698 protein-coding genes, 5 tRNA genes, 3 rRNA genes, 1 other RNA gene and 2 riboswitches (1 of these 709 cut by a window edge) are annotated in these 922,746 nt (G+C 47.4%); of the genes, 413 read left to right on the forward strand and 294 right to left on the reverse strand.

The window, feature by feature from the left end:
* Positions 1 to 15: 15 nt before the first annotated feature.
* Complete coding sequence (locus FSB84_RS13270; protein WP_158643890.1) at positions 16 to 456, reverse strand: DUF1573 domain-containing protein; 441 nt, start codon at positions 454 to 456, stop codon at positions 16 to 18.
* Positions 457 to 472: 16 nt separating this feature from the next.
* Entirely contained in the window at positions 473 to 934 is a 462-nt protein-coding gene (locus FSB84_RS13275) for a DUF1573 domain-containing protein (RefSeq protein WP_130544468.1), read from the reverse strand.
* A gap of 152 nt (positions 935 to 1,086) precedes the next feature.
* Between FSB84_RS13275 and FSB84_RS13280 the strand changes: the two genes are divergently transcribed.
* The 6 genes from FSB84_RS13280 (at position 1,087) to FSB84_RS13305 (ending at position 5,812) form a co-directional block, all read left to right on the forward strand.
* Complete coding sequence (locus FSB84_RS13280; RefSeq protein WP_130544467.1) at positions 1,087 to 3,480, forward strand: alpha-ketoacid dehydrogenase subunit alpha/beta; 2,394 nt, start codon at positions 1,087 to 1,089, stop codon at positions 3,478 to 3,480.
* Positions 3,473 to 4,087 (forward strand): trimeric intracellular cation channel family protein, encoded by a 615-nt coding sequence (locus FSB84_RS13285; protein ID WP_130544466.1) that lies wholly within the window; start codon positions 3,473 to 3,475, stop codon positions 4,085 to 4,087. The genes FSB84_RS13280 and FSB84_RS13285 overlap by 8 nt, the downstream gene beginning before the upstream one ends.
* 6 nt (positions 4,088 to 4,093) lie before the next feature.
* Positions 4,094 to 4,405 carry a hypothetical protein gene (locus FSB84_RS13290; RefSeq protein ID WP_130544465.1) on the forward strand — a complete coding sequence of 104 codons (312 nt, stop codon included), beginning with the start codon at positions 4,094 to 4,096 and terminating at the stop codon, positions 4,403 to 4,405.
* A gap of 213 nt (positions 4,406 to 4,618) precedes the next feature.
* Complete coding sequence (locus tag FSB84_RS13295; protein ID WP_207234357.1) at positions 4,619 to 5,134, forward strand: hypothetical protein; 516 nt, start codon at positions 4,619 to 4,621, stop codon at positions 5,132 to 5,134.
* 2 nt (positions 5,135 to 5,136) lie between these two features.
* On the forward strand, positions 5,137 to 5,319 hold the full coding sequence (locus FSB84_RS13300; protein WP_147122163.1) for a hypothetical protein: 183 nt from the start codon (positions 5,137 to 5,139) through the stop codon (positions 5,317 to 5,319).
* Positions 5,270 to 5,812 (forward strand): hypothetical protein, encoded by a 543-nt coding sequence (locus tag FSB84_RS13305; protein WP_130544464.1) that lies wholly within the window; start codon positions 5,270 to 5,272, stop codon positions 5,810 to 5,812. Before FSB84_RS13300 ends, FSB84_RS13305 begins: the two co-directional genes overlap by 50 nt.
* A gap of 14 nt (positions 5,813 to 5,826) precedes the next feature.
* Here FSB84_RS13305 and FSB84_RS13310 read toward each other — a convergent pair whose 3' ends face one another.
* From FSB84_RS13310 to FSB84_RS13330, 5 genes are all read right to left on the reverse strand, one after another.
* Positions 5,827 to 6,237: a hypothetical protein gene (locus tag FSB84_RS13310; protein ID WP_130544463.1), complete on the reverse strand. Its 411-nt coding sequence runs from the start codon at positions 6,235 to 6,237 to the stop codon at positions 5,827 to 5,829.
* 37 nt (positions 6,238 to 6,274) lie between these two features.
* Positions 6,275 to 7,489 (reverse strand): IS256 family transposase, encoded by a 1,215-nt coding sequence (locus tag FSB84_RS13315; RefSeq protein WP_130544592.1) that lies wholly within the window; start codon positions 7,487 to 7,489, stop codon positions 6,275 to 6,277.
* 77 nt (positions 7,490 to 7,566) lie between these two features.
* Complete coding sequence (locus FSB84_RS13320) at positions 7,567 to 7,764, reverse strand: hypothetical protein (protein ID WP_130544452.1); 198 nt, start codon at positions 7,762 to 7,764, stop codon at positions 7,567 to 7,569.
* A 78-nt stretch (positions 7,765 to 7,842) separates the two neighbouring features.
* Positions 7,843 to 8,565 (reverse strand): YebC/PmpR family DNA-binding transcriptional regulator, encoded by a 723-nt coding sequence (locus tag FSB84_RS13325; protein ID WP_130544451.1) that lies wholly within the window; start codon positions 8,563 to 8,565, stop codon positions 7,843 to 7,845.
* A gap of 139 nt (positions 8,566 to 8,704) precedes the next feature.
* Complete coding sequence (locus FSB84_RS13330; protein WP_130544450.1) at positions 8,705 to 10,192, reverse strand: amino acid permease; 1,488 nt, start codon at positions 10,190 to 10,192, stop codon at positions 8,705 to 8,707.
* 206 nt (positions 10,193 to 10,398) lie between these two features.
* Between FSB84_RS13330 and FSB84_RS13335 the strand changes: the two genes are divergently transcribed.
* The 4 genes from FSB84_RS13335 to FSB84_RS13350 are packed head-to-tail and all read left to right on the forward strand — an operon-like array spanning position 10,399 to position 14,707.
* Entirely contained in the window at positions 10,399 to 11,661 is a 1,263-nt protein-coding gene (locus FSB84_RS13335) for a dicarboxylate/amino acid:cation symporter (protein ID WP_130544449.1), read from the forward strand.
* Between the two features lie 29 nt (positions 11,662 to 11,690).
* Positions 11,691 to 12,425: a DedA family protein gene (locus FSB84_RS13340; RefSeq protein WP_130544448.1), complete on the forward strand. Its 735-nt coding sequence runs from the start codon at positions 11,691 to 11,693 to the stop codon at positions 12,423 to 12,425.
* 5 nt (positions 12,426 to 12,430) lie between these two features.
* Positions 12,431 to 13,663, forward strand: a complete 1,233-nt coding sequence (locus FSB84_RS13345; protein ID WP_130544447.1) for an MFS transporter — start codon at positions 12,431 to 12,433, stop codon at positions 13,661 to 13,663.
* A 39-nt stretch (positions 13,664 to 13,702) separates the two neighbouring features.
* Positions 13,703 to 14,707: a glycosyltransferase family 9 protein gene (locus tag FSB84_RS13350; RefSeq protein WP_130544446.1), complete on the forward strand. Its 1,005-nt coding sequence runs from the start codon at positions 13,703 to 13,705 to the stop codon at positions 14,705 to 14,707.
* Between the two features lie 7 nt (positions 14,708 to 14,714).
* On the opposite strand, the gene FSB84_RS13355 is transcribed toward FSB84_RS13350, so the two are convergent.
* From FSB84_RS13355 to FSB84_RS13375, 5 genes are all read right to left on the reverse strand, one after another.
* Positions 14,715 to 15,977 (reverse strand): RNA polymerase sigma factor, encoded by a 1,263-nt coding sequence (locus FSB84_RS13355; RefSeq protein ID WP_130544445.1) that lies wholly within the window; start codon positions 15,975 to 15,977, stop codon positions 14,715 to 14,717.
* Between the two features lie 6 nt (positions 15,978 to 15,983).
* The gene (locus FSB84_RS13360; protein ID WP_207234356.1) at positions 15,984 to 16,403 is read right to left on the reverse strand and encodes a VOC family protein; all 420 of its coding nucleotides are present in this window, start codon (positions 16,401 to 16,403) and stop codon (positions 15,984 to 15,986) included.
* A gap of 10 nt (positions 16,404 to 16,413) precedes the next feature.
* On the reverse strand, positions 16,414 to 16,773 hold the full coding sequence (locus FSB84_RS13365) for a YciI family protein (protein WP_130544444.1): 360 nt from the start codon (positions 16,771 to 16,773) through the stop codon (positions 16,414 to 16,416).
* A 947-nt stretch (positions 16,774 to 17,720) separates the two neighbouring features.
* Positions 17,721 to 18,650, reverse strand: a complete 930-nt coding sequence (gene mdh / locus FSB84_RS13370) for a malate dehydrogenase (RefSeq protein WP_130544443.1) — start codon at positions 18,648 to 18,650, stop codon at positions 17,721 to 17,723.
* 65 nt (positions 18,651 to 18,715) lie between these two features.
* Positions 18,716 to 19,204 carry a TlpA family protein disulfide reductase gene (locus FSB84_RS13375; RefSeq protein WP_130544442.1) on the reverse strand — a complete coding sequence of 163 codons (489 nt, stop codon included), beginning with the start codon at positions 19,202 to 19,204 and terminating at the stop codon, positions 18,716 to 18,718.
* Between the two features lie 101 nt (positions 19,205 to 19,305).
* Here FSB84_RS13375 and FSB84_RS13380 point away from each other — a divergent pair, with 101 nt between their 5' ends.
* The 6 genes from FSB84_RS13380 (at position 19,306) to accC (ending at position 24,333) form a co-directional block, all read left to right on the forward strand.
* On the forward strand, positions 19,306 to 19,662 hold the full coding sequence (locus FSB84_RS13380) for a BlaI/MecI/CopY family transcriptional regulator (RefSeq protein ID WP_130544441.1): 357 nt from the start codon (positions 19,306 to 19,308) through the stop codon (positions 19,660 to 19,662).
* Positions 19,663 to 19,679: 17 nt separating this feature from the next.
* Complete coding sequence (locus FSB84_RS13385; RefSeq protein WP_147122165.1) at positions 19,680 to 20,732, forward strand: M56 family metallopeptidase; 1,053 nt, start codon at positions 19,680 to 19,682, stop codon at positions 20,730 to 20,732.
* 212 nt (positions 20,733 to 20,944) lie between these two features.
* Positions 20,945 to 21,625 (forward strand): TonB-dependent receptor plug domain-containing protein, encoded by a 681-nt coding sequence (locus FSB84_RS13395; RefSeq protein ID WP_147122167.1) that lies wholly within the window; start codon positions 20,945 to 20,947, stop codon positions 21,623 to 21,625.
* Between the two features lie 109 nt (positions 21,626 to 21,734).
* Positions 21,735 to 22,301 (forward strand): elongation factor P, encoded by a 567-nt coding sequence (gene efp / locus FSB84_RS13400; RefSeq protein ID WP_130544439.1) that lies wholly within the window; start codon positions 21,735 to 21,737, stop codon positions 22,299 to 22,301.
* 164 nt (positions 22,302 to 22,465) lie between these two features.
* A complete protein-coding gene (gene accB / locus FSB84_RS13405) occupies positions 22,466 to 22,957 on the forward strand; it encodes an acetyl-CoA carboxylase biotin carboxyl carrier protein (protein WP_130544438.1) in 492 nt (163 codons plus the stop codon).
* Between the two features lie 38 nt (positions 22,958 to 22,995).
* Entirely contained in the window at positions 22,996 to 24,333 is a 1,338-nt protein-coding gene (gene accC, locus FSB84_RS13410) for an acetyl-CoA carboxylase biotin carboxylase subunit (RefSeq protein ID WP_130544437.1), read from the forward strand.
* 84 nt (positions 24,334 to 24,417) lie between these two features.
* Here accC and FSB84_RS13415 read toward each other — a convergent pair whose 3' ends face one another.
* From FSB84_RS13415 to FSB84_RS13425, 3 genes are all read right to left on the reverse strand, one after another.
* Positions 24,418 to 24,900, reverse strand: a complete 483-nt coding sequence (locus tag FSB84_RS13415; RefSeq protein ID WP_130544436.1) for a DinB family protein — start codon at positions 24,898 to 24,900, stop codon at positions 24,418 to 24,420.
* Positions 24,901 to 25,051: 151 nt separating this feature from the next.
* Positions 25,052 to 25,477: a hypothetical protein gene (locus FSB84_RS13420; RefSeq protein WP_130544435.1), complete on the reverse strand. Its 426-nt coding sequence runs from the start codon at positions 25,475 to 25,477 to the stop codon at positions 25,052 to 25,054.
* A gap of 179 nt (positions 25,478 to 25,656) precedes the next feature.
* Positions 25,657 to 26,955, reverse strand: coding sequence for a 4-hydroxy-3-methylbut-2-enyl diphosphate reductase (locus tag FSB84_RS13425; RefSeq protein ID WP_225980063.1), 1,299 nt, complete (start codon positions 26,953 to 26,955; stop codon positions 25,657 to 25,659).
* Positions 26,956 to 26,979: 24 nt separating this feature from the next.
* Between FSB84_RS13425 and FSB84_RS13430 the strand changes: the two genes are divergently transcribed.
* On the forward strand, positions 26,980 to 28,248 hold the full coding sequence (locus tag FSB84_RS13430; protein WP_130544434.1) for an alpha-amylase family glycosyl hydrolase: 1,269 nt from the start codon (positions 26,980 to 26,982) through the stop codon (positions 28,246 to 28,248).
* Positions 28,249 to 28,326: 78 nt separating this feature from the next.
* On the opposite strand, the gene FSB84_RS13435 is transcribed toward FSB84_RS13430, so the two are convergent.
* Positions 28,327 to 29,835: a trypsin-like peptidase domain-containing protein gene (locus FSB84_RS13435; protein WP_130544433.1), complete on the reverse strand. Its 1,509-nt coding sequence runs from the start codon at positions 29,833 to 29,835 to the stop codon at positions 28,327 to 28,329.
* 227 nt (positions 29,836 to 30,062) lie between these two features.
* Positions 30,063 to 31,061, reverse strand: a complete 999-nt coding sequence (locus FSB84_RS13440; RefSeq protein ID WP_130544432.1) for an acyl-CoA reductase — start codon at positions 31,059 to 31,061, stop codon at positions 30,063 to 30,065.
* Positions 31,062 to 31,118: 57 nt separating this feature from the next.
* On the opposite strand from FSB84_RS13440, the gene FSB84_RS13445 reads away from it, so the two are divergent.
* From FSB84_RS13445 to FSB84_RS13460, 4 genes are all read left to right on the forward strand, one after another.
* Positions 31,119 to 31,466 (forward strand): 4Fe-4S dicluster domain-containing protein, encoded by a 348-nt coding sequence (locus tag FSB84_RS13445; protein WP_127130262.1) that lies wholly within the window; start codon positions 31,119 to 31,121, stop codon positions 31,464 to 31,466.
* A gap of 209 nt (positions 31,467 to 31,675) precedes the next feature.
* Positions 31,676 to 32,671 carry a D-alanine--D-alanine ligase gene (locus FSB84_RS13450; protein WP_130544431.1) on the forward strand — a complete coding sequence of 332 codons (996 nt, stop codon included), beginning with the start codon at positions 31,676 to 31,678 and terminating at the stop codon, positions 32,669 to 32,671.
* A 26-nt stretch (positions 32,672 to 32,697) separates the two neighbouring features.
* Entirely contained in the window at positions 32,698 to 33,531 is an 834-nt protein-coding gene (locus FSB84_RS13455) for a PASTA domain-containing protein (protein ID WP_225980064.1), read from the forward strand.
* A gap of 22 nt (positions 33,532 to 33,553) precedes the next feature.
* Positions 33,554 to 33,859 carry a rhodanese-like domain-containing protein gene (locus tag FSB84_RS13460; protein ID WP_130544430.1) on the forward strand — a complete coding sequence of 102 codons (306 nt, stop codon included), beginning with the start codon at positions 33,554 to 33,556 and terminating at the stop codon, positions 33,857 to 33,859.
* A gap of 138 nt (positions 33,860 to 33,997) precedes the next feature.
* On the opposite strand, the gene FSB84_RS13465 is transcribed toward FSB84_RS13460, so the two are convergent.
* A complete protein-coding gene (locus FSB84_RS13465; protein WP_158643891.1) occupies positions 33,998 to 35,758 on the reverse strand; it encodes a TonB-dependent receptor in 1,761 nt (586 codons plus the stop codon).
* Positions 35,755 to 36,321, reverse strand: a complete 567-nt coding sequence (locus FSB84_RS13470) for a carboxypeptidase regulatory-like domain-containing protein (protein WP_158643892.1) — start codon at positions 36,319 to 36,321, stop codon at positions 35,755 to 35,757. Before FSB84_RS13470 ends, FSB84_RS13465 begins: the two co-directional genes overlap by 4 nt.
* Positions 36,322 to 36,409: 88 nt before the next feature.
* Positions 36,410 to 36,513: riboswitch (TPP riboswitch) on the reverse strand.
* 133 nt (positions 36,514 to 36,646) lie between these two features.
* Here FSB84_RS13470 and FSB84_RS13475 point away from each other — a divergent pair.
* From FSB84_RS13475 to FSB84_RS13510, 8 genes are all read left to right on the forward strand, one after another.
* Positions 36,647 to 37,219, forward strand: a complete 573-nt coding sequence (locus FSB84_RS13475) for a hypothetical protein (RefSeq protein ID WP_130544428.1) — start codon at positions 36,647 to 36,649, stop codon at positions 37,217 to 37,219.
* Positions 37,220 to 37,244: 25 nt separating this feature from the next.
* Complete coding sequence (locus tag FSB84_RS13480) at positions 37,245 to 37,637, forward strand: hypothetical protein (protein WP_165434960.1); 393 nt, start codon at positions 37,245 to 37,247, stop codon at positions 37,635 to 37,637.
* Positions 37,638 to 37,657: 20 nt separating this feature from the next.
* Positions 37,658 to 37,885 carry a hypothetical protein gene (locus tag FSB84_RS13485; RefSeq protein WP_147122171.1) on the forward strand — a complete coding sequence of 76 codons (228 nt, stop codon included), beginning with the start codon at positions 37,658 to 37,660 and terminating at the stop codon, positions 37,883 to 37,885.
* A gap of 5 nt (positions 37,886 to 37,890) precedes the next feature.
* Entirely contained in the window at positions 37,891 to 38,550 is a 660-nt protein-coding gene (locus tag FSB84_RS13490) for a hypothetical protein (RefSeq protein ID WP_147122172.1), read from the forward strand.
* Between the two features lie 4 nt (positions 38,551 to 38,554).
* Positions 38,555 to 39,229, forward strand: a complete 675-nt coding sequence (locus FSB84_RS13495; protein WP_130544425.1) for a response regulator transcription factor — start codon at positions 38,555 to 38,557, stop codon at positions 39,227 to 39,229.
* Positions 39,230 to 39,236: 7 nt separating this feature from the next.
* On the forward strand, positions 39,237 to 40,571 hold the full coding sequence (locus FSB84_RS13500) for a sensor histidine kinase (RefSeq protein WP_130544424.1): 1,335 nt from the start codon (positions 39,237 to 39,239) through the stop codon (positions 40,569 to 40,571).
* Positions 40,572 to 40,654: 83 nt separating this feature from the next.
* Positions 40,655 to 41,374, forward strand: coding sequence for a head GIN domain-containing protein (locus FSB84_RS13505; RefSeq protein ID WP_130544423.1), 720 nt, complete (start codon positions 40,655 to 40,657; stop codon positions 41,372 to 41,374).
* A gap of 21 nt (positions 41,375 to 41,395) precedes the next feature.
* Positions 41,396 to 42,106, forward strand: a complete 711-nt coding sequence (locus FSB84_RS13510; protein WP_158643893.1) for a head GIN domain-containing protein — start codon at positions 41,396 to 41,398, stop codon at positions 42,104 to 42,106.
* A gap of 20 nt (positions 42,107 to 42,126) precedes the next feature.
* Here FSB84_RS13510 and FSB84_RS13515 read toward each other — a convergent pair whose 3' ends face one another.
* Positions 42,127 to 42,969 carry an alpha/beta hydrolase gene (locus FSB84_RS13515; RefSeq protein WP_130544421.1) on the reverse strand — a complete coding sequence of 281 codons (843 nt, stop codon included), beginning with the start codon at positions 42,967 to 42,969 and terminating at the stop codon, positions 42,127 to 42,129.
* 82 nt (positions 42,970 to 43,051) lie between these two features.
* Here FSB84_RS13515 and FSB84_RS13520 point away from each other — a divergent pair.
* Positions 43,052 to 43,123 (forward strand) — tRNA-Met (locus FSB84_RS13520).
* An 81-nt stretch (positions 43,124 to 43,204) separates the two neighbouring features.
* Here the strand turns inward: FSB84_RS13520 and FSB84_RS13525 are convergent.
* The 3 genes from FSB84_RS13525 to FSB84_RS31695 form a co-directional block, all read right to left on the reverse strand.
* The gene (locus tag FSB84_RS13525) at positions 43,205 to 43,735 is read right to left on the reverse strand and encodes a hypothetical protein (protein WP_130544420.1); all 531 of its coding nucleotides are present in this window, start codon (positions 43,733 to 43,735) and stop codon (positions 43,205 to 43,207) included.
* Positions 43,736 to 43,800: 65 nt separating this feature from the next.
* On the reverse strand, positions 43,801 to 44,175 hold the full coding sequence (locus tag FSB84_RS13530; RefSeq protein WP_207234355.1) for a type II toxin-antitoxin system HicB family antitoxin: 375 nt from the start codon (positions 44,173 to 44,175) through the stop codon (positions 43,801 to 43,803).
* A complete protein-coding gene (locus FSB84_RS31695; RefSeq protein ID WP_130544419.1) occupies positions 44,165 to 44,425 on the reverse strand; it encodes a type II toxin-antitoxin system HicA family toxin in 261 nt (86 codons plus the stop codon). Before FSB84_RS31695 ends, FSB84_RS13530 begins: the two co-directional genes overlap by 11 nt.
* Before the next feature lie 247 nt (positions 44,426 to 44,672).
* Here FSB84_RS31695 and era point away from each other — a divergent pair, with 247 nt between their 5' ends.
* From era to FSB84_RS13555, 4 genes are all read left to right on the forward strand, one after another.
* Positions 44,673 to 45,542, forward strand: coding sequence for a GTPase Era (gene era / locus FSB84_RS13540; RefSeq protein WP_127130238.1), 870 nt, complete (start codon positions 44,673 to 44,675; stop codon positions 45,540 to 45,542).
* Positions 45,543 to 45,562: 20 nt separating this feature from the next.
* Positions 45,563 to 46,879, forward strand: coding sequence for a ribosome biogenesis GTPase Der (gene der / locus FSB84_RS13545; protein WP_130544418.1), 1,317 nt, complete (start codon positions 45,563 to 45,565; stop codon positions 46,877 to 46,879).
* 95 nt (positions 46,880 to 46,974) lie between these two features.
* The gene (locus FSB84_RS13550) at positions 46,975 to 47,172 is read left to right on the forward strand and encodes a hypothetical protein (RefSeq protein ID WP_130544417.1); all 198 of its coding nucleotides are present in this window, start codon (positions 46,975 to 46,977) and stop codon (positions 47,170 to 47,172) included.
* Positions 47,173 to 47,454: 282 nt separating this feature from the next.
* Positions 47,455 to 49,830 (forward strand): T9SS type A sorting domain-containing protein, encoded by a 2,376-nt coding sequence (locus FSB84_RS13555; protein ID WP_130544416.1) that lies wholly within the window; start codon positions 47,455 to 47,457, stop codon positions 49,828 to 49,830.
* 91 nt (positions 49,831 to 49,921) lie between these two features.
* On the opposite strand, the gene FSB84_RS13560 is transcribed toward FSB84_RS13555, so the two are convergent.
* The 7 genes from FSB84_RS13560 to FSB84_RS13590 form a co-directional block, all read right to left on the reverse strand.
* On the reverse strand, positions 49,922 to 52,129 hold the full coding sequence (locus FSB84_RS13560; RefSeq protein WP_130544415.1) for a DUF4954 family protein: 2,208 nt from the start codon (positions 52,127 to 52,129) through the stop codon (positions 49,922 to 49,924).
* A gap of 27 nt (positions 52,130 to 52,156) precedes the next feature.
* Entirely contained in the window at positions 52,157 to 53,992 is a 1,836-nt protein-coding gene (gene glmS, locus FSB84_RS13565; RefSeq protein ID WP_130544414.1) for a glutamine--fructose-6-phosphate transaminase (isomerizing), read from the reverse strand.
* A 157-nt stretch (positions 53,993 to 54,149) separates the two neighbouring features.
* Positions 54,150 to 56,540 (reverse strand): prolyl oligopeptidase family serine peptidase, encoded by a 2,391-nt coding sequence (locus FSB84_RS13570; protein ID WP_130544413.1) that lies wholly within the window; start codon positions 56,538 to 56,540, stop codon positions 54,150 to 54,152.
* Between the two features lie 21 nt (positions 56,541 to 56,561).
* The gene (mgtE, locus tag FSB84_RS13575) at positions 56,562 to 57,950 is read right to left on the reverse strand and encodes a magnesium transporter (protein ID WP_130544412.1); all 1,389 of its coding nucleotides are present in this window, start codon (positions 57,948 to 57,950) and stop codon (positions 56,562 to 56,564) included.
* 70 nt (positions 57,951 to 58,020) lie between these two features.
* A complete protein-coding gene (locus tag FSB84_RS13580) occupies positions 58,021 to 59,406 on the reverse strand; it encodes a porin family protein (protein WP_130544411.1) in 1,386 nt (461 codons plus the stop codon).
* Positions 59,390 to 59,980, reverse strand: a complete 591-nt coding sequence (locus FSB84_RS13585) for an RNA polymerase sigma factor (RefSeq protein ID WP_207234353.1) — start codon at positions 59,978 to 59,980, stop codon at positions 59,390 to 59,392. The genes FSB84_RS13580 and FSB84_RS13585 overlap by 17 nt, the downstream gene beginning before the upstream one ends.
* A gap of 101 nt (positions 59,981 to 60,081) precedes the next feature.
* Positions 60,082 to 61,512 (reverse strand): DUF4403 family protein, encoded by a 1,431-nt coding sequence (locus FSB84_RS13590; RefSeq protein WP_130544409.1) that lies wholly within the window; start codon positions 61,510 to 61,512, stop codon positions 60,082 to 60,084.
* A gap of 84 nt (positions 61,513 to 61,596) precedes the next feature.
* On the opposite strand from FSB84_RS13590, the gene FSB84_RS13595 reads away from it, so the two are divergent.
* The gene (locus FSB84_RS13595; protein ID WP_130544408.1) at positions 61,597 to 62,520 is read left to right on the forward strand and encodes a YihY/virulence factor BrkB family protein; all 924 of its coding nucleotides are present in this window, start codon (positions 61,597 to 61,599) and stop codon (positions 62,518 to 62,520) included.
* A 25-nt stretch (positions 62,521 to 62,545) separates the two neighbouring features.
* Entirely contained in the window at positions 62,546 to 63,430 is an 885-nt protein-coding gene (locus tag FSB84_RS13600) for a bestrophin family protein (protein ID WP_130544407.1), read from the forward strand.
* On the opposite strand, the gene FSB84_RS13605 is transcribed toward FSB84_RS13600, so the two are convergent.
* Together FSB84_RS13605 and FSB84_RS13610 are read right to left on the reverse strand one after the other, a co-directional pair.
* The gene (locus tag FSB84_RS13605) at positions 63,427 to 64,200 is read right to left on the reverse strand and encodes a M90 family metallopeptidase (protein ID WP_130544406.1); all 774 of its coding nucleotides are present in this window, start codon (positions 64,198 to 64,200) and stop codon (positions 63,427 to 63,429) included. The two genes, FSB84_RS13600 and FSB84_RS13605, sit on opposite strands and share 4 nt — an antisense overlap.
* 10 nt (positions 64,201 to 64,210) lie before the next feature.
* The gene (locus FSB84_RS13610) at positions 64,211 to 65,287 is read right to left on the reverse strand and encodes a M48 family metallopeptidase (protein WP_130544405.1); all 1,077 of its coding nucleotides are present in this window, start codon (positions 65,285 to 65,287) and stop codon (positions 64,211 to 64,213) included.
* A 646-nt stretch (positions 65,288 to 65,933) separates the two neighbouring features.
* On the opposite strand from FSB84_RS13610, the gene FSB84_RS13615 reads away from it, so the two are divergent.
* Positions 65,934 to 66,311 carry a VOC family protein gene (locus FSB84_RS13615; RefSeq protein WP_130544404.1) on the forward strand — a complete coding sequence of 126 codons (378 nt, stop codon included), beginning with the start codon at positions 65,934 to 65,936 and terminating at the stop codon, positions 66,309 to 66,311.
* Positions 66,312 to 66,744: 433 nt separating this feature from the next.
* Here FSB84_RS13615 and FSB84_RS13620 read toward each other — a convergent pair whose 3' ends face one another.
* The gene (locus tag FSB84_RS13620) at positions 66,745 to 69,012 is read right to left on the reverse strand and encodes an aconitate hydratase (protein WP_130544403.1); all 2,268 of its coding nucleotides are present in this window, start codon (positions 69,010 to 69,012) and stop codon (positions 66,745 to 66,747) included.
* A gap of 166 nt (positions 69,013 to 69,178) precedes the next feature.
* Here FSB84_RS13620 and FSB84_RS31700 point away from each other — a divergent pair, with 166 nt between their 5' ends.
* The 8 genes from FSB84_RS31700 to FSB84_RS13660 all read left to right on the forward strand — a co-directional run bounded on the left by FSB84_RS31700 (position 69,179) and on the right by FSB84_RS13660 (position 80,350).
* A complete protein-coding gene (locus FSB84_RS31700) occupies positions 69,179 to 69,400 on the forward strand; it encodes a PspC domain-containing protein (protein WP_127130204.1) in 222 nt (73 codons plus the stop codon).
* 76 nt (positions 69,401 to 69,476) lie between these two features.
* Complete coding sequence (locus FSB84_RS13630; RefSeq protein WP_130544402.1) at positions 69,477 to 70,472, forward strand: helix-turn-helix domain-containing protein; 996 nt, start codon at positions 69,477 to 69,479, stop codon at positions 70,470 to 70,472.
* 628 nt (positions 70,473 to 71,100) lie between these two features.
* Entirely contained in the window at positions 71,101 to 71,895 is a 795-nt protein-coding gene (locus tag FSB84_RS13635; protein WP_130544401.1) for a DUF4382 domain-containing protein, read from the forward strand.
* Between the two features lie 100 nt (positions 71,896 to 71,995).
* A complete protein-coding gene (locus FSB84_RS13640; protein ID WP_130544400.1) occupies positions 71,996 to 72,616 on the forward strand; it encodes an RNA polymerase sigma factor in 621 nt (206 codons plus the stop codon).
* Between the two features lie 60 nt (positions 72,617 to 72,676).
* A complete protein-coding gene (locus FSB84_RS13645) occupies positions 72,677 to 73,846 on the forward strand; it encodes a FecR family protein (RefSeq protein WP_130544399.1) in 1,170 nt (389 codons plus the stop codon).
* Between the two features lie 257 nt (positions 73,847 to 74,103).
* Complete coding sequence (locus FSB84_RS13650) at positions 74,104 to 75,453, forward strand: TlpA family protein disulfide reductase (protein ID WP_158643894.1); 1,350 nt, start codon at positions 74,104 to 74,106, stop codon at positions 75,451 to 75,453.
* A 13-nt stretch (positions 75,454 to 75,466) separates the two neighbouring features.
* Positions 75,467 to 78,994: a SusC/RagA family TonB-linked outer membrane protein gene (locus tag FSB84_RS13655; RefSeq protein ID WP_130544397.1), complete on the forward strand. Its 3,528-nt coding sequence runs from the start codon at positions 75,467 to 75,469 to the stop codon at positions 78,992 to 78,994.
* Positions 78,995 to 79,012: 18 nt separating this feature from the next.
* Positions 79,013 to 80,350, forward strand: coding sequence for a RagB/SusD family nutrient uptake outer membrane protein (locus tag FSB84_RS13660; protein WP_130544396.1), 1,338 nt, complete (start codon positions 79,013 to 79,015; stop codon positions 80,348 to 80,350).
* Positions 80,351 to 80,429: 79 nt separating this feature from the next.
* Here FSB84_RS13660 and kdsA read toward each other — a convergent pair whose 3' ends face one another.
* The 5 genes from kdsA to FSB84_RS13685 all read right to left on the reverse strand — a co-directional run bounded on the left by kdsA (position 80,430) and on the right by FSB84_RS13685 (position 86,267).
* The gene (gene kdsA, locus FSB84_RS13665; protein WP_130544395.1) at positions 80,430 to 81,251 is read right to left on the reverse strand and encodes a 3-deoxy-8-phosphooctulonate synthase; all 822 of its coding nucleotides are present in this window, start codon (positions 81,249 to 81,251) and stop codon (positions 80,430 to 80,432) included.
* Positions 81,252 to 81,323: 72 nt separating this feature from the next.
* Entirely contained in the window at positions 81,324 to 82,073 is a 750-nt protein-coding gene (locus tag FSB84_RS13670; protein ID WP_130544394.1) for a LytR/AlgR family response regulator transcription factor, read from the reverse strand.
* A complete protein-coding gene (locus tag FSB84_RS13675; RefSeq protein WP_130544393.1) occupies positions 82,074 to 85,136 on the reverse strand; it encodes a sensor histidine kinase in 3,063 nt (1,020 codons plus the stop codon). It abuts the gene before it with no gap.
* Positions 85,137 to 85,210: 74 nt separating this feature from the next.
* Positions 85,211 to 85,702, reverse strand: coding sequence for a hypothetical protein (locus FSB84_RS13680; RefSeq protein WP_130544392.1), 492 nt, complete (start codon positions 85,700 to 85,702; stop codon positions 85,211 to 85,213).
* 46 nt (positions 85,703 to 85,748) lie between these two features.
* Entirely contained in the window at positions 85,749 to 86,267 is a 519-nt protein-coding gene (locus tag FSB84_RS13685; RefSeq protein WP_130544391.1) for a hypothetical protein, read from the reverse strand.
* Positions 86,268 to 86,462: 195 nt separating this feature from the next.
* Here FSB84_RS13685 and FSB84_RS31045 point away from each other — a divergent pair, with 195 nt between their 5' ends.
* The 4 genes from FSB84_RS31045 to FSB84_RS13700 all read left to right on the forward strand — a co-directional run bounded on the left by FSB84_RS31045 (position 86,463) and on the right by FSB84_RS13700 (position 93,259).
* Complete coding sequence (locus FSB84_RS31045; protein WP_225980065.1) at positions 86,463 to 86,615, forward strand: hypothetical protein; 153 nt, start codon at positions 86,463 to 86,465, stop codon at positions 86,613 to 86,615.
* Positions 86,616 to 86,617: 2 nt separating this feature from the next.
* Entirely contained in the window at positions 86,618 to 87,412 is a 795-nt protein-coding gene (locus FSB84_RS13690; protein ID WP_225980097.1) for an NAD-dependent epimerase/dehydratase family protein, read from the forward strand.
* A 109-nt stretch (positions 87,413 to 87,521) separates the two neighbouring features.
* Positions 87,522 to 90,089 carry a family 20 glycosylhydrolase gene (locus tag FSB84_RS13695; protein ID WP_130544390.1) on the forward strand — a complete coding sequence of 856 codons (2,568 nt, stop codon included), beginning with the start codon at positions 87,522 to 87,524 and terminating at the stop codon, positions 90,087 to 90,089.
* A gap of 194 nt (positions 90,090 to 90,283) precedes the next feature.
* Positions 90,284 to 93,259 (forward strand): T9SS type A sorting domain-containing protein, encoded by a 2,976-nt coding sequence (locus tag FSB84_RS13700; RefSeq protein ID WP_130544389.1) that lies wholly within the window; start codon positions 90,284 to 90,286, stop codon positions 93,257 to 93,259.
* A 60-nt stretch (positions 93,260 to 93,319) separates the two neighbouring features.
* Here FSB84_RS13700 and FSB84_RS13705 read toward each other — a convergent pair whose 3' ends face one another.
* Entirely contained in the window at positions 93,320 to 93,592 is a 273-nt protein-coding gene (locus FSB84_RS13705; RefSeq protein WP_130544388.1) for an acylphosphatase, read from the reverse strand.
* A 122-nt stretch (positions 93,593 to 93,714) separates the two neighbouring features.
* Between FSB84_RS13705 and FSB84_RS13710 the strand changes: the two genes are divergently transcribed.
* Entirely contained in the window at positions 93,715 to 96,705 is a 2,991-nt protein-coding gene (locus tag FSB84_RS13710; RefSeq protein ID WP_130544387.1) for a T9SS type A sorting domain-containing protein, read from the forward strand.
* Positions 96,706 to 96,776: 71 nt separating this feature from the next.
* Here the strand turns inward: FSB84_RS13710 and FSB84_RS13715 are convergent, their stop codons facing one another.
* On the reverse strand, positions 96,777 to 98,012 hold the full coding sequence (locus FSB84_RS13715) for an isocitrate dehydrogenase (NADP(+)) (protein WP_130544386.1): 1,236 nt from the start codon (positions 98,010 to 98,012) through the stop codon (positions 96,777 to 96,779).
* Positions 98,013 to 98,212: 200 nt separating this feature from the next.
* Here FSB84_RS13715 and FSB84_RS13720 point away from each other — a divergent pair, with 200 nt between their 5' ends.
* Together FSB84_RS13720 and FSB84_RS13725 are read left to right on the forward strand one after the other, a co-directional pair.
* Positions 98,213 to 98,851 (forward strand): Crp/Fnr family transcriptional regulator, encoded by a 639-nt coding sequence (locus tag FSB84_RS13720; RefSeq protein WP_130544385.1) that lies wholly within the window; start codon positions 98,213 to 98,215, stop codon positions 98,849 to 98,851.
* A 10-nt stretch (positions 98,852 to 98,861) separates the two neighbouring features.
* Positions 98,862 to 99,473 carry a Crp/Fnr family transcriptional regulator gene (locus tag FSB84_RS13725; protein ID WP_158643895.1) on the forward strand — a complete coding sequence of 204 codons (612 nt, stop codon included), beginning with the start codon at positions 98,862 to 98,864 and terminating at the stop codon, positions 99,471 to 99,473.
* Here FSB84_RS13725 and FSB84_RS13730 read toward each other — a convergent pair.
* Together FSB84_RS13730 and FSB84_RS13735 are read right to left on the reverse strand one after the other, a co-directional pair.
* Positions 99,470 to 101,359 (reverse strand): Nramp family divalent metal transporter, encoded by a 1,890-nt coding sequence (locus FSB84_RS13730; protein ID WP_225980066.1) that lies wholly within the window; start codon positions 101,357 to 101,359, stop codon positions 99,470 to 99,472. The two genes, FSB84_RS13725 and FSB84_RS13730, sit on opposite strands and share 4 nt — an antisense overlap.
* The gene (locus FSB84_RS13735) at positions 101,349 to 102,038 is read right to left on the reverse strand and encodes a metal-dependent transcriptional regulator (RefSeq protein ID WP_225980067.1); all 690 of its coding nucleotides are present in this window, start codon (positions 102,036 to 102,038) and stop codon (positions 101,349 to 101,351) included. The genes FSB84_RS13730 and FSB84_RS13735 overlap by 11 nt, the downstream gene beginning before the upstream one ends.
* A gap of 108 nt (positions 102,039 to 102,146) precedes the next feature.
* Between FSB84_RS13735 and FSB84_RS13740 the strand changes: the two genes are divergently transcribed.
* From FSB84_RS13740 to FSB84_RS13750, 3 genes are all read left to right on the forward strand, one after another.
* Positions 102,147 to 103,115, forward strand: coding sequence for a hypothetical protein (locus FSB84_RS13740; RefSeq protein ID WP_130544383.1), 969 nt, complete (start codon positions 102,147 to 102,149; stop codon positions 103,113 to 103,115).
* A gap of 98 nt (positions 103,116 to 103,213) precedes the next feature.
* A complete protein-coding gene (gene glgP / locus FSB84_RS13745; RefSeq protein WP_130544382.1) occupies positions 103,214 to 104,866 on the forward strand; it encodes an alpha-glucan family phosphorylase in 1,653 nt (550 codons plus the stop codon).
* A gap of 66 nt (positions 104,867 to 104,932) precedes the next feature.
* Positions 104,933 to 106,741 carry a DUF4139 domain-containing protein gene (locus FSB84_RS13750; RefSeq protein ID WP_130544381.1) on the forward strand — a complete coding sequence of 603 codons (1,809 nt, stop codon included), beginning with the start codon at positions 104,933 to 104,935 and terminating at the stop codon, positions 106,739 to 106,741.
* Between the two features lie 128 nt (positions 106,742 to 106,869).
* Here the strand turns inward: FSB84_RS13750 and FSB84_RS31420 are convergent, their stop codons facing one another.
* The 3 genes from FSB84_RS31420 to FSB84_RS13765 all read right to left on the reverse strand — a co-directional run bounded on the left by FSB84_RS31420 (position 106,870) and on the right by FSB84_RS13765 (position 109,036).
* Positions 106,870 to 107,634 (reverse strand): FKBP-type peptidyl-prolyl cis-trans isomerase, encoded by a 765-nt coding sequence (locus FSB84_RS31420; RefSeq protein ID WP_130544380.1) that lies wholly within the window; start codon positions 107,632 to 107,634, stop codon positions 106,870 to 106,872.
* 38 nt (positions 107,635 to 107,672) lie between these two features.
* On the reverse strand, positions 107,673 to 108,551 hold the full coding sequence (locus FSB84_RS13760; RefSeq protein ID WP_130544379.1) for a thioredoxin family protein: 879 nt from the start codon (positions 108,549 to 108,551) through the stop codon (positions 107,673 to 107,675).
* Positions 108,552 to 108,706: 155 nt separating this feature from the next.
* On the reverse strand, positions 108,707 to 109,036 hold the full coding sequence (locus FSB84_RS13765; protein ID WP_130544378.1) for a hypothetical protein: 330 nt from the start codon (positions 109,034 to 109,036) through the stop codon (positions 108,707 to 108,709).
* Positions 109,037 to 109,092: 56 nt separating this feature from the next.
* Here FSB84_RS13765 and FSB84_RS13770 point away from each other — a divergent pair, with 56 nt between their 5' ends.
* The 4 genes from FSB84_RS13770 (at position 109,093) to FSB84_RS13785 (ending at position 112,060) form a co-directional block, all read left to right on the forward strand.
* A complete protein-coding gene (locus tag FSB84_RS13770) occupies positions 109,093 to 109,533 on the forward strand; it encodes an acyl-CoA thioesterase (protein WP_130544377.1) in 441 nt (146 codons plus the stop codon).
* A gap of 59 nt (positions 109,534 to 109,592) precedes the next feature.
* On the forward strand, positions 109,593 to 110,303 hold the full coding sequence (locus tag FSB84_RS13775; protein WP_130544376.1) for a DUF4197 domain-containing protein: 711 nt from the start codon (positions 109,593 to 109,595) through the stop codon (positions 110,301 to 110,303).
* Positions 110,304 to 110,323: 20 nt separating this feature from the next.
* On the forward strand, positions 110,324 to 111,271 hold the full coding sequence (locus tag FSB84_RS13780; protein WP_130544375.1) for a class I SAM-dependent methyltransferase: 948 nt from the start codon (positions 110,324 to 110,326) through the stop codon (positions 111,269 to 111,271).
* Positions 111,272 to 111,349: 78 nt separating this feature from the next.
* Positions 111,350 to 112,060: a hypothetical protein gene (locus tag FSB84_RS13785; RefSeq protein ID WP_130544374.1), complete on the forward strand. Its 711-nt coding sequence runs from the start codon at positions 111,350 to 111,352 to the stop codon at positions 112,058 to 112,060.
* Here FSB84_RS13785 and FSB84_RS13790 read toward each other — a convergent pair.
* Both FSB84_RS13790 and FSB84_RS13795 read right to left on the reverse strand, forming a co-directional pair.
* On the reverse strand, positions 112,042 to 112,659 hold the full coding sequence (locus FSB84_RS13790) for a methyltransferase family protein (RefSeq protein ID WP_130544373.1): 618 nt from the start codon (positions 112,657 to 112,659) through the stop codon (positions 112,042 to 112,044). The two genes, FSB84_RS13785 and FSB84_RS13790, sit on opposite strands and share 19 nt — an antisense overlap.
* A gap of 9 nt (positions 112,660 to 112,668) precedes the next feature.
* Complete coding sequence (locus tag FSB84_RS13795) at positions 112,669 to 113,562, reverse strand: sensor histidine kinase (protein ID WP_158643896.1); 894 nt, start codon at positions 113,560 to 113,562, stop codon at positions 112,669 to 112,671.
* 103 nt (positions 113,563 to 113,665) lie between these two features.
* Between FSB84_RS13795 and FSB84_RS13800 the strand changes: the two genes are divergently transcribed.
* Together FSB84_RS13800 and FSB84_RS13805 are read left to right on the forward strand one after the other, a co-directional pair.
* The gene (locus FSB84_RS13800; RefSeq protein ID WP_130544371.1) at positions 113,666 to 115,540 is read left to right on the forward strand and encodes an ABC-F family ATP-binding cassette domain-containing protein; all 1,875 of its coding nucleotides are present in this window, start codon (positions 113,666 to 113,668) and stop codon (positions 115,538 to 115,540) included.
* An 88-nt stretch (positions 115,541 to 115,628) separates the two neighbouring features.
* Positions 115,629 to 117,131, forward strand: coding sequence for a M28 family peptidase (locus FSB84_RS13805; protein ID WP_130544370.1), 1,503 nt, complete (start codon positions 115,629 to 115,631; stop codon positions 117,129 to 117,131).
* Here FSB84_RS13805 and FSB84_RS13810 read toward each other — a convergent pair whose 3' ends face one another.
* Positions 117,132 to 117,785: a J domain-containing protein gene (locus tag FSB84_RS13810; protein WP_130544369.1), complete on the reverse strand. Its 654-nt coding sequence runs from the start codon at positions 117,783 to 117,785 to the stop codon at positions 117,132 to 117,134.
* 72 nt (positions 117,786 to 117,857) lie between these two features.
* Here FSB84_RS13810 and FSB84_RS13815 point away from each other — a divergent pair, with 72 nt between their 5' ends.
* Positions 117,858 to 118,784, forward strand: coding sequence for a polysaccharide deacetylase family protein (locus FSB84_RS13815; protein ID WP_225980068.1), 927 nt, complete (start codon positions 117,858 to 117,860; stop codon positions 118,782 to 118,784).
* A 232-nt stretch (positions 118,785 to 119,016) separates the two neighbouring features.
* Positions 119,017 to 119,613 carry a DUF4397 domain-containing protein gene (locus tag FSB84_RS13820; RefSeq protein ID WP_394367100.1) on the forward strand — a complete coding sequence of 199 codons (597 nt, stop codon included), beginning with the start codon at positions 119,017 to 119,019 and terminating at the stop codon, positions 119,611 to 119,613.
* A gap of 78 nt (positions 119,614 to 119,691) precedes the next feature.
* Here FSB84_RS13820 and FSB84_RS13825 read toward each other — a convergent pair whose 3' ends face one another.
* From FSB84_RS13825 to FSB84_RS13835, 3 genes are read right to left on the reverse strand one after another with little or no spacing between them, the layout of a single operon-like run.
* The gene (locus FSB84_RS13825) at positions 119,692 to 120,324 is read right to left on the reverse strand and encodes an MgtC/SapB family protein (protein WP_130544367.1); all 633 of its coding nucleotides are present in this window, start codon (positions 120,322 to 120,324) and stop codon (positions 119,692 to 119,694) included.
* Between the two features lie 5 nt (positions 120,325 to 120,329).
* Positions 120,330 to 120,860 (reverse strand): hypothetical protein, encoded by a 531-nt coding sequence (locus FSB84_RS13830; RefSeq protein WP_130544366.1) that lies wholly within the window; start codon positions 120,858 to 120,860, stop codon positions 120,330 to 120,332.
* Between the two features lie 31 nt (positions 120,861 to 120,891).
* Positions 120,892 to 121,485: an NADPH-dependent FMN reductase gene (locus tag FSB84_RS13835; RefSeq protein ID WP_130544365.1), complete on the reverse strand. Its 594-nt coding sequence runs from the start codon at positions 121,483 to 121,485 to the stop codon at positions 120,892 to 120,894.
* 311 nt (positions 121,486 to 121,796) lie between these two features.
* On the opposite strand from FSB84_RS13835, the gene FSB84_RS13840 reads away from it, so the two are divergent.
* Positions 121,797 to 122,030: a hypothetical protein gene (locus FSB84_RS13840; protein WP_130544364.1), complete on the forward strand. Its 234-nt coding sequence runs from the start codon at positions 121,797 to 121,799 to the stop codon at positions 122,028 to 122,030.
* Between the two features lie 84 nt (positions 122,031 to 122,114).
* Here the strand turns inward: FSB84_RS13840 and FSB84_RS13845 are convergent, their stop codons facing one another.
* Positions 122,115 to 123,875 carry an AAA family ATPase gene (locus tag FSB84_RS13845; protein ID WP_130544363.1) on the reverse strand — a complete coding sequence of 587 codons (1,761 nt, stop codon included), beginning with the start codon at positions 123,873 to 123,875 and terminating at the stop codon, positions 122,115 to 122,117.
* A gap of 162 nt (positions 123,876 to 124,037) precedes the next feature.
* On the opposite strand from FSB84_RS13845, the gene FSB84_RS13850 reads away from it, so the two are divergent.
* Positions 124,038 to 124,787, forward strand: coding sequence for an AAA family ATPase (locus FSB84_RS13850; protein ID WP_130544362.1), 750 nt, complete (start codon positions 124,038 to 124,040; stop codon positions 124,785 to 124,787).
* Positions 124,788 to 124,849: 62 nt separating this feature from the next.
* Here FSB84_RS13850 and gcvP read toward each other — a convergent pair whose 3' ends face one another.
* Complete coding sequence (gene gcvP, locus FSB84_RS13855) at positions 124,850 to 127,741, reverse strand: aminomethyl-transferring glycine dehydrogenase (RefSeq protein WP_130544361.1); 2,892 nt, start codon at positions 127,739 to 127,741, stop codon at positions 124,850 to 124,852.
* Positions 127,742 to 127,881: 140 nt separating this feature from the next.
* Here gcvP and FSB84_RS13860 point away from each other — a divergent pair, with 140 nt between their 5' ends.
* Positions 127,882 to 128,718, forward strand: a complete 837-nt coding sequence (locus tag FSB84_RS13860; RefSeq protein WP_130544360.1) for a DUF3667 domain-containing protein — start codon at positions 127,882 to 127,884, stop codon at positions 128,716 to 128,718.
* On the opposite strand, the gene FSB84_RS13865 is transcribed toward FSB84_RS13860, so the two are convergent.
* Together FSB84_RS13865 and FSB84_RS13870 are read right to left on the reverse strand one after the other, a co-directional pair.
* The gene (locus tag FSB84_RS13865) at positions 128,719 to 129,657 is read right to left on the reverse strand and encodes a sterol desaturase family protein (RefSeq protein WP_130544359.1); all 939 of its coding nucleotides are present in this window, start codon (positions 129,655 to 129,657) and stop codon (positions 128,719 to 128,721) included.
* A 20-nt stretch (positions 129,658 to 129,677) separates the two neighbouring features.
* On the reverse strand, positions 129,678 to 130,580 hold the full coding sequence (locus tag FSB84_RS13870; protein WP_130544358.1) for a sterol desaturase family protein: 903 nt from the start codon (positions 130,578 to 130,580) through the stop codon (positions 129,678 to 129,680).
* A gap of 95 nt (positions 130,581 to 130,675) precedes the next feature.
* Here FSB84_RS13870 and FSB84_RS13875 point away from each other — a divergent pair, with 95 nt between their 5' ends.
* Entirely contained in the window at positions 130,676 to 131,194 is a 519-nt protein-coding gene (locus FSB84_RS13875) for a YkgJ family cysteine cluster protein (protein WP_225980069.1), read from the forward strand.
* A 7-nt stretch (positions 131,195 to 131,201) separates the two neighbouring features.
* On the opposite strand, the gene FSB84_RS13880 is transcribed toward FSB84_RS13875, so the two are convergent.
* The 3 genes from FSB84_RS13880 to folK form a co-directional block, all read right to left on the reverse strand.
* Positions 131,202 to 132,452, reverse strand: coding sequence for an MFS transporter (locus FSB84_RS13880; RefSeq protein WP_130544357.1), 1,251 nt, complete (start codon positions 132,450 to 132,452; stop codon positions 131,202 to 131,204).
* A 33-nt stretch (positions 132,453 to 132,485) separates the two neighbouring features.
* On the reverse strand, positions 132,486 to 133,118 hold the full coding sequence (locus FSB84_RS13885) for a deoxynucleoside kinase (RefSeq protein WP_130544356.1): 633 nt from the start codon (positions 133,116 to 133,118) through the stop codon (positions 132,486 to 132,488).
* A gap of 77 nt (positions 133,119 to 133,195) precedes the next feature.
* Positions 133,196 to 133,678 (reverse strand): 2-amino-4-hydroxy-6-hydroxymethyldihydropteridine diphosphokinase, encoded by a 483-nt coding sequence (gene folK / locus FSB84_RS13890; RefSeq protein ID WP_130544355.1) that lies wholly within the window; start codon positions 133,676 to 133,678, stop codon positions 133,196 to 133,198.
* A gap of 58 nt (positions 133,679 to 133,736) precedes the next feature.
* Here folK and sppA point away from each other — a divergent pair, with 58 nt between their 5' ends.
* The 3 genes from sppA to FSB84_RS13905 are packed head-to-tail and all read left to right on the forward strand — an operon-like array spanning position 133,737 to position 137,143.
* Positions 133,737 to 135,488, forward strand: coding sequence for a signal peptide peptidase SppA (gene sppA / locus FSB84_RS13895; protein ID WP_130544354.1), 1,752 nt, complete (start codon positions 133,737 to 133,739; stop codon positions 135,486 to 135,488).
* A 46-nt stretch (positions 135,489 to 135,534) separates the two neighbouring features.
* A complete protein-coding gene (locus tag FSB84_RS13900; protein ID WP_130544353.1) occupies positions 135,535 to 136,638 on the forward strand; it encodes an ABC transporter permease in 1,104 nt (367 codons plus the stop codon).
* Positions 136,639 to 136,648: 10 nt separating this feature from the next.
* A complete protein-coding gene (locus FSB84_RS13905; protein ID WP_130544352.1) occupies positions 136,649 to 137,143 on the forward strand; it encodes an SRPBCC family protein in 495 nt (164 codons plus the stop codon).
* 1 nt (position 137,144) lies between these two features.
* Here FSB84_RS13905 and FSB84_RS13910 read toward each other — a convergent pair whose 3' ends face one another.
* The 3 genes from FSB84_RS13910 to bioA form a co-directional block, all read right to left on the reverse strand.
* Positions 137,145 to 138,254: a glycoside hydrolase family 18 protein gene (locus FSB84_RS13910; protein ID WP_130544351.1), complete on the reverse strand. Its 1,110-nt coding sequence runs from the start codon at positions 138,252 to 138,254 to the stop codon at positions 137,145 to 137,147.
* A 74-nt stretch (positions 138,255 to 138,328) separates the two neighbouring features.
* Positions 138,329 to 138,946 (reverse strand): hypothetical protein, encoded by a 618-nt coding sequence (locus FSB84_RS13915; RefSeq protein ID WP_130544350.1) that lies wholly within the window; start codon positions 138,944 to 138,946, stop codon positions 138,329 to 138,331.
* A 41-nt stretch (positions 138,947 to 138,987) separates the two neighbouring features.
* Entirely contained in the window at positions 138,988 to 140,259 is a 1,272-nt protein-coding gene (gene bioA / locus FSB84_RS13920; RefSeq protein WP_130544349.1) for an adenosylmethionine--8-amino-7-oxononanoate transaminase, read from the reverse strand.
* A gap of 88 nt (positions 140,260 to 140,347) precedes the next feature.
* On the opposite strand from bioA, the gene FSB84_RS13925 reads away from it, so the two are divergent.
* Both FSB84_RS13925 and FSB84_RS13930 read left to right on the forward strand, forming a co-directional pair.
* Complete coding sequence (locus tag FSB84_RS13925; protein WP_127130109.1) at positions 140,348 to 140,911, forward strand: RNA polymerase sigma factor; 564 nt, start codon at positions 140,348 to 140,350, stop codon at positions 140,909 to 140,911.
* Positions 140,898 to 142,592, forward strand: a complete 1,695-nt coding sequence (locus FSB84_RS13930) for an outer membrane beta-barrel protein (protein ID WP_130544348.1) — start codon at positions 140,898 to 140,900, stop codon at positions 142,590 to 142,592. The genes FSB84_RS13925 and FSB84_RS13930 overlap by 14 nt, the downstream gene beginning before the upstream one ends.
* A gap of 5 nt (positions 142,593 to 142,597) precedes the next feature.
* On the opposite strand, the gene queG is transcribed toward FSB84_RS13930, so the two are convergent.
* Positions 142,598 to 143,527, reverse strand: a complete 930-nt coding sequence (gene queG / locus FSB84_RS13935) for a tRNA epoxyqueuosine(34) reductase QueG (RefSeq protein WP_130544347.1) — start codon at positions 143,525 to 143,527, stop codon at positions 142,598 to 142,600.
* A 157-nt stretch (positions 143,528 to 143,684) separates the two neighbouring features.
* On the opposite strand from queG, the gene FSB84_RS13940 reads away from it, so the two are divergent.
* A complete protein-coding gene (locus FSB84_RS13940) occupies positions 143,685 to 145,403 on the forward strand; it encodes a sodium/sugar symporter (RefSeq protein WP_130544346.1) in 1,719 nt (572 codons plus the stop codon).
* Between the two features lie 75 nt (positions 145,404 to 145,478).
* On the opposite strand, the gene FSB84_RS13945 is transcribed toward FSB84_RS13940, so the two are convergent.
* Positions 145,479 to 146,522, reverse strand: a complete 1,044-nt coding sequence (locus FSB84_RS13945) for a serine hydrolase domain-containing protein (RefSeq protein ID WP_130544345.1) — start codon at positions 146,520 to 146,522, stop codon at positions 145,479 to 145,481.
* 94 nt (positions 146,523 to 146,616) lie between these two features.
* Between FSB84_RS13945 and clpB the strand changes: the two genes are divergently transcribed.
* The 3 genes from clpB to FSB84_RS13960 all read left to right on the forward strand — a co-directional run bounded on the left by clpB (position 146,617) and on the right by FSB84_RS13960 (position 152,719).
* Complete coding sequence (clpB, locus tag FSB84_RS13950) at positions 146,617 to 149,262, forward strand: ATP-dependent chaperone ClpB (RefSeq protein WP_130544344.1); 2,646 nt, start codon at positions 146,617 to 146,619, stop codon at positions 149,260 to 149,262.
* Positions 149,263 to 149,431: 169 nt separating this feature from the next.
* A complete protein-coding gene (locus FSB84_RS13955) occupies positions 149,432 to 150,010 on the forward strand; it encodes a DsbA family protein (protein ID WP_130544343.1) in 579 nt (192 codons plus the stop codon).
* 834 nt (positions 150,011 to 150,844) lie between these two features.
* Positions 150,845 to 152,719: a BamA/TamA family outer membrane protein gene (locus tag FSB84_RS13960; RefSeq protein WP_130544342.1), complete on the forward strand. Its 1,875-nt coding sequence runs from the start codon at positions 150,845 to 150,847 to the stop codon at positions 152,717 to 152,719.
* A 27-nt stretch (positions 152,720 to 152,746) separates the two neighbouring features.
* Here FSB84_RS13960 and FSB84_RS13965 read toward each other — a convergent pair whose 3' ends face one another.
* From FSB84_RS13965 to FSB84_RS13975, 3 genes are all read right to left on the reverse strand, one after another.
* Entirely contained in the window at positions 152,747 to 153,484 is a 738-nt protein-coding gene (locus FSB84_RS13965) for a DUF72 domain-containing protein (protein ID WP_207234351.1), read from the reverse strand.
* Between the two features lie 352 nt (positions 153,485 to 153,836).
* The gene (locus FSB84_RS13970; RefSeq protein ID WP_130544341.1) at positions 153,837 to 155,057 is read right to left on the reverse strand and encodes a sterol desaturase family protein; all 1,221 of its coding nucleotides are present in this window, start codon (positions 155,055 to 155,057) and stop codon (positions 153,837 to 153,839) included.
* A gap of 57 nt (positions 155,058 to 155,114) precedes the next feature.
* Positions 155,115 to 155,441 (reverse strand): carboxypeptidase-like regulatory domain-containing protein, encoded by a 327-nt coding sequence (locus tag FSB84_RS13975; RefSeq protein ID WP_130544340.1) that lies wholly within the window; start codon positions 155,439 to 155,441, stop codon positions 155,115 to 155,117.
* Between the two features lie 197 nt (positions 155,442 to 155,638).
* Between FSB84_RS13975 and FSB84_RS13980 the strand changes: the two genes are divergently transcribed.
* Both FSB84_RS13980 and queD read left to right on the forward strand, forming a co-directional pair.
* Complete coding sequence (locus FSB84_RS13980) at positions 155,639 to 156,541, forward strand: DUF4382 domain-containing protein (protein ID WP_130544339.1); 903 nt, start codon at positions 155,639 to 155,641, stop codon at positions 156,539 to 156,541.
* Positions 156,542 to 156,679: 138 nt separating this feature from the next.
* Positions 156,680 to 157,036, forward strand: a complete 357-nt coding sequence (queD, locus tag FSB84_RS13985) for a 6-carboxytetrahydropterin synthase QueD (RefSeq protein WP_130544338.1) — start codon at positions 156,680 to 156,682, stop codon at positions 157,034 to 157,036.
* Between the two features lie 19 nt (positions 157,037 to 157,055).
* Here queD and FSB84_RS13990 read toward each other — a convergent pair whose 3' ends face one another.
* Positions 157,056 to 157,490: a DoxX family protein gene (locus FSB84_RS13990; RefSeq protein ID WP_130544337.1), complete on the reverse strand. Its 435-nt coding sequence runs from the start codon at positions 157,488 to 157,490 to the stop codon at positions 157,056 to 157,058.
* Between the two features lie 205 nt (positions 157,491 to 157,695).
* On the opposite strand from FSB84_RS13990, the gene FSB84_RS13995 reads away from it, so the two are divergent.
* Positions 157,696 to 158,691 carry a hypothetical protein gene (locus FSB84_RS13995; protein ID WP_225980070.1) on the forward strand — a complete coding sequence of 332 codons (996 nt, stop codon included), beginning with the start codon at positions 157,696 to 157,698 and terminating at the stop codon, positions 158,689 to 158,691.
* 976 nt (positions 158,692 to 159,667) lie between these two features.
* Here the strand turns inward: FSB84_RS13995 and FSB84_RS14000 are convergent.
* Positions 159,668 to 161,482 (reverse strand): M61 family metallopeptidase, encoded by a 1,815-nt coding sequence (locus FSB84_RS14000; RefSeq protein ID WP_130544335.1) that lies wholly within the window; start codon positions 161,480 to 161,482, stop codon positions 159,668 to 159,670.
* Positions 161,483 to 161,551: 69 nt separating this feature from the next.
* Between FSB84_RS14000 and FSB84_RS14005 the strand changes: the two genes are divergently transcribed.
* Positions 161,552 to 162,028 (forward strand): nucleoside deaminase, encoded by a 477-nt coding sequence (locus FSB84_RS14005; protein WP_130544334.1) that lies wholly within the window; start codon positions 161,552 to 161,554, stop codon positions 162,026 to 162,028.
* Here FSB84_RS14005 and FSB84_RS14010 read toward each other — a convergent pair.
* On the reverse strand, positions 162,025 to 162,387 hold the full coding sequence (locus FSB84_RS14010; protein WP_130544333.1) for a hypothetical protein: 363 nt from the start codon (positions 162,385 to 162,387) through the stop codon (positions 162,025 to 162,027). The genes FSB84_RS14005 and FSB84_RS14010 overlap by 4 nt on opposite strands.
* Before the next feature lie 24 nt (positions 162,388 to 162,411).
* Positions 162,412 to 162,978 carry an RNA polymerase sigma factor gene (locus FSB84_RS14015; protein WP_225980071.1) on the reverse strand — a complete coding sequence of 189 codons (567 nt, stop codon included), beginning with the start codon at positions 162,976 to 162,978 and terminating at the stop codon, positions 162,412 to 162,414.
* A gap of 110 nt (positions 162,979 to 163,088) precedes the next feature.
* On the opposite strand from FSB84_RS14015, the gene FSB84_RS14020 reads away from it, so the two are divergent.
* Positions 163,089 to 163,868: a C40 family peptidase gene (locus FSB84_RS14020; RefSeq protein ID WP_130544331.1), complete on the forward strand. Its 780-nt coding sequence runs from the start codon at positions 163,089 to 163,091 to the stop codon at positions 163,866 to 163,868.
* Here FSB84_RS14020 and FSB84_RS14025 read toward each other — a convergent pair.
* The 4 genes from FSB84_RS14025 to FSB84_RS14040 all read right to left on the reverse strand — a co-directional run bounded on the left by FSB84_RS14025 (position 163,865) and on the right by FSB84_RS14040 (position 166,527).
* A complete protein-coding gene (locus FSB84_RS14025) occupies positions 163,865 to 164,281 on the reverse strand; it encodes a sulfite exporter TauE/SafE family protein (RefSeq protein WP_130544330.1) in 417 nt (138 codons plus the stop codon). The genes FSB84_RS14020 and FSB84_RS14025 overlap by 4 nt on opposite strands.
* Positions 164,282 to 164,326: 45 nt before the next feature.
* The gene (locus tag FSB84_RS14030; protein WP_130544329.1) at positions 164,327 to 164,869 is read right to left on the reverse strand and encodes an inorganic diphosphatase; all 543 of its coding nucleotides are present in this window, start codon (positions 164,867 to 164,869) and stop codon (positions 164,327 to 164,329) included.
* 128 nt (positions 164,870 to 164,997) lie between these two features.
* Positions 164,998 to 165,408: a hypothetical protein gene (locus tag FSB84_RS14035; RefSeq protein WP_130544328.1), complete on the reverse strand. Its 411-nt coding sequence runs from the start codon at positions 165,406 to 165,408 to the stop codon at positions 164,998 to 165,000.
* Between the two features lie 99 nt (positions 165,409 to 165,507).
* Entirely contained in the window at positions 165,508 to 166,527 is a 1,020-nt protein-coding gene (locus FSB84_RS14040; protein ID WP_130544327.1) for a PhoH family protein, read from the reverse strand.
* A 186-nt stretch (positions 166,528 to 166,713) separates the two neighbouring features.
* Here FSB84_RS14040 and FSB84_RS14045 point away from each other — a divergent pair, with 186 nt between their 5' ends.
* Complete coding sequence (locus FSB84_RS14045) at positions 166,714 to 167,277, forward strand: thioredoxin family protein (RefSeq protein WP_130544326.1); 564 nt, start codon at positions 166,714 to 166,716, stop codon at positions 167,275 to 167,277.
* A gap of 119 nt (positions 167,278 to 167,396) precedes the next feature.
* On the opposite strand, the gene FSB84_RS14050 is transcribed toward FSB84_RS14045, so the two are convergent.
* The 9 genes from FSB84_RS14050 to FSB84_RS14090 form a co-directional block, all read right to left on the reverse strand.
* Positions 167,397 to 167,927 carry a YdeI/OmpD-associated family protein gene (locus tag FSB84_RS14050; protein ID WP_130544325.1) on the reverse strand — a complete coding sequence of 177 codons (531 nt, stop codon included), beginning with the start codon at positions 167,925 to 167,927 and terminating at the stop codon, positions 167,397 to 167,399.
* A gap of 28 nt (positions 167,928 to 167,955) precedes the next feature.
* A complete protein-coding gene (locus FSB84_RS14055) occupies positions 167,956 to 168,243 on the reverse strand; it encodes a hypothetical protein (protein WP_130544324.1) in 288 nt (95 codons plus the stop codon).
* Between the two features lie 242 nt (positions 168,244 to 168,485).
* Positions 168,486 to 169,814: an adenosylhomocysteinase gene (gene ahcY, locus FSB84_RS14060; protein ID WP_130544323.1), complete on the reverse strand. Its 1,329-nt coding sequence runs from the start codon at positions 169,812 to 169,814 to the stop codon at positions 168,486 to 168,488.
* 96 nt (positions 169,815 to 169,910) lie between these two features.
* Positions 169,911 to 170,321: an RrF2 family transcriptional regulator gene (locus FSB84_RS14065; protein ID WP_130544322.1), complete on the reverse strand. Its 411-nt coding sequence runs from the start codon at positions 170,319 to 170,321 to the stop codon at positions 169,911 to 169,913.
* A 54-nt stretch (positions 170,322 to 170,375) separates the two neighbouring features.
* Positions 170,376 to 170,603, reverse strand: coding sequence for a response regulator transcription factor (locus tag FSB84_RS14070; RefSeq protein ID WP_130544321.1), 228 nt, complete (start codon positions 170,601 to 170,603; stop codon positions 170,376 to 170,378).
* A gap of 190 nt (positions 170,604 to 170,793) precedes the next feature.
* Positions 170,794 to 171,510 (reverse strand): 4-hydroxy-tetrahydrodipicolinate reductase, encoded by a 717-nt coding sequence (gene dapB, locus FSB84_RS14075; protein ID WP_130544320.1) that lies wholly within the window; start codon positions 171,508 to 171,510, stop codon positions 170,794 to 170,796.
* Between the two features lie 28 nt (positions 171,511 to 171,538).
* Positions 171,539 to 172,303, reverse strand: coding sequence for a DUF5683 domain-containing protein (locus FSB84_RS14080; protein WP_130544319.1), 765 nt, complete (start codon positions 172,301 to 172,303; stop codon positions 171,539 to 171,541).
* An 11-nt stretch (positions 172,304 to 172,314) separates the two neighbouring features.
* Complete coding sequence (locus FSB84_RS14085) at positions 172,315 to 173,238, reverse strand: ParB/RepB/Spo0J family partition protein (RefSeq protein WP_130544318.1); 924 nt, start codon at positions 173,236 to 173,238, stop codon at positions 172,315 to 172,317.
* Between the two features lie 48 nt (positions 173,239 to 173,286).
* Positions 173,287 to 174,087 carry a ParA family protein gene (locus tag FSB84_RS14090; protein ID WP_130544317.1) on the reverse strand — a complete coding sequence of 267 codons (801 nt, stop codon included), beginning with the start codon at positions 174,085 to 174,087 and terminating at the stop codon, positions 173,287 to 173,289.
* Between the two features lie 206 nt (positions 174,088 to 174,293).
* Between FSB84_RS14090 and FSB84_RS14095 the strand changes: the two genes are divergently transcribed.
* The 3 genes from FSB84_RS14095 to FSB84_RS14105 all read left to right on the forward strand — a co-directional run bounded on the left by FSB84_RS14095 (position 174,294) and on the right by FSB84_RS14105 (position 176,985).
* A complete protein-coding gene (locus FSB84_RS14095; RefSeq protein ID WP_130544316.1) occupies positions 174,294 to 175,541 on the forward strand; it encodes a metallophosphoesterase in 1,248 nt (415 codons plus the stop codon).
* Positions 175,542 to 175,698: 157 nt separating this feature from the next.
* Positions 175,699 to 176,286: a porin family protein gene (locus tag FSB84_RS14100; protein ID WP_130544315.1), complete on the forward strand. Its 588-nt coding sequence runs from the start codon at positions 175,699 to 175,701 to the stop codon at positions 176,284 to 176,286.
* 111 nt (positions 176,287 to 176,397) lie between these two features.
* On the forward strand, positions 176,398 to 176,985 hold the full coding sequence (locus FSB84_RS14105; protein WP_130544314.1) for a porin family protein: 588 nt from the start codon (positions 176,398 to 176,400) through the stop codon (positions 176,983 to 176,985).
* A gap of 834 nt (positions 176,986 to 177,819) precedes the next feature.
* On the opposite strand, the gene FSB84_RS14110 is transcribed toward FSB84_RS14105, so the two are convergent.
* From FSB84_RS14110 to FSB84_RS14120, 3 genes are all read right to left on the reverse strand, one after another.
* Positions 177,820 to 178,296, reverse strand: a complete 477-nt coding sequence (locus tag FSB84_RS14110; protein ID WP_130544313.1) for a DoxX family protein — start codon at positions 178,294 to 178,296, stop codon at positions 177,820 to 177,822.
* 92 nt (positions 178,297 to 178,388) lie between these two features.
* A complete protein-coding gene (locus FSB84_RS14115) occupies positions 178,389 to 179,741 on the reverse strand; it encodes a voltage-gated chloride channel family protein (RefSeq protein ID WP_130544312.1) in 1,353 nt (450 codons plus the stop codon).
* A 35-nt stretch (positions 179,742 to 179,776) separates the two neighbouring features.
* A riboswitch (Fluoride riboswitch) is annotated at positions 179,777 to 179,844 on the reverse strand.
* A gap of 30 nt (positions 179,845 to 179,874) precedes the next feature.
* Positions 179,875 to 180,447 carry a Crp/Fnr family transcriptional regulator gene (locus FSB84_RS14120; RefSeq protein ID WP_130544311.1) on the reverse strand — a complete coding sequence of 191 codons (573 nt, stop codon included), beginning with the start codon at positions 180,445 to 180,447 and terminating at the stop codon, positions 179,875 to 179,877.
* Between the two features lie 189 nt (positions 180,448 to 180,636).
* On the opposite strand from FSB84_RS14120, the gene lon reads away from it, so the two are divergent.
* The 3 genes from lon (at position 180,637) to FSB84_RS14135 (ending at position 184,943) form a co-directional block, all read left to right on the forward strand.
* Positions 180,637 to 183,042 carry an endopeptidase La gene (gene lon / locus FSB84_RS14125; protein WP_130544310.1) on the forward strand — a complete coding sequence of 802 codons (2,406 nt, stop codon included), beginning with the start codon at positions 180,637 to 180,639 and terminating at the stop codon, positions 183,040 to 183,042.
* 288 nt (positions 183,043 to 183,330) lie between these two features.
* Positions 183,331 to 184,368, forward strand: a complete 1,038-nt coding sequence (porQ, locus tag FSB84_RS14130; RefSeq protein WP_147122173.1) for a type IX secretion system protein PorQ — start codon at positions 183,331 to 183,333, stop codon at positions 184,366 to 184,368.
* Positions 184,369 to 184,508: 140 nt separating this feature from the next.
* Complete coding sequence (locus FSB84_RS14135; protein WP_130544308.1) at positions 184,509 to 184,943, forward strand: response regulator; 435 nt, start codon at positions 184,509 to 184,511, stop codon at positions 184,941 to 184,943.
* Here the strand turns inward: FSB84_RS14135 and bioB are convergent.
* The 9 genes from bioB to FSB84_RS14180 all read right to left on the reverse strand — a co-directional run bounded on the left by bioB (position 184,940) and on the right by FSB84_RS14180 (position 194,604).
* Entirely contained in the window at positions 184,940 to 185,917 is a 978-nt protein-coding gene (bioB, locus tag FSB84_RS14140) for a biotin synthase BioB (protein ID WP_127130025.1), read from the reverse strand. The two genes, FSB84_RS14135 and bioB, sit on opposite strands and share 4 nt — an antisense overlap.
* A 42-nt stretch (positions 185,918 to 185,959) precedes the next feature.
* Positions 185,960 to 187,495 (reverse strand): sulfatase-like hydrolase/transferase, encoded by a 1,536-nt coding sequence (locus FSB84_RS14145; RefSeq protein ID WP_130544307.1) that lies wholly within the window; start codon positions 187,493 to 187,495, stop codon positions 185,960 to 185,962.
* A complete protein-coding gene (locus tag FSB84_RS14150) occupies positions 187,492 to 188,985 on the reverse strand; it encodes a sulfatase-like hydrolase/transferase (protein ID WP_130544306.1) in 1,494 nt (497 codons plus the stop codon). The genes FSB84_RS14145 and FSB84_RS14150 overlap by 4 nt, the downstream gene beginning before the upstream one ends.
* A gap of 4 nt (positions 188,986 to 188,989) precedes the next feature.
* Positions 188,990 to 190,363: a class I SAM-dependent methyltransferase gene (locus FSB84_RS14155; RefSeq protein WP_130544305.1), complete on the reverse strand. Its 1,374-nt coding sequence runs from the start codon at positions 190,361 to 190,363 to the stop codon at positions 188,990 to 188,992.
* Positions 190,344 to 190,529: a hypothetical protein gene (locus FSB84_RS14160; protein WP_225980072.1), complete on the reverse strand. Its 186-nt coding sequence runs from the start codon at positions 190,527 to 190,529 to the stop codon at positions 190,344 to 190,346. Before FSB84_RS14160 ends, FSB84_RS14155 begins: the two co-directional genes overlap by 20 nt.
* Positions 190,526 to 191,629 carry a M42 family metallopeptidase gene (locus FSB84_RS14165; protein WP_130544304.1) on the reverse strand — a complete coding sequence of 368 codons (1,104 nt, stop codon included), beginning with the start codon at positions 191,627 to 191,629 and terminating at the stop codon, positions 190,526 to 190,528. Before FSB84_RS14165 ends, FSB84_RS14160 begins: the two co-directional genes overlap by 4 nt.
* Before the next feature lie 61 nt (positions 191,630 to 191,690).
* Positions 191,691 to 193,241: a hypothetical protein gene (locus tag FSB84_RS14170; protein ID WP_130544303.1), complete on the reverse strand. Its 1,551-nt coding sequence runs from the start codon at positions 193,239 to 193,241 to the stop codon at positions 191,691 to 191,693.
* A gap of 40 nt (positions 193,242 to 193,281) precedes the next feature.
* Positions 193,282 to 194,127, reverse strand: a complete 846-nt coding sequence (locus tag FSB84_RS14175; RefSeq protein WP_130544302.1) for a UbiA family prenyltransferase — start codon at positions 194,125 to 194,127, stop codon at positions 193,282 to 193,284.
* A gap of 3 nt (positions 194,128 to 194,130) precedes the next feature.
* A complete protein-coding gene (locus FSB84_RS14180; RefSeq protein ID WP_130544301.1) occupies positions 194,131 to 194,604 on the reverse strand; it encodes a hypothetical protein in 474 nt (157 codons plus the stop codon).
* A 54-nt stretch (positions 194,605 to 194,658) separates the two neighbouring features.
* On the opposite strand from FSB84_RS14180, the gene FSB84_RS14185 reads away from it, so the two are divergent.
* On the forward strand, positions 194,659 to 195,645 hold the full coding sequence (locus FSB84_RS14185; RefSeq protein ID WP_130544300.1) for a LuxE/PaaK family acyltransferase: 987 nt from the start codon (positions 194,659 to 194,661) through the stop codon (positions 195,643 to 195,645).
* A 2-nt stretch (positions 195,646 to 195,647) separates the two neighbouring features.
* Here FSB84_RS14185 and FSB84_RS14190 read toward each other — a convergent pair whose 3' ends face one another.
* Both FSB84_RS14190 and FSB84_RS14195 read right to left on the reverse strand, forming a co-directional pair.
* Entirely contained in the window at positions 195,648 to 196,766 is a 1,119-nt protein-coding gene (locus FSB84_RS14190) for a D-TA family PLP-dependent enzyme (protein WP_130544299.1), read from the reverse strand.
* Between the two features lie 12 nt (positions 196,767 to 196,778).
* Positions 196,779 to 198,095: a gluconate:H+ symporter gene (locus FSB84_RS14195; RefSeq protein ID WP_130544298.1), complete on the reverse strand. Its 1,317-nt coding sequence runs from the start codon at positions 198,093 to 198,095 to the stop codon at positions 196,779 to 196,781.
* Between the two features lie 74 nt (positions 198,096 to 198,169).
* On the opposite strand from FSB84_RS14195, the gene FSB84_RS14200 reads away from it, so the two are divergent.
* Together FSB84_RS14200 and FSB84_RS14205 are read left to right on the forward strand one after the other, a co-directional pair.
* Positions 198,170 to 199,186, forward strand: a complete 1,017-nt coding sequence (locus FSB84_RS14200; RefSeq protein WP_130544297.1) for a metal-dependent hydrolase — start codon at positions 198,170 to 198,172, stop codon at positions 199,184 to 199,186.
* A 334-nt stretch (positions 199,187 to 199,520) separates the two neighbouring features.
* A complete protein-coding gene (locus tag FSB84_RS14205; protein ID WP_130544296.1) occupies positions 199,521 to 200,507 on the forward strand; it encodes a helix-turn-helix domain-containing protein in 987 nt (328 codons plus the stop codon).
* A gap of 1 nt (position 200,508) precedes the next feature.
* On the opposite strand, the gene FSB84_RS14210 is transcribed toward FSB84_RS14205, so the two are convergent.
* Together FSB84_RS14210 and FSB84_RS14215 are read right to left on the reverse strand one after the other, a co-directional pair.
* Entirely contained in the window at positions 200,509 to 200,754 is a 246-nt protein-coding gene (locus FSB84_RS14210) for a hypothetical protein (RefSeq protein WP_130544295.1), read from the reverse strand.
* 776 nt (positions 200,755 to 201,530) lie between these two features.
* Entirely contained in the window at positions 201,531 to 202,178 is a 648-nt protein-coding gene (locus FSB84_RS14215) for an RNA polymerase sigma-70 factor (RefSeq protein WP_130544294.1), read from the reverse strand.
* Positions 202,179 to 203,035: 857 nt separating this feature from the next.
* Here FSB84_RS14215 and FSB84_RS14220 point away from each other — a divergent pair.
* The 8 genes from FSB84_RS14220 to FSB84_RS14255 all read left to right on the forward strand — a co-directional run bounded on the left by FSB84_RS14220 (position 203,036) and on the right by FSB84_RS14255 (position 211,933).
* Positions 203,036 to 203,905 carry an ROK family protein gene (locus FSB84_RS14220; RefSeq protein ID WP_130544293.1) on the forward strand — a complete coding sequence of 290 codons (870 nt, stop codon included), beginning with the start codon at positions 203,036 to 203,038 and terminating at the stop codon, positions 203,903 to 203,905.
* A 201-nt stretch (positions 203,906 to 204,106) separates the two neighbouring features.
* Positions 204,107 to 205,627, forward strand: coding sequence for a tagaturonate reductase (locus tag FSB84_RS14225; RefSeq protein WP_130544292.1), 1,521 nt, complete (start codon positions 204,107 to 204,109; stop codon positions 205,625 to 205,627).
* A gap of 165 nt (positions 205,628 to 205,792) precedes the next feature.
* Complete coding sequence (uxaC, locus tag FSB84_RS14230; protein ID WP_130544291.1) at positions 205,793 to 207,229, forward strand: glucuronate isomerase; 1,437 nt, start codon at positions 205,793 to 205,795, stop codon at positions 207,227 to 207,229.
* Between the two features lie 27 nt (positions 207,230 to 207,256).
* Positions 207,257 to 208,018: an SDR family NAD(P)-dependent oxidoreductase gene (locus tag FSB84_RS14235; protein ID WP_130544290.1), complete on the forward strand. Its 762-nt coding sequence runs from the start codon at positions 207,257 to 207,259 to the stop codon at positions 208,016 to 208,018.
* A gap of 35 nt (positions 208,019 to 208,053) precedes the next feature.
* On the forward strand, positions 208,054 to 208,884 hold the full coding sequence (gene kduI, locus FSB84_RS14240) for a 5-dehydro-4-deoxy-D-glucuronate isomerase (protein ID WP_130544289.1): 831 nt from the start codon (positions 208,054 to 208,056) through the stop codon (positions 208,882 to 208,884).
* A gap of 22 nt (positions 208,885 to 208,906) precedes the next feature.
* On the forward strand, positions 208,907 to 209,929 hold the full coding sequence (locus FSB84_RS14245) for a sugar kinase (protein ID WP_130544288.1): 1,023 nt from the start codon (positions 208,907 to 208,909) through the stop codon (positions 209,927 to 209,929).
* Positions 209,922 to 210,581: a beta/alpha barrel domain-containing protein gene (locus FSB84_RS14250; RefSeq protein ID WP_130544287.1), complete on the forward strand. Its 660-nt coding sequence runs from the start codon at positions 209,922 to 209,924 to the stop codon at positions 210,579 to 210,581. Before FSB84_RS14245 ends, FSB84_RS14250 begins: the two co-directional genes overlap by 8 nt.
* Positions 210,582 to 210,631: 50 nt before the next feature.
* Positions 210,632 to 211,933, forward strand: coding sequence for an MFS transporter (locus FSB84_RS14255; protein WP_130544286.1), 1,302 nt, complete (start codon positions 210,632 to 210,634; stop codon positions 211,931 to 211,933).
* On the opposite strand, the gene FSB84_RS14260 is transcribed toward FSB84_RS14255, so the two are convergent.
* The 6 genes from FSB84_RS14260 to FSB84_RS14285 all read right to left on the reverse strand — a co-directional run bounded on the left by FSB84_RS14260 (position 211,875) and on the right by FSB84_RS14285 (position 217,517).
* Complete coding sequence (locus FSB84_RS14260) at positions 211,875 to 212,516, reverse strand: Crp/Fnr family transcriptional regulator (RefSeq protein ID WP_207234350.1); 642 nt, start codon at positions 212,514 to 212,516, stop codon at positions 211,875 to 211,877. The two genes, FSB84_RS14255 and FSB84_RS14260, sit on opposite strands and share 59 nt — an antisense overlap.
* Positions 212,517 to 212,795: 279 nt before the next feature.
* Complete coding sequence (locus tag FSB84_RS14265; protein ID WP_130544284.1) at positions 212,796 to 213,302, reverse strand: DinB family protein; 507 nt, start codon at positions 213,300 to 213,302, stop codon at positions 212,796 to 212,798.
* A gap of 83 nt (positions 213,303 to 213,385) precedes the next feature.
* A complete protein-coding gene (locus FSB84_RS14270; RefSeq protein ID WP_130544283.1) occupies positions 213,386 to 215,299 on the reverse strand; it encodes a gamma-glutamyltransferase family protein in 1,914 nt (637 codons plus the stop codon).
* Positions 215,300 to 215,336: 37 nt separating this feature from the next.
* Positions 215,337 to 216,083 carry a PLDc N-terminal domain-containing protein gene (locus FSB84_RS14275; RefSeq protein WP_130544282.1) on the reverse strand — a complete coding sequence of 249 codons (747 nt, stop codon included), beginning with the start codon at positions 216,081 to 216,083 and terminating at the stop codon, positions 215,337 to 215,339.
* Between the two features lie 147 nt (positions 216,084 to 216,230).
* On the reverse strand, positions 216,231 to 216,965 hold the full coding sequence (locus FSB84_RS14280; protein WP_130544281.1) for a LytR/AlgR family response regulator transcription factor: 735 nt from the start codon (positions 216,963 to 216,965) through the stop codon (positions 216,231 to 216,233).
* A 126-nt stretch (positions 216,966 to 217,091) separates the two neighbouring features.
* The gene (locus tag FSB84_RS14285) at positions 217,092 to 217,517 is read right to left on the reverse strand and encodes an SRPBCC family protein (protein WP_130544280.1); all 426 of its coding nucleotides are present in this window, start codon (positions 217,515 to 217,517) and stop codon (positions 217,092 to 217,094) included.
* A 189-nt stretch (positions 217,518 to 217,706) separates the two neighbouring features.
* On the opposite strand from FSB84_RS14285, the gene FSB84_RS14290 reads away from it, so the two are divergent.
* The 8 genes from FSB84_RS14290 (at position 217,707) to FSB84_RS14325 (ending at position 230,485) form a co-directional block, all read left to right on the forward strand.
* Positions 217,707 to 218,261 carry a dihydrofolate reductase family protein gene (locus tag FSB84_RS14290; protein WP_130544279.1) on the forward strand — a complete coding sequence of 185 codons (555 nt, stop codon included), beginning with the start codon at positions 217,707 to 217,709 and terminating at the stop codon, positions 218,259 to 218,261.
* A gap of 142 nt (positions 218,262 to 218,403) precedes the next feature.
* Positions 218,404 to 218,991, forward strand: coding sequence for an RNA polymerase sigma factor (locus FSB84_RS14295; protein ID WP_130544278.1), 588 nt, complete (start codon positions 218,404 to 218,406; stop codon positions 218,989 to 218,991).
* Between the two features lie 84 nt (positions 218,992 to 219,075).
* Complete coding sequence (locus FSB84_RS14300) at positions 219,076 to 220,140, forward strand: FecR family protein (RefSeq protein WP_158643897.1); 1,065 nt, start codon at positions 219,076 to 219,078, stop codon at positions 220,138 to 220,140.
* Between the two features lie 24 nt (positions 220,141 to 220,164).
* Positions 220,165 to 223,221 carry a TonB-dependent receptor gene (locus FSB84_RS14305; protein WP_130544276.1) on the forward strand — a complete coding sequence of 1,019 codons (3,057 nt, stop codon included), beginning with the start codon at positions 220,165 to 220,167 and terminating at the stop codon, positions 223,219 to 223,221.
* A gap of 18 nt (positions 223,222 to 223,239) precedes the next feature.
* Complete coding sequence (locus FSB84_RS14310) at positions 223,240 to 224,439, forward strand: DUF4876 domain-containing protein (protein ID WP_130544275.1); 1,200 nt, start codon at positions 223,240 to 223,242, stop codon at positions 224,437 to 224,439.
* Between the two features lie 21 nt (positions 224,440 to 224,460).
* On the forward strand, positions 224,461 to 226,011 hold the full coding sequence (locus tag FSB84_RS14315) for a DUF6850 family outer membrane beta-barrel protein (protein WP_130544274.1): 1,551 nt from the start codon (positions 224,461 to 224,463) through the stop codon (positions 226,009 to 226,011).
* A gap of 15 nt (positions 226,012 to 226,026) precedes the next feature.
* Positions 226,027 to 228,234, forward strand: a complete 2,208-nt coding sequence (locus FSB84_RS14320; RefSeq protein ID WP_130544273.1) for a HEAT repeat domain-containing protein — start codon at positions 226,027 to 226,029, stop codon at positions 228,232 to 228,234.
* A 22-nt stretch (positions 228,235 to 228,256) separates the two neighbouring features.
* Positions 228,257 to 230,485, forward strand: a complete 2,229-nt coding sequence (locus tag FSB84_RS14325) for a HEAT repeat domain-containing protein (RefSeq protein WP_130544272.1) — start codon at positions 228,257 to 228,259, stop codon at positions 230,483 to 230,485.
* Between the two features lie 91 nt (positions 230,486 to 230,576).
* Here FSB84_RS14325 and FSB84_RS14330 read toward each other — a convergent pair whose 3' ends face one another.
* The 3 genes from FSB84_RS14330 to FSB84_RS14340 all read right to left on the reverse strand — a co-directional run bounded on the left by FSB84_RS14330 (position 230,577) and on the right by FSB84_RS14340 (position 232,944).
* Positions 230,577 to 231,281 (reverse strand): hypothetical protein, encoded by a 705-nt coding sequence (locus FSB84_RS14330; protein WP_130544271.1) that lies wholly within the window; start codon positions 231,279 to 231,281, stop codon positions 230,577 to 230,579.
* Positions 231,282 to 231,498: 217 nt separating this feature from the next.
* Positions 231,499 to 232,431: a YihY/virulence factor BrkB family protein gene (locus FSB84_RS14335; protein ID WP_130544270.1), complete on the reverse strand. Its 933-nt coding sequence runs from the start codon at positions 232,429 to 232,431 to the stop codon at positions 231,499 to 231,501.
* 75 nt (positions 232,432 to 232,506) lie between these two features.
* Complete coding sequence (locus FSB84_RS14340; protein ID WP_130544269.1) at positions 232,507 to 232,944, reverse strand: PepSY-like domain-containing protein; 438 nt, start codon at positions 232,942 to 232,944, stop codon at positions 232,507 to 232,509.
* A gap of 384 nt (positions 232,945 to 233,328) precedes the next feature.
* Here FSB84_RS14340 and FSB84_RS14345 point away from each other — a divergent pair, with 384 nt between their 5' ends.
* The 8 genes from FSB84_RS14345 (at position 233,329) to FSB84_RS14380 (ending at position 246,515) form a co-directional block, all read left to right on the forward strand.
* Positions 233,329 to 233,586, forward strand: coding sequence for a hypothetical protein (locus FSB84_RS14345; RefSeq protein ID WP_147122175.1), 258 nt, complete (start codon positions 233,329 to 233,331; stop codon positions 233,584 to 233,586).
* A 151-nt stretch (positions 233,587 to 233,737) separates the two neighbouring features.
* A 16S ribosomal RNA gene (locus FSB84_RS14350) occupies positions 233,738 to 235,264 on the forward strand.
* Positions 235,265 to 235,372: 108 nt separating this feature from the next.
* Positions 235,373 to 235,450 (forward strand) — tRNA-Ile (locus FSB84_RS14355).
* Between the two features lie 67 nt (positions 235,451 to 235,517).
* Positions 235,518 to 235,591: transfer RNA gene (locus tag FSB84_RS14360), tRNA-Ala, on the forward strand.
* A gap of 195 nt (positions 235,592 to 235,786) precedes the next feature.
* Positions 235,787 to 238,666 (forward strand): 23S ribosomal RNA (locus FSB84_RS14365).
* A gap of 99 nt (positions 238,667 to 238,765) precedes the next feature.
* Positions 238,766 to 238,877 (forward strand): 5S ribosomal RNA (rrf, locus tag FSB84_RS14370).
* The 16S, 23S and 5S rRNA genes sit together here with 2 tRNA genes alongside, the layout of an rRNA operon.
* 272 nt (positions 238,878 to 239,149) lie before the next feature.
* Positions 239,150 to 245,278, forward strand: coding sequence for an FG-GAP-like repeat-containing protein (locus tag FSB84_RS14375; RefSeq protein WP_158643898.1), 6,129 nt, complete (start codon positions 239,150 to 239,152; stop codon positions 245,276 to 245,278).
* A gap of 139 nt (positions 245,279 to 245,417) precedes the next feature.
* The gene (locus FSB84_RS14380; protein WP_130538642.1) at positions 245,418 to 246,515 is read left to right on the forward strand and encodes an AI-2E family transporter; all 1,098 of its coding nucleotides are present in this window, start codon (positions 245,418 to 245,420) and stop codon (positions 246,513 to 246,515) included.
* A 109-nt stretch (positions 246,516 to 246,624) separates the two neighbouring features.
* Here FSB84_RS14380 and FSB84_RS14385 read toward each other — a convergent pair whose 3' ends face one another.
* Both FSB84_RS14385 and FSB84_RS14390 read right to left on the reverse strand, forming a co-directional pair.
* Positions 246,625 to 247,113, reverse strand: a complete 489-nt coding sequence (locus tag FSB84_RS14385; protein ID WP_130538643.1) for a DUF4442 domain-containing protein — start codon at positions 247,111 to 247,113, stop codon at positions 246,625 to 246,627.
* Positions 247,114 to 247,164: 51 nt separating this feature from the next.
* A complete protein-coding gene (locus FSB84_RS14390) occupies positions 247,165 to 247,608 on the reverse strand; it encodes a GNAT family N-acetyltransferase (protein WP_130538644.1) in 444 nt (147 codons plus the stop codon).
* Between the two features lie 144 nt (positions 247,609 to 247,752).
* Here FSB84_RS14390 and FSB84_RS14395 point away from each other — a divergent pair, with 144 nt between their 5' ends.
* Positions 247,753 to 249,579 carry an alkaline phosphatase gene (locus tag FSB84_RS14395; protein WP_158643899.1) on the forward strand — a complete coding sequence of 609 codons (1,827 nt, stop codon included), beginning with the start codon at positions 247,753 to 247,755 and terminating at the stop codon, positions 249,577 to 249,579.
* Between the two features lie 91 nt (positions 249,580 to 249,670).
* Positions 249,671 to 249,895 carry a hypothetical protein gene (locus FSB84_RS14400; RefSeq protein WP_130538646.1) on the forward strand — a complete coding sequence of 75 codons (225 nt, stop codon included), beginning with the start codon at positions 249,671 to 249,673 and terminating at the stop codon, positions 249,893 to 249,895.
* A 78-nt stretch (positions 249,896 to 249,973) separates the two neighbouring features.
* On the opposite strand, the gene yiaA is transcribed toward FSB84_RS14400, so the two are convergent.
* From yiaA to FSB84_RS14440, 8 genes are all read right to left on the reverse strand, one after another.
* Complete coding sequence (gene yiaA, locus FSB84_RS14405) at positions 249,974 to 250,423, reverse strand: inner membrane protein YiaA (RefSeq protein ID WP_192909911.1); 450 nt, start codon at positions 250,421 to 250,423, stop codon at positions 249,974 to 249,976.
* 82 nt (positions 250,424 to 250,505) lie between these two features.
* Positions 250,506 to 251,069: a Crp/Fnr family transcriptional regulator gene (locus FSB84_RS14410; protein WP_207234154.1), complete on the reverse strand. Its 564-nt coding sequence runs from the start codon at positions 251,067 to 251,069 to the stop codon at positions 250,506 to 250,508.
* 119 nt (positions 251,070 to 251,188) lie between these two features.
* Positions 251,189 to 253,618, reverse strand: coding sequence for a thioredoxin domain-containing protein (locus FSB84_RS14415; protein WP_158643900.1), 2,430 nt, complete (start codon positions 253,616 to 253,618; stop codon positions 251,189 to 251,191).
* Positions 253,619 to 253,655: 37 nt separating this feature from the next.
* The gene (locus FSB84_RS14420) at positions 253,656 to 254,771 is read right to left on the reverse strand and encodes a TlpA disulfide reductase family protein (RefSeq protein WP_130538648.1); all 1,116 of its coding nucleotides are present in this window, start codon (positions 254,769 to 254,771) and stop codon (positions 253,656 to 253,658) included.
* 86 nt (positions 254,772 to 254,857) lie between these two features.
* The gene (locus FSB84_RS14425; RefSeq protein WP_130538649.1) at positions 254,858 to 256,303 is read right to left on the reverse strand and encodes a RagB/SusD family nutrient uptake outer membrane protein; all 1,446 of its coding nucleotides are present in this window, start codon (positions 256,301 to 256,303) and stop codon (positions 254,858 to 254,860) included.
* Between the two features lie 18 nt (positions 256,304 to 256,321).
* On the reverse strand, positions 256,322 to 259,978 hold the full coding sequence (locus FSB84_RS14430; protein ID WP_158643901.1) for a SusC/RagA family TonB-linked outer membrane protein: 3,657 nt from the start codon (positions 259,976 to 259,978) through the stop codon (positions 256,322 to 256,324).
* Between the two features lie 307 nt (positions 259,979 to 260,285).
* Entirely contained in the window at positions 260,286 to 261,467 is a 1,182-nt protein-coding gene (locus FSB84_RS14435; protein WP_130538651.1) for a FecR family protein, read from the reverse strand.
* Positions 261,468 to 261,518: 51 nt separating this feature from the next.
* Positions 261,519 to 262,109, reverse strand: coding sequence for an RNA polymerase sigma factor (locus tag FSB84_RS14440; RefSeq protein WP_130538652.1), 591 nt, complete (start codon positions 262,107 to 262,109; stop codon positions 261,519 to 261,521).
* Between the two features lie 103 nt (positions 262,110 to 262,212).
* Here FSB84_RS14440 and FSB84_RS14445 point away from each other — a divergent pair, with 103 nt between their 5' ends.
* The 10 genes from FSB84_RS14445 (at position 262,213) to FSB84_RS14490 (ending at position 278,318) form a co-directional block, all read left to right on the forward strand.
* On the forward strand, positions 262,213 to 262,827 hold the full coding sequence (locus FSB84_RS14445) for an RNA polymerase sigma factor (RefSeq protein ID WP_130538653.1): 615 nt from the start codon (positions 262,213 to 262,215) through the stop codon (positions 262,825 to 262,827).
* Between the two features lie 83 nt (positions 262,828 to 262,910).
* Entirely contained in the window at positions 262,911 to 264,095 is a 1,185-nt protein-coding gene (locus FSB84_RS14450) for a FecR family protein (RefSeq protein ID WP_130538654.1), read from the forward strand.
* Between the two features lie 209 nt (positions 264,096 to 264,304).
* Positions 264,305 to 267,769, forward strand: coding sequence for a SusC/RagA family TonB-linked outer membrane protein (locus FSB84_RS14455; RefSeq protein ID WP_158643902.1), 3,465 nt, complete (start codon positions 264,305 to 264,307; stop codon positions 267,767 to 267,769).
* Positions 267,770 to 267,785: 16 nt separating this feature from the next.
* The gene (locus FSB84_RS14460) at positions 267,786 to 269,243 is read left to right on the forward strand and encodes a RagB/SusD family nutrient uptake outer membrane protein (protein WP_158643903.1); all 1,458 of its coding nucleotides are present in this window, start codon (positions 267,786 to 267,788) and stop codon (positions 269,241 to 269,243) included.
* A 21-nt stretch (positions 269,244 to 269,264) separates the two neighbouring features.
* Positions 269,265 to 270,038, forward strand: coding sequence for a hypothetical protein (locus tag FSB84_RS14465; RefSeq protein ID WP_130538657.1), 774 nt, complete (start codon positions 269,265 to 269,267; stop codon positions 270,036 to 270,038).
* A 32-nt stretch (positions 270,039 to 270,070) separates the two neighbouring features.
* Positions 270,071 to 272,380, forward strand: coding sequence for an ABC transporter permease subunit (locus FSB84_RS14470; protein ID WP_130538658.1), 2,310 nt, complete (start codon positions 270,071 to 270,073; stop codon positions 272,378 to 272,380).
* Positions 272,381 to 272,403: 23 nt separating this feature from the next.
* A complete protein-coding gene (locus FSB84_RS14475) occupies positions 272,404 to 273,336 on the forward strand; it encodes an ABC transporter ATP-binding protein (protein WP_207234155.1) in 933 nt (310 codons plus the stop codon).
* A 1-nt stretch (position 273,337) separates the two neighbouring features.
* Complete coding sequence (locus FSB84_RS14480; RefSeq protein ID WP_158643904.1) at positions 273,338 to 275,659, forward strand: Gldg family protein; 2,322 nt, start codon at positions 273,338 to 273,340, stop codon at positions 275,657 to 275,659.
* Between the two features lie 7 nt (positions 275,660 to 275,666).
* On the forward strand, positions 275,667 to 276,965 hold the full coding sequence (locus tag FSB84_RS14485; RefSeq protein ID WP_225980073.1) for a MutS-related protein: 1,299 nt from the start codon (positions 275,667 to 275,669) through the stop codon (positions 276,963 to 276,965).
* 36 nt (positions 276,966 to 277,001) lie between these two features.
* A complete protein-coding gene (locus FSB84_RS14490) occupies positions 277,002 to 278,318 on the forward strand; it encodes a MutS-related protein (RefSeq protein WP_130538661.1) in 1,317 nt (438 codons plus the stop codon).
* A gap of 18 nt (positions 278,319 to 278,336) precedes the next feature.
* Here the strand turns inward: FSB84_RS14490 and FSB84_RS14495 are convergent, their stop codons facing one another.
* The gene (locus FSB84_RS14495; protein ID WP_130538662.1) at positions 278,337 to 280,295 is read right to left on the reverse strand and encodes a zinc metalloprotease; all 1,959 of its coding nucleotides are present in this window, start codon (positions 280,293 to 280,295) and stop codon (positions 278,337 to 278,339) included.
* 348 nt (positions 280,296 to 280,643) lie between these two features.
* Here FSB84_RS14495 and FSB84_RS14500 point away from each other — a divergent pair, with 348 nt between their 5' ends.
* The gene (locus FSB84_RS14500) at positions 280,644 to 281,870 is read left to right on the forward strand and encodes a hypothetical protein (protein WP_130538663.1); all 1,227 of its coding nucleotides are present in this window, start codon (positions 280,644 to 280,646) and stop codon (positions 281,868 to 281,870) included.
* Positions 281,871 to 281,932: 62 nt separating this feature from the next.
* Here FSB84_RS14500 and FSB84_RS14505 read toward each other — a convergent pair whose 3' ends face one another.
* The gene (locus FSB84_RS14505) at positions 281,933 to 285,886 is read right to left on the reverse strand and encodes a two-component regulator propeller domain-containing protein (protein WP_207234156.1); all 3,954 of its coding nucleotides are present in this window, start codon (positions 285,884 to 285,886) and stop codon (positions 281,933 to 281,935) included.
* Between the two features lie 246 nt (positions 285,887 to 286,132).
* Between FSB84_RS14505 and FSB84_RS14510 the strand changes: the two genes are divergently transcribed.
* From FSB84_RS14510 to FSB84_RS14545, 9 genes are all read left to right on the forward strand, one after another.
* The gene (locus FSB84_RS14510) at positions 286,133 to 289,150 is read left to right on the forward strand and encodes a SusC/RagA family TonB-linked outer membrane protein (protein ID WP_130538665.1); all 3,018 of its coding nucleotides are present in this window, start codon (positions 286,133 to 286,135) and stop codon (positions 289,148 to 289,150) included.
* A gap of 17 nt (positions 289,151 to 289,167) precedes the next feature.
* Positions 289,168 to 290,667, forward strand: coding sequence for a RagB/SusD family nutrient uptake outer membrane protein (locus tag FSB84_RS14515; RefSeq protein ID WP_130538666.1), 1,500 nt, complete (start codon positions 289,168 to 289,170; stop codon positions 290,665 to 290,667).
* Between the two features lie 33 nt (positions 290,668 to 290,700).
* Positions 290,701 to 292,149 (forward strand): SusF/SusE family outer membrane protein, encoded by a 1,449-nt coding sequence (locus FSB84_RS14520; RefSeq protein ID WP_130538667.1) that lies wholly within the window; start codon positions 290,701 to 290,703, stop codon positions 292,147 to 292,149.
* On the forward strand, positions 292,121 to 293,896 hold the full coding sequence (locus tag FSB84_RS14525) for an endo-dextranase (RefSeq protein ID WP_130538668.1): 1,776 nt from the start codon (positions 292,121 to 292,123) through the stop codon (positions 293,894 to 293,896). Before FSB84_RS14520 ends, FSB84_RS14525 begins: the two co-directional genes overlap by 29 nt.
* A gap of 19 nt (positions 293,897 to 293,915) precedes the next feature.
* Positions 293,916 to 296,363: a glycoside hydrolase family 31 protein gene (locus tag FSB84_RS14530; RefSeq protein ID WP_130538669.1), complete on the forward strand. Its 2,448-nt coding sequence runs from the start codon at positions 293,916 to 293,918 to the stop codon at positions 296,361 to 296,363.
* Positions 296,364 to 296,383: 20 nt separating this feature from the next.
* Positions 296,384 to 299,077 carry an MGH1-like glycoside hydrolase domain-containing protein gene (locus FSB84_RS14535; RefSeq protein ID WP_130538670.1) on the forward strand — a complete coding sequence of 898 codons (2,694 nt, stop codon included), beginning with the start codon at positions 296,384 to 296,386 and terminating at the stop codon, positions 299,075 to 299,077.
* A gap of 5 nt (positions 299,078 to 299,082) precedes the next feature.
* The gene (locus FSB84_RS31060; protein WP_207234157.1) at positions 299,083 to 299,502 is read left to right on the forward strand and encodes a hypothetical protein; all 420 of its coding nucleotides are present in this window, start codon (positions 299,083 to 299,085) and stop codon (positions 299,500 to 299,502) included.
* Positions 299,462 to 301,852 carry a glycoside hydrolase family 95 protein gene (locus FSB84_RS14540; protein ID WP_207234158.1) on the forward strand — a complete coding sequence of 797 codons (2,391 nt, stop codon included), beginning with the start codon at positions 299,462 to 299,464 and terminating at the stop codon, positions 301,850 to 301,852. The genes FSB84_RS31060 and FSB84_RS14540 overlap by 41 nt, the downstream gene beginning before the upstream one ends.
* 111 nt (positions 301,853 to 301,963) lie before the next feature.
* Positions 301,964 to 302,743 (forward strand): patatin-like phospholipase family protein, encoded by a 780-nt coding sequence (locus FSB84_RS14545; RefSeq protein ID WP_130538672.1) that lies wholly within the window; start codon positions 301,964 to 301,966, stop codon positions 302,741 to 302,743.
* Here the strand turns inward: FSB84_RS14545 and FSB84_RS14550 are convergent, their stop codons facing one another.
* From FSB84_RS14550 to FSB84_RS14610, 13 genes are all read right to left on the reverse strand, one after another.
* Entirely contained in the window at positions 302,744 to 303,130 is a 387-nt protein-coding gene (locus tag FSB84_RS14550; RefSeq protein WP_130538673.1) for a VOC family protein, read from the reverse strand.
* Between the two features lie 60 nt (positions 303,131 to 303,190).
* On the reverse strand, positions 303,191 to 303,988 hold the full coding sequence (locus tag FSB84_RS14555) for a helix-turn-helix transcriptional regulator (RefSeq protein ID WP_130538674.1): 798 nt from the start codon (positions 303,986 to 303,988) through the stop codon (positions 303,191 to 303,193).
* Between the two features lie 34 nt (positions 303,989 to 304,022).
* The gene (locus FSB84_RS14560) at positions 304,023 to 304,847 is read right to left on the reverse strand and encodes an alpha/beta fold hydrolase (RefSeq protein ID WP_207234159.1); all 825 of its coding nucleotides are present in this window, start codon (positions 304,845 to 304,847) and stop codon (positions 304,023 to 304,025) included.
* A gap of 38 nt (positions 304,848 to 304,885) precedes the next feature.
* A complete protein-coding gene (locus FSB84_RS14565; RefSeq protein ID WP_130538675.1) occupies positions 304,886 to 306,181 on the reverse strand; it encodes a MutS-related protein in 1,296 nt (431 codons plus the stop codon).
* A complete protein-coding gene (locus FSB84_RS14570) occupies positions 306,178 to 307,518 on the reverse strand; it encodes a MutS-related protein (protein WP_130538676.1) in 1,341 nt (446 codons plus the stop codon). The genes FSB84_RS14565 and FSB84_RS14570 overlap by 4 nt, the downstream gene beginning before the upstream one ends.
* Before the next feature lie 9 nt (positions 307,519 to 307,527).
* The gene (locus FSB84_RS14575; protein ID WP_130538677.1) at positions 307,528 to 310,428 is read right to left on the reverse strand and encodes a Gldg family protein; all 2,901 of its coding nucleotides are present in this window, start codon (positions 310,426 to 310,428) and stop codon (positions 307,528 to 307,530) included.
* Between the two features lie 10 nt (positions 310,429 to 310,438).
* A complete protein-coding gene (locus tag FSB84_RS14580) occupies positions 310,439 to 311,374 on the reverse strand; it encodes an ABC transporter ATP-binding protein (RefSeq protein ID WP_130538678.1) in 936 nt (311 codons plus the stop codon).
* Positions 311,375 to 311,416: 42 nt separating this feature from the next.
* Positions 311,417 to 312,916, reverse strand: coding sequence for a PKD-like family lipoprotein (locus tag FSB84_RS14585; RefSeq protein WP_130538679.1), 1,500 nt, complete (start codon positions 312,914 to 312,916; stop codon positions 311,417 to 311,419).
* A gap of 39 nt (positions 312,917 to 312,955) precedes the next feature.
* Positions 312,956 to 313,771 (reverse strand): DUF4843 domain-containing protein, encoded by an 816-nt coding sequence (locus FSB84_RS14590; protein WP_130538680.1) that lies wholly within the window; start codon positions 313,769 to 313,771, stop codon positions 312,956 to 312,958.
* Positions 313,772 to 313,797: 26 nt separating this feature from the next.
* Positions 313,798 to 315,222 (reverse strand): RagB/SusD family nutrient uptake outer membrane protein, encoded by a 1,425-nt coding sequence (locus FSB84_RS14595; RefSeq protein ID WP_158643905.1) that lies wholly within the window; start codon positions 315,220 to 315,222, stop codon positions 313,798 to 313,800.
* Positions 315,223 to 315,238: 16 nt separating this feature from the next.
* Positions 315,239 to 318,625, reverse strand: a complete 3,387-nt coding sequence (locus FSB84_RS14600; protein WP_158643906.1) for a SusC/RagA family TonB-linked outer membrane protein — start codon at positions 318,623 to 318,625, stop codon at positions 315,239 to 315,241.
* Between the two features lie 301 nt (positions 318,626 to 318,926).
* The gene (locus FSB84_RS14605; RefSeq protein ID WP_130538683.1) at positions 318,927 to 320,123 is read right to left on the reverse strand and encodes a FecR family protein; all 1,197 of its coding nucleotides are present in this window, start codon (positions 320,121 to 320,123) and stop codon (positions 318,927 to 318,929) included.
* Positions 320,124 to 320,194: 71 nt separating this feature from the next.
* Complete coding sequence (locus tag FSB84_RS14610; RefSeq protein ID WP_130538684.1) at positions 320,195 to 320,788, reverse strand: RNA polymerase sigma factor; 594 nt, start codon at positions 320,786 to 320,788, stop codon at positions 320,195 to 320,197.
* Positions 320,789 to 321,242: 454 nt separating this feature from the next.
* Here FSB84_RS14610 and FSB84_RS14615 point away from each other — a divergent pair, with 454 nt between their 5' ends.
* The 16 genes from FSB84_RS14615 (at position 321,243) to FSB84_RS14685 (ending at position 349,383) form a co-directional block, all read left to right on the forward strand.
* Positions 321,243 to 322,493, forward strand: a complete 1,251-nt coding sequence (locus FSB84_RS14615; RefSeq protein WP_130538685.1) for a PepSY-associated TM helix domain-containing protein — start codon at positions 321,243 to 321,245, stop codon at positions 322,491 to 322,493.
* A gap of 84 nt (positions 322,494 to 322,577) precedes the next feature.
* Positions 322,578 to 324,050, forward strand: a complete 1,473-nt coding sequence (locus FSB84_RS14620; RefSeq protein WP_225980074.1) for a TonB-dependent receptor plug domain-containing protein — start codon at positions 322,578 to 322,580, stop codon at positions 324,048 to 324,050.
* Positions 323,978 to 324,736 carry a TonB-dependent receptor gene (locus tag FSB84_RS31065; RefSeq protein ID WP_262713810.1) on the forward strand — a complete coding sequence of 253 codons (759 nt, stop codon included), beginning with the start codon at positions 323,978 to 323,980 and terminating at the stop codon, positions 324,734 to 324,736. The genes FSB84_RS14620 and FSB84_RS31065 overlap by 73 nt, the downstream gene beginning before the upstream one ends.
* Positions 324,737 to 324,765: 29 nt before the next feature.
* Positions 324,766 to 326,007 carry a DUF4374 domain-containing protein gene (locus tag FSB84_RS14625; protein ID WP_130538687.1) on the forward strand — a complete coding sequence of 414 codons (1,242 nt, stop codon included), beginning with the start codon at positions 324,766 to 324,768 and terminating at the stop codon, positions 326,005 to 326,007.
* Positions 326,008 to 326,211: 204 nt separating this feature from the next.
* A complete protein-coding gene (locus FSB84_RS14630; protein ID WP_130538688.1) occupies positions 326,212 to 328,734 on the forward strand; it encodes a S9 family peptidase in 2,523 nt (840 codons plus the stop codon).
* 166 nt (positions 328,735 to 328,900) lie between these two features.
* Positions 328,901 to 329,917 carry a GntR family transcriptional regulator gene (locus tag FSB84_RS14635; protein WP_130538689.1) on the forward strand — a complete coding sequence of 339 codons (1,017 nt, stop codon included), beginning with the start codon at positions 328,901 to 328,903 and terminating at the stop codon, positions 329,915 to 329,917.
* Between the two features lie 10 nt (positions 329,918 to 329,927).
* Positions 329,928 to 331,529, forward strand: a complete 1,602-nt coding sequence (locus FSB84_RS14640) for a solute:sodium symporter family transporter (RefSeq protein WP_130538690.1) — start codon at positions 329,928 to 329,930, stop codon at positions 331,527 to 331,529.
* Between the two features lie 35 nt (positions 331,530 to 331,564).
* Positions 331,565 to 333,571: an alpha-amylase family protein gene (locus tag FSB84_RS14645; protein ID WP_130538691.1), complete on the forward strand. Its 2,007-nt coding sequence runs from the start codon at positions 331,565 to 331,567 to the stop codon at positions 333,569 to 333,571.
* A gap of 194 nt (positions 333,572 to 333,765) precedes the next feature.
* Positions 333,766 to 337,014, forward strand: coding sequence for a SusC/RagA family TonB-linked outer membrane protein (locus FSB84_RS14650; protein ID WP_130538692.1), 3,249 nt, complete (start codon positions 333,766 to 333,768; stop codon positions 337,012 to 337,014).
* A gap of 47 nt (positions 337,015 to 337,061) precedes the next feature.
* Complete coding sequence (locus tag FSB84_RS14655; protein ID WP_130538693.1) at positions 337,062 to 338,972, forward strand: RagB/SusD family nutrient uptake outer membrane protein; 1,911 nt, start codon at positions 337,062 to 337,064, stop codon at positions 338,970 to 338,972.
* Between the two features lie 30 nt (positions 338,973 to 339,002).
* Entirely contained in the window at positions 339,003 to 340,262 is a 1,260-nt protein-coding gene (locus tag FSB84_RS14660) for a DUF4959 domain-containing protein (protein WP_158643907.1), read from the forward strand.
* 17 nt (positions 340,263 to 340,279) lie between these two features.
* Positions 340,280 to 341,509: a DUF4998 domain-containing protein gene (locus tag FSB84_RS14665; protein ID WP_130538695.1), complete on the forward strand. Its 1,230-nt coding sequence runs from the start codon at positions 340,280 to 340,282 to the stop codon at positions 341,507 to 341,509.
* 97 nt (positions 341,510 to 341,606) lie between these two features.
* Entirely contained in the window at positions 341,607 to 343,922 is a 2,316-nt protein-coding gene (locus FSB84_RS14670) for a glycoside hydrolase family 95 protein (protein ID WP_130538696.1), read from the forward strand.
* Positions 343,919 to 345,133 carry a glycoside hydrolase family 27 protein gene (locus tag FSB84_RS14675; protein ID WP_130538697.1) on the forward strand — a complete coding sequence of 405 codons (1,215 nt, stop codon included), beginning with the start codon at positions 343,919 to 343,921 and terminating at the stop codon, positions 345,131 to 345,133. Before FSB84_RS14670 ends, FSB84_RS14675 begins: the two co-directional genes overlap by 4 nt.
* Positions 345,130 to 347,112 (forward strand): sialate O-acetylesterase, encoded by a 1,983-nt coding sequence (locus FSB84_RS14680; protein WP_130538698.1) that lies wholly within the window; start codon positions 345,130 to 345,132, stop codon positions 347,110 to 347,112. Before FSB84_RS14675 ends, FSB84_RS14680 begins: the two co-directional genes overlap by 4 nt.
* 51 nt (positions 347,113 to 347,163) lie before the next feature.
* A complete protein-coding gene (locus FSB84_RS14685; RefSeq protein ID WP_207234160.1) occupies positions 347,164 to 349,383 on the forward strand; it encodes an alpha-galactosidase in 2,220 nt (739 codons plus the stop codon).
* Between the two features lie 120 nt (positions 349,384 to 349,503).
* On the opposite strand, the gene FSB84_RS14690 is transcribed toward FSB84_RS14685, so the two are convergent.
* On the reverse strand, positions 349,504 to 350,238 hold the full coding sequence (locus tag FSB84_RS14690; protein WP_130538699.1) for a LytR/AlgR family response regulator transcription factor: 735 nt from the start codon (positions 350,236 to 350,238) through the stop codon (positions 349,504 to 349,506).
* Complete coding sequence (locus tag FSB84_RS14695) at positions 350,235 to 351,293, reverse strand: sensor histidine kinase (RefSeq protein ID WP_130538700.1); 1,059 nt, start codon at positions 351,291 to 351,293, stop codon at positions 350,235 to 350,237. The genes FSB84_RS14690 and FSB84_RS14695 overlap by 4 nt, the downstream gene beginning before the upstream one ends.
* 200 nt (positions 351,294 to 351,493) lie before the next feature.
* Between FSB84_RS14695 and FSB84_RS14700 the strand changes: the two genes are divergently transcribed.
* Both FSB84_RS14700 and FSB84_RS14705 read left to right on the forward strand, forming a co-directional pair.
* Positions 351,494 to 351,934: a hypothetical protein gene (locus tag FSB84_RS14700; protein ID WP_130538701.1), complete on the forward strand. Its 441-nt coding sequence runs from the start codon at positions 351,494 to 351,496 to the stop codon at positions 351,932 to 351,934.
* 109 nt (positions 351,935 to 352,043) lie between these two features.
* Positions 352,044 to 353,066 (forward strand): hypothetical protein, encoded by a 1,023-nt coding sequence (locus FSB84_RS14705; RefSeq protein WP_130538702.1) that lies wholly within the window; start codon positions 352,044 to 352,046, stop codon positions 353,064 to 353,066.
* Positions 353,067 to 353,137: 71 nt separating this feature from the next.
* On the opposite strand, the gene FSB84_RS14710 is transcribed toward FSB84_RS14705, so the two are convergent.
* The 3 genes from FSB84_RS14710 to FSB84_RS14720 form a co-directional block, all read right to left on the reverse strand.
* Entirely contained in the window at positions 353,138 to 355,792 is a 2,655-nt protein-coding gene (locus FSB84_RS14710; protein ID WP_130538703.1) for a cation-translocating P-type ATPase, read from the reverse strand.
* Positions 355,793 to 355,878: 86 nt separating this feature from the next.
* Positions 355,879 to 356,793 carry an alpha/beta hydrolase gene (locus FSB84_RS14715; RefSeq protein WP_130538704.1) on the reverse strand — a complete coding sequence of 305 codons (915 nt, stop codon included), beginning with the start codon at positions 356,791 to 356,793 and terminating at the stop codon, positions 355,879 to 355,881.
* A gap of 69 nt (positions 356,794 to 356,862) precedes the next feature.
* The gene (locus FSB84_RS14720; protein WP_147122179.1) at positions 356,863 to 357,795 is read right to left on the reverse strand and encodes a helix-turn-helix transcriptional regulator; all 933 of its coding nucleotides are present in this window, start codon (positions 357,793 to 357,795) and stop codon (positions 356,863 to 356,865) included.
* Between the two features lie 145 nt (positions 357,796 to 357,940).
* On the opposite strand from FSB84_RS14720, the gene FSB84_RS14725 reads away from it, so the two are divergent.
* Together FSB84_RS14725 and FSB84_RS14730 are read left to right on the forward strand one after the other, a co-directional pair.
* Entirely contained in the window at positions 357,941 to 360,328 is a 2,388-nt protein-coding gene (locus FSB84_RS14725; RefSeq protein ID WP_130538706.1) for a TonB-dependent receptor, read from the forward strand.
* A gap of 3 nt (positions 360,329 to 360,331) precedes the next feature.
* The gene (locus FSB84_RS14730) at positions 360,332 to 361,258 is read left to right on the forward strand and encodes a DUF4249 domain-containing protein (RefSeq protein WP_130538707.1); all 927 of its coding nucleotides are present in this window, start codon (positions 360,332 to 360,334) and stop codon (positions 361,256 to 361,258) included.
* Positions 361,259 to 361,264: 6 nt separating this feature from the next.
* Here FSB84_RS14730 and FSB84_RS14735 read toward each other — a convergent pair whose 3' ends face one another.
* From FSB84_RS14735 to FSB84_RS14790, 12 genes are all read right to left on the reverse strand, one after another.
* A complete protein-coding gene (locus tag FSB84_RS14735; protein WP_130540950.1) occupies positions 361,265 to 362,125 on the reverse strand; it encodes a toxin-antitoxin system YwqK family antitoxin in 861 nt (286 codons plus the stop codon).
* A gap of 609 nt (positions 362,126 to 362,734) precedes the next feature.
* Positions 362,735 to 363,790, reverse strand: coding sequence for a saccharopine dehydrogenase family protein (locus FSB84_RS14740; protein WP_130538708.1), 1,056 nt, complete (start codon positions 363,788 to 363,790; stop codon positions 362,735 to 362,737).
* 215 nt (positions 363,791 to 364,005) lie between these two features.
* A complete protein-coding gene (locus FSB84_RS14745; protein ID WP_130538709.1) occupies positions 364,006 to 364,767 on the reverse strand; it encodes a LytR/AlgR family response regulator transcription factor in 762 nt (253 codons plus the stop codon).
* On the reverse strand, positions 364,764 to 365,765 hold the full coding sequence (locus FSB84_RS14750) for a sensor histidine kinase (protein WP_130538710.1): 1,002 nt from the start codon (positions 365,763 to 365,765) through the stop codon (positions 364,764 to 364,766). The genes FSB84_RS14745 and FSB84_RS14750 overlap by 4 nt, the downstream gene beginning before the upstream one ends.
* A gap of 77 nt (positions 365,766 to 365,842) precedes the next feature.
* Positions 365,843 to 366,268, reverse strand: coding sequence for an organic hydroperoxide resistance protein (locus tag FSB84_RS14755; protein ID WP_130538711.1), 426 nt, complete (start codon positions 366,266 to 366,268; stop codon positions 365,843 to 365,845).
* Between the two features lie 12 nt (positions 366,269 to 366,280).
* Entirely contained in the window at positions 366,281 to 367,054 is a 774-nt protein-coding gene (locus FSB84_RS14760) for a DUF1223 domain-containing protein (RefSeq protein ID WP_130538712.1), read from the reverse strand.
* A gap of 15 nt (positions 367,055 to 367,069) precedes the next feature.
* A complete protein-coding gene (locus FSB84_RS14765; RefSeq protein WP_130538713.1) occupies positions 367,070 to 367,450 on the reverse strand; it encodes a hypothetical protein in 381 nt (126 codons plus the stop codon).
* 6 nt (positions 367,451 to 367,456) lie between these two features.
* Positions 367,457 to 368,374: a heme-binding domain-containing protein gene (locus FSB84_RS14770; protein WP_130538714.1), complete on the reverse strand. Its 918-nt coding sequence runs from the start codon at positions 368,372 to 368,374 to the stop codon at positions 367,457 to 367,459.
* A gap of 109 nt (positions 368,375 to 368,483) precedes the next feature.
* A complete protein-coding gene (locus tag FSB84_RS14775; RefSeq protein WP_130538715.1) occupies positions 368,484 to 369,296 on the reverse strand; it encodes a helix-turn-helix domain-containing protein in 813 nt (270 codons plus the stop codon).
* A gap of 17 nt (positions 369,297 to 369,313) precedes the next feature.
* Positions 369,314 to 370,204, reverse strand: a complete 891-nt coding sequence (locus tag FSB84_RS14780) for an SDR family NAD(P)-dependent oxidoreductase (RefSeq protein WP_130538716.1) — start codon at positions 370,202 to 370,204, stop codon at positions 369,314 to 369,316.
* A gap of 173 nt (positions 370,205 to 370,377) precedes the next feature.
* Positions 370,378 to 371,406 carry an alpha/beta fold hydrolase gene (locus FSB84_RS14785; protein ID WP_130538717.1) on the reverse strand — a complete coding sequence of 343 codons (1,029 nt, stop codon included), beginning with the start codon at positions 371,404 to 371,406 and terminating at the stop codon, positions 370,378 to 370,380.
* A gap of 7 nt (positions 371,407 to 371,413) precedes the next feature.
* On the reverse strand, positions 371,414 to 371,860 hold the full coding sequence (locus tag FSB84_RS14790; protein ID WP_130538718.1) for a DoxX family protein: 447 nt from the start codon (positions 371,858 to 371,860) through the stop codon (positions 371,414 to 371,416).
* 169 nt (positions 371,861 to 372,029) lie between these two features.
* On the opposite strand from FSB84_RS14790, the gene FSB84_RS14795 reads away from it, so the two are divergent.
* Both FSB84_RS14795 and FSB84_RS14800 read left to right on the forward strand, forming a co-directional pair.
* Positions 372,030 to 373,250, forward strand: a complete 1,221-nt coding sequence (locus FSB84_RS14795; RefSeq protein WP_130538719.1) for a DUF4272 domain-containing protein — start codon at positions 372,030 to 372,032, stop codon at positions 373,248 to 373,250.
* 111 nt (positions 373,251 to 373,361) lie between these two features.
* On the forward strand, positions 373,362 to 374,411 hold the full coding sequence (locus tag FSB84_RS14800; RefSeq protein ID WP_130538720.1) for a mechanosensitive ion channel family protein: 1,050 nt from the start codon (positions 373,362 to 373,364) through the stop codon (positions 374,409 to 374,411).
* On the opposite strand, the gene FSB84_RS14805 is transcribed toward FSB84_RS14800, so the two are convergent.
* Positions 374,408 to 377,803, reverse strand: coding sequence for a DEAD/DEAH box helicase (locus FSB84_RS14805; protein WP_130540951.1), 3,396 nt, complete (start codon positions 377,801 to 377,803; stop codon positions 374,408 to 374,410). The two genes, FSB84_RS14800 and FSB84_RS14805, sit on opposite strands and share 4 nt — an antisense overlap.
* 145 nt (positions 377,804 to 377,948) lie before the next feature.
* Between FSB84_RS14805 and FSB84_RS14810 the strand changes: the two genes are divergently transcribed.
* From FSB84_RS14810 to FSB84_RS14835, 6 genes are all read left to right on the forward strand, one after another.
* Entirely contained in the window at positions 377,949 to 378,716 is a 768-nt protein-coding gene (locus tag FSB84_RS14810) for a hypothetical protein (protein WP_130538721.1), read from the forward strand.
* An 11-nt stretch (positions 378,717 to 378,727) separates the two neighbouring features.
* The gene (locus tag FSB84_RS14815; protein ID WP_130538722.1) at positions 378,728 to 378,997 is read left to right on the forward strand and encodes a DUF2024 family protein; all 270 of its coding nucleotides are present in this window, start codon (positions 378,728 to 378,730) and stop codon (positions 378,995 to 378,997) included.
* 11 nt (positions 378,998 to 379,008) lie between these two features.
* Positions 379,009 to 379,269 carry a hypothetical protein gene (locus FSB84_RS14820; protein ID WP_130538723.1) on the forward strand — a complete coding sequence of 87 codons (261 nt, stop codon included), beginning with the start codon at positions 379,009 to 379,011 and terminating at the stop codon, positions 379,267 to 379,269.
* Between the two features lie 20 nt (positions 379,270 to 379,289).
* On the forward strand, positions 379,290 to 379,916 hold the full coding sequence (locus FSB84_RS14825; RefSeq protein WP_130538724.1) for a MarR family winged helix-turn-helix transcriptional regulator: 627 nt from the start codon (positions 379,290 to 379,292) through the stop codon (positions 379,914 to 379,916).
* Between the two features lie 71 nt (positions 379,917 to 379,987).
* A complete protein-coding gene (locus FSB84_RS14830; RefSeq protein WP_130538725.1) occupies positions 379,988 to 380,725 on the forward strand; it encodes a YggS family pyridoxal phosphate-dependent enzyme in 738 nt (245 codons plus the stop codon).
* Positions 380,726 to 380,753: 28 nt separating this feature from the next.
* Complete coding sequence (locus FSB84_RS14835) at positions 380,754 to 380,966, forward strand: YwbE family protein (RefSeq protein ID WP_127127023.1); 213 nt, start codon at positions 380,754 to 380,756, stop codon at positions 380,964 to 380,966.
* A 224-nt stretch (positions 380,967 to 381,190) separates the two neighbouring features.
* Here FSB84_RS14835 and FSB84_RS14840 read toward each other — a convergent pair whose 3' ends face one another.
* Positions 381,191 to 382,084 carry a DMT family transporter gene (locus tag FSB84_RS14840; protein ID WP_130538726.1) on the reverse strand — a complete coding sequence of 298 codons (894 nt, stop codon included), beginning with the start codon at positions 382,082 to 382,084 and terminating at the stop codon, positions 381,191 to 381,193.
* Between the two features lie 90 nt (positions 382,085 to 382,174).
* Between FSB84_RS14840 and FSB84_RS14845 the strand changes: the two genes are divergently transcribed.
* On the forward strand, positions 382,175 to 383,584 hold the full coding sequence (locus tag FSB84_RS14845) for an aminotransferase-like domain-containing protein (RefSeq protein WP_130538727.1): 1,410 nt from the start codon (positions 382,175 to 382,177) through the stop codon (positions 383,582 to 383,584).
* On the opposite strand, the gene FSB84_RS14850 is transcribed toward FSB84_RS14845, so the two are convergent.
* From FSB84_RS14850 to FSB84_RS14860, 3 genes are all read right to left on the reverse strand, one after another.
* Complete coding sequence (locus FSB84_RS14850; RefSeq protein WP_130538728.1) at positions 383,581 to 384,282, reverse strand: hypothetical protein; 702 nt, start codon at positions 384,280 to 384,282, stop codon at positions 383,581 to 383,583. The two genes, FSB84_RS14845 and FSB84_RS14850, sit on opposite strands and share 4 nt — an antisense overlap.
* Before the next feature lie 93 nt (positions 384,283 to 384,375).
* Positions 384,376 to 384,999 (reverse strand): response regulator, encoded by a 624-nt coding sequence (locus tag FSB84_RS14855; protein ID WP_130538729.1) that lies wholly within the window; start codon positions 384,997 to 384,999, stop codon positions 384,376 to 384,378.
* Positions 384,992 to 386,938 carry a tetratricopeptide repeat-containing sensor histidine kinase gene (locus FSB84_RS14860; protein WP_158643908.1) on the reverse strand — a complete coding sequence of 649 codons (1,947 nt, stop codon included), beginning with the start codon at positions 386,936 to 386,938 and terminating at the stop codon, positions 384,992 to 384,994. The genes FSB84_RS14855 and FSB84_RS14860 overlap by 8 nt, the downstream gene beginning before the upstream one ends.
* 188 nt (positions 386,939 to 387,126) lie before the next feature.
* On the opposite strand from FSB84_RS14860, the gene FSB84_RS14865 reads away from it, so the two are divergent.
* The 41 genes from FSB84_RS14865 (at position 387,127) to FSB84_RS15065 (ending at position 446,499) form a co-directional block, all read left to right on the forward strand.
* Positions 387,127 to 387,765: a hypothetical protein gene (locus FSB84_RS14865; protein ID WP_147122181.1), complete on the forward strand. Its 639-nt coding sequence runs from the start codon at positions 387,127 to 387,129 to the stop codon at positions 387,763 to 387,765.
* A 68-nt stretch (positions 387,766 to 387,833) separates the two neighbouring features.
* Positions 387,834 to 389,282: a tetratricopeptide repeat protein gene (locus FSB84_RS14870; protein ID WP_147122183.1), complete on the forward strand. Its 1,449-nt coding sequence runs from the start codon at positions 387,834 to 387,836 to the stop codon at positions 389,280 to 389,282.
* A gap of 40 nt (positions 389,283 to 389,322) precedes the next feature.
* Complete coding sequence (locus FSB84_RS14875; protein ID WP_130538732.1) at positions 389,323 to 389,835, forward strand: DinB family protein; 513 nt, start codon at positions 389,323 to 389,325, stop codon at positions 389,833 to 389,835.
* Between the two features lie 140 nt (positions 389,836 to 389,975).
* The gene (locus tag FSB84_RS14880) at positions 389,976 to 390,506 is read left to right on the forward strand and encodes a hypothetical protein (protein ID WP_130538733.1); all 531 of its coding nucleotides are present in this window, start codon (positions 389,976 to 389,978) and stop codon (positions 390,504 to 390,506) included.
* 119 nt (positions 390,507 to 390,625) lie between these two features.
* Positions 390,626 to 391,222, forward strand: coding sequence for an RNA polymerase sigma factor (locus tag FSB84_RS14885; RefSeq protein ID WP_130538734.1), 597 nt, complete (start codon positions 390,626 to 390,628; stop codon positions 391,220 to 391,222).
* Between the two features lie 72 nt (positions 391,223 to 391,294).
* A complete protein-coding gene (locus FSB84_RS14890; RefSeq protein WP_130538735.1) occupies positions 391,295 to 392,515 on the forward strand; it encodes a FecR family protein in 1,221 nt (406 codons plus the stop codon).
* A 57-nt stretch (positions 392,516 to 392,572) separates the two neighbouring features.
* Positions 392,573 to 395,935 (forward strand): SusC/RagA family TonB-linked outer membrane protein, encoded by a 3,363-nt coding sequence (locus FSB84_RS14895; RefSeq protein WP_130538736.1) that lies wholly within the window; start codon positions 392,573 to 392,575, stop codon positions 395,933 to 395,935.
* Positions 395,936 to 395,945: 10 nt separating this feature from the next.
* The gene (locus FSB84_RS14900) at positions 395,946 to 397,367 is read left to right on the forward strand and encodes a RagB/SusD family nutrient uptake outer membrane protein (protein ID WP_130538737.1); all 1,422 of its coding nucleotides are present in this window, start codon (positions 395,946 to 395,948) and stop codon (positions 397,365 to 397,367) included.
* Positions 397,368 to 397,370: 3 nt separating this feature from the next.
* Positions 397,371 to 397,838: a hypothetical protein gene (locus FSB84_RS14905; RefSeq protein ID WP_130538738.1), complete on the forward strand. Its 468-nt coding sequence runs from the start codon at positions 397,371 to 397,373 to the stop codon at positions 397,836 to 397,838.
* A 23-nt stretch (positions 397,839 to 397,861) separates the two neighbouring features.
* On the forward strand, positions 397,862 to 399,325 hold the full coding sequence (locus FSB84_RS14910; RefSeq protein WP_130538739.1) for a hypothetical protein: 1,464 nt from the start codon (positions 397,862 to 397,864) through the stop codon (positions 399,323 to 399,325).
* 14 nt (positions 399,326 to 399,339) lie between these two features.
* A complete protein-coding gene (locus tag FSB84_RS14915) occupies positions 399,340 to 400,215 on the forward strand; it encodes a metallophosphoesterase family protein (RefSeq protein ID WP_130538740.1) in 876 nt (291 codons plus the stop codon).
* A 178-nt stretch (positions 400,216 to 400,393) separates the two neighbouring features.
* Complete coding sequence (locus FSB84_RS14920) at positions 400,394 to 400,960, forward strand: RNA polymerase sigma-70 factor (RefSeq protein WP_158643909.1); 567 nt, start codon at positions 400,394 to 400,396, stop codon at positions 400,958 to 400,960.
* A gap of 59 nt (positions 400,961 to 401,019) precedes the next feature.
* Positions 401,020 to 402,231, forward strand: a complete 1,212-nt coding sequence (locus FSB84_RS14925; RefSeq protein WP_130538742.1) for a FecR family protein — start codon at positions 401,020 to 401,022, stop codon at positions 402,229 to 402,231.
* A gap of 104 nt (positions 402,232 to 402,335) precedes the next feature.
* Positions 402,336 to 405,659 carry a SusC/RagA family TonB-linked outer membrane protein gene (locus FSB84_RS14930; RefSeq protein ID WP_130538743.1) on the forward strand — a complete coding sequence of 1,108 codons (3,324 nt, stop codon included), beginning with the start codon at positions 402,336 to 402,338 and terminating at the stop codon, positions 405,657 to 405,659.
* 9 nt (positions 405,660 to 405,668) lie between these two features.
* A complete protein-coding gene (locus FSB84_RS14935; RefSeq protein ID WP_130538744.1) occupies positions 405,669 to 407,141 on the forward strand; it encodes a RagB/SusD family nutrient uptake outer membrane protein in 1,473 nt (490 codons plus the stop codon).
* Between the two features lie 11 nt (positions 407,142 to 407,152).
* A complete protein-coding gene (locus FSB84_RS14940) occupies positions 407,153 to 407,947 on the forward strand; it encodes a hypothetical protein (protein WP_130538745.1) in 795 nt (264 codons plus the stop codon).
* 20 nt (positions 407,948 to 407,967) lie between these two features.
* A complete protein-coding gene (locus tag FSB84_RS14945; RefSeq protein ID WP_207234162.1) occupies positions 407,968 to 408,894 on the forward strand; it encodes an ABC transporter ATP-binding protein in 927 nt (308 codons plus the stop codon).
* 60 nt (positions 408,895 to 408,954) lie between these two features.
* On the forward strand, positions 408,955 to 411,318 hold the full coding sequence (locus tag FSB84_RS14950; protein WP_158643910.1) for a Gldg family protein: 2,364 nt from the start codon (positions 408,955 to 408,957) through the stop codon (positions 411,316 to 411,318).
* A 40-nt stretch (positions 411,319 to 411,358) separates the two neighbouring features.
* A complete protein-coding gene (locus tag FSB84_RS14955; protein ID WP_158643911.1) occupies positions 411,359 to 413,710 on the forward strand; it encodes a Gldg family protein in 2,352 nt (783 codons plus the stop codon).
* Positions 413,711 to 413,712: 2 nt separating this feature from the next.
* Positions 413,713 to 415,029 (forward strand): MutS-related protein, encoded by a 1,317-nt coding sequence (locus FSB84_RS14960; RefSeq protein WP_130538749.1) that lies wholly within the window; start codon positions 413,713 to 413,715, stop codon positions 415,027 to 415,029.
* Positions 415,014 to 416,318 carry a MutS-related protein gene (locus FSB84_RS14965; protein WP_130538750.1) on the forward strand — a complete coding sequence of 435 codons (1,305 nt, stop codon included), beginning with the start codon at positions 415,014 to 415,016 and terminating at the stop codon, positions 416,316 to 416,318. Before FSB84_RS14960 ends, FSB84_RS14965 begins: the two co-directional genes overlap by 16 nt.
* A 207-nt stretch (positions 416,319 to 416,525) precedes the next feature.
* The gene (locus FSB84_RS14970; RefSeq protein WP_130538751.1) at positions 416,526 to 417,116 is read left to right on the forward strand and encodes an RNA polymerase sigma factor; all 591 of its coding nucleotides are present in this window, start codon (positions 416,526 to 416,528) and stop codon (positions 417,114 to 417,116) included.
* Between the two features lie 156 nt (positions 417,117 to 417,272).
* Positions 417,273 to 418,478: a FecR family protein gene (locus FSB84_RS14975; RefSeq protein ID WP_130538752.1), complete on the forward strand. Its 1,206-nt coding sequence runs from the start codon at positions 417,273 to 417,275 to the stop codon at positions 418,476 to 418,478.
* Positions 418,479 to 418,581: 103 nt separating this feature from the next.
* The gene (locus FSB84_RS14980) at positions 418,582 to 421,914 is read left to right on the forward strand and encodes a SusC/RagA family TonB-linked outer membrane protein (protein ID WP_158643912.1); all 3,333 of its coding nucleotides are present in this window, start codon (positions 418,582 to 418,584) and stop codon (positions 421,912 to 421,914) included.
* 9 nt (positions 421,915 to 421,923) lie between these two features.
* Positions 421,924 to 423,402 (forward strand): RagB/SusD family nutrient uptake outer membrane protein, encoded by a 1,479-nt coding sequence (locus FSB84_RS14985; protein WP_130538754.1) that lies wholly within the window; start codon positions 421,924 to 421,926, stop codon positions 423,400 to 423,402.
* Between the two features lie 10 nt (positions 423,403 to 423,412).
* Positions 423,413 to 424,216 (forward strand): DUF4397 domain-containing protein, encoded by an 804-nt coding sequence (locus FSB84_RS14990; RefSeq protein WP_130538755.1) that lies wholly within the window; start codon positions 423,413 to 423,415, stop codon positions 424,214 to 424,216.
* An 18-nt stretch (positions 424,217 to 424,234) separates the two neighbouring features.
* Positions 424,235 to 425,161, forward strand: coding sequence for an ABC transporter ATP-binding protein (locus FSB84_RS14995; protein ID WP_207234163.1), 927 nt, complete (start codon positions 424,235 to 424,237; stop codon positions 425,159 to 425,161).
* 64 nt (positions 425,162 to 425,225) lie between these two features.
* On the forward strand, positions 425,226 to 427,592 hold the full coding sequence (locus FSB84_RS15000) for a Gldg family protein (RefSeq protein ID WP_158643913.1): 2,367 nt from the start codon (positions 425,226 to 425,228) through the stop codon (positions 427,590 to 427,592).
* A gap of 39 nt (positions 427,593 to 427,631) precedes the next feature.
* Positions 427,632 to 428,060 carry an ABC transporter permease gene (locus FSB84_RS15005; RefSeq protein WP_158643914.1) on the forward strand — a complete coding sequence of 143 codons (429 nt, stop codon included), beginning with the start codon at positions 427,632 to 427,634 and terminating at the stop codon, positions 428,058 to 428,060.
* Entirely contained in the window at positions 428,057 to 430,042 is a 1,986-nt protein-coding gene (locus FSB84_RS15010; RefSeq protein WP_147122187.1) for a Gldg family protein, read from the forward strand. Before FSB84_RS15005 ends, FSB84_RS15010 begins: the two co-directional genes overlap by 4 nt.
* Positions 430,043 to 430,044: 2 nt before the next feature.
* A complete protein-coding gene (locus FSB84_RS15015; protein WP_130538759.1) occupies positions 430,045 to 431,373 on the forward strand; it encodes a MutS-related protein in 1,329 nt (442 codons plus the stop codon).
* A gap of 51 nt (positions 431,374 to 431,424) precedes the next feature.
* On the forward strand, positions 431,425 to 432,738 hold the full coding sequence (locus FSB84_RS15020; RefSeq protein WP_130538760.1) for a MutS-related protein: 1,314 nt from the start codon (positions 431,425 to 431,427) through the stop codon (positions 432,736 to 432,738).
* A 91-nt stretch (positions 432,739 to 432,829) separates the two neighbouring features.
* Positions 432,830 to 433,444 carry an RNA polymerase sigma-70 factor gene (locus FSB84_RS15025; protein WP_147122189.1) on the forward strand — a complete coding sequence of 205 codons (615 nt, stop codon included), beginning with the start codon at positions 432,830 to 432,832 and terminating at the stop codon, positions 433,442 to 433,444.
* 91 nt (positions 433,445 to 433,535) lie between these two features.
* Positions 433,536 to 434,765 (forward strand): FecR family protein, encoded by a 1,230-nt coding sequence (locus FSB84_RS15030; RefSeq protein ID WP_130538762.1) that lies wholly within the window; start codon positions 433,536 to 433,538, stop codon positions 434,763 to 434,765.
* 182 nt (positions 434,766 to 434,947) lie between these two features.
* The gene (locus tag FSB84_RS15035; protein WP_158643915.1) at positions 434,948 to 438,199 is read left to right on the forward strand and encodes a SusC/RagA family TonB-linked outer membrane protein; all 3,252 of its coding nucleotides are present in this window, start codon (positions 434,948 to 434,950) and stop codon (positions 438,197 to 438,199) included.
* 10 nt (positions 438,200 to 438,209) lie between these two features.
* Positions 438,210 to 439,697 carry a RagB/SusD family nutrient uptake outer membrane protein gene (locus FSB84_RS15040; protein ID WP_130538764.1) on the forward strand — a complete coding sequence of 496 codons (1,488 nt, stop codon included), beginning with the start codon at positions 438,210 to 438,212 and terminating at the stop codon, positions 439,695 to 439,697.
* Between the two features lie 15 nt (positions 439,698 to 439,712).
* Entirely contained in the window at positions 439,713 to 440,516 is an 804-nt protein-coding gene (locus FSB84_RS15045; protein WP_130538765.1) for a DUF4397 domain-containing protein, read from the forward strand.
* A 44-nt stretch (positions 440,517 to 440,560) separates the two neighbouring features.
* The gene (locus FSB84_RS15050; RefSeq protein WP_130538766.1) at positions 440,561 to 441,487 is read left to right on the forward strand and encodes an ABC transporter ATP-binding protein; all 927 of its coding nucleotides are present in this window, start codon (positions 440,561 to 440,563) and stop codon (positions 441,485 to 441,487) included.
* Positions 441,488 to 441,497: 10 nt separating this feature from the next.
* Complete coding sequence (locus FSB84_RS15055) at positions 441,498 to 443,834, forward strand: Gldg family protein (RefSeq protein WP_130538767.1); 2,337 nt, start codon at positions 441,498 to 441,500, stop codon at positions 443,832 to 443,834.
* A 10-nt stretch (positions 443,835 to 443,844) separates the two neighbouring features.
* Positions 443,845 to 445,146 carry a MutS-related protein gene (locus tag FSB84_RS15060; RefSeq protein ID WP_130538768.1) on the forward strand — a complete coding sequence of 434 codons (1,302 nt, stop codon included), beginning with the start codon at positions 443,845 to 443,847 and terminating at the stop codon, positions 445,144 to 445,146.
* A gap of 36 nt (positions 445,147 to 445,182) precedes the next feature.
* Positions 445,183 to 446,499: a MutS-related protein gene (locus FSB84_RS15065; RefSeq protein ID WP_130538769.1), complete on the forward strand. Its 1,317-nt coding sequence runs from the start codon at positions 445,183 to 445,185 to the stop codon at positions 446,497 to 446,499.
* Between the two features lie 18 nt (positions 446,500 to 446,517).
* Here the strand turns inward: FSB84_RS15065 and FSB84_RS15070 are convergent, their stop codons facing one another.
* Both FSB84_RS15070 and FSB84_RS15075 read right to left on the reverse strand, forming a co-directional pair.
* On the reverse strand, positions 446,518 to 448,692 hold the full coding sequence (locus FSB84_RS15070) for a T9SS type A sorting domain-containing protein (protein WP_130538770.1): 2,175 nt from the start codon (positions 448,690 to 448,692) through the stop codon (positions 446,518 to 446,520).
* Positions 448,693 to 448,836: 144 nt separating this feature from the next.
* A complete protein-coding gene (locus FSB84_RS15075; RefSeq protein ID WP_130538771.1) occupies positions 448,837 to 449,808 on the reverse strand; it encodes a helix-turn-helix domain-containing protein in 972 nt (323 codons plus the stop codon).
* Positions 449,809 to 449,967: 159 nt separating this feature from the next.
* Between FSB84_RS15075 and FSB84_RS15080 the strand changes: the two genes are divergently transcribed.
* The 14 genes from FSB84_RS15080 to FSB84_RS15145 all read left to right on the forward strand — a co-directional run bounded on the left by FSB84_RS15080 (position 449,968) and on the right by FSB84_RS15145 (position 468,401).
* Entirely contained in the window at positions 449,968 to 450,558 is a 591-nt protein-coding gene (locus FSB84_RS15080) for an RNA polymerase sigma factor (RefSeq protein WP_130538772.1), read from the forward strand.
* Positions 450,559 to 450,660: 102 nt separating this feature from the next.
* Positions 450,661 to 451,866 carry a FecR family protein gene (locus tag FSB84_RS15085; protein WP_130538773.1) on the forward strand — a complete coding sequence of 402 codons (1,206 nt, stop codon included), beginning with the start codon at positions 450,661 to 450,663 and terminating at the stop codon, positions 451,864 to 451,866.
* Between the two features lie 186 nt (positions 451,867 to 452,052).
* Entirely contained in the window at positions 452,053 to 453,396 is a 1,344-nt protein-coding gene (locus FSB84_RS15090) for a SusC/RagA family TonB-linked outer membrane protein (protein ID WP_158643916.1), read from the forward strand.
* Between the two features lie 68 nt (positions 453,397 to 453,464).
* A complete protein-coding gene (locus tag FSB84_RS15095; protein WP_147122193.1) occupies positions 453,465 to 455,381 on the forward strand; it encodes a SusC/RagA family TonB-linked outer membrane protein in 1,917 nt (638 codons plus the stop codon).
* A 9-nt stretch (positions 455,382 to 455,390) separates the two neighbouring features.
* On the forward strand, positions 455,391 to 456,866 hold the full coding sequence (locus FSB84_RS15100; RefSeq protein ID WP_130538775.1) for a RagB/SusD family nutrient uptake outer membrane protein: 1,476 nt from the start codon (positions 455,391 to 455,393) through the stop codon (positions 456,864 to 456,866).
* Between the two features lie 12 nt (positions 456,867 to 456,878).
* The gene (locus tag FSB84_RS15105) at positions 456,879 to 457,304 is read left to right on the forward strand and encodes a hypothetical protein (RefSeq protein ID WP_147122195.1); all 426 of its coding nucleotides are present in this window, start codon (positions 456,879 to 456,881) and stop codon (positions 457,302 to 457,304) included.
* Positions 457,305 to 457,339: 35 nt separating this feature from the next.
* The gene (locus FSB84_RS15110; RefSeq protein WP_147122196.1) at positions 457,340 to 457,654 is read left to right on the forward strand and encodes a hypothetical protein; all 315 of its coding nucleotides are present in this window, start codon (positions 457,340 to 457,342) and stop codon (positions 457,652 to 457,654) included.
* Positions 457,655 to 457,674: 20 nt separating this feature from the next.
* Positions 457,675 to 458,601, forward strand: coding sequence for an ABC transporter ATP-binding protein (locus tag FSB84_RS15115; protein WP_207234164.1), 927 nt, complete (start codon positions 457,675 to 457,677; stop codon positions 458,599 to 458,601).
* A 64-nt stretch (positions 458,602 to 458,665) separates the two neighbouring features.
* Positions 458,666 to 461,017, forward strand: coding sequence for a Gldg family protein (locus FSB84_RS15120; protein WP_158643917.1), 2,352 nt, complete (start codon positions 458,666 to 458,668; stop codon positions 461,015 to 461,017).
* 39 nt (positions 461,018 to 461,056) lie between these two features.
* Positions 461,057 to 463,486: a Gldg family protein gene (locus FSB84_RS15125; RefSeq protein WP_158643918.1), complete on the forward strand. Its 2,430-nt coding sequence runs from the start codon at positions 461,057 to 461,059 to the stop codon at positions 463,484 to 463,486.
* A 3-nt stretch (positions 463,487 to 463,489) separates the two neighbouring features.
* On the forward strand, positions 463,490 to 464,818 hold the full coding sequence (locus FSB84_RS15130; RefSeq protein ID WP_130538780.1) for a MutS-related protein: 1,329 nt from the start codon (positions 463,490 to 463,492) through the stop codon (positions 464,816 to 464,818).
* Positions 464,819 to 464,926: 108 nt separating this feature from the next.
* Positions 464,927 to 466,240, forward strand: coding sequence for a MutS-related protein (locus FSB84_RS15135; protein WP_130538781.1), 1,314 nt, complete (start codon positions 464,927 to 464,929; stop codon positions 466,238 to 466,240).
* A gap of 32 nt (positions 466,241 to 466,272) precedes the next feature.
* Positions 466,273 to 467,526: a thioredoxin family protein gene (locus tag FSB84_RS15140; protein ID WP_130538782.1), complete on the forward strand. Its 1,254-nt coding sequence runs from the start codon at positions 466,273 to 466,275 to the stop codon at positions 467,524 to 467,526.
* A gap of 125 nt (positions 467,527 to 467,651) precedes the next feature.
* On the forward strand, positions 467,652 to 468,401 hold the full coding sequence (locus FSB84_RS15145) for a DUF481 domain-containing protein (protein WP_130538783.1): 750 nt from the start codon (positions 467,652 to 467,654) through the stop codon (positions 468,399 to 468,401).
* Positions 468,402 to 468,424: 23 nt separating this feature from the next.
* Here FSB84_RS15145 and FSB84_RS15150 read toward each other — a convergent pair whose 3' ends face one another.
* The 3 genes from FSB84_RS15150 to FSB84_RS15160 form a co-directional block, all read right to left on the reverse strand.
* Positions 468,425 to 468,829, reverse strand: a complete 405-nt coding sequence (locus tag FSB84_RS15150; protein WP_130538784.1) for an iron chaperone — start codon at positions 468,827 to 468,829, stop codon at positions 468,425 to 468,427.
* Positions 468,830 to 468,917: 88 nt separating this feature from the next.
* A complete protein-coding gene (locus FSB84_RS15155) occupies positions 468,918 to 470,132 on the reverse strand; it encodes a DUF763 domain-containing protein (RefSeq protein ID WP_130538785.1) in 1,215 nt (404 codons plus the stop codon).
* Positions 470,133 to 470,174: 42 nt separating this feature from the next.
* Positions 470,175 to 470,831, reverse strand: a complete 657-nt coding sequence (locus FSB84_RS15160) for an alpha/beta hydrolase family protein (RefSeq protein WP_130538786.1) — start codon at positions 470,829 to 470,831, stop codon at positions 470,175 to 470,177.
* A gap of 294 nt (positions 470,832 to 471,125) precedes the next feature.
* Between FSB84_RS15160 and FSB84_RS15165 the strand changes: the two genes are divergently transcribed.
* The 10 genes from FSB84_RS15165 to FSB84_RS15210 all read left to right on the forward strand — a co-directional run bounded on the left by FSB84_RS15165 (position 471,126) and on the right by FSB84_RS15210 (position 486,981).
* On the forward strand, positions 471,126 to 472,418 hold the full coding sequence (locus FSB84_RS15165; protein ID WP_130538787.1) for a T9SS type A sorting domain-containing protein: 1,293 nt from the start codon (positions 471,126 to 471,128) through the stop codon (positions 472,416 to 472,418).
* Between the two features lie 113 nt (positions 472,419 to 472,531).
* Positions 472,532 to 473,122, forward strand: coding sequence for an RNA polymerase sigma factor (locus FSB84_RS15170; RefSeq protein ID WP_158643919.1), 591 nt, complete (start codon positions 472,532 to 472,534; stop codon positions 473,120 to 473,122).
* Positions 473,123 to 473,178: 56 nt separating this feature from the next.
* The gene (locus FSB84_RS15175) at positions 473,179 to 474,345 is read left to right on the forward strand and encodes a FecR family protein (protein WP_130538789.1); all 1,167 of its coding nucleotides are present in this window, start codon (positions 473,179 to 473,181) and stop codon (positions 474,343 to 474,345) included.
* A gap of 295 nt (positions 474,346 to 474,640) precedes the next feature.
* Positions 474,641 to 478,378, forward strand: a complete 3,738-nt coding sequence (locus FSB84_RS15180; protein ID WP_158643920.1) for a SusC/RagA family TonB-linked outer membrane protein — start codon at positions 474,641 to 474,643, stop codon at positions 478,376 to 478,378.
* Between the two features lie 10 nt (positions 478,379 to 478,388).
* Positions 478,389 to 479,891, forward strand: a complete 1,503-nt coding sequence (locus tag FSB84_RS15185) for a RagB/SusD family nutrient uptake outer membrane protein (RefSeq protein WP_158643921.1) — start codon at positions 478,389 to 478,391, stop codon at positions 479,889 to 479,891.
* Between the two features lie 49 nt (positions 479,892 to 479,940).
* Positions 479,941 to 480,900 (forward strand): hypothetical protein, encoded by a 960-nt coding sequence (locus tag FSB84_RS15190; RefSeq protein ID WP_130538792.1) that lies wholly within the window; start codon positions 479,941 to 479,943, stop codon positions 480,898 to 480,900.
* Between the two features lie 172 nt (positions 480,901 to 481,072).
* Entirely contained in the window at positions 481,073 to 481,993 is a 921-nt protein-coding gene (locus FSB84_RS15195; protein WP_225980075.1) for an ABC transporter ATP-binding protein, read from the forward strand.
* Positions 481,994 to 482,002: 9 nt separating this feature from the next.
* Positions 482,003 to 484,339 (forward strand): ABC transporter permease subunit, encoded by a 2,337-nt coding sequence (locus FSB84_RS15200; RefSeq protein WP_130538794.1) that lies wholly within the window; start codon positions 482,003 to 482,005, stop codon positions 484,337 to 484,339.
* Between the two features lie 9 nt (positions 484,340 to 484,348).
* Positions 484,349 to 485,644 carry a MutS-related protein gene (locus tag FSB84_RS15205; protein ID WP_130538795.1) on the forward strand — a complete coding sequence of 432 codons (1,296 nt, stop codon included), beginning with the start codon at positions 484,349 to 484,351 and terminating at the stop codon, positions 485,642 to 485,644.
* Entirely contained in the window at positions 485,644 to 486,981 is a 1,338-nt protein-coding gene (locus FSB84_RS15210; RefSeq protein WP_225980076.1) for a MutS-related protein, read from the forward strand. The genes FSB84_RS15205 and FSB84_RS15210 overlap by 1 nt, the downstream gene beginning before the upstream one ends.
* Here FSB84_RS15210 and FSB84_RS15215 read toward each other — a convergent pair.
* Positions 486,971 to 491,665: a PKD domain-containing protein gene (locus tag FSB84_RS15215; RefSeq protein ID WP_158643922.1), complete on the reverse strand. Its 4,695-nt coding sequence runs from the start codon at positions 491,663 to 491,665 to the stop codon at positions 486,971 to 486,973. The two genes, FSB84_RS15210 and FSB84_RS15215, sit on opposite strands and share 11 nt — an antisense overlap.
* Positions 491,666 to 491,925: 260 nt before the next feature.
* On the opposite strand from FSB84_RS15215, the gene FSB84_RS15220 reads away from it, so the two are divergent.
* The 10 genes from FSB84_RS15220 to FSB84_RS15265 all read left to right on the forward strand — a co-directional run bounded on the left by FSB84_RS15220 (position 491,926) and on the right by FSB84_RS15265 (position 508,828).
* Positions 491,926 to 492,531 carry an RNA polymerase sigma factor gene (locus FSB84_RS15220; RefSeq protein ID WP_130538798.1) on the forward strand — a complete coding sequence of 202 codons (606 nt, stop codon included), beginning with the start codon at positions 491,926 to 491,928 and terminating at the stop codon, positions 492,529 to 492,531.
* 77 nt (positions 492,532 to 492,608) lie between these two features.
* On the forward strand, positions 492,609 to 493,826 hold the full coding sequence (locus FSB84_RS15225) for a FecR family protein (protein ID WP_130538799.1): 1,218 nt from the start codon (positions 492,609 to 492,611) through the stop codon (positions 493,824 to 493,826).
* 134 nt (positions 493,827 to 493,960) lie between these two features.
* Positions 493,961 to 497,590, forward strand: coding sequence for a SusC/RagA family TonB-linked outer membrane protein (locus FSB84_RS15230; RefSeq protein ID WP_158643923.1), 3,630 nt, complete (start codon positions 493,961 to 493,963; stop codon positions 497,588 to 497,590).
* A 16-nt stretch (positions 497,591 to 497,606) separates the two neighbouring features.
* The gene (locus FSB84_RS15235) at positions 497,607 to 498,983 is read left to right on the forward strand and encodes a RagB/SusD family nutrient uptake outer membrane protein (protein WP_130538801.1); all 1,377 of its coding nucleotides are present in this window, start codon (positions 497,607 to 497,609) and stop codon (positions 498,981 to 498,983) included.
* A gap of 2 nt (positions 498,984 to 498,985) precedes the next feature.
* Positions 498,986 to 500,095, forward strand: a complete 1,110-nt coding sequence (locus FSB84_RS15240) for a TlpA disulfide reductase family protein (protein WP_130538802.1) — start codon at positions 498,986 to 498,988, stop codon at positions 500,093 to 500,095.
* Between the two features lie 274 nt (positions 500,096 to 500,369).
* On the forward strand, positions 500,370 to 500,960 hold the full coding sequence (locus FSB84_RS15245; protein ID WP_158643924.1) for an RNA polymerase sigma factor: 591 nt from the start codon (positions 500,370 to 500,372) through the stop codon (positions 500,958 to 500,960).
* Between the two features lie 50 nt (positions 500,961 to 501,010).
* Positions 501,011 to 502,207: a FecR family protein gene (locus FSB84_RS15250; protein ID WP_130538804.1), complete on the forward strand. Its 1,197-nt coding sequence runs from the start codon at positions 501,011 to 501,013 to the stop codon at positions 502,205 to 502,207.
* 166 nt (positions 502,208 to 502,373) lie between these two features.
* Positions 502,374 to 506,105 carry a SusC/RagA family TonB-linked outer membrane protein gene (locus FSB84_RS15255; RefSeq protein WP_130538805.1) on the forward strand — a complete coding sequence of 1,244 codons (3,732 nt, stop codon included), beginning with the start codon at positions 502,374 to 502,376 and terminating at the stop codon, positions 506,103 to 506,105.
* Between the two features lie 22 nt (positions 506,106 to 506,127).
* Positions 506,128 to 507,612 carry a RagB/SusD family nutrient uptake outer membrane protein gene (locus tag FSB84_RS15260; protein ID WP_130538806.1) on the forward strand — a complete coding sequence of 495 codons (1,485 nt, stop codon included), beginning with the start codon at positions 506,128 to 506,130 and terminating at the stop codon, positions 507,610 to 507,612.
* A gap of 76 nt (positions 507,613 to 507,688) precedes the next feature.
* Entirely contained in the window at positions 507,689 to 508,828 is a 1,140-nt protein-coding gene (locus FSB84_RS15265; protein WP_158643925.1) for a TlpA family protein disulfide reductase, read from the forward strand.
* Between the two features lie 266 nt (positions 508,829 to 509,094).
* Here the strand turns inward: FSB84_RS15265 and FSB84_RS15270 are convergent, their stop codons facing one another.
* The gene (locus FSB84_RS15270) at positions 509,095 to 510,072 is read right to left on the reverse strand and encodes a GlxA family transcriptional regulator (RefSeq protein ID WP_130538808.1); all 978 of its coding nucleotides are present in this window, start codon (positions 510,070 to 510,072) and stop codon (positions 509,095 to 509,097) included.
* A gap of 136 nt (positions 510,073 to 510,208) precedes the next feature.
* Between FSB84_RS15270 and FSB84_RS15275 the strand changes: the two genes are divergently transcribed.
* The 3 genes from FSB84_RS15275 to FSB84_RS15285 are packed head-to-tail and all read left to right on the forward strand — an operon-like array spanning position 510,209 to position 511,482.
* Complete coding sequence (locus FSB84_RS15275) at positions 510,209 to 510,613, forward strand: VOC family protein (RefSeq protein WP_130538809.1); 405 nt, start codon at positions 510,209 to 510,211, stop codon at positions 510,611 to 510,613.
* A 36-nt stretch (positions 510,614 to 510,649) separates the two neighbouring features.
* Positions 510,650 to 511,051: a VOC family protein gene (locus tag FSB84_RS15280; protein WP_130538810.1), complete on the forward strand. Its 402-nt coding sequence runs from the start codon at positions 510,650 to 510,652 to the stop codon at positions 511,049 to 511,051.
* A gap of 11 nt (positions 511,052 to 511,062) precedes the next feature.
* Positions 511,063 to 511,482, forward strand: coding sequence for a DoxX family protein (locus tag FSB84_RS15285; RefSeq protein ID WP_130538811.1), 420 nt, complete (start codon positions 511,063 to 511,065; stop codon positions 511,480 to 511,482).
* Positions 511,483 to 511,589: 107 nt separating this feature from the next.
* Here FSB84_RS15285 and FSB84_RS15290 read toward each other — a convergent pair whose 3' ends face one another.
* The 5 genes from FSB84_RS15290 to FSB84_RS15310 all read right to left on the reverse strand — a co-directional run bounded on the left by FSB84_RS15290 (position 511,590) and on the right by FSB84_RS15310 (position 515,633).
* Positions 511,590 to 512,612 carry an LLM class flavin-dependent oxidoreductase gene (locus tag FSB84_RS15290; RefSeq protein WP_130538812.1) on the reverse strand — a complete coding sequence of 341 codons (1,023 nt, stop codon included), beginning with the start codon at positions 512,610 to 512,612 and terminating at the stop codon, positions 511,590 to 511,592.
* Between the two features lie 157 nt (positions 512,613 to 512,769).
* Positions 512,770 to 513,594 carry a Fic family protein gene (locus FSB84_RS15295; RefSeq protein WP_130538813.1) on the reverse strand — a complete coding sequence of 275 codons (825 nt, stop codon included), beginning with the start codon at positions 513,592 to 513,594 and terminating at the stop codon, positions 512,770 to 512,772.
* Between the two features lie 83 nt (positions 513,595 to 513,677).
* Positions 513,678 to 513,761: transfer RNA gene (locus FSB84_RS15300), tRNA-Leu, on the reverse strand.
* Between the two features lie 95 nt (positions 513,762 to 513,856).
* A complete protein-coding gene (locus tag FSB84_RS15305; protein ID WP_130538814.1) occupies positions 513,857 to 514,789 on the reverse strand; it encodes a DMT family transporter in 933 nt (310 codons plus the stop codon).
* 31 nt (positions 514,790 to 514,820) lie between these two features.
* A complete protein-coding gene (locus tag FSB84_RS15310) occupies positions 514,821 to 515,633 on the reverse strand; it encodes a 2,3,4,5-tetrahydropyridine-2,6-dicarboxylate N-succinyltransferase (protein WP_130538815.1) in 813 nt (270 codons plus the stop codon).
* 92 nt (positions 515,634 to 515,725) lie between these two features.
* Between FSB84_RS15310 and FSB84_RS15315 the strand changes: the two genes are divergently transcribed.
* The 5 genes from FSB84_RS15315 to miaA are packed head-to-tail and all read left to right on the forward strand — an operon-like array spanning position 515,726 to position 520,320.
* Complete coding sequence (locus FSB84_RS15315) at positions 515,726 to 516,310, forward strand: L-threonylcarbamoyladenylate synthase (RefSeq protein ID WP_225980077.1); 585 nt, start codon at positions 515,726 to 515,728, stop codon at positions 516,308 to 516,310.
* A 16-nt stretch (positions 516,311 to 516,326) separates the two neighbouring features.
* Positions 516,327 to 517,334, forward strand: a complete 1,008-nt coding sequence (locus FSB84_RS15320) for a glycosyltransferase family 9 protein (protein ID WP_130538816.1) — start codon at positions 516,327 to 516,329, stop codon at positions 517,332 to 517,334.
* 50 nt (positions 517,335 to 517,384) lie between these two features.
* Positions 517,385 to 518,800: a CCA tRNA nucleotidyltransferase gene (locus FSB84_RS15325; protein WP_130538817.1), complete on the forward strand. Its 1,416-nt coding sequence runs from the start codon at positions 517,385 to 517,387 to the stop codon at positions 518,798 to 518,800.
* A gap of 45 nt (positions 518,801 to 518,845) precedes the next feature.
* On the forward strand, positions 518,846 to 519,412 hold the full coding sequence (locus tag FSB84_RS15330; RefSeq protein WP_130538818.1) for an IS1096 element passenger TnpR family protein: 567 nt from the start codon (positions 518,846 to 518,848) through the stop codon (positions 519,410 to 519,412).
* A gap of 2 nt (positions 519,413 to 519,414) precedes the next feature.
* Positions 519,415 to 520,320: a tRNA (adenosine(37)-N6)-dimethylallyltransferase MiaA gene (gene miaA, locus FSB84_RS15335; RefSeq protein WP_130538819.1), complete on the forward strand. Its 906-nt coding sequence runs from the start codon at positions 519,415 to 519,417 to the stop codon at positions 520,318 to 520,320.
* Positions 520,321 to 520,647: 327 nt separating this feature from the next.
* Here the strand turns inward: miaA and FSB84_RS15340 are convergent, their stop codons facing one another.
* A complete protein-coding gene (locus FSB84_RS15340; RefSeq protein WP_130538820.1) occupies positions 520,648 to 522,261 on the reverse strand; it encodes an OmpP1/FadL family transporter in 1,614 nt (537 codons plus the stop codon).
* A 128-nt stretch (positions 522,262 to 522,389) separates the two neighbouring features.
* On the reverse strand, positions 522,390 to 523,277 hold the full coding sequence (locus tag FSB84_RS15345; RefSeq protein ID WP_130538821.1) for a hypothetical protein: 888 nt from the start codon (positions 523,275 to 523,277) through the stop codon (positions 522,390 to 522,392).
* Positions 523,278 to 523,406: 129 nt separating this feature from the next.
* Here FSB84_RS15345 and proS point away from each other — a divergent pair, with 129 nt between their 5' ends.
* The 4 genes from proS (at position 523,407) to FSB84_RS15365 (ending at position 526,210) form a co-directional block, all read left to right on the forward strand.
* Positions 523,407 to 524,885, forward strand: a complete 1,479-nt coding sequence (gene proS, locus FSB84_RS15350; protein ID WP_130538822.1) for a proline--tRNA ligase — start codon at positions 523,407 to 523,409, stop codon at positions 524,883 to 524,885.
* Between the two features lie 114 nt (positions 524,886 to 524,999).
* Positions 525,000 to 525,335 (forward strand): CCC motif membrane protein, encoded by a 336-nt coding sequence (locus tag FSB84_RS15355; protein ID WP_130538823.1) that lies wholly within the window; start codon positions 525,000 to 525,002, stop codon positions 525,333 to 525,335.
* 82 nt (positions 525,336 to 525,417) lie between these two features.
* Positions 525,418 to 525,726 carry a DUF2752 domain-containing protein gene (locus tag FSB84_RS15360; RefSeq protein WP_130538824.1) on the forward strand — a complete coding sequence of 103 codons (309 nt, stop codon included), beginning with the start codon at positions 525,418 to 525,420 and terminating at the stop codon, positions 525,724 to 525,726.
* A 10-nt stretch (positions 525,727 to 525,736) separates the two neighbouring features.
* Complete coding sequence (locus tag FSB84_RS15365) at positions 525,737 to 526,210, forward strand: hypothetical protein (protein ID WP_130538825.1); 474 nt, start codon at positions 525,737 to 525,739, stop codon at positions 526,208 to 526,210.
* A 1-nt stretch (position 526,211) separates the two neighbouring features.
* On the opposite strand, the gene FSB84_RS15370 is transcribed toward FSB84_RS15365, so the two are convergent.
* Positions 526,212 to 526,958, reverse strand: a complete 747-nt coding sequence (locus FSB84_RS15370) for an RDD family protein (RefSeq protein WP_130538826.1) — start codon at positions 526,956 to 526,958, stop codon at positions 526,212 to 526,214.
* A 99-nt stretch (positions 526,959 to 527,057) separates the two neighbouring features.
* Between FSB84_RS15370 and FSB84_RS15375 the strand changes: the two genes are divergently transcribed.
* Genes FSB84_RS15375 through truB form a run of 6 tightly spaced genes read left to right on the forward strand, consistent with a single transcriptional unit; the run spans position 527,058 to position 533,120 of the window.
* Positions 527,058 to 528,017 (forward strand): stage II sporulation protein M, encoded by a 960-nt coding sequence (locus tag FSB84_RS15375; protein ID WP_130538827.1) that lies wholly within the window; start codon positions 527,058 to 527,060, stop codon positions 528,015 to 528,017.
* A 54-nt stretch (positions 528,018 to 528,071) separates the two neighbouring features.
* Positions 528,072 to 528,845: a DUF4129 domain-containing protein gene (locus FSB84_RS15380; RefSeq protein WP_158643926.1), complete on the forward strand. Its 774-nt coding sequence runs from the start codon at positions 528,072 to 528,074 to the stop codon at positions 528,843 to 528,845.
* On the forward strand, positions 528,842 to 530,017 hold the full coding sequence (locus tag FSB84_RS15385) for a DUF4350 domain-containing protein (protein ID WP_130538829.1): 1,176 nt from the start codon (positions 528,842 to 528,844) through the stop codon (positions 530,015 to 530,017). The genes FSB84_RS15380 and FSB84_RS15385 overlap by 4 nt, the downstream gene beginning before the upstream one ends.
* A 38-nt stretch (positions 530,018 to 530,055) precedes the next feature.
* Entirely contained in the window at positions 530,056 to 531,036 is a 981-nt protein-coding gene (locus tag FSB84_RS15390; protein ID WP_130538830.1) for an AAA family ATPase, read from the forward strand.
* Positions 531,037 to 531,039: 3 nt separating this feature from the next.
* On the forward strand, positions 531,040 to 532,383 hold the full coding sequence (locus FSB84_RS15395; protein WP_130538831.1) for a DUF58 domain-containing protein: 1,344 nt from the start codon (positions 531,040 to 531,042) through the stop codon (positions 532,381 to 532,383).
* Positions 532,384 to 532,406: 23 nt separating this feature from the next.
* Positions 532,407 to 533,120, forward strand: a complete 714-nt coding sequence (gene truB / locus FSB84_RS15400) for a tRNA pseudouridine(55) synthase TruB (RefSeq protein WP_130538832.1) — start codon at positions 532,407 to 532,409, stop codon at positions 533,118 to 533,120.
* Here the strand turns inward: truB and FSB84_RS15405 are convergent.
* Positions 533,108 to 535,417 (reverse strand): BamA/TamA family outer membrane protein, encoded by a 2,310-nt coding sequence (locus tag FSB84_RS15405; RefSeq protein WP_158643927.1) that lies wholly within the window; start codon positions 535,415 to 535,417, stop codon positions 533,108 to 533,110. The two genes, truB and FSB84_RS15405, sit on opposite strands and share 13 nt — an antisense overlap.
* Positions 535,418 to 535,507: 90 nt before the next feature.
* Here FSB84_RS15405 and FSB84_RS15410 point away from each other — a divergent pair, with 90 nt between their 5' ends.
* A complete protein-coding gene (locus tag FSB84_RS15410; RefSeq protein ID WP_130538834.1) occupies positions 535,508 to 536,239 on the forward strand; it encodes a TrmH family RNA methyltransferase in 732 nt (243 codons plus the stop codon).
* Between the two features lie 614 nt (positions 536,240 to 536,853).
* Here the strand turns inward: FSB84_RS15410 and FSB84_RS15415 are convergent.
* Positions 536,854 to 538,083, reverse strand: a complete 1,230-nt coding sequence (locus tag FSB84_RS15415; RefSeq protein ID WP_130538835.1) for an ABC transporter permease — start codon at positions 538,081 to 538,083, stop codon at positions 536,854 to 536,856.
* Between the two features lie 117 nt (positions 538,084 to 538,200).
* Between FSB84_RS15415 and FSB84_RS15420 the strand changes: the two genes are divergently transcribed.
* From FSB84_RS15420 to fsa, 3 genes are all read left to right on the forward strand, one after another.
* Entirely contained in the window at positions 538,201 to 539,499 is a 1,299-nt protein-coding gene (locus FSB84_RS15420) for a type IX secretion system plug protein (RefSeq protein ID WP_130538836.1), read from the forward strand.
* A gap of 113 nt (positions 539,500 to 539,612) precedes the next feature.
* Positions 539,613 to 539,711, forward strand: an RNA gene (gene ffs / locus FSB84_RS15425) — signal recognition particle sRNA small type.
* Between the two features lie 56 nt (positions 539,712 to 539,767).
* Positions 539,768 to 540,445: a fructose-6-phosphate aldolase gene (gene fsa, locus FSB84_RS15430; protein ID WP_130538837.1), complete on the forward strand. Its 678-nt coding sequence runs from the start codon at positions 539,768 to 539,770 to the stop codon at positions 540,443 to 540,445.
* Between the two features lie 295 nt (positions 540,446 to 540,740).
* On the opposite strand, the gene FSB84_RS15435 is transcribed toward fsa, so the two are convergent.
* Complete coding sequence (locus FSB84_RS15435; RefSeq protein ID WP_130538838.1) at positions 540,741 to 541,175, reverse strand: hypothetical protein; 435 nt, start codon at positions 541,173 to 541,175, stop codon at positions 540,741 to 540,743.
* Between the two features lie 128 nt (positions 541,176 to 541,303).
* Here FSB84_RS15435 and FSB84_RS15440 point away from each other — a divergent pair, with 128 nt between their 5' ends.
* The 3 genes from FSB84_RS15440 to FSB84_RS15450 all read left to right on the forward strand — a co-directional run bounded on the left by FSB84_RS15440 (position 541,304) and on the right by FSB84_RS15450 (position 546,276).
* Positions 541,304 to 542,197 carry a methylated-DNA--[protein]-cysteine S-methyltransferase gene (locus FSB84_RS15440; RefSeq protein ID WP_130538839.1) on the forward strand — a complete coding sequence of 298 codons (894 nt, stop codon included), beginning with the start codon at positions 541,304 to 541,306 and terminating at the stop codon, positions 542,195 to 542,197.
* A gap of 148 nt (positions 542,198 to 542,345) precedes the next feature.
* Positions 542,346 to 545,867: a chromosome segregation protein SMC gene (gene smc / locus FSB84_RS15445; protein ID WP_130538840.1), complete on the forward strand. Its 3,522-nt coding sequence runs from the start codon at positions 542,346 to 542,348 to the stop codon at positions 545,865 to 545,867.
* Between the two features lie 79 nt (positions 545,868 to 545,946).
* Positions 545,947 to 546,276, forward strand: a complete 330-nt coding sequence (locus FSB84_RS15450; RefSeq protein ID WP_130538841.1) for a DMT family protein — start codon at positions 545,947 to 545,949, stop codon at positions 546,274 to 546,276.
* Positions 546,277 to 546,363: 87 nt separating this feature from the next.
* On the opposite strand, the gene FSB84_RS15455 is transcribed toward FSB84_RS15450, so the two are convergent.
* Together FSB84_RS15455 and FSB84_RS15460 are read right to left on the reverse strand one after the other, a co-directional pair.
* Positions 546,364 to 547,350, reverse strand: coding sequence for a WD40/YVTN/BNR-like repeat-containing protein (locus FSB84_RS15455; RefSeq protein ID WP_130538842.1), 987 nt, complete (start codon positions 547,348 to 547,350; stop codon positions 546,364 to 546,366).
* Between the two features lie 725 nt (positions 547,351 to 548,075).
* On the reverse strand, positions 548,076 to 549,524 hold the full coding sequence (locus FSB84_RS15460; protein WP_130538843.1) for an aminopeptidase P family protein: 1,449 nt from the start codon (positions 549,522 to 549,524) through the stop codon (positions 548,076 to 548,078).
* 316 nt (positions 549,525 to 549,840) lie between these two features.
* Between FSB84_RS15460 and FSB84_RS15465 the strand changes: the two genes are divergently transcribed.
* Complete coding sequence (locus tag FSB84_RS15465; protein WP_130538844.1) at positions 549,841 to 550,551, forward strand: hypothetical protein; 711 nt, start codon at positions 549,841 to 549,843, stop codon at positions 550,549 to 550,551.
* A gap of 28 nt (positions 550,552 to 550,579) precedes the next feature.
* Here FSB84_RS15465 and FSB84_RS15470 read toward each other — a convergent pair whose 3' ends face one another.
* Both FSB84_RS15470 and FSB84_RS15475 read right to left on the reverse strand, forming a co-directional pair.
* Positions 550,580 to 551,515, reverse strand: coding sequence for a transglutaminase-like domain-containing protein (locus tag FSB84_RS15470; RefSeq protein WP_225980078.1), 936 nt, complete (start codon positions 551,513 to 551,515; stop codon positions 550,580 to 550,582).
* A gap of 259 nt (positions 551,516 to 551,774) precedes the next feature.
* Positions 551,775 to 552,056 carry a hypothetical protein gene (locus tag FSB84_RS15475; protein WP_158643929.1) on the reverse strand — a complete coding sequence of 94 codons (282 nt, stop codon included), beginning with the start codon at positions 552,054 to 552,056 and terminating at the stop codon, positions 551,775 to 551,777.
* A 307-nt stretch (positions 552,057 to 552,363) separates the two neighbouring features.
* On the opposite strand from FSB84_RS15475, the gene FSB84_RS15480 reads away from it, so the two are divergent.
* The gene (locus FSB84_RS15480; protein ID WP_130538846.1) at positions 552,364 to 553,350 is read left to right on the forward strand and encodes a type I glyceraldehyde-3-phosphate dehydrogenase; all 987 of its coding nucleotides are present in this window, start codon (positions 552,364 to 552,366) and stop codon (positions 553,348 to 553,350) included.
* Between the two features lie 8 nt (positions 553,351 to 553,358).
* On the opposite strand, the gene FSB84_RS15485 is transcribed toward FSB84_RS15480, so the two are convergent.
* Positions 553,359 to 553,676, reverse strand: a complete 318-nt coding sequence (locus FSB84_RS15485; RefSeq protein ID WP_158643930.1) for a response regulator — start codon at positions 553,674 to 553,676, stop codon at positions 553,359 to 553,361.
* 155 nt (positions 553,677 to 553,831) lie between these two features.
* Here FSB84_RS15485 and FSB84_RS15490 point away from each other — a divergent pair, with 155 nt between their 5' ends.
* Both FSB84_RS15490 and FSB84_RS15495 read left to right on the forward strand, forming a co-directional pair.
* Positions 553,832 to 554,176 (forward strand): hypothetical protein, encoded by a 345-nt coding sequence (locus FSB84_RS15490; RefSeq protein WP_130538848.1) that lies wholly within the window; start codon positions 553,832 to 553,834, stop codon positions 554,174 to 554,176.
* Complete coding sequence (locus FSB84_RS15495; protein ID WP_130538849.1) at positions 554,139 to 554,504, forward strand: hypothetical protein; 366 nt, start codon at positions 554,139 to 554,141, stop codon at positions 554,502 to 554,504. Before FSB84_RS15490 ends, FSB84_RS15495 begins: the two co-directional genes overlap by 38 nt.
* Here FSB84_RS15495 and FSB84_RS15500 read toward each other — a convergent pair whose 3' ends face one another.
* Positions 554,505 to 554,936: a response regulator gene (locus tag FSB84_RS15500; protein WP_130538850.1), complete on the reverse strand. Its 432-nt coding sequence runs from the start codon at positions 554,934 to 554,936 to the stop codon at positions 554,505 to 554,507.
* Positions 554,937 to 555,230: 294 nt separating this feature from the next.
* Here FSB84_RS15500 and FSB84_RS15505 point away from each other — a divergent pair, with 294 nt between their 5' ends.
* Positions 555,231 to 555,602 carry a hypothetical protein gene (locus FSB84_RS15505; protein WP_130538851.1) on the forward strand — a complete coding sequence of 124 codons (372 nt, stop codon included), beginning with the start codon at positions 555,231 to 555,233 and terminating at the stop codon, positions 555,600 to 555,602.
* Positions 555,603 to 555,903: 301 nt separating this feature from the next.
* Here the strand turns inward: FSB84_RS15505 and FSB84_RS15510 are convergent, their stop codons facing one another.
* Genes FSB84_RS15510 through FSB84_RS15520 form a run of 3 tightly spaced genes read right to left on the reverse strand, consistent with a single transcriptional unit; the run spans position 555,904 to position 558,598 of the window.
* Entirely contained in the window at positions 555,904 to 556,071 is a 168-nt protein-coding gene (locus tag FSB84_RS15510; RefSeq protein WP_130538852.1) for a DUF1328 family protein, read from the reverse strand.
* A gap of 35 nt (positions 556,072 to 556,106) precedes the next feature.
* Positions 556,107 to 557,597: an alpha-amylase gene (locus tag FSB84_RS15515; RefSeq protein ID WP_130538853.1), complete on the reverse strand. Its 1,491-nt coding sequence runs from the start codon at positions 557,595 to 557,597 to the stop codon at positions 556,107 to 556,109.
* An 11-nt stretch (positions 557,598 to 557,608) separates the two neighbouring features.
* Complete coding sequence (locus FSB84_RS15520) at positions 557,609 to 558,598, reverse strand: Gfo/Idh/MocA family protein (protein ID WP_130538854.1); 990 nt, start codon at positions 558,596 to 558,598, stop codon at positions 557,609 to 557,611.
* Between the two features lie 114 nt (positions 558,599 to 558,712).
* Between FSB84_RS15520 and FSB84_RS15525 the strand changes: the two genes are divergently transcribed.
* Positions 558,713 to 559,552 carry an SDR family oxidoreductase gene (locus tag FSB84_RS15525; RefSeq protein WP_130538855.1) on the forward strand — a complete coding sequence of 280 codons (840 nt, stop codon included), beginning with the start codon at positions 558,713 to 558,715 and terminating at the stop codon, positions 559,550 to 559,552.
* A 2-nt stretch (positions 559,553 to 559,554) separates the two neighbouring features.
* On the opposite strand, the gene FSB84_RS15530 is transcribed toward FSB84_RS15525, so the two are convergent.
* A complete protein-coding gene (locus FSB84_RS15530; protein ID WP_130538856.1) occupies positions 559,555 to 560,958 on the reverse strand; it encodes a sensor histidine kinase in 1,404 nt (467 codons plus the stop codon).
* A 190-nt stretch (positions 560,959 to 561,148) separates the two neighbouring features.
* Between FSB84_RS15530 and rpoN the strand changes: the two genes are divergently transcribed.
* The 8 genes from rpoN (at position 561,149) to ligD (FSB84_RS31075) (ending at position 571,045) form a co-directional block, all read left to right on the forward strand.
* The gene (rpoN, locus tag FSB84_RS15535; RefSeq protein WP_130538857.1) at positions 561,149 to 562,561 is read left to right on the forward strand and encodes an RNA polymerase factor sigma-54; all 1,413 of its coding nucleotides are present in this window, start codon (positions 561,149 to 561,151) and stop codon (positions 562,559 to 562,561) included.
* 61 nt (positions 562,562 to 562,622) lie between these two features.
* Positions 562,623 to 564,092: a sigma-54-dependent transcriptional regulator gene (locus FSB84_RS15540; protein ID WP_130538858.1), complete on the forward strand. Its 1,470-nt coding sequence runs from the start codon at positions 562,623 to 562,625 to the stop codon at positions 564,090 to 564,092.
* A gap of 3 nt (positions 564,093 to 564,095) precedes the next feature.
* Complete coding sequence (locus FSB84_RS15545; protein ID WP_130538859.1) at positions 564,096 to 565,721, forward strand: sensor histidine kinase; 1,626 nt, start codon at positions 564,096 to 564,098, stop codon at positions 565,719 to 565,721.
* Between the two features lie 15 nt (positions 565,722 to 565,736).
* A complete protein-coding gene (locus FSB84_RS15550; protein ID WP_130538860.1) occupies positions 565,737 to 567,185 on the forward strand; it encodes a hybrid sensor histidine kinase/response regulator in 1,449 nt (482 codons plus the stop codon).
* Between the two features lie 50 nt (positions 567,186 to 567,235).
* Positions 567,236 to 568,018 (forward strand): non-homologous end joining protein Ku, encoded by a 783-nt coding sequence (ku, locus tag FSB84_RS15555; protein WP_130538861.1) that lies wholly within the window; start codon positions 567,236 to 567,238, stop codon positions 568,016 to 568,018.
* 24 nt (positions 568,019 to 568,042) lie between these two features.
* On the forward strand, positions 568,043 to 568,924 hold the full coding sequence (locus tag FSB84_RS15560; RefSeq protein ID WP_225980079.1) for a DNA polymerase ligase N-terminal domain-containing protein: 882 nt from the start codon (positions 568,043 to 568,045) through the stop codon (positions 568,922 to 568,924).
* Positions 568,905 to 570,125 carry a non-homologous end-joining DNA ligase gene (gene ligD, locus FSB84_RS31070; protein WP_207234165.1) on the forward strand — a complete coding sequence of 407 codons (1,221 nt, stop codon included), beginning with the start codon at positions 568,905 to 568,907 and terminating at the stop codon, positions 570,123 to 570,125. Before FSB84_RS15560 ends, ligD (FSB84_RS31070) begins: the two co-directional genes overlap by 20 nt.
* On the forward strand, positions 570,122 to 571,045 hold the full coding sequence (gene ligD, locus FSB84_RS31075) for a non-homologous end-joining DNA ligase (protein WP_207234166.1): 924 nt from the start codon (positions 570,122 to 570,124) through the stop codon (positions 571,043 to 571,045). Before ligD (FSB84_RS31070) ends, ligD (FSB84_RS31075) begins: the two co-directional genes overlap by 4 nt.
* On the opposite strand, the gene FSB84_RS15570 is transcribed toward ligD (FSB84_RS31075), so the two are convergent.
* A complete protein-coding gene (locus FSB84_RS15570) occupies positions 571,042 to 571,329 on the reverse strand; it encodes a PLDc N-terminal domain-containing protein (protein WP_130538863.1) in 288 nt (95 codons plus the stop codon). The two genes, ligD (FSB84_RS31075) and FSB84_RS15570, sit on opposite strands and share 4 nt — an antisense overlap.
* A gap of 139 nt (positions 571,330 to 571,468) precedes the next feature.
* Between FSB84_RS15570 and FSB84_RS15575 the strand changes: the two genes are divergently transcribed.
* Entirely contained in the window at positions 571,469 to 571,621 is a 153-nt protein-coding gene (locus FSB84_RS15575; protein WP_127127261.1) for a lmo0937 family membrane protein, read from the forward strand.
* 843 nt (positions 571,622 to 572,464) lie between these two features.
* On the opposite strand, the gene FSB84_RS15580 is transcribed toward FSB84_RS15575, so the two are convergent.
* Complete coding sequence (locus FSB84_RS15580; protein ID WP_130538864.1) at positions 572,465 to 573,046, reverse strand: DUF4142 domain-containing protein; 582 nt, start codon at positions 573,044 to 573,046, stop codon at positions 572,465 to 572,467.
* 39 nt (positions 573,047 to 573,085) lie between these two features.
* Positions 573,086 to 573,553: a ferritin-like domain-containing protein gene (locus FSB84_RS15585; RefSeq protein ID WP_130538865.1), complete on the reverse strand. Its 468-nt coding sequence runs from the start codon at positions 573,551 to 573,553 to the stop codon at positions 573,086 to 573,088.
* 308 nt (positions 573,554 to 573,861) lie between these two features.
* Here FSB84_RS15585 and FSB84_RS15590 point away from each other — a divergent pair, with 308 nt between their 5' ends.
* Positions 573,862 to 574,308 (forward strand): Hsp20/alpha crystallin family protein, encoded by a 447-nt coding sequence (locus FSB84_RS15590; protein ID WP_158643931.1) that lies wholly within the window; start codon positions 573,862 to 573,864, stop codon positions 574,306 to 574,308.
* A gap of 16 nt (positions 574,309 to 574,324) precedes the next feature.
* Positions 574,325 to 574,687 (forward strand): DUF6496 domain-containing protein, encoded by a 363-nt coding sequence (locus FSB84_RS15595; protein WP_130538867.1) that lies wholly within the window; start codon positions 574,325 to 574,327, stop codon positions 574,685 to 574,687.
* Positions 574,688 to 574,799: 112 nt separating this feature from the next.
* On the opposite strand, the gene FSB84_RS15600 is transcribed toward FSB84_RS15595, so the two are convergent.
* The 3 genes from FSB84_RS15600 to FSB84_RS15610 form a co-directional block, all read right to left on the reverse strand.
* The gene (locus FSB84_RS15600; protein ID WP_207234167.1) at positions 574,800 to 575,867 is read right to left on the reverse strand and encodes a DNA topoisomerase IB; all 1,068 of its coding nucleotides are present in this window, start codon (positions 575,865 to 575,867) and stop codon (positions 574,800 to 574,802) included.
* On the reverse strand, positions 575,842 to 576,339 hold the full coding sequence (locus tag FSB84_RS15605; protein WP_130538868.1) for a low affinity iron permease family protein: 498 nt from the start codon (positions 576,337 to 576,339) through the stop codon (positions 575,842 to 575,844). The genes FSB84_RS15600 and FSB84_RS15605 overlap by 26 nt, the downstream gene beginning before the upstream one ends.
* 96 nt (positions 576,340 to 576,435) lie before the next feature.
* Entirely contained in the window at positions 576,436 to 577,086 is a 651-nt protein-coding gene (locus FSB84_RS15610; RefSeq protein WP_130538869.1) for a YciE/YciF ferroxidase family protein, read from the reverse strand.
* A 506-nt stretch (positions 577,087 to 577,592) separates the two neighbouring features.
* Here FSB84_RS15610 and FSB84_RS15615 point away from each other — a divergent pair.
* On the forward strand, positions 577,593 to 578,099 hold the full coding sequence (locus FSB84_RS15615) for a hypothetical protein (RefSeq protein ID WP_130538870.1): 507 nt from the start codon (positions 577,593 to 577,595) through the stop codon (positions 578,097 to 578,099).
* A gap of 198 nt (positions 578,100 to 578,297) precedes the next feature.
* Positions 578,298 to 579,938 carry an AsmA family protein gene (locus tag FSB84_RS15620; RefSeq protein WP_130538871.1) on the forward strand — a complete coding sequence of 547 codons (1,641 nt, stop codon included), beginning with the start codon at positions 578,298 to 578,300 and terminating at the stop codon, positions 579,936 to 579,938.
* 249 nt (positions 579,939 to 580,187) lie between these two features.
* Here FSB84_RS15620 and tamL read toward each other — a convergent pair whose 3' ends face one another.
* The 4 genes from tamL to FSB84_RS15640 form a co-directional block, all read right to left on the reverse strand.
* The gene (gene tamL, locus FSB84_RS15625) at positions 580,188 to 582,527 is read right to left on the reverse strand and encodes a translocation and assembly module lipoprotein TamL (RefSeq protein ID WP_225980080.1); all 2,340 of its coding nucleotides are present in this window, start codon (positions 582,525 to 582,527) and stop codon (positions 580,188 to 580,190) included.
* A complete protein-coding gene (locus tag FSB84_RS15630; protein ID WP_130538872.1) occupies positions 582,475 to 587,625 on the reverse strand; it encodes a translocation/assembly module TamB domain-containing protein in 5,151 nt (1,716 codons plus the stop codon). Before FSB84_RS15630 ends, tamL begins: the two co-directional genes overlap by 53 nt.
* A gap of 120 nt (positions 587,626 to 587,745) precedes the next feature.
* Positions 587,746 to 588,867, reverse strand: coding sequence for a lipase family protein (locus FSB84_RS15635; protein WP_130538873.1), 1,122 nt, complete (start codon positions 588,865 to 588,867; stop codon positions 587,746 to 587,748).
* 89 nt (positions 588,868 to 588,956) lie between these two features.
* Positions 588,957 to 589,136 carry a hypothetical protein gene (locus FSB84_RS15640; RefSeq protein WP_130538874.1) on the reverse strand — a complete coding sequence of 60 codons (180 nt, stop codon included), beginning with the start codon at positions 589,134 to 589,136 and terminating at the stop codon, positions 588,957 to 588,959.
* A 223-nt stretch (positions 589,137 to 589,359) separates the two neighbouring features.
* Between FSB84_RS15640 and FSB84_RS15645 the strand changes: the two genes are divergently transcribed.
* The 3 genes from FSB84_RS15645 to FSB84_RS15655 all read left to right on the forward strand — a co-directional run bounded on the left by FSB84_RS15645 (position 589,360) and on the right by FSB84_RS15655 (position 598,464).
* The gene (locus tag FSB84_RS15645; RefSeq protein WP_130538875.1) at positions 589,360 to 594,396 is read left to right on the forward strand and encodes a HAMP domain-containing protein; all 5,037 of its coding nucleotides are present in this window, start codon (positions 589,360 to 589,362) and stop codon (positions 594,394 to 594,396) included.
* Between the two features lie 23 nt (positions 594,397 to 594,419).
* Entirely contained in the window at positions 594,420 to 595,667 is a 1,248-nt protein-coding gene (locus tag FSB84_RS15650) for a response regulator (RefSeq protein ID WP_130538876.1), read from the forward strand.
* 271 nt (positions 595,668 to 595,938) lie between these two features.
* On the forward strand, positions 595,939 to 598,464 hold the full coding sequence (locus tag FSB84_RS15655) for a zinc-dependent metalloprotease (protein WP_130538877.1): 2,526 nt from the start codon (positions 595,939 to 595,941) through the stop codon (positions 598,462 to 598,464).
* Between the two features lie 124 nt (positions 598,465 to 598,588).
* On the opposite strand, the gene FSB84_RS15660 is transcribed toward FSB84_RS15655, so the two are convergent.
* From FSB84_RS15660 to FSB84_RS15670, 3 genes are all read right to left on the reverse strand, one after another.
* Positions 598,589 to 599,059, reverse strand: a complete 471-nt coding sequence (locus FSB84_RS15660; protein WP_130538878.1) for an NUDIX domain-containing protein — start codon at positions 599,057 to 599,059, stop codon at positions 598,589 to 598,591.
* Positions 599,060 to 599,062: 3 nt separating this feature from the next.
* The gene (locus FSB84_RS15665; RefSeq protein ID WP_127127307.1) at positions 599,063 to 600,001 is read right to left on the reverse strand and encodes a magnesium transporter CorA family protein; all 939 of its coding nucleotides are present in this window, start codon (positions 599,999 to 600,001) and stop codon (positions 599,063 to 599,065) included.
* 168 nt (positions 600,002 to 600,169) lie between these two features.
* On the reverse strand, positions 600,170 to 600,448 hold the full coding sequence (locus FSB84_RS15670; RefSeq protein WP_130538879.1) for a DUF4242 domain-containing protein: 279 nt from the start codon (positions 600,446 to 600,448) through the stop codon (positions 600,170 to 600,172).
* Positions 600,449 to 600,600: 152 nt separating this feature from the next.
* On the opposite strand from FSB84_RS15670, the gene FSB84_RS15675 reads away from it, so the two are divergent.
* Entirely contained in the window at positions 600,601 to 601,155 is a 555-nt protein-coding gene (locus FSB84_RS15675; protein WP_130538880.1) for a DUF1415 domain-containing protein, read from the forward strand.
* Between the two features lie 87 nt (positions 601,156 to 601,242).
* Here the strand turns inward: FSB84_RS15675 and FSB84_RS15680 are convergent, their stop codons facing one another.
* From FSB84_RS15680 to FSB84_RS15725, 10 genes are all read right to left on the reverse strand, one after another.
* Positions 601,243 to 605,310 carry an MBG domain-containing protein gene (locus tag FSB84_RS15680; protein ID WP_130538881.1) on the reverse strand — a complete coding sequence of 1,356 codons (4,068 nt, stop codon included), beginning with the start codon at positions 605,308 to 605,310 and terminating at the stop codon, positions 601,243 to 601,245.
* Positions 605,311 to 605,459: 149 nt separating this feature from the next.
* A complete protein-coding gene (locus FSB84_RS15685) occupies positions 605,460 to 607,223 on the reverse strand; it encodes a helix-turn-helix transcriptional regulator (protein ID WP_130538882.1) in 1,764 nt (587 codons plus the stop codon).
* A 114-nt stretch (positions 607,224 to 607,337) separates the two neighbouring features.
* Positions 607,338 to 611,396, reverse strand: a complete 4,059-nt coding sequence (locus FSB84_RS15690) for a carbohydrate-binding protein (RefSeq protein ID WP_130538883.1) — start codon at positions 611,394 to 611,396, stop codon at positions 607,338 to 607,340.
* A 96-nt stretch (positions 611,397 to 611,492) separates the two neighbouring features.
* Positions 611,493 to 613,484 (reverse strand): FAD-dependent oxidoreductase, encoded by a 1,992-nt coding sequence (locus FSB84_RS15695; RefSeq protein WP_130538884.1) that lies wholly within the window; start codon positions 613,482 to 613,484, stop codon positions 611,493 to 611,495.
* Positions 613,485 to 613,521: 37 nt separating this feature from the next.
* Entirely contained in the window at positions 613,522 to 614,979 is a 1,458-nt protein-coding gene (locus FSB84_RS15700; protein ID WP_130538885.1) for a RagB/SusD family nutrient uptake outer membrane protein, read from the reverse strand.
* A 27-nt stretch (positions 614,980 to 615,006) separates the two neighbouring features.
* Complete coding sequence (locus FSB84_RS15705; protein ID WP_158643932.1) at positions 615,007 to 618,273, reverse strand: TonB-dependent receptor; 3,267 nt, start codon at positions 618,271 to 618,273, stop codon at positions 615,007 to 615,009.
* Between the two features lie 188 nt (positions 618,274 to 618,461).
* Positions 618,462 to 619,628: a FecR family protein gene (locus FSB84_RS15710; RefSeq protein WP_130538887.1), complete on the reverse strand. Its 1,167-nt coding sequence runs from the start codon at positions 619,626 to 619,628 to the stop codon at positions 618,462 to 618,464.
* A 107-nt stretch (positions 619,629 to 619,735) separates the two neighbouring features.
* Positions 619,736 to 620,320 (reverse strand): RNA polymerase sigma factor, encoded by a 585-nt coding sequence (locus tag FSB84_RS15715; protein ID WP_130538888.1) that lies wholly within the window; start codon positions 620,318 to 620,320, stop codon positions 619,736 to 619,738.
* Positions 620,321 to 620,472: 152 nt separating this feature from the next.
* Entirely contained in the window at positions 620,473 to 621,267 is a 795-nt protein-coding gene (dapF, locus tag FSB84_RS15720; protein ID WP_130538889.1) for a diaminopimelate epimerase, read from the reverse strand.
* A gap of 6 nt (positions 621,268 to 621,273) precedes the next feature.
* Positions 621,274 to 622,149 carry a nucleoside phosphorylase gene (locus FSB84_RS15725; protein WP_130538890.1) on the reverse strand — a complete coding sequence of 292 codons (876 nt, stop codon included), beginning with the start codon at positions 622,147 to 622,149 and terminating at the stop codon, positions 621,274 to 621,276.
* A gap of 62 nt (positions 622,150 to 622,211) precedes the next feature.
* Here FSB84_RS15725 and FSB84_RS15730 point away from each other — a divergent pair.
* The 3 genes from FSB84_RS15730 (at position 622,212) to FSB84_RS15740 (ending at position 626,928) form a co-directional block, all read left to right on the forward strand.
* A tRNA-Cys gene (locus FSB84_RS15730) sits at positions 622,212 to 622,285 on the forward strand.
* A gap of 256 nt (positions 622,286 to 622,541) precedes the next feature.
* Entirely contained in the window at positions 622,542 to 623,429 is an 888-nt protein-coding gene (locus FSB84_RS15735; RefSeq protein WP_130538891.1) for a hypothetical protein, read from the forward strand.
* A 61-nt stretch (positions 623,430 to 623,490) separates the two neighbouring features.
* Complete coding sequence (locus FSB84_RS15740; protein WP_130538892.1) at positions 623,491 to 626,928, forward strand: caspase family protein; 3,438 nt, start codon at positions 623,491 to 623,493, stop codon at positions 626,926 to 626,928.
* An 8-nt stretch (positions 626,929 to 626,936) separates the two neighbouring features.
* Here FSB84_RS15740 and FSB84_RS15745 read toward each other — a convergent pair whose 3' ends face one another.
* Both FSB84_RS15745 and FSB84_RS15750 read right to left on the reverse strand, forming a co-directional pair.
* Positions 626,937 to 627,899, reverse strand: coding sequence for an MsnO8 family LLM class oxidoreductase (locus FSB84_RS15745; protein WP_130538893.1), 963 nt, complete (start codon positions 627,897 to 627,899; stop codon positions 626,937 to 626,939).
* Between the two features lie 9 nt (positions 627,900 to 627,908).
* Positions 627,909 to 628,664 (reverse strand): phytanoyl-CoA dioxygenase family protein, encoded by a 756-nt coding sequence (locus tag FSB84_RS15750; RefSeq protein ID WP_158643933.1) that lies wholly within the window; start codon positions 628,662 to 628,664, stop codon positions 627,909 to 627,911.
* A gap of 43 nt (positions 628,665 to 628,707) precedes the next feature.
* On the opposite strand from FSB84_RS15750, the gene FSB84_RS15755 reads away from it, so the two are divergent.
* Entirely contained in the window at positions 628,708 to 629,643 is a 936-nt protein-coding gene (locus tag FSB84_RS15755) for a JmjC domain-containing protein (RefSeq protein ID WP_158643934.1), read from the forward strand.
* Here the strand turns inward: FSB84_RS15755 and FSB84_RS15760 are convergent.
* From FSB84_RS15760 to FSB84_RS15795, 8 genes are all read right to left on the reverse strand, one after another.
* Positions 629,598 to 630,794 (reverse strand): cytochrome P450, encoded by a 1,197-nt coding sequence (locus FSB84_RS15760; RefSeq protein ID WP_130538896.1) that lies wholly within the window; start codon positions 630,792 to 630,794, stop codon positions 629,598 to 629,600. The genes FSB84_RS15755 and FSB84_RS15760 overlap by 46 nt on opposite strands.
* 26 nt (positions 630,795 to 630,820) lie before the next feature.
* The gene (locus FSB84_RS15765) at positions 630,821 to 631,084 is read right to left on the reverse strand and encodes a Nif11-like leader peptide family natural product precursor (RefSeq protein WP_130538897.1); all 264 of its coding nucleotides are present in this window, start codon (positions 631,082 to 631,084) and stop codon (positions 630,821 to 630,823) included.
* Positions 631,085 to 631,115: 31 nt separating this feature from the next.
* Positions 631,116 to 632,396, reverse strand: a complete 1,281-nt coding sequence (locus FSB84_RS15770; RefSeq protein WP_130538898.1) for a radical SAM protein — start codon at positions 632,394 to 632,396, stop codon at positions 631,116 to 631,118.
* Positions 632,397 to 632,484: 88 nt separating this feature from the next.
* Entirely contained in the window at positions 632,485 to 633,582 is a 1,098-nt protein-coding gene (locus FSB84_RS15775; RefSeq protein WP_130538899.1) for a hypothetical protein, read from the reverse strand.
* Positions 633,583 to 633,635: 53 nt separating this feature from the next.
* A complete protein-coding gene (locus FSB84_RS15780; RefSeq protein WP_130538900.1) occupies positions 633,636 to 635,768 on the reverse strand; it encodes an ATP-binding cassette domain-containing protein in 2,133 nt (710 codons plus the stop codon).
* A 9-nt stretch (positions 635,769 to 635,777) separates the two neighbouring features.
* Entirely contained in the window at positions 635,778 to 637,925 is a 2,148-nt protein-coding gene (locus FSB84_RS15785) for an NHLP family bacteriocin export ABC transporter peptidase/permease/ATPase subunit (RefSeq protein WP_130538901.1), read from the reverse strand.
* Positions 637,922 to 639,085, reverse strand: a complete 1,164-nt coding sequence (locus tag FSB84_RS15790; RefSeq protein WP_130538902.1) for an NHLP bacteriocin system secretion protein — start codon at positions 639,083 to 639,085, stop codon at positions 637,922 to 637,924. Before FSB84_RS15790 ends, FSB84_RS15785 begins: the two co-directional genes overlap by 4 nt.
* Positions 639,086 to 639,099: 14 nt before the next feature.
* Positions 639,100 to 639,873, reverse strand: coding sequence for a hypothetical protein (locus tag FSB84_RS15795; RefSeq protein ID WP_130538903.1), 774 nt, complete (start codon positions 639,871 to 639,873; stop codon positions 639,100 to 639,102).
* Positions 639,874 to 640,254: 381 nt separating this feature from the next.
* Between FSB84_RS15795 and FSB84_RS15800 the strand changes: the two genes are divergently transcribed.
* The 6 genes from FSB84_RS15800 to FSB84_RS15825 all read left to right on the forward strand — a co-directional run bounded on the left by FSB84_RS15800 (position 640,255) and on the right by FSB84_RS15825 (position 645,347).
* Positions 640,255 to 640,599 carry a hypothetical protein gene (locus FSB84_RS15800; protein WP_130538904.1) on the forward strand — a complete coding sequence of 115 codons (345 nt, stop codon included), beginning with the start codon at positions 640,255 to 640,257 and terminating at the stop codon, positions 640,597 to 640,599.
* Positions 640,600 to 640,724: 125 nt separating this feature from the next.
* Positions 640,725 to 643,127 (forward strand): TonB-dependent receptor, encoded by a 2,403-nt coding sequence (locus FSB84_RS15805; protein WP_130538905.1) that lies wholly within the window; start codon positions 640,725 to 640,727, stop codon positions 643,125 to 643,127.
* 22 nt (positions 643,128 to 643,149) lie between these two features.
* A complete protein-coding gene (locus tag FSB84_RS15810) occupies positions 643,150 to 643,626 on the forward strand; it encodes a DUF4625 domain-containing protein (RefSeq protein WP_130538906.1) in 477 nt (158 codons plus the stop codon).
* Positions 643,627 to 643,673: 47 nt separating this feature from the next.
* Complete coding sequence (locus FSB84_RS15815; RefSeq protein WP_130538907.1) at positions 643,674 to 644,387, forward strand: DUF4625 domain-containing protein; 714 nt, start codon at positions 643,674 to 643,676, stop codon at positions 644,385 to 644,387.
* Between the two features lie 92 nt (positions 644,388 to 644,479).
* The gene (locus FSB84_RS15820; RefSeq protein ID WP_130538908.1) at positions 644,480 to 644,908 is read left to right on the forward strand and encodes a Fur family transcriptional regulator; all 429 of its coding nucleotides are present in this window, start codon (positions 644,480 to 644,482) and stop codon (positions 644,906 to 644,908) included.
* A gap of 31 nt (positions 644,909 to 644,939) precedes the next feature.
* Positions 644,940 to 645,347, forward strand: a complete 408-nt coding sequence (locus FSB84_RS15825) for a MerC domain-containing protein (RefSeq protein ID WP_130538909.1) — start codon at positions 644,940 to 644,942, stop codon at positions 645,345 to 645,347.
* Here the strand turns inward: FSB84_RS15825 and FSB84_RS15830 are convergent.
* The 5 genes from FSB84_RS15830 to FSB84_RS15850 form a co-directional block, all read right to left on the reverse strand.
* Positions 645,340 to 645,903: a DUF3299 domain-containing protein gene (locus tag FSB84_RS15830; protein ID WP_130538910.1), complete on the reverse strand. Its 564-nt coding sequence runs from the start codon at positions 645,901 to 645,903 to the stop codon at positions 645,340 to 645,342. The genes FSB84_RS15825 and FSB84_RS15830 overlap by 8 nt on opposite strands.
* Positions 645,896 to 647,128, reverse strand: a complete 1,233-nt coding sequence (locus FSB84_RS15835; RefSeq protein ID WP_130538911.1) for an ABC transporter permease — start codon at positions 647,126 to 647,128, stop codon at positions 645,896 to 645,898. Before FSB84_RS15835 ends, FSB84_RS15830 begins: the two co-directional genes overlap by 8 nt.
* Positions 647,125 to 647,889, reverse strand: coding sequence for an ABC transporter ATP-binding protein (locus FSB84_RS15840; protein ID WP_207234168.1), 765 nt, complete (start codon positions 647,887 to 647,889; stop codon positions 647,125 to 647,127). Before FSB84_RS15840 ends, FSB84_RS15835 begins: the two co-directional genes overlap by 4 nt.
* 158 nt (positions 647,890 to 648,047) lie before the next feature.
* Entirely contained in the window at positions 648,048 to 649,250 is a 1,203-nt protein-coding gene (locus tag FSB84_RS15845; RefSeq protein ID WP_130538912.1) for a GTP-binding protein, read from the reverse strand.
* Between the two features lie 112 nt (positions 649,251 to 649,362).
* The gene (locus tag FSB84_RS15850) at positions 649,363 to 649,689 is read right to left on the reverse strand and encodes a hypothetical protein (protein WP_130538913.1); all 327 of its coding nucleotides are present in this window, start codon (positions 649,687 to 649,689) and stop codon (positions 649,363 to 649,365) included.
* 157 nt (positions 649,690 to 649,846) lie between these two features.
* Here FSB84_RS15850 and FSB84_RS15855 point away from each other — a divergent pair, with 157 nt between their 5' ends.
* Together FSB84_RS15855 and FSB84_RS15860 are read left to right on the forward strand one after the other, a co-directional pair.
* The gene (locus tag FSB84_RS15855; protein ID WP_130538914.1) at positions 649,847 to 650,293 is read left to right on the forward strand and encodes an SRPBCC family protein; all 447 of its coding nucleotides are present in this window, start codon (positions 649,847 to 649,849) and stop codon (positions 650,291 to 650,293) included.
* A gap of 136 nt (positions 650,294 to 650,429) precedes the next feature.
* Positions 650,430 to 651,200, forward strand: coding sequence for a DUF6683 family protein (locus FSB84_RS15860; RefSeq protein ID WP_130538915.1), 771 nt, complete (start codon positions 650,430 to 650,432; stop codon positions 651,198 to 651,200).
* Between the two features lie 23 nt (positions 651,201 to 651,223).
* Here the strand turns inward: FSB84_RS15860 and FSB84_RS15865 are convergent, their stop codons facing one another.
* The 10 genes from FSB84_RS15865 to FSB84_RS15910 are packed head-to-tail and all read right to left on the reverse strand — an operon-like array spanning position 651,224 to position 663,894.
* Positions 651,224 to 652,330, reverse strand: coding sequence for a hypothetical protein (locus tag FSB84_RS15865; protein WP_130538916.1), 1,107 nt, complete (start codon positions 652,328 to 652,330; stop codon positions 651,224 to 651,226).
* A gap of 18 nt (positions 652,331 to 652,348) precedes the next feature.
* Entirely contained in the window at positions 652,349 to 653,890 is a 1,542-nt protein-coding gene (locus FSB84_RS15870) for a DUF4347 domain-containing protein (RefSeq protein ID WP_130538917.1), read from the reverse strand.
* Positions 653,891 to 653,941: 51 nt separating this feature from the next.
* The gene (locus tag FSB84_RS15875; RefSeq protein ID WP_130538918.1) at positions 653,942 to 655,525 is read right to left on the reverse strand and encodes a M15 family metallopeptidase; all 1,584 of its coding nucleotides are present in this window, start codon (positions 655,523 to 655,525) and stop codon (positions 653,942 to 653,944) included.
* On the reverse strand, positions 655,522 to 656,283 hold the full coding sequence (locus FSB84_RS15880; protein ID WP_130538919.1) for a hypothetical protein: 762 nt from the start codon (positions 656,281 to 656,283) through the stop codon (positions 655,522 to 655,524). The genes FSB84_RS15875 and FSB84_RS15880 overlap by 4 nt, the downstream gene beginning before the upstream one ends.
* A 6-nt stretch (positions 656,284 to 656,289) precedes the next feature.
* On the reverse strand, positions 656,290 to 656,577 hold the full coding sequence (locus FSB84_RS15885; protein WP_130538920.1) for a hypothetical protein: 288 nt from the start codon (positions 656,575 to 656,577) through the stop codon (positions 656,290 to 656,292).
* On the reverse strand, positions 656,555 to 656,740 hold the full coding sequence (locus FSB84_RS15890; protein ID WP_130538921.1) for a hypothetical protein: 186 nt from the start codon (positions 656,738 to 656,740) through the stop codon (positions 656,555 to 656,557). Before FSB84_RS15890 ends, FSB84_RS15885 begins: the two co-directional genes overlap by 23 nt.
* 2 nt (positions 656,741 to 656,742) lie before the next feature.
* A complete protein-coding gene (locus FSB84_RS15895) occupies positions 656,743 to 659,439 on the reverse strand; it encodes a hypothetical protein (protein WP_130538922.1) in 2,697 nt (898 codons plus the stop codon).
* Positions 659,440 to 659,451: 12 nt separating this feature from the next.
* The gene (locus FSB84_RS15900) at positions 659,452 to 660,435 is read right to left on the reverse strand and encodes a hypothetical protein (RefSeq protein WP_192909873.1); all 984 of its coding nucleotides are present in this window, start codon (positions 660,433 to 660,435) and stop codon (positions 659,452 to 659,454) included.
* Positions 660,436 to 660,480: 45 nt separating this feature from the next.
* A complete protein-coding gene (locus FSB84_RS15905; RefSeq protein ID WP_130538923.1) occupies positions 660,481 to 662,559 on the reverse strand; it encodes a hypothetical protein in 2,079 nt (692 codons plus the stop codon).
* Positions 662,560 to 662,571: 12 nt separating this feature from the next.
* Positions 662,572 to 663,894, reverse strand: coding sequence for a S8 family peptidase (locus FSB84_RS15910; protein ID WP_130538924.1), 1,323 nt, complete (start codon positions 663,892 to 663,894; stop codon positions 662,572 to 662,574).
* 319 nt (positions 663,895 to 664,213) lie between these two features.
* Here FSB84_RS15910 and FSB84_RS15915 point away from each other — a divergent pair, with 319 nt between their 5' ends.
* Positions 664,214 to 664,624 carry a response regulator transcription factor gene (locus FSB84_RS15915; protein ID WP_130538925.1) on the forward strand — a complete coding sequence of 137 codons (411 nt, stop codon included), beginning with the start codon at positions 664,214 to 664,216 and terminating at the stop codon, positions 664,622 to 664,624.
* Between the two features lie 87 nt (positions 664,625 to 664,711).
* Here the strand turns inward: FSB84_RS15915 and FSB84_RS15920 are convergent, their stop codons facing one another.
* Positions 664,712 to 665,578, reverse strand: coding sequence for a glycoside hydrolase family 16 protein (locus tag FSB84_RS15920; protein ID WP_130538926.1), 867 nt, complete (start codon positions 665,576 to 665,578; stop codon positions 664,712 to 664,714).
* 430 nt (positions 665,579 to 666,008) lie between these two features.
* Between FSB84_RS15920 and FSB84_RS15925 the strand changes: the two genes are divergently transcribed.
* Positions 666,009 to 667,394: a hypothetical protein gene (locus tag FSB84_RS15925; protein ID WP_158643935.1), complete on the forward strand. Its 1,386-nt coding sequence runs from the start codon at positions 666,009 to 666,011 to the stop codon at positions 667,392 to 667,394.
* Between the two features lie 78 nt (positions 667,395 to 667,472).
* Here the strand turns inward: FSB84_RS15925 and bglX are convergent, their stop codons facing one another.
* The 10 genes from bglX to FSB84_RS15975 form a co-directional block, all read right to left on the reverse strand.
* Complete coding sequence (gene bglX / locus FSB84_RS15930) at positions 667,473 to 669,713, reverse strand: beta-glucosidase BglX (RefSeq protein ID WP_130538928.1); 2,241 nt, start codon at positions 669,711 to 669,713, stop codon at positions 667,473 to 667,475.
* Positions 669,714 to 669,732: 19 nt separating this feature from the next.
* Positions 669,733 to 670,995, reverse strand: coding sequence for a glycoside hydrolase family 26 protein (locus tag FSB84_RS15935; RefSeq protein WP_158643936.1), 1,263 nt, complete (start codon positions 670,993 to 670,995; stop codon positions 669,733 to 669,735).
* 44 nt (positions 670,996 to 671,039) lie between these two features.
* Entirely contained in the window at positions 671,040 to 672,353 is a 1,314-nt protein-coding gene (locus tag FSB84_RS15940; protein WP_130538930.1) for a DUF1735 domain-containing protein, read from the reverse strand.
* Positions 672,354 to 672,372: 19 nt separating this feature from the next.
* Positions 672,373 to 674,094 carry a RagB/SusD family nutrient uptake outer membrane protein gene (locus FSB84_RS15945; RefSeq protein ID WP_130538931.1) on the reverse strand — a complete coding sequence of 574 codons (1,722 nt, stop codon included), beginning with the start codon at positions 674,092 to 674,094 and terminating at the stop codon, positions 672,373 to 672,375.
* Between the two features lie 15 nt (positions 674,095 to 674,109).
* Positions 674,110 to 677,016, reverse strand: coding sequence for a SusC/RagA family TonB-linked outer membrane protein (locus FSB84_RS15950; RefSeq protein ID WP_130538932.1), 2,907 nt, complete (start codon positions 677,014 to 677,016; stop codon positions 674,110 to 674,112).
* Between the two features lie 34 nt (positions 677,017 to 677,050).
* Positions 677,051 to 678,838, reverse strand: a complete 1,788-nt coding sequence (locus tag FSB84_RS15955) for a RagB/SusD family nutrient uptake outer membrane protein (RefSeq protein WP_158643937.1) — start codon at positions 678,836 to 678,838, stop codon at positions 677,051 to 677,053.
* Positions 678,839 to 678,851: 13 nt separating this feature from the next.
* Entirely contained in the window at positions 678,852 to 682,112 is a 3,261-nt protein-coding gene (locus FSB84_RS15960; RefSeq protein ID WP_158643938.1) for a SusC/RagA family TonB-linked outer membrane protein, read from the reverse strand.
* Between the two features lie 242 nt (positions 682,113 to 682,354).
* Entirely contained in the window at positions 682,355 to 682,969 is a 615-nt protein-coding gene (locus tag FSB84_RS15965; RefSeq protein ID WP_158643939.1) for a response regulator transcription factor, read from the reverse strand.
* A 26-nt stretch (positions 682,970 to 682,995) separates the two neighbouring features.
* A complete protein-coding gene (locus FSB84_RS15970) occupies positions 682,996 to 686,478 on the reverse strand; it encodes a two-component regulator propeller domain-containing protein (protein ID WP_147122203.1) in 3,483 nt (1,160 codons plus the stop codon).
* Positions 686,479 to 686,591: 113 nt separating this feature from the next.
* Complete coding sequence (locus FSB84_RS15975) at positions 686,592 to 687,878, reverse strand: flavin monoamine oxidase family protein (protein ID WP_130538936.1); 1,287 nt, start codon at positions 687,876 to 687,878, stop codon at positions 686,592 to 686,594.
* 157 nt (positions 687,879 to 688,035) lie between these two features.
* On the opposite strand from FSB84_RS15975, the gene FSB84_RS15980 reads away from it, so the two are divergent.
* From FSB84_RS15980 to FSB84_RS16005, 6 genes are all read left to right on the forward strand, one after another.
* The gene (locus FSB84_RS15980) at positions 688,036 to 688,632 is read left to right on the forward strand and encodes an RNA polymerase sigma factor (RefSeq protein ID WP_158643940.1); all 597 of its coding nucleotides are present in this window, start codon (positions 688,036 to 688,038) and stop codon (positions 688,630 to 688,632) included.
* 67 nt (positions 688,633 to 688,699) lie between these two features.
* Positions 688,700 to 689,740 carry a FecR family protein gene (locus tag FSB84_RS15985; RefSeq protein ID WP_130538938.1) on the forward strand — a complete coding sequence of 347 codons (1,041 nt, stop codon included), beginning with the start codon at positions 688,700 to 688,702 and terminating at the stop codon, positions 689,738 to 689,740.
* A gap of 119 nt (positions 689,741 to 689,859) precedes the next feature.
* A complete protein-coding gene (locus FSB84_RS15990) occupies positions 689,860 to 693,453 on the forward strand; it encodes a SusC/RagA family TonB-linked outer membrane protein (protein ID WP_130538939.1) in 3,594 nt (1,197 codons plus the stop codon).
* A 16-nt stretch (positions 693,454 to 693,469) separates the two neighbouring features.
* Positions 693,470 to 694,981 (forward strand): RagB/SusD family nutrient uptake outer membrane protein, encoded by a 1,512-nt coding sequence (locus tag FSB84_RS15995; RefSeq protein WP_130538940.1) that lies wholly within the window; start codon positions 693,470 to 693,472, stop codon positions 694,979 to 694,981.
* 19 nt (positions 694,982 to 695,000) lie between these two features.
* Positions 695,001 to 696,137: a redoxin family protein gene (locus tag FSB84_RS16000; protein ID WP_158643941.1), complete on the forward strand. Its 1,137-nt coding sequence runs from the start codon at positions 695,001 to 695,003 to the stop codon at positions 696,135 to 696,137.
* A 171-nt stretch (positions 696,138 to 696,308) separates the two neighbouring features.
* A complete protein-coding gene (locus tag FSB84_RS16005) occupies positions 696,309 to 696,758 on the forward strand; it encodes a hypothetical protein (protein WP_130538942.1) in 450 nt (149 codons plus the stop codon).
* A gap of 81 nt (positions 696,759 to 696,839) precedes the next feature.
* On the opposite strand, the gene FSB84_RS16010 is transcribed toward FSB84_RS16005, so the two are convergent.
* Together FSB84_RS16010 and FSB84_RS16015 are read right to left on the reverse strand one after the other, a co-directional pair.
* Entirely contained in the window at positions 696,840 to 698,324 is a 1,485-nt protein-coding gene (locus tag FSB84_RS16010; RefSeq protein ID WP_130538943.1) for a SusD/RagB family nutrient-binding outer membrane lipoprotein, read from the reverse strand.
* A gap of 31 nt (positions 698,325 to 698,355) precedes the next feature.
* A complete protein-coding gene (locus FSB84_RS16015) occupies positions 698,356 to 701,520 on the reverse strand; it encodes a SusC/RagA family TonB-linked outer membrane protein (RefSeq protein WP_130538944.1) in 3,165 nt (1,054 codons plus the stop codon).
* 230 nt (positions 701,521 to 701,750) lie between these two features.
* Between FSB84_RS16015 and FSB84_RS16020 the strand changes: the two genes are divergently transcribed.
* From FSB84_RS16020 to FSB84_RS16075, 12 genes are all read left to right on the forward strand, one after another.
* Entirely contained in the window at positions 701,751 to 702,347 is a 597-nt protein-coding gene (locus tag FSB84_RS16020; RefSeq protein WP_158643942.1) for an RNA polymerase sigma factor, read from the forward strand.
* 72 nt (positions 702,348 to 702,419) lie between these two features.
* Complete coding sequence (locus FSB84_RS16025; RefSeq protein ID WP_130538946.1) at positions 702,420 to 703,595, forward strand: FecR family protein; 1,176 nt, start codon at positions 702,420 to 702,422, stop codon at positions 703,593 to 703,595.
* Positions 703,596 to 703,622: 27 nt separating this feature from the next.
* Complete coding sequence (locus FSB84_RS16030) at positions 703,623 to 705,803, forward strand: SusC/RagA family TonB-linked outer membrane protein (RefSeq protein WP_147122205.1); 2,181 nt, start codon at positions 703,623 to 703,625, stop codon at positions 705,801 to 705,803.
* Positions 705,776 to 706,936 (forward strand): SusC/RagA family TonB-linked outer membrane protein, encoded by a 1,161-nt coding sequence (locus FSB84_RS16035; protein WP_147122207.1) that lies wholly within the window; start codon positions 705,776 to 705,778, stop codon positions 706,934 to 706,936. The genes FSB84_RS16030 and FSB84_RS16035 overlap by 28 nt, the downstream gene beginning before the upstream one ends.
* A 10-nt stretch (positions 706,937 to 706,946) precedes the next feature.
* A complete protein-coding gene (locus tag FSB84_RS16040) occupies positions 706,947 to 708,407 on the forward strand; it encodes a RagB/SusD family nutrient uptake outer membrane protein (protein WP_130538948.1) in 1,461 nt (486 codons plus the stop codon).
* 12 nt (positions 708,408 to 708,419) lie between these two features.
* Positions 708,420 to 709,190, forward strand: coding sequence for a DUF4397 domain-containing protein (locus tag FSB84_RS16045; RefSeq protein ID WP_130538949.1), 771 nt, complete (start codon positions 708,420 to 708,422; stop codon positions 709,188 to 709,190).
* Positions 709,191 to 709,200: 10 nt separating this feature from the next.
* Entirely contained in the window at positions 709,201 to 710,124 is a 924-nt protein-coding gene (locus tag FSB84_RS16050; protein WP_130538950.1) for an ABC transporter ATP-binding protein, read from the forward strand.
* Between the two features lie 42 nt (positions 710,125 to 710,166).
* The gene (locus tag FSB84_RS16055) at positions 710,167 to 710,658 is read left to right on the forward strand and encodes an ABC transporter permease (RefSeq protein WP_158643943.1); all 492 of its coding nucleotides are present in this window, start codon (positions 710,167 to 710,169) and stop codon (positions 710,656 to 710,658) included.
* The gene (locus FSB84_RS16060) at positions 710,628 to 712,520 is read left to right on the forward strand and encodes a Gldg family protein (RefSeq protein WP_147122211.1); all 1,893 of its coding nucleotides are present in this window, start codon (positions 710,628 to 710,630) and stop codon (positions 712,518 to 712,520) included. Before FSB84_RS16055 ends, FSB84_RS16060 begins: the two co-directional genes overlap by 31 nt.
* 39 nt (positions 712,521 to 712,559) lie before the next feature.
* Positions 712,560 to 714,989 (forward strand): Gldg family protein, encoded by a 2,430-nt coding sequence (locus FSB84_RS16065; protein WP_158643944.1) that lies wholly within the window; start codon positions 712,560 to 712,562, stop codon positions 714,987 to 714,989.
* A 2-nt stretch (positions 714,990 to 714,991) separates the two neighbouring features.
* Positions 714,992 to 716,293, forward strand: a complete 1,302-nt coding sequence (locus FSB84_RS16070; RefSeq protein ID WP_130538953.1) for a MutS-related protein — start codon at positions 714,992 to 714,994, stop codon at positions 716,291 to 716,293.
* A 109-nt stretch (positions 716,294 to 716,402) separates the two neighbouring features.
* Positions 716,403 to 717,716: a MutS-related protein gene (locus tag FSB84_RS16075; RefSeq protein WP_130538954.1), complete on the forward strand. Its 1,314-nt coding sequence runs from the start codon at positions 716,403 to 716,405 to the stop codon at positions 717,714 to 717,716.
* Positions 717,717 to 717,734: 18 nt separating this feature from the next.
* On the opposite strand, the gene FSB84_RS16080 is transcribed toward FSB84_RS16075, so the two are convergent.
* Complete coding sequence (locus FSB84_RS16080; protein WP_130538955.1) at positions 717,735 to 719,036, reverse strand: hypothetical protein; 1,302 nt, start codon at positions 719,034 to 719,036, stop codon at positions 717,735 to 717,737.
* A 256-nt stretch (positions 719,037 to 719,292) separates the two neighbouring features.
* On the opposite strand from FSB84_RS16080, the gene FSB84_RS16085 reads away from it, so the two are divergent.
* The 10 genes from FSB84_RS16085 to FSB84_RS16130 all read left to right on the forward strand — a co-directional run bounded on the left by FSB84_RS16085 (position 719,293) and on the right by FSB84_RS16130 (position 735,386).
* Positions 719,293 to 719,889 carry an RNA polymerase sigma factor gene (locus tag FSB84_RS16085; protein WP_130538956.1) on the forward strand — a complete coding sequence of 199 codons (597 nt, stop codon included), beginning with the start codon at positions 719,293 to 719,295 and terminating at the stop codon, positions 719,887 to 719,889.
* Positions 719,890 to 719,949: 60 nt separating this feature from the next.
* Complete coding sequence (locus FSB84_RS16090) at positions 719,950 to 721,104, forward strand: FecR family protein (RefSeq protein WP_130538957.1); 1,155 nt, start codon at positions 719,950 to 719,952, stop codon at positions 721,102 to 721,104.
* A gap of 227 nt (positions 721,105 to 721,331) precedes the next feature.
* On the forward strand, positions 721,332 to 724,832 hold the full coding sequence (locus tag FSB84_RS16095) for a SusC/RagA family TonB-linked outer membrane protein (RefSeq protein ID WP_130538958.1): 3,501 nt from the start codon (positions 721,332 to 721,334) through the stop codon (positions 724,830 to 724,832).
* A gap of 10 nt (positions 724,833 to 724,842) precedes the next feature.
* Entirely contained in the window at positions 724,843 to 726,291 is a 1,449-nt protein-coding gene (locus FSB84_RS16100; RefSeq protein ID WP_130538959.1) for a RagB/SusD family nutrient uptake outer membrane protein, read from the forward strand.
* Between the two features lie 9 nt (positions 726,292 to 726,300).
* Complete coding sequence (locus tag FSB84_RS16105) at positions 726,301 to 727,083, forward strand: hypothetical protein (RefSeq protein WP_130538960.1); 783 nt, start codon at positions 726,301 to 726,303, stop codon at positions 727,081 to 727,083.
* 43 nt (positions 727,084 to 727,126) lie between these two features.
* Entirely contained in the window at positions 727,127 to 728,047 is a 921-nt protein-coding gene (locus FSB84_RS16110) for an ABC transporter ATP-binding protein (RefSeq protein WP_207234169.1), read from the forward strand.
* 11 nt (positions 728,048 to 728,058) lie between these two features.
* Positions 728,059 to 730,374, forward strand: a complete 2,316-nt coding sequence (locus FSB84_RS16115) for a Gldg family protein (RefSeq protein ID WP_130538962.1) — start codon at positions 728,059 to 728,061, stop codon at positions 730,372 to 730,374.
* 35 nt (positions 730,375 to 730,409) lie between these two features.
* Positions 730,410 to 731,699, forward strand: coding sequence for a MutS-related protein (locus FSB84_RS16120; RefSeq protein WP_130538963.1), 1,290 nt, complete (start codon positions 730,410 to 730,412; stop codon positions 731,697 to 731,699).
* A 34-nt stretch (positions 731,700 to 731,733) separates the two neighbouring features.
* Positions 731,734 to 733,050, forward strand: coding sequence for a MutS-related protein (locus tag FSB84_RS16125; RefSeq protein ID WP_130538964.1), 1,317 nt, complete (start codon positions 731,734 to 731,736; stop codon positions 733,048 to 733,050).
* Between the two features lie 23 nt (positions 733,051 to 733,073).
* Positions 733,074 to 735,386, forward strand: a complete 2,313-nt coding sequence (locus FSB84_RS16130) for an ABC transporter permease subunit (RefSeq protein WP_130538965.1) — start codon at positions 733,074 to 733,076, stop codon at positions 735,384 to 735,386.
* 318 nt (positions 735,387 to 735,704) lie between these two features.
* Here FSB84_RS16130 and FSB84_RS16135 read toward each other — a convergent pair whose 3' ends face one another.
* The 5 genes from FSB84_RS16135 to FSB84_RS16155 form a co-directional block, all read right to left on the reverse strand.
* Positions 735,705 to 739,511, reverse strand: coding sequence for a chemotaxis protein CheB (locus FSB84_RS16135; protein WP_158643945.1), 3,807 nt, complete (start codon positions 739,509 to 739,511; stop codon positions 735,705 to 735,707).
* 119 nt (positions 739,512 to 739,630) lie between these two features.
* Positions 739,631 to 740,047: a response regulator gene (locus FSB84_RS16140; RefSeq protein WP_130538967.1), complete on the reverse strand. Its 417-nt coding sequence runs from the start codon at positions 740,045 to 740,047 to the stop codon at positions 739,631 to 739,633.
* Positions 740,048 to 740,092: 45 nt separating this feature from the next.
* Entirely contained in the window at positions 740,093 to 740,623 is a 531-nt protein-coding gene (locus FSB84_RS16145) for a helix-turn-helix domain-containing protein (RefSeq protein WP_225980100.1), read from the reverse strand.
* Between the two features lie 170 nt (positions 740,624 to 740,793).
* Positions 740,794 to 742,329, reverse strand: a complete 1,536-nt coding sequence (locus FSB84_RS16150) for a B12-binding domain-containing radical SAM protein (protein ID WP_130538969.1) — start codon at positions 742,327 to 742,329, stop codon at positions 740,794 to 740,796.
* 48 nt (positions 742,330 to 742,377) lie between these two features.
* Positions 742,378 to 743,271 (reverse strand): bestrophin family protein, encoded by an 894-nt coding sequence (locus tag FSB84_RS16155; protein ID WP_130538970.1) that lies wholly within the window; start codon positions 743,269 to 743,271, stop codon positions 742,378 to 742,380.
* A 123-nt stretch (positions 743,272 to 743,394) separates the two neighbouring features.
* Between FSB84_RS16155 and FSB84_RS16160 the strand changes: the two genes are divergently transcribed.
* The gene (locus FSB84_RS16160) at positions 743,395 to 743,955 is read left to right on the forward strand and encodes a helix-turn-helix domain-containing protein (RefSeq protein WP_130538971.1); all 561 of its coding nucleotides are present in this window, start codon (positions 743,395 to 743,397) and stop codon (positions 743,953 to 743,955) included.
* 94 nt (positions 743,956 to 744,049) lie between these two features.
* Here the strand turns inward: FSB84_RS16160 and FSB84_RS16165 are convergent, their stop codons facing one another.
* Together FSB84_RS16165 and FSB84_RS16170 are read right to left on the reverse strand one after the other, a co-directional pair.
* Complete coding sequence (locus FSB84_RS16165) at positions 744,050 to 744,457, reverse strand: hypothetical protein (protein ID WP_130538972.1); 408 nt, start codon at positions 744,455 to 744,457, stop codon at positions 744,050 to 744,052.
* Between the two features lie 122 nt (positions 744,458 to 744,579).
* Positions 744,580 to 744,945, reverse strand: a complete 366-nt coding sequence (locus tag FSB84_RS16170) for a cupin domain-containing protein (protein ID WP_130538973.1) — start codon at positions 744,943 to 744,945, stop codon at positions 744,580 to 744,582.
* 280 nt (positions 744,946 to 745,225) lie between these two features.
* Here FSB84_RS16170 and FSB84_RS16175 point away from each other — a divergent pair, with 280 nt between their 5' ends.
* Entirely contained in the window at positions 745,226 to 745,519 is a 294-nt protein-coding gene (locus tag FSB84_RS16175) for a hypothetical protein (RefSeq protein ID WP_130538974.1), read from the forward strand.
* Between the two features lie 24 nt (positions 745,520 to 745,543).
* The gene (locus FSB84_RS16180; protein ID WP_130538975.1) at positions 745,544 to 746,185 is read left to right on the forward strand and encodes a hypothetical protein; all 642 of its coding nucleotides are present in this window, start codon (positions 745,544 to 745,546) and stop codon (positions 746,183 to 746,185) included.
* A gap of 121 nt (positions 746,186 to 746,306) precedes the next feature.
* On the opposite strand, the gene FSB84_RS16185 is transcribed toward FSB84_RS16180, so the two are convergent.
* The 9 genes from FSB84_RS16185 to FSB84_RS16225 form a co-directional block, all read right to left on the reverse strand.
* Positions 746,307 to 747,623 carry a MutS-related protein gene (locus FSB84_RS16185; RefSeq protein ID WP_130538976.1) on the reverse strand — a complete coding sequence of 439 codons (1,317 nt, stop codon included), beginning with the start codon at positions 747,621 to 747,623 and terminating at the stop codon, positions 746,307 to 746,309.
* A 95-nt stretch (positions 747,624 to 747,718) separates the two neighbouring features.
* Positions 747,719 to 749,008 carry a MutS-related protein gene (locus FSB84_RS16190; RefSeq protein ID WP_130538977.1) on the reverse strand — a complete coding sequence of 430 codons (1,290 nt, stop codon included), beginning with the start codon at positions 749,006 to 749,008 and terminating at the stop codon, positions 747,719 to 747,721.
* Positions 749,009 to 749,020: 12 nt separating this feature from the next.
* Positions 749,021 to 751,336 carry an ABC transporter permease subunit gene (locus tag FSB84_RS16195; protein WP_130538978.1) on the reverse strand — a complete coding sequence of 772 codons (2,316 nt, stop codon included), beginning with the start codon at positions 751,334 to 751,336 and terminating at the stop codon, positions 749,021 to 749,023.
* Between the two features lie 6 nt (positions 751,337 to 751,342).
* The gene (locus tag FSB84_RS16200; protein ID WP_130538979.1) at positions 751,343 to 752,266 is read right to left on the reverse strand and encodes an ABC transporter ATP-binding protein; all 924 of its coding nucleotides are present in this window, start codon (positions 752,264 to 752,266) and stop codon (positions 751,343 to 751,345) included.
* A gap of 44 nt (positions 752,267 to 752,310) precedes the next feature.
* A complete protein-coding gene (locus tag FSB84_RS16205; RefSeq protein ID WP_130538980.1) occupies positions 752,311 to 753,051 on the reverse strand; it encodes a hypothetical protein in 741 nt (246 codons plus the stop codon).
* A gap of 27 nt (positions 753,052 to 753,078) precedes the next feature.
* Entirely contained in the window at positions 753,079 to 754,509 is a 1,431-nt protein-coding gene (locus FSB84_RS16210; RefSeq protein WP_130538981.1) for a RagB/SusD family nutrient uptake outer membrane protein, read from the reverse strand.
* A gap of 11 nt (positions 754,510 to 754,520) precedes the next feature.
* Positions 754,521 to 757,937, reverse strand: a complete 3,417-nt coding sequence (locus FSB84_RS16215; protein ID WP_158643946.1) for a SusC/RagA family TonB-linked outer membrane protein — start codon at positions 757,935 to 757,937, stop codon at positions 754,521 to 754,523.
* A 305-nt stretch (positions 757,938 to 758,242) separates the two neighbouring features.
* Entirely contained in the window at positions 758,243 to 759,412 is a 1,170-nt protein-coding gene (locus tag FSB84_RS16220) for a FecR family protein (RefSeq protein ID WP_130538983.1), read from the reverse strand.
* 58 nt (positions 759,413 to 759,470) lie between these two features.
* Positions 759,471 to 760,076, reverse strand: a complete 606-nt coding sequence (locus FSB84_RS16225; protein ID WP_158643947.1) for an RNA polymerase sigma factor — start codon at positions 760,074 to 760,076, stop codon at positions 759,471 to 759,473.
* Positions 760,077 to 760,414: 338 nt separating this feature from the next.
* On the opposite strand from FSB84_RS16225, the gene FSB84_RS16230 reads away from it, so the two are divergent.
* The 7 genes from FSB84_RS16230 to FSB84_RS16260 all read left to right on the forward strand — a co-directional run bounded on the left by FSB84_RS16230 (position 760,415) and on the right by FSB84_RS16260 (position 777,352).
* The gene (locus FSB84_RS16230) at positions 760,415 to 765,244 is read left to right on the forward strand and encodes a T9SS type A sorting domain-containing protein (protein WP_130538985.1); all 4,830 of its coding nucleotides are present in this window, start codon (positions 760,415 to 760,417) and stop codon (positions 765,242 to 765,244) included.
* Between the two features lie 147 nt (positions 765,245 to 765,391).
* Positions 765,392 to 766,006, forward strand: a complete 615-nt coding sequence (locus FSB84_RS16235; protein ID WP_158643948.1) for an RNA polymerase sigma factor — start codon at positions 765,392 to 765,394, stop codon at positions 766,004 to 766,006.
* Between the two features lie 55 nt (positions 766,007 to 766,061).
* Positions 766,062 to 767,234, forward strand: coding sequence for a FecR family protein (locus FSB84_RS16240; RefSeq protein WP_130538987.1), 1,173 nt, complete (start codon positions 766,062 to 766,064; stop codon positions 767,232 to 767,234).
* A gap of 242 nt (positions 767,235 to 767,476) precedes the next feature.
* A complete protein-coding gene (locus FSB84_RS16245) occupies positions 767,477 to 771,019 on the forward strand; it encodes a SusC/RagA family TonB-linked outer membrane protein (RefSeq protein WP_158643949.1) in 3,543 nt (1,180 codons plus the stop codon).
* Positions 771,020 to 771,030: 11 nt separating this feature from the next.
* On the forward strand, positions 771,031 to 772,512 hold the full coding sequence (locus FSB84_RS16250) for a RagB/SusD family nutrient uptake outer membrane protein (protein ID WP_130538989.1): 1,482 nt from the start codon (positions 771,031 to 771,033) through the stop codon (positions 772,510 to 772,512).
* A 4-nt stretch (positions 772,513 to 772,516) separates the two neighbouring features.
* Positions 772,517 to 774,031, forward strand: coding sequence for a redoxin domain-containing protein (locus FSB84_RS16255; protein WP_158643950.1), 1,515 nt, complete (start codon positions 772,517 to 772,519; stop codon positions 774,029 to 774,031).
* Positions 774,032 to 774,487: 456 nt separating this feature from the next.
* Positions 774,488 to 777,352, forward strand: a complete 2,865-nt coding sequence (locus FSB84_RS16260) for a sensor histidine kinase (RefSeq protein ID WP_158643951.1) — start codon at positions 774,488 to 774,490, stop codon at positions 777,350 to 777,352.
* A 41-nt stretch (positions 777,353 to 777,393) separates the two neighbouring features.
* On the opposite strand, the gene FSB84_RS16265 is transcribed toward FSB84_RS16260, so the two are convergent.
* Both FSB84_RS16265 and FSB84_RS16270 read right to left on the reverse strand, forming a co-directional pair.
* Positions 777,394 to 778,029 carry a response regulator gene (locus tag FSB84_RS16265; protein ID WP_130538992.1) on the reverse strand — a complete coding sequence of 212 codons (636 nt, stop codon included), beginning with the start codon at positions 778,027 to 778,029 and terminating at the stop codon, positions 777,394 to 777,396.
* Positions 778,030 to 778,450: 421 nt separating this feature from the next.
* Positions 778,451 to 778,840 (reverse strand): response regulator, encoded by a 390-nt coding sequence (locus tag FSB84_RS16270; RefSeq protein WP_130538993.1) that lies wholly within the window; start codon positions 778,838 to 778,840, stop codon positions 778,451 to 778,453.
* Between the two features lie 778 nt (positions 778,841 to 779,618).
* Here FSB84_RS16270 and FSB84_RS16275 point away from each other — a divergent pair.
* From FSB84_RS16275 to FSB84_RS16325, 14 genes are all read left to right on the forward strand, one after another.
* Positions 779,619 to 780,155 carry an RNA polymerase sigma factor gene (locus tag FSB84_RS16275; protein ID WP_130538994.1) on the forward strand — a complete coding sequence of 179 codons (537 nt, stop codon included), beginning with the start codon at positions 779,619 to 779,621 and terminating at the stop codon, positions 780,153 to 780,155.
* 20 nt (positions 780,156 to 780,175) lie between these two features.
* Positions 780,176 to 781,414, forward strand: coding sequence for a FecR family protein (locus FSB84_RS16280; protein WP_130538995.1), 1,239 nt, complete (start codon positions 780,176 to 780,178; stop codon positions 781,412 to 781,414).
* A gap of 127 nt (positions 781,415 to 781,541) precedes the next feature.
* Positions 781,542 to 785,033 (forward strand): TonB-dependent receptor, encoded by a 3,492-nt coding sequence (locus tag FSB84_RS16285; protein ID WP_130538996.1) that lies wholly within the window; start codon positions 781,542 to 781,544, stop codon positions 785,031 to 785,033.
* A gap of 20 nt (positions 785,034 to 785,053) precedes the next feature.
* Positions 785,054 to 785,923: a RagB/SusD family nutrient uptake outer membrane protein gene (locus tag FSB84_RS16290; RefSeq protein WP_147122215.1), complete on the forward strand. Its 870-nt coding sequence runs from the start codon at positions 785,054 to 785,056 to the stop codon at positions 785,921 to 785,923.
* 11 nt (positions 785,924 to 785,934) lie between these two features.
* Positions 785,935 to 786,777, forward strand: a complete 843-nt coding sequence (locus FSB84_RS16295; protein ID WP_147122217.1) for a RagB/SusD family nutrient uptake outer membrane protein — start codon at positions 785,935 to 785,937, stop codon at positions 786,775 to 786,777.
* 40 nt (positions 786,778 to 786,817) lie between these two features.
* Positions 786,818 to 788,446, forward strand: coding sequence for an FAD-dependent oxidoreductase (locus FSB84_RS16300; protein ID WP_130538998.1), 1,629 nt, complete (start codon positions 786,818 to 786,820; stop codon positions 788,444 to 788,446).
* Between the two features lie 17 nt (positions 788,447 to 788,463).
* Complete coding sequence (locus FSB84_RS31425; protein WP_147122219.1) at positions 788,464 to 789,537, forward strand: GxGYxYP domain-containing protein; 1,074 nt, start codon at positions 788,464 to 788,466, stop codon at positions 789,535 to 789,537.
* Positions 789,537 to 790,187: a hypothetical protein gene (locus FSB84_RS31430; RefSeq protein ID WP_158643952.1), complete on the forward strand. Its 651-nt coding sequence runs from the start codon at positions 789,537 to 789,539 to the stop codon at positions 790,185 to 790,187. Before FSB84_RS31425 ends, FSB84_RS31430 begins: the two co-directional genes overlap by 1 nt.
* 12 nt (positions 790,188 to 790,199) lie before the next feature.
* On the forward strand, positions 790,200 to 790,481 hold the full coding sequence (locus FSB84_RS31435; RefSeq protein WP_262713756.1) for an FAD-dependent oxidoreductase: 282 nt from the start codon (positions 790,200 to 790,202) through the stop codon (positions 790,479 to 790,481).
* A 5-nt stretch (positions 790,482 to 790,486) separates the two neighbouring features.
* Positions 790,487 to 791,014, forward strand: coding sequence for an FAD-dependent oxidoreductase (locus tag FSB84_RS31440; protein WP_262713757.1), 528 nt, complete (start codon positions 790,487 to 790,489; stop codon positions 791,012 to 791,014).
* Between the two features lie 47 nt (positions 791,015 to 791,061).
* The gene (locus FSB84_RS31445; protein WP_394367084.1) at positions 791,062 to 791,454 is read left to right on the forward strand and encodes a hypothetical protein; all 393 of its coding nucleotides are present in this window, start codon (positions 791,062 to 791,064) and stop codon (positions 791,452 to 791,454) included.
* Positions 791,376 to 792,092, forward strand: a complete 717-nt coding sequence (locus tag FSB84_RS31090) for an FAD-dependent oxidoreductase (protein WP_225979793.1) — start codon at positions 791,376 to 791,378, stop codon at positions 792,090 to 792,092. Before FSB84_RS31445 ends, FSB84_RS31090 begins: the two co-directional genes overlap by 79 nt.
* Before the next feature lie 7 nt (positions 792,093 to 792,099).
* The gene (locus FSB84_RS16320; protein WP_130539001.1) at positions 792,100 to 792,831 is read left to right on the forward strand and encodes an SGNH/GDSL hydrolase family protein; all 732 of its coding nucleotides are present in this window, start codon (positions 792,100 to 792,102) and stop codon (positions 792,829 to 792,831) included.
* A 39-nt stretch (positions 792,832 to 792,870) separates the two neighbouring features.
* The gene (locus tag FSB84_RS16325; protein WP_225979794.1) at positions 792,871 to 794,076 is read left to right on the forward strand and encodes an MFS transporter; all 1,206 of its coding nucleotides are present in this window, start codon (positions 792,871 to 792,873) and stop codon (positions 794,074 to 794,076) included.
* A 10-nt stretch (positions 794,077 to 794,086) separates the two neighbouring features.
* On the opposite strand, the gene FSB84_RS16330 is transcribed toward FSB84_RS16325, so the two are convergent.
* Positions 794,087 to 794,404, reverse strand: coding sequence for a heavy metal-binding domain-containing protein (locus FSB84_RS16330; RefSeq protein WP_130539003.1), 318 nt, complete (start codon positions 794,402 to 794,404; stop codon positions 794,087 to 794,089).
* A 156-nt stretch (positions 794,405 to 794,560) separates the two neighbouring features.
* Between FSB84_RS16330 and FSB84_RS16335 the strand changes: the two genes are divergently transcribed.
* Entirely contained in the window at positions 794,561 to 795,892 is a 1,332-nt protein-coding gene (locus FSB84_RS16335; RefSeq protein ID WP_130539004.1) for a T9SS type A sorting domain-containing protein, read from the forward strand.
* A gap of 44 nt (positions 795,893 to 795,936) precedes the next feature.
* Positions 795,937 to 797,601, forward strand: a complete 1,665-nt coding sequence (locus tag FSB84_RS16340; RefSeq protein ID WP_130539005.1) for a right-handed parallel beta-helix repeat-containing protein — start codon at positions 795,937 to 795,939, stop codon at positions 797,599 to 797,601.
* A 19-nt stretch (positions 797,602 to 797,620) separates the two neighbouring features.
* Here FSB84_RS16340 and FSB84_RS16345 read toward each other — a convergent pair whose 3' ends face one another.
* The gene (locus FSB84_RS16345) at positions 797,621 to 798,634 is read right to left on the reverse strand and encodes a LacI family DNA-binding transcriptional regulator (protein WP_130539006.1); all 1,014 of its coding nucleotides are present in this window, start codon (positions 798,632 to 798,634) and stop codon (positions 797,621 to 797,623) included.
* A gap of 186 nt (positions 798,635 to 798,820) precedes the next feature.
* Here FSB84_RS16345 and FSB84_RS16350 point away from each other — a divergent pair, with 186 nt between their 5' ends.
* The 9 genes from FSB84_RS16350 (at position 798,821) to FSB84_RS16390 (ending at position 817,095) form a co-directional block, all read left to right on the forward strand.
* On the forward strand, positions 798,821 to 801,985 hold the full coding sequence (locus FSB84_RS16350) for a SusC/RagA family TonB-linked outer membrane protein (RefSeq protein ID WP_130539007.1): 3,165 nt from the start codon (positions 798,821 to 798,823) through the stop codon (positions 801,983 to 801,985).
* Between the two features lie 19 nt (positions 801,986 to 802,004).
* The gene (locus FSB84_RS16355; RefSeq protein ID WP_130539008.1) at positions 802,005 to 803,642 is read left to right on the forward strand and encodes a RagB/SusD family nutrient uptake outer membrane protein; all 1,638 of its coding nucleotides are present in this window, start codon (positions 802,005 to 802,007) and stop codon (positions 803,640 to 803,642) included.
* Between the two features lie 27 nt (positions 803,643 to 803,669).
* Positions 803,670 to 804,563 (forward strand): DUF5017 domain-containing protein, encoded by an 894-nt coding sequence (locus FSB84_RS16360; RefSeq protein WP_130539009.1) that lies wholly within the window; start codon positions 803,670 to 803,672, stop codon positions 804,561 to 804,563.
* Positions 804,563 to 807,181, forward strand: coding sequence for a glycoside hydrolase family protein (locus FSB84_RS16365; protein WP_207234170.1), 2,619 nt, complete (start codon positions 804,563 to 804,565; stop codon positions 807,179 to 807,181). The genes FSB84_RS16360 and FSB84_RS16365 overlap by 1 nt, the downstream gene beginning before the upstream one ends.
* 18 nt (positions 807,182 to 807,199) lie before the next feature.
* A complete protein-coding gene (locus tag FSB84_RS16370) occupies positions 807,200 to 809,074 on the forward strand; it encodes a glycoside hydrolase family 97 protein (protein WP_130539010.1) in 1,875 nt (624 codons plus the stop codon).
* A gap of 9 nt (positions 809,075 to 809,083) precedes the next feature.
* On the forward strand, positions 809,084 to 811,915 hold the full coding sequence (locus tag FSB84_RS16375) for a glycoside hydrolase family protein (protein WP_165434877.1): 2,832 nt from the start codon (positions 809,084 to 809,086) through the stop codon (positions 811,913 to 811,915).
* 11 nt (positions 811,916 to 811,926) lie between these two features.
* Positions 811,927 to 813,942: a glycoside hydrolase family 2 protein gene (locus tag FSB84_RS16380; RefSeq protein ID WP_130539011.1), complete on the forward strand. Its 2,016-nt coding sequence runs from the start codon at positions 811,927 to 811,929 to the stop codon at positions 813,940 to 813,942.
* Positions 813,943 to 813,970: 28 nt separating this feature from the next.
* A complete protein-coding gene (locus FSB84_RS16385; RefSeq protein WP_130539012.1) occupies positions 813,971 to 816,253 on the forward strand; it encodes an FAD-dependent oxidoreductase in 2,283 nt (760 codons plus the stop codon).
* Positions 816,254 to 816,438: 185 nt separating this feature from the next.
* The gene (locus tag FSB84_RS16390) at positions 816,439 to 817,095 is read left to right on the forward strand and encodes a DUF6766 family protein (protein ID WP_130539013.1); all 657 of its coding nucleotides are present in this window, start codon (positions 816,439 to 816,441) and stop codon (positions 817,093 to 817,095) included.
* 10 nt (positions 817,096 to 817,105) lie between these two features.
* On the opposite strand, the gene FSB84_RS16395 is transcribed toward FSB84_RS16390, so the two are convergent.
* Positions 817,106 to 817,372, reverse strand: coding sequence for a SemiSWEET family sugar transporter (locus FSB84_RS16395; protein ID WP_130539014.1), 267 nt, complete (start codon positions 817,370 to 817,372; stop codon positions 817,106 to 817,108).
* Between the two features lie 47 nt (positions 817,373 to 817,419).
* On the opposite strand from FSB84_RS16395, the gene FSB84_RS16400 reads away from it, so the two are divergent.
* From FSB84_RS16400 to FSB84_RS16430, 7 genes are all read left to right on the forward strand, one after another.
* Positions 817,420 to 817,617: a KTSC domain-containing protein gene (locus FSB84_RS16400; RefSeq protein ID WP_158643953.1), complete on the forward strand. Its 198-nt coding sequence runs from the start codon at positions 817,420 to 817,422 to the stop codon at positions 817,615 to 817,617.
* A gap of 170 nt (positions 817,618 to 817,787) precedes the next feature.
* Positions 817,788 to 818,351, forward strand: a complete 564-nt coding sequence (locus FSB84_RS16405; RefSeq protein ID WP_130539016.1) for a 5'-methylthioadenosine/S-adenosylhomocysteine nucleosidase family protein — start codon at positions 817,788 to 817,790, stop codon at positions 818,349 to 818,351.
* Between the two features lie 55 nt (positions 818,352 to 818,406).
* Positions 818,407 to 819,303 carry a tetratricopeptide repeat protein gene (locus tag FSB84_RS16410; RefSeq protein ID WP_130539017.1) on the forward strand — a complete coding sequence of 299 codons (897 nt, stop codon included), beginning with the start codon at positions 818,407 to 818,409 and terminating at the stop codon, positions 819,301 to 819,303.
* A 198-nt stretch (positions 819,304 to 819,501) separates the two neighbouring features.
* Positions 819,502 to 820,290 (forward strand): sensor histidine kinase, encoded by a 789-nt coding sequence (locus FSB84_RS16415; RefSeq protein WP_130539018.1) that lies wholly within the window; start codon positions 819,502 to 819,504, stop codon positions 820,288 to 820,290.
* Positions 820,291 to 820,357: 67 nt separating this feature from the next.
* Positions 820,358 to 820,993 (forward strand): response regulator transcription factor, encoded by a 636-nt coding sequence (locus FSB84_RS16420; protein ID WP_130539019.1) that lies wholly within the window; start codon positions 820,358 to 820,360, stop codon positions 820,991 to 820,993.
* 36 nt (positions 820,994 to 821,029) lie between these two features.
* Complete coding sequence (locus FSB84_RS16425; protein WP_130539020.1) at positions 821,030 to 821,290, forward strand: DUF418 domain-containing protein; 261 nt, start codon at positions 821,030 to 821,032, stop codon at positions 821,288 to 821,290.
* Complete coding sequence (locus FSB84_RS16430; RefSeq protein WP_158643954.1) at positions 821,290 to 821,703, forward strand: DUF3592 domain-containing protein; 414 nt, start codon at positions 821,290 to 821,292, stop codon at positions 821,701 to 821,703. The genes FSB84_RS16425 and FSB84_RS16430 overlap by 1 nt, the downstream gene beginning before the upstream one ends.
* A gap of 64 nt (positions 821,704 to 821,767) precedes the next feature.
* Here FSB84_RS16430 and FSB84_RS16435 read toward each other — a convergent pair whose 3' ends face one another.
* On the reverse strand, positions 821,768 to 822,469 hold the full coding sequence (locus FSB84_RS16435; protein WP_130539022.1) for a DUF4198 domain-containing protein: 702 nt from the start codon (positions 822,467 to 822,469) through the stop codon (positions 821,768 to 821,770).
* A 351-nt stretch (positions 822,470 to 822,820) separates the two neighbouring features.
* Between FSB84_RS16435 and FSB84_RS16440 the strand changes: the two genes are divergently transcribed.
* A complete protein-coding gene (locus tag FSB84_RS16440) occupies positions 822,821 to 824,494 on the forward strand; it encodes a carboxypeptidase-like regulatory domain-containing protein (RefSeq protein ID WP_130539023.1) in 1,674 nt (557 codons plus the stop codon).
* 32 nt (positions 824,495 to 824,526) lie between these two features.
* On the opposite strand, the gene FSB84_RS16445 is transcribed toward FSB84_RS16440, so the two are convergent.
* Positions 824,527 to 825,969, reverse strand: a complete 1,443-nt coding sequence (locus FSB84_RS16445) for an alpha-L-fucosidase (RefSeq protein ID WP_130539024.1) — start codon at positions 825,967 to 825,969, stop codon at positions 824,527 to 824,529.
* A 259-nt stretch (positions 825,970 to 826,228) separates the two neighbouring features.
* Here FSB84_RS16445 and FSB84_RS16450 point away from each other — a divergent pair, with 259 nt between their 5' ends.
* Entirely contained in the window at positions 826,229 to 826,558 is a 330-nt protein-coding gene (locus tag FSB84_RS16450; protein ID WP_147122223.1) for a hypothetical protein, read from the forward strand.
* A gap of 2 nt (positions 826,559 to 826,560) precedes the next feature.
* Positions 826,561 to 828,024, forward strand: a complete 1,464-nt coding sequence (locus tag FSB84_RS16455) for a hypothetical protein (RefSeq protein WP_147122225.1) — start codon at positions 826,561 to 826,563, stop codon at positions 828,022 to 828,024.
* A 2-nt stretch (positions 828,025 to 828,026) separates the two neighbouring features.
* On the opposite strand, the gene FSB84_RS16460 is transcribed toward FSB84_RS16455, so the two are convergent.
* A complete protein-coding gene (locus FSB84_RS16460; protein WP_130539026.1) occupies positions 828,027 to 828,725 on the reverse strand; it encodes a membrane or secreted protein in 699 nt (232 codons plus the stop codon).
* Between the two features lie 101 nt (positions 828,726 to 828,826).
* Between FSB84_RS16460 and FSB84_RS16465 the strand changes: the two genes are divergently transcribed.
* Entirely contained in the window at positions 828,827 to 829,657 is an 831-nt protein-coding gene (locus tag FSB84_RS16465; protein ID WP_130539027.1) for an ion transporter, read from the forward strand.
* Here the strand turns inward: FSB84_RS16465 and FSB84_RS16470 are convergent.
* Positions 829,652 to 830,440, reverse strand: coding sequence for a response regulator transcription factor (locus FSB84_RS16470; protein ID WP_130539028.1), 789 nt, complete (start codon positions 830,438 to 830,440; stop codon positions 829,652 to 829,654). The genes FSB84_RS16465 and FSB84_RS16470 overlap by 6 nt on opposite strands.
* 19 nt (positions 830,441 to 830,459) lie before the next feature.
* Positions 830,460 to 833,558 (reverse strand): ligand-binding sensor domain-containing protein, encoded by a 3,099-nt coding sequence (locus FSB84_RS16475; protein WP_158643955.1) that lies wholly within the window; start codon positions 833,556 to 833,558, stop codon positions 830,460 to 830,462.
* A 150-nt stretch (positions 833,559 to 833,708) separates the two neighbouring features.
* Here FSB84_RS16475 and FSB84_RS16480 point away from each other — a divergent pair, with 150 nt between their 5' ends.
* The 10 genes from FSB84_RS16480 to FSB84_RS16520 all read left to right on the forward strand — a co-directional run bounded on the left by FSB84_RS16480 (position 833,709) and on the right by FSB84_RS16520 (position 850,507).
* A complete protein-coding gene (locus tag FSB84_RS16480; protein WP_130539030.1) occupies positions 833,709 to 836,906 on the forward strand; it encodes a SusC/RagA family TonB-linked outer membrane protein in 3,198 nt (1,065 codons plus the stop codon).
* Positions 836,907 to 836,926: 20 nt separating this feature from the next.
* Positions 836,927 to 838,699 carry a RagB/SusD family nutrient uptake outer membrane protein gene (locus FSB84_RS16485; RefSeq protein ID WP_225979795.1) on the forward strand — a complete coding sequence of 591 codons (1,773 nt, stop codon included), beginning with the start codon at positions 836,927 to 836,929 and terminating at the stop codon, positions 838,697 to 838,699.
* A complete protein-coding gene (locus FSB84_RS31450; RefSeq protein WP_262713759.1) occupies positions 838,687 to 838,815 on the forward strand; it encodes a hypothetical protein in 129 nt (42 codons plus the stop codon). Before FSB84_RS16485 ends, FSB84_RS31450 begins: the two co-directional genes overlap by 13 nt.
* Before the next feature lie 25 nt (positions 838,816 to 838,840).
* A complete protein-coding gene (locus FSB84_RS16490) occupies positions 838,841 to 839,542 on the forward strand; it encodes a DUF3823 domain-containing protein (protein WP_130539032.1) in 702 nt (233 codons plus the stop codon).
* A gap of 41 nt (positions 839,543 to 839,583) precedes the next feature.
* Positions 839,584 to 841,434, forward strand: a complete 1,851-nt coding sequence (locus FSB84_RS16495; protein ID WP_225979796.1) for a glycoside hydrolase family 2 protein — start codon at positions 839,584 to 839,586, stop codon at positions 841,432 to 841,434.
* Between the two features lie 25 nt (positions 841,435 to 841,459).
* Positions 841,460 to 843,463 carry a glutaminase family protein gene (locus FSB84_RS16500; protein ID WP_130539033.1) on the forward strand — a complete coding sequence of 668 codons (2,004 nt, stop codon included), beginning with the start codon at positions 841,460 to 841,462 and terminating at the stop codon, positions 843,461 to 843,463.
* A 9-nt stretch (positions 843,464 to 843,472) separates the two neighbouring features.
* Positions 843,473 to 844,015: an aldose epimerase family protein gene (locus tag FSB84_RS16505; protein WP_130539034.1), complete on the forward strand. Its 543-nt coding sequence runs from the start codon at positions 843,473 to 843,475 to the stop codon at positions 844,013 to 844,015.
* A gap of 18 nt (positions 844,016 to 844,033) precedes the next feature.
* Positions 844,034 to 845,068 (forward strand): LacI family DNA-binding transcriptional regulator, encoded by a 1,035-nt coding sequence (locus tag FSB84_RS16510; protein WP_147122227.1) that lies wholly within the window; start codon positions 844,034 to 844,036, stop codon positions 845,066 to 845,068.
* An 86-nt stretch (positions 845,069 to 845,154) separates the two neighbouring features.
* Positions 845,155 to 847,161 carry a beta-L-arabinofuranosidase domain-containing protein gene (locus tag FSB84_RS16515; RefSeq protein ID WP_130540960.1) on the forward strand — a complete coding sequence of 669 codons (2,007 nt, stop codon included), beginning with the start codon at positions 845,155 to 845,157 and terminating at the stop codon, positions 847,159 to 847,161.
* A 109-nt stretch (positions 847,162 to 847,270) separates the two neighbouring features.
* On the forward strand, positions 847,271 to 850,507 hold the full coding sequence (locus FSB84_RS16520) for a S41 family peptidase (RefSeq protein WP_130539036.1): 3,237 nt from the start codon (positions 847,271 to 847,273) through the stop codon (positions 850,505 to 850,507).
* Positions 850,508 to 850,577: 70 nt separating this feature from the next.
* On the opposite strand, the gene FSB84_RS16525 is transcribed toward FSB84_RS16520, so the two are convergent.
* From FSB84_RS16525 to FSB84_RS16575, 11 genes are all read right to left on the reverse strand, one after another.
* Complete coding sequence (locus FSB84_RS16525; protein ID WP_130539037.1) at positions 850,578 to 850,967, reverse strand: VOC family protein; 390 nt, start codon at positions 850,965 to 850,967, stop codon at positions 850,578 to 850,580.
* Positions 850,968 to 850,983: 16 nt separating this feature from the next.
* Entirely contained in the window at positions 850,984 to 851,733 is a 750-nt protein-coding gene (locus FSB84_RS16530; protein ID WP_130539038.1) for a DeoR/GlpR family DNA-binding transcription regulator, read from the reverse strand.
* 10 nt (positions 851,734 to 851,743) lie between these two features.
* Complete coding sequence (locus FSB84_RS16535; protein WP_207234171.1) at positions 851,744 to 852,928, reverse strand: MFS transporter; 1,185 nt, start codon at positions 852,926 to 852,928, stop codon at positions 851,744 to 851,746.
* Positions 852,929 to 853,021: 93 nt separating this feature from the next.
* Positions 853,022 to 854,341: a MutS-related protein gene (locus tag FSB84_RS16540; protein WP_130539039.1), complete on the reverse strand. Its 1,320-nt coding sequence runs from the start codon at positions 854,339 to 854,341 to the stop codon at positions 853,022 to 853,024.
* Positions 854,338 to 855,687 carry a MutS-related protein gene (locus FSB84_RS16545; protein WP_130539040.1) on the reverse strand — a complete coding sequence of 450 codons (1,350 nt, stop codon included), beginning with the start codon at positions 855,685 to 855,687 and terminating at the stop codon, positions 854,338 to 854,340. Before FSB84_RS16545 ends, FSB84_RS16540 begins: the two co-directional genes overlap by 4 nt.
* A gap of 6 nt (positions 855,688 to 855,693) precedes the next feature.
* Positions 855,694 to 857,994, reverse strand: coding sequence for a Gldg family protein (locus tag FSB84_RS16550; RefSeq protein ID WP_130539041.1), 2,301 nt, complete (start codon positions 857,992 to 857,994; stop codon positions 855,694 to 855,696).
* A 5-nt stretch (positions 857,995 to 857,999) separates the two neighbouring features.
* On the reverse strand, positions 858,000 to 858,932 hold the full coding sequence (locus FSB84_RS16555) for an ABC transporter ATP-binding protein (RefSeq protein ID WP_130539042.1): 933 nt from the start codon (positions 858,930 to 858,932) through the stop codon (positions 858,000 to 858,002).
* Between the two features lie 159 nt (positions 858,933 to 859,091).
* On the reverse strand, positions 859,092 to 860,468 hold the full coding sequence (locus FSB84_RS16560; RefSeq protein WP_130539043.1) for a RagB/SusD family nutrient uptake outer membrane protein: 1,377 nt from the start codon (positions 860,466 to 860,468) through the stop codon (positions 859,092 to 859,094).
* 21 nt (positions 860,469 to 860,489) lie between these two features.
* On the reverse strand, positions 860,490 to 864,032 hold the full coding sequence (locus FSB84_RS16565; protein WP_158643956.1) for a SusC/RagA family TonB-linked outer membrane protein: 3,543 nt from the start codon (positions 864,030 to 864,032) through the stop codon (positions 860,490 to 860,492).
* Positions 864,033 to 864,276: 244 nt separating this feature from the next.
* Complete coding sequence (locus tag FSB84_RS16570) at positions 864,277 to 865,491, reverse strand: FecR family protein (RefSeq protein WP_130539045.1); 1,215 nt, start codon at positions 865,489 to 865,491, stop codon at positions 864,277 to 864,279.
* Between the two features lie 66 nt (positions 865,492 to 865,557).
* A complete protein-coding gene (locus tag FSB84_RS16575; RefSeq protein ID WP_158643957.1) occupies positions 865,558 to 866,142 on the reverse strand; it encodes an RNA polymerase sigma factor in 585 nt (194 codons plus the stop codon).
* 120 nt (positions 866,143 to 866,262) lie between these two features.
* Between FSB84_RS16575 and FSB84_RS16580 the strand changes: the two genes are divergently transcribed.
* The 4 genes from FSB84_RS16580 (at position 866,263) to metQ (ending at position 870,246) form a co-directional block, all read left to right on the forward strand.
* Positions 866,263 to 867,492, forward strand: a complete 1,230-nt coding sequence (locus tag FSB84_RS16580; protein ID WP_130539047.1) for an MFS transporter — start codon at positions 866,263 to 866,265, stop codon at positions 867,490 to 867,492.
* Positions 867,493 to 867,759: 267 nt separating this feature from the next.
* Positions 867,760 to 868,788 (forward strand): methionine ABC transporter ATP-binding protein, encoded by a 1,029-nt coding sequence (locus tag FSB84_RS16585; protein ID WP_130539048.1) that lies wholly within the window; start codon positions 867,760 to 867,762, stop codon positions 868,786 to 868,788.
* On the forward strand, positions 868,781 to 869,434 hold the full coding sequence (gene metI / locus FSB84_RS16590) for a methionine ABC transporter permease MetI (RefSeq protein WP_130539049.1): 654 nt from the start codon (positions 868,781 to 868,783) through the stop codon (positions 869,432 to 869,434). The genes FSB84_RS16585 and metI overlap by 8 nt, the downstream gene beginning before the upstream one ends.
* A gap of 2 nt (positions 869,435 to 869,436) precedes the next feature.
* Entirely contained in the window at positions 869,437 to 870,246 is an 810-nt protein-coding gene (gene metQ / locus FSB84_RS16595) for a methionine ABC transporter substrate-binding lipoprotein MetQ (RefSeq protein WP_130539050.1), read from the forward strand.
* Positions 870,247 to 870,636: 390 nt separating this feature from the next.
* Here metQ and FSB84_RS16600 read toward each other — a convergent pair whose 3' ends face one another.
* Positions 870,637 to 871,494 carry a hypothetical protein gene (locus tag FSB84_RS16600; protein WP_130539051.1) on the reverse strand — a complete coding sequence of 286 codons (858 nt, stop codon included), beginning with the start codon at positions 871,492 to 871,494 and terminating at the stop codon, positions 870,637 to 870,639.
* A 379-nt stretch (positions 871,495 to 871,873) separates the two neighbouring features.
* Here FSB84_RS16600 and FSB84_RS16605 point away from each other — a divergent pair, with 379 nt between their 5' ends.
* Positions 871,874 to 872,053, forward strand: a complete 180-nt coding sequence (locus FSB84_RS16605; protein ID WP_130539052.1) for a hypothetical protein — start codon at positions 871,874 to 871,876, stop codon at positions 872,051 to 872,053.
* Positions 872,054 to 872,112: 59 nt separating this feature from the next.
* On the opposite strand, the gene FSB84_RS16610 is transcribed toward FSB84_RS16605, so the two are convergent.
* A complete protein-coding gene (locus tag FSB84_RS16610; protein WP_130539053.1) occupies positions 872,113 to 874,521 on the reverse strand; it encodes an ABC transporter permease in 2,409 nt (802 codons plus the stop codon).
* Between the two features lie 187 nt (positions 874,522 to 874,708).
* Here FSB84_RS16610 and FSB84_RS16615 point away from each other — a divergent pair, with 187 nt between their 5' ends.
* From FSB84_RS16615 to FSB84_RS16715, 21 genes are all read left to right on the forward strand, one after another.
* Positions 874,709 to 876,637 carry a Kelch repeat-containing protein gene (locus FSB84_RS16615; RefSeq protein ID WP_147122229.1) on the forward strand — a complete coding sequence of 643 codons (1,929 nt, stop codon included), beginning with the start codon at positions 874,709 to 874,711 and terminating at the stop codon, positions 876,635 to 876,637.
* On the forward strand, positions 876,595 to 877,332 hold the full coding sequence (locus FSB84_RS16620; RefSeq protein ID WP_147122231.1) for a hypothetical protein: 738 nt from the start codon (positions 876,595 to 876,597) through the stop codon (positions 877,330 to 877,332). Before FSB84_RS16615 ends, FSB84_RS16620 begins: the two co-directional genes overlap by 43 nt.
* A gap of 133 nt (positions 877,333 to 877,465) precedes the next feature.
* Entirely contained in the window at positions 877,466 to 878,548 is a 1,083-nt protein-coding gene (locus tag FSB84_RS16625; RefSeq protein ID WP_130539055.1) for a LamG domain-containing protein, read from the forward strand.
* Positions 878,549 to 878,576: 28 nt separating this feature from the next.
* Positions 878,577 to 881,579, forward strand: coding sequence for a SusC/RagA family TonB-linked outer membrane protein (locus tag FSB84_RS16630; protein WP_130539056.1), 3,003 nt, complete (start codon positions 878,577 to 878,579; stop codon positions 881,577 to 881,579).
* A gap of 18 nt (positions 881,580 to 881,597) precedes the next feature.
* Complete coding sequence (locus tag FSB84_RS16635; protein WP_130539057.1) at positions 881,598 to 883,256, forward strand: RagB/SusD family nutrient uptake outer membrane protein; 1,659 nt, start codon at positions 881,598 to 881,600, stop codon at positions 883,254 to 883,256.
* A gap of 30 nt (positions 883,257 to 883,286) precedes the next feature.
* Entirely contained in the window at positions 883,287 to 885,116 is a 1,830-nt protein-coding gene (locus FSB84_RS16640) for a GxGYxYP domain-containing protein (RefSeq protein ID WP_130539058.1), read from the forward strand.
* Between the two features lie 144 nt (positions 885,117 to 885,260).
* The gene (locus FSB84_RS16645; protein WP_130539059.1) at positions 885,261 to 885,878 is read left to right on the forward strand and encodes an RNA polymerase sigma factor; all 618 of its coding nucleotides are present in this window, start codon (positions 885,261 to 885,263) and stop codon (positions 885,876 to 885,878) included.
* Positions 885,879 to 885,909: 31 nt separating this feature from the next.
* Positions 885,910 to 887,106 carry a FecR family protein gene (locus tag FSB84_RS16650; protein WP_130539060.1) on the forward strand — a complete coding sequence of 399 codons (1,197 nt, stop codon included), beginning with the start codon at positions 885,910 to 885,912 and terminating at the stop codon, positions 887,104 to 887,106.
* Positions 887,107 to 887,307: 201 nt separating this feature from the next.
* Positions 887,308 to 890,853: a SusC/RagA family TonB-linked outer membrane protein gene (locus tag FSB84_RS16655; RefSeq protein ID WP_158643958.1), complete on the forward strand. Its 3,546-nt coding sequence runs from the start codon at positions 887,308 to 887,310 to the stop codon at positions 890,851 to 890,853.
* Between the two features lie 10 nt (positions 890,854 to 890,863).
* A complete protein-coding gene (locus tag FSB84_RS16660; RefSeq protein ID WP_130539062.1) occupies positions 890,864 to 892,219 on the forward strand; it encodes a RagB/SusD family nutrient uptake outer membrane protein in 1,356 nt (451 codons plus the stop codon).
* Positions 892,220 to 892,243: 24 nt separating this feature from the next.
* Positions 892,244 to 893,500: a thioredoxin family protein gene (locus FSB84_RS16665; protein WP_130539063.1), complete on the forward strand. Its 1,257-nt coding sequence runs from the start codon at positions 892,244 to 892,246 to the stop codon at positions 893,498 to 893,500.
* Between the two features lie 162 nt (positions 893,501 to 893,662).
* Entirely contained in the window at positions 893,663 to 895,057 is a 1,395-nt protein-coding gene (locus FSB84_RS16670) for a vWA domain-containing protein (RefSeq protein WP_130539064.1), read from the forward strand.
* Between the two features lie 155 nt (positions 895,058 to 895,212).
* Entirely contained in the window at positions 895,213 to 895,821 is a 609-nt protein-coding gene (locus tag FSB84_RS16675; RefSeq protein ID WP_158643959.1) for an RNA polymerase sigma factor, read from the forward strand.
* A 72-nt stretch (positions 895,822 to 895,893) separates the two neighbouring features.
* The gene (locus FSB84_RS16680; RefSeq protein ID WP_158643960.1) at positions 895,894 to 897,093 is read left to right on the forward strand and encodes a FecR family protein; all 1,200 of its coding nucleotides are present in this window, start codon (positions 895,894 to 895,896) and stop codon (positions 897,091 to 897,093) included.
* 110 nt (positions 897,094 to 897,203) lie between these two features.
* The gene (locus tag FSB84_RS16685; RefSeq protein WP_225979798.1) at positions 897,204 to 900,767 is read left to right on the forward strand and encodes a TonB-dependent receptor; all 3,564 of its coding nucleotides are present in this window, start codon (positions 897,204 to 897,206) and stop codon (positions 900,765 to 900,767) included.
* 23 nt (positions 900,768 to 900,790) lie between these two features.
* Positions 900,791 to 902,203 carry a RagB/SusD family nutrient uptake outer membrane protein gene (locus FSB84_RS16690; protein ID WP_130539067.1) on the forward strand — a complete coding sequence of 471 codons (1,413 nt, stop codon included), beginning with the start codon at positions 900,791 to 900,793 and terminating at the stop codon, positions 902,201 to 902,203.
* 32 nt (positions 902,204 to 902,235) lie between these two features.
* Complete coding sequence (locus FSB84_RS16695; RefSeq protein WP_158643961.1) at positions 902,236 to 903,318, forward strand: TlpA disulfide reductase family protein; 1,083 nt, start codon at positions 902,236 to 902,238, stop codon at positions 903,316 to 903,318.
* A gap of 7 nt (positions 903,319 to 903,325) precedes the next feature.
* Complete coding sequence (locus FSB84_RS16700) at positions 903,326 to 904,534, forward strand: TlpA disulfide reductase family protein (RefSeq protein WP_207234172.1); 1,209 nt, start codon at positions 903,326 to 903,328, stop codon at positions 904,532 to 904,534.
* Positions 904,535 to 904,567: 33 nt separating this feature from the next.
* On the forward strand, positions 904,568 to 904,744 hold the full coding sequence (locus FSB84_RS31705; RefSeq protein ID WP_207234173.1) for an HNH endonuclease: 177 nt from the start codon (positions 904,568 to 904,570) through the stop codon (positions 904,742 to 904,744).
* Positions 904,680 to 905,180, forward strand: a complete 501-nt coding sequence (locus FSB84_RS16710; protein WP_130539069.1) for a DUF4265 domain-containing protein — start codon at positions 904,680 to 904,682, stop codon at positions 905,178 to 905,180. The genes FSB84_RS31705 and FSB84_RS16710 overlap by 65 nt, the downstream gene beginning before the upstream one ends.
* Before the next feature lie 199 nt (positions 905,181 to 905,379).
* Complete coding sequence (locus tag FSB84_RS16715; protein WP_130539070.1) at positions 905,380 to 905,865, forward strand: hypothetical protein; 486 nt, start codon at positions 905,380 to 905,382, stop codon at positions 905,863 to 905,865.
* A 21-nt stretch (positions 905,866 to 905,886) separates the two neighbouring features.
* Here the strand turns inward: FSB84_RS16715 and FSB84_RS16720 are convergent, their stop codons facing one another.
* The 10 genes from FSB84_RS16720 to FSB84_RS16765 form a co-directional block, all read right to left on the reverse strand.
* Positions 905,887 to 906,453: a dihydrofolate reductase family protein gene (locus FSB84_RS16720; protein WP_130539071.1), complete on the reverse strand. Its 567-nt coding sequence runs from the start codon at positions 906,451 to 906,453 to the stop codon at positions 905,887 to 905,889.
* 77 nt (positions 906,454 to 906,530) lie between these two features.
* A complete protein-coding gene (locus tag FSB84_RS16725) occupies positions 906,531 to 908,939 on the reverse strand; it encodes a TonB-dependent receptor domain-containing protein (RefSeq protein ID WP_130539072.1) in 2,409 nt (802 codons plus the stop codon).
* A gap of 293 nt (positions 908,940 to 909,232) precedes the next feature.
* Entirely contained in the window at positions 909,233 to 910,486 is a 1,254-nt protein-coding gene (locus FSB84_RS16730) for a DUF819 family protein (protein WP_130539073.1), read from the reverse strand.
* A 6-nt stretch (positions 910,487 to 910,492) separates the two neighbouring features.
* Entirely contained in the window at positions 910,493 to 911,515 is a 1,023-nt protein-coding gene (locus FSB84_RS16735) for a dipeptide epimerase (RefSeq protein ID WP_130539074.1), read from the reverse strand.
* Between the two features lie 15 nt (positions 911,516 to 911,530).
* Positions 911,531 to 913,168, reverse strand: coding sequence for a serine hydrolase domain-containing protein (locus tag FSB84_RS16740; RefSeq protein WP_130539075.1), 1,638 nt, complete (start codon positions 913,166 to 913,168; stop codon positions 911,531 to 911,533).
* A 27-nt stretch (positions 913,169 to 913,195) separates the two neighbouring features.
* Complete coding sequence (porV, locus tag FSB84_RS16745; RefSeq protein ID WP_158643963.1) at positions 913,196 to 914,281, reverse strand: type IX secretion system outer membrane channel protein PorV; 1,086 nt, start codon at positions 914,279 to 914,281, stop codon at positions 913,196 to 913,198.
* A 52-nt stretch (positions 914,282 to 914,333) separates the two neighbouring features.
* On the reverse strand, positions 914,334 to 919,526 hold the full coding sequence (locus FSB84_RS16750) for an MBG domain-containing protein (RefSeq protein WP_130539077.1): 5,193 nt from the start codon (positions 919,524 to 919,526) through the stop codon (positions 914,334 to 914,336).
* Between the two features lie 21 nt (positions 919,527 to 919,547).
* A complete protein-coding gene (locus FSB84_RS16755; protein ID WP_130539078.1) occupies positions 919,548 to 921,134 on the reverse strand; it encodes a serine hydrolase in 1,587 nt (528 codons plus the stop codon).
* A gap of 135 nt (positions 921,135 to 921,269) precedes the next feature.
* A complete protein-coding gene (locus FSB84_RS16760; protein WP_130539079.1) occupies positions 921,270 to 922,445 on the reverse strand; it encodes a serine hydrolase domain-containing protein in 1,176 nt (391 codons plus the stop codon).
* Positions 922,446 to 922,487: 42 nt separating this feature from the next.
* Positions 922,488 to 922,746, reverse strand: partial view of a RagB/SusD family nutrient uptake outer membrane protein gene (locus tag FSB84_RS16765; RefSeq protein WP_158643964.1) — the final stretch only. It continues 1,163 nt past the right edge of the window; 259 of the gene's 1,422 nt are visible here — the last part of the coding sequence; its start codon lies off the right edge, out of view; its stop codon occupies positions 922,488 to 922,490.

The following is a 922,746-nucleotide window of genomic DNA, read 5'->3' on the forward strand; positions in this document are numbered from 1 at the left end:
GCTAATGTGTATCTTTTACTTGGACTTGTTCCCTTTTGATTGCTGATATTTTGCATAATCCACTTCATTCAGCACTTCACCGGTGATACGAAGATCCAGTGGGGCATCGATACCCGCTACCTTGATGGTGATGGTTTTGTTAAAGGGCCCGAGTGCAGAAGCGTTGAAACCGGCAGTGATCTTGTCTGCCTTTCCTTTTGCAATGGGAGCTTCAGGTTTTACCGGAGTGGTGCAACCGCAGGATGCAGTAGCAGCTTCAATTACAACAGGCTTTGTGCCAACATTGGTGAAAGCGAAATTGTACGTTACAGGTACACCTTGTTTGATCTTACCAAAATCGTGAACCAGTTCTTTGAACTTCACAACATTTTCTGCTTTCTGCACTGTAGCAGGGGCCTGGGCGAATACTGTTGCTGATACGAAAAATACGCTGAGTGCCAGAAGGAGATGTTTCATACTCGATTGAATTTGATTAGTGACCATTAATGTTTTTTAATAATGCGATAGACGCGTTGACCGGCGCTGCAGTAACTGGTGTCTTGTACACAGTACCGGAGATCAACAGCGTTTTTGACTGGTTATTGTTGTAGAGGATCGTGATCGACTTGTTGAAGTATCCTTCAGCAGCCGAATTATATCCTACTTTGATCTGTGCAGTGGCGCCGGGTTTAATCGGATCCCTGCTCCACTCGGGAGTGGTACAGCCGCAGGATGCCTGCACATTGGTCAATAACAAAGGAGTTTTACCTGTGTTCACTATTTCAAAAATATGTGTCACGGGCCTCCCCTGTGGGATCTTGCCAAAATCGTACCCTGTTTCTTTCAGTTGCAGCACTTCAGTGCCGGCCTGCGCGGCAGTGGCGGTCTGCGCTTTCAACGAAACGGATCCGGACAGGAATATGACGATGGCAAATGCTAAAAACCTTCTGATCATGACCTGATTATTTTTAATGTTAACGTATTCAAAATTACATTTTTAACGCTCTATCTGCCAATAAATTTCGGGGTTAATGACAATTTTTTAACAACTGCAAATATTGCCCGCTTTCGAACATATTATATGGAGTTAATACCTACTTTTGACGCATGGAAAACGCCATACACAACCCATTGTTTGCCAACGAAAAATTATCGTTCGACAAGTTCCGGGAGGAAGTGTTGAACGACTACCGTATGGCCTGCGAGAGCAGGGAAGCCAGCCTTTTAGGCCGTAAGGAAGTACTGACCGGGAAAGCCAAATTCGGCATTTTCGGCGACGGAAAGGAAGTTGCCCAGATTGCAGCAGCTAAATTCTTCCGTCGCGGAGACTGGTTATCTGGTTATTATCGTGATCAAACCTTTGCATTTGCCTCCAAACAGGCCACTGTGGAAGAGTTCTTTGCCCAGCTCTATGCTGATCCCGATACTGCCAATGACCCGCATAGCGGTGGCCGCCAGATGAACTCCCACTTCGCCACTCAAACCATTGATGAAGACGGGGAATTCCTCGATCTCGTCAACCGCAGGAACATCGCAGCCGGACTGGCCCCTACAGCCGGACAAATGCCGAGAGCCCTCGGCATGGCATTCGCTTCAAAATTATTCCGCAATTCAGGTGTGTTGCAGGACCTTCACCATCTCAGCAACGAAGGCAATGAAGTTTGCTTCGCTACTATCGGTGATGCCTCCACGTCTGAAGGACATTTCTGGGAAACCATCAACGCCGCCGGCGTACTGCAGGTGCCACTCGCAGTACTCGTGTACGATGATGGCTTCGGTATCTCAGTTCCCAAAGAATTTCAAACTACCAAAGGCTCCATCTCCGAAGCACTCAAAGGCTTCCAGAAAAAAGATGGCACCAATGGTTTCGATATTTACAAAGTACGCGCCTGGGATTATGCCGGCATGTGCGAAGTATTTGAAACAGCTATCCGGAAGATCCGCGATACACATATCCCGGCCCTCTTCCATGTAGAAGAAGTAACTCAGCCACAAGGCCACTCTACTTCAGGTAGCCATGAGCGTTATAAGAGCCCCGAGCAGCTGGAATGGGAACGTGAGTGGGACGGGAACAAGAAGTTCCGCGAATGGATCCTCGAGAACGAGCTCTGCTCCGAAGAGGAACTGCACAATGTGGAGATCAAAGCGAAAGAGCATGTGCGCGACAGTAAGAACCGCGCCTGGGAAAAATACATCACGCCTGTGAAAGAGCAGGTGACTGAAGCCCTGGGCATGATCGATGAACTGATCAATGCAGGCCTCGATGCGCACGGCGACCTGGCGAAAGACAGGCAGCAACTTGCTTCCAACCGCGAGCCCGTGCGCCGCGATATACTGCAGGTAATGCACAATGCCCTGCTGCATGCCGGCAATGCTTCCGCTGCTGATCGTCTCAGATCATATTACAAAGAAATGAAAGCCGAAGGCTATGCCATGTACGCGTCCAAATTGTACGATGAAAGCCCGAAGAGCGTTCTCAATATTCAAACTTCAGAACTGACTTACGCCTACGACGCACCGATGGTGAATGGCTACGAGATCCTCAACCGCTATTTCGATGCGTTGCTGAGCAACAATCCCAAAGTAGTGGCTTTCGGAGAGGATGTAGGTAAGATCGGCGATGTGAACCAGGGCTTCGCGGGCCTCCAGGCCAAACATGGCATCGAGCGTGTGTTTGATACCGGTATACGCGAGCTCACTATCATGGGACAGGGCATTGGCCTCGCAATGCGCGGTTTGCGTCCCATCGCAGAGATCCAGTACCTCGATTATCTTTTATACGGTCTGCAGCCACTCAGCGATGATGCTGCCACCCTCCACTGGCGCACCAAGGGCCGCCAAAGCTGTCCGGTGATTGTGCGCACACGTGGCCACAGGCTGGAAGGTATCTGGCATAGCGGCTCTCCGCTGGGTATGATGATCAATTCCCTCCGCGGCATGCATATCTGCGTACCACGCAATATGGTGCAGGCAGCCGGTATGTACAATACCCTGCTGCAGGGTAATGATCCCGGCATTGTTGTGGAATGTCTCAATGGTTATCGTCTGAAAGAAAAACTTCCCAATGATCTGCTGAACTACACAGTGGCGCTCGGTGTTCCTGAAGTGATCCGTGAAGGTTCAGATATCACCATCGTTTCCTATGGCTCCATGCTCCGCGTGATCCAGGAAGCGGCCGATATTATGGCGAAGCACGGCATCAGTTGCGAGATCGTGGATGTGCAAACATTGCTGCCATTCGATACACATCAGGTGATCCTGCAAAGCCTGAAGAAAACCAATCGCATCGTGTTCGTGGACGAAGATGTGCCGGGCGGCGCATGCGGATACATGTTCAACGAAGTGATGGAAAAACAAGGCGGTTACCGCTGGTTGGATGTGGCCCCCCGCACCATCACCGGTAAAGCGCACAGGCCCAGCTACGGCAGCGACGGCGATTATTTCAGCAAGCCCAACACCGAAGAGATCGTGGATGTGGTAACTGAAATGGTAAATGAATAAATTCTACCTCGACATTATCGAGACCGGCGGTACCATCGCCTTTGGATTGTCAGGCGCATTCATGGCCATGGAAAAAAGGTTAGACCCTTTTGGAGTGATCATTATTACGTTTGTAACAGCCATCGGTGGTGGTACCGTTCGTGATATGCTGATCGGCAAAACCCCGGTGACCTGGTTGCAGGACAATTCCACTGCACTGATAATTCTAGGCACTGCCATTGCGGCGCTCCTTTTCGGCAAATACCTCAAGCAGCTCAGTAAAACAATGTTCTTTTTCGATTCACTCGGATTGGGACTGTTTACTGTTGTGGGGATCGAAAAAGGACAGGAGGCTGGTCTCAGTTCACTGATCTGTATTGCCTTAGGCACCACTACCGGTTGTTTCGGAGGCGTGCTCCGCGATGTACTGCTCAACAATATCCCGCTCATTTTCCGGAAAGAGATTTATGCTTCAGCCTGTATTGCAGGTGGTATTCTGTACTTCGGCTTGTTGCAGACCGGGATCCTGGTGGAGTATATCACCACTATTACCATTGTGTTCATTGTATTGATCCGCGTGTTTGCTGTGAGATATAAAATATCTTTGCCGGCGAGTTACAATAAATAGTTCCACATGTTATCAGCTAAAGAGAGAAGGTTCATCAAGTATTGGGAAGAGCAAAGAGTAGGCGGACAAAGACCCTATCTCATTTTGTATATCCTGACAGGTACGTTCATTTCAACCATCATTGTGTTCTTTTTGTTTGCGATGCTGGGTATTGACCTGGAAGGCACTATTTGGATGGTGCCTGTGATCAGTGTGATTGCGATCACCGTGATTTCTGTGACAACATGGAAAAGGAATGAGAAAAGGTTTAAGGAGATTGTTAAGCGGGAGATGGAAGAGGGGATGGGCGATGGAGAGAATCATACCAATGGTAAATAGAAATATGCATTGAAATTCTGTACATTGAAATATTGCATTTGACCACAGATCGCTTTTGTATCCACCGGTTATTCTTTGGCTTGTCCAGCTTTTTCACCTGATAAATATCGCTCGTTTTTGGTTATAAAATTGATTATCAATTATATGTATTTTTAAATATTATATTTGATCGCTGATCGCGATTCGCGAACAGAAAACACTTATATTTATGGAATGAAATCTCACAATGGCATGCGGCCGCAGGACATAGTCATTCTGCTGAAAATTATTAGTCTTGACAAGTCTGATTGGCAATACAGGGATTTATCTGCACAACTTTTTATTAGTGTTTCAGAAATTTCAGAGTCTCTTCATAGAAGCCATACGGGAGGTTTGATAGATCAGTCGCGTCGTTATGTATATCGTCAATCGCTAATGGAGTTTATCGAGCATGGGCTACATTATGTATTTCCTCAGGTACCCGGTTCATTTGTAACAGGAGTTCCCACTGGGCATTCACATAGTTTTTTTAAAAAACATTTCGATTCAGAATTCAATTACGTTTGGCCGGATGAAAACGGGACTATTAAAGGGCTTTCAATTATTCCATTGCATAAAGGCGTTCCAGCTGCCGCGCAATTGGATGCAAAGCTTTACAGATGGTTGGCAGCGATCGATATTTTAAGAGTAGGGCGAGTAAGAGAGTTCAAGTTGGCATTGAATATGCTGAAGAAAGAAATATTGATTTGAGTATGCATCAAAATCTTGTCAGAATAAAAGCCGTTTATAATGCTCTTGAAGAATTAGGAAATGAAGTAGTGTTTGTTGGAGGAGCCACAGTTGCTTTGTATGCGGATCGTCCCGCTATTGAAATAAGACCAACAGATGATGTTGATATTCTGGTGGAGCTTTTTGAATTACTCAGGTTATTCTGACATAGAAAACAAGTTGCGTGCAAAAGGTTTTGAGAATTATATCGAGTCAGGTGTGATTTGCCGTTACTGCGTCAATGGTGTAATTGTAGATGTTATGCCTACAGAGAAAAATATTCTGGGTTTCTCGAATAAATGGTATCCCGATGGATTCAAGACTGCCATGAATTTTCATCTCGATGAAAATTGTATGGTCAGGATTTTTCAACCAGCATGGTTTATTGCCTCCAAGCTTGAAGCATTTAAGGGTAGGGGAGATAAGGATGGAAGATTGAGCAGCGATTTTGAGGATATTATATTTGTACTAAACAACAGAACCAGTATCTGGGATGAAATGGATGCTGCTCCTGAACCGTTGAGAAATTATTTTCAAAATGAATTTGGAAGACTTCTTTCGCATCACTATATGTTCGAATGGGTAGGCGTACATCTCGATTACAACGAGCAGAATAGAGTGTCTCATATTATGGGAGGATTGCAGAAAAGCTTCGGGTAAAAGAGAGCTCCTGCTTACCTTGCATTCGCCAACAATTCAAAAAAGTGCTCCTTGCTTACAGCTGTTTTGGGTTTTCCCAAAGTTTCGATCATTTCAGGGGGGAGATGAGCTTCAATATTCGCAGACAAAATGATCGGGTATTTTCCATCAGGTTCGAAAAAAATAAAGTTACCTGTTTGCATTAATTGATAGATCAATTCACTGAAATCCGGACCCGAACAAGGTCTGCTGATAGTAAGGTTTCCAATAAATTTACTATTCCTATCCATGAAAATCGTACATCCGTTTTCATGATCAAAACAGATGTCAACAAAATTTTCTCCTGCGCTTGAAATGTATTTGGTGAGTAAAGCAATAATAAAGTCAACCTGGATTTCTTGCGGTTCCTGATTAAGATAGGCCTGTAAGTAATACTCGTATGCCATAGTCAGGTGGGTAGTGTTACATTAAGTGTGTCACTTTTTAAAGATTGAGTTTTAATCTATCACTAAAGATAATGGATAATTGAGCCAATGTCTGGTTCCAGTTGTGGACAGGCTTATTCCACCTGGCACATATATTTTCCTGCACCAGGAATAAAAGCTTCATTAGGGCGTCTTCCGATTGGAAGGCGCCTTTTGATTTGGTGACAGCTCTTAGTTGACGATGGAAGCCTTCAATGATGTTAGTGGTGTACATGATCCTTCGAACATCTTTGTTATACTGGAAGTAGTTGCTCAGTCTGGGCCAGTTCTTTCTCCAGGATTCGATAACCTTCGGATAACGCTCTCCCCAGTTGGATTCCAGCTGATCAAGGCTGCGTTCCGCCAGTTCTATGGTAGTTGCTTTGTAGACGTTTTGCAAGTCTTTCATAAAAGGCTTGAGGTCTTTGTAAGAGAGATATTTTTGAGAATTGCGGACCTGGTGCACAATACATAACTGGACTTCTGTTTTCGGAAACACACTCTCGATAGCATCGGCAAAGCCAGTCAGGTTATCAATACAGGCAATGAAAATATCTTCCAGACCTCGGTTTTGCAGATCAGTAAGTACCTGCAGCCAGAATTTTGCACCTTCATTTTCTCCGATGTACATACCCAGCAGTTCCTTGTACCCTTCCTGAGTGAGGCCGATAATGCAATAGACAGCACGACTTACCACACGACCTTCATGACGAACCTTGTAATGAATGGCATCCAGCCATACAAACGGATAGACCCGCTCCAATGGACGACTGCGCCACTCCTGGATCAGGGGAAGAATTTTATCAGTAACACGGCTGATGGTTGCTGTGGAGGCTTCCAGGCCATACATATCCATCAGATGGTCCCGAATATCACTATAGCTTGCTCCACGAGCATATAAGGCTATAATCTGGCGGTCCAGATCTACTCCTAACGTCTTATGTCTTTTGGGAATCAGCTCCGGCTCGAAGCTGCCATTGCGATCACGCGGTGGGTTGATGTCTACAGTACCAATCGAAGTCTTTACCTGTTTGCGGCCTTTGCCATTCTTACGATTGTTCTCTGCAGGATCTTCCTCTAAATGAGCTTCCAGTTCCCCATCCAGAGCCCCTTCCAGGAACTCTTTCAGCAATGGGGTGAGTACTCCATCCTTACCTAAAAGGCTTTCGCCGTTCTTCAAACGACTTGTTGCCTGCTTCTTGAAGCTCTCGAAATCAAAGTTTTTCTTTTCCATGTTGCCAGTTTAAAGTTATTAAACTTTTTACTGACACACTTTTTGTAATACTCTCGTCAGGTGTTTTTTGAGTCCGTTTACTTATTCCAAAACCCTTTCCATCCCGGATACGTCACAACCTTATAAGCCAGCAACACAACCCCGGCAATCTTCAATATCACGCCAGCAATAAACCAGTATTCCCCATTGGACCAGTGCACGATCTTCAGCCAGCTGCCAATAAGATCCAGCACAAATCCGATTGCCAGTAAGAACAAAGCATGTTTAGCTTTCATGAAACTGAAATTTTATCATAAGTAGAAAAGCCTCCATCAATATTACATTGACGGAGGCTCTTGATATTCTTTTTTCGCTTATGCGAGATTGTGAAACACTTTCTGTACATCTTCATCCTGCTCCAGTCTGTCTACCAGTTTCAGTACTTCCTGTGCCTGTTCTTCACCTAATTCAACGGTAGTGCCGGGGATCCATTCCAGTTCGGCGCTGATGGGAGTGATGTTCTTTTCTTCGAGTGCTTTCTGCATGTTACCGAAATCGGTGAAGCCTACGCGCAGTACCAGTACTGTTTCGCCGTTCTCTCCGGTTCCTTCTCCCATTTCTTCCAGGCCGAAATCGATCAGCTCCAGCTCCAGGTCTTCCTGGCTAAGGCCTTCGGGGTTCAGTTTGAAAACGCCCATCTTTTTAAACTGGAAGGCTACACTGCCGCTGTTGCCGAGTGCGCCATTCCCTTTGTTGAAATGGGATTTCACGTTGGCAACGGTACGAACGTGATTATCGGTGGCAGTTTCCACCAGGATGGCTACGCCATGAGGGCCGTATCCTTCGTAAAGGATCTCCTCATAGTTATCCATTTCCTTACCGGAGGCGCGTTTGATGGCGGCTTCCACGCGGTCCTTCGGCATGTTCACGCTCTTGGCGTTAGCCATGCAGCGACGGAGGGCCGGGTTGGTATTGGGGTCGGGGCCACCGGCTTTAACGGCGATCACGATCTCTTTTCCGATACGGCTGAATTGTTTAGCCATTTTGTCCCACCGGGCAAACATGGTGGACTTCCGAACTTCAAATATCCTACCCATATTGGTATTGATTACTTATTTCTTGATAAAACAGATTGACCGGGCCTTAGCCTCAGGGCTGCAAATTTAATTGATGTGTACCTTATAAAAAAACGCCCCGGAGGGTTCCGGAGCGTTTTTTATGAAGAAGATGTGGAGATTAAGATTTTCCCAGTTTACTTCTGCTCTTGCTGTAGCCGAAGTAGATCACCAGACCGATGGCCATCCAGGCCAGGGCTGTGAGCTGGGTAACATGATCCAGCGAAATGATCATCGCCGTACAAACCAGGATGCCCATGGTGGATACGAACGGAACGGCAGGCGTTCTGAACGGCCGGGGCACAGTGGGATCTGATTTTCTCATGATCCATACGCCCGCGCTTACCAGCACAAAGGCAAACAGGGTACCGATACTGGTGAGGTCACCAGCAAGGTGGCCCGGTACAAATCCGGCAAATGCTCCCACGAAAATGAAGAGGATCAGGTTAGATTTGTAAGGCGTTCTGAATTTGGGGTGCAGGTCTGCAAACACTTTCGGCAGGAGACCGTCGTTGCTCATGGAGTAGAACACGCGGCTCTGACCGAGCAGCATCACCAGGATCACAGAGCTGAAACCCGCCAGGATGGCGATGGATACAGCGGTTGCGAGCCATTGGTAATTGTGCATATATGTTTCGATAGCGTAAGCAACAGATGCTTCGCGGCCAGACTTCTGGAAGTCGGTGAACGGAGCAACACCTGTGAGTACGTAAGAGAATAAGATGTAGAGAATGGTACAAACCACCAGTGATCCGAGGATACCGATTGGCATGTCCCTCTTTGGATTCTTGGCTTCCTGTGCCGCAGTGGAAACCGCGTCAAAGCCGATGAAGGCGAAGAACACGATGGCTGCACCACGAAGTACGCCCCAGAAGCCGTGGTTGAATTTGGGTGCGTAAGAATATTCAGTACCGTCTGGTAGAATGGCAGACGGCTGATCGGCAGGAATGAAGAACGGCGTATGGTTCTCTGGTTTGATGAACTGCCAGCCGATAGCGATGAACACCAGTACGATGGCTACTTTCACAAACACGATGATGGCATTCACCCAGGCAGACTCTTCAGTACCCTTGATCAACAGAAGAGAAAGAAGGAGCAGGATCAACAGGGCCGGAGCATTCACGATACCGTGATGAACAACACCTGCTGCATCAACCGCTTTTTCCAGCGGCGAGTGGCACCATTCATATGGTATTGCCCCCCCCAGCAAATTATTTAAGTATTCACTCCATGCAATAGATACAGTAGCGGCACCCAATGCGTATTCAAGTACCAGTGCCCATCCGATGATCCAGGCAACCAGTTCGCCCATGGTAGCATAAGCATAGGTGTAAGCGCTACCTGCGATGGGGATCATGGAAGCAAATTCAGCATAACACAAACCGGCAAAAGCGCAACCAATAGCCGCGATGATAAAGGAAAGAGTCACCGCAGGCCCTGCGTGACCACCAGCCGCTGCAGCAGTTCTTACAAACAAACCGGCGCCAATAATGGCGCCAATGCCGAGTGCAACCAGGTTACCGGCACCGAGGGTTCTTTTCAACCCTTTCTCCGATTCGGCAGCCTGTGCCAGCAGAGCAGTTAATGATTTTTTACGGAACAAACTCATAACAGTCGGTTATCTATTTTTTGTAATGATTGAATAGGGTTTATTACAAGATATAAGGCGGAAAGATAAGGATTTATTAATACCCGCAAATTAAAAGATTGACCAATCCGGCTGCCCTGTACGCGAGTGAGAATAAGGGTTTGCAAAAAATGCTTTTTATTGTTTAAGTATTATATTGCAGACCATTATTCACCAGACAAGCTGAAATGAAAAAGAACAGGCTGACGATTTTTATCCTGCTTGCGATGGCGCTTGGCATTGTTGCCGGGTATGCTGTTCACGAGTTCGCATCACCAGAATTCATCACACCTTTCTCCAAGAATATCAACCTGCTCGGTAAGGTTTTCATTCGCCTGGTACAGATGATCATTGCTCCTCTCGTATTCTCCACACTGGTAGTGGGCATCGCCAAACTCGGCGATCTCAAGGCAGTGGGAAGAGTAGGCGGCAAAGCCATTCTCTGGTTCATCTCCGCATCACTCGTGAGCCTTCTGCTCGGACTGGTGCTCGTAAATATCTTCCAGCCTGGTCATTATATCGATCTTTCCCAGGCTGACACTGAGGGTGTGAAAGACCTCATGAAGAACACTTCCGCTTTCTCTCTCGAAAAATTCGTGGAACATATCATCCCGCGCAGCGTGATCGAAGCCATGGCCACCAACGAGATCCTGCAGCTGGTTGTGTTCAGCATCTTCTTCGGTGTAGCACTTACTACCCTTGGCGACTATGCGAAGCCACTGATCAAAGCGCTGGACATCGTTTCACATGTGATCCTGAAAATGGTGGGTTACGTAATGAACTTCGCACCACTCGGTGTGTTTGGCGCACTCACTGCTGTTGTGGCCACCAAAGGATTAAGTATATTCAAATTCTATCTTGTATATTTTGCATTCTTCCTGCTCGGCATTCTCATACTCTGGATCATCCTCCTGGGTGTGGGCACTATGATCCTCGGCCCTAAACGCATAGCAGACCTGCTGAAAAGAATTGGCGGGCCGCTGCTCATCGCGTTCAGCACCACCAGCAGTGAAGCCGTATTTCCCAAGCTCACCGAAGAGCTGGAGCGTTTCGGTTGCAAGAACAAGATCGTATCATTTGTACTGCCCCTCGGTTATTCTTTCAATCTCGATGGCAGTATGATGTATATGACTTTCGCCAGTCTTGCCATTGCGCAGGCTTATAACGTGCACCTCGATCTCTCTACCCAGCTCACCATGCTGCTGGTACTGATGATCACCAGTAAAGGTATTGCCGGTGTGCCGCGTGCATCACTGGTAATTGTACTGGCCACCTGCGCCATGTTCGGTATTCCACCCGAAGGCGTAGCCATTATCCTTCCGATCGACCACTTCTGTGATATGTTCCGCAGTATGACCAACGTGATCGGAAATGCACTCGCCACCAGCGTGGTAAGTAAGTGGGAAGGCGAGCTTGGACCCAGCGAGAGCGGAGCAGCAGCAGAGGCTTAACCCTTGCTTAAACAATACAAGTAACAGCTATGCATTTGATCCTGTTAGATTTTACGTGGTCCCAACTGTTGCAACCGCAATTCTATATCGAGAACGGCGGTCTGTGGTTACTCCTCTTTGTGGTGTTTGCTGAAACCGGTCTCTTTGCCGGCTTCTTCCTGCCAGGGGATTCCCTTCTGTTTGTTGCCGGCATCTATGCGCATGAGCTCAAGCCAGGGGAGCCCGGCATCACACACCAGTTCCTCAAACTCTTCGGCATGGAACAGGTGAGGAACGAATATGTAGATCTCATTGTGCTATGGCTACTCATATCCATCTGCGGTATCCTCGGAAATATGGTCGGGTACTGGACAGGTAAAAAGGTTGGTCCGGCCATGTACCACTGGAAGGACCGCTTCTTCTTCAAGAAGAAATTCCTCCATGATGCGCACGACTTCTATGAGAAACATGGCGGCGGCGCCATTGTGGTGGCCCGTTTCCTCCCCATCATCCGCACATTTGCGCCCATCATAGCAGGCATTGTGCAAATGGACAAAAAGAAATTCAACTACTACAATATCGTTGGCTGCCTGGCCTGGGTATTCAGTATGTTGTTTGCCGGACACTTCCTGCAGAAATGGATCCTGGACTGGTTCCAGTTCGATCTGAAAGAACACCTGGAAGTGATCGTGATCGGTATCGTTCTGGTTACTACTGCTCCCGTTGTATATAAATTGTTTTTCAGTAAAAGGAAACCAAACGAACCACCACAAACACCTGCTTAAGCTCTATGCAACCCAAATCCAATTCTATTTTCAATGTAACAGTGATTGTTGCCGCCCTCGGCTATTTTGTAGATATCTATGACCTGTTACTGTTCAGTATCATCCGCGTGGAAAGCCTCACCTCTTTGGGATTAACTCCCGAGCAACTCACCACTGACGGCGAAAGCATCATCAGCTGGCAAATGGGAGGGCTGCTTATCGGCGGGATCCTCTGGGGGATGCTCGGCGATAAAAAAGGAAGGCTCAGCGTATTGTTTGGATCTATCATATTGTATTCACTGGCCAATATAGCGAACGGACTTGTTACTACCGTAGACCAATATGCGATGGTTCGTTTCATAGCCGGCGTTGGCCTGGCAGGTGAGCTTGGGGCCGGCATCACCCTGGTTTCTGAAATGACTCCCAAAGAAAAAAGAGGCATTGCCACTTCCATGGTGGCAGGTATCGGTTTGACCGGAGCCGTGGTCGCTTTTATTGTAAAAGAGAATTTTCACTGGCGGACCTGTTACTTCATCGGCGGCGGTCTCGGACTGGCATTGCTGCTTCTTCGTATCTCCGTATTTGAATCAGGCATGTTCAATGAAGTAAAGAAGATGAATGTGAAACGGGGCAGTTTCTTCATGCTCTTCACCAATGGCGATCGCCTCAAAAGATATATCCTCGCCATCCTGATCGGGTTACCCACCTGGTTCGTGATCGGCGTACTGGTTACCTTCTCCAAAGAATTTGCAGAACATTTCGGTATAAAAGAAAAAGTGGACTCCGGCAAAGCGATCATGTTCGCCTATGCAGCCATCTCTGCCGGTGATATCATCATCGGGTTTGTGAGCCAATGGTTCCGCAGCCGAAAAAAGGCATTGTTCCTTTTTTATGGCATCACGATCTTCTTTATGGTGCTCTACTTTACCGTTCTCTGGAACAGTACTGCATCCGCCATGTACTGGGTATGCGCCGGACTGGGCTTTGGCACCGGATTCTGGGCCATCTTCGTAACCATGGGAGCGGAGCAGTTCGGTACCAACCTGCGCGCTACTGCTGCCACCACTATTCCAAATATGGTGCGCGGTCTGCTTGCCATTGCTATCATCCCGCTCTTCAAATGGCTGCGTGGAATTGAAGGCCTGGGATATGTGCAGGGCGGCATGTATGCAGCCATCATCCTGATGGCAGTAACTTTGATTGCAGCGGCCATGACCAAAGAGACTTTCGGGAAAGACCTGAATTTTGTGGAAGAGTGATAAGGCGCCGGTAAAGGCTCCTGTCTTAATTTTGAATCAATGAAGTTTCTGATCGTTCGATTTTCTTCTATCGGTGATATTGTTTTGACCACCCCTGTGGTGCGCTGCCTGAAAAAACAGGCAGTCACTGCTGAAGTGCATTACCTGACCAAGAAGACATTCCTGCCTGTACTGGCAGCCAATCCTTATATCGATAAGATCCACACGCTGGAGAATGACCTCGATGCAGTGATCAATAAATTGCAGGACGAGGATTTCGATTACGTGATAGACCTGCATCATAACCTGCGTACGCTGCGCGTGAAACGGGGGCTCGACAAGCAATCCTTTTCTTTTGATAAGCTCAATATCAAAAAATGGTTGCTTACCAGTTTCAAGATCAACCGCATGCCCGATGTACATATCGTGGACCGTTATCTCGATACGCTGAAATCTTTCAATATCAAAAATGACGGACAGGGCCTGGATTACTTTATTCCTGAAAAGGACCAGGTGAAGGAAGAGGATATTCCTGCTTCGCACCATGCAGGATACATTGGCGTAGTGATCGGCGCTGCGCTGAACACGAAAAAATATCCGTTGCACAAACTGAAAGAGTTGTGCTCCATCATCGACCACCCGATTATGTTACTGGGAGGGAAAGAAGACAGAGAAGAGGGCGATGCCATTGCTGCGCCCGATCCCGTGAAGATCTACAATGCCTGCGGCAAATTCAATATCAATGAATCGGCCGACCTGGTGCGCAGGGCAAAGCTGATCATCTCCAATGATACAGGCCTGATGCATATTGCGTCGGCCTTCCGCAAACCTGTGATCTCTATCTGGGGTAATACCGTTCCCGAGTTCGGCATGTATCCTTATTATCCGAAAGCAGCCCCCGGCGCGCCTTCCATGTTCGATATCATGGAAGTGAAGGGATTGGGCTGCCGCCCCTGTTCCAAGATCGGGTATGATAAATGCCCAAAGAAGCATTTCAAATGCATGGAGCTGACTTCTCCGGAATCTGTGTATGAGAAAGTGAAAGAAAGATTGGGGAGAAAATGACCCCGGTTCAATTACATTTTTCTATTTTCTGCGCGATGAGTTTTTTCTCTGCAATACTTTGTGTCATCTCCCATGCCTGCGTGAGGTATTGATTCGCGTATGCTTTTTCTCCTGCACGCAGATAAATATCTCCCAGCACTGCACTGTAGATATATTGCGATGCCAGTAAACCTTCAATGTTCTTTATGTTCCAGATATCTTCCAGGCTCTGACCGTACAATTCAAGCTGCGCCTTTACTACAGCCCTGTTAAGCAATACGATGGGAGAAGGTTTCTGTGCAGCCAGCAGATCATATAGTTTCAACATGCGCACCCAGTTGGTGGTTTCGAAACTGGCGGCGAGCGCATGTTCCGCTGCAATTGCAGATTCGATATGGTACACGGTGAGTTGCAATCCCTGTGCAGAGTGATTGAGGAATTGATAAGCTTTACCGATCAGGTCCTGGTCCCAGCGGCTGCGGTCCTGGTGCTGCAACAAAATGATGGTGTCTCCATTCTCCATCCTGCTATCGAACCTGGATGCCTGGAAACACATAAGCGATAACAAAGCGAATACAACCGGTTTCTTACCGGCTGCATGTTCTGTGAGCAGGAAGCATAACCTGATCGCTTCCACGCAAAGGTCTTTCCGGATCAGCTCATCCGATTTCTGGGAATTGTATCCTTCATTGAAAAGCAGGTAGATCACCAGTAATACAATATCCAGTCTTGCTTCCAAAGCCGCACCTGAGGGGATCTCCAGCGGAATGTTGTTTTCCTCCAGTGTTTTTCGCGCGCGGTATAATCTTTTCTGTACCGCGGCTTCCTGCATCAGCAGGGCTTTGGCAATTTCAGTAACACTGAAACCGCTCACTATTTTGAGCGTCATGGCTACCTGGTCTTCTTCGTTGAGAGCAGGATGGCAGCAGGCGAAGATCATGCGTAGCTGACTGTCGGCAATTTCATGATCGAGGAACAGTTGCTCAATCTGTTGTTCGGTTATCTGTTCCAGATGTCCGGCCAGTTCGCGGGAAATATGACGGAAATTATGATTGCGCCTTACGATATCCAGCGCTTTATTGCGGGCAACGGTCATGAGCCATCCGGCTGGATTTTCCGGAACGCCTTTGAAGCTCCATGTCTGCACTGCTTTTACAAAAGCATCCTGCACCACATCTTCCACAACGCAGAGGTTTTCTGTACCGAAGATGCGGGTGAGTACGGCAGTCATTCTGCCCGCTTCATGGCGGAACAGGTGATCTACCAGTTGATGGGGAGATGATGCAGACATGAATGATCAGTTCTCAGAGTGAAGGCCCACTTTGTTTCCTTCTGTATCTTCAAAATGGGCGAAGTATCCGAAATTGGCTCCCACAGCGGTTTTGGGAAGCAGTATCCTTCCGCCTGCCGCTTCCACCCTTGCCAGAATAATGGAGAGATCAGGATTGCCATTCAAATAAATAAGTGTGCCGGTATTATCGGGAATGCATCCGTAACCATGCGTGATACATCCTGCAGGTTTGCCATTTTGAAAAGGGAAAAAGCCCATCTTGTATGCGCCTGCATCTTCAGTATCCATCCTGATGTTCAGGATCTGCTCATAGAATTGTTTTGCCCGCTGAAAATCGGACACCGGTAATTCAAACCAGTTCAGCATTTTTCCTGTCATACCATAGGAGTTTACTGATCGGCGTATCGGAGCTGTTTCCCTTTCCATGGCAATTGTTTTAATCATTATACTGGCCGGTGAGGTCCACGCATTCCCGTACTTCCACTGTTCCGTTCAACTCAAAATCAGGGAAACCTTTGGCTGCTTCAACGGCCTGTTTGAAATCTTTTGCTTTCACAATCAGGTAGCCGCCTACCAGTTCCTTGCTTTCAGCGAAGGGGCCATCGGTCACTACCTTGTTCACACCTGTCAACCGCTTGCTGTCGGGCAGCAGGGGACGGCCTTCCACATACAGTCCTTTTGCCTTTAGATCATCCATCCAGCTGAACCATTTCATCATCTGCGACTGCGCTTCTTCCGCACTCATATTCAATTCGTCGTAAGTGGGGCCTGTGAAAATGAACATAAACTCTTTCATAATCAGTTTTTTTAAATTGAAACAATGCTTGCTTTCAGGCTAATGACGAAATGGATTTCCAGCAGAGGACAAAATTTCAATATTTTTTTATCTCCACACACCAATAGGCAGATATTTATGATGAATGCCGCTTTTTGACGGATGAGCAGCGCGGCTCGGGTTATAAAAATTCAGTCTGGGAAACAAACCGGCGCGGGAGGATTTTTGATGGGCTGTGGTTGGAGAGATGGGGCAGTAGTGCATGGAGGAACTTCTTCGCTTATGTTTCCAGGGCCTGAATTTTCATAACACTCGCCGCATGGACCGCGGACGCATCAGTGCGGATGGAAGGAGGCAATGGGTGTTTGAGATCGCATCATTGCTGATAGATCAATTCAAGGTTCGACTGAGCGAGAATCAATACAGGTGAAATAAGCCAGATGCAAGAACGGCTACAGATACTCAGTATTAAGCAAAACGCTTCAGGGTGGAACGCGATGAGGTTAAGGGAAGGAAATGATATGATATGTTGTTACTAAATGCCGCCAGGTCGCATTGCTGGAAGCATTGTGTGAGTTTTGATACGCCGGATGAAATGAGCAAAATGAATTGAGAAGAATGCCTGCAATGAATAAGATCCAGGTTAGATCTCGCTGGTGTATAACGGTGAAGTGTACCTGTGTTAAATATTATGTTCTGATTAATTCAGCGTATCGATAAACAGTGCCTCATTGGTGCTGCACTATCGGGGAAGTGAGCAATGGGGGCTTGATGCGGGCCTTCAAAACAAAAGCGATAAAGCCCGGCCCAGTACTACTCCTCAATCAAACCTAGCAATAGCCCAATAAATATCCTCCCGCGCCGGTTTGTTTTACAGCCCGCATCAAGCCCCCCATTGCGATAAACTGCAAAAAAAGAACGCGTACCATCATGAATGATACGCGCTCCACAAAAAATATAATAACAGATTAGAGTGTTTTCAACACATCGTTCATGCTTCTTACGGCATCAGCACTCTTGTTGAATAAAGCCTGCTCTTCCGCGTTCAGTTTGAAGTCAACGATCTTCTCCCAACCATTGCGGCCGATTGTAACAGGCACACCCAGGCAGATATCTTTCTGACCGTATTCGCCCTCCAGCGATACGCAGCAGGTGAAGAGTTTCTTCTCATCGCGCACGATGCTTTCCACCAGTGCAGCTCCGGCAGCGCCAGGTGCATACCATGCAGAAGTACCGATCAGTTTGGTGAGGGTGGCACCACCAACCATTGTGTCGGCAACGATTTGTTTTTGTTGTTCTTCGCTGAGGAAGTTGGTAACAGGAACGCTGTTCCAGGTAGCGAAGCGGATCAGAGGGATCATGGTAGTGTCGCCATGACCGCCAACCACTACTGCATTCAGATCAGAAGGGCTGCAGTTGAGGTGCTGGCTCAGTTGATATTTGAAGCGTGAGCTGTCCAGTGTGCCACCCATTCCGATGATACGGTTCTTTGGGAGGCCTGTTGCAGTCAGCGCCAGGTAAGTCATGGTGTCCATCGGGTTGCTGATCACGATGATGATGGCATTGGGAGAATGTTTCAGGATATTCTCGCATACATTCTTTACAATACCGGCATTGGTACCGATCAGTTCTTCGCGGGTCATACCTGGTTTGCGGGGAAGACCTGAAGTGATCACCACCACATCAGAGCCGGCAGTCTTTGAATAATCGTTGGTGCTGCCAGTGATCCTGGTGTCGAAGCCCAGGAGGGTGGCGGTTTGCATCATGTCCTGTGCTTTTCCTTCTGCCAGTCCTTCTTTGATATCCAGCAATACCAGTTCTGTGGCCAGTTCCTTACGGGCGATATTATCGGCACAGGTTGCACCTACGGCGCCGGCGCCTACAACAGTTACTTTCATCTGAAAACAATTTTTTATAATGTGATTCAATGTTTGCGAGGGCAAAGGTAGGGAAGTTGGGGTAGTTATTTAAAGGCTTGTACCAGCTTTGCCACTTTCACGTTCCCTTCAAATGTGGTAAGCAGATCGCCTTTCTTATTATACAGCGCCAGGTAAGGCAGGCTGCGGATATTATAAAAAGGCGGCAGCAGGTATTTGCTGTCTCTTCCAATAGTGATATTGGGATACTTGCTTAATTGGTATTTATTGTAGAACTCATCTATTTCTTCGAAGGGCTGGTAAGTGGCCAGCACAATCTGTGTCCCGTTGAATTTACTCATGTCTTTGATCAGGTCTTCCATCTGGTGTTGACAATGATCGCAGCTCGGACTGAAATACATAATGATCAGTGGTTGTTTCTTCACTTTGTCTTTTGTGAAGATGCTGCTGTCTTTCATTAGTAACTGCAGCGGCGGAACGGAAGGAAAACGTTTGTAGGGCGGTTCATTGGGTGTTTGCGCCATGACCATGGTGGTGATGAACGCGGTGCAGAGGAGAAGGACCCATTGTTTCATAAGAGTGACATATTTAATTGATTAGACCAATTCCCAAAATTAACCGGAAAAAACTTTGGTAGTCTACGAATATTTCGTAGGTTTACGAAAACTTCGTAGAGATGGAAAAATTAACGCCCCAGGAAGAGGAAGCCATGAAGGCTGTCTGGAGAGCCGGCAGCGGCAGCGTAAAGCAGTTGCTGGATCACCTGGAAGAGCCGAAGCCTCCTTATACTACACTGGCCTCCACGGTTAAGAACCTGGAGAAGAAAGGTTATGTGGAGAGCAGGCTGGCAGGTAATACTTATTTATACTTTCCTGCTATCAGCGGGGAGGAGTATAAAAAGAAATTCATGAATAGTGTGGTGAAGAATTATTTCGATAACTCTTATAAGGAGTTGGTGAATTTCTTCGTGGACCAGAAGCAACTGAGCCCGGAGGAGTTGAAAGATATTCTGAAACTGATCGAAGGTAAGTAACCTGATAAATCATTCCAATGGATTTCATTCTTAAACTTAGTATAGGCCTGGCCGTTACCTGGTTCTTTTACTGGCTCTTATTGCGCAGGCTCACTTTCTATCGCTGGAACCGGCTCTTTCTGCTGGTATATCCTGCGATGGCATATTTAGTTCCTTTCATCGATATTACCGGTCTGCTTCACCAGGGGGATGATAAAGCCTGGCTCAGGGCTATCCCCGTACTTGAGCAATACTCATTCCGTTTTGAATTGCAGGAAAGATCCATCTGGTCTGATCCTGCTTTCATTGGAGGGCTGGTGCTGGCTGCAGGTAGTATCATTATGGCCGCGCGATTTTGCTGGCAATATTGGAGTCTCAGAAAAGCCGTGTCCGGAGCGGTTTTGCTGGCAGACGACGAAGCCAGGCTCTATCATGTGGATAAGCGTATCCTTCCGTTCTCTTTTGGCCGTTCCATCTATCTCAACAAGCACCTGCATACTGAAGCTGAGTTGCGGGAGATCCTGCGGCATGAATTCATTCATGTGAAGCAGCGTCACAGTCTAGATATGATGTGGGGGGAACTGCTGTGCATCATCAACTGGTATAATCCTTTCGCATGGCTTCTTCGCAATGCCATCAGGCAGAACCTGGAATTCATAGCCGATCACCAGGTACTGGCCAATGGGATCGACAGGAAGCAATACCAGTACATGCTGCTGAAAGTAACGGGGATGTCGTCCTTTTCCGTTGCGAATAACTTCAATCTATCATCCCTCAAAAAAAGAATTGTCATGATGAATAAGAAAACGAGTGCAAGCGTGCACCTGCTGCGCTTCGTGCTGATCGTTCCCGTGCTGGCCGTATTACTGCTGGCGTTCAGGAGCGTTACACGTTTGGACCTGCCTTCGCCTTCCGGCCTCATTGCTGAAAAGATCTTTGCCGATACTGCTGTTGAGAGGGATTCATTTATCGCGCTTGCCGATGGTGATACCCTTCGCTTTCAGGCAGTAAAGCCCATTCACGATACAGTACCCAAAAGAAAACAGACAATATCGAACGCATCGATATTCACAAAAAGAATAACCTGGTAACTGTTCGCCTGAAGGATGGCACGGTAGAGAAATTTGATCTGAGCGATCCCAAACAGAAAGAGGCATTCGAAAAGAAATATGGAAAGATCTCAACGCCTCCACCACCACCTCCTCCTCCCGCTGATTCATGGAAATCAGTACCAACACCGCCTGCGCCACCAGCTCCGCCTGCTCCACCCAGGCCTCCTGCAAATGAAAATGAGAAAGGGGTAATGATAGAGGAACGTGTTGTAACTGTTGAAGGAACAGGGGAGAAGACAACCAAACCACTTTTCGTGGTGAAACCTGTAGCTGAAGAGAGAGAGATGGTTAAGGTCACTGCTGTTGGTGTGAGGGCAACTTCAAAAGCGGGTGTTGCCGAAAGGAGCAGAAAAAATCCCAATGATGAAGTGGTAGTGGTCGGATATGGTGTGAAGAAAGATGATAAGTCAACTGTCACGCTGAAGGATGAATCCACCTTCAGAATAAAGTCTGATACTGACAATGACCCGCTGATCGTTGTTGATGGAAAGATCATTCCGAAGGGTGGACTGGGCAGCATCCCGCCTGAAACCATTGCCCAGGTGAATATATTGAAAGGCAGTACTGCAACCGATAAATATGGTGACAGAGCAAAGGATGGCGTGATAGTGGTCACTACAAAAGCAGCAGCCGGAATAGTTGTTGAACAAAAGAAGAAAAATTTCTTCGATGATGATCTCTGTTTACTGAATGCCATTATTATTATCGATGACAAAGAGATGGGCTGTGAGAATGCAAACGCTTTTGTGAAAAGCAACAGGAGCAATATCATGTCCGTGGATATCATCAAAGGTGCGGACCGAGTTAAAGAGGCTACCGGGAAAACTGCTACAAATGCCATTGTGATAAAAACGAAAAAGACCACTGATTAGCCATGAAAAACAGCGGAAGGAAATGCTTCCGCTCTTCTTTGCCGGGTAAGCTTTTTGCTGTAGTTTTGCCTCCTTTCAGAGACGCATCATTCAAAACTTACTTAGTATTATGGCAACTACATCAGATATCAGCCGCGGTATGATCATCAAACTGGATGGCAGCCTTTACACCGTGGTGGAATTCGGTGAAAACAAAACCGCCCGCGCAGCCGCGAAGGTTTGGGCTAAACTAAAAGGTGTTGACAATAGCCGCAGCATCGAAAAAACCTGGAACTCAGGTGATAACATCCATCCTGTTCGGGTTGAAAGGAAAGATTACCAGTACCTCTATAAAGATGATACAGGTTATAATTTCATGGACAACGAGACTTTCGAACAGATCGCTGTTGCTGAAAGCCTGGTAGACGCTCCCCAGTTCCTGAAGGAATCACAGGAGGTTTCTATCCTGTTCAATACAGAAACCGAGCAGCCCATGAGCGTGGAACTGCCAGACAAGATCGTTCTGAAAGTAACTTACTCAGAGCCAGGTGTTAAAGGAGATACTGCCACTCGTACCCTGAAACCTGCCACGGTTGAAACCGGTGCTACCGTGAACGTTCCTCTCTTCGTGAATGAAGGTGAACTGATCCGGGTGAATACCAAAACCGGAGAATACGTGGAACGCGTAAAGGAATAACTCCTAAATAACAGATTTACAGAGGCCGCCTCGCTTTCAGAGGTGGCTTTTTGTTATAACGGGCCTGCCGCTATTTTATAGGCGAATTGGGTATTATTAGTTCACAATGCCTTATCTTAGCCGCCTGTTTTTCCGAAATAACCGTCAAAAAAAATTATTTTCAGATGGATTTTAAACAAATTCAGGAGTTGATCAAGATGATCAACAAATCCAACATCGGCGAAGTAAGCATCGAGGAGAAAGGATTCAAGCTGACCATCAAGCAGAAAGAAGAACCAGCCCAGAACGTAATTGCTGCCCCTGTGCATGCTGCCATGCCTGCCTATGCTCCACCTGCAGTAGCTGCACCCCAGCCTGCCGCCGCATCAAACCCAGCAGCTCCTGCAACCAAAGCTGCAGAACCCGCCGCAGACAACCTCATTACTATCAAGAGCCCGATGATAGGAACTTTCTACCGCAGCCCGGCCCCCGGCAAACCTGTATTTGTAGAAGTAGGCTCAGAAATTGCTCCCGGTAAAGTAGTCTGCATTATCGAGGCAATGAAACTCTTCAATGAAATTGAAAGCGAAGTATCCGGTAAAATCGTGAAAATCCTGGTGGACGACGCTTCACCGGTTGAATACGATCAGCCGCTGTTCCTCGTTGAACCTGCCTGATAAGGTTTTTTCGCTTGTCAAATTTTCAAAAAGAATGCATGTTTAAAAAGATATTAATCGCTAATCGTGGAGAGATAGCCCTGCGGGTGATCCGTACCTGTCGTGAGATGGGTATCAAAACCGTAGCTGTTTATTCCACCGCAGACAAAGACAGCCTGCACGTTAAGTTTGCAGATGAAGCTGTTTGTATCGGCCGCCCTGCCGGTGCCGACAGTTATCTGAACATCGCACATATCATGGCCGCAGCCGAGATCACCAATGCGGATGGCATCCACCCGGGATATGGATTCCTGGCCGAGAATGCCCGCTTTGCGGAGATCTGCGGTGAACATAATATCAAATTCATCGGACCCACTCCTGATCAGATCCGCTCCATGGGAGATAAGATCACTGCCAAAGAAACCATGATCCGCGCAGGCGTACCCGTGGTTCCCGGTGGTGAAGGTCTGCTCGAAAGCCTCGAAGAAGCCAAGGCCATGGCGAAAGACATTGGCTATCCCATCATCCTCAAAGCTACTGCCGGTGGCGGTGGTAAAGGTATGAGGGTGGTATTCAAAGAAGAAGATCTGGAACATAACTACAATACTGCCAAAGTGGAAGCCGGCGCTGCTTTCAAGAATGACGGCATCTACATGGAGAAATTCGTGGAAGAGCCCCGTCACATCGAGATCCAGATCGCAGGCGACCGCTACGGAAAAGTTTGTCATCTCAGTGAGCGGGACTGCTCCATTCAGCGCCGTCACCAGAAACTGGTGGAAGAGTCTCCATCTCCTTTCATGACTGAAGAACTGCGTCAGCGCATGGGCGATGCGGCTATCAAAGCTGCTTCCGCAATCGGTTATGAGAGTGTGGGCACTATCGAGTTCCTGGTTGACAAGCATCGCAATTTCTACTTCATGGAAATGAACACACGTATCCAGGTAGAGCATTGCGTTACAGAAGAAGTGACCAACTTCGATCTCATCAAGGAACAGATCAAGATCGCTATGGGCGAGCCTATCAGCGGAAAGAACTACGAGCCCCAGATGCATGCCATCGAGTGCCGTATCAATGCCGAAGATCCCTATAACGATTTCCGTCCGAGCCCCGGCCGCATCACTACGCTGCATCAGCCCGGCGGTCACGGTATCCGCATCGATTCGCATGTGTACGCCGGTTATGTGATCCCTCCTTATTATGATTCTATGATCGCAAAGATCATTGCGGTTGCACGTACACGTGAGGAAGCCATCAACACCATGAGCCGCGCCCTCAGTGAATATGTGATCGAAGGAGTGAAAACAACCATTCCTTTCCATCAGCAACTGATGAGGAATGAAGATTTCCGCGCAGGAAACTTCAATACCAAATTCCTCGAAGGTTTCAAGATGGTATAAGTCAGGTTTACAAAGTTTATCTCAATAGAAACGAGGTTGCCACTTGCGGGACAACCTCGTTCTCTTTTATACTGTGTATAGTTGTTATCTCATCCAGAATGCCGGTGGCTCAATGCCCAGCGCTCGCAGGTACACATATCCCTGGCCGCGGTGATGCACTTCATTATCGATAAAATACAAAAGTGTACCATATAACGGTCCCTCATACTCGCCGAAGGCCAGATCATTGTCCTGGAAGCGATAGGGTGGGATCTTGTTCCAGATCTCTTCGATGGTTTCGGTGGTATCGTCCCATGCCTTGAGCAGTTCATCTTTTGTTTTGTAGGTCTGTTCCCTCCATTCCAGTTTTTCCCAGATGCCGGTAGCAAGCCCTTTTACGCCGGGGCCGCTCATCTTGATCATCTCTTCTGCCATCAGTGCGAAGGAACGCATGCCTCCAATGCTGAACTCGAACAATTCTTTTTCAGGAAATGCTGCAATTACACGCCGGGTGAGACGTCTATGTCCCTGCCATTGATCCAATACCTGACGGGCTGTAATTACCTGGGCGGTTGCTGTGCGTACCATATGATTATTTTTAAGAGTTTAAATTGATTTGCTGATACAAAGATGGGATGGGGTAGTGACAGCCTTATGTCAGTATGAATATACAAAAATAAAAAAAGCGCCGGAGGGCGCTTTTATAAGTGGTCCACGTTCAAGTGGCTATGGTTTCAGACTATTTGGATTCTTTTTCTTTCGCTTTTTCGCCTTTTACTTTATCCTTCCTGTCTTTCCAATGTTTTTTGTCGCCTTTCCTGTGCTCTTTTGCTTTTTCTCCCCACTGTTTCATTTTCTCTCTTTGCTCGGGAGTGAGGATGGCATCGGTCTTTTCTTTCCTTTCTTTCATGATAGCGGCTCCCCTGGTGCCGCGTTCTTCCTGGCTAAGGCTTTTATCGTCACGCAATGCCTGCATTTTTGCTTTGGTGTCTGCATTGATGGCTTTCATCTTTTCACTTTGTTCCTGGGAGAGGTTCAGTTCTTCCTTCATTTTGGCTCTGGCCTCAGACTTATGATGAGAACGGATAGTGTCTCTTTTTTCCTGGGCAGATGCAGCAAATTGAACACCAATCACTGCAAGGGCCAATACGATGATTTTTTTCATCTGTTTATTTTTTATTGTTTTTAATGGTCAGATGGAATGCCTGAAATGTTCATTCAAAGGGATGCTACATTTATGGGCATTTCATGTATACCTTTTTTGATGAGAGATAATATTGTTCTGCGGGCCCCGTGGGGTGCAGTACTTAGAGGGGAAAGCAGGCCGGAAGTTTAATGTGGGTATCAGAAATCCTGCGACAGCTCATCTACTTTGTTCTCAACGCCGTAGAAGGATGCCAGTTTGCGGATCACGCCTTCTACCAGTGCATCGGGGCAACTGGCGCCGCTGGTGATCAGGATCCTGGCAGGCGAAGAAGCAGGGAGATAGTCCACCACAAACTGCTCATCTTTCTGGTGATAATTGTAATGAAGGATATTCTTGCCGTTGATCAGTTTCTCTTCAGAGTTGATGAAATAAGTAGGCAGTTTGAGCTCGCAGAGCTCTACCAGGTGTGTACTGTTGCTTGAATTGTATCCGCCCACCACGATGGCCATATCGGCCGGAGTGTGGAGCATATGTGTAACGGCGGTCTGGTTGTCGTTAGTGGCGTAGCAGAGCGTATCGCGGGTATCGGCAAATCGTTCCCCGATAGTCTTTTCATCGAGATCATAATGATTGCTGATGGTTTGTTTGAGGTAATCGGCAATGGCCTGTGTATCGGTGGCCAGCTGTGTGGTTTGGTTCACCACGCCGATACGCTGCAGGTCTTTGGTTACATCGAAACCTTCAGAGAAGCGGCCTGCAAACAGGGTGTAGAATTCATCAGGATCGGCAGTGCCGGTGATGAATGCGGCCAGTAATTCTGCTTCCTTCATATCGTTCACCACCACTGCAGGTGCATTGTAAGCGGCGTGTGAAAATGTGGCGCGGGTTTCTTCATGTTTCGGTTTGCCGTGGATCACGATGCTGTAGCCTTTTTTGGCGATCTGCTCGCTTCTGTTCCAGACCTTCTCCACGAACGGGCAGGTAGTATTGTATTTTTCTGTAGGGATGCCCAGCTGATTGAGTTTTTCTTCAATGGCCAGCGTAGTGCCGAAGGCCGGGATGATCACCACATCATCAGCAGTGAGCTGCTCGAAGGGGATGAGCTGTTTCCCGTAAGTGTCCTGTAAAAACTCAACGCCCTTTTCGATCAGGTCTGCATTCACCTGCGGGTTGTGGATCATTTCGCTGAGGAGGAAAATGCGTTTGCCGGGATTCTCTTCGATAGTGCGGAAAGAAATCTCGATGGCATTTTCCACGCCATAGCAGAAACCGAAATGCCGCGCCAGGAAGATCTGTAAAGGACCGAAGTTGAGCAGGGTAGGCGTGAAGTCTTTCTTCATTTTATCCTGCTGCTTGCGTTTGTTCTTTACAGCGCTGATAAGCGGACTGCGGTAAATGACCGGAACGTTGAAGGTTTTCATCCCGGCAAAGGTAGGAAATAAGAATCTTTCAAAGCTTATCTGTGCGCCACTAACAGGCGTAGTGCCGGCAGGCATATATTTATGAATTATATTCGCAATATGGCTAGAAAATTCCCTGCAGTTCCCTGGATGCAGTCCGCTACCCTCTATGAAGTGAACGTACGACAATACACGCCTGAAGGCAGTTTCAACGCATTCGCCTCCCATCTTCCCCGTCTGGCGGACATGGGCGTGCAAATGCTTTGGTTCATGCCCATCACACCTATCAGCCTGACAGGCCGGAAGGGCTCACTCGGTAGCTACTATGCCTGTTCAGATTATGTTTCTGTAAACCCCGAGTTCGGTAACCTCGATGATTTCCGGAATCTTGTTCATCAGGCACACTCGCTTGGCATGAAAGTGATTATCGACTGGGTAGCCAATCATACCGGAACGGATCATGTATGGACGCAAACGCATCCGCAATTCTATAAAAAGAATGCAGCGGGAGAGTTCTACGATACCCATGGCTGGGATGATGTGATCGATCTCAACTATTACGATCAGCCCATGCGCCGCAAGATGATCGAAGCCATGAAATTCTGGATCGATGAATGTGATATCGATGGCTTCCGTTGCGATATGGCGCATCTTGTTCCGCGCGATTTCTGGCAGCAGGCGCGTACTGCCCTCGATCCCCTGAAGCCATTGTTCTGGCTGGCCGAAACGGAGGATCTCCATTACCTGGATGTATTCGACAGCTGCTATGCCTGGCGCTGGATGCATGCCACTGAAAAATATTTCCGCCGCGAAACCGATCTCAGAAGCCTGGTACAACTACTAAGCACATACGAAAAAGATTTCCCTGAAGGAACCCTGCCACTTTTCTTCACCTCCAATCATGACGAGAACAGCTGGAATGGCACAGAGTTCGAGAAGTACGGAGATGCCGCCAGGCTGCTGGCTGTATTTTCCTTCACCTGGCATGGCATGCCACTCATTTACAGTGGCCAGGAACTGCCCAATCACAAGCGCCTTAAATTCTTCGATAAGGATGAGATCGAATGGACGGACCAACTTGAACTGCACGAGTTCTTTCGATCCCTCATCCGTTTGCATGCAACGCATCCTGCCATTCTCGCGGGAGCAGCCGCCAGGCCGCAGTGGGCGGCAACGGACAAAAACGAAGCGGTGCTTGCATTCACCAGAACGCATCAGAACAGCGAGCTGCTGGTTATCCTGAATTGTTCATCATCTTCCCTGGTAGTTCAATTTCCTTCTCCCGCAGTGAATGGCGCCTACACTGATGCTATTTCCGGTAACTCAATAGAGCTGCATTCATCTGCTATTGAACTACCGCCTTACGGTTATTTTGCGGGTATACGATAGAGGGTGTGGAAGGGATAATCAAAAAAAATCCCCGGCAAAAACTGCCAGGGATCTGATTACGTTTATGAAAAGTTCTGCTTAGTTGTTCAGATTGATCACGATCGGATAAATTCCTTCATATCCGGGGTACATGCCTTCCAGCTTAACGGACCCTGTAGCTTCATCAAGCACTTTCCTCAGCTCTTCTACGGATTTCACCTCTTTGTTGTTCGCTTTCAGGATCACATATCCTTCCTGGATCCGCACTTTGCTCAGTACGCCGAGTGGTCTGATGGCTTTGATGACCACGCCACCATTGATGCCATATTCCTTTGCATCGTTTTTGCCGAGTGTCTGCAGATCTGCTCCCAGTTTATCGAGATTGGAATTCTTTACCATATCGGTAGTTCCGGAAATATTGCGGAGTGTTGCACTATTGGTGTATTCTTTTCCATCTCTCCTGTAAGTAATTGTAATCTTATCGCCGGGGCGGTAGGTGGCAATCTGACCAACCATATCAGCACCTGATAAAACGGGTACTCCATTGATCTTGGTAATGTAGTCTCCCTTTTTAACACCGGCGGCTTCCGCAGCTCCTGAAGGCGACACTTCAGCTACATAAATACCATTCTCGTCTTTAATGCCAGCTCTGCTTTTTTCCTCATCGGGAACTCCTTCCGGCGCATATTGTATACCAAGGTATGCTCTTTGCACTGTACCATGTTTCATCAGGTCAGAAACAATCTTCTTCACGATGTTCACAGGAATAGTGAAAGAATAACCAGCATAGGCGCCTGTGGGCGATGCAATAGCTGAGTTGATACCGATCAGTTTGCCGTCAGTGGTGATGAGCGGACCACCGGAGTTACCAGGGTTAACGGCAGCGTCAGTCTGGATGAAAGACTCAACGGGGCTATCGCTCTGGCGACGGTTGATTTCCAGTGTACGGCCTTTGGCACTCACTATACCGGCAGTAACAGTGGTCTCTAACGTTAAGGGGTAACCTACGGCCAGCACCCATTGCCCAACTTTCACATCATCGGAGTTACCATAGATGAGGAAGGGCAGGTTCTTGGCGTCGATCTTGATCACGGCCAGGTCACTGCTGGGGTCAGCGGCGATCAGTTTTGCCTTGAATACTTTCTTATTGTTAAGTGTAACGGTGATCTCATCTGCACCACTCACTACGTGATTGTTGGTTACGATATAACCGTCTTCACTGATGATGGCGCCGGAACCGGAAGCCATCTGAGGGATGGAACGCATGCGGCCGCCGCCACCGCCGAAGAAATCGTCCAGGTCCATATCAAACAGTTCACTGAACGGACTGCGGGGCAGGTTATTGCTGACCTGGCGCGTGGCTTTTGTTTTGATATGCACTGTTGCGGGAATAGCTGCACCGGCGGCGGCTGTGAAATCTACAGCTGCAGCTTCGCCGAGACCATTGAACCCAGCATAATTGGAGGGCACTTTGCCGGTGTCGTTATTGTCCTGGCTGTTCTGATAAACATAAGTACCACTCTTTGAAAAGTGATTATACATCCAGAGTGTACCAACAGTGGTAGCAGCACTGAGAATGACAACCGCTACAATTTGTTTCAACTTCATATTGCGACAATTTTGGAATATTTCAATTTAAATGTAGTAAACCCGTTTCAAATTACATGCCTAAGCACAAACAAATTAACGCCTAAAAATAACGACAGTTAATCCGCAAAACACGTTTAACAATTAATTTACTAAAGTCTTCGTACTTCGTTGATACAAATGTAGGGTAAAGTCATGATTGCCAGAATGGGCTTATGAATTCTTGTCACAATTATTTACATGATTTGTCACAGCTCCAGCAAAAATTGCAGTGTGTCTGCGCCATCTGCATAATCTGTGAGCGAAGGCTGCTGAGCCTGACCAAAGGGAAGATGGTTGATGCCTGCGATTGCCTGTATATCGTTATTGGCGGACAGCGATGTTTCCACTGCGGCCAGATCTGTATAGAACTCGTAATTGAGTTGGCTGACAGGCGAGAACACAGACGGGTTCTCATGCAGTATGATACTGTCGTTGGTCATGTAGTACTGCTTGTTGATGATGAGCACGGCCAGCTGGTAATCGTAATTGTTCTTGTACTTGTTGTGCTCGGCAAACTGGTTGTATTTCCTGAATACATTGAGCAGTGGAAGGAAATCGTAATCCTTCGGAACATAGATCTTGGTGATATTCCTGCACCCCATTCCGAAGTATTCATGCACATCATCTGCAAGTTTGCCGAGATCCGCTTCTGATTCATTTCCGTCGAGAATGGCAACGGACGTGCGGTTGCGGCGGATGATATGCGGGTATTTCTTGAAATAATAATCGAAGTAGCGGGCAGAATTGTTGCTGCCGGTGGCAATATAGGCATCGCATCCCTTGAGCATGGTCTCAAACCTGATCAGTTCCTTCGTTTGTGCATCCCATTCATACAATTGCTCCACCAGGTGTTTGAGCAGGGTTTCATCTCTGGACGAGAGTTTGATGGTTTGGCGGTGACCGCTGATGAATACGCAGAGGAAATCATGGAATCCTACCAGCGGAATATTGCCGGCCATAATGATGCCCACATTTTTGGGATGAGGGTTTTCTGCGGGTATTTTGTATTGGGTGGCCCAGGCGGAAAGCTTATCTTTTGCCAGGAAATGGGTGGCGATGCGGTTGGCGGCAAGCTGAATGAATTCAGGCGTAAACCAGGCATTTTCCCTGGAAGCCCGTTCCACAGCGGTTTGCCAGGGTTCTCCGTCTGCTGAAATATACTGTCCCAATCTTTCCAATAAATCAAGCCTATTTTGTAAATTCATTACAACTTATATTTGTGGTGCAAAAATAGGATTCAACCCATTAAAATTGATGAGTATATGGCAATCAAAATAACTGAAGAATGTATTAATTGCGGAGCCTGCGAACCTGAATGTCCTAATAATGCCATTTATGAAGGCGGTGTGGAATGGGCTATCACAGACGGAACCTCCATCAAAGGGCCCTTTACCCTGCTGGATGGCACTGTGATGGATGCAGATCAGCGCAATGCTCCCATCAGTGTGGATACATATTATATCGTTCCCAATAAATGTACTGAGTGCCAGGGCTTTCATGAAGAGCCCCAGTGCGCAGCGGTTTGCCCTGTAGACTGCTGTGTGCCTGATGAAATGTACCAGGAAACGGTAGAGGAACTGATGGCCAAAAAAGAGAAGCTGCACGTATAAAAGCCGCTCCATGCCAAATTAACACCCTGTAAATTTGGAAAGGGCCTCTCCGGAGTTGTAACTTACGAGTACACAAATAGTGATTGTAGCCATGTGCTACTTTATTAAAGGCGGGTGATATTTCCCGCTATGAAGGTGAAGGGATAACGTCCTTCACCTTTCTTATTTTTTTTCGTTTATTTGCTTAAAATTCAGACACAAACAATCTAATGAAACCTGCTATTGCCTTCGTTACAGGCGGTTATTCTTCGGAATCCGTTATCTCCTACAAAAGCGCCGTTACTATCGAAAACAACCTGGATACAGAAAAATATGATGTATACAGGATCGATCTGACCCCCGATGGTTGGTTTCACCAAACCAAGGCTGGTGAGAAAATAAATGTAGACAAGAGTGATTTCTCCCTTCAGATCGCCGGAAAGAAGATCCTTTTCGATGCCGCCCTGATCGGTATCCACGGCACTCCGGGAGAGGACGGCAGGCTGCAGGGGTATTTAGATCTGTTGAATATTCCTTACAATACCTGTGATACAGCCAGTTCTGCTATCACTTTCAATAAGCGTTACAGCGTGGCCGTAGCCGGATTTGCCGGAGTGAATGTGGCCCGTTCGGTACATATTTTCAAATCACATCCGCTCAGTGCTGAAGAGGTGCTGCAGCAATTGTCGCTTCCCGTGTTTGTAAAGCCCAATAATGGCGGATCCAGCATCGGAATGAGTAAAGTGAACAAAGCTGAAGAACTGGCAGGGGCTTTGCTTAAAGCATTCGCGGAAGACGACCAGGTGCTGGTGGAAGAGTTCATCCAGGGCCGTGAATTCACAGTAGGTGTGATCAGGACCACCAAAGAGCTGCTGGTTTTGCCGATTACTGAAGTTCGGAGCAAGAACGAATTCTTCGATTTTGAAGCCAAATACCAGGGCCTCAATGAAGAAACAACACCGGCGCAGATCAGCGATGTCATGGCCGATAAAGTACGTTCCACTGCCCGTAAGATCTATGACGCGCTGAATTGCCGCGGTGTGGTGAGAATGGATTTCATTTACAACGAAGCAAAGGATGCTCCTTTCTTCCTGGAAGTGAATACCATTCCCGGTCAAAGCGAAGCCAGCATTGTACCACAGCAGGTGCGCGCCATGGGATGGACTTTGAAAGGATTGTATACAGAAATGATCGAAGACGCATTGAGCCGTAAAAAAAGCTCATAATTTATATCATCTAAAATCAATATCGATTGTTCAAATTCATAACCAGCAAACCCCTCTGGGCAAATATCCTGTTTGCGATCGGACTGATAGTGGTGGCTTTGTTCATCTTCCTAGTGTCCCTCAACTGGATAACAAAGCACGGCGATACGCTGGTGATCCCCGCGGTTACCGGAAAAACCTATGATGAAGCGAAGAAGATCCTTGAAGACAAAGGCTTTGATGTAGCAATACAGGACTCTGTATACAACGATACTGCCGCTGCACTCTCCGTGCTTCGCCAGTTTCCCGATGCCGATGAGTTTGTGAAGGAGAACCGGACCGTATACCTTACCATCAACAGGGCCGTGCCTCCCAATATCGAAATGCCGAACCTGGAAGGGCTCAGTCTTCGCAGCGCGGAAATTGCGCTGAAGCAATACCATCTTAAACTGGGCGATACCACCTTCAAACCTGATTTTGCCAAGAACTCCGTTCTGGAGCAACATTATAACGGACAACGGATCAAAGCCGGCACCAAACTGCCACAGGGCAGCAGCATCTCACTGGTGCTGGGAAGCGGACTGGGTACGGATGAATTTGCAGTGCCTGATCTCTTCGGCATGACTTACTCCGAAGCCAGGGTATTGCTGGAATCCATTGGCCTCACGCCCGGAATGCCAGTGCTGGACCCCGCAGTACGGGATACAGGGAATGCGTATATTTACCGCCAGATCCCCGAACGCATCGGGCCAGACAGACAGATCAACCGGATACGCCAGGGCCAGGTAATTGACCTCTGGCTCGGTACTACCAAACCTGAACGACCTGCAGCAGATTCCAGCGCAACGCAGGGAGGTCCTACAGAGGAGCGCAATTACTAACAAACAGATAAAAACTGAAATAATGCAAATCATCACTGCAGAAGAATTAAAGGCACGTCTCGATGCTGGTGAAAAAGTGAATCTCGTTGACGTACGCGAACCCAATGAGCATGCTGAATTCAATATCGGCGGTCAGCTGTTGCCGTTAGGACAGATCAGGAATTTTGAAACCGATGCCATCGACAACCTGAAAGATGCCGAAGTGATCGTGTATTGCCGCAGTGGCAACAGGAGCGGACAAGCCGCAATGCTGCTGGAAACACTGGGCTTTACCAATGTGAACAATCTCGCCGGAGGCATGATGCGCTGGCAGGAACTGTACAGCTAAGAAGCTTCTTATCGATATCGAAATGGCCAGCCTGATACAGGTTGGCCATTTTGTTTTGGTCAGGTCTGTTCCAAAAAAAAATGAGGCCGTCAGGGTGTTGCGGCCTCATTCATTGATCTATGGTTCTTCCGGATGTTTCTACAATTTGATCTGCAGTGCTACCAGGAAATTGGTTCCTGCCATAGGGAAGTAGTTATTCACTACTGCTAATCCTCCTGCTCCATCATCCATACTGTACGTATAACCATTGGGGGTATACATCCTGTCAAACACGTTGTTCACCTGGAATGCTATCGTTGTTTCTTTGAACAACAGCTTTCGCAGGGTGTAAGCCACTTTCGCATCCTGCACATAGAATTCTTCCAGGCTGTTTTCCTTGCGGGAGTTGTTGGTGAGATACTGACGGCCTACATATTTGGCGGGCAGACTGATCTCCAGGTCTTTCAACGGAAGGAAGGTGATCACGGCTCCACCAACTACATTCGGAGAGAAGGCGATATCTGTGGTCTTCTTCTCATCGCCATAATTCCTGATCTTATTATTGCTAAGCGTAAGATTGGCGCTGGCCTGTAACCATTGGGTGAAGCGGTTCCTTGCCTGCAGCTCGATGCCCATGCGATAGCTGTCCGGCACATTGGCGCGAAGGTACTCGCCTACATCATTGATATTGCCGGTGAGCACCAGCTGGTCCTTGTACAGCATATAATACAAAGTAGCGCCGTAGGAGAGTTTATTGTTCCTCTTTTCAAATCCCAGTTCGAGATCATGGAGCTTTTCAGGTTTGAGGTCCTGTCCCAGGTTCGCTTCAAAATCATTGCGATTGGGTTCTTTGCTGCCCATGGAGTAGCTGAGGTAAGAGAAGTAATCATCTTTTGTATAGGTGATGCCTGCCTTGGGATTAACGAAATTGTAAGTCTCACGCACAACGGCATCAGGAGTTTTGCGATAACCGTTCATCTGGTACAATACGCGGCGGTACTGGATATCGGCGAAGGCTTCGAAAGCTGTGCTGAGTTTGCGTGAATATTTCGCATAACCATTCACGTCAGTTTTGTATGCAGTGAGATCATACCAGCGGTGTTTGTAGGGAATGCCCATTCCGGCCCACATCACTTGTCCGAAATGATGGTTGTCGAAGCGGTTCCAGCCGCCGCCAACAGTGAGCTGGTCTTTTTCGGTTTTGTATTGAACGGAGAAGATCTGGCCGTAGAAATCATTCTTCAGGTGCAGCTGGCGGATGAGATCGGTGGTTTCGAAGGTTTCGCCTCCCGAAACAAAGTCCGGCATTTTGTATTCCTTGAATGCTTGTTCTGCTTTGTATTCTTCATAATAACCGGCGCCTTTTGTGAGGAACACAGCGGTATTAACGGTGAGCCTGGGATTGAACTGGTGATTGATGAAGAGCTGATAATGGTCCTGCTGGAAATTGTCGGTCTGGTTATCATAAGGTGCTCCGGGTTTTTCCATGCCTGCATAATTGATGCGGCGGTTCGTTTTCAGGTCTTCATCTGAAACACCGTACCAGCTCTGGTAGGTTTTTTCTTTTCCTGAAAATACATTGAGCCTTACGGATGTTTTCTCTGCGATATAGGCGCCGGAAATATAGAATGCACGCAAATCGCTGCTGGCGCGTTCTACGTAACCATCACTGCTTACTTTGGAGAGACGCGCATCTACAGTCCAGTGATTGTTGATCAGTCCGGTTCCGGCTTTTACCGTATGCTTCCAGGTATTGAAAGAGCCGGCGCTGTTGTTCAGTTCTCCGTAAGCCTGCGTATTCACTTCATTGGTGCTGAGGTTGATGGTGGCGCCGAATGCGGTGCCTCCATTGCTGGACGTTCCCACGCCTCGCTGTACCTGGATATTGTTCACGGACGAAGTGAAGTCCGGGAGGTTCACAAAAATGTTCCCTGTGATTCGGCATCGTTGTAGGGGATACCATTGAGGGTAACATTGATACGCGTGGCGTCTGTACCCCGGATGCGGATACCTGTATAACCGATGCCAGTGCCTGCATCGGAGCTCACCACTGCTGAAGGTGTTTGGTTCAGCACGAAGGGGATATCCTGTCCGAGATTCAGTTTTTCGATCTCTTTTTTACTAAGATTGGTTTTGGTGAAAGGCGATTTGTCGCCGGCCTGAATGGCTCTCACTTCCACGGGCTGCATGAAAAGATTGAGTCTTTGCAGTTTGAATTCCAGGTTGGAACCGGCTGCAACAGTGGTATCTACTGCTTTGTAACCGATACTGGAAATGCGGATGCGATAATCTCCTGATCTGATCTTCCTGAAAATGAAATCGCCGGATGCGTTGGTGGTGGTAGTGGCGATATTGCTTAATTCAACAGTAGCCGATGCTACGGCGGCTCCTGAGTTGAGGTCGGTGACCTTACCCGAAATTTGCTGGGCGGTCAACCATTGGGAACATAATAAATAGCATATCCCCAAAAACAATTTTTGCATGTCCATTACATTTTAATGGTGGGAACTGGTTTCCCGTGATAAAATTGATTTGAGAGAAAATGCTGCGGGAGCGAAAAGTAGAAGTTAAATAGACTCGAGCTACCTTCCCTGCGCAGGCATTACCCTGACCAGGTTCAACGGGTATTATCTCAGCCGCCAGTTGTTATACAGGCAGCACCCCGGGGAATCTGAAATGTCTCTTTGGCCAAAGAGGGCGTAAAGATACATGCAAAAGATCAGTTTCATAGCCCATTTTTCATTTTCCCTTCATCTTGCCGGAATAGGTTTGTATGGTAAACAATCTGCTACACTAAAAACAAATTGTATGAAAACAGGATTGATTATTATTGCAATGGCGCTGGTTTCCGGCACAGCAATGGCACAGGAAGCAAAAGTGAAATCAGATGGTTCCGTGAAAGTGAACAACTCCGTGCAGGATGGCCACCAGAAAACAGCGGCGAAAATGGAAACGAAAGCGGTTGTAAAAACAGAAGCAAGCGCAGAAAGAACAGCTGCAAAAGTGGAAAAATCAGCGACCAAAGCGGAAAAGCAAGCCAATAAAGAAGTGAAAGCTACCGTTAAAGAAACAAAGGAAGTTGTGAAAGAAGGCGCTGAAAAAGGTAATGAAGTTTCTGCAGCAGCTACGAGTGTTACAACCGCAGAAGTAAAAGCCATCGAAAAAACTGCTGAAGCCAATAAAGGACAACAGGTGAAACTGGTGTCCGGATCAGGCGCAGATGTGAAAGCTGCGGTACACGCCGCTCAGGACAAAACAGTAAAAGTGAACACAGGCGCCACTACTTCTGCTGCTGCGAAGGTGAAAGTGAAACCGGTGAAAACCAAATCCGCAAAGGCAGCCGTAAAAGTAAATGGCAGCACACGTGTTGGTCTCCATTAAAAGTAAGTGACCCCTCAACATTGAAATGAAACAGTTCTGTTATACAGGAGTTTTGATGATACTCATGATCTGTACCCATGAGAGCCGGGGCAGTGTGGTTAAACCACTGCCTCACTTTTTGACCCGGCCACAATTCAACTGGCATGTTCTTTACTCTGACACCATCCCGGCCAAAAAGCCGGCCGATCCGCAAAAGAAAGAAGAACCTGCAAAGCAGGAAGGGGAACCTGTAATGCCTGTGCAACCGGCTAAGGAATTGCCCAAATCATCATCGAAGGCAGGAGAAGTAGTCAAGACGATCAAAGAAGTTCCGAAATCGAAAAAGCAACCCAGGCCGGTTGCCGTGCAGGCTCCCAAATTACCGGTGAAAGTGCCTGTGATAAAAACACCGAAAGTTATTCGTAAAATAAAGCTTTGACCTTACCATCTGCATCAACCATGAAACACTTAATGATCATTACGATACTGGTGCTGTCTGGCATTGCAGGGCTTGCACAAACGGAGCAGGAAGCGGCCGCCACAGACAGTACCCCGCCGGAAAAATCTACGTTCACGATCGGTGCGCAGTATGCCACCAACGCCAGCTATTACGGGCAGAAGGCCATTGAAAAAACGCCTTATGTTGCCCTGGTGGCATCTTATAATCATCGCTCGGGTTTTATGTGAACAGTATGGCCTACCGGTTGCTGAAAGATTCTTCAAGACTGGCTTCTGCTTATGCAGCAGGGGCTGGTTTTACTTTCAATATATCTAAAAGTCTCGAAGCCGATATCGGTTATACTTATACGTTCTTTCCGAAACTATCGCCCTTTCTTCAGGCAGCCAATCCACATAACGCCAGCGCCACCCTCACTCTGGAAAAATGGATCACTGCCGCCGCTGCTTTCGATTTTACTTTCGGGAAAACAAACGACATATTTGTTACACCTGCCATCAGCAAACAGATCAGGCTCATCGATATCGATTCAAATTCCATGATCCTGTTCACGCCGGAGATCAATGTGACTGCGGGCACTCAAAGATTCTATGAGTATTACCAGGAAGACAAAAAAACGCGCGACAGTATCCTTGGTAAAGTTTTCGAAAGATTGCCCGTTGATCTGCCGATTCCCGGCAATCCCAACAGGCCGGACAATCCTCCAACAACCATTATGAAATCTTCTTCCAGTTTTGATCTTCTCTCCTATAATCTTAAATTACCTGTAGCATATTACCGGCCGCATTGCCTGTTTGAACTGAGCTGCCTGTTCTCTTTGCTCGGGCAAAAAGTGGAAACGGATCCGGGAAAACTGAATACATTTTTCACCGCCAGTTTTTATTACCAGTTCTAAGCTTATGAAAGTACTGATAGTTGAAGACGAAAGATCCATGGCCCTGGAAATGGAGGATTTCCTGAAGCGGTCATCCTATATCTGCGATCTTGCTTTCAATGCAAGGCAGGCAAGGGAACAAATGGAACAAAACGGATATGATTTCATTCTGCTGGATCTCGGACTGCCTGATAAAGATGGACTACTGGTGCTGGAAGAAGCAAAAAGAGTTTGTCCGGATGCTTCGTATATCATTCTCACTGCCAGGGGACAATTGGAAGATCGCATTAAAGGTCTCGATCTCGGTGCAGACGATTATCTTCCCAAACCTTTTTCATTATTGGAGCTGCAATCGCGCATGCAGGCTATTTCCAGGCGTAAGTCCGGATTAAAGGATACCACTGTTGAACTGGGCGATTTCAACATCAACCTGGTTACGCGTATGGCCAGTTTTGATGGCCAGGATGTGGGGTTGTCCAAAAAAGAATTCGATCTGCTCAGTTATCTTGTATTGCATAAGAACCGTCCCCTTACCCGTCTTCAATTGGGGGAACATATCTGGGGAAGTTTTACAGATGATGATTACGATAGCAATTATATCGATGTTCATATAAAGAATATCCGCAAGAAAATGACTGCCTTTGCTCCTGTGGAATGGTTGCAGACAATTCGTGGAGTAGGCTATAAGATCAAACTCTGATCCATACATGAAGCTGCTTACCAAACTCACGTTGTTCACCACCATCTCCAAACTGGCCATTGTGCTGCTGTTTGTGTGGTTATTGCCAGTGCTGGCAGATAAGGTAGCCTTTGAATATGCCAATAACCGGTTGAAGCAACAGGAGCGGAAAGTGTTTGCAGTGATCGAAAAGAATGGGATCGATTACTATCTCGAAGGTGACTCCACTTATGGCAGCTATACCATGCTTAAGGAAGAGTATATTTCTTTGGAACGAAATCAACAGCCGCAGCTGCCTGATACTATCCTCACTTCACAACGGATCGTGGAAGGCGATACGCTCACGTACCGCACGCTCATTGCCAATTTCGAATACGATCAACACAACTATACACTCGAGATCGGTAAAACCATTGCCAGTATACGGCAATACAATACGCCTTTACAACGGGTGGCACTGTATGTTCTGGCCGCACTGGTATTCCTCACGTTACTGCTTGACCTGTCTGTGACCAGGTTACTGATCAGGCCGCTTGCCAGGATCATCCGCACCAAACTGGTGAATGCAAAATTCCCTTTCACCAAATCATTACAACCGATACAAACATCCACAACGGATTTCAAATACCTTGACCAAAGCCTCATGTTGCTGATGCAAAGGATCACCGGCGATTTTGAAAGGGAAAGGGCTTTCACCTCCAATGCTTCCCATGAACTGATGACGCCCATCAGCGTATTGCAAACGAAAATGGAAAACTTCATGCTGGGTACGGATAATGAAGAAGAGCAGAGGAAGATCCTGGACATGATGAAGATCCTCAACCGGCTGAAGAAAATAGTGAACGCACTGCTGATGATCTCCCGGATCGAGAATGAGCAATACAACAAAACAGGTTCAGTCAGTATGCATGAGCTGATCAGTGAGATCACGGGGGAACTGGCCGCAGGAATGGAAAACAAAGGGCTGGAACTGACCGTTTCACTGAGGAAAGACATCAGTCTGCAGCCATTGAATCCTGATCTTATCTTCCAGCTGTTCTATAATATCATCACCAATGCCATCCGTTACAATATTGAAGGCGGGCGTATCATCATCACAGACAGGTACAGCCGGGAAGAGGGCTTCAGCATTTCCATCCGTGACACGGGGATCGGTATCCCCGAAGAGGAGAGAGAGGCTGTATTCAACCGGTTCAGGAAAAGCAGCCTGACTGGTATTGATGGCAATGGCCTGGGCCTTTCCATTGTAAAAAGCATTGCCCAGTATCATGGCATAGGATTGGAGCTGCAGTCCGTACAGGGAAAGGGAACTGAATTTATTGTCCGTTTTCCGCCCGCTATGGTGGGGCAAATCAAAATCTGAACAAACTTTCAAATAATTGTAACATTCCTGTTTCACTGTACGTCCATAATAGTGTAACTCGTTTCACCTGAAAAAACATTATTATGAAAAGAATAGGATTAAGCCTTGCGGCTCTGCTCTTTACAGTGGTTTTATTGGGACAGAAGACTTTCAATGATCCCAATGCCGAGGTCCGCGATATTAAAGGCTTCAAGGGTGTGAACGTGGCCACCGGGATCCAGTTGTACATTACGCAGGACGCAAATGAGGCGGTAGCCATCAGCGCAGAATCCGCTGAAGCACGTCAGCGTGTGAAAACAATTGTTCAGGACGGCGTGCTGCGGATCTTTTTCGAGAATACCGGACTGAAGTTCAAGTTCAAATACCTGAAAAAACAGGTGAAAGCTTATGTGAGTATTGCCACAGTAGAAAAACTGGGAGTATCTTCGGGTGCTGTGATGCAGGTGGAAGGTGCTATCAAATCGGATAAGCTGGAGCTGGATGTTCAAAGTGGTGGTACTTTCAAAGGCAATGTGGATGCTGCTTCACTGGATGTGGAGAGCTCGAGCGGCGCTGTAGTAAAGATCGCGGGAACAGCCAGCAGGATTGCTGTGGATGGCAGCAGCGGAAGCGATCTCAGCGGATACGAGCTGATTACAGAAAAAGCAACCGTGAAAGTGAGCAGTGGCGCCAGCGTGAAGCTTACCATCAATAAGGAAGTTACCGCCAAAGCCAGCAGCGGCGGAGAACTGGTATATAAAGGCAGTGCAGCCCGCAGCGATGTGAATACCAGCAGCGGTGGAAGCGTCAGAAACAGTAAATAAGCAGCAAACAGATCGATGAATATGAAAAGATGGATATTGTTTTTCATGGCATTGCTCCCAATGGGATTGATGGCGCAGAAAGTGATCATCAATGATCCCAATGTATCCCCCAGAACCGTAGGAGCTTTCCATTCGATCCGTGTGACCAATGGTATCGATTTGTTCCTCTCCCAGGATGAAACGGAATCACTTGCAGTGAGTGCGCTGAAAGAAGAGTTTCGGGACAGGATCAAAACTGAAGTGGAAGATGGCGTATTGAAAATTTCTTTCGATAATAGCCGCTTCAGCTTTAGCGGGCCGATGAAGCTGCGTGCTTATATCGGCTTCAAAGAGCTCAGAAGGATCGTGGCCTCCGGCGCCAGTGACGTGATTGCCACCAATACCATCAATGTGAAAGACCTTTCGATAGAGATGAGCGGCGCCAGTGATTTCAGGGGAACCCTGGATGTAGGCAGCTTCACTGCGAAGCTTTCCGGTGCTTCCGATGCGAAGCTGAGCGGCAAAGCCAGCTCAGTGAATATCGATGCCAGCGGAGCCAGCGATGTGAAAGCCTTTGAGCTGGTAACGGACTTTTGTAATGTTGAATCCAGCGGAGCTTCCGATGTTCAGATCACAGTGAACAAGGAATTGAATGCAAAAGCTTCCGGCGCCAGCGATATATATTACAAAGGCGAAGCGGTGATCAGGAGTATGCAGGCCAGTGGCGCCAGCAGCGTGAAAAAAAGAAATTAAACGAATAATGGAATGAGTGATCAGCGGCCGAATGCCCAGATCATGAAATCCGGAAAAGCAGCGCTCCAGTAGGGCCAGTCGTGTTGCCCCTGGGGCGCTTCTTTATATACGATGTTTTTATCAGGCACACCTTTGTTTTTCAGTTGTGTGATGATGTCCCGTGTATCATCCACGGCATCGATGATGCCGTCTTTATCGCGGTCTGAGCTTTCTTCTTTTGCTCCCACCCAGAACCAGTATTGCTGATCGGGCTTCTTGCGTGAGGTTTTGAGCCTGGCGATCATGATGCGGTTCTTATCATCGTTGTAAGTGCTGTCTTTCGTGTCTTTGTCGCGCCACCAGAAAGACCCTGAGAAAACGCCCACTTTGCCGATCTTATCATTATGTGTAAAAGCGATATCGAGTGCGCTTAGTCCTCCCAGTGAGCAGCCCGCAAATGCTACTGATTTGAATTTCCTTACACCTGCTTTCTTTTTTATGTAAGGATAGAGCTCATTGTTGATGAATGCATCATAATGGTCTGCCTTGTTTCCTCTTTTCTCATAATCCGGTTTGCCGGCTACGCCATATTCCTGCATACGGTTGCCGGCATGCATGGCCACGATCACGAGCGGCTGGATGCGTTTGGCTTTGAAAAGGCTGTCTGTAATATCTTTTGCACGGAGCTTATCGATATCCTGACCATCATTAAGGAGAAGCAGGTTGAGGTTGGAATGATCATCCGGAACAGGGGTATTGATCACCGTTAGAGTCACCTGACGCTGGAGATGGCGACTGTACAACTGGTCCTGCTGCTGTGTTACACCTTTATTGCAAGCAAAAAACAATGGCATGATGAAAAGAAAAGAAATGAGAAATTTCATGAAGTGAATATACAATTTGTAAAAAAATGAAAATCATTTTGGTGCGAATGTATAAAGGTCCTATATTTGCAATCCAATACATCGCGAAGTAGAGCAGCGGTAGCTCGTCGGGCTCATAACCCGAAGGTCGGGAGTTCGATCCTCCCCTTCGCAACAGAGTAAGAACCAGTCGTTTACCGGCTGGTTTTTTGCTTTTGAGGAACTTGATGCAGTGCAGATATATAAGTGGTTATATTTACAGTTCTTTACGATGCTTAGCACCGGCAGTGCGAAATTGTTTGTAATACCGGATATACACAGGTTCAAGCGCTGTTCCTTTTGATTTGCTTTGTTCATCGGCAATATAATCAAGAACTGTTCTGTTGTCACTGGTGTCAACTTTGTTCAATGCCACACCCCATTCGATAATATCTTCAATGAAATCATCGAACATCCTGCTGATCGCGAATTTGATGATCGATCCCTTGGCAACGTTGAAACTGAGTGCATCACAGGTAAGATGTTCTTCGTTTTGGATCCAGAATTGCTGCACTTTGCTTCGGATCATGCCTGCACTGTCTTTGCCGATTTCCACATTCGCAAGTTTGTAGATCTTTTCTTCGAACCTGTAGACCAGCTGGTGATTGTATTTTTCTTTTTCTTCTTTTGAAAGTTCTACGCGGGAATCTACCAGGGCACAAAGTGTTTTAAGGCTGGCTGGTTTGGTTTGTGCAAAATTCAGTTGACTGATGGTAAGCAGCAAGGCTGGAATGATCATTCTAAGCATTACCCATTGGTTTTATTCCCAATAATAAGAAATAGTTGTAGCTTTTTGATCAGGGCGGTGATCCCTTATTGCTGGTCCCGGATGGATTTGGTGAGTGCTTCCCTGTGCGTCAATGCATATTCAACACAGGATTTGATGAGATCATTGAGGGAGATATTGTTCATGGCAGCGAAAATGGCCGCTTCACGATGAAGCTCAGTCCCGATGCGGATATTGAAGCTGCCTTTATAAGTCTTGTTGGGTTCTTTGCCAAGTTGTTTGCAGGTTTCGATATAATCATCAACGGCATCGTGGAAAGCTTTTTTCAGTTCTTTTACTGATGTTCCTTCGAAGGAAATGAGGTCATCGATGCCGAGGATCTTACCATACAGTACTTCATCTGCTGCGTTGAAATGCACAGAGGCAAGGTATTCTTTGTATTGAAACACATCATTCATCATTTAAATATCCTAATTCTTTTAACCGGGCAATCACTTGTTTGATTGCGTATTGCTTTACAATACTACCCGGATGGGGTTGGTGAAGGCTGATGATGTTTCTGTGATCATCAACGAATTTTCTACGGGAGCCGCCGGTTTTGCGGTTTCCTTCCTGAAAACCGAACTGAAAAAGTATTGTGCATAATTCATTCCAGGTAATGTTTTTCGGATTCTTTAAAAACCTGTTCAGCAATTTTGATGACTGGGTCATTTAAAAAGTGTTTTGTTGAAATGGAATGCCGCAGAATGGTTGACATTGCTATAGGTTTTCGGTAAACGTAGCTGAGATCATAATTTTTCTGGAATTGCAAATACCTTCTTTTATTTGCAACTAATTATTAGTTGCAATATATAATTCTCCTATCATATCCACAAAAAAATATCCCTCCCTTTTATTCTTTACCTTTGCAGCGCCTAAACGGTAGGGGATTTTCCTATCCCCTCAGGCATAGCAGATTATGAAAACAGGTTTTGTCACCATATTTGGCCGGCCGAATGCCGGGAAGAGCACGCTGATGAATGCCCTCATGGGGGAGAAGCTGGCCATTGTTTCACCCAAGGTGCAGACCACCCGTCACCGTATCCGGGGCATTATCACTACCGATGATTACCAGATCATTTTATCAGACACTCCCGGCATCATCGATCCAAAATACAAGCTCCAGGAAAAAATGATGATGGCGGTGAAAAGCGCTATGGAGGATTCCGATGTAGCGTTGTTGCTGGTAGACGCCAACGAAAACCTGGAAGAAGCCAGTCAGATCTTCGAGGCGCTGAAACTGAAAGTGCCCAGCATTGTGGTGATCAACAAAACCGACCAAACCAGCAAGGAAAAGCTGGAGGAAGTGTATGCATTCTTCGGTTCCAAATCATATTGTAAAGAACTGATCGGGATCTCTGCATTGAAGGGAGCGCAACTGAATGAGCTCACGCAGGCCATTCTGAAATATCTTCCGGAAGGCGATCCTTTCTTCGACGGAGAGGAAATGACCGATCTGCCCACCCGTTTCTTTGTTGCGGAAATGATCCGCGAAAAGATCTTCTATTTATATAAGGAAGAGATACCTTATCATACTACGGTGCTCATCACCGAATTCAAGGACAAAACAACATTAACCAAGATAGTGGCCGACATCGTTGTTCAGCGCGAAACACAGAAAGTGATACTGCTGGGCGAAGGCGGAAAGATGATCAAACAACTCGGAACCCAGGCCAGGAAGGATATTGAAGCCTTTCTCGGAAGAAAAGTGTTCTTAGAGCTGTTTGTGAAAGTGCGTCCGAAATGGCGCGACAATGAATTCATGCTCAAAGAATACGGATACTATTAATAAAACTCAGGGATCACATCATGGCAGGTTTTACTGTAGCAATTGTCGGGCGACCGAATGTAGGGAAAAGTACTTTTTTTAACCGTCTGCTGGAGCAGCGCAAGGCCATCGTGGATGACCAGAGCGGTGTTACGCGTGATCGGCAGTATGGTGTTTGCGAGTGGAACGGCAAAACCTTTAACGTGATAGACACCGGAGGTTTTGTTCCGCAAAGCGAGGACGTGTTCGAGCGCGAGATCAAAAAGCAGGTGCTCATAGCCGTGGAAGAAGCCAATGCCATCATCTTCATGGCCGATGCCGCTACCGGTATCACAGACCTGGACGAAGCCATGGCCGATGTACTGCGCCGTACTTCCAAAACCGTATTCATGGCCGTGAATAAAGTGGACAATCCCGAGCGCCTGCTGGAAGCCACTGAATTCTACAGCCTCGGTTTCGATAATATCTTCTTCATCTCTTCCATGACCGGAAGCGGTACCGGTGAGATCCTGGATGCCGTTACAGAATTGATCACAGATAAGGAAGCAGCAGAACAGGAAGAGATCAATGAGCTCCCCAGGTTTGCCATCATCGGGCAACCCAATGTGGGCAAATCCTCCCTGCTGAATGCACTGATCGGACAGGAGAGGACCATCGTGAGCGATATCGCAGGCACAACCCGAGACACTATCCATACACGTTATAATCTCTTCCAGAAGGATTTCATGCTCATCGATACGGCCGGTATACGGCGTAAGACCAAAGTGCATGAAGACCTGGAATTCTATTCCGTGATCCGCGCCATCAAAGCCATGGATGAAGCCGACGTATGTCTGTTACTGTTGGATGCCGAGAAAGGCATCACCCAGCAGGACCTCAATATCTTCAGCCTGGCTGTTAAGAAAGGTAAGGGCATCGTTCTGCTGGTGAATAAGTGGGATCTGATGGCGAAGGAAACCAACACGGCCAGGGATTATGAAAAGGTATTGAAAGAAAGGATCGCCCCTTTCACTGATGTACCAGTGCTTTTCATCTCCGCGAAAGACAAGCAAAGAATCCATAAAGCGATAGAAGCTGCGCTGGAAGTGTATTCCAACAAACAACGAAAGGTCCCTACTTCCCAATTGAACGAGGTGATGCTGAAAGCGATCGAGTCTTATCACCCACCGGTAGTGCGTGGTAATCCGGTCCGTATCAAGTATGTAACCCAGCTGCCTACTCATGTACCTTCATTTGCATTTTTCGCGAACCTGCCAGATGATATAAAACAACCATATAAGAACTACCTGGAGAATCAGCTGAGGCAAAATTTCAATTTCAAAGGTGTTCCTGTGAGACTTTTTTTCCGCAAAAAGTAAAAAAAGTTTTAAATGATATATGTCAAATCACTTGCATAATATCAAAAAGCTTATACCTTTGCGCCCATCTGATTAAACTCTAAAAGCAAGTTCGCATGAAAAAGTTATTCGCAATTTTGGCTGTAGCTGGTGTTCTCGTAGCCTGCAACGACAGCGGTAAACAAGAAGAACCTAAAGCTGATTCTACTGCTAATGCAGCTCCAGCTCCAGACACAACTGTAGCCCCTGTACAAGACACTACTGTAAAAGTAGACACTACTAAAGCAGTTGACACTGCTGCAGCGAAGCACTAATGCCTATCCGCATAAACTTCTTGCAAGAAACTGGCCCCGGAAATTCCGGGGCTTTTTTGTGGCCCTGGCATTGAAATTGAAGTCTTTTTACCCATAACGGGATAGCCTGAATTTTCCTTCCATCAATTTTAATCCGGCCTTGCAGGTTATGGCAATTTTATTGTATATTGGTCCCCTGAACCACAGCGTTAGCTTTTAATTCCATTCTGTTTCCTACCACAAAAACCTCTGGGATCCATTCTCCTGTGCATTTCGCTTCCTGATTCTTAAACTACTTCATGTATGAAAAAACTCTACATGCTTACTTTAGCATGCACCCTTTGTTGCATTGCTACCAGTCATGCACAATCGAGATATTGGATTGGTCCGGCAAATGGAAACTGGAGCAACCCTGCCAACTGGTCTGATGGTTCTGTTTCCGGTGTTTCGGTGCCTAACGGCGGAACATACGTCGCCATCTTCGAAACAGGTGCTCCGGTGGTGAATGTGGATATTACTTCCATCAGCCTGCTCTCCATGATTGTAAGAAATGGCGTTACCGCCAAAATTTACTCTTCTTCATCAGCAACGATCACTGCAACCGGAACCGGTAGCCCTGATTATGCTTTGCTCATTGAAACCGGCAGCAGGCTGGAAGACAGTGTGTCCGCAGATGTGCCGTTCAATTTTGCGTTCGCTAATAATGCGAGAGCCTGGATCGATGGCACATGGTATTTTGGAGGGCATAATAGTGTTGTAAATACTTCCAATGGTCCCCGCTTTTCATTACCGGTTACATCCGGCTTTGGAAATCGTGTGGATGTAAGTGGCTCGATCATAATCGGTAATAAAGGGTGGATCGAAGCTGCAAATAGCAGTCTCAATTATCTTTTCTTCAATGCAGGTTCTGAGTTGAGGATCGCCAGGGATGGACTGAGCACACCCCGCGCCACCTGGAACGCAACTTCCACCATCCGCATCACTGGTGCAGTAACCGGTGCAGCCGCTATCAACGGACCCAACAATTTTTCCATCGGTAACCTGATCTTCGATTGCCCTGGTATGTCTAACGAGATCAACTGGGGACTTCCTATTGGTATGACCATCGCGGGAAATTTCCAGGTACTCAATACCAATAACAATAACCTGATATTAGCTTACGCTTTTGCCGTTTCAGGGGCTGCTCTGGATTACCTCGTGAATGGATTTTTCCAGATTGGCAGTAATTCCTGGGTAACACTGGGAAACAATAATGCCCTGGCAGACAATTCCAGTTCACTGCAGGTGAATGGCAACTTCATTCAATCAGGCGGTCGCTTTGATCTGCGCGGGTCAGCCATCACTGCTGCCACACGCCCGACCGTAGTGAAAATCAAAGGCAGCTTTACACAAACTTCCGGAACTTTCGGTTGTGCATCTACGGCAACCGGCGCCAACCTCTTTGTGGTTGAACTGAATGGTGATAATCCTCAAAATGTAGACATAGTTTCCAACACCATCGATAACAGCACCAACCAGGTGAAACTCAGATTGAACAATGTGAATGGTGCGATACTGCTGAAGCCGTTGTCTGCAGGAAGACTTGAATGGACTGGCAGTAATGGTATCATCACTGCCAATGGCAATGACCTCACTGTTAATAACCCCGATGCCGGATCTGTTTCCGGCGCAGGCAGCAATGCATTCGTGGCCGGTGGCGCGGTAGTTCGCAAAACTGCATCCAACGTGGCTTACAGTTTTCCGGTTGGCGGAACGGCTTACCGCCCCTGCGTAGTAACTCCGGAAGATGCTACAGCGTCTGAATATTCCGCGAGGTATTATCCCACATCTTACAGTAGTACTGCCACTTCAACCCCGCTCTATAAGGTATCCACCTCTGAATACTGGAATATCAGCAAAGCATCCGGAAGCAATGCTGCTGTAACACTCTCACTCGCAGCCGCAGTGCCTGGCGCCTTTGGCCCTGACAAAGTTGTGGTAGCGCATTTCAATGGCGCAAGCTGGGAAAGCGCTAAAGGAGCAACCGGTACAGAATTAACACCAGGCAATACTCCCACAGGATCTGTCACCTCTGAAGTACTCAGCAGTTTCAGCCCGTTTACTTTCGGTGTAGTACCTGGCTCTCCATTACCTGTATACCTGGTTGCTTTCAATGGAAAGAAACTCACCAATACGTCTGCGAAGCTCGACTGGACCATTACGGCCAGCAGCAACCCCGACAGGTTTGAAATTCTTCGCTCGGAAGATGGCACCAGCTTCCACCAGATTGGAACAGTCCGCGCTGCCGCACAACAGCTTGCTTTCAGTTTTGTGGATGAGCAATTACCAAAGAAAACCGCTTACTACCAGTTACGTATGATCGATCAGCAGGGTGTGGTGAACATGAGTAAGATAGTTACCATCTTCAGCAATGCAGAAGGCTGGGTGATCAACTCCATGATGCCAACACTGGTTACCAGTCAGGCGAAACTCAATATCAGCGCATCGTCCAGGGCAAATATCCGCCTCGCCGTTACTGATATGTATGGCAGGATCATACATCAGCAACAGACCGCACTGAGCGCTGGCAGCCAGGATGTATGGCTGAACTTCAGCAAGCTCCCCGCCGGCGCTTACCAGATCACCGGCTACCTGGATAATGGTCAGAAAACAGGCAGCTTCAGGTTCATCAAACAATAAATGTTACCCAGGTTTTGAATATGCAAACGGCAGTCTCAGGACTGCCGTTTTTTTATAACCGATATTTTTATTTCGAGTATTGCTGCGGAACTTATTGCATCCTGCGCGAGAGCGCAGCTATCGTCTTCCTATATTGGTCCAGCGATGCTCTTTCCTGTTTGATAAAAGAATTATCTTCTAATTTTCCCAGCACTTTGTTCATCTCTGCATTGGTTTCATACACCATTTTACGGAATGGATTCTTGTAATCCTTGGCGCGGGATTCATAGATGCCTTCCACCATCCAGGTCTTTACCGCGAGCGCCTGCTGCAATAATTGCTGCACTTGTTCAGGTTTTGCTTTTTTCAGGTGGATGCCGTGTACTGTCTGCAGCGCAGCCATCGCATGCTGGAATTTCTCAGCAGGATATTTGTCTGCCTGGTCCTTGTAGAAAGCGTGCACCTGTTCCCAGCTTTTTACTTTTCCCTGATGGATCTGCGTAACCAGTTTGTTGATGGCTGTTCGCTGGATCAGTTGTCCGCCTATATTCATCCAGCTGGTCAATACAGGTTTTGCCGGAATGCTGTTGATCTGCTCTTCCAGTTGTTTGAACTGCTTACCACTGTTGGCGATAAGCTGTTGAACAGCATAGAAAGTAACGAGGTCTTTGAAGATATGATAGGCTGCAGTTACTTTGATCAACTGCGCGGGCCTGCTGCTGTTCTCGAATCCATCCACCAGTATTTCCAGGTCATTCACAAGCGGATCCTTTGTTTCAAGCAGGCGTTTGCCTTCTTCGATCTGTTGTTCAGCAGTGAACTTCTTATTGCCTTTGGTACTTTTCAGGTAGGCCTTGCCGGTAGCCTGCTGCATCAGTGTGATGGCATCGAGGATCTCATTCACGCTATCGGGAGCCAGGTAATCGAATTCCAGCAACTGGGTTTTGTTGATGCGTTTGTCGCGGTCCCCGTATTTCCAGGCATTGCGGGCCAGGGCATACATATTGTGGAGGAACCAGTAGGCAGGCATCACCACCAGTTTGTTGTGGGTAACATCATTGCTCACCAGTGTGAAAGGGATCGTGATATTGAGCTCAACGGGGAAGTCGCCTTTCGCCAGGATGGTGAAGGTGGCAAATTTCGAATTGTGCTTGAGGCTCACGCAAAGGCCGGGCCAGAACCCGCGTCCGGCAATGATCTCACCGTCAGGGCTTCTGCTGTTATGATTGGAGCCAACGGTAGCGCCGGCTGCCATATTGCTTTGCCCCTGCAGCAATGCTGCACAGAGGAAAGAGTTGTTATGGTGTTGTTCGTGCGAAGGAAAGATGAGCGAATTCAATACTTCACAACAGGAGATAGTGGAGTTCTCTCCGAGATAGGAGTTGATCAAACGCGCTCCGTACTTTAGTTGCGAGTGAGGCGCCAGGAAGAAACGAACAGCTTTCACGCCGTAGAAAGCACGGCATCCGTACCCGATGATACCGTTCACCAGCTCGCATCCTTCACCTACCTGCGTTTTGGCGTCGGCAGAAGAATTGATGGTCACATTCTTGATCTTGTTGGCGCCTTTGATATAGGCATCAGTGCCGATCTTCACATCTTTGATGATGCGGCAGTTCTTGATCACGGTGCGGTCCCCGATGGTGCCGTAGCGGCCTCTTTTCAGATCGAACTGCTGCTGTGTGAAATCTTTGAATTTCTGTTGTAAGGTATTATCATCGCGGAAGCGGGCCCAGAGAAAGGCGTCGCCGGGAAGCATGCCATCGAAGGGCATGATCTTTCGTTCTCCATTCTCGTTGCATACTTCCATCCATACGCGGATGGCTTCGTCTTCACCTTCCATGAGAATACCATTGCCAAATTTGGAATGGTCGGTGGTATCGATCTCATTCACGTTCACCAGGATCACTTCGTTGCCGGTGATATAATGAGAGATGTAATTCACATTGTCTACAACTACATTGTCTCCAAAATCACAACTGATGATGGTGCTGTTGTAAAGTCCAACAGGCCTGCGGAGATTATGGAATTCCAGGTAATATGGTTCCAGTTTGCCGATGCGCACCAGACCATAGAACTTGCAATCCTGCACCAGTTCCGGGTTGAAGGCATCGGACACTATGATATTGTTCCAGTTGTCTGAAGTGTTGCGGTTGCGTACCAGCATCTCTATCTCGTATGCGGTAAGATGCCTGTAATGAAGGCCATTCCTGTATTGCTGGTTGCGCAGGTAGTACTCATCCTTTCCTTTGGGCAGGTAGGTTTCGGGAATGAAGTTATAACCCAGCGTATTGATGGGGCTTTTCCGGATCTGGTTCATACACAAGAAAGCTAATGGTGATCAATATTATTCCACGGTCACGCTCTTGGCCAGGTTACGTGGTTTGTCCACGTCCAGGTCTTTGGCGATACCGATATAATAAGACAGCAGTTGGAGCGGGATCACACTGAGGATCGGAGCCACAATTTCGTCGGCTTCAGGAACTGCTATTACATCATCCGCCATGGCGGTGATGGTTTCATCCCCTTCGGTTACGATGGCAATCACTTTTCCTTTTCTTGCTTTGATCTCCTGGATATTGCTCACGATCTTTTCGTGGTAGGAATCTTTGGTAGCCACAAAAACGACGGGCAGTGTTTCGTCCACGAGTGCGATCGGACCGTGCTTCATTTCAGCAGCGGGATATCCTTCTGCGTGGATATAGGAGATCTCTTTCAGTTTCAGCGCACCTTCCAGTGCGATGGGGAAATTGTATCCGCGGCCCAGGTAGAGGAAGTCTTTGGCGTCTTTGTATTTGTCTGCCAGTTTTTTCACAGCATCGGCCGTTTTGAGAGCAGCCTTAACTTTTTCAGGGATATCATGCAGCTCGTTCAGTAATTGAACGAAGCGTTTTGTTTCGATGGAACCCTTTTCGTGCGCCACTTTGAGAGCGATGAGGGTGAGTACTACCAGTTGAGCGGTAAATGCTTTGGTGGAGGCCACACCGATCTCGGGGCCCGCGTGCGTATAGGCGCCGGCGTTAGAGATGCGTGCGATACTGGAACCCACCACATTCACCACACCAAAGATCAGGGCTCCCTGCTCTTTGGCTTTTTCGATGGCAACGAGGGTGTCTGCTGTTTCGCCACTCTGCGATACGGCAATGATCACATCCCCTTGTTTCACTATCGGGTTGCGATAACGGAATTCCGATGCATATTCCACTTCAACAGGGATGCGGCAGAGCTCTTCGAAGATGTACTCGGCCAGCAGCGCAGCATGCCAGCTGGTTCCGCAGGCGATGATGATGATGCGGGATGCATTCTTGATCTGGTCGATATTATTTTGAACACCGGCCATAGTGATGGAGGCGTTCACTGCGTCCAGCCTTCCGCGGAGACAGTCGAAAATAGTATCGGGCTGTTCAAAGATCTCTTTCAGCATGAAATGATCATAACCGCCTTTCTCGATGGCGGCCAGCTCCATGTCCAGTTTGGTTACATAGGGAGTGATCTTTTCGTTACCGAGATTTTTGAGGATGAGCTCATCAGGACGGATGATGGCCAGTTCATAATCGTTCACATACACTACTTCTTTCGTGTATTCGATGATGGGAGATGCGTCGGATGCCAGGAAATGTTCTCCCTTTCCGATGCCGATCACCAGCGGGCTGCCTTTGCGGGCGGCGATGAGGGTATCCGGATTGTCCTGATCGATCAATACGATCACATAAGCGCCCACTACACGTTTGAGCGCAATGCGAACAGCTTCTTCAAGACTGCAGTTATTGTTCTTCTGAATGTCTTCGATGAATTTCAGCAGTACTTCGGTATCGGTATCGCTGATGAAATTGTATCCTTTTTTTACCAGTTCATTTTTGAGCTGGCTGTAGTTTTCGATGATCCCGTTGTGGATCATGGCCAGCTTGCCATTTTCAGACTGATGGGGATGTGCATTCCTGTCGCAGGGCTCACCGTGTGTTGCCCAGCGGGTATGTCCGATGCCGATATTTGCATGTACATCTTTTCCCAGGAGGCTGTCTTCCAGCTCTGCCACTTTTCCTTTCTTCTTGTATACTTTCAGTCCCGAATTGAGGAGGGCCACGCCTGAACTGTCATAGCCACGGTACTCGAGACGCTTCAGTCCTTTTAAAATAACAGGGTAAGCTTCTTTTGGTCCAACATAAGCAACAATGCCGCACATGTGATAAAGAATTTTTTAGTGTGAATAGGTGCATGAACGATGACTAAAATGAAACAGGGGGCGAGCGACTGGCCGCACCCTGAGTAAATTTCTTTTAACCTTTCAGTCAATCGATTGCGCAATTTATCGAAAAATTGTGCCAGAGAACTTTCTTAAATTATTTTTTAAGGTGGGTCTCAAAGAGATGGAAGATGCGTTTGTACTCGTCGGTCCAGCTGCTGGGTTCAACAAACCCATGGTCTTCCACAGGGTACACGGCCAGTTCCCATTTATCTTTTCCCAGTTCGATCAGTTTCTGACTCAGGCGTACGATATCCTGGAAGTGTACATTCACATCTACCATACCATGGCACATCAGCAGGTTGTCTTTTAATCCGGCTGCGAAATTGATGGGGGAGCTGCGGTAATAGGCAATGCTGTCTGTGGCTGGTTCATTGAGGATATTGGAAGTATAGCCGTGGTTGTAATGCGCCCAGTCTGTAACGGAGCGGAGCGCAGCGCCTGCATTGAAAACACCAGGCTGAGTGAAAAGGGCCATGAGTGTGATGAAACCTCCGTAAGAGCCGCCATAGATGCCGATATTGGTTGCATTCACGCCGAGCTTGTCCACGAGATATTTTGCGCCGTCCACCTGATCGGAAAGATCCTTTCCTCCCATATGGCGGTAGATGCCCGTGCGCCAGTCGCGGCCATAACCTGCACTGCCACGATAATCTATATCCAGTACTGTGTAGCCGTTATCGGCAAGCAGGTTGTGGAACATGTATTCCCTGAAATAGCTGCTCCACCATTTGTGTACATTCTGCAGGTAGCCTGCGCCATGTACAAAGATCACGGCAGGTTTGGAGGGATGGGGATTGGCGGGCCGGTACAGGCGAGCATATACGTTAGCGCCATCGGTTGCGGGAAATGTGATCAGTTCGGGATCGCGCCAGTTGTAGGAAGCAAATTCAGCGGACCTTGCCAGGTTGGTCACCTGTTGTGGTTTGGCGCCGGCCTTGTTCTCCTGGATATATAATTCCCAGGGTTTGTTGCTGTAGGAATAGAGATAAGCCAGCCATTTTTCATCGGGAGAGATGCTTACCTGGTTGGAACCGGTGAGACTCGTGAGCTGCTCCGCCTTTCCACCGGCAACGGGCAGCCGATAATAATGTTGTTCCCCGGGATGCACCTGGTTGGTGCTGATATAAAAGTATTTTTTGTTGCGGCTCAGGTCCGCCGATTGCACTTCATAGTTGCCACTGGTAAGCGCTTTCTTTTGTTGTGTGCGCACATCGAGGGTATAGAGATGCGAATAACCCGTGGCTTCGGACTGGAACCAGATGGTGTTGTTATCGATCCATCCTGTATTGCCGCCGCCGAATCCCTGTATGCCAGGGCCTGCGATCCAGGCTTCATCATGCTGACGGTCCAGGGGAGTGATCTTTCCTGTGGCGCCGTCCACCAGCACCAGCCAGCGGTCTTTGTTATCGTTGGAACGAAGGTCGAGCAGGGCGAACTGGCTGTTGGGGCTCCAGGAAGAGCCTTGTATGCTCACGCTGCGGGCTGCGGGATTTTTGCTTTTCTGCGCATATACGGCAGGGTAATCTTTGTAGAATGCAGGAATGTCTTTGATGCCGGGGAGGAGGCTGTCTGTTTTGATTGCGAATACAGTATCGGCCCCGCTGTCGAACACATAGAATTCACTTATTCCTGATGGCGTTCCAACTTTCGTTCTGCCCCTGATATCTTCGGTGAAGCCGCTTTCGGTAACGTAATTGGGAATGATAGTACCCTTGCCGGAATTATTTGACCTGAACAAACGATAGGCGATGAAGCGCCCGTCTGCACTGATCTGTAGGCCTCCGGCGCTTTTATCTTCAGTAAAGAGTGTGCGCAATGTTTTGATCTTCGGGTAGGTTTTGGCCATAGAATCACTTTGTTCCTTTTTCTCTTTTCTTTCCCGCAGGATGGCTGAGTTGGCGAGCGATTCCGTTTCGAGCCATTTCTCCTGTACTGATTTCCCTGCACCGCCACTGCCTGCTTTCGGTGCGCTGCCCTGCTGGAAATTGGTGAGCTGAGCGATAGCACCGGTGCTCATTTCCCAGGAATAAAGATTACCGCCACGGTTGAATACGATGCGTGTTTCGTTGAAACTGAACACCGGTGATGATTCTGTATCGATCGTTTCCGTGATGCGCTTGGTGGTACCTGTTTTCAGCTCAGTGAGATAGATATCGCCGCGATTCGTATATACGTAGGCGGTATACTTTGAATTGTATTGAATGCTGTTGGGATCGGGTTGGCTCCTGCCTGCGTCCCAGCCCATTTTCTGAGGTTTGAGATTGGCGGGTGTGATGATCCAGGCTGAATCGCTGGCGGCCTTGTCCGGGTTCCAGAGGAAACGGAGGATTTTGCCGTCGGCTGACCAGTTGAGTGAAGAAGGCGAGCTGCCGATCCATTTAGGATCGCGCATGATCTTGTCTACCGTCAGCGGGGTAAGCGGGGACTGTGCTTTTACTGATGCTGCAGTGAGCAACAGCAGGAAAGCATATGCATGTTTTCTCATTGAATGATAAGTTGGTTTATGCTACAACAAAATACCACTTAAGAGCATATACGCCATGGAAAAATATATGACCAGTCCGGTCACATCCACAAGCGTGGCTACGAAAGGAGCAGAGGAAGTGGCGGGGTCGGCGCCCAGTCTTTTGAGCAGGAGTGGGAGCATGGATCCTGTGATGGTACCCCAGAGTACCACGCCCAGCAGGGAGAAGCCAACGGTGAGACCGATCTCGGTGCCATTATCGCCGTAGGTATGGAACATGGAATTCCAGAATACCACGCGGAAGAATCCGATGAGGCCGAGTACGGAGCCGAGCATAAGGCCGGAAAGGATCTCTCTTTTAAGTACGCGCCACCATTCGGCCACAGTCAGCTCGCCCATGGCCATGGCCTGGATGATAAGGGTGGATGCCTGTGATCCGCTGTTGCCGCCACTGGAAATGATGAGTGGTATGAAAAGGGCCAGCACAACGGCTTTGGCGATCTCATCTTCAAAATATTTCATCACGGTAGCCGTAAGCATCTCCCCGAGGAAGAGCACTACCAGCCATACGATGCGTTTTTTGAAGAGGCGTGCGATGGGCATTTCCAGGTAAGGTTCGTCCAGGGCTTCGGTACCACCGATCTTCTGTATGTCTTCACTGAATTCTTCGTTGGCAACCCAGAGTACGTCGTCAATGGTAACGATACCCAGCAGTATATTCTTATCATCTACAACGGGGAGGGCCACACGGTTATTCATTTTGAAGATCTGGTTGGCCACTTCCTGGTCGTCGTTTGCATTGAGGGTGATATAACGATAGTCGATGATATCGCCTACTTCTTTATCAGGACTGGCGAGGATGATCTGGCGGATCTGCACGTCATCCACAAACTCGCCTTTGTCGTTCACGATGTAGATCACGTCGATGGTTTCACTGTCCTTCCCTTCTTCCCGGATGAGGTTGAGGATCTCCTGGCAGGTATAGTCAACCTGTACAGAAATATAATCCGGAGTCATGAGACGGCCTACACTGCCTTCGGGATAACCGAGGAGTGAGAGTGTCACTTTTCTTTCTTCGGGATTGAGCAGTTTCACGAGTTCTTTCACCACTTTGCCGGGCAGTTCTTCGAAGAAGTCTGTCCGGTCATCCGCGGGGAGCTCATTGAGCAGTTCGGCGGTCTTGAAAGGTGGCAGTTCGCGGATGATGGTCTTCTGTGCGTTGAGGTCGAGGATCTTGAATACGCTGGCGGCCCGGTGAATACTCATATTGGCCACTATCTGGCTTTCGTATTCGGGCAGTTCATTGATGAGCTCCGCCACATCACTGATGTTCTGGTGGTTCAGCAGTTCACGTACTTTCAGTACATCGTCCTGCCGGGCCAGCTCCAGGAATTGTTCCCTTAGGGTGTCGATATCAACCTCTGTACTCATGCCTCAAATTTAGGGAATAGTGCATGTGTACGATCAATAAAAACAAGCTTAATGCATCGATGCGAAATAATTATCGTTTTCCTGTTTTTCCGAATGGGTATTTGAGTCCGAGATTGATGCCGAAGCTATTGAGCCGGATCTCACCATGACCCACACCCTGTACTGGCACCTTGAGATAGGGCTCTGCCTGGAATTGAAGTCTGCTGCCCAGCTGCTTTTCTATGCCGGCAGAGAAATTGAGGATGGAGAAGAGATAGCTGGAGTTCTCGTTCGTTTTCCAGTTGCGTTCCGAGTAGTAGCCTGCATTATTGTAGAAGTAGTAATCGTAATCCTCTTTATCCATCAGGTAACTGCTGACGCCCGCGCTGATGAAATAACGTGAGCGGGTTTTGATACCGAGGTCATAACGGATATTGATGGGGATATCGATCATGGAACAGCCGCCTTCGATCTTATCGATATCATAATAGACCATGGGCCCTTTGGGGGTGATATCTTTTCCGCGGGCTTTATAGTTCTTGCTGTTATAGATCAGTCCTGTATTAACACTCAACCTGTCTGTAAAATAATATCCGATCTGCAGGCCGCCGTTGAAGCCGGCTCTTCCTGCACTGCTGAATTTCACATTGCTGAAATCCAGTCCTGCGAGGGCTGTGAGATAGAACGAACCTTTTCTGGAAGAAAGGTTCAGGGGCTTTGTCTTATTGGTTGTTGTTTGGATAGGTTGTACTGAAGCAGGTTTTTGTTGAGTTGAATCAGTAATGCTGGTTTGTGGGGTTGGCTTTATGCCCGGCACATCAGGGGCGTTTTGGATACTGCTTGTATGAACCGGGTTGGAGCTGGTTACTGTTTCAATACTATCTGGCAAGCCCTGCTTAGATGTAATATACGGAATTGAAGACGAATTGGTTGGTATTTGGGTTGCATTGGGGTTTCCGGGTAATGCATCATGAGTTTTGGCGCCCGGTTCACGGGAGACATTGGATTGCTTGAGCCAGGCAGCTCTTTGCTGCTGGCCGGAACTCAATGAAGGGGTTTGAGTATGGTTGGACGGCTTGATGACTGTTGCATTGGAAGCAGGCTCATCTGCAAGCCGGCTATTTTTTGCGGCGGTGTGGTTCGGATTTCGGTTTTCAAAAGATTGTTGCGACGATTGTTTTGTTTCTCCAAAGCTATTTCGTTTATAGCTCTCCGTTAAGTTGCCTTCATTTTTCACTATTCCATTTTTCTCTTTGCTTTCATTCCAGGTTTTGGTCCCCCACAATGCGCCGCCCAGCAGCAGTACGCCTGCCAGCAGCCACCAGAGCAGCAGTCCCCGCCTGCGGCGGCGTTGCGGCAATTCCGCATCCAGCCTTTGTTCCAGCTGTTCCCAGCCTGATGTGGACGACTCCACATCGTACTGGTCCGCAGCTTCCCGGCTCAGGCGGTCAAGATCATTGTCATTGAGGAGAGACATAAATATTATAATGATTTTTGTTCAGTAAAAGTTTTCTGAGATTATCCCTCGCTTTGGAGAGATTGGATTTGGACGCACCCACTGAAATGCCCAGTTGCCTGCTGATCTCTTCATGGCTCATACCCTCGATCACGAACAGGTTGAATACGGTACGGTAGGCCGGTGAGAGTGATCTCACGGCTTCGATGATCTCCTTGTAACTGAGAACATCAATTCCTGTTTCGCTTTTGTCCGGGATTGTTTCAGATTCGTAGGTAAGCAAATGACCGCTCACCGAGGCGTGGTGCTTACGATAATGATCGATGCAGGTATTTACGAGTATCCGCTTGAACCAGCCTTTCAGGCTCAGCAGCATATCATCCTGCCTTTGCTGATCGAATTGATGGATATTTTTGAAGAGTTTTACAAACCCTTCATTCACGATCTCTTCAGATTCTTCCTGTGCGTTGGTGTACCGGTAGCAGATCTTCATTGCAAAGCCACGGAGCAGGTAATACAATTCCTTCTGGCTGTTACGGTCATTGACCAAACAGCCCTTGATCAGTGTAGCCACCTTTGGGTTATCTGTATGCAACAATGGTTTGGTTTGCAATGAGCAGGGTGCTCCTGCTTAAATTACGAATTTTCCTATACATTGTTGGATACGTAATCCCTGCAGAAAAGGTTGCCTCGGATCTAATCCATATTTATCAGGTTGGCGGAAGGGCGCCCGATCAGGGTAAGGCTGGCGCGGATATATGCCTGAACCTGAATATGTTTCTCCTGTGGCAGTAGCCCGATCAGTTTGATATCGTGCAGGGTGCCAACGGTACTCATCCAGTCTGTCACTTGCTGATTGAGGCGGGCCTCGATCAGGGCCTTATTCTTCTGGATCAGTGCATTGAGGTCCAGCACGCTCTGTCCGGCCAGTTCCTTCATGATCTTCTTTTTGATCAGTCCTTTCGCCAGGTTCACCATCAGGTCCCTGGTATCGATCCCCACTTTGATATCGGGCATACTGAGTATCTGGCGGGCGGAATCCAGGGTGGGAGTGCCGGTGAGACTGAGCACACCGTTGCGATTGCCGGAGAAAGCCATGTCTACTCTTATCTTTCCTTCATTGGTGCCGCTGATGTTAACGTCTTTGATCACGAAAGTGCGGCCATCGATATCGAATGGTTTGTTGCGGAGACTATCGTTGAGCAGTTTGTTGAAGAATTTGTATTCGTATACTGCATCCAGGTAGGTGCTGATATAGCCACTGCGGTCTGCGTTGGACACAGGAGGAAGTGAAGCGTGCGTTACCAGTTTGTTACTGTCTGAATTGAATTTGGGGAAGCCGCTGAAGCCCATGGAAAAATAGAGCGTGTCTTTCACCACATTGAAGCGGCTGACTCCGAGCGCGGAGAGGTTCAGGTTGAGGAAGCCGTATTTGTTGACGGGCATTACACGGCTGCCACTCTTGCGCCAGTTGTTGAGAAAGGGATTGGTATTGATGTCCTGTACAAATTTATCGAAGGTGGTGCAATAGGTTTCGATACTGGCCTTCACACTGTCCAGCACATCTTTTGTCATATCGTTGTTCATGAGCGTTACCTCGCATTTGTCCAGCGGCTGGAGCTTGTCCAGCTTCGTAACGGTGCTGATGGTATGATTGGGCAGGAGGTCCAGTTTGGAAGTGATGGCGATGTCAACCCTGCGGAGTGGTTCTCCGTTGAATCCGCAGCTGCCATTGACCCAGGGCGATACCTGTTTGTCGAATGCGCAGATAGTGCGGCTTCCGGCGATCTGGTAATTGCCGCGGAAACTGATGATCACCCGATTGTTGATCACACTGAATGAAAACGGAGAACGAACGAACCGGTATTTATATCTGAAATCACATCCGCTCTGTGTATAGTTCGGCCATTTATCGTTGGTGAATTCTTTGGCTGTGGAAGAATCCATTACCGATAATAAAGGTTTCATGTATACTTTTACAGGAACATTGATATAAGACATTGGCAATGCAGGTAAACTGCGTGCCGGCGCGGATGAAGTGGTGGTGGTTGTTTTTTTACTGCTGCCGCATGACAAAAAGAATATCAGGGCGCTGCCCAAAAGGAGGACACGGGTTATTGACGTCATGCAGCAAATATCAAAAATTCCGCGCTAATTTTCACTATCTTCAACTGTACCCCGGCCCACCGCAGGCGAAGAAAAAACAACAGTATGAAAAAGCTGCCAAAACCGGCTACCATCCTGCAATTACTCAAAAAAGCCTTCGGGGAGTTCCAGCAGAACGATCCTTTGCGGATGGCTGCGGCTACGGCCTTCTTTGCCACTTTTGCTCTTCCTGCCATCATTCTCATCCTCATTGTTGTATTTGGTCTGGTGATGGACCGCAGATTTGTAGGACGCAGCCTGGTAGAGGCTTTGAGCGGAGTGCTGGGCCCCAACTCGGCTGAAGAGATCAGGAATACGCTCCGGAATGTGCGCACGCTTGCTTCAACATGGTATATCGCCACCGGCGGTTTTATCTTTTTGTTATTTGTGAGTACCACGCTCTTCAAAGTGATCAAAGATTCCCTGAACCAGCTCTGGCGCATCCGTCAGTCGAATGGCAGGGGCGTGGTGAGGCAACTGAAACAAAGAGGCACTTCGTTCCTGGTCATTCTTTTTGCCGGCATTTTCTTTTTGGCTACCCTGATGGTGGAAGGCGGAGTTGCTTTGCTACGTCAGCAACTGCCGGACCTGCTGCCCGGTGAAGGATCTGTGATCTGGGCTATCACCAGTCAGGTAGTGTCTTTGTCAGTTGTTACCTGCTGGTTCTCCATCCTGTTCCGTTATCTGCCGGACGGACATACTACCTGGCGTATAACCATGGGCGGTGCCTTCTTCACAGCCTTGTTGTTTACGCTGGGTAAGTTCCTGCTCCGTTTCCTGTTGTCTTATTCCAATATGAGTACGGTATACGGCACGTCCACTTCCTTTGTGCTGATGCTGCTCTTCATTTTCTATTGCGCCTTCATCTTTTATTATGGCGCCTGTTTCCTGAAAGTTTGGGCAAAACATAAGAACAAGCCCATTATCCCCCGGTACTATGCGGAAGCTTATACCTGGCAGCAGGTGAAAGAAGAATCGCTTGACCGGTAATCACTGAGTATTATTTTTGTAAAATATGATCGCTTATAATCCTAAAGACTGGTTCACTTTTGTGTTCCGCTTCCATAAGGCGGACACCCTGAGAAAATTGGCGCCGCTGATCCTGGGTATCAGCGCCTATTGCGCTATCATCGCATACCTTGAACTGGAGATCTTTCAACTGTCGCAGAACAACCACCTGAAGAATATCTCCATGATGAATAATCTCCTGAGTTTCGTGATCTCCATGCTATTGGTGTTCCGCACCAATACTGCGTATGACCGTTGGTGGGAGGGAAGGAAATTATGGGGCTCGCTGGTGAACAACAGCCGTAACCTTTCCATCAAGCTCAACGCTATCCTGGGACCAACAGAAGATGAAGAAAAGAAATTCTTCCGCCGCATCATTCCCATGTATGCTGCCGTGCTGAGCCGTCACCTGCAAACAGAACAAACGCGCCTGGCGCTGGATACTGCGGAACATCCTGAATGGGAACACCTGGACAAGAACAAGCATATGCCGAATCAGATCGCTTCACTGATGTACAAACGCGTGACCCGGTTGTACGAGCAGGGAAGGATCAAGGGTGATCAGCTGATCGTGATCAACGCGGAGTTGCAGGCATTCACTGATGTATGCGGCGCCTGTGAGCGCATCAAGAATACGCCCATTCCATTTTCCTACAGTGTATTCCTGAAAAAATTCATCTTCTTCTACGTAATGACCCTTCCACTGAGTTTTGTGTTCAGTCTGGGTTATATCGCCATACCTGTTGTGGCATTCATCTTCTATGTACTGGCAAGTCTTGAAATGATCGCGGAAGAGATCGAGGATCCTTTCGGCGCTGATGAGAACGATCTTCCCACTGAAAAGATGTCGGACAATATCAAGAAACATGTAAGCGAGATCTTCGCTTCTTAATTGCTGGCGGGATCCTGTTTGAAGATCATCTCGAGGTATTCGTAGAGCTCGGGATGTTTTTCTTTCAGCAGGTCGGGCCGCTCGAAGAAGTATTCAGAGATAACGGCAAAGAATTCGCTTTTATCGGAAGCACCGTAAGGATTGATGTCTGAGCGGTTCTTCCTGATCTCTTCTATCTGTTGTTGCATGAGGTGCATCCATGGTATGGAATATTGATGCGCAAGCAGGTTTTCGGGGATGCCATCTACTGCGCCATCTGATTTATCCAGGAGATGCACAAACTCGTGGATGGCGGTATTGTTCTTATCGCTGGTGATCTCGAAACCCTGGCGGAGCGCATGTTGCGAGAGGATCATCTTTCCATTCATATAACCGCTGCCCACCATTCCCATGATGGCGCGGTCTTTTCCTTCGAATTTAAATTCTTCGTTGAACGTATCCGGATAGATGAGTACATCTGTGAGATTGCGGTACTCCCATTCCGGAAATCCGAAGATGGGGATCACGGCGCTGCTGGCAACATAGATCCTGTCGCGCTCCTCAATTGTAGCGCCGATGCCTTCTATTCTAACATTGGCGAGGAAGGACCCGATCTTTTCACGGAAGCGCTGTTTGTCTTTTTCATCCAGTCGCTGGTAAAAACGGACATGCGTGCTGAGGATATCAACGTCTGCTTTGCTCAGGTCAACCGGTGGTTTTTGTTTTGGCTTCCATTTCCAGAGGATCACACAAACGGCGGCAATGCCCAGCAGGATGTAAACAGGTACCATAGGTTATCGTTTAGAAATTTTCATAGAGTGCATGAAAGGTAGTCTGTAAAGTTGAATCGGCGGTTGGAGCGGAAGGGTAATTTTTCAGCTGCGCATTCACATTGGCCACTCTCTTATCAAAAACAGGGTGTGTGCTGAGAAAGTTCACTGCCTGTGAACCTCCTTTTGTTGCATCGTTGAGGAGGTTCATCAGTCGCACCATTCCTTCGGTATCCACCTTGTTCTCATGCATCAGTTTCATGCCATTGTTATCGGCTTCGGTTTCCAGTTCACGGGAATATTCGAGACCTTTGAGCCTGTCCGCATTTTGCACCAGTATGGAAGTGATACCGGCGTCACTGCCAAAGATCAGTGTCAGGAACATCTGCCTCGACAGGCTCTTGAACATATTGTTCAGCGAGTGACGGAGAGCAATATGCGAAGCTTCATGTCCCAGTAATGCGGCCAGTTCTTCCGGTGTTTTCATGTTGTCGAGAATGGCGTCGAACACTACAATATGCCCACCCGGAACGGCAAAGGCGTTTACTTCAGGACTTTTCACCACCGTGATCTCGATAGGATAACCCGTTTGGTAGTGCAATTGTTTATAGAACTGGTTCAGCAATTTTGTTTTAACAGAATCCACTTCATAGGCCGCGATGGTGGCTTCATACATTTCCTGACCAAGACTGATCTCGGTTTCTTTTGAAAATGAGCCGGCCACTTTTCCGCCAAGCCAGGGAGCTATCCAGATATAGCCGATGAGGATCAGTCCGCAAATGATGCCTGCAATCAACACCATTTTACTGAGTACAGAATTGAACGCGCGCGCTGGTGCATTACCGGTAAATTTCTGGTGACGGAAATTCTTTTTGATGGCCTGCAATAATTCCTGACCGCTGAACTGCAGATTTGAATTTTCACCTCCCGGACCTGCATAATGCAGTATGTACCCGTTGGTAGTTTCTTCAAGTTGTTTGATATGCTCTCCCAGCCAGTGAATGTCCTGCTGCTGGTTGTTCTCGTCTTTATACCTGATAGTGAGTGTTACCGAAGAAAGGATAACGGTTACGGGCTGGTGGTTATACGTTGCAGAATAAGTAGTCATTATTATGTTGGATCGGTGCTGATAATGCGCTAAAATACAAAAAACAAAACCTTGAAGACTGAACCGTTCGTAACCACCGGCGGCTCAATCAATTCAAGGTTTGTTACACCGAAAAAATCCATCCATATGCGATAAAGATTCCCCACCAGTAACAATCGCATACCGGAAGTCCCCGGAAGGATGGAAAAAGACCAGGTTTAATAGTCAATAGTGATGATCAATATGAGGGCAAGCTACAGAGAATCAATTGTCTTCCATTGCGTAGAACTACGGGAATGGGTGCGTGGTTCTCTGGAAAAATCTTTTGTTTTGCTGGCCGTGGGGGAGTGTGGCGGACGGCTGATGAAATGAACCGGCACGGGAGGATTTTTGTTAGGCAATTGTGATAGGGATGGGCGGTGGTAAGTCTGATGGGCTGCTTCGCTTACATTTCATAGGCCGCCCACTCACACTCCCTCCACGGCCCAACTCACCCTGATGGGGCATTTTTCCAGTGAACACGCTGGGGGGAATGGAATGGGGGTAAATGTGCAGCAGTGTTTGGGAATGGTAAATTTTATGGTTAGGGAAGAAGATGAACTGGAAAAATGGAATAGTATTTTCAGATATTGATAACAGTTAGTTTAATAATACAACATAGTATAATATGACATTCAGATATGCAAGACATACAACAGACTTGAAGAGAATTGAAAAATTTTATACGGAGATAGTGGGACTTCAAAAATTAGGCAGCTTTGAGGCACATGAGGAGTATGATGGGATTTTTCTTGGTATTCCGGGACTGGACTGGCACCTGGAATTCACCGTCTCTCCTGAAAAACCACATAGCAAATTTGATGAAGATGATATTCTCGTTTTCTATAAAGACTCACCAGCAGAACTGGCTTCCATGAGAAGCATCATTGAACGCCATCATATTCCCTTCGAAACGCCCAAAAATCCCTACTGGTCCAGATACGGCCTCATGATCTCCGATCCCGATGGCTACAAAATAATGTTTGCACTCAAGCACCAATCATAACGGCAATCTGTAGCCCCGATATCTGTTACCGGCGCCCAAAGCCATCAATAATAGGGAACAAGCCGTTCTCTAACATCTGCGCATAACCCATACAGGTAGTCAAGCTTTCCCTAATAATAAACAATGATGCACAATTACCCCCATCACCACCCACCCGCATTATCCCTGTTGCACCTGAAGAGGGTGCGAGGTGACCGGAATGGGTCAGGGAAGAGACGGTCTTAAAAACAGGCGTTACAAAAGCCCGGTTATGTTCTCCCGTCCACATCCCAACTACAGCTCATTCTTTATCCAATCGCGTAACCCTGTTTTTTCCACCGCCGACCCCTGGCCCGACGGCCACCCAAAAAAACAGAGTACCACAGGGATAATGCACCCAAACAAAAAAAGCCGCCCTGGAGCGGACGGCTTTCACAACTAAAAATGATAAACACTATTTTTTAGCGAACTGTGCACGGATTACATTGAGTGCGCCACCTGCTTTGAACCACTCGATCTGTTGATCATTATAAGTGTGGTTCAGGATTACATTGTCCTTGCTGCCGTCTTTGTGAGTCAGCACCATGGTGATCTGTGAGCCCGGAGCGAAAGTGGTAAGACCATTGAGATCGATCACATCGTCTTCCTGGATCTTATCGTAGTCGGCTTTGTCGTTGAAAGTAAGTGCGAGCATACCCTGTTTTTTCAGGTTGGTCTCGTGGATACGTGCGAAGCTGCGAACGATGATAGCGCGAACGCCGAGGTGGCGTGGCTCCATGGCTGCGTGCTCGCGGCTGCTGCCTTCACCGTAGTTTTCGTCGCCTACAACAACAGTTCCGATACCGGCTGCTTTATAAGCGCGTTGAGTGGCGGGAACAGGACCGTATTCTCCGGTGAGCTCGTTCTTTACAGTGTCTGTTTTATCGTTATAAAAATTCACTGCGCCGATGAGCATGTTGTTGGAGATATTGTCCAGGTGACCACGGAATTTCAACCAGGGACCTGCCATGGAGATATGGTCAGTGGTACATTTTCCTTTTGCCTTGATGAGGAGGCGGAGTCCTTTGAGGTCAGTTCCTTCCCAGGCAGCGAAAGGCGCCAGGAGTTGGAGACGCTGAGACTCGGGACTAACGATCACCTGTACACTGCTACCGTCTGCAGCAGGGGCCTGGTAACCGGGATCGTCCACGGAGAAGCCTTTGGGAGGCAGTTCAACACCTGTGGGCTCATCCAGTTTCACATCTTTACCTTCTTCGTTCTTCAGGGTGTCTGTGAGCGGGTTGAAGGTGAGGTCACCGGCAATGGCAAAGGCAGTCACGATCTCTGGTGAAGCTACGAATGCATGGGTGGAAGCCAGACCGTCGTTACGCTTGGCGAAGTTCCTGTTGAAGGAAGTGATGATGGAGTTCTTGCGATTGGGATCGTCGATATGACGGGCCCATTGACCGATACAGGGACCGCAGGCATTAGCGAGTACCACACCGCCGATCTGGTCGAACGTTTTGAGGAATCCATCTTTTTCGATAGTATGCCTTACCAGTTCGGAACCGGGGGTGATAGTGAATTCAGCTTTTGCTTTCAGTTTTTTTGCGATGGCTTGTTCGGCCAGTGACGCGGAGCGGCTGATATCTTCGTAGGAAGAGTTGGTGCAGGAACCGATGAGGGCCACTTCGAGGCGCTCGGGCCAGTTGTTGGCTCTTACAGCTTCAGCGAATTTGCTGATAGGCCATGCGAGATCCGGAGTGAATGGTCCGTTCACGTGTGGTTCCAGTGTATTGAGGTCGATCTCGATCAGTTGATCGTAGTATTTTTCGGGATTTGCGTATACTGCTTCGTCCGGGCGGAGATGTTCGCGAACGCCGTTGGCCAGGTCAGCCACTTCGGAACGGCCTGTAGCGCGGAGGTAGTCGGCCATTTTCTCGTCATAAGCGAAGAGGGAGCAGGTTGCCCCGATCTCGGCGCCCATGTTACAGATGGTGCCTTTGCCGGTGGCAGAGAGGCTGTCTGCACCTTCGCCGAAGTATTCAACGATAGCGCCTGTTCCGCCTTTTACGGTGAGGATACCTGCCACTTTCAGGATCACATCTTTAGCGGAAGCCCATCCGGAGAGTTTACCGGTGAGTTTTACACCGATAAGCTTGGGCATTTTCAGTTCCCAGGCGAGGCCGGCCATAACGTCTACGGCGTCTGCGCCACCAACTCCGATGGCAACCATGCCGAGACCACCCGCATTGGGGGTATGGGAGTCAGTACCGATCATCATACCTCCGGGGAAGGCGTAGTTCTCGATCACCACCTGGTGGATGATACCGGCCCCGGCCTTCCAGAATCCGATCCCGTATTTATTGGAGATGGAAGACAGGAAGTCATATACTTCTTTATTTACATTTAATGCATTCTTAAGGTCCTCAACGGCGCCAGTTTTAGCCTGGATGAGGTGGTCACAGTGAACAGTTGACGGAACCGCAACCTGGTCGCGGCCGCAGGTCATGAATTGGAGCAGTGCCATCTGGGCAGTGGCGTCCTGCATCGCAACACGATCCGGAGCGAAATCCACATAATCTTTTCCCCGGGTATAGGCTTTGGCGGCCGGTTCGTACAAATGCGCATATAATATTTTCTCTGCCAGCGTCAGCGGCGTGCCTGTCAATTTGCGCGCGGAGTCTACTTTAGCCGGCAGGCCCGCGTACAATTTCTTGATTAAGTCCAGATCAAAGACCATGATAAATAATTTAGATTTACGGAAAGTGGTGCGAATTTACCTAAAAAATGGTTTATCAAAATAACACGGGGGCTATACAATGTGTTTTATATTTTATAATTTAGTGGTGTGAACCAAACCCCTGGGTCAGGTCTCAGGCATTTTACCCGTTAAAAATGATTATTCTGTGAATCGTTTGAGACAATTTATAGAGTGGCAAGCCTTTGGTGTATGCTCTGCTATGGGCGACCGATTAGGTATAGCTACGGCCCGTATCCGCACCTGGTTCGTTTACATATCATTTCTCACAATGGGTTCCCCATTGATCGTTTACTTTGTTTTAGCGTTCTGGATGAACATGAAACGTTACATCTTATCCGGTCGTCGTAACCCGCTGAAATACCAATAGTCCTTTTGGTGTTTTTGTTTTAAGGCCACACTGATAATTGCCTGCACCGGTAGCGGCATCATTTAAAATTATTTCGGTGTTCCATCTAGACTACACTCATACCAATTATGAAGCGTTTGTGCACCATGTTGGACAGCGCCTCAATGTGCCTGTGATCAATAATGAGATCCAGTTCCCACAGGATACTGCAACAGGCACTTTTACCTATGTGGTCCTGCCCAACGGGCTCGAGGCCACCCTCATCAATTGTGTGCTCAACGACGACTGGCTGATCCATCGGAAAAAGATAGCCGAAGAGTTCTATGTACTGCGGGTAGATATGCTCACGGTGCCGGGTACCCTTGTTGTGACCATCGATGAGGACAAGGTGAAAGACATGAACACTTCCAAATCCATCGCCTACCTGACCAGTTCCCTGTTCGACTGGAGCTACTATAGTACCAAGGGCACCACCTATGTGGGGGTATCCATCCTGTTCAATAAGGAGTGGCTGGCCAGGTACCTTGACCTCGAGACGGCCGAGAATGTGCTCTCCACCTATATCTCACTGAAGGCGGAGAACATCAATATCGTTCCGCTCGATAACAAGTTCCGGCAATGGATGCAAACTGTTATGGAAGTGGAGCAGGATAATCCCCTCCGGCTAACCATCATCCAGAACCGAATCATGCTGATGATCGAAAGGTTTTTCGCCATCATATATGAGAAAATGCACAACCCCGCCTTCCGCGTACCACTCAGTCAGGAAGACATCAACAGGGTGATGCAGGTGGAAGCCATTCTCACCAGAGACATCTACCAGAGCCCTCCGCCAATTTCACAACTGGCCAAAATGGTCAGCATCAGTGAATCCAAACTGAAGAAGGATTTCAAAGTGATGTACGGTTCGCCTATCTATGAATATTACCAGAAGGCCCGCATGCAGGCTGCGCAGGATAAACTGCTAACAGGTAAATATTCTGTTAAAGAAGTGGCGATGGAACTGGGCTATGCCAACCTCAGCAATTTCACTATCGCCTTCAAGAAAGCGTTCGGGGTGCTTCCGAGCAGACTTTTGTCAAAACAGGTATAGACATTAAAACAATTTTAACCGGCTGGTACACGTTGCGGGCATTCCTGTGACGCCTTCGGTTATACATTGCCCTGCGTGGGTGGTAGCTTTGCATCAGCAAACAAGAACCGAGAAAATCCAAAAGAAAAATCGAAAGGAAGTCCCGTTTTTGATCCATGAACGCTAGAAAAGCCTTCACCCTGAATCCCACCCAAGAAAGCGCGAGATACCTTTGAAAACATTACATAAAATCAGCCTCTGCAAAGAGGCTTTTTTTATTGTATCCGCTGCCGGTAGCATACGGCAGATCAGGGAACAATGCTTCAACTCAGGGCGAGCCCTACGGAAGAAAGCATAAAGAGAAAACTGAAAGATCTTTTTAAAAAAGCGCTTAGCTATCTCCGCTGTAGTTTGACACAGGAGCGGCCTGGATCTCTTCACCCGCAACATGAAAGTCCGCTGAACATTCTTAAGGCCATATGTCGTGCTCAGGCAATATCCTCCCGCGCCGGTTTGTTTTCCAGCCGGCCTTCATACCTGATTTGCGAAACCCTGCCTTGCAAAAACAAAATTGCGGTTGTCCTTCACTTTACCTGACCGATATGGCACAGTTTTAGCCTTACACATTTTGTTACAAAACATCCACATTATGAAAAAACTATGGTTTTTCGGGGCAGTGCTATGTTCCGTTTCAACCCTGATGCTGACCTCCTGTTCCGAAGACGATCCCGTTAATCAGACCGCACGCCTGGAAGTAAGACTCACAGACGATCCCGGCGACTACAAAGAAGTGAATATCGATATTGTGGATATTCAGATCAATATTACAGACAACGACAACAATGGCTGGCAAAGCCTGCCCAATGTCAGGAAAGGCATTTACAACCTGCTGGACCTGGTGAACGACAAAGACACGATGCTGGTGAATGCCGATATTCCGGCAGGCAGGGTACAACAGATCCGTCTGGTACTCGGGCCAAACAATACCATCAGATTGAATAATGGAACGGTTGAGCCTTTACAAACGCCCAGCGCGCAACAAAGCGGTCTCAAACTGAACATCCATCAAAATGTACTGGGAGGTATCCTGTATACCCTGGTGATGGACTTTGATGCGGCCCGATCCATTGTTACAACAGGAGGCGGTAAATATATTCTGAAACCTGTGATCAGAACAGTATTGAAAGAAGCCGGCGGCAGTATCGCAGGTGTGGTGGTGCCATATGATTTCCGTACAGCCGTTTTTGCTATTCAGGGAACGGATACTTTAGCCGGTACCCTCACAGATACCCTGGGTAATTATCTTATTCGCGGATTGGATCCGGGAAGTTACACGGTAGGCTATGCGCCAGGCAATGCAGATTATGATACACAAAACAAGGCTGGCGTTATTGTAACAACAGGACAAGTAACAAAGCTTGATACTGTGGTACTGGCGCATTAATAAAAATTGTGATTCAGATTTAAATGAATCAGGGCCATACTTCAAAAGAGGTATGGCCTCTTTTTTGTAGAGAATTTTTCCAGACCTGACTGCTACACGTATGGAAAAGCAAACTGACCTTCTACTGCTCGCCCGGTTCCGCCAGGGCGATGAGCAGGCTTTCAAACAAATCTTTGAGCGGTTTCACAAAGAGCTTGTGAGCTTTGCAACTTTTATTACCGGTCAGCAAACAGCAGCGCAGGACATCGTAATCGACGTCTTTCTCAAGATCCTTCCCAGGTCTGGCCAGTTCGCTTCAATAGAAAAGATAAGGTCATACTTATATGTGCTGGTGCGGCACGCGGCTTACGCCTTCAATGAACAAGAGGGCCGTATGAGAAAAAAACAACAGGAGTATTTCTACCTGCAGCAATCGGCCTCTGTTGATCCGGAGTCGCCCATGGATCAGGAAGAAATGATGGCCCGTACACTTCAGCAACTCTATGAGTACGTACAGCAACTTCCTCCACAGGAGAAAAAAGTATTCATAAGAAAGATCATTCAACGGCAATCCGTTGAAGAGATCGCTGCTGAGCTCAATATCTCTGCCAAGACCGTTTATAATCTCGCAGGTTCTGCCATTTCCCGCCTCCGGCAGTGGCTTGGGAATATGCCATATCCCGGCGCTTTGATCCTCATCAGCGCTTTTGTAGAATTATTTTCAGAAAAAAAGGAATTCTGACCGGGAATAAATTCCTTTTCACCCTTCTATATCCGGAAGACCGGAAAAAAACGATTCCACATGCAGGATAATCAACAAAAACAGCGGCTCATAGCATTGATGGTGAAGAAACTTTCCTCCACTATTACTGAAGAAGAACAGCTGGAATTACAGTATATGATGGATGAAGATCCTGCTGCCAGATCCTTTGCTGAGCAATTCGATCCGGCATTCGTGGCGCGGGAACTGGCCAGGAAAGATCATATCGATACGGCAACGGAATGGGAGAAACTCAGGCAGCTGGTGTTATCCGGCAACAAACAAACGCCTGTCCGCCGGATACTGGTAAGGGCAGCCGTGGCAGCTTCATTGATCATACTGGTAGCATCGGCTTTGTACCTGATGTTGAAAAAGAAAGATGAGATGCCTGCAAAACAAATTGCGCATACTGATGCCAGTCATATCCTGCCGCCGGATGGCAAAGCGATGCTCACCCTGGATAACGGGGAATCCATTGTGCTGGATAGCCTGAACAGTCAACACCTGGCACTGAAAGCACAGGGCGTGATTGCCATGAACGACCATGAACTGCAATACGGGGCAACAGGAGCGTCCGCCGTTGTATTCAATACGATCTCAACACCTAAGGGTTCATCCTATAAACTATTGTTGCCAGATGGTACCCGTGTATGGCTCAATAACGCATCATCCGTAAGATTCCCAACGGCCTTTACCGGGAAAAGCAGGGAGGTGACCACTTCAGGTGAGGCTTTTTTTGAAGTGGCGAAAGACAACAGCAAGCCCTTCATCGTTCAATCCAAAGAAGTAAAAATATTGGTACTTGGCACCAGTTTCAACCTGGAAGCATGGCCTGAGAAAAATTCCGTGAATGCCACACTCCTGGAAGGCGCTGTGCGCGTGGAAAACAAATCAGGCGCGGCATTGCTGAAACCTGGTCAACAGGCAAAAGTGGAAAATAATATCGCCGTGATCAACAATACGGATATTGATAAAGTGATAGCCTGGAAAGAGAACAGGTTCGTGTTCCGCGCCAATACAATCCATGAAGTAATGGACCAGCTGGCAAGATACTATGATCTCGAGGTAGCATATTCGGGGAATACCACATCTTCCCTGTTTGTGGGCAGTTTCATGCGAAGTGCACCATTATCGGAGATTCTGGAATTCCTGGAAAAAACAGGAGCCGTCCATTTCAAAATTGAAAACAGGAAAATAACTGTATTGCCATGAAAAATACTCTCTGTGTTGAGCAGCTGATTGCTCCTTAACCCCAACAATTCCCGCGGAAATGCGGCTGGTCTGTGTGATGGTAGTTGCAGATTGCAACTGCCCGGAAAAATATTTCAATAAAGCAGCTGTTGCCATGGGGTAACAACAGAACACTATTGGATCCGGCAAAGTCCCCAAAAGGCCGGAATGGAAATGTATTGTCTGAACCTTAAATATAGTATATGCATTACCGTTATTTTGCTCTGAAATTTGCTTTTATGCTGCTCCCTGCTTTTACAGGAACAGTATTGGCTCAAACCGCCGTATCCGCCAGGATCGGAACGGGCAACGATCAGGTTTACAGGATCGGCGACAAACTGCCCGACCTGCAATTCAAGAACCTCATCAATTACAGTGCTTCACAAACCAGTCTGAACGCGCACAAAGGAAAACTGGTCATCATTGACTTCTGGGAACAGGGTTGTTCCCTCTGCATGGAGATCTTTCCAAAAGTGCAAAAGTTGCAGGAAAAATATAAAGACAAAATGCAGTTCATCACAGTGACCAAACTGACTGATAAAAAACAGTTTGCCAGGGGAATGGAGATCTTTCCCGCATTGAAGCATTTCAAACTGCCTACAGTGCTGCTGGATGATCAGCTGTTTAAGAATTTTCCATTTGAATCCATTTCCCATCTCGTTTGGATCAACGGTAATGGTGTGGTGAAAGCCATTACCAGCTCGGATTATGTTACCGAAGAGAATATTCAACTGGCGTTGAAAGGAGGCGATCTGCCCTGGCCGGTAAAAAACGATGTGTTGAATTTCGAGGCGGGCAGGCCATTGCTGCATTTCGAAGCAGACAGGGTAAAACCGCCCTCTGAACTTTTCTATTCCGCACTCACTGCCCATATCGATGGAATAGATCCAATAGACCAAAACCTGGAGGATACTATTAACAATACATACACGTACATCAGGTACAATCATCCTGTTGGGTTGATCTGCGATGTGTCTTTGACCGGATTCGGATCCGGCAGGATCGATCCCAAACTCCTGGTGGTTGAGGAAGGAGATAAGAACAGGTTCATTTTCACCAAAGGAAAAGGGTACAGGAATGTCTGGCAAATGAAGAATTCTTATTGCTACACCATAAGATTGCCACTTTCAATGACGCAGGAAGAAAGAGGGGAATTCATCAAAAACGATCTTACCCGCTGGCTGGGTGTAATAGGCATCACGGCAAAAATGGAAGAGAGGGAAATTCCCTGTTATGACCTTGTAAGAACTGCGGACGGTAAACCCTTCCCATTGTCGAAAAAAGGAAAAGAAGAAAAAGCAAAAGCAGTATATCCATTCGATAGTTCCCATTTCACCAATATCCCACTGGCTTCCCTGTTTAATGTTGACTATGGCTATTTCAATGAATTCCCTCATCTCATAATGAACAAAACCGGATACTCAGACAGCACCAGGGTAGATCTCAATTTCAGTGCGGATTACCTAAGCAGTCCGGAACAATTCAAGAAAGAACTGCAGCAATATGGACTGGACCTTGTTCCCGCCACAACCAGAATGAAAGTGCATGTGATCTCAGACAAGGGGTACAGCAGAAATCTGAAACCATAACAAACTAACTGCTATGAAGAAATTTTTAGCACTGACAATTCCGGGAATGCTGCTGATGCTGACCACTGCGGCACAGTACATTTCACTATCGGTAAAAGAACAACCGATCAGCATTGTATTCCGGGAGATCGAAAAACAAACCGATTATCGCTTCGTGTATGTGATGGATGCGCTGGAAGGGGCGCAGCCTGTATCGCTTAAAACAGATAGAATGCCGATCCTGGATCTGTTGAAAAAACTGTTCGGGCCACAACCGCTTCGCTATGAAGTGTCAGGCAAAACTATTATTGTGAACAAAAGGAAAACAGAAAACGATACAAATCCTGCCGGCAGCAATGATCTGCTGGACCTGAAAGGAAAAGTGCTGAATGAAAAAGGCGATCCTGTGATTGGGGCCACCGTTGCCGTAAAAGGGTCGGAACGATCCACCGCTACTACGCTCGATGGCAGCTTCACACTGAGGGGTGTGCAAAAGAGAGCAGTGATCATTGTATCGAATATCGGGTTTGAAAGCCGCAGCATCAAACTGTCAGGCGATGCCGAGATCACGGTGGTATTGAAACTGTCGCCCACGGAAATGAAGGAAGTTGTAGTGATGAACACGGGATACCAGCAACTGCCGAAGGAGCGTGCTACCGGCTCGTTCGAGCAGATCAGTGAGAAGAAATTCAATCAGCGTTTCAGCACGGGTATACTCAATCGCCTGGAAGGTTTGAGCAGCACCATCCTGATGGACAGAAGATTCCTTTCTCCCGGTTCCTACAAACTGGAAAAAGGGAATATCAGTATACGCGGGCTCAGCACTATCACGGAAACCATCAAGTCGCCACTGATCATCGTGAATAATTTCCCCTACGAAGGCGACCTTGAAAGCATCAATCCCAATGATGTGGAAAGCATTACCGTGCTGAGGGATGCTGCCGCAGCCTCCATCTGGGGCGCGAGAGCGGGCAATGGTGTAATTGTGATCACAACAAAAAAGGGGAATTATAAACAGGCTGCGCGGGTTACCGTCAACTCCAATCTGATGGTGATGAACAAGCCGGATCTTTTTTACATGCCCTATATGTCTTCCCGGGACTTCATCGATGTGGAGAGAATGCTATTTGCTAATGGTAAATACGATAATGATATCAATCCCGGCAACCAGATGAGGCCGGCCATTAGTCCTGTTATCGAGATCCTTGCCTCACAAAAGAATGGATCGATAACGGAAGAAAGAGCCAACCAGATGATCGATAGCCTCAGCCATTTTGATGTGCGCAATGATTTCAGTAAATATGTGTACAGGTCTGCTGTGACGCAGCAATATGCAGTGAATCTGTCCGGCGGTTCACAGAATATGAAGTATGCCCTGTCTGCCGGGTTCGATAAAGAACTGCTCACCCTTATTGGTAATGATACCAGGCGGATCACGCTGAGATCGGATAATGCCTATATGCCAGCCAAAAACCTGGAGATACACCTGGCGGTGAATGTTGCATCAGCTTTGTACAATAACAATGCGATCGGTGAATTCGGAAGCGGTGCATGGAATTATTTCAATCAGTATCCTTCCAAATTGCTTTACCCTTATGCTTCACTGGCAGATGAAGAAGGACGCCCACGCAGTATCCCAAGAAATTACAGGATGAGTTATATCAATTCGCTGCAGGTGCCAGGTTTGCTGAACTGGGAGTACAAGCCTTTGGATGAGATCAGGCTGGCAGATAATGCAACAAAAAAACTGGACCTGTTACTGGAAGCAGGCATCAACTATAAGATCATCGATGGCCTGCAACTCAACGTTAACTTTCAACATCAGGTTGCCAATGTAAATATGGACAGGCATCACAGCCTCGAAACTTATTATGCAAGAAATCAGATCAATCTTTTCTCGCGGTGGGAAGGAGATAAGCTGGTGAACCGTATTCCAAGGGGGGGCATTTTTTTCCAGTCCGAGGGGCGTGTACAATCAACTGTAGGAAGAGCACAAATCAATTTTCAACGAACATTCAAAGAAAAGCATCAGCTTGTAATGCTGGCTGCCTCAGAAATAAAGGATGCCAAAGAGGAGTCCACCAGCTGGACCACATATGGGTACAACAAACAAACCTACTCTTCAGCTCTGGTGAATTATGATACCTTGTACTCTTTGTTCGATGGTTTGGAATATGGAATGGGCAGGATATTGGCCAATCAGGGCTTTACCGGATTCACCAATCGCTTCATTTCATTTCTCATGAATGCTTCCTATATATTCGATAATCGCATAACCATCACTGGCAGTGCCAGAAGGGATGCTTCCAACCTTTTTGGCGTTGAAACCAATAACCGCTGGCAACCGTTATGGTCCGTTGGAGCCAGCTGGGAATTATCGCGCGAAGGATTCTATCGTTCCGATCTGATCCCTTTTCTGAAGCTCAGGGCAACTTATGGTACCAGGGGTAATGTGAACAATCAGCTGAGCAAAATAGTTACCATCGTGCGAGAACCTGCCATGTTCAGTCCGCTGAATATTCCGTTTGCAACCATCGTTTCTCCCTCTGATCCCAGTCTTCGCTGGGAAACGGCAGCCGATCTCAACCTCGGACTGGATTTCAAATTAAAGAATAACAGGCTGACGGGAACGTTGGAATATTTTCACCGGAAAGCAATTGACCTGGTTTATCATGCGCTGGTAGACCCCTCAACCGGATTGAGCTCTGTGCAGAAGAACAGTGCCAGTCTTTCTACCAAAGGCTGGCAGGTTGAACTGGGCAGTGTTGTGCTTAACGGACCATTCCAGTGGACCTCCAGTCTGGCGTTGAATTACACTTCATCCAAAATTACAGACTACCAGATCGATGATAAAGGAAGAACAGCCAGTGGCGTGATTAGAAGTGGCGTTGGTCTTTTGATGTTGAGAGGGAAGGATCCCTATGGACTTTTCAGTTTTCCATTTGCCGGCCTGGATCCTGAGAACGGTGATCCGAGAGGATATATCGGCGATAAGATCAGTAAAGATTATTATGCCTTACTTCAACAGGCCGCAGATACTACCAGGCTGGTATATCATGGTTCCGCCATTCCCAGGTATTATGGAAATTTTCTGAATACATTTTCCTGGAAAGGATTCAGTCTGGCGGTGAATGTGCTGTATAAGCTCGGTTTTTTTGTGAGGAAAAATGGTGTGACTTATGAAACTCTTTTCGATAACGGCATCATACAACCGGAAATGGAAAAAAGATGGCGTCAGAAGGGAGATGAATTGTTCACCAATGTGCCTTCCATGATCTATCCCATTCAGGATAGTTACCGGGACCAATTCTATAATAACTCAGAAGCCAATGTGATCAGGGGCGATAATATCCGGCTGCAGTATGTGCGGCTGTCTTACCAGGTAAATAAACCGGTGTTCGGTGCAAAATTCATCCAGTCGCTCGAGCTTTCCTGCAGCGCCAATGATCTTGGTTTTATCTGGCGTGCATCCAAAGACAGATTGGACCCGGAGTTCTTCGGTAGCGAAGGGCGTTACTTGCTCCCAAAGAATTACACCGTTGGTTGCAGGATTACATTTTGATCTAATAAAATCCAGAACATGAAAAAGTGTAAATTAATTTTGGTGATGGCGGTTTGTTTCTCGCTCACTGCCTGCAATAAATTCCTCGATGAGAAAGCTGACCGGCGACAATCTGTTCCGGATAACCTGGAAGATCTTGAACTGATGCTGGACAATGCATTCGATCTGAATGCCGGCTCGGGTGTAGTGAATAGCTCCACTGATGAGTTCTACCTGAGATCGGATGATGTTGAAGGGCTGCCGCAGATCTATCGCGATCCTTATACCTGGGCGCCACAAACGGAAGCAATATTCGACTGGCAGAAATTTTACAAAGCGATATTCATTGCCAATACAGTGCTGGAACAATTGGAAAAAGTGGACAGGGCTTCTGATCCTGTAAGATGGGATTATTGTAAAGGTGCGGCGCTTTATTTCAGGGGCTATAATTTATTCCAGCTTAGTCAGCAATATGCGCCTCATTATCCCGGCAATGAAAACTCTCCGCTGGGATTACCGTTGAGGTCAAGCTCGGATTTCAACAAAGTGGTTACAAGGTCAACGCTGAAAGAAACCTATGATCAGATGATGCTGGATATACGAGCCTCCATGCCGTTGCTGCCTTCAAAGACCTATCCTCCCATCAGGCCCTCCCGATGGGCTGCTTACGCTATGCTGGCCAGACTGCACCTGCTGTTGGAGAATTACACTCAGGCATTTGATTATGCTGATTCCACTCTTGCTGTTTCAGATGATCTGATGGATTACAATACCATCGATCCCAGCCCTGAATTTCCCATCCAACGTTTCAATCCGGAAGTGATCTATCATATAATGGACGATGGAGCGCTCACAGCCGGCTACACACTGGTGCGGATCGACAGCGTATTGTACCGTTCATTTGAAGAAGGAGACCTGCGGAAGAAACTCTTTTTCATCGATAATCACGATGGCTCATTTTCTTTCAGGGGAAATTATACTTTCAGTTATTATTTGTTCCATGGGCTGGCAACAGATGAGATCTATCTTATCAAAGCCGAAGCAGCAGTGAGAACAGGAAAAGTGGACGAGGCATTGGCCAGCCTGAATACATTATTGCAACATCGCTGGGCCCCTTCTAAATTCCAGCCTGTGAACATAAGGGACCAGGATGCGCTGCTGGTGAAGATCCTCGATGAAAGGAAAAAGGAAATGATCTTCCGTGGTCAGCGTTGGAGCGATCTCCGGAGACTGAACCGGGATCCGCGTTTCCAAATTACCCTCCGCAGAGTGATTAACGGTCAGGAGTATACGCTTCCGCCAAATGATCTCCGGTATACTTTTTTGATTCCACCGCAGTCTATCAATATCAGCGGAATTCCCCAGAACCCACGCTAACATATTGCTGAAGGACGGTGCCCAATAAAAATCCCGGCTTTATGGCCGGGATTTGTTTATTCTGAAACAATGATGTTGATTACACTACTGCTTTCCTCAGCTTCACCAGTTGCTGCAGCAATGGCTCCAGCTGGTCCAGTTTCAGCATATTGGCGCCATCAGATTTGGCAACTGCAGGATTGGGATGTGTTTCAATGAACAAACCATCCGCTCCGGTAGCGATAGCGGCTTTGGCAATAGTACCGATCAGTTGGGGATTACCACCGGTAACGCCGCTGGTCTGATTCGGTTGTTGGAGGCTGTGAGTACAGTCCATCACCACTGGTGCGCCATGCTCTTTCATCCAGGGAATATTGCGATAGTCCACTATCAGGTCCTGATAACCGAAAGTATTGCCACGGTCTGTTAGGATCACTTTGTCGTTTCCGGCATTGCGGATCTTTTCGGCAGCGAACTTCATGGAAGGACCGCTGAGGAATTGTCCTTTTTTCACGTTAACGATCTTGCCGGTTTGTGCAGCTGCTTCCAGCAGATCTGTCTGACGGCAGAGGAATGCAGGGATCTGCAGCACATCGATGTATTGGGCGGCAATGGCCGCTTCTTCGTGTGCGTGGATATCTGAAGTAACAGGGAGTTTGTATTTGTCTCCTGTCTTCTTCAATAATTGCATCGCCACTTCATCACCGAGTCCGGTGAAAGAGCTTCCGCTGGTGCGGTTGGCTTTGCGGTAAGAGGCTTTGAAAATATAAGGGATGCCAAGGTTTTTGCAGATGCCTGAAACTTTATCGGCCACTTCCATCAACAACTCTTCACTTTCCACTACACAGGGGCCGGCGATCAGGAAGAAATTATTCTCGTCATACTGCTGATTGGCGAACAGGTCTTTTAGCATTTTTTCCATGGCCGCAAAGATAAGACAGATTATCCATTGGGCATAAATGAGTGGCTGACAGTCAAATGTTAAATAATTTGGCTATTTGTTGGCCAGCATCCGCTGCAGGAATTCTTCTTTTTTCCTTCTCGCCACATCCACATAATTCCCGTTTTGCATTTCTATTTGTCCACCATCGCCCTTGATGTATCTTTTCAGGTAGGTGAGATTGATCAGGTGAGAATGATGGGGCCGGAAGAACTTATCATTCGGCAATAATTCTTCAAATTCCTTCAGCGTTCTGCTGGCGGTGAGCTTTGCATGATTGGTGAAATGGATCACGGTATAATTGCTGTGCGCTTCCAGGTGAATGATATCGTCCACATTGAAAAACAACAATCCTTCCAAAGTGGGTATAGCTATTTTATTAAGTGCTGCATTGCGTTGCAGGTTATCCGCCAGTACTTCCAGCTTACGGCCGGTTTCCGGCTTCCCATGTGATTGAAGGATCTTACTGATGGTATTGCGCAGTTCTTCGATGTCTACCGGTTTGAGCAAATAATCGAAAGCTGCAAAACGGATAGCGCGGATGGCATATTGATCATAAGCAGTAGTGAAAACGAGATGGAATTTCTTCTCAGACAATTGCTGCAGCATGGCAAAGCCATCCATTCGCGGCATTTCAATATCCAGGAAAACGATCTGTGGCTGCAACTGGCTGATCAGTGCAATGCCCTGCAGGCCGTCCGCGGCTTCGCCGGTTACGGTCACTTCCGGACAATAATCCTGCAGTTTCTTTTTGAGGGCGATGCGGCCCTTCACTTCGTCGTCGATAATGATGGCAGATAGCATTTATTGAATTTTAAGTCGTACTTCAATGCGGGTGCCTGCGGGCTGATCATGTTCATGAAGGTCTGTGATCAGAACAGAGGCATCGGTTTCCTTATTGAACAATTTTACACGGTCGCGGGTCATGGCCATTCCGTAAGAAATATTTTCTTTCCGGATATTGGTCTTGGTGGCGGAGCGGCCCACACCATTGTCTTCAATCAGGTACAAAAGATAATCGTCTTTCCTGGAAACGGAGATGATTAGTCTGCCATCATTACCCGGCCTGTTGCGCAATCCATGCAGGATGGCATTCTCCACATAAGGCTGGATGATGAGTGGTGGAACTTTCAGATCGTCCTGCAAAATATCTTCCGGCACATTGAAACTGACGGTGAATTTATTTTCGTTGCGCAGCTGTTCCAGTTCGATATACAGTTTCAGTGTGTTCAGATCCCTGCTGAGCGGAATGGCTGGTTGGTTGGAACTGTCCAGGATATTGCGGATCAGCTTCGCGAATTTGTTCAGGTATACGGTGGCGTTATATTTGTCGTTGCTCTGGATCAGTGCGTCGATGCTGTTGATGCAGTTGAAGATGAAGTGAGGATTCATCTGTGCGCGGAGCGCCATCATTTCAGTTGTGCTGATCTTTTGCTGCAGCGCTGCTTCGTGCCTGATCTGTTTGATCCTTCTGCGCAGCAGCCACCAGGTGAGCGCAATGGCCAGCAGGATCAGCAGCGCCAGGAACCAGGAGGTCTGCCAGAACTCAGGCAGGATGGTGATCTGCAGCCGGGTGATGGCTTTGTTCCAATTGCCCTGGTTATTGGCCGATCTCACTTCGAATGTATAATCCCCTGGTGATAACTTGGTATAGTTTGCAGTACGCTTATTTCCGCAGTACACCCAGTCTGCATCCACGCCGGATAGTTTGTACGCATATACAGTTCTGTTAGTATGCGAAAAATTGAGTGAGGAGAATTCGATGTTGAAAAAATTCTGATTGGGCTGCAACCTGATATGCTGTTGCAATTGCAGGGAAGAATCCGATTGATAAGGATGGTTCATCACATGAAAGCCGGTGATCACAGGAGGCGGATTGAATTTGTCTGCCGGTACATTGCCGGGATGAAACCAGGTGAGGCCTTCTATGCCGCCGAAATACATCATGCCGCGTGCATCGCGGTAGCAACAATTGGTGTTGAACTCGGTTCCCTGTAATCCGTAACTGACATCATAGTTGAGGAATTTTTTGGCCTCGGGATCGAAACAGCTGAGGCCGTTATTGGTGCTGAGCCACAGGCGTTGCTGCTGGTCCTGCAGGATGCCGTAGACCACATTATTGGCAAGGCCATCTTCAGTTTGCCAGATCTTTATCACAGCTTTCTTTTGCGGATCATATTGCACCAGGCCATTGTCTGAGCCGATCCAGAGCTGACCGGTCCTGTCCTGGTAAAGACTACGCACATTCCTTGTATTGAGCTGAGGGAGATCGATGGAGCTGATGGAATTGTTTGCGGGGTCCAGCAATAGCAATCCCATGCCTTCAGTACCCATCCAGATGCGTTGCCGGTCATCTTCATAAAAACATCTCACCACGGGCTTATTGTACAAGAGCATACTGTCTTTATCGATCCAGTTCGTCCATTTTTCCATTTCCGGATCGAACTGATATAATCCGTTCATACCGCTGACCAGCAGTGTATTTCCCTGTGAGGGTCTGAATACGGAGTAGAGCCAGGTCTTGCTGATATCTTTCCCGGTGGAGTAGGGAGTGAAAGCATTGGATGGGTGAGCATTGAGGTCAAGTTTGCAGAGTCCTCCCCAGGTGGCGAGCCAGAGCTGACCGGCTTTGCCGGGCGCGATACCATAAACGGTATTGTGCGTAACGCCGGATGGACTGATGTCTTTATAACTGGTAAAGCTATTGTTGTTGGTATTCCATTTAACCACGCCGCCATTTTGTGCGCCGATGAAAAGTTGCCCGTCTCCGTTACTGTAAAGGGAGAAAAGCATATTGTCGTTCAGCTGTGTGTTGTTGCGGTAATTCTTTCGAATGGTGTGAAAGATGGAATTATAAATATCGTATTTGGCAACGCCGCCTCCGCTGAGGCCGATCCAGATGATGCCCTGCCTGTCTTCAAAAAGCGAGAGCACGAAATCTTTGCGCAGCGAACCGGGCTGATCTTCGCGGTAGCGGCATCTGGTGAATTGTGCAGTGAAAGGATTGTATCGATAGAGCCCTTCATTGCGGGTGCCGATCCAGAGCTGTTGTTCTGAATCGGCCATCATGCAGTTAACGGCGTGTAATGTGCCTTCGATGAGTGGAGGCGTAAAAGCATGGGTGAGTCCGGTTACAGGATCGTAGATCAGGATACCATGCTCTGCAGTACCGATCCAGAGCTCATTGTTGAACCAGCAGAGGGTGCGGAATTTCATGCCTTTGCTGATCGAGTGGTTCATGGGAACCAGGTTGAACCGGTCTCTTACAGCATCGTACCAGTAGAGATTGTTGAGATCGCATATCCATATCCGGTTGTGGTTGTCTGCTGTGATGTCTATCAGACGGTCGTTCTGCCCTTCTCCTGAGAAGTAATGCTGGTAGTGGCCATTACCGTCCACTTTGAAGAGTCCGTTGTAGCGGGTGAGTATCCAGGTATTGAGCTGATGGTCTTCGAATAGTTTCAGGATGCTGACGCTGTCTGGAGTGGAAGCAGGCTGACGGAAGAATTTGCTGAAGGTCTCAAATTGTCCGCTCTGAGGGTTGAGCAGGAAGAGGCCATCCTGCGTTCCTGCCCATAAGCGGCCTGAATGGCCGGCCAGCAGGGCATCTACCTGGTTGGATGTGGAAGCGGATCCGGCAAAAGGCTTACGATAGGAAATGAACTCATAGCCATCGAAACGGTTGAGCCCTTCCTGTGTGCCCATCCAGATAAACCCGTGATGGTCCTGTGTGATGGAATAACCGCTGTTTTGTGAAAGCCCGTTGAGCGAAGTATAGTTTTCAAAATACAGGTCCTGTTGCCGGGCAGCAAGCTGCTGACAGCAAAGCAGGAAGCAGGCAGCCAGAAAATATCTGATGGCAATCAAGAGAACAGGTTTACATGCAAGTTAGAATTTATCGGCAGCCTGAGGAAGCTACCGTTATATTTTATTCAGGTTTGTCAGGGAAGGTTATAATATGCCCGCATGGCTTCATAATTGGATACATCAGGCCCTGCAATGGCTTTGTTGCCGGGAAGCAGTCCCAGGTTTATCTGTTTGTTGTTGTAGATACGGATCACCCGGACCTTTGAATAGGCTTCACCGGCTCCTGACTTATCGATAAAAATGTTCACCTTGTTGTTTTCATAGCCGATACTCACCCTGTAATTGGTTGCACCTCCAACACCTGAGCCAGGCAATGCATACCACCTTTTAATAGTTCCATGATAAATGTAAACATGCCAGGAAGAATTGTTCATGGTATCTTCGGTAGTATTGATCTGAAGGATACCGAAAAAATTTGCAGCCAGGTCCAGGGGCCCGAAATTGTATTGAACGGCATTGGCATTGCCATCCAGTCCGGGATCGCCTTTATCGCCCTGGTCGCCTTTCTTGCAGGAGAAGATAGCCAGCATGCAAATGGCTGAAGCAATAACAAGTGTTGATCTCATTCTTAAGCATTAATAATTTGAAGAATAGATTTCCATTGGTTGAATATTATTTTCCTGCCTGGATATTCCTTACAGCCACCTTGCTGAAATAGCCGCGTATGGTATAGGTATTCCCCTGCTGGTCTTTCAATGAACCGGAGAAGCTGCCGCTGCAACTCTTTCCGTTCATGGCGATGAGGGAAAACTGTCCTTCCGTTGGCGTCAGGCTGGCCGGGATCCCGCTGCCATCGTGATAGATACTGATACTTGCTTTGCCACGCTGTTGCCGCTGGTCCAGTACATACTTTCCCGAGCGTGAACCGCCGATATAGCCCATCATGGAAAACTTGCTGTCAGGGCTGTTCATTTCGATCATCAGCACATCGGAATCCAGCACTGCATTGGCGGTACGGCTCTCGTAACTGGCTATCTTATTACCATCACGAATGATGGTGATACTGGCCGTTGCGCTGTCAACCGGCGCTGGTGCTGATTTTCCCTGTATGATGCTGTCTTCCGAAGTTTGTCCGCATGACGGTCCGAACAATAATAAACAACACAGATAATAGAAGCGCTTAACCATCATTGTTGTATAGTTGATATTTCTCATGCCGGGTAGTGAAACAGGGTGCAGTCCGGCAAAGTTTGGCGGAAGGGGCTGCGTAATGAAGACATATTTAGCGGATTACGGGATCGGGTGAGCAAACGGTAGTTAGTAAATTTTTTTGAGGATGACCGCATACGGTTTACTTTTACGCCCCATAAAGGAAATTGTATCCATATGATGAAAGAAAAGATCCTCGTTATTGGTGCATCCGGTCAGATCGGAGTGGAGCTGACGCTTGCTCTCCGCAATATCTACGGAAACAACAATGTTATAGCATCCGACCTCAGGGAAGAAAATGAGCTGCTGAAAGGCACCGGCCCTATGTGAGCATGGACGTGATGAATAAGGAAATGCTGCACGTGCAGGTGATCCGTCAGAACATCACGCAGATCTATCTGCTGGCAGCGATCCTCTCCGCCACCGGCGAGAAGAATCCCAACCTGGCCTGGCACCTCAATATGCAAAGCCTGCTGAACGTGCTGGACATTGCTCGTGAAGAGAAACTCAATAAAGTGTACTGGCCAAGCAGTATTGCCGTATTCGGTCCTACTTCTCCGAAAGAGAATTGTCCGCAGCAGACCATCATCGAGCCTACTACCGTGTATGGTATTTCAAAATATGCGGGAGAGTTCTGGTGCAACTATTATCATCAGCGTTATGGAGTGGATGTGCGCAGCATCCGTTACCCGGGCCTGATCAGCTTTAAATCCCCTCCCGGCGGGGGAACTACGGATTATGCTGTAGAAATCTTCCACGAAGCACTGGAAGAGAAAAAATACACCTGCTTCCTCAAAGAAGATACTTATCTTCCAATGATGTATATGCCTGATGCCATCCGTGGCACCATCGAACTGATGGAAGCTCCGGCCAGCAAGATCAACGTGCGTCATTCCTACAATCTTTCAGGGATGAGTTTCTCTCCCAAAGAGATCGGCGCAGAGATCAAAAAGCATATACCGGATTTCACGATCGATTATAAACCCGACTACCGCCAGGCCATTGCCGACAGCTGGCCTGCAAGTATCGATGATTCCGTGGCGAGAAATGACTGGGGATGGAAGCATGAGTTCGATCTGGCAAAAATGACCAAAGACATGCTGGTGAACCTTGAAAAAAAAGGATAGAAAGGGAAAATAGACAGGGATCAGGGGTTACAATTTGATCATGCAGATCACATAGATATGATTGTGTTGCTTGCATATTTCAAAAACCCAACAAACCTTTCGCACGCCTATGCTACGAATTGTGTATCCCGTTGTTGTTCTCTGTATCATGACCATCTCAGCAATAGCCCAGAAGAAGACGAAGCTGCATCCTGTTCAGCATATCAAAGTGGAATGGGAGATCGTCGAAAATCATTACCAGGGCAAATCAGGATTTCAAAGTGCATTCACTTTCACCAATAATGGAAAAAGCGACCTTCCTGCCAAAGGATGGTCGCTTTATTTCAATATAGCCCGCGCTATCCGGCCGGAGACGGTGGAAGGCGGAATGGCCATCGCCAATATCAATGGCGATCTCTTCAAACTTACGCCTGCTGCAGGTTTCAAAGGACTTAAGCCCGGCCAGTCCGTTCGTGTGCCTTTTGTGGCGAGCGACTGGGTGATCAATTACACCGATGCGCCCCTTGGCTTGTTCTGGGTATTGGATGATCAGCCGGAAAAAGGACTGAAAGTGGAAAACTATCGTATTATTCCCGCCACGCAATTGAAGCAGATCAAACGGGCGCCGGATGATAAATACGGATTCACTACTCCCGCCGATCTCTACCTGCAGAACAGTAAGATCGAAGAGCTGCCGGTAGAAGGGCTTACCAAAATATTCCCAACACCCGCTTATTACAAGGAAGGGCAGGGCGTTTTCCTGCTCGATCAGATCAACGTGATAGCTGCGGCAGACCCCATGTTTACGAAAGAAGCAGGCTACCTGGCTATCGAAATTGGCGCAGTGCTGGGAAAAGATATACTGATATCAATCAATGGCAGTACCGGGCCTGTTGTGATTACCAAAGAAGACATGCCTGCTGAAGCATATGAGTTATCTATAGAGCCAGACCGCATTCGTATCAAAGCCAGCGACAGAGCCGGCGCTTTCTATGCCATTCAATCAATCCGTTCGCTCCTGCCTGCTAAAGCATTTGCCGGAAAAGCAGCGGGTGCAAGCATTCCGGTATTACAGGTGAAAGATGCACCGCGCTTCGGTTTCAGGGCCTTCATGCTGGATGTGGGCCGCAACTTCCATTCAAAGCAACAGGTGTTGCGTGTGCTGGATCTGATGGCTTTGTATAAACTCAATGTATTCCATTTCCATTTCAGTGAAGACGAAGGCTGGCGCATCGAAATGCCCTCTCTTCCTGAGCTCACGCAGATTGGCGCACGCAGGGGATTCCCGGTAGATGAAAGCAAACAGCTGATGCCGAGCTTCGGTTCCGGTCCGGATAACAAATCTTCCGGCACTGGTCATTATACAAAAGAAGAATTCATAGAGATCCTGAAATATGCGCAAAAGCGTCATATCCGTGTGATACCGGAAATTGAATCTCCTGGTCATGCGCGTGCAGCTGTTGTAAGTATGAAAGCCCGCTATGAGCGTTTGATGAAAGAAGGGAAGAAAGAAGCGGCAGAAGAATTCATGTTGCATGATCCCAATGATCAATCAGAATACAAATCAGTACAGGGCTGGCGCGATAATGCTATGAATGTGGCGCAGGCCGGAGTGTATCGTTTTCTTGCGCGTGTATTTGATGATTTCATCGCAATGTATAAAGAAGCAGGCGTTCCGCTGGATATGATCCATGTGGGCGGAGATGAGCTTCCCGCGGGTGTTTGGGAGAAATCGCCGGTGGCGCAGGAACTGATCGCAAAGGATCCGAACCTGCATACCACTTTCGATCTCTGGTATTACTATTATGAAAAAGTGAACAACCTGCTGAAGGAAAGAGGGCTTGCTGCATATGGATGGGAAGAAGCAGGCATGCGTAAAACGCAGCTCGATGGCAAGTCCCATTATATTCCCAATCCTGATTTCGCACGCGGTGTTTTTCAGCTTGATGTCTGGAACAATATGCTGGGCTGGGGTGCGGAAGACCTTGCTTACCGTTTGGCGAATGCAGGTTATGAGATCGTGCTGTCGCCCGTGAGCAATGTGTATTTCGATATGTGCTATTACAAGAACTTCGATGAGCCGGGCTATTACTGGGGTGGCTTCATCGATCTGGATAAACCATGGCAGTTCATTCCTTACGACTACTACCGCAATGCAAGGAAAGATAAATTCAATACAGATCTTCCAGCATCTTTCTTCGAGCATAAAGAGCGGCTCACGGATTATGGAAAACAGCATATCACCGGCATGCAGGGATTACTCTGGAGTGAAACACTGGTAACGCCGCAGATGATGGAATACATGTTGCTGCCGAAATTGCTGGGACTTTCTGAAAGGGCCTGGAGTGTTGATCCGGACTGGACTTCAGAGCCTGAGCCGATGGCAGGCGCTGCTTACTGGAAAGACTGGAGCCGGTTTGTGAACCGCGTGGGTAAGAGAGAACTGCCGAAACTGGATTATTTGTCGGGAGGATTTGCTTATCGTATTCCAACTCCCGGATTGGTGGTAGAAAATGGAATAGTGAAAGCAAATATTCAATTGCCGGGATTGACACTTCGTTATACCACCGATGGTAAAGATCCCGATCTGAACAGCAAATTGTATACAGGCCCGGTTTCAGAGAAAGGCATGATCAAAATGAAAGCATTCAGCTCAAATGGCAGAAGCGGAAGAGTGGCGGAAGTGAAGAACGAGTAGATCAGTAAGGATAATTATTCAAACACTTCATACTTCTGAAAGGATCGCCGGGCGGTCCTTTCGTTTTTTACAGAGATCAGACGGATAATTTCGCACAATATCAGGTAAAGGGTGTGTCCCCGAAGCCCCCGCCTGTACTACGACCCGGGCGGGTGGCGAAGGGACTTTTTCTAACTCTGTTAATCATTGTGCGTATGAAAATTATTTTTACCATCACCTTCGTTTTCTGTTTTCTTTTCAATATTGATGTGTCAGGGCAGATCAGGTATGCGAATCTTGTACCTGCCTGGAGTTCCCAGTATTCATCCGGAAGCTATAGTGCCCAGCAGGCAATTGGTGAGCCAAATACAACGCTTTGCTCGGATGCTGGAACGGCCTGGTGCCCTTCAACCAGTGCAGGCTTCAGGGAATGGCTGGAACTGGAGTATAATAATCCAGCTCCGGTCAACCGGATCTTCGTATATGAAACCCTTAGTCCCGGAGCAGTTGATACCGTTTATGTGATGAATCCCAATACACAGCAATGGGAAAAAGTGTATGAAGCTACTGCAGCCAACCTTCCGGCATGCTCCCGTATTCTGTCAGTAGTATTTCCTACAACCAGCTTTCCTGTAAGTAAGGTACGTATTGCACTGAATACAACCCTTGTGGACGGCTGGAATGAGATAGACGCAGTGGGGATTGCTAATTTCAGTGACGGAGGCGTAATTGGGTCGGATCAAACAATTTGCGGAACTGCTCAGCCAGTAGCTTTTACCAATATTGATGCTGCTTATAACGGTAATCCCGCAGTAGTTTATCAATGGCAGGATTCAACTGAAAATGGAAGTTGGCAATCTGTGACTGGCGCTAATGCTGTCACATATCAGGCGCCACCTATATCTAATACCACCTGGTACAGGAGAGCTGCTACACTGAATGGTGTTACAGCATATAGTAATTCAGTGAAATTATCACTTATTCAGGCAGGCGATGCATCTGAGTTTCCATTGAACAAATGGAATTTCTATGCTTATCAAACAAATAATATTGATCTTATTGGAGCTGATTACAGAGGTTTCTATAGCAGGGAAGTGTTGGATTTTAATACAATAAATGATTGGCATTATCTCGCTTCTCCAGCTTCTGCCACAGGTTATCAGGGATGTGCGGTACCTGTGGATCACTTTGCAACGGTTGCGCGCCGTAAAGGTTTCATTGCAGGGAATTATGTTTTGAATATTCCAAACTTTACAAACAAATTGCGCATATACATTAATGGGGTATTGATCAGCAACCTGACTTGTTGTGCTGCATCGGTATCGCTGGGAAGCCTTGATGAAAATTCGGAAGTGGAGCTCCGTTTACTTGATGAAGGTGGACATTCTTACATGAATGCTGAGTTCCGGATGTCTGGTCTCAACGGTGGGGATATAGGTGAGCCGCAGGCATTGTGTATGAGCGAGACACCTGCATTATTGGTGAGCAACAAAGATGCCTTTGGTGGATCTGCTCCTGCCAGTATCACCTATCAATGGCAAGATTCTGTTGCGAATGGCAGCTGGACAAATATTGCCAATGCAGTAAATAAAACTTATCAGGCCGGCGTGCTTTCCGTTACAACATGGTTCAGAAGGAAAGCCTCAGATAATTCCGGCGCCATTGCTTACAGTGATGAAATTAAGATCTCAGTAAATTCCCTGCAGGGAGACACAGCTGTGTACGGAAATCAAAGCTGGAACGTATATGCATTCAATGGCAGCGATATAACGTTAACCACCAATTCATATCGTGGGTTTTATACGAATGCGGGATTAGCAGTCAATACCAACAACTCATTCCCTCCTCATTTATCTCCTTCAGCGGCGGCTAATTACAACGGTTGCCCTGTAAATAATGATAATTTCGTGATCAGTGCGAGAAGACAAGGATTCCCGGCAGGAAAATATAAACTGAATATTGGTAATGTAGATGATGAAATGATGTTGTTGATAAATGGGGTTGTGGTATTCAGCGCTCAGGCATCAAATATTACCATCGGTGAGCTGGATGAAAACAGTAAAGTTGAATTACGATTACGGGAAACCAATAACGCTGCATCCATGGATGTAACGTTTGTCAGGATTGAGAATAGTGTAGCTGATTATACCAATATCAATTGCAATTTTTACTACCTGCATTTCGTCAACCAAAATATATGGTATGATTTCACTGATGCTTCAGGAAACCTGGTGCTTTCCTTACATCCTAATGGTAATAACCTTGGCACCATGGAATTGTATACAAAACATTTTGGAACAGGTGCTGCTAGTATACCCGGTACCAGCACCAGGAAATTCCTTCCCAGGAATTTCAAATTGAGTTCCGTAACACATCCCAACAGTTTCCCAACGCCGGTTAAGATCCGGTTGTATTACAAAAACAGTGAATTTGCAGATTATAAAACAGCCATCAATAAGCCGGTACTTACACTGAATGATCTGGCCCTTGTGCATTATAAAGGAGTGAGCGAAGATTGCGAGTTTGGTAATAACCAGGGGCTGGGTGTTGAGCTGGCATCCCCTGTGCTCGGAAATATTGCGGGCACCGGTTTTTACCTGGAGGCATCCACTACCAGCTTCTCCGAGTTCAGCGTATCGCAATCCAATGCATCGCTTCCGGTAAGCCTCACTTCTTTCAACGCCAAACTGGTGATGGATAAGGTTGTGCTGAACTGGTCAACCGCTCAGGAACTGGAGAATAAAGGGTTTGAAATAGAACGTAGCACAGATGGCCGCAATTTCGTTAAGATCGGCTGGGTAGATGGAAACGGTAACAGCCATTCAACTATAAGATACGATTTCACTGATGCATCCCCGCTGGCAGGAAGGAATTTTTATCGCCTCCGTCAAGTGGATATCGATGGTAATTTCAGTTACAGTGAGATCATTGCAGTCAGTACTGTAAATGCCACCAGGCTGAGTGTTAGCCCGAACCCCGTCAGCAATATGCTCTACATCGAATATGATGTGAAGAATAATGCCAGTCTCGCTATCATGGATTTGCAGGGACGTGTTCTATGGAAATATCAGGGGCAGGGAACATCTTCGCTGATCAGTGTGCCGGTGCAGCAACTCGCAAATGGAGTGTACTTCCTGGAGAGCAGGGATAAGCAGGGCAGGAGACAAACACAGAAATTTGTGAAGCAATAACGGATGGTCTTTTTACTTATGATAGATGTAAAAGGGATTGCACAGGCAGTCCCTTTTCTTTTACCGTTCAATTCTGAATCCCATAAAAACAGCTGGTGGCATCGTCTCTACATTTACTTCCTCTACAATAGCCCGAACCGGCCCCTGCTTGCACCAAAGCACCAGTTGCAGCAGCTGATCCGTTGTTCCCGATGCCATGATCTGTACACTGCCATCCGGATTGTTTTTCACATAACCTGTTATGCCCAGCGTTGTGGCTTTTTCCTTTGTGCTTTGCCGGTAGTAAACACCCTGCACCTTTCCGGTTACTTTGATGGAATAGGTCTGTAACATGGTATTAAGGTAACATCATTTTCACATATTCATGCTGTTGTGTGCAGCCTGCTGCTGAAATAGTTTTGCAGCATATCCTGCAAATCCGCTTATTCATTCATCATTCTTATCAATTTGTCTGCATGAAGCAATTGTATTCATTAGGTGTTTTGTTGTTGTGTCTGCAATGGTCATATAGTGCAAAAGCACAAATAAAATATGCTGCCAGGGTCACAGCCTGGAGTTCGCAATATTATGCATCGGGAAGCTGGACGGCCCAGCAGGCTGCTGGACTGCCGAATGTAGCTGGTTGTGGTGATTACGGGAATGCCTGGGCTTCCAAAACCCAGGATGATCAGCGAGAGTGGCTCGAATTTGAATTCGATGATCCCGCGCCCATCAGCCGCGTGTTCATTCATGAAACCTATAATGCAGGGGCGGTGGACACTGTATATGTATTCAATCCCAATACGCAATTGTTCGAGAAAGTATATGAGGGCAGTGCCGCTGCGGGAGCGCCTTGTCCACGTGCATTCAGTGTTGCCTTTCCTGCAACCGTTTTCCCGGTGAGCAGGATCCGTATCGCCATCAATTCACCTGCCGTGCGTGGCTACAATGAGATAGACGCGGTTGGCGTTGCATTATACTCAGATGGCGGCGCTATCGGATCCAGCCAGGATGTTTGCGCTTCCGCAGCGGCTGCGCTATTGACGAATGCTGAATCTGCATTCGGAGGAAATGCCGCAGCAGCGTACCAGTGGCAGGATTCTGCAGAGAACGGATCCTGGAAAAATATTTCCGGCGCAGTGTCCGTAACTTATCAACCAACAGTGATCACAGAAACTACCTGGTACAGGAGGACGGCTGCATTGGGCGGTGTAAAAGAATATAGCAACGTGATCAAACTGAATTTCCTTGAATCAGGCGATCCATCTTTCTTTCCCTCCAATGCCTGGAATTTTTACACTTATCAATCAAAGGTGATCGATCTTGGTACATCGGTGTACAAAGGATTCTATTCAAGACCGGTATTGAACTTCAATACGCGTAACGACTGGGCCATGTCTGGCTCACCTTCCGTGGCCAACGCTTACCAGGGCTGTGTGGTGAACAATAATGATTTTGTATTGGCCGCGCGCCGAAAAGGGTTTCCTGCAGGAAATTATGTATTACATGTACTGGATTTCAGGGGAACAATCCGGGCATATGTGAATGGCGCAGCATTGCCAGCAATCAGTTGTTGTGCGGGCACCATTTCACTCGGCGCACTCGATAATGATTCCGAAGTGGAGATCAGGCTCCTGGATGTCAGCAGCGATGCATTCATGAACCTGGAATTCAGGACCGGTGTATTGAATGGCGGCGATATTGGCGAACATCAATCGCTCTGTCTGAATGATGCGCCTGCGGCCTTTGTGAACAATATCGCAGCATTCGGTGGCGCTGCTCCGTCCAGCATCACCTACCAGTGGCAGGACTCTGTAGTGAATGGTGTCTGGACGAATATTCCCGCCGCTACTGCAGCAATATACCAGGCCGCTGCATTGCCGCAGACCACCTGGTTTAGAAGAAAGGCTTCCGACAATACAGGCGCCATTGCTTACAGCGATATCGTAAAAGTGAATATAGCTGCTGTACAGGGCGATACTGCCGTGTATGGAAATCAGAGCTGGAATATCTATGCATTCAATGGGAATGATATTCATCTTACCACCAATCAGTACCGTGGTTATTATACGGCCACAGGTTTGTCTATCATCACTACCAATCATTGGTCGTACTGGGAGTCTCCTTCTTCTGCCGTAAATTATGTGGGTTGTCCTGTTGGCTTCGAGAACTTTCTCATGAGCGCCAGGAGACAGGGATTCCCCGCCGGGAATTATACGCTCAATCTTTCCAACGTAGATGATCAGGTGATGGTGATCGTGAATGGGGTGGTGCTGCACACAGGAGGAGCAGCTAACCTGGTGCTCGGCTTGCTGGACGCTCAATCGACAGTGGAATTGCGGTTGAAAGAGGGAACATATACCAGCAGGATGTCTGCAGAATTCATCCGGGTGGATTACAGCATCTCTGAATATGTGAACACCAGTTGCCGCAGCTATTCCCTCAACAATGTGAAAGGGAATGAATGGTTCGATATCACCGATGGATCAGGCAAGCTGATCGCGAGCATCCATCCCAACGGAAATGATCTGGGAACAGTTTCGCTGAATGCAAAGCATTTCGGGACAGGGGGTGCTGCTATTCCAACCAATGCTATCAATAAGAAGAAATACATGCCCCGTTATTTCAATTTCTCTTCTTCACTTTATCCATCTTCCAATTTCCCTTCACCTGTTAAGATCAGGTTGTATTACAAGAACAGTGAACTGGAAGATTATAAGACGGCTGTTTCAAAACCTGCGCTCACGCGCGCAGAGCTGGGCATTGCACATTACAATGGCAGCAGGGAAGATTGCGAAATGGGCAATAATACCAGTGGAGGGGATTTGTTACCGATACCGGCAACAGCAGATTTTACTTCCATGGGATTTTACCTGGAAACTGTCACCAACAGTTTCTCTGAATTCGGAACGCTGGAAGGTTCGCCGGCATTGCCCGTGAAATTTACACAGTTCCAGGCGATAGTGGTAAATAAGGAAGTGCAATTACGCTGGACCACAGCCCAGGAGTTGAACAACAAAGGATTTGAAGTATCGCGCAGTACAGACGGAAAAAGCTTTATGAAAACAGGATGGGTGGACGGTAATGGAACTACCTATACTACACAGCAATATGTTTTCACCGATGCGTCTCCGTTAGCAGGAAAGAATTTCTACCGTCTGCGCCAGGTGGATATCGATGGGAACGATGAATACAGTGATATTGTAGCAGTCAGTATGAGCAAGACACTGGCGTTACGTTTGTTGCCCAACCCTGTGCAGGATATATTGTATGTAGAATATGATCACAGGAATACTGTCGGCCTGCGGATCCTGGACCTGCAGGGAATTGTACAGTGGAGGAACGATGGTATGCGTCCGTCTTCAGTAATCGCTGTTCCGGTGCAGCAACTGGCAAAAGGAATTTATTTGCTGGAGCTGACTGATAAAAATGGACAAAGGCAATCGAAAAGGTTCATCAAACAATAGGGTACGGATTCAAAACAAGAAAGCCCGGAGCGATCCGGGGCTTTTCTTTGTATGAGCTAAGAAAGGGAAGATTACATTCCCATCTTTTGTTTCAGCTTGCTGTCGATAGCGTCCAGGAACTCTTCAGTGTACAGGTAGTGTTCACCGTGGTTCACTTTGTTGCCATGGATACATACTGCGAGGTCCTTGGTCATCTTACCTTCTTCCACTACTTCGATACAAACGGCTTCAAGCGCGTTGGCGAAATCGATCAGCTCCTGGTTGTTATCCAGTTTGCCGCGGAAGGCCAGACCTCTTGTCCATGCGAAGATACTCGCAATGGGGTTGGTGCTGGTTGGTTTTCCTGCCTGGTGATCGCGGTAGTGACGGGTAACGGTACCGTGTGCAGCTTCAGCTTCCATGGTCTTTCCATCGGGAGTGACCAGTACGGAAGTCATGAGACCGAGGGAGCCGAAGCCCTGTGCCACGCTGTCTGACTGTACGTCGCCATCATAGTTCTTACAGGCCCAAACGAAGTTACCATTCCATTTGAGGGCAGAAGCAACCATATCGTCGATGAGGCGGTGTTCGTACACGATGCCTGCATCCTGGAATGCCTGTTTGAATTCGTTCTGATAGATGTCTTCAAAAATATCTTTGAAACGGCCATCGTATTTTTTGAGGATGGTGTTCTTGGTGCTGAGGTAGAGAGGCCATTTTTTGCTGAGCGCCATATTGAAGCAGCTGCGTGCAAAACCTTTGATGCTCTCGTCTGTGTTGTACATGGAAAGAGCAACGCCATCGCCTTTGAAATTGTACACTTCGAAGGTCTGTGGCTCGCCGCCATCTTCAGGAGTAAAGGTCATGGTGAGTTTACCCTTTCCTTTGATCACGGTATCGGTAGCGCGGTACTGGTCGCCGAAAGCATGACGGCCTACAATGATGGGGGCAGTCCAGTTGCTAACCAGTCTCGGAATATTTTTGATCACGATGGGCTCACGGAATACGGTTCCGTCGAGGATATTGCGGATGGTGCCGTTGGGGCTCTTCCACATTTGTTTCAGGTTGAATTCTTTCACCCTTGCTTCGTCCGGGGTGATGGTGGCACATTTGATACCCACGCCGAATTCCCTGATGGCATTCGCTGCGTCGATGGTCACCTGGTCATTGGTCTGGTCCCTGTACTCGACGCCGAGGTCATAGTACCTGATATCAACATCGATATAGGGAAGGATCAGTTTCTCCTTGATGAACTTCCAGATGATCCGGGTCATTTCGTCACCATCCAATTCTACAACCGGATTAGCTACTTTGATTTTTTTGGCCATGTCTTGTGATTTTAAGCTCAGTTAAGTTTGCGAATCTACGCCAAATGAGCTAATTGAGCAAAGCCAGTCCCATATTCAAAAAATTAATCTGTTGAGGGCAGGTACGCGGGATTGAAATACACGTTTTTTTTGCTGATGAGTAGTACAAAGGACTATATGAATGGTTTCTATTAGAAACAGAACTATTTTTACTTCTGGATATGGAGCATACTACGGAAGATAAAATGACCATATTGCTGGCATATGCAGACCGGATACAGGAGTATACCGGCCGCTCACTCCAGCTCAGTTCAGGGGATATCGCTTCTCTGGCCAATATCATGGTGCTGCGTCAATACAGGCGCAGAGCGGATCTGGTGAAGGCGGGCGACAGAGAGCAATACCTGCATTTCATCGTGAAAGGACTGGTGCGTCAGTACTTCCGCGATCCCATAAGGGATGTAACCATTCACTTCGCCCGGGAAGGTGAAGCCGTCAGTTCATTCGTATCCTTTTTTTCAGGAAACCCTTCCCTCTGCCAACTCGAAACACTGGAACCTACCGTTACCCTGGCGTTGCCAAAAAACAAACTCGAGCAACTATTCCCCTATTCAAACCGCATAAACCGTATGGCCCGACTCATCCTTTCTGAACAGGTCCTGCAACAGGAACACTGGGAGCTCAATCACCTGCGCTACTCCATCCGCGAAAGGTTCCTGATGTTCATCAAGAACAATCCGGAACTGTTTCTCAGGGTACCACATAAATACCAGGCATCTTACCTCGACATTGAACCTGAAACTTACAGCCGCCTTAAAACGCAACTGGAAAGAAAAGTGAATGCTATTCACGGAAAATAATGTCGTTCCTATGTCCCGATCCATCGATGTAAGAAATTATTTAGACCCCCTGTTCACTTACGTGCATCGCTATACGCAATTGCGCAAGGATGAACTATTGCAGCTCCTGCCATTCCTGGAGATAAAACTGTATGAGAAAAAAGAGATGATCCTGACCGCAGGAGAGGTAGACAATTATCTCAATATCGTGGTGAAAGGAATGGCCCGCAAATACATCTCGCTTCCCAAGAAAAGGGAAGTGACGCTGCAACTGGCCACAGAAGGGCATTTCATTCAGTCCGAAGTGAGCTTCAATACAAGGCGGCCATCAGAGCTGAGCGTGCAGGCTGTAGAGCAGACCATCCTGATCCGCATCGAGCACCGCAAACTTGAAACCATCATGCTGAGCTTCCCCTGGGCTGAAACGATCGGCAGGTTGCTGGTGGTAGAACTGGCAGCCGCCAGGGAGAAAAGACAATACAATGTGAGAATGAAATCTGCCCGCCAGCGATTCCTCGATTATACAGCCAACCATCCGCAGATGATGCGGCGCGTGCCGATGAATGTACTGGCATCTTATCTCAATATGAAGCCTGAAACCCTGAGCAGGCTCAAGCGGTCAGTGAAAGACAAATTCAGTTAGTTCCCCACATTCACCACCAGCACAGGGATATTGATCTCATGCCTTACCGAGTTGATGGTTTCGCCATACAACCAGTCTTTCAATCCTCGGTGCCGGTGTGCGCCGATCACCAGCAGGTCAGCCTGCTGGTCCTTCACCAGCCTCGCGATCTCCTTGCTCCGGTTGCGGAAGCCGAGATGCCCGGATGCATTGAATCCTTTTTCCTGCATTTGCTGAACGTAAAAGTGTAAACGCTGTTCATCATTGCGCGTTTCAAAATCATCGCTTTCCAGACCGAGCATATGTGCGGAAGGACTTTCCACTACGTGTATGAGGATATATTCTGAATCTGTTTTGCCCTGCCCGATCGCATGGGATATCAACTGGCTGTCGTGCTCCCCGAATTCCATCGCCACGGCAATTCTTTTGTACGATGGTGTTTCCAGTTGCTGCAGTCCTGTAAGTTCCGGGTGCATATCGATAGAGCCCGCGGCCTTTCTTCTCGCAAACAATGGATAGAAAGTGATATACACGAGCAGCGCCAGGAAGAAGAACCCGCCTGCAATGATCACAGACTTCCAGAAGATACTGCCGGATTCATCGAAGAAGCCAGTGGTTTGACTGAGCACCATCTTGATATTGAGGTATACCAGTACGGAGGCGATCAGCCATGCGGACACTTTTACGATCGGCTTGATAGCAAATTCCCCCATCGTTTTCTTATCGCTCACAAAATGTATCAGGGGGATAACGGCAAAGCCCAGTTGCATACTGAGTACCACCTGGCTGAAGATGAGGAGGCTGTCCACTTCCTTATCGCCGAACAATCCGATCACGATGATGGCCGGGATGATGGCCAGCAGTCGCGTGAGCAGCCTGCGCATCCAGGGATTGATCCGCAAGCGCAGGTAACCTTCCATTACGATCTGCCCCGCGAGCGTGCCCGTAATGGTGGAGCTTTGTCCGGCTGCGATCAATGCCACAGCAAACAATATGGGAGCCAGTTTGGAACCGAGCATACCTTCCAGCAACTGGTGGGCTTCTCCGATCTCGGCAACGCCCAGACCATTCTTGAAGAAGACGGCAGCAGCGAGGATCAGGATAGCGGCATTCACCAGGAAAGCCACATTCAGCGCCACGGCGGAATCCACGAAACTCCATTTCAGTGCCTGTTTGATACCCGGAGAAGTTTTGCTGATCTTACGGGTTTGCACAAGCGCAGAGTGGAGGTAAAGGTTATGCGGCATCACGGTGGCACCGATGATACCGATGGCGATGTACAGCGCTTCATCATTCGGGAAGGTTGGAACGAATCCTTTCACTACTTCAGAAGCTACCGGCTCCGCCATGATGATCTGCACAAGAAAAGACACTGCCACAACGGCCACCAGGCCGATGATGAAGGCTTCCATCTTGCGGATGCCCAGTCTTTGCAGCAACAACAACAATAAAGTATCGAAAACAGTAATGGCCACACCCCAGATCAGGGGAAGACCGGTGAGGAGATGTATACCGATGGCCATACCCAGCACTTCGGCCAGGTCTGTGGCGGCAATGGCGATTTCTGCGAGGATGTAAAGAACGAAGTTGACGCCCTTCGGGTAGGTCTCCCGGTTAGCCTGGGCCAGGTCCCGGCCACGGACGATTCCGAGGCGGGCGGAGAGGCTCTGCAACAGCAATGCCATGATATTGCTCATCAGCAGTACCCACAGCAGGGCATAACCGAATTTGGAGCCGCCTGCAAGATCGGTGGCCCAGTTGCCCGGGTCCATATAGCCAACGCTTACGAGATAGGCCGGACCGAAAAAGGAAAGAACTCTTTTCCAGCGGTTGGTATGTTTTGATACATCTACGGAAGCATGTACTTCACTGAGCGACCTGTCTGGCGGATGGTGCTTATTCATCATATTTCACAAATACGTTTTTGGCCACGTGCTCACTCACGGTGACGATGGTCTGATTTCTGATTTTCAATTCCAGTGAATTGTCGAAGGCGAACACCTTCTTCACTTCTATCCTTGTGCCGAGGCCGATCTGTTTGTGTTTGAGGAGCTCCAGCATTTCCGGGCTCTGATCACCGATGCCGCTCACTTCACCGGTCTTGTTCACGGGAAGATGCAGCAGGTCTACCTGCCTGATGAGGGTGAACCTTCCCTGGCTATCGGGGATAGGATCTCCATGCGGATCTGTTTTGGGGAAACCGAGGAATTCATCCAGGCGGTCTATCAGTTGCTTGCTGCTGATATGTTCCAGCTCTTCTGCAATCTCATGCACTTCATCCCAGCCGAAATTCAGTTTCTCCACCAGGAAATATTCCCAGAGGCGATGCTTGCGGATGATCTGCAGCGCCACTTTCCTGCCTTCCTGGCTTAACTTGAAACCCTTGTAGCGTTCATAGATGAGGAGCTTCTGCGCTTTCAGCTTTTTGAGCATATCTGTAACCGAAGCCGGACGGGTCTGCAGTTCATTGGCAACATCATTGGTAGTAACCACACCATCACTTTTCTGGAGATGGAAAATGGCCTTGAGATAATTTTCTTTGCTGCTGGAAAACTTCTGCATCGATTCCCTTTTCGCTTCACTCATCTAAAATTAAATTTAGACAAATCTAAAAAGAATTCGTAACAATCAAATAACTTTTCCGGGAGTGCTGCTGAATGCCTACTTTTAACGCATCAACACCAATACCGGTATATGAAAAAATTTCTCTTCTTTTTGCCTGTATTGCTGCTGCTTGCAGTGGCGTGCAAAAACAAAAAGACCTCTCTGAAAGATGGTGATAAAGTGGAAATAGGGGATTTCATCGAGTTCTTCCCTGAAATCTCACTGCCTTTCAGAATGGATGACACCTCACTGGTAAAAAAATCCAAAGACTCCTTTCTCATCGGAATGAAAATCTTTCAACAGTTCATTCCAGACAGTATCCTCAAAAAAGATTTCAATAATCTTTCCACGCTCAAACTCTATTCGGAAGCAAGGGTGAAAGAAAAAGGGAAAGAGACCTACCTCTTCGTGAAGGCAGTAGGAGGCAGCAAACGGGCCTGCTACCTGGTATGCTTCAGCGACGATAATAAATACCTCAATGCCATGCCGCTGGTGAAAGATGGCTTCGATAATTCCACCAGCGCTTACGGATTGCTGGATAAGAAATACCAGATCATCACTTACAGGGAACGCAGGCAGGGTGGAATGATCTCTACCTTCAAGCGCAATGTTTATTTCTACAACAACGCCGCCAATGAATTCACGCTGCTGATGACTGAGCCCAATGAAGAGATCATCGAGAATGTGATCAATCCCATCGATACTTTCAGCACCAAACATAAGCTCACCGGCGATTATGTGCAGAACAAGAAGAATTTCATTTCCTTCCGCGACAGCAAGCGGGCGAATGAACTAAGCTTCTTCGTTCACTTCGAAAAAAGTAATGGTGAGTGCAAGGGTGAGCTGAAAGGCGTGGCCAAACTCGTGAATAATACACTCGCGGTATACCAGGAAAGCGGCAATCCCTGCGAACTGCAGTTCAGTTTCAAAGGAAATACAGTTACCATGAAAGAAACAGGTGGCTGCGGCTCCTGGCGGGATATCAAATGCTTCTTTGAAGGCAGCTACACCAGAAAGAAAGCCCCCAAATCCTCAGAGGCCGCCGGAAAGAAAAAATAGAATAAGCCCCGCGGTATTATGATTTTATAGAATAAGCAGTATATTGCAACCGTTTGTGTATTTAGTACACATATTGAATTCACCAAGCAAACGAAACTATGAGCTTTACCAACTATAATGTTCCGTACCCCATCAACGAGTCTTACAAAACCAAAGTGGCTTACTTCTCCATGGAGTTTGCTGTTCATCAGCCACTGAAGATCTACAGCGGTGGGCTGGGATTTTTGAGTGGATCGCATCTCAGGAGTGCCTATGAGCTCCGTCAGAATATGATCGGGATCGGCATTCTCTGGAAATATGGTTACTATGATCAGGCGCGCAACCAGGATGAAACTTTGCAGGTGACCTGGATGGAAAAACATTACAGTTTCCTGGAAGATACCGGTATCCAGTTCCAGATCATCATTCACGATCACCCGGTATGGGTAAAGGTCTGGTACCTCAATCCCGAAACATTCGGTACTGCTCCGCTCTTTCTGCTCAGCACCGATGTGCCCGAGAATGATTATGTTTCCCAGACCATCACGCATCGTTTATATGATGCCAATGTGGCTACCAAGGTAGCCCAGTTCATCTTACTGGGAGTGGGCGGCGCCAAACTGGTGGACGAACTCAATTTCAATCCGGACAGGTACCACCTGAATGAAGCGCATGGCGTTTCTTCCGTATTCTATCTCTATAAGAAATTCGGTAATGTGGAAGACATCAAAAAACGTTTGGTGTTCACCACACATACGCCTGAAGAAGCCGGTAACGAAAAGCATGATATCTATCTCTGTCAGAAGATGAGTTATTTCTGCGGACTGGGACTGGATGAAGTGCGCAAGCTCACGGGCATCGAAGATGATCAGTTCAATCACTCGCTGGTGGCGCTGCGCTTTGCACATCTCGCCAATGGTGTATCGCAATTGCATGGCGTGGTGAGCAGGCTGATGTGGGGCAAGTATCCCGGTGTTTGCCCGATCATCTCCATCACCAACGCGCAGAACTGGCGCTACTGGGCCGATAAGCAGTTGTATCGCTTCATGGAAGAGAACAATGATGCCGGCTGGGATGATCGTAAACGTTATCTCAAACGCAGGTCTTTCGAGATCGTGGCAGACCAGACCGGAAAACTTTTCAAACCCGATGTGTTCACCATTGTATGGGCCAGGAGGTTTGCAGGTTACAAACGCGCTGATTTCCTCACACGCAATAAGGAAAGGTTCGAGAAATTATTATCGAACAAGCAATATCCCGTTCAGATCATCTGGGCCGGAAAGCCTTATCCGATGGACTATCCCGCTATCAACGAGTTCAACAGCCTGGTGAACCTCAGCAAGAAATACAATAATGTAGCGGTTCTGACGGGTTATGAACTGACATTATCGAAGAGGTTGAAACAGGCAGCGGACTGCTGGCTGAATAATCCCCGTGTGCCCCGCGAAGCGTCCGGCACCAGTGGCATGACGGCTGCCATGAACGGCGCCGTGAATTTCTCTACTGATGATGGCTGGATCCCGGAGTTCATCAACAATGCCAATAATGGTTTTGTGGTGCCGAAAGGAGATTATGCCCGCATGAACACGCAGGAGCAGGATGATTATGATCTGAACAAGATCTATGATATGCTGGAACAGGAGATCCTTCCCTTATACTATAATCAATACGATACCTGGAGGTCTGTTGCCATCAATGGTATGCGCGATGTACGTTTCCGTTTTGAATCGGGCAGGATGGCCAACGAATATTACCAGGAGCTCTATAAATAATTCTGGCGGATTGTGTAATTGCAGAGAACTGCGCATCCATTAGCTGTATTCACCAAAATCGATTGTATGAAGCAGCTAATTGTTGTCGCAGTTTTTTCATTATTCCATTTTTCTTCCGCGTTGGCAAAGCCCGGCCCCGGAAAGAATGCAGCATCCTCCACTTTGAAGTCGGCCATCGTATACAGAACAGGCGCTGAGCTGTTCCATACGGCCAGGATAACGCTGGTGCAGGGCAACAATGAATTTGTGATCGAAGGGCTCAGCAACCAGATAGAGCTCAACAGTGTGCGGGTGACTTCAGATAACAGCGGGCTTGCGATCATGTCTGTTGAATTCGGAAAACAATTCCTGGAGAAAGAAAATACTTCCCCAGAGGTGAAACGATTGAAGGATTCTGTTGAAAAAGCAGAGCGGGAGCTGGCGGTTGTGCAATCGGATATCGTTACTGTCAAAGATCTGCAGGCGGTACTGTCTGCCAACAGATCCATTGCAGGATCACAGACCGGAGTGAGCGTGGCGGAGCTGACAAAGCTGATGGATTACTACCGGGCAAAGGCAACCGAATTACAGAAAGAGTCGCTGCAGCTGTCCGATAAGGAAATCAAACTACTGAAGCAGATCGCGCGACTGCAAAACCAGGTAAAGGAAGAAGAGAAAAAGAATACGGTCACTTCCGGTCAGCTTGCCTTTCAGGCTTTCTCCCCGATGGCCGGAACATACACACTCAATATTTCGTATATCACTCCCTATGCAGGCTGGAACCCGGCCTATGATCTCCGTGTGGAAAGCATCAGCAAGCCGGTGAGTATCGGTTTCAAAGCAAAGGTGAGCCAGACAACGGGCCTCGACTGGAAAGGCATAAAGCTGGTGCTGGCTACTTCCATGCCCAATATGAATGCCACTGCGCCTGAATTACAAAGCTGGTTGCTGAGCTATCGCAGTATGCACGATCAGCTTTCAGGAAAAGTGGCGGGTGTGCATATCCGTGGTGTTAATTCAATAGTCGAGAATAAATCGCTCAGTGAAGTGGTGGTAATGGGATATGGAGGCGCCAGGCAGGAGAGGGAAACTCCTGAGCCGGTATATGTAGTGAACGGAGATGTGGTATCGAAAGAAAAATTCAGCCAGATCAACAAGAATGCTATCAAATCCATCAATATCCTGAAGGGTGATAATGCCGCTGCCATCTATGGCTCCCGCGCAGCAGGTGGTGCAACAGTGGTAACACTCAAGGAGGGATTGCAGGATTATGTGGCGGAGAACGATAATCAGCTCAATGTAACCTATGAGATCGATCTGCCTTATGACGTGCCTACTAACGGAAAGGAACAGGTGGTAGCATTGAAAGACCGTACAACTCCTGCCATCTACAAATATTTTGCAGCGCCGGTGAAAGACAAGGATGCATATTTGCTCGGATGTATTGCTGACTGGGAAGGTCTTCAATTGCTGCCGGGTGAAGCCAATATCATTTTTGAAGGTACTTATGTGGGCAAGACCCAGCTTAATCCCGGTTCTACCAGCGATACGCTGAACCTCACGCTGGGCAAGGACCGCCGCGTGGTGATCACCCGCGAGAAGCTCAAGGATTTCAGCAGCGTGAAATTCCTTGGCAGCAAGAAACTACAAACTTTCACTTATGAGATCACGGTGAAGAACAATAAGAAAGAAGCCATCCAGATGCAGGTGAAAGATCTGTTCCCGATCCCCACAGACAAGGAGATCGAAGTGGAACTGCTCGAATTCAGCGGTGCTGAGGTGGACAAGGAGAAATCCTTCCTCACCTGGAATCTCGATATCAAGCCGGGGGAATCACGCAAACTGCGCATGAGCTACAGCGTTAAATATCCGAAGGATAAATTACTTCCTTTATAACCTGAATAGAGTTCCGCTATACTTTGAGCGTTTCCGGTTACGGCCGGGGCGCTCTTTTTTGTTGGGGATTGTACAACAAAAAAATGTCCTCCTGTTCGGGAGGACATTTTTTATTCAGTTGTTGAAACTTACTTCTTGATCACTTCCAGCAGGCTCACTTCAAAGATCAGTGCAGATCCCGGTTTGATGTCCGGACCTGCGCCGCTATCGCCATAAGCGAGTTCGGAAGGAATGTACAATTTCCATTTGCTGCCCTGTGGCATCATCAGGAGAGCTTCAGTCCAGCCGCGGATCACGCCGGTAACGGGGAAAGTGATGGGCTGACCTCTTTTGATGGAGCTGTCGAATTCTTTTCCATCGATGAGGGTGCCTGCATAATGAACGCGTACTTCGTCGGCAGTGGTAGCGATGGGGCCGGTGCCTTCGTCGATGATCTCATATTGCAGACCGCTGGCTGTGGTTTTCACGCCTGCTCTTTTTTTGTTCTCAGCCAGGAAAGCATCGCTGGCTTTCTTATTGGGGCCGGCAGATTTTGCTTTGATGGCTGACATATGATTCATGATGCACATCTGCACCTGCATATCGTCCAGTGCGGCTTTGCCGGCTTTCTGATCTGACAGTGCCTTTGTTACGAGTGCATTGTTGATATCGGTTATGCCTTGTTGTTTGTAGAAGCTGGCGAGGCTGAGGCCGATGGCATAGCTGAAGGAATCGGCAGCGTTCTTCAGTACTACAGTTCCGGCAGGTTTGGCTGCGGTTTTAGCAATAGGTTTTGCAACAGGTTTGGATGCAGGTTTAGCGGCGGGCTTTGCAGCAGCAACTGGTTTCTTCGTTTGCGCAACAGCTCCGAGGGCCACACAGCAGATTGCTGTAAAGAGAATCGATCTTTTCATTCAAAGTTGATTTTAAGGATTCAAATATAATGGAAAGTTTATTGCCGGGCATACCGCTCTGCCTTTTCCAGGTAATGATTGGCTGCCACGGTGTCGCCCTTACGCAGTAAGGCTTTCGAGAAGCTCCTGAGCGCAAGGGGTTCCTCCGGAAAGAGCATAAGATTCAGCTTTAGGGTGAAGAGTGCTTTGTTAATTTCCTGCAAACTTAACTGAACTTTTCCCAGTCCATCCAGTTCGCTGCGGTTCAAAACCAGTTTTTTGAGATCGCCAGCGAGGATGGTACTATCATGTTCATGTTGTTGCCAGTCGGCATGACTATGCCATTGCAGCATCCAGGCGGCGCCCAGGTATTTGGGCACATAGGCTTCGCGATGAAGGATGCTGAGCAGGTCTTTTTCCAAAGACTGCACGGGAGATTCAACAATCCGGTTGATCTCTTTTCCATTTTGATAAACGATAAAAGTGGGAACGCGGTGAATGTTCTTTCCTCTTTCTTCATGTGTTGGACTCTGCTTGTAATCATGATCGCCGCGGCCTGTGTTGATGATCCCGATGGCAGTGGGCGGAACGCCGCAAAGATGCAGCAGTTTGAGCATGCGCGGCACTTCCCGCTTGCTGTCGCCACACCAGGTAGCCATGAAGATCTGCATCGTTTTGTTGCGCAGTTCAGGACGAAGTGCTGCCAATACTGAGCTATCCGGCGTATATGAATTGTATTGAGGCAAATACCAGTTGCTGAATGGAGCCTGTTGCAGGCCTTCTTCCGTGGTTTGTCCATAGAGATCGGGATTTCCTTGTGCATCGCGGATGATCTGGTTAACATAGTTGGATACAGATGAGGCAGGAACTATTTTAGGTTGACAGGAATCTGAAATTACAGCGATGCTGAGTATACACAATAAGATATTCGTTCTCATAAAATGAGTTTGATTGGTAAGTAGAATGGATGGAATAGAAAAGTGGAATTGTGCAATAAATGGTTTATTGCAATTACTTCGGGTACCGGCAGTCATTCGCCTCCCGGCGAGTGACTGGGTACACTCTGAGTAAAATCAATTAGTTCCTATGGAAATCAGCATCGCGGTGGCTGGAAGATGCCTTTGACATCGGCATCTGTGAGCGGGGAAGACTGCGTGTAAATAATTTTGCTGGCCGGAGCTATTGCCAGCAGACCGGGCAAACTGCAACAGGCGTGATCATACACTTCTTCCGAAATCCCTTTTACGGGAAAGGAAGCGGCGAAATGACCTTTCTTTTCATCCGCCTGCGCCATGATCTTTTCGCAATCGCATTTTGCTGCGGCCGTTGCTGCCATCAGGCGGCATTCCCAATAGCTCATGATCCTGCCATACTGGATGGCAAAGAAGCAGATCAATAACAGGAGTGCTGTAAGGCGTTGCATGCAATAAAGTTTGCTATTCGAAAAATAACCATATTTGTTGAACAAAAAAAGCAGACATGAGTGCATTCCTCAAACCGGTGGAAGTCCGTTGGTCGGACCTCGATCCAAATTTTCATCTCCGTCATTCCGTATACTATGATTATGGCGCCTTTGCGCGTATCAGTTTCCTGGAAGAACATGGTCTGACTGCTGCAGTGATGGCAGCCAACCAGATCGGGCCCATTCTCTTCCGTGAAGAATGCGTATTCAAACGTGAGATCAGACTGGGCGATACCATCACCATCGATGTTGAATTGCTGTCGGCCCGTGAAGACCAGAGCCGCTGGAGCATCCGTCATAATATCTGGAAAAACGGAGATACACTCTCAGCGGTGCTCACCGTGGACGGAGCCTGGATCGATGTTGCCAAAAGAAAACTCACCGTACCTCCTGATAATGTGTTGCATGTGTTCAATAATATGCCGAGGGCAGCTGAGTTTTCGTGGATAAATAAATGATCCTTTAACAACTTTTTGTGGTGGGCAACGTTACTTTAGCCTTACACAAAAGATATCGTATGAAACGCATCTTCTTACCCCTCCTGTTATTAGCTTCCCTTGGCGGTTTTGCACAAGGCGGACTGTTGAAAAAAGCCAGCGGGCTCCTGAATAAAACCAGCGGAAGCGGATTGAGCAATGATGATATCGTTGCCGGTCTGAAAGAAGCGCTGAGCCTTGGTGCTACCAATGGCGCCAATAAGCTTTCTGCAGTGGATGGTTTCTTTGCCAATGCTGCTATTAAAGTACTGATGCCTCCCGAAGCACAGAAAGTGGAATCCACTTTACGCAGTATGGGAATGGGTAAACTGGTGGACGATGCGATCCTCAGCATGAACCGTGCTGCAGAAGAAGCAGCGAAATCCGCTGCGCCTATTTTCCTGGATGCAGTGAAAGGCATGAGCTTCCAGGATGCACTCGGGATCCTCCGCGGTCCGGATACTGCAGCTACCAGCTATCTGAAAGGCAAGACACTCGCTTCACTCACCAGCGCTTTCAGCCCAACCATTGATAGCGCCCTGGAAAAGACCGGCGCCACCAAACACTGGAAAACGGTTTTCGAAACTTACAATAAAGTTCCCCTGGTGAAAAAAGTGAACACCAATCTCTCCGGATATGTTACTGAGCGCGCGCTCAATGGTCTCTTCTTCCAGGTTGCCCAGGAAGAGCAGAAGATCAGGAAAGATCCTGCTGCCCGTGTAACCGAAACATTGAAAAAAGTATTTGGATAAGCTTTCCCTACTTTTGCGGCATGAACACGGAAAAGTTCCACATGTTCCGCAACAGGCTGGTGAAAGTGTACAAGCATATTCACAAACAGGCACGTCGTCAGAACATCACCTGCTACAGGGTGTATGATCACGACCTGCCTGAATTCCCTTTCTGCATAGAGATCTACGAAGATCATATCTATCTCGCGGAATACAAGCGCAGGCATAGCCTCACAGAAGAAGAGCATGAACAATGGCTGGAAGACTGCATCGTGATCATCAGTGAGATCCTGGAACTGCCATCAGACAATGTGTTCATCAAGCAGCGCCAGCGCAAAGCAGGCAGGCTTGGCCAGTACCAACGGGTAGATACAACCGATGCTTTCTTCGATGTGAAAGAAGCAGGGCTCAACTTCAAAGTAAACCTTTCCGATTACCTGGATACCGGCCTCTTCCTGGATCATCGCATCACCCGAGGCATGGTGCGTGATGCCGCCGCCGGCAAAAGAGTACTCAACCTTTTCTGCTATACCGGCTCTTTCTCCGTATACGCCGCTGCCGGCAATGCCGCTTCCGTTACATCCGTTGACCTTTCAAAAACTTATCTCAAATGGGCGGAAGACAATATGCAGCTCAATAATTTCTACGATCCGCGTAAACATCATTTCCTTCATGCAGACGTACTGCAATACCTGGATACACTGGAACCTGATTCCTTCGACCTGGTGATACTTGATCCACCTACCTTCAGCAACAGCAAACGCATGAAGGATTTCCTGGATATCCAGGCCGACCATGTAAGCCTGCTAAACAAAACCCTGAAAGCGCTCTCTCCGGACGGCGTGATCTACTTCAGCACCAACTACAGGAAGTTTGAGCTCGACAGGGAACGTATCCATACGCCATCTGTCCGCGACATCACCAATGCTACCACTCCCTTTGATTTCCAGGGAAAACTGTTCCGCTGGTGTTACCGGCTGGAGGCATAATCTGGCAGGTCAGATAATTCCGGTAAATTATCCGGGAGAGTTTTGTTATTTTATCGGGTAGATCCATCAATCTTTTTTATGAAACAGAAAATTTTATTCCTGCTGGTCTTCTGTGGGTTTGTACAAACGGCATCAGCCCAGATTATTAAGCAATCCACGATCTATTTACCCGCTACTGTTTTCCTTACAGATATTCAGGGGCAACGTCCATCTGAAGAATGGAACAGGGTAGAGGTCAAAGGCAGTCCATTCCTGCCGGGGGAGTGGGCAAAAGCAGTTGTAACGCTGAAGGACAACCGAACTTTCTCGGGCATTTCCATGCGGCTTAACTGCGTGAACAATTCCATACATTACCTGACTTCACAAAAAAACGAGTTGGTGGCTCCGGATGGAATGATCAAAGAAATATTGATGATTGATTCAACCGGCGCCAGCCCCACCGAATACAGACTCGCAAGCGGTTTTCCTGAGACCGGCAAAAACACTGCTGCTACTTTTTACGAACGGCTGGTGAACGGAAAAGCCCAGTTGCTGAAGTATACAAAAAGGAAACTGAAAGAATATAAAGCCTATGCCGGCGCTACTGAGAAAGAATATGTGAGCAATGAAGACTATTATTTGTTTAACAATGGCACCATCAAAGAATGGGGAAAAGGGAAAGAATTCCTGCTGGAAATTCTGGCAGATAAAAAAGAAAAGGTGCAGGAATACATCGACAAGCAAAAACTGAAATGTAAAAGCATCGATGATGTGAAACTGGTGTTGAACTATTACAACGGCCTTCCCTGACCTGTACTGTTTTTGTTTCGTTTCAAAAAAGGGATCAGCATCGGAACTTGCTGCTGATACAAAATATAGGCTTCGCCGAAAGTACGGCGGAGCTTTTTTTCTTCGAAGAGGGTTCCGATAATGGTATATAACGTGATCATGCCGGCACTGATCAGATTGCCGCCGGTAGGGAACAGCAGGAACAGGCACCAAACCAGCAGCAGGGTACCGGAATAAAGCGGATGCCGTACAAAGCGGTTCAGCCCGCCGGTCTCCAGCTTACCGGACGACTGCCTGCCGGGGAACAGCACATCAATGACACTGAGATGGTAGAAATATTTCCGGATGCAGATGCTCATAATGATCATGGCGGGCAGGAGCAGGATTGCTGCTGCAACACTAACGTAAACGGGCCTTCGAAATAATGACCTGTCCGGATGCGAATACTGGAACCATATGATCCAGCCCAGCAGTAAAAATGAAAAAATGGAATAGTACAATCTGTAGTACCTGGAATGTGCGCCCATGAAGGAACTGACAACAGCTTTCACCCGTTCTGCCGCCAGCAGGCTGTGCGTAAGACCGAATACCACCCAATATGCCATCAGTTCTCCATACATAGTTATTGTTTAGAGATGGAAAGACACGGCCAGTGTGCAGCCGTTATCCGGCGCTGCATGCAACAGCATCGTGCCATGTACCTGCTCCAGCCTGCTTCTGATATTCATCAGTCCCATACCGGAGATCACTGTATCCGGATCAAATCCTTTGCCATTATCCGTAATGCTGAGGTGAACGGTTTTGTTCTTTTGTTCCAATTGTATTTTCACCTGGTCAGCCTCTGCATGTTTCAGAATATTGTTGAGCTGTTCCTGAATGATGCGGTAAAGCATCAGCTGTACCTGTTCAGGGAGATCGCTTTCCTTTATGCCGTCATTCTTCAGATCGATATGGAGGGTATTCACCACCGCGATGGCCGCTACCAGCTGATCGATACTCCTGAGCAATCCGTTTTCATGAAGGGCAGGAGGCAGGAGGGATCGTGATAATTGTCTGATCTCTTCGATCACCTGTTTGATGTATTCGGAGCATTTTTCCAGCAGCTCCTGCTGCATGCCCTTGTTCACCTGCGCATGCTGCACATATAATTTCACAACACCCAGGAGCTGGTTGATATTATCATGCAGCTCTTCGCCCAGTTTTTTCCTTTCCGCTTCCTGTGCCTGCAATATGGCTTTGGCCATTTCCTGGTTCTGTTTTTCTTTTTCTTCTTCCAGTCTTTGCTGCAGCCATTTATCCCTTGCAAATTCAATGTCCGTGAAGATCCTCCTGCTTCCGAAATAGATCAGTATGGCGGCCAGGATCATGAACAGTACTCCTTTTGAATGTTGTATCATGCTGTACAGCTCCAGGTCATTGCGGGTCAGTTGCCGGGAGATGATGTCCGAAGCGAAGATCCAGGTGATGCCGAAAACAAGAAAAATAACAGCGAGTTTAATAGAGGAAGTGTACGGGTTTCTCATAAAGGGTGTAATGGAACACAATAATAAGGCATTGCGGTAAAAGTTGAAGGGCAGAAAGTAAAAAAGGAGAATGAAGCACCTAAAATAGGAATATCTTTGCGCCATGCATTATGTTTCAGTAGAAGGGCTTACCAAATCTTACGGTATCAAGCCTTTGTTCGAGAATATTTCCTTTCATATCGAAGAGGGCGACAAGATCGCGCTGGTGGCGCGCAATGGCAGTGGAAAATCAACCCTGCTGCGTATCCTTAGTGGCGTTGAGACCGCTGACGAAGGCTCTGTCTGGATCAGCAAGGAAGTGACCGTTGCCCTGTTTGAACAGGAACCTGAATTCAATGAAGGATGGAGTGTGCTGGATAATATCTTTCATCACAATCACCCCGTGATCAATGCCATCAAGGAATATGAAGCCCTCAGCGAAGAGGAAGACCCTGAGAAACTGAGTGCCGCCATCGTGAAGATGGATGAAATGGGCGCCTGGGACTTTGATGCAAAAGTGAAACAGATCCTCGGTAAACTCAATATACATCACCTCAATCAACCTGTGGGTACGCTCAGCGGCGGCCAGCGCAAAAGAGTGGCGCTCGCCAAAACGCTGATCGATATCGGCTTCGAGCACAAGCATGTGCTGCTGATCATGGATGAACCTACCAACCACCTTGACGTGGAAATGGTGGAATGGCTGGAACATTATCTCAGCCAGCAGCATATCACACTCCTGCTAGTGACGCACGACCGCTACTTCCTCGATGCCGTTTGTGAAGAGATCTGGGAACTGGACCGCAGCGATCTCTTCGTGTACAAAGGAGATTACGAGAATTATCTCGAGAAGAAAGCTGCCCGCCAGGAAAGCGAAGCCGCCAGTATCGACAAGGCTCGCAATACCTACCGCAAAGAGCTGGAATGGATGCGCAAACAGCCCAAGGCCCGCACCACCAAATCCAAAAGCAGGCAGGATAATTTCTATGAAGTGGAAGCAAAGGCCAAACAGCGCATCGAAGAGCAGCAGCTCCAGTTGCAGATGAAGATGAACCGGCTCGGTGGCAAAGTGATCGAATTGAAAAAAGTATACAAGAGCTACGGCGATAAAGTGATCCTCAAAGGATTCGATTATACTTTCAAAAAAGGAGAACGCGCAGGCGTGGTGGGAAAGAACGGTGTTGGTAAATCCACCTTCATCAATATCCTCCAGGGCCTCGAAGAAGCAGACAGCGGCAAAGTGAATATCGGGGAAACCGTGATCTTCGGCAACTATTCGCAGGGAGGTCTGCTGATCAAGGAAGATATGCGCGTGATCGAATTTGTGAAGAATATCGCAGAGAGTTTTCCGCTGGCCAGCGGCGGCTCCCTCAGTGCTGCACAGTTCCTGCAACTCTTCCTGTTCCCTCCGGAACAGCAATACACTTATATCTCAAGTTTGAGCGGAGGTGAGAAAAGAAGGCTGCACCTGTTGAGCATCCTTTTTCGCAATCCTAACTTCCTCATACTGGATGAACCTACCAACGACCTGGATCTGCCCACACTGGCAGTGCTGGAGAATTTTCTCAGCGAGTTCCAGGGTTGCCTGCTCATCGTTTCCCACGACCGTTATTTCATGGACAGACTGGTGGACCATCTCTTCGTATTCGATGGAGATGGCGTGGTGCGCGACTTCCCCGGCAATTACACACAGTATCGCCTGAACAAAAAAGAAGAAGAACAGAAAGAAACAGCCGCTCCGAAAGCAGAACAAAAACAGGAAAAAGCTACAAAGCCTGAAGAGAAAAAGCGACTCTCTTTCAAGGAAAAAAGAGAATTCGAGCTGCTGGAAAAAGAGATAGCGGCGCTTACCAAAGAAAAAGAACTTGTTACCGAAAAGCTCAATAGCGGCAGCACGCCATTTGATGAGCTGCAGGCATTGAGTCTTCGTATAGGCGAGATCGGGGATTTACTGGACGAGAAAGAGCTGCGATGGCTGGAGCTGAGTGAATTCGAGTAACCACTCAACGCTCTCAATTAGCCATTCAGCCTAACTATTGTTAGTATTCCGGTGCTCGTTTATATTTTACCATCAGAAATTGGGAATAATGAAATCATACTTACTACTTGCTTTCACGGGCATGTCGTTGGCTGCGGTTGCTCAAAAGCCCGCCAACCCGAAGCCCTATGCAGCTACAATCACTGCTGCTGAACTCAAAACGCATCTCTACATTGTAGCCTCCAAAGAAATGGAAGGACGGGAAACCGCCACGGAAGGGCAACGCAAAGCCGCTGCCTATATCCAGGACCATTTCCAAAAACTGGGCCTGGCGCCTGGTAATGGAAGCAGCTACCAGCAGGCATTTCCGGTTTTCCGTGATAAGGATGGAAAAACATCCATCGAAGTGAATGGAAAAGATTTTACAGATATCATGGGATATGGCAGCGCCAATGAAGCCACTTATTACCTCAGTGAAGTGGTATTTGTAGGCGATGGTCTTACAGACAGTACGCACGACAGTTACAAAGGACTGGACGTGGCAGGCAAAGCTGTGCTGGTGATGCCCGGCAAACCGAATACAAATTACCGTCGCCGTATAACCGATCCCGGCTCCAACTTCGTGGAGAATGCCCGCCTGCATGGTGCGGCTGTTGTGTTCTATGTTTCCGCTTCTACCAGGGGCGGCAGAAGCTTTGGTGGCAATATGTATACCAACGCTTTCAAGCCAACTGCAGGGCCGAACATATTCTTCGTTTCCGATGCAGTTAGCAAGGCCATTATGGGAGCCGATAACTACAAATCCGACAGCGCTGCCGTGAAAAACGGTAATGCACAAGCGAAAACCTACAAAGCTGAAGTGATCCTGCAAAACAAAAAAACGATCGAGCGCCTGGAAAGCACCAACGTGCTGGGGGTGCTGGAAGGAACTGATAAGAAAGATGAATACCTCTTCATCACTGCCCACTACGATCATATCGGCAAACATGGCGATGAGATCAACTATGGCGCGGATGATGATGGCTCCGGTACCGTGGCCATCCTGGAAATGGCTGAAGCTTTTGTGAAAGCGAAAAAAGAAGGGAAGGGCCCGCGCAGGACCATCGTGTTCATGTGTGTGTCCGGTGAAGAGAAAGGCCTCTGGGGCTCCGAATACTACAGCGAGAATCCCATCTTTCCTTTGGATAAAACAACTGCCGACCTCAATATCGATATGATCGGAAGGATCGATCCCAGCCGCAAACATGGGGACAGCACCAATTACGTGTATGTGGTAGGCGATGATAAGCTCAGCTCAGACCTGCGCCCCATCAGCGAATCCGTGAACAAGAAGTACACGAAGCTGGAGCTGGATTACAAATACAATGATCCGAACGACAAGGAACGTATCTATTATCGCAGTGACCACTACAATTTCGCACGTAAAGGTGTTCCTGTGATCTTCTATTTCAATGGTGTGCATGCAGACTATCACAGGCCAACCGATACGCCTGATAAGATCGGATATGAAATGCTGGCAAAAAGAGCACAGCTGGTATTTTACACGGCCTGGGAAATGGCCAACAGGAATGAAATGCTGAAGCGTGATATTCCTTTACCGGTAATGAATTGATCAGGTGTCTGATACTGCCACCATCAGCCAGCAAATGAAAGCGATGATCAGTATCACCACCAGCCATTTATAGCGGTCCCACTGATCGCGTTGTTTTTTGGTACGAAGGGCCTGCTGCAAAAGCTGTTTCATTTCCTCATCGTCGCCCGCCAGTTGCATCAGTGATGCATGCACCGGCAGATGTTCTTTCAGAGGCAATGGGGCTGCGGCCTGCAGCAGGTTCTTTATTATGCTTTGGTTGGTATTTATGCGATTGAACTGGTGGAGGATATTGATATTGGTTTCGCTCAGTAACTGTTGGATATGATTGGAGAGCGAATGAAAATCCACCTGGAAGAAATTCATGGAGGCGATAGCGTTTTTCACTTTATCAGCGGATGCCAGTATCTCTTCAGGCGTGAGTGGTTTTTCCGTGTAACCGGCGCCTGTTCTGCGTGTGTACCATCTGTTGTAATTGTACTCTTCCCTTTTTTGCGGATCGCTCAATACTTCCCATGCTTCCTGGATCTCAACGAAACGCGCGGCGGCCAGATGGTCGCCATTGTTTTTGTCGGGATGGTATTTGATGGCCAGCCTGCGGAATGATTTCTTGATCTCCTGCAAACTGGCTACAGGCGTTACCTCCAGGACCTTATAATAATCTTTTACAATCATGAATGGAATCGCAACAAAACTATACCTTGCACCGTTTCTAAAAAAGTTTGATTCTTATTACTGTCAATAACTATGAAAACCCTGCTCCAACAACCCATTGCGAGGATTCGCACCGTAGCCCTTGTATTGTTTTTCGGAAGTGTAATGCAAGCCTGCAACCTGAGTACGGAAGCCAAAGCCGGCGAACCAGCCAGCAATGCTGTTCCTGCAAAGGATTCTACAGTTGCGGAAAATACAAGTGCATCAAGTTCCGGTGAAAGCATTACCGATCCTTCAAAGATCAAAGTGGCCGATGCCGCTACCATCCTGGCCAGACCGGAAGTGCCCATTCTTTGTTATCACCAGGTGCGCGACTGGAAGCCCACTGACTCTAAATCCGCCCGTGATTATATCGTTCCCGAAGCTGCATTTGCTGCGCAGATGAAAATGCTGGCAGACAGCGGTTATCATACCATCCTGCCAGACCAGCTCTACGAATACCTGAACACCGGCAAGGCCCTGCCTTCCAAACCGGTAATGCTGACCTTTGATGATACTGACCTGGATCAGTACACTTTTGCCAGGCCGGAAATGGACAAGTACGGATTCAAAGGTGTATTTTTTGTGATGACCGTTTCCCTGGGAAGACCCCGTTATATGAGCAAAGAACAGGTGAAAGCGCTGTCCGATGCCGGTCATGCCATCGGCTCCCATACCTGGGACCATCACAATGTGAAAAAATATCAGGGGGACGACTGGAAGATCCAGATAGAAAAGCCGTCAAAACAACTGGAAGAAATTACCGGCAAACGCATTCAGTATTTTGCTTATCCGTTCGGTCTCTGGAATCCCCAGGCTATTCCGGAGCTGAAAAAGCGGGGTATGCTGGCGGCATTTCAGTTGTACGCACCCCGGGACCAGCAGGATCCCCTGTTTACCATCAGGAGGATCATAGTTCCCGGCACCTGGAGCGGCCCCGCACTGGCAACCCGGATGAGAACCAGTTTTGGGAGTAAATAAGGGATGCAACGGTAATCTTTCTAAAGTTGTCTAAATGCTTTAGTAGAATATTTTTCCGGTTTTAAAGAATATTCTAAATTGTTACCCTCTTTTACTCAACTAAAGTTTAAATGTGCAAAGTATGCAAAGATTAATGACATGGGGATTGGTATTGATACTGAGTACCACCTTTTTAAGCAGTTGTTTGAAATCAAGTACCTCACAGCCTGAAAAGCTGACCTACCTTTATCTTATGCATATGGCAACCACTGCCCCTTCTGTAGACCTTTACTTCGGTACACAGAAAGCGAGCAGCAATTCCATCAGTTTCAATACAATTTCCGGTTCCTATACCGGTATCAGACCGGCTACATTTGATGTTACCTATAAAAAAGGCGGTGGGGACAGCCTGGTGGCTACCATTCCAACGGCAGTGTACGACACACTGATGCCTTACACGCTGCTGTTGTTTTCAGATGCAGATGGGGAGGGACATGCTACCAGGATCTTCGATAATACAGAAGGACTGAGCACGGAAAAAGTGAACTATCGTTTCTGGCATCTGGCGCATGATATTGGCCCTGTAGATATCACTATCGGCACCAGCCTGGTTGATGCAGGCCGTTCCCTGGCTGATAACGTTGGCGGAAACGCTTATAATCGTTTCAATAACCAGATCGATGCAGGAACTTATACCATCACTGTGAAAGAAGCTGGTACAGAGAATGTGGTGGCAAAACAGGAAGATGTTAACCTTGTGAAAGGCGCTTCTTATACGATATTCCTCAAGGGATCAGCAACAGGTACCGGTGTTAAGGAAAAAGCCGTTGGCATTCTGAGAAACTTCTGAGTTTTTGTATTTTCTATAGTACCGTATCTATGATATCATTGAACCGCCATCCTTCGGGATGGCGGTTTTTTTTATGTCTTACACTTCAAACTTCCTGATGGCCGGATCTTCCAGCAGGGCTTCCACCAGTTTTTCCTGGTTTGATTTGGAGCCCTGAACTCTCCAGCTGCATTGTATGTCATCATCCAGCTTGATCCTTTTTTCCAGTTCGAATTTCAAATGGAAGCTTTTCATGAGCGTTTCATATTTCAGTAGAATGCCGGGCTCATACCGGCGGGTGATGGTATAAACTCTTTCCTTGTTGATGCGTTCAATCCATTGCTCGATCCTGATGAAAAGGGCCAGCACGATGAGGATGAGTGCGCAGGCGCCCAGTGCGGCCAGGTAAAGCCCGCCGCCAACGGCCATTCCAACGGCGGCTGTAGCCCAGATGGTGGCCGCTGTTGTAATGCCATTGATGCCCTTATCGCTTTTGAAAATTACCCCTGCACCGATAAATCCGATACCTGTTACAATATTGGAGGCAATCCTGTAAGTATTGCCGGCATCAATGATCATCGATACCAGCATGAACATGCAGGAGCCCATGCTGATGAGGGTGATGGTGCGGAGACCAGCGGATTTATCGCGATGCTCCCTTTCGATGCCTAATAACATACCGATGGCCATGGCCACCAGCAATCGTTCCATGATCTCTTCTAAGGACAGCATGCAGGTCAGATATTAGAATTGGCGTTTGGATCTTCTTCTTCGTTCTCTTTGTCTACACTGTAAGGATTGTTGGCTTCATCTTCTTCTCCGATGGCTTCGTCTGCGTCATCATCTTCCGCACCGGGCACATCCAGGTCATCGCCGCCGAGATCGGATTCTTCGTTGAGAGGATCGCCGTCATCGTCCACTTCGTCGAGGCGGGCGTTGCGGATCCGTTCATCATCGGGGTCGTCATCTCCGGCGGTATCCAGGAGCTCCAGTTCTTCGGGACTGATATTGCTGTCTTCATCCAGCAGTTCTTCGTCGTCATTGAAAATATCATCACCTTCTTCATCGGAGGAAGAGATGGTGGTATCGCGGAACTCTTTCATTTTTGGAGGGCGGATATGTTCCTGGCCGGGGATGTCTTTTACATCCGGCAGATCGATGGTGTCCGGATCTTCGGCAGCATCCCTGGACTTATCTTCCTCCGCGGCGTTTCCTTTCTTTTTGTTGGGAGTATTTTCTTTACCCTCGTTTTGCGTATTCTTTTTCATGATCCTGTATTTTAAATGAGTTGAAAAAAATTTATGCCTGCGGTGTGGGAGTGGTTGCCTGCATTTTGGCATGCAGGATATGATCGTTGAAAGCTTTCAGGTGTTTGTGGATAAGCCGGATAGTGGGCTCGTCTGTGAGCCGGAGCTCTGCATCGAATTTATCTTTTGCCCTGGCCACCAGTATTTCGGGACGGAAGAGCGGTTTCATGTTGAGAAACTGGAAAACCGGGTGGAAGGCCAGATGCATACGGACGGTTCCCCAAAGTCCCTGTGTAGCCCCCATTACGGCCACAGGTTTCCCCAGCAATGGGGAGTCCTCTCCACGGGAGGCCCAATCGATCGCATTCTTCAGCCCACCGGGTATGGAGTAATTGTATTCAGGTGAAACGATCAGCACTGCATCCACCTGTGCCAGGCCTTCCCGGAAGCGTGCAACAGGCGCAGGTCTTTCAGCAGCGGCCGGTAAGTCGAAGTCTGCATTATAAAGCGGGATGTCTGCAATGGAAAGAATGTTCATCTTCATATTTCCTGGCAGCAAACTCTCCACTGCGTGGAGCAGGGCGGTATTGAAAGAGCCTTTCCGTAAACTTCCTGAAATGCCGGCCAGTTGTATGGAGTGGGCCATAGCTAGATTTTTAATGTGTGAAGAATACAAGGCAGGGGAGTACAAAGATCAGGAATTGTTGGTTTTAAAATTGCATGTGCGCGTTATGCATGGCAATTATTTTTTTTACGTAAAATTTTATCGGACACGCGTTGGGCACTCAGGTTTTACAGTATCTTTATGGTGTTACAATTTCAGCAACTCCCGCGATTTTGTGTAATACTCCTGTACCTGCCTAGAGCTCAACATAAGATTCTTGCTATATGTCCGATTGTATGCTTGTGAGAAAAATGAAGGAAAATTAATCCGTTCATCGTTAAATCTTATGGGTCATGAAAAAGAACAAAGCAAACAGCCTGGCAGCAACGATCAACAGAACCCCGTTGAGAAGAGTTCCGAGAAGTGCGAGACAGTTATCCGGTACATTACAGGTGCAACAGTCAGGATTAACCGAAGTGAGGAGTGTACCGCCACCGAGTGAAGAGATCGTGGACAGGCTCAACGCATTGGGTAGGGAGTACCCCTTCTGTGTGATCAACAAAGGCGGAAATCATCTTATTTTGTAAAGCAACTTTTGTAAGGCTTACCCGAAAAAAAGAGGCCATCTCATCAGGAGGTGGCCTTCGTATTGATGATCGGTTCAAATGGATTTATCGCTTAAAACCAATCCGCCTGTCGTCATCATTTCCTGCATTGTCTGTCAATTCAAATTCTTTCACATCTTCAAAGAGAATAGTAGTCATCAATTCCTGACTGCGTTCCTCTTTTTTCATGGCTGCCAAACGCAGGTGTTGATTCTTTATGCATTCGCCCACCACCTGCCTGACCGTGCGGGCATTGCCGAAATGTTTATCCCTCCTGGCATGTATGAACTGGAAGTATTGCTGCAGATGTGCGGCTGCTTTGCTTTCCGGAACCACTTCTTCTCTGGCAAAGATGCTCTGTGCTATGGCAAACATTTCATGCGGATGATAATCATGAAACCCGAAGAACTTATCGAAGCGGCTGCGCAAGCCAGGATTACTGTTGATGAACTCGTGCATATTGCCTGTATAACCTGCCACGATCACGCCGAACTTTCCCCGCTGGTCTTCCATGAATTTCAGAATGGTGGAAATGGCTTCCGATCCGAAATCATTGTGGCCGAGATGCGTACCACCCAGTGAATAAGCCTCGTCTATGAAGAGAATGCCGCCCAGTGCCTGTTGCAGTTTCTCTTTGGTTTTGATGGCTGTTTGTCCAACATATCCTGCTACCAGCGCTTCCCGGTCCACTTCTACAAGATGACCTTTTGATAAGATACCAAGGCCCTTGTATATTTTCGACAACAACCTGGCAACAGTTGTTTTACCGGTTCCGGGATTACCGGTGAATACCGTGTGCAATGAAAACTTGTTCAGAAAATCCCTGCCTGTTTCCTGGTAGAACCGCACCAGTTGTACCATTTCGTTCACATCCGTTTTGATATTGTCAAGTCCTGTGAGTGCATTGAGCTCTGCGAGACTTTCATGCAGCAGATCATCTGAATTCGTTTTTTCTGCCGGGGTTGTAATGCGTACTGTTGCAGGCGTATTGATGGATTCTGTGATCAGGTCGGGATCGCCTTCTTCCCAGGTTTCGCCTACTTTGAATGGAATGGTGGCTATGATCCTGTCCAGGAAAACGATCTCGATTGAATAGGCGTCCTCTTTGTAAGAACCTGCATGAGGAGAGCCCCAGCCTCCGATGATGGTATGTACATCTCCCACAACGCCTGATTTCAAAAATTGCATTTGTGCAGAAGAGCCTTTCAGTAATCCTGCACTATTGTAAAAGTTGAAGAAGAGTTCCGTGTGATAAGCCTTTTCGCTTTTGTTCCTGATCTTTAATTCTGTGCAGACATAGCGTGTTTCATTTCGGTTGAATTGTTTGTAGTATTGCTTGGGAGTATTGGCATCAACGCTTACATCGTCTTCAAATAATTTGATGGATTCGATATCGAAATAATGGTTCTCCCTGGCTGCATCCGGACCGAGATCCTCCACATGGAATTTTGTTTCAGACACCAGTACTCCACCGATCCATGCCTCCCAGCGGAAATCGCCCATCAGCCAGTGTTTGCCCAGTTCCGGATTGCCCCATGATTCACGGACATAAACGATATTTTCCTCTTTCGATATTTTTCTTTTCTGTGTGAGTTTACATAAGTTGATCGGCTTTGTTGTATTCACGATACATTCGAGGGTGATCTCGGCTTCCCAGTCTTCCTCATCGAATAATTTATTGTAAAAAGAGAATTCTACATAGATGTACCGTAGTTCATAGCGGTCGAATACACGGCGGTATTTCTTACTGCTATCGGCCATCCATTCATCGCTGCCGTGTACTTTCAGGGCTTTGGGCCTGAATTTCATTTCCATTTGTGAGCTCATATGATAACTGTTGATGAATTGCTGTAGCCCGGTAAATTAATGGTTCCCTGATATGCTACAAATGCAATTGAAGAAACGGCGGTTCTGATCTGGCGAACGGCGGGATGTATTTTATTACTGTATCTTCAGGTATGAATTTCTGTTTCAATTAAAAATGCGGCAATGGTGCAGTCAACCAAAGGAATCAGGGAACTTATTTATCACCGGGAGAAGGTTGCTGATCCCCATCAGTATCCCTTTACCATTCCTGCGCTCAGGCATTTGAAATCGCTCAAATTTCATCCCAGGGTAACTTATCTGTCCGGAGAGAATGGCATGGGGAAATCCACGCTGATTGAAGCTATTGCTGTTGCGTACGGGTTCAATCCGGAAGGTGGTTCCAGGAATTTCAATTTTGCCACGCGTGCTTCTCATTCGGCATTGCACAATTATTTCACGCTGGCGAGGGGGCCAAAACACCGGGATGGTTTTTTTCTGCGCAGTGAGAGTTTCTTCAATCTTGCCACCAATATCGAAGACCTGGATAAAGAAGAAGGGGGAGCGAAACTGATCCGTAGTTATGGAGGTGTATCATTGCATGAGCAATCCCATGGTGAATCTTTCTGGGCGCTTTTCATGAACCGGTTCACAGGCGATGGGCTTTACATTTTGGATGAGCCTGAAGCGGCCTTATCGCCCACACGGCAGATGGCCCTGCTGACGAGGATGCATGAGCTGATTGGCGCTGGCGCGCAATTCATCATTGCAACGCATTCTCCTATCATACTGGCCTATCCCCATGCGATCATCTATGAATTGTCTGCCAACGGGATCAGCAAAACCTCTTATACGGATACTGAGAACTTCAAGATCTTTCACGGCTTCATGACAGGTCATGAAGCGATGATCAAGATATTGCTTGACGAAGAATAAAGAAAATGGACGGCTCAGTTAAAACCGGGCCGTCCATTTTTCTATTTTAATATTTCTATTTCTTAGTTCGCTTCTGCTTCAGCGTAAGATGAAACAGGCTCGCAGGTACAGATCAGGTTCCTGTCGCCATGCGTATTGTTCACCCTGCTAACGCTGGGCCAGAACTTGCTTTCGCTTACATATGGCAGTGGGAATGCTGCTGTTTCGCGGCTGTAGCTGCGGTTCCAGTCGGAGCTGATCACTACATGCTGTGTGTGCGGCGCATTCTTCAGCGGGTTATCTTTTTTATCGGCTTTACCTTCTTCGATAGCGCGGATCTCTTCGCGGATGCTGAGCATAGCTTCGCAGAAGCGGTCCAGCTCGGCTTTGTCCTCACTCTCTGTTGGCTCGATCATGATCGTTCCCGGAACAGGGAAGCTGAGAGTAGGTGCGTGGAATCCGTAATCCATCAGGCGTTTGGCCACATCTTCCGCTTCGATCTCTGCAGATTTTTTGAAGGGGCGGAGGTCGATGATGAACTCGTGTGCGCAGGTTCCGTTGCTGCCGAGATAGAGGATCTCATACTCACCCTGCAGGCGTGAACGCATGTAGTTGGCATTGAGGATCGCGTATTCGGTAGCAGCTTTCGTTCCTGTGTAACCGAGCATGCGGATATAAGCGTAGCTGATCAGCAGGATGCTGGCAGAACCGAATGGCGCTGCGCTCACTGCATGAGTAGCCTGTTTTCCATTTTCGATTGTAACGTGACCGGGCAGGAATGGCGCCAGGTGCTCTTTCACACAAATGGGGCCCATACCGGGACCGCCGCCACCGTGAGGGATCGCGAAGGTCTTGTGCAGGTTGAGGTGACAAACATCGGCGCCGATCAGACCGGGCGCTGTGAGGCCCACCTGAGCGTTCATGTTGGCGCCGTCCATATACACCTGACCACCGTGTTCGTGAATGATGCTGGTGATCTCTTTCACTGTTTCTTCATACACGCCATAAGTGCTGGGATAAGTGATCATGATACCTGCCAGTTCTTTGCTGTACTGGTTGGCTTTCGCTTTCAGGTCTTCCACATCGATATAACCATTTTCCAGCGCTTTCACCACTACCACCTTCATGCCGGCCATCACGGCTGATGCAGGGTTGGTGCCGTGTGCAGAGATGGGGATCAGCATCACGTTGCGATGACCTTCGCCGCGTGAACGGTGCCATTCGCGGATCACTAACAGTCCCGCATATTCGCCCTGGGCGCCGCTGTTGGGTTGAAGGCTGCAGGCGTCGAATGCCGTGATCTTGCAGAGATAGTCGCTCAGTTCTGTAACGATCTGGTAGTAACCCTGAGTTTGATCAACAGGCGCAAATGGGTGCATCTTTGCCCAGTGGCTCCAGCTTAAAGGGATCATCTCGCTGGCTGCATTCAGTTTCATGGTGCAGCTTCCGAGAGAGATCATACTTGTATTGAGGGATAGGTCTTTGTTCTCGAGGTATTTGATATAACGCATCATCTGTGTTTCGCTGTGGTGCGTGTTGAACACAGGATGTGTCAGGAATGGAGAAGTACGGGTAAGTGAAGATGGCAGGTGATAGAGACTTGCATCATCACTGATACTGAAACCGGCCACGTTGTGATCATTGGGTTGGTCCAGCAGCAGAAGAATATCCAGTACATCGGAGAGTGAAGTGGTTTCATCTACGGAGATACCGATCTCATTATTGCTGTAGTAGCGGAAATTGATCTGTGCGGCTTCTGCTTTGGCGCGGATAGCGGCAGCATCTTTCACTTTGATCACTACGGTGTCGAAGAAGCTGTTGTGCACTACATCGTATCCGTCTGCAGAGAGTTCTTCGCTGAGTGCATTGGCCAGGATGGTAACGCGTTTGGCGATATTCTTCAGTCCTTCAGGGCCATGGAATACAGCGTACATCGCAGCCATATTGGCCAGGAGCGCCTGTGCGGTACAGATGTTCGAAGTAGCTTTTTCGCGTTTGATATGTTGTTCCCTGGTCTGGAGGGCCATGCGGAGTGCGCGGTTGCCCTGTGCATCGATACTAACGCCGATGATACGGCCGGGGATGGATCTTTTGAAATCATCTTTCACGGCAAAGAAAGCGGCATGTGGTCCGCCGAATCCGAGAGGAACGCCAAAGCGTTGAGCAGATCCGCAGGCAGCGTCAGCGCCAAGTTCGCCGGGAGGAGTGAGCAGTGTGAGCGCCAGCAGATCTGTGGCCATTACCACGTAAGCTTCTGCAGTGTGCACTTTGTTGATGAACTGGCGGTAGTCTTCCACAGATCCTTTGTCGTTGGGATACTGCACCAGTGCACCGAAATAAGTATTGTCGATCTCCGCAGTCCTGTAATCACCGGTTACCACTTCAATGCCTACAGGCGTTGCGCGGGTGATGATCACGTCAAGTGTTTGCGGGAATGTATGCTGGTCAACAAAGAATTTGGGACGTGTGATATGGTCGTGGTCCCTGTTGAGGGCGTTGAAGAACATGGTCATGGCTTCTGCGGCGGCAGAGCCTTCGTCCAGGAGAGAGGCGTTGGCGATGGGAAGACCGGTAAGGTCGCTTACCATCGTCTGGAAATTCAGCAGGCTCTCCAGGCGGCCCTGGGAAATCTCTGCCTGGTAGGGCGTGTACTGGGTATACCAGCCTGGATTTTCAAACACATTACGCAAAATCACACTGGGTGTAATGGTATCATAATAACCCTGCCCGATATAGGTCCTGTACACTTTGTTCTTCAGGGAGATCTCCTTGATGTGCTGCAGGTACTCATATTCGCTCATGGAGGGTGGGATGCTGAGCGGTTTGCTCATACGAATACCCGTGGGGACGGTTTTACTTACGAGGCTCTCGAGGCTTGGTTCACCTATCGTAGAGAGCATTTGCTTCGTCTCTGCTTCATTGGGCCCGATATGACGGCCGATAAATTCAGCGTTTTGTTGTTCGAAGAGATTCATATTGTGTAATTGAATACTGTTTTTAGCGCTAAAAAGAGGGTGCAAAGTTACGCTGATTCTGTCACACTAACAGCTGTTTGTTGAGCTGGTGAATTGATTGGGGAAAAAGGGTTATTTTAGATAGCCTTTAACACTGTCACATGAACCCAACCAACTGCCTGAACTGCCGTGCGGAACTGGCTACCAGTCAGCGTTTTTGCGCCGATTGTGGTCAAAAAACTGCTACGCACCGCATCACTTTGCCCCATTTCCTGCACGAATTCTTCCATGCTTTCACACATGCCGACAAAGGTGTTTTCCATCTTTTAAAGGAATTGACCCTGCATCCGGGCCTGGTGGCCAGGGAATATATCGGCGGTAAAAGGAAGAAATATTTCAACCCTTTCACCTTCTTTCTATTGGTGATGGCGGTCTTCGTGTTTGCGTCCACCATGCTCACCAAAACCCTTCCGGAAGTGAAGCCGGATCCGGCAATTATAGCGAGGATCCCAACTGCAGAAGGGAAAGCTGCCTATATCGCCACGATGGAAAGGGCTGGCAATGCCGTTGTGTTTATGAGCAAATACGGAAATGTGGTGGGCATGATTGCAGTGCCTTTTCTGAGCCTGATCACCTGGCTCTGTTTCCGGAGAAAAGGATACAATTATGGCGAGCATCTCACCGCCAATCTCCTGTTCACTTCATATAACAATCTTGTATTCGCCTTGTTCATCATACCGCTGGAGGCGGTTTGGAAAAGCCTGAATGCAAACCAATGGCTGATCGCATGCGGACTGACCTTTCACGCCATTTATCTAAGCTGGGGACTAAGCGGTTTCCTGCTGATGCGGGGATTCAGAAAGCGATTGGTTGTATTTCTCGTGAGCCTGATGGCAACTGCATTATGGATGTTGTTATCGATAACGGCCATGTCGGTCTACATCTATCAAAACAAAAACTTCTACCATTTCATCCTGCGAACACTGGGGCTGGACTGATTATTTCATCCTCAGCCTTTCTTCCTGAAATACGGTGGAGTTGCCTGCCTGTGCATCTTCTTCTGCGCGCATTTCTTCGCTGGTAAGGCGGCTGCCATCGTGGCTCCAGCCGGGAGGACCGAAGAGGTAATGCCATTTTTCTTTCCAGGTGATATCTGTGCGGGTTATGTCTTTCCAGATACTGCTCCACTCATGGAACACTACTGTAACAGGTGTTTCTTTTTTTAGAGGCGATGTAAGCCCGTATTTGATCGGCTGGTATTCGGCTTCGGGAAGCTCGGCCTGGAAGGTGCCGAAGATCTTATCCCAGATGATGAGGAACATGCCCATGTTCTTGTCCAGGTATTTCGGATTGCTGGCATGATGCACACGATGGTGCGAAGGCGTAACCAGTATATGTTCCAACCATCCCATCTTTTTGATGAATTCCGTATGTACGAAGATGCCCCAGATCTGAGTGGCTGAATAGATGAAAATGATATCCAGTGGCGAGAAGCCCATCAGTGCAAGTGGAATGAAATAGATGAAACGATAGAGCGGCTGAAATACAGATGATCTGAAGCCAACCGTGAAATTGAAAAGATCGGAAGAGTGATGTGTTACATGAACGGCCCAGAAGATCCTGATCTCATGATCGAAACGGTGCAACCAGTAATAAAGGAAATCTTCCAGCAGTACTAACATGAACCAGTATACGATAACGTGATCGAAGTTGAAGATCTGGTGACGGTAGAAATAATCCAATACCACTAAGTACACGCCGCGGAACAGCAGGTCAAGTGCGCCATTCATCAGCATCAGGTACACGTTCACGCCGGTATCTTTCCAGGTATAAGCTTTACGGTGCCGGTAATTGCTCAACAGAATTTCAGCACCGATGATGATGAGATAAACAGGGGTGCTGATCAGGATCAGTATTTGTTCTCTTATGGCTTCCACTGCGGGCAAAAATAGGCGGCTTATCCATATTTGCCAACCTTTTCACATTCTCTTAATGAATCACTGGTCTTTCTGCTGCCATCATGGCTCCATCCGGGAGCGCGGAAAACATATTGTATTTTTTGTTTCCATGTAATGTCCTTTCTTTTAAGGTCGGTCCAGATACCGCGCCATTCGTGCAATACAAGCGATGGTATGGATTGATCTTCCAACGGACTGGTGAGTCCGTAACGGATGGGTTCATATTCACTGGCAGGTAATTCCTGCTGGAAAGTGCCGAATAATTTATCCCAGAAAATAAAAACAGATGCCATGTTCTTATCCAGATACTTTATGTTGGAACCATGATGCACGCGATGGTGTGATGGTGTAACGAAAATATATTCGAGCCAACCAAGTTGTTTTATTTTTTCTGTATGTGTGCAGATGGCCCAGATCTCGAGAATGGAATACACCAGTAGTACATCGATAGGTTGGAATCCTGCAAATGGAAGCGGCAGGTAAAATATAAAACGATAAAAAGGTTCAAACACGGCGGCCCTGAAACCGGTAGTGAAATTGAAATGCGAACTGGAATGATGGTTTACATGCACAGCCCAGAAGAAGCGGCTGGTATGGCTTAGCCGGTGCAGCCAGTAGTGAAGGAAGTCAACAGCAAACACCAGTACCACCCAATAGGTCCAGGAATGTGAAAGCGTGAACAGTGCATGGGCAAAACAGAAACTCATAACGGCGAGTGAAACGGCGCGCATCAGCAGGTCTGTGAGCCCTCCAAGAATACTGAGTGCAAAATTGCGGGCGGAATCTTTCCAATGATAGGAGTGGGTATGATGAAGACTGTTCAGCAGGATCTCGATCCCGATGATGATCACATAGAAGGGTGTAGATACCAGCGTAACGAACTGCTGTTGAAGCGTATTCATACCACGTGATATTCAAATTAAATACCATGTTATGAATAATTTGTCAGTAATTTTGCAGGCAGTTTCATATTAACCATTTTTTAATTGATCATCAGGTGGCTAAACCCCTTTTTGGAAACGGACATTCGATAGAAGTGCTGGAAAAGATGCAGTGGAAGAAGCGTTCTGCGGAGCACCAGAAATTGTACAAACAATTTCTCAAATCGGCAGACAAGAACAAAGCGCTGAAACAATTGCCTGATTTGCATGAAGAGGCTTTCAGCCAGATCGATTGTCTGCAATGCGCCGCCTGTTGCAAGAATTATTCTCCCCGGTTCAAAACACCGGATATCAAACGTATCAGCAAGCTCCTGCGGATGAAGGAGAGCGCCTTTATCGAAACTTACCTGAAGCTGGATGAAGAAGGGGATTATGTGGTGAAGTCTACACCCTGTCCGTTCTTAGGCGCCGATAATTATTGCAGTATTTATGATGATCGTCCTTCGGATTGTCATCGTTTCCCTTATACTGATGAAGACGTGATCCTCAAACGTCCACAGCTGACGCTAAAGAATGCGGAGTTTTGTCCGGCTGTGTTTTATGTGATGGAAAAATTGGTAGCTAACGGAAAATAATCCGGCATCAATATTGAAACTTCCGAAGACTTGGAGCTTTGATCCAGGCACCGATCACTACACATACACTCATGGCGCCACCGAAAAGTACAGAAGGCACAACGCCCATTAATTTTGCGGCGAGGCCGCTTTCAAAACTTCCGATCTCATTGGCCGAATTGATGAACATGCTGTTGATCGCAGATACGCGGCCACGCATTTCATCTGGTGTTTTGAGTTGAAGGATAGTGCCGCGGATCACTACGCTGATGCCATCCAGCACACCACTGAACAATAATGCTACGAAACTCAGCCAGTAAATTGTACTCAATCCGAATGTGATGATGCAGATACCGAAACCTGCCACTGCAAACAATAATAGTTTGCCCTGGTTCTTTTTCAGCGGGAACAAAGTGAGATATACGATCACCAGCGCGGAACCTATATCTGCAGCGGCATTCAGCCATCCGAAACCGATAGCGCCCACTTTGAGGATCTCACCGGCAAAGAATGGGATCATGGCTACAGCACCTCCGAACAGAACAGCAAACAGATCAAGCGTCATCGCGCCCAATAATTCCTTCGTTCCCATCACGTATTTCAATCCTTCTTTTACACTTTCCCAGGTCTTCTGTTCTTTCTTATTATGCTGTGGTGGTTTTGCAGAGATGAAATATGCGGCCGTTGCCGAGATGAGGATATAAAAGATGATGAGGGCAAAAGTATTGGTATAACCTGCATAGGCAATCAGGAAACCTGCCGATGCGTGTCCCAGCACAGACGCACCCAGCCAGGTGCCGGACCTCCAGGTAACGGCGCTGGGCAGATGTGATTTGGGCACCATCTGCGCCATGATGGCATTGGTGACGGGACCCAGGAAAGCCCTGATCACACCGGTGCTGAAGATGATCACATAAATGGAATACTGAATAAAATGTTTGCCTACGGAATGTTCAATGGAAGGAATGGTGATGGTGAGCAATGCGCCGGCACAGACCACATAAAGCAGAATAGTGATGAGCATCAGCTTCCGGTTATCGGTCTTGTCAACCACATGCCCTGAGTACAACGATAATAAGATAGCGGGAACAGCTTCGGACAACCCGATGAAAGCCAGCGCCAGCGGGTTTTTTGTGATGAGATACATCTGCCACCAAACAACTGTGGCGATCATTCTCATGGCCATGGTAAAAAAGAAACGCTGTATGATGTATAACCGGAATTCTTTGATCTTAAGTACTTCGAAGGAACTTTCCGGGACTCTGTCTCCTGATTCCATGTTACAAAAATACAGTTGTACCGGAATAATCGGTTATGGCAAAGTGAAATAATGCTGACCCGGACCGTAATCTTTTTCCAGTGCATCGGTGATCACCTGCAGATGCTTTTCGTTGCCGAGAAAATCTGCATTGCTGGCGTCAATGAACAGGGTTTTGATATTGTGCTGCTTGATATACTGGGTATAGGTCTGCTGAATATTGAAGAGATAATCATCCGGGATCTGCTGTTCGTAAGGTCTGTTACGTCTTTTGATATTTGCCTGTAACTTCTGAACAGGTGCATGCAGGTAAATGAGGATATCCGGTTGCACCAGTTGCTGGTGGATGATATCGAACAATTTCTGGTAGAGCCTGAATTCCTCTTCGGGCAGGTTTACTTTGGCAAAGAGCAAACACTTGGTGAAGAGATAATCGCTGATGGTGATGGTGTTGAACAGATCACGGGTCTGGATCAGCTCTTTCAGTTGTTTGTAACGTTCGGCCATGAAGAACAATTCCAGCGGAAAGGCAAACTGGCTGGGATTCTCGTAGAATTTGCTGAGAAAGGGATTGTCGGCAAATGCTTCGAGGATCAGTCTGGCATCGTATTTCTTGGCAAGCAAATGGGCCAGGGTTGTTTTACCTGCGCCGATATTGCCTTCGATAGTAATGAAGTGATATTTCATGGAATGAGCGCCAAAATAAAACAATTGCCTGCAGAAAATAGGATTGGTGAGTGGATGTGGAAAAGTAAAGATTGAAATCAATTGAACCTGGCAACAGGTAATGGGTCTGTACAGGCTTCCAGCAATTTGCGCATGGTTTGTTTCAGTTGCGGATGTTGCAGGTCCGGCGCGATCTCGGCAAGAGGCGCCAGCACAAAGCGGCGTTGCGCCATGGCAGGATGCGGCACCAGCAGTCCGGGTTCACTAATTATGGCATCATTATAAAAGATAATATCGATATCGATGGTACGCGGTCCGTTCTTTTCAAGTCTCTCCCTTCCCATTTCCAGTTCGATGGAGAGCAATTCTTTCAGCAATGGCAGGGGTTCCAGTTGCGTATGCACCAGCAGGGCCTGGTTGAGGAAGGAGGGCTGGTCTGTTTTGCCCCAGGCGGCCGTTTCATAGAGGGCGGAAACCTGTTCCACCTGTCCAACCCTTTGCCTGATGTGGTCAACCGCCAATTGCAGTTGTTCAACCCTGTTGCCCATATTGCCGCCTATCAGTAAATACGCTTTATTCATATATTGCACTTGCTCAAGGTTCAAATATCAAAGAATTTTGCTTAAAACCCTATTGTAAATGAGTAGCTTTCTTAAAATATTCCTCGCAAGCCTGTTGGCATTGATCGTGTTCACAGTGGCTGCTTTCTTTTTGCTGGTTGGCATGGCGGGGAGCCTGGCATCTTCTGAAAAACCAACCGTTGGCGGCAAAGCCATACTGGTGGTGAACCTGGAAGATGAGTTCAAGGAAATTGCAGAAGATAATCCGATCGCAGAAATCACTGCAGGGGAGGAAAATCAAACACCTGCCCTCTATGATCTGCTCCGCTTGATCCGTCACGCAAAATCCGATTCGGCGGTGAAAGGCATCTATCTCCGCTGCGGCAGCAATGCCAATGGTTTTGCCACGGGTGAGGCCATCCGTGAAGCACTTGCTGATTTCAAATCCGCCAACAAATTCGTAATTGCCTACGGCGATGTGATCACACAAGGTGGTTATCGTGTAGGCAACGTGGCCAGTAAGATCTATTGCAATCCCAAAGGCGGTGTAGACTGGAAAGGATATGCGATGCAACTGTTGTTCCTGAAAGGCACGCTGGAAAAGCTCGATATCCAGCCTCAGATATTCTACGCAGGAAAATTCAAAAGTGCTACAGAACCATTCCGCGAAACAAAAATGACCGATGCCAACCGTCAGCAGAGCACGGAGCTGATGAATGGCCTCTATGAGCAATTATTGCTGCAAACCGCGGAAGCCAGGAAGCTGGATACGGCTACGCTTCATCGTTATGCCAATGAAAACCTGATCCGCAGCGCCAATGATGCAGTTAAGTACGGACTGGTGGATGGACTGAAATATGATGATGAAGTGAAAGACGAGATCAAGCAACGTACCGGTTCCGGCAAATATGATAAGATCAACTTTATTACTGCCGGTAAATACATGAAGGCGGTAGATTATAAGAAAAGTGGAAAAAGCAAAATCGCCGTGATTTATGCGCAGGGTGATATTATCGATGGAAAAGGGGAGAAGGAATCCATCGGCAGTGAAAGCTACCGTACGCTCGTGCGCAAAGCGAGGCTGGATAAAGATATCAAGGCAATCGTGTTCCGGATCAATTCCGGCGGTGGCAGCGCCCTTGCCAGTGAAGTGATCTGGCGTGAGCTCACGCTGGCGAAGGCTGATAAGCCGGTGATCGTGAGTTTCGGCGATGTGGCCGCATCCGGTGGTTATTACCTGGCCTGCAATGCAGACAGCATCTTTGCAGAACACAATACCATCACTGGCTCTATCGGCGTGTTCACCCTCATTCCAAATATGCAGGGCTTCTTCAATAAAAAGCTCGGCGTTACTTTCGATGGTGTGAAAACATCTCCCGATGCAGATGCCATGACCGTTTCCAAGCCGCTCACCGAATCCCAGAAAAGATTCCTCCAGAATGATATCGACAGCACCTATCATACTTTCAAATCCCGCGTGGCGGAAGGAAGAAAGCTGAGCATCGAATATGTTGACAGTGTTGGACAGGGACGTGTATGGATCGGCAGCAAGGCCGTGGAGCTGGGATTGGTTGACAGGATCGGTGGCCTGGACCAAGCCGTGGCCTGTGCAGCGCGTATGGCGAAGATCACAGATTACCGCCTCCGTGAGTACCCTGATAAAAGAGGTTTCCTCGATATGATCCTCGGCTCGAAAGAGCAGGCTCCCCAGGCTGCACTCCGCCAGGAACTGGGAGAAGATGGATATCGCGTATACCAGCAAATCAAAAAAACGAAAAACCTGAGCGGCAAGGCCCAGGCCCGGATGCCTTTCGAACTGGTGGTTGAGTAAAATCATCACTTTTATTTCGGGAGAAACCGCTTAGTTTTGCGGCTCTATGTCACAACCATATAGTCAGGTCAAAGCCATGCTGGCTATTACGAAAGCCAGCTTTAAAGGCATACTCAAAAGTCCTCAGGCCGTATTTTTTAGCTTGTTCTTTCCGATTGTACTGATCACCATCTTTGGCGCAATTGGTGGGAACAGGGGGATTTCTCTCGATGTTGCGTTTACGAAGAACAGTGATACCAATAATATAGTGTACCATGCCATTAATGGCGGTTTTGTTCCGGGCGTTGAAGTGGAAACCGGCACTGAGACTGAATTGCAGGACCGGTTGATGAAAGGAAGGATTGTAGCGCTGATTGAAGTGAAAGAAACCCCGGGCGCTAAATCAAGCTTTGATGTGCATCTCAAAACCACTTCCGCAGGGATGAAAGACCTGCCTGTTCTGCAGGGTGTTCTCGAAAATGTGATCAATAAGACCAATGACATGATCACACCACGTGAGAAAACCTATGCTACCATCAGTTCCGAAAAAGTAGAAGGCCGCGAATACCGCATGATCGATTTCTATCTTCCCGGCATGCTCGGTTTCTCGCTCATGGGCACTGCTGTGTTTGGTGTGGCATTTGTTTTCTTCTCCTTCCGCGAAACACTTGTTCTCAAAAGACTTTTTTCTACTCCCATCAAAAGACTATACATCGTTCTGGGCGAAAGCCTTGCCAGGATCATCTTTCAATTGATGACTGCTGTGATCCTGATCGTGTTTGGGGTGTTGTTATATAATTTTACACTGGCGCATGGTTTTATGACCTTCCTGGAAATGATGCTGCTCTGTTTGATGGGGGTAGTGGTATTCATGGGATTCGGTTACACCATCAGTGGCCTGGCAAAGAGCCAGCATGTGATACCGGTGTATGCGAACCTGTTCATGTTCCCGCAATTCTTTTTATCGGGCACTTTCTTTCCTAAAACCCTGCTGCCTGCTTTTTTACAACCCGTATTGAAATTCATCCCGCTCACTGCCATGAATGATGCTATGAGAAAGATCTCTTTCGAAGGCGCGCATATCTGGGAAGTGGGAAGCGAACTGGCTATTTTGCTGGGTTGGGCAGTTGTGGCCTATGCACTGGCAGTGAAAACATTCAAATGGGAATAATTCGTTTAATATGCGTTTAATAAAATTGGCCGTTATCAGTTTTGTGGCCATCTTCCTGGTAGTATTTCTGTTGAGCCTGCTGATCCCTTCGCATGTGCGCGTGAGCCGCGCCATCAATATCGATGCGCCGGTGGATTCCGTGATGCCGCAACTGACAGATATCCGTAACTGGAAAAGCTGGAATACGATGCTGGATAATGCTGCATACAAGGATGTGAAATACGAGGAGAATGGTTTTCATTCAGACCAGGTGCAGATTGTGAGGACGGGTGTGAAAGCAGACAGTGTGCTCACCACCTGGCACCAGCAGAGTGGCCGGGATATCCTTTCCGGCATGGCCTGTTTCAACTTTAACGGAGTAACAGCTGTGCAATGGTATTTCGATTTCCATCTCCGCTGGTACCCCTGGGAAAAAATCGGAAGCATCATTTTCGATAAGCAACTGGGGCCACCGATGGAGAAGTCGCTGGACAATCTGAAGAAGATGGTGGAGAAACAACGCTGATCTACCTTTCAGTGATCATCTCTTTTTTCGTTTTGTGAATTTCATCCAGCAAACCGCCTTTAGGGACATCGAGTGTCAGTTCCCAGAACATAATGCCATTGAGTCCCTGACTGATGGCATATTTTGTTTTCAGGCGGATGGAGCGCAGGTCATCGTAGGTAGCAAATAATTTCTTTTCAGGATTGTAGCTGTAAGGCGCCTGCGCTTGTTCGTCCCAGTGAGGAATGAATCCATCTTTGGCCGAAAATTCCTTCAATAGCAGTTTGTAAGGGACAAAGCTTTTGAATTTTGCCGGGCGGTTCACGCCATTATGCAGACTGTCGGCCCTTTCAAAGACCCGCGCATAGAAAGCCGTTCCGATCACCATTTTATTTTTAGGTACTCCTGTTGAATCGAGATATTTCACAGCATGATCCGTGGATTCAATCTGCATATCCGTTGAATACAAGCCGGTATGGTGGCCGGTTACAGGGCTATAGCCATTGATGAGGTCATAGGTCATGAGGTTTACCCTGTTCAATAGTGGCATCACTTTATCCCATTCCACAGATTCCTGCAGGAATTTGGTAAAGCCACCCGCAGCGAAACTGATCTCCATCTTTTCACCTAATTCTTTGCGAAGCGCCAGCACCAGCTCTGTGAAATTAGTTTTATCCTCTGGTTTGTAGGGGTGTCCGGGATAACCTTCGATTGCTGGATATTCCCAGTCAAGATCGATGCCATCCGCATTATATTTTTTCAGCATTTCATTTACGGAAACAGCAAAAGTATTTCTGCCTGCTGCAGAGGAAAAGCTCTCAGAGCAATCTTTACAACCGCCCCATCCACCTAACGACAACAATATTTTCAGTGCAGGATATTTCTTTTTCAGCGATACGAGCTTTTTGATCCTTGCATCTGCATCCGGACTGCCGGTCACCAGTTTGTTGTCTTTCAAATAACAAAAACTGAAAATGATATGCGTGAGTTTATCTACCGGATATTCATCTATCTCTTTTTCATTGCCGGTGTAATAGGCTATTATGGCAAAGTCTTTACTGATATTCGACTGTGCGCACAGGACGGTGCCAGTAAATGCCAGGATAAGAATGGACAGGATGCGATGTACCATATATGAGCTTTGTATTTAAGTGCCGGAAAATATAAAACTGTAATGATGGTACGGAAGCCAGGAACAATAATATCTTAATGCAGTTTCCTGCTTAGGGAATCCAGACGGGTCTGCAGGCTGTCGAGCTGCTTGTTGAACAATTCCGAAGCAGTAGTGCCCGGTAATCTCTCCTGTTGGAAATTGTGCATGGCGGGTAGGGTGGTCACCACTTTCAGGAGGATATAAAGATCGTTGATGGTAGCGGTCTTGCGGGTCATCAGGCTATCGAGCTGCTGTTGTGGCGCGATCTTCTTATTGTATTCTTTCAGGCTTTCAGTCACCAGCGTCAGTACCTTTTTGCGGAAGACAGAGTCCCTGATATTATTGATATTTAGTTTCGCAGACTCGTAATAAGACTGGTTCTTGTCGTTGAACAAACGGAAGCTGTCCAGCGCCTGCTGCTGTTTTTGACTGAGTGATTTTATTTCAGCATCGATGGATTTCAGTTCTTCAGATTTGCTGATCAGTTCCTGGTATAAAGATTCGATCAGGTTCTCCTTGTTCTTTGTGTACAGCCGCGATACATCTACCCGTTTCCCTTCCAGGATAACCGGGATATTGCTGGCGGGTTCGGCAGCGGGCTTGGGCTTCTCCGCGCAGCTGAAAAGGCCGGTAAATAAGAATGGTATGGCAAATTGTACAATTGTTTTCATCGATGATAATATTGTCCGGTTCCAAAATACTTCAAATTGGATCAGCCTGCAAGTTCCTTCAATATGGAATTGATCACATGGTACACTTTATTCAGCTCTTCTGTTGTGATGCAATAAGGTGGCATCAGGTACAGGGTGTTCCCTAACGGTCTGAGGTAAACGTTTTGGTCCATTGCCTGCTGCGTGATCAGTTTGCTGATATTGTTCAGGTACTCATCCCGCCCCTTATCGATCTCAAAAGCAATGATGGTGCCCAGCACCCTTATATTACGGATGGGATGTCTGCTTTGTTGAAGCTGCTGGCTGAATGCCAGGTGCTGTTGATGGATATTTTCCATTTGTTCTGTGCATTCCGGTTTCAGCAACAGGTCCAGGCTGGCCAGGGCTGCTGCACAGGCGATAGGGTTGGCAGTGTAGGAATGTCCGTGGAAAAAAGTCTTCAATAAATCTTCCTCCACAAATGCTTCATACACTTTGGCCGAACAGGCGGTAATGCTTAATGGCATGGTGCCGCCTGTTAAACCTTTCGATAGACATACAATATCAGGCTCATTGCTCATGTACAAAGATGCAAAGAGTTTGCCTGTTCTGCCAAAACCGGTCATCACTTCATCTGCAATGCAGATCACCTGGTGTTGCTGGCAAAGGCCGATGAGTTGATCCAGTCCTTCCGCATTGTACATCTTCATCCCACCTGCACCCTGCACCAGGGGCTCATAAATAAAACAGGCGATCTCATTCCAGGGAAGATCATATGGCCTATTGACTGATTCCGGAGCGTCTATAAAGATCACTTCGAAGAGTTTATCCTGGAATGCCATCGTGAAAACCGAGCGGTCGCTCACACTCATGGCGCCGAATGTGTCGCCGTGATAGGAGTTATTGAAGGCCAGAATTTTGTTTCTCTTTTTTCCTTCGCCCTTATTCCACCAGTACTGAACGCTCATTTTGAGGGCCACTTCGGTGGAAGTACTGCCATTATCTGAATAGAACACACGGGAGAGATTGCCCGGCAGGATTTCCAGGATCCTTTCCGCCAGCCGGATGGCGGGCTCGTGGGTGAAGCCGGCAAAGATCACCTGTTCCAGGGTGCTGGCCTGTTCAAAGATCTTTTGGGCGATATAGGGATGGGCATGTCCGTGCAAAGTCACCCACCAGCTGCTGATAGCGTCTATATAAGTCCGGCCATCTGCATCCTGGAGCAGGGTTCCCGAAGCTTTAACAATTGGAATGGGAACTGGCATATACTTTTGCGGTGTAAAGGGGTGCCAGATCACCTTTTTATCCCTGGTTATCAGCGATTCAGTGTTCATAATCCAAAGGTAAGTGATCCAATCGCCCCAAAAAAGAAAGGGGATGCAACGCCTGCATCCTGATTTGTGTCATGGTTATACTTGAAAGATGGACTATAGCAGGCTGGTAAAAGAATGTTTGAAGGGCCGCCCTGACGCCCAGCGACAACTCTATGAGCATTTTGCCGAGGGGATGTTAGGGGTATGCTATCGCTATACCAAGTCCATGGCCGACGCAGAAGATGTGCTGCAGGAAGGGTTTATCAAGGTATTCACCCATCTGGGACAATTCAAATCGGAGGGTGAACTGGGTGGATGGATCCGCAGGATCATGGTGAATACAGCGCTTAACTTTCTCAAGAAGAACAGCCGCTACCAGCACGACCTGGCTTATACAGATCCCGGCCTGCATCCGGTATCGGACGATAATCCTGAAGTATTACTCAATGCGAAAGACCTGGCAGAGCTGATCCGGCAATTGCCAACCGGCTACCAGACAATTTTCAATATGCACGCGGTGGAAGGTTTTTCACACGTGGAGATCGGAAAGATCCTGGGCATCAATGAAGGAACATCCAGATCTCAATATGCGCGCGCCCGTGCATTACTGATAACCTGGCTTAAAAAAAACAACCTGGAAGCAACAAAAACTGAATCGTATGTCCGACCATGATTTTGAGAAACAGGTGCAGCAGAAAATGGAGCAACTGAAGTTGCGCCCGTCTGATGCTGTCTGGACAAAAGTGGATAAGCGTATCCGTAAGGAACGACGCCGCAGGAGAGTGGTGCTTTGGTTACCGCTTTTTTTGCTCTGCGTGGTCGCAGGCGGCTATTTCTATTTTGATGCCCAATCCAACAACAATAAATTCACTGCTTCTGAACTGAACTCTACTCAATCGCATTCCGATAAGAACGCTTCTGAATCCACTAGCCAAACTGCCGGCAGCACAGAGAACAAGCCCGTTGCCGGAACCGATGCTTCACCTGCAGCAACGGGTAATCCTCAGCAATCCATACCCACAGAGAACAGCACTGATCAACCTGCATTGCAGCCCGCACCGGAAAAACCGGGAGAGCGCAACGCAGTTGCTCCTGAAAATAATGCACCCGCCGTTACTAACAGTACCGTACAACCGGAAAAGGGAATGGCGGTAGTTCCCCGCGTAAACAAATCAGGTAATGGCAATAAGAAGGCTAACAGGCTTTCTGCCGATCTGACCAAATCTGTTACAGTAGTACAGGGCAATAAGCCGCCACGCAAATCATCAGGCAGTCCGTTGAAGGCTCTGGTACAGAATAATGATCAGCCTGCCGCCAACACAGTGGCCGTTAATGATGCCAATCCTTCCAGTCTTCCCGGAAAAACGGATTCCGGTAATGTGGTAAGCAATTTCATTCCACAACAGGATACCGAAGATTCCGCCGGTATAGCGGCCCCTTCTTCAACACCTGCACCAGCAAAAGTGAACCTGGCCCAAAACCAGGCTCCAAAAACTAAAAAGAAACCAGTAGTAGAACCACCGAAACCTGCACACAAACCCTCCACCTGGAGTTTTGGTATTGTTGCAGAAGGCGGCGCTTCCCATATTTCCAAAGGCAGTCCGTTCAGCCTGCTCAGCAAGAAGAACAACGAGCCTGAAGACCTGGCCATGGCAAGCCCCGCGCCTCCCAATCAGAACTTTTATGGAGGTCCGGCAGGATTCACACAATTCCCGGATAACAAACCTTCCGAATTGAAATCCAGCATTGCCTGGTCGGCGGGCGGATTCGTTCAGAAACAATTGAACAAACGCATCAGCGTTTCTGCGGGTGTGCAGTACAGTTACTTCAGCATGAAAACAGATGTTGGACAATTCATGAAGTCCGCCATCTCCGTGAGCAATGCCAATTATGACCAGATAGTGAGCGATTATTACCAGGGAAGAAGCGCACTCAATGTGGGTGGGGGACTTGCTGCTACCAGCTACCCAAGACCACCACAACAACAGGAATACACCAACAAATATCATTTCCTCGAGATCCCCGTGAAGATCCACTGGCGTGTTACCGGTGATGAAGCATCATTGCCCATCATTGTAGATGGCGGTTTATCTGTAGCCAAACTGCTTTCCACCAACGCACTCCATTACGATGGTAATAACGATGTATATTATAAAGACTACGATTACTTCAACAAGATTCAAGCCGGCATCACTGCAGGTGTGAATGTGGAGCTGTTCAGTGAAAGCAAGCATCCCATCTGGATCGGGCCTACTATCAAATATCAGTTGAGCAACCTGATCACCAGCGATCTTTCCAATGGACAACATCTCTGGTCATTTGGATTGGGAGCGAAATTCTTCCTGAGAAAATAAAAGGATCATTGCTGAAGAAAGCGCAGGTTACGGCGGATACCCTCAAATTTAGCGCGCTTCAATGGTGAGTGGCGGAAGATCTTTTTGAAACTTTCTTCCGTGAGCTCCTGCCAGTCCTGTAAGGAGAATTCCAGCAATTCCGGTAGGGGCGTGAATTCCGGCTCGGTATTGGAAACCGAGAAGCGGTTCCATGGACAAACATCCTGGCAGGTATCGCAGCCGAACATCCAGTTATCGAATTTCCCCTGCATGCTCTCAGGGATCATCATTTCTTTCAGTTCGATGGTGAAATAGGAAATGCATTTGCTTCCATCTATCACTTTGTTTTCATGGATCGCACCTGTTGGGCAGGCATCGATGCATTTGCGGCAGGTACCGCAATAGTCCTTCGCAATGGGATCATCATATAACAGTGGTATATCAACAATCAGCGTGGCAATAAAAAAGAATGAGCCCTGTTGTTTGTTGATGAGATTGCCATTCCTGCCGATCCAGCCAAGGCCGCTTCGTTGCGCCCAGCTTCTTTCCATCACCGGTGCAGAATCCACAAAACCTCTTCCTGTTACTGCGCCGATCTCCTGGTTCATGGTAGCCAGCAACTGGTTCAGTTTGGCGCGGATCACTTCGTGATAATCTTTTCCAAAAGCATATTTGGAAACTTTGGGCGTTTCCTCCTGTTGCGCCTGCGCCGGATAATAATTCATCAGGAGGGTGATCACTGAGCGGGCGCCCGGAACTAGGCGCGAAGGGTCTACCCGGAGCTCGAAATGGTTTTCCATATACTTCATATTTCCCTGCATGCCCTGGTTGAGCCAGGCTTCGAGACGGCGGGCATCTTCGTCCAGCGGAACAGCCTTTGCGATGCCGCAATAGCTGAAACCCAGCCGGGACGCGGCCTGTTTGATCAGCAGGGTATTTTTTTCTATGGGACTCATCGGGCTTCTCGGCACCTGCAAGTTACACGCTTTCAGGCTATGTTTCCAGCGCTTAATCCAATGCCAATACAGCTGAACAAATATTTTATGTAATCGTTTGCATAAATCAGCCAGTTTTTCCTACTTTAGTTCCTTCACTCCTTAACGAATTGCTTTTATGAAGAATAAACTGGAGACTGGCGATATTATCGTATTTCTCATCTACATCCTCATTGTTGCCGGCTATGGCTACTGGGTTTACCGCAAGCGTCAATCCAAAGAAAATGATACCAAGAGTTTTTTTCTCGCAGAAGGATCACTCACCTGGTGGGCGATCGGCGCTTCCATGATTGCGAGTAATATTTCCGCTGAACAGTTCATCGGAATGAGCGGCAGCGGATTTGCGATGGGATTGGCCATCTCTGCCTACGAATGGCTGGCCGCCATCTCGCTGATCATTGTGGCTGTTTTCTTCATGCCCATCTATCTGAAGAACCGCATCTTCACCATGCCGCAATTCCTGAAGCAGCGCTATAATGAACATGTGGCCCTGTTGATGGCCATCTTCTGGCTTTTCCTGTATGTATTTGTGAATCTTACATCCATTCTCTTTCTCGGTGCTATCGCCATCAATAACCTTTCGGGCGGTGGCAATTTCCACCTGATCATGATCCTCCTGGCCATTTTCGCGTTGGTGATCACGTTAGGAGGTATGAAAGTGATCGGCTATACCGATGTGATCCAGGTGATCTTCCTGGTGATCGGTGGCCTGGCGGCCACTTACCTGGCCCTTACCAAAGTGAGTGAGCATTTCGGTTATGGAAGGGACCTGCTGGCGGGCATCAACCAGCTGTTTGCGAAAGCGCCTGAGCATTTCGATATGATATTCGACAAACCAACGGAAACAGCTTCCGAGGCACAGATAAAGAATTACCTCAGTCTTCCGGGTATCGCGATGCTGCTCGGTGGTCAGTGGATCGCCAACCTGAACTATTGGGGCTGTAACCAGTATATCACGCAACGTGCGCTGGGCGCGGATCTCAACACTGCACGCAGGGGCATCATCTTCGCTGCTTTCCTGAAAGTGATGATGCCGATCATAGTGGTGCTGCCTGGTATTGCGGCTTATGTGTTGTACACGAACGGACAGTCCGATGTAACACAGGCCATGAATATCGATGGACATGTAAAAGCAGATAACGCTTACTCGGCAGTGTTAGGCTTCCTTCCTGAAGGACTGAAAGGCTTATCCATGGCTGCTTTGACGGCGGCCATCGTTGCATCGCTTGCAGGTAAGGCCAATAGTATCTCCACCATCTTCACACTCGATATTTACAAGAAATATGTAAGCGCCAATGCCACCGAGAAGAAACTGGTATGGATCGGAAGGCTCACCGTATTACTGGCGATGGTAATAGCGATCCTCTTCACCTGGAACGACTGGCTCAATATCGGTGGTGAAGGCGGATTCAACTTCATTCAGAAATACACAGGCTTTGTATCGCCTGGTATCTTCGCGGTGTTCCTGCTCGGCTTCTTCTGGAAGCGCACCACATCGCTGGCAGCCGTGGTGGGCATTGTAGGCGGTTTCCTGCTGAGTGTGATCTTCAATGGTTACCTGCCGCAATGGTTCGGTAATGAAACCTGGATGTATACAGCCTATCCCAATCCTGATAACAAAGGCATCTATGAGATCCCATTCCTCACCAGCATGGGCTGGGTGTTCTTCATCATTGTGGCGGTGATGGCTGTGATCTCATTGCTTGATCCGGGAAGCAAGAACAATCCAAAAGCCACGCAGTACGACCGGAGCATGTTCCGTGTTACGCCTGGTATGATGGCCATGATCCTGGTGATACTGGGGCTTATTGCTGCTATCTATGTGAGATTCTGGTAATAACAAAATTGAACATACATGAAAATGCCGTCTTCTATTCCGGAAGACGGCATTTTCGTTTATACTTAAACGATATTACTTACACGCTCCGATGGCTTCGTCCACTTTTTCCCTGAATTGAATAGCCAGATCTTTCTTCACTTCATTCTTAGCATCAGCAACAAAGAGGATGGCTGCATATTTCCTGCAGAGATCTATATAAGGCCAGGTGCCGGCCAATGATGGACTACTGAGCACCTGCGCATTACCGGAAGCATCCTTCTCCTGGATATAATTCCCATAGCTCACATCAAAACCGGTCACAGCTTCTGGCAGGTATCTTACGGGTTCAGAACCCAGTTGAGCGCGCTGCATTTCTTTGATGGATTCTTCGCCCAATACTTTCTTTCCTTCAAAGGTTCCGCCGTTAAGCAGCATGATGAGAAAGTTCAGGTAGTCATTGGCGGTAGATTGAGCACCGAATCCGGGATTGGGACAACCGCCATCAAATCCGAAATTGGTTGCGCGCATTTTGCAGGGACGGAAGATACGCTCCTGCGCCAGCCGCTCGAATGCTTTCTTGCCCACCACTTCGATCACCCGGGCAGCAATGGCCGGTCCGTAAGCGCCATAAAAATATTGTTCTCCTGCATTGGCGCTGATCTCTTTTGCCGCCAGCGCATTTACCTGGTCTTCCAGGGTCTGGTATTTGCGCCCAAATGTTACCTTTGTGCTCAGCCCCTTGTCGCGTTCAAATCCGGTGAGATGCATCAGGCATTGCCGTACAGTGAGGTAACTCTTCATGTATTTGTTGAATTCGGGGAGATATTTACCTACCGGATCATCCAGCGATATTTTACCCTCTTCCACAAAGGTCAACACAACTGCTGCCGTCAGCCATTGGCTGGATGCTGCAATCGGAGCCTGGGTCCTGGCATTGAAATCGGTGCCTAACTCTTTCTGGTAAACGATCTTGCCATCTTTCCAAACCAACGCCACCGCTTTGCCGATGGACTTTTGCTGTTTGATAAGAAAGGAACTGATAGCGGCTGTATCCTGGGCTTTAACAGACTGCAACAATAGCAGGAAAGATGCAGCGAGACTGCATATGAGACAGATTCGTTTGATTTTTAATGACATAACTGCGGGATTTAGGGCCTTGGTGTATCGTTTGTAACAATAATAAAGTTATTTGAAACGCACAAGTTTCGGGTAACAGAAAAGGAGGGAATATATGAATCTGAACAATTTTACTATTAAGGCACAGGAAGCGATTGCGCAGGCGCAACAGATCGCTTTCAATAACAATAGCGTGAATATTGAAACGGAGCATTTGCTCAAGAGCCTGCTGGATCAGGAAGACTCGCCCGTGGATTATTTGCTGAAAAAAAATAATGTAACGGTGAATGTGCTGGACACAAAGCTCCAGGAAAGCATCGACCGTTTACCCAAAGCAAGTGGTGGGGTTACGCCGGCCCAAATGATCGGCCGTGATGCCAACAATGCCGTATTGCGTGCAGGCGCCGTGCTCAAACAATTCGGTGATGAATTTGTGAGTGTGGAGCATTTGCTCCTGGCTATTTTACAGGGCAGTGATAATGCATCGAAGCTCCTGAAGGATGCAGGTCTCACAGAGAACGGTCTTGTGGCCGCCATCAAAGACCTGCGCAAAGGCGATACCATCAAGAGCCAGACACAGGAAACACAATTCAATGCGCTCAATAAATACGCGAAGAACCTCAATGAACTGGCACGTGCCGGTAAGCTCGATCCGGTGATCGGTCGTGATGAGGAGATCCGCAGAACGCTGCATATCCTCAGTCGCAGGAGCAAGAACAATCCGATCCTCGTAGGTGAGCCTGGTGTTGGTAAGACCGCCATCGTGGAAGGTCTTGCACACCGCATCATCAATGGCGATGTGCCGGAGAACCTGCAATCGAAGATCATCTATGCGCTCGATATGGGGCAGCTCATTGCCGGCGCCAAATACAAAGGGGAATTTGAAGAAAGATTGAAAGGCGTGATCAAGGAAGTGACCGGCAGCGATGGCGAGATCATTCTCTTCATCGATGAGATCCATACCCTGGTAGGTGCCGGTGGCGGTGAAGGCGCAATGGACGCAGCCAATATTCTCAAGCCTGCTCTCGCCAGAGGCGAGCTCAGAGCGATTGGCGCCACCACACTCAATGAGTACCAGAAATTCTTTGAAAAAGACAAGGCCCTCGAACGCCGCTTCCAGAAAGTGATGATCGAAGAGCCTACAGTGGAAGATACCATCTCCATCCTGCGCGGATTGAAAGACAGGTATGAAACCTATCACCATGTGCGTATCAAGGATGAAGCTATCATTGCAGCGGTTGAATTATCGCATCGCTATATCACAGATCGTTTTCTGCCAGACAAAGCCATCGATCTGATCGATGAAAGCGCCGCCAGGCTCAGGCTTGAGATGAACAGCATGCCCGAGGAACTGGACCGTATGGAGCGGCAGATCCGTCAGTTGGAGATCGAACGTGAAGCTATCAAGCGTGAGAACGATGAAGAAAAACTGAAAGAGCTCAACACGGAGATCGCCAATTTCAGTGTGGAGCGCGATACGCTTCGTGCAAAATGGAAAGAGGAAAAAGAGATTGTAGAAAAAGTACAAAGCGCAAAAGCCAGCATCGAATCACTGAAACAGGAAGCGGAACGTGCAGAAAGAAATGGTGATTATGGAAAAGTAGCTGAGATCCGCTATGGTAAAGTGAAAGAACAGGAACAGATCATTGCAAAATATTCAGAAGAACTGGCAGGCATCAACGAAAAGAGGATGTTGAAAGAAGAAGTGGATGCAGAAGATATCGCAGAGAATGTAGCAAAGGCAACCGGCATTCCCGTTACCCGCATGCTGCAAAGTGAAAAAGAAAAACTCCTTCAACTGGAAGATCATCTTCATCAACGTGTGGTAGGGCAGGAAGAAGCCATTACTGCTGTAGCTGATGCTATCCGCAGAAGCCGGGCAGGATTGCAGGATCCTAAGAAACCCATTGGTTCCTTCATCTTCCTCGGAACTACCGGTGTGGGTAAAACGGAGCTGGCGAAAGCACTTGCTGAATTCCTCTTCGATGATGAAAGCATGCTCACGCGCATAGACATGAGTGAGTACCAGGAAAAACATTCAGTATCACGGCTTGTAGGTGCGCCTCCGGGATATGTAGGTTATGATGAAGGTGGCCAGCTCACAGAAGCTGTGCGCCGCAAGCCTTACAGCGTAGTGCTGTTGGATGAGATCGAGAAAGCGCACCCCGATGTATGGAATATTTTGTTACAGGTATTGGACGATGGAAGGCTTACCGATAACAAAGGACGTGTGGTGAATTTCAAGAACACCATCATCATCATGACCAGCAATATCGGCAGCCACCTTATCCAGGAGGCATTCGAAGATGTGAGTGAGCGTACCCGTGATGAAGCCACTGAAAAAGCGAAAACTGAAGTGATGAATTTGTTGAGAGAAACAATTCGTCCGGAGTTCCTGAACCGCGTGGATGAGATCATCATGTTCCAGCCATTGCTGAAAAAAGAGATCAAGGGGATCATCAATATTCAACTGAACAACCTGAAGAAACTGGTGGCACAGAATGGCATCAATCTTCAGTTCAGTGAGTACACCATGGATTACCTGGCTGAGAATGGTTTCGATCCTCAGTTTGGTGCGCGGCCGCTGAAAAGGCTGATCCAAAAAGAGATCGTGAACCAACTGAGCCGCAAGATCCTGGCCGGGGATGTAGACAAGACCCATCCTGTGCTGGTAGATGTTTTCGATGGAGTAGTGGTGTTCCGGAATGAGACCAATTCAAAGCCGTCTGACGATAAGAAAGAAAAAGCGGCTTCCAAATAAACAGCCTTAAGTACTGAACTGCAATGTCATCCCGCCGTTGCGGGGTGACATTCTGTTTTTTATGCAACTACTGCCTGAACAACATCATCTTAATAAATGTTATAATTCAAGCACACCAAACCAACTGTTGCCGGTCCTGTGAATGTTAAAAAAAGGAGAAAACAATACTATGGCAACAAACAATAAACCCAAATTGATCGAGATCAAGCCTCCCAAGGACATCTGGGTGGGCGCCATCGATGCGCCTGTATCCCTGGTGGAATTCGGCGACTATGAAAGCGAAGCCTGCGCGAAAGCCCATGAGATCGTGAAGAAGATCATGGAGCAATACGATGGCAGGGTGAAATTCAATTTCCGTCACTTCCCGCTCACGCAGGTGCACCAGCGCGCGCAAAAAGCTGCTGAAGCCTGTGTAGGAGCAGCCCAGGAAGGAAAGTTCTGGGAGATGCATAACCTGCTCTTTGCGCACCGCACCCAGTTGGGCAGTATCAGCTTACGGGAATATGCACGCGAAGCTGGCGCAAAGGACAAGAATTTCCTTCCCAAGCTGGTGGATTCCCTTTATGGATGGACGGTCAGGAATGATCTGCTTGAAGGCCTCGATAAAGGCATCAGGGACATCCCTGCCTTCTTCATCAATAACGAACTATATACCGGCAAGATCAGCTTGCCTGGCCTTTCCAAAGCCATCGATGATGCTTTGGCATCTTCCGGTAAAAAGAAATCAACAGTAAAACAGAGAGCCTGATCATTTTGATCAGGTTTTTTTTGCTGTTGGCCGGGGAGGGATATGGCAGGGTGGGCTGAGAAAACAAACCAACGCGGGAGGATGTTTTTTTGAGCTGTGGATTGGTTTGATGGGACTGCAGTAAATCTTTTGAGCTTCTTCGCTTATGTTTTCAAGGCCCTTCCTGCCATATCCCTTCCCCGGCCCGGGCACAATGAGGGGGCTACATAAATATCCCACAGTTTTGATCTTCCTGTTCATAATGCTGCCCCAATGTTTCCTGCTTCTTTTAACCAGTAATTGTTTTCTATTTTTCTCTTTCTCTTCTTTTGCATTTTTTCCTGCTCAAATCATACAATGAAAAATCAACGCATTCTAAATCGCATAAAATAAAAGAATCTAACCCTTCAACTCAAGCAGATTTGAATCAGTATTGAAACCAGAACCTTTACCTGTAAACCTGCTATTCATCTTGCTCTTCGAAGTTTTCCCCATCCTCTTCCCCAATTGTTAGGATTGCATTAACCTGGCCTTAGCAGGGTGTACTGGGGCGCAAAGGTGAAATGTACTGGCGGCCTTGAAAACATAAGCGAAGAAGTCCGGTTTAGCAGTACAGCCAATCAAGCCAACCCACAGCCCAATAATCCCGCAAATGCGTTGGTTTGTTTTCCAGCCGCCCGTTCATATCCCTTTGCGCCCCCTTCAACCCCAACAATAATCCCCCCTGTTAATGCAATCCTAACAACCCCACCACTTTCCTCTTAAAGTCTTATTTTGCTGCATATAAGGCAGGAATACATGAGGATATGCTTTTTGATTATGATCATTTGTTGTACCGGGATCCTGCCGGGCGGCATGGTTGCATCTCTTTATGCCCAGTCGGGAAGGGAGAAAGCTCCCAAAAAGGCCGTCGATACCTCGATCAAGGCTGTGAAGGTAAAAAGGTCCGATTCGCTGCCGCCGAAGCCGGGAATCGATAGTTTCATCCTCAAAAGAAAGGGGCTGCTGGGTAAGCTGGCGCGTAACCTTCTCCGTGATACCCTGCGTGAAAATATTGCTGCTCTCACACCAATCAGGAATGACCTGGTGTTCAGCATTTACGATAAGCGGGTGATCCGCAGCGTTACGTTAAAAGGACTTGACTTCGGTACTGCCATTACTGATACCAACAAAGTGTACAAGAGCCGGCTCACCAGGCTGGCCAATGGCTTCCACCATAAGACGAGAGGGTATGTGATCCGCAATAACCTTTTCTTCCATCCCGGCGACAGGGTGGACCCTTACCTGCTGGCAGATAATGAAAGGCACCTGCGTGACCAAACCTATCTGCAGGATGCCCGGATCATCATTGAGCCGGCAGAGAATAGTTACGATTCAGTGGATGTGATCGTGCTGACGAAAGATGTATTGAGTATCGGTGGCTCCCTGCATTTGCGGAATATGAAAAGCTTCGATGTAAGCGCCAGGGAGGATAATCTCGGCGGATGGGGCGACCGCCTGCTGGGCTCAGTTCTTTATGATACACGCCGAGTGGACAGGGTTGGCTATGGTATGGAATTCATCAAAAGGAATATCGCAGGTTCTTTTATTGACGGATATGTGGGGTACAAGAATTTTGCAGACGGATTGAACAGCGGGAGGGATGAAGAAACCACATTCTACACAAAATTCATCCGGCCTCTCGTTAACCAGTATACGAAATTTACATACGCAGCAGAACTGGCCTGGCATGAAACAGAGAACCAGTATATTCCTGATTCTATCTACCAAAAAGGATTCGCTTACAAATACTACAACTACGATGCCTGGATGGGATGGAATACAGGCGCCTTCAAACTGGTGAAGGAGAAGAACCAGGACGGCCGTTTGCGGACCATCCTCGGTCTGCGCCTGATGAAGAAAAGATTCGAAATGATCCCTGACTCTTTCAAAGTTCATTACGATGCCCAGTTTGCGGATATGTATGGCGTGCTGGGGTCTTTGTCCATCTTCGGGCAAAACTTCTATAAGACCCGCTATATCTACGGTTTCGGCAGATCGGAGGATCTTCCGGAAGGAATGGATGTAACAGCCACGGCAGGCTGGACCAAAAAGAATGGTGTAGAAAGGCCCTACATGGGACTGGATGTGAGCCGCAATTATTTTACGGAAAGGGAAAGCTACCTGAATTTCACTTTCCGCGCCGGTGGATTCTGGAATAAGAATACACTGCAGGATGTGGACATCCTCGCCAACATAGATTTTTTCAGCCGGCTACGCTCCATGGGCCCAAGATGGAAACAGCGTACATTCATTAACGTTGGTATCACCGGGCAGATCAATAAAGAGTTGAATGAGGATCTCTGGCTGGAAAGTAATTTCGGTATCCGTGAGCTGTACAATGGCCGCAATATCGGTGGCGATATGCGGGCAACACTGAAAGGGGAATCTGTGTTCTTCAGTCCCTGGACCTTTGTCAATTTCCGCTTCGCGCCATTTGCATTCGCCAACTTCACTTTAATGACGCCGCCATACGAAAGTATCAAACAGAGCGATCTGTACCAGAGTATCGGGGCGGGTTTGAGAGCCAGGAACGAAAGTCTGATCTTCGGAACACTGGAACTGAAAGCGCATTATTTCCCCCGCGCCAATTACTATGGGGCACACTGGCGTGTAGACTTCAATACCAATATCAAATTCAAATACAATACACAGATCATCAAGCGACCTGAGATCATCGTTGCGAATTGACAGCCTTAAATAGTGTAGTGTAATATTCTATCCATTCATCAGTTTTTCCTGTAAATACAAAGCGTTCTTGATGGCGTGCCCCTTTGCCGTATTGTTCAGGTAAAGGTAAGCTTCGCGTACCTGCCCATCGGCCCTGATGGTTTCGCTCACTTCGTCAAGGAACGCTGTGGAGTATTCGCTTTTGTACAGAATGGGTACACCATGAAAGCGATAATACACAAGTGGTCCGTTGATGACTGGCGTATCCGGAAGCCGGTGGTGGCTCACGCCGCAAAACACTACTTTCTGAGCCGCCATCATCTGTATCACGTCTTCCCGCCACCAGCTGATGTCCCGGAATTCGAGTACATTGGTCACTTCCTGGTCCAACTGCGCCAGTATCTCCTCCAGCAGGTAAGGGGAGTAGACAGTTTTGGGGTGAAACTGGAACAAAACGGGGCCCAGCTTATCTTTCAAACCTTCTTTCGCAACATTGTAGAAGTCGTCCAGCAAGGGGCGTACATCTTTGAATTGCTTGAAATGTGTGATAAGCCTTGGGGCTTTGATGGAAAAATTAAAACCTGGAGGGCTTTTGTCGTACCAGCTTTCCAGGGGCGCTACCTGTGGAAAGCGGTAAAATGTGTAGTTGAGTTCCAGTGTGTTGAACCTGGTGCAATAGTAGTCAAACCATTTGCGCTGTGGTGTTTCCGGAGGGTAGAAAAGTTCTTTCCACTCGCGGTAGTGAAAGCCGGAACAGCCGATCCGCCATTGAATTATAGTTGCCATAACCGTAGGATTCTTCTAAAGATTGTGCCACCCTCCTATACATAAACACCTCTTAAAGATACATATCAATATAATCAAAAACTTTCATTGGCTTGGAATAAAAAAGAAGGCAGTGTGGAAACACCGCCTCTCATCAACGATTGCTTGCCATATGAAAAAAAACACTGAGTTGAATCCGGGATGGCTATGGCAGCCACAATTTTTTTGAAGGGCGAAGTAGAAACATCGCCCTGGGGCTCAATGATATTGAACCGATGCAAATAGCAGTTACGGGTGGACTCGAACCACCGTAAAAGGTCTTGCGTACCTCCGCCTCGCCTCTCGGCCACGTAACTCGTATCAGTTGTAAGAACTATTGTCTGCGCTGGTAAACCCAGTAGAGATAATGGTCGCGTATCGTTTCAAAATACCTGATCAGCAGGAGGGTCACCAGCAACATCAACACGCTCAGCCAGCCTGCAGGGTATGCTATCACGAGGCCGATTGCCACTGTGAGTAAGCGAAGAAATTCCAGGTAGAACACCCATTTCTTCTGTTCCATGATGGCGCCGCAATTGATCAGGGTGAGGATCAATCCCAGCGAGATCAATGCCTGCTGCGTCAGCGGCAGGTAATGTTCAAACAGGATGAATACAAAGAGCAATGCAATACTGAGTGCGATCTGCCAGATCACATACCTGTTCAATCGCTGTTCAACCGCCTGTGGCAAATGAAAGATGTTGAATTTCTTTTCTACTGCTTCGCGGGCTGCAGGATCCACCAGGTCTGGCTTTCCGAAGATCAGCTTCAGTTTGTTAATGAATCCGCCGGTGCGCCGGACAGCATACCAGAGCTCCGCAAAAAAATGCACATGCTGCCAGAGGAAACTATAACTGTTCAATGGCTTTGTGAGCCCGTATTTGATCTCCACATTGTCTTCCTCTTTCTGGAAGGTACCGAAGAGCTTATCCCAGATGATGAACACATCTCCATAATTCCTGTCGAGATATTGTTCATTGCTCGCATGATGCACCCTGTGATGCGATGGTGTTACCAGTATATATTCCAGGATGCCCAGTTTGCCGATAAGCCGGGTATGGATGAAAAACGGGTAAAGCCCATGTACCAGTAAGAGGCTGGTGATCATCATTGCCGGGAATCCCAGCAGTGGCAGTATTGCCCAGAAGCCGGTTCTGATAAAGGCCTGGAATACTGTGATGCGCGCACTCACCGTATAATTGAAATCCTCACTCTGGTGATGCACTACATGTGCAGCCCAGAATACATTCACTTCATGCGCCAGCCGGTGATACCAGTACCAGCAAAAATCAGTACAAAGGAGCAGCAGGATCCAGGTGAGAACGCCTGCTCTTATTTCGAACAATCCAAAATTCCTCTGCAGGTAATCATAGAAGAAAAAGAAGGCGCCGGTTACCCACACATCCAGCAATCTTTCGGCAATGCCTATACTAACATTGGCTACGGAATGATGGAGGTTGAAATAGGGCAGCTTCTTCTTTCTCGCTACCAGAAATTCAATGGTCATGAATAAGACAAAGAACGGTACAGCAAATGCCAATAAGTTGAACTTCATACAATGGCTATTCGTTGGTTAATGCATCGGAAACGATTCGGCAGAACTCATAAAAGATTATTGTCCTTTGGGCTCCAGTTTGATCACCTGTTTTTGTGAAGCATCTGTTGTGCGGACTTTCTTTTTCTTGTACTGGGGATGTTCTATCACCAGCGTTACAGGCAGCTGCTGCCAGGTGGTGATGGAGAACCTTCCATTCTTATCCGATAAACTCTCTTCCTCTCCGGAAACAATGTACACATAGGCATTCTCTATGCGCTGGCCGGTTTCTGTGTGTATGATCTGTCCACTGATCTCAGCGGGCTTGCCCGGGTAAATCTCCGTTGTGCTGAAGATCAGCGCCGGAACGGCTACCAGCCATTGATATGCAGGTGATGTTTTCATGCAGAGACATTGAGTTGCTTGTGAATGACAGCACAATATTACAGTGAAATTATTAGTCTACCAAATTAGTGGACTAATATTTCGCATTCGTTTTTTTCACTATTTCATCATTTTTAGTTTTCCACCAAAACCGGATCAGGCACAGGATTTGTTTTTTATGGTTGGAACTTCATTCAACCACATAAAAAAAGTCAGGTATGAAACTGTCAAGACTGTATGGTTTTGGGGCGGTTATCGTATTGTTCTCACTTGTTTTCTACGCCTGTTCCAAAAACGATTCCACGGAACAACAACCGCTTCCTCCGGGCTCACAACAGGTTAGCCTTTATCTCACCGATGATCCCGGCTTCTTCGATAATGTAATGGTAGATATCAAATCAGTGAAAGTGCTGATAGACACCTGTTCAAAAGATAACAGGGGAGATGATGACGACGACGACGATGATGATGACAATGGACGGGGTAATCACCACGACTGGGATGATGACCGCAACGATTGTGTCAACTGGCAATCACTGGAGATCAAGCCTGGTGTATATGATTTGCTGACACTGCGTAATGGTACGGATACTTTACTGGCGAATGGCATTATTCCAAAAGGAAAAATTCGTCGTATCAAGATTGAACTGGGAGAGAACAATTCTCTGGTGAAAGACAGTATCACCTATCCGCTGAAACTATGGCCCGGTCTGTCGTCTACCATCCTGATCTCGGTGAAAGGGGGCGACTGGGATGAGTACCAGCCCGATCGGTTCCGTCTCTGGCTGGACTTTGATGTTACCCGTTCCGTGGTGCGCGTACGCGATGGCGTGTTCTACCTCAAACCGGTGATCCATCTGTTCACGGTGAAGGCTACAGGCTCTGTGGCCGGCCGTATCGAACCGAAGGATGCATGGCCTGTTATCAGCGTTTACAACGAATCTGATACAGCTTATGCACTTCCCTGGCATAATGGTCAGTGGAAGGCCCGCGGCCTCAAACAAGGCACTTATACGGTTTTCGTGAATGCTTCCAATGGTTACAGCGATACCACCATTACCGGTGTGGAAGTGACAGCAGGAAAAGAAACGAACCTGAACAAGATCATCCTCCACAAATAAATATTCTTCTTTTTGATCTCAGCTCAATGATCGGGAGGCTGCCGCAGAGGCAGCCTCTTTGATTTTTACATGCACATACTGATCAGTATCATAACCAGACCTCCTGTTATTTTGTACCTTTGCCGCACATTCTATTCTATGCTCATCTACAAAGAATTTACATTCGATTCCGCCCATTTCTTACCCAATGTACCGGACGGACATAAATGCAAGGAGATGCATGGCCATACCTATCGCCTTCGCGTATGGATCGAAGGCAAGCCTGATCCGCAACTCGGATGGGTAATGGACTTTGCAGTACTGAAGAAGATCATCAAACCTGTAGTGTCCACACTGGACCATAAATGTCTCAATAATATTCCCGGCCTTTCCAATCCCACCTGCGAGCTGATCGCGGTCTGGATCTGGGACCAGTTGAAACCCTCCATCCCCGCCATGAAGCGGCTGGAACTGCACGAAACGCCCACCTCGGGCGTAGTGTACGAAGGAGAATGATCATGCAATCAGCAATGGGCTACGCCTGGTGATGTTTGAAGAAATGGTCCAGCGAAATGGGACCGCCACCTTCCACCAGGAAAAATAACAGCAGCAGAAAAGTTACTATCGTAAGTGGGAACATAGACCCTGCTGCGAAAATTCCCTGTTGTGTGGTGATGAAGATCAGCGCACCCAGCAGAATGGGGATTTGAAGCGCCACAGCCCAACGGGTGAACAGGCCAACAATGATCATCACTCCACCCAGCAAATGCGCCCAGGTAACAAAGATGGATATGGCATCATTTTGTGCTGCCAGGCGGCTGTTCTGTAACAGGAGATCCAGTTCTGCAGAGTTGATCATGAAGGAGTAGCCCTTGATGAATAAACATAATCCCAGTGCAACCCGGATGACTACCAGCCAGCGCGGGTGATGCGTTAAGCTCCAGTTATGGATTTGTTGAAGCGTACCCATGGCAGTAATTTTTAAAAGAACGATTGAAAGAATTATGCCATATAAAGTTACGTTTATCCCCTGCCAGCTACAAGTTAAATTTCAAATGCAAAATATTTTCGATACTGGCACGTTTTTTTGAGTGTTAGCGCTGATCTTTGCGGACTTAAATCATTACAAACAAAACAATCAGCGCCGATCCGAGCCTTCAAAACATCAATAACTTATGAAAAGATCTACCTGGCTGCCGGCAGCCACCGCCCTTACCTTTATCTCAGCTTTCGTGTTCAATGGATGTAAACCTGGTACCCGTGGCGTAGCCGCCGAAGTTCAGGCCGCTCCCTTTACCAAACATGATACTGATACAGCTCAACCCCCAGTAGCCCCTGCAGCAGCCGTTCTGGATACTGCCCTCTATGACGCCAAACTCAAATACATGGCCAATGGAGATACCTCCGGCAGATGGCCTGTTAAAACAGATTACCCGCTCCCCGGCGCTGTTCTTCCCTTCAAACGTGTACTCGCTTTTTATGGCAACCTGTACTCCACCAAAATGGGTATCCTGGGTGAACTGCCGGAAAAAGATATGCTCGCTAAATTGCAGGAAGAAGTAAAGAACTGGCATGCCGCCGACACCAGCATGGAAGTAGTGCCCGCATTGCACTACATCGCAGTAACGGCCCAGGGAAGCGCAGGTGCCGATGGCAAATACCGCCTCCGTATGCCACACAAGGAGATCGATAAGATCCTCGTAATGGCCGAAAAAATCAATGCACTCGTGTTCATAGATATCCAGGTTGGCCTCAGCAACCTTCAGGCTGAAGTGCCACAGCTGGAAAAATACCTGAAAATGCCGCATGTGCATCTCGGTATCGATCCTGAGTTTTCCATGAAAACAGGCAAGAAGCCCGGCTCTGTGATCGGATCATTCGATGCCGCGGATATCAACTACACAACAGAATATCTCGCCAAACTCGTGAAGGAAAACAACCTGCCTCCAAAAATGCTGGTAGTTCACCGCTTCACAAGACCGATGGTGACCAACTATAAAAATATCAAGCTGCGTCCTGAGACCCAGATCATCATGGACATGGACGGGTGGGGAGCGCAGGCGCGTAAGATCAGCACCTACCGCTCTTTCCTGTATCCGGAGCCTGTGCAGTATACTGGGTTCAAGCTTTTCTATAAAAATGATTTTAGAGAGAAGGGAGCAGGATCATGACCCCGGCGGAGGTTTTGAAATTGAAGCCGCAGCCGGTTTATATTCAATACCAGTAAGAGGTTTAGAATTTTTTGTGGAGCCGCTCAGGGATGGGCGGCTCTTCTTTTTTCAAAGCGGGGGATATGGATTGTGAGCTGGGAAACAAACCAGCGCGGGAGGATTTTTTTTGAGCTGTGGTTGGTTGGGGTGGGCTATTGTATCAAGCCGGACTTCTTCGCTTATGTTTCCAGGGCGCGTAATCCATATTCCCCCGCTTTGAAATCACCTTGAAGGTGCATCATAATGAGGGTAGCTCCATGATGAAATTCACTCACCATTATTGGTTGAAACAAAAAGGCTGTGCTTCAATGTTCAACACTGACAGGGTTAATGATTCTGCATCGCTTCACTGAATCATTTTAATGAAATGATGAACCACTGGGTTCTGCAAGAGCGGCAGGTATAGTGAAAGCCGCTCCGCTGCTGATCTTTAGCGCACTGCGTGAGAAGGGGAGAGGGAAAAAAGCGGCAGGATGCTGATGAATGGCCGGCAATGAATAGAAAGACGAAGTAATCAGCAGGAATTATTGAATGCTGATCAAAACATAAAATCTAATCCGATAATTCAATAGTTGCATTCAGAAAGCACATTGAAAAACTATGGATCATTGCTTTGCTAGTTTAGCAAGAGAGAATAGAAGCAATGCGATCACTGAAAGAAATCACATTAGTTTCCTGCAATTCGCCAATCAAAAGTGGAATTGTGTAATAAAATAATTCAGAAAAAAATGCAGCAGTCTGAATCAAACTGCTGCACATTCCGGGGATCGGGCCGGTGAAGGGGTATGGGAAACGGGCCTTGGAAACATAAGCGAAGAAGCATGGCTAAGCTCAATAGCCCAACCCAACCAACCACAGCTCAAAAAAAATCCTCCCGCGCCGGTCTGTTTCCCAGACCGCTTTCTCATACCCCCTCAACGGCCTACCCCTCAACAGCCTACCGGCTGCCCAGTAATTTTTTTCTGAATTCAACCGCTGCTGCATTTGCTTTTTCAGCAGGCACCACAATGAATGCCGGATTTTCGGCCAGCACAATTTTTGTACTGGTCTTGCTGCCGCGATGATCATATTCGATGTCGAGCCTGTCACCAGGTTTGTGGGATTTCAAGAGCTCGGTGAGATCGGATTGCTTGCGAAGCGGCTTACCATTCAATGAGAGGATCTGATCATCCACATCGAGACCAGCATTATAGAGCGGCGTTCCGTTCACAGTATTGGAAGCGATAGTGAGCGAGTTTGCGCCATCCCTCCATTGTACATTTCCAACCCAGGCTTTTCCTTCGTTGGACCTTTTCAGCAGGAGCCCGGCTTTTTCGAGAAGCGGAGCGTAATCAAGCGGTTCATGTCCTTTGATGTATTTGGAAAAGAAATCGGAAGCGAATTGTTTGTTGCCCGTTAGCTGGGCCAGTACATCCTGCAAACCGTCTACATTGTAGGGGATCTCTGTTTTACCGTATTTCTTCCACACGGCAGTCATGTAGTTGTCGAGCGTAAGATTGTTGAACCGGCTGCGCAATTCCAGGTCAAGGGCCAGCGCAATGGCGGCTCCATACGGATAGTAGGAAGTGTACATGTTCACGTAATTGCTTTTGTCGATTGCAACGCCGGCATCTACGAAAACCGCATGGCGGCTCACTTCCACGGGAGAGAAGCGCTTCGCGCCCTGCGTATTTACTTTGGTGTTGATGAGACTGCCCATTACGCGGAGATAATCTTCTTCGCTCATGCAGCCTGCACGTTCGGTGAGCAGGTCGCCGTAGTATTGTGTGAAGCCTTCAGCAAACCAGAGCTCATTGCTCATATTGCTTTTCTCGAAATTGAAAGGCTCCAGCGTTTTCGGGCGGATGCGCTCTACATTCCAGCAGTGAAAGAATTCATGTGCGAATACATCCAGCAATTCATTGTTGCCATCGAAATTGATGGGAATACTGATCACCGTGGAATTGCGATGCTCCATGCCATCGCCTTTCACCCAGGGATTGATGCTGGCAATGAATGTGTAGGTGCCATGATCGAAATCGGGCAGTTCTCCGTATACTGCCATCGATTGTTCGGTGATGCGTTTCACTTTATTGGTGAATGCAGTGAGCAGGCTGTCTGAGCTGCTGCCTTCGAAAGCAAAACGGATCCTGTATGATTTACCGGAAGGATTGGTGAGACTCCATTCCTTCCAGGTGAGGGAGCCGATCTTTGTTGGACTGTCCATGAAATACTGAAGGCCTGGTGCTGTGAAAGCCGTGGAATCGTTGGTGGGCTTGAGTTGTGTGGCAATGCTCCATTGTTTGCCTTCAGGGATATTGAATTTTACAGAGATGGGTGTTTTATCATATCCCTTGATCCACATGAAAGCTGCAGGCATATTGAAATGAATGCTGGTGGCATCGATCCCTGCATAAGTGCCGTCAGGATGATTGGCATAGAGCGTATACTCGAGGCGGATCTGTCCGTCTGTATGCTGAACTTCGTACACATCTCCGTCTGTTCGGGTAATGGTGAGTGGTTTGTTATTCTTGCCGAAGGCCTTCACGTCGTACACATTCTTTCCGAATTCGTGGGTGGCATAACGGCCGGGTGAAGAGCGGCTCATGCGGAAGACAGCCGTCTTTTGTTTGGTGCCGATGCCGGTTACGTTGAGACTGATCTGTGCCTCGTGGTGCGTGATATTGGGGAAGGAAACTGAATAGCTGATCTGTTGTGCCTGCAGTGAAGCGATCACCAGCAGGAAAAAGAACAAGGATAGAGATTTCTTCATGATGTACGTTTAATAGTATACAAGATAGGGCTTTCTTCGATTTTGTACATTTGAGTCAAAGAATCGGATATGAGCACAAGAGAACAACGCTTTATGCAGGCAGCCATCGATGTGGCCAGGGAAGGTATGTTGCAGGGAAAGGGTGGACCTTTCGGTTGCGTGATCGTACTCGGGGAGGAGATCGTGGGGAAAGGATGCAATTCTGTGGTAGGGGATAATGACCCTACCGCACATGCAGAAGTGGTAGCCATCCGAGATGCCTGTAAGAACCTGCGCAGTTTTCAACTGACCGGCTGCGAAGTGTACACCAGCTGTGAGCCTTGCCCCATGTGTCTCGGCGCAATCTACTGGGCAAGACCTAAGCGCGTATTCTTTGCCGCCAACCGTCACGATGCCCAACAGGCGGGCTTCGACGATTCCTTCATTTACGAAGAACTGAAACTCCCTTATGAAGCAAGACAGATCCTGATGAATGAATTTGGAAGGAACGATGCAGTAAAACTGTTTGAGGAATATGCGCAGTTGCCTGGAAAAGTGGAGTATTAAGGTGTATATAATTTTTTGATCACGATATACGCGATCACTGCCAGCAGCAGGATGAGCACAATGGAAATGTAGACCCATGGTGCTTCCTGGATCTTTCTCTTCTCGCGCAGGTTCTTTTTTTTCTGGATGTATTGATTGAGGTCCTTGTTGAGCTGGTCTACGTAATTATCGATCTTCTTTTTGCCGTTCACCTGCAGCAACCCTTCGATGGCTTCATTCTCGAAATCATTATCGAGCATCCAGGCTTCTACCTCATGCTTGTCCTGCTCGGACAGTTTGCCTGCGAGGTAATCCATCAACTTTTGATTGTCGATGTCTTTGTTTGAATTCGATAATATGTTTAACAGGTCGCGGTTCATTGTTTTCGGTTATCCCGCCTTTATCTAATGTTTTAGTTTCTTTTCCATGTTTATTTTCAGGTTGCGCTTTCCGTTCTGGATATAGCTTTTCACCTGCATCATGGAAAAGCCTGTTTGCCCGGCGATCTCCTGGTAGCTCTTTTTGTCGAGATAGAACAAAGTTACGCAGAGTTTTTGCTCTTTGCTGAGTTCATCCAGGGATTCGCTCATCAATTCCAGCTGACGGTCTTTTTCCAGGTGGTTCTGCATGCTGCTGTCTTCCGCGGGAGTGGCCACCATGGTCTCTTTGATCTCGGTGGTCTTGCCGTTTTTGGAACGCAGTTTCATGAGACAATAATTCTTGGCAACCATGTAGAGCCAGGATTTGAAATAGTCCACCTTGTATTTCGGCAGTTCCTGTATCACTTTCAAGAATACCTGCTGTACGCCATCGCGGGCTTCTTCTTCATTCTTCAGGTATTTCATGCACACACCGAAGAGCAGCATGGTATACCTTTGCAGGAGCAATCCCAGCCAATAGTTGTTTCGCTCGGCGTAGTATTTTCCGAGTAATTCCTGGTCTGTGATATGTGCATATTGATCCTGGTTCACCGTCTGAAAATTAGCTATTTTCCCTGATATGATGCAGGGTGGCAAAAATTTCATAAACCTAACGGAATCAAACGGTTCTTTATTTCACTAGCTTAGTAAAAAATACCTTTATGCTATACGCTGTTTGTACAGTTCCGGTATCACCCCTTCGGGCAACCGATAGTCATCGCAGCGAGATGGTGAGTCAATTGTTGCTGGGTGAATGTGGTGAGGTGCTGGAAGAGCGCAAAGACTTTATCAAACTCAAGACTTTGTATGATGATTATGAGGGATGGTGCCAGCGCAGCCAGCTGGAGCTGATGGCAACAGTGCCTGGTGATCAGCAGAGCCAGGTGCTGGTGGGGGATTACACAGATCGTGTACTCATCAACGGTATGGAGGCCCATGTGCCGATGGGCGCTGTGGTGATTGCGCCTGCAGGCGAGGAATTGCAGTTGGGGCATTATAAAATTCGTTATCAGCTGGCCAGTCCATGGCATGCAGGAACTGCCGTTGTATCCGCTGAGGCAATCACGGCCAGGGCTATGCGCTATCTGAATACAGCTTATCTCTGGGGCGGTCGCTCCATATTCGGCATCGATTGCAGCGGGTTCAGCCAATCGGTTTTCCGTTTCTTCAATTATAAATTACTGCGGGATGCTTACCTGCAGGCAACGCAGGGAGACCCGATCGGTTTTCTGCAGGAAGCGCGCTGCGGCGACCTCGCATTTTTTGATAACGATGAAGGAAGGATCACGCATGTAGGCATCATGCTGAACCCGGAGGAGATCATTCATGCTTCAGGAAAAGTGCGGATAGACAAGATCGATAATGCGGGCATCATTCATGCGGAAACTGGCGTACGTACGCATAAGCTGAGGATGCTGCGGAGATATTTCGAAAGGGTTTAGAACAATGCTTTTATCCAGCGGATGATGAGCAGGTCCCATCCGAAAAGTTTGAAGGCGGTGTACAGCATGATCACTCCGAAGATCTTTTTGAGTACATCTTTATCGATCTTCACAGCCATGCTGCTGCCGATGAATCCGCCGATGGCAAAGCCTGCGGCCAGCATCAATACCACTTTGGGTTCGATGGGCGTGCCCATCTTTTTACATTCCGTATAATATTTGGAAAAAGCCAGCGCCGCCACAGGCAGGGTCAGCACACCCAATGAAGTGCCCTGAGCCTGGTGCTGTGAATAATGCATGAAGAATGCCAGCGCCGGTACCATGATAACGCCTCCTCCCACACCTATCAATCCGCTGAGAATACCGGCAGCCAGTCCTATCACCGCCAGGGTGATGATTTCCTGGGTTGCCATATTGCGAGTTTGTAAGTTCAATCAGTGAAAGTTAGCGCATCGTGGTTATTTACGAAAATGTTCTTTGTAAGATTCTACGGCTTCCTGGATCACTTTGAGGGCCGTGGATTTGTCGCCAAATTCTTCCACGATCACTTTTTTGTTTTCCAGCCTTTTATATTCTTCGAAGAAGTGGCGCAGCTCACTGAAGAAGTGAGGAGGCAGTTCTTCCATATTGTTGTAGTGGTTCACGCCCGGATCGTTGGCGGCTACGGCAATGATCTTATCGTCGCCATCTCCGTTATCGATCATCTGCATTACGCCTACTACTTTGGCTTCCATGATACAGAGGGCCTGAACAGGCAGTGAGGTGATCACCAGGATGTCCAGGGGATCCTTATCATCTCCATACGTCTGCGGAATGAATCCGTAGTTGCAGGGATAGTAGAAGGAGGAATAGATCACGCGGTCCAGTTTCAGGAGGCCGCTATCTTTATCGATCTCATATTTGGCTCTGGAGCCCTGTGGGATTTCGATCACAGCATTTACTACACGGGGGGCATTGTCTCCATAAGGAACGCCATGCCATGGATGGGAAACAGTTAACATACTACTTCTTAGGTTATCTTCTTCAGTTTATAAATACGGGCTGCAATGCAGCTTAATTGGCTATTAAAGCTGGCTAAATTTTCATAAGCAATCGCAGGGATGGTGGTGGGCAGTATTACAGCAGGGGCTTAATGTTTGAAGCTGTGCACCTGTTTAAAATCAACGAGCCATTCATCATTTACTTTCACAACAGCGAGTACGGTAGTGTCTTTTTCTTTGAAGCTGTTGGTGTATACATAGTTCACCAGTGAATCGTTCACCGGTTCGATAGTCACGGGCCTGATCTGGGCGTCGCGGTATTGACGGCGGTCTTCACTGCTGAGCTGGTCATAATGTTTTCTCTTCCAGGTATCCAGCAGGTCCAGGTTGGCGGAATCTTTCAGCAGATAGAATTTAGCTTTCTTGAGATCTCCGTCCAGTGAGGCGCGGATGAACTCCCTGCCTGCATCCTGGGCGTCTGTAGCCTTCGTATAGCTGTCCTGTTGATTGCAGCTCCAGCAGATAAGCGCCAGAACGGGTAATAGAAGATATTTCATCATAATGTACAAAAATAACGGTTGTAGGTGAATAGGCGAAAAAGGGGCATAAAAAAGCCCGCGGGCTTTTAGCCGGCGGGCGAATATGGGTAATCCAAAAGGTTAATCGAGGCTCTTGTCGTCCAGTCTGTGACGCTGCTGGCGCCAGTTGGTTGACTGTTCCGGGTTTTGTTCCGCTTCGAGATTGTAGGCCTTGATGATGGCTTTGACGAGGCGGTGACGGACAACGTCTTCCTCATCCAGTTCGATATGTCCGATGCCATCCACATTCTTCAGGATGCGTACTGCCTTTTCGAGGCCGCTTCGCTGGTTCTTGGGAAGGTCAACCTGTGTCATATCACCGGTGATGATGGCTTTTGCATTGGCGCCGATACGGGTGAGGAACATTTTGAGCTGCAGGTCCGTGGCGTTCTGCGCTTCATCAAGGATGATGAAGGCATGGTCCAGCGTACGGCCGCGCATGTAGGCCAGTGGCGCGATCTCGATCACACGTGTGCTCATGTAGTAGCCGAGTTTGTCTGCAGGGATCATATCGTCCAGCGCATCATAAAGAGGGCGCAGGTATGGATCGATCTTCTCTTTCAGGTCGCCGGGCAGGAAGCCGAGGCTTTCACCTGCTTCTACAGCTGGCCTGGTAAGGATGATCTTTTTCACCTGCTTGTTCTTGAGCGCCCTCACTGCCATGGCAACGGCAGTGTAGGTTTTACCGGTACCGGCAGGGCCGATGGCGAAAACGATATCGTTGCGTTCCGCCTGCTGCACCAGTCTTTTCTGATTGGCTGTGCGGGCGCGCACCGTTTTTCCGTTAGGTCCGAAAACGAGGACATCATTCGGATGACGATCAATAAAATGATCCACCGTTTCTGCGTCATCGCCGCCAAGGACCTGTTCAAAATAATTTTCGCTCATGTGGCCATTGCGTTCTAAATACTGAACAATGAGTTCAATCTTTTCTTTCGCACTTCCCACTTGCTCCGGAGAGCCGCTTAGTTTTAATTGAGTGCCCCTCGAGAGGATTTTTAAGAGGGGGAATTTTTTCTTGAGGATGTCTAATTTGCCATTGTTAACACCAAAGAACTCGATAGGGTTAACGGTTTCAAGGTTGATAATTGTGTCTGTCAAGCGCGTCAGGTTTAAGTTCACAATAGTGGTACCTTGCGATACTCACCAACTCCATCCATCTATTCCAAATCTAATCTTTAGAATAGGTTCTATACAAATTTACATATTAACAGAGTGTGGAAAATCAGGCTGTTCTTTCAATTTAAGTTAATTTATTTACTTTTAGAGACCTAACATTTTTACGCCATGAAATTGCGCATTTTATCACTCGTATTAGCCATGACAGTTGCGGGGTTTGTTGCAAATGCCCAGTCTGCAAAACCTGCATCCGACATTCTCAATGAAGCATACAAAACTGCTGCCAGAGAAAAGAAAAATGTATTCGTGATCTTTCACGCCAGCTGGTGCGGATGGTGCCATAAAATGGACACGGCCATGAACGATCAGTCAGTGAAAGCATTCTTCGACAAAAGTTATGTTGTAGAACATCTCACTGTTAAAGAAGCGCCTACTAAAAAGCAGGATGAAAATCCCGGAGCGGATGAACTGCTGCAGAAATATCATGCAGCTGATCTTGGCATTCCATTCTGGATAGTGCTGGATCCTAAAGGAAATCTCCTGGCAGATTCACAGGAACGTCCGGCCGGCGCCAGTCTGGATTCAAAGGGACAGAATGTTGGCTGCCCTGCCACTCAAAAAGAGGTGGACTTCTTTGTGGAAGTATTGAAAAAGACTTCTTCCCTGAAGGAAAATGAGTTGAAGTTGATTGCAGAGAGATTCAGGAAGAATGACCGGGCCGCGGCTCATTAATAAGACAATTAAATTGCTCAAAGGGTTGCGGTAGCGTAACCCTTTTTTTATGCCTGGTATTGCCGTGAAAGACGCATGCGGATGCAGAGGATATTATATAGATATCCTTTAGATATTCCTTAGATATTACTTATCCGCCTGTCTTGATTGTCTTGTTTGAGGGATCTGAGCATCTGGCCGTAGTCGAACTTTTTGGCGAGCGCGATCACGCTTTGTGTGATGCGCTTTGTTCTGGTGGCTTCTGTTTTGGCGCTTTCGATCCATTTGCTCCAGTAAGCCTGGTGGGAAGGAGGCATGGCGTTGAAATGCTGCTGCGCTGCCGGCTCATCAGCCAGGCAGTCCAGCAATTCCTGGTTGATCTTGTAAGGCACTTTGTCCAGCGTAAGTTGTACTTCCACTCTGGCTCCTTTCTGTTTGCCAATGGCTTTTCGCACATCGGCTTTGAGAGCCATAATGAAATCGCCGCCACCCATGGGCAGGAGCGAAACCCCTTTGATGGAATATTTGTCCAGCTTGCCTTTTACGCGGAAAGATTTCTTATTACCGGGAAGGATTTGCCGGGCGATTGTAGCCGGAATGCTGATATAGCTCCAGCCTGATTTCTCGCCCATTTCTTCAAACTTCTGTATGGTAGCGGTAAATTGGACCATAAGGATTATGGCGTAAACTTACCGGTTTTTAACTGAACTGAGAAGCGGTAGGATTCTGTAATTCATCTTCGATCAGATCGTGCAGACGCTTTTCATTATCCCAGATCCAGCGGGGAAGCGGTTGCTCCATGATCTTCCAGGCGCTGTCTTCCTTTTGCATTTTGAAGAGAATACGATTACCTCTGTCATCAACAACATCTACAGTGAATATTCCTTCCTGTTGTCCGCCGAGTTTACGGAAATTGAATTCTCTCAGACGGCCTTCCGCCTTCAACAGTTTGGTGAACTGAATATTCTTTACAAAATGAATGCGCATATATGATTATTAATAATTGCTTTCTATCAATTCCTGTGCTACAATCTGCACAAAAGCACAATTGTTCCAAAAAAATATTGGACCTGTGAGTTATTTCCGGTTAAAAGGGGAGTGGGTTAGAATTTAACTGGATAAAGGGTTAGGCTTGCAAGATAAGGGATTTCGGGAATCCGTAGTGAATGGTGGAAAACAAAAAGCCCGGCGAATGGGCCGGGCTTTATATACAGATTGCAAAAGTTCTCTTAGTACCTGTAATGTTCCGGCTTGAAGGGACCAGCTTTTGGAATGCCCAGGTATTCAGCCTGTTCAGTGGTCAGTTCATCCAGTTCAACACCGATCTTTCCGAGGTGCAGGCGCGCCACTTTCTCATCGAGATGTTTAGGCAACACATACACTTTGTTTTCGTAGCTGCCGTGGTTGGTCCACAGTTCGATCTGAGCGAGTGTCTGATTGGTGAAGGAATTACTCATTACGAAGCTGGGGTGACCTGTAGCGCAACCCAGGTTCACGAGGCGGCCTTCAGCCAGTACGATCACATCTTTGCCTTCGATATTGTAGAGATCAACCTGAGGCTTGATGGTATCTTTTGTTTTGCCATAGTTGTTGTTGAGCCATGCGATATCGATCTCGATATCGAAGTGACCGATATTACAAACGATGGCTTTATCCTTCATGTTGCGGAAATGCTTTTCTGTGATCAGGTCGCGGCAACCGGAAGCAGTTACGATGATATCAGCTTCTTTCACGGCATCGATCATCTTCTTCACTTCAAAACCATCCATTGCAGCCTGGAGGGCGCAGATAGGATCGATCTCAGTTACGATCACGCGGCAGCCGGCGCCGGCGAGGGAGGCGGCAGAACCTTTACCTACATCGCCATATCCACCAACAACTGCCACTTTACCGGCGAGCATGATATCAGTAGCGCGGCGGATAGAATCCACCAGGCTCTCTTTACAACCATACTTGTTGTCGAATTTGGATTTGGTTACGGAGTCGTTCACGTTGATAGCGGGGATAGGCAGGGTGCCTTTTGCCATTCTTTCGTAGAGACGGTGAACGCCGGTAGTTGTTTCTTCGCTGAGCCCTTTGATATGCTGAACCAGCTCAGGGTATTTATCGAACACGATATTGGTGAGGTCACCACCATCGTCCAGGATCATATTGAGGGGGCGGTCGGCTCCACCGAAGAAGAGTGTTTGTTCGATGCACCAGTCAGCTTCTTCCTGTGTTTGTCCTTTCCAGGCAAACACTCCGATACCGGCAGCAGCAATGGCGGCAGCGGCATGGTCCTGAGTAGAGAAGATATTGCAGGAGCTCCATTTTACTTCAGCGCCGAGGGCTGTAAGTGTTTCGATCAGCACGGCAGTTTGAATGGTCATGTGCAGGCAACCTGCCACACGCGCACCTTTCAGTGGCTGGCTGGCGCCATATTCTTTCCTGAGAGACATAAGACCGGGCATTTCTGCTTCGGCAAGACGGATCTCTTTGCGGCCCCATTCAGCAAGGCTGATATCCTTCACTTTATACGGTAAGGAAAAGTCAATGGTTGACTTTGAAATTGTTGACATATAAATGGTTTGATTTCGCGTGCAAAATTAGTAAAAAGGATGGACAGATATTACAAGATCTGTGCCGGTAAGGCTTTTAATTACAATTCGTAGACATTATTGTTTGGAAATATCTGCCACGGATTTCTTCTCCAGGATCTTGAGCGTGGCATCCCTTACTGTGATCATCATATCATGGAGGCCGCACTGCTTTTCATCGCAGTTCTTGCAACGCTCGTAGAAATAAAGGCTTACACAGGGGAGCATGGCAATGGGACCGTCTATCAGGCGCATCACTTTGGCCATGGAAATATCCTTTGGCGCCACTTTGAAAAAATATCCGCCGCCTTTTCCTTTCTTACTGTCCAGTATCTCCGCTTTCTTCAGCTCCAACAGGATGTTCTCCAGGAATTTGAGCGGGATCTTCTTCTTTTTGGCTATTTCAGCAATGAGTACAGGCTGGTTATCTTTCTTTTCAGCCATGTACATCAGCGCTTTAAAAGCGTATTGTGCTTTCTTCGATAACATTTGGGATTGATTTCGAGGCGAGAAAGATAAAATAATTTTCTGAATGCTGTGATGTCAGACCAATTTATGCTCATAAGCATATTTGATCAATCCGATCACACTGCCCGTCCGGGTTTTCCTTAGGATGTTTTTCCTGTGTGTTTCCACCGTTCTTTCACTGATGAACAAGGTTTCTGCGATCTTTTTGTTGCTGTATTCTTTTTCGATCAACCTCAGTACTTCCAGTTCGCGGTCTGTTAACCGTACTTCTGTAGTACGCTGCACCTCAACTTGCTTTTTCATAACGTTATTGGGTTAATGATAAAATGGAACCTCCTTGCAGATGGCTCACACTGCGAACAATGAAAATTGGTGATATGTACTCTATTACCGGGTTGGGGTTAATGAAAGGACCGGAAAAGTTCCTTACTGAAATATAGCATTAATTGTAATCAATGCGGATTAAATCCGCGCACAATTAATTTGTGATGGATCAAATTCCGAGCACATCGCTCATGGAGAAGATCCCTTTTCTGGTATGCAGGAATTCTGCAGCGAGAACAGCTCCGGTGGCAAAGCCCTGACGGCTGTGCGCGGTGTGTTTGATCTCGATATCATCGATGGCGGATGTGTATCTGATGATATGTGTGCCGGGCGCAGGATCCACGCGCTCGCTTAATATCACCAGCTCATTTGCCTGATCGCTGTTGTGGTTTACCCACTTTGATTTTCTGTTGTTCTCTCCGAGGATCTGTTCTGCCAGTGTGATGGCTGTGCCGCTGGGCGCATCTAATTTTTGGGTATGGTGCACTTCCGTCATCTGAACATCGTATTCGGGATGGGATGTCATCAGGGACGCAAGTTTTTTATTGATTGCAAAGAAAATATTCACGCCAACGCTGAAGTTGCTGGCGTAAAGCAGGGAGCCGTTTTTTTTGGAGCAATAAGTTTTCACTTCCTCATACCTGTTGAGCCAGCCTGTTGAACCACTCACCACGGGAACGCCCGCATCGATGCAACGGATGATATTATCAAAAGCACTTTCGGGTCCGGTGAACTCGATAGCCACATCTGCCTTGCGGATATTGTCGATGGTATTGTCTTCCAGATTCTCGATGGATACTTTCAATACCACTTCATGTCCGCGTTGCAAAGCGATGGCTTCAATAGCCTGTCCCATTTTACCGTAACCTATCAGTGCGATTTTCATAAGTTCCTATTCAGGTGCTGCTTCAATTTTAGCGCAGCGAAGGTAGAGTTTTTGTGCGATTATTTGCACCTAGTGTAAATACAAAGCTCACACCGGGCACATTCCCGGGCAGCACAGCAGGCGAAACGCGCATGGAGATATTATCGCTCACATCGAAGTCGCGGAGATGTGCATCCACTGTGGCATCAACAATATTCAAGCCCCAGAGCAGGAGCCCGAAGAGGATGGAATAATCCATATTCCTTCTGTACTCACTCCTGTAATTCAACAGGGAGGTGCTTTGCCCCCGCTGAACAAGTGGCCTGAGTTGCTCATGCACTTTGTTCATGCTGTCGGGATTGTTCTGACTGTGATTTTCCACCACAGCCAGCGCATAACGGATACGGTCATACCAGTTCTTGTTGTATACAAATAAGCCGGCGGGAATCCCCACTGCTGCCCAAACGATGGGCACTTTCCAGTATTTCTTATTGTAGATCTGGCCCCAGCCCGGAATGATGGCGGAGCGGATGGCTGCTTTACGCGGACTGTGTTTTTTCTTAACTGCAGTATCTGATTTAACGGGAACAATAGAGTCTGCTTTCACTCTTCCGGAATCCACTTTGATCTCTCTGGCAACCGGCACTGTATCGCAATAGTAAATGATCGCCAGTTCCACTTCATCGTGCAAACGCCATTGCAGCGGGTACACTGTTTCATTGGTTGTTGGAGGCAGAACAGGGTTCACCGCTTTCGCCTGCGCAAAAGCCGGGCTCATCAATATCAGAAGTATTGCAGGAAGAAAACGTATCATCAAAAATGAACTTAGTTGGCAGTAACACCAATCTGGTCCAGGATCTTGTTCAGGTCCTGAATAGAGTAATACTCAATCGAGATCATTCCGTTGCCTTTTTTACTATGATTGAGTTTTACCTTGGTGCTGAAATGCGAGGCTAAATTATCTTCAATTTTTTTATAGGCCGGTGGGAGATTGGCTTTTACCGAAGATTTAACAGGCTGGTTCCCTTTGTACATTTTGCGTACCAGCTCTTCAGTCTGGCGTACGGAAAGGCCTTCTTTCTTTATCTCGTTGAAGATGAAAAGCTGTGTTTCCACCGTGTCTACATTGATCAGGGCGCGTGCATGGCCCATGCTGATCACGCTGGTGCGAACAGCCACCTGGATATCTGGTGGCAGTTTCAGCAGGCGGATATAGTTGGCAACGGTGCTTCTTTCTTTTCCCATTCTTTCCGCAACCTGCTCCTGTGTATGATTGAGCTCTTCCATCATACGTTTATAGCTCAGCGCAATTTCCATGGCGTTGAGGTCTTCACGTTGCAGGTTTTCCAGCAGGGCCAGTTCCAGCAGTTCCTGGTCATTGGCCTGGCGGATATAAGCGGGCACATCTTTCAGTCCTGCGATCTTGGAAGCCCTCCAGCGGCGTTCGCCGGAGATAAGGCGGAACTTTCCGCCGGGCAGTCCGGATACAGTGATGGGCTGCACCAGGTCGTGCAGTTTGATAGAAGCTGCGAGTTCATTGAGCGCGGTCTCGTCAAAATCACGGCGGGGTTGTTTGGGGTTGGGCTCGATGTCCGCAACCGGAATCCTTTGCATGGTAGTGACTGCCTCCACAACTGATCCTTTCAACTGACCGGTGCCGGTCTTCAAATCTGAGTCAATGCTTTGCAACAGGGAACGGATGCCCTTGCCTAACAATTCCTTGTTATTATCTTTTTTTTCTTTGCTCATGAACTGTATGCGTTTACAGATGGTGGTTAGATGTGCTTGGTCCCCGGATTACTCGAGGATCCTTTCTTCCTGCCTGATCTTGGTCATATTGTTCTTCTGCAGGATCTCCTTGGCAAGATTGAGGTAGTTGATAGCTCCCTTGCTCTGCCCGTCGTACAGGATCACGGGTTTGCCCACGCTGGGCGCTTCGCTGATCCTGGTATTGCGGTGGATGATGGTATTGAACACCATTTCATCGAAGTGTTTGCGCACTTCGTTCACCACCTGGTTGCAGAGGCGGAGACGGCCATCATACATGGTCATCAGGATACCTTCGATCACCAGGGCGGTGTTCAGACGGCTCTGAACGATCTTGATGGTATTGAGCAGCTTGCCCAAACCTTCCAGGGCGAAGAATTCCGTTTGCACGGGAACGATCACACTGTCGGCTGCCACCAGGGCATTCACGGTGATCAGGCCCAGTGAAGGGGAACAATCTATGATAATGAAGTCGTATTCATGTTTCACCGGCTCCAGGATACCCTTGAGCACGCTCTCACGGTTGGGATAGTTGATCATTTCGATCTCGGCGCCTACCAGGTCGATATGAGAAGGAATCACGTCCAGGTTGGGGATCTCGGATTTCAAAGTCACATCCTTCGCAGCAGTACCATTCACCATGCAATCGTACAGGCTCTGCTGGATATTGTGCAGGTCAAACCCAACACCGGTGGTGCTGTTCGCCTGCGGATCCGCATCCACCAGCAGTGTTCTGAATTCGAGCACCGCCAGGCTGGCGGCCAGATTGATGGCAGAAGTGGTTTTTCCAACTCCCCCTTTTTGATTTGCAACTCCAATTACTCGGGCCATTGTAGAGTACCTTATTTAGTAGATCGTAAAATTGTCACCAATCGGCAAGACTTCAAAATTTAGTTTTGCCCACCGGAAACCCAGTTATATTTGTGCCGGCAGGCCGGCGGGACGGCAAAAATACACTTCAGCCCCAACAATCGCAACCAAAACAGGCTTCGACTGTTAAATAAAGTTCTTAACAAAGGCAAAAAAAATCTAATCCAATGCGCAATTCAGGTTTCTGGTGGGTCATCATCGGTATCATGATCGTCCTCGATATTTATGTATACCAGGCCATCAAAGTAGTGCTTCCGGAGCATTCCCCTAAAACCCGGCTCATCATTATCGTACTGTACTGGCTCGTTTCCATTACCGTCACCGGTATCCTGGTAATGATGCCCTTCATCAATTTCGATAACTGGCCACGGGGTCTCCGCACCTATCTTTTTGCCACCACCGTTGGATTATTCTTTGCCAAACTCATCGTTTCTATCTTCCTTGCCCTGGACGATATCCGCCGCGGCGGGATGTGGGTGATCGGGAAACTTTTCTCCAATCCTTCTGTTGAGATCACACAGGCATCCGATGGCATCACCCGTTCCGCCTTCCTCAGCTGGCTGGGCCTCGCTGCAGGCAGCACCCTCTTCGGAACCCTGCTTTACGGTTTCTCCAATAAGTACAAATACCATATCAACCGAATTCCGCTCAGCTTCTCCAATCTGCCAAATGCATTCAAAGGTTTGAAGATCGTGCATATTTCGGATATCCATTCTGGTAGTTTCATGGACAAGAAAGCGGTTATGCATGGCATTGAAAAGATCATGAAAGAGAAGCCTGATCTTATCCTCTTCACCGGCGACCTGGTGAATGACCGCGCCTCTGAAATGACGGATTATATGGATGTGTTCAACCAGCTCAAAGCACCTATGGGGGTTTATTCAACACTCGGTAACCACGATTACGGGGATTATGTACGATGGGAATCCCAGGAAGCCAAACATGCCAACCTGGAAAGATTGAAAGCAGTACACGGTGAGCTCGGATGGCGATTGCTCATGAACGAACATATAATATTCGAAAGAGGAGAAGATAAGATCGCCCTGCTCGGAATCGAGAACTGGAGCGCCAAAGGCAATTTCCCTAAATATGGAAAACTCACAGAAGCACATCCCGGCACAGAAGGTCTTCCCTTCAAAATTCTCATGAGCCACGATCCCAGCCACTGGGATGCTGAAGTGGTGCCCAAATACAAGGACATCGACCTCATGCTCTCCGGCCATACACACGGAATGCAGTTCGGCGTTGATCTGCCCGGATTCAAATGGAGCCCTGTACAATATATGTACAAACAATGGGCAGGCTTATATGAAAACGAATCACAAAAACTCTATGTCAACCGCGGTTACGGATTCATCGGTTATCCTGGTCGTGTTGGCATCCTTCCCGAAATTACCGTGATCACTTTGGGGTAGGAAAATCCCCAATGTTTCATATACTCTAATTTTCGCATACATAATAATGTGAGGCCGTCAATAGGGGGCAAAGCATGGTTGGTAGTCTATATTAACATCGGCTTGTATGTTACTGGCATATAAGTTGAAAAATTCTGTATGAACCAAATTACAATGTATGAAAAAGAGAACCCTGTATCTTTTAGCCCTGGCACTAATATTTAGCTCTGCTTCCTTTGCGCAGGGATTGCACCTCGGTGTAAAAGCCGGCGCCAATATTTTTAAGGTGGATGGAAAAAGTTTTAAAGAAGAGTACAAATTCGGTTACAATCTCGGAGCCTTTGCTGAAATCAATTTCACTGATAAATTCGGTATCCAGCCGGAAGTGATGTGGAACCAGCTGAATTACCGTTCAGGCGAAAATTTCGGAGATGTATTCCCCGGCGGCCAGGATGATGTAAAAGGTAAACTCAATTACCTGAGCATCCCGGTATTGCTGAGCTATTCACCTGCCAAAGTGTTGAGCCTTCAGGCCGGTCCGCAATTCGGCATTTTGCTGAACCAGGACAAGAACCTTTTTCAGAATGGAAAAGAAGCATTCAAGAGCGGTGATTTCTCCCTGCTCGGCGGCGTGCAACTGAATCTCGGCAGCGTTAAGGTTGGTGGACGATATGTTATTGGTCTCTCAGACATCAATGATGTAGACAATAAAGAGAAATGGAAAAACCAGGGCTTCCAGTTGTATCTGGGTTTGAGGATCATCTAAGCCGCAGCTGTGCGCGATAAACATACAGCGCTTTTTTTCTATATGTTCTTTCAATTGGGTAACTTGTATAAGTAATATTATCAATTCGTTTACACCATTAAATCAATATGTATGAAAAAAAGATCGCTGGTATTGCTCACCGGCTTACTGCTCTTCTCGCTGATCAGTTTTTCACAAAGCCTCCATATCGGGTTCAAGGCAGGTGCAAATATTTTCAAGGTAGACGGACAATCGTTCAAAGATGAATTCAAATTCGGTTATCATATCGGAGCTTTTGGTGAGATCTATATCATCGATAAGTTCGGAATTCAACCGGAAGTACTTTTCAGTCAAACGAATTTCCGCACCGGCACGGATTTCAATAATGTCTATCCCGGAGGGGTAAGCGATGTGAAAGGAAAACTGAATTACCTGAGCATCCCCATTTTATTCAGTTACCGTCCTATCAACCTGTTTGCTTTCCAGATAGGTCCACAATTCGGCACTTTGCTGAACCAGGACAAGAACCTGGTCAATAATGGAAAAGAAGCATTCAAGAAAGGAGACTTCTCCCTGCTGGTAGGCGCACAGCTTAACCTGCTCAAGTTCAAGGCAGGCGCAAGGTATGTGATAGGATTGAACGATATTAATGATGTGGGAACGAGTAATAAATGGAAGAACCAGGGATTTCAGGTCTATGTGGGAGTGAGGGTGTTGTGATGAAATCCATACGTTATTTATAGGGAAGATCCCGGTGGTTTCGGCTGCCGGGATTTTTTGTTTTTGTGCGCTTGCGGGGGGATGCGGGCCAGGGCTGTTGAAACAAACCAACGCGGGAGGAGTTTTTTGAGCTGTGGTTGGAGAGATGGGGCGGTGGTGCTTTGCCGGACTACTTCGCTTATGTTTCAAAGGCCCGTTGCCCGCATCCCCTCCGCAAGCAGCAATCACCAAAACAAAATTTGAATCCCGGCAATGCCGGATTCATTTGATCGCTGACTTACAACATAAATAACGATGGATTTTGGGTGGTAGAGGATGGGGAAAGCTTCGGAACGCGTAAGTATGTACGTTAGTTATTGACGCTACTTTGATTATACTTAACATATTGCAGCACCAGAGATTTTAGTTTCACTCATTACTGTCTCAACACTCATACTGGTAAGAAAACTGCATTGAAAAAATTATTAAATGCCAATCTGAAAAAGATATATATCCTACTCCTTGGTTATGTGCTTAATTTTTACACCTCTATATTTTCTTTTATATCTCTTACCTCTTTTATATCTATGTTTTTATTACTTCTCAAACATCTCGCGCTTTCCTGGAGCATCGTTTTGGTTTAGAGTTCACATTCTTTCTTCTACAATAATAGTATGCAACATGAATGCAAATACTAATAAAAGCAGGGTTCCCCTTGCAACTATTACTATTGACTGATGGAGTGGGTGTTCATCGAGCGACGGGTTATGAATAATCAGGCCTTGAAATATAAGCGAAGAAGCCTGGCATTATACTACAGCTCCATCTCTCCCATCCAAAGCTCAATAATCATTCTCACGCGGTGGTATATTTCACAGACTGATTATCATAACCCCGAGCGAGCAAGCGATCAATAGAGAGCCGGCCGCTTCCATTAACTGTCAGTACTGCCGTTATAGCCCAGATGAGCAGATCAAATTCGAATCCTTCACCGCGCTGATTACCGAACCAGTTCATGAAGAAGCCGTTGTGTCTGTGATCTACAAAGAAGGCTCCGATCATTACTATGCCGAGTAGGAAAGCATTGATACGTCCGGCAAAGCCGATGATGAGCAGGAAGGCGCCAAGGGATTCGATCAGGATCACTAATGCTGCCAGTGCAGATGGCAATCCAACGTGGCCGGTGAAATAGTTCATGCTTTGTTCCCATCCGAAGCCGCCGAACCAGCCAAAGGTTTTTTGAAGACCGTGGGCAAGGACTACAACGCCCAGCACTATGCGAAGAATGAACCAGTTGTAGCTATTGTCGGTTGCGAATATTTTCCTTTTCATAAAAGACCGTTTAAAGATTTTGTAGGTGCAAAGTTGCCTTCAAACGGATGCGTAATCCAATACCACAGGTTAAGAAAAAATCTTGACCTATGTTAAGACTTTGGACGGTCCTGTCTTTTTTGCCGGAGCTGCCGGAGCTGGCGAATTTGCTGAAGCGATCTTTCAATGCGGAATTGATGATGAAATTTAGTTACAGCCACGCGCTGCGCATGATAGACACCGGTATGTCCGCTGAAATAATAGGCCGTGAAGCAGGCTGCTGCAAAATAAAAGATATTGCCTGCTCCAAAGAGTTCGGCGCCCATGAGAGTACAGGCGATGGGAGTATTGGTGGCGGCAGCAAAAACAGCAATGAAACCAAGACCAGCAAAAAGATCAACAGGTGCACCGCTGATGGAAGCGATGCTGTTGCCAAGTGTAGCGCCGATGAAGAAGAGCGGCGTTACTTCGCCTCCCTTGAATCCCATGCCTATTGTGATGGCGGTGAGCAGCAGTTTCCAGACCCAGCTGAAATGGGTGGCTCCGCCGGTAAAGAAGGCCGATTGAATACTTACGCTGCCCGGAGCAGGATTGCTGACGCCAAGGCCGAGGTAATCGAAGTTGCCGATCAGTAAGCTGATACCCAGTACCAGCAACGCGCCGGTTACAGGGATCAGGTATTTGTTGCGGATGAACTGCCTGCTTTTGTCTTTGATAAAATGAGTGAGCTCTGCAAATAAAAAACCGGCAACACCAAATATGACGCCTGCGATGATCACCTTCAATAATAAAAGCAGTTTTGGCAGATCATAATTATTGGAGGTAGAAAAATGAATCAAGTATTGCGTATGATGAATGCCTACAAGGGAGCAGGTGATATCAGCTATCACGGCTGCGATGAAGCAGGGGATCAGCGCATCATATTTTATACGGCCGATGGCCAGTACTTCCGTCGCGAAGATGGCGCCGGCAACGGGTGTTCCGAATACTGCACCAAATCCGGCAGACATGCCACACATGAGCAGGGTGCGTTTCTGTTGCGGATTGGGTTGATACCATTTGCTGAACAATGCAGCCATACTGCCACCCATTTGTACTGCCGTGCCTTCGCGGCCTGCAGAGCCACCGGTGAGATGCGTGAGCACGGTGGTGAATAAGATAAGAGGGGTGAGCCTGGCAGGGATCCCGCCACCGGGCTGATGGATCTCATCCATGATGAGGTTGTTGCCGGCATCGGAATTCTTTCCCCATCGGCTATACAACCAGGTTATGAGGATACCCGCGAAGGGAAGCAGCAGGATCAGCCAGATATGCTGCTGCCGGGTTACAGTGGCCAGGTCCAGTAACCAAAGAAAAAAGGCTACCAGCAAGCCGATGCTCACAGATACAGGTATGATCAGTAAAGTCCAGTGAAGTAATTGTAGGGCGATATTTGCCTGTCCGGGGAAATTCTTTTTAAATGTCATCCTGCAATAGATTTTTTATGGCCTGTGGCCAGTTATTATTTGCAGGCGCCATCAGTTCTGGGAAGAACGGTTCAAATAGGAAGACACCATTTCCTTGATCACAAATGTATGCTTTTACATTATTCCATTTTTCTTATTTTTTGTAGCTGCGGATCCGGCTCAGGCTTTCAGGTGTGATGCCAAGATAGGAAGCGATATGTTTCAATGATAGGCGCTGTTCGAAATGCGGGTACCGGTTGAGGAAAGCATGGTAACGCGCTTCGGCCGTCATGGTGAGCGTTTGATTGATCCGTTCGCTCATGGCGATGTATGCATTCTGGAGCAGGATTCGGTAGAATCGGTTCAGCTGCGGTATCTCATCATACAACTCTTCCAGCCTTTGCCTTTCGATCAGCAGAAGCGTGGAGTCTTCAAGGGCTTCCAGGTTGTATTTGGAAGGTTGCCCGCTGAGGAAACTGTACATATCACCGGACCACCAGTCCTCGAAAGCGAACATCAGCGTATGTTCCACCCCTTTATCGTCCACATAATACTGACGTAGACAACCTTCGGTAACAAAACATTCGTACCGCATCACATCACCTGGTTGAAGCAGGTACTGTCTCCTGCGGAGTTGTTTCACTTTGATGGACGAGGTAAAAAGTTGCGTCTCTTCCGGACTGAGGCTGATGAACCGGGAAAGGTTCTGAAGAATGCGTTCGTACATGAGCTAAAGTTACAGGAATTGCTACCTTTGAAACCAACCTTTGACCAGTCACCTGCCCTTTTGACCTGATTTATGCCCGCGATCACCGGCTTATCCGCTTGGCATCAATCTTGAACTATAGCCAGCTTATTCAGAATCATAGGTATTTCACGCTGAGTGTGTTATTTTGTCATAAGATAAAATGAAGTAATGAAAGAACCCGGTTTACTTTTTCAGGCAGAGGATGAAATGGATTTTCTGCCGATAATTCCCCTGAACGAGAATGAAAGAGATAATGGTGAAGAACTGGTAGTGCCCGAAGAACTTCCACTGTTGCCCCTTCGTAACACTGTATTGTTTCCCGGTGTGGTGCTCCCCATCACAGTGGGCAGAGATAAAAGTATCAAAGCCGTGAACGATGCTTACAAAGCTGATAAGCTCGTAGGTGTGGTTGCGCAAAAAGACAGCAACATCGAAGATCCAACCGTTTCCGACCTGGAAGATATCGGAACAGTAGCACGGATCGTGAAGCTGATCAAGATGCCGGACGGCGGCACCACAGTGATCATCCAGGGCAGACGCCGTTTCAAAGTGGCAGGCATCGTGTCTGAAGATCCTTATTTCAAAGCAAAAGTGGAACTGCTAACGGATGATGAAGTGCCCAAAAATCAGGAAGACTTTGAAGCGTATGTGTCCAATATTAAAGAACTGGCCACACAGATCATACAGCTTTCTCCCAATATTCCTTCAGAAGCAAGTATCATTTTGAAGAATATCGAGAACCCTTCTTTCCTCATCCATTTTATTTCCAGCAACCTCAATACTGATCTCAAAGAAAAGCAGCAACTGCTGCAGTTGAACAATATCGAAGCGCGTGCAGACCTGCTGATGCAATTGCTGCAGCGCGAACTGCAGTTTGCGGAACTGAAGAACAAGGTCACCACCAAAACAAAAACAGAGCTCGATAAACAACAACGCGAATACTTCCTCAATCAACAGATGAAGAGTATCCGTGAAGAGCTGGGTGGCGATTCAAACGACCGTGAGATCAGGGATATGCAGAAGAAAGCAGAAGCCAAAAAATGGCCTGAAGCTGCAAAGGAAATGTTCCGCAAGGGCATCGAGAAACTGGAGCGTATGCATCCTTCCACGCCCGACTATTCTGTAGTATACAATCATCTCGATCTGATGCTGGACCTTCCCTGGGGAGATTACACGGAAGATCATTATGATCTCAGGAAGGCACAGAAGCTGCTGGACAAAGATCATTTCGGCATGAAGAAAGTGAAGGAGCGCATCCTGGAATATCTCGCCGTGCTGAAGCTGAAAGGCGATATGAAGAGCCCGATCCTCTGTTTTGTTGGACCTCCCGGTATCGGTAAAACATCGCTGGGACGCAGCATTGCAAGCGCCATCCAGCGAAAGTATGTTCGCATCAGTTTGGGTGGTGTGCATGATGAAAGCGAGATCCGCGGCCATCGCAAAACTTATATCGGCGCAATGCCTGGCCGCATCGTACAGTCTATCCGCAAGATCAAATCATCCAACCCTGTGATCATCCTGGATGAGATCGATAAAGTAGGTAATGATTTTCGCGGTGATCCTTCTTCCGCTTTGCTGGAAGTGCTTGACCCCGAACAGAACCATACTTTTTACGATAACTACCTGGAGCTGGAATACGATCTCAGCAAAGTGCTGTTCATCGCCACAGCAAATAATATCAATAATATACAGCCTGCGCTCCGCGACCGTCTCGAGATCATCGATCTCAGCGGGTATGCAGTGGAGGAAAAAGTGGAAATCGCCAAACGTCACCTCGTGCCCAAACAAAAGGATGCGCACGGACTGAAAGATTTCAATTTCAAGCTGGGTGATAAAGTACTGGAAAAGATCGTGCAGGATTATACCAGGGAGAGCGGTGTTCGTGAACTGGACCGCCTGCTCGCCAGCATCATGCGTTATGAAGCCAGGGAGTACGCAATGAAGGAAAAGATAAAGACCGTTCTCACCACAAAGGATGTAGAAAAGATCCTGGGCAAACCGCGGTACAGTAATGATATTTACAAGGTGGCCAATATGCCGGGTGTGGCAGTTGGACTTGCCTGGACCTATGTAGGAGGCGATATTCTCTTCATAGAAACCAGCCTCGGTGAAGGAAAAGGAGAGCTCAAGCTCACCGGCAATCTCGGCAATGTGATGAAAGAATCCGCTGCTACGGCACTTACTTTCCTGCAGTCCAACGCTAAAAAGCTGGACCTCGATCCGGTCATGTTCGAGAAACGCACCATTCATATTCACGTACCCGAAGGTGCTGTTCCCAAGGATGGCCCGAGTGCAGGTATCACTATGATGACGGCCATTGCTTCCGCATTTTCAGGCCGTAAGGTGAAATCCTATCTCGCCATGACTGGTGAAATAACTTTAAGAGGTCAGGTGCTGCCTGTAGGCGGTATCAAAGAGAAGGTGCTGGCTGCCAAACGCGCGGGCCTCAAAGAGATCATTCTCTGCTGGCAGAACGAAAAAGATGTTCAGGAGATTGATTCTGAATTTATCAGGGGCATGAAGTTCCATTTCGTGAAGACCATGCAGCAGGTGTTGGAACTTGCGCTTGTTTAACATTTATCCAACGATTGATAATTGAATTCCCTGAACTCCCGAAACCCAATGTGGTAGGGTATTTCAGGGAATTTGGCTTTTCGGGGCGAGGCTTTTTAATATCATTTTAATCGATATATGAGCAGGGAAGGCCAACAAAAGGACTCTAATCATGTTATATTTATAGTATCAATTGAAAATTTTTTCATGTTGGTTGTTTTAAGGGTTAAAGGAATTCCTCCATGTCAATGGAGGAATTTTTTTTGAGCAGTAAATAGCTATTTTCGCTGGCCCAGACTGCATGAGACGATGGCTCCTCATATCGATGGCTGTGTTCACACAGTTTCAGCTCCGGTCCCAGACATTGGGGGCAGTACCGTCTTCAATTTTCTCAAACTTCCCAACGCTCCTCAACTCACCGCACTCGGTGGTATCAATATTTCACAGATCACGAACGACATTGGTCTCGCTTACAATAATCCAGCATTGCTGAGGAATAACATGCATACGCAAACGCAGTTATCTTTCAATTCGCTGAAGGGCGGTTTGCAGCAGTATCACCTGATGGCGGGTTATCATCATGAAGCCATCAATACCGATTTTGCCCTGGGTGTGCAGTTCATGAATTATGGTTCAGTACCGAAAACAGATCTTTCAGGAAATATCAACGGAGAATTCCGTCCTGTTGATTATGTAGTGCAGGCCAGTGCCAGCCGTCAGTACATGAACAAATGGCATTACGGCGCTTCTTTTAAATTCATTCATTCTTCTTACGGTATCTATCGTTCTTCCGGATTGGCGCTGGATATTGGCATCAGTTATTATGATTCTGCTTCATTATGGCAGGCTTCATTTGTGGCAAAGAATATGGGAGCGCAGCTGACGGTCTATGCAGGATCGGAAAAAGAAGAGCTGCCTTTCGACCTGCAACTGGGTATTTCGAAGCGTTTGGCCAATGCACCCCTTCAATTTTCCATTACGGCCTGGCATTTGCAAAGATTCGATATCCGTTATGAAGACACAGCATTCAATGAGGAGAACGGTTTTGAACAGAATGGAAAAGGAAAGGATTTTTTCCTGGACAAACTGTTCCGTCATGTTGTGATCGGCGCCCAGTGCTATGTTACAGATAAGATCGAACTGAGCCTGGGGTACAATCATATGCGCAGGAAGGAACTGAATGCCGGAACTCAGGGAAATGGGCTGAATGGATTTTCGCTGGGGGTGGGAGCCCTGTTCAAGAAACTACAGATCCGGTATGCAAGGAGCTGGTTCCAGCGTAATATCGCTTTCAATCAATTTGGGCTGAGCCTCCGGATGAACGACTACCTGGGCACCGGGAAATAACGCGCAGGGGTGTCCAGTACACGTTTCCCCTTAGTGGACCTTATCAAATTTCCTTGACTTGGCTGAAATTGATGGGAACAAATACGGTTTTCTCGCCAATTTGAATGAACTTTTGGGCCTTACATTAATTTAGTTGTTCCATGATAAAAATCGTGATTGCAGATGATCACCGGTTGGTCCGGGAGGCCTGGCGGCTCTTGCTGAGCCGGGACCCGCGGCTGGATGTGATCGCTGTTTGTGAAAATGGCCACCGCGTGGTGGAAGCTTCCAGGGTCCTGCAGCCGCAGGTGATATTGATGGACATCAATATGGAACCGATGAATGGCATTGAAGCCACCCGCAAGATCCGCGAGTTCTCCAAAGACATCCGCATTATCGGCATATCAGTGCATACCGATTGGGCTTATGTGAATGGCCTCATGCAGGCCGGCGCCAATGGTTATGTTACCAAGAATTCCTCCGGCGAAGAAATGATCGCCGCCATCCTTCAGGTACTGGAAGGTCAGCCCTACTTCTGCAAAGAGATCACCAATATCCACTCCACTACAACCAATACAGCGCGGGCTGCCGGTTAGTGTTGAACCATTTCCTTTTCTCCCTTGAAAGCTTCGCGGGGTTTTAGTCCCAGCAGATCGAACATGGCCATGTCCTCATCAAATGTTGGATTGGGCGTGGTAAGTAATTTTTCTCCTGCAAAAATTGAATTGGCTCCGGCCATGAAACAAAGTGTCTGATCGGCAATGCTCATGCTGGTCCTTCCTGCGCTTAGTCTTACCATTGCTCTTGGCATCAGGATGCGTGCGGAGGCGATCATACGCACCAGGTCCCATACATTCACCTTTGCATTGTTCTCCAGCGGCGTGCCTTTTACAGGCACCAGTGCATTCACCGGAACACTTTCAGGATGCTCGGGCATTGTAGCCAGCGTATGAAGCATTTTGATGCGGTCTTCATGGGATTCTCCCAGACCAACAATGCCACCACAGCAAACGGAAACGCCAGCCTTGCGGACATTGTCGAGCGTTTTCAGCCTGTCGTCATAAGTGCGGGTGGTGATGATATCACCATAATATTCAGCAGATGTATCGAGGTTGTGATTGTAAGCGTAGAGACCGGCATCGGCCAGTTTTTTTGCCTGCTCTTCCGTGAGCATGCCCAGCGTACAGCAAACTTCCATGCCCATTTCGTTCACACCTTTTACCATATCTATCACCCGGTCAAAATCGCGGTTATCGCGCACTTCACGCCAGGCTGCGCCCATACAGAAGCGGGTGGACCCTGCATCCTTTGCTTTTTTCGCATACTCCAGCACTTCATCTTTTTTCATCAGCGCCTGAACATCCAGGCCGGTATGATAACGGGCGGCCTGCGGACAATAAGCGCAGTCTTCAGAACAGCCGCCGGTTTTGATAGACAACAAGGTGCACACCTGAACCTCGCCGGTATCGTTGTACTCACGATGCAGCGTAGCTGCTTTGTAGATCAATTCCAATAAGGGCGTATTGTATAAATCTTCCACTTCGGTCAAAGTCCAGTCGTTTCTGATCATATCAAAAATATTTTAAGGGTGTTGAGAGGGCGAATATAAAGGTTATTTTGAAGCTGGAGTATCCTCATATTTGGGAACTGGTTTGTAAATACCAGGAAGCGCTGTTCTTACACAATTATCCGGCAGCAGTTTGTAATGCTGTTCAAATAAAGTATTAAAAAGTGTCCTGAATTGATTCACATTGGTGATACTATCGTAGAATTGACCATATTTCCCCGAAGGCAGGTAAATGGCATTCTGATTATAGAATACATTGGAGATCTCAGCAGCCATAACATTCCATCTATATCCGTGATCAGACATAAAAAGAATAACAGCCTGTGGATCGTTGGCGCGGATCCCGGCGATCAGTTTCTTTATTTCGATATTGGCATACTGTACATATTCCAGGTATTTGGGCAGCGGGTCAAGTCTGTTCTGTTGCACACCGTTCACAACAGAGTCAGGTGCTATTTTCCCATTCCTGTCTCTGTAAAAAGGATAATGCGGTAACATAAAATGTCCGTAGATAAAACGTGGACTGCTGTGTTGTTTTGCAGAAGTATTCAACACTGCTTCCAGGCAGCGGTCATTATTCTGCATCTGTTCCTGATAAGAGGTTACCGGTAATATCTTCCGGAATAAAGCATACCGTTCAAAGAACCAGTTGAATTCATAACAAAGCCTGCCCATCAGGGTTTCTTCTGTGATCAGCCTGGTATCCACATTCAGCCATCGCTGGCTTACAGGAGCAGGGTGATGTTTGAGGTGAAAGATGCTTTGGTTCACGATCTGATAGCCATTGTCAGAAAGCAGCTGCACCACTTCATTGTTCCGGATCTCACTGGCGCATCGCTGGAAGTGTTCACGACGCAGGTACATTCCCGGTTCTACCCAGTGCAGATAATCCATATTCAGACAACTGGCCATGGAAAACATGGTTTCATGATAATTGCTTCTGCTGCCGGAAATGAGATGAAAGCCCTGTTGTACCAGGAAGCTGTCCAGTGCGCTGTTATCGAACCGGTACATTTTTTTCAGGCTTTGCGTTGATGAATATTCATCAAAAAGCAGCAGATAGATATCAGGTTTATGGATTTTGGAAGGAATGATCATTTTACCTGAAGCAGCGGAAGGATTTTTTCCGGCCCCGAGATAATGGCCCGACAGTTTCACAAGGTCAAAAACTATGAAGAGCAGGAAGAGGAGATTGAAGAATAATGCTGTTCTGCTCAAATCCTTTTTTGTGCGGAAGAGAAGAACAAAAAGCAAAATAGCGAAAAGTGTAAAACCCGCCAACAGCACACTGTATTTCCACAGAAATGTCCAGGGCGACCACACTTTCAGAAAATCATAAAGGGCGCCGAAGAAAAAATAGAATCCTAAACAATACAAAGTGAATAAACCTGCTTTGACGGGCTGTTTCAATATGATGCGTGAAATGAAGTACAATATTCCCGCTCCTGCCAGCATAGACAACAGCAATGGCCAGATACTGTTCAATGAAATGAAACCTGCATGCGCAACCAATCCATGTAAAATAAAAAATACAGGAAGCAGGATTACAAATAATGGCTGTTTGCGAACTAAGTTTTTCATTCATGCCCCATTTTAATACAGCTATCCGGCAATAGTTTGTATTGCTGATCGAACAAGGTATTGAAAAGTATCCGGAACTGGTTCACATTGGTGGTGCTGTCCGTCCATCCGTCATATTGTTGACCGGGTAAAAATATGGCATTCATATTATTGTTTTCCAGGCATGGTTGCGAAGGGTGCCAGGGCTTGCGCAATCCATGATCGGACATAACTATGATCACTGCCCTGTTGCCGGTTTGCTGCTGGATATTGGTGACCAGTTTTCTGATCAGGTTATTGGCGAATTGAAGATTGTTCAGGTATTGGTCATAATGACCTTTGAGGAAGGAAGAGAACCTGGATTGTTCATACGATAATCGTTTACCGGTGCAATCGAAGAAATTAGGCAAATGAGGGACCATAAAATGGCTGTAAACGAATTTAGGTCTGCCGGATTCTCTGGAGGGCTCTTTCATGGTAAAGTCGATGGCCCTTTCGATATTCATCATTTCATCCTCCCTGGTTTCCACAGGAAGGAGTTTTTTCAGAACTGGTTGTTTCCTCAGCCACCATTCAAAGTCTACGGATAACCGGTAGATCAGGGTTTCCTCACTGATCAGCCGGGTATTTACGGGGAGAAACCGTTGGTTGATATGTGCAGGATATTTGTCTATATCGAAAATGGAGTTATTGACGATCTCATAACCATTGGCTGCCAGGAATTTTGTGACCTCGCTGTGTTTAACCAGAGTGCCACAATTCACCAGATCCTCGCGGGAAGGCTTTTTGTTCTCGATATACCAGGAGATGAAATCCATATTCAGCATGGATGCCATTGAGAAAACAGTATACTTGTAGTTGCTGAACGGTGCTTTTGCCACAAAGAATCCCCTGCTGCGCAGAAAATTGCTGTTGGCGGAATTGTCGTAATTCATCCATTGCCTGAGCGACAGATCACCTGCATATTCATCGAACAGCAGCAAATAGATATCCGGTTTCGGCTTTCCTTCGGGTATACGCGCTGCGCCGGAAGCAGTGATCTTCTCATTCGCATTGGGGTCGAAAATACCTTTGTACAGTATGGCGCCCATATCGAACAGCAGGTAGAAGATCAACAGCAAATTGAGATAGAAAGCTGTATTGCCGAATTCTCTTTTTGTTCTAAGCAGGTAAATGAACAGTATAATTGCAATCACCAAAAAAGCAGAAAGAAGAACACTGTATTTGTACATCCACCGGTAAGGCGCATACGCTTTAAGGGTATCGAAGAGGAAACCGAAAAAGAAAAAAAATGCCATCAGGAAAACTGCAAACAGACCTGCCCTGATATTGTTCCTGAGTGGTAACCGAATGATGAGGTATACGAGCACTGAGGCTCCCATGTACATTCCCGCAAGAGACAGTACGTCAATAATGCTCAGGTAATGGAAGTTGCCGGCAAACCCATGAAATACGAAAAACAACGGTAGCAGTAGAACGAACCAGGGTTGTCTGCTTAATACTGTTTTCATGTTCTTACTTTCTTTTCATAAAATAGAGCGTTCGGAGAGTCCCCGGTATCCTTACTTTCTGCTTTATATCGAAATAGATTTCGAAAGACTTTTCAAATCCTGCTTCTGTGTACTCATCGAAAATATCCTCCCGGTTAGCAAGCAGGAGCTGTACTTTCTCATCCTCTTTGGAGGGGAATTCGATGATCAGCTGAGGTGCGATGCTATGAAAATAGGCCGCGAGGTTGGGCAAGGGGATATTTTTACTGATGGCAAGATGGTGGACCAGGGCAAGGGCAGTCACCAGGTCTGTTTTGATGCGCTGGTGAAAGGCCGGCCTTTCTGTATTGTTGAATCCGCCTGCTGCACTGGGATTGGCTATATCCAGCACCAGGGGAAGGATATTCCTGATCTTTTCTTTTTTCGTTTGCGCATGCAGGTGATTGATGCACATATGATCGAAATCGGTAGCGATCACCTGCCTGTTGCTTTCGGCCAGGATCCTGGAGAAATAACCGTTATTGGCGCCCAGGTCCAGCGCTGTATCGGCTTCGGTGGAAGAAAGCAGCTGACGGAAAATATTCTCTTTGGCTTTGAGATATTCCTGCCCTAAAATGGTTTCATCATAATAATTGCTCCAGGTGCTGCCTGCATCCAGTCTGCCGGTTTTTCGCAGCATACTTTCCAGGTGCTGGAGGAGGTTGAGCATTTTCGTTCTGCTGAAACCAATTCCCTTCGATGATGTTTTTCCCTTGCGCGCAACGGATGCAGGCAGGAAAACATGCAGGTACACGCCGGCGTTGAACCGGCTTCTGAAAGGCAGAAGGGAGGCTGCAGTAGTAGCCGGAATGCCATCAGGGTGCATGGTCAGCCAATGATGAACAGGAATGCCTGTATATTTTTCCAGTAAAAGCGGGAACAGGAAGGTTTCACAGAACTGCCTGTAAGCGATCCAGGGTTTGGATTCATCATACCATTCAAAGCTCAGGGTATCGATGAACAATGGCCTGCCGGAATGGAATTGTACATTGTAAGGTGTGGCGTCTTTAAGGATCATGCCGTGTTCCATAGCTTTTCGCATGATCAGCAATGTTAGGATGCCTGCATCCCGCAGTTGTGAACCGGTCCATTCATATGCATAGCTGATAAAATGGATCGGTTCCGGGCGAAGGGTCTTGTACCATTCGCTGGTATGAGTAAGATTTTCGTCGATTTCTGCATGAGGGACCAGCCAGTGTTTGGCGGCGAGGGCCTCGTAGAGGCCGCTTTGCATGAGGTGGTCATAGCGTGTGGCATAGACCTGGTTCACCTGTCGGCAAATCAGTTGTCCGGCCATGAATACAAAGCCACTGGGGTCTTTGTAGGAACCGGCTATGCGATCAGATGTCTCCCTGGGCATCTTCATGGCCGTTTTCATCTTTCTTTTTCGGTCTGAAGAAGAAGGCTTTCACTTTCCACCAAAAGCTTTTGAAGTAGAAGAGTGCGCCCAATACGGCGGCGATAATTGCCTGTATCAGGTAACTACCGCTGCCGGGATCGAGGTATAAAAAGATGGTATTGATCACAGGTAACTGAGATTTGTTTTCGGTGTCAATGTCAATACGGTCTCATACATCAAACGGATGGTCTGTTCAATGTCCCGCTTATGCAACATCTCAACGGTTGTATGCATGTAGCGGAGGGGGATGGAGATCAGCACGGAAGGGCAGCCGTCATTGGCATAGGCGAATGAATCTGTATCGGTTCCGGTGCTGCGGCTCACGGTGCGCAACTGAACGGGGATCTTTGCTTTTTCGGCTACATCCTGTACCAGCTGCAGCAGTTTGTTGTGCACTGCAGGTCCATAGGCCAGTGAAGGCCCTTTTCCGCAGGCAACATCTCCTTCAATGATCTTGTTGATCATGGGAGTATAAGTGTCGTGGGTAACGTCTGTGATGATGGCAACATCCGGTTTGATGCGGCGTGCGATCATTTCTGCGCCTCTCAGTCCGATCTCTTCCTGTACTGCATTCACTACATATAATCCGAATGGTAAGTTCTTCTTGTTTTCTTTCAGTAACCTGGCCACTTCAGCGATCATGAAACCTCCTACACGGTTATCGAATGCACGGCCGATATAGTAGTCATATGCGATCTCATCAAAGCCGTCCTGGTAGGTAACAACAGCGCCGATATGTATGCCGAGGTCTTCCACTTCTTTTTTAGACCTTGCTCCGCAATCAAGGAAGAGATTGTCTACCCGCGGTTGTGTTTCCTTGCCTTCATTGTGGATGCGTGTATGAATGGCGGGCCATCCGAAAACAGCTTTCACAGGACCTTTCTTTCCATGAATGATCACGCGTTGTGCTGGTGCGATCTGGTGGTCCACACCACCATTGCGTTTGAGGTAGAGCAGTCCTTCGGGTGTGATATAATTCACAAACCAGCTGATCTCGTCGGCATGTGCTTCGATCACAACTTTGAAAGGCGCTTTGGGATTGATCACGCCAACAGCTGTTCCGTAAGGATCTGTGAAGGTGGTGTCTACATAAGGTTTGATATAATCCAGCCAGAGTCGTTGGCCGCTGCTTTCGAAACCAACGGGAGAGGCGTTGTTGATGTATTTTTGAAGGAATGATAAGCTCTTATCGGTGAGAATGGATTTTTCTTTGGATGCTTTCGCCATAATCGATGCTTCTTTTAGGTTATCTGAAAATTAAAAGTACAGATTTTCTGTTGTCGGCGCCTCATTTTATCTCCAGGACCAGCAAATTGTAAAGGCCCGCGTCATGCACTTTGTAAGCGGCTTTGTAAAGCGCTCCCTGCATAAACGCCTGCAATTCCCTGGCATTGTTATAACGGTAGAAATAGTAGTTGATATGATGCTTCCGCATGGCGGTGAGATGATCCTCCCAGGGCATATCGGGTTTGGTCAGTAACCAGGTACTGCTGCGGGTGAGGAAGGCCAGTTTGGGAACGAAATAATATTCTGCATTGTCAGACACCAGGTAATTCCCCCGGATATTTTTTTCCCTGGCGAAATCTGCCAGCTGGAACAGTTCCGCATTCTCACCGGCCGCATCCTTCAGATGATTGACTGGTGTTATGAGGAAACTGCCGAAAAAAATACACCAGCAAAGCAGCGCTTTGCTGCCCCTGATATGAAGCCTGTTGAGCAGGGTTTGCAACAGCTGGGAACCGCCGATCAGGAGTAACAGCCCAACCGCCCAGATAAACCTTGTTTCGATATGCACCATCAGGTAACCCAGGGGCAGAATGGCGGACGTAAGGAAGAACAGGAAAATGTTTTTGTTTCGCTGATAGAACCAGTAAATCCCCATAATGAAAAGGATGGCCGATGCGAGAAAGGAAAGCCTGTTGAAACAGAATATGGCTTCGATCAGGTTCGATAAGAAAAGCCTGATCTGCTTCACCAGGATATCGGGCCGGAAATAGTATTCTCCTGGTGTCCTTTGAATTGGATCGAACCAGGGATCTTCCCAGTTCCCGGGGGAGTCGGGGTAAGGGGGAGGAGTAACCAGTTCTGTAGTGGTCAGTTGCCGCGTATACAGGTATACGTTCATGTTATATTTTCCTGTGTAACCGATGGTGAACACGTGGAATTTGTTGTATAAGATCCAGATCCAGGGAGCAGACAGCAACAATAAACTGCCGATGCCGAGCGCCAGGTTGCGAAACATCCATTTCTTTCTCTCAACATCTTTGGAATGTATGAAATGCCATATCTGAATAATAGTGAAATGCAGTATGAAGAAGGGAAAGCCATATGCCTTTGTAAGATAGAGGGCGGCGCCTGCCACACCGCAAAGCAGGTTCAGCAGGGGGCGCTTGTAGAAATCCCTGGATGTAATGAGATCGGTGTATACCAGTATCAGCAAGCAGAACAATATATCCGCAGCTATCTCGAAAATGGCATAATAAATAATGATGGGTATGGAAACGAGCAGCAGCACGGTTTTCAGCAGGTCGCTCAGAGCTGTTTTGTTGCTCAGGCGGTGAACCTGGACCAGGATAAAAACACCAATGATGAAATTGGAGATTTTGAAAGCCGCGATCTCAGCCATGCCTGATTTGATCAGTGGCAATACCAGCCAGGAATGTAACGGGCTCCAGTAGCTGCTGATGGCATTATGATAATCTCCTTCCGCCAGCCGGCGCGCCACCATCATATAGCCGATGCCATCATCATCGAAGATGAACCGGTAGGCAGGAAAAAGCAGCAGGCAGAAGGCAATGTAAATGATCGATGCGATCGGGAGCCTGTATTGTTGGAACATAGGCATCACAACTTGAGCCGGAAAGATAGTACATAATGAATTAGCGGGGAGGCAGTAATAGCATCAACAGGGCAGATAGCATCATCAGGCCGTCCAAAACGAAGTAGAAGAGGTAATCGGAAAAATTCTTTTTCGCATAAGGATAGAGAAGGGCGGTAAGGATGCCTGGTATCAGCAATGCTGCAAAATAAAGCCAGCCGGTTTTCAGAAGATAGCAAAACCAGGCAGTGGACAATGCGAAGATCAGCAGGGAGACCAGGAATATGGCATTCACACCGGCTTCACTGAAATGCGTGATCATGCTGCGGATGCCCTGTTGCCGGTCGTATAACCGGTCACGGTAGTCGAAGATGATACAGATGGCGTAGATCAGGAAAAAGCGATGGATGCAAAGCAGGGCGGCGGGAAGTCCCCAGTGCTGATCATCAATGGCAATGGGAAGGAAGGTGGTAACATACATCCATACGAATGCAAGGAAGATGGTTTTGCCGATGGCCACTTTCTTCAGGTGATGGAATGGCGGGAACTGCAGTTTGGGCGCCGAATACAGGAAGGTGAGTACCACGGAGCCCATCAGCCAGAACCAATGCCGGATGAAATGAATGAAGAACCAGCCGGCTCCTATGAACCCGATGATGAACAATGCCAGGTGCAGGGACTTGTTCCTTTGTGTCCATCCGATGCGCAGGGTTTCCGAAGGCATATCCGGTGTGAGGTACCAATGGAAATTGTAACTGCAGAGGGTGGCAAAAAAAACGAAGAGGAGGTATGCGGGAATATCGTACTGCAGGTGCAGTAGTTGGTTGGTCTGATGGACCATCATCAGCGCACATCCTGAAATAAACAGGCTGGTAAAAAGAAAAAAATGAAATAAGTACCTGAACATCTTTTAACGGATCACCACAACCGTGCCTGCATCGAGGGTATCGCTGGTATTGCCGCCGGCATCTCTCAGAACGAAACGGAGATTGATGGTATCCGGTTGGGCCGGATTACCAGGATCCAGTGCCATGTGCAAGATGGAAGCGCGCATATGGGCTTCGATCTGACCATCCTGCCTTGGAACAGTAGGAACAGGTACGCCCAGCGAAAAGCTGTCCGGTTCGTGCAGGGTTGTCTGACGCTCGTTCAGGTAGGTCTTCTTAACCCAAAGTGCTCTCTCTCCGCCAACATCGCCTTCCTTATCAGCATAATCGAAGGTTACGATCAGGTGGGGATCATTCTGGCTGGGCAATTCGCGGGTACTGATAGAACTAAGTTTGATACTCGGTTTGGATCTCAGCTTATCTTTGCTGCAACTGCTCCAGACCAGGATGGCGGCCGGAACCAGCAGGAGAAGGCTGTAATATGATAATTTACGCATATTCATTGCTCGGTTGAGTACAAATTTAATGGCTTTGTCCCTTACGCTTAGTGTATGAATTCTAAATATGAAGATAAAGTTTTTTTGACGGATCAGGCGGGCTTCGATCAACTGGCCCTGGAACTGTTCCGTTTCCAATATGAACAAAATCCCGTTTACCGTGAATACGTAAATGCATTGCGGATAGTTGGGGACGATGTAAAGCGGGTAGAGGATATTCCTTACCTGCCCATCCAGTTCTTCAAGACCCGCGATGTGCGAACTACCTTATTTGAACCGGAAGCGGTTTTCATGAGCAGCGGCACCACGCAAACCATCAATAGCCGTCATTCCGTGAAAAGCCTGGCGTTGTACCGGGAGAGCTTCCTGCTCGCCTTCGAACAATTCTACGGCCCGGTGAACGAATGGTGTATCATCGGTCTGCTGCCGAGCTACCTGGAACGCAGCAATTCCTCCCTGGTGGTGATGGCAGACGATCTCGTCCGCAGAAGCGGGCATCCGGATTCCGGGTTCTATCTCTATGAGCATGAAAAATTAGCACAGGTACTGCAGTCGCTCGAAGCCAGGAAGCAAAAAACACTACTCATTGGCGTTACATTCGGGCTGCTGGATTTTGCAGAGAAATTCCCCATGCCACTGCGGCACACCATCATTATGGAAACAGGAGGTATGAAGGGACGAAGGGAAGAAATGACCCGCCAGGAAGTGCATGATATCCTTAAAACCGCATTCGGACTAAGCTCCATCCATTCCGAATATGGTATGACCGAGCTCCTGTCTCAGGGCTATTCCAAAGGCGAAGGCATTTTTCATACACCAGCCTGGATGCAGATCCGGGTGAGGCAGGAAGATGATCCCCTGGATGTTCGCCTATCCGGCACCGGTATCATCAATGTGATCGACCTCGCCAATATCTATTCCTGCTGCTTCATCGCAACGGAAGATGTGGGCCGCGTGTATGAAGATGGCAGCTTTGAAGTGCAGGGCCGCGTGGACAACAGCGATATCCGCGGCTGCAGCCTGATGGTGGCAGGTATATGAGATCAGATACCAATGGTCCGGTCTCTCGCTGCAATCCTCCATGCTCCGCTCACTACCGAGTTCTCCACGGTTATACCGCGCTCATACAGGGCAACGGTTGGACATACGTGATGTGGTATACCATAGAGAATATCTCCCACTTTGTACCCATGATCCGCGCCAGCTTCAAGTACCAGGTGCTCTTCGCTCTGCCCAACTGGCTTCAGTTCCGGCGCATTCAGGAAATACACACGCTTTGAAATATCGTTCTCGGCTGAAACGGATTTGTGTCCCAGGTCCACGCAGATCTTCGTTTCGTCCGGCAATGAAACTACGCGCGTCAGCAATACTGCTGCGGGAACAAATGGTTGCTCGGGACATTCGTTCAGATAACCATTGTCCCAGAAAATGAATGTGCCCGGACTGCATTCTATTTTTTCTCTTTTTGCATGGATGGGAAAACCGGGAGTACCGCCTGCCACAATTATTGGCGCTCCATATCCTTTATCGGAATATAACTGCACCAGTGCTTCCACGCGCGCATATGCCGCATCCACTATCTTTTTTCTTTCTTCCAGAACAGGATGATGGATATGTCCGTCGTAGGCATGCAATCCTTTCAGGTCGATGCCTGGTAATGCAACAGCAGCTTCATACAATGCCAGCGCTTTTTCAGGAACGATGCCCGTGCGGTTCTGACCAATATTCAGATCTATATATACGGGGAGCAGTTTTCCATTGGTGAGGAAATGGGCTGACAGCTCTTTGGCTGTTTCGATATTATCGATCAGGCAACTGAAAACAGTATCGGGATATTTATCGATGAGGTTGAAGAAGCGTTCCTGTTTGGGACCAATTGGTTGATAGGCCAGCAGTACATCCGGAGCGCCGGCCTGCGCCAGTAATTCTGCTTCGGCAATGGTAGCGCATTTGAATTTTCGGATACCCGCCTGCATTTGCAGGATGGCCGCTTCTTTGGTCTTATGTGTTTTTGCGTGTGTGCGTAATCGTTGTATATCATCGATCATTCCAATAAGCGCATCGATATTCTGTTGTACGCGTTGAGGATAGATGATCAGCGCCGGGGAATCGATCTGGTCCGCATCATTGATCCGGAACCATTGTTGTGAGGATTGGGTCATTGTTTTCTTTTTTTACACTACGAGGTTGAGCAGGAGCACGCCCAGCAATCCCATGACGGCCACGATGGTTTCCATGAGGCTCCAGGAGCGGAGTGTGTCTTTGATGCTCAGGTTGAAATATTCTTTGTACAGCCAGAAGCCTGCATCATTCACGTGCGAGAACATGAGGCTGCCTGCGCCGATACTCAATACCATCAGATTGGGCTCTACATTCAGTTGTGTGATAGTGGGCGCCACAATTCCGGCAGTGGTCAAGCCTGCTACGGTGGCGGAACCGATACAAACGCGCAACACGGCAGCGATCAGCCAGCCCAGTACCAGTGGGGGAATCGGCCAGTTCTGTAATTGTGCAGCGATGGCGTTGCTCACACCACTGTCTACCAATACCTGTTTCAATACACCGGCGCCTGCAACAATCAGCACTATCATCGCCACATCTTTCACAGCATCTCCATAGATATCCATTACATCCTTCATGCTCTTTCCATTGGCGATGCCCAGGGTGAAGGTAGCCACTATCACCGATAGCAGCATCACGGTAATTGGATCTCCCACAAAGGCCAGCAATGCAGGCCAGAAGCCGCGCTGCATGGCAGGCAGCAATGGCAGCAGTGCAGTGGTGGCCAGCAGGAGCACGGGCAGGAGCGAACTGAGGAAACTATTGGCGGAGCCCGGCATTTCATTTTCGTTCAATACAGGCGGCTGAAAAGTTTTGAGCGGCACGGAGTTTATATTCTTCAGCGTACGTGCAAATACAGGCCCTGCCACAATGATGGTTGGAATAGCGATAACAAAACCATACAATAGCGTCAGTCCCATGTTTGCATTGAACTGTCCAACCAGCGCCGAAGGTGAAGGATGTGGAGGAAGGAACCCATGTGTAACCGATAATGAAGCCAGCATGGGCAGGCCGATGTATACGGCAGGTAATTTGTATTGGTACACCACTGAAAAGATCAGCGGCACCATCAATACAAAACCAACATTGTAGAAAAGTGGAATGCCTACGATGAATCCGGTGACCATCAATGCCCACTGGATATTCTTTTCGCCGAATGCTTTCATCAGCACATCGGTGATGCGTTTGGCGGCGCCGCTGGCGGCCACCAGTTTGCCCAGCATGGCGCCCAGCATGATGATCACCACCAGGGAACCGAGCGTATCGCCGATACCTTTCTGAACGGATCTGGTGATCTTGTCTGCAGGAATTCCCAAACAAAGTCCCGTAGCTATGGAAACTACCAGGAAGGCGAGGAAGGCGTTGCATTTGCCCCAGGTGACCAGCAGGATCAGTGCAAGCAAAGCAAAGAACACAATCAATAATGTCATGGGAGGACAGGGTGAATTGGTGTACAGTTAGTCAGCTAATATACTTATAATCCGTTATTTTTGAAGCAAGCCTTATGGATTCACTAACGCATATCGTACTCGGCGCCTGCATCGGCGAAGCTTTTGCAGGAAAACAGGTTGGAAAGAAAGCCATGTTCTGGGGCGCTCTGATGCAGAGCCTGCCTGATGTTGACTTCGTTGCATCGTTCTGGTTGAACCCGGTGAACGATCTTCTTGCGCATCGTGGTTTCACGCATTCCTTTCTTTTCATTTTGCTGGTAACGCCCCTCATGGCGCTAATTGCGGAAAGGGTGCATCGTCCGCATGATATTTCACTCAAAAAATGGCTTGCCTTCTTTAGTGTGGAGATGCTGGTGCACGTTGTGCTGGATGCAATGAATGCGTATGGTACAGGCTGGTTCGAACCTTTCAGTCATCATCGTTTCGGTTTCGATCTGCTCTTCGTGGCAGATCCGCTGTTCAGCATCTGGCCTGGTGTGGCATTTGTTGCACTGCTGGTGATGAGCAATAAGAACAGGCAGGCAAGGCTCAACTGGGTGAGGATGTCTATCGTGATGTGCGTGTTCTATCTCGGCTTCGGCGTGGTGAGCAAAACCGCCACCGACCGCGAAGTGAAAAAGATGGCTGCAGCGCAGGGCATTCAATGGAACAGATACCTGAGTACGCCAACGCCACTCAACAATATGCTCTGGTATATTGTGCTGGAAGATACTGCGGGTTACCACCTCGGTTATCGTAGTTTTTTCGACAGGGATACCAGTATGCTGTTCACTTATTTTCCGCGCAACAAAGAATTGCTGGAGCCTGTGAAAGATGAAGAAGATACACACAGGCTGATTCGTTTCTCACAGGGATATTATACGGTGGAAAAATGGGGCGACAGCACCCTGGTGTTCAATGATCTCCGTTTCGGGCAGATCATCGGTTGGAACAATCCTGATGCTGGTTTCGTTTTCCACTATTTCATGCAGAACCCTGACGATAATGAACTGGTGATCCAGCGCGGCCGTTTCACCAACTGGGATAAGGCAGCTGCCAAAGGTCTGCTGCGGCGGATCAGGGGCAATTAGTTTACGCTTATCAAAAATTCCGTTCGCTACGCTCAATTACTTACCGGATTTTATAGGTATTCACTTATGCGGGATCCCCGTGAAATCACCCCTGTTGACTATTCTCTCAGAAAAGCTGATTAACTTTACCCATACAGCTTGCAGAGATTTCTGCAGGAATAAAGGAGTGAGATTCAAATCCCGGCTTCAACTATTCTTCCCTCTGTACTCCTGGGTTCCTGTAGGGTGAGATCTCTCGCCTGGTCTTCCTGTTTTTTTGCTCGATGGTAGTGTTACACAACGATGATGATCCGGTTGCCTTTTATTGGTAATGGAACGGATAATATGAACAGCTATGGATGTTAAACTCACCACAGGAGGTAAGAGAGTCATGTCTTTTACCACGGAAATACCAGCCTTATCCAACCATCAGCCCCTGCCGGGAGCCCGCCGGGTATTTGTGCAGGCTGATCTGGGCACGATCCTGTTCTCGGAGATCGGCACGCCCTGGTTCACTATCTGGCATCAGTATCTGAACATTGAAAAGCCGGGCAGCCTGGAAGCAGCAGTGGACGAGCCTTTGCTTAACCTTCACATTGTGTTGCGTGGCCATGTTCGTTACCAGTTCCAGGATAACAACAACCTGAAATGGTCAGAAGGACAGTTGAACCTGTTCTGTTCCGGTTCCCTTAAAGTGAAGGCCTTTTTCGATGACATGAAAGAATATACCACACTTACTATCCGTTTCCACCGATCTTACCTGGATGTATATGCGCCATATTTTCCGGCGCTCCAGCATTTCCTGGACCGTGCAGATAATGGAGAAGAGGCATTTCTTAGTGCGTCCAATACCAGCCTCACTCCGGAAATGATCACCATTATCCGTGACATGCTGTATAGTGATTACACGGGAGAGGTGAGAACATTGTACCTGCGCAATAAAGTGTCCGAACTGTTATTGCTTGCCTTTACCCGCATTGTTCCTGGTACTGCCGGCGCTTCCGATATCAGGCTGCATCAGTATGATATCGATAAGATCAGGGAGGCGAGGGAATACCTGCTGCAGAATATGGAACATCCTCTAACCGTGATAGAGCTTTCGCATAAGGTAGGCATCAACGATTTCAAGCTGAAGAAGGGATTCAAGCAATTGTACGGCGTTACCATTTTTGATTTTTTGCTGGAAGCGAGAATGGAAAAAGCGAGATCGCTGCTGACGGAAACAGATACACCGATACACGAAATTGCTTTTGCAACAGGTTATAAGAATGTGAGCAGTTTCACTGCAGCCTTCAAAAAAAGAATGGGATTTCCTCCGAGCGCCATGAAGCGCAATAAATGATTCAGGTATTGTTCAGTTTTCGTAAAAACCGAAACAGCGCTTCACCTGCAGGATAAGTACGTAAACATTGCATGGCATCCCGGGTAGCCCCTGTGGTTTTCAATAATTCAAATAGTTCGTAATTGGCTTCATTGCTGTTGATCCAGTAATGCAGCTCCCTTAGCTCTTCGTCAGTCAGCTGTCCTTTGAGGTGCCTGACGATAAGGTTGGCAATATGAAAGGAACCAACCACTTGCTGGTTGTTCATGGGGAAATATTTTTATAATGAAAAGGAACAGGTCAACCCCGGATCAAGACAAACGAACCCCCTGTATGAATAGAAACAACCAGGAAGGAAATATGTACTAGAGGAATGCAAAAAAAAGAAAGTTTTTATCCCGAAAACATAACCGCAGTTCTGTAATCAATGGGATATTTATGGGGGAAAGAATAGTATGTAAATGTTCGCTTACGGCTCAGGCCGGAACGGACAAATGGGATACCGGTAGCAGCTCTTCCATTTATCAACTTATAGTCCGGGCGTCCGGAATGCAAGCTAGCATGCCGAACGGGTGTCTGACAGTTATGTACAGGATGCAGAGGGTCTACATAACAGGAAGATACCTGGTGCATGAGAGGGTTAAAAAGACTTGAGGCATTCCCGGTACCCCGGATTTTTTTATGTCCGTACCGGATCAATCGTAATCAGTGCTAACGTTGATATATATACTAAAAAAAGAAGGCCGGTGATCACCGGCCCCGGCCTCCTGAGGAAACCGCGAATGATAAGTTGATGTTGATTATGGTAAGGATAGATTGGAACAGGAGCAAAGGTTGAAAAAAATGAGGGAGAGTAGAAACACTCCCCGGTTGTGACCCAACCAAACAGTCACATGCGATAAAAACTAACCATATTAAAAATGGAATGAGTTTTTCATAGTGCAATTGTTAGAGCAGTATTTGGTTTTTCATTGTGTATTCAAGCGGTATAATAATAGAAACAATAAACCTGATCCCCGGTACTATTGAAAGCGAAAATTTTTTTTATGCGCCGGAGTGATTGCGGCAGATATTCATCCTCAACAATTGCATCGCTCTCACTTTCTGGTTCTTCACCGTATGGATGCTCACATCCAGCGCCGCAGCGATCTCGTGGTTGCGCATATTGTCGAACACACTCATCTTCAAAACCTTTCTGGATTGTGTAGGTAATTTCTCTATCTGCCGGTAGATCTCCGCCATCACTTCCGTGCGGATGATGGTGTTCAGAACAAAATCATCACTGTCGCCATTCAGATAAGCCAGCTCCCTTCTCGAAACTGCATCGCGCTGGTATTGCTTGAGGAGGTTCAGGCAGGCATTGCGCGTGGTGATGTAGAGAAATGCCTTGATGTTCTGAATGCTGGCGAAATCAGTATGTTTTTTCCAGAGCTTCATGAATGTGTCTTCCACAATGTCTTCAGCAGCCTGCCTGTCGTGTATCATCCGCTCTGCGAAATAACAGAGCGGGGCATAGTACAGATTGAAGAAAGAGATCATAGCCTGTGAGTTGCCGCTTCTCAACTCTTCTACCATGGCCTGGTCCTGGTCAGCGGCAGGTGCGGGCCGGTACGGATCTGTGATGGTTTCATTACTGGTGGTTGGCTCCTGTTGATACGCGTAGCCGGAATGACCGGGGAATTGTTCTTTCATTTATCGCCTTTTTTTGCAACGTGAACATGTGATATATACCCTGATGCAAACACAATGATATATGGCCGCCTGATTCAGCAGGCAGAACAATGCATTGCATCAAACACCAGGAGATGTTTGCAATGGAAAATAATATGGTAACGTGAAGCGGGGGATCCGACAATTGCGTGGATATATAACCGGCATAACCAGTAACGCGCAGCTCTATGAGCCGTGGTCTGTAATTTTCCCGCTTACCTCGCGAGCCTTAATGAAAGTTGAAAGTCGTTATCCCAATTTTGTGAAGCTACTAAAAGAGAAAAGAGTGAATCTGGGTACAAGATTACAGGTAATATCCTTACCAGCAAAATAGAATTTACGCTAAACAGTCGTGGTTGGATTTTACTGCGATCAATATTTGACCTCATTCGGGTATTCTAAAGTGTTGGTGTATTTTCTTGCAGCAGAATTGTTTTTTCTTGTAGAGAAATATTGATGCGAAACGCAGTGTGGATGCGGAAATTGGATACCGCAGAGATAAACGGCAGAGATTTGGTTATAGTGTATGGGTTACTGCATACTATGCAAAAAGCGCACCCGCCAATGAATAAAAAACAGCTGATCAATTGATATATAACTATTTGGTATAACCGAAAAATATCTTCTTGCATGTATTTGAGATCATTTTAAGATGCACGTCAATGTGAATCCACCTGCTGACAATATCTAAACCTGCTAAACACCGGGCAGCCAAAAGCATGGTCCGCAGACAAAAAAAGCAGCGGCTTTTTCAAAAAATTACTTGCGTTCAATATTTTTATTATCTTCACCTCAGGTTAGCTAAAACGTTTTAGTTAGCAGGTTTCATACTATCATACATGAATACAGGTCTTATCGCCGGAGTGGATATCGGCGGCACTCATATCACGGCTTCCCTGGTGGATCCGCATACAGGCAGCATCGTTCCCGGTACCCTGATCAGAAGAGCGGTACAGTCGCAGGAAGCGGCATCCGTCGTGATCCACGCATGGGCCTTAGCCATTGAAGCTGCATATATCCATCATCCGGAAGCGAACAGCCATCGCAGGATCGGCATTGCCATGCCTGGTCCCGTGGACTATGAGCAGGGGATCTGTTATATCAAAGACCAGGGCAAATATGATCAGCTCTATGGTCTCAATATCAAAGAAATGCTGGCAGCCCGTTTGGGTATCCTGCCGGAACATATCCGCATGATGAACGATGCGCTCTGTTTCCTGAAAGGAGAGATAGCCGGCGGAGCTGCGCGTGGCTGCAAAAGCGTACTGGGACTTACCCTGGGAACAGGGCTTGGCTCTGCCTGGTTCCATCATAACAAAGTGGTGGATGCCGATCTCTGGCGAATGCCTTTTAAAGGACTGATTGCCGAAGATCTGCTGGCCTCACGCTGGTTCGTTCAACGGTACGCGTTACAATCGGGGCTGGAGCTGGCCAATACCAAAGCACTGGTGGAAAAATTACCGGAAGACCCCGCCATCGGCGAGATATTCGGTGAGTTTGCCGGGCATCTGGCGGACTTCCTGGAAACAGTGCTGCCATCCCATCCTGCTGATGTTGTGGTGATTGGCGGTAATATCGCCAAAAGTTACCGGCTCTTCCTGCCTGCCCTGGAAATTGCCCTGCAGCAAAGGAATATCAACCTCCCGGTACGCATCGCAACACTGGGAGAAGATGCCCATATTGTGGGCGCTGCCGCCAACTGGGCCTGATTCTGGCGAATTCTCCTATCTTTACTTTCTCCTTTCTTAGCAACCTTTCCATTTGAATAAAGGCTGTCATTTCCACTCCGCATCGGTAACGTTTGCGTAAATAAACCGCGTTCATTCAGTTGACGGTATTGAATAACTTTTTACACTTGCTGAACGAAAAGCCGGTATTCTTCACCTTTTTCAAAAAAAACACACGGCCCCATGAATCTGTCAAGGCAAACGATTGTAAGTATTACTTCGCCCGAAGTGAATGTTCCGGCACCGTCTTATTTTGACCTGCCCGAGAAAGTTTTGCAGTTCGGCACCGGCGTTCTGTTGCGCGGATTGCCGGATTTTTTTATTGATAAAGCCAACAAACAAGGCATCTTCAACGGGCGTGTGGTAGTAGTGAAAAGCACGCGGGGTGGGGATTCCGATGCCTTTGCCCAACAGGACGGCATGTTCACGCTTTGTGTTCGTGGCGTGGAGAATGGAGAAACCATTTCCGAAAATATAGTGAATGCCAGCATCAGCCGCATGCTCTCTGCGCGGTTCGACTGGCCCAAAATACTGGAATGCGCACAGAACCCGGATATGGAGATCGTGGTCAGCAATACCACGGAAGTAGGTATCGAACTGGTGCTGGAGGATACACGCGCCACACCGCCCGGCTCCTTCCCCGGAAAACTCCTGGCCTTCCTCTATGCCCGTTACAAAGCTTTCAACGGAGATCCCAATAAAGGTATGGTGATCATTCCCACTGAACTGATCCCGGATAATGGCACCAGGCTCAAAAAGATCTGCCAGCAACTGGCTGTGTTCAACGACCTGCCTTCTCCCTTCATGAAATGGCTGGATGAATGCAATGATTTCTGCAATTCGCTCGTAGACCGCATTGTGCCCGGTAAACTGCCTGCCCTGGAACAGCAGGAAATGGAAAAAGCTACCGGTTACAAGGATGCGCTCATGATAAAATCTGAAGTCTATCGTTTATGGGCAATCGAATCCGGTTCTGAAAGAGTGAAGCATATTCTTTCTTTCCGCGAAGCGGATCCGGGTGTGGTGATAGCTCCGGACATCAACGTGTTCCGTGAGCTCAAGCTCCGTCTGCTCAACGGTTCGCATACTTTCACCTGCGGCCTCGCTTTCCTTGCAGGCTTCAGCACAGTAAAGGAAGCAATGGCCAATCCTGCTTTCAACCATTTGATCAGTGCCCTCATGCTGCAGGAGATCGCTCCGGCCATCACTGATGAAGGACTTACACTGGAAATGGCTAAAGATTTTGCACTGAAAGTGCTGGACCGCTATCGCAATCCGCATATCGATCATCAATGGATCAGCATCACCATGCAATACTCTTCCAAAATGAAGATGCGCAATATACCTGTGCTGCTGAAACATTATGAACGCAATGGAAATGTGCCTGAGTTGATGGCTGCCGGCTTTGCCGCTCATCTGCTTTTCATGAGAAGCACTAAAGAGGGAGAAGCATATTATGGAACCAGCTTTGGAAAGAAATACCTGGTGAACGATGATCACGCTGCCGCCTATGCGGAGAAATGGGAGAAAATGGAAGCGCCTGAACTGGTGCAATCCATATTGAGCGACGCTGATTTCTGGGGTGCAGACCTTACCAGCCTGCCCGGATTTGCAGAAGCTGTTACCAATTTTCTGAACCAGTTACTGGATCAGGGAGCGAAGCAACTCATCGCTCGTTTTCAGTCGGACAGCATGATTGCCTAAGCGGGCGCGGCCTGCCGGGAGCGACAGCTTGCCAAAAAAGTATAATATTTTGGTAATAGATCAACAGTCTTCAGCGGGTAAAGCCTTTAATATTGGGGGTGTTGAACTGTTGTTTCACGAAAACCCCGCCTGATCTGTGAATCAGCCGGGACCAAATAAATAGATATGAAGAATTTCCTTGACGAGCATTTCCTGCTCCAGTCCGCCACGGCACAACGATTGTACCACGATTTCGCTAAACACATGCCGGTGATCGATTATCACGGCCATCTTCCTCCCCAGCAGATTGCAGAAGATACCCAATTCAGTAATATCTCACAGGTATGGTTATACGGAGATCATTACAAATGGCGCGCCATGCGCACCAATGGTGTGGATGAAAAATATTGCACCGGCAATGCATCCGACTGGGAGAAATTTCAGAAATGGGCCGAGACGGTTCCCTATACACTCCGCAATCCCCTGTACCACTGGACTCACCTGGAGTTGCAACGTTACTTCGATATAAAGGATATCCTGAATCCTGCCTCTGCAAAAAAAATATACGAAGCAAGCAGCGCCAAAGTGAATACGCCTGATTTCTCTGTTCGTAACCTGCTCCGCAAAATGGATGTGCGCATAATATGCACCACAGATGATCCTGTGGATTCACTGGAATACCATCAGCAGGTAAAAAATGATGGCTTCGAAATTCCCATCCTGCCTGCCTTCCGTCCGGATGCAGCAATGAATGTGGACAATCCCGCCAACTTCAGCAATTATCTCGGCAGATTAGAAAAAGCTGCCGATACCAATATCGGTTCATTCGATGATTATCTCACTGCGTTGAAGAAACGACATGATTTCTTCGCCAGTATGAACTGTTCCGTTTCCGATCATGGACTGGAAGAGATCTATGCAGAAGAGTACACTGAAGCTGAGCTGCGCGCCATCTTCGATAAAGTGCGCAGTGGAAAAACACTGGAGCTGCAGGAACGCAAACAATTCAAATCCGCGATGCTGGTGATCTTTGCAGAATGGGACTGGGAACGTGGATGGGTGCAGCAATACCATCTCGGCGCATTGCGCAACAATAACAGCCGCATGTTACAGCAACTCGGACCTGATACAGGCTGGGATTCCATTGGCGATTTCTCACAGGCACGCTCACTCGCAGCTTTCCTCAACCGGCTGGATAAGAACAACAAGCTCACACGTACTATACTCTATAATCTCAATCCGGCAGACAATGAAATGATGGCCACCATGATCGGTAATTTCAATGATGGTTCCATTGCAGGTAAGGTGCAGTGGGGATCAGGCTGGTGGTTCCTGGATCAGAAAGATGGTATGACAAAACAATTGAATGCGTTGAGCAATATGGGACTGCTCAGTCGTTTCGTAGGCATGCTTACTGATTCGAGAAGCTTTCTCTCATTTCCCCGTCATGAGTATTTCCGTCGTATATTGTGTAATCTGTTAGGAGAAGAAATTGAAAATGGTGAATTGCCGAATGATCCCGACTGGATCGGCAAAGTAGTGCAGGATATTTGCTACAACAATGCCAAAAATTATTTCAACTGGCAGTTTGCAGATCAGGCCACACTGGTAGCACAACAGTAATCATGCACAACCGAAAGGACTTCACTTATGAAAAATTATTTTGATCTCACCGGCAAAACCGCACTGGTAACAGGTTGTAACAAAGGCATCGGGAAGGGCATGGCCCTGGGCCTCGCGGAAGCAGGAGCCGATATCATTGGTGTTTCCGCTTCGCTCGCTCCCGGAAGCGATGTTGAAAAAGAAGTAACAGCCCTCGGCAGAAAATTCTATACACACAAAGCAAACCTGGCTGAAAGGAGTGGAGTCTATGATTTCATCAATGCTGTAAAAAGCGGACCTGTTCAACCAGACATCCTCATTAACAATGCAGGCACTATCATGCGCAAGCCTGCTGCTGAACATCCTGATGAATACTGGGACACAGTGATGAACATCAATCTCGATGCCCAGTTCATTCTCGCGCGTGAATTTGGAAAAGACATGATCCAACGCGGCAGCGGCAAGATCATCTTCACCTGCTCCTTACTCACTTTCCAGGGCGGCATCAATGTTCCCGGATATGCAGCCAGCAAAGGTGCATTAGGTTCACTGGTGAAAGCGCTCGCCAATGAATGGGCAGGCAAAGGTGTGAACGTGAATGGCATTGCTCCCGGATATATCGCAACAGATAATACGGAAGCGCTGCGCGCCGATGAATCAAGAAGCAAGTCGATCCTTGACCGCATTCCCGCAGGACGCTGGGGTGAGCCGCAGGACTTCAAAGGGCCTGTGATATTCCTTGCATCAGAAGCAGGCAGCTATGTGCATGGCACCATCCTCACCGTTGATGGCGGCTGGATGGGCCGATAAATTTTTAGAAGAGCAGAACAACACAAATAAGAAAAATGGAGATCAGATTTCAGAACAGTCCAAAAGAGACCAGCACCATGAACACGCAGCAACTGCGTGATAATTTCCATGTGCCCGGTCTGATGAAAGACGACCAGTTACAGCTGGTGTATTCACACTACGACCGCGTGATCCTCGGAGGCGCCAAACCGGTAAACAGCCATATCACACTGGCGAATCACCCCGAGTTGCGCGCTGAATATTTTTTAGAACGAAGAGAGATCGGCATCATCAATGTAGGTGGAGATGGAACAGTAACTGCTGACGGAACAATATTTCCCCTCAGCAAACTCGATGCGCTCTATCTCGGCAAAGGCACAAAGGACGTGACTTTCAAAAGCAATGATCCGAAGAGCCCTGCTGTTTATTTCCTGCTTTCTGCACCTGCGCATCAGACTTATGAGAACCGTAAACTGAGCAAGGAAGAAGCATCGCCTGTAACACTGGGCGATCAAAGCACTGCCAACAAACGCACGATCTATAAATACATTCACCTCGATGGCCTCAAAAGCTGCCAGCTGGTGATGGGCCTCACTGTACTGAATGAAGGAAGTATCTGGAATACCATGCCTGCACATACGCATACACGCAGGATGGAAGCCTATTTCTATTTCGATGTACAGGAGCAGCATCGCGTTTTCCATTTTATGGGCGAGCCCACGGAAACACGCCACCTGCTTATGGCCAACCACGATGCAGTGATCTCGCCACCCTGGAGCATTCACTCCGGAGCAGGCACTGCCAGCTATTCCTTTATCTGGGGAATGGCAGGAGAGAATTTAGTTTTCACTGATATGGACGCCGTTGCCATCAGTGAGATCAGGTAAACCAAACGAGACCAATTGCGGTATGAATAAGAAAGTATGTTGTTTTGGAGAATTGCTGTTGCGCCTTTCACCTGCGCTCAACCGGCAATGGATACACGAAGCTTCCATGCCCGTGTTCGTAGGCGGGGCCGAACTGAATGTAGCTACTGCGCTTGCCAGATGGAAAGTGCCGGTGGAATACAGTACTGCATTGCCCGATAATTATCTGGCGCGTGAGATCTGTGAACATATTGAAGAGAAAGGGATCAGCACAAAGCCTGTTCACTTTTCCGGTTCGCGGATCGGGACCTATTATCTCCCGCAGGGAACCGACCTGAAGAACGGAGGCGTGATCTATGATCGCGCTCATTCATCCTTCGGTTCACTCAAGCCTGGAATGATCGATTGGGACGAAGTATTACGCGATGCACGCTGGTTCCATTTCAGCGCCATCAGCCCGGCGCTCACAGAGCAGGTTGCTGCTGTATGCCGCGAAGGTGCAGCCGCTGCTGCAGCTAAAGGCATTACCGTATCCATCGATCTCAATCATCGTGCGAGTTTGTGGAAATATGGAAAGAAGCCGGTGGAAGTGATGCCTTCCCTGGTGGAATATTGTGATGTGGTGATGGGCAATATCTGGGCAGCCAATTCATTGCTCGGCATTCCCGTGGATCCGGAGATCCATCTGCATGGCAGCAAACAGGATTTCCTGGAGCATGCAGGCAGAACTGCGCTCGCCATTCACAAGCAATTCCCCAAAGTAAAAACGATCGCCAATACTTTCCGCTTCGATCATGGTGAAGGCGGCGTTCTCTATTACGCATCACTGGACACTGCGGGTCATCAACATCACTCACCCGAACTGGTGGCTTCGAAAATAGTGGACAAAGTAGGAAGCGGCGATTGCTTTATGGCCGGACTCATTTACGGGCTTTATCACCGTCGTGATCCGCAGGAAGTGATCGATACCGCAGCTGCTGCGGCTTTCGGCAAGCTCATGGAGAAAGGCGATGCCACCAGTCAGGATATGGAAACCATTAAAAAAAGAACCAGCAAGCATGGATAAAAACAAACTGATCAGGAAAACGATCACAGAACAGGGGCTTATCCCTTTATATTTTCATCCGGATCCCGATACCTGCATCGGTGTAATGAAAGCCCTATATGCAGGTGGTGTAAGAGTGGTGGAATTCACCAACCGTGGCGCGGCTGCGCAGGATAATTTTGAAGCGATGCTGAAAGTGCGCGACAAGGAATGCAAAGACCTGCTGCTCGGCATCGGCACTATCAAAACAAAAAAAGATGCGAAAGCTTTCATCAGATCCGGCGCGGATTTCATCATAGCTCCGGGTATGATCGAAGAAGTGGCGGAGACGGTCCATAAAGAGGAAATGCTTTGGATCCCCGGTTGTATGACTACCACCGAGATCATCAAAGCCGAACAGGCAGGCGCATCGCTGATCAAACTGTTTCCCGGCAACCTGCTGGGGCCCGGTTTCATGAGCGCTATCCGCGAACTGTTCCCCGATCTGCTTTTCATGCCCACCGGTGGTGTGGAAGCAGAGAAGGAAAATTTGTTTGCCTGGTTCAGATCCGGCGTGAGCGCAGTGGGCATGGGCAGCAAACTGATCACGAAAACTGTACTTGAGGAGAAAAAATACGATGAGCTCACTGCCGCCGCCAGCGCTGCATTGCAACTCATCAAAGAGGTAAGATAAACGGGTAGTCTTCATCTTTTCATTCAACACAACCAAAACCCTGATCGATCATGCAGCAAGCCATAGGAAAATACAGGTGGACAATCTGTACCCTCATTTTCTTTGCCACCACAATCAATTACCTGGACAGACAGGTGATCAGCCTTGTAAAAGGTTATGTGGAAAAGGAATTCAACTGGACTGAAATTGATTATGCCAACCTTACCGTAGCATTTCAGCTTTCCTATGCGATTGCGATGATGTTCATCGGCCGGTTGATCGATAAGCTGGGCACCAAGCTGGGATATGCAGCATCTCTTATTGCCTGGAGTATTGCGGCTATTGGTCACGGTTTCATCAGCAGTACAGGTGGTTTCTTTGTAGCCCGTGCAGCATTGGGTGTTACAGAAGCCGGTAACTTTCCCGCCGCCATCAAAACCACGGCTGAATGGTTCCCTAAAAAAGAGAGATCACTCGCAACCGGTATCTTCAATTCAGGCTCCAATATTGGCGCTATCATTGCACCACTCACTGTGCCTTTCATTGCTGAAGCATTGAACTGGCGCATGGCATTCGTGATCACCGGCGCGGTAGGGCTGATCTGGCTCATATTCTGGTTCTGGTTGTATGAGATCCCTGCGCGCAGCAAACGTTTAAGCAAAGCCGAATTCGATTATATCCATAGTGATGAAGATGAACAAGCCGAGCAGAACGAAGCGAATGCCGCGAAGAAAATTTCCTGGGGACAATTGCTCGGCTATCGTCAGACCTGGGCTTTTGCGCTCGGTAAATTCATGACTGATGGCATTTGGTGGTTCTATCTTTTCTGGCTGCCGGATTTTCTGAAGAAACAATACCATCTTACCAACACGGATATTGCAGTACCTGTAGCCATTGTGTATACCATTGCCGCATTTGGAAGTATTTTCGGTGGATGGGTGCCGGGTAATCTCATCAAGAATAACTGGCCTGTATTCAAGGCAAGGAAAACTTCCATGTTCATCTACGCGCTCTTCGTGTTGCCGGTAATGGCGGCGCAGTACCTTGGTTCCTTCGGTATGTGGTATGCTGTGCTGATCATTGGTCTTGCAGCAGCAGCACACCAGGCATGGAGCGCCAATATCTTCACTACAGTATCTGATATGTTCCCCAAGAGGGCAGTGGCCAGTATCACCGGGATCGGTGGTATGGCAGGTGGCCTCGGTGGTATCCTGATTGCCAAGAGCGCGGGATATCTTTTTGAATACTACAAAGGACAGGGAGATATTACCGTTGGTTACATGATCATGTTCGTGATCTGTGGTCTGGCCTATCTCACAGCATGGTTAGTGATGCACCTGCTGGTTCCGAAAATGAAGCGAGTAACGCTATAAAACTGGAGTAGCGGCTTCCTGTCTGACCGGCGCGTATACGGCTCAACGTTACCTGTGTAACACCCAGGTAAGAAGCGATGTAGCCAAGTTGTACGCGGCGGATCAGTTGCGGATTCTGTTCCAGCAAAAGTTGGTAACGGACTGCAGCAGGGAGGCTTTGCTGCGTCATGAAGGTTTGTTCCGTTCTCACCAGTTCGAACTCTGCGAGTTTGCGACCCCAGTTAGCGATCTCGATATTGGTGGTGAATAATTCCTGCAGGTTGTCGAGGGAAATGGAATACAGTACAGAATCTTCCAGTAGTTCAACCGTTTCATAACCAGGCTTGTTGGCAATATAGCTGTAATAGCTCATGGCTACATCACCTTCAAGGCCAAACCAGAAAGTCAATTCCTTATTATCTCTCACAGAGAATGCGCGTGCAATTCCCCTTTCGATCAGGTAGAGCTGAGAACCTGTTCTTCCTTCTTTGAATAACTGATGCCCTTTGGGAAGGTTAACCTGTTCAAGATGGGAAATGAATAAATGCATGGCATCCGCAGAGAGCGGGTAGACCGATTGTATTTTGTGTAGAACGTTTTTCAATGTGACCGTGCGAACATGTTTTTCCCGGCGGAAACCGGGCATGTTCACGGGCCGCAATATAGGGTAGTCACATTAAAACGGTCTTAACAATGGCCGAGCAGCCAGTAGAAAAAGATAAAGAGTAAAATCGTTCCAACGCAGCCCCCGCCCCATTTCCAGGCTGCGGCTCCTGCCAGTAAAGTACGAAGCCAGTTTTGCATAACAGTGCTATTTTATGATGAAATTAACATGATCCATCTAAAAAATCGTGCCATCACAAAACCGGCTCCGGACTCATTATCAAAATTGGAATCCTTCCATTTCATCTGCACTGGGTCCGTAACTGCCGGGGATGGGAATATCCAGCAGGCGCAGGTATACGCCTAACTGTGCGCGGTGATGGGTAGTTTGGTTAAGGCTCATGCGGATCACTTCTCCTTTCGATTCGGCGCTGTAAATATTGGCGCCGCTGCGAAGCGTCCAGACAGGAAGAAGATCCGCATCCGATGCTTTCTCCAGTTCAGTCCTTCCTTTTTCCAGTTGCCCGTCGAAAAAATTCAGCAGGTCCCGTGTATTGCCTACGGTGGGGTAAGTATAAGGGTTGTTTTCAAAATCAAGTTCACTGGTGGTCAAAGCCATATGCGTCCAGCCGGGTAACTCCGCCACATGCGAGGCCAGTTGTTTCAGAGACATGCTCTTGGGATGCGGCTTCCAGTCATATTTGTCTTCAGGCACCAGCGCCAGGAATTTACGGGTGGTTGCTGCTTCGTTATTCAGTTCTGTAAGGAGGGTCTTTGCGTGGTACATAGTTGTTTGTTTTAATGATACAAACCTACCAGCGCAGAGTGACAGCCTTATGTCAGCAGCCTTCCGGGAAACTAAAAATATTTTTACCAGCCTATCCCATAGTCTTCTCCATGATTGGAACTGCCTCCCCAGAAACTGCCATGTTCCCAGTCGAACCAGATGGCGTTGATCGGTCCACTTGTTCTGTCGTCGAAGCTGAGCGTATAGCCCATTTGCTTCAGCACGTTGCGTACGGGTTCCGGTGTGGTGTTCTTCAGGAGCAGATGTCCCGCACGTGGTTGTCTGTCTTTTTCCTTTGTTCCACCTAACGACAGCCAGAGCTGATTGCTGTTGATATTGGCTGCTTCGGTAGCCTGCTGAACAGTCATCCCGAATTCCACCATATTCAAAAAGAACTGTAATAGATTTTGATCCTGCGTATCGCCACCCTGTACGGCAAAAGACAAGTATGGTTTTCCATTTTTCAGTGCCAGTGAAGGCGTGAGCGTTACCCGTGGCCGTTTGCCGGGTTCCACCACATTGAATGGATTGAGTTCCGGATTGGTCACAAAACTTTGCATACGCTGGCTCATGCCAACACCGGTTTTCCCGGCAATGCAGGCAGGGATCCAGCCTCCGCTGGGCGTGATGCTCACTACCCATCCGCTTTCATCGGCTGCTTCAACGCTGGTGGTGCCACGCCAGAGTCGGTCGTGGTACAGGGAGTCTTCCAGCTCACTATTATGTATATACGCAGAACTGTTCCTTACATCATGCGATGGCATGAACTGCGGATTGGAACGTTTGGTGGTATCGATGAGCAGTCCTCTTTTTTTGAGCAGCTCAAGGTAAGGATTCGATTTGCCTTCAAAAGGGTAGGGATCGCCGGGGCCGGCCATCGCATCGTTCTTATCGGCGCTGATCAGGCCAGCACGCTGACGTGCATATGCTTTCGACAGCAATCCCTTCATGGGCTCTTCAGGTGGGAAATACGGATCACCATAATAGAAATCACGATCGGCAAAACTGAGGTTCATGGCCTGGTATACGGTGTGGATATATTCCGCTGAATTGTATCCCATCTTTTTCAGATCGAAATTTTCCAGGATATTCAGCGCCTGCAGCATCATCGGCCCTTGCGTCCATTGTGAGAGCTTGTATACATCGATGCCTTTATAATTGGTGTGCATCGGTTCTTCTTCGTAGATCTTATAATTGGCAAGGTCCTGCATCGTTATTAATCCACCCTGCTCCTGGCATCCCCGCACAAATTCTTTTGCGATATCACCTTTGTAAAATCTTGTGGCAGCGGCGTAGATGGCTTCTTTGCGACTCTTCTTTTGTTTGAGTGCTTCTTCTTCTGCCTGCACCATTTTTTTAAGTGTTTCCAGCAGGTCTTTCTGTACGAAGATCTCGCCGGCTTCGGGCGCTTCCCTTTTTTCTCCGGGATGAGTAAGAAAGACTGCTTTGGAATAAGGCCATTCTTTGATGCGTGCTTTACCGCGTTCAATACTATTGGCAGTTTGCGCTTCGATGGGATAACCTGCTGCCAGTTCCATGGCGGGCGCCAGTATTTGCTTCAGGCTCATGGTGCCGTATTCAGCCAGCATATGACAGAGGCCTGCAGGTGTTCCGGGAGTAACGGCAGCCTGTGGCCCGAACTCAGGTGGAAAATCCAGTCCCTGCGATTTGAAATGCGCAGCAGTAGCGCCTGTTGGAGCTACACCCAGCGCATTGATGCCGATCACTTTTTTTGTTTTGGGATTATAGATGAGGGCCTGCGTTTCGCCACCCCAGCTGAGTACATCCCACATGGTGCAGGTGGCGGCCAGCATAGCGCAGGCCGCATCGATGGCATTGCCGCCTTTTTGAAAGATCATACTGCCGGCAGTGGCGGCCAGTGGTTTGCCGGTGATGGCCATCCAATGCTTGCCATGAAGCGGAGGCTTCTGTGTCTGTTGCGCAGCAACAGTCAGTACAGCTGCCAGCAGGCAGCCGGTCAATAGCAGATGTTTCATGATGGTTAAGATACCAAAAAAAACGCCCGACTTGTGGTCAGGCGGTCAATTTCTTGAGGGCGTCCCGGCTCAGCTGGAACCATTCCCGGTAACTTGCTTTCTCCCGGTTGCTCAGATGGGTGGATTCTTGCAGGATCTGGTTGAACTGTTGAATGGCTTCTTCTTTCCTTTCAGCTTTTTCCAGGAAGATGCCATAATTGTATCGGGCTTCGTAATTGGCGAACTGTCCGTTCATCTTTTTGAATTCATTCTCCGCTTTTTCTTCTTCACCACAATAAGCCAGGCTCAAGGCATAGATGACATGCACACGCGATTTGGCGAATTGAGGAAGATGAACAATTTGGGAAGCCATGCTCACCACATCTTCAAAACGGTTGAGGGCAAAATACGCAAGCGACAATTGACCGCGCACATGTTCGTTCTCCGTGAACGCACCGGTAAGGCTGTCTTCATAGAGCTTCACGGCCTTATCAGTTTGTTTATTGGCCAGGTAGGCATCGGCCAGGGCGATTCGATTATTGAAAGTATCGGAGAAGCGCAGACGATCTTCAAGTTTGGAGATCTGTCCGCCGGGATTCAGCACGCTGGATAAATTCGTCTGTACATTCTGTACATGACGGCGGTTGAACATTTCTGTAAAAATGTAAATCAGTGAACCGATCACCGGCAGGAAAACGATCAGCCAGATCCATTTCTGGTGCAGGTTCCTCCTGAGGGCATGCACCACGCAAATGGCCTGTAGCCCGATCACGATGTAGTAATAATAATTGTCTTCGAAAAACATGCCGCAAAGAAAGAAAGTTTTTTCGCTTTTTGCAAATGTGCAGGGTGTGGCTGTTGTTCGTCTACCGGCGGGTGTATGACCTACCATAAAAACAATCCCGCTCCAAAAGAAGCGGGAACCTGAAACCGACCCTGGTCCAAAAATATCTTATTCACCCAGCCAGCGTTTGAATTCTCCTACCTTATCCCGGCTCACGATGATCTCTTTCTCGAATGGTGTGTTCAGCACCAGTTTTACTCTGCCTCCAAAATAGGAGTACATTTCGCGGATATCATCGAAAGCCACAATGGTAGCCCGGTTCACGCGGAAGAATTTCTGCGGATCGAGCAAACTCTGATTGAGCGTTTCGATGGAATGCTGGAGGATATATTTCTTGTTGTCTTTCGTTTTGATGAAGTTGAGCCTGCCTTCTGCAAAGAAGATAGCGATCTCTTCTGCCCGCACGGAGATCAGTTTCTCCCTTGTTCTCACAAGGAACCTGCTTTGGAATTGTTTGCCTGGTCCGTAAGAACGATGGCTTGTTTCAGGCTGCGTTTCCGGCTCGTTCAGATTCAGGATGCTTTTGGCAAGCTGCACATGCTGCAGTTTAGCCGGTAATGCATCCTGTTGCTCAAATTTGCGCAGGCTGGTATGCTTGAAGGAATTGGTGAAAAGAAGCGGACTGCTGAGATGTCCTTCCTGCAGATAACGCATGGCGCGGTTGTTGAGCTGGAGAATATCAACCAGCAACAGGTCGGGCTCACTGTTTACTTTCAGGTAGCGAACGAACTCGAAAAAATCAGTGAAATGATCGATGCTTTCCGGGCGTTCTTTCGATTGCAGCATGTCTTCACGCAGACGGCTGGCAATATTTACTTCTTCTTCGATGATGACAACTTTCATAGTAAGTATGTTGACACCACAAAAGTAGTTTTTGGCGGGCCGGCGCCAATAGCATAATCATGCTAACCAATGAAAAGGGGCCTGCACCCTGCGGTGAAGCCCCATTTCAAAATACGGCCGGATATATCAATGTGATTCCACGTAGGCTTTGAAATTGTCCAGGATACCCTGCCAGCCTGCGCGTTGCATTTCTTCTGAATTCATGTTTTCGGGATCGAATGTTTCTGTAACCAGAACGCCATTGCCGGAAGTCTCGAAACTTACTTTCACTTTTCTGCCATCTGCCATGGTGTATTCGATGAGTTTGTTTTCTTCAACGGTAGTATATGTTCCTTCAAAGTCAAAACCCATACTGCCGTCTTTGGCTTCCATTCTTGTTTTGAATTTGCCGCCAACGCGCAGATCGTTCTCGGAGCTGGGCGTATGCCAGTCGGGGTGACCAGTGGCCCATTCTACGATCGCTTTTGGATCATTGAATTGCTTCCATGCTTTTTCTATGCTGCCGTTGATAGTTGCCTGTACTGTGATGGCATTTTGATTGATCGTTTCCATATTTGTTGTTTTATTGTTTTTGATTATGACACAAACTTAGTGCGCCTTTGCCGAACCGGCCGAGTGTGATCGCGACTTTCATGAGGCGTATTTGCGACAAGTGTGCCGAAGGCCGTTATTATTGGGTATTTTTATTGTCCATGCACCGGGCTGCTGTATTGTCCTGATAAAAATTCAAATCTTTTTACAATGCGTAAACTCTCGGTTTTCAATTTCACCACAGTCAATGGTTTCTGTGAAGGTCCCGGCGGCGATATAAGCTGGAACATTCATGATACGGAAGAAACCGATCATGCAAAAACAGGATTGCAGGCCGATAATATTTTGCTTTTCGGAAGGAAGACCTGGCAGATGATGGCTGGTTTCTGGCCCACACCCATGGCAATGGAACAAATGCCTGAAGTGGCTGCAGGCATGAACAGGGCAGAGAAGATCGTTTTCTCCAATACCCTCAAAGATGCAAACTGGAATAATAGCCGGATCATTGGTGGTGATATAGGCAAAGTGATCCGGGAACTGAAAGCCACCCCGGGAAAAGACCTCACCATTCTTGGCAGCGGCAGTATCGTAACACATTTCACAGATCTCGGGCTGATTGATGCCTGGCAGATAATGATCAATCCCGTGGCGCTGGGAAAAGGCACACCCATGTTTCATGGCATTAAAAGCAAGCTCAATCTCAAACTAGTAAACAGTTCCATCAAAAAGAATGGCCTGGTTGTATTGGATTATATACCTGCCTGAATAAATCTTCCCTGTATCCACTGGATAATTTTTATATATTTATACCAACCAGCCGCTTTCATAAACCTTTCCCTAACGCACAACTATTTTTCCCGATTGCTACTGAAACCGGCTCCTGAACTTGGTAAAATTGCAGGAAGAAATGAACCAGGAATTAACGGATACATTGGCTGACGCCACTCGTTGGGAACTTTTCCTCCAGGGAAATGAGCAGGCTTTTGAGCAGCTCTATCGGCGCTATTACCCTGTTTTGTTCAACTACGGTTACCGTGTAACAAACGATCAAAGTCTTACCAGGGAAGCCATTCAGCAACTTTTTGTGAAATTATGGACTAACCGTGCCGGACTTTCAGCCACCCCGCATGTGAAACAATATCTCTTCAAAGCATTCAGGAACCATCTCTTTTCCCTGCAGGAAAAATACCGGAAAGAATTGTCGGTTGATGAAGATGAGATCCACCTCGTGCAGGATTCACGCGAAGAAAAGATCATCCGGCTGGAAACAGCTCATCATAATGCACAAAAGCTGCAGGAAATGCTGAGCACCCTTACACCGCGTCAGAAAGAAGCCATCCAGCTCCGCTTCTTCAGTAATCTCTCCTACGAAGAAATAGCCGGTATCATGGAAATGCAGGTAGGCGGCACCTACAAGCTCATCTACCGCGCTCTCGAAAGACTGCGTGAAAGCACCCCCATTTTCTTCATGATCTGCTATTGGCTCTGCTACTAAAAAATATTTTTTAAATTTTTGGGATAATCATCGTCCCATCACTGTATTTCTATTAGAGGACCTTATTCCGGAACTTTTATGAGTATGTCTGAACAGCAATATGCAAACTGGGGTGTGGCCGAATTCATGGCGGATCCCGCATTTCAGGACTGGGTCAGTGAAACAGGTGATACCGTGGAACTGCATGCACACTGGATAAAGGTACAACAACGCTATCCTGAACTGCGATCCGTAATGGAAGAAGCGGCAGGCCTGCTTCGTGAACTGCGTCCCAAAAAATTGTTGCAGGACCCGGAAGGTGAGCGGCTGGTCTGGAAAGCCGTCCGGGAAGAAATGAAGGCTGAAAAACTGCAGCCGGTCAATTCCTCCGCAAAACTTATCCGCTGGCCTGCTGTAGCCGCAGTAGTATTGCTGATGCTGGGAGTGGCCGCACTCGTGATCTGGCTGCACCATGCACAGCATGCAGGTAACGCTCAGGTTTCGGAAACAACAGACAACCATGGAGCCTTCCGCCTGATCAGTCTGCCGGACTCCTCCAAAGTGATGCTGGGAGCCAATTCCAATATCAGGTATAATGAAAGATGGAACAGGAAAAAAACACGCGAGGTCTGGCTGAAAGGCGATGCTCATTTTGAAGTGAAACACCTCAACAGGAACGAAGCCGCTATCAACGATAATGAAAAATTCCTGGTGCATGTGAATGACCAGCTGGATATAGAAGTGCTCGGCACCGTGTTCAATGTCTGGAACAGGAATGGAAAAACAGAAGTAGAACTCGAATCAGGAAAAGTGAAACTCCGTATGAAAGGATCAGCAAAAGAAATGCTGCTGAAGCCAGGAGAAGTAGCTACCATCAACGGCTCATCATTACAACTCAATCAGGAGAAATCAGACCTGGTGCTGCAAGGCCCGGACCATGATAAACTGTACAATCTTAATAACACATCGGTTGCTGAAATTATCGATCTCATTACAAAGACCTATGGAAAGAAAGTGATAGTGGATGATACCACACTCCTTTCCCGGAAGATCGATGGCGTATTGCCGCTTTGCCATGAAAAAGACCTGTTGTTTGCACTCTCGGGTATCCTCGATATCCGCGTGAGGCAGACAGATGCCCAAACCTGGGTGTTTAGTACAGCTGAATAAACCCAATATATCAAACAGCTATGCATGCGTAGAAAATTAATTTTTCTGCTGGTACTCCTATGCGGGGTAACGGCAGGCTTTGCACAGTCCTCAGAGAAATCTTTGAAAGAAGCCCTGGACCTGTTGACGAAAGAAAAGAAAACCCGTTTCATTTTTGAAAGGGCAGTAGTGGAAGGGCTCCGCGTCAATTATAACTGGAGCGATGTAAAAAGCAAAAAAGCACAGGATGTGCTCAATGAATTGTTATCCCAGGTTGGATTGTTCTCCCTTCCCGTAGGCAATAATTATTATGCGATCAGAAAATCAAAAAAACCTGCGGAGAATAATAATGTTAACAATCAGCCCAACACCATTATCCTTAAAACGGGCATCCGGGAAGATTCCGTAAAGCCTGTAAAAGGGACTGCTGTTACCGTGCTGCGGGGAGTGGTAAGGGAAAGAGGCACCAATAGACCCGTAGAAGGCGCTACCATTGAACTTTCGCCCTATGGCCTGTTTACCGTTACAGGAAAGGAGGGCGCTTATATCTTCAATGATGCTCCTGTTGCACGTGTACGCCTTTCCGTTAGCGGTCTGAGCATGATCGGGGAAGACAGGGATATCAACCTGGCAAATGCGATGGAACGTATCCAGGTATTTCAGCTCAGCACCAATGCACTTGGCCTGAAAGAAGTAACAGTGGTTGCCAAAGAGAACAAGCATGGCGCTACTTCATCCACCATCTCCAAAACAGCCATCGAACACCTGCAGGCCGTGAGCCTCTCCGATGTGATGCAGTTGCTGCCGGGCGGCATCGCCACTAATCCCGATCTTAATGGACCGAACCAGTTTGCTATCCGTCAGATAAAACCTGATAATATGGGCAGCCTCGGTACTTCCATCGTGATCAACGGCGCACCCATCTCCAATAACGCCAACCTGCAGGCGATCAACACCAGCACCGGCGGTACCAATGCCAGCTTCGCCACTTCCAGCGGCGGCGGCCTGGATCTTCGTCAGTTCTCCACCAATAATATCGAATCGGTGGAAGTGATCAGGGGCCTGCCTTCTGTTGAACATGGCGACCTCACTTCCGGTGCTGTGATCATTAAGACCAAGGCGGGTAAAGAGCCTTTGTCTATTAAGGCAAGGATCAACCCGCGCATTACACAACTCTCCGGCAGCAAAGGTTTCGGCATTGGAAAGAATGGAGATGCCCTGCGCGCAGACCTCGATTATACACGCTCCTACGATGATCAGCGATTCGAATACAGAGGATACCACAGACTTACCGGAAGTTTGCTGTATACAAAAAAGTTCGGCCAGGTGAAACCATTCACCACCAACACAGGATTCACTTATTCCATGAACCTGGATGAACAAAAACTGGATCCCGATGATAAAAGAACACAGGCTGTAACAAAAGCGCAGGACTATAATTTCCGGTTTAATTCGGAAGGCAAATGGGAGCTCGGAAAAAAGTTTGCACGTCAGCTGCAATACAATGTGATGGTGAATTACACGCAACAGAAAGGATTTCAGCAGCAACTCATCACAGGTGCCATCTATCCGCTTTCCACTGAAATGGAAAATGTAACCAAAGAAGGTCAGTTCGTTCCTTCCGAATATCTCTCGCAGGTTTGGATCGATGGAAAACCGCTCAATGTGTTCGCTAAGATCACTAATACATTTTCACTCCGCGGCAATTGGATCAACCATCGCATACTGATGGGAGCAGACTGGAAAACCGATGCCAATTTCGGCAATGGAAAAACCTACGATCTCAGCAGACCTCCGCGCATGCAGGGCGGAAACGGCTTCAGGCCCAGGTCTTACAAGGATATCCCGGTGATGAACCAGCTCGCCTTCTTTGCAGAAGATATGATGATCGCCAATGTACTGGGAAAACGTATGTCACTCCAGGCAGGTATCCGCTTCGATAATATTCAACCCACCGGTATCTGGACCACCAAAAAGAATACTGTGGCCGCACCACGTTTCAACTGGAGCTATGAAGTGATGCGAGACCTCACACTCCGCGCGGGATGGGGCATCACGGCCAAAGCGCCCACATTGCTATATCTCTATCCACAGAACGCATATTTCGATCTCGTGAATTACAACAGGTATTCATCCAATCCAGAGGAGTCCCTTGTTTATCTCACCACCAGGGTTTTCAATTCAGAGAATCCTGATCTGAGAGTGATGAAAACAAATAAGGCTGAAGTTGGATTCGACCTCAATCTTGGAAAGAAGAAAAGGCTGACGGTGATGGCCTATCATGAGAAAACCAACAATGGATATGATTTCGATTATTCTTTCAACAGTGTGAAGATAGTGCCGCTTGAATTGTACAAGACCATTTCCACTACACCCGGACAAAAACCGGAAGTGAATACGAATACAGACAGCTTCGTGAACTTCATTGCTGATTACATGATGCCGCTGAATTTCATCACCAATACCAACAGGGGGATCGAATTCGATTTGGATATGGGCCGTTTTGATGCAATCCGCACCAAATTTGTATTGAATGGTGCTTACATGCAATCCAGGTCTGTGACCACAGACTATACCATCATGAAAAAACAGAATAATGGCCGCGATCCGGAACGTATCGCAGTTTTCGATAAAGGACGTGGTAAGAAGAATGAAAGATTCAATTCCACCCTGCGTATCATTCACAATATTCCCGAGTTCAACTTCGTGGTATCCCTGGCCATTCAGACCATCTGGCTGGAGCGGGAGAGGAATATCGGCTATGATTCAGTTGCCATCGGCTATATCTCCAGAGCCACCGGTAATTTCCACCTGCTGGATAAAGCTGAACGCGATGCGTTGTATACTGCTCCTAATACAACCTCCAGGACCGAATTGGTGGAAAGCTTTGCAGAAGGATATCATAATGTGGAAAAATGGAAACCCATCTGGCTCTTCAATCTCCGTCTCTCCAAAGAGATCGGGACAAATTTCAGTTTTGCCTTCTTCGCCAATAATGTGTTCAGCCACCAGCCGCTGGTGCGCAATACGCGGTTTACTACCAATTATTCAAGAAGAAATCCTGATCTGTTCTTTGGTACAGAAGTCACCATCAAATTGTAAACTATCAACAGTAAGTTCATGAAAAGGACTCATCTCATATATATCGCAACAGCACTGCTATTGGTGGGTGCATGCCGTAAGGCGTATAAGGATCTGCCCACTGTGAGCAGTTCCATCGCTACCACTTATCCTGATCATTTTTCCAAAAGGGAAGCTGGTAATGTAGCAGTCACTATCACCAATATCAATACAGGTCAGGTATTAGAGGTTCTGACGGATGAGAATGGAAAAGTAACTGTACCTGGTCTGATCAGTGGCACATACACAGCGCAGGCAACAAAAATGATCTCCGAAGAAGAAGCCCTGGAACTGATAGACGAAGCTGTTAGTTTCCCTGTGAATGGTTCTTCCCGGTTCATCGTACGGGAAGGCGCACCCGAAGAAGTGATACCGCTCAATGGCACCAATCCTCAACCACTCGTTTTTAAGGAGATCTATTATACCGGTTCAAGAACACCTGCCAACGGTGCATATTTCTCCGATCAATTCTATGAGATTTACAATAATACAGATCGTGTGATCTATGCCGATAGTCTCTGTATCGGCAACACCGGTGGAAGTTCCGGACAAACACCTACGGCCAGGACCTGGGGATTCAGACCTGACAAGCAGTTTGTATACCTCCAGAATGTGTGGATGATCCCGGGTAACGGCCATCAACACCCGATACAGCCCGGCGAATCCATTGTGATTGCGCAGGATGGGATCGATCATATCGATGACCCGCTGGGCAACAAAAACTCGCCTGTAAACCTGGGTCCCGGTCATGCGCAATGGGAAACTTATGTTCCGCGTGCCGATAACCGTGATCTCGATGCTGATGTACCCAATCTCGAAGCCATCTATCTTGGTAGTGTGGGCTTCGACTGGCTCACTCCTGTTTTCGGGCCGGGGATGGTGATCTTCAAACATAAGGATGTGGCTAACCTGCCACTGTTCACGGAGCCCGGTACTGTAAGTGTTTCCCAATTCATGCAGGTACCTATCGATAGTGTATACGATGCCGTGGATTGTCTTGCCAACGCAACAGCAGGAAGTTTCAAAAGGATCCCGGATGCACTGGACGCTGGTTTCAAATCCTGTTCCGGTACTTACGTGGGAGAAGGGCTCCGCCGTCGTGTTGCGCGCATAGAGAATGGCCGCAGAGTGTTACAGGACCTCAATAACTCCAACATCGATTTTGAAATGGTAAAGCCTCCTGTTGTAAGACACCAGTAACCATCCCTTAAACCCAAGTTTATGTTGAAACGAATTATATACCTGCTTCCACTTTTCTGCGGCACCGCAGTAGTTGCACAGGATACACTGAGCACCGTCAATGGTAAGCTGCAAGTAGCGCCATTGCGGAACCCCTGGCTCCATTCACAAAATGCTGCCGGGCTTTCCGTACTGCCTGTTCCTTCCATCGGCAGAACCTATATCGGTGGCGCAATCGAGGACGGAGACCTGAGAAGGCCCCAGCAGCCAACAACTGCGAGGGATTTCCATTTTGTGTCTGAAAGATTCCAATCATTGCAAAATGCTTCCTTCTATGGAAAATTTTCCTTCCATCAAAAATGGGATGATGGCATCAGCTGGTCAGATGTGCTGGACCCCTACAGACGTAATCCCTACGTAGTGGCTGATTCGCTGGGAGGCGACTGGAAAAAACAATTGTACGATCTGGAGCTGAAAGCCTCTACTCCGGTTACTGATAGCCGTAAGCTGATGCTGGGAGCAGGGATTCGATACAAAGTAGGAACAGGCGCCAGGCAGAATGATCCCCGCCCACTTGCCTATTCAAATGATATTACACTCAATCCATCGCTGATCTGGGCCGCCTCCGGTTCGCTGAAACTGGGCCTCAGCGCTAATTTCAATTTCTACAAGGAGAAACTCAGTTTCGAGACCAGCAATTATGATGATATTCATTACAGGTACAGGCTTGCAGGACTGGGATATTATTACCGCGACCAAACCGTTTCTGAAACCCGGTATTATTCCGGTAAAACTTTCGGTGGATCAGTACAGCTGCAATGGGAAAAAGAGAATTTTCGGCTTCTCTTCGATGCCGGTTATTCCACCAGGAAAGAAGATGCAGAGGACGGTACCATACAGCCGAGGACATACGGGGATTTTACGGAACAGCAATACCATGGCTCTCTCAATGCCACCCTGCTCACCGGTGGATTCTCCCACCAGTGGGAAGCGGGTTGGAAAACCTTCGATGGGAACGGAAGGGATAATCATTATGGTGATGCTATAGGCAAAGAGCCGCCGCCACTCGTGAACTCGGATATTCTCAGCACTACTTTTTACAATGAAGGTGCATTCCATTACCGTTGGATCAAAGACAGGTTCCAGGACGATTTCAAGTGGATAATTCAGGCATCTGTTATCTATTCAGGTATGGATAACCGTTATCATAATCCAAAATCCAGGAATACCGTGGATGCGAATGAATACAGATTATCATTTACACGCAACCTTGTGTTTGCTGATAACAAGAATTTCATCTGGAGCGCCAATGTCGCCCTGCGCGATTGCTTCAAGCATTATATCGATTTTGTGCCCTCCGGACTGCAATCCGATATAGTGGTGAATGGTTTGCTTAACCCGGACCAGGAATGGCTTTCATCCGATATGTTCAAAGCCGGCCTTTCGGCCGAATACCGTTTCCCCCTGAAACGCGGTTCTGAAACTTCTTTGTTTGTAAAAGCGGAAGGGAATATCTGGAAGCGCATCAACGCCAGCCAGCTTCCCAACGCGTCCAGGAATTTCGCCTGCCTTACCATTGGCATGACCTATTAAATGCGCTGAACCTTAATGAAACATCTATTTAAACTTTTACTCGGGTCCGTACCCTTTTTCTTTCAGCAGGCTGCTGCACAGCAGCTGCTTGCCCGGCCCCTGAGAACTGATGCTGTGATCGCCGTTATTACTGATGAAGAAGTAGCGGCATCACCATCTTTCCGGCAGTATTGCCAGATGCTGGAATCCAAAGAAGCGCTGGGTGTGTATGCGGTGGCCGCTCAATGGAAAGACCCTGATCAGGTTCGTAATACGTTGATGGATATCCGAAAAATTTATCCGGGTCTTGAAGGCATGGTGCTGATCGGTAATGTGCCCGTGGCCATGATCCGCAATGCACAGCATATGACTACTGCCTTCAAAATGGATGAGATCAAATTCGATCGTAAACAATCTTCTGTTGCCAGTGATCGCTTCTATGATGATGTAGACCTGAAGTTCAGGGCCATCGGGCAGGACGATAAGAACCCGCTCTGGTTCTATTATGAGCTGGATGAGTCATCGCTGCAATCCATTCGTTCTGACCTGTATTCCGGCAGGATCATGAGCCATGCCTCCGGCGCCACACGTGTGCAGGAGATCAGCCGTTTCCTGGATAAGGCCGTGGCCGCGCGCAACACGAAGAACCCGCTGGATCAGATGCTGGCTTTTACCGGCGGGGCTTACAACTCGGAAAGTATCACTTCCTGGATGCATGAGCAATACGCCTTACAGGAATCATTGCCCCCTGTATTCAGGAATGCGAAGGGCTATCGCGCTTTGCATTTTTCTATGGATCAGAAAATGAAATACAGGTTGTTCAGCGAGATACAGCGACCGGGTCTCGATCTCACCATTTTTACCGAACATGGGGACATCGAAAAACAATACATCAATAATCCTCCTTCCGGAGACGATATGGATTTTTCCGTATCCTTCATTCAGCAATACCTCCGCAGTTCATTGCGAAGAGCGGCTCAGAAAGGACAGGATTCAGAACAGGCTGTAACGGCCATGATCAAAAAATACGGAGTACCCCGGGAATGGTTTGAAGGCGCTTTCGATAATGATTCGCTCCGAATTGCTGATTCCATTTTTGCAGCTTCCGGAAATATTTACAGCAGCGAGCTCGCCAATGTGAAACCAGCAAGCAGGATCGTAATCTTCAATGCCTGCTATAACGGTTCTTTTCATCATCCTGATAATATCTCCGCAGCTTATCTTTTCGGTGATGGACAAACGCTGGTGACGCACGGTAATACCACCAATGTGCTGCAGGACAAATGGACTATCGAACATATCGGCCTCCTGGGGCGAGGCGCCAGGGCAGGTCAGTGGAGCAGGATCATCAATACTCTTGAATCATCACTGAATGGCGATCCTACTTACCATTTCGATCATGCGCAATCCGCATCCATCAATAAAATGCTGTCAGCTACACAATCGAAGGAATACTGGAAAAAACAGCTGGCGCAAAAAGATATCGTATGGCAAATGGTGGCCATGAGAAGATTATTCGAAGCAAACGCCAAAGAATATGCGCCGGTTTTACGGAAGATATACGATACAGCTTCCAGCCGCAACATGAGAATGGAAGCCCTTCGCCTGCTCAGTCTGACCGGTGACGCTAACTACCTGGCTGTAGCCGGAGATGCCCTGAATGATCCTTATGAACTGGTCCGCCGCAAATCCGCCGAATGGATCGCCAAAGCCGGACATGATCAATTCATTCCGCAACTGCTGGACCTGCTCATCGCTTTCCCTGATGATGCCAGGACCAACTGGACTGCCAGTCGCGCGCTCTCAGTTCTTAACAGCGACGAACTGCTCAAACAGATCGAAGCAAAGAAAGCTGCTTTCAGTTTTGAATACAATAACCAGGAACTGTATGAAGAGCTGCAGAAACTGGCTGCCAGCGGCAAACGCGATGCTGCTGAAACACTGAATGGTATCCTTAATAAGAATACAACAGAACAGGCGAGGATCCAGAAAGTAAGGTTACTGCGCAATATGTACTATCATCAGTTGATCCCTCAATTGCTGCCGGTAATGGCCGATGCAACAGAGCCTGTAGAACTGAGAAAAAATATTGTCGAAGCGCTTGGCTGGTTTTCCAATTCATATAATAAAGGCCTGATCATCGATGCCTGCAGGAAGCTTAGCGCATCCAATGATACGCCGGAAATACTGAAGGCGGAAGCCATTCAGACCATCGGTCGTTTACAGTCCTGGATTTTGCCCTGATGAAAATAAAACAGAACAAAAAATGATGAGTAAAAGAATTTCCATCCCTGTACTGAGTGCATGTTTTGCACTTGGAACAATCAATGCTGAAGCCCAGCAGATCGAAAAGCCTGGCATTGCAACCCCTACCAGCTTTGCCATTGTGATTGATGCTGTAACTTACGGCAGTGTAAAGAACGAGATCGCCGCCTACAAAAAAGCAGTGGAAAAAGATGGCCTTGGAACTTATATCGTTTCCCATAACTGGTCAAAGCCTGATGAGATCAGAACAGTGCTGCAGAAACTGTATGCACAATCGCCCAAACTGGAAGGTGCTGTGCTGGTAGGCGATATCCCTGTTCCCATGATCCGCGATGCGCAGCATATGACCTCTGCATTCAAAATGGACCAGCGAAGGAACTGGAAATCATCCAGCGTTCCGTCAGACCGTTACTATGATGATTTTGATCTGCAATTCAATTTTTTAAAACAGGATTCTGCACAAAAGAACCTATTCTATTATGCGCTCAGCCCTACTTCTCCTCAGCGTATCGAAATGGATATTTACACTGCACGGATCAAACCACCGGTACAGAAGGGTGAAAATGCAGTAGAAAAGATCCGCGCCTACCTCAATAAAGTAGTGGCCGAAAAAAGCAAGACCAATCCATTGAACGATTTCTTTGTGTATACGGGTCATGGTTATAATTCAGAATCGCTCAATGCCTGGGCAGGAGAGCAGATCTCATTGCGCGAACAATTCCCTGATCTTTTCAAACCCGGCAATACAATCAAGTTCATGAACTTCAGAATGGACACGCATATGAAGTTCACGCTGATGAACGAGATCCAGCGCGAAGAACTGGATATGGCCATCTTCCATGATCATGGTTCCGATGATGTGCAGTTGCTGAGCGGTTATCCTTATGTGAGCAATCCCCAGCCAAGTATCGAGAATATCAGAAGATACCTGCGCAGTAAAGTGCGGGCAGCAGCGGAAAGGAAAGGTGGAGATGTGGAAAAAACGAAAAAAGGATTTACGGAAAGCCTCGGAGTGCCGATGGCCTGGATGGAAGATGCGTTTATTGATTCGGTGAAGATCGCTGATTCCATTTTTGATGCGAGTACCGATTTCGCCATTCCTGATATCCGCAATGTACAACCGAATGCCAGGTTCGTGATGGTGGATGCATGCCTTACCGGCTCATTGCATCTCGACGATTACATGGCGGGTTATTATCCATTCAACAATGGTAAAACCATCGTGGCGCTAGCCAATAGCGTAGGTGTGCTGCAGGACCTTTGGCCGGACGAAATGCTGGGACTTTTGCAATACAATGTAAGGACCGGCAACTGGATGAAACATGTTGCTTACCTGGAAACACATTTGTTTGGAGATCCAACCTTCCGCTTCGCTGGCAACAAATCCACAGATTTCAATAAGGCAATTGTGCTGCAAAGGAATAATGCTGCTTACTGGGAAACATTATTGAATCATTCTTCTGCAGACGTTCAGTGCCTGGCTATGGAAAAGATCTTCCGTATCAAAGGTGTTGCTGCAGCGGCAATGCTGCGCAATAAATACTTTCAGTCAAATTATGGAGTAGTCCGAATGGAAGCCCTGAAATGTCTGGCGCAGATCAATAACGCCGACTTCAAAGCCGTACTGCTCGCCAGCTGTAACGATCCTTATGAGTTCGTGCGCCGCCAGGCAGCCTACCTGATTAGTGATATTGGCAGCGAAGAGATGATAGTACCTGCAGTTGAATTGTATATCAATGATGGCCACTCGAAACGCGTTGCAGGCAAAGCAAAAGATGCATTGGATTTCATGGATACTAAAAAAGTGAAAGAACTGCTGCCTTCCATCTATGCAAAACATACACACCTTCATAATGGGAAAGAAGAACTGGAATACCTGCTGAAACAACAGGATTATACTGCCTTCAAGATCGACCGCGATATGAAAGTGGTGATGGACAAATCCAAACCCGTGAAAGAAAGACTGGCCGAGATCACCATTTTCAGGAACTATAATTATCATACAGAAGTGCCGAAGCTCATCAGCCTTGCGGTTGATCCCACTGAAGACCTGAGCATCAGGACCACCGTAGTGGAAGCATTGGGCTGGTTCTTCCATTCTTACCAGAAAGAGAAAATTGTATCGATGTGCAATGAATTGATAGCTGGCAGCGGTACTCCTGAAACCCTGAAATTACAGGCGGAAAAAACACGCAGGATCCTGAAAGAGCACAACCTGAGCATGAAATAATAGAAAAAATGTAATGGCTTTATCAATGGCAGGCAATGAAACGGGAGCATCCAGGCGGATGCTCCCGTTCTTATTTATGTTCGATGATAAGTTACCTGCCAAGCCTGTAATTCACCCCGAAATGGAGGCTGAGCACTCTTGTGCCTGCATTCATTTGTACATAACCGGTAGTATTCAGATGAGACAGGTGAATGGTTTGAGAAAAATAAGCAGGATGCAGCCTGTTGCCGGATTGATAGCTTCTCAGCGTATGCAGGTTCATGATATAAGCGGCCTTATAACCGAGGAGCCAGCTCTTGCCAACATCGCCAAGGATCTCTGTATTCAATCCCCAGGTAAAATAGTGATCTCTTTTATCTACATACCTTACGGCGGAGTCCGGAAGTTTATTCCTGAATTTATAATAATCACCAAATTCCTGTTGATAAGATAATTCTGCGCCCAATACGCGCCATTCTCCTTTCCTGAAAGGACTCACCACATTGATGCCCCCGGTTCCACCAACCGCGCCGAAGAAATGATCGCCTTGTTTGAAATAAGGAGAAGTCTGCAGATCCCCATCTATATCCTTGTTATAATTGACACGATACTGACCTACAGTAGCATTCAAGCCATAATAGCCCTGGAAATTGCCAAAGTTGTGGCTCCTGAACAAGCTGGCATTGCCACCAAAATAAGTGTCCCTCAACCTGTGATTGGCAAAACCCGGGAAAAAATTACCCCCGATATAAGTTGCAGAGCCGATACTGTCCGAATGCATCGGGATGGTTTTGTAGGAAGAATTATTGCTGTGCATCGGACTTTGAAAATAGGATTCTGAAACGCAGCCCGTGAGGAATAGACAAAATAAACAAAGCAGGGTAAAGGAATTTCGCATGGCAGGGTTTTAGCAGTGGACAAAGCCTTCAGTGTTTTCGTTGCATACATTGAAGGTTTGTTGAATTTGATTTCTCCGCAATATTATTATAGTTATCTGCTAAACGGAACAGTTATTTGTAAATAATAAACGGCAGTTACTTGTTCAATTCTTTTTTGCCCAGTCCGGAGGTATGTGTTGCATCGGTTTTGATTGCCACTTCTGTTGGCTTAACCCTGATGCCGGAACATTTACTCCATTCGCGGGTGAACTCTGCGCCGAACAACAGGAGCAGCCCTGAATAGGATACCCAGAGCATTATAAGGATCACACTTCCTGCTGCACCATAGGTGGTGCCGGGATTACTGGTGCCGAAATATAATCCCAATGCGAATTTCGCAATCACAAAAAGTAATGAAGTAAGAAGAGCGCCAGGCATTACGGCCTTCCAGCTGATCTTTATATCCGGCATGTATTTGAACATGGCGGCAAAAAGAAAAGTAATGATGGTAATGGAAAAAGCTACATCCAGCACTTTGAAGATAACGAGAAAGGACTCCGATAAATAACTCGCTACCCAGGAGCTCAGCACATTGAGCAGAGTGGATAACAATAATGATACTAGCAACATGAAGCCCATCACCAGAACCAATCCGAATGAAAAGAGACGGTCGCGGATCAGCTTCAGGAACTTCCCTTGCGGTTTTGGTTTGATCTCCCAGATATTATTGAAGATCTGCTGCACATTCACAAACACGCCAGTGGCGCCAAAGAGGAGAGTGGCAATACCCAGAACCGATGCGATCCAGGTATCCTTTGTTTGACTGGCCATAGCCACCACATTCTGGATATATTGCGCTGCATCGTGTCCGATCAGTCCGCCTAATTCTGTGGTCAATTGATTGGTCACCGCTTCACGGCCCAGAAAATAACCGGCCACATTGATGATCACTACCAGTAATCCGGGAAGAGAGAAGATAGTATAATAAGATAAAACAGCACTGCTGGCAAAAGGCATACGACTGTCCCACGCCTTGTATGTGTTCTTCAGACAACCTGGTAATTTACGTAAGGTATCTTTAAGCCCCATATGAATGATGATGATTCAGGCAATGGGGTTAAAAAATAATACCGCCGGGAAGGATGGGGAGGATGGTACCCAATGTCAATAGGCCTTGCTATTGTCAGGCTTGCCTTCCTTGGTGAATACCAGCTTGAGGTCCTGTGGCTGACCATCCAGTTCTACCTGGTAATAAACATGGCCGCTTCTGGCGATCCTTTCCACATCGTCTATTCTGTAATTGGGATATTGCTGGCGGATGGCCTGCTTTACTGCGGCGGGGAGCTGCGACTGCGGGATGTCCTTTTTATATACGATGAGTTTGCCATTGCTTTCGAAGAGGGCCTTATGGTCTGCTCTTTTCACATTGAATTCAGCCTCATATTGACTGCCTTTCTTTTCCCATTCCACTTTGGAGGTCTGGGGGAAATAACTGGTGAAGCTTTTTGTAACAGCCGTTGGTACTTGTGCAGCCGGTATGTCCTGGCTGAAGGAGGGGAGAGAAAACAACAAGGACAGGATGAACAGCATTGCGGTTTTCATAACTATGGTTTTATACTATACAATATACGTTTTTTAAGGGAGAGGTGAAGATGGGAAAGGGAAAGCCCTTTATAATATATATGTATACCAGGGAAATAGAAGAATTTTGAGAATAAATGCATTTTATTTGTTGGAATGAATGAAATACTGTTATCTTTGCAACCCGTTAAAAAACAGGGAGTTCTTTAAATGATTGGAAAGATGGAGACCGGAAAGAAAATCGGATTTATTTTAAAATAAATTTGGTGTGAATATTCAGACGGCCTACCTTCGCAACCCATTTAAAAACAAGCAGTTCTTTGTAGTTTTCAAGGTTGACCCGCAGCAGGGAAGATGAAAAAAAGTGAAAGAAAAATTTGGTGAGTAATTGAAAAGCATCTACCTTTGCAACCCGTTCAAAATCAAAGCAATAGAAATGATGGAACGGTGAAGGGAAAGAAAAAAAGAGGTAAAAATTTGGAGAAAGATTTGGAGAAGAGAGATTGGCCTCATACCTTTGCAACCCATTCAGAAACAGCAAGTTCTTTCAAATATTGTTTAGGTGAAAATGAGATGAGAATCGAAAAAAAACCTAAGGAAATATTTGGTAAGTATACGATGGTCACTTACCTTTGCACCCCGCTCGAAAGAGTGGCGGTTTGAAAAGGAAAAGTAAGGCCGAAAGATCTTTGAAAGTTTGGAAGCAGCAGCACATAATGTAACAGTTATGGTAAGTAACAAAAGCGTAATTTAATTAACGAACACAACGTTGAATTTTCTTTAGAGAATTTAGCTAAGTGATCAAAACTCATTTACAATGGAGAGTTTGATCCTGGCTCAGGATGAACGCTAGCGGCAGGCTTAATACATGCAAGTCGAGGGGCATCGCAGGTAGCAATACTGGGCGGCGACCGGCAAACGGGTGCGGAACACGTACGCAACCTTCCTTTAAGTGTGGGATAGCCCAGGGAAACTTGGATTAATACCACGTAATATAATTGAGTGGCATCACTTAATTATTATAGCTCCGGCGCTTAAAGATGGGCGTGCGCCTGATTAGGTAGTTGGCGGGGTAACGGCCCACCAAGCCTTCGATCAGTAACTGGTGTGAGAGCACGACCAGTCACACGGGCACTGAGACACGGGCCCGACTCCTACGGGAGGCAGCAGTAAGGAATATTGGTCAATGGACGCAAGTCTGAACCAGCCATGCCGCGTGGAGGATGAAGGTCCTCTGGATTGTAAACTTCTTTTTTCTGGGAAGAAACCTGGCTTTTCTTGGTCAGCTGACGGTACCAGAAGAATAAGCACCGGCTAACTCCGTGCCAGCAGCCGCGGTAATACGGAGGGTGCAAGCGTTATCCGGATTCACTGGGTTTAAAGGGTGCGTAGGTGGGCTGATAAGTCAGTGGTGAAATCCCCGAGCTTAACTTGGGAACTGCCATTGATACTATCGGTCTTGAATATCGTGTAGGTAAGCGGAATATGTCATGTAGCGGTGAAATGCTTAGATATGACATAGAACACCAATTGCGAAGGCAGCTTACTTTACGATCATTGACACTGAGGCACGAAAGCGTGGGGAGCAAACAGGATTAGATACCCTGGTAGTCCACGCCCTAAACTATGGATACTCGACATCAGCGATACACTGTTGGTGTCTGAGCGAAAGCATTAAGTATCCCACCTGGGAAGTACGACCGCAAGGTTGAAACTCAAAGGAATTGGCGGGGGTCCGCACAAGCGGTGGAGCATGTGGTTTAATTCGATGATACGCGAGGAACCTTACCTGGGCTAGAATGCAGTCTGACCGTGGGTGAAAGCTCATTTTGTAGCAATACACAGATTGTAAGGTGCTGCATGGCCGTCGTCAGCTCGTGCCGTGAGGTGTTGGGTTAAGTCCCGCAACGAGCGCAACCCCCATCATTAGTTGCCATCAGGTAAAGCTGGGAACTCTAATGAAACTGCCGTCGTAAGACGCGAGGAAGGAGGGGATGATGTCAGGTCATCATGGCCTTTATGCCCAGGGCTACACACGTGCTACAATGGGGGAGACAAAGGGCTGCCACTTGGCAACAAGGCGCTAATCCCAAAAACTCCCTCTCAGTTCGGATCGCAGTCTGCAACTCGACTGCGTGAAGCTGGAATCGCTAGTAATCGTATATCAGCAATGATACGGTGAATACGTTCCCGGACCTTGCACACACCGCCCGTCAAGCCATGGAAGCCGGGTGTACCTAAAGTCGGTAACCGCAAGGAGCCGCCTAGGGTAAAACTGGTGACTGGGGCTAAGTCGTAACAAGGTAGCCGTATCGGAAGGTGCGGCTGGAATACCTCCTTTTTAGAGAAGCTTGGTTCTTTTTAGTTGTTGCTTTCAAATTCTTTCAATTTTCAGATGAGTTCTTTACAGATTTTCTTTATTAGTTACCCGATCAAAAGGGGCTACTACAGATCCGTAGCTCAGCCTGGTTAGAGCACTACACTGATAATGTAGGGGTCACCAGTTCAAATCTGGTCGGGTCTACCACAAGCTGCGAGAGACTGGGCGAGAGCGCACAAAAGCTCGGGGCAACCACCTCAAGGCATCAACTCCTGGGGGATTAGCTCAGCTGGCTAGAGCACCTGCCTTGCACGCAGGGGGTCAACGGTTCGAATCCGTTATCCTCCACAAAAAGTTCTTTCAAACTGTGATGTTGACGTTCAAAAGTGAATGGTCTAGTGGTTCGTAACCGACACATCAACTTCGTTTATTGTTTGCCGTGAGGCAGGCAATCAAACAAAGCTCTTTGACATATTGGGAAAATAATTGTTATTCTAACAAGTATAAATGTTGTAAGAAACGAGTAATAAGTATAATAACTCTTTTAAAGCACTTAAGGGCGTATGGTGGATGCCTTGGCTCTCAGAGACGAAGAAGGACGTGGTAAGCTGCGATAAGCTGCGGGGAGCTGCACACAAGCATTAGATCCGCAGATTTCCGAATGGGACAACCCGGTATACTGAAGGTATATCATTCCGCAAGGAAAGTCAACCTCCTGAACTGAAACATCTAAGTAGGGAGAGGAAAAGAAAACAAACGTGATTCCCTGAGTAGTGGCGAGCGAAAAGGGAACAGCCCAAACCGGTGTAGCGTGCTGCACCGGGGTTGTAGGACCGCATTTAGAAACCAATTTCAAGCTGAACCCTCTGGAAAGTGGGACCATAGCAGGTGATAGTCCTGTAGGCATAAATAATTGGGGACGAGCGGTATCCTGAGTAAGGCGGGACCGGAGGAATCCTGCCTGAATCTGCCGGCACCATCCGGTAAGGCTAAATACTCCTGAGAGACCGATAGTGAACCAGTACCGTAAGGGAAAGGTGAAAAGCACCCTAAACAAGGGAGTGAAATAGTACCTGAAACCGTACGCCTACAAGCGGTCGGAGCCTGGCAACGGGTGACGGCGTGCCTTTTGCATAATGAGCCTACGAGTTACTCCTCACTGGCGAGGTTAAGTTCTTCAGTAACGGAGCCGTAGCGAAAGCGAGTCCGAACAGGGCGACTAGTCAGTGGGGGTAGACGCGAAACTTTGTGATCTATCCATGGGCAGGTTGAAGGTGTGGTAACACACACTGGAGGACCGAACTCATTAGCGTTGAAAAGCTATGGGATGACCTGTGGATAGGGGTGAAAGGCCAATCAAACTGAGAGATAGCTCGTTCTCCCCGAAATGTTTTTAGGAACAGCCTCGGATATAGACATTTACTAGAGGTAGAGCTACTGATTGGGCTAGGGGGCTTCACCGCCTACCAAACCCTGACAAACTCCGAATGCTAGTAAATATCTCCGGGAGTGAGGCTGCGGGTGCTAAGATCCGTGGCCGAGAGGGAAATAACCCAGATTAGCAGCTAAGGTCCCTAAGCGTATGTTAAGTTGATCAAACGAGGTGGGACTTCTATAACAGCCAGGATGTTGGCTTGGAAGCAGCCATTCATTTAAAGAGTGCGTAACAGCTCACTGGTCGAGAGGTCCTGCACGGAAAATAATCGGGCATCAAACATACCACCGAAGCTCTAAGATGCCATCTAGGATGGTATTCGGTAGGGGAGCATTCTGAACAGCGTCGAAGGTGTACGGCGACGTATGCTGGAGCGTTCAGAAAAGAAAATGTAGGCATAAGTAGCGATAAAAGTAGTGAAAAACTACTTCACCGTAAGACTAAGGGTTCCTGATCAACGTTAATCGGATCAGGGTTAGTCGGGTCCTTAGGCAAACCCGAAAGGGGCAGCTGATGGAAAACTGGTTAATATTCCAGTACCCACTCTAGTTTCGATGGGGTGACGCAGTAGTGAAAGACCCGCGGGGCAACGGATGTTCCCGTTAAAGCGTGTAGTTATATTCTGTCCAGGTAAATCCGGACGGGATGGCGAACGTGATAGTACACTGAGTCTTCGGACAAAGTGATAGTGGTCCTAATCAAACTGCCGAGAAAAACCTCTAAGGCATGGCTAGAGCGGCCCGTACCGCAAACCGACACAGGTAGTCGAGGCGAATAGCCTAAGGTGCTCGGGTGAGCCGCGGAGAAGGAACTAGGCAAATTGACGCTGTAACTTCGGGATAAAGCGTACCACAGTGATGTGGTCTCAGTAAAATGGTTCAACCAACTGTTTAACAAAAACACAGGGCCCTGCAAAATCGTAAGATGACGTATAGAGCCTGATACCTGCCCGGTGCTGGAAGGTTAAGGAAGGATGTTCGGCGCAAGCCAAAGCTTCTGACTGAAGCCCCAGTAAACGGCGGCCGTAACTATAACGGTCCTAAGGTAGCGAAATTCCTTGTCGGGTAAGTTCCGACCTGCACGAATGGTCTAATGAGTTGAACACTGTCTCCTCCGCGAGCCCGGCGAAATTGTAGTATCGGTGAAGATGCCGGTTACCCGTCACGGGACGGAAAGACCCCGTGAACCTTCACTACAACTTTGCATTGATTTTGAGCAAACAATGTGTAGAATAGTTGGGACGCTTTGAAGCGGTGCCGCCAGGTGCCGTGGAGCGGTCGTTGAAATACCAACCTTTGTTTGCTTAGAGTCTAATCCCTGACGGGAAACAGTGCATGGTGGGTAGTTTGACTGGGGTGGTCGCCTCCTAAAAAGTAACGGAGGCTTGCAAAGGTTCCCTCAGTACGGTTGGTAATCGTACGCAGAGCGCATTAGTATAAGGGAGCTTGACTGTGAGACAGACACGTCGAGCAGGGTCGAAAGACGGCTAAAGTGATCCGGTGGTTCTGCATGGAAGGGCCATCGCTCAAAGGATAAAAGGTACTCCGGGGATAACAGGCTGATCTCCCCCAAGAGCTCATATCGACGGGGAGGTTTGGCACCTCGATGTCGGTTCGTCACATCCTGGGGCTGGAGAAGGTCCCAAGGGTTCGGCTGTTCGCCGATTAAAGTGGCACGTGAACTGGGTTCAGAACGTCGCAAGACAGTTCGGTCCCTATCTGTGATGGGCGTTAGAATATTGAGTGGACATGACCTTAGTACGAGAGGACCGGGTCGTACGGACCGCTGGTGTATCTGTTGTGCCGCCAGGTGCAGTGCAGAGTAGCTACGTCCGGCCAGGATAAACGCTGAAAGCATCTAAGCGTGAAACCTTCCACGAGATGAGTATTCTTTTAAGGGTCGTCAGAGACGATGACGTTGATAGGCTACAGATGTAAAAGTGGTAACACTAAAGTCGAGTAGTACTAATTACCCGTACGCTTTAATTTTTTAACAAATTTCGATAGAATTTATTGTTAGGTATACTGCTACCGTTTTTTACAACATTCCCAATATGTAATTTATTAAGATCATAAGATCAACCTTCTTATGGTGGTTATACCAAGGGTGTTCACCTCTTCCCATCCCGAACAGAGAAGTTAAGCCCCTTATGGCCGATGGTACTGCACAACAATGCGGGAGAGTAGGTAGCTGCCATATTTATTAGCCAAAAGCCTTGCAATCTGTTTTGCAAGGCTTTTGACGTTTAAAGACTAACCAATTCTCTTCCGTTTTTCCTATTTTTGATTCTCCTATCCTTTAACTGATTCTGGACAGCCCCCGGAATAAAGAAAAGCCAATCTTTCACCGGCTTCTTCATCGCTTAAACCATTATTATGCGCCTTGCGTTTTCGGCTGTCCATCAAAACATAATTCGCGTCTCCACTTTATTGATTTTTCTCTTGTGTACTGCTACCAGTACCTATTCGCAATTGTTAAAAATATACCCACAGGCTCAGCAACAAGAGGAAATAAAGGGGATCAGCTTCTATTCCGCAACAGAAGGATATGTTGCATTCAACAGTAAAATTGGATTTACTTCGGATGGCGGACAAAATTTCGTTGTAAGACAGATCAACGGAAAGATCAACTACAATAATTATCCTGCTAACGACCTCCTGCTTTTTCAATCGGAGGGAATTTTTGCTTTCGACAATATGAACCTGCTGGTATATGGAACTTTGGGAGTAGCCAACGCTATCCTTTCTTCATCTGATAATGGCCTTACTTACACTCTTGTTGATTATAGATTGGATAACAGCTTGACTTTTGGGATGCTTAAGGATATGCAATTCAAAGGCAATACCGGATTTGTCATAGACGCTGATCATATTTTCAGAACAACAGATAAAGGACAAACCTGGTCCGTACTGCGTAACGATCCTGAGAGCTACTTTTCATCCCTCAGCTTTGTAGATGCCAGCAATGTTTTTATCAGTAGTGGAAATAAGATACTTCATTCCGGCAATGCCGGCAATACCTGGCAAACAATCACTCTTACACAACCGCTTCAAGCCGGGTTCTTCCTTAACTCACTGGAAGGATGGTTCAGCACCGGAGGAGAAAATGAAAACGCTCCGGCTATTTTTCACACTTCTGATGCCGGGAATAACTGGACACGCGTTACAAACGAAGGCCTGCAATTTATCCCTTTGCACTTACAGTTTACGAATAGTCAAACAGGTTATGCTTATGATCACAACCGGTGGGATCTTTACAAAACCACTGATGGAGGAAGGTATTGGGAGAAACTCATTTTAACCGGTTTCCAGTCCAGGGCAGAACATGTGACGGGCTTTCATCTTTTCAATAATAATCATCTCTGGGCCGGCACCAGCGATGGGCTCTTTTACAGTAACCAGGGCGGAGGACAATCATTGCCTCATGCTGCGTTCAAAATAGATACAGCGGGCTATACAGCCACTGCTTCCGTGAAACTCATCAATTACTCAAATCCCGCTTATGTTGTAAACTGGTACCGGAACGGCATTCATTTCAGTACCGCACAACAACCTTCATACTCCAGAGGAAATTATCCGGTAAAAGACACCATCACTTTGATCGTTTCAAATAAAGTGGCAAAGGATACGCTTACGCTTTATCAGGAATTCAATCCTCCGGTAGAACTGGGATCCTTTACGCCGGGATCCGGAGCGCTCGGGCATGAAGTCATTCTAAGAGGAAAGAATTTCAAGGATGTGTTGTCGGTTTCTTTTGGTGGGCAGCCTGCCCTCTCGTTCTCGGTTCTCTCTGATATTGAGATCCGTGCAACAGTAGGTGAAGGCGCTTCCGGAGATGTAAAGGTGGTTACACTCAATGGAGGAGCAGCTTCATTACCTGGTTTTCTCTTTTTACCTCCTCCTATATTCATATCATTTTCTCCATTGTCTGATATTGCCGGTAATACTATTACGATAACCGGATCCAATTTTCTGGAAGTGCAATCGGTCTGGATCGGTGGCACCAGGGCTGTTTCTTTCACAGTGGTGAATAGCAGCACCATCCTCGCGAAGATACCTTCCGGTAAATCAGGAATAGTGAAAGTAGTTACAAAAGCAGGAACCGTTGAGCTACCCGGCTTTGTGGCAAAGCCTTCCTTCTTTTCGTTTTCCCCTGACCGTGATACAGAAGCTGGCTGGTTGAAGATCCGTGGCTCTTCGCTTTCAGAGGTAAACAGTATTCAGGTTGGAGGAGTGGCTGTACAAAGTTTCAGCATTATCAACGCAGACAGTATCGTAGCACTGGTAGGAAAAGGCGCCAGTGGAATGGTGACGCTTACTGCACCGGGTGGTACAGCATCATTACCTGGATTTACTTTCCTGGAACCGCCGGTGATTACCAGTATTAGTCCTGTTGATGGACCTGTAGGCAGCATTGTTACCATATCAGGTTTACGATTCGATCCTGTTACTACCAACAATACGGTTTTCTTTGGTGCTGTAAAAGCAGTTGTAAAAACATCTTCTCCTACATCACTCACTGTAGAAGTGCCTGCAGGCGCATCGTTTCAGCCACTATCCGTTCAGGCAAGAGGACTCACTGCCTGGTCATCACAGCCTTTCAGAGTAACTTATACCGGAGGTGCATATCCTGCTCCCAATTCTTTCATCAGGCAGGCAATAGGCGCCGGAGAAATAAGTTTTGTTGCTCAATACCTGGCCTATGATATGGATACTGATGGCAAACCCGATTTGGCGCTGATCACCAGCGGAGCTAACGGAGGGGGACTTGCTTTTTTCAGGAATAACAGCACTTCTACCCAGTTCAATTTTGCCGCTCCGATACTGAAACTCTTAGGCGAAGTCAATGCAATGACAGCTGCTGATATCAATGGCGATGGAAAACCGGATATGGCAATATTAATGGGAGATGGCAGAATGCTGTTGTTCCCGAACAATTCAACACCCGGTAATATCAATTTCGGCGAACCTGTAATCTATAACAATATCAGTGCAGCCAATAGAATATTTATTAATGACATTGATAACGATGGCAAACCTGATATCATCACTGCTCTAAATGGAAAGTTGATCGTGCTCAGGAATATTAGCGAACCAGGAATGATGACTTTCGACATGCCACAGGTATTACCTTATACTGACAAGTATTATTTAGCTGATATGGATCTGGATGGTGATCTTGATTTGCTGGCAAGCGATGAGAATAATCAAGGCAACCTTTATCTGAACGAAAGCACACCAGGTAAAATCGAATTTCGGAAAGGAGCTTCAATTCCCATTTTTGCGCATATACAATCCTGTGATATCAACCGTGATGGAAAAATCGATATAATTGGAGTGTACGATAACAAGATATTGATAATGCTTAACAGCAGCACCACTGCTAATCCTTCCTTTAGTGCTCCGTTGGAAATAGAGACATCTACCGAAATTACTACAATTGCACTCGGCGATTTGGATGGAGATGGAAAAACAGATATCTGCATTACCAATAGAAATAGCCATCTTACTTCATTTCACAACCGAAGCCAGGGCAATCAACTGGCATTTTCGGGTGGAGTTATTCTGCAGCCAGGCGCTGATCTATACCGCGATAGTTTCGGCATTGGTATTAATGACCTCAATGGAGATGGGAAGCCTGATATTTTTATCCGTGGTGAAGACGAGAAGCAATTGCTTATTTATTTGAACGATTGTTCACCCCGGCCATACATTGGAAGCTTCGATCCGGCAAATGCTGTAGCAGGAACGCTTGTTACGATAAAGGGATCGCATTTTACCGGCATTACAAAAGTTAGTTTCGGTGGAGCCGATGCAACTTCATTCAATATTATTAGTGACTCGCTGCTTACTGCAGTTGTAAGCCCTGAAGCCTCAACCGGTGATGTTGCTGTTACCAATGCGCATGGTATTGATAACAGGCCTGGTTTTATCTATGGAATTGTTCCTGGGATTAACCAGATCAATCCGGCCCAAGCTCCGGCAGGAGCCGTTGTAACGATTACCGGTACCGGTTTTGGGAATAACAAAAATGATAATTTAGTACTTTTTGGTGGCGCAAAGGCCGAGGTACTGAGTGCATCTTCTACTCAACTGTCTGTAGTTGTACCAACCGGCGCTGCACCTGGTCCCGTAACAGTAACTGCCAACAGGCTTACCGGTTCTTCTTCACAGCATTTCATCGTTACCTTTCCCGGTGATACCAGCAAATTGCGGGAGACTTCTTTTGAAAAGGGGAACTACCTCTATTCCAAATTCACCAGTATTGCGGATATTGATAATGATGGTAAACAAGACCTGGTGCTTATTGCAGAATCCGGAAATCTTCAGGTTGCAAGAAATACTGGGGTCCCGGGGCATATCGAATTTGCATCACCTGTTGCAATCCAGGGGAACGCGGGTATTGCTTCGGCAACCGGCGACCTGGATGGAGATGGAAAAATGGATGTGGTTGTTCTGAATCAAAACCTGCAAAGTTTCAGCTATTACAGGAATACCAGTACTGTTACTGCAATCTCTTTTGCATCATCGGGAATGGTTTCTTTTATTGCACAAAGCGCTCCCAACAACCATATTCGTGTTCATGATATCGATGGTGATGGAAGGCCTGACGTGATGGTTACAAATTCGGCTACCCATAGCCTTTATTATTTCAAAAACCTTAGCGATAATTCCGGAATCAAATTTGCACCTCTATTTGTGCTAAGAATGGCAAACCCGAAAGATGTAAGGATTGCAGATTTCAACAATGATGGAAAACCGGAAATATTAGTTGGATCCGCGGAATCAGGTGGTGTTTTCTATTATGCATATGTATACAACCATATTCCAGGATCTTCAGTCACTGCCTTTGAAGCTCTAAGGATCGACAGGGGTTACAACAGGAACTTCGCAACTGCAGATTTGAACGGCGACGGTAAACTCGACCTGATAAGCAGTACTGAATTGAGCAATCTTGTTCTTTACAGGAATGAGAGCGATCTGCAATCAGTCAGCTTCGACCCTGGTACGATGAAACATTTGAGTAATGTGGTTTACTCAGTGTCAGCAGGCGATCTGAATGGAGATGGAAGGCCGGATATTGTTGCCGGTCTGCAAAATTACCTGGTGTTCCTGAAAAACCAGAGCAACCTGGAAACGCTGCAATTTGATACTACCTACCAGGAATATTATTCATTTGGTCAGGCCTCCGTTTTACATGCTGATCTCGATGGAGATGGTGTGCTTGATCTTGCCGTTGCGAGCAGCAATACTGTTACACCTCTACGCAACGGTTTAGCGGATATAACGCTTATGCATATCTGCAAGTCCAGGGACACGGTACTGAGCGCAGGCATTGAAGGCAGTAATTATCAATGGCAGTGGGATATCGGAAATGGTTTTGAGAATATGCAATACGGAACTGCTATTTCAGGTATCAATGAGGCTTCCCTAAGGTTGAAGCAAGTACCTGTTGAATGGAATAATTATCTTGTCAGATGTATGGTTGATGGAAAACCAGGCAGAAGTTTCAGACTGTTGGTTAATGGAATTGTTGTTACTCCTGCAGTAAGTATCAGCCTGCCAACTGATAATATTTGCTCCGGAGCCACCATTGGCGCTAATGCGGTGGTCACTCATGGTGGTGATAATCCCTCATTCAACTGGACGCTGAACGGCAGGGACCTGGGACCCGGCCCGGGAATGATTACGGCCGGACCGCTTACCGCCGACGCTACTATACGGGTGGTTCTCACCAGTAGTGAGGCTTGTGTTACAAATGCAAAAGCAGAAAACGAGGTAATTGTAAAAGTGAAACAACCCAGCTCCCCGGTTGTTATCATAACTCCATCGAAAGAAAAGATCTGTAAAGGCGAGACTGTCACTTATACAGCAACGGTAGGTCAGGGGCTTACCCCTGTTTCTTACCAATGGAAAAAGAATGGGCAGAATGCAGGGCTTAACCAGTCAACATACTCCGATAACGCCATCAGATCCGATGATGAAATTTCTGTGAATGTATTGGTGCACCCGGTTTGTGGCGGAGGAAGCGAAGCTTTCGCTGTTGCAGGAAAGATCGAAGTGAAAGATCCGCTGGAACCTTCCGCTACAATCAGGTACAGTACCCCTGATGCAGTTGTTCGTGTTTACAATGCTTCAGTGGTGGTCACCAATGCCAGCCGGGTACATTCATACCAGTGGTACGACAGCACCAGGCAACATGGCTGGCAGCCTTTACCGGGGGCTAACAGTATCACATTTGCATACACTCCGCTTACCTCGGGCGACAAACTGAAATGTATCGTGAACCTTACACCCAACTGTGGTGATGTGAAGGTCGATATCGAAACTGAAGCGATAGGTTTTCAGTTGCTGGAGCAGGTCAGGCTTTCTCCCAACCCTGTGAAAGGGATCCTGTACATCGATGAGATCAATCCGAATGATGAATGGAAAAAACTGGAGATCATCAACCTTTCAACCGGCGCCAAAGTGATGGAAATGGATCCTTCCGGAAAGCGCGCTTTGAGCTTGTCCGTTGCACATCTGGTACCCGGCCATTATTCTGTGGTACTTCGTGGACAATTGAGACCTGCAGTCCATATTCGTTTTCTTAAACTCTGATCTAATACAGATCTATTTAACGTATAGCGGCCGGATCCCGGCCGCTTTTTTTGAATCAAACAACGGATAATCGAAAAAATGCCGGCCACCCCCTGGCACAATTTTAATACGGCTGCCTGTATCAACCAATCGGCCTGTTATGCCTTCCAATCCACAACCATTTTATTTTCGCCTAACCATGGTGCTCCTGATGCTGGTGCTGATCTCGGCTATCATTTACCTGGGGCAGGACCTGGTAGTGCCATTATCACTTGCTACCCTGATCGCCATTCTTCTCATCCCCGTTTGCCAGTGGCTCCAGAAAAAGGGAATTCCAAAAGTGCCTGCCATTCTCATAGCCTTATTGATTACAGTGATATTTATAGGCGGCGTCATCTGGTTCCTTTCTTCTCAGGTGGCTTCTTTTCTTCAGGATTCCGACCAGATCAAAAAAGGGATCGATGCACATTTGAATAATTTTCAGAACTGGGTCCGTCAGCAATTCAAATTGTCGCCGGCTGAACAGCAGGACCTGCTGCAGCAGGCAGGCAATTCGCTAAAAGATTCCGGCAAGTCCGCATTGGGAGGGACCGTTGCTTCTTTAAAGAATATGCTTGTGCTGATCACACTTTTACCGATTTACACTTTTCTATTATTATATTATCGTAGCCTGATCAGACAATTCCTTATCGATGTATTCAGTAATGCTCCCAAAAAACGGGTGGCAGAGATTATCGGAGAATCCAGAATAGTAGTGCAGGCATATATGTTCGGGCTCATCATCGAGATGATCATCGTGGCAGTTCTCAGCGCCGTTGGTTTCTTGCTCATCGGTATCAAATACGCTATTTTCCTGGCGGTATTCTGTGCAGTGTTTAACCTGCTTCCTTACGTAGGCATGTTGATCGCTTCCATTTTATGCGTACTCATCACGCTCACCACTTCACAGCAGTTCAGTGATATTATCTGGTTGATGGTAGTTGTATTGCTGGTGCAGTTCATCGATAATAATATTATCATGCCGCGTATTGTTGGCTCCAAAGTAAAGTTGAATGCGCTGATGACCATTATCGGGGTAGTGATTGGAGGACTGCTCTGCGGCATAGCAGGCATGTTTATTTCCATTCCGGCCATCGCAATACTGAAGATCATATTCGACAGGGTAGAAGGTCTGCAGCCCTGGGGACGCTTATTGGGTGATGAAGAAAACACGCATTCGAAGAACAAGCGCCTGCTGCAAAACAAGAAACCTGCATGAGATTGAGAAGTTCCGTGATTTCATTTATACCGGTTTCGGGTAAACGAAGATTGGCGATCTAATGCTGACCAATATAGAATACAAAAACTGTAAAAGGGGAAAAATGATATCAACTCTTTACCCTGAAAGACCAGGTAAATTTGAATTCCGCCACTTTCTCCCCGGCTTCATTCAACCCTTCTGACAAAGCTGTAAAGGTTTGAGGCGTTCCCGTGTTGATTGCACTGGCAACTGCTTCCTGCATCGCCTCTCCGTCTTCACAGGTAAACCAGGTTCTGCCGGTTGCTTTCTTGAAATATTCCGATTCCATTTTTACGATCAGCATACTCACCGCTTGCTTCCGCTTATAGATCAGGCTCATGGCCAGTGCTCCGGTACTGAGCTCCGCCGCCATAGCCAGACAGGCAAAATAAGTGCTACGGAACGGGTTCTGCGTGCCCCATCGGTAAGGAACGGACACTTTGCAATGGCGGTTGCTCATCTCACGTATACGAACACCTGAAAAGAAGGCTGCAGGCAGTTTCATCAAAAGAAAAAGACGAAGCTTGAATGGATGATTGGCCAGTCTGATGAATTCAGGCGATGGAGTTACCGGCATATCAGGAATGGTTTGATTTTATACTAAATATAAAACTATCCGGGGAATCCATCACTCCGCCACTATTTCCATATGGATCAGGGGAAACGGCTTACCGCTTCCATCCAGCTCAGAGTATCCGGTTTGGACAAAGCCCATTTTTTTATAGAACGCTACAGCCTGCTCATTGGCTTCGTTCACGTCCACTTTTGTAACCCCCAGTTTATTGACTGCATGTTGCACCAGCATCTTCCCTAATCCGCTTCCCCTCAATTCCGGCTCAACGAATAACATTTCCAGTTTTCCATCTGAAATTCCCATGAATGCCTCGATCCTGCCTGCATGATCGCGGATGCAGCCAAGTTCAACAGCGTCCAGGTAATTGTTCAGGATCAACGGACGGAAATACCTGATATTCTCCTCCGTCAGGAAATGATGGGTAGCACGGACAGAACGCTCCCATAAATCCGTCACAGCTTCATACTCAGATTTCAAAACAGGTGTAATAGATTTCATAGGGAAAAGATAGCACAAAAAGTCCTCCGGATAAACCGGAACACTTCGTTCTATCTGTTCACGGAGAGTTAAGATTATTTTGATAATTTGACAATATTGCAAGTTTACCTTCGTCCATTGATTATGCCACCAACGATCTCCTGTATGCGCGGAATACTTATACTGCTTTTGCTGGCAGGCCTTTCAGCCCGGTCCCAGCCAAAAGATTGCAACACTTCCAATGCACATTCCCACAATGATTATGAACAACCCATTCCATTTTTTGATGCAGTGAGCCGGCAATTCGGGAGCATCGAAGCGGATGTATTCTACCAGGCAGAACCGGAGGAGTTATGGGTGGCGCATACGAAGGAAGAATTGAAAACGAAGAAGCGGTCGCTCGACAGCCTTTACCTGATCCCTCTGGTCAAACAGATCCGCCAGAATAATGGTTTTATCTGGACTGACCGCACACGCAGGCTGCAACTGATGATCGATCTGAAAACTGCCGCTGCGCCAACGCTCGGTCTGCTGATCAAAAAACTGGAAAAATATCCGGAGCTCATCAACTGTCCGGTTTTGCGAATCGTGATTTCCGGTAACAGGCCTGATCCTTCCCTTTATCGTTCCTTCCCATCCTTTATTTGGTTCGATGGAAATATCGGAACTCAATACAGCGCAGCAGCATTGAGCAGGATCGCCATGCTGAGCGCGCCTTTACAGCAATTCACTTCCTGGAATGGAAAAGGCCGGATCCCTGAAAAGGAGTTGCAGCCATTGGTGCAGGCTATAGCCGATGCACATGCTTTGCAAAAACCTGTGAGGTTCTGGGGATCACCGGACAATATCAATACATGGTATACGATGATTCGATTGAAAGTGGATTTCATCAATACAGATCGCATCCAGCCTTTGGCAGATTTTCTCAATAAATTACCCCAAAGGATTTCGCTGAACAACCGGCCTCATGAAGTGTACAGGCCCAACTTCAAAACTGATGGCGTTAACAAACCTGTGAAGAATATCATCCTGCTGATCGGCGATGGCATGGGGGTACCACAGATCTATGCAGGTTACACTGCCAATCACGGACAATTGAGTTTGTTCAATATGCGTAATACGGGATTGTCGAAAACCAGTTCGCATGATCATTACATCACAGATTCCGCACCCGGCTCCACTGCATTTTCCAGCGGGGAAAAAACAAATAACCGTTTTGTTGGTGTGGATCATACAGGCGCAAAACTGGCCGTGATACCTGAACTGATCTATCCCAAAATGCTGAGTGGTATTGTTACTTCAGGAGATATTACCGATGCCACTCCGGCGGATTTCTATGCGCATCGAATGGCGAGAGACAGCGCTGTGGCCATTTTCGAAGACCTGGCTGCGTCGCCTGTTCAGCTGGTGATGGGGGCCGGTAACAGGAATTTCAACCAGGAGCTCCATCAATCTATACAGCAGCGCGGATTCTCCATAACTGGAGATCTGGATAGCGTTCCAGCTGCAACAAAACAAAAATGGATAGTGATGGATACGCTGGCTGGCAAACCTGCAGCCGGTGGGCGTGGCGAATGGCTGAGCAAGGCATTCAGTAAATCACTTCACATCCTCTCGTCCTCCGGTAAAGGATTTTTCCTGATGACGGAAGGAGCACAGATCGATCATGGCGGTCATGATAATAGCCTGCATTGGTTGGTTACGGAGATGCTCGACTTCGACAAGGTGGTGGGCAAAGCCCTGGAGTTCGCAGATAAGAACGGCGAAACGCTGGTGATCGTAACAGCAGATCATGAAACAGGCGGGCTCACTTTATTGGAAGGGGATTATGGAACAGGTTCGGTTAGTGGACAATTTTCCACAGATGATCATACAGCTTTACCGGTACCTGTATTTGCCTATGGCCCTCAGTCCCATTTATTCAGAGGTGTTTACGAGAATACTGAAATATTTCACCGGATCATGGAAGTGCTGGGATTGAAAAAGAAATAATCAGTCATCCCGATTCTAATAAGATTCTAATGTTGCCCGCATCGGCATGGGTTTACCTTTAAACCCAGCAGTGATCATCTAAATTGCCGGAATGCAGGAAATCAAGATCAGCAACAAACAGGAATATCTCGATAAGAAATACCCCTTTTCATCCATCCCTTCACTAGCGGATAAACGCTATTGTATGCAATGTAAAAGCGAGATCGTTGTGGGCGAGTATAAAGTGTTTAAAGATGAACAAGGGAAAGAGATCATTAGTTGTCCCAATGCTCCTGCCTGCAGCGGAACGGTGATGGACTGGTACAAACTTCACTAGTTTTATTCTTCTATCAATAAAAAAGAAGCCGCCGTGCTAAACGGCGGCCTTCGACCGAAAGAAACCATCCATGGATAGTTAGTTGATCATTCCCTGATCATCTTTATTTGAGGGGAGCTGATTGTTCTTTTTTTCTGCTGACTTCATATCACGGATATTTTTCTGCACGGCAATGGCGCCGAACAGTCCCAGCGTATAGGCCATACCGTAAAACCCTTTCTCACTTCGTGCCAGGTCTGCATTCCATAGCCCGATTATCAGCAGCAGAATAGAGAGTATGGTAGAGAACCATGATAATCCGTAATAAATATTGGTAACAGGAATTCCTTCGAGCTGGTCGCGTACAGCTTTTTGTACGGAAATGGCGGAGAAAAGACCGAACATCAATACGGTGAAATAGTATCCTTTCTCATTCAACTGCATATCGGCATTCCACAGTCCGATATTGAAAGCAGTAACACCGGTTAAAAGCGCCACCCATGAAGCGGCAATGAAAGCGCCTGAAGGCATTAGCGTTTTTGGTTCCATTTTGTTGTTTTAAGTGGAAACAAAACTATACTGCGGCCTTCATTCAGGTTTTGACCATTGTCAAAAATGAAAATCGTAAATGTTAAAGCCGGCTTCTTACCCGGCTCAGGGTTTCCTGCGAGATGCCCAGGAAGGAGGCGATATAGCCCAATGGCACCCGTTCTATGATCTCCGGAGTTTCTGTCAACAATTTCTCATACCGTTCTGCGGCTGTGCGGAACTGTGAGTTCACGAACCGGCCTTCCAGACGGATATAATATTTCTCGTAAGCAATGCGCAATAGCCGTTCAGCTTCCCGGTGCTGATCCACCAGTTTATTGAGTGCATCTTTGGAAATGCTCCAGAGGATGGAGCCCTCCATCAGTTGTATATTTTCCACGGCGGGATCCTGGGTAATGAAACTATGGAAAGATGTAACGAAGTCGTTCTCGAAACCAAACCAGTGAGTGATCTCCTTGCCATCAAGGTTGTAGAAACCACGCAGACATCCTTGCTCCAGGAAATACAGGTGACGGCAGATCTTTCCTTCTTCGATCAGGAATTCGTTTTTGGGCAGCACTACCCTGGTGAACTGCGATTCAAGATGCTGCTGCATTTCTTCACTCACATAGTGGAGTTGCTGAAGTCTTTTGATAAGTTGCTGCATGGGGCAGGGGATAAAGGTGAACAGCAAATTTACTATTCATTTTGTCACCAACGCCATATAGAGACAGGCGTCGAAAAAGTAAAAGGGCCAACCTTTTGGGTCAGCCCTTTTATTGCTGCTTATTTCCAAAGACTCTTCGGCGCTTTACCGGCCTTCAGCTGGGCCGTGTTAGCTTCAAAAAGTTCAGTTTTCACGGAAGGTAATTTTACCAGTTCCTGTTCATAGATCTTCACTGCTTCGTTCTGTTTTCCATTTTTGAACAATAGTCCGGCATATACGCCTTCGGTGGAGAAGTGAGAGAAAATATCCCTGGCTTTCTTTGCCCAGGCCAGTCCGCGTTGAAGCATCGCTTTGTCTGCAGGGTTCATATAAACGGTCTCTGCAGCATCTCGCAGAAAATATGCCCAGTTAACAGCATCTCCCAAACGCATGATATCTTTCATCATGTCCCAGTTGGCAACCTTTGTGGAATCCTCCTTCCCGGAAAGATAGGGCTCCATGTATTTGTCGAATTTGGGTTTGTTCTCTGCGATCATTTGATAGGGATCTCTTTTGAAAAGACCATTCTCTACATAATTTGTAACTGCCGCATTGAATTTTTTCGCATCATAATTCTTCGAATAGTAATCCAGTTTCACTTTCCGGTAGATGACTTCTTTATCAGGACTCTTAAGCAGGGTAGCCATCTGCTTCATACAGGTTTCCGCCTTGTTCAGTTCCTGTTCTTTTTTATTGGGTACGATATTTTTCAAAATGTAATTGTTCACCCCGAACTGCATTATGTAGAGTGAAGGAGCCCTGGCAGCGCCGATGCTATCGATGGCAGCGTGGTGCTGAATTACATATTTATACAAAAATCCATCAGGAATATACTGTACAGAAATATAGGAGGCGAGAAGTTTTGTCCATGTTTCTTTTTCCTGAAGATCTGTTGCATTCAGTTTAGGGAACAATTCTTCAATCAGTTCTTCACAGGGCAGTTCCGTTGCCTGTCTTTTTTTGAGGTAACCGAGCAGGAAATCCTTGCTGCGGTTGCCGGCCCTGTATTCATCCATCCATCTGGCAAGGGGCTTCGGGTCATTCTTTTCAGCGATGGCAATATTGGCTTCTTTGAGAAATGCTTCTGCAGGCATATAACCGGTAGTGCGATAGATCAGTTCCCCGTCACTGTTGATGAAAAGATAAGTAGGGTATGCTTTAGCGTTATATCTATTGGAGAGCTCAATCCCTTCTCCTTTCTCAGCATCAATTTTGTAATTGATGAAATTGGCGTTGAATACATTGCCCACCTGTTGTTGCGGGAATACTTCGGCAGCCATTTTCTTACACGGGCCGCACCAGGAAGTGTACACATCGATGAAAATGGCTTTCTTTTCTTTTTTCGCCAGTTCCTGGATCTCTTTCCAGTTTCCTGTGCTGAAATGGATACCGGCTGCAGTGTTTGCCTGGGCTTTGTATTCTTCCAGCAATTTCCTGGAAGGTTCTATCATTTCCGGTTTTATGTCCAGGAATTGATTGTTCTCCATCGAGCGGATGGCTGCTTCCTGCAATTCGATGGCTTTCTTTGCATCTCCGTTTCTGAACCAGGCTTTTGCCAGCAGACCCAGTGCTGACCTGTCTGTGGTTTCACTACGTGCAGCTACCTGTTCCGCCATTTTCAGGGCAAGGGGGTAATTCACTGCGCTGCCGCTGTCGAGTGCGAAGGAGGCCATGGTCATCAGCGTTAGTGGCGCATTGTGGTATTTCTTCAGGTATTGTTCACCCAGCTGGCCGGCCAGTTCAGGATTCTTCCTGGAGTAGATCTCGAACCGCAAACCATCATAGAAATCCGCCAGGTTGGGCCTGATGGATTGCAGTGTGTCCATATACGGTAGCATCTTCAGGTATTCTTTATCGTCCCATAATTTCCTGAAGGGTTTGAAAACTGCTCGATATTTTTCACCTATGTTTTTTGAATCCTCAGCCAGTTGTTTTTGAGCCGCAGCATCAAATTTGTTGTTCACTATCAATTCCAGGGGTTCTTCCACTGCTGCCGGATGGCCGATCCATGCAATTTTCTGATCGCGGCCGATGATATAGGCTTTCGGGATGCCTTCGAATCCTGTGGGTTTGATCCAGGTGCTCCACATGGTAGTGTCACGGGTGTCGATGCCCACTGCATAGTCCATCCCATCGCCCAGCCGCTCCACAAAATGTCCGGCTTTGGCGATATAGTCTGCATTCTTATTTTTCGAGTATGCCAGTTCGTTAGTGTTGATGCTGAATACTGTGGCTTTACCCTTGTATTTGTTGGCTACTTCACTGAAGTGGGGCATGGCACCACGGCAGGGGCCGCACCAGGTGGCCCAGAATTCCACCACATAAACTTTTCCTTTCTCGAATGATTTCACTTCTTCCCCTTTTATCCATTTTGCCGTAACAATAGGCGGCGCGGCCATTCCGGGCTTCAGGGCTGCATCGGGAGTGAAATCCTGAGCTATCGTTGCGTTCACTGCCAGCACTAAACAGGTGGCAGTGAATATTGGTCGGATGATTGTTGTTCGAAACATTTTTAATCTTATTGTAGGTTCAAAATCACAAATGGAATTATGGAATGATCTCTGCCAGTTTCTTTGCAAGGTTTTCTCCACGCAGGTTTTGCGCAATGATCTTCCCCTGCGGGTCCAGGAGGAAGTTCTGGGGGATGGCGATAATACCATACTCTTTAGCTGCCACGTTGTCGAACCCTTTCAGGTCGCTCACATGTGTCCAGGGCATGCCATCTTCCCTGATGGCTTTCAGCCAGGCATCTTTTTTCTGGTCGAGCGAAATGGCCAATACATCAAAATTCTTATCCTTGAACTGATTGTAGGCTTTGAGTACATGAGGGTTTTCTGCTCTGCAGGGACCACACCAGCTGGCCCAGAAATCCACCAGTACATATTTCCCTTTGAAACTTTCGAGACTTACGGGTCTGCCCTCTGTATCGTTCATCACAAAATTTTTGAAGGGCTGTCCGGGTTGCAGTCTTTTGGCAATCACAAGTCTGTCAGCCATCTTCCGGCCATCGTCAGAATTTTTCAATTCATCGGTCATTGCATTGTATAAAGGTTCAAATTGTGGTACATCGATGATCACGGCCCTGACTTTCATCATACCGAGTGTAACCCATGAGTCAGGATTGTTTTTGATGAATTCGGTTTCTGTGGCAGTCATGTCTTTTCGGATGGCAACCAGAAAGGGGAAGATGGAATCCCTTGCTGCATCATTCTTCTCGTTGAAATACTGTCGCATCTTTTCACTCAATGGAGCCATCTTATCATTCAATGGCTTCATGATGGCATTGAACCTGTTAAAATCAGCCTGGGCCTTACCGCCTCCTTTCACAATTGCTGATTTGACTTGTTTATCTCCACTGATGTCAAGCTTTCCTTTTTCCAGGTAAATCTGCAGGAAATCTCGTGTGAACATGTCTGTGTTGCCATCAGATTGTTTCAGGGTAATGGTAGCTTCGGACGGATTCAGTATGGTTCCGCTGAAAGTGAATTTCCCTTTCTCAACCACTACGGAATCTGTTTGCATTTGATCTCCCTTGTTGTAAGTAAGGAAGGCTTTGGCAGGATAGGCGATATTACTGATTTTGGCGCTTACCTTGAATTTTTGCTGAGCGTTCAGGGCTGACAGGGAGAACGTTGCAGCACATACGAGCATGATGTTTTTCATGTGCGAAATTTTGTCCGGCCACCTGGGCTATCAGGTGACCGGATGAATGAATAAAAAAAGGATGATAAAGCGGCGGTGTGTTTATACTATGGGTTGTTTTCCATTTTCGGGTTCAGGTCTATTACCTTCTGTGCAAATCGAAGGGTAAGCCTTTCTGGTCTCAGGGTGTATGTAGCGGATACTGCTCCCTGTGCATTATACACTGTATGTGTGGTGCCGATCGTATTGCTGAAATCAGGATCAACAGACAAACGGCGCATATCGAACCAGCGGTAGCCCTGCAGCGCAAATTCACGGATGCGTTCATCGAGGATGAATTTGATCAGGGCATTCTTATCACTGGCTATTGCAGGAGGGACAGCCACATTGGTGGGCATCCTTTTACTCCTGAGAAATTCAACATCAGCTTTTGCGCCGGCAAGATCATTTTCCCGTGCTTTCGCTTCGGCTCTTAGCAGGTAAAGGTCTGGTACCGTAAAACCGATTTGCTTGTTGAGTGGTCCCGTTCTTCTTAAAAGTTTGGGAGGAAATGCGCCTCCCGGATAGGCAGTTGCGCTGAAACAATTCAGGCGGAGATCTCCCGGGGCATAGAGATCATATGTTTCCGGACTGGTCAGAACTTCATTACTGATGAACGCCCATGTGGTGCCATTCTGCTTGGCAAGGATATTTTCCTCATGGGAGGGGGATAATGGGAAATTGGGGCCCAAGAAACCGATGGGAAGGAAACTGCCACCGGGGGCAAAGGTTACATTGTAATCGTACAATCCAACATTGATGGCGGCATTGTTCATATAGGTGAAAGCATTATCGAAATGTGGCAGGGCCTCATCAAAACGCCTCATGAACAACAACACTTTTCCCAGTATGCCTTCGCCTGCGGATCTGGAAACCCTGATGCGGTGGGTGATCTGTGCAGGAAGGTCGGCAAGGGCTGAATTCAGGTCGCTAAGAATAAAATCATACACTTCCTGAACTGAGGCCCTGGTGAAATTATTCTCGGTCACATCTGCTTTCTCGATAATGGGAAACCCGGGGTCTGTTGCTGCTGTTGCGGGGTTATAAGGTTTCCCGAAATAGTTGATCAGTAAAAAGTAAGTCCAGGCCCTTCCGGTCTTTGCCTGGGCAAGCACCATCTTTTTTTGTGCTTCGGTGCCGCCTGTTGATTGCATCACTTCGTTGATCACTTTATTGAAGAGATAGATATTCTTCATGGTCACCCTCATTTCAAAATTGTCTTCTCCCCGCTGATAGATCACGTCTTCCCATTTGAACAATCTTTGCATGCGCAGCGTTGATCCGGAGAAATAGGGTTCCAGGGAAGCCACATCATCTCCCAGGGCAAGCTGGGCATCAGAATCCATATTCAGAACAGCAAGTGAAATGAGTGATGTTTCATAGTCATTGGTGGATTGTGCAATGAGTTTCCCTTTCGGGCTTACTTCCAGGAAATCTTTTTTGCAGGAACTTGCTGATGTGAGCATCATGGCAATTCCGAAGCTATATAGTATTGAATGTTTGATCTTTTTCATGAACACAGAATTGAATGATTATTGAAAGTTCACATGCATTCCGAAGGTGATAGTTCCCTGACCTGAACGGTAAGGGGTAGTATTGATAGACGGATCGGTTGTGTAGGGCGTTGAAGGGATCCTGTTTCCGGTGACGGCATCATGGAATTCAGGATCGATTCCAAATTTGTTGGCCTTCCACAGCATGACATTGGAAACCTGTACATAGAAATTGATACTTTCAGTAAGCAGTTTACCGGCAATATGGGATGGAAGCCGGTAAGCAAGTGTAATGTCTCTCAGTTTGATATAGGATGCGCTTACCACATTAATATCGGCACTATGATAATATGCTATATCCCTTCTCGAAATACTTCCGGCAAAATTTGGATCGTAAGCCGGCACATTGGTGAATGCTTCATCTCCTGGTTTTTTCCACCTGTTGAGGAAATCCGGATGTAACTGTGAATAGAAGCCGCCGTTGGAACTCTTGCTGAGTACATTGCTGTGACTGATGATCCTGCCTGCGTAAGAACCACCAGGAACATCTCTTCTCATTACATGTCCGAGATTGAAAACTGCATTGGCTGTAAGCGTGAAATTATCATAACGGAAAGTATTGGAGAAGCCTCCATTCCAAACGGGCTGGGTAGTTCCCATGAAAACAACGTCTTCAGGATTGGCAACATTGGGTGCTTTGGTAACGGTCTTGTCGTTCAGCATGATCAGCGGATCACCCATATTATCGAGACCGGCATTCCTGTAGGCAAAGAGAGCGAATGCGGGATAGCCGGTAACATATTGCGCACCTACCAGCTGGTCTCCCGTACTAAGGGCTTCAGGAGTATTCATTTTGGTGATGGTATTCTTATTGTAGCCCAGTACAAGGGTGGAATTCCAGCTGAAATGACGGCCTTCTACATTCACTGTGTTCAGTGCAATTTCGATACCCTTGTTCTCCATATCTCCAAAGTTCCCGGTAATGGCCTCATAGCCGGTGAATGGATTCACAGTCATATTGCCAAGCAGATCATTTGTTTTCTTACGGTATACATCAACCGAACCATTGATCCGGCTGTTCAGGATAGAAAAGTCTGCGCCAAAGTTGAGCGTATTGGTGCTTTCCCAGGTAAGTTTGGGGTTGGCGGCAGTTGCAATGATCAGTCCGACATTGTTCGGCAGGAAGCCGCTTGGCTGCGGCGTCATGATATCCCTGGAAGCCGCGGTGCCGGCGGCTGGTGAGTTACCGGTGATGCCCAGTGTTGCGCGGAGTGCGAGCCTGTTGAGCCAGAAGATATTTTTCATGAAGAGTTCATCGCTCATCATCCATTTGGCTCCGGCGCTCCATACAGCTCTGTTCTGGGCAGATTTGTCGAGCCCGAAAAGATTGCTCTTGTCGGCTCTCAGGCTACCGTTGATGGTGTAGCGGCGGTTGAAAGTGTAAGCTGCATTACCATAATAAGAAGTGTAGCGGCTTTCGAATTCAGTTTGTGTAAAGGGTGTGTTCATCAATACGCTGGTAACAAGGTTATTGGGCATTACAGTGCCAAAGAGGCCGCCACCGCCCAGTCTTGCATAGTCCACTGGTCCGAATGTCTGCAATGCTTCATTGTATCCTCTGACCAGGCTGCCATTATTGACAATGAGTTGGTTTTGCGCTTCCTGGCCGGCCAGCATGGTGAGTTGATGCAGGCGATTATTCCAGCTCATATCGTAGATCAGTTGATTCCTGATGGTCCAGTTGCGCTGGTTGGTATTTCTTACTTCGAACCGGCCACCGGTTTGGGGCAGATGATAAACAGGAGTGGAGGCTGTGGTAGGGGCCACTGTGAACGATACCAGTTCGGTTCTAACCGGATAACTGGTGGCATCATCATAAGAAGTGATCTTTTGATTTCCCTTGATATAACCATACACGCCTTCGAACCGGAATCCTTTAGGCAGTGTTACTTTCACGCCTGCAGTAACGCGATTGAGCATGTTATCGCTTTTCGTGTAACCGTAATTGAATTCATCCAGTGGGTTGTAATCAAGGTTTATACGGCTCCTGGCCTGGTAATCCAGTCTGGTGGAGTCAGACAGGATACCCATATACGGCATGCTGAGATTATTTCCCTGTTCATCTTTGAACAGCTGGTAGGGATAAAATCTGTTGTCGATGGAGATATTCCGTTTGATGGAGCTGATGGTATTGGTAAGGTCACTCACAAGATATGCCTGCAGCCATTTATTGATATTGAAATCCTGGCGGAGGTTGATCTTGTAGGTATTGTTCTTATCGCCGGGGCGTGGTGAAGTATTATTGGTCCAGGCCATCGAGCCATATACGGAATATACTTTTCCTCCAGCAGTGAGGGAAAGGGTATGGTTTGTCAGGAACGCATTACGGTACCAGAGGTCTTCGATCTGCTGAAGGTTGTTGATGGAAGCGAGACTGTCCAGACTTTTATTGGCCTGGTCTGCTGTAATGATCCCGCGATATTTGTTGTACATGATCACTTCATGCGGTGGCAGTCCGGTTCCGCTGATGGAGCTAAATGCGGTGGCCTCGGCCCAGTTGTTGTAAAAGAAATAATCATCGTTCATGGTCTCCTTTACGGTTTGGATGAATTGTTTGCTGGATAATACGGGCGTATAGTCCAGGTCAGGCTTTCCCATCAGGTTGATGAACCCATCGTACTGCACTTTTATTTTTTCACCCTGATTTCCTTTTTTGGAGGTGATCACAATCACACCATTGGCGGCCCTGGAGCCCCAAATGGAAGCGGCAGTGGCATCTTTCAATACGGTAATATCTGCAACGTCCTGCGGATTGATGCTGCTGAGGTCATCAATGGGAATACCGTCCACTACATAGAGGGGATTCCTGCTGGTGCCGGTGTATTCGTTTGGTCCTGTCATAAGTCCGATAGTGGTAAGTCCCCGGATGGCGATCGGATTGCGGCTCTGGCTGGCATTGTTGATGGTGAGCCCCGGCACCAGTCCATCCAGGCGTTGCAGGATATTCATGCTGGTTGAGCGGTTCGCTACCACTTTCATATCGGGTTTTGCAAAAGAGCCGGCGCTTCTTTCCTTTGAGATGGTCTGATAACCGGTGTTCACCACGATGTTCACGATATTCAGTTCATTGATCTCTACCTGCAGTTGCACAACTCCGAGGTCACGGAGCGCTTTTATCTGCGTGGGTTTGTATCCGGTATAAGATATTCGGATCACGGCTTTCTCCTCCACGTTTGGCAGTACAAACACTCCCAGTGGATCGGTAACAGTGCCGCAGAGTTTTTCCTTATCGAGGAAAGCTTCTACGGATGCGCCCTGCAGCGCTTTGCCATCTGTATCGGTCACCCTTCCACGAACAACGATACGGTTATCGGGATTGAGGATAGACAACCTGATAGGACCTTCAATCTTCCTGCTCAACACGATCGTGTTTTCCACTTTCTTGAAAGTGATGGGCTGGTTTTTGAAACATTCCAGCAACACTTCTTCGATGGAAGCATCCTTAACGGAAAGGCTTGCCTTTCGGTTGGCAAGGTCCTGAGCATTGTAAAAGAAGAGCAGGCCACTCTGCTTTTTGATTTCCTGCAGGATCTTTTCCAGGGGTTGGTCCTGAACGGTGAGGGTGATCTTCTGGGCCATGGTATTGGCGCTGGCGTGCATCAACCCTGCAATCAAGAATAACGTTACCAACTTCATAACCAGCATTAGTTTTAGCAGCCGTTTCTTTATGGTCATAGAAGCGGCATTCGCAGTAATTTTCATTAAATTAGCGTCAGTTTGAGTTACTAAATGATATTACAGTCTGTTCTTTCCGCTGAAAGGCGGAACGATGGTGCTCAAACGAGGCCGGGGAGTGCTCGCTACACTTTCCGGCTTCATTTTTTGATGAATGAATTTCAGGTGAATTCTGCGTTCATTGGGAGGCGTTGGAATTTTGAGGTTAACAAAAAGAGGATTCGGTCTGCTGGTTACTGGCAGATGATGTTATGGGAGGGTAAAATGATTAACGGGCAGAAACGGTCAATCGTTGTTTGCCGCCAATTGCTTCCAGGCTGAATTTCACCGGATAGCTGCTCATGATCTCGAGGAACTGGCTGGCTTTTAGCTTTCTTGGAATATCTCCTGTAAAATCGAATTCGGGAATACTGCCTGCATATACCACTTCAACATCGTACCATCTTTCAAAATCATTCATCACGGTATTGAGAGATGCATTGGTATAACTGAACAATCCCCTTATCCAACTGGTAACATTGTCTGCATTGAATCCATTGGTGGTGATCTCCTGGTTGTTCAGGACGGCTTGTTTTCCGGGTTGCAGCACCACCTGCTGACGGGAATCCGTATTGATCACCCTCACACTTCCCTCCAACAGTGAAGTACTGATGGAGCCGGGCAGGTAGCTGTTGATATTGAATTCAGTGCCCAGTACTTCCACTTCCTGGTTGCCTGATTGCACTACAAATGGTTGCTCCTTGTTTTTCTTTATATCGAAATAGGCTTCGCCTGTAATACTTACCTTTCTTTCCTTACCGGTGAAGTTCACGGGGAAACTCAGGCTGGATGCAGCATTGAGCCAAACCATTGAGCCATCGGGCAGGCTTACCTGGTATTGTCCGCCTTTCGGCGTACTGATGGTATTGTAAATGGGCTCATCTGATTTTCCTGCTTCTCCGGTAACAGAATAAAACAATTGCCCATCGGCATTTTTCTGAATATTCACTCCGTTTTCCATGGCGAGTTTTCCCGCGGGAATATCGTCCAGGGCAATGCTCCTGCCGCCGGAAAGTATGAGTGTTGCCTTATTGCCGCCAGGTGGCAGATCTATTTTAGCTACCACGGGCGCGGCCTGCTCTGCAGGTTTATCTTCCCGGTTCATGAGAAAGAAAGTGGCCAGTCCCGCTGTTGCCACCAATACTGCGGCTGCGGCATACCAGCGAAACCTGTGGATCCGTGCTGGCCTGTCTGCCAGGTCCAGCCTGCGTTCCAATGCTTCACGGAATGTAATTGGCGGCGCTTCATGATCAGGATTGCCTGCATCCAGTTCAGTATAGAGCTGCCAGGCGGCTTCCAGTTCAGCTTTGCTGGCCTGCTTTACCCAGCTCACAAATTCTTCCTGCTCTTCAGAAGTGAAGGAGGCTGTTATGAATTTTTTGATAAAACCGGCTCTTGCAGATTGGTCCATATAACCAAGACACACGAGGAAACAGATCGGACCCCTGAGCAGAAAAAAAAACTACAACATTTTTATCAGCACCATCAGCAGACCGGCGGAGATGCCACCCTGGCGATGGATATAATCCCTGATAAAAGCGATGGCGGCATATAATTGCTTCTTCACCACATTCTTTGAAATGGAAAGCTTCGATGCGATTTCGTCCAGCGACAAATTCTCTTCCATGCGCAACAGAAAGATCTCTTTCCTTTTATCAGGCAGCTGCCCCAGGGCTTCCTGCAACAAACGTTTGTAGTCTTTGGAGTCAATAAGATCGGATATGGGATTTTCCGAACTGCTTTCCGTGACGCTGCGTATCCTGAGCACTTTCTGTTCAGTGTTCATCTTGCGCAGATGGTTCAGCAGCATATTCCTGGCAGTTCTGTACAGGTATGGTTTCAGATGCACGATCTCATTCAGTGCTGTCCTGTTTTCCCATATTTTCACAAATACATTCTGGAGGATCTCTTCCGTGGTTTCCTTGTTTTGAATGAAGAGGAAGATATGCCTGTACAATGGCTTGAAATAGTAACTGTACAATAAAGTGAATGCGTGCCTGTCGCCTCCGGAGCATCTTGCTTTTATGTATTGCTCATCCCAGTCTGCCTGCATTGTAATCACTTTGATTGATCAGCCAAGTATACATAAAAAATCATCTTCCCATTTAATTTTTTTTGTCATAGTTTGCAGGAACGAACCAAAACCCTGGCGCTGATTGCCTGACAAACTGCAATACAACCCACAGGAATTGTTGCTCCGTGTAGCAGCAGGAGATGAACAGGCATTCCACCAGTTGGTACTCCGCTATTCAGAAAAAGTCTTCTTTCATGCTTTCCATTTCTTAAAAACCTGGCATGCGGCCGAGGAAACCACCCAGGATATTTTCCTTCGTATCTGGCAGAAACGGGAAAAGCTCAGTTCGGTGGAGGACTGGGACAAATATCTTTTTATCGTCAGCAGGAATTTTCTCATCAACGGACTTCAGAAGAGAGCGCAATCGTTCGAGTCTACGGACACCTGGCATTCCCTGGCCGTTTCCAGCAATCCGGCAGACCAGTTCGAGAACAAGGAGCTGGGCGCATTGCTGGAAAAAGCCATTGAGCAATTGCCTGAACAGAAGCGCATGATCTTCCGGATGATTCACCAGCAGGGACTGAGCCAGGATGAAGTGGCGCAGTCCCTGGGTATTGCCACACGCACTGTTCGCTGGAACCTTGTGTCCGCAGTGAGTGGTATCCGGGATTTCCTGCACAGGCATGCTTCCGGCGATCTTTTTTTCATGCTGCTGTTTGTGGCCGATTCCGTACGCAGAAAAAATTTCCTGCAATAGAGTTGCCGCTTTTTTTCCGGTATCCTGTCTTTATACTTTGAGCACAGGAGCTGTTGCGTTTTCCATAATCACATTATTCTATTATGTCAGACAAGGAAGGTTTTGTTGCATTGTTGAACAAGTATGTGACTGGTAACATCACTGCGGAAGAGGAGAAGCTGTTCCTTTCCATGGTGCAGGAACATGCCAGTGATCCGGCGCTGGAAGAAGCGTTATGGGAAAGTTATCAGCAGAGTGCAGACCTGGAATTCTGGAGTGATGATTACCGGAAAGCCTTTGCCGGTAAGATCATGCAACGGATCCATCCAACGATAAAAGAAGAAAAAGGAACTGTTATTCCTATGCGCAGAAGATTTCCCCGCATTGCTGTGGCTGCCGCAGTATTGGTGCTGCTGGCAGCAGGTGCTTACCTCTGGCTACAGTTCCGGAATGTCAGCAGAGATCCTGTGGCGATGCACAATGACCTGCCGCCAGGGAAAGATGGAGCAGTACTGACGTTGAGCGATGGAAGGAAAATGGTGCTGGACAGTCTCCGCAATGGAATGGTGGCAAAGGAATCGAATGCGGAGATCATGCTCACTGATGGCAAACTGAGTTACACTTCTTCGGAGCAGCCAGCTGAAGAAATTGCTTACAATATCATGAGCACGCCCAAAGGAAGACAATTCCAATTGGTATTGCCCGATGGCTCGAAAGTATGGCTCAATGCAGCGAGCTCAATCCGCTATCCTGTAGTGTTCAGAGGGAAGCAAAGAATGGTGGAACTGGAAGGTGAAGCTTATTTTGAAATAGCGGCTGATGCAAAAATGCCTTTTAAAGTGAAGGTGAATGATGGCAATGAAGTGGAAGTGCTTGGAACCAGGTTCAATGTGAATGCTTATTATAATGAATCGAATATCTCTACCACCTTGCTTGAAGGCTCCGTCCGCGTGAATGCCGGCACACAATCGGTGATATTGAAGCCGCGTCAGCAGGCCCGCGCGGATCGTGAGGTACAACGATTGCTGCGCGATGATGCAGACATCAACAAAGTGCTTGCCTGGAAGAATGGCTACTTCGATTTCAACAACGAAGGCCTGCAGCTGATGATGCGCCAGCTGGAACGCTGGTATGATATCAATGTTCTGTACGAAGGAAAAATACCCGATATAGTTTTTCAGGGGAAAATGGACAGGAACGTTCAGTTATCTGATGTTGTCCGTTTCCTGACGATGTTTGGAATCAAGACCAGGTTGGAAGAAAGGACTCTGATTATTTCCGGATCATAAATGCAAGGCATGTAATACCTGGGATCTTCTGTAGAAGTAGTTGTTTATTAGTCAATATCATTTTGCACGGCATTGAATGCCGATGAATATGCGTTAACCGAAGCAGCATAAAAAAACCGTCACGTGTACGAGACGCGACGGTGAACAGTTCCGGTTGATTCGAGATAACAGTTACGTATTAGTCTAACAACCAAAACATGATGCAATTTATGCAAAAATCCCTTCATGGGTACCGGCCTGCCTGGAGGAGGCGCCGGTACCTGACCAAAACACTGATGGTGATGAAACTCACAATTGTACTACTGATCGCTTTTGTATTCCACGCCGGCGCCAAAGGGCTTGCGCAAAATGTAACTTACTCGGGAAACAATGTTCCGCTGGAAACAGTTTTTACGGAAGTGGAAAAACAGACAGGCTATTTTTTCCTCTACACAAAACAAACACTACTGAACACACAGCCGGTGAGCTTCTCCGTGAAGGAAATGCCATTGCCGGATTTCCTGAAGAAAATATTCGAACACCAACCCCTTACCTATACCATCGCCAGTAAGACCATCACCATCACTCCAACTCTGGAAGCGATTCCGGAAAAACTGCAGGTAACGGTGAAGATACCGGTGATCATTCCTCCGGTTACAATTTCAGGACGCATCGCTGATATGAATGGCGCTGCTTTGTCCGGCGCATCAGTTACTGTAAAAGGAACATCCAAAGGAGTATCTGCGGGTACTGATGGACGTTTCATTTTGTCCAATATTCCCGATGATGCATTGATCGTTGTTTCTGCTATCGGCTATCAGACCATTCATGTGCGTATCCTGAACAATTCATTGAACAGGGTGGGTGAGAATGGCAAGGCTGAAGTGATCGGAAACGGAGGATTGACTGATCAGCTCATCCTTCTGAAACGCGGTACCAGTCAGCTCGATGAAACAGTGGTGATCGCTTATGGCTCCACCACCAGGCGTATGGCTACGGGCAGTATCGGCACTATCAAAGGTGAGGATATCAGCAGAACACCGGTGGCCAATCTGCAGGAAGCCATGCAGGGAAGGATCCCTGGTGTGAATGTGATATTCAACAATGGAAAACCCAACTCCCCTGTCAAAATACAGATCAGGGGAAGGAATTCTCTGAACCCAAATTCGTACACCGATCCTTTGTATGTGCTGGACGGTATACCGCTGAATCCACTTTCTCACCAGGAAACAATGGGTTATCTCACGCCTGGCTATACATCCGGACCTATGCAGGCTGGCCTGAATTACAACGGTGGGGAGAACCTGCTTGCTTTCGTTAATCCCAAAGATGTTGAAAGTATAGATTTCCTGAAAGATGCAGATGCCACCGCCCTATACGGTGCGCGTGCTGCCAATGGTGTGATCCTGATCACCACCAAAAGAGGAAAACCCGGTCCCACCCGTGTGGATGTGGATGCCAATTTTGGTATTGTTACACCCACGCGCAAGATCAAACTGATGGGAACAGCAGATTACCTGGCAGTCCGGAGAGAAGCATTCAAAAATGACGGCATTACTCCCACACTGGACAATGCTATCGATCTTGTCAAATGGGACCCCAACAGACAGGTGGACTGGCAGGATTTCCTGTTGGGAACAGGAAAGAGTCAGACCTATAATCTAAATGTTTCAGGGGGAGTTGGTCATACCAATTACCGGTTCAGTGCCAACTACACTGAAACAGACCAGCTGCTGAATTTCTCCGGCAAATCGAAAGGTGGTGGACTGAGCGCTAATATCACTCACAGGAGCACTAATCAAAAATTACAGCTTGCTTTCAACTCCATCCTCGGATTAACTGATAATACAACCTATGGAGTTGGAACCGATGCGATCTTTTTACCTCCCAACGCCCCTGATGCGTTCACAAAAGAAGGGAATGCCAATTTTAGCGAATGGCGTACAACTTTTACAACTGTATACCCGTTCGCAGGACTATTCCTGAGCAATCCCAGTCAGACTGCTACTTTCACCTCCAATCTCAGCGCCAGTTATGAATTGTTACGTGGTCTTTCTGTAAGCATGTCCGGTGGTCATATCTTTTATGACAATGATAATTCCAGTTTCAGGCCATTGGCTTCCCAGGATCCTGCATTTACAAGAATTTCCATGGCCTACTTCGGCAAAACCACCGGCAAAACCATCAATATCAACGGAGGACTGCGATACAAAAGATATGTTGGAAAAGGAACAATGGACATCGGACTGACCGCTGAATATGTAAAACAAACCTCCAAGGCAGTTGCCTCTTACGGTTTGGGATACCCGAATGACAACATGATGAAGAATATCAATAATGCCATGATCCGTAACGTTGGGCTAAGCTTTGCGGAAGCAAGGAGTATTGGCTTGCTTGCCTCACTGAGATATGATTATGAGAACAAATATATCCTGAATGTAAACCTTCGGAGGGATGGCTCTTCAAAGTTTGCTCCCGGCAGGCAGTTCGGAAATTTTGGCTCTGTGAGTGGTTCCTGGATACTCTCTAATGAGAAATGGTTGGACAGGATATTACCAAAATGGGTAAGCTCCCTGAAAATGCTCACTACATATGGTACCACCGGTTCAAGTTCAACCGGAGATTACGAGTACCTGAGCAGATGGACTATTCTTGCAGGCAATGGTGAGCGATTCCCGGATTATGAAAACCTTCCCGCTATGAGGATCAACCAGCCGGTGAACCAGCAATACCAGTGGGAGTCAACCTCTCAGGTGAATTATGGAGCAGAGCTAGCCCTGCTGAAAGACGCGCTGGTCCTGAATGTGACCCATTACAGGAAACTTTCAGGAAATCAGTTGCTGGAAATCCCTACTCCGGAATATACAGGATTCATTTCGGCACTTGGGAACCTGGATGCGCTGGTACTAAATACTGGCTGGGAATTCAGTCTTTCAGGCAGGATTTCAGTTTCAAAAGACCTGTCCATTGGATTTTCGCTGAACATGGATATTCAAAGGAATAAATTAAAAGAGTATCCCAATCTTGAAGAATCTCCATATGCCCAAACTTATGTGGTGGGCAGGTCTATCAGTAATCAGTACCTGCTTCATTATACAGGCATAGATCCTTTCTCCGGGAATCCTACGTTTGAAGACAGGAGCAAAGATGGGTATATTGCTCAGTACGACAGGTATCCTTTGCTGGACTCCAGGTCTGACCTCTCTGTAGTGATTAATACCGATGACGCGAAATACCAGGGTGGCCTGCAACTGGTGGTAAACTGGAAAGATCTGCAATTCAGTACGGGAATGACTTTCAGAAATCAGATAGGCGCCATCCCCTACCTGAGCGGTGTTATGGGGGAAATGAAAAATTTCTATCTGCCGGATAGTGAAAAGAACAAGGTGTGGAGAAAACCTGGAGATATTGCCTCATATCCCCGCTTTACTACCAACCCGGTAAATGAGATCACAAGGTCAGACGGTTATTACGCCAATGCTTCCTATATCAAATTCAACCAATTGTCTGTATCCTACAGTTTCCCCTACCGCTGGCTCAATAAAGTTCATTTGAAGGATTGCAGGATCAAGTTTGCTGTGAACAATCTTGGTTATATCACTCCATACAAGGGGCTTGATCCGGAAACACAAATGTCTTTATATGCCGGCCCGGTTCAAAGACAGTTCTCAACAGGAATTGGTATTGGTCTTTAACATTCAATCGAGTCTTATGCAAATACAAATCACTACAAGAACGATCATATGGATACTGTTGTTTTGCTCGATAGCTTCCTGTAAAAAAATAGTGGACATTGATTCTCCCATAGATACCATCACCACTGAGCAGGTGTTCAGTAACAATGAGCAGGCGGAATGGACGCTGGGTGGAGTTTACAGTATGATGATCAATGGAATTCAACCCAACCAGACAGCTGAGAGGCTGCAGTTTTCCGCGGGCCTGGCAGGCTTCTGTGGCGCCATGTCGGCGGATGAAGTATATCCCTGGAGTCAGAACACTGCGCAGGAATGGATGTTGAGCGTTAATAATCTCAATGTATTGAACGCCTTTCTGCCGAACGAAATCTGGAGATCTGCTTACCGGGCTATCTATGACGCCAATGCCATCATTGAAGGTGTTGCTGCATCGGAGTCAGACCTGCTCACTGACAGCGCCAGGAAACAACTCACAGCAGAAGCCAAAACCATCAGGGCATTCAGTTATTTCAACCTGACGAATTTTTACGGAGAATTGCCGCTCGTGCTCACGATCGATTACAACCAAACAAAGAACCTGAGCAGATCACCGGTTTCTGTGATCTATCAACAGATCATAAAAGACCTTACTGAAGCAAGCGCTGATCTGCATGAAGACTTCAGGGCAAGTAACGGAAAACGGACCCGCATCAATAAATGGGCAGCAGCGGCATTGCTTGCAAGGGCTTACCTGTTTGACGGACAATATCAGAACGCCATCAACATCGCCACCAATGTGATCAACAGGAACGATCTCTATGTGCTGGAACCTGATCTCAACCTCGTTTTCAAAGAGAATAGCAAAGAGATCATCTGGCAATTGTCGCAGACAAGAATATATGGAGAGTCCTGTACGCCGGATGCCAAATTATGGCTTCCCCTTTTTGGAGAAGGTTTTGGTTCTTATACTATCTACCCGGGTTTACTGACTGCTTTTGAATCAAACGATGACCGGCGTACAAGTTGGGTTGCTGAATATCCGAATGGATTTGGGCAGATCATCTATATGCCGCACAAATACAAGAACAGATCCAAAACAGGCATCACCGATGAAAACTCCGTTGTACTGCGTCTTGCAGAGCTGTTCCTCATCAGGGCCGAGGCCGCTATCCTGCTCAATGCAGGCAATACTTCAGTTGCCATCGATGACCTGAATATGATCAGGGAAAGAGCCGGGTTGAACGACCTTCCTTATTCACTTACTGCCCCGCAAGTGATACAAGCGGTAGCGGATGAAAGAAGAAAAGAACTGTTCTCTGAATGGGCACACCGCTGGTTCGATCTGAAAAGAACAGGGAAGGCCGTGGAAGTACTTAAACAAGTGAGCTTCAAAAATCCATGGAAGGGAGATTTTCAGTTATTGTATCCTCTTCCTGTTAATGAGTTGAAAGCAAATTTTGCGCTCTCACAGAACCCGGGATACGAGCAACTCTGAACAGTTAAAAAAATTAGAAGTATGAAACATTCGATCCTTTCAAAATATTTCAAAACCTTCTGCTCCTTATCATTACTCATTACTTTGTTGAGTTTTGCAATGGGCGGCTGTAAGAAACAAAAAGAAGTTTCACCTGAATTTTCCGTATTGAGGATATATGGCGCTTATCATGCTTATGGACCCGTGATAGCAAGGTTTTCTGATACCGAACCTTTCAGCTATAATTTCGCAAGGGATTACAATTCCCAGGGAGAGGAAAGGCGGCAAAATATCCATGAAGATCAGGTCCCCTTTACCCTGCATGTGATACCGGATACACTGCCCGGTCATAAGCCCGCCTTCTCTATGATGCTCAACCTGCAAAAAAGAGCAAGCTATACCTTCATTGCAGGAGGGCCTATAGCATCGATGGATACGATGTTCTTCAAAGATTCACCCCTTCCTTATTTTGGGGTGGGCGACAGCGCCTGCGCCATCCGTTTCATCAATTTTATTCAGGGAGGTCCTGTAAAGATCATTCAGAAAGGCGCCACCGATAATGTAATAGCCGCCAATCTGCCCTATAAGGGATTGGTGGATTTTATAACGATACCGGTTAACCGATCCATCGAATACCTGACATTTGAAATGCGCGATGCTGCTACCGATGAATTATTGGCTACCTGGTCAAAAGAGGTTTGGCCATTGGTGGGAAGTCAGCAATACCTGTACAGGGTTTACTCGGTATTACTCAAAGGAGCCAGGGGCACTACCGGATATAGCGAACCCGAATTTGCTTTTTCAAGATTGTACTAATGCAATAGTATCCACTAATCTTACCATACATAATGAGAATCATTTTTAAAATCGCAAAGGCGGAATTGCGTAACCTGTTCTATTCGCCTGTTGCCTGGGTGATCGTTGTTGCCTTTTTGATACTGGCAGGAATGCAGTTCAGCGACCTTCTTGTGAATGTTGCCTCGCAACAACAGTTCTACCAGGATAATTCGAAAGAATGGAAAGGCTTCGACAGGCCGCTGAGTATGTTACTGTATGATGGCGCCTACCGGTACCTGCTGGAAAATCTTTTCCTTTTTATTCCGCTCCTGACCATGGGCGTTATCAGCAGGGAAATACAGGGTGGGACCATCAGGCTTCTCGGTTCTTCGCCTGTGCGTACCCGTGATATCGTGCTTGGAAAATACCTGGGACTGGTGATCTATAACATGATCCTGCTATTGCCTGTGGCATTCCTGATGATCGCCGGCTATTTTTCCATCGTACAGGCAGAATACAAGGTCTTCATGAGCGCATTGCTGGGGATCTTCCTGCTGTCTTGCACCTATTCAGCTATCGGCCTGTATGTTTCCAGTCTCACCAATTACCAGGTGGTAGCGGCCTTGTGTACTTTTCTATTATTTATCGTACTGGCAAATATGTCGATCTTCTGGCAGCAGCATGATTTCTTCAGGGATCTCAGCTGGTTCCTGAATATTGCAGGAAGGGTAGACAGTTTCCTGGGTGGATTGATAACCACCAATAACCTCGCCTATTTTTTTCTGATCATCTTTTTGTTTGTGGGCTTTACTTTCCTGCGATTGCATAACCGGCAGGAATCAGGGAAATGGTATTTTTTCTTTGCCCGGTATATTGCCCTCCTGGTGGTGGTGCTTGCGCTGGGCTACCTTACATCAAAGCCACATTTCATCGGTTACATGGATGTTACAAGAGGTAAGGTAAACACCATTCATCCGGCTATTCAGAAAGTGGTGGAGGAACTGGGGGATGGGCCATTGAAAGTTACATTCTATTCAAATCTCATGCATCCTACCGGCGTCAATGGCTTTCCCTCGGCAAGGAATCAGTACCTGTGGGGTGTATGGGGGAAATACCAGCGTTTCCATCCAAACATCGATTTCGGGTATGTGTACTATTACGATCTGATGGATGATGATACCATGTTCAGAAAAACTTATCCCAATAAAACTCTTGAAGAGGTAGCCAAAAAATTCATCAGACTGAATGGTCTCCCGAAATCCATTTTCAAAACCCCGGCTGAGATCAGGAAAATGATCAATCTGCAGGATGAAGGACTGAGGGCTGTGATGCAGCTGGAGTATAAAGGAAAGAAAACTTTCCTGCGGACCTTCGAGGATTTTAAATTCTGGCCCGATCAGGACCAGGTGGCCGGCGCCATATCAATGCTCACGCGGGACAGTATTCCACAATTATACTTTTCAACCGGCCATTATGAACGCAGTCCGTTCAAGTCCGGGGAAAGGGAATACAGCGGACAGGCAATGCTGAAATTAAGCAGGGGCGCACTGTTGAACCTGGGTGTAAAAAGCGATACCCTGAATCTCGGCAAGAGCAGTATTCCTTCCAAAGGCATATTTGTACTGGCTGATCCAAAATCCGCTTTATCACCTGATGAACAGGAAAAAATAACACAATACCTCAATTCCGGTGGTGATGCTATTTTCTATGCAGAGCCCGGCAAGCAGTTGATGCTGAACCCGGTTTTGCGAACCATTGGCGTAGAGCTTGAAGATGGCATCATCGTGAAGCCCAATAAGAATGAAATGGCGCATATGGTTTTGCCGGAGGTCACAGATACAGCCAAATACATGGCAGATGAAGAAGTGCTTTGGAAATTCAGGTACGAAAAAGTGCCGATACAAATCTATTTCCCCGGAACGGCCAGCATAAGGTATGAAGAAGCCAATGGTTTCAGGATCGAGCCCATTTTTGAAATGACCGATACAACCGGAACCTGGCGGGAGCGTGGACAGTTTGTTCCCGATTCTGCAGCGCCCGTTTATTCACCCACAGAAGGTGATGTAAAAGAGAAAAAATATGTGACGGGTATTAAATTGACACGCCAGATCAATAACCGCGAACAAAGGATCATTGTAACTGCCGAGTCTGATTTCATGAGCCTCATCAGAGGGTCGGGAGCAGCCTGGAAGAACGCAGCATACAGTTGGTTACTTCGAAATGAATATCCTTTCTATTTCAACTATCCCTCTCCGGTAGATCAATTGCTTACCATCAGAAGGAAAACCTCTGAAAAGATCAGGTGGGTCTTCGTGTACATACTTCCGGGCATTGCTATTGCCGCAGGGACCATCCTGCTGATCAGAAGAAAGCGTAAATAATTCTTAAACTCATACTTAGTATAATGAGCACAATCCTGAAAATAGAAAACCTGTCGCACAAATACACCAGCTCCTGGGCTGTGCGTGATATCAATATCGAACTGGACCAGCACGGAGTGGTTGGACTGCTTGGCTCCAACGGAGCAGGCAAGTCCACCATCATGAATATTGTTTGCGGCGTGCTGAAACCCACAGAGGGAAAGGTTTGGATCGATGGCATCGATATCAGGCAGCAACCGGAGCTGGCCAAAGCGAAGCTGGGCTTTCTGCCACAGACCCTGCCGCTGTACCTCGATTTCACCGTTGAGGAATATCTCACTTATGCAGCAGACCTTCGTTTCATTCCCAAACAAAAAGTGAAGGCTGCAGTTCATGAAGCCATGGAAAAATGTGGCATCGGGCATTTCAGTTCCAGGCTGATCAAAAACCTTTCCGGCGGTTACCGCCAGCGTGCAGGCATTGCACAGGCCATCATCCACAAACCAGAGCTCATCATCCTGGATGAGCCTACCAACGGGCTCGATCCCAACCAGATCATCGAAGCCAGAAAACTTATCCGGGAGATAGCAGCAGAACATACCGTATTACTCAGCTCGCACGTGCTTTCTGAGATCAATATACTTTGCCGCGATATCATCATGATCGAAGGAGGTCGTATCGTTTTTTCAGATACAATGGATGCTTTCAATAATTATGTACAACCTCAGACACTGCTGGTGCGCCTGGAGAATATGCCCGCGGAAGAATCATTGATGGCCATTCCCGGCGTTACCAAAGTGCAATTTCTCGCAGACAAACAGGTGAGGGTCTATTTTGAGGACGGCGCCGATATTGCTGAGCTTGTTGTTGCAAAAAGCATTCAGCAGAACTGGCGGTTGAAGGAGATCAATTATGAGAAGTCGCTGCTCGACGATGTGTTCAAACAATTATCCACTCAATCCATCCCCACCAACTGATATGAGAATCATTGCAAAAATAGCCAGGGCCGAACTGCGCAGCCTGTTCTATTCTCCCATTGCATGGGTGGTTGGTATCGCTTTTTTCCTGCTCACCGGTTTGCGGTTCGTGATCATGATGTACATGTATTCTATCTGGCAGGAAGGTATGCAGGAAGTATCTTCCACATGGGACGGGTGGGGCCACTCGCTGACCAATATGATGTTCGATGGACTTTACGAAACAGTTACCAATTATCTATACCTGTTCATCCCTTTACTCACCATGGGAGTGATCAATAAGGAGTTCAATGCTGGTACCATCAAACTCCTTTATTCCTCCCCTGTAAAGCCCCGGGATATTGTGTTTGGCAAGTATCTCGGACTGATGGGATTCATCTGTATATTATTCCTGTTATTGATATTGCTGATGAGCGCCGGTGCATTCTCCATCGGGAACATGGATTTCCATGTGTTGCCCGGTGCGTTGTTGGGATATTTCTTACTGGCAGCCACTTATGTTTCTATCGGTTTGTTCATTTCCAGTCTTACAAATTATCAGATCGTGGCGGGCGTGTTCACTTTTGTTGTTTTCTTCCTGCTGCAGATCATGGGAACAGTATGGCAGCAATATGATCTCGTGCGCGATCTCACCTGGTTCTTATCTATCAACGGCAGGGTGAGGAGTCTGGCCAGTGGCCTGATCACGAGCCGGGATCTCATCTATTTCCTTGTGATCATTGCCATGTTCATTGGTTTTAGTTTGATCAGGCTGCGCAGCTTTCATGAAATGGTGGGCTGGCGGACAAACCTTTCCCGTTACCTCTCCATCATCGCTGTGTCTTTGCTGATAGGTTATTTCAGTTCGAGGCCTGGCTATATTCTCTATGCCGATGTAAGCAGGAATGAGCAGAACACCATCATGCCCGTTACCCAGGATGTAGTGGCAGAGCTGGGGAACGATACGCTGAAAGTGACCTTGTACACCAATCTTTTTGATCCTGCCATGCACCACGGATTGCCGCAGGCCAGGAATAAATACATCTGGGATTTTTGGGAGAAGTATATACGCTTCCATCCCAATATCCAACTGAACTATGTTTACTATTATGACCTGATGGACAGGGATACGGCGGCTTTCCATGCCCGTTATCCCAATAAATCGATCCATGAGATAGCAGAGGAGAATGCTACTGCCAGCAGGCTTTCTGTTGACCGGTTCAAAATGCCGCAAGAGATCAGGAAGATCATCGATCTGAGTGAGGAAGAAAAAATACTGGTGATGCAGCTGGCATACAAGGGCAAGAAAGCCTGGTTACGCGTATTCCCTTCCAGGCCCGAGCCATGGCCACTGGAGATGCATGTGTCTGCAGCCATCAGGCGTTTGACAGGTACTTCAATGCCTGAGATGCTGTTCACAACCGGGCATTTTGAGAGGAGTCCTTTTAAAGCGGGCGAAAAGGAATTCAGGATATCAACCACCTATAAAGCAGGGGAGGAATCCCTCATCAATGAAGGGATCGATACGGATACGATTGACCTTGCGCAGCAGGACATTCCTGACTCCACAGCAGTGCTGGTAATTGCCGATCCTAAATCCGCTTATACTGAAACGGAAAAAGAGAAAATACTGAGCTGGATCGCTAAAGGCGGCAATACCATTTTCTATGGCGAGCCAGGCAAGCAGCAGATGTTGAACCCGATCCTGCAAACCATTGGTGTAAAACTGGAAAACGGCACCATCGTAAAACCCACGAAAGATGAAATGCCGCATATCTTTGAGCCGGTGATCACCAGCCCGGGCAACCGGATGGCGGATGAGCCTTTCCTGTTCAGGTACAGGAATGATAAGAGAATGACCCTGCGTCATAAATTTGCCGGAAGCACAGCTGTAACCGTGCAGGAAAAAGACGGATTCAAAGCAGAGCCGGTATTCATGCAGTATGGCGATGATTCCACCTGGATAGAGAACGGCGTTCTGGTAGTGGATTCTGCTGCGCCCGTGTATGCTCCGGCAGAAGGGGATCTGCGTATGACACAATATGCAACAGCGGTTAAGCTATCCCGTAAGGTCAACAATAAGGAGCAACGGATCGTTGTTACCGGTGATGCGGATTTTATGAGTGATTTCCGGGGAAAAGGCGGACCATTTGCGAATGCAGCTTACAGTTGGCTTGTGTACAATGAATTCCCCAAATATACCAACAGGCCGCTGCCCATCGACACAAAATTCCTTATCGGGGAAGATACCGGCAGGATTTTGTATATTGTCTACCTTATTGTGCTGCCTGTTGTCTTCATCATCATGGGGATCATCATACTGGTACGCAGGAACAGGAAATAAAAATAATATGATGTATTTACAAACAGATGATCAAACGATAGAGGATTTAAGGTTGTTTGCCAAACGCGATCAAACCGGTATCTACGATATCTACAACAATACTTTCACGCGCGGCGGGGAAAGTCTCTTGCAACAATTGTTCAAAGCTCCTCTTGCTGAACGGGAGGCCATCACCAGGAGGGCCGCAATCATTGCTGCTTTCGCCGGTATGCAGACCCAATTCCCGTTTAAGGGTTCTACGCTGGACAGTGTGGAAAAATATATGACCCATGGTGGCGCTGCCGGTAATGATGCTTCACAGAAAATATCCCTCAGCGAAAAAGAGGTAGGTAATGGCGTTGCTGCCGTGCTGGACCTGATGCATGTGATGAAGGGTTTTCTCCTGAAAGGAGATGTGAGTAAGATACCACACCTGGATGATGAAAGGTCTGCGTTACTAACGGTGCTGGACAGTGCTGAGCTGGCGCCCGTGTTCAATGAAAGACCAGGCAATAAACTGTCTTATGCTGCAGTGACCGCATTCGATGTGCTGATCCGGGTCAGGGAGCGCGATAAGATAATGGCGGCCCTGCAGTTCGTGTATCAGATGGATGTGTTCATCTCCGTGGCCGGTATCGCTAATCAACGGAAATTCGTATTCCCTGTTCCCAACTCAAAAGGAGATAGCCTGTTGAAACTGGAAGGCGTTTATCATCCCGAGTTGAAAGAAGCGGTGGCCAATGATTTCGGGATGAACAGCCAGAGCAATGTAGTGTTCCTCACCGGCGCCAATATGGCCGGCAAGAGTACTTTCCTCCGGGCTATCAGCACCGCGATGTACATAGCGCATATGGGATTTCCCGTGGCTGCGAAAAAAATGGAATTCCCGGTGATGGATGGAATTTACACCACCATCAACCTGCCGGATAATCTTGGTATCGGCGCCAGTCACTTTTACGCGGAAGTGCTGCGTGTGAAAAAAGTGGCAACGGAATTGAGCACAGGCAAATCCCTGTTCATCATTTTCGATGAACTGTTCCGAGGCACCAACGTGAAAGACGCCAATGAAGGCACTATTGCCGTTACACTTGGATTTGCCGGAAGGACCAATAGTCTCTTTATCATCTCCTCCCATATTGTGGAAGCCGGGGAAGTGCTGAAACAAAAAGAGAATATCGCTTTCCATTTTTTGCCTACACGTATGAACGGCCATGTGCCGGAATATACTTACAGGCTGGAAGAAGGTGTTTCTGAAGACAGGCATGGTATGATCATTATCCGGAATGAAGGGATACTCGATACTTTGAAAAATGGGAAAAAGGATTAAGCGAATAGCGGAAGTGAAACAATTAAAATCAATACAATGAGTTTTAGTATAGACAGGCAATCGCTGGATGAACTGAACCTGCTGGGGAAATTCCGCCAGGGATCCGTGTATCATCTGTTCAACCAGGTGAAAACCAGGGGTGGTGAAAAATTACTGGATGAACTCTTCCGTCAGCCGCTCACCGATGCAGCTGCCATCAATCACCGGTCGTCTGTATTCGGCTTCTTTCAGTCCGTTGCCATCAATTTCCCCTTCGAAGCGGAACAGGTGACCCTGATGCAGGAATATATGGATGGTGCTTCGGGGAGAAGCCTTCCTGCGGTGTATGGGAGCCTGTTCGTGCTGAAGAGTCTTTCTTCGCTCACCCGCGATGAACGCTATAAGAAAATGATCCAGGGCCTGCAGGCAACGATCTCTGTTCTGAAGAAATGTTTTGCATTGACTGAAATGCTGCATGCACCCGGAAGCCCTTACCAGCCGAGGGTTGAGCAGGTAAAGAAAATACTGTCAGATGAAAAACTGATGCAGGTGATCGAAACAGATATTTATCGCGATATCTCTTTCGGTTCCATTGCAGGCTTCGATCACCTGTTGAGAACGAAGCTGCACACTGCTGTATCGGACCTGTTGCTGTTCATTGCTGAAGTTGATGTGAACATTGCCGTTAGTAATGTGGCAAGGTCAAAGCACTTCAAATATGCGCAGGCCATGCCGAAGGAAGCAAATCTGCTGGAAGCAGAGAACCTGCGTCACCCGGCGGTGCCCGGCGCGATCGGTAACCAGATCAGCATGAACAAAAAGGAGAATGTGATCTTTCTCACCGGCGCCAATATGGCCGGCAAGAGTACCTGGATGAAATCCATCGGTATCGGGATGTATATGGCGCATATCGGATTCCCTGTGGCAGCGGATTCCATGACCTTTTCCGTAAGGGATGGGATTTTCTCTTCCATCAATGTGGCGGATAATATTGGATTAGGTTATAGCCATTTCTATGCGGAAGTGGTGCGTGTGAAAGCAGCGGCTGATGCTACGGCTACCGGCAAACACCTGTTACTGATCTTCGATGAGCTGTTCAAGGGAACGAATGTTAAGGATGCCTACGACGGCACACTGGCCGTTACAGAAGGATTTTCTGAATATGGTAATTGTCTTTTCATCCTCAGCACGCATATCATCGAAGTAGGAGAGGCATTGCAATCACATAACAATATCCGCTTCAAATTCATGCCCACCGTGATGGATGGGAATGTTCCGCGCTATACTTATAAATTGGAGAATGGCATCACGCAGGACAGGCAGGGCATGATGATCATCCGCAATGAAAGGATCCTGGAAATATTGCAGGGGTAAGCGCGTGGCTTTCCCTGCTCAGTAACATTTCACTTTTATACGGGATACGCAATTGCCATAACCATCTTCCGCGTCTTCAAAGTATTGTTTGTTTGCATTGACCCTGGTGCCTGCGGCAGAAGTACAGAGTGTTTTTCCGACAGGCATGAAAGGAAGCTGCCGGTAAATAATGCTGCCGTTTTCTTTTGTAAATGCCCATTGGTATTTGCCGGTATAGGCCATGATGCAATTCAGATCACCGCTTGCATCGTTGTGAGGGCCTCCGAGCAGGTTCTGATCAAGTTCGGGAATCTTCGGACTTGGCTCTCCATTCTCTAATATAAAGCGGATATCAAGTGAAGGATTTTCTGCCTTGGTGTAGATCACTCCCTTACCCGAACTTCCATGATGCGGAATTCCAATGCCATGGCCTAACTCATGCGCCACCGTGTTATCGATGTCTTCCTGCAAAGTGTATGGAAGACTGGTCAGTTCATTCCGGCTTAATGTGCCTTCATAAATCCTTCTGATCTCTTTGATGTTGATATATACGTTGGTGGTTTGTTTTGTTGTTTTGAATGGAGTGGCAGGCAAAACCTTCCCAAGATCGGCACCCATATCTTTCTCTTCAATAAAAAGTCCGTATTGATCTCCGGCCTTACCGGTGGTTTTGTTTTTATTGAAGATCCTGTTTTCAGCCATTTCTGTGGTCAGGCAGATCAGAGGGATCACTTTGGTAGCTGAGGCAAAGAGCTTGAAGCCGCCGCGGAATTTTTCAAGGTCTTCCTGTTTTACCCTGATGGCCACTTCTTTTTTTACCGGGTCGAGGCGAACAAATTTGCCTTCAGAGATCATACCACGATATTCTTCATAAGCAGTCAGTCCATCGCCGTTCCGGTTATTACCAGCTGTTACTTCCTTATCGTCATTTTCCTTTGGATTTTCATTTTTTTCCAACCAGGATTTTGCGATCAATCGTCCTGCATCCCGCTTTGGATAAGGGATGGATGTAGGGCCGTCTTTTTTAAGATAATGGCCCGTTACCTGTGAGCCATCCTGCAGAAAGGCGGTAACTTCCAATATCGTATATCCGCCACCGTCATAGGACCCTATTGCAAACGAGCCGGTTTCTCCATCGCTGGTATTTACCGTTAGCGTTTGGCCATCGCCGGAAGCAGGTTGATGATCTTCATTCAGCAATCGCATATCATGTTTTCCCGGTGCTGTAGCATCCAGGGGATAATTAATGGTAACACCCGGTTCCTGAGAGGTTTTCATCAGTTTTGCCTCGAAATATTTTGCTTTTACGTTCAGGGGCTTCCCTTCAGGATTCACCAGTTTCAATCCAACATCGATATGATTGCCTTTCGTGTTTTCATCCATTCCTGGTTCAGGCAGCCAGTTCTCATACCCCGGACTTTCAATAATAAGGTCTACAGGTACGGGATTCCTTACAAATGCCCACTGGTAGATCTCTTCTGTGTACCCGGATCCTGATTTGTTCCTGTCTGTTTCATTACCAATAAGGAGATCAGGATTATCACCCATTTCCTTGCTTTCCAGCTGAAATAGCGCTTCGTCCATTCCGAAATCCCTGTAAGTGGTTTCTCCATCCCGGGTAACCTTCAATTTTCCGGAACAGGAAGGAACGAAAAGATAAACGGAATAATATTTCTTATCGTCGGTGATGGTAACACTGAATTCTGTTTGAGCGGTAGCCGTTACCGATCCGGATTCCGAGTAGCTGGAGCCATAGGAATTATCTTGGTTTTCTATTGAGTAGGTAGCAGTGGCCGTACCGATCCCGTTTTTGAAACTGATCTCGATCCTGTACAACACATCACTTTTACCGGTTTTGCTGCTGCTGACGGAGTGCCGCTGGAAGAGAGCGTTGCCACTCCATTCCTTCATTTCATCGGTCAGGTCCTGTGTAACTGCAATCAGAGGACTAATGATCAGTAATAAGAAGGTCAACTGCTGCTTCATCGATTGTTTCATGCTTCAAAGAAAAGGATGATCAGGTACATCAGGGAGCTTGGGCTGATACGAACTGCCGGATCACCAGTCCGGACTGCGTAAAAATGATACTGAACTTTATTGAGGGGTCAAATGATTTCCATCGTCAATAAAAATGGTTGTCAAAGAATTTATTGCCTCTCTTTTTAGCTGTATTGAATTGTATTTTTTGTCTGCACAAACCGCTTTCTGTCGACTGTCCGGCTTCTCTGTCTCCTGTAATAACGGATGCCATTGACGGATATTTACTTTGCTTTCCGAAACCAGCAAAAGAGTTTCGGATCGAATATGAAAATGAAGCCAGGAAATTTATTGTTGTACGCCGCATGTATGTTTTTATTGATCTGTTGTAAGAAGAATGAGGGTGGGAAAGACAATATTCCCCGTGTTGCTGTTCCGAAGGAGCATGGAACTCCGGTGGGAACTGCTGTATCAAAAGTCATCGGCCCGCAGGGTGGTAGCATTGAAAGTGGAGATGGTCGCATGAGCATTACTGTTCCATCAGGTGCAGTAAATGAGAACACATCTTTCTCAATCCAGCCAGTAACAAATACGCTTACACTCGGAAGCGGGTACAGTTACAGGCTGCTTCCGGAAAATGTAAACTTCAACAAGGACGTAGAGATCCGTTTCAAATATGATGAGCAGGATCTGGCCGGAACAGATGTAGATTATCTTTTCCTGGCCTGTCAGAATGCTGAAGGATTCTGGCTTCGCGCCAGTAACAGAACCATCGATAGAACAAACAAGGTTCTGAAAGTAAATACCAGGCATTTCAGCGATTGGTCCATAGAAACTTCTATCCGGCTCGTCAACAAAGGGAAGTCTGTTCTTACTGTTGGAGAGACCACCAGTTTTGTAGTGTACATAGATCCTGCTTTAGGAGAAGAAGAGCAGGATGGTTATTTGCATCTGCTGCTGCCGGAATACGGCGTTGCCGACAAGAACATCAAAGAATGGAAAGTTTTTGGAGTTGGCTCAATTTCAAAAAGCAAAACGCTGGAAGCTACTTATAAGGCGCCGGCTGCCATCGCTGCTTCTTCTACTGATATTGTGGAAGCTACTGTTGTGAATGTGCTGAATGAAATAGACCCAACTGTTTTTGGTAGTGGTGGTACACTTATCATACGCGAGAATGTGCAATTGGAAAAAGAAGAATATTTCTATTGGTCTCTCAAAGGATCAAAGTTCTCGGGAGGAATAACTGTGGCGCAGGCTGCCAATGGAAGAACTGCAATATCAGTGAACAATGGCGCTAATTCACTGAGCATTCAGTTCTCCGGCCAACGTACAGGTTCCTTCAGTCCGGGTGATATGGAGCAGGGCGGTAAACTGGCTGTGGTAGGCTCTTTGAACGGAAAGATCTATCAGACTTCCCATACCAAATGCGAAAGCAATGAAAAGGAATACGGACAAGGCAGTCTTTCCATTACCAAATACGGTGATGTTGGTGGATACATCGAGGGCAGCTTATCTGTGGGCAGCTTTCATGTTGATGGCTGTGATGCGGAAAATGGAATGATCCTGGGCAGCTTCAGGGTGAAACGAAAAGGATAAAAGTATAAAGTCTTTTTTAGTCACATGTGCGGAGCCGGGGTTACCTCAAAAAGGTAGCCCCTTTATACTTTCTTCCCTAATTCCGCCAGGTACTGCGAAGGCGTTTTCCCGAATTGCTTACTGAAGTCCCTCGAAAAATTACTGTTGATGCTGTATCCCACCATACCGGCCACTTCATTGATCTTGTAACTGCCTTCTGCCAGCAGTTCGGCTGCGAGTTTCAGTCGTGATAAATTGATCAGCTCATTCGGTGTCAGATCAGACAGTGCTTTGATCTTACGATAGAAGCTGGTGCGGCTCATGTTCATCAGCCGGGATAGTTTATCTACATCGAGTTCCGTATCGGTGATATGCGCATTGATCACTGTATGCAGTTGCTCCAGGAACTCTTTGTCTGCTTTGGAGCTGGCGATCCCTTTGATATGGGTGAGTGGCGTGCGTGCAAAATATTCCTTGAGTGTATTGCGGTTGCTGAGCAGGTTGCTGATCTGCGCCTGCAGATGTTCGAAGGCGAATGGTTTTTCAATATAGGCATCGGCGCCCACTTCCAGTCCCTCGATACGGGAGGTCATCGTATTCTTTGCAGTCAGTAGTATGATGGGAATATGACTGAACTGCAGATCGGTTTTTATCTTTTTACACAATTCTATTCCATCCATCACGGGCATCATGATATCGCTGATCACCAGGTGGATATTTTCCCTGTTCAATACTTCCAATGCCTCTTCTCCGTTTCCGGCTCTTGAAATAGTGTAAGCCGCCTGCAATTCATTTTTCAGGAAACTGAGGATCTCTTTATTGTCTTCCACCAGCAGCAGGTGCAGTTTTCCGGGATCTGAATCCTTCAATGATGATTCTTCTTCCGCTGTTGTATGTTCTGTTTCGATGGTTTCATAATCCTGCAGATCGATCTCATGTTCCTGGTGAATAGGAATGGAAAGCAGGAATACGTTGAAAGCTCCATCGGGTTGCTGCAGATCGAGAATGCCTTTATGCAGCTCTGCGAGTGAGCGGGAGAGAGGAAGCCCGATGCCGGTGCCGGGTTGTTTTTCATTTTCCTTCAACCTGTAGAAGGGCTCAAAGATCTTTTCCTTCAATTCATAGGGGATGAGATGACCGTCATTGCGGATCTCGATATTGAAAACCTGGTCGTTGCTATTGAATGGTTTCAAGCGAACAGTAACAGAACCGGCAGCGTACTTGATGGCATTGTTGAGGAGATTGCTCATGATCTTGCGGAAGGCTTCTGTGTCAACATAAGCCTGCAGTGGCATACGCGGCATCTCCAGTTTGAGCTGGAGTTTCTTCTCCTCGGCAATGGGTTTGAAGGCATGGAACAGTTCTTTCAGCACATCGCTGATATCTGTCCTGATAAAATTCAGGCTGAACTTGTTAGCCTCTGCCTTGCGGAAGTCGAGCAACTGATCCGTGAGATCGATCAGCCGGTTGGTATTCTTCTTCATCATGTCCAAACTTTCTGTTAATGAAGCATTGTGGGTATTCGTTCTCATCAATTTGTCCAGTGGCAGTTTGATGAGCGTGAGCGGGGTGCGGATCTCATGGGCGATATTGGTAAAGAATTCGATCTTGGCATTGTAAATCTCCCTTTCTTTTTCCATTTCCAGGGTATCGATCATGCGCTTGTTCTTTTCCTTGACGGCAATATGGTAATAGCGCAGGATGATGAACAGGATACCTGCTCCGGTGAGTGCATACAAAGCATAAGCCCACCAGCTGGCCCACCATGGCGGAAGGATATGAATGCGCAGTGTGGTTTCTTTTGGATTCCACACATCGCCGGCCGCAGAGCCTTTCACCCTGAACAGGTACTTGCCTGGTGACAACTTGGTATAGTAGATGCGGCGGTTGCTTTGCATCTGGATCCAGTCTTTATCGAGCCCCTGCATCTTGTACATATACTCATTGGTGCCGGGCATGGAATAGCTGAGCGCGGCAACATCCAGGCTGAGTGTACTTCGGTCATACGGCAACGTGATCTCCTCCGTGTAGAGGATCGATTGCGGCAGGGAAGATCCATCGCGGTTCACAAGCTGATCTTTATTGTTCACCTGCAGGTGCGTGATATATACAGGTGGTACAAAGGATGGTGATTTGAAATGTGCGGGGTTGAAGCTGATCATGCCTTTCACAGATCCGAAATACATGGTGCCGTCGGGCGCTTTATATCCGGAATTGTAATTGAACTGATCACTGAGCAATCCCTGTGCAGTGGTGTACAGTTTTCCATTTTCTCCATGAGAGTCCATATTGAAAAGGCCACGTGAGGTGGAGACCCAGAGCAATCCATTATCATCTTCCAAAACCCTGAACACCTGGTCGGGCAGGTTATCGTATCTCCTGAATTGCCTGGTGCGCGGATCGTAACTGCAGAGGCCGTTCTCGGTACAGAACCAGAAATGACCGCGACTGTCGCGATACAAACTGTTCACATAATTATTGCATAGGCTATTACTGTTATTCGGATCGAAGCGAAGATTGCCGCTTTGATTGTTGGCGGGATTGTAAAAATACACGCCGTTGCCATAAGAGCAGAACCAGATGGTTCCCTGGTCATCTTCGGTGATGCCCTGTACCTGTGTATTGAAACCGGGGATGGTAGTAAAATCATCGGTGGCTCTGTTGTATTTGAGAAGACCGGTCCAGGTGCCCACCAGCACTTCGTTCTTACGTGTTTTGTAAAGTGTAACGATGAAGTTGCTGTGCAACTGGTTCGGCGCATCGCCGGCCTTGTAATGCCGTACCACTTTTTCTGTGCGGAGGTCCATCACATCGAGGCCATGCTCGTAGGTGCCGATCCAGAGCTCGTTCCCGCAGGCTACCAGTCCATGTATATTTTGATAGCTGATGCTGCCACTGCCTGAATTGGGCAGGAATTGTTTGATAGCGCCGGTGCGCGGGTCCAGTTTGTGCAGGCCGGCATCTTCCGTACCGATCCAGATATTTTGTTTTTCATCCTGGCAGATCTCATGCACGAGATTGCCTCCTAACCTGTCGGGACCATTATGGGGAAAGTATTTCTGGAAACGGTTCGTCTGTTGCGAAAAATAATTGATGCCACCAAAGAATGTTCCTACCCAGGTACCGCCTTCCTTGTCCTGGCAAAATGAATAGATCACATTGTCTGTAATAGAGTAGGGATTTCCATATTCTTTTTGTACAAGATTAGTGATGCCCTTATACAGGTCATAAATATAGATGCCGGTTTCTGTACCCAGCCACCAGGTGGTGGGTGATTGCCGGATGATCTTGTGTAACTGTATTACACCCTTTTTACCGGAAGCGGTAAATACATCCTGTTGTGTTCTTGTGTGTATATTAAAAAGATAAACTTTATCCATGGTGCCGAAGAGCACAAGACTGTCGTTGAAAGGATAGATATCCTGAATATTGGTGTAGGGCTGCTTTACAGGCAGTTCATAAGTGATGAATTCTTTCTTTCCTGTATTATATTTTTTTATTTGTCCATTACTGTTGGCTGTCCAGCAATCACCCTGCTCTGACAATGTGAGTACCAGTTCCTGTGCAGAGCCGCTGTCGAATTTTTGCAGGGATCTGTTGGACGGATTGTATTTGTACAAATGGAAATCGCAAATGATCCAGACCTGTTGTTCATTATCCGCTTTGATATAGCGAACTTCACCGGCAGGTAATTGATCGAAAAAATAGAAGCGGTCTTCTTTGGGGTTGTAGCGGTAAATGCCTTTGTAAGTGCCGATCCATAATTGTTCCTGGTCGTCTTCATACAAACTCAATACGGAATTGCTGCCGATACTGGTGCTGTCGTGCGGATCATGTTTGAAGATGCGGAAGCTGTTACCATCAAAGCGGTTCAATCCATTTCTCGTACCGAACCACATGAATCCTTTTTTATCCTGCAATATGGTTGTTATCGTATTGCTGGAGATCCCGTTGCCTGCCTGATAGTTCCTGAAATAATACGACTGTGCATGTGCTCCGGACTGCACAGTGCAGGAGAGCAGCAGTAGCACAAGCATTCGTATGGTGAAATGAGAGAGCATTTATCCAGTGATCAAATGTAGGTATTGCAATTGAAAAAAGACAGTTGCAGGGATTTGCGCAAGTAATTGTTTGCTAGTTGTTTATCCCTTCGTATCTTAAATTGGTACATTTTGATCAAAAAATGGAACGGACAGATACCGGTGCTGGACAAATAATATTTTCTTTCGTAGTTGAATATCTGTTTCTTCAATTATCAACGCTTATACCAAAACGATTGCATTATGCCAGGTAGCACTCACTGGGTAAAACATTACGCCCCGCTTCTCTGCTTATTGGTATTTCCCGTACTGGCTTTTTCACAGAGCCGGACACTTACAGGGAAAGTAACAGCCAGGAAAGACAATCAGCCAGTCTCTTCGGTTTCGATCCAGCTCAAGGGTAGATCAGCCGGTACTTCCACAGGAGACAATGGCGAATATTCCATCACCGTCACCAGTTCCGATACCATCATTGCTTCTTCCATCGGTTACCGCCGGTTTGAAGCAGCGGTGAAAGACCTCACAACGCTGAACATTGTGCTGGAAGAGGCCGATGATGCGCTGGCCGATGTGGTAGTAGTAGGTTATGGTACACAGAAGAAAGGCGATCTTACCGGATCGCTGAGCTCTGTGAACAGTAAGGACATTAAATCATTGCCGGTATCCAATGCCGGTGATGCTATTCAGGGGCGTGCTGCCGGTGTGCAGATCGTTTCCTCGGGATCGCCGGGCAGCAATGCCACTATCCGCATCCGCGGTATCGGCACCATCAACAACAGTGACCCGCTGCTGGTGATAGACGGAGTGCCTACCGATGTTCCGCTCAATACGATCAGTCCTGATGATATCGCAAGCATCGAGATCCTGAAAGATGCATCCGCTGCCGCCATCTATGGTTCCCGCGGCGCCAACGGCGTTGTACTGATTTCCACAAAACGCGGAGTATCGGGAAAAGGCGCGCTCGATTTCAAAGCCTTTTATGGTTCGCAGAATGCTACATCCATGGTGGACCTGCTGAATGCTTCACAGTTCGCTTCCCTGCACAATGAAATGATGAGCAATAACGGTCAGGCACAGAATCCTGCATTCGCCAATCCCCCTTCCCTGGGAGCCGGCACCAATTGGCTGGATCTGCTCTTCCGTTCAGCTCCCATGCAGAATTATTCGATGGCCTATTCAGGTGGCGGTCCTAAATCCACCTTCTATGTATCCGGCGCAATGCTTGACCAGCAGGGCATCGTGATCAATACCAGTTACAAACGTTACACGCTTCAGTTCAATCATGATTCAAGAGTGTTCGACTGGCTCCGTTTCGGCAATAACCTCACCATGAGCCATGATATCAAAAAGAACGGCTCCTATGATATCCGAAACACAATGGCAGCCCTGCCAACGCAGGCTGTGTACAATGCCGATGGAAGTTATGCAGGACCGGTAGGCCAACCCTCATGGGTAGGCGATATTGCCAACCCGATCGGTAAGGCAACTATCAACGATAACAAAACGGCTGGTTATAATATTCTCGGTAATGTGTTTGCCGAGCTTACGCTGTTCAAAGACCTCAAATTCAAAACCACCGGCGGCATGCAGGCGATGTTCTGGGACAGCAGGAGCTGGAGCCCCAAATACAACTGGCAGCCGATCCCGCAACCCAACTCTTCCCTTTTTCAGCAATACAATAAAAGCCTCACCTGGCTCTGGGATAATTATTTTACGTATGAAAGATCCTTTCAAGGCGGCCATCGCGTCACTGCTATGGCCGGTACCAGCGCACAGACCAATCGCTATGACAATATGGACGGCTCCATCCAGAAATTTGCCAGCAATGCCACTCAGCAGCTGGACAATGGCACTGTTGATCCAACAGTGGGCGGCACCGGTAATGAATGGGCGCTGTTGTCATTCATAGGTCGCATCAACTATGCATACAAGAGCAAATATCTTTTGACTGCAACCATTCGCCGCGACGGCTCTTCCCGTTTCGGTGATGAAAATAAATACGGCACTTTCCCTTCCGCTTCCGCCGCCTGGCGGATCTCTGAAGAAGACTTCTTCAAGGATATAACTTTTGTGAATGATCTGAAACTTCGTGCAGGCTATGGCGTTACCGGTAACCAGAATATCGGCAACTATTCATTTGCTTCCGTGTTACAGACTGTTCAATACAATTTCAACGGAACCCCGGTGAACGCCATCGTGCCGCAGGCCATTCCAAATCCCGGCGTTAGATGGGAAAAAGTGGAACAGGCAAATATCGGTATCGATGCGAGCTTTCTCAGGAACCGCGTGAATGTTACACTGGATGCGTATCTGAAGAATACAAGAGATATGCTGGTGCCCATGTCTGTGCCCATTTCCACCGGGTATTCGGATATAGTAGTACCCAGCATCAATCTTGGTCATGTACAGAACAGGGGTATCGAACTGGCAGTGAATACGAAAAATCTCACCGGTGAATTTGAATGGAACACCAGCTTCAATGTGAGTTATAACCAGAACAGGATCATGAGCCTGAACGACAGCGTTCCATTATATGCCGGCAGCATTGGACTGAACCAGAACCTTGCCATCCAGCATGCGGGAGGTTATCCCGTGAATGAATTCTATGGTTTTGTTACAAGCGGTATTTTCCAGAACCAGAAAGAAGTGGACGACTGGGCCGTGCAGGTGCCCGGTTCGGATGCGAACAACAGAACGTCACCCGGCGATGTCAAATTCAGGGACCTGAACAATGATGGACAAATAAACGATGATGACCGTACATTCATCGGCAATCCCAATCCCAGTTTCATCTTTGCGATGAATAACAATTTTGCTTACAGGGGATTTGACCTGAGCATCTTCCTCCAGGGTATTGCCGGTAACGATATTTACAATGCGAACCGCATCTGGCAGGAAGGTATGGCCGTGGCGCAGAACCAGACCACAGCGGTCCTGGACAGATGGAGAGGAGAAGGCACCAGCAATTCCATGCCCCGCGCGGTTTTCAACGATCCCAACAAGAATACCCGCGTGAGCGACCGCTTTGTGGAAGATGGATCCTACCTGCGGATCAAGAATATCACCCTTGGTTATACGCTGCCCCGCAGTCTGGTGCAGCGCGCAAAGATGAGCAGCCTGAGAGTATACATCTCCTGTCAGAACCTGGTGACTTTCACAAAGTATACCGGCTTCGATCCGGAAGTACCTTCCAATGGCATCGATCTCAATGTGTATCCTGTAACCAGGACTATCAGTGCCGGCATTAATCTTAGTTTCTAATCCCACAAAACTTGTTTATGAAATCTTTTCTCTATATCCCGGTAATCAGCGCGGCCTTGTTGATGTCCAGCTGCAGCAAGTTTCTCGAAAAAACGCCTCTGGACTCCGTGAATTCGTCCAATTTCTGGCAAACGGAGGACGATGCTATCGCTGCTGTCAACGGTGCTTACCAGCCGCTGCAGTGGCCCAAACTGTACAATCTTCGTATGTGGACCACTGATATATGGGCCGGCAACAGCGTTACCGGAGCCGGTGGCGGTACCGATGGTATCGAAACGCAGGATATTTCCAACTTCGTTACCACCACTGATAATGCCGCTGCGCTCGATATCTGGCGTGGTCCGGCTCCTGGTATCCTTCGGTGCAACCTGATATTGCAGAATGTGCCAGGTATGAAGATCGATGAAAGTCTCAGGAACAGGATTGTGGGCGAAGCGCAGTTCCTGCGTGCCCACTATTATTTCATCCTGGTGCAATTGTTTGGCGATGTGCCACTGATCACGGAACCACAAACACCTTCCGATGATCTGCGTCCGGCGCGCACCGCCAAAGCGAAAGTGTATGAACTGATCATCGATGATCTCACCAAAGCCATTGCCAATCTTCCGGCACGTTCCCAGTATAGTGGCAGCGATATTGGCCGTGCTTCCAAAGGGGCCGCCATCGGTATGTTGATGAAAGTGTACCTCACACTCGGCAATTATCAGAAAGTGGTTGATCTCTATACACAACTCAACGGTCTTGGCTATGCGCTCAATGCCAATTACAGCGATAATTTCAGTCCGTCTGCCAAGAATTCCATCGAATCCCTTTTCGAAGTACAGTATTATGGAAAGACCAATTACAGTTTTTGGGACAATGAAAACCAGGCGAGCTGGGTCAGTACATTTACTGGTCCGCGTAACTCTGATTTCGTAGGTGGTGGTTATGGCTGGAATCATCCAACGCAGGAATTCGTGAATGCCTATGAAGGAGGCGATACCAGAAAAGATAAAACAATACTCTATGCCGGTTGCCCTGACTTCGATGGAAAAGTGTACAAAAGCAGTTACTCGTCAACCGGCTTCAACGTAAGGAAATTCCTGGTGCCCAAAGATGTTTCTGCCGATTACGATACCAATCCTTCCAATTGGGTGGTGCTCCGCTTTGCCGATGTTTTGCTCATGTACGCAGAAGCATTGAATGAACTGAACCGTGGCAATGAGGCGCAGGCAGCAAGCTCCGGAATCAATGCCGGCGGGCCTTTGAACCGTGTTCGCAACAGGGCCGGTCTTACAGATGTAAGCGGTCTCAACAAAGATGCGCTCCGCGAAAAGATCCTGCACGAAAGAAGAATGGAGCTCGCATTCGAAGGCCATCGCTGGTTTGACCTGGTGCGGGTGAATAATGGACAATATGGTTTGAATTTCCTGCACAGCATAGGTAAATCGAATGCTACAGAGAAACACCTGTTGCTGCCCATTCCACAGAAAGAAAGGGATGCCAATCCCAACCTTTCACAAAACAAAGACTACTAAACAAGTTCACCGCTCAACTTTAAACAGTCAGTTATGATTGCATCATCCATCATAAAAAAATGTTTTCCTTTCCTGGCAGTTTTGCTGGCGCTGGCTTGCAGGAAAGATTATAAAGAAACGGACAAAGGCAGCACACCTCTGGCGGTGTCTGCCAATTCCAATAAGATCCTGCTGAACCAGAAAAATGAATCCGCCGATGGCGTAGTCATCAGCTGGACCGCTGGGTCCAATAACGGCAGCAATGCAGGCATCTCTTATGTGCTGAAACTGGACCTGTCTGGTAACAACTTCAACAACGCCCTCACGGAAGACCTGGGAAAGGCAGTTCTCTCCAAAAAGTTTTCCGTGAAGGACCTGAATAACCTGCTGCTGACCCGCTGGAATATCACACCCGGAACAGAAGCCAGTTTACAGGCGAAAGTGATCGCTACTGTTTCCGATGACAAAGGAACAAGGGATTCCTCGGCTATACTAACGGTATTGATCACCCCATACAAGCCCGTGTCAACCACCTTGTACCTGCTTGGAGATGCCACTCCCAATGGCTGGGATGCGGGCAATGCAACTGCTATGGATGCTGATCCCGCGCAGCCGGGCCGTTTTCACTGGCAGGGTTTATTATCTCCCGGCGAATTCAAACTCATTACCACATTAGGGCAGTTCACCCCTTCATATAACAGGGGAGCGGACAATACAAAACTTGTTTTTCGCGAAAACGATAATCAGCCGGATGATAAGATCACGGTGGTGCAATCCGGCGTTTATAGTGTAACGGTAGACCTGCTGGACCTCACCATTGAAGTGCTGGAAACCGCGGAACCGCTCTACAAGCGGCTCTGGATGCTGGGTAACGCGGTACCAACCGGCTGGGATATTCAGAACCCGGCCGAGATGCGCGTGGATTCTTCCAATCTTTTTGTATTCACTTACAATGAGATCCTGACTGCCGGTGAGTTCAAGATCCCTGTTGCCAGGGGCAATTTCGCTACAGATTATTACATGCCGCTTACCAATAATCCTGCGATCACTGAAACCGGTGCGCAGTTGGTGCCCGGAGGTGATCCCGATTACAAATGGAAGATCACCACACCAGGCGCTTATAAGATCAAACTCGATATCCAGGCCAATACCATTAGCATCAAACCCTTTACGCCATTCACTCAGGTTTGGATGGTGGGCGATGCTACGCCGGATAAATGGAATATCAATAATCCTACTCCGATGGTTCCCGATCCTGTTAATCCATATGTATTCACCTGGTCTGGCGCCCTGTCTGTAGGAGAATTTAAAATGCCTGTTGAAACCGGCGACTGGGGCGGCGACTATTTCATGCCGGTACTCAATGCATCCGGCCCCGGCAGCACACAAATGAAATTCGTACCCGGTGGCAGCCCGGACTTCAAATGGAAGATCACAGAAGCCGGCAACTACACCATTACTATTAACCAGTTGTATGAGACCATCAGCATTCAGAAGCAGTAAGTATATTTTGTGCGCGTTCATTTCAGGAATCATTCTTTGGAGCAGCTGTAAAAAAGATGCTCCAAAGAACGATCCAATAACCTATGGGAATTCTTTTGTGCTCACCATCAACACAGATAAAGCTGTGTACAAGCCCGGAGAGACTGTTCAGTTTTCCATTAACAGACCACTCACGGGCAATCTGAAACTTCGCTACCGTCATCTCATGGAAACGGTCAGTGAAGCGGCTTTTACGGGAAACAGCTGGAGCTGGACCGCACCTGCTGCAGACTTCACCGGTTATATGGTGGATATTTATGAAACAATTGACGGAAAAGAAAAGATCCATGCCAGTACAGGCATCGACGTTAGTTCTTCCTGGGCGAAATTCCCGAGATACGGCTTTTTGTCGAAGTACGGACAATTGACAGATACGGAGATCAAAGCCGTGATGGACAATCTCACGCGTCATCATATTAACGGACTTCAATTCTACGACTGGCAATACAAGCATCATATGCCGCTGGCTGGTTCTCCTTCGGCTCCGCAATCGGTTTGGAAAGATCTTTCCAACCGGGATGTATATCTTTCCACTTTGCGATCCTATATCGATGCGGCTCACAAAAGCGGTATGCAGGCTATGTTCTACAATCTCGCTTTCGGAGCGCTCAGTGATGCGGCAGCCGATGGCGTTCAGGAAGAATGGTATGTGTTCAAAGATCAAAACCATACAACGAAGGATAAACATCCGTTGCCACTGAATTTCTTCAAAAGCGATATTTACCTCACCGATGCAGGTAATACCAACTGGCAGCAATACATCGCGGCAAAACACAATGATGTATACCAGGCCCTGAATTTCGATGGGTTCCATATAGATCAGCTCGGGGATCGCGGTTCGATCTATACCTACAATGGCGCTGCGCTCAACCAGGCTGCAACCTTCAAGCCATTCATCCAGGCGATGAAAACTGCATCGCCCAACAAGAAATTGCTGATGAATGCCGTGAACCAGTATGGTCAGCAAAACCAGATCGCAACAGCGCCCGTCGATTTCCTGTATACCGAAGTCTGGGGGCCGAATGATGAGTACAGCCATCTCTCAAACATCATCCGGAACAACAATACTTACAGCAGCAATACCAAACCTACTGTACTGGCGGCTTACATGAACTATAACAAGGCAGACCAGGCGGGTTATTTCAATACCCCTGGTGTTTTGCTCACCGATGCCGTGATCTTCGCCTTTGGCGGTTCCCACCTTGAACTGGGAGAGCATATGTTGGGCAAAGAATATTTTCCGAACAATAATCTACTGATGCCTGATGAGCTTCGCAATGCCATTGTTCGCTACTACGATTTCATGGTGGCTTATGAAAACCTGCTGCGCGATGGCGGCATTTTCAATACGCCTGTAGTAAACTGTACAAATGGAAAAGCTACTATCAATAACTGGCCTCCTGCAAAAGGAGAAGTTTCTGTTGTTGGTAAGGAATTCACCAACCGGCAGGTACTGCATTTGGTGAACTTCAGCAATGCCAATTCGCTTGAATGGCGCGACAGTAATGGGACACAGGCGAAGCCTGCTGTTATCGACAATATGGAGTTGACCGTGAGTGCTGCAAAGACTGTAAAGAAAGTCTGGATCGCGTCTCCGGATTCGAATAACGGTGTGGCAGCTGCGCTGAATTTCACACAGGCCGGAAATACAATTACGTTAACGGTGCCATCCCTTCAATACTGGGATATGATCGTACTGGAATATTGAACCCTCAATGAAAATGGAAATGAAGAAAATTATCATCAGTTGCCTTGTTTTGATGCTGTTGTTAAACGTAACGCAGGCGCAGACGCCGGGCAATTGTAATAGTTATACGGTGAACGGCAATACGGTTGTGTTCAATGGAGAGCGGAATGCAAAAGTATCGGTAAAGATCTGCAGCCCGTCTGTATTGAAGATATGGTATGCAGCCGATGGACAGTTCAAAAGGAACAATGAATCCTTTGCGGTGATCAATGAAGAACTGGAACAGGCAGATCCTGTTCAGGTGAATGATGAGCCGCAGGCCTATGAGATCTTTACCAGTCGCCTGCGTATCCGCGTGAACAAATCTCCCTTCAGGTTACAGGTGTTCGATAAATGGCAAAAGTTGCTGCTGAGTGATCATAACGAAAAAGGGCATGTGCAGGATAGTTTGAATGTTTATGCCTTCAAGCAATTGCGTAATGATGAGCAGTTCTTCGGCCTCGGTGAAAAATCAGGTCCGGTAAATCGCCGCGGCCGTACCTATACTATGTGGAACAGCGATAAGCCCTGTTATGGTCCACAGGAAGATCCGCTCTACAAGAGCATTCCATTTTTCTTCAGCAATTACAAATACGGGATTTTTTTCGATAATACCTGGAAATCAAAATTCGATTTCGGTGCAACATCCACTGAATATTTCAGTTTTGGTTCCAATGGGGGAGAGCTGATCTATTATTTTATTCACGGAAATGATTATGCGCAGATCATCGAACAGTATACTCAACTGACAGGGAAACCCATCATGCCTCCCAACTGGGCTTTCGGGTTTTCCCAATGCCGTGGACTGTACACCAATGAGAAGCTGGCGCGCAGTGTGGCGGCTGAATTCCGCAAGCGGAAAATTCCCTGCGATATTATCTACCAGGATATCGGCTGGACGGAAGGATTGCAGAATTTCAAATGGGCGCCGGACCGTTATGCAAACCCCCGCGGAATGCTTCAATACCTGGATTCACTGGGCTTCAAGATGATCGTGTCGCAGGATCCGGTGATCTCCCAAAAGACAGCGGAGCAATGGAAAGAAGCTGATGGAAAAGGATACTTCGCTACAGATGTGCGTACAGGAAAGTCTTACGATATGCCCTGGCCCTGGGGCGGCAACTGCGGGGTGGTGGACTTCACAAAACCTGAAGTGGCCGACTGGTGGGGCATGTATCAGCAGAAGCCCATCAGTGATGGTGTTCGCGGATTCTGGACAGATATGGGAGAACCGGCATGGAGCAATGAAGATGCTACCGATAGATTGTTCATGAAACATCATGCCGGCATGCACGGCGAGATCCATAATGTATATGGACTTACCTGGGATAAAGTTGTAAAAGAACAATTCGAGAAACATAATCCTGGCAAGCGCGTCTTCCAAATGACGCGTGCGGCTTATGCAGGCCTGCAACGCTACACTTTCGGCTGGTCAGGAGATGCGGGTAATGGAGAGAATGTGACAGAAGGATGGAGCAGGCTCGCCAACCAGGTAGCAGTGGGTGTTTCAGCAGGAATGGGATTGATCCCTTTCTGGTCCTGCGATATATCCGGTTATTGCGGCGATATCAAAGATTATCCTGCAATGGCCGAGCTCTATACCAGATGGATGCAGTTCGGAGTGTTCAATCCTTTGAGCCGCGCACATCATGAAGGTGATAATGCGGTTGAGCCATGGCTCTTTGGTGCAGAGGCAGAGAAGAACTGCCGCAATGCCATCGAAATGAAATATCGTCTCTTCCCTTATATCTATTCTTATGCGCGAGAGGCGCACGATAAAGGAATGCCCATCATGCGCGCCATGATGCTGGAATTTCCGGAAGAAGAACCAGCTGCTTCTGCCGATGATCAGTTCATGTTCGGAAAAGAAATACTGGTGGCGCCGGTAGTGAAGAAGGGAGCGGTGAGCAGGAGGATCTGGTTGCCTGATGGAGAATGGATCGATTTCAATGATGGTAAAACAGTGTATGAAGGCGGGCAGACCATCACTTACAAAGCGCCGCTGAGCGTGGTTCCTGTACTGGTGAAAAGGGGCTCCATCATTCCCATGATGCCGGTGATGCAGTTTATCGGTGAAAAGAAAGATCATCCTCTCTACCTGCATGTATACCCGGCGGAGCATACCAACCCGGTTGCTTTTGAATTGTATGAGGATGATGGAGAATCGCAGGATTATCTCGAAAACAAATTCTGCAAAACGGTATTTGAATGCCGTACCAGTGAAAAATATTATACGCTGACTGTGTCGGCGCGCAACAGCAGCGGATTTCAGCCTTCGCTTAAGCGGAAGCAGGTATTTATGCTGCACCTGGCGAAGAAGCCAGGGAAAGTATTGGTGGATAAGAAACCGCTTACAACGGGCGTATCCTGGGATGCAGTAAAAGGTATTTACAGCATCACTATACCTGATAACGGAAAAGCGCACACTATAGAACTGAGTAAACATTAATTCTACTTTAAACCAGTTACATGAACAGTAAGGGAAAGTGGTTATTGACAGCAATGCTGGGGCTTGCTGCGGCCGGTTATGCGCAGGATGCAATAAAACCTGTTTGGTCCAGCCCCGCATACCAGGTGTACCCAGACAGGGTTGTGCAGGGAAAATATACGGCAAAGGCATTGTCTGCCCATGAAATGAGCTCGGATTATCAAAGTCCCGCCAATCTATTCAAAAGCTCCCTGATCTCATTCAAGTTCAGCATCAACGGGAAGGATAATGAAATGCTATCCGGAAGGGACCATGCTTTCAATATTGTTGCAAAGGATGGATATGCCGAAACGCCATTGATAAAATTTGGAAAACAAGTGAAGCCTGTGGCAGGCATGAAAGAACAATACCTCGATCCGAATACCAGACTGAAGTTGAGGCTTGATCTGCGCGAAGTGCTGGAGGCTTTCAACAGTAAAGGATATTTTGAAACCTTCAAAGGTGATAAGATCTACAAAGAGGATTTCAGGGGTGTATATGTAGCGGGAAGCGCTGCGCCGCTGATCTGGGATTTCGATAACCTGGTACATCATCCGGAGCTGCAGCTGAAAGATGAAGATGGTGATGGCATTTATGAAACCACACTATCGATGAATGCGCCGGAGCAATCCAATCAGACAGATGCACAATGGAAATTGAGTAAGGATATCAGCGCCTTTCCACAATACCAGTCGGGCTATCCCATTGCCGATGCCATCTACAACCTGAGCCTGGAAGAAATGATCAAAGCCGTGGAGCCCGACAGCACTTTCCGTACCGGGAAAGAATGGGCGGGCGTGTGGACGCGTGATATCAGTTACAGTATTATTCTCAGCATGGCTTACCTCCAGCCACAGGTGGCAAAGTACAGCCTGATGAAAAAAGTGAACAAAAAGAAAAAGATAATTCAGGATACCGGTACAGGCGGTGCCTGGCCGGTGAGTACAGACAGGATGGTCTGGGCCATCGCAGCATGGGAGATCTACAAGGCAACCGGCGACAAAGCCTGGCTGGCTGAGGCTTACGGGATCATCAAAAATTCAATCGAAGACGATCTGCAGAATGTGTATGATCAGTCAACAGGTATGGTGCGCGGAGAATCCTCTTTTCTCGATTGGAGGGAGCAAACCTATCCACGCTGGATGCAGCCTGCGGATATCTTTGAATCCGAAAACCTTGGCACCAATGCCGTGCATTATGAAGCCAACCAGGTTCTGTCGGCAATGGCGGTGTTATTGCAGCAGCCAGCTGTAGCGCAAAAGCATGCCGCCATCGCCGCAAAGATCAGAACGGGCATCAACAAATATCTCTGGCTGCCGGAACAACAGTACTATGGACAATATCTCTATGGAAGAAAATATAAAACAGTATCAGGCCGTGCTGAAACTTTGGGCGAAGCATTATGCGTATTGTTTGGTATTGCCGATGAAAAGCAACAGCAGTCGATCGTTTCGCGCATGCCTGTAACAGCTTTTGGGGCACCCTGTATCTGGCCTGATATTCCCGGCATTCCGCCTTACCATAACAATGCTGTGTGGCCTTTCGTGCAATCGTACTGGATGTGGGCCGCAGCTAAGGCAGGCAATGAAAAACAAGTGATGGAAAGTATCAGTTCCATTTACAGGCAGGCTGCGCTGTTCCTTACCAACAAAGAGAATTTAGTGGCAGAGAATGGCGACTATACCGGTACTCAGATCAATTCAAGCAATATGTTGTGGAGCCTTTCAGGTAATATCAGTATCGTGCACAAAGTATTGTTTGGGATCCGGTTCAGGGAAGATGGACTGCAATTCAAACCCTTTGTTCCTGCTGCCTGGAAAGGGAAAAGAACACTGACGAATTTCAAATACCGCAATGCTGTACTCGATATCACATTGGAGGGAGAAGGAAACCATGTGCAATCCTTTCTGCTGGATGGTAAATTGTTGGACCAACCGGAATTACCCGGCGATATCTCCGGACCACATGCCATCAGTATTGTGCTGGCTTCAAAACCTTTGCCGGCACAGTCAATGAATAAGACTGACAGCTACACAAGCCTGCCGGCCCCAGAAACCATATTACAGAAAAACCTGCTTACCTGGAAGCCCATCAGGGGAGCCGTACAGTACAGGGTTTTGAAAAATGGAAAAGGGTACAGGAATACAACAGCGCAGCAGGTGAGTATCGATATTACAAAACCGGCGGAATACCAGGTATTGGCGATTGATAAAAAAGGGAGCCCTTCCTTTGCCAGCGAACCGTTGTTTGTGGTAAGTAAACAGGATCAGCTTACTTATGAAGCGGAAACTTTTGTTGCGCCTGCATCCTATGCATACAAAGGATTTACCGGTTCTGGTTTCGTGGAATTAAGCACAACCGTGAACACGGCATTAAGCATTCCTGTTGAAGTGAAAAAAGCCGGATGGTATTTTATCGATAGCAGGTATGCGAATGGCAATGGCCCTACCAATACGGAAAACAAATGCGCTGTCCGTACAGTGATGGTGGATGATACCAATACCGGAGTATGGGTGTTCCCCCAGCGTGGGAAAGAAGAGTGGTCCAACTGGGGATACACCAATGGGATCAAAATATATCTGAGTGCAGGCAGGCACCAGTTGAGTATCCGCTATCTCGAAACAAATGAGAATATGAATGAAACTGTCAACCAGGCCATGATCGATCATATCAGGCTGGTGCCGGTAACAGAGTGATAAAAATGGCAGCAATTGAAAAAAGAAAGCCTTCTGAAATGAATTTCAGGAGGCTTTCTTGCCTATTGCTTGTTCGCCCAAAAGTCGCCCACATGAAGTGGCGCTTGTCGCCATGTCCCGGTGCATTGAATAATGTGAGGGTGTCAACTGGCTATACATTGTTATATCAACAGCTGATTGATTTTGTTACCCCCTGTTTCCATCTATTTTCGATATTATTTTTTTATCTTACTTCCTCTATACCGCTTGCCCCGGTTTATTACATTTTTCATTCATTAAAAAATGTTTATGTATTCCTCCAGGATTCATCAACCGGCAAGCGCATTTCTTGTATCGTTTTCCATTTTTATTCTTTTATCAGTCAGCCAATGTTGGGGGCAGAACATGCGCCTCTGGTACAATCGTCCGGCGGACGACTGGAATGAAGCCCTCCCCATCGGTAATGGGCGTCTGGCTGCTATGATCTTTGGCGGTTCCGGGGAGGAGCGGCTGCAACTGAATGAGGAAAGCATCTGGTCCGGGGAGCCGGGCAATAACGTAACGCCCGGCGCTTACGATGCCATTCAACAATTAAGAAAGTTGATAGCAGCAGGTCAGTATGATGAAGCGCAAAGTTTCTCCAACCGGGCTTTCCCAAGGAATGCCGCACCAGGTAACAACTACGGGATGATGTATCAGCCGGCAGCCAATTTGCTGATGCGTTTTCCTGGTCATGAAAATGTTACGGGGTACAGACGGGAGCTGGATATTGAAAACGCAATTGCCACTGTTTCTTATTCATTGAATGGCATTCAATACAAAAGGGAAGTATTCGCTTCATTGACAGATGGAGTGATCATGGTGCAACTGAGCGCAAATAAGCCCGGAAGTATCGATGTACATTTTTCCATGAGCAGCCCGCATAAACAAGCCAGTATAAAACAGAACGGCAAACAATTGCAGCTGAACGGCACCAGCAGCAGTTCGGAGAATAAAAAGGGACGGGTTCGTTTTGAAGCGTTGATCAGGCCAGTGGCCTTTGGCGGGAATATGCAATTCTCTGATACAGGCATCAGCATCAGCAAAGCAGACAGGGTGGTGGTTTGTATTTCGATTGCCACCAATGTGAAATCGTATAAGGATATTAGTGATAATGAGCATCTCAGGGCCAATAGCATTTTGCAACAGGCGATGCGTAAGCCTTATGAGGAGCTGAAAGATGCGCATACCGATCGTTACCGGCAATATTTCAACCGGATGAAACTGGAACTCGGTACCAGTGCCCAGGCTGAAAAGCCAACTGACCAGCGTGTAGAGGAATTTGCCGGCAGTACAGATCCACAGTTGGTTGCATTGTATTTTCAATTTGGGCGATACCTCCTGATCGCAGGATCACAGCCCGGCACACAACCAACCACCCTGCAGGGAAAATGGAATGATATGGTATCGCCACCCTGGGGCAGCAAGTATACCATCAATATCAATACGGAAATGAACTACTGGCCTGCAGAGTCCACCAACCTTTCTGAATTGCATCAGCCTCTGCTGCAGATGGTGAAAGAGCTCAGTGTAACAGGTCAGCAGACTGCGCGCGAAATGTACCGGGCGCGCGGCTGGAATGCGCATCACAATACGGATCTCTGGCGCATCACCGGTATTGTGGATGGCGGCTTCTTCGGTATGTGGCCGATGGGCGGCGCCTGGTTATCGCAACATATCTGGTATCATTATCTTTTTACAGGAGATCAAAAATTCCTGCGCCAATACTACCCCGTGCTGAAAGGAGCAGCCATGTTCTTCGTGGATGCATTACAGGAAGAACCCAACAATAAATGGCTGGTTGTGTCTCCGTCGATGTCGCCGGAAAATACTTACCGTGACGATCTCGGTGTGGCTTCCGGCACCACTATGGACAACCAGTTGGTGTTTGATGTATTCTCCAATCAACTGGAAGCAGCAAGGATATTGAAGACCGATCCCGCCTTTTCGGATACGGTGAAAAGTAAGCTGGACAGGCTTCCACCGATGCAGATCGGGAAATATGGACAATTGCAGGAATGGCTGGAAGACTGGGATCCTGCCAGGAGCAATCACCGGCATGTTTCGCATTTATATGGTTTGTATCCCGGCAACCAGGTTTCTCCGTATCGCTCACCTGAGCTTTTCAATGCTGCCCGCAAAGTGCTGCAGAGCAGGAATGATAAATCCACCGGCTGGTCGATGGGGTGGAAAGTAAATCTCTGGGCGCGCTTGCTGGATGGCAATAAAGCCTGGCAGCTTATCCGCGAACAGCTCAGTCCTATGCCGAAAGAACCAAAAGGAGAACAGGGCGGCACTTATCCCAATCTCTTTGATGCCCACCCTCCTTTCCAGATAGATGGAAATTTCGGTTGTACGGCAGGGATAGCAGAGATGTTATTGCAATCACATGACGGCGCCATTCATTTGTTACCTGCGTTACCTGATAACTGGGCAAACGGCAGTGCGAAAGGGCTGGTGACCCGGGGTGGGTTTGTAGTAGACATAGAATGGAAAAATGGAAAAGTAAATTCTGTGACTATCCATTCCCGTCTCGGTGGCATTTGCAGACTACGTTCCTATGATGCGTTGAAAGGGGAGAAGCTGGCGTTGAAACCTGCATCAGGCATCAATCCCAATCCATTCTTCAAAAGGGCGGACATCAAGCCGGTATTGATTGCTGATCCATCAAAGCTGGATAAGAAGGATCTGAAAGCGATCCTTGAATATGACCTGAAGACGAAGCCCGGTGGCCATTACAAGCTGCAGTTGCAATAAAATTTGGACGAGGCTCCGCAGCTGCGGGCCGCCAACCTCATTCCGGTTGCCTTTTTCAGGCAACCGGTTTTTTATGCAGTTATGCTTATATTGTAAGATATTCTGTTGCAAATGTTATTCAAAAGGTCTCCCAGGAAAATCGGTCTAACCCTGTCTGGTGGCGGACTGCGCGCTATCGGTCACCTCGGGGTGATGAAGGCCCTGGAACAACACGGAATCAAACCCACGATCCTTTCAGGTACCAGCGCCGGCGCAATTGTTGCTGCTTTCTATGCAGCAGGCCATTCACCCGATGATATGTTTTCCATTATTCTAAAAAAAGAATTCTTTCCCCGTTCATATCTCAGGTTACGGACTTCAGGGCTTTTCGATCCTTCCTTCCTGATAAAGATCTTCAGTGAATACCTGCCCGATGATTTTTCAAAATTGAATATGCCATTGTATGTGGCGGCTACCGAGTTGTCTGCCGGAGTAACGGAATATTTTTATGAAGGCCCTTTGTACAAGGCGTTGCTGGCAACGTCGAGTATCCCGCTGGTATTCCCTGCGGTGATGGACCGGCCCAAATTATATGTGGATGGTGGTATCCTCAACAACCTTCCCATTGAACCGATCAGGGAAAAATGTGATCTGCTCATTGGGGTGCATGTGAACTCCATCGCCAAAGGTTGCGATATGCCACTGGGTGTTCGGAAAACATTCGACAGGATCTTTCACCTGGCGCTGGGCAATGCAGTGTATGCGAAATCCCGGCATTGCGATCTGTTCATCGATCCGCCTGCCATGACGCAGTTCGGGATGCTGGAAAAGAAAGAAGCGCATAAGATCTTCGGGTATGCTTATGCGCATGCAATGCAGCAGTTGGAGAGTAATCCTGTTAAATTGAAATAATTATTTCGGATTGGTGGTAGTGATCCACCAGGTATTGCCGAAAGGATCCTGCACGCCACCACTGCGGCCATAGTCCTGGTCTGCAATCTCATTCACGCTGGTGGCTCCATGCTGCAGGGCCAGTTTGTATGTGGCGTCTACATCCGCAACATGGATATAAAGCCCCGCCGTCATAGGTTGCCATTGATCGGCAGCATTGGCGAACATGATCACACTGTCCCCGATGAATACTTCAGCATGCATCACTTCACCTGACTCCCGCCTGTGCATCAACTTTTCAGTGGCGCCGAACACATTCTTCATGAATTGGAGAAAATCATCTGCCCCTTTCATGATGATGTATGGCATCACACGCTGATAGCCCTGTGGAATGAAAACCTTGTCCATAATTATCTTTTTATCAAAATTAGATTAGCTGGCGTTTTCAAAATTGTAGAATTCCGACAATCAGGCATCCCGCCATTCGGCGCCTTCTGGTTGTCCGTGAAAATATGCCTTGGGGTGATAACCCGAGAATGTCTTGAAATCAGTGATGAAATGCGATTGATCATAATAGCCGCATTCATGTGCTATTTCCGTCAATAGTTTTTTACGATTACCGTAATCATTCAGCGAAGCTTTGAACCGGGTGATGCGCGAGAGCAGTTTCGGGCTGAGCCCGGCATATTCCCTGAATTGTCTTTGAAGTGTACGCTCGGTCATGCAAAATTTTTCTGATAAGGCAGGAATGGAAACCTGCTGGCCGGAATCAATCACATGACGGATGGCGCAGAAAGTTGCAGGGTTTTCTTCAAACCGGTCCGGTAATTTCTTTTCCAGGAATTTTATGAGAATGTTCAGTCTTGCTTCATTGCTATGCGCAGTGATCATTCTTTCTTCCAGTTCTTTCCCTTCCTGGCCCAGTAAAGCCGGAAGGTCCGGCATTTCATTGACGATACTGGAAGCAGACATATCAAAAAGAAATGGGATGGCAAATGGATAGAGATAAGCGCCGAATATCCCAAATTGTTCCTGTGTAATGTAGCGTTTGTATTGTTGGGCAGGGGCCTGCAGGCCCGAGTAGAAATTGCTGCCTGCATGATCAGGTTCCCGGAACAGTCCTTTATAATGAAAGATGAGTTCCGCACAACCATCAGCCATGGAACGGTAAGCATAAGGCTGTGCATCGAAATTGCTTTCGAAGATCCAGAAACATCTTACAAATGATTGCAGGCTTTGTGGTGGCTGGATGCAGTGGTAGATCATCTGGCTCCATTTTCTCTTTACAAGTTACGGATTATTACAGAACCACTTCCCTGAGAAAGCCGGCCGCCTGTTGCAATACAGTTGCCTTACTTTCTTTATGCGGAGTATGCCCCAATTCCGGCGCCATCCATTTTTTCACTTTTCCTGAAACACCGGACAGAATACCTTCTACCTGGGCAATGCTGCCGAATTCATCATTTTCCCCCTGGATCACCAGTACAGGACATTGGATCCGGGGAAGGAAATGTTCAATATTCCATGATCTGAATTGTGGGTTCAGCCAGGTGTCTGTCCAGGCATGGAAAACGGATTCCGTTTTGTTGCCATGATATTTTTCCAGCTTTTGTTTCAGGCTGGTTGTCTGCCAGTCAGTAACGGCATTCCGGATACCGGCCAGTGTGATCTCTTCAACAAAAATATGCGCGCCTTCAGTGATTACGGCAGTACATCTTTCCGGATATTTTGCAGCTGCTATCAGCGCAATGGAGCCGCCATCGCTATGTCCGAAAAGAATGGCTTTATCAATCCGGCAGGCATCCATCAGTTTAACCAGGTTGTCTGCTTCGATCTCCAGGTAATCGTTCTGACGTTTTTCTGAATTGAAAGCGGCGGAAGCGCCATAGCCCTGCCGGTCGTACACCAGTACATTGCATTGGGCAAGCTGCCCCAGTTCCTGTGGGAACGAGCGCCAGAGCGAGATGCAGCCCAGGCTGTCGTGCAGGAAAATAATGGTGGGAAGGGTTGATCCCGTTTTGAATTCCTGTACGCTGATACTGACTCCGTTTATGATCGCTTCTTTCATCATGTACCAAAAATAGAAAGAAGCTGTTGCATGAACAGCTTCTTTTATGGAATGCAAAATAACAGGTTTGCTATTGTGGAAAAAGATCTTTCCTCTCAGTTATAAAGTGCCTCCAGTATTTTTTCATTCTCGATGATCAGCATACCCTGTCTGTCGCTGGTGATGCCACTGGTAAGTGTATATGGATAGGTGGGCTGATTGCCTTTCATAACGGTAGGCATATAACCGAACTGGATATTATTGTATGGTTTCAACGCTTCGCCTACTTCAATGATATGTGTGGAAATGATGAAAGCGCTGTTGCGGTACCTGGAAAAAGCTACAGTACAGGCCAGGGTGGCATCATAAGCATCTTTTACATTGGTTCCCTTGAACAGTTCATCGAAGATCACCACCATGTTCTTCCGGTTGCTCACTTCCTGCGCCACTTTCTTTACGCGCAGTACCTCTGCATAAAAATGACTGTAACCCATATTGAGGTTATCTGGAACATTGATACTGGTATAAAGCCCGTCGCGGATGGAAAATCGCATATTGGCTGCAGCTACAGGAAAGCCCATATGCCCCATGTACAAGGCAATGCCGAAGCTCTTCATGAGGGTGGACTTTCCGGCCATATTGGCGCCGGTGAGAAAGAGAAGATTGGTGGAACTGTCGAGGCGGATGGCATTGGGCACAGCGTTTGGAAGGCCGGGATGCCGAAGCGCCGTACTGCCGAAAACATTTGCTGAACCTGGCAAAGCTGTAGCATAGTAAAAGCCCCGTTCACGGGATACAGAACTAACGGCAATGTATACGTCCAGTTGATAGATGGTTTCCAGCAACCATTCCATTTCCTTGCGCAGGGTATTGCGCAGCAGGGAATCATAGCGTGCTGTATTCAAGATGGAGAGTGTTTGTCCATTGACTGTATCCAGCCACTGCATTTTTTTGCCTGACAAAAACTGGCGCGCCTGTGCGGTCATGGGGATATCCAGTTTATTCACAAGCGCCCTCAGTGCAACCAGTGCTGCGATAGTGGCCCGCAGGTTTTGTTGCAACTGTTCGTATTGTTTGTCGTGCAGAAAAGCGCCGGCAAATTTTTTGCGCGCAACGGCGGCGAGGTTGGTGACACCATTCCCGTTGATCACACTGCTCATATAATTTTCCACCCGGTTGAAATCTGCCGTATCGAAAGGGAAACTAAGGTTGGCATTCTGGAAATAATGGAAAAGGCTGCTCCTTTCGTTGATGGCAGTTGCGTCAGTGAGTGGCTGGTGGAACATTTCAGTGAGCAGTCTTTCTCCTCCGCCTGTTTTCACTTTGTTGAAAATGCTGAAGACCGAATGTTGTTTGAATTTTCCCAGCAATCCCAGGTCTTCCAATGTTTGTTTGTCGGTTATGAAGCTCATGCTGGTTGTGTTTGTTGAATGCCTGCTTCGAGGATATCGAGAATGCCTTCATTGTTGATGATGATCATACCATGCCTGTCGTCTGTGATGCCTTCTTCCAGCGTATAGGTATACACGGGAGTATTGCCATTCATGCTGGTGGGCAGGTAAATGAAACGGACATTCGGTGTGTCTGCCCTGAGTATATCGCCTGCTTCGATAATATGGGTGGAGATCACGAAGAGGCTGTTATGCCTGGTGGCGAATCCTTTGGTGATGGCGATAGTGGCTTCGTAAGCGTCCTTCACATTGGTGCCGCGGAACAATTCATCAAAAACGATGAACAGCTTTTTGCCCTGCGACAATTCCGCTGCCATCTTCTTCACGCGCAATACTTCTGCATAGAAATGACTGGCGCCCATGCCCAGGTTGTCCGGCAGATTGATAGTGGTGTAAATGCCATCCATCACAGAGAACTCCATGCTGGCGGCGGGCACAGGAAATCCCATATGGGCCAGGAACATGGCGATGCTGAGTGATTTCATGAAAGTGGATTTTCCTGCCATATTGGCCCCGGTGAGAAAGATCACATTACCATCGGGATGAATACGGATATTATTGGGCACGGCTTTCGGAACACCGGGATGGAATACATGCTCCAGCTTAATGCTGAGCATGTTGCCCGGAAGTGCTTTCGCGAAAGCAAAATTCCTTTCACCGGCCACCCGTGCAATGCTCATATAAAGATCAAGCTGGTACAGGCGCTGCAGGAGCTGCCTGATCTCTTCGCGATAGCGGAAACGGAATACAACATCGAGGTCTGCCATTTGAGCAAAGCCGGGTTTTCCTTTCAAACTGAATACCGGTTCAAATGCAGGCATGTCCAAAATAGAAAAAATGGAATCCTTTTCCTGCGCATAGGGGTGAGCGTCAGACAGCGCCAGGTCCTGCATGAAACTGCGGGAAGTCTGCATCAGGTCCACTATGGCGGCTACGCCTTTCATGATCAGTTGTGTGGTATTGTCCGGAGCAATTATATTGCCCATCTTCCTGCCGATGGTATTGTTTTCCTGCGTGAGTTTGGTGCGCTCATCGCGGTTGGACATATACGGCTCAATTGCATCGAAATGGGAAGAAGGGAAGGGGAATGTTTTTTCTGTTGCAGCAAAATAGCTGATGATGGAGCTTCGCCGGTTGATAGTTGCATGATCGGAAAGCGGGTAGCGGAACATTTCTTCGAGAACCGCTGCGCCACCTCTTGTGGCGCAACGGTTGAAGATATTGAACAGAGAGTCGCTTCCGTGTTTCCCGAAAATATTCAGGTCGTCGAGCGTTTGTTTATCTGTGGTAAATAACATGGGTCTCTTTTATTTCCTTTTTCGGCGGATAAGGAGGATAGCGGCAAATGCGATCAGGGCAGCGGGCAATCCCCAGAGGAAGGTCAGCTTGAGGGCGCTCACCTGGTCTGTAGTAACATTTACACTTTTATCGTTCCTTTCAGGGCGCCAGGTGTCGATCGGGAATTCACCATAGGCAAGAAAACTGAACATGGTAGTGCCGAATACGAAATTGGATTGCGAGAAATTTCCATTTTTCAGGAAATCGGCATCACCTGTCACTACGATGCGTTGTTCTTTTCCATTCACCTTACGGGTCAGGCTTAGGGCAGTGGGGAGAGGGCCTTTCACATCGCCGTCCTGCGGAGCAAAGGTGATGGTGCCGGAAAGGTCACGTCTTCTGCCACGCGGCCCTTCGCTCACGGCTGCGGCGGTATTGGAAGACGCAACAGGTTGGGGGGAGGTCTTCACCTGGGTTACCTGTGGTTTCTCTGGTTGTGCCTGCAATTTAGTTTGCAGTGTTTTTGATTGCTCCATCGATTTTGCCCTGATCTTTTGCATGAGTTCGCCAACAGATTTCTGTTTTTCTTCCGGTGTTCCTGAACCGGTCATGATGCCATTGATCAGCGTATGAACAGAGTCCCTTGTCTTTTTTTGTGCCGGGCTAATCGGGTTCTCTTTTTCCAGTTTCGCCATCACTTCAATCATCTTCTTTTGTTTCTCTTCGTCTGTGCCTGCACCATTTTTTATGCCGTCCATCACAGTTTTGATGGAATCAACTTTCTTTTTTCTTTCTGCCATTGTATTGGCATCAGTAGCTCCGGTAGTAGCTTTTTGCTGTGTGGTAGTGGATTTGGGAGCAGCGGGCTTTGCTGTTGTTCTTTTTGCCGGACCGGTTGTAACAGGTTCTTCTTCATCAGGGCCACCCAGGCCGCCCATGCTGATCATCATTACGCCACCGGATGCGCTGGTCATGGTTTCGGGATCGAGGTCTTTCACCCTGTTCCAGGAGAATTTCGGATCGCTCATCAACAAAGGATGAATATCGAAATTGCCGGTGTTGACGTAACGAAGCGCGGAAACGCCTGTCATGCTTACTTTAGCAGTCAGTGTGTCTTTTTGCATCTTATCGAGGTATTTTGATAAGCTGGCTGCAAATGGCGTGAGGTCCGGCCTTACCTGGTTGGGTTGATAATCTTTATCTTCCTGCACTATTTGTCCATCCAACAATTCCACTCCCATTTCTTTCAGTAATGGTTGCAACGGAGAATCTTTGACTGGCTCTGCGGCAATAAGCAGGTTGCCGCCTCTGTCAAGATATTGTTTCAGGTGTGTAAGTGTTGCTTCAGTAAAATCCTGTTTGGGATCGGCGATCACCAGGATCGCCACATCGGTGGGTACTTCCTGTGTTTCCAGCGTCAGCGTGTCCACATCAAATCCCTGGTTGAGCAATGAATTGCGGAAGGGCTTGGAACTGGCCATTTTCATGTACTCCCTGTCGGATTTTCTGAGGATGCTTCTTTCCATATTACCGGTGAGGAAGGCCACTTTGGGCAGCTTCGCCATTTGCAGGCGTTTGAAGGCGGCGGCCACTTCAGTTTCGCCGGGCCAAACAAATTGATCGTCGTAGATGCGGAGGAATGTGGTCCTGTCCTTGTATTTCAGCTGCATCACAAATCGGTTGAGCTCAGGTCTGAGATCGATGATCTTCCGGATCTCTTCCGGTGTTTTGATATTCTTCATTTTCAGTCCCTGCACTTTTGCCTGTTGCTCGGCGATCTCTTTGATACTCTTCCCTTCGTAACCTGACATCATGTATTGATTATCCAGCGTGCTGTCGTAATAAGTGATGGTCTTGTTTATTTTTATATTATGACCTTTCTTGAATCGCTGGTAATGTTCCCAGGTGCTGAGCAAAACATTGTGAAAGCTTTCCTGTCCCATCTGTGCAGCTGATCCCAATAGGTTGTTGTACACTGTCACTTCCAGTGGATCTTCCCCGAGGTCTTCAATGATCTTCTGAACGTTTGGACGAACGGTATTGACCTTGATGCTGGTGGCATCATAGTATCCGATCAGGGAAGGGAGTGAGCTGATATAGCCCACAAAGAGCCCGATGGCCACTACACCAATATATCTGCCAGCTTTCACCAGCGCTGGTTTGGATTCCATGCCAGACCTGATCTTCAGGATGCTCAGTCCAATAAAGATGTAGATGATCACGATGAAGTAGATCACATCTTTGGTGGTCAGCAATCCGCGCAGCATTTTTTCAGTACGCCCGGAAATGGAAAGGAAATAGGTGATATCACGAACGAATTCGATATTCTGCCATACCGATCCGATATAACCGAGTACGCCGATCATCACGAAGGTGCAAACAGCCGCTACGATCTGGTAAGTGGTGAGGCAACTCATGAACAATCCGATGGCGGAATATGCGCAGAGCAGAAGATAGAAACCTACCAGGCTGGTCAGGAGCATGCCTTTGTCTACATCCTGCACATGGAACATGCCGAGGATCACAAAGATCGCTACAATGGCCACCATCAGCAGGCTGTAGAGCATCATGGCAAAATATTTTCCGAGAATGATATCCCTCACTTTGATGGGAGAGGAATACAATAAGCGGATGGTACCGCTGGAAGTTTCGCGACTGATCAATCCCATGGTGAGGAGGGGAATGAACAAATACAGGTTTTGCATGATGCTGTTGAAGATGCCGCCTCTTCCAACAAATACACGGTTCATGAGGTTGCTGATGAACCTCATCCTGATACCACCCATTTCCTGCTGGGTGGCTATCTGTTCGATGCTGTTGAAATAGACGATGCCGCACTGCACCAGGAATACAACCAGGACGAACCAGGCAATAGGGGAGTAGAACAGAGTTCTTAACTCCGTTCCTGCCACTCTTTTTATCGTTTTCATCAGTTAATTTTTAGTTATTCAGAGAAGTTTGATTGGATAATTGTTTGAAGATCTCATCGAGGGCGCTTTTATCGAGACTGATCTCCTGCAGCCTCCAGCCTTTCTGTACGCTGGCTGCAACGAGTGTTTCAGTGATCTCGCGTTCGCCGGTGAAATGCACGCGTACCTGTCTTTCTGTTACGAATTCCACTTTTGTTACGCCGGCTACCTGGGCGAGCTCTGATTCTGAAGGAGGATTTTCGAGATGCATCAGCAGGCTGTGTGGTTCCACATAATTGTTGAAGGCATCCATGCTGTCTGAGAAAACGATCCTGCCGCTTTCGATCATCTTGATCTCTTTGCAAAGGATCTGCACTTCAGTGAGAATATGTGAAGAGAAGATCACCGCGCGGTCTGTGGCGATCTCTTTGATCAGTGCGCGAACTTCCGTGATCTGGTTGGGGTCGAGACCATTGGTAGGTTCATCGAGTACAACCAGCGCTGGTTTGTGTACGATAGCCTGTGCAATGCCCACGCGTTGACGGTAACCTCCGGAGAGGTTCCGGATGAGACGGTTGCTGAAGTGGTCAACACCACAGCGTTCTTTGGCTTCCCTGATGGCGGGTCTCATTTTGTCTTTCGGCATCAGTCGCAATCCTGCACAATAGGTGAGGTATTCATCCACGGTGAGGTCCATGTACAGTGGCGGGTTCTGCGGCAGGAATCCGATCTGTTTTTTTGCCAGCTCGGGTTGTTCTCGCAGGTTGATGCCATTGATGTATACATTTCCTTCTGTTTGATTGAGTGAACCGCAGAGGATGTTCATGGTGGTAGACTTGCCGGCGCCATTGGAGCCAAGCAGGCCTACGATGCCTTTGGAGCCAATCTCCATGTTGATATCGCGGATAGCCCAGGAACTGGTATACCGGTGCGACAGTTTTTCAATTTTTACGATCGGGTTGTCCATTTTTTCTGAATGATGTTGTAAAGAATTTGGTTGACTATACTTTTATCTTTCGCGGTAGCTGACGCTTACGATATTTCCGAAGCCTGTCCATTTTTTTTGAAGTACCAGCGCTTCGTTGGCGTCTGGCACTGAGTATTGTTCAATTGTGCCATTACTGCCCTCCGGGGCGCCGGGATCAGAGTATCCCAGTGTGAGCCAGCGCTGCCACTGGCCATAGGTGCCGGGGCTCCTGTTGGGGGAGAACTGCTGGAAAGCAAGATGTGTTATTGGTGATGCCCCTTTGTCCAGCATCAGTTTGCTGGTTTCTGTGTAGAGATCATACTCATACACTTTACCGCCAACGCTATAGAAGAGATATTCAGGAATTGAACCAATAGCAAATTTTGTGGCCTGCCCGATAGCTGTTCCGTTTATCCGTTTTGAATAAACAGGCAGTGCGCCGGGGATGAATTTGGTGAGGTAGAAATTCGGGCCTGCTACATCTCTGGTTATCGCATAGGCATAACCGGAAGGTGTTTTTTCCATCCAGACCAGGTCTCTTCCTGAGGGGTAATCCAGTTGTCCGGCTTCAGTAGCAACAGGGGCGGGTACAGCGGTGAAACCACTGAGGTTACTGAGCATATTGAATTTGCGTGCATCGATATCGTACATCATGAGGTATTGTGATCCGGTAGACACCACCCAGGGGGCTGCCCTGAATGGCGCTTGCCCTTCGAGTTTGTTCACCGGCAGGCTGTACATTTCAACGCCAGCCCCTCTCAAATAAATATTATGATTGGAGTACAGGTAAAGATTCACATAATATAAGGACGGATCTGCGATCAGGTTGTCTGCCTTGAAATCCTGTGGAATATCACCCACACATTCATAACGGATATTATAGGTGGGGCGATAATCGAATGATTCCGGGTGGACCCTGTTGGTGCCATCTTCGGTGAGAAGGTAGATGCCGTATGTGGAGTCTGACCAGTTGAATGCATTGGTAACGCGGCTTGCCAAAACCTTGATGGGTTTGCCCTGCGGAGGAAGGTTGGAGTTCCTGTGCTCAAGTACATCTGTGATCTGCGTGAAGCTGCCGTTGGTAGCGTCGTAGGAGATCATGTCGAGCCTCGACTTCCCATTTACATCATTCAATACCAGGTAGCCTTCATATACGGTGGTCTTCACCAATACGTTCGTTCTTACATGAAAGAGCCTGCCATTTGAATTGTCGGTAACCCTGAACTGGAGTGAATAAGGGCCTGGAATTTCATCGATCTTTATTTTGAGATCCTTTTCTTTTGAAAGGATCCTGTCTCCTTTCATCCGGTCGAAGAAGCTCCATTCATAAGTATAGTCCTGCGGTTCACCAGGCATACTGCTGATCAGTTGGGGGGAGATCTTCAAGCTGTCTCCGAGGAAAACCGAATATCCTGTAGCTGTATCTATTTGCGCGAATGTGACTTCATTGATTTCCCGGTAACTGTAATTGCCTTTGTCTTTGTAGCAGGAACTGGATCCTGCCAATGTTCCGGCTATTATGCAGATCAATAATTTCTTCATGTTAATAATCTTTAATCATGTGAATCAAGGAAGGTTGGGTCAGTAATATCTGTCTGCCATTTTCATCGGCGTAATGCCGTCTTCGTCCAGAATTGTATTTCCTGCGGCAGCCTGGTCTTTGAGATACCTGGCCATAAAGCCGGCGTAATAAGTGATCTCGGATCTTTCCTGTGGTGTTTCTGCCTGTTTTGACCAGAGGGAAAGCGGCATACCGGTCACCTGGTTCATCAGTCTCACTTTCTTTTCACTGAAGGTGCCGAAGTGCCAGATATAGTATGTATCCCAATACGGACCTGCAGCCAGCATATCCGCCATTCTCAGTTTGAAAGTGGTGGTCCATATGGTATCCTGGTCTCGGATATTGGTTTGGCTGTTCCCTTGTCTGGGCCTGAATTTGAATTGGGTCTTGAACTGATCGTTCTCGCGTAGTGTGAGCATCAGCGTGAGCATGCTGGTTTTCAATTCCGGCGTTCTGTTCACTTTGATGCGGATAGTGTCCTCAATTTTGCCGGCCCTGATCAGAAAGCTTTCCGGCAGTTCATAGTTCAGGCCGGACTTTGCTGTGGAGGAGGGATCGATGGTCAGGTTGAAGCTGCGGTCATGGTCACTGGCCACACCAGTTACACCGATCGGTATGTTCAGGATGGAATCCTGTACAGAAGCATCACTGAAAGAGAAAGTGAGATCGATGCTATCGATATAGTATCCGAGGTTATTGTTGGCAGGATCAACACCCACCAGGTAATTGAAGTAGATATTATCAGCTGATTTATATTTCATCAGGGCTTCCTTCTTGCAGGAGCTTGCTATCAACAGCGGGATGCCAGCGAGGAATGCATAGATTACTTGTTTCATTTTTTCACTTTTTACGTTAGCGATGGTTACCGCGTTGTTGTTTCTGAAAGTGGTAACGGTACTGTATATACGGGATCAACGGTGGCCCAGGGATAAGGCGAGGCACCACTGGGAACTCCGGTGGCATTGATCCTTTTGTAATAGAAGAAGAGCTGTCCTTCTCCCCAGAACTCTTTCTGGTATTCCTTCCTGAGCTCAATATCCATGCTGCTGATCGTTTCCAGATTGGCCAGGCCCCTGTTGCGTCTTTCTGTGTTCAGGTAGGCCAGGGCTTTTACGGGATCGGATTCAGTTTCAGCCAGGATCAGGTACAGTTCCGATTTGCGGATCAGCGGTTGTACAAATTCCCGGTGCTGGCGTTGTGGCAGTGGTGCGTATTTGTAAAAAGTATGGTATGCTTTTCCATTTCCCGTGCGCCAGGTTTGTACAAAACGATAATCCTGTAACAATCCTTCGAACACTTCCGTTAACCGGGTGGGGTCCGGCGCCATGATGGTATTATCGGATAGTGCAGGATTGAAATACCTGTCGTAGTTGATGTAAAGGAATGGATTGTGAGCGCCGAAAATGATCTCGGGAGAAAATATCCTGTCGGGGTTAGTGGCATTGAACACGGCATCGGTGCTGGTCCAGGGGAACCATTTTTCTCCATCGGTTATTACAGACAATGCTGTGGTATGAGCCTCTGTTGTTTTTCCCTGCCAGAGATATGCGCGTGCCATCAATGATCTGACGGCATAATAGTTCAATCGCTGGTTCCGGGCTGCCGAATAGAAGTCGTTACTATAATTCACTCCCTGGGTCACCACAGGATCATTAGCCAGCAGACCTGCCGCTTCTGTAAGGTCCGCCATCACTTTGTCCATCACCTGGCTACCGGGTAGCAGCGGTTGCATTTTCCCATCTGCTACTGAGTAATATGGAATGGTGCTGTTGCCACTGCCACTTGAATAAACAGGGCCAAACAATCTCAGCATATCAAAGTGAAGCAGTGCGCGGATGGCGAGGGCTTCTCCTTTGAGGAGTTTTCCGTTGGGTTCTGAAATCACCCTGCCGGCAATTGAGTTGTCGATCTTTGAAAGGAAAACATTGGTGGCAAGTATTGTGGCATATGCTTTCCGCCAGATGGTATCGAACAGGTGCTGGACAGGCTCTGAATTATAATCGTAATAAACCAAACCTGAGAGGTTTCTCATACCCTGCATATCGTAGGTTGGTTTGTAGCGCTGGGCCAGCATTTCAATCATGGTGGAGCTCAGATAAGACCCATAGAGCTGTGTGGAACCAAGGTCGAGGTACAGGCCGTTGAATGCCTGCTGAAGGGCTGCTTCGTTGTTGTATACCTGGGTTTCCGTGTAGGAAGTTTCGGGTTGTACATCGAGATATTTGTTACAACTGCCCAGTAGTAGCAAACCGCTCAATAATATGATGATGGGACATCTGTTATTCATAAACTTCATGTTTGAATTAGAATGAAAGGTTGATTGAAAGGGAAGCTGTCCTCGCAAAAGGATACTCCAGTCCTCTCTCCGTGAGAACGCTTTCTATGCGGAAGATGTCGTTCAGGATAAAATTGGCGCCAATGGTTTGCAGGTGCAGTCTTCTCACCCAGGGAGCGCTTGTTCTCCATCCGAGATTGATGGATTCTCCGATGAGGTGATTGTCTTTCTGCACATAACGTGAGCTCATCGGACTGGCGTTGAATGCATGCACGGTAGTGAATTCGGCTACATCGCCGGGCTTTTGCCACCTGTTGTAGAGCGCGCGCTTGTCGAGATTGGGACGAACGATCACCAGCGCAAAGCTGCTGATATCGCCGCCTGTATTTTCCACTTTATTATAGAGTGCACTGTTGAATACATATCCGCCGATCCGGTAACGGGCGCTGATACCGAGCGTAAAATCCCTGTACGCAAAAGTATTGGTGATCACTCCTTCCAGTTTCGGGCGCAGATTGCCAATACGAACGATATCCGCTGGATCATAAACATAGGTAATGGTCCCATCCTGTTTCCGGAAGAGCTCCCTTCCTGTGGCAGGATCGATACCCAGTGATTCAACAGCCCAGAGATCATCCGGACTATAACCATCATAATACCTGCTCAGGCCATTGCTTTCCTGTTCTTCCTTGTTGAGTGCAGACAGTCTGTTGGAAAAACCATTGTACTCGCTCTTGTTTTGTGTGGCAGTGATAGCGATGGTCCAGATGATACGTTTCTCCAGTTGATAGATAGGAGAGTAGCGCAGGTTCAGGTTCCATCCGGATGTGTTGAGATTGCCTACGTTGATCACATAACTATTGTTCACAGCCACCGATGATGGCACAGTTCCTTCAGCAGGAACAGATAAAGGATCGGTGAGCTTGGTGAAATATTCGATAGAGCCTCCCAGGCGGTTGTTGAGTAAGGAGAATTCCAGTCCATAACTTCCATTCAGGGTTTTTGACCATTCCAGGTCAGGGCTGCCGAGCGATAATAACGCCAGTCCCTGACCGAAGTAATTGCTGCTGGTGGATTGGTATGCGTAGGTGGATACAGAGGTGAAATTACCCAGGTTCTGGTTGCCAGAGTAGCCAATATTGCCTCTCAGCCGGAGGCTGTTGATCCAGGAAATATTCCGGAAGAAATCTTCACGATTGATATTCCAGGATGCGCCGGCTGAGTAGAAAGGCTTGTACCTTTTGTTGCTGCCGAATGCACTGGCGCCGCTGAGCGTATAAACGAGATCGATACCGTAACGGTTGTTGTACATATAATTGATGCTGGAGGCAACGCCTGCACCGCGGCTGGTGACCCTGCTTGACGTGGGCCTGGATGCAGGCGCATATCCATAAGCGTAAGAGGGATTGCCGTTGGTGCCATATGGGAACCCAACTGCTGTGAAGCCCAGCATTTCATTGGTAGTGCTTTCGATATTACCACGGATATTGGCGCTGAGCCTGCCTTTCCCGATCATTTGTCCATATGAGATCGCAGCGTAGGCGTTCACTGTTTTTGTTTCCGTTTTAGCGCTGGTATAGCTTCCTTTCTTGTTGGCTTCAACGCCATCGAACATCGTATTGTCTGGTGGTATGAATACTACTGCATCTGAATTGTTCTTACCTGCGGCCAGTCCTGCTTCAAGTTGCAGGGAATTGGTGAGCGTGAAAATCCCCCTTAAGTTATTGGTGAACCCAAACCCTTTGTTCTGATTGATACTATACAGGGACGCATTGTAGAGTGGATTGATCTCCGTGGTATCATAAATGGGATCCAGCAGTCTGTTGACGAATCCGTTCTCATCAGTTTTGCGATAGTAAGGATTAGCGGCAGCAAAGGTTGCGAAGTTCCCATATGGTGATTCAATCCCTTTGGAACCTTGCAGCATCAGGTTCTCCGTAATGTTCAGTCTGCCTTTGCGATAGGAGATCACGAGGTTGCCACCCCAGTTCTCTCTGGAAGAACCTTTCATGGCTCCTTCTTTTTTGGTATAGGTGGCGCCTGCATTGAATACGAGATCGCTGTTGCCTCCATTGAATTGAATGGAATGCCGCTGGCCAAATCCGGTTTGAACCGGTTCATGCAGCCAATAGGTATTCACGCCACGTGCAACATCCGCGGTACGTGCGGCATAGCGCTCTTCGATCCGCCATGCATCGGTACTGGTGCTCAAGGTGGAGTTGGTGAGTTTTTCCCAGCGTAGTTTCTCTTCGGCAGTCATGAGATTGTAGCTGCTCAAATCCGGAAGTTCAGCGCTGAAATCGGCTGAATAGGAAACCTGCATTTTTCCGGGCACGGGACGTTTGGTTTCCACTACCACAACGCCGTTGGCTGCTTTGGAGCCGTAGAGTGCAGTGGAAGCCGCATCTTTAAGGATGGTGATCTTTGCGATGCGGTTCATGTCCAGATCATAGATGGTTTGAAGGGTGGTTTCAAAACCATCGAGAATGAAAAGGGGCTGATTGGGGTCTGCGCTGAACTGGTCGTTCAGATTGGTATTGGTGAGTGTTGTTCTTCCGCGGATCTCGATCGTTGGCATCCTGTTGGGGTTGGAACCTGCCAGGTTGTTCTCCACGATGATGAAAGAAGGATCGAGTGTTTTCAAACTCTGCAGCGCATTCTTTGTGCCAACGGCTCTCAGCTCGGCCCCGGTGAATACGGTGGCTGCGCCGGAGAAACTTTCTTTGTTCCTGGTGAACATCCCGTTGTTGATCACAACTTCCGCCAGTACGGCGCGTACCGGGTGAAGAGCGATGATGAAGATGCCGTTGGGTATTTTCCGGATGGTGCCTGCTCTAAGCGTCAGCGTATTGTTCGGCTCAATATTCATCAGCGTCTTTGCAGATATTTCAATCGTTTGAAAACCGACCGATGAAATCTGCAGGGTGGCATCCTGCTTCACGTCACCCAAATTGAAATTGCCATACTGATCGGCTACCACTGCAAAAGCAGCTCCTTTCACACCGATGGTGGCAGAGACAAGTTTTTCCTGCGTTTCTGCATTGATCACCATACCGGCAAAGGGAAAATAATTGCGTGGCGTCTGGTAGAGTACAATGGGCGGGTTGAAGCTGATACTGGCCGGCTTCTCGGAAAGGATGATGGTGTTGCCTGCGATCTTGTAAGTGAATGGCTGATCTTCCACCACTTTATCCAGCAAAGTGATCACTGTTACATCGCGTACATTGATGGTCACTGGTTTGGAACTGTCCAGGAAAGCAGATTTTCCCCAGACGAGATAGCCTGTTTGTTTTTCGATAGCGGAGAAGATGGCTCTAACGGTCAGGTTCTTTCCACTGAGTGTTACGGTTTGGGATCTTGATGCAGCAGTAACATGCATCAGCGAGATCAGCATCAGAAAGGAGATCATTCTCATAATTCGCAGCATTTGGCCCGGTAACCGGAAAGCTGCAGACCATAATGTCCGGAGAGCGTATTCAGTCCTTAAGTTGCGTGAGATCAACTGAACATGCACAGGGGAGCCGGCTGCAGCCAGATCACTCCGGCTACAATAAGCAGTTTTTTGCATAAATTGCAATGTTTGGTTTAGAAAATGGTATCAGTCTATTCGATCAACCAGACAAATTCTGCCGGGAGTGTTCCAACCACTTCCGGTTTTTTGTTGGATGACCGTGTCATTTCATTTTCACGGCTATAACTTCGTTGATATATTACTGTTAGGGCATGATCACCAGCTTCCTGTTTTCCATCCGGAAGTGGAGACCAAAACCTTTCAGGGCAGCAAGTACTGTTGAGAGATCGAGCTTTCTGCTCATTTTGCCGAAGAAGTGAACATCGGGCACATTGCCTTCATATACTACTTCTATATCGTACCATCTTACCAGTTGACGCATCATTTCTTTCAGGTCTGTTCCTTCGAAATTGAAGAGCCCGTTCTTCCAGGCCATCACTTTACTGAGGTCAGGATTTTTGACCAGTTCGAACTGATCATCCTTCAACTGCGCCTGTTGCCCGGGTTGCAACAACAGCTTGTCTGATGTTGTTACTGAATTCGCACCTGAAACGCGAATGCGTCCGTTCAGCAGGGTGGTACTGATCTGTGGTTCGTCTGCATAGGCATTCACATTGAAACTGGTGCCCAGCACTTCCACTTCGGCCTTGTTGTTTATATTGATGAGGAAAGGTTTGCTTTTGTTGACGGCCACTTCAAAATAAGCTTCACCCTGTATTTCAACCCGGCGTTCTTTCTCCGCGAATGCAACAGGATAACGGATGGAACTGGCTGCATTGAGCCATACCCTGGTGCCATCAGGTAATTGCAGCCTGAACTGACGACCCTTGGGGGTACTCATGGAATTGTAAGAAGGATTGTTGGAGGATTGCCCTTTTCCATAATTCAATTCACCATTTTGTAATACTACTTCCACGCCGCTTTGGTTAGACACAAAACCATTCACGATACTGTCCAGCAAAATGGTGGTTCCATCTGCCAGCGTAAGGATGGCTCCTTCCTGCCCGGGGCCGATAGGAGTTGTGGCCACGATTGGTGCAGATGCCGTTGTTTCCCTGGAATTGATGCTCCATAACCAGGCGCCGGCGCCCAATAGCACAGCAACAGAAGCGGCTACCAGCCAGCGTTTTCGGATACTTCGCACAGGAACTGACTCCGGTATTGCTGCCAATGTTGGTCTGCCTGCCAGTACTTTTTCATAGAGGATCTCCCAATTGGGATCCTGAGCTTTCGACTGCTGGGATGTCTGCTGTTCCAGCAGCTGCGTTACCAATGCATCGAAAGGAGCTGCATTGCTGGTATTGGCCATCCATTCGGTCAGTTCGGCCAGCTCTGCTTCCGTAGCGGTGCGTTGGGAATAGCGGGTCAACAATTGTACTATGCGGTCCTGCGGTGTTTCCATAATCTGTCTATAGGTAAATGCAAAAGGAGAAAAGATGTACTATGAAAAAAGGAAAATATTTTCCTGGGACCTTATTTCAAGAAAAGGAAGGAAAACAATACCACAGGATGGATACCTGGGTGATGCTCCCTGAGTACGCGCATCCCTTCCGCCAGCAGGTTCCTGACGGTATTGGGAGAAATGCCCAATTGTTCTGCAGCTTCCTTCCTGCTCAGACCTTCCTGGCGGACCAGTTTGAATACTTTCAACTGTGCTGGCGTGAGGTGTTTGAGTGACTCTTCGATCAGGGCCAGCTGCGCTTCCTGCCTGAGCTTGTTGTTCAGACCTTCATCAGAGCCCTGCTGCTCATAATATTGTATGATCGATCCCTGAACCCTGCGCTGGTTGGCCACATATCTGTAATAACCGAACAATACGTTCTGGAATATTTTGTAGAGATAACCTTTCGGAAATTGAAGATCGCGGAGGTATTCCCGCTTTTCCCAGATGCGGATGAAAGTTTCCTGCACTACTTCTTCCGATACATCCCGGGAGCCTGTCAACTGGAGGCAGGTATGGAAAAATGGACCGCGGTATTGCTCAAAGAGTTGACCGAACGCCTGTTCGTCTCCTTCCGCAACCCGCAATAGCAGCTCAGCTTCCTCGTATGGTAGTTGTGTGGACAATGCTTACTAATAAAAGCCTGAACGTAAAAATATCGAAAAATGATACGTCACCGGCAGCCGGAGTGAAATTGTACAATCGAAAAAGGAACAGCCAGTCACCGGAAAAGATTTTCGCTGCACCGTTAAAGACAGACCTTAATGGATCAGAAGAATGAAATACGGGAAACTGGTCCAATGAGAGAAATATATAACAGGAATCAGCAGCCGAAAAGTCAGCAACCATGTTTATTGTTTTTTGTCACAAAACCGTCAGGAATAATTGTTGGAACAATATACCAGTCAGGCACATGTGTAATGCTCACATTTCTTCTTCTTATTTCTGATCTCGCAATGCATTGTTTCCGATCTCGCAACGCTGCGGTGACGCGAAGGACTAATTTCGCAGCATCAAAAACAGACCATGCAGGTTACACAACGCCAATTGTGGTTTTTGATATTACAATCTGTTCGAATTATGATCAAAGCCAAAACTCCGCTTAAGGCTAAAAAAAGCAACAGGAGTATTTTCTATCGTGTATCTGCCTGGTTGCACCTATGGCTGGGCCTTATCACCGGACTGATAATGCTGGTGGTTTGTCTCACTGCCTGCATCTGGGTTTTCAATGATGAGATCACTGCCCTGATGGAGCCCGAAACAAAGGTGGCCAAACAATCAGCTCCCGTGATCCCTCCCTCCGAACTGATCCGCATCGCAGACTCGATAGTTCCCGGCAAGAAACCGAATTACGCCACTTATCAACAGGGGCGAGCCATTTATCTCGCACTCGGTGAAGGGCGCAGAGGCAATACCGTATTACGCGTGAACCCTTATTCCGGGCAAGTGATCAGTGTAAAAGAAAAGAAAGCAGGCGAAACGGATTTCTTCCGCTTTATTTTGAACGGACATCGGTTTCTCTGGCTGCCCTATGAAATAGGAAGGCCCATCGTCAATTATGGCACGCTCCTCTTCGTTATATTACTTATTACAGGAATGGTACTGTGGTGGCCGAGAAAATGGACCAAAGCCACGCGCGACCAAAGCTTCAAAGTAAAGTGGAAAGCCAGTTTCAAAAGAGTGAACTACGACCTGCATAATGTTTTCGGATTCTACTCCCTGCTCTTCCTGCTCGCCATTGCGCTTACCGGGATGGTGTATGGCATCAAATGGTACAGCAATGGATTGTACTGGGTTACTTCAGGAGCACAATCGCTCCCTGAATTCAAAAGGGTGAAATCGGATTCACTGCAGGCCGGTAAATTCTTTACCCCGCAGGAAGTGATGAATAATTGCTGGAACCAGGTGAGCAACCAGCATCCAGAAGCGGAAGGATTCTATTATGCATTTGCCGATACTTCAAAGGCAACATCCGCCATCAATATCACCATCTATCCAACGGCGGGTAAATATTACAATAACAGGAGTTTTGTGTTCGACCAGCACACGGGAAAACAACTGAAAGGAAACCCCGTGTATGAAACACCGTATGAAGAGGCGGCTTTCGGCGCCAAACTGCGCAGGATGAATTATGATATCCATGTTGGTTCAATCCTGGGATTTCCGGGAAAGATCATGGCCTTCTTTGCTGCATTGATCGGCGCCAGCCTGCCGGTGACGGGCTTCCTCGTATGGTGGGGAAAAAGGAAAAAGAAGAATTCGAAAAACGCGAAAACGAATAAAGTAAACAAAACACTGATCCAGCCGCAGGTAGTGACGGCTGACATATAAAAAAAAAGCGAGCCGCACAGCGCCAACTGTACGGCTCATCCACCTTGCGGTGGAGCTTTTTAAATCTGTTCAATTTATCAAGCAATGCAATTTAGAAAAATTTTGCTTCAGTCATCTTTTTGCCTGACCGCAATCCCTGCATTTTCACAGGACCAGGATTCCACCAAAGCAAAAGCGCTCGAAAAGGTAACGGTGGTGGGCCGTTCAGCCACTCAGTTGGTGAACCGCCAGGCTTACAACGTTACAGCCATCGATGCAAAAAAACTGTACAATTCCACGCTCGATCTGGCGCATGCATTGGATCGTGTGTCTGGTGTAAGGGTCAGGGAAACCGGTGGTGTAGGCTCTTCCATCAATTTTGCCATCAACGGATTTTCGGGTAACCAGGTCCGTTTCTTCCTGGATGGTATTCCCATGGACAATTTCGGTTCCTCTTTTCAGCTCAATAATATTCCCATCAATTTTGCGGAAAGGGTGGAAGTATACAAAGGCGTTGTACCTATCTGGCTGGGATCGGATGCACTCGGCGGCGCCGTGAACATCGTTACAGGCAGCAAACACAGGAACTATGTGGATGTTTCCTATTCCTATGGCTCCTTCAATACACATCGCAGCGCCATCAATGCCGCCTTCACTTCCCAAAAAGGATTCACAGTTCAGGTGAATGCCTTCCAGAATTATTCCGACAATAATTATAAGGTAACCCTGGATGTTTCGGATATCCATACGGGTAAGTACTCACCCAATACCACAGTACGGAGATTCCATGATACATATCATAATGAAACCCTGATCACCAATATCGGTTTCGTTGATAAGCCCTGGGCAGATAAACTTCTGCTGGGCATCAGTCTGGGTAAGAATTACAGGGAAATGCAAACCGGAGCCCGCATGGTATCTGTGTTCGGTGCCTGGCATAGAAGAGGGAATATGGTGATGCCCACTTTGAAATACCAGAAGAAAAACCTCTTTGTAAAAGGACTGGACCTTACATTCAATGCAAACTATAATCTGGGCAAGGAACAGAATATCGATACGGCTTTCAGAAGATACGACTGGTACGGCAATTATAAACAATACGAAGGCCAGGGAAGTGAAAGGAGCCGCACCATGTACAAATATGGGAACAATACAGGCCTGGCTACAGCCACTTTCAATTACCGGATCAACGATCATCAATCGGTGTCGCTCAACAATGTGTTCACCACTTTCAGCCGGGAAGGCAGCGATGAATTGTATCCGGATGAGAAAAGATATGAGATCCCACAAAAGTCCATCAAGAATATCCTGGGGCTCGGCTACAAATATGAGGTCACCGATAAATGGAGCGCTACCGTGTTCGGTAAATATTTGATGCAGGAAGCCAAAACGGATATCTCTTACAATCCCACCGGAAACTGGGGGATGTGGCTTACAGGAAACTCAGGAATACTGTCAACAATTTCGGATACGGCGTTGCAGGCAGTTACTTTATTCACCCGGAACTGCAACTCAAATTCTCCTATGAGAAGAGCAACCGTTTACCGGAGAACGAAGAAATGTTCGGGGACGAAGTGAACCAGCAAAGCAATTTCAGTCTCAGGCCAGAGATCAGCGATAACCTGAATCTTGGCGCCAGCTACGGATTCAATATCAAAAAAGATCACCGCTTCCTGGTGTCAGGTTCTGCCATCTACCGTTTTGCGCGGGATTTTATCTATTTCCTCTACAATGCCAACCAGGCCAAACTTACAACAGACAACCTGGATGGCGTGTCAAATATTGGTGGTGAAGCAGAGCTTCGCTATTCCTATAAATCATTCATTACAGGTGGTGTCAACCTGACCTACCAGCATATCGTGAACCTGCAAAAGCTCGATCCAAAAACTGGCGCACCCAGTGTTGTATACAAAGACGTGATGCCTAATCTTCCATACTTATATGGTAACGCAGATGCCAGCATCTTTTTCAGGAATCTTGTGGGTAAGGATGATCAGCTCAGTTTCGGTTACAACCTGCTCTATGTAAATACCTTCTGGCTCTACTGGCCAAGCCAGGGCGGAAGAACGGCTACCGATGAAAAAAGACAGGTTCCCCGGCAGATCTCCCACGATGTGAATATTGTGTATGCCATGAAGAGCGGGCGCTACAATATTGCCCTGGAATGCAGGAATATCAACGATGCGCAACTATACGACAATTTCAGCCTCCAAAAGCCCAGCCGGAGCTTCAATATCAAATTCAGATACTTCTACGCCAAATAAATATTCACCAATCAATAATTCATTGAATAATGAGAAAGTACAACCAGTATTTTTCTGCGCTTTCCCTTGCAGCTATTTTGTTTGCTTCCTGTGATAAGGATGATAACAACAATCCTGAACCCGTTGATCCGACAGTTGAAAGCAAGTATATCGTAGCCGTTACGCCGGCTGCCCTTACTAACGTAGCCGATTACCTGCTTACTGCAGATAACCTCGATGCCGGAACCATCTCCACTACCGGAAATGGCGTGGAGCAGGACGGAACTTATCGTTACTACGTAACACACAATGGAAAATTCTTCAGCATGCTCTACGGACAGGGCAATCCCGGCGCTGTAACAGCTTATGATCTCGCAACAGGAAAACTGAACAAGCTCACCAATTTCCAGACGGAAACTGTACAGGCTTTTGCGCCTGCTGACAAAGATATCCTGATGTTCAAAATACCACGCAGCCAGACAGGCGGTAACAATGCTCTCTGGTATCGTGTGAGCACAGAGAAACTGGAAATCGTTGGGGAAGGTCAGACAGATATCGTGTCCATGGCCAGCAATGGCGAACGCGCCCATTTCACCTGGCTGAAACAGGTAGGTAACAAAGTGTATGCTCCTTACATGAGCATCAAAGGATGCTGCAGTGATAACTTTGGTACAGCCTATCCTGACAGTGCCTGGATCGCCGTATTCTCTTATCCTTCCATGACACTGGAGAAAGTGATCAAAGACAACAGGACCAGCTTTATCGGCCGTTACTTCACAGACGGACTGGAAGTGGTGGAGAACGGTGATGTATATGCGTTCAGCTCGGGTGTTGCCACCAATGTTGGTGTATATACGTCTACCAAACATTCTGCCATCACCCGCCTGAAATCAGGCATTACAGAATTCGATCAGACCTATCTGTTCGATATCGAGACTGCATCCGGCGGATGGTACCTCACCAATAAACTGTATGTAGGCAATAATACTTTCATCCTCAGCATGGCTAAGGACAAGGGCGCTTATGCCATTGGTAATCGTTTCGCCATTGTGAACGTGGTGGATAAAACCTTCAAATGGGTGGAAGGAACGCCTGATCCTAAAGACATCGCAGATGTTACCACAACCAATTTTGCGCCGATGGATAACAAAACAGGTTATATAGGTATCTCCCTCAACGATGGCAAGAGTGCTGTGTACAAGTTCGACGCCAGCACCGCCACTGCGGTAAAAGGGTTGAACGTAGAAGGTGGAGGCATCACGGCTATACAGAAATTGTCAAAGAGTAAATAAGAATTGAACTTTGCAGTATCACCTATACATGAGGCCGCCCTGGAAACGGGGCGGCATTTTGTTTTTTGCGGATATCCGTTGCGGTCATTTTGCTGTCTGCATTACGTAAAAGGCGTTATAAGTGGATAGCCGGTGGGAGGTTCTTTGTTTTTCAACGTCTCAATGAACGAACTTCACACACTTTAAAAAATCGCCCCAATAAGCATGAGAGTTATTTACACCATGATGCTGATGCTGGCTGTTGTTGCAGCATCTGCACAAATGACCCCGGTAACGAAAGCCAATTACCAGCAGGCCGCCAGGTTTGCGCCCCGCAAGCTCAGCAAGCTTATTTTCAGCACTACAGTGGATCCGCACTGGCTGAAAAAAAGCGACAGGTTCTGGTATGTATATGAAACCACCGACGGAAAGAAATGGTACATCGTTGATCCTGCAAAAGGAGAAAAGAGAACGATGTTCGATAATGCCATCATGGCTGCAAAGCTGACCCGCATTGTGAAAGACCCTTTCGATGCACAGCACCTGAATATCGACAGCCTTCGTTTTGTTCGTGATGAGAACTGGATACAGTTTGAAGTTAAAAGCACGGAAGAAATAGTGAAAAAAGATACATCCGCTGCTACCAAAGGAAAAGGGAATGCTGCTGGCACACCACCGGCCCGCGAACGAAAAATATTTTATTTTGAGTACAATCTGAATTCGGGTGAGCTCATTGAGCTGCCCGATTTCAAAAAGCCCAAACGCAAACCTTCCTGGGCCAATATTTCTCCCGATGGCAATATCATCCTCTTCGGCAGGGACTATAACCTGTACTGGATGGACAAAGCCAATTATGAAAAAGCGCTGCTGAAAGAAGACGACAGTACAATAGTTGAACATGCCATTACAACAGATGGCGTTGAATACTACAGCTATCATGGCAGCGGCAGTTTCGGGAATAATGAAACCAATGTGGAGAAGGAAACCAATAAGAAAAAAAGGAAAAGTGTTGGTGCGAGATGGTCGCCGGACAGTAAGCACTTCACATTGTTGCGAACAGACAGCCGCAAAGTGAAAGACCTGTGGGTGATCAATGCAGTTGCTGAACCACGCCCCACGCTGGAAACCTACAAGTACATGATGGCTGGTGAAAAAGATGCGCCGGTTGATCATCTTTATTTATTCGATGCCGTGGCAAAAACAGGAAAGGAAATGCAGGTATCGCTTTTCAAAGACCAGAACCTGAATGTATGGACTGCGGAAGAATTGGCGAAAGAGCGCGATGACGACTGGCGTCCTTCCAAATGGCTGGGCAATGATCAGCAATTCTATTTCACCCGCACCGGCCGCGATCTGAAAAAAGTGGATGTATGTAAAGTGGACATCAATACAGGAACTGTAAAAGTATTGATCGAAGAACGATTCAATACCTATATTGAAATACGCAGGCTGGGACTGGTAAATGCCGGCAAAGAGCTTATTCACTGGAGTGAGCGCGATGGCTGGGCGCATTTCTATCTCTATGATGAAAATGGAAATCTGAAGAACCAGATCACATCAGGCACCTGGCATGCAGAGAATATTCTTGGAATAGATGAAGCCAAACGCGTGCTCTATTTCTCAGCCAATGGCAGGGAGCCCAATGAGGATCCATATTATCTTCATGCCTATCGCGTGAACTTCGATGGCTCTGGTTTGAAACTGCTGAACCCCGGTGAGTTTGAGCATGCCATGAGTATCAACGATAACAATACATTCTTTGTTGACAACTATTCACGCGTGAACACAGTTCCCAGGTCTGCGCTTTATGCAGCAGATGGACGTAAAGTGATGGAACTGGAAACGGCCGATCTTTCCTCACTGATGGCTACCGGTTTCAAATTCCCGCAGCCTTTCAAAGTAAAAGCCGATGATGGCATCACAGATATTTATGGTGTGATGTACAAACCGATGGATTTCGATTCCACCAAAAAATATCCTGTGATCCAGTACGTGTATCCCGGTCCGCAAACAGAAGCGGTGAACAAAGCTTTCGGGCGTTCCATGGATCGCACAGACAGGTTAGCGAATCTCGGTTTTATCGTGATCACGATGGGCAACCGCGGTGGACACCCGGCACGCAGCAAATGGTATCATAACTATGGTTACGGCAATCTCCGTGATTATGGTCTTGCCGATAAAAAAGCAGCCGCCGAACAGCTCGCTGACCGTTATCCCTGGTTCGATGTGAACCGCGTGGGCATTCATGGCCACTCCGGTGGTGGCTTCATGAGCACTGCTGCCATGCTGGTATATCCCGACTTCTTCAAAGTGGCCGTGTCTTCCGCCGGCAACCACGATAATACCATTTACAATCGCTGGTGGAGTGAGCAACATCATGGCGTGAAAGAAGTGATCGGAGAGAAGGACACTACTTTCGTGTACAATATCGAAAAGAACCAGGACCTGGTGAAGAACCTCAAAGGCCATCTCATGCTGTCTCATGGTGATATCGACAACAACGTACACCCTGCCAATACCATGCGTGTGGTCAACGCACTGATCAAGGCCAATAAAAGATTTGACCTGGTGATATTGCCCGGTCAGCGTCATGGGTTCGGTGATATGACTGAATATTTCTTCTGGAAAATGGCGGATTATTTTACGCTGCATCTCATGGGCGATACAACGGAAAGACCAGTGGATATTGAAGAGATCAACAGGGAGACAGAACAGGCAGGACAGAAAGGCGGCAGAAGAATGCAATAACAAAAATAGAATTCCATAAAAGTGAACAGCCTGCTGAGTAAGACAGCAGGCTGTTTTTGATATAGCCGTGTTGTATCCTTTTTTTCTAAAATGTTTTTGGAATCATCAAAAGGTTGAATACATTTACACAGTAGGATAGAATAGTACAGTTAAAAGATTGTTTGCTATGCAGAATATTTATGAGCAGGTCCGGGAGCTGGAAAACATCCAGGGCCTGTCAAAGCACGAACAACTGGTACAGGGTATCATCAACGCCATCAACGATAAACTGATCCAACGCGGAGACATGCTGCCTTCCGTGAACAATTTCATAAAAGAGCTGGGATTCGCCCGCGAAACCATTGCCAAGGGTTACAAGGAACTGGTGAGCAGGGGCATCGTTGAAAGTAAGAACCGTATTGGTTTTTACGTGGCCCGCGAGAATACGGAGAATAACCTTCGAATTGCACTCATCATCTTCGCATTCGACAGTTTCCAGGAAGTGTTCTACAAAACATTTCGCGACAACCTGGGCGAACCTGCCCATATCGATATCTTTTTCCATCACAACAATATCGATGTGCTGGAAAGTATAGTAGCAAGTGTAAAAGGGAAATATGGCATGTACGTGGTGGCGCCCATTCCGCACAAGCGCACCGCCGGTATTCTCAGCACACTTCCGATGAACAAATTCCTGATGATCGACCGTTACCAGAAGCTGGAAGAAGAGTTCAGCTATGTGGTGCAGGAATTCGAAAAATCTTCCTATGCCGCTTTTGCCGAGCTGGCTCCCGCCATCAGGCGTTTCAAAGGCATGATCCATTACCATCGCCCTGCATCGGATACGCCGATCGAGATACTGGACGCGTACAAGAAATTTGTGAAGAATTTCAAGATCAACAGCGTGATCCGAACAGAATATATTCCCGGCTCCATCGAGAAAGGATATGTGTATTTCACTATCAACAATGCAGAGCTCTGGCAGATGCTGAAAGACGCCAAGGCAAAGGGTTTCAGGCTGGGAAAGGATGTAGGCATCCTCAGTCATAACGATGAGGTGGTGAAAGAGATCATCTTTGATGGTATCACCACCTACTCAACAGATTTTTCCATTATGGCGGAAAAGGCTGCTTCGTTTGTGCTGCACCGTGAAAAAGTGCAGGAAGTGATTCCGACCGTTCTCCTGAGAAGGGGATCCTTATGATTGCTTTATTATGAATCTGACCATACTACTCAGCTTCCTTTTTGTAACGGTTGCGGCTGCCCTTGTTTCCATTTACGTTACGCGCCGTAAAAAGCAGCAGCAAACGCCTGTTGGCTTTTACCTGGGCAATCGCAGCCTGGGCTTCTGGATGATCGGCAGTTCCATGTTCCTCACCAATATGAGCGCCAACCAGTTCATAGGGGAGAATGAGTTCGTATATACCACCAACATGTCTGTGATGGCCTGGGGCATGAGTTCCGTACTGGCCATGCTGCTTGTTGCGGAATTCCTCATGCCGATGTATCTGCGCATCGGGGCGGTGACCACACCAGATTTCCTGGCAAAAAGATTTGATGTGCAAACGCAGCGCATCGTCAGTATCATCTTCCTCCTTGGATATTTCGTGAATCTCATCCCAACCGTGTTGTATGGATGCGCGGTGGCTATCAATGGCATCTTTCATGTGGACAGCTGGCTGGGCATCAGTTATTTTTCTGCCATACAACTGATTGTGCTGGTAGTTGGCGTGGTGGGCGCTTTGTACAATGTGCTCGGTGGCCTGCGGGCCATAACCATCACGGATGTGGTGCAGGGTATAGGTATGCTGATAGGTGGCAGTATGATCGTGTATTATGGTTTCAGGTTTTTGGGCGATGGCGATGTTTGGGAAGGCGTACGCACACTCTCAGTTGCGCATAAGGATCACCTTAATGCCATCGGCGGACCGAAAGATGTATTGCCCTTCAGCACCATCTTCACGGGGATGCTGCTGGTGAACATCTATTACTGGGGCATGGAACAGTACATTGTACAGGAAGCCCTGGCATCGAAGAACCTGGCGGAAAGCCAGAAGGGTATCTCACTGGCGGTGGTGGGAAAGTTATTTGCACCACTGTTGCTGAATGTTCCGGGGTTGATTGCCGTGCATCTTTATCCCAACCTTGAAAATACTGCCACCGCTTTTCCGCGGCTGGTGAGTGATATCCTTCCTCCTGTATTCATCGGCCTCGTGGCGGCAGTAGTGTTTGGTGGCGCCCTCAGCACTTTCAATGCAGGGCTCAACAGTACAGGCACATTGTTTACGATGAACCTTTACAAGCCCTGGCTGGAACGGAACGGCGCAAAGGCCGATGAGCGAAAACTGTTACGCAACGGCAAGATACTGCAGGTATGTGTAACGATACTGGCCATCATCTTTTCTCCTTATATCATGTATTTCGAAGGAGGTTTTTACAATTACCTGCAAAAAGTGTCGAGCTTTTTCAGTGTGCCTGTTTTCACCATCATGGTGATCGGGCTGCTCACCAAAAGAGTGCCGCCACTGGCAGCGAAAGTGGGCATCCTGTTCTTTGTTACGGTGTATACAGCCACGCAATTCCTTTTCGATTTACAATTGCATTACCTGCATGTACTGGCCATCCTGTTCCTGGTCACTTCCGGGATCATGCTGCTGATAGGCAGGTTGAGACCGATGGAAAGCCCTTTCCAGCTACCCCGGCAGGCAGCAGTGGATATTGTTCCCTGGAAGAGAAGGCACCTGTACTATGCGATCCTGCTGGCTTTGATGGTGGGAATGTTCATACTTTTTTCACCGCCGGGCATTGCAGGCTGACAAAATATTTCATCTAAACACCTGAACTGAATTTTATGGCAAACAAAAGATCGATCACCTGGACATTTTGTTGTTTGTTTTTTTCCGTTGTATCAGAGGCGCAACAACTGCTGGAAATTCCCATCGGGGATAACTGTAAGATCGTTTACAAACTCGACAAGGGCCAGTACGATATTTTCTGGAATGGAAAGATCATTGTGCAGGATGCCTATGCCTCATACCAGGCAGACAAAGCCGGCGATACCCGCAAGGGAGGAAAGATCAGTTACCATATCGGAGACATGAAGACCAACCTGGGAAAAACGAAACTCTACAATCTGCAATTCGAAAATGATCCATCGATGACGCAGTTGTTCTATGTGCTGCAAGGAAAGGGACAGTTCATAACGCAGATGGTCATTCGCAATGCAGGGCCGGTAAGCTCGGTATCACCACTGGTGACGGACAATCTTAACTGGGTGCAGGAAGGAGATAACCGCGCGCTCTTTGTTCCTTTCGATAACGATATGTGGGCAAGATACAATGCAATGCCCCTGGCAACTGCAGCATTCAATGGCAGCGAGCTGGGAGCAGTGTACAATGCAGATGATAATAAAGGACTGGTGATCGGGTCTCTGGAGCAGGACGACTGGAAAACAGGCTTCCTGCTGAGATCCGGCGGCGATAATAAAGCTGTACTTGAACTACGGTCTGGCTTCACCGATAGTACCATCACGCATGATGTGATCCCGCATGGGAAAGTATTGCCTGTTGATGGCAGGGTGTATTCTCCCAAAATCCTCATCAGTCTGAGTGAGGACTGGCGTGATGGCATGGAGATTTTTGCGCAGCAGAACAGAAAACTGCATGCACGTTCCATTGCTAACTGGAAACGTGCTACGCCAATGGGATGGAACAGCTGGGGCGTACTGAAAGAAAAGATCCGTTTCGATCAGGCCATCCGCGTGGTGGATTTCTTTGCCGACAGTCTCAGGGGATTCAGGAATGCAGACCAGACATTGTTCATCGATCTGGATGCTTTCTGGGACAATTTCACTACCCGGGGTATTAACGGAGATGTGAGCAGGCTGCAGGAATTTGTAGCCCATTGCAAAAAGAAAGGACTGAAGCCTGGCATTTACTGGACGCCATTCGCCGACTGGAGTAAGTCCGATGGAAAAGTGGAAGGATCCGATTATTCTTATGTGGAAACCTGGACAAAACAGAATGGCCGTATGCTCGATATCGATGGCGGCCGTGCGATGGATCCCACGCATCCTGCCACGCAGAAGCGCATCCAACATACCATCAATAAGATGAAAGCGCTTGGTTTCGAAATGATCAAGATCGATTTCCTGGGTCATGGTTGCCAGGAAGCCGATCGTTTCTATGATCCATCCGTTACCACCGGAATGCAGGCTTTCAAAAAAGGAATGCAATTCCTGGATAGTGTTTTGGACGATAAGATGCTGGTGTATGCGGCCATCTCGCCCAATATTGCTACTGCACGCTATGTGCACATGCGCCGCATTGCATGTGATGCCTGGAGCAGTCTCGACAATACCGAATATACTTTGAACAGCACCGGTTATGGCTGGTGGCAATCGCATCTTTATGATTTTGTGGATGCGGACCATGTGGTGTTTGCATCTGAGCAGGATGGTGTGAACAGGGCCAGGCTTGCATCTGCGCTGGTGACAGGTTCCCTGATCACAGGCGATGATTATTCCTCTCACGGAAAATGGACAAACACTGCCAGAAAATTATTACAGAACAAAGCGCTGTTACAAATTGCAGCGAACGGAAAGAGCTTCCGTCCGCTTCGCGGCAATACAGGAAACAGGGGAGTGGAGCAGTTCTATCGTATCGATGGAAAAAAACTGTACATCGCTCTGTTCAATTATGGCAACGCTGATCAGCAGATCAGTATTCCTGCAGCTATACTGAATAAAGTCAGCAACAAATATTGTAAAGAACTTTTCTCGGGAGAATCAGGTCCGCTCAACCCGGGAGCAACCCTTCATGTGCCCGCATCTGATGCACGGATCTATGAAATCAAATAGCAGCGTGTACCCAGTCGCTCGCCGGGAGGCGAGCGACAGCCACAGTTCGCGTTCTTCACATTTTTTTGGCAGATCGGATAATTCTCATATCTTAGTGGTATAGTATAGGATAGTATAGATGGAGCGACCACCGGAAATACTATCATACTGCGGCAGGGCCAACCCCTGCCGAACAAACCAACAATTGCTTAAATATGAAAATCAGATTTGCTTGCTTGCGCTTCCGGAAGCGTTTGCCCTACCCCTTTCTGGCATTTCTTCTTTTATCCCTTTCTCTTTTTTCATTTTCATTACAGGCAGATGCGCAATCCAACGGTGGGTTGAGCGGCTATGTTATGGACAGTACAACCCGGCTGCCCATCAACGGCGTGTCAGTAGTGATCAAGGGAACAAGACAGGGAACCACTACAGACAAATCCGGTGTTTTTCACCTGGACATCTCCGGTAGTCAGGCATTGCTTGAATTCTCCTTTGTTGGATACAAGTCCAAAGAGCTGGTGGTGGCGAAAGGGAAAGCGGCTACCGTTTATCTTTCTACTATCATAGACACTTTCGGCGCGGTGGTGGTTACTGCCTTCGGCCGTAAGGAAAGAAAGGAGGCAGTGGTTGGATCGGTTACGTCTATACAACCGGGTGAGCTCAAGATCCCCGCCAGTAACCTCACCAATGCGCTGGCCGGTAAGATTGCCGGTGTGATCGGCTTCCAGCGCGGAGGCCAGCCGGGTATGGACAATTCCCAGTTCTTCATCCGCGGCGTTACCACACTTGGTTATAGTAATAGTCCACTCATCCTCGTAGACAACGTTGAGCTTACCGCCAATGACCTGGCCAGGTTACAGGTGGATGATATCGCCAGTTTCTCCATCCTCAAAGATGCGAGTGCTGCCGCATTATACGGTGCACGCGGCGCCAACGGCGTGATACTCGTCACAACAAAAGAAGGTAAGGCCGGCAAAGCAAAAGTGGAGCTGCGTGCCGAAACTGCTATTTCCGCACCTACTAAAAGCATCAAGCTGGCGGACCCGGTAACGTATATGCGCATGTACAATGAAGCCGTCACTACCAGAACACCTGGCGTTGGAAAATACTATCAGCCCAATGAGATCATCGGTACACAGAAGAACCTGGAAGGCGCTGGTGGTATCTATCCCATCTTATATCCTGCCGTGGACTGGATGGACGCTATCTTCAAAGACCAGACACAAACCTATCGCGCCAATTTCAGTGTGAGTGGTGGCAACAACCTCGCAAAATATTATATCGCTGGTTCCTATTCGAGAGACAATGGTATCCTGGAAATGAACCCTGTGAACAATTTCAATTCAGGAATGAAATTCGAGAATTACCAGCTTCGCGCCAATACCAGTATCAAAGCCACTTCCACAACGGAAGTAGGCGTTCGGCTCTGGGGTAATTTCAACGAATACATGGGGCCGATCAGCAACCAGGGCGGCGGATTTGCAACAGACCTGTACTCACAGGTACTGCACTCGATCCCCGTTGGCTTCCCTGCTTACTGGCAGCCAGACAGCGCCAACAGGAACACAAAACATATTCTCTTTGGTAACAGGATTGATGCCAATAGTCAGCTTCAGTCCAATCCCTATGCATCACTGATGCGTGGTTACAAAACTTTCTCCGAGTCCAGGATCTCCGCACAGTTCGAAGTGAACCAGAACCTGAAGTTTATCACACCCGGACTGACATTCTTCGGCATGTTCAGCACCAACCGTTATTCTTATTTCGATGTGAGCAGGTCTTACAGCCCATTTTATTATGATGTACAACGGGCTACAGTAGACGAAAAAACCGGAGCGTACAGGCTGAACTGGCTCAATAACCAGCCAGGGCAGGCACAGGAATACCTTTCATACCAGGAAGGACCTAAATGGCTGAATACTTATGTGTACATGCTTGGGCGGCTGGATTACAGCCAGACCTTCGGAGATCATTCAGTAGGCGGATCGCTTGTGGGTAACCGTCAGCAGACGCTGACCGCTAACGGGAGTGATCTGCAATCATCACTTCCCAACCGGAACCTCGGCGTTTCAGGAAGAGCCAGTTATTCATACGACAATCGTTATTTTGCCGAGTTCAATTTCGGTTACAACGGATCAGAAAAATTTGCTCCTGCACATCGCTTTGGTTTCTTCCCCACTATCGGTGCAGGATGGGTGGTGAGCAACGAAAAATTCTGGAAGGGCAGGGTGAGCGAGATCCTGACCCGCCTCAAATTCCGCGGAAGCTATGGCCTGGTAGGTAATGATGCCATCGGCGATCCCAAAACACAACGTTTCTTCTACCTGAGTACGGTAGAGCCCAATAATGGTCCGCGTTCCTATTTCGGTACCAACAATTCAGTGAGTATGGCCGGAACAGTGATCAAGGCCTATCCAAATCCGGACGTGACCTGGGAAACCTCCCGCAAGAGCAACCTTGCCGTTGAAGCTACTTTCTTCGATAAACTCAATATCATTGCTGAAGTATACCGTGAGAGAAGATACAATATCCTTGTTTCGCGTGGCTACATCCCCATTACGGTGGGCATAGAATCAGCTGCGCTGAATAATCTCCGCGCCAACCTGGGTAAGGCCAACTCTGAAGGTTTCGACTTCAGCATCAATTACAGGGAAGATTTCAAGAACGGGCTCTGGGCTTCTGTGCTCGGCAACTTCACAGCAACGCGCAATAAGGCTGTCCACCTGGAAGAGCCTGAGTATCCCAATGCCTGGAGCTACCGCACCGGAAGGATGATCAATCAGCCTTTTGGATTCATTGCGGAAAGATTGTTTGTGGATGATAAGGAAGCTGCCAATTCCCCCGTACAGAATTTCGGAGATTTCCTGCCCAGGGGGGGTGATATCAAATACCGCGATATCAACCAGGATGGTGTGATCAACCAGGAAGACATGGTGCCTATCGGTCTTCCTTCCACGCCGCAGATCATTTATGGATTCGGCTTCTCCGTTGGTTATAAGAATTTCGACATGAGTGCCTTCTTCCAGGGATCGGCCAGGTCTTCTTTCTTCATCGATCCAACTGCCCGTACTGATTTCGATTACGGCATTTTCGGGACAGCTCCTTTTGCCAACAACGCGCAGATCCTGCAGGCTTATGCAGACAATCACTGGTCTGAAGAAAACCAGAACCTCTATGCGCTCTGGCCCCGCCTCTCCACCTACGAGATCCAGAACAACCAGCAGACCAGCACCTGGTGGTTGCGCAATGGCAGTTTCATTCGTTTGAAATCAGTGGAAGCAGGTTTTACATTTCCGAAAAGATGGAGCAATGCGATCTATCTCAGCAATATGAGAATCTACTTCAGCGGTCTGAACCTGCTTACTTTCAGCAGCTTCAAACTCTGGGATCCCGAGCTGGCCGGCAATGGCTTTGCCTACCCGGTACAGAAAGTATTCAATGTCGGTTTGAAACTTGATCTGTAACACTGATCAATAACCGAAATTACCCGAACGATTCAAAAAATGCGGATATGAAAATCATCATCAAAATATTTCTCGCCGGCTGCACCCTGGTCCTTTTTCAACGATGCAGCAAATACCTCGATGTAACGCCGGACAATGTGGCTACACTCAACAGTTCCTTCACCAATGCCAATGAAACGCAGGCCTACCTGTTCGGTTGCTACGCCAACCTGCAGGCCCTTGCGGATGTTCGCAGGAATGCAGGTTTCACCGCTTCAGGGGAAATGTTCTTCCCTACCGATCTGGCGGATAAGACAACGCTCGGCGGCATTGGAGGCGATGGCGGCTTCAACCTCATGCGCGGATTACAAAATAGTCTGAACCCCATCCACAATTTCTGGGATGGTTACAATATGGGCGTGAAATTGTATGAGAGCATTCGCATGTGCAATACATTTCTCGACAATATCCATGTACCGCTGGATGTAGAACCTTACAACAGGAAGCGCTGGGCGGCGGAAGCTAAATTCCTGAAAGCCTATTATCATTACTGGTTATTGCGCATGTATGGACCTATCCCCATTGCAGACAAGGCCATTCCTGTCAACGCCAGTTCAGAAGAAGTTCGCCAGAAGCAGCAGTCGTTAGATTCCTGTTTCAATTATGTAGTTAAAACGATCGATGAGGCTATAGTTGATCTGCCACCTGCTATTCAGAATGCAGCTACCGAAGCGGGAAGGATCTCCGGAGCCATCGCGCTGGCCGTGAAAGCAGAAGTGCTGACCACGCAGGCCAGTCCGCTCTTCAATGGCAACCCTGATTATGCGGGCTTCAAGGGGAAAAATGGAGAAAGTCTTTTTCCTGCAACCTTTGATCCTGTTAAATGGGAACGTGCTGCAGCGGCCTGCAAGGCTGCAATCGATGCAGCAGTGGCAGCTGGAGCACAACCTTATGAATTGCGCGTTCAGGGAAGCATCATCCATATGTCTGATGAAACAAAACAATTACTCACGCTGCAGGGGGCTTTTGTTGATGGGTGGAATCCAGAGCAGGTTTGGACGCTTAACCCGCATTACGGCTGGCAGTACATGACAATGCCACGCGTAACTGCGGAAGCTGCCAGGAATGTATTTGCAGTTTATTCCAATTTTTCTGTTCCCATTGCACAAAGTGAAATCTTCTATTCAAAGAATGGTGTGCCCATCAATGAAGATCTCAACTTCGATTATGCCAACCGTTATCAGTTGCAGGTGGGCGATGAAGCCAATAAATTCTATATCAAAAAAGATTACACCACGGTAGCCGGCAATTTCAATCGTGAGCCGCGTTACTATTCCAGTGTTGCCTTCGATGGTGGGGTTTGGTTCGGTTCCGGAAAGACTGATGACCTCAATCCGAATTATGTGAATGCTGTGAATGGTTTTGCTTCTCCTCCCGATAAGATCCGTTTCAACAATACCGGTTACTGGGCCAAGAAGCTGGTGCATTACCAGTCTACTCCCGGCGACAATTCGGTGTGGGTAGGATATCCCTGGACATTCATCCGTCTCTCCGGACTCTGGTTGCTTTATGCTGAATGTTTGAACGAGACCGGTGCGCAGGGTGATGCTGTAGTTTGGCTGGACAAAGTAAGGACCAAAGCCGGACTTCAGGGAGTACTTACCAGTTGGGCACAGCATTCCCGCAATCCTTCCAAACCCACTACCAAAGATGGTTTGAGGCAGATCATCCACCAGGAGAGAAGGATCGAGCTGGCATTTGAAGGACAGGCAGGATGGGACCTCCGCCGCTGGAAAGAATTGCAATCTGTGCTCAGCAGACCATTTCAGGGCTGGTCGGTTTTCAACCAGACTGTAGCGGGATACTACCAGCTTAATACCGTATATCAACCTGTGTTCGGATTGAGGGATTACCTGTTCCCCATACAGGAATATGATCTCATCACCAATCCCAACCTGGTCCAAACGCCCTACTGGTAAACCTCTACACACATTGCTTAAAATATGAGTATGACAACCCGATATAAAAAATACTTAGCGCTGTTGGTGCCGGCAACCATTGCTTTTGTGATGTTCGCCTGTTCCAAAGTAGATGAATACAAAGACATCGTTTCCGGTGATAAAACAAAACCCGGGACTGTGTCCAATATCAAAGTGGAAAATGGTCCGGGCAGGGCCATCATCACCTATGACCTGCCCAACTCCGAGAACATCCTCTATGTGCAGGCCACCTACAAGATCAACGATAAGGTCAGCCGTCAGACCAAATCCTCTTATTATTCCGATACCATCCACGTGAGCGGCTTCGCCAAAAAGCAGGAGTACACTGTTACACTGCAAACGGTGAGCAGGGCCAATGTGGTGTCTGATCCGGTAGAAGTGAAAGTGAATCCGGACACGCCGCCTTACCTGATGGCTTTCCCTACAATCAGTACCCAGCCTGATTTTGGCGGTATCAATATCAATATAGAGAATCCTGCAAAAGCTGATATCGGAGTGGTGACCATCATGAAGGATCGCATCACCAATCAATTCGAGATCGTGAACCAGCGATTTACGAAGCTGGAGGATATTGCGTATAGTCTTCGGGGTTATGATACGGTGAACCTGGAATTCGGTATTTACATAACTGATGACTGGGACAATGTTTCCGATACCCTGTTCACTACCGTGAAGCCGATATTCGAAAGACAAATGGACAAATCGAAATTCGGTCGCTATGTGCTGCCCACTGATGCCAAAACAGGTTTCGGCTGGGAGATCGAAAATATGTGGAATGGCAATACCGGTTCTCCCGGTTACCACACAGAGCAGCCCATCCAGCCACTGGTATGGCCTGCTGTAGTCACTTTCGATATGGGACAAGCAGCTAAGCTTAGCCGTTATACCATCTGGAACCGTGGCATCGATGGCAGCGGAAACTGGCTCTGGCAGGCAGGTGCGCCCGTTACCTGGACGCTCTGGGGCAGGGAGACGAATCCAGTTGATGAAACTTTGCCCAATGGTCCCGGCGCTCCCGGCGTTGGCCAGACTTCTCCCAATGGCTGGATCAATCTCGGTACTTTCAAACTGCCGGCAAAGCCATCAGGCCTGCCCAACCCCGCATACAGCAATTCCGATCTCGAATTCTGGAATGCAGGCTTCAGTTACAATTTCAACCTGGAACTGCCCAAAATAAGGTATATCCGGTTCCAGTGCCAGGAGATCGCATCCGGTACCAATAACTTTTTCAATATTGCCGAACTGACATTCTGGGGTGATCCCAGGTAAACCATAAACGCTGCTATATGCCTAGAAAATATTCATCACTACTCTGGATAACAGGTCTGGTTTGCCTGCTTGCCTGTACACAAAAAATGGATGAGTTCAGGGATTACCTCAACAATGAGGAGATCAAATACCCCGGCTCCATTTCAAAAGTTTTCACCAGGCCCGGCAATGGCCGGCTCGGTATCGGCTGGTCGCCCAGTCCGGACCCTTCCGTTACCAAATACAGGATCTTCTGGAATAATTTCCGTGATTCCGTTGAAGTGAGCTCCACTTCACACAGTCCCGGAGATACCGTGTACACCATCATCAATAACCTGCAGGAGTACACTTATTCATTTTTCGTGTATTCCTTCGATGCAAAAGGAAACAAATCCATTCCCGTGGAAGTGCAGAATGCCCGGGTCTATGGCAATTCCTACCAGAACAGCCTGATGAACCGCTATATCAACAGCGGTGATCCGTACGAGTTCCTTGATGATGAAGGAAAAGAAGTTAAGCTGAATTTTCTCATACCGGATTCCACCAATGCGCTTACTTATCTGCGTTATACCAATACGAATGATGAGTTGAAAGAAGTGACCCTTCTGCCGGGAGAGAATTCAATAACGCTTCTCGATTTCAAATACGGTACCAAAGTGGCTTACCAGAGTGAATACACCCCTTCGGAAACAGCGCTGGATTCATTTTCTGTGAACCTGGTGGATACGTTTCCCAATATCGCTTTCACCATCGCCAGGGCAGATAAGAGCCTCTTCAGCGTTGTGAGTTCATTGCCCAATGATGTGCAGCCATGGGACGGGGGAACCAGTGTGGCTAAATTATGGGATGGGTCTGTAGGGCCACAGGGATGGCCGAATATCTGGCACTCTAACGGTGATAAACAGCTGCCGCACCATTTCACTTTCGATATGGGCAGGGGATATCGCCGTCTGCAGAATATCGAGATCACAGGCCGCGACTGCTGCCACAATCCAACCGAGTTTGAGATATGGGGCATTGCAGACATAACGAATGCCGCCACCAACCTGCCGGGTAATGATCCGGGCTGGAAGGATGAAGCCATCGCCAAAGGCTGGATCTTGCTGAAAGATGTTACACTCGATAATAATGGCGTTGGCCCTTACAAGGTCGATTTCGCTGCCGGTGTTCCGCAGATCCGTTATATCCGCATCCGCGTGAAAAAAGTGGCCAGCGGTGAGAATGCTTACAGCAACCTGAGTGAGGTTACCGTTGAATACAGGAGATAGGATCGGTGGAATCTCCATTAATACAACAATAAAATCCATTTACCCGAATGCGTATACAGGTGAACTTTGTTGACCTTGTTGCCTCAATTAACGAATTATGAAACGAACGATTGGTCTTGTTGCGATCCTGTTTTCCCTGACTGCATCCGCGCAGCAGCGTCCCCTTCAGTTATGGTTCGATAAACCTGCCGCACAGTGGGAAGAAACGCTTCCCCTGGGTAATGGCCGCCTGGGTATGACGCCCGATGGCGGAGTGGAAAAAGAGAAAATTGTACTGAACGATATCACCATGTGGTCCGGCAGTCCGCAGGATGCCAATAATTATGAAGCCTACAAGCAGCTGCCTGCCATCAGGCAATTGCTCGCGCAAGGGAAAAATGATGAAGCGCAAAAACTGATCGATAAAAGTTTTATCTGTCTCGGGCCCGGATCCGGCGGCCCTCAGTGGGGCTGCTTCCAGATGCTGGCCGATCTCAATATCAGGTACAGCTATGGTGGCAATACTGCAACGCCTGTTGAATACCGCCGCTGGTTATCGCTGGACAGCGCCATTGCCGTAACAAGTTTCACTTTGAATGGCGTTCAATACAAAAGAGAATATTTCACCAGTTTCGGAGATGATGTGGACCTTATCCGAATCACCGCCAGCAAAAAAGGAGCTGTGAGTTTTGAGGTGGGGATCAGTCGCCCGGAAAGAGGGGAGAGCTCAATAAGCGGTCAGTCATTGCTGTTAGCTGGTCAGCTCAACAATGGAACCGACGGAAAAGGTATGCAATACCTCACTCAGGTGAAAGTACTGAACACAGGCGGTAAGCAAAATTTGAAAGGAAAAGAACTGGTGGTGGAAGGCGCCGATGAAGCGCTGATCTTCGTTTCCACAGCTACGGATTTTCGGAATCCGCAATATAAAATGCAAGTGGAAAAGAATATGCGGACTGCGTTGCTGAAATCCTACGCCGTACAAAAGCAGACCCATGTTCGCAATTTCAGGAAACTGTTCGGTCGTGTAGCGGTTGACCTGGGCGCCGGCACTGCTGAAACACTTACTACAGACAAACGCCTGGCGGCTTATTACAAACAACCTGAACAGGACAAATCATTACCCGTACTCTTTTTGCAATTCGGAAGATATCTCAGCATCAGCAGCACACGCGTTGGATTGCTGCCCCCGAACCTGCAGGGCCTCTGGGCCAACCAGGTGAATACGCCCTGGAATGGTGATTATCACCTGGACGTGAACGTGCAGATGAACCACTGGCCTGTTGAAATGAGCAATCTCTCAGAACTGAACCTCCCGCTCACCGAACTGGTGCGTGGATTGGTGAAACCCGGAGAACGCACTGCCAAAGCATATTACAATGCCGATGGCTGGGTAGCTCATGTGATCACGAATGTATGGGGCTGGACCGAGCCCGGAGAAAGCGCCAGCTGGGGCGTTACCAAATCCGGATCGGGATGGCTCTGCAATAATCTCTGGGAACATTATGTTTACACAGATGATCTGGCCTACCTGAAAAGCATCTATCCTATCCTGAAAGGATCAGCGCTTTTCTATAAGAGCATTTTAGTGAAAGACGAGAACTCAGGATGGCTGGTGACTTCACCTTCTTCCAGTCCGGAGAATTCTTTCCTCCTGCCCAATGGCAATCACGCCAGCATTTGCGTGGGGGCTGCCATCGATAACCAGATCATCCGCGAGTTGTTCAACAATATCATTACAGCTACTGAAAAATTGAAGATCGATAAGAATCTTGCTGATACTTTACGCGCGCAATTGAAACAATTACCACCAGCAGGTATCATCTCACCCGATGGCCGCATACAGGAGTGGCTGGAAGATTACAAGGAAACAGATCCGCAGCATCGTCATATTTCGCATCTCTATGCATTGTATCCCGCTAATCTCATCACTGCCAATGGCACGCCCGAACTGGCGGCAGCGGCAAAGAAAAGCCTGGAAGTGAGAGGAGATGATGGTCCCAGCTGGGCCATCGCCTACAAGCAATTGTTCTGGGCAAGATTGCTGGATGGTAATCGTGCTTTCAAACTGTTGCGCGAATTACTGAAGCCAACGCTTCGTACAGATATCAACTACGGCGCCGGTGGCGGCGTGTATCCAAATCTTTTCTCCGCCGGCCCGCCCTTCCAGATCGATGGCAATTTCGGCGCAGCAGCAGCCATAATGGAAATGCTGATGCAATGTCATGCCGGCTATGTGGAATTACTGCCCGCCATTCCTGATCTCTGGAAAGCGGAGGGAACGGTGAAAGGATTGAAAGCGAGAGGAAACCTTACCGTCGATTTCGAATGGAAAAATGGACAGGTAACAAAATATAAGATCAGTTCACCCACCACCAAAAAGGTGACGCTGAAAGTGAACGGACAGCTTAAAACCATCAGTACCGGGAAATGAAATTGCACTGCCTGATATTATCCGTATGCCTGGTGATGTTTACACAGGCCCAGGAAGCAAATCGTAGTAAACTGGCGCCATTGCCTCCAATGGGATGGATGACCTGGAACCTGTATGGAGAACGGATCGATGAAAAGCTGATCCGCAGCATCGCCGATGCCATGGATTCTACTGGCATGATAGCAGCGGGCTATAAATACCTGATCATCGATGATGGCTGGCAGGGAGGAAGGGACAAGAAGAACAATATCATCGCTGATCCCGTAAAATTCCCTTCCGGCATTAAAGCGCTCGCCGATTATGTTCATGCAAAAGGATTGAAGCTGGGCATTTACTCCGATGCAGCTTCGCTTACCTGTGCAGGTTATACAGCAAGCCTGCATTTTGAGGAACAGGATGCCAGAACATTTGCTTCCTGGGGCATTGATTACCTGAAATACGATTACTGCAATGCGCCGGAAGATTCAGGTACGGCAAAGGCCCGCTATACAAAAATGGCGCAGGCATTGTCGGCCTCCGGACGCGATATCGTCTTCGGCATCTGCGAATGGGGTGGACGTAAGCCCTGGTTCTGGGCGGCCAATGCAGGCGGAAGCGTTTGGCGCACCACAGGTGATGTGCGGGACAAATGGAAAAAGGAACAGGGAAAAGACGGGGAAGGGATCATGGATATTTACAAGGTGAACGTATCGCTTCATGCGTACGCAGGTACCGGCCACTGGAACGATCCCGATATGCTGGTGGTAGGATTATACGGCGCCAAAGGGCCTTCTTCGGATCTTGGCGGCATTGGTTGTTCAGATATCGAATATCAAAGCCAGATGAGCCTCTGGAGTATGATGGCAGCTCCCCTTATCGCCACCAATGATATCATGGCCATGAATGAGGCCACCAAAAAAATACTGCTCAACCCTGAAGTGATTGCCATCAACCAGGATCCGGCCGGCAACCAGGGACAGCTGATCAAAAGCGATACCAGCTTCGATCTGATTCTGAAGCCCCTTCAGAACGGGGATATGGCGTTGGCGATTTTGAATAAATCCGGGATTTTACAATCTTACAGTTTCGCGGGCGGAACAATGGGCCTCCCTTCCGGCTTCACGGTGCGCGACTGCTGGAAGCAGCGCATTGTTGGAAAAAAGGACAAATGGACCGGCTCCATCCAACCGCATGAAACAAAATTATTCCGGCTGATAAAAAAACAACAATGAAAAGTATCCGATCAATAATCGCTTTTTCCGCCCTGTTGCTGGCTGTTGCTTACGCAGAAGCACAACCGAGATTGCCGAATTTCTTTGGCGACAGCATGGTGTTACAAAGAGATCAGCCCCTTCGTATCTGGGGGATCAGCGGTCAGACAGGAACGGTAACCGTTACCCTGAATGGACAAACGAAAACGGCAGCCATCAATCCCAAGGGCGGCTTCCATGTGGAGCTGGCTCCTGAAAAAGCAGGCGGACCTTATGATCTTATCGTTTCCGATAAAAAGGGAAAGACTGTTTTACATGGCGTTCTCCTGGGAGATGTCTGGTTCTGTTCCGGACAATCCAATATGGAAATGCCTTTGAAAGGATGGGGAACTGTGAATGATGCAGATGAAGAGATCAGGAATGCATCATATCCTCAGATCAGGTTGCTCACCGTTACCAAACGCGTATCCACCTGGCCACTGAGAGAGCTGGAAGGGGACAGCTGGCAGCGCTGCTCTCCCAACAATATTGCACCTTTCTCTGCCGTAGCTTATTTTTTCGGACGTCGTCTTCAACAGGATCTGAATGTGCCAATAGGACTTATCAATTCCACCTGGGGCGGAACGCAGATAGAAGCCTGGATCAGCCATGCAGCGCTTTCAAATGATCCTTACTACAAAGAAGTGATGAAGGCGGTGCAGAAGCCGGTAAGTTTTGAGGACCTGCTGAAAGCACGGAACAAAAAAGAGAAAGCCATGCAGCAGGAACTGCTGAAAGATTTGCCCTCAGCGGGTGACAGCGCCCTGTACAGGAATGCTGATTATGATCATCGCAAATGGTCTACCATGCCGATTCCGGGAGCCTGGGAATCACAATCGCATTTGTCTGGGCTCGATGGTATCGTTTGGTTCAGAAAAGAGATCGATGTCAAACCGGAAGATGCAGGCAAACCTGCCAGTTTCCATCTTGGAAAAATTGACGATAATGAACAGAGCTTCCTGAATGGAGCAGCACTCGGCGCTACACAGGGCTGGAATATAGACAGGGTTTACAACGGCGTACTCAAGGCCGGTAAGAATGTGATCGCTATTCGCGTGGAAGATACCGGCGGTGGCGGCGGAATATGGGGAGATAGCAGCGAACTCTATGTATCGGTTGGTGATAACCGTTATTCACTGGTTGGAACCTGGAATTATCGAATCCAGGAAGTGCGTACAAGTAGAAATGCTATCGGTCCCAACGATTATCCTTCATTGCTTTTCAATGGTATGGTAAGCCAGTTCAGGGGCATGAATATCAAGGGGGCTATCTGGTACCAGGGCGAAGCCAATGCCGGGCGTGGATACGAATATCGGCACGCAATGCCTTTGCTGATCAGCAATTGGCGTGAGCATTTCAAAAACCCTGCGATGCCATTCTATTTTGTACAGCTCACCAGCTATAACGATAATAATGGAAACAGCACTGCGGGAAGCGCCTGGGCTGAGATCCGGGAATCGCAAACACTTACTGCCAAAACAGTTCCCCATAGCGGCATGGCGGTGATCACGGATATTGGAGATGCCAATGATATCCATCCCCGTAATAAGAAGGATGTAGGAGAAAGGCTGGCTGCGATCGCCTTACATGATACCTATAATAAAGCAGTGGTTGCATCCGGACCTGAATTCAAGTCGTTCAGCATTGCAGGGAACAAAGTGACCATCAGTTTTGCTGCTGCCGGCCAGGGCCTTATAGCCCGCGATGGAAAATCATTGGGCGGATTTGAACTGGCAGGCGCAGATAAGAAATTCTATCCTGCAGAAGCTACCATTTCTGGTGATCAGGTGGTGCTTCAATCCGGTAGTGTACCAGCGCCTGTGGCTGCACGCTATGCCTGGGCGGATGTAACCGATAATGCTAATCTCAGTAACAAAGACGGATGGCCTGCCGGGCCCTTCAGAACTGATAACTGGCCGGGTATCACCGTCAAAAACAAATACGATCCGAAGTTGAAATAACACAGAGGGCCGGAAAGATCCAACACATATCTATCACTGAATATTATGACTATGAATCGAAGAAGGAAAGGGATGATCGCTGTCAGGCAACTGGTTTACTGTAGTATCGCATTGATGGCCGGATGGATGTCCGGCAGCCTGAAAGCACAGACCATCATTCCTGTTGTGACTTCAAATAATGCACTGGTGCTGGAAGCCGGCAAGAACAAAGACCTCTCTGTAATTTATTTTGGAAAGAAACTGGCAAACGAAAAAGAATACCAACTCGTTTCTTCTGTATACAAACAAACAGGAGATTACACAGATGTATTGAATGCAGCTTATACCAGTTCTGGTTCCCGGAACCTGGTGGAACCTGCTATCTCTGTGGTGCATGCCGATGGCAACCGTTCGCTGGACCTTCGTTATGTAAAACACGAACAAAAGCAACTGGCCGATGGCATTACCCAATACAGCATCCTGCTGAAAGATCCTGTATACGATTTTGAAGTGACGCTGCATTATAAGGTGTATCCTCACCAAGATGTGATTGAACAATGGTCAGTGATCAAACACAGGGAGAAAGGGAATGTAGTGCTGGAGAAATTCGCTTCCGCCAATCTTCATCTCAAAGCGAAAGGATTCTGGCTGAACCAATATCATGGCGACTGGGCAAAGGAAATGCAACCAGAAGAATCGAAGATCACGCATGGTATCAAAACCATCGATTCCAAACTCGGTACGCGTACCAATATCTTCCAGCCTTCCGTATTCATGGTATCGCTGAACAAACCTGCAACGGAAGATGAAGGAACGGTGTTGTATGGCTCCCTGGCATACAGCGGTAATTTCAGAACGGATCTCGAACTGGATTACCAGGATAATCTCAGGATCATTTCCGGTATCAACAATTATGCATCTGCATACAATTTGAAACCCGGTGAAGAATTTGTAACACCCTCATTCATTCACCTGCTTTCCAGCAAAGGCAAAGGTTTTGCGAGCCGTCAGCTGCACGACTGGGCCAGAAATTACAGGCTGCTGGATGGAAAAGGGGACAGGCTCACACTGCTCAATAACTGGGAAGCCACCTATTTCGATTTCAATGAAAGCAAGCTGAAGGAACTGCTGCGCGATACCAAAAAACTCGGCGTGGATCTCTTCCTGTTAGATGATGGCTGGTTCGCCAATAAGTATCCGCGTAATGATGATAAAGCAGGATTGGGCGACTGGGCCGAGAACAAATCCAAACTACCCAATGGTGTGGCAAGCCTGGTGAAGGAAGCTACTGCCAATGGCGTGAAATTCGGTATCTGGGTGGAGCCTGAAATGGTGAACCCGAAAAGTGAATTGTACGAGAAACATCCTGACTGGGTGGTGCGTCAACCTGCGCGCCAGGAACACTATTTCCGCAACCAGCTGGTGCTGGACCTCAGCAATCCTGTTGTGCAGGATTTTGTTTTCGGTGTGGTGGATAACCTGTTTACGAAGAACCCTGATCTTGCCTATATCAAATGGGACTGCAATGCCGTGATCTATAATGCGCATTCCGCTTATCTCGGAAAACAACAATCCCATTTCTATATCGAATACATGCGCGGTCTGTACAATGTATTGCAGCGCCTACGTGCAAAGTATCCGAAGGTTCCGATGATGCTTTGCTCGGGTGGTGGTGGTCGTGTGGATTATGAAGCATTGAAGTACTTCACAGAATACTGGCCGAGCGACAATACTGATCCGCTGGAAAGGATCTTTATTCAATGGGAGTATTCCTATTTCTATCCTGCTATCGCCAGCGCCAATCACGTTACCGACTGGGGCAAACAACCCATCAAATTCAGAACAGATGTTGCGATGATGGGGAAGCTCGGTTTCGATATTGTAGTGAGCCATCTGAATGAAAAGGATCTTGCGTTTTGTCAGAACGCCATCAAAGAATACAATGCATTCAGGCACCTGGTGTATCAGGGGGACCAGTATCGTTTATCTGATCCGCGAAAAGGCTCTGTGGCATCTATGGCTTTTTTGAGTAAAGACCAGTCAGAAGGCGTACTGTTCAATTACCTCGTGAACAACCGGTATGGCGAGGGCAGTGTGTATCCGGTTCAGTTGAAAGGACTGGATCCGTCAGCAATGTATACACTCAAAGAGTTGAGCCTGTATCCCGGTGTTAAGTCTTCAATCGATACCAGCAAACAATATTCAGGTGAGTTCCTGATGACTGTTGGTTTCAATCCTGAGGTATCAGGCAGCAGAACAAGTGTTGTACTGAAACTTGAAAAAGTGAAATAATAGAAAAATAGACTGTCATATTCAGACATAAACTTTGGCAAGTGGTAATCTCTGCAGAGGCGTCCCGAATGGGGCGCTTTTGCTTTTCGAAGGGCTGGCAGTTGTTCGCTTCCCCGTTTATCAATCGATCCAGTCCCTGATAAAAGCGCCAAAGCTTTCCCTGTAATTCTCTCCAACAGGGATCACCAATTCATTGATCTGGACAGATGTTTTTGTTACGGCAGTGATCCGCGGAATGGACACGATGGTTGATCTGTTCAGTCGCATGAACTGAGTGGAGGGGAGTTTTGCTTCCAGGTTCTTGAGCGAGTTCAGTGTAATGATGGGCTTGCCATTGATGAGGTGCACTTTTACATAATCCTTTACGCCTTCGATATAGAGGATCTCTGCGAACATCACTTTGATCCACCGGTATTCCACTTTGAAGAAAATGGCATCGTGGTCCGCAGTAGGCGCCGGAACTGTATTGGCTGCCTTTTCCGAATGACTTTTTGCTTTCAGCGCCACGCGCAGGAAATCATCGTAGTTGAAGGGTTTGAGGAGATAATCGAGCGCTTCGAGTTTATACCCTTCGATGGCATACTGGTTGTACGCGGTGGTGAACACCAGTTTGGGGGCATGCTCTCCCTGGATGGCCTTGATCATTTTGGCCAGTTCGATGCCATCGAGATCAGGCATATGGATGTCCATGAATACCAGGTCTACCTGCTCCAGCGTTTTCAGATCCTGCAATGCAGTAATGGCATTCTTGTATTTGCCCGAGAGCGAAAGGAAAGGCGTTTGCTCAATGAATTTGCAAACAAGATTCAATGCCAATGGCTCATCATCTACGGCTATGCATTGCAGTGGTTTCATAACATGAGTTCTAATTGAACGATATAGCTGCCATTCTCTGTTTTTCCATATTGGAGGCGGTGCTGGTCCGGATAGGTCATTTGCAGTCTGCGCTCGGTATTGTTCAGTCCGATCCCCCCGTCTTCAATTTTTACACTGTGTTCCTTGAAGATCTGGTTTTCCACATAGAGTTTCAATATGTTTTCATCCTGGCTGATCCGGATGATGATGGAACCATTTCGGAGCGAACTTACACCATGTTTGAAAGCGTTCTCGATAAAGGGCAGGAGGATCATCGGAGCAATGGATCTTTCCGATACGGTTTCCGGCACTTCAAAACGAATGTTCATCGAGTCCGACATACGCAGGCTCATCAGTTCGATATAGTCCTTCACGAAACCGATCTCCTTGCTCAGTCTGGTGAGGTTATTGGGCGTTTCGTAAAGGAGATAACGCATCATACGGCTCAGCTTGTACAGGGAAGTCCTGGAGCTTTCAGCATTGTCATACGAAAGGGCGTAGATATTGTTCAGTGTATTGAAGAAAAAATGTGGATGGATCTGCGCCTTGAGCAATGCGAGCTCTGCGTCCAGCTGTTTTTTACGGATCTCTTCACTGGCGCGGAGATTGAATTGCCAGTGCTGGATGAGGGCGATACAGGTGCTGATACCGGCTACTACAATGGATGTGAGCAGGAGGGTGGCATCCAGGTTGCCCCAGTACTTCGGGTTGAGCTCAACGTGTGTAACCTTGAAGATGGCTTTGATGATCTCATGGCGCAGGTTGAAGATGATATCGAGGATCCTGCCGGTCACCTGCAGGGAGGCGATGATGCCAAGGTGCAGTGTAAAAAAGCCCGCCAGTTTCTGTTTGTACAGCAGGCGGCGCACAATGATACACTCGTTGATATAGAAATAAATGATGAGCAATGAAAGCATGATGGCCTGTTTGGCATAGAAGCCTGCAGGCAGGCTCACACCCAGCACCATTCTCAATTGCAGGATCATGATGAATCCCACCAACATCCATCCGAACAAATGGACCATCAATCTTATATACCTGCCAGTGAAAGTCATGCCGCTTTTATTGATGCGGTAAAATTAGGCTTTCAGTTGCAAAAGCCCCACCAGCCGGGATGTTTGTGAAAGTGGGAACTATAGTTGGAAACGCCTTTATCTATTCTCAGTGCGGGTAGGTCGGTCAGCAAAGCTGGTAGATCGAATAATTTTTTTTACCGGAGTCTTTCATTTTTCATTTGTAGCCGTAAGCCGAGCGTATGAAACATTATTCCCCTGTCAATAACCTGATGGTTTGTGATGCCGGAGAAACGGAGTATGGCATGCTGAAAGAGATCCGCACCGGAAGCGAGCTGGGACTGCGTTACCTGAACCAGCTCTTTCATCTGGAGCTGTGGTATTTCGCTTATGGTTTCATGGACCAGAAGGAAGCATTCGACCTGGCATTGCGCGTGATCAGGATGCATTGGGAAGACAGGTTTGCTTACGATGACCTGGAGTCCATGAACAGTGTGATGTACATGATCATGATATTTTATTGTCTTCCCTATGTTGATGAAACATCCGGCAGGCTGGTGCGGATAAAAGACCAATACATCCCTGAACCTGCATTGCAGGATTTTATGGAAAACAGGAAATCGGAAGCGGCGGCCTTCGCCAGGAAAGCCCAGCAGCAATGTTTCCCCCCTTCACAGAACTAGCTTTATCTATTGCCTTTCCCTGTTCATCGACCGGCATCCTTTGCAGGTCTAATATTATTGACGGGCAATCCGCTACATGGTTTCTTTGTAGCCTTCAACCCTTCAATCTATGCAAAAATGGATCGTCCTGGCCCTGCCACTGGCTTCATTATCGGTAAAAGCTCAAACAAATGAAGCGCAATACAAACAAAAGATAATAGATAGTATCATACTGGCAAGAGTAAGCGAAATTGCCAAAGCCTACCCCATGCTCCGGCAAATCTCCGTTAGCAATGATCTGGTATTGAAAAGAAGATCCAGCACGGATTTCAACAAGGAAAAGGTATTCAGTAGCAAGCTGCTCACCAACAGGACCAGGGCCAATATCAACCTTCCTGTATTTGCGAAGAACAGGAATGTGTTCAATGTTTCACTGAACTACAGTTATCAGTTCCAGCAATATGGAAATGTGGAGCCGGTGAATACACAGGGAACGGCTGCAGAAGGCGATAAAGAACTTTCCACCAATACCTATGGGTTTGGATTGAGCTATGTGAGGAACGATTCACTTTTCCATTTGCCGGTAGTGTATTCATTGACGGTAGCGGGTGTAACAGCCACATCCGGTGCAATCCAGAAAATGAGCTATATGGCCAATGTGATGTTCAATCTTAAACGTACGCCGGTTACTTCCTTATCGCTGGGAGCCATCATTATCATCGATCCTTCCCTCACAATGCCCTTCATTCCGGTGCTGAGCTATTATCGCAGGTTGCAGTCCAGTCAGCTGGAATTGCTGATCGATATGCCCCAGCGGGCCATCCTGAGAAAACAATTCAATAAGAAGAGCTGGATTACGCTGGGAACAGAGGTCGCCAATTCCGTTTCCTTCCTGGACCTGGGCCGGTACAGCCTTCCAACTACAACTAATTATTCCACTTTTGAACTGAAGAACGGATTGAATTTTGAATATGAGATCGCTCCGAAAGTAGTGGCGGGTATTGGCGGCGGCATCTTCACTACCGTTTCTTCGAGGATGTTCAAAGCCACCGGGCGATCCAATGAATATTTTATCCGCGACAGAACAAAACCTGCACCTTATTTGAATATCAGTATTTCATTTTTGCCCTTCATGCGTTCGCTGATTCGATAAAATGTAATGATGTCTTTTCATTTTCAACGTTTGGGGTTAAGGGTTATATCCGAACGTAGTACACCCTGTTCTCAGGGTGTACTTCTTTTGTTCATCCGTTTGAATAGTTTCAGTATCTCGCTCAGGACAACGGGAATGATGCCCAGTCCGAGTGCATAGATCCAGCCCTGGAGGTCCAGCATCTGCAGCCTGAATGCTTTTTGAAGTACCGGTAATCCCATTACCAGCAATTGAAGGACCAGTGCAAGGGCTACTGCGCCTACCAGGTATTTGTTGGAGAATATCCCTGTCTGGAAAACGGATTTTACGGAATGCCTGAAAGTAAAAGAATAGAAGAGCTGGCTGCAGATAATGGTCATGAAGGCCATGGTTCTCGCATATTCATGTATGTTATCCGGGACTTGTTTGTCATATGGGCTGTAACCGTGCTCGTAATATCCGAACCAGAAAGCGCCGATGGTGAGCAGGCCAATGGCGATACCTCCAATAATGATCCTTTGAGCCGCTCCATGTGCGAAGAAGCTTTCATTGGGGCTGCGCGGTGATTGTTTCATCACATCGGGATCACCAGGATCCATGCCCAGTGCAATGGCAGGTAATGTATCTGTGAGCAGGTTGATCCATAAAAGTTGTGTAGCCATCAATGGCGCGGGCATGCCGATCAGGATGGCTACTACCATCGCGATCACTTCGCCCACATTGCTGGCCAGCAGGAAGATCACAGACTTCTTTATGTTGTTGTAAATATTCCGTCCCTGTTCAATGGCGGCGATGATGGTGGCGAAATTATCATCCGCCAGGATCATATGCGCCGCATTCCTCGCCACATCCGTTCCTGTAACGCCCATGGCTACCCCAATATCTGCGGTATTGAGGCTGGGTGCATCATTCACGCCATCACCCGTCATCGAAACAATCTGTCCTTCCGATTTGAAGGCGCGTACGATCTTTACTTTGTGCTCTGGTGAAACCCTGGCAAAAACGCGGTAGGAGGTCAGTTGCCGGTCACCGTCAGGATTTCGTTTCAATTCTGAACCGGTGATTGCCTGCTTTTTGTTATCGGCAATGCCGAGGTCTTTGGCGATGGCGAAGGCTGTATCCTTGTGATCTCCTGTGATCATCACCGTTGTGATACCCGCCTGTTTTGCCTGCCTGATACTGTCCTTTACTTCCGGCCTGGGCGGGTCCATCATGCCTACCATGCCGATCAGCACCAGGTCTTTTTCCATTTCTTCATGATCGATGAGCCCGTCCAGTGATTTATAGGCCGCTGCCAGTGTGCGGAGCGCATTGGCAGACATGTTTTTGGTGGCTTTTTTGAATTGTTCGATATGTCCGGTGGTGATGGGAATGGCTTCTCCGTTATGCTGCACCATCGTACAACGATCGAGGAGATTGTCGATTGCGCCCTTGGTGTACACTGTCAGTTTTCCATTTTCTTCCTGGATGGTGGACATCAGTTTCCTGTCGGAGTCGAATGGTAATTCATCTTTTCTCTTCGTTTCTGTTGCTAATTTATTCCTGTCGATACCCAGTTGGTCGCCCAGTCTGAGCAGGGCTATTTCTGTTGGATCGCCGGTGCCTTCACCATTCTCGAAAGTGGCGTCGGAACAAAGGATCATGGCTTTTGAAAGAAGAAGTGCTGCATCCGATGGAGCATTTTCTTTTTCTTTCAGTTCCACTTCCTGATCGGTGAGATCGAAGAAGCGCACCACCGTCATTTTATTTTGTGTGAGTGTTCCTGTTTTATCGGAGCAAACAACTGTAACGGAGCCGAGTGTTTCAACAGCCGGTAATTTTTTGATGATGGCTTTCTTGCGGGCCATCCTGGTAACACCGATAGACAGCACCACTGCAACGATGGCGGCCAGTCCTTCAGGAATACTGGCCACTGCCAGTGATACGGCTGTAAGGAAATTCTCTGCAAGGTCCCTTCCCTGGAACCAGGCCAGTCCGAACATGACAACACAAACACCGATCGCAATCTTTCCCAAAGTTTTGCCCAGCTCATCCAGTCTTTTTTCGAGTGGCGTTTTTTCTTCTTTTTCCTGGTTGATGATATCGGCGATCTTGCCCACTTCTGTTTTCATACCGGTTTCCACTACTACACCAAGGCCCCTTCCGTAAGTGACTACGGTAGACATGAAGGCCATATTCACCTGGTCGCCCAAAGGAATATTGCCATCCTGCAGATCTGCGTTGGCGTCTTTTTCAGAAGGAACGGATTCTCCGGTGAGCGCTGATTCTTCAATTTGCAGATTGGCCGATTCCAGCAAACGCACATCGGCTGCCACAAAACGGCCTGCTTCCAGCACCAGGATATCCCCCGGCACGATCATTTCCGATGCGATCTCCGAAACTGTTCCGTTCCTCTTTACCAGAGCTTTTGGTGCGGAGAGGTCCTTGAGTGCATCGATCGCATTCCCTGCTTTCACTTCCTGTATCACACCCAGAACAGCATTGATAATGATCACCAGCAGGATGATGGTGCCATCTATATATTCTCCCATGGCCATTGTGATTACAACGGCGCCAAAAAGTACATAGATCAGCGTGTCTTTCAGTTGTGCAATAAATAAAGAGAAAACAGAACGCCGTTTCCGGGCGGTGAGCTTATTATGACCATACTGCTGCAAGCGGGCAGCAGCCTCATTGTCGTTCAACCCTTTTCCTGTATCCGCATGAAGTTCTTCCAGCGTTTGCTGTATCGATTTTGAAAACCACATAGGCCATTTGTTATTTTGTCCAATGGGGCAAGAGGACTGACAAAAGCAGGCCCTATAAAATTAATGGAAAGCAATCAAATAGCAGCTTAGAATCCATTCTCTTTTAACCAGCTCAGCAATGCCTTGAACCAATTGTTCTGACTGTTGAGGTCCGTGAGTGCAAATCCATGTCCACCCGATTGAAGGATATGCATTTCCGTTTTTACATTTTTTTCCAGCAGGGCATTGAAAAAAGCTAAAGTGTTTTTTACGGGGATCACATCATCATCGATGGCGTGTACCAGGAATGAGGGTGGTGTTTGGCTGGTCACCTGTTTGTCTGTACTGTACAGGTCCAATGTTTCGGGGCTGGGATTTTTGCCGATCAGGTTTTCCCGCGTTCTTGGAATCGCAGGATCATAGATGATCACGGGATAGAGCAGGGCGATGAAATCCGGACTGAGATTGTTGTTGCCGGGATTGTCGATCACTATTTTACTTACTTGTGTGGCTGCAGATGATACCAGGTGACCTCCGGCGGAAAGGCCCATGGCGCCTATCTTTTGAGAGTGGATGCCCCATAAGGCTGCGTTTTTGCGTACCAGTTGGATGGCTGCCTGTGCGTCCTGCAACGGTCCGATGGATTTGTTGATCATGATGCTATCGTGCGGCAAGCGGTATTTTGCAATGAAGGCAGTGATCCCTTCTTTACACAATGCATTGGCGATCTCTATGCAGGCATCCAGCGATAACAAAAAGTACCCGCCACCCGGAAAAATGATCACGGCAGTTCCACTGACATTCCCCTTAGCAGGGAAAAAAGGGATCAGTCCCGGACGGGTAACCATTCTTACCCTGTTGAGGCTGTCTGTGCTTTCCTGGTAATTGGCAGGCGCTTTTATGGAATTCGGGACCTCACCGGAGTAAAGTGGAATGAAACTGTTCTGTGCAAAGATGGACTGCGCAGTCAATACGATGAAGAAGAAAGCGATCATTCGCTTCGGACTTTTGAAAACAGGCATGATGTAAGGATTTTAGCAAATCCAAAAGTATCCTGGCGGATGCCGGAGCGATATGCAAAAATGCTCAAATCAGGATGAAGTAATCCTGTAAAGAAGTGGCTGCAGGCCATAGGCCGATTTGAATGCGCGGCAGAAAGCGCTTACAGATTCAAACCCTGTATCCATGGAAATATCCTGAACGGGCAGGCTGCTTTGTTTCAGCAATGAAGCGGCATGTTCCAGCCTGATACGGATAAGGTATTGATGCGGCGTACATCCGAATGCAGCCCTGAACTGCTTCACCAGTTGCGGAACGGAAAGGTGTGAACAGGCCCCGATCTTGTGCAGGTCCAGTTGTTCATAATAAGAAGAATGGAGCAGGTCTCTCGCCATGCAAACGCGTTTGTAAAGCTCATGCCTGGTGCTTGCTTTGATCGCGTTGATACTGGCTTTCTTTTTCAGATCGGTTCTGTGCGCAGTGATCAGATGCCCCAGTAAAAAGATGAGCAGCTCATCTGTGGGGAATTCGTTGTTGTTTTGTTTTTCGAGTGTGGCAACCAGTTGGTGCAAATGCGATTGCAATGATGAAGTAAGCGGATTGAGCGTTTGAAAGAATTCAGGAAGAATACCATTGTTTGTATGAGGCTGATCGAGCTGTTGTTCTGTACTGTATAGCAAATCATGGAAAACTGCAGCAGCGAAATCCTTTTGGAAAAAAACAGAAAGGCATTTTACTTTTTCACCTTCATGTATCCTGCAGGAATAATGCTGATCATCGTTCAGGACCAGGTATTGTCCGGGCCTCACTGCCAGCCTGCGATGATCGATGCCATACCATTCTTCGCCCTGTAAAATGGTTTTGATGCTCAGGCAGCCTGCATGATCATCGCAATAGCTGTTGCTGCTTTCTGCATTGAAAACAATATTGTGTTTTTTGAATTGACTGAAATGAGCTGTTTCGTCAAATCCCGGAGCTGTATGATCTGGTAAGCTGGTGAAATACATGCGCTGCTGCTTCAACAATATAATATTATGAAAAACCCCTAAGCTGTGGAAATTAGTTTTGTGGTGAATACTGAAAAAATGGACGTTTTGTGCTGGTGTTGTCCCTAAAGTTGAAGATATTCGTTAAAGCATTCTTGCCCTGGTTTTGTAATAATGTACACACATGATCCTGGCGCCACGATCTGTAATAAAGCATTCCGTGTTGATGGCATTGTTCCTGATGTTGGGGCCTCTGTTTGCATACGCGCAGGAACACAGGTTAACGCTGATCGTTCATGATAGTCTCGATCTTCCCGTCAGCAATGCTTCCGTGCGGGTAAATGGCAGGACCACACCTGCGGACTCCCTGGGAAGGATCTCGCTTCGCCTGCCATCCGGCAAATTCAAAATTTCGGTTACAGCAATAGGTTATATCGATACAGTATTTTCCCTCTCCCTGATGGAAGATCTGGAGTTCAGGCTGGCGCTGCGCTTCACGCAGCAAGCACTGCAGGCGGTGGTGGTTTCGGGAAGTCGCAGCCTGCAACGGAACCAGATGAGCGTGCATACGCTGGACATGGCGCAGATCCAGAAGCTGCCCGTGATACTGGGCGAGGTGGACCCCATGAAGACCATCACACTACTCCCTGGTGTGAAGAGTGGTGGCGATGCCAGTTCCGGTATTTATGTGCGCGGCGGAGGGCCTGATCAAAATCTGGTTCTGCTGGATGGTATTCCCGTGTACAATCCCAATCACCTTCTTGGTTTCTTCAGTGTATTCAATGGCGACGCCGTCAAAAATATCGAAGTGATCAAAGGCGGAATGCCTGCTGAGTACGGCGGACGACTGAGCAGTGTGATTGCCGTGAATTCGAAAGATGGCAACCGTGATACACTCAAAGCTTCCGGTGGGATCGGGCTGATCTCTTCCCGCTTATCGCTTGAAGGACCCGTGATCAAAAAAAGATCCGCTTTCAATATCAGTTTCCGCAGGACTTATATAGACCAGGTAGCAAAACTCATTGCGCCGGACTCGATCGGCAGGAATGGTTATTTCTTTTACGATGTAAATGCCAGGGCCGATTTCCAGCTTAACAGGAATAATGGACTCTATCTTACTTTCTATACGGGAAAAGACAAGTTCAATTTCGTTGATGACGATGACGATGGCCCTGCCCGCGAATTCAATGCCAACTGGGGCAATACCATTGCAGGGCTCACCTGGAAGCAACAATTGAACAACCAGTGGAAACAGGAGCTGGCTGTTGTTCGCAATGATTTCAATTTGTCCAGCCGTATTGCTTTCGGTTCCAACAGTATCATTCTTTCTTCAGGACTTACAGACTACCAGCTGAAGAACGACTGGAGCTATACTCCTCAGCCCTGGATGCGCTGGAAAGCCGGATGGCAATATGTCTGGCATAGCTTCCGTCCGGGTGCAGGGGAATCCAATCAGGGTGTTCAGGAGTTCAGGTCGCACATCAGTGATCAGCAGGCGAGGGAAGCGGCCGCTTATCTCAGTGCTGACATCGATGTGAGTACCGACTTCAATATCATTGCCGGGCTTCGTTACAGTTATTTCAACCAGGTAGGCCCAACCGAACGTGTACTCTATGATCCGGAAGGTGCACCTACAGGAGAGACAGAATCGTACAAAAAAGGAGAAAGCATTGTGCGCTATCATTATCCTGAGCCAAGGATCAGCCTTCTGTACAAACTCAATACCAGCGCCAATTTCAAACTATCGTATACGCGCACTTATCAATACCTGCACCTGGCTACCACCAGCGCTGCCACATTTCCCAGTGATCTGTGGATCCCTTCCAGTCGCCTGATCAAACCTGGTATTGCCGACCAGGTGGCTGCCGGCTTCTTTAAAGGATTTGCGGAAGGAAAATATGAAATGAGTGTGGAAGCCTATTACAAAACACTGAAGAACCAGATCGAATTCAAGCCCGGAGCGCGTCTGTTACTCAATCAGAATATAGAGGGTGAAATGATCTTCGGCGAAGGCAAGGCTTATGGTATCGAAGTCTTTTTCCAGAAAAAAACAGGACGCCTCAATGGCTGGATCGGTTATACACTGAGCCGCTCGGAGAGAACTTTCCCGGACATGAACGAGGGCAAAGCATTTCCGTATCGTTATGATCGCACACATGATATCAGTGTGGTAGCTAATTATCAGCTCAGCAAAAAATGGCATGCATCGGCTGTGTTCGTGTACGGCACCGGCAATGCGCTTACGATGCCAACCGGAAGGTTCGTGTACAGCATCGGTTATGACGGACGCGAAAATCAGCCGGTGTTCACCAATATCAACCAGTACGATAAGATCAACGATTACAGGATGCCTGCCTATCACCGGATGGACCTTGCATTTACCTATACCAGAAAACCGGATACCCAACGCCGTTATAAAAGCAGCTGGGTATTCGGGCTGTATAATTTGTACAACCGCGAAAACCCTTATTTCATCTACATCGATGCAGATGAGGAAGACCGGACCATCAAGGGAAAGAAAGTATTCCTGTTCCCGGTGATACCCGGCATTACCTGGAATTTTAAATTTTAAGCGATGTGTAGAATGACTGTTTTGCAGAACCTGGTGCTGACAACCATTGTTTCTTTTTTCACTTCCTGTGAAAAGGATTTCGATATCAATCTAAAACCCAATAAGCCATTGCTGATTGTGGAAGGGTATATCAACAATGAACTGCCATCATACAATTATGTGATATTGGGAAGAAGCCAGGATTACTTCAATACTGATTTTGAAAATATCGCAGTAACCGGCGCGAAAGTGAGTGTTACCGAAGGCCGGCTCCTGCCAAACAATACCTATGAATGGAATGCGGCTTCAAAAAAGGAACTAACGGAAGCGCGTATCCCATTACTGGATTATGCTCTGGTGCCCGGCTTATATTTTGATCCCGCACTCATCACTGATCCTGCTGATGCGCTGATGGGAAGGCCGGGTTATCATTACCTGCTGGAGATCGAAGCGGATGGAAAAAAATATTCAGCTACAACGGCCATGCTGCCTCCTGTACGGGTAGATAGTTTGACTATCGGCAATTATTACAATGATGACCTGGATGATGGCAGCATTGTTCTGAAAGGCAGGATCACCGTACATTACAAAGATCCTGATACTATCGGTAATACACAGTTGTATTACTGGCAGGCGCAGAGCGAAGGCCCTCACTTCGGATGGGGTGGCATGGGAGCAGGCAGGTATTCACCCGGCACTGATGATCTCGTGAATGGGCAATACATAAGACTTACACATGGCGGTGGATTTGTGATGGGTGATTCAGTGATCTACCATATGGCCAGTGTGGAAAGGAAAGTATATAATTTCTGGGACAGTTTCAATAAGGCCCGCGCCAACGGTGGCCCATTCTCCACACCTGCAACAATTTCCAGCACCATCAGCGGAGAAGATGTACTCGGATGTTTCAGTGGATTCAGCCTGAGCTCAAAAGCTGTGCGGATCAAATAAAAAGTATCAGGACTTCATCTTCACCACATCTTTCAATTTCCCGTTGTCTGAGTATAATTGGATATACAGAAGTTTACCCTGTTTATTGTAGAATTTCCAGTCGCCGTTTGGTCTTCCCTGTTTGTAACTGCCCACAGCCAGCACTGTAGCATCATTATTCCATTCGTTCCATAGCCCGTCTCTCACGCCATTCTTGTAATAGCCCGAGTCCCGGGTCTTTCCGTCAGGAAAGAAATTCATATATAAGCCATGATGCAGGCATTGATTGAAAGGCGCGTGATAACTGTTCTGGCTTGCATTCCTCTCAACCCTTTTCGATAATGAATTGAGTTGTTCTCCAGAATGATCATTGTCAAGCGCATGATAAGAGTAGCTGGCCGTCATGAGATGTTTGGCGGCATTCATATTTTGTCTGGCAATTCCGGTGAGTGCATAAAATGTACTGCGTCCATCTTTCCGCAGGATCTCATTTTTCACATAAGCCAGCTTTTCTGCATTGTAAGTGCGGATGGTGCGGAGCGTGCCATCGGGATAATATGTTTTCCATTCTCCATCGGGAACGGATTTCTGCATACGGCCGGAATCCAGCACCTGGCCTGGTTTGTAGAAGCTCATCCAGTTGCCCTGCAATTGATTGCGTTTCACGCTGCTTACAAAAATGGTATCGCCACCGGAACTCAGTCCGGTCAGTTGATCACCCACACGGGAAAGATGATCATCGATAAGCAATTTATGGGAAGCGGTTGCCGAGATGGCCGGAATGGGCGCCGGCAACGTTCTGGGGATAGCATAGGTGACCTTATTCTGCGAAAAAACATTTGACAGGAATAAAATCCCTAACCCCGATATGAGCAGGTGTTTATTCATGGTAGTGACATTAAACAAGCATCACAAATTTACTGCAATCGATATGAAAGGGGGATTAAAATCGGAGGCTGGGTGCGGGGCGCAAAGAGCTGTTGTAAATAGGGCGTGGGTCGCAAAGGGATATGAACGGCGGCTGGAAAACAAACCAGCGCAGGAGGATGATTGATCGGCTTTTGATTGGGGAGATGGGCGGTGGTGCTGAGCCGGGCTTTTTCGCTTATGTTTTCAAGGCCACCTTTTCATATCACCTTTGCTCCCATGTCCCCGGACGTGTAACAACAATGGATCCACCGCTCACCAGCCCTCGATAGAAGGGGTGGGATGGGGGGAAATGTGCATCACTCTGAGTAAAGGTTGCAGTGGGTGTCTGAGTAGAATGAGGGTTTGTAATTGTGCACAGTTCAATAACTTTTCCAGATCAGCAATGTCGCCTGTGAGGAAGGGGCCGGGAGCGCGGGGATGGGGAAAGGGCCTTTGAAACAAAAGCGAATAAGCACAATAACATTACCACAGTACAATCCATTCAACCCACAGCTCAGTAACGAACAAAATGCGTTGGTTTGTTTCATCAGCCCGACTTCACCCTCCCCCGCTCCCGGCAACAAAAACTTACTCTGCATACATGCGCCCCCAGCGGGTAGCATAGAAATCATCCAGGCCAATATCCTCCTGCTTCACAAATCCTTTTGCCGGCAGTTTGCCGTTAGCTACCATTTCCACAACGGCTGCAACGGAAGCAGCTGTGGTCCATGAAATGGCCCTCCAGTTCTGTCCATTGATATCGCGGGGATGATAAGCCCGGTAGAATTCTTCGCGTTTCAGCTCATTGCCGGTCCATCCTTCTACTACCGCATATGTATATACGACATCTTCCTTCACCGGAGGTTTGGCTTCAGTGAGTATCTGTTCCGTGAGTTCTCTTTTTTCTTTGAGGATCAGTTCGTACAAGAGGAATCGCATCAGCCTGGCATGGCCGGGGTAGCGGATGGTCTTGTAATTGAGCGTGTCCACTTTTCCTTCCAGTGTTTCGCAGAGCGTGCCGAGTCCTCCGGAAGTGGAGAAAGCTTCAAATTCCTGTCCTTCGATATTGATGGTTTCCAGTCCTTCGAGAGAAGGCACCATTTTGCGAACGCCATTATGGATCACCTCCGCATCGTTGATGTATTCATTGATCACGCCGGCCGGGCTCCACGTGAATGAGTAGCCGAGTAAACCGTTTGGATAACGGGGAAGTGCGCCCACCCTCAGTTCAATGTCCCTGAGTTTGGTGAAGGTTTTGGTGAGATGGGATCCAACGATTCCGATGAAACCCGGTGCCAGTCCGCATTGCGGGATCATCACGCCTTTGGAGGTTTCTGCCATTTTGCGGATGGCGGCAGTGGTGGCCACATCTTCTGTAAGGTCGAAGTAGTGGATGCCGAGTTCGTACGCGGCTTTTGCCACAGCGAGATTAAGATGGTAGGGGAGACAGGATACTACAGCATCCTGGCCATTGAGCAGTTTTTTCAGTTCTGCGGGATCGGCAACATTGCCCTGAGAGACGGGGAATTTCACCGGGGATGCAGGCGCCTGCCTGTCGATGCCGGTTACAGAAAACATATCGGCCAGCAAGGTGCCCACTAACGAGCCTACCTTACCCATGCCGGTAACAGCAATTCGTTTCACAATAAAAAATTTAAAATGAATAGAAGGGTTGAATGCTCAACCAGTTACAGTTAACAATATGCGGGAAAAGGGGAGACAGGGAACTATGGCACGTTCGCACAGGCGCTCCGCAGGAATGCCATGTACGAATCGAATATTTTGAAGTAGTGATTCATTGGGAGCTGCAATAATAACGAATTTCCGGAAACCGTGCCAGAGGAAATTTATGCCCGGCATTACCGTTCAGACAGCCAGTGGAGGAATGCAGTGGATTTTTCCTTCCCCACAGTGAGATCGTCCGGTGCCGGCACATGCAGGTGTACCAGTAGTTTCCGGCCGTAGTAATGCTCCACTTCCTTCACTGCATCGAAATTGATGATGTACTGCCGGTTGAGCCGGTAGAACTGCGAAGCAGACAACTGGCCCTGCAACTGGTCAAGCGAATTGGGAATGGTATAGGTTTCCTTCCGGAAACTCACCAGCTGTGTTGTTTCATTCCGGGTGTGGAAAAATGCAATATCACCTGAGGCAATGGTGATGTATTTATTGTTCTGGAAAACGAGAAAACTTTTTTTCCCTTCTTCTCTGCCAAGTTTATTAAAAAGCGCTGTGAGATCGGCGTTATGATCGCGCTGGAAGAAATTGCTCAGTGCGTCCACCCTTGCGAGCGCTTTTTCCAGCTCTTCTTTGGAGAAAGGTTTGAGTATATAATCGATGCCATTGGCCTTGATGGCTTCCATGGCATACTCTCCGAATGCTGTACAAAAAATGATAGGACAGGCGATGCTGACAGTTTTGAAGATGTCGAAGGAAATGCCGTCTGACAACTGGATGTCCATGAAGAGCAGGTCTACCTGCGGTTGTCTGCCGAAGAAATCCAATGCGGCTTCCACGCTCTGTAGCTGTGCAATGATCTGCGATTCAGGCCGGAGCTGTGTGATCAGCGCCGCCAGTGACTTAGCTGCTTTTATTTCGTCTTCGATGATGACGATCTTCATATTCTGGGAAGTTTGACAGTAAAATATTGGTTGTCCGGATGGATCTCTATTGCTTTTCCGGACAAATGCAGGTAGCGTTGCCGGATATTGTCGAGCCCCAGCCCTGTTGAAGTTTCGGTTGTCCTTTTCAGTTGTAATGAGTTCTCCACGATGAGGAAATCCCCTTCGGTGAAAATACGCATGCGCAGCGGCTTATCGAGCGAAACGATATTGTGTTTGATGGCGTTTTCAACCAGCAGTTGCAATGTGAAAGGTGGTATCTGCGTGTTGGCCCGGCTTTCCGGAACATCGATGCTGATCTCCATTCCTTCTTCAAATCTTGCTTTCAGCAGGAAGATATAAGATTCCAGTATTTTCAATTCTTCTGAAAGCTGTATCAGGTCTGATTTTCGGCTTTCGAGTGAGAAGCGGTAGAAGTCGGACAGTTTCAAAATGAAATCGATACTGTGCTTGTCTCCGCTCTCCACCATGTATTTGAGGGTATTGAGACTGTTGAAAAGGAAATGCGGGTTCACCTGTTGCCTGAGTAATTCGTATTGCGCCGCGAGATTGTCCATCTTCGAGCGTTCAAGTGCGATGCTCACCTGCTGGTTATGATAATTCTGGTAGAGCAGATGGATGAACATGTAAAAGGTTAAACTGATAAGGATGCCGCGCACTTCTATCATCAGCATCACCGGTCCGAAATCGAGATGGGTGAGCAGCAACTGCTGTGCATAAGCCAGGATGAACATCAGGGCAACGCCCAGTCCGATGGTCTTAAGCAAACGGGTAACCGAAAATCCTTTCGCTACATCTTTGGCAGAATATGCGGGAAGGGTATACATGCTGTAATACCATACAAAAATGGAAAACACGAAAGTGATCACCGAGTTGGCGATGGTTTCATGCAGGTTGAAATGCTTGTCTGCGATCTTTGGCACTGCCATAAGCAGGCCGAGCAGTAGTGAGCTGCCCCAGATAACAGAATGCGAAACGCGGAATGCGGGTGTTTTCATTTGTAATAACCGAAGGTAAATGAAATAGTAAAAAAAGGAACAGCCCGTTGTTGTGCAGGCTGTTCCGGTATCCTTGCTTATACCAGGTTCAATTCAACATTGATATTGCCACTGGTGGCTTTTGAGTACGGACAGGTCTTATGAGCTGTTTCCACAATGGTGCGTGCCATCCCGGGGTCCAGTCCGGGCAGGTGAATATTCAGTCTGGCCTGCAGGAACCAGGCATTGCCGGTTGTGCCAAGGTCTACTTCCGCATCAACGGCTGTTTCCTGTGGCAGCCTGATCTTAAGTGCATGAGCGGCCAGGTTCATGGCGCCGATGAAACAGGCAGACCATCCCGCTGCAAATAACTGTTCAGGATTAGTACCGGCGCCTGTGCCGGGTGATGATAGTTTTAGATCGAGGCGGCCATCTGAGCTTTGAGATTGTCCATCCCTTCCGCCGGTTGTATGTGTTTTGGCGGTATACAATACTTTGTCGATTGGGTGTGCTTTGAATTCCATCGTTATATTTTTTTATTGATCGAGATCTGATTTGGCGGCGGCAATGATCTTTCCTGTTTTCTTGTTTTGTACAAAGGCGATCAGCTCATATCCTTCAGGTTTATAGCCGTCAGGCGTTTTGATCTGCAGGCTATGCTGGCTCCTGGTATCTTCTGCCTGTAATGCCCTCACGATCTGAACATGGGGAAGACGACGGCCCGTGTTCTCACCGGCAGTGACATTGCTTTCTGCCTTTTTCTGCACCAGGGCCAGCAGGATGCTATTGCCTTTGGGATCTCCATTGAACTGGTAACTCACTTCCAGTACATCATTCTTTTTTGAAGTGCTGAGCGATATGTTTCCCTGTGAATGGTGGCTGAGCGCATTGTTGATGGCCTGTACAGTGGCACCTTCATCTGAACCTGTATTTTCCGATTGCCCGTTCACTACAATTTGTGGCGTGTACAGCGAGGTAAGGTTCAGCCAGTTCACATACTGTTGTTGCCTGCTGGAATAAGCGCGGTTGCTGAACCTGTCTTTCCATCCCTGGTGATCCCAGTAGTCCACATGATAGGCGAGAATGTACAGCGGGGCATTGGGATTCTCTTCCTGTAACTGTTCAATCAGTTTATCGGCAGGCGGACAACTGGAGCAACCTTCGGAAGTGAAGAGCTCCACTACGGCGAAAGCCTTTCCCGGAGCGGAATCGGAAGGATTACTGTTTTGCGCCTGTGTGCAGGAGGCAATGCCGAGCACGAATGATAGGGCAACTGTTTTTGCGATTCTATTTTGTTTTGTGAATTCCATGATGATGGGTTTTATTTATTGAGGGAATGCAGCGGGTTGCTGATCGAGTATGAATCTTATGCGCGCCGGAGTGTCAACCACTTTGCCGGGTTCAGAATGATAGTATCCTTTCCTGTCGGCAGTTTCAACCTTTAGCAGGTCTCCATTGATCTTGCTGCCATACCAGAATTTGTTTTCCTGTTGCCTGTAGGTGACCAGCTTCAGTTGCTGATGCGGAGTATCGCTATACAATACGGTCATGGTACCTGCTTTATCGTTGATCTGGTATGTGATCACGGAGAGGCCGCTGTCGTTGAATGAAAACCCGCGCAGGGTGATCTTGCCATAGGGCGATGTGGACTGACAGCCGGCAAGTATGATTGCAGCAATTGCAGGTAAGAATATTGTTGGTTTCATGTTTGCTTATTTGGTGGTTACGTCAAATACAAATCCGGTTTCTTCCACGAGTTTGTGGCAGGAGATGCAGGTCTTGTCTGTATTGATATTGCCATAAGGTTTCAGTTCCGGTGTATCGAACCTGGCGAAGCCCCATCCTTCGGTGGCCGCATATTTCTTACTATCCCTGATCATATATTGGATATTGATGAATTTGCCGGGGCGGATATTGCCACTGCTGTCCCGGAGTTTACGGAATACCAGTTTGGCGATGACTGAGCCTTCTGGCCAGGGACGGATCTGCCCGGATTTTACTGCTTCAATGGCAATGGGATTGGCATACATCACGCGCATGGTGCCATTGTCGTAGCGGGAGGTGGTACTCAGTACCTGCCAGTTCCGGTATACAGGATCATAAGAGATACCGTTAGGGGCAACCGGAAAATTACGTATGTTGGTATGCGTTATACCGGATATTTTTTGGGCCGTATCTTTTTCGGCAGGTGTTGTAACCGTATTGAGAAATTCCCGGAGTACAGACAGGTCGTTGTCTGTGATCTTCGCCTCTGGATGCAACAACTGGTAATCCGGCAGGGGCATCTGTTTTGCGGCCAGTTTGTTGTAGATCAGCCAGTAGTTGGATTGCTGTTCGGCAGGAGATAAGCTGTTCCAGGCGGAGAAGTTCAATCTTGCACGTCCTTTGTTTACATGCTCTGCCACTACAGAGGAAGCGAAGGGGAGTTTGTCGAACCAATTGAGTTTTGTTTCATTGGAGTGACAATTGTAACAGGCTCGCTCCAGGATGGCCTGTACTTCAGCAGGAAGCATGATCTCGCCGGTAACAGGCGGATTGTTTACGGGGGCCTTCGCCGTGAAAGCCAGCGCCAATCCGCCTGTTGCGAGAATCAGTAAAACTATCAGGGTTTTCTTTCTTAGAAATTGCATGGTAGAATTGATTGTTGATGCAATTTGATATTCTTCTACCGTGCGTCATGGAATATACCCTTGTAGTGGACGAACCCGGGGGTGAACCGGACAAATGTCGGGGGTATTTTCAGCCGGCTACCTGGGATGGCGGTACGCCGTACTGTTTTTTGAAAGCGAAGGAGAAATGGGAGAGGTCTTCAAATCCCGTTTCCAGGTACACTTCACCCGGCGCTTTCCCTTTTTCCCGGATGAGGTAATGGGCTTCCTGCAACCTTCTTTGCAATAACCATTTGCTGGGAGATATGTGAAAGATATGCTCAAAGTCACGCTTGAAAGTGGCAAGGCTGCGGCCTGTGAGATAGGCGAATCTTTTCAGTTGCACATTGAAATGGAAATTCCTGTTCATGAATTCTTCCAGGTCTATCTTGCCCGGCTCCTGGAAATCGAAGAGCAGTCGGGCAAGCGATGGCTGGGATTGCAACAGGATGAGCAGGGCTTCACGCAGCTTCAATGTTTGCAGTTGCTGATTGATCAGCTGATTGCCCTGCAGATAGGGCAGTAAGGAATCCACGAAGCTCTTGTACAATGCTTCTTTTTTCAGTTCTGTCACGGTATCCACTTTTCCATTTCCTCCAGAATCCGTATTGTAGCCGTATTCCAGGCTGAATTGCTTTAGCAGCTCCTGGTCAAAATAAATGGACACGGCTTCGAACACACCGTCCGGGGCGGGCTGCTTGTTGAATTTGATGAGCTGATTCCTTTTGATGAACCTGAAATCCCCTTCCCTGAAAACATATTCCTTCACACCGGTGTTCACGGTGAGGATGCCAGACAGTTGGTAACTGAACACATGCTCGGGCACAAACTGCTCGCCTTCGCGGCTGCGCGCTACATAGCAGGAATAAGAGAAGGGAGACTTTTGTTTATCTGGTCCTACCATATTGCAAAGCTATTGTTTTACTGTTTTCTTTGAACGTTCTGCGTGTAGAACTGTCCGGCAGTGGTAGACAGGAAATCTTCCGCCTCGTCATGATCGGTGCTTACAGTCACATCTTTCCATTTTTCCATTTCTGCATCTCTTGTGGCGTTTGCTGATTTAAGGATGCCGAGTGCTTCGCTTCCCAGGATGAGGTGAACGGGAGGTTCAGGATGAATGGCCAGCTCCACCAGCACATTGGCTGCTTTGACGGGATCGCCTACGGGAATGAATTTGCCGCTTTTGAAAAGATCCGACCTTTGTTTCACCATATCGTATCCTTCGATCTCTTTGGCATAGGTCATGGAAGCGCCGCTCCAGTCTGTTCGAAAGCCGCCGGGCTCCACGCTGGTCACATAAATGCCAAGCGGTCCCACTTCTTTGGCCAGCGCTTCTGTAAATCCCCCCAGTCCGAATTTCGCCGCCTGGTAGATGGTAAGCCCCGCATTGCCTACCCGTCCGCCAATGGAACTGATCTGCAGGATGCGGCCACTGCCTTGTTTGCGCATATAAGGAAGAACTGCGCGTGTGAGCTCGATCGGTGCATAGAGATTTGTTTCCAGCTGGCTGCGCACCTGCTCATCCGTGAATGCCTCGGCAGCGCCCACGATGCCAAATCCCGCATTGTTGACCAGCACATCGATGCGGCCGAAATGTTTGACAGCTCTATCTACCGCTTTGTACACATCTTCATAACGGGTAACATCAAGTGAAACCGGAAGGACCTGTGTTCCATACTCCTGTACGAGATCAGACAATTGATCGGTATTGCGGGCAGTGGCTGCTACCGCATCCCCGCTTTTTAAAACCGCTTCGGTAATGTTGCGTCCCAGTCCACGGGAGCTGCCTGTGATAAACCATACTTTTTTCATTGTTGTATTTTTTACAGTACAAAATTAGGATGGTCCGCTTCCGCCTGCTTTGTTGAAAAGCTCAAAGCTGGTTTGTTGAGAAGCTCAGGTATTTACCCGAAGTGCCGCCAGTCACTCGCCGGGAGGCGGGTAACTGGCGGCACTCTGATCGTTGACAGTGTTATTCCATTTTTCTATTTCACAAATCCTGCCACTTCAATGATTGCGTCAGCAAATGCCTGCGGCGCTTCCTGCGGAAGATTATGACCTATTCCCCCTGTTAGTGCGTGATGTGCATATTTGCCGGTGAACTTCGATGCGTAAGCTGTTGGCGATGGATGCGGCGCTCCATTGGCATCGCCCTCCAGTGTTACGGTTGGAACGGAAATGGATGGGAATGCAGCCAGTTTCTTTTCGAGTGCATCGTATTTCTTTTCTCCTTTCGCCAGGCCCAGCCTCCATCGATAGTTGTGGATCACGATAGCTACATGATCAGGGTTTTCAAATGAGGCTGCGGTCTGATCAAAGCTGGGATCAGTGAACTGCCATTGCGGAGAAGCTGTTTGCCAGATCAGTTTGGAGAATGCTTTTCGATTGGCTTCATAGCCCAACTTTCCGCGTTCAGTAGCAAAATAATATTGATACCACCATTGTTGTTCAGCCTGTGGCGATAAAGGTTTCTTATTCGCTTCCTGGCTGCCGATCAGGTAGCCACTCACAGAAACCAATGCAGTTGTACGTTCCGGCCAGAGGGCGGCAACAATATTAGCGGTCCTTGCACCCCAGTCGAATCCTCCGATGATGGCCTTGTTGATCTTCAGGGCATCCATAAAATCAATTACATCCATTGCGAGTGCGGCCTGTTGGCCATTGCGCGGCGTTTTCGCATCGAGAAAACGGGTACTGCCATAACCCCGGAGATAAGGGATCAGTACCCTGTATCCTTTACCCGCCAGCAGCGCTGACACTTCAGTGTAACTGTGTATATCATAAGGCCAGCCATGGAGCAGGATCACAGCCTGTCCGTCAGCAGGACCGGCTTCCGCATAACCGATATCGAGAATGGCTGTTTTGATCTGTTTGATGGGGAGAGCACTGGTTGCAATTCGTTCACTCATGACTGTTGTGTTTTGTGCATTTGTACCTAAGATACCCAGGATTACTGCGGAGAAACTGAAAGCGGTGGCCAGCCAATAGCGGCGGCTAACATTGAGCTGTTGCATGTTTTAATTATTTTCTGATTGAATCCAATCCGAATGATTGGGAAAAAAGAATGTCTCTTTTGCCTGTGGTAGTAATGCGGTAATCTGCGGGGTATAGTTTCCTGAACTGGATGTAAGTTACGGATACCATCGCAAATGCGATCATCGCATCGATAGTTGAGGCAAAACCAAGCACGGCGAGTTTGGAGAAGAAGGCAAAGATGATGTCGAAGAAGATGCCGGCGAAAACCCACTCCTTCAGTCTCAGTAACCTGTTTGGCGTCAGCAATACGGCCACGCCCGACAGTTTTGCCACACCCAGAATATAAATGAAATGGACCGGATAACCGAGTTGCTGCGTAATATCCCAAACCAGCTTGTTTTGTGTGAGCTCACAGATGCCGCTGGTGCCGAACCACAGGGAAGTGAGGATAGCGCCTGTCCGGTAAATGATCTTTGATGTTTTTGTGTTCATGTTATATTGCTTTAGCGTTGTTTGATAACACAAAGATGTTCATCACACGGGTGCTGAATAAGCAGTTTCCTGTGAAGTGGACAGATGAACCAGTGAACCAGGCATTGGGAAAGGGGGAGGATTTGTGTACTATTCCTAAATTGGTTTTCTTTACAGCAAATCGTCAACAATGATCTGTACGCTGTATGCACATTACACAGGATTTGACAGAATCAAAAAAAGGATAGAGGAGTTTTTCCCGGAAGGCAAACTGTTTGTGGGTAAAGACGGGGAATCCGATGTACTGGAATGTGAGGCCAAAGGAGGATTTCTCAGGCCTTCCGGAAAATTGAAGATCAGCTATCGCGAAAAAGAGAATCCATCCTATAAAATTGCAGAGAATGATCATTCTCCGCTTACCAATAACCTTCGGGGATTGCATGGGTATGCGAGGTCTTTACCTTTCTCCAATGAAAGCCTGCAGGAAAAATTCCTGCAAAAGATCTTTACACTGAACTGTGAGTTTTCCATCGCTGTAACGAAAGGAGAAATAAAAGAATTGAAAAATGTAATTCAGGAATTGGCTCAGGAGTTCGATGCCATCCTGTTTGTGCAACCCAAAACGGTGATCAGTAAATCGAAGGGACAACATTTTTTAGACAGTCATCTCGATCTTATCATCGACCAGGAAGGCAATAGCGGGATCGATTTCCTGGATGTGAAAATTGATGCCGCATATTTCGATCAGCAGGTACCTGCCAGGGAAGACCAGCTGGCAAGAAAATCCAGATCGGAGCAACTGATCGGATCCTGGCAGATCAGTGTGAACAAGCATCTGCCTGTTATCGATTCAGAAGAAACGGTTACCATCAGACGAGCTGAAGAGATCGCACAACGCGTGTCTGTACTGGCAGTGGTGAACCTCGTTGCTTTCAGTCATATCCCGCCGGAAGAAGCAACAGACTATCTGCAACAAAATAATCTATGGGCCTTTGTTACGCCCGCTGAAAAGGATTTTCTCAACGATCCCACGGAGGAAAAGAAAAGTCGCGAAAGCTGGAAATGCGAGTGCATCTATACCTTACTGTGGGCATTGAACAAAACGGAAGCACTTCCTTCTCCTGCACAGTTATGTGATCTCGGAACTATTCCTCCGGAGCAATACCCTGTTGGAAAGGATAAGTTTCCTGAAGACTTTATCCGCACTGCCGGTCTTGTACGCTCCAAAGCTGACATACTTGATGCCAGCGATCTTTATTATCGCCTGGACTGGGCCTGTGTTGACGCCAGGATCCATGGCAAGCAAATCACCGAAGCTCATCCCGGTGTTGTATACGAACGGCATTATGCATTGAACTGGTTAATAAATTATGGAAATCAGGAATGGGATGATGTGAGTTGCGACACCTGATGTTGTCAACTTAATTGCATTTTAATTTTAGATTAATAGCCTGCCAAGACCAGGCAAATACCTTCGTGCCGGTGAAGTGAACAGATCGATCATCTTTCAAATGACCGGATTATGAAGGAAATCTTGCAATATAATTTCTTGCAGAACACTGTACAAAGCTGGCTCATCGCATTGGGTATCGGAATGTTGATGCTGACCGCGCTCAGGATCATTCAATCCCTGGTGATCAAAAGGATCAGGGCCTTAACAGCCAGAACACAAACGAATTTCGATGATTTTATCATCAGTACCATCGGGCGCTCTGTAATGCCGATGTTGTATGTGCTGGCCATTTACAGCAGCATGCAGTATCTCACACTTTCAGAAAAAGCCAACAGGATCGCGCATGTGGTTGTGATGGTGATCTGCACATTTTATGTTTTGCGGATCATCAGCAGTTTCATCGTATATATCTTTCAACGTTCATTGGTGAAACAGGACAATGAGCAACGAAAGAAACAATCCAGGGGTATCCTGCTCATCATCCAGGTATTGATCTGGGTGGCGGGTTTTCTCTTTCTGATAGATAATCTTGGTTACAATATCACCACGCTGGTTGCTGGTTTGGGTATTGGCGGTATCGCCATTGCGCTGGCGGCCCAAACGATCCTCGGCGATCTTTTCAGTTACCTGGTGATCTTCTTCGATAAGCCATTCCAGATCGGCGATTTCATTATTATGGATGATAAGCTGGGAACAGTGGAATACATCGGTATCAAAACCACCAGGATCCGCACCCTTAGCGGAGAACAGCTGGTTTGCTCGAATACTGATCTCACCAATTCCAGGGTGCACAATTATAAAAAAATGAAAGAGCGCCGTGTTGTTTTTTCTTTTCGCGTGGTGTATGGAACAGCCGCGGAAAAAATCAAACGGATCCCGGCGATGGTAAAACAGATCGTGGGAGAGTTCACTGATACAAGATTCGACAGGGCGCATTTCAAAACCTTTGCAGAGTCCAGCCTGGAGTTTGAAGTGGTGTTCTATGTGCTATCACCGGATTACAATATGTATATGGACCGGCAGCAAAGCATTAACCTGAGGATCTATGAGCAATTTGAACAGGAAGGGATTTCCTTTGCATTGCCAGCACAAAGGATCTTTATGGGCAGTTCCAACTAAGCAGGTTGAAAACTCAGCAGTTTCAGTAATTCATTTTTCGATAAAACAGGAAGCAGGGTATTACCGGTTTTGATGAGGTTATCGGCCAGGGATTGTTTATTCTCCTGCATCTGCATGATCTTTTCTTCTACTGTGTTGGAGCAGATAAGCCGGATTGCGATCACTTTCTTGTTTTGCCCGATGCGGTGTGCTCGGTCGATGGCCTGGTTTTCCACGGCTGGATTCCACCAGGGATCCACGATGTACACATAATCAGCGGCAGTGAGGTTGAGACCTGTGCCACCAGCTTTCAGGCTGATGAGAAAAACCCGGCTGTCGGGATTGTTTTGGAAAGCGTTTACTATTTCGCCGCGCTTTTTGGTATGGGTACTTCCCGTGAGGGTTTCGAATCCGATATTTCTTTTTTTCAATTCTGCCACTATCAGGTCCAGCATCGAAACAAACTGCGAAAACACAAGGATCTTGTGGTGTGGCGATTTGGTTTCGATCTGCTCCATCAATGTGTGGATCTTTGCTGAGCTATGACCGGTGAGGGCTTCATTGCCCAACAGTGCTGGCGCATCACAGATCTGGCGGAGACGGGTGAGCCCTTTCAAAACATTCATCGGGTTACGTTTCAACTCATCGTTGGAAATGGCCGACACATAATCCCTGAACTCTTTTTCATAAGCATCATAGATGCCGCGTTGTTCCTCATCCATCTCACAATACACTACCATCTCTGTTTTTTCCGGCAGTTCGGGCGCCACTTCATCCTTGGTGCGTCGCATGATGAAGGGCTGCACTTTCTGTTGCAGTTCCCTGGCGCGTTTACTGTACTTGAACGTATCGATGGGAATGGAAAAGATATCCCTGAAATACTGTTTGTTGCCTAACAGTCCGGGACATGCGAAACTCAACTGGCTGAACAGATCGAAAGTATTGTTCTCGATGGGCGTGCCCGTGATCACGATCCTGTTGCGGGCATTCAGCAGCCGGACTGCTTTGTAGCGCTGCGTTTCAGGGTTCTTGATATGTTGCGACTCATCCAGGAAGGCATAGTTGAAATGGTAATCCTTCAGGAACCTTATGTCTGAAAGCAGGGTGCCGTATGTGGTAAGTATGATCTCGTACTGGTCAAAGTCTTCCGTAGTCCTGTTACGGCTGGCGCCGTGCACCGTAAGCAAACGGATATCTGGCGCAAACTTCAATAATTCCTGTTGCCAGTTGAACACCAGCGTGCCGGGCACTACCAGCAGATTGGTATTGTTTTTCACTTTTTTTCTTTGTGAAAGAATAAAGGCGATGATCTGGATGGATTTACCCAGTCCCATATCGTCCGCCAGGCAACCACCGAAATTCAGGTCGTCCAGTGCATTGAGCCAGTTGAGGCCTTCCAGTTGGTAAGGCCGAAGAGTGGCGTTCAGGCCTTCAGGTGTTTCGATCCTTTCGATCTCACGGATCCCTTCCAGCTTATTCCTGTATTCCATTATTTCCTGTTCAATGGCCGCATCGGGGAGGGCCGCTTCGTACAGTTGTTCAATGGCGGAAAGATTGATCTTGTTGATGCGGATGGTGCTTTCATCGATGACTTCCGCGTTGTTGAAGTAATCGGAGAATTTCAGGATCCATTCCTGTGGCAGGATGCCTTCAGTGCCGTCATCCAGTTGTACATATTTATTCTGGTTGCGAATGCTTTTGTAAACCTGTTTCAGTGAAGCACGCTGTTTGCCGAACTGTACGCGTATATCGGCATTGAACCAGTTGATGCCTGTCCTGATCTTGATATCGATCTTCACCCGGTGCGGATTTTTCCGGTTACTGTCCAGCTCATTGAATCCAAGTACCCTGATGTTTTCTTTTTCCCATACTTCAAATGCCTGGAGAAACCAGTCTTCCGAAAGGAAGCGGTCGCGGTGCAGGTAAAAATAATGCAGATCGTTTTCCAGTTGTTCTTCAAAGTGAGTATGCTGACCCAGGAGCAACGCTGTGAAAGCCCGCTCTGCATCATCGTTACGGGGCAGTATCACTTCTTTTCCCTTTGCATTGGTGGTATGCACCAGCCGTTGGGTGCGGATAGGTATTTCTATGTCCCCGTAGCGGATCACGGGAATGATCATCACATAGTTCTTGAGGTCGGAAAGATAGAGGATGCGCTGAAGACCGCTGCCGCCCGGCAGTTCAGGCAATTCAGCTGCTGTTACGTGCTGCAGGTACCGGTAATCCACGGGGAGTTTATCTTCCAGCTTATCAAGCAACTGGCTTTTGAACTCGCTGAACTTGTTATGATGAATGAGGAAATGATCTTTCTTCTTCAATAATTCGATCATACCCAGGGCTGGTAACTGATCAATCAGATAAAGTGTTTCCCCTGCCTGCAGGAACCAGTTCAAACGCAGGTGCGCCTCTTTCAGATCCAGTTCTTCCTGTGCCAGCTGCAGCTTTCCGGCAATGGCGTAAAAATTACCTTCCCGGGTAACGGTGAGCCTCAGACTATTTTGCAGGAGGGCTGCTTTCACGGGCCTGATGGAGCTGGCTGTAATATTCTCAGATACCTCCGCATCATGCAGGTAGAATTTGTAACGTGCAGGATTGCGGATGATCGCTTTCAACGCTTTCAGGTCTGAAGGTGAGCGTTTAGTGGACGGATGATTCTGGAATTTGTGAACGGCTGTATAGAATTTCAGCTGTTCCGGATCATCCTGTGTCCAGGCCAGGTCCAGCGGTGCGATCATTGTCAAAGGATTCTTGATCTTCCCTTCTTTCGAAACCGGCGCCGAATAGAGCTCTGTCACCAGATGCCTGTTATACTTGTGTTGTTTGAAAACAGTAATAATGGTTTTGCCTTCGGCCACCGGATCTTCCTGATGCAATGCTTCTGACGCAGGAAATAATAACTGGTTCATGCCCTGCAGGGTAGCAGGAGTAACTGCCTGTAATGAAGCATGTTTGGGGGCGATCACCAGTTTGTTGTTTTCCCATTGTACAGAAAAATAATCGTCAGGTTCCTGCACAGTCCCCAAACCATAATCGGCGCCGAATTGCCGCAGTTTATTCTTCCTTAGATCTGGAAAAAAGAAAACACCGAATTCCTCTTTTCGCAGGAGGGCTGTGAGCACCTGTGCTTCATGAATACATAACTGGTCAGAATGCTGATTGCAGGTGCAGGACACCAGTAACTGCTCTTCCTGACGCAACACAGTTACAGGCGGAAAAAGGGGAAAAGCGAGGCGGTTCAGGAAAATCCCACTATCGGCCTCCAGGCTATGCGGAGTAATCAGCTGGTAGTCCTTCTGCTCCACGTATTGGCCGCCGGCGCCGGACTGGGCAATCTGGGTCTCATCGAGGGATTCCAGTGAAAACCTCTTGAAACGGTTATTTGACAATTCCTGATGATTGGCGGCCTGATCCATGGCCTGCAAATATCGGCTATTTGGCCTTTCCGTTTTTTCCCCTCCAATGCCCCATTAAAAATAATTTAACATCAGATGATCTGTATAGTTAGGAATCCTAACTATATTTGAATGGTCAAATCAAACAACATCCAAATAAACAATCATGAAAAAGATCACTATGTTACTCGGAATGGCGCTGTTCACAGGAGCAGCAGCCCTGGCATCACCGGATTGCGACAGTTGTAAGAAAGTTAAGTCTACCATCAATGAAGCCGATTATGCGATCACCGGCGCTTCGGTGAAGCATAATAAGAGATGGGGACAACTGGAATTCGAGATCACAGTAAAGGGGCAGGCGGGGAGAAGCACTTCCAAAGCAGCGGGCAAAATGAATGGCGCTCCGGTTGACGGATATGTGTTTCCCACCACGCTGAAATCAGAAGATGTGGGCTTCAGTAAAACAGAGGGCATCGTTGCACTTGCCCTTACAGCCCACCCTGATTTTGATGATACGCCACTCTGGGATGAAAACGGGGATGGCGATTACAGGAACGATAAGATCGTTTGGCACCCTCACTGGGTGGTACTTGTTTCCGATAAAAGAGTACCAGGTGGTTTGTCTGTTAAGGAATTCAATGTTTCTGATACTTCCGTAGTGCTTCCCAAAACAAATCCGGGTATGCCGATGTATATGGACTCACCCGGCTTCCAGGTGGTGACCGAGGCCAATGCCATCAGGGTGGTAGTGCCGGATTACAGGGTCCGTTTCAAAACGGATTTTAAATATGATGCAGTGGGCGCTTATATGCAGGTGGTAACAGGAGAAGGCGGTGAACATGCAGCCGGCGGAAGTATGCCGATGCTCGGCGTATACAAAGTGTACAGTGTGTTATCCAAAGATCTCTCCCTTCCTTACCAGGTAAAACAATAAAAGCAATTTTTATGAAAGTTTCAGTATTCGATACCTACGTTACAAAGAAAAATGGCGGCATCATGCACTTCGATATCCTGGTGCCAACGGACCTTGTTTCCAATGAAGAGAAAGTGCATGAATATGGAAAACAATACCTGGCGGAAAAGGGACAGGCGGGGCAGCCCCTTGCTACCAGCGAATGCCGCTTTTGCCATATAGAAGAAGCTACTGAAGATATCTTGACCGATATAAACCGTCAGGGTTATTCCATTATCGAGATGCAGGGATGTAACAACTAACCATTAACTTTATGATCATGAACACTGATACCAGGGAAACATTACCCAACAAAGGAAATTTCCGGGAGCTGGTGATGACGCTCTTCCGTCAAAAACAAAAAGCCGCGATGTTGTATGAAGACAATGGCGTAACACGCGCCAACGGATTCATCACAGCTGTTTTCGAAAAAGATGGAAAACAGTGGTTGCGGCTCGATAAAAGCCTTGAGATAGAAATTGGAAAACTGTACGCGCTCAACGGAGTTTTTGCTTCCGATTATTCAGAGTGCTGAGCTTTGGTTATTTTGCAGCGATGAGCAATATGGACAATATACCATTCAATCCGGATACTCAGAACAGTTCCAATGCTGCACTGATACTGGCTGCGCTGGAACGCGTGGGGGAATCTTTCCGGGTGATGTTGTGGGAGCAGGCAAAGGAATATGGCCTCAGTCCGATCCAGGTGCAGAGCCTGATCTTCCTGCATACCCATGATGAACGGATGGCAACGGTCACCTACCTGTCCAAAGAGTTCAATGTTACAAAGGCCACTATGAGCGATGTGGTAAAAGTGCTTACAGAAAAGAAGCTGCTGGTGAAAAAAGATAATCCTGCAGACAGCCGTGTGCAGGTGCTGAAGCTGACATCGCAGGGAAAGAAAGTGGCGGCGGCCACGGGTGGATTTGCCAATACCATGTTGGAGCAGATAGGGCAATTGACGGAACGGCAACAGACGGAAATCAAAACCATCCTGCTCAACCTGATACACCAGCTGTACAGGGAAAAGATCATCACCATGCAGCGAATGTGCTTTACCTGCGTACATTTTTCCACTGCCGGCAACAAGCATTTCTGCAATCTCCTGCAAATACCGCTGACTCCTGATCATCTGCGGCTGGATTGCCCGGAACATGATCAGAAGCCGGAACCGCTTTCCTGAATTCTATTTTTTCACCTTCTGATTGAACACCATAGTGGTTTCAACAGGTATTATTTTGCCAAACATTTTTTATGAACGAAGCAACTGATATCATTTCCAATCTGGGCATCGTGAAAGAACGGATTGCAGTGGCAACTGAAAAGGCTGGCCGTGTGCCGGGGTCAGTGCGGCTTTTGCTCGCCACCAAAACAGTACCGGCAGAGAGGATCCGTGTAGCCATAGAAGCAGGATCGGCGCTGACTGGTGAGAACAAAGTGCAGGAGCTGAAAGAGAAAGATCATCTCCTTCGCAACCTTCCGGTGGAGCGGCATTTTATCGGCCACCTGCAAACGAACAAGATAAAAGAGGTATTGAAATATGTGAATTGTATACAGTCGCTGGACCGGCCTGAGCTGGCAGAGAAGCTTCACCAGCGCCTGGTGTATGAAGGAAGAACGATGGAAGTGCTGGTACAGGTGAACACCTCCTTTGAGCAAAGTAAATTTGGTACGCACCCTGACGATGCATTTCGGTTGATCGAAAAGGTGAGGTCATTGGATACATTACAGGTGAAAGGTCTTATGACCATTGGCTTGTTTGCGGCTGACCCGGAAAAAGTGCGGCCCTCTTTCCGCTTATTGCGTGAGATCAGGGATCAGGCATTGCGAAGCGGATTGCTGCCGCCGGGAGCCGATGTACTGAGCATGGGCATGAGCGGCGACCTGGAAACGGCTATTGAAGAAGGAGCCACCATCGTGCGGGTGGGAACTTCCATCTTCGGTAAAAGACAATACCCGGATAGTTATTACTGGAACGAAAGAAACAATTGATATTTTTGCCTTCGAAAACCGAAAGCATATGGATGGTCAATACAGGAAAGATATTTACCCCGGTCAGGAAGTGGCGATCATTCTAAAGAAAGACCAGCGAACCGGCAGGCTCACTTACGGGATCGTGAAAGATATTCTTACTTCTGCAGCTTATCACTCGAGAGGCATCAAAGTGAGGCTGGAAGATGGTCAGGTGGGCCGTGTGGCTGAAACAGAAGTTGTGGACCCGGATGAGGACTAAATATAATTGAGCAGGCTGGTAGACACCAGCCTGCTTGTTTGGAACTAATAAAAAGGAAACTTCTGGTTTCTTTTTATACCCCTTACCCATTAAACCATAGTTGTTTTATTGCGAAAAGCGCCTCATTGTAAATCCATTTGTTTTTCATGAGACAAATTTCGGGCTCAGCAGGGTACAACTGTTTTCGATTCAGTTCAGGGATCTTGACTGTTTCGTTCATTTTTTCATTTTGCAAATTTCTTCGAGCCGGCCACACAAAGGATAACGCCGATGGTAATACCGATCATGCCCGGGCTCACTTTTTCATTCAGTATGCCTGCTGCCAGCGCCAGTCCGAAGAACGGTTGCAACAATTGTAACTGAGCAACTGCGGCTATGCCTCCCTGTGCCAGTCCGCGATACCAGAAGATGAATCCGATCAGCATACTGAACAGCGTAACATAGATCAATCCCATCCAGGCAGGAGCTCCGATGCCATCGAAAGACGCAGGAAGCAGTATGAACAAAAGAGGAAGGGTTACCGGTAATGATAATACAAGCGCCCAACAGATCACCTGCCATCCTCCCATCACCTTACTGAGTTTGGCGCCTTCCGCATAACCAAGGCCGCAGGCGATCACCGCCAGCAACATCAGTATATCGCCAACTGGAGAGGCCTTCACTCCCTGCGCAATGGCGAAACCGATCACGAAGGAACTGCCGATGATGGAGAAAAGCCAGAATGCAGGTTTTGGCCTTTCTCCTCCGCGGAGCACGGCAAAAATGGCTGTGGCCAGTGGCAGTAAGCCAATGAAAATGATGCCATGCGCAGAACTGATATATTGCAGGGCCAGCGCACTCAGTAACGGAAATCCTATCACCACGCCAAGGGCCGCGATGATCAACGGAAGCAGTTGTTGCCTTGTTGGAAGCTTCTCCCTGAAGGTCAGCAGCCCGGCAAGCGCCAGCAGGCCTGCAATGGCTGCGCGCGCCATTGTGAGGAAAACAGGATCGAATTCGATCACGGCCAGTTTTGTTGCCGGTAAGGAGCCACTGAATATCACAACGCCAATGAAGCCGTTAACCCATCCTGACGCGGACTTTTCATTGGGCCCGGCCAGGGTTATTCCTTTGTTCATTTTTTCATTTTTAGATATTGTAAAAATAATTGCCGGAAGTGAAAGGATACAGTCTCAGTTTTGTTAGTTTTGATGGATACAGTTGATGCTATGAAAGATTTCATTTACCAGGAGATTTCCGGAAAGATTGCAAAGCTGATCAGGACGGAAGTGCTGAAACCCGGAGAGCGACTGCCTTCCGTACGGATGTTATGCCAGGAGCATGGTATCAGTATGAATACTGCGAAGCGAATTTTCATGGAACTGGAAGCGCAATCCCTGATCGAGTCCAGGCCACAATCGGGTTATTTCGTCAGCCGTCTGTCTTACCTGAAGTTGCCGCTTCCTGGTGTGAGCAAACCAGCTGCAAGGCAGCAGAAGGAAGCAGGAGATCTCATCGAAAGAGTATCGGCCAATATGGGAAATGAAAAGCTGACGCTTTTTTCTGTGGGCGCTCCGGTAGGTTCTTTGTTGCCTTTGGCAAAGTTGAACAAGGAGATCGTACATGCTACGCGGGAGCTCCATGAAGGGGGAGCTGCTTATGAATCTTTGCAGGGCAATGAAAAATTACGCAGGATGATTGCTGCACGGTCGCTGACCTGGGGAGGAAGTTTGCAGGAGGATGAACTGATCACTACCACCGGTGGTTTGAATGCTATTGCCTATTGCCTGATGGCGTTGGGAAAGCCCGGCGATACGGTGGCCATCGAAAGCCCCTGTTATCCCGGCATCCTGCAACTGGCGCTGAGCCTGGGGTTGAAGGTACTTGAACTTCCAACACATCCGGTAACGGGCATTGAAGTGGATGCGTTGAAAAGATTCATTCCGAAGATCGATATCTGTTTGCTGATCTCCAATTTCAATACGCCACTGGGGAGTTGCATGCCGGAGGAGAATAAAAAGGAAGTGGTACAGTTACTGAGCAAACATAATATTCCATTGATAGAGGACGATGTGTATGGGGAACTTTGTTTTGGTCCGCAGAGACCGATGTGTTGCAAGGCATTCGATACAGATGGTAATGTGCTTTGGTGCAGTTCCCTTTCAAAGACCCTGGCCCCGGGATACCGCGTGGGCTGGATAGCGCCGGGAAAATACAGGGAAAGGATCCTGAAACAAAAACTGGTGCATACTATCTCCGGTTCTTCCATAACACAGGAGGCTGCTGCCAGTTTCCTGAAGAGTGCACGCTATGATATTCATCTTCGTCATCTTCGAAAAACATTATTCAGCAATTACCATCATTACGTGGATGCCATTGCGCAATATTTCCCGGAAGGCACAAGGACCAGCAGGCCGCAGGGTGGATTGGCCTTATGGGTTGAATTCGATAAAGGTCTTGACACCGTTGAGTTGTACGAACTGGCCATGAAACAAAAGATCAGTATTGCACCAGGCAGGATGTTCACCCTGCAGGAACAATATCACAACTGTATGCGATTGTGTTATGGGCTTCCCTGGACGGATGAACTGAAATTGAAACTGAAGAAACTGGGAGCGCTTGCAAGGATGGTCTCCTAGAATTTTCCGTATTCACTGATAGGGGAAGTGGTTGGATTGAATTGCGGGTCTGAAAGACATTCCATCGTTTTGTAAGTGTTATTCAGAAATCCGCTGGCAGTATTGAAGGTAATGGTCTTGTTGCCATACACAGGATGAAGGTTTCCGTACTGGTCTCTGAATTCCATCACCAGTTTTACGCCTTCGATCTTCCAGGCATCCATAAAGAAATTGGGACCATAATAAATGCGCAGGTTGAGGCCGCCTGATTGTTGGATATAATCCAGCGTGAGTGCTTTCTGAATTTTATCCCGCGCTTCAGCAGTAACTCCATTGCTTTGCACCAGCCCGATCTCTGTAGTGGAATTTACTTTGAACTCGTTGGTAAGTCCGTTTCCCGGAAGGAGATACAATCCTTGTTTGGTATTGAGCGTACGTACACTGATGGTAATGATGGATGGGAATTCTTTGTTGTCGCTTCCTGTTTGAATGATCACTTTGGCAGATGACAGTTTATACACCGGAGCTGTAACTGCCGGTTCTGTTTTTTGCGCGGGAGCGGGTGCTGGCGCAGGTTGCACGGGTTTTTGTGCTGGTGGCGGGGGAACGGGTCTCAGCACTGGTTTCTTTACCGGCCTTTCCATTGCAGGTGGAATTTGCGCATGAATGGTTCCCGTTGTTAATACGGCCAGTATTATGAGAAGGATCGGTTGTTTCATAATTACATTTTTTACAATTGTAAAAATGCAATCAGAAATGAACCGGATCAATCCCCCGAAAGCGTGACTTTCGACGGAAATGAAATCCCTTTTTTAAAGCAGTCCCTTTTGTGTGGCCGTCTTGATCAGTGAAGCGGTATTCTTTACATTGAACTTGGTGAGCAGATTCTTTCTGTGACTGTCTACTGTGTGCAGGCTGATGAATAGTTTCTCCGCGATCTGTGGATTGGTGAGCCCTTCGGAGATCAGGTGCAATACTTCTTTTTCCCTTGTGCTGAGCACGGGTGTATTTTTCATTTCCTGTTTTTCTGCGCGGCTCAGGTTGATGTCGAGGCTCATGAACAGTTTCCCTTCGTATACGGAAAGCAGGGCTTCTTCGATCTCTTCCCTGGAAGCGCTTTTCAGCAGGTAGCCCGATGCGCCGTTCCTCACCATTTCTGATATATAGCTTCGTTCCTTGAAGGTGCTCATGGCTACAACTTTCACTTCAGGGAATTCTTTCCGGATCTTTTCTGTGAGCTCTATGCCGCTTACTTCCGGCATATTGATATCTGTGAGTACGATATGTGGTATATCCTGTTTCAGTTTTTCCATCGCATCCATGGCATTGGATGCAAGTCCTGTAAGTTGTGCAAAGCTGATCTGGGCCAGCATGGCGCGCATGCCTTCCAGCACCATCGGATGATCATCCACTACCAGCACTTTTATTTTATCCATTGTTTTCGATTATGCATTCAATATAAATGGCAGTCCCTTTTCCGGGAACCGATTGTATGTCTATCTGCCCGCGAAGATAATTCACTCTTGATTGTATGTTCCGGAACCCGGCGGAATCGTAGAAGTTCAGTTGTTCCTTGTTGAAGCCTTTGCCATTGTCTTCCACGGTGATGGTGAGTTTGTTCTCCTGCCGCATCACCTGCGCCAGGATCACGGTTGCGCCTGAGTGCTTTACAGCATTATTGAGCAGCTCCTGCACGATCCTGTACACCACCACTTCTTCAGAAGGATGCATACGTTGTTCCAGCCCGTGGAATTCTCCATTGATCTGGAAGGACTGGGATTCGGAGAGACCATCGCAATAATCCTGCAATGCCTGCTGTAGTCCCAGGTTGATCAGGGCTTCCGGCATCATGTTATGCGCCACCCTTCGCATTTCGCTGATGCTTTCATCGAGTTTGCTCAGGGCATTGTTGAAAGAACGGCTATTCTCTTCCGTTAGTATTACGTTACCTTTCATAGCTCCCAGTTGAAGTTTTACGCCGCTCAGCAAGCCGCCAAGTCCATCGTGCAGGTCTTTTGCCAGCCTGCTTCTTTCATCTTCCTGGCCTTTCAGGAGGCTCTGCGTGGCCAGTAATTGTTTTTCTGTTTCCAGTTCACCGATGCGTTGTTGTTGCAGCTGCTGTTTGTTCCTGTAATTCAGGTAGATCAGGATAATGATGACCAGCAGGCCGATGGCGCTGCCGATCAGGATATAATTGATGATATTCTTTTGTTTTATGCTCGCGGCCTGTAAAGCGATCTGCGCTTCCTTTTTTTCTGTTTCGTATTTCTTTTCCAGGTCAGCAGCTGAATTGGCAACTTCTTCGTTTAGTGATGCCTGTTGCAGGGAGTCAGCCTTGCCGATGGCAAAGGCCGCGCTTTGATGGTTTCCATTTTTTGCCTCGATATAGGAAAGCAGCTTATAGCTGTCCTGCAGGTTGGCCCGGAGTGAATCCTCTTCAGCAATTCTGATGGCCTGGTGAATGTATTGTTTCGCTGTTGCATTCTGGTTATTGTAAAAACTGGCCGCAGCTATATTGTATAAAGCTGATGCTTCCAGGTGGCGGCTCTTCAGTTCTTTTGCGAGCCTGAGTCCGCGATTGGCCATATCCAGCATTTCGTTGTATTTGCCAAGCGCAGCATATAAATGGGTAACGAATTTGTAAAGGGTGCCTTCTGCAAACCGGTCGTTCAGCCGGATGGATTCCGTAATCCCTTTGCTGTAAGCGATCTCTGCACTGTCTGTTATTCCCAGCGCTTCATAGCTCTGGCCCAGGCCGGCGTACACGCGGTTGATATAATGGTTCGTCTTTTTATATTTTTCGTACAGCTCGATGGAAAATAATGCACAATCAACGGATTTGCGATTTTGTCCAAGATTGCTGTATACATTGGACAATCCATGATAGAGGCCTGACATCTTTGCGGAATCCTTCGTGTCTTCAATTTTCTTTTTTACCCGCAGTGTATAATCCAGTTGCTCCTGGAATTTTCCTGTGTATTCATAACAGATGGCAATATTGTTGAGCATCACGATCTCGAAACCTGCATTGTTCATTTGCTTTGCAAGTTCAAGTCCTTTCCGGGCCTCTTCCATAGCCAGGGTGAAATCCCCGTTGGTGAAAGACACTACCGTTTTGCGTTCATAATACAGGTATTGGCCGCGGAGGTAATTCAGTTGCTGTGATAAGCTGCGGAGTTTTTCAAGATAGAGGCTGGCGGAGTCCAGGTCGCTTTTCTCATAGATCATGGAAAGATGATAAAGCGTTTTTGCTTTATTACTGTCTTCGCTTTGAGAGCCCAGTTGCAGCAGCAGACTGTCTTTATTGAGTGATTGTGCCTGCAAACCGATTCCGGAAAGTAAAGCAAGCGCCAGTAGGATGAATGACCTCTTCATACCAGTAAAATAGTATATCCCATGCATTCCACAAATTTGGCATCACTATTCCGGTTCACCATCCCCTGTTCAGGGGATTCTCTGCTGTACTGTTTTCCACTTTTCGGGTGTTGTGCAGGGATTTGTATCTGGCTAAAATTGTAATGCCGGAGCAGGGTAGCCTGGTTCCGGCGCCATAAAAAACGATTATGAAAAAGATATTCTTTCTCTTGCTGCCATTGTCAGTTAGCCTGGCAGTGATTGGTCAGACCAAACCGGCAAAGAGCAAAGCGCCTACACAAAAAGACATGAAAGACATGCAAAAGCAGGCGCAGGAAATGATGGATGAAATGATGAAGGAAATGGATCCTGAGGATAAAAAGATGATGGACAGTATGGGCATCAAAATGCCGGACATGAAGAAGATGGGCAAAATGCCGGCCAATATCAGCGATGCGCAACTGGCCAGGGCAATGGAAGATGATTCGCGAATTGTTCCGCGCAGGGATGCTGCACGTATCGCTGCGATACCGGCAGGGCTCACAGCTGCAAAGCTGCCGGCTTATCTTTCTTCGCTTCAGCAAAAGACAGCATCCACCCTGGATGCCAGCCGGACAAAAATTGCCAGCGATCTTTTCCTGCAACTGAAGTCCATGGCCGGTTCTCCGGCAAAGGCCGGGAGTATGTCGCTCGCGTTCTGGTTATCGGGGCAACCAGATATTGCTCTATATCTCCTGGGCAGGATATGCACTGAAGATCCTTCCAACTCTGATAATCTCAGCAATTACACCAGCATGCTGGTGATGCAGGGAGGGCAGCACCTGGCAATCCCCTGCTTGATCTCCTGAACGCAAAATTCCCCAGGAACAATACCATTCTCAATAACCTCGGACAGGCCTGGTTTGGATTGGGAGATATGACCAAAGCAGGAAGATACCTCGATAGCGCTATCGCCATTTATCCTTATCATCCGCAGGCTAATCTCACCAAAGCCAGTATCGAAGAAAGCAAGGGAAACAAAACCAAAGCCATCGAGTGTTTGAAGAAATCTATCAGACATGCCTATACGAAGGATAAAGAAGATAAGCTGAGCAAGCTGGGGTATAAGATCACCAGGAAAGATATCCGGATACAGCTTCCCTCTGATCCCGATCCGCTTGGTCTGGAAACCACCAGGCGTCCCGATTATCCCACCACCATCAGTCAGGCTACTGCATTGGCGCCACTGTGGAAACAGTTCAACCAGGACTGCGAAATCAAAATGGGGAAATTGCAGAAAGAAGTGGCTGATCAATCGCGGCGATATGTAAAATCTGCCAATGCACTGGCTTCAGAAACGATGGCTGCTATTCAGAACGGGGAAGTTCCATCACTTAACATCGAGACTATGTATGCAAGGAAGGCGGGATTTGTATTAAAGGAGCGGGAAGAATTTTTCGGAAGACAATTTAAAAAGATGGCAGAGCTCTATGTACAATTGAAGGCTGACCTTACGGAGATCCGCACCAGTCACAAGATACCTGCGCCGGAGGCTCATTGCACAGTGCATCGTGATGCCGCCAATAAGTTGCTGAAGGCGTTGAACGAAAGAAAGAAATTGTATGATGACGAGGCCCTGAAAATATTCCGTCAATACTGCAACGAAATGGCCTACTGGGGGCAGTATACCAGTGCCGACAAAGCTGCAGCTGCAGCGGTTAAAATGGATTTCCAGAAACTCTGGCTGGAGAAGAACCGCGAATTGCAACCGGAAGAAATGAACAATTATGTTGGTCTCTATGCCGACTGCGTTGAAAAGGAAGATGCGAAACCAGGCAAGCTGGCGGAGTTCGACGATATTGCCTGCAAATATAAAAGCACTATCAACTTCGGCATCATTGTGCAGGAAAACAATTGCAGTCATACCACCACTACTTATAATTTCGGAAATGTAAAAGTTACCGAGCGGGAGCTGGGTGTGAAATATATTGGCGGTACCGTGAAGCTGTCTCCGAAATTGAGCAAGGGCGTCAGTTATGGTCCGCTTACCATCGAAGCTTTTATTGGAGCCGATATCAATATCAACCTGGATGAGAACCACCAGGTAAAAGACTGGGATGGTACTGTCAGCGCGGGCGTTGAAGCAGGCGTTGGTGTCAGTAAAGGTCCGGTAGATATTGGAGCTTCCGTTACCGGTGCTGTTGAAATGGAGATTGGATCGAAAGGAATTGGTGATATCAATATGGTCACTACAGCCGAAGCCGGCGCCGGTGCATTGGGACAAAAAATTTCAGTGGGTGTGGAGGACAGGGTGAGCCTGGTCAGTGGACATGGCTCAGTAACGGGCACAGGTATGTTGAGTGGTGTAACGATGACCAAATGGTAAACAAGCGGATTAGTTTTACCTTCATGCTCAAAACCCACTTATGATACTTGAGGCATTACGTTCGGAATTTGAACAGGAGGTCAGCAACACGCGTAAATTGCTGCAGATGGTACCTGCAAAGGATATCAACTTCAAACCTTCACCCATTTCCTGGACAATGGGAGAACTTGCGCAGCATATTGCCACTATCTATTACTGGTATGCTGGTACGCTCACGAAAAAAGTATATGATCTTGCTGCTGATCATCTGGAGCGCGGCGCTCCTTCAGATATCGGGGCCACCATCGAATTATTTGAAAAGAATGTAGAGCAGGCCAGGGCTGCACTTCAGCGCATCAATGAGGATAGTCTGCATGAAGAATGGACAATGAAAGCAGGAGAGCGGGTTGTTGTAGGTCCGATGCCGCGTGGTATTGTAGCCAGAAGTTTCCTGTTCAATCATATTTACCATCATCGCGGAGAGCTGATTGTTTACCTGCGTGCAACCGGCAATAAAGTGCCCGGATTATATGGTCCAACCTACGAAGAAAACCCGGCGAGAAAAAGCGGTTAGTCGACAGGGTTATTCTGCATCTCAGGATAATTTGCCTATCCCGGTAAACAGGTAGTTTTCGTTTAATGAGATCCAGGTATTGTATTCAATAGCTGATACGCTTATTTTTGCCGCAAAATTTTTCAATTTAAACGGCAGTCATGAAAAAATTGAGCGTATTATTGTTTGCATTGTTTGTTTCTTTAGTTGTTAGCGCACAAAATGGCGCATATTCCAAAGGAGACAAACTGTTGAATGTGGGTATTGGTCTGAACTCTTATTACAGTGGCGGTATTCCTTTTGGTGCTTCTTTTGAGTATGGTGTAACTGAGGATATCAGTGTTGGTATCAACGCTGATTACCTGTCTCACAAGTACGGCGGATTCGGATATGATTGGAAATTCACTGCATTGTATTTCGGTGCAAGGGCTAATTACCATTTCAATACCCTGCTGAACATCAATAACGAGAAAGTTGATGTATATGCCGGTGTTGGTCTCGGTTACCGTTCTTTCAAATGGAAAGACAGCGATTATGATGGCGAAGGTCTGAAATCAAGCTATGGCAGTGGTGTTTACTTCGGTATCCTCGCAGGTGGTAAATACTATTTCACTGAAAATATCGGTGGATTCCTCGAGCTCGGCGCTACCGGTTCTACCAACGTACGTCTCGGTGTAGCTTTCAAATTCTAATTTTTTGTTGTTACATATCAAAAACGCCTGCAGGTTCTTGCCTGCAGGCGTTTTGTCATATATGATTTAATTAAAATTCTCTTACCTTTATTGCCCGTTTACCCCATGCTATACCCCTAATGCTGCATTATAGCACATACACTGATGAGCAATTGGTTGGGCTACTTCAAAGTGGCGACCAGCGGGTGTTTGAGGAGATCTATGAACGCTATCACAAACCAGTATACGCTTACCTGACCGGTTTCCTGAAAGATAATTCCCTGGCAGAAGATCTCACGCATGAAGTATTCATGAAGATCTGGGATATGCGGGCACAGGTCCAGGTGCACACATCTTTTTCTTCTTATCTTTTTCGCATATGCCACAATAAGGCCATCAATGCTTTAGAAAAAATTGCTGTGGATAATAAGTTGCGCAACAGGGTTATACAGCATCTGCAAGCGATTTCTTCCACCCAGATTCAGGATACCGGCGCACTGAAAGAATACGATCAATTACTGGAAAACGCATTGGAAAGCCTGCCACCCCAGCGCAGGAAAGTTTTTCGTCTATGCCGGGAAGAAGGTAAGACCTACGATGAAACGGCCGCCCTGCTTGGGATTTCCCGGAATACCGTGAAGGAACATATGGTGAAAGCGCAGAAAGCGCTCCGCAGTTTTCTGGATGATAAAGGTGATCTAGCCTTTTTGCTGGTGCTGATCCTGGATCTTCTCTGATAATTTTTTTTAGAATTCTTCATTTTTTGAACCACCCTCTTTTTGGAAGTTCCTGTCTTCTTATCAGGAACTATGCAAAATCCATTGTCATATTACAGGCAGTTACTGGAAAAATATCTCGATAGCGCTGTATCAGCGGACGAGGCCAATGAACTTTTCGATTTCATGGCAGCAAACCCGGAGGAAGCGAAGGTGCTGTTGGAGAAATTCCATGATGTTGATCTTAGTGACCGGTTCAGGCATTTGGAAAATATCAGTGAGTCTACCAGCCGCAGGATGTTTTCCAGGATGGTGAATGCTATCGCTGCTGAACAGGAAGAGCAACCAGTGGCTGCCGTTCACCGCGTTCATTTTCTTAAAACAGGTTGGTTCCGTTATGCCGCAGCGGTTTTTGTTATAGCTGTATCGGCTCTGTTTTTCCTCTTGTTCAAAAACGATAAAAAAGAAAAAGAGCTGGCAGTGGCTGTTGCATCACCACAAACAGATATTGTGGCAGGCAGCGATAAAGCTGTTCTCACACTGGCAGATGGCAGCAGAATAGTGCTGGACGAAGCGCAGAATGGAAGTCTTGCACAACAGGGTAATGCCAGGATTGTGAAACTGGATAGCGGACTACTGGCTTATCATATCGATAAAGGTGTAGCTGCAAAACCTTCCTTCAATACACTGACAGTTCCAAGAGGAGGTCAGTATGCACTCACATTGGCAGATGGTACGAGAGTTTGGTTGAATGCAGCGTCCTACATAAAATATCCTACTGTATTCAATGGACCTGAAAGGGTAGTGGAGATCTCCGGTGAAGCATACATGGAAATTGCAAAGAACAACAAACAGCCTTTTATCGTGAATGCCAATGGTACGGAGATCGTGGCGTTGGGCACCAGCTTCAACGTGAATGCCTATCCGGATGAAAGCGGTGTGAAAACAACGCTGATTGATGGAGGTGTAAGAGTGAGAAAACTTTCAGCGGCCGAAGCTAAAGTACTGGGGCCAGGTCAGCAAGCGATAGTAAATGGTAATATCGACTATGTGAAAGTTGAATCGGTTGATACCGAACAGGTGCTCGCCTGGCGCAATGGATTCTTCAGCTTTAATAATGCAGATATCAAAACCATCATGAGACAATTATCAAGATGGTACGACATAAACATTATCTATGAAAAAGGAGTTCCTGAACAACGATTCTTCGGAGAAATGAGCAGGAGCCTGAGTTTGTCGCAAGTATTGAAAGGACTGGAAGCAACCAAGATCAATTTCAGACTGGAAGGCAGGAATCTGATTGTGATGCCGTAGGCTTCACCGGAATTGCCGATCCATCGTTCATCGTAAACCCCAACTCAAAATACAGTTATGGTATCTCACCCGTTACCGCCAGGTTCCGCCTGGTCATTCACCAAAGCAATGCGCGTGATGAAGATCACTGCAGTATTCCTGCTAGGCTGTTTTTTTCATGTATCCGCCAGTTTCTCACAGGCAATAACGCTCAAAGTGAAGAATGCTCCTTTGAAAGAAGTGCTCGCTGCCGTTAAGAAGCAAACCGGTTACGCTGTTTTTTACAATGCAGAACTGCTGGCAGATGCAAAACCAGTTACGCTGGACCTGCAGAATGCTTCGCTGGCTGACGTATTGAAAGCAGCTTTCAACGGACAGCCTCTCAATTATGTTATCGAAAACAAGACCATCTTTATCAGTCGCGGTTCAGCTGCACCGGCAGAAACAAAGCGAACAATAGAGCTGAATCTTTCCCTGGCCGATCCGGTAAAGATCCGCGTTACTGACGCGGAGGGGCAACCGCTCACCGGCGCCACTGTTGCTGTAACAAAATCCAAAAAGTCCGGTGTTACGGATGCTCAGGGAAATATCACCCTGAACCTGGATGCCGGCGAGATCATTACCGTTTCCTATGTTGGTTATGTAAGCCAGGAAATAAAACTGGCTGAAGGAAAGAATTCCCTGATGGTGGTGTTGCAAACCAAGCCGAACACCAACGATGAAGTGGTGGTGATGGCTTATGGACAAAAGAAAAGGAAAACAGAAATGGTGGGATCTGCTTACCAGGTCAATGCAGACAGGATCGCCAATCTGCCTGCCGGTCGTATAGACGCATTATTGGATGGCCAGGTTCCTGGCCTGAGAGTAACGTTAAATACTGATGATGCCAGCAGCACCAAACCCAGGATGAACCTGAGGCTTAGGGGAACAGGTTCTTTCAATGCATCCAATGAACCGCTGTGGATTGTTGACGGTACACCTTTTTTTACCGGTGACCGAACCAATATGGTTCCCGGTATTCAAACTTCTGTAACTCCATTGTCTTATATCAATCCGGAAGATATCGAATCGATCACGGTACTGAAAGATGCCGCTGCCGCTGCCATCTATGGCGCCAATGCTTCCAATGGTGTGATCCTGATCACTACCAAATCCGGCAAAAAAAGTGCTCCGGTATGGAATCTTTCTTTACAGAACGGTTTCTCCAGGATCAATAAGAATACAAAGTATAAAACGCTGAATGGCGCTGAATACATGGAGCTGGCCAAAGAGTCATTCGTTAATGCTGACAGGGATCTGACCTATTTCCCTTACAACGATAACGATCAGAACAATTATAGTCAAACCAATACAGACTGGACGGATGAATTCTATGGAACCGGCATCGTGAACAACGCTACCTTGTCTCTCAGAGGCGGTACCGATAAGCTCGACTATGCAGTTTCCGGTGGTTTTTTCAATAACAAAGCCACCATCAAGGGCAATACACAGATGAGGGCATCTGTTTCCGCCAACCTGAAATATAAGATCACAAAGAAACTGGAGATCGGCGCAATCTCAAGATACTCGTTCAATAAGAACAATACATTCAACCCCGGCATGGACTACCTGGATTTTCTGCCCATTTTCTCTCCGTACAACAACGATGGAACCTATCGTTTGTACAATAAGAAAATCACAGGCACTGCCCCCAATGGCGATCCAATTTATACCGATGTGAAGTTCTTCAACTCAGTTGCTGAAAGAGAGCAGAATGATGATATTCAGAAAGGCAATGTGCTCAACAATAACTTCACTCTGGGCTATGAGATCATCAAAGGTTTGAAGTCCACCACGCAATATGGAATAGATTACCAGGAGATCAAACAGAATATCTATAGCGCAAGGACCAACTGGTCTGGCATGGATCAGCAGGGCAATGCTATCGGTTATGCATCCAGGTCGTACAATAAAACAGTAACCAAAACTTTCATCGAGCGCTTGAATTATTCGAAAAGTTTTGGCGTTCACCATGTCAGCGGCCTTGCCGGCTTCGAATTGTATTCTAAAAAATACAACACCACTTATCTGTCCGTATCAGGTTTTGATGACGATAACCACCGGGATGTATCCAACGCTAAGAACGTTGTCTCCAATACATACAACAAAAGGGAAGAGAAACAAGCTTCTTATTTCGGGCAACTGGAATACAACTATGACAGGAAGTATTATATCCAGTTCACAGGAAGAAGGGATGGTAGTTCCACTTTCGGTAGTGATGCAAGATGGGGGAATTTTGCTTCAGCAGGTATTGGCTGGAACCTCAAGCAGGATTTGTTCAGTGATATCCAGAATATCGACTACCTGAGATTGGATGCTACTTACGGCAAGACCGGTAACTCCAGGTTGAGCAACCAGGAGATCTTCGGTATATATGCTATCACTGCCAACAACGGTTACGATGGACAAGATGGTGCCATCCTTTCAAATATTCCCAATCCGTTGCTGCGTTGGGAAGCCGCCAATCAAACCAACCTGAAGCTGAACCTGGGTCTGTTCAACAAGCTGACATTCCTGGTGGAAGCGTACAGAAAGAAAACGGTGGATGCCATCGTTAGTGTTCCTGTTTCAAGGGCTACCGGTGAAACATCAGCGCAGAGCAATACCGGTATTCTCCTCAATGAAGGCATAGAAGCTACAGTAAGATGGAATGTGATCAACAATGAGCGGAAACAATTCTCCTGGTGGGTTGAAGTGAATGCTGCACACAATAAGAACACCGCCCTGGAATTGTATAATGATAATGGCAAGGCAAACGGAAACTATATCTGGACAAAAGGAAAGGATATCAATACGCTCTATCTCATCAGGTGGGCAGGTGTTGATCCCCGGGATGGGGCGCCTTTGTGGTATGACTTCAATGGCAACCTTACGCGTTCTTATAGCATCGATAACAGGGTTCCGTGGAAATCTGCCAACCCGGATCTATTTGGTGGCGTAAGGAACCAGATCGAATACAAACAATTTTCATTGAGCGCTCTCATCTCTTATCAGATCGGAGGTTATGCGTTCAGCACATTCGGAAGAGGTATCAACTCCGATGGATTGAATATTGAAGCAGATAACCAGTCCGTGAATCAGCTGGACAGATGGCAGCGTCCTGGTGATGTGGCTATCAATCCCAAACCTATCTGGGGCATATCAACCCGTTCAGTGATGAACTCTACAAGGTTTGTTCATAAAACAACATTCGTTCGACTTCAGAACCTTTCACTCGGTTATGCACTTCCTGAAAAAACGGTTAAGAAACTGAATGTGAAAGCCTGTACCGTAAATCTGATCGGTAATGAACTTGGTTTCTGGACGCCGTACGATAAAACGAACAGGAACTCCTACAAACAGTCCAGAAGTGGATATCCGCTGGAAACAAGCTTCCTGTTAGCTATTAATGTCACTTTCTAATACATGAACGATGAAGAATAAAATCATTTATATAGCGATCCTGCTGGTTACATTCACTTCATGTAAGAAATATTTTGAAGTGGACAACTCAGACAGGGAAACAATCCCCAATCTCTTTTCAAAGATCGAAGGTTTTCGTTCAAGCATCCTCGGTACCTATGGACTGACCTTCGATTATTATGCTTCGGAATTTTATTATTATCCTGAAGTGGCTGGTAATATGGTGGATATCACCAAGACCGGCATCAATGTAATGAAGCAGCAACAGGATTTTGTGTCTGATCCTGAAGAGGAGATCCAGGCTGTGGGTTATATCTGGCGCAGGATCCTGACCACTATCGCCAATGCGAACAATATCATCGAGCAGGCGCCTGAGTTCGTAAAGAATAATCCCGATCATAAATCGGAGATCGATCAGATCACAGCACAGGCATTGTTCATCAGAGCTCTCGCACATTTCGATCTTTGCAGAGTATATGCTCAGCCCTGGAACTACACTGCTGATGCAGGACATCCTGGCGTACCCATCGTGCTGAAAAATCCGGCGCCGGAAGATAAGGTGAGCAGGGCTTCTGTGAAAGATGTGTATGCGCAGGTGATCAAAGATCTCAAAGATGCTGAAACTCTGTTTGGTTCCGGTGCTCCACTGAGTTCTTATTATGCTTCCAAAAAATCTGTTCAGGCATTGCTGGCGAGGGTTTACCTGTACTCTGAGAAATGGGATGATGCCATCAGCTATGCAGGCACCGTGATAGACAACAGTGCACTGGCTTATAATAGTGATTATGCTGCCATGTTCAACAACCTGACCCCAGGTGTTGAGACCATTTTCCGTTTGAACGGAAGGCTCAGAACAAAAAAGCTCGGTGAAGTATATTCAGTGAAAGATGCCACTTACGTACCTGCTGATACATTGATGAGCCTGTTCAAAGATCTTGCTGATATCAGGCTGGGCTTATTCCAGGCCATTCCTGACAACGCAGGAAAATTCCTGACAAAGAAATGGACCATCACTGTTCAGTTCGATGGCGGCACAGAAAAGTATGAGCCGATGGTATTGAGGGCTTCAGAAATGTATATGATCAGGGCAGAAGCCAATTTGGCGAAAGATCGACTGGACCTCGCTGCGGATGATCTGAAAGTGATGATCGGACGTGCGTTGAGAATGGCTCCGGAAGATATTACACTCACCGACCTGAGTAAAGAGGGTTTGAAAAAGACCCTCATCCAGGAGCGCGCTAAAGAATTCTGTTTCGAGGGACATAATTTTTTCGACATCACTCGTATGAAGCAAAACCTGGTCCGTGGCGCTACCACCACTTCCATTGTGAAGAGGCTCGATTACCCCAGCAACTTATTTATTCTGCCAATCCCGCAGTCTGAAATAGACGCCAACCCGGGTATGACAGGTAACCCAACTGTAAACAAATAGCATATGAAATTGTCAAGAAATATATTATACCTGTTTGTATCGGTTCTCCTTTTCAGCGCCTGCTCAAAAAACGAAAATGATACTTACGATCTGCGGTATGTTCATATCATGGACAATGAATCTTCCACCGTCAATATCAGTGATAAAGCGAATGTGGTAAGCACTTATGGTATTTACCTGAGTGGCCCGCAGGTACTGGAACCTGTTACTGTAACGTACAAGATCACAGTAGGAGATGGATTGACTGAAGGAGTGGATTATGAATTGATCAATCCCGCATCTGAAGTAAAGTTCCTGCCCGGCATTTATGATATGCCTGTAAGGATCAGATGGATGGCCAATCCTGTTGATCCGGCAAAGAATAATACTGTAGTGATCGAGCTGCTCAGTGTAAGTAATCCTGCTTTCAACCTGGGGCTTCCCGGAAAGGACCAGCTTCAGATAAGGCTTATCATCACAAAGTTCCACTGAGTCTAACCTTTTAAAAGATTAATATGAAACTGTTCAATATAACTTTTTCCATCTTCCTGCTGATCGCTTTGGTGTCCTGCGCCAAGAAGGCGGATGTATGGGAGCGCAAAGAAGTGAACGAAGTGAAATTGCTTTCCTTCGGTTTTTATGAGGCTGATAATCCTGGTGTACTGGAGAGGGATTACATCGTGAGTAATCTCAACAACAATAATATCTTAATGCAGATGCCTGTGAATGTAGACAGGGGTGCACTGGTGGCCAGGTTCACGGTGAGCGATAATGATGTGATCAAAGTGGGAGAAACGGCACAGAAAAGCGGTGAGACCGCGAATGATTTCCGGATACCAGTTGATTATTTCCTTTCTGACGGTAATTACAATGCGAAGTATACAGTTACGATTGCGAAGGGTAGTGATTTTATCTGGAGGGCTATCGATTTTACGGTGAATGATTCGGCCACTTCCGTGATCATGAAAGTGAACCCGGCCACTGGGTTGCCGTATCTCATGTACAGTCAAAGCAGACCGAGTTCCTCCGATTCAAGACCAGCGATGGCTTACCTGGATGGAGAAGTATGGGTGAATACGCAGATCTCCGATACGCGCATGGGTTCCAATTTTGACTTTACTTTCAATAGTGCAGGCATACCCTATGTAAGCTTTCCTGATTATGGTACAACTCCTGCCCAGGCACTTACTGTAAAAAAACTCGAAGGATCTGCATGGTCATTGGTTGGTGCACAGTCGACAACGGGTGTAACGGGTGTGAAGATTTCTTACAATTCACTGGTTTTTGCTGACGAAGCAAAGTTGATGTCGTTCACAACTTATGATGCAGCCGGCGGAGGATTCGCCAGGAGAGAATTCGGGTATTCAGTTTTTGAAAACAATAACTGGCTGATCGGTTCTAAGATACCTGGACGGGGAACCCTGAACACTTTCGGTTCAAGACCTGTTGAAAAGAATGGTGTGGTGTATGTGAGTACGCTCAACCCGGTAAATGGTAATACAATTACCATTTATAAATACGCGAACAATGCATGGTCCACGCTGCTGGAAGCCTGGCGAGACCCTAACGCCACTTTCATCAATACCGGTGACTTCGATATGGATGTGGACGATGAAGGCAATGTTTATTTAGCCTTTGCTGATAATAGTAATGCGTCTACCTACAAATACCGGGTAGTCAAATTTGTGCCTGGTGCGTCAATGCCAACACCTTTGGGTAGTTATATTGTCGCCGGTTCCGAGTATGATCTTGATTTTGAGATTTCGCCCGATGGCGTACCTTACTTGTTTTACAGGAACGACAACAACTATCCTGCCATCGTTTCTTTCGATAACGAAACGCAGGACTGGTCAGTTCCGCATGTGCTGGAAACGGCTACAGGGGAGGACCTCTCATTAGGATTTGCACCGAACGGAGAAGCCTATGCGAACTACATCCGAAACAGGAAACTGATCATTCATAAATTTACCAAACCCTAAATAGCGATTGAAAAGTGAAAAAGATCAGTGTAGCCGTTTTGGTTTTATTGAATTTCACAACAACTGGACTTGCCCAGGGCAAGTTCAGTTTTGTATTCATGTCTGATATTCATTATACGCAGAAATTCGATGCACCCCGGGGATTCAGTATGCTGGTGGATACATTGAACAAACTGAACCCGGACCTCGTAATGGTGGGTGGTGATATCATTTATGATGCGCTGCGTGTAAAAGAAAAAGAACTGATCGGTAATACCAGATCCTACCTGGAACAGGCTTCAAGGATCAAGGCGCCGCTTCATTACGCAGTGGGCAACCATGAAATTTTTGAGCTGTACCAAAAGGAGGCGGATACCAATGGAGCACTCTATGGAAAGCGCTATTATGAAAAATACTTTGGCAAGAGATACTATTCCTTCGATCACAAAGGCTGGCATTTCATGGTGCTGGACAATATCTTCATTACTCCGGACAGAAAGTATATTGGCAAGATCGATAGTGTACAGCTGGAATGGATCAGGGAAGATCTGAAAGCCGTCAACGCTCAAACGCCAATTGTTATCATGATGCATGTGCCATTGATCACTACCTTGTCGCAGTGGTACGGTGGTGGCACCAATGCCAATGATGATAAAGTGGCTGCTGTTGACAGTCATCGGCTGCTCAGATTGTTTGAATCGAAGAACCTTCGCCTGGTACTGCAGGGGCATCTGCATTATTTTGAAGCCTTGAATGTATTGAACAAAACTACTTTTATTACAGCCCCTTCTGTGTCTGGAAAATGGTGGCGAAGCAAGCAGCACAATGTAGAGGAAGGATTCATAAAGATCAATGTTGATGGAGATAAAGTGGATTATGAGTATATAGACTATGGATGGGAGGCTAAATAGCCTATCCGATCCTGATCATATTCAAAACAGCCTGCAGCGATCCTGCAGGCTGTTTTATTGAATGCCGGACCTTTTAGTTCTGCGTTTTTTTATTGTACGTGTTTCGTTTCATATTTTTTTATAGTTTGCACTACATCCCGCAACCAAATCAACTGCATTGCCGACCGAACCCTCATACGTGGATAAAGAATTATTCTTCCGTATCGCAGAAGGAGAGGAACAGGCATTCACGCAATTCTTCATCCAATGGGCCACGCCACTTACACATTACGCCAACAAGATCTTAAGGAATGATCAGGCTGCCAGGGACGTGATGCAGGAAGTGTTCATCAAAGTCTGGCTGTACCGGGATAAACTTCCGCAGGTAGAGCAACCTGCTGCCTGGCTTAAAAAAGTGGTCACCAATCAATGTTTGTTGATACTGGATAAGAATGCTGCGCAGGACAAACGTCTGGCCGCACTCAGGCTTGCACAGCCATCACAGCAGGAAGACCCGCTGCCAGCCATCGACTTCAGAGAAATCCGGCAGACATTGAATAAAGTGATTGAACAACTCCCGCAGCAACGTCGCACCATTTACCGGATGAACCGTGAAGAAGGCAAAACCACCAAAGAGATCGCTGATGATCTGTCGCTTTCACATGGCTATGTGCGTAATGCGCTCAGCGCCGCGCTGGACACCATCAGGCAGGAGCTGAACCTCCGCCTGGACCTTCCAATTTTCCTGCTGTTACTTTTATTTTAATTTTTTTCAGGACGCATAGTGACATTATCCTTTGTTGCCTGATCTTATATAATCAGTACATGCAAAACAGCCATATACATAACCTGGTGAGGGCATTCCTCGAAAATGAACTCAATGAAACGGAGCAGCAGGAATTCTATCAATTGCTGAAAGATCCGGCACAACGGGAATTGCTATCGGAAATATTCATGGAACTGAACGGAGATCCGGACCTGCAGTTGCCATTTGATGAATCCCTCATGCCGGTATTGAAGGCTGTAATGCAGGCCGACCGGGCAGCAGCTCCTGTGGTTGAAATGTACTCACCCAAACGTTCCAGGCGTTGGATCTGGATAGCCGCCGCGGTATTACTGTTGCTGACCACCGGCACCTGGTTGTTTTTTGCAGATAATAAAAATGGAAAAGAGGAACAGCATGCTATTGCTTCTACTGTCAGTATCCCTCCCGGCAGTGACGGCGCTATCCTCACCCTTGCCGATGGATCGAAGATGTTGCTGGATAGCCTGGCCGATGGAGTGATCGCCCGCCAACAGGGAGCAGACCTGGTATTGAAGAACCGGGAACTTGCTTATGAATCGAAGAAAAACCTGAATGCGCCGGTAGTTTACAATACCATCACAACGCCGAGAGGAAGACAGTACCAGTTCCAGTTGTCCGATGGCACAGGTGTTTGGCTGAATGCAGGAAGCTCCATCACATTTCCTACGGCCTTCAGCAATACGGGAAGGAATGTGAAGATAACAGGAGAAGTATATTTTGAAGTGGCGAAAAAAATGGCTTCGGGTGGAAACAGGGTACCCTTTACCGTTAGTGTTAATGACCCCGCAGATGCTGCCCGCAATATGGATATCCTGGTGCTGGGCACTCATTTCAACGTAAATGCCTATGCGGACGAACCGCAGGTGAACACCACATTGCTGGAAGGCAGCATTCAACTGAAGAAGAATAATGAACAATACCTGCTATTGCCGGGGCAACAGGCGCGCCTGCAAAACAATGGAACTTTCAAAATGATCGACCGGATCAATGCAGAGGAAGTGCTGGCCTGGAAAGACGGATTCTTTTATTTCGACCATACCGATCTGCAGACGGTGATGCGTCAGCTATCACGCTGGTATGATGTGAGCGTGGAATACCGCGGGGAGATCCCCGACCTGAAATTTGTGGGAGAGATCCCGCGCAGCGCTCAACTGGACCAGGTATTCCAGATACTTGGCAAAACAAAGCTCCGCTTTACCGTGGACAACAAGAAGATCATCGTACATCCATAATCATAAACCTTACTCACCAGTTGCGGTACACGGCTGTTTATTATGGCCGGCTGGGATCCTATTGCCAAAACAATTTTTCATTTCAATTTTTAACTGCAACATTCATGAAACTGACTGCTTTCATTTTGGTTTTAGGCTGCCTGATGGCGGGCTTGCAGGGTAAAGCGCAGATAGTGACTATCTCGGTGAAGGAGGCAAAGCTCGAATCGGTGCTGAAACTTTTCAAAAAACAAACAGGGTATTCCTTTTTTGTGGATGAACCCACATTGGGAAAAGCCGCAAAGGTGACGCTCGACCTGAAATTCATTCCACTGGCGGAAGCGCTTGAAAAATGCTTTGCCGGTCAACCCGATCTCGTTTATTCAATGGTGGGTAAAACTGTGGTGATCTCCGAAAAAAATCCTGACAAAGGTAATAACGGAGACGGGCATATGAAGAACGGTGGTGATACAACGATAAACGAAATTGTTGGCGTCGTTTTCAATAAAAGGGATGAGCCGCTGGCCGATGCCAGCGTAATGCTGCTGGGCACCAGGAAGGGGACCACCACCAATGCCAATGGCAGCTTCAAATTACAGGATGCTAAACCAGGGAATGTGCTGCGGGTTAGCTTCATTGGATATAAAACTGCTGATATCCCGGTTGCTTCAACTGGCAAAATAATCAGGGTGAAATTGGAAGAAGTCAATAACGAATTGGATGAAGTGGTGGCGCAGGGTTACAGTAAAACCACCAACCGTTTGAGTACCTCATCCGTGGCAAAAGTGAGTGGTGAGGAAATTGCCCGCCAGCCCGTGATGGACCCGCTGCTGACATTACAGGGTAAAGTGCCGGGGATGTTATTGACGCCGGTATCCACCTATAACGGAACACCTGTGAAGATCGATATCCGTGGGAGAGGACTTCTGTCTGAAGCCAGTGAGAATCCGCTGATCATCATCGATGGCATTCCGATAGGGCTGGGATCCAACCGTGGAGTTGCTTTTGGCGATGGACCGGTGCAGGGGATCATGGCTTATCTGAGTCCTGCCGGCAGTCAGAGCCCTTTGTTTGGATTGAATCCGAAAGATATCGAAAGTATTGAAGTCCTGAAAGATCTTGGCGCCACTGCTATCTACGGCTCCTCGGGAGCGAATGGTGTGATTTTGATCACTACCAAAAGAGGTAAGTCCGGCGAACCGGCCCTTTCTGTGAATATCAATTTCGGCATTTCCAAAATCCTTCGTTATTATGATCTGCTCAATACAAAGCAGTATGTGGAAATGCGCCGCGAAGCATTGAAGAACGACGGGCTTATTCCATCGGCCGTCAACGCTCCGGACCTGGTGCTCTGGGATACTACCAGGTATACTGACTGGCAGCGGCAACTCTGGGGTAAAGCAGGAGTGACGATGGATGCAAGCATCGGTTATTCCGGAGGCACGCCGCTTTTGAAATACCGCATTTCAGCCAATTACTCACGGCCCGGAAAAATAACGGCCGTTACCGGTAAGGATCAAACTATGGGCGTAAATCTCGCACTCGATCGCCAAAGCGAAAACAGGAAATTCAATTCTTCATTGACTGTAAGCTATATGGCTACCTCTCTCAATATGGTGACTGCTCCCAATACCATGAATTTGCCTCCCAATGCTCCGCCTATTTTTGATTCCATGGGCGAACTGAATTATAAGGATTGGCTGGGTAGCGGCTTCGAAAATAACCTTGATGCGTTCGGCGCATTGCTTAAGCCGGTAGAAAGCCGCTCGTCTGCACTCAGTACTTCGCTCAAATTCAATTACCAGTTGGCAAGAGGCCTGAGTCTTTCTGCAAATTTGACCTATGCCATTTCCAACAATACTTCATGGAGTCTGGTGCCTATCAGGTCGCAGAACCCTGCAAAGAATCCAACAGGTTCTGTCACTCTCTCCAAGGGAGATACGAGAACATGGAGTGTTGAGCCACAACTTTCTTACAGGAAAGGTCTTTTCGGAAGAAGTAATCTAAGTCTGATGGCAGGCTTCACGCTTCGTTCAAGTGTAGGCGAAGGCGCCTCTTCGAGAGGATTGGGTTTCACCAATGACGCAACGTTGCGTGCTATTTCACAGGCTCCCGTGATGGCGGCTGATTTTACCAGGAGCCAGTACAAAACTGCCGGTGTAATGGCCAGAATGGAATATGAATGGGACAACAAATACGTGGTGAATGTTATCGGAAGAAGGGATGGGTCCTCCAGGTTCGGACCAGGCAGGCGGTTTGGAAATTTTGGGTCCATTGGTGTGGCCTGGATCGCATCGGAAGAAAAATGGATCAAAAATATCCTGAACCCCGTAATAAACTATCTCAAGTTCAATGCCAATACAGGCACAGCAGGTTCAGATGGCGGCGGGGATTACCAGTATCTGTCGCAATGGAGCAGGGGGCAGCTGGCATTGTATGATAATATATCACCGACGAAAAACCTGCATGCGGTGAATCAGTTCTATCAATGGGCCCTGACGAAAGAATGGGTGGCTGAAATGCACCTGCGCTTTAAGGGCGCTGCCAGACTTCAGTTTGATATTACGCATTACCAACGCAGGAAGGGAAATCAGTTGACGCAAAATCCAACACCCGTTTATACCGGCTTTGAAAGCGTATTTGGCAACTGGGATGCCACCGTGCAAAACTCGGGATGGGAATTCAAACTCACCGCCTCGCCTGTGAATGGTAAGGATTTTACCTGGATCGCTTCTGTTAATGCCAGCATCAACAAGAATATTCTGCTCGAGTACCCCCAGATTGAAAGAACCCCTGACTTCTCGAAATACCTGGTAGGACAATCACTGAATACAAGATACCTGTTGAACTACCTGGGCATCGATCCTATGACCGGCAGTTACCAGTTTGAGGATTATAATAAAGATGGACTCATCAATTCAAATTCTGTACTGGCTCCATTCGCTTACCCGAGCGATAAACAAAAGACCGTGGATGACGTGCCTGTTGTATTTGGTGGAACCACGCACAGCTTTTCGTATAAGAACCTCAGTCTGAATATCAGCATGGATTACGCGATCCAAAAAGGAAGGAATGTTTTTGGCAGTGTTTCAAGCCCGGGCAGATTCGGGAACATACCACAGGAGATCTTCAACAACCGCTGGCAAAAACCAGGTGACAATGCCAAATATGCCCGATTCACCACTGGTTCCGCCACCAATTACCAATATGGAGTTTCCACGCTTTTCTATTCTGATGCCTCGTTCTTCCGGTTCACGAATGTAGCACTGAGCTACATTTTTCCCGGGAAGCTGGCCCGCAGGCTGGGATTGAAAGACTGTTCCTTCAACATCCTTACACAGAACCTTTTTACAATCACTAAGTATGAAGGCGTAGATCCCGAGATCAAGAATTTCAGCAGTATGCCTCCTGCAAGGACCATCAAATTCGGTTTTGCTGCAACACTTTAAATCTTTCATATGCTTACTCATATTCGTTTCATATTATTCCTGGCAGTAGTTGGACTATTGACTGCCTGTGAAAAGCTGGTGGAGATCGATTCTCCCATCGATACCATTACCAGTACAGAAGTATTCAATACGGACCAGCAAGCCAGAACGGCCATGGCTGGCGTGTATTCTAAAATGATCAATGGAGATTTGGGGAGTGGTGGTGCTCTTTCTGAATACAGTGGAGGAATGGTTTCAATTTACGGCGGACTTTCCGCAGATGAACTGAATACGTCAGAAGCGGTGCCCGATAATGACTATTTCATGTTCAATGCAAACAGGTTGCTGTTTAATAGTGTACCAACAGCCAACATATGGAAGTCTGCTTACCTGACCATTTATGGGGCCAATGCAGTGATTGAAGGAATAGCTGCTTCTACTTCAACCAGGTTAACCGAAGCCGTTAGAAAAGAACTGACAGGCGAAGCACTTTTTGTAAGGGCCCTTTCTTATTTCTATCTGGTGAATTTGTTTGGAGATGTACCGCTTGCGCTCACCATCGATTTCAACCAAACACGGTACAATGCCAGAGCTTCAAAGGATGATGTATACAAACAGATCATCGCTGATCTGCTGGCAGCACAGTCTGCTCTTCCTACCCGGAATACCAATGCTGCCGGCGACAGGATCTATCCAGATAAATGGGCGGCCACCGCATTGCTGGCGCGCGCTTATCTGTTTACCGGAGATCACCAGAATGCTTTCAAACAGGCAGGAGCCGTTATTACCAATGCAGGACAATTCCATCTCGAAACCGATCTGCTGAAAACTTTCCAGCGAACAAGCAAAGAAGCCATCTTCCAGTTAAAACAAAATGTGCTTGCCAATATCGGTAATGCCACTTCTGAAGGAGTACAGTTGATTCCAGGTCCTGTTGCAGGGAACCCTGATGTATTCAATGTAAGATTCTACTTACCCGACAATTTGCTGGATGCTTTTGAACCGAATGACAAACGGTTTACAAACTGGGTGGGTGTTTCCACCTCCAACACATCCGGCAGCACCAAATATTATCCCTATAAATACAAAACAGGCGGGCAGAACAGAGTGATAGGGGCAGAGCCAACAGAAATGTATATGGTGCTGCGATTGGCGGAGCAATTCCTGATCCGCGCGGAAGCCGCTGCAAATGGCGCTGCTGCGCTCACCAATGCCATCGATGATCTGAATGCGATCAGGCACAGGGCAGGAGTGGATTCGCTTCCTTACACCCTTTCACAACCGGAAGTGCTGAAGGCAATCGAAAAAGAAAGAAGGGTAGAACTCTTCATGGAGTGGGGGCATCGCTGGCTCGATCTTAAAAGAACAGGAAAGGCTTCCGCCGAATTGCAGCAAAGCCCCATCAAACAGCCATGGGAAGGAGACTACCAGTTGCTCTATCCGATACCTCATAGTGATATGCAGAGCAATCCCAACCTTACACCGAATCCCGGTTATTTCTAAAAAATATTTGTATGAAAAAATTGCAACAATTCAAAAGGGCTTTCCTGTTTATGATGATCAGTTGGATGCTGCTCACTGGCTGCACCAAAGACTTCGACAGGCCGGGCGTTGCCTCCCTCAATATATTCAATGGGATTGTTGGCGCCACAACTGTGGCGCCTGATATGAGTGAAGCATCCCCTATCCAATGGTACAAAACCTCCAATCTGCTTCTCTATGGCGCTGCCGGTAATTTGAATCCCACCACTAACCGGAACAATGTTCAATTCAATTCCTACAGCGGAATGCAGCGTTTCAAATTCTTCAATTACCCCGATACGCTGGCGCACAGCAAACCACTGCTGGATGTAGTGCTGGATCTTCCTGTTGGAACTGTCAGCAGTCTCTACCTGACAGGAACAACCGAAGCGCCGGATACAGTGTTTGCACGCGATCAGCTCGCATACCATTCCTTCGCAGACAGTGTTACCAGCTTAAGGATGGTGAACCTGATACCGGAACTGACGGTCAATGTGAACCAGCAGGGAAGTCCTGATGAAAACGAATGGTCATCGCTTGGATACAAATCGATATCGGCATTCAGGGACTTCTCACTTACCGGAACGGGCGCCAAATATATTTTCGAGATAAAAGATGCTGCCACCGGCAACCTGGTGACCACGGCTACCGTGGATGCTGCGGACAGAAGACAAAGCACATCGTTCATCAATTATTATCGTTTCAAAAATCTCACTATGATACTTTATGGCAAGGCTGGTAATACCGGCGCTACAGCACCGAAAGTTGCCATCATGAGTAATAATTAAATCACTACAAGAGGAATATTATGAGCACTATCCTGAAGATCGAACATTTGTCGCACCGGTACAGCAGCAGCTGGGCTGTGCGCGACCTGAACATCGAGATCAATCAAAATGGTATCGTTGGGCTGCTGGGATCCAACGGCGCCGGGAAATCAACCACCATGAATATCATTTGTGGCGTATTGAATCAAACGGAAGGTAAAGTATTGATCAATGGTTTCGATATCCGTGAGCAACCTGAAGAGGCCAAGAAAAATATCGGCTTCCTTCCCCAGACCCCGCCATTGTATACCGATTTTACGATCGATGAATACCTCCATTACACCGCCAATCTGCGGGCCATGGATAAGTCAAAGATCAAAGCAGCGGTGGAGCATGTGAAAGAACGATGCGGCCTCTCGCATTTCAGCAGCAGGCTGATCAAAAATCTTTCCGGAGGTTACCGTCAGCGCGTAGGCATTGCGCAGGCCGTGATCCACAAACCCAAACTGGTGGTACTGGATGAGCCCACCAATGGCCTCGATCCCAATCAACTGATCGAAGCAAGAAAACTGATCAGGGAAGTGGCGCAGGATCATGCTGTTTTATTATCGTCCCATATCCTTTCCGAGATCCGGCTCCTTTGCCGCGATGTGATCATGATCGAATCCGGGCGCATGGTCTTTGCCGATAGTATGGATGCGTTCGATAATTATCTCCAACCGAACAGTATGCTGGTGACACTGGAAAATATGCCGTCCGAATCAGAGTTACTGGCTATCAAGGGCGTTACCAAAATTGAAATGCTGACCAGCAGGCAGGCGCGTCTTTATTATGAAGCAGGACAAAACATCAATGAAAGCGTAGTGGAAGCCAGTATGAAAAATAACTGGCGACTGATGGAGATCAGCGCTGACAAGACCCTGCTGGATGATACTTTCAAACAACTCTCTGTTCAATCCGCTGGTTAATTATCGGGTCCAAAAAAAAGTCTTTTTCTTCCTAACAAGTATAAATTCCAATCAATGAGGATGGTTGCTCAAATCGCAAAGGCAGAATTGCGAAATCTATTCTATTCTCCTGTAGCATGGTTCCTGGCTATTGTATTTATGGTGCAGTGTGGTTTCTTATTCACTCATGTGCTGTATACAATGGCTCATAACCAGGAAGTGATGATGGCTGAAAGCCCTGACTTTAAGAACTGGGGCCAGCTCCCGCTCACCATGCTGTTTTTTTCGATCCCTGAAAGCGCCTATGCGGCCGTGTTGAAAAATATTTATCTCTTTGTGCCATTGCTGACGATGGGGCTGCTTGGCCGGGAAGTTCATGCCAATACCATTAAGCTGCTCTTTTCTTCGCCTGTGAAATTACGTCAGGTGGTTGTCGGGAAATTCCTGGCGATCATGGTGTATAACCTGCTTTTGCTGGCTATCCTCGGCATCTTCCTGGCTACTTTCGGATTCAGTGTGAGATCTGCCGATTATGGTTTTATCCTTTCCGGCGCCCTTGCATTCTATCTGTTGATCTGTGCGTATACTTCCATCGGCTTATTCATGAGCAGCCTTACCAGCTACCAGATCCTGGCCGCTATCGGAACCTTCATGATCATCTTTGTGCTGGGGCGGATCAACAGTCTTTGGCAGCATATAGATTTTGTGAGAGATCTTACCTGGTTCCTGTATCTGCCGGGACGTACAGCCAATATGTTGAAAGGACTGATCACGAGTAAGGATGTACTTTACTTTGTACTGGTAGTGTTCATGTTCCTCGGCTTTACGCTCATCCGTCTGAAAAAGCAACGGGAATCGAAACCCTGGTATATCACCTGGAGCCGTGTGTTGATGGTAGTGGTGATGGTGTTAGCTGCCGGCTATATTTTTTCCCGTCCGCAGACCACGCTCTATCTCGACGCTACTGCTAAGGATGCTAATACGATCCACCCGAATACCCGGGCCATTCTGAAAGGAATGAAAGAAGGTCCGCTGGAAGTAACATTGTTTACCAACTTGCTTGGACCGATGGTGAAGTATGGGATACCTGAAGCGAGAAACGTTTACCGGACAGAGCTGTGGGAACAATACCAGCGCTTCAAGACCGATATCCATTTCAAATATGTTTATTACTACCATTATGAAACCTGGATGGATGGCGGAAAACTGGCCAAAGCCTTTCCAGGTAAGAGCATTGAAGAGATCGCAAAGGAAATTGCACTCGGCATGCGGATCGATTTCAAACTTTTTCAACCTCTTTCAGCGTTGAAAGATTCAGCAGACCTGGCCTCGGAAGGTTACAGGTTGCTGATGGAACTAAAGTATAAGGATCGTAAAGCATTTTTGCGTACCTACAACGGAGCTCCATTTCCGAAGGGAACTGAGCGGACTTATCCTGATGAATCCAATATGGCAGCTACACTGAAGAATCTGCTAAAGCCTGAAACCATCCCACATATCTTATACACTTCAGGCAATCTTGAAAGGCGCCTGCATACAGAACATAAAAGAGACTATACGAAGGCCACGCTCTCTAAAATTGAAAAGGATGGTCTCATCAATCTTGGCTTTGAAATCGATACCATTTCACTGGAAACACAGGATATACCAGCCGGGATCACGGCACTGGTAATTGCTGATCCCAAAAGATCATTCAGTGAAAAGGCAGAAGAGAAAGTAAGGAAATACATCAGTGAAGGGGGCAATATCGTATTCATGAGCGAACCAGGAAAACAGAATGTATTGAATCCCCTGGTGAAATATCTCGGCGTTGAGATGCTTGAAGGGAACCTGGTGGAACCAACTTTTCACGAGATGCCTCAAAAGGTGAAACCCTATTATACGCTGGCAAGCACAGAACTGTCAGATGAGGTGGAATTGAAAGGCGTGAGGGAAAAATTGAAGAGGGTGTATGAGAAAGACACTACCAAAATATCCATGCCGGGTGTAGCTGCGCTTTCGTTTACTGATAGCAGTGGGTTTGTAAAGAAGCCGCTGCTGCTGACCAGAGAATCCACTACCTGGTTGAAAAAAGGCAAGCTGGTAACAGACTCTGCGGAAGTAGTGTACAATCAGCAGGAGGGAGACATCAGGGGCGCATTCCCTACAGCTCTTCAATTAACAAGGCAGTTTGGTAATAAGGAGCAAAGAGCAGTTGTTTATGGAGATGCTGATTTTGTGAGCAATGAAATATTGAAAAATGGCGTAACCATCAACAGGGCAGTTTTCTCCTGGATGTCTGGAAATGAGTATCCTGTTTATACACCTTTCACTGATCCGGATGATAACCTGGTACTTATCTCTTCCGGTAAAGTAAGTGTGTTGAAAGTGATCTACGTATGGGTATTGCCGTTATTGATGCTGGTAGCCGGCACAGTGATATTGATAAGGAGGAAAAGAAAATAGAAATCAAATCTGTAAACAGTATAAATCATCATCAATGAGGATGGTAATTCAAGTAGCAAAGGCCGAGTTGCGCAACCTGTTCTATTCACCGGTAGCATGGTTCATGCTGGTCCTGTTTATGGTGCTCTGTGCTTACTTCTATACAACACCATTGTTCATCAAGGCTAACTGGCAGGATATCCTGCTCAGGAACAGACCTAATCTCACTGCAATAACAAATGGCAGCCTCACCAGGGATCTGTTCCTCGGGGAGGACGGTTTCTTCACGCATGTGCTTCAAAACCTCTATCTCATCATTCCATTGCTCACCATGGGATTGATTGGTAGGGAAGTGCAAAGCGGCACCATCAAATTATTGTATTCTTCTCCCATTAAGATCCGCCAGATAGTGCTGGGAAAATTCCTGGCCATCATGATCTATAACCTGCTGCTGGTAATGATAACAGGCATTTTCTTTGTCAGCGCAATGCTCAATGTGAAATCTGTTGACTACGGCATGCTGCTTTCTGCAGCGCTGGGCTTTTACCTGCTCATCTGTACCTACGCCGCCATCGGTGCTTTCATGAGCAGTCTCAGTACTTACCAGATAGTAACTGCACTGGGTACATTTGTGGTGATCCTGGTGCTGACCATGATCGGGAAGCTCTGGCAGCAATATGATATCGTAAGGGACCTGACTTATTTTCTCTTTCTCTCCGGGCGTACAGAAAAAATGCTGGCCGGTCTGATCACCAGCAGGGATGTGATCTACTTCCTGGTGCTGATTGCCATGTTCCTCCTGTTCACCATGTTCAGGTTAAAAGGTGCGAGAGAACTGAAGCCCTGGTACATAAAAACAGCAAGATACATAGGCGCTACCGGCGTAGTGCTGATCATAGGTTATGTCAGTTCAAGACCTGCAATGACCTTGTATTGGGATACCACACAGAATAAAGTGAATACCATCCATCGCAAAACCCAGCAGATCATCAAAGAAATGGGAGAGGATCCCATTGAAGTAACATTGTATTCCAATCTCCTGGGCAAAACAGCCTTTGCTGCGCTTCCGGAAAAACGCAGCGAATATATTCACCAGTTCTGGGACCAGTACCTCCGCTTTAAACCCAATATCAATTTCAAATACGAATATTATTACGACTACGACAGTACTGCGATGGGGTCTGAAATGCCTTATCACCTCAGGGGGAAATCGGTAGACCAGATGGCCAGAAAAAAAGCGGAGCATTCGGAATGGGACCTCAGTATCTATCAGAAGCCTGCGGAAATAAGAAAGAAGATCGATCTCCGTTCTGAATACCTGCACCTGGTGATGAAAGTAACCTACAAAGGACGCTCTGAGTTTCTTCGTACCTCGATGGGTACTCCTGTTTGGCCGGGTGAAAGACAAGTGGCGGCGGCATTCAAAAAGTTGTTGTACCCGGAGAAGATCCCACAAGTTTATTTCATAACAGGGCACTATGAACGAAGCACGCTGAAATACGGGCAACGTGAATATGGAGTGCATACTTCCAATAAATTAAGGAGCTCAGCGCTGGTGAACAATGGCTTCAATGTAGATACCATTTCACTGGACAACCGGGATATCCCCGGCAAAACAGACTTGCTGGTGCTGGCTGATCCAAAATCGGCATTGAGCGATCTGTGCCAGGAGAAGATCAGGAACTATATCAGCCAGGGCGGCAATATGATCATAATGGGTGAGCCTGGCAAGCAGTCGATCGTAAACCCTGTTCTCAGCCAATTGGGTTTGCAATTGGCTGAAGGAACACTGATCAATGCTAAAAGCATGGAATCGCCGGACATGGTAAATGCTGACGGATCCGGGGCTTTCGGTGGTTTGATGTATGATCCTTCCAGCCCCACATTCCAATCAATACATAGTGATGCAGCGCTAAGAATGGCAGGCGCTGCGGCTTTCCTCAAATCAGATAGTACTGATTTCAATTACACGCCATTGTTTCATGATGCTGTAAATGTTTTTCTCAAGAAAGGAAGTTTTGTACTCGATTCTGCTGAAGTGCTGTTCAATGCAACTGAAGGTGATCTGCGGGAACTGCCTCCTGTTGTTGGACAAAAGGAAAAACCATTTACTACCATGCTTGCCCTTCAGCGGTTCAAAGGCAAAAAGGACCAGCGTATCATTGTATCAGCCGATGCAGACTGTTTGAGCAATTTTGAGGTCATGCAGGTGGATAAGTATGGCAGCTTTCTGTATAGCTGGACTACCTATGGTAATTTTCCCGTCTATTTACCTTATGCGGAAGCGCCAGACAAGATGCTGACCATCACCGGAACTACCGCCAAAGTGCTGAGTATCGTGTATACCTATATCCTTCCGGCCATTGTATTGCTGGCTGGCTCCATTCTATTGATCAGACGCAAAAGAAAATAACCATGTACCTGCAAACCGACGAACAAACGATAGATGACCTGCGCATTTTTGGAAAGCGCGACAGTACCGGTGTATTCGAATTGTACAATCGGGTGCATACAAGGGGAGGGGAATCCCTTTTGAAAGAGATGTTCAGGGCGCCATTGTCTGACCAGGATCTGATCAATGCGCGTAGCAGTATCATTCAGCATTTCGCAGGGAACAAAACAGGGTTCCCTTTCAATGCTTCTATCTTCGATATGGCGGAGAAATACATGCACAGCGCCAATGAAACCCGCAGTCAGGGAAGCGATAAAGCAGTTCTCAGTGAAAAAGAGATTTCGAATGGCGTTACTGCCCTTATAGAAATGATGCAGCTCTGCCGCGCATTCATTGAATCAGAAAATGTAAAAAAGATAGACGCCTATAGATCTGAAAGGGAAAGTATAGCCATGATCCTTTCTGATTCAGCATTTACACCTCTGCATAAAGAAAATCTGAGAGCAAAGATCTCCTACTCTGCAGTGGCTGCCTATGATGTACTGTTCCGCGTTCGAGAACAGCAAAAAGTGAACAGGTTGATGGCGCATATTTATTACCTCGATGTGTTGCTGTCTATTGCGGCCATTGCCAACGAAAGGAATTTCATTTTTCCCAAAGCGCTGGAGAAAGGATCCGCCACTTTGTTGCTGGAGGGGGTATATCATCCTGAACTGAAATCGCCGGTAGCGAATGATCTTACGCTTAACAACAACCGTAATTTCATTTTTCTGACCGGAGCCAATATGGCTGGTAAATCCACTTTCCTCCGCTCCGTGAGTGTAGCGATGTTCCTGGCCCATATGGGTTTTCCGGTGGCTGCTAAAAAAATGGAATTCTCGGTGATGGATGGGATCTATACTACCATCAATCTCCCGGATAACCTGGGCATCGGGGCCAGCCATTTTTATGCGGAAGTATTGCGGGTGAAGCAGGTGGCAGCTGAGCTGGGTAAGAATAAATCCCTCTTCGTAATCTTCGATGAATTGTTCCGGGGTACCAACGTGAAAGATGCGCACGAAGCATCGGTGGCGGTATCGCTTTCTTTTGCGAAAAGGAAGAACAGCATGTTCATCATCTCTTCTCATATCATCGAAGCCGGAGAGGAGCTTAAGCAGCTGAACAATATCGGCTTCCTGTTTCTGCCCACGCGCATGAACGGCCATATGCCCGAGTATACTTACCGGTTGGAAAAGGGGATTACAGACGATCGTCATGGTATGATCATCATCCTTAATGAAGGCATTCTCGAAATACTGGAAAAAGGAAAAAAGAAAAAAAACTTATGTCATTCAATATAGACAAGCAAACGATCGAAGAGCTGAACCTCACCGGAAAATTCCGAAGCGGATCAGTATATGCGCTCTTCAATAAAGTGAAGACCAATGGAGGGGAAAGGTTGCTGGACCAGATGTTCCGTCATCCGCTGGAAGAGGTAGATGCTATCAATCAACGCAGCAGTATTTTCCGGTATTTTGGCGAAGCTGGTTTCTCCTTTCCTTTCGATGTGCAGCAGTTGAACCAGATGCGGGAACATATCGACAGTATGGTGTCGAAAAACGCGATGCTGGTGTTTGCCCGAACCTGCATCCAAAAGGTACTGGCCAGTCTTACACGCGATGAGCGGTACCGCAAACTGGTGCAGGGATTGCAGGCCTGTATTATGACATTACATAAATGCCATCAGTTTGTGCATGGATTGCGATCAGACAGCCCTTTTGCTAACAGAATTGTGCAGATCCAACAAATTCTATCTGATAAAAGGATAGAAAAACTAAGGCAGGTGGATATCTACAAATCCCTTTCCATTCAAACCCTGTCCTCTTACGAACATCTCCTGAAAGGGGAACTGCATGGCCAGATGGAAGATGTCCTGAACTTTATTTATGAAGTTGACCTGTTCATTGCCGTTAGTAAAGTGGCAAAGGACCGGAAATTCAACTATGCCGAGGCGCTGCCGCCTGCAAAGAATCTGATGTCTGCCATCGACCTTCGTCATCCTGCCATCGATAATGCCATCGGAAATGATTTACGCATGGATGGATCCAGCAATGTACTTTTCCTGACCGGCGCCAATATGGCCGGCAAATCCACCCTGATGAAAAGCATCGGCATCGCTTGTTACCTGGCACATATGGGATTCCCGGTAGCGGCAGCCGAATACAGCTTCTCCGTGAGGGAAGGATTGTATTCCAGCATCAATGTGGCCGATAATATCGGACTTGGCTACAGCCATTTCTATGCAGAAGTGGTTCGGGTGAAACAGGCTGCAGAAGCGGCTGCCAGCGGAAAGCGCTTACTGCTGATGTTCGATGAACTGTTCAAAGGCACCAACGTGAAGGATGCTTATGATGGCACACTGGCCATTACGGAATCATTTGCCGATTATACTGATTGCTTGTTTGTTGTGAGTACCCATATCATTGAAGTGGGAGAGGCATTGAAGAAAAAAGAGAATATACGTTTTTTGTATATGCCTACTATAATGGAAGGATCACGTCCACGCTATACCTACAGATTGAAAGAAGGGATCACGGAAGACAGGCAGGGAATGATGATCATACGGAATGAAGGTATACTGGAAATGTAACCAGCAGAATCCGGAAGTTATATTGAAAGGATCTCCATAAAAAAACCAGCCTGAAACGGCTGGTTTTTTTATGGATTCTGGTCGATCGACCGGGCAAAAAAATTTCCTGTTCTGAAAATAACCGCTAATTTAGGTGCCGGTATCATTCGTAACCTGTCCTGTTTTTTCCTCCTTATTTTTGCATTACCAAAACAACGCTAAACCCAGATGCAGGACAGATCCCTTCAAAAACATTGGTTCAAACAAATAGCCGAAGGCGATGAAACTGCTTTCAGGAGCCTGTTTGAAACCTACTGGGACCACCTGTATACTGTTGCCATGCTGCTTACAAAATCTGAAACGCTCTCGGAAGATATCGTACAGGAAACCTTTCTTAAAGTTTGGAATAAACGAAGGGAATTGCCTGAGGTAGATAAGCCGGAAGGATATTTGTTTATCATTGCACGTAATCAGATATATAATTTGATGAAGCAGCAGCAGCGTGAGATCAAATATCGCAAATATGTGCTCGATTGGTTCGAAGCTGCCAATGAAACTCCCGAGAATGACCTCCTGTTCAAAGAATCCTCACAATTGCTTCACCGGGCTATAGGACAATTAAGCAGCCACCAGCAAACGGTTTACAAGCTCACACGCGAACAGGGACTGAGCTATGAAGAAACTGCCAGAACCCTGAACATTTCTACGAGCACTGTTCGTAATCATATGGTGAATTCCCTCAAAATTATCCGGGAGTACCTTAAAACCCACACATCTCCGCTGGTATTCACTATTGCCATGCTGGAAACATTGAAATAATTTATCGTTCCCCTTTTTGTCTATAATTGTTGCTGGTATTGAGTTGTAGAGGAGGGGGGTGTGAAAATTCCTTAAAGGCCGGTGTGATTTCCGCATCTTTTCTTAAAAAAATTAGTAATTCCCGTAGACCTCAAACTTTAATCGATTGTCTTTATTATGATGAAGAATTTTGAGCAATTATTTGAAGGCTGGATGGCCGGTACACTTTCAAAGGAAGAGGTCAATGTATTCCTCGACCGGTTGGAACAGACCTCTGCCTATCCAAACCTGATCGATGCTGCACTGGATAATTCCGAACACAAAGGACTTGGCAATGTTGAGTTGATGGAAAAACTGTACAGCCGGATACTGGTGTCGAAAGATACTGTACAGGCACCTGTGCGTAAGCTCTTCCCCGCTGCAGTAAAATGGGCGGCTGCGATCCTCGTGTTCATTGGAGCCGCAACAGCCTGGTGGATGATCAGGGGGCATGAAGATACGGCTGTACCTGTAGTGACCGTGAATGGAGCTGATCAGTTGCTGCCGGGTGGCGACAGGGCAATACTCTTGCTGAGTAATGGAGAGAAACTCATTCTAGACAGCGTTGCCAATGGCCAGCTTGCCAAACAGGAAGGCGCCCTGATCTACAAATCCGAAGAGGGGCAGCTGGATTATAAACAACAAGCATCAACCGGTGGCGTCAGCGAAAAAATTGCTTATAACACATTATTTACACCCAAAGGCGGACAATATAAACTCACACTCCCCGACGGGACAAAAGTATGGTTGAATGCCGGATCTTCCATCAGGTACCCCACCGTTTTCGATCATACCGAAAGAAAGGTGGATATTACCGGTGAAGTTTATTTTGAAGTAGCCAAGGTTCTATCTGAAAAGGGTAACAGGAAGAAGCCTTTTAAAGTGGTGGTTAATGACCTGTCTGCAAATAGAGACATGGAAATCGAAGTGTTGGGAACCCATTTTAACGTTAATGCATATGCGAACGAACCGGCTATAAGAACTACTTTGTTCGAAGGATCCGTAAGACTGAAAAAGGATAAAGACAAATACCTCCTGCAACCAGGCCAGCAGGCACAATTCAACACAAACGGAGAAAATAAGATAATGTCAGAGATCAATGCAGAAGAAGTGCTGGCATGGAAGAATGGTTTATTTGTTTTTGATCATACAGACCTGCAGACTGTTATGCGCCAGTTGGAGCGCTGGTATGATGTGCAGGTGGAATACCGCGGTGCCGTACCCGATATGAAATTCGGCGGAGAAATTCCAAGGAATGCCAGGCTTCAGGAAGTACTGAACACTTTACAAAAATCGAAACTGCGTTTCATTACAGAAGGTAGAAAGATCATCGTAATCCCGTAACTATTTTTTATAAACCTTTACTGAACTGGCTTCCTGCATGGAAGGCAACAGGCATCCTATTGATCGAAAATTATTAACCACCGAAATCAACTGTTGCATCATCATGAAACTAACTGCTGTTTTATTAGTGATCATTGCCTTGTTGGCAGGTTTGCGGGGAGAAGCCCAGACAGTGACGCTTTCCGTAAAGAATGCCAAGCTCGAAAATGTGCTGAAAGGCTTCAAAAAACAAACCGGCTATTCATTTTTTTACAATGAGGATCTGTTGGCAAAAGCAACCCGTGTAACGCTGGAGCTTAACAATACGCAGCTTGCAGATGCTCTGTCTGCCATCTTCAGTAAACAGCCGGCGCTTGATTATTCTATCAATGGCCCGATTGTAACGATCCATGAAAAAATTGTTGTACAGAACAAATCCGGCCAACCTAACGGTAACGATCAAACTACAACACTTGCTGTTCCCGGCAAAAGCATAAAGGGAACTGTATTCAATAAACGATACGAAGCATTGGGGAATGCCAGTGTAATGATCAAAGGACGGAACAAAGGAACCAGTACTGCCACAGATGGATCTTTCAAGCTGGATGATTTGAATGAAGAAGATGTTTTAATAGTCAGCTATATAGGGTACAATACTACAGAAATGCCCGTCAAGGGCAGGGGAACGATCACATTCATGCTGGAGGAAACTACCAACCAGCTCGATGAAGTAGTTGCCCAGGGCTATAGCAAAACCACCAAAAGATTAAGTACCTCATCGGTAGCAAAAGTGAGCGGAGAAGAGATTGCGCGGCAACCAATAATGAATCCGATCCTTGCATTGCAGGGGAAAGTGCCGGGCATGGTGCTTACTCCCGTGGTAGGATATGCGGCCAGTCCGGTGTTGATAGACATCAGAGGCCGCGGACTATTGTCCGATGCCAGCAGCAATCCTTTGATCATCATCGATGGTATGCCGCTTCCGGTTGGTTCAAACCAGGGAACAGCTGCAGGTGACGGTCCGGTACAAGGGTTAATGGCAGCGTTAAGCCCGGTTCAGAGCCAGAATTTCCTCTTTGGATTGAATCCAAAAGATATCGAGAGTATTGAAGTACTGAAAGATATTGGGGCCACTGCAATCTATGGCTCTACAGGCGCTAATGGTGTTATCCTGATCACCACGAAGAGGGGAAAATCTGTCACTTCCGATCTGACGGTGAATGTAAATTATGGCATTTCCAAAATCACCCGTTACTGGGATCTGCTGGATACAAAGCAGTACCTCCAGATGCGAAGAGAGGCTCTTTATAATGACGGCCTCGTTCCTTCGAAAATAAATGCACCTGACCTGGTAGACTGGGATACTACCAGGTATACGGACTGGCAGCGTGAAGTATGGGGAAGAACAGCCGGTGCGCTGAATGCTACAGTAAGTTATTCCGGTGGTACTCCTAATTTCTCTCATCGCATTTCAGCCAATTACTCGAGGCCCGATGATATAACTACTGTATCGGGGAAAAATGAAACTATCGGATTCAACCTGGCGCTTGATCGCAGAAGCAACAATCAAAAATTCAACACTTCTTTGACTGTTTCCTATATTCATTCCTTTCTCAACATGATCTCGGCTTCAAATGCTGCCAGCTTACCGCCGAACGCGCCTCCCATTTTCGATTCAGCAGGAAATTTGAACTACGGGCCATGGATCGGCACCGGATTTGAAACCAACTTCAGTTCTTTCGAATCATTACTCAGACCTATTGAAAGCAAATCGAATGTTCTCAACAGCAGTTTCCGGATCACTTACCAGGTAGCGAAAGGCTTATCGCTTATTACCATGCTGGGATATTCGATCAGTAACAATGATGGCATTACCCTCACGCCGATCAGATCACAGAACCCTACAAAGAACCCTACAGGAAGTTCATCCTTAAGCAAAAGCCAAACCAGGAGCTGGAACCTGGAACCTCAATTCTCTTATGATGGCAGCCTGTTTGGGAAAGACAGGATTGGGATCATCGGAGGCGTTACCATCAGGAAAACCAATGCAGAAAGTATGTCGGTTATGGCTACGGGTTATAATAACGATGCCATGCTCCGCTCATTTGCACTGGCAACTAATTATTATCCTTATAACACTTCCAGAATGTACAGATATGCCGGGGTGATGGGGCGGGCAGAGTATGTATGGGATAATAAGTATGTGATAAATGGGATCTGGAGAAGGGATGGCTCTTCCAGGTTTGGCCCGGGCAGAAGGTTTGGGAATTTCTGGTCCGCAGGTATTGCCTGGATTGCTTCTGATGAAAAGTGGCTCAGGAATGCATTGTCGCCCGTTGTCAGCTTTCTCAAATTAAATGCCAATATAGGAACAGCAGGCTCTGATGGTGGAGGCGATTACCAGTATTTATCGCAGTGGTCCAGAGACAGGATGGTCAATTATGATGATGTGGTTCCCATGAAAAACCTTCATGCAGTAAATCAGTATTATCAATGGGCACTAACAAGGGAGCTGAATGCAGGCCTTCAAATTAATTTCATGGGTAGCGGAAAGCTGGGTTTATCTGTGAACTATTACAGAAAGAGGATCGGAAACCAGCTGTTGCAAAATCCAACGCCCATCTTCACAGGATTCCCCGATGTGTTTGGTAACTGGAATGCTACAGTGCAGAACTCGGGATGGGAATTCAGCCTCAATGCAACTTTTATCAATAAGAAGAACTTCAGGTGGAATGGTTCTGTCAATGCAGGCATCAACAGGAACAGGTTGCTGGAATATCCGGATATTTTAAAGACCCCGCATTTTTCAAAATACCTGGTAGGACAACCCATAACCAATATCTATTTGTTGAATTACCTGGGAGTGGATCCGATGACGGGAACCTATCAATTCGAAGATTACAATGGTGACGGAAATATCGACAGGGCTTCTAAATTGCCCCCCAAAACAGCTCCCAGTGATCTGCAGAAAGAATTAGACATGCAGCCTCGTGTTACTGGTGGCATTAGCCAAAGCATAACTTATAGAAAATGGTCGCTTTTTCTCTCTTTCGATTATAAAGTGCAAAAGGGAAGAAATGCATATTATAATTTCTCCGGTCCGGGACAGTTCGGCAATATGCCACTGGAAATATTCAATAACCACTGGAGAGAACCCGGCGATAATGCAAGATTTGCCAAACTCTCAACGCTGACCTCTATGGCATCTTTTGCCAGAAGCCAGTCTACTCTGGGTTTTTCTGATGCGTCCTTTCTGAGGTTCAGTAATATTTCCATCAGCTGTCAGTTACCTGAGCCGTGGCTGAAGAAGCTCGGAATGAAGAACGGTTCCTTTAATATCAATGCCCGTAATCTTTTTATCATCACCAGGTACGAAGGGATCGATCCTGAGATGCAATTCTTTGGTGGGATGCCTCCTGCTAAGACTATCACCGCCGGCTTTTCAATCACACTCTAAATCTTTTGCATGCTTACATTCAATTATAAATTTCTATTACTGGCAGCAGGCATCGTAATGAGTTCCTGCGAAAAACTGGTGGAGATCGATTCCCCTATCGATTCTATCACCTCAGCTGAGGTATTCAGTACAGATGAGCAGGCCAAAGCAGCGATGGCAGGCGTGTATACCAGGATGATCAATGGTGAAGATGGGAGAGGAACTGCCCGTACTTTATTCAGTGCCGGACTTGCAACCGTGCTCGGTGGCTTTTCTGCTGATGAACTGAATGTTGTGAATACCGCTGATGTTACCGGATTTTTCTCCTTCAATACCAATAAGGTGTTACGGAACAATGGCATGTCTCCCGGTATATGGAGCTCTGCCTATACTGCCATCTATGGGGCCAATGCTGTGGTGGAAGGAATTGCTGCCTCCACTTCTTCAGCCCTTTCGGAAACTGCCAGAAAGAAACTGACAGCCGAAGCTAAGTTTGTAAGGGCATTATCCTATTTCTATCTCGTGAACTTTTTTGGTGATGTTCCCCTGGCGCTTACTGTTGATTTCAATCAGACCCGCAATGCCTCCAGAGCAAGCGTACCAGATGTGTACAAGCAGATCATCAGTGATCTGAAGGCTGCGCAGGCTGGTCTGCCTCCTGAAAATACCAATGCTGCAGGTGAACGGATCTATCCTGATAGCTGGGCCGCCACTGCTTTGCTGGCGCGCGTATATCTCTACACTGGTGATCATGTGAATGCATTCAAACAATCGGGAACTGTGATCGCCAATACTGAGCGCTTCAGGCTGGAGCCTGATCTGCTGAACACTTTTCTGAAAACAAGCAAGGAAGCTATCATTCAGTTCAGGGTAAACCAGGCATCAGTGAGCGCCACCGGCAATGCTACTCCCGAAGGATTTTTTTTGATTCCCACTACCAATGGCAGTAATCCGCCCTTCTATCATGTAGCCTATTATTTACCACAGGATCTGATCAATATTTTTGAACCAGATGATAAACGTTTCACTTCCTGGATAGGATTTTCCCCCGTCAATATTACGGGTAGTCCAAAATATTTTCCATTTAAATATAAAACAGGAGCTCACAATCGGGTGATGGGAGGCGTACCTACAGAATACTATATGGTACTGCGCCTGGCAGAACAATACCTGATCCGGGCGGAAGCAGCAGCCAAAGGCGCTTCTTCTCTCTCTGATGCCATCGATGATCTGAATGTGATCCGGAACAGGGCTGGTGTTGGCTCTCTTCCTCATTCACTCAATCAGCAACAAGTGATCGATGCCATCGAAAAGGAGAGAAGACTGGAGCTATTCATGGAGTGGGGGCATCGCTGGTTCGACCTGAAGAGAACGGGAAGGGCAACAAATGTATTGTCTGAATATGTGATCAAACAACCCTGGGAAGGCGATTATCAATTGCTTTATCCGATCCCAGAAACAGAACTGGAAGCAGGCCCGAATCTTATTCCCAATCCCGGTTATTACTAAACTTTTTTTTATGAAGAACAAACAACAAACCACCCATAAAGGATACTTCATTTTACTGATCATTGGTTTCTCATTCACCACTGGCTGTACCAAAGATGAAGCGGTTCCTGGTATAGCGGCTCTCAATGTTTTCAATGGTGTGGTGGGATCCGGTGTGCTGGCTCCGGACCTGAGCAATGGGAATACGGGCATCCAATGGTATAAGGGATCCAACCTGATCACTTACGGTAATGTGGGCGCCCCTTCTTCCTTCGATAGCAGGAAGAGCGTGCGGTTCAATTCCTATAGTGGCACCAGGAATATTAAATTCTATCAATACCCTGATACATTACCGCATAGTAAACCGGTGATACAACTGACGCTTGACCTGCCTGTCGGGTCCATCAACAGCCTTTTCTTAACCGGTAAACCGGATGCTCCGGATACCCTTTTTATACGAGATCAATTGCCTTACCATCCGCCTTCAGACAGTGTTACCAGTATCAGGGTGGTGAACCTTATACCGGGATTGACAGTAAGTGTGAACCTTCAGGATGATCCTTCAGGAAATGAAGTGGCTTCGCTGGGATATAAAGAGGTTACTGCATTCAAAGATTATTCTGTAAAGGGTACTGGTCTCCGTTATGTTTTTGAGATCAGGAACGCTGTTACAGGTGATCTGGTGGCAACAGGCATTGCAGATGCAAGGAACATCAGCTCCAGTACTGCTGTGATCAATCATTACCGTTTCAGAAATGTGACCCTGGTGATCTATGGAGAATTGGGTAATACAGGAACAGGCGCCCCGAAGGTTGCCATCATGAGTAATTTCTAATCATTTATCAGAAATATTATGAGCGCTATTCTAAAGATCGAGCATTTGTCGCACAGGTATAGCAGTAGCTGGGCTGTGCGCGACCTGAACATCGAAATTGGCCAAACCGGCATTGTTGGTTTGCTCGGCTCCAACGGGGCTGGTAAATCAACTACCATGAATATCATTTGCGGTGTATTGAACCAAACTGAAGGTACTGTAACAGTGAATGGGTTCGATATCCGCGAACAACCTGAACAGGCAAAAAAGGATATCGGATTCCTTCCCCAGCATCCCCCGCTGTACCTGGATTTTACCATCGATGAATATCTTCATTATACCGCCAACCTGCGCGCCATGGATAAATCGAAGATCAGGGCTGCGGTGGACGAAGTGAAAGAGAAAACAGGTATTGGTCATTTCAGCAGCAGACTGATCAAAAACCTTTCGGGTGGCTATCGCCAGCGTGTAGGCATTGCACAGGCACTCATTCATAAGCCGAAGCTGGTAGTGCTGGATGAGCCCACCAATGGCCTCGATCCCAACCAACTGATCGAAGCCAGGAAAATGATCCGGGAAATTGCGCAGGAACATGCTGTATTGTTATCGTCACATATTTTGTCGGAGATCCGTTTGCTCTGCAAGGATGTGATCATGATCGAATCCGGCAGGATGGTATTTTCAGATACGATGGATGCATTCGATAATTACATGTCGCCATCCAGCCTGCTGGTGACGCTTGAAAATATGCCGCCTGCAGCAGCATTAATGACCATCAAAGGGGTCAATAAAGTGGAAATGCTGACAGACAGACAAGTGCGTTTATATTTTGAGCCTGGTCAGATCATTAATGAAAGAGTAGTGGAAGCAAGCATGAAAAATAACTGGAGGCTGATGGAGATCAGTGCCGACAAAACATTGCTCGATGATACCTTCAAACAACTCTCCATTCAGTCGGCCAACTAAGTAATGGCCCTTTTATTCTCTCAATCTTACTCCATTTAACAAGTTTAAATACCAATCTATGAGGATGGTAATTCAAATCGCAAAGGCAGAGTTGCGAAATCTCTTCTATTCCCCTGTAGCATGGTTCCTGGCCATCGTTTTTTTGGTGATGAGCGGCTATGCTTTTACTGAAGGGCTGTACCAGTTGACCAAAATGCAGGAGACGATGAAATATTCAAGCCCCGATTTCAAGGACTTCGGTCCCCTTACCCTCACACTGGTATTCCTGCATACACCGGGTAGCATTTTTTCCGTGATGCTGAAAAACAGTTATTTTTTTGTTCCACTGCTCACGATGGGGCTTATCGGGCGCGAAATACAGGCAGGAACGATCAAGCTACTGTATTCTTCACCGGTGAAATTATGGAAGGTAATAATAGGGAAATTCCTGGCAGTGATGATGTACAATGTAATGCTGTTGATGATACTGTCTGTTTACCTGATCATTTTAGGATGCAGTATCAGGTCGGCCGATTATGGATTGTTTATTGCCGGAATGATTGCATTTTACCTGCTTATCTGCACGTATGCCGCCATCGGCCTGTTCATGAGCAGTCTCACTACCTACCAGGTAGTGGCTGCAATTGGCACTTTCCTGGTAATATTTGTACTCACAAAAACAAATGGCCTCTGGCAGCAATATGATCTTGTAAGAGACCTTACTTATTTTCTCTATCTGCCCGGACGTATAGAAAGGCTATTGAAAGGATTGATCGTGAGCAAAGACATCATCTATTATGTAATGATGGTGTTCATGTTCCTTGGATTTACGTATATACGACTGAGAAAACAGCGTGAGTCGAAACCCTGGTACGTAACAACCATGCGCATAATGGTGGTAGTTATAATAACATTGTCTGCCGGTTATCTTTTTTCATTACCCAAAACAAGCCTGTACCTGGATACTACGGCAACCCGGGCCAATACCATTCACCCCAAAACACAGGCCCTTCTTGAAGAAATGAAAGGAGAGCCATTGGAGGTGACATTGTATACCAACCTTCTGGGCGGCGAAGGCATATATGGGTTTCCTGCGGCAAGGAATATTTATCGTGGCGCGCTCTGGGAACAATATCTCCGCTTCAATACCAATATACATTTCAAATATGTTTACTACTACTATTATGAACCCGAAATGGATGGTGGCCACCTGGCAAGGATTTTTCCGGATAAAAGCAATGAAGAAATGGCAAGGGAATTTGCTAAAGGAATGCAGGTGAACTTCGATTTATTCTCCCCCATTTCAGCATTGAAAGAAATGCCAGACCTCGAACCAGAGAAATACCGCCTCATCATGCAACTCAAATATAAAGGAAGGACAGAGTTTTTGCGCACCTACCAGTCTGCCGGAAAATATCCCGACGTTGCACCCGCCGTTTATCCCCACGAACAAAATATGGCTGCTGCATTGAAACGCTTGTTACATCCGGAAGGCATTCCCAAAGTGCTGTATACTTCCGGCAATCTCGAAAGAAAGGTATACGGAAAAGGAGAGAGGGACTATATGCGGGCTACTACTGCAAATTTCGAGAAGAATGGACCTGTAAATCTGGGTTTTGATGTAGATACGATCTCACTGGAAAAACAGGATATCCCTGCCGGCATCACTGCTTTGGTGGTGGCCGATCCCAAAGTAGAGCTCAGCGGGCTTTCGCAACAGAAACTAAAGAAGTACATAGACGAAGGAGGAAATATCATGTTCATGGGCGAGCCGGGAAAACAAAATGTACTCAATCCCTTGTTGAAGTATATGGGCGTTGAGATGCTCGGCGGCACTGTGGTGGAGCCTACTTACCATGAAAAGCCGGATATGGTGAAACCCTATTATACGGCCGCAAGTGCAGAGCTGGCTGATGAATTGTTATTCAAGTTGGTAAAGGCAAAAATGAAACGGGTTTATGATAAGGATACCCTGAAGATGCTGATGCCAGGCGTTACAGGTATTTCGTTTACTGATAGCAGTGGGTTTGTGAAGAAACCTTTATTGCTGACCGTGGGATCCAGCTCATGGCTGAAGAAAGGCAAGCTGGTGGTAGATTCTGCCGATGTAGTGTATAATGCAGCAGAAGGTGATGTAAGAGGAGCGTTCTCTACAAGCCTGCAATTGTACAGACAGATTGGCAATAAACAACAGCGGGCCGTCATCTATGGAGATGCTGATTTTCTGGTCAATGAGAGATTGAAAAATGGAGAGGCGATACACCGTGCTGCTCTCTACTGGTTGAGCGAAAATGAATACCCGGTGTATGTACCTCGTGAAGACGCCAAAGACAACCTGATCAACCTTTCATCCGGTACTGCAAAAAAACTCAAACTGATCTTCGTATGGATCTTGCCTGCCCTGGTGCTGGTTGCAGGAACTGTGTTGCTCGTCAGGCGAAAAAGAAAATAGAACCCAATAAGTTAATTGCATAAATATATTCCAATGAGGATGGTTATTCAAGTTGCAAAAGCAGAACTTAGAAACCTTTTTTACTCACCTGTTGCATGGTTCCTGCTGATTGCTTTTATTGTTCAGTGCGCCTGGTTTTATACTTCGCCATTGTTTGATCTGGCTAACTGGCAGGATGTATATATCAGGAACAAGCCGGATTTTAAGGAATGGGCGGGCAGCAGCTTTACCAGACGCCTGTTCAAAGACAGTGGTTTTTTCTCCAATGTACTGAACAACCTGTACCTGTTCATCCCCTTACTCACGATGGGGCTGATCGGCAGGGAAGTGCAGAACGGAACTATCAAACTGCTGTATTCTTCTCCCATTACCATCCGGAAGATCGTGATAGGGAAATTCATGGCTATCATGGTCTTCAACCTGGCACTGGTACTGGTTCTGGGGGCTTCTTCCTTACGGCATCCATGAACATGATCAATATCGATTACGGGATGCTTTTTTCTGCGGCGCTGGGTTTCTTTTTACTGACCTGTGCCTATGCGGCCATCGGAGCTTACCTGAGCAGCCTCACTACCTGGCAGATCATTTCGGCATTAGGCAGTTTTCTGGTGATCGGTTTGCTGACAGTGATCGGAGGCCTCTGGCAACAATATGATTTTGTGAGGGACCTTACTTATTTCCTGTTCCTGTCTGGCCGTATAGAAAAAATGCTGGCCGGATTGATCACCAGCAAGGATCTGATCTATTTCCTCGCCGTGATCAGCATGTTCCTGCTGTTCACCATGCTGAAACTGCGGGGAGCCCGCGAACTGAAGCCATGGTATGTGAAAGCTGCAAGATATGCAGGCGTGGTAGCGATCACGCTGTTGACCGGTTATATCAGTTCAAGACCTGCGCTGACGCTGTATTGGGACACCACCCAACAAAAAGTGAATACCCTTCACGCCAATACACAACAGCTGATCCATGAAATGAAAGATGAACCCCTGGAAGTGACCCTCTATACAAATTTCCTGGGTAATGAAAGAGAGGCAGGCATGCCCAAAAACCGAAACGCCTATCTCTCCAGGTGCTGGGATAAATATCTCCGCTTCAAAACCAATATCAAATTCAATTACGAGTATTATTACAACTACGATAGTACTGTGATGAAAACGAAACTGTACACTTATGTGAACAGGGGCAAAACCCTGGAGCAAATAGTGAATAAGATGTCGCAGGACCAGGAAATAGATATCAGCAAATTTCAGAAGCCTGCAGAGATGGCAAAGAAGATCGATCTGAAGCCGGAACATTACCGGCTCGTACTTCAGTTGAAGTATAAAGGACGGACTGAATTTGTGCGCACTTTTGATGATAAAGAGATCTGGCCAAATGAAGAAGGGATGGCCGCTGTATTCAAAAGATTGCTGCATCCGGAAGAGATACCGCTTATTCAATTTACCACCGGCCATTATGAAAGGAGCTATGATAAGGGCGGTGAAAGAGGCTATTCCATCGTTGGTTCCAAAAGATCGCGCGGCGCATTGGTGAACAGGGGCTTTGATCTGGATACGGTCTCCCTGGACAATAGAGATATTTCTCCCAGGACCTCCATCCTGGTGCTGGCAGATCCCAAATCAGAACTGAGTGAAACAGCCCGTGAAAAAATAAGGAATTATATAGCGAAGGGAGGCTGTATGTTTATGCTCGGAGAGCCTGGTAAACAACAAATGATGAACCCTGTTATCAGTCAGCTTGGGGTTCAACTGGCTGAGGGCACCATCGTGAGGGCAAACAGGCACGAGATCCCTACCCTGGTTTTTTCCAATGCACAAGCTGCATTCGGCGGTTTAGTGAATCATCCCGAAAAACCTGTAACTGCTTCCATAAGCCTGGATGCTCAGTTGGTCATGGATGCTGCTGCCGCCATTGTACCTTCTGATACCAGTAATTTTACAGTAACACCCTTGTTTAAAGTATCCCGGGGTGCATGGTTGAAGCAGGGAATAATAGTAACTGATTCAGCCAATGTGGTGTTTGATGAAAAAGGGGGAGACCGTAGTAAGGTCCCTTCATTCATGCTTCCGGCACATCCAGCAGAAGATGTATATGACAAAAACGATCCTCATGAACATGAAGACGGTCATCAATCTGATAGCGGATTTTCCACCATTGTTGCCTTTCAAAGGGATATCAACAATAAAGATCAGCGCATTCTCCTTGCCGGTGATGCTGATTTTTTGAGCAATAAAAGGTCGATGCAGGCTTCACGGTGGGGTCCTCATTTCTTCAGTTGGCTCGATCACGGAGATTATCCTCTACGGGTAGGAAGACCTGCGCCTCCGGATAACCTGCTGACCATTACTGGTAAAACGGCCAGGATGATCAACATCATCTACGTTTACGTGTTACCGGGAGCCGTTTTGCTTTTTGCCACCATCTTACTGATCAGGAGAAAAAGAAAATAACGATGTACTTACAAACCGACGACCAAACGATAGAGGACCTGCGCATTTTTGGAAAACGCGATAGTGCAGGTGTATTCGATCTCTACAACCGGGTACACACGCGTGGAGGGGAATCCTTGCTGAAAAAGATGTTCAGGGCGCCATTGTCTGACCAGGAGCTGATCAATGCCCGTAGCAGCATCATCCAACATTTTGCGGCTCACAAAACGGCTTTCCCTTTCAGCGCTTCCCTGTTCGATATGGCGGAGAAATACATGATCAGTGCAACCGAAACCCAAAAGCAGGGAAGTGATAAAGCGGTGCTCAGTGAAAAAGAGATTGCCAATGGCGTTACTGCCGTAATCGAAATGATACAATTGTGCCGCGATTTCATTGAAACCGAAAACGTAAAAAATGTTCCTGCCTACAGACCGGAAAGGGAAAGTATAGCCATGATCCTTTCCGATGCTGTATTTGAACCTGTACGCAAAGAGAACCTTCGGACAAAGATCTCTTATTCGGCAGTGGCCGCTTATGATGTATTGTTCCGCGTACGTGAACAACAAAAAGTGAACAGGTTGATGGCACATATTTATTATCTGGATGTATTATTGTCCATTGCGGCTATTGCCAACGAAAGGAATTTCATTTTTCCCAAAGCGCTGGAAAAAGGTTCGGCCACTTTGTTGCTGGAAGGCGTATACCATCCCGAGCTCAAATCACCGGTAGCAAATGATCTTATGCTGAACAATAACCGTAATTTCATTTTTCTCACCGGAGCCAATATGGCCGGTAAATCCACTTTCCTGCGTTCTGTGAGTGTGGCGATGTTCCTGGCCCATATCGGATTCCCTGTGGCTGCGAGAAAAATGGAATTTTCTGTAATGGATGGCATCTTCACTACCATCAACCTGCCTGACAACCTGGGCATCGGGGCCAGCCACTTCTATGCGGAAGTGCTGCGGGTGAAGCAGGTGGCTGCCGAGCTCAGCAAGAACAGATCGCTGTTCGTGATCTTCGACGAATTGTTCCGGGGCACCAATGTGAAAGATGCCCATGAAGCATCCGTGGCGGTATCGCTTTCTTTTGCGAAGAAAAAGAATAGTATGTTCATTATTTCTTCCCATATCATCGAGGCCGGTGAAGAACTGAAACGGTTGAACAATATAGGCTTCCTCTTCCTGCCCACGAGGATGAAAGGACCTATGCCCGAGTATACCTACCGGCTGGAGCATGGCATTACAGATGACCGTCATGGTATGATCATCATCCGCAACGAAGGTATATTGGAGATCCTGGAAAAGGGGAAGAAACATTTACCCGGGGAGCACTCGCTCGCCTCTGGCGAGTGACTGGCCGCCCGCCGCTGATTTGTTGCCTGCCAATTATTACAAACTTTGAATATGAATTTCAAAATAGACAAGCAAACGATCGAAGAACTTAACCTCACCGGAAAATTCCGAAGCGGTTCTGTATATGCGATCTTCAATAAAGTGAAGACCAATGGAGGGGAAAGGTTGCTGGACCATATGTTCAGTCATCCGCTGGAAGAAGTAGATGCTATCAATCAACGCAGCAGTATTTTCCGGTATTTTGGCGAAGCCGCATTCTCTTTTCCTTTCGATGTGCAGCAGTTGAACCAGATGCGGGAGCATATCGACAGCATGTCGTCTAAAAATCAGATGCTGGTATTCGCCCGTACCTGCATTCACAAGATACTGGCAGGCCTCACCAGGGATGAACGCTACCGGAAACTGGTGCAGGGATTGCAGGCCACTATCCTGGTTTTGCATAAATGCCACCAGTTTATTCAGGCTATGCGTTCTGATAGCCCGTTTACTGCCAGGGTGGATACCATCCGGGAAATATTATCAGATAAGAGAATAGAAAAACTAAGGCAGGTGGATATCTACAAATCCCTTTCCATTCAAACCCTGTCCTCTTACGAACATCTCCTGAAAGGGGAACTGCATGGCCAGATGGAAGATGTCCTGAACTTTATCTATGAAGTTGACCTGTTCATTGCCGTTAGTAAAGTGGCAAAGGACCGGAAATTCAACTATGCCGAGGCGCTGCCGCCTGCAAAGAATCTGATGTCTGCCATCGACCTTCGTCATCCTGCCATCGATAATGCCATCGGAAATGATTTACGCATGGATGGATCCAGCAATGTACTTTTCCTGACCGGCGCCAATATGGCCGGCAAATCCACCCTGATGAAAAGCATCGGCATCGCTTGTTACCTGGCACATATGGGATTCCCGGTGGCTGCAAAGGAGTACCGGTTCTCCGTGCGGGAAGGATTGTATTCCAGCATCAATGTGGCCGATAATATCGGGCTTGGCTACAGCCATTTCTACGCCGAAGTGGTGCGTGTGAAACAAGCCGCAGAAGCGGCTGCCAGTGGGAAGCGCCTGCTGTTGATGTTCGACGAACTGTTCAAGGGCACCAATGTGAAAGATGCCTATGATGGCACACTGGCCATTACGGAATCATTTGCAGATTATACTGATTGCTTGTTTGTTGTGAGTACCCATATCATTGAAGTGGGAGAGGCGTTGAGAAGAAAAGACAATATCCGTTTTGTATTCATGCCTACTATCATGGAGGGATCGGTGCCCAGATATACGTATCAACTCAGGGAAGGCATCACCGAAGACCGGCAGGGCATGCTGATCATCAGGAATGAAGGTATACTGGAAATGATGGATGCCTGAAACTACACAAAGTGCAGGGTAAATTCACCTGAAATGGGGATGTCTCAAAAGGACATCCCCATTTCTTTTAGCCTATTATTCTAATTTAAGTATGTTTACAGGGATAAAAGCAGCAACTTATATTGGAGAATATCCCCCTCATACCGGCCCTGCATTGCTTCTTCGCATCATTGAAGATGATACCCGCTCATTTGATCAGCTTTTCATGGAAATGTATGCTCCTGTGTTTCTTCTGACCTCCCGCCTTACGGGGGATGATGAAAGCGCCCGCGATATTGTTTCCGATGTTTTTCTGCAACTCTGGGAAAAACGGAAATCCTTAACACATGTAAAGGATGTAAAAGCTTATCTGTATGTTGCTGCCCGGAACCGGGCGCTCAATCACCTCCGGAAAATAAGGCAGACTGAAAAACATGAACAGCATGTCTCCCTTGAAACAGAAGGTGAGCCTGCATCAGATGATTTTTTACCAGCGCTTTTCAGCACTGAAATGATCAGGGTACTGCATTCAGCCATCAGAGAATTACCTGCTGAATGCAAAAAAGTGATGGAGTTGACCATAGATGGGCAAACTACCAATGAAATTGCTGCACTATTAAGTATTTCCGCTTCCGCAGTGAGCCACCAGAAAAAACGAGCCTTGCGGTTACTGCGCGAAAAAATACCTGCAGACCTTTTACTGGTCCTGTTTTATTTATCCAATTGATCCACAATTTGAAAAAAATCTGAAAAAAATTTCCAGGTGAGATCAAATCATCCTTAATCTGAGTGTCTATTTAAATACAACCGGTTGATCCATGGCAGAGCGTGAAGAAAATATTCCTGATGATATCCCGATGGTGATGAGAATGGCAAGACTGGCAGCCCTTCAAAAGGCAGGGCAGTTGTTGTCAGCAGAAGAGGCAGAATTGCAGGCCTGGCTGTTGCAGGATCCTGCACACCAGCAATGGTTGCAGCAACTGACTGAACCGGGAAAGCTATCCGCAATGCTCTCTTCCTATGAAGCAGTCAATGATGCTGCAAGGGATGCTTTACAGCAGTTCCACCGGAACAACCTGAAGGATATCTCTTCAATTGAAGCGCCGGTTGGCCGGATCAGTTCTTTTAAACGTTGGTGGGTAGCAGCTTCCGTGTTGTTACTGGTGGTAGCAGGAGCTTACTGGTGGTCAACAGGTTTATTGAACCAACCAATATCAACAGATCAGGCTAAACTCACAAAGGATATTGCACCGGGCCGTGAGGGTGCTGTGCTAACATTGGCCGATGGCAGACAGGTAGTGCTCGATAGTCTGAACAATGGCGTAGTGGCCACTGAACATGGAGCTACTGTAACTCTTTCCAATGGCGAATTGACCTATGAAGTTCCTTTGGTTGGCAAAGATACCAGCGCCCGCGCCTTCAATACAATGTCTACTCCCAAGGGAAGGCAGTTTAAATTGAAATTGCCGGATGGTACAAATGTATGGCTGAATGCGGCTTCCAGCATCACCTATCCAACCATCTTCACTAACAGTGAACGAAAAGTTGTCATTACCGGTGAAGCATATTTTGAGGTAGCAGAAGACAAAAAGAAACCATTTATAGTGGATATAGATGGAAGGGCCAATGTAGAAGTTTTGGGAACGAAGTTCAACATCAATGCATACACGAATGAGCCCGTGCTGAATACAACCTTGCTTCAGGGAAGCATCAGGATGTTGCAAGGCGGAAAAGCTGCTATTCTGAAGCCAGGACAGCAATTGCAGATCAGCAGTGCAGGCATGAAACTGACTGATCAGGCAGATATTGAAACGGTGATGGCCTGGCGAAACGGACTATTCCGTTTCCACAATGATCCACTCGATCTTGTATTGCGGCAGCTGAGCCGTTGGTACAATATAGAAATACAATATGAACGAGGGGTACCCGATATCCTGTTCTCGGGAGAATTAAAAAGAGACCTTACCTTATCCCAGTCGCTCGACATGTTAAGTGAGATGGGCGTCCATTTCAGGATGGAAAACAGAACACTGAACATAACGCAATAACCTTCCTATACATTTACTGAAAAAGATAGTCAGGATTCATTGAACCTGAACACAGGATATACTGCCCTGTGTGCAACAACTCCTTCTATACATTCAACCAAACTACCGCTATGGTAAAACTGATGCTGCTTATTGCTGTCGTACTGCATTTTCCTGCCCTTACGATGGCCCAAAAAATCTCCTTGAGCGGAAAAAAGGTTACGCTGCCCGCTGCATTTGCCGAGATAAAAAAGCAAACAAATTATGCCGTATTATTCAATCCAAAAATACTGGACACGGCTGCCACTATTTCCATCAATGTAAAGGACCGGCCACTGGAAGAATTTTTGAAAGACATTCTGGCCAGCCAATCGTTACGGTACCGGATTATGGGCACTAATATCATTGTGTCGAAAAAAGAAAATAATCTTTCCGGGCCGGAAGAAGTTGAAAGTGATCCTGCCCTGGTAATACCCGGTGAGCTGCATGGCGTAGTATTTGAAAAAGGCAACCGGCCGCTGTCAGGTGTAAGCGTGGTATTGAAGCGTACAGGCCGGGGAACCCAAACAGATGTAACCGGAAGATTTACCCTGAAAGGAGTAGGGGTGAAAGATACGATCATCTGTTCTATGATCGGTTATCAAACCACTTCAATCCGGGCGGTAAAAAGCGAGGTGCCGATGGCGATAGTGATGAATATTGCCGTGAATGAACTCGATGAAATGGTAGTGCAGGCCTATGGTGTTACCAGTAAACGGATGGCTACCGGGAATATTACCAAAATAAGCGGAGAGGAGATCAGGCAGCAACCAGTGATGAACCCTTTACTGGCATTGCAGGGAAGAGTGCCTGGTATGGTAGTAACTCCTACAACAGGCTATGCAAGTTCTCCGGTAAAAGTAGAGATAAGAGGAAGGAATTCATTGAATAAGAATTTCTCGGGAGAACCATTGTATGTGGTGGATGGTATTCCACTTTCTGTTTTGGATCTGAAGGGATCTGCTGCCAATGAATTTGGTTTATCGAAAGGGTATGCACAGGGCGGATTTTCAACTACGGGAGGACAGAGTGTTTTGTTTGGCATGAACCCCAATGATATTGAAAGTATCGAAGTATTGAAAGATGGTGATGCTACCGCCATCTACGGATCGAGAGCGGCTAATGGCGTGATCCTGATCACCACTAAAAAGCCTAAACCAGGTAAGCCTTCCTTTAATATAGGTTTAACGCAGGGCATCTCAGATGTACCACGGCATGTAAAAATGCTTAACACAAAGGAGTATCTGGCCATCAGACGCCTGGCCCTGAAAAATGATGGGGTTGCTCCAACTGAACTAAACGCACCTGACCTGGTGTTGTGGGATACTACGCGTTATACCGACTGGCAAAAAGAGCTGTTTAATACTGGCGTGAATACCGGTATCAATGCAGGATTTTCAGGCGGGGATAATCGCGTTACTTATGGTTTGAGTACAGGTTATACTACCAATAAAGGGAGGTTGAACAGAAGCGGCAAAGATGAGGCTTTGAGTGTGAGGTTCAACCTGGGACTACGTAGCCGGAATCAGAAACTCTCCTTCAATATGTCTGCAGGGTATACTTATACCTACGTTGATGCTATTGCTCTTTCTGAGGATATGATCAGCCTGCCACCCAATGCACCCTCCATACTCGATAGTAAAGGAGCGCTGAACTATGCGGAATGGGGAGGGGTAATGGGTAACATGTATCCTTTTTCTGCACTTCGAGAGCCCAATATCACCAGGTTCAATAACCTGGCGAGTAATATGGAGATCAATTATGAAATATTGAAGGGACTCAGACTAATGGTTAGGGCAGCTTATTCCAGCGGCATGGGTACGAGTGAGACTTACAGGCCAATAGCATCAAGAAATCCATTGGAGAACCCTACGGGTGAAGCCAATTTTGGAACCACAAAAAACAATACCTGGTTAATTGGCCCGCAATTGAGTTTTAGCCGGTTCATTGGTAAAGGCTCACTGGAAATTATGGTGGCTGGCAATCTCGAGAACACAACTACGAGCGCTGTTACGATGATGGGTTCGGGTTATACCAACGATGAGCTACTTGGTAGTATTTCCAATGCTGTCACTCAAAGAAGCTCTGATAATTTTGCGCAGTATAAATTCGCATCCTTAAAAGCGCGTGTGTCCTACAACTGGGCACGCAAATATGCTATTACACTGAATGGGAGCCGTGATGGATCTTCCAAGTTTGCGCCAGACAGACTGTACGGAAATTTCGGATCTGCTGGCGTATCCTGGATTCTTTCAGAAGAAAAATGGATGAAGCAGATCCTGCCTTCCTGGTTCAATTTCATAAAATTCAGGACCAGCTATGGTATAACAGGAAGCAATGCTGTAGGTGATTACCAATACCTGTCGCAATGGGGTGTGGCGGTGACTGGCACAGCAGCCTTGCCGGGCTATGATGGTGTTCGGCCTTATGTTCCCAGGCAGGCAGTGAACCAGCAGTACCATTGGGAGGCAAATAAGAAATGGGATGCGGGAGTAACGCTGAGTTTTCTGAAAGAAAGAATTGGACTGGGTGTTAGTGTTTACAGGGAAATCTCCGATGATCAGCTGATCACCCAGTCAACCCCCAGCTTCTCAGGGTTTACTACAGTTACTGCCAATCGCCCGGGAAGGGTGGAAAATAAAGGGCTGGAAGCTTCCTTGAATGCAACACTTATCGCCAGCAAAAATTTCACATGGTCTATCGGTTACGGTTTTGCCTATAATGTAAACAAACTACTGTCTTATCCGGGCCTTGATTATTCTCCGCACGCTACTGCATACAGAATTGGCCAATCACTGAGCACCATTTACCTCCTTCATTATCTTGGCATCGATCCGCTCACGGGAGATTATAGTTTTGAGGATCATAATAAGGACGGGGAGATCATCCCGATTGGTGGTTTCATGCCCGGGTATGTAAAGGATGATTCTTATATCGCCTATAACCCGGACCTTGAATTTGACGGGAGTGTATCTTCTAATATCAGATACAAAAATGCTTCCCTGTCATTTATTTTGACCTATAGTGCCAAAAAGCTTCCTAACCCGTTTCTTGTTAATGCGATCGGGGGAATGAAAAATTTTTACATGCCGGCCAGCGAACTCAGCAATTATTGGCAAAAACCCGGCGATCAGGCGCAGTATCCTCGTTTCACCAATGGATCCCTTTCAGATATCCGTGCCTCGGATGGATATTATTCAGATGGTTCTTTCCTTCGCCTCCAAAATCTTTTCTTCTCTTATCAATTACCTGAAAAATTGATTCAGAAAGCAGCGCTGACGAACTGTAGTTTTTCAGTGGGCCTGAATAATGTTTTTACCATTACCAGGTATAAAGGGATAGATCCGCAGGTGTTGAGTTTATCTGGTCCGCCTCCTCCCAGGATCATCAATGCATCTTTAAATGTAACCTTCTAAAACCAGTCTCATGCTTACTCAATCAAAATTGATTATAATTTATATTGGTTGCTTTTTGGGAGTGGTGCTGCAATTGTCCTGCAAAAAACTGGTCAGCATCCCTCCTCCTAAAAATACGCTTACAACCGTACAGGTATTCAGCTCCCTGTCCCAGGCAGAAAGTGCTATGGCTGGCATTTACACGCGGATGATCAATGGTGAAAACAATAGTGCGCCTCCGCTGGCCGGAACCAATGTATGGAGTGCAGGCGCATTAAGACTGCTGGCAGGATTGTCTTCCGGAGAACTCTATAATTCCGGAGGGCCTCTCCAGGCAAATTACTACGCTTTTAGTTCCAACAAGCTTACCGCAATCAATAATAGTTCAACTGCCTTGATCATATGGAAAGGTGCTTACATAACTATCTATGGCGCCAATTCAATTATTGAAGGTGTAGCAGCTTCTACTTCGCTGAGAGAGGATGACCGCAAAAGATTAACGGGGGAAGCAAAATTTCTCCGTGCATTCGCTTACTTCTATCTCACTAATTTATTTGGTGATGTACCACTGGCCCTGACGGTAGATTTTCATAAAACGGTTAATCTGCCGAGAGCTCCGCAGGCAGAAGTGTATAAACTGATCATCGATGATCTGAAAGAAGCGCAGACCAGCATGAGCCCGGAATATACTACAAGCCTGGGCGAAAGGATCCGCCCTAATAAATGGGCTGCCACGGCGCTGCTGGCAAGAGCTTATCTCTTTACAGAAGATTATGACAATGCGGTCATCAATGCAACAGCGCTTATCAACGAGCAGGGCTTATACCAACTGGAAACAGATTTGAATACCACCTTCAAGAGCAATAGCCTGGAAGCGATCTGGCAATTGAAACCAGGGGGTACAAGCAGTATCTTAAAAAATGCAACCCCGGAAGGACAGATCTCCCTTCCATCCCCTCGTTATACGGGTTATGCCGATTTTTATTTGTCGGGTCATCTGATGGGTGCTTTTGAGCCCGGAGATAAACGCAGAGTAGATTGGGTGGATAGTACAATTTATACCGGTGGATCGGGCAGCGCCAATTTTTATCCAACGAAATACCAGATCGGACAATCGAACAGTGCTTTCGGCCAGCCCGGAGAATATTACATGATGCTTCGTCTCGCTGAAATATTCCTGATCCGCGCAGAAGCAATAGCCAGAGGCAACCAGGGAAATTTATCAACGGCTATCGATGACCTGAATGCCATCCGCCACAGGGCTGGATTGGAACATCTGCCCAATACCTTGAATAAAGAACAGGTGATTGCAGCAGTGGAGCAGGAAAGACAAGTAGAACTCTTTGCCGAATGGGGCCACCGCTGGTTAGATCTCAAGCGAACCAACCGGGCATCGGTGGTACTGAAAACAATACCGGTGAAACTACCCTGGGAAGGAGATTATCAATTGCTCTATCCAATTCCTGTTGAAGAGATCCGGGACGATTATTTCCTCACACAAAATCCAGGCTACTTCTAACCCCAAATAATTCTTATGACCATGATACAAAAAAGCTCCACCTGCAACCAGGGTTTGCTTCCAAAAAACAATCCCGCAGTAAGCATACTATCGATAATTATTCCGGCCTTGCTTTTCATCTCCTGCAGAAAAGAAAGTGTAGCGCCTGGCAGCGCTTCCCTGGCGATTGTTCATCTGGTAGCGGGCAGTAAACCACTGGCTGTTAATTTTAATAGCGAAGGACCAGTTCCCTACAAAACGGGAAGACAGTTGAATTACCGGTTCTTCGAAAGAGTTAATCAATTCAAAGCCTATTCTGGTGAGCAAAGACTGCGACTGTTCCAATATCCCGATACTACAGACAAAGATCTGCCGCTATTTGATCTGCAGCTCAACCTGCCTGTTGGTTCTATGAATACCTTGTTCCTGACAGGAACAGTGGATGCACCGGATACATTTTTTACCAGAAATATTATTCCCTACTTTCCTGAAACCGACAGCTCATTGGCTATCCGGTTCGTTAATCTCTCTCCCGGAAATGATCCCATCAGCATCAATGTAAAAGGACTGGCCAATGGTTCGGAAGTCAGCTCTATCAGGTATAAGAACATTACTGATTTTAAAAATTATGCAGCCACCCAAAATATCAGTGAGTATGTATTTGAATTCCGGGATGCAATCAGCGGTGATTCGATTACCAGCTACACTATTCCAGATATCAATGTGCCGGGAACCGAAAGCCCTAACATAAGAAGATATCGCAGTTTCACTCTTGCGTTGACGGGCGAGGCAGGCGGCGTGGGAGATCGCGCAAGGGCTGGTTTTTTAGTGAGTCACTAAATAAGATAATCCGTACCTGATTTTTTCATTATCACCAACTTACAATGAATAGCATTCTAAAGATAGAGCAGCTTTCGCATAAGTATAGCAGTTCCTGGGCTATCCGCGATATCAATCTAGAGATCAATCAAACAGGTGTAATCGGATTGCTGGGCTCCAATGGAGCCGGGAAATCCACCACTATGAATATCCTCTGCGGAGTATTGAACCAAACGGAAGGAACCGTGTACATCAATGGGCTGGATACAAGATTGGCACCCGAAGAAGCCAAAAAGAATATTGGTTTTTTGCCACAGAACCCACCAGTATACGTAGACCTCACCGTGAATGAATACCTCACTTATTGTGCAGAATTGCGGCTGATAGAAGATGGGAAAGTAAAAGCGGCTGTTGCTGAAGCTATGGATCGTTGCGGTATAGCGCATTTCAAAACCAGGCTGATCAGGAACCTCTCCGGTGGCTACCGCCAGCGGGTAGGCATCGCTCAGGCGATCATCCACAAACCAAAACTGGTGGTGATGGATGAACCTACCAATGGTTTAGACCCCAACCAACTGATTGAAGCGAGAAAGCTGATCAAAGAGATTGCCACCGATCATACAGTGCTCTTATCCTCCCATATTTTATCCGAGATCCATTTGCTCTGCCGCGAAGTGATCATGATCGAATCAGGCAGAATTATTTTTTCCGATTCGATGGATGCTTTTAACAATTATGTACAACCGAATAGTGTGCTGGTAAAAATGGAAAATCCACCATCAGCAGAAGCACTTCAACAAGTAAAAGGCGTTACGAAAGTGGAATTCCTCTCAGACCGGCAGGCCCGCGTCTATTACGATGGCAGCGAAGACATCACAGAAAGGATCATCGCAGCTGGTGTACAGCATGAGTGGCGGATCAGGGAGATCAATTTCGACAAAGGTCTCCTCGACGATATTTTCAAAAAGTTATCTACCCAAACCCTCCATTAATCCCTGAGCCATGAAGTTGATATATAAAATAGCAAAAACAGAATTACGCAACCTGTTTTATTCGCCGGTTGCCTGGTTTTTAGCCATCGCATTTTTAGTGCAATGTGCTATTTATTATACCGGAATTGTGGGCACGCTGGCCAAAGGGCAGGATTGGTATTTGACAAATGACCCCACGTTCAAAGAGTACCCCATGTCACTGACCCAGACGGTATTTATAGGAAGTTTTATAGGCTTTTTTACGGTTTTGATGAAGAATCTTTATTTGTTCATCCCGCTGCTTACAATGGGTATGATCAGTAAGGAGATGAATAGTGGCACAGTAAAGTTATTGTATTCCTCTCCGGTGAAAGTACGTCAGATCGTTTTGGGAAAATACCTTTCAATACTGCTCTATAACATCTTCCTGATGCTGATTATGAGTGTTTTCGTCATAGATGGGTTATTGAGTATCAAATCACCTGAGGTTGAAGTGGTAATTGGCCCTGCAATTGGTTTTTTTCTGTTGATTGGTGCCTATACAGCCATTGGCATGTTTATGTCTAGTCTTACTATCTACCAGATCGTGTCTGCGCTGGCAACCTTTCTCACCTTTTACGTACTGTCTGAGATAGGTAAATTATGGCAACAGTACGACCTGGTCAGAGACCTGACCTGGTTCTTCTCCATAAGAGGCAGAACTGAAAAAATGATCAGAGGGCTGATCACTACCAGAGATGTGATGTACTATTTGCTGATCATTTTTATGTTCGTTTCATTTACGATGTTGAGAATAAAAGGGGCGCGGGAATCGAAGCCCTGGTTTGTAAAAGCCACCCGGTACCTCTCGGTATTTGCAGCAGTATTGATTATCGGATATGCTACTTCCAGACCCGGTTTTATCGGGTACTGGGATACAACCTTGCTTCAGACCAATACGATCCATGAAAAAACGCAAAAGATCATCGAACAACTGGGCGACGAACCGGTTGAAGTAACACTTTATAGCAACCTCCTTGGTGATGCAATACACAGAGCAGCTCCTAAATTCCGCAATGAATATGTGTGGGATCTCTGGGAAAAATATATACGCTTCAAACCAAATATAGATTTGAAGTATGTGTACTATTACGACATTGAAGACGGAGACAGTACTTTATATAAACGCTATCCGGGAAAAAACATACAACAATTGGCTACAATGATAGCAGATATCAATGATTTAAATCCGTCAAGGTTCATACCGCCCGGGGAGATCCGTAAAATGATCGACCTGAAACCGGAAGGCTATGGTGTAGTGATGCATGTGAAGTACAAAGATCGGTCAGCTTTTCTCCGGACTTTCCCTGATACAAAATTCTGGCCAGACGAATCAAATGTCGGAGCCGTGTTTAAGCGACTGGCAGAAGGTTCTAATCCCAAAGCTTTGTTCGTGACTGGTGACCTGGAACGTTCCATTTATAAATTGGGTGAGCGGGAATATGCGCTACATACTTCCTTAAAAGAGATGCGGGCTGCACTGGTCAACCACTCCGTTGATTGTGATACAATTTCATTGGATAGAAATGATATCGCTCCTGATGTTGACCTGTTGGTACTCGCAGACCCTAAAGTGAAGCTCAGTGATGTAGCGAGGGCAAAGATCAGGCAGTTTGCCGATAAGGGTGGCAATATGCTGATCATTGGCGAACCTGGCAAGCAAGAGGTAGTTAATCCGGTGCTTCAGCCATTCGGTGTTCAGCTCATGAATGGTACCCTGGTTGAAATCACAAAAAATGAAATGCCGCATATGGTGTACCCAGGTGTAACAATAGCTGGAACTGAGCTTGCGATAGAAGACCAAATGCTCAGAAAATACAACCGTATGTTGAAAGCGGGTCTCGGTATTCCGAGAGTGCTGAATGAAGGTGTAAGTGGAATTGCCACCAGCGACAGCGGTTTTACCGTAAAGCATTTACTGGTCACCAAAAACAGGAACGCCTGGGCGAAAGTGGGCAAACTGGTAACGGATTCTGCCGACCCGGTGTTTGTTAGAGAAGAAGGCGATTATAAACTGGACTCTTTCTCTACTGCTGTTTCGTTAAGCAGACAGGTTGGTAATAAAGAACAACGCATTATCGTATGTAGTGATGCAGACTTTTTGAGCGCGATTAGACTAAGCGGTGGCAATCTTGGGGTGGCTTACTATAGCTGGCTGATATATAACAGATATCCTATCTACACCCCCCCTATTGGAGAGCCGAAAGATGTGCTCATGACCATTAGTGTAGCCAGGGCCAAAATAGAAAAAATAGTATTCATATGGGTTTTACCTGGCCTGCTGCTCCTCCTTGCCACCATTCTGCTGATCAGGCGTAAACGACAATAAAAGTATAGCCATGAATTTATTGACCGATGAACAAACCATCGATGATCTAAGGATCTTTGGTAAGCGTGATGCCAGCGGTATATATGATCTGTACAATCACACGCATACACGCGGAGGAGAAAAATTGTTGTCAGACATGTTCCGTAACCCATTGTCTGATCAAGAAGCCATCAACCAGCGCGGCGGCATCATTGAACAATTCGCCAAATTGAAAACACGCTTCCCTTTTGAAGGAGCTTTGTTTGATATGGCTGAGAAATATTTACTGGCAGCAGATGAACAAAAGAACCAGGCACCACATCAAACGGTACTCAGTGAAAAAGAAATCAATAATGGGGTGACCGCTGTGATTGAGCTTGTACAACGTATCCGGGATTTTGTGGGAAGCACTGAAGTGAAAGGGATAAAAGGATATGAGCGGGAGCGTGAAGGTATTGTGGCATTGCTGATCGATCCTGTATTTGATCCCGTACATAGAGAAAAATCAAAAAGCAAATTATCCTATGCAGCCATTACCGCCTATGATCTGTTGTTCAGGGTGCGGGAACGAAATAAAGTGGAAAAGCTGCTCGCATACATATATCAGCTGGATGTATATATTTCTGTAGCGCAGGTGGCAACGGAAAGGAATTTTGTATTTCCGAAGGCAATGGACAAAGGTAAGAGCCACCTGAAACTGGAAGGGGTTTACCACCCGGAACTGAAACACCCTGTGAGTAACGATATAACCATGGATGCCGGTCAGAACCTGATCTTTCTGACCGGCGCCAACATGGCGGGAAAGTCAACTTTTTTAAGAGCATTGAGCACAGCTGTATATGTGGCGCATATGGGATTTCCGGTAGCGGCACGTAAAATGGAATTTTCGGTTATGGATGGGATTTATACTACCATCAACCTGCCTGATAACCTCGGCATTGGAGCCAGTCATTTCTACGCGGAAGTATTGCGGGTAAAGAAAATTGCCAGTGAACTACATGCAAAGAAATCCCTGTTCATCATTTTTGATGAATTATTTCGTGGTACGAATGTAAAAGATGCGCATGAGGCAACTGTAGATATCACCAGGGCTTTTGCTGAAAAGAAAAACAGCCTGTTCATTATTTCCTCCCATATAGTGGAAGCAGGAGAGCGGTTGCAACAACAACCCACCATTGGATTTCAATACCTGCCTACATATATGAACGGGCATACTCCTGAGTATACCTACACACTGGTGGAGGGCATCACTGCCGACCGTCACGGCATGATCATTATTCGCAACGAAGGAATACTGGAGACGCTCAGGAATGGCCGCAAACGAGCGGGATAATCTAGCATTTTGCAAATAAAAAACACAGACTTTATCATGAGTTTTAACATAGACAGACAAACGCTGGACGAATTGAACCTGTTGGGCAGGTTCAGGCAGGGATCAGTCTATCATCTTTTCTGCCAGGTGAAAACAAGGGGCGGGGAAAAATTACTGGACGAAATGTTCCGCACCCCATTGGATAACGAGACGGACATTAATCATAGAAGCAGTGTATTCCGGTTCTTTCAGCAAGCGAAACTGGTATTTCCTTTCGATGTACAACAGGTTGGACTAATGCGCGAGTATCTCGATACGGGTTCCGGCAAAAGTGCATTGGCCATTCTCGTGAATATGATCGTTAAAAAATCACTGAGCAGTCTCACCCGCGATGAGCGATACAAAAAAAATGTACAGGGATTGCAGGCCACCATTGTAACGCTGAAAAGGTGTAATGTTCTTTTGGAAGCCCTTCAACCAATACCAGGGCCGTTTTCAGAACGCGTTGATGCAATAAGGAAAATACTCTCCGATAAGCACATCGAAAAGCTGCGGAATACCGATATCTATACCGCCTTACCGGTGAAAATGCTGGCTTATTACGATCACTTGCTGAAAAGCAGGTTTCCGCAGGAGATGAATGAGGTGTTGACCTTTATCTATGAACTTGATGTGAACATCGCCGTGAGTGACCTGGCCAGGTCAAAAGGATTCTCCTACGCCAACGCATTACCACAGGGAAAAAATCTGCTGAGGGCTGCCAACCTCGCACATCCCTGTATCGATAAGGCGATCGGTAATGATATTAACATGAACGAAGATAGTAATGTGGTGTTCCTCACCGGTGCGAATATGGCCGGGAAATCAACCCTCATGAAATCCATCGGCATCGGTCTGTATCTCGCGCATATGGGATTTCCTGTGGCTGCTGCATCGATGGAATTCTCTGTACGTGAGGGCTTGTATTCCTCTATCAATGTAGCGGATAATATTGGTCTTGGCTACAGCCATTTTTATGCAGAAGTAGTGCGGGTAAAACAGGCAGCAGAAGCGGCCGCCAGTGGAAAGCGATTACTGCTGATGTTCGATGAACTGTTCAAGGGCACCAATGTGAAGGATGCCTATGATGGCACACTGGCCGTTACGGAGGCTTTCGCGGAGTACCGGGATTGTCTGTTTATTGTATCCACCCATATCATCGAAGTAGGGGAGGCATTGAAGGGGACCGGTAATATTCATTTTACGTATATGCCTACCATCATGGATGGAAACCATCCGAAGTATACCTACAAACTGGAACAGGGCATCACCGAGGACCGGCAGGGAATGATGATCATCCGCAATGAAGGCATCCTGGAGCTGATCGCTTCCTGAAAGATGTAGTCATTCAACTTATTGCTTTACCAATCTAAGCGTTTCTCCGTTTTGCAATTTCAGCAGATAGAGCCCCGGCGGCAATTCAGCTATTGAAAATGTTTCGGTATTGTTTGCGATCATAAGCTGCCGGATAGCTTGCCCCTGCGCATTGATCAGTACCGCTTTTGTATGCAACAGCTCATCGGAGCCAATGGAAATGGTAACGAGATCACGGGTGGGGTTAGGATAAAGGATAGTGGATTGTTTGATCCCGGTGCTTCTCACCTGGATGATCTGGCTTTGTGTAGACTGTCCGTCTTTGTCTTTCATGAGCAGGCGATAAAAATTTCTTTCACCGGGCCCTATATCCGTAAAAGAATATTCATTATTACCTGTCCCGGCTGCCATCAGCTTACCGATGGACTCATACTGGCTGCCATCAAAGCTCCGCCATAATTCAAAATGGTCCGTATTGTATTCACCGGCGGTTGTCCATTGCAGTAAGACCTTATTGTGTTGTAAGCGGCCGTTGAATGCTGTTAGTTTTAATGGAAGCGTTGTGGCCATGGCTGTTAGGGCAAAGCCGCTGAAGCCTGTTACGTCAAAGCTCAATTGCCAGTAATTATGTGTACTGTTCCAAAGAATGTCTGCGTTGACAGGATCAATGGTCTCCGTGGATCCGGAATAACTGCCTGGTGTACCCGAAGCTGAAGTCCCATGAAATTGCCAGACCCGCAGATTGGCTATGCCTTGTGCATCGCTAGGGCCGGTAGGCAGTTTGTCTGCACTCACCAGGTTGAATGCGTCAAATTCGGCTTGTGTACAATATAAAGTGATCCTTGCAGTGGCGGCAGCAGCATTTGTTGCGGGGCTGATATCGTAATGGCGTTGTACATAATATTGACCATTCCAGTTTTGCACGCTGCCATCGATCCATGATTTCGTGGAAACATCTCCTGATAAGGCCGTGCTGCCTCCATTGGGCTGTAGAGCCGCAATCATATCACAACTACCCGGAACCGTTATGAGTGTGATGCCGGGATAAATATTTCTCGAGACATTAGAATTGCCATTCGCCAGGCTGCTGCTTTCCGGAAGCGACTGAAATTCGTACGCTCCGATGTCCACTGTTGAGTTTACAACCCTGGGTAGTTCATCATTATCGATGCTCACGGTCAGTTTTGAATTGTCGCCGGCTGTAATGGCCGGGCTGCAGGCGCGTAATCTGTAATCACCTGTTGCAAAAGGAATGGTGGAAGGAGGGGGCGCATTTACAAACTGAGGATTTACATCCATATTCCCTGCTCCCGGGTATCCGCCTTCTACTATACAATTCGTAAGAGTGGTGGTAGCGGGTTTGGTGACGGAGATAGTAGACCCATAATCGGAATGATTTCCATAAAAGATCGAATTGCTGATGTTTGCCGGAATACCGAAAAGCCTGAACCCGCCTCCACTACCCGGTGTTCGGTTGCCAGAAACCGTGCAATTGACCATGGTCAGGCTGCCGAGGTTTCCGCCTGTTGACATATAAAGGCCACCACCTCCTACGGTATTCCTGGACACATTCCCCGAGATGACGCAATTGATCAGCGTAACATAGGCTTCATCCGAAGCGATCCCGCCACCTCCGGCAGCTTCATTGTTTGAAAATACACAATTGATGAAAACCGGGCTTCCGATCTGGCACCAGGCTCCACCGCCCTTTGCACTGCCTGTTGTCTTATTGCCGGTGATGGTACAGTTCCTGAAAAGCGGACTATCGTAAACAATATACATTCCACCACCACTGGTGCTTACCATGCCGGTGCCCCCGGTAATGGTGAAGCCATCCAATATGAAAGCATTGGTAACGCCTCTGTTGTTGCACCAGATAACATGAGCGGTCTTGCCCTTCAGAATGGTAATATTGGTACGCCAGTCACGCTCTTCAAACATGGTTTCCGAACCGGTAAAACCTCCGAAGACCTTTACATTCTCCATAGGATAAAAAGATGGATCCACAGCATTTTGATAAGTTCCCCGGGCTACCCAAACAGTATCCTTATAATTGTAATAAGCGAAGTCCATGGCCACCTGCAGATCTGTATAAGCATCAGCCCATGACGTTCCATTGTTGGCTCCGGTAGCGGCAACATTTACATAAACTCTGCTGGACTGTGCATGGGAAATTTGAAAGATGAGTAGCAATGAGAGTAAAAGTTTTGGCATCACGGAGGTTTTTGTATAGAATGGTTTAGGTGCTGCAAAACTATTCAACACTCCGGTCCTTAAAAATGCAAAACCCCTCTGTTTTGTCCTGTTTTATAAATCGGGACAATTTAATTTCATGAACACATTCTGTTGTGGGCAGGATCAGGGCCGCATCTGTTGCGCATATTCGGCAGGACTGACCCCTACCAGTTTCCTGAAAGCGCTATAGAAGGCGCTGCGTGAAGAGAAGCCCGCATTGTATGCCAGCGCTTCGATGGTGAAAGGTTGTTCCTGCCTGGGCTGGGCCAATTGTTCCCTGATGCTCTTCACCCGGTATGAATTGATGAAGTCTACAAAGGATTGCTGATAGTGATTATTCAGCAACGATGATAATTTGTGGCTGCTGATTTGTATCGATTTAGCCAGCGAACTGAGACTGATATTTTTTTCTTCGTAACGCTTGTGTCTGGTAAGTTGCTCTTCCAGCAGACGGCAGATCCTTTCTGTTTCTTCATCTTTTTTCAGCAGGTCCGCATGCTGCTTCCGGATCTTCTCCAGGGTTTTGGGTTGCATATCCAGCAGGGAAGCGATGTGTTCCAATGGTATCTGATCGATATATCCTGGTTTGGTTTGCAGAAAATACTGGTACCGTTCTTTGGCATTCCCCACCCGGATGATATGTGAGCGTTCCTGTGCATCCTGGTAATATTGTTGCACCAGCATTCGGAAAGCATAATTCAGGTCGAACTGTTGTTCGAATAATTGAAGGATCACCTCATTGGGAAAGGCAATCAGGGAAGTGGGCTCGATAGCAATGATGCCCTCTTTCGTTGGCGCCATCCCGTGCATACCGGAGATAGAACTGACAAATTCATTCGCTACTGAAATATAGGTAACGATCTTTTTTTTCTTATGGGTGGTTTGGCCCATCAATGCACCCCGGATAATAAAATACATATACTGGCAGGTTTCTCCTTCTTTGATCAGTGTAGCGCCTTTCTTCAGTTCAAGGGCCATGAAATGCTTGTTGAGCGCATTCCGGAAATTGTCACTCACAGGGTAAATACCATTCAGCAGTTGTATTACTTTGTCAATATCCTTTGGGTCAGCTTTGGTATACAGTTTCGTGGGCATGGGTATTCGATTCGCAAACAAGATAAGCTACTCATGATTTACACCCGCCAAAAAAATTTCCTGTTCTGAAAATATCCGCTAATTTAGGTGCCGGTATTCTTCCATAACCTGTCCTGTATTTATTCAAACTGCTAATTCCCCAAACTAAGCATTCGCTATATGCAGGACAGATCCCTTCATAAAGAATGGTTCAAACTAATTGCCGGAGGCGACGAGACTGCTTTCAGGAATTTGTTCGACACCTATTGGGAGCACCTGTATTCAGTGGCCCTCATGCTCACCAAATCAGAAGCCCTGGCCGAAGACATTGTACAGGAGATCTTCCTGAAGATCTGGAATAAGCGTGAGGAATTGCCCGAAGTGGAGAAACCCGACAGTTATCTTTTTATCATTGCCCGCAATCATATCTACAACGTGCTGAAGCAGCAGCAGCGGGAAGAGCAATACAATAAACATATTATCGACTGGTTTGAAGGCGCCAGGGAAAACCCTGAAAGCGAACTGCTTTTCAAGGAATCTTCAGAGCTGCTGAATAAGGCCGTAGCAAACCTTTCCACGCAGCAGCGGGCTGTTTATCAACTCGCCCGGGAGCAGGGACTTAGCTACAATGAAGTGGCTGCTCAATTGAATATTTCTCCCAATACCGTGAAGAACCATCTGACCATTGCCCTGAAATATATCAGGGAATACCTGCGTCATCACGCTTCTCCTACTGTGATGATAATTGCCCTTCTCGAAACGATGAAATAGGCATTATAGCCTCCGGCAACCTTTCCTGTAGCAGGATCTCAGAATTTTTTAAAAAAATTGAAAACACACTGGTAGGAATCTTTTTTACCGTTGTCTTTATTTATGATGAAAGATTTTGAACAACTTTTCGATGGCTGGGTGGAAGGCACCCTCACTACAGAAGAAGCTTCCCTGTTCCTGGAAGCCCTGAAGGGTGAGCATCCTGATTTTCCGCAGCTCATCGATCGATTGTTGCAGGAGCCACTGCATACCGGGATGGGAACGGAGGAACTTAGGGCGCGCTTGTACAGCGGTATTGCAGCAAAGAAGGCAGCCCAGGAAACACCTGTGCGCAAACTGGTAAGATTCCCGGTGAAATGGGCTGCTGCAGCAGTCCTGGTACTGATGGCCGGTATTGCCGCCTGGTGGATCGTGAACCATAACCGGCAACCTGAACCAGGCGTTATGGTGGTGAAAGGGGAAATGCCCAGGCCAGGGGGAGATAAGGCTGTATTGGTGCTGAGCAATGGTAAGCAGCTCTTCCTGGACAGCTCTGCCAATGGCCAGCTGGCGGAACAAGAGGGAAGCCTCGTGTTCAAATCGGAGGAAGGAAGGATCGATTACCGGCAACAACAGGCAGGAACAACCGAAACTATTGCTTTCAACACATTGAAAACTCCCCGCGGAGGTCAATACAAACTTACCTTGCCTGATGGCACCAAAGTTTGGCTGAATGCCGCTTCTTCCATCACTTATCCTACCAGTTTCCATGGAAAGGAAAGATCCGTTACCATTACCGGCGAGGCTTATTTTGAAGTGGCCAAAATGAAGGCCAGGCGCGGTCCGGGCAATATGCCGTTCAAAGTAAAAGTGGCCGGACTCACCGGCGAGGGCGGCAATATGGAGATCGAAGTGCTGGGCACGCATTTCAATATCAATGCCTATGTTGACGAACCGGTGGCCAGAACCACCCTGCTGGAAGGCTCCATAAAACTCGCCAAAGGAAAGGATCGGTTCCTGATGCATCCCGGGCAACAAGCCCAACTGGAAGACAATGGCCAGTTCAGGATCAGCGACAATATCAATCCCGAAGAAGTGCTTGCCTGGAAGAATGGATTTTTCTACTTCGATCATGCTGATCTGAAAATGGTGATGCGGCAGATTGCAAGATGGTATGATGTAAGTATCGAATACCGGCCAGGAGTAACCGATATGAAATTCGGAGGAGAGATCCCCAGGAATGCCAACCTGGATGAAGTACTCAAAATAATGGAGGTGATGAAGATCAGATTTATTGTAGAGGAGAAGAAGATCATAGTTATTCCATAAACATTTTATTTCCGGATATCTGTATCGGCTTTGTATCAAAGCTGTCAGGAATCGTATTGACTATTACCAACTAACTACTGAACATTAACTGCAAAATTCATGAAACGAAGCATAACAAATTTCCCACAAAGAGGGTGTATATGCGAAGTTCCATCCGGCCAGATTAAGAAAGTAAAAAAGATCCGGATGAAACTAACTGCGCTCATTTTGGTTATAGGCTGCCTGTTCTGCAGTTTGCGGGGGACAGCCCAGGTGGTGACGCTCTCCGTGAAGAATGCAAAACTGGAAACTGTACTGAAGCAGATCAAGAACCAGACAGGCTATTCGTTTTTTTTCAACGAAGTATTTTATAACAAGGCTTCAAAAGTAACGCTCAATTTTCAGGGACTTACTTTAACTGAGGCTCTTACGAAGATCTTCAGTCAACAGACGGAATTGGTGTATACCATCGTAGGGAGAACAGTGGTGGTAACGGAAAAGGAGAAACCGAAACTGCCTGTTGATTCTGCCGGAAATCCGGCTGCTTCATCAACTGCAAGTTCCGCCAATGCTATTAAAGGATTCGTGTACAATAAAAGATTTGAACCGCTCAGCAATGCGAGTATCATGTTACGTGGCACATCCAAAGGTGTTAGTACCGCTGCCAATGGCTCTTTCGAATTCAAGGAGGCAAAGCTGGGAGATATGCTGAGAGTAAGTTATATCGGATACAAACCAGTGGATGTAAAAGTGGAATTTTTACAGGGCATCACTGTTATGCTGGAAGACGCTACCAATGAACTTGACCAGGTAGTGGCGCAGGGTTACAGTAAAACAACCAGGCTGCTGAGTACTTCTTCCGTGGCCCGTGTTTCCGGTGAGGAGATCGCTCGTCAACCTGTGATGAATCCGCTCATGGCCTTGCAGGGGAAAGTTCCGGGCATGATCGTAACTCCCAACTCCGGGCATGCGGCAGCGCCGGTTGAGATCACCATCAGGGGTAAAAGCCTTTTATCGGCAGCCAGTCCCAATCCGCTGATCGTGATCGATGGAACACCTATGAATGTTGGCTCCAATGATGGCGTATTACATGGGGATGGACCTGTACAGGGATGGATGGCCACGCTAAGTCCGGCAGGCAGCCAGAGCCCGCTTTTCGGATTCAACCCGAAGGATATTGAAAGTATAGAAGTATTGAAAGATCTCGGCTCAACTGCCATCTATGGTTCTTCAGGCGCCAATGGTGTGATACTGATCACTACTAAAAGAGCCAAATCAAATACATCCGATCTGAATGTGAGTGTAGGATATGGCATATCCAAAGTGATGCGCTATTTCGATATGCTCAACACAAAACAGTATCTCGAAATGCGGAGGGAGGCTTACAAGAACGATGGTCTTACACCCATGCCTGCTGATGCTCCGGACCTGCTGCTTTGGGATACTACCAGGTATACTGACTGGCAAAAGGAAATATTTGGTAACACCGGTAGCAACCTGAATGCGATGATCAGCTATTCGGGGGCGGGCCGCAGCTCAGAAGTTCCATAAGCGCAAGCTACAATACTGTAAGATCCATTACCAGGGTCTCAGGTAAGAATGAAGCCATCAATGTAAGGATGGGTGTGGACTTTGCCAGTAATAACCAAAAATTCAAAGTATCGGCTACAGCAGCGTACACCTATACGCTGGCCAATATGGTGAGTACGCCCATTCTGAGCAAACTACCTCCCAATGCACCACCGCTGCTGGACTCTGCAGGTGAGATCAACTTCAGGGGATATGCAGGAACTATTGGTGTTATCGAAAGTACAGGCATTCAAAACCTGTTCCAGCCGATCGACAGCCGCACCAATGCCCTTATGACCAATTTCAAAGTAAGCTATCAACTGGCGAAAGGGCTCTCCGTTATTTCAAATCTTGGACTGATCCGGTCAAACAATGAAAGTTGGGCACTGACACCTATCAGGTCCCTGAATCCAGCGATGAACCCAACAGGACAAACCGTGCATTCCAGGGGAACGAACAGTACGTTCACATTCGAGCCTCAGCTCAGTTACGATACCTGGATCGGTAAAGGAAAGCTGGCCATCCTTGCCGGCGCTACTTTAAAGAACGAGAAAAGAGAAAGCCTGAGCACGATGGCAATTGGTTTCACCAATGATGCCCTCCTGCGCTCCATTATGGCCGCTCCATTCTCCTTTAGCGCCAATACTTATTCTCCCTACAAATATTTCGGCGTATTGGGAAGAGTGGAGTATATCTGGGATAATAAATACGTAATGAATCTGACGGGAAGGAGGGATGGTTCTTCCAGGTTCGGTCCGGGCAATCGTTTCGGGAACTTTGGTTCCATCGGCGCTGCATGGATCGCTACTGCAGAGCCCTGGATCGCCAAAACGCTTGCGCCTGTAGTAAGTATGCTGAAGTTCCATGCCAATTACGGCACAGCCGGATCAGACGGCGGAGGCGATTACCAGTACCTTACCCAATGGGGAAGAAAGGAAATGCCGGTGTATGGCGGCGTGGCGCCGATGGTAAGCATGCATGCCGTTAACCAGGATTATCACTGGCAGTCGAGCAAAGAGATAAACCTTGGTATGGAAGTGGGATTTGGAAAAGACAGCCGTGTATCAATGTCACTCAACTATTACAACAGGCGAACAGGTGATCAGCTGCTCGGCAATCCCACACCGATCTATACAGGGTTCCCAACTGTATATGGTAACTGGAATGCAGTGGTAGATAATAAAGGATATGAAGGCAGAATAGTTATACAGGCGATACAAAAGAAAAACTTTGGCTGGAACATGAGTGTGAATGGCGGATTCAACAGGAACATGTTGAGGTCTTATCCCGGCATCGAGAACTCTCCTGACTTCTATAAATACGTGGTGGGAGAATCAACACAGAATATTTACCTGCTGAATTATGTGGGCGTGGATCCGATGACAGGAAACTACCAGTTCCAGGATTACAATGGAGATGGATCTATCGATCCCAGTTCTCATTTCAACAATCCTCCGCTAACCTTCCCGAGCGATGTACAGAAAGTGATGTTACTGGGACCGAAATTCACCGGAGGTATTGATCATAACCTGCGATACAAAAACTTTTCACTGAATCTAAGCTTCAGCTACAGGTTCCAGAATGGAATGGAGGCTTTCAGAACGGCTCAGAATCCCGGAACGATGGGAAATATTACCGTGGAGATGTTCAATAACCGCTGGCGGAAACCAGGCGACAATGCCAAATACTCCAGGTTCACCACTACTTACAATCAGCCTTATGCGAGAGAGCTTTCCAATCTTGGTTATGTGGATGCTTCCAGTCTGCGCATGAATAATATTTCCTTTTCGTGGTCGCTCACGGAAAAGATCTATCGTAAGCTCGGACTAAAGGGAGCTTTCGTCAGCATCAATGCGGGGAATATTTTCGTGATCACGAAGTACCAGGGCCTCGATCCCGATATTCAAAGCATCAACGTGATGCCACCCACCAAAGACATCGTTCTGAATATTAACATCACCCTCTAATGCTGAGCCATGCGAAATCTAAAACAAATCATCATCATACTGGCAGGATTGGTTGCGATGAGTTCCTGCGAAAAACTTGTAACTATAGACGATCCCATCGATACCATCACCACCAACCAGGTATTCAGGGACGATGTGCAGGCCAAAGCAGCGATGGCCGGTGTGTATTCCAAATTGGCAAACGGGAATGGTGAAGGCTCAGCCGCCGAACTGTTCAGCGCCGGCCTCTCTACCGTGCTTGGAGGATTATCTTCTGATGAATTGTCCGTCAGGATAGCAGGAACTGATAATCCCTACTTACAATTCAGCACCAATAAGATCCTTGTTCAGAATGCGACCTCGCCTGCACTCTGGTCATCTGCCTATCTCACTATCTACAATGCCAATGGTGTGATAGAAGGTATTGCTGCTTCCACTTCTTCTTTGCTCTCGCAGGGGGTGAGAAAAAAACTGACAGCCGAATCCAAATTCATCAGAGCGTTCTGTTATTTCTATCTCGTGAATTTCTTTGGCGACCTGCCGCTGGCATTGACAGTGGATTTCAACCAAACAAGGTATTACACCAGAACACCTGTTGCGGATGTTTACAAACAGATCATCAAAGACCTGAAAGAAGCGCAGGCCGATCTGCCCACGGAGAATACCGGACCTGGGAACACCAGGATCTATGCCGATAAATGGGCAGCTACAGCCCTCCTGGCAAGAGCGTATTTGTATATACGCGATTATGAGAATGCTTATAAGGAAGCAAGCGCCGTGATTGCCAACACAGCACAGTTCGGTCTTGAAATGGATCTGACTAAACCATTTCTCAAAACGAGCCGGGAAGCGATCTGGCAATTTGAGAACTACACCACCAATTATTCAAGAGGCAATGCCACCGGAGAAGGCGCATTCCTGATCCCGGGCAGGAACAGTGAGGCTGATCCCCAGTTCTCGTTGATCTATTATCATATGACCGATGAACTGGTGCAGGCTTTTGAACCAACAGACAAAAGGCTTGCACAATGGGTAGGCATTTCTCCGGTGAACAATACAGGCAGCCCAAGATATTTCGCATTCAAATACAAGATGGGATATTATAACAGGGTCATTGGCGGCGAGGCAACGGAATACTATACCGCTCTGCGTCTTGCTGAACAATTCCTGATCAGGGCGGAAGCTGCAGCCAATGGTGCAGCAGCACTTACCGATGCTATCGATGATCTGAATGTGATCAGGTTCAGGGCAGGGCTCAATGATCTGCCGGATAATTTGTCGCAGCAGGATGTATTCACAGCAATCGAAAAAGAAAGAAGGATTGAGCTCTTCCTGGAATGGGGCCATCGCTGGTTCGATCTGAAAAGGAGCGGCAAGGCCAGCTCAGTACTTTCTCAAATGTTTGCCAAACAACCCTGGGCAGGCGATTATCAGCTGCTCTATCCGATACCTGTAAACGAAATTATCAATAACAGGAATCTCGCTCCCAATCCTGGTTACAACTAAAGCCTACTGCAAATGAAAAATATACGATCATCTATCATTGCCATGCTTTGTATTGTACTGCTGAATGCATGCGAAAAAAATGATACGCCAGGCGTGGCTTCCCTGAATATTTTCAATGGAATAACAGGGACCGGTACACTGGTCACCAACTTCCATGGTACAGAGCCCCTGGTCTGGTTCAGGACTGCCCACAAATTGTATTATGGTGACCCCGGCGATATAGCCGCGTACAACTCAGTCAGGAACAGGTTCTATTCCTATAGCGGCCACCAGCGTATTGCCTTTTTTGAATTCCCTGATACCCTGGCGCACAGTAAGCCGGTAACGGAAGTGCAGGTAGACCTTCCCGTTAGTTCCATCAATACCCTCTTCCTGACTGGCACAACAGAAGCTCCCGATACCCTGTTCCTTCGCGATGTATTGCCTTATCATCCATAACAGACAGCACAGCAGGCATCCGTGTGGTTAACCTTGTGAAAGGTCTTACGGTGAGTGTGAATCTGCAGGGAGAGTCCGGTGGCAGCGAGGTGGAAAGCCTGGGGTACAAAGCTGTATCGGCGTTCAAAGACCATGAGGTAAAGAAAGATGCAAAAATATACGAGTTCGAGATCAGGGATAAGACTAACGGCAACCTGATCACTACACAAACGATCGACACCAGGGACCGGGATATCGGATATGGTATTTCCAACCTGTATCGCTTCAGGAATTTCACCATCATTCTGTTTGGAGATAAGGACGATACTGGTGCAGGCGCACCAAGGTCTGTAGTCATGAGCAATAATTAATCACGCTGAAAAAAATAATTATGAGCATTATCCTAAAAATTGAACATCTGTCGCACCGTTACAGCAGCAGCTGGGCTGTGCGCGATCTCAACATCGAGATCGGACAAACAGGTATCGTGGGATTGCTGGGCTCCAACGGAGCCGGCAAATCAACTACCATGAACATCATCTGTGGTGTGCTGAATCAAACTGAAGGCAAGGTGACGGTTAACGGTTTCGATATCCGCGAACAACCGGAGGAAGCAAAAAAAGATATCGGCTTCCTTCCGCAAACGCCGCCGCTGTACACTGATTTCACCATCGATGAATACCTGCATTATACCGCTAACCTGCGGGCAATGGACAAAACGAAGATCAAAGCAGCAGTGGAAGAAGTAAAAGAGAAAACAGGCATCGGTCATTTCAGCAGCAGACTGATCAAGAATTTATCCGGTGGTTATCGTCAGCGTGTAGGTATTGCACAGGCGCTGATCCACAAACCCAAACTGGTGGTGCTGGATGAGCCCACCAATGGCCTCGATCCCAATCAACTGATCGAAGCAAGGAAAATGATCAGGGAAATTGCGCAGGAGCATGCAGTACTGTTGAGTTCACATATACTTTCGGAGATCCGTTTGCTTTGCAAAGATGTGATCATGATCGAAGCGGGCAGGATGGTGTTCTCGGATTCCATGGATGCATTCGATAATTATTTGTCGCCCAGCAGCCTCCTGGTTACATTGGAGAACATGCCTGCGGAATCAGCCCTGCTGGCCATCAAAGGAGTGAACAGAGTGGAAATGCTGACCGGCAAACAGGTTCGCATTTATTTCGAACCAGGTCTGGTGATCAACGAACGCATCGTGGAAGCAAGTTTACAGAATAACTGGAGGTTGATGGAGATCAGCGCAGACAAGACCTTACTGGACGACACATTCAAACAACTCTCCATTCAGTCTGCCAACTAAATGATGGCATAGCTTACTTCATACTATTTCCCTACTTAACAAGCATAAATACCAATCTATGAAGATGGTAATTCAAATCGCAAAGGCAGAGTTGCGAAACCTGTTCTATTCCCCTGTGGCATGGTTTCTGACCATATCCTTCCTGGTCTTATTCGCCTGGATGTATACCACGCAACTGTATATGATGGTGAAAATGCAGGAAGCCTATATGGAGATCAAACCCGATTTCAAAGACCTGGGACCCTTTCCATTGACGATGGCATTTTTCATGCCGCCCAATGGAGTGCTCAAGCTGGTGCTGGAAAATCTGTACCTGTTCATACCGTTGCTGACGATGGGATTAATGGGGCGTGAAACACAGATGGGGACCATCAAACTTTTGTACTCTTCGCCTGTAAAGCTCCGCCAGATCGTTGGCGGAAAATTCCTGGGCATCATGGTGTACAATATACTGCTGGTATCTATCGCAGGTGTGTTCATGTTCACTTTCTTTTTCTTCATGAGGTCGCCCGATTACGGTCTGTTCATTTCTTCTGTGCTCGGTCTGTTCCTTCTGGCATGTGCTTATACCGCCATAGGATTATTTGTGAGCAGCCTTACCAGTTACCAGATCCTGGCCGCACTCGGCACATTCCTGATCGTGTTTGTACTGTCGAAGATCGACGGGCTCTGGCAGAAATATGATATCCTTCGGGATATCACTTATTTCTTCTACCTGCCCGGCCGCACCAGCAGGATGATGAAGGGACTGATCGCAACGAAAGATATCGTTTACTATGCCATGATGGTATTCATGTTCCTCGGCTTTACGCTCATCAGGTTGAAAAGCCTGCGTGAGTCCAAACCCTGGTATGTAAAAACACTGCGCGTAGTGATGGTTGTTATGATCACCATATCGGTGGGATATTTCTTATCCCTTCCTGTTACCACAAAGTACTGGGACCTTACGGCGGGAGAGCGGAATACTATCCATCCCAATACTAAAAAAGTAGTGGCCGATCTGAATGAAGGGCCGATGGAAGTGACCCTGTATGTGAACCTGCTTGGCGGCGCCGCTCAATATGGATTACCGGAGTGGAGGAATGAGTACCTCAACAAAGTTTGGGAAAAGATCCTTCGATTCAAAACCGATATCCGGTTCAAATATGTGTATTACTATTATTATGATAAGAGTATGGATGGCGGTGCGTTGGCAGAGATCTTTCCCGGAAAGAACAATGAAGAAATGGCGCGCGAAATGGCGCAGGCCTTCTATGTGAATGTGAAGAAATTCAAGCCTTATTCAGCAATCAGGGATAGCATCGATCTCGATCCTGAAGGACAGCGCCTGTTAATTCAGTTGTCTTATAAGGGAAGAAAAGAATTCCTCCGCACTTACAATGGTTCTGAGGTGGAATCCACCTTTGCCACAGAAGAGAATATGGCAGCGGCTTTCAAGCGTCTGGCGCATCCTGAAAGTATTCCACGGATCTTATACACCTCCGATAACCTGGAAAGGAGTCTTTGGAGAGGAGGCGAAAGGGAACATCATAATTTCATGTCTAAGCAGTTCAGCAATGGCTTGTATAATCTGGGTTTTGATGTAGATTCCATTTCACTTGAGAAAGAAGAGATCCCGTCAAATATTACTGCGCTGGTAGTAGCTGATCCAAAAACGGCTTTCAGTGAAACTGTTTACCGAAAGATCAAAAAATATATGGACGATGGAGGCAATATCGTGTTCATGGGAGAACCCGGGAAACAGGAATTGCTTAACCCGCTGATCAGGGATCTTGGTGTGCAAATGCTGGATGGTAACCTGGTGGAGCCAACCTGGCATGAAAAGCCGGATATGGTGAATCCTTATTACACACGTGCTGCTCCTGCATTGGCCGATGAAATAGGGCTCTGGCAAGTGAGTGAAAAGTGGAAGGAAGAATATTTCAGGGATACCGCGAAAATGCTGATGCCAGGTGTAGCTGCGATTTCTTATACAGATAGTATTGGTTCCGTCAAAAAGCCACTGCTCCTCACCGTTGGTACCAGCACCTGGATCAAGAAGGGAAAACTGGTAGTGGATTCAGCCGATGTAAAGTACAGCCAGGAAGATGGCGATGTGAAAGGTTCATTCCCAACTGTATTGCAATTGACCAGACAGGTAGGCAACAGGCAGCAGAAAGCCGCCATTTACGGAGATGCGGATTTTATCAACAATATGAGATGGAAGAATGGGGAAGTGATCAATCGTGCAGTCTACTCCTGGATGACAGAGAATGCATACCCCGTATATGCCTTTCCGTACGTATGGCCGAAAGATAATCTCTTCCTGATCAAACCACGCACCGCGAAAATATTCCATATAGCATCTGTATGGATCCTGCCTTCCATTTTGCTGATCACGGCAATTGTGGTATTGGTCAGAAGGAAGAGAAAATAGAACCTATTAAGTAACTGCATAAATTTCACATCAATGAGGATGGTCATTCAAGTTGCGAAAGCAGAGCTTCGTAACCTCTTTTATTCACCCATCGCCTGGTTCATGCTGATTGCCTTCCTGGTGCAATGCGCCTGGTATTACTCCACTCCCCTGGAGTTGAATGCCAACCTCCAGGATGTAATACTCAGGAACAATCCGCAGTCTGACTTTTTTGAGAAAACAAGTTTCACAAGAGCGCTATTCCTGGGTGATGATGGTTTTTTTCGCAATGTGCTGCAGAACCTGTATCTCTTCCTGCCCCTGCTTACCATGGGACTGATCGGGAGAGAGGTACAGAACGGAACCATCAAGCTGTTGTATTCATCACCTGTAACGATCCGGCAGATCGTTACCGGAAAATTCATAGCCTTCATGATCTTCAACCTGCTGCTGGTGTTGATTGTAGGAATCTTCTGTGTGTCGGCAGCCATTCAGGTGAAATCGATGGATTATGGAATGCTGGTGTCGGCATTGCTTGGTTTTTACCTGCTGGCCTGTACCTATGGCGCCATCGGTGCATTCATGAGCAGCATCACTACCTACCAGGTTGTATCTGCCTTCAGCACCTTCCTGGTGATCCTGCTGCTGACCTTTATCGGCAACGTATGGCAACAGTATGATTTTGTAAGGGACCTGACCTATTTCCTGCACCTGCCGGGGCGTACAGAGAAAATGCTGGTGGGACTGATCACCACCAAGGATGTGATCTACTTCATGGTAGTGATTGGCATGTTCATGCTGTTCACTATTTTCAAACTGCGCGATGCGCGCGAAACCAAACCCTGGTATGTAAAGGCAGGGCGATATCTGGGTGTACTGATAGCGGGCCTGCTGATCGGTTATATAACGTCCAGGCCTATACTAACAGGTTACTGGGATACCACTGCACAGAATGTGAATACCATTCATCCGAATACACAGGCATTGATCCGCGAAATGGGAGACGAGCCATTGGAGGTAACCTTGTACGTGAATTATCTGGGAAGAGGCGGCTATGCAGGTTTGCCGGCAGCACGCAATTTCTACCTCTCCTGGATCTGGGAATCGTATACACGTTTCAAACCCGATATCAAATTCAATTACGAGTATTACTATGATCATGATAGCACGTTCATGGGAAACCATCTCTACAAAAGATTTCCCGGCAAGTCGTTAGATCAGATCATTCAGAAAATGGGTGAATACCAGGATGCCGATGTAAGCTATTTTCAAAAGCCTGAAGAGATGCGTAAGAAGGTAGATCTGCGCCCTGAAGGTCTTGCCCTGGTGATGCAACTGAAATACAAAGGAAGAACAGAATTCCTGCGTACTTACAACGACTCCAAAATGTGGCCTGAGGAAACCAATTTTGCCGCTGTGTTCAAGAAGTTGTTGCACCCTGAAAAAGTACCGAATGTTACTTTCATTACCGGCCATTATGAAAGGAATATCTATAAGCTCGGTGAAAGGGAATACGGTAATCATACTGCGATGAAGGAATCACGTAATGCCCTGGTGAACTTTGGGTATAATATGGATTCCTTATCGCTTGACCACAATGAAATTCCTGCCAATACGCAATTGCTGGTGCTGGCCGATCCGAAATCTGCATTGAGTGATACCTGCCAGTTGAAGATCCGTGAATACATCCGCCGCGGCGGCAATATGTTTATCATGGGCGAGCCCGGTAAGCAGCAAATGCTGAATCCCGTTCTGCAGCAAATAGGAGTGCAGCTTCAGGATGGGATCATCCTCACAGAAACCCTACAGGAAGCACAGGATATGGTGGCGCCCTCCATCAATTCCCCCATGTTCAGTTTGATGGCTGATCCTTCCAGTGCAATATTCAAAAAGGTGAAACCAAAACATGCACATATGATGATGCCCGGCGCGGCTGCTATTCAGTTATCGGATTCCAATGGTTTCACCAATACAGCCTTGCTGGCTACAGACAGAGGTATTACCTGGATCAGGAAGGGAGTATTTGTGCGGGATTCGGCCAAATTACAATTCAATGCAGCTGAAGGCGACCAGCGTTCCATGCCAACCTTTGGAGATGCATTCCAGGTAACGCACACTGCTCATGCCGATTCTGAAGAGAAAAATAAGGATGAACACAGCAAAGCAGGTTTTGAAGGAGACGGATTCATCACCATGCTGGCTATGCACAGGAATGTTGGCCAGAAAGATCAGCGCATATTGGTGGCCGGGGATGCTGATTTTATCAGCAATATCAGATCTATGCAGGTAGGCAAGTATGCCAGTTACTTCTATGGTTGGCTGAACAATGGTGAATTTCCTGTGTATTTACCTGGGAATCCACCACCGGACAACCGGCTGAAACTCGGTCCTGATACCGCAAAAACATTCCGCATCATTTACATCTACATATTACCTGGCGCTGTGCTGCTCTTTGCCGCTGTATTGCTGATCAGAAGAAAAAGAAAATAAAACATGTACCTACAAACAGACGATCAAACGATTGATGATCTCCGCATTTTCGGGAAGCGCGACAGCAGTGGTGTTTGCGATCTCTACAACCGTGTACATACACGCGGAGGCGAAGCCCTGCTGAAAGAATTGTTCCGCGCGCCTTTGTCCGATATGGAAAAGATCAATACCAGGAGCGGTATCCTGCAGCATTTTGCAGCGAACAGGATCCCTTTTCCATTCAGCGCCTCCATGTTCGATATGGCTGAAAAATACATGCTGAGTGTGGAAGAGGTCAACAGGCAGGGAAATAATAAATCGCTCCTGAGTGAAAAAGAGATCGCCAATGGCGTTGCTGCATTGATAGAGCTGATGCAGGTGACCCGATCTTTTATCGATTCTTCTTCAGTAACGGGACTTGCAGCTTATTCCGCCGAAAGGGAAAGTATAGCCGCTATTCTCAACGATGCTGCTTTTGAGCCCGTGCTGAGGGAGAGCGGGAAATCACGACTGGCCTATGCTGCAGTAGCCGCTTATGATGTGCTCTTTCGCAATCGTGAACATGCAAAAGTGAACAGGCTGCTGCAGCATATCTATTATCTGGATGTGCTTCTGTCTGTTGCGGCGGTTGCCGTGGAAAGGGGGTTCGTGTTCCCGAAAGCCCACGCAGCGAAAAGAGTGGAGCTTTTACTGGAAGGTGTTTACCATCCTGAATTGAGATCTGCCGTGGCGAATGATGTGCATATGCAGGAAAGCCAGAACCTGATCTTCCTTACCGGCGCCAATATGGCCGGTAAGTCTACTTTCCTGCGCTCCGTGAGTGTGGCCATGTATGTGGCGCATATGGGATTCCCGGTGGCTGCGAAGCGGATGGAGTTTTCGGTTATGGATGGTATTTATACCACCATCAATCTGCCTGACAATTTGGGCATCGGCGCCAGCCATTTCTATGCGGAAGTGTTGAGGGTGAAACAGGTGGCTGCCGAGCTGAGCAAGGGCAGATCGATATTTGTAGTATTCGATGAACTGTTCCGCGGTACCAATGTAAAGGACGCGCACGAAGCTTCTGTGGCTGTAGCCCTCGCTTATGCAAAAAAGAGGAATAGTATGTTCATCATTTCCTCCCATATCATAGAAGCAGGAGATCAGTTGAAACAACTGAACAATATCGGTTTCCTCTATCTCCCTACGCGGATGAACGGAAATATACCTGAATATACCTACCGGCTTGAAAAAGGGATCACAGACGACCGGCATGGTATGATCATCATCCGCAATGAGGGTATTCTGGAAATACTGGAAAAGGGAAAAAAGCATTTACTCGGGGAGCACTCGCTCGCCTCCGGCGAGTGAGGAATATTTGTTCGCCTCCGGCGAACACCGCGTCCCCGGAGGCGACTAAATAAAAGTCACTCGCCGGGAGGCGAGCGACTGGCCACAGCATAACAAATTTTGAGCACTATGATTTTTTCAATAGACAAACAAACGCTGGAAGAACTGAATCTGACGGGGAAGTTCCGTACCGGTTCCGTGTATGCGCTTTTCAATAAGGTAAAGACCAATAGCGGAGAACGATTGCTGGACCAGATGTTCCGCCATCCGCTTATAGAAGCATCCGCTATCAATGAGCGCAGCAGCATATTTCAGTACTTCGAGAAAGCAGGCTACGCTTTTCCATTCGATCCGCAGCAACTGACCCAGATGCGGGAGTATGTGGATGCGGCAGGCGCCGGCAGCGCAGCGCTGGTGCTGGCGCAGACTTTCATGAAAAAGATCTTATCCGGCCTCACGCGCGATGAACGCTACCGGAAAAGTATACAGGGGCTGCAGGCCACTATCGGCGTATTGCAGAGATGCCACCATTTCATCGATACTATACAACCACCATTTGTGTATGAAGCAAAGGTGGATCAGATCAGGAAGATCCTGGCGGATAAAAAAATACAGCGGCTTCGGGAAATGGATATTTACCAGTCGCTTCCCCTGAAAACGCTTGCTTACTATGAGCACCTGCTGAAAACGGAATTGAATGCAGGCATGGCAGCTGTGCTGGCTTTCATCGACGAACTGGATGTGTACATTGCCGTTAGTGGCGTGTCTAAAAGCAAAGGATTCAGTTATGCGCAGGCACTGGCGTCTGAGAAGAATATGCTGCAGGCGGAAAACCTTCGTCATCCCTGTATAGACAAAGCCATCGGCAACAAACTGCAAATGGACCGGCAGAGTAATGTATTGTTCCTGACCGGCGCCAATATGGCTGGTAAATCCACCCTGATGAAATCCATCGGTATTGGACTGTATCTCGCGCATATGGGATTTCCTGTAGCAGCAGATCAAATGCAGTTTTCCGTCAGACAGGGATTGTATTCAAGTATCAATGTGAGCGATAATATCGGGCTCGGTTATAGTCATTTCTATGCAGAAGTGGTGCGCGTGAAGCAGGCCGCAGAAGCGGCGGCAAGTGGTAAACGCCTGCTGCTGATGTTCGATGAGCTTTTCAAAGGCACCAATGTGAAAGATGCTTTCGATGGAACATTGGCCATCACCAGGTCCTTTGCAGATTATACGGACTGCCTGTTCATCGTAAGTACCCATATCATCGAAGTAGGTGAGGCGTTGAAAGACAAGAGAAATATCCGGTTCGCATTCATGCCAACCATTATGGAAGGCGCGATACCAAGGTATACGTACAGGTTGAAAGAAGGGATCACGGAAGACAGACAAGGTATGATGATCATCAGGAATGAAGGTATTCTTGAAATGATGGAAGACTGATCCGGCTTTTTAAACATTCAAAAACAACAAAAATGAAATTCAGGAACAAACTGACAATAACCTGCCTGCTGGCAGCGCTCTTGCCTGGTATCGTGTGGTCGCAGGGAGATGGGATCAGATTCGAGAAAGGCCTTAGCTGGCAACAGATAAAGGAAAAAGCGAAAAAGGAAAACAGGTATATCTTCATGGACTGCTATGCTACCTGGTGCGCTCCCTGCAAATTGATGAGCGATAGCATTTTTACAAAGAAAGAAGTAGGAGATGTATTCAATCAGAAATTCATCAATGTAAAAGTGCAAATGGACAAAACCGCCAAAGACAATGAAGAAATAAAGAGCTGGTACGAAGACGCAGCAGCTATTGCCAAAGAATATGGTGTGATGGCCGTTCCCAATTTCTTTTATTTCTCTCCTGAAGGCAAGCTGGTGCATTTGTTTGTTGGAACCACCTCCGATCCGAAGCAATTCATTGAAATATCCGGAAAGGCATTCGACCCTTCCACCCAATATTTTACACAAATGGAAGCTGAGATCAAAGCGGCAGGCAATCATCCCGATTCACTGAGAAAGCTGGCAAAAAAAGCAACAAAGAACAATGACGGCGTGAATGCTCCGATTCTCACCAATGCTTATCTCGATGCCACCAAAGATCTGTTCACAAAGGATCACCTGATGTTTGTGGATGAAATTACGGGCAGGAGTGCCGATAAAGGTTTTGCTATTTTCAGGGACAATGCTGAAAAAGTGGACGCCGTGGTGGGCAAAGGAGTGGCTGAATTGAAAGTGGCAAAGATCATTCTCATGGAAGCGGGTGCATTCAATTTCATGGCGGATAATTCAAAACCTGATTATGCGGCCATCGAACAAAGGATCAGATCTGTGATGCCAGACAGGGCAGAGCGGATGATGGAGATGCTGAAACTGCATTACCATTTACAAATTCAGGATTATGATGAGTTCCGTAATCTCATGGATGCCTACCTGAAAAAATATGAAAAGCAATTATACCCCGTTGAAGTTTTCGGCTATGTTCAAATGACCTTGTTCATGAACAATCCGGAAATGCACCAGGCGGCATTGAACTGGAGTATAGCGGCCCTTGCTGAAAATGGATCCCCGCAAAACTTGTCGATCCATAGTGGAGCACTCCTGAAAGCCGGTAAGAAAGCCGATGCGATTGTTACTATGAAAAAAGCCATCACAGAAATGGAAAAGGAAAAAGGAATGGAACAGGTGATCGAGGCATGGTCCCAGACTTTAGCGCAAATGGAAAAAGGAGAATTGTAAACAGATTTTTATAACATAACTTTTAAACCCGTGCAGGGCTCGTAACAACGGGCCCTGTATTGGTTTCAGGTGTTGATCGGATCTGCAGGCTTGTGCCAAATTCAGAACTTACTTTATATTTGGCCATGATCCAAATAGTGAAGAGTGCATTCATGGTGATAATGAGCCTGTGCACAATACAGTTTACCAGTTATGCGCAGTTCAGTGATTCGGTTGATCACTATATCAATTTTTCCGGCACCGGAAATATGAACAAGACCAGTACAGGCACCACTTACCTGCTCAATAATGCCTTTCGGTTCCAGGTAGATAAGAAGAAACTGTCTTTGAATAGTTTGGTCAGCTATGTGTATGGCCGCAATCCAACCAACAAAACCAATGATGATCTGCTGAGTATTTTGAACGTCGATTTCTTAAAGAGCGTTCAAAAGTTCTATTACTGGGGACTGGCGGGTTTTGAAAAAAGTTATTCGCTAAAAGTGGATAGCCGTTTTCAGGCAGGAGCCGGTGTAGGATATGTTTTTGTGAAAAACAGCAAATCCAATCTGGAGCTAAGCGACGGATTCCTGGTGGAGACCACTGACCTCAGTATTCCTGATATACACGGGCGAAGCAGTTATCAGGCAGTCCGTAATTCACTGCGACTGAAATACCGTTTCGTTATTAAAGAAATGATCAGGGTGGAGGGATCCAACTTTTTCCAGCCTTCATTATCCGACTCCAAAGATTATATCCTGAAATTAAATACTACAGTTTCTTTCAATCTGTACAAATGGTTTAATCTCACAACTGCGTTTAACTATAACCGGCAGAATATCACATCAACAGAGAATTTACTGTTGACCTATGGGCTGATGTTCGAGAAATACTTTTAGCGGTTCCTTAAAGATCCCCTTTCCTATTTTTTAGTTTTCTTCTTTGTTGCTACCGCTTTCAGGTTTTCTTTTTCCTTGTTCTCTTTCATCCTGAATTTCACTATTTTCTTTATGAAAGCTGTTGGTAAAGGCTGATCATTTGGAAGCTGGATGGCTGAAGTACTGACCTTATATTTTGCCAGATCGCTTTTGAATGTTTCCAGGAATTCCTTGCTCCAAGGAGATGATAAGGAGATATGACCTTTGTATCCTGAGTAATAGATCAGGTATCCATGATATTTATAGGCAGGGATCTGATAGCTGATGATCTCTTCGGCATCAGGAGCAGTTTCCCTGATAAGCTGCCGGACAGATTCAAGTCTTTCCTTTATGTCTGCAGGGAATCCTTTTTGATATTCATCCACGTTTTTGAAATCGGTCTTTGCCATAAGTTTTTTTTCAAAATTAATGGCCGGCGCTGATATTCTACAGGTGTGGTTGAGACAATAAACAGGTCAATTGCGGCGGATTGCCGGATCAGAACAGGCTTAACTGATCCGAATTCCCTTTTGAAGGCGGCGGGTTGGATTTTCCATATACAGTCCTGCCGCCATATTTCCAGGAATCGTTCCTCTCTTTTTCGATCAGCTCATCGAAGTTGGCATTGGGAACAAAATTACTTTCAGCCTTTGCTGCGATCTCATGAAGACTTTTGATAGCGGCCGTTTTATCGGTATGACCCAGTTTCGCTTTTTCAACAGCGGTCTTTAATACATTGATGGTTTCATCGTATACATTCACCGGAACAGGGAAGGGGTGACCATCCTTTCCTCCATGTGCAAACGAAAAGCGGGCGGGGTCTTTGAAGCGGGATGGTGTTCCGTGGATCACTTCGCTAACCAATGTGAGCGACTGCAATGTTCTTGGGCCAACGCCTTGCAACAGTAACAGCTCTTCAAAGTCCGCAGGTTGTTGTTCCTGCGAGAGCCAAAGAACGGAGCCCAGTCTTTTGAGGTTGACATCTTCTGCGCGTACCTCATGATGGCGTGGAAGCAATAGTTTCTGTACCTCGTTCAACATCCTGCCGGGATCTTCAGCAACAAGCCCCATGATACTGTTGCGGGTAATATCAGCTTCAGAAGCGGTTAAGTTAAGAATCGGGCCCTGGTTGATGCCGCATACGCCTGTATGAGGCTCTTCTACAAATGAACGGAGGGAACCGGAATGCCAATGGTATCGTCTGGCCATACTGCTATTGGTGTCCATGCCCTGTTGCACAACGGTCCAGTGGCCATTATCGCTCACAATAAAATGATGCAGGTAAAGTTGAAAGCCATCCTGAATGGCGGTATTGTCCACTTTTGCACTCAGCTTGCTGCAGCGCACCAGGGACTGTCCGTCAATGCCCGTCTGAGCTGCAATGCGCAGCAGTTCGGCGGGGGTAGCCCTTGAATGATTTCCTTTTCCGCCGCAGATATAAATACCCAGTTGTTTTGAATGTGGATTAATGGCTCTTTTCAATGCGCCCAGCACGGAAGTAGTAATGCCGGACGAATGCCAGTCCATTCCCAGTACTGCTCCAAAACTCTGGAACCAGAAAGGATCGGAAAGCCTGCGAAGCATCTCTTCTTTACTGTATTCTGTAAGAATGGATTCAGTAATGGCCAGTCCCAGTTTTGCCATTCTATCTGCCAGCCACTTCGGCACATGTCCATAATGCAGGGGGAGATCTGCGGACCCGGAACGTTTCATACCTTAAAGTTACAACTATTCATGTTGCCCGGACCGACCTGCTTATTTGGATTTCTTTTCCACCCATTTTTGAGTGGCTTCCACCAGCAAGGGTATGATCTCTTTTTTTCCGGCCTTAAAGGAATGGTCGGCTCCTTCGAATTTTATGAGTGTGGCTTTCTTCAGTGATTTGCATACCTCCTCCATCATAACGATATCAGCTAAAGTATCCTTCGTTCCCTGTAAAAACAACATTGGCTGTTTTACTGCTTTCAAATGCTCCGCCCTTTCGATGGAAGGTTTGCCTGGCTGATGCAGGGGGAAACCGTAGAAGATAAGTCCATTTACATCCTTCCGCGGATTGGCCGACAAATACTGTGAAGACATCCTTCCTCCAAATGATTTGCCTGCTGCAAAAAGCGGGAGCCCGGGAAACAAGGCAAGCGCTTTGTTGATAGCCGCTTCGATGGTTTGGTGTGCAACAGCAGGAGAGTCCGGTCTTTTTTTCTTTTGTTCTGAAAATGGAAAATTGAAACGAACTGTTATGATACCTGCTCCGGCGAGACCAGCTGCAAGGGTTTCCATGAAGATATGTTCCATACCCGCGCCTGCTCCATGAGCAAGGGTAATCACTGCCTTTGCTTTTTCAGGAATGCTGCTGATGGCAGAAACTTTTCCTATGGCCGGAGAAACTGTGATGGTCAAAGATTTGGTACGCATGGTTATTGTTTTCAGGAATGAACAGGAAGGTAGTACATTTTTCCATTATAACTTTTTCAATGGGTGCTTATTAGAAGTACTATTGGTATATGGAACTTATACTGGACTTTTTGACCGGACAATTAAAATGATAGAGTTTTACCATCCCCGATCTGAGTAGAGCATTAACCCTGTACTGTCCATTTTTTATTCCCTGATTTTTATTGTGATGTATCCATCATCTGATGGATGGTATTAATACCTGTGGTTTACCATATACTACCAGGGATCTGTATACGCATTTAATAACTGAATATGAATAAAACTTTACCACAACTTACCATCAAGATTGTAGTGCTTACTTTTCTTACCGGGTTCAATGCAAATGCCCAGTTGATTCCCAATCCCGATTTTGAATCATCCACCTCTTGCCCCTCTCAGCATTCAAGATTCATTAATAATGTTTCTAATTGGTTAGTGTCGCTTGGAGGTTTTGCCGGGTCGCCTGATTATTTCAAGACCTGCGGTTTTCAAATGACTGATAAAATTGTTGCCCAGAGCGGGTCAGGCTTTGCGGGCGTGTATATGGAGCTGAATAATACTTTCACTGACTACAAGGAATATTTTACAAGTCAATTGTCGGCACCATTGCAGGCTGGTGTAACCTATACTTTTACCTTTTATACCGCACATATCCATGGTGCATCGCCTGCAAGTTTTCCTACGCCAGGGAACTTTATTTATGAAGACCTGCCAGATGCTGAGCAGGGTTTTATCGGTTTGGTATTTTCTACTGTTGCACCGGCAGCAGCCAATACTGTAGGTAATACATCTCCGAGGTACAATTCTATTAAAAATGATTTTGGCAGCGGCAGGTCTTTGATCCCTAAATCCAATACCGCTGTTTATGGATCGGCGTCACGCAATGCCTGGGTAATGGTGACCCTGCAATATACTGCGGTGGGTGGAGAACAATTCATGACTGTAGGACAGTTCAGGCCGGGTGGTACAAGTTTGGCAGCCGGCCATGGAGCCTACTACGTATTTGATAATTTTTCCGCCACTTCAACGCTTCCAGTAACCCTGGAAAATTTTACAGCCACTAAGAAAGGGAATGCTGTATTGCTCAACTGGGCAACGGTTTCAGAACAAAATAACCTGGGTTTTGAAGTGGAGCGAAGCGCCAGCGGAAAAGAATGGAGCTTTGTGACTTCTGTAAAAAGCAAGGCTTTGAATGGAAACAGTCATGCAAAACTGGAGTATAACTATACCGATCATTCTCCATTTAACGGAATCAATTTCTACCGGTTAAAACAAACAGACCTTGATGGTAAATCTGAGTATAGTAATGTGAAGCAACTGACCATCGATGCGGAGAAACTTTCCTTCTATCCAAACCCTGTTAGTTCAGAATTATTTGTTTCTGGCTTGAAACAATTAACGGGACTTCAGCTCTTCAATGTACATGGACAATTTATCAGGGCTGTACCTGTTCGATCAGCAAGTTCAATGAAAATTGATATGTCCGGATTACCGGCTGGTACTTATATTCTGAAAACGATCGGGAATGGCGGGGAAAGTGAGACTTACAAGATAAATAAGAAATAATGTGAACTCATAAATATGAAACAGCCCGCTTTTGCGGGCTGTTGTGTTTTCTAAAATCCTGCGCACTTTATTTTTTTTATATAGATTGCATTTGTCACTTGTACCTTAGCAATTTGGCAACTAACCCATTATATGGACATCCTAATCTCCTGCAACCGATTGCCAATGGAGATGAACAGGCGTTTGCCACGCTGTACCGCTTGTATGTTCCCCGCTTAATCCCATTGATCAAAAGCATGACAAAGGATGAAGAATTGGTAAAGGAAGTTATTCAGGACACTTTTGCCCGCCTTTGGTTGCAAAGGGAAAGATTAGCTGAGGTAGAATATCCGCACACATATATATTAAGAATTACATCCTACGTTTGCGTTAACTATATACGCCGGTCCGCCATTGGAGTTCGTGTTATGACTGAATTGGAAAAGAGAAGTCCCCAGGCAGACAATTCAATAACAGAAACTGTATCGCTGAAAGATCTTGAGCGGATCATCAGGACCGGGATCTTACAGCTTACTCCGGCTCAACAGAAAATATACAGATTGAGCAGGGAGGAAGGATTGTCGATTCCGGAAATTGCTGAACGGTTGAATATTTCTCCCAATACTGTAAAAAATACATTGGTCGCCAGCCTGAAATCTATCCGGGAATATGCAAAAAAGGCTGGTTATTCCGTCAGCCTGTTCTTTTGTTGGATATTTATTTAATTTTTTCCCTTCCTTATAGTCCTAATCTCTTTCCTGATTGATAAAGTAACAGGAGTATGACTAAAATAGAAATCATATCGCTGCTGCAAAAACATGCAAACGATGAGGCCTTTACCCCTGAAGAGGAGCTGTTGTTTGCAGCACTGGAAAAGGATAAGCCAGGAATGGCAGAAGCTATTATTGAAATGCTGACTGTTGATGAACGGAGTTCCCCTTATGATGAAACGATATGGGAACCAATCCTGAGTTCGGTATTATCGATGGATAAAATACCTTCTGAAGCACCAGTAATCAATAGGAGTTCGTCTGCACGACGAGTACCTTTCTTACGCAAATGGTACTGGGTGGCAGCTTGTCTGATTGGTGTATTGACTGTGATCAGCTATTTCTGGATCATTTCAGAAAAGAGGAATGCTGCCACTTTACCTGAATTAGTGCAGAAAGATATTCAACCGGGAAAAGATGGCGCAGTGCTTACCCTGGCTGATGGTTCCCGGGTATTGCTTGATACAATACAAAATGGAACAGTTGCCCTTCAGGAAGGAGTGACCGCTAAAGTTGTAAACGGATCTTTGGCTTATGAAGGCAAGGGCAGCAACAGGGTCTATAATACGATGTCCACTCCCAAAGGGAGGCAATATAAATTGACGCTACCTGATGGTTCGGAGGTTTGGCTCAATGCAGCCAGTTCCATTCGTTATCCAACCATCTTCAATGACAAAGAGAGAAAAGTGGAATTAGAAGGTGAAGCATATTTTGAAGTGAAGAAGAATGCAAAACAACCCTTCATCGTAAATGCGCGCAACAAGGCGGAGATCGAAGTATTGGGAACCAGTTTCAATGTAAGCGCCTATGAGAATGAGAAAAGCCTTAATACCACATTGATCGAAGGAAGTGTAAAAGTGAACGGCGCAATCATCAAACCCGGACAGCAGGCCCGCGTTACCGATATGGTGCGCATCATCAATATTGAGGATACAGATAAAATAATGGCATGGCAGCGTGGCTTCTTCAACTTCGATAATGCTTCTTTTGAAGAGGTCATGCGTCAATTGGAACGTTGGTACGATATAAGTGTTGAATACGAGAAAGGTATTCCGTCCGTCGAGTTTGGCGGTGAGATGTCTATGAATACTTCGCTCAACGGTATATTGCTCGCACTTGAGAAGTCAAGGATACAATATAAACTGGAAGGGAATATACTTACTGTATTATCAAAGTGATCCCATTCACGAAATTTCAATCATACCATAACCATAGCAGAACCTTTCCTGACCGGTGAAATTCCGGTGATCATTAGCCTTCCTATCATTTACCGGGGCCAATAAAAAAGCCGGAGGTGTTCGTTGCACTTCCGGCGGCAGTTTCATTGGCTCCAAACGGCGATTATTCCTTTTAGTTCACCATCAAAACTTACCCAAAGGTATGCAAAAAACTGCTTCCGGGTCTGGTTCAAGCCCTGTTGTGCCCAATGGTCAGTGGCGAAGTCGAAGACCCTTCACCAAAATTCTGCTGGTTATGAAATTAACCACCCTGCTTTTGACAATCGCTTTCTTACAGGTACATGCTGCAGGTTCTGCACAAAATGTAACGATCTCCGGAAAAGACATTCCGCTGAAGCATGTGTTCAACGCCATCAAACAACAGACAGGATTTTCGGTCTTCTACACCAAAGACATTCTCGAAGACTCCAAACCTGTTACGCTTTCGGCCTACAATATGCCCTTGCAGGAACTGCTGCAATGGGTATTTAAAGAACAGCCGGTGAGCTTTACTATCAGTGAAAAGAATATCATTCTTTCCTATCAGTCAAAAACAATTCCTCAGATCGAAAGGCTCATTGTGAATATGCCAGGTGTAAGTGGTCGTATCGTGGATGCTGATGGCCAACCTCTTTCCAATGTGAGCATCCGTGTGAGGGGAACGAAAAGAGGCACTACCTCTGGGAGTGACGGGCAGTTTTTGCTCGATGTGAAAGAGGGAGAAATACTGGATATTTCTGCTGTAGGCTTCAGTCCGATTGTCCTCCGGCTCAACGGAGAGATCTTTCAGGTAATATCAGCTGAGCGTTCCCGCAATCAGCAAACCGATAAGGAGGATTTATCCGGAAAGAGTCAGCTGGTGGTTGCCGCCAAACAATATGTACTCATCAGAATGGTACGTGTCAGTGCTGTGCTGGAGGAAGCCGTTATTTTCAACGGGTATCAAAAAATCAAACAGAAATATCTTACAGGTTCTGTCACCTCCCTGAACATGGATTCCATCATGCAACCGGGGTTCAATACGGTAGACAAAATGCTGGAAGGCCGTGTGCCCGGGCTTACCTATATGCAAAACTCCGGGCAGTCGGGTGCGGCACCCAAACTGCGCATCAGGGGCACCAGCACTATCATGGGCTCACGCGAACCGCTTTGGGTGGTGGATGGTATTGTGCGCACCAATCCTATTCCCATTCCTGCCGACAGGATCAATGACCCAGATTTTGTGAACCTGCTGGGCAATGCTATTTCCGGATTGAATCCTTACGACATCGAGCAGATCGATGTATTGAAAGATGCTACTGCCGCTGCATTGTACGGCGTACGGGCTGCCAACGGGGTAATTGTGATCACCACCAAAAGAGGAAAACCAGGCCCGCCGGTCTTCAATTACAATGTAACCGGAACCTATACCCGAAGACCGCGCTATTCAGACAGATCGATCTACATGATGGACTCCCGCGAGCGGGTGGATGTGTCCCGTGAGCTGATCGAAAAACAAATGGTCCTGCGCGGTGGTGGCCTGGTGGCCTATGAAAAAGCCATTGCCGATTATTATGCCGGCCTGATCGATTACGATAGTTTTCAAAAACAGGTAGATCGTGCTGAAACCCTCAATACTGACTGGCTGGGACATACGATGCGTGATGTGTTCGCCACCAATCACACACTCAGTGTTTCAGGAGGAAGCGCCGCAGCTTCCTATCGCGCTTCGGTAGGCTATCAATCCGAACCGGGCGTGATCAGGAAAGAAAGCAACGACAGGTATACCGCCCTGCTGAATGTTTTGCTCAGCCACCGGAAATTCAAAGCGGAATTTAATATCCAGATGAGTGCAGGCAAACGCAGGTATACTCCGCAGGAAGTGGGTGTGCTCAATTATGCTTATGGCACCAGCCGCGCCATCCCGCTGTACAACGAAGATGGTTCGCTGTATTATTATTCCACCGTCAACTCCAATACTGCACACACCACCAAATTCTATGATTTCAATACGATGAACATCATCAATGAAATGGACCATACCGGGGACAGGATCGAGAACAGCGAGTATATTGCCAGGCTCAATCTGAATTACGAGATCGCAAACGGCATACAATTCAATTCAACCCTGGCCTATACAGGTGGCAATGCAGAACAAATAACCTGGTTCGAAGACAGAACGGAATGGGCTGCCCAGCTCAGGTCCAGGGCCTGGGATGCTGTAAACGGAACATTCACTGAAAGCAGAGATCCGCTTCCTTTTGGTGGCGAACTCCGGCAGCTGACAGCAAGAAAACAAAACTATACGGTCAATGGCCGTTTTGATTTCAGCAAATTCCTCGATCAACGGAAAAAACACCAGTTGACGGCTGCTCTCGGAGCTGAAATGCTTTCCAATCGAAATAATGGCACCAACCGTATCACCCGGGGCTATTATCCAAACCGCGGGCATAGTTTTGCCAACATCGATCTCACAAAGTATAAGGATTACGGCAGCTGGCTGCAGACGTATGGCCTGCCAATGATCACGATAGACCTGCAAAATTCTCTGCGCAGCTTTCTGACATCTACCTATGTTTTCGACGATCGCATAGTGATCAGCGCTACCACAAGCCAGGAATATTCAAACGCATTTGGATCGAGGAGCAATGAGAAATTTTTGCCCACCTGGGCCCTGTCTGGCAGATGGAACTTGCATGAAGACCTGCTCAGTCAGCAATCCTGGATCGAATATGCGGCACTGCGGCTCTCTTACGGTACACAGGGGAATATGCTGCAGGGACAAACTCCTTACACTATCATCAAAAAAGAATCGATCAATACCTACTACAATGCGATGGCCGCTTCCGTTACATCCTTCCCTAATCCTGACCTGCGCTGGGAGAAAAAACATGATTACAATACCAGCCTGGAATTTTCTTTGCTGAAAGGAAAAATCAGGGGATCACTGGGTTATTTCTACAGCAAAACCTCCAATGCCTTCCTCACTAAAAAAGTATCTGCAGCCAACGGAGCGCCGCGCAATTCCTATGTAGTGAATGGCGGCTCGGTGGAGAACCAGGGCGTGGAACTTGACCTCCATTTCAGGATCATCAACAATGAAGGATCTGGTAACAGGAAAGGTTTTTCCTGGCGTTTCGATCCTCAGCTCGGTCAGGTATTCAACAAACTCATCAACAATAAACTGAACAGCCGCAACGTGATGGTTGATGATGCCATACTAACCTTTCAGGAGTACCTGAACGGAACTGTGCCTGTTAATGGGAAGTCGGTAAATACGTTTTATTCCTATCGTTTCAAAACGCTGGACCCCAATTATGGTTATCCTGTATTTTATGGAGCGGAGCCGGAAAACAAAACTGCACTGACAGCCCAATACAATAAAATGACGAAGGAGGAAGTGTTCAATATTGTAATGGTAGAGTCTGGAAAAAGAGAACCCGTATTGCAGGGTGGCATCAACAATACATTTCTGTACAGGAACTGGTCGCTAGATGTTACGTTCACGTACAGTGTTGGCAATAAGATACGACTGCTGCAGATCGCTTCAGGAAATTATGGTACGTTCAGGCCCAGCTCTCAGCAAAATATCCGCAAAGAATTCACGGAGCGCTGGCGTTATCCGGGTGACGAAAATATTACCAATATCCCTGCTGTTCAGGGTGGTGCAGCGATCAATGATCAGGACAAATCTGCCTGGTGGAACAATGCGTCCTATTGGGTGACCAGGCCTTTTGCAACAGACTATTACCAGATGTATGACAACGCTGACCTCAGGGTTGTAAAAGGTGATTACCTGAAACTGCAATCCGTCCGCCTGGCGCATACATTCTCCAGGGAAATTTGCAGCAAATGGCATGTAAAAGGAGCTACCGTTGCCATCACCGGTAATAATATTTTCACCATTGCCCATCAGGCACTGCGTGGCCAGGATCCTTCCCAGTCAGGATCTGCTCCCAATATCAACCTTTCAATAAGACCAGTATATGCGATCAACTTCAACCTCAGCTTCTAAAAATAGCCGTATGAATGTACCGGTTACCCGCTTATGGGTTTCATTGATTTGCACGATAAGCCTGATGAGCCTTTCCTGCAAAAAATTTCTGTCTACCTATTCTCAGAACAGCAGCTTCATCGAATCGGCCGATGACCTCGATGAACTGCTGGTAGGAAATGCTTACTACTATAAAGTGGCCTCCTTTACACCCAATATGCTGTATGCAATGGATGACGATGCAGAACTGGGAAAGCCTGCAACAAAGGTGAGGATACCGAATCAGGAAACCGGCTTTCATTTCTGGCAGTCGCAACCCCGCATCGACAGCGATGGAAAACTCACAGCCACTGACGATTACTACAACGATCTGTACAGCCGGATTGCCCGTAGCAATACCATTCTCCATAATATACCCTTGTTGAGGGAGAAGGGCGAAGCTGCGCAAACATTGAACCGGATTCACGGAGAAGCCTGTTTTCTCAGGGCCTGTTATTATTTCATGCTGGTGAATATTTATGGGAAGCCTTATCAGCCGGCAGTAGCAGGTTTCGGGGTGCCGCTGAAAACAGATCCGGCCATCAAAGATCAGTTCATTGCAAGAAGCAGTACACAACAATTGTACAATCAGATCGTATCAGACCTGCTGGAGGCAGAGAAGCAGTTGGCAGGGGCCAATCAAACCACTACCATCCGTGCTAATCAGGCAGCAGCACAGGCTTTGCTCAGCAGGGTTTACCTCTTTATGGAGAATTATGAAAAAGCATTGCTGTATGCGGACAAATTGATCAATAACAATCAGTACCAACTGAAAGACCTGAATCAACATACACAGGGCGACGATTTCCTGAAGCGGAATTCTCCTGAGGTGATTTTCAGCATGTCAACAACCAATATGCACGCTGTTACTAACCTGAGCACAGATGCACCCTCCGTATTTTTCTATAAAGCTTCAGAAGAGCTTGCCCTGCTTTATTTACCGGAAGATCTCAGACGGAAAGTTTTCTTTAGCCAGGACAGCAAAGGAAATCTCAGAATGGCGAAAAAGCGAAAAACGCTCACCAATTCCGTGGATGATGCGTCGGATATGTTCCTGCTCCGTCTTTCTGAACAATATCTGAACAAGGCGGAAGCCCTGGCTGGTCTTGATCGTTTTGAAGAAGCCCGTAACAGTTTGCAGGAATTCAGAAAAACACGATTCAAGCCTGGAGAAGTGCCGGCTCTCCATTCCGAAGGGGCTGCGCTGATGAATACCATCCGCGATGAACGCAGGCTTGAACTTTGTTTTGAAACACACCGCTGGTTCGATCTGCGCCGCTATGCAGTAAATGCAAAATATCCATTCGAAAAAACGATCAGGCACCGGGCTTATACATTTACCGGAAATGGATACGATGAAGATGGCTACTATGAATTAGGAACCTGGTCACAGGACCCCGCAGCCTATATCGTGCCCATTGCCAATGATGAAATTGAATTCAACAATGGATTACTTTTCAATGAAACAAGACCTGATCGTCCATTGAAACGATAACTGGCTTCATCGATCAAATACCTCTTACTATTTCATGAAATAAAATATTATGCGATTAACTCATTCAATCATCATACTCTGCTGGATAGTTGGTTTGTCGATGGCTGGCTGCCGGAAAGACAGCTCTCCGGCTCCCAGCCGTATCGACGAAAACTATTTTGTTATCACCGACAATCCCAATGATCCTGTTGATCACGCAATCTATGAGTTCTATAAAACCACCGGTATTGCGAGTTTTATGAACGATACTATTTATAAAAAACAGACCGGCCATATTGATGGACAACAACGTGGCTCCTACATCAAATTGTCTCTGAGTTATACGATGTATGCACAAACCACTGCTTCCTATACAAAGGTTTCTTCCAAAGAAAGGATACCGGCATTGCTGGAACTGCTGAAGGAGAAGATGCTCCCAAAACTGCCATCTCAAATGTTGATCCCCAGCATACTGCTGGCCGATTCGGTTACAGACGGATATCCAATATTTGAACCAGCGTTTGCATATGGGTGGACGGTACTGCGTGGATTCAATACCGTTGGTATTTCAGTAAAGGATGTGGAAGCAATGAGTGATGAAGAAAAAGCTATGTATACTGCATCGATGCTTGCCGGTATTGCGGAATATGTTCTCAACAATCAATATGCGGATCAGGTACAGAATAATTTCTTTGGCATTTCGAGAACGGCCGCCAAAACGGTAGTGCCATCTGTGCCGGTAGATATTTATACGCTGCAGGACTTATTTCCGTACGTGCTGCCTCCGAATAAAGCGCCCTTACCACAGAACCTTGGGTTTCTTCGTTATCCCATGAAGCGATACCCGGGTGGTAATCCATTTCTCATAGCTCCGCGCGAAGCGGATGATTGCAGGGCATTTCTCACGGCTGCATTTTTTTATGCACCGGCAGCATTTGCCGATCTGCATGTGAATGAAACACTGGTGCTGAAAAAATTCAGTGTGATCAGGGAGCTGCTCAAACAGGCAGGATTCCAACTGCCGGATTGATCACAATTAGGATACCATCAAAAGCCTGAATAAAATAGTACAGCCAGCGAACCTTTCATTAAAACCATAAAAGCTGCCTGCAGGCAGCCCTGTTAACAACCCCTGTTGATACAGTGATTGTATTGATCAGGCCGATCTATGCCCTTATCAAATTTTCATAAACATTCATTACATGATCTTAAAAACAGAAAACCTCTCGCACCGGTATGGCGCCAGTTGGGCCATCCGCGATATCAACATCGAGATCGCAACCAATGGCATCATTGGTTTGCTGGGTTCCAATGGAGCCGGCAAATCCACTACTATGAATATCATCTGCGGGGCACTCAACCAAACCGAAGGAAATGTAAGCATCAATGGCGCGGATATCAGAAAGGAACCGGAGCTGGCCAAACAGTTTATCGGTTTCCTGCCACAAACGCCACCGGTATATCTTGATCTAACAGTAGATGAGTATCTCAGTTATACAGCAGAATTAAGATTGATAGAAGGGAAAAAGATAAAGGAAGCAGTGGATGAGGCAAAGGAGAAAACAGGCATTGCTCATTTCAGTAAGCGACTGATCAAAAACCTGTCTGGTGGCTATCGTCAGCGGGTGGGCATTTCTCAGGCCATCATTCATAAACCTAAACTGGTAGTAATGGATGAACCTACCAATGGTCTCGATCCGAACCAATTGATCGAAGCGCGAAAACTGATCAGGGAGATTGCGCAGGAAAGAACGGTTTTGCTTTCTTCCCATATCATGTCTGAGATCCATTTGCTCTGCAAGGAGGTGATCATGATCGAAGGGGGCAGGGTTATCTTCTCCGATTCGATGGATGCTTTCAACAATTACATGCAGCCGCATAGTGTGCTGGTACGCTTCGCCAATCCACCTCCAATACATGAATTGCAGCAGGTGCAAGGGGTTACCAAAGCAGAATACCAGACCGATAAACAGGCACGCATCTTTTTCGATGGGGAAGAAGACATCACTGAAAGGATTATCGCCGCCGGTGTACAAAAAGACTGGCGCATCCGTGAGGTCAATCTCGAAAAAGGTTTGCTCGACGATATTTTCAAACAATTATCCACTCAATCACATCAATAAGAAATAGTCATGAAACTTATTTTCAAAATAGCGAGAACAGAATTGCGGAATCTGTTTTTCTCCCCGGTTGCCTGGTTTCTGACCCTGATCTTCTTTGTCATCTGTGCCATATTCTATGGCGATTCGATTGCTTCAACGGCAAATCTTCAGGATTCCTTGCAGCGGACCACATCTGATTTCAAGCAGTTTCCATTGGGCCTGACCTCTTCGATTTTTTTTGGAAGCGGATTTTTTAGTGGTATCCTTTCCAACCTGTACCTGTTCATTCCCCTGCTCACGATGGGACTGATCAATCGTGAATTCAATAATGGTACCGTGAAACTGCTCTATTCTTCTCCGGTAAAACTCAGTAAGATCGTATGGGGGAAGTACCTGGCCGTGATGGCTTATAATATGTTGTTGTTTACCATCATGCTGTTGTTTATGTTGGCAGGCGCTTTCAGTATCAAGGATATCGATATCGGACATTTATGCGCTGGTTTGATCACCTTCTACCTGGTGGTTTGTACGTATACGGCCATTGGGATTTTCATGAGCAGTATCACCCAATATCAGATTGTTGCGGCTATCGCCACATTTATTCTGCTTTACTTCCTGCAGGCTGTTGGCCGTTTGGGGCAGGAATATGATTTCATCCGTGATCTCACATTTTTCCTTTCCATCAACGGAAGGGCGGAAAGAATGTTGAAAGGATTGATCACCACCCGCGACCTGATGTATTATGTGCTGATCACTTACCTGTTTGTCACCTTCACCTATCTGAGCCTGCTGCATGGCCGGGAATTGGTTTCGCGAACAAAAAAAGCCGCACGGTATCTGACTGTTTTCCTGACCGTGATGGTAGTGGGATATCTTACTTCGAGACCCGGCTATATAGGTTATTGGGATGGCACCAGAACCAAAATGAATACCATCACAGAAAAAACACAGGAAATTCTGAAGAATATGCAGGATGAGCCACTGGAAGTGACCTTGTATACCAATTTGCTTGATAGGGGCAGAGGGTTTGGCTTTACCAGACCCAGCGAACGCAACACGTATGTCTGGAAGATCTGGGACAAGTACGTTCGGTTCAAGCCCAATATCAAATTCAAATATGTGCTGTATTATGATGTGATGGACAATGACAACTACTTCTATAAACGAATGCCTGGCATGAGCTTGGATTCCATCGCTAAAGAATGCGCCAAGATGAGTGAAACAAGTCTCGAACCTTATCTCAAACCGGCGGAGATCAGGAAGCAGATCAACCTGGCGCCGGAAGGAATGCGGTCGGTGATGCTTTTGAAATACAAAGGCAAAAGTATTTTTCTGCGGAATTATGAAGACGCGCACTATTGGTTCGATGAAGATCATTTGGCGACTGCACTGAAAAGATTGTCGACAGATAAAATCCCCAAGATATATGCCAGCACCGGCAACCTTGAAAGAAGCATGTATAAAATGGGGGAACGGGAATATTTTGGTTATTCCATCAAGAAAGCAAGCCGGAAAGCACTGATCAATCATGGCTTTGAATTCGATAGTCTCAACCTCAGTACACAGGAGATACCCGCGGATGCCAGTGCCCTGGTACTGGCCGATCCCAAAATAGTATTGAACGACACCGTAACTACCCGGCTCCAACAATATATCGGTAAAGGAGGTAACCTGCTGATAACAGGTGAACCAGGTAAGCAGTCAGTATTGAATCCATTGATTCAGCCAATGGGGGCAACGATGATGCCGGGCGCCCTTGTACAGGTATCCCAACATGAAACACCGGATAAGGTAGTTGCTTTCGCCACCATACAGCATGCAGACCTGCTGAAAGAAAAAAATATATTCAGCCTGAGTGTTAAAGCTGCACATGAGTATGGAGATTCTGTCAAATATCTTCACCCCGGTGTTGTTCCACTTTCCTTCACTGAAAATGGATTCAGGGTCAGGAGAACAATGGTGACAGCCTATAAAGGAAGGACCTGGGTAAAAATGGGGCAGTTGGTAACGGACTCTGCTGCGCCCGTAATGGTTGCCGCAGAAGGGGATTACAAACTCGATTCATTCACCGTCGGCCTGGCCCTGAGCAGGCAGGTAGGAAACAAGGAGCAAAGAATAGCCATTGCCGGAGACGCAGATTTTATGTCCAGCCTCAGAACTTATTCTCATGTTCTTAGCCAGAATTATTTAAGCTGGATGACCGATGAAGCATATCCGGTTCATTTATTTAAAATACCGCCTACCGACACCCTGCTGACCATCAGCCTGAAAGCAGCACAAACACAAAAACTCGTGTTCGTATGGATATTGCCGGCTGCTGTATTGGTATTCGGCGCAGTCCTCCTGATCAGACGTAAACGACAATAACCCATCAATATGTATTTGTTAACCGATGAACAAACGATCGAAGACCTGCGGATCTTCGGCAAGCGAGACAGCCAGGGATTGTTCGATCTATACAATCATTCACATACCCGCGGCGCAGAAGCTGTATTGAAAGAAATGTTCACCAAACCACTGAGTGATCAGCAGGAGATCAACCGAAGAAGCAATATCATCCAACATTTCGCAGGCATGGATATGCGCTTTCCATTTGAAGCCGCCTTGTTTGATATGGCAGAGAAATACCTGATCTCGGCAGATGAACAAAAGAAGCAGGGAAGCCAGCATGCTATACTCAGCGAACGGGAGATCAGCAATGGTGTGACTTCGCTGATCAGCCTGGTGCAACAAGTCAAAACTTTCGTTGAAACGAAAGCCGTAGCCATGATTGACGGATATTCAGAGAGGGGGACGATCGTCTCCCTCCTCCTTGATCCTGCATTTGAACCAGTACTTCGTGAGCAGCAAAATGCGAAACTTTCTTATGCCGCCATCACTGCTTACGATCTTCTTTTCAGAAATCGCGAACGAGGAAAGATTGAACAACTGCTGAAGCAGATCTATCTGCTGGATGTATACCTGTCTGTAGCCAAAGTGGCTCGTGAAAGGAATTTCGTATTTCCCAAAGCGTTAGAAAAAGGAAAATGTACCCTCCGGCTCAAAGCTGTTTATCACCCTGAGCTGGCAAAGCCTGTGAGCAATGATTTTTCGATGGATACTACCCGGAATGTTCTATTTCTGACAGGGGCGAATATGGCCGGCAAGTCAACCTTTCTCCGCGCTGTGAGCACAGCAGTGTATGTGGCGCATATCGGGTTCCCGGTGGCAGCAGCAGAGATGGAGTTCTCTGTATTGGATGGCATTTACACTACCATCAACCTGCCGGATAATCTCGGCATTGGCGCCAGCCATTTCTATGCAGAAGTGTTAAGAGTGAAAAAGGTAGCTGCTGAACTGCAGGCCAGCAAATCGCTCTTCATCATCTTCGATGAAATGTTCCGGGGCACCAATGTAAAGGATGCACATGAAGCTACAGTAGAGATCACCACTGCATTTGCTGCAAAGAGGAATAGTATGTTCATCATCTCTTCACATATTGTGGAGGCTGGCGATCAGTTGAATAAAATTCCTTCTATCGGGTTTCAATACCTTCCTACGCGTATGAATGGAAATATTCCCGAATATACGTATACGTTGGAGCATGGTGTTACAGCAGACCGCCATGGCATGATCATCATCCGCAATGAAGGCATCCTGGATACTTTAAAAAATGGAAAGAAAATTGTTTAATGATGGCTTTTAGTATAGACAAACAAACGATCGATGAACTGAACCTGTTGGGGAAATTCCGTACAGACTCCGTATACCATTTGTTCAACCGGGTGAAAACCCGTGGGGGAGAGCAGTTGCTGGATAATATGTTCCGCTCACCACTCACCGATGCTGCTGCCATCAATGCTCGCAGTGAAACATTCCGCAATTTCCAGGAGCTGGCCCTGAGTTTTCCTTTCGATGTGCAGCAGGTGAACCAGATGCGTGAATACCTAGATGTTCGTGGCAGCAGCAATGCTGTGATGGTAATGGCAGGTACTTTCATTAGAAAATTGCTGTCCGGCCTCACCAGGGATGAACGTTTCAAGAAAAATGTACAGGGATTGCAGGCTACAATCGTTACCCTCAACAAATGCTATGCGCTGACAGAGAGCATGCGCCTCGCTTCCGGAGCCTATGAGAACCGGGTGCAAGCCATCAAAACCATCCTGCAGAACAAAAAGCTGGAAACACTCAGGAATACTGATATCTACCAGTCCTTATCTGTGCAAACCATCGGTTATTACAATCACCTGCTGCAAAATCAGTTTGCTGCAGAGCTGGAAGCGGTGTTGCAGTTCATCTATGAAGTAGATCTGTATATTGCTGTAAGTGATGTGGCCAAGGCAAAAGGATTCAATTATGCAACCGCGTTAGCGTCAGAAGACAATAAGTTTTGGGTGGAGGATCTGCGTCACCCATGCATTGATAAAGCTGTAGGGAACACAGTTCTGATGAACGGGGAAAGGAATGTGATCTTTCTTACCGGGGCGAATATGGCTGGTAAATCCACGCTGATGAAATCCATAGGGATCGGTATGTACCTTGCGCATATGGGCTTTCCTGTAGCTGCGTCCCGCATGGAGTTCTCAATCCGTGATGGTTTGTATTCGAGTATCAACGTGGCAGATAATATCGGACTTGGCTACAGCCATTTCTATGCAGAAGTGATGCGCGTAAAGCAGGCTGCTATTGCTGCTGCCAGTGGCAAAAGACTATTACTGATGTTTGATGAGCTCTTCAAGGGAACAAATGTGAAAGATGCGTATGATGGCACCCTCGCGGTGACTGAAGGATTTGCGGATTACCGGGCCTGCCTGTTCATTGTGAGCACACATATCATTGAAGTGGGGGAGGCATTGCAACAACGGAAAAATATTCATTCGGTATTTATGCCAACGATCATGGAAGGAAGTAAACCCAGGTACACCTATAAATTGGAAGAAGGTGTTACGGAAGACCGGCAGGGTATGATGATTATCCGCAATGAAGGTATTCTCGAACTGATCTCCTACCAGGGTCATATCATCGTATAAGGATAACCGTACCCTTCAATACCAACGGCTTTCCTTCATTACAGATCACTTCCGTGATGTATACATAGGTGCCTCCTTCGGCAATCTGACCATTGAACCGGCCATCCCATCCTGCATTTGAATCATTGGGCAGGAAGTTTTCCCGGTTGAATACCAGTTGCCCCCAGCGATTGTAGATCCGGAAACTTTTTACTTTTTGTATGCCAAATCCCCGGATATTGAAGCGATCATTTTTGCCATCGTGATTGGGTGTAAATGCATTGGGAATATATACCGCTCCTTTACCACAGGCAACTTTTATGTTGATGGCATCGGATGCTTCGCACTGGTATTGTGTTCTTACTGTGAGCCGGTAGGTAATGTCTTTATCGGCGATGAACCGCGGCGTGGCGCAATTGATACAACTCAGTCCGGTAGCTGGCTGCCAGTTGTAATAGACTACATCATTGCTCAGAACAGGTTGCAGGGTCACGGACTTTCCGGCCTCTACCGTGAGATCAGGCCCAAGATCCACGGTGGGGATCTCGCCTACTGTTACTTTGATCCTGCCTGTTTCACTGGGGCAGGTATTGTGACTGATACCAGTTACCTCATAAGTGGTAGTTTGCTGAGGGGATGCAACCGGCGAAGCGATATTGGGATTGTTCAATCCTAACGCTGGCGTCCATACGAAATCCGGAGTATTGCCGCTGGCTGATAATCGGGTTCGTTCTCCCTTGCAGATAATAACGTCTTTACTGTGCTGCAGGTTTACCTTTTCATCAACATGCACATCAACACTATCCAGTTCTTCGCAGCCATATTGGTTGGTGACCTTTACATAATAGCGCATATCCTGTTGCGGTGAAACCTGGGGATGGTCGGTATTGGCGCCGCTCATCCACTGGTTGGGCCACCAGCTGAAACGGTCGCCATCATGCGCCTGCAGGGAAACGGGGCTGCCAATGCAAATGGTGGTATTCTTCGGTGAGGCCGCCGGTACCGGCAGCGGACGGATAGTAATTGGTTCTTCTGCTGTTTCCTCACAACCATATTGTGTGTTTACGGTTAGTGATAACCGGTAGGTTCCGGCTGTATTGAAACGATGATCGAAACGGTCCTGCCGGCTTACTACCGATTGATCGATCTTCCAGGTGTAATCAGTGATCGCATCTTCCGAAATTACATCGGCCCGGTAATCCACCTGTGCTTTGGCACATTTTTCTTTATCGCCAAATATCCTTACTTCGGGTTGTTTGTAGATGACTACTGGCTGTGAACTGATGGTATCGGAACATCCATACCGGCTGAACACGATCAGGGTTACATCATATTTGCCCGGCGTATTATAGGTGTGAACAGGAGCTTCATCAGTAGATTCCTGATTATCGCCAAATAACCATTTATAGGTGCGGGGTGCAAATGCGGAGGTGGACAGATTGGTGAATTGTACCGTACGATCCAAATTGCATCGAATCGGCCGGTCAATGGAATACTTTGCAAAAGCTGAATCCACAATCACCGGATCCGGCGCCTTTAGCGTGAAAGGGCATCCTTCGGGGCTTGTCAATATCACATTGGGACGATAGGTGCCTGCCAGGGGATAAACGTGAGCTACTTCACTTTCAGTACTGGGTTGCACCGGAGTGCCGTCTCCAAAATCCCATGCATAGGAACTGATATTACTGCCTGTTACTTTCATGGGAAGCGTAAAGGGAATGCATCCTGTTGCAGCTCCTACAGTCAGGTTCCCGATGGGACCCTTAACCCGGATGGTCTTTGTAGTTTCGTCTGTGCAACCACTCACGCCTGTAATCTTCAATTTTACCTGGTAAAAGCCGGGCGCTGCGTATATATGTGCAGCAGGATCTTTATCGGTGGAACCTGTACCGCCATCTCCAAAATCCCATTCATAGGTATTGGCATAATCAGAGTTGTCGAAGAACTGAAGGGCGATGGGAGCGCATTTGCTGTCGTCCCCAATGATAAAATCTGCTTTGGGTTTTACCAGTTTGATATACTCTTCTTTGGCGAGGCTGTCGCGGCATCCGTTTTCATCGGTCACTACCAGCGAAATATCATATTCACCATCGGCAGTATAGGTACGTGAACCATTGTAACCTGTGGAGCTGGTCCCGTCTCCATAATACCAAATGTACGTGGCATTATAGGCAGATGAATTATTATACAGCGTTACAGTATGATTGCCGCATTTCAGCACATCATTGCTGTAGAAGGAGGCCTTGGGCCGGTAACTCTTTACATGGTTGTTACGGGTCACCTGTGCTTCACATCCGGCGGCGTCTTTTATTTTCAATGTAATGTTATAGAACCGATAATAGGTATCATTGGAATAGTTGTGATGCAGCAATGTATCCCGGGTGGTAACAAAAGCAGGACTACCATCTCCAAAGTTCCAGGTCCATTCTACAATAGGTGTAGATCCATTGGGTTTGGAAGTGTCCTGGAATGCTACGGTAAAATCTTTGAGGCAGCTGGTCAGGGGCGATGCTTCAAAGCCCACCACCGGTCCTTCTACCGTAACAGGCACGGGGTACTGAAAGGAATGTGTGCATCCCAGTTTGTCTTCAATGGTGAGTGTAATATGGAAAACGCCATTGTTGATATAGGTGTGCGAAGTATTGCCATTCAGGTACTTCCCATAATTCCGGAAATAGCTTTTGTTATCGATCATTAAAGGTGTTGTGCCATCTCCAAAATCCCAGGTGTATTTATTGATATTGGAAGAGTCGATGCCAATGGTAGCAAGATTGACGGTTTTGTTGATACAGATATTGAAGATATCTGGTATGAAATCGGCTTTTTCATCGATGATCACAGCACGGAATTGTGCAGTGGAAACGATATTGGTAACAGTGTTACGTCTTGTAAGCGTGACCAGGTATTTTTTTGCGGTGGTTGGAAATGTATGTGTAACGGGATTGAGTGGCGCCGTGGTATACAGGGGCGAGCCGTCGCCAAAATCCCAGCTGATGGGTTGGGAGTCCTGAACGGTGTCAGTAAATGTTACCGTATATTTATCGGCACAGGTTTTTCCCAGCATTACTCCGGCTCCACCGCCACCGCCTCCTCCGCCGCCGGACCCATCATCATCGCAGATATCCGCAACAGTTACGGGTTTGGTGTCGGAACTTACGGTGCATCCCTGTTGTGTAACAATGGTCAGTTTGATATTGAAGGTGCCGGCAGTAGTATAAGTATGCGTGGCATTGTCCACTGAGGTGGTTATGATAGTGCCATCTCCAAAATCCCAGATATAATCCGTTACCGGGTCAACTATATCAGAAAGTCGGGCCGTAGCTTTCACGGGTAAGGGCTTACAACCTTCCGGTGGCGTATAAGTGAAATCGACGCGCGGCTTCACTATTCTAACGGCATTGGACAACTGCTTTGTGGCGGCGCAACCGGTGGCGGGGTCGGTAACGGTAAGGGATACAGTATAAGCGCCGAAACTTGTATAGGTATGCGACGGGCTGGAATTGACGTCATGGGGACTGCCATCGCCAAAGTTCCAGTCGTAGGTTAGTCCTGATGCAGGACTGCTCTGGTCTGTGAACTGAACGGTGAAGGGGGTAGAACATCCCAGTGGCTTGTCGGAGCTGAAGCCGGCAACAGGACCGGGTGTTACGGATATTGTGTGCCAGGCAGTATCATTGCATTGCGGATAATTGAATGCCACCATTGCAATATTGTAAGTGCCCGGTGTAGTGAATGTATGCGAAGTATTCTGGCCATATTGCACGGCTCCATTGTCAGGGAAGAGCCATTTTACAGAATATAGAAAATCAGCTGGTGTTACTGAGCCTGAAAAATTAACGGATGTATTGGCGCAAACAGAGGAAGGGGCTGTAATAGCGGGCTGTGGTTTGCCTACAAATACCCTGCTATTGGAAGGGGTGGTATATGTGCTCACACAATTGGAACCGTTACGCGCCGTGAGTGTTACGGTGAAAGCGCCGGTACTGGTGTAAGTGTGTGTGGGATTGGCATCGGTTGATTTGGGGCTGCCATCGCCAAAATCCCATTCATAGGTGATGACGCCACCGCCGGTAGTGGTATTTACAAAGTTGACGGTGAATGGCGCTGCACAATCCGCATTATCGGGAATGGTGAAGGAGGCATTTACTTTTGGATACACTTTGATATACCGGAGTCTGATAGCCGCTTCGCTTTCACAGTTCCAGTTATTTTTTACAATAAGGGATACATTGTATTCTCCATTTACATTGTAGGTGAAAGAGGGATCGGTTTGTGTGCTTCCGCCTGCGCCAAAGTCCCATAGCCATTCGGTGATGGTTCCGGTTTGTGTAGTGGCAAGACTGGTGAAATTGACCCGGTGAGGAGAACAACCCGTTTCCTCATCGGCAGCAAAATCCGCAACCGGCCTGGGATGTACAATAACAGAGTCCCGTTTTGTTCTGATATCTCCATTGGAAAAGGTAACGGTAAGCGTTACATAGAATTTACCATCTGTGAGATAGTTAGTGCCCACAGTAGCTGCGCCGGCATTGATGATTGTGCCATTGCCGAGATTCCAGTCGCGGCGCGTTACCGTTCCTCCCGAAGACTGATCAGTGAAATTGACGCCGCTTAAAGGGATGCAGCCTTCTTTCTTATTGATGGAAAAGTCAGCAGCGGTTTGGGCATTTGTACTAATGGAAAGCCAGAGCATCAAAATGGTCAAACAACTGTGAATGCGTACACGCTTAAAAATATATGACTGCCAGACTGCTCTCATCTCGGGTTCCGGATTATTTGAACGAAACTATTTGCCTGAAGCCATAAAACTTCCGGCAAAGCAGTAATGATACAATTTTTATTGAATTATCAATTTATTAAATAAGATATTTTCTCCCTGGGTGAGGAATTCACAATAGATGTATTGCTTTTCGCTGATTTGGGTAATATTGTATTTACAAAACAATCAAACACGAGGAAGCAAAAATGACCTTCAATGTAAAGCATCAATTGCTCAATGAAAATGAACTGCTGCTCCGGATGGCTGAAGGAGATGAGCAGGCATTTGCGCAATTGTACTCATTTTACCAGCCGCGCTTGCTCCGTTTTGTGCTTGCATTCGCCCTTAGCCGGCCCTTTGCTGAGGATCTTGTTCAGGATATTCTTTTCAAACTATGGACCCGCAGGGAAACCCTGGTAGGTATTCTCTCTCTGGAAAAATACCTGATGCGGATGGCCAGGAACCAACTGCTGGACAATTTAAAGAAACAGGCTACCGAACAGAAATATCTCAGCAGGGTAACGGTAGAAGAAACTATTTCCTCTCACCCCAACAGCGATCTGCTGTTCAGGGAATATCATCAGATGGCCTGGAATGCCATCAATCAATTACCGGCAAAACAGAAAGAAATCTTCCTCCTCCGGCACCTGCAGGATATGACACTGGATGAAATTGCCGGAACACTCCAAAGCTCGCGGGCTGCCGTTCAGAAAAATCTCACGAGGGCTGTTCGCTTCATCAAAGATCAGTTGCGGCATCAGGCCGGATGGACCTTCCCGCTGATCTGCCTGCTGATTGCCCTGCCTGAATAAAAGTATCCCCCTATAAATATTTTAGGACTGATGTCCTCAATGTTTTGAGAAAGTCGTCTTTATTAATACAACTCATTATGACAAACCGGGCACTACTGGAGAAAATGGCAAATAATTCCGCTTCCGAAGCGGATATCAATTTGTTTTGGGAACGGTTGAAACACTTGCCTCAGCAAGAGGTGGCCGATCTTATGGACCAGTATGAATCCATGCTTGAACAGGAAGCGGATTTTGGCGCTGCAGACGAACAGATGTTCCGTGAAATGCAGCAGCGGATTGCAACATGGGAAACGCCCGCAAAGGTCCATTCATTCCGCGCAAATCTATGGAGGAATGCAGCCGTTGCCGCCTCGCTGTTGATCCTGCTCGCAATTGGAGGATACTTTTGGCTTCGTCATAAAGACCCTCCGGCTATAGTAGGCACCAACCCAAAATTATCGCCGGAAATTGGGCCCGGACGCGATGGTGCTATCCTGACCCTTGCCGACGGAAGGAAGGTGTTGCTGGATAGCATGGGGGACGGGAATATTGCCATACAAAATGGCGCCCGTATTGAATTGCAGAATGGACGGCTTGCCTATCATCCGGACGGGAGAGGGGCAGAAAATATCGGGTACAACACTATGACCACACCAAAGGGACGGCAGTACAGCCTGCTCCTGCCTGATGGCTCCCGTGTATGGTTGAATGCTGCCAGCTCGCTGAGGTTTCCCACCACATTTTCCGGTAAACAGAGAAGGGTGGAGATCACCGGTGAAGCCTTTTTTGAAGTAGCGCCCAATGCCAGCCAGCCTTTCCAGGTGAATATAGCCAACCAGGCCGGGGTGGAAGTGCTCGGCACCAGCTTCAACGTGAATGCTTACACGAACGAGCCGGTGATCGATTTGACCTTATTGGAAGGAACAGTAAAGGTTTCGCCAGCCAGCAAGGATCAGATGATGGAACAACAGGACCGTACAGGCAAAGCTGTGGTTTTGAAACCAGGCCAGCAGGCCCGTTTATTTACCGGTCAGCAAACACCGGCAATGAAAGTTATAGATGATGCCGATATGGATAAAGTAATGGCCTGGAAGAACGGATTGTTCAACTTCAATGGCCTGAGTTTCGGGGAGATCATGAGACAGCTTGAAAGGTGGTATGATATAAAGGTTGTGTATGAAAACAACACAGTACCCAATAAGCGACTGGCAGGAGAAATGACAAGAGGCGTTTCACTCAATGGTTTGTTGAAGCAATTAGGGGAGATGGGAGTGCGCTATCAACTCAACGACAGAACGCTGTTGATCCTGCAATAGTATGATGTAACAAACGCAAAATAGATCAGGATCGCCGCTACAAAAACAAACCGGAAGTGGTCTGAACACTTCCGGGAGCGTTTGGGCGATCAAAAGGCTTACGACCATTTTTATCTAACCAAACAATGCAATTTATGCAAAAAACTGCTTCTGGCGGCCTGCCCTGCCAGGTTGTACCTGTTGTGCAACCTCCTGACCGTTTCCGGCTGCCGCCTCAAATGATGAGAGTTATGAGATTGCTCACTTTTTTTCTTTTCGCAGCCTGCCTCTCGGCATCCGCTTCAGGCAATGCTCAATCTGTGACTATTTCAGGGAAAGCACTGACCTACAAACAGGTATTTACTGCTATCAAAAAACAGACGGGTTACGTAACGATGTATGACCAGGACCTGTTCCAGGACAATAAGACAATTTCTCTATTCGTGAAAGACCTGCCACTTCCCGAATTGCTGCAGTTGATCGTAAAAGATCAGCCCCTGAAATATGAGATCGAGGATAAGACCATTTTTCTTTCCCGCAAACCTGTTTCTTTCCTGGCCCTGCTGCCGAATGCCGCTGCCCCTACACCCCTTACCATCAGGGTCATTGACAGTACCGGCTCCCCATTGGCAGGGGCCACGGTACTCCTTTCGAGGAAGAATAAACTGGCCGGGGATAAGCAGGCCACCAGGATCATGATTTCAGGCGTTACCGATGCTAAAGGCAATATAAGCCTTCAGGCGGAAGAAGGTGATATCCTTAGTACAAGCTTCATTGGTATGGAATCGCATACCATCACCATCACCCGGGCGATGCTGGACAACGGAACTTTGACCATCAACTTAAAGCAGTCTGACTCCAGGCTTAGCGATGTGGAAGTAACCGTAAGCACGGGATACCAGAAAATAAAGCCAGAACATAGCACCGGAAGTATCAGTACTCTCCGGCTCAAGGACTACGACAGTCGTATCAACACCACCGATTTTTTGACGGGACTTCAAAATAAGATTCCCGGCCTGCTGATCGATAACAATATACAGTTTGAAGGAAATACCCTGTTCCAGATCCGTGGCATTTCCACTATTAACGGCAACAGGCAACCGCTGATTGTGGTCGATGGCTTCCCAACAGAACTTACGCTGAATATGATCGATCCTTACGAAGTTGAATCTGTTACCGTTTTGAAAGATGCCGCCGCCGCCACCATTTATGGAGCCCGGTCCTCCAATGGCGTGATCATCATCGAAAGGAAAAAAGCCAAAGCCGGTAAAATGAATGTCAACTTCCGCTCCACCACAGGCTTTACTCCACGCGAGAACTATGAGCGCTACCGCTGGGATAAAGACGCATCCAACACCATCATCAGTGCTGATAAGATTGTCTACGAGAATATCAGTCCCCTGGGTTGGATGTTGATAACAGAGCCTGCTTACAGTGACCAATATCCGTATGGGGTTCCTGCTCAGATCATGGCGCATTGGAGGTCATCCACAGATCCCATCACAATTGAAGAGAGAGACCGGCAACTGGCCGAACTCGGGTCTTACAACAATACCAAAGATTATAAACGTCTTTTTCTGAGAACTGCCACCACCCAAACTTACAACCTCAGCATTTCCGGTGGCAGCAGGGATGCTCTTTATTATCTCACGGCCAATTATCTTGGTAACCGCGCTACACAGATCAACAACAACAACAATCAATTCCGGCTTTCCGGTCGTACGATGCTGAATATCACCAAACGTTTATCGCTGGATATGACTACGGATTTTCAACAGGCAAGGGTCAATGCAGCGCCGGTACCGGATATTCACAGTATTTATCCATATGAGCATTTGCAGGATGAAAATGGTAACCCGATGCCTGTGTTCAACGGATCGTATTCCAATTCCTTTTATAATAATTTCCTGTTGTCTAAAAATTTAAAAGACAACAGGTATTATCCACTGGTGGATGTTGATGAAGTAAGCAACAAATCTGTGACCCTCATCAACCGGATTACCGGTAACTTCCGTTACAATATCGGTTATGGGCTCAATTTCAATCTCGGCGGCGTATTTGAAGTATCACGCATGGACGGCGATCAACTGTACGGGAAAAAATCTTCAAAAGCGCAACAATATATTAACCGCTATACTTCATTTGATGCCGTCAATAACCGTTATACTTCAAGAGTGCCTGATGGCGGCATCCTGCAAAAGCAAGACCAAAGCAAACAGAGTTATACAGTTCGGGCACAGTTGAACTTTGATAAACAAATAGCCGGTGACCATGATCTCAATGCTATACTGGGTGCTGAAATAAGGGATCTTCTGGAGCGCTCCAACGGTGAGGCATATTTCGGATATGATGATCAGACGCTGCTGCACCAGCCGCTGGACTTTCGATCATTGCAGGATTATTTTCCAACCATGGCCAGGTCGAATCCCGCGTTATTGTATGATGATTTTTTCAAAGTCGGATACAGGAATGACCGCTATATATCTATTTACTCCAATCTTGTGTATACTTACCTGGGTAAATATTCTTTATCCGGAAGTTTACGGATAGATCAATCCAATTTGTTTGGCACAGATCCCAAATACCGCTATAAGCCCTTATGGTCATTGGGAGCCGCCTGGAATATCCACAAGGAAAATTTCATGCAGAATATGGAATGGTTGAAGTCTTTAAAGCTCCGTGCAGCTTATGGATTTAACGGGAATGTGGCCAGGAACTCGTTGCCCGAGGTTATTGCAAAGGCGGGTTTGACCAACAGTATCAACGCATCCTATGCATTGCCGATGCTGAGCCTGCTCTCATTGGCCAATAGCGGGCTGCGTTGGGAGCAAACCCAGAATTTCAATGCGGGCATCGACTATGAATTATTCAAGGGCATTACCGGTAGTGTGGATTATTATGTCAAAAAAAGCACGGATATTCTCGCCAATAACCAGATAGATGCCACCAAAGGCGCGCCCTCGGCCCTGGTGAACCAGGCCTCGATCCGTAACAATGGGGTGGAGGTAAGTCTCCACGCAGACTGGATCACCCGTAAAAGATTCAACTGGAATTCCGGTCTGATCTTCTCTTATAACAACAGCAAAGTGCTGAACGTTTACAATAAGGATATCGGCAGCAGCGCCACTTCCTATAGCTATGTATTTGGCACCAATGCCAATTACCTGAAAGGCTATGCAGTGGGCGCCATGTTCGGTTATAGATACAAGGGAGTAGATGCTGAAGGGCATCCGCTGATCTTAGATAAGGATGGAGAAGGAAAGCGTTTCTTTACAGGTACCGATAATGGAATTAACGATGTGGTATACCTGGGCAGTTCCATTCCGAAATACAATATGGGGCTCAGTAATAGGGTAGACATGGGTAATTTCTACTTTTATTGCATGATCAATTTTTACGGCGGTTTCAATATCCGTGTACCCGTTCCGAATGCCAGGGAGACCAGACCATTGGAGGGCGCCAATAATTTCTGGAAAAAGCCCGGTGATGAAACCAAACCCGGCATCTTGCCAGCCATCGCTACTACCTATTATTCCTATCTGAGATATACAGACCAATACATTGTCAACAGCGCCTATCTCACTCTGGGTGATCTCACTGCCTCCTACACTTTCAAGAACAGCAGGTTTTTGAAGAAACAGGGTATCAATCTGGAGGTAAGGGCACAGGCATCCAATTTATACACTGTCGCATTCAACAAATATGATTACAGTATTGCGACGGGCAGTTATGAAAAAACATACATGACGCCCACGTATACAATGGCGTTGAATGTCAATTTCTGATCTTAAAAAAAAGACAATGAAGAGAAAAATCTTTTTATACAGCATACTGGTACTCGTCTCCGCCTGCTTTTTGACGGCCTGCAATAAATACCTGGACCTGGAGCCGAAGGGGGTAAAAGTATTGACCACCACCACAGATTATGACCAATGGATGAACAGCACTGCCATCATCAACTGTATTCCCAATGAACTGAATTTGCTGGCAGACAATGTAGACAACGCTATCATTCCTACGCCACCTATCAGTGCCAGCGACTTTGTTTACACCTGGCAGCCGCAGTTTTCAGTGGATGTTGCCGCTACTCCTCTTATTTGGGCAAGGCTCTACTCAAACATATATTACTGTAATACTGTGCTGCAGGGCATTGACGAAGCTTCGGGGCCGGCAGAGAAAAAAAGGCAATTGAAAGCTGAAGCTCTGCTGGTTCGTGCATCTTATTATTTGTACCTCGTAAACCTTTATGGCAAACCGTACAAAGCAAGCACGGCGGCTACTGACCCGGCTGTCCCCTTCGTAACATCCAATGACCTGGAGGCATCAGTACCTGCACGCAGCTCCGTTCAGGAGATCTACCAACATATCATTACGGATATAACAGCAGCAATTCCGGACCTTCCGGCAAATAATGAGATTACCCGTTTCAGAAGCAGCGTAGCCGCAGGGTATAGTATGCTGGCCAGGGCTTACCTGTATATGGGAGATTTTCCGAAGGCCGCACAGAATGCCCAACTGGCTTTGGATAAAGGCCCTGATGAAATAGTGGATTATTCCGGTATGGCCGATCCCAAACCCATTGCGTTTATGGCTTACAGGCCCGATGTGATTTGGGGCCAGATGGCCGTGGCGGCAGCCAACAGGGAAATTCCAACGCTCGATTTTCTTCGCAGCTTTGATACCAAGGACAAACGCCTCCTGTTCTTTTATACCCCTCTTGGCAATTTCAGTTTTCCAACAAGAGGTGCTGTAAGGTTCCAGCCCAATCCCTCTTTTGCAACCAGTCAACCCAACTATGGAACATCCGTAGCTGAAATGCGACTGATCCTGGCGGAAGCGGCAGCACGCGCCAATGACCTGCCAACGGCCATAAATGAATTGCATCTTGTACGTAAGTGCCGGTTTGCACCGGCTGATTATGTAAAATACGAATCTGATGACCAGGATGAAGTATTTAAAAAAGTACTCACTGAAAGAACTTTTGAACTTGCATATTCTGCTCATCGCTGGTTTGATATGCGCAGGTTGGATGCTGAAGGATTGATGCCGGAAGTGAAAAGATATGACGGACAGGGAAATGTGATCGCTACCCTTTCGCCTAACAGTAATAAATATACGCTTCAGATCCCCATGCAGGTACTTTACTACAATACTAACTGGCCACAAAACCCGCAATAAACATGAAAAAAAATATTCTGATCCTGATACTGGCGCTGCCCCTCTCATTATTTTCTCAACAGGTAAGCTATAAGGTCAGGGGGAAAATCGATGCCCGGAATGCACCACAGGGGATTTACCTGTATCATGGAAATTCATTGTCAGACCGGGCTGACACTGCCCGCATAAAGAAGGGAGAATTTATGTTTGAAGGTTCTGTTACGGCTCCTAAATCAGTTAATATCATTTTCCAATATGGCGCCAGGCAGAAGAGCCTGAATCTTTACCTGGAGCCCGGTGTTATCACCATCAATGGAGCAGATTCTTTGGAAGCAGCCACTGTTGAAGGTGGTGCAGTCAATGCAGAAAATGAGATGTTGAAAGCCTCATTGAAAAGGCAGGACCAAAGAAAGAAGGATCTGATCGATGTTTTCAAGTCTTTATCGGAAGAAAAACGCAAGGATTCACAACTGAAAGCTGCTCTCGATGCAGGTTTGATATTGATTAAAGAAGGGAAAAGACAGGCATATATCGATTTTATCAGGCAAAACCCTGGCAGTTTCGTCAGCCTGGATGCATTGAAAACTCTTGGAGGTGTTATTCCCGATCATGATCTGGTAGCGCCGCTATTCAATTCACTTGCGCCCGGTATACAAAATACGGAATCTGGTAAAGAATATGCCAGGCGTTTGGATGCCATTGCTGCAACAACCATCGGCAAAATGGCACCAGACTTTACACAAAATGATACACTCGGCAATCCGGTAAGGCTCTCGGACCTGAGAGGGAAATATGTACTGATCGAATTCTGGGCGTCCTGGTGCGGCCCCTGCCGGGTGGAAAACCCGGTTTTGGTCAGCATTTATAATGAGTATCACAATAAAAACTTTGAGATCCTGGGCATTTCAATGGACGACGAAAAAGGTAAAAATGCCTGGCTGGCTGCCATTCGAAAAGATAATTTGCCCTGGATAAATGTTTCCGATCTCAAAGCAAAAGAGAATATCCCGGGCAGGTTGTTTGATATCAAAGCGATTCCTCAGAATGTACTGGTAGATACCACTGGTAAGATCATCGGCAGAAATGTAAAAGGGGAAGCACTGCGTAAAAAATTAAATGAAATATTGCAATAGTTGATTGCTCCTGCAATTTGATGAGATTTGCGATTAACAGTTTTCCTGCTAAATTTCTTATCCACCGCCACGGGAAATTACACCCGCCAATAATAGAGAAAGCCTGTAAGGATTCCTTGCAGGCTTTTTTCATGCCCGATTTTTTTATTTTCGCTATCTTTCACCAGTTAAGGCCTGAGATCAGATAACCCTATACAGGTATGTCTCCCGGCCAGCTGCCTATCCTGCTATCATCGATGCTTGCTGATCTAACTGAAAATTTCAAGTGTTAGCGTTGCCGGAAATTCATCCATATAATTTCAAAGAACTGCTTTGGGAAATAGCGGAAGGAAATGAAAACTCCTTTGCTGTTCTCTATCGTCACTATGCACGTACACTGCTGCCTTTTTTCAGAAAATTCACCCGCGACGAGTCTTCCGCCAGCGATATGCTGCAGAATACCTTCCTGTCTATCTGGCTCGACAGGGCTAAACTGCCCGATATCGATAACCTCGATGCTTTTGTGTATAAAGTGGCTGCAAACCGGGCCTATACCTGGATGGCGAAACTAAGGTCTGTTGAAAGGCTCGATGCCATTGCCGCATCCCGTGCTGCACCTGCACAGGATATTACTTACCAGGATGTCTTATTCCGTGAAGCTCAGAAGCTGGTGCAGGAAGCAGTGGATGAAATGCCTGCCAAACGTAAACAGATCTTTCAATTGTATAAAGAGAAAGGTCTAAAGTACAATGAGATCGCAATGCAACTCAATATTTCGGCCAGTACAGCCCGGAATGCAGTGGCGGCAGCACTCGATTCCATAAGGGCCAAACTCGTTGAATCCGGCCTCTATATTTTTTTTATACTTTTTTTTGGTTCCCGATAGACAAAATGAATGGCTGCTCAGCCATTATTGATAGAACCTAATTTGATACTGTGAACGAGCGGCTACAATACTTGATCAACCGATGCAATAAAGGGCAGTTGTCTGACCAGGAATGGCAGGAACTGAAAACACTGGCTACAGAAGAAAACCATGAAGTGTTTACTTCCGTGCTGGAGGCGCAGCTTCATCAGACAACGGAAAAGCTTGCCGAAGATGAGGTATCCTGGGAATTTGAGATCCGGCAGATCGTTGCTGTGGATCAGGTTTCCCGTAAAGTTGCTTCTATACCTCGCATAGCATACCTGCGCAGATGGTGGGTAGCGGCTTCAGTAGTACTGCTGTTGACGGCAGGATATTTCTTCTGGTGGAGTGCTGCCGAACGAAAATCAGGCTCCCTGCCTGTAGTGGCAAAGAACAACGATGTGGCTCCGGGAAAACAAGGAGCAATGCTTACTCTCCACAATGGTGCAGTGGTGCTGCTGGATACAATGAAGAATGGGATAGTGGCGCTGCAGGATGGAGCCGTGGCCCGTGTTGAGAATGGTATACTGCGATATGAAGGAAATGCAGGAAGGGAAGTTTACAATACAATGTCTACTCCCAAAGGACGGCAGTTCCAGGTGATCCTGCCAGATGGTTCAAATGTTTGGCTGAATGCAGCCAGCTCCATTCGTTATCCTGCCAGTTTCACCGGTAAGGAAAGAAAGGTGGAGATCAGTGGCGAAGCCTATTTCGAAGTAACCAGCAATCCGCAAATGCCTTTCCGTGTTGTGATAGATCATCAGGCAGAAGTGGAAGTGCTGGGCACTGCGTTCAATATAAATGCTTACCTGGATGATAAACGTATCAACACTACATTGCTGGAAGGAAGCATCAAAGTAAGCAGGCTGACCAATACTGGTAAGGACCGGCAAGCAGCATCCGGTGTGATCCTGAAGCAGGGACAGGAAGTACAGATCGGCCAGGATCAGCAATCAGCGCCTCAGATCATCGATAAGGCCGATATAGAAAAAGTGATGGCCTGGAAAAATGGATTGTTCAATTTCAATGATATGCCTTTGCCAACTGTAATGAATCAATTGGCAAGATGGTATGATATCGACATAAAATATGAAGGGGAAATTCCCGACCGGATATTTGCCGGAGAAATCACAAGGGATCTGTCTTTATCTCAATTACTGTTATTGTTCAAAGACATCGGTATCAGGTACGAGATAAAGGGGCGCACACTCATCATCAAACCTTAATACAGCCCGAACATCAACTTGCTCGTCATATAAGCGAAAAGCTTACCAGCATCAAATGTTATCCAAATAAAAACCGGCTCCCGTGGAGCAGGAACCGGTATACGTCTGGATAATAAAAAAGGTCCTCGCAGACTGCTTAATTATCAAACCAAACAAATGCAAAAGTATGCAAATTGTTCAGATTCCCTATGCACTACCGGGAAGATGGCTCACCGCCAAAACGCTGCTGATCATGAAACTAACGGCCATGCTTTTATTGATCGCCTGTATGCAGGTAACTGCCAATGGATTTTCGCAGGCATCGGTCACATTCTCCGGCGATAATGTGAGGATCGAAAAGATCATGAATGTTATCAAGAAACAAACCGGATATGTTTTTTTCTTCGACAAAACGATCCTGGAATCCGCCCATCCCGTTTCCATTCGCGCGCGGGACATGCCACTGGCTGAGTTTCTGGACCAGGTGCTCAGTGAACAACCTTTCAGGTATACGTTCAGGAACAAAACCATTGTGCTTTCCGGCAAACCCGCTGCCATGCTACCATCTGCAGAAGTCCTACTGCTCTGGCCTCCGCCGGTTGATCTCAAAGGGAAGGTTTTGAATGAAACCGGTGAACCGGTGGTAGCCACTATTACTGTAAAAGGATCCCCCAAAGCAACTACCACCAATCTCAATGGAGAATTCACGCTGAAAGATGTGGATGAAAATGCAATACTGATCATTAGTGGGGTCAGCATCGAAACGATCGATGTAAAAGTGAACGGAAGAAAAGACCTGGGTGCGATAACGGTAAAAGTCAGGATAAAATCTGAGGAAGAAGTAACTATCGTGGTGAATACCGGTTACCAGAAATTATCGAAAGAAAGAAGCGCAGGATCCTATTCCAAACCAAACCTTGCAGTGGTGATGGAAAGAAGCAGTTCCATGAATATACTGCAACGTCTTGACGGACTGGTGCCCGGACTAACGGTGAACAATGCTCCGAATTCTCCTAATCCTCTCCTGATCCGCGGACTGAACACCCTGGGTGTTCCGGATGCTTATAACCGTTACTCCAATAATTCCGGCACCAACAGGAATCCGCTCTTTATTGTAGATGGAATTCAAATGGATGATATTGCTTCCATCAACCCGCAGGACGTTGCCGATATTACCGTATTGAAAGATGCTACAGCTGCTTCCATCTGGGGCGCCCGGGCTTCGAATGGTGTGATAGTGATCACCAGCCGCAAAGGCAATATGAACGAGAAGATCAGGGTCAGGTACAATGCCTTCATGAATTTTCAGGGAATGCCGGACCTGGAATATATGCCGGTGCTGAGCAGCAAGCAATATATTCAAACTGTTGAAGAGATCTTCGATCCTGTTACCTTTCCCTGGCAAGATGTAAGTTCTTTTTCCAATAGCGCCGGTTCCGGTGTGCCGCCACATGAAGTAATCTTATACAACAGGTACAGGGGGCTTATCTCCGAATCGGATGCCCGCAAAAGTCTCGATAGCCTGGCTTCCATCAACAACCTGCAACAGATCGAAGACCTCTGGTTCCGCAAAGCATCGCTGATGAACCATACGGTATCTGTGTCAGGCGGATCAAAAGCCTATTCTTTTTATGGTTCACTGGCCTATACAGATACCCGTTCTCCCAGGCCCGGCGATGAAAATCATTCGTATAAAGTAAACTTTCGGCAAGACCTCAATCTGAACAAACATATTCAGCTTTATCTGATCACAGACCTCACCAATACAAGGACCTCATCCAAAAGGAATATCAATATCGATAACCGATTCTATCCTTACCAGTTATTCAGGGATGCCAATGGAAATAACCTGCCGATGGGATATATGGGCATAGCCAGTGATTCCGTTATGAAAGATTTTCAGAATAAGAGCCGGTTGAATCTCGACTATATTCCCCTTGATGAATTCAATTACGGATATACCAAAAGCGATGGCATCCTCGGAAGGATCACAGCAGGACTGACTGTCAGACTCGTGAATGGACTCAGGTTCGAAGGATTGTACGGGTATGTGAAGGGAACCAATAAGACCACCAGTTTCGATGGAGAAAAGAGTTATGGAGTAAGAACGGAACTGGCCGCATTAACGGTAGCTCCAACTACTCCCAATGGAAAGCCCACCTACTACCTGCCTTCCACAGGCGGCAAGTACAATGTGAACAACAGGAACCAGACCAACTGGACCATCAGAAATCAATTGGTCTATGATAATGCCTGGAACAACAGGCTTCATCAATTGACACTGCTGGCAGGCCAGGAAGCACAGGAATTGTTTTCCAATACCAATGCCAGTACAGTCTGGGGATATGATGAAGCCCTTCAGACATTTGCGCTGATCGATTATGCTGCATTGCGTACCAATGGGGTAGCCAATACCGTTATACCTTCCACTTTCGGAAGGAATTATTTCTATGGCGTTCCATTTTTCCAGTCGGAAAGCCAGACAAGATTTACTTCCTACTATGCAAACGCCGGATATACCTACAATAGAAAATATACGATCAACGGTAGCTGGCGGGTAGATAAAAGCAATCTGTATGGGTTGGACAAATCTGCCCAGAACAGACCGGTATGGAGCACTGGTTTGAAATGGACGCTCAGTGAAGAGCAATTCATGAGCGGACTGGATTGGATTGAGCAACTGGCTTTCAGGGCAACCTATGGCATTACCGGTAATTCGCCTGCGCCGGGCACTGCTTCTTCCTACGATGTATTGTCTGCTGCATCCAATGCAAATCTTCCCGGCGGCATCGGTCTCAGCATTGCTACAGCCGCAAACCCACGCCTGACCTGGGAAAGCACCAAAACGATCAACCTGGGTCTGGACTTCAGTCTGGTGAAAAGCAGGCTTAGCGGGTCATTGGATTATTACAGCAAAAAAACGGAGAACCTGTTAGGTCGCATGCCGGCTAATGGCTTTACCGGTTATTCTGCCATCATTGGAAATTTTGGCGACCTGAAAAATACGGGAATAGAACTCAGCCTGAACTCCATCAATCTGCGTACAAAAAATTTCAGCTGGAGCAGTTTGCTGAATATTGCCTACAATAAAAATACGATCACACAGCTCAATAGCCCTATTGCTGTTACTACAGCCCGGGACAAGATCAATTCACAATACCTGACCGGTTATGCCGCCTTTGCGATTTTTGCTTACCAGTTTGCCGGCCTCGATGAAATGGGAGATCCGAAGATCAGGCTGGCCGATGGAAAAACTACCAAAGAAACATCTGCCGCTTTCCCGGAAGACATCGTTTTTATGGGCACTTACCAGCCCGTATGGAGTGGCGGCTTCACCAATTTCTTCCGCTATAAAGGATTTGGATTGACCACCAATATGGTTTTCAATCTGGGGCATGTGATGAGAAGGGATGTGTCCGGATTTTACTTTCCCTATGCCAGCAACAGGCCGGTGCATGGAAGCATATTGGGAGGTAGCGATAACAGCGGATTTCTCGGTGGACAGATCCATCCCGATTTCCTGAACAGATGGCAAAAAGAAGGAGATGAACAGAGAACGAATGTTCCTTCCTATGTAGCCGATGTTTCAACAAGTGAGAGCCGGAGAGAACTTGCTTATTATTCGAGAGGCGATATCAATGTGGTAAGCGCTTCGTTTATCAAACTCCGTGATATCACTTTGTCTTACAGTCTTCCCCAAAACATCATAAGCAGATTGAGATCGGATGAGATCACATTCAGGGTGCAGGTGTCGAATATCATGCTGTGGAAAGCCAATCGCTACGATATCGATCCTGAATTCCATGAACCATCTTATGGAGTAAGGCTTCCATCCAATCCACTGGCCGATGCTTCCGCAGCGCCCAATTACAGGTGGAATCAGGGAACCATAACGGTAGGAGTGAACGTAATCTTTTGATCACAGTTACAATTGAAAACAAATGAGACGAATTACAAATTATAGCCTGCATTGTTTTTCCCTGGTTCTGTTGCTGGTGAGCATGAGCTCCTGCAAAAAAGAATTCCTGGAGATCAATCCAAAGGGAAAACTGATCGCAAAGAACCTGCTCGACTATCAACGACTATTATACAATGCACCCTTTGTAGCAGATTATGCTGCCGGGGCGAATATGGATGCACAGGTAGCGCTCGGTGATGAAATTGCGGCAGTAGAGCCTCATTTCAGGGGTGTCAGCTACGGGTTCATTCCTTATGACCCGATCAGGATGCAACGACTTTTCAAATGGGAAGATGTAGTGTATCAACCAGAGAAAGATGCCCACGAGATGGGGCTGATGAAAACGATCTACCTGTACAATAAGGTGATCAATGAAGTGATGGGATTGACTGAAGGCACGGAACAGGACAGGAAAATTCTCATCGCCCAGGCAAAAGCGAGCAGGGCCTGGACCAATTTCCTAATGATCAATTATTATGGACTGCCCTATAAGGAATCGAGCGCAGCCACTGATCCCGGCTTTCCGATCATTACCGAAGCGGATGTAACTGCAACCTCCTTTACGCGCGCTACAGTGAAAGAGGTATATGATTTCATATTGAATGATCTTACCACTGCGATCCCCGATCTGCCGGCTTCCCTGACAAACCGTTATATCATGTCAGGCACAGCTGCGAAAGTGTTGCTGGGCAAAGTGTATATGTTCATGGGCAAATTCAATGAAGCACTTCCTTTACTGAATGCGGCAGTTGATAATGTAACGGAAGCTGCCATTCCGTTACAATTGTATGATTATAATGCAACCTTCGGTACTGGAGGATCCTTTCTTCCCATCGGTGCATTCGGTCCTGTTTATCCAAATGCAACCAACAATGCGGAGAACCTGTATACAAAGCAATTCTCCAATTACTGGAGTTTTACCAATAATGAATTTGTACTCACGCCTCAGGCCTTTTCTCTTTTCAAAAATTCCGATTGGCGTTTGAAGTTCTTTTCAAATATTCCTTATTCGGCTTCCACGCCTTATCCTCATGGTCTCATGCGGCGTATCGGTCCCATCTCCGTACTGTTTGGTGTGATGCTGCCCGATCTTTATTTGTTGAGAGCAGAGTGCAGGGCAAGGCTCAATGATCTGAGCGGAGGTAAGGCCGATGTTGAAACGCTTCGCAAGAAAAGAATGCCTGTAGCTGAGGCAGCTGTTCCCGATGCAATTACTGCTGATAGAATAGCACTGGTAAAATTCATTCTCGAAGAGCGTATCCGGGAGTTCGCCGTACAAGGATACAGGTGGTTCGATATGCGCAGACTATCTGTAGATCCGGATTTCAGTGCCACCGTCGGTTATACACATACGTTATACAAAGAAGATGGGGGCACCACCAGTTTTACTTTGAGACCAGAACGATTTGCACTGCGGTTCGCGCAAAAATTGATGAGCCAGAATCCTGGAATGGAAAACAATCCTTAACATTCAAAATCTCTAAATGATGAAATACATAGTTGATAATAAAATCAGAAGAACCTGTTTTTGCTCTGTAATACTGATGCTCTTTTTAATCCCTTCCGCATCCCTCCGTGCCCAGACGGGACCCTCATCCATGAAAGACAGCGCCACCATTAAAGTGAAGATGGCCAATGCAGGGATGTACCCTATGTTCTTTCCTTACAATATTGGTGATAAGTGGCATTTTGATTCTGCTTATACATTGAAAGATGGCTACAGGATCTACCGGTTATGGATAAAGGAACCCAGGCAGCAGCGTATGATTGTACGAAATCCATCGATGAATATCAACGTTCCCGGTGCATCCATCCCAGGGCCACAACCAGTATTCCTGTTGAAGGCAGGCGCAACGGTTATTGTAGAAGGTGATGCGAATGATCCATTGTTCCTCACTGTGAAAAGTGCCGACAAGGAGATCAATGATTATGAAAAGTACCGGTCTGTTGCCAAAAAGATGGAAGCAGAACGCTGGGAAATTATCAAAAGCATTTACAAAACAGCCGATCAGAAAGCCAGTCCTGAACAGGATGCCAGGAGGGAAGCTATAGATTCATCACTGAGCGAATGGCAGAAGACCTTTGTAAAGCAGCATGCCAGTTCATATGCCGCCCTGGAGGTTTTTTCCTGGTACTATTATCTGATCAACAACAGGGAAGCTTCAAATACCTTGGCAGGGTTTCCGGAAAAAGTAAGGAACAGCGTATTGGGAAAAACCATAAAAACTGAACTGGATAATGTGGGCGTCACATCTGAAGACAGGGTCATTAAGCCTTTCAAAGCGAAAGGTCTTGATGGGAATATGGTGGACATTGCTGCGATGAAGGGAAAAGTGGTGTTGATCGATTTTTGGGGAAGCTGGTGCGGCCCTTGTAGAAAAAGCCATCCCCATCTTAAGGCTGTGTATGAAAAGTATAAATCCAAAGGGCTCGAAATAGTAGGAGTGGCAGTTGAAAACGGCACAAAGGAAAAGCAACAGGAAAGCTGGAAGAAAGCCATTGCAGAAGACGGCATTACCTGGCTGCAGGTGTTGAATAACCGGGAAACGAATGATATCGCAAAAGAGTATGGAGTGAAAGTGTTTCCTACCAAGATCCTGGTGGATAAGAATGGAAAGATAGTGCTGAGGAGTGTTGGGGATGGTAATGAGCTGGATGAGAAACTGGCAGAGTTGCTGGATTGATATTACACTTCATTTTTTCTGCGGTAAATTAAAAAGAAGGAATCTTTTTTGTAATGGGATACCAATAAACATCTTTAATAAAAGGGTCAAGTCAATGTGGATCTAATTTCAAGGGTCTGCTGTCAGATTGTTGCAGCTGATTGCAGATTGTTCCGGAATACCCTGCAAACGTTTGGTGGCAACTTTTGCGAGCACTGTCTGGATTTTTTTCTGTAGTAGTGAATTCTTCCCGGGAATAGTTTGTCAAACAAGCCAGACCGGTGGAACTACATCTCTACGGCAACCTTTGCAAATTTGTTCCTGTATTCGATTGGCGTCAGTCCTGTAACTTTCCTGAAAGTATCCCGGAAAGTTTTGGTATCAGTATATCCCACGTCAAGCATTACTTCGCTTACATTTTTCCGTGAAGCTTCAAAGGACCTCTTGGCAGCTTCCATACGCACTCTTTGGATGTATTCCAGAGGAGTGTTGTTGGTTGCCTGACGGAACCTGCGTTCGAAGGTGCGGCGGCCGGAATTGACGATGGCAGCCAATTCATCGATCGTGATCTTGTCGTTGTAGTTTTTCTCGATGTACTCCTGCACCTTCATGATCTCATCGTCCGCATGTTTTTTCTGTCCTTTGAATATGGTGAATGGGGCCTGACTGTTGCGGCCAATATCCAGTGCGAAGTTTTTCGAGATCAATATAGCCGTTTCACGGTCGGAGAACTTTTCAATCAGGTATAAGATCAGATTCCAAAGGCTGCTGGCGCCACCGCTGCTGTAAATATTTCCCACCTCAGTGATAATGGCGCCATCCACCACGTCTATTTGTGGGTATCGTACTTTGAACTCATCGAGGTAAGCCCAGTGGGTGGAACATTTTTTTCCGTTTAACAGTCCGGTTTCCGCCAGGAGGAAGGCGCCTAAACACAAACTGGCGATACTGCAGCCATTCCTGTACAGTTTTTGGATGTAAGGAATAACATCACTATTGATCTTTATTCCATCCTCAATATCGCCGTAAACAGGCGGTATGATCAACAGGTCGGTTTTATTCACATCGCTGATCAGGCGATCAGTTTTGATCGTGTATTCACCGTCGTTTGCCGAAACCAGGTTGGTAAGGCCCGCGTATTCCACTTCAAAAATGGGCTTTTTGCCCAGCGCTCCAAGAAAGTCATTGGCTGCCTTGAATGCGCGGTACGGCGGTGTTACCGCTTCTATTACGCCTTTCTCAGGGGCAAAAACTGTTACCTGCATAAGCTTTAAACTTTATAGTAAAAATAGTGCATCACTGTCATTTTTACCCACCGAAGTTGTCGCATTACCACAACACTGGTTTCATGCTTTCGGGCCATTTTTGTGTTATCAAACTAATAACCAAAAAATATTCAACATGGCAAAGAAAATCTTTATTAATCTGCCCGTAGCTGACTTGAAAAAGTCAATGGAATTCTATACAAAAACTGGTTTTACCAATAATCCTGCTTTCACGGATGAAACTGCAGCCTGTATGGTATTGAGCGAAGAAATTTACGTAATGCTCCTGACCCATGACAAGTTCTTGCAGTTCACCAGCAAAAAGATCATTGATGCCAGAACAGATATCGGTGTGATCAACTCCATTTCTGTTGATAGCGCTGAAGAAGTAAATGCAATGGCGGATGCAGCTTTAAATGCCGGTGGCAGTGAACCCGGCTCGCCAAAGGACTATGGTTTCATGCAACAAAGAAGCTATAGCGACCTTGATGGTAACCATTGGGAAGTATTGTATATGGACATGAGCAAATTTCCCGGCTAAGCGTAATCTGGTGACGGATCATAAACCAATTGAGTTTTGAAAGATGAATTGGCATTTGCGGTGCACCTTTCCTTCAACGGAAACTGCAGACAGGCATTCCACTATTACCAAATATGTTTTGGTGGAGAATTGACGTTGCAAACGCTGGCTGACACGCCACTTGGTGTTGGGATGAGCAAAGAAATGCGAAGGGCGGTAGTGTGGGCCACATTGAGAAATGAGTATTTTAATCTGGTGGGATCGGATTTGTCGGATGAGTGCAATATTGTTACAGGCAATAGTGTAAGCATTTTGATCGAATGCTCCTCCTTTACCGAGCGCTCCAGGCTGATCAATAAACTCACCGGCAGGAACTTCTGCGCTATGGGAAATGGCAACCCGTTGGTAAACATCGTTGACATTTACCGGACCAGCTGGCTATTAAGTGTTCACTCATAAAATCATACAAAATGAAAAAGACAAAAATCATATTCTGGGCCTCAACTATTTTTATCTTTCTATTCGAGGGTATTATGCCCCTCATTACCTTATTGTTTGCACCGCAGTATATCAATGCCGGCACCAGCCCACTCGGCTATCCTGATTATTTTGCGGTAGCACTGGCCCTCTTTAAATTTATCGGGGCGTTGGCCATATTGCTGCCTGCCATACCTGACCGGTTAAAGGAATGGGCTTACGCGGGACTTACTTTTAATCTCATATTTGCTATGATCAGTCATGCCGTGGTAGATGGAAACATAGGTTTTATTTTACTGCCCGCAGGAATTATGGCCATTCTCGCCATGTCTTATTTTTCAAAAAACGTAATTCAGAGAGCTGACATCAGAAGAAAGCAGGGGAACATTCCTGTGTTCAATCAAATGGCATAGCATAAATAACTTCTGTCCTGAATTTATTGGCTGCATCCGAAGAGCATTGAATTGAAATCAAAAAGCCTCCACAATTTGTGAAGGCTTTTCTCCGTGTGAGGGTTGGATTATCTCCATCCCAATCCCGGCGCAACATACTCCAGGATGGAAGACAATACATGAATATTATAGTCAACTCCTAATGTATTGGGGATTGTCAAAAGCAAAGTATCTGCTTCCTGAATAGCTTCGTCTGCAGCCAGTTCTTTGATAAGCTGATCCGGCTCTGCTGCATAGCTTCTTCCAAAAATGGCATTTCTGCCCGGCTCAATCATTCCGATCTGGTCCCTCCGGTTGGCTTCCTGCCCAAAGTAACGGTGATCCTGCTCATTGACGATTGCGAAAATTGAACGGCTCACCGAAACTCTCGGTTCACGTTGATGCCCCGCTTTTTTCCAGGCCTCTTTATACAATCTGATCTGCTCCGCCTGTTGTATATGGAATGGTTTGCCGCTTTCGTCAAACTTCAGCGTGGAGCTTTGCAGGTACATACCATTTTCAGCAGCCCAGACAGCAGTGGCATTGGAGGCTGCTCCCCACCAGATGCGTTCGCGCAAGCCCTCTGAATATGGTTCCAGCCGGAGCAGTCCGGGAGGGTTGGGGAACATCGGATTAGGATTCGGTTGTGCAAACCCGATACCACGCAGTTTATCCAGGAATTCCAATGCCTTACGGCGACCCATATCCGCATCTGATTCTCCTTCTGCCGGTTCATATCCAAAATATCGCCAGCCGTCGATCACCTGCTCGGGCGATCCTCTGCTGATACCCAACTGCAGCCTTCCCTGTGAGATCAGGTCTGCAGCACCGGCGTCCTCCACCATGTAGAGCGGATTTTCATAACGCATATCAATCACGCCTGTTCCGATCTCGATTGTACTGGTTTTGGCTCCGATTGCAGAAAGCAAGGGGAATGGCGATGCCAGTTGGGCTGCAAAATGATGTACACGGAAATAAGCTCCGTCAAGGCCAATTGCTTCCGCAGCTACAGCCAGGTCAATGGATTGCAGCAATGTGTCGCTTGCTGAACGGGTTTGGTAGGCCGGGTGTTTGGCCCAGTGCCCAAACGAAAGAAATCCTATCTTCTTCATATGTTTTCTTTCAGATTAAATTATTCTGATTAGCTGGCATTATGGAATTTGCTGGTGACCAGTCAAATTCTTACTCAGCTCCAAAGGAATTTATTCTATACAATTATAAACAAAGGATTGTTGGGAAGAGAGTTGGATCTTTAGATCAGGATGCTATTTAAAAGAACATGGAGAATCCTTTGCCATCGATCCTCTTATTCTTTTTAGAAGGTTCCGTGCCAATATCTTTTCTGAACTGTTGCATTTCGTTCAGTAAAAATTTCTTATACTGTTCTGTCATGAATGCGGTAAAAATGGAAATGTCTTCTTGTTTTCTTGCTTGCTGTAATGCGTCATAATAATCTACTTTGTCTTCCTGGTAAACGATGGCCAGCGGCAGATCAAAGTAGCACTGTATATAATTCATCAATAGACGGCTTGTGCGCCCATTCCCGTTATAGAAGGGATGGATGCTAACCAGGTCGAAGTGTGCAATAAAGGAGAGGAGTAACTGTTCTTCTATAGTGCTTACGGAAGAAAAGTCTTTATCTAGTTTATCAACTAACCCGCTTGTGTAGCGTTCTACTTTTTCGAAGTTGACGAAATAGCTTCCACCGGCACTTACGTTCCCTTTGCGGAATATTCCTTTTGAAGCATCGATCTCTCCAAAAACAGTATTGTAAACACCGCCGGTATGCCTCATGACCCTGGCGTTAATGGATTGTATAAAATTTACTGTAACCGGCGTTTTTTTTCGGGCAGCATCCAGCACAAAAAGCAAGGCGTCGTAGTGGTCTTTTACCATCAGGCTGTGTTCGAGAGGTTTTCCTTTAGGTGTAACGCCTTCTTCCAAAAGTAAGCGGGTTTCATTTTCCGTCAGAGTTGAGCCCTCTATGCTACTGGAGTGATGAACAATAGAGAACTGATTGAATTTGTCATAATCGATTACGTCATGCAGATTCAGGGACTGGTATTCATCTATTATGGATTTGACACCAACCATAGTTGTTACGAAGATAAATTAGAAGTGAAATCTAAACTAAAGAAAAAAGGTTGCAAGCATTGCTTACAACCTTTTTTTCTGCGTGCCCAGGACTGGATTCGAACCAGCACACCCTTGCGAGCGCTGCGACCTGAACACAGTGCGTCTACCAATTTCGCCACCTGGGCAGGTGTTAAACCGTTGATTCAAAGTTACTTGAATGTTCCGGTATCGTGTTCGGGGTTGCAAATATAAAAATTATATTCAACTCACCAAAAATATGTCAGCTATTTTCTCTCGCTGTTTTCCAACCGATTAGCAAAACACCGGTCACTACTAGCATTGTGCCCACAATCTGCTCGAAAAAAATTTCTTCTCCCAGGATCCAGTATGCCTGTAAGATGGTGGAAACGGGTCCGATCCCTGAAATGATCGCCACATTATTTGAACCGATCTGCTTCATGCCAAGCGAGATCAGAAAGCTCGGGATCACTGTTGCAAATATTGCGAGCAACAATCCGTAGAGCCAGGCGCTACCGGCAGCACTGCGCAGCATTTCAAAATTGCCGGCAAACAAAAAATGTAAAAAGATACCAGCTGTTGCGGCCAGCATCGCATAAGCAGTGAATCTTCCTGCTCCAACAGTGGGAATGATATGCCCGCTGCCGGCGATATAAATGGAATAAGTGATAGCGCAAAGGAAAATGAGGAAACAGCCCCAGTAGAAATCCGGACTGCTTGTATCCAGCTGTAATTCGCCTGCAAAGGCAAGACCAATACCTAGATAAGTAAGCAGTAATGCAATCCACTGCAGCCGGTTGATCTTCTGCTTGAAATAATAACCATTGATCAGCACGGCAAACGTGGGGTAGAGGAAGAGGATCAATCGTTCCAGTCCTGCAGACACATATTGCAGTCCCATGAAATCGAACAGGCTGCTCAGGTAATATCCGAAAATGCCTAAAACCACTACCCAGGTCCATTGATTCCTGGATAGTGGTTTATTCTCTTGTTTCCTTGCGGCCAAGATAGCGGCCACACTATAAAAAGGGAGGGAAAATATCATTCTCAATGTGAGCAATGTAAGCGCATTGATGGCTGTATGCGCAAAGGCCACTTTGATGATGATGGCCTTGGTGGAAAATAACACGGCTCCCAGGAAAGTGATTACAAAACCTGCCAGTGTGATCCGGTTATTTTTTTTCAATTGCTCCATCCAAGTATAACCCTGTGGGTCACCTGCTGAATTACACTGATACGTTGAAATCGCGCAGAGCGTCGTTCAGGCTTGTTTTGAGATCTGTGCTGGGTTTGCGCTGACCGATGATCAGGGCGCAGCTAACGCCATATTCACCTGCAGGGAATTTCTTTGTGTAGTTGCCGGGGATCACCACGCTGCGTTCGGGAACATAGCCTTTCATTTCAACAGGCTCTGATCCGCTCACATCGATGATCTTGGTGCTTTGCGTGAGTACCACATTGGCGCCGAGTACAGCTTCTTTTCCAACACGCACACCTTCCACCACAATACAACGGCTGCCAATGAATGCGCCATCTTCCACAATCACAGGAGAGGCCTGCAGTGGTTCCAGCACTCCGCCGATACCAACGCCTCCGCTCAGGTGAACACCTTTACCGATCTGTGCGCAGCTGCCCACGGTAGCCCAGGTGTCTACCATCGTTCCTTCATCTACATATGCGCCGATGTTCACATAGGAAGGCATCAGCACCACATTCTTTGCCAGGTAAGCGCCATAGCGGGCCACAGCATGAGGAACAGCCCTTACGCCGAGGTCCTTATAATTTTTCTTCAAGGTCATTTTATCATAGAACTCGAATGGTTCGAGACTGTAGGTCTGCATGGTCTGTGTAGCGAAATACAGGAGGATGGCTTGCTTAACCCATTCGTTCACTACCCAGTTATCGCCTTCGGGTGAAGCCACGCGCAGTCTTCCTTTATCAACCTCTTCAATCACTGCCCTTACCGCATCTGTATATTTATTGTCTTTTACAAGTTCCCTGTTGTTCCAGGCTTCGGCTATCAGTTGTTGAAGTTCCATGCGAGATATTTTCTGCAAACTTAACAATTGAGCGCCAATAAAACATATGGAAAAAAGCCCGGATCATTACCATCCTTTGAAGCTTGTTTCCGATGGATTACATTTGCAGCATGGAATTCAACCACGATGTGGAAAAATCCCTGGAAGTGCTGGACCAGGGTGGCCTGATACTGTACCCAACGGACACTGTGTGGGGGATCGGTTGTGACGCTACCAATGCGGAGGCTGTAAAGAAGATCTATGAGCTGAAGCAAAGGGCAGCTTCCAAAAGTATGATCGTGCTCCTGGCGGATGAGCGGGATATCCTGCAATATGTGGCAGGTATCGATCTGGCCGTATTCGATTATCTTGACAATGCGAGCAAGCCAACAACGGTGATCTATAATGGAGCCATTGGTCTGGCAGATAACCTGGTGAATGAAGATGGCTCCATCGCCATCAGGATCGTGAAGGAAGATTTTTGTAGACACCTGATCAAGCGTTTCAGGAAACCTGTCGTAAGCACTTCCGCCAATCTCAGCGGAGAGCCCACGCCCCGCAATTTTGCAGAGATACCGGAGCATATTCAAAAGGCTGTCGATTATGTGGTGGAGTATCGTCAGAATGATCATTCCATTGCGGCTCCTTCCGCCGTTGTGCGTTGGGAGAATGGTGAAGTCAACGTAATCAGGCCCTGATCTATATTCAATATCTATGGCTAAAGAAAAGATCCTTGTTATTCAGACTGCTTTTATCGGCGATGTGGTGCTGGCCACCGGCATCGTTGAAAAGTTGCACCGGCATTACCCTTCGGCAGCTATTGATATGATGGTGAGAAAAGGGAATGAAGGATTGCTGAAAGATCATCCTTATCTCCATGAAGTGATCGTGTGGAATAAGAAAGATGGAAAAATGAAAAATCTTTTTCAGCTCCTGAAAAAGATCCGCGCTACCAGGTATGATATGGTGTTCAATGTGCAACGCTTTGCTGCCACCGGCATCCTCACTGCTTTCTCCGGCGCAAAATATACTGTTGGGTACGATAAGAATCCACTCAGTCGTTTCTTCACCAAACGTGTGAAGCATGTGATTGCAAGTGGCGGCGTTACCAAACACGAGATCGAGCGATGCAATGAACTGATCAAAGACATCACCGGCGATGATACACCGGAAAAACCGCATCTCTATCCCTCAGCAGTAGACGAAGAGATCGTGGCTCATTATAAAGGTAGTCCTTATATCACCATTTCTCCCGCATCGGTTTGGTTCACCAAGCAATATCCTGCTGAGCAATGGGCCAGTTTTGTGAACAAGGTTTCGCGGTATTATACCATTTTCCTGCTCGGTGGTCCGGGGGATAAAACACTGGCTGAAAAGATCCGCACCAACGTGCATCATCCGGGCGTGGTGAATCTCTGCGGCAAGCTCAGCTTCCTGCAATCTGCCGCGCTGATGAGGGATGCTGTAATGAATTATGTGAACGATTCCGCGCCCATGCATTTCGCGTCTGCTGTGAATGCACCGGTAACGGCTGTTTACTGTTCTACTTTGCCTTCTTTTGGCTTCGGGCCATTGTCCGATAAACAGTTCATCGTGGAAGTGATGGAACCGCTGCCCTGCAGGCCCTGCGGCCTTCATGGTAAGAAAGCCTGTCCGCTCGGTCATTTCAAATGCGCCAAAGAAATACAGGACGATCAACTGCTCAACAGTTTAAGGGCCTAGCCACCGGCTTCCCCCTCTTATGCTACACTTGTTTTACATTTGCACTGCTTATGGATATTCAATGCTCGGAAAAGGAATTGTTCGTTTTTAATAAGATCGCGCATGCTGCCGCAGACCTGGGAGTTCCCTGTTATGTGATCGGTGGTTTTGTGCGCGACAAGATCCTGGGAAGGAAAACGAAGGACGCAGACATCGTGTGCGTTGGGGATGGCATTACACTGGCCCACAAAGTGGCCGAGCGTTTTCAGCCCAAACCTACCGTGGCATTCTTCAAGACATTCGGAACCGCTCAGATAAAAGTGGATGATTGGGAGATCGAATTCGTGGGCGCACGCAAGGAAAGTTATCGCTACCATAGCCGCAATCCGGAAGTGGAGCCGGGCAATTTGAAAGATGACCAGGACCGACGCGATTTCACCATCAATGCACTTGCCATCAGTCTCAACAAAGATGATTTCGGCAAACTCATCGATCCCTTCAATGGCATTACTGATCTCGAAAATAAACTGATCCGTACACCGCTGGACCCCTCACAAACTTTCAGTGATGATCCATTGCGCATGATGCGTGCTATCCGCTTTGCGAGCCAGCTTGAATTTACCATCCATCCACCGGTGTTCCAGAGCATCAAAGACAATATGGAGCGGATCCGCATTGTATCACAGGAACGCATCACCGATGAATTCAATAAGATCCTCTGCAGTAACAAACCCAGCATCGGGCTTGATCTGCTGTATCAAAGCGGATTGCTGCATATCATCTTCCCACAACTCGTGGACCTGGCAGGAGCGGAGTATGTGGATGGATACGGACATAAGGACAATTTCTACCACACCTTGCAGGTGGTTGATAATATCTCGCGCCATACCAATGATCTCTGGTTGCGCTGGGCAGCTTTATTGCATGATATTGCTAAACCCGCCACCAAGAAATTTGAGCAGGGGCATGGCTGGACATTTCACGGGCATGAAGTGGTGGGAGGCAGGATGGTGCCGAAGATCTTCGCCAAACTGAAACTGCCGCAAAATGAAAAGATGCGGCTCGTGCGCAAACTGGTGGAACTGCATCTCAGACCCATCTCACTTACAAAGGAGAATATAACGGACTCGGCCATTCGCAGATTGCTGTTCGATTCAGGTGAAGACGTGGATAGCCTCATGCTGCTTTGCGAAGCGGACATCACTTCGAAGAACAAACAGAAAGTGAAGCGCTTTCTCGAAAACTTCGAAATGGTGCGGGAGAGAATGAAAGAAGTGGAGGAAAAAGATAAGATCCGCAACTGGCAACCTCCCATCACGGGTGAAATGATCATGGAGGTTTTCAATCTTCCACCTTCAAAACCTGTTGGTGACCTGAAAAATGCCATCAGGGAAGCCATTCTTGATGGTGAAATAGAAAATAATTATGATGCAGCTTACCGCTTCATGATGAAAAAAGCCGCTGAAATGGGACTTCTGAAAAGTTAGAATATTGTCTTATTTTTGAAACGAACGATCATTATATTCGTAATTATGGCTGTACTTAAATTCAGGGTTTATTTAGAAGAAGACGATAGCATCTACCGGGATGTTGCGATCAAGCATACGCAATCATTCTTTCAATTGCACCAGGTGATACTTAAATCGTATGAATTCGATAATAAACACCAGGCAACTTTTTACAGGAGTAATGATAACTGGCAGCGCGGCCGTGAGATCACGCTGGAGAAATATGAAAAAAGATATGAAGCTCCACCGTTACTCATGCAGGAAACGCTGATCGGGTCAGAGATCAAGAACCCGAGCCAGAAGTTCATCTACATCTATGACTTTGTCAAGAACTGGAGCTTCCTGGTTGAGCTGATCGGCGTTACCAAGGATGAGAATTCCAGGCTGGAATATCCTGCTGTGATCAGAACAGAAGGCATTGCGCCCTCACAGAACGGAACAAAAGGACTGATGGGGCACGATAAACTCTCCGAAGTGGAAGAGAAATACGATCTCCTGATCGGCACTGAAGGGTTTGGAGAAAAGAATGAAGACGGAGAAGACCTGCCTTCCGAAGAGTCCGGCGAAGCCAGTGGTGAGGAAGAGCAATAATCATGGCCAATAAAACTGTCATCATTATCGGTGGGCCCACAGCCTCCGGCAAAACTGCGCTCGCCATCCGGCTGGCCCAATACTTCAATACCAACATCATATCCGCAGATTCCCGGCAATGTTACCGGGAAATGACCATCGGGGTGGCAAAACCTTCCGAGGAGGAATTGCAACTGGTGAAACATTATTTCATCAATTCACATTCCATTCACCAGGGTGTTACTGCCGCCACTTTTGAACAATACGCCCTGGAAGCTTCAAAGGAGATTTTCAGTGAAAAGGATATTGCTGTTATGGTTGGCGGCACCGGGCTCTACATCAAAGCTTTCTGTGAAGGCCTGGATGATATTCCCGCTATCGATCCCGCCATCCGTGAGCAGATCAATGCAGACTATGCGCAACACGGCCTGGTCTGGCTGCAACAACAGGTTGCCACTCTTGATCCCATCTACTACAGTAACGGGGAGATCCTCAATCCCCAGCGCCTGATCCGCGCACTGGAAGTGAAACTGCATACAGGCCGCTCCATTCGCGAATTCCAGCAAAAGAAGAATATTACAAGGGATTTCGATACCATCAAACTGTCCCTCGAATTACCGAAAGAGATCCTCCACCAGCGCATCCATCTCCGGGTAGACCAGATGATGGAACAGGGACTGCTGGCCGAGGTTCAATCACTTCATCCTTACAAAGATCTCAATGCCCTGCGAACAGTTGGCTACGCAGAACTGTTTAACTATATCGACAGTAAAGGCACCCTCGAAAATGCAGTGGAAGCCATTAAAAGCAACACCAGGTATTACGCCAAAAGACAAATGACCTGGTTCAAAAAAGATAAGGCATTCCAATGGTTTTCGCCCGGTGAGGAAGAAGCGATCCTGGAAATGCTGCACAGAGAAATTAAATAAAATGTGAAAAAAATAATCAGGGGTTATTTCCAACGAGGAAAATGATTTTTTACCTTGTAGCGTCGATTGTAATTGGCTGTATTGAAATGTGTTTTGAAGCCTATCAGAAGTTATTACAAAAAATTGCAATAAAAAGTTAAATACTGAAATATTTTAATGTTTTAGCCGAACTTTGTACTACGCGAGTCTCAGGTAATTTCAGTTATCCGAATTCACGAAATTATCGCGTTACGAGACAAAAGTGAAGGGTTAAGGTTTTAGTAAACCTTACAAATCAAAAAGCCCCTTGCCATAGGGGGCTTTTGATATTTATGTACTACGCGAACTTTATAATTTGATTCCAACGGTGAGGATCACCTGCCCGTTGTTCTGAGTGGTTTCTGCGAATGTATTGGCGCGATCCGGATTATCGAGCCGGTATGGGAAGTCTACGTTCTTGTAAATACTGTGCACGTAAGTAACATCAACAAATATGCCTTTGTCTCTGTAACCGAGGCCACCACTGAGATTGGTCCTGCTGGCATTCAGAGCGCCATCTTTGTAAGGATTGCCGTAATGTGCAAATCCAAGTCTTGTCATCAGTGTATTGAACTTAAGCTCACCACCTACACGGAAATTGAATGTTCCCTTGTATTCTCCCTTGATCACATTGTTGAGGTCCTTGAAGTATTGATCATCTCCCTCATTTTCGTATTCATCTGCTGAATGCATTCTTGATGAACCGTAGGTAACATATTCAATATCGGCTGAGATGAATCCCTGTTGTTTGGTTACATCTTCCACCGCATTGAACATCCAGGCACCGCTGGCGATGAAGCGCCAGGGTGAAGTGTTGTTATATTTGAAGCTGGGGTTGGAGCCGTTGAAAAAATCGCGACTGGCTACTGAGACCTGATTGGTAAAGCCGCCATTTCCATCACGTATATCGTCAAGGGTATCAAGGTTGGTGGTCATGATGCTGCTGAATTTGTCGCGCAGTCCATAGAATGTTGGAGAGTGAACCGCCAAACCGATGCGCAGTGGCGCTACAGGTTTGAAGATCATGCCCAGCCTGGCATTGAAGCCAACTCCTTTGGAGCTGTATTCCTCTTTGTATTCACTGAAATCGAATTCATCGTTGCCTGTTCCGTTCACATCAGATTCCCGGTATATGGAAGTCCTGTTGTAGTTCACGATGGGGATGCCGATGCTGCCACCGAGATAGAACTTATCATTCATGCTCGCTCCCATACCCAATGAGATCTCTGTAATGCCTCCGGTGGTTTTGATGGTCTTCTCCTGGTTGAGGGGAAATGCTTCTTCCGCGCGGGAGAATACAGTACCTACTCCATTGTTGTCCCTTACTGCATCGATGAGATAAGTATACAAGCCCATCTTGGTGAGCAGGGAGAGAGAATTTTCATCAAGCGCATCGTCTATGATCTGTTCATCGGAGTAATCAGGATATCTTTCGCGCTGACTTCTATAATAACGGGCAAATTCATCGGCCATGTTCTCGCTATAGGAGCTGTAATCGTTCACGCCTTTGTAATGCGTCATGCCATTGAAATTGGCGGTCTGGTTGATACCGATGGCGAAAGCCTTGCTGCCCCAATTGCTGTAGCGGTCAGACCAGCCGGTAACGAATCCGGAGGTTCCCAAGCTGAAGCGGTTGAAAGCGTTGCCCTGCGCATCGGTGCCGCGGAAGCTGCCCTTGCCATTATAGAAACCGAACATGGGGCTGAGCACAATCTCACTGGTCTTGTAAAAGCCGAGCCCTGCCGGGTTGGTGAAGAGTGTACTGATATCTCCGCCGAGTGCGCCATTGGCGCCTCCGATAGCCTGTGAGCGGGCGGTTCCTCCGGGTACGGTATAGCCCATCCTCAGTGCATCTTCCGGGATCTGGGCCAGGGCGGGGACGCTGCAAGCCAGAAAGAGGGCAGTATAAACTTGTTTTTTCATAATCGTAGCTATTGCCTGTGTTGCAATCCTTGAGGTAATACAATAAAAAGGAGGAAGCAAAATTCAAGGGATCTCAAATCCTGGTTCCTCCGGTATAATTTGTTGATAGTGTACTCAACCAGTAAAAATTAGTTGCGGCCTGGCCTGCTTACGCCACCACCACCGCCACTGCTTCCACCGCTGCTGCCACCACTGGAGCTGCCGCCGCCGTAACTACCGCCGCTGCTGCGACCATAATTGCCGGTGTTGTTGGAAGGTGGAGTGTAAGTCCTGTTCTGGCGGTCGCTGTTTCCGCGGGTATTGTAGTAGCGGCCGTTACCGTTTCCGCCATTGTTACCGGAGCGGTAAGAGTTGGTTGTAGTGCGATTGGTGTTGTTATAAACCCCGATGCCGGAAGGCAGTCTGTAAGAACTGCGGGTATTCCTGCTGTTCAGAGAAGTATTACGGTTGTTGTAGGTTCCGTTATAGCTGCTCATATTGAAGTTGCGCACCTTGGTGTACATTCCGGGATTGTCCTTTGGATTCACCACAATGCCGCCACCGCAATAGGGATTGTAAAAACTGTTCCAGTAGTAATAGCTGTTCCATCCGTGGTTCCAGCCGCCATAGCCGTACATTGGATTGTAGAAGCCACTATACCAGGGAGAATAGTAATTGCCGAATCCGAGACCAAGACTCATACCGGGGCCGTAGCCACCGTACATTCCCCAGTCGTTCCAGTAATTATCGAACATGCTCCAGCGTGAGTATGCGTATGGATTGCGCACTCTCATGCGGAGATATGCATCATCATCGTAATAATAATCATCGTTGTAATTATTGTATCTGGAAGATGACTGGTAACGCGAGCTTTGTCTGTCTCTCACATCAACATAATCATCTCCGCCTCCACCGGCTACGACGGTCCGTTCAGGGGAATAATAAACGTCATCCGGCGTTTGCCCAGACTTGTATACTGAACAACTGGTAAAACCAGTGGCTATAAGTACTGCTAAGAGGATAAACCGGGACTTCATGGTTGCGATTTTAACGTTTTACAATGCGAAGTACTACTTTTGCTTACTTCACAATTTAAAATTACAATAAATTGACCGTGACAGCGATTAAAATGTTGCGGGGGGAGTGTTAAAAATTATCAAGAAACTATGAGCAAAGAGATCACCAGCAGAAGCGAAGATTACTCGCAATGGTACAATGACCTGGTAATAAAAGGGAGCCTGGCAGATTATTCCGCGGTACGCGGTTGTATGGTAATTAAACCATATGGGTTCGCGCTCTGGGAGAACATGCGCGATGCACTGGACAAGATGTTCAAAGACACCGGACATGTGAATGCTTATTTCCCGTTGTTCGTTCCCAAAAGCCTCTTCGAAGCCGAAGAAAAGAATGCAGAAGGTTTCGCCAAAGAGTGCGCAGTGGTTACTCACTATCGTCTCAAATCAAATCCCGATAAAAAAGGCGCGCTGATGGTTGATCCGGAAGCGAAGCTGGAAGAAGAGCTGGTGGTCCGCCCCACCAGTGAAGCCATCATCTGGAACACTTACAAGAACTGGATCCAGAGTTACCGCGACCTGCCCATTCTCATCAACCAGTGGGCGAACGTGGTCCGCTGGGAGATGCGTACCCGTTTGTTCCTCCGTACTGCAGAGTTCCTCTGGCAGGAAGGCCATACTGCGCATTCTTCTGCACAGGAAGCCGTGGAAGAAACAGTAAAAATGCTGAACGTGTATGAAGATTTCGTGGAAAACTGGATGGCCCTCCCCGTTATTAAAGGCGTGAAAACAGAAAGTGAAAGATTTGCCGGCGCCGTTGATACTTATTGTATCGAAGCGCTGATGCAGGATGGTAAAGCCCTCCAGGCCGGTACATCCCATTTCCTCGGGCAGAACTTCGCCAAGGCTTTCGATGTGAAATTCTCCGATAAGGAAAACAAACTCGATTACGTATGGGCCACCAGCTGGGGCGTGAGCACCCGTCTGATCGGCGCTCTCGTAATGGCGCATAGTGATGATGATGGACTGATCCTTCCTCCAAGAATTGCACCCATGCAGGTAGTGATCGTTCCTATTTACAAAGGTGAAGACAGCCGTGCGCAGATCAATGCGAAAGGGCAGGAGCTGGTGAACAGTTTCAAAGCTGCCGGCATCCGCGTGAAATTTGATGACAATGATAATTCAAGGCCGGGCTGGAAATTCGCCGAATATGAAATGAAGGGAGTTCCCGTTCGAATCGCCATCGGCGTCCGCGACCTGGAGAACAATGTTGTGGAACTGGCGAGAAGGGATACTAAGGAAAAGACCACCGTGAGCCTGGACGGTCTTACGGAAAGAGTGTCTGCCCTGCTGACCGAGATCCAGCAAGCCATTTACAACAAAGCCCTGGAGTATCGCAACAGCCATATCACCAAAGTGGATACCTGGGACCAGTTTGTGGAAACCCTGAACGGCAAAGCCGGATTCATCTCCGCGCACTGGGACGGAACCGCTGAAACAGAGGAGAAGATCAAGGAGATGACAAAGGCCACTATCCGCTGCATTCCTCTTGACAATGAGCAGGAAGAAGGCAAATGTGTGCTTACAGGTAACCCCAGCAAACAGCGGGTATTGTTCGCTCAGGCATATTGATACGCATGAACGATTTCATAAGAGTGATTATTAAGGTCTTGTGAATTAATATATTTTAAGAATTCATTTTTTTTCATTTTCTTGTAACCCAATATTCAAAAAACCGCCTATTTCATGGAAAATTTAAGTCAACCCCAAAGCAACCAACCTAAAGCCATGCTGCCTAATGCAACTGCAGTACTGGTAATGGGAATTTTGTCAATCGTATGTTCATGCTTTTTTGTAGGTCTGGTACTGGGCATTATCGGTCTGGTATTAGGTAACAAAAGCAGGAAACTGTACAAGGAGAATCCCGCAATCTGGGATGGATATGGTCAACTCAATGCAGGTTGGATCATGTCTATCATCGGACTAGCGCTCAGCGCCCTTTACATTCTCTATTACATTGTTGTAATAGCGATCCTCGGCGCAGCAGCCACTTCCTTCTGGAACATGAACCAACATTTATAATTGCTTACAATGAACAAAGGGTGATTGAAGAAAATCCAAGATTATTTTCAATCACCCTTTTTCATTTTCAAGACACTGGCCCATGTTCCTCTGGATGGACAATTTTATGCTGCCCTGCATGTACAAGCAGCTCTTCAATGTGGATTGCCCGATGTGTGGCGCACAACGCTCACTGGCAGCGGCCCTCAAAGGAGATTTTGCCTCCAGCTTTTACCTCTACCCGCCACTTGTTCCTGTACTTGTTCTGATTGTTCTATCCCTGCTCTGGCTCTGTAGTAAAAGAATTGTCAGTAAGAGGTTCCTGGTAAATTATGCCTGGACCGTGCTGGCATTGGTGATGATCAGCTATATCGTGAAGCTGTTCATTTATCCACATTCGATCACCTCTTAAAAGTTAGACATTGGAACAAAATTCAACAAGCCTGCTGGATCTTTCGATAGACCAGCCCTGCGCCAACTATTTGCTGGAAGCAGCCAAATGGAACAAATTCATCTCCATCGTTTGGTTTGTACTCTGTGGACTGATGGCTGTGTTTTCCCTTTTTGCCGGAAGTATCATCGCCACCATGTACGGCTCCATGCCTGGCATGAGCGACACCATGAGCATGCTGGGAACAGGCGGAGGTGTTATGATCACGCTCTTCTATTTGCTGATCACTGCCATCTATCTCATCCCTAATTTCTGGAGATACAGATTCTCCGTTCAGGCCATTGCTGCCGTCAGGAGTAATGACCAGGTACAGCTCAACCTGAGCCTGAACAATTTTCGCAAATACTCCAAATACTGGGGTATCCTCACCATTATCATCATTGCATTCTACGTACTCATTTTTGTTTTCTCCATTATTGGCGGAGCGCTGATGATGAGCCGTTGATCTAACGTGTGGTGTAATAGTTGTAATCCTTCATCAGGGTGTGCAGGAACTGGAAGGAATCTTCATCGCTTTGCAGGTTCAGCTTGGCTTTGATGCGGTCTGCTATGCGCATGGCCATGCCCATATCGCCACGGCTGGTGATGCTTTGGAGAATGCCCTTGAGGGTATTGATGTCTTTATCGCTCAATCTCATTACTTCCGGGTAACGTGGCTGGTAGGTGGATTCCACTTCTGTGAAAATAGTATCGTAGATATTGGGATTGGTGCGGAAGTCGATCAGGATGGTGCCTGCCAGGATATCGCCTATACGCTGGCTTTTGGGTGTGAACAGCGTTACGGCAATGCCGGTGAAGATCAGCGGAAAGCTCCACCAGGGGAGGGCCTGTGAAGTTACCAGGGCCATGAACCCGAAGGGGGAGTCAATCAGTCTGAACAGCCAGCGGATCAGGTACTGGTTGATGGTGGGCGTGCCGCCATCTTCTGCAATCACACGCAGGCCCATGGCGTATTTGCCAAGACTGGTGCCATTCAGCATGATCTCACTCAGGAGGTGGTACAAAAGATAGGGTAGAATGAAAATATATCCCAGCCAGCCGGCGCCGGCTGTTATCGCCAGCACATTCACCACAATCAGGTAAACAATGCACACTGCCCCATCGATCAGCCAGGCCAAAAGACGTTTACCGAAAGACGCCACCGGAATTTCCACTTCGAGATTGAAACCTGTATCTAATTTGAGCAATGCCATTGATAAACAAATAAAAAGATAAAATGAATACCCTGATAGTAACGTTCTAAGATTTAACTATTATATTTATTCCGGCATAAATTTATAAACTTCTGATCCGTGAGAGAAGGCCTTTTCTTAAAAAAGAATGTTGAGAAGTGGAAGCAATACCAATTCAACCAGCAGGCAGACCCCGATGAAACTGCCAAACGTTTCACTGAACTGGTGGATGATCTTGGATACGCAAAAACTTTTTATCCAGAAAGCAGAGTCACCCGTTACCTGAACGGGATGGCTTCCCGCATCTATCTCGATATTTACCGCAATAAAAGAGAGCCCGGTTCCCGGATCCTCCGGTTCTGGAAGACCGATCTGCCGCTCGTCAATTACAAACACCGCCGCGAATTATTCTGGGCATTCATCATATTCACCACCATGGCCATCATGGCTGCTTTCTCGGCGGCTCATGACGACAGTTTCGTGAGGGGCATCCTCGGCGACGGGTATGTGGAAATGACGGAAGACAATATCGCGCAGGGAGATCCTTTTGGTGTGTATAAAGATGAGAACCGGATGGAAATGTTCCTCCGCATTGCGCTCAACAATATACAGGTGTCGTTCCTGGTATTTGTGGGCGGGCTTTTTTTGTCGCTCGGTTCTGTATGGCTGTTATTCGTCAACGGCGTGATGGTGGGCGCATTCCAGTATATGTTCTTTGCAAAAGGACTGGGCTGGGATTCCGTGCTGGTGATCTGGATACATGGTTCCCTGGAAATATCCGCCATCGTGATCTCCGGTGCGGCGGGCTTCATACTTGGTAACAGCATCCTGTTCCCCGGAACAAGAAAACGGATCGATTCGCTGAAAGTGGGCGCCAAACACGGGGCCATGCTGATCATCGGACTGGTGCCGATCTTCATTGCAGCCGCCTTCCTGGAAGGTTTCGTCACCAGGCTTACGCATATGCCCAAAGCCCTGAGCATATCCATCCTGGCCATCTCCTTTATTTTTATCATCTGGTATTTTGTGATCTATCCTATGATTGTGAACAGAAGATCGCAATCCCCTGAATTGTCATAATCACTCATGGTTTTACTGAACTCATATCGTTCCTGTGCAAATTGGCGCTTACTGATGGTAGTGATAGCCGTCTTTTGCTGCTCGCTGGCCAGCGCTCAGGAAGTTATTGTGGATACTGCGCCGCCACAGGCTAAGTATTCCGTGGAAGATGAAGAAGGGGAAGACGAAGGAACCGGCGCTATAACTACCCCTGCAGAACCTGCATTGCGCAAAGTGCCGGATTCCATCGTGAAGCGCTACAAGGCCGATCCTGATTTCGCGTATGCGAATGATCCTGAATATTGGGATAAACCAGAGCAAAAAAAGAAAAAAGACAATAACAAACCCAAAAGGGAAAGAGAAGAACGCGACCTTTCCATGCTGGATTTCTCCGGCGTGTTTGGCGTTGTGAAAGTAATATTCATTGCCCTGTTGATTGCTCTCCTTGCTTTCCTGGTATATAAACTGATGGGCGACCGCTGGCCATGGCAGCAACCGGCAAGATTGAAAGAAGATGAACAGGCTACGGCAGAAGAGGAGCTGAATGAAGATGAACTGCAGCAAAAGATCCGTGAATCCATCGATCAGCAAAAATTCAGGATGGCTATCCGCTACAGCTATCTCTTCACGCTTCGCAGGATGGATGAAAAAGGATGGATACATCTCGATGCCAAATCTACCAACCACGATTATGTGAAACAGATGAAAGCAAACGATCCGCAGGGAACATTTGCTTATCTCACCAATATCTATGATTATGTATGGTATGGTGAATTTGAACTGAACAAAGAACAGTTCGGTCTCGTGTACAAAGATTTCCAGAATTTCCTAAATACGTACAGCCATTGAAAAAGCTACTGACATATCAATGGTTGCTGCTGGCACTGCTGTCCACTGTGCTCATTATGTCCTGTGGGCCGAAGAAAAAGAAAGTCCTGGACAAGCGCGTAACACTGCTGCGAACAGACAAGATCCCCTATGGCACGTGGTATGCTTTCGAGAATCTGCAGCATATTTTCCCGGACGCTACAGTGGATGTGGACAAAAGCGGCCTGATGCAACAGGGAGAAAAGAATACTGCATACATTATCATTTACAGGAATGTGCTACCAACAGAAGAGGAATCCATCACGCTGGGCAATTTCATCTCCGGAGGCGGTCATCTCTTTCTGTCTGCCTGGCGCTTCAATGAGCATATCCTGGATTCGCTGCATCTTGAAATGTCTACCGATTTCTTTTCGCAACAGCGTGCCGTGACTATCGACGACCCCGTTACCGGAAAGACCGATACATTTTCATATCCTGGAATGCCCTTTGAAGCTTATTTCTCGAAGTTTGACTCCAGCATCACCACTGTTCTTGGACATAACGCTGATGGTAAACCGAATTTCCTGAAATTTACCTATAACAACGGCGGCGTTCTGTACCTGCATTGTGCGCCACAGGCCCTGAGCAATTTCTTCCTGTTGCACAAAGACAATAAAAGATATTATGATGCTGTGATGAGCCATTTGCCTTCCTCTATCACAGATATTCAATGGAACGAATATTTCCGCACACACCGCAAGAACGAGGATGAGAAATTCTCTGCCCTGGGCTGGCTCAGGAACCAGCCTTCGCTGGCTGCCGCCATGTGGCTGCTGCTCCTGCTGGCATTGCTGGTGTACCTGTTCGAATCCAAACGCAAGCAGCGTGTGGTGCCTGTGCGTCCGCCATTGAAGAATGCCACCGTGGAATTTGCCAGAACAGTGGGCCGCCTCTACCTGCAGCGTAAGGACAATAACAACCTCGCTTACAAAATGGCTGCTATCTTTATGGACCATGTGCGGAGGAAGTTCAATGTGCGCACTACCATGGATGATGAATTTGTTGAAAAATTATCCCATAAATCAGGATATGATAAAGTAGCGCTCGCCAATCTGTTGTACCAGTTGAAATACGCGCAGGCCAACGAGGGCGTAAGCGATATGGAATTGCTGGAATTGCAGCAGAAGCTGGACCATTTCTATCAGCATACCTGATCCATCAAACAATTACTTATACAAACGCATACTTATACATGGAAACGAACGAAATTTTTCAGAGCCGCACCGATTTAGGCATCCTGCACCAGAGCGTACACATCCTGAAGCAGGAGATCGGAAAAGTGATCGTAGGCCAGGAAGAAATGGTAGAGCTGTTGCTGGCCGCCATTCTTGCAGACGGTCATGTGCTCATTGAAGGTGTGCCCGGTGTTGCCAAAACCCTTACGGCGAAACTGCTGAGCAAATGTATCTCTGTTGATTTTTCCCGTATCCAGTTCACGCCGGATATGATGCCGAGCGATGTGATCGGTACTTCCGTTTTCAATCCGAAAGAAAGCAATTTCCAGTTCAAGCGTGGACCTATCTTCAGCAATATCGTGCTGATAGATGAGATCAACCGTGCGCCTGCCAAAACACAGTCGGCCCTCTTTGAGGTGATGGAAGAAAAACAGGTTACGGTTGATGGTCATAGTTATGCGCTGGAATCCCCCTTCATGGTGGTGGCCACGCAGAATCCGATAGAGCAGGAGGGAACCTATCACCTGCCTGAAGCTCAGCTGGACCGTTTCCTGTTCAAGATCATCGTTTCCTATCCCACACAGGAGCAGGAATACCAGGTAGTGATGCAACATCACCAGAGCAACCTGAAAGATATGATGGGCCAGGTGAACGAGGTGCTGACCGGGGCGCAGATCGAAAACCTGCGTCAACAGGTGCGTGCCCTGCATGTTGAGCCCAAACTGATCGGCTTCATCACTGGCATCGTAGCCAATACACGCAATCATAAAGCGATCTACCTGGGGGCATCGCCCCGCGCCAGTATCGGTATCCTGAACGGAGCAAAGGCATTGGCGGCTATCCGTGGACGTGATTTCATCACACCGGAAGATATCATTCATATCACGCCAGCTGTACTCCGCCACCGCCTGGTGCTGACGCCCGAAAAAGAAATGGAAGGCGCCAATACCGATGACGTGATCAGGGATATTATTACACAAATAGAGGTTCCAAGATAAAAGATGCTGAAGCGTTTCATAAAACCATTGTTCTTCGGCCGCGCATTCTATTGGGGATTTGCGGTGCTGATCCTGTTGTTTGTGCTATCCTACAACTGGTTGTACCTGTACAGTATCGCCAAATACGCGGTATTGTTTTTTGCTGCCCTGGTGCTGCTGGATTACCTGATCCTCTTTGCAAAAACAAATGGCATCAATGCAGAACGGAATATGGCGGACCGTTTCAGCAACGGTGATGAGAATACCGTGAGCATTCACCTGAAGAGCAGTTACAGTTTTCCTGTTTTCCTGAAAGTGATCGAAGAGCTGCCTGTGCAGTTCCAGCGCAGGGACTTTTTGATGAAAGCCAGCCTGGGCATTGGGAAAGAAACCATACTGCATTATAAGCTGCGGCCGGTAGAGCGTGGCGAGTATACTTTCCATTATACCAATGTGTTTGTGAAAAGTGTACTGGGACTGATCATCCGCCGATACCAGGAAAGCGGGGAGTCCACTGTGATCAAAGTGATGCCTTCTTTCTTTGCCCTTCGCCAGTTTGAGCTGCGCGCCATGAGCAATAACCTGGCAGACGCCGGCAGCAGGAAGATCCGCAAGATCGGCCATAGTCTTGAGTTTGAACAGATCAAGGAATATGTTACGGGAGATGATATCCGTAGCCTCAACTGGAAAGCCACAGCCCGCAAAGGCGGACAACTGATGGTGAACAATTATTCCGATGAGAGAAGCCAGCAGATCTATTGTGTGATAGACAAAGGCCGAGTGATGAAGATGCCTTTCGAAGGTGTGAGCCTGCTTGATTATGCCATCAATGCCACGCTGGTGCTCACGAGAGTGGCTCTGCTGCGGCAGGACAAAGCCGGCATGGTCACTTTTGCGGATACGCTCGGCCAGTTTGTGCCTGCCGACAGGAAGGCCGGACAAATGAACCTGGTGCTGGAAACTCTCTACAACCAGCAAACGCAGTTCCTGGAATCCGATTACGAAAAGCTCTATGCGCTGGTGCGCACCCGCATCACACAGCGCAGCCTCATAGTATTGTTTTCCAATTTCGAATCTGTGGGAGGGCTGCAAAGACAGTTGCCTTATATCCGCAGTATTGCCCGCAACCACCTGGTGCTGGTGGTGTTCTTCGAGAATACGGAATTGAAACAACTCACCGGACAGAAAGTGACCGATATCGAAAGTCTCTACATGCGCACAATTGCAGAAAGGATCGGTCATGAAAAACGACTGATCGTGAAAGAGCTGCAACAGCATGGCATCTCCACCATTCTCACCACGCCGCAGAACCTGACCGTGGAAACCGTGAATAAATACCTTGAGCTGAAAGCGAGGCAGGCTATTTAACCGGCTATTCCTATCTTCGCCGCATGGAATCTACACCGGTAAATGTATTTGAGCAGGGGACGGTATTGCTGATCAATAAGCCTCTTGAATGGACCTCTTTCGATGTGGTGCGCAAAGTGCGCAATATGATCCGCATCAAGAAAGTGGGTCACGCAGGTACCCTCGATCCGCTGGCTACCGGCCTGCTGATCGTTTGCACCGGCAAATTCACGAAGCGCATCAATGAATACATGGCCCGTGAAAAAGAGTATACCGGTACTTTCACCCTGGGCGCCACTACGCCTACTTACGACCTGGAAAGTGAACCGGAGAATTTCAAAGAGTTCCAGCACCTCACTCATGAGCAGCTTCTCGCTGCCACTCTTCCTTTCACCGGCGATATCCTGCAAATGCCTCCCATGCATTCTGCCATCAAGAAAGATGGGAAGCGGCTCTATGAACTGGCGCGTAAGGGACTGGAAGTAAAAGTGGACCCGCGTCCTGTAACTATCAAAACCTTCGAGATCACTTCCGTGGACCTGCCGGTTGTGCATTTCCGTGTGGTCTGTTCAACGGGCACGTATATACGCAGCCTGGCACAGGATTACGGTGCAGAGCTGGGGTGCGGCGCTTATCTCAGCAGCCTGGTGCGTACTCGCATCGGTGATTTTACGCTGGACCAGTCCATGACCATGGAGCAGGTAGCCACTTATATCGATGTAGTGAAAACAGGCGCTGAGCCTGATCAGAAAGGATAACCGATACCCAGCTGGAATTGTCCGCTGGTGATCTCAAGCTTGTGGAACCAGCCTCCATTTGTATTGGCAAATACCGGGTTCTTGAGTTTATAGGCCCAGTCGAGCCGGATGAGGAAGAAATCGAAATCGAAACGAAGACTGGTGCCCCCGCCTACGGCAATATCTTTGTACAATCTGTCTAACCGGAAACTGGCATCATCGATGCTCTTACCGGTGTTATCGAATTCCTTGCTCCAGATATTCCCGATATCAACGAAGAGTGCGCTGGCCACTTTGATACCTGCGATGGTAGTGAGGTTGAAGCGGTACTCCATATTCATTTCGAGCTGCATATTGCCGAAGCGGTCGATAGCGGAAGTGGAGTCTGTGGGCTCGTACAGGGTTGCAGAGCCGGGGCCAAGTCTTCTGATCTGCCAGGCGCGCATGCTGTATGGACCGCCTGCGGAGAAGGCCTTGAAGAATGGGAGATTGTATTCCCTGATGATGGCGCCATTGGTATCTGTGGTCTTCCCATAGATAAGGCCCACGCCGCCATAGGCGCGGAATGCGAGAGAGGATCTTCCGTAGTCGATATAATGTTTCACTTCAGCATCCAGTTTCACATAACGGCGAAGGTCACCCAGTTCCAGGTTTTTGATCAGTCCGAAGATGGCTCCGCTTTCTTCCACACGTCCGCGCAGGAGCGTGGTTCGTTTACCCCTGGTAGTTACTGTGCTGGCGCTGAGCACCTGGCTGATGATCATACCGTCGTTGAAGGCGAAGCGGTACGCGGAAATATCTTTTTCCAGACGGCGTAAACTATCGGTCTTGCGCACACTGGTATATTCGAAATTGAGCGGGATGTATTGCCAGTTGACCCTTCTTCGCGGTGTTTCGCTGCTGCCGCGCACGCGGCCGCTGATCCATTCGTAACCCCAGCTGGCTTTCATACTGGGCACCTGGAAGAATTCGCGGCGGTTGGTATAGCCCGCTTCCAGGCTCAGCACGGTACGTGGACTGAGGATACGGTCTTCCCGGCTGCTGCTCTGTTTCCAGGGCAGGATGAATTTCGGGAAATAGATATTGTGTGAAAAGCTGGCCTGCAATGTCTGCACCAGGTTGGTTCCCAGCTCGATCCCGAAACGTGCATTGGTGCTGGTCTGTATGGCTTCGCGATAAGCATTGCGGTCCAGCAGGCGGAAGTTGAGACCGATGCCGAAGAAGCGGCCATTGGACAGGAAGTCGCTCACATTACGGCTGGCTTCCACATCCACAGTGATGCTTTGTTTCTTGGCAGGATAGAGGCGGAGTGTGGCATCCAGCAGCGGCACTGAATCGTAACGTTCTCGAAGATCGAGGTCCACATTCTGCCATGGCCCCAGCTGGTTGAAATTATTGATGGTGCGGTAATACCTTCTTTGCCGGTAAAGTGCTCCGGGACGGAGTGAAATATTCTCGGCAATAAAAGGCAGCTTGAACTTGCGTGTATTGTAAAAGAATTTGAACTGCTCGATGGTAGTGGTATCCCTTTTGGCATCCGAAGTATCTTCCATCAGGTACAGGTCAGGGTACACAGATACATTGCCTATGTAGAATTTGTTCAGGTGTGTACTGTCTTTCGGTTCCCGCTGTTTGAAAACTACATTGATGGTGGGCTTTTCTCTTTTGCGCCTTAGCGAGTCCAGCAGCTGGATCTGTTCGAAAGGATCGAGTGTGGGATCGATGAGGGCGGCAACTACTGTATCCACTTCTGCGTATACACTTTCCCGGGTGATCTTGTAATAGCCATTGTCGCGGAACGAAGTCAGCAGCCGGTCGATCTCCGTGGAGATGACATCTGTAGTGTAGGGCGCCTTCTTCTTGAGATCTGAGCGGTTTTGGTATTCCAGCGCCAGCTGCTGCAGCTCGGGAGTGGTTAGCGCATAGCCGATACTGTCAATGGTCAGCTGCACACCAGGGTCTACATTTAATGTGATATAAGTGCGATTCCGCTTATTGACTGTTTTGAAGTAAAAAGTATCTGATATATTCGACTGAAAGAAACCGTTAGCCTTGAGAAGGGCGGTCATGAAAACCTTGGAGCGTCCGATATTGGTGGTATCGAAGATGGGAGGCTTCACATAATTCATCACGATGCCTGCCCAGGAGACCACACGAACTTTAAGACTATCGTCGAGCTGGTTCTGCAGTTTGTTCACCAGTTCCCTTTTCTTGTATCCTGGCATACTGCCTTTGATCTCGATATTGGTCTGATAAACGAATGTCTTGCCGATCATGGCTTTCTTCACAGTAGGGATGCAGCTGTTTCCCAGCATCATGCAAAGCAGGCAATAAACTACCCACCGTGATTGCTTTACAAATGCAGTAACTTGCTGGCCGGATGATATCATCACTAAAATCGAAGCGTAATGTTGGTTAAAACGCAGGTCAAATATATTCAAAGTTTAAGCCAGAAAAAATTAAGGGATGAAGAAGGAGTATTTGTAGCGGAAGGTCCCAAGATCGTGGAAGAGTTACTGCAGGCCGGAAATACAGACCTGGTTCAGCTTTACGCCGAGCAAGCCTGGATACAGAAACAGGCATTTCTTCCACAGAATGCAGTGCAGACGGTCACTCCTGCCGACCTGGAGCGCATCTCCTTCTTGCAGACACCGCACCAGGTGCTGGGCGTTTTCCGCAAACCTGCCTTCCCGGCGGGTCTCAGCCTTCGAAATAAAATTTCGTTAATGCTCGATACCGTTCAGGACCCCGGCAACCTGGGCACCATCATCCGTTGCGCCGACTGGTTCGGGATCAGCACTGTAATCTGTAGCCGCGATTCGGCCGATGTATTCAATCCCAAGGTAGTGCAATCCACCATGGCGGGCATTTCCAGGGTCCGCGTTTTGTACGAAGACCTTCCTCAATTCCTGCAGCAGCACTCCGATATTCCCGTATATGCGGCCACGTTGAATGGCACGCCGCTGCCGAAGCTCGGGCAGCTGAAAGAAGGCATACTGCTGATTGGTAACGAAAGTAAGGGCATCAGCAATGAACTTCTTGAGATGAGCAGTCATAAGGTTACCATTCCGCGGGTTGGCAAAGCGGAATCGCTGAATGCCGCAGTGGCAACGGGGATTATTCTTTCGCATATAGTATAACGTTGGGATGATGGTTTTTTAGGGCCCGGGGGTATGTGTAATCCGGCTGGGAAACGAACCGGCGCGGGAGGATATATGTTGGGCAATAGTGGGTTGGATTGGGCTGTGGTAATTCTGTTGGGCTGTTTCGCTTACGTTTCCGGGGCCGGAATTACACATACCCTCCGGGCCCCGCACGATGCTGGTGCAGCAGTGGACCGATATGCAATGGGGATGATTGAATGGATTCAGCCTCTATATTCCTGCCTTTCTCTTTTTCTTCTTTCTTATATCAACTCTGCAGCTACTCTATCAGCACTTTTCTGATGCCGTTGTAGTGCCAATTGATTGCTACATCGGCGCTATTGGTTTGCCTTTCAAGTTTAATGTTGCGCAGATGCGGCTTCTTTCTATGCTGGATTTTGGCTGCTGGTACCAGGGCAATTGTTGTTGCACATTCGGGGAAGTGAGTCGAAGTGATATGAAAAGCCGTCCTTGCGAAATGTAAGCGAAGCAGTACAATAATATTCCACAGCCCCATCTATCCCCACAAAAGTCCATCAAATATCCTCCCGTGCTGGTTCATTTCCCAGCCGGCGTTCATATCCTTCGACGAACCCCCAGTAAAGAAAGAGTTACCTGAATTGTATCGCCCGTACCGGCTGAATCATCTTTACAATAATGGTGGGGATCAGCAGCACCAGGAAGCAGATCAGGAAGGTGCCGGCATTGACGAGCGCTACCTGCCACCACACGATAAATACTTCGATCTTCGAAATGTAGTAGGCGTCTTCAGGAAGGCTCACCAGTCCGTAATGCTGCTGCAGCCAGCAAACTGCCAGACCGATCAGGTTGCCGAAGAAGAGGCCGGTAAAGATGATCACCGCACCATGGAAGAGGAAGATCTTCTGGATGGTCCAGTTGCTGGCGCCAAGCGCTTTGAGCAATCCAACCATGCGGATGCGCTCCATCACCAGGATGAGGAGGCAGGTGATGAGATTGAGCGTTGCTATCACGATCATGATGATGATCACGATCATGATGGTCTTGTTCTGCAGGCCCAGCCAGTCGAAGATATTGGGGAAGATATTCTTGATAGTATTGCCACGCATGCCCATGGGAAGGTCGGGGATGATGGCTTCGTTCACCTCATCCATCTGGTTGAGGTTGTTCAGGATGAGCTCGTATCCGCCGATCTGTTCGGGCTGCCAGTTGTTGAGGCGCTGGAGCAGACGGAGGTCACCGATGGCGATGAGCTTGTCGTATTCCTCGATGCCGGTTTTGTAGATGCCCGTTACCGTTAGTTTGCGGGTGCGCGGCGGGGCGCCCTGCTGGATGAAGTAAACGAGGAGGGCATCATTCACTTTCAGGTTGAGCCGGTTGGCGATATGCTGCGAGAGATTGATCTCGTTGCTGTAGCCACTATCGGGAAAATTGATCCAGCGGCCTTCTATGAGGAATCCCTTGAGATTGGAGAAATCATAATCCTTTTCCACGCCTTTGATGAGAACGCCTTCGATGGTCTCCTCGGATTTAAGGATGGCATTGCGGGTGGCGAATGCCTGAACGGATTTGATCTGAGGATGCAGTTTGGGAAGATTGGTGACGGAGTCATTCTTGCGGATGGGGATCTCTTCTGCAATGGTGACACGCGAGCCACCCCAGCTCTGGATGCGGATATGTCCCCAGAAACTGAAAACTTTCTGGCTGATGGTTTCCTTGAATCCATTGGTGAAGGCCATGGTGAGGATCATCACGGCCACGCTGATGATAGTGGCGCCTATGGATAAGCGGATCACGAACCTGGAGAATGATTTTTGCGTGTTGAAAGCGATCCGTTTGGCAATATAGGCGGCGATATTCAAGATGGGTATGTTTATTGCGCCTCAAAAATAGCCGCTGGCTTCAAATACTGCCAAAGTTTTTTCTTTATTTATGTTATAATTGTGCACAGTACATTTACGAAGTAAACAGATCAACCGATGAAAACCTTGTACCTGCTTTGTTTGATGGCGATCTCAGGAGTGTCGATGGCACAGATCCCGGACGCAGTTTATGCGCCCAATATCAAGTCTGTTCAGCTGTTCCGCAGTGGGGATCAGCTCAGTTATCCCGTTATCCGCCTCAACAGCAGTGAAAAACTGGAACTGCATTTCGACGAGATCGGCGGAGGCGTGAAACCATATTCCTACACTTTCCAGCTCTGCAATGCAGACTGGACGCCGGCTTTGTTGAGTCAGTTCGATTATATGCGTGGCTTCATGCAGCAGCGTATCAATACCTATCGCACGTCCAGCATCGCTTTCACCAGGTATACGCATTACCAGGCCTCGCTGCCGGACCAGAACTGTTTTCCCACCCGATCCGGCAATTATATCCTCCGTGTTTTTCTGAATGCTGATACCAGTAAGACCGTTTTCACCAAAAGATTCCTGGTGGTGGATGAAAAAGCCAGCGTTCCCGTACAGATCCAGCAGCCATTCAACGGACAATTCTTCCGCACAGGTCAGAAAGTGCAGTTCAAAGTGCAGCTCAGCGATGCGCTCAGGGTGAGCAACCACCTGCAGCAGGTGCGTGTGGCTATTCTTCAGAATTACCGATGGGACAATGCCCATATCGATCTCAAGCCTACTTTCTTCTCCCGCAATACACTTGAATACAATACAGAGAACGATGCCATCTTTCCGGCAGGAAAGGAGTGGAGATGGGTGGATATTCGCAGTATCCGCTTTCTCAGCGCACAGATCGCCAGTGTGAAGAACAAGCCCACCAGCACCGATATCTTCATGCATCCTGATACAGACAGAAGCGGACAACGATTCAATTTCTTCAGGGATGCCAATGGCATGTATACCATCGAAACCACGGAAAGCATCAACCCGCTCTGGCAAACTGATTACGCTACTGTCTTCTTTTCGTATGTGCCAAAGGGTAATATTCCTTTCCCGGATAAAGACATTTATCTTTTTGGTCAGTTGACAGGTTACAATCTCAACGATTCAGCCAAAATGGTTTGGAACGAAGGAAAAGGTGCGTATGAAACAAGCCTGTTTTTGAAGCAGGGTTATTATGATTATTGTTATGTGACCATCGATAAGAATGATCCCAAACGCCAGGCCAGCTTCGAGTTCACGGAAGGTAATTTCTGGGAGAGCGAAAATGAATACATGATCCTGGTTTATTACCGGCCGATCGGTGGCAGGGCCGATGAATTGATATCGGTAGGAAGAGTGAATTCATATACGGGAAGGCAGGGGATCATGAGAGGGCAGAGTTATTAGAAGCCTGATGGAGTAAAGGATCTGGCGGATGCAGCTAATTATGCGGAGAATGATTTTCAATATTTTGAGCCATTTGATTTTCAAATGAATTCATTTCTCCTTATCTTTGCGGCCGGCAGGTCTTACACGACCAGCTCCTGCAGACTCCCCCAGGGCCGGAAGGCAGCAAGGGTACGCGGTTGTAGCGGTGCGATGTAAGTAATCTGCCGATTTTTTTTCTATTTTTCCTCTCCATTATACTCCGTACCACTTATCTAAATTTTTTGTTATGAAATTCTTCATTGATACAGCCAATATTGCACAGATCAGGGAAGCCCATGATCTCGGTATTCTCGATGGTGTAACCACCAATCCTTCGCTGATGGCTAAAGAAGGCATTCGCGGAGAAGAAGCCATCAATAAACATTATCTCGATATCTGCGAGCTCGTGGATGGCGGTGATGTGAGCGCTGAAGTGATTTCAACCGATCTCGCCGGTATGATCGAAGAAGGTAAAAAACTCGCAGCTATCCATCCGAACATCGTGGTGAAGATCCCCATGACCAAAGATGGTGTGAAAGCACTCAAATATTTTTCCGACAACGGAATCAAAACCAACTGTACACTCGTATTCTCCGCCGGTCAGGCTATCCTGGCTGCGAAAGCTGGCGCCAACTACGTTTCTCCTTTCATCGGTCGTATCGATGACAGCAACTGGGACGGCGTACAACTCATCGAGCAGATCGCTCATATCTACAGCCTGCAGGGCTTCAAGACTGAGATCCTGGCAGCAAGTATCCGCAGCCCGCTTCACATTGTGAAATGCGCTGAAGTAGGAGCCGATGTTTGCACCAGCCCGCTGGATGCCATCCTGGGTCTGCTGAAACACCCGCTGACTGATATCGGTCTCGCGAAATTTGTAGAAGACGCGAAGAAAATGCAGGAACAGAAAGCTCCGGTAAAATAAATTCAACCCTCGCCAGGTATTTGGAGTGAAATACACCTTGTGCCTGGCAGGTGGAAAGGCAAAGCGGAAATGATTTCGCTTTGCCTTTTTTTTATGCGATCATCTTTTAGAGTATTGGGGCGTTCGGCAAAGGTTATGAACCGACGGCTGTAAAACATACCCGGCGCGGGAGAATGTTGGATGAGCGTTGGTGGGTTGGATGGGGCAGAGGTAATGCTGTTGGGCTTCTTCGCTTATGTTTTGAAGGCCGTCTTGTCATAAACCTTTGCCTCACTGGCTGGTGTTGCAGCAGCTTTTATCCGCGCTTCCTCTTCCTGGCGGGCTGCCTGCCTGAAGGTTGCATCACTTCTTCCATCGATTTCAATACCTCGTCATCGGGTAATTTCTTGATGTAGATGGTGATGCTTTCGCGCAAAGATGTGTCTGCTTTCAGGATCGCTTTTACTACTACACTGTCTGCGTTGAACGTTGAATCGAAATACAAATTGCAGCCGTCGAATTTACCTCCTGATGTGGTGAAGCTGATGTCTTCGGCAGACAATGGTTGCCATCTTCCATTGCTCATTTTTCCATCTACGTTGATGTAATTGTACACACCGCCTTTCTTCAGGCTGTCTGTATACAAATGGAAAGCGATACTGTCCACTTTTACTTTTTCCTTTTCCTTTTGGGCGAAAAGGGGAGAAGTAGAAAACGAAACAAGCGCTATGGCAACTAAGATTCTTATCATATCAGGCGTCAAGTTAATGAAAATGCGGCTTATGGTGCTCAGACGGTTTCCGCAAGAAGCGGGTTGCTTCAACAACGCTATTGTGGGAGTTTTGTGATAGTATCGTTCACAACAAAAAACTGTAGCGTATGTTATTTGAAAAGAGAGAACTTTACCGTTCCTTGACAGCAGAACAACATCAATACAATACTATCGCCAGGGCCATCGAGTACCTGTATGCCAACTTCAAAGACCAGCCTGACCTGGAAGAAGTGGCCGCGCAGGTGCATGTGAGCCCCTTTCATTTCCAGCGCATGTTCACGGATTGGGCGGGCATCAGTCCCAAACGTTTCATGCAATACCTGACGGCCGATTTTCTCAAAGAGAAACTGAGGGATTTTTCCAGTATAGCCGATGCTGCCGATGCCGCAGGGCTCAGCAGCCAGAGCCGTGTGTACGATCTGTTTGTAACGCTGGAAGCCGTTACACCACAGGAGTTCAGGGAAAAAGGAGAGGGCATCGTCATCGATTATGGTTTCCATTCAACACCATTTGGCGAAGTGATCATCGGCGCCACGCCGCGCGGCATCTGCTACCTGCATTTTCTGGCGGATGCAGATCATGAAAAAGCCATTCAGCAATTGCAGTTGAGTTGGGAGAAAGCCGTGCTGCAACACAATCCGCAAAAGACAGCCCTTTTGACTGAAATGGTTTTCGATCCTTCCAAAAGAAAGGAAAAACTGAACGTGCTGGTGAAAGGAACCAATTTCCAGGTAAAGGTTTGGAATGCACTCTTAAAAATTCCTTCCGGATCGCTGACCACTTACCAGGATGTGGCCAGGGAGATCGGGAACCCGCGTGCACTGCAGGCCGTAGGATCCGCTGTAGGAGCCAATCCAGTTGCTTTTCTCATCCCCTGTCACCGGGTGATCCGTAAGAACCTGGTGCTGGCCGACTATATGTGGGGACCGGAACGCAAGAAAGCCATCCTCGGATGGGAGCTTAGTCGCGATATTATTGTACCGGAAACCGGTATTTTATAGCGTTTCCGGCTCTTTTTATCCCCACGAACTGCACAAGTGAAGTAATGGTGCATAAGAATCTATTGAATTTGGAGGACGGTAACAAAGCAAAACCTATTTTGTACCTCAAAGCTGTTATATTTGCTGTCCTTTAAAAAAATAGACAAAAGTGCGATTAAAGAGTTTAGAAATTAAGGGCTTTAAAAGTTTCGCGGATAAGACCGTGCTGAACTTCGACACTGGTATCACCGGCGTTATCGGCCCCAATGGATGTGGCAAGAGTAATATCATTGACTCCATCCGTTGGGTGATCGGTGAACAGAAGATCAGTCATCTCCGCTCTGAAAACCTCGAAAGCCTGGTTTTCAATGGCTCCAAAACCCGCTCCGCCAGTGGCCTCGCGGAAGTTAGCCTTACCTTCGAGAACACCAAGAATCTCCTGCCCACAGAATTCAATACGGTTACCGTAACGCGTAAATTCTACAAAAGCGGGGAGTCCGAGTATCGTCTCAATGATGTGCAATGCCGCCTCAAGGATATCCAGAACCTCTTCATGGATACCGGGGTGAGCACAGACTCCTATGCCATCATCGAACTGGGTATGGTGGACGAGATCATCAAAGACAAAGAGAACAGCCGCCGCCGCATGCTGGAACAGGCCGCTGGTATCACTATCTATAAAACACGTAAGAAAGAAGCCAAACAAAAGCTGGACGCCACCGAACAGGATCTTGCCCGTATCGAAGACCTGCTGTTCGAGATCAACAACCAGTTGAAAATGCTCGAGAACCAGGCCAAGAAAGCGGAGAAATTCTATGAGATCAAGAAGGAATACCGCGAGTACTCCATCGAACTGGCCAAAGCTTCACTGGAAGGTTTCAATCTCACTTACCGCGATCTGAATACTCAATCTGAAACCGAAACAGATAAAAAGATCCGCCTTGAAGCCATCATCGCCAACGAAGAAGCAGGCATCGAAGCAGAAAAAGTAGGTTTCATCGAAAAAGAACGCGCCCTGCAAAGCATGCAGCATGAGTTCAACGACCTCCTGCAATTACTGCGCACCAAGGAAAACGATAAGAACCTCGCTTCTCAAAAACTGAACTTCCTCAAGGAACGCGAAAACAGTCTCCAGGAATTCCTCAACAAATCTGAAGGAACACTCAAAGGACTGGAAGAAAGCATCGAATTCACCAAGCTCCAGATCGGAGAGGAAGAAGGAAAACTGGAAGGCCTCGAACAACAGCTCGAAGACCTGAAAGCCTCATCAGAAGAGAAACGTGGCATCTTCGATACAAAGCGTGTGCATGTAGACAGTCTCCGCAGCGAGAACCTGGCCATGCAGCGCAACCAGTTTGAAGCCGAGAAAAAAGTGGCCGTTGCCGATACTTCTATTCAAAACCTTCAATCCAGCATCTCGCAGATTGAAGAAGAGAAAGAAGTTCGTCGCAGCCAGCTCAAGCAGCTCGAAGAAGAAATGATGACGCGTGAGCAGGAGCTCGAAAGCCGCAAGCGCGATCTGCAACAACTCCAGGAGCAACATGAGCGCACCAAGGAGCAGATCCTTCAGTCGCAGTCCGAAATGGAAATCCTTCGTCAGCAACTGGCCGAAGAGAACCGTAAACTGGATGCCAAACGCAACGAATACGACCTGCTGAAGAGTCTTATCGACTCCATGGAAGGTTATCCCGAGAGCGTAAAATTCCTGCACAACAATCCTAACTGGAACCATACAGCGCCCATTCTTTCCGATATCATTTATGTAAAAGAGGAATTCCGCGCAGCTGTGGAGAACGTGCTGGAGCCTTACCTCAACTACTATGTGGTGAACAACCTCCAGGAAGGTATGCAGGCCGTTCACCTGTTGGATAATAACAAAAAAGGGAAAGCGAACTTCTTCCTGCTGGACAAGCTCACTAACGCCGATGCTTCTGCGCACAGCGCACCCGCCGATACCATTCCTGCCATGCAGGTGATTGAGGTGGATGAGCAGTACCGTCAACTGGCAGAACACCTGCTGGGCAATGTGTTCATCGCGGAGAATGAGAGCGCCCTGGAAAATTCCAATGGCTCAGTGGTGCTGGAAAAGACCGGTAAATATGTAAAAGGGAAATTCTCCCTCACCGGAGGCAGTGTAGGAGTATTCGAAGGAAAGAAGATCGGCCGCGCCAAGAACCTCGAGAAATTATTCGAAGAGATCCAGGTGCAGGAGAAGATCGTTGCAGACCTGAAAATGGCGATCCAGGCCAAGCACAATGAAGTGATCGGCTACAATGAACAATTGAAGGAAACCGCCATCAAACAGGCGCAGGAAGATATCAACCGTCTTACCAACCAGGTATTCTCGCTCCAGAACAAGATCGAGAGCCTGCACGGTTTGCAAAGCTCCTCCCAGAACAGGATGGAAGACCTGCAGATGAACCTGCAGAACACTTCCGCTTCCATCGAAGGCACACGCCAGGAATGGATGAAACTGGTAGACACACTGAATGAGATCCGCGAAACCCTGCGCGTAGCGGAAGAAGAATACAAATATGCTGAAAGCCAGTACCAGCAGGCAACTGCATCGTACAACGAGTTCAACCTGCAGGTAACGCGACAGCATAGCCGAATCAACCAGCTGAAACAGGAATCAGAGTTCAAAGGCAATCAGCTCCGCGACCTCAAGACACAGATCGAAAGCAACAACGCACAACTGAAAATGACCGTTGAGAGCCTCACGGAAAACGAAGAAGTGCTTGCCAATGCTGAGAATGGACTGGTAGACATGATGCGCCGCAAGGAAGAAGAAGAAAAGAAACTGAACGAAGCCGACCAGGCCTTCTATAATATGCGCAACGCGCTCAATGAAAAGGAATCCGAACTGCGGGCCAAAGTGAAAGAGCGTGAGCAACTGGATCATCTCCTCACCGAGATCAAAGACAAGCTCACTGAACTGAAGCTCCAGCTGGCCGGTATGAAGGAAAGGCTCAACGTGGAATTTCGCATCGACCTCGATGAGATCATCGATCAGCCAAGGACCAACGATATACCCACTGAAGAGCTCCAGGAAAAATGCGATCGCATGAAGAAACGCCTGGAGAATCTCGGGGAAGTGAATCCCACAGCCATCGAAGCCTTCATGGAAATGAAGAAACGTTATGAGTTCATCCTCGAACAGAAGAACGACCTCGTAACGGCCAAGGACAGCCTGATGCAGACCATCCAGGAAGTGGAAGCCACTGCCAACCAGCAGTTCCTCGACACATTCAACCAGGTACGCGAGAACTTCCAGAAAGTGTTCAAGGCCCTCTTCACGGAAGATGATACCGCTGACATGATCCTGGAGAATCCTGAGAACCTGGCCGAGACAGGTATCGATATCGTCGCGAAGCCAAAAGGTAAACGCCCTTCATCCATCACGCAATTGAGTGGTGGAGAGAAGACCCTTACGGCCACCGCGCTGCTCTTCGCCATCTACCTGATCAAACCGGCTCCTTTCTGTATCCTGGATGAGGTGGACGCGCCGCTGGATGATGCCAACGTTGGCAAGTTCACGCAGATGATCCGCAAGTTCAGTGAAGAAAGCCAGTTCATCATTGTAACGCACAACAAAATGACCATGAGCGCCGTAGACGTGATCTATGGCGTTACCATGCAGGAACCTGGTGTAAGCAAACTGGTACCCGTGGATTTCCGCGGACTCAACTAAGTTACTAACGTTCACATATAGATGAATATATAAAGCCCGTGCTTGCACGGGCTTTTACGTGAACTTCTCAACAACATATATGAAGACCATTCTCTTACTGGTAGCGTCCAATATTTTCATGACCATCGCCTGGTATGGACATCTCAAGAACCAGAATATCCCGATGTGGAAGGCTATCCTCGTGGCCTGGGGCATTGCCTTCTTCGAGTATTGTCTGATGGTGCCTGCCAACAGGCTGGGCTATGGCAACGGATTCAACGGTTTCCAGCTGAAGATGACCCAGGAAGTGATCACCCTCGTTGTGTTCACGGTGTTTGCAGTATTCTATCTGAAAGAACCATTTCACTGGAAGTACCTGGTGAGCTTTGTGCTGTTGCTGGGAGCGGTATATTTTGCTTTCAAGAAATAAACAGCGTGTGCACGGTGGCTAGCCAGAGGTGAGCAAAAAAAAGTCACTCGCCGGGGAGGCGAGCGACTGCCAGCACTTCGAATATTTTTAATACACTAATTTTGCAATCTTCCCATCTCCTGCCAGAATCACCGTCCTGCCTGCTTTTGAGCGTTTCACCACATTGTAGCTTTCTTTGGAGATGAGTGTCCAGTGCATGCCGAGGTCATTGGAAACATCCACACCACTTGTGCCACAGCAGATGAGTTGTCCGCCTGTGATGAATTCCACACCGCTCCTGTAACCATGTGGCGGTACAGCCGGCTTACGGAATGCTGCAGGCTGACTGAGTTTGAAGAGCACACAGTTACCTTCAGTGGAAGTATCGGAAGTATAATTGCCACCTACCACGGCTGCCTGGTCTTTGTAAACAGCCAGGGAATAAGCGCCGGTGGTCTCTTTCCCTTTTACCATTGGCAGCTCGATGGCATTATCGGGTGTGAGTATGCGCGAAACCATTCCTCCTGAAACAGCTGTGAATTTATTCTTTGCATGATAAATGATATTGGTGCCGCTGGCTGCGAAGAATGCTTCGCCCTTGCCGGCTTTGATAGGGGAGCCGCGGTATTTGTCCCATGAGTTGCCGCCATCTTTGGTAGTGAGCAGGTATACTTCATCGTTGATGGGATCTCCGATCACGATGCCATTCTTTGCATCTGCAAAGTCCATTGCGTCCATGAACACGCCTTTGGTGGTATCGGTGAATACGTTGTTCCATGTTTTGCCACCATCTGTTGTTTTGAGGATATTACCCGGCTCTGCGATAGCGATCACTATAGCAGTATTGGCGTCAAATGCTTCAATGTCGCGGAACTCACGTTTTTCAAATCCCGGTACTATGTTCCATTCCCAGGTTTTGCCGCCATCGGTAGACCGGCCAACGGTGCCACCGCTGCCGCTGGTCCAGATCAGGTTATCGTTAAGCACACAAAGCCCGCGCAGGCTGGATTTGATGCCTGTCTTCAAAATTTCTATTTTCTGTGAATATCCTGTAAGGGAGAGTAAACATGCGATGATGAGTAACCGAACTTGCATATAGCAGCAGATTTAATGGCTCTAAAAGTAGTGATTATTGACCATCGCTCCATATTAGTTTGATTGCATCTGTAAATGTTCCGGCATCGAAAACATAAGCGAATAACTTCAATAGAATTACCACACCTCACCCCAACCAATCTACAGCCCAACAAACATTCTCCAGCGCTGGTTTGTTTTTCAGCCGGCGTTCATACCGGCTTTGCGCAACCAGGCACAACAGCCAAAAAAGAAAAAGCCTTGGCTGAGTAATCAGCTAAGGCCTTTTTTGTTTCAGTCGATCTGCAAATAATTTTCCTAAGTATTGGATCTTTCGGTCGAGTGGCTGTTTGGAGCCGGGGTTTTAAGGATATCGACTGAGAATTTCAATGGAACTTGGACTCAAAACGGTTTTCTAGATGATATTGAACACGGATCAGGTGGTTTTTCCAGGACAATTATGTTTCCTAATAAAGATTTTACGCTTACAAAAGGACCAGGTACTTGTACTGAAGGATACTGGTTTACTGTTGAATTTTCAAAAGTATTGGAAAGGAAGAATGGATTTCTGAGGGATATTCAGAAGGATATTTGGATCAGATGTAGAAACAAAATTACGAACCCTCGATTTATTGACATAGAGCAATAATGCCCTTTTTTTGCTGTTCAGTTATTACGTTAAGAATAGTATAAAAAACATGTATATCATCGTATATTCCGATGGAAATACGCGTAATTCTACCAGTCTAGAATCCTTTTTTGCCTGATTGTAAGGGGGGAAGCACAAAATTGTCCAGCGCACTTTTCTGTGCGATGGTATTTTCCACCTCCGCGATGGTCCGCGGGGCATTGCGTGATAACAGCTCATAATCCTTCTCTCTGATCAGCAGATCGTCCTCGATGCGAACCGCGATGGTCCACCATTTTGGATCACAGTTGCTGTTTTTCGGAATATAGATGCCTGGTTCGATTGTGATCACCATTCCTTTTTTAACGGTACCGTAATTTCCGCGGTCGTGCACATCCAGTCCGATATGATGACCCAGGCCATGGGGATAATACTTGCCTGCTTCCGATTTGTTTTTGGCGATGCCCAGGTTTACGAGTCCTTCGAGGATCACTTCACGGGAAACTTTGTCGAGCTCCTGCCAGCTGGCGCCGTCTTTACATAATTTGAAAGCGGCTTCCTGTGCGTCGTATACAAGTTGATAGATGAGTTTCTGTTCAGCGGTGAATTTACCATTGGCGGGAATGGTGCGGGTAACATCTGCCGTGTAGCCGTGATATTGCGCGCCCACGTCCATCAGCACCATACGGTTGGCCACCTGGAGATCGTTGTTTTCCTGGTAATGCAGCACGCAGCCGTTGTTGCCTGCGCCTACGATACTCGGGTAGCCTACTTCTTCTGCGCCGTATTTTTTATGCACGAATTCATGCAGGCCCTGGATCTCACGTTCAGACATATCCGGTTTTACGGCTTTCATCACTTCCACCTGTCCATTGCAGGAGATCTCCACGGCTTTTCGGAGCAGCGCGATCTCTTCTTCGGTCTTGATCTCCCGCAGCTGGGCTGTGTATTTGTAATAAAGGGTAGTATTGAATTTCCCTTTTCCATTCAGGGAATCTGAATAACCGGACCTTGCGATGAACTGGTTCATGAGTGCATACAGCCCTTCGCCACGTGTCTGTTTGCGATCCATATCCTGTGGAAAACCGTAGAGCAGTACCTGACTGAATTTATCGAAGCTGATGGGATGCTTGCTGAAATCGCCGCCATTGAACACCTGTGCGATCTTCAGTTTTTGTTTCACTCCTTCTGCTCCGAGGCGGATGCCGGTCCACTGTTCGGCGCCGGGATCGCGTTTCTGTACAAAGAAAAGTTCTTTGTAAGTACTGCCATCGGCTGCAGTTTGCGGCTCCTTGAAGATAAAGAGCATGGCATTGGGTTCTGTGTAGCCGGTAAAATAATACAGATCGGGGTTGGGATGATAAACATAGTCAACGTCGTTGGAGAATTTCCGCATGGGATAGGCGAATACTACGGTAACGGAATTGTCTGGCATCAGTTCCCGGAGGGCTTCTCTTCTTCCTGCATGGAATTCAGGACTGAGATAATCCTGGGGTAAATTGTTTTCCTGTGCGGATGCAACGGAAACCAACAGCAGGAACATCATAACAGGGAAGCTTATACGCATACAGTTGTTTTTGGTGAGTTTAGAGCGAACTGCATAAATATAAAAAAAGAAACAAAGCCCGGAAAGCGAGGCGGGGCGAATGGCAGAAGTGCAGGCCGGCAGGCCATTACAGCAGTTGAATGGTAGATGTTGAAGGTTCTGTTGCAGGATTTTCCATCAGTGGAAACCCATTGCAAGTAGTTATGATCCAATCCATCGTATTTTATGCAGAATTAGCGAAGTACAATTACTGAAAAATGAAATGGTTACAATATTTGAACCCTTTTAAGCGATTTTACAGCGTAACGAAAGAGCAGTGAAAAATCAATTATATCATTTGATATCAGTGTTGACGGTCGTGGCATATTTTCTGCCCATTGCGATCGTGGCGATCAGAAGACTGTGGAAGGAAACTACTTTACTTGTTTTTGCAGCTTACTGGGCCCTCAGCGGATTTATCAACATCACAGATAAGATTACCGGCATTCCGGAAAATGTAATGGTCAATATCGGCATCATTTATAATATGCTCGATATGCCGCTGGTGATTGCCATTTATTGTTTTACCACCAAACTAAGCGGGATCCGCAATTTCACTCGCATTGTACTTCCCATTTATTTACTGGCGCTCTGTTTGAACCCGTTTTTTCAGGGTTTGAACTATGATGGTCTCAAATACTTGCTGGGACTGGGTTTGATACTGGTGTTCACCATCATTATCTGGGACCTGGTGTATCACCTGCGCAAGCTTGAGCATTCTTCGCGCGAAAAGGCGCAGATGCTGATCGACGCAGCCCTGCTGTTCCAGTATGGCACTTATGTGATCATTTATATATTCGATTACTTCTGGGTGAAAGCCAGCAATGAAACCGATAATTTCATTATCTATTATATCTCCAGTATCGTTGCGCTCACGGTAGGTAGTTGCGCTTACCTGCTGGTTCGGAGGCAGGAACCTGCGAAATCCCGACACAAAAAGATCCGGTCAGACCGTAACTCTGACGAACGCAACAAATCGCAGGAAGATTCCATTTTTACAACTTATTAGAAAATCAGCTCAATTCTTTGAGCAGCGCCTACAGGTCGATAATAGCAAATGCTTTCTCACTGAGGTAGGGGCCGCCGGGATATTTGGCCGTGTAGTCAAGGTTGATCCAGTATTGTCCATCCTGTTCGTGATAAAAGATATTCTCGATGGCCTGATCGCTGAAGAGATGGATAATAGCCTGCTGCATTCTTTCAAATGCTTTTTCATCTCCCACATACAATTCAGGATAGAGATGACCTTCAGTCAATACCATCCGGCAATGGCCGCCGATGGCTTTGAGCGCTGAGGTCATGAGGATGGTATGATCATCACAGTCGCCGCCCATTCCGTTCTGAATGGTTTCCCTTGGCGTGGCGAAATATTCATCACGCTCGGAGTCCGATACATACTTGAAATGGTTGTTGATGTATTTGAAGAGTGAGAGCTGCCGAACGATGGGACCATACTTGGTATGGTATTCGTCGAAGTAATCCAGGGAATGTTCCACCGAAAAATTACGCACCACAGAGTCCTGCGAATTCACTTTGGATTGAAGGGCCTTTACTGTTTTTGCGAGGGGGCCTTCGAAGATGGTGGGGCTCAGTACAAGGTCGATCTCCTTCTGGCTTTTGCGTCCCCAGTTCTGTTCCACCATGGTCCTGTAATCAGACATGATGCGTTTGAAACCGTAACCGTTGGTGAGCTGGTTATATAGCAGTACCAGCACCAGCAGGGCCACTGCGGGGATGAGGAGGAAACGGAAGAGGCGCAGAACTATCCAGGTGAATACGGCGGCCAGTATAATGGACACCGTGAGATCGAGGTTCCAGTTCCCGATGATCAATGGCGGAATATACCGGTTGATCAATGGGGCAAGCGGTAATACTGTAAGCGCACTAATTATCACCAGCAACCATTTGCGGGTTGCCTTGTACTTATCATCCTGATAGTTCATGCCGGGCGTCAACTTATTTAATAAACTCAAATCGTATCAATTTATGAAATTCAACAATCCATATACGATATGCTGCAATATAGGAACGCAATTGACCGGTACAAATTTTTCTTACGGGTGAATGTATGCAAATTTTAGGCAATGGTCTGCCGGAGCAGAAAGCTTCCGGTCACCGCAAAGCAGTGAAGTCAGGTGCAGGTGTAAAAAGGGAGCAGGCAGAAGCGAAGAAAAAATGTTTATAGGGTGGGAGAAGTAGTGGCGGGACCGGAAGGCCCCGCCTATGAATTTTTTATTCATCATCCTCCTCATAATAGGCATCTTCATTATCGTTGTACACAGATTGCCATTCGCGTACTTTGTCGTCGCTCAGTAATTCCAGGATGTCGAAAATGGGATCATTTTTCTTCTTCCATTCCATCACAGGACCTTCTGCATAGCGTGTTACATACAGGCAATGATCGGTGTCAACGGTAACCTTGATCAGGGTAACAGGGCTTTCTTCTTTCTCCTGTACCAGGTAATAACAGCCAGTCTCTAACAGAGCATAAGAATACATACGGATCTCCTCCACTCTTTTTTAAAGTTTACAAAAAGAAGAATTAATGGTAGTAAGTCAGTTGGCTTCCCGTTAACCCGGGCGGTAGAATTTAATGAGCCTGGTAAGGCGAATCGTGGATTGGTTTTGGGATATTTCCACAGGACCAAGGTTCAGGTCAAATGTAAGACTTTATCCTTTCCCGGAATGCACCGGGAGGGTACCGCTTGTAAATTTTAGATATTGTTAATTTTTCATCCCTGATTATCAGTTCTTTATCCTTTTAACGATGTTCAGATGCCAGCTTCAGCTATATTTGCGCCTGCTTTAATGTTAGAAACCTATGCGAATAGCCATTAATGGGATGGGCAGGATCGGGCGACTGCTTTTCCGTCGCCTTGTGAACCATCCCGATATAGACCTTGTAGCCGTGAATGATATCATGGAGCCCGCCAATCTGGAATACCTTCTTCGATATGATTCTGTCTATGGAACATTTCCTCCCTCTATGGCCCTGGAAAACAACCAGTTGAAAACAGGAGGCAAGTCCGTTTCCGTATTCCAGCAATCTGACCCAACCGCACTTCCCTGGAAAGACCTCGGTATCGATGTAGTGCTGGAATGCTCTGGCATGTTCACCAATAAAGCCGGCGCCGGCATTCACCTGCAGGGCGGGGCTAAAAAGGTGCTGCTGTCCACCACCGGATCAGCAGATATTCCACTCATGATCTATGGATACAATCAGCATGCCCTCACCGCTGAGACCCCAATTCTGAGCCCGGGCGGCTGTATGACCAATTGCTCCACACATATCCTCTATATCCTCAATGCCATTGGTATTGAGTCCGTGCAACTGAATATCCTGCACTCTTACACATCACGCCAGGAACTGGTGGATGCGCCGCACAAGCAGTTCCGCAGGGGACGTGCTGCTGCCGAGAGCATCATTCCTGTGGAGATCGATCTGCAAACATCGCTGGAGAAACTATTCCCGATGATGGCGGAGAAGATCGCTGCCGTGTCTACCCGCGTGCCCGTTGCCAATGGCGCGATGGCGGATTTCACTTTGCAACTGAAGAATAAAGTCACCAAGGAAGAGATCAACAAGCTGTTCCGCACGGCTGCCCTGAATGAATACAAGGGAATCCTGGAATATACCGAGGATCCGCTGGTAAGCCTGGACATCAAGGGTAACACGCATTCCGTGATCGTTGATGGAACGCTCACCACTGTGGTAGGCAATCACCTGAAGCTGATCACCTGGTTCGATAACGAATATGGCTATACGAGCCGTATGATCGACTGGCTGTTGTACATGCGTCAACTATAAGGTTGCATTCAGAGATGATCGAGATCAGCGAAGGAGATAGGCTTGGTCAGTACCTGGAACTGAAGGCCCGGAATATCCGGCGTCTTTGGCTGGTAGCCGCTCATCAGGTATAATTTCAATTCAGGATTCACTTTCAGAAAAGATTCCACCTGCATCCATCCGATGCCGTCCGGGAGGTTATTGTCCAGGAACAGGATGTCCGGGTGCAGGGTTTGCATTTCCTGCACGCCTTCCTGCAGGGTATGCGTGTAATGAACAACGTAGTTTTTGCGGGAGAAGTACACTTTCAACAGTGAACAAAGGTCCTGCTCGTCGTCTATGATCAATATTTTCTTCGGGGTGCTCAGGTATTCGGCTTTTTGAACTAACGTTTAGCTCACTTGTTTAGTTGTGTAAGACCATCTGCATTTTAAGCTGCCTGCATTGAAAGGCATTGTTTTTTAGCAGAAAATTTCGTTCCAAAAATAAAAAAATCAATCATATGGCGGCTGTAGAAGAAAGAAATGAAACCGGACAACTCGCAGATGATGTGATCGAATTAGTACAAACGTACTACAAACTCACGCTGGTAACGGCCACCAGGAAGTCTTCAGGGGTTGCGGCATCCATTGTGGTGGTGTTGATAATTTCTGTATTCTTTCTGTTGGTGATCGCATTCGGAGGTCTGTCACTGGGGTATTGGTTGGGGAACATCCTCAGCAATATGGCCACCGGCTACCTGATCACGGCTGGTTTCTACCTGCTGGTAGCATTCATTCTGATTGTATCAAGAAAAAAACTCTTCGCTTATGTCAGAAACATTATCGTCCGTAAAATATACGAGTAATCCGGTGATCCGGTCTTATGCGGACCTGCTGAAAGAGGAAGAAGCGCTGCGTCATCAGCTGAGTTTGCAACAGGACGTTGTTGCGGACCAGTGGGAAACGGTGAAGGAGCAATATGCTCCTGCAGCAAAAATGATTTCTTCAGTAGGAAAATTCACTTCAGGAAAGGGGATAATAGCTGCCGGTCTGAACCTTGGGCTGGGATTGCTTTTCAGGAAAACAGGCGCACCTGTGATCAGGAATATGGCAACAGGATATGTTGCGGAAAAAGCGGCAGGACTGCTGGCAGGATTATTCAAAAAGAAGAAAAAGATTCCGGCCCTCAAATAATTAAAATGGGATGGAAGCAGTATTCATCCAATAGCTGCGGATCTCAAAGATCACTTTCACCAATGCATCGAAGCTCACGGGCTTCACTACATAGGTATTCGCTCCCAGTTCATAACAACGCCTGATCTCGTTTTCATTTTTAGTGGTGGTGAAAACAATAACAGGGATCTTCTTTAATTCAGGATGTTGTTTGATCTCCTTCAGTACTTCACGTCCATCTTTCTTCGGCATATTGAGGTCCAGAAGAATGAAACCGGGATAATTGATATCGAGGGTTTTGCTATGCATAATACCGGTAAGGTATTCAATTAACTCTATCCCGTTCTCAACAAATTCAAGTGAATCCGTAAAGCCGTTTTCTTCGAATGCAGTCTGCAACAGGAACCTGTCGTCGGCATCGTCTTCGGCTATGAGGATAAAGAGTTTTTGCATAAAGGGTTGGTAACGTTTCTACAAATGTAATTCCCGGATATGGAATAACAATGGGTACTGGGTATATTTAGCCACTCTATTCTTGCTTCAGGAAATCCTGTTAGCGCACTGCAGAAACCCGCAGCATCTGCTATGGGGCAGCTTGTAGCAATCACACCCCATCAACATTTTGAGTATGAAAAGTACAAATAGTACAAAGCTTTACCTGTTGGTAAGCGGTACGGTTTTTTTACTTATCCATTCAGAACAAAGCGAAAAGGGAATCAAAAATGTTGAACCATTAAAATGTGAAGTATGAACAAGCAAAATGATCCGAATAAGCAATCAGCTCAAAAACCTGAAGATAAATCAGCGAACAAACAGCACGGCAATAAGGATAACATAGAGCAGAATTTCGATAAGGGTCATAACAAGAGCGGATATGCGGAAAAGGAACCCAGAGAGAAACCAAATCAAAGCGGTCATCAGCCTAAAGTAACCAATGAGGAAAACGACATCACCAATACGGACCAACAGGACCGTATAGATGAAACGGAAGATCAGGGAACACAACGCGGTAAGTATTCAGACGATAAAGATCTCTCAGATAACAAAGATCCGGAGATCGATACACCGATCCACGATCCTGAAAAAACTGAAAAGAAAATACCGTCTATCAAGCAATAGACACCCGCCAGATAAGTGGATTCATCAGCTTGGCATTTACGATACAATAGCAATAGGACGGTTTCTATATAAAAATGAAGAACCACACATTGTGCGGAAAGATTTTGGGGCAGACGTTGATTTGGTTGAAAGCCTCGCCGGAAATGGCGGGGCTATTTTTATGCTTTCCCGGGAGGCGAACTAATACAGGTCACCTGCCGTCAGGTGGGTATCTGACAACAACACAAAAAAAGCCAGGAGGTATTACACCATCCTGGCTTGCCCGCTTATAATTGTCCGTTGCCTTATGAAGTCAGTTGTATTAATCAACACCCTTCGGTCGTCCTGCAATCAAACTCAGTAAGAAGAGGACTATAAAAATGAAGAACAATATTTTTGCAATGCCGGCAGCACCTGCTGCGATGCCACCGAATCCGAAGATAGCGGCTATGATCGCTACCACTAAGAATATGATTGTCCAGCGTAACATAGGCTTTCATTTTATTAATTATACTGTTTAAAATTTCATGCCAGCATGGCCATGGCTTCCTCGCGCACCCAAACGGAAACGCTTTCCCCATTGGCTTTAAAGGTTGCCTGCCCATGTTCATCTGTCTGCACTTTGTCCTGCCGGTTACCGGTACTGTCAATGAATGTTTTATTGGCGTGTGCAGGCCCCATATTCATCAATTTATCGCCCTCCTCTCCGTTACAGAGTACGATAGCGCAACCCGAAAACTCCATTTCTTCCACTCCTTTTCTTACCCAGCCGATGGTATTGGGATGATCAAAATGATCCTCCTGTTCCCCATACGAAAGCTTGTGGCGCACCTGCATCATTTTACCCAATGGGAATACGGGAACATGCTCGATGTTATGTCCATTGGTTTCATACCTGGCTCCGTAGAGATCAGGATAGAAAACGCAGGGCACGCCCTTTTCACGCAGCAAGACGAATGCATAGGCATGTTGCATGAACCAGTAATCCACCCAGCTTTCCAGGGATTGATGCGGCTGGCTGTCGTGATTGTTCACGAAGGTGAGTGCTTTGTCTGGCAATGCTTCCAGGATGGTGTTCTGGTACATGGTCCGCAGATCGTAATCTTTCTTCTTCATGGAGGCTTCATACATATTGAAGTGCAGCGGCACATCATACATGAGACAATACTGTTCCAGCTCATTGCAGTATTGTATGATGGAATCCTTGTTATGGCTCCAGTATTCGGCGATGCAGAAGAAATCCCTTCCATACACTTCCCGGATATACGGGATGAATTCTTTGAAAAATTTCACGGTGATATGTTTAACAGCATCGAGCCGGAACCCGTCTGCTCCCGTTGTTTCGATATACCATTTGATCCAGTGTTTGAGCTCTTCCCTGACGAATTCACGATCGAACGCGATGTCTGAGCCCATGAGGTAGTCGAAATTCCCTTTTTCCCCGTCCATCATTTGTTCCCATCCGTCCTGCCCGTTCTGGTGTTCCAGCAGATAGATCTGTAGCTCGTTATCACGGCCCAGGCTAACCGCAGTAAAGGAATCATGGTTCCAGATATAGTTGGAGTATTTTCCTTTTCTTCCCGGGAAGGTGAATTTGGTGAAGGCATCGATACCGATGGATTCAGGATAGATCTCATTGCGGTTCTCAGCATTCACGCGGCGGGCCATGATATGCTCCTGTTCATCCGCCCCCTGTTTGTGATTGAGCACCAGGTCGGCGATGGCCTGGATGCCGGCATCATGGAGGGCTTTGATACATTGAAGATATTGTTCTTTGGTGCCGTACTTGGTGCGAACTGTCCCTTTCTGATCAAATTCGCCCAGATCGAAAAGATCATATACTGCGTATCCCGGTTCTGCTGTACCGTTAGCTGATTTGTAAGCAGGAGGCAGCCAAACATGTGTTACGCCCAGCGATGCCAGGTGGGCTGCCTGTTCCCGGCAATGGTCCCACAGGGAACCATCATCAGGGTAGTACCAGTGAAAGAACTGGAACAGCGTTGAGTTTTTTTCCATGGCAAACTTTTTTATTCGAATGGATAACGAATGGAATGCTGGTGTCGGATAGTGTCCATCGTTTCGATGAGGTTGAGACTGAATTCAGGCGACATCTTTTCACTGCTGATCTTTCCCTGCCGGAGGCAATCATACACTTCTTCCACTTCAAACTGCAGTCCGCGTCCCTCCCATTGCACCGGCTCTTCACATTTTACACCATGATATTTTTCATAAACAATGGAAGGCGGCTTTTCGTTCCAGGGATTGGTGATAATGATCTGTCCGCTTGTGCCAGTAATAGTGGCTGTATTGGGTGTTTGCGTGATCAGTGAAGATTCCAGCATGGCATATTTATCAGCACCGAATTGCAACAGCATAGCGCAATTTTCGTCGATTCCTTTTTCGGAGCGTTTAATGGAAGAATGGATATTGGTAGGCTTGCCCATCAGGAGTTGCGACAGGAACACGGGGTAGATGCCGAGATCCAGGAGTGAGCCGCCGCCGAGTGAAGGTTCAAAATAACGACTGCCTTCTTCGCGCGGAGCCAGGAAGCTGAGTGAAGCATTGATATGCCTGAGCTCACCGATGGCTTCGTTCTGCAGCATCTCCTGTACCATGCCGATACTTGGCAGGAAGCGCGTCCACATTGCTTCCATGAGAAAAGTGTTGTACTGTTTTGCCGTTTCGAACATTTCGGCTACCTGACGTTTGCTGATGCCCATCGGTTTTTCGCAGAGCACAGGCAACTTATGTTTCAGACAAACCTGTGCTTCTTCGAAGTGCATCGGGTGCGGTGTGGCGATGTACACTGCATTCACCTGGGAGTGGGCTGCAAACTGTTCCAGATCGTCAAAGGAATCCGGCGCTTTAAACTTTTCTGCAAACTCGCGGGCAGTGCTCATCTCTCGGCTCAGTACCGCGCTGATACGGTGTTTGGCATTCTTTGCCAGGTGCAGGTCTTCTGCAAATGCTTCCGCAATATTTCCGGTGCCGATCACACCCCATAAAAATTCATCCATTCCGTTTTACTGTATTTGTATCGGATGGATAATCAACTGTTATACCCTCATTGGCTGTGGAGATTACACCTCAGTAACTGGTACAGGAATTTTACAGGAACAGAAAAATGGAAAATGGCAAAACTGAAAAAAACACCAGCAAAGCCCAAACAGAAAAAACAGCTGGACCAGATCAATATGATCATCCGGCCCGGGTACCTTGGGTCAGGAAGGCTGAAGGATAAAGTAGCCATCATTACCGGCGGCGACAGTGGCATCGGGCGTTCCGTAGCTGTGCTCTTTGCCCGTGAAGGAGCCGATGTGGCCATCGCGTACAGGAGCAGTGATAAGGATGCAAAGGAAACACAGCAACTGGTGGAAGCGGAGCAACGTGAATGTCTATTGCTGAAAGGAGACCTGAGCAAAGAAACATTCGCACGTAAAATGGTGAAAGATGTATACAGGCATTTCAAGAAGTTATCGATACTCGTGAACAATGCCGGCACTCACGAAGAGGATTATGATTTCCAGAAGATCAGTACCCGGCAGTTCCAGCACACATTTGATGTGAACATGTATCCTTTCTTTTATTCTTCCCAGGAAGCATTGAAAGTGATGGACAAAGATGGTTGTATCATCAACACTGCATCGGTAGTGGCTTTCAGGGGCAGTGAACATCTGATCGATTATTCCGCTACCAAGGGCGCCATTGTTTCTTTCACCCGCGCACTGGCGAAGAACCTGGCTGAATCGGGTATACGTGTGAATGCCGTGGCACCGGGACCTGTGTGGACTCCGCTCATCTTTGCCAGTTTCACCAAAGCACATGTGAATGATTTTGGAAAGAAAACACCGATGGGGCGAGCCGGTTATCCCTATGAGCTGGCCCCTGCATTCCTTTTCCTGGCCTGTGAAGATGCGGCATATATCACAGGGCAGGTGATCCATGTGAATGGAGGCGAAATTGTGGGATAGCCCTAGCGGTTAGGAACAGGAAAATACAAATAGAAAACAGCACCCTGGCCTACATATCCCGATGCGGAAACATTCCCGCCATGATTGATCATGATGCGTTTCACCATCGCGAGGCCAATGCCCTTGCTGTTGAGGAAGAGTTGTTGCGTTTCCAGTTTTTCAAAAATGCCGAAGATCTTTTCTGCAAATTCATTACTGAATCCCATCCCATTGTCCACCACGCTGATCTTATAATAAAGAGTGCCTCCGAAAACGGACAGCAGTTTATCACTAATGGTTTTGCCCACCGTTTCTTCATGTGTGATGGTGATCACCGGCGGCACATCGCGGCGGGAGAACTTAATGGAATTATCTATCAGTTGCTCAAAGAGGATGGCCAGTTGCATTGGAATTCCGCGCACTACCGGTAAGGTATTGGCTACTACCAGGCTGGCGTGGTTCATGGTGAGGCGCGCATCCACCTGTTCCGCCACTTTGAAGAGCACATAGTTGAGGTCCACGTCCACTGCGGCTTCCCGGTTTGAGATCAGGTTGGAGTACTTGGCCATGTCTGCCGTAAGGCCATGCATATGTTCTGCCGTGGTATTGATCTTTTCCAGCAACATCCTGGTTTCCTCATTCAGATTGCCATTTTGTTTGGTCAGTAAGCGGGTGGTAAAGGTCTGTATCTTACGCAGTGGCTCCTGCAAATGATGTGAATGTGCATTGGTCAATTGGTCCAGCTCTATATTGGCCCGGTTCAGTGATCCTACCTGGTTCTGCAGTTGCTGCTGAAAGCTGAGCCTTTTCCGAAGTTCTCTATTGATAAAGAGAAAACTGAGTACAAACACTACAGTGGCAAAAACGAAAATAGCATACAACAGTTTCGGGTTATTGGCCTGGTAACTGTCTTTCTGAATATTCCTGAACAGCAGCATACTTCTTTCTTCACTTTCTATCTTTCTCAGCACATCGTAATAATCATTCATCAGCACTTTCGATTGGAGAAGGCGAATATCCTGGCTGCTGTTCTCCCTTAGCGCTGCTTTGTTCACGTTAGTACGCACCTGGTTGAGCCGCTCGGAAACGATGCGCTTCAGGTTATTGACGTTGATCTGCTGTCTGTTGTTATCATTGGTGAGTGCGCGGAGACTATCGATCAGCGGATTGATCTTCGGTGCGTTGCTCAGTAAAGGCTCCAGCACAGTTGAGTCGCGCGTGAGGATAAAGCCGCGTTCACTGCTGATGGCATCTTTCATATACGCATCCACGCGACTGAGCAGATATAGTTTTTCATATGTATGTTCCACCGCATTGGAATACCGTTGCGTGTTCATCAGCCGCTGGTAAAAGAGAACGGCCAGAACAGTCAGTATCACAAAGGAGAGCAGGAAGGCGATATATATGTACTGAAATCTGAACTTCATGGAAGAGATTCCTCGATTTGTGGAAATAATTCTACATCTTCAAGAACCGGGCCGTTTACACGGCTATGATCCGGTTGTATTTTAAACCTGTTAAGAATCAGTGTGGTAGCGGAATCAAAAAGAAAATGCATAAAATCAAGTTTTTGGTTTAACCCTTGCATTACTAGTTGAACACAATTAATCAATTGCCATGATCTATCAACACCTTACTCAGAAACAGCAGGTACGGATACTGCCTCAACAGATCCAGTTGCTGAACCTGTTTCATCTGAATACGTTGGAGCTGGAACATCGCATACAGCAGGAACTGGAAGAAAATCCCCTGCTGGAGGAAGCACCCGCAGATGATAACAGCCTCAGAGAAGAAAGCGAAGTTATACAGGATTTTGCAGACTGGGATGAATTTGGTTACGATGATATCCCGGACTACAGGACCGAGTATGCCAATTATTTTACAGGTGAAGCCATTCCTGACCGGCCTATTGCGCAGGTGGCTGATTTTCGCGAGCACCTGAAAGAGCAATGCAGGCTGCTGCTGATGGAAGAAAAGGATTTTCAGCAGGTCTGCTACCTGATCGATTCTCTGAACGAGAACGGCATGCTGGACCAGGAGCTCAGCTCCCTGGCGGAAGACATGAGTTTTAAGTACGGCGAATGGATCGAGGCGCCGCAACTGGAGCGTTTGCTCAAAGTGATCCAAACACTTGATCCTGCCGGAGTGGGAGCCCGCGATATCCGCGAATGCCTGCTGCTGCAACTGGAACGAAAGAACACACACCGTCCGGATGTAGCGGCCGCTTTCAAGCTGGTGCATGATCATTTCAATGATCTGAAGAACCGTCAGCTCGACAAGATCATGGAGAGCATAGGACTGGAAGAAGATGAATTACGGATCGTGCTGGAACTGATCGCGGCATTGCCTTTGCAACCTATTATGGCAGCAACAGAGGAATCCGGTAACAGGAATTATATCGTTCCTGATTTCGTGATCGCAGTGGAAGGTGATACCATCGATGTGAGCCTTTCGCGCCAGCGTTCCTCTTCGCTCCATATCAGTCACAGCTGGATGGAGAACGTAAAGAACCAGTGTGCAAAGGATGATAAGGCGGCAGGACAATACCTCAAGAGTAAGCTGCAGGCCGCAGAATGGTTCATTTCGGCTATCCAGCAACGTGAAAGCACCATGCTCCGCGTGATGCGCACCATCGTGAAATGGCAATATGAATATTTTAAGGAAGGTGATCCGCTGATGATGAAACCAATGATCCTGAAGAATATCGCCAGGGAAGTGGGCGTGGATATTTCAACCGTATCCCGCATCACCAGCAACAAATATGCAGCAACGCCTTTCGGTAATATTTTGCTGAAAGACCTCTTCTCGGAAGGACTGGCCAACGAACAGGGAGAAGTAGTGAGCAACCGGATCATCCAGCACGCACTGGAAGAAGCGATTGCTGCGGAAGACAAGAAGAGCCCTTTCACCGATCATCAACTGGTGGTGATCCTTGCAAAGAACGGTTACAAGATCGCGAGAAGAACAGTGGCCAAATACCGTGAACTGCTGAGGATACCTACTGCGCAGATGCGCGCCGTTTGGGGATGATCAGCATAATAACCTTATCAATCGATTCAACGTACATTTATACCATAAAAACCTGCCAGCTATGCCAAAAGTCTTAGTCATTGATGATGATCGTGATATATGTTTCCTGATGAATAAGTTCCTGACCAAGCATGGTTATGAGACCGTGGAATCCTATTCTGCCAAAAAAGCCCTTGAGCTGCTGGAAGAGGTGAAGGATATAGACATTGTGCTGTGTGATTACCGGATGGAAGGAATGGATGGAAAGACCATGCTGCTGAAGATCAAGGAAAAATATCCGTCGATGCCCGTGATCATCATTACAGGCTATAATGATCTCAAAACTGCTGTGGATGTGATGAAGCTTGGCGCGTACGATTATGTGACCAAGCCGCTGTTCCCGGAAGAGATCCTCAATACCATCCAGTCCGCCCTGCAGCAGGCCGGTACTGCTCCTGCAGCACCCCCTACCAACGGCGTGCACGATGATGTAAAAAAAGAAAAGAAGAAAACGAATGGCAATAACGGCGATTATATTTTCGGTAACAGTCCTGTTTTCCAGCATCTGATAGACCAGATCTCACTGGTAGGGCCAACCGATTACAGTGTGATCATCTACGGAGAGAGCGGAAGTGGCAAGGAAGCCATTGCACAGGAGATCCATAAGAAGAGCAAACGCGCTGCCTTTCCCTTTGTGGCCATCGATTGCGGCGCATTAAGCAGGGAGCTGGCCGGTAGTGAACTGTTCGGTCATGAAAAAGGTTCTTTCACCGGCGCTATCAACCAGAAGCCCGGAAGCTTTGAACTGGCCAACGGAGGCACTATCTTCCTGGATGAGATTGCCAACCTGAGCTATGATATCCAGGTGAGCCTTCTGCGCGTGATTCAGGAACGGAAGATGAGAAGAGTGGGAGGTACAAAGGATATCCCGCTGGACGTGCGCATTATCATCGCCAGTAATGAAAAGCTCTGGGATGCGGCACAGAAAGGAAAGTTCAGGGAAGATCTTTTCCACCGGTTCAATGAATTCACCATCGAGCTGCCGCCATTGCGCCAGCGCAAGGATGATATCATGGTGTTCGCCCGTCATTTCCTGGATAAAGCGAATGAAGGATTGCAGAAAAATGTAAAAGGATTTTCGCCTGAAGTGGAAGAAATTTTCAGGAATTATGTATGGCATGGGAACCTTAGAGAGCTCCGCAACGTAGTTAAAAGAGCAGCCCTGCTCACCGATGGTGATTTTATCGAGGTGCGCAGCCTGCCTTTCGAGATCAGCAATTACAAGAAATTGTTGTTCGAGCATAACAATGAGCAATATGCGGAAGCTGCACAGGTAGCCCCGCCCGTGGTGGTGGAAGAACAAAGGCCGCTACGCCGCGCACCCTTCGAGAACAGTCTCAAGGAAGCCAGCATCGACCTGGAATATGAACTGATCCTGAAAGCTCTGAAGGAAACCAATTTCAACAAGAGCAAAGCCGCCAAACTTTTGAATATAGACCGGAAAACGCTGTACAATAAGATCAAACTATATCAGGAATTAAATAATCGTTAGCGGATGAGACGTGAAGAAGCCAATAACAACATCTCATATCTGAAAATGGTGACGAATGATAACGAAGAAGGAAAGAATTCCGTGAACCCTGTTGAAGAGGTGAAAAAAGTAAAAGAACTGTACAATGATGTGGAAGGACTTTTACTCTTCGGTACCTGGCAATGGGATATTCAAACGGATAAAGTCACCTGGTCGGATGGCATGTTCCGGATCATGGGATATGATCAGGAAACAGCCAGCAATGAGGTAACCGATGATTTCTACCTTGCCCACCTTGAGCCGGGAGATGCAAGGCAGTTCCGGGAGATACGCGCTGCGGCCATTGCAGACAAAACTCCTTTCGAATACACTTATCATGTGATCACGCACGATAAGCGTGAGCGTGTGATCACCACCAAGATGAAATTCGAATACGATGAAGCTGGTAACGCAATAAAAGGGATCGGCATCAACCGCGATGTAACTGAGAAAACACAGCTGCTCCGCGATCTGATGCACTATAAGAAAATGGTGGAACAGAAAGAGGAATTCCTCAATCTGGGTACCTGGGAACTGTCGCTCGATACACAACAGATGGTGATGTCGGACGGGATGAGCAGGCTGCTCGGCTACTCCGATGGAATGAGCGGAGCAGGAATGGACCTCTTCGAATTCTTCCGGTCACATCTTTCCTCGGAAGACGTAAAGAAGACCAATGAAGCCATTCATGAGATCATCGAAAACGGCGAGACCTATGTGCGGCAATCATCTATCTTCACTACAGACGGGCAATCCAAAACCATCGAGTCTTTCGGTAAAGTGCAGCTGGATGCACACGGAAAAGCCGTGAAGATATTTGGTATCACACATGATGTTACCAAGCTCAAGGAATACGAACAGAAACTCGAGATAAAAGTGGACGAGCTCAACCGCTCCAACCACGAACTGGAAGAGTTTGCATACGTGGCTTCGCATGACCTGCAGGAGCCACTGCGCAAGATCAGCACATTCGGGGAAAGGCTTCGCAACCGCTGTGGCGACCAGCTTTCAGAGGAAGGCACCGTTTACCTGAACCGCATGCTGGCTTCTGCCGAGAACATGCGCGTCCTGATAGACAATCTGCTGGACTTCTCCCGCGTTACGCGGATGCAGCATCCATTTGTGAAAACGGATATCAAAACACTTGTTCAGCAGGTGGTAGATGAGCTAGATCTGAGCATCGAGGATTCGCATGCTTTCATCGATATACAACCAATGCCGGACATTGAAGTGAATCCCGTGCAGATAAAACAATTGTTCCGCAACCTGCTTACCAATGCGCTCAAATTCCAGCGCCCCGGTGTGCCGCTGCGTGTCAGCATCAACAGCAATAAACTGAGCAGGGAGGAAAAAGAAAAAATGAAACTCCGTTCTGCAGGTAACTATTATAAATTTGTGGTGTCAGACAATGGCATCGGCTTCGAAGAAGTGTATGCAGAAAGGATCTTCCAGCTCTTCCAGCGATTGCATGGAAAAGCCGAATATCCCGGATCAGGCATTGGACTGGCTATCTGCAAAAGGATTGCAGACAACCATGCAGGCATGATCTCTGCCACCGGCGCTCCTGACAAGGGAGCTGCTTTTACCATCATCCTGCCCGAATCACAATAAACCCCGGTCTTATCCATGCTCATTTCCACTGAACCCATACGTATCCTGATCATAGACGATGATGAAGATGATTTTTTTATCACCAGCACACTGGTGAAAGAGATCAACGGGAATTTCAAGGTGGACTGGTGCTACAATTACCAACAGGCGATGGACCATATCTGCCATTACAGATATGATCTCTACTTCATAGATTATTATCTCGGCGCGCGCACAGGCCTCGATCTTTTGAAAGAGGCGCTGCTGCGCAATTGCGAAGCGCCGCTCATTCTTCTCACCGGCAAAGGCAATCACAAGGTAGACATGGAAGCCATGCTGGCCGGAGCAGCCGACTACCTCGTCAAGAGCGAACTCAATGCAGAAAAACTGGAACGCTGTATCCGCTACTCGCTTGCGAATGCACGGTCCATGAAAGCGCTTCGCGACAATGAGCTGAAATACCGTAATATCTTCGAGAAATCTAAAGACGCTATATTCCTTGCAGACACTGCGCTGCAATTCCTTACCGTTAATCAGGCCACCAACCAGCTATTCAATTATACATCGGAGGAACTGGCCAGCCTCACGCTTTATGATCTCATGCCCAACAAACAGGCTGCTGAATACCTGGCCCTGCTGTTGAAGGAAAAAGGAGAAGTGGAAGACCTGGAGCTTGACCTGCTCAACAGTGAAGAAGAAGAACTGCATTGCATTTTCTCCGCTACTTCCGTTGAACGGCCCGATGGCTCCTTCTATATGCAGGGCATCCTGCACGATATCACCAGTCTCCGTAAGGCAGAAAAGAACCTGGTGATGAGTGAGAAGCTGGCCGCAACCGGCCGTCTGGCGCGCACACTTGCCCATGAGATCAGGAACCCGCTCACGAATATCCATTTATCGCTTGACCATCTCCGTCATGATGGCCTCACAGAGGAACAACTCAGCTACTACCAGATCATCCTCCGCAACACCAAACGAATCGGCGCCATCATCTCCGAATTACTGGATACGGCAAGGCCCACGGACATCATCCTGCGCAAAGTGCCATTACAGGATATCATGGACGAAAGCATCACCGCTGCCATGGACCGCATCATGCTGAAACAGATCAAGACCAGTATCAGGTACCCCGATGATATCGTGGAAGTGATGGCGGACAAAGAGAAGCTGAAGATCGCCTTCCTGAATATCATCATCAATGCCGTGGAGGCGATGACTGAAGGGGAAGGAGAGCTGGAGATCAACCTCAGCAGCCAGCCACAGCACTATGAAGTGCGGATCACAGACAATGGCTGTGGCATCTCTCCTGAAAACCTGCAGCGCCTTTTTGAGCCTTATTTTACTTCCAAACGCAATGGCCTCGGCCTGGGGCTGGCAGCCACCCTCAATATCCTGCAGGCGCACCAGGCAGGCGTGGACGTTCATTCCACACCCGGCAGCGGCACCATGTTTGTACTTTCTTTCCGTAAGGAAAAAATTGAGTAAATTACTATACCCCCCAGGCCCGTACCGTAACTCATCTAAAAACTACCGGTATGCGTGCAATTTGGTCGGGCGCCATCGGCTTCGGGCTGGTGAACATTCCCGTAAAACTCTACAGCGCTGTCCAGGAAAGCTCTCTGGACCTGGACATGCTCGATAAGAAAGATCATGCCAATATCAAGTTCCAGCGCATCAACGAAAAAAGTGGAAAAGTGGTCCAGTGGGCCAATATCGTGAAAGCCTATAATCTCGACGGGCGCTATGTTGTGCTTGATGATAAGGATTTCGAAAAGGCCATGCCCGAAAAAACAAAGACCATCTCCATTTCCACTTTTGCCGAAGAATCCGAGATCGACAGCATGTACTGGGAAACGCCTTATTACATGGAGCCGGACAAATCCGGTGCACGCGCATACGCGCTGCTCTGGGCAGCCCTCAATAAAAGTGGAAAAGTAGGACTGGGTTCCTTTGTGCTGCGCACCAAAGAAACGATCTGCGTGGTGAAGGCGGAAGATGGGGTGCTGGTGGTGCAAAGGCTTCGTTTCGAAGAAGAGATCCGGGATCACTCAGAGTTGAATATCCCTGACCTGACTGCGAAATCAGTAAAGCCGGGTGAGCTGAAAATGGCCATGAGCCTGATAGAGCAGCTATCCGGCCCATTCGATATCTCCGAGTTCAAAGACACTTACTCTGAAAAGCTGATGAAACTGATCAAGGCCAAAGCGAAAGGAAAGAAGATCACCACACCGGCACTCAAAGTGGTGCACTCACGCGCAAGCGATCTGATGAGCCAGTTGAAAGCAAGCCTTGAAACGAAAAAGAAACGCGCTTCCTGACAACATTGATCAAAATGGAATATCATGCTCAAAGATTATAAGAAGAAAAGGAATTTCAGGAATACGCCCGAACCTGCCGGTAGTAAGCGATCTTCGGGTGATCATCTCCGTTTTGTAGTGCAACGCCATGATGCCACACGCCTGCACTATGATTTCAGGCTGGAACTGGATGGCGTGCTCAAAAGCTGGGCAGTACCGAAAGGACCGAGTATGAACCCCGCAGACAAACGGCTGGCCGTGCAGGTGGAAGACCACCCGGTGGATTATATCGATTTTGCCGGTGTGATCCCCGAAGGCAATTATGGCGCAGGGGTGGTGCAGGTTTGGGACCATGGGAATTATATTCCCGTGAATGCGGAAATAGAACCGATCTCCGAAAAGGAAGCACTGAAATGGTTGAAGAATGGTGAGATCAAATTCGTGATCCAGGGCAGCAAGCTCAGTGGTGAATTCGTGTTGGTGAGATTGAAACGCGATGAAAAGAACTGGCTTCTCATCAAACACAATGATGAGTACGCAGTGAAAACGAAATACGATGCGGAAAAGCTGATCAAGGGAAAATCGAAAAAGGAAATTTTTGCAAAGGGCGCAAAAGGAGAGAAGGTATGGGAGAGTAACAGAAGCGCAAAGACCACATCCGGCAGGGCAACAGTTTCCCGGAAGGCTGGTTCCGCAAAAAAAACAGCCAAAGCAAAGAAGCCGGTATCAGGTGTTGCTTCAAAGACAGTGGGCAGTAAGCCCCGGATCTCCTCGGCAAAACCTGCTTCAAGAACTACAAAAGGTTCAAAGACTGTTTCAGTTGTGAAGTCTGCTGGCCGGAAAACAACGGCCACTGCTGCCAAAGCCTCTTCAAAGTCCGCCCGCAAACCTGTTTCAAAAAAAGCATATGGCACAAAAAAAGCCTGATAAGAAAAGTGCAGCAAAGAAAGCGGCCCCTGCAAAAAAAACAGCAGGAGCCGGCAAGCCTGCCGGGAAAGCTTCATCAAAAAAAGCAAGGTCCGGCAAACCTGTGCCAAAGAATACTGCCACTAAAAAAACGGCTTCCGGTAAAGCTGCTGCAGCAAAAGCATCATTGCCGAAAACCACCGTTCCCAAAGCAGCACCGGTTACAGGTGCTATAAAAACTACAACGAAAAAACGGCCTCCTTCTAGAGTCTTCGGCAATGAAGGCCGCAAATACGAGGAATATATTGAGCCGATGCTGGCCAGTCTTGAAGATCATCCATTCGATAATGATGAATGGATCTTCGAGATGAAATGGGACGGCTATCGCGCCATTGCAGAATGGAAAAAGAAAAAACTGAAATTGTATTCCCGCAACGGCCTTTCCTTCGTTCAAAAATATCCTCCGGTTGCTGAAGCCATCACAAAGATCAAACATGATTGCGTGCTGGACGGCGAGATCGTTGTGCTGAACGAAGATGGGCGGCCACGTTTCCAGATGCTCCAGGAATATGAGCAGGACCCCCGCTATCCCATTCACTACTACGTGTTCGATCTGCTCTTCCTCAATGGCAAAGATGTGCGCGAATTACCATTGCTGAGCCGCAAGGAATTGCTGAAAAAATTATTGAGCTCCTGCAAAGGTGATGTGATTCGCTATTCAGATCATGTAATTGGAAGCGGAAAGAAATTTTTCCATCATGTAAAGAAGCTTGACTTTGAAGGCATGATGGCCAAAAAATCAGACAGTGAATACTATTCAGGTATCCGTACCCGTGAGTGGCTGAAAATAAAACACCACAATAACCAGGAAGCCGTGATTGCAGGATTCACTGCACCAAGGCGAAGCCGAAAATATTTCGGTGCATTGATCCTCGGCGAGTTCAAAGGCCGCAGGCTGCAGTACATCGGGCATACCGGAACGGGTTTTACACACGATAAGCTGAAAGAATTATGGGACCTCATGCAGCCCCTGATGACGGCCCAGTCGCCATTTGCAGAAAAGATAAAAGTGAACGCACCCGTCTCCTGGATCAGGCCGGAACTTGTTTGTGAAGTAAAGTTCACGGAACAGACCAATGAAGGCATTCTCCGTCACCCTGTTTTCCTTGGATTACGGGAAGACAAAGCCGCCACAGCAGTAACGAAAAACAATGACAGATGAAAGCAGCAGAAAAAACTGAAGATATCGTACAGGTAGACCGTCACCAGCTGACTATCACCAACGTTAACAAGATCTATTTTCCAAAAGACAAGATCACCAAGGGAGATGTGATCGCCTATTATGATATGATGGCGCCGGTGATACTTCCTTATCTGAAAGACAGGCCGCTATCGCTCAAACGCAACCCCAATGGGATCACCGATAAGGGGTTCTATCATAAGGACGCCGGCGAGAACGCACCAAAATATGTAAAAGTGTACCCTGAATTTTCTCCTTCGTCCAACAAAACAGTGGACTATATCGTGTGCAACAATAAAGCAACACTGATCTATCTCGCCAATCTCGGTTGCATCGAAATGAATCCCTGGAATTCCACCACACGCAGCGCAGACAAGCCCTCCTATATGATTATCGATATCGATCCGTCACCCAAAAATACTTTCGACCAGGTGATCACCGTTGCCCAGGCTGTGCAGGAAGTGATGACCAATGCAGGGGCCATCGCTTATCCCAAAACCTCGGGGGCAACGGGTATTCACGTATACATGCCCCTGGGTAACAAATACGATTATGAGATCGTGCGTGAGTTCGGCAGGATCGTGGCTACAATGGTGAATGAGATGCTGCCCGGCATGACCAGCATCGAACGTTCGCTTAAGAAAAGAGGGAATAAGATCTATATCGATTTTCTGCAAAATTCAAAAGGACAAACCCTGGCATCGGCTTACAGCCTGCGTCCGCGCGATGGCGCCACGGTATCCACTCCTTTACTATGGAAAGAAGTGAAGGCTGGTCTTCATCCTTCGCAATTCACGATTCACAATATTCAGAAGAGGGTAAAAAAACTCGGTGATCTATTCTTTATGGTGTTGAAAGAAGGCAACAATCTGAAGACCTGCCTCAAAAATCTGGGTTACTAAGTAACGATCCTGTTCCTTTTCTGATGCAGGATATAGAACAGTAGTCCTCCCATCACCGGTACAGATATGGTGATGATCAGCCAGAACATTTTCTGGTAAAAACGAAGGTCGTCCGCAACGATCACATCCCAGATGCTCCATACCCAAACAACGCCCATTACTATCAATCCTGCGTACAAAATGTAAATGCCGAAATCATATTGTTTCATCAACATCAACCCGAGCAGGATGATGACTGTTCCTGAAATGCCGATAATTAATCCGGTCTTGTTCAACGTACTCATATGTTTCAGTTTTCCATTGATGCGTACCAATGTTATGCCACCCGTGGAACGCTCCTGCACAAGCTGTGGAGGCGTGTCTACAAACGAATACCCTGTTTTGGAGGCAATAGATTTTTACAGTTAAAGAAAACAGAAGTCTATGAGAAGCATATTGTATATCCTGGCAGTGATCCTGATCATCGGGTGGCTCCTGGGCGTATTTGTGTATAGTGCAAAAGGGTTGATACATATTTTGATCGTATTGGCTATTATATCGTTACTGGTGGGGATTATTCGCCGTGGCGATGTGTAGAGTGGGGCTCCGGAGTTATTCAAAAGTAATTGAAGCGGGTGGGATGCCCGCTTTATTTTTTTATTCTATAATCTGGAGCCTGGAGCCGGGTATGGTCAGGGGCGGCTGTAAAACATACCAACGCTTTTGAATTTTTGGTCCGCTGTGGAGGGAGAGATGGGGCAATGGAATGCAATGGAGCTTCTTCGCTTATGTTTTGAAGGCCGCCCCTGACCATACCCGGCTCCAGGCTTTCCCCGATATTTCAACAATCAAATAAATAGCTGCGCAAACCGCTTCATACTTTTGAAGCCCCCGGAGCTTTGAAGAAGGAAGATGGAGGTGAGAGCGCATCTGTATTTATGAAAAGAAATGGAAAAGTGTGATTATGGAATTATGAAATCATATAATCATAGAATTGTGGAATATAGGGAAGACGGGAGCCAGTATCCTGTTTACCACTAACAGAATTATGTAAGTGCTAAATAAAAGTCTTTCGTGCAATAGAATGCGGTTGTCCGGGGTAGTTATATTTATTCGGAGGGATGCACTCTTTCCCCCTCTCCAATCAAAGTTTCTACAGCTTTCTTTTTTGCGTTTATGGAGTTGCATTTTGGCGGGAATGTCAAAGGGAGGGAGGTGGTATTGGTCGGCCTATGAAATATAAGCGAAGAAGGTCCATTGCATTCCATTGCCCCATCTCTCCCTCCACAGCTGACCTATCATTCATAAGCGCCGGTTTATTTCATCCGCCGCCATACCATCTCCCTCCCTTTTGACAAACACAATGAATTAACACAAAAAAAGAGAGCTGGTAGAAACCAGCCCCCATCAGTCCAATGTGCCTTAAATGAAACTCGTTGGTTATTTTTTCAGCCTTGAATTCAGGGCCATCAATTTGTCGTGGTGCATACGGATCTTCGGTAATACTGTATTGATCCAGTTCTTGACGTCTGCATCGGTTACAGTTCCGAGTGCTGCCTCATAATCGCTGATTGTTTTCTGATGTTTGTTCATCAGTTTGTCTGTCCAATCCTTGTCGAATGAGGAGGGTTTTTCATCTGTCAGTTTCTGCAGGTCCTGTTTGGTATCATCCGTTACATCGGCCGGGATGCTGATGCTCTTGTTGGAGGCCAGCACTTTGAGGTCGTTCAATGCAGCGGTGTGATCATCATACAGGGTTTTTGCAATCTCCTTGATGTCTTTATTTGTCGATTTTTGTTGAGCCAGTTCTGCGAGCCTGATTTCGGTAAGGTTACCATTGGCGGCATCTACTACAAACTGTGCATTGTGCTCAGAGGAGTCCGTCTTGAATTTTGCATCGTTCTTGTCTTCCGCTACTTCCTTGCTTTCTTCAGGCTTTTGGTCGGCATTGTTGTTACAACCAACTGCGAAGGAGGCTGCAACCAGGGAAAAGATGGTGATTCTGTTGATCAGTGTTTGCATACGATTTGTTTTGTTTTTTATTTTCAGGAACGGGCCGGTTTACATGGCGGCCTGCATGTCCCTGTATCTTTTGATCAGGTCATGTGATGCTTTGAGTGCGCTTTTCTGTTTCAGTACAAGTTGCCTGATATCTGCTCCGGCTGTGCCTTCGTCTTCAAGTGCCTGCTGATAGGCTTTCTGAGCGGCGTCTTCACCAAATTCGCAGGCTGCGAGCACCGAGTGCCTGTCTTTTCCTGAGAAGGTGGCTTTCACGTCCATCCAGGCGCGATAGATCTTGCCGGATGCAGTGGTGGCGTCTTCTACAGGTTCACCGCCTGCTTTCTTCACTTCCAGTACCAGTTCAGATTTATGCTGACGGCTTTCATCGGCCATTCTGCGAAACACACTCTTCAGGTCGTCGTCTGCATCTTTGGTTTCCTTGATGGCTTTTTCGTAACCATTGATACGATCATTGTTAATACGGATGAGATCGTTCAATACACTTACCATATCCTCATTATGTTGCATAGTGATAGTTTTAAAGTGATGAATTTGGAAATAAGGTCTAAAAAACGATACCATTCCTTTTTTCCTGTGCCGGCATGCGTTATTTGTAGAAGTCCCACCACGATACTATGGTGGAAATGCTGATAAACAGGGGCTGACGCTGGCATAAGAATTACATACATATTATCAGGCTTATCCATGCCTTTACACGTATGACTGAAATGAAATGCCTTCTGGCAGTGGTTATTTCTGTTGCGTTCCTGCATGTAATGGGATGTAAACCTGCGCCTGTGAAGCCTTCGGAGGGAACTTTTCAAATCATTCCAGCTATGAAAGAAGTAATCAATATCAAACCGCCTGAACATGCATACGTGAAAACATTCTATGGGATGTTCTCCGACCTGGACCATCTGGAAGATGAGCACCAGACAGACAGGAAGAGCCCCTGTGCTCCCGCCACTAATATTTACGAAACGGATTCCACTTACTTCATTGATATGGCATTGCCGGGATATCAGCGACAGGATATTCAACTGAAGCGTGAAGATGATCTGATAACCGTTTGTGCTGAAACACATACCGTGCGTCATAAGAAACTGCAGCGTTTCTTTCGCCAGGAATTCCTTGCAGGCAGCTTTACCAGGTCTTTCCTGTTACCCGATGATGCTGGCGAAGCCATAGCGAAATTTGCAGACGGTGTGCTCTGTATACAACTCGATAAAAACAGACAATGGATGGCCGCGCCTACTGTGGTGCAAGCCATCACTATTCAGTAACCCAAAAAAGACACAGATGCCCAGATATTCAAAAGGTGCTTCCAAATCTGTAGAAAGCGCTATGAGAAGAAAGAAAAAAGGAACACTGCGCTCAGGCCCGGGAGGTAAAGGTGGAAAAGTGAAAAGCCGTGAACAGGCTATTGCCATCGGTTTGTCTGAAGCGAGAGAGAAAGGCGCTAAAGTGCCCAAAAAGAAAAGTGCCGGTAAAACCGCCACTAAGAAATCTGCCAGTAAGAAATCAGCTTCCAAAAAATCGGCTCCAAAGAAAGCTGCTTCCAGGAAGACTGCCACAAGGAAGAGTGCCGTGAGGAAATCCGCTACACGTAAAAAAGCAGCTCCGCGGAAAAAAGCCGCCACCAGGAAAAAAAGCAGTATGTAGAATTATCATAACAGTACCAGCCTTCACATATGTATTTGTATTAGCTATGAAAACAAATGGAAGCTGTTCGTATCTCCACAGAAAAACGGGATGTACAACAGCTTCCTTCTTTTTATGCATGTAATTTTTTTAGGATGGTCATCATTACCTTCTCTTCATCTTTTTCCCGCTGCATCTTTACCAGGTATCTTTTCAATGAGTCTTCTTCATACATCCTGATCACACCGGGATGCACATAATACTTTCTGCAAACAGCCCTCGTATTACCCAGAAGTGCACTCACTTTGTCGAGCGCTTCAAGTACATTCTTTTTCCTTTCATTCATTGAAGCGGCGTCCCCGAAGGATTTGATCGTTCGCAGCATATTGAGGGTGCCCGCCCAGGTGCGGAAATCCTTGGAGGTGAAGTCGCCGCCTGTGGCATTGCGGATATAGTTGTTCACCATGCCTGAGTCGATGCTTTTGTGATTGCCTTCTGCATCGAAATACTGGAACAGTTCCTTGCCTGGAATGTCTTTACATGCCTGAACGATCTCCGCCAGTCTCTTGTTGCGGACACTGATCTTGTGCAGGATCCCTTTCTTGCCTTTGAAAGTGAATTGAATACTGGAACCGTTCACTTTTACATGATTGTCTTTCATGGTAGTGAGCCCATAGGAACCGTACAGTTTTTCATAATCGCTGCTGCCGATCCGGATATAGGTTTTTTCCATAAGGTTGATCACAGTAGCGATCACTTTCTCTTCTGTGAGCTCCGGCTTCGCCATATCTTTCTGTACCTGTTTTCTCAGGAAGGGCAGTACTTTGCCGAAAGCCGGGAGGCGATGGAACTTGGTTTCATTGCGCCAGGCCGCCCACTGTGAATGATAGCGGTATTGTTTGCGATTGGCAATGTCTTTCCCTGTTGCCTGCAGGTGACCATTCTCTTTGGGACAGATCCAGACTTCGCTCCAGGCGGGCGGAATAGCAAGCCGATGGATCCTGTTTAGGATGGATTTTTCAGTGACGCGTTTTTCATTGTATATGAACGTGAAGCCTTTTCCTGCTTTTTTGCGCCGGATGCCGGGAATAGAATCTTCCACGTATACGAGGGATACTTTTTCTGCACTGGACTGGTAATCACGGTGCAGTTCCAGCAGTTCTTTGTCAGACAGATCAACGGCTGTTATTTCTTGCTGCATCTCCTGGATTTTTGCTGATATCTTTTGATTTCTTCTGGTGGTTTTCCTCTGCTTCATCGATACTGTGTGTTGCATGCAGATCAACTTCCTTCCCAGCCAGCTTGGAGAGTCGGATATAGAATTTCTTGATCACAGCCAGCTCTTCTTCCGTGAGGTCTTCAATGTCTACCAAACGGTTGCTGGCGTGTGCATGACTGGCGATAAGCTCATTCAACTTGAGCTGGATGGCCAGTGTATCCCGGTTCTGCGATTGCTGTATCACAAACACCATCAGGAAGGTAATGATGGTAGTGCCTGTATTGATCACCAGTTGCCAGGTATCTGAATAATTGAACACTGGTCCCAAAATGGCCCAGCACACTACTACCAGGGCGGCACAGATGAATGCAACGGGCCTTCCGGCAGCTTTGGTAACAGCAGTTGATATGCGGGTGAACAGTTTTGAAGGACTGTTCTTTTTCTTCTTTTTCATTTTTGCCCTTTTTTGTATACACATAAAAAAGTCAGACCACGTATGGTCTGACTGACTTCAAAAACCCTAAACCTATAGTACAGAGCATTAATGCATTTACTCTTCTTCTTCCTGTCCGGCTTCGTAGTTCACGTTGTTCTCTGCAATGCTGGTCAGTAATTCATCGCAGGCTTTCTCTTCTTCCAGCGTCTGGTGCAGGAGGGAGGCCACTTCTTCCATGCCGAAAGTGCGTGCCAGTTTGGTGAGGCAACCATAGCTGGCGATCTCATAGTGTTCCACTTTTTGAGAAGCCATGATGATGCCTACGTCGCGGGTAAGTGAACCGGCTTCTGTTTCTTCTACGATAGAATCAGCTTCCTTTTTCAGTCCATCCATCGCTTCACATTTCTTCGATTGTGCGCGTTTGCCCAGTATTTCAAAAACCTGTTCCAGTCTTTCAACATGCGTTTCTGTTTCTGCATGGTGTTCCATAATGGCATTCCTCAATTCTTCTGTGGTAGCGGCTTTGGCCATTTTGGGCAATGCTTTGGTCAATAATTTCTCTGCATAGTAAATGTCTTTCAGCTGGTCCGTGAATAGTTTGTCCAGCATTTCATCCATGCCGCCTTCGACTACATCTGACTGTGAGCGACCCCTGGAAGCTGCGCCGGGCCTGGATTTTCCGTTCTGTGATGATTTGTTTGCTGTGGTTTGTTTAGCTCTTCCATTGGAAGATGTTGTACTGCGTGAGTTCTTTTTCTTTTCCATGACTGCTATTTGAAAGATGTGAATAATAAGAAGTAATGTAGTAAGGATAAAAACAATGCCAGCAGGATGCAAGAAAAAAGCCTCCGCGTTAACGGAGGCTCTGTACATATTTTCTCTTTGTGTTTTTCCTTCGCTGGCATTATCCAGATCAGGTTCTCAGGTTTATTCTCAGATCACTTCTTTCGTTGTGAACACCCTGTATTAAAGAGAAATTATGCTTGTATGAAGATTACATAAAATCCAGTACCAGGGCTGGTTGCGGACTTAAATCGATGCTATTGTTTATGTTACGTTTTTAGTGGATTGTTGACTGTAGATTAATGTCTACGAACAGGTGTGCATAACTGTCACAATGACTTTTCTGCGGATGGATTTATCAGCGATGATTGAACTGGTTCATTGAGTTCTTCCCCATTTGTAAACAGGTATTCCACATAAAAACAGCTTTTTTGGGCTGCCGAAATCCGGGCATACCTTTTGAAAAGTATATTACTAAAGGAACGGTTATGGTAAGCGAAATACAACAACTGGATTTTCTCCGTGATCGCATCCATGAGATACGGAGTGCATTATTTGCCAACACAAGCAATGAGGCTTTCAAACTGCCTACCTGTATTATTTCCGCCCTTAATATCGACAATGAAGGGAATGTATGCTTTTTCATTCACAGACCGGATCTGTACATGGAAGAGTATGATATGGAATTCCCTGCAAAGCTTGATTTCTACAGGAAGGGAAAGCCGTTCTTCCTGAAGATCTCCGGCCAGGCGCAGATCATTATCGATAAGGAGGAGATGCTGAACTATATCGGCCTGCCAGGCAACGTGGATCTGCCTTCTCTTTCAAAACTATTGCTGGTGAAAGTAAAAGTGGAACATGCTGAATACTTTGAAGCGAGGCACAAACAGAGCTGGCAGTTGAAGGACTGGTGGAATCAAATGTGGCATTTCTTCAGCAGAGCTAAATCCCAGCCACGTCCTCAGCATGCTTTAAACCTGCGGCCCGCGGCATAATTCTACTCAATTATATTTCCCCTGTAGGGAAGCCGCAACCCAATGAATTGCCAGTATGGCAACACGCTCCAGGACTTTGGCAGCGAGGGCTACCATACTGCCGGATTGACAAAGAACATCCGCAGGTTTCATCTGATTTTAATTCCGAATTCAGCCCGGAGGCAACTCCGGGCATTTTATTAGTATTACCTGTTACATATGATCTCCAAAAAAATCCTCATCATCGTTGTATCCCTCCTTACCCTCACCGGTGTTGCCTTTTTGGTATGGAGCATTTACAAGAAGCAGTTCCTCCGGTCTAAAGTAACAGAAGCTGTAGCCGGGGAATCGCAGGGTATCTATTCCATCGCATTCGGTAAACTGGATCTCGACGAAGTGAATGGCAATCTCTCCGTTACCGATCTTCAATTACGGCCGGATACAGTCAGGTATAACGAGCTGGCACAAACGGACAATGCCCCGGGCATCGTGGCCCACCTGTCTGTACCTTCACTGAAAGTAACAGGTGTAAAAACGCCCAAAGCGCTTTTGAACAAGGAGATCGAAGGCAGGAAAGTATTGATAGAAAATCCTCAGATAGAATTATACTTCACCAATAAAGGGAAAGATTCGCTGCAACGCGTTCCTGATAAGGAGCTCTACGAGCAATTGCTGGGCAGGCTCTCCAGGATTGCCATCGATACGGTATCTATCGTGAATGCAACAGTTGTTACCCGCAATCTTTCAGATGGAAGGAAGCTGATGCAATTCGACAGTGTGCAGATCGATCTCTTCAAAGTGGCGGTAGACAGCATTCACAGCAAAGACACCACGCGCTTACTCTTTGCCGAGAATGCCAGCCTGCTTTGCCGGAAGATCAGTTGGAAAGACAAACGCGGATTGTACGAATTCATTATTTCAGAAGTGGATTTCAATACACGTGGTCAGCGAATGGATATTGCGCGGATAGCCATCAACCCTTTATTGCCAGAAGCCAAATTCCTTCAGCAGTTCAAATATGCGAACGACCGCTTTGACATAGAGATGAAGAATATCCGCATGGTGAACCTCAGCCTGCCTTTGCTGATGAAGCAATCGATCGCTGCTGATTCCATGATCGTTGGGCAGAGTCATTTCAAAATATACCGTGATATATCCTATCCCCACGATGGCCGCAACAGGCTGGAGCATTTGCCGCACCAGGATCTCATGCACCTCGATGTGCCGCTGGCCATCAAAGAAGCCAGCTTCCCTTCCAGCTTCATCGAGTACAAGGAAAGGAATAGCCAGAGCGAGCAAAGTGGAAAAGTGCAATTCTATAACGTCAGTGTGCGCATCTCCAACCTCACCAACGATACGGCCATCCTGAAATCATCGCCCATTTGCAAACTCCGGTTTAACGCAAGGTTCCTGAACAAGGCGTCCATCGAAACCACAATCAGTTTTTACCCGCTCGACCCCAAAGGTAAATTCACCATTCAGGGAACACTCGGTTCAATGCCGGCCAGTGCCGTGAACCAGCTCACCGTTCCCATGGGACTGGCAAGAATAGAAAAGGGCACAATCCGCAAACTGACATTCTCCTTCACCGGTAACGATTACCGGGCAGACGGACCCGTCACCATCCTCTACGATGATCTTGCTGTAACCCTCCTGAAAAAAGATGAAGAAGACAAAACCCTCGACAAGAAAAAACTCGCCAGCCTCATGGCTAAGATCGTGATCAAGAAAGCCAATCCCGGCAAAGACGGCGAAGTCCGCACTGCCCGGGTCCATTTTGAGCGGGACACCAAACGTTCATTTTTCCATCTCCTCTGGAAATCCATTTTCACCGGCGTAAAAGAAAATGTTGGAATGTAGAATTCCAGTAACATGGAATAACCAGTAATGTAGAAATACAGAAGTATGGAAATACAGAAATGAAATGATGCATTCTCTGCGGCCATCAATTTTTAGATATATACCTTCCGGGCCTCAGAAACGTAAGCGAAACAGCTCATCTCAGCGCCACCGCCTGATCCAACGAACAAAAGCCCCAAAAATATCCTCCCGCGCCGGTTCGTTTCTCAGCCCGCGAGGTATACTCCAAAAATTGCAGACAGCAAAAAACTAGAATGGATAACCTATTGCAATATTATAGATGAGATTTTCTCTTCTCCACGCCCCATTACCAAATTGTATCTGATCTATCACCCATCTTTCCTTTTCCGGATACCATGGCTTGCGCAGCGGGAAAGCCACATCGAGGCGGAGAATAAGGATGCTCACGTCCACACGCAGGCCGATACCGGCTCCTACAGCCAATTCCTTGAACCAGTCCTTCGAGATGGCGGCGCCAGGCTTATTGGGATTATCCCGGTACAACCAGATATTACCTGCATCAATAAACGCAGCTGCATGGAAGATGCTGTAGATCTTTGTTCTGAATTCTGTATTCAATTCCAGTTTTATATCGCCGCTCTGATCTGCGATGAGTGAATCATTCCCGATATAAGTCCCGGGTCCGAGTGCCCGTGTGCGGAAGGCGCGGAGACTATTGTTGCCGCCGATGAAGAATTGTTTTACATAAGGCAGTTCCCTGGAATTGCCATAAGGATAGCCAACGCCAAGGATGACCCGGTTGGCCCAGGTGGAATTATCGCCTGCACGGCGGTATACGCGGAAATCACCTTCGGCTTTCAGGAACTGTGAGAATTCTTTGCCGAAGATCTTCGATGGATTGGAGGGATTGCCTCCTCCTTTGATGAGTCCGGCAAGATTACCACCGAGATCAACTGTACCGCTGAAGTAAAGGGCATTGATATTCCTTCCTCCTTCAGCCAGCCCATTGTATGTCCAGTTATAATTCGATCCAAGGATGAATTGCTTTTCAATCACTTTTCTCAGGTTCGCGTTGGTGTCGGCTGCTGCTGCATATTCCGCGCTGACGGAAACCGGCTGAACATAGTTGACTGCGATAGGATTGAAAGTATGTTCTTTTTTCAGCGATTCTTTCCAGGAATAACCGTAGGAAGCGCGGAAAGAATTCATTGTATACAGTTTCTGTTTATTGAGGATATCGTAAGCCAGTGTGACGGTTGTTTTGGGAACGAAGCCGCCTTTCTTGTTGATCTGTACAAATGGAATGAGGAACCTGGGGAACGACATGCTGGCTTCCAGGCCTGCCCGGTATACATTGTATCCTTTTTGTGCAGCGCTGTACTGCACTTCAGCACCACCGGAGGCGCTCACAGTGAAGAGCTCGCCGGCGCGGAAAGTATTGCGGTTGCGCCAGGCAAGTGTGAGCTGCCCACCAGCCAGGTTATTGGACTTGGTGGTACCGGTCACTTCCATTCGCAAAGATTTTTTCGGATAGGGGGTAAGGTAATAGAAGGCATTCAGTTGTGAGAATGGACCATCGGCCACTTCGAAACGGTTCTTCACAAACTTGAACACGCCCATTGTTACCAGCCTGTTGAGTGAAAGGTTATGGTCTGTACGATTGTATACATCGCCCTGATCAAATTGCATCGACTGCAGGAAGAGCTTCGGTTTGTATCTTTTCTGCCGGTCGTACACATAGAAGCCATTGTAGAAAACAGCATTCTTCTTACTGGTATCATCACCCGCCACATTCAGACGGTAGTTGGTATAGAGATAAATATCCTTGATGGTATAGAGTTCTTTTGCGTTTTGGGGTGTAGCCTGTTTGAGCGTTACGAAGAGGTTTACCTTATGATCGCCGATGGTACTGTCTGCGTCTATCAGCAGGAAGTCCGGGCTGAAAAAGTAGAAGCCGTTCTCTTTCAGAACGCCATCGATGCGGGTGCGTTCATCCTTGATCATTTCCAGGTTGAAGGGACGGCCGGGTTGCAACAGGCTCCTGGGTGCTGTGCTGAGAATGGAACTGCCGATAAAGGAACTGGAGTCCACTTCAAATGCCACTTTATTGATGGTGTACTGCGGTGCTGCATTAACAGTGTAGGTCACCCGGGCTTTGCGGCGTTTCACAACGGTGTCTGCCGTTACGGTGCTGCGGAAATAGCCGCGGTTGTCGAGCGTATTGGCGAGGATCTCGGCATTCCTGGTCATGCTCACACTGCTGAGCACTACCGGCGCTTCCCCGAATTTGTATTTCAGCCTGCCGCGTAGGCCGGTCTCTTTTTTGGGATTGCCTGCCAGGTTGTAAGCAAGGAGACGGATGCGCATGCCGAGCATTTTTCGGTTGGGCCGCGGGCGGGTGAGCGCTTCAAGATCGGATGTCAATACTTTTCTTTCCTTCCTGTTCACGGTGGGGCCGTCCACTTTTACAGTAGCGCCGAGGTACAGGCTTTCACCTGCGGGCAAATACTTTGTATTGCTGCAGCTCGCCATTCCGGTTACCAGCGTAACAATGGCCAGGGCCTGTATGAATGATCTATTGTTCACCTGGTTGATTGTTCTTTTGTTGTTCCTGTTCTGCTTTTTCACGGGCTTCCTTCAATCTTTCTTCTCTTTCTTTTTCCACTTTTTCTTCATTGGCTTTCCTGCGGGCTTCGCGCTGCAGTCTCAATCTTTCTTTTTCCTTTTTCGATCTGAATATCTGGCGGAACTGGTTATAATCGAGTGTGACCACAAAGCCTACACCTGTTTCAATGATATAGCCTTCGAGGATGCCTTCATATTCATTCTTGCGATAGGCGCGGAGGGCATACCGGCCATCGCGGCTCAGTTTATAATCGAGTTGCACATTCTCTGCCAGGTTGGTGGCTTCGCGGTTGGCATTGGGGTTTTCCAATGCGAAATTGCTGCCAACGGTAACGGTCAGCCGATCATTGAGCAGGTTCTTGCTCACGGCTACATTGAGGTCTGTTCTGTTCCGTTTTTCACCGGTGGTATAATCTTCTGAAGACTCAAGATCGAAATTGATATCAACGCCTTCGATGAGGTTGGAGGCAAGCGAGTTCAGTTGCTCGGAGAGCAGCTTGCTCACGCTCTGGCGGGCGAAACCTTCAGCCGTCATGGCGCTGTTGCCGGTGGAGAAAGGATTGTCGCCGATGAAATGGTTGAGCAGGAGCAGTGCAAACACCTGCTTGTTGAGTTCGGAAGGCTCCTGCCGCAGTTGCTCCAGCCTGGTATTGGAGGCGGTGATGATCTCCTTGTCCACATTGTAATTCTTATCATCCGGTAACCTGATATCGAATTTGAGATTGGGTTTGAGCAGTTCACCGGTCATGATCAGGTGCACTTCGAATGGAAGTCGCTGCCGGTAAGTATTGCGTTTGGTATCTGTTTCGGAACTGAGTTGTTTTTCAACCAGGTCGATGGGCGCTGTGTTGGCAATGTAAATGGCAGTGAGGTCAACAGTTGCGCTGGTGGGATCGCCCTGCCAGGTGATACGGCTTCCTTTCTGGATATTGAATTTTCGTTTGAGAAAGTTCACGCTGAGATCGTAGCTGCCTTCATTGAGCTCGTAGGTGCCGGTCATGGTGATCTTGCCGCTGGGGTCGATGGCGGTATTGAGATTGGCTTCGCCTTTCACTTTCAGCAGGTCGCCATTGGCTTCATCGATGATGAGATTGAATGTAGCGTTCTTATCTACCGTTACATTCACGTTCACATCAAAATCGCGGATGGCGGCGGTATTGAGACTGTCGAATCCGGCATTGGCGAAGAGCGTGTCCTGCTCCATATTATCGCGGTCCACAAAGCGAACGATTCCCTGCCTGTCCTGCATTGCGGGATCATCCTGTGGCAGGATCACGGTGAGCTCAGTTTTCTCGTTTACCTTGAGTGTGCCGTCTACCACGGGGTGCAGATCGGTGCCGGTGATATTGAGACGACTATTGAAGAACAGCCTGCCATAGTAAAGATCATTGTCTTTTTTGGTAGTGCTCAGCGCCTGGAAATTATCGGCGTTGAATTTGAGGTCGAAGCGGTATTGCGTAAAGTCTTTCGTAAACACCTGTCCATCCAGTGTGGCTTTGTTGTTCACGGAATCGGTAATAGTGAAATTATCGAAAAGGATACCATCGCTGTTCATCACGATCTTCTGCAGATCGATATTCACAAAACTGTTCATGATGGCGGGCATGGTGCGCACTTTATTGAACTGCAGCTGGCCATCTATTTTCGGTGCACTGGTAGTGCCGCTTACATCAAATCCACCGGTAACGGTGCCGGAGGAATTGCGCAGGTTGCCGAATGTGAGGCCATCGATTGATTTCATTTGCAGGGTGCGGAGGTCCAGCCTTGCTTTGAAACTGCCGTCAGCGCCGGGATTGATAAGGTAATTTCCTTTCAGGTTTACATCATTACCCTGACCAGTAAGCGTAATATCTGCTTCGTAATTGTTTTGCTGCGGATTGCTCACCAGTACCTTGAGGTCGCCGAGTGTGTCTTTGTTCACGCTGGCATTGTTGATGGTGAGGTCACCCACAAAGGTCATGTCTTTGGTGAGGTTGTGTAATGTTACCTTTCCATTCAGCTCTCCGTCTGCGATGGCAGTATCAGGTTTGATGAAACTGAGCAGGGTGCCGATGCGGAACTTCGAGAAACTTACGTCCAGCGGCTGGCCGGCCTGGTCCTGCAGCGTGGCGATCTGCAGGCTTTGTCCGTTCTGGCTGAGGTTGAAATTCTCTGCAATGATATTATTGGTATCGATGATGATCTTGTTGCCTGCCGTGATATTCCATTTTTCTTTATTCAACAGCAGTGAATCCGGTTTGAGCGAGAACTGGTAGCTGTTATTGGGCAGCAGTGCAAACAAGCCTTCGATATGGTAATTGGTGGTATCGCCTTTGTCACGCGTATTGACTGCGAAGTCGATATTGTTATTGGCGAGGTCGGCATCCAGGTTGGTGTTGTAGATGGCAAGGGTGTTACCCATATTGAATTTGCTCAGGCTGCTGCGCACCTGCAGTGCATTATTCCTGTTTTCAGCTGTGATCACCAGCCCCTGCACCTGGTTGGCGCCATAGGTAACAGCCGGCGCAGTGAAACGCGCTTGTATATTACCGTTACCGGAGAAATGTCCATCGAGCTGAACTGTATCAAGTTGTTTGAGATCGGGCGCCAGTATCTTCCATTGATTGAAATTGGCGATGCTGGCCGCGATGCGGAAATCATAACTGGTATCCAGGCTCACCGAGTCCGGAATGATATCGAAATAAGGATCGATGGTTTTCTGGAAGATCTTTCCTGTTTCCGTGAGTTTGAACCTGCCATACATCTTTGCATTGATGAGCGAGCTGTTGAGCGCAATCACCTGGCCGGTATCGGTTACGGCGGCAGCAAGACTGATGGTATCGATGGAGAATCGAGTGGCGCTGTCTACCAATAATGATCTGGTCACGTAGAGATTGCCATCGAGACTGTCGGGATTAACGGAGCGGAAGTGGCCACTGAGATTGCCGCGATAGATGATATTCCTGTCGGTCAGGTTGAGGCCGGCGGGTTTAAGACTATCGATCATCAAATTGAATTTGATGGCGGGCCATTCTCCGGCGAGGCTGCCATCGGCATCCAGATTGAAATGGATGGGCTCATTTTGAATTCCTGCCAGTACTTTGAATTGCTGCTGGTCCATACCTGCATCGATGGTGAAGTTGCGATATACATAACCTTTGTATCCTGCGCTGTCTACAATGCCTTTGATCATCGCTACCATTGTTTTCGGATTCCTGCCGGAACCTTCAGCAGTGAAGTGTAATGTCACTTTGCCGAGATCGGGTTGTTTCAGCAGCTCCTGCAGGTTCAATGACCTGGTGGTAACTACCACATCGTATTTCAGTTTGTTCTCATCATCCGGGTGCTGGATAGTTCCTTTCACAGTGGCATCACCGGAAGAAGTTTGCAGTTTAAGATCGGTAAGCATGTTGGCGTAGCTGCCATTGAAACTGCCGCTGAGTTGCATATTGGCGGGCAGTTTGATATTGTCCGGCAATGTCTTTGGCGGCAGGATGCCGAGGATGTCTTTATCACTGCTGCTGATATTGCGGATATTGAGGTTGGCCTGGAGCTTTTTGATATCGGGCAGCCCTTTGATGGTGCCACTGAGGTCTGCATTGGTATTGCTGAGACCTTTGATCTTCAGTGCATCGATTTTCAGATTATTGACGGCACCGTTCAGTTTGCCGCTGAGATACCAGGTGGCATTGGGGGTAGTGAAGCCGGGAGTGGTGCTCAGCATGGGAGCGAATGTGAGTACATCGCGCACGAGAACGCGGCTGTCTCTAACGTCCATGCTCAGCTTCATTTTACCGATGTCTTTACTTAACGCGCCGATGGAATCATATTGAATGGCGATATCCCTCTCCACCCTGGTGCCGGGTGTTTCCAGCAGCAGGTCTTTCAGGTAGGCCTGATGGTTAGTATAGGCGAAGCTGGTGCGGAGTTGATTCAGTCTAAAATCCTTTTCCGTAAAACTTCCTTTGGTAATGGTGCCGGCGATGGAATCTGTGTGATAATAAACATCACGTGCGTTGAAGATGAAGTTCCGCACGTCAAGGTGCATATAATCCATGCCCTGTTTGGTGCGCGGGCTTTGATCGTTATCGAATTTGATATTGTTATTGTTCAGGTCCAGGTCCTGCACGGCAAAGACCCAATCGCTTTGTGATACCGCTTCAGCTTCCTGCTTTGTTTCCTTCGTTACCACTTTGGCCTGTTCTGTTTTCCCCAGCCGCAGGGCTGCGGTGGTTTCCAGCAACTGCAGTTTGCCGAGTTCGATGCGTTGTTTGGCAAGATCGATCTTTTCCGCATCCACATTGAGCTTGCCCAGGCGGAGAAGAGCGTAAAGCGCCGATACGTCATTGCCGTAATCCAGGTTACAGTTCTCGAGCATAACTTTTCTTACATCTATATCGAAAGCAGGAGGCGTTTGTGCATCGGCGATATCTTCAGCCTCCGGTTCCGCTTCCAGCAAAGCCTTACGCTGGTGGATCTTTGCGTCCAGCCCTTTCAGGATTACCAACGGTACTGCATACCTGCTTTTGGAAGGATCGAACGTTTTGATGTTGGTTTCCAGCTGTGAGAAGTACACCTGCATATCGTTACCACTGACGGCATCCACAAATCTGGCGCGGATATCTTCCAGCATGATATGGTTGAGTGAGAACTTCATGCCGGATGTATCTGTAGTTGGAGGCTGCGGCTCCTTAGATGCGAAGGCATCCACGATGAACTGGAAATTGAAGATGGTATCAGGCAGATTGCGGTTGATATTGGCCGTTACCTGCTTCAGGTAGATCTCGTTCACGGATACTTCACTGCTGAGCAGCTTCCACATATTGATATTCACACGGAGTTGTCCGGTATACAGGAGTGTATCTTTCTGCTGGTCTTCTATGTACACTTTTTCCAGCAATACGGAAGAAGGGAACCGGATGAAGAGCCTGTCTATCTCTACTTTTGTATTGAGTTTTTTGGAAAGCCAGCTGGTGGCTTTTCCCTTTGCCCAGTTCTGAACAGGTTCTATCTGGATCAGCACGATAAGGATGAGCAATACACCCAACAGTATCAGGATCGTTTTCAGAACGATCCTTCCAATCTTCTTCGTCCAGTAAAATACAGGTTTGGGTGAATTCACAAATTACTCGTATTGTATGCTTTAATGATTCAAAAACTGAACCGTTGTATTCAATACAAACAGCATTCTAGCAGTTGGCGGCAGAGGGGTGATGGAAAACCGTGGAGTTTATGCTACAATCTACGGAATCTTTCCATAAATCTTCTGAGTAAGAAGATAATAGGGCCAGAGGCCATGATGAATAAAGATGCGGTTGCCACTGTCGGGATACTTTTCAAGATATTCCGCATCGGGCTGTAAAACGATGGGAACGCCGGCTCTTGTGAAATTCATATTGGGGGCATAGGCCGGTTCCTTGAATTGTGGCAGGGCCTTCTTCACCTGTTTGCCGATATCTTTACCAAGATATTTGGTGAACACACGCTGGCCTTTATTGCTTTTGCGGTTCATGCGGCCGTATACGCGTTTGAGATAGAGGCGAACGATGAAACTCTGTTTCTTCAATTGCTTCTCAACATCGGTAAAAGGATTGAGGTTATTGAAATCCCTCAGTGTTTGCAGGGAGAAAGGCGTTTCAGGCACCCAGTCCAGCGCGTTCACTACCGTATATCCCCAACCGTTACGGGTGATATAGTCATAATCATAACCATAATAAAGATTACCGGGTTTGGGCGCAGCGCCATTGTAGCTTTTGAATACAAGGTCCTTCGGGAGCCTGCCTGCTTCCTGCTCATAATGCAGGTAGGAGCGGGTAAGGAAGGCGATGGCGCCTCCCTGGCTATGACCGGTAACGATCACCTGTTTCGTATGATACTGACTGTTATATTCCCTGATCTTTGCTACCATCTCCGGGGCCATGGTGGCCAGGCCGATGGTCCAGCCCACATGCACAGTGGCTTTGGCATCTGCTGCCAGTTTATAACCGAAAATGGTGCTGTCGTTCAATTGGAGACTGCCTTCGGCCGGGATCATGGCGGCGTAGAAGTTGGTGACCCAACTGATGGGCTTGCGGGTAGTGCCGCGGATACTGATCACGAGGGTGGACCTGGAGGCATTGGTCCAGAGTTCCCAGCGATTGTCCAGCGGACCTTCCTTTGAGCGGAATTCCATTTTGAATTGCTCAGGCGCGGGAAAACTGGCGCTGGTCGCGGAATCTACCTGCCTGGCCGTGATCCTTAACAGCTCGAGGTATTCATCTGCATCGAAGCCCGGGCGGAGTTCCTGGGCAATGGAGGAGTTGATGCAAACAAGTACCGAAAAGAGCAGGAAACCTGCCCGCAATTGTTGGGCGTACCATTTCATGAACGTGGAAATTTTAATTATAGGTCTGTATAACTAAAATACCCTAAAAAAATGAAATAGTGTTCAGGTTTCCAGCGCATTCAATGTTATTATTTCCTTTTATGCGGCTGTTTGTTACTGTGAGGTTTCTGGTTATGGGTAATGTCGTCACCCTTGAAGTCCTGCTCCTCATTTTTGCGGCTGTCGAGATTGTCTTTATTCTCGGGCCTTTGCACAGATGGATTGGCCTGTTTCGGTTGTGGCTGTTGCTTTGTTGTATTCGTTTTCATAGCTTTTATGTTTAAGTATTTATCATAAAACCTGGTGCCAGGGTTCAGCTTTTGTAGAATTTAATTCCCAAATAGTGGAATATGCTTCGCAGCGTCAATAAATAAATTCAAGTTCTTTTCCGGCCCATGAGCCATAGGCCGGCACTTCAGCTGAAACGTGATTCTGGCATGGTTTTCACCGCCATTACATAATCGAAAATTGATTGCTAACAAACCTAAAGCTATGGCCCGGCCGAAAAAAGCTGCAGTCCGCAAAGCGGCTGTAATTGAAAAACCTGTCCTGCGTTCCCCGAAAAAACCTTCCGGTAAAAAGATCAGTTCCTCCAACGGAACAAAACTGGCGAATGAAAGTCTCGACCATGCCGCATTACTGAAAGTACTAACGGCAGTGCGCAACGGAGATTTCACCATGCGCATGAGCAATGGCGTTTCCGGCCTCGATAAAAAGATCTGTAATACCCTCAATGAGATCATATCCCTCAATGAAAAGATGATGTTCGAGTTCACCCGCGCCGGCAGTACAATCGGTAAGCAGGGAAAGCTCACGCAGCGCATCGAATTACCCAACGCAAAAGGCAGCTGGCGTGCCGGCATGGAAAGCCTGAATCTTCTCATCTCCGACCTGGTAACGCCCACCATCGAGATCGCGCATGTGATCAGCTCCGTGGCCAAAGGCGATCTCATGCAACGCATGCCACTGGAGATCGGCGGTTATGCATTGAAGGGAGAGTTCGCCCGCATCGCCAATGAAGTGAACGATATGGTGGACCAGCTCAACCTCTTCTCCATGGAAGTGACCCGCGTGGCCCTGGAAGTGGGAACAGAAGGAAAACTTGGCGGACAGGCGCAGGTGAAAGGAGTGGCCGGCACCTGGAAAGACCTGACCAACTCAGTAAATAAAATGGCGAGTAATCTTACCTCGCAGGTGCGGAACATCGCGGAAGTGACCACGGCTGTAGCGAAGGGTGACCTTAGCCGTAAGATCACCGTTGATGTGCGTGGTGAGATCCTTGAACTGAAGAATACCATCAACACGATGGTGGACCAGCTCAATGCCTTCGGCTCAGAAGTAACGCGCGTGGCGCGTGAAGTGGGCTCGGAAGGAAAGCTCGGCGGACAGGCCGATGTACCGGGAGTGGCCGGTACCTGGAAAGATCTCACCGATAACGTGAACAAGATGGCAAGCAACCTCACTTCGCAGGTGCGGAACATTGCCGAAGTAACTACGGCTGTGGCTAACGGTGACCTTAGCCGGAAAATTGGCGTGGATGTAAAAGGCGAGATCCTGGAGCTCAAGAATACGATCAATACTATGGTGGACCAGCTCCGCGGCTTCGCATCAGAAGTTACGCGTGTGGCGCGTGAGGTAGGAACGGAAGGAAAGCTTGGGGGCCAGGCGAATGTGCCAGGCGTTGCCGGTACCTGGAAGGATCTTACCGATTCCGTGAACCAGATGGCCGGCAATCTCACAGCCCAGGTGCGTAATATCGCTGAAGTGGCCATCGCCGTGGCGAATGGTGATATGAGCAAGAAGATCACGGTGGACGTTCGCGGAGAGATCCTGCAATTGAAAGAAACACTCAATACTATGGTGGACCAGCTCCGCGCCTTCGCTTCCGAAGTAACACGCGTGGCGCGCGAAGTAGGTACCGATGGAAAACTTGGTGGACAGGCATTCGTGCCGGGTGTGGCTGGTACCTGGAAAGATCTTACGGACTCCGTGAACTCCATGACAGGTAACCTCACCGCACAGGTGCGGAATATCGCAGAAGTGACCAAGGCGGTGGCTTCCGGCGACTTGTCTAAGACCGTTGCCATCGATGTGAAAGGTGAGATCCTCGATCTGAAAAATACCATCAACACCATGGTGGAACAGCTCAACTCATTTGCGTTTGAGGTTACCCGTGTGGCCCGCGAAGTGGGAACGGAAGGTAAACTTGGTGGACAGGCCGAAGTACGTGGTGTTGGCGGAACCTGGAAAGATCTTACAGACTCTGTGAACATGATGGCGAGCAACCTTACCAACCAGGTGCGGGGCATCGCCAAAGTGGTGACCTCAGTTGCCAATGGTAACCTCAAACAAAAACTCGCCATCGTTTCACGCGGTGAAGTGGCGCAGCTTATAGATACAATCAATGAAATGATCGATACGCTCGCCACCTTCGCAGACCAGGTTACCAACGTGGCGAAGGAAGTTGGTGTGGAAGGAAGACTTGGCGGCCAGGCCTCTGTGCCCGGTGCATCCGGTATCTGGAAAAACCTCACTGAGAACGTGAACCAGTTGGCGCAGAACCTCACCACACAGGTACGTTCCATCTCGGAAGTGGCATCGGCCGTAACCAAAGGTGACCTTACAAGGACCATCCGTGTGGAAGCGAAAGGTGAAGTGGAATCTCTGAAAGATACCATCAACCAGATGATCAGCAATCTCCGTGAAACCACGCAACGTAACCAGGACCAGGACTGGCTCAAATCCAACCTCGCACAGTTCGGTCAAATGCTGCAGGGACAACGCGATCTGAAAACAGTGGCGCAACGTATCCTCTCCGAACTGGCGCAGGTAGTGCAGGCGCATTACGGAGCTTTCTATATTCTCAAACAGGATGAAGAGACCGATGAGTTTCGCCTGCATCTTTTTGCAGCATACGGTTATAAATCCGATAAGAATATCCCTACAGAATTTGGTATCGGCGAAGGACTGGTGGGGCAGGTGGCTTTCGAAAAAGAAAGGATCATCCTCAGCAATGTACCTGCCAATTATATCAAGATCAGCTCCGCACTCGGTAAAACAAGACCGGCAAACCTGATCATCCTTCCTGCATTGTTCGAGAACAACGTGAAGGCCGTGATAGAACTGGCTTCATTGGAAACTTTCAGCTCAACGCACCTGGACTTCTTAAGTCAGCTTACAGAAAGTATTGGTATCGTATTGAACACCATTGAAGCCAACTCCAGAACGGAGGAACTGCTGATGCAATCGCAATCACTGGCAGGCGAGCTGAAGATCCAGCAGGAAGAGTTGAGAAGAACGAATGATGAGCTCCAGGATAAAGCCCTGTTGCTGGTAAAACAGAAGAATGAAGTGGAAGCAAAGAACAGGGAAGTGGAAGAAGCGAGATTGTCGCTCGAAGAGAAAGCGGAACAGCTGGCGCTCACTTCTAAATACAAATCCGAGTTCCTTGCCAATATGAGCCATGAGCTCCGCACGCCGCTGAACTCTCTGCTCATCCTTGCACAGCAATTGTATGAGAACGTGGAAGGCAACCTGAGCGAGAAACAGATCCGCTACGCCAAAACCATTCACTCCTGTGGTGATGACCTGATCCAGCTCATCAATGATATCCTCGATCTGTCCAAGATCGAATCCGGTTTTATCACTGCCAATATTTCTCCTGTCCGTTTTGCAGAGATCGCGGCATTTGTGGAAACCACTTTCAAACCTATTTCGGAAGCCAGGCATCTGCGCTTCCTCATCGAAACAGATACGCAGCTGCCGGAATTCATGGAAACCGATCTGCAGCGCCTCAACCAGATCCTAAAGAACCTGCTCTCCAATTCCTTCAAGTTTACGGAGAAGGGTGAAGTGAAATTGAGGATCTATGAAGCCAAACGAAACTGGAAGACAGGTAATAATTTCCGGCTTGACAATGCAGGCAGGGTAGTGGCCTTCGCCATCAGCGATACCGGTATCGGAATTCCACCGGAGAAACAGAATATCATCTTCGAAGCCTTCCAGCAGGCCGAAGGCTCTACCAGCCGGAAGTATGGAGGCACCGGGTTGGGATTGAGTATCAGTCGAGGTCTGGCCGAATTGCTCGGAGGCACCATCGAACTGGAAAGCGAAGTGAGCCGAGGTTCCACTTTTACACTTTTTCTGCCGGTACATAATGTGGAAGGAATAGTTGTGAAAGAAACCCCTGACTTCTCCACCGAATATCCGTTACAGTTAGTGCCTGAAAAAAGCAGGATCGACGCCTTGTTCAATACTATCAGCGCCATTCCCGATACTACAGACAATAACAATCTCGCCATCATCAATGAAATGATCAATGATGCGGGAGACGACAGGAACCATATCCAGCCCAGCGATAAAGTGGTGCTGGTAGTGGAAGATGATCTCCGTTTTGGAAAGATCATCATCGAAAAGGCGCATGAGTTCGGCCTCAAAGCCATTGTGGCTACCAACTACCTGGAAGTGTTCGAATTCCTGAACCGCTTCCTGCCCATCGCCATCACCCTCGATGTGAAACTGCCCGATACCAGCGGCTGGAAAGTGCTGGACCTGTTACGCAATGATCTCAACTATCGTCATATCCCCATCCATCTCGTATCGGGGGAAGAGAACAAACAACTCGCCCTGAAGCGCGGCGCACGCAGCTTCCTGCTGAAGCCACTCGACAATGATGTGCTGAATGATCTCTTCAACGATATCATCCATTATCACAACAAGAGCATGCGCAGTATCCTGGTGGTGGAAGACAATGAACTCGATTCTTCACAGATCGTGAAGATGCTGGAAAGCGATAACCTGCAGGTGAGGATCGCTGCTACGGCCAATGATGCTATCGGTCAGATCAGGCAACAGGTATATGATTGCATCATCCTCGATTATTCGCTGCCCGATATGGCGGGAATGGACCTGGTGAACAAAGTGCAGGAGATCAAGCACCGCAACACTCCGATGATCATCTACTCGGCAAAGGATTTCAGCAACAAGGAAATGAACCAGCTGAACACCGCCACCAGCGCCGTGTTGACGAAAGGAGTGGATTCGCTGGAACACCTGCTGGAAGAAACCGTATCGCACCTGCACATCAATCATAAAGACCTGCTCCCTGAAAAACGAAGGGTGATCGAACATGTTCGCCTCAAAGAAGACATTCTAACGGGCAAGCATATCCTGGTAGTGGACGATGATGTGCGGAACCTTTTTGCCCTCACTACTGTGTTTGAACGGTACAATATCAACGTGATCACAGCAGAGAGTGGAAAAGATGCGATCCAGGCAATCAGGAATGAACAACCGAAAATAGATATGGTATTGATGGATATCATGATGCCGGAAATGGATGGTTATGAAACCATGCAGAAGATCAGGAGGGAGCACAAGAACAACACGCTTCCCATCATCGCTGTTACGGCGAAAGCCATGAAGGGCGACCGGCAGAAATGTATCGAAGCAGGCGCTTCCGACTATATCACCAAGCCACTGAAAATGGACCAGCTGCTGAGCCTGATGCGTGTGTGGTTTTATAAATAATTCAGACTTACCAAAGAAGCTACATGCAATCGAAAATATTATTAGTAGACGATAGGGAGGACTCACTTTTTTCAATGGAAACCATTCTCGAACCTGATGGTTACCAGTTTGTGAAGGCAGGCTCCGGAAGGCAGGCGCTGAAGATCCTGCTGAACGAGCATGATTTCGCGCTCATCCTGATGGATGTGAAGATGCCCAACCTGAACGGCTTTGAAACAGCCGCACTGATCTACGAACGCGATAAACTGCGCCATATTCCCATCATCTTCATCACAGCCAACAACTATGGAGAGGAGAATGTGTTCAAAGGTTATCGGACCGGCGCCGTGGATTATATCTACAAGCCCGTGAACCCTGCGCTGCTGCGCGCTAAGGTGGCAGTGTTTGTTGACCTCTACCGGAAGAACTACCAGCTGCTGGCGCAGGAACAGAAACTGAAAGCCATCAACAGGAGCCTGGAGATAGAGATCAATGAAAGACGTGCTTCGGAAGAAATGGTGAAGCAGCTCAACCAGCAACTGATGCAGAATATACACCTGCTGGAAACGGCCAATCGCGAACTGGATCGATTCGCGTTCATGGCCTCTCATGATCTGCAGGAACCCCTGCGCAAGATCCGGACCTTCGGCGATCTGCTGACCATGAAATATAAAGATGCGCTCGACAATGAAGCGAAGGGCTATATCGGCCGCATCCAGAATGCAGCCGAGCGCATGCAAACACTGATAAAAGATATCCTCGCCTTCTCCCGCGTGAGTGATGAAAAAGATAATTTTGTTCGCAGCGATCTCAACCAGATCCTGCAGGAAGTGCTTACTGACCTCGATGGAACTGTGCAGGAAAAGCAGGCCACCATCACCATCGAGCCATTACCCGTCATCGATGTGAATCCCGGACTTATCCGCCCATTATTCTTCAATCTGATCGGCAATGCCCTCAAGTATTGCAAAAAAGATGTGCTACCGGTGATCACTATACGAAATATCAGGCAGCTGGCGGATGTACCCAGACCGGAGTATTGCCGGATCTCTGTAGAAGACAATGGCATTGGTTTTGATCAATCATATGCCGAGCAGGTATTCGATATGTTCAGGCGTCTGCATGTGAACAAAGATTATGAAGGCACCGGCATCGGCCTGGCGCTCTGCAAGAAAATAGTGGAAAAACACCATGGATTCATCAGCGCCGAAAGTCAACCAAATGTAGGCTCCGTATTCACCATCACCTTACCAGTGGAGCAGAAGAATCTTCAACCATTAATACTTCGTTAGTGTGCCGCCAGTCGCTCGCCTCCCGGCGAGTGACCTTTTTAGTTCGCCTCCGGCGAACGTTTTTCTCTATTACCGTTTATATAGAATAATTGCCAACACTATAGTTGTTCGGGGAGTTGAAAGTCGCATCAATTAAAAAACTGCTAACTTGCCGGGGCAACAGGAGGCCCGTCGCCGGAGGCGACGCAATATAAGTCACTCGCCGGGAGGCGGGCGACAGGGCACACTCCGAGGAAATCCCTATTGATTACTAAACAAACAGTTCTTCAGGATGATTAGCTCTCCAAGCCTGAAACCCTGGCTCTGCACGGCTTTGCTGCTTTCCACCGGAATAATGGTGATGGCGCAAAGACCCGGAAAGAATGGCGCAAACGCAGATACCACAGGCAAACCCCCAGCCATGCCGGCGATGGCAAAATCCGGACCGAAACCTTATAGTGAAGTTGTTACAGCAAAAGCCCAAACTGAAAAAGGGCTGTTCCTGGTGCATAAGATAGACGACAAGTATCTCCTGGAGATCCCGGGATCCATGCTCAACAGGGATTATCTCTTCACCACCCGCATTGCAAAAGCGGGCGCCGATCTGCGCAGCTCCAACTCCATGTCGGGCTATGCCGGTGATGCCGTTAATTTCAATGTGATCAGCTTTCAAAAAGGGCCAAATAATAAACTCTTCCTGCTGAAGAAAAGTTTCTCCGAGTTCTCTGCCGATTCCACGCGCGATATGTATATAGCTGTTACCCGTTCCAATGTACAGCCCATTGCGGCCAGCTTCGATATCAAAGCGGATGGTTCAGAGTCCAATGGCATCGTGATCGATTTTACAGATTATATCGCAGGCGATAATGATGTACTGCATTTCGATGGCGACCAGAAAAAAGCCTGGAAACTCGGCGGCCTGCAGGCAGACAAATCTTATATCGCAGGCGTCAGCTCATTCCCGCTCAATACAAATATCAGGACAGTAAAAACTTATACGCGTGCCGGTGAAAGTGCATCGGGTACAGCTACGCTGGAGCTCACAACCAGTATCGTAGTGCTTCCCGAAGTGCCGATGCAGCCCCGGTATTTCGATCCGCGTGTAGGTTATTTCGCAGTAGGCTATACTGATTTCGATCATAACCCGCAAGGCATCAAACAACTGGTGCTGGCCAAACGCTGGAGACTGGAACCGAAACCTGAAGATGTAGAGCGCTACAAAAAAGGCGAACTGGTAGAGCCTCAAAAACCTATTACCATCTTTATCGATCCGGCCACACCAAAGAAATGGGTCCCTTATTTGATCCAGGGTGTGAACGACTGGCAGGCAGCCTTCGAAAAAGCCGGTTTTAAAAATGCGATCGTTGCGAAAGCTGCACCCACGCCGGAAGAAGACCCCAGCTGGAGTATGGACGATGCCCGCAATTCAGTGATCGTATACAAACCCAGCTCTGTGGCCAATGCCAGCGGCCCCAGCACTGCCGATCCCCGGTCAGGTGAGATCCTGGAAACGCATATCAACTGGTATCATAACGTAATGGAGCTGCTCCGTAACTGGTACATGGTGCAGGCCGCAGCCGTTGACCCCCGCGCCAGGAAAGTAAAGTTCGATGATGAACTGATGGGACAGCTGATCCGCTTCGTTTCTTCTCACGAGGTAGGACATACGCTTGGGCTCCGTCATAATTTCGGATCCAGTTCCACTGTGCCCGTTGAAAACCTCCGTAATAAAAAATGGGTGGAAGAGAACGGACATACACCCAGTATCATGGACTATGCCCGTTTCAATTATGTAGCGCAGCCGGAAGATAATATTTCCGAAAAAGGGATCTTCCCCCGCATCGGTGATTACGATAAATGGGCTATCGAGTGGGGCTACAAATGGACAAATGGAAAACTGGAAGAAGAAACAGCCATGCTGAGTAAGCTTACAACAGAGAAGCAAAGCAACAAACGACTCTGGTTCGGAACCGAAACCAACAGGGATGATCCCAGATCACAGAATGAAGACCTGGGAGATAATGCCATGATCGCCGGTAACTACGGCATCAAAAACCTGCAACGCATCCTGCCCGAACTGCCCAAATGGACTACCACTCCCAATGAAGGATATGCGAACCTTTCTGCTATGTACAACCAGGTAGCAGGTCAGTTCGGACGTTATATTGGTCATGTGGTGAAGAATGTAGGTGGAATAATGGAAACGCCTAAAATGGTAGAACAGGCCGGGCCTGTATATGAGCGTGTGCCCAAAGAGCGCCAGCAGGCCGCCATGGAATGGTTGAAGAAACAATTGTTCACCACACCAAACTGGCTGCTCAATAAAGAGATCACAGGCAAGGCCGGGATCGATGGCGTTAAGCTGGTGGGAAGACTGCAGGACCAGGCAATGAACAAATTGTTCGATGGCCGTCTGATCGACAAACTGATCACGGCTGAAGCTGAAGGTGGCACTGCTTACACTGCCACGGAATTCATCAATGATCTGAAGAATATTGTTTGGGCTGAAGTGTCAACGCGCAAGCCCATCGATGTATATCGCCGCAATTTGCAAAAGGATTATATCATTCGTGTAGAGCGCATCTTCAATCCCGTTCAAACCCGCTCGGGTTCCAGCGCGGTGAGCGCCCTGGCTTCTGCATTCGGATTGCCGGCGCCCATCAATGAAACCGGCGATGCATATTCCATCTACAGGGCGAGTATGAGAGCTTTGCGTGCAGAGATCAAAGCCGCATTGCCCGCCATTACGGATAGGCTTACCCGTTATCACCTGGAAGATATGGCGGAGAGACTTGGAAAAATGCTCGATCCTAAATAGAATAATGTAATTAATATCAGGGGGGCTGACAAAATTTGTCGGCCCTTTTGCGTTATCGGTGAGCAGTTGCTCGCGCACCTATGAGTGCCGGTTATTTACCCGCCTCCGGCGAGCGCTCCGGATCTTATTGGGAAAGTTGTTGTTTCAGCATATTCGCCACCACTTTATCGATGGGCAGCGTAACACTGTCTGCGGAGAATTTGTCAAGACTGATATAGCGGAATGTTTCCGTTTCGCCACGCTCTTTGTAAATGGCCATCTGCGCATCATCGAATTCAAATTCTGTACTGCGGATAGGGACTTTGATAGGCTCCAGCGCTTCCACGAAATAATAGATGGAAATGATCTGATCCTCTGGCTTGAAGGCGCTCATCTGGAAAAAGTCGGTAGTATAAAGATGATCGGTTACCCGCACTTCAAGATCCATTTCCTCTTTGAATTCGCGTTTGAGACAATCGCGTGTTCCTTCTCCGAATTCCAGTCCGCCTCCCGGGAATTTTGTATAGAACTTACCGCGGATCAGTTCATCGGCTACCAATATATCGCGTTCCGGTGTCAGCAGGATACCGTAGACTCTTACATTGAATTGTGCCATACGCTAGAATAGTTTTTTCTTCAGGAAGAAGTAGCCGATCACCAGGGAGATCATTAACGAAAGCCCTACAGGAATGTAAAAGGCAAATGGTGAATTGGCATATGGGATCGGTACGTTCATACCATAGATACTGGCTACAAGTACCGGAACAGTAAGTACGATGGTGATCACAGCCAGTCTTTTCAATACCTGGTTCTGATTATTGGCAATGATGCTGGCGAAAGCATCGAGCGTGGAGCTGAGGATATTGGTGTAGATATTCGCCATTTCAAGGGCCTGTGAATTATCTACTATCAGGTCCGCCATGAATTCTTTCTCGGTTTCGTTCAGTCCGAGGAAATTGGTCCGTTCCAGTTTCATCAGCAGCATTTCATTGGAGCGGAGGGCTGTAACGAAATACACCATGCTTTTCTGGATTCGCATCAATTGCAGGAGCTCTTCGTTCCTGTTGGCGGCGTAGAGTTTTTGTTCCAGGAGATTCCTGCGCTGGTTGATCTCTTTCAGATGCTCCATATAAGTCTGGATGATCTTTTCGAAGATCTTCAGCACCATCATCTTCCGGTTATCCGGATGACGGTTCTGGAAAGTGTGCAGGAATTTTTTGATAGCGCCGTTCTCGAATGAGTTAACGGTCACGATCTGGTTGTGCGTAAGGATGATACTGATAGGGATGGTGATATAGAACGCATCACTTTCGTTGAAAGAGTTGTTCTCCGTGGGCGTTTTGATCACGATCAGCTTCACATTGTCGGCTTCTTCGAAACGCGTTCTTTCATCGATATCAAGGGAGTCCGTCAGGAAGTCGAGTGGAATATCAAGTCCTTCGGCCAGATCGGAGAATTCCTCCTGTTTCAGTGGCGGCAGAATATTGACCCATGCACCGTTTTCGGCCCTGTCTATCGCTACCGTCTGGTGATTGATATTTTTGAAATATTGTATCATCGGCGGCGCAAAGGTAATATGGCTTTTTGAATAGCAATTTTATTTTTTGTTATCGCCTGGTTAGGCGGGAATGGGGTGGAAATCAGGGAAAAGGGGCGGAAAATTGGGAAATTCAGAAAGCAGCGGAAAGCGGGAATCCGGCTCTCCGCCGCTTTGCGGAAGTAGGGATCATACCGGTTCTGCCGTAGTAGGATCGATCACCCGGTAGATCCTGTTGATCACATTGGCGGGGAAACCGCCTTTGGAGGCATGCAGCCTGATCATTTCCTCATCGGGCGCATTGTAAATGCAATAGATCTTATCTCCGCCTACATAGCTCTGCACCCATTGAATGGAAGGACCGAGCTCGTTCAATACAGCACATGATTGCTGTGAAATGGCCTGCAACTGCTCCTGCGAAAGCTGGCCTGCTCCGGGAATTTCCCGTTCGATGACGAATTTTGGCATAATGAGCGTTTTAAGGTTAAGAATGGAAAGAGGAAAAATGGAATGGGCAGGATTGTTCTTAGAGGATATTACTGAGGATGAGGACTTGTAATTTACGAAAATTAATTGGGATCGATGTTTGCCCTTGCCGCAGGCAACGTAGCTTTGCGGCCATGAATGCGTCAGCACAACTCAATGCGGAAATTATTGAACGTACCCGGAAATGGATCATGGAAGTGGTGATCAAATGTAATTTTTGTCCATTTGCCGCCAGGGAAGTGAAACGCGATAGCATCCGCTATTCCGTAATACCAGACCTGACGCAGAAAGATGCATTGACAGCTTTGCTGGAAGAATGCAAAATGATGGATTCCGATGAACAGATCGAGACCACCCTGCTCATTTTTTCAGAAGGTTTCAAAAGTTTCAGGGAATACCTGCAACTGGTGGAGAAGGCGGAATCTCTGGTTCGCAAGAATGGTTATGAGGGCATTTACCAGATCGCCAGTTTTCATCCTGATTATTTTTTCGCCGGTGCTCCGATTGATGATGCTGCCAACTTTACTAACAGGAGCATCTACCCGATGTTACATATCCTGCGAGAGGCCAGTGTTGAAAAAGTACTGGAACGTTATCCTGAACCTGAAAGGATCCCCGAAGCCAATATGCGCTTCGCACGCGAAAAAGGAGCGGCCTACATGAAGATACTGCGCGATTCCTGCCTTTGATCCATCTTACAAAAATACCGGCATAAAAAAAACCGCTCCCCGACATCAGGAGCGGCTGCATATACAAAAACCCGATCCGGTTTAGTATTATTTTTTGATCACCTGCACGCTGTGTTTCCAGAATCCGCCGCGGCCCAATGTTATAAAGTATGTGCCTGAAGGCAGATGGGCGATATTCAACTCCGCGTTATTCCATCCTTTGCGGAACTGGAATTTTTGTTGCTGTAATGACTTCCCTTCCAGATTGCTCACATTGATGTACCAGTTATCTGCAATACCGATCAGCAGTTTCAATGTTAGTGGCCCTGGTGTTGGATTAGGCCAGGCTTTCACGCTGATGATGCTGCTGAAATCACCGCAGGTACCGAGTGTCACTACTTTTGAAGTAGCTCCGATACAGCCGTTGTTATCTGTGTACTGGTAATGGACCGTTTGTTTTCCGGTTGCAGGTATTTCCAGGTTCCAGACATTGTTGCTGATGCCGGGGCCGGAGAATTGTCCACCTGCAGGCGTGGCGTTGAGGTTGAGCAATGTATTATCGATACAGATCTTATCATCGATCAGAATAGTGGGTTTGATTGCTGTGTTGATGCTGAACCTGGCAGCATCGGAAACTACAGTTGTGCCTGGTGCGCTTATTCTGCACCGATAGTAACCGATTGTGTTCACGGAAGATAAAGTACTGCTCATTGCTCCGTTGACCGTTTGCCAGTTATTGCCGTTTTCGCTTTTTTCCCATTGGTATTGCAGGTTGACCAGTGGAGAAGGGGCGTCTGCTGTAACCGAGAAGGATCCTGCGTTTCCTGCACAGAGGGCAAGATCCTGCGGTTCTTGTTGAAGGTTTACCACCGCTCCCGTTACCGTCAGCATTCCGTTGTTGGGTTTCAATACATAGTTGGTTGCGGAACCGCCGCTGAGGGTAACGGGATAATCGCCCGGTGAACTGCCTGGCAGGGCAGTAGTGGCGATGGCTGGTGGAATGATATCGGCAGGACTTTCACCGGCAATGAATCCACTGTATTGGATCGTCAATGCCGGATTTGCTTCCCCGTAAGGTCGCTGATAATTGCCTGCTTCCAGGAAAAGGTCTTTGGGAGTAATGGTCAATGAAGCTGGTGTGAAATTGATCGTGTAATTATTCCCGGCGCTCAGTGAGCCCTGATTGATGGTATAAACGCCTACATCCTCACCGGCAGTTCTATCCGCTGCACCGGAAATATTATCATTCCCTACAAGGCCGTTTGAACTGTAATTCAGGGCAGGGTCATCTTCGCCATATATTTTCGATTGTGCGTTACCGGTAATGGCAAGTGTTTTTGGAACGATAGTGAGATCCGCTGTGATGAAATCGATCTGGTAATCTGGGCCTGCATCGATCGATCCTGCAAGGATCGGGTAGGCGCCAACGTTATTGCCAGCCATTCTTGATAATGCGCCTGTAATGGCATCGGAGCCGATCAGTCCATTTGAGCTGTAGTTCAATACCGGTTCTGCATCTCCGTACGTGATCTGGGCGGGACTGGCTTCAATGGTAAGCGTTTTGGGATTGACGGTGAGTACGAATGTCTGGTCTGTGGCAGGGTAATAACTGATATCACCTGCCTGGCTGACAGTGATGGTGGTGCTGCCTGCCTTATTGATCCTGATCTTCGTTTTGTTGCCATCTGCTGCGTCCTGGAAAATTTCCGCTACGCTGGAATTGGAAGAGATGAATTGCAGCGGCATACCCGAAGTAGTAGTGGAAGAAGGCTCGAAAGCCGCATCGCCATAGGTTTTTGAGAGATCGGAAGCTGTGATGGTCTGATTCATCCTGTTGAATTCAAAAGCGCCGATGTCAATGCTTGCTCCATATATTCTGGGATTGCCTGCCATATCCAGGTCTGCTGCACTGCCACCTGCATCCAGGTATGCCTGCATGTTCCCCGTGTTGTAAGCAGCACCAATGGGTTGCGGGACCATGTTGTCGAATAGCATATCATTACTTTGTTCCTGCCAGTTCCCTCCAATGGGAAATGTAGGATTGCTTACAAACTCAAGGATGGATTCATTGGCTACAGTGTTGTTAGTGGTCCTGATCAGGGTAGTGCTTGATCCTGTTGGTGGCAATGAAGACAGGATCATGCTGTTCTGAATGTCCAGTTGATAGGAGGTGGTGATGGAGTTGTCTGAAAAAATCGCGCTACTGACAGCATTCGAAGTAAAATTACTTACCATCGTGCAGTTGACGATCTTACAATTGTTGTTAAAATGATGCAGGGCAGCGCCTTTCTCCTGGCTGAAATTGTTGGTGAATACGCAGTTGAGGACGGTCAGCTTACCATAACTGGATGAAATTCCTCCGCCTCTTGATAGTGCATGGTTGAGATGAAACTTCGAATTCTTCAATATTATATTACCCTGGACAATCAATACAGGGCTGGAAGTGGTTTTATTATTCCTGATAGTAAGGTTGTTGAGTTGCAAACCGGTATTGCTGTTCAGACTGGAAGCCTGGATAGCTGATTCAGTTGCGCCGGTAATAGTAACTCCATCGATGGTAACAGCACTGATGGTGCCTGATTGGATTTTTACCACATTGAGAACATTTTCTCCCGTATTGCTGATGACGGGCATGTGAGACTGGTAAACGGTTACGTCATCATTATTGTAGTCCCCGCTCAGGATGGTTTCATTATCATTTGTTTTGAAACTTCGTTCAGTTATTGACTGTTCATTGCCGGCAAAGCCGCCATATACTTTTATATTATTCCGGATCCAGAAAGTATTGTTCCTGTCTTTCGGTTGTAAGGTGGAGAGATTGCCATCCCGGTAAAGGGGATAGTAAGTTCCTTTAGCGATCCAGATCTCTTTGATGGTCCATGTTAAAATAGCTGCTACTAGTGGATGTGCTGCTTCGTCCAGTGCATTGTCCCAGGAAGAGCCATTGCCTGTACCTCCTTTTTTAACATATACTACACCGTTAGGATCTGGATGTACCGGAACTCCATAATATTCAGTAGCGCCAATATCGATGGTGCCGTTGCCGTTGATGGTAAACAATCTCATCTGGCCACGTCCGTCGCGGGTATTGGCATTCAGGCCGGAGTAGTAGCTGTTATCCCCTTTGTCTATCACAGGGCTGGTACTGACTATGGGTCTGTAATCGCCACCAACGAAAGGCGCTTCATTCGGCGGTCTCCACGAAGCGAATTTCGGATCTGTATCACCGATATTGTTATTTGCGGGATCAGGTCCGGAACCCTGTACCAGGCTGTTTTTGATATTGCTGCCATTGCCGGGAACAATAATATCATCAGCAAGGTTGTTCCAGATGATAGAGTTGCGAATCGGGATGGAAGTGTTTCCATAAAAGAAATAACCGGTATTCTGGAGCCCGGCATTGCAGGCAATGGTGCAGTTGATCAGTCCCTGGCCGGCGTATTCATCGATTATGTATATTCCTCCACCATAGTCAGCCTGATTTCCAGCCATGACACAATTGACCAGGGTAGTATTGGATTTATTCAAAAACACTGCGCCACCGAAGTAGGCAGTATTCCCCAGGAACACGCAGTTCTCTACTTTGGGAGAGGATTCGGACACGAACAGGCCGCCACCAGTTGTGCCTTCAGTAGTATACCCATTATAGGTTGGCCTGAGCGATGAACGTGCATTTCCTTCCTGAATATAGAACCCATTTAATTCGGCCGTACCAACGTCACCAACAGATACCACCACATGCATGCAGTTGTCGAATCGTTTCGTTGGGTCGTACTGGTTACCATCCAGCGTTGTAGGGTAACCTGCAATATTCCGTTGATCGATACTGGTTTCAGTTCCCTGGAAACCTCCGTAGAGTTTTACATCTTTTACCATCAGGAAAGCCATGAAAGTGTAGTACTGGGAATTGGTAGTGCCGAAGGCAAGATCATCAGCCCTGTATAAGGGAAGGTAATTACCGTATGCCACCCAGATCTGTCTGATGGCAGTATTGGTTTTGGCATCCACCAGTGCATCGGCCAGTTCACCTCTTGCATTGGCCCAGCTGCTGCCATTGCCGTTACTGCCTTTTTTCACATATACGATACCGTTGCCGTCCGGTACGGTCTGGGCTGCTGCAAAAATGGAAAAGAATAAGAATGTAATAAAGAAGAGAAGGGGTAGTGTTCTATTCATGACGGGTCAGTTTGATCAAACAGGTAATGGATTCAATGGTGTTCCGGATGGCCGGAACCTGTTCGGTCAAAAGTACAGGAGCGGAATACTGAGAGGAAAGATGAGGGGCGGACAAAAGCCGGACAAATAATAAATCCCTTGACTGTTAGTTACTTAATGGAGGAGATGAATTCTTCCAGGTTGATATCGGTAGCGAGGTTCATGCTTTGGCGGAGCCTTCTTTTTCCGCGGCTCACACTGTCTTTGCTGATGCCCAGGCAGGCTGCGGCCTGTGCATTATCGAAATTGAGTTTGATGAGAGCGGCCAGTCTTTCCTGCGCAGGCGTCAGGTCTTTGACTGTTTCGCGGAGGCCGGGGAAGAAACCGGGATATGCTTTGATGAAGTCGTTCTTGAAATTGACCCAGTCCTCTTCTGTCAGTAGAACTGAAGGAAAAAGTTCCACCGGGTTGGTTTGTACGGATTGGGAGATTTGATGTTGCAGCGCTTCTATCTCTTCGTTCTTTTCATTGATCCGGCTTTTGAACTGTTCCAGTTTTGTTCTGGCTTCGGCTTCTTTCTGTTGTACCTGCCGGATCTTTTTCTGGTGTAACGCTGCTCTTCTTTTATGCCAGGTGCTGATCCGGTACCAGCTGAAGGCTGCGATGATCACCAGCATAGCAATGGCGGCTACCAGCAGTTTCTTCATACCTCTTTCAGACTGCATGTCAGATTCCGCCTTTTCCAGTGATTCCTGGAGTTGTTCATAATCCAGTTTGGCGCGGGCAGCATTGAGCTGGCTGCGGTTGATGAGGGCCGCCAGGCTATCGTTCACCAGGTGAAATTGGCCGAAATAATAATAAGAGCTATCTGGTTGTTGCAGGTCGCGGAACAGCTGGCTCAGTCCCTGGGCTGCATCGGCGATTGCCTGTTTTTCATGGGTGCGTGTGCTCCAGTTAAAAGCCTGTCTCCATTGAGCGAGGGCATTGGGAAAGTTTTTCTGCTGATAACTGATACCGGCAAGATCGTTGAGAAAGCAGGCGGCATTGGCAGTATCTCCATAGTTAAGGCTGGCCTGCACGGCATGTTGCAGCAGGGGGGCGGCTGTTGCAAATTTTTGTTTCCCTGTTTCGATCCTGCCGAGATAACCGTCTGTAAGTCCCATCCAGAGAGAGTTCCAGCGGGGGAGTGTTTCCGGATGTGCCGGATCCTGTTCAGCGATCAGCCGCTTGATCTCCTGGTAATACCAGGCAGCGCTGTCTTTTTTTCCTGTTTTATTGTAGGCCGAACCGATGATATCGGCAAGGAAGATGCGATCATACCGACTCACTTCAGGGAGTTTTTTCAGTGCGTCAATGCATTTCAGTCCATACTTCACGGATTGCGCATAATCACGGGTGAGATAAAGTGAACGTGCAACGGAGAAATAAGTCCAGCAGATCTTCGGGAAATATTGCTGACCGATCTGCTCCTGCATGTCAAGAGACCGGAGATTGTACAACAGTGATTGTTCCAGGTCTGGCAGGCGGAGGCTCAGTTCTCCGAAAAGCGCATAGAGCTCGGCGTTCAGTTGTTTATCCTTCAGTGGCCAGGCCAGCCTGATGGCTTCCAGTGTTTGCTGATGATGGCGACGGATGGCATCTTTTTGATCCGCCTGTGTTTCCATGGACCAGAGCGCCTTGTACATGATCAGGCGGATGAAGAGCCGGGGCGATTGTTCAACACTGATCTGCTTGTCCAGTTCCCGGACCAGGTTGAAATACCTGGCGGAATCCTTATGAAGGCTGAGGTCATCAAAGAGTGTGGCTGCTTTCTCTGTTTGGCCAATATCATTGATGGACCAGATCTTCAGGTAATCCGATAGTTGTAATGTTTGCGCATGCGCCTGAAAAAAAGGAAAAATCAATAAAAGGAAGATGAATAAAGTACGGCTCATAGATCAGCAAATCACCGGGCTTGGGTAATGAATATGGCTACTAAATTAACATATTGCGCATGAAAAAGCGCAGCCTGTGGAAAGCGCTGCGCTGAATGAACAATTCCTGATCTGTTATTGCCGGACCACTCTCAGGGATTGCTGCCCGGAAGGCCCCTGGAATAATAACAGATAAATGCCGGAAACAAAATGACTGATATCTTTTGTAATCGTTCGCTGGCCCGGCGCAACCGGCCATGTTGCTACCAGTCGCCCACTCATGTCGAACACTTTAATATCCCGGTACACTGTGTTGCCTGTACTGATTATGATATTGCCTGTGGCCGGATTGGGAGAAACGGCCAGCCGGTTTTCCCGGATGCTTATTTCCCTTGTACTGTTTTGCTGTACAGTCAGCATCCCGGAATTTGTGCAGTTATCGATCAGGAACCAGTTGAATTTGGGATTACCCGATATCACATGGATGCCTGTGTAAGTCAGTGCAGGTAATGTAATGGTATCCGTGATCGTTTGCCAGGCGCCGTTTGTTGAAGGAATGGATTTGATACCGAAATTAAAAGTACTATGCCCTATTTTGAAGGAGGCGGGTGCTGTTGTCAAAACGCGGAAACTGATGCGATATAATCCGGCAGACGGAACATTCAAAGTATTGTACGCGAACCAATGCCCGGGTACAAGACCTGTGAAATTTTTTCCGCCACCTGCATCTGTACAGGCTTCCAGCGATGGACCTGAATGGCGGAAAGCGCAGCTCTCCGCTTCGTGATGCTGGGTGAACGCACAGGAAAGTTGCACTAATGCTGTATCACTGAATGCCTGCCAGTCTGCAATCACCTGGTAGTTGCCGGGCAGGGCATTGGCGGAAAGCAGGCCAGTTGAATCTATCGTATTGCCGTTCCCGTTAACTGACCAGTTGATGCCGGGCAATTGAATGGGTTGATCGTTTGCATCGTATCCCGTTGCTGTGAACTGACGACCTTCTCCAACCAGCATGGCCACAGTATCGGGCAACAGTTCAAGCCGCACAGCAGGCGGGGCGGATGCACAGTTGTCTATCGTGAACCAGTTGAACCGGAAAGAACCTGAAGCTGCGTGAATGCCTGTGTACGACAAAGCGGGAAGCGTTACAGTGTCTGAAATGGTTTGCCAGTTTCCCCCGGTGGATGGCACCTGGATGATACGGAAAGTAAAAGCGCCATGCCCGATCCTGATGCTGGCCGGAGCTGTGGTGGAAATGCGCAGGCGGATATTGTATCTGCCTGCTGAAGGCACTTTCAGGTTGTTATAAGCAAACCATTTGCCGGAACTAACGCCATCGAAATGCTGGCTGCCGCTGCTGTCGTCCGTAGCAACCGGTGTGAGGCCGGGAGCGCGCGCCGAGGACGATTCTGCTTCATAAAGGTTATTTACCGTACATGTATAACCGAGTTCCAGGTCAAGTGTGCCGGTAACTCCTCCTGAGCTGGCGCCAACAAGAAAACTGCCGGGTATATTACCTGCCGTAAACAATCCCGTTTGGGTAATACTGTTTTGTGATCCGGTGGAAGTCCAGGTGATGGTGCCCGTTAGTGGCACCTGTGTATTGTACTGATCAAATCCCTTTGCTGTGAATTGTTGTGACGCGCCCAGGGGGACTATGATTGTATCCGGCACAATGCTGATCCGGGACAGGACCGGCGTGCCTGATACATTCACAATGGCCAGGCCGCTCAATGTACCTGAACTGGCGCTTACCGTAAATATGCCTGCTGAATCGGATGAGAACAATCCATTGCTGGTTACCAGTGCGCCTGCACCACTGGTACTCCAGGTTGCAGCGGGTGAAAGCATGATGTAATTTGAATCTGCATCATAGCCGATGGCCGTTAACTGAACATTGCCTCCGGTAAATATCCGGGCGCTATCCGGTTGAATGGCAACTGCGGCTACTGCATGATCACCCGCTGGCACCACCTGCAGCCAGTTGAAATTCCAGCCAGCCGAATGTGAATGGATCCTGATGGTTTTTGGGCCCGGTCCCAATATGATCGGAGCTGAAGTGACCGTCATCCATTGCTGCCATCCGCCGCTGGGTGGAAGCGTTACAGAGCCCAGCGCGGTAGTGTCGTTATAAATGGAAAATTTGGAAGCTGTACTAACGGCAACCCTGAAGCGCAAACGGTAAGCCGCGTTATCCGGTACATCGATATCGTATTCAAACCAGGTGCCATTGCCGATATAACTCATATTCAGTACTCCACTGGTATCTGCTGTAGTTTCGGTACGCCCGCCATTCGAATTGTCGAAGTTCTCCGCTTCTATCCGGGCAGGTACAGGCTTATAATTGACAGGCCGCACATTGATATTGGTGCTGCCCTGTACGGTGAACGTATCCACATTGGCAATGGCCGTGATCACACCGGAGCTATTGATGGTGGCCAATCCTGATGCATCGATCGTATTGCCATTTCCTGAAATGCTCCAGGACGGTGTTATGCCGGTCATCACATGCCCGTTCTGATCCAATACTTTTGCTGTGAATATTTGTGTTTTTCCCGGCAGCACGGAAATGTCTGCAGGTGAAATGGAAATTGAATCGGGATAAGGTGTGCCGAGCCCTTTCTGGGAAATGCGCACATAGTCCACCAGCATACTGTCGGGCCAGTCTGCATCAACGATCGTTCCTCCCATTCCACCACCCATGGCGATATTCAGGATCACATAGAATGGCTTGTCAAAAGGCCAGTCCTTCCAGTCGGTATGCGGATTTACATAGGTGTAAAAGCCGACGCCATCGTGTGTGAAACGTAATGAGTCAGGGCTCCATTCTACTCCGTAAACATGATAGGCAGTATCGAGGTCGGGGAGTATCTGGTTGCCTCCGAGGTTTCCTCCATTTGTCCAGTTCTTGTTTTCCGTGTGAACGGCGCACATGGCCTTTCCGAAATTATTGCCTACATGTTCCAGTATATCTATTTCGCCGCTTTTTGGCCAGTTACCATAAGCGTTTGTGGTCGGCATCAGCCAGAATGCAGGCCAGGAGCCTCTTGCGCGGGGTAGTTTTGCGCGCATTTCAGCTTTGCCATAAAGGAATTCCATTTTTCCGAGTGAGATCACACGTGCGGAGGAATATGGTGCAGCAGGATCGCCTGTAGGATAATTCTTCTTTCCTGTGATCACCAGGCTGCCATTGCGGACCCGTGCATTATCATATGATGAATCGGTATACACCTGTTGTTCACTGTTGATCCATCCTTTTGGACGAGGATCGGTTGTCCATTTTGCGGGGTTGGGCTGACCTTCATAATCGAACTCATCATTATAGATCATCGTCCATTCGGGATTGCCATCAAACACCACAGACCCCTTTGCAGTGTAGCTAACTGCTTTTGGGTTTTGAAGTGCAGCAGAGTCAACCGTCAGGCGGAGCGTTGTAGTGGAATAATTAGCGGAAGAGTTGCCGCTGAGCAGGATGTTCACTGTGCTGTCGTTCTGTCTTAGGATATTGCTGACCGTTATACCCGGCGGTAATATGGAGGTGTGCCAGTGGGAAGGGATGATCACAGGTTTGAATCTATCGCCTGTGATTTTTACTTCGATATTTGTCCCGTTCTCATTACCCATGGGGATATGCTGGCTGGTGAGCCGGATGCTGGTGGGATTCGGCGCTTCGATATGATCGAAGTAAAGAATGCCATTCGCTTTTTTCCCATCGATAAACTGAATAGTGATCCGGTTGAGATCAGTACGATGATTGATGCCGGTAAATGTGAACTCCACTTCTTCCCATTGGTTCAGATTTTGGATCCGGTATGTTTTGAAAACGGCCTGTGTGTAATCACTGCCGGGTTGCAGCTTGAACAACACTTCTTCCCGTACATTGCTGTATACGCGCATCCGGAAAGTGGCGCCGGCGGAAAGATCGAGCGGTGCAGGCAGGCTGCAGCTGGCAGCCATATAGGGAGAGCAGCTGGTGTCTTTCGTGAATTTTGCCACATGTGAACTGGAGTTCACCCCAGATGGTGCAGGATTGGCTGCATTGAAGATGACGGAACCAGTGGCATTGGCGCCGGCATTGTAGATCCAGTTACCGGAGCCCGGGCCATTGCCCTCCATATCATCGATAAGGATGTATTGAGCATGGCTGCTGCTCCATGCAATGGTGCACAGGAGCAGTATGAGTAGATTTTTCATATAGCAGGCAGGTTTAGTTAGATAAATGATTCAAAGAACGGAGTTGGACAGTCACTCGCCGGGAGGCGAGCGACTGTCAAATTCAGTGTATAATAGCTACATAGGGATCAGCAGTACTGCGTCGGCAAACACGAGACCATTGGCTCCGTTGTTGGAGATTTCTATGTAAACAGGCTGTTCTTTTTCCAGCCGGTGTTTACCCAGGCTGATCCATTCACCGGAAGTTTGTCCTTCCACGGTAATGTCTGCAGCTTTGATATCGATGTGTTTGGTGACGGCGCCATCGAACAAACTAACAGGTATAACCGAAGAAATACCTGACAGTTTTGGGATATAGGTGTACACCTGGTAATCGCCGGATTGCGTCAGCTGTGGAAGAAAACGGATCGATTTTGGCTCCTTGCCTTTACTGCTGTCTATCAGCATGGATTGACCATAGGAACCTCTTTTGTGATGGCTCCAGCTGCCTGTTTGCTGAACATGCGCGGTATCGTCGTTATCAACAACCAGCTCTGGTGTTCTTCCATTCATCAAAGGATCTTTCGCCAGCAATGATTGAATGGCTTTTGCATCAACCTGCTGCACAGTGGTCTTTTCTTTGATAGCGAGTGTTGCTGCAATAGCTGCGGACTGGCCCAGTACCATGAACACAGGCTCCATGCGTATGGAGCCATAGGCGATATGGCTGGCAGACAAACAAACAGGAACCAGCAGGTTTGTACATTCCGATGCTTTGGGAATAATGGAACGGTAGGAAATAGGATAGGGGCCAAATCCACCGATCTCCACATTGCCTTCATTCTTCACCATACCGTTCACCACTATACGCTGACAGTTATGCGAATCCATGGTGTAGGCAGCCAGGCCGATAGTGTCTTCCACAATCTCCCTGCCTTCGCAGTTGTGCTGCGTCATTACATAGGCGCCGATCATGCGGCGCGCTTCCCGAACATAGAGTTGTGGTGACCAGTGATTGTTTTCAATGTACTCGTCTTTTGGATATCCCCATTGCAGCATTTGTTTGCGCAGGTGTTCGGGCATACGCTCATCATGTCCGATAAAATAGAGTAATCCCTTTGTGTAATCTTCATGCTCTTTCCAGATCTTTTTACGGGTGGCGTAATCGGCTTCGGGATAGTTATGGTTCATGCCGATCATATCCGTTGAAATGGGACCGTTATTATTGATATCGGTCTTGTTGTTGGGCATCAGATCAAATTTCAGGAAACCCCAGAGATCGCCGGGAACTTTGTGTTTGAGGTAACGAAGCAGGAGCTCGTAACGGGCCGGGTCATAATTATCAGGTTGAGTGATGGGCACCAGATTGGCCGGATCCCTGCTAAGACAGATCCTGAAATTATAGGCCTGTACTTTTTTGTCGCCGCTTCCCTGTGCAGCAAGACTGCCATCACTTACTCCCCAGATCAGTCCGCTGCTGCTGTTGCCGGGGATCTTGTAGGGATCGATGCCATCGGGGAACTGATGGCCTTCCAGTACCTGCACGCCATTGTATGTTTCTTTGTACAAGCTGTTGTCCTCACGTCCTACTGTATACGAAATACCAGCCTTTGCCATGAGATCCCCCTCATAGGAGCAGTCGAGGAACATGGAAGCATCGATCTTTTTCGGGTGGCCGCCGGCAACAGAATCGACAGTGATGGAGATGATTTTCCCATCTGCTTTTTCCACTGCAGAAAGTTGATGACCATAGATCACCTGCACTTTTGCATCGCTGATCAGATCTTTCAGGATATTCTCTGCAACATGCGGCTCAAATATCCATTGTTCCAGTTTTCCATAATGTTTGCCAACACGGCGGTAGAAGTCGAGAGCAAGACCGCTGATCGCGTATTTGTTGCCGATATCTGTATAGCCAAGTCCACCGGAAGTAAGGCCACCGAGACGATGGCCGGGCTCTATCAGCAATACATTCATGTTCATCTTTGCTGCGGTATAGGCGGCCATCACGCCCGCCGCATTCCCGCCATAGATGCAGATATCGGTCTTTGTTTGATTGGTGTTGTTCTCACAACCTGCCAGGCAGACGATGCCTGACAGGAAAAGAAATAACCCTCTGAAATATTTCATAATCCAGTTCCATTAAGATTGAGAAAATCGAAGCGGCTTAGTACCCGGGATTCTGATCACGGGTAGGGTCAAGCGCTGTATTGCCATTGAATTCGCGCGGAGGGATCGGCCAGAGCATATGCTTATCTGCCACTGTAAGTCCTTCCACTTCCTGGATCACTTCTTTTACTAATCCAAGTCGTTTCAGATCGAACCAGTGTTTGCCTTCTCCGATCGATTCATAGCCGTGCTCCAGCACTACGCGCCGTACAAAGGCATCGAGTGATGCAAAATCACCAACAGCAAGATCTACGGACGGATCTGGCGTATTGGCGGGCTTGCCGTAAGCACGGCGGCGGACCATGTTCAGTTTTTCTACCGCATCGGCAGTCACTGCGTTATTGGATACTGCTTCAGCTTCGGCATAGAAAAGTAAAAGATCGGAATATTTATAAAGCGGGTAATCATTATTGGCCGCTGCCTGAACGGTTGCCTGGCGGTCACTGAATTTTTTACAGAGAACAGTAGTTTTCTGTGGCACACCTACATCGGATGGATACCAGTTGAAATAATAACGCAGATCGGCCCTGTCCCAGTTTTTCAGAAAAGGGTTCAGGGAATCGCTGTAAATGGTGGCAAAACCTCCTGGCGGGAAATGGGTGGTTTTGGAGGCATGCAGGTAAGCAAGGTATTGGTACCCCTGTCCGGATACTTTGGAGGAGTATTTGAAATACAGGATCTCTTCCGATGTATTATTGGCATCACGTCCGTACAATTGTTCAAAGTCAGCACCCACTGAAACCGGCACCAGGGAATATTTTTTCGATTCTATCACTTCATTGGCTGCACGGCGGGCGAGATCATATTTTTTCAGTGTGAGCGCCACTTCTGCCAGGGTTGTCTTTGCAGCCCATTTGGTGGCAGCGCCTACCAGGCGTGGATTATCAGGAAGATATTGTTCGGCAAACAACAGGTCAGATTCGATCAGTTCATATATTTTGTCCGCACTGGTTTTGGGAACATTGATGGAATCGAGATTGTTTTCCGTATGCAATGGAATACCGGCCCAGTTCCTTACCAGGTGAAAGTAATAGAGCGCGCGCAGGAACCTGGCTTCTCCGATATATTTGTTCTTGTCTGCTTCCGTAACAAGTGTTGCGAGCGGCGCTTTCTTAATGATGAGATTGGCATTGCGAACACCTTTATAAAAATTGTTCCAGGTATCGGTAATACGGCCAACATTATTATTGTCGAGCCCCTGGTAAGTATTCATAGGCGCAAAGCTGCCACGGCCGTACATGTATTCGGTATTGATCTCATGTTGAATGGTATAGAAGCCACCAAAAGTGGAGAGGTAGCGAACCGTTTCATAAATGGCATTCAGCCCGGATTCGATCTCTACGTTGGTGGTGTAAAAATTTTCCTCGGCCATCGCCTGGGGGCGCTCGTCGAGCCATTTGGAGCAGGAGGCCAGCAGGAAAAGGCTGAGCCCGGCAGTTATCAGGAATGATTTCATATATGCAAAGTTTTTCGATGATTAGTTTTAGAATCCGCAACGAATACCAACAGTGAATGACTTGCTGTTGGGATAAACAGTATAGTCCAGACCCTGCTGAATGGAATCGGCAGCTCCATAAGCATTCACTTCCGGATCATAACCGGAGTAATTGGTGATCACTATCATGTTCTGTGCGCTCACATATAATTGAGCGGATTTTACAGCCTTTGTGCCGAGTTTTGCAACAGGAATATTGTAAGCCAGTTGAATGTTCTTGAACTTCAGGTAAGATCCGTCTTCCACAAATCTTGTCGAGAAATTTGCAGTGATCTTGCTGGATGGCCTGGGGTATTTGGCATTGGTGTTTTCCGCTGTCCAGTGATTGGTATACACTTCCTCTGGTTGGTTCAGGCTCCATCCCATATCCAGTGTGCTGGCCTTGTTGAGATTGAACAGGTCATTGCCCTGTGATCCCTGGATGAACACTGTGAGCTCAAAGCCTTTGAATTTTGTAACGGAGCTCAGACCGTAAATGAAATCAGGATTGGGATCACCAATCACGCTGCGGTCAAGGTTATTGATGGACTTATCGCCATTCTTGTCCTGGTATTTGATATTCCCGGTTTCTGTATATCCTTCTTCTATGTAGCCATAGAAAGCGTACAGGGGAAGACCTTCGCGCAGCAGGTTCACATAGTCATTGATATTGCCTGTGAAAACATTGGGGCCAGCGATATCCTGACCTTTGTACAATTTTTCCACCTTATTCCTGTTGAACGAGATATTGCCAGCGAGGTCCCATTTCCAGTCAGCGTTGTTGACCACCGTTGCATCTATTCCCAGTTCCACTCCCTTGTTGCTGATCTCGCCAATATTCTCCAATGAGGTTTCGTATCCGAATGATGTGGGCAACTGAACTTTGTTCAGGAGGTATTTGGTTTGCTTCTGATAATAATCGGCTGTAAAGCGGATCTTGTTTTTGAACAGGGCGAGTTCGAGGCCGAGGTCCAGTTGGTCTGTAACCTCCCATCTCAGTTTACTGGCATATTCCGGACGGGGAGCATAACCGATAAAGAGGTCATTGCCAAATATGGTATTGTATGGTTGCAGGATATTGAGCGTCTGGTAAGATTTGATGGAAGTATTACCGGTGCGGCCATAAGATGCGCGCAGCTTCAGGTCGGATACTGCATGCAGGTTCTCCATGAATTTTTCGTTCGATGCCCTCCAGGCAATAGCAGCAGAGGGGAAATTGGCCCAGCGGTTTTCTTTGGAGTAGGCCGAAAATCCATCACGACGGAAACTTAATGTAAACAGGTAGCGGTTATCGAACCCGTAATTGATCCGGCCTACATAAGAAAGCAGAACTGATTTTGAATAGGTGGATGTAGGTAATCCGGGTACGGCTGCTGATTGGATGCTTCCGGTGAATACTTCGTTACTCAGGAAATCAAGTGCATTGCCTGAGCCCATGCTGGTACTTTTATCTGCCTGCGCCATTATTCCACCCACCACATCGAGACTGTGTACTCCGCCGAAAACATTTTTATAGTTCAGGATATTTTCATTGAGCAGGCTGGTGAACTGGTTGGTGTTCACGTTGGCATTGCCCGCAGAGTTCAGGCCATAGGGGTCTCTGTTCCGGAAATTGTCGTTGCGCGTATTGTTGTTGATAATATTTCCTGAAACGCGCAGTGAAAGATTCCTGGCAGGGTTGACCTGCAGATTCACATTCGCTACGATATCGTCTGACTGGAATCGGTTGGTAACTTCATTTCTGATGGCAATCGGGTTAACGATGGCATTGGAGATGATCGGGTATACGTCGGTCAGCCGTACATATTTTCCATCTGCAGTGTAGGGCCCTACTGTGGGCGGAGCGAAGAGCATTGCGCCGAACATATCACTGCCACGGTTACCCGTTTGCGAGTTCTGCAAACTTCTGTCTGACCTGGTATAGACCGCTGTAAATGCTACCGTGGCCGCTTTGCTGATATCGTGTTTGATATTTGCTCTTAAAGAATAACGGTTATAATCTGAATTGGGGATGATGCCCTCCTGCTGGAAAGCGCCACCAGACAGGAAGAAACTTGTTTTTTCAGAACCACCGCTGACACTCACATTGCTGTTGTACATGGGCGCCTTGCGTAAAAGAAGGTCCTGCCAGTCTGTACCTTTTACATTGCGTAAAGAATCAACCTGATTTTGTGTAAAGAAAGGAGCAAGCCCATCGTTTACTGCCCGTTCGTTGTAAAGGGACGCATATTGAAACGGAGAGAGCAGTTTCAGCTTTTTGGTGATCGACTGAGTGCTGTATCCCAGATGGAGATTTACTTTTGTAGGCTGGTTCTTTTTTCCTGAACGGGTGGTAATCAGTACTACGCCACTGCCGCCCCTCGATCCGTACATTGCCGTGGAAGAGGCATCTTTCAGTATCTCCACTGATTCAACATCCTCAGTCTGGAGATAAGTGGGGCTGCTGGGCAGACCATCGATGATGTATAGTGGTTCATTTCCTCCAAGGATGGAATTGGCGCCACGGATGCGGACGCTGATAGGGCTGCCGGGAGTGCCGTTGTTTTGAATAACCCTCACACCGGTTGCCCGGCCACTCAATGCCTGGATCACATTGGTAGTGGGGTAGGAGCTGATATCACTTCCTTTGATCTGCGAAACGGAACCAGTAAGATCAGTCTTCTTAACACGGCCATAGGCGATCACAACAATATCTTTCTCTTCATTCTCTGCTGCAGTGAGCACTACATTGATAATGGTATTGTTCCTGTCCACCACAATTTCCTTCGATTCATATCCAACGAAAGAGATCACGAGAGTAGCGCCGGGATTCGCATCAAGCGAGAATGTTCCATCTGCGCCGGCATTGGTTCCCTGGTTGGTGTTCCTGATCATGATGGTGGCGCCTGGTAATGGCTGGCCTGACTCATTTACTACCCGGCCTTTGATGGGGATGAATGCAGGAATTATTTCCAGCAAGGAGTCCCTTACCGGTTTCGGTGTTTCTTTCGACTTCACCACTATGATCGAACCTACAATAGACCAGGTGAATGGCTGATTCCTGAAACATTCTTCCAGCACTTCTTTCAATGGCCGGTTGCGGGAACGGACAGTTACCTTTTCTCCTTTTTCGATCAGCGACTGGTCGAAAAAGAAAACATAATCGCTTTGCTTTTCGATAATGTTGAAAACCCGGCCGAGCGGGGCTTTCTCAACATTCACTGTTATGGTCTGGCCGAATCCTTCGGCCCAGGCCTGCAGGCTGAACAATAACAGTAGTACTGCAGTTAGTTTCATAATGAGCAGCGTTTTAGCAATCGGTCTCCAACAGAGACGCATGGGTTTGCAATCAGGGCATAATAGCATACCTTTAAGTTGTATTTACATTAACAATATCTCTCCCGGAATTCCGGGAGAGCTCTGGCAAAGAGACTTGTTATGGATACGTTTTAAGCCGGCAGTGCTCCAACACTCCGGCTTAGTTTTTAACGGTCCAGTATCGTTAGTTTATTTCCATCCAATTTTGTATACACTTTACTAAACTCCAGTACTTGCAATACTTCCTGGAGATCGCTTTTCCTGGGTATCTTTCCCCCGAATTTCTTATCAGGCACTTTTCCTTCGTACACCACATTTACATTGTACCAGCGTTCTATCTGGCGCATCAGCACCGGCAGGCTGGTATGATTGGTGATGAAGAGACCGTTCTTCCAGGCAATGGCTTCTTCAGTATCTATATTGCTCAGAAGCCTGAGTCCAGTCTGATCGCTTGACTGCGTCTGTTGCCCCGGTTTCAGATTCACGGACTGCTGACGATGCTCAACATTTACTGCACCCTCCAAAAGCGTAACAGCTTTTGAAGTTTCATTTTCATATGCCATGATATTGAATTGAGTGCCGAGAACATTTACCTGCATGTCATTTACTTTAACACGGAATGGTTTCTGTGCATCTTTCGCTATTTCGAAATAGGCTTCGCCCGTTAACTCAACTATCCTTTCTTTTCCGGGGAATGAAGTGGGGAAATGAAGAGAGGAGCCCGCATTCATCCAAACCCTGCTGCCATCGGCCAGCTGCAGTTGGTATTGTGCGCCCCTCGGTGTTTTCAGGGTATTGTAAACTACAGGGGCACCGGCATTTTTCGATGCATAAATTACCTGGCCATTGATCCCGGTGATCTGCGCATTACCCTGTGCAGGGATATTATTGGTGTTGCTGCCCTCCAGATGAATAGTGCTGCCATCAGCCAGCACAAGGATCGCTTTGTCGTCTCCCGGCGCAATGCGTACGGGTGTTACAGGCGTTGCGGCAATGATTTTTTCGGGCTTGTCTTTTGAAAGTGCCAGGTACAGTGCAGTAGCGGAGAGAAGAATGGCCAATGATGCAGCAATGCCGAAAGCCATTCGTTTCTTACGCATCCTTTCCCGTATTTGTACCTGTTGATTGCGCGCCTCGACTCCGGCAAGCAAAGCCTCGGTCTTACTTTCTTCAAAAAAAGTTGAAGTGACAGGGACCTTATCCCAAAGCTCATCTATCAATGATACAGCTTCGGAATCGTTGAGCAGTTGTTCAAGTTCAGCCAGTTCTGCGGCACTGGCTGTGCCTTCATTGAAACGTTCCAGTATAAACTTAAGGCGATTCTTTTTATCCATACAAATTCAACGGTGATCGGACCGTTCTGCAGGGAAGACACAGTTTTTTTCGGAAAGGGGGTATTGGAGCAGGAAAATATTTTCAAATTATTTCAGCGGAGAGTGGTTCAGTAGAAAAACCTGCTGAACAAAAAGATAAAAAGCGGGAGGTGGGTATTCACATATTTCCGGATGGAACTTGTAGCGATCTGCAGGTATGATTTTACAGTTTCCCGTGATAAATTAAGTTCTTTGGCGATCTCAACATATTTAAGTCGCTGGTAACGGCTGAGGATAAACACTTTTTTCTGCTGGGGCGGGAGTTGACTGATTGCCTTGTGAATTAATTGTAACCTATCCTCAGTGGTAAGTTCAGCATCCGGTGAAAGGTTCAACTGCTGCTTTTCCCAGTTCAACTGTTCAGTGCGTTCCCGCACCATTTTCCTGAGAACATTGAGTGCATGATTTTTGGAAACAGTAAAAAGCCAATGCTGGAAATTCTGCACTTCAGGAAGCTGGGCACGTTTTTCCCATACTTTGCAGAATATATCCTGGATATTCTCTTCGGCGAAAGTTCTTGAGGAAGTGAGCTGATAAAGATAGATACCAAGCCGGTGATGGTAAGCATGGAACAAGGCGGCGAAAGCTTTCTGGTCGCCTTCAGCTACCCGCAATAACAGGTCGGCTTCATTATGAGAATGTGGTGCAAGCAATGGTCAGACATAAACAGTTATACGCAATTTAAGGGTTTTGGATGAAAACTGCTCCAAACATCAGCGGGTCCTGAACTAACTTGCTGACTTCCGGAGCAGAAAAAAAATATCCGGGTACTCCGGATATTTTTTTACATAATATAAAGATATGATCAGGAAGCGTCCGGCACACTGATGGTGCCTGCGAAAACCCTTTCGGCGGGGCCGCAGAGCCAGACGTTCTCAAAAGTATCGTCGTCCACCCTGTCGTATTCCACGGTGAGCCTGCCACCTTTGGTGTGAACGGTTACATCGTTGAAGCCGCGTTCGTTGTGGTAACATACGAGTGCAGCAGCGGTAACGCCCGTGCCACAGGAATAGGTTTCGTCTTCCACACCGCGTTCGTAGGTGCGAACAGTGATCTCGTCCTCTTTTTTCTGTTCAACGAAATTCACGTTGATGCCTTCTTTGGCGAAATGGTTGCTATAGCGGATGTCCATTCCTTTTTTGTATACATCCATCTCCATTACATCGGTGACGATCTTCACGTAGTGAGGAGAGCCGGTATCGAGGATGAAATCACCGTGGTAGTCTTTGATGGCGGAAACATCTTTCATTTTGAGTGCTACCGTGCCATCGTCGTCGATCTCAGCTTCATGGTCGCCGTCGGCTGCGATGAATTTATACATGGGACGGCGGATACCCTGGTGCCAGGCGAACTTCACGAGGCAGCGTCCACCATTGCCACACATGGTGCTGGGGCGTCCATCGGCGTTATAATATTTCATTTCGAAATCGTATCCGGTTTTCGTGTTGAGCATCATCAGGCCGTCTGCACCGATGCCGAAGCGGCGGTTGCAGATCCAGTTCACCTGTTCATTGGTCAATGCGTCGTACTGTCCATTCCTGTTGTCCAGGATCACAAAGTCATTGCCTGTGCCCTGGTATTTGAAAAACTGTAAGTCCATATAGTATTATAACCCTTTGAGTATATCAATTGTTGTGGTGATGAGTTTGTCCATATTGGCCGCCGCATTCCCGGAAAAAGTCCTGTCAATCCTGTTGGCCACGATGGAACTGAGTGAAAGGCAATGATGCCCCAGCAGTTTTCCCAGGCCGTAGATAGCGGCAGTTTCCATCTCAAAGTTAGTGATCCGGTGCTGACCAAACGAAAAATTGGTGAGACGATCTATCAGGTCCGGGTGACTGAGGCCCAGTCTCAATACCCGCCCCTGCGGGCCGTAGAAACCGGGACAGGTAACCGTAATGCCGTGCTGGAAATTGGTAACGAAATGTTTCAGCAGGCTGGGGGCTGCCGAACTGATATAAGGTTGAGAGATGCGATGGCTGAGCTGTGTTTGGGTGATGAAGCTCTGCAGCACTTGTCTCTCTTCCTCATTTTCCTCGATCCTGTAAAAATTGAGAAGGTTATCGATGCCCAGGCCATGTGTGCTGGCCACCCAGCTGTCTACCGGAATGGAGGCCTGGAGGGAGCCGGAGGTCCCTATTCGAACGATATTCAGCACCGTATGATCATGTTTGATGGTGCGGGTTTTGAAATCGATATTCACCAGGGCGTCAAGCTCATTCAAAACAATATCAATATTATCCGGGCCGATGCCGGTAGAGACCACCGACAGTCTTTTGTTGCCGGCATACCCTGTATGGGTCACAAATTCCCGGTGCTGTCTTTTGACTTCGATCCGGTCAAACTGGCTACTGACCTTGCTTACACGGTCCGGATCACCTACGGTGATGATGGTGCTGGCGAGCTCTTCAGGGAGGAGGTCCAGATGGTAAATGGCCCCCCGTTCATTGATTATCAGTTCAGATTCTTGAATTGTTCCCATAAAAAGTATCGATAGTTCTTGTCAAATATCGAACAATTATCCTACTTTTGCACTCCCTCAATGGTTCCGTGGCCGAGTGGCTAGGCAGAGGTCTGCAAAACCTCCTACAGCAGTTCGAGTCTGCTCGGGACCTCCAGGATAAGAAGGATCGCATTATGCGGTCCTTTTTTCATTGTACAACTTTAGTGAAGACAAGGAAAGTATAACAATGAGCTTCAAACGCCGCGATACAACTTTATAAAGCTATAACCTCGTTTATCCACCCATTTCCCCACTGAAAAATGAGGATCCTATGTCATATGCAATCAAACCTGCTGAAATGAAAGCCTGCATAAAAAATGAATATATTGCGGTGTTCCATTTAAACACTTATGAAAAAAATATTTGTACCCATGAAAATAACGCTTTTATCTCTCCTCTCACTGGTATTGCTTATTGCCGGCTGCAATAAAAACGACAACAATCCACAAACCTTTATTCAGTTACAGAGGATCGGTTCATCCGAAGAGGCGTATGCTTTTCAGTACAATGAAGATCATCTTCCCGCAAAAATAGAACTATACAAAAGTTCTGATGGCGCACCGGTACTGGACGAATATTTTACCGTTTCTTATGAGAATGGCGCTCCTGTAAAAGCTGAATATTTCAATAAAAGAAACGGTAGTTTCAAGCTGTCCACCAGATATACTTTCACAACAGATACACAAAAAAGAATAACAAAAGCTCTTATAAAAAGATTTAGTTCCGATGGAACAGAACTACCCGAAACCATCAAAAGAGATTATGTTTTCAATAATAATGGAAAACTGGTCAAGATCATTTTTAATGAGGATCAGGATAATACCTGGGTTTTGGAATATGATGCCAATGGTAATTACAAGGAATCACCTTACACAAATGACCAGCCAACGTTGAAGCATACCCGCACTGCTGACTATAAATATGATAATAACATCAATCCATTTTCAGTGAATGGTCTTGGTATTATGATGATGGTTGCTTTTGATGGTGATGTTTTCAATGCTGATATGTTGCTGTCTGAAAATAATATCAGCTCCTCTAAGTTTGTGGATACCAGGATCGATTACCCGGGAACGCAGTTTCAGGAAACTACCATTGAAACTAAAAGCATCACTTACGCCAATGCTTTCGATGCGAATGGCGGCTTACAAAAAATTGATTTTAGCCGGAACTATAAAGAAGAACATCAAAACGAGGTTATTCGGGATGATACGTACCAGTTCAGTCTGAACCTTACTTGTATAAAGAAAAACAGATAATGGATATTCCATTAAAAGCAGGAGGGTGCTTCATTGGCATCCTCTCCCAAAAAATGTTTTCATGAAAGTCGTTTCCCTGCTGCTTTCCATCGTATTCATGCTGGGGCAGATCCATGCCCAGGAGCAGGATCTCCGGTTGATGCTTCCTATCGGGCATACAGCACATATCAGCTCCATCCAATTGAGCAATGAACAGGAATTCCTGCTGACCGGCGCCAATGATAATACCATCAAGGTCTGGGATGGCAAGACCGGCACCATGCGGCTCAATATCCGGATGAAAGGACAGGTTGGCGCTGCCAGGCTCAGCCACGACGAGAACTGGATCGTAGGAGCCGCCAGCGAAGACTCGGTAAGGGTCTTCAACAGAAAGACCGGTAAGCTCCGCATTGCCAAAAAAGTATCCTGGGGCACAGGCGGCGCCATCTTTTCCGGCAACGATTCTTCTATCCTTGCCTTCGGTGTAACTGATGCGCAACTTTTTGATGCGTTCACCGGCAAAACACTGCTAACCATTCCAGCCCGTAACGGTAACCTCATAACGGCTGTTTTCAGTCCCGATGAAAAACTGATCCTCACCTGTGGTACCCATGGCGGTGTGGAACTCTGGGATGTGCAAACAAAAAAAATACGCTACCGCCTGCAAAGCGCCATGGAATACGTTCATGCCGCTATCTTCAGCTATGATGGGAGCAAGGTGGCCGTAGCCTCCGATACTGCTCTCACTATCTGGAACACAACAACAGGGAAAGTTCACCTGAACCTGAAACATGCAGGCGATGCAGTCAGGATGACCGCGTTCAGTCCCGATGATAAATATATTCTCTCCGGTAACTGGCGTAATGAAACCATCATCTGGGAGGCAGCTACAGGACGCAAGGTCCGTACATTGACGCATTCGGCTGATCTGATTGCTATCAGCCCCGATGGAAAAAAGGTAGCATTGGGCGGAGGAGATGATCGTGGTGTGGCCGTATTTGATATGACCACCGGAAAAAAGATCACCCATGTTTATCCGCGGGAATCTCTTTCCCAGCTACTTTTCAGCAAAACCGGATTGTCTTTCGTAACAGGTACCGTTATGGGACACCTGGATGTTTTTGATGCTGAAAAGGGCGACTGGCGGCTGACCTTCAACGGTCATGTACATGCGAACTGGACCAGCCGCTTCAGCCCGGATGGGAGTACCCTTCTTACCTCTCCATACGACGGAAGCCTTAAATTATGGGACAGGAAAAAAGGCGAATTGAAAAAGACAGTCTGGAATATCAGGGGAGGCCCGGAGTTCAGCCCGGATGGCACAAAACTCATTGCCTCCTGCTGGGATAGCACCGCAAGGATCATCGATGTTGCATCAGGTGAAACCTGGATGACCATGAACGGCCATAAAAGCCTGATGATCGATGCCTGTTTCAACAAAGACGGCTCCATGGCCATCACACAGGATTTTGACGGCATCGTTCAATTATGGGATCTGGTCAGCCGGAAATCCACTCTCCGCATTGAAGCCGGCCCGGAAGTGCGGAAAGTAGCTTTCAACCCGGATGGCACAAAATTCTATCTCTATCACTACCACGATAAATTCATAGCGGTTAGAAGCACTAAAAACGGTGATGTGTTGTACACGGTGCCGGTGGACAATTGCCAGATAGATCAGTTTGAATTTACACACGATGGTAAATATTATTTTACCTCTACCGGATGCAGCACGTTTGTAGGGGATGCTGTTACCGGAAAGATACTGTATACAAAAAGCCAGGGATCAGCGGGAAGGGAAGGCAGGCTCGATCCTTCCGGCGAACGCCTGCTGCTGCTGAACAGTAAGAATATGGAGCTTTGGGACTGGCAGAACAACCGGCTGATCGTGAAAGAGGAACATACAGGCGAGAAACTGGAGAAAGCTTTTTACAGCCCGGATGGCAAAACCCTTGTTATAACAACCGACGATGGATATATGCAGATCCGGGAAGCCGGCACCCTGCGCCTCATCACCACACTCGAAGGTCATGAAGGCGGTGTGAATACCATCGATTTTTTTTCTACGGAAAACCTGATGGTCAGTTGCGGCGCGGATTTTACCGGCAAGCTCTGGGACCTGAAAACCGGTAGCCTGGTCTATACCTTTTTTGCCCTGGGCAATGAAGATTATTTCACCCTGCTGCCTTCGCATTATTACCGGTCCACACCCATGGCTTCCAGGATGCTTTACTACACCAGCAAGGATCAGGACTGGATCTCCTTTGAACAGCTCGACCTGAAGTATAACCGGCCCGACCTGGTATTGAAGAGTGCCGGTTCTGCCAACAAAAAACTGATCTCCACTTTCTATGAGGCTTACCTGCGCCGGCTCAGGCGACAGGGATTTGATTCGCTTACTCTTCAGAGTAAGGTGGCAGCACCGCAATTCGATTTTGCGAATGGGAAGGAATTCATTTCAACCAAACAATATCCTTCCAAAGTGTCCATACGCATCAGGGTAGAGGACAGGAACCTGCCGCTGGATCGTTTCAATGTATGGGTCAATGAAGTGCCGCTCTGGAATAACAGGGGTGTTTCCCTGAAGCACCTGAACTCCGGTACATTCGATACTATCATTACGGTATCCCTTTCCGAAGGATACAACCTGGTGGAAGGTACGGCCATGAATGCAGAGGGACTCGAAAGCCTGCGCAAATCCATGGTGATCGGTAAGGTGCCCGACGAGCAAAAAGCAAAGGCGCGCAAATGTTATTTTGTTGGCGTTGCGATAGAACGGTTTGCAGACACCGGCAACAACCTGCTCTGGAGTGTGAAGGATATCCGGGCACTCGCCGGTGCTTTTAAGGAAAAGTACGGCAGTGCGCATATCGTTATCGATACACTGTTCAATGAAAAAGTGTCGCTGGCCGCCATTCTTCAATTGAAGAAAAAACTGCTGAAGGCCGATATCAACGATGTGGTGGTGATTGCTTATTCAGGCCATGGCCTGTTAAGCAACGACTTTGATTATTACTTTCCCACCTGGCAAGTTGATTTCAGCAAACCGGAGAAAGGTGGTATCCCTTACGACAGCCTTGAATCACTGGTCAACAATATTCCGCCTCGACAAAAACTGATGATCATCGATGCCTGTCATTCAGGTGAGGTAGACAAGGAAGATATGAAGATGGGAGAAGAAGGCGGCATCGCCTACCTGCCTGATTCCTACCAGTCAAAGGGAGAGGCCATGGCGCCTCAAACAGTGTTCGAACTGATGCAGGAGATCTTTCCCGATGTGGGCAGGAACTCAGGTACCACCATTCTTTCAGCCTCCCGTGGTACACAAACAGCCAATGAATGGGATGAGATCAAACACAGCATTTTTACTTATTCCATACTCGAGTTGCTGCAACAACAACCTCATGCTTCGGTATGGCAGTTGAAGGAGCATACTTATCGCAGGGTGATGGAGCTCACCAATGGTGTGCAAAGGCCAACCACCCGCCAGGAGATGAAGAACTCCGACTGGATGGTCTGGTAGTTGAAAAATTAGAAACAGGCTTTTGCCAGGAGCCGGAAAATAGTCAGTTTATCTTTTTGATCTGAAGAATGCACCAGCAGCATCAGCTCATCGGCGCTGTAATTGTCAGCGAACGCCTGCAGTTGCTGGCCGATGGTTTGTGGCGGACCCCAGATAATTTTTTGCCGGTTCTCCATCACCTGAATTTGTTCATCGCCGGAGAATTCATATTGCTGTGCAGTTCCCGGCAATAGAGGCAGTTGTTTTTTTCTGTCTGATCGCAACAGTCCGAAGTCCAGCTCCCGCAGTAATCGCTTCAAATCTTTTTCTTCCTCCGCACAGATCACAAAAACAGCCATACTGATTTTTGGAATCCTGTTTACTTCATTGGGTGAGAAGTGATCACGGTACAGCTGTACGGTGGCTGGTCCATCGGTGGGATTGATGAAGTGGGCATACGAGAGGGGCAGACCCAGTTCCGCAGCCAGCCTGGCAGTAGGCATGCCCGAACTGAGGAGCCAGCGTTCCGGTAAGTTTTTCGGTTGTTCCAATCCGTTATCGTGTTGCCCAAGCAACTCCGATAATTCGAGGATATTGTGCTTGTATGTACCGATATCATAAGTATGTGCGGGGTTCAATAATTGCCGCACCAGCGTCGATTCGCTGCCGCCTCTGCCAATGCCGAGGTCGATGCGGCCCGGATACAGGGTGTGCAGCATTTTGAAAGTATCCGCTACCTGCTGAACCGGATGATTAGGCAGCAGGAGCCCGCCGGCGCCGATCCTGATGGAACTGGTTTCTGCTGCCAGTCTCGCCATCAGTATTGCCGGAGAGGCACAGGCAAATTGTGTTGAGTTATGATGCTCTGTAACCCAGAAACGATGATAGCCCCATTGCTCCGCCAGTTTGGCGAGCGTGATGCAGTGCTGGATGCTTTCCCTGGGCGTGCTGCCGGGATTCACCAGGGTTTGATCGAGGATGGATAATTGCATGCCGTCTTCCTACATTTTTTGTGCAGCACCAGACCCGGGTAAACCAAAATCTTTCATGAACTGCGGCCGGAAATTACCTTCGGCAGCCTTGTTGTAGGTGAACAGGATGGCGCTTCTTCCCATTGCAGAGAAATTAGGGGCGGACTGATGCGGAGCAAAACCATCGAAAACAATCACATCACCCGGCAACGTTTCCAGCTTTTCGAACGGCAGCGCCTGTGCAGCAGCTGCTTCGATAGGTTGCATATACTCACTCATGATGCCTTTCTTGTGCTCGCCGGGAGCGATCTCCAGACAACCATTCTCCACCGTCGCATTTTCGCAGGAGATAAAAATGGAAATGATATTGGTCATATATTTCTGCCAGATACCGCTCATGTCCTGGTGCGGTAAAAAGCCCCGGCCGCCCGGTTGCTTGAAGTTGATCTTATCAGTGCATAATATGGCCTCTTCCCCGAAGATGGCAGCTACCACCGATAAAAAGTAAGGGGATTGTGCGGTTCCCATCAAGGCAGGGCTGCACTCCAGGAAATTGGAGATCTTGTGCATCACTTTCCGGTTGCTGCCATCCACTGCATTTTCAAAAGTGATCAGTTCAGGATGCTGCCTGCACAGGCGTTTGATCTCCTGTTTCAACAGTTCCATTTCCGCTTCCGTAAAAACATTGCGCAACACATAGTAGCCATGGATGTCATAGGCTTCACGGATGTTCCGGAGCGTTTCGGGAGAAAGGTTGTTGCTGGCCGGGATATTAATTTTATCCATAAAAAGTTTCCTGACGATTAGTTGTTTTAATTTGATCCCTGAAATGAAAATATACCATATTCCTGAACAACCCTTCAAGGGAAAAATAGATCCAGGCAGTTTGCCTGCCGATCCTTCCATTTTTTTTGATGGTCTGCAGGCGCCGGTATCCGCCGGTATTCATTTTCTCGATACCGCGGGTGAAAGAAAATATGGCGGCAGGCTCAAAGACCTTGACAAACTCCGGGAATCATTACCTTTTTTGTCTGTCAGGTATCCTCAGCTCGTTCTGGTGCTGAAAAATCTTTTGTCTTCCAAAACCCTTGCCAATACTTATCTTCCGCTGAAAGATCAGTTTGCTGAAAAAACATTTTTTCCTTTCCTGCATATGGCGGGCACCGTTTCACAAAAAGGAGGCAGCATCGGTTATCATCTCGATAATTACCATGTGTTCATCCTGCAGGCCGAGGGGCGCAGAACCTGGAATATTTGGAACAAGAATGTACTGACGGCCGAAGAATCATCCTGCTTTGTCAGAGAAGATCCCGAAGAAACCAGTATTGCCATTCAAAAGCAACGGCCCCCCGATCATGTATTTACCCTCGAACCCGGCGAATTCATTTTTATTCCCGCGCTCTTTCCGCATGAAGGCATCAGTTCCATGGAAGATGGATTGTCCATCAGTCTTTCCTACGTTTACACTGCGCTCTCCGGTTTCAAACTGTTGAGGCCGGCATTGCCCCGGTCGGTTACTGCGGTGCTTCGTTATACAGATGAACGCACCAGGCCCTTGTATGAGATCATTCACGAGCTTCCGTTGCAGGAAGAGGAATACAGGCACTGGTTGCAAATTAACCTCGAACATTTCGGACAATTGCTGCCAGCGGAGATCCGTTCATTACTGCATAACCAACCGGAACCATTAACCGAATACTGGCTGAATCTTTTTTCCGGTCAGGCCGGCACCAGCGCGGAACGTTTTTCCAGCAACACATTGTGAAGGGGAAAGGGATTCAGAGAGATGGTATTCCGGAGCACAGGCACAAAGTGGCCGCGGCCGGAAACAATATTTTCCGACAGGATCTTCTCCACAAATGCCCGGATGATCCTGAAAGAAAGATTGGTGCCGGGGCATTTGGTAAAGCTGCGACCGAATGGAATGAATGCCCAGGGATCTACCTTTCCACCTGCCATGAAACGCGCAGGTTGATAAGTGTCCGGGAACTCCCAGCATTCAGGGACCCGATGGGTCAGCAGGGGAGAGATATGCAAAAGATCCCCGGCAATGAAATGATGCCCGCAAAGAGAGAAATTGTTCATGGCAGTGCGGTGGAAAAGCCAGTTGGGCGGGAATAGTCTCAGTGATTCAAGTATTACCGCATACAGATAACCGTTAGTTTGACTGTTGGGATCATCGGTCTTTTCGGAAGACTGGCCGTAGTTCCTGCAGAATGCATCTTCAAATGCCGCCAGGTTGGAGATGATCCAGCCAATGGCATTACTGATATTCTTGCAGGAGAAATGAATGATGCCGATCAGGCTGTCCACTTCTTCCTTGAACCTGCTGTACAGTTCAGGATCGGTAAGGCCTGCGGGCAGGTCCCTGCCGATCTGTTTGTACATATCGAGAGCAAACTGTCGCTGGTCTGTTACGGCCTGTGCGAAAAAGATCCGGTCCGGTAAACCGGGTGTTCTGTTATCGTTGAGTTCCGACTTGTACCATTCCACCCTGTCGGAGGCTGTCATGAACAGTTCCAGGGATGCAGGAGGAATGGGAGCTCCGTATCCTGAGAGCATGAGGGAAAGAACCGCCAGGTTCAGTTTCCGTTCATCGATCGTATGATGGTTTCCATCGCTGCTGTAAATACTGGCAGCGGGGAGACCGGGATCCAAACTTTGTACATGATCATTTTTCAGCGAGCGAAGCGCCAATGGAAGCCCTTCTTCCCGAATACTTTCCATCAGCTGACGCCAATAGAAAATTTTGGAAGGCCGGGTAACACGCTGCGCTTCTTCTAACAACACAGCCCTGATGGCATCAGGGCTGCAAAGAATGAATTCCCGCCTGTTGCCTGCAGAGATATTGATGATGGGGGATGAAACGGATGCCAGCCGGAGGATGCCGGCTGGTGATAAGATCGGTACGCTCATGAGATCCTCACTGAGTGAATAATGAATTAGTCGCCGCTGTACCAGCACTGCGTGGGTTTGGAACCCATCATGCTCTGACCGCCGGCAATATCGTCGAGGTCATCATCGCTCATGGCATCCAGCCCGAAAGCCTGCGCCTGTGCACTGATCTCTTCAACGCTGAAATTGAAACCGAGCGAAGCAGCAAATTCGGCGATAGCTTCGGGAGTCTGCAGTTGGGAGAAGCGATCTTTCAGACTCTGGTCTTTTTCGAGTTCACTCATGAACTCTCTGAATTGTGAATTGCTCATAGTGTTGTATGGGTTTTGGATAAATAATAAATCAGGTGTGATAAATATCGTTGGTGATCTTTAATCCTCTTTGCTTCAGGTCTATCAGATCGAAATAATGATTACGGATATCGTTGCAGTTGGGGAATTCGGCCTGCAGGGTTTTGTCAACATCATACAACTCACCATAGTCGCCTTTCTGGAAACAGAAACGGTGAATGACACAGGACTTGCAGGCATTCAAATCGTAATCATATTGTTGCCGGAATTCTTTCAGCCCTTTGAATGCATCCACCCCGTTCTCCCAGATATTACCTGCACAGAATTCCGGTTTATGGAGATTGTCGTTGTAATATACATTGCCATCGAACTTCAATACGTAGTAAGACATGGGTACTGCCGACGGGGTTCGCGTGTACAGCGTATTCAGGATCTTGCCGTACCGGCTTGGACGAAGAAGATAGGCGAGATAAGGTTTTCGCTCAAGGATCTCCGTTAGGATGCGGCCCAGTTCCCGGTAGCCAAAATAATCGATCTTCTCATCCGTCTTCGGTGTGGAATCCGGAGGCGGTACATCGGCCAGGGCACCGGTATAACGGATCACATTGTAATTCCAGCCGTAGAGGCCGAGACTGTGACAGAGTTCCAGCATTTCTTCCACATGGATCACGTTCTCTTCGGTGATCACGGATTTTACAGACACGGGAACGCCGATGGACAACAGGTATTTGATATTCTCGATCACCTTGTGAAAGGTGTTCTTCTGCCTGTATCTTTCATGGATCTCTGCGCGGGGGCCGTCCAGTGAAATGCGGATATGAGCTGTTTTGTTGTTCTCGAAAATTTCCCGGATGAGCTTATTCTCGCGGATCTTCTGGTGCACGCCATTGGAGGTGAGCCAGATCCGGAAGCCTTTATCGTGGATGTACTTGAACCAGTGTTCTATACCTTCCTTCACAAAAACTTCTCCGCCGGTAAACTGGAATGTTTTCTGATTACGGGATTTCTGGTCGAAATGATCGGCCACCATTTTGAAATCCTCGAAGGAGATCTCCTTGATCTTCGAAAAATTATAGCCGCGGAAACAGTAGTCGCAAACGATATTGCAGCGGTTGGTTACGCAGATGAGCAGTTGGTCGAATTCCGTGGCGCCGAAATCGTAACCAAGTACTTTGGAGCCTTTGGGAGTGATCTGTTGTTTTGCGGGCCTGTCCCTTTTTTGTACATACCATTCCAGGTAATCAGGCAGGAGATAATACCGGTGGTCATTCCATTCAAGGGTATTCACCCTTACGGCATCTCCGGTTTGGCAGTAATCATCAAATAAACCCATAAGCAATTAGTATAGTGCGTTAAGTTAATGAAAATCTGATACCTGAATAGCCGTCTGTACGCATTTATTATTCAGATAACAAACAAGTCTATTTGCTGTCCTTGCAATGTTCGGCCAGATATGCATCGATATAGTTCTTGTATTGATTGATCTCATTGATGCTGCCTGCAGTTTTGTTCAGTTCTGAATTGTATTTGTCAACGGCTTTGTTGAGTGCCGCCATTTGCTTGTTCACTTCACCTTTTACTTCCTGGTAATCGCTCCAGTTATTGATATTATCTCTAAAATTCTTGATCGCGCCCAGCAAGCTGCCCAGTTTCCCCAGGTCGGTAACCGCATGGGTAAGGATGGTATTATGTACATCTTCCGAATATAGCGCCTCCAGTGCTTTATCGCCTTTTTTGATGGCTTCATACACCGCCACTTTGGTCACATATTTTACGCCGGCATCTTTAGCTGTTTTCAGGAGATGGCCCTGTGGTGAGGAAATATTGATCAGGTCCTCGATAGTGTTGGCGGCCATTTTCAGGGTAAGCCTAACGATTTGCCAGTCACTGGTGGCTACTTTCGATGTCTTCAGCAAAGTATCCTTCAAGTTTTTGATATCGGATACCAGTTCTGCTTTTATCTTGTACTTGTTGCGTTGCCTGTCCCACAGGGCCGGCAGTTTGTTGTCGCGGTATTGGACCAGCTGTTTGCAGTCAATGGCCTTGTTCTTATCCGTGTTCGTATTTGCAGTGGCGGCCTCTTTGATGGAAACCAGTTCCAGCTTGATATTGCTCAGGCGGGATCTGAATTTATCGTTGTATTGTTTATCGCTTTTGCATTTGGTGCTGAAGTCATGTCCGTCGAACCAGGGACTGCCTCCGGCTTTTGCTTTGGGGTTCACCGTGAGTGAAAAGGTATGGGTGGATTTGTTGCCGCAGAAATCGGAATAGGTGGCAAGGAATTTCACATATAGTTTGGTTTCTGAAAGATTTTGCACCAGTACGGAAGTGCCTTCCGAGCCCATGGACCAGCCCGTTGAGCCGATAAATGCCGTGATGCGCTTATCGCCTGCACCGCTCAGATCCCACTTGAGGAATTTACCGGTAAAGTTCTGTGCAGACACGGTAGGAGAGATAAAGAGGAACAATAAGGCTGCGGAAAAAAGACGCAGCAGGTTTTCTTGTAACTGGGCAAGCATGGTTGTTGGGATAAATAGTTTAACACTAATAAATATAACCGAAAAGAACCGGTTCATTTCAATTGACGCCTTGCGAAATTTTGAAAGGGACCTTCGGTTGTCATCAGTTCTGCAGGACTACCCGCCTGGATGATCTTTCCGTTGCCGATAAAATACACCCGGTCTGCCGCCATGATGGTTTCCAGCCGGTGGGCGATGATCAGTTTGGTGGCTTTGGTCTCGTGCAGGGTATGGGTAATGATGGCCTGTGAAATATTATCCAGTGCACTGGTTGCCTCATCGAAAAGGATGATCCGCGGATTCCCGGACAGCGCTCTTGCAATGAGCAGGCGCTGCTGTTGTCCACCGGAAAAACTGCCTCCTGCATCCGACACAACAGTATGCAAACCCATCGGTAATGCCTCGATCTCTTTTTTCATTCCCACTTTCGCCAGTGCTTCCCACACCGCCGTATAACCGGAGTGGCCGCCGGAAATATTCTCATAGATACTTCCCCCTGTGAGTGTACTGTTTTGCAGCACCACACCCATATTGCGCCGGACAGCTTTTATGTTCAGTTGTTTCAGGTCCTGCTCATCGAAGTAAATAGAACCTGCTTTGGGTGTTTCAAAACCGAGCAGCAAACGGAATATGGTGGATTTTCCGGAACCGGACGCGCCTACAAAAGCCACCGTCTCTCCTTCGTTGATCGCGAAAGACATGCCATCTATGATCGGGGGTGTATCCTCTCCATACGAATAGGATACCTGGTTGAATTCAATGCGGCCATCGAGGGTGAGTTGTTCCTGTGGACCAGGTTCTTTTTCTCCGGCTGTATTTAATATGGGCTCCAGTTTTTTGAACAGGGCCACTGCTTTGAGAATGCCGCTGACACTGGATCCCAGGGCAATAACATTGGCGGCCAGTAATCCGAAGGCAGTGATGAATCCCGCAAAATCACCGGGACGAATACTGTTGATGACCTGCCCGGAGAATCCATAGATCATCAGCAGGGCGAGGCTGGGGAAAAGATAGTTCAACAGTTGGATCTGTTGCTCTGCCTGCAGGGTATCCTGGGCAAGTGTTCTTTCTTTGGCATAATGTCCGCTCCATTGCCGAAGTACAAAGAGTTCCTTGCCTGCTGTTTTGATCTTGGCGATCCCTGAAATGAATTGATAGATGCGGGAATTGAGAGCAGTCTTTGCCTGCAGCTGCCTGCTATTGGCGAGGTTCTCTCTCCGGTAAGAAATGAACAGCAGCACCAGGTAGATCAAAAGAGCAGCCAGGGCCAGCAGTCCTAACCGGGTGGAATACACGAACATCAGTCCCAGGTTGAACAGCAGCTGCAGGCTGCTGAAAAAAGCCAATACTACACCGCTGCTGATCATCACGCGGATCTTACTGAAGCCGAGAGATCGTTCCACCAGTTCACCGGCACTGGTCTTTGCAAAGAAACCGGCAGGCAGGTTCAAGATCTTATTGAAAAAAGCGACCTGCAGTTTTAGGTCTGCTTTGGTTTCGAAACGTAAAAGCACCAGGTTGCGATAAACAGAGAAACAAAAGATAAGCAGTCCGATCAGCAATAATAAAATACATAATTGCACCAGCATGCCACTGTTGGCGGAAGGGATCACGTTACCGATCAGTGAGCTGAAAGCCAGGGGCAGCACCAGGTTCAGGCCGCTGATGACCACGGAGCTGCCGGCAAATGCCAGCAATTCCTTTCTTCGCCCTGAGAGCGCAAACTGTAGTAAGGAGCGGTTGGAGATGGGTTCTTCGCCGAGCAATGCACAAAATACAAAAGCCGCTTCACTGAGATTTGCCGCCAGCGCCGCATCGATTTTCTGCCGCTGACCTGCCTTCGGATCCACCAGGAAATAATTTCCCTTCTCCTGGAGGATTGCGCATACTGCCCCGTCTTTCGTGAATCCCACCATCGATCCCAGATCGGATGTCCACCAGTTACCCTGCAGCCTTACCTTTCTTGCCAGCACATTGGATTGCCGCGCGATGGCCTGCAGTTGCCGTGTGATGGTTTGCGAGCCGTTACCCGCAATTGGCTGAAAATACAGGCCCTGCCCGGCACCGGCCAGGTTCATGCATTGCAGCAGCAGTCCATGTCCGAGCGCATGTCCATTCCCGTTATCATGGCGGAGAACGGAAAGCAGGTCTGATTCTATTTGTGCTACAAAAGATGGCCCGGCCATAATATGTTGTTATTCGGTTTCTTTCAAAAATTGCTGGTACAGGGGACTATCCCTTAGCAGTACTTCGTGTGTGCCCCGGTGTTCTATCACGCCGCGATTCAATACAATGATCTGGTCGCAGTCCCTGATGGTGCTTAGCCGGTGGGCAATGATCACCAGGGTGATGCCGAGACCTTTTATATTCTGACAGATCCTGAATTCCGTTTCGGGGTCCAGGGCGCTGGTGGCTTCGTCCAGCACCAGGATGCGGGGCTTCTTGATCAGTGCTCTGGCTATTTCCATCCGCTGCCTTTCGCCACCGCTGAAATTCCTGCCACCTTCATGGAGCTGGCTGAAATAGCCGCCCGGTCTTTTAGAGATCACATCATGTATCTCTGCCAGCCGGCAGGCATGAATGATATGCTCCATGGCAATGCTCTCGTCCCAGAAGGTCAATACATCTTTGACAGTGCCTGCGAAAAGTTCTATCTCCTGGTCCACCATGCCGATGGAAGCTGTCCGTAATGCCTTCGGTAACTGTTCAAGATCCTTACCATCAAACTGCACGCTTCCTTTCCAGGGTTCGTACAGGCCGGTGATCAGTTTGGCCAGGGTGGACTTGCCGGACCCCGACAACCCGATAAAAGCAAAACTTTGCCCACGGGGTATCTGCAGGGAAATATCATTGATGATGGGCGGCGCCATCTGATTATAACCGAAGCTGAGTGCCTGCAGGCTGATGGCGCCAGACAATTGCTCTGCTACAACGGATGGGGTAAGCTGGCGGGTGTTTTCTTTGTCCGGGTAATGAAGGATATCGTACAGGCTTCTGAAATAGGAGCCTAACATGGAAAGCTCGCTGCTGGAGTCTGCCACTCTCTGTACAGGTACAAAGAACTGTTGGAACAGTACGGTGAAGGTAAGCAGCAGGCCTACGGAAAGATCACCTTTCATCACTTCATAGCCACCGATCAGGAGGATCAGGCCCAGATTGACCAGGGAAAGAAGGCCGGGAAGTGCTCGGCTAACGGTAGTGTGTAAGCGCGTTTGCTGGCTGCTGATCAGGTAACGTGCGTGGAAGCCTGCCCATTTGCGGAAGAATTCGTTCTCACGGGCCGAGGATTTGATGGACTCGATGGCCTGTAGTCCGGTATAGGAAACTCCGGAGAGGCTGCTGCTGTCTTTAACGAATCGGTTGTAAACGGCATTTCTACGCAGGCCCAGCCAGTAGAAGAGACGCATCGTAACTGCTGCGATCACCAGGCAGATCAGCGCCAGTTTAACACTGTACACAAACATGACCCCGAGAAAGAATAGGGAAGACAGCAGTGATACAACGGTTGAGAGGAGGCTGCCTGTCAGCGATTCGGCTACGAGGTTGGCAAACTCCACACGGGAACTGATCTCGGCCTTGCTGCGCTGCTGATAAAACGACATCGGCAGGTGAAAGATCTTTACCAGCAAGCGGTAAGCCAGCAGCACACTGAGCTTGGTGTTCAGTCTCCGGATAACGGTCTGCTGGATCATCATGAGTGCTGCATTGATCAGGATGGCGGCGCCAAGACTGACCATGATGGGTACCAGCCAGAAAGTATTATTTTGTATGAGAACGAAATCGATGAAGATGCGGGTAATGGAAGGAATTACCAGCGCCGGAGCCAGCGCCAGCAGGCCGGCGAACAAAAGAAAATACAATGTTCTTTTCGAACCGCTGAGCAGTTCCCATATCTTTTGGGTAACATTGAAAGGCGCACCTTGTTTTTTGAAACCTTCCGCAGGTTCCAGTTGCAGCACCACACCGGAATAGGAGCCGGCAAATTCTTCCGGCGTTACCCAGATCTTACCCAGGGCAGGATCGTTGAGGAAGACTTTATTTTCAGTTGCTCCTTCCACTACCAGAAAGTGATTGCTCTCCCAGAAAACGATAAAGGGAAAGGGTAGTGCCAATGCCTGCTGCGCAGTCTTCTTGAAACCCTGCGCTTTCATTCCGAGAGTGCGGGCCGCTACCACGATATTTTTGGCGCTGGTCCCATCCCGGCTCACACCACAAATGGTTCTCAATTGTTCCAATGGAAGATAGGATCCAAAATAGGAACAGATGATCCCCAATGAGGCAGCTCCGCATTCCACTGCTTCCATCTGCAGCAACACCGGGGTATTGACTCTTCTGGCACTCATCTGGAATGCTTCAATGAAGGAAATATGAAAGAGATGGGCGATCGTTCTTCAGCAATGATATTCGCCCGGATCAGTGTGCCACTCATAACATCTGTTTCCGGACCGCGGCCGGAAGTCCATTTGTATTTACTGAAGGTGCTGCTATCGGTAGACAGTCTCACTTCCGCCACCATGGGCAGACCATCGCGGGAGAGTTCTTCCACCAGTTTGCTGTTGCGTAAAGTACGGTTCATACCCGCTTCCGTGAGGGTGTATTTTGAAATATAGCTGACAGTACCCAACAGGTAACCGTGTTCTTCGGGAGGAATGGTGGAAGGCGCTATCTGTACTGTCATGCCCGGTTGCAGCTTCTTGCCTTCATTAGCGTTTACATATACCTGTGCGATCAGTTCGTTGCGGTCATAATCCTGGTTCTCCATCACCAGGAAAGTGCTGCCTTCATTGAAAATATCTCCATTGTTGAAGGCCATATCGATAACGGTACCGCTATAGGGACTGACGATCTGCGACTGGTTGACGAGCTGATTCTTTTTGAATTGCAGTTCGCTTTCATAAGTGCGCAGGTTGTTCCGGAATTCGAAGATCCGGGCGTGGTTGTAATTGACGAGGTCTGTCATTCGCAGCAGTTCGGTTTGCCGGTCCTTTTCAAGCCCTGCCTTTTCCTGTTCGTAGTTTTCTGCTTCAGAGTTAAGTGACCTGAGCTGCCTGTCGTAACCGGCAATAGTTGCTTTCAGCTGTTGAATAGACTTGTTACGCACTGCCAGGTCAGTATTATCCAGCAGCCAGTTCAGGCTTTTGCGGATGTCTCGGATCTGGGTTTCGAGTTTTTTGATATCGAAGATCAGTTCCAGTTGTTCTACGGTGGCCAGGATCTCGCCCTGCTCTACCTGCTGACCGATCTTTACGTTGAGCTGACTGATCTTCCCGGGGAAGGGGACTTTTATTTCACTGATGCCGGATTCATTGATGAGAATGCCTTTGCCTTTTACATAGACGGGTACGCTGGAAACGATGCTCCAGATAATGGTAGCTACGATGATGGCGAAAATAAAACTGATAAACATTTTCTGCCGGGGGCGAACCAGTTGCACAGCCTGGTCCACCTTGTCCGGGGATCTGTGAATATCCAGTTCTTCAGCGCTTGCCTGCTGTATGTTCATAAGGTGGTAGGCTGTTAGTTATTGGTGATCACCCAGTGGCCGGGTTGTGTTGTAATGAAGCAGTGCTTTTTTGCGGAGCGGAACTGATCGAGGCTTTCCACGATCACCTGGTGGCAGCCGGCCACGCCGCGAAGCTGGTATTCTTTTCCGGCGTATACGATACCCTTGTATTCATCCTCTACATAGAGGTAGAGATTTTTGGAAGAGTTGTTGACCACTTTCAAGATGGGGCCGGAAGGCTTTGCAGCAGCAGATCCGGGAGCTCCTTTTGCGCGGAAACCCCGGTTGGTTTTCGAAAGCGCAGGAGGCGGCGGCGGTGGTGGCGGAGGAGGAGAAGAAATGTCTACGGGTTCGTCCTGTTGCATTTCGTCAAGAAGCGCGATGGTCTCCTTGTTAATGGAATAGGCAACAGCCATTCTGTACACATTGCTGATTTCGGGCTTCATCATCCCGCGCCCCTTTACTTTTACCAACAATCCGGCAGTTGTATCCATCAATGACCTGGCATCGATATACGGCGATTTAAGTCGTTTTGCTTTTTCAAGGCTGTCGAGGTATTCCACTGTTTTCAGTAAAGCAGCGAAATCCCTGGTCATCAGGGCCGAGTCGATAGCAAATCCAATATTGCCGGAGGGAAGGCCAAATGCTTCCAGTATGGAGATACCCTGCAAACGTTTGGTGGCAACTTTTGCGAGCATACTCTGGCTTTTTTCTTTGGTGGTTTCTTCCTGGGAATAGCCTGCCAAACAAGCCATCAGGCCCAGGACGAACAGGGTCGTTTTTTTCATAAGAAGCGAAAGTGATTGATGCTCCAAATTAATGCCTTTTTCCCCACTTTATCATAATTGTGCCTGGGTTCTTCCCGGAAAATCTAACATCACATAATATTAGATCGGACAATGATCCCTATCAAAAGGCAGACACTGTTGCAGAAGTCACCGCATCTTCCGATACAAAGCCGTTGCAGCAAAGAAGAGAGATGGACTCTCTGATTTTTGAAATGGGCCATCACATCCGACAAAAATTACAGGGGATTTTTGAAAGCGACCTTAAAGTGATGAAGCTTAACGACCAGAAATTTACTTTTGGCCATCAGTCATCTTAAAAATTCAATTTAAACACAAATTAATGCGGCAGTCTCCGGAATATTTTGCAACTTTGTTGCATTAATGAAAAGAGGCATTTTACATACATCGGAGAAAAGCAGCAGGATGATTGCCATGCTGTTGCTAATCTGCTTTGCCTATGCAAGCTTCTTTCCGCTGCTGCATTCGCATGCCTGCATCGGGCACTATGAGCAATCTTCAGAGGAAGACGCCGGCACACTCACTGCGGTTTGTAAAATTTGCGACCACTTTGTACACCAGCAAGGCAAGGAATTTCAGCTCTCATATCCTCCCACGATCACTCCCATACTACCTGCGCCCATTGAACACGATGGTCCTGTTTGCGCCGGAATATATGAGATGACCCTCAATGCCTTTACCAATAAAGGTCCTCCCGTATTGGCATAACCGAACTTCTGAAACGGCGCACTGCGCCTGTACATTTTTTTCTATCAATTTATTGCTGCAGCATTCCCACGGGAAAGCGCTCACCCACGTCTTTACAGGCTTCCGGCCTGTGAAGTATCCATTGTATGTTCAGGATATACACTATACTATTGGTCTGCCTGTTCTGGCAGGCTGCCGCTCATGGCCAAACACATCATCTTACAGGGCAGGTTAGAAACAGCCATCATGCACCGCTGAAGGGTGTTGCGCTGAACCTCTTACCCCGTGGATGGAACACTGTAACAGACTCTGCCGGACGATTTTCATTCGGGCCGATTGTCAATGGCGATTACATCATTATTGCACAGTTCCCTGGTTATCGCGACCAGAGGTTGCAGGTAAAGATCAGGGGCCGGTCTGCCGATACAACTATTGTGATGCGCCAGCTGGTGACTGAACTTGAAGAAGTGGTGGTCCGCGATAACCAGGTACAGGTGAGAAAAGCAGAAGAATCATTGAACCTGGAAGTAGTGAAAACAGATTTTATTCACCGTCATCTGGGTGGAAGCCTGATGAAAACCCTGGAGCGATTACCTGGCATCAAAACCATTGGTATCGGTTCCGGTCAATCGAAACCGTTGATCAGAGGACTTGGATTCAATCGTGTTGTGGTGGTGGAGAATGGCATCAAGCACGAAGGGCAGCAGTGGGGAGCAGACCATGGCCTTGAACTGGACCAGTTTGCAGCCGGTGAAGTGGAATTGATCAAAGGAGCTGCTTCCTTTGTATATGGATCGGATGCCATCGGAGGCGCCATCGATGTAAAACCTGTCTCGCTGCCTGCAGAGAAAAGTATCGGTGGCTCGGCAGACCTTGTGGGCAAATCGAATAACCATCTCTATGGAGGTTCTGTAAATCTGTACAGCAGAAGTAAGCAATGGTTTGCCAATGCCAGGATCAGCTGGCAGGATTATGCTGATTATCGCGTACCTGCCGATACTGTGTACGTATACAGTTATGCAGTTGGACTGCATAAGAACTATTTGAGGAATACAGCGGGGCGTGAATCCGGACTGCATTTTTCCGGCGGATATGCAGGAGATCGTTTCAGGTCCGTGTTCTACGTAAGCAAGGTTTTCAGTAAAAGCGGATTCTTTGCCAATGCACATGGCCTGGAGCCGCGCAGGGTAAATGCAGAACTTCATGATCATTCTTCAAGGGATATCCTGCAACCCAGGCAGGAAGTGAATCATTTCAAACTGATCAACCGCAGCAGCCTCGAAGCAGGCAAGCACCTGCTGGAGCTGGATCTTGGATATCAACGGAATTTCAGACAGGAGTTCAATCAATATGTGAACCACGGCTATATGCCACCGTTATACCCTGATACATTGGGAGTCCCTTCCAACCTTGAACGGGAATTTGACAAGCATGTGTATTCCTTCAGCTTCAGGGATAAGATCACATGGGGAAAACATACAATCACTGCGGGTTTGAATAGTGAGTTCCAGGATAACAAGATCAGTGGCTGGAGTTTCCTGGTGCCAGCATTCAGGCAGTTCACCGCAGGCGCATTCCTCTATGATAAATATAAATTGAATGACAGGTTTCTGTTACACGGTGCCATCCGGTTCGATCACGGCCAGTTGAAAACTTTCGGTTATACTGACTGGTTCTCTTCAAGAATAAATATAGAAGGGAGCACAGTTAACCAGCACCTGATCAGGGCAGATGCTTTAAGGAGAAATTTTCAAAGTTGGGTTTGGTCGCTTGGTATGAATTACAACCTGGGGAGTTTTTCTGCAAAGCTCAACCTGGGCAAGAGTTTCCGGATGCCCATCGCGAAAGAGCTTTCTGCCAATGGTGTGAACTATCATTATTTCAGTTATGAAAAAGGTGATCCAACATTATCTCCGGAACAATCTTACCAGATTGATCTCAGTCTTGGATGGGAAGCCGGTAAATGGTCTGTGTTGCTGAGCCCTTTTTACAACTATTTCCCCAATTATATCTATCTCAATCCTACTGCTTTTCATGATTACGATTATGGAGCGGGCAATCAGGTTTTTCAATATGCTCAAAGCCGTGTATTTCGCTATGGCGGAGAGTTACAGGCCAGGTTCCGGTTTGTGAAGAACCTTGCAATGGAATTCACCGGAGAATATCTTTATGCAGAACAATTATCCGGCAACAAAAAAGGATACACACTCCCTTTTTCCCCGCCGCCTTCAGGCTTGATCAACCTCACATGGTCACCCCAATGGAACGGTTCATTCCGGAAAACTTATTTCTCCCTCGATTATCGCATCACAACGGAGCAAAATAAGATAGTGCCGCCCGAAAAGAAAACACCAGGATACAATGTGTTCAATTTCCAGGCGGGAAGCAGGTTCGTGGTTGCAAAACAATCATTGCAAATGAGCCTGCAGGTGCAAAATATATTCAACACGAAATATATGAACCATACCAGCTTTTACAGGCTGATAGAACTTCCTGAGCAGGGAAGGAATATCGTGCTGTTGCTGAAGGTTCCTTTTGCGATAAAATGAAAAAATAAACAAAACCCCTTTTATGAAACTGATAAAATATGCAGGCGCGCTATGCCTGATCTGTGCAACAGTTCTTTCCGGTTGCAGTAAAGATGAGAAAACGGTGGATACCGAATATCCGGTGATAGACTTATCCGCAGCCTCTTCTTTCCCAAAACAATGCAGTGAATTGAAACGTGGTGAGACTTTCAATTTTAAAGCTCTGCTGAAAGACAATGCAAAACTTGGGTCTTTTTCGCTGGATATCCATCACAACTTCGATCACCATTCACACAGTACAGAAGTGAATAGTTGCAACATGGATCCGGTTAAAGCGCCGGTCAATCCCATGTTATACATCAGGTCGTTTCCCATTCCCGATGGCCGGAACAGTTTTGAAGCTGATGTGGAAATAGCAGTTCCTTCTGATATAGATCCCGGTGATTATCATTTCATGATTCTCTTAACTGATGCCGAAGGCTGGCAGACCATAAAAGGATTAAGTATAAAAATCAAATAACCACACAGCTCACTATCAATATTCATTCAATATTTAAATGCTAATCTATGAGACAAATTTTCAATTGGGCTCTTTCTGTTCTTTTGCTTTCTGTTTTGTTCACTGCCTGTTCCAAAGATGATGAAGCTGCAGTGCCGGCTCCCGATATCACCGGTATCGAGATCGGATCAGACAACAGCAAAATTGCTTATGCCGGATCTGATATTCATATCGAAGCTAAAATTACTGCTCCGGGAAATATCGGCTCCGTGACTGTTGAGATCCATCCTGAAGCGGGAAGTGGCTGGAAGTTCGATTCGGTATATACCACAGGCTTTGCCGGGCTTAAATCAGCAGAGTTCCATAAACATATCGACATCCCTGCTGAGGCACTTACCGGACATTACCATCTTCACTTTGTTGTTACTGATCAGCGTGGCCAGAAAAAGGAATTCGAGGTCGAAATTGAGATCAAAAATGATCCGACACTGCCATCGATTTCGGAACTGGACCTGGCGCTGGAGGATGGAGGCGCTGAGTTGCACCTGGAAACAGATATAACCGCCCCGAATAAGATCGCTAAAGTTGAAGTGGAGATCCACGGCAACTGGGAAAAGGAATTCTCCTTCACGGATGCGGCCATGGTTGGACAAACAAATTTTCATTTCCATAAGCATTTAGATATAAGCGCCGCTCCGAAGGGACACTATCATGTTCACCTGAAAGTGATAGACCAGGCAGGGAAAGAAAAGGAGTTTGAAGATCATTTTGATAAACCTTAACCTGACAGAAAATTATGATGGAGCCGCCTGGCTCCATCATATCAAGATTTGGGTGTTGTATCAAGAATTGCCTGATCCAAAAACATCCGGTTATGAAAGTAACAGAAGTAGCTGTACTCCAGCTGCTGAAACGGTACAAGATCAATGTCACGCAGAATCGCATCAGGGTCTTGTATGCGATCCTTTCCATGAAAGGCGTTGTTTCGGCCAGCAGCATACATGCTGAAACGTACATCAATGCAGACCGGGTGACCATTTACCGGACGCTGAAAGTTTTTGAGAAGAAAGGACTGTTGCAATTGGTGGCTAACACTCTCGGGAAAGTGGAATTCTGCATTAAACCGGGAATAGCAGGTATAAAGGAGATTGAGACAGTGTATGCCCGGTCTGTCTGTACTGCCTGTGGTACTCAGGTGTTGTTGGATTTTCCGAAAGCGGCAAATATAGAAGGCATGTACGGGTTCGATCCTTCCGAGATACTGATCCGCGGTTTGTGCCGGTCCTGTAAGTTTTGTGGCTGATCACTATTGTTGAACCTTAATAAAATGCATTATGAAAATAAGTTACGATCATCTTGGCATCTTTACTTCCATTGTTTGTGCTATCCATTGCACTGTGCTGCCATTGATCATCAGTAGTCTGCCGTTCCTGGGTATCGATATCCTTGAAAGCGCTGCAATAGAATGGGGGCTTATTGCGATGGCCTTCCTGTTCGGTTTCCTTTCGTTAAACCATGGCTATCGCCGTCATCATCAAAAGAAGCTGCCAGCGTTGTTATTCTGTGCTGGCTTTGCTTTCCTCATTATCAACCAGGTTACAGATGAGCAAATACTTTTCATTTGCATTCCCCTGGCTGCCCTATTGATCATCGCAGCTCACATTACGAATATTCAACGCTGCAGGCAATCGCGTAAGTCCTCCGCACGTGTAAATGGACAAGGCAAATTGACCATCACCTGACCTCTTCTGCATTCCGGAAGATGTAAATAAAATCATTGACATCTTTATCATTCAGATCCATGGTTCCTGATACGGTAACATATTCATCCAGTTTAAAGCGACGGGGCTTTTTTGTGAATTTCAGGGAGACTACTGATTCCGGACCGCTTTTGCCACAAAAATAGCAGGCTGCATATGTGTATCGCGAAACGGCGTACAAGCCTTCTTTGATGTTTAAAGGCACCATGTATCCGGAGATCCTGTGCTTTTGTCCTTTTAGTTTTTTTACATTTTCTCCGAACACCGGGTACATAAAATCCAATTGAAACTCTTCGTTCCATTTCGACTTAAACGATACATCTTTCAGCATTTGCCAGCTGATCACTTTCCCCTGCATGGCAGCAGGCAGGTAGTTTATGCTAATGCTTTGTTGCAGCCTCTCAGGGCTTGACGGGCTATCCCTGTATGTAAAACCAGTTTCATTTGAAAAGTCATGGCGGCAGAGCGATGCTATATTGGTACAGGCTACCAGCAGTAGCAGGCTGGTATATATTACGAAATGCCTGATCTTATTCATGCGATAATGTTTTGGAAATATTGATAAACCATGCGCTGATGGCAGGAAGCAATGCAGCAGTAAGGGACAGGCCGGTGGTAAGCAGGCATAAGACAAGCTCTCCCGGAATTTGGAATATAAATGGTGAAATGTCCAGATGATAATCACTTTGGAGTTTATCTGCCATCATCCAGATAATGATCCGGCTGAGCACCAGTCCTGTAACCATTCCTGCAACACAAAGGGCGCCGGCTTCGAGCAGCATCAGCCAGGATAGCTTGCTCCTGGAAGCTCCCATTGTTCGCATCAGTGCGAGCTCATATTTTCTTTCCTTCAGGGAATTATAGAGAGCTACAAATATACTGAGCGCTGAAAGCGACATGATGCCGATACCTACTGCTTTAAGTACATCTATTCCTATTCCGAAGAGGGAGAACAGGCGGTTGATCTCGATGGCCGGTGCTGCCGCCATCAAACCCGTCTGCTCATTGATGGTGCGCGGCAGCTGAATGGCGGCCACCGGACTACGGAATTTCAAAAGAACAGCTGTCAGTTCCCTGGAATCTGTGGCTTTTTGGGGGTGCTGATGGCGTAGTGCATCTTTGTTATGGGGCTCATGTTTGTGCTTCTCTCCGTGTTCATGCATCTTCCAAACGCTTTCCAGGTTCGTGATCAGCAGATTGTCTGTGACATCTCCGGTTGGTTTCAGTATGCCTGTGACAGTGTATGGATGATCGTTATGTGTTTCCGCATGTGCATCGTTGCCATGAGCGCTGTAAAACTGATTGCCTGGTTGTAAGCCCAGTTTTTGAGCAATGGCATGGCCGGCCAATATTTCAAAGTCAGCGCTGTTCAATTTCCCTTTGAGTAGTTCAATCCCTGGTTTTTGAAAAAAGGAATTGGTGGTGCCTACTATACTATATCCTTTATAAGAGTCTCCATAGGCCAGAGGTACGGCGGTTGAAACATAAGGGTGGCGCATCCATTTCTCTGCCTCAGCATAGCTGATGTTACCAGTGGGCGCATCGAGATGGAAAACGGCAGAAAGCACCAGTTGAAGGGGACTGCCTTTTGCTCCGATCACCAAATCCACATCACTGATATTGTTGCTGAACTGCTTTTCAAAATGCTGCTGGAAAAGCAGCAACACTGAAATGATGGCTACACTAACGGTAAGCAGTAACCAGCTTAGTAAAAACGTGAGTGGTTTTTGCCAGATGTTATTCCAGGCGAGTTTTAGTATCATCTTAATGCGATTGTGTTTCCAAAAATTGATTGTAATCGCTGATCATGGGTTACAATCACAAGTGCGGCATGGCTGATAGCTGCCTGCTCTATCAGTAATTCAGCTACAGCATGGCAATGGGTATCGTCAAGGCTGGAGGTGGGCTCGTCCGCGAGGATAAGCGTTTGTTCATTGATGAGCGCCCTTGCAATAGATACAAGTTGCTGTTGTCCCTGGCTGAGCTCAGCCGGTTTATTGTATATTTTATCTTCCAGCTTAAGGCGTTGCAGCAGACCGACTGCCTTTTCCCTGTTGGCAGATTTCCCGGCCAGCTTAGTTGCCAGTAAAATATTATCCAGTACATGGAGGCTTTGCACAAAATGGTTTTGTTGCAATACCAAACCGATCTTTTGCCCGCGGAACCTGTCCAGCTTTTTTTCAGACAGGGAAGCAATACTGTATTCATCGATATCTATCTCTCCTGATACCGGCCTGAGTATTCCGGCCAGCAGGTGCAGTAAGGTGGTTTTACCCATCCCTGAATTTCCCGTAATCAATAGTGCCTCACCAGGCCCACAGGATAGATCCGGAAAACGGAATGAATTTCCATTTTTGTAGGAATAAGTGAGCGCCTTCGTTTGTAACATATCACCATTTTTTAGACTGACTCCTGCAGCGTTCAGCATGAGATAATGCAGGTCAGTATTTTTCACAAAGGGTTTCAGTAATTCATTTCCGGGACCGTAAGCAGCCAGCTCAACATAGTCTGCGGAATGTTCCATAGAGGCCCATCGTTAACCAGAAAGATGATGTGCGTCTTCGGGAAGTTGCTCCCGGTTCCATTGTTCAATGCCTGATGGCCTGTTAACGTTGTTCCCAGTAGTGCAAGTGAGCTGTTCCTGAAAAAACCTCTTCTTTGCATAGCGTTTATTTTAACCCGTTAGAATTTTGGAAAAGGATCGTTGAAGGAAATGAATTGCTGCATTTGTTCAAGTTCATCTGAGTGGCACAAACAGGATTCTATTTCATTGTAGATCGCACCTTTGTCAAGGTCCTGTCCGATAATGACGATCTCATTGTGCCGGTCGCCAAAACGCTTGTCCCAGTTCCTTTCTATATGCACCTGGTTCTCTGTAAATGCACTGTAGCGTATCCGTTCACTGAATGGCATACTGCTCCACCAAACGCCCGCTTTGTCAGCACGCAGGCTGCCGCCGGCCTGGCTCCAGTTAATAGCGTCATTGGGCCGGGATGCGATCCAGAATAATCCTTTGCTGCGAATGATATTGCCATGCCATTGATTGTTGAGGTAATTCCACCAGCGATCGGGATGAAAGGGGCGACGGCTTTTGAATGCAAAGCTGCCGATCCCATACTCCTCCGTTTCGGGTTTGTGATGGGTTTTGTTCATTTCTGCTATCCAGCCAGCACTCCGGGAAGTGCTGTCAAAATCGAAAAGGCCTGTGTGAAGAATGTCTTGTAACGACACTTTACCGAAGGACGATTCTATGATCCGGGCATTGGCATTTAATTTTCTCAATACAGATCTGAGTATTCCAATTTGGTCCCTGGTTACCAGATCTGTTTTGTTGAGAATGATCACATTCGCGAATTCTACCTGTTCGGTGAGCAGGTTTACGATTGTCCGGTTGTCCTCCATTTGCGTAAGCTGGCGTTGCTGTAAAGATTCCAGGCTGCTGAAATCCCTGATGAAATTGTATGCATCCACAACAGTAACCATGGTGTCCAGCCTGCTGATAGCGCTCAGATCGATACCATTGGACTCATCCTGGTAGCAAAAGGTTTGTGCAACCGGCAGCGGTTCGCTGATGCCGGTGGATTCTATAAGAAGGTAATCGAAGCGCCTTTCTTTCGCAAGTTTTTCCACTTCTTTGAGGAGATCGTTGCGGAGTGTGCAGCAGATGCATCCGTTGCTCATTTCCACCAGCTGTTCTTCAGTTCGGCTTAGAGAGGTCTGCTGTTGAACCAATTGAGCATCTATGTTCACTTCGCTCATATCGTTGACGATCACGGCTACTTTCAATCCTTCCCGGTTGTTGATGACATGATTAAGAAGTGTGGTCTTCCCTGCGCCCAGGAAGCCGCTTAGTACCGTTACCGGTAATTTATATGGTTGAGACATTCTGTGAATGGTTGAAATGATAATTGAATAGACTTTCAAGCCTGCATTGCAGGCATACAATTTTGATGATACCTGTATGGATTACAGGTAATGATTCTTGTGGATGAAAATATCAGGCAGTGGGAGGTCCGCGTGTGTCACCGGACAAATAACATTCTGCTATATAACTGTTCTGTAACTGGCAACAGGAAAGCGTTACAGGAGGGAGGTAGTGTTTGAACCCAATGCCTGTTGTGAAGTCTGCATCCTTTGCAGGTTGGAATTCACAGATATTACAGGCATGGTGACCATTATCTTCAATGAATGTTATGGCAGAATAGTGATGGTAATGACTGTCTTGTTCATGTGTATGAAAACATTTGATGGCATGCACCCAGAACATCACTGCAAAAAGCAGCGATGCAATCATCGTTCTGTTGGAACTGGTTCTGTCATGCATGGGTCCAAAGGTAGTTGAAATTTTGTTTTTTGCAACAGTGTTTCATATTTGTTCTTTGCCATTTAATTCATTGTTGCCTAAAATCACCACTCCTTTTGTCCATTTCACACTCCCTTCACCATTACACCAAGTACTACCTTTAAGTAAACAAATCAATATGGCAGAAATAATGCACCGTGTAGGGATCAAAACCAATTCCATCGATCATGTTTACCGCGCATTGACCACCAGGGAAGGTCTTGCCGGTTGGTGGACTTCCAACACCCAGGGGGAAGGTGACAAGGTCGGAAATATCATACAATTCCGGTTTGGCGCCGGCGGATTCGATATGCGGGTGAAAAAGCTCGATGCGTCTAAGCTGGTGGAGTGGGAACTGACGGAAGGCCCGGAAGAGTGGATGCCCACTACCATCCAATTTGAGTTGAAACAAGACGGCGATTATGTGATCGTACTATTCAGGCATTTCAACTGGAAAGAGCGGGTGGAGTTCATGCATCATTGCAGCACCAAATGGGCTGTATTCCTCATCAGCCTGAAATACCTGGTAGAAACAGGAAAGGGTAAGCCGGATCCTGAGGATATCAAGATCGATAACTGGAATTAAGGAATTATTCACTTTTGAAAAGGATCGCCTCAAATGCGAAGCGATCCTTGTTTCATTAAGTATTGTACCAGACATAGCTGCACTTTTCTGTAAATAAATTGGTAAGGAATTTGCATGGTTAACCGAAATGCCCGCTATGGAAAAAACAACAATTAACCTGCCTGTGAAAGCTTTGTTGACGGCTTCTTTGCTTTGTTTGATCTTGATTCCCAACACTAAGGCTCTTGCACAATATTTCCCCTACGAGCCAGCTTATAATCTTGCCATGTTCTCTGTCACCAAAAATGTGGTGGAACGGAATATCAAAAAAGTGTACGGTATTCCGGATAAATCAAAACCTTCAGCGGGTAATGAAACCACTGCCAAAGCGGCTTCGGCAAAATTGAATTTTACTTCTTCTAAGGAAGTGCATGAGAAAGTACTGGAAACATTGGGCAGGATCGCCGCAAAAGGAGATGAAACAAAAGTGAAGCATCATGCTGAAGTACTGGGCAAATCCAGTTTGTTGAAGGATTTTGATAGTCTTCTCCGTCAATACGGATTCAACAGTTCCAATATGGCCGACGTATTTGCCGCCTATACCATATTATCCTGGCAGGCCATTACGGGAACTGATGCTGCAAAATATAAAACAGGTATCGAAGCATTCAGGCAGAACATGCATAGCATCATGGACAATAATGAACAATTGCAAAAAGCAACAAATGCTGAAAAGCAACAGCTTTCTGAAACACTTTCATATCTCGCCATGATATTTTCTTTCGCCAGCCAGGAACAGCTCAAAACAAAGAATGAGAAAGCGCTGGCAGTAACCCGTGAGTATATCAGGAGAGGAGTAATAAGGGTATCGGGCATCGATCTTTCCCAATATGAGCTCACCAATTCAGGTCTTCGTCCTAAAAAGTAGATTTCCTTTAAACTATCGCCCGTCTAAGGGATCAGGTATATTTTTCCACTCAACTCCACAAACACATAATCCTTGTATCCTGCATCGTTCCTGTAAGTTTCGTTGAACGCAGCCGGCTCCAGCATTTTGATCGTTCCGGCTTTTCCTGCTTTCGGCAGCGCATTATTACCCATGTCCAGTCTCGATAATACATTCTTCACATACAGTGCACCGTTAGGTAAACTGGTGAATTCGAAGTCTTTTTTATAGCCGTCGCTGTCTGCGGCCTGGAAGGTTTTGCAGAAGCTTTTGATGATGGTTCCCACATCGCCTTTGGATCCTTTGATGGCATCCCATTTGAGGTAAGCGGGCAGCCAGTGATAGAGGTGCATGGCCAGCCTGATAGAATCAGTAGGCCAGGAATAGGCTTCGGCAGGCATATACCTGATTCGGAACTCTTTCAGGATGCGGACCTGGTTGTTCACGTTGATCTGTTTGATGGCATCCAGCGCAGTGATGATCCTGCTCAATACTTTCTTGTCCCAACGCAATTTCTGAAGAGCATTGGTGCCTGTTACGATCTTCCGGGTGACGGTGTCTACATACAATGCGTCTCCATCTTTGATCAGCAGTCCCATTTCCAGCATTGCATTTTTGAAATCAGGAGAGGATTCCATATTGTATTTGATCACGTTCTTACCTGAAGAATTGAGCATACTGAATCCCCATCCGAAAGTAACGATCTGATTATCGTAGGTATTTATAGAATTGGCAGCGCCTTCACCAAAAAGTTCCAGCCTGATGGCATTGTATGCCCTCAGTTTTACGGCATCGGTTTCCTTCCAGTCCGGAAGCGGGTCTGCGGAGGGTTTACCATTGTAGGAGTAGCCTCCCAGGAAGCTTTTCGTTTGCACCAGACCGGTAAAATCGGGAACGGATGTACGTTTATCCGCTATCCAGGCGGATGCTGCTGTATCATAGTTTGCATCACCTTTGCCGAATTTATCTGGCCAGTCGTAATAATCCCTGGCTGTATTGGCATCCTTGGTGAACATGCGGCCATAGTACGACTGCGGCCTTACCAGCGACCCTTTGCTTTTTTTCCTGTCGGCAGGGAAAAGCTCTTCCTGCAATTGAAGGAACCGGTTCATGTAAAACTATTTAATCGGTTATACGAAGAGGTTATTCCTGTCTTCCAGCAACCCTTTGATCAGGGCCTTCAGCGATAATTTCACTTCATAGGCTTTTGTCCAGTCGCCTTTTTTCAGGAAATAATCGCAATCGGAGAACACGATGAACTCTTCCGGCACATTGTTGCGGATGAAGAAGATCTGACCATTGAGCTTACCGCTTACATTCTTCGCATTCACGGTATGCGTGTAGTCGATGCCATCCACAAATTTCTTCACGGTGGCTGCATCGGTGAATTTGTACTTCGCATCGGAAGCCATATTCACCGGATTGGTGGCAGGCTGGAAGTACACAGCGGTTATATTGTTCTTGATCTCAGCCATACTGATGCTATGTGCAGTGGATTCTTTTTTCTTTTTCTTTTCATCGGAAGGGGTACCAATTGGAGGCTGCGCAGGCTTGCCGGGATATCCCACCTGGTGAACAGAACCTGCTTCTTCTGTGCAATCGCCGTAAACCTTGCCGGTAGGGGCTTTCACGGTAACGCCTGTTACATCGGCTACTTCTTTCAATTTATCTGCTCCTTTCTGATTGGCTCCTGTATTGCAGCCTCCCAGGAAGATCTCGGCCCCGGGTGCGAAATAAGGACGAAGCCTTCTGAGCTCGGCCTGCCAGGCTGTATCACTGTTGATATGTTTGCCTGTCTGCCAGCCCATGCCATCACCTGTACCTACCACACCGTCGGTACCATGACCGTAGATCACCAGCTTCTGGATCTTCTCATTCGGTTGCAGGCTGGCGATGGCCTGGTCTACCATATCTTTCACACTGGTCACCCTGAGACAGCCGGGATTCTTGCCGGCCTTCCCGGCCAGGAATCCATTATCTGGAGGACTGGCAGGCTCTTTCTCCACAACTGTGATGGTCTTTACAGCAGCAGCCGTTTTGCTTTGCTCATAATAGTAGTCATCGCCTCCATCGGAAAAACTCCAGGCTGTTTGTTCGAAGCTGGATTCCCAGAAGGATTTGGCTTGCGCCGGGCTCAGCTCATCTTTGATATTCTGTGGCAGCTCGGCAAAGCCTTCCTCGAACTGTGCGTCCGTGATGGCTTCCTGTCCGTTTTCCATCTTGGCGATAGCCTGTGAAAGCGCTTTGATAATGTCTTTGGTGGCGGTGAGCTTGGCATCGGCTTTGATGCCTGTGCGCTTCGCTACAAAATTAATATACTCCTGTGTATTGTTCTCCGTAACCGGGGCATACTCGGCAAAGATCTTGTTGATGGTATTCCTGTCGGCTTTGATATAATTACGCAGGAGGATGATCAGGGCGCGCACACCGTACTTGTAATCGGTGAACTGCTCGAAAGTACCATCGGTATTCTTGTCTTTCGGCACTTTGCCCAGCCAGTCGTTCACCTTACTGTACACCAGGTTGCCCGGGTTATTGTTCCTGATGCCTCTTGGCGCTTTGTTCATCGGATAGCCATAGCGGCTTTGCGCCTTTACAGGTGGTGGCGTGCGTTTTGCCTTCTTTTTGTTTTTCAGGAAGAGCTCTTCCTGCAATTCGAAGAACCTGTTCATATGAAAGAGTTTAAAATGATTGTATTCGATTGTTTGTGTCCGTTATATATGTCAGGGGATGATCTTTACCAGTTCGAAGTGCATACCGTCTATGCTGCTTCCCTTGAAATGACCACCCCAGAAGAATCCATGTTTATTGGCTATTTCCACCAGTTCACGCACGCAACCTTTTACGCCTTTGAGTGCAGGTACGGAGCCGCGTGCATTCCATTCCGCATTGATATCGAAAGCCGTGCCCCAGGAGTGATTGCTGAGACGGCCATCGGAGCGGTTCTCGGGTTTGGTGCCACGGATATAGCGCGGCACATAGCTTCCGTTGAAAGTATGGATGCGGTCCAGCAGTCCTGCCTTTTCCCATTCGGCCCACAAGGCTTTCAGTTGTTTGGCGCCCTTTGTATGGAACTGCATGCCTGTTTTTGCCACGGGTTTGCCGGAACCTGAATTACCTGTGAGCTTTCCTTTCATCTGTGGGATTTCCACCCATTGGATATTGGTGGAAGGCCAGTTGTCTGTGACCCTGATGGCTTCTGCGTTATCTCCGGTGGGAGCTGCCTGGTAGGCGAACATGCCGAAGAGTTGTTTCTTCTGATCCAATGTAAGTGGCGACAAATTCGCGGGCCTTGTTGGCCAGTTGGGGTCTTGCGCTACTTTTTCCATAGCTCCTGATTCCACATTGATAAGGTCAAGATCCTTTACAAAATCTTCCGTGGAGAAGGGCAGCACATTTTTGATTGACTGCAGCGGATCAGGCAGACCTCCTTTGAAAGGATCTGGCAGTACGCCTTTCAGCGGATCCGGTATGTCCGGAAAGCCGGGCAGCGAGGGCGTGGGTAATTGTCCGGATGGAATGGCATCATCAAAACTGTCGAATCTTTGTTCCATATCAAAATCCCCGAGATCGAAGGAATTGGCAAAGTTCATGTTCTGCGCTATCTGGTCGAAAATAGCATGGCGGTCTTCGTTCTCTTTATCCTTTTCGTTCTTGTTTTTCGATTGATCATTCCCGCTATTACCGGAGCGCTGATCGTCAGCTTGTTTCAGTTTCGTCATGAAATCATCGTCCACTTTATTCTTGTCAACCAGTTCTTTCTTTTCAGGGTCGAATACCTGTTTGCCTTCCAGGATGGCGGCAAGGTCTGCTGCAAATTCATCATCGCTCATTCCTTTCACGGCCTCACCCAATGCTCTGAGTGGATCGGGATGATGCAGGATGGGGGAGGGAGATTGAGAAGGGGTGGATGGCAGTTCCTCCGGAATGTAGACGGGCAGTTCATCTGGCAGCTCCTGTGCATAAGTAGCAACAGGCTGTGGCTCTTCAGCCAGGAATACCGGCTGCTGCTGAGGCTGTTCCGTCGTATATACGCCGGGGTTAGTTTCTTCCATCGAGTACTGAACCGTATATTCAGCGTCTTCGGTGACTGGCTGCTCTTCAAAAGATTCCACCTGCCAGTCAACCGACATTTCATATTGAAAGCCCCGTGGACCGCTCAGTTGAATGGGCTGCTGATCGTCATAGAATTCTACGGAAGCAGTCCTGCTTTCAAGAGCCTTTATGACTTTTCTTTTTTTGATGCTGACGGTTTTGTTGTGCACTTTCAATTCCTCGTTCAGCTCAAACAGGTATCCCTTCTTCATGTTGCAATTTTTTTAGCGTGAATATTCATCCTGAAAATGGCGAAGGGGTCCAGGGTAACCACCACTTCGTTCACATCTTTTATCAGTTGTCCGGAAGACATTTGTATCACCAGTTTATCGGATTTGTGCTGCAGTACTTTCGCCAGCTGATCATTGATCACTACTACCGGCTTGTATTTACGGGCAACGGACAGATTTTTGCCGCTTAGTTCAAGTACGGGGCCATCGATGCTCTTGCTGACGGAGATCTTGTTGATGGCCGGCGGGATCTTTGCGCGGCGCGCTTTTTCGATCATGGCCGTCAGGTTCTTGTAATTGGTGTTGGCGGCACCGGTCTTGTCCAGCGCAACATTCTTCTTTTCTATTTTCTCCACATCTTTCACCGAGTTGACGCCGATCTTCTTCAGGTTCTTCTTCGTGTCGTCATCCAGTCCTTCGATGCTGTCGATGCTCACATCATTTGCAGTGGGGAGACGGCTGGTCTCTCTAACCTGCTGGTCAGTGATGGAGCCCAGTTGGATAGACACGCGTGAAGCGCCTGCCTGACCGGGCTGCGCCGTGATGAACTTCACTTTGTCCCCATCGAAAGCGGGAAAGAGCTGAAGGTCGAGCGCTATATCTTTCACGGCATAGGTCAGCGGTTTGTTGATAGCCTTCAAAGCAAGCGTGTCGCGGGCCTTATCGAGCTCCACGATCATGGAATCCAGGAAAGTTTCCAGGTTCCAGTAAGTGTTTGATGAATTGCTGACCGCTGGCATATTCCGTTATTCTATTTTTTCAAATCTGAAACGAAGCTGGTGCATCACCGGTGTAAAGCTGGTCTCGATCTTATACAAAGGAGGTGTGACGCCGATCTGCACTGTGCCATCATTGTCCATCGCCACCATCAGTTGCACAGGCAGGTCCATTTCGATACCATGGATATGCATGGACACACCTTCGTCCTCATCGATGATCTCTTCCACGGGCTCCGTGAACATCTCTATCATCTCAGAAGGGCTCATCATCTGTTCATCGATCAATCCGTTTTTATCTTGCTGAATGGGCTCCATCTTCTTTTTCTTTTTTTGGTTGTAGGTTCACCGGCATCAATGCTACTTCTTTGTCGAATATCACTTTGGCGCCATTGATCACCAGTTCGCCTTTATCTGCTTCTGCGGTCTCCCTTTTGGAAGCCCTTGACAGTACCGGGAATTCCTGCATGGTTGATAGCATGATCATTTGTTTTGAGTTCCGATAAAATGCACGGAGGTGGGGCGGGCAAATACCACTTCCTCATCCACTGTGCTCAATACATTTCCGTAAGGATTGATCTCGTTGGCCTTCTTCAGGGTTAGTTTGATGAGATCCACTTCAGGATAGACCCAGAGGCTGTTGGTAACACCGTCTTTGTTGCGGAAGCTGAGCTGGCTCTGCGCCGCCGTGTCTACCAGTTTCTTGAATTCATAGTGGCGTAAAGCTTTTAGCTGCTGTTCATTCAGGGAAGGATAGGAAGAAACCAGGGGCAGGAGATTATTGAGGGCGATGGCGGAAAGGTCCATGCCTGTTTTCATTTTGATGAAGGTCTGCTGCCTTTCGGAATGTTCTTCCTCTTTCTGATTTTCCTGTTTTCTCGTTTCTATTTGTGCATTCTGTACAGACCGTGGATTGTAGTGCATATAATATTTACAAACGATATGCACTTCAGACCTGAGGCTACTCAGCGGGCTTTCCCATATCTTATGCCAGAAGTTCCGGTGTGTATTCACATTGTTGAGAGGAATGCCGGTTTGAACAGGCTCACCGATCCGGCCCAGCGTATAGCCATCACTGATAAGTATGGCATGTGTTTTTCGTACTACTTTGGTTTGAGATTTTTCTTTCCAGGCAAAAGCGATATGCACCAGGAGATCGTGATTGGCCGGTAAACCATTCAGCTCCTGCGGTTCGAAGCGAAGCCTGTCGATAATGGCGCCTGGCTGAACATCGCTCAAAGGGAATTTCTTTTCGGACACCAGCTTGTTGCGATGGTCCCTGATCTGGATCTGCGCCATGGCTTTGTCCAGTGGCGATTTCCCATTGATCTTAATGGCGAACACGATGCCTTTATCGCGGACATAGATCACTTTTGGAGTGCCGTTCACATCGGTGGTTTTTGCGCCCACGATCTCGAGGTCATAGTCCCTGCCTGTTTTCACAGACATAATAGCGGGCCTTTCCTTTTCAGCAGCTTCTATTTGTTGCAGCAATAGCTCTGCTGCCGGATCCGGCGTTGCAGAAGGCGTTGTGGGCTGATCCTGCACACTGAAGGCTGCTGCGTGAGAACGGCTGTTGCGCTGGCGACGGTATTCCGAAGCGATAGCCACCGGCAATGTCTTCCTGAACAACTGGATACCCTGATCATGACCGTTAGTAAGTATCTTTTTGGCCTTGTTACCGAAGATCCTGTTGCCTTGCATAACAAACTCCTGCGGATCCTGACTGAGACTGAGACTTTCGATTGGAAGCTCTTCCGTTTTTTTGATCTTCACTTCCGGCACCATTTTACTGATCTTCTTTTTGAGATCTTCCTGTAGTTGCAGTAGTTCATTGCTGATCTTTTCAGCCATGTCCGTGGTGCGTTCAGTGATCTCTTCGATGCTGTTCTGGCTCATTGTTTTTTCCACCAGGGGGATGGTATTACAGAGCGCATTTACGATCACGGATTGTGCAACAGGCTGTGCGGGCGCTGCCTGTGGCTGCATATGCGTGATCATATTGTAAGCGCTGATGTTCCCGATCATCTGTTTGATCACATCATCCATATTCACACCTTTTGGCATCATGGCTTCGATATGACGGTACTGTTCTTTATTGAAATTGAGGAGACCGTTCTGAACGGTTCCCAGTAATTTATTAGGCTGGTCGCCGATGGCATTGATCACATTCGGGTCCATGGCTTTCTCCGCCAGCGGCATCAATGCGGGTATGGCTGCGAGGAGGGCAGGAGCGATCTTGGCCTCGGAATACACGGTGGGCGGGTGTTTCAGCGTAGCTTCCATCGGCCGTAGTTTTGTAAGTTCCTGCTTCACGGCCATCAGTTCCTGATCAGGAAGTTTCACGATGGCATCTGCGAGGGCTGCATATAATTTTTCCGGGTTGCCGCCGATAGCAGCGATGGCTTCCTTCGTCATGAGTTTGTTCAGTACAGGAGCGATGGCGGCAGAAGCGCCGAGCAGCGTGGAAGATACAGTTCCAGAAAGTGATTTGGCAACAGCGGTCTTGTTCTGTTTCATCAGTTCGGCGATCAGGTCCGTAACGGCCTTGATATTTTCAGGTGTCAGCAATGATTTAAGATCGATGGCTGGAGCCGCTGCAGGCGCTGCTGTACCTGCTCCATTGGAACTGTTGCCGCCTCCCTTGCTGAGTAGTCCTCCCAGCAGATTGGTAGCGATGGGCAGCAGGTTGGTGATCAGCGGCATCAATGATGCAAACGACATCGGCCCACTCAATGGCGTTTCTTCAAAATCGAATGGTTGTTGCGGCTGGATGGTTGGCGCTTCGCTCATAAATGAAAAATTTACTGGTATCCGTATATCGGGCAGATCGTCGGTTTTGTATGGTTTGCGCGACAATAACTTCGGCATCACTTCAATCACGGCGGAGAATGCTTCTCCCTGTTTGTTCTTCGTCTTGTACGTCAGTAGTTGAATGAATCTTCTCTCGTTGTTGAAGATGGCCGGATCAAGTTGTATGGTCTTTCCTGTTTTGATGCTATTGGACTCAGGCCCGCGAAGGGGTAACCTGCTCTGTGCGCCATCGATGAAGTCTGTACCGCCCTGCTTGGTGACAGCTTCACCGATCACCAGTTCCCACCAGGGCGAACTGCCAGTATCGATGTAGAACTGGATGCGGTTGGGCGACTTGTCCAATAATTTCAGAATTGCCAGTGCCATACGCTGTATTCATTATTTTCCTGGAATCGGGAAGCCACCGCCCTGTTGCGGTTGTTGCTGTGCCTGCTTGCCGGAAGCTCCGTTCGCATACATGGTGGCGAAATTGTCGAGCTTGAAATAATCTGTTTTGAAATCGATCTTTACCTTACCCGTGAGGTTCGCTTTCAGTTGGTCTGTGTTCTTGCTGTTGGCGGAAGACACTGTTACTTTCGATTTGGTTTTATTTCCACCGCCGCCGGCGCTGATGATCCCGAAGAGATTGAAGCCGCCACTACCGCCACTGTTGGATTGCTCATTGGTGTTTTCCATATCTGCGCGTGTGGCTTCCCGGTTGCCCTGCACGTCGAAGATCACACCGGCTTCCACTGTACCTTTTTCCACTACCAGGCGGGTAACGCCCATCAGCAGTACTTCGCGGAGCATAGCCCTGTGTTCCTGCGCCATAGCGATCTTGGCTTCCATGATCTTCGCCTTCACCTCATTGTCTTCCATGTCCACTTTTCCACCATCAGGCTTGGTGAGGGAGATCTTTCCATTGTCCATGGAGATATTGAACTGGTCTGATTTGTTCTCGGCGAGATAGGCAAAAGTATCATCGTCCTTCACGCCTTTGATCAGATCTGCCACACTCTTGGTAGCCTGTTTCATCAGGCGGATATATTCTTCCGTTTGCGCGCGCATCACGGAGATGTTCGCATCGAACACGGCTTTGAGCAGGTCTTTCACAAATTGAGGGAAGTCCACGCTGTCTATCAGGTCCTCGAAATTATCAACCATGCCGTTGAAGTTCTTCTCATGCCGTTTGTCGTTGATGGCCATTTCGGTAACCAGCCCATGTTGACGGGAAAGTGTATCGTATTTATCTTTCACCAGGTCCTGGTAGATGGTCTTCTGATCGTTCAGCGGCATTACTTTATAGGTGGGCGTAGCAGCCAGTACCGAGCGGGCATGGCTGCGGGCCATACTGAGAATATCCTGTTGTGATAAATTTGACATAATCGGATTGTTTAAGAATATGATCAATACCTGTCTGTAGTTGCATTAGAATTTCCAATCGTCCTTTTCTTCAGGATCGGTTTCTGTATCCTCTTCACTGTTTTGAAGCATATCTTCCACATTGCCGTTGGCAGTGATGAACTCAGTGATATTGTCCAGCAGCGCGCGGAATCTTTCTTCCGGAAAACTGGCTTCATCAAATTGAGCGATATCGGTGAAGATGCTATGTCCTTTCACGGCAATGGTGCGGAGAGCGGCCACGTTCGGTATTACGCCGAATGCTTCTGAGCTGACCCTTTCAATCACCCTCCACATATTGCGTTGGTAACCCTGTCCGAGCTGTTGTACTATTTCCGGGCGTTTCAGCAGATCGATAGCGCTTTGGAGCTGCGCATACATTTCCGGCAGCAGGGCTTTGATCATTCCGCTCATGAACACAGAAAGATTGTATTGCAGGTTCTTGATGGCATGGTATACCCCGATCTTGGAAACATATTCGAAGGCGTTGTCGTTGGCTTCGAACTTCTGGATATATTTCACGGTCTCGTTCATGAGAACGGTCCAGAGCTGCGCAAATTCTGTATTCACCACGCTGTTCTCCAACACTTCGGCATCGCCGGTATTGAACACGATCTTATAGAACATGGCGCGTTCTTCGGCAGTGCTTCTTTCTTTGCGGAGTTTATAATAACGGTAAAGCTTAGTGGCTGTTTCCCCCTGCGGGATGTCCAGTTTGCCCTGTGTCCAGGCCATGAGGATAGCGTCTGCAATGCGGAGGATGCCGAGATCATCGGACAGTACCTTGGTATAGAAGAGCACACCAGCGCCAAGGATATTCTTTCGGTCGATATATTGTCCTTCCTCATCATCGAAATAATCCACTTTGAAGTCGAAGCTGTCTACCGAAATATCGGAATACACATTCCTTACGGGATCGCTATCGGAGGCGCCGAGTTTTGCCGCATATGCATATGCGTTAGCAAAGTATTCATCATATTGGTCAGGAGGCAATGTGTCGCCGCTGATCTGGAGATCCAGTTTGTAGAGGTATTCCACCATTTTGGTCTTGATCTCGGTAGTGCCTTTGGAAGCGGGGATCTCGTTCTGCGCGAAATAATCATTCACGTATTTGGGCAGCTTGCCGTATTTCATCATGCTGCTGATGCGTGTCTTCATGAAAGTAGCGGGCCTTCCGGAAGCAAAGCTGAAGCGGGAATTGCGGATCAGTTCCAGGAATGCAGTTTTGTCTACCTGTTCATCATCCAGGTGCGAGCTTTCGAAATAATCTTCGGCCACCAGTTCATTCACTTCGTCCTGTGCCTGGTCTGAATAAAGGAGTACGCGGTTGAAGAATCCATCGGAGTCTTTCACTTTATCAACCGTGAATGCTTTATAGAGACAGGCCACATAGATGGGCTCATTGCTGAGCAGGAGGCGGAGATTGTTGTCGATGCTGCTTTTGCGGATCCGGGCGGAGGTCTTACCGATCTCGCCGGTAAGTCCTGCGGCCAGCAATTCCTGTTTCATCCAGTACTGCCGGGGAAGGAAGATGCCGCCGGAGCCGGAGAGTTTACCTGCTTTACGTCTTCTTCCCTTGCGGTAAGTTTTGGAATGGCTAAGGAGCAGTTGTGCAAATGAACTCCTGCTGATCTTTTCAACAATCACTTCTTCCTGGAATTTTTCCAATTGTGCTTCGTCTTTTGCGATGATTGCATCAAGCTCTTCTTTGAGCTTGATGAGTTTTTTATATTCCGCACTGGTGGGTTGTAATGTTTTGAGCTGGTTATTCGTATCCTCCAGTTTGTTACGATTGTCTTCCAGTCTGCGACGCGCTTCGATGGCTTCGCTCTTTGCATCATTATCGTCCTTCCATTGTCTTTTTTCCTGGAGGTCGCCACTGTTTTTGTCTGTTACTCCTGCATCATACCAGGGGTCCTGCACAATGATGGCGCAGATCTCATCGATGGCTTTCTGAACCATCTTGTCCGCCTTTACAGGAGGAGCGGAGATGTCGAAATCCGATCTTAGCCTGGTGGGTTCCAGTATTTCGAGATCCGGCATGGAGTCGCCATTCATGGGTAAGGCGTCCAGATCAGATGGGTTGAATGATTTGAATAAAGACATAATCTTTGGCGTTTAATTGTTAAAAAATTTATAGTCCATGAACTTGATGGCGTCCATCAGGTTGATCTTTCCATATCCGTACCTGATATCCTTGAACCCCGGGAAGTTTCTGTCTGCCGTCATTTTCAGAATATGTTTCAGCTGAGCGTCTGTCAGTTTCCTGGATCTTTTCAATGCATAGGATTTAAGCAGTGCGATGGCTCCCGCCACGAAGGGCGATGCCTGGGAAGTGCCGGAAGCAAACGAGTATCCATGACCGAGGCCGGCGCTGTATACCTGGAAACCGGGCGCAACAAGTGAAATATGATTGCCGTAAGTAGAGAAGCCAGTGATCTTATCGTCATAATCCACGGCGCCCACAGCTATCACATTGTTGAGTGCGCCGGGATAGTAGCGATCATTGCTGCCATCATTTCCGGACGCAGCCACTACAGTCACTCCTTTCCTGATGGCATACTCGATCACTTCCTTATGTGGAAGTCCTCCTCCGGTATGTTTTACGCCGAGGCTCATATTGATGATATCCGCGCCCTGGTCAACAGCCCATTTGATACCTGCGCTGATATTATCGATCAGGCCGGCGCCTACTTTCTTACCCTGGTTGTTCATGGCTCCGAGTACGCGCACGGGGATCACTTTGCATTCAGGCACAACGCCCATCGGCATTTTGATCCCTTTGGCGCAGAGGATGCCGGTTACATGCGAGCCATGACCCACTTCATCGTCCGGTTCGGAATCCTCTCCCACGAAGTCCCCGATGAAACGATCTGCGCCGTCGAGGATATCCACGAAATCCATACCTGGAAGGAGTGAATGCCGGATCTCAGGATGACTAAGGTCTACACCGGTATCGAGTACTGCGATCTTTACCGCGGGATGTCCTTTACTGTAGAGTTGTGCTTCTTCAAGGAAGATCTGTTTGGCCGATCTGTCGAGATTGGATGCCTGTGAAAAGGAGAGGGCTGCATCGGGCAGTTCAGAAATGCCGATGATCCCCGGTTGTGCTTTTTCCACTACGGGGATCAGCCTGATCTGCTCTACCAGTGCAGGAGGCAGATTTTTGTCTTCCTGTAATATGATACGGTAAATCCGGTTGAGGCCTGATTCAACTTCTTCTTTGCTCCATCCGTTGGTAACGGGATCAACGGAGCGTTGTTGTTTGGGTTTGTATTCTTTGGTGACCCAGAACCTGAGTTGGTTGTTCTGCATCAGTTTGTCGATATCCCGCTGGAACCTGTCCACAGCCATCGACCTGTTATCTATAAAATCAACCCAGTAAGGCGCATCGATAGCGTCTATTCCTGTTTTCAATTTTATGATAAGATGTGGTTTCATGATAAAATCGGTTACTCATTATCGTTATAAAGTAAGAGAACCTGTTAATTCAATATCAAAAGTAAGATCATGTGAAAGCGAAGTCAATCCTCATTTTTGAGGAAATATGAAAATTGGAGGAGCTGGTTTTCAAAGAATACCACTAAGTGGTATCCTCATTTCTGATTATTTTCAGAAATATAATCTTAGCTTTATATTCTAGTACTTATCTTAGCAATCCCCACCACAATATACCTCCCGACCCGGCAAATAAAAATTGCTGAAAGGCAGCAGGCGCCTGATTTAGCATAACCATTTTGTGCAGGCAAAATCGAAAACCATGATGCTAAAAGACAATGTGCTGTTGGAACAGATCCATACGATCATTCGTGATCATTTCTTCAGTACGCACAATTTTATTCACTACCTGTATCAGCATTTTCCTGATTTGTTGGGTAATGCGGTTCAGGCTAATGTGGTGAAGCAATCATTGCGGGATTATAAGATAGCAGCGCAGCCGGAAATGGAACCGGTTGAAAGGCATGCGCCATTTGAGCCGGCGCCTGTTCTTACCAGGAGGGAAAAGGAAGTGCTGGGGCTGCTGGCCGAAGGGCTTTGCGCCAAGGAGATAGCGCAGATCCTGTTCATTAGTGAAACCACGGTGGTTACCCATAAAAAGAACCTCAAGAACAAGTTCAAGGTCAAGAATACCGTAGAACTGGTTTCTAAAGTATATAGTCATATAAAATAATTCCTGCCTTCAATCCACTGAAGACAGGCAGGGTATGAAGATCTTCAGGAACGAAGGGTTTCTGGAATTGATCGACAGTATCAAATGTTACAGCTTCTGATATACCCTCACCCAATCCACTTCAAACCTGCGTGGGAAAGATGTGTTTTCCGGATTGCCTCCATTCTGTCCGCCGATGGCCAGGTTCAGCAACATATAATGTGGTTGTTTGAAAGGATTGAATCCCGATCCATCCTTATTCAGCAATGAATCCGTTGGCACTTTGTTCAGCAATTGATCATCGATATACAAGGCAATATGTTTTTCTGTCCAGTCCATTCGCCATACATGAAATTTATTCGCCCAGGCTTTGCCGCCCAGTGAATCAGTGGAAAAAGTATTGCTATGCCATTCCTGACGGCCTTGCCTGCCTAAACAAACAATATTCGCCAGTAACATTTTTCGATAATACTCCATGATATCGATCTCTCCATTGGCGGGCCAGGGTTTGTCCATCCCCAGTGTCCACCAGGCAGGCCATAGTCCATCACTGATATCGATCCGGCCACGCATTTCAAAACGGCCGTATTGCCATTGGGCCTTGCCTGAGGTGATGAGGCAGCTGGATGTATATGCGACGGATGGCCTCTTTCCGCGCCAGTCTTTCGCATCTGCTGAATATCCCGGATTGGGTCTTTCTTCCCTGCGTGCTTCTATCACAAGCACCCCCTTTTCACAACGGGCATTCTCCGGCTGGTACCATTGGAATTCTTCGTTACGTACAAAACCCTGTTCATAATTCCATTTGGATGAGTCCGGCCGGCCTGGGTGATTGAATTCATCCGACCATACCAGACGGTATCCTTCACCGGTATATTGTGTGGCAGCGCTATCGCTGCCCGCGGAAGTCTTTTGTGAATTGCAGGCCTGCAGGAATAAACCTGCTGATAATATGAAAACAAACCCAATACGCATAGATTTAGTTTTTTCTTGTTACTAAATCTACAAATAATTACTGCCGTCCGATAACTGCATTCAGGAAAGATTTTGGAAAAATGTAACAACCGGGTTGTTCTGTTTTCCGATGGATTGTTCAATATTGGACTAGAATTCCTCCCAATCAACACAAAAGAATACGAAGTGAGCATAGATGACTATAGTTAGACAAACGGGCGCCGGGAGTTAACGCGGGTATCAGATCCCTGAAGATTCGTTGAAAAAGAAAAAAATGATTATTTTGCCTCGCCCTGTTTAGTTCGTGTACTTCCGTCATCCCTATCGTTACTTATTTCATTGCTGGCATTCAACGTCGATTTCTATCAAAAACAATAATATGAGATCATTCTCTTTTTATGTAAAGTGGATTTGCATCTGCTGGCTTTTGGTTTGCTCTTGTTGCATTGCAATGGCGCAATCAGATCCCCGGTTCAACGGCACCTGGGCCGGAACCGTGTCGTGGTTCACTGGCAAATGGTCCGATGCAGGCAAATGCCTGCTGGTGATCAAACCTGGTGATCAGGAAGGTAAGACTAAGGTATTCCTGTCGTATTTTGAAATGAAGGAAGATGCTTTTAATGAAGCGAGGTTGTATGATGGCGAATTTATTTCGGGTGACAATGGCCCACAATTGAAATTCAAATTCGACGGGCGTTTGAAGAAGGCGCCTGCTAATTTAATCGCTGGTGATTTTATTCTGGAGTTCGATAAAAGTGGAAATGGTCTCTCTGGTTATTTTACCAATTATGCAGTCAAACGATCGGAAGTTCTGCTCGAAAACTGGCGACTGCTCAAAGTGGAAGATAGTTATGGTGCAGAATTGGTGAAACTGCTGACACCGTCAACTCCGGTTGCTGTTGCTCCAACCATCACTCCAGTTTCCGGCGATACAGTAAAGGCAAAGGATGCCCTCCCAGCTCAGCAAATACCGGCAACAAACCAGGCAGAACCTGCCATCGCCAACAATGATGGGAATGCTACTGCAACAACAACCGAAGCGCAGCCCTCCGGTAAAGGAACCATTTCCGGGAAATTATTTTATCCCAGTGATCAGATACCCGCAGATTTTGCTGTTTATGCAGTGAGCATGCAAACCGGCCAGGTTCATCAGGCTAAAAAACAGGATGTTCGTCCAGACAAACGAACCTATAAAATGGAACTGCCTGCAGGCAATTACCAGGTATATGCGATGGTAGGTTTTTTGAAAGGACAAAAAGCCTATCATACTCCCAATGTGAAGTCTAATTTTACCGATACTTCCCATCAGCGCATAATTATTACCGTGATGCCCGGGTCTTCGCAGTCAGACATTCATATGGCAGACTGGTGGGATAATTCCATTTCTGCTACTCCTGAGCCAGCCGGACCCACGCTGGTGAAGGGCTATAGTCCGGAGAATGCAGATCCTTCGCGCAAGTTCGTTGGTGGAAAAACGGGCGATGAACTGGGCAGGGTACTGGTGAATGCCTTAAAAAATAATGACAGCACAACCTGGTTGCGATGTCTCGCGCCTTCCGTTAAGATTACTTCCGAGGTAAGAGATGATTTCGGGAAATTGCGGAATCGCCTGGCCTCCTTCGGTCTTTCGGACTGGTCCAAAGTGAGTTTTAGCCGCGTGACCTATATCGAGGATAAGGGGCAGCTCACCGCGTTCAAAATAGAATTCAATTATGGGACAGACTTCATCGGCGCGTTCGGCTATTTTACAGGTGCCGGATTGTATAATGGCAAATACTTATTGAATTATTCTATCGGACCAGGAACAGGAAATATGATCAGGTATACAAGAAGGTAGATAATCCATTAGTGTTTTATATAATTAAAAAGAGGATAACTCAAAGTTGAGTCATCCTCTTTTTAATTGGAAGGAGTTCTACTTCAGCCAGAACTGCTCCTGCAACACATCCCTTGAATTACCTCCAACAAACACTTCAAATTTTCCCGGCTCCACAACACTATTTCCGGAAGCGTCATAAAAAGACAGGTCACTACTGCCGAGTGTAAACTGAATTGTCTTTGATTCGCCTTTCTTCAGCATGATCTTCTGATATCCTTTCAGTTCTTTTACAGGCCGGACAATGGAAGCCGCAACATCATTGATGTACAACTGGGCAACTTCCTCTCCATCATGATCTCCATCATTGGTGATGGTGACTTTCACCTGTAAAGTGTGGTTGTTATCTAAAATGCTATCACTAAGCGTCAGGTTGCTGTAAGTGAAATGAGAATAACTCAGGCCAAAACCAAAGGGATACAATGGATGATTGTCTACATCCCGATAGCGGCTGTACCAGTTCCCTTTTCCGTCGGTAGTGGAAGGACGACCGGTTTTGAAATGATTATAATAAACAGGGATCTGTCCGGTTGCTTTCGGAAAGCTCATTACTGTTTTTCCGGACGGATTGTATTCACCAGCCAGTACCTGAGCAATGGCGTTTCCACTTTCAGAGCCTAAGATCCAGGTGTAGAGAATAGCATCGCAGAGATCTGTTATTTCCGTAAGGATCATCGGGCGGCCTGCTGAAACCACGGCTATTACAGGTTTACCTGTTTTCTTCAACTCCTTCAGCAGTTCAACCTGGTCTGCCGGGATCGCAATATTGGCGAGGGACCTGTCTTCTCCTGCCAGGTCTCCGGAAAGCCCGATATTCACCACTGCTATATCTGCAGAGCGGGTTTTGGCAACGGCTTCTGCAATCAACGATTTGTTGGTAGTGGTGGAAAGATCAACGTATCCGGCGCTGTAGCTGATGGAGGATGTACCAAAAGCCGCAGCCATTCCTTCCTGCAGTGAAACGGCATCATTGGGGTTACCCTGGCCTTTCCAGAAATCGAATATATGCGACTTGTCACTGGCATACAAACCGATCAGGGCTATCTTTTTTACTTCTTTTTTCAGCGGCAGTACTTTGTTTTCGTTTTTCAATAAAACTATCGATCGCTTTGCAGCTTCCAGCGACTGCTTTCTGTTCTCATTGCTGAACAAAGTTGCTTTCTCTCTTGCTTCATTGCAATAAGCAAAAGGATTATCGAAGAGCCCCAGCTTGAATTTATAATACAATATCCTGCCCACTGCGTCATCGATCTCTTTCATCTGTATTTTTCCCTCCTTCACCAATTCGGGAATAAACTTAACCATGGCCTGTGTTTCCATATCCATCATACTGCCGGCTGAAATGGCTTTGAAGGCTGCGTCTTTTTTGTCTGCAGCATAACCCCAGTTCACCATTTCACCAATGGAGTTCCAGTCGCTCACTACAAAGCCTTTGAAATTCCATTTGTTTTTCAATACATCCGTTACCAGGTATCGGTTGCCCGTAACCGGTATACCTTCAAAAGTGGTGAATCCGTTCATAACTGTAGCGATACCGGCATCGATAGCGGCTTTATAAGGAGGCATGTATTTATTCCACAATGCTACACGCGAAAGATCTGTATAGGCATATTCTTTTCCGCCTTCTACGGCTCCATAAGCTGCAAAATGTTTTACACAGGCAAGAATATGGTTGGTATCCAGGTTTCCCTGCAAACCTTTGACGCGTGCGGCAGCCAGTTGTGCTCCATACCAGGGGTCTTCGCCAGCGCCTTCCATTACACGACCCCATCGTGGATCGTCACTGATATCACACATCGGACCGAAAGTCCAGTGAACACCTGCGGAGGAAGATTCAGCAGCTGCAACAGCGTGATTGCGTTCCACCTGTTCAAGCTCCCAGCTACAGGCTTCTGCCAGCGGGATCGGGAAGATGGTCTTATAGCCGTGCATCACATCATATCCAAAGAGCAGTGGAATACCCAGTCTGCCGGCCAGCGCGGCTTCCTGCACCTGCCGGGTTTTTGCAGCGCCTACTACATTCAGCATAGAGCCTACCTGTCCGTTTTTGATGGCTTCCAGCTTATGCTGCCAGTCTGCATTTCCTGATGCAGGGCCGGTATTCAGATCGCCGGCCAGTTGATTGAGCTGTCCGGCTTTTTCTTCTACTGTCATTCGCTTCAGCAGATCTGTAACCCGGTCTTCCGTTTTTGCATCACTGCGTAAATAAACAGGTTTCTCTGTCGTTTGGCTGCAGGCCATTGTGCATATCAGTAATGCATAGGGTACGAACCTGATCATAGTTTCCTCATTGTTTGTGTTATTTAATAATCCCTCCCAGGGTTCGGTCACTTATGACGCGGGACCCATTCAGTCCGGCTTTGAAAGCATCGATACTGTTCTGGTCCACAGTGAAGCGCCAGTCTGTTTCTTTATCGATATTAAACCAGACGATGGAACTGATCTTAGGGAAATTTGTTTCAAGCTGGAGAAACATATCATTGATCCATCCGGCTTTGTTTCCGCCAGTAGAGGAGCAACCCATTTCAGCAATAAAGATTGGTTTGTTTGGGTGCGTACCGGTTATCCAGTTATAGAGATTTCCAAAAACCTGTGAAAAGCTTTGCCAGCTTGACCAGTTCTGGGATGTTCCGAAATTATAGCCATCCATTCCGATGATATCTACATACTCATCACCGGGATAGTATGAGTCCAGTGTCTGCGGATTATTGGCGCCATTTGCATTATTGGGAGACCATGCCCAGCGGGCATTCACGGCTCCTGCTGCTTTCATCTTGTCTTGCACATACCTGAACGCCTGCACATAAGTGGATGCTGGCACCAGGGCGCCATTGAAGATGCTCCAGGGATACCAGTCGCCATTGAATTCATGGGCAAAGCGCAGGATGATGGGTTTGCCGAATGCGGCAATTGCCTGTCCGTATTCCTGAATATCTGCATCATATTTACCAGACATGAGTTCCACCAGTCCCATCTTTGGTTCCAGGGTAATATGCGGGAGGTAACCGGCAGCATCTGCATTATTGCAGAATGCAGTGGGGAAGTCCCTGTTGCCAGTCAGGTCCCAGAGATCGAACATCATTACCATGCTTGGCTTCTTTCCAAACCCGTCATAGAAGGAGAGTGGTGTGCCTGAATCGTCAAAGAATCCCCAGGTCATTTTGCTGGCAGTTTGTTTTTCTGTTACCAGAACACTCACATTGGCAGATTGTCCTCCAAAAGAGAGCGTGAAATTTGCATTTCCTGCTGCGGCCGCCGTTCCATTGATCTTGTAAACAAGATGGCCAATTCCTTTTTCCAATATTCCTTTTTGCAATACTGCATTCAAACCTGTAACACCTGATGAAGTAATGGCATTGCCATCTTCGAAAGCTGCTCCGTTACCACCGGAATATGAGATGTACATATTACCGGTAAATTCATCACCGGCAACCGGATCGGCTGACATCACTACCACTGTACCGTTCAGTATTTGTACTTCGGGTGTTGAAGGAGAGGTGGAGTTCTTGCTGCAATGGGATGCACTCGCCCCGAGAATCAGGCACAGGATTGCTTTAATCATAATTGTTGCTTCTTTCATTATCAAAACTTTCATTACTTACACAACTATTTTACAAACAGGATATCATCGAAATACACCACTTCATTCTGTGGCACGTTCCAGTTGTTCAATCTCCAGCCAAACTTTCTGAATGCATTTCCTTTGCTCCACATGGGTTTTCCGGAAGTTGGTCCAATGGGTATTTTGTAATAGGTCCAGGTGGGTGAAACGATAATGCCTACACCGGCGAAATCATTTCCATATCCTTCCGGCATTCCATCTCCCATCAAACTCATCTGGATACCTTCATTACCTGTTCCATTGGTAGTACTTCTTGCCCAGAACGTGATATAGTTGTAGCCATCGTTTACGAAGTTGGAAGCGTTCACAAGTCCGCCCGGAGAGTAATTGTTCCCGTAATAAGTGATGGCCAGTGAGCTGGTACCCCGTTTGACAATTGAATTGGATACTGCCTGCTCTGAACCATAATCATCTCCATCATTGTTACGGCCGATATTGGGTCCGTAATTATCGGTAAATACTCTGTAGGCATTGTCTGTATTCACCAGTTCAAAACCGGATTGTGTGGTGCCGAATGGAGTAACAAGGTTTACTGTGCTCCTGAAGATTTCATTCATTGCCGGCATCTTTACTACTATGCTGGTAGCTGTTTGAGAAACGATAGGGATATTGATAGCTGAAGTGGTGAAATTGAGAGCCGTTACCTTATCCAGGTTTTGCCCCGTGAAGGTAACGGTTACACCTTCAGAAACGTTGTATTCAGATGTGCCTGTTGCTGATGGGAACAGGCCGGCAATATTCAGGTCAACAATGGTGGTGGCCCTTGCCTTATCGATATTGTATTTACTTGCATTGGTTATTTCAACCGCCAGCAGCAGGTGTTTGCCGAGGTAAGCGGGATCGATGATCAGGCTGTTGTCTACCGACAAATAAAACGTGGCGGAGCCGCTTGAAGGAACTTCCAGTCTGGCTGGAAGGGTGTAGGCTGTAGCTGGCATGGCTAAATAATCAGGCCCCAGCGTTCCACTGTTCAACAGCTTCTGGATAGTATCGTTGTTTACTTTGATATCCACGCTATAGGCTCCTGTTGCAGTACCAGATAGTGCAGCACCTAAAATGATGTTTACTTTTCCACTTTTTTCGTCTACCACATAATTTACGCCGGTAGGGCTGGTGCCATTCGAAGAGCTGGGAACGGGATAATTGGCGTTCAGCCCCAGGGATACATTCACGCTCTGTGGCATATAGATGAGAGGGATGCCATAATCCTTTGCCGAATCGTCTTTCTCACAGGAAGTGAACAGATACAATACGGCAAACACAGTCAATATAGCAGCTGTTATTTTCTTGGCGTTCATGATTGAATTTTTTTAGTTGTTACCAACCCGGATTCTGTATCAGCGCTCCGTTTGAAATATTGATTTCAGATTGTGGGAAAGGATAGTAATTCATTTTGGGAGCGATGAATACACGGTTTTGTACAGTTCTGGGCGTGTAAATAAAATCTCCCAGGTTATTTTGAGTTATTTCAACTCCGGTGACCGGCTGGTTTTGAATAGTAACGGCATCGCCCCAGCGAACCAGATCCCAATACCTGTAATTCTCGAAAGCCAGCTCGATCCTCCGTTCATGTTTTACTGCATCCCTGAAAGCTGTTTGTCCGGTAGCGGTGGTGGCTGGCATATTCACTCCGGGTCTGGCGCGTACCATGTTCAGCGCCTGGCGGGCAGTTAGTCCGGAGCCATTATCATTATCCGGACCATATGCTTCATTCATCGCTTCAGCGTATACCAGTAACAGTTCTCCGTAACGGAATACAGGCCAGTTGTGAGGAGTAACTGCATTGTTGACCAGATCTACATTGTCGTTCAAGAATTTCCTGAGATAATAACCTGTTTTGCTGGCATTGATCCTTCTTCGGTCGTCAATACCACCTGGCGCCTGATTGATCACGCGATTATTCCAGGTGCTTCCATTGGTAACGATGGATGCAGCTAACCTGGGGTCCCTGTTGGCATATGGATTGCCCGGAACAGGCGTGCCGGTATATTCATATGCATTTACCAGGTTATGCGTTGGCGTTATACCGCTGTTGCCACCGGCTGTGGCAATGGGATAGTTGGCGCGCTCCAGGTCATTGCTGGCAGGGTTTCTGATAGCAAGGATCGTTTCATTGCTTAACAAGGTATTGCTGCCAAGGAAGTAATTCCTGTAATTCCCATCTAGACTATTCCTGCCGCCATCGTTGTCTGTACGTTGGGCAAAAAGGATGGCTTCTTTCGCGGCGTCTGCTGCAGCCAGCCATTTTGCATTATTGTTGGCGGGGTTATGTAACGGGCTCGCTGCATATAATAGTACGCGGGCTTTTAAGGCCAGTGCTGCACCAACGGTCCACCTTCCATCCTGGTTTGTGAAGGATGAGGTTTTCCAGTTGGGCTGCAAGTCGTTTTTGTATGTATCGATCTCTGAGATAATATAAGATACCACCTCATCAAATGTGGAAGCTGCAACAGAAGGTTTTTCAGATGCCGGATATGTTTTCGTGATCAATGGAACACCTCCATATCTTTTTGACAGCTCAAAATAAAAATATGCACGAAGGATATGTGCTTCAGGAATTGCCCGGGCCATCAGCGCTACATCATTCAGGTAGTTTTGTTTTGTATCTGCCGTGATGGTATCGCGGTTGGTAGCAAGCAGCGCTTTGTAGTTGCCGCCATTTTTTGCGAGATATTCCAAAAAGAAATTGACAGAATAAATACCGGCGTAATAATGATTGTACCTGTCATCGGGATTAGTGAACTGGTTCCAGTTCCCGTTATTGAAAAGATACACAGAGCCAACACTGTTTGTTTGTACTGCTTCATCGGTCACTGCCGCAAAGAGGTTGCCATCCAGGATCGAAAACTGGTTTACCTGCTGGAAATAAGCATATGGAGCATTGGCAAACTGTATGAGGCTGGTATAGTTCCCGTCCACATTGTTCTGGCCTGGTTGTGTATCCAGCCTGGTGTCTAAAAAATCCTTGCTACAGGCAGTCAGCCCGAGGATTGCCAGGCCTGCGATGACTTTGGTTGTTCTGTTATATAGTAATCTCATAAACTGCTGTTTTATTTAAAAGGATAATGAAACACCGGCGTTGAAAGATTTGATACCAGGATAACCTGCGGGTGCTTCCGGATCCAGTTTGTATTCTTTATAGAAAGATGACCAGATAACAGGATTGACGGCAGTAGCAAATACCCTGAGTTTGGTCAGGTGTAAATTCTTTATCAGCGATGCCGGTAAATTGTAACCCAATTGCAGTGAGCGCAATTTCAGGAAACTGGCATCCTTCATCCAGAAGGTTGAATTGGTGTAATTGTTTGTGTTGCTCATTGTGGTCAGCCGTGGAAAATTTGCCGTGTTGCGTGTGTCGATCTGCTGATCGGGATAATAAGCCCAGGCATTGCCGGCAATAGGGTAGATAGTGGTATTGCCTGCAAAGGGCACCACCTGGTTATAAGCTGATCCAAGCAGGTTTACACTAAGACCGGATGCTCCCTGGAACAATGCCGACAGGTCGAAGTTCTTATAAGTAAATGCCAGATTGAAAGAGTAATAAAATGAAGGATACCCCGGATTGCCGATCCTGGTGATATCTGTGTTATCTATCACTCCGTTCTTATCGAGGTCCTGGTATTTCAGATCGCCTGGTTGTACCGGCCCGAATCCGGGAACAGGAACTCCTGCCTTCAATGTTCCATCGGCATTGAAATCTTCCAATTGATAAAAGCCGGCGGCCACCAACCCCATTGGGCTGCCAACAGGCCGGCCGGTTGTATTGGAGAAGTTATTCTTGTTGGGGATCTCTGCCTGGTAATCGATTTTGTTGCTGGCATAAGCCCCCATGAGATCCAGCGCATATTGCAGGTCGCCCACTTTATCTGCATAGCTGATAGCCATCTCGATTCCCCTGTTGGTTACCTTGCCGATGTTTTGCAATGGCAGCATATCTGATCCTGTATACCCGAGATAACCCGGTATCAGGTTGTTCCTTGAAATGATGCCACTACGTTTGTCCAGGAACCAGGTAGCATTGATGTTCAATTTTTTAAGCAGGGCAAGATCGAAGCCGGCTTCATACTTCAGGCTTTCTTCTGCAGTGATATCAGGTGATGCAAGTCTGCCGAGACTAAGGCCATTATTGTAATTCAGGCTATTGTTACCCGTTATGCTGCCCGGCACATACCTGTAGTATTGCTGGTAGAGATAGCGGCCCTGATTGGTTTGATCATTGCCGGATTTGCCGGCAGCGGCTCTCAGTTTCAAATGACTGATCCAACTGTTATCCTGGAGGAAAGATTCATCGGAAACAATCCAGCCAAGTGATACCGCGGGATAAAATTTCCAGCGATTCCCTCCGGCATAATTATCGGAGCCGCTATAGCCCCAGCCGATCTCGCCAATGTACTTCCCTTTATAAGTGTAGTTGGCCCGTCCTCCTATATTTTGAAAATGGTAGGAGATCCTGGATGGGTCCTGGTTTGCATCAGGGATCATATCGCTTGCATAATAATTCACAGCAGCAGTGATCGCATGATCGTTGAAGGTTCGATCATATCCTGCCATCAGGTTGGATTGACGCCAGGTGAGTTGTCCGTATGGTGTGTTGACGCCAAAATTGATCTGGGTGGTTCTGTCGGCAGTTGCCTGCTGTCCTTCATAAAATCTCGCGTAGGTGGCTGTTTTATTCTGGATCACCCTTGACCAGGTATTGAATGAAACAGACTGACTTAAATAAAAGCCCGGCGTAATAAACCCAAGGTCTTCCTTCAGACTGAAATTACCTTGCAGCGTTCTGTCGTGCGAAGTATAAATACCTGTTGCATTCAGTTGAGCAACGGGATTGTTGGGGTATAAAGTATTCCCTGACCAATTGCCGGTTGCAGGATCTTTTACAGGGTAGATATTGTTGGGATATGTTGACAATTGCCTCCAGTAAGCCTGCGCGTTATCGTATGTATTGTTGCTGAAAGGGTATTGATAGTTTTCAATTCTTCCTCCCAGGTCTACCCTGCCTTCAAATATTTTGAAGAACCTGAGATCGATATTTGAACGAAGGGTGAACCTGCGCAGCCCGGTATTGCTTCCCAGCTCTCCATCTTTTGGTGCGTTGTACAATCCTGTCTGGCTCATATAATCCACAAACAGGTTGTACCTGGCGGTTTCGCTTATACCTCCCTGTATGTTCACGTTTGCATCGGTAAAGGCCGCTGATTTTTTCAACGCTTCACTGAACCAGTCAACATTGGTGGCTTTACCATCTTTGTAGTCCTGTAGCTGTGCATCACTATATGCAGGCGACCAGATATATTTATTCCCATTCAATGCATAGTTGTCGTTGCTGATGGCCTGATTGTATAACCTGGCATAATTGTAAGCATCGTATGGTTTGCGGATATTGGTTGCCTGTTGAATGCCTGTTATCAGCTGTGCATCTACCTTGAATTTTCCAGAACCCGCGCGTTTGGTAGTTACCCATAAAATACCGTTGGCGCCCTTCATGCCGAATGTTGCCAGTGATACCGGATCTTTCAAAAGTGTAATGCTTTCAATTTCTCCGGCGGCCAGGTACTGAAAATAAAAGGAGATATCTACCTGGAACCCATCCACGAAACAAACAATGCCGGGCTGATCGTAAGTACCCCTGCCGCGCATAAAGAGCGAAGCCTGATCGTAACCGGGTTGTCCGTTATTTTGTGTTACCATCAATCCGTTGAGCCTTCCATAAAGGGTATTGGTAAGGTTGGCCACCGGCATCTTTCCCAATACTTCACCGGTGGTATTGGAATTGGAAGTGATGGATCTTTCTTTGGAGATGCGTAAAAGCGGGCCGGGTTCATAGACCGTTCCGGCTTCACCGGCAGCTCTCCGGAGTGTATCCTGTAAAGCAGACTGGGCGCCGGCTGATAATGTGCAACCTGTGAATGCTGCTGCCATCAGGATGCCTGCTGCTTTTGATGTAAAATAATTCTTCATATAGCTAAGTCTTCTATGATTATGAGTTTGCACATTAATAGCCGGGGTTTTGTACCAGGTATCCTTTGTTCACTTCACCCTGCGGGAAAGGATTCAGGAATTGTCTGGGATGCCAGAATCCATTATACCGTACTGAGTTGGTATAATTGGTATTGCCGGTAGGCAATGCGTCACCGCCATTATTAAAGGCCAGAAATCTTATCGGTCCACCGATAATACCATTGTTGATATTGGGGTCTTTCCAGTGCTTCAGGTCGTTGAACCTGTATTTTTCCTGGATGAATTCAATGGCCCATTCGCGTTGTATGATTTTCCTGAGTTTGGTCTGGTCTGTTTCAGTAACAGGTGGCAGTCCTGCGCGTTCATGCACCACGTTGAGTTTGGCCAGGGCCTCGGTTGGTTTTCCCATTTCATTGTATGCTTCGGCAGCGCTGAGGTAATATGCTGCCAACCGGAATATGGGGAAGTCCATCCATTCGCGGCTGCCTGCCAGGTACCAGAATTTGGTTGGTTGTCCTGCTCCAAAGTGATTCACATCTTTATAGTGCGCTGTCATATGCCAGTTAGGATCACCCGGGTTGTTGGCTGCCTGCATTTCCCAGCCGTTGAAGTCTGCCTGCATCCTTGCTTCCATTTCCAGGAACTTTGATGTGTATTCAGAGAAGGGAGCTGTTTGTCCTACAGCCGGCCAGCTCTGATCGGTACCATCGGCTTTGTAATAGTTTTCCAGCATGCTGGAAGACAGCACAGCGCCATTGGCCTGGTAGTTGTAGTTGGTTACATTGAAGATATTGTAGGGGCCTGCGCCTCCTGAAGAGGGGACCTGTTGTTTGAAAGCCAGGATCACTTCCCTGTTGCTGGGAGTTGATGTAGCAGTTCCATAATCGGCCAGTGGGTTGCCTGTATTGATAATGGCTAATCCGCCCGGGCCTTCTGCTTCCGTGATCACAGCTTCGCTGGCTGTTTTTGCTCTTTCCCATAAGCCTGCATCAAAACTGCCGAGACAGATCATTGAATTATTCGTACCGAAATCCAGGTAAGGCGTAGCAGTGTTGAACAGGGGGCGTGCTGCGTACAGCAGCGCTTTGGCCTTGATGGCTAGTGCAGCGCTCTTCGTCATTCTGCCCAGGTAATTGCCCGGCCATTGGGAAGGCAGGGCTCCTGCAGCCTCATCACACCAGGATACGATGGTGTCAAGAACATTTTTCACAGTGCCACGTGGCAGTGCCAGCGAGCCCAGATCATTGAGAGAAGTCAGCGGAAAGCTTCCGGAAACAATGGGAACACCACCGTACATGATGAGCATTTGTGTATAACGGTAAGCTACCAGCGCTTTCATTTCAGCTCTGATGATGGCTTTGTCCGCATCGCTCATATCGGGTACTTTGTGAATGTTCTCTTTTACCAGGTATGCTTTTCTGATACATTGCCAGTTGTCTGTATAACCGTCGTTACCATATCCGCCATTGGAGCCCATGTCCTGGCTATTGGAATTAGGTGTAAAGCCTCCTCCGAGAATGGAAACAGCTGCAACACTACCGGGGATCTGTACCCAGAAAGCCTGGCTGCCGGCCAGCTGATCATCTGTACTTGGAGAATAATAACCAGTCCAGTTCAGCCCCTGGCGCAGGTTGGCAAAATAGGCGGCCGCAATGGCATTGTATGCATTGGATGCGCGGTTGAATACTGAATCTATGGTTGGACTACCGCCGGGGGGTACCTGAAGAAATTCTTTTTCGCAGGAAGCGCTGCCTAATACACACGCAATTCCTATTGTAGCAAGCAATCTTTTATACCAACGCTGCTCTTTATTATTAGTCATACATGCAGGTTTATTAAAATGAAACATTAAGCCCGAAATTGAAGGTCTTGATCAAAGGGAAGATGTAGCCATTGCTGTTCTGGCTGGTTGATTCGGGGTCAATTCCATCTACCAGGTCCGTCCAGGTGATCAGGTTATTGCCATTGGCGAAAACACTGATCCCTTTGATGCCTGCTTTTTGCAGCAAGGCAATCCGCTGTAAAGTATAGCTGACAGAAATATTCTTAAGACGAACAAAATCTGTGGATCTCAACCAGAATGTGCTGAGTTGTTTTGAAGCCTGTGATACGCCGTCGATGGCATTCATGGCGGGATAGCTGATATTGCCTCCTTTCTGGTATTTTTCTTCCGTCCATCTTCCGTCATTCACTGCCTGCACAATCCTGTTCCCTCCATAGTAAGTGCTGGCGATATTGTAGGAGCCTTTTGCAGTTCCGATGAACAGGGCAGAAACATCAAATCCCTTGTAGGAGAAACCTGCGCGCAGGTTATAAGCGATCAGCGGGAATGTAGGATATCCTATCGGAACCCTGTCGCTATTGTCTATTTTTCCATCTCCATTGATATCCCTGTATTTGATATCACCCAGGTCTACCAGGTTGCTGAAAGTGTTATAAGGTCTGTTGGCGAGTTCTTCCTGCGTATTGTAAAATCCTTCGGCGATAAGTCCCTTGGGCTGACCTATCATAAAGCCTGTCTGGTTCATCCATGAATAGGGGAAGGGAGCTTCGGCCATATAATCGATCTTGTTCCTGGCATAGGAGAAATTCGCTTTGATGAAATAGGCGAAATCTTTTCCGATCTTATCATCCCATCCCAGTTCAAATTCCCATCCTTTATTGCTGACCATTCCAACATTGGATACAGGAGTGCCGCTAACACCGAAGCTGGCAGGAATAATGGATGGCTGTACCAGGATGTCTTTTCTTTTCTCACTGAACCAGGTAGCCGAAAATGCCAGTTTATTGTCCAGGAATTTCAGGTCCAGTTGCAGGTTGGTTTTCTGCGCTCTTTCCCAGGTAACAACAGGGTTGCCGAGTGAAGACTCGATGGCGCCAGGGATGAGGGGATTGGCATTGGAGCCATTGGTATTTCCAAAGTGATAGCCATTTCCGCCATCGCCCATATTCCAGGAATTGGGCAGATAGAGATAACGTCTCGCTGCGATCTGATCATTACCAACTTCTCCGTAGGATCCACGGACTTTGGCAAAACTGATCCAGGGGTTTGATTTGAAGAAGGATTCATTGGAAATGATCCAGCCAGCGGAGAAGGCAGGAAAGAAACCAAAGCGGCTGCCAGGTGCAAACTGCTCTGTTCCGTTATAGGCCATGTTTACCTCTGTGAGGTAACGTTCGTCATAATTATAGGTGCCGCGGCCCACCAGGCTCATCAGGCCGGAGGGAGTATTCAGTGCGAGCCTGTTGTCCACATACTTTTGTGCATTGCCCAGCAAAAGACCGGAAACATTATGCTTTCCAAAATTCCTTGCATAATCGAGGCCTGCCTCGTAATAGGTCCTGCGGAAATTGGCATTGAACAGGTAATCCGTCAAACTGTTATCTGCATTCACTGCGCCACCGATGAACACTATTTTGGCAGGATTGGAAGGATCCCTGTAGGCCGCATAGGTAGGCACGCCTGGTGTGATGGTATAACCCTTCGTATAGTTATCATCGTAAGCAACGGTTAGGTGGGAGGATAACCCGGGCGTGAAATAATCCATCGTATGTTTCAGTACCAATTGCGAGCTCAGGTTGGTGCCCTGTGTAATACCGTAACCTCTTGTTACAACATTCAGCGGATTGATCACCTGGCTTGGATAACCGCCGTTTCCACCCCTGATGGTTCCGATGGGGTTGGTGGCACTACCGTCTGATCCTACAAAATGCAATACGATACGATCATTTACGATACCCGGAGATATGAAGGGCCCGTATCCCAGGCTGAACAGGATAGCCTGGTACCTTGCGGCAAGGTCCGAAGATTCCACATTGCTGAAATTATCCGATTTGGGATTGGCGGTTTTGTTGCGCAGGAACTGCCCGCTAACGTTTACGCTCAGCTGAAAATTGCTGGTAATATTGATATCGAAATTGTTCCTGAAAGTATACCTGGAGAATTTGGGTTCCACATCCGCGCCAGCTGCTTTGGTATAATTCAAAATACCGGTCTGATCAAAATATCCTACTGAACTGGCGTAACGGAATTTTGCATTCCCTCCGGATGCATTCAGGTTGTATTGATTTTGTATACCAGTGCCATTGAATAACTCCTTGTACCAGTCGTGACTGGTATAATACAGCGCCGGGCTGTTCAACAGGGCTGTTTTCTGATCGGGGGTAAGGTTCATGGCTTCCACTTCTGCGGGTGTATAATCCCGGTTATTCTGGAATTTCCATAATTCATCTTCAGAAAACAGCATATTGTTGTAGGCGCCATTGCCGGACGATTGTAATTTCCTGATGCTTTCATTTCTCGACTGTGCGAAGTCGTGAGAATTGGTCAGGGGGATCAATGATGTGGGTTTGGTGTAGCCACGGTTCATGGAGAAGCTGAAGGAAGGGCGTCCGGACCTTCCTCTTTTAGTGGTGACGATGATCACTCCGTTGGCGCCGCGGATACCATAAACAGCCGTGGAAGACGCGTCTTTCAGGATGCTGATATTATCGATATCATTCGCATCGATAGCATTGAGCATGGTGAACGGATTTTCTGCCGGTTGTTGCACGCCGTCGATCACCACCAGTGGATTGGAGCCATTGAGGGTGGCCAGCCCCCTGATCCGGATAGTGGTTCCGTTCTGACCAGGTTCACCACTGTTTTGAATACCCGTAATTCCGGGCGCCATCCCCACCAGCATATTGGTAACATTGGCAACCGGTGTCTGCGCCAGGTCTTTACCGGCCACTACACTCACCGATCCCGTTACTGTGGGAAGTTTTTGTCTGCCGTATCCAACCACCACCACCTGGTCCATCTGGATACTTTCAGAAGACAATTGAATGTTCATCGGTTCAAAGGAAGTGACCCTTACTTCTCTTTTCAAATAACCGATGGAAGTAAAAACCAATGTGTCGTTCAGGGAAACGGCCAGTGAGTAGATACCGGCTGCATCAGTAAAAGTGGCCGCGCTTTTGTTCTTTACGGTCACGTTAACTCCTGCCAGCGGAAGGTTCTGATTATCGGTGACCTTCCCGTTGATCCGGTTCTGGGCCATCGCCATCGACACCGGCAAGAGGGAGACCAGCCATAAAAAAAGTACTCTTTTCAAAAAAGGTACAGTAGCAGTAGCTGAACAGTTGGGGGGACTGTCAATTGGCAAGCAGATCATAAATGAATCAGTTAGAATGATAGTTTAAAACAGTTGCAACCCCTGTTATCGGCTGTTGAAAGCCAGGGGATAGAACTGGTCAAAATTAATGACGGGTGTTCCGGGGGAGGGCGAAATTCTGCACAAAATAGGGAGAGAAATGTTTCCCGTTTATTTCTATGTGATTAAAAATCAATAAGAAATCACGAATTCTTATTCTCCTTGCCCTGGGCTTTATGCATTTCCTGGTATGCAGATGGTGTTACCTGAAATTGCTCTCTGAATACTTTTGTGAAATATTTCGGGTCGTTGAAACCAACCTCGTAGGCGATTTCGGCAATCGTCCATTTTTCTGTTTCGAGCATTTGTTTGGCTCTTTGCAAACGGATGGAGCGGATAAACTCTATAGGAGTTTGGCCGGTGAGGCTAAAAAGTTTTTTGTAGAGAGTAGGGCGGCCGAGCAGTAATTCCCGGCTCAGTTCTTCTACGGAGAAATCGGGGTTCGACATATTCTTCTCCACCAGCGCCAGGGCTTTTTGAACAAATTCCGTGTCGGTGGATACAGGGATAATTTCTGTAGCGGCAACGGTCACCTGCTTTTGATAGGTTTCCCTGAACTTGTCCTGCTGCGCCAGCAGGTTCCGGATCTTGGATAGTAAGAGTTCGATATTAAAAGGCTTGGTAATATAATCGCTTGCTCCGGTGCCGAGCCCTTCCAGCTGGCTGAATTCAGAGCTCAGTACTGTCAGTAAAATAAATGGAATAAAGGAAGTCCGTTTATCGTTCCTTATTTTCTGGCAAAGCTCTATGCCGCTCAATTCGGGCATGTTGATATCGCTGATGATCAGGTGGGGTGTTCAGATAAAGCTTTCTGCCATCCTTCTTTTCCATTGGCTGCCTCGATGACGGTGAAATGTTCTTTCAGATTGTCCTTAATATAGAAGCGGTAATCTTCATTGTCCTCTACCAGGAGGATGGTTTTCCTGTTGGGGTTATTCCCTTTGTGCGCTAACGGAACGGGGGCCGGAGCAGTCTCCGTAATGTCTTCCGGTAACTGCACGGGAAGGTTTACAATAAATACGCTACCCTTATTCAAGCTGCTTTCGGCATGAATGGTTCCGCCATGCAGTTTTACAAACTCCTTACAGATACTCAGTCCTATACCGCTACCCTGATTGATGATAGAACTGGGGGTTTCATGCTGGAAAAAACGTTCGAATATTTTTTCCAGTTTGCCGGCCGGAATGCCGATGCCGGTATCGCTGACTCTTATTTCAATGAATGCTTTTTCATTACCAGGTATTTTACTGACCTGTAAAGAAACAGCGCCGCCTTCGGGAGTGAATTTAAAAGCATTGGACAACAAATTGAAAAGGATCCTTTCCATTTTATCGGCATCGAAAGCCATGATCTGGTCGGCTTCATCAGCATGATAGGTGAAATCGATAGTCTTCCTCTCGGCGATATCGGAAAAAGAATCGAAAACATCCCTGCATAACCGGAAAATATTGCCTGGCTTTTTATTCAGTTTCAGTTCACTCAATTCAAGTTTGCGGAAATCGAGCAGTTCATTCACCATGTTCAACAGGCGGCGGGCATTGCGGTGGATCAGGCGGAACTGTCTGTTCTCGTTTTCGGGATACTGCTGTTGCAACAATTTTTCAATAGGGGAGATGATCAATGCCAATGGTGTTTTGAATTCATGGCTCACATTGGTAAAGAAATGGATCTTCATCGCATTCAATTCCTGGTTTCGTCTTGCTTCAAGATCTTCCTGTTCTTTTTTGAATTTCATTTTGGTACGGCGAATGATCCTGTATCTTCCATACAATAAAGAACCAATGATCAATAAAGCATAAAGACAATATGCAAGTGCGCTGCGCCAGAAGGGGGGGAGTATCCTGATTTGCAGATCGGCAGAACCGGGCACCCACACACCATTTTCATTGCGGGCTCTTACCGATAAAGTATATGTGCCGGGATTCAATCCGGTGAAACTGATCTTCCGGTTATTGCCATCGGTGGTTATCCAGGTATCATTGAATCCTTTTAGCTGGTACATGTATTTGATCTTCCCTGCATCTACAAACTGGAGTGCTGCAAATTCGATGGCAAATGCGTTCTGGTCGTGCCGCAGCACCAGTTCCCGGGTGGCTGCGATCGTTTCTGATAACACGATCCGGCCGCCATATTGCTTTCCTGTTTCTACACTGTTATTGAAGAGTTGCAGATCGGTGAACACCAATGGCGGGTGGACAGTCTTTGTAACAGGGGTGGGTGGAAAAAAAATATTGTAACCATTGCTGCCACCGAATACCAGCTCGCCTGCTTTTGTAACAAATGCTGCATCATCATTGAAAACACGTCCCTGCAATCCGTCTGTTTCATCATAATTTCTGAACTGGAGAGCCATATTGCTTCCATTGCGGATGATGCTGACATTGGAAATACCGTTGGGTGTACTGATCCAAAGGTTTTGGTGATGATCTTTCAAGATCCTCAGAATGGTATTATGAGGAAGTCCATCTTCTGTTCGATACCTGGTAAATTTGTCCAGCTGCGGGTTGTAAAGGTTTAGCCCATCCCTGGTGCCAACCCAGATCAGGCCGCTGCTATCTTCCAGGATATCCAGCACAGTGGTATTGCTTAGACTGTTGGGATTGTTTTCATCATAGGTAAAGGTCCTGATGAGCTTTGCGTGCTTATCGTATAATTCAATGCCAGCCGATCCACCGGCCCATATATTCCCACTCCTGTCTTCGATGATGGAGTTGGTGCTGACTGTATAGGCGCGTTGCGTACGGTAACTATAGAACTTTTGCTCCTTCCGGTTGAACAGTTGAAGCCCGTTGGTGAGGGTGCCAATCCACAAGCGGCCCTGGCTGTCTTCATAGATCTCCCAGATACTATCATCTGAAAGACTGAAACTGTCATTCTCAATATGCCTGTAGCGAATGAAGTTTTTACCATCGAAGCAATTCAACCCACCAAAATAAGTACCGATCCAGAGTTTGTTTTCTTTGTCGAGATACAGGCTGGAAATGACATTATTGGAAACGCTGTTGTTATTCGCGGGATTGTTCAGGTATTTTTGATATGTATTGGTGGCGCGATTGAAATAGAGAAGCCCTCCACCATTGGTGCCGATCCAGAGATTTCCTTTTTTATCTTCTGCAAAACAATTGACATCATTGAAAGGAAGACTTTTCCCATTTGCTGCATCGTGCTGAAAAAGTAAAAAAGAGGATTTGTTTTCATTGAAGTAATTGATACCTGTTTTGAAAGTTCCCATCCAGATGGTGCCCAGTTCATCTTTGAAAATAGCGTTGATGGCATTTTCGAAATTATTGCTGTTGCCGCCTGTACTGCTGTATAGATAGTTTACAGATCCGTTCTTTTTATTGATGAGGTTGATGCCTCCGTGATCTGTGGCTATCCAGATATTTCCCCTGTGGTCCTGAATGATACCGTTAACGATATCGTTATTGAGCTTCAACTGCACGGAATTGCTGTTCACAGGCACCACGGTATCTGTTGCCGGCTGGTACCACCATGCACCATGTTTTTGATTGGCTACATACAGCCAGACATCATTTTCTTTATCAATGAATATGCGATATTGCTGGCCATTGCCGCGGGCAGACTGCAGCAAGGATTTATTCCTTCGCATCAACTGATTGTCTTTACCGTTTCTTTTTTCGAATACACCTTCTTCATAAGCCACCCAATAATTTCCTTCGCTATCGAATGCAATGGCGGTTACATTATTGGAGTAGAGGGGGGATGTTCCCATCTGATCATTGTAATGATCTGTTTTTCCCGTGGTGGCGTTGTAGCAGTACATTCCGTCATGAGGAAAAACAAACCAGAATCCGCCTTGTTTATCAGGAACGATGGTGGAGAACCATTCATGGGGAATGCCTATTGCCTGCAGGAACTGTTTGGGCCGGGAGACGAATTTTTCAGTTTTCGGATCGAATTTATTCCAGCCTTTGGGAGTATATGCCCAAAGTGATTGTAAAGGACCGTGTACTACCTTGTCAATGAAATTATCGTTGATGGTGGTGCTGTCGCCTTCTTTATGCAGGAAAACTTTGAATGTATAACCGTCAAACCTGTTGAGGCCTGCGGCTGTGCCGAACCAGAGAAAACCCTGCTGGTCTTTGATAATGGCGGTGATTCGATTATTGGATAATCCCTGGTTGAGCCCGATGGTGTTGAACCTGTATTGCACAGGTTGTGCTTTGAGCAGGTTGCTGCCCTGAGCAAAAAGTAAAAGAAACAGGGCGATGCGGATATAAAACCGGTCAGGAGTTGTCCATTTCAATTGTGCAAATATTTAGAAACAATGCAATCAATGCTGGAAATCGGGTTCAGCAGCCTAAAAGTATAATTTTTATCAGGAACGGACAGCAAGATTATGATGCCGGGCATTCAGCATTAAGGCATATTGCTTTTCTCTGCAATTTTTTTTCCACTCGTCAATGCTGCTTCCACGGTGCCGATCAATGGTCCTTTGTAAAAAGCTTCACCTGCAAAGTAGATCGTATCAGCAATGGGCCGTTGCAGGAAATCCATCACGGCTGCCGTTTCTACCGTTGCGTAGGTATAAGACCCAAGTGTATAAGGATCAGAAGTCCAGTCGATGATTTCCGATTCCCTGAGCATGGCATTCAATTCAGTGGCATCCCTGTTGAAAATATTTGCGAGGGAATTGATACTCAGGTTGAGCAATCGCTCCTTACCAGCATTGGCCCATTCTTTTGCAGGAGGCCCACCAAGCCAGCCGGTCAGTACAGCAGATTGTTGCGGGAATTGTGTCCACCAGGTGGGGACCGGTTCTTCAGACAAAATGAATTGCAGGTTGTGGAGCTTTTCTTCCTGCTCTATCCAGAATGGATGATCAAAGCGTAGCAGGATCTTGATGATGGCGCCCATGCCTATCTTTTGTACTGCCTCCATATATTCGGTAATGGCAGGAAAGAATTGAATGGCCCCTTCATATGAGAGAGTCGCCTTCAGCACATTCAACGGTATAGTGATAATGGCTTTTTGTGCCAGGAACTGTTGCTTGCAGGCTGTGATCAATTTTATCGGCTGCATTTCCCAATGCAATTCCCTCACGGGAGTTGATAATAATAATTGTCCTCCATGTTTCAGGTAATCATCCCTGAGGAATTCCATCAGGCTGCGATAACCCTTGTTGATCCTGTATTGCGGACTATCCTCTTCCGCCAGCCATTCTTCGCGCAATGCGAACGTGCTTGCGTCCGCCGGATCGGCTGTATCATAGCCGGTAGCGAAGCGGACGGCCGCTTCACATAATGCTGTATACCGGGGATCGCTGAAGTATAGCTCCAGGAAATCCAGCAAGGGAAGGTCTTCCTGCAATGATCTCAGTTTTTCGGTGAATACTTCCCAGTCTGGAATGATCTCCTGGCTTTGCTGCAGCTCTCCGTTCCTGAATTGCCACCAGGAGCCTTCGGTCTGATGAAATTCCAGGCCAGCTTCCTTCAGTAATGATTTTGTAAGGGGGAGATCACCATGAATGAATTCCGCCCCGTATTCAATATGATCTTTGTCCCCAACGGAGATTGTATGTATTCGTCCTCCGATGCGGTCCCTTGCTTCCAGCAACAGGGTCTTTTTACCGGCTTTTGCCAATTCCCTTGCAGCCATCAGTCCGGCTGCGCCAGCACCCACAATAATGAATTCATATTGTTCCATAGAAAATGAATTTACAAAATTGTATTATTGCAACAGGCTACTATTCTTACTAACTGCATTCAATCTTTCATAATCAAACCTTCCTGTTCCTCGTTATTTGAGGGCCAGGAATTTATTTTGCTAAGCCCAATTGAAGGAAAGGGATTAAAATATGAAGATGAAAAGTGAGCTTGTTGACGAACCATTACTAATCAGGCGCTGTGTAAACGGCGACAGAACTGCCTTTTCCAGCCTTTATTCTCACTACGCCCCTCTATTGTACCGGCTGCTGTATCCACTCACGCGTGAATCCCGGCATGATGCCGAAGAGATCATACAGGATGTATTCCTTTCTATCTGGGAAAAAAGGGAACTATTACCTGCTATCCGGAATTTCAAACCCTTTCTTTTCCGGATGGCCAGGAACAAACTGATTGATCTCAGAAGGAAGTCTGCTGTCAAAAAAAGAGCGGCAGGTAACCTCGAACAGCTCTCCCAAAGCAGTTCTCTTTCACCGGAAGAGGATGTGCTGTATATCGAGTACCATTCATATGCCATGAAAGCAATAGCCGCTTTGCCGCCCAGGCAGCGGCAGATCTTCGATCTGCGGATGTCTGAAGATCTTTCTCTTGACCAGATCGCTGCACAACTTCAGATCACTACGCATGCGGTGAAGAAGAATTTATATACCGCTATCAGAGCGGTAAAAGAGCAGCTCAGGAAGAATCCCGACTGGTTCTTACCCTTGTTGCTTGCCGCTGCCAGTTACTGCTGAAAAAAATCTTATCCCGGAAGGTATACTTTCCGTCTGCTCGAACGAACTATACATTAACAGGCATGATATGACTGATGCAATTATTGAAAAAATAGCCACCGGCAATTATTCGGAGGAGGAGCTGCGTGCTTTCCTGGAAGAATTGAAGGACATGAACGATGACGATTACAAAGCCATTTACAACAAGCTGTACAAGGTGCTGCCGGATTTCCCGGACAGGCAAATGAGTGAAAACTTCAGTATGGAAATGGAGAAGCAGCTAGACAAAAGTGATTCGATGAACGGCGCTGTTGTTATTACAGGTTGGAGAAAATGGAGATACTACGCAGCAGCAGCGGTATTGTTGCTGGTATTGGCAGGTGGTATCTACCTGTACCTGCAACCTGATCAGCACAGGGTCTTTGCCGCCAGGAACGGAGAACGCAAGAGTGTTCGGCTGCCGGATGGTTCACAGGTGATCATCAATAGCGGAAGCACCCTGTCTCTATCTGAAGATTTCGATGTAACTGACCGCGAGGTTACACTGGAAGGTGAAGTGTATTTCGATATCAGAAGCAATGAAAAGAAACCTTTCATCATCCATACCAAAGCATCTGAAGTAAAAGTACTGGGTACGGCATTCAATGTAAGGGCCTATCCTTCGGAAGAAACGGAAGTGGCTTCGCTGGTGAGAGGCGCCATCCAGGTAAGGATAAAAACAGACACCGGTTTGTCTGGAGAATACCTGCTGAAGCCGATGCAGAAGATGATCATCAACAAAACCAGTGAGGTGGAAAAAGATAAAACAGTACAGGTCGCAAAGAAAACGAGAATGATACCGGCAAGGATCGACAGCATCCATGTAAACAAGATCTTCGATGAAGTGGTGGAAACTGCCTGGACAAAGAACAAGCTGGTTTTCGATAATGAAACCCTGCTCGAAGCAGCAGCGAGAATGCAGCAATGGTACGGGATCGAAATAAGAATTGAGAACGACTCCCTGAAAAATCTCCTGTATACGGGAAGCTATGAGGGAGAAACTTTGGAGAAAGTACTGGAGGCCATTCAATACTCGATCCCAATGCTGAAATATAAAATGGAGAACAATGGCTTGTACATACTATACTGAGAAAAAATGAGTGCATAAAAAAGGGGATGCGCTAACATCCCCGATTTTCAGATATCGAAACAGTTTTGCGTTGAGAACATAGCTGTTTCCAATATTAACCAAAAATCAAAACTAAAGGTATGCAAAATTGCAACACCTCAGGTCCGTTTTTTGACCTGGACCAGCATGCATTCCTGCTTATGAGATCAGACCTGCCAAAGGCCGGATTTCACCGCAGTATCAGGAAAAAACTTTTACGAGCGATGAAATGGACAATCTTTATAATGGTAGCCTCTACGCTGCATGTGTCCGCGAATGGATTTTCCCAGAACGTCAAAGTAACTATTGTAGAACGTCAGATCAAACTGGAACGTTTTTTCCGTCTTGCAGAAAAGCAAACTGATTATCGTTTTTCTTACAGCACCAGTCTTGTTCCTATCACACACAAGATAGATGTGATCGCAAAAGATGAACCACTGGTGCGTGTGCTGGAGCGCATCCTGCCTGAACTGGGCATGCGATACAGGCTCCTGAACAAGAATGTTATCGGCATTTCTCCGGTTACACCGGTGGCGCCGGTAATAATGATCGATACAACCATCACCGTCCTGGGGCGTATTCTCGATGCAAAATCAATTCCCGTAGGCTTCGCTTCCGTAATGGTGAAGGGAACGAGAATGGGAGAAACCACCGATGAACAGGGCAGGTTCGTGCTGAAAGGCGTGCCGGCCAATGCCATCATTTCTGTCAGCGCCATAGGATTCACCACGCAGGAACTCTCACTGCATGGTAACAGGAATATCGAGATCAGGCTGGCTGCTGAAAAAGCCGCCGACCTTCAGGAAGTGACTGTAGTGAACACCGGTTACCAGGCTATTTCCAGGGAAAGGGCCACTGGCGCATTTTCTTCCATCAACCCAACCCGCCTCCGTTCCAAATTGAAACCGGATATCATTGCTGCACTTGAAGGGCAGGCGGCAGGTGTGGTGGTCACCAAAGAAGGGGCCATCGAAGTAAGGGGTGTGTCTACCATGAGCGCAGGCATCAGGGATGTGCTGATAGTAGTGGATGGTTTTCCTATCACAGGCGGACTGGAAAGTGTGAACGTAGACAATATCGAAAGCATCACTGTACTGAAAGATGCGGTAGCTGCTTCCATCTATGGAGCGCGCTCTTCCAATGGTGTGATCGTAATCACTACCAAACAGGGAGCTGTTGGCAAAATGAGTGTGGAATACAGGGGCAGCGTGGGCATGGTATTGAGGCCTGAGCTTTCTTACCTCAACAGGACATCTGCTGCGGATTATGTGGATGCCGAGCTTGATCTTTATAACCAGGATCCCAACAGTTTTCTCAACTCCTATAATAACTACCAGGTTTTGTCGAGGGTGAACTACCTGAGTGTTGCCCGCTCACAGAACTGGATCACACAGGAGGCTTATGATGCGGAGATCGAACAGTTGAAAAAGAACGATGGCATCGGCCAGTTGCAGGACAATCTCTTCAGGAAACAGTTCTTACAGCAGCACAATATTTCTCTTTCAGGAGGCAGCGAAAAGAACAGGACCGTTGCTTCACTGAAATACATGGCCAATAACCGGAACGTGGTGCGTACAGATGATTCCAGGGTGATCTTTGATGTGAAGAATATCTGGAAGCCCAACAACAAAATATCCGTGCAGGTATTCGCCAACGTGAATTATTACAACGAAGATAAACCTGTGCGCACCTGGCAGGATATACTGTCGTATACATCCACTTCTGTACTGCAACCGTATGATATGGTGGTGGACCCTGCAACAGGTGATCCGCAGGATGTATTTTATGCCAATCCAAAATCGATTGACCGTTATGGAGCGCTCACCAATATGAAGTCGCTTCATTACAATCCCCTGGAAGACCTGGCGCTTGAAAATACCAGTATCAAAGATTTCCAGATCAGGATGGGAGGCTCCATCAATATTTCACTGGCCCCGGGCCTTAACCTGGAAACAGGCGGATTATGGACAAGAGGCAGCAGGATGGAGCGAACATTGTACAACAAAGAATCATACCGTCTCAGAGCTGCTTACAACGATGCCACTTCCATCTCCAATCCTTCCAAACATTATATACCTGATGGCGATATGATCAATGAGTCTCGCAATATGAACGAAGACTTCACCATCAGGGCGCAGCTGACATACAATAAAAGAATTGGAAAACTGCACAGGATCGCGGTGCTGGGCGGGTCCGAAGTAAGACGTGATATCGTAGACAATAACACAATGCCCACCAGGTTCGGTTACAATGATCTTGCGGGAACTTTTGTGCCCTTCAACTATGCCGACTACAGCACCACCATCTACAACAGTGATATGTACCGCTCTGCCGGAAAGATTACCGCCAACAATGGCTCCTATGCTTTCAGGGATAACCGTTTCGTTTCCTTCTATGCGAATGGTTCCTATGAATACGATAACAGGTTCCTGGTAAGCGGCAGTGTTCGTATCGATCAAACCAATTTCTTCGGCACCGATCCAAAATACCGTTACAAACCCTTATGGTCAGTGGGTGGTACATATAAGATTTCAAGGGAGAAATTCTTTGATGTTGCCTGGATCGACAAACTGTATGTGCGTGGATCCTATGGTGTGAATGGAAATATTTCACTGAACTCAGGGCCCTTCCTGATCATTACTGCCGGAAGCTTTTCCAATCTCACCGGTGGTATTTCGCACAGCATCACTTCACCTCCCAATAATTCACTGCGATGGGAGCGCACCAATACCATCAACCTGGGAACGGATATCAGCTTCGCGAAAGGGAACGTGAACCTGTCCGTTGATTATTATTTCAAGAAGAGTACAGACCTGCTGGCCAGCGATGCCATCGATCCAACCCGTGGTTTTGCATCACTGACCAAGAACGTAGGCCAGATCAATAACAACGGTATCGAAGTGAGCCTGAATACCGATGTACTGAAAACAAGGGATCTCGTTTGGAACCTGCTGGTGAACTACAGCTATAACCGCAACAAGGTGGTGAACTATAATGTGAACTACCAGTATGCAACACAGCTTACTTCCGGTTCTATTCTGAGGCAGGGATACCCGGCCAATGCATTGTTCAGCTATCGTTTTGCAGGGCTTGATAATAATGGAATCGCACAATTCTATAATAATGGAAAAGAGAAAGTGGTTGGCGGAAATGTGCAGGCTGCAGACCTGGTTTACTCGGGTACACTGAGGCCGCCGCATGCGTTCAGTCTTACCAATACCATCAGGTATAAAAGATTCGATCTGAGTTTCATGCTGATCGCCAAGATGGGAAATGTGTTGCGTAAAGATGCGTTCACCGGATCCAACTATATCAACAAGAACGTGGCCAACAGGTGGAGGAAACCTGGCGATGAAGCCCATACCATCTATCCAAAACTCACGGCCTGGAATATGGATATGTTCTATTTCCCATACTCCGATGTGCTGGTGGAAAGCGCCAATTTCCTGAAGATGCGGGATATCACCCTGAGTTATGATATGAACAATGGCTTCTTTAACAAAGCAGGTTTCTCTGATGTGAGATTACAACTTCAGGTAAGGCATCTGTTCATGATCACTGCCAACTCCAACAGAAGGGATCCTGAAACTTCTGAGATCAATACAACAGGCGGAACGGGCGCTTTCACTGAGCAGGGATTCACTTCGCTGCCACTGCGTCCTGAATTCTATATAGGCATCACACTGGGTCTCTGATCAAAAGCATAATACAATGAGAACAAAATATTGCACAATAATTTTATTACTGACGGCCATTGGCTTTTCATCCTGCAATAAATACCTCGATGTGAAGCCGAAGGGAAGACTGATCCCTTCAGATGTTGCCGACTTCGACAAACTGCTGGATAATACCAATATCGTTCAATGGGTATTCCTCGATAATAATACAGGCAGCACCCTGGGCTATTTTACTGATAATCTCGCATTGTCTGAAGGTATCGGAGAGGTCAGTTATAAAGCCAATAACCATCCGAATATCGACCGGTATTACAGTTATCTTTTCAGGGCGCCATTCAAGAATCCCAACACTTCCGATTATTTCTGGGACTGGGGCACCTATCGCAGTATGGCCTATTTCAATAACGTGATAGATGGAGTTGCAGGGCTGGGCGATTATTCGAAGGATGAATATGCACGCCAGGTAGTAGCGCAGGCAACGGTGAACAGGGCCTGGTCTTATTTTATCACAACAATGGTGTATGGACCTGTATACAAACCGGGTGGTGATAATTCGAGAAAAACGATCCCTTACCTCACCAGTTCGGATATGGGTGCGCCTATGCCGATGCTGTCCACGCAGGAAGAAGTATACTCGAAAGTGCTCAATGACATACACAATGTACTGACGGATGCGCCAACTGTTACCAGCTGGCCTTCACGTCCCAACAAGAATGCTGCATGGGCATTGCTGGCCTACTATCACCTGTTCACGCGAAAGTTCGACAGTGTGGTGCACTACAGCAACCTGGCCTGGAATGCAGCTTCCGGCGGCAATGCGGCCAAACTGATCTATGATTACAATACATTCTTCTGGGCAGATCCTGCCAATCCGGTGACCAGCGAACTGAAAGGCCCTGATAACCTGCTCGCACAACCGAATAACCGGGAGATCCTGCTGTTCAGAAGTACAGATAATGGCGCAGGCCGTTCTTCCAACTCTTATCCTTCCGCTGAGTTCAAAGCCCTGTTCGATCAGGCTACCGACCTGCGGTACAAATACTTTTTCCTCACGGCGCCGGGTTACAAAACAACCTACAATGGCGTAATCTATGATGATGGCAACCAGGTGCAGTATTATCGGGGTTCCAAAACACAGGTGACTGCCGGCTTCACCTGGCCTGAGGTATTACTGATGCGCGCAGAAGGTTATGCAAGAACGAATGAACTGGATAAAGCCATTCAGGACCTGAACACGCTCAGAAAGTTCAGGTACGTGACCGGTACACCTGACCTCACTGCCGGTACACAGGATGAAGTGATCAAACTCGTATTGGAAGAAAGGAGAAGGGAGCTGCCACTCGCACACTTCAAACGCTTCCTGGACCTGAAACGTTTAACGCTCGATGCAGGAAAGCCCTGGTCCAAAACAAATATCACGCATACGGTAGGATCACAATCTTATGAGGGAGCGATCGATTCGGATGATTTCATTCTCCCGATCTCCAACCTCATCTTACAATACAATCCGCAATGGGGTGTTCCTTTGGATACCCGTGCTTTCTAAAAAAAATAAAAGAGTACTGATGAAAAGAATAATCTTGTTTTCTTGCGCACTGGGCTTTGTATTTATGCTCGGTGCCACTATAGCCCGCGCACAAGGTGCGGCAGCCGCATCTACGCGGCCACCCGTCACTTTGAAAGTGGGCGATCAGGCGCCACCACTGGCTGTGGAAAAATGGATAAAAGGACAGCCGGTGAATTCTTTTCAAGCCGGCCATGTGTATATCGTTGAGTTCTGGGCAACCTGGTGCGGGCCCTGTCGCGCTGCTATGCCGCATCTTTCTGAACTGGCCGGCAAGCTCAAGGGAAAAGCAACGGTGATCGGTTTTGATGTACAGGAACTGATAGCCGGTAAGAACAAGAACGGCGATTATATCACCAAAGTGGAGAATTTCGTGAAGAACCTGGGAGATGGTATGGACTATACAGTTGCTGCCGATGTACGTGAAGGCACTACCTGGAATACCTGGATGAAAGCGGCAGGCCTAGGCGGCATTCCCGCTTCTTTCGTGATCGATCAGGAAGGGAAGATCGTTTGGATCGGACATCCAATGTCCGGACTGGATGAAGTGGTGGACCTGGTGCTCCAGCGCAAATTCGATGATGCGGCCAGGGAGGAAATTACTGCAAAGCGAAAGAAGAATTTTGAAAAAGTGAAAGAGCTCCGCGCCAAACTGGACGAAGCTAAAAAATCCGGCAATACTGCCGAAATTCTCGCTGCTACCGAAGCGGTGAATGAAGTTCAGCCTTTCATGCAGGATGCATTGCTGGTAGCCAAATACGAACACCTTCGCGCCACCGATCCGAAAAAAGCCAAACAGTTTGCGCTGGATGCGGCAAAGAAACATGCCAACAATCCGCTCTTATTACAATCTCTTTCAAAAGCCATTTCCGATACCAGATATCCGCAGGGACAGCAGCCGGATTATGCGTTGGCAGTTCAGATCATGGAGCAGGCAGTAGCCAGATGTGCGCCGGATGATCCTTATGCCTACAGCAACCTGGCCGAAGCATATTTTAAAAGTGGAAAAATGAAAGAGGCTGTAAAAACACAGGAGAGGGTAGTGGCCATTCTCGCTGATACATCGCTGGTAGAACAAAAGCAGGAAGTGAAAGACAGGGCAGCAGAAACCCTGGAAAAATATAAGAAAGCAGTTTGATAACAGATAGACCTAAACAGGAAAGGGCGGCTCATTTTTTTGAGCCGCCCTTTGTAATGAAATACTGATAAATTTCGTATGTACAATTTCATTAGGTTTGCAGTTTACCCAGTTACCCTGACAACCTGGGATTTGTTTCTTAGCATCTTTATAGATCAATCAATAACACGTATGAAAAAAATTGCTCTGTTCACCTTTTGTCTTATGCTCTTGTCGATTGTCGGATTTACCCAAAGCTCCACAGCGGATTCACTGGCGGTGTTGAAAAAAGAAAAGGAAATGCTGAAAATGCAGGAGCGCATCAGTCAGTATAAGATAGATTCTGTAACGCTGGAACTGGACCTTCAGGAAAAAAAGAATGAATTACACAAACTGAAGCTGGAATCCCAAAGCCTGGCAGATAAGAATTACCAGCATGCACAAAACCTGCAACGCGATGCACATAGCAAGACGGCCACCAGAAAAGCTGATAAAGCTGCCAGTGCGGCAAGGAAGGCGGCCAAAAAAGTAAGGAAAGCGGAAAGTTCAGTGGATAAAACTGAAAAGAAATTGAAAAAGCTGAAGAAGAATCTCGATAAGGAAGAAAATAAACTTAAGAAACTGACCGTTTTGGAAAAATAGTATTCCTGTTTTCCTTTTTGCAAAATTGAAAGAGGCAGTCACCCGGACTGCCTCTTTCTGTATAATTCTATTATAGATTTCTTATTTTGTCCACCAGGGTTGGGCGCTGATCTTATCATTACCTTCTCCAAACTGACGCTTGATGGCTTCACCCACATTGCCTGCATTATTATTGTATTCCGCCTGCGGATAGATCCAGCGGAACGGGATATTCACGCCTGCAGGACGACGGAAAGCAGGATAGCCCGTTCTCAAATGATCGAAGAAAGGGCCCCAGGGCGATTGCAGGAAAGAACGGAGGTAGCGCTGCATGATGATCTTTTCGATCTGGCCTTCTGTAGTGGCAGCAGCAGCCAGGTTGTTGATGTTCTTACCCAGGTAAGCTGTTGCAATGCTTTCCGATACATAGCTTCCTAATCCTTTCGCATATTTTTCATAGAACTTAAAGGATGCTTTCACACCTGCATTATAGTGGTCATCTGCATTACCGGCAAGCCATCCTCTGACGATAGCTTCAGCAATGATCAGTTCCTGTTCAGCATATCCGATCAGTACCATGGGCTCTGTTGTTGGATCTTTATGGTACCTGTTGTTCACTTTGGAAGTTTTACCGAGTGCGGCTTTCGTATTCACTTCTGAATAGGGCGCAGCGGGATCGCCACCTTCATAGGCAGTGAAGTCATCGATCTCCAGTCCTGCATCCTCTGCATTCTTTGTTCTGGTGCAGAAGATAAAGAGACGGGGATCTTCCCTGTCCTGCAGCCTGCGGATAAAAGTGGAATCCATATACATACCCGAGCCGTAGCCGCTGGAGTTGAATTCAGGATAGCGATTACCTTCCTGATCGAGGAACACCAGTTGCGCATCGTCGTCATTACTGGCCAAAAGCGGCTCATTGGCTACTATCTGTGAAAAAGCAGCTTTGATAGCCAGGTCTGCATCGGCTTCTTTTTTGGACAGCAGCATCAGCACTTTCAGACGGAAGGCGTTGATGGCTTTGCGCCATTTTTCCAGGTCGCCCTTGTAGATGATATCGCCGGTAATAATGGTGTTTTCCTTCGACAGTAATTCATTCGCTTCTTTCAGTTCGGCCAGTATCCCTTTGAACACATCTTTCTGCGCATCATACACAGGCGGGATATAAGTTTCCTGTGTTTCACCCTGTAAGGATTGAGAGTAAGGTACATCCCCGAAAGTAAGTGTGAGGTTCAGGAAATAACTGGCCCGGAAGAATTTACCCAGCGCCAGGTACGCATTGCTGTTGATGCGTTTTGCTTCTTCCATCATTTTGGTCACATCCCTCATTTTCGAGTAGGGAGTGAAGTTAGACCTGTCCCATTTATAATATTGTTCAGTGCTTTCCCCGTCTGTCTGTACAAGTTTCTTTTCTGCATAGAGCGGGCTGGTGCCGTTGTTATAACGGAAGGCGTCCCATTCGATCTGGGTCAACAACAATTGTGGGTGCGTTTCCGTAACCCTGTTGGGGTCTATATTGATCTCTGCCAGTTTCTTGCAGGAGCTGAATCCGGTGAGAACGGTGATGCCTATGATGATTAGTTTTTTCATTACGTAGAGAATTTTTAGTGCAGGATGCTGTTTAGAATTTTACATTGAGGGAGAAACCTACATAACGTGGAGAAGGATCTTGCAGGTTGCCATCGTTACCGATCTCATAGTCCGGATCCAGCAATGGCATTTTCTTCCACATTGCCAGGTTGTATCCAAACACCTGCGCGTAAAGTCCTTTTACTTTTTTCCCTAAATTGATCACATTGCCGAGCTCATAGCCAACGGATACCCTGCGCAACTTGAAAAAGGAACGATCGAAAGTGTTGGCGAACTTCTTGCTCTCTTTTTCGGTTACACGGGCACGGTAGGGATAGTTCTGTCCCCATGTCTGCCAGCTTACAGCGGTGGTATTGTCGGCATATTTACGGGTATCGGAAATGACGTTGCCATTGATGTCCTGTTTCAATTCTCCTGACACTACCACAACACCTTCCGGAACATATACGGGTTTGCCTGCTTCATATTCAGCAGCACGGTATTCAACAGAGTTGGGATGTTTGCCGCCCCACCACATTTTTTCATGCGTGGTAGAGTTCATGATACCGCCCCATACACCATCGATGTCCACACCGATATCGAAGCCTTTGATGTTGAATTTATTCTGGAAGCCGAGTCTCCAGGAGGGGTCCAGGTGACCAATATTTCGCGCAAATGCATCCCTGATCGGCATTCCATTACTGCCGAGGATCAGCTGGCCGTCTGCACTTTTCTGCCATACAGTGGCATAATAGCTATCCGTTCTGTCGCCCAGTTTGAGATTGCCGAACTTCGACTGATCGCCATAGATCTCTGTGATCTTTTTCACATAGGTTGACCAGTTGGCGGCAATATCCCACCTGAAATTCTTTTTCCTGATCGCTTTGAATCCTGCAACTATTTCAAATCCATTGGTGGTGTACACGTTGCCGTTCACTTTTTTAGAAGTGAAGCCTGATGCTTCTGAAATACCCAGGTCAATGATCTGGTTCTCGTCTTTGATATTGTAGTAAGTGAGATCCAGTGAGAGCCTTCCTTTGAACAGACCTGTAGAGAGGCCCATTTCATAGGAGGAGGATTTTTCAGGAAGGATATTCGGGTTTACGATCCCGGAAGGATAATAAACAGATTGAGTGGATCCATAGGTTGTGCCTTTGTTGTAGGCAGAGTAAACGCTGTAGGGAGCCAGATCGCTCGATACATGCGCCCATGATCCATACAATTTCAGGTACTCTACAAACTGTGGCATCTTCACATATTCTGACACCATAGTGCTGAGTGAAACAGAAGGATAGAAATAGGAATTGTTGCTGGTGGGCAGGGTGGAAGACCAGTCGTTACGCGCTGTGAAGCTCAGGAACACTGCATTGTACAGATCGATATTGGCAGCTCCGTAAATACTCCTGATAGATTTTTCGTAGCGTGAGTTATTGGCCTGTACAGGTCCCTGCGTGTTATTGAGACTGTAAACTTCGGGAACGATCAAACCGTCTGTGGATTGATATTCCTGTGTGTATTTCCGGTTGAAGAGGGAAGCACCGGCATTGATGCCGATCTGAATATTATCTGTGATATCTTTTGAATAAGACAGTAAGGCGTCCGCATCAAAATTCAGCTGATGTGTATTCCAGTTCTTGTAATCACCATTGCGGGAGTCGCCATAGTTCATGTATGACTTGGGGCTCTTCATGGATTCGAAATTGGAAATATTCCTTCCGTTCCCACGGAGCTGTAAAACCAGGTCTTTGGTGAATTTGTAACTTCCTTTGAGCTGCATGTCTACCACATCCCTGTCCTGCGCCTGTTTCAGGTTATAGGAAGCGAAGTAGGGGTTGTTGTACCAGGCATAGTTGTAGTTGGCCTGGCGATAGCCTTCCTGACCGGGCACCCAGAGATGGTTCTTCAGGTCCTGTCCGTTCACATCATCGCTCATCCAGATGAGGATGGTGTAGATATGGTTCTTGGGGCCGTATCCATAACGGGGATAGTTAGGTGAAAATACCTTGTTGTAGGAGAGAGAGGTTTCCAGTGTGAATTTCTCCGTGATGTCGAATGCGGCATTGAAGTTCAGTCCGCCGGTGTTGAGGCTCATGTTGGGAACCTGTCCTTTCTGGTGGGCATATTTTCCTGAAGCATAGTAGCGTGCTTTTTCTCCTTTGTAAGCCACAGAGAAAGTATTGGTGCTGACGATACCTGTTCTCAGGAAGTCTTTGAGGTTATCGTGGTAAACGAAATCTGTGGGTACGCGTTCGTATTTGGAGCGATCGTCATAGATGGTTCCTTTTACATCGCCATACCATTCGATGGTTTCACCGGTTTCTTTATTCCTGATGGGGCTGTTCCACTGAGGAACTTTCACGCCTGCATTCAGCCTGGGGCCCCAGGTCATGTCGCCATCGGAGATCCCGCCATCGGCTCCGTCCCAGAATTCGTACTGGCCATTGGAACCGCTTCCGTATTCCTTTTGCGTTTTCGGGAAAACAGTAAAGCCGGCAGTGAACATATTGTTGGTATTCACATTCACTTCCATGCCTTCTTTTTTGGCATTCTTTGTAGTGATGAGGATAGCGCCGTCTTTACCACGGGTGCCATATAACGCTGACGCAGCTACGCCTTTCAGCACGTTGATATTATCGATGTCTTCACCGGAAACATCATAGAAGTCTGTTTCCACGGGAACACCATCGATAACGATCAGGGGTGATTTACCCCTCAACTGGAACTGTGGGCTTTGGAACATACCGGTGGGAGTGGTTACGGTAAGACCAGCCACCTGTCCTGCCAAAGCCGTACCCAGGTTCATGGTGCGGGAGTTGGCGAGTTGTTCTGTTTTTACTTCCTGGGTGGTGAAACCAAGCCTCTTTTTCTGTTGTTTGATACCGATGGCTGTTACCACTACTTCGTCCAGTTGTTTTGAACCTTCCTGCATGGTTATGTTCAATACAGATTGTCCGTTCACAGGAACTTCCCGGGTGGCAAATCCTACTGAAGAGAAAATGAGTATTGCATCGGAAGGCGCTGTAATGGAGAACTTTCCTTCGGTGTCTGTAACAATGCCGTTGGATGCGTTCTTAATTACAACGTTCACTGAGGGAAGATTTTTGCCTTTTGGATCGGTGACCCTGCCGCTGATGACTTGTTGTGCAAACAGGATCGATGGAAAGATAGTAAGTACGGATAAACAGAGTATCCGCAGGTAGCGTAGCTTTTTGCTCATTTGCCTGGTTTTGTTTGTAAGGAGGAGCGCAAAGATTGAATAGTAATGTAAAGGGAAGGTTAATGGGCTTTTAACAAATCTTTATCAGTGAAACCAGCGGCAATAAATTGCGATGCTATGTTGCTTTTTGTTTTATTATATTTGATCTCTCCGGGTGAGTTACAGCATCCCGCCTACAACCTTCTCCTTGCGGAATCATTCTTGAAGTAAACCATTACAATGTTCACTGCTTGGCCGTAACCCCATCATACCAGGAAAAAGAATTATTGCATCGCCTGTCTGAAGGAGATAAACAGGCATTCACCACCTTGTTCGATATTTATTGGGACAATATCTACAGCGTTGCGCTTGTACTCACCAAATCGCCGCAGCTCGCAGAGGATACGGTGCAGGAGATCTTCCTGAAGGTCTGGAACAAGCGGGAGGAGCTGGCCTCCGTTGACCGGTTCGACAATTATCTTTTCATTATGGCCAGGAACCATATCTTTTCGGAGTTCCGGCGCTTAAAGATCCGGCAGGAGCATATTGCCTTGCTCCAGGCTCATTTCGATTCAGCACTTCAGACTCCGGAAGATCAGATGCTATATAAAGAATCCACTGAACTCATCGAAAAAGCAGTAGCCCGACTGGCGCCACAGCAACAACAGGTTTACAGGCTGAGCCGTGAACAGGGCCTCACACATGAAGCCATTGCTGCCACACTGGGCATATCCGTTCATACCGTACGCAATCATATGGTCAGGGCTATCAAGGGGATCCGTGATTATCTGATGAACCAGGATAACACCCTGCTGCTGACTGTGGCATTGATCCGGTCCATGCTCTAAAAAAATATTTTCGGTACATGTAGTTCCTGGTTCTTTGTGGTGCGTCTTCATTTGGTACAAGCCGCAAAAATTATGAAGAATTGGCAAGAATTACTGGATGGTTATCTCAATAACAACCTGACATCTGCGGAACTGGAAATGTTCTTACAGCAGGCTGATGATCATAGTGATTCAATTGCCGGCACCATCGGTGAATTGCTGGCATCGGGAGAATTGCAGGGAGAGGGAGATCCTTTACTGCGCAACAAGCTGCTGGAACAATTGCTGGAGAAGATCGATCAGCCTGTTGAACCGCCGGTCCGGAAAATTTCCTTCCTGCGCAAACCCTGGGTGCGTGCAGCGGCAGTGGTACTGCTTACAGCAAGTCTCGTTGCCCTCACCTGGTTCCTTAAAGACCGTTCAGAAGAGAATATACCTGCGGATCGTCCTGCCATTGTGCAGGATGCTGCTCCCGCCCGCGAAGGCGCCATCCTTACCCTGGCAGATGGCAGATCGCTTCTGTTAGACAGTTTGCCAAATGGCATTGTAACTACAGATGGCAATACAAAGATCGAACTGGAGAACGGACAGATTTCATATAGCCATGAAAAAGATACTGCCGGCACAGTTCGCTTCAATACCATGCAAACTCCGAGGGGACGCACTTTTCATATTCAATTGCCGGACGGCACCATGGCCTGGCTCAACGCTGCATCATCCATCACCTATCCTGTGCAATTCAAAGGAAAAGAACGGAACGTTTCGGTACAGGGCGAAGTGTATTTCGAAGTGGCAAAGAATGCCTCCATGCCTTTCCGCGTAACAGTGAACGATCGCACTACCGTGGAAGTATTGGGAACGCATTTTAACGTGAATGCCTATGCGGATGAACCACTCATCAGTACCACACTCCTCGAAGGAAGTGTGCGGGTGGTCAGTGGAAACTCCGTCATACTGAAGCCCGGTGAAGTAGCCAGCCAGTCAAACTCCGGTGCTGCTTCCGTTATCCGGGTACAGCCTGCAGATACAGATGCAGTGATGGCCTGGAAAAACAACCGCTTTCATTTCAATCATACTGATATTCCTACGATCATGCGACAACTGGCCAGGTGGTATGATGTAGATATCGTGTATGAAGGCGCTGTGCCAACCGGCCATTTCAATGGTAAACCATCCAGAAACCTATCCGCTTCTCAGGTACTGACACTGCTGCAACATATTGGTGTCAATTGCCGTATCGAAGGCAAGAAAATCATTGTAGCTGAATAATTATTAAGTCATTTAACCAAACTGCTTATGAGGCCAACATGCCTTACCCTGTTGCTATTGCTTTTATTCCAGCAAGGGTTCTCACAAACTGCGGGCATTACATTCAAAGGCAAAGGCGTTTCCCTTGCCACTGTATTCGCCAGCATCGAAAAACAAACGGATTATACTTTCTATTACAAGGTGGAAGTATTGGAAAAGGCAAGAAATGTGGACGTGGATTTCAGGAAGGAACCACTGTCTGAAGTGCTGAAAGTTCTATTTGCCAACCAACCGCTGAAGTACCTGATCATCGACAAGAATATTGCGGTATCTGCCAGTGAACAACCGGGAACGCCAACTTCGGGTCCTGCAGCGCTTATGACGGTAAGTGGAACGGTTATGAATAAACGAGGAGAGGTTCTTGGCAATGCCAGTGTGGTGGTGAAAGGCACTCTGAAAGGAACATTCACCAAAGCTGATGGAACATTCGTTCTGGAGAATATGAAACCGGAAGATTTGCTGAAGGTAAGTTTCATCGGATACCAGGCTGTAGAGATATCCATTAAAGGACAGGAAAAGCTAACGATCGTACTGCAGGAAGCCGATAATCAACTGGACGAAGTGGTGGCCCAGGGTTACAGTAACACTACCAAGAGGCTTTCCACCAGTAGTGTGAGTAAAGTAAGCTCTGCAGAACTGGGCCGTCAAACAGAAATGAATCCATTGCTGGCTTTACAGGGAAGAGTACCGGGAATGGTGGTAACGCCAACCACCACTTACGCTGCCAGTTCCATTGAAATAGATCTCCGTGGAAAATCATTACTGTCGGGGCAAAGTGGGAGACCGTTGATAGTGATCGATGGAAGCCCGCTTTATGTTGGCTCCAACCAGGGGGCAGCTAACGGTGACGGGCCAGCGCAGGGGATGGCGGCAGGATTTTCACCTGCCTATAGCCAGAACCCATTGTACGGACTCAACCCGAAAGACATTGAGAGCATCGAGATATTGAAAGATGTAGGGGCTACTTCCATCTATGGTTCGGCAGGCGCCAATGGTGTGATCCTGATCACCACCAAAAGAGGTAAAGCCGGATCTAACAATGTTGAGGTGAACGCAAGCACAGGCTTCTCCAGGATCACTCGTTACTGGAACATGCTCACCACTCCGCAATACCTGGAAATGCGCCGCGAAGCTTTTAAGAATGATGGCATCATTCCCACTCCGCAGAATGCACCGGACCTTCTCGTCTGGGATACTACCAGGCAAGTGGACTGGCAAAAAGAGATCTGGGGGAAAATGGGGTCCAATTTCAGCGCCAATGCTGTTATCTCCGGCGGCACCGCTCAATTCACGCACCGGTTGTCTGCGAATTACAACACCAGCAGTGATATCACTACCGCATCAGGAAGTAACGATGTGATAGGCGTGTCAGCAGCATTGGATCACAGAAGCCGTGATTCCCGTTTCAGTCTCGGCTTCACAGCCAACTATTACTATACCAAATCAGACATAGTAAGAACTCCGTCAATTTCTACATTGCCGCCTAATGCACCACCCATTTATGATGAAACCGGTGGTCTCAACTGGGCTGCCTATAATGCCGTTGGTCAGGCTTCTTTCCTGGAATCCTTTGTTTGGATGCCTACGCCGGTATTAAGCAAAACCAACAGCATCTCTTCCAACCTGCGATTGAAATACGAGATCCTGAGAGGGCTCAACCTCATTGCTTCCGTCGGGTATAACCGGAATGATAATGATATGGAGATGTTCAAGACCATCAAATCTCAAAACCCTGCCAGTTTCCCGATCGGACAAGCATTGTATGGTAAATCGAAAAGCAATAACTGGACGATAGAACCACAGGCCAGTTATGAAAATACGCTGTTGGGAAAAGCGCGGATCAGTGTGGTAACAGGAGCTACCATCAGGCAGGAGTTCAGGGAGAACGTTTCGATCTATGCAGGAGGATATTCCAATGACGCGTTGATAAGAGTGTTATCGCCGGGAAACATATGGGCCATCACAAATGAACGCAATCCTTACAAGTATGCAGGGATCTTCGGAAGGATGGGGCTTACCTGGGACAATAAGTATGTGTTGGAATTATCCGGCAGAAGGGATGGGTCATCCCGCTTCGGACCAGGCCGCAGGTTCGGCAACTTTGGCGCAGTTGGTCTCGCCTGGATCGCCTCCGATGAGCAATGGCTGAAAAAATACTGGCCCCTGTGATCAGTTTCCTGAAGTTCAACGCCAATACCGGTACCGCAGGGCAGGATGGCGGCAGTGATTACCAATATCTCTCCCGTTGGGGGCAGTCATTCGGCATGCTTACCTATGATGATATCGATCCAATGATTGCGCTGCAGCCATTCAACCAGGATTACCATTGGCAACTGACCCGTGAACTGAACCTGGGAATGAATCTCCGTTTCTTCAGGAATGACCTGTCGCTTGCAGTGAACTATTATCGAAAGCGGGTAGGGAATCAATTGACGCAAAACCCAACACCCTTTATAACCGGCTTCCCCACTGTATTTGGTAACTGGGATGCCACTGTACAAAATGAAGGGTGGGAGGCAATGTTCAGCGCTACTCCTGTCAGGACTAAAAATTTTTCCTGGACCTTTTCTGTGAATGCTGCTATCAACAGAAACAAATTGCTGCAATATCCGGACATGAAAAATTCACCATTCGCCAGAACCATGACGGTAGGAAAGTCTACTACCGAGAAGTACCTGCTGCATTACGTAGGTGTGGATCCTATGACAGGGTGGTACCAGTTTGAAGATTACAATAAAGACGGATGGATCAAAAATAATCCCAACGTGATGCCTGGTATCGCAGACGACAACCGGTATGTGTTCGATCAAATGCCCAAAGTAACGGGAGGCATGTCGCATGCATTCTACTACAAAATTTTTTCTCTGAACCTCTCTTTCGATTACCGTATCCAGGAAGGAAGGAATGCTTTCGCCGGAATGCTGCCTTCCGGAATACCAGGTACATTGAGCAATATCCCCGTTGAACTTTTCAACCACCGCTGGCAAAAACCTGGTGATAATGCACGCTACGCAAAATTTTCCACGCAGAGCGCGCCCCAGCATCAGTTTGGAGCAACAACCGGCGGATCAACCCTCACTTATACCGATGCTTCTTTTCTGCGCTTCAGGAATATCAACTTTTCATACACCCTGCCTGAAAAATGGATGCAGAGATTAGGTATGAAAAACGGTTCGCTGAATATCACCACCAATAACCTTTTTGTGATCACCCGTTACAAAGGGATCGATCCGGAAATACAAACCTTTGGGTCGATGCCTCCGTTGAAAACTGTTACAGCAGGCTTTTCTGTTAATTTCTAAATTCTATTCCATGCGAATGATCACTCAATATATTCTACCGGTATTGTTTTTCACCATGCTGCTTTCCTGTGAAAAACTGGTAGAAATCGATCCTCCCATCGATTCCATTACCACCAGCGAGGTCTTCATTTCTGAAAATCAGGCAAAGCAGGCAATGGCCGGCCTTTACACACTGATGATGAATGGAAAGACGGGAAATGGTCATGTCACTTCCTCAAGACTGACCCTGATGGCCAGCCTTTCTTCGGACGACCTGGATTGCTTCAATGCGCAAACCAATAGCTATTTTCCCTTCAATGCAAACCGTTTGACAAGAGAAAGTATTTCCAGTGATGCTATCTGGACGGGATTGTACGAAATCATCTTTACTGCCAATTCAGTGATAGAAGGAATCCGGGCTTCCACTGCTGCAGCTTTTCCTGAAAAATCGAAAACAAAGATGATCGCTGAATGCAGGTTCGTCAGGGCTTTCTGTTTTTTCTACCTCACCAATTTTTTTGGAAATGTTCCAATGGTGACCACTACAGACTTCAATGAAACGCGAAGACTTCCGGCCGCATCAAAAACTGAATTGTACAAACAGATGACCGATGATCTCCTTTTTGCCAGGGATAATCTGCCACCGGTAAATCAGAACAGCAGCGGCGAACGCATTTATCCCGACAAATGGGCGGCAACTGCTTTGCTGGCGAGGGTATACCTCTTCCTGGAAGAATATCCCAATGCCTGGGAACAGGCAAATGCAGTGATCCTTAATACTACACAATTCACATTGGAACCAGCGCCGGAAAATGTTTTTCTCGTCAATAGCAGGGAAGCTATCTGGCAGTTGAAGCAAAATACCAGCTCTCATAATGGTACTGCCACTTATGAAGGCGAGCAATTCATTCCCGGAAGCGGCCTGGCCGGAATTCCTTTCTCTGATATCTATTACAATTTGCCTGACAACCTGCTGAATGCATTCGAACCTGACGATAAAAGGAAAACAGACTGGACAGCCCCTGCGGCCCCCAATCCCCAGAATGTACCCGGACAATTTTATTTTCCGCATAAGTACAAAACCGGCGGATACAACAAAGTGATCGGTGGAATGCCAACGGAATTTTATATGGTGCTTCGATTGGCGGAACAATTCCTCATCCGCGCAGAAGCTGCAGCACATGGCGCCGGCTCTCTCACCGATGCCATCGGGGATCTCAATAGTATCAGGCATAGGGCCGGATTGTCAGATCTGCCCGATGATCTCGATCAAGCACAGGTGCTGGCCGCCGTTGCGCAGGAACGGAGAATGGAACTCTTTTGTGAATGGGGGCACAGGTGGTTCGATCTGAAGCGGACCAGCAAGGCAAGTGCAGTGCTGTCTCTGATCCCGGTGAAACAACCCTGGCAGGGCGATCATCAATTATTGTATCCGATCCCTGCCAGGGAGATCGAATTCAACCCATCCCTCCAGCAAAATCCTGGTTACTAAAAAAAATTACAGATGAAAAAAATCAACCACGGCTGTTTTCTTTTCCTGTTTTTGATAGCAGCCTGTAAAAAAGACAATCCCCGCGGAACAGCCACCCTGCTGATGTTCAATGCTGTGACCGGATCCGATACGCTCGTTACCAGTTTCAACGGCACAGAAACCATACGCTATTTCAAAACTGCCAACAGGCTGGTCTATGGCGAAGTGATAAGCCCATATTTTTTCAATATGAACGGGCAATTCAATTCCTATGCAGGTGATCAGCCGATCGTTTTGTACAACAACAACGATACTACCAGCAAGAGCCAGCCTGTATTCGATCTACAGGTGAACCTGCCTGTTAGTTCCATCAGCAGCCTCTTCCTCACGGGTTCTCTGGCTGATCCGGATACTTTGTTTACCCGTGATCATCTGCCATATCATCCTTCAACCGACAGTAGTATGGGCATACGCTTCGTGAATCTTTCGCCCGGCAATATGAAATTGAGTGTGAACCTGGCGGGAGAGACTCATGGCAGTGAAGTGAGCGGCCTGCAATATAAAGGGATCACAGGGTTCACGAACTATCCGGTCACGGAAGGAGTGGAGGAGTACAACTATGAATTCAGGGATGCATCCAATGGTGATCTGATCACCACATTTACCATCGATGTGCGGAACAGTCAATCCGGCAACTTCATCATCAATCAGCGGCGCTATCGCAATTATACCCTGATGTTCTATGGGAAAGCCGGCAGCACCGGCACAGATAAACAGGCCGTGCAGATCATGAACAATAATTAACCTAACTTATATGAGCAGCATTCTAAAGATCGAACAGCTCTCGCACAGGTACAGCAGTACATGGGCTGTTCGCGACCTCAATATCGAGATCAGTCAAACAGGTATCGTGGGCCTGCTGGGCTCCAATGGTGCAGGAAAATCCACCACCATGAATATCATCTGTGGTGTTTTGAACCAGACTGAAGGTAAAGTGACCGTTGATGGATTCGATATCCGGGAACAACCGGAAGAAGCCAAAAAGAATATCGGTTTCTTACCTCAGACGCCGCCACTCTATGCTGATTTCACCATCGACGAATATCTTCACTATACAGCCAACCTGCGCGCTATGGATAAGACGAAGATCAAAGCGGCAGTGGAAGAAGTGAAGGAAAAAACGGGCATCGGACATTTCAGCAGCAGGCTCATCAAAAATCTTTCCGGTGGATATAAACAACGTGTGGGCATTGCACAGGCATTGATCCATAAGCCCAGGCTGGTGGTATTGGATGAACCTACCAATGGGCTCGATCCCAACCAGCTGATAGAAGCGAGGAAACTGATCAAAGAGATCGCGCAGGAACATGCAGTTCTGTTATCGTCGCATATCCTTTCTGAGATCCGCCTCGTGTGTAAAGATGTGATCATGATCGAAGCGGGAAGAGTAGTGTTTGCCGATACGATGGACGCGTTCGACAATTACATGCAACCCAACAGCCTCCTCGTAATGCTCCAGAATATGCCGGCGGAGGCAGCTTTGCTGGCTGTAAAAGGTGTTCAGAAAGTGGAATTCCTCACAGAAAAGCAGGTTCGGATCTATTTCGATGGAGACCCAGGCATCAACGAAAGGATCGTTGCTGCCAGCATGGAACAGAACTGGCGACTGAAAGAGATCAGCGCAGACAAGAGCCTGCTGGATGATACCTTCAAACAATTGTCCACACTTTCCAACTAGCTCACTCAACTACCTATTAAGTATAAACGCTAACCAATGAGGATGCTCATCCAAATCGCAAAAGCAGAGTTGCGAAATCTATTCTATTCCCCTGTAGCATGGTTCCTGGCTATCGCCTTCCTGGTACAATGCGCCTTGTTCTATATGAAGGGGATGGTGCCGATGGCAAAAGGAAATGATGTAATGAATGAAATGTACCCGGGCATGAATGTATATGAAGACTTCCCGCTTACAGGTTCCTTCTTTCTTCAACCCGGTGGCATGTTCCAGGTGGCGCTGCAGAATCTGTACCTTTTCATCCCATTGCTGACCATGGGGATGATCAGCCGCGAAGTGAACAATGGCACCATCAAACTGCTCTTTTCCTCCCCGGTGAAACTGCGGCAGCTGGTGCTGGGAAAATACCTGGCATTGATGGTATACAACCTGCTGCTGGTGGGGATCATCGGCATATTCATGGTCACTGCTTTTTTCATATCAAATCACCAGACTATGGGTTATTGTTGTCGGCAGCACTCGGCTTTTATCTGCTGATCTGCGCTTATGGAGCCATCGGTTTATTCATGAGCAGCCTGACCACTTACCAGATCCTCTCTGCCATCGGTACTTTCATTGTTATTTTCATACTGAGCCGTATCGGCACACTCTGGCAGGAGACCCCCTTTGTGCGCGACCTTACTTATTTTCTCTATCTGTCAGGAAGAACAGGTAGAATGCTCAATGGGTTGATCGCATCGAAGGATATCATTTATTTTTTGATGGTGATCGGCATGTTCCTCGGCTTTACCCTCGTCAGGCTCAGGAATGCCAGGGAGAAAAAGCCCTGGTATATCAAGGCGATGCGGAATGTGCTGGTGATTGCCGTTACAGTACTTACCGGATATATTTGTTCATTCCCTCAGACCACGCTTTACTTCGATCCAACGGATCGTGAGAACAATACCCTCCATATCAATACCAGGCAACTGGTAAAAGAGATCGGCAACGATGATCTGGAAGTGACCCTCTATACCAACCTGCTCGGCAATGAAATGAGTTATGGTCTTCCCGGTGCGCGTAACGCTTACCTGACCAATATGTGGGAGCGGTTCCTTCGGTTCAAACCTAATATCAGGTTCAAATACGTGTATTACTATTATTATGATCCTTCGCTGGATATGGGCCAGAAAGCAACACTGTTCCCCGGCAAGTCCAATGAAGAGATGGCAAGGGACATCGCAAAATTGTACAGGCTCGATTTGAAATTGTTCAAAAGTCCGGAAGAAATGAAAAAGATCATCGATCTCGGACCTGAAGGACACCGGTTGATCATGCAGCTGAAGTACAAAGGCAGAACGGAATTCCTGAGAACATACGGTACCGGAACGGCCTTCCCGGCAGGTGATCCCTGGCCAATTGAAATGAATACCGCTGCTGCATTAAAGAGGTTGGTACATCCGGAATCCATACCCCGGATCTTATACTCCACCGGGCATTATGAGCGGAGTATTTTCAAAGATGGAGAACGTGAATACTGGTATACAACCCTGAACAAGACCAGGAACGAAACCCTTATCAATAACGGGTTTGAATTTGATACCATCTCCCTGGCTACCCGGAACATACCGGAAAATATTACAGCACTCGTATTGGCGGACCCACGTTCAGCTCTAACCGAAAACGAACAAAAGAAGATCAGTGATTACATAAGCAAAGGTGGGAACATGATCATAATGGGGGAGCCGGGAAAACAGGAAATACTGAATCCCCTGCTCAGTCAACTGGGCGTTCAGTTGATGGATGGGACCGTTGTGGAGCCGAGCTTCCATGAAATGCCGCAAATGGTGAAAGCCCTGTATACGCCTGCTATTGCCAATGTGGGGTACGAGCCGCTGATGCAGATGATCAGCAGGAAGTTCAACAGTAAATATCCTTATGATACCATAAAGCTGACTATGCCAGGAGTGGCAGCAATTGCATTCACCAATAAAAATGATTTTGAGAAGAAGGCATCCCTCCTGACGAATAAAAACAGTACATGGATCAGGAAAGGAGAACTGGTTACCGATTCCGCAGCCATTTTGTTTCAACCTGAAAATGGCGATACAAGAGGCTCATTCCCTACAGGCGTTCAACTGAGCAGGCAGGTAGGTAAGAAGGAACAACATATTATGATAATGGGCGACGCTGATTATATCAGCAATTACAGACTGGCAGACTATTTCAACAATACGGTCCATTACTGGATCAGCAATGGGGCCTATCCTGTATATCTTCCCTGGCGTAATCCCACTGATAATAAAGTAATGGTTACAGGCAGGACCATGATCAGGCTCAGCTTCGTATATACATGGGTGTTGCCGGCCATCATCCTGGTGCTTGCAGCCGTTCTGCTGATCAGGCGAAAAAGAAAATAGAAACCAATACAAAAACACTATAAATAATCATCGATGAGGATGATCATTCAAATTGCGAAGGCGGAACTGAGGACTCTTTTCTATTCCCCTGTGGCCTGGTTCCTGATACTTGCATTCCTTGTGCAATGTGCTTACTTTTTTACCACCGGATTGGCGGGCCTGGCCGAAGTGCAGGATATGATAGTTAAGAATAATCCCGGTTATGCTGGCCTTACAGGAAGTGCTGAAGCTGGTTATACCAGGCGATTGTTCCTGGGTGGCGAAGGCGTATTTTCAAGTGTGTTGCAGAATCTGTACCTGTTCATTCCGCTGCTTACAATGGGGCTTATCGGCAGAGAGATTCAGAACGGCACTTCAAAGCTGCTTTATTCTTCCCCAGTGAAACTGCATCAGATCGTATCAGGGAAATATCTTGCCATCATGATCTATAACCTGATACTGGTAATTATCCTGGGGATCTTCATGGTAACCGCTTCGATGGTGATGATCAAAGTTGATCATGGAATGCTGCTCTCTGCCATGCTGGGCTTCTACCTGCTTACCTGCACGTATACTGCTATCGGAATGTTCATGTCCAGCATTACCACGCATCAGATCATCGCAGCCGTTGGCACTTTCCTGATCGTCTTCTGCCTGAGCTTCATGGACAGTCTCTGGCAGAAATATGATTTCGTACGCGATCTCACTTTCTTTTTACATCTTCCCGGCCGCACACAAAAGATGTTACTGGGATTGATCACTACCAAAGATGTAATCTATTTCCTGGTGATCATGAGTATGTTCATCATGTTCACCATCCTCCGCCTGCGGGCCGCCAGGGAAGCCAATCCCTGGTATGTAAATATGATGCGCTATTGTTTTGTTGTGGTATTGGGATTGATGATCGGATATCTCAGTTCGAGACCTGCCATGACAGGCTATTGGGACACTACTGCTCAAAAAGTGAACACGATACATGAGAAGACGCAGCAGCTCATTAAGGAAATGGGCGATGAGCCCCTGGAGGTAACGCTTTATTCCAATTTTCTGGAGCCTTCCGGCAGTAAAGGGCTTCCCGAAGCGCGGAACGCCTACCTCACCAATGTATGGGAAAGGTATCTGCGTTTCAAGCCCGGGATCAAATTCAACTACGTTTACTATTATGATCATGATAGCACCATCATGGGTAAAAATATTTACCGTGCATTTCCCGGTAAGTCGATTGATTTCATAGCAGCCAAATCAGCAGAATATTCGGAGCTTGACCTGGATGATTTTCTGAAGCCTGCAGAGATCAGGAAGATGATCGATCTGAAGCCTGAGAACATGCGGCTGGTAATGCAGTTGAAGTACAAGGGACGCACAGAGTTCCTCCGCACTTTCAACGATAATATTTTTTGGCCGCAGGAAATGCAGGTAGCAGCAGCGTTCAAGCGATTGATCGATGGCGTTGCCCCCAAATGTGCTTTCGTTTCCGGTCATTATGAAAGGAATATTTTCAAAACCGGTGAGCGGGAGTATGCGAACCATACTGCCAGCAAACTGGAGCGCAGCGCGTTGGTGAACCTGGGCTTTGATGTGGATACTGTTAGTCTGGACACGGAAGATATTCCTGCAGGGGCAACCACCCTGGTGCTGGCAGATCCTAAATCTGCATTAAGCGAAGTATGCCTCCAAAAGATCAGGCTTTATCTGGCAACGGGTGGTAATATGTTCATTATGGGAGAACCAGGTAAGCAGCAAATGGTGAACCCGGTGCTGAAGCAACTGGGCTTAAGCCTGATGGATGGTGTGCTGGTTTCACAAAATAAACGGGAGATGCCACAGATGCAGTCGCTACACCTGACCAACGCTTTCCTTAGCATGGAGAAGAACCCGTCATCATCCGGTTTCAAAAAAGTTCCGGAAAGAGACAAACATATCCTCATGCCTTATGCAGCAGCGATCGACTATACGGATACCGCTGGTTTTACTGTTACACCTTTGCTGAAGTCGGAGGCAGGAGTTACCTGGTTGAAAAAAGGAAAGCTGGTGGTGGATTCTGCCATGGTGGAATTCAATCAGCAGGATGGAGATCTGCGGTCATTTTTCGCCTCCCTTTCAAATAAGACAATGCCGGCAGTGAAAGAGGATACAGTCAATACGGCTCAGGTAGTGCCGGATACAATGCATAATGAGCAGGGCTCATTCGTAACCTTACTGGCAATGCACCGCTCCATCGGAAATAAAGAGCAACGGATAGTTGTAGCCGGAGATGCTGATTTTATCAGCAATATGAGAGCGATGCAACACAAAACCGGCATACTCCTGTATAGCTGGCTTGCCAATGGAGTATACCCGATCGCTATTCCCGGGACTCCGCCCCGTGATATATTCCTGACTATTACCGGAAAGACTGCGGCGCAGCTCAAACTGTTCTTTGTGTGGCTGCTGCCAACACTGGTGCTGCTTTCCGGCACCGTTCTATTGATCAGACGCAAAAGAAAATAATCATGTATTTACAAACAGATGAACAAACCATCGATGATCTCCGTCTGTTCGGAAAGCGCGACAATAGTGGAGTATTCGATCTGTACAATCATGCGCATACACGTGGTGGTGAGGCCCTGCTGAAAGAGCTCTTCCGTCGTCCGCTCGCTGACAGGGATGCCATCAATAAAAGAAGCGCCATCATTCAGCATTTTGCACGTACCGGCCTTGCTTTCCCTTTCACCGGGTCAATGTTTGATATGGCCGAGAAATATATGATGGCCGATGAGCCTGCAAAACAGGGCTCGCAGAAAGGCGCTTTGAGCGAGAAAGAGATTGGCAATGGTGTGGCCGCTGTGATTGAGATGATACAGCGCACGAAGATCTTTATTGCATCTAAGGAGGTGACGTACCTGCAGGAATATGCAGCAGAAAGAAACAATATCGATCTGCTGTTAGCTGAACACGCTTTCAATCCGGTACTGAAAGAACAGGCAAAAGGAAAATTATCCTATACGGCCATAGCTGCTTATGACGTACTCTTCCGTTCGCAGGAGCGGGATAAGATCATGAAACTGCTGGATCATATCTATTACCTCGACGTGCTGTTATCAGTAGCTAAAGTAGCCATCCTACGGAAATTCATCTTTCCAAAGGCGCTGGATAAAGGTTCGGGGATATTGAACCTGGAAGGCGTTCATCACCCCGAGCTGAAAGATCCGGTGAGCAATGACATGAAGATGGATGCCAGCCGGAACCTGGTTTTCCTCACTGGCGCAAACATGGCGGGTAAGTCCACTTTCCTGCGTGCTGTGAGCATTGCGATGTATATAGCGCATATGGGTTTTCCTGTTGCTGCAAAAAAGATGGAGTTTTCGGTTATGGATGGGATTTATACAACCATCAACCTGCCGGATAACCTGGGCATTGGCGCCAGTCATTTCTATGCGGAGGTGTTGCGGGTGAAGCAGGTGGCTACGGAATTGAGCTTGAAGAAATCCCTGTTCATCGTGTTCGATGAACTGTTCCGGGGCACCAATGTGAAGGATGCGCATGAAGCATCGGTGGCGGTTGCACTGTCGTTCGCCAAAAAAACTGACAGTCTCTTCATTGTTTCTTCCCATATCATTGAAGCAGGAGAGCAACTGAAAGAACTGGACAATATCGGTTTCCTGTACCTGCCTACCCTTATGAACGGCCATATGCCGGAATACACGTATAAACTTGAAGAAGGGATTACGGATGATCGTCATGGTATGATCATCATTCGCAATGAAGGGATACTTGAAACGCTGAACAACGGCCGAAAACACGCTGTTCGGTAACGCAGCGCGTACCCAATTAAATACAGGGTGTGCCCAATCGCTCGCGGGGACGCGAGCGACTGCCGCTCTCCGGCTATTTACGACTCTCCAATTTTCAAAAAAGCTAATCATGAGTTTCAATATAGACAAACAAACACTGGATGAACTCAACCTGACCGGAAAATTCAAATCCGGCTCAGTGTATGCACTATTCAATAAAGTAAGAACAAGTGGAGGAGAACGTCTGCTGGACCATATGTTCCGTCATCCGCTTGAAGAGGCAACTGCCATCAACCATCGCAGTAGTGTTTTCCAATATTTCCAGCAGGCTGACCTGAATTTTCCTTTCGATGTACAACAGATCAGCCAGATGCGGGAGTATGTAGATTCTACTGCTAACCCTGGCGTCATCCGGGTATTGGCACAAACCTTCGTTAAGCGTGTGCTGGCCGGTCTGACCCGCGATGAACGGTACAAGAAAAGTGTACAGGGGCTGCAAGCCACCATCGTAACGGTTAGTAAATGTTATGCCTTCGTCGAAAAGCTACAGTCAGATAAAGGCCCTTATGCAGATAAGATACTAGCCATGAAGGAACTGCTTTCTGATAAGCGTTTACAGAAGCTTCGTGAGATCGATATCTATGCAGATATGCCATTAAAGAAACTGGCATATTATGAACATGCATTGAAAAGTTCCCTGCAACGGGAAATGAATGAACTGTTGCAGTTCATTTTTGAGCTGGATGTGAACATTGCCGTTAGTGCTGTTGCGCGCCAGAAGAAATTCCGTTACGCAACAGCATTGCCGCCGGAAAGGAACCTGTTTGCCGTGAAAGGCCTGGCGCATCCCGGCATCGATGGAGCTATAGGGAATGATCTGCGGATGGATACCAATAGCAACGTGATCTTTCTCACCGGCGCCAATATGGCCGGCAAATCAACTTTGATGAAATCCATCGGCATCAGCCTGTATCTCGCACATATGGGATTTCCGCTGGCTGTGAACGAAATGACATTCTCTGTTCGTGCCGGATTGTATTCCTCCATCAATGTTGCGGACAATATCGGACTGGGATACAGCCATTTTTATGCAGAAGTGGTGCGCGTGAAACAGGCAGCAGAAGCCGCTGCTACTGGCAAAAGGCTGCTGCTGATGTTCGATGAACTGTTCAAGGGTACAAATGTGAAAGATGCCTATGATGGTACACTGGCCATTACCAAAGCGTTTGCTGAGTACAGGGATTGCCTGTTCATTGTAAGCACGCATATCATTGAAGTAGGGGAGGCGCTGAGATCACAGGATAATATTCAATTCGTTTACATGCCTACTGTTATGGAAGGTGTGAAGCCAAAATATACTTATCAATTGCAACAGGGTATCACGGAAGACAGGCAGGGTATGATGATCATCAGGAATGAAGGGATCCTGGAATTGATGGACTGATATACCTGACTGGCTTGCTCACTGAAGGGGCTTTGCCCAATTATTCGCATTCAGTTCAGGATTCAGAACAATCGAGCTGAATTTGTAGGTAAAGGTTTTGTTATCCCTCATCTCTTTGACCGTGTAGGGCAATTGCACCTGCTGTGCAGTTTTGAAATCTGAAAAAAGATACGTGATACTCCTGTTGTCGATTTTGGCGGAAGAGCCTGTCAGCCTTTGTTCATTGTCGAATGCCCACGCTGTACTGATGCCATTGACCGAAACGATCATGCTTGTTGTCTGATCCTTTTTTTCAGGAGAGCTGAGGATGGAAATTTTTGCCAGTGCCGTTTCCTGCAGGTTGAATATGCCGGATAGACCGGCTAATTGGATTTCCCTGATGCGGCTGGAAACAAGGGTGGTGAATTTATTGTTAGACCATTCCCATCCGGTATTACCCTCTGTTTGTTCGATGCCGATCAGTTGTCCCTGTTTCCTGTATTCATTGCGGATCTTTTGTAAGGGGAGATCGAGATAGGTGGTTATCTGCAATGCGCCATTGCCAAGCGATGATTCAAGTTTCACTGTTTTGATGACATTCAGTTGTTTCCCTCCAAGAGCCAGATTGGCCTTGTTCAGGAACTCCCGGGCGCTGCCCATATCTTTTGGGCGGGTACCGGGCTTGTTTGGTGATCCTTTTTCCACTTTATCTTTTCCTGGCAAATTTTCATCTGCATAATAAGTGGTGCCGTTGACCACTATAGAGGATACAGCATCTGAAGTAAAGCAGCTGTTCACACTTTTTTCTCCATTATTGAAATGAAGGGTTAGTACTCCATCTTTGATGGTGTACTTTCCATCGGTTTCTTTCTTGTTTTTTCCATATCCACTTACGTTCTCTCCCGAAATATAGGTAGAGCTTGCGCTGGAAGAGTTGAAGCTGCCATCAGGGTTGAACCGGATCCCTTTATGCGCGCGGTTTCCAACATAGGGCGCATTAGTGCCTGATCCGATACCTCCACTCCCGGAGGAGTAACTGAAACTATAATATCCCGGAGGTATCTTATTGGCTGGTTCCTTTCTGAAGATGGTGGTGCCATTGTACCAGAAACTGCCATCCCCATCATAGGGAATGGGAAAAACTTCTTTCTTTGAATCTATTAGCTTAATGGCTCCTTTTTCAATGGTATACCGGCCACTGACCTCAGTCTGCCACCCATTGCCAAGATTGGTGCAATAGGTGCCGTCTGGCCGGAAATATAAAATTATCTCAGTGCTTTCCATTCCGCCACCGAATGTTGCACTTGGGTCCCACCGCATACCAATAAACGCAGCATGCATATACTTTCCCTGTTGGGCCGGAGCAAGGCCTGGGTGCAAAAGAAGCATTAACAAAAAGGTGAACAGCTTCGGAAGGGAGCACCTGTGGTAAGTTGTCATTGTTTTTTTGCTTTGATTAGGCTAATCGGATAGATCAAAAACTGTTCCGGTTATAGCAGCTGCGGTTTTGAAAGACCAATGGGTAAATTCCGATCCGGATTCTACCAATAAAAAATTGTATTCTTGCTGTTCAGCTGCTCATCTTTGAAAGCAAGAAATGGACCCGAACCCTCAATACTCCGACAAAGAATTACTCCGGCGCATTGCCCTGGGAGATGAGCAGGCATTCACTTCACTTTTCTGGCGGTATAAAGACAGGATCTATTCAACCGGCCTGCGCCTTACCGGTTCCACAACCGAGGCGGAAGAGATCGTACAGGACGTTTTTGTGAAACTCTGGACCAAAAGACAAGACCTCACAGACATCGGTAATCTCGAAGGTTATGTTTACATGATGGCGCGCAATTACACATTCAACAGTCTGCAGCGTATTTCAAAAAAGATAGCTGGGGGCACTGCCGGCATTGAGGAAAGGGATTTGGATGAAGTGGCTGCAGATGCGATCCTTGAAGAAAAAGAGCTCAATGAGCTCCTGTTCCAGGCCATCCGTCAGTTGCCTGCCCAACAACAAAAAGTGTATCAGCTCATCAAACAGGAAGGGTTTACCAAGCAGGAAGTGGCAGATAAACTGGGCATTTCTATCCATACCGTAAAATCCCATTTCGATGCCGCCGTCAGGGCTATCAGGGCATTCATCACAGCCCGGATCGAGTTGTCTCTTATCCTTATCTGGCTTGCCGAAAAAAATTTTTAAGAGCACTCACCAGTTGGGCGCCTGTCCACTGTCTTTATATTCACTGAAGATTATTTTGTCATGAATGAACGGCTTTCATACCTGTTTCAACGATTGTATACCGGAAACATTTCTCCTGAAGAAAAAGAGGAGTTGTATGTGTTGATGCAGGATCCGGGAAATGCTTTGGAGATCAAGGACCTAATTCAGCAGACCTACAGTGAGCCGGTAAAAGATGTTTTACCTGAGCAACGCTCCAAAGATATTCTACAGGCGATCCTGCAAACCACGCCCATTGAGGTGCCTGTTGTGCATAGTCTTCCGCGGAGGAACTGGTGGCGTGTAGCGGTGGCCGCAACAATTGTGCTGGCCCTGGCTGCCTGGCTGCTGGCGGATCGCATTAACCAGTCAGCAAATTCGCCTGCCACAAAACAGATCGCGGATATCGCACCCGGGAAAGAAGGTGCAGTGCTTACATTGGCAGATGGAACAGAAGTTTTGCTGGACACAATCCGGAATGGAGTGGTGGCCACCCAGGCGGGAGCTACTGCTACTGTGGTGAATGGCGCATTGCAATATGAAGGAATGGGGGAGGAAACCCTGTACAATACCATGCGTACGCCGAAAGGAAGACAATACCAGCTTACGCTTCCCGATGGTTCAAAAGTCTGGCTCAATGCAGCCAGCTCTATCAGCTACCCGGTCACCTTCAGCGAAAGGGAGAGAAGAGTGAAAGTAACAGGTGAAGCATATTTTGAAGTAATGCCGCGGCAAAAACACCCATTTGTGGTGAATATCAATGACCGGGCGCAGGTGGATGTTCTGGGAACTGCTTTCAACGTGAATGCCTACGAAAATGAAAAAGGGATCACCACTACCCTGGTGGAAGGTGCTGTTCGGGTAAGGAATACCGGTAGTGCAAGCGAGATATTGTCGCCCGGGCAACAGGCTGCTATCGGACAAAACATTTTCATCTCTGATGCCAACATAGAAAGTGTTACTGCCTGGACCAATGGCAGCTTCTATTTCAACCAGGTAAGGCTGGAAGAGATCATGCGCCAGATCGAGCGTTGGTATGATGTGGAAGTAGTGTATGAAAAGGGTATTCCCGAAGTACAATTGTTTGGTAGTGTGAAAAGGAACCTGAGCCTCGAAGGGATCATCAGGGGATTGAAAGATATGGGTGTGAACCTCCGGCTCGAACCCGGAAGGAAATTGATCGTAACTGCTCAATGATTTGAAATATTTGCCTCCTAACGTTAGCGCAATCCTGATCATTAACCTTTCCTGCCGCTACTGCGGCTTTCCATAAACCTTTCCTGTGGTCATCTCCCATAAAACAAAACCGCCACGGCTCGAACCCGTGACGGTGAAGTTCGGGTTGAATCAAATGCGTCAAAGCAATTTATTAACAACCAAAACAAGTCCAGCCGTTGCAATGCTCCGGCTGGCAGGCCAAAATTATGTCAAAAACTGCTACCAATGACCGTAGCGCCGGATCCTTTTTGCTCACAGGGAAGGAAGACATACGGTTATGGGCTCCAATGCTTAAGGTAATGAAACTGCTTAGCTTCCTGCTTTTCATCGTTTGCATGACTGTTGCTGCGCGGCCAAAAGCGCAAACAGTATCGCTCTCCATTAAAGATGCTCCCATGGCAGAGGTATTCACTGCTATCAAAAAACAAACAGGTTTTGAAGTGGCAGGTAACCTGATGGCGCTGAAGAAAGCACGTCCTGTTACAGTATCCGTTAAGGATATGCCGCTGGAAACATTTCTTCAACTGTTGTTCCGCGATCAGCCGCTGACCTTCCGCCTGGATGGACAGAATATTTTCCTGCTGGAAAAACCTGGCGGATCGCCGGTAAATAATAAGCAGGGAATTGAAGCAGAGGACTTACCTCCACCCACAACCGATATCTCCGGAAGGATCTTGTCTGCCGCAACAGGTGAGGCCGTTGCTTCAGCATCCATCCTCGTGAAAGGCCAGAAGAGCGGCACCAGTTCCGACAGGCTGGGTAAGTTCAGTCTTTCAGGACTTACCGATAATGTAGTGCTGGAGATCTCTTCCATTGGTTTCAAGCCAGTGGCTATTCCGCTCGGGAAGCTGCTTGCGCTGGAGAACGGAAAAACTCTTTCTATAGACAAGACCATCGTTCGGAAGACCGGTTCGGAATTCACTTTTTTTCTGCTGGCCGCCGATGTGGAAATGGATGAGACCGTAGTAACCGCCTATGGCAAAACAACCAGGAGGCTGGCTACCGGCAATATCGCAACCATCAAGGGGGAAGAGATCCAAAGACAACCGGTGATGGGCGTACTGCAGGCCCTGGTGGGCCGTGTGCCGGGCATGGTGGTATCGCCATCCTCAGGTAATGCCGCAGCTCCGGTGAGCGTAACCATCCGCGGCAGGAATACCATCAATCAATATTCAGTTGGCGATCCGTTATATGTGATCGATGGAGTTCCCTTCACTTTTTTGAATGCATCCAAACAAACAGAGCTGCTGGATGTATCCACAGGAATAGTACAGGGAGGCTTAACCAATACCAATGGTGAGAATCCGCTATTCAGTATCAATCCCGCAGACATCGAACGCATTGAGGTTTTCAAGGATGCAGATGCAACAGCCATCTATGGGTCCAGGGGCGCCAATGGCGTGATACTGATCACTACAAAAAGAGCAAAGGCTGGCCCTCCCCGGTTAGACATCAGCGTTAACTATGGCCTCAAATTCAATCAGCGCTATCCCAAACTCCTGAATACACAGGAATACCTCGCCATCCGCAAAGAAGCGCTTCGCAATGATGGCATCATTCCTGATAAATTCAACGCTCCTGACCTGGTAGTTTGGGACTCTACAAAATTTACCGACTGGCAAAGGGAGTTGATCGGCACAGGCAATACACTTAATGTGAATGTTGGCATTGGCGGCGGCAATTCACAGTCCAGCTATTCGCTTTCTGCTGCCTATGTTTCGCAGCAGGAGATCATGAATAACGGAGGTAAGAATATCCGGGGTAATGTGAATATGAATTTCAATCATTCCGGATTGAACCAGAAATTCAAACTGAGGCTGGGCAATACCATTTCCCTGACCGATTCCCGCGCATATGCGCTGGGTAATATTACCGCTTTGCCTCCCAATGCGCCTGATATCTATACTGAAAAAGGTGAGTTCAATTTCGTTCCATACAGAGGACAACAAACTTCTATCTTTCCTTTTTCCGGTCTCAAAGTTCCGAGCGACAGCAGAACAATTAACCTGCGTTCCAATATGAATGTCAGCTATGAGATATTGAACGGGCTCATTGTTTCTACACTTGCAGGGTTCAATTTTTCAAGTAATGAAAATATCCGCATTACACCGGGCATTTCACAAGACACATTCTACAAAACCAATCCCGGTGCTTTCTATGGTAGATCAGCCAATAAGGGATTCAGCCTCGAGCCTCAGATCGCATACGCTACCACGATAGGTAAGGGGAGGTTGCAGGTGCAACTTATCGGTACTTACAATAGTCTCACTACCCGTGGTGAAACCATCGAGGGTAGGAATTTTGCAAACGATGCATTGATGAAGAGCTATAACAATGCAGGCACCAGGCTGATCTCGGAAGGGTATAAAGAATACAAATATGTTTCAGGTGCAGGTATCCTGAACTATAACTGGAATAACAAGTATATCGTTAATCTGAATTTAAAGAGAGACGGTTCTTCCAGGTTTGGCCCGGGCAAACAATTCGGTAATTTTTATTCCGTGGGGGCATCCTGGATCGCTTCGGAAGAAGGATGGTTAAAAGACAGGCTGCCTTCCTGGCTCGATTTTATCAAGTTCAGGGGAAGCTATGGTATCACGGGGAGCGATGTGGGCAAGGATTATGAGTATCTGTCGCGCTGGGGTACGGCCTCGGTTTTATACAGCCCGCTGCCGCTTTTCAAATACAATGGTATGGATGCATTCCATGTTTTGCGTCCGTTGGCGCAGGACTTTCATTGGGAGTCCACCAGGAAATCGGAGATCTCCACCAGTCTGGCTTTCTTCGATTACTTGTTCACGTTGGATATATCCACGTACAGGAATGTTTCCAGTGACCAGCTGACTGAAATCCCAACTCCCACTTATACGGGCTTCGACAATACTGTTACCAACTGGCAGGCAAAAGTGGCCAATACCGGGCTGGAGATCAACCTGGAAGCGAAGTTCATTCAGAAGAAAGATATGAGCCTTTCCATGAGGGCGGGTTACTCCAGGAACAGGAACCGCCTGTTGGACTTTCCCAACCTTGCACAATCACATTATAAAAGCAGCCTTAAAATAGGATATCCGGTGAATGTGGAATACCTGCTCAAATACACCGGCATTGATCCCCTCACTGGCTCCTATACTTTTGAAGACCTCAATAAAGATGGCACCATCAATTCCGGGGCCGGCGCTATCCCATCTACCTATAATGATGACCGTTATATCATAATGTCCAGGACCCGGAAATATGATCTGAATGGCGGGCTTGTTTTTAGTTACAAAGGTCTCATGGTCACTGCCGGATTCGAGTACGTGAATACATTACAGGAAGATCCTTATCTGAGTGCGGTGGTGGGAGGAATGTTCAATATTTCACTTCCATCTGAAATATCGGAGAAACATTGGAAGAACCCGGGTGATCAGGCTAAATATCCCAGGTACACTACAACCCCTACTGGCATCAATAAATCGCCCTTCAACAAATCCGATGGCAAGTATGTGAACGGATCATTCTTCCGGATGAACAGCCTGGCGATTTCCTACAGTCTTCCTCAAAACTGGTGTAAGAAAGTGGGTATGAACAACGCATCTTTTTCCATACAGACTTCCAATATTTTTTACATCACGCCTTATGAAGGACTGGATCCTGAGATCAAATCCGGCGTTTATTCAACACCTATTCCAAGAACTATCGAATCCAGTTTGAGGTTCAGTTTCTAAATCACTGTTTATGCAAAAACTAACGGCAATATATACATGCTTATTCCTTTTTTCAGGATCGCTGCTGCTGAGCAGTTGCAGGAAGCTGCTGGAAATATCTCCCCCAATCGATACGGTTACTACCGGGGAAATGTTTGCTAACAATAAGCAGGCGGAACTGGCCATTGCCGGCGTTTATTCAACGCTGGCGCATGGAACGCAGATCACAATAACCAGCCTGATACCCGATTACGTTTTCTCTTCCGGTTTGTCTACTATTACAGGAAGCTTTTCTTCTGATGAGCTGCTGCCACCAGCTTCGGCTACCGGCGAGGAACTGCGCCTTGCTCAGAATAAGATCAACCTTGGCGCTACCGCAAAGACCGATGCATTATGGAAGAGCGCTTACAAGGTGATCTATGATGCCACCGCCGTGATTGAAGGTATTGAAGCGTCTACATCTGCAGCACTGATAGGCAGTGTAAGGGATCAGCTGACAGGCGAGGCGCTGGCGCTGCGGGCATTCAGCTATTTCTACCTGGTGAATTATTTTGGCGATCTGCCGATGGTGCTGACCAGCGATTCCAAAAAAATACTGGCGCTCAAAAGATCCCCGGTATCCCAGGTGTATGATCAGATCATTTCAGACCTGGTGAAAGCCCGCTCCTTGCTGAGCAGCGACTTTGCTTTTACCGGCAATGAGAAAATTCGGGTGAACAAATGGTTTGCCGAAGCCCTGCTGGCGCGCGTTTACCTGTATACAGGCCGGTACCAGGATGCCATCAACAGCTCTACAGCTGTGATCAACCAAACAGGTCTCTTCGGTCTCAACCAGGAATTGTCTGATGTATTCCTGAAGAACAGCCGTGAAGCCATCTTCCAGCTGAAACAAACCACTGATGATGCCTTTCTGAAAAATGGAACACCCGAAGGACTCAGGCTTTTGTTTGTTCCCGGCCAGCTGCCTGCGCCATTGTTCACATTGAGCGAACAATTGCTGAACAGCTTTGAAGCCAATGATAAGAGAAAAACGGTTTGGACAGCTTCACATCCTCCTCATCAAACACCTGCCAAGTATAAAAATGGAGAAGGCAAGGAATACTATATGGTGATGAGGCTGGCTGAACAGTATCTGATACGCGCAGAAGCAATAGTGCGTGGTACACCAGGCAATGCAGGTGCAGCTGTTGCCGATCTCAACCTGTTGCGCAGAAGAGCAGACCTTACTGAGCTGGACAATAACCTGCCTGCCGCATCTGTGCTGGATACCATCATGCATGAAAGAAGGATCGAGTTCTTTGCTGAATGGGGCCATCGCTGGTTCGATCTGAAGCGAACAGGCAAAGCTCATGAGGTATTGTCTGCTATTCCCATAAAACAGCCCTGGGCTGGAGACTTCCAGTTACTCTATCCCATCCCGGCTCCGGAGATAAAGAACAACGCTTTGCTGGAGCAGAATCCTGAATACGATAATTTTTAAATCAGCGCCATGTTATTCACCGATATACAATTAAAGAAGCGCGGCATGAAATGCCTGAAACCTTTGACCTTTACGGTTTTTCTGCTGACGGTGCTCTTGTCCGCCTGTAATAAGAGAGAACTGAATCCCGGCAATCCGGCCGCCATACAGGTGTTCAATGCTCTCAATGATGGCACCAGACTATATACCAATTTATCTGATCAGCGGCCGGACTATTTCCGGCTCAGCCGTCAGATCCTTAATAAAGCGACCCTGCGGCTGAATGTAAATGATCCGGTCAATTCTTCGGTTACACTATCCTGGTATAGCATACCGGACACCATGCAGAAAGACCAGCCCATCATAATGGCAAAAGAGAAATTTGAGAATGGCGCCATCTATTCCATGTTCATTTATGGTTCCAAAACATCGGCAAAATATACCTGGCAGAAAGACATCATTCCGCCGCTTGGTAATGCCGACAGCGTAACCTGGATCAGGTTCGCCAACTTCAGCGAAGACCAGGTGATCAGTGTGAACCTGAAAGGAGAGCCTGCAGGAAGTTTCGTACAGGACTTACCGTTATATTCCCTTTCAGAATTTGTGAAGCTCAGCGTTGTGAAGTCTATTCAGAAATATGAATTTGAAATAACCGACTCCAATACCGGAACGCTGATCACAACCTATGTTATAGAAAAGTTGTACGATCCTGGCGTCTTCTGGTACAACCGTTCAAACACCCTTGTGCTTACAGGAAAACAAGGCGCTACAGGAACTTTACTGCCTGCTGTAACGCGGATCAATTATCGATAAATAATCGTCCTCATTTGAGCATCTAAATTATCCATTACATATTATGAGTACAGTGTTAAAAGTGGAGAACCTCTCCCACAGGTATTCTACTGCCTGGGCTATCCGTGACATCAGTTTCGAGATCAGCCAAACAGGAGTGATCGGATTGCTGGGATCCAATGGAGCCGGTAAATCCACCACCATGAATATCATTTGTGGCGTGCTGAAACAAACAGAAGGTGAAGTGTACATCAATGGCATCAATAAAAAGGATGATCCCCGGCTGGCGAAACGACAGTTAGGATTCCTCCCGCAAACACCGCCACTCTATTTCGACTTTACCGTGAACGAATACCTGACCTATGCGGCAGATCTGCGCTTCATTGAAAAAACAGCAGTGAAGAAAGCTGTGGCCGAAGCGATGGACAAAACAGGAATCGCACATTTCAGTTCCAGGCTGATCAAGAACCTCTCCGGTGGTTACAGGCAAAGGGTTGGTATTGCACAGGCCATCATTCACAAACCCAGTGTGGTGATACTGGATGAGCCCACCAATGGTCTCGATCCAAACCAGATCATCGAAGCGAGAAAACTGATCAGGGAGATCGGCAATGAGCATATCGTATTATTGTCTTCCCATGTGCTGTCTGAGATCAATCTCTTATGCCGCGACATCATCATGATCGAAGGAGGCCGCATCGTTTTCTCCGACTCGATGGATTCTTTCAACAATTACCTGCAACCTTCCAGCGTATTGGCCGTGATGGAGAATATGCCTGCTGAAGCTGAGCTGCTGAAATTAAGAGGAGTGACCAAAGTGGAATTCCTCTCGGGCAGGCAATGCAGGATCTATTTCGCCGGTGCCGATAATATCACAGAGCTGGTGATTGCCGCCAGTATGCAGCACCAGTGGAGGCTGCAGGAGATCAACCTTGAAAGATCCCTCTTAGATGATGTATTCAAACAATTGTCCAGGCAATCTTAAACACCAGCTTTATGAGAATCATTTTTAAAATAGCCCGGGCAGAGCTCAGGAATATGTTCTATTCTCCGGTGGCCTGGTTTGTTATCTTCGTTTTTTATGCGTTCGCAGCGGCCGTCTATTTTCTGCCACAGGCAGGCGTCATGCGTATGCAGGATGTGTTCCAGTCCAATAAACCTGACTGGATCGGTTTCGAAAAAGGATTGGGGAATGTTCTTATCATACCCATGCTGATGACGGTACTGTCTTTTCTTTATCTTTTCATTCCACTACTTACCATGGGAGTGGTGAACAGGGAATTCAACAGCGGAACCATCAGGCTATTGTATTCTTCACCCGTAAGAACGCGCGAGATCATCCTGGGCAAATACCTGGGGATGGTATGCTTCAATGTGATCTTCCTGCTAGGCTTTGTACTGATACTTGCAACTGCCAGCGTAAATATTCAACATGCTGATACCAGTTGGTTCCTGTCTGTGCTAATGGGATTGTTCCTGCTGGTGAATACTTATACTGCCATCGGATTGTTCATCAGTTGTCTGACCCAATATCAGCTGGTGGCGGCAGTATTGACCTTTGGTGCTTTTTTCCTGTTATCTGCCACTTCAGGTATGGGACAGCAATACGACCTGGTTCGGGATGTTACGCGAGCCGTTTCACTTTCCGGAAAAGTGCAATTCATGCTGATGGGTTTGATCACCAGCAGGGATGTGATCTATTTTATACTGATCATTTTCCTCTTCCTGATGTTTGCTATGATCAGGATCAAAAGTACTCAGGAATCGAAAAAATGGACAGTCACTTTTTCAAGATATGCACTCTGTTTATTGCTGGTGTTGGCTTTGGGATACCTGAGCTCCAGGCCGGGCTATATTTCTTATCTGGATGTAACGCGGAACAAGATCAATACCCTGCATCCTGCTGTACAGGATGTGCTGAAAAAAATGGATGGCTCACCGGTGACCGTTACACTGTACACCAACCTGTTCTATCCGAAAGCGAGCGCAGGACTGCCACAGGAAAGGAACCGCTATATCTGGGATTTCTGGGAAAGGTATATCCGCTTCTATCCAAACCTTTCCTTTAAGTATGAATATTATTACAGCATGAAGGAAGGGGATAGCTCCTTCTATCAAAGATACCCTGGTAAAAGCATCGAAGAAATTGCAGCGATCGAAGCTGAGATCCTGGGCATCCGGAAATCCCTGTTCAAAAAAGCAGCAGAGATGGAAAATTATGCAGACCTGAAAAAAGAAGATTTCAGGATGCTGATGGAGCTGGAGTACAAAGGAAAGAAGGCTTTCTTATCGGTGTACAACGATAAGGATGTCTGGCCAATGCAGGACGATGTTGCCGGCACCATCATGAGACTGGTGCGTTCGAAAGAGGTAACCGTCAATTTTCTCACAGGACATTTTGAACGTGATCCCATGCGATTCACACCCAGGGATTATGGCAATAATACTACGCATGTGTATATCCGTGCTGCTCTGGTGAACAAAGGTGTGGATGTGGATACTGTTTCTGTTTCGGATAAGCCCGTTCCCGGCAATACGGATCTGCTGGTGATTGCTGATCCCCGGTCTGAATACAATGAAGCAGAACTGAACCATATCAACCGCTACATCGAAGAGGGAGGGAATGCGCTGATCTTTACCGAGCCCTCCAAACTATTTATCCTGGACCCCGTGCTGAAGAAGATCGGAGTGCAGGTTGAACCAGGCACACTGGTGCATCCCAATGCTCACGAGATGCCTCATATCCTCGTCAGCAAGTTTACAAAACCTGGTAACTATATGGCCAAAGAAAAGGCCATGGAATATTTCCAGCGCTATGGTGAACGCGGTGGACAGATTACAAGTGAAGGAACAGGTAATATCATCGCCTCACCAATAGATGGTTTCAAAGTGGAGGCAGTGATCACCGAGCCCGGGCATCCCAATACCTGGTTGGAAAAAGGTATACTGGTAGTGGATTCAGCTGCTCCCAAATTTAATCCGGCCGAAGGTGATGTAAAAAGAGATGAATACATCATCGCGGTGAAAATGTCGCGCATGATCAACAATAAGGAACAGCGCATCGTGGTAGCTGCCGATGCAGATTTCATGTCGTCCAAAAGGATCAGCCATGGAAATATTGGTCATACATTCTACAGCTGGGGGCTGAACAATATGTACCCTGTATATGCCAATTACCCTATTCCTGAAGACAGGTTCCTGACCATCAGCGAGAAAACAGCCAAACGACAGATACAATTATATGTGTATGGTATTCCCGCCTTCATACTGCTGGCGGCCACCATACTCTTAGTGAGAAGGAAAAGAAAATAGCAATAATATATCCGATCAGAAAATAATAATAAGTGATGAAGTTTTTGCAAACGGATGATCAAACCATCGGAGATCTCAGGCTCTTTTCCAAAAAGGAACAGAGAGGCATATACGATATCTATAACAACACAGCCACCAGGGGAGGAGAATTGCTGCTGGAGAAAATGTTCAGGAATCCGTTGTCTGACCAGGATGCCATTATGGAGCGAGCCGGGATCATCGCATCCCTGGCGAAGCTGAATGCGGCATTCTCTTTCGGATCAGGATTGCTGGACAGTGTTGAGAAATATTTGTCGCACCATGAAAACAAAGATGGGCAAAAAGCGACGATGGGAGAGAAAGAGATCAGCAATGGGGCAACAGCTATCATTGAGTTGCTGCATGCTGTACGCCATTATCTTGAACAGGGAGATATAGCAAAAGTGGAAGGATTAACAAGGGAAAGGATAGCCATGACAAAACTCCTGAATGATCCCGCACTTGAACCTGTATTCAGGGAAAAGTCCCAGCCGAAATTATCTTATGCTGCGGTGACTGCTTTCGATATCCTGTTCAGGGTAAAGGAGAAGAACAGGATGCTGGCTGTGATGGATTTCATTTACCAGATGGATGTATTCATTTCCGTGGCAGCAGTTTCTGTAAAAAGGGATTTTGTTTTTCCGGTAGCGAAACCGAAGGGGAGCTCTGTGGTGAAAATGGAAGGAGTGTACCATCCCGAGCTGAGCCATCCTGTAGCGAATTCCCTGTATATGGATGGGAGCAGGTCTGTAGTATTCCTGACCGGCGCCAATATGGCTGGAAAGTCCACATTCCTCAGGAGTTTCAGTACGGCGCTGTACATCGCGCATATGGGATTCCCGGTAGCCGCGAAGCTTGTTGAATTTTCGGTTATGGATGGTATTTACACTACTATCAACCTGCCTGATAACCTGGGTATCGGCGCCAGTCATTTCTATGCAGAAGTGCTGCGGGTGAAGCAGGTGGCGGCAGAGCTTGGCGCCGGGAAATCGCTTTTTGTTTTGTTCGATGAATTGTTCCGGGGAACGAATGTGAAAGATGCTCATGAAGGTACTGTGGCCATTACGCATGCATTTGCAGGTAAGAAGACCAGCCTTTTCATCATCTCCTCCCATATTGTGGAGGCCGGCGATGAGCTGAAGCAAAAGAAGAATATCGCTTTCCATTATTTGCCTACGAAGATGAGTGGAACAGTCCCTGACTATACCTATACGTTAGAAGAAGGCATTACGGATGACAGGCATGGTATGATCATTATCCGTAACGAGGGAATTCTTGAAACATTGAAAAACGGAAAGAAAGAATAAACACCGGGCATACCATGATAAAAAAAATTAAACCATGAATTTCACAATAGACAGGCAATCCCTGGAAGAGTTGAACCTGATGGGAAAGTTCCGGCAGGGGTCGGTTTATTTTCTCTTCAACCAGGTAAAGACCAGAGGGGGCGAGCAACTGCTGGATCAAATATTCAAAATGCCGCTTGACAGTCCTGAACTGATCACAGAGCGCACTGATATTTTCCGTTTTTTCCAGGAAGCGAAGTTTCAGTTCCCCTTTGATCCGCAACAGGTGGTGCTGATGCGCGAGTATGTAGATGCAGCGGCCGGCAGCGGCCAGTTGCGGACATGGGCAGGCATCCTGTTGAAAAAGACTTTGGCCTCGCTCACACGTGATGAACGTTACAAGACCCTGATCCAGGGCCTGCAGGCCACCATCGTTACCCTTAAGAAATGCCAGGAATTTGTAACGATACTGTGTTCGATGCCCGGGCCGTACCGGCAGCAGGCTGATCGCATGCAGGGCATACTCGGCTCGCCCGGATTGCGCAGGCTGATCGATACGGATATCTATGCCGATATTTCTGTAAGCACCATCGCTGCTTATGATCATCTGCTGAAAAGCAGGCTGAGCAATGAGATCAGCGAAGTACTGGAGTTCATCGCTCAAACCGATGTGAACATTGCTGTAGGCAGTGTAGCAGAAAATAACGGATTTGCATATGCGAAGGCATTACCAAAAAAGGCCAATTGTTTCAGTGCCATCGATCTGAAACATCCCTGTATCACCCATGCTGTTGGGAACAATATCGAAATGGCTCCCGGAAGCAATGTGATCTTTCTCACCGGCGCCAATATGGCTGGTAAATCCACCTGGATGAAAAGCATCGGTATTGCCATGTACCTGGCGCATATCGGGTTTCCTGTGGCTGCGCAGCGTATGGAGTTCTCCGTGAGGGAAGGTATTTACTCCAGTATCAATGTGGCAGATAATATAGCATTGGGCTATAGCCATTTTTACGCAGAAGTGGTGCGTGTGAAGAATGCGGCAGATGCAACTGCTACCGGAAAGCATTTGCTGCTGATGTTCGATGAGCTGTTCAAGGGAACGAATGTGAAGGATGCCTTCGATGGTACACTGGCAGTAACGGAAGCTTTTGCTGAATATACCAACTGCCTGTTCATCGTATCCACACATATCATCGAAGTGGGAGAGGCGTTGAAAGGGAAAAATAATATCCGGTTCACTTTTATGCCAACAGTACTGGAATCGGGGATCCCGCGATATACTTATCGCTTACAGCAAGGTATAACCGAAGACCGGCAGGGCATGATGATCATCAGGAATGAAGGTATTCTTGAGCTGATCGGCAATTAAAATCAATCTTAACTATCATTGAAATGAAAATCATATTCAAAATTGCAAGGGCTGAGCTCAGAACTTTGTTCTATTCTCCCATTGCCTGGATCGTAATCGTTACCTTCTTTGTGATCTGCGGAATGGAATTTGTAACGCCGCTGATGGATATGGCAAGGCAGCAGCAGATCAAGGCACAGAACAGTCCCATGTGGGAAGGATTTGAAGGGCCGCTGACTTTCCGGCTTTTTGAGGAAACCATCAACAAGGTGCTTTCTTATTTCTACTTGTTCATCCCCTTGCTGACCATGGGCACTATCAGCAGGGAAGTGAATGCCGGCACCATGTACCTGCTTGGATCTTCGCCGGTCAGAACAAGAGAGATCGTATTGGGCAAATATCTCGGCCTGCTGACCTTCAATTTTACATTGCTACTGGCAATTGCTTTATTACTGGGAACAGGTTATTTCACCATCGTACAGGCAGACCTCAGTTGGTTCTTATCGATGATGCTTGGCTTCTTCCTGCTTTCTGCAGCCTACCTGGCGATCGGACTTTATATTTCCTGTTTGACCAATTACCAGATCATGGCCGGCATCGCCACTTTTGTGGTGTTCACTCTGCTCACCGTGATAGGATGGGTTTGGCAGGAATACGATTTCGTCCGTGACCTGACCTGGTTCCTGTCAATTTCCGGCAGGACAGAAAAAATGATCGGTGGACTGATCACAACCCGTGACCTCGCTTACTTCATCCTCATCATCCTTTTGTTCCTCGGACTGGCAATGCTCAGGCTGAGATCGAAACAGGAATCTGTAAAATGGACCGTTCCTTTTTCGCGGAACCTTGCATGGGTACTGGGCATTGTGATGCTCGGCTATTTCACTTCACGTCCGGGATATGTAGGTTATCTCGATGTTACGAGAGATAAATGGAATACTATCGATACCGCCACACAATCCGTACTCAAAGAGCTCGACGGATCTCCCGTTACTGTAACGGCTTATGTAAATCTTTTCGGCGGCAACCTGCAGGCCGGCATTCCGGAATCCAGGAACGAGTATATATGGGGATTCTGGGATAAATACATGAGGTTCTACCCCAATCTGAAATTCAAATACGAATATTTCTATGATGTGGTGAATGGCGACAGTGGCATCTTCCAGGCATTCCCCAACAAGAATATAGATCAGATAGCAGTACAGGTGGCGAAGATCTTTGATCAGGACCTCAGCAAATATCAGAAACCGGATGGGATCCGGAAGAAGATCGATCTGTCGAAAGAACCCTTGCGAATGGTGATGGAACTGGATTATAAAGGAAAGAAAACAATTCTCCGGACTTTCACTCCCAAAGTATGGCCCGATGAACCGAATGTATCTGCGTCTGTCAGGAGGCTCACGAGGGACAGTTTGCCAGGTGCTCTCTTCCTAACGGGGCACTATGAGCGCAGTCCCTGGCGGAATGGCGAAAGGGAGTTCGGAACGCATACCAATTACGATAATGCCAGGCCTGGTCTGGCCAATACCGGCGTGAACTCAGATACTATTTCGCTCCTGCAAAATGATATTCCTGCGTCCACTGCGCTGCTGGTGGTGGCTGACCCTAAATCTTCGCTTGCTGTAACAGAGCAGGAAAAAATCCTTCGCTATCTCGGTGAAGGCGGTAATGCCTTGTTCTATGCCGAGCCTGGAAAACAACAAATGTTGAATCCTTTGCTGAACCAGTTGGGCGTGAACATCGATCCGGGAATACTCGTATCCCCAAGGAAACATGTGGAATCAGGAGTATTCGACTCAAAGATGACAGCAGCAGGTAATCATATGGCCAGGGAGAAATCGATGCAGAAATTCAGGCAAACCGGGAAGAACGGAGCGATTGCGCGTTTCAAAGGCAGCAGTCATATCAGTTACCAGGAAAAGGATGGATTCACTATCGAGCCGATTGTTACACTTCCCGGAGACAAAAATATATGGATTGAGAACGGCCTGTTTGTCTCGGATTCGGCAGCGCCAATTTTTGCAGCAGCTGAAGGCGATATTCAAAAAGAAGAGTATGTACTGGCAATAAAGCTGGAGAGAAAGATCAATAATAAGTTGCAGCGTATAGTGATAACCGGTGATGCTGACTTCATGTCGAGAGTGGCGTTCAGCGGTATGAAGATCGGAACAGGGATTTACAGCTGGCTGGTGAATAATGAATACCCGATCTATACAAGGGTTGTGGATATTCAGGACAGGAAACTGACTATCGGAAAGAACACAGGAAAAACGATCTGGTATGCATATGTATATGTGATCCCGGGATTGTTGCTGATAACAGGAACTTTGTTGATAATAAGAAGGAAACGGAAATAATTGTAAGCATACTGCTGGCTAAATCATATGCACCCATCCTGTGAAGAAGTAAAGAAATAATCAATCAACTGCCCAGGCTCTCGCCGGACAGTTGATATTTGGTGGTGCTGCTATCAGAATCTATTTGCAGAGGAAATTTCTATTTGTCGGATCATGGACAGACAAGTAAAACACAGGGGCTGGATGGAAATTCAGCCCCTTGTAATTCATTTTCCAATATTCAGATTAATTACCCTTCCTAAAATTAACCAGTTGGAAGAATTCATTTTTTATGGAATCCCGGGCTGTTTTTACATAATTCACACATTTAGGGAAAGATCATATCTTTTCCGGAAGGTAAATATCGAACCTTGTTCCTTTATTCAGCCCACTGGTAGCGGTGATCAGTCCTTTATGGTTTTCCACTATTTTCTTGGCTATGGCTAACCCAATGCCAGTACCGGGATAAGCTTCCTGGTTATGCAGGCGTTGGAATACTTCAAAAACCTGTTCCTGGAATTCAGGTTCAAACCCTATTCCGTTGTCTGTGATACTTAAATGGCAATAGGTTTGTTGTGGCAACAGGTGCGGATTATCCGATTTATCTCCTTTAATACTTTTTCCTTCGATAATGATATGAGGGGTTCTGGCAGGATCTACAAATTTTAACGCATTGCTCAGGAGATTCTGGATGAGCTGATAGAATTGAAAAGGTATGATGCGGGCATTACAAACACTGTTCACTACCACTATTGCTTTTTTCTGTTCTATCACTTCATGCAGTTCTGCAATCACTTCATGTATGATCTTTGAAATATCGGTAAGTTCGATGGTGGTGTCTGTTGTATTGATCCTTGAAAAGGTCAGCAGGTCCTCAATCAAAACTTTCATCCGTTCAGCGGATGACTGCACCTTTTCAAAATACTCATGTCCTTTCCTGGAGAGATTTTTGCTTTCCTCTCTGGCAATGAGATTCACAAAGAGCCTGATCTTACGCAGGGGTTCCTGCAGGTCGTGGCTGGAAACATACGCGAAGGATTCCAGTTCCTTGTTCATTTTCCTGAGCTCTTCATTGGCTGCCTGCAATTCCTTTGTACGTTGAAGCACCGCATTCTCAAATTCCAGTGATTGTGTTTTCTGTTTCTGGATCTCAGTGTAGGTGCCGATCCAGAGCTTTATTTCTCCTGATGGATCCCTGTATGCTTCGCCGCGGCTTAAATGCCACCTGTACTGGCCGTCTTTTCCTCTTAACCGGATCTCGATCTCAAAGTTCCTGCCGGTAGCGATCGATTCATTCCAGGAATCGTTGGCTTTTGCTTTGTCCTCGGGATGGATGACGCTTTCCGTTTCCACGGATTTCAGTTCATCGGGGCTCATGCCGGTATAGTCTAACCATTGCTGGTTGAAATAAGTTCTTTTGCCTTCAGGATCGGCTGTCCAGACTTTTTGAGGCATGGTGTCTGCGATAAAACGGAATAGTTTGGCAGCTTCCTGCTGGATATCGATCTTTTCTTCCAGGATTTTTGTATCGATGCGCTGTTTGTTCACTGACTCGGTAATGTCGGCAATTGCCAGCAATATCAATTGTTCACGGTGGGCTTGCTGGAGCACTCTTCTTGCATTCAGCCTCAATATGATCTTACCTAACCTGGGGAATGTTTGTTCCACTACGAAATCCTTGAAACTGGAATTCTTAGAAATGATGTCTTCCAGAAGTTTACGCAGTTTAGGTATATTCCATTGCCGGTTGCCGATATCGTACAATAACATGCCTTCTGTTTCTTCTTCATTCAAATGGAATTGCCTGTAAAAGGATTTGTTGGCAGTTTTAATCCGGAGATCTTTATCCAGGATGATCATCGGATCATGTATGGTGGAAATAATGGCTTCGGAATATTGATAGGATTCATTCAGGAGCTCATTGCGGGTTTGCAGTTCCTGGTTGGTGGTTGCCAGTTCTTCATTGGCAGACTGTATTTCTTCTTTTGACGTTTCGAGCTCCTCATTGATGCTGCGTAATTCTTCATTGCTGCTGACCACTTCTTCATTGGCGCTCTGCAACTCCTCAATAGCGGCCTCATGGTTGTGGCTGATGGTGCGAAGTTCATCCCTGTAGGCGGCCATTTCCTCTTCCAGTCTGGCGATTTTCCGTTCATTGACCCCCGGGCCAGCTTTTGCTTTTTTAGAAAACTGTACCGGGTCTTCCAGTTCCTGCTGGGTAAACAGTATCAGTAATACGGGTTCATCCCATTCCTTGCCGAGAGGAACAGCTTCCAGGGTAATTACTGTTTTGCCTCCATTCAATTCGATCCCTTTTTTAAGTACCGGCTTTTTTGTTTTTGTGGCTTTGGAAATGGCATTTCTCAATTCGAAGGCAATTTCCGGCCGGGCCATTTTCAGGATATTCAAGCTGGCCCTTCCTTCAGGGTGCTGAAGATATAAAGAGGTGGAACCGCGGAATTGCAGAATTTCCATTTGCTGATTAATGACTACGCTGGCCGGCACATAGCGCGACAGCAACAGTAGATTAACGGCATTATCGAGCCCATTGGTGTTGTTGGAGGACCTGGATGGTTTATTCAGAAATTCCGGAATACTGTCTGCCTGCATAGTGGGGCGATTGAACCGGTTGTCCGGCACCGGTAGTATCCCTGAACCGGAATTCTTCTTGCGGGTATAGATCTTCAGATTTTTATTGAATGCAGAAAAGAGCTGGGCTGATGAACCAACAGTTTCTGATTTTCCAAGCAGCAGGAAGCCATCAGGGTTCAATGCATAATGGAAGGTTTCGATCGCTTTTTTTTGTGCAGCTGTATCGAAGTAGATCAGGAGGTTGCAGCAGCTGATGAAATCCACCCGGGAAAAGGGGGGATCACTCAGAAGGTTGTGTGGTGCAAATACGCACATATCCCTTACCGTTTGTGCTATGCGGTAATCGCCATTGGAGCGTGTGAAAAATTTTTGTAAACGTTTGGGAGAAACCTGCTCCAGTTCCTGCCTGGTATATACTCCAATGCGCGCCTTGCTGACAGCCTGGTTGCTCAGGTCCGTTGCAAAGATCTGCACAGGGATATCCCTGAACCGGGTTTCCTGGATCTCAAGCAGCATCATTGCTATGGAATAAGCTTCTTCTCCCGTTGAACACGCGGTAACCCATATGCGAAGAGCCTCCCCTGTCTTTTTTGTTTTCAATATCTTGGGGAACAGGGTGTTTTTAAGATATTTACAGGCTTCAGGATCCCGGAAGAAGTTGGTTACATTTATCAGGAGGTCGTTATACAGGATGGTTATTTCCTCTTTTTTATCTTGAAGCCAGCCTGCATATTCTTTCAGGGTTTTTATTTTGTGCAGGAGCATCCGGCGCAGGATCCGTCGTTTTACCGTATTCATTTTGTACAGGGCAAAATTCACGCCTGAGGATTTGTGCAGTAGGTTCAGGATAATCTTCAGGTCCGGATTGTTATTGTCGATATCATCCTCCGTGGTCTGCTGCATTCCATTGGACCGTATATAGGGATGCTTGCTGAGCCGGATAAGTTCGCGGGCGATCTCTTCCGGCGGAAGAACAAAATCAACAACGCCCGCTGCGATGGCAGACTTGGGCATGCTGTTGAATTTGGCACTGTCGTCCTGGGCAAAGGTCAATCCTCCTTCGTACTTGATGGCTTTCATTCCTTTCGTCCCATCGGTAGCGCTTCCTGAGAGGATTATACCGATCACATTTTCCCGGTGTTTCTCAGCCAGTGAAGAAAAGAAAAGATCGATGAGCATATTCACGCCGCGCCCCGATGATCTGGGAAACAGTTTGAGCTTTCCGTCCACTACTTTCATTTCCTTATCCGATGGCATCACATAAATATTGTCCGGCTGGATCTTTGCCAGATCCTTTGCTTCCTGAACAGGTATCCTGGTACTCTTTCCCAGCAGGGAGGAAAGCATGCTTTCATGTTCCGGGCTGAGGTGCTGAACATAAATGAAAGCCATACCCGTAGTAGGTGGAAGATGCTTTATCAACTTCGTCATTGCCTCAAGACCACCTGCTGAAGCGCCAATTGCTACAATAGGGAAGGATTCCTTTGCTGAGCCGGATGATTTGGCAGACTTCTTATGAGCAGCAGTTCTTGCAGCAGAGACCTTTTTTACCATTGAAAAACGTTTTTTTCCAGGCATACTGAGCGCCTGATATTGCATAAAAATATGCTATTATGATCGATGATAGGGAGAAAGTCTTCCTGATGCAAAAGGAAAATGAGGGGCGGACAGTTTTAGCGGTTCGAATAGGTATGCCAGGGTTCTCCCAGTATGAACGAAACCAGGTAATAAATTTCATCTGCATTCCCTGGCTTGGTCATAAAATGACAGGCTCCCATTTGGGCTAATTCTTTTGACTCTTCCACATTGTTGGAAGTTGTATAGATGAAGACCGGGATGTCTTTCAGCCTGGCGTCTGCTTTTATTGCAGAGAGGCATGTCTTTCCACTGTAGCGCGGCATTCTAAGGTCCAGAACAATAAAATCCGGCAGGGGGATTTCTTTGTTGTTCAATAGTTCCAGTGCCTGCTGCCCGTTATCAGCCGGTATGCAGATCATTGTTTCTTCAACTTCCTTCACTGCTGCAATGAAGAGATTCCGGTCATCTGGATCATCATCTACAATAAGTAATATCCTCGGATGTATGCTCATAAAATTTGTTTTAGCTGCGGGTACAAATTGTTTGAATGCTGCTGCTCAGGAAACTCTTGTTTGCGCCTGCCATAGCTTCTTGAACCGGGCGGGCGTTATTCCTGTGATCGCTTTGAACTGTGTACTGAGATGTGCAACACTGCTATAGCTTAATTGAAAAGCAATTTCCTTGATGCTCATCCCTTCGTATAGCATCAATTCTTTCACACGTTCAACTTTCTTCAGGATGTAGAATTTTTCAATGGTGCTTTTTTCGATCTCAGAAAAAGTATTTGCCAGATAAGTATAATCCCGGTTCAGTTTCCTGCTGAGTAATTCGGAGAATTTAACAGACTTCTCTCCATTGGCAGTATCTACCATTTCAATGATGGAGATCTTAATGTTTTCAACCAGGATCTGTTTGGGTGAATCCAATAGTTCCAGCTCATAATATCTCAGAGCGGAATTCAATTCACTTCTTTGGTCGGAATTCAGATCTGATGAAAGAACAACTTTCCCCAGTTCCACATCCTCGAATTGGATGTCCAGTGAATCCAGCACTGTTTTCACGATCATTTTACATCGCACACAGACCATGTTTTTGATGTATATATACATGCTTATTCTCTTCCGTTTTGATCAACAAATTTGCAATACTGTAAAGATGCACAGCAGACTGATTGGAAGTTTTCAGCGAAACAGGGTATGAATTCAGGGCAAAGTGGCAGGGGTTATCATCTAAAGTTATGCCTTTTATTCTGTCTGGGTCATGTACAGGCATGGTTCTTTTGCAAAAATGCATTCACATCATGATGCAGAGCGCTCTTTGGCAGCCAATCCCACCATATACCCAGGTCTTTTTTGATGATAGATGTATAGAAAGAGGGGATCTCGTTGGATTCGCCATTAAAAAAACGGCGCATGGCTTTGTCTTCCGTAAGTTTTTGCCGGAGTTTTTGGTAGAACCTCAATCTGCCATATCCTTCTGAAGAGATGGCCCGCATCAGGTTCATCCATTTTGGGGTCCTTTCCGGCGTGGCCTTAAAGCGCCGATAAAGTGCCCGTGCCGAGAATGAGTAGGAGGTGAGGTTGATTACCTTATTATAGAAATCAATCCATTCATAATTCCTTGGCTTGATGTTCATGGCTGAATGATTGTCGAGAAAATGGAAAGGGAAAGGAATTACTCTGCCCGATTTTTGGTATTCGAGATTAAGCGGGGCAGCTTCTCCGAAAGCGGTGAGCAGTGAATAACCCGGGAATGCGCCAGGGGAGCGGTCAATGAAGCGTTTGGTCAATTCGAACGGGTCGGCTCCTGAATCGCTGTCCAGTCCCAGTACAAAATTCGTCTGAACATAGGGAATATACCTCAGGATCATATTCACATGCTCCGAAATTCGGTTCACCTTTTCTTCGCCTGTAATATTGGATGCCCTCGATTTATTTCCCAGTTCGTACCAGGATTCCACGCCCGGCAACAGCGCCTTGAAACCGTTTTGCCTGAAAATTTTCAAATGATCTTCTGTGAGAATGGATAAGCTGCTTTCTGCAACAAAGCGGAAACTGCCGGGTGGTGCAGCTTCGGAGATGGCATTCATGTATTCCCCGAACCTGACGCCAAAATTAGGATCATGCCATGCTATCCAGGGGGATTTGAATTTAGTGAGCAGGAATTGCAGGTCTGTTTTGATGAGGTCGAAATTCATGGATTGATAAGGCACCGTGGAATCTATACAGAAAGGGCAGGTATAAGGGCAGCCTACGCTCCCCAGCATGGGGACAAACTTCAGCAATGGCGCTTTTTTCAAAGTAGGTTCTATGAATTTCCATCGTTCTTCCACACTGGATAATTCGATTGTTTGTTTAGCGGCTGATAAAAATTGTCCAACGGGCTGCTGGCGGCTGCAATTGTTCAATATTTCAGAAATGATGTTACGGGTCGTAAAACCCAGTACATAATCGAAATACTGAACGGCATCATCAGGATAACACCGTGCATGGGGGCCGCCAAGTACAGTTACGGCTTTCCTGCTATGGAAAAAATTGCTCAGCGCGTAAGCAAACTGGGCTGCCTGGGTAAAGGCGCTGATGAAAACCAGGTCAACTCCGTCCGGAAGTGCTTTTGTAAGATCTTCCTTTCCGGTATAACTGACGAGTGTAACAGAGCATCCTTCCTGCTCACACCAGGTTGCAACAACCTGGGGCATAATGCTGGCGAGGTTTGCATGCATTGTTTGAGCCCATAGAGTGTTATTGGGGCCTTTGCAAACAAGGTCGATAATGCCGATCTTTAGCGTTTTCATGAAAATACTGTTACGTGATCAATTCAGCAGTAAAGTGCCGGACCATAATTACATTATATAGTACGTTCTTGTATCGGGTTCTGTTGCTGTAGCTTCTTCTCCCAATAACTGCCTTATATCTTTTTCTATAGTCTTCGCGATTTCTGTTATGGCTACATCGCTGGGCCTGTTCCTGAAAGGATCCTGCAGGTAGTAGGCAACTTTCTCGATGAGAAAGAAACCGGCAGAGATCAGAAGCAGCAGCGGTATCACCAGGCGATTGTCGATGTCTTTCAGTGAGATGGCCAGGGTTACAACAAAAAGGTAAATGATGAAATGCAGTACCAGCCGATAGGTGGAGGGGAATACAGTATTGTTGATCCTCTCAACTCCTCCCATTGAATCGGTAAGGCGGATAATGGTTTCCTGGAGATGGATATGCGCATGTACATCGATAGTATCACGCTGGCGTAATTTCTCCAGGTCCCTGGCCGTATTCTGCAAAAGAAAAAGTGGCTGGTTGTTCTGTGTGGCTGCTGCAGTTAATTCAGGCAGGGGAAGCAGGTGTGCGATATACTGCAATGCATTCTGCCTGCGTAATGATCTCCCCAGTACATAACCCCAGGCTATTTGCCGGTAGCCGATCAGTTTTATGATGGGTGTTTTAGGGACTCCGATGAAGGATTGCAGTTGAATGATCAGACTCCTGGAATCGTTCAGGATACTGCCCCAGATCCTTCTGGCTTCCCACCACCTGTCGTATGATTGGTTCATCTTGAACGAAAGCAATACCGATATGGAAGTACCCAGGAATGCAGGAATGGCCAGTGGCATCACCGGTAATGTGTTCATCAGTTCAAAGGCTCCTAAATGGGTTGCCAGTCCCAGCAATAGTACAATGGTCAGCTCATATTTGATGATGCCGAAAGTGTATTTGATGGGTATCCTGGATTCTCGTAACATAGGCTAAATGGGGTTTATGTCAGGTAATGCTGTTGGCCGGATGCGGGCCCGCAAATTGCGGCTTTGCTAAAAAATGAGTAATTTCATGTACTGCCTTATATGCCTGCATAAACACGGATCTCCTTGAAACTCTTTATAAAAAATATGGTGTGCATTCGTTGCAAAATGGTGGTGAGGGATGAATTGACAAAACTTGGGGTTCATTGTATTGTAGTTGAACTCGGAGAAGCGGAAATTCTTGAAACCATTACCCCGGAACAACGGGAAGAGATCCGGTCTGTTCTGTTACGATCCGGACTTGAACTAATGGACGATAAAAAAAGCATGCTTATCCAGAAGATCAAACAGGTGATTATCGAATTGGTGCATTACTCCGAGGAGCCGCTAAGGGTAAAGTTCTCTGAATACCTGAGCCGGCAATTGAACTACGATTATACTTACCTGGCCAATGTGTTCTCGGAAGTGCAGGGCACTACCATCGAAAAATTCATTATCTCACACAAGATCGAACGGGTTAAGGAATTGCTGGTCTACAATGAGCTCACACTTTCAGAAATTGCCTTCCGGATGCATTATAGCAGCGTGTCTCATTTGTCAGCCCAATTCAAAAAAGTAACCGGTCTCACTCCTTCACATTTCAAACAGATCAAATCCCAGAGACGCAACATGCTGGACGAGCTGTAATGCTAAGGGAAACCGGCATCTGGAAATCGTATTTGAAAGCATCCATTTTAATTCCGCTTGCCATTGGCCTCTATGTTATCTTCCTGTGACCACCTTATGACTGATGCTTTTGCTGAAAAGCCAGTTCTGTCCCCTGGATGCTGAAGAAAAGATTTTGTAACTGGTGCAAATGGAGCATGTGCTGAACGATTGGATGATGAGCAAAATCCAGTGGAAAATAATCATTGTCCAATTCGATGGAATAGGTTTTCTCAGGCCGTTGGTGTTGCCATAACCTGAAATGCGGATGGAAAGTGAAACCCAGGAGCACCAGTAACTGATCGGTGATCTTTACATTTTCCAACCTGTCGGAGGCTGCACTTTCAAATTGTACATCGCCGTCCTGCTCAAAGCCAATCAGTTTTTCTTCCTCATTTCCATTATTGTTGAGGCTGCATATTTTACGTAGCTTACTATCTACCAGCACATAATTACCGATCCGGAATTGTTCTATGTTGATCATGCTACTGATTTTTAAAGCTGGTTTGAAATAACAACTGACCGACTCTCGCCGGTAGCAGTTGTTCGTTCATCGTGGCCATTATAAGAAATAGGTGAATGGTAATTTGCTGGTTGATTCATTGGTCATTCATAACCACTTTTGATAGTGGTAAGTATCAATTTAAACCGGCCATTGGGCTCGATATGATTGGGCGCATGTGCGGGAATTATGATCCCTTCACCGGTATGCAACAGAATCACTTGTTTGTCTATCACAAGTTCTGCCTTGCCTTCGATCACCTGCACGAAGGTTTCGAAAGGGCTCGTTTTTTCCTTCAACCCTTCGCCATGATCAAAGGAAACCATACTGATATCACCCGTTGATTTCCTGATAATGGTTCTTATTCCCACGGAATTGGGTACATATTCGAGGATCTCTACAATGATATGCGCTCTAGACCTTTCCAGTTCAGGATAGGAGGGCGCATTATCTTCTGTGGAACTATCCATAGCGTAAAGTTTGATTCATTGAGTCAGTAAGAGGGCAGTTTTAATTGAAGGGCCAGGATAGAAATCCAGCCCGTTTAGATAATCCAATATCCTATGAAAAACCTGATTAAAGGTAGATTGACGGAGAATAGCATTCGTTATCGAATTCCATTTTGCTTTTATATAATTCACACATTGCCTGGCCGGCGGTGCAATGTGTGAATGTTGCTACATATAATGCAAATTGTATAACGTACGTGCTGGTAAATGAACTGACCTTTGCTGCAGGAGAATTTAAATTATGAAAAAGGTCTTTGGTTTAATCCTGTTGTTGATGGTTGTGGTGATCTGTTCGGCAAACGCACAGAGCAAAGCGAAAAAAGACACAACAGGGTTTGTTGAAAAATCCGCGAATAAAACAGCAGAAATTGCTGTAAAAGGGAAAGCTACGCTGGTAGATAAGGTGTATAAAGATAAAGTTGGCCCCAATGGTCAAAAAATATATATCGACAGGCATTCCAAATATTACTGGGTGGATAAGAAAGGCCACAATGTATACATAGCCAAGAGCAAACTCAGACCTAAAACGAATTAGAGAGTAATCTAACATATTCCAAAAATGAAACAAATAAGAACAGGACTGCTTTTGGCAGTTGCCTGCTTCCCTACCTCAGTTGCTTTGTCGCAAACCAGCGATACTTCTGTAATGTTCAATAAAGAGAACAGGCATACTGTAATGATGTCTGTTGAGCGTCCGGAAAAGGAAGCGAGAGAAGCATTGAGGCTACGCCTGGAGCGCTCAGGTTTGAAGGAAAGAATAGTCAATAATGTAGCCATGTATAAGGATGTTGTATTCCCTGAAATAAGTCCTGAAAAAATAGACATCTATACGAAGGTTGATAAGGGGCCGTACAATTCCAGCGTCGTGTACATGGCAGTTTCCAGAAAGAACAGGAACTTTACGCATGGCAGCTTTGATAGTACCCTCACTGTACAAGTAAAAACATTCCTTCAATCTTTCACAGGCGACGCAAACAGGTATTCGGATAATGCAGATATATCCAATCAGATGGATGATATCACCAAAGAAGAAAAATATTACAGCCAGTTATTGGATGAACAAACCGATTTGAAAAAAAAGCGACAGGATATTGATGATAAGCTTCTGGAGATCCAGAATAATCTCCTCTTGAAAAGAGAGTTGATAGATAAAAAGAAACTGGCTGTGCAGAATGCCAGGACCAAACTGTCGAAACAATAAAGACCATTACCTTACAATACTGTCTGACCCTCGAAACAATAAAGCCTTCACCAGAACGTGAAGGCTTTATTGTTTTGGGGATATCGGGATCATTACAGAGTATAAAAGGCGCAGGTTGAGCTCAGGAGCTGATCAGATCGAGAATGCCTTCATTCCTGATGATCATCATTCCCTGCCTGTCTTCCGTAATTCCTTTTTCCAGGTTGTATGTGTAATGAGGCACCATTCCCTTCATTACGGTAGGCATGAATGTGAACTGCACATTGTTCAGTTTTTTCAATGCTTCTCCCACTTCGATGATATGGGTGCTCACAATGAACAGGCAATTCTTATATTCCGAAAATGCTTCAGTAACTGCCAAAGTTCCATCGTAAGCATCTTTCACATTCGTTCCCTTGAACAGTTCATCAAACATCAGTAGTAAATGTTTCCCTGTGGCGGTGGCATCGGCGGCATTCTTCACGCGCACTACTTCTGCATAGAAATGGCTGTAACCAAGCCCAATATTGTCGGCCACATTGATACTGGAGTAAATTCCTTCGCGGATGGAGAATTCCATGTGCTGCGCTGGTACCGGGAACCCGATATGCGCCAGGTACATGGCAATGCCGATGCTCTTCATCCAGGTGGATTTGCCGGCCATGTTTGCACCGGTGAGGAAGATCACATTGTTTCCTGCTCTCATTTCGATCTCATTCCCGATGGCGTGATCTATGCAGGGATGGCGGAGCTCCATTGCTTTGAGGGTGTTGGCTTCGCGTGGTAACGCCTTCGCATAAGTGAAGTTTTTTGCAGCGGCCACATTGCCAACTGCGATGTATACATCGGATTCCGAAATGAAACGAAGGATGTCTCCAATTGGTTGGTTGAGCTTGTTGCGCAACAGGTGATCATAACGGGCAATGGTATTGAGTGAAATGGATTGATAGATATCCACGTTCAGCAATTCCTGTAATGCGGGCGCTGATAATATCTTTTTGACGCCGGATATCCTGCTGGCAAATGGACCGCCCAATGCTTCCAGTTCCGTTACGAATGCATAGCATTTCTTGAGGGTTACGATAGTGGCCTGCAGTCCCTGGATCATGGCTTTGTAGCGTTCATCGCGGGTGAGTGCAGACAGGGTTTTCTTCAGGATGGTATTGAACCAGGTGGCGGGCAGGCTGTTGCCGTAGCCGGCATCGGTATATTCTCGCATGAGGGTTACCTGTTGCACATCGAAAGGGAATTGGAGCCGGGCATCCTGGAAGAAGCTGAAAATGGCTGTGCGCTGGTTGATGGTCTGTGCATCTGTCAATGGGTTTTTAAACAATTCATCCAGCAATTGCTCGCCACCACGGGTTTTGACGGTATTGAAAAGAAAATACACTGATCCCTGCCGGAATTTTCCGGGCAGGTTCAATTCATCCTGGGATTGCTTATCGATAACAAAATTCATAAAATATATTTTAAAAAGTCGGGGCGCCGCCAGTCACTCCCCGGAGGCGAGCGACTGGGCGCACCCTGTGCTTATTCTCCTGACACACCCTGAGCTCATTCCTTTTTTCCGTTCTTCAATGTTTCCAAAATGCCTTCATTCCGGATGATGATCATGCCATGCCGGTCATCGGTAATGCCTTTTTCTAACGTATACGTATATTCGGGAACATTTCCGTTCATCTTTGTGGGCAAATAATGGAAACCGATATTCGGTTTTTGTTTCAATGCATCACCTGCTTCCACGATATGTGAGGAAATGATGAACATACTGTCCTTTTTCCCGGCAAAAGCGTGGGTGATGGCCACTGTGCCTTCATGTGCATCCTTCACGTTGGTGCCACGGAACAATTCATCGAACAACACGAACAATGATTTACCCTGGCTGAGCTCGCTGGCCATCTTTTTCACCCTCAAAACTTCCACATAGAAATGGCTGGCCCCGATCCCGAGATTATCCGGCAGGTTGATGGTAGTGTAAAGTCCATCCATAACCGAAAAATCCATGGCGCGGGCGGCTACCGGAAACCCCATGTGTGCGATGTACAGGGCAGTACTAAAAGAGCGCAGAAAAGTGCTTTTGCCGGCCATATTGGCGCCTGTCAGGAACACAACGGATTTCGAATGGTCCATCGTAAGGTTGTTGGCTACGGGATCCTTCAGTTCCGGATGATATACCCCTTCCAGTTTCAGTAAGCCTGTTCTTTTGGGGTGGGTAACCGGAAAAATGAATTTCCGTTTATTGGCCACCTGCGCAACGGAGATATACACATCTATATCGTAAATGAAGCGCAGCACTTCTTTTATCTTTTCTTTTTCTCGGTTGCGGAAAAGCAGGTCGTAAGCGGTGACGGCTGCATAGGACAGCTTGCTTTTCGGTTGTTCATTGAAAACGGGAGCGAATGCCGGGGCGTTCAGCAGCACGCTGATAGTGGTCCTTTCCTTCTCCAGTTCAGGAATGCGTTGTATATCTCCGTTGTTCACGAAATCTCTGACGGCGTGCAGCAATTCTATCACGCCTGTTACGCCGTTGCCGATCTCTTTTTCTCCCAGTGCAGCTTTTTGTCCATCTGTTTTTTCTTCGGCATGTGACATATATTTTTCCACTGTATCCAGCATGCCTGCCTGAAAGGGGAATATTGTATCCAGGCTGGCAAACGTGGATATGATACCTGCTCTTTTGGTGATGGCTTCCTTATCGGCGAGCGGGTGCCGGAACAGTTGTTCCAGCACGGCTTCGCCTCCACGGGTTGAGGTATTGTTATAGATATCGTAGATGCCCGGTTGATCGCGTTTGGAGAATAAGCGGAGATCTTCGATGGTTTGTTCATCTGTTTGCAATAACATTTTTCTCTTTTTTTATTTTCGCTTTCTGCGGATCAGCAGGATGATGCCGGTGAGCAAAATGATAGAGGGGATGATGTACACGAATACAGGCTTCAGCGCTTTTCCTGTTTGTTTACCGATAGTGAGGAACAGGTCTTTGGCATAAATGCCGTTGTGGTATACCGGATATTCATTGTTCAATGCCCAGCTATAGGCGGCATTGTAGAAGGGGCCACCATGTTCATTCCTGTTCGACATAAAATCCGCATCGCCGGCTACAACGATCCTTTGTTCCTGTCCATTCACCATTCGGGAAAGTTTCACGCCGGTGATATATTTCTCTTTTTTTACATCGCCTTCCTGCGGTGCATAGATGGGCGCGGCAGAATCCACTACCAGATTGCCTTTTTCGATCCACCTGTTCTTCATGCCTTCTGCATCGAGTATCGCCTCGATCCGGAAACCTTTACTGGTGTCATAGTTCAGGTGGCCTCCTCCCATATGCTTGATGCCATATTTCATTCTTCGGGTGGTCCGGTAATCGTACAAGGCAGGCTCATCGGCCAGGTTCGAGCCGGTATCGGTAATTATGCCCAGGAAATAATGGGGCATTTCATGTGGGTTGGGAGTAACAATGGTGCCGTCTTCCAACGTCACACCCAGTGTCTGGAGAATGGGGTTCAGCATTTGCTGTTTGCCGGGCTCTGCATAGAAGATGGCATCGCCGCCCTTTTCCAGCCAGGAAAGAATTTTTTGTTGTTCCACCGGTTCAAGGGCTGAGCGGGGATCGGCCACCACCAGCATATCCGTTGTTGAAGGGATATCCTGGTGTAGCAGGTTCACAGTATCTGTATTCACGCCCTTGTTGATGAGTGCACCTCTCGATTCGATATTGGCGGTATGGTTCGCAAATTCCCGCTCTCCGCCTTTGTAGGGATTTCTTTCGTAGTGCCCGGTAGTGAAAAGCACTTCCGGTACAGCATCCCTGGTCAGCCTCCTGATGGTGCCTGAGATATGGTTCTCATCAGGCCATACTTTGGTATCGGAAAAGGTCCTGAGAAATTCTTTTCGGCCTTTATATTCCAACTGCATCACAAGGCCGTAGTTCTCCTCTTTCAGTGAAATCTTTTTCCGCATCTCAGCGGGCTTTTGAAAAAGAGAAAGCCTTATGTCGAAGAACTCCGCCATCCTGGCCGCAGCTTCGTCCAGGGTCTTTACATTGAACTGCTTCAGGTAAGCGCTGTCGCCATCCTGTGCATCGTAGTAATATTCATATTTCAGCTTAATGTTAGGATAGAACCTGATCACGTTTTCCCAGAAATGCCATACATATTTGTTGCGATGTTCCGGAAAACCGGCCCTCACGGCTTTACCCAGCAGGTTGGTGTATAGTGTTACGGTCAACGGAGATCCGTCCATCTCTTTCAATACTTCCTGGGTAGCGGGGTTCAGCGTATTCTGTTGCGTGTTGGTGATATCGAGATAACCGATCAAACCCGGTCGGGAAGTAAGATAGCCAAGTGCCATCACCACCAGAAAACATCCGAGATAACGGCTGAAGGCAACACGCCAGTGTTTGGATTCCTGCGTGCTTTTCAGTTTGATCAGGGTGAATGCGAGGAACAGTACGATAATGAGCAGGAAATAACAAACATCCCGGGTGGTGATCAATCCTCCCAGGATATTGGAAGTTCTTCCGGAAAGCGACAGGAACCAGGTGAGGTCTCTTACAAAATCATATTGCTGCCAGAGATTCTGGATGGCATAGAGCACAAAGAATACAACAAAAGTGATGATGCCCGCCACGATCTGGTAGCTGGTCAGGGAAGAAATGAACAAACCGATAGCAGCATAGGTATTCGCCAGCAGGAAAATGCCCAGCATGGCAGACAGGAACCATTTCCATTCTGCATGTTCAATGGAGAAATAGCCTGTAGTAAGAAAGATGGCCACAAAAAAGATGAGGATGCTATTGAATACTACCAGCGCCAGGTATTTGCCGAAAACGATATCGCGTGTGCGGATGGGGCTCGAGTATAACAGCTTGATGGACCCGCTTTGCAATTCCCGGTTGATGATGCCCATCGTCAGCAGGGGAATGAAGAGATAGAGCTTGTCTACCATTTCACCGTAACTGCCGGCAAAAACACCCCAGCTCATACCGGAATTGAATCCTTTCCAATCAGGGTCGGATTCCTGCATGATTTGCTGTATGCGGCTGAAAGTTTCCAGCGGCGCTGTGAACTGAACGGCACAGAGCACGAAGAAAACCACCGTAAGCAACCATGCGATAGGGGAATAGAAGAGGTTGCGCAGTTCTGCCTGCGCCACTTTGAAAATGATATACATGATGGATTATTGTTGTGAGTGAGACAATTGTTTGAAAACATCGTCGAGCAGCGATTTTTCCAGGCTGATCTCGGAGAGGCCCCAGTTGTTTTCAATACTGGTGCGGATGATCGTTTGTGTAATGGTTGAACTACCGGAGAAGTACAAATGACAACTATTGGGTGATACTGCTTCCACTTTGGTGATGCCGGGTATTCTTTGCAGCTCGGATGCAGCAGGCAGGTTATCCATCTTCACAAAAATGGTTTGCGGTTGTGCATAGCTGTTGAAGGCATCGATGGAATCGGCGAACACGATCCTCCCTCCTTCGATCATGATGATCTCGCGGCAGAGCAGGTTGATCTCGGAAAGCACGTGAGAGCTCAGTAATACGAGGTGGTCATTGGCGATCTCACGGATGAGTTTCCTTGCTTCGATCACCTGGTTGGGATCGAGGCCATTGGTGGGCTCATCCAGTATTACCATTCCTGGCTTGTGAATGATGGCCTGAGCAATACCCACCCGTTGCCGGTAACCTCCGGAGAGATTCTTGATCAGGCGCGAGCTGAAATGCGTGATGCCGGTCTTTTCCATTGCTTCCTCTACAGCGCTTTTGATCTTTATTCTTTCGATGAAGCGAAGCGTAGCGGCGTAGGTGAGGTATTCATTCACGGTGAAGTCTGCATACAATGGCGGCGTTTGCGGAAGAAAGCCCAGTTCTCGTTTGGCGCCCCTGGGATCTTTTCTTTTATCGATGCCGTTCACATACACTTCGCCTTCGGTTTGGTTCAGTACACCACAGATGATGTTCATGGTGGTGGATTTGCCGGCTCCGTTGGAGCCAAGCAAACCCACCACGCCTTTCTGATTGATCTCGATATTGATATCCCTGATCGCCCAGGCAGTGGCATAACGGTGTGAAAGGTTTTCTACTTTTAATAATGCACTCATGGTATTGTGTTCAGCTTTTTTATGAATCGTTTTTCAGGGGCGGGTCAATAGTTGGGAAAGAAATTAAGTTTCGGCAGGTTCTCTCCGGTACCTCCACGTTTACCGGTAAGCACCAGGGTCATGGGCTTATGGAGGAAATTATTGATGCTGGAATAATCCCCGATGGAATTTGCCGTGTAAGCAGCCAGTAATGCTTCTGTTGTGGCATCGCGTATTTCAAATACATAATTTGAAACCGACATGTCTGCCGGCAGCGGGATGAAAGCCGATACGGATTTAAAATCCAGTTGGCTGATCAATGATCCATGGGGCTTACCCTGTATGTTAGCACTTACTGGCTGACCATTGCTCATATTGGCAAAGCGTACATAGGTAACACTGTCTTTACTGAAACCAGGCAGCTTTTCTTCCAGCAACAGCGCTTCTGCCTGCTGCGCTCCGCTGTAAAGGAAGAGACTGTAAATATTCCCGCTTTGCAGCGTGAGGTCGCCACTCCATACAGGCTCATCCTTCGGCATCGTGTCTGCTGATGCATAAAAGGCAAAAGGTTGAACGGCTTGTTTGGAATGGATCTTTGTATGATTACGCGGAGGCAGCAGCAATGCTGTATTGTATTGAATGGGATGTTGGCCACTCAGGTTCGCTCTTATGGTTATGCCATCTTCCAGTGCGTTGAAGAGCATCACTGTTGCCGGACTTTCTTCCGGCGTCTTTTGTTTGGAGCAGGCGCCTGCCACTACTGTCAGCAGTAGTAATAGCAGGTAGTTGATATTGTAGATGCGCATATGAACTTTTTTAAGGTGATGGGAGAATCAGAGATTGGTGTATCCTGGATTTTGCTTCAGGTTGTTATTGTCCCTGATATCGTTCAATGGAATTGGGTACAACAATTGATGATCTCCATCCCAGGGCATTTTGTAAGAGAGAACAGAGAGCACTTCAGAGGCTTTGCCTGTGCGTTTGAGATCGAACCAGCGATGGCCCCATTCAGCGAACAGTTCCAGTTGTCTTTCCTTTGCGATGGCGGCTGTAACTTCTTCCGCAGAAAGATCGGTTGGAAGCAGGGTGGCATTCGCTCTTTCCCGCAGTTTATTCAGGTCATCGATAGCGTCGGTAGTGTTGGAAGAAGACAAGAGCATCCTGGCCTCTGCGCGGATCAGGTAGAGTTCCGGCAGGCGCATCACCACATAATATTCCAGCGGGGAATCATATGGGTTGGTGCTGCCGATCTTGTATTTGGCGGGCAGAAAGATATCGTCTGACTGTTTTATCCAGGCAGCTTTTCTCTTATCGCCTGCTTCAAAACTGTTCACCAGTTGTTCATTCAACCTGAATCTGACAGCCACCACATATCCTTCCGGAGTGGCGTTGCCGAGCATGCTGATATTGTTTTGTTTGAGCTGGAGGATGGCTTCTTTGCTGGTGCTCAGGAAAGCGTTGGAAGGGTCGTCCAGTTGATAGAACAGCGTTTGTCCGATCACGTTGGTAGCGCTGGTGATAGCGCCCTGGTAGTCGCCGGCAAAGAGGCAGGCCCTGGCCAGCAGCGCTTCTGCAAACCACCTGTTGATGCGTACACGCTCGGATTTTCCGGCAGTATAATCCGTTTGAAGCAGGGGAATAGCCTGCCTCAGATCGGCCAGGATCTGTTCGTACACTTTAGCCACAGGAGTTCGGGTGAGCCTGGCCGTTTTATTGAAGTCGGTGGTCAGGGGCATGGGCAGGTCGCCAAAGAAATTGACCAGGTTGAAATAAGCGAAAGACCTGATGGCAAGCGCTTCTCCTGTCAGTTGTCTTCTTGTACTGTCGGTCAGATACTCCGATTCTGAAGCAGCGATGCCTTCGATAATGGCATTGGCATCGAAGATGGCTTTGTAGGCGGAGCCCCAGAGATCTATGCTGGCCCCCGCCCTGAATACGGTCAGCTTGTTGGTGTTGAAGAACAGATATGTTTCATCGTCCAATTGCGAGCGCAACTCATCGGAGGCAAGTCCGCCAAGGATAGTGCAAAGCCCGGCAGAGAAATTCTTTTCAGCTGTCAATGTGATCAGGTTTGCCGTGAATCCGTTGATCATTTTGGAATACAGCGCCGATACGGCCCAGTCAGCTTCCTTATTACCGGCAAAAGCCTGGCTGGTAGTAACAGTGTCTACCGGCGCATCGATCTCCACCAGTTTTTTACAACTGCCCATGAGAGCGGTCAGCGCCAAAACAAACAGCCAGTGAGAATATTTTATCGTATACATATGAACGTTGTTTAGAAGTTGAGGGTGAGTGTGGTGGTGATCACTCTGGTGAGTGGCGTGAAGCTGCTGAGGCTTTGTACTTCGGGATCGATGCCTTTGTAGGAAGTGATCACGAAGAGGTTCTGGGTTTCGGCAGAAAGCCTGCAACCCTGCATCCTGATCCGCTGCAGCCATTTGGCAGGAAGATCATAAGCGATGCTCAGTGTGTTCAATCTCAGATAGGAGCCATCCACGAAGGCGCCGTCGGAAGCGCCGAGATAGCCAAGATTACCTGTGGCGGTATACCTGGGATAGAGGGCCTTGTCGCCTGCTTGTTGCCAGTGATTGTTCTTCACTTCATCGGGCAGCATGAAATTATTCATGGAGCCCACTACCAGGTTGAGGAATGGATCCTGGGCCATACTTTTCTTGAATACGAAATGGGTATAAAGTGAAAAGTTTTTATAGCTGGCCGTAGCGCCAAAACCTCCTTCGAACCTGGGTGCACGATCGAATTCGATATATCGGTCGTCACTGGCATCCCTGGGGATCGCACCGCTTCCGGCCTGCACTTTGCCATCCTTGTTGCGGTCTTCAAATGTATAATTGCCGGTGAGCGGATCGATGCCGGTATAGTGCAGGAGATAGTTGATGGTGAGTGGCTTCCCGATGATATAGGAATTGGCGTAAGAAGAATATTCGAACCCGGGATACCTGACCAGTTTGTTCCTGTTCCTGCCGATATTGGCGTTGAGCCTGATATTCCAGTCCTTTGTTTGAAGAACATTGCTGTTCAAAGAAAACTCAAGTCCGGAATTTTCCACCACTGCATCCCAGTTGGCGGTAACAGACGAAAATCCTGTATAGGAAGGTGTGTTTACGCCGGTGATCTGATTGCCGCTACGGTTGCTGTACCAGGATACGTCGAAGGTGAGCCTGTCTTTGAACAGGGAGAGGCTGGCGGCAACTTCCAGTTTTTTGGTGCCTTCCCAACCATATTCCGGGTTGATGGACCTGGCAATATGGAAGCCGGGCGATCCATTGTAGTCGTATATTCTCTGTGCAAAGTTGCTGATATCATAAGCGCTGGCCCAGCGGGTGATATAACCGTAATCAGTACCCGCATCCCTTCCGGTGATGCCATAGCTGCCGCGGAATTTGAGAAAGCTGATCCAGTCGGGTAAAACACTCTGCATCCATTTTTCATCGGAAGCGAGCCAGGCAAGCCCTGCCGATCCGAAATTACCGAACTGTCTTCCGGGACCAAACCTGGACGAACCATCCCTTCTTCCGCTCAGGTTGATGATATATCGATTGTCCCAGCGGAAATTGATGATCCCGTAAGCGCCGCTGTATTTGTAATCGGCGCGTGAATCGGTACTCTCTTTCGCCATGGCGTTGTTGATGCTTCTGATAAGGTTATCGTTGGGAAAACCCATTGCTATAGTGGTATTGCTTCTCGCAATAGCCTGCTGGATGGTGGCGCCCACCTGCACACTCAGATTGGCCTTTCCGAAAAGTGTGGTGTATTGTAATTGCGGGTCTACTGTCCAGTTATTATTGTTTGAGGTGCCGAATACAGCCTGGGCGGGACGGGGGAAAGCCGGATCGTAAGCTGCTGCGGGCATGAACATCGCATTGTTGTTCTGCGTGATATTGTATCCTGCAGTGGAGGATAAGGTGAGTCCTCTGATCAATTCGTAACGCAGGCTGATGTTCATGTTCATGAAAGTGGACTTACTTTCACTGGGTGTTTTCAGGCCGGTGAAACGGAAGCCGCTTATGTATTGTTCCCTGTAAGGTTCGAAATTGAAGTCGCCATTCTTGTCATAGAGCGGTGGAGCATTGGGAGGAAGGAACATGGGGTTTTCCACCCGGTAGGCATTGATGTCTGTAAGGCTGAAAGCTGCGCCTGCATCTACCTGGAACTTCTGATTGAGACTGGTATGGCTCAGGTTCAGTCGCAGTCCGCCCACATTGTTCTTGCTGCCATTGTTCATGATCTCTTTCCTGGTCTGGTAATTGGCAGCAATGCTGTAAGCAGTTTGCGCCATACCGCCGGATACGCGTGCGTTTACAGAGAGAACATTGCCGGTGCCGATGAGCTCGCGCTGCCAGTCAGTATAGCGGGTAGTGTCCCAGTAGGTGAGATCGGGTGCATTGTACCTGCCGGGTTGTACGCCATCGTTGCGCAATGCTTCACGTCTGACAGCGAGGTATTCAGGCGTGCCCGGCAATTTTGCTCTTTTGGGCACAGTGAGAATACCATTGTTGATGGCCATATTGAAACGGGTAGGACCGGATTTCGCTTTTTTGGTGGTGATGAGGATCACGCCGTTTGCGCCGCGTGAACCATAGATGGCGGTGGCATCGGCATCTTTCATCACATCAACACTCTCGATGTCGCGGGGATTCAGGAAGAGCAGCGGATTTTCGCCCGGCGTGTTCACCATGCCGCTTTGAATAGCGCCGGTTGAAATCTCTCCACGCTTTGTATAGGGGCCTATTTCAAGGCTGGTTTGCGGAATGCCATCGATGATGTACAATGGTTCTACCAATGCTCCTGCATTGATGGAAGATCTTCCCCTGATCTCCACTTTGATGGGGGCGGCGGAATTGCCGGTAATGGTGCTGACAGACATGCCGGGTACTTTTCCTTCCAGCGCCTGCAAAATGTTCATTACGGGTTGCCTTTCTATTTCTGTGGCCTTGATGCTGGTGACATTGCCGGTAGCATAACGTCTGGATGTTTTGCCGTAAGGGATGATCACCACTTCATCGAGTATGGAATTGGAGCGCGTGAGTTTGATCAGTACATTTTGTTGATTGGTGATCAGCAGCTGACTGCGTTTAATACCTTCTGTATAGCCGGGTTGCTGCGGAAGGGCAGAAGAACGGTCAGCAGTAATTGTTTCAAATTCTTCTCCATTGAGCCGGATGGCAATAGGATTGAAGCCTACGGCAGAGATATCGAGCACTTCACCGTTTTTTACTTCCAGCGAGAAACGTCCGCCTGTTCCGGATGTGGTGCCTCTTTTGGTGCCCCTGATGCGAATGCTCACATCCAGGATGGCTTGCTCCTCTGCATCGATGATGCGCCCGAATACAGCTGGTGCATCGATGAGGAGGTGTTCATATACAGGTGGTGCAGTTGCTGTAAGATGCGAAAGAATGATGGTCTTCTCCTGTATGATGAAGCTCACCGGTTGATCTTTGAAAACCATTTGCAGTAATTCCTGCAAAGGCATATTGTAAGCAGTGAGCGTAACAGGATGCGTGTTGTTCAGGATCTCTTTATTGTAGAACACAACATAACCTGTTTGTTGTTTGATGGCGTTGAATACATGCTTTATCGGAATATCCTTTCCGGAGATCGTCACGTTTTGCGCGGATCCTTCGGCATGTACCTGTAAGAAAGTGAGGGTCAAAAGCAGGGCGGTTAATTTCATAACCAGCAGAATTTTGGTGATGGGGCTTCGTCTTCCCCGCTCACTGTAAGGTGCGAGCGGGTTTGAACCTGACCCGGAAGCAATTTTTTGCATACCTTTGGGTAAGTTTTGGTGGTGAACAATAAGGGATAATCGCCTGGTTGGGGCCAACGAAACTGTCGCCGGGAGTGCCACGAACACTTCCGGCTTTTTTATTGGTCCCGGTTAAGATAATAGGAAGGCTAATGGTTGCCGGTATTCCACCGGACATTCATGAAGGAAAGGTTCTGCTATTGTTATGGTATCATCTTAAATTTCATCTAGCCCTATTTGGGCAACACGATGAGTTTTCGCCCATCCAAACGGTAACGGATACCCGATTTCTCGAGAGCGATCAATACGCCGTTGAGCGTCATATTCCTGCTCATCTCTCCGCCGAATTCGATTCCTGGAATTCCTTTTTCGTATGACACATCGATGTCGTACCAGCGCTCCAGTTGCTGCATCACTTCTTCCAGTGAAGCGCCTTCGAAGTTGAAGAAGCCGCGCTGCCAGGCCATCACCTTATCGATATCTGCATTACCGATAATATGCAGCGCATCGGTTACACGTGCCTGTTGGCCGGGCTTAATAACAGAGCCATTCACTTTTACACTTCCTTCGATCAAAGTGGTATTCAGGCTCTTTTCATTTTCATAGGCGCTGATATTGAAGCTTGTGCCCAATACTTCGATGCTGGCTTTGTTGCTTGCATTCACTATGAAAGGCTGCTTTGCATTTTTAGTTACTTCAAAATAAGCTTCGCCTTCGAGTTCCACTTTCCTGTTTTTGGCTGAGAAGATTGTAGGATAGCGGATGGAGCTGGCGGCATTCAGCCATACATGCGTGCCATCCGGCAGCGTGATCTCGAACTGCCTGCCCCTGGGCGTTGACATGGTATTGTAGGCAATATCTTCTGCTTTAGAATCGGATGGGCTATACTTGAGTTGCCCATCCTGCATCGATACGTATGATCCATTCTGATCTGCAAGTACGCCATTGTTCATGCTGTCGAGTACCAGCTTTGTTCCATCTGCCAGCGTGAGGATAGCACCTGATTTTCCGGGTGCGATCTCATGGGCAGGTACTGATCTTCTCTCTGCCAGTTGTTGATCACTGTTGTTGCGAAGCCTGAGGAAAATGGTGGCCGATAAAGCAAGTATGATGATGGCGGCCGCTGCAGCCCGCCAACTGCGCCAGATGGGGATGCGTGGAACGGATTGTTCTGTATTCTCCCATTCTTTCATGGCTATCTCCTGGTGAATGGAACGCAATAGTTCCGGGTTGCTGAGTTCATTCAGATCGGGCAATGTTGCCACGATGGCTGCGTATTCATCGATCAGCGCATCGAACTCCTGCTGATCCAGTGTCTGCATCCATTCCTGAAAGGCTTGTTGCTCTTCAGGGCTCACCTGGCGCAATGCGTAGCGGGATAATATTTCTGCTTTATTGATCATACCGGCTTTATAAAACGATTGCCGGTAAGGGGAGGGGACGGGCAGGTGAAAATTTTTTTTAGCTGTGGAGTGAGCCGATGATCAGTCCACCTACTATTACAGGCAGATCGCCTTTTTCAGCGATATATGTTTTCAGGAAGGTCCTGGCTTTCTGCAATTGTTTCTTTACTACTTCTCTAGACAGGTTCATGCGGCCGGCGATCTCATCAATAGACAACCCGTCGAACACGCTGAGGGAAAAGATCTCACGACGGCGCTCCGGCAGTGCATCGATGCCCCGGCGAGCAATGCTCATGTATTCCTTTAATTGTAACTGGTTGCCGGTGAGCTGAACAGATTGCTCCTGTAACTGAGCATAGTGGCCGATATGATTGGATTGAATCTTCTGTAGTTTCAGTAAATCCAACAACCTGTTCTTTGCCATACGCTGCAGGTAATATTCCAGGTGTTCGATCCCCGCCAGATCATTTCTTTTGATCCAGCATTTTACAAAAGTATCCTGAAGAATAACATTCAACAGATGTGCGTCGGATCGTGTAAAAGGAGTAAGGAAGAGTCTTAACCGCGGTTCATAATAATGATAGAGGGTGTCAAATGCAGATTTGTCGCCGGTTGCAAGGCGTGCCAATAATTCTTTTTCTTCGTATGAACCTTTGATCGGCAATGTTTGAAACAGGGTTGGCGGTTAATGTTTGCAAACTATAATAAAAAAGCCAAATGAGGGGAGACCTGTAGAAGTAATTAACAACTGTCGTTACCCAGATTGTTTTTTCTGTATATTTGGCGCACCTACCAAGAAACCCGGTCCCTCCGGGGTATAAATCCAATAGACTTGTTACCATGTCTCTGCATTTGCCTGTACCAGACAATGCAAAAGCAACTCCTATTCTTTTTCCCTTAAATGCGAGCTCCTGATTAGTGCAGTTATAGCAAGCATATGACCTGCTATGGCCTGTGCATGTATTGTCCCATACCTATTCAAACCATCAATAAATCCGAATTATGAAATCCATTTTTTACTTACCTCTGAGTAGGGGGAGAAAAGCTTCTACTGTAAGAAGTTTTTTGATGATCCCTGTGCTGCTTTTTCTTTATTTATGTAATTATGCTCAAAGTCCCGGTGGCGTTTCAACCGGTCTCAGACTTTGGGTGAAGGCAAATGCCGGAACAGTTGTTGCCGGCGGTAAAGTGACCGCCTGGAATGATCAGTCGTCCGGTCTCCGTCATCTCACCACCACCTCCGCCACTTATCAGCCACTGGCTGTAGCGGCCGGGGCGGAGTACAATTTCAATCCATACCTTAGTTTTGACGGAGATTTCCTCCGTTACACTGGTAATGTTCTTCCTGACAATTCCGGGGCTTCTATTTTTTCTGTGGCCAGCTACACCAGCGGTACAGCTTACAACACGCTTTGGGATTTTTATGCCAATGATCCCACCATTAACACGCAGGGGGGGCGCTGGTTGCTTTACCACAGCGGAGCGGCGTATCACAGCGCGCCATTGCTGAAAGGCAAGCCTACCCTGGTCAACAGCCATTGGCAACACAATATCGCTATCAGCACCATGATGGATATCAATGGCCTTCAGCAGGTAATGAACAAGCAGGTGAATACCAATGGGAACAACTATTTCCTTGGTGCCGGTAATACCAGCAGCGGTGAAGCCTGGGAAGGCGGCATTGCTGAGAATATCGTGTATGATGCACCGTTAGCTCCCACTGATCAGGCAAAAGTGAATTCCTATCTGGCCATTAAGTATGGCATCACACTCGATGCCGATCCCGGCAGCGCAGCTGTCAATTACAATTATATTTCTTCGGCAGGAACTACCATCTGGGATGGTGTTGCCAACAGCAGCTATCACCATGATATCACCGGCATTGGCCGTGATAATGCTTCAGCCCTGATGCAGCTGAAATCGAAAAGCATCAATGATGGATCGATGGTTACCCTGGAAATTGATCCTCCCTCAGCTGATGGTTCATTTCTTGTCATTGGCGACAATGCAGGAAAGGGCGGGCTCACAACTCCGTATTCACCCAATAGCTTCACATCCGCTATTCCATATTTCCATTTCGGAAGGATCTGGAAAGTGCAGGAAACAGGCGTCACCGGTGCCTGCACCCTCCATGTTGTTTCAACTACTGCTACTCATCTGCTGGTGCATAACAGTGAGGATTTCAGCACAGGTACGCCGGTTGAGATAGCCCTGGTGAACGGATATGCGGATGTTGATTTCTCCAATGGACAATATTTCACTTTTGCAGGTCCGGCCAATGCTCCGGGAGGCGTGATCCAGGACCTGGCCTGCTGGCTCAAAGCCGATGCCGGCACCAGCAGTACAACACCCGGTGCATCTGTAAGCGGTTGGCAGGATCAGTCGGGTAACGGCAACACACACACGCAAGCAACTGCCGGAGCACAGCCCACCTATGTTGGCGCAGGAGGAAGTTTTCTCATGAACTACCAGCCGGCTCTCAGGTTCGATGGCACCAATGATAAAATGTCTGCACCGGCCTATATCAATACACAGCTTCCCGATAACAATGCTGTGCATGTTTTTGTGGTATCGAGGATCAATGCCAACAGTTCCACTGCCTGGCAAACCACTTATGGCGTGATCGATAGTTGGGTGAATGCACTCTGGTACAACAGAACGCCCGGCAATTACCTCGCCGGTAATCAGATAGCCGATACCAAAACGGGTGTACTGTATGGCATCACCAGTCATATTATGCCGAAAACTGTCGGTACCACCAAAGTGATCTGGAACGGCACTGTAAAAACTTTCTCCAATCTGAACTATAATAATACAGGCACCACTTATTCAGTAGGCGGAGACGTAGCCAATGCAGATTTTGTTGGAGGGGATATCCAGGAAGTGATCGTTTACAAAGGCGCTCCCAACCTGGATTTCGATGCCAGCAATCTTGCAAAGATCCAAACCTATCTCGCCATCAAATATGGTATTTCACTGGACCCCGCAGGACAAGCGGATTACGTTTTGCCGAATGGCACCCTGATCTGGACAGGCGCCGATCACCCCGGATACCAGTATCATATTTTCGGACTGGGAAGGGATGACAACTCCGCTCTCTATCAGAAACAGGCATTCAGTTATGGAGATTCTTCCATCACTGTTTATCTCGGCAGTCTGGCCGGGCTGAACAACGATAACAATGCAGGTATCGCCAGTAACAACAGCTTCCTGGTTTTAGGAGATAATAACGCCAATGGGTACACGGTAGTGAATTATGCTGCCGGCAAATCATTTCAGAACGGTGCTACCAGCAAGCCTCTGAATGCACTCACCAGCAGGATCTGGAAGGCAGATGCTACCACGCAAAGCAGCTGGTCTGTGAATATCAATACCAATAAATTCAGGTATGCCAGCTATGTGCTGGTGAGCGCCGATCCTGCTTTCCCTGATGCTACAACCCGTATCTATCCTGTTACCAGCAGTGTGGCAGAGAATGTGGTCATCAATGATGGTGAATACTTCCGCTTTGCTGCTTTTGTAAAAGCACCTGGAGGCGTAGTGAATAATCTGGCCCTGTGGATAAAGGCGGATGCAGGATTGCCCGCGAGCGGTAAAGCAGGCATATGGCTGGACCAAAGTATTGCCGGTAAAGACCTGCAACAACCCAATACCACTTATCAGCCAACCATCACCAGTGGTACTGCAGTCAGCAACTTCAATCCTGTGCTCACATTCGATGGTAATTCCATCTACCGCAACCAGGACCTGGTTCAGAATACAACCGGGTCAGGCGCTTCTATATTCAGCGCCGCAAGACCAACAACTATAACGGGAACCCGCACACTATGGGACTTTGCTTCCAATATGCCTACGCTGAATGTGATTGGCTCCAACTGGAACTACTGGAATCTGGGCGGAACACATAGTGTATTGCCTGTAGCCGGACAAATGCAGATCGCCAACGCACACTGGCTGTTAGGTACCACCGGTAGCAGGTTGAAAGAAGTGAATGGCAACGGTGAGGTCGCTACGGGTTCTCCTGTAACACCTTCTACCAGCCAGTACCTGATCGGGGCAGGTAATACTACCAATTCGGAAGACTGGATCGGAGATATAGCGGAGAATGTCGTTTACAATGTAAAACTTACTCCGGCAGAACTGGTCAGGATCAATACTTATCTCGCCATCAAATATGGTGTTACGTTGAGGAATACCACCACTTATCAATATGAGGCTACAGATGGGACCCTGATCTGGGATGGCGCAGGCAGCGGCAGCTTCCATAACAATGTGGCCGGTATTGGTGCTGATGAAATGGAAGATCTTAACCAGAAGCAATCGCGCAGCGTGAATTCCGGTGACCAGATCACAGTTGGGCTTGGAGAAATCGCAGTGGATAATATTTCCAACACATCCGTGTTCAACCAGGATATAGCTTATCTCGTTTGGGGTGATAATGGCGTCACCAATGCAAACACCACACTTGTGTCCGATTATGGTGTAGGAGTGAACATCAATCATCTCAACAGGGTATGGAGGATCGAAAACAACCGGGTGAACCAGGTGGTGAGGATCAGTATTCCTAATACATTACAACCGGGTGCGCTGGTGGGAGCCTGTGAGCAATACAAGCTGATCACGTCTTCTTCCGGAACTATCAGCGGTGCCTCCATTACATCTATCCAGCCGGTAGCTGTCGATGGCAGTAACTACGTGGTAGACTATACATTCCCGGCAGGCGTTTCTTATTTCACGCTGGCAAGGGTAGACCCTGCTTCTTCAGGTGTAGTTGTGCTGCCTTCAGAAAATACACAGGCTGATAATTTCGCCGATTGTTCCACCAATGAGTGGATCTACTTCTATGCAGATGCTGCAAAAGCACAAAAGCTGACTGCGATGTCTGATTTCACAACGGCTTATCTGAACAATCTCACTGTTGATATCACACCTGCCGGTTATGGTTATGCGAGTGCTTCCCGCGAATCTTCGCTGATGCCCCGCATCACTACAGTAACGGATGCAACGGCCGGAACTTTCCCTGCTGCGAAGATCAGGATCTATTACAGCCAGGAGGAAATGGATAACAGCATGATCCCCGGCGCTATCACCAATACCTGGCTCAAATACAGCGGTAACGCCAATGCGGTGATTGCCGATCTGCAGAATGATGGAATATTCGAAGCGCCATTCATTACTGCATTAACCCCTGATGCTTCCGGTGTTGAGGATGGAGTGAACTATGTGGAATTCCACAATATCACTTCCTTCTCTTCTTTCATTCATGTTTCCACCACAGAGCCTTTGAATATATTGCTTCCGGTGAAACTTGGATCATTCAAGGCCATCAGCACTGAAGCGGGCATCCTGCTTAACTGGACTACCGTTCAGGAACTCAATAACAAGGGCTTTGCTGTTGAACGTAGTGTTGATGGAACCAACTGGCAACAACTGGCATTTATTCCATCGGCAGCAAAAGATGGCAACAGCAACACGGTGCTGAATTATCAGTTTACAGATGTTGCTCCGGCCAATGGCATCAATCACTACAGGCTGAAGCAGTTGGATCTTGATAACAGAAGCGATCTTTCAAAGATCATTTCTGTGAGATATGAAGGCGCAAGGAAGTTGTCTGTTACACCTAATCCGCTGAGCAATGGATTTACAGTGGTGAGCGGATTGAATATTGGTGATGAGCTTCGCGTACTTGATCAGTCCGGTGTTCAGGTCTATCGTCAGCGCGCAGGTGCATGGCAACACAGGATCGATCTGCGCAAACAGCCTGCAGGCATTTATTATCTGGAAATCATAAAGGGAAATAATAAAGAATTATTGAAGATCATAAAACAGTAAGTACGGATTTCAACAAAACAGGAAAGGCGCAACCGGTAAGGCTGCGCCTTTTTCTTTTGCAATAGCGGTTCTCTTTCTACATTTATCTTATTATCATGAGCTTTTCCCGCAATCTGCTATCTTTATACTGTAATTAAACCAGCCCGTTTGATACTCAGACCCCTTCATAATGAGATAATATTACTAAAACAAGTCTCGGAAAACCATGAGCCTGCTTTCCGTCAGTTGTATGAAGGTTATGCTCCCGGCGTGTATGCAGTAGCACTTCAGCATCTCAAATTGCCGCATCTGGCCGAAGATATCGTGCAGTCAGTTTTTCTCAAACTATGGGAAAACAGAACAGAGCTTACATCCATTCAGCATTTTGCTTCCTGGTTCTATACGATCGTTCGTAATACCATTGTAAGTTCCCTGCGCAAACAGGGCAGCCATGAAACCTATATCAATTACCTGAAAGAAAGGATGGAAATTGCCATGGACAGTCCTGAGCTGCATCTGATGAAAAAAGAACAGGTGAAACTGGTTCAGCAGGCCGTTGACCAGCTCAGCCCGCAACAGCGGACTGCTTTCAAATTACAAAGGGAAGAAGGACTGAGCTATGAAGAGATCGGGCAGAGAATGGGTATTGCCACCAATACCGTTCGCGTGCATCTTCACAAAGCCATGGAATCTTTACGGAATTATATACTCACGCATAGCCCGAATGGCGCTATGGTGGCCTGTTTGCTGCCCCTTATCCTGCTTGACCCGAATTTTTTCTAAAAAAATGTTAAACGGCACTAATACTTTTTCCTGAGCTGCGCGACTTTATAATTGTATGTCCACACCCTCTGCTCCATATGATGAATTGATCAACCGCTTCGTGACTGAACATTTGCAGCCCGAAGAGGTGGATACATTCTTTGCCTTCCTGGAAGAGGAAGGATTTCGCGAACGTTATGGCAACAGGGTGGAGCAGGATCTGCTTCAGCAGACATGGGAAGGATGGAAAAATGCACAACAGGCGGAGCTGCTGTACCAGAAGATCGTGCAGGCCGGAGGGATCAAACAGGAGGCAAAGGCAATTGTAATGCACCGTTCACATTTCCTCAGAACAGCCTGGTTCAGATATGCAGCGGCTGTCGCGTTACTGATCATCGGGGCTGCTGCTTACTTTATTTTCAGACCAGCTGCAACAGGCAAAGAACTGGCGCTGAAAAAAGTGGAAAAAGAAAATATCGTATTGCCTGGCAGCAACAAAGCAGTATTGACACTTTCCAACGGTCAAAAAATGGATCTGGGGAAAGATGATGCAGGCACTATCCGTGATGGCGCTATGAATATCGAGAACCAGGAAGGTCAACTGATCTACGCCGGCAATGCAACAATGGATCCAGGTGCTTTGAATACCATCACAACACCCAATGGCGGTATGTTTCAACTGCTGTTGTCCGATGGAACGAAAGTATGGCTCAACGCAGCCAGCAGCATCACGTATCCTGTAGCTTTCAGTGGCAGCAGGAGAGAGGTAAGCATCACCGGTGAGGCTTACTTTGAAGTGAAGCAACAGAAGAACAAACCCTTCATCGTGAAAACTGCCGGAGAAGAAATTACTGTTCTGGGTACTGCTTTCAATGTGAACAGCTACACTGATGAACCTTCAATCAGGACGAGCCTTGTTGAAGGTGCTGTAAAGATCAACAATACAATCCTCAAACCCGGTCAGGCCTACTCTAACGGAGTGGTGGCTGCAACCGATGTTCGTCAGGACATTGCGTGGAAATCCGGGTACTTTGATTTCGATAAATTACCTTTTGACCAGGCCCTCCGTCAACTGGCCCGGTGGTACGATGTGAAGATCGTATATGAAAATGGGATCCCCCGAGAAGAAATGTTCGGGAAAATGGAGCGTACTCTGACATTGAACGATGCATTAGGAGGTCTGGATGGCACAGTTGCCACTTTCAGGCTGGAAGGTAACACGGTCCGTGTGACTGCTTTACTGAAGTAAAACCTCATCTTACTGTTTCTCGAAGTATAGCCGCGTCTATACCGAAAAAAACCGGGAATGCTTGGAACCATCCCCGGTGACTGTTTCGGGATAGCGTTGAAAAACCATTGTTGGAAGTTTATTCATCAACCCAAAACTGTTACAAAAGTATGTTATTGACTGCTTATTGTAACCGGCGGGCTACTGCTTTTTTGAAAAACCGGCAGGAGCCTCACTGGTTCATCACCAAAACCTTGCGTGTTATGAAATTAACCGCATTGATGCTATTGATCTGTGGTTTGTCTCTGAGCGCTAAGACTTCTTCCCAAACCATCACTTTCTCCGGTAAGAATGTGACGATGGAGAAAGTATTTGCTGCCATCGAAGCACAAACAGGTTACGTGATCATCGGAAGTGCAAGAACTATCAAAAGCACGGAACGTGTTTCACTTCAGGTATCGCAAATGGCGCTTTCCCGTTTTCTCGAATTACTCCTCGAAAGCAAGCCTATAGAATTCGAGATCAGATCAAAGACCATCTTTATCAAAGAGAAACCCGCAGCCAGGGCCATCAGTCCTTTGTCCCTGTTCAATCGCGCAGCAGCGCCAATATCCGGCTATGTCCGCGATGAAGAAGGTAACCCTTTGTCCGGCGCAACTGTGAGGGTCAGGCGAAGGAACATCCTTATGAACAACGCTACTGTTACAGATGCGCAAGGCCGTTTTACCATCAGAGCCAATGAAGGGGAATCCCTGGTGATCAGCTTCATTGGATTTGTCAGCCAGGAAATCAAAATTGAATCTGGTAAGGAAATCAACATTACGCTGGTTCGTACAGACAGGGAACTGGAACTGGCTACAGTAGTAGTGAATACCGGATATCAGCGCATCTCCAAAGAACGCGCTACCGGCGCTTATGATGTAGTGAATAAAGACATGCTTCAGAAACGCCCCATCTCTAATCTCTCTACCGCATTGCAGGGCATGGTTCCCGGCATGCAGGGAAAAGAAAAATCAGATGGCAGTTTCAATTTCCTCATCCGCGGTACCAGCTCCATGTATGCAGATGCCAAACCATTGGTGGTAGTAGATGGATTCCCTGTTGCGGATACCAGCTTCACTACTATCAATCCAAATGACATCGAATCCGTTACAGTGTTGAAAGATGCTGCGGCAGCTTCCATCTGGGGCGCCAGGTCCGCCAACGGTGTGATCGTGATCACTACCAAACAGGCCAGGGCCGGGCAAAAGCTCAAAGTGGAAGTGAACGCATTTACCAGGATCGGAGACAAGATCGATCTCAACCAGGTGACAAGAACAGCCGCTCCGCTGGATTTTATCCGCTACGAAGAGCTCGCCTGGAAGAACAACTGGGCGCTCAGCAAATTCAGCGGCTCCTTCAACCAGCTGCGCACATCGCTCACACTTGCGCAGGAACTGCTCTATGCCAATGAAACAGGTAAGATATCCGCTGATGCCATGAACCGTGGGCTGGACAGCCTGCGCCGTATCGACAACAGAGGGCAGATCGAAGATCTGCTCTTGCAACGTCCCGTGCTCAGTCAATACAATATCAATATCTCCGGCGGAACCGATAAGATCAGGAGCCTGGCTTCCTTTATGTTCGAGAAGAATAAAGATGGTTTTGTGGGTAACCAGTACAACCGTTTCATGTTCAACTTCAATAACCAGTACAGGCCCACGAAGTTCCTCAGCTTCTTCGCCAGCGCATCCATTCAATACACCAATCAGACATCAAGCGGGGCAACGGTTACAGAGCTGGAGCAGTTATCGCCTTACGAAACCCTGCTGGACCCTGATGGCAGTTACAGCGTGAACCTGAAAGGGATCAACAGGGGATTGTTTGCCACTCTTCCGGCAAAATCTCTGCCTTATGAAGACTGGAGCTTCAACCTCCTGCAGGAAGTACGTGAAAGGGAATTCAAAACAGAAGACCTGAATGCCCGCCTTCAACTGGGTATGACCATCAATATCATGAAGGGATTGTCTTTCGATACAAAACTTCAATACGAAAGGCGCAAGACGGATTATCAGAACTACTACAGCGAGAACACGTACTTCGCACGTGATATGGTGAATTATAATATCGACTATACACCTGCCACACAAACTGTGAACAAAGTGTTCCTGCCCAAAGGCGGTATCCAAACGCCCCGCCAGTTTGGTACCAATACCTGGATCAACAATACCACCAACGAAAGCTATGTGTTCCGCAACCAGCTGAACTTCGACCGCGTTTTCGCAAGAAAGCACCAGGTAACTGCTATTGCCGGTTTTGAGTTGTCGCAATATGAAGTGGATAATATCGCCAATCCCTGGCTCTATGGCTATTATCCCGATAAGCTGCAGAGCAGCGCGCCCCCTTACGGATATGGCAGCGCTGGCAATACTTTCAAGAATATCACCGGCAGTACCGGGATAACCCTGCAGGGCGGTAATCCCATCATCGGCTGGGGGCTGGACAGGTATGTTTCCTTCTATGGCAATGCAGCGTATACCTATAACCGTAAGTATACATTGTCTGGCAGCATCCGCGCCGATGCGTCCAACTATATCACCGATGATCCCAGTCTGCGCTGGTCGCCCTTCTGGTCCGTTGGCGGCGCCTGGAATATCGGACGTGAGGATTTCATGAAAGATGTTGCTTTTGTGAATAATCTTTCATTGCGCGCTACCTATGGAATGAACGGTAATGCGGAAAAGGGAACTTCCACCAAAACCCTGCTGAATATGGGCACTTCACTGAATGCCACCACCGGCACCATTACTGCTACTATCTCGGACTATGGCAACCCGTTATTAAGATGGGAGAAGACCACCACTACCAATATCGGTGTTGATTTCGGACTGTTCAAAGGAAAGCTGGTGGGTAAGATCGATTACTACAAGAAGAATGGTTCCGATCTGGTGGGACTGGTTACGCTTGCAGCTGCCAATGGCACAACCAGCCAGAAATTCAACAATGCCAAAATGGTGAACAATGGTATCGAATTGTCGCTGGGAACAGCATTCGATATACCCGGTATTCCTGTTGAATACCAGACCATGGTCACTTATGCATACAACAAGAACAAGATCACTGATCTCTATTATCCCGCTATTTATGGATATGATATGCTGAGTGGTAATGCATTCGTACAGGGTAGTCCCATTCAGCCTGTTTATTCTTACACCTATCTTGGTATGAAAGACGGAGAGCCTTATGTAGCCGGTGTGAAAGGAACGCCCAACCGTTTCGATGACCTGGCATTGCACAACAGGGGACTGGGATTGCAATACCTGAACTATGAAGGAACGGCCATTCCTCCGCATACGATGAGCTGGCTGAATACTTTCAGGGCATATGGTTTCAGTTTGAATGTGCTGTTCACCGGAACGATGGGTGGCGTATACCGTAACCCGGTATTCAATTATGCCACTACCATCGGAGGCGGAAAAACATTTGTGGATCGCTTCGTGTCTGAAGTATTTGCCGGTAATCCCGATATACCATCCTTTCCGCAGGCAAATGATCCCGGCACTTACCGCTGGGACAGGTATGCGCCGAATTTGCAGGGACTGGTGGAAAGCTCTTCCTATATCGAGTGTAAAGAGATCATGCTGGATTATACATTTCCCGATAAACTCAGCAAAGCTGTGCTGCTGGAAGGCATCCGCGTATATGCTCAGGCCAGGAACCTGGGATTGGTGTACCGCGCTAACAGCAGAGGGTTCCATCCCGATTGGCTGCCCGGAAGCAATCGTCCATTGAGGACCATTACCCTGGGATGTAATATTCAATTCTAAAAACGGAGACCATGAAGAAAAATCATTTCATCATATTGATCGCAGCTGTGCTGATGACTACGGGCGGCTGTAAGAAATACCTGGAGAAAGAATCCAAAAAACTCGCTACCATCGAAACGGTGGAACAGTTGGAAGCCTTGCTGAACAATGCTTCCAGGTTTGTTCAGGAAAATAATTACACCGCCACTTACTCAACGGATGATACGGAGATCCCGAAAGAGGATTATAAGAACAACGCGGGAGAGTTCACTCCTGAAGCGATCTATTTTTATCTTTTCACCAATGACCAGGTAGAGAACAATATCGCATCAGACCAGCTCTGGGCGGGAGAATACAACAAGATCTTCACGGCCAACCTGGTGATCAATAATGTGGAAGCTGCAACAGGTGATGAAGCGCTTAAACAAAAGGTGAAAGCTGATGCACATTTCGTTCGCGGTTACTCATACTGGTTATTGGCCAACTATTATTGCCTTCCCTATACCGGGGCCAATACAAGCGCCAGGGGATTGCCCTTGAAAACAGGTACTGAGTTCACCGAGTCACTGAAAAGGGCCACACTGAAGGAAACCTATGATTTCATCCTGGCAGATATGTCCGAAGCTGCTAAAACACCGGTGAACGATGTTGATGTTAAACTTCCCTGGCGCGCCAGTAAAAAAGCGGTGGCGGCATTCATGAGCCGGTACTATCTTTTCGCGGGCGATTATGATAAGACCATCGAGCAGGCGGATATAGCACTGGCCACTGCTTCTGTGCAGCTGAAAGATTACAGGACGCTGGTGGCAGGTACTCCGGCATCGTATGCCAATCCCAACGTTACCATCAATTTTTCGGAACTGAACGACTGGACCGCTGCGAAATATTATTACTGGCCCGAGTTCTATTATCTCCGTTTCACGTATACACCCGGCTGGTGGTTCCTTCCCAGCTCCTCACTGGTATCCTTATACGATCAGCAGAATGATCTTCGATACAAATGGTTCATGTTCCCGCAGGGTGGAAGGTATTTCGATGCCGGAACAGCCAATATGTACCGCTACCAGATCTTCCAGACCGGCAGTCTGCTGCCTTCAGGTCCAACCATTGCTGAAGTATTGCTGAACAAGGCCGAGGCCCAGGCCCGCAAGGATGAGCCCGGTAATGCGATGAACACCGTGAACCTGCTGCGCGATAAACGCATGAGCAGCTCCCTGCCACTCAGTGCCGGCAGCAAAGCCGAAGCCATCACGAAAGTGCTTGAAGAGCGCAGGCGTGAGCTGCCTTTCGTTACCCGCTGGTACGATATCCGCCGCTTCAGCGTGAATGATTATCCGGGAGATGATGTTGCCATCACGCGCGATTTCTTCCAGCTCAATAACAGTGTGGTGAATACCGATGTTCCGCAAACCTATACATTACCCGTTGGTAGCAAGCGCTACGCTGTTCCCGTCAACGGCGTGGAGATCGGCGCCAGCAGGGGACAGATCGAACAAAACGATTACAACAATTAAATACTTGGCTCATGAAAAAACAAAGCTTGCCGGCATGATCACCGGTATGTTGATCTCGGCTGCCTTCACCGGTAGTTTCGCACAACACAAATCTGTAGCTCCGGCCGATGCAAAGACCATCGCAGATGCGCAGAAACAGGTGGAGAAATTTCCCGACAGTCTTTCCCTGCATGATGATTATATCAAAGCAATGACCCTGGCTAATCCTGATCTTAAAACACAGTACGATGCCTGGATGAAAAAATATCCGGCCAATTATAAAGTACCTTTTGCCATTGGTAAGGCTTTGTACAACCGGGAAGATCCTGCCGCTACTCCTTATCTCAAAAAAGTAGTGGCCATGAAACCGCAGATGGCGGAAGTATACCAGATGTTATCCATCGATGCAGAGCGCTGGGGAGATGAGAAAGCTGCGCATGAATACATGGGCAAGGCAAAACAGGCTGCTCCCAATGATCCGTCTTACGCATTTTACTATGCGATGGATTTTGAACATACCGATCCTGCAAAATGGAGGGAAGAGATCTATACGGTGGCCAAACGTTTTCCGGATCATGAACGTGGCGCACAGGGACTATACTGGCTCGCTACCAGGTCCACTGATAAGGCAGAGAAATTCAAAGTATATGAGCAACTGATCCGCTTGTACGATCCTTTAAAATTCAACTGGTCGTCCAGCGGCGCTTCAGGCCTGTTCGATCTTTATGTAAGTGAGAGCATGTATGATAAAGCCTCCGCACTTGCCAATAAAATGAGATCGAAAGAAAGCTGGAAAAGCCAGGGGGAACTGGCTGCATCTCTCGTGAAATTGCAGGAATTGAAAGCAGCGGGAAAATGGAATGAAGCACAGGCGATGCTGAAGGATGTGAAAGTGCCTCGTTATTCCGGCGCAGCAGAATACATCAACCTGCTGAAAGCTGAGATCGCCGATGCAGCAGGTAATACAAGAGCTGCATACGATAGCCTGCTGATCATCTTTGCGAAAACGCCCACGGAAAATACAAAGGCTGCCATCTCCAAATATGCATCCAAACTGGGTTTGAATGCTACGCAGGTGGAAACGGATATATGGAGTGCGCGCAATAAGAATACTTACCAGGCGCCTGCATTCGCACTGGACATGTATACCGAAAAAAGAAAAGCAACACTGGATGAATTCAAAGGGAAAGTGGTATTGCTCACTTTCTGGTTCCCCGGTTGCGGCCCCTGCCGTGGTGAGTTCCCGCATTTCCAGGAAGTGGTGAACAAGTATAGCAAAGATGAACTGGCTTATATCGGGATCAATGTATTCCCAGAACAGGATGATTATGTGGTGCCATTCATGAAAGGAACAGGCTATACTTTCACGCCCCTGAGATCAACCTCCGACTGGGCAATGGAAGTATACAAAGTGCGTGGACAACCCACTAATTTCCTCATCGACAAAGAAGGGAATATCGTGTACAATAATTTCATGATCAATAGTAATAATCAGCGCATGCTGGAAATGATGATAGAATCATTGTTGAAGAAATCATAGTTCCCAACGGTGTACCAACCTGTACAACAAGAAAAGAAGGCCGCAGTAATGCGGTCTTTTTTGTGACTTATACCGTAGAATGTAAAAATTGGCGTGCTTTTCCCTTATCGGGACTTATGCTTTGTTTAAAAAAAAGTAGCTGTAAAATTAAAGTTGCGGACCGGATAGTCTCCGGGCCTGATTTTGTGGTTATAAGTGTGGCCGGAGGAAAGTCCGGACGGCGCTGCGATGATATTTACCGCCGCCAGATTTTTATTACATTGCATGAACTGCTACTTTATGAAGCTGATCAATAAGATTTATTGGTTTTTACTGCTGTGGTCGATTCAGGGAACAGCTACAGCCCAGCTTCAGCGCTATTTTGGAAAACGGTATGATACAGATAACGGCCTTCCACAGAATTCTGTCAGTCATATTGGCTTTGATAGAGGAGGTTTTTGTTGGTTAAGCACCCAGATGGGGCTTGTTCGTTTTGATGGAAATAATTTCAAAGTGTACGGAGAGCAAGACTTTCCGCAGGCGCAAACAAGCCGTGTATATGATGTCAGGGCAGATCGTGAAGGAAATCTCTGGGGTGTGATGACTTCAGGTACCAGGCTCGCGATGGAACCAAAAGGACCTTTCGAAACAGCTATCCCCATGGTCCGGGGAACAGTAAATAATGTTTTTCCCCGCGATGGTTATTTTACGGGTGACGTCGTTACCCAAACAGTGAAGCAGTTAATCACCGATCAAAAAGCGGAAGAACCACGCATGGGGATGTTGGATACCGCTAATAAGTTGTGGGGAATAGGGGAAGAAGAGGCATACCTGATGCTGGAAGATAAACTTTATTATATACAAGGCAGGCACTATGAACGTCTGGGGCCTTCGTCTCCAAAGGGCTCATTGGCAATCCTGGACAGCGCAGCTATTAAATTCTCCAATGGAAACCGCCTGACAGCATGGTATAAGAACAAGCCCCTGGAGTCTGTTACTTCCATTCAGGGCGCACTGGCTTCAGAACCATTATTCCTTCAGGGCAAATTTACGATCTGCTGGTGTCCGGCAGGTACTTTCATTTACTGCAATGGAGTCCTGTATAAATTATCATTCAAACAGCAATTGGTCTATGCAGAAAAAATGGTAGACAACTTACACATCAAAGAGCTTTCATCGGTTTATTACCAGCCGTCAACAAAGATCTTATTTCTGGGAAGTTATATAGATGGATTGTATGTACTTAAACCGGTTCCCTTCAAAGTGCCGGCAATACCGGAAAGCCTGCCAGACCTGTCTCAGAACTTTTATGTTCAGGCCGTGCTGGATAGTAACCGGCTTTTCTGCCATAATATTCTATTTGCCCGTGATGCTGCTTCATCCTATTTCGATATCCGTGGAAACAGATGGGGAGCTTTGTTCGCAAAAAATCCTCACTTCATTTATTTCAGTAAAGATTCCACGCTATGTTCTTATGATTTCCTGAAGAAGGAACGAAAAGAAATCGCCAATGTAAAATCATGGGTACCACTATTCCTTGCTTCATTATATGATTCCACATTATATTTTGCTACCACGCGCAGAATCGGAATTATCAAAAACAATGAAGTAAAAGACCTCAGGTTGATCGAAGTGGAAAAACGCATCGTTTGCATGGTGGAGCATTCACCAGGCTCGTTTTATATTGGTACGCAGGAAGGCCTGTTCGAGTATGAATGGCAGCAGCATAAGCTCCGGAAAATAAATGTACTTGATACGATCAATATCCGGACGCTCCATTGGGAAAGTTCCAATAAGCGGTTGTGGATCGGCACTTACGGTACCGGAGCTTTCCTGTTTGAAAATGGCCAGCTTTTTCCCGTTCCGCAATTGGTGCCAGCATTGTCCGCTGTACATTCTTTTATCGATGACGGGCGGGGTTTCTTTTGGCTCACCACCAATAAAGGGTTGTTCAAGGTTAACAAAAATGAGCTCCTTGAATTAGCGCATCAGAAGCGTGAGCAGGCTTTTTTTTATGTGTTCGACAGGAATGACGGGTTGCCTACAAGCGAGTTCAACGGTGGCTTTCAATATCCTTATGTATGGTTTCCGGATAGCACACTTTCTCTTCCTACACTTAAAGGACTGGTTTGGCTCCATCCTCACCATACAGGAATTATTTATCCTGATAAAAAGATCTATCTGGACATGATCAGCATCGATGGGAGCGTGCAGAAAGATCTGAACAACAATATCTCCCTTCCTGTTGGTAAACATGCGCTTGCCATTACAGTTGCCACACCTTATTTTGGAAATCCTGCCAACCTGCATTTACAATACATGATCCAGAACTGGAATGAGGATTGGAAAAGCGTTCCGGTTGATGGCAGGATAGTCCTGGAGAATCTCCCACCGGGTAAATATTCATTGATCATCAGGCAGGAGGTGATTACAAACAATAGAGATGCTGTGAGGCTGCAGCTTCAAATCCAGGTTCCGCCACCCTTTTTTCAGACTATATGGTTCAGGGTACTTGTATTGGCTTTGATGGCTATAGTGATTTATCTTTTGGCAGGCTGGCGGATACGCGGATTGCAAATGCGTTCCAGGTTGCTGGAAGAAAAAATACAACAACGCACAGTAGAGCTGAACAGGACGGTGAGTGACCTGGAAAAATCGCAGCAGGATCTGTCGAAAAGCAACCATGTGAAAGATCTGATGATCTCCATGGTATTGCATGATCTGCAGTCGCCCATCCGATTTCTGAATACACTTGTCAAACATCTGAATCAGCAGTATGCACATTTGGAACCTGGTCAACTGTCCAGGAAAATGTCGGAACTAAAAAGCAGCACTAACGCATTGTTCAATTTTACTGCACAATTTTTTACCTGGGTCAGAAGCCAGCAGAAACAGTTTACCGTAACCTGGCAAGAAGTTAGTCTCGGAGAGGTTTTTGAGGAGATCGGGCATTTGTATTCGGATGTGATGAAGTCCGAAGGAAATACTCTGCTGGTTATACCCACCAACCTGACCTGTTTCACGGACGCAGGTTTGCTCAATGGTATCCTGAGAAACCTGGTGGATAATGCCAATAAGAATACCAACAAAGGAGAAGTAAAATTGACGGCCCGTCAACGAGGGGATGATATTGAAATAGAATTATCAGATTCCGGTATTGGCATGGATGAAACTGAGATCATGGCATTCCTGGACAATGACCCGCTTACTTATCGCGGAGGCCTGGGAAGAATCCTGATCAAAGACATGCTGGACATGATCGGCGGTAAGCTGGAAATTGAAAGTGAAAAAGGTAAAGGAACTGTTTTCCGGGTTGTGATCCCTAATAACCGGCAAGTATAACCGAAAAAATAAAAACAGGTCCACTATTCCATCAAAACAGATCAATCGTTCTCTGCAATACCGTTTACCTGGGCGAGATGACTGAATTCGATCAGATTTGAAACATTCAGTTTTTTAAAAATCCTCGCTTTAAAGGAGCTGGCCGTGGAAGCGCTCACGGATAGCGAATTGGAGATCTCCAGGGGGCCATATCCTTTCAGCAATAAGATGGCAACTTCCATTTCCCTTTCTGAAAGTTGGCTGAACACGTTCTTTTGTGGTTCCGTCAGTATTTCATGAATGTTTTGAATTTGCGAATCAGACAGGTATTTTTTTCCCTTGCTGATATGGCGGATGGCATCCCTGATCTCCGTATCGGACGCATTCTTCTGCAGGTAACCAAAGGCACCGGATGAAAGCAATCTTCTTGCAAAGACTGCTTCTGAGTTTACGCTCAAAACAAGCACTTTCAAACTGGGCTGGATGGCCATCACTCCCGGCACCAGTTGCATGATGTCTACATTAGGCATACTAAGGTCTGTAATGAGCAGATCAAAAAGCTGGGATTTCAAAAACCTGAAAAGCTCGGTCCCGTTAGAAGCAAACTCGGTACTGCATTGTCCAAGCGCTTCTTCCACCAGCAGGCGAACGCCTAAGCGAACTGGAAGATGATCGTCTGCAATCAATACTTTGAGCATAGCGGTCAATCTTTGATAACGAATTACCGGCAATTAAAGTTATTCTACTTTATCTGCCAATAAATAATTCCTGACTAAGGAGTTTAAACCCGGAAAGCGAAGTGAAAAATGGGATTGGTTTTCTTGTTATCATGAAGCCGGGATCAAGAATAAGCCTCCCCAGGATTAGGGAGGCGATGCCAAATCGACGCGACTGCGTTATATCTTGAAAGAAGCCAATACTGGTTTCCTGTGATCCGGATTTTGAATTAAAGGACCGCAATGAAGCGGCCCTTTACGAGAACTGCTATCCTCCCTATGAGGTGGCGAATGATAAACCACAAAAACCGTTGCGCATTACCAAATTAGTATCATTGTCCGGAAAAAAATGTAATGTGGCTAAAACGCCACGTGTATTCATCTGGATGAGAATGTTCTGCATTCATGGCTCCTTATTATTGTTCGTATATCCGTCTGAGTTATATACAATCCTGATGGTATTCATGATCTCCTGATCTGACGCTTCCTTATGAAGGTACCCAGATACCCCTGATTCCAATAAGCCCAGTTCGGTCTTTGAGTTTACACTGAATACCAAAATTTTCAACTCTGGTTGAAGAGACAGGATTGTTGGGATCAATTCTGCGGGATCTGCCAATGGCATATTCAGGTCAGTGATCAGCAGGGCATAAACATGTTGGTGAACAAGGGCAAACAATTCCTGACCGTTCCTTGCAAAATCTACGATACAATCTCCCAGTGCGGTTTCCACCAGGCTTCGTAAACCGATCCGGACGGGGAATTGGCTATCAGCAATTAATATCCTGTTCATAAAAAACTAGTTAAGGAGAATCAGCCGCTAAATGTAGTATACATCCGGATAATAAGGTTGTGGCCGTTTTGCAGATCAACGTGGCTTTTCAGCTACATGCAGATTTTTTTCAGGTAATAATTCTAATATTGAATTGTGAAAGGAACTACAGAAAGAAATACACGCCTTTCATTTGTTCGCACCTCCTCTATTTGATAGATTCCAGTATCTCCTCTTTTTGATCACAACTGATCGTTTCCTTCAAGATAAAGTTTCTAAATGCTTTCATTATTCCGTATGGCTTTCAGATAAAGCGTGGGCAGAGCGAGTGTAAGTATGCAGCAGAGGGAATACGGTCGCCACCGCGGTTGCAGCGGGAAACGGAATTTTTGGTTTTACAGGTTATTCCAGTAAGGGAGGTTTATTCCGTTCTCAAACTGCAGTATCTCCGGTGGCAGACCAGCCCGCGCTTTTGTAGTGAAGGCTATGAGATGGCCCGTTATGGCTCTGATAACAGGCAGACGTGCCCTTTAACCCCTATGATGAAGCCCGCCTTTTGAAGTGCGGGTTTCATTGTTCCAGGAGCGGCTATAAGCCTGACTCAAGAGTGTTTGTTACAACATTTACATCAGTCAGGCCGTAGCTATTGCAGCAGCAATGTGAAAATGAAGGAGGCTTTCTGCGGAGGACAGCCTCTTTGATATTGTAGTCGCGACAGTATGTGTTTTTCCAAAAAAACCTCAAGCTATATCGATTTAGCAAAAAAATACCTACCTTTCCCTCCTGCTAACGCGCCATCATGGAAAAACAGGAAGATATCATCCTACTAAACAGGTTAAAGGCCGGAGATATGCAGGCTTATGAGCTGTTGTATAAGAAATATTACAAACTGCTCAGCGCCGAAGCATACCTGATCCTGGAAGACGCTATGGAAGCGGAAGACCAGGTTCAGACATTATTTGTTGAGCTCTGGCAAAGGCAATTGTTCAATGCCATCAATGGTTCCGTTAAAGCCTATCTTCAAAGGGCCACTCATAACAGGTGCCTGAAAGTGATCAGGAAAAGAAAGTCCGTTTCCCGCCATTTCGGAAAATATTTATATGTTGTAAATGCAACTCCTGAAACTACTACTGTTGAAAAGGAAGAAGCAGACAGGGATTTCAATATGCATTCCCTCCTGAATGAGCTGCCCCTGCAACGTTCGGAAGCTTTTCATCTCGTATATATCGAAAATAAAAAATACAAGGAGGCAGCCGATCATATGGGGATTTCAATCAATTCAGTCAAAACCCATCTTAAACTTGCTGTAAGATCCTTGCGCAGCCGCTTTTCCTGACCGGGCCTTCACCCGATCCAATGAAAAGCGGGTCATATAATGATGCACCGCGTAAACAGACCATTAAATTCAATCACCAGCACCGGATGAAATTATCCCAGGAACATATCAGACGCCTTCTCATGGAAAAGATCGCGGGAACGATCAGTGAAGAAGATGACCAGATGATCGAAGCGGAGATCGAACTTGACCCGGCGGTAAAAGCCAGTTGGGAAGCTATTTGCAGGACTATGAAGAGTGAAGAAGCAGAAGACTTCCTGAACAATCTCGATGCAGATCGTTCCTGGGATTCGGTGGCCGCCAAAATACAGGCAGGTACTCCCGGCAGGTCGCGTCTTTACAAAAGGATAGCCGTTGCGGCGGCTGTGCTGTTGTTGCTGGTATCGGGGCTCTGGCTTAGCCTGAGACTCCGGAGCTCCGGCTCTTCGCCACTGGCTAAACAAACACAACTGTCAGGAAAAAGTACAGATAGCCTGCAACATGCAGTGGGACTCTACATGGCAGATGGAAGACAGATCAATTTGACGGATAGCGCAGGTCGCGTGATCGATCTCGGCGATGCCGCACTCAATACTTCAGGCAACAGCATGCAATTGCAGGCAGCCAAAACAGGAAAACAGGAATGGACAACCGTTTCCGTTCCTGCAAAACTGGATTACCGGATCGTGCTGGCAGATGGTTCTGAAGTATGGCTCAATTCCTCTTCCAGTCTACGGTTCCCGCTGCGTTTTACCGACAGTTTACGCGAAGTATTCGTGGAAGGTGAGGCGTTTTTCAGGATCAGTAAAAATGCTTCGCAGCCTTTTGTTGTACATAGCAAGGCTGCAGATATCCGTGTACTGGGCACTGCTTTCAATGTTCATGCTTATCATGCCGGTAAGGCAACCATCTCTTTGGTGGAAGGTTCCGTTAAAACACGGATACCTGGTGCAGAAAAAGAAACTATGTTGAAACCCGGACTGGAAGCGGTGATCGATACGGCAACAGGATCCAGTGTCCGCAGTTTCAAATCTGCCAATACACTGTCCTGGATGAAAGGCATTTATTATTTTCATGATATACCACTTTACGAGATCGGCGAAGTGTTGGAGCGCTGGTTTGGACTTACACTTGTATACAGCGATGCATCATTACGCAATCTCCCCGTTACCGGCGCCATCGAGAAAGATCAGCCACTGGCAGATTTTCTTTCCAGTCTGCAAACCACAGCCGGTATCAAAACCGAGATCCGCCAAAATCAATTATACCTCATCAGATAATTCCTGATTACTATATCTTCAGCCTGTAAGCGTATAGCTGCTTACAGGCTTTTTTTATTTCCACCGGGATCCGTTCACCCGTTTTTTCAAAAAGGGGGTCATAGAACAAATACCCACTAATTGCGCCATGATGAAATTTGCCCTGGTTCTGAAGCGATCTTGTCTGCTCGGGATCGTTTTGATCATCACCAACTGCTGCCTGTTTGCGCAGGACACCAAAAAGATCACGCTCACTGCTGCCAGCATCAGCTATGAAGATATTTTTGAAACGATACGCCAGCAAACCGGCCTGATCGTTTTTTATACCAATCAGCTGCTGAACGACAAAGAAAAGATCAGTGTCGATTTTCAGTCCACCCCACTGACGGCTGCGCTTCAGCAGATCTTCAACAATAAGAGCATCGGCTGGAATTTCAATAATAAATTTATCGTGCTGCGAAAAAAAGCGGAAGAGCCTGCAACGCAGGCACCTGCCGCCAATGCGCCGGCAGGCATCAAAGTGCAGGGATTGGTCACCGATGAAAAAGCCAGTCCGGTTTCAAATGTTACCGTCAAACTGAAAGGCGCTTCCAGTGGTGTGATGACGGATGCCCTGGGCAAATACTCCATTACGGTACCGAATGAAAAATCGGTGCTGGTCTTTACCCATGTAACCTCATTGGCCGAAGAGATCCTGGTCGGGAAAAACCAGGTGATCAATATAAGCCTGAAATCCAAGGACGATCATCTGGCCGATGTGGTAGTGATCGGTTATGGCACTACACGTAAAAAAGATGTAACGGCATCGATCTCCTCCGTATCCAAGGAAGCATTGTCAGACAGAACATTATTATCACTGGCAGATGCTATGAAAGGCAAGGCTTCCGGCGTACAGATCATTCAGAACGATGGTACTCCCGGTTCGGAGAATACGATCCGTATCCGCGGCGCAAGTTCCATCAGCGCGGGCAGTACGCCACTCTTCGTGATCGATGGCGTATTGCAGGATGATGCCAATAATATTAATCCGGGCGACATTGAATCGATCGAGATCCTCAAAGATGCTTCGGGCACTGCCATCTATGGAGCGCGTGGCGCCAATGGCGTAATATTGATCACCACCAAAACAGGTAAGACCGGAAAAACGAGAATGGAACTGTATACCAATATCGGTTTCCAGCGTGCCGGTCACCTGTACGACCTCATGGATGCATCTGAGTATGCGCATGCCCGTTATCTTGCATCAGGCTATGTCTGGTCGGCCCCCGATCCCAATGACCCCAACAAACCCGCTACCACACAAGCTGGTATCACTTATTACCGCGACAGCCCCCTGGGAGAGACCGGTAGTTTCTGGGGCGTGTCTGAAGACAATGCCTTTGCCAATTGGCAAAACTTCAATCATCCCGATTCCACCAATACTGACTGGCAGCGCGCCATGTTCCAGAACAGCAAAGTGCAGGAATATCGTTTCAATGTTTCCGGCGGTAATGCCAATACCAAATTCTCGCTCATGGGTGGTTATCTCAATCAGGGAGGATTGGTGGTATACAGTGGTTACCAGCGATACAATGCACGATTCAATATCCAGCAAAGACTTTCCAAAAACATTCAGCTCACCGCCAATCTGCTGGGCACACGTACGGAAACCAACGGCTTCATTACGGGCTCTTACAATGGTGGCATCACGTCAAATGCAGTGGTCACCAGCATGCTGCAGCAACCTCCTGTGAAGCCATTGACATTTACCGATGTGGAAGACAATGAAGGAGTGGAAGGCTATATCACCAGCAATCCCTATTCACTGGCGGAAAAAGTTACGAACAACAGGTTCAGCAATGAATGGCTTGCCAGGATGGCCGCAGACTGGACCATCACCAATAATTTCAGCTTCAGGATCACCGGTACTTATTCAAATATCAATACGAATACAGACGCATATTATCCGCGTTATACGCAGGCAGGCTCCAAGTACAAAGGCCGTGCGGTATTGTCGCGCGGAACCATCACCAAAATGATGAATGAGAACCTGCTCTATTATAAAGGCAGGATCGGTGACGAGCATCGGTTCAATGCGATGGGGGGCGCTATCGTGGAGCAATACAAGAATAACCTGCTTACTGCGGAGAACCAGAGTTATGATATCGAATTACTCGGGCCATACGGATTGGGAAATGGAACAGTGCCTATCATCCCAACCTATTCCATCACACAATGGAGAATGATGTCTTTCCTCGGCAGACTGGAATACTCATTCCGTGAAAAATATCTTGCTACAGTTACGATGCGTGCAGACGGTTCCTCCCGTTTCAGCAGGAACAATAAATGGGGTTACTTCCCTTCAGCTGCGCTGGCCTGGAGAGTTTCGGAAGAGCCCTTCATGAAAGACCTGAAATTCATCAGCAGCATGAAACTGCGTACCAGCCTGGGACAGAGCGGGAACACTGCCATTCCGCCTTATCTAACGTTAAGTACAATCTCTACTTATTTTTCTCCGATGGATGGCCTTACACCCAATTTCGGAGTAGTGGTGGAAAGACCTGAAAACCCCACACTCAAATGGGAAACCACCACACAACTGGATGCCGGTATCGATATGACGCTCTTCAACGATAAGGTGTCGCTCACTATCGACTGGTACACCAAGCGCACAGATGATCTGCTGATTCAGGTAGTAACTCCGGCTTACAGCGGTTACAGAAAAACCTGGACCAATCTCGGCTCTATACGAAATGCAGGCGTTGAATTGACTATCGGCACCAGCCTTGTAAGAAAGAACCGGTTCAGCTGGAGCATCGATGCCAATATCGGTCTCAACAGATCCAAAGCCATTGAAGTAGGACCTGACCTGAATCTCGATCCCGGCGTAGTGGCAGGCGTTGGAGCCGCAGCCATCATCCGCAACGGGCAAACCATCGGACAATGGTATGGATACCAGACCAACGGTATTTTTCAATCCTATGCAGAGATCCAGGCTTCCGGTCTTACCATGATCAATGGTCAGGCTATCAGCGCCATTCGCCCTGGTACACGCCGTTTCATCGATCAGAACAATGACGGTGTTATCAACTCATCTGATCGTGTAGTGATAGGGCAGGGCCAACCCGAATTCACCGGAGGCATAACCAATACTTTCAGTTACCAGGGATTTTCCCTGAATGCGGTTGTGCAGTACAGTTATGGTAACAGGATCTTCAATGCCAATCGTGTTGCCCTGGAAGCAGGACGAAGCAGCAACAATATGACCAAAGGCGCTACTGATGCATGGAGCCCTTCTCTGTACGACATGAATACCGGTAAACTGCTGAGAGAAGGTAATCCCGGCAATACATACCGGATGCCGGGCAGCCCTGAAGAATTACTGATGATGGATGCCTGGATCGAAGACGGCTCCTATATCAGGTTAAGCGATGTAACGCTTTCATACTCCTTCCCTGTGAAAGCTACAAAGAAATTCGGCGTGCAGGGTTTGAGCCTCTTCGCCAGCGGGAAGAATCTCTGGATCCTGACAGATTATTCAGGATATGATCCTGAAGTGAATACAAGGCAGGGAGGATTCGGAGACCTGATGCCCTCACTCGATTATGCATCTTATCCCCGCTCCAGGGTATATTCATTCGGTTTAAAACTTCAATTCTAAATTATCATAATCCCCTCCATATGCAATCAAGATCAAGTTTTCTGTTCTGGGGTATTTTGAGTGTATCGATACTTGGCGGTACAAGTTCCTGTAATAAATTCCTGGAAGAAAAACCCATTACAGAATATACGGCAGATAATTTTTTCGTTGACAAAACAACGCTGGATGCCGGCATCGTAGGGATCTATTCCTCTGCCAAAGATCTGTTTGGCGTTTACACCAATACGCCGCTGTTCATGACGCAGCTGGGTACAGACGAAGCCATGTTCAAAGGAACATCCGGTGTCCGTTTCAGTTTCGACAGGCATTCTTTCTCTCCGCGCGAGGGCTCTATTTATGAATATTGGTTAAGGCATTATGAGATCGCTGCAAGGGCCAATACCATTATCGATGCAGCAGCCCGTGTATCATCCATTTCGGAAACCGACAGGAATATGATCACAGGCGAGGCCCGCTTTGTGCGCGCTTTCGTGTATTTCAGGCTGGTGCAGGCTTTTGGTGAATTGCCCATCATCGATAAACCCATCAAAGGTGGTTTCGATTACAGCCTGCCACGCAGGCCCATCAGGGATGTGTATGATTTCATCGTGAATGATCTCGTTTATGCCGCTACGGAAGGAGTGTTATCCAAACAAAAAACGAATAATGGACATGCCAATCATTGGGCTGCCAAAACCCTGCTGGGAAAAGTGTATCTCACTATGGCATCCGCCAAGGAAACGGCCCTCACCAAAACCACCGGTAAAGTAGATGGGTATAAAGATATTCCTGCTGATATAACTGAGCTCTATGGTAAGGCAAGGGATGTGTTGGGAGATGTGAAAGACAATAGTGGTGCATCACTGCTTCCAGTGTATGGAGATGTATTCACGATAGAGAATAAAATGTAAATGCTGAATCTTTGTTCGAGCTCCAGTTTGCCGCTACAGTTCCATATGGTACACAATGGACGAAGGAATATGGAATGATCGCGGCCGGAGGGCAAATCAATGGCAATCCTGCTTATTATACCAATTCCATGATCGGCCAGTGTAACCTGGTGTATGTGCCGAAGTTTTACAAGTATTACAAAAGCGGCCCCAAGGTAACGGACTACGACAAACGAAGGGTCTGGAACCTGGCAGATTCCATTGTGAATATTGCCAACAATGTGCCCGCCAGTCTTACGTATATCTGGGGTACTTTATACAATCCCGACAAATACAATCAAACGATACTGGGTAGGTGCGGCGTTACCAAATACAGATGGGGCGCCAGTTGGAGGGCAAGTTCGCAATACCTGTATTCCAATTGTCCCAATAATGTGATCGTACTCCGTTATGCCGACGTGCTGCTGATGTTTGCAGAAGCTGATTTCAAATCAACGGGAACGATCTCTGCGGAAGGGCTCGAAGCCATCAATCGTGTGCGTCAGCGTGCGCGTGGACTTAAACCGAATGGCACTCCGGTTACCGAAGCGGAAACGCCGGGCTTTAATAATTATACAGCTTCAGATATCAATATCGATGAGATATTGAAGGAGCGTGCACGTGAATTGTGTTTCGAATTCCAGCGCTGGTTCGACCTGGCAAGAACAGGTAAGTTCGAGTATTTTCTGGAACTGACCCGTCCGGCCAATGATGCGAATATCGTGAACACGGCTACCAGCTTCGATCCTGCCACTCACTACCTGTTCCCGATCCCGCAATCTGAAATCGACCTGTCCACCAATAAAGAACAATTCAGACAAAATCCGAACTATTAACAGGGCGCCTTATCAGCAATACCCTAAAATCTTGATTGAGATGAAAAGAAAGCATTTCCTGGTTTGTTTACTGATTCTGGTAACAACCATTCCGTCCGTATCCGTACATGCGCAAACAAATTCCGGTAAGAAAAATTATGATGTTGTTGTATACGGAGGCACAGCTTCCGGTGTGATTGCAGCAGTAACTGCTGCAAGGGAAGGCATGCGTGTAGCCATTCTTGAACCGAAGACCCACCTGGGTGGCATGGTATCCGGCGGGCTCTCTGCTACAGATCTGGGCCGCAAGGATGTGATCGGCGGCTATGTGAAGGAGGTTTACAAAAGGGCAGGGGATCACTACAAAGTGACTGCTAAAGATGGCATCGCCTGGTTCCCTGAGCCGCATGTAGCTGAAAAAATGCTCAACGATATGGTGAAAGAGGCAAAAGTGGACGTATTCTTCCAGCACCGCCTGAAAGAAAAGGGAGGCGTTGTTAAAAAGAACAAAGCTATCACCGGGATAAAAATGGAAAACGGAACTTCCTTCACTGGCAAGGTATTCATAGATGCCACGTATGAAGGCGACCTGATGGCTTTTGCAGGCGTATCGTATGTAGTTGGCCGTGAGGCACAAAGCCTGTACAATGAATATTCCGCCGGCATTCGTGAAGGTTCAGGCCATCGCAGTGCATATGGCCCTGACGGAAAACTCCTGTTCGGCATTCAGCCAAATCCTCCCGGCCCCATTGGCGCAGGTGATAAGAAGACCCAGGCTTATAATTTCAGGTTATCGCTCACCAACGATCCAAATAATAAACGCCCTTATCACAAGCCGGAGGATTATGACACGAATCGCTATTATGAATTGCTGCTCTCCACCCTGGATGCCATTAAGAACCTGGGTGCTGTGGAAGCCGCTGCAAAAATGTTTCCCGGTCCTGGTAAAGTTCCCAACAATAAAGTGGACCTGAACACGGCGGATTATGTGGGAGGTAACTGGGATTATCCGGATGGCTCTTACAAAAGAAGGGCGGAGATTTGGAAGGACCATGAGAATTATGTAAAAGGGTACATGTATTTCCTCGCCAATGATCCGCGTTTACCTGAAGAATACCGTGCAGGCATCAACCTGTGGGGCCCTTCCAAAGATGAATTCACCGATAACGATAACTGGCCTTATGAACTGTATGTGCGCGAAGCCAGGCGTATGCTGGGTGAGTTCGTGATGATCCAGAAGGATGTGATCTCCGAAATGCAAAAGCCTGATCCCATCGGTCTGGGCTCTTATGGACTGGATGTTCACCGCGTACAGGGATATGCAGATGCAAAAGGTATTTTGAAATATGAAGGCGGCGTTCAACGCACTGAGCAGGAACGCATGAAACATATCCCTTACCAGATCCCATACCGTAGTATCGTTCCAAAAAAATCACAGGTATCCAATCTCCTGGTGACCGTTTGTATCTCCATGAGCCATGTTGTATGTTCATCCCTCCGAATGGAGCCGCAGTATATGATCATCGGACAGGCTGCTGGTAACGCCGCTACCATGGCCATTCAGAATAAGAAAACTGTTCAGGATGTGGACACCAAAGCGCTTGGTGAAAAATTGCTGAGCCAGGGAGCTATCCTTGAGCACAAACTGAAAACTCTGGCTGATCTGCCCGCAGGAAAAAAAGAACAGTAAAAAAATATTACCGTCTCATGTTCAAACAATTTGTACTCGTATGGATGCTGGGATGTAGCGCCCTGGTTGCTGCTGCCGGCAACAGAACAGACAGTGCCTATGGATGGCCTGCACAAAAAGCTCCAACGTCCATCATTACCTGCAGTATCCAGCGCGGGAGTGATCTCAGGGAAATGAATCTTGCACAATCCGTGGCTGGACTGGCAGCGCAATCGCTCAATGAAGGAAAGACGAAGGAAGGCGTGTGGATTAGTGTATCCAATCCCAATTATGCCATCTATTACCGGTCGCTGGTGAAACGGCTGCATGCAAAGGAAGCAGGAAGTCTTACTGCCTGGCAACTGGTTGACAGGTATGTCCCAATAGGCATCATCAAAGGATATGTTTTGTATGATGTGAGAAAAATGGACAATTCCGTTAACCTCGCCACTGTGTATGCAGGTCTGATGAAAGGGATCCTTGTTGATCTGTCTGAGGAAGCAACAGCCAGGGAAAAAGGACTGGTGAAATTATTCGACGCATCAGCCATCGATCCTGATCTGTCCACTTTTCTTCCTTTAAAAGAAAAAGTGAACAGGAACCTGATGGTGCTTTGCAATCCTGAATTCAGTAATAACCGTGATTATGCCATTGCGCACAAGAGCCTGGTATGGCATGGGGTTGATTCCACGCTGAAAGGTTTGCTGGAATGGATACAGCCATTGTCGCCCGTAATCGGATGGAACAAGGGAGGTGAGTTCCAGCATATAGAGCCCTGTACACGGCGCGGTCTCATCAATACAGCGTCCGACTGGTGTGTGAACCTCAGCCTGCTGAGTATTTACGAAACCAAAGCGCCTGCGAAGATCAAATCGCTGGCGCCAAAGGAGATCAACTGGAATGATCAACGCAATTGCCAGTCTTTCGTGATGAGCGATGGCGACAATATGCAATGGACATTCGGCGATTTCATCAGCAGCAAGGATTACTGGTCCAATCCTTCCAATAGTGGTATTAATATGTCTTTCACTTCCTGCGTGGTGAATCTTTCTGCCGGGGCAGGGATGTATATGATGAGCTGCAACGGACACAGCCTGCAGGTGTATCTGTAGTGGAATATGGCGGAGGCTATTTTTACCCTGACCTCTTTGCAACGGCTACTGGTGAGCCTGAAAAGTGGTTGCGCGAACTGGCGAAACGCATGAACAAACAAATGAAACTGACAGGTGTGAAAGTGCTCGGATTCATTTGCAGGAATATGTCGGGAGAAGCAGCGCAGCGCGCTTACCGGATCTTTGCGGAAGAGATCGAAGAACTTACCGGGATCATTGCTGTTCAGTATTCACCTTATAATGCCGGAAGGGGAAAAATATTTTGGGTAAAGAACAGGAAGGGTGCTGAAATACCTGTTGTAACCGCTCGCTACCAACTCTGGCATAACCTGAAAAAAGAAGGTTCAGGCAATCCTGCAGAGCTGGTAGAGATGATCAATGAAGATGATTCAAAGGCTACTGCAACTGACCCTGCTTTGTCCTGGACTATCGTACATGCATGGTCGAGGTTCAATGAGCCCGGAAAAATAGTACATGCAGTATCCGATTCTGAGGAAGCGAAAAGACATGGTACCGGCGAGCGGGGTGTAACACCAGTCAAATGGATAGCAGATAGATTATCGTCCAATACAAGAGCAGTGAGCATTGAAGAACTGCTCTGGCGTATCAGGATGCAATACCATCCGGAAGAAACAAAGAAATTATTCTGATAAAATAATGGAATGAAGAAACCAATAATAGCCTGGTGGCTGAGTGCAATATTGATCTGTATCCTGCCATCAGTACCTTTTGCGGCATCTGCGCAAACCAGTGCATCCTTTGATATAGTAGTGGTTGGTGGAACGCCTGCCGGTATCATGGCTTCCATATCTGCGGCCAGGATGGGAAAGCGTTCTTTGATCCTGGAGCGCACCAGTCATGTGGGAGGGCTTGTTGCCAACGGTCTCGGCGCTACGGATATCATTACCCGTGGGCCACTGCGGGCCTTTTCCTTGAATTCGTGAATCGTGTGAAGGCTCATTACGTGAGCGCCTACGGGCCACAATCCAAACAGGTAAAGGATTGCAGCCAGGGCTATCATTTTGAGCCATCTGTTGGGGAGAAAGTACTGCTGGATATGCTGAAAGAAACCACATTGGTAACGGTGTTGCTCAACCGACAGTTTGATGCGCTGCCTGAAAATCTTTTGATCGAAAACAATACTATCAAAAGCATCACGGTGCTGAACCGGCAGTCGCAGCAAAAGGAACAATTCAGCGGAGCTGTTTTTATCGATGCCACCTATGAAGGCGATCTGATTGCGGCAGCCGGCGTGCCTTACAGCCTTGGAAGAGAAGGAAAGAAAGAATTCAATGAGCCCTATGCCGGCCAGGTGTACAAACTCTGGCTTGCGGAGAGGCAGGAGGAGGGACTACCAATCTCGCGGATAATGCGGTGCAGGCTTATAATTTCAGACTATGCCTCACTACTGATCCGGCCAACAGGATACCTGTTCCAAAACCGGCTGCTTACAACAGGGAAGAATATGTTTCACTGATCGAAGATGTTTTATCTGGAAGACATTCGGGTATTGAATGGGCGGATATGCCGCAAAAGTTAAGAGACAGTAATATTGCATTGCGGGCGCAGGGAAAAGCGCCGGTTGGCAAGTGGATGCCGGAAGGGATCCAGCGGCTGGTGAACAAAGTGGTGTTGCCGAATGGAAAAACAGATGCCAACAATCAGCACCGCGCATTGCTCTCTACTGACCTTCCCGAAGAGAACTGGCCCTGGCCTACGGCAGGCTGGGAATGGCGTGATCAGTTTGCAAACAGGTTAAAAGATTATATCCTTGGACTTTTGTATTTCGGGCAACATGATGAAGCGCTGCCTGAATGGTTTCGAAATGATTGTTTGCAATGGGATTGTCTGCCGATGAGTTCAAAGACAATGGCAATTTTCCCAGGCAGGCATATGTGCGCGAAGGCAGAAGGATGAAAGGGCTCTATCTGTTCAAGGCAGCCGATGCATTGCCGCTGATCAATGGAGGACGGCCTCCTCTGCATACCAGCAGCATCACCGGCAGTCATTACGATATCGATTCACATGCTACAAGGAAAAGGGAAAAAGGGAAAAATGTACTGGACGGATTTCTCAGTTATCCTACCATGCCTTATACCGTGCCCTTCGAAGTGATGGTACCGCCAGTGATCTCCAATCTGCTGGCGCCTGTTCCTGCTTCCGCCACTCACCTGGGCTTCGCTACTTTACGCATGGAACCCTGCTGGATGGCATTGGGTCAGGCAGCAGGTATTGCCGCTTCAACAGTGATATTATCAGGCAAACCTGTACAGAAGGTCCCGGTAACAACAATCCAGGATGAATTGATCAGGCAGGGAGCAGTGTTGATCTATTACAAAGATATCAATCCAGCTCATCCTTCTTTCAAGGCCGTTCAAAAAATTGGATTGAAGGGATGGTTGCCGGATTGGACGGTGAGACCGGATGAAAAAGTGAAAAGAACAGAGTTGGATGAATGGCAGAAATTATCCGGACTGAAATTCCCGAAACATATTCAAGCCAATCAAAGTACCAGGAGTGAAGCCATCCAGTGGCTTTTCTCGAAGGCTCAATAGAATTTTCATGAACAGAAAACAATTCCTTACCAGGTCTGTGCTGCTGGCGGCAGGCAGTGGACTGTTAAAGATAGCTTCCGCAAATACGCCGGTGCAGCATGCTGCCGGCACGGAGCTGCTGGTCAATGCCGGCATTGCAGGCAACAACACGAACAACCTGCTGAAGCGGATCTACACAGATTGCCTGGCACATCAACCAACGCTTACTATTCTCATGATCGGCACCAACGATATGAATAATGGCAAGCATGTTCCGCTCGAAAAATTCAGGAACAATCTGAATATGCTATCTGATAGGATCATCAATTCAGGCAGTCAATTGATGTTGATGACAATCCTGCCCTTCTATGAACCTTATTTGTTGTTAAGGCACCCTGTGGCATTCTTTCAACCTGAAGGGCCGGAAGGGAGAAGGAAGCAGGTGAATGAAGTGATCATAAAGACAGCAGCAGAAAGGAAAGCCGGCTTGCTAGATATCGGCAGTATCTTCGAAAAAGTAGGAAAGATCGGTCTTGAAAAAGATTGCCTGCTGCGAAATAAAGAGAATAGTGGAAAAGAAGATGGTGTTCATCCCACGCGTGAGGGCTACCGTTTTCTCGCACTGGCAGTAAGCCAATACATTCAGTACAATCACCATGATGCCCGCCGCATCGTTTGCTTTGGCGACAGCATCACCAAAGGCGATGGTTCTGTAGACAAAGAAAGCTATCCGGCATATTTGAAAAAATTATTATCATAAAAAGGAAACTGATCCCATAAGATGCGTAATCCCTCTGCCTTGAAACAACTGTTATCCGTACCCGTTATTGTTGCTGCGCTTGGTTATTTTGTGGATATCTATGATCTCCTGTTGTTCAGTATCGTGCGTGTGCCCAGCCTGCGTGCCCTGAATGTTGGAGACGATCAATTGCTGCAGCAGGGCATCTTCCTCATCAATACACAAATGGCAGGCATGCTGCTGGGAGGTATTCTCTGGGGTATCCTGGGTGATAAGAAAGGACGGCTGTCAGTGTTGTTCGGATCGATTGCCCTGTATTCACTGGCAAACATCGCCAATGGCTTTGTGACCAACGTTGACCAATATGCGATCCTTCGCTTCATTGCGGGCGTGGGCCTGGCAGGAGAATTGGGAGCGGGGATTACACTGGTAGCCGAAGTGTTGCCGAAGGAGATCAGGGGATATGGTACTTCCATTGTTGCATCGGTAGGCGTACTGGGCGCTGTGCTGGCTTATTTCATTGCAGATCTCTTCGACTGGCGTATCGCGTATTTTATAGGAGGAGGGCTGGGGCTGGCTTTACTGGTATTAAGATTCAATGTTTTTGAATCAGGTATTTTCAAGCATGTGAAGGAAGCGAATGTTGCACGGGGAAATTTCTTTGCCCTCTTCAGTTCATGGAAACGTTTTGTAAAGTACCTGCGCTGCATCATGATCGGCCTGCCTATCTGGTTCGTGATCGGGATTCTGATCACTTTCTCTCCTGAGTTTGGCGTGGCAATTGGTCTTCATACTCCCATACAGGCAGGAAAAGCTGTTATGTTCAGTTATATAGGCTTATCACTGGGCGATATGAGTAGCGGTCTGCTCAGTCAGTATTTGAAAAGCCGAAAGAAGACGGTGGCTGTATTCGTTTGTCTGACGGCCCTTGCCATGCTGGTGTACCTGTTGCAGCGTACACAAAGTGTTGCAGTATTTTATAGCTTATGTCTCTTCCTCGGATTTGCGATCGGTTACTGGGCGCTGTTTGTGACCGTTGCTGCAGAACAGTTCGGTACAAATCTTCGCGCTACTGTGGCAACCACAGTCCCCAATTTTGTAAGGGGCAGCGTGAATGTTTTCACCCCTTTGTTCCTGATGGGTGTTGAACAGGCCGGATTCCTGGGTTCCGCTGCCATGGTGGGCGGGGCAACAATTGTGCTGGCCTTGCTGGCAGCATGGAGAATGGAAGAAACTTTTTCCAGGAATCTTGATTTTACAGAATAGAAAACAGGAATTACACTTTCACGGCAGTACCGGTAGCCACTACCATCAGCATACTGCCTTTGCCTCCCACTGTTTCAAAATCGAGGTCAACACCTACAATGGCATTGGCGCCGATGGCGGCCGCCTTCTGCTGCAATTCGTTCAGGGCCGTTTGTTTCGCTTCCTGGATCACGCGCTCGTATGTACCACTGCGGCCACCTACAATGTCCCTCAGTCCGGCAAAAATATCCTTGAAAATATTCGCACCGATAATGGTTTCAGAACTGATAACACCTAAGTATTGCTGAATCGGATTTCCTTCAATGGTGTTGGTGGTAGTAACTATCATGGAGAAATGTTTTATCATTAGTAGGATAGATTGGCGGAATATTACAGGCTTTGGGAACATTCCCTCGGTGTGGGAGCCTTCCCACGAAAAATACCTTCCGCAATTTGGACTGGCTGAATTCTTTTTTCTGTTTCTTGGTCCAATACTAATTGCCATATGAAAAAAAGTATCCCCCTGGTACTGTTGGTATTCTTATTTACCAACTGCCTTGCCCAGTCATTTACTCCCGGAAATTTTGTTGTGCTAAGGATCGGTTCCGGCGAAGCGCCGCTTGCAGCGGGCATTGCACAGCCGGTTTACCTGGATGAATACAATCCCTGCGGCGACCTGGTGCGATCGATCGCAATGCCCGTATCCGTAAACGGCAGCAACAAAAGATTGACGCTGCCCATTTCCACCAGCGATTATACGGAAGGCTATATCAGTCGCTCGCAGGATGGAAGCAAACTGGCGCTGGCCGGTTATGATGCAGACCCTGGTACCACTGGTGTTTCATCCACTACTTCCACTGCCGTAAAAAGAGTGATCGCCATTGTGGACCAAAATGGAGCAGTGAATACCAGTACTGCATTGAGCGCATTCAGTTCTCAGGTAATACGCGCTGCCGTTAGCGATGGCTCCAATATCTGGGTAAGCGGCGGATCCGGCGGTATCATGCACACTACTACAAGCGGCACCACATATACGCAGATCACTACCAGCACAGCACGCTGCCTGATGGTAATTAATGCACAACTGTACGCCACTTCCACTGCAGGCGCATCGCGGCTCACCGCTGTAGGCACCGGACTCCCGGTAACTGCCGGACAATCCATGGTGAACCTGCCCGGTACACCCGCCACCGGCAGCCCTTACCAGTTCTTTATCGTGAATGCAGGATCAGGATCTGATATGCTGTACATCGCAGACGATAATCTGCTGAGAAAATATTCCCTCTCCGGAGGAGCATGGGTGAGCAATGGAACCATTGGAACATTGGGAGATAAGTACCGCGCTTTGACCGGACAGATCAACAGCAATGGACATGTGATCATTTACGCCATCAGAAGAAATGATAATACTACCAACTCCGGCGGGGAAGTGGTTTCACTTACAGATAGTACTGGTCACAACAACAATTTTTCTTCGCTCACTCCAACACTGATCGTGAGATCAAATGAGAACAATGTTTTCAGATCAATTGTGATGGCTCCTGATCCATCGCTTTCCGGTATCACCGGTACTGCTGCTGAAGAAACCCCATGGCAAATGCAGCTGAGCCCGAACGCTGCGAACAATAAAGTTTTGCTGACCTTCAAAACAGAACAAAGCAACAATGCCATTATAGTGATCACCAATTCAGCCGGACAGGTAGTGAAGAAAATAGAAGGGGTATCGATGAAGTCCGGACAAACTTCCGTGGATGTGGAAGCCCTGGTGAAAGGAGTGTATTACCTCACGCTGAACAGCGGCAATAAAAAGGAAACGAAGAAACTGGTAAAGCTCTGATTGGCCCGGAAAAACAATTGATAATATTCTAAAGAATAACTACCATGCATAGACTATTTTATTTTTTATTGTTCCTGTCTTTTGGACTGGCGACCCATGCGCGCCAGTTGCCGGAACTAAAGCCTATCCTTGACGCACAGGCTGGCAACGCCGTTATCGAGATCCCTGCGGGAACTTACCTGCTGAACAATATGACCAATGGCGCTTATCAGTTCCATAATCTGAACAATGTTGAGATCAGGGGTAATGGAGCCAGCATCATCTGCAATTCACAGGAGCTTGCTTTCCGTTTTCTGAATTGCACCAATATTACTATAAAGGATTTCAGTATCGATTATGATCCGCTTTGTTTTACTCAGGGAGTGATTGTTGCAAAGGACCCTTCCAATCTCTGGTTTGAGGTGGAGATAGATCCGGGTTATCCTGTAGACAATGTAAGGAATACCCGTGTACAATTCTATGACCCTGCTACCCGTCAACTGAAAAGGAACAGTATCACAACAGGGGAAGGGCATTATTCCGCATTCGCCAGGATCGGCACCACAAGGAGGTTCCGGCTCACCAAGAATGCAGCCTGGGTAGCTTACGAAAAACTGGGGGACCTGGTGGTGCTGGACGTGGTTAGTACCAAGGCCAATCCTGCAGCGCATTGTTTCCAGCTGGAAAAATGTACCAATGCCAAAGTGCAGAATGTATCTATTTATGGTTCCAACAGCTTTTCATTTTTTGAAAGGGACTGTAAAGGATCACATTACAATGGCTGCAAGGTCGGAAGGGGCCCGATGCCTGCAGGTATCCCGGCCAGACTCCGTTCAGGCAATGCCGATGGTATACATAGCAGTCTCGCCAGTGTGGGACCGCTGGTGGAGAACTGCGATATCAAACACAATGGTGATGATTGTATCATCGTATGTGGCCGTTCATTTCCCGTTTGCAGGATCGACAGCGCCACCAAAAGCATTTATGTACTGAGCAGGGAAGGTCTTCCTGTTTTCTATGTGGGCGATACCCTGCAACATGTTTTGTATGCCGGAACGAAAAGTGGAAAGATGAAGATCACCGCTTTCGAATCCTTCGTTCCATCGGCAGCAGATCAGTCAGCTGTAGTATCCCTGTATCCTGATCTTCTTTTCAAAACAAGTTACACCAGGGGAACACGCCTGCAGGTGGATACATTGCCTGCAATGGGCGTTGGCGATATCGTGTACAATGAAAGCCATACCGGCAAAGGCTTCGTGATCCGCAACAATAATATCGGGTATAACCGTTCACGCGGTATCCTTATCAAAAGCTCCAATGGCATTGTGCACAATAATGAAATTGCAGGCACGGCCATGAATGGCATTCTCGTAGCACCTGAAATACATTGGATGGGCGGTGGCTTTGCCAATAATGTGGAAATCAGGAATAATACACTGTTCGAATGCATGTTTGAGAAAACCAATCAGGGAATGCCTCCGGGCGCGCTGTCTGTCTGGTATGTGAACGGACTGGCCCAGGTCCCTGCAGCAGGAGCTTTCGGACAGATCAATGTGCATCACAATACGATCAGGAAATGTCCATACCCTGCTATCGTTTATTCATCTGTAAGTGGATTGACGCAGGCTTCCAATGTAGTGGAGCCTTATCCCTGCAACAGCAGGGAACATGGAAAGAAATTCGGTACAGTTTATACCGGGCCTGTGTGGGAAAAAAATAATACGCCGTAAAATTTTTCGCTGGCAGCACTCAGCTGGATTTTCTGACGATCAGTTCTGTCTTCAAAACTTTGATGATCGATTTCCATTCCGATACATCACGATTGATCTGATCGATCAGTAATTGAGCGGCAGTGCTGCCAATTTCTCTTACCGGTTGGGAAACGGTAGTGAGCGGGGGATCGATCAGATCCGAAGCGAAATCATTACTGAAGCCAACGATGGCGATATCTTTCGGTACATCCAGACCTTTCTTTTTTACGATCTGCAATGCTTCGATAGCCGTGGGATCATTGATGCAGAAAATTGCGTCAGGCGGATTCGCCAGTCGCAGCAAATGGTTCACATAGATCTTCACTTTCCCGATACTGAGATCATAGGGAATGATCAGTTCTTCATCGATGGGAATATTGTATTTCTTCAAAGCAGCTTTGTAGCCTTTAAGACGCTTCACACTGATGGGCAGTGAATCCGGTCCTGCCAGATGCGCGATCCTTTTTTTCTTTCTTTTGACCAGGTGCTCAACAGCTCTGAATGCTCCTTCATAATCATCCACCATCACCTTCGGCACATCCATATCTTCACAAACCCTGTTGAAGAATACGATGGGGATACCCTTTCGCTCGAAAATCTTCAGGTGATCGAAATTGCGTGTTTCCTTGGTAAGCGAAACCAATACACCATCCACCTGGTTGGCCAGCATCAGTTTCGTATTGGCCACTTCTGTTTCATAGGTTTCATTGGAATGACAGATAATGGTGTTGTAACCCGCTTCTGCAGCCACTTCCTGAGCACCCATGATCACCTGCGGAAAATAGGAACTGATGAATTCAGGAACAATGATGCCGATGGTATTGCTCTTCCTGTTGAGCAGGCTGATGCTAAGCATGTTCCGCTGATAATCCAGTTGCTCCGCCAGTTCCAGTACGGCCTGTCTGGTTTTGTCGCTTACGCTTGGATGGCCCGTCAACACCCGCGATACAGTGGATTTGGAGAGGTTGAGTTTTTTGGCAATGTCTACGATCGTTACCTGATGGCGCTTCATGAATTGAGAATTGAACTACAAATTACGGGAATTGCGTGGTAATGGGAACATTCCCGCACTGTGGGAATGTTCCCAATTTAAAAACAGGTAAAGAATCTTTGTCTTGCTACAGGTATTCGGCATATTTGTTAGAGAACGACGCTGCATATGAAAAAACGCCTGACTGCAATCTATCTTGCTACTTTAATGTTAGCACTTGCATTCTCCGGTCTCCATGCCCAGAATGCTCCCGCCACTTCAACTTCAAAGAACATTTCCGGAAAAGTCACCGATGCTGAGAATGAACCGCTCGAAGGTGTTACGGTACAGCTGAAAGGAAAACAGCTCACTGTTACCACTGATGCCAAGGGAGTGTACACTATTACAGTGCCCAATATCAAAGGGGCTGTGCTCAGTTTTTCGATGGTAGGTTATTCCAGTAAGGAGATTCCGCTGAATGCCACCACTTCGGTATACAATGTGAAGCTCACCAGTACGCAGACTGATCTCGATGATGTGATCGTGATCGGTTATGGTACGGTCAAAAAGAAAGACCTCACCGGATCGGTTGGACAGGTGAAGGTGGAGGATGTAAAAAAAGCTCCCGTGCCTTCCTTCGAAGATGCGCTTGCAGGCCGTGTGGCCGGCGTGCAGGTAAGCGCGGTGGACGGACAACCCGGATCTTCCAACCTGATCACCATCCGTGGCGGCAACTCCGTTACACAGAGCAATGCTCCGCTCTATGTGATAGATGGATTCCCGGTTGAGAATCCCAATAACAATACTTTCAATCCTGACGATATTGAGTCGATTGAAATTCTCAAAGACGCTTCCGCTACGGCCATCTATGGTGCCCGTGGCGCCAATGGTGTTGTAATGATCACCACCAGGAAAGGAAAGGCGGGGATCCCTGTACTCACCTACAATACATGGGCAGGCGTCCAGAAAGAGATCAGGCGACAGGAGGTGATGAGCCCTTACGAATTTGTGAAATACCAGCTGGAACTGAATCCCAGCTCCTTCAAGGATATTTACCTGAAAGACGGAAAAACGCTTGACTCCTACAGGGATGTAAAAGGCGTGGATTGGCAGGATCATATCTTCCGTACTGCGCCTATGCAAAGTCATAGTATTTCGCTTACCGGAGGAAATGATAAAACAAGATATGCTGTGTCCGGAAACCTGCTGGATCAGCAGGGGATTATCATCAACAGCGGATTCAGGCGCTACCAGGGAAGGATGGTGCTGGACCAGTCTGTGAATGATAGATTGAAAGTAGGCCTGAATGTGAATTACACCTGGCTCAGAACAACCGGGCAGATCGCCACAAGCGGCGGTGAGAATGGCATCAATGCTTCTTCCTATCTTTTCTTCAGCGCTTGGGGTTATCGTCCTGTTACAGGCGACTCACTCAGCGATCTCAGCCTGCTTGAAGATGCTTTCGATTCCGATATCACCACAGAATCGGATCTCAGGGTAAATCCCTTCGTGTCTGCACAGAATGCCCATAATAAGGCCTTCACCAATGTATTGCTGGCAAATGCGTATCTGGATTATACCCTGGCCAAAGGCCTCAAACTGCGTATAACCGGCGGCGTTACCAGGAATGGAAATCGAAGGGAGATCTTCAATAACTCCAATACTGCCGCTGGTAATATCAGAACTACTTACGGACGCGCCAATGGCGTGAATGGTTCAGTTACCAATAATATCTTCTCCAGCTGGTTGAATGAGAATACCCTCACCTGGAATAAAAGATTCAACAAGAACCATATCCTGAATGTGGTGGGAGGATTCACCCTGCAGAAAACAAGATCTCAGTCCGATGGTTTCACAGCCAATAAGATCCCGAACGAAGGACTGGGCATCAGTGGGCTGGATGAAGGCACTCCGATCGTGAACGTTTCTTCCGAATCCGAAGCAGCACTTGCCTCTTTCCTTGGCAGGGTTAATTATACATTGAATTCGAAATATCTTTTTACGGCATCGTTCAGGTCTGATGGATCATCCAAGTTTGCCAGCGGAAACCGCTGGGGTTATTTCCCTTCCGGCTCTGTGGCCTGGCGTATCCATGAAGAGAAATTCATGAGGCAGTTCTCCTTCCTGTCTGAAGCCAAGCTGCGGGCCAGTTATGGCATTACCGGGAACAACAGGGTAGCAGATTTCGCATACCTGTCTGTGTTACGTCAAACCGGATTTACCAACGGCAGTGGCAACAGTACACCTGGTTATTATTTCAACAATGCACATATCCCGGGATCTGCGCCGGTGGAAGTAGGCAATAAGGACCTGAAATGGGAACGCACTGCACAGATGGATCTCGGCCTTGATCTCGGCTTCCTGAAAAACCGGATCAATCTTACTGTTGATTATTACAACAAAAGAACAAGCGATCTGCTGCTCCTCGCCAATCTCGCAGCTTCCACAGGCTATCTCACGGGATACAAGAATATCGGTAAGGTCTCCAACAAGGGCCTCGAGTTCACTTTGAATACAGTGAATATCGATAACAAGGATTTTGGCTGGACCACCAATTTCAATATCGCTTTCAACCGGAATAAGATCCTCGAGTTGAACTATGATCAACCCAGCATCACTACACGCGTGCAGGGATGGAATGATAATTTCAACAACTCACTTCCTTACCTGGCTAAACCTGGTTTGCCCGTAGCCATGTATCTCGGTTATCTCTACAACGGATTGTACCAGGTGGAGGACTTCAATAAACTGCCCAACGGTTCTTATTCCCTGAAAGATGAGGTGCCGAATAACGGGCAGGATAGAACGCTGATCAAGCCCGGGTATATGAAGTACAAAGACATCAATGGTGATGGAATTGTAGATGCCAATGACCAGACCCTCATCGGCAATCCCATGCCATTGCATATCGGGGGCTTCACCAATAATTTCCGCTACAGGGGTTTCGACCTGAGCGTATTCTTCCAGTGGTCGTATGGCAATGATGTACTCAATGCCAACCGTCTCGTGTTCGAAGGCATGGAAGCAAGGCCCTTCCTGAATATGTTCAAGTCATGGGAAGACAGGTGGAGGCCGGATAATACTGATGCCACATTGCCTGTAGCCGGCGTGACAAGTCCGAACGTATATTCCGACCGCGTGATAGAAGATGGGTCCTACCTGCGTTTGAAGACCGTAGCACTGGGTTATTCATTGCCCGATGCCCTGATGAAACGGATAAAGATCAAGAGCATCCGCCTATATGCCGCAGCGCAGAACCTTGTTACCTGGACCAATTACAGCGGTGTAGATCCCGAAGTGTCTGTAAGGAATTCACCGCTTACACCCAGCTTCGACTGGTCTGCTTATCCCAAAGCGCGTACCATCACACTCGGCCTGAACGTAACTTTCTAACGAATAAATTGCTTCGAATATGATTGCGAATATTGCATCATCAGGGAACAGTCAACCGGCCAAAGGATCCGGACGGTTTGTAAATGCAGGAATACTGCTGCTGATTGTTCTTTTTGTTGTTATCCTTTTTGGTTCCTGTAACAAATTTCTGGACACCAAACCGGTTGACTCCATCACTCCTGAAACTTATTATAAAACACAAACTGATCTTGACAGGGCATTAGCGGCTGTGTATGACCGTTTGGGCGACCGCCGCACCTATGGATGCGGCCTCTGGGGATTCCTGAACTTCAGCGATGAATTCTACGTGAAGAGCCAGCCAACAGGTTATATGTCCAATACACTCGACGCCAGTATGCTGGAACTGAACCGTTGCTGGGAGGCTTTGTATGTTGGCATCGAGCGGGCCAATATGTTGCTGGATCACCTGGATGGTGCAGCAGTGCCTGATTCCAATAAGAATGAAGTGAAAGGGCAGGCGCTCTTCCTGCGGGCCTTCTATTATTTTGTGCTGGCAGATAATTTCGGCGCTGTTCCTTTGAAACTTACTTCCACTAAATCGCCGCTGGAACCAAACATTCCCCGTACGCCGCTGCCTGAAGTATATGCACAGATCGTGAAGGATATGAAGGAGGCGGAAGGACTGGTGAAAGAGATCACATACTATGGCTTTGGTGGCCGTATCAGTAAATCTGCCGTTCAGGCCATGCTGGCGAGGATCTATCTTACAATGGCCGGCGAGCCGCTGAATGATGTTGCAAAATATGCTGACGCGAAGGAGTATGCGAACAAAGTGATCATATCCGGAAAGCACGCGCTCAATCCCAGTTTCCAGAATGTCTTCATCAGGTTGTCCGCAGATGAATATGATATCAAGGAATCGATCTGGGAACTGGAATTTGATGGCAATAACCAGGGCATCGTCCGCGAAGGTGGTTATGTAGGTTCCTGGATGGGGATCTATTGTCCTAATATCGATACTGGATTCGGATATGACCATGTGCACATTACTGCAAAAGTGTACAATGTTTACGAGCCGAATGACCTGAGAAGGGATTGGACCGTGGCGCCATTCCGTTTTGTGCCTAACGGTTCCGGCACCAGGGCGCCTGTAACAAGAACTAACTGGAGCGCCACACAGATCTACGAGAGAAGCGTTGGTAAGTACAGAAGGGAATACGAAAAGGCAAGACCGAGGGACCAGGATTTCACACCTATCAATTTCCCTATGCTCCGGTACTCCGATGTGCTGCTGATGTTTGCTGAAGCAGAGAATGAAGCAACGGGGCCTTCTGCGGAAGGGTTGGAATATGTGAACAAAGTGCGCAGAAGAGGTTTCGGTAAACCTGTTGATGTTGCTGATCCGGCAGTGGACCTTCCGGCGCTTGGGCAGCAGGATTTCCGCGAAGCCATCAGAGCAGAACGTTTCCGTGAATTGTCTTATGAAGGCATCCGCAAACATGATCTTGTTCGCTGGGGCATCTACGTTACCACCATGCAGCAGCAGGTGACCGAGTACCAGACCAATATGCCTGCGAACCTATCCGATGCAGCCATCAAACAGGCCAGCAGGGTAACTTCCAGAAGCGTGTTGTTCCCTATTCCGAACACGGAGATAGCAGTGAACCCTTACGTAACACAAAACCCAGGTTGGTAACATCATTCATCATCCAACATCGAACGCATGAACAAATTATTTTTCTATAGTATCATCTGCCTGTTGGCGGCTTCCTGCACCAAAAGGGATGAAGTGGGCAGTCCTGAATTTCAAGTATCTGCCAGCGCTGCCACTTATAAACTGGGCGACTCCATCGTTTTCAATTTCAAAGGGAGTCCGCAGAACATCGTATTCTGGCCCGGAACGCCTGGCCGCACCTACGAGTTCAGGAACAGGACTTTCACTACCGGCAACAAACTCCTGATGAGGTTCAATTCATTTCAGCAATATGGAGTGCTCAACAATTTGACAGTACTGGTGTCTAATAATTTTAACGGCACTTACGACGCCACCAATGTACAGGCCGCTGCCTGGACGGATATAACCAGCAGGTTCACCCTTTCCCAGGGCCTGGATCAGGTGCCTTCGGGAACAGTGGACCTGTCTGAGTTTACAGCAGACAATAAATCTGCCACTATAGCTTTCCGTTATATTGTACCGGCCATGGCCAATCCGAACCCCAACCGCTGGGTGATCCGCAGCTTTTTCATGGATATGGAAGATACTGAAGGTGTAGTAATACCCCAGGCCAATGTAGGCACGGCAGGATGGAAACCCGTGAGCTTTGAAAATCCTGCGTCCAACTGGCTGGTGATGAGTACACAGCTGTTAACGCAGGCCACTCCCAATAATGCAGATGATGATTGGATTCTGTCAAAGACCTTCAATCCTAATGCTATTTCGCCGGACAAGGGTATTCCTATCAAGAATATCACTACCAACCTTACACGATATTCGCCGGCAACCGATCTCTACAATAAGCCCGGCACATACAAAGTGATCTTTGAAGCCACCAATTCATCCTATCAGAATGAACCGGACAGAGTGGTGAAGGAAGTTACTATTACCATTACACCCTGATGATCAAAAACAGAACATATTTATCTCTTCCCACACTGCTGGTTGTATTGTTCAGCAGCCAGATTTTTGCGCAACAGGAGGAAGGATCAAAAGCTGTACTGTCTTCCTCTTCCCTGCAACTGGAGTGGAAAAAGTCGAAAAATGGATGGCAGTTGCAGCAACTCGGTATAAAGCAGGCAGGCAAATGGACAAAGCTGCCGGGCCCGAGCGGGGAATATACTGTTCTGTATTCGCCGTCGAAACCCGATTCCGTTCCCGCTCCTGTTTTGGATGAACAGGGAAAAGAAGTGATGATCCCTGAGCCGCAATACCGTTATATCCTGCCTCCCTGGAAGCAGGCAATCCTCCCTGTAGCCATGAACAAAGCCGGTGAAGCAACACGTTTTTTTCCGGACTTGTTGAAAAAGCAGAAAGGGATATTGCAATTCTCACAGGAGCTCAAAGAAGCAGTTGTTACCGCCACCTGGAAAATGGATCCTCAATTTTCCGGAGATATCGTAGTGGATATGACACTTACCGCCAGAAAGGACGGTTATTTCTCCATTGCTTCTCCTTCACTTGCCATCGTGGATCCGGAAGAACTGGACTGGGCCATGGTGCCTGGTCATTTTCAGGGGAAGACGATCGAAAAGGATTTCGTGAAAGCCTTTGGATATGGACAGGGCATTCCTGCCCTTCCTGTTGTTACACGCGAACGGACGGCATCTACACTGAGTCCGCTTGTTTCGACAAAAAAAGGAATAACCATGGCCGTTATACCAGAACCAGGTACCAGTCGTGACCCCTGGGAATACGACCATAGCACGCAAAATACCTGGCAGCTTGGCCTGTCCGTCATGAACAGGGAGGCCCAACTGACGCCGGTTGCCTGGCATCCGGTGCTGGGAGAGAAAGGCTCTTACCTGAAAACGGGAGAAGCTGTCCATTTTTCCTTCCGGTATACTATCAAAGCAGATGACTGGTTTGCTGTATATAAACACGCAGCCAACGATATTTACCGGCTGAGCGATTTTCTAAAACTCAAACAAACCAAACAATCCCTCACCAACCGCATTCTTCGATTACACCAGTACGTGATAGATGATAGCAGTTCCAAATGGAGAACGGAGCAATATAAAGGATTGACGATCGGCGCGCAGGATTATCGTGGAGGCGTATACGGTGGTGAAGGCGATGCTATCAAGAATGCCGATTATGGCGCCATGTGGATGCTGGCCCGCATCACCAATGATTCCGTTTTACAGAAAACAAGATTACCGTTCGCCAGGAATTTTAAGTTGGCGCAACAGGATAAAGATCCCGGTTTCTTTCATGGCGCAGCTGCAGGCCAATACTATCTTCCCGGAAGCAAAAGATTCACCGAAGAGTGGGGACCTTATGTGGAGCCGATCGGCACCACCTACTATGTGTTGATGGATGCCGGCAATATCCTCCTTTTCCATCCAACGGATACGGCTATTCGTAATGAGGTGAGAGCTGCTGCAGACCGGCTTCTTGCCTGGATGGGCGCTGATGGACAATGGCAGCTGGCCTGGGATCATGCAACACAGCAACCCCTGTTCAATGACCTGCAGGATCTGCGTCCAACTTTCTACGGCCTGGTGATCGCTTACAAATTACTGGGTGATAAGAAATACCTGCAGGCTGCCATCAAAGGCGCACAATGGTATATCAGCAATGCGGTGAACAAAGGACAATTCACCGGAGTATGCGGTGATACGCGCTTCGCTCCTGATTTTGCCACAGGCCAGAGTGCACAGGCATTGCTGGACCTGTATGATATCACGAAAGATCCGAAACATCTGCAGGCTGCCATTGCTACGGCGAAACTGTACACCACTTCTGTTTATACTCATCCCATTCCATCAACTGCGCCGAAAATGGTAAGAGGCGTCAGCCGCCAGGACTGGGAGATCAGCCAGGCAGGGCTCAGCTTTGAGCATGGCGGAAGTTTTGGCTCTGCAACTTTACGCGGACCTATACTGCTGGCCAGTCATGCAGGAATGTTCGTTCGTATGTATTCGCTCACTAAAGATTCTATTTTTCTGACAATGGCGCGTGCCGCTGCATTGGGCCGCGATGCATTTGTTGATTCTGCCACCAGTGTGGCAAGTTACTATTGGGATGTGATGAACAGGGGAGCGGGACCATATCCGCATCATGCCTGGTGGCAGATCGGATGGATCACGGACTATCTCTTGTCTGAAGCAAAGCTTCGCAGTAATGGAAAACTGGAATTCCCCCGTGGCTGGATCACTCCCAAAGTTGGTCCGCATCAAAGCTATGGTTTCAGGCCCGGCAATATTTACGGCGCCAAAGCTGAACTGTTGCTCAGGGATGGAATGCTGCAAAACGCATCTCCATACCTGGATTATTTCGGAGCTATCAGCAGAGAAGAGAAAAAATTATTCCTGCTGCTCCTCAACAATGATGATGAGACTTTGCATCCCACCATCCAGATCGATTACAGTAAAATACTTGATAATAAAATCTTACAGCCCAATAAAGTTCAGTTGATCACTACTGATGGCAGGCGCACAGCGCTTTCCGGGACGAATCACTGGAATCTGAACATACCGGCTTATGGATTGCAGGTGATCGAAATACATTTCGAATAGCCTGGAAAAAATGATTGAATGAAAAACCGGATATTCTTTTCGTTGATTTTTGTAATGCTGAGCGGGATGCTTTGGGCTTCCGGCCCCGCTCTTGAATTGCCTGGTCCCAACAAACAATTGCAGGTGGTTTTGTATACTGAAAATGGAAAGCTGCTGTATCGCGTGGCTGCCGGCGCACTGACCCTGATCGAACCGGCAGCACTTGGGCTCAGGGTAGACAACAGAACACTGGGCAGAGAAGTACAGCAATTGCGTTTGCTCAGGCAAGTAACGATCCGGGAACAGCGTCCATCCCGTCTCAACAGTACAGTGGCATTGAATCACTGTGTGGAGTATACGATTTTGATTCAGCAAAAAGATATAACGGATACGATCAGTTTCCGCGTGTTCGACAATGGCTGTGCTTTCCGTTATCAGCCAGCAGGTAACCTGCATGCATTGTTGCAGGAAGAGCTTACCAGTTTTACATTCCCTGCTACTTCCCGCGTCTGGTATTTTGAACGGAACAATAACTGGAAACTCAAATCTTATGCAGGTCTGTGGATGAGCACTACGCCTGATCGATTGCCATCAGTTTCTTCACAAGGCCCCATCCAGGGAAAGCCACTGGTGGCAGAGTTCCCCGGAAACAAATACATGGTGATCACCGAAGCGGCGCTCTACGGTTATAGCGGGATGCGACTGAAGGCGATCGGCGGAAATGCTGTGCAGGTCAATTTTACGGAAGGAGAGTCAGGCTTTGCTGTAAATAAAAGATTGCAGACTCCCTGGCGTGTGGTCCTCTTTGCCAGGTCGCTGGATGAGCTGGTGAAAAATAAAATAATCGAAAACCTGAATCCGCTTCCTGATCAAAATGTTTTTGCCGATCAGTCGTGGATCAAACCCGGTATTTCCGTCTGGAGCTGGATCACACGCAATGAGGAAAACTATATGCAGCCCGCTGAAGAAATGAAATTCATCGACGCTGCTGCAGAACTGAATTTTCAATTCTCCCTGATAGATGAAGGCTGGGAAACCAAATGGCCTTACAAATGGAAACAACTCAAAGAGCTCTGCGAATATGCTTCCAAAAAGAAGATCGGCGTCTGGGTTTGGAAACATTCGAAGGATATTCTCGATACCATTCAGCGGAACCAGTTCCTCGACAGTATCCGTTCCTGTGGCGCAGTTGGCCTGAAAACCGATTTCATGAACAGTGAAGAAAAAAGCTTTGTCGATTTTGAAATCGGTTTGTTGCGTGCCGCTGCTCAGAGAAAACTGATGGTGAATTTCCATGGCTGTCAGGCGCCCACGGGTGAAAGCGTTCCCTTTCCCAATGAAATGACACGTGAAGGCATCCGCGGTCTGGAACTAAATATCATGAATGAGCCCATTCCCGCCTGGCACAATGCAGCATTGCCGTTCACGCGCCTGCTGCTGGGGCACGGGGATTACACGCCTGCATTTTTCAGCAATAAGGCCAATACCACTTACACGCATCAACTGGCCCTGCTATACCTGTTCAATTCTCCTTTCCAATGCATCGCCGAGAATCCTCTTACGCTGCTGAACGATCCTAAATACAAACCAATTCTTCCATTGCTGCGATCACTGCCTGTTACCTGGGATGAAACCATCGTACTGAAGCAAAGTGAGATCGGCAGGCTGGCGGCATTTGCTCGCCGGAAAGGAAATAACTGGTATGTGGCAGTGATCAATGGAACCGGCAGCGCCAGTTCCTTCAAACTGGATCCTTCTTTTATCCGGACCAGGAAAACCCTTACTGCAACCGTGATCAGAGATGCCGCTGGTGACGCCGGCTTCATCAAAGAAGAGAAAAAAATGAAAACAGGAAATCATACAAAGCTTACAATACCCGCCAATGGCGGACTGCTGATACAAATAAAGAACTGATCATAGTTTATGAATTACGTACGCAAATATTATTTGCTTTTGCTGTTTGCCTGTATGCCCTTTGCATGTTTACTGGCACAGGTGGTGATACCTGCAGGATACACAGAAATGATCATCAAAAGTGGAAAACGTTCCTACGGTTTTTCACCTGCTTTTACTGTTTTGTATAATGCTACAGATCCGGGCATGGCGCTGAAGCCTGCCGGACTGAAAAAAGTAGAATACAATGTGCTCACCTGGAAAGTGACAGACAGCAGTAAGAATGACTTCAGGCAAAAGAAAATTGGCGCAGCCATGGCAGGCGACGGGTTTGATGACCGTATACTCCGTACGAAGTCTGAATGGAGAACAGCCAATATTTTCAATGCAGGCGAGAAGATCATTGTAAAAGCTACAAGCGCCCGTAATGGTATTGACACTGTCCATTTCAGTTTTCCACCATCCGATAAATTTTTCTTAACCGCTTATCTTTTAAAAAAAGGTCCGTACCCATCTTTACATTTTTCCATCAGGCCTTTGCAGGCGGGTTATTACAGTATTGGATATACCGGCGCACCGTCTTTGTCTGAAGAGCAGGCTAAGGGAATCTGGCAGCCCCTGATCTGGCAGGAAAAGCGCATACCCGATGCTGCTTATTGCACACCTGCTTTTATGGCTACGCTGCCGTCCACTTTTGTATATGATGGAACCAATACGGTTGGTGTGCTGGCTACATCAAAAGAAATTCCTTTCCAGCCATTGCCTGCATTGCCCAATAGCCGGTTTGGCGTGGCGTTGGTTAATGAACAGAAAAAATTGCAACCACAGATCTATGCACCAATACCGGGCGGTTATTTGTCGAAAATGGAAGCAGGACAGGTTTTCGATTTTTCCTGTTATCTGGTTGTGGTACCGAAACCCATCAATCAAACCTATAGCCAATTGGCAAAAGATGTTTTTGGTTTCAGGGATTACCGCAGGAATGATATCGCGTCTTTGAACACCGCGCTGGACAATATTGTGGATTATTCTTTATCGCAATATGCCTGGTTCATAGACAGCCTGAAGGGATGCGCCTATTCAACTGATGTGCCCGGCGCTGTGAAAAATGTATCGAGCCTCAACCCGCTGGAACTGGCGCTGGTAATGGATGATTCGGTGATGTTCGAGAAAAGGGCTTACCCGCTGATGGAATTCATGCTGTCCAGGGAGAAGTTCCTTTTTGCCCTGGATAGTACGCAGAAAATACAAAGCCCTTCACGGAAACTTAAAGGTCCTATCGCGCCGCTCTCTGAATTGCTGGCTTTGTATGAAGTGTTCGGTAAGAAAAATCCTTTCTACCTGGAAATGGCGGAAAAGGAATACAATACAGCGCGTGTACGGAACCTGGACAATAAGGAGATCGGGAAGAACTGGATCAATGATATGTGGCTCTACAAAGCTACCGGTGATCAAAAATATCTGCAGGCATCCATCGAAGGAGCCGATAAATATCTTGCACAAAGGATCGAACAGGCGCAGACCGGTTTCAATGATCCCATGCAGTCCGGTTATTTTTTCTGGCCAACGTTTACAGGAAGATGGATCGAATACCTGCAATTGTATGAGCTCACTAACTATGAACGATACCTGAACGCGGCCCGCGAAGGCGCGCGCAACTATACGATGTTTACCTGGATGGTCCCGGCGGTGCCTGATAGCCTGATTACCGTCAACAAGGGAGGCAAGGCGCCCATGTACTGGTATCTGCGCTCCAAAGGACATCGCCAGATGTATTATCCGGAAGAGCAGGCCCCTGCCTGGCGATTGTCTGAAACGGGCCTCACACCTGAGTCTTCCGGTACAGCCACCGGCCACCGCGGCATCTTCATGGCTAACTACGCACCCTGGATGCTGCGCCTGGGATATTATACCCGGGACAGTTTCCTTATCCAGGTGGCCAAAGCGGCTATTGTTGGCCGTTACAGGAATTTTCCAGGCTACCATATCAATACCGAAAGGACCACTGCCTATGAGAAATTCGATTTTCCCATGCATGAGCATAAGGATCAAAGTGTGAACTCATTTCATTACAATCATATTCTGCCCATGGCCAGTATGTTGCTGGATTACCTGGTAACTGATGTGTTTGTGCGAAGCAACGCACAGATCGATTTTCCGGCTGATTATATGGAAGGATATGCTTACCTGCAGAATAAAATGTATGGTGCGAAAAAAGGGAAATTCTATACAGAAAAAGATGTGCAGCTCTGGATGCCTTCAGGTTTATTGAATATTTCCAATACAGAGCTGAATTATGTCTCCGCCAGAAAAAGGAACAAATTATTCCTGGCATTCACCAACCAGTCGGCAATTGCTGTTACGGCCAGAGTGACCATCGATCCCAGCCGTGTTCAATTGAACAGCAAAGCCCGGCTCATTTCATTTACAGGAAATCAGAACATCCCGGTCATCGATAGCAGTTTTACCATAACGGTTCCTGCCAATGGCCTTGCGGCTGTGGCTATCGATGGTGTATCGGTCCGTTCGTCTTTTCAAAATAAGATCCTTGATACCGGTAGTTCTGTTATCACTGTCGACTATGCGAAAATAAAGGCAGGGAAGGCAGAAGCCATGCTGTTGCAACTGGGGAAATATGATCGTCGCCTTTATGTATACCTGCAGGATGACGATAATAAATTCCGCAGCGCATCGCTGGTATATACCAACGCAAATGGCCATCAGCAGACCATCACAGATATGGCTTATCCATTTGAATTTACCGTACCTGTGGGAGAAGCGAAACCTGTTTCGTTCTTTCTCTCCCTCATTCAAACCGATGGCCGGGAACAGAAAAGTGAATCAGTCACTCTCGGACAATAAGATCCTCCTGTATGCGCAACCTATTCATTCCATATTTGCTATTCCTGTTTTTTTCGTCATCGATGATGGCGCAGCAGGTCCGCAATGCCGCATCCATTTCATTGGATGGGGAATGGCTCTTTGCATTGGACCCCGTGAAAACAGGAGAAAGAAGCCATTGGTTTGATACCGGTTTCGTAACAACAGGATTTGATAAAGTAACGGTGCCGCATTGTTTTTCGGTAGACGAACGTTATGCGATGTTCACCGGCACAGCCTGGTATTTCAGGAAATTCGCCGGGCCTGTACTGCCTGCGGGTTACAGGGTCTTTCTTCGTTTCGATGCGGTATTCTACAAAACATCTGTTTGGCTGAATGGCAAGCTGGCAGGTAATCACGAGGGAGGCTATACGCCTTTTGAAATGGAGGTGACCAGTTTGTTGCAGGCGAAAAATGTACTGACATTATCGGTGAACAATGAATGGGATACCACTACCATCCCCGGCGCCAAGACCACCAATACATTTACCAGAACTGATCATTCGCAGTTGTATGCCTGGATGAACTATGGCGGCATCACCAGGCCTGTGCAATTGGTCATTCGTCCTGATGTATTCATTCAAAACCTGCAGGTGATAACAAATGCCGGGCAGGCAAAAGGAAATGCAAGGATCCGCATCAAAACTTTTGTCAGCAATCTTTCACAGCAACCGGTCTCCATGCCTGTTACTGCCAGCGTTGATTTTGAAGGGAAGCCTTGTAATATCCGTTTCAAGCCGGTAGTTGTTACCCTGAAAGAAAATGCGGAGGGAACTGTTGTGCTGGAAGGAGAATTGCCCGCAACCCTTGTGAAATACTGGCAGCCCGATGAGCCGCATCTGTACAAAGCAAAAGTGATGGCAGGCAGGGATACATTTTCCACTTCATTCGGGATCCGCACTATAAAAGTAGAAGGTGTAAAACTCTTAGTGAATGGTGAGGCCATTCGCAGAGGTGGCTGCAACAGGCCGCTAGATTATCCCGGTTTTGGTTCTCTCGATCCACAGGAAATACTGGAAAAAGATATGCAGCTGATCAAGGAGGGCAATATGGAATTTTCCCGTATCAGTCATTATCCTGTTTCGGAAGCGATGCTCCATTGGGCCGATCAGCATGGTTTGTTCATCATTGCAGAAGCAGGCAACTGGCAGATGACGCCACAACAGATGGCTGATCCGCTCATGCGTGAAAAATATAAATCGCAACTCCGCGAAATGATGGAGCGCGACTGGAACCACCCCTGCATCATTGCTTACAGTCTTGGTAACGAGTTCCAGTCTCAAACACCGGAAGGGCAGGCCTGGGTGAAGGATATGCGTGATTATGTGAGATCCATCGATTCAACACGACTGATCACCTTTGCCAGTTTCAATGTTTGGAGGGATTATGTGAAGCAGCCGGAAGATGAAGCTTCCCGGTATGTAGATTTTATCAGCGCAAATATTTATGGGAATCACCAGAAGATTTTGCAGCGTATCCATGAGCTCTATCCTGATAAGCCTGTTTACATCAGCGAATTCGGGATCCGCGCCACGAAAAATAAAACTGAGGACGAGCGCATCGCATATTTCAAAAAAGCATTGCAGGAGATCAGGCAATTCGATTTTGTGAGTGGCGCCTCTGTTTGGAGTTTCAATGATTACCAGAGCCGTTATCCCGGCACTGATGCAGATGGATATCGAGCCTGGGGCCTCGTTACGCCGGAGCGGCAATTACGCGGTACTTATCAAATCATGCAGGAGGAATTCGCTCCGGTGGTTCTGCAGGCTGTGCAATGGAAGGATGACCAAATGATCATCGATGTGCAGTCGCGCGCAGACTTTCCATCCTGCACACTTCGTAATTACCGCTTGCAATACGGCACAACAGTGATCGAACTAAAGACGCTGAAGCCCGGCGAACGTCAGCAGCTGACTTTACCGGTTTCCGCAAAAGATAAAAATGGATTATCGATTTCCATTATCAAGCCTGGTGGCTTTGTGGTGATCAATAAAATTTTCAAACCGTAACCTTATTCAATATTCTTAATTGTTCAGGATGAAAGTAGATACAAACAGTGCAGGAGGCAAACGTTCATTTGTGAACCGGGAATTGAAGGCCGATCTGATTGTGACAGGTGGAGGTCTCTCCGGTGTGTGCGGCGCTATCACGGCAGCGCGCCAGGGATGTAAAGTTGTACTGGTGCAGGACAGGCCTGTGCTTGGTGGTAATTGCAGCAGTGAAGTACGCTTATGGATATTGGGCGCCACTTCACATATGGGCAATAACAACCGGTGGGCACGGGAAGGCGGTGTGGTAGATGAGATACTCGTGGAGAATACTTATCGGAATCCGGAAGGGAATCCTGTAATACTGGACATGATACTGCTGGATAAAGTGGTAAGCGAACCCAATATCACCTTATTGCTGAATACTGCCGTATATGAAGTTGAAAAGAAAGATGCTGATACCATTCAATCGCTGAAAGCGTTTTGCAGTCAGAACCAGACGGAGTACATTTTATCAGCTCCCTTATATTGCGATGCATCCGGAGATGGCGTAGTAGGATTTCTGGCAGGTGCTGCCTTCCGCATGGGAGCAGAAAGCATGGATGAGTTCGGAGAAAAATTTGCGCCATCCAAAGAATATGGTGAACTGCTGGGACATACCTTATATTTTTATAGCAAGGATACAGGCAGGCCTGTCAACTTCATTCCGCCTGCCTTTGCGCTGAACGATATCACGAAGATCCCGAGATTCAAAACTTTCAATGCGCATGATTTCGGATGTAAATTGTGGTGGATCGAGTATGGCGGAAGGTTAGATACTGTACACGATACCGAGCAGATCAAATGGGAACTCTGGAAGGTCATCTATGGTGTTTGGAATTATATAAAAAACTCTGGCAAATTTCCGGAAGCCGCTAATCTTACGCTCGAATGGGTGGGCACAATTCCCGGGAAAAGGGAGAGTCGCAGGTTTGAAGGCGATTACATGCTGGTGCAACAGGACATTGTTGGGCAACGCACGCATGAGGATGCTGTGGCATTTGGCGGCTGGAGTATCGATCTGCATCCTGCGGATGGTGTATTCAGTGAGAAGCCGGGCTGCAACCAATGGCATTCAAAAGGTATTTATCAGATCCCTTACCGCAGTTTGTACAGTAAGAATATCAAAAACCTTTTCCTGGCGGGTCGCAACATCAGCGCTTCACATGTTGCTTTCGGATCAACGCGCGTAATGGCCACGGCGGCTTATGTGTCTCAGGCTGTAGGAATGTCCGCTGCTCTTTGTAAAGAAAAAAATATACTACCCGCTGCTATCATTCGGGAAGGACATATCGAAACGCTGCAAAAAAGATTATTGAAAACCGGTCAGTATATCCCGGGAATGATCCTGGCCGATGAATCAGATAAATTATCATCTGCCGTGATCAGAGCTTCCAGCGAACTTGAGTTGAAAGAATTGCCGGAGAGTGGATTCCTGAAGACACTGGAGCTCTCACTCGCTCAGATGGTTCCCCTGAAAGCTGGAATAATAGAAAACTTTGTTTTGCATGTTGATGCTGAAGAGGAAACGAATCTTGAATTTGAATTGCGTGTGAGCAGCAAAGCTGGCAACCATACACCAGATATCACAATCGGCAGAAAGATATTGCCGGTCCATCCCGGTCGCAACTGCTTGCAGCTGGATTTCGATGCAGAGATGAAGGAGGCAGGATATGCATTCCTCACCATCATGAAAAATCCAAAAGTGAAATTGCATCATAGCCGAAAGAGGTTAACTGGTGTGCTGTCTGTTTTCAATACCGTGAACAAGGCTGTGTCTAATTATGGAAAACAAACGCCTCCGGAACATATCGGTATGGACACATTCGAATTCTGGTGCCCGCAACGAAGACCCGAAGGGCATAATATTGCTTTCAAATACCCGGCTGGAATAAACCTGTTCGGAGCAGAGAATATTCGCAATGGCATCGACAGACCTACCTGGCAACCCAATGCCTGGGTGGCGGACTGGAATGATCCCCATCCTCAATTGACCATCAGTTGGAAAGAGCCCCAAACCATCAATCAGATCGATCTTTTTTTCGATGCCGATTATGATCATCCCATGGAATCGGTACTGATGCATCATCCTGAAACAGCAATGCCTTTTTGTGTAAGGAATTATCGAATCAAAGATGAAAAAGGGAATGTGATTGCAGAGAAAAATGACAATTACCAAACACATAATGCTATCAAACTAAATCAACCTGTAGTGACAGGTAAACTGATCATTGAAGTGGAGCATCCTTCTGCAGATGTCCCTGCGGCGGTCTTTTCGGTAAGATGCTATTGATCATGGGCTTTCCCTGCCCGGAAGTTTTTATTTCCTGATGAGCAATTGCAAAGGTGCCTGCGATGTGTTTGTGGACTTTCCTATACATAACAGTTTGTGGCTAATCCGCTTCCAGACTTAGTTTCGTATTATCCTTTTTCATTTCACATGGTATGTGAATTTTAGTGATCCGGGAAAAAGCCACGATGATAAAATTTATCCGGAACAATAGTTTATCGGTGGTTTTCCTGTTATTATTCCTGCTAGCCATCGCCGGACAGTTCTTTACAGGTATGAGCGAACACAATAAAGACAGGACCGAAGATGGAGAAGTTCCGCTGAGCGCCGGTGAATATCTCCATTCCGGTCATTTCATTCAGGCCACCTTTGAAAACTGGGAAAGCGAATTCCTGCAAATGGCATTGTTTGTTATACTGACTATTTTCCTCTATCAGAAAGGCTCTTCAGAATCCAAAACATTCGAGGGAGATGAAGAAGTGGACAGAGAACCAGATCCCAACCGCGAAGGCGCTCCCTGGCCGGTGAGAAAAGGAGGTTGGATACTGGCGCTCTATAAACATTCACTGAGTATCGCGTTGCTGGTATTATTCATCCTGTCTTTTACTTTGCATCTTTATGGAAGCCTTAAGGATGAGAATGAACACCTGGCGGGGAAAGGATTGCCTCCGGAATCAATGAGTAAGTATATTACTGAAAGCCGTTTCTGGTTTGAGTCTTTCCAGAACTGGCAAAGTGAGTTCCTGTCGGTTTTTGCAATTGTAGTGTTGTCTGTTTTTCTGAGACAGAAGGGATCTCCGCAATCCAAGCCTGTTGATGCCCCCGATGATGAAACAGGAGAATGAATTGGTTCGGCTAATGAGTTTTCCTGCTGTATTTTATTGTCAGGGCAATGATCGCGATATTCAACCCCAGTGATACTGCATTCGAGATGATAATGATCATATCTTTTTTCTGGATTCCATAAAGTATCCAAAGGATAAGGCCGACCAGCAGCACTGCCATCATGCCAATAGATAATTGCTCCGCCTTCTTTTCTTTAAATAGTTTAACTAATTGGGGAAGCAGGTAAAGTCCTGTTCCCACGCTGGCTGCTATACCAGTTATTTGTGTAATGTCCATGAAGGTGTGGCATTTATTTTATTCCTGAATTAGCGAAAATGTTGGTTATGCCCTCAACTGTTATCGCATCTTTCAGTTATGATGAAACAGCTCAAACCCTCCTGATACAATTCGTTTCAGGAAGCAGGTACCTGTATTACCGGGTTCCGAAACAGGTTGTGGAGGAATTCAAAAGATACAGGGAGAAGGGAGTATTCTATAATCTGCATGTAAATGGCAAATTCTCCTTTTCCAAAATTCAATAGATATGATTCGCATAGGCTCAAACCATATGCCATGTGAAACTCTTCCTGGGCGCCTTTAATGGCAATGAACCGGTTGGGGCGGTTCCCACCCAATCAGCCATAATTCAGGCTTTTGCGGGATAATCCTTTTTTCATTATTTCGCGTAATGGAAAAATGGACCCGTATACTGATGAACCGATTCTCCCTGGAAGAAACATTGTTCGTATTTGCCCTGGAAGCTGAAGCCGGTGATCATTTCAATGGCGTGAATAAACTGGTCACTGGAATAGGAAAAGTGAATGCAGCATTCAGTCTTACCAGATCGATCTATCAGCTCAGACCCAAACTCATCGTGAATCTCGGATCTGCCGGCAGCAATCATTTCAACAGGGGAGAATTGATATGCTGCACCAGTTTTGTTCAGCGGGATATGGATGTAAGAGGATTGGGCTTCGCTTTGTATGAAACGCCATTCTCCGGTATGCCCCCCGTTCTGGACCATGGATTGAAATTAGAAGGAATTCCCGAAGGGATCTGTGGTACAGGCGATAGTTTTGAAATGAACCACGCTACCACCGCTTATAACCTTGTAGATATGGAAGCTTTTCCACTGGCCATGATCGCACAAAGGGAAGCTATTCCTTTTCTCTGCCTGAAATATATATCCGACGGCGCTGATGGTGCGGCTCCTGAAGACTGGTCTGTTCACGTACACCGCGCTGCTGCGGCATTCAGTGATCTGCTGCTCGGATAAAACGCTTTTTTTCAGGCCTGCTTTGAATTTTATTTAAAGATTTCTAAATTGGGAGATGAGGAAAATTCTATGTCTCCAGGCTGCTTTTTCTTTACTGCTTGTAGCAGTTCATGCGCAACAGATCAGGATCGATTCCCTCCTTTCAGAGCTCAGCAAAGCAAAAGAAGATACCAATAAAGTGATACTGTACCGGATGCTTGCGGGATCAGTACTGAATACCGATCCTGAAAAAGCTATAGCCTTCGGGAAGGCAGGCGTGCAGCTGGGAAAACAATTGGGATACCACAAAGGCGTGGCCGGTTGTTACCTGAACCTCTCAGCTGCCTTCAGCAGCGGTTCAAAACTGGACTCAGGGCTCCTGTATATAGACACGGCCATCATCTGGTCTAAAAAAGTGGGAGAGCCGAACCGCCTGGCGCTGGCATTCCTCAACCGGGCGGATATGCATATGCAATTCCGCCATCTCAAACAATCACTCATCGATTGCGATACAGCGCTTCATTATGCGGAACTGGCAAATAACAATGATCGCAGGGCCCGCATCCTGCAAACCATCGGATCGGTTTACTTCCTGCAGGACAGGTTCAATGAAAGCCGCGATTACTATGAAAGAGCCGGCAAATTATACAATGAGGCCGGTAACAAAAGAATGTCTGCCATCATCCTGAACAATATTGGAAATGTGTACAAGAACACAAAGGAATATGCTGCGGCAGTAGAGAATTTTGATAGTGCGATCCGGTTGGCGATGGACATCAACGACCAGTTGAATCTTTCCATGTACTACGGAAATAAGAGTGATGCTTATACCCGGGCTGAACAATACGATAAAGCTGAACAAAGTGCAACAAAGGCCATGGAATATGCAACACAGCTCAACAATGATGTACAGAAAGGAATTGCCTATAATTATTTGGGACAGATCTATCTGAAGCAGGCAAAATACGCGTAGTCTGTTCAGGCGGCATCGCAGGCGTTAGAAATTTTCCGTAATGAGGGATTACTGGAAGAGCAGCATACCGCAGCGGAGATCATTTCTGAAGCCTATTCGCGCCAGGGTAATCATGCCGGCGCATATGAATACCTGCTGAAAAGCAAACAGCTCGGTGATTCACTGGCCAGGCAGAAATATGATGAGGAGATCGCATCCATGCAAACAGCCTTCAAAGTGGAAGAGAAGAATAATGAAATAGCGTTGTTGAATAAAGACAGGCAATTGCAGGAACAGCGCCTGTTCCGTCAGCGGATCATCATCATTGGGGCTCTGACGCTGATGGGACTTGCTATTGCGGGCATCTTCCTCATCAGGAGCCGTCAGCGTCTCCGTCAGCAAATGAAGGAGATGGAATTGCGCAACAGCATTGCGGCCGATCTGCATGATGAAGTGGGCAGTTCACTCAGTAGTATTTACATGTTGAGCGAAATGGCTTCTTCCGGGAAAACAAGTACTGCCTCACAACAGGAAATGCTGCATAAAGTAACCAGTTATTCCAAAGAAACGATGGACAGGATGGGAGATATCGTTTGGATGATCAAACCCAGGAGTGAAGATGGCCAGGACCTGCAGGAACGGATGCAACGGTTTCTATTTGAAATGTGCAATAGTAGAAATATCAATGGGCATTTCGATAGGGATGCTTTACAACAAATAAAATTAAGCATGCCACAGAAAAAGGCTTTATACCTGATCTTCAAGGAAGCAGTGAACAATGCCCTGAAATATGCCAACACGGAAAATATCAGTGTGCAGATTTCAAAGAAAGATCATTCTGTAGAACTGGTGGTCTCAGATGATGGCATTGGTTTCGATCCTGAAAAGATCAAAAAGGGAAGCGGACTGAACAATATGATGAACAGGTCAAAGGAGTTGGGAGGCGAGACCATCATCAGTTCCGTTGCCGGTTCCGGAACCAGAGTGATCAGCCGCATTCCGCTATAATGGCCGGGTAACCCTATTTCGCTATTGCAGAAGTTGGGAAGCATTTCAAATTTGTAAAAAAATACACTTGATACGCGTTGTCATATTCGAGGATAATAAACATTTGCGAAATACCCTGGAGGTTTTGCTTGGGGCCGCTGAAGGATTTTCCTGTGTGGGATCCTTCTCTGATTGTAATGACCTGCTGAATAAGCTGGACGGTACTCCCTGCGATATAGCGCTGATGGATATCGAAATGCCGGGCATGAACGGCATTGAAGCTACCCGCCTGATCAGGCAACATTTCCCTTCCGTTCATATCCTGATACAAACAGCTTTCTTTGACGATAATTATATTTTCAATGCCATTTGTGCAGGGGCTTCGGGTTATATCCTGAAAACAACATCGCCGGAGGCTTACCTGGAAGCGTTAAGCGAAGTGGAGTCGGGTGGTTCACCCATGACGCCAGGAGTGGCCAGGCGGATGCTGGAACTTTTCCGCGATCATCTGCATCCCACCGTTGCTGTGGATTATCAGCTTACACAAAGGGAAAAAGAAATATTGCAAATGCTCGTAAGCGGAAAAAGCTATAAAATGATCGCTGCTGCTTCAGGCATTGCCATGGATACAGTGAAGTCGCATATCAGGAATATCTATGCGAAACTGCATGTAAATTCCGGTACAGAAGCAGTTTCAAAAGCTATCCGCGACAGACTGGTCTGAAATAATTCATTCTCCTTCAGCCTTTAGCATTGGCTGATGCCTGCCGGAAGAATGGCGCTGACCAATTATATTTCTCAAAGCGTGATTTGCGTAATGATCTTTCATGGAATAGGTTGGGGACTGGGTGGCAAAGTGGGGCCTGCTGTTTTTATTCCCATGATCATTGCCATTTATACGTTTCAGGTATTGATCAGCAACTCCTGGTTCCGGTTTTTCAGTTTCGGTCCGCTTGAATGGATCTGGAGAATACTCACTTACGGACGATTACTATCTCTGATAAAAAAAGAAAAAGGGTAATGAGTGGAATACATTTTTTACTGATAGGTATAGCACTGTTCGGCTTTCTGCCGCTGGCCATTGTACTGTATAAGAAAAGACTGGTGAAGAAAATGCTGACAACAGGACTGAAAGCCAAAGGAACGATTTACAATATCCGAAGAACCTTGCGTAGCCCGCAACAGGATATCGTTTCCTATTTTTTCCATGCGGAAGATGGAAAAAGATACACGGGCATACTTACTACCGGACCGGCTGTTTATGCCGCAGGTGATGTACTGGATATTTACTACCTGCGGAATAATCCAAAAAGGAGTACGGTGAAAGGAGCGTGGGGATCTCCTGTGATCTTTGTGTTTGTTATCATCATCGCAATTGCTGTATTGTTCATGACGTATAAACTATATGAAATGGTGGGTGCAGGGCAGTTGTAATACGAAAAGAAAAATGCACCAACGCGGTTGATGCATTTTCTGTTTTGACTGATGATGATAAAGTTTATTTGTTCACCTGAACACAGTGTGTTACCAGGTGTGTAACAGACTTGTATGATTTTCCGTTATGGGTGCCAGGGGTTTTCAGGACCTTCACGGCTTCCAGCATATGTGTACCGGATTGCACGGGCCTGCAAACCACTTTTCCTTCTTCATTGCTGTACATGGTCTTCTCCCAGCCGTCAGGTGAAGCAACCATTACCTTGGTTTTTGCTACGGGCTGACCTTCCATGAATACCTGGAGATCCAATGGAGATGCCAGTTTGCCGGCAGCAACAGGAACTACGGACAAAAAAGTGGATTTGGCCAGTGATGATGCTGAAGCTTTTCCCACATTCACGGAAGCTGTTGCATAATATTCTATTTTTCCTTCATTGTATACATCGGCCACAGTGTGTGCAACAGACAGGGTATAGTTGCCATCTGAGGATGGGGTGAATTCTCCCAGGTAATGGTTCCCTGCATCCTTCAATGTGATCTTCTGCCGGTTGCCTGCCGGATCGGTAACAAAAAGCTCGATGTCTTTCATATTGCTGAACCAATTGGCCACAGAATCCCTTTCATTGTCGGAGAACTCTCCCAGGTATACCCGTACATGGTGTGCCTTGCTCTTGTTCCCTTTTGCTTCGGTTTCGATCCAGAGCGCGTGTGCCGAGGCTGCAAATGCAATAAGGACCAGGGCCAGACTGATTGTTATCTTTTTCATGGTGGTTGAATGAAGATTGGTTTTAGTATGTGTGCAAAGTTGCAGGTCGGGATGGATTGCAGGGAGCCGGATTGGGAATTACTGTTTACGCAAAACGGAAACTGCCGGGAATTAAGTAGAAAGTTTTTGTTAATTTTGAAACTGGACCAGCCACAGTTCTTTTGTATATGTCTATACGGTTTTCCTACTTAGTCATCCTTTAAACTTTTCTTATGAAATCAACCTTATTGAGTGGTCTGGGTGTTGGTTTGTTGACTGTTTGTCTTTTTCCTCGCATGTCAGAAAATAGAAAATAATCCCGATACAGAAGGTCCGGATCCAGAGAATCCTCCTGGTGCTTCGCTGATTGAAATGATCAATACTACAGTTAGGGGCCGGATACTGGACGATCAATCAATGCCTGTAACAGGAGCTGCTATCAGTGCAGGAGCCGCCACAACTACCACAGATAATAACGGAGAGTTCACTTTTATCAATATCAGCCTGGATAAGAATGCGGCATTTATCAAGGTAGAGAAGAATGGGTTCTTTACCAGTGGCCGAATGTTTATGGCAACTGCAGGAGGTAAACATTTTGTAAGCATTAAACTGATCAAAAAGAACCTGGCAGGCAGTTTCAATGCAGCATCCGGCGGACAGGTAGTTGTGCCGGATAATGGTGGTCAAATAAGTTTCGCAGCAAATAGTATAGTTGTTGCCGCGGGAAATACTGCGTATACCGGTACTGTAATGGTAAATGCTTACTTTATCAACCCTGTGCTGGATGATTACAGCAATGAAATGCCCGGAGCACTTCGCGGGATCAGAACCAATCAGCAGCAGGCTGCATTGCTGCCTGTTGGAATGCTGGCAGTGGAGTTGTTGGGTAGCGGGGGTGAGAAACTTCAGTTAGCCAATGGCACACCAGCCACAGTAACAATGCCGATTGCTGATATGTCATCTGCAGTTGCGCCGGCAACCATTCCTGTGTGGAGTTTCAATGATACCAGCAGGTTTTGGAAACAGGAAGGAGTGGCTACAAAGCAAGGACAGAATTATGTTTTTCAGGCAACTCATTTTTCTTACTGGACCAGTGCAGTTGACCGGAATCCCGTCACATATAAAGCGATATTGAAAAAAGCAGGGGCACCATTGGCAAGGGTTAAAGTACTTTTCATCCCTGATGGAAAAGAAGGTATTTACAGCCAGGCATACACGGATAGTACCGGCGCACTTGTTTGCAAACTTCCCGCCGCGGAAATTATGTCTATGTATGCCATAAGTCCCTGCGGCAGAAAATGGGGCGTATTGGCGTCATTGGCATTTGCTGAGGATTATGACCAGGGGGTTGTGGAAGCAGGCGCTTATTCAGGGGCTGATCAGGTTGTATTCTCCGGAACAGTGGTGGATTGTAATGGTGCGGCTGTTACTAACGGTTATGTGAATATCAATCTGGGTGGACATAATTTCAGCGCGGATATTGTATCGGGAACCTTTTCAGCGGTGGTGGACAAGTGTGATGACGGTGGATCCATTGCTGAATTGAAAGCATTTGATGGGGCTGGTCAGGCCGGCTTTGCAAAACAGGTTACAGTCTCGGGCTCAACCGTGGATGCAGGCGAACTAACAACATGTACTACACCGGCCGGCGAGTTCCTTACTTATATCCTGGCAGGTGTAAAGTATTCCTACAATGCACCAAACGATGTATTCAGCGCCAGCAGAAGTATATACTATAATTATGAATATGATGTTGATGACACCATTACTGCCATATCCGGTTTCAGGAGTAATGACACTTATGATGGTGCTCTCATCAGATTCAAAGGAACAACCAGTATTTCCAAATTGATGGAATCCGAAATCTATAATAAGGATCCTTCTGGAATTGCCAATACTTATAATATCGATACAGTCACAGGACCACGTGATGTTCATATCACTGAATATGGACCGGTTGGTGGCTACGTTGCGGGAAGTTTCAATGCAAAAACGACCAGCTCGCAAACTGTTAATTTTACTTTCCGGGTAAAACGAATACAATAATGAAATGGCTCGCCATTAGCGATACCTGGTAATTAATCCAGTTCTCCTGATTTCATTTTTTCATTTGCCGCTGTATTCACATTTACCATTTTCCCTTTCAATTCCAGTTTGATCACAGTGGCAATGGGATCAGGTGCTGTGCCGGGTACTGTAATGGTGAGCAGGTCGCCCTTTTTTGACGATGTCAGTCGATCAGCTCCCAACAGTGTAACTGATTTTATTTTATTCTTAATACCGGGGATGTTCAGTTTTCCATCTTTGGGCCAGTCGAATACTGAAATATACAGCGTAGTGTTTTTCCCGTTCTCTTTCCGGGTAACGCGTCCCCAGCTTAAAGGCGCTATTGGGCTGGCTTTGGTGGCGTGAATGGCTTCCTGGTTCCTGTTCATCCAGGCGGCTATTTGCTGAAGGCGGTGGATGCTTTCCTGTGGCAGACTGCCATCATCCCCGGGGCCGATATTGAGCAGGTAATTGCCCCCTTTGCTGGCAATATCGATGAGGTTTCTGACAAGAGTTTCGGAGGATTTCCAGTTATTGTCCCAGCTTTTGTAACCCCAGCTGCCATTCATGGTCATGCAGGTTTCCCAGTCTTTTCCATCCAGTTCTGCAATTGTGGGGATCTTTTGTTCCGGTGTTTTTGTATCCCCGGGAAAATTCGGGCGTTTGAGCCTGTCGTTGGTGATGATTTGTGGTTGCAGTTTCAGTTGTTCCTGCAGTTTAAGAGCTGCCTCATCTGTCATATTGGTGGGCGTGTCCCACCAGAGCACTGCGATCTCTCCGTAATTGGTCATGAGTTCTTTCACCTGGGGCACAGCCACGTCATCGATGTATTGTGCAAAGGATTTTGTTTCCTGTATGGGATCCCAGTGACCATTGTGTTCTTTCGTGTATGCATCCACTTTAGCCGAGTCAGGGTTGGGCCAGCCTTCGCGCATTTCTTTTCTGGCCACAGATCCTCCTGCATTGCCCCAGTCCTGCGCCTGTGAATAGTAGAAGCCGAGTTTCACACCATATTTTTTACAGGCTTCCGCCAATGGCTTCAGCAGGTCCTTCCCATAAGCAGTGGCATCGGTGATATCCCAGTCGCTTGCTTTTGAATTGAACAGGGCGAATCCATCGTGATGTTTGGCGGTGATGATGATATACTTCATCCCGGCATCTTTTGCGAGCTTCACCCACAGATCGGGATCGTATTTATCCGGATTGAAACTTTTTGCTCTTTCCTTGTATTCAGCAACGGGGATCTTGCTCCGGTTCATGATCCATTCTGCACCACCTCTTGCCTGGTTATGGCCATGATAAACGCCGCCCCATTGCGCATATACGCCCCAGTGGATGAACATACCGAAACGGGCTTCCCGCCACCATTTCATGCGAGCGGCCTTACTGGCATCTGCCGATGGTGCTGATTGAGCGCCGGCCAGTTGTACTGCCAGCAGGGCTGAAAGAAGAAGAGGGTATTTTATTCTGATCATGACTGAGTGATTCAAATATCCTGCAACTTAACCAATTAACAGGCTGCGGCCATCATCTGATCTTGGCCAATCATTCAATGATTTTGACAGGGAAAAATGCTGCTCCGGTAATGGAATGCTGCGATTCAAAACAGGGTTTTACCGGTTGAGACTGTAAAGCCTTCATTTGGTTAAAATACAATCCGATTTCATCAATAGAGTGTCAGTGCATTTTTGCCTTTCCACTTAATTTCATTGCCTTATTGAACGATCACCTGCTATGAAAAGATTTTGTATATGTTTCCTTTTACTGTTTTGTATTGTATTAATAGGAAAAGCACAAGGTACCAGTGGTTTTACTATTCGCGGCGTATTGCCCTGGCATAATTTCCTCTCGGGCCCCTCGGCCTGGAACCTGGAAGATTACCGGCAATATCTCGATACCTGTGCAAAGGCAGGGATCAATTTTATCGGTTTCCACAATTACACCGGAGGGGGCGAACGCTATGCCACTTATGTAGAGCCGATGATCAAGATGCAATACAGAGGACTCACACCGGCAGCATCCTTTGATAACTCGCTTACTGCCCGCTGGGGTATTATCCAATGAAGATGCAGGATTATGCATTTGGTACAGCTGGAGCATTCAAGCTGCCGGCCGGAGTGGAAGCATTCGGCGCCGACTGCTCCATACTGTCACGAACAACCGAAGAACACTATACAAATACACAGGCTCTCATGCAGCAGGTGCTGCAACTGGCGCATGAACGCGGGATGCAGTTTGCGATGGGGTTCGAGTTCGGGGTACTGCCACCGGAATTCTTTTCACTCCAGGACGGCCAAAGCGGATTCTACTGGCCGGGGGAAGCAAACATGATCCCGGACCCGACGCATCCTTTGTCTATTCAATTACTGTATGCTGCCATCGATAATATTCTTGAAACTTACAAAGGAGTCGATTGGATCTGGTTGTGGTTGAATGAGCATTCTTTCATGGGAGTGGACCCTGCACGTGCTTTACAGCAACCCTCTTTCCGCGCCATCTATGATCAAAATATTTCCTTGTTTGCAAACGAAGGAGCTGATGAAAAAACAAAATTCATCGGCGTATGGTCCCTGCAATACCTGCGACTGGCAAAGGAATACCTGCAACGCAAAGCGCCGGATGTGAAACTGATGCTGGGAGGCTGGGGAGGCGGCAATCAATTGCCATTGTTATTGAAAGGACTGAACAAGGGACTTCCGAAGGACATTGCCTTCAGTTGTTTGAATCCTGATCTGGGGAAATCGCCACAGCCTGCATTCCTGGCAGAGATTTCAAAAAACAGGGTGGTGATGGCTATTCCCTGGCTGGAAGGTGATCACCAGCTCTGGCATTATCAGCCACGCGTGCAATTGATGAAGGAGCATGTTCAATTGGCCGGGAGGCAGGGATTGCAGGGTGTGGCAGCTATCCATTGGAGAACGAAAGAAACAGCTTTCACTCTCCGCAGCTTTGCGCGCTTTGCCAAAGATGCCGGAGATTTGGCTGCGCTTCCTGCATTGTATTTTGAATACCTGACTGAAACCTGCGGCCCGTTGGCAGCACATACGCTTACACCATTCTTTGTGGAGATGGATACATTGGCCTGCCAGCGCGGGAGCCTGTCGCCCGAATATTACGCATATACGCCACAGTGGGGAGCTCTGAACCTGCAGGAACGCGCCAGGATGCAAAAACTGATTGTGAACCTGGAATCATTGCTGCAAAAAGTCAGGGAACCTGCATATCGCCGTGAGTTGGAATGGTTCCGCAGTACATTCAGGTTTGAGCTCCTGCTGGATGAAACAGGAAGATGCCTGGAGCCTGCCTACAGGCTGAGAGCAAAGTACCTTCAGTCTGGGGGGAAACCTGTTGATCCTGCTGCACTACAAAGCGCCAGGCAACAGTTTGAAAAAGCACCAGTGGAGCAGTTGTTCAAAACATTTGCTGCCAAACAACAATCACGTGGTGAATTAGGTATACTCAGTTCCCTGAATCAGAAATTATGGACAGAATATTTATCCCTTCAAACCTTTCTTCAAAAAATGAACTGAAACTAATTCTGCCTGGTCCATATTTCAGCGATAGGATCGCCTTTGGAGCTCTTGCCTGAGTGATGCCATTTCTTGTTGTCTACTTTTCCATCGAAGCTGAGGGAAGCGCCTACACGACTATTATCACGGGAGAAGAATTCGATGTTCTCCGTATATTTTCCATTGTTGAATGTGTAAGTGCCACCACCTGTGCCGAAGAATTCTTTCGTTTCTGTATTGATCGCCACCCATTGAAAGCGGGTGCCGGAGAGTATCTTCAGTGTTTTCCTTGGTCCGGGACGCATGGGGTTCATTTTTCCATTTTGCTCCCGTTCGGTGATCCGCCAGTTGCCGGATAGTTCGCCTTTGCCATCATCGATCCTTTGCCATGCTTTATCGGATCCATTGATCCGGATGGTGAGCACATTGTTCTCCAGTTTATAATCAAGTATATGACTTTGTCCTGCACTACTGCTGTCTTCCGTATTGAATTCGATGGTCACGCGCATCTTTCCATCATTACCGGCAGTGATCGTTCCGCCCTGGGTATTCACGAAAAGCTTATTTGTTTTGTCGTATGTGGTTTGCATGAAGTAATTGTCTGCAACGATGCAGGTGACTTCAATGGTTCCGTTTCCGGAGAGTTTCCAGGCGCCATCGATTTGTGCAAAGCCGATAATGACGCAGAAAAGGAAACAGGCTAAGGTGATGATCTTTTTCATTGACAATATTTTCGTTGTTTAAATGTAAGAAAAAGCGGGGAGGCGGGCGACTGCAACACCCTAATAATATAATAACTACTTTTATTGCGTAAATCTCTCTTATGAAATCGCAACACGAGAACAAAGCGCCGCGCAACTGGCAGATGAAATTGCACGAGATCATTTACGAGTCTGAGAAGCCGGAAGGAAAGGCCTTTGATATTGCCCTGCTGGCCTGTATCCTGATCAGCATTCTGGTAGTTGTTTTGGATAGTGTGGATCATTTGCATCAATTGTACGGCAGATTGTTTTCGGTAATGGAATGGTTCTTTACCATTGTTTTTACCATTGAATATATTCTAAGGTTGATCTGCATACGAAAACCATACAAATATATCTTCAGTGGTTTTGGCATCATCGATCTGCTGGCCATCATTCCGAGTTACCTTAGTATCGTATTCGCAGGGGCGCAGTCGTTGCTCGTATTCCGCGCGCTCAGGTTGTTACGGGTGTTCAGGATCTTCAGGCTGGTGCATTTCCTCTCTGAAATGCGGTTCCTCTCTGTTGCATTGCTCAATAGTTTGCGAAAGATCAGCATCTTCATTCTTTTTGTATTGACCATCGTTACTATTTTAGGCTCCATCATTTACCTGGTGGAAGGGCCGGAACATGGTTTCACCAGTATTCCGCAATCCATTTACTGGGCTATCGTTACCATCACCACTGTAGGTTATGGCGATGTGGCGCCTGCAACACCATTGGGTAAATTCATCGCCAGTTTCATCATGTTGCTTGGGTATGGGATCATTGCCGTTCCAACCGGTATCGTAACCACGGAAATGGCGCTGGCCGTGAAATCGAAGCGGCAGGACAACAGGGCTTGTCCATCCTGCGGCAAGGAAGGGCACGAACATGATGCGAGCTTCTGTAAATTCTGTGGTGCTAAACTATGATCCGTCCCTGATCTTTTTCCGCTCCTGTAATTTGGTTGCCTGGTATTCTGTTGGTGTCATATTGAACTGCCGTTGAAAATTCCTGGCAAAATTGCTTTGCGAACTGAAGCCCACCATCGCTGCAATTTCGTAGATCCTGTAATCGCCGCCCGCGAGTAATTCTGCGGCGCGTTTCAAGCGGATGATGCTGATGAATTCCAACGGGCTCAGTTCTGATACGGCTTTGATTTTCCTGTACAGTGTAATGCGGCTCATGTTCATGAACCTGGCAAGTTGCTCCACATTGAGGTCTTCTTCTTCCAGGTGGCTGTAGATGGCTTCATTCAAAGATTCCAGGAAACGTTCGTCGGCCCTGGTATGCGCCATACTCTGAACATGCGCCAGTGGTGAACTGGTGAAGAATTGGCGGAGCATGGCGCGGTTGTTCAGCAGGCTCGCGATCTGCGCCATCAGGTGCTCTTTCGAAAACGGTTTTTCGATATAGGCATCGGCGCCCAGTTCAAGTCCTTCCACTTTTGCCTGGATGGTGTTCCGGGCTGTGAGCAGAATCACGGGGATATGCGAATATTCGAAATTGCATTTGATCAGTTTACACAATTCAAAGCCGTCCATTTCAGGCATCATCACATCGCTGATCACGAGATGCACTGGTTCTGCTTCCAGGATATTCAGCCCTTCGCGGGCCGCGGTTGTTTTGAGAATGCTGTATTTGGATTGAAGAATACGCTCCAGGAAATCCAGGATCTCCTCATCATCGTCTACCAGTAGAATGGTGGGTTTCATAATGGATAAGTTAGTTGGTTTAATATTGATGGTTCAAAGGTATTTTCAACACGAAAATGTTGAGGCTTCCGTTGTTTTCCTGCAAAAACAATTCCCCTTTGTGCAATTCCGTCAGGGAACGGGCCAGTGTAAGGCCGATGCCTGTTCCTTTTTGCCTGGTGTTCTGTTTCAGCCGGTAAAAAGGCTCAAAAATCTTTTCGCGCTGGTCCGCGGGAATGGGCGGACCATCATTGGAAAACTCGATCTGCATAAAGCTGTCCTCTTTTTCTACGGGAAGCCGTTTCACCAGCACAGTATGGTCCGCATATTTTATGGCATTGCTGAACAGGTTGCTGAGTATCTTGTTCAGGGCTTCTTCATCGGCCATGATCTGGTCCGGAGTGGCTGGAAGTTCTATCCTGTATTCCAGATTTCTCTTTTTTGCAAGTGGCGCAAAACCGGAATAATTTTCTTCCAGTAATTCATTGATGTTTACTTTGTCGAATTCCAGGCTGAATCCTTTTGTTTCCGTCTGCCTGAAATCGAGTATCTGTGAAACAAGTGTGAGCAGGCGGTTGGTATTCCTGTCCATTGTCAGCACATCTTCCTTTATCTGTGGCAGGGTATCTGTTTGTTCCATCAAATTCTCCACTGGGCCTTTGATGAGGGTAAGTGGCGTTTTGATCTCGTGCGCTACGTTGGTGAAGAAATCGAATTTGGCTTCGTAGATCTCTTTCTCTTTTTGCACTTCGATCCTTTTGTGATAGGTCTGGAACAGGTACCAGGCCAGTGCGCCTATCAGTAATCCATATGCGAGCCAGGCCCATGTTGTGCGCCACCATGGAGGAAGGATCCGCACCTCCAGCTCCTTCAGACCGGGGCTCCATACATCATTGATGGCGGCTTTTACCTTGAAATGATATTCACCGGGAGGGATATTTGTGAAATAAACCCTGCGATTGGAATGGATGGTGGTCCAGTTCTTCTCCAGTCCTTCCATTTTGTAAGTGTATGAAGTGATCTCCGGCGTGGTATAGCTGAGTGCGGCAAAATCGATGCTGATGGAGGATTGATCATATGGCAGTTCAATTCGTTTTGTATGAAGGATGGATTGTGGCAATGGGGAACTGTCGCTGGCCACTTTCAGTTCCTTGTTATGTACCTGCAGCCCTGTGATGTATACAGGCGGAATGAAACTGTTCCTGGAGAATGTTTCGGGCCGGAATCTGATCATGCCCCTGATGCTTCCGAAGTACATATTTCCATCAGCGTCTTTGAAACCGGAATTGTAATTGAACTGATCGTTGAGGAGTCCATTGGCTTTTGTGTATACGATCATTTTTTCAGTGGCGGGATCAAAGTTGATCAGACCTTTGGAGGTGCTGATCCAGAGATGCCCGTTATTGTCTTCCGTTACTTTAAAAACATAATTACTGGGAAGGCCGTCTGCAACGGTATAGCGGTTGTATCGTTTTTTATCCGGGCTTAGGCCGCAGAGCCCGCCGCCTTCTGTGGCAAACCACAGCCCGCCATTCCTGTCTTCACAAATAGCGTTGATGGCATTTGATGATAAGCTGTTGTGATTGCCGGGTATATTTTCCAGTTTTCCATTTTCTCCGGTAGCCGGATTAAAATAGAAAACGCCTCTGCCATGGGTGCCTGCCCAGATGGTCTGTCTGCTGTCTTCCAGTAATGCGGAAATATTGGTGCCACCGGGGATGGCGGGCTCGCGGTCCCAGCCATCGCTTACAGGATCGTAGCGGTGGAGGTAATTGCCTGTTCCGGCGTAGATGGCGCCTGATCTGGTTTTGACGAAACTGAGACCGAAATTGTTCTTCAGGGCTTTGGGCTCGATACCGGCATCGTAATGACGCACTACTTTACCGGTTCGGATATCCATTTTGTCGATCCCATGTTCATGTGTGCCGATCCAGAGATACCGGCCATCCACCTGCAGCCCGTGAATATTGTAATAGGAGATGCTGCCGGCCTTCCCTGTGGGTTGAAAGCGGGTGATCTTACCTGTTAGTTTGTTGAATTTATTGAGGCCTGCATCTTCTGTTCCGATCCAGATATTACCGAAGCCATCTTCACAGATCTCGCGTACGGCGCTGCCGCTGATGGCATTCTCCGAGTGGTCGGGATAATATTTCTGAAAAGCCGTGTATTGACGCGGATAATAATTGATGCCTCCAAAGAATGTTCCTGCCCATACGCCGCCTTCACTGTCCTTGCACAGTGTATACACTGCATTGTCGGAAATGGAATAGGGATCGAGAAAACGTTTTTTCAGGTTGAACAATTGTTCCCCGTTTTCCTTCATGATGAAGATGCCGGACTCAGTTGCCAGCCAGTATTCTCCGGGCGCATATTTCAGGATATCCCGTACATAGATGGTGGTTTTGTCGGGATTGTATTTAAGGATCTCTTTGAACGAACCTGTTTCGATATCGAATTGTTTGAGGCCCTGGCAGGATGTGCCGATGAGAATGGAGTTCCGACCCGCAGACGCAATCCTTTCGATATAACAACTGGCCGCAGGCCAGCTTGAAGAGGAGAGGGGATATCGACGGAATGCAGACGTTGCAGTATCGAATCTATGAAGGGCGCCGTCCAGCGATGCAAACCACATATCACCCGATTCCGAAAGACAGAGAGTGGTTGCACTGAAATAGAGCTGTGTTTCAAATTTCTTTAGTTGCTTTTTACTGAAATTATAACGGCACACTGTGCGCCCGCTCATGAACCAGAGTTGTCCGCTTCTATCGCAAACGAGATTGCTTACATCCCATACATCATTGAAGAACCTGATGAGTTTTTCCTGTTTTTCATCGTAGCGGTACAATCCTTTCTGGGAGCCCACCCACATGGTGCCCTGCTGGTCTGTGAACAAACTGAAGATGAGATCGCGGGTGAGGGTGCGTTCGTGATCATCGTCCAGGTGAAACAGTTTGAACTGATAACCATCAAACCGGTTCAATCCTTCCTTGGTGCCGAACCAGAGGAATCCATTTTTGTCCTGAATGCTGCAGGTGATGGAATTATTGCTCAGTCCGTTCTCCGTTTGATAGTGTCTGAAATAATAGTCCTGTGATATGGCAGGTTTCATATCAAACAACCAGAGCAACCAAAGGAGCATGCAACATTTTGTATAAATAATGATACGCATGGAATGATCGTATACAGGAACAAGTGCTTACTTCACGATACGATTTAAATATAAACATTATCGATGAAAAAGATCATGTAAACGTTTGCAACCATTACTTAACTAACAATTGATTGCTGTATGAAAATCCTATCGTGGCAATCCCGTACGGGAATTGCATACGCTACCGCCATTCCATTCTGGCAGGTTAGCCGGATCTTACTGGCAACCTTATTCTTCTTCCTGGCTCAGCAACCTGTAACTGCACAGGATACAACAGGCATCATTATACGAGGATCGGTGAAAGACAGTGCGGGGATTGGCCTCGGGCAGGTGACCGTGAGTGAAAGCGGAACAAAGAATGCCACCATCACTGCTGCCGACGGCAGCTTCTCCCTCCGGATGCATAACAGGAACCATTCCATCGTATTCAGCTCCGTAGGCTTTCTGAGCCAGACATCCGAAGTTGGCAACCGAAATGAATTCAACATCACTTTGGAGCGCGACAGGCGCGATCTGGGCGAAGTGGTTGTAATCGGTTACGGAGCCAAAAAGAAGGAAAGTCTTACAGGCGCCATCTCTTCCATCACAGCCAAAGACATGGAACGCGTGCATGGCGGATCCACCGTCAGCAGCGGATTAGCGGGGAAAATACCAGGAGTGAGCTTTCGCATGCCCGATGGCAGGCCCGGCTCTTCTGCCACTATCCAGATCCGCAATATGGGCGCTCCATTGTATGTAATCGATGGCATTCAGCAGGATGCCGGACAGTTCAACAACCTTGCTCCCAATGACATTGAAAGTATTACCGTATTGAAAGATGCGTCTGCTGCGGTATACGGTGTACGTGCCGCCAATGGGGTTGTGGTGGTCACTACCAAAAAAGGCAAGCTCGGCGCGCGCAACACCTTCAATGTGGATGCCTATACCGGTACACAGAACTGGACCAGCTTCCCCGAAGTGCTCACCAATTCCTACGAATACATGCTCTATCGCGCAGAAGCGGAGATCAACCGTTACGGTAATACAAATATTACAGATGAGGACCTTGACAAATACAAAGCTGGCACCGACCGCGGCTACCAGAGCTTCGACTGGCGCAATTTCATCCTGAAGAAAAATGCACCGGTATATTCCGTGAACGTGAATGCTTCCGGCGGTTCAGATAAAATTCAATACTATCTCTCCGGTACAAGACTGTTCCAGAATTCGGTGCTGGGACGTGAATTCACTTTTGAGCGCAACAACATGCAATCGAACGTAACGGCCAAAATATCCAACCGCCTCAAACTTGGCATACAGGTGAATGGCCGTATCGAAACACGCGAAAATCCCGGTGTGCCTTATGTAGACGATTACTGGCTGGCGCGATTCGCCATCCTTCGAAACACACCACTTGAAAGACCTTATGCAAATGATAACCCTGAGTTCCTCAACGATATCAAACACAACGAAACAAACTGGGCTTATCTCAATAAAAAATATGCGGGCAAGTACAAGAGCGACTGGCGGGTGCTGCAGAGCAATTTCACAGCCGAGTACCAGATCCCGGGCGTCAAAGGTCTTGTGGCAAGCGGCATATTCTCTTACTACTATGCAGATCATCTGCTCAATAACCACGAGTATACTTACAAAACCTATACTTACGATCCCAACAACGATACCTACTCCGCCACCGGCGGAAGCACCAATCCCTGGCGCGAACGCGAGCAGATCAAGCAGGTGAATTACAATACACAGGTACAACTCAGCTATAACAATACTTTCGGGCTGCACAGCATCAGCGCTACCGTGGTGGCGGAACGAATCAAGAACCAGCGGCTCCGCAACTGGATACATTCGGTACCCAGCTCCAATGTGTTGCCACTGGTGTACTTCAACACAGCCGATACTTACCAGGACAGTGATGATCGTGAAGCGCGGATTGGCTATATCGGCCGTGTCAGCTACGGATATGATAACCGATATTATCTCGACCTGGCCGGCAGGCGTGATGCTTCCTATCTCTTTGCACCCAATAACCGCGTAGGTTATTTCCCTTCCGTGTCTGCCGCCTGGAGGATCACCGGCGAAAAATTTGTACAGAATATCCTGGGCGATCAGAGCATACTTACAGACCTCAAGCTCCGTGCATCCTATGGTGTATTGGGAGATGATAAACAAGCGAACGGCGATCCCATCGTTCCACCTTTCGCTTATATCGAAGGGTACAATTATAATCAGCCCGTTGCCATCCTCGATGGACAGGCAATTCTCGGCACCCGCGATAAAGGCGTACCCATCGACAATATCACCTGGGTGAGAAGCGCCATCACCAATATCGGTCTCGACTTCTCCCTGCTCAATGGAAAGCTCACGGGCGCTGTGGAATATTTCTACCGCAAGCGCACCAAGCTCCGTGGCCGAAAGGTAGATGTGCTGGTCCCGCTGGAGATCGGTTATGCATTGCCGGATGAAAGCATCAACAGCGATGCGCAATACGGACAGGAAGTATCACTCAATTACACAGGCGCCATTGGAAAAGTGAACTTCAGCGTGGGCGGTAATTTCATGTACGCCAGAGGAAAATTCCTTTCTTCCTATAATCCTGTTTTCTTCCACTCATGGGACCAATACCGCAGCAGCATGGAAAACCGTTTCCTGCGGATCGACTGGGGACTGGAAACCATCGGACAATTCAAAAGCCAGGAAGAGATCAATAATCATCCTGTGAACATCGATGGAAAAGGGAACACTACTTTATTGCCCGGTGATCTCATTTACAAGGATCAGAACGGCGATAACAAGATCGATGGATATGATCAGCGTCCTATCGGTTTTGGCAGAGGCACGCAGCCGAATATCACCTATGGATTCAATTTCGGTTTTGCCTGTAATGGATTCGATTTTCACGCAGACTTCTCTGGTTCTGCCGGATTCACCTGGTACCAGAGCTGGGAAACACGCTGGGCATTCCAGAATGATGGTAATCTCAATACCATCTTCAGGGATCGCTGGCACCGTGAAGACATGCGCGATCCCAACAGCAAATGGATCCCTGGAAAATATCCGGCCAACCGTTTCAACGATGGCGGGCACAGCAATTATTACGATTCCGATTTCTGGGCGCACAATGTGAAATACCTCCGCGCCAGGACCATCGAGCTTGGTTACACCGTTCCCGGTCACCTGATCAACAAATTCAAAATGCAGCGGGCACGCGTGTACATCAATACATATAACCTGTTTACACTGAGCAATCTCAACCAGTACAATGTAGATCCGGAAATTACTGAAGAGAATGGATTGCAGTTCCCGCAAAACAGGGTCGTCAATATTGGAATCAATCTCTCATTTTAAGCAATGAAAAAATGAAGACGATGAAGAAGATCATTTTATCCTACGCCATACTGCTGTTACTGGCAACAACAGCCTGCATGAAGGACAGTAAGTTCCTGAGTGTTCCTTCCACTTCCATACTCACCAATGAACAGGCTTTTTCAGAACCTGCGCAGGTGCTCTCGATACTGGCAGACCTTTATAACCGGCAATTGGACGTCACCAATTTCGACAATTGGCAGAGCTTTGCAGATTTCAGTGAAAGCTTTCCTTCGCAGAATGATCAGGACTTCTTTGTGAAACGAACCAGTTGGAATTTTGGTGAATGGGGCACCTGGGATTATGGTTATATCCGCGATGTAAACCTTTTCCTGGAACGGTGTGCGGCTGCTACGAAGCTTGAAGAAGCCGATAAATCAAGGTTCCTGGCAGAAGCCAGATTCCTGCGCGCCAATTTCTATTTTGAAATGACCAAGCGCATGGGCGGCGTTCCCCTGATCCTGAAATCACTGTACTATGAACTGGGCAGCGATCCAGCTTCATTACAATTCCCGAGGGCAAAGGAATCCGAGATGTATGATTTCGTGATCAGCGAAGCGGAAGCCATCAGGGATCTGTTGCCCGCCAATGCAACCGTGAAGAACCGCGCATCCAAAGGTGCAGCGCTCGCAATGGCCGCCAGGGCTGCACTCTATGCCGGAAGCATCGCGAAATACGGAACTAATACACCTTCAGTTTCCCTGCCCGGAGAAGAAGTGGGCATTCCGGCCGGTAAGGCAAATGCCTATTATGAAAAAGCACTGGCCTTTGCGAAAGATATCATCAATGGCAGTGCAGGCGCCTATGCTCTGTATGCGATCAAACCCGATCCTGTTGATAATTTCATCAATATTTTTCTGGACAAAGCCACCAATCCGGAGCCCATTTTCATCGAGGATTATCGCCTGAGAAGTGGAAAAGTGCACTATTTCACTGGCTGGAACCAGCCACGTTATGGCGCCGAGGAAGAGGAGGGCGGAAGGATCAATCCTTCACTCAACCTGGTGCAGTCCTTTGAAAAGCTCGACAATACATTTGCACCGCTGGCAGTGACCAGTGGCGGCAATCCTGTTTTCTACAATAACCCCGTGGATATTTTCGCTGACCGTGATCCGCGGCTGGCCGCCACCGTTATACTGCCCGGATCCAATTTCAAGAACAAGCCGGTAGATATCTGGGCAGGTTATATGCTGGCCAATGGTAATATCATTACCGGGGACGACCGCGGCGCACAGCGGCCCCTGCCAGGCACCACCAATCCCGTACAGGTGGTAGGCTTTGATGGACCTATCAATGCAAAAGAGTTCACGGCACAAACTGGTTTCTATATCCGGAAATATCTGGATCCCACACCCGGCGCCGGTTCCCGCGGCACTAACAGTGAAATTCCGTTCATCCGTTACCGTTATGCCGAGGTATTACTGAATGCTGCCGAAGCTGCTTTTGAACTGGGAAGGAAAGACGAAGCCGTCGGCTATATCAATCAGGTAAGGACCAGGGCAGGCTTCCCCACACCGCTTACAGAAGCGCAACTCACGTTCGATCGTATCGTGCATGAACGCAGGGTAGAGCTGGCTTTTGAAGGACATATACTTTTCGATATGAAACGCTGGAGGCTTGCGCATATAAGGTGGGACGGCAACAGGATGTCTGAAACCGAACTGGTGACCAATATCGGTAAAGCCAATAAACGCAGCACACAGCCCTGGGGCTCTGGCCTTACAAATATTACGCTCCCGGCGATCCTAATAATGGTAAATGGATGTTCAGGATAGTACTGCCTGCATTGGTAACCGGCGTCAATAATTTTCAAATGGGCAATTACTATTCCTTTATCAGTGATGAAGTTCGGGCCAATAACCCGAAGATCGTCCGCCAGCCAAACCAGTAATGTTCACGCCTCAAATTGAAAGATCATGAAAAAGTTTTTTCTTTCTATATTGTTACTGCTGTCACTTTTTGCAGTTGTTTCCTGTAAAAAAGATAATTATGATCCTCCTTCCGTAACCCTGCAAGGAAAGCTGGTTTACAATGGTGAAGCAATTGGAGTGGAACATGATAAAGTCACTTTTGAACTGTACCAGCATGGTTTCGGCAAAACCGGCCCGATGGGGAATACATTCAAACAGGACGGCAGTTACTCCATGCTGCTCTTCAATGGTGAATACAAACTGATCGTGCCGAATGGACAAGGCCCCTTTCAATGGAAACAGAAAGCGCAGGGCGGCCCTGATTCCGTAGTGATCAACGTCAACGGCAATCAGACCATTGATCTTCCCGTAACGCCCTACTACATGATCCGCAACCCGCAGCTGACTGCTGGAAGCGGAAAAGTCAGTGCCAGTTTCAGTATCGAAAAGATCATTACAGACGCTACAGCCAGGAATATCGAGAATGTAGCGCTGTACATCAACAGAACACAGTTCGTATCCGGAACAGATAACAATGGTTCAGCTTCTGTGAATGGCGGAGATATTACAGATCCTTCAAGCCTCACATTGTCTGTGAATATCCCTTCAATGAACCCTTCACAGAATTACATTTTTGCGAGGATCGGATTGAAGATCGAAGGACTGGAAGACAGGATCTTTTCGCCATTGGTGAAACTCAGTTTTTAGTGCAGCTCATAGAACAGTTTTCATTTTTTTAAATTTCTATAATGATGAAGAAGAACAGCCTTCTGTTGGGACTACTTTTTATTGGAGCAAATCTTTTTGCACAGGAATGGACAGTAAAACGGAACAAGATCCTGAGCCCCTGGGCAGAAAAAGTGGACCCTGCTCAAACACTGCCGGAATATCCCCGTCCACAAATGGTGCGCAGCAAATGGATGAACCTGAATGGGCTTTGGCAATACAATATCCTGCCATCTTCCGCTCAAACTGTGCCTGCATCTTTTACAGGAAAGATCCTGGTGCCTTTTGCAGTGGAGTCTGCCTTGTCTGGTGTTGAACGGACTGTGGGAAAGGACAGCGTGCTCTGGTATGAACGCAATTTCACCATTCCTGCCAGTTTCAAAAAGAATAATGTATTGCTGCATTTTGGAGCCGTGGACTGGGATTGCACCGTGTTCGTGAATGGACAGGAAATAGGTAATCACAAAGGAGGCTATACTTCTTTTTCATTCGATATTACCAGTGCCCTCAAGAAATCAGGCGCACAAACCATAGCTGTTCGTGTATGGGATCCTTCCGATGAAGGGCCACAGCCGCGCGGCAAACAGGTAGTAAAGCCTCACGGTATCTGGTATACGCCGGTATCTGGCATTTGGCAAACAGTATGGCTGGAAGCAGTTCCCGCCACTTATATCAGCGCTACCAAACAAACGCCTGATATCGATCAGCAGCAACTGAGTATTTCAGCCGAGGTTAAGAATCCGCAGGATGGAGACCAGGTGCGGATCACAGCCAGCAAAGGCGGAGAGAAGGTGGCTGAACAGACAGTACCTGCGAATACAGAGGTCGGGTTATCTATCCCCGATCCTGTTCTCTGGAGCCCGGCCAGTCCATTTTTATATGATCTGAAACTGGAAATATTGCGCAAGGGAAAAGTGATCGATACTGTAGGCAGTTATTTCGCCATGCGCAAGATCTCCATGGCCAAAGATGATAAAGGGATGCAACGCATGTTGCTGAACAATGAATTCGTTTTTCAATATGGTCCGCTGGACCAGGGCTGGTGGCCTGACGGATTGTATACAGCGCCAACTGATGAAGCCCTGAAATTTGATATCGTACAAACGAAGGAGATGGGCTTCAATATGATCCGCAAACATGTGAAGGTTGAGCCGGCCCGCTGGTACCGCTACTGCGATGAACTGGGTATGCTGGTTTGGCAGGATATGCCAAGCGGTGATCTCGGCAACAAATGGGAGCCGCATCCCGGCGTGTATGGCCGTGCCACAGACAAAGACCGGACAGCGGAGTCTGACCAGATCTATCGTAAGGAATGGGCAGAGATCATGCAGCAGTTCCATCATTTCCCCTGCATCGTGGTATGGGTGCCTTTCAATGAAGGGTGGGGGCAATACAAAACCAGGGATATAACGGAATGGACCATGCGAAATGATCCTTCCCGTCTTGTGAACAGCGCCAGCGGTGGTAATTTCGAACCCGTGGGACATATCATGGATCTCCACAATTACCCCGAACCCGCAATGCCTCAGCCCGATCTGTTCGGCGCAGACCGCATACTCGTGTTGGGAGAATTCGGAGGATTGGGACTACCCCTGGAAGGACATACCTGGCAGGAAAAGAACAACTGGGGATACCAGAGTTTCAAGAACAGCCAGGACCTGTACAAGCGCTATGCAGAACTGATGCAGCGTATCCCGCATTTGATCGAAAGCGGACTTTCTGCTGCCGTGTACACACAAACCACAGATGTGGAAATAGAAACAAATGGCCTGCTCACTTACGACAGAAAAAAATTCAAAATACCGGCAGCGCAGCTCAAGGCAGTGCACCAACCATTGTACAAAAGCGGCCTTGTGAACATTGCCAATCAATAATCATCATTATAGAACAAATACAATAATGAAAAAGATATTCTCAGGCCTGACTGCTTGTTTGCTATCCTGTATTTTGATGGCACAACGATCAGCACCTGCCTACCCTCTGATCACACATGATCCTTATTTCAGCATCTGGTCAACAACCGATGAACTGACTGCATCAACTACAAAACACTGGACAGGCAAGCCGCATTCACTGCTTGGTTTATTGAAAGTGGATGGTGTGATCTATCGATTCCTCGGCAATTCAGCCGATGGGGCAAAGGACGCCGCTATTCAGACAGCCATTCAAAAAAATGTAAAACTGAACGCTACCCAAACTTCCTATGGTTTTACCTGCGGCCCTGTTGAGCTGAACCTGCAGTTCACCTCTCCATTATTGTTGAATGACCTGGACCTGATAGCGAGACCCGTGAGCTATGTGAATGCCAGCGTGCAATCCAATGATGGTGTTGCGCATCAGGTACAATTGTATTTCGGCGCCAGTTCCACCGTTGCCGTCAACAAGCCTCAGCAGGAAGTGATCGCATCCCGGTATTCATCCAATGGACTGAACATCTTGAAAGCAGGCTCTACAGCACAATCAGTGCTCAAAACCAAAGGGGATGATGTGCGGATCGATTGGGGCTACCTCTATGTTGCCATTCCTTCCGGAAAAAATGTACAGCAATCCGTGAGCGTGCAAAGGCCGATGACACAGGCTTTCGATGCAGTGGGCGCAGAAAGTGATAAAGGAACGGAATTAAGCCTGAACACGGTTGTTGATCTTGGAAAAGTGAACACAGCCAAAGACCAATTGATACTGGTAGGGTATGATGATCTTTTCTCCGTTCAATTCTTTTCACAAGACCTCAAGCCCTGGTGGAAAATGAATGGCAGTACCATCGAGCAACAACTCGCTGCGGCAGCAAAGAATTACAAGACCATTCTTCAGCGCTGCAATAATTTCAATAAAAAGCTGCACAGCGATGCCATCAAAGCAGGCGGTGAGGAATATGCGGCATTATGTGAGCTGGCATACAGACAAAGTATCGCTGCACACAAATTAGTGAAAGGCCCGCAGGGGGAACTGCTCTTTCTCTCCAAAGAGAATTTCAGCAATGGCAGTATCAATACGGTGGACATAACCTATCCCTCCGCTCCGATGTACCTGCTCTACAATCCTGAATTACTCAAAGGAATGATGAATGGGATTTTCTATTACAGTGAAAGTGGAAAATGGACAAAGCCTTTTGCGGCACATGATCTCGGCACTTATCCCCTGGCCAATGGTCAGACTTACGGAGAAGACATGCCGGTGGAAGAATCGGGCAATATGCTGATCCTGGCAGGCGCTATCGCAAAGGTTGAAGGCAATGCCAATTACGCAAAGAAGCATTGGAAAACGCTGAGCACCTGGGCGGAATATCTGGCAAAAGAAGGCTTCGATCCGGCCAATCAACTGTGTACGGATGATTTTGCAGGACATCTGGCGCGCAATGCCAATCTCTCCGTGAAAACGATCGTGGCGCTGGGCGTGTATGCGCGGCTGGCAAAGCAATTGAATGAAACTGCCACTGCCGCCAAATACGGTCAACTGAGCAAATCGTTTGTGGAAAAATGGATGCAGCTGGCTGCTGACGGAGACCATTATGCGCTTACATTCGATGGCAAAGGAACCTGGAGCCAGAAGTACAACCTGGTTTGGGATAAGCTACTTGACCTCCAACTTTTCCCTGAAGAAGTATACAAAAAGGAGATCAGCTATTACCTGGGCAAACAGCAGGAATACGGATTGCCGCTTGATAGCAGGAAGACCTATACCAAATCCGACTGGATCATCTGGACGGCCACTCTCGCCGATAACCAGCATGATTTCAGAGCGCTCACAGCACCCGTTTACAGGTATGCCCTGCAAACAAGCACCCGTGTGCCTTTGAGCGACTGGCATGAAACCACCAATGGAAAGCAGGTGGGCTTCCAGGCAAGAAGTGTGGTGGGGGGCTATTTCATCAAAATGCTGGAAATGCAATTCAATAAAAAATAATCGAATCCTATGCGCAGGAATTTCTTTGGCCTGCTGCCCATCAGCGCCTGCTTCATCAGCTCCTGTGCAGATGAAGCAAAGCAGGCATCTGTAAAACAAAATACCGCGGCAGAAGTCCGCTCGCCGGAGAGTGCCGGTACACTCAACGATGTTGCACTGGGATTACCTTCCTTACAGGACTATGCAGGACCGGGAAATGGCGGGGGGGCAGGCCCTATCGGTCAACACCTGCTGACCATTTATACAGACAGGTACACACCTGTTGACTCTACGCATATCCCTTCGGGTAAGCTGGAGGCTGTGGCAGGAACGCCTTTCGGTTTTACGAAACCTGATACCATAGGAGCGAGGCTGGATGAAAAGAATGAACAACTGAAATTGGGCGGAGGCTATGATCATAATTTCGTACTGAATGGTTCAGGCATGAAACCCGCGGCCAGGGTGGAAGGCGATCGCTCAGGCATCGTGATGGAGGTATGGCCTTCTACAGTGCTCAAGCCCGGCGAAAACTATTCCACTGTTTCCGTTTGTCGTTTTTCTGTACGTAAGTAATCACCACAATTGCAATGGATGCGTGAAAAGATCAATAAAGTGACCATTGAAGACATTGCACGGGTGCTGAATATTACGGCAGCTACTGTGTCGCGCGCCCTGAATGATCATCCCGGAATTGCAGAGAACACCCGCAGGATAGTAAAGGAAACTGCAGCCAGGCTGCATTACCAGCCGAACAGGATCGCTTCATCGCTACGGCTGGGTCGCACCAATATCCTGGGCGTGATCATTCCAAGCGCAGAGATCAATTTCTTCGGATCAGTGATACATGGCATAGAAAAAATTGCCAACCAGAACAGGTACAGTGTTCTCATCTATCAATCCAATGAATTGTATGAGCATGAGAAACTCGGCGTGCAGGCATTTTTGCAGGCACAGGTGGATGGAGTGCTGGCTTCCGTATCAAAGGAAACCATCAATGCCGATCATTTCATTGAGATCAAAAAACGTGGAGTGCCCCTGGTACTGTTCGACAGGGCCATCGATTCCCTCGGCGTACCTTCTGTTGTGATAGATGATTATGCCGGCGCTTTCGCGGCAACCAAACATTTGATAGACCAGGGATGCAGACATATTGCGCATATCGGTGGTCAGCAGCATGTGAGCATTTTCAATCAACGATTGAAAGGGTATATCGATGCGCTGAACATGCACGGCATTGCCGTGAATGAGGACCTGATCGTGTACGGAAGGGTGAGTGTGGATTCAGGAAGGGAATGCATGCAACAGTTGCTCTCACTGAAACAGACGCCGGATGCGGTTTTCGCAGTGGAAGATTTTACCGCGCTCGGCGCCATGCAAACCATCAAGGACGCAGACAGGAAAATTCCGGATGATATAGCTATTATCGGTTTTGCCAATGAACAGTTCGGTGAATTCCTGACACCAGGTCTGTCGAGTGTGAATCAACAAACAGTTACGATGGGAGAGGAAGCAGCTTCGCTCTTGTTCAGCGAATTGCAAACCGCCGACCGTTACCAGTCCAATCCCAAAAAAATTGTGCTGGAAGCAAGACTTGTTTGCCGCGCTTCCAGTATCAAACAAAAATGAGCTTAATAAAAATGGTAGTTCTTACTTTCAAATCAGCAGTCGTTTCCCGGGCAGGAAGAAGATTACCTGGGAGGCAATGGTGGGTAATGATATTTTTTGTGCTGTTGCAGGGGACCTTGCCTGCCCAGGAATTTTCTTCGCTGCCCAATTTTCAATCACCCGTTTACCAGGAGTTGCCATTGGGCGCTATCAAACCACGGGGTTGGTTATTGCAGCAATTGACCATCATGCGTAAAGGCACCACCGGAAACCTGGACGGGTGGCTGAAGAAGATCAGCGATAACGGCTGGCGTGGCGGTAATGGCGATGCCTGGGAAGCCACGCCCTACTGGCTGGATGGCGCAGTGCCACTGGCCTGGCTGCTGAATGATACTGCTTTTAAAATAAGGATGATGCAGTATATCAACTGGACGCTGGATCATCAGCGTCCATCCGGCTATTTTGGTCCGATTACCAAACAGGAACGTGAAAGCGGTAAAAGCATCACTGCCGCCGACTGTAATAACGGTGAGGACTGGTGGCCGAAAATGGTAATGCTGAAAGTACTGCAGCAATATTATTCCGCTACTGAAGACAAGCGTGTGCTGCTATTCATGACAAAATATTTTCAATACCAGTATCAGGCACTACAACAATGTCCGCTGAACAAATGGACAGAATGGGCCGAAGCGCGCGGGATGGACAATATCCTGATAGTGCAATGGCTTTATCAAAAAACAAAACAACCACAACTGTTGCAACTGGCGGCTGCACTGCAAAAGCAAACCCTGCCCTGGAGTAAATTCTTTGCCGGCAGGGATTGGACTATTAATGCAGCTGCGTACCAGAACGACCAGCATTGGATGGCAAGGCATGGCGTGAATGTAGCCATGGGATTGAAAGATCCGGCTGTGCATTATCAGCGTACCGGTGATAAGAAATATCTCAGTGCGCTGCACACCGGTTTTAAAGATCTCATGACATTGCATGGGCTTCCTTTTGGTTGTTTTTCAGCAGATGAAGACCTGCATGGCAATAACCCTTCGCAGGGAACGGAACTTTGTGCTATCGTTGAGTCCATGTTCTCACTTGAACAGATAACAGGCATTACCGGCGATGTGCGATACATGGATGCACTGGAACGCATCACCTTCAATGCGCTTCCTGCACAAACCACTGTTGATTTCAATAACAAACAATATTTTCAGATCGCGAACCAGGTGCATATCAAAAAAGGAGTGTTCACTTTTACATTGCCATTCGACAGGGAAATGAACAATGTGCTCGGTATGCGCAGCGGCTATACCTGCTGCCTGGAGAACATGCACCAGGGCTGGACCAAATTCACCACGCATCTCTGGTACGGCACAAAGGACGGCGGCCTGGCTGCATTGCATTACGCTCCCTCTGAAGTGAATGTGAAACCGGGGAAATCGAAAACGGCTGTAACAATCAAAGAAACCACGAACTATCCTTTTGAGAACATTATCCGATTCGATCTTACTACCAATACGCCTGTAAGCTTTCCTTTTCAGCTTCGCATTCCTGCCTGGTGTAGGCTAGCCAACATCTATGTGAATGGAGTGAAGCTCCGTACAGAAAAAGGCGGACAGATCATAACGGTCTCGCGCACCTGGAAGAACGGTGATCAGCTGAAACTTGAATTACCGATGGAGGTTTCCGTTTCCCAATGGGGCAGTAATTCGAGGGCCATTGAACGCGGTCCGCTGTTGTATGCGCTCAAACTAAAAGAAGAATGGGAAAAAGGAACAGATGAACACCAGGGAGATTATTTCACTGTTCATACGAATGACAAATGGAATTATGGACTGGTGGCGGAACAGCTGAAGCAGGATCCTGCTTCCTGGAAAGTAAACGAGGTACAGCAAATAAAGGATGATTTTGTGTGGGACCTGCAACATGCGCCTATCGAAATAAAGGTGCAGGCCAAAAAAATCCCAGGCTGGACCATCGCCAATGATATTGCCCTGATACCTGTTACAGCGCGCGATGGATTGTATATGGGAAGAGTGGAAAACGAAACAGAGACTATCACGCTGGTTCCTTATGGTTGCACCAAAGTGAGGATTGTGGCTTTTCCGGTTGTGAAGTGATGCGGGTAACCGCCTTTCCGCTATTCATCCTCTCTATTTACCCGTTGATGGAAAAAGATATTTGCAACAATGTTGAAATTTTTACTTTCGTGGGACCAAAGAAATTCCCATGAGATACACCCTTACATTTCTACTATTGCTGGGCTGCTATGCTTCAGTGTTCAGCCAGGGCAATGCGCTATGGCTTCGTTATCCTTCTATTTCCCCTGATGGCAAAACGATCGCATTTGGCTACAAAGGCGATATCTACCGCGTGGATGCTAATGGTGGCGTTGCCACGCCGCTCACCATCCATGAAGCGCACGATATGATGCCGGTATGGAGCCATGATGGTAAGACCATCGCATTTGCCAGCGATCGCTACGGAGATTTTGATGTGTTTGTGATGCCTGCTAACGGTGGCGCACCAACGAGGCTTACCTTCAACAGCGCTCATGATTATCCCTACGATTTTTCAAGGGATAACAGCCAGGTACTGTTCGGCAGCGGACGCAATGCGCCGTCCACCAGTTCCAAATTCCCTTCACCCAGGTTGTTCAGGAATGTTTACCAGGTGCCGGTGAAAGGCGGAAAGTCGATCCTCGTTAGCGCTGCAGGCATGGACATGGCGAAATACAACAATGATGGTTCGCAGATCGTATTTGAAGACAGGAAAGGCTATGAAGACCCCTGGAGGAAACATCATACTTCTTCGGTTACCCGTGATATCTGGATCTACAATATAAAAGCGAACAGTTACAAGAAGATCTCTGAATACAATGGAGAGGACCGCAATCCATTGTTTGCCGATAATGAGAATGTTTTTTACCTCTCCGAAAAAGGGGGCATCTCACAGAATGTTTTCAAATCCTCCATTGCTGATCCTGCAAAAATGGAACAGCTTACCAGCTTCAAAGATCATCCTGTACGGCATTTGTCGAAGGCAGCAGATAATACGCTCTGCTTTACTTACAATGGAGAGATCTATACCTTGAAGCCCGGTGGCAGAGCGCAGAAAGTGGCAGTGAATATTTTCAATGATGGCCGGGAAGCAGTAGAAAAAGTGCAACGCGTGAATGGCAATGTTACGGAATTTACTGTGAGCCCAAATGGAAAAGAGATCGCATTTGTGACCAGGGGCGAAGTGTTTGTGACAAGCGTGGAAGGATCACAGACCAAACGTATTACCAATACGCCTGAACAGGAAAGGATGGTGCAGTGGGCGCCCGATGGCAGAAGCCTGATCTATGCAGCAGAACGGAATGACAACTGGGATATCTATACGGTTACTCTTACACGTAAGGAAGAGCCTTACTTTTATGCATCTACCGTTTTGAAAGAAGAACCGTTGATAGCTACCAATGCGGAAGAGTTCCTCCCAAAATATTCTCCCGATGGAAAAGAAGTGGCTTACTGGGAGAACCGAAATGTGCTAAGGGTATACAATATCGCTTCCAAAAAATCACGAACGCTCATTCCTCAGGGACGCAATTACAGTTATGCTGATGGCGATATCAATTTCAACTGGAGCCCCGATGGAAAATATTTGCTGGCATCTGATCAGTATTTTGGATTTGACGGAGGCCGGGCAGGAATGGTGAAAGCCGATGGAACGGGTTCCATCCTGCATCCCGTGATGAGTGGATTTGGTGAATCACGTCCGAAATGGGTAATGAATGGAAGGGCTATCACCTGGGCCAATAATAAGGAGGGCCGGAGATCGCTTGCATTCCAGGGAGCAAGGGAAATGGATGTATATGCGCTTTTCTTTGACCAGGAAGCTTTTGACCGTTTTCAATTGAGCAAAGAGGATTTCGATCTGTTGAAAGAGAAGGAAGATCGTGGCCAGAAAAGCAAGCCAGCCGCTGATTCCGCTGCAAAGAAAGCAGGCGAGAAAAGGGATTCTGCTCTCAAAACCTGGAGCCCTGATCTCACGGATCTCGATAGCAGGAAGCTGAAGCTAACCACCGGCAGCGCCACGATCAGTGATTATGTATTATCGCCCGATGGCAGCAAATTATATTATCTCGCAGCAGTTGAGAAAGGATTCGATCTCTGGCTGACAGAGCCTCGTACCCAACAAACGCGCCTGATCGCGAAGCTGGGCAGCAGCGGCAGTGGTATTGAAATGAGCAGGGATGGAAAGAACCTCTTTGTGAACAACCGCGGCAGCATCATGAAAGTGGATGAAACAGGCAAGATCAGTCCGGTTTCCATCAATACGGAAATGATCGTGAACAATACGGCGGAGCGTGAATATATCTTCAACCACGCCTGGCGCCAGGTGAAAGCCAAGTTCTATGATCCGAAGATCCATGGCATCAACTGGGAGCAATACAAAAAAGATTATGCGGTGTTCCTGCCTCATATTTCCAATAACTACGACTTCCAGGAATTGCTGAGCGAGCTGCTGGGAGAACTGAATGGATCACATACCGGCGGAAGGTACAGTCCGCAGTTCCCTAACGGTGATAACACAGCGAGTATCGGAGCTTTCTTTGATGAGACCTATGCCGGCAATGGCATGAAGGTGACCGAGATCATCAGGGGAGGGCCTTTGTTCAAGGCGGCAAGCAAGATCCGTCCGGGACATATCATCGAAAAGGTAGACGGAACGGCTATTACCGCGCAGAACAACTGGGACGTACTGTTGAACAGGAAAGAAGGACAGGACATATTGCTGAGTATTTTTGATCCTGCCAAAGGCAATCGCTGGGAAGAAACGGTAAAACCGATCTCCGGTAATGAAGAAGGGCCCTTGCTCTACAAGCGCTGGGTGAAAATGATGAGTGATTTGGTAGACAGTCTCAGTGGCGGCAAACTTGGTTACGTGCATGTTCAGGGGATGAATGATGGCAGCTACCGTACAGTAGTAGACGAAGTAATGGGGAAACATCGCCAGAAAGAAGGACTGGTGGTTGATACCCGCTTCAATGGCGGAGGCTGGTTGCACAATGATCTCAATACATTCCTCAGCGGTAAAGCCTATTTCACTTTTGCCCCTCAAAGCAACAGGCTGAATGTAACGGAGCCGATTGATCGCTGGAGCAAGCCAAGCATCGTACTGATGAGTGAAGGCAATTACAGCGATGCGCATTTGTTCCCTTATTCATACAAGAATAATGGAATTGGTAAGCTGGTGGGAATGCCGGTGCCGGGAACAGGAACGGCTGTATGGTGGGAAACGCAGATCGATCCCACGATCGTATTTGGTATCCCCATGATCGCAGTGATCGGAAAAGAGAACCGTCCGGTTGAGAACCTGCAACTGGAACCGGATATTAAAGTGGAATTGAATTATGAATCATTCCTATCCGGAAAGGATCCGCAGTTGGAAGCAGCAGTGAAGGAATTGATGAAGAAGTAAAAGTGATATAAAGAGATAGTTGGCCTTTAGGGAATTCCCTGAAGGCCTTTTTTATTGTCAGGTGCATTGATCATGCTGTCAACTCTATCAGGTTGCCTTCCGGGTCCAGTACTACTGCTTCGTAGTAGCCATCGCCAGTGGTGCGCGGATGCCCCACGATCTTGTGCCCATCTGATCTCAATGCAGTGACCAACTGGTCAACTTTGGCTTCACTGCCTGTGCTGATGGCCATGTGCACGATACCTTCCTTTTGTGAGAGATGATCATGCTGCCTTTCTGCAATATCAGGACGGTGCATGAGCTCCAGTCTGGAGCCGCTTTCGAAACTGAGGAAGTAAGACTGGAAATGCGTGAGCGGGTTATGGTATTTGTGGTTGGACCTGGCTCCGAAATACTGTTCGTAGAATGATTTCATCAGTTCCAGGTTCTCTACCCAAATGGCCAGATGTTCTATTTTCATTTTTACATTTTTTTGATCAGATAATCTGCAGGTCTGCATGATGGAATTCATGCATGTCTTTATGATCGCTGGGCAGATCGGTGATGATGGTGTCCAGCACATTCAGTTCGCAAACTTTAAATGGCTCTTTGCGGAAAAGCCTTTCATGATTGGCGAGTGCCAGCACAGAGCCCGATGCCGCTATCATGGCCCGTTTCACATCAACGTCCTGCTGTCCGTCTCCGGACACACCGGCTACCGGATCTACTGCGCAGGTGCCCATCAGGAAGAGATCGGCAATATATTCTCCTGCCTGTTTGCAGGTGGCAAGCCCATAAGTGGTGGCGCCGGCATGGTTATATTGTCCGCCGAGTATGATCAGTTCAATATTCTTATGTTCAGCCATCACAGGTACCAGGGCCTGGTTATTGGTGATGATCCTTGCGGACAGATCGGCTGGCATTAGCGAAGCAATGGCCAGGTTGGTGGTGCCGCCATCCATGAAAATGGTTTGTCCGTTTTTTATGAACTGCTGCGCTTTCAGGGCAATCACTTCTTTTTCTTTTTTCAGATAATGGCTGCGGTCCTGGAAAGTAAGCGGATTTCTCGCGCGTAACATGGCGCCACCGCGCACTTTGGAGAGCAGGCCGTTCTTGTGCAGTATTTCAATATCCCTCCTGATGGTATCTTCCGAAACATCCAGTTTGCCGGCAATCCACTCATAGGTGAGTTGTTTCTTTTTCTTGAGTTCGTTCAGTATGAAATCGAAGCGGTTTTCTTTCAGCATAGCGGATCGTTTACTTTTTGAAGGACCAGGCAATACTGATGCTGAGCATCAACAGAGCGGTGAGGCCAAAGGCCATGTCCAGTGAAAAATGATGTGCGATGAATCCCAGCAGGGCAGGGCCTGCCAGTGATCCTGTATATCCAATGGTAGTGATAACGGGAATGCTCACGGTAGAAGGAATGCCCGGGAGACGGCCACCTTCACTAAAGAAGATGGGAACGATATTGGCCGCTCCGATTCCCAATAAGATATAACCTGCCAGCACCAGGTATATGGAAGGACTGAGTATGGAAATCATCAGACCGGTTGTAGCTATCAGACTGCCTGTGATCACCACTGTTTTGCTTTTCCATTTTTCAACTATTCCATCTCCCAGTAATCTCATCACTGCCATGGCAATGGAGAAAGCGGCATAACCAATCCCTGACAATTCCTGTTGCACCCCTTTCACATCGCGCAGGTATACCGCACTCCAGTCCAGCATGGCGCCTTCAGAAAGAAAGCTGGCAAAACACATGAAACCCAGGAAGAGTACGCTGCCGCGCAGCCATTGATAACGGTTGCCTTTGGTTCCGGGTTCATCAGGTTGATTGAATCGTTGAATGATCTCTTTTTCCTGGTGGTGATTGAATAACCGTTTGTATTGGCTGAGTGTGATGAAGATCAGCAAAAGCCCGATAGCGATGGCAGCATGCAATGGCTGCAATCCTGTTTTCACGAGAAAGCCCAGCCCAAGCGAACCAAACAGTCCGCCCACACTGAATAAACCATGCAAAGAAGACATGATGGGTTTCCCATAAAGGTTTTGCACCTGCACGCCATGTGCATTCATGGCCACATCGATGGCGCCTGCTCCTGCGCCGAACAGTAACAGGGCAATTGCCATCACAGCCACAGAATCGATCAGCAACAGTAAGGGCAGCAAGCATCCAAGCAACAGACCCGCCGCCAGCATGATCACGCGGTTGCCGTATTTATTACTCAGCCAGCCGGCCAGGGGCATCATGATGAATGCACCGCCACCCATAAATAATAATAAAATTCCCAACTGGCCTTCATGTAAACCAAGGCGATCTTTTGCATAAGGCACCATCGGCGCCCAACTGGCAACTCCCAATCCGCAAACCAGGAAAATCAGCTGTGTGGCTGTTTTCGCATTCAATAATCCCTGCTGTCCTCCTTTCATGTCAAACATTCAATAATGCAAAAGTATGCAAATTTGCAAAATAATGCAAAATGCTTGCGCCTATTTAACACAGTAATAACCGGGGACGATATATGAGGTGTTTTATTGTTGGATCAGATCGAGGATCTTTTCATTTTCAATGATCAGCATTCCCTGACGGTCGCTGGTGATGCCTTCCTGTATTTTGTATGTGTAGGTGGGAATATTGCCCTGCATGACAGTAGGCATATAACGGAACCGGATATGCGCTGTTTGTTCCTGCAATGCATGTCCTGCTTCAATGATATGTGTGGAGATAATGAAGCAGCAGTTCCGGTGCCTGGAGAAGGCTGCTGTGATACTGAGGGTGGCTTCGTACGCATCTTTCACATTGGTGCCTTTGAACAGTTCGTCAAAGATGATCACGAGGTTCTTTCCCGAGTCAACAGCTGTAGCCACTGTTTTTACGCGCAGCACTTCAGCGTAAAAATGGCTATAGCCATGTTCCAGGTCGTCGGGCACATTGATGGAAGAATAGATGCCGTCCTTTACGGAGAATCGCATCTGGCTGGCTGCCACCGGAAATCCCATATGCGCCAGGTAAATGGCCACGCCAAAGGATTTCATGAATGTGGATTTGCCGGCCATATTGGCGCCGGTAAGAAAGATGAGATTATGGGCAGCGGAGAACTCCGTTTGATTGCTGACTGCTTTCGATAGTCCGGGATGGTAAAGTCCCTCGATATCGATCACCTGCTCTGCTGCGGGCCTTGCTGCCGGATAACAGAATCCCCTGGTGGCGGCTACGCCGGACACTGCAATGTTTACATCGAGCCAATAAATGATTGGCAACAATTCTTTTATTTCCTGCTTCATTTTTTCACGAAGGCAGTGGTTGTACCTGATCAGTTTGGCAAGTGGAATGGCCGTACCGGTATCGGCTTCGTTCAACCATTGCATTTCTTTTCTCTGAAAGAATTGTTGAAGGATACTCAGTGGGTCAGCAACGGGATGGTCATCAGATGCAGTAAGCGGCATCACCATTTTTCGGATAGACTGCAGGGTGATGATGGTCTGACGGCATCCTGCTTCCAGCTGTGCATATTCCTGGCCTCCGGTGAGTTGACTGCGGACCTTTTTCAGGATGGTATTCCAGCCTGTTTCAACGAGGTTGCCGGTTACGGAGCTCAGGTAGCTTTCCATTATTTCAAAATCCGCTGCAGAAAAAGGCAGTTCCGGGCGATGGTTACCGAAATAACGGAAGCAGCGTACGCGATCATTGATCTGCGAGGCATCGGTCAATGGCTGCCTGAACATTTCTTCCAGCAACTGTCTGCCTCCGCCTGTGATGGTATGATCAAACAACCGGTAAATGGAATTACTCTTGTATCTGCCCAGTAAATTCAGGTCTTCCAATGTCTGTTTGTCTGAAATGAAACTCATGATGCTGCTGTTTTTTTGAACCTGTTATTGATGATATCCAGGATACCTTCGTTGTTGATGATGATCATGCCATGCCTGTCTTCCGTTACACCTTCAGCGAGTGTATAGGTGTATACAGGTTTGCCTTCCTTCATGCTAGTGGGCAGATAGGCGAAATGGATATTGCTGCATCGTTCTTTCAATATATCGCCTGCTTCCACTATATGTGTAGATACGATGAACATGCAGTTCTTCTTTTGTGCAAATGCTTCGGTGATGGCGATGGTGGCTTCGTATGCGTCTTTCACATTGGTGCCGCGGAACAGTTCATCGAAAATGATGAAGAGATTTTTAGCATTGCTTAATTCCTGCGCCACTTTTTTCACCCTCAATACTTCTGCAAAAAAATGACTGCTGCCGCTGGCCAGGTTATCGGAAAGATTGATGGTAGTGTAGATGCCATCCCTGACGGAGAAACACATCTTCTTTGCCGGCACCGGAAATCCCATATGGGCCAGGAACATGGCGATGCCCAGTGATTTCATGAAAGTGGATTTACCGGCCATATTGGCTCCGGTCAGGAAAATGATATTGCTGTTGGGCGTAATGCTCAAGGTATTGGGCACTGCATTTTTCACCAGCGGATGATAAACGCCTTCCAGGTATACGGTATGCAAATCCCTGTTCAATGCTTCCGGAAAAACAAAACCGTTTTTTTCTGCTATCCTGCCCACAGCGATGAAAACATCGAGGTGGTAAATATGATAAAGGATACGAAGCAGGTGATTTCTGTTTCTGAAGCGAAGCAGATCATCATATTTTGCAGTATCGGCATAGTTCAGTTTTTCATCCGGATTCTCTTTCATGAAAACCTGTAGCTCGGTCCCTGCAAGCAAATCAGACAATTCATCCATCGTGGCCACCCAGGGAGAGGTTCCGGCTTCTGCCGCCAGTTGTTGCAGAAAGGCATACAGGGAGTGCAGGATGCGAAGAATGGCTCCAACGCCGTTGTGAATGATCCTGTAATGATGATCTTCCGCCAGCAGTTGTTTTATCTTTCCACCGAGATTGTCTTTATCGCGCGAAAGCCTGGTCCTTTCATCGGTCATTTCAAGGTAAAGCTCTGCACTATCGAGCCAGGCAGTGTTGAACGGGAACGTGGTGTGCTGCCTGCTGAAGAATTGAATGGTCTGACTGCGCTTATTGATCAGCGTTTCTTCCGCGAGGGGGTGCAGGAACATTTGTTCCAGTATTCCTGCACCACCGCGTGTATGGGTATTGCTGAAGATGGTATAGATGGAATCCCTGCCGGGCTTTCCTGCCATGTTCAGGTCTTCCAGTGTTTGTTTATCTGTATTGAAATGCATTGTCCACTATTTTCTTTTTCTTCTGATCAGCAGGAGGGCGCCGAAGGCGAGCAGGATAGCGGGCACCACCCAAACAAAAATGAGTTTGATGAATTTGGCTTTCGATTTAGTGGGTATTATACTGATATCTTCTGCAGGCGGCCTAGAGCTGTCGATCGGAAATTCGTTATAGCTCAGCCAGCTGAAGAGGCCGGTATTGAAAACGAAATTTGCGGCCCTCAGGTTGAAGCGCTGCAGTTCGGCATTGCTCATGAAATCGGCATCGCCGGTAACGATGATGCGCTGCTGTTTTCCATTGATATCACGGGTAAGCCCCAGCGCTGTTGGGAATGCCTGTTTGATATCGCCTTTTTCAGGAGCAAATATCACTTCAGCGGAATCGCTCACCAGTTTCTCTTTTTTAAGCCAGGACCTTTTGGCATCGGATACCAGTAATGGTTTGATGGTGAAGGAACCTGAGTCGGAATACGAGAGAGCAGTAGCGCCGGGCATGGTGGCCCTGGCACTATCGTGGTGGCTATGCGCCAGCGGCGGGAAGAAACCGGCTACGGTTTCAGTGAGTAAAGGCGTGAGCAGTTCCGGTTGCATTTCCCTGGAAGGTTGTACCAGGATGCCATCCAGCAGTTGTACATTCAGGTAGGCCAGCAGCGGATTGAGTATGGACTGTTTGCCAGGTTCGCCGGCAATCAGCATATTGCCGCCATCATCGATGAACTTTTTCAGTTTGTTCATTTCCGTTTCGGTGAGGGCTACTTTGGGATCGGCCAGCACCAGTGCGGAAATACCTTCAGGGATCTCCTGTGTGGCCAGCGAGAGGGTGTCTACATCGAAACCCTGATTGATGAAAGACTGGCGGTATGTTTTCAGGTTTGTCAATACTTTGTATTCACGGTCACCCACTTTATTGATATCCCTTTCGAGGTTGCCGGTCAGGAAAACGATCTTCGGCATTTTGGCCTGCAGCAATCGTTTGAATGCTGCTGATATCTCAGTTTCACTTGGCCAGACATGCATGTCGTTGAATATGCGAAGGAAGGTGGTCTTGTTGCCATATTTCAATTGCATCACATAGCGGTTGAGCTCAGGTTTCAGGTTGATGATCTTTCTGATCTCTGCAGGTGATTTGAAAAAGGAGAGTGGGAGATCACGGCTTTCGGCAACCCTTTTTCCTATTTCTTCAATTGGTTTGTTGCCATAGAACCTTTCAAAGTTGGGGTTCTCAAATGTTGTATCGTAGTATTGGACGGTATTCAGTTTGATATTGTGTTTGAAGCGCAGGAAGGGTTCCCATCTGGCCAGGTTGGTGTTGTAGGATTCCGGGCTGCCATAATCGTAAAACCGGTCCAGCAGGTTGTTGTAGGCGGTTACTTCAAGCGGTGTATCGCCCAGTTCTTTGATGATCCTTTGTGCATTGGGGGTAAGTGTATTGGCTTTGTGAGCGGATGCGTCGTAGTATCCTACCAGTGAAGGAATGGAACTGATATAACCGATGGTGAGTGCAATCACCAGTATGGATGCATATCTTCCCCATCTTACCATGCGTGGTCTGGATTCTATATCGGCCCTCATCTTATAGATACTGAAGCCGAGGAACATGTATACGATCACAAGGAAGTAAATGATGTCTTTGGTGGTGATGAGGCCATTGAGCAATTGACCCGCACGTCCGGAAATCGACAGGAAATAGGTAAGGTTCCTGACGAACGCAACACCCTGCCAGAGATTTCCGATATAGCTCAGGATCCCGAACATCACAAAAGTGGAGATGGCGGCAACAATCTGGTAACTGGTAAGGCTGCTCATGAATAAACCGATAGCGGAATAAGCGCAGAGTAAAAGGAAACAACCCAATAGCGCACTCAATAATTTTCCGTTATCTGGTGAAACGATGTGGAATTGGGCAGCAATCACAAAGCAACCAATGATGGCTACGAGGAGCAGGCTGTAAATCATCATCGAGAGGAATTTGCCCAGTACGATCTCCCGGATCTTTACAGGAGATGAGTGCAGTAATTTGATAGTGCCACTGGCAGTTTCGCGGCTGATCAATCCCATAGTAAGGAGTGGCATGTAGAGATAGATGCTTTGCAATACGCTGCCGAACAATCCTTTCCTTCCCAGGAAAATGTGCTCGGTCATGCTTGAGCGTATGAGGCTGCCTGCATCTTTTTCTCTTGCAAGAATTTCGAGAATGTTTGTGTAGCTGATTGAGCACTGGACCAGGAAAATGATCAGCAGGAACCAGGCGATGGGGGAAAAGAACAGGGTACGGAGCTCCGTTTTGGCCACTCTGAGTATTGTTGCCATGGACATCATTGTTTTGCTGTTTGATTGGATAATTGTTTGAAAATTTCGTCGAGCGCACTTTTATCGAGATTGATCTCTTTGAGGCGCCATCCTTTTTCTACACTGATGGTCACTATTCTTTCAGCAATATCCTGGTCGCCACTGAAGAAAACGCGTACCTGTCTTTCGGTCAGGAACTCTGCTTTGGTAACGCCTTCCACTTGCTGCAGTTCGGTGGCTGATGGAGGGTTTGAGAAATGGATGAGCATGCTGTGTGGTGCTGCATAATTGTTGAAAGCATCCATGGTGTCCGAGAAAACGATCCTGCCATTTTCGATCATCCTGATCTCCTTGCAGAGGATCTGTATTTCAGAAAGGATATGTGAGGAAAAGATCACGGCACGGTCCATTGCAATTTCTTTGATGAGGGCGCGTACTTCGATGATCTGGTTGGGATCGAGGCCATTGGTGGGTTCATCCAGCACCACCAGTCTGGGGCGGTGTACGATGGCCTGGGCAATGCCTACACGTTGACGGTAACCTCCGGAAAGATTGCGCAGCAGCCTGCTACTGAAATGCGCGATGCCACATCGTTCTTTTACTTCGTTTATCGCAGCTTTCTTGAGATCCTTTGGAATGTGACGAAGGCCTGCACAATACCAGAGGTATTCATCCACGGTAAGGTCCATATACAGTGGCGGGTTCTGCGGCAAAAATCCGATCTCTTTCTTGGCGAGCTCCGGCTGCAGTTTCATGTCGATGCCGTTGATATAAACATTGCCTTCGGTCTGGTTCAGGGCTCCACAAAGGATATTCATGGTGGTTGATTTCCCTGCTCCATTGGAGCCAAGCAATCCCACGATGCCTGTATGACCGATCTCGATGTTGATATCACGGATCGCCCAGTTGGTGCTGTAGCGATGGCTCAGCTTTTCAATCTTCACAATTGTTTTTTCCATGATTCTAGTTTTTGTTTAAGAGAAGTCCGGGTCCCTGGCGGGTAACGGGAACCAGCCAGGGACCCGGACAAAGCATTCCCTTCCGGGTAGCATTGTATATGCTTCCGGTGTTACTGGTGGTATAACCAGCCCCAGGGAGGGGCTGGTTATATTGTATGATTAAGGATTTTGTTTCATTTCCGGGTTCTGGGTCAACAGCAGGTTGGCCAGCGGAAACACATATTCATTACTGTTAGGTGAAAGTGTATAGGTGGTATTGTTGAAAACCCTGGTAATGGTCTGTGCAAACATGGCGTCCTGGTTGAGGCGGCGCTGATCGAACCAGCGAAGTCCGGAGCCGAAGAATTCGCGGCGTCTTTCATCGATCACCATTTGCAATGCTTCTGCTGGTGTGGCAGCACTGAGGTCTGTATAGTCTGCCGGACGGAAACGTTTTTTTCGCAAATCGTTCAGCATGTTTACTGCTTCATCTTTCTGGCCTGCGCGGGCAAGGCATTCAGCCTTGATCAGCCAGGTATCATTCACAGACAGACCGGTGGCGGGTTTGTCGTTCGAATACCTGTCTCTGGACCAATAGCCGGGTCCTGTGAACACAGGATAGAAATTGTTGCCCGGCCTTGTGAAGATCTCATAACGAAGATCTTTTGTGTTCAATAAACCGAGCAGTGAGTTGCTGAGCTGGTAGGCTCCAAACATTTGTCTTGGTACTTTACGCAGGATCACCTGTTTGTCTGCATATTGTCCGGGGAAAGTATAATTGGAGCCGGTTACTGAAAGATTGTAATCATAGAGATCGTTCCGGATATCCAAAGTACTGTCGGCAAATTCTGCTGCTTTGGTAAAGTTGCGCATGTTCAGATAGTATTTGCTGAACAGTGCATATGCAGCGGCCTTGCTGGGTTTGAAGGAGGTTTCCTGTACAGGGGGCAGCAGTGGAATGCACTGGCGGATATCGCTGTAGATCTGTTCGTACACGGCTTTCACGCTGGGCCTGGTGAGGTCTGTAAAAAGAACGGGTTTCAGCATGATGGGTACGCCCGGATCGGTGGCGGCAGTAGCTTCATCATATTGTTTACCATAGAGGTTCACCAGGTTGAAGTAAGCGAATGCCCTGTGCAGGAGCGCTTCCCCGAGCAGAGTATTCTTCAGTATCATATCTCCTCCCTTACTGTCGTTCACACCATTGATCACCACGTTGTATACGTAGATCTGTGCATAGAGCGAGTTCCAGTCGTTATCCGTTTGCTGGTCTATATAGAATGGTTTTTTCCAGATGTACATGGCCTGCTGAATGGTATTATTCTTCAGGTTATTCTGGATGTCCGGAGAAATGAATTCCACATCATCGCAACTGAGGAGTGGTGCCAGTCCGTAGCTCACTTCCTGCTGGTCGTGGTTGTTGAGTAAAAGCCTGTAGTCGGAAGTATACACCAATACACGCTGCCCCTGGATAGGTACATCTTCCACATACTTCCTGCAGGAAGCCAGGAAACTGATCAGTAAGAGGGTCAGAATGCTATATTTATATGATCGCATATTTTTTCAATTGAGCGTTAGTTAAAATGTCAGTGCCACTCTGAACGAATAGGAGGTAAGGAGGGGCAGCTGGTAGTTGTTGCCGGTAGTGTAGATGTAATCGGGATCGATCTTCTCTTTGTTAGCGGCCCAGATCATACCGAGATTACGTGCTACGGCAGAAATTGTGAGGCTTCTGGCTCCGGCCTTTTCAAGGATTTTGCCAGGTACTGAATAAGAGAGCATGATCTGCTGCAGTCTGATATTGCTGCGGCTCCTGACGAGGAAATCGCTTTCAGTGTAGCGGCCCAGGTTTTGGAACCAGTTGGTGCCTGCACCAAATTCGAGCCCCGGAACATTGGTGAATGCTTCATCACCGGGTTTACGCCAGCGCTCAGACACATCACCACTACGTCCAATATAGGTAGTGTTGGTATATCCGGTGGAAACGATGGATGGCTTACGGAATACGCCACCGAATGCATAAAGGAACTGGAAGTTTAGCTCAAGCCCTTTATAATTGATGCTGTTGGAGAAGTTACCAAACCAGGGAGATGCAGTACGACCGGAATAAGTCCTGATATTTTCGAAGGGGTACTCATTTACGTTATACACTTTGTCCTTGTTCTTCGGATCTTTGATAAGTGATTGTCCGGTATTGTCCAGGCCTGCCCAGATATAAGAGAACATATAATCGGAAGGGTAACCATTGTACAGGTTCTCGGTGGAGAAGCTGGTGGTAGGTTTGTCGAAACGGGCGTCTTTAACAACGTTGGTATTATAGCTCAGGTTCACAGTGCTGGTCCATTTGAAATCTTTTGTGATTACCGGAACTACATTGATTCCGATGTCGAAGCCTTTGCCATCGAGGTTGGCTGTGTTGAACAGGGTTTGTGTAAATCCATAAGTTCCATTGATAGGCAGTTGCCAGATGATATCGGTAGTCTTCTTCCTGTAGTATTCAACGGTGCCGTATACACGATTTTTGAATAGCGAGAAGTCGATCCCATAGTTGATCATCCTTGTTTTTTCCCAGGCGAGGTTATCTACAGCGGGAGTGGAGATCACTGCATAAGGATAATTGGTGAGATAGTGGGATCCCAGGAGGCTGATGGTGGTTACCGGGGCATAGCCTTGCGGCGCATTGCCGCTGAATCCATAGGTAAAGCGGGCAGAGAGCCTGTCGATCCATTTCACATTCCTGAGGAATTCTTCATTACCGGCATCCCATTTTACACCGGCTGACCATAAGGGGATCGCTCTCTTACGGCGTTCTACACCCAGCAGGTTATAGTCGTCGAAGCGTGCGCTTCCGGAAACAGTATACGTATTATCGAAAGTATAGGAACCATTGGTGTAGTAAGACAGAGCCCTGGTAGTGAATTCTTCAACGGGTCTGGAAGTAGCGCCAATGGTTTGGTTGCTGCCATTGATGTCTCTGAACTGGACTGTTGGGTTCACTGTTCTGAAGGCATTGATGGATTTATCATATCCGTAGCGAAGCTCACCGCTTGATTTAGTGAAGTTCTCACGGATCTCAGATCCCACCAGGAAGTTCAGCTGATGCCTGCCATTCCAGTTCTTGTTAACGTTGAGCTGTCCACGAAGATTGTAACTTCTGCCCAGGTTATTGTTGAGGCTAAGCCTTCCGCCGGGGGGTACGCCATATATCACGCCGCCGCCCGGATTGATACTGGTGGCTTTGTTCACCAGCATTCTTGCTTCATAGCTGTCCGGCTCCCAGTATTCTTCCCGGTCGCTGAAAGTGCGTCCCATATTTCCAGAAACAACGGCATTGAGCCAGGGGGTTATCTTACCGGTAATGGAGGTATTGAAAGTGATATTGTTGCTGTTCGTAATTGCGTTGGAATAATCCAGTTCTTCGATGGGTGAATAAGAGAAGGGCAGGTATCCTTTTTGCTCCAGTGTTCTACTCATAAAAGGCGTAAGCATAACGTCGTAATGGATTGGATTTCCCTGATCGTCCACCAGTCTGTCGTATGGTCTCATACCACCTGCAAAGATGCTCATCGATCTTACGGCTGCTCCGTTCACCTTGTCTCTCGTGTTGCCGAAAGAGATATCGGTACTGATGGCGATGCGATTGTCGAGCAGATTGGTATTGGCGCCGGCCCTCAGGGAGTAGCCCCGGTTCACATTGCTTTTGTAAACACGCTGATCAGTATAGAAATATCCTGAGAGGAAATAGGAGCTGTTGAGGCCGCCACCGGACAATGAAAGATTGTATTGCTGTGTGGTAGGGCGTTGCAGCATATACTTCGCAAGGTCTTTGCTGTTGTCATAGGAGCCGAGTTCAGCCAGTTGCTGGTTCATTTGATCTTCGGTGATCTCTCCGCGTCTTTTGCGCCAGACGATCGCTTGTGCCTGGCTGTTGTTCTCTGGTAAGAAACCGCTTGTAGTGAGAGTGGGATCGTTGAGTCTTCCTTTTTCTATCAGTTCTTTTTCCAGGGCAATATAATCCGGCATACTCATCATTTTGCCATAATTGGTAGTTGGCTTGCTGCTGGTGCCGAGGGTGGTAGAAAAACTGAGTGAAGGACGCTGGTTGCGTGATCCTTTTTTTGTAACGATCACCACCACGCCATTGGCGGCCTGGATACCCCAGATGGAAGCTGCTGCGGCGTCTTTCAGGAAAGTGATCTGTTCGATGTCGTCAGGATTCAGATAGTCGAGTGCGCCATTGGTAATGGACATCTGTGAAGGGAAACCATCGATCACGAGTAGCGGATCGGTACTCACTTTGGTAGTGGTGGTATACTCACTTCTGATGGTAGAGAGGCCGCGGATCTGCATGGTGCCGTTACGGCTTTTGCCAGCAGTGGTTTTGGTGGAAATGTCCACACCCGGCGCCATACCCTGTAATCTTTCCAGGATGCTCACCACGGGAACCTGTGCGAGTTGTTTGCTGGTGACCACGCTGAAGGAGCCGGTAGCCCTTTCGCGGGGAAGCGATTGGTAACCGGTGTTCACGGATACTTCCACTTCACCCAGGTCTTTTATTTCCTGTTGCAATGATATGGTGAGGCTGTTTTTCCCATTGAGTTTTATTTCCCTTGACTGGTAGGAAATATTGCTGATGGTAAGTACGCCATTGTTAGGAACGTTCTGCAGGAGGAAGGCGCCTTGCTGGTCTGTTACCGTCATCAGTTTAGTGTTGCGTACCGCAACGGTGGCTCCCTGCAATGGCTGGCCTGCCGCGTCCTGCACGGTGCCTTTCAATTCAGGGATGATGGTACTGTCTCCCCACAGTACGATCCTTGTTGGTGTATTTTTTTTGGGAGAAAGGAAGATCGTTTTGCTGTCTATCGAAAAGGTCAGTGGCTGTGTACGGAACAGCTCCGTGAGTACTTCGGAGAGCGGGGCATTCTTTACGTTCACCGTAACCGGAACGGAGATCTCGAATAAACGCTCGTTGCCGAATACAACGAATCCTGTCTGCTGGTAGATCTGGTCAAACACTTTCTTGAGGGGAATATCACGTCCCTGAAGTGTAACGGTCTGAGAGGCAGTTTTTGCAGAAACATGCAGCATGATAGCGAACATGAAAAAAGTAGTCATTCTCATAATGCGCAAAATTTTCGGGGGGAGGGGCAATAAGGTCTCCCATCGTTCAATCAGAGCGATTTTTTGCATAGCTTTGTTGCTGTTTTGGTTGATATTAATTTTGTTACTACGGAATTGAAGATTAGCCAAACTATTTCCGGAAGCGCTCCTACCTGCTTCCGGTTTTTTATGCTAACCTTACAGAGTTTGATCTATAAGCTGAAGTTTTATCGTTATACTTTTTAGTTTTTTATTGTCCATTTTTTCAGGGCATCACCACCAGTTGCTTTTCCTGTTCGATACTCATATGCACACCTGATCCGTCAAATCCCTTTATGAGTCCTGCGAGGCTGATATCCCTGCTTATCTTACCATAGAATTTCACATCGGGCACTTTGCCCTTGTATACGATCTCCACATCATACCATCTTGCTATCTGTTTCATCACCTGTTTCAGCTCCATCCCTTCGAAATTGAAGAGCCCGTTCTTCCAGGCAATCACTTTGGCGATATCCGGTTCCAGGACAATGCCATTTTTCTCTGTCAGTTGTAATTGCTGACCGGGCGTAAGTATCCTGGAAAATTGTTCTCCAGAAACCCCGATATGTCTGCCGGTTATTTTTACTGATCCTTCGATGAGGGTGGTACTGATGGATTCTTCATTTTCATAAGCGTTGATGTTGAAGCCGGTTCCCAGTACTTCAACTTCGGCTTTATCGTTCACCCTTACACGAAAAGGCATCCTGGAATTCTTTACTACATCGAAATAAGCTTCTCCTGTAATTTCCACCTGGCGCTGGTTACCGGTGAATGCTACCGGGTAGCGGATGGAGCTTGCCGAATTGATCCAAACTTTGGTGCCGTCCGGCAGCTGCAGATGAAATACTCTTCCATTAGGAACGGAGATGGTATTGTATACCATTTCACCTGCCGGCTCATTGCCCTGTGCGTAGTGTAGTTCTCCATTGCGGAGTACGACGTTCATGCCGCTTTGCGTGGCCACCAGTCCGTTTTGCAGACTGTCCAGCACTACCTGTTTGCCATCGGCAAGAATGAGTATGGCTCCTTTCTTCCCCGGCTCCACATCGATGCTTTGTTTCGGTTTGGTTACCAGTTCTGGCGTTGCAGGCTTGCCGGCAAACCAGAGATAACCCGATGCAGCCAACAATATGACCACTGCAGCGGCGGCTGTCCATTTTATTATTCCAATTCTTCTTATTGCCGGAATCGGTTGTTCCGGTTCCTCCGGCTTATGCTTTTCCAAGAAACGGCCCAGAGCTTCTTCTTCGTTGAACCCACACAGTGATGCTGCGCCCTCCAGTACGTTCTGTACCGTTAATTCATCCAGCAGCAATTGATTGTGTGGGTGGCTGTTCAGCCAGTTGTCCAGCTCTTCTTTTTCTTCATTCGTCAATTCAGACCGGATTTGCTTCTCTATCAGCATGGCAATCCTTAAGGAATCAGGTATTGATGCATTCATGTGAAATGCGCTTTTTATTAATACGCAGCAGATGCTGTACCGTACCAAAAAGTTTAAAAAAAAATATCAGAAACGGGCGATAAGGAGGAATAAGGCGAAGGATTCAGGTGGTATGCGGAGTCTCAGTAATTGAATGCCCCTGGTTTTCTGGTTCTTGACAGTCTGAATGGAAAGACCGAGGTCTTCGGCAATTTCTTCATTCGATTTTCCGTCGATATATCCCATGCGGACGATCTTTCCGCATTGTTCCGGCAGTGTTTCGATGGCCCTGTAAATACTCCTGTATACTTCTGTCCGGATCATATCCAGATCGGATGCTGATTCCCAGTTATGTTGCAATTGCTGGAACTGTGCCTGCCGTTCAAGGCTGTGCTCCCTCCTGCGAAGATGATCTATACAGGCATTGCGGGTTGTTTTGTACAGGAAGTTTTTCAGGTGGGCAAGATCGTCGAATGGTTGTTGCTTCAACCATATTTTAAGGAATACTTCTTCAACGATATCCTCTGCATGGTCCCGGGCACCTGTCAGCTTTTCGGCAAAAGAGCATAAGGCTGCGTAATACTCCCTGAATACAAAAGAGAATGCCTCCTTTTCGCCATGGTAAAGCCTTTGCAGGAATTCGTCTTGATCATATGATGAGGGTATAACCAACCGGGGCAGAATATATTGTTAGCGCAATACTACCAAAAATTCCAACGATAGTTTGAATTTTATAAATATCCAATTGAATTTGATAAGCATTGGTTCATACACTTATACGAGCTTTGCAACATGAATCCGTCTACATCTCTCGGGCCCGGAGAATGGGCCAGAACTATTAAACCGCAAAATCTTGGTATCGCTAATTTTCTTGCATTTGCCTTATTACCACTTTCAGGATTTGCCACAGATATTTACCTGCCTTCATTGCCCGGAATGGCTGCAGACCTGCAGGTGAGTGCAGTGCAGGTGCAGTTCACTATTACACTTTTCCTGATCAGCTATGGCATAAGCCAGTTGTTCATCGGCAGCTTTCTCGATAGCTATGGCCGTTACAGCAGCGGACTGGTGTCTTTACTGGTATTCACACTTTCCAGTATCCTGATTGCCATCACCAACAGCATCTGGATGATCTATGCCATGCGTGTGGTGCAGGGTATCACAGTGGGTATTGTAGTGGCAGGCAAGCGTGCCTTTTTTGTTGATCTGTATACCGGAAGCAAGCTGAAGCATTATCTCGGCATGTTTTCAATCATTTGGTCAACAGGCCCGATCATTGCGCCTTTTGTGGGAGGTTATTTACAAACACTGTATGGGTGGCGCGCCAATTTCTGGTTCCTCGCCGTACTGGGCGCTGCACTGGGTATTGCTGAATTTTTCTTCAGCGGGGAAACATTGCCGAAAAGGAATTCTTTCCAGCTCAAAAAAGTATTGGGTGTTTACAGGGAGATCCTTTCGCATCTTCCCTTTGTACTGGGTGTAACATTACTCGGCCTTTCTTATGCAATGGTGATGGTCTGTAATATGACCGCGCCTTTTATCATCGAACATCATCTTCAGTTCGATGCTGTGACCACGGGTTACTGTTCACTCATTCTTGGCTTTGCCTGGATGGTGGGCGGCTTTATCAGTAAGGCTGTTGTGCATCATGGATTTTTCCGTAAGCTCTTCATCAATATCGGTCTGCAGGCTTTACTGATCATTGCTATGATGGTGGCGTTCCGTTATGTGGACAATATCTATGTACTGATTGCTTTTGCTTTCGGAGTACATGTAGGTGCGGGCTTCACTTTCAATAATTACATGACTTTCAGCATGACCCGCTTTCCACAGAACGCAGGCGTAGCCAGTGGTCTCACCGGCGGCTTCACCTTCTTGCTGGTGTCTGCATTCAGCTATGGCATCATCAGCGTATTGCCTGCGCAGGATGGTAATCACCTGGCTATTAGCTATGGAATACTGAGTATACTGGTGATTTTGGTGGTGGCGCTGGCACGAAGACGAACTCCTGTTGTGCATTGATGGCATTCAAAAGGATGTTAAATCAGGAAGTAATTTGGATCGATAAGAATTATACTCTACTTTTGCGGTGGACTAAATAAAATGATAGTGAATATCAACCTGTACAATAACAATGGCAAGCGCAGCACATCCCTGTGGATGATGCCTTGTTGCATGTATACGCAAGTTATTGTACCCGGTAATGTGTAAGCGATATTTAAAGTTCAGCATACGATCCCCGGTTCAATCAGATCCGGGGATTTTTTCTTTTCACCAGAATTGTAAACGATGATCGAGATAAAGCAGTTGTCAAAGACCTTCAGGCAGAAACATGCCGCCTTCAGGGCGCTCGATAATATCAACCTGAGTATCGATGAAGGGGATATCGTTGGCATCATTGGCAGCTCAGGCGCAGGCAAGAGCACTTTGATCCGCTGCGTGAACCTGCTGGAGAAGCCGGATGAAGGACAGGTAATTTTCCGGGGGACCGATCTCACCAAACTCAACAGCAGGGCCCTGGCATCCCACCGGAAAAAGATCGGCATGATCTTCCAGCATTTCAATCTGCTTTCTTCCCGTACAGTTTTCGATAATGTGGCCCTTCCGCTGGAACTGGATCATGTGAGCGCTGCCGAAATAGAAAAAAAAGTAACGGAACTTTTGAAGATAGTGGGCCTGGAAGATAAGGCAGCAGCCTATCCCAACAGTCTTTCAGGAGGCCAGAAACAAAGAGTGGCCATTGCCCGTGCACTCGCCAATGATCCCTGGTTGCTGCTTTGCGACGAAGCCACCAGCGCACTCGATCCCGCTACCACACAATCCATCCTTCAACTTTTACGCGATATCAATCAAAGACTGAAGATCACTATCCTGCTCATCACGCATGAGATGGATGTGGTGAAAGCCATTTGTAATCATGTTGCTGTGATAGATCATGGCAAACTGGTTGCGAAAGGAACCCTTCAGCAATTACTTAATGAAAATACGAATCCGATTATCCAACAATTTATCAATACAAAAGTCATGACAGTGCCGCAGGAATTACACCAGCAATTGAGACAGGAATACGCAGAGGGTTTATCCCCATTGATAGAGCTGGAGCTCGCAGGGAATATCTCTTTCGATGAATTGATAGATACCGTTTACAATCAGTTCAAGATCCCTTACAAACTGATCAAAGCCGATATTGAATATTTAGGTAAAGCCAGTTTTGGGAAATTATTGCTGCACCTCAAGGGAACCGTGGCGGACAATGAAAAAGCAGTGCAGTATTTCAATAAACGAAAAATCAAAAATGCAATAAAAGGATATGCATGATTCCACTGTTCCATTATTGTTGAAAGGATTGTGGGAGACGGTCTTCATGACCTTCACTTCCGGTTTCTTTGGTTTTTTGCTGGGGCTGCCTGCGGGCATTGTGCTCTTTCTCACCAGGAAGGGGCAGTTGCTGGAACATACAGGATGGCACGGGATATTGTCAGCATTGATCAATGTGTTCCGCTCCATTCCCTTCATCATCCTCATCGTTTGGATGATCCCTTTCACGCGCATGATTGTTGGGACGTCCATTGGCGTTAGTGCCGCGTTGGTGCCCCTGAGTATCGGAGCAGCGCCCTTTATTGCGAGGCTGGTGGAGAACAGTCTCCTGGAAGTACCGCATGGGCTGATCGAAACCGCCAGGGCTATGGGAGCAAGTCCGTTGCAGATCGTAACCAAAGTGTTGTTGCCTGAAGCGTTGCCTTCCCTGATCAACAATGCCACCATCACGCTGATCACCCTGGTGGGATATTCTGCCATGGGGGGCGCAGTAGGCGCGGGCGGACTGGGACAGATCGGTTACCAGTATGGATATATCGGATACGATGCATTTATAATGAACACTGTACTGTTGTTGCTGGTAGCATTGGTTTTTGCTATCCAGTTTGCGGGCGACAGGCTTTCTAAAAAATTCAATCACAGATAAACATGAACACATTTTATTCGGTTATTGTTATAGCTGCATCCGGGCTGCTCTCGGCCTGTGGTGGCGCAGCTTCCAAAAATGATCCTCATCATATCAAAGTAGGGATCACTTCCGGCCCTGAGCGCGAGATTGCTGAGGCAGCCAAAAAGGAAGCAAAGGAAAAATACAATCTCGATGTGGAGCTGGTAACCTTCAATGACTATGTGGTTCCCAATGAAGCGCTGAACCAGGGCGATATAGATGTGAACGCTTTCCAGCACGTTCCTTACCTGGAAGCACAGTCGAAGCAAAGAGGGTATAAGCTGGCAGTGGCAGGCAATACCTTTGTATACCCGATTGTAGCGTATTCCAAAAAAATAAAGAGCGCGGCTGAATTGCAGGAAGGAAATACCATCGCCATTCCGAATGACCCCACCAATGGCGGGCGTGCATTATTACTATTGCAGAAAAATGGAATACTGAAATTGCGCGAAGGTGTTGGCCTGCTTCCGAAAGTGATCGATATAACGGAGAACCCGAAGCAGCTGAAGATAGTGGAGATCGAAGCGCCGCAATTACCCCGCGTTCTGGACGACAGCCAGGTGACCATTGCCATCATCAACAACAATTTTGCTGCACAGGCGGGACTGGATGCTGCCACGCTCGGCATTCTCCAGGAGGAGGGTACATCACCTTACGTGAACGTGATCGCCTCGAGAGAAGATAATAAAGACCAGGAGAAAGTAAAGAATTTCGTGAAAGCCTACCAGTCTGATGCTGTGGTGAAAGCTGCTGAGAAAGTCTTCAGGGGTGGGGCGATAAAGGGCTGGTAAACAGGGGGAACAAATTAAGGAAGATCGATTTAGAAAGAACAAAGCTTTTGATAAACTGAATATATGGCAACCCCCAAAACAAGCGAATAGACCAATGTCATTTCCAGTTTATCAGGACCATTCTGAATAAATTTGAGTTTGGAAAGCCAATTGAATCTAAAATGTAAGTAAAGTAATCGCATTCCGGTAACTACAATTGTAACAAGAAGAAAAAAGGTAGTAAAATATTGGATTATTGTTCTTATCATAATTGCATTTAACTCCCGTAGCATTTATAATTGCTGAAAGCACCATACAACAGGTTTGAATGATCCTGCTGTATGGTGTTCTCGGCTTTTTTATTCTGTTTTATTGTGGTTGACCGGATAATAATGGTGATGAGTATACAAATTAATTTGTATCAAGGTCGGATTGAAAGTAGTTTACGATCATAGCTGTTCCGGAATAGGATGGATCGCCATTATTGTTTATTACAGTTCCGATTACTTCATAGGCTTCTGAAGTGTTCAATCCATAGTTTGTATTTAAAAAACTAAGGAGCTTAAAATGATGTATTTCGTCAAAAGTTTCAATTCCTATAAAGAATTCAATAGGGATAGCATTGATGTCCAATTGAGTCCCGGGCACAGGTGGGGGCAATTCTTCAGTCCTGTCTATTGGATCAACATCCCACCAGTGTAAACATGCACCAACTTCATATACCATAATACCTACACCTATTACGGTTGCCACGCGCTTACCCATTAATTTTAATGCATCTATTACCGTGCCTGCATTGTAAGAACCGGTAGCAATAGATTTCCATATATTTCTGGCTTGTGTAACACCAATGAAAGTTGAGACCGCCGTCATAAAGCAAGTCAAGTCGGTGGATGTAGGATTACTGACATACTTGCTATTTAATTCTTCAATCAGGCCAAAAATTATAATTCTGTAATCATCGTTATCAAATTCTTGCTGTAAATCTATATTATAAGTTGTTATATAGTAATTAGCAATGTTATTTGACATTTCCTGTAAAGCAGATTCGCTACCCGAAACATCATGAGTATTAATGGCATCTGCGAGATCTGTACCAGTTGAATGATCATCGTCTATAACACTTATCAGGCTAAAGGGTTCTTCGCCATCGCCTGGCTCAAGCGATGCCTTAGCATCGGACTGTACTTTTTTTGTAGTGCCGGGAGATTCATTGGATTTTGAGCAGGCAAAAACCAATAATACAAGCAAGTAAAACAGCTTCTTCATATTAGATAGATTTGGTTGAATTGATCTTAGCGAGTGGGCTGTACTCTTGTGTTCATTTGAAGATAAAACGAATGTTCAACTATTGCTAACAGTTATTGATTTATTATTCGAAATACCCAAAGGCCTTAGTTCCTTAAAAGCTCATGGACAATCACTCATAGTGTGAAACATAAACATATGAAATAGCTATCACTGATATTTTGAGGCATACAGAGCGCGTATGGTATCCGCAACAAAGTGGAGTCTGATTGTAACAGGATTATGCCTTCTCTATTCACATTTCTTTAAATAAACGATAGGTTTTCTTTAGTAAACTTCATTCCCGTTTTCAGTCAAAGATGTAAATGTGCTCATTCAATAACTGAAAAAACTGAAGCATATGAAAACGTTTATCTCCTTTATAACATTTATACTCATAGTAGCAGTTGGTATCGCAAGTTTTATTCTTTTTCGTCAAAGTGATTACGTACTGTCAGCCTTGCTGACCGTAGCAGGATTCCTGTCGCTCAATGGCTGGGTTTACTTCCTGCATTCAGAAAAGAAAGCTGCCCTGCAATAGGTACTCTATAAAAATGGTGATATGTGTAGAATGGATGATCCCGGTACGCCGGGATTTTTTTATTCTGTTTTCAAACTTTTTACCGGGTTGGCCAGGGCTACCCGTATTGTTTGTGCAATGATCAGCAGGGCAGTTATCACCAGCAGGCTGCCGATGCAGATCAGGAATGGAAGGACTGTGATATCTATCCTGTATGCATAACCGTTCAGCCATTTTTGCATCATCATGAAAGCGAGCGGACAGGCTACCATGCAGGCGACCAGCATCACTCCGAGGAATTCTTTCAGGAACAGGCGGATGATGCTGCTTACCGGAGAGCCCAGCACTTTACGCACTCCGATCTCCCGCGTCCTTTTCTGAACACTGAGCGAAACCAGCCCCGTTACACCCAGCAATACAATGATCACGGACAGTACTGTGGCAGCCATGGAGGCTTTCTGTAATCGCAGCTCTGACTTGTAGAGTAACTTGAGTCTATCGTCCATGAACTGGTATTCGAATGCTGACCCCGGCATCAGTGCAGCCCATTCTTTTTCCACTGCTTCAATAGAAGTTGCCATACTTCCGGGTTTGATCTTGAAAGAAAAGTAACGGTATACCCTGATCAGTTTCACCTGAAGAAAAGCAGCCGGTTGAATGGCCTGTTGCATGGAACCGAAATGGAAATCCTTTGTAACGCCGGCAATAGTGAACACGGATTGCCACCCTGAAAATCTTACCTGCCTGCCGATAGCATCTGCAGCCTGAGCATAGCCCAGCGCTTTTGCCTGGGATTCATTCACCACCACTTTCTGCGGATCGGTTGCAAAACCATCGGCAGTATAGAATACGCCGGCTGCCATGGGAATATTATACGTTTGTGCATAACGTTCGTCTGTGAACAGGGTTTGAGCGGTGCTGAATGATGTAGAGTCTGCACCGGCATTGTACATATCGATGGTGCCGGAGTTTTTTCCATCAGGTACTTCGTAGGAGAGCGAGATGTTTTGTACCTGCGGCATCGATTCAAATCGTTTACGGATATTTTCCATTCTTTCCACGCCTTCAGCACTCCAGTTCCTGGGCACCTGCGCAGCAATCACGAATTCCTTATCGAACCCGAGACTGCGGCCAAAGAACAGGTTCATCTGCTGATTGATGATATAAGCCGCAATCAAAACTACGGCAGCTGTTACGAACTGGAAACCCAGAAAGGATTTGCGCAGCAGGATATTTTCTTTGATACTGGCCAGCCTGCCTTTCACAGCGTCTGCAGATTTGAGAGATGACAAAATGAAGGCAGGGTAGATGCCGGCCATTATGCCGATTACCAGCGTCAACAGTAATGGATATACGATAAAGTATACCGGAAAACTGCCCAGTCCTGGCAATTCGGTTCCCAGCATCGCATTGAAGAAAGGCGTGCTTATCACATACAGGAAGAAGGCCAGTAACATGGCAAAGAAAACCAGCAGGATGGATTCCACCAGGAATTGCCCGATCAGTTGTTGTTTCAGTCCTCCCATCACCTTTCTGATACCGATCTCGCGTATACGTGATGAGGAGCGGCTTACAGCCATATTGATAAAGTTGATGATGGCCATCAGCAAAATGAAGATGGCGGTGGCCGATAATGCATAGAGCATCTTCCTGATCAGTCCGTCATTGGCAGACAGATAGTATTCTTTGAGTGATACCACATACGGTTGCAGGTTCTCTGCCGCAAAAGCCGGTGCATGTGCCCTGACCAGTTGCAGCATGGCCCTGTCTACTTCTGCTGCCTGAACGCCGGGTTGCAATTCCCAATAACCTACGAGATAAAATTTGTCCCATCCTTCCACCTGCCTGTTGAGATAGCCGGCGGCGGCAAAGGGCAGGAAGATTCCATTGGCATTGTCTTCATTCACGGTGATCACGGAATTGGCAGGTTGATCATCCATTACAGCCGTGATCATGAAATCATGTTTTGAACCGGAGAAGTTCTCGATGCTGATCGTTTCTCCCACCACATCGGTTCTGCCGAAATATTTTTTGGCTTTTTCTGCCGTGATCACAGCCGAGAAAGGATCGGTGAGTGCGGTAGTGGCATCCCCATGCAGGAGTTTGAATCCGTAGGTGGAGAGAAAGCTGTTGTCGCCCACCTGCAAACCTTCGCGGAAAACCTTACCTCTTTTGGATACATTGGTGGTAACGCCATCCCAGTGATAATAATTGGCTACGAGATGAGGGTATTCGCGCTTAAGCGCCTCCGGTAGTTTTTCGATGGTGGTCAGTTCCTGGCCCATGCCGGGATTCTTCCATTTGCTCTGGATGATATATTGCCTGTCGGCATTTTTCAGGTGTGCGTTCACCTGCAACTGGCTCCATACGAATGCGGCTACCAGCAGTGTGAAGGCAATGCCTGCTGAAAGGCCCAGCACATTGATGGTGGAATAAAAACGATTCTTGATAATATTACGCCAGGCGATGATGAAATAGTTTCTCAGCATGGTGAACTGTTGTTTAGAGCGGATTTAGTGGGAGCAAACCCAGTGCCATGCTCTTTATCTATTGAAAATAAGGAAGATAGAAAGATGTGATGCCATGCTTGTGTTCGCTTTCGGTACAATGTATTGTTTTGATTCCGGAACAAGTTTGCGCTATATTTCGCTAATACCTGCTTCAAATTAAGCATCTTTGAGCCATATTTTTGCGCCAAAATTATTCGCAGGTATGCTTTATGTGAAGCCTGGTCATCTGCCTCTGACCCTGTCCGGTTTGTTCACTATGCGGTATCGCCAACTGAACAGCGCCCTGTTGGTGCTGCTGTTGCTGTTGCCATCCTGCCTGCTGGCCCAGGGACTTCTCTTCAATTCCAACGACAGCCTGCTGCTCAAGCGCACCGCATACCAGGTGTTCAGCAAGCCTCCTCAATTCAACAATAATTTCAGCATCAGTTTCGATCTGAGTATCTGGGACAAGAAACATCTCGGCTATGTACTCACCGTGAAGGATGATGCCGGCCGGCTCTACACACTGAGCTATTTGTATCCGGGGAAAGATACCGCCTACCTGCACCTGAATATCGGCAATGAAAGCAATAAGATCAGGATAAGGCTTACTCCCTCACAATTGCAGGAAAGGCAGTGGATGACCATCAGGCTTGACTTCCTCCTCCAGTCAGACAGCATGCATATGTGGGTGAACAACCAGTTGTACAGGGCAGGAGGATTCGGTTTCGGCAAAACCATGAGGCCTGGTATCTTCTTCGGAAAATTTGAATACCTCAACGATGTGCCAGCCATGGCTATCAGGGGGCTCAGGATATCCGGTGATGACCAGGATTTTCGCTTCCCGCTCAATGAATGGAGCGGAGAGGAAGTTCATAGCACCGGAGGGAAAGTGACGGGGCATGTGGATTTCCCCAACTGGCTCATCAATGAAAGCTTTTTCTGGAAAGAGCGCGTGGCGCGCAGGTTTGAAGATGTTACCGGTGTTTGTTATGTGCCCGATTCTTCCAGGTTGTACATGCTCAGCCGGCATTCAATGCAGGTATACGATATTACAAAGGACCAGTTGAAAGAAGTGAAGTACCTCAATGAGCTGCCTGTTAGAATGATCCTGGCCAAAACGATCTACCTCCCTTCAGAGAACAGTATCTATTTATATGAAGCGAATGATGTTCAAAAAGATGATCCCACCATTGCTGCTCTCGATCTCTCCACACTTGAATGGAAAGTGATAGGAACTGCATTCGTGCCGGAGCAAAGGCATCATCACAATATTTTGTTCGATAGTGTTGGTAAACAGTTCTACCTGTTCGGCGGCTATGGTTCTTTTTCCTGGTTCAATACTTTCTTCCGGTACCACAGGTCAGTTGATCAATGGGAACGTACCATCTTCAAAGGTGATTCCATCACGCCCCGTTTCTTTTCCGCTTCCGGCAATGCCGGGAAACCTGATGAGGTCTTCATCTTCGGGGGATTCGGGAATGCATCCGGGCAGCAGGTGGTGGGAGGAAAACATACTTACGATCTCTACAGGGTCAATCTTACAAACAAGACCATCAGGAAACTCTGGGAGAGAAAAATCTCAGATTCCAATTTCGTGCCTGCCAATAACCTGATCCTTTCTCCGGACAGGCAATACTTCTATGTGATCTGCTACCCGCACCATATTTCCCGGACGGCCCTTCAATTATATCGGTTTTCCATAGCCGATGGTTCTTATGAGATCGTCAGTTCCAGGGTGCCATTGATCTCCGAGAAAATAGAATCCGATATCAATCTTTACCTCAACAACAATACGGGAGAGCTGTTCTGTGTGGTCCAGGAATTTGCCGATGCGCAACGTTCGAATGTAAAGGTTTTGTCTCTGGCCTATCCTCCGGTAGTACCGGCAAATGAGGGAAATGGATCAGGCAGGGGCCTGATATGGGCGGCTGTAGCCGGTTTGGCGGCGCTGTCCGGAATTCTCTTTTTACTGTTCCGCAAAAAACGAAAAAGCAACAAGGCGTTTGAAGGAGAGGGGAACGTTCCTGCACAGCAACCAGGCCCGGAGGTTCAGAAAGCAGGGGGGAACAGTTGTCAACCGGCGGCATTCAGAAAAACGCCATTTATATTTTAGGTCCACTCACTGTTTATGATAAAAAGGGAACGGATATCACTCACCTGTTCAGTCCAAAGATCCGCCAGCTCTTTGTGCTCATCCTGCTGAAAACAAGGAAAGGAGGCATCACATCACGGGAGATCTCCACGGCCCTGTGGCCGGAAAAGGAAGTGGTCAAAACAAAGAATATACGCGGAGTGAATATCAATCATCTCAGGAATGCGCTGGCGGACCTGGAAGGTATCAGGCTGATATTCCTGAACGACAGCTATGTTTTTGAAATGGATGAGCGTTTGTTCTGTGATTATCTGGAGCTGCTCAAAGAAATCAAATCGGATTCAGGCAATGATATTACCGGGCTCTTTACCCGGGGCAACCTGCTCACAGACCTGGACGATCCCACCCTCGATGCCTTTCGGCAGGGCTACGAGGATGAGGTGCTGCCCTTCATTTTCATAAAGATGAAGGATGCCTACCTGCAACAGGACCACAAAACAGTTCTCAGGTTAGCTGAAACGGTTTTGGAAATGGACCCCTTCAATGAACCGGCCATTCAATACCAACTGGCGGCTTTGAAAAGGTGGAAGGGAGGAGAAAGCGCCCGGAAAAAATACGAGGCCTTCGCTTCGAATTATGAAAAATCATTAGGCGTTGCATACGCCATCCCATTTGAAAAGATGCCATTACCGGAAACCGATCTGTCTTCCCAATGATTAAAAATCCGGGCGGTTAGCGAAATAGTACCTGTATTAATCCCTTTTTTAACCCCTTTATTAATCGTCTCTTCAAAATATTCGCAGTGTAATTGCGGCTCTTTAACCCCAGTTGCATCAAAATAATTGCTATATGAAAAAATCCCTGATGCCTTACCTGTTATGGGCATTTGCCATTCCGGTAATTATTGGCTCCTCCGGTTGTAAAAAGAAATTCGACACCACCCGCGAGCTCACGCTCGATTGTATCAAAGAAAAGATCGATAAGATCGGGAGCATCCTCGATACCGCCCGGGTAGGAGAAGATGATTACATGTTCCCACAGTCCAGTGTAGACGATCTGCAGCTTACCCTCGATGAAACAAAAACGAGTCTCTCCGAAGCCCTCGCCGGCAGGTTCGTATTACAGTATGAGGCCGATAACGTTTGCCTCAGGGCCGAACAGGCGATCACCCGTTTCCTGGGCTCTTACAATTTCACACTCCCCGCCGGATCCGACGGCCAGCTGCTGGTCAATGGTCTTGATCAGAAAGGAAGCATCGATTTCGGCGACAATGCCGAATACTCCGCTTCCAATACTTTCACGGTGGAGCTCTGGGTGAAGTACAATCAGAACTTCCTCGATTTTGAAATGGCCAGCATCGTGGGCACTACCAGTGAAGGTCCTGATGGCCCCAATAAATTCGAAGGCTGGAACATACACTACCAGCGTTCAGGGAATCTCCGGGCCAGTATAGGCTGTGGTTCGGGCGTACTGGAACAGGCCCGCGCCTATCCCACCAATTATGGAGAATGGAACCATGTGGCACTGGTATGGGATATCAATGCCACTGCCGGTGCAGGAGAAGACAGACCTTATCATATGAAGATGTTCGTGAACGGAGAACTTTTCTGGCAGAAGAACAATGATATCCTCAGCGGCGGCAGTCCGCGGCCCATGCTTCCCGGCAGCCGCAAAAAAATGCGCGCTTTTATGGACCCATACCATCCCACCCGCTGCATGACGGGCTACATGAAAAAATTCAGGATCTGGAACGCAGCCAAAACGCAGGACCAGATCAAAGCACTGATGAACGGCGATGTAACCGGTACCGAAGCCGGCCTGCTTTGCGCCTGGGACTTCCTGAAAGTGCCTGCCGATCCTTCCAATATCCCGGATAAGACAGGCAGGTTCACTGCAAAGATCCAGGGATCGCACAAATGGATGCCACTTTGATTTCCTATCAATTTGTAAAGACTTCATCATGAAACTTATTACTATCATGCGTATACGCTGTTTCAATATACTGCTGTTGCTTTGCCTGCTATGCCCGTCTGCATTGCTGGCGCAGCAACCAGCCTCTAAGAATATCAGGGGCACTATCCTGGATACTGCCGGTAAAGCGCTTGCCGGAGCCAGCATCACTGTCAAAGGCACCAGCCGCGGAACTACTTCAGATGCCAGTGGCGCTTTCTCTATCACGGCGCCCACTAATGCTCAACTTGAAATTTCCCTCCTGGGCTACGCTTCACAAACGATCGCTGTTGCAGATATCAATGGCGATCTCGATATCAAACTCGATGTGAGCGTCAGCGCCATGGAAGGTGTAGTGGTGATCGGCTATGGCACCATCCGCAAAAAGGATGTGACCGGCGCCATCCAGACCATCGACGGAAGCACCCTGGAAAAATCCATGATGCCGGATATCACGCAGGCCCTCAATGGCCGCGTGAGCGGTGTGAATGTGCTCAAGACCTCCAACAGGCCGGGCGCAGGTTTCAACGTGCAGGTTCGCGGCACCAATTCATTCAATTTCTCCAATGAGCCTTTGTATGTGATCGATGGGATTCCCACCACCAACGGTATGCGCTACCTGAATCCTTCCGATATCGAATCGATAGATGTTTTGAAAGATGCTTCCAGCAGCGCCATCTATGGTTCCCGTGGTTCAAATGGCGTGGTGATCATCACCACGAAAGGAGGGAGGAAGAAAGATGGTTTTGATGTGAACTACAATGGTTATGCAGGTATCAAAGTGCCTGCCCGCATCCCCGATATGATCGGATCGGAAGGTAATGGCCTCGAATACGTCGATTACCGCATTGCACTCTGGACAAACAAATATGGCCCTTCTTCATTATCCCGTCCTGATTTCCTCACAGCCGCCGAAAAGGAAAGGATCCGTTTTGGCGAATATTACGACTGGAGCAGGGAAGTGCTCAGATCCGGTGTGATCCACAGTCATAGTGTGAATGCATCCGGTGGATCGGAGAAAACCAGTTATACTTTCGGCCTTGGTTATTTCGATGAAGACGGTATCACAGGCCGCGAGCGTTTCAAAAGAATGACCGCCAACCTCGGACTGGAACATCGCATGAGCAGCAAGGTGAAAATGGGATTCAATACCTATGGCTCAAAGGTGAATATCGATGAAGGCTCTGCTGAAGCACTGATCAATGCATATTTCATTCCGCCGATCGTAAGCCCCTATGATGAGAATGGCAACAGGCTTTTCAAAGTGCAGCCTACCAGCAGTAAAGTGAACCCGATCATCGATATGGAAAACGATATCCGCGAGCGCGAAGAATATTACGCAAATATTTCCGGATACATCGAAGTCTCACCCATCAAGGATCTTAGCTTCAAGTCTCAGTTCGCCAGTCAGTATGATACCTACACCTACGGTACTTTCAAAGGATTGTACACGCAGGCGAAGAATGGCGTGAATCCTCCGGATGCTTACAAGGAAACAGGAAAGAACTTCAACTGGGTCTGGGATAATATCGTAACCTGGAAAAAGAATATCGGCAAAGCCCATAAACTGCATGCTATCGGTTTGTTCAGCATTCAGCAGGACCAGCACGAGAGCTCCAGGATGCGTGGCGAAGGATTGCCTTACAATTCAGGCTGGCATGCCATTCAAACCGCAGACCAGATCACGGGTGTGGAGTCTGATTACTGGGAGTCTGCCATGGTTTCCTTTATGGGCCGCGTGAACTATACTTACCAGGGAAAATATCTGCTTACCCTCACCACCCGCTACGATGGTACTTCCCGTCTGGCAAAGTCCAACCGCTGGGGGATGATGCCTTCCGCCGCAGTTGGCTGGCAGATCTCCGAAGAGGACTTTATGAAAGAAGTATCGTTTGTGAATGATCTCAAACTCAGACTGAGCTATGGCCTCACAGGTAACAACAATGTTCGTCACGATGTAACCCGCACCCGCCTTGCTATGAGCCGATATCTTTTTGGCGACAAAGGCACGGTAGGTTTTGGTCTTGGCAATGAGATCGGCAACCCCAACCTGAAATGGGAGATGACCTCAGAGTTCAATGCCGGCCTGGATTTCGGGTTCTTCCGCAACCGTATCCGCGGTACGCTCGATGTTTACAAACGCATCACCCGCGACCTGATCTTCGAAAGAAAAGTAGCCAATATCAACGGTTATCAGTCCTTTCTCGAAAATATAGGCAGCACTTCCAATGAAGGAATTGAGCTTGGCCTTACTACCGTGAATGTTTCCATCAAAAACTTCACCTGGAAGACCGATCTAACGTTCTCCAGGAACCGAAATAAGATCCGCGATCTCTACGGCGATAAGAAAGATGATATTGCCAACCGCTGGTTCATTGGTCAGCCCATCAGAGTGATCTATGATTATAATTTCACCGGTATCTGGCAAACCAGTGAAAAAGCCGATGCAGCCCGTTACGGCAAAGCGCCGGGGCATATTAAGGTCGAAGACAGGAACAACGACAATGCCTTCGATGAGCGCGATATGAAAGTACTCGGCTCGCCCAATCCTGACTGGACAGGTGGCATCACCAACACTTTCACCTATAAGAACTGGGATCTCTCTGCCTTCGTGTATGTACGCAAGGGCGGCCTCTATGATGATCCATTCACTTTCATGTTCACGGCCTGGGACAATGAGCACTGGAACAAACTGGACGTGAATTACTGGACGCCGGACAATCCCAGTAACGAATATCCCGGCATTGGCGCTGTATCACTGCATACACAAGTGCTGAGTAAAGTGAAAGGAACATTCGTGAAGGTACAAAACCTCACAGCCGGTTACACCTTCGATGCAGACAAACTGAAAAGGGTGAAGATGAAGAATCTTCGTGTGTACGGAACCGTGAATAATCCTTTTACTTTCAGCAAGTACCTGGGCTCTGATCCTGAATCCATCGGAGAAGATCCGTACAGTGAACTGTCCATCATGCCGATGAGCTTTACACTCGGATTGAACATCACATTCTAATCATTCAAATCAGCAGATATGAAGAAGCTATTTTTGGTTCCGGTACTGGCTGTGGCAATGCTGCTCACCATGGCAGGCTGTAACAAGATCCTGGACACTGATAACCCATCCCATACCACGGATGAGCTCTACAACTCAAAAGCAGGTCTGGACCGCCTGCTCACCGATATCTATTCCAAACTTCGTGATCATTATAACGAAGGCAAGATCCAGTATTGGGGTACAGACCTGTATATGGCTGCAGAAGCCAATCCCGATGCCAATATGTTCAATGCCTATGATGCCAGTTTCAATTCAACGGCTGGTGTGGTGGGCGGATACTGGAATAACCTGTACAAGATGGTGCAGGAATCCAATATCATCCTCACCCGTCTGAAACCTGATTGGGAGGGTGTAACGCAGGCCGATTACAATACGATGGTGGCCGAAGCGAAATTCCTTCGTACCCTTTCCTATTTCTATCTTACAGAAACCTTCGGCAAAGTGCCACTGATCAAGGAAGAGCAATTGCAGCCCATAACAGAAGTAACACAGGAACCAGAAGCCAATCTCTACAGTTTCATGATCGCAGAACTGGAGTCAATAAAGAATGTGCTGCCTGTAAAAAGTTCTGCCCGCGGCAGGATCAACAATGCAGCAGTACTGCAATTGCTCGGCAAGATCCATCTCACACGCGCTTACAAGCCTTTCAAAGTGGCAACTGACTTCAATAAGGCCGCTTCATATTTCGATCTGATCATTGATGATGCCGGTAAGCCTTATGAACTGTTGCCCAATTTTGCAAGCGTATTTGATGAGAACAACCAGAACAACCGCGAAGTGATCTTTGCCATTCAATATGCATCGGACAGGAACTACAATGGGAATGGCAATCCTTTGCAAAAAATGTTCGGGTTCTGCCTTACCTGCTTTTATCCTGATATGTTCATAGAAGTGCAGAAAGATTATTCCTACATGCAGCGTGAATTCTGGATCAATCCAAAATCTCATGAACTGTATGCCGATCCGTCTATTGATAGCCGTTATGATGCCACATTCGAGCGGTCTTTCTTCATCAATGATCCCTCCAATGCTGATTTCGGTAAACTGGGCTTATACTTCCCTGTTTGGAATGACAATTCAGGCGACAATAAGGGAGCGAAAGAATTCATTTCATTCAAAACAAATGACGGTAAATACCGCTGGTATCCGCAGGTGGCTGCGTATCCCGACCTTGCCAATGGTTCAGACAGGATGCCCATCGTAAAGAAGTTCAAGGACACGAAGATCCTCTGGCAGGGTGGTGGCAGCCGCGAAGCCGTTGTGTACCGCCTGGCAGACACTTACCTGCTTTCTGCGGAAGCGCATCTCGGCGATGGCAATCCCGGCAAGGCATTGCAGCGCGTGAATGATATCCGGCGCAGGGCTGCCGTGAACGATGCCGCCAAACCCTTGATGACCTTCAGTTCCGTGAGCCTCGATATCATACTGGATGAGCGCGGCCGCGAGATGATGGGTGAATACGACAGATGGTTCGATCTGAAAAGGACCGGCAGGCTCATCGATCGTGTACTCGCCTGGAACCCGCAGGCCATCGCAGCAGATAATCTGAACGAGAATCACCTGGTGCGACCCATCCCGCAGGATGAGATCAACAAACTCAAAGGCCTCGACCAGAATCCGGGATACATCAAATAAGCCGTATTGCTCATCATCAAACAAAAAATCATGTTCATCAAAAATATATTACTGCTGGCGCTCGCTTCTTCGATGCTGACCTGCTGTTACAAATACAATCGCCCTTCCGGCGACCGTCCCAAACAGGATGAAAAGAAACTTTACAATGAACAGTTCGACGCCTTTGCGGATGAAGGTCAGTACTGGATGCCCAAACTCAAACCAGGAAAGAATTACTGGCTGGTGGTTGATAGCCGGAGCAATGAGAATAACGACGATAATAACAGTCTCCGCAATCATATACTCGCAGAGAGCATCATCGGCGTTACTGCCCTGGCTGTGAACGAAGGCAGGAGCGAAACGATGGTCTGGACACAGGACCCCAATTCCAACTATTCTGAAGTGGTGAAGAAAACAGGTATGAGCCATAACGGTAACCAGAGTACCTGGGAGCTGATAGAACATCACGGCAATGTGAAATCCTATATCGAAGGTTATATCCTTTGCGATGTGAACAAGGAGGAAAGTGTGAATGCTGCTACCATGGCCGCGCATGTACATCATTCCATTATTGCAGATGTGAAATACGAAGCGCGCGTGAAAGCGCTGGGTTATACCATGAAGTATGATGCCACCAACAAAACACTGGCCGATGCCTGGGCTGAATTCAAGGACAAGTGCAATAACAATGCCCTGGTGATGATGCCCGTAATGACCGGGAACCAGCGCGGATACGCCATCGCCAATAAACTGATGATGGTGAACTACAATAAAAAATACAACCAGCCTGCTTCCGGAAATAATCAGCCATTGATCAGAGATATCCTCGCATGGCTGAAGCCGCTGTCGCCGGTGATCGGATGGGAGCAGGGGCTGGAAGAAAAAACATTCGTGGACATGGTTTCGCAAAGCGGTAACCTGATGGTGCCCTTCGACTGGGCCTGGAATGCCACGATGATGAGTGCAGGGTATGAGAACAAACAAGCCGGTCTGGCTAAAGTAACCAATCCGCAATTCATCAAGTACGATGACACCAAACACTATGCTAGTTTCCTGCTCACCGATGGAGATAATGTTATGTGGATGATGAACGATTTCAACAATAGTTCATATTATGGTAATCCTGCCGGTGCAGGTATCAATATGTCTTATGGATTGCCGGTGGCCAACCTGGGTATGTTATCGCCTTACCAGTTGGAGCGATTGATGGGTACGCAGCATCAGAGTGCATCCCTGGTGGAGTACGGCGGTGGAGGTTATTATTATCCCGATAATTTCGGGGAGCTGAAGAACAGAACTGAATTACTGGATCTGATCGCTACGAAGATCGGTTCGCATATGCGCCAGCATCGTACAAAAGTGTTGGGACTGATCTGCGGGGATGTGGTGTCCGCAAAATCAAAAGAAGCCTATCAGGCCTATATCAATAAGAATGATCAGTTGGCCGGTATCGTGGCGGTCCAGTATACGCCCTATGCAGGCGGCAATGGTGAGATCATGTGGTTCAAGAACAAACAGGGAGTGGATATCCCGGTGATCACGGCAAGGTACAGCATCTGGAATCATGGCGCACAGAACCATGCCAGTGAAGGAACGCCGGCCTATATCGCTTCGAAGATCAATACACTGGCGGCGGGTAATGAAAAAACACATACGCTTACCATGGTGCATGCCTGGTCTTCTTTTAAGGATATCGGCAATGCCACTGATCCGCTGGCTGAGAACAATGGCGGTGATCAGCGCGGTGTTACCCCCGCCACCTGGTGTGCGAGGAGGCTGAATGAAAATGTAAGAGTAGTGAATGTGGAAGAGCTGATCTGGCAGGTGAGAATGAAATACAGACCCGAGCAAACAAAGGAATTCCTGAATAAATACTTCTAACCATTTACGTCCGATAAGGCAGTATTGGCAAAGCATCCGGTTTTATCCGGGTGCTTTTTTTATTGGTACAGTTTGCCGTAGCAAATGTTTCCTTCCTTTTTGCGATTTTTATTCTAGTTTGCCACAAATTAATGTGAGGAAGTTTTGTCTGCCAATCAAACACAGAATGAAAGTGAACTGCTGTTACGCATAGCCCGGGGCGAAGAGGAAGCCATGCGTATGATCTTCGATCTTTATTATTCCAGGCTGCGTTATTATGCCAGCTCCATCATTGAGCACGAAGAAGACGCCAGGGATCTTGCGCAGGATGCGCTGCTCCAGCTCTGGAATAATCGCTCACAATTCGCAGCGCAAAAGGAAACTAACCTTGCCGCCTGGCTTTTCACTGTTGTCCGCCGCGACTGCCTGGATTACTGCAAACATCGAAAAGTGAAAAACAGTAAGGAAGAACAGATCGCTTCGCTGGCGCCGATCACCAGTGAAGGGGCAGACAGTGGCATGGTGCTCACGGAAGTATTGGTACTCATTTACCAGGAGATAGACCGCCTGCCTCCCGGCCTGGCGGAGATCGTAAGGATGGCCTATATTGAAGAACTGCCTGCGGCCACTATCGCAGAAAAACTGAACATCACTCCCAATCATGTGCGCGTACAAAAATCCAGGGCAGTGGAAAAATTACGGAATGCACTGCTGAAGCGGAATCTGGGAGCTCCGGCATCCATCGCAATAATTATTTCAGAATTTTTCAGGACAAGATTGTAATGAATCGGCGTTTCAGTCGCTTTACTTCTATATGCCTACCCATCATCAACAAATAGCTGCCCTCTTGTACAGGTATTGTTCAGGCGAACCGCTTGCTGATGAAGAGCAGTCGGCGCTTGACAATTGGTTGCTCGCTTCGCCTGCAAACAGGGAAGTGATGGAGAAACTGCAGCGGGAAGACTGGTTGCAGCAATCGATGCAGCAATGGGCAAAAATGGAAAAGGAGCAAGAGACCGACTGGCAATCATTTGCCGGAAGGATCGGGTTTGCAGAACCATTGGAAACACCAGGGATCAGAAAGATGCAATGGACCTGGTTGAAATACGCTGCTGCTGTGCTTTTGCTGCTGGCAGTGGGAGCCTGGCTCTGGCTGTCGCAATCAGAAAAGAGAAGTTCAGTAACTACTGCTCCTGTAGCAGTGGCCGATATCAAGCCCGGCAAAGATGGTGCGTTGCTTACGCTGGCCGATGGCAGTCAGATCCGGCTGGACAGTATTGGCAACGGCTGGCAAATTCAGGAAAACGGAACAACGCTGAAAATGGAAAACGGGAAACTGGCTTACAGGTCCGGGAACGGATCGGAGCTTGCCTACAATACCATCTCCACACCCAATGGCAGGCAGTTCCATGTACAGTTGCCTGATGGTTCCCATGTATGGCTGAATGCAGCATCTTCATTGACCTATCCAACCAGCTTCAATGGAAACAAGCGCCAGGTGCAGATCACAGGCGAAGTGTATTTTGATGTGGCGCCCAATCCAAAGCAGCCTTTCATGGTACAGGTAGATGCAAGCACATCCGTGGAAGTATTGGGAACAGTTTTCAATGTGAATGCTTATGCCAATGAAACTGTGATGAGAACAACCCTGGTGGAAGGCAGCATTCGCATCAAAGCAGGGCAGGAGCAGGTTCTGTTGCAACCCGGACAGCAGGCGCTTTACCAGCAGGGAAAGTCTACAGGCATCCGCATTGTTGAAGCAGACACTGAACAGGAACTGGCATGGAAAAACGGATTTTTCAATTTCAATAACGAAGATATTCCGGCTTTTCTCCGTCAGCTGGAAAGATGGTACGATATCCATGTGATCATAGACGGAACGATACCTTCCATGAAATTCAAAGGAGGGCTCGACAGGAATACAAGCCTGTCTGAGATCCTGAAAGTCTTATCCAAACTGAATATTCCTTACAGGCTCGAAGGGAAGACCCTGAGCGTGGGGAACAAATAAGCAAGTATTCTAAAGAGTAGCTGAAAACAAAACCGGAAGTGCTGGTAACACTCCCGGAAACATTCGGGTATTCGAATAACCATAGTCTGACAGGACTGATTGATTCTTTCACCCAAACGCTGTAAAAGTATGCAAAAAACTGCTATGGGGAACCGTACTGCCCGTGGGGGTATACGACCCATAACCAAAATTTTGTTAGTAATGAAACTGACAATGATTCTGCTGACTGCCGCCTTCCTGACCGTAAGTGCAAAAGGCATTTCGCAAAAGATCAACTACCGGGCAGACAATGCCCCGCTGGAAAAAGTACTGGATGTGGTAAAGAAACAGACCGGCTACATTTTCCTGTACGATGAAAATCTGCTGAAACAGGTAAAACCTGTTTCCGTAACGGCTACCAATATGCCGCTCGACCAATTCCTGAAAGAAGTGCTTACAGGAAGAGGGATCGAGTTCACCTATTTCAACAAATCCATTCTCCTGACTGCGCAGCCTGCAGCTGATCCGGTTCCCGTAACCAGGCCATTGCTTCAATTCCCTGTAACTGGCGTGATCACCGATTGTGGAGGAGCCGGATTACCAGGCGCCACTATCCTGGTGAAGGGCAGCAACAGGTCGGCTGTAACCGGCCCCGATGGCCGATTTACGCTCAATGCAAATGTGAATGATGTGCTGCGCATCAGTTATGTTGGATATGAAAGCAAAGAGTGCAAGATCGTTTCCGCTACCAGGGCATTGGTGCAATCATTATCTGGAAATGGAAAAAAGAACACAGTTTCTGAAATGGAAATTGCCAGCGGAGTCCATATTTGCTTGTCGCCCGCGGCTGAAGCTATGCAGGAAGTATCTGTGGTAAGTACAGGCTACCAGATCTTGCCGAAAGAAAGATCCTCCGGATCATTCGGACAATTGAGCGGTGCAGAAATTCGCAAGAAAGCTACACCCAATATTGTGGACCGGCTGGAAGGTACTATCAGCGGGGTTTTGGTGAACATCACACAGGCAGATGCAGGACTCATCAATTCCAATAGTCGTAGCAGCATCCGTGTGCGTGGTCGCAATACCATCAATGCCAACCAGGATCCGCTGGTGGTGGTAGATGGTTTTCCTACCGAGCTCGACCTCCGCTTCATCAATCCCGATGATATCGAAAATATTACTGTTCTCAAAGATGCCGCCGCCGCTTCCATTTGGGGAGCAAGATCTGCCAATGGCGTGATCGTGATCGAAACCAGAAAAGGAAATTTCAACAAAGGATGGAACTTCAATTATTCCAGCACACTTAGCTGGACGGGCAAGCCCAGGCTCTCTTACCAGCCAACACTCAATTCGGCGCAACAGATAGATCTCGAAGAGGAAATGGTGAGCAAGAATGTGCTGGCCGATCCTTTCGCTCAAACCAATCCGCCTCCCACAACACTCGCAGCTGATATTCTCTTCAGGCATAAACATGGTATGATCAGTACCGAACAAAAAGATGCCATGCTGGATGAATTACGTGGCCGCGATTTCAGGGACCAGTACGAGAAATACCTGTTACAGCAACCTTTCAACCAGGTGCACAGTATTTCACTTTCCGGCGGAGAACGTTTTTCCAAAACCTATCTCTCCGCTTCCTATGCCAATGAAAAACCAAATGCTGTGGGAGATAAAGCGCAGCGCATCACAGTGGATGCCACGCATACCCTCAACTTCCTGGAGAAATTCACCTTCTCCGGCAACTTCAATGTGGCGATGGTGAAGGAAAACAGGAATGGTTTCGGTATCAGTGCACTCGCGCCCGGCATCAATACTTTCATGCCCTATGATCAGATTGTGGATGCCGATGGCAACCGCGTGCAGCAATACAGGAATTATTATCGAACCAAGATCGATGACCTGGTCTCGAAAGGCTACCTGCCATGGACCTTCAACTACCTGGATGAGCTGGATAATCGCGACATTACCAACCGCGACAATACCTATCGTCTAAACTTCGGTCTTGATTACAAAGTGATCAAAGGATTGACCATTGGCGTAAAATACATGCTGGAGAAGAGCTATCTCAAAACCCGCAACTATGCTAACCCCAATACCTATGCGGCGCGTAACCTGGTGAACACTGCTACTTCCATCAATCCTGCTACACAGGCCCTTGTATACGGATATCAGAAAGGTGGGATCCTCACGGAAAGCACCACTGAAATGAATCATTACAATCTCCGTGGATTGATCAACTATTCCAGGGATTTTGGCGCTGATCATCATATCGATGCCGTGGCAGGTGCAGAAATGCGTGAATTCTATCGCATGGCTTCCGGCAATACTAGATATGGTTATAACGACAGGGATCTGACCTCACAGCCCGTTGCATATGGCACCAGGTATACCGCTGCCGTTACCAATTCACAGATCTTGCTCACTGATCCTGCCTTTAATACCGAAGATAAAGACAGGTATCTTTCTTACTATGCCAACGCTGCTTATACTTTCAGGAACCGCTATACCATCACAGGAAGTGCGCGTATGGATGACAGTAACCTCTTTGGTGCAGACAGCAAGTACAGGGCAACTCCGCTCTGGTCTGCCGGCGCTGCCTGGAAGATCAACCGCGAAACCTGGTTCAATCAGTCCTGGGTGGATATGCTCAATCTTCGTCTGACCTATGGCGTTAATGGAAATGTGGACAAAACCACCAGCCCATTCCTGATTGCCACCATCAGCGGCAATGATATTAATCTCGGTCAGGCCTATGCGAACATTTCCAATCCCTCCAATCCTTACCTGCGCTGGGAGAAAACCACCACGCTGAACCTGGGTATGGATTTCGCTGTTCTTAACAACAGGATCTCCGGATCAGTGGAATACTACAATAAGAAGAATACTGACCTGCTGGGGCCTGCCGCTGTGAACCCAACAGTAGGTTTCACACGCGTAACGGTGAATACCGCCGATATGAAAGGAAAGGGATTTGAAGTGACCCTGAACGGAAAGATCATCGATAAAAAAGATTTCGGATGGGAATCCCGCATCACCTTTGCCTGGAATACCAATGAAGTGGTGAAGACCGATCTCCAGCTGAACACCGCCACTTATTATCTTAACCAGGCAAATCCAGTTGTAGGTGATCCGCTCGACAGGTTGTACAGCTATCGCTGGGCTTCGCTGGATACAAAAGGACAACCCCTGGTATATGATGAGACCGGAAAAGAAATGGACGTTACCAAAACCATTTCCAGTAATAACGCACTCCTATACAGTGGTCGTACTGTTCCACCATATTTCGGTGGATGGAACAATACATTCACCTGGAAAGGATTTGAATTGTCTGCACTCTTCACCTATAAGCTCGGGCATGTGTACCGATATCCTTCCGGCGGCAATTATTCCAGCTACATCACACAGAAAAGACTGAACAGCGATGTGGCCAACCGGTGGCGCAAGGCGGGCGATGAAGCGATCACCAATGTGCCGGGTTTACCATCGCAGGGACAGCCTTCCAATTATTCGCGTTATGAACAGGCGGATCTCCTGATCAGGAATGCAGATCATGTTCGCCTTCGTGAACTGATGCTGATCTATTCCTTCCCCGCAAAAATGCTGGGCAAAAGTTTCCTGAAAGGATTGCAGGTGAGCCTGCAGGGCCGTAACCTCTGGATCTGGACAAGTGGCAACCAGGGTATCGATCCGGATTTCATTCCTTATGAAGGGCAGCTGAACCTGCCTCCGGCTGCTTCCGTGATCGGCGCCGTTCGTATTAACTTCTAAATTCAACCTGATGAGAATCGCAATCATAATCAGTATAAGTTTCATGGCGGCGCTGGCGTCCTGCAAGAAATATGTTGACATTGTGCCGAAGGGAAAGATCATCCCGAAGGAAACAAGGGACTACCGCCTGCTGCTCAACAACACCAATAAACTGCTGCCCGGATACGGCACTCAGGAACTGATGACAGATAACCTCGACTACAGTTCCGATCCCGCCCTGGAGAACGGGCTGGGACTCACTTCGGTTAACCTCTTCACTTTTCAGAACGATATCTACCTGCAAAATGCAGATGATGCTGAGTGGAATAATATGTACGCGCAGATCTATGTTGCCAATGTGGTGATCAATGAAGTGATGAAGTCAACTGGCGGTACTGAACGCGAAAAAGAATTGTTACTGGGAGAAGCATTGACGCTCCGCGCACATAACTACTGGGCGCTGGTTAATATCTATGCGAAAGCATATGACGCAGCTACTGCAGCAGCGGATCATGGCGTGCCTTTGGTGCTGCAAGCTGATCTGCAGGCTGACCTCATGAGAAAACCTGTCAGTGAAGTATATACGCAAATCATCAAAGACCTGGAACAGGCGGCTTCTTTATTGCCCGCTACTACGGCCAATAATTATATCCCTTCCAAAGCCTCGGCCTTTGCCATGCTTTGCAGAACCAGGCTGATGATGCGTGATTATGCGAATGCAGAGAAGATGGCCGACAGCACTTTGAAATACAGGAGCACTGTTCTCGACCTCAACACCGTTGTTGCGAATCCGCGCTCATTGCCTTTGTACATCAGTCACCCCGAAGTGATCTACCAGCGGCATGCCGGTAATCCCTATGCGACGATGTTCATCAGTCCGGATCTGCTGAACCTGCTGGGCACTCAGGACCTGCGCCGCGTATTGTTCACGGCAGATGGAAAAACAACGCTCAACCTGGTAGGCGTAACATTTTATGGTGAGTTCATCGATTTTCGCACCAGGAATACCGGGCCTACTGTTCCCGAAATGATGCTGGTGAAAGCCGAATGCCTGGCCAGGTCAGGGGACAAAGATGGCGCCATTGGCCTGTTGAACCAGCTCAGGCAAAAAAGATTCAAGCCCCTGGAGTATGCAGATCTTTCCGCTGCCACACCGGCTGAAGCATTGAATACAGTGCTGGATGAAAGAAGGAGAGAACTGTTCTGTACTGCTGCCAGGTTCTTTGATCTGAAAAGAATTAACAAAGAAGCTGCACTTGCAAAAACAATTATACATACTTTCAAGTCGGCTACCTATACCCTGGCTCCTGATAGTAAACTCTATGCATATCCGATCCCTCCAAGAGTACTGGAGATCAGTCCCGGTATAGTACCCAATGAAAGATGAACACTCATCCTGAAAAAAGATATCATGGAAAACAAGAAAACGATCTTAGCCATCTGTTGTACGTTTTTTCTCTTTGTAATGCTGAACCTGTCTGTGTCTGCACAGGAAAAAGGAATTCATTTCGAACATGGCCTTACCTGGCAGGAAGTAAAAGAGAAAGCGAAAAAAGAAAACAAGTTCATCTTCATGGATTGCTTCACCACCTGGTGCGGCCCCTGCAAAATGATGAGCCAGCAGGTGTTCCCTTTGGAAGAAGTAGGTGAATTTTTCAATGAAAAGTTCGTGAACGTGAAAGTGCAGATGGATAAAACGAACAAAGACAATGAGGAAATTCAGAAATGGTATGATGATGCTGCCGCCATTGCCAGAGAATACAATGTACTGGCCTATCCAACATTCCTGTATTTCAATCCTGATGGCAAGCTGGTGCATTTGTACGTAGGTTCCACCAAAGAAGGGAAGGAGTTCATAAAAGTTTCAGGCCAGGCCCTTGATCCTTCCACACAACATTATACAAAAATGGAAAATGCTGTGAAGGAGGCCGAAGGCAATCCTGCGAAGCTGCGGGAAATGGCTATCGAAGCAAAACAGAAATATGATGGAGTGAATGCTGCACGTTTATCTCAGGCATACCTGAAGCAACAGACCAATCTGTTCACCAAAGAGAACCTGGAATTCCTTGACCAGTTCACCAATCATTCTTCCGATCTCAGTTTCCGTTTGTTCCTGGAAAATCCTGCAAAGATCAATGCTATCATGGGTAAAGGTTTTGCACAGCGTAAAGTTACCCGCGTAGCCATGATGGAATCCGGCGCCAATGAATGGCTGATGAGCAAATCAGATGATGGAGCTCCTGCGGTGAAGGAAAAGATCCGTCAGCAGTTTCCGGGCATGGCAGACATGCTGATCAAAAAAGTGGACCTCCTGCACCTGCAATTCTCCGGTAAAAAAGAGGATTTTGCTAAAGAGGTGATCCCCTTTGTGAAAAAATATAAAAATGAACTCCATTCCGAAGAGCTGGTCTCCTTTGCCAGGAGCCTGGGCCGGAGTGACGATAAGAAAGTGATGAAAACTGCACTGGAGTGGAGTAAGCAAGCCTGGGAGGAAAGTCCATCTGAAGGTTCCGCTTTTGTGTATGCTACCTTGCTCTACAGGAGCGGCGCAAAAGAAAATGCTATCGCCATGCAGAAAAAAGTGCTGGAGCTTGTCAAAGACAATAAACAGGGAGTCAAACATTACGAAGACGTACTGGCCAAAATGGAAAAAGGCGATCCGTTGTAGAAATATATTTTCTGTAAAAGTGCAGGCCGTTCCGGTGATCCGGAGCGGCTTTTTTTATGGCTTGTTCCGCCAATTAATTGTTAAAGGCCCTGCTCTATTTATGTAATCCTGCCGGTTGGAACATCATTCCGGGAAACCACTCTATCAACTTAACCATTACTTATGCGCATACTCCTCATCGCAGCGGCATTGTTCATCCTGGGCATTGTTTTCCTCATGGCAGGCCAGCCACGGAAAGGGGCCAGGGCAACAATAGCTGATCCGGAACAGCCATCGGATATCGATACTTCAAAACTCATCAATTGGTCCGTGAAGCCCGGCAATGCCTGGTACCTGCGTGGCGCCAATGATGCCATCTATCTGTATGTTCAGGTGCAGAGCGGCGAAATAAAACAACAGAAGCCCCGCACGCCATTGAATGTTTCGCTGGTACTTGACCGCAGCGGCTCCATGCGCGGAGATAAGATCCGTTATGCCAGAGAGGCCGCGAAATTCCTGGTGAATCAACTGAACAGCGAAGATTATTTGTCAATCGTAAATTATGATGATGATGTAGAGGTCACCAGTCCTTCGCAGCTCATCAAAAACAAAGAATACCTGCGCAAGAGTATTGATAAGATCATGGACCGCGGAAGCACCAATCTCAGTGGCGGTATGCTGGAAGGTTATACACAGGTGAAGTCGACCAAAAAAGAAGGTTATGTGAACCGCGTGCTTCTGCTCACCGATGGCCTTGCCAATACCGGCGTCACAGCTCCTGAGGACCTCAGAAAAATCGTAGAGAAAAAATATACAGATGAAGGGATCGCTCTTTCCACGTTCGGACTGGGAGCGGATTATAATGAAGATCTGCTCACCATGCTGGCAGAAACAGGCCGTGCCAATTATTATTTTATTGATAGCCCTGATAAGATCCCTGCACTGTTTGCCAGTGAATTGAAAGGATTGCTCAGTGTGGTGGCTCAGAATGCACTTGTGCAGATCGATCTGCCTGCCGGCGTGAAATGTGAAAAAGTGTACGGCTATCCTCATGAAATAAAAGATGGAAAAGTGCAAATCCGCTTCAACGATATCTATGCGAAGGATGAAAAAGCCATCTTACTCAAACTGACCGCTTCACCAGCTATCAATGAAATGCTGGCTTTCAATTGCAGACTCAAATACACCGATGCGGAAACTGTGAAAGAGGTGAGTCTTGAAAAAGGTGTGCTGGTAAAGCCCACCGGCAGTGCTTCACTATATAAGGAAGGGGAAGACAAACAGGTGCAGGAAATGCTGGCGCTGTTTGAATCCGCTGAAGAATTCGATAAACTGATGGCCGATGTGGATGAAGGAAGATATGAAGGTGCTAAGGCAGAAGCCGCTATCAGTATGCAAAAACTGGAATTACGGGCCGCCTCCTACGATTCCGAAAAACTGAGGGAACAGCATGCACGGATGAAAACCTATGTGAAGAGTATCGACAGTGTAAGAACGATGCAGGATTCAGACCGGAAGATCTACCAAAAAAGCAATAAAGCTGTAAACTATGAAGTGAAAAAACAAAAAAGAAACTGAGGAGAGATAAATGCAATAAATGAAAAAAGCCCGTGATGTTTGGATCACGGGCTTTTTTTGTACTTTAGCCTGAACCATTTCAACCTTCCCCATCCACTACGGGGCATTGGCCAGTGGCAACCTTGACATCCTCTGATAGAAAAACCTAAACAATTGTGCCTGTGGCTGCTGAGCAATTACATAATGAGAAAGATCTGCTGATAAGGATTGCCGATGGCGATGAATCCGCTTTTGCAGAACTTTTCCATTTTTACACCGCCCGTCTCCACCTGCATGTTACCGGTCTTGTTAAATCCGCTCCCATAGCGGAAGAGATCATACAGGAAACCTTCCTTCGCGTATGGATGAACCGCGACCAGCTGCCGGGTATCGAATTTCCCCGCGCCTGGATCTTCTCCATCGCCAGTAATATCTGTTTCAATCACCTGCGTCAACAATTGCGAAAAGAAAAACATCTCCGGGTGCTGGCAAGTCGTGCGGAAGACAGCCAGAACGAAATACCTGTCCTCACAGAGCTCAAAGAGATCAGAACCGCCATTCACGATGCAGTGGACCATCTCTCCGGCCAGCGCCGTTTGATCTGGTTGCTCTATCGCGAACAAGGCCTCAAACAATCTGAGATTGCCAGTCAGCTGAACATTTCCGTTTCCACCGTTAAGAACACCATCGCGCAATCGCTTGATTTTATCCGCAAGCATATGCGCGACAAAGGCTTCTGGATACCGGTCTGTCTGCTGGAAGCCATTATGAAAATTTCTTCTTAACCGTATAGTACCTTTTCCTTCCTGTGGTTACATAGTATCAGGGCGGCCATGGCCAACCCTCAAAATACCCATATGCAACAGAGAGCAGCGTACCTGTTAGAAAGATACATTACAGGCAGTATCAATGATGCTGAAATGGCTGAACTGCAGGAGCTGACTGAATCGTCGGCCCCTGAAGTGCAGCAGGGAATTCAGCAATGGCTGGAAGGCCGTGAAGCCGATCCTGCCTACAATCCGCAACAATGGCAACATGTGCTGGGCCATATCATCAGTGCAGACAGGCAGGAAGAGAAAAATAGGAAAACAGTACCGATGTACAAACGGTCCTGGTTCCGTTATGCAGCCGCTGCCGCAGTTGTGATTGTTGCCGGTCTCGGTTTCTGGAGATCAAATGAAAAAATAGAAAAGGAAACCATCAGCCCTCAGCCCATCGTACAGAAGGAAGTGCCGCCGGGAAAAGATGGCGCCATCCTCACGCTGGCAGATGGAACAACATTGGTGCTTGACAGTATGGGCAATGGTGTAGTGGCCAGTCAGAACGGAACACAGGTGGTATTGAAAGACGGAAAGCTCGCTTATTATGGAGGAGCAACTGATATCGCTGTAGCCTACAATACCATGACCACGCCCAGGGGAAGGCAATTCAATGTGACCCTGCCCGATGGCACCAGGGTATGGCTCAATGCAGCATCATCACTGCGTTATCCAACTGTGTTCAATGGCACTGAAAGAAAAGTACAGATAACTGGTGAAGCCTATTTTGAAGTGGCGCAAAATAAGAACCAACCATTCAAAGTGGAAACCGGCAAGGGAATTGAAGTAGAAGTATTGGGCACTCATTTCAATGTCAACAGTTATGATGATGAGCCCACTATCAATACCACACTGCTGGAAGGAAGTGTAAAAGTAGTTGCAAAGAATAGTCCGCAGGAAAATGGAAATTCTGTGGTGCTGAGACCTGGTCAGCAGGCGCAAAACAGCAATACGGAAGATGGAAAAGGCCTGCGCATCAGGCAGGTTGACCTGGATGAAGTAGTGGCCTGGAAAGACGGAGCCTTCTCCTTCAATGATGCAGACCTGAAAGCCGTGATGCGTCAGCTCAGCAGATGGTACGATGTGGAAGTTGAATATGCAGGAGAAATTTCAGAACAACAGAGATTCACCGGAAAGCTCGGAAGGTCAATACCCCTCGCGGACCTGCTGGCTGAGATGAAAGATTATGATGTGAAGTTCAGGATCGAAGGAGGGAATAAGATAGTTGTGTTACCCTGATCGAAATGAAAAAACCGGGTGGAAGATTGGACCCTTTACCCGGTTATCGTTGAGGTCAGTGATCAAATAGCGTGAACTGCTTAATTACTTAACCAAAACATTGCAAAAGTATGCAATTAAATGCTGTTAAGCAGCGGAATTATTCCGCCTGCTTTGCCAAAACTGCCTCGGTGGATGAAGGACTTGTGTACAGAACGTTCCGGCGGTCCACCGTGGGAACAACTGTGAATGCGATGAAACTGACAATCATCTTCCTGATCGTGGCCGTATTCCAGGTAAATGCTCATACCTCGGCCCAGACTGTTTCTTACTCCGCCAAAGCGGCGAGCATCCCAACAGTGCTATCCGCTTTCGAGAAACAAACAGGTTATCTTTTCTTTTTCCGGAAAGAAGACATGAGTACAGTGAAGCCAGTATCGGTTGACCTGAACAATGTTCCGCTTACCGATGCCCTCCACGAATTGCTCAAGGGACTTCCCCTCAAATTCACCATCCGCGGCAATACCGTTTTCATCAAGAAGGATGAAACGCTTGCTTTTGTTCGTCCTCCCGGATTGGAGATCGAACTTCGGAAAGCCGTTATCGGAAAGGTAGTGGATATGAAAGGTGTGCCCATCCAGGGGGTAAGTGTAACGGTAAAGGGAACCTCACGGGCAACAACAACCGATATCGCTGGCCGTTATTCCATCGATGTGCCGGAAGACGGCACCCTGGTGTTCACCAGCGTTTCGCATGAGACCCAGTCTGTACCCGTGAAAGGGAAAACACAGATCGATGTGATGCTCAGACTTAAGATCTCTTCCCTCGAAGACTATATCGTGGTAGGCTATGGCTCTACCAAAAGAAAAGACCTCACCGGTTCCGTTTCGTCTGTGGATGTGAAGGAAGTGAGGGACGCTCCCTTTGTGAGCATTGATCAGGCGCTCACCGGAAAAGCAGCAGGGGTGCAGGTTGTACAGGCCGATGGTTCTCCCGGCGGCGTGGCCAAGATCCGTATCCGTGGCGGTACCTCACTCATGGGCAGCAATGATCCGCTCTATATCATCGATGGTGTACAGGTGCAGATCCAAAACCGCTATCTGCAGAACCAGGCAGAAGCGGTGAACCCCATCGAGCGTTTCGGCAGCGATGATCCCAACTCATCCGTTTCCGGCGCTTTTGCCAGAGGACTGAACAGTCTCGCCGGCTTAAATATCAACGACATTGAAAGTATTGATATCCTGAAGGACGCATCCGCAACAGCCATCTATGGATCACGCGCCGCCAACGGCGTGGTGATCATCACTACCAAAAAAGGAAAACAGAACCAGAAGCCGGTGCTGGAAGCTAATTACTACACAGGTTTCACCAAAGCCATTAAACAGGATCTGCTGGATGCCGAACAATACAAGATGATCACGAAGGAAGCGGCGAAGAACCTCAATGATGAGCGCGCCAATGCAGGTCTTCCCCTCAATGCCCGTGCCTATGCCATCTTAACCAATCCCGATTACCTGGGCACAGCCAATACTGACTGGCTGGGACTGGTTATGCGTACTGGCATCACACAGAATGCAGATATCTCCGTTCGTGGCGGTGGCACTGGCTCCCGTTACTACACTTCACTGGCTTACCAGAAACAACAGGGCGCCCTGAAGGGAACAGATTTTCAGCGTATCTCCGGAAAGATCAATCTGGATAACGAGATCACGCATCGTCTGCGCATCATCGCCAACCTCGATTACGGCTTTACCAAAAACAATATCACCAACGGTATCTATGCACAGGCGCTCTATGCACCACCCACATTGCCTGCATACAATCCCGATGGCAGCGTATACCAGTTCACCGGCTCCAGGATCGGTGGATATGATTACGAAGGTTACCAGAACCCGCTCGCCTTACTGCAAGGGATAAACGAAGGAAAGACTTCCACCTTGCTGGGATCACTCGCTGCTGAAGTGGATATCCTGAAAGACCTGAAATTCCGCAGTGTTGTATCTGTGAACTATACCAACTATCATCAGCTGAACTATGTGCCCAGCACTGCTGTGATTGCCTCTCCCAATGGTATCGGCAGCTCCAATGGCGGTACAGGCTCTCAGTCGCAAACCGAGAACACCAGCATGTTCTATGAGAATACGCTTACATGGGACAAGCAATTCAATGACCAGCACAGACTGAATGTTGTAGGCGGAACCACCTGGCAGAAAGATCGTTTCAATACGTTCTCAGCCAGCGGACAGGGATTCCCCGACGATAAATTCCTGAACAATCTCTCTTCAGCCGCCGTTGCCCTGGCGCCAACCGGTACATCAGGACAAAGCTCCCTGCTGAGCTTTTTCATGCGCGCCAACTACTCACTGAAGGAGCGCTATCTTTTCACATTCACCGGTCGTTCAGACGCATCTTCCAAATTCCCGAAGGTGAACCGGGTTGGGTATTTCCCTTCCGGTGGCGTGGCCTGGAGGATCTCCGAAGAGAATTTCCTGAAAGATGTGAAATGGCTGGATGAGCTGAAGATCAGAGCCAGCGCTGGTTTGACCGGTACACAGAACATTGGCGATAACCTCTTCTATACACTGTATACCCCAGGTTCTTACAACAGGGTGAATGCCATGATCCCCACACAGCTCGGCAACGACGATATCAAATGGGAATCCACTATGCAGAAAGATCTTGGTCTGGATTTCAGTTTCCTCAATGCACGTATCCGTGGATCATTCGGATATTATGAAAAGAAAACAGATGGACTGTTGATGAGCACCATCCTTCCTCCCAGCTCTTCCTATGCAAGTGTGATCTCCAATTTTGCCACCATCGTTAATAAAGGACTGGAATTCGATATCCGCGCAGATATCATTCGCGGCAGGGACTTCCAGTGGAATGCCGCTTTCAATATTTCAGGCAACCGATCCAAAGTGCTGGATATTGCCGGTGATTTCACTGATCCGAATGGAGATCCTGCCCTGGCGCAGTATTATCTCGGTAACAGCATCGTGAGAAAAGGAGAGCCTATCGGACTGTTCTATGGAAAGATCTTCCAGGGACTTTACCAAAATCAAAAACAGATCGATGATTACAAGGCCGCAAATCCATACTGGATCTATTTCAATCCTTTCGTGAATATCGGGGATGCTATGTATGAGCGCGACAGTACCGGTTTCGATAAGCAGGATGTGATCGGTCATGCACAACCGAAATTCTATGGCGGATTCACCAATACGCTCAATTACAAGAATTTCAACCTGATAGTTCTCTTCACATATTCCTATGGTGGCGAAGTGCTTTATCTCCAGGATGTACAGAATAAATTTGTGAGCGGCCAAACTAATAAGAGCACGGCGATACTGGACAGGTGGACGCCGGAGAATCCTAATGCAGACAGGCCACGCCTGATCATGGGAGGCAACTCTACTGCCTACACAGCCAGCAATGATGTGTATGATGCCAGTTTCATCAAACTGAAATCCGTAACGCTTTCTTACAGACTGCCGGATAACCTGATGAAGAAATGGAGAATGAGAGACGTGAATGTTTACGTTTCCGGCACCAACCTGATCACCATTTCTTCCTATCCCGGACCTGATCCTGAAGTGAGCGGTGATCCTTACAGCCTGATCAACGGAGCTACCGATTCCGGCACCTTCCCCACAGTTCGTCAATACAGTGCAGGTGTGAGGATTGGATTTTAATTAACTCTAAATCATTTGAAGGAATGAAACAGCTTACATATATCTTTTCTGCCTCGCTGCTGCTCTTTGCTTCCTGCAGCAAGGAACTGGGGAAATTACCAGAAAATGCAAAAGTGGACGGTAATACCATACTTGATCAGAAAACTGCCGTGGTGGCACTTAATGGCGTGTACTATCGTTTTGCCAATGTGCAGGCAGGTAATAATGTTACTGACTGGGGCGCCAATGAAACCTATCCAGGTTTCTTCTCGGGCTTCCTCGGTTATGGTTACGGAGAAATGAATGAAGAAAGAAATCAATACAATGTAACAGGTGATTATTTCTGGACTTATTCCTATTCCATCATCAATGCCGCCAATGGCGTGATTGGTGCAGTTGATAAACTGCCAGACACAAAGTTCACCGGCGACGGAAAGAAAAACATCCTTGCCGAAGCACGCTTTCTCAGGGCTTATGGAAATGCCAAATTACTGAGCTATTACGGGCAATGGTGGGATCTCAACAGCAAGTACGGTGTAATGCTGCGCACAGAGCTCGTTGCCCTTGGCAATGTTCCCAAGGACCGCAGCACTGTTGCTGAATCTTATACCAGCATTTTCGAAGACCTGGATTATGCCATCGCCAATGGCCCGGATCTTACTGATAATTCCTATGCTAGCAAATGGACAGCCATGGCGCTGAAAATGCGCGTGCTCCTGATGCACGGACAAGCGGCGGACTATACTGCAGCTATTACCCTGGCAGATCAGATCATCGGCAGCGGAAAATTCAACCTGGAACCTAAGCTCATCGACCTGTTCAGAACAAAGGGAATGGCCAGCAAAGAAGTGATCCTCGGTGTGCGTCCGCAACAAAACCAGGAAACTTACTACTACAATGTGAGCAAGCAATACTGGCCCGGCGCGTCTTCTCTGTATGTGGCTGTACAGGGATTCAAAGACCTGTTGCAGAGTGATCCCAGGAACAGCTGGATGGTGGGGACGGAAAATGATTCAAGGGAAGATTCTTATTATTTCACAAAATACATCGCTGAAGGAAGTACTCCTTCCCAGATCACAGAAAGCGTATACCCATTCAGGTTATCTGAGGTGTATCTCATGAAAGCAGAAGCCATCGTGAGATCAGGCGGTACCGTTGCCAATGCAAGAACGATTCTGAAAGAAGTGATGACGAAAGCGGAAGTGACCAACTTTACGGCGGTAGACAATGCAGCCACTCCGGATGCAATGCTGGAGCAGATCTGGCTGGAAACTGCCAGGAACCTCACCGGTGAAGACGGACAGGAATGGCTGGCCCTGCTCAGATTGCCTTTCGAGAAAGTGAAGGAGCTGAAACCTCTTATCACTGACAAGATCCAGTACATCCTGCCTGTGCCCCGCACTGAATTATTGAACAATCCGGAGTTCGGAGATCAGAACCCGGGTTATTCCCGATAGAAACCTAAACGAAAAATTCAGCCATGCAAAAAATGAAAACAACAATCGGGTATGCGCTCATCCTCGGCTGCGCATATGCCTGCCAGACAGCCGAAGCGCCCAGGAAAGCCAGTATCGACGCCCATATCACCGGCCTCAAAGATTCGGTAGTGTACATTTCCGGTCTGAACGATGAGCCGGCGAAAAGCGATACCGTGCCGGTGAAAGATGGAAAATTCTCCTGGTCAGGAACGGTAACGGATCCACGAAAAGTGTTTATCAGCACAAGCGGACAATACATGGAATTCTTCATGGAAAATAACCCGGTAAAAATCGAAGGAACAGTGGATTCTTTCTATTATAGTAAGGTTACAGGTTCTGCTTCGCAGGACGAACACATGGGTTTTGAGAAATCGGTTAAAGATATTACCGATGGCCAGTGGCCTCTTTACCAGCAATTGCATGTGGCGAAGGATGATAAAGTGAAGGCAGCATTGGAAGCGAGGATCGATTCTTTCAGGATGGCAAAAAGAGCACGCATCAAAACTTATGTGCTGCAACATCCGGCCAGTCCTGTTTCCGTGGCCCTGCTCGCTGATATGGCGGTGATGGGAGAGTTTGCCCCGATCGACAGCCTTTACCGTCAACTGGATCCGGTAGCTAAACAATCTGTATCCGGACAGAAGCTGAGCGAAAGGCTGATAGTGATCAAACGCAGCTCGCTTGGGCAAACCATCAAAGATTTCTCTCAGAACGATCTCGATGGAAGGCCTGTGAAATTCTCCGACTTCAAAGGCAAATACCTGTTTGTTGATTTCTGGGCCAGTTGGTGCGGCCCCTGCAGGGCTGAGAACCCGAATGTGCTCAGGGCTTACAATACATTCAAGGGAAAGAATTTCGAAGTGTTGGGCATCTCGCTGGACGATAATGCTTCCAAATGGAAGGAAGCGGTGGAGAAAGATGGTATGCCCTGGAAACAGTTGTCTGATCTCAAAGGATACAACAATGAGATCGCGGAATATTACGGCATCCAGGCTATTCCTTCCTCTTTCCTGCTCGATCCCAATGGCGTGATCATCGCCAAGGACCTTCGTGGCACAGAATTGCAAACCAAACTCGCTGAAATATTACAATAACAAACCCATGAACAAGAATTTCATCATCATGTCTGCGCTTGCACTGGCCGGTTTGGCTGTGCAGGCACAATCAGGCCCTTTCGAGATCAAAGGGACCCTGAAAGGAAGTCATAACGGATATGTGTACCTGATGTATAGTACAGAGGGACGCATACAGAAAATGGACAGCTCCCTGGTGAAGAATGGACAATTCAGTTTCGCCGGCGAGTTGCCGAATCCGGTATCTGCCACGGTACTACTTGAAAACGTAAAAGTCTGGACGGGGAAAGAAGATATGGCCCGGCTCTTTATCGAACCAGGAAAAATGAAATTGGCGATCACGAAGGGAAACCTTAAAGCGGCATCGCTCACAGGATCAGTATCGCAGAAAGAAAATGCAGAGCTGGAACTTATTAGTGCAGGACCCAGGCAAAAAATGAAAAGTTTCAGCGACGCTTATGATAAGGCCAATGAAGCATACATCGCTGCCAGGAAAGCCGGTAAAGATGAAGCAACACTGGAGAAACTAAAGGATAAGGCCACGGAAGCCAAAGACAAACTGGATCCCTTCTATGAAGAAATGAGGACCAATACCATCACCTGGATGAAACAACATCCGGCATCCTGGGTAACGGCCTCCAATATGCGATGGTATGTCAGCTCCATGAAATTGCAGGAATCTGAAGAGATGTATGGGAAGATGCCTGAGGCTATCCGTCAAAGCCCGATCGGCCAGGAATTGAAAAAAGAGATCGATGGTCTGCGCATGGGATCACCCGGCAGCAAGGCGCATTTATTTACGAAAAAAGATATCAATGGCCAGGACCTCAGTCTTGCCGATCTCAAAGGCAAATATGTATTGGTGGATTTCTGGGCCAGCTGGTGCGTGCCCTGTCGCAAAGGCAATCCACATCTGTTGAGCCTCTATTCAAAGTATAAAGACAAAGGCTTCGAGATCATCGGCATCTCCGACGACGATAGCAATCATGAAGCCTGGAAGAAAGCCGTTGAAAAGGACGGTATCGGTGTATGGAAACATGTACTGCGCGGGCTGGACATGAAGAAGAAAATGGCCGGAGAAGAAAACCCCGAAGATGTGAGTGATTATTACGGCATCCATTCACTGCCCACCAAGATCCTCATCGATCCCAATGGCGTGATCGTTGGTCGTTATGGTGGCGGCGGTGAGAACGATGAAGCAATGGACAAAAAACTGAAAGAGATCTTCGGAAGTTGATCACACACTATAGACAGTTACGAACTGTTATACATGAGCGCCGGGCCTGAAAGGGCCCGGCTTTTTTGTGCTATTCTTGATTTTCGATTTCCAGGTAATTTTATTACATTGATGGACCATATTAAACCTAAATCTAAAGGAGGAAGTGGAACTGCTGAAAATGGGCAGGTGCTTTGCCGAGGATGTAATAGAACAAAAAGTGATAATTAATATGAAACATGTAAAAATTTATTTTGAACACAATAATACACCAGAAGGAAAATTTGGTATCGAAAGCGCTTGGGCTATTCCTGATGGCGAATTTTATAAACTTGATAATATTTTATTCTATGCACCTGAATATTCTTTAGGTGATGTTGTGAGCGTTGAAAATAGAAATGGAGAGTTATTTGTAACGGGGTTAATTAAGGAGTCTGGACATAGTACAGTAAGAATTATCTTCTACAATGCTGATGATATTATTAAAACCAGGAAATTTTTAGAAGATTTAGGTTGTGAATCTGAAATAAGTGATATTCCAACCTTGCTCGCAGTAGATATACCAACAAATGTAAATTACCAAATAGTAAAGGAAGCTTTAATGCAAGGAGAAGCAATGTCTAAATGGGGGTATGAGGAGGCATGTATAGCACATCCCAATGCCTAATTATGGTAATTAGAAATGAGTTAATAATATTCAATGCTTTGCTGAGATTAATGATTCTAAATACTGGTTCCTAATGATTCTTGACTTGTTTCAGCCGACAGATGGAATAATTTAAAAGGGTACCCTGTTACGGTAGTATGGATTTTAGCCGCCATTTCGAGAGCTGGCGGCTCTTCTTTTATATTGTCAGAAGATAATAATGGACGAAAGAACCACTTTTAGAATCTCACTTATATTCATCCTTCATTTTGCAATTGGTTGTAATGGTCCAGCTGGAGTTGGCCAAGATCAGGGCAATAGTGATGTAGTCTCTCTGCCTGAGAGCAGTGTTTCTGGCGTTGCAGACACTGATATTCATTCACTGTCTGACTCGTCGATTACCATTGTCTTTTCGTATGCTGCGATCGCTTGTAGGTGTCCGCAATGGTTTGAAACGAAACATGCAAATGTAAAGTTCCAGGAAGGGGTTGAGCGTTTTTATTTAGAACCAATCAACAATAAATTAGTCAATGCAAATTCATTGTGGGATGGCGTGCATCTACCTCTTACCGTAAAAGTTACTGGCAAGTTTTCAAAGGAAAAAGAAACGGCAAAGACATACCGAACGAAAGGCGTCCCCGAAAATGCCAGGATTTTTTGGTATGATTCGATAACTGTTGTTTCCCCGGTTTTAACTTCTAATTAGCGCCTTCCACTCATTTTGTTTTTATCTTTTCCTAAAACTTAATGCGGTAACGCCACAGGAAAATCTTTTGGTCTCGCCAGGTTCCAGTTTCAGTTGTTGAATATCTTTTGAATACATTGAAATGCCTGAGCCCAGAATAATGGGATTCATCATCAGCCAGTATTCATCGATCAGATTGTGTTCTTCCAGCTGCCTCACAATGGAAGGACTTCCAAATACAAGGATATCGCCGCCTGTTTCCTTTTTCAGTTTTTCAATATTTGCTTTCAGGTCGGCGCTGATCACCTGGAGTTTTTTGGAGGGATCAGGTTGAAGGGTAGTGGACACTACTACTTTCGTGACTTTATTATACCAGGCGGAATGATGTTTGGCATGTCTGTTAGCATTTGGTTGCGATCCTGCAGTAGGCCAGTAGGCATCCATCATGTCAAATGTAACACGTCCGTACAAAGCTGTATCGGAGCGGTCTGTAAACTCTCCCACAAAATCGAACAATGCATCATCGAATCTGATCCAGTCCATTTCGCCGTTCGGACCTGCTGTATATCCATCGAGTGAAGTATGCATGGAAATGATCAATTTGCGCATATGATTTATTTTATGCTGCTAAATTGATCCATTTTCCTGTATTTCACAGGGGCTGACTGCGACAAAAAATGGTCTGTTTATCCCTTCGAATTCCCTTTGATATCGTCGTTCACGATCTTCTTCCTTGTTTTTTGCTGGAAAATATTCCCGAATTCCCAGTTCACCGTGAGCTTGAAGGCGCGCAGGTAGTACCTGTTGGTTGCCAGGGAATGGAAGCTGGCCGACTGCAATACGATCTCCTGCGGAATATAGGTGGAGAAAGGATTGATGGCCGCAGCTGTGATACTTAGTTTCGGTTTTACAATTTCTTTCTTCACAGCAAAAGTGTACATGTATTGATAAGATTCATGCCCCTGCAATGTGATCATGCGGGTACTGTATTCTCCGAATGCCTGCACAGAAAAACGGTTGGGTAGTTTGATGGTAGCATTGAGGTCGATATCAGCAGCCCAGCCTTCATTGAAAATGTGCAGCGCCTGGCTGGTGAATTCCAGGTGATTTACATTGAAGTTGCCATTCAGGCTCAGCCAGCTATTGATCATTGCATTGGAAGAAAAATTCAATCCATACATTTTGTTGCCTGCAAGATTCTGTTTTTTAGTAGAAGAAATCCCCTCTGCATTGGTCTGGGTATAGTCCACAATGGCATCGTCTGTTTGTTTCCAGAACAGGGATGAATTGAGGAAGAATTTTGTGCCTCTGTTCCATCCGTATACCAGCTCGGCCTGGTGCATGGTTTCAGGCTCCAGGTCGGGATTGCCGCTGTAGTGGTTTTTCGGATCGCTGGCGTCGATATTGGGATTGAGGTCCCAGATATATGGACGGGTAAGCCTTTGTGTATAGCTCAGAGACAAATGATGTTCATCATTCAGTTTCTTAGATACCGTAATATTCGGAATGAAGTTGGTGAAATTATTATTGAACTGAGGTCCTGAGCTGAATCGTCCTTTGATCTCCGTTCTTTCCACGCGAAGTCCGCCTTCCAGGTACCAGTCCTTTTTAAAATTGTTTTTCAGCAAGGCATAAGCGCTGTATACATCCTGACTGTATTTGAACTGGTCCGTACGCAATGGATCGGGTTGCAGTCCTGCAGGATCCTGTGGGTTGCCTGAGCTTGTGCTGTACTGGTTGTTTACATTGCGGAGGATGATCTTCACGCCGGTTTCCAGCGTCATTCGGTCTTCATCCAGGATGGGATGCTGGTAATCCGCCTGTGCTGTCCATTCCCGGTTCCTGGTTTTGTTGCTGTTGATCTCCTCATAGACGGGGAGGGTATGAATGTTTTCGGTTAACCATGTCTGATATGGATTACGGCTATGGGAGGGTGAGAATTGCGCCAGCAGGTTGAACTCCTGTCCGGGTCTCTTGAATTTCCTCGTATAACCCAGGTTGAAGTCAGCGCCGAGATAGTTTTCTTTGGCAGTGGTGGTCTGGAGGTATTGATCGGAGATAGCGCCGCCGGCCTGTTTCACGATCGTTTGTTGCTGACGGTTATGCGGCCATTTGCCGAACCAGGTATTCACACCGAAATTGAATTCGGAAACGGAGTCGGGTTTGAATGTGATGGTGAGATCGCCGGAACCGTGTGGAGCTGCGTTATCGCTTTCCTGTTGCTGGATAAGCTCCCCATCGGGAATCCCATCTTTCCACTGTTGCCGGTTTGTATTCACGGCTTCCTTTGTTCGATAACGATGGAGATGGCCATTGAGTGCAATATTCCATTTTTCCTGATTGATGGCGATGCGCGGATTCAGCACCTGCTCCAGGTTGGAGCCTGCTGCTTCCAGTGCGCCGCTGAATTCTTTTCTTCCTTTTTTGGTGATGATATTGATCACGCCTGCTGCGCCTTCTGCATCATAGCGGGCCGATGGGGTAGTGATCACTTCAACAGACTGGATAATATCTGCGGGCATCATGTTCAGCGCATCAGCAGCGTTCCTGGCCATCTGCCCGGAATATTTTCCGTTTACGAGGATCTTCAGATTCTTGCTTCCGCGCATACTCACGTTGCCCTGAGCATCCACATTCAGCACAGGCGCTTTGCGCAATACATCGGCAGCAGTTCCTCCTTTATTGGTTGCGTCATTGGCAGCATGGTATACCAGCATGCCTGGCCTGGATTCCACCAGCTTCTTTCGGGAACTGACCGTTACCTCGCGAAGCCCTTCCACTGCGGGTGCCAGCCAGATGGTGTCCGGAATGGATTGCCCATTCAGTTCTTTCTTACTGTAGCTGATGGCGGTGATCAGGAGAGTGAACTTGCTTTGTAATATTCCATTCAGGTTGAAGCTTCCTGCTTCACTGGTGGTGGTTGAGCCCAGTTGTTGCTGTTTTTCATTTAATAATACCACGGTAGCATGGGCCACAGGCTTGCGTGTGAGCGAGTCTATAACTACACTGTGTATACGCTGCTGTGCTGTTGCGGATGAGGCAATGCTCAGCAGCAACACTAAAAATACGGGATAAGAACGGGGCGGATTTGTCATTTGGTCAATAGTAAATGTTCCTAAAACAGGCAAATCTATTGATACCCCTATCGGTGAGAAGTAGTAATCAAGAACTTTTCTTACGAATTCAGGAATTTGAAAATACAGCGGAGTGTGGCAGTCGCTCGCCTCCCGGCGAGTGACCTGTATTTCGTCGCCTCCGGCGACACCGTGTTCGCCGGAGGCGAACAAACAAAAGCCACTCGCCGGGAAGCGAGCGACTGAGCACTGCGAAAGAAAAAGGGCCAGCCTTTTACAGCCGGCCCCGGTACACCAAATTGACAAGCAAGTTATCAGGAAACCCACTGCATCAGCAGTCCGCTGATATAACCGCCGTAATTGCCCAGTACATAACCGAGCACGGCCAGCAGCACACCAACCGGCGCTAATGCGGGATGAAATGCGGAAGCGATAAGCGAAGCCTGTACTGCACCACCGAGGTTGGCCTCCCCGGAAACTGCAAAAAAGAAATAAGGCGCTTTGATGATTCTTCCCGCAATGATCATGGCCAATGCGTGGAAACAAAGCCAGATGAAGCCTACAAGAAAAAGACCGCTGTTCCTGAACACCCCGAGAATATCCATCTGCAATCCTACGGCAGTGATGAACAGATACAGGAAAACTGTACCTACGCGGGAAGCGCCTGCTCCTTCCAGCTTACGCAAAGGTGTAAACGAAAGTATCACACCAATGCTGGTGCAGAGGATCACTACCCAGAAAAAATTGGAAGTGAGACTGAATTTCTCGAGATAAGGAAAATTGGTCTGAATGAAACTGACCAGCGGACCTGCTATGAGGTAGGCCAGTCCGCATCCTCCGAAGGCTACGGCCAGGATGGAAAGCGAATCGGAGAGATTTGGTATTTTGGCAGTAGCCTGCTGGTAGGCCTGCATCTTTTCTTTCACTTCTTCCACATCATGATCATTGGCACGGAAGAATTTGTTGATTTTTTTATTTTTTCCCACTCCATAAAGCAGAATGGCCAGCCAGATATTGGCGATCACGGCATCCAGCACTACCATGGTAGAGAACAGCTGCGGGCTGGGTTTGAACACTTCATTCAATGCTGCGAGATTGGCGCTGCCGCCGATCCAGCTGCCGGCCACAGTAGCAAGGCCGCGCCAGACGGCATCGGGCCCTTCTCCACCCACCAGGTCAGGAGCAAAACTTTTGACGATCAGGATCGTCAGCGGACCGCCGATGATCACTCCGATGGCGCCGGCCAGGAACATCACACCGGCCTTCTTCCTGAGCTTCCATAATTCCTTCATATCTACACTCAGGGTGAACAATACCAAACCTGCCGGTAACAAGTATTGCGAAATGAGTCCATATAGTTTTGATTCTTCCCCCGACACAATATTGGCAGTATTCAAGATGCCTGGAAAAAAATACAAAGCCAAAAGTGGCGGACAGAAAAAATAGAATTTCCTGAAGAATCGATTATTGCCGGTGCTCGTTTTTTGAACGAATGCCATGAAAACGACCAGTATCGCAAATATTACAATATCACTGCTGATCAGGGGTGCGGTTGCCAGTAAAACCATGTTGCGCTATTTGTTTGAATGTTGCTGAAGACCAAGTCCAGGCTGATTGCTCAGGATGATCTTTCCTTCTTTGAGTACGGGATCCTGGTAAGGATTGTTGCTGATGAGCCAGGTGCTGTCAAGATCCACCCAGTCGCACTGCGGAGCAATGGCAGCCGCCCCGAGGATGGCAACGGAGGATTCGCCCATACAGCCTACCATCAGTTTTAGACCGAGCTCCCTGGCTCGTTTGATGATCTTATAACCCTCATGCATACCCGTACATTTCACCATTTTGATATTCACGCCGTGATAGGCGCCTTTGGCCTTATCTACATCTGCCAGCCTTTGTACGGCTTCATCGGCCACAATGGGAAGCGGACTGTGTTGTGTAAGCCAGGCATGATTGTCCCATTGATCTTTAGGCATCGGTTGCTCCACGAAAATGGTATTCTGTTCTTTCAGCCAGTGGATCATTTCCAGTGCCTGGCTGCGATCGGTCCAGCCCTGGTTGGCATCTACAGTAAGAGGTTGCTGACTCACGGAGCGGATGGTTTCGATGATCTGCCTGTCATTATCACTACCCAGTTTTACTTTCAGCAATTTGAAATCGGTTGCTTCCAATACTTTCTTACGGATCATATCAGGCGTATCGATACCGATAGTGAGGGTAGTGGCTGGCATCATAGCCGGATCGGAACCGAAGAGTTCGTAACAGGGACGGTTGGTGAGTTTGCCAACGAGATCGTGCAGCGCAATATCAACGCCTGCTTTGGCGGCAGTATGACCGGGATGCAGACTGTTTACATAAGATAAGATCGTTTCGATGTCCTGCGGATCCTTGAATTGTTCCAGTTTTACGGTTGAAAGGAAGTTGATGCTATCGTCCAGTGTTTCTGTGAAATAGTAACCGGGACAGGCTTCGCCGTAACCGATGATGCCCTCGTGCTCAATTTCAGTCATGATCACGGTGTCTGCAATAGTAGTATGGCCGGAAATCGTGAAAGGATATTTTCTTTTCAATTCTTTTAAATACCAGGTCAGTTTCATTTTTATCGATTTAAATTATTTGCTTTTGCTTCTGGAGAAGGGGATGTAATTGGCGCGGGGCAGGTTAATGGTGCAATCATTCACTGCGCCTTTTTTGGATTGGGTAAAAAGATAGATGGCCCTGAGACCATGATCGAATCCCCTGAAGGCTGTTTGATTGCCGCGCTGATACGCCGGCGTTAGTACAACCGAATCGTAGCCATTGCGGAAGGCTACCAGTTTGTTGCCGCGCAGTTCAAATGTTAGTTCCACTATTGCATCTTTGCTGTAGAAGGCTCCGGTAAAGGGTTTGAGGGCTGCTGCATCCGGTTTGAAGCTGGTAGCTTTTCTGAACCAGGTTTCTTCTCCGCCACGTTTTACGATCAGTGTATCGCCGCCGGAAGAGAATCGGTACCCCGTGGTTTCATAGATGAACTCATTTGTTCCAACGGGTTGCAGCAGGGCTTCATGACAGATCAGTTTATTGTTGCTGATATGGAAGCTGAAGAATTCTGATTCGTCTTCAACGCCATAATAAGCGCCGGTCTTGTTTTGGAGTGTGGCAACATCAGGATAGTTCGTTTGTACTGCCGGGATCGCTGCTTTTCTTTTCTTTCCGAATAAGATCTCGAAGATCTTCACCTGCAAATCTGCCGTGATGATATTCTTGTTATTGGTCATATAGGTAACAGATATATCGTATTGCGGGTAATAAAGTACCAGCGCGCGGTAACCGCTAAGGAGCCCCGAATGGCTGATCTCACGGATGCCATCGAAGTCCATCACATGCACGCCGCCAACAGCATAGCTGATGGTGTCCCCACTAATGAGCACATAGCGCTGAAGCCGGGTCTGGGCCAGTTTCCCTTTGTTGATGAATTCGTTCCAGCGGCGAAGGTCATCGGCGCAGGTGATCAGTCCTGCTGCTCCATAGGTTTCATCGGTGGTATAACCATGACGGAGATGGGTAACCGGTCCGTAATAAGCAGAGGCCATGTTCGGGATTATATCTTCAAACCTGTTCCTGAAAGCGGAATGTTTCATTCCTGCCGGAGTAAGCAGACTGTCTTTCACGAAGGCAGCGAAAGATTTTTTGGTGACCCGCTCCACTACGATCCCCAGCAAGTCGAATCCCGCATTGGTATAGGAATATCGTGTACCCGGTTTGTAATTGAGATTGGATTGCCGGCAGATCATATCGATAGCATCATCCTGGTTGAATAATCGCTGCCCGGTTGGTAATGCAGAAAGATAGGTCACATTGCGCCAGTCTTTTAGCCCACTGGTATGCGTGAGGCACATGCGTACATCGATCTTGTTGCCATAGTCCGGCAATTCAGGCACGAACTTGCGGATATCATCGTCCAGCGAGATCCGTCCCTGCTGCACCAGCAGCAGCACAGCTGCAGCGGTGAACTGTTTGGACACGGAGGCTGCTTCAAAAACAGTTTCGTTGGTGATGGGTACTTTGTGTTCAAGGCTGGCATAACCGAATTCCTTGTGGAATAGCTGTTGCCCATTGCGCGACACGATCAATACTGCACCCGGACCATCATTCAGATACTGATTGAATAATGTGTCCAGCGATGCGCCGGCATTGGGCGATACCTGTGCACTGGCGTTGCCGCCAATACAACAGGAACCCAATGCCAGTGCTGCAAAAAAACGTTTCATGAGTTACTGATTTTTATGATAAGGAATCTATTGATTGGATAAAGCGGGTGTGAACGTAAGACCGAAATGCAGGGTGTTCGACAATGCATATGCGCCCGCATTCCTGCCGGTGGGGACGATGTAAGCGAAATTGAAACCGAACTGTTTTACATGGGCTCCGATACCGGCGCTCATGTACTTCCTGCCGCCATAGGCCTTGCTTTCTGAGAAGTAACCGACACGGGCAGAAAAGAGCTCTTTGTAATTGTATTCGGCGCCGCCGGCAATACTGAGGGCAGAATTGCTCAATCCTTCGCTGTAACTTTTGAATACACTGTACCTGGAATATTCCTCCATGCCATTGGGGCCTTCGGGGATTAACGGCGCCAGGGATTTATTGAGCTCGGCTGAAAAAGAGATCCTGCTGTCCTCATCTAACGGGTAGGTATAACCTGCGCCTGCGCCGATCCTCGCAGGAATGAAACCGGCATTACCGTTGCCCTGGTTGATCTTTGAAGCGCCTGCATTGGCGAGTATCAGTCCCGCTGTGAAACCTTGTCCCTCCTGATTGAGGCCATTGTAGAAGGCGGCAATATCACCGGTGAAGGCGCTGCCTGTTCCGTTGCCGTTATTATCGATGGTCTTGCCGATGCTGCTGCGGATATAGCGGAAGGTGAGGGCCAGCGAGATCTTGTCGGACAATGTTCTCGCATAACCTGCATCGATAGCGAACTCATTGGGATTAGCAAGTTGCAGCAAAGTATTGTTGAAATCCCTTTCTTCCACTTTTCCTGTATTGTAGTAACGGATGGATCCGCTCACTGCCTGCTTCTCGTCCAGTTTCTGGTAGCCTGAAAGACTGAGCATATAAAAGCCGGGTGTGATCTGTTTCAGCCAGTTCACATAATTGAGGGAATAGCCTCCTTCATTCTTTGCGAATACGGTCTTGGCTGCATTATAAAAAATGGATGCTCCGTCTGCTGAAGTGCTGATACCCGTTTCTCCCATCGCGGCGGCGCGTGCGTCTGGGGCAATGCGCAGCATGGGAACGGCAGTATTCACCATTTTGGATTCCGTTCCTTCCTGCGCCCTGGCTGCCTGTGGAAGAAGACCACAGGCAGCGATAAGGAGCATTGACAATGATGTTCTGGTTGACTTGATATATTGACGAGTCATTGTAAAGGCTTTAGCGTTTTATGAATTTTTTATCCAGCTTCAGTCCGGCTCCATTTACATTGATGATGTAAATGCCCGGGATCAACCTGTCTGCAGGAACAGTGAACTGATTCCTTCCCTGTTTCAGCGTAATACCGGTATGGTATATGCGCTGACCGGCGCTGGTGAACAGCGATACGGTGCCTTCTGTTTCACCTGGCATATCCACTCTCACCTGCAATGTGGTATTGTTACTGAACCAGGCATCGAGCGTTGCATTGTCAACGGCTATCGGCTGGATGGTAAGAACACCATTTGTGTAACTGATCTCGTAGTTGGCAGCCGCAGCGCCGGAAACGGTGATCGGATAGGTGCCAATAGGAGAACTGGTAGTAGCCGTGGTGTTGAAGACAGGCTGACCGGAAAGCACACCCAAAGTTTCTCCGTTCACGAAACCGGTAAAGCTGGCCGTGAATGCAGGTATAGCCTGTTGCTGCACCATGTTTGCATCATTGGCTTTGATCAGCAGTGGCGCTTTGTTCACAGTGAGCGTGGTAGTAGCATCGGGAGCGGCCAGATAAATATCGTTGCCCGGCTGCCAGGCCCTGATGGTAGCAGTACCTGCAGCTTTGATCTTCACTTTCCCATTTTCGATAGTGGCAACATTGGTATTGTTGCTGGTGTAGTAAACAGTGAGACCTGAGCTGGCTGTTGCGCCGGGATCGAAATCTGCTTCGCCATAGGTTTTGGTGATGGCGGCGGCGATATCGATAGTTTGTGATTCAGTGGGTATTGATTGTCCGGAGAAATATTCATAGGCTCCCATATCAGCGATGCCATTCACGATCCTGGCATTGCCGCCCAGATCAAGAGAAGTGCCCTGGGTGAGCAGGAGATTGTCTCCCTTGTCGATAGCAGGGCTTCCGGACATAAGGCGGAGGTAATTGTTGGAATTTGCATCGGTACTGAGGAATTTCGGATCCACACCGGTGATCACACCATCCACGCCGTTGGTGCCATATGCTTGTGTGAGGGTGTTCTTCAGCTCCACGATGGCATCTGCATTCTTGTAAATATCTGCGCCGTTTCCATTTATCACGGAGTTACCGTATATGATACAGTTATGGATAGCCGCTTTCGTGTTCACAGTGCCGCCAACATAAATAGCGCCTCCATCTTTCTGTGCTTTGTTGTTATAAAAAGTACAGTTGAGGATCCGGGGTGTATTGTAGGTGGTGGTGATATACAGTGCGCCTGCGCCGAGGTTCTGGCTGCCTGATTCATTATTGGCGAAACGTGAATTGGAAATAGTGCAATTCAGTACAGGGCCTGATGCAGTGCCTGTACCGGAAGCCCATACTGCTCCTGCATGCGCGCCTGCACTGTTGCCCGAGAAATCAACCCGGTCTATTTGATAGCCGGCGCCGGTGGAGATAACGATAGCGGCTCCGAATTGTGGTGTACGGTTATTGATGAAAGAGCCTCCGTTGATCACCAGGTTCGAAGGCTTGCTGTTCCTGCCTCCGATCTGGAAGGCGCCTGTGGCAACATTCCCATAGTTTTCGATCGCTTTCACATTGGTGAACACGGCATCCCAGTTACCCTGGAGATAAACAGCACCACCGGTGCCTGAGCCCGGTCCGTTTGCCTGGTTCTTCCTGAATTCCACATTGGTCATGCGGATCTGAGCCAGGATCTGGTCGTCTGTATTTCCCTGCAGGTAATAGCCTGCACCGGAAGAGATACATTTATTTTCGCTGAACACAACATCGGTAAAAGTGGAATGCGTGTAATAAGAAAGCATCATACCTCCGCCGCTGCCGGTGAGGGTTTCGTTCCTGCTTACATTCACTCTCTCGAGTATCAGGTGGTTGTCTGCTCCGCTGACGGACCTGGAGAAAACACCTCCGCCCGAAGAATTGGTTCCCTTATTGTCTGCAATGTTCCCGTCTTTCATCGTAACGGTGGAGTAAATACCCATGTAGATACCTCCGCCCAGGTTCCGGGAAGTGTTGAATGTGATATCAGATCGTGTAAGGGTCACCGTTGATGCAGTGTCCGCATTTCCTTCCGTGTAGATCCCACCGCCGCCTGCACCGGTAGATGAAGCGGAAACAGTGCTGTTCTGCGTGATGAGGGCATCCTGGAATTGAATTTGGCTGGCATAGCTGTACACACCGCCGCCAAAGCCCGGCGTAGAAGTAGTGGCGCTGCTATTGCCTTTGATGATGCTATTGGAGAAACTGGCCTTGCTTCCTCTTGCATGGATACCGCCACCGCTGTTCCTCAGAATGCTTTTACCATTCACAGAGCTGAAGCCTTCCCCGTCGGCATTACCACCGGTAATGGTGAAGCCATCCAGTAATGTGCTGGCAGTATTGTACACGGATAGCACAACGTGATAGGCATTGTCTGATGCGTCGTTGACTGTGCCGATATCACCACTCAGGATACTTGGATTGGCCGTAGTATTCCTGTCGGATATGATGGTTTCGGTACCGGCGAAGCCTCCAAAGATCTTCACATCATTCTTTAACACGAATGCTACATCCCTTGCGCTGATTGTGCCGGAGCCGCCTTCGAGTGTTGCTGGTTTATAGGTGCCGCCTGCTACCCAGATCTGATCGCCGGCAGCAGCTGCATTGATCATCGCCTGCAGGTTGCCGGAAGCATTGGCCCAGCTGCTGCCATTGCCGGTACCGCCTTGCTTCACATAATGAACATTGCCACCGGAGCCGGAACCCGGCAAAATGGTGAGCGTGCCTGTTTCATAGGTGATGGTGTAATTGGGCGAAGCGGCGTCGCTGGCTGTGAGCGTGTAATCACCGGGTGCGGATGCTGAATTGGCTGTAGTGGTGATGGTTGGTTGGGTGGTGAGACTGGCCGCATTATCACCATTCACAAAACTGGTGTACACGGCTGTGAAACCCGGGAAAGGCAGGTATTGCTCCACACTTATATTGGCTGGTTTAATGATCAGCGGGGCTTTGCTTACTGTGAGTATTTTCTTCACTGGCGTGGCAGGAAGATAAGTCTGGTTACCTGGCTGGGAAGCAGTGATCTCTGCTGTTCCGGCTCCTACGATACGGATCTGGTTACTAACGATGGTGGCTACCTGAAGATCGCTGCTCGTATAAGTAACCTGTAATCCTGAACTGGCCGTTGCGGCAGGATCATGGTCTGCATCTCCGTATTGCAGGTTGATATCGTTTTCAAAAGTTATTGTCTGGGATTCGGTGGGCGTCTGACTGATACCGGATTCGTACGCGCCCATATCGATCACATTATCATTGATCCTGGAACCACCCGCGAGGTCTTTGATATAGGCTGCAGGCAGCAGGTTGTTTGCTCCCTTGTCTATGGCAGGGCTGCCGGATGCCAAACGAAGGAAATCGGCGGATGCAGGATCGGTGCTCAGGAAAGAAGGATTGCTGCCAACGATCACACCGTCCACTCCATTGGTGCCTTTGGTCTGTGTCAGTGAGTTCTTCAGGAAGAAACCTGCGTTGGCCGGCTCTTCGATATCGGCAGATGCACCACCTGTAGTGTTACCGTAAAAAATGGAATTGTATACAGTTGCAATGGCAGTTGCACTGTTGTTGATACCGATGCCTCCGCCATTGTAGAGGGAATAGTTGGAATAGAATGTTGAGTTGATGATAATGGGCCTGGAATTGTTGGAGACGAAAATGCCGCCGCCACCGAGTGTGGCCAGGTTGGCCCTGTTGCCGTAGAACAGGCAGTTGGAAATCTGCGCATCTTCATTCGAACCGGTAGCAGCACTGAATATGAACAGGCCGCCGCCGGCGCTGGCAGTGGCTTCATTCTCCAGGAACTTCACACGATCGATCACATACTTGTTATAGCTGGAGATATAACCTGCACCACCAGCCGTAGTGGATTTATTTTTCGAGAAAACCGCATCGGTGACCCTGAAAGTATTGTAGGCAGCGGATGCTCCGATTACAAACATGGCTCCACCAGTGGCGCCGGCACTGTTCTCTGTAAAACTTGCTTTATTGAAAATGCAATTGTTGTAGTTGTTGATATACATCGCTCCGCCGGATGTGCCTGATTTGTTTTTGGTGAAGCTGGTATTGGTAAATTCGAGATTGCTGAAAGCGTCAGCGCCGCCGATGCAATACAATGCGCCCGCCAGGGCGCTGGATTCGTTTTCGGTGAAGCTGAGGTTGTTCATAGTAGCGTTCACGTAATTGGAAAGGAAAAGTGCGCCGCCATTACCGGCATTGGCCTTGTTCTTTGTGAAGCTCACATTATTGAGGGTGGCCACATTGTTGCCGGCTGAATTACCGATAATGATCAGGCCTCCTGCAGATGTGCCGGCGATATTCTCTGTGAAAACAACATCCGTGAATACTGGTTTGGACCATGCCTGAACGAAGATGCCTGCACCTGCATTGGTGGTTTCGTTGCCCGTTACCGTTACATTGGTGAAGCTGGTATTGTTCACGGAGTCGGCAGTGCCAATCATGCAAAGGCCGCCGCCAAGTCCACCGGATGTTGTTGAAGAGCTGGCTTTGTTCTGTTGAAGTCTGGCATCTTTGAGCACCAGGCTGCTGTTGATGGAATAGATGCCTGCGCCGCTTCCATTGCCGGTTCCTGCTGTGGCACATTGATTGGAGGCTACAATAATATTGCTGAAGGTGGCAGAGCTGCCGCGCGCCAGAATGCCGCCACCGCAGTAGCGGAAAACAGACCGGTTATCGATGGAGTAGAAGCCTTCTCCGTTGGCATTACCGCCTGAAACAGTAAAGCCATCAAGCAGGGTGCCGGCAGTATTGTTGATGGACACTACCACGTGATAAGCATTGTCCGTTGCATCGGAAGCAACACCGATATCTCCGCTGAGCGTGGTGGTATTGGTAGTGGCATTACGCTGGCCCAGGGCGGTTTCTGTGCCACTGAAGCCGCCGTAGATCTTTACATCGCTTTTCAATACGAAAGCTACATCGCGGGGGCCGGATGTATTGCTGCCGCCAGGAAGGGAAGCGGGTTTGTAAGTGCCGGCAGCCACCCATATTTCATCTCCTGCCGCAGCCGCATTGATCATGGCCTGGAGATCGGCAGAGGCATTGTCCCAGCTGCTGCCACTGCCATTGCCACTGGCAGTGGGCTTGACGAAGAACACTCCGGGAGCTCTTTTCCCCGCCATGAAAAAAAGAAAACATGCGATGAGCAAGCAGTAGGTATACCATTGTCTCATAAGCTGAAAATTTTGTTCTGGTTAATTTGTTGAAATGGGTTTCAATAGGAGGTCATGGAAGTCATAACTGGGATCAGTAACCGGGGAAATGGCTTTCATCCTTACCTGCCCGATGCGGCCATCGGGCTCCAGGGAGAAGGTTACATAGGCATCGGCTTTGAACTCCCGGTGCCTCCATCTTACAATGAAGGAGTCATATTGCCAATGCTCCATATCGCCGGTCATTCCTGGTGAATGCGTGAAATTCATCACCAGGTGGCCACCTTCCTTTGTAATGGTGACGGTGCCATACCAGGCATCCTTATACGATCCTGCATATTGCTCAAGGGGTAGTGAAGGACGAGAAGCGGCGTTTCGTTGCGTGATGGCGGCCTGTTCTGTTTTCCTGATATTTTCGAAACCGATGTCCTGTGCTTTCTTGTATCCGGCTACCCAATCGAAAGCCGGTACGCGCATTACATGATCGCAGATATGATTGATGATGGCGCTGATAGCCCCGCCGGATTCCTGGTTGGTGAGAATGGCGATGCCCAGGTTTTTTGAAGGGATCATGAATACGCGGGAGACGAAGCCATCCAGTTTGCCGCCATGCACGATGGCCCTTTCGGAGCGGTAATTGTAGGTGTAGAAGCCAAGTGCATACGACTGGTAATCCATCTGTGCGGGTTTGAGATATGCTGGTAACTGCGCTACGGGCATGGGGGTTACACCTTTCCACAAAGTGGTGGTGGTAGCGGGCTTGAACAATACCTTGCTATTGATGGCCCTGCCTGAATCCAGTTGCAGCGCCATCCATTTGGCCATATCTGTTGCATTGGAGGCGATGCCGCCTGCCGGATTGGTAAGATCAGAAATGCCATATTGAAGGAAGCCGGTCACTTCTTTCACAGCGCCATCGAAGCGGGCATGTGAGGAAGAACGGTTGGCGGATCTTTCAAATTGTGAAATGCGGCTAAGGGTCTCCGTCATACCAATTGGTTGCAGTATGCGCAATCTCACTTCGTCTTCCCAATCATTTCCTGTAACCTGTTTGATCAGCTCCCCTGCTGCCAGGTAGAGGATATTATCGTATGCGTAATTGTTCCTGAAACTATTGGTGAGCGGAATGTATTTCAGCTTTTTCACGATCTCTTCCCGGCTGTAATCAGTAGGAGGGAATTGCAGCAGGTCGCCTGCATAAGCGCCAATACCGCTGCGATGCACCAGCAGGTCCTTCACGGTCAGTTGGCTGGTCACATAAGCATCGGACATGCGGAACCAGGGCAGATAATCGATCACGGGCTTGTCCCAGTCGAGTTTCTTTTCTTCCACCAGCATGGCCAGCATGGTGGCGGTGAAGGCTTTTGAATTGGAAGCGATAGGGAAGAGCGTATGTTCATTCACGTGATCTGTGGTGCCCAGTTTCTTTGTGCCATAGCCTTTGGTGAGTATGGGCTTTCCATCTTTAACAACGGCAATGCAAAGGCCTGGAACCTCAAAGGTTTTCATCACCTGCGTGATGTAATTGTCCAGTCCCTGTGGCAATGCTGCATTGGTCTGCGCTTTGAGGGCAGTTGGTCCGGGGAGCAGCGCAGACAGTGCCAGGGCTAGTAAACGAGTTTTGATCATGGTGTTCCGGTTTGAGTATTTAAAGGCAAAGCAGTCCCTTACCGTCTTTCAGACAGTGTTAAAGGGTGTCGCGGAAACGGAGAGGCCGCGGTGGGCGGCGCTCTCAAACGATTCCGCAGTTACTGCATAACCAAACTAGAAAAGGTCCTTATCCGGCCAGGCCGTGGATGAATTGTTCACTGCAGGCCATACCAGTCTGTCGAGATCTGTATTGAAATTGCCACTGGCAGATGTATTGATCAGGATCACCCAGTTGTAACCAGTGGTGGTGCGCACCATCCAGTTGCGCGTACCCGTGTAGGTGCCGCCATGGTACCAGTTGCCATTGCTGCTCACGAGGAAGCCGCAGGCGTAGTTGCCGCTGGCAGTGGTTTTGGAGGACATGATATTGAGCGCATTGGCATCAAGTACATCAGGTACAGTATTGAACCCGTCTACCCTCACCAGGAAACGCATCATGTCTATCGGTGAAGCAAGCCAGGCGCCGGCACCGCCGATACGGGGTATCACTCCTTCCGCATATCCATATGGGTTAGTGCCACCAACACCATAGTATTTCACTTCTTTTGGTTTCCTGCCAGCAAGACTGGTATTGGCAAAGCTCATATTGGCAATGCCCATGGGCTTGAGGATAGAATCGGTTACATATGTCTGATAGGTCTTTCCGGTGATCTTCTCGATGATCATTCCAAGAATGAAGAAACCTGCATTGGAATAATCAGAAACGGTTCCGGGGGTATTGGCAAGCGGCCTGTCGTTGATCATCCAGCCGAGCAGTTGCGCCTGTGTGTAAGTGGAGTTGGCGAACATGGGATCATTACTGCTGTTGCCCCAGCCACCGCCGGTATGGTGCAGCAATTGCTCCACCGTGATCTGTGTTACGTTGCCGGGATAGGGTGCAGCGCCGAAAGTGGTGCCCAGCACAGCGCCTGTTCCGAATACTTTATCGTTGAATCCCAGTCTTCCCTGCTGGATCAGTTTCATGATGGTAGTGGATGTGATCCATTTGCTGAGACTGGCCAGTCGGAACTGGCTGCCGGTGTCCACTTTCAGGCCGGCTTCCCTGTCGGCAAAACCGTATCCTTTTGCATATACCAGTTTTCCATTTTTGGTGATGGCCAGCGAAAGTCCGGGAACATTATAGCGTGTCATGAATGCTTCGATATCATTATCCACCACTTCCAGCACCAGGTCTTCCGTGGAAGTGCCGGGAAGTTCCGGTATCTCCACCGGATCAGGTTTATAATCACTTTTGTTACAGGATGCAAACCAGAGCAGGGCTATGATCCAGATCCAATTAATATTTTTCATATTTCTATTTTTTAACGATCGATGTTGATGGAAAGGGATTTGTTATTGCGCCCATCCGGGGTTCTGTTTCATATTCCTGTTGGCTTTCGTTTCAGCGAAAGGGATCGGCATGATGAACCTGTTATTGGGATATGTGTAAATGGTTTCGTCGGTGGAGCGGATATGTCTCACATCCATCTTTCTCCTGTTAAGATCGAACAGGCGGTGGCCTTCGAAAGCAAACTCTTTTCTTCTTTCCAGAATGATCCTGTCTATGAGCGCATCTCCTGTAAGTGTAATAGCGGCGGCAACATTATCGGCC

The sequence above is a fragment of the Pseudobacter ginsenosidimutans genome (assembly GCF_007970185.1).
In the GTDB taxonomy this organism is placed as follows: Bacteria; Bacteroidota; Bacteroidia; order Chitinophagales; family Chitinophagaceae; genus Pseudobacter; species Pseudobacter ginsenosidimutans.

Excerpts from the sequence above, each read along its gene's own strand:
- uxaC (WP_130544291.1), top strand. The coding sequence starts at position 205,793 with ATGAAGAATTTCCTTGACGAGCATTTCCTGCTCCAGTCCGCCACGGCA.
- FSB84_RS14640 (WP_130538690.1), top strand. The coding sequence starts at position 329,928 with ATGAATCTGACCATACTACTCAGCTTCCTTTTTGTAACGGTTGCGGCT.
- FSB84_RS13495 (WP_130544425.1), top strand. The coding sequence starts at position 38,555 with ATGAAAGTACTGATAGTTGAAGACGAAAGATCCATGGCCCTGGAAATG.
- bglX (WP_130538928.1), bottom strand. The coding sequence starts at position 669,713 with ATGATCAGGTTCGTACCCTATGCATTACTGATATGCACAATGGCCTGC.
- FSB84_RS14900 (WP_130538737.1), top strand. The coding sequence starts at position 395,946 with ATGAAGAATAAAATCATTTATATAGCGATCCTGCTGGTTACATTCACT.
- FSB84_RS15355 (WP_130538823.1), top strand. The coding sequence starts at position 525,000 with ATGGAAAATTTAAGTCAACCCCAAAGCAACCAACCTAAAGCCATGCTG.
- FSB84_RS14550 (WP_130538673.1), bottom strand. The coding sequence starts at position 303,130 with ATGGACAAGGTTTTCATTCCACAGGGCTATCAGCGTGTGATGCCATAC.
- FSB84_RS16390 (WP_130539013.1), top strand. The coding sequence starts at position 816,439 with ATGATAAAATTTATCCGGAACAATAGTTTATCGGTGGTTTTCCTGTTA.
- FSB84_RS16010 (WP_130538943.1), bottom strand. The coding sequence starts at position 698,324 with ATGAAAAAACTAATCATCATAGGCATCACCGTTCTCACCGGATTCAGC.
- FSB84_RS14145 (WP_130544307.1), bottom strand. The coding sequence starts at position 187,495 with ATGAAAAACTTAGTTCGCAAACAGCCATTATTTGTAATCCTGCTTCCT.
- FSB84_RS16630 (WP_130539056.1), top strand. The coding sequence starts at position 878,577 with ATGAAACTTATTACTATCATGCGTATACGCTGTTTCAATATACTGCTG.
- FSB84_RS14790 (WP_130538718.1), bottom strand. The coding sequence starts at position 371,860 with ATGAACACAAAAACATCAAAGATCATTTACCGGACAGGCGCTATCCTC.
- FSB84_RS13780 (WP_130544375.1), top strand. The coding sequence starts at position 110,324 with ATGAACACGGAAAAGTTCCACATGTTCCGCAACAGGCTGGTGAAAGTG.
- FSB84_RS16125 (WP_130538964.1), top strand. The coding sequence starts at position 731,734 with ATGAATTTCACAATAGACAGGCAATCCCTGGAAGAGTTGAACCTGATG.
- FSB84_RS15700 (WP_130538885.1), bottom strand. The coding sequence starts at position 614,979 with ATGAAATCATTCCTGATAACTGCCGGGCTCAGCCTTTTCCTGCTGGCC.
- FSB84_RS13860 (WP_130544360.1), top strand. The coding sequence starts at position 127,882 with ATGAACCCAACCAACTGCCTGAACTGCCGTGCGGAACTGGCTACCAGT.
- FSB84_RS15380 (WP_158643926.1), top strand. The coding sequence starts at position 528,072 with ATGGTAGTGATAGCCGTCTTTTGCTGCTCGCTGGCCAGCGCTCAGGAA.
- FSB84_RS14435 (WP_130538651.1), bottom strand. The coding sequence starts at position 261,467 with ATGGACCAATCTGCAAGAGCCGGTTTTATCAAAAAATTCATAACAGCC.
- FSB84_RS15195 (WP_225980075.1), top strand. The coding sequence starts at position 481,073 with ATGATCTTAAAAACAGAAAACCTCTCGCACCGGTATGGCGCCAGTTGG.
- FSB84_RS13995 (WP_225980070.1), top strand. The coding sequence starts at position 157,696 with ATGAAAAGATCTACCTGGCTGCCGGCAGCCACCGCCCTTACCTTTATC.
- FSB84_RS15435 (WP_130538838.1), bottom strand. The coding sequence starts at position 541,175 with ATGATAAGAATCTTAGTTGCCATAGCGCTTGTTTCGTTTTCTACTTCT.
- FSB84_RS13515 (WP_130544421.1), bottom strand. The coding sequence starts at position 42,969 with ATGAAATTTCTCATTTCTTTTCTTTTCATCATGCCATTGTTTTTTGCT.
- FSB84_RS13820 (WP_394367100.1), top strand. The coding sequence starts at position 119,017 with ATGCATATGGCAACCACTGCCCCTTCTGTAGACCTTTACTTCGGTACA.
- FSB84_RS14450 (WP_130538654.1), top strand. The coding sequence starts at position 262,911 with ATGTCAGACAAGGAAGGTTTTGTTGCATTGTTGAACAAGTATGTGACT.
- FSB84_RS14735 (WP_130540950.1), bottom strand. The coding sequence starts at position 362,125 with ATGAATAAACACCTGCTCATATCGGGGTTAGGGATTTTATTCCTGTCA.
- FSB84_RS16605 (WP_130539052.1), top strand. The coding sequence starts at position 871,874 with ATGAAAACGTTTATCTCCTTTATAACATTTATACTCATAGTAGCAGTT.
- FSB84_RS15935 (WP_158643936.1), bottom strand. The coding sequence starts at position 670,995 with ATGATTAAAGCAATCCTGTGCCTGATTCTCGGGGCGAGTGCATCCCAT.
- FSB84_RS13945 (WP_130544345.1), bottom strand. The coding sequence starts at position 146,522 with ATGTCATTAAAAATCAAACGAATCTGTCTCATATGCAGTCTCGCTGCA.
- FSB84_RS13730 (WP_225980066.1), bottom strand. The coding sequence starts at position 101,359 with ATGATGAATAAGCACCATCCGCCAGACAGGTCGCTCAGTGAAGTACAT.
- FSB84_RS14030 (WP_130544329.1), bottom strand. The coding sequence starts at position 164,869 with ATGTTAACTGTTTCCCATCCATGGCATGGCGTTCCTTATGGAGACAAT.
- FSB84_RS16450 (WP_147122223.1), top strand. The coding sequence starts at position 826,229 with ATGAAAAGATTTTGTATATGTTTCCTTTTACTGTTTTGTATTGTATTA.
- FSB84_RS16230 (WP_130538985.1), top strand. The coding sequence starts at position 760,415 with ATGAAATCCATTTTTTACTTACCTCTGAGTAGGGGGAGAAAAGCTTCT.
- FSB84_RS14540 (WP_207234158.1), top strand. The coding sequence starts at position 299,462 with ATGCGCCTCTGGTACAATCGTCCGGCGGACGACTGGAATGAAGCCCTC.
- FSB84_RS16035 (WP_147122207.1), top strand. The coding sequence starts at position 705,776 with ATGGCTGAAAAAATACTGGCCCCTGTGATCAGTTTCCTGAAGTTCAAC.
- FSB84_RS15580 (WP_130538864.1), bottom strand. The coding sequence starts at position 573,046 with ATGCAAACACTGATCAACAGAATCACCATCTTTTCCCTGGTTGCAGCC.
- FSB84_RS15690 (WP_130538883.1), bottom strand. The coding sequence starts at position 611,396 with ATGAAAAATCTACTCATACTGCTCCTGTGCACCATTGCATGGAGCAGC.
- FSB84_RS14995 (WP_207234163.1), top strand. The coding sequence starts at position 424,235 with ATGAGCGCTATTCTAAAGATCGAGCATTTGTCGCACAGGTATAGCAGT.
- FSB84_RS13910 (WP_130544351.1), bottom strand. The coding sequence starts at position 138,254 with ATGGTACATCGCATCCTGTCCATTCTTATCCTGGCATTTACTGGCACC.
- FSB84_RS13705 (WP_130544388.1), bottom strand. The coding sequence starts at position 93,592 with ATGTTACAGACCTATTCCATCAAAGTAACCGGAAAGGTGCAGGGTGTT.
- FSB84_RS15015 (WP_130538759.1), top strand. The coding sequence starts at position 430,045 with ATGTACTTACAAACCGACGACCAAACGATAGAGGACCTGCGCATTTTT.
- FSB84_RS13960 (WP_130544342.1), top strand. The coding sequence starts at position 150,845 with ATGGTTGCATCTCTTTATGCCCAGTCGGGAAGGGAGAAAGCTCCCAAA.
- FSB84_RS15135 (WP_130538781.1), top strand. The coding sequence starts at position 464,927 with ATGATTTTTTCAATAGACAAACAAACGCTGGAAGAACTGAATCTGACG.
- FSB84_RS16180 (WP_130538975.1), top strand. The coding sequence starts at position 745,544 with ATGAAACAAATAAGAACAGGACTGCTTTTGGCAGTTGCCTGCTTCCCT.
- FSB84_RS14520 (WP_130538667.1), top strand. The coding sequence starts at position 290,701 with ATGATTGCATCATCCATCATAAAAAAATGTTTTCCTTTCCTGGCAGTT.
- FSB84_RS15660 (WP_130538878.1), bottom strand. The coding sequence starts at position 599,059 with ATGGCACAATTCAATGTAAGAGTCTACGGTATCCTGCTGACACCGGAA.
- FSB84_RS16130 (WP_130538965.1), top strand. The coding sequence starts at position 733,074 with ATGAAAATCATATTCAAAATTGCAAGGGCTGAGCTCAGAACTTTGTTC.
- FSB84_RS15295 (WP_130538813.1), bottom strand. The coding sequence starts at position 513,594 with ATGGTTGGTGTCAAATCCATAATAGATGAATACCAGTCCCTGAATCTG.
- FSB84_RS15315 (WP_225980077.1), top strand. The coding sequence starts at position 515,726 with ATGGATTACATTTGCAGCATGGAATTCAACCACGATGTGGAAAAATCC.
- FSB84_RS14005 (WP_130544334.1), top strand. The coding sequence starts at position 161,552 with ATGAGCACAAGAGAACAACGCTTTATGCAGGCAGCCATCGATGTGGCC.
- FSB84_RS16700 (WP_207234172.1), top strand. The coding sequence starts at position 903,326 with ATGAACAAGAATTTCATCATCATGTCTGCGCTTGCACTGGCCGGTTTG.
- FSB84_RS13825 (WP_130544367.1), bottom strand. The coding sequence starts at position 120,324 with ATGCTGTCCTTAGAAGAGATCATGGAACGATTGCTGGTGGCCATGGCC.
- FSB84_RS14960 (WP_130538749.1), top strand. The coding sequence starts at position 413,713 with ATGTACCTGCAAACCGACGAACAAACGATAGATGACCTGCGCATTTTT.
- FSB84_RS16740 (WP_130539075.1), bottom strand. The coding sequence starts at position 913,168 with ATGAAACGTTTTTTTGCAGCACTGGCATTGGGTTCCTGTTGTATTGGC.
- FSB84_RS15920 (WP_130538926.1), bottom strand. The coding sequence starts at position 665,578 with ATGCGTATTGGGTTTGTTTTCATATTATCAGCAGGTTTATTCCTGCAG.
- FSB84_RS16290 (WP_147122215.1), top strand. The coding sequence starts at position 785,054 with ATGCAATCAAGATCAAGTTTTCTGTTCTGGGGTATTTTGAGTGTATCG.
- FSB84_RS13380 (WP_130544441.1), top strand. The coding sequence starts at position 19,306 with ATGGAAAAATTAACGCCCCAGGAAGAGGAAGCCATGAAGGCTGTCTGG.
- FSB84_RS13300 (WP_147122163.1), top strand. The coding sequence starts at position 5,137 with ATGCATCAAAATCTTGTCAGAATAAAAGCCGTTTATAATGCTCTTGAA.
- FSB84_RS15635 (WP_130538873.1), bottom strand. The coding sequence starts at position 588,867 with ATGAAATGGTACGCCCAACAATTGCGGGCAGGTTTCCTGCTCTTTTCG.
- FSB84_RS16695 (WP_158643961.1), top strand. The coding sequence starts at position 902,236 with ATGAAAACAACAATCGGGTATGCGCTCATCCTCGGCTGCGCATATGCC.
- FSB84_RS15210 (WP_225980076.1), top strand. The coding sequence starts at position 485,644 with ATGATGGCTTTTAGTATAGACAAACAAACGATCGATGAACTGAACCTG.
- FSB84_RS14085 (WP_130544318.1), bottom strand. The coding sequence starts at position 173,238 with ATGAGCAAAGAAAAAAAAGATAATAACAAGGAATTGTTAGGCAAGGGC.
- FSB84_RS14400 (WP_130538646.1), top strand. The coding sequence starts at position 249,671 with ATGCAGGAAATCAAGATCAGCAACAAACAGGAATATCTCGATAAGAAA.
- FSB84_RS14620 (WP_225980074.1), top strand. The coding sequence starts at position 322,578 with ATGCAATTTAGAAAAATTTTGCTTCAGTCATCTTTTTGCCTGACCGCA.
- ahcY (WP_130544323.1), bottom strand. The coding sequence starts at position 169,814 with ATGTCAACAATTTCAAAGTCAACCATTGACTTTTCCTTACCGTATAAA.
- FSB84_RS16250 (WP_130538989.1), top strand. The coding sequence starts at position 771,031 with ATGAAGAAAAATCATTTCATCATATTGATCGCAGCTGTGCTGATGACT.
- FSB84_RS13470 (WP_158643892.1), bottom strand. The coding sequence starts at position 36,321 with ATGCAAAAATTGTTTTTGGGGATATGCTATTTATTATGTTCCCAATGG.
- FSB84_RS14390 (WP_130538644.1), bottom strand. The coding sequence starts at position 247,608 with ATGAAATCTATTACACCTGTTTTGAAATCTGAGTATGAAGCTGTGACG.
- FSB84_RS14410 (WP_207234154.1), bottom strand. The coding sequence starts at position 251,069 with ATGCAGCAACTTATCAAAAGACTTCAGCAACTCCACTATGTGAGTGAA.
- FSB84_RS14120 (WP_130544311.1), bottom strand. The coding sequence starts at position 180,447 with ATGTACGAACGCATTCTTCAGAACCTTTCCCGGTTCATCAGCCTCAGT.
- FSB84_RS14715 (WP_130538704.1), bottom strand. The coding sequence starts at position 356,793 with ATGCCTGTTTTCAAAAGTCCGAAGCGAATGATCGCTTTCTTCTTCATC.
- FSB84_RS15185 (WP_158643921.1), top strand. The coding sequence starts at position 478,389 with ATGAATGTACCGGTTACCCGCTTATGGGTTTCATTGATTTGCACGATA.
- FSB84_RS14725 (WP_130538706.1), top strand. The coding sequence starts at position 357,941 with ATGATCCTGGCGCCACGATCTGTAATAAAGCATTCCGTGTTGATGGCA.
- FSB84_RS13440 (WP_130544432.1), bottom strand. The coding sequence starts at position 31,061 with ATGAATTTACAAAATAGGCTTGATTTATTGGAAAGATTGGGACAGTAT.
- FSB84_RS14330 (WP_130544271.1), bottom strand. The coding sequence starts at position 231,281 with ATGCACAGCAATAATTCTTCCTACAAAACCATCCCGATGCATTCGGAC.
- FSB84_RS14425 (WP_130538649.1), bottom strand. The coding sequence starts at position 256,303 with ATGAAAAAGATCAAACATTCAATACTATATAGCTTCGGAATTGCCATG.
- FSB84_RS14095 (WP_130544316.1), top strand. The coding sequence starts at position 174,294 with ATGCGCAATTCAGGTTTCTGGTGGGTCATCATCGGTATCATGATCGTC.
- FSB84_RS13385 (WP_147122165.1), top strand. The coding sequence starts at position 19,680 with ATGGATTTCATTCTTAAACTTAGTATAGGCCTGGCCGTTACCTGGTTC.
- FSB84_RS16105 (WP_130538960.1), top strand. The coding sequence starts at position 726,301 with ATGTTATTCACCGATATACAATTAAAGAAGCGCGGCATGAAATGCCTG.
- FSB84_RS14665 (WP_130538695.1), top strand. The coding sequence starts at position 340,280 with ATGCCTAGAAAATATTCATCACTACTCTGGATAACAGGTCTGGTTTGC.
- FSB84_RS16170 (WP_130538973.1), bottom strand. The coding sequence starts at position 744,945 with ATGGATAGTTCCACAGAAGATAATGCGCCCTCCTATCCTGAACTGGAA.
- FSB84_RS15885 (WP_130538920.1), bottom strand. The coding sequence starts at position 656,577 with ATGGAGCCCATTCAGCAAGATAAAAACGGATTGATCGATGAACAGATG.
- FSB84_RS14885 (WP_130538734.1), top strand. The coding sequence starts at position 390,626 with ATGCTGCATTATAGCACATACACTGATGAGCAATTGGTTGGGCTACTT.
- FSB84_RS16300 (WP_130538998.1), top strand. The coding sequence starts at position 786,818 with ATGAAAAGAAAGCATTTCCTGGTTTGTTTACTGATTCTGGTAACAACC.
- FSB84_RS15070 (WP_130538770.1), bottom strand. The coding sequence starts at position 448,692 with ATGCCAAAACTTTTACTCTCATTGCTACTCATCTTTCAAATTTCCCAT.
- FSB84_RS15040 (WP_130538764.1), top strand. The coding sequence starts at position 438,210 with ATGCTTACTCAATCAAAATTGATTATAATTTATATTGGTTGCTTTTTG.
- FSB84_RS13975 (WP_130544340.1), bottom strand. The coding sequence starts at position 155,441 with ATGAAAACATCACCTGCATATCAATGGCTGGTAGCCGTTCCGGCGCTG.
- FSB84_RS14220 (WP_130544293.1), top strand. The coding sequence starts at position 203,036 with ATGAATACAGGTCTTATCGCCGGAGTGGATATCGGCGGCACTCATATC.
- FSB84_RS15955 (WP_158643937.1), bottom strand. The coding sequence starts at position 678,838 with ATGACTAATAATAAAGAGCAGCGTTGGTATAAAAGATTGCTTGCTACA.
- FSB84_RS15615 (WP_130538870.1), top strand. The coding sequence starts at position 577,593 with ATGGTAAGCGAAATACAACAACTGGATTTTCTCCGTGATCGCATCCAT.
- FSB84_RS13430 (WP_130544434.1), top strand. The coding sequence starts at position 26,980 with ATGGCTAGAAAATTCCCTGCAGTTCCCTGGATGCAGTCCGCTACCCTC.
- FSB84_RS15440 (WP_130538839.1), top strand. The coding sequence starts at position 541,304 with ATGTTATTTGAAAAGAGAGAACTTTACCGTTCCTTGACAGCAGAACAA.
- FSB84_RS15610 (WP_130538869.1), bottom strand. The coding sequence starts at position 577,086 with ATGGAAAAGAAAAAGAACTCACGCAGTACAACATCTTCCAATGGAAGA.
- FSB84_RS13600 (WP_130544407.1), top strand. The coding sequence starts at position 62,546 with ATGATCGCTTATAATCCTAAAGACTGGTTCACTTTTGTGTTCCGCTTC.
- FSB84_RS15325 (WP_130538817.1), top strand. The coding sequence starts at position 517,385 with ATGGATATTCAATGCTCGGAAAAGGAATTGTTCGTTTTTAATAAGATC.
- FSB84_RS16135 (WP_158643945.1), bottom strand. The coding sequence starts at position 739,511 with ATGGTAAAAAAGGTCTCTGCTGCAAGAACTGCTGCTCATAAGAAGTCT.
- FSB84_RS14635 (WP_130538689.1), top strand. The coding sequence starts at position 328,901 with ATGCAGAATATTTATGAGCAGGTCCGGGAGCTGGAAAACATCCAGGGC.
- FSB84_RS15005 (WP_158643914.1), top strand. The coding sequence starts at position 427,632 with ATGGTTATTCAAGTTGCAAAAGCAGAACTTAGAAACCTTTTTTACTCA.
- FSB84_RS16760 (WP_130539079.1), bottom strand. The coding sequence starts at position 922,445 with ATGAAAAATATTAATTGGATCTGGATCATAGCCCTGCTCTGGTTTGCA.
- FSB84_RS14175 (WP_130544302.1), bottom strand. The coding sequence starts at position 194,127 with ATGTTCAGGTACTTATTTCATTTTTTTCTTTTTACCAGCCTGTTTATT.
- kduI (WP_130544289.1), top strand. The coding sequence starts at position 208,054 with ATGGAGATCAGATTTCAGAACAGTCCAAAAGAGACCAGCACCATGAAC.
- FSB84_RS15985 (WP_130538938.1), top strand. The coding sequence starts at position 688,700 with ATGACTGATGCAATTATTGAAAAAATAGCCACCGGCAATTATTCGGAG.
- FSB84_RS14745 (WP_130538709.1), bottom strand. The coding sequence starts at position 364,767 with ATGAAGATCGTCATCATCGAAGACGAAATAAAAGCAGCTAAGTCACTG.
- FSB84_RS14200 (WP_130544297.1), top strand. The coding sequence starts at position 198,170 with ATGGATTCACTAACGCATATCGTACTCGGCGCCTGCATCGGCGAAGCT.
- FSB84_RS15945 (WP_130538931.1), bottom strand. The coding sequence starts at position 674,094 with ATGAGATTACTATATAACAGAACAACCAAAGTCATCGCAGGCCTGGCA.
- FSB84_RS13845 (WP_130544363.1), bottom strand. The coding sequence starts at position 123,875 with ATGAGCTCACAAATGGAAATGAAATTCAGGCCCAAAGCCCTGAAAGTA.
- FSB84_RS13475 (WP_130544428.1), top strand. The coding sequence starts at position 36,647 with ATGAAAACAGGATTGATTATTATTGCAATGGCGCTGGTTTCCGGCACA.
- FSB84_RS15795 (WP_130538903.1), bottom strand. The coding sequence starts at position 639,873 with ATGAAAAAAACGACCCTGTTCGTCCTGGGCCTGATGGCTTGTTTGGCA.
- FSB84_RS16610 (WP_130539053.1), bottom strand. The coding sequence starts at position 874,521 with ATGCTGAGAAACTATTTCATCATCGCCTGGCGTAATATTATCAAGAAT.
- FSB84_RS15055 (WP_130538767.1), top strand. The coding sequence starts at position 441,498 with ATGAAGTTGATATATAAAATAGCAAAAACAGAATTACGCAACCTGTTT.
- FSB84_RS15540 (WP_130538858.1), top strand. The coding sequence starts at position 562,623 with ATGCCAAAAGTCTTAGTCATTGATGATGATCGTGATATATGTTTCCTG.
- FSB84_RS13480 (WP_165434960.1), top strand. The coding sequence starts at position 37,245 with ATGAAACAGTTCTGTTATACAGGAGTTTTGATGATACTCATGATCTGT.
- FSB84_RS13315 (WP_130544592.1), bottom strand. The coding sequence starts at position 7,489 with ATGGAAAAGAAAAACTTTGATTTCGAGAGCTTCAAGAAGCAGGCAACA.
- FSB84_RS15090 (WP_158643916.1), top strand. The coding sequence starts at position 452,053 with ATGAAACTAACTGCGCTCATTTTGGTTATAGGCTGCCTGTTCTGCAGT.
- FSB84_RS31445 (WP_394367084.1), top strand. The coding sequence starts at position 791,062 with ATGCCGCAAAAGTTAAGAGACAGTAATATTGCATTGCGGGCGCAGGGA.
- FSB84_RS16680 (WP_158643960.1), top strand. The coding sequence starts at position 895,894 with ATGCAACAGAGAGCAGCGTACCTGTTAGAAAGATACATTACAGGCAGT.
- ligD (WP_207234165.1), top strand. The coding sequence starts at position 568,905 with ATGGCACAAAAAAAGCCTGATAAGAAAAGTGCAGCAAAGAAAGCGGCC.
- FSB84_RS14710 (WP_130538703.1), bottom strand. The coding sequence starts at position 355,792 with ATGTGGTTTTCAAAATCGATACAGCAAACGCTGGAAGAACTTCATGCG.
- FSB84_RS15100 (WP_130538775.1), top strand. The coding sequence starts at position 455,391 with ATGCGAAATCTAAAACAAATCATCATCATACTGGCAGGATTGGTTGCG.
- FSB84_RS14870 (WP_147122183.1), top strand. The coding sequence starts at position 387,834 with ATGACCAAAGCAGGAAGATACCTCGATAGCGCTATCGCCATTTATCCT.
- FSB84_RS16555 (WP_130539042.1), bottom strand. The coding sequence starts at position 858,932 with ATGGAAAAAACAATTGTGAAGATTGAAAAGCTGAGCCATCGCTACAGC.
- FSB84_RS15620 (WP_130538871.1), top strand. The coding sequence starts at position 578,298 with ATGATCTCCAAAAAAATCCTCATCATCGTTGTATCCCTCCTTACCCTC.
- FSB84_RS15780 (WP_130538900.1), bottom strand. The coding sequence starts at position 635,768 with ATGGCCGGGCCATCTTTTGTAGCACAAATAGAATCAGACCTGCTTTCC.
- FSB84_RS16075 (WP_130538954.1), top strand. The coding sequence starts at position 716,403 with ATGAGTTTCAATATAGACAAACAAACACTGGATGAACTCAACCTGACC.
- FSB84_RS14785 (WP_130538717.1), bottom strand. The coding sequence starts at position 371,406 with ATGCAACAGCTCAATGTTAGCCGCCGCTATTGGCTGGCCACCGCTTTC.
- FSB84_RS15125 (WP_158643918.1), top strand. The coding sequence starts at position 461,057 with ATGGTCATTCAAGTTGCGAAAGCAGAGCTTCGTAACCTCTTTTATTCA.
- FSB84_RS14910 (WP_130538739.1), top strand. The coding sequence starts at position 397,862 with ATGAAACTGTTCAATATAACTTTTTCCATCTTCCTGCTGATCGCTTTG.
- FSB84_RS14150 (WP_130544306.1), bottom strand. The coding sequence starts at position 188,985 with ATGAAAACAGTATTAAGCAGACAACCCTGGTTCGTTCTACTGCTACCG.
- FSB84_RS16070 (WP_130538953.1), top strand. The coding sequence starts at position 714,992 with ATGTATTTACAAACAGATGAACAAACCATCGATGATCTCCGTCTGTTC.
- FSB84_RS16400 (WP_158643953.1), top strand. The coding sequence starts at position 817,420 with ATGCCCTCAACTGTTATCGCATCTTTCAGTTATGATGAAACAGCTCAA.
- FSB84_RS13525 (WP_130544420.1), bottom strand. The coding sequence starts at position 43,735 with ATGCTTAGAATGATCATTCCAGCCTTGCTGCTTACCATCAGTCAACTG.
- FSB84_RS13880 (WP_130544357.1), bottom strand. The coding sequence starts at position 132,452 with ATGGAATCAGGAGACAGAGTCCCGGAAAGTTCCTTCGAAGTACTTAAG.
- FSB84_RS14645 (WP_130538691.1), top strand. The coding sequence starts at position 331,565 with ATGGCAAACAAAAGATCGATCACCTGGACATTTTGTTGTTTGTTTTTT.
- ligD (WP_207234166.1), top strand. The coding sequence starts at position 570,122 with ATGAAAGCAGCAGAAAAAACTGAAGATATCGTACAGGTAGACCGTCAC.
- FSB84_RS16570 (WP_130539045.1), bottom strand. The coding sequence starts at position 865,491 with ATGAATGCATCAATACCTGATTCCTTAAGGATTGCCATGCTGATAGAG.
- FSB84_RS15745 (WP_130538893.1), bottom strand. The coding sequence starts at position 627,899 with ATGCAATTATCCATCCTCGATCAAACCCTGGTGAATCCCGGCAGCACG.
- FSB84_RS15285 (WP_130538811.1), top strand. The coding sequence starts at position 511,063 with ATGAAAAAGACAAAAATCATATTCTGGGCCTCAACTATTTTTATCTTT.
- rpoN (WP_130538857.1), top strand. The coding sequence starts at position 561,149 with ATGATCTATCAACACCTTACTCAGAAACAGCAGGTACGGATACTGCCT.
- FSB84_RS15340 (WP_130538820.1), bottom strand. The coding sequence starts at position 522,261 with ATGAAAAAACAAGTTTATACTGCCCTCTTTCTGGCTTGCAGCGTCCCC.
- FSB84_RS16340 (WP_130539005.1), top strand. The coding sequence starts at position 795,937 with ATGCATAGACTATTTTATTTTTTATTGTTCCTGTCTTTTGGACTGGCG.
- FSB84_RS13460 (WP_130544430.1), top strand. The coding sequence starts at position 33,554 with ATGCAAATCATCACTGCAGAAGAATTAAAGGCACGTCTCGATGCTGGT.
- FSB84_RS15265 (WP_158643925.1), top strand. The coding sequence starts at position 507,689 with ATGCTCTTTTTAATCCCTTCCGCATCCCTCCGTGCCCAGACGGGACCC.
- FSB84_RS14275 (WP_130544282.1), bottom strand. The coding sequence starts at position 216,083 with ATGTTTTTCGAAGACAATTATTATTACTACATCGTGATCGGGCTACAG.
- FSB84_RS15740 (WP_130538892.1), top strand. The coding sequence starts at position 623,491 with ATGAAAGTCGTTTCCCTGCTGCTTTCCATCGTATTCATGCTGGGGCAG.
- FSB84_RS15450 (WP_130538841.1), top strand. The coding sequence starts at position 545,947 with ATGAAGACCATTCTCTTACTGGTAGCGTCCAATATTTTCATGACCATC.
- FSB84_RS13660 (WP_130544396.1), top strand. The coding sequence starts at position 79,013 with ATGAAAAAGTGTAAATTAATTTTGGTGATGGCGGTTTGTTTCTCGCTC.
- FSB84_RS13740 (WP_130544383.1), top strand. The coding sequence starts at position 102,147 with ATGAAAAAATTTCTCTTCTTTTTGCCTGTATTGCTGCTGCTTGCAGTG.
- FSB84_RS13710 (WP_130544387.1), top strand. The coding sequence starts at position 93,715 with ATGAAGCAATTGTATTCATTAGGTGTTTTGTTGTTGTGTCTGCAATGG.
- FSB84_RS14110 (WP_130544313.1), bottom strand. The coding sequence starts at position 178,296 with ATGAAAAGGAAAATATTCGCAACCGACAATAGCTACAACTGGTTCATT.
- FSB84_RS31450 (WP_262713759.1), top strand. The coding sequence starts at position 838,687 with ATGTTCAGGATAGTACTGCCTGCATTGGTAACCGGCGTCAATAATTTT.
- FSB84_RS15870 (WP_130538917.1), bottom strand. The coding sequence starts at position 653,890 with ATGAACAGGTTCTTCGAATTGCAGGAAGAGCTCTTCCTGAAAAACAAA.
- FSB84_RS16335 (WP_130539004.1), top strand. The coding sequence starts at position 794,561 with ATGAAAAAAAGTATCCCCCTGGTACTGTTGGTATTCTTATTTACCAAC.
- FSB84_RS14010 (WP_130544333.1), bottom strand. The coding sequence starts at position 162,387 with ATGAACCGCGACCTGTTAAACATATTATCGAATTCAAACAAAGACATC.
- FSB84_RS15705 (WP_158643932.1), bottom strand. The coding sequence starts at position 618,273 with ATGAAACTAACTGCAGTACTACTGTTATTGTTCAGCCTGCAGGCCTGG.
- FSB84_RS15190 (WP_130538792.1), top strand. The coding sequence starts at position 479,941 with ATGCGATTAACTCATTCAATCATCATACTCTGCTGGATAGTTGGTTTG.
- FSB84_RS14595 (WP_158643905.1), bottom strand. The coding sequence starts at position 315,222 with ATGAATAACAGATGTCCCATCATCATATTATTGAGCGGTTTGCTACTA.
- FSB84_RS16480 (WP_130539030.1), top strand. The coding sequence starts at position 833,709 with ATGAAAATCCTATCGTGGCAATCCCGTACGGGAATTGCATACGCTACC.
- FSB84_RS14420 (WP_130538648.1), bottom strand. The coding sequence starts at position 254,771 with ATGAAAAACATCATGCTCGTATGTGCTGCAACGTTCTCCCTGTCAGCC.
- FSB84_RS15025 (WP_147122189.1), top strand. The coding sequence starts at position 432,830 with ATGTTTACAGGGATAAAAGCAGCAACTTATATTGGAGAATATCCCCCT.
- FSB84_RS16520 (WP_130539036.1), top strand. The coding sequence starts at position 847,271 with ATGAGATACACCCTTACATTTCTACTATTGCTGGGCTGCTATGCTTCA.
- FSB84_RS13750 (WP_130544381.1), top strand. The coding sequence starts at position 104,933 with ATGAAGCAGCTAATTGTTGTCGCAGTTTTTTCATTATTCCATTTTTCT.
- FSB84_RS13670 (WP_130544394.1), bottom strand. The coding sequence starts at position 82,073 with ATGCTATCTGCCATCATTATCGACGACGAAGTGAAGGGCCGCATCGCC.
- FSB84_RS16735 (WP_130539074.1), bottom strand. The coding sequence starts at position 911,515 with ATGAAACTGACCTGGTATTTAAAAGAATTGAAAAGAAAATATCCTTTC.
- FSB84_RS31090 (WP_225979793.1), top strand. The coding sequence starts at position 791,376 with ATGGGATTGTCTGCCGATGAGTTCAAAGACAATGGCAATTTTCCCAGG.
- FSB84_RS15345 (WP_130538821.1), bottom strand. The coding sequence starts at position 523,277 with ATGAAGTCCCGGTTTATCCTCTTAGCAGTACTTATAGCCACTGGTTTT.
- FSB84_RS13770 (WP_130544377.1), top strand. The coding sequence starts at position 109,093 with ATGAGTGCATTCCTCAAACCGGTGGAAGTCCGTTGGTCGGACCTCGAT.
- FSB84_RS14700 (WP_130538701.1), top strand. The coding sequence starts at position 351,494 with ATGAAACATTATTCCCCTGTCAATAACCTGATGGTTTGTGATGCCGGA.
- FSB84_RS13450 (WP_130544431.1), top strand. The coding sequence starts at position 31,676 with ATGAAACCTGCTATTGCCTTCGTTACAGGCGGTTATTCTTCGGAATCC.
- FSB84_RS13655 (WP_130544397.1), top strand. The coding sequence starts at position 75,467 with ATGAAGAAATTTTTAGCACTGACAATTCCGGGAATGCTGCTGATGCTG.
- FSB84_RS16585 (WP_130539048.1), top strand. The coding sequence starts at position 867,760 with ATGATCGAGATAAAGCAGTTGTCAAAGACCTTCAGGCAGAAACATGCC.
- FSB84_RS14825 (WP_130538724.1), top strand. The coding sequence starts at position 379,290 with ATGAGCAATATGGACAATATACCATTCAATCCGGATACTCAGAACAGT.
- FSB84_RS14535 (WP_130538670.1), top strand. The coding sequence starts at position 296,384 with ATGAACAGTAAGGGAAAGTGGTTATTGACAGCAATGCTGGGGCTTGCT.
- FSB84_RS14135 (WP_130544308.1), top strand. The coding sequence starts at position 184,509 with ATGATAAAAATCGTGATTGCAGATGATCACCGGTTGGTCCGGGAGGCC.
- FSB84_RS15645 (WP_130538875.1), top strand. The coding sequence starts at position 589,360 with ATGGCCCGGCCGAAAAAAGCTGCAGTCCGCAAAGCGGCTGTAATTGAA.
- FSB84_RS14705 (WP_130538702.1), top strand. The coding sequence starts at position 352,044 with ATGCAAAAATGGATCGTCCTGGCCCTGCCACTGGCTTCATTATCGGTA.
- FSB84_RS16600 (WP_130539051.1), bottom strand. The coding sequence starts at position 871,494 with ATGAAGAAGCTGTTTTACTTGCTTGTATTATTGGTTTTTGCCTGCTCA.
- FSB84_RS31060 (WP_207234157.1), top strand. The coding sequence starts at position 299,083 with ATGGCAGCAATTGAAAAAAGAAAGCCTTCTGAAATGAATTTCAGGAGG.
- FSB84_RS14215 (WP_130544294.1), bottom strand. The coding sequence starts at position 202,178 with ATGAAAGAACAATTCCCCGGTCATTCCGGCTACGCGTATCAACAGGAG.
- FSB84_RS15390 (WP_130538830.1), top strand. The coding sequence starts at position 530,056 with ATGGAAACGAACGAAATTTTTCAGAGCCGCACCGATTTAGGCATCCTG.
- FSB84_RS15835 (WP_130538911.1), bottom strand. The coding sequence starts at position 647,128 with ATGATACTAAAACTCGCCTGGAATAACATCTGGCAAAAACCACTCACG.
- FSB84_RS16510 (WP_147122227.1), top strand. The coding sequence starts at position 844,034 with ATGCGTGAAAAGATCAATAAAGTGACCATTGAAGACATTGCACGGGTG.
- FSB84_RS16190 (WP_130538977.1), bottom strand. The coding sequence starts at position 749,008 with ATGTTATTGCAAACAGATGAACAAACCATCGAAGATCTCCGCTTATTC.
- FSB84_RS15760 (WP_130538896.1), bottom strand. The coding sequence starts at position 630,794 with ATGAGCGTACCGATCTTATCACCAGCCGGCATCCTCCGGCTGGCATCC.
- FSB84_RS15120 (WP_158643917.1), top strand. The coding sequence starts at position 458,666 with ATGGTAATTCAAATCGCAAAGGCAGAGTTGCGAAACCTGTTCTATTCC.
- FSB84_RS13715 (WP_130544386.1), bottom strand. The coding sequence starts at position 98,012 with ATGGCCAAAAAAATCAAAGTAGCTAATCCGGTTGTAGAATTGGATGGT.
- FSB84_RS16165 (WP_130538972.1), bottom strand. The coding sequence starts at position 744,457 with ATGATCAACATAGAACAATTCCGGATCGGTAATTATGTGCTGGTAGAT.
- FSB84_RS15395 (WP_130538831.1), top strand. The coding sequence starts at position 531,040 with ATGCTGAAGCGTTTCATAAAACCATTGTTCTTCGGCCGCGCATTCTAT.
- FSB84_RS13530 (WP_207234355.1), bottom strand. The coding sequence starts at position 44,175 with ATGATGAATGATGTGTTTCAATACAAAGAATACCTTGCCTCTGTGCAT.
- FSB84_RS14265 (WP_130544284.1), bottom strand. The coding sequence starts at position 213,302 with ATGTACCACGCAAAGACCCTCCTTACAGAACTGAATAACGAAGCAGCA.
- FSB84_RS14815 (WP_130538722.1), top strand. The coding sequence starts at position 378,728 with ATGAAAGTTTCAGTATTCGATACCTACGTTACAAAGAAAAATGGCGGC.
- FSB84_RS16220 (WP_130538983.1), bottom strand. The coding sequence starts at position 759,412 with ATGATCAATAAAGCAGAAATATTATCCCGCTACGCATTGCGCCAGGTG.
- FSB84_RS15240 (WP_130538802.1), top strand. The coding sequence starts at position 498,986 with ATGAAAAAAAATATTCTGATCCTGATACTGGCGCTGCCCCTCTCATTA.
- FSB84_RS14680 (WP_130538698.1), top strand. The coding sequence starts at position 345,130 with ATGAAAAGTATCCGATCAATAATCGCTTTTTCCGCCCTGTTGCTGGCT.
- FSB84_RS14660 (WP_158643907.1), top strand. The coding sequence starts at position 339,003 with ATGACAACCCGATATAAAAAATACTTAGCGCTGTTGGTGCCGGCAACC.
- FSB84_RS15750 (WP_158643933.1), bottom strand. The coding sequence starts at position 628,664 with ATGGATAAAATTAATATCCCGGCCAGCAACAACCTTTCTCCCGAAACG.
- FSB84_RS14940 (WP_130538745.1), top strand. The coding sequence starts at position 407,153 with ATGAAAAAATTGCAACAATTCAAAAGGGCTTTCCTGTTTATGATGATC.
- FSB84_RS14325 (WP_130544272.1), top strand. The coding sequence starts at position 228,257 with ATGATGAGTAAAAGAATTTCCATCCCTGTACTGAGTGCATGTTTTGCA.
- FSB84_RS13735 (WP_225980067.1), bottom strand. The coding sequence starts at position 102,038 with ATGAGTGAAGCGAAAAGGGAATCGATGCAGAAGTTTTCCAGCAGCAAA.
- FSB84_RS14300 (WP_158643897.1), top strand. The coding sequence starts at position 219,076 with ATGTCTGAACAGCAATATGCAAACTGGGGTGTGGCCGAATTCATGGCG.
- FSB84_RS13345 (WP_130544447.1), top strand. The coding sequence starts at position 12,431 with ATGCAACCCAAATCCAATTCTATTTTCAATGTAACAGTGATTGTTGCC.
- FSB84_RS14100 (WP_130544315.1), top strand. The coding sequence starts at position 175,699 with ATGAAAAAGAGAACCCTGTATCTTTTAGCCCTGGCACTAATATTTAGC.
- FSB84_RS16495 (WP_225979796.1), top strand. The coding sequence starts at position 839,584 with ATGATGAAGAAGAACAGCCTTCTGTTGGGACTACTTTTTATTGGAGCA.
- FSB84_RS15680 (WP_130538881.1), bottom strand. The coding sequence starts at position 605,310 with ATGAATAGAACACTACCCCTTCTCTTCTTTATTACATTCTTATTCTTT.
- FSB84_RS15225 (WP_130538799.1), top strand. The coding sequence starts at position 492,609 with ATGACAAACCGGGCACTACTGGAGAAAATGGCAAATAATTCCGCTTCC.
- FSB84_RS13870 (WP_130544358.1), bottom strand. The coding sequence starts at position 130,580 with ATGAATACGCTTCAACAGCAGTTCGTTACGCTGGTATCTACACCCTTC.
- FSB84_RS13350 (WP_130544446.1), top strand. The coding sequence starts at position 13,703 with ATGAAGTTTCTGATCGTTCGATTTTCTTCTATCGGTGATATTGTTTTG.
- FSB84_RS13690 (WP_225980097.1), top strand. The coding sequence starts at position 86,618 with ATGGACGTGATGAATAAGGAAATGCTGCACGTGCAGGTGATCCGTCAG.
- FSB84_RS14905 (WP_130538738.1), top strand. The coding sequence starts at position 397,371 with ATGAAATTGTCAAGAAATATATTATACCTGTTTGTATCGGTTCTCCTT.
- FSB84_RS14545 (WP_130538672.1), top strand. The coding sequence starts at position 301,964 with ATGTTATTCAAAAGGTCTCCCAGGAAAATCGGTCTAACCCTGTCTGGT.
- FSB84_RS31045 (WP_225980065.1), top strand. The coding sequence starts at position 86,463 with ATGATGAAAGAAAAGATCCTCGTTATTGGTGCATCCGGTCAGATCGGA.
- FSB84_RS15020 (WP_130538760.1), top strand. The coding sequence starts at position 431,425 with ATGAATTTCAAAATAGACAAGCAAACGATCGAAGAACTTAACCTCACC.
- FSB84_RS13775 (WP_130544376.1), top strand. The coding sequence starts at position 109,593 with ATGAAACGCATCTTCTTACCCCTCCTGTTATTAGCTTCCCTTGGCGGT.
- FSB84_RS16500 (WP_130539033.1), top strand. The coding sequence starts at position 841,460 with ATGAAAAAGATATTCTCAGGCCTGACTGCTTGTTTGCTATCCTGTATT.
- FSB84_RS14655 (WP_130538693.1), top strand. The coding sequence starts at position 337,062 with ATGAAAATCATCATCAAAATATTTCTCGCCGGCTGCACCCTGGTCCTT.
- FSB84_RS14730 (WP_130538707.1), top strand. The coding sequence starts at position 360,332 with ATGTGTAGAATGACTGTTTTGCAGAACCTGGTGCTGACAACCATTGTT.
- FSB84_RS16440 (WP_130539023.1), top strand. The coding sequence starts at position 822,821 with ATGATCAATACTACAGTTAGGGGCCGGATACTGGACGATCAATCAATG.
- FSB84_RS15890 (WP_130538921.1), bottom strand. The coding sequence starts at position 656,740 with ATGCTATCAACCATGCAGGAATTCCCGGTACTGTCAAGGGCTTCCAAA.
- FSB84_RS16030 (WP_147122205.1), top strand. The coding sequence starts at position 703,623 with ATGAGGCCAACATGCCTTACCCTGTTGCTATTGCTTTTATTCCAGCAA.
- FSB84_RS14225 (WP_130544292.1), top strand. The coding sequence starts at position 204,107 with ATGAATCTGTCAAGGCAAACGATTGTAAGTATTACTTCGCCCGAAGTG.
- FSB84_RS16145 (WP_225980100.1), bottom strand. The coding sequence starts at position 740,623 with ATGGTCTGTGTGCGATGTAAAATGATCGTGAAAACAGTGCTGGATTCA.
- FSB84_RS13965 (WP_207234351.1), bottom strand. The coding sequence starts at position 153,484 with ATGGCAACTATAATTCAATGGCGGATCGGCTGTTCCGGCTTTCACTAC.
- FSB84_RS14585 (WP_130538679.1), bottom strand. The coding sequence starts at position 312,916 with ATGAAGAAATTATTGATCTGCATAATAGCCGGAACATTGGCAGGATCC.
- FSB84_RS16185 (WP_130538976.1), bottom strand. The coding sequence starts at position 747,623 with ATGAATTTTGTTATCGATAAGCAATCCCAGGATGAATTGAACCTGCCC.
- FSB84_RS14555 (WP_130538674.1), bottom strand. The coding sequence starts at position 303,988 with ATGATCTACCACTGCATCCAGCCACCACAAAGCCTGCAATCATTTGTA.
- FSB84_RS13810 (WP_130544369.1), bottom strand. The coding sequence starts at position 117,785 with ATGATTGTAAAAGATTATTATAAGGTCCTGGAGGTAACGCCTGTAGCC.
- FSB84_RS15850 (WP_130538913.1), bottom strand. The coding sequence starts at position 649,689 with ATGCATGACAGAACCAGTTCCAACAGAACGATGATTGCATCGCTGCTT.
- FSB84_RS15050 (WP_130538766.1), top strand. The coding sequence starts at position 440,561 with ATGAATAGCATTCTAAAGATAGAGCAGCTTTCGCATAAGTATAGCAGT.
- FSB84_RS15570 (WP_130538863.1), bottom strand. The coding sequence starts at position 571,329 with ATGAGTACGTTGAACAAGACCGGATTAATTATCGGCATTTCAGGAACA.
- FSB84_RS13295 (WP_207234357.1), top strand. The coding sequence starts at position 4,619 with ATGAAATCTCACAATGGCATGCGGCCGCAGGACATAGTCATTCTGCTG.
- FSB84_RS15500 (WP_130538850.1), bottom strand. The coding sequence starts at position 554,936 with ATGCAAAAACTCTTTATCCTCATAGCCGAAGACGATGCCGACGACAGG.
- FSB84_RS15455 (WP_130538842.1), bottom strand. The coding sequence starts at position 547,350 with ATGCAAGTTCGGTTACTCATCATCGCATGTTTACTCTCCCTTACAGGA.
- FSB84_RS15165 (WP_130538787.1), top strand. The coding sequence starts at position 471,126 with ATGAATAAAACTTTACCACAACTTACCATCAAGATTGTAGTGCTTACT.
- FSB84_RS13905 (WP_130544352.1), top strand. The coding sequence starts at position 136,649 with ATGCGTTTAATAAAATTGGCCGTTATCAGTTTTGTGGCCATCTTCCTG.
- FSB84_RS15115 (WP_207234164.1), top strand. The coding sequence starts at position 457,675 with ATGAGCATTATCCTAAAAATTGAACATCTGTCGCACCGTTACAGCAGC.
- FSB84_RS15590 (WP_158643931.1), top strand. The coding sequence starts at position 573,862 with ATGAAAGAAGTAATCAATATCAAACCGCCTGAACATGCATACGTGAAA.
- FSB84_RS14875 (WP_130538732.1), top strand. The coding sequence starts at position 389,323 with ATGATACTTGAGGCATTACGTTCGGAATTTGAACAGGAGGTCAGCAAC.
- FSB84_RS13550 (WP_130544417.1), top strand. The coding sequence starts at position 46,975 with ATGAAAAAGTTATTCGCAATTTTGGCTGTAGCTGGTGTTCTCGTAGCC.
- FSB84_RS16560 (WP_130539043.1), bottom strand. The coding sequence starts at position 860,468 with ATGCGATCATATAAATATAGCATTCTGACCCTCTTACTGATCAGTTTC.
- FSB84_RS14430 (WP_158643901.1), bottom strand. The coding sequence starts at position 259,978 with ATGAAGTTGGTAACGTTATTCTTGATTGCAGGGTTGATGCACGCCAGC.
- FSB84_RS16115 (WP_130538962.1), top strand. The coding sequence starts at position 728,059 with ATGAGAATCATTTTTAAAATAGCCCGGGCAGAGCTCAGGAATATGTTC.
- FSB84_RS13640 (WP_130544400.1), top strand. The coding sequence starts at position 71,996 with ATGGAAAAGCAAACTGACCTTCTACTGCTCGCCCGGTTCCGCCAGGGC.
- FSB84_RS14975 (WP_130538752.1), top strand. The coding sequence starts at position 417,273 with ATGATGAAGAATTTTGAGCAATTATTTGAAGGCTGGATGGCCGGTACA.
- FSB84_RS14810 (WP_130538721.1), top strand. The coding sequence starts at position 377,949 with ATGAAAAAGATCACTATGTTACTCGGAATGGCGCTGTTCACAGGAGCA.
- FSB84_RS15030 (WP_130538762.1), top strand. The coding sequence starts at position 433,536 with ATGGCAGAGCGTGAAGAAAATATTCCTGATGATATCCCGATGGTGATG.
- FSB84_RS15805 (WP_130538905.1), top strand. The coding sequence starts at position 640,725 with ATGTTCAGGATATACACTATACTATTGGTCTGCCTGTTCTGGCAGGCT.
- FSB84_RS16430 (WP_158643954.1), top strand. The coding sequence starts at position 821,290 with ATGAGTGGAATACATTTTTTACTGATAGGTATAGCACTGTTCGGCTTT.
- FSB84_RS16100 (WP_130538959.1), top strand. The coding sequence starts at position 724,843 with ATGCAAAAACTAACGGCAATATATACATGCTTATTCCTTTTTTCAGGA.
- FSB84_RS14180 (WP_130544301.1), bottom strand. The coding sequence starts at position 194,604 with ATGCGTAAATTATCATATTACAGCCTTCTCCTGCTGGTTCCGGCCGCC.
- FSB84_RS14310 (WP_130544275.1), top strand. The coding sequence starts at position 223,240 with ATGAAAAGGACTCATCTCATATATATCGCAACAGCACTGCTATTGGTG.
- FSB84_RS14525 (WP_130538668.1), top strand. The coding sequence starts at position 292,121 with ATGAGACCATCAGCATTCAGAAGCAGTAAGTATATTTTGTGCGCGTTC.
- FSB84_RS14855 (WP_130538729.1), bottom strand. The coding sequence starts at position 384,999 with ATGGATAAAATAAAAGTGCTGGTAGTGGATGATCATCCGATGGTGCTG.
- FSB84_RS16425 (WP_130539020.1), top strand. The coding sequence starts at position 821,030 with ATGCCTGCCGGAAGAATGGCGCTGACCAATTATATTTCTCAAAGCGTG.
- FSB84_RS13330 (WP_130544450.1), bottom strand. The coding sequence starts at position 10,192 with ATGAGTTTGTTCCGTAAAAAATCATTAACTGCTCTGCTGGCACAGGCT.
- FSB84_RS15260 (WP_130538806.1), top strand. The coding sequence starts at position 506,128 with ATGAGACGAATTACAAATTATAGCCTGCATTGTTTTTCCCTGGTTCTG.
- FSB84_RS13605 (WP_130544406.1), bottom strand. The coding sequence starts at position 64,200 with ATGGTACCTGTTTACATCCTGCTGGGCATTGCCGCCGTTTGTGTGATC.
- FSB84_RS16285 (WP_130538996.1), top strand. The coding sequence starts at position 781,542 with ATGATGAAATTTGCCCTGGTTCTGAAGCGATCTTGTCTGCTCGGGATC.
- FSB84_RS14190 (WP_130544299.1), bottom strand. The coding sequence starts at position 196,766 with ATGACCCAATCCTCACAACAATGGTTCCGGATCAATGATGCGGACCAG.
- FSB84_RS13275 (WP_130544468.1), bottom strand. The coding sequence starts at position 934 with ATGATCAGAAGGTTTTTAGCATTTGCCATCGTCATATTCCTGTCCGGA.
- FSB84_RS16470 (WP_130539028.1), bottom strand. The coding sequence starts at position 830,440 with ATGAAACCCACCATTCTACTGGTAGACGATGATGAGGAGATCCTGGAT.
- FSB84_RS15060 (WP_130538768.1), top strand. The coding sequence starts at position 443,845 with ATGAATTTATTGACCGATGAACAAACCATCGATGATCTAAGGATCTTT.
- FSB84_RS15820 (WP_130538908.1), top strand. The coding sequence starts at position 644,480 with ATGAAAGTAACAGAAGTAGCTGTACTCCAGCTGCTGAAACGGTACAAG.
- FSB84_RS16205 (WP_130538980.1), bottom strand. The coding sequence starts at position 753,051 with ATGCGCATCTACAATATCAACTACCTGCTATTACTACTGCTGACAGTA.
- FSB84_RS14480 (WP_158643904.1), top strand. The coding sequence starts at position 273,338 with ATGAGAATCATTGCAAAAATAGCCAGGGCCGAACTGCGCAGCCTGTTC.
- FSB84_RS15360 (WP_130538824.1), top strand. The coding sequence starts at position 525,418 with ATGTTCCTCTGGATGGACAATTTTATGCTGCCCTGCATGTACAAGCAG.
- FSB84_RS13805 (WP_130544370.1), top strand. The coding sequence starts at position 115,629 with ATGAAATCATACTTACTACTTGCTTTCACGGGCATGTCGTTGGCTGCG.
- FSB84_RS14440 (WP_130538652.1), bottom strand. The coding sequence starts at position 262,109 with ATGCAGGCAGACTGGGATGAGCAATACATAAAAGCAAGATGCTCCGGA.
- glgP (WP_130544382.1), top strand. The coding sequence starts at position 103,214 with ATGAGCTTTACCAACTATAATGTTCCGTACCCCATCAACGAGTCTTAC.
- FSB84_RS13270 (WP_158643890.1), bottom strand. The coding sequence starts at position 456 with ATGAAACATCTCCTTCTGGCACTCAGCGTATTTTTCGTATCAGCAACA.
- FSB84_RS16360 (WP_130539009.1), top strand. The coding sequence starts at position 803,670 with ATGAACAAATTATTTTTCTATAGTATCATCTGCCTGTTGGCGGCTTCC.
- FSB84_RS15865 (WP_130538916.1), bottom strand. The coding sequence starts at position 652,330 with ATGAACCGGTTCCTTCAATTGCAGGAAGAGCTTTTCCCTGCCGACAGG.
- FSB84_RS13320 (WP_130544452.1), bottom strand. The coding sequence starts at position 7,764 with ATGAAAGCTAAACATGCTTTGTTCTTACTGGCAATCGGATTTGTGCTG.
- FSB84_RS16375 (WP_165434877.1), top strand. The coding sequence starts at position 809,084 with ATGAATTACGTACGCAAATATTATTTGCTTTTGCTGTTTGCCTGTATG.
- FSB84_RS15305 (WP_130538814.1), bottom strand. The coding sequence starts at position 514,789 with ATGGAGCAATTGAAAAAAAATAACCGGATCACACTGGCAGGTTTTGTA.
- FSB84_RS13900 (WP_130544353.1), top strand. The coding sequence starts at position 135,535 with ATGTCACAACCATATAGTCAGGTCAAAGCCATGCTGGCTATTACGAAA.
- FSB84_RS15640 (WP_130538874.1), bottom strand. The coding sequence starts at position 589,136 with ATGAAAACGAATACAACAAAGCAACAGCCACAACCGAAACAGGCCAAT.
- FSB84_RS15825 (WP_130538909.1), top strand. The coding sequence starts at position 644,940 with ATGAAAATAAGTTACGATCATCTTGGCATCTTTACTTCCATTGTTTGT.
- FSB84_RS13840 (WP_130544364.1), top strand. The coding sequence starts at position 121,797 with ATGAAAAAGAACAAAGCAAACAGCCTGGCAGCAACGATCAACAGAACC.
- FSB84_RS16655 (WP_158643958.1), top strand. The coding sequence starts at position 887,308 with ATGAAACTGACAATGATTCTGCTGACTGCCGCCTTCCTGACCGTAAGT.
- FSB84_RS14235 (WP_130544290.1), top strand. The coding sequence starts at position 207,257 with ATGAAAAATTATTTTGATCTCACCGGCAAAACCGCACTGGTAACAGGT.
- FSB84_RS14045 (WP_130544326.1), top strand. The coding sequence starts at position 166,714 with ATGAAATTGCGCATTTTATCACTCGTATTAGCCATGACAGTTGCGGGG.
- FSB84_RS13365 (WP_130544444.1), bottom strand. The coding sequence starts at position 16,773 with ATGAAAGAGTTTATGTTCATTTTCACAGGCCCCACTTACGACGAATTG.
- FSB84_RS15405 (WP_158643927.1), bottom strand. The coding sequence starts at position 535,417 with ATGATGCTGGGAAACAGCTGCATCCCTACTGTGAAGAAAGCCATGATC.
- FSB84_RS14455 (WP_158643902.1), top strand. The coding sequence starts at position 264,305 with ATGCAAAAATCCCTTCATGGGTACCGGCCTGCCTGGAGGAGGCGCCGG.
- FSB84_RS14795 (WP_130538719.1), top strand. The coding sequence starts at position 372,030 with ATGATCTGTACGCTGTATGCACATTACACAGGATTTGACAGAATCAAA.
- FSB84_RS16355 (WP_130539008.1), top strand. The coding sequence starts at position 802,005 with ATGATTGCGAATATTGCATCATCAGGGAACAGTCAACCGGCCAAAGGA.
- ku (WP_130538861.1), top strand. The coding sequence starts at position 567,236 with ATGCGTGCAATTTGGTCGGGCGCCATCGGCTTCGGGCTGGTGAACATT.
- FSB84_RS16465 (WP_130539027.1), top strand. The coding sequence starts at position 828,827 with ATGAAATCGCAACACGAGAACAAAGCGCCGCGCAACTGGCAGATGAAA.
- FSB84_RS13700 (WP_130544389.1), top strand. The coding sequence starts at position 90,284 with ATGAAAATTATTTTTACCATCACCTTCGTTTTCTGTTTTCTTTTCAAT.
- FSB84_RS13325 (WP_130544451.1), bottom strand. The coding sequence starts at position 8,565 with ATGGGTAGGATATTTGAAGTTCGGAAGTCCACCATGTTTGCCCGGTGG.
- FSB84_RS13725 (WP_158643895.1), top strand. The coding sequence starts at position 98,862 with ATGTCCCGATCCATCGATGTAAGAAATTATTTAGACCCCCTGTTCACT.
- FSB84_RS15075 (WP_130538771.1), bottom strand. The coding sequence starts at position 449,808 with ATGCCCACGAAACTGTATACCAAAGCTGACCCAAAGGATATTGACAAA.
- mgtE (WP_130544412.1), bottom strand. The coding sequence starts at position 57,950 with ATGAGTACAGAGGTTGATATCGACACCCTAAGGGAACAATTCCTGGAG.
- FSB84_RS16410 (WP_130539017.1), top strand. The coding sequence starts at position 818,407 with ATGAGGAAAATTCTATGTCTCCAGGCTGCTTTTTCTTTACTGCTTGTA.
- FSB84_RS16725 (WP_130539072.1), bottom strand. The coding sequence starts at position 908,939 with ATGACAAATCCGCCCCGTTCTTATCCCGTATTTTTAGTGTTGCTGCTG.
- FSB84_RS16525 (WP_130539037.1), bottom strand. The coding sequence starts at position 850,967 with ATGAAAATAGAACATCTGGCCATTTGGGTAGAGAACCTGGAACTGATG.
- FSB84_RS15320 (WP_130538816.1), top strand. The coding sequence starts at position 516,327 with ATGGCTAAAGAAAAGATCCTTGTTATTCAGACTGCTTTTATCGGCGAT.
- FSB84_RS15755 (WP_158643934.1), top strand. The coding sequence starts at position 628,708 with ATGAAAATATACCATATTCCTGAACAACCCTTCAAGGGAAAAATAGAT.
- queG (WP_130544347.1), bottom strand. The coding sequence starts at position 143,527 with ATGAGTCCCATAGAAAAAAATACCCTGCTGATCAAACAGGCCGCGTCC.
- FSB84_RS14305 (WP_130544276.1), top strand. The coding sequence starts at position 220,165 with ATGCGTAGAAAATTAATTTTTCTGCTGGTACTCCTATGCGGGGTAACG.
- FSB84_RS15840 (WP_207234168.1), bottom strand. The coding sequence starts at position 647,889 with ATGGAACATTCCGCAGACTATGTTGAGCTGGCTGCTTACGGTCCCGGA.
- FSB84_RS31705 (WP_207234173.1), top strand. The coding sequence starts at position 904,568 with ATGAGCGCCGGGCCTGAAAGGGCCCGGCTTTTTTGTGCTATTCTTGAT.
- FSB84_RS16195 (WP_130538978.1), bottom strand. The coding sequence starts at position 751,336 with ATGTATATCATTTTCAAAGTGGCGCAGGCAGAACTGCGCAACCTCTTC.
- FSB84_RS14055 (WP_130544324.1), bottom strand. The coding sequence starts at position 168,243 with ATGCGCATTCATTTTGTAAAGAATATTCAGTTCACCAAACTGTTGAAG.
- FSB84_RS15735 (WP_130538891.1), top strand. The coding sequence starts at position 622,542 with ATGAAAATAACGCTTTTATCTCTCCTCTCACTGGTATTGCTTATTGCC.
- sppA (WP_130544354.1), top strand. The coding sequence starts at position 133,737 with ATGAGTAGCTTTCTTAAAATATTCCTCGCAAGCCTGTTGGCATTGATC.
- accC (WP_130544437.1), top strand. The coding sequence starts at position 22,996 with ATGTTTAAAAAGATATTAATCGCTAATCGTGGAGAGATAGCCCTGCGG.
- FSB84_RS13635 (WP_130544401.1), top strand. The coding sequence starts at position 71,101 with ATGAAAAAACTATGGTTTTTCGGGGCAGTGCTATGTTCCGTTTCAACC.
- FSB84_RS16150 (WP_130538969.1), bottom strand. The coding sequence starts at position 742,329 with ATGAAAACGCTAAAGATCGGCATTATCGACCTTGTTTGCAAAGGCCCC.
- FSB84_RS16270 (WP_130538993.1), bottom strand. The coding sequence starts at position 778,840 with ATGAACAGGATATTAATTGCTGATAGCCAATTCCCCGTCCGGATCGGT.
- FSB84_RS15940 (WP_130538930.1), bottom strand. The coding sequence starts at position 672,353 with ATGAACGCCAAGAAAATAACAGCTGCTATATTGACTGTGTTTGCCGTA.
- FSB84_RS14695 (WP_130538700.1), bottom strand. The coding sequence starts at position 351,293 with ATGACTTTCACTGGCAGGTATATAAGATTGATGGTCCATTTGTTCGGA.
- FSB84_RS15530 (WP_130538856.1), bottom strand. The coding sequence starts at position 560,958 with ATGAAGTTCAGATTTCAGTACATATATATCGCCTTCCTGCTCTCCTTT.
- FSB84_RS15925 (WP_158643935.1), top strand. The coding sequence starts at position 666,009 with ATGGCGCAATCAGATCCCCGGTTCAACGGCACCTGGGCCGGAACCGTG.
- FSB84_RS15770 (WP_130538898.1), bottom strand. The coding sequence starts at position 632,396 with ATGGGTTTATTTGATGATTACTGCCAAACCGGAGATGCCGTAAGGGTG.
- FSB84_RS15560 (WP_225980079.1), top strand. The coding sequence starts at position 568,043 with ATGCTCAAAGATTATAAGAAGAAAAGGAATTTCAGGAATACGCCCGAA.
- FSB84_RS13795 (WP_158643896.1), bottom strand. The coding sequence starts at position 113,562 with ATGAGAAACCCGTACACTTCCTCTATTAAACTCGCTGTTATTTTTCTT.
- FSB84_RS15235 (WP_130538801.1), top strand. The coding sequence starts at position 497,607 with ATGAAGAGAAAAATCTTTTTATACAGCATACTGGTACTCGTCTCCGCC.
- FSB84_RS14290 (WP_130544279.1), top strand. The coding sequence starts at position 217,707 with ATGCGTAAACTCTCGGTTTTCAATTTCACCACAGTCAATGGTTTCTGT.
- FSB84_RS14155 (WP_130544305.1), bottom strand. The coding sequence starts at position 190,363 with ATGCCCAGGGAGACATCTGATCGCATAGCCGGTTCCTACAAAGACCCC.
- FSB84_RS14315 (WP_130544274.1), top strand. The coding sequence starts at position 224,461 with ATGTTGAAACGAATTATATACCTGCTTCCACTTTTCTGCGGCACCGCA.
- FSB84_RS14930 (WP_130538743.1), top strand. The coding sequence starts at position 402,336 with ATGAAACTGACTGCTTTCATTTTGGTTTTAGGCTGCCTGATGGCGGGC.
- FSB84_RS14395 (WP_158643899.1), top strand. The coding sequence starts at position 247,753 with ATGCGCGGAATACTTATACTGCTTTTGCTGGCAGGCCTTTCAGCCCGG.
- FSB84_RS14025 (WP_130544330.1), bottom strand. The coding sequence starts at position 164,281 with ATGGCAACCCAGGAAATCATCACCCTGGCGGTGATAGGACTGGCTGCC.
- FSB84_RS16280 (WP_130538995.1), top strand. The coding sequence starts at position 780,176 with ATGAAAAGCGGGTCATATAATGATGCACCGCGTAAACAGACCATTAAA.
- FSB84_RS16240 (WP_130538987.1), top strand. The coding sequence starts at position 766,062 with ATGTCCACACCCTCTGCTCCATATGATGAATTGATCAACCGCTTCGTG.
- FSB84_RS16015 (WP_130538944.1), bottom strand. The coding sequence starts at position 701,520 with ATGAGCAAAAAGCTACGCTACCTGCGGATACTCTGTTTATCCGTACTT.
- FSB84_RS16485 (WP_225979795.1), top strand. The coding sequence starts at position 836,927 with ATGAAGAAGATCATTTTATCCTACGCCATACTGCTGTTACTGGCAACA.
- der (WP_130544418.1), top strand. The coding sequence starts at position 45,563 with ATGGCAGGTTTTACTGTAGCAATTGTCGGGCGACCGAATGTAGGGAAA.
- FSB84_RS14955 (WP_158643911.1), top strand. The coding sequence starts at position 411,359 with ATGGTAATTCAAGTAGCAAAGGCCGAGTTGCGCAACCTGTTCTATTCA.
- FSB84_RS13415 (WP_130544436.1), bottom strand. The coding sequence starts at position 24,900 with ATGGTACGCACAGCAACCGCCCAGGTAATTACAGCCCGTCAGGTATTG.
- FSB84_RS16055 (WP_158643943.1), top strand. The coding sequence starts at position 710,167 with ATGCTCATCCAAATCGCAAAAGCAGAGTTGCGAAATCTATTCTATTCC.
- FSB84_RS15665 (WP_127127307.1), bottom strand. The coding sequence starts at position 600,001 with ATGATACAATATTTCAAAAATATCAATCACCAGACGGTAGCGATAGAC.
- FSB84_RS15830 (WP_130538910.1), bottom strand. The coding sequence starts at position 645,903 with ATGAATAAGATCAGGCATTTCGTAATATATACCAGCCTGCTACTGCTG.
- yiaA (WP_192909911.1), bottom strand. The coding sequence starts at position 250,423 with ATGGAACCAAAAACGCTAATGCCTTCAGGCGCTTTCATTGCCGCTTCA.
- FSB84_RS14615 (WP_130538685.1), top strand. The coding sequence starts at position 321,243 with ATGATCAAAGCCAAAACTCCGCTTAAGGCTAAAAAAAGCAACAGGAGT.
- dapB (WP_130544320.1), bottom strand. The coding sequence starts at position 171,510 with ATGAAAATCGCACTGATAGGTTACGGTAAAATGGGACAGGCTATTGAA.
- FSB84_RS14600 (WP_158643906.1), bottom strand. The coding sequence starts at position 318,625 with ATGAGAATGATCTCCTTTCTGATGCTGATCTCGCTGATGCATGTTACT.
- FSB84_RS14460 (WP_158643903.1), top strand. The coding sequence starts at position 267,786 with ATGCAAATACAAATCACTACAAGAACGATCATATGGATACTGTTGTTT.
- FSB84_RS16175 (WP_130538974.1), top strand. The coding sequence starts at position 745,226 with ATGAAAAAGGTCTTTGGTTTAATCCTGTTGTTGATGGTTGTGGTGATC.
- FSB84_RS14415 (WP_158643900.1), bottom strand. The coding sequence starts at position 253,618 with ATGTTTCGAACAACAATCATCCGACCAATATTCACTGCCACCTGTTTA.
- FSB84_RS15105 (WP_147122195.1), top strand. The coding sequence starts at position 456,879 with ATGAAAAATATACGATCATCTATCATTGCCATGCTTTGTATTGTACTG.
- FSB84_RS13955 (WP_130544343.1), top strand. The coding sequence starts at position 149,432 with ATGGCAACAAACAATAAACCCAAATTGATCGAGATCAAGCCTCCCAAG.
- FSB84_RS14840 (WP_130538726.1), bottom strand. The coding sequence starts at position 382,084 with ATGAACAAAGGAATAACCCTGGCCGGGCCCAATGAAAAGTCCGCGTCA.
- FSB84_RS15550 (WP_130538860.1), top strand. The coding sequence starts at position 565,737 with ATGCTCATTTCCACTGAACCCATACGTATCCTGATCATAGACGATGAT.
- FSB84_RS14575 (WP_130538677.1), bottom strand. The coding sequence starts at position 310,428 with ATGAAAACGATAAAAAGAGTGGCAGGAACGGAGTTAAGAACTCTGTTC.
- FSB84_RS15520 (WP_130538854.1), bottom strand. The coding sequence starts at position 558,598 with ATGGATGAATTTTTATGGGGTGTGATCGGCACCGGAAATATTGCGGAA.
- FSB84_RS14670 (WP_130538696.1), top strand. The coding sequence starts at position 341,607 with ATGAAACGAACGATTGGTCTTGTTGCGATCCTGTTTTCCCTGACTGCA.
- FSB84_RS16155 (WP_130538970.1), bottom strand. The coding sequence starts at position 743,271 with ATGTTACGAGAATCCAGGATACCCATCAAATACACTTTCGGCATCATC.
- FSB84_RS15990 (WP_130538939.1), top strand. The coding sequence starts at position 689,860 with ATGCAAAATTGCAACACCTCAGGTCCGTTTTTTGACCTGGACCAGCAT.
- FSB84_RS13285 (WP_130544466.1), top strand. The coding sequence starts at position 3,473 with ATGAATAAATTCTACCTCGACATTATCGAGACCGGCGGTACCATCGCC.
- FSB84_RS15180 (WP_158643920.1), top strand. The coding sequence starts at position 474,641 with ATGAAATTAACCACCCTGCTTTTGACAATCGCTTTCTTACAGGTACAT.
- FSB84_RS16750 (WP_130539077.1), bottom strand. The coding sequence starts at position 919,526 with ATGAGACAATGGTATACCTACTGCTTGCTCATCGCATGTTTTCTTTTT.
- FSB84_RS13760 (WP_130544379.1), bottom strand. The coding sequence starts at position 108,551 with ATGAGAACGAATATCTTATTGTGTATACTCAGCATCGCTGTAATTTCA.
- FSB84_RS13485 (WP_147122171.1), top strand. The coding sequence starts at position 37,658 with ATGAAACACTTAATGATCATTACGATACTGGTGCTGTCTGGCATTGCA.
- FSB84_RS15330 (WP_130538818.1), top strand. The coding sequence starts at position 518,846 with ATGGCTGTACTTAAATTCAGGGTTTATTTAGAAGAAGACGATAGCATC.
- FSB84_RS14850 (WP_130538728.1), bottom strand. The coding sequence starts at position 384,282 with ATGAAACAACCGATCCTTCTCATAATACTGGCCGTATTAACAACGGGA.
- FSB84_RS14295 (WP_130544278.1), top strand. The coding sequence starts at position 218,404 with ATGAACCAGGAATTAACGGATACATTGGCTGACGCCACTCGTTGGGAA.
- FSB84_RS16475 (WP_158643955.1), bottom strand. The coding sequence starts at position 833,558 with ATGCTCCTTTGGTTGCTCTGGTTGTTTGATATGAAACCTGCCATATCA.
- FSB84_RS14780 (WP_130538716.1), bottom strand. The coding sequence starts at position 370,204 with ATGAAAAAAGTATGGTTTATCACAGGCAGCTCCCGTGGACTGGGACGC.
- FSB84_RS16380 (WP_130539011.1), top strand. The coding sequence starts at position 811,927 with ATGCGCAACCTATTCATTCCATATTTGCTATTCCTGTTTTTTTCGTCA.
- FSB84_RS13445 (WP_127130262.1), top strand. The coding sequence starts at position 31,119 with ATGGCAATCAAAATAACTGAAGAATGTATTAATTGCGGAGCCTGCGAA.
- FSB84_RS15595 (WP_130538867.1), top strand. The coding sequence starts at position 574,325 with ATGCCCAGATATTCAAAAGGTGCTTCCAAATCTGTAGAAAGCGCTATG.
- accB (WP_130544438.1), top strand. The coding sequence starts at position 22,466 with ATGGATTTTAAACAAATTCAGGAGTTGATCAAGATGATCAACAAATCC.
- FSB84_RS16755 (WP_130539078.1), bottom strand. The coding sequence starts at position 921,134 with ATGATCAAAACTCGTTTACTAGCCCTGGCACTGTCTGCGCTGCTCCCC.
- FSB84_RS16625 (WP_130539055.1), top strand. The coding sequence starts at position 877,466 with ATGAAAAAATCCCTGATGCCTTACCTGTTATGGGCATTTGCCATTCCG.
- FSB84_RS15950 (WP_130538932.1), bottom strand. The coding sequence starts at position 677,016 with ATGAAGAATTATTTTACATCAAAAGCAGCAGGCATCCTGATGGCAGCA.
- FSB84_RS14495 (WP_130538662.1), bottom strand. The coding sequence starts at position 280,295 with ATGAAACAATCGATGAAGCAGCAGTTGACCTTCTTATTACTGATCATT.
- FSB84_RS15980 (WP_158643940.1), top strand. The coding sequence starts at position 688,036 with ATGAAAAGTGAGCTTGTTGACGAACCATTACTAATCAGGCGCTGTGTA.
- FSB84_RS15585 (WP_130538865.1), bottom strand. The coding sequence starts at position 573,553 with ATGCAACATAATGAGGATATGGTAAGTGTATTGAACGATCTCATCCGT.
- FSB84_RS15150 (WP_130538784.1), bottom strand. The coding sequence starts at position 468,829 with ATGGCAAAGACCGATTTCAAAAACGTGGATGAATATCAAAAAGGATTC.
- FSB84_RS15845 (WP_130538912.1), bottom strand. The coding sequence starts at position 649,250 with ATGTCTCAACCATATAAATTACCGGTAACGGTACTAAGCGGCTTCCTG.
- FSB84_RS14505 (WP_207234156.1), bottom strand. The coding sequence starts at position 285,886 with ATGCTTGTGCTACTGCTGCTCTCCTGCACTGTGCAGTCCGGAGCACAT.
- FSB84_RS15275 (WP_130538809.1), top strand. The coding sequence starts at position 510,209 with ATGGCAAAGAAAATCTTTATTAATCTGCCCGTAGCTGACTTGAAAAAG.
- FSB84_RS15775 (WP_130538899.1), bottom strand. The coding sequence starts at position 633,582 with ATGCTTGCCCAGTTACAAGAAAACCTGCTGCGTCTTTTTTCCGCAGCC.
- FSB84_RS14105 (WP_130544314.1), top strand. The coding sequence starts at position 176,398 with ATGAAAAAAAGATCGCTGGTATTGCTCACCGGCTTACTGCTCTTCTCG.
- FSB84_RS16005 (WP_130538942.1), top strand. The coding sequence starts at position 696,309 with ATGAAAAAAATTGCTCTGTTCACCTTTTGTCTTATGCTCTTGTCGATT.
- FSB84_RS15080 (WP_130538772.1), top strand. The coding sequence starts at position 449,968 with ATGCAGGACAGATCCCTTCATAAAGAATGGTTCAAACTAATTGCCGGA.
- FSB84_RS14245 (WP_130544288.1), top strand. The coding sequence starts at position 208,907 with ATGAATAAGAAAGTATGTTGTTTTGGAGAATTGCTGTTGCGCCTTTCA.
- FSB84_RS13970 (WP_130544341.1), bottom strand. The coding sequence starts at position 155,057 with ATGAAGTTCAACTTATTGGCATTTGCTGTACCGTTCTTTGTCTTATTC.
- FSB84_RS15605 (WP_130538868.1), bottom strand. The coding sequence starts at position 576,339 with ATGAAAAAGAAGAAAAAGAACAGTCCTTCAAAACTGTTCACCCGCATA.
- kdsA (WP_130544395.1), bottom strand. The coding sequence starts at position 81,251 with ATGGAAAAAATGCTAAAAGACCTGTTCGCCAATCAGCAGTATGACGAG.
- FSB84_RS16580 (WP_130539047.1), top strand. The coding sequence starts at position 866,263 with ATGAATCCGTCTACATCTCTCGGGCCCGGAGAATGGGCCAGAACTATT.
- efp (WP_130544439.1), top strand. The coding sequence starts at position 21,735 with ATGGCAACTACATCAGATATCAGCCGCGGTATGATCATCAAACTGGAT.
- FSB84_RS16050 (WP_130538950.1), top strand. The coding sequence starts at position 709,201 with ATGAGCAGCATTCTAAAGATCGAACAGCTCTCGCACAGGTACAGCAGT.
- FSB84_RS16095 (WP_130538958.1), top strand. The coding sequence starts at position 721,332 with ATGTCAAAAACTGCTACCAATGACCGTAGCGCCGGATCCTTTTTGCTC.
- FSB84_RS13815 (WP_225980068.1), top strand. The coding sequence starts at position 117,858 with ATGAAAACCCTGCTCCAACAACCCATTGCGAGGATTCGCACCGTAGCC.
- FSB84_RS31420 (WP_130544380.1), bottom strand. The coding sequence starts at position 107,634 with ATGAAAAGATCGATTCTCTTTACAGCAATCTGCTGTGTGGCCCTCGGA.
- FSB84_RS14820 (WP_130538723.1), top strand. The coding sequence starts at position 379,009 with ATGATCATGAACACTGATACCAGGGAAACATTACCCAACAAAGGAAAT.
- FSB84_RS16260 (WP_158643951.1), top strand. The coding sequence starts at position 774,488 with ATGGGGCTTGTTCGTTTTGATGGAAATAATTTCAAAGTGTACGGAGAG.
- FSB84_RS14035 (WP_130544328.1), bottom strand. The coding sequence starts at position 165,408 with ATGATGAAATATCTTCTATTACCCGTTCTGGCGCTTATCTGCTGGAGC.
- mdh (WP_130544443.1), bottom strand. The coding sequence starts at position 18,650 with ATGAAAGTAACTGTTGTAGGCGCCGGCGCCGTAGGTGCAACCTGTGCC.
- FSB84_RS16665 (WP_130539063.1), top strand. The coding sequence starts at position 892,244 with ATGGAAAACAAGAAAACGATCTTAGCCATCTGTTGTACGTTTTTTCTC.
- FSB84_RS13395 (WP_147122167.1), top strand. The coding sequence starts at position 20,945 with ATGATAGAGGAACGTGTTGTAACTGTTGAAGGAACAGGGGAGAAGACA.
- FSB84_RS15905 (WP_130538923.1), bottom strand. The coding sequence starts at position 662,559 with ATGTCTTTATTCAAATCATTCAACCCATCTGATCTGGACGCCTTACCC.
- FSB84_RS14800 (WP_130538720.1), top strand. The coding sequence starts at position 373,362 with ATGAAGGAAATCTTGCAATATAATTTCTTGCAGAACACTGTACAAAGC.
- FSB84_RS16640 (WP_130539058.1), top strand. The coding sequence starts at position 883,287 with ATGTTCATCAAAAATATATTACTGCTGGCGCTCGCTTCTTCGATGCTG.
- FSB84_RS14935 (WP_130538744.1), top strand. The coding sequence starts at position 405,669 with ATGCTTACTCATATTCGTTTCATATTATTCCTGGCAGTAGTTGGACTA.
- FSB84_RS14285 (WP_130544280.1), bottom strand. The coding sequence starts at position 217,517 with ATGGAAACGATCAATCAAAATGCCATCACAGTACAGGCAACTATCAAC.
- FSB84_RS14185 (WP_130544300.1), top strand. The coding sequence starts at position 194,659 with ATGAATTCTAAATATGAAGATAAAGTTTTTTTGACGGATCAGGCGGGC.
- FSB84_RS14475 (WP_207234155.1), top strand. The coding sequence starts at position 272,404 with ATGAGCACAATCCTGAAAATAGAAAACCTGTCGCACAAATACACCAGC.
- FSB84_RS14805 (WP_130540951.1), bottom strand. The coding sequence starts at position 377,803 with ATGGATCAGGCCGCCAATCATCAGGAATTGTCAAATAACCGTTTCAAG.
- FSB84_RS15995 (WP_130538940.1), top strand. The coding sequence starts at position 693,470 with ATGAGAACAAAATATTGCACAATAATTTTATTACTGACGGCCATTGGC.
- FSB84_RS13335 (WP_130544449.1), top strand. The coding sequence starts at position 10,399 with ATGAAAAAGAACAGGCTGACGATTTTTATCCTGCTTGCGATGGCGCTT.
- FSB84_RS14895 (WP_130538736.1), top strand. The coding sequence starts at position 392,573 with ATGGTATCTCACCCGTTACCGCCAGGTTCCGCCTGGTCATTCACCAAA.
- FSB84_RS14385 (WP_130538643.1), bottom strand. The coding sequence starts at position 247,113 with ATGCCGGTAACTCCATCGCCTGAATTCATCAGACTGGCCAATCATCCA.
- FSB84_RS14070 (WP_130544321.1), bottom strand. The coding sequence starts at position 170,603 with ATGAAAAAGCAAGTTGAGGTGCAGCGTACTACAGAAGTACGGTTAACA.
- FSB84_RS14770 (WP_130538714.1), bottom strand. The coding sequence starts at position 368,374 with ATGCAATTTCTAAGAAAGAAAACCCTGATAGTTTTACTGATTCTCGCA.
- FSB84_RS15145 (WP_130538783.1), top strand. The coding sequence starts at position 467,652 with ATGATCCAAATAGTGAAGAGTGCATTCATGGTGATAATGAGCCTGTGC.
- FSB84_RS15790 (WP_130538902.1), bottom strand. The coding sequence starts at position 639,085 with ATGAACATACAGCAGGCAAGCGCTGAAGAACTGGATATTCACAGATCC.
- FSB84_RS16545 (WP_130539040.1), bottom strand. The coding sequence starts at position 855,687 with ATGCATTTCAATACAGATAAACAAACACTGGAAGACCTGAACATGGCA.
- FSB84_RS16080 (WP_130538955.1), bottom strand. The coding sequence starts at position 719,036 with ATGCATGCTGCGTTTATTGGTATGCGGTGGGACCCAAGTGCAACATTC.
- FSB84_RS14510 (WP_130538665.1), top strand. The coding sequence starts at position 286,133 with ATGCCAGGTAGCACTCACTGGGTAAAACATTACGCCCCGCTTCTCTGC.
- FSB84_RS14250 (WP_130544287.1), top strand. The coding sequence starts at position 209,922 with ATGGATAAAAACAAACTGATCAGGAAAACGATCACAGAACAGGGGCTT.
- FSB84_RS13850 (WP_130544362.1), top strand. The coding sequence starts at position 124,038 with ATGGTGCAGTCAACCAAAGGAATCAGGGAACTTATTTATCACCGGGAG.
- FSB84_RS13615 (WP_130544404.1), top strand. The coding sequence starts at position 65,934 with ATGACATTCAGATATGCAAGACATACAACAGACTTGAAGAGAATTGAA.
- FSB84_RS15670 (WP_130538879.1), bottom strand. The coding sequence starts at position 600,448 with ATGCCAAAATTCGTCATCGAACGGGAAATTCCCGGAGCAGGCCAGCTT.
- proS (WP_130538822.1), top strand. The coding sequence starts at position 523,407 with ATGAGCAAAGAGATCACCAGCAGAAGCGAAGATTACTCGCAATGGTAC.
- FSB84_RS15480 (WP_130538846.1), top strand. The coding sequence starts at position 552,364 with ATGCGAATAGCCATTAATGGGATGGGCAGGATCGGGCGACTGCTTTTC.
- FSB84_RS14470 (WP_130538658.1), top strand. The coding sequence starts at position 270,071 with ATGAGAATCATTTTTAAAATCGCAAAGGCGGAATTGCGTAACCTGTTC.
- FSB84_RS16460 (WP_130539026.1), bottom strand. The coding sequence starts at position 828,725 with ATGAAAAAGATCATCACCTTAGCCTGTTTCCTTTTCTGCGTCATTATC.
- FSB84_RS16370 (WP_130539010.1), top strand. The coding sequence starts at position 807,200 with ATGAAAAACCGGATATTCTTTTCGTTGATTTTTGTAATGCTGAGCGGG.
- FSB84_RS14090 (WP_130544317.1), bottom strand. The coding sequence starts at position 174,087 with ATGGCCCGAGTAATTGGAGTTGCAAATCAAAAAGGGGGAGTTGGAAAA.
- FSB84_RS14570 (WP_130538676.1), bottom strand. The coding sequence starts at position 307,518 with ATGTTATTTACCACAGATAAACAAACGCTCGACGACCTGAATATTTTC.
- FSB84_RS13505 (WP_130544423.1), top strand. The coding sequence starts at position 40,655 with ATGAAAAGAATAGGATTAAGCCTTGCGGCTCTGCTCTTTACAGTGGTT.
- FSB84_RS16365 (WP_207234170.1), top strand. The coding sequence starts at position 804,563 with ATGATCAAAAACAGAACATATTTATCTCTTCCCACACTGCTGGTTGTA.
- metQ (WP_130539050.1), top strand. The coding sequence starts at position 869,437 with ATGAACACATTTTATTCGGTTATTGTTATAGCTGCATCCGGGCTGCTC.
- FSB84_RS15545 (WP_130538859.1), top strand. The coding sequence starts at position 564,096 with ATGAGACGTGAAGAAGCCAATAACAACATCTCATATCTGAAAATGGTG.
- gcvP (WP_130544361.1), bottom strand. The coding sequence starts at position 127,741 with ATGAATCTCTTCGAACAACAAAACGCTGAATTTATCGGCCGTCATATC.
- FSB84_RS16550 (WP_130539041.1), bottom strand. The coding sequence starts at position 857,994 with ATGGCAACAATACTCAGAGTGGCCAAAACGGAGCTCCGTACCCTGTTC.
- FSB84_RS14000 (WP_130544335.1), bottom strand. The coding sequence starts at position 161,482 with ATGAAGAAATCTCTATCCTTGTTCTTTTTCCTGCTGGTGATCGCTTCA.
- FSB84_RS15045 (WP_130538765.1), top strand. The coding sequence starts at position 439,713 with ATGACCATGATACAAAAAAGCTCCACCTGCAACCAGGGTTTGCTTCCA.
- FSB84_RS14925 (WP_130538742.1), top strand. The coding sequence starts at position 401,020 with ATGCAAAACAGCCATATACATAACCTGGTGAGGGCATTCCTCGAAAAT.
- FSB84_RS13580 (WP_130544411.1), bottom strand. The coding sequence starts at position 59,406 with ATGTCTCTCCTCAATGACAATGATCTTGACCGCCTGAGCCGGGAAGCT.
- FSB84_RS14625 (WP_130538687.1), top strand. The coding sequence starts at position 324,766 with ATGAGAAAGTACAACCAGTATTTTTCTGCGCTTTCCCTTGCAGCTATT.
- FSB84_RS14775 (WP_130538715.1), bottom strand. The coding sequence starts at position 369,296 with ATGGTAGGACCAGATAAACAAAAGTCTCCCTTCTCTTATTCCTGCTAT.
- FSB84_RS13355 (WP_130544445.1), bottom strand. The coding sequence starts at position 15,977 with ATGTCTGCATCATCTCCCCATCAACTGGTAGATCACCTGTTCCGCCAT.
- FSB84_RS13290 (WP_130544465.1), top strand. The coding sequence starts at position 4,094 with ATGTTATCAGCTAAAGAGAGAAGGTTCATCAAGTATTGGGAAGAGCAA.
- FSB84_RS15460 (WP_130538843.1), bottom strand. The coding sequence starts at position 549,524 with ATGCGTATAAGCTTCCCTGTTATGATGTTCCTGCTGTTGGTTTCCGTT.
- FSB84_RS13375 (WP_130544442.1), bottom strand. The coding sequence starts at position 19,204 with ATGAAACAATGGGTCCTTCTCCTCTGCACCGCGTTCATCACCACCATG.
- FSB84_RS16715 (WP_130539070.1), top strand. The coding sequence starts at position 905,380 with ATGGACGAAAGAACCACTTTTAGAATCTCACTTATATTCATCCTTCAT.
- FSB84_RS14340 (WP_130544269.1), bottom strand. The coding sequence starts at position 232,944 with ATGAAAACCGCAATGCTGTTCATCCTGTCCTTGTTGTTTTCTCTCCCC.
- FSB84_RS15710 (WP_130538887.1), bottom strand. The coding sequence starts at position 619,628 with ATGGATAAAAAGAATCGCCTTAAGTTTATACTGGAACGTTTCAATGAA.
- FSB84_RS16690 (WP_130539067.1), top strand. The coding sequence starts at position 900,791 with ATGAAACAGCTTACATATATCTTTTCTGCCTCGCTGCTGCTCTTTGCT.
- FSB84_RS16670 (WP_130539064.1), top strand. The coding sequence starts at position 893,663 with ATGCGCATACTCCTCATCGCAGCGGCATTGTTCATCCTGGGCATTGTT.
- FSB84_RS16275 (WP_130538994.1), top strand. The coding sequence starts at position 779,619 with ATGGAAAAACAGGAAGATATCATCCTACTAAACAGGTTAAAGGCCGGA.
- FSB84_RS14690 (WP_130538699.1), bottom strand. The coding sequence starts at position 350,238 with ATGAAACCACTGCAATGCATAGCCGTAGATGATGAGCCATTGGCATTG.
- FSB84_RS14950 (WP_158643910.1), top strand. The coding sequence starts at position 408,955 with ATGGTTGCTCAAATCGCAAAGGCAGAATTGCGAAATCTATTCTATTCT.
- FSB84_RS15510 (WP_130538852.1), bottom strand. The coding sequence starts at position 556,071 with ATGTTACGCTGGACAATCATATTCTTAGTGGTAGCGATCATAGCCGCT.
- FSB84_RS15230 (WP_158643923.1), top strand. The coding sequence starts at position 493,961 with ATGCAAAAAACTGCTTCTGGCGGCCTGCCCTGCCAGGTTGTACCTGTT.
- fsa (WP_130538837.1), top strand. The coding sequence starts at position 539,768 with ATGAAATTCTTCATTGATACAGCCAATATTGCACAGATCAGGGAAGCC.
- FSB84_RS16540 (WP_130539039.1), bottom strand. The coding sequence starts at position 854,341 with ATGAGTTTCATTTCAGACAAACAGACATTGGAAGACCTGAATTTACTG.
- FSB84_RS13360 (WP_207234356.1), bottom strand. The coding sequence starts at position 16,403 with ATGGAAAGGGAAACAGCTCCGATACGCCGATCAGTAAACTCCTATGGT.
- FSB84_RS15685 (WP_130538882.1), bottom strand. The coding sequence starts at position 607,223 with ATGAGCCGTACTTTATTCATCTTCCTTTTATTGATTTTTCCTTTTTTT.
- FSB84_RS13595 (WP_130544408.1), top strand. The coding sequence starts at position 61,597 with ATGAAAAAGCTGCCAAAACCGGCTACCATCCTGCAATTACTCAAAAAA.
- FSB84_RS13885 (WP_130544356.1), bottom strand. The coding sequence starts at position 133,118 with ATGAAATATCACTTCATTACTATCGAAGGCAATATCGGCGCAGGTAAA.
- FSB84_RS14465 (WP_130538657.1), top strand. The coding sequence starts at position 269,265 with ATGAAACATTCGATCCTTTCAAAATATTTCAAAACCTTCTGCTCCTTA.
- FSB84_RS15490 (WP_130538848.1), top strand. The coding sequence starts at position 553,832 with ATGGCGGCTGTAGAAGAAAGAAATGAAACCGGACAACTCGCAGATGAT.
- FSB84_RS14270 (WP_130544283.1), bottom strand. The coding sequence starts at position 215,299 with ATGAAACATCTGCTATTGACCGGCTGCCTGCTGGCAGCTGTACTGACT.
- FSB84_RS16685 (WP_225979798.1), top strand. The coding sequence starts at position 897,204 with ATGCAATTAAATGCTGTTAAGCAGCGGAATTATTCCGCCTGCTTTGCC.
- FSB84_RS13570 (WP_130544413.1), bottom strand. The coding sequence starts at position 56,540 with ATGAGAAAACATGCATATGCTTTCCTGCTGTTGCTCACTGCAGCATCA.
- FSB84_RS13980 (WP_130544339.1), top strand. The coding sequence starts at position 155,639 with ATGAAACTGTCAAGACTGTATGGTTTTGGGGCGGTTATCGTATTGTTC.
- FSB84_RS15270 (WP_130538808.1), bottom strand. The coding sequence starts at position 510,072 with ATGCAGGTAACAGTTTTTGCCCCTGAGAAAGGCGTAATAGAAGCGGTA.
- FSB84_RS16650 (WP_130539060.1), top strand. The coding sequence starts at position 885,910 with ATGCCTACCCATCATCAACAAATAGCTGCCCTCTTGTACAGGTATTGT.
- FSB84_RS16320 (WP_130539001.1), top strand. The coding sequence starts at position 792,100 with ATGAACAGAAAACAATTCCTTACCAGGTCTGTGCTGCTGGCGGCAGGC.
- FSB84_RS16025 (WP_130538946.1), top strand. The coding sequence starts at position 702,420 with ATGAAGAATTGGCAAGAATTACTGGATGGTTATCTCAATAACAACCTG.
- FSB84_RS15095 (WP_147122193.1), top strand. The coding sequence starts at position 453,465 with ATGGGTGTGGACTTTGCCAGTAATAACCAAAAATTCAAAGTATCGGCT.
- FSB84_RS15290 (WP_130538812.1), bottom strand. The coding sequence starts at position 512,612 with ATGAAGAAGATAGGATTTCTTTCGTTTGGGCACTGGGCCAAACACCCG.
- FSB84_RS13720 (WP_130544385.1), top strand. The coding sequence starts at position 98,213 with ATGGAGCATACTACGGAAGATAAAATGACCATATTGCTGGCATATGCA.
- FSB84_RS15255 (WP_130538805.1), top strand. The coding sequence starts at position 502,374 with ATGCAAATTGTTCAGATTCCCTATGCACTACCGGGAAGATGGCTCACC.
- FSB84_RS13940 (WP_130544346.1), top strand. The coding sequence starts at position 143,685 with ATGAAGAATAAACTGGAGACTGGCGATATTATCGTATTTCTCATCTAC.
- FSB84_RS14880 (WP_130538733.1), top strand. The coding sequence starts at position 389,976 with ATGAAAAAATTGAGCGTATTATTGTTTGCATTGTTTGTTTCTTTAGTT.
- FSB84_RS15410 (WP_130538834.1), top strand. The coding sequence starts at position 535,508 with ATGTTGGTTAAAACGCAGGTCAAATATATTCAAAGTTTAAGCCAGAAA.
- FSB84_RS16535 (WP_207234171.1), bottom strand. The coding sequence starts at position 852,928 with ATGTTTGACATGAAAGGAGGACAGCAGGGATTATTGAATGCGAAAACA.
- FSB84_RS13685 (WP_130544391.1), bottom strand. The coding sequence starts at position 86,267 with ATGATGGTTAAGCGCTTCTATTATCTGTGTTGTTTATTATTGTTCGGA.
- FSB84_RS16200 (WP_130538979.1), bottom strand. The coding sequence starts at position 752,266 with ATGAGTGCATTATTAAAAGTAGAAAACCTTTCACACCGTTATGCCACT.
- FSB84_RS14980 (WP_158643912.1), top strand. The coding sequence starts at position 418,582 with ATGAAACTAACTGCTGTTTTATTAGTGATCATTGCCTTGTTGGCAGGT.
- FSB84_RS14965 (WP_130538750.1), top strand. The coding sequence starts at position 415,014 with ATGTCATTCAATATAGACAAGCAAACGATCGAAGAGCTGAACCTCACC.
- FSB84_RS13645 (WP_130544399.1), top strand. The coding sequence starts at position 72,677 with ATGCAGGATAATCAACAAAAACAGCGGCTCATAGCATTGATGGTGAAG.
- FSB84_RS14320 (WP_130544273.1), top strand. The coding sequence starts at position 226,027 with ATGAAACATCTATTTAAACTTTTACTCGGGTCCGTACCCTTTTTCTTT.
- FSB84_RS13990 (WP_130544337.1), bottom strand. The coding sequence starts at position 157,490 with ATGGGTACGCTTCAACAAATCCATAACTGGAGCTTAACGCATCACCCG.
- FSB84_RS15200 (WP_130538794.1), top strand. The coding sequence starts at position 482,003 with ATGAAACTTATTTTCAAAATAGCGAGAACAGAATTGCGGAATCTGTTT.
- FSB84_RS15675 (WP_130538880.1), top strand. The coding sequence starts at position 600,601 with ATGAATGCGTCAGCACAACTCAATGCGGAAATTATTGAACGTACCCGG.
- FSB84_RS16435 (WP_130539022.1), bottom strand. The coding sequence starts at position 822,469 with ATGAAAAAGATAACAATCAGTCTGGCCCTGGTCCTTATTGCATTTGCA.
- FSB84_RS13915 (WP_130544350.1), bottom strand. The coding sequence starts at position 138,946 with ATGAAAACAATTGTACAATTTGCCATACCATTCTTATTTACCGGCCTT.
- truB (WP_130538832.1), top strand. The coding sequence starts at position 532,407 with ATGGAATCTACACCGGTAAATGTATTTGAGCAGGGGACGGTATTGCTG.
- FSB84_RS13930 (WP_130544348.1), top strand. The coding sequence starts at position 140,898 with ATGTCCGACCATGATTTTGAGAAACAGGTGCAGCAGAAAATGGAGCAA.
- FSB84_RS14115 (WP_130544312.1), bottom strand. The coding sequence starts at position 179,741 with ATGACATTTAAAAAGAATTTCCCCGGACAGGCAAATATCGCCCTACAA.
- FSB84_RS15085 (WP_130538773.1), top strand. The coding sequence starts at position 450,661 with ATGATGAAAGATTTTGAACAACTTTTCGATGGCTGGGTGGAAGGCACC.
- FSB84_RS15160 (WP_130538786.1), bottom strand. The coding sequence starts at position 470,831 with ATGCGTACCAAATCTTTGACCATCACAGTTTCTCCGGCCATAGGAAAA.
- FSB84_RS15155 (WP_130538785.1), bottom strand. The coding sequence starts at position 470,132 with ATGAAACGTTCCGGGTCCGCAGATCTCCCCCTGCATTATGGACATGTG.
- FSB84_RS14765 (WP_130538713.1), bottom strand. The coding sequence starts at position 367,450 with ATGAAACCAACAATATTCTTACCTGCAATTGCTGCAATCATACTTGCC.
- FSB84_RS15000 (WP_158643913.1), top strand. The coding sequence starts at position 425,226 with ATGGTAATTCAAATCGCAAAGGCAGAGTTGCGAAATCTCTTCTATTCC.
- FSB84_RS14515 (WP_130538666.1), top strand. The coding sequence starts at position 289,168 with ATGAAATCTTTTCTCTATATCCCGGTAATCAGCGCGGCCTTGTTGATG.
- FSB84_RS15785 (WP_130538901.1), bottom strand. The coding sequence starts at position 637,925 with ATGAGTGCCAGAAGAGTCAATACCCCGGTGTTGCTGCAGATGGAAGCA.
- FSB84_RS14080 (WP_130544319.1), bottom strand. The coding sequence starts at position 172,303 with ATGATACGTTTTCTTCCTGCAATACTTCTGATATTGATGAGCCCGGCT.
- FSB84_RS13280 (WP_130544467.1), top strand. The coding sequence starts at position 1,087 with ATGGAAAACGCCATACACAACCCATTGTTTGCCAACGAAAAATTATCG.
- dapF (WP_130538889.1), bottom strand. The coding sequence starts at position 621,267 with ATGGACTTACAGTTTTTCAAATACCAGGGCACAGGCAATGACTTTGTG.
- FSB84_RS14985 (WP_130538754.1), top strand. The coding sequence starts at position 421,924 with ATGCTTACATTCAATTATAAATTTCTATTACTGGCAGCAGGCATCGTA.
- FSB84_RS15765 (WP_130538897.1), bottom strand. The coding sequence starts at position 631,084 with ATGAGCAATTCACAATTCAGAGAGTTCATGAGTGAACTCGAAAAAGAC.
- bioA (WP_130544349.1), bottom strand. The coding sequence starts at position 140,259 with ATGAACACTGAATCGCTGATAACCAGGGATAAAAAGGTGATCTGGCAC.
- FSB84_RS13510 (WP_158643893.1), top strand. The coding sequence starts at position 41,396 with ATGAAAAGATGGATATTGTTTTTCATGGCATTGCTCCCAATGGGATTG.
- FSB84_RS14205 (WP_130544296.1), top strand. The coding sequence starts at position 199,521 with ATGGATGTTAAACTCACCACAGGAGGTAAGAGAGTCATGTCTTTTACC.
- FSB84_RS16455 (WP_147122225.1), top strand. The coding sequence starts at position 826,561 with ATGCAGGATTATGCATTTGGTACAGCTGGAGCATTCAAGCTGCCGGCC.
- FSB84_RS14255 (WP_130544286.1), top strand. The coding sequence starts at position 210,632 with ATGCAGCAAGCCATAGGAAAATACAGGTGGACAATCTGTACCCTCATT.
- FSB84_RS16215 (WP_158643946.1), bottom strand. The coding sequence starts at position 757,937 with ATGAAATTAACCGCCCTGCTTTTGACCCTCACTTTCTTACAGGTACAT.
- FSB84_RS14530 (WP_130538669.1), top strand. The coding sequence starts at position 293,916 with ATGAAGAAAATTATCATCAGTTGCCTTGTTTTGATGCTGTTGTTAAAC.
- FSB84_RS16140 (WP_130538967.1), bottom strand. The coding sequence starts at position 740,047 with ATGAGCATACATCCGAGGATATTACTTATTGTAGATGATGATCCAGAT.
- FSB84_RS13610 (WP_130544405.1), bottom strand. The coding sequence starts at position 65,287 with ATGACTACTTATTCTGCAACGTATAACCACCAGCCCGTAACCGTTATC.
- FSB84_RS16395 (WP_130539014.1), bottom strand. The coding sequence starts at position 817,372 with ATGGACATTACACAAATAACTGGTATAGCAGCCAGCGTGGGAACAGGA.
- FSB84_RS15575 (WP_127127261.1), top strand. The coding sequence starts at position 571,469 with ATGAGAAGCATATTGTATATCCTGGCAGTGATCCTGATCATCGGGTGG.
- FSB84_RS15855 (WP_130538914.1), top strand. The coding sequence starts at position 649,847 with ATGGCAGAAATAATGCACCGTGTAGGGATCAAAACCAATTCCATCGAT.
- FSB84_RS15810 (WP_130538906.1), top strand. The coding sequence starts at position 643,150 with ATGAAACTGATAAAATATGCAGGCGCGCTATGCCTGATCTGTGCAACA.
- FSB84_RS15725 (WP_130538890.1), bottom strand. The coding sequence starts at position 622,149 with ATGGGAACAATTCAAGAATCTGAACTGATAATCAATGAACGGGGGGCC.
- FSB84_RS16245 (WP_158643949.1), top strand. The coding sequence starts at position 767,477 with ATGAAATTAACCGCATTGATGCTATTGATCTGTGGTTTGTCTCTGAGC.
- FSB84_RS14860 (WP_158643908.1), bottom strand. The coding sequence starts at position 386,938 with ATGAAGAGGTCATTCATCCTACTGGCGCTTGCTTTACTTTCCGGAATC.
- FSB84_RS16210 (WP_130538981.1), bottom strand. The coding sequence starts at position 754,509 with ATGTATACGATAAAATATTCTCACTGGCTGTTTGTTTTGGCGCTGACC.
- FSB84_RS16085 (WP_130538956.1), top strand. The coding sequence starts at position 719,293 with ATGGACCCGAACCCTCAATACTCCGACAAAGAATTACTCCGGCGCATT.
- FSB84_RS13620 (WP_130544403.1), bottom strand. The coding sequence starts at position 69,012 with ATGGTCTTTGATCTGGACTTAATCAAGAAATTGTACGCGGGCCTGCCG.
- FSB84_RS16530 (WP_130539038.1), bottom strand. The coding sequence starts at position 851,733 with ATGCTGAAAGAAAACCGCTTCGATTTCATACTGAACGAACTCAAGAAA.
- FSB84_RS15220 (WP_130538798.1), top strand. The coding sequence starts at position 491,926 with ATGACCTTCAATGTAAAGCATCAATTGCTCAATGAAAATGAACTGCTG.
- FSB84_RS13765 (WP_130544378.1), bottom strand. The coding sequence starts at position 109,036 with ATGCAACGCCTTACAGCACTCCTGTTATTGATCTGCTTCTTTGCCATC.
- FSB84_RS31425 (WP_147122219.1), top strand. The coding sequence starts at position 788,464 with ATGTTCAAACAATTTGTACTCGTATGGATGCTGGGATGTAGCGCCCTG.
- FSB84_RS15370 (WP_130538826.1), bottom strand. The coding sequence starts at position 526,958 with ATGGCATTGCTCAAATTAGATACAGGTTTCAATCTCGAAGTGGAAATT.
- era (WP_127130238.1), top strand. The coding sequence starts at position 44,673 with ATGAAAACAGGTTTTGTCACCATATTTGGCCGGCCGAATGCCGGGAAG.
- FSB84_RS31695 (WP_130544419.1), bottom strand. The coding sequence starts at position 44,425 with ATGACCCAGTCATCAAAATTGCTGAACAGGTTTTTAAAGAATCCGAAA.
- FSB84_RS16730 (WP_130539073.1), bottom strand. The coding sequence starts at position 910,486 with ATGGTTTTACTGGCAACCGCACCCCTGATCAGCAGTGATATTGTAATA.
- FSB84_RS13305 (WP_130544464.1), top strand. The coding sequence starts at position 5,270 with ATGATGTTGATATTCTGGTGGAGCTTTTTGAATTACTCAGGTTATTCT.
- FSB84_RS13925 (WP_127130109.1), top strand. The coding sequence starts at position 140,348 with ATGGACTATAGCAGGCTGGTAAAAGAATGTTTGAAGGGCCGCCCTGAC.
- FSB84_RS14990 (WP_130538755.1), top strand. The coding sequence starts at position 423,413 with ATGAAGAACAAACAACAAACCACCCATAAAGGATACTTCATTTTACTG.
- FSB84_RS15895 (WP_130538922.1), bottom strand. The coding sequence starts at position 659,439 with ATGGCACTGGCAATTCTGAAATTATTGGACAAGTCGCCCAACCGCATC.
- FSB84_RS16445 (WP_130539024.1), bottom strand. The coding sequence starts at position 825,969 with ATGATCAGAATAAAATACCCTCTTCTTCTTTCAGCCCTGCTGGCAGTA.
- FSB84_RS14605 (WP_130538683.1), bottom strand. The coding sequence starts at position 320,123 with ATGGAAACACCGCAGGACCGCATAGTACAATTGTTGACCCGCTATTCC.
- FSB84_RS13650 (WP_158643894.1), top strand. The coding sequence starts at position 74,104 with ATGCTGCTCCCTGCTTTTACAGGAACAGTATTGGCTCAAACCGCCGTA.
- FSB84_RS14335 (WP_130544270.1), bottom strand. The coding sequence starts at position 232,431 with ATGGGGCTTAAAGATACCTTACGTAAATTACCAGGTTGTCTGAAGAAC.
- FSB84_RS13790 (WP_130544373.1), bottom strand. The coding sequence starts at position 112,659 with ATGTATGGAGAACTGATGGCATATTGGGTGGTATTCGGTCTTACGCAC.
- FSB84_RS13490 (WP_147122172.1), top strand. The coding sequence starts at position 37,891 with ATGGCCTACCGGTTGCTGAAAGATTCTTCAAGACTGGCTTCTGCTTAT.
- FSB84_RS13340 (WP_130544448.1), top strand. The coding sequence starts at position 11,691 with ATGCATTTGATCCTGTTAGATTTTACGTGGTCCCAACTGTTGCAACCG.
- FSB84_RS16515 (WP_130540960.1), top strand. The coding sequence starts at position 845,155 with ATGATATTTTTTGTGCTGTTGCAGGGGACCTTGCCTGCCCAGGAATTT.
- FSB84_RS14580 (WP_130538678.1), bottom strand. The coding sequence starts at position 311,374 with ATGGACAACCCGATCGTAAAAATTGAAAAACTGTCGCACCGGTATACC.
- FSB84_RS15650 (WP_130538876.1), top strand. The coding sequence starts at position 594,420 with ATGCAATCGAAAATATTATTAGTAGACGATAGGGAGGACTCACTTTTT.
- FSB84_RS15815 (WP_130538907.1), top strand. The coding sequence starts at position 643,674 with ATGAGACAAATTTTCAATTGGGCTCTTTCTGTTCTTTTGCTTTCTGTT.
- FSB84_RS14170 (WP_130544303.1), bottom strand. The coding sequence starts at position 193,241 with ATGTTCCAACAATACAGGCTCCCGATCGCATCGATCATTTACATTGCC.
- FSB84_RS14280 (WP_130544281.1), bottom strand. The coding sequence starts at position 216,965 with ATGAAAGTTGTCATCATCGAAGAAGAAGTAAATATTGCCAGCCGTCTG.
- FSB84_RS15525 (WP_130538855.1), top strand. The coding sequence starts at position 558,713 with ATGGCAAAACTGAAAAAAACACCAGCAAAGCCCAAACAGAAAAAACAG.
- FSB84_RS16565 (WP_158643956.1), bottom strand. The coding sequence starts at position 864,032 with ATGAGAATGACTACTTTTTTCATGTTCGCTATCATGCTGCATGTTTCT.
- FSB84_RS13435 (WP_130544433.1), bottom strand. The coding sequence starts at position 29,835 with ATGAAGTTGAAACAAATTGTAGCGGTTGTCATTCTCAGTGCTGCTACC.
- FSB84_RS13500 (WP_130544424.1), top strand. The coding sequence starts at position 39,237 with ATGAAGCTGCTTACCAAACTCACGTTGTTCACCACCATCTCCAAACTG.
- FSB84_RS14485 (WP_225980073.1), top strand. The coding sequence starts at position 275,667 with ATGATGTATTTACAAACAGATGATCAAACGATAGAGGATTTAAGGTTG.
- FSB84_RS16065 (WP_158643944.1), top strand. The coding sequence starts at position 712,560 with ATGATCATTCAAATTGCGAAGGCGGAACTGAGGACTCTTTTCTATTCC.
- FSB84_RS13425 (WP_225980063.1), bottom strand. The coding sequence starts at position 26,955 with ATGCCTGCCGGCACTACGCCTGTTAGTGGCGCACAGATAAGCTTTGAA.
- FSB84_RS15420 (WP_130538836.1), top strand. The coding sequence starts at position 538,201 with ATGAAAACCTTGTACCTGCTTTGTTTGATGGCGATCTCAGGAGTGTCG.
- FSB84_RS14845 (WP_130538727.1), top strand. The coding sequence starts at position 382,175 with ATGAAAGATTTCATTTACCAGGAGATTTCCGGAAAGATTGCAAAGCTG.
- FSB84_RS15130 (WP_130538780.1), top strand. The coding sequence starts at position 463,490 with ATGTACCTACAAACAGACGATCAAACGATTGATGATCTCCGCATTTTC.
- folK (WP_130544355.1), bottom strand. The coding sequence starts at position 133,678 with ATGAATAAAGCGTATTTACTGATAGGCGGCAATATGGGCAACAGGGTT.
- FSB84_RS15860 (WP_130538915.1), top strand. The coding sequence starts at position 650,430 with ATGGAAAAAACAACAATTAACCTGCCTGTGAAAGCTTTGTTGACGGCT.
- FSB84_RS14565 (WP_130538675.1), bottom strand. The coding sequence starts at position 306,181 with ATGAGCTTCATAACCGACAAACAAACATTGGAAGACCTGGGATTGCTG.
- FSB84_RS15505 (WP_130538851.1), top strand. The coding sequence starts at position 555,231 with ATGAACAAGCAAAATGATCCGAATAAGCAATCAGCTCAAAAACCTGAA.
- FSB84_RS15065 (WP_130538769.1), top strand. The coding sequence starts at position 445,183 with ATGAGTTTTAACATAGACAGACAAACGCTGGACGAATTGAACCTGTTG.
- miaA (WP_130538819.1), top strand. The coding sequence starts at position 519,415 with ATGGCCAATAAAACTGTCATCATTATCGGTGGGCCCACAGCCTCCGGC.
- FSB84_RS16265 (WP_130538992.1), bottom strand. The coding sequence starts at position 778,029 with ATGCTCAAAGTATTGATTGCAGACGATCATCTTCCAGTTCGCTTAGGC.
- metI (WP_130539049.1), top strand. The coding sequence starts at position 868,781 with ATGCATGATTCCACTGTTCCATTATTGTTGAAAGGATTGTGGGAGACG.
- FSB84_RS16040 (WP_130538948.1), top strand. The coding sequence starts at position 706,947 with ATGCGAATGATCACTCAATATATTCTACCGGTATTGTTTTTCACCATG.
- FSB84_RS14675 (WP_130538697.1), top strand. The coding sequence starts at position 343,919 with ATGAAATTGCACTGCCTGATATTATCCGTATGCCTGGTGATGTTTACA.
- FSB84_RS14835 (WP_127127023.1), top strand. The coding sequence starts at position 380,754 with ATGGATGGTCAATACAGGAAAGATATTTACCCCGGTCAGGAAGTGGCG.
- porV (WP_158643963.1), bottom strand. The coding sequence starts at position 914,281 with ATGCTCCTTATCGCTGCCTGTGGTCTTCTTCCACAGGCAGCCAGGGCG.
- FSB84_RS15910 (WP_130538924.1), bottom strand. The coding sequence starts at position 663,894 with ATGAAACCACATCTTATCATAAAATTGAAAACAGGAATAGACGCTATC.
- FSB84_RS16405 (WP_130539016.1), top strand. The coding sequence starts at position 817,788 with ATGAACCGATTCTCCCTGGAAGAAACATTGTTCGTATTTGCCCTGGAA.
- FSB84_RS14065 (WP_130544322.1), bottom strand. The coding sequence starts at position 170,321 with ATGTTATCGAAGAAAGCACAATACGCTTTTAAAGCGCTGATGTACATG.
- FSB84_RS16505 (WP_130539034.1), top strand. The coding sequence starts at position 843,473 with ATGCGCAGGAATTTCTTTGGCCTGCTGCCCATCAGCGCCTGCTTCATC.
- FSB84_RS15310 (WP_130538815.1), bottom strand. The coding sequence starts at position 515,633 with ATGGAACTTCAACAACTGATAGCCGAAGCCTGGAACAACAGGGAACTT.
- FSB84_RS14755 (WP_130538711.1), bottom strand. The coding sequence starts at position 366,268 with ATGGAATTCAAAGCACACCCAATCGACAAAGTATTGTATACCGCCAAA.
- FSB84_RS15175 (WP_130538789.1), top strand. The coding sequence starts at position 473,179 with ATGACTAAAATAGAAATCATATCGCTGCTGCAAAAACATGCAAACGAT.
- FSB84_RS16350 (WP_130539007.1), top strand. The coding sequence starts at position 798,821 with ATGTTAGCACTTGCATTCTCCGGTCTCCATGCCCAGAATGCTCCCGCC.
- FSB84_RS16330 (WP_130539003.1), bottom strand. The coding sequence starts at position 794,404 with ATGATAGTTACTACCACCAACACCATTGAAGGAAATCCGATTCAGCAA.
- FSB84_RS16490 (WP_130539032.1), top strand. The coding sequence starts at position 838,841 with ATGAAAAAGTTTTTTCTTTCTATATTGTTACTGCTGTCACTTTTTGCA.
- FSB84_RS13310 (WP_130544463.1), bottom strand. The coding sequence starts at position 6,237 with ATGGCATACGAGTATTACTTACAGGCCTATCTTAATCAGGAACCGCAA.
- FSB84_RS15695 (WP_130538884.1), bottom strand. The coding sequence starts at position 613,484 with ATGAAATATTTCAGAGGGTTATTTCTTTTCCTGTCAGGCATCGTCTGC.
- FSB84_RS16660 (WP_130539062.1), top strand. The coding sequence starts at position 890,864 with ATGAGAATCGCAATCATAATCAGTATAAGTTTCATGGCGGCGCTGGCG.
- FSB84_RS14050 (WP_130544325.1), bottom strand. The coding sequence starts at position 167,927 with ATGGTCCAATTTACCGCTACCATACAGAAGTTTGAAGAAATGGGCGAG.
- FSB84_RS15600 (WP_207234167.1), bottom strand. The coding sequence starts at position 575,867 with ATGCAGCAAGAAATAACAGCCGTTGATCTGTCTGACAAAGAACTGCTG.
- FSB84_RS14380 (WP_130538642.1), top strand. The coding sequence starts at position 245,418 with ATGCCTTCCAATCCACAACCATTTTATTTTCGCCTAACCATGGTGCTC.
- FSB84_RS15205 (WP_130538795.1), top strand. The coding sequence starts at position 484,349 with ATGTATTTGTTAACCGATGAACAAACGATCGAAGACCTGCGGATCTTC.
- FSB84_RS31435 (WP_262713756.1), top strand. The coding sequence starts at position 790,200 with ATGAAGAAACCAATAATAGCCTGGTGGCTGAGTGCAATATTGATCTGT.
- porQ (WP_147122173.1), top strand. The coding sequence starts at position 183,331 with ATGGCTCCTCATATCGATGGCTGTGTTCACACAGTTTCAGCTCCGGTC.
- FSB84_RS16045 (WP_130538949.1), top strand. The coding sequence starts at position 708,420 with ATGAAAAAAATCAACCACGGCTGTTTTCTTTTCCTGTTTTTGATAGCA.
- FSB84_RS16110 (WP_207234169.1), top strand. The coding sequence starts at position 727,127 with ATGAGTACAGTGTTAAAAGTGGAGAACCTCTCCCACAGGTATTCTACT.
- FSB84_RS16385 (WP_130539012.1), top strand. The coding sequence starts at position 813,971 with ATGAAAGTAGATACAAACAGTGCAGGAGGCAAACGTTCATTTGTGAAC.
- FSB84_RS13785 (WP_130544374.1), top strand. The coding sequence starts at position 111,350 with ATGAAACAGAAAATTTTATTCCTGCTGGTCTTCTGTGGGTTTGTACAA.
- FSB84_RS16120 (WP_130538963.1), top strand. The coding sequence starts at position 730,410 with ATGAAGTTTTTGCAAACGGATGATCAAACCATCGGAGATCTCAGGCTC.
- FSB84_RS13590 (WP_130544409.1), bottom strand. The coding sequence starts at position 61,512 with ATGACGTCAATAACCCGTGTCCTCCTTTTGGGCAGCGCCCTGATATTC.
- FSB84_RS16635 (WP_130539057.1), top strand. The coding sequence starts at position 881,598 with ATGAAGAAGCTATTTTTGGTTCCGGTACTGGCTGTGGCAATGCTGCTC.
- glmS (WP_130544414.1), bottom strand. The coding sequence starts at position 53,992 with ATGTGCGGCATTGTTGCTTATGTTGGACCAAAAGAAGCTTACCCTGTT.
- FSB84_RS15140 (WP_130538782.1), top strand. The coding sequence starts at position 466,273 with ATGAAATTCAGGAACAAACTGACAATAACCTGCCTGCTGGCAGCGCTC.
- FSB84_RS14865 (WP_147122181.1), top strand. The coding sequence starts at position 387,127 with ATGAAAAAGATATTCTTTCTCTTGCTGCCATTGTCAGTTAGCCTGGCA.
- bioB (WP_127130025.1), bottom strand. The coding sequence starts at position 185,917 with ATGATCAGAAACGACTGGACTTTGACCGAAGTGGAAGATTTATACAAT.
- FSB84_RS14685 (WP_207234160.1), top strand. The coding sequence starts at position 347,164 with ATGAATCGAAGAAGGAAAGGGATGATCGCTGTCAGGCAACTGGTTTAC.
- FSB84_RS13420 (WP_130544435.1), bottom strand. The coding sequence starts at position 25,477 with ATGAAAAAAATCATCGTATTGGCCCTTGCAGTGATTGGTGTTCAATTT.
- FSB84_RS16090 (WP_130538957.1), top strand. The coding sequence starts at position 719,950 with ATGAATGAACGGCTTTCATACCTGTTTCAACGATTGTATACCGGAAAC.
- FSB84_RS14210 (WP_130544295.1), bottom strand. The coding sequence starts at position 200,754 with ATGAACAACCAGCAAGTGGTTGGTTCCTTTCATATTGCCAACCTTATC.
- FSB84_RS14195 (WP_130544298.1), bottom strand. The coding sequence starts at position 198,095 with ATGACATTATTGATTGTGTTCTTTGCTTTGCTTGCACTGATCCTGCTG.
- FSB84_RS16000 (WP_158643941.1), top strand. The coding sequence starts at position 695,001 with ATGAAAAGAATAATCTTGTTTTCTTGCGCACTGGGCTTTGTATTTATG.
- FSB84_RS15875 (WP_130538918.1), bottom strand. The coding sequence starts at position 655,525 with ATGAAGAAGGGATACCTGTTTGAGCTGAACGAGGAATTGAAAGTGCAC.
- FSB84_RS13830 (WP_130544366.1), bottom strand. The coding sequence starts at position 120,860 with ATGAAAAAGAATACGCAAAACGAGGGTAAAGAAAATACTCCCAACAAA.
- FSB84_RS13800 (WP_130544371.1), top strand. The coding sequence starts at position 113,666 with ATGCATTATGTTTCAGTAGAAGGGCTTACCAAATCTTACGGTATCAAG.
- FSB84_RS14020 (WP_130544331.1), top strand. The coding sequence starts at position 163,089 with ATGCTATACGCTGTTTGTACAGTTCCGGTATCACCCCTTCGGGCAACC.
- FSB84_RS13560 (WP_130544415.1), bottom strand. The coding sequence starts at position 52,129 with ATGAACCAGATCCGGAAAAGCCCCATCAATACGCTGGGTTATAACTTC.
- FSB84_RS14650 (WP_130538692.1), top strand. The coding sequence starts at position 333,766 with ATGAAAATCAGATTTGCTTGCTTGCGCTTCCGGAAGCGTTTGCCCTAC.
- FSB84_RS13835 (WP_130544365.1), bottom strand. The coding sequence starts at position 121,485 with ATGGCCCACTCCATACAACTGGCCGGCATTTCAGGAAGTTTACGGAAA.
- FSB84_RS14590 (WP_130538680.1), bottom strand. The coding sequence starts at position 313,771 with ATGAAACAAGTAATCTATGCATTCCTCGCTGGCATCCCGCTGTTGATA.
- FSB84_RS15800 (WP_130538904.1), top strand. The coding sequence starts at position 640,255 with ATGAAAAGAGGCATTTTACATACATCGGAGAAAAGCAGCAGGATGATT.
- FSB84_RS14500 (WP_130538663.1), top strand. The coding sequence starts at position 280,644 with ATGTTTTTATTGATCTGTTGTAAGAAGAATGAGGGTGGGAAAGACAAT.
- FSB84_RS15975 (WP_130538936.1), bottom strand. The coding sequence starts at position 687,878 with ATGGAACAATATGAATTCATTATTGTGGGTGCTGGCGCAGCCGGACTG.
- FSB84_RS16720 (WP_130539071.1), bottom strand. The coding sequence starts at position 906,453 with ATGCGCAAATTGATCATTTCCATGCATACTTCACTCGATGGATATACA.
- FSB84_RS15880 (WP_130538919.1), bottom strand. The coding sequence starts at position 656,283 with ATGCCAGCGGTCAGCAATTCATCAAACACTTACTGGAACCTGGAAACT.
- queD (WP_130544338.1), top strand. The coding sequence starts at position 156,680 with ATGCTCATCTACAAAGAATTTACATTCGATTCCGCCCATTTCTTACCC.
- FSB84_RS16415 (WP_130539018.1), top strand. The coding sequence starts at position 819,502 with ATGCAAACAGCCTTCAAAGTGGAAGAGAAGAATAATGAAATAGCGTTG.
- FSB84_RS15010 (WP_147122187.1), top strand. The coding sequence starts at position 428,057 with ATGAACATGATCAATATCGATTACGGGATGCTTTTTTCTGCGGCGCTG.
- FSB84_RS13555 (WP_130544416.1), top strand. The coding sequence starts at position 47,455 with ATGAAAAAACTCTACATGCTTACTTTAGCATGCACCCTTTGTTGCATT.
- FSB84_RS15515 (WP_130538853.1), bottom strand. The coding sequence starts at position 557,597 with ATGGAAAAAAACTCAACGCTGTTCCAGTTCTTTCACTGGTACTACCCT.
- FSB84_RS14165 (WP_130544304.1), bottom strand. The coding sequence starts at position 191,629 with ATGGCGAAAGCATCCAAAGAAAAATCCATTCTCACCGATAAGAGCTTA.
- clpB (WP_130544344.1), top strand. The coding sequence starts at position 146,617 with ATGAATCTGAACAATTTTACTATTAAGGCACAGGAAGCGATTGCGCAG.
- FSB84_RS14490 (WP_130538661.1), top strand. The coding sequence starts at position 277,002 with ATGAGTTTTAGTATAGACAGGCAATCGCTGGATGAACTGAACCTGCTG.
- FSB84_RS13680 (WP_130544392.1), bottom strand. The coding sequence starts at position 85,702 with ATGAGATCAACACTTGTTATTGCTTCAGCCATTTGCATGCTGGCTATC.
- FSB84_RS14630 (WP_130538688.1), top strand. The coding sequence starts at position 326,212 with ATGAGAGTTATTTACACCATGATGCTGATGCTGGCTGTTGTTGCAGCA.
- FSB84_RS14890 (WP_130538735.1), top strand. The coding sequence starts at position 391,295 with ATGCAAAATCCATTGTCATATTACAGGCAGTTACTGGAAAAATATCTC.
- FSB84_RS14750 (WP_130538710.1), bottom strand. The coding sequence starts at position 365,765 with ATGAAAACACCCGCATTCCGCGTTTCGCATTCTGTTATCTGGGGCAGC.
- FSB84_RS14760 (WP_130538712.1), bottom strand. The coding sequence starts at position 367,054 with ATGGAATTCACAAAACAAAATAGAATCGCAAAAACAGTTGCCCTATCA.
- FSB84_RS16345 (WP_130539006.1), bottom strand. The coding sequence starts at position 798,634 with ATGAAGCGCCATCAGGTAACGATCGTAGACATTGCCAAAAAACTCAAC.
- FSB84_RS15900 (WP_192909873.1), bottom strand. The coding sequence starts at position 660,435 with ATGTCAAATTTATCACAACAGGATATTCTCAGTATGGCCCGCAGCCAT.
- FSB84_RS14945 (WP_207234162.1), top strand. The coding sequence starts at position 407,968 with ATGAGCACTATCCTGAAGATCGAACATTTGTCGCACCGGTACAGCAGC.
- lon (WP_130544310.1), top strand. The coding sequence starts at position 180,637 with ATGAAAGAACCCGGTTTACTTTTTCAGGCAGAGGATGAAATGGATTTT.
- FSB84_RS15655 (WP_130538877.1), top strand. The coding sequence starts at position 595,939 with ATGATTAGCTCTCCAAGCCTGAAACCCTGGCTCTGCACGGCTTTGCTG.
- FSB84_RS15915 (WP_130538925.1), top strand. The coding sequence starts at position 664,214 with ATGATGCTAAAAGACAATGTGCTGTTGGAACAGATCCATACGATCATT.
- FSB84_RS14970 (WP_130538751.1), top strand. The coding sequence starts at position 416,526 with ATGCAGGACAGATCCCTTCAAAAACATTGGTTCAAACAAATAGCCGAA.
- FSB84_RS15495 (WP_130538849.1), top strand. The coding sequence starts at position 554,139 with ATGTCAGAAACATTATCGTCCGTAAAATATACGAGTAATCCGGTGATC.
- FSB84_RS13695 (WP_130544390.1), top strand. The coding sequence starts at position 87,522 with ATGCTACGAATTGTGTATCCCGTTGTTGTTCTCTGTATCATGACCATC.
- FSB84_RS14830 (WP_130538725.1), top strand. The coding sequence starts at position 379,988 with ATGAACGAAGCAACTGATATCATTTCCAATCTGGGCATCGTGAAAGAA.